Here is a 922,746-nt window from a genome sequence, read left to right on the forward strand (position 1 = left end):
CCGGCAACCACGAGGGCGCCCAGGCTGAGTTTGAATTGTAGTGCCATCATTGTTCCAATTATCGTTATTAGAGACGTGATAATACCAGTGTCGGCTGATTGCGACAATTCGCGTTGTATGAGCAGAGTAAAAATATTGTGATAAGTGGCATTTGTTCCATACTTAAAGCGCCATCAACCGGGAGGTGCCGAAACTATGTGGTTACTGATACTCGTCTTCATTGCTGTGTGTTTTATTTTCTATGTTAAAGAAGTTAGGTTAAAAGTTGTTTCGAACCCTGCTTTAGCATATTTCAAGCGAGCATTACCCCAGCTATCACAAACTGAGCGTGAAGCGATGGAGGCTGGTGATACCTGGTGGGATGCAAGTTTGTTCAGTGGAAAACCCAACTGGTCACAATGGCTGAAAACGGGCAAGCCTGGGTTGAGTGACCATGAGCGAGACTTTATTGAACATGAATTGGCTGAGCTGATGGCGATGCTGGATGAAAGTCAGATCTGTGCTCAGGGCGATTTGCCACCGGAAGTTTGGCAATTTCTGAAAGAAAAGGGGTTTTTCGCTTTCATTATTCCAGAAAAATTCGGCGGCAAAGCCTTTAGTGCGCAGGCCAACTCGGCCATTGTAGCGCAAATTGCCACGCGCAGTTTGTCTGCGGCAGTGACCGTGATGGTGCCAAACAGTCTGGGTCCGGCTGAACTATTACTGCATTTTGGTACTCCCGAGCAACAACAAACCTGGCTACCTAAATTGGCAGATGGTTCAGCACTGCCGTGCTTTGCATTGACCTCCCTTGAAGCTGGCTCAGACGCCGGTGGCATTACCGATTTTGCGGTGGTGTGTAAGCAAGAGTTTGATGGGGAAATGACTTTGGGCCTGAAAGTCACCTGGCATAAGCGTTATATCACTTTGGCACCTGTGGCTTCCGTGCTTGGGTTGGCGTTTAAAGTATATGATCCCGATCAGCTTTTATCAGAAGCAACTGAATTAGGCATTACCTGTGCACTCATCCCGACCGACCATCCGGGTGTTAAGGTTGGAGCAAGACATGATCCTATGGGGTTGGCGTTTATGAATGGCACAACACAAGGGCTGGGGGTGTTTATCCCTATGCACTGGGTTATCGGGGAGATGGACGGGATAGGTAAGGGCTGGCGCATGCTGGTTTCTTGTCTGAGCGCCGGGCGGGGTATCTCATTACCGGCTTTAAGTGCAGGAACCGCACAGTTGAGTGCTAAGGCGTCGACTGCTTATTGTCGTGTCAGGCGACAGTTTAAGCAGTCATTGTGGCGATTTGAAGGGGTCCAGGTGGCATTGGCTCGGATCGCGGGGCTGAGCTACAGCATAGAGGCCACCCGACAAAATACTGCGATGGCCATAGACCTGAATAAAAGTCCTGCGGTGATCACGGCGATTGCCAAATACCACCTGACCGAAATGGCCAGAGTTGCTATCAACGATGCAATGGATTTACATGGTGGTAAAGCAATTCAGCGCGGGCCACTGAACTATCTTGCGCTGCATTATCAGGGGATGCCCATCAGCATTACTGTAGAGGGCGCGAATATCCTGACGCGTAATTTAATGATTTTTGGTCAGGGCGCAACCCGCTGCCATCCCTACGTGCTCAAAGAAATGGCGGCTGCACAAGAGCAGGATGCGGATATGGCATTGCAGCAATTCGACAAGGTACTAATGCAGCATTTGGCCCATAGCGGTAAAACCTTTCTCAAAGCGTCGTTTAATGGCCTGACTTGTGGTGTGTTTTCATCTGCACCCGTTGCCGGAGAGGTAGCACGCTACTACAAAACGCTGACCTGGTATAGCCAGATTTTAGCTGTCCTGAGTGACCTGGCAATGCTGGTTTTGGGAGGCAAACTAAAGCTGCAGGAAATGCGCTCAGCCAGGCTCGGTGATATGTTGAGCCAGCTCTACTTGGCGTCATGTGTATTGAAAAAGTTTGAGGATGACGGTCGTCAGTGCAGTGATTTACCTCTGGTGCATTATGCTATGCAATTCCATCTCAGTGCGTTTGAGCAGGCTTTTACCGGGTTCATCGATAATTTCGCGCCTACCGGGTTAAAGACCATAGCAAAACGCTGGTTTATGCCTTTCGGAAGCGCTGTGAATGGTCCGTCGGACCGTTTGATTACGGCACTGTGTGATAGCCTTTATCGTAATAAGCTGACCCTCGCACGGGTAAGTAATCTATGTGATACTTCAGGACATGCAGGGTTGGCTGCACTGGAAAAGGCATTTCAGCTATTTCCCAAATGCGAGCAAGGGTTGCATAAGTTTGAACGTTGGCAAAAGGCCCATCAGGCAAAGTTGCTGGTATTAAATACTGATGAGCAGCTTGCGATGGCTGTCGCGGAATGTATCCTTGACGAAGAGGAGAGAGAGTTGCTCGTGGAATGGTTCCAAGCCAGTCGGAAGGCCCTGAGTGTGGATGAAAGCGCTTAATGTCATTCGCTATGTGATAGCTATCACTTATTGTTGCTTCGTTGTTTGTGTGAGTCGGCTATTTGACTCACACGAAATAAATGACGACCAAAGAAAATTAGAGGGGGATGCAAGTATAAGCTTAGCGAGCAAATGGGTCGGCGTTAATTTTGTCAACATACCACTCGCCTTTGCGCCTTATAAGCTGGACGCTGCGCATATCGTCTACCTGCTCTCCGTGCAACATACCGGTAAAAATTAAGTTGATACGGGCTTCGTTGCCGTATTGTTCCCGTAAGCTTTGATTTGTCATATCCACTTCAATGGTCACCTGATCGTACTGCATGTTTACCAGATTCCTGGCGAATTGAGATGGCGTGCCATAAGAACGCATGATCCTGCCCATGCGTGGCGTTGAGCGACTTAACGCCAACTCCATGTCTTTCTTATTATACAGTGCGTCAAAAAACACCGTTGCTGCATATCCAGGGGTGTTTTTGTCCCCACGCGCAGCGTCATCATCACCACAACCGGATAGCATCAATAGGATTACAGTTGAAAAAGTAAGTAGTAATTTCATCTTAGTAGTAATTCGGGTGAATATGACTTTAGTTTGTCTTCTAATCGGGCTTTTGTAAAGTACAGGTCGGTAAAATACGGGGAGAATGACGAGGAACGACTATAAATCAATGGGAAGTGACAAACAGTTGCAGCATTTCGCCGCAACTGTTTGAAATCTAGATTACTCAATATCGCATTTTAGAGTTCCGCGACCTGTTCGGTAGCAAATTTCTCCTATATACAGCAATAGATCTTGTGGTAATACGTCTTTGATTAGTTTAGTTTGCGTGTCACCGTTATAACATTTGATGTCTTTGTTGCTTACCAGACAGGCGAGAGAGCCGTTTGCCAGTACTTTATGTACGGTCGCATTTGCCGCAAGCAGATCAGTCAGTTCTGTGCCCCGACTACCCCAGCACTGCCAGCTGGCATCGCTTAGCTGGGCACATACATTATTTGCGTCGACAGCGTTAAGTTTTGTCGCAAGCAATTGTGCAGGCACGTTTTTCACCGGGTTATCGCCCTTGGCATTACAAATGATTGTCCCATAATTGCCAAGCAAGCAGGCATAGTCGCCTTTAGTTATCACTTGTTTGAGTTCGACAGGGGCATCCAGAGAGAGTGTCTGACCTAAGGTTTCACGGCAATATTCAAATTGACCATCCGTTACTTTACAAACATAGTCATCACCTCGAACAGTGTAATTGCTTTCATATCTTAGTTTGACATCGCTATGATCGCTCTGGTCATGCTCATCAGTGGCGTGAAATTCAAGCGTCAGGGTGCGTTCTGTCTCACCATTGTACTTTACAGAAGCACTGGTATCCGACACTTGCTTAATGGTTACATTATCATCCGTGCTCTCTGCCTGCCAGTGACTTGGTAAATCTTGCATATCATTCAGGTGAAAAACTTGCCCAAAAACGTGCGCCTCGCTGCCCATAATATAGGTCTCTTCTACGCCAGCATAGGGGATGACGATGGCGTTATGAGCCGTACCAATAATCGTACTTTCACGCACAATATCACCCGCTTTAGCTGTGACTTTTATGACAGTCAGGCCTTTACGGGTAATCGTTTTTTTGTTCAGGATTAGCGTTAAATACTTACGCTCATTAATCGCTTCGAGGGTGTCATAGGGATCGTAATCACTACTGGAAACGATGACTTCTTCGATATCAACGTCGCCATTAAATTCCAATTCTAAAATTCTACTGCTGTCCGGATAGATAGAAAATTCGCCGGGATCTTTGACTATCATCAAGGTTTTAGCTGCTGTGCTATTGGCGTAGGTGAAATTAGCAAAGGTTGATTGCTCAGTACCATTTTTGAGCTTAACTGTGTACTCAATTTGCCGTGAAGTTTGCAAGATATCTTCATCAGGGATGGTAATCACGAGTTTATCGTTTGATTTATTTAGTAGTTCATCACTAAAGTCAGGAATATTCCATGTAACATTTTCAACATCATCGAAATCAGTTAAGTTGGAATACGCTGTGATTGTTTGTCCAGGCACTGCGACCGAGCGGTCCAATGTAAGCTTAAGGCCCTGTAAGTCGGTGACGTTTTGCACAACAACAGTTGTCTCTGCCGTTTTTTTGATGTCGCCCTTCATAGTTACAGTGAGTTGGAGTGTAAAGGTTTGGTCTGCACTCACTTCAGGAGCACTGAAGGTATAAGCAGCTTTATCTTGGGTTTGTTGAGAAGGCTGAGTCGTGCCTTGCCATTGCCAGTCATAGCTGATGATGTCATCGGTATTGGTAGTTGTAGCATGTATTGTCAGCGAGTTTTTTTCATTCACAGTAACCTGTTCGGGCAGGCTGACAGTCAGTGATGGCTCAGATTCCGGTGCCAGCGTGACCTTGATGGTTTTAGTGATGACTTCGTCACTGGTGGTAATTTCGAAGATAATATCAAATTCTTGGGTTTGCGTGACCTCAGGTGAATCAAAGCTAAAGGTACTTTCTCCTGAGCGCGTGTTATATCCTTGCAGGATTGTCTTATTAGAGAGCTCAAAACCGTCTGTGCGCCAATCAACCTTTTCAATATCGGATGTCACAGCAAAGGTCGCAGTAATCGAGGCATGTCCCCCTCCTGCTAGTGTCAGGGTATCGACGAGATCAATGTGTCCGGCAGTGGACTTGGGCATCACAGTTACCTGCCAGGTTTTGCTCACCTGGTTGTCGTGACTGTCTGTGACTGTGAAGGTCAGGGTGACTTGTGTCTGCTCATCGACGTCCGGGAAAATCACCTGATGTGTGCCGTCGGTTGAATCGATAAACTGAACACCCGCAAGGGAGCTGGTCCACACACCGGTTACCGAATCATTTTCCGGGTCCGTCACTGTGGTCGTCAGAGATAAAATATCACCTGCGTTGACTAAGGTATTGCCTTCCAGGCTGACGCTGGGCGCCTGGTTGACGACTTGTTGTGTGTTGTCAGTTGATGGTGATTTATTGTCGTTATTAGAAGAACCGCCACAGGCGGCTAGAATCCCAAAAGTGGAGAGCAGCAGATAATTCCGCATTATTCATTCCTTTTATTGCGTTTTCATTTCATCATGGAGAATACAACAAAAAAGTACCATTTTGGAAACGCTTATTTGTTAGATTGTGTATTTTAATTCATCAACAAAATTAAACGAGTCGTGGTGAACAGAGGTGAAAATAAAAGCCCGGTACGGGACCGGGCTTAGTTGGTTGGGTAGAACTAAGACTGCAAATTGTTAGCTTTGCTGCAATGTTTCTTCGCTTGCTTGTGGCTTTCTAAAGCGTTTGATAATGCGTTTGAGATCTTCCAGTGCCACGTATTGACAAGGAATGAGGATCAGTGTGATCACCGTCGCGAATAACACACCAAATGCCAAAGAGACTGCCATAGGTATCACGATTTGTGCCTGCAGACTGGTTTCCAGAAGAATGGGGACCAGGCCAATAAAAGTAGTCAGAGAAGTCAACAAAATGGCTCTGAAGCGCTTGCAACCTGCTTCAACAACCGCTTCCTTGATGGTCATGCCTTGCTCTCGCGCTTTGTTGACAAAGTCGACCATGACCAGTGAGTCATTAACGACCACGCCTGCGACTGCGATGATGCCAAAGAAAGACAAGCTGCTCATAGTCATACCGAGTACCATGTGGCCAAAAACTGCACCTACGACACCAAATGGGATGACAGACATAATCAGGATAGGCTGAGAATAGGAGCGAAGTGGAATTGCCAGCAGCGCAAATATGATCATCAAAGACAAAGCAAAGTCGCGAATTTGCTCAGCTACACTGTCCATTTCTTCCTGAATGCGACCAGCAACACTGCTGCTTACACCTGGGTAGTTTTGTAACAGTGAAGGTAAGTACTCATCTCTGATCTCTTCAGCGATTTTGAATGGCTCAGCCTGATCTGTGTCAACAGATGCCCAGACATTGATAGTCCTTTTCGCATTTTCGCGACGGATACGATTGACCCCCTCGACCAGGTTAATATCGGCAATTTCTCCCAATGGGACTTCTGCTCCGCTAGGCGTAATTATCCGGACTGACTGAATGTCGCTGATGGTATTACGCTGCTCTTGTGGATAACGGATCATGACTTTGATCTCTTCACCACGGCGCAGGATCCTTTGTGCTTCCAGGCCGTAGTAGCTGAAGTTGACCTGAGATGCCACGTCAGCCAAAGTGAGGCCCATGCTGTAGGCAAGCGGTTTAAGTTCGAGCTGCACTTCTTCTGTGCTTGATTGCATGGAATCATTGACATCGCCCACACCAGCAATAGTACGGAGCTTCTCCTTGAGCTTGCCAGCGACTTCTTGCAGTGCTTTTTTGTCTTTGCCTTCCAGGCGGAAGCTGATATCACCATCATCCCGGCCACCATTCATAATGCTGTCCTGGATATTCAATGATTTCACACCTGGCAGTGGGGGCATGTTTTCTCGCCAAAGTGCACTCAGGGCAAAGGTATCTATAGGGCGCTTATGGGGTTCTACCAAAATGGCCATGATTGAAGCGGTGGTTCGGCCGCGCAGATTCACAGACAGGTCTTTTATCATGTTCGCACCATACTGCGCTTCAATCTGCTTCTCAACATCCAGAATAACCTGCTCCACTTTCTTGGCCGTGGCCAAAGTCGCAGACTCGGAAGATGACAGGTTCATATCTATGGTGATACGAGGGAAGTCATGGGGAATTTTTGGGTTTGCAACAAACTTAACCAGACCGCCTGCGAACATACCGCCGCTGACAATGATGATAGACAGGAAAGCGACGATCACAGTATATCGATAATGAATACAGCGTTCGATAAATGGGCGGTAGAGATTTTCAATGAAATTTTTAAGTGCCCCATCAATGATAGCTCTGGCGCGGTGTAGCGGGTTTTTAGGGTTATCCGGGCGGTCTTTCATCGCTGCCAAATGCGCGGGCAGGATAAGTTTAGACTCAACCAGTGAAAACAGCAGGCACAAAATAATCACACCACCAATGGCTTTGGAGAATGCGGCGGCAGGACCTGTTGCAAAGGTTTGTGGTAAAAATGCGGCGACTGTGGTTAATACTCCAAACGTTGCGGGAATGGCGACACGTTTTACACCTCGCACTACGTTGTCGAGACTGTGACCATGTTTTTCAATTTCAGCATGGGCTGATTCGCCAACAACAATCGCGTCATCGACCACGATGCCCAGCACCAGAATGAAAGCAAATAAAGAGGCGAGGTTAATCGTGACATCCAGCATGCCCATCGGCATGAATAAGAACGCCCCTAAAAACGACACAGGTAACCCCATCATAACCCAAAAAGCCAGGCGAACGCGCAAAAACAGCGCTAGCATGAGCATGACCAGGATACCGCCCCACAACATGTTTTCTACCATCATGTTGAGGCGGCCTTCAAGGTAATAAGTGAGATCGATAAAGGGCTCAAGCTCGACCCCCTGAGGCAATTGTGTTGCTTTATCAGCCAGGTAAGCTTTCATAACCTGCGCAACTTTGGTGATATCCTGATCTTTTGACGCTCTTACCTCAAATACCAGTGAGTTTCTGCCGTTGTAACGAGAGTACAACAGGCCTTCTTCAAAGCCATCTGTGACAGTCGCAACATCACCTAGCTTTATTTGTGCGCCATCAGCAAGTGTTAACAGCGGCAGTTGTTCAAACTCATGGCCGCGATAGGCCTGATTTTCGACCCGCATTGATATATAACCGTTGTCTGAGCGGATCTGACCTGCCGACATATTAGCTGAGAAGTTTTTAACGGCTTCCGAAATATCTCGGAATGTCAGGCCATATTCGCGGAGTCTATCTGGGCTAATCTCAATGCTGATCTCATAATTCAGGCCACCATTGAAACCAACAAGGTTGACGCCTGGCAATGCGAGCATCTCGTCATGTATTTCATTTCCCAGTTGTTTCAGCTGGTGGAAGTTCATTTCGCCATTAAGTGACAAAAACATCACTTCTTGTTCAAATTTATCGCGGCGGACTATTGGACGCTCCATGCCAGCCGGAAAGGTTGAAATAGAGTCGACCTGCATTTTTACTTCGTCCAGCACGTCTTGCGGGTCGTACTTTTCTTCTACTTCGATCCAGGTTTGCGAGAAGCCTCGGTTAGAGTAGGTGATTAGGCGTTTAATCCCTTCAAGCCCTTCCATCGACTCTTCAACTTTAATGGTGATCCCTTCTTCAACTTCTTGTGGTGCAGCGCCCGGGTACACTGCCTGAACACTTAACCAGTTGTTTTCAAACTGGGGAAACATCTGCTTGCGTATGGTAAAAGCACTGAGCAAGCCGCCCACCAGGATAAAAATCATCAACAGGTTTGCCGCAACCGGATTGCGGGCAAACCAGGCTATCAAGCCTTTTTCACGTGTGCCTTGCATAGATTACTCCTCCTTTAAAGCCAGTTGCGTCTCTGCGGCAATCACTGGCGATGTATCAAGGCGCAATTGCATTCCTTCCGTCGGGTATTCCAGAGCAGAGGTAATGAGTTGTTGTCCGTCGCTCAGGCCTTCTGTGGCCACCGCATATCCGTCTACTTCGCGAATAATGGTGACGGGCTTGAAAGTGAGTTGTTGATTCTGGTCAAGTAACGCCACTTTGCCTTCGCGTATCAAGTGACGAGGGATCCGCACCGCATTACTGACTGATACACCCTCTATTTGTGCATTCAGGTAAGTACCAAAGCGCAGTGGCTGGCTCGGGTTATCATATGGTGCAGCGACCTGAGCAACCAGATAGGTCATGCGGCTTTTATTATCGACAACGCCTTCGCTGCGTACAATTGTGCCTTGCCACGAAACGGCTTGCCCTGCGACTTTTGCAGATAATTTCACCGTGGCATCTAACCCATTGTTATGCAGATATCTCAGTTCGTGGTCCGCAACAGGTAAGCGGATCTCTGCTACGGATATTGCGTTCAGAACACCCAAAGTACTGCCTGGGTTAACAACACTGCCAAGGCTCAATGAGCGATTAGTAATAATGGCGTCATAGGGCGCCTTAATGTAGGTGCGCTCGAGATTGCGTTTTGCACGTTTGACACTGGCCTGTGCTGCTTTGAAACGCGCCAGCTTTTCTGCCAGCTGAGGCTTGCGCAGATACAGCTCAGAGGGAATGGTCGAGTGTGCATTGTCTTTAATTCGTTGCCATTCTGTTTTGGCGACATGAGCCTGTGCCTGTTCAATTTCTAGCGCAGAGTGTGCCTGAGCCAGGCTCGCTTCGGCCTCAATTAACGCGGCTTCATAGTCATTGGGGTCAATGCGCGCTAAGGTTTCTCCCTGGCGCACAAACCCCCCTTTGACAAACTTGTCTGACAGCTCTATTAACTGGCCACTGACCTGAGCGACCAGTTCAGTGCTGTACTTAGGGGTGACGAGCCCGTAAGAGTCGACCATCAGTTGCATCGGGGCCATATCAATTGGCTGCACTTCAACCAGCGGATGAATGACTTTTTCAGGTTTTTCTTCGGGCGGTTGCTTCATTGCAGAGAATGCAAAAGCGGTGGCGAGGCCACCGAGTAGCACCGCAACGGGTAATAGGATTTGTTTTTTACTAGCCACGAGTTATTCCTTCCATCAATAACGGTTGAATCGATTTCTCTAACCTGGTTAAGGATACGCGAACAGATGTGTCTAGGTGTTTTAATCATTTCAAATAATGTAACAAGGCATTGCAATCATGTCTGGTTGCTTACCGATTGGCTGTCAGTTTAGTGTTTTCATCGGTGGATTGGCGTATAATCGCTTGCTTTATTCGTTAAATTCAAATTATGAAGGGTCTGATGGAGTGTCGTTTGGGTTGTGGTGCATGTTGCATAGCACCAAGTATCAGTTCGCCAATTCCGGGAATGCCGCAGGGCAAACCCGCGGGAGAGCGGTGTGTACAACTGGATGATGATAATCTGTGTAAGTTGTTTGGCGATCCCAGTCGCCCTAAAGTCTGTGGCGACTTTGTGCCCTGTGAAGATGTATGTGGGACAGATAATGCGCATGCAATGTGGTTGATCACTGAGCTGGAGCAGTGTACTTAGAGCCATCATAAACAAAAGAGAGTCAATTCGGGGAATAACCCAAACCAACCCTGAAATGTTTTACATTTGCTATTCAGCGTCCCCAATAACAACCTATCTCCTGTAATCACTGAGAATGAGGCGATTCAGGGGAGCAACCTAAGTATGCGGTAGGGTATTGGCAGGCAAACCTTCTAGTTTTTCTTCTTCTCGCAAGGTTAATACTTCAAATCCTGTCGGGGTTACCAAGAGTGTGTGCTCTGCCTGAGCTGATAAAGCACGGTCTCTTGTCACCACAGTCCAGCCATCTTTGAGCGTCTTAACCCTGTGGCTACCCTGATTAAGCATCGGCTCAATGGTGAAGGTCATGCCGGGTATGAGTTTTAGTCCGGTACCAGGGCGTCCAAAATGCAGCACTTCAGGTGCTTCGTGCATTTCAGTGCCAATTCCGTGGCCGCAATATTCTCTTACGACGCTCAACCCTTTTAGCCGTGCAAACTCTCCAATTGCATGGCCGATATCGCCCAGTGTTGCGCCGGGCTTTACCTGATTGATACCACGCCACAGTGCTTTGACGGTATTGTTAACCAGCGCCCGGGCTGCATCACTGGCATTTGGCATCATATACATTTTGCTGGAATCAGCAATGTAACCTTGATGTTTAAGGGTGATATCGATATTCAGAATATCTCTGCTATCAATGAGATGTTTTGCGTTTGGCATGCCGTGACAGACGACTTCGTTAATTGACGTATTGATTGAGTAAGGGTATCCATACTGACCTCTACTCGCTGGAGTAGCACCAAGCACATCTACAATATAATGCTCAACGAATTCATCCAGTTGTAGTGTTGTGACGCCTGGTTTTACTTGCTCATCCAGGGCTTTAAATACTTGGGCTAACATGGCCCCAGATTCGCGCATAAGCGAGATGGCTGCATTATTTTTGATCGTGACCTGAGTCAATGGTGTCATTCCTTGTGTGATTAAGTTGTTGTCTGATTATTTGGGCAAAGGTCATATCTGGGTTCAGTTCCGCCAGTCGGCCCATTTTGATCCAAAACTCCGCCTGAGCATTGATAGACCGTGACATAACATGACTGGCCTGTCGTAGCTCTTCGTGTACTTCGTCTGAAATTTTAACGATACCCATTTTATATCTAATTTATATATGTTCCGTATATGAATCATACGTTGCTACATAAAGGGGATGCAAACTATTTTTGTCAGCAGGCTATCAACTCTGGTTACTGCAGCTCAATAAAGTACTCAGGCTTCATGTCTTCGGGCGTTCGTGCAAGTATTTGCAATGAAAAGGACGCAGTACTTGTCGATATGTCTTTCAGGCGCCGGCATTTACCCGTTTTCTTGACTGAGCGGTACTTTCTTATTCGGTTTGATATGATCATGGATACAAACGGTGTGTTTCTGCATACCTGAGATAAGATTGCTTGCTGGCGGTGATTACTTAATTGAAATAGTACTTGTCAGTAATATGACAGGCGGAAAACTGTCTGCCTGTTCATGGTTGATGATGAGTGCGTTGAACTTAAGCGCATTGGGTTGTTTCACACCTCAAAATACCGAAACCCAATTATAAAAATGCAGCGTGGCTGAGACAAAGCAGTTTAAGGGACAATTGAAATGAGATCCCGCGACATAAAAAACGCCCGACTCTGAGGGAGTCGGGCTTAGGGAAAGGCTCAATTTTGGAGCCATGCGCTAACTTAAAAACACCTTCTAATTACAAGGGAGAAGTAGAAAGTCATTTAAGTGTAGCTAAGGCTTCATAAAATTTACAAACATTTGAAATATTAATTACTTTATCAAAAACAATACGTTACTTACATATAAATGAATGGTCTTAAAATTATCAAAAACTTTTGTTCAGGTTATACCCAAGTTATTAACTGGCCATTGAGTACCAGATCGCGTGGCAGCTTGTTTTTGATTTTGGCTTTTTGCCACTTGCCGAGCCCGACTGGTGCGCCGCATAGTGTAAGTACCACCTCACCCTGTGCGGGTCCCGGGGAACCAAGGCGGATATCTTGTCCCTGAAAGTATGCTTTTGCTTGTGCGGGATCTAACTCAAACACATTACTTGTTGCAAGATGACCGAGGCAGGTAGCAAACTCGTGCTCAAGTTTGACCCCATTTTTATGGGTTGTGGCGACTTTAATGCCAATTCGCGAGTATTTGATTTTTTCCTGCAGTGTTTCCATGTGTTGAGGAAATAACCATAATTCTTTGTCTCGACTCATTAGCGTGCCAGGTAAAGACTTGATCCCAAACTGTTGCTTTATACTTGCCTCAAATGCTTGCTGGTCTTTTTTGGTGGTGGGCGAAAAGGGAAATTGTCCTTTTTTTGTCTTTTGTTGTGGGTGCTCGACACTGCCTGTTTTTCTAAATTTGGCAATAAAAAAACCTTCACTGTCGTAGATTTGCGGCCAGACATGTAAGTAGCCTTGTGCCGTAGCTGCTTTGTTAGCATCCGGGAACAAAGTGTTAAGTGGTACGACTTCGACATGTTCTGAGAAGGCCTCGAGCAGGTGGTCGCAGATCTGCTGGTTTTCTACTGGTGTCAGGGTACAGGTTGAATACACCAAAGTACCGCCGGGTTTTAAGGCCATAAAGGCACTGTGGATCAGTGTTTTTTGTACCTCGGCGATGTCCTGGTTCGATGCCAGTGACCAGTTCTTAAGCGCATCCGGGTCTTTGCGCACAGTCCCTTCTCCAGAGCAGGGCGCATCCAGTAATATATGATCAAAACTTTCATACATATAATCACCAAACACCTGACCATCAAAGTGTGACAGTGCGCAGTTGGCCACGCCCATACGCTTTAGCGTAGCGGCCAGTGTCTTTAATCGGGAAGATGAGAGTTCATTGGCAATCAGAATCCCCTGATTGCCCATTAAAGCGGCCAACTGTGACGTTTTTGACCCCGGCGCTGCGGCCATATCCAGTACATGCTCTCCTGGTGTCAAAGAAGTGGCCAGCGCCATAGGTGGCAGCATAGAGCTTGCTTCTTGAACGTAGATACAGCCACTCAGGTGCAGGGCAGTATTACCGATAGGCAGGTTGGCTTCTTCTTCTGCTGTGCGGGTTAGCCAGTAGCCCTGCTCGCACCAGGGAATAGGCTCAATGTGCCAGTTTAGTTGCGCAGCCTGATGTTCAAATTCTTGCAGCGACATCTTTAGGGTATTAACACGGACAGCGCGTCGCAGGCCGGTGCGACAGCTGGCAATAAAGTCATCCATCGTCAGGTGCGCCGGTAGGTAGCTGGCGACATCTGCAATAAAATCATCGGGAATATAAGTTTTGTTGTCCAAAGTCAGTATCTCTTGCACTTTTAGTGACTAGTTTACCACTAATTGACATCACACGGGGATAGACTGACCCCAAGAGGCTATATTCCTCGTAGCAAGGCAATGCTTTGCCATTTATCTTGAATATACGGAAAAACATATATAATATATTTCGCATATTTTGTTTGGAGGGTGAAGGCTTGTCCTGAAACGCTTCAGAGTAGCTCCGGTGTAATTAAAAAGGTAATTCACATGACAATCAAAGTAGGTATCAATGGATTTGGACGCATGGGCAGATTGACCATGCGGGCATTATGGCAATCGGCAGGCATAGAAATTGTAAACATTAACGACCCGGGCGGTGATGCGCATACACTGGCGCACCTGATGAACTTTGACTCAGTGCATGGTAAGTGGCAATTCGAAGCGCAAGCCAGTGATGCAGGCACTATGGTGATTGCAGATAAACACATTACCGTAACGCAGCAAAAACAGATCGAAAGCATTGACTGGTCTGGTTGTGATTTGGTCATTGAAGCCAGTGGCAAGATGAAAACCAAAGAGAAGCTGGCGGGTTACTTTGCGCAGGGTGTCAAACAGGTCGTGGTAACAGCGCCGGTAAAAGAAGAGGGTGTACTGAATGTTGTGATGGGCGTCAACCAGCAGCTATTCGAGGCTGAGTCTCACCCCATAGTGACGGCTGCATCGTGCACCACTAACTGTCTTGCACCTGTTGTTAAAGTGTTGCAGGACAACATTGGTATTAAACATGGGTCAATGACCACAATTCACGACATCACTAATACTCAGACCATTATTGATGCGCCACATAAAGATCTGCGCAGAGCCCGTGCTTGTGGCACAAGCTTAATTCCTACTACGACCGGATCGGCGACCGCTATAACTCATATATTTCCGGAACTGAAAGGGAAGCTGAATGGTCACGCGGTGCGCGTGCCGCTGACGAATGCGTCGATCACCGACTGTGTATTCGAAGTAAATCGCGAAACAACCGTCGAAGAAATCAATGGCTGGATGGAGCAGGCTGCACAGGGAGAGCTAGCTGGCATTTTGGGTTATGAAACTCGCCCTTTGGTGTCCATCGACTATAAAACGGACCCGCGCAGCGCTATTATTGATGCTCTGTCTACTATGGTCGTAAATGGGACTCAGGTTAAGCTTTACGTTTGGTATGACAATGAGTGGGGCTATGCTAATCGCACCGCTGATCTTGTGCGCTACGTGATTGCTCAGCGTTGGGGGTAAAAGCGTGCTGCAGCAGTTATCAGCGCCAATAAAGCAGTACCTGGTAATTACAGGTAATTACTGGTCGTTTACCCTGACCGACGGTGCACTGAGAATGCTGGTGGTGCTCTACTTCCATCAGCTAGGTTACAGTCCGCTCGCCATTGCTTCTTTATTTTTGCTTTATGAGGTCTTTGGCGTAGTGACCAACCTGGTTGGAGGCTGGTTGGGTGCCAGAATGGGCCTGAACAAAACCATGAATGTCGGCCTGTTTTTGCAAATTGTCGCGCTGCTGATGCTGGCCGTGGACCCACAGTGGTTAAGTATTGCCTATGTTATGGTTGCGCAGGCTCTATCAGGCATTGCTAAAGACCTTAATAAGATGAGCGCTAAAAGCGCCATTAAGTTGCTGGTGCCTAAAGAGCAGGATGGTGTCTTGTTTAAGTGGGTTGCAATCCTGACCGGCTCGAAGAACGCACTCAAAGGGGTTGGCTTCTTTATGGGGGGCTTGCTGCTGACCCAGCTAGGGTTCCAGGGGGCATTGTGGTTTATGAGTGCGATGCTACTGGTAACCTGGTTGCTCAGCCTGGTACTGCTAAAGCAAGATTTGGGCAAGAAGAAGCATAAGCCTAAATTTTCAGAGATGTTTTCGACCAGCAAACAGGTCAACTGGTTATCGGGTGCAAGACTGTTTTTGTTTGCCTCCAGAGATGTTTGGTTCGTAGTGGCATTGCCGGTTTATCTGGCCAGTGTATTCGGCTGGGATCACTGGTGGGTTGGCGGGTTTATAGCTTGCTGGGTCATAGCGTATGGGCTGGTTCAGGCAAATGCGCCTAAATTGTTGGGCAAGCGGCGCTCTAATACCCAACAGGCATTTATCTGGGTGGCTACGCTTTGCTTGCTGCCTGCGCTTATTGCATTGGCGTTGTGGTATGAGTGGTATGTTCAGATTTCCATTATTGCGGGCCTGTTGATATTTGGTGCAGTATTCGCCGTGAATTCTTCTTTGCACAGTTTTTTGATAGTGCACTTTGCGGATGAAGATGGCGTATCGATGGATGTCGGATTTTACTATATGGCCAACGCCATGGGGCGCTTGGCCGGCACTGTTTTATCAGGGCTTGCATACCAGTACGGTGGCCTGATTAGTTGTTTGTTGATTTCCAGCGTTTTGCTTGTGTTAGCGACAGTACTTACCTACGGATTGCAACGCCATATCAGATGATAAACTCTCCAAATTAGCGTAAGCCAACTGACTCTAACCAGTTGGCTTACGCTGTAAGCAATGGAATGCTATTTATGGCAGCTTGAAGCTGGCCGTAATTTGTTTGAGCTTTCTCGATTGTTTGTCCAGATCCAGACTTGCACTGGCTACCTGATCGGCCCCAGCTGCATTATCCAGTGCGGCTTGTTTAATGGCATCAATGTTGTAGCTGATCTCTTCGGTTGTCGAGGTCTGTTGCTGCGCTTCTTGCGCAATGCGTTTTGCACTTACTGAGATCTCCTGGATCTGTGTGACGCTTTTTTGCAAGCTTTGGGCACTCTCATTCGTAGCTGAGATAGAGGCCTGTGCGACTTCGGAAGATTGATGCATTTTATCAACGGCTTGTGTGGTTGCGTTTTGCAGCTCAAGGATCATGGTTTCAATATCGCCAGTAGATTGCTGAGTTTTGTGCGCCAGCTGGCGTACTTCGTCTGCAACGACAGCAAAGCCCCGGCCGTGTTCACCGGCACGAGCGGCTTCGATGGCGGCGTTTAATGCAAGCAAGTTTGTTTGCTCGGTAATTGCCTGTATCACTTCTATGACCTTGCCGATATTCTGAGCGCCAGATTCTACATTCTTAATTGCACGCTCAGAGTCATTGATCACTTGATCCAAAGTGCTCATTTTTGAAACGCATTGCGCCAAAGTATGACTGGCTGCGTCTGTACTTTCTTCTGCTCTGACACTGAGTAGGGCAACCTGATTAGCGCTGCCTGCAACGCTTTCAATGGATTGAGCTGTAGCACTGATAGCGAGCGCAACTTGCTCTATATTCGCATGTTGCTCTTGTAAGCTGGTATTGGCTTGTTCGCTGGCTGCACTGGTCTGACTGGCTGTGACAGCAAGTTGGGAAGTCGTCTCACTGATAGTCCCAATCACGCCCGTGAGATAACTGGTCATTTGTCGCATCGCGCCATACACACCCGTAACATTGGTATCCTGACTGAAATCCTGGCGCAAGTCACCTGAGGCGATACGTTCACTGATATCACGCATCATACTGGGCTCCCCGCCGAGTGGACGTAACACGGAATTGGCTATTAACCAGGTAGCAATGCTGATTGCGATAATTGCAATTCCGCCAATTATCGCAATAAACCAATATAACTGATAAATCGGAGTAAATGCTTCAGCTTTATCAATCTCACTCAATAACACCCAGTTCAGATTTTCGAACTTAAAGGGCATATAGGCAGACAAGACGGGGTTACCGTTGTAATCAATGATCAGTTCAGTTTCTGAAAACCCCTGTAAACCGCGTCTGACCGCGTAGGTATCGACGCCGTTTCGGGCAACTGACCCTGCAAAGCTCGCTGTCACACTGTGTGCAGTGGGGTCGAGATATGAATCAGAGCGCATTCTCAAATCTGAGCCAACCAGATAAGACTCGCCGGTTTTCCCCATACCATCGCGTTGTTGCATGATATCGTTGATAGTATCAATGGCAATTTGCAAAGCAATAATAGAGTGGGTCCGTCCGTTAATCTGGATCGGAACACCTATAAAGGCGGCTGGCTCATTATTGCTGGGGGCGTATCGCTGGTAGTCAGTAATAAAAAACTGTTTGCCATTGAGTGCATTGCGAAATAACTGTGCAAGCCCGGAATCGCGATAGGGCCCGGATCTCAGGTTGGTCTTATAATCGCTCTCCTGTGCGACGGTGTAACCAATGAAGCCGTCAGTGTCTATAATGAACAAGTCATAAAACCCTTTCTGTTCAATAAAGTGCTTAAACAAAGCATGGTTTTTATGCGCTAATTGAGCTGTAGTCGAATGTACTTCAGTACTGGCGATTTGTTGCCATTGTGCGGCAATCAGACTTAGGTCTGCCTTGCGTGCCTGAAAGTAATCGTCAATTTGGCGATGTTTAATATGTTTGATCGAGGTCAACTGATTATAAGCTTGACGTTCCAACGCATCGGATGCGGTCATTAAGGATGTGATAGCCATAAATGCGGCGGGCAGTAAGCCAACCAGCAAGAAGGAAATCAACAAACGTAGTTTGGTGGACATGGAGTACCTGACTTTGGGTTGTTTTGCTAATTGCAATTAAAAATGATTATCATCACACATTGTAAACAAAAATCCCTTTAGTGGGAACTCTGATGGGCAAAAAGTTAAAAAAAAGAAACTAAATTCTTATTTTTGTTTCTGCACTTTGCTGTTTACTTCGTTTTGTGTGTGGTTATGTGGCAGGGATCTGCATTGCCGGATCCGGATGCTGGCGCATCCGGAACACTTAATACCTATTTCACTTAGTACCTGTTCAATTTGAAGGAGTAAATATGGTGCTAACGGCGTAAAAAATTGTCATTTAGAACCTTATACCTTAAACATTGGTTCACAAATTTTAGCCTCGCCTATAGGGATGTAGGTGCCTCAGCGATAGCAGGACGCGGGAGCGGTGCTATCGACCCTATTTTCTCGCCTCAAAATGGAACACTAATTTAAGCAAATTGGCATGATTTAGCTAAGCTCAATAGCCTGGATCTGAACGACTGATTCGTCCTCATCCTGTACCGTGCTTTGTGGCGCGTCAGGGAACTGTGGTTTATCGAGCGCAATGTCTCCGCCATCAATGATGTCGTCTTTTTGTAAACCCTGGAAATCAAACAGAGCATGATCGGCAAGATGAGAAGGAACAACATTTTGCATAGCCGTAAAAATACTTTCAACTCTGCCTGGATGAGAGTTATTCCACTCGTTGAGCATCGCTTTGACATGCTTACGCTGCAGGTTTTCTTGTGAGCCACATAGATTACAGGGAATGATGGGGAAAGCCTGGCTTTGCGCATACTGTGCGATATCCGCTTCTTTACAATAGGCCAGAGGACGTATCACCATATGCTGACCATCATCACTCATTAGCTTGGGAGGCATGCCTTTTAACTTGCCACCGTAAAACATGTTGAGGAACATGGTTTCAATCATATCGTCTCTGTGATGCCCCAGTGCGATTTTGGTCGCTCCCATTTCCTTTGCCGTGCGGTATAAGATACCACGACGCAGACGTGAACACAGCGAGCAGGTGGTTTTACCCTCGGGGATCTTATCTTTTACGATTGAATAGGTATCTTCCTCTACAATCTTATACTCAATGCCAAGGGTATCCAGATATTCGGGTAAGATATGCTCAGGGAACCCAGGTTGCTTCTGATCCAGGTTAATGGCGAATACATCGAACTTAATAGGGGCAACACGTTGAAGGTGCTGTAGCACGTCCAGCAGGGTATAACTATCTTTACCGCCAGACAGACAAACCATGACGCGGTCACCCTCTTCGATCATATTAAAATCGCCAACAGCCTGACCGGCCAGCCTTCTTAAGCGTTTTTGCAACTTGTTAAGGCTATATGCTTGCTTTGCTTCTTGTGAGTGAGACACTCGCCCCCCTATGTAAAAATGACGGCAAAAATAAATAAGGGCGCATTATACCGCCAGACCAGTAAACTGCAATATTAGCAGTGTGAATACACGCAGGCATAGAGGGAGAGGGGACCGGCACATGACTCCGTGCCGATCTGAGTGATTGATTTATTGTGCGAGTGGGCTTGTGTAACCATCCGGTTTCAGTGCCAGGACGTCACAGTCCAGGCTGTCAATCACGTGTTCTGCGGTATTACCTACGAGTGCTGCACTTAGACCCGTTCGTCCGACGGTACCGATCACAACCAGTTCGGTATTTTTCTCTTTCGCGATATGGGGGATCACATCCTCAGGAAGCCCCTCTTTTATCACACACTGTGAGTCGCTCAATCCAAAACGTTTTGCCAGCGCCCAGGTTTCCTCTTCGTGATGCTTTTTGACAGCCTCATTATATTGAGACGGATTAAATTCAGGTATCTCAATGGCAATATTCACTGGGGTTGCGGGGTAGGTGTTGACCAGGCTTAAAGAGGCGTTAGCCAGGTCACATAAGAACTGTGCATCTTTGATTATACGGTGATTGAGCGCCTGATGTTGCTCGTCATCACTCACTGCATTGACCGCTGCAAGTATTTCACCTTTTTCTGGCCAGGCATGATCTTTGACCAGTAACACAGGAGCCGGGCATTTTCTGATCAGGTGCCAGTCTGTTGGTGTGAAAATGACAGACTTAAGTGTGTCATGTTGATGGGTGGCTTTAATAACGAGATCAAACTCGTGCTCGAGTACCGTTTTGATGATGGCTTCATAGGGCCGGTTATGCCACACCACTTTGGTCTCTATATCAATATTTTGATAGCCACTGGTGAGCTCTGAGATCCAGGCCTCGCGATCTTTAATCACGGCTTCTCTCATCGCTTCACGCTCTTCTCGCGATAACATCGTCGTCATCTCATAAGAGAAGTCATAAATTGATAAAAAGGCGGTGATTTTGGCACCTGTTTTTTGCGCCAGACTGATAGAACGATCCAGGCTGTTCTGTTGCTGTTTGGTCGGGTCTATGACAGTGAGAATGCGTTTGATTTGTTCCATAATGGACTCCTTAATCTTGCACGGACGATTTCAACTCTGTTTACAGTGTAATCGAAATCGTCTCGGGATAAAGAAAAAGTGAGCCGTAAATTGCCTCAGATCAAAGAGAAATTGCTGCGGCTTTCGCCAGTTCATCAATATCCAGAATCGTGATGAATTTGCCCTCAACTTTGATGATCTCTGCCTTTTGGAAGCGACTTAACAGTCGGCTAATGGTTTCAACGGTCAGCCCTAAGTAATTACCAATTTCGCCTCGTGTCATGGTGAAACGGAACTCTTTGCGAGAGAAACCACGCTCGCCGAAACGATTAGACAGGTTGTAGATGAAGGTTGCAAGGCGCTCTTCAGCGGTTTTTTTGTTGAGCAACAGCAGCATTTCTTGATCATAGTTGATCTCGCTGCTCATTAACCGCATGATTTGTTGTCTGAGTTTTGGCAGTTTGCCAGCCAGCTCATCTAGAGTGTCAAAGGGGATTTCACACACCATGGAGGTTTCCAGAGCTTGTGCAAAACTCTGATGCTGCATCTTATTGATGGCATCAAAACCCACTAAGTCACCAGCCAGGTGGAATCCTGTAATCTGCTCGTCACCTTGTTCTGAAATAGTGTAGGATTTAAACGACCCGGAGCGTACAGCAAAAATTGAGTTGAGTTCGCTACCGGACTCGAACAAAAAGTCCCCTTTGTGAAGGGGTTTTTTACGCTCGATGATTTCATCCAGCTTGTCCATTTCGTTACCATTTAGAGAAAAGGGCAGGCACAGTTGGCTGATACTGCAGTTATTGCAGCTGATAGTACATTGACTTTTTGAACGATTACTTAAATCCATAACAAATCCGTTATCTATGACGCACGTTAATGATATTCTATTAGATGTGGTCATATTTTAATACTTGAACTTTGCGATATCTGGTGCCCAGATATACCATCTATTAGTCGGGGTTTTGGTTCTAAACATTGAAGAACCAAACCGCGTCTTGATCATTTTAGGTCAAAAAACTCCCATTCTCCGACCAGCATAGATGACTCTCATCTAATAGTATTACTGGCTCTAGATTAATGTACTAGTTTATCCGTTGCAATGATTAGTAGATAAAAGCCATACCAAATAAAAATATTGCCTAACGCAATCCGTGTCGCTTTATGATTTAAAAACGTGCTGAGCATTTGAGCGGATTGTCCCACCGCTAGCATGGCCGGAAAAGTGCCAAGTGCAAAGGCCGCCATGATGAGTGCGCCACTTAAACTACTGTTTGCTTGCAGGCTCCAGGTCAGGGCAGAATAGACTAGCCCACAGGGGAGCCAGCCCCATAGTGCACCATAAGCTAATGCTTTGGTTTTTCTGTCTATCGGGAGCAAATACTTGTTGAGCCGAACAAGGCGTTGCCAAAGCAGCCATTTACCAGCTTTTTCCAGCCAGTTAAGGGTGGCAGCCAGGCGCATGACATAAATACCAACCAGCAGCATAAAAATACCGCTAAGTACATTCAGCATATTTGCAAATAACGTGCTTTGCTTGGCAAATGCGGCACCTAGCCCTGCAACCAGTGCTCCGGCCACCATGTAGCTACCTAGTCTTCCCAGGTTGTATAGTAGTGCCGTCACAAAGGGCGACTGTTTGGTCTGGGCGAGTTGCAGGCTTGATGCAATTCCACCGCACATGACTAAACAATGGCCGCTACCAACCAGGCCCATGATAAAGGCGCTAAATAGACTTATCTCGGTCATTACTTTTGTTGTGTTGCTCTTTATCGTCTTCGAACAGAATGCTGTGGCCTTGCTTATTCAGATCAGAAAACTGCTCACTTTTGACGGCCCAAAAAAAGACCCCGATTGCGATGATGACAAATAAAATCGCGATGGGAATAAGGATATAAATAATACTCATAGTTTCAGTAACCTCAAAGAGTTAGTGATCACCAGAATCGAGCTCGCAGACATACCTATGACAGCCACCCAAGGGGGCACTAATCCCATCGCAGCGAGCGGCAAGATTGAACCATTATAACAAAGTGACAAAGTGAGGTTTTGTTTTATCACTGTTTTGGTTTTTTTAGCGACCTGATGCAGTGTTTGCAATGACTTAAGATCGCTGTTTAGGAGCACTACATCGGCGGTATTTTTCGAAATATCAGCGCCGGTTTCCATCGCGATGGATAAGTGTGCGCTGTTAAATACCGGGCTATCATTTACACCATCGCCAACCATGCCAACAATATGCTGCTGTGCGGACCAGGATTCGACTTGGCGCTGCTTATCTTGTGGCGAGCAAGCATTTTTATAAGTATCTAACCCCAGTTCCAAAGCCAGGTCTTTTACAGCATTTGAGCTATCACCGCTAAGTAGGTGGCAGCTCAGGCCCTGGCCCTGGGCATAATGAATTATCTCAGGCGCGCTATGTCGAACTTTATCTGCCAGGTAGAAATCAGCGACTGGCTGGCCATCCACAAACAAAGTTGCTTGAGCAAAAGAGCTGTGATTGCCAAACCAGGCGGATTTACCGATAGCGACAGGTTGTTGATTAAATAGGGCCTTTACACCGCTCCCCGTGACGACTTCAACGTCACTTAGCTGCCTTGGAGACACTAGCTGTTCGGTAAATGCTTTCGCGATTGGATGCTCGGAATAACGCTCCAGAGCAACGGCCAGCGCCATTACATCGGACTCCTGCCAGCTTTTGTCAAGTATGCTGATGGATTCGATAGAGAAACGACCTTCGGTGAGGGTACCGGTTTTGTCAAACGCCATTCTAGTCAGCTTAGGCACAGTTTCGAGTACATGGCTTTCTTTGATTAGGATCCCTTTACGGGTAAGCGTTGCGACGGCACATGTGAGTGCTGTCGGAATTGCCAAACTGAGTGCACATGGGCAAGTTGCAACTAACACAGAAATGGTCACCCAAAATGCATGGGGTGGGTCTATTTGGTACCAGGCAACCGCAGTAATAGAGGCGAAAATCAATAAGCAGGCGACAAACCACTGCGCCACTTTATCTGTGACTTCGACGATTTTGGGGCGCTTTGTCAGAGCGTTGTGTTGCAGCTTAATGATTTGATTAAGTAGTGTATTTTGACCTACTTTGTTGATTTCAATGGTGATCACGCCATCATGATTGATGGTGCCGGCATAGACCTGATGAGTTTGGTATTTTTTCACGGGTAAGTGTTCACCCGTCATCATAGATTCGTCAACGGTTGTAGAGCCTGAGATTAATACGCCATCGGCCGGGATGGTTTCACCAGGCTTGATCATAATCTGATCGCTCAGTTGCAAGCTTTTCGCAGCAACGATTTTTTGCTCGCCATTGGGCAATAATTTACGCGCGGTCAGCGGTAACAGTTTTTGCAAGTTAGCAGTAAATTCACTGGCCTTCAGCCTGGCCCGAAACTCCAGATATTTACCGAGTAAAAGCAAAAAGGTGAACATACAAATGGATTCAAAGTAGACTTCTCCCACAGACATCACTGTGGCATAGCAGCTTGCAGCGTATGCACCAAAGATGGCCAGTGAGACGGGGAGATCCATATTAAGCTGTTTGGCTTTGAGCCCTTTAATGGCATTGGTCAAAAATGGCATGGCCGAGTAGAGGATCACCGGAGAGGCTAAAAATAAACTGATCCATCGAAAATACTGTTCGAAATTGTCTTCCATGCCGGAAAACATGCCAAAGTACATGGCAAACGCAAACATCATGACTTGCATGGTCATGAGGCCCGCAACACCTAGCCGGCGTAAATAGGCTTTAGCGACGGTTTGCTTTTGTGCGGCTTCATCGTCGGCCTGAAAAGGGTAGGCCTTGTAGCCAATTTGGTGCAGTGATTTAATAATCTCGCTCAGTTTATACTGCTGTGGGTGCCACAAGATCATGGCTCTGTGCGTTGATGTGTTAACGTCAACCCGCGCAACACCTTTAAGTCCAAGTAATTGTTTTTCAATTAACCAGGCGCAGGCGGCACAGCTAATACCTTCAACACTGAGTAATACTTCCTGCAGCTCGCCTTGCTGACTGACAAAGTCTTGCTGAATTTCAGCATTGTCATAACTCAACAGCTCTTTTAATTGTTCCGGGACCAGCTCTTCGACTTTGCCCGCACTGTCGGTTCGAAATTTATAATAGTCGCTCATGCCCTGAGCTAGAATGGTTTCGGCGACCGCCTGACAGCCAGTGCAGCAGACAGGCTGCGGCTGGCCTTCAAATTTTACGTGAGCAGAAAACCCCGGCGGTACGGGCTCCAGACAATGAAAACAACTGGTTGTCATAGTGTCTACTTATATTCTGGGGAAATGGCGACTTTCTGAGTGGTGGGTAATTGCAGTTTTTCTTTGAGCTTCCAGCTTTGGTCCATAGGTTCCAGAAAAACAGTAAACGCGCCACGATGTGGCTCATCCAGAATGGCGGTGAATTCACCAGCAGCATTAGCAAGCAGGGTCACTTCAAAGTCATACTTCTTGACTGTGCGGTGGTAAAAAGATGCCTTCAATGCATTTACTTTACTGTGATCACCTTTGGTGAACGTAAAGCTTATTCTTTCTTCAGTGACATCAAGATCACCATGTAAATACAAAGCTTTAGCTTTATCGAACTTGCTGAGTTCAAGGTTAATGGCTTTACCTTTTTTATAGTAGTCGTCGACCACCATGTCGGGACCATTACCGACGGCAAAAATCACTAAAAAAACGCAGGCAATAATGGTAACCAGCGGAAAAAACATTAAAAACCAAGGCCAAAAATTCTTATACCAGGGAGTAGGGTTCATAACGACTCAACAGCTTAATTTCAGTGGCAATATTCTATCTTATTTGGGGTTAAATACCTAAAAAAAAGCCTCCGATTGGAGGCTTTTTTGATCTTAAATAAACTTATAATCTATTCGATTATTTCTCCTGAGAGAGGCTGTACACATAGGCTGTAAGCAGGTGTACTTTGTCTTCACCCAGAATGTCTTTCCAAGCTGGCATTACACCAGCACGGCCATGACGCAGTGTTTCTTCAACAGCACGTTGAGAACCACCGTACAACCAGATGTTATCGGTCAGGTCAGGCGCACCAAATGGCAGGTTGTGAGCGACAGAGCCCTTACCGTCCATACCGTGACAAGCCGCACACATTGCGAACTTCGCTTTACCAGCATCAGCATCTTTTTGGTTTACTTTACGGCCAGACAAACTCAGTACATATGCAGTCATTTCTTTAATGCCCTGGTCACCCAGTGCATCCTGCCAACCTGGCATCGCAGCAACACGACCTTGCAGTAGTGTTTCTTTGATCTTGTCAGGTGTACCGCCGTACAACCAGTCATTGTCTGCCAGGTTAGGGAAGCCCATTGCACCACGAGCATCTGAACCATGACACTGTGCACAGTTTTGCGCGAACAAACGTTGACCAATTTCAAGTGCTTTTTGATCTTTTGCCAGTGTTTCGATGTCTTGCTCAGCAAATGCTTTGAAGATAGGACCAAAACGTTCGTCAGCAGCTTCAAACTCTTTATCAAGTTGAACCCAGTGACCGTTTGCTTTGGCTTCTTCAATTGCTTTTTTAGACTCCTCGAGAGACGTTACGCCCTGGTTAGAGCTTGTCCAGTTCAAAAAGCCTGCAAAGTTACCTAAACCTGGGTAAGCAGCAAGATAGTAAACAGACCAGATAAATGTTGCGAAGAACATGTAAGTCCACCACTTTGGTAGTGGGTTGTTTAGTTCTTCGATTCCGTCAAACTCGTGACCACAGCTTTCGCCTTCTTCAACACCTGCATAGTTTTTCAGGTTCCAAAGCAGCAAGCCAAAGATCAGAGCCAGACACGCCAAGGTCAATACAATGACCCAAATACTCCAAAAGCTAGTCATTTTTCAGACTCCTTTTCCTCGTTTGAGATTGTGTTATTGTGTTTTTTTTCATCTTCAAAAATGGCATTGGCAGCGTCATCAAAACGACGTTTGCTACGCTTGCTGTATGCCCACACAACAATCACTATGAACAGTACTAAAATTACCAGAGTCAAAATGCCTCTGTATGTGCCGTAATCCATAACAAATTACTTCAAATGTGTGCCAAGTTGCTGAAGGTAAGCAATCAGGGCTTCCATTTCGGTTTTGCCCTTTACTGCGGCTTCAGCACCTTGAATGTCCTCGTCGGTGTATGGCACACCAAAGTTACGGAACACTTCAAGTTTCTTAGCGGTTAATTGACCGTCCAATACATTCTCATTGAGCCAAGGGTAGCCAGGCATATTTGACTCAGGTACCACAGAGCGAGGGTCCATCAGGTGCGCAAAGTGCCAGTCATCTGAGTAACGCTGACCTACGCGCGCGAGGTCTGGACCTGTACGCTTAGAGCCCCACTGGAACGGGTGATCCCAAACTGATTCACCAGCTACAGAATAGTGGCCGTAACGCTCAACTTCGTCACGGAAAGGACGGATCATTTGCGAGTGGCAGTTGTAGCAACCTTCACGTACGTAGATATCACGACCTTCCATTTCCAACGCTGTTAGAGGGCGTAAACCATCAACAGGCTGAGTGGTGTCTTTTTGGAACATCAGTGGGGTAATCTCAACGAGGGCACCGAAGCTGATGGCAAAAACCGTCAGGATAGCCATCAGGCCAACGTTCTTTTCGACGATTTCATGTTTGTTTGAAGAGTTATTATTGCTCATACTCGACACCCCTTAAGCCATTTGTGTGTTAGCGTCGGTGGTCAAAGAGCCACTCTTAGCTGCTACAGTACGGTACACGTTGTAAGCCATTACCAGCATACCAATCACGATAAATACACCGCCCAGGAATCGCATGATGTAGAAAGGCTTAGACGCTTCAAGAGACTGTACGAAGCTGTACATTAAAGTACCGTCAGAGTTAACTGCACGCCACATCAGACCTTGCATAACACCAGAGATCCACATTGCAACGATATACAGAACAACACCGACTGTGTGTAGCCAGAAGTGGGTGTTAACCAGTTTAACGCTGTACATGTTGGCGTGACCAAATAGTGCAGGGATCAGGTGATAAATAGCACCAATAGAGATCATTGCTACCCAACCTAGCGCACCAGAGTGCACGTGGCCGACTGTCCAGTCAGTATAATGTGATAGCGCGTTTACGGATTTGATTGCCATCATTGGGCCTTCGAAGGTAGACATACCGTAGAAAGACAGAGAAACAACCAAGAAGCGAAGTACCGGGTCGGTACGTAGTTTATGCCAGGCACCAGACAGAGTCATAATACCATTGATCATACCACCCCAAGAAGGAACGAACAGGATCACAGACATTACCATGCCCAGAGACTGAGTCCAATCAGGTAGCGCGGTGTAGTGTAAGTGGTGAGGGCCTGCCCAGATATATAGAGAAACCAGTGCCCAGAAGTGAACTACTGATAAACGATAAGAGTAAACAGGACGACCTGCTTGCTTAGGCACGAAGTAGTACATCATACCCAGGAAGCCTGCGGTTAGAAGGAAACCTACCGCGTTGTGACCGTACCACCACTGAACCATAGCATCTACCGCACCCGCATAAATAGAATATGACTTGGTAAGAGATACAGGTACAGCCATGCTGTTTACAATGTGCAGTACTGCAACAGTAATAATGAAGCCCGCGTAGAACCAGTTCGCAACGTAAATGTGTGACACTTTACGCTTGATCAGCGTGCCGAAGAAAACAACAGCATACGTTACCCAAACTACAGCGATTGCAATATCGATTGGCCACTCAAGTTCAGCATATTCTTTAGAAGATGTGATACCCAGTGGCAGCGTGATAGCTGCTGCAAGAATGATTGCTTGCCAGCCCCAGAAAGTGAAAGCGGCTAGCTTATCGGAGAATAAACGCGTCTGACACGTACGCTGTACAACATAGTAAGATGTTGCGAAAAGTGCACTAGTACCAAATGCGAAGATTACTGCGTTCGTGTGTAACGGACGAAGTCGAGAGTAAGTTAACCATGGAATGTCGAAGTTTAACGCAGGCCACGCAAGTTGCGCCGCGATAAATACACCTACACCCATGCCAACGATGCCCCAAATCACTGTCATTATAGCGAATTGGCGTACAACCTTATAATTGTACTCAGTTTGTGATGCTACTGTTTGGCTCATTTTCCGGATTCCGCTGCAATTAATGCGATTAGAAATGATTAACCTGTAATACAGGCCCTGTTTTTTTATTTCAACAAACCCGTTTGAGTTACATCCCGTGGAACAAAACTCTCACCAGCTTGAGAAACCCTTATTTTTGCAAGGAAATAATAATTTTTTTGCAAACGAAAAGATACTACAAACACCTAAAATAATGACATCAATCAAACTTTGTACGAGTCATTTGCTTAATGAGTACGCGAATTGCGCAATATCAAAACAAATTGCAAAACTTAACGCCAAAGGCTGGCTGAAAAGAGCTATTCCACATAAACTGAATGTCTTTTCAAGATGTCACACACTAAGCATTATGCAGAAATTTTGCACACTACCCGGTGTTTTTTTAGCCACTTTCCTGACGGCCTGTTCAGACCCAAGTACCATTATACATGAAAGTTCAGAAAATAGTGAAAGTTCGCAAACTTCCTTGAACTGTGTTGCCTCATCACCATGTAAAAATGGTGATGAGGCACTTTGGAGTTCAGGCAAAAAATTACATCCAGAAACCCCTTTTAACTTGTCTCTGGCTCTCAGTTCGTCCGATTTAAAGGTACGGTCTGCTTGGTTGGAAGGCACTCAAATGTACATGGGTACCATCCCTGTTTTTTTTACGCATCAGCAAGCTGAATTTTGGTCAGCAGAGGTGATGGTAGGCGCTTGCAGTGAACCTGTAATGGAGTGGCGTTTGACAGTCGAACTAGCAGATTTGACGGGGGAGGTTGAATATGTCAGAAATGTCACATTCAGTCTTTATACTACGCAAGAATGAAATCAATGTTGGAAAAGTTCACCTTTGCGTTTTATATTTGTTTACAAAGAAGTGTGTTTTGCAATGACTTTGTTAAGAGTATTGAGTATATTGATGGTCTAAAGTACCCAAATTAGCTTAAGAGTCTCGTTTGACAAAAACATTCGCATAGGCAAATAAATAAAGAAAAACACGCAAGCTATTTAAGGAGACCTCTAGTGGCAAAGCGCATGAATAAATTTACTCCAGTGGCATCCACCATTGCATTAAGCCTTGGCCTTACTGGCTGTAGCTTATTTGATAGTGATGATAACGACCCGATTGTCAATCCTCCCCCAGCTCCCTCCGAAGTCGAAAGTACTGTTGATGCTAATTTTAACGTTTCAGTATCTGGTAAAGCCGTTAAGGGAACTCTTAGTGGCGCTATGGTCAGTGTTAAGACTGTAGACGCGCAAGGCAATATGGTTGATTTGGCTTATCGAACAGCCGCAGGCGAAGAGTCTGCGACAGAAAAAGCTGAAAGCGAGAGTGAAGCCAAAGCAAAAGCTGAGGCAAAATTAATCAGCGGTAACCCAGCAGAGTTGAAAACATCAGCACAAGGCTTGTACGAGATCTTTGTTGACGAAGAGTTTTCTGGACCTTTATACATCACTGTTAAGACAACCAAAGACGGCGATGCATTGGTTAAGTGTGATGCGTTTGCTGGATGTGGTGTAGGTACTGCGATAAAAGTGGATGACGGCTCCGTCTTTAATGACAATGGCAAGGTCGACTTTGGCGAATGGTACAAAGATGATATCGAACTGTCTGTTGTTAAGCTGATTTCCGCGAACGCTGCGGCCAGTTCTGCGTCGGCCAAAAGAGGTCCATCCTATGCAGATGGTGACGATGGTTCTTACAAAGCGAATTTGTCGGTATTTACATCAACCGCAGCGCGAATTTTGCTTGCTGGAGAATCAGCTATTGACGCAGCTGCTGTTGGGCAAGCGAGCATTCAGGTAATTGGCCAGCTTGTGGGTGACCTTTCTTTAGTTGCTACACTGGCCAGTGATTTATCACTGGGTGGTGTGATTGACTTTACTGATGTCGATGGGACAGAAAAGCTTGACGCCGGTGCGCTCGTGTTGGTACAGGTTGCGTCTTCACTGCAATCTCTGGCTGGTAAAGAAAGCAGAACCGTTGCGGACGTATTAGCTGAACTAACTGGTGATGTTGAACAGGGTAACCTGGGCGATAGCCAGATTTTCTCAAAACTAAAAACTGAAACACAGAAAGCGGGTAAAGTTCTGAACGCGATTGTTTCCGGTGATGAAGAAGCAATTAAAACAGCACTAATTGAAGCAGGTGTGGATGAGTCTGATGTCGATCAGGTTGCGGCTGATGCGAAAGCGGCCAAAGATAAGGCTGTTAAAAATGGTGCTACGTCAGATGAACAACTCCAAGATGATTCGGATAAAGTCGTTGACCAACTTGATGACTTGGGTAACGGTGACACTTCTCTGGAAAGCTTGAATGCGTCATTGTTAGCAAGTATTGAGGCAGGTAAACAAACGCTTACTGGTAGTGATGCTCAGTTGAACGAATTTGCTGCGTCATTGGCTGCTGTTAAAGCCCTGGCAGCTGATACAGATACTAAAGAGAAAGCGGTAGCCTATGGCAGTGCTGCGGTTGTCCTGGATACACAATATACCGCTGCGGTTTCAACAGACGTAGAAGGCGATAACCTGGGTAAGTTGCTGGTCCGTGAGCTCTCTGGTGCTGAGCAACTGGTATCTGCTGCTTCGGGATTAGTGATATTAGATGCCGAGTATCAACCTACGCTGACACAAGCAGGAGAGCTGTTAACGCAAGTCACTACGTTGGTTGCTCAAAAAGACCAACTGGGTGCTCAAATAACTGCTGAATTGACTGCGGCCAATGAGAAAATCGCGGAATTTGGTGCCACGCTCGATGTTGCTAAGCAAGCGTCGGATGAAAGCCTGTTAGCAGCGAAGGAAAGTAAGGAAGCCGCAATTGCTAAGAAAGGCGAGATGGAAGTCCAATTCCAGACCGCGATGACTGCTGTCGCAGCAATTACAGATCAAGCTTCCGCTGAAGCTGCGTTGAGCGAAGTGGAAAAAACCCAGACTAGCTTACAAGACACTATTGCTGCTTACCAGGCAGCAGAAACAGCTGCAAAAGCGTCACTGGAGCTGGCTAACACCTATAAAACTATTGCTCAAAACGAAAACGCGTCAACGGATGCGGCTGACCTCGCAATCAATGAGTCGAATGAGTTGATCAGTGAAGCGCTTCTTGAAATTTCCGTACTGCAAGGAAACACTGCGCTACAAATTGAAGACTACAGAATCACAGCGCTGGCCATGCAGGGCACGGACAAACTGGTTAAGATCAGTTTTGTAACCAGAGAGGGTGCTGATGCCACATTTAATGCGGGCGAAGTTATCTATGATGTAATGAAAGATATCTGGGATTCGGGATTAGATTCTGGTGAACATAGTGGCACAGCGCCTGGTTTCCCTGAATGGAAATACAGCTATGACACAAATACATATGCTCTGAATCTGGAAAATACCGAAGGTGACGAGAAGATTGTCGCGAATGGTCAGGTTAACTCTGGCGCACAGAGTAAAATAATTTTCACCTGGTCTGGCAATTTGGTAGCTGATTCTGGTCAGAAAGTTGAGATCCAGTCTCCGGATCTGGCTGAATGTGAGCGCTGGGCGATAGATTCTATTGACATGCCAAATGCATCTTGTTTGGTGCTTAACGTTGATGGCAGCATTCAGAGTGTAGAAGATGCGCGAGACTTTGATATTTCTCGTGGCAAAACGTTCAACTTGGTCGAATTTGTTGATGGCCAGTATGGCTTTAGCGGATACTTCCATTCAGAGCTGACTGCGGTTGACCAGCAAGGTAACCCAGCTCCACTATTTGTTGACGATTCAATTGAACTGGCTTCAATTGTGCTCAAGGGTGATAGTGAGGGTACTGAGTTTACTGCGCATTTCGATATTCGTAATGAGGATAACAACGACGACCTTGGTATGGCTGAAGTCTCGATTGACAATTTTAATGGTTATGTCTTTAGAGTTGGTCTAATCGATGAAGCTGGCCCATTGCGCGGCAGTGTTTCACTATTCAACGATACCGAGCAGTCTGTTGGCGTAGGTAGCGTAGAGGAAATTACAAACGGTTTCCGTGTTGATTACTTTACTGGTCTGTCAATCGACTATACGGATATTGACTTTATCGGTCAGTCAAACAACTAATGTAAGTCAATTTGAAAAGGGGAAAGGGTTACCTTTCCCCTTTTTTTTAGAAGTTAAGTTTATGACATTAAAAAAAATTACACCTCTACTTTCTCTGTGCTGTCTACCTGTGTCTCAGGCGGCGCTGTCAGCATCTAATGACATACAGTTGATTCACCAGTTTCATAGTGAGATATACACGGAAGCGCAACCTGTTAAGGCGTTTGTTGATGATTTTGACAAGCCTCTGACAGATGGTGACAGCGCCTTTACTTACAATGTGTTTGAGTTAGGCATGAAATACAAGGGGTTTGGTATTGGGGCGCAGAGCCGCTTTGATTATTTACTTGCATTTGATCCCGATACGGCCCGTTATACGCATACAGAAAAAAATGATCTGCCATTTGAACGTCGTAATTATCGCTATTATCTGAGAGGTAAGCAGGCGACAACCAACGGGGTTTTTCTAAGCTACGATTTCACGTTGCTGGATGAGAGTTTAGTGATTACGCCAAAGTTTACCTATTTTCAAAGTACGCACTTTCAAGACGCAGTGGTCGACGGCACTATTTTTGCGGATGAAATTGAAGGAAAACTGCAGACTGAGTACTACTTTTCGAAAGATATCCTGTTTAAGTCATTTACACCAACGGAAAATCCGCAAGGAGATGGCTATAGTTTTGATCTAACGTTTAGCTGGCAGATTACGCCGGATTTAGATATTTGGGCAGCTGGTAAAGACCTGATGTATGAAACCAAGTACGAGGGAGCTGGGTTTGTAAATGGATTTACCACGGATATCCCATTCACCGAGAGAGAAGATGGCATAGACACAACCCCCTCTGTCAGATTGCGCACTTCTGCTTATGATCAAGAAATCGAATACACCTTTGAGCGGGACGCCAGATACTATTTAGGCGTGAATTACCGTATTAACAACCAGTTCTCTACCACACTTAAAGCGCGCAAGTATATTGATGATGCGTTTGTTCAGGCAACTGTATCTTACCACTTTGGAGAAAGCTGGGAGTTATTTGGTGGCTATGAAACACATAGCGAGGCCTTTGAGTTAGGTATTAAAACTCGTCATGCTGGTATATCTGTGAAAATGGATAACCCCAATATTGATGATGCGCACTATGTAAATTTGAACTGGTTTCTTAACTTGGCATTTTAGGGGGTAAAAGGTGCAAAAAATCAATAAAATCTTACCTTTGTTGTTAACTGGTATTTTGTCAGCATGTGGTGGAAGTAGTGACCCGGCCCCAACCGTGGATGATGCAGAGCCAGGGTTTGGCCATGATGTAACTCAAGTTCCTTCCGCTTCTGTGGCCTTCTATGTGCCGAAGTTTGTCGATACGTCGGGGACCCTGTCTGTCACTCAGATAAGCTCAAGGGAAACACAGCAGTTTACCGTTAACGATCTGAACGAAATGACCATCACCCTGGATTCAGGTGTGGTGTATCAATTTGAGTTTAGCCCAAGTTCCGAACAAGTATTTTGTCCCAGAGAGCTTGGCTGTGGTCGGGCCCTGCGTGATGACCCAAATGATCTCAATGGCAATGAGGAAATTGATTTCGGCGAACCGGTGTCTGCAAACGTGTCATATTCTCTTGCGGCGAAACCGGTTGCTGGCCAAAATCAGCTATATTTTTCTTCATATGCAACCTTGCTGAGCGATTCGCAACTAGACAGTACAGTACTGTCTTTGACAAATACACCTGTTTATCACTTGAGTCACAGTCGTATTAATCAGTCATTACAAGCAGAGTATGCGGCTCAAGCATTTACTTCTGCTGATATCATGAGACAACTTAACATTCAGGGCCGTCAGGATGACGAGATCTCGCCTTTGGCTGATGCTTTTGATCTTGCTTATAAGCACAGCGACAGTACGCTTTGGCAAAGTTATATTGATCAAGTCAACGAGTACTTTATAGAAACGCTGTTAGACGAAAAGGATAGCACACTGTTTTCTAGTGTTGTGGACCAGGTTTTGCTGACTGCCAATGAAGCATTGCAGTTACAGGATATGGTGACGCTAAAAGATTCTGATACCGTATTTAACAATGACCTGCTTGACCACTTCAGAGATTCTCTGGGGGTAGTACGCCTTCAAGAAGAGAAGTACAGTGATGAACTAGACACCAAACTGCGTGAAATAGAGAGTGTTGTTTCAGATGATGTAGTACAAGAGTCGTTCTTGGCACTTGCGGAGGCAGTATATAATGTTGTTGACAACGTGTCTCCAGCTCGCAACTCTGAGCCAGGTAACTATCAGATTGATGATCTGGATGTAGTGTATACGACTGATCCCTTGTTTAACTGGCAAGTAACTGGCTTTAATAGAGGCTTTGAAGTCAGTATGGACGTAACTATGTCTGAGTGGCGTAAAAGCCCAATTCTGGGCGACCGTATTGTGGGTGTTGGGGTTGTATCAGTTCGCAAGGGCGATGTGTCTTTAGAGGCAGACCTGAACGATATCTTCTTGTTATTTGATGGCTCTATTGATGGAGATAACCTGCAAACGGCCACAGGTACTTCACATTTTGCAGGTGAGGTTACTTTGCAAACTGCAGCGTCGATGACTAAAGCGGACCTGAGATTACATTTAGATCGGGTGCGCTCACCTGGCAATTCGGTTGAAAGCATCATTGCTAACTTACGTTTGCGCGGTGATTTTGAAACTGTGAACCAGGTGACACCTGTCGCTCTATACGCCGCTGAGCAATCTCCCTATGAGTTCGACACAGCCCTGGATTTAGCGTTCGGGTTACATGTTGACTTTGATCTAAAAGGCGGCTCTGATTTTCAGCTACAGCTGGCAGCTGATCCTAATAATTTCACAAATTTGAACTCAGCTGAAATCAGTTACCTTGTTGGTGGCAGGGTTATGCAACTTGATGTGCGTCGCTCTGGAGATAACAATAATATTGTTGCGCAGGGTAAGGACGGCTATTGGCTGGATATTAAACAAAAAGGGCGTAATTTCACTGGTGGATATTATTACGGTGATCAGCAAATCGGTGACGTAAAGACAGTAAGAGGGGTACCAGGTGTATTATTCCCGGATGGTAGTTTTGAATCCCTGTTCTGATGGGGTCAATTACTGTTAAAATGATATTTTTATTTGAAGGGCCTGCGGGCCCTTTTTGCGGTTTTAAGAGGGTCAGCTTGAATAAAAGCCACGTTATTGAACATTTAAGGTTTGCACTGGAATGCAAGCTCCAGGAGGCACAAGAGGCAGCAGACAGTGCTCGTGCCGATGCAATTCATGAACAAAGTGCGGCGGAAACTCAGTATGACTCTTTGAGCATTGAGTCCGGCTACCTTGCCGAGGGGCAAAGTGAGCGGGTCGATCAGGCACATAGAGCTATTCAGGCGTTCGAGCAAACATATACGTTAAGCCGTCCTGGCGTTGTCCAGGTAGGGGCGCTGGTAGAGTTAGTTGACGAGCAGGATCAGCATCATTGGTTTTATGTTGGACCCTGTGAAGGTGGACTGAAAGTGATTTTGGGTACTTCAGAAGTCAGAGTGATCACGCTCGCTTCTCCTGTCGGTCAGGCCCTCCAAGGGCGTGAACAGGGTGAGGAAATTGAGTTTAACTTCAATGGTAAGACTCAATGGTTGGAGGTACTAGAGTTACAGTGATCATGAAAAGAGCTTTTTTCTGACCACTTGTCGGTACTGACTGGGGGTTTGATTCATTGTACTTTTGAACACCCTGGTAAGCTGTCCTTGCGAGCTAAAACCGCATGCCAGCGCTATTTCCTGAATACTCAGGTTGGTGGAAGCCAATAACTCAGTAACCTGACGCACGCGGGTTGTTTGCAAATAGTTGGCGGCAGTCTGACCTGTTGCGGCTTTAAAGCGTCGGTTGAAAGTGCGATAGCTCATACCAAATTGAGTGGCAACCTCAGGAAATGTTATTTCATTCGCACTGTTGTTGCGTAACCAAAACTGGATTGAGGCAATTTGTTCATCACTATGGCGGTCAACAGCGCCTTCCAGGTACCTTTGTTCTTCATAGGGCTTTCTTACTTCGTGAGAGAAGTTTTGTTGCACATGATTGGCAGCTTCTTGGCCATAAAACTGGCCAATAAAGTGGACAATCACGTCTGCCAGCGCGTTCAAGCTTGCTACTGTATATAGTCTTTCTGACTGAGTAATGAAGTAATCAGGGCGCAGGGCAACTAAGGGATAATTGCGCTTAAATTGATCTGCATAATGCCAGTGGGTCGTTGCTGAGTGTCCGTCGAGGATCCCGGATTCCGCTAAGAAGCAAACGCCTGTGCCGACACCAATAAGTGTGGCACCAGAGCGCCATGCCAGGGCTAGATTTGAAACCAATGAGGTATTTTTTTTCAACACTGGACGAGGGTTACGCCAAATACTGGGAGTAATGATGTAGTCGAACTCACTGAGTGCACTGAAATTGGCGTGTGCTAAAAAAGGCACGCCCATCGATGAATGAACGGCTTCACCTGTTTCACTTAGCCAGGCAATTTCCAATGGTATAAATTCATTTCCTAAATGGCGTCTTGCGAACGCCTCACCAGCACGCAGCATTTCTATGGGTAATGTTACGCTGGTTATTAGCATTTGCTCATAAAGTGTGAAAGCAATACGGTGGTTATAAGCACCCATCTCATCCGACCTCTTAATGGTGGCGTAATTTGCATGTTATGTGGCGAAAAAAGTAAAGTATCATGTTTTCCTTCGTTCTAAAATCGGTTCATTAGTTTTATTTGATAAGAGATTGATATGACAGCATTACCAATTATCGTAGGTATGGGCGGTGTGAATGCCGCTGGCAGAACCTCGTTCCATCAGGGCTTTCGTCGCATTGTGTTAGACACCCTGGATGATGCTGCAAGACAGGAAACTTTCCTTGGCCTGGCGACCTTGATGAACCTAGTGTCATTACAAGGGGCGGATTTGGTAACAGCTGAAGGCGAAGTCGTTCAGCGTGATGAAATCGAAGCACGCTTTGGCCAGCAGATTGTTGAAGGGACGTTAATCCGAAAAATCGAGAAAACTCATTTTGATGTCGATGCAACGCACTGGCAGCAAAAGCTGACAATGCAGGCCAACGATAGCCATGGATTAACCTTTACCTGTCGCAAGCGTGATTTACCAACGCCTGTACCATCTGGCTGGCAAATTGAAATGCTTGATGAAAAAACGGCCCAGGTGCTTATTCCGGAGCAGCTGGCGGTAAAAGTGGATAGTTACAGAGACAACCCTATTAAGGCAGCAGGCCAGCTACCAACCGGATTTGATCCATCTGTCATGTACAACAGCCGTTATCAGCCGCGTGGTTTGCAAGCCACTATTTTTGCCGCAACCGACGCTATCCGCTCTACAGGCCTAGACTGGGATACGGTTATGAACAGTGTCGAACCCGACCAGATTGGCACTTATTCAGCTTCGGTCGCTGGGCAGGTTAATGATGAAGGGTTTGGTGGCCTCATTCGCAGCCGCATGAAAGGGGAGCGGGTGAGCACCAAACAACTCGCGTTGGGTCTGAATACCATGTCAACTGACTTCATTAACGCTTATGTGACGGGCAGTGTGGGTACGACATTCTCCACTTCAGGTGCTTGTGCAACCTTTTTGTATAATTTGCGTGCAGCAGTTAATGACATTCAGGCGGGTCGTACCCGTGTAGCCGTGGTTGCCAGTGTTGAGTGTGCGTTAACGCCAGAGATTATAGAAGGCTTTGGTAATATGGGCGCACTGGCAAACGAAGAAGGCTTGCGTAAGCTTGATAACACTGAACAGGTTGATTATCGCCGTACCAGCCGTCCATTTGGTGAAAACTGTGGCTTTACCATTGGGGAAGGGGCACAGGTAACTATTCTGATGGATGATAAATTAGCCCTTGAACTGGGCGCTGACATTATGGGGTCTGTTGCAGATGTCTATGTTAATGCTGATGGGGTTAAGAAATCGATTACTGCGCCTGGTCCGGGTAACTACATTACTATGGCTAAATCAGTGGCACTGGCAGAGCAGATCGCGGGCACTGAAGCACTTCAACAGCGTAGCTTTATTCTGGCACATGGGTCCAGCACACCACAAAACCGGGTGACAGAATCTTTGATTTACCATCGTATTGCACAAACATTTGCTATCGAAGGCTGGAAAGTAGCTGCGCCGAAAGCATTTGTTGGTCATACCATCGGTCCGGCGTCTGGTGATCAGCTGGCAATGGCGCTGGGTATCTTCAGTCATCAGATTATGCCAGGTGTGACGACCATAGATGCGGTTGCAGAAGATGTCTATGACCAGCATCTGGATATCCGCACACACCATTATCACTGTGGAGAGATGGATATCGCTTTCATTAATTCCAAAGGGTTTGGTGGTAATAATGCAACTGCAACGATACTGTCGCCTGCCGTTACCTTAAAGATGTTATCGAAACGCTATAGCGAAGCTGCGCTTGCAGAGCATGACGCCAAACTGGCAGAAACGAAGCAACAACAAGCCAGTTATCAACAGGCAGCCGATCTGGGTCAGTATGAGCTTATTTATCGATTCGGTAATGGCATGATTGATGATTCGCAACTGCAGCTAAGTAAAGAAACTCTGGAGATCCCAGGCTTTGATAAAGCAGTTAAGCTGAATGTCAATAATCAGTATGGTGACCTGACGGATTAAAATACTATGTTAAGCAAACAAAAGGCGCGCTAGCGCCTTTTTTTGTGTTGGTTACTTCAGGTATTGTGCATGGAAATCCAGGTGTGCATCGATGAAGGTCGAAATAAAGAAGTAACTGTGGTCATATCCCGGCCGCATTGTTAGCGTAAGTGGGTAATTTGCAGCCTGAGCCGCCTGCACAAGTGCTTCAGGCTTGAGCTGTTCAGTTAGGAACTGATCAGCATCACCTTGATCAACTAAGATAGGTGCTTTGCCATTTTCCGTATTTTGTCTAAGCAAGTGGCATGCATCGTATGCTTCCCACATTGCATTGTCTTCTCCCAGGTAGCCTCTGAATGCTTTTTTGCCCCAAGGGCAATCCACCGGATTAGAGATTGGGCTAAATGCCGAGATACTCTGATAACGAGTTGGATTTTTCAGACCGACAACCAGCGCGCCGTGACCACCCATGGAGTGTCCCGCGATAGCACGTTTGTCAGAGACAGGAAGTTGCGCTTCGATAAGTTTTGGCAGCTCGTCACTGACATAGCTATACATGTGATAGTGTTTATCATAGGGGGCTTGAGTCGCATTGACGTAAAAGCCTGCGCCGAGCCCAAAATCATAGCTATTTTCCGGGTCATCTGGGATCTCTTCACCACGCGGTGATGTATCCGGTGCTACGATTGCTATCCCGAGCTCGCTGGCACGTTTAAACGCGCCAGCTTTTTGCATAAAGTTCTCGTCGTTACAGGTTAGCCCTGACAGCCAGTAAAGCACTGGTACAGGCTGGCCATTAAGTGCTTGCTCAGGTAAAAAAACGGCAAAGGTCATTTTACATTGAGTATATTGACTGTCATGTTGATAACGTCGGTGCCAGCCTCCGGCGACTTTGTTTTCGCTCAATAATTCCATAATATGCTCTTTATAAATGGATCACCGAACGGATACTCTTACCCTGGTGCATTAGATCAAACGCTTCATTTATGTCATCCAGCGACATCGTATGGGTAATAAAGTCATCCAGTTTAAATTCACCAGCGAGGTAACGCTCGACGATTTCTGGCAGCTCAGAACGGCCTTTAACCCCCCCGAATGCTGTACCCCGCCATACCCGGCCAGTTACCAACTGGAAAGGACGAGTAGAGATTTCCTGACCAGCACCCGCAACCCCGATGATTACAGATTCGCCCCAGCCTTTGTGGCAACATTCCAATGCACTGCGCATCACGTTGACGTTACCAATACATTCAAATGAAAAATCAACTCCTCCATCGGTCATTTCCACAATGACTTCCTGAATTGGTTTGTCGTAATCGTTTGGGTTGATGAGGTCGGTAGCGCCGAGTTTTTCAGCCAGCGCGTATTTGTCTGTATTGATATCAACGCCAATGATCCGACTGGCACCAGCCATCACTGCCCCTATCACGGCTGACAGGCCAATACCACCCAGGCCAAAGATAGCAACCGTATCGCCTGGTTGCACTTTGGCTGTATTCATCACTGCGCCCATCCCTGTTGTTACTCCACACCCTAGCAGGCAGATCTCTTCTAGTGGCGCAGTTTTATTAACTTTAGCCAGAGAAATCTCTGGAAGAACAGTGTATTCAGAGAAGGTTGAAGTGCCCATATAGTGATAAATAGGTTCGCCGTCTTTGTAAAAACGGGTTGTTCCGTCAGGCATGACTCCTTTACCCTGAGTCGCACGGATCTTCTGGCATAAGTTCGTCTTGCCTGATGTACAGAACTTACATTCGCCACATTCTGGCGTGTAAAGTGGAATAACGTGGTCACCTACTGCGACACTGGTTACCCCTTCACCTACGGCTTCAACAATGCCACCACCTTCGTGACCTAAAATCGCCGGAAATACACCTTCAGGGTCTTCTCCGGATAGGGTGAATGCGTCTGTATGACAGACACCTGTGGCAACGATTTTAACCAATACTTCGCCTGCTTTAGGCATCATCACATCCACTTCTTCAATGCTCAGTGGTTGTCCTGGTCCCCAGGCAATCGCTGCCCGTGATTTAATAAACTCAGCCATCATTACTCCAGTTTTGTAGTGTGAAAACAAAAGTATAACTTGCAGTGAGAGTTTGATAATCTTAAAAATTAAGAAAGACTTTTACGTATTTGTAATAATGGATAGATGGTCAGGTTTAGATGAATTTGTCGCGGTGGCGACCAGTGGCTCCTTCACAGCGGCAGCGCAGCAGTTAGACACCTCAGTAGCACAGGTCAGCCGTCGGGTTAAAACCCTGGAGTCCGAGCTTGGCTATCAGCTACTGACTCGAACAACCCGAAATCTGGCGTTGACACCCGAAGGCCAGGTATTTCTCGGTCATGCCAGGTTGCTCCAGCACGCCTACGATGACGCAACAGCGGCACTGAGACAAAGAGACAGTGAGCCTACGGGTAAAATCAGGCTCACAGCGCCAGTGATGTACGGCGAACAATACATTATGCCGTTGGTACACCAGTTCATGTGTCGTTTTCCTTCGGTTACGGTTGATATGGAGCTGACTAATGCGCAACTCGATCTGGTTGAGCAGGGCGTCGATCTTGCTATTCGCATCGGCCAGCTCAAAGATTCCTCGTTACATGCAAAACGTCTGTCGCAGAGACGTACTTTGGTGTGTGTTTCACCGCAATATTTAAGTCAGCGCGGTCCAATTACCGCTATCAGAGATCTGGAGAAACAAAATTGCCTGTTAGGTAATGCACATTATTGGCGTTTTATGGATCACGGAGTCGAGCGGCATGTAAAGGTAACTGGTACATTGAGATGTAACAGTGGCTGGGCGTTATTAGACGCGGCGAAGCAGGGGCTAGGGGTCGTTCAGTTGCCTCATTATTATGTGCAAGATGCCATTCAAGGTAGTGAATTAGTGACTGTGCTGGATTCCTTTGCACCTATGGAAGAGGGGATCTGGGCGGTGTATCCGCCCAGAAAATATTTGTCTACGGCTATCCGTGCGCTAATAGACTTTTTGGCTGACGCACTCTAGGCCTGAACAGTATTGCTTTGCATCGCTTCCAGGGCTCTGGTCAATGCCTGTTCGCGGCTCTTACAAAATGCGTGGTCACCCAATTTGCTGCGAATATCGAACTTCTGAAGCTGTTCACTCGTGTCTTTATTTGGTGAGTAAATAAAGACCTGGCATTCAGCATCCAGTGCGTCACTGATGGCGTTTTCAATTGCGAGGCTGACGGTTACATCCAGCATGGCAACATCACTTAAATCAAGCACCATGGTTTTATATTCGCCAATGTGGCGATGCTGGCGGGTGATTGCTTTCGATACGCTAAAGATCATCGGACCGGACAGGTAAAAGAACAAGAGTTTGCCTTTGGCCTGCTCTAGCAAGGCTCGCTCGTGCGTTGACAGTGGCACATCTTCGTCGGCGTCGCCATCACTGATGGCTTTCACATGTTGTTCCTGAACCCGGCTTAGGCGCTCAATTACCATAATATTGGAAATAAATACGCCCAGACCAACAGCCACCATTAAATCAACGAAAACGGTCAGCAACATCACACCATACATGATGGCCATCTGACTGATGCTGAGTTTATGTGCACGTTGAATAAAGCTCCAGTCCAGAATGTTAATCCCGACATACACCGCGATGCCGGCGAGCACTGCCATAGGAATCGGTTCTGTCAGACTGCCGGCCACAAATACTACGGCCATTAGGATCAGAGCGCGGAAAATGCCTGCTAATGGAGAACGAGCCCCCACCTGTATGTTGACGACTGTGCCCATGGTTGCACCTGCGCCAGGCAGCGCGCCAAAGAAGCCTGCAATCATATTTGCAATCCCCTGACCGCGCAGCTCTCTGTCAGAATCATGCTCTGTACGGGTCAGACTGTCCCCGATTACAGCTGTCAGCAAAGTGTCAATACACCCTAAAGTACCCAGCACCAGGGCATCGATAACCATTTCAGTAAAGAGCTCAGGGGTAAAGGTTGGCCAAACAACTTCGGGTAAGCCACTGGGGATCTCTCCAATTCGGCGAATGCTGTCAGTATCAAACAGCAGGATAGAGATTAAGGTAACAATAACCAGCGCCACCAGCTGTGCAGGAACGTACTGGCGATATTTCTTAGGCATGTAGAACAGAACACCTAAGGTGAGGACCCCTAAAAAGAGCTCTGAGAAATGTAAATTTAGAAATAGCTCAGGGAAAGCGGACAAAGTACCGGGAACACCGCCAGGAGGCGCCTGATGTCCGAGTAGGGGGGCCAGTTGCAGTATGATTAATATGACACCAATTCCGGACATAAACCCGGAGACCACGCTGTATGGCATCAGAGTGACATATTTACCAAGCTTGAGCGTGCCCAGTAATATCTGGAATGCACCCGCCATCATCACCACGGTGAAGGCCATAGCCGGCCCCGCTTCGGGGTATTTTGATATCATGGTGGTCAGAACTGCTGTCATAATGACCGTCATCGGGCCAGTTGGTTCTGAGATCAGAGAAGTAGAGCCGCCAAATAAGGCAGCGAAGAGGCCAACGAGAATTGCGCCCCACATACCGGCTTCAGCTCCGGCGCCGGATGCCACGCCAAAGGCGAGGGCGAGTGGTAGGGAAATGATTGCAGTGGTCACACCACCGAACAAATCTCCCTTGAAATTCATATGTTTAAATCTTGATAACGAAAACATTGAAGGTCCATACCGCGAGATTTGCCGCATTCTACACTAAAACCCGACGTAATTTAGAGCGGCTATTAAAAAAATTTTACACTTTTTTTTGGGGTCAAGGGTATGACCCGGCTTTCTTGATTGTGCTAGTATCGTGCTCTGAACTTGTATGCAGAAAAATAAACTATTATGTTTCAGCCTGTTAGCCTTTACATAGGGCTCAGATACAGCCGTGCCAGCAAGGGCAATGGGTTTGTATCTTTTATTTCTTTTTTTTCCATTGCCGGGATAGCACTCGGGTTAATGGCACTTATTACAGTTAGCTCTGTGATGAATGGGTTTGAGCAGAGCCTGAAAAATGCCATGCTCGACTTAATACCTCATGTGCAGTTGCGCAAATCATCAGACGAACAATCTCAAGACGCCGATGCGTTGCTAACTAAGCTGAGCGCATTGCCAGAAGTTAAGCGGGTAACTCCCTATGTCACCAGTGATGTGATCCTGCAAACGAATAAAGATCTGGTTGGTGTACGTTTGCAAGGGACCTTTTCCGGTTATCCATCGGCACTCGAGCCACACATTGAAGCCGGTAGCCTGGCACAGTTTCGTGAGCAGAAATATCAACTGGCGCTGAGTCGCTATCTGGCAAATCAACTGGATGTGCGATTGGGACAAAAAGTTCGGGTGATCATGCCTGATGTTAGCAGTTATACGCCTATGGGCCGGGTCCCTAAACAGCGTTTATTTACAGTTGCCTTGATTTACAACACCCACAGTGAGGCCGATGTTAACCTGGCATTCGCCGATGGTAAAAGTCTGCAACGTTTGCTTAAGCGCAAACCGGTGGATTTTGACGTTAGCATTACATTAAAAGACGCTTTTGCCGTTAATGAGTTCAGAACAGCGAATGTCCCCTTGTTGTCTGGATTAGAATACTCAGACTGGCATGTACAGCAGGGGGCATTATTTGCAGCCGTTGCAATGGAAAAACGCATTATGGCCTTACTATTGGGACTGATCGTGATTGTGGCCGTATTCAATATAGTGTCGGCGTTGTCGATGATGGTCAGTGAAAAGCAAGGTGAAGTAGCTATTTTGCAGACTTTGGGGCTGGCACCTGGCGCTATAGCACGGGTGTTCATGGTGCAAGGGTTGTACAACGGTGTAGTGGGTACGCTAATTGGCACTGTGTTTGGTTATCTGCTGGCCAGTCATATTAACGAGGTACTGGCAGTCAGTGGGCTGTCTTTACTGGGTGGTGCAGAGTTACCGGTCAGGTTCGACTGGTTTAGTTTGAGTTTAATTGTTGCGATCAGTCTGGTTTTGAGTTTTCTGGCAACATTATATCCGGCGTTTAAAGCCGCAAAAGTGCTTCCTGCTGAGGTGTTAAGGTATGAGTGATTTAGTAATTGAATGTCAGGGCCTGAACAAGGCTTATGATGAAGCGGGCCAGCAGGTTGAAGTGTTAAAAGGGGTCGATCTGGCGCTTGAACAGGGCGACATGTTGGCCATCGTCGGCAGTTCCGGCTCAGGCAAGAGTACTTTGTTGCATATATTGGGCACATTGGATACCGCCAGCAGTGGTTCAGTGAAAATCAAAGCTACCGATGTCGCGCAGTTATCGCGTCGTAAACAGGCGGATTTTCGCAATCAAAACCTGGGCTTTATATATCAGTTCCATCACCTGCTTATGGATTTTACGGCATTAGAGAATGTGGCTATGCCTTTGCTGATTGCCGGTCAGCCACCTAAAGCCGCTCAGTCGCAAGCACAGGAAATGTTGGGCAAAGTTGGCCTGGACCATCGTGGAGGTCATCGACCATCGGAGTTATCGGGCGGGGAGCGCCAGCGAGTTGCCATAGCCAGGGCGCTAGTTACGCGTCCTGCATTAGTCTTGGCAGATGAACCTACCGGTAACCTGGACAAACAAAATGCACTGAAAATCTATGCCTTGTTAAAAGAGTTAAACCGGGATTTAAAAACCAGCTTTGTGGTGGTAACACATGACCTTGAACTGGCGGCAAAACTGGGTCGTGCAGTTGCTCTGGACGACGGTGTGTTGGTTGAGCATGCGTTACATAGTGAGGCATAAGCGAATGTTGAGTGTGTTTATCAGTAACCGATTACGTGCTTCCAAGCATCAGGCTGGTATGATTGGGTTTTTGAGTAAATCATCAACGCTCGGTGTCATGCTGGGGGTGGCGGTGCTTATTGTCGCACTCTCAGTGATCAATGGGTTTGAACAACAGCTGAAAACCCGCTTACTTTCTGTGGTACCCCATGTGGCGTACCAGGCGCCTTACGACCCTATTTCCAGTTGGCCTGACAAAGTACGATTGCTGGAAGCTCAGCAAGGTATCTTGGCCGCCGCCCCTGAAATATCTGTCACTGCTATGGTCCAGTTTCGTGGTGAGCTAAAAGCGGCGGAAGTGAAGGGAATAGATTTTCTCTCTCATCATAAGGTGTCAGATGTGGGTCAGTTTATTACTGACACTTCACTAAGCGAGTTGACCGACAATGATATCGTTTTAGGTCGGCATATTGCGACTGAGTTGGGTTTAGAGCGCGGGGATAAAGTCACACTGTTAGTGGCAAATCCACAAGCCGCTTCTCCTCTGGCTGCCCCAAAGCGGCTTAACTTTGTGTTGGCGGATGTGATTAGTATGGGAGGACCTATTGATCGGTCGTTGGCTTTGGTTTCTGTGAAGAGGTTGCAGCAGGCAATGGGGCTGTCTGACGATGAAGTGACCGGGCTCCGTGCAAAAGTTGAGGATGTATTCTCTGCTCATCAGGTCGCAATGGCAGCAGGCCGGGCTTTACCTGATCTGGTCTACGTCAATAGTTGGTTTCGTACGCAGGGGAGCCTTTATCAGGATATTCAAATGGTCAGGACAATAGTGTATCTGGTCGTGTTTCTGATCATCGCTGTCGCCAGTTTTAATATCGTGTCGTCTATGGTAATGGAAGTGAAAGAAAAGCAAGCGGATATTGCGATTTTAAAAACCATGGGTACCAGAGATAGCACTATTTTTGCGACCTTCGCGATACAGGGGGTCAGCTATGCCCTAATAGGTGCCCTGGTTGGTCTGTTTGTCGGCATTTTGTTGGCGCTGAATATTTCCGACTTATTCCGTGCCTGGATTGAGCTTGATGGTGATAATCCATTGCAGGGCGTTTATTTTATTGAATTTTTGCCCAGCCAGTTGGATTGGATCGACGTGGTTTCAGTGTTGTCTATTACGCTTGTTATTTCGGTACTATCTTGCCTTTATCCGGCCTGGCAGGCCGTAAAAGTAGATCCAGCCAGGGTTTTGGGTGGTTAGCTTAGGTAACGCATACCACGGTGTATGCGCTACTCTTCAAAATGCAGATAGCTGGATTTATCGGCGACAACATACTCGACAAAATCGTTAATACTCAGCGGCTTGCTATAGTAATACCCCTGTATATATTCAACCCCTTTGGCTTTGGCATAGATCATCTGGTCTAATTGTTCTATGCCTTCTGCGACCAGCGGTTTATCGAGATTTTTTGCCAGCGACACAATGGAATTGAACAGCGACTGCATTTTTCCGTCATTGACGACATTGGTGACAAAGGCACGGTCAATTTTAATTTCATCAAAATGCAGTTTACACAAATAGCTCAGACTGGAGTAACCGGTACCAAAATCATCAATCGATATCATCAGCCCTTCGCTTTGTAGTTTTTGTAGTATCTCATTAATATAGTTAAAGTTATCGATCAGGGCTGATTCAGTGAGCTCCAGCTTAATTTTGGCGGGGTTAAGCGACAGCTTTTCCAGCGTTTGCAGCAATCGGGTGGTGAAGTTAACATCGAGAATTTCAACAACACTAATGTTGATTGCAAAACGAAACTGGCGTGCCTCAATGTGCTCTTGTGCAAGTAAACTCTTTAACTTATTAATCTGACTGAGCGTAAATAGCGTTAGCTTGTTAATCTCTCCCGTACTTTCAATGATTGGAATAAATTCGGTAGGAGGAATAGGCTGACCGTCAAGTTCCCAGCGCATCAGGCACTCAGCCCCAATCAGACGTTCTGTTTTGGTATCATGAATTGGCTGGAATACCACTTCAAAGCTATCCGCCAGGTTATCCTGATAAAGGGCGCTGCGCAGTCCGGTTTCAATTTTATTCTGTCGTTCAATTTGCCTGGCCAGCGTTTCTTTGAATTCGACCAGACGGTTGTGGTCTGATAGCGCATCAAAGGTTGCCATTTCCGCTTTGTTAAGACTTAACTCATGGTCGTCATTGGGCTGTTCTTTATAGTAGCCCAGTGAGACATTGCTGTAGAAACTGTTGCCGTTAAAATTAAAAGGCTCATTCAGTTGCTTGTATAAGGTTTCGATGTTCAGTGGAACCGTATCGGGAATAAACACGCAGTAACAGTCGGAAGAGTGTTTAGAGAATATCCCTTTATCAAATTCTCCCTGGAATCGTGCCAGGATCTCCATAAATACCAAGTTGGCAACACCAATATTCCAGACTTCGGAAATACGCTGAAAATTACAGATCCGGACACAGCAAATAGTGCCCTGATGAGGTTGCTCTTTAATTTTGTTAATGAAGGCATCTCGATACAGTAATCCGGTGTGGGGATCACGGATTGCGAGCTGCTTATTTAGGCGCCTGACGGAGATCAGCTCTTCGACAGGCTCAAGCCTGATGTAATATTGGTCATCTTGTCTGAAGCTGTAGAGTCTGACCCAGGTAACGCTGCTATTATCGATACTGACGCCCAGCTCAATTTGGTCAAATATAGGATCGAACAGGATTTCACTGAGATTGAGCTCATTAAAGTCCTCATCAATAAAAACCAGCTTTTGCGATAGTATGTCGCCAGGCTTTAGGCCTAGCATACGCTCGGCAGCATCCGAGATGGAGATGATCTGCCCCTGCCTGTCATAGCTAAGATAAGCAATGTGCAGTAGTTGACTCAGTTGGTTTTTCATACAGATCACCCAAGCGCTTTTTGGATCTGGTAAGGGAGGTTACTCAGCGCATAGATTTTATCGACGGCCCCCCTCGCGATGGCTTCTTTTGGCATACCAAACACCACACAACTGGATTCGCTTTCTGCAAAGGTCACAGCCCCCTTTTGCTTCATTTCCAGTAAACCACTTGCGCCGTCATTGCCCATGCCAGTTAGAATAATACCAAGGGCATGATTGCCTACCGACTGGGCTACGGAGCGAAACAACACATCCACCGAAGGCTTGTGACGGCTGACAAGTGGTCCATCGCGTATCTCTAAATAGTAGTCCGAGCCTTGACGTTTTACCAACATATGCTGGCCTCCCGGGGCGATATAAACATGGCCGTGGCGGATGCGAGTGGCAGTTTGTCCTTCTTCTACCTTATGTGGTGTGATGTCATTGAGGCGTTGGGCGAACGCAGCCGTAAACTTACCTGGCATATGCTGTACGATAACAATCGGCGGTGAATGGGCTGGCAGCTGCTGTAAAAGCCGGGCGATTGCCTCTGTACCGCCTGTCGAAGCACCAATAGCAATCACTTTTCCCGCACTGTCAGGTGGCTGCGCTGTTTTGTGGGCAGGTAGCACTTCTTCTGTCGTATGTAGTTCACGAAAGGTGCCTTCTTCGAGGTATTTGAGTTGACGAACTTTGGCTTTAGTCGCCCCTTTGATAGCGTCAATGATCTGGGATACTGAGTCACTGTGTAAAAAGTCTCCCAGCCCGTGAGTGGGTTTGGCAATCACATCCACAGCGCCACAAGCAAGCGCTTCCATCGCGGTGGTGGTTTTTTCCTGCGCCAGTGCCGAGCAGATGATCACCGGCGTAGGGCGTTCCTGCATAATTTTCTTCAGGAAAGTGATGCCATTCATTTTAGGCATTTCCACATCCAACAGAATGACATCCGGCCAATTCAAATTCATTTTTCGTTCTGCAATGATTGGGTCAGGGGCTGTACCGCTGACAATTAAGGTACGTTCATGGGCTATGATCTCACTCATGACTTGGCGCATCAGGGCGGAATCATCGATGATGAAGACGCTGGTCATAAGGTCACCTTCTTGTATATGCAGGGGCTCAGAGTTTGCAGACAAGCAGGCTTATCTCGCATGGCTTCCGAATGTCCCAAAAAGAGTAAACCGCCATGGTTTAAACGTTTGATGATATTATTCAGGATGGCTTGTTGCTTGGATTTGTCAAAGTAGATGAGTACATTACGCAGAAAAATCACATCAAATGAAAAATCAACCGTGGTCAACTTCAACAGGTTGTCTTCCTGAAAGCTACATTGTTTTTTTAGCGTCGAAATCAGCGTGAAGTTATCGGCATTTTTGCCCGTTCCTTTCATGCAATAACGGATCCGATAACGCTTGGGAATTTTGCCTACGGTAGATATGGCATAGCGCGCATTTCTGGCCATCAACACAGACATTTCAGAAATATCTGTGCCGATAACATGCCATGGCCGGTTATAGAATAAATCGTCCAGTATCATCGCCAGTGAGTAAGCCTCTTCTCCGCTCGAGCAGGCGGCGCTCCAGGCCCGAATGGGAGAGTGTCGTGGACGATTGTGCTGATAATAGTGATAAAGAAACTCAAACTGGGCCTGTTCCCTGAAAAAGTAGGTCTCATGCGTGGTGAGTTTATCAATAAAAACTTGCAGCTCATCTTTTCCTTCGGGTGTCATTAACAAGCGATAATACTTGCTGAAAGAAGGGCAGCGTTTAGCGCGCAGGCGACTGGCAAGACGACTTGCCACGATATCCGCTTTGTTTTTACCCAGGCTGATCCCGGTATGCTGCTCAAACAGACGGTTGAGTTGCTGAAACTCCACAGTTGAAATCGCCATTGCTGCCTAACGCTGACAAAATCGGGTGAAGAATTCAGTCTGAGAGGACTTCAGTTGCGTATTTATCTCACTGATATTGAGTACACTGTTCATGTCCAGCAAAATAGTGAGCTGATTATTAATTTTAGCCATTTTCCAGACAAAGTGACGGGGGATATTGGCCCCGAAAGAGGGGGAGTCCTCCAGCTGAGTGCAATTGATAAACTGAATAGACATCACGCTGCTGACCAGCATGCCGAGGGTCATAACTTCGTCCAGACTGGGGTCATAAAAGTCATATAACACGATACAACTATATTTGTTGTAAGGCTGAGGATTTTTCAGCATCAGGCGGTGCTGCATATCCAGAACAGGGATAACACTGCCCCGGACGTTGATCACGCCCCGGATCACCTGATTGCACATAGGTACCATCGTCGTGTCGGTCAGCTCAATGACTTCTTTCACGGACTCTATCGGAATGCCAAAGGTATCATAGCCGATCGACACTAACAGTGAATGAAGTTCTTCGTTGGTCTTATTGTTGTCCGTCAGAGTGGGCGCTGAATTCATATCACCTTTCCTCGTATGAGTGTGCGGGGTCAGAGTCGAGTGTCAGTTCCAGTGCAAGTTGTTTATTATGTTGCTGTAAGTCGTCAAACAACTGCACATCATCCAGCGTCAGTATTTTGGTTATGTCCAGTATTGTCATCAGATTGTCTGTTAGTTTTGCCAAACCATACACAAAACGGCTATGAAACTGACCAGCAATACTAGGCACCTGGTCAATTTCATGTGCAGGAATATCCAGCACCTTAGTGACCATATCGACTTTCAGGCCGACAGTAATATTCTGCGCTTTATAGTTGCACTCAGCAACGATAATACAGGTACGATTGGTATTAGGTTGTGCAGGTTTGTTCAGTCGAACGGATAAGTCAAAAACAGGTATGACTAACCCTCTGAGGTTGATGGCACCAATAATGAAATCAGGTGCCATGGGAATTTTATCCACTTCGATATATTCCATGATCTCTCTGACAATGGAAATACTGATTGAATACGATGCGCCATTGAGCTCAAAAGCCAGATACTTATCAAGATCATAGGCTGCGGTGACTGGGTCATGGATCAATTCACTCATCGCACATTACTCATCAAATGGGGTGTAACCATCTTCGCGGCTATGGCTACTGTCGTGAATGACATGAGACTGACGCCCTTTGTGGCTGCGGCCATTGTTACTCAATTTAAAGTAGCCCACGGTCGAGCGAATATCTCCTGTTTGATCCTGAACCATTTTGGCCGTTGAGGCGAGCTCCTCAGATGCGGATGCATTTTGTTGCGCAATTTCATCAAGCTGAGCCACGGTTCGATTAATCTCAGCCACACTGGTGCTTTGTTCCGTCGATGCAGCGGTGATCTCCTGTACCAAATCTGCGGTCTTGCCAATGTTGGGTACCATTCTGTCGAGCATGGCGCCTGCGTGTTGTGCGATTTTAACGCTGTTGTCGGCAAGTGTACTGATGTCCTGTGCGGCAACTTGAGAACGCTCTGCGAGCTTACGTACTTCATCAGCCACCACCGCGAAGCCCTTACCATGTTCACCGGCTCTGGCCGCTTCAATGGCGGCATTCAAAGCCAGGAGATTGGTTTTATATGCGATGTCTTCGATGATGCCGATTTTCTCTGCTATCTGGGTCATGGCCTGAACAGTGTCTTTTACAGCCTGGCCACCATCGTTTGCCTCGCTGCTGGATTGCTTGGCAATGTCATTGGTCATTTTGGAGTTTTCGGTATTCATTGAAATGGACGAACTCATTTGTTCCAGCGAGGCGGAGGTTTCTTCCACGCTGGCTGCCAGCTGGTTGGAAGTGGAACTGAGCATGCGAGAAGTGGTGCTCACTTCATTAGTACTGTGGGCAATGGACTCAACAGACTCCTGGATGTCCAGCAGGATATTTTGCAGTCGCTCGATAAAGCCATTGAAGCTTTGTGCGGTTTGACCTATTTCGTCATTACCAAAATCCGGTATACGGCGGGTCAGATCGCCTTCCCCTGAACGCAGATCTTCGGCCGCTTCAGCCAGCGCATTGATAGGCAGTACTATGCCTCGTATCAAAAAAGCGGCGGTAGCGACGGCGAGGACGATGGCAACGATAAGTAAGCCCCAGACAAGCTTAATACTGTCCCGGGCGGCAGACATAAGATCGTTGAGTGAAGTGGTGCTCTCAGCTATCGCTTCGTTGGAGATCTTTTCCAGTATCTCTTCTATTTTACTAAAGATATCGTGCTCCAGTCGGTCCACATCTTTGGAAGCCTGGATCTTTTGTTTTGGGTCATACATAGCGAAAATTTCTTTACCACCGTTGTAGAGACCCAGATACATACGCTCTATGTCACCAATGGCTTTAATTTCCAGTGGTTTTCTTTCCAGAGGTTTGAGCTCTGATAGAAAATTAGAAAAGGTACGGGCGTCTTTTTCAAAGGCAGCGGTTGCACCAACTCGGCCACGCATATAAGCATTCAGTGACCCCATCATGTCGCCTTGTTCGTCAATCAGCTCCAGATAGTAGCGTACCCCGGGCAAATCATCGTTGACCACTTCGGCAAAGTCGCCACTGCTACCGGCATCAGCCACTTCGGCCTCTTTTTGGGAATCAAGTAAACTTTCGAGCGGCTCCGCGAACTCTCGATTGATGTACTCATATTTTTCGACCGCTTTTTCTTCCTGAAGGGGGTCAAATCGGTCAAAAATCAGCTCCTGATTTTCGCTGGCATAGCGACGTACTAAATCTTCCAGTTGACGAATGTAGCTGGTATCAACAGAATTGAGTCGCTTAAGGTCTTCGAGGTAGTTAGTGAATTCACTGTAGTTTGACAAAAAATCTGCTTTTTCGTCGGCCTCACCGGCAATGTATTCCAGCACATTGCTGTTCATGTCCCCCAGTTCATCCAGCATATTCAGCGCATAAATAGCTTCAGGTATGTCGTATTGTCCGACATTGGTGGCAAATCCTTCAATCCGGCCGTTTTTCATTTGCACAGACATGGCAATCACCAGCAACAGCAGCCCCATGGTAAACATGGCCAGAATGATCTTGTTTTTAATGGTCAGATTTTTAAACATCTTTACGCTCCGGTTTTATCTGACTAATGCTTGAGCTCTAATTGCTCATACATCGTAATTGCGGTGCGGATCAGGGCAGATACATCCAGAATGATGGCAACTTTGCCACTGCCGAGTATGGTTGCTCCGCTGATACATTTGAGGCCTTCGAACAGCCTCCCCAGGGGTTTTACAACGGTCTGAAACTCTCCTTGCAATGAGTCGACGACCAGACCGGCTCTGAGCGTGCCAAACTGGACGATAACCAGTGATTCCTTCGTATGTTCAATTTGCTGCTCTATCCCAAACAGGGAGCGCAGACGAATAAAAGGCAGGACCTCAGTTCTGAGGTTGATGTAGTTTTTATCCTGAATATCGGACTCAGAGACCACCTCGTGGAGTTCCAGGCACTCAACCACAGTATCTAGGGGGATCACGTAATCCTCGTCGCCAACGGTAAACATAAACCCGTCAATAATGGATAAAGTCAGCGGCAGGCGAATAATAATTTTGGAGCCCAGCCCTTTGGTACTGTCGACTTCCACGCTGCCCCGCAAGCTTTCAACATTGCGTTTTACCACGTCCATGCCCACGCCACGGCCCGAGATACTGGTCACGGCAGCGGCGGTTGAAAAGCCAGGTTCAAAGATAAGCAGGTTAATTTCTTTGTCCTGCAAAGAGTGCTCTGCGCTTATTAAGCCGTTTTCGATTGCGCGAGCCAGGATTTTGCTCTGATCTAACCCCTGACCATCATCCTGGATCTCTATCACAATTGAACCAGAGTCATGATAGGCCTTCAGCGTTAGCTGGCCACAGGCAGGCTTGCCTGCGGCGACACGCTCGTCAGGTGTTTCGATACCATGGTCTATAGCATTGCGGATGATATGCATAAGCGGATCGCTGACTTTCTCAACAAAGGTTTTATCCAGCTCGGTATCCGCGCCAATAATATTGAGCTCCACCTCTTTACCCAGTTCGTCAGATACATCCCGAACAACGCGTTTGAATTTATTAAAGGTTTCGCCAATTTGCACCATTCTGAGTTTAAGTGAGCTGTCACGAATGTTCTCAACTAACCTTTCAAGTAGTGCCATGGCTTCTATCAGGGTTTCGTTGCCTGTTTCGTGGGCAAGCAGATTCGTTCTGGCACCGGTAATGACCATTTCCCCGACTTGATCAATCAACCTGTCGAGCTTCATTGCTTCGACCCGCAAGGTTTTGCTGCTGTGTACTTTGTTTTTCTTCTTATCTTTGGGGGAGGTTATAGGGTTATCATCCAGTGCTGATGCGGGCGATTCTTTCGGTAAAAGTGACTGAGTGAGCTGTGACAGGGTTGACTGGAACTGAGATGGTTCCGGGAAGTATCGTGCGCATGCCTGGATTGCATCGTAACTGCACTGAGCAGGTGGTAAAATCTCTATGACCGCATCGTTTTTGATAAACTCGAAAATCTCTTCTATCGCCTCTTTGTTTTGACTTGTACGAAACAGCATCAGGAACGCCAGGTAGCAGGACTCGGGGTCATAAGGGGTTTGGGCATTCAGAGGAATAACATTGGTGGCGACTTCAAGTTCGGTCACTTCGTTATTAAGAAAATGAATAAAAGGGAAGGGGTCGAGGCCATTACGCAGTACATTTTCGTTTGGAACAAAGCAAATAAACCAGATGCCATTTTGCGGCTGCATGTGGATGTCTGAGGTGGCAATGTTATCCTGGGGAAGAGCAGCATCGTCGATAAACTCACTGAACTGGCCGCTCAGAGCAGCAAGTTGGGTCAGCTGGTGTGCACTGGGTTCATTGTCCGACGCGGCGAGCAGGATCAGTTCCTCGCATAAGTCACCCGTTTCGAGGTATAGAGAGAGCAAGGGTTTGCTCATTTCCCGATTGCCGTTTCGAACATCGTCCAGTACTGTTTCTGCAATGTGGGTCAGGCTTACGACGTAGTCAAAACCAAACAAGCCTGCACTGCCTTTAATGGTGTGAATGGCGCGGAAGATGGCGTTGATGGTTTCTTCCTGATCGGCACCAGCGTCACTGGCTTCCATATCCAGCAGAGAGTTTTCCATGTCGGCCAGAAGCTCTTTGGACTCACTGACAAAGGTGGTAATGGCCGCGCTTAAATCAACAGACATAGTTAAAGTTCGCTTTTATTTGGAGCGGCCAGGGACACATTCAACAGGGTTAGCCTGGCTGTTAGCAGATCTGACAGGGTGAGGGCATTAATCTGTACCCCTGTTGTCCGACAGTGATTCACCAGCCAGGCTGTCAACTGGATCCCTGCGCTGTCGAGCTCTTCGACCTGGCTTAAGTCGAGCTCTACCGTCTGTTTGCCCTCTAAAAACGCACTGAGCTCAATATGCACATCTTGTACTTCGTAGATGGTTAATTCTGCTGGGAACTTAAAACACTCAGACATCACTATCACATCATCAATAACTTAGAGACGGCTTGAAGCATTTGTGCTGGCTTAAATGGTTTGACCATCCAGGCTTTTGCGCCTGCTTTTTTGCCTTCTTCCATCATGCTCTGTTGATTTTCAGTGGTCAGCATAATGACGGGTGTAAATTTGTATTGTGGTAGCTGTTTGACATTTTTGACGAACTCAATGCCGTTCATATTGGGCATATTGACGTCACTGATTATCAGGTGAACTTTGCTACCGGTGAGTTTACTGAGTGCATCTTTGCCATCGCAGGCTTCAATAACCTGATAGCCAGCCCCTGTCAGCGCAATATTTACGACCTGTCTTAAAGAATCAGAATCATCTACAACTAAAATGGTTTTACTCATAATGTACCCTCAGGCTGCATGTCAGAAAAAAGTAAGGTCGTCCACAGTGTCATCGTCCTTGCGATTGTTGCCGCTATGACTAGATGCCAGAATATGTCGTTGCTCTCGGGTCGCAGCAGTACGAGACAGTGTGTCACTGATCCGCTGATGATTAAATCGGGCGGTGTCGCTTTGGCGGCGCTCTTCAATGAATTTATCCAACTCTTGTGTCATGATCTCCAGCGCAATCGTCACGCTGTCCTGGATCTGATCAACCCGGTCCTGAAACTGCAGGTCAACCAATATCTCCGAGATTTTTTGTCGATTATCTTCGTTAGAGGTCTGAAGTATTTGTGCCTGTTGCTCTACGTTTTGAGATAATGTGAGCCAGGTATCAATCACCTCGTTGATTTGGCGCTGATACTTTTCCGTCAACGCCTGGCGTTCGCTTAATTCACTTTCCATCATTGTCATGGAGCTTTGCATTGCCTGCGCGATAGACTCGACCATTTTGTTTATTTTGACCCCAGTGTCTCCACTTGAATTGGCCAGCGCGCGTACTTCATCTGCTACAACAGCAAAGCCACGACCATTGTCTCCGGCACGCGCTGCCTCTATGGATGCATTCAGAGCCAGTAAATTGGTTTGCTCTGCAATTTTCGCAACATCGATAGACATTGCTTGTAATTCTTTGCTCTGCTCGACCATGGTTTTAAATGTTTCGGTGCGTTGCTGTTGGCTGGTATTGGATTGTTCAAGATAAGCCAGGATTTGATTTAACTGGTCGCGGCTGTGTTGAGAGGTTTGCTGCAAGGTATTGGCACTGCTGTTATCAAGGTTGCTTAAGGTTGCAGTGATATTGCTCACTAACTGGGAGAACTCACCAGACATATTGTCAACGGCCTGCTTGGTTTGCTGACGGGCACTGTTGATTTGCTCCCGCAGCTGCGGGGTAATAGTATGGCCCAATTGCTCCAGGCAAGTGAGATCCGATTGCTGCCCGAGAGCTTGATCTGGTTGTGGTTCTGTTACTGGAGAGGCGCCTGCCCTGGCGGCTCGGATGCTCACATACATGGCTAGTCCAGATAGAGCTGTGATGACTAGCGCAAAGACCAGGTTTGACCCATACCAGGCGATGGCAAAGATGACTAACTGAATAGCAATGGAAAGTGGGATCATAGTTACGACCACTTTGACCTGTTAGATGATCCTTTAATCCTAGTCGAGTCTATTTATTGTGCAAATGCAAATAATAACCTTGGATATTCCCGCGTTTTTACTCCTGCCAGAGTGGGGTCGTACTTGCATCCTGTTCATTTAATTCATACAGTAGGGGAAATTTTCTCAAGAAGTACCTAGAATGACGAAAGACAACACACAAATGAGTAAAGAAGAACAACAAAAAATGCTTGCCCAGTGGCAACACACTTCTTTGCAGGCTGCTCAAAAGTATCTTGCAGAAAAGGGCATAGTAGGTATTAATATTCAAGCCAAAGAGTCCCGTATATTGCCCCCGATCTGTGGTGTCTGGAAAATTAAGGACAACCAGGGTAAAGGGTATTGGGTTATTTCAGGTAAAGTTCCAACAGATGCGATGCCAGTGAGCGGGGCTGCAGATGCCCGCGCTGCACTTAAGCACTTTTCTTATCAATGGCAAATTAAAGCTGACAAAATCTTGGGTGCAGGGCGTCCAGATCCAACCCAGACTGAGTATGCCAACTTTCTTATTCACCATGCCCATGGCGTGTATGATTTGGCCAACAAAGACCAGTTATGGGCTAATGTAGCATCGTAAAAGGCTCAGAGTTCATTTCTTTTACCGGGCATTTCATCCGCTGTCTTGGAATGCCTGCTTCCATAAACACACCGCCTTGTTTGGAAAAGCCGGACTTCAAAAAGGTGGGTACCTCGTCTAAGATGCATTGCACGAAGACGTTTTCATAGCCTTTTTGTTCCGCCAGGGTACTAAGAAAGCTGATCAAAGATTGGTAGGCCTCGCGATTTCTGTGAGCCCGAATGATCGCAATTCGACTGATCAGACCATCACAACATAATCTGCCGGTTCCAATCGGGCACTGATTTTCATCCCGCACGAGAACATGTTCCGCAGTTTTATCGTGTTGATCAAACTCTACTTCCCTTGGAAGGTGAAGTTCGCAAACAAAGACTCGTTCGCGGATTTGGCGCAGTTGTCCCTGAGTTTTTTGCCAACTCACTCTATCGACGTGGTAATTCATGATTGCCTCGCATCAAACATCATAATCACGCCTGACTAGGGGGTCAGCCTGTGCTCTTTATTATTGTGGCACCGACTTGATCGATGCCTTATTGTGTGACTAACCCTCAGATTCAGGTAATTACACCCAGTCCTCAATGTAAAAGGACCCATCGTTAATAAGCGTAGTTAATGTTTGTTTAAATTCCAAACATGTAAACTCATCTAATAATGAAGATACGGGCGTACAACTCTGATCTGTCAGCTTTTTAACAGCTGGTAAGACCTCAAGTGGAAGGGTAAAATTTTGCCCATTCACACTCAGTATCACTGCGTGTGTCGTTAATTGATACAGTGCTCTGACGCCACCTGAGCGCACCAGGGTATCTTCGCTTGAAATATCATCTTGTAAGGAGTCAGCATTCAGTGGCGGATCGAGTGGAGCCAGATCCATTTCATGCTTAGGTTCACTGAGTGTCTGCCCCAGCCATTGGTCGAAGATCTCGCTGTCATGCAGTATTGCTTCCAGCATGGTGCGGATCTTCCCTTTGTCCTGACGACTGACCTCGCCGAGAGAGTCTCGTAGCGTGAGGTCAGGGTCACTGTAACGGGTTGTACCTGATTCTGAGTCTATCAGGTGATCAGCCAGGCTTGAGAGCAGATCTTTTTGATCAGGGGCCCGAAAACCAACAGAATAGTTCATTGCATTTTCAACGGCATAGCCTTCATGAGGGCAGCCAGGTGGAATGTATAAGATATCACCTGGTTCCAGCTCTGCATCTATGCAGGCTTCAAATTGCTCTACTTGCAGCAGGCTTTTGTTCTGGGCAAATTGTTTTAGGCTGGCATCAGGCATGCCGACGCGCCAGCGTCTTTTCCCCTGGCCTTGAATAATAAATACGTCATATTGATCAAGGTGCGGACCAACGCCGCCCCCTGGCGTAGAAAAACTGATCATCAGGTCGTCAATACGCCAGTTTGGAATAAAGCGAAAGGGTTCTAGCAAGCTGGCAGCCTGAGGGTGCCAGTGATCAACGGCTTGTACCAGCAAAGTACTGTGCTGCTCTGTCAGTAAGGAAAAATCTTCAAACGGACCATGGTGCGCATCCCAGTGATTGTCATGGTTGGTGACGATCCTAGACTCAATATTGTCTTCCATTGCCAGGCCAGCCAGTTCTTCTGGTGACAGTGGATCGATAAAATCCTGAAAGCCTTGTTTGATAAGTAAAGGCTTTTTTTGCCAGTACTGGGCGAGAAACGCAGCCTCAGTAAGGGCATTGATAGATAGCTGATACATAAAGTGACTCCAATAAAAAAGCGAAAGTCCGGCACTATGCCACGACTTTCGCTTCTCAGGCTTATATCTGAGTTATACCAATTTGCATAATTAAGCCGCCAATGCTGAGGTAAGGACACCTCGCTTGTCACCGGTCAAAAATGTCTGAACATATCTCTGAAGTATAGGTTCTGAGCGAACATTTTTAACACTATGAGCGGCAGATTTTATCTCTCAAACTGGTTTTTAAAACTTGGTATTAGTTTAGTTCATCAATGAAAGCTTCGGCGCGGCCAATGTAGTTGGCTGGCGTCATTAGCTTCATGTCAGCTTTTACGTGCTCTGGCAGTTCCAGGCCATCGATAAACTCAGCCATAATTACCTGATTAACGCGCTTACCGCGAGTCAGCTCTTTGAGCTTTTCGTACGGCTTTTCGATACCGTATTTACGCATGACAGTTTGAATTGGCTCAGCCAGCAGCTCCCAGTTGTCATCCAGTTCAGCCAACAGGCGATCTGCATTCACTTCTAATTTGCTGATCCCTTTAAGGGTGGCTTGGTAAGCAATCAGGGTATAACCCATGCCAACACCCAGGTTACGTAGTACCGTAGAATCGGTCAAGTCACGCTGCCAGCGAGAAACCGGTAGTTTTTGTGCAAGATGAGTGAAGATTGCATTCGCAATACCCAGGTTGCCTTCAGAGTTTTCGAAGTCGATAGGGTTCACTTTGTGTGGCATGGTTGAAGAACCGATTTCGCCAGCAATGGTTTTTTGCTTAAAGTGGTTGAGTGCAATGTATCCCCACACGTCACGATCAAAGTCGAGCAGAATGGTGTTGAAACGTGCAACCGCATCAAACAGTTCCGCAATATAGTCATGCGGTTCAATTTGCGTGGTGAAAGCATTCCAGGTCAGGCCCAGGCTGGTCACAAATTGCTCAGCATGATTGTGCCAGTCGTAATCAGGGTAAGCGCTCAGGTGGGCGTTGTAGTTACCCACGGCACCATTGATTTTGCCCAGCATCTGAACGTTGGCAATTTGCTCACGTTGACGTTGCAAACGTACGTATACATTTGCAAATTCTTTGCCCATAGTCGAAGGAGAAGCGGGTTGACCGTGGGTGCGGGTCATCATCGCAACAGACTTATATTCAATCGCCTTTTCTTTGATAGCAGCCAATAGCTTATCGCAGTATGGCAGTAATACCTGATCACGTGCTTCACTCAGCATCAGGCCATGAGAAAGGTTGTTGATATCTTCAGATGTGCAGGCAAAGTGAATAAACTCATTAACAGCCTGAAGCTCAGCGTTGTCTGCGACTTTCTCTTTTAACAGATACTCGACGGCTTTAACGTCATGGTTGGTTGTGCGCTCAATCTCTTTAACTCGTGCGGCATCCGCTTCACTGAAGTTATCAACAATGCTGTCTAACAGGGCATTCGCCTGCTCACTGAAGGCTGGAACTTCGTTGATTGCAGCTGCGTTGGCCAGGGCTTGCAGCCAACGTACTTCAACCGTCACGCGATACTTGATCAGGCCGAACTCACTGAAAATACTTCTCAGCTCACTGGTTTTGCTACCATAGCGGCCATCTACTGGAGAGATAGCGGTTAACGCTGAAAGCTCCATAACTTCTCCTAACTAATTGGTTTTTGAACGATATTTAAATATAACTTTGTGCAGCAGTAATGATTTTTTTCTTTGCAAAGAAAAATTGACGACGCTTACCACCAAGCTGACGCCATAGTACTGCGCTGCGGATCCCGGCCAGTAACAGGGCCCGGATCTGATGTTGTACATGAGATTGTTTGAGCAACTCGGGCTTACCAAAAATCTGGATTTTTGGACCCACCGGACTCACAACCTGGCTATAGATATCAGCCAGAGCGGCAATGATTTGTTCGTCACCGATATCAAAATGCTGTAGTTGCCTGTCGAGTTGCTCAATGCGCTTACCCAGTTCAGCCAGTGCTTTATCATTGGCTGATAATGCGCGCTCTAACTGCATCAGGCTGCCCACATATTTGACCATTTCCACGTCTTTTTCACCTTGCGCACTCAGCTGATCTGCGAGTGCGCGACAGCCTTGCTTGACGGCACTGGGGTCTTCGTAGACATCCTGAGGGTTTTGCGGTGAAGTAATAGTGATACTTTTTAATATACTATCCGTTTCGTGGCTGTTAAAAGTGCCATATCGAGCGCATTTCTGAACGAGTTTGGCAATGTGACACATTGCTGCCAGTGGGATCACGACTTCACGTTGCATTATTTGATCACCGACTCAATGATACCACCACCAAGACACACATCATCCAGGTAAAAGACCGCAGATTGTCCTGGTGTCACTGCTTTTTGCGGTTCATCAAATAACACACGTGCCATGCCATCCTGACCTACCAGTAATGTACAAGGGATGTCTTCCTGGCGATAGCGGGTCTTGACTGTACAGCGTGTTGTGCCTTGTGGGCCAACTCGGTCAACCCAGTGGAGCTGGTTGGCGTTCAGGCCATTGCTGAATAGGCGAGGGTGGTTTTTACCTTGCCCAACGATCAACACATTGCGTTCAACGTCTTTGTCGACTACGTACCAGGGTTCACCGGAGCCTTCTTTCATTCCCCCAATCAATAACCCCTTACGCTGACCCAAAGTGTGATACATCAGGCCTTCATGTTCACCAACATGGTTGCCTTCGCTGTCTTCGATATTGCCAGGTTGAGCAGGCAGAAACTTTTGCAGAAAGTCTTTAAATTTGCGCTCACCAATGAAGCAAATACCGGTACTGTCTTTTTTATTGTGAGTAATTAAATCTTGTTCTTCTGCAATACGGCGTACTTCCGGCTTTTCGATATTACCAACTGGGAAAAGTGTTTGTGCCACGTGTTCGTGACTGAGTGTATAAAGGAAGTAACTTTGATCTTTATTGTTATCCAGCCCACGTAACATGGCAAACTTACCATCTCGTTCCTCACGACGTACGTAATGGCCCGTTGCGATGTAGTCTGCACCCAGTGCTTCGGCGGCAAATTCAAGGAAAGCCTTAAATTTGATCTCTTTGTTGCACATGATGTCCGGGTTTGGCGTACGACCCGCTTTGTATTCGGCAAGGAAATACTCGAATACGTTATCCCAGTATTCTGCAGCAAAGTTAACGGTATGCAACTCAATGCCCAATTTATCGCATACTGCCTGAGCGTCTTTTAAATCTTCAGCGGCGGCACAGTATTCGTCATTGTCGTCTTCTTCCCAGTTTTTCATGAACAGGCCTTCAACCTGATAGCCTTGCTGTTTAAGCAGGTAGGCCGAAACGGAGGAATCTACGCCGCCGGACATACCGACGATGACTTTAATTTGACTGTTATCGCTCATAAACTCGCTGTGTATTTGATTACAAAAAAGTGAGCTGCATTATAGCATGTAAATCAAGGTGCCCGGAAGTCGCGGGCTGATTAATCCCAAGTTTTTCATCACCGGGTTAAGTGGTTTTCATCACGCGATACCGGCCATTTTCAATCCCATCCAGGGTGTAGGGACCGATCTGGTAACGGATCAGTCGCAAGGTCGGGTAACCAACATGCGCTGTCATGCGCCTTACCTGACGGTTACGGCCTTCAGATATGGTGATCTCCAGCCAGCTAGTGGGAATGTTTTTACGTTCGCGGATAGGGGGTGTGCGTGGCCATACATCGGGAGCTGTGATCACGCGCACTTTGGCTGGTCGTGTCGGACCGTCTTTAAGTATGACACCTTCACGCAGTGCCTCCAATGCGGTGTCATCTGGCTCACCTTCTACCTGGACCCAGTAGGTTTTGTTGGTTTTTTTCCCCGGTTCAGTCAACTTATGTTGTAAGCGGCCGCAATTGGTGAGCAACAGTAGGCCTTCGCTGTCCCGGTCGAGTCGTCCAGCGGCATAAACATCTTTTATGTCAACAAAGTTGGCGAGTGTTTGGCGGTTCTGATCGTCGGTAAACTGGCACAAAACATCAAATGGTTTATTAAACAGAATGACTTTAACCTGATCTGGCGAGAGTTTGGGTTTATTCGTGCGTTGTGTGCCGGGGCGTTTATGAGTAGTGCGCTTGGCAGTGTGTGTTCGGTTTTTTGTGCGCTGTGCAGGCATAGTCACTAGTATAGCTGAGTTGCAATGGCGCGAGTGTAGCAAAGAATGGCAGCAAATAAAAAAGGTGGCTGTGAGGCTAATGCCAGTCAGTTAAGCTGACTGGCATTGTTTTTTCTAGCTGGGTACTTACTTGGCTTTGGTTTTATGGCTCGAGGATAGACCCGATCTTCTCGTCGTGTCGGCAGCTCAAAGTGACCCAATGTTTGTATTAACATCTCATAGTGTTTTGGGATGTTTCCCGGGCTGGCGAGGGGGAGTCGCCCTAAGTAACTTAATATCGCGTTGGCGCAATTACTAAAGCTTAATTGGTTGGCCCATATTCCTTTACGAGATGCCGCTTGAGTCATCACCTGACGCAGCAAGTTGTACCCCAGGAGTAAGCCCCACAGCTCTTGCTCAACCATATCTGATTTTTTGCTTCTCAGCGTATATTCATTGTTTAAAAGTGTCTGCTTGATTTCTCTATAACCCAATTCTATTTCCCAGCGGTGGCTGTAAAGCTCAACTATTTCTTCGCCAGGAAACCTCTGTGCATCTATCATCGATGTGAGTATTTGATATTCTTTGTTTTTAATTTTCTTCGTCACAAGTCGGGCTTCTACATACGCAGGTAAATCAGGCGATTGCTTATGAGGTTGTGGAGTTGTTTTCAAGCGCACCAACTTGTCTAAGCGACCATTAGATTTAATCACTTCAAACTGAAGCCCTTTCTTCACCGGTATTAACCAGTGCCTCTCGGTGCCATGTGTTTGCCATTGGTGGAGCAGGTTTAATGAGTAGAATCCTTTATCGAACATCGTGAGGCTGTGGTCTGGCGTGGTGGCAACTAATTTTTCTGCCAGCTTCATTTCATTGGTTTTATATCCGCTGAAAGCACTGCTGATAAGTTGATGGCTGGTCAGCTCCATATGACACACCATTCGAATTTGTGGAAAAGCGGTTTCGCCATGCTGATTGCTGGGGGAGCCAAAACATTCACGATTTTCAGGCGTGTCTTGAGCTCGCCAAGTAACACCGTCGACGGCCAGGAGGTTTAACCCGCACCAAGTTTCAAAGTTTGCTTGCTGATAATAATGCGCAGCCATCATTTCAAAGGCATTTTTGACACTGTCTTTACCGAGTCTTCGCCTTCCCTGAACAAGGGCGCTTGGGGCGATTAATTTGCTATCTCCAGGCAGAGCAATTTCCATGTGGGAAGCTAAATCCCAAACCGACTGTTGACGAAAGAAGCTCATACCAATCACAGTCCACATCACAGCCTCGAGTGGAAGCCTGCGTTTTCTGATAGTTGCAACGCCAGCGCGTTGAAAGGCTTGCTCCAGTATTTCGGCATCCAGAAAGTGATTAAGTTTTTCAAAGGTAACACTTTCGGGCAGTTGCTCAAACGCACTGCAAAAGGCTTGTTCTAAAGACATAAAAAAATCCAATATCAGAAATGATATTGGATTTTGAAGCCTTTAAAAGATCGGTCAACTGATCTATTTAATTCTTAACTGATCGGCATTAGGCTGTGAGGCCACCCTTTTTTTAGAGCAATTAACGCATTAAGCCATGTTAGCTAATACGTTATTCAGTGTTTTGCTCGGACGCATGGCTTCTGCTGCCAGTGCATCGTTAGGCTGGAAGTAACCGCCAATATTCATTGCCTGGCCCTGAGCATCGTTCAGTTCCGATACGATTGTTGCTTCATTGTCTGTTAGACCTTTTGCAACGTCGGCAAACTTAGCCTGTAGCTCTGCATCTTGAGTTTGCTCTGCAAGTGCTTGTGCCCAGTACATAGCAAGATAGAAGTGGCTGCCACGGTTGTCGAGTTCTTTCACTTTACGTGAAGGAGACTTGTTCTCATCAAGGAATTTACCTGTTGCTGCATCTAGCGTATCTGCCAGTACTTGTGCTTTGCTGTTACCAGTTATCTGGCTCAGATGCTCAAGAGAGGCCGCTAGCGCCAGGAATTCACCCAGCGAATCCCAACGTAAGTGGTTCTCTTTTTCGAACTGTTGTACGTGCTTAGGCGCAGAACCACCAGCACCTGTTTCAAACAGACCGCCGCCGTTCATGAGTGGCACGATAGACAGCATTTTTGCACTGGTGCCCAGCTCAAGAATTGGGAACAGATCTGTCAGGTAATCACGCAGTACGTTACCAGTCACTGAAATCGTGTCCTGACCATCTTTCATGCGAGCAAGTGAGAATTTAGTTGCTTCAATAGGCGCCAGAATGTGAATTTCCAGACCCGCAGTGTCGTGCTCTGGCAGGTAGGCATTTACTTTTTTGATTAGTTCAGCATCGTGCGCACGGTTTTCGTTCAACCAGAATACCGCAGGTGTGTTAGTTGCGCGTGCACGGTTAACTGCCAGCTTAACCCAGTCTTTGATAGGTGCGTCTTTCACCTGACACATACGCCAGATATCGCCTTGCTCAACATCGTGTTGCAGCAATACGTTACCTGCCTGGTCAACAACGCGGATTTGACCAGCTGATGGTGCTTCGAAAGTCTTGTCGTGTGAACCGTATTCTTCGGCTTTTTGTGCCATCAGGCCAACGTTAGGGATAGTACCCATAGTACGAGGGTCGAACGCACCGTGTTCTTTACAGAACTCGATGGTTGCCTGATACACGCCAGAGTAACAACGATCAGGAATGACGAAGCTAGTATCTTGTTGCTTACCTTCCGCATTCCACATCTGACCACTGGTACGGATCGCAGCTGGCATAGATGCATCGATAATAACATCGCTTGGTACGTGCAAGTTTGTGATGCCACGGTCAGAGTCAACCATTGCAATACTTGGACGCAGGTCATAAACGGCTGCTAAATCTGCTTCAATTTCTGCGCGTTTTGCATCGTCCAGGTTAGCTAGTTTGTTGTAAACGTCACCAATACCATTGTTTACATCTACACCTAGCTCTTCGAACGTGTCGCCATGCTTAGCAAATACTTCTTTATAGAATACTTTAACAGCGTGACCGAAGATGATTGGATCAGAAACCTTCATCATGGTGGCTTTCATGTGCAACGAGAAAAGTACGCCTTTCTCTTTTGCAGCTTCTACTTCTGCTTCCAGGAAGCTACGTAGTGCACTTACGCTCATACGAGACGCGTCAATAATTTCGCCTGCCAATAGTGGCGTGCTTTGTTTCAGAACTGCAACCGTGCCGTCTGCGGCAACGTGTTCAATACGAACGTCAGTTGCTTGTGCAACGGTAGTTGATTGCTCAGAACCGAAGAAGTCGCCTTCGCTCATGCTGGCAACATAGGATTGTGAGTCTTTAGACCATGCACCCATTGAATGCGGGTTTTTACGTGCGTACGCTTTAACAGAAGCTGGCGCGCGACGATCTGAGTTACCCTCACGTAATACAGGGTTTACTGCACTACCTTTGATCTTGTCGTAAGTCGCTTTGATTTGGGCTTCTTTGTCGTCTTTTGGCTCTTCAGGGTAGTCAGGAAGGGCATAGCCTTTTTCTTGCAACTCTTTAATTGTCGCTTTTAGCTGCGGGATAGACGCACTGATGTTAGGGAGTTTGATGATATTGGCATCTGGCGTTTTGGCCAGTTCACCTAGCTCAGCCAGAGCATCACCAATGCGTTGCTCTTCGCTCAGAAATTCTGGGAAGTTCGCAATGACACGGCCTGCCAGTGAAATATCACGAGTTTCAACTTCAACACCAGCCGCATTGGTGTAAGCCTGGATAACTGGCAATAAAGAATAAGTTGCCAGAGCCGGCGCTTCATCTGTTTTAGTGTAAATAATTTTTGATGTCATCATCATTCCTAGATAGTTTAGGGCTAAACAGCCGTTCAACAAAGCAAAAGCTTGCTATTCAAGGACGTATCCGCATACACGATCTTTATTCAGCCATCAGCTTGGTGACCTGATAAGGGATCATCAAGCTGATGGCTGAGCTCGGCATATAGCAAGTTTGTTAGGTATTGTTACTCGTGGGCACAATAAAAATATCTAACACACCTGACGCGCCCTGAGGCATAACAAATTGGTTGGCTTGTTTGACATCGGCGGGGATTGTATCAACCAAATGACTAAGTCGCTAATGCAATTTAATAAACATATAAAATTTTATGAACTAAGGTGGAAGAAATGAGACTAATTAACGAAGGGGATTAAGCGAGAAACAAACGTAACCCGCTTTTAGTGTGCCAAAATCTTGCAATGCTACACAACTTCCTCCGCTATCGGCGCGATGTTGGTAGCGTGCAGGCCTTTGGGACCTTCTTGCAGATCGAATGTTACATCCTGACCGGCTTTAAGCGTTTTGTATCCATCCATTACAATCGTGGAGTAATGGGCAAAGATATCTTCTTCGCTGCCGTCTTCTACGATGAAACCAAACCCTTTGGCATTATTGAACCATTTGACTTTTCCGCAAGCCATACTTCTACATCCTTCTATAAGTTGACTAAATTAAGTTAATCTAACCTTTGAAATTTGCTAAGCTGCCCATATGATTAATACGTCCAGCTAGGTAAAGACTGTAGTTTATTTGGCCAGACAGTCAAGTTTTTAAAGCGATTTTTTAACAATTTATTTATTTTTCAATTCAAGTTGCTTGAGTTGATAAGACAAGACTATATTTTATTATGAGTGGGACAAACGAATCTGGTGTGGTTGACGCGGTCCGCGAGGAACAGAAGCAAAAGTTGCAACCGCCGCGCAAGTACAAAGTGATTTTAAACAATGACGATTACACACCAATGGATTTTGTCATTGAAGTTTTAATGACATTTTTCCGTATGGATAGCGAAAGAGCAACTGAAGTGATGTTGAAAGTACATCACGAGGGAAAAGCGGTATGTGGACTGTATCCTGCCGACATTGCCCATACAAAGGCTGAGCAGGTAAATCGATATGCTCGGGATCACGAGCACCCGCTGCTCTGTAGTTGTGAGCAGGAATGACCTTATATATTCTCGTTGGGGGTTGCCAATGCTAAATAAAGACTTAGAAATTACTCTGAATACCGCGTTTCGTGAGGCAAGAAATCGCCGTCACGAATTTATGACGGTAGAACATTTACTGCTCGCATTGATCGATAACCCGTCTGCCAGTGAAGCATTGAATGCTTGTGGCGTTGACACAGAGGGGCTAAAAAAGGAGTTATCCGAATTTATTGATGAGACGACGCCGGTCATTCCAGATTTGGAAGAAGACCGTGAAACACAGCCGACACTTGGCTTTCAGCGCGTATTACAACGTGCCGTTTTCCACGTGCAGTCTTCTGGTCGTAATGAAGTGACTGGTGTCAATGTGTTAGTGGCGATTTTCTCTGAGCAGGAAAGTCAGGCTGTGTATTTGCTGAAAAAAGCAGATGTCAGCCGATTGGATATTGTTAATTATATTAGTCATGGTATTTCGAAATCGGACGACGAAGTTGAGCCGGAAGATAACGAAGAAATCCATGAAGAGAGTCACGAAGCTGCGTCTGAAGAAAAAACCAAATTGGAGAACTTCACCGCCAATTTGAACGTGCTGGCCAAAGCGGGTCAAATTGATCCTTTGGTTGGGCGCGATCAGGAAGTAGAAAGGACCATTCAGGTCCTATGCCGCAGAAAGAAAAACAATCCACTGCTGGTCGGTGAGGCAGGTGTTGGTAAAACGGCGATTGCTGAGGGCTTGGCATATCGGATTGTTAATGAGCTGGTGCCAGAAGTGATTGCCGATGCTGTGGTGTATTCACTGGATATGGGCGCATTACTTGCCGGGACTAAGTATCGGGGTGACTTTGAAAAGCGTTTCAAAGCATTGCTGAAGGAATTACAAGCAAAACCGAATGCCATCTTATTCATCGATGAAATTCACACTATCATAGGGGCTGGAGCGGCGTCAGGTGGTGTGATGGACGCCTCAAACTTGATTAAGCCTTTACTATCAAGTGGTCAGCTCCGTTGCTTAGGGTCAACTACGTATTCTGAATTTAAAAACATTTTCGAAAAAGATCGTGCCCTGGTGCGGCGTTTCCAGAAAATTGATGTAGTAGAGCCGAGTGTAGCTGATACCGCGAAAATTCTTAGCGGTCTGAAAGAACGTTACGAAGAACACCATGGTATCCGATATACCCAAAAAGCGTTGAAGGCAGCTGCTGAGCTGAGCGCAAAGTACATTAATGAGCGTCACTTGCCTGATAAAGCCATCGACGTGATTGATGAAGCGGGTGCAAACCAGCGTCTGTTGCCAGCTTCTCGACGTAAAAAAACGATTGGTGTTGCTGATATTGAGCAGATAGTGTCTAAGATTGCACGCATTCCTCAGCAGAATGTGTCATCAAGCGACAAAGAAGTGCTTAAGAATTTGGATCGTAATCTGAAGATGCTTGTCTTTGGTCAGGATGAATCCATTGATGCGCTGACTTCTGCCATTCGTTTATCACGCTCAGGGTTGGGCAGTGAGGATAAGCCAATTGGTTCATTCTTGTTTGCGGGCCCAACTGGGGTTGGTAAAACGGAAGTGACTAAGCAACTGGCGAAGTGTATGGGCATTGAGTTTGTGCGCTTTGACATGTCTGAGTACTCTGAGCGCCATGCGGTGAGCAGATTGATTGGTGCGCCTCCTGGATATGTTGGCTTCGAACAGGGCGGTTTGCTGACCGATTCGGTGATTAAGCATCCACACTCTGTAGTGTTACTGGATGAAATTGAAAAAGCGCATCCGGATATCTACAACATCTTATTACAGGTTATGGATCACGGTACACTGACCGATAATAACGGTCGTAAAGCCGATTTCCGCAACGTAATTGTGGTGATGACAACCAATGCGGGTGTTCAGGAAACCGTGCGCCAATCTATTGGTTTCCAGCAGCAGGATCATTCGCACGATGCTATGGTTGAGATCAATAAGGTGTTTACACCTGAGTTCAGAAACCGTCTGGATAATATTATTTGGTTTAACCACCTTGAGAAAGACGTTATCTTGCAGGTTGTCGATAAGTTTATTGTTGAACTACAGGCGCAGCTTGATAAGAAATCTGTCTGTCTTGATCTGACCAATGAAGCGAGAGATTGGCTGTCAGACATCGGTTACGACAAGTCCATGGGCGCGCGTCCAATGGCCAGGGTGATACAGGACAACCTTAAAAAGCCGCTTGCTAATGAGATTTTGTTTGGTGAGCTGGTTGATGGTGGGACTGTCACTATATCTGTTAAAGATAAGAAGCTGTCGTTTAAGTTCGAGTCTAATGTGGTTGAACCTGCTTAACCTCGACTTAAGATGACAAAAAGCCCGGCAATCGCCGGGCTTTTTGTTTTAATCGTCTCTTTGTATCCGCTTAGTGTGGTAAGCGTTACTGAGCTGGGCGAATTAACGCGCGCGGAAGACGATACGTCCTTTGCTCAGATCATAAGGTGTCATTTCAACAGTCACCTTGTCACCGGTCAAAATACGGATGTAGTTTTTGCGCATTTTGCCAGAGATATGTGCCACAACTACGTGACCATTTTCCAATTCAACACGGAACATAGTATTTGGTAAAGTGTCAAGGACCGTGCCTTGCATTTCAATAACGTCTTCTTTCGCCATGGGGAGCGTATCACCTCTTTGATAAGTTTAACGGTGCAGATTTTGCCGAAAAGCGCGCGATAAGTAAAGGCAGGAGCGCTTATTTTTGTAATCTAAATGTTTACCCAGACATCGCTTTTGAACTGTTGTGCAGGTAAATATTGTTGCTTATAGCGCATTTTGGCGCAGGCATCTATCTGGTAACCAAGATAGAGGTACGCTTTATCATGTTGGCGGGCAAAGTCTAATTGGGCCATGATCATGATAGTCCCCAGGCTCAATTGAGCATATTCGGGGTCAAAAAAAGTATAGATAGCCGATAGAGCGGTGGGCATTGTATCCGTGACTGCAACGGCTATGAGCTGGTCTCTGTGCCACAGCTCTATGAAAGTGATGGGCAGCCAGCGACAAAACAAAAAGCTCTCGTACTGTAGCCGGTTGGGCGGATACATAGAGCCATCGCTGTGGCGCATAGTGATATATTTTTCGTATAACTGATAATAGTCAGGTTGTTCCTGAGTACTGTATTCAAAGCGAAACTCTGGGTTTATTTTATTCCACTTGCGCTTTTGTGAGCGCGAAGGGGTATACGCATCTGCAAGTACACGTACTGACTGGCAGGCATGACAGGCAGGGCAGTGTGGACGATATATCTGATCGCCACTACGGCGAAAACCAAATGAGAGCAAGGTCTCAAAACGGGATGGTGTATAGCAGTTGCTATCCAGGATAACTAACAACTGCTCTTTTCTGTCTGCGAGGTAACTGCAATCAAACTGTTGGCTCAGTCCAATTTTTGAAGGGAAATGTTCAGTCATATATCGCCCTCAATGGTTGCGGATGCCACATCGATTCAGGCACTTGATAATGGCTTGCTGTCTTAAGTTTAGCTAAAAATTCTCTTCGTGAGATGACTTTTGCACCTAAAGACACCAAATAAGGGTTCTCCAGCTGACAGTCTATGAAATGGGCACCATGGCGCTTGAGCCAGTTGACCAATGCCCACATAGCTAGTTTGGAAGCATCTGGTTTGCGGTAAAACATTGACTCACCGCAAAAAACACCATTTAACATCACGCCATATAAACCGCCAATCAGGGTGCTCTCGTGCCACACTTCAACGCTGTGTACGAACCCTTCATCATGGGCTCTCAGATAAGCATCGAGCATGGCACTGTTAATCCAGGTACCTTCTTTATCAAGCCGTTGTTCTCTGCATGCCTTAATAACCTGGTCAAATGCTGTGTTAACAGTAACCTGCGGCGCAAGTTTTCGCATCGACTTTTTGAGTGAACGGCTGACATGGAACTCATTTAAGTCGAGGATCCCCCGTTCGCTCGGCGTCCACCACATAATGGGCTCTCGTTCATTGAACCAGGGGAAAATACCTTGCTGATAGGCGCGACGCAGCCTTGTGGTACTCAGGCATCCACCTACGGCCAGCAGCCCATCTGGATCTTTGAGTGCAAAATGGCAGGGAGGAAAAATAAAATCGGTAGCAGACAGATGAAACAATTGCTGAGTCATATTCGCGGATCTAAATTACAAACTAAAAACCTCGGTGATGAAGTCAGTTTAACCTATTTTCGCCTGGGCGTGGGCATTTTGTATTGGAAGACGTGTGTGAAGTCACACGTCTTCCTGCAGGCGTTACTTAAGGTTGTCTAAGTAACGCTCTGCATCCAGGGCTGCCATACAGCCTGTGCCCGCAGAGGTAATTGCCTGGCGGTAGATGTGGTCAGAGACGTCACCAGCAGCAAAAACGCCTTCAACACTGGTTTGAGTGGCATTGCCGTTTAGGCCTGATTGTACAACCAGGTAGCCGTCTTTCATTTCCAGCTGACCTGCAAACATGTCTGTATTTGGTTTATGGCCGATCGCAATAAACACACCAGCAAGGTCTAGCTGTTCAGTGGCGTCAGAATCGGTATCTTTAATACGGATACCCGTCACACCCATGTCATCGCCCAGGACCTCATCGAGCGTTTTGTTCAGGTGAAGTACAACGTTACCATTGTTTGCCTTTTCCATCAGACGGTCTGACAGGATTTTTTCACTGCGGAAAGTGTCACGTCTGTGGATCACGTGTACTTCTTCAGCAATGTTTGACAGATACAGCGCTTCTTCAACCGCTGTATTACCGCCACCAACAACCGCAACTTTTTGTCCGCGATAGAAGAATCCATCACAGGTTGCACATGCTGACACACCGCGGCCCTGGAAGTTGGTTTCTGATTCCAGACCCAGATACTTAGCAGAAGCACCTGTCGCAATGATCAACGCATCACAAGTATAAGTACCCTGATCACCTGTTAAAGTGAAAGGACGCTTAGTGACATCAACTTTATTGATGTGATCAAAAATGATCTCAGTCTCGAAGCGCTCAGCGTGCTCTTTCATGCGATCCATCAGTGCAGGGCCTGTCAATCCATGCGCATCACCTGGCCAGTTTTCAACTTCAGTAGTGGTAGTCAGCTGACCGCCTTGTTGCATGCCTGTGATCAGTACTGGGTTAAGGTTAGCACGGGCTGCATAGACCGCGGCAGTATAGCCTGCAGGTCCTGAGCCTAAGATCAATAGTTTGCAGTGTTTTGCATCACTCATGTAAACAATTCCTAAAAATAAATTTTATCTTCTCTAGTTAGTGCTGCCGATTCTATGAATTTCAAGCCAGAAGTAAAATAAATTGCAAAAATCGATTTTTTATAAAATGACAAGCTGTCAAATATACTGTACTTGCTGAGAATTTGCGCCACAAGCGTGTAAATGAACGGTATTTCATGACCTGAGAGTTTTTTTTTGCTATGTTCTAGGGAATTTTTCTCTGTCTATTTGACGTTAGTCTGTTTTTAAAGGTAGTTATGGCATTTTGGCAGGATAAACCTGGGTTTTCACTGGAAGCGGAAAGTTGCAGAATACTCACTGACGCGAAACAGTATCATACACAGCTTTTGACACTCATTCGCGGCGCACAGCAACGCATTTATTTAACCGCGTTGTATTTGCAAGACGATGAGGCGGGTCGTGAAATACTCTCTGCTTTACATAAGGTAGCAACAGAGCGGCCACAACTGGAGATCCATGTGCTGGTCGATTTTCATCGTGCTCAGCGTGGTCTGATAGGCGAAGCCAAATCAGAAGGTAATGCGAAGCTGTATTGTGATATGCAAGCACAGTTTGGCTCACAGGTTAAAGTTTACGGTGTGCCGGTCAAAGCAAAAGAACTATTTGGGGTACTTCATCTTAAAGGGTTCGTGATCGATGACACTGTACTTTACAGTGGCGCCAGCATTAACAATGTCTATTTGCAGTATGGTGATAAATACCGCCTTGATCGCTACTTTGTGATTAAGAACCCCGCACTTGCGGCAAGCTTCTGCCATTTCCTGGATACTTATTTGCTTTCCAGCGAGGCGGTTCCGAGATTGGATTTACGCCCACTTAAACCGTTTTCAGAGTTAAAGTTGGCGCAAAAGCAGCTGATGAAGCAGCTCAAAAAAGCTCAGTACGACATGAGTGCGGCAACCGCGGAAAAGGGCTTAAATGTGCGTGCTTTTCTGGGGTTTGGTCGCCGTACTAACAAGCTAAATCGACTTATCAAAGCCTTGTTCGACACTACAGAGCGTGAGCTGTTGTTATACACACCTTATTTTAATTTTCCGGCTCCCTTACTGCGCTCACTGCGAAGGTTGCTCAAAGAAGGTAAGACCGTCACCATAGTGATTGGTGATAAAACCGCAAACGACTTTTATATTTCGCCTGATCAGCCGTTTAGTCGTATTGGTGCTTTGCCTTATTTGTACGAGACCATTTTGTACAAGTTTCTTAAATCGCAAAGACGTTATCTCAATGCCGGTCAGTTGAATGTTTACTTGTGGCGCGATGGCAATAACTCATTTCATCTGAAGGGGATTAACCGGGATAATCAGGTACATCTGATGACCGGCCATAATCTCAATCCGCGTGCCTGGGGCCTGGATATCGAAAATGGTATTCTGATAGAAGATCCTGAGCAGCAACTCGAGCAGGCCATTAGTCAGGAACGTGATGCTATTCTAGCTAACTGCACCAAACTGGCCGGTCCGCAGGATCTTGAAACAGTGGATGATTATCCATCACCAGTGAAGAAAATACTTGGCCAGGCAAAGCGGGTTAAAGTTGACTTTATTATCAAAAAGTTCATCTAAATACAAAAGGGCCTGATGGCCCTTTTTTATACGCCACTGTTATGAGTTGGTATTGTCATAGGCATGGCTGTGGACATTGGCTGCACGACCTGAAGGATCCGCGTTTTGCTCAAATGACGCATCCCAGGCCAGTGCTTCGGGCGTGGAGCAGGCGACTGATTTACCGTGAGGCACACATTTGGCTGCCGCATCCCCAGGGAAATGTGATTCAAAAATACAACGGTAGTAGTAAGCCTCTTTGCTATCCGGGGTGTTGATAGGAAAGCGGTACTGGGCGCTGGCTAGCTCTTGATCGCTGACCTTCTCGTCAACATACTCTTTTAGCGAGTCTATCCAGGAATAACCAACGCCATCGGAGAATTGCTCTTTTTGACGCCAAAGCACATCGTCTGGCAGGTAGCCATCGAATGCTTCACGAATGATGTGTTTTTCAATGCGTCCTTCTTTACACATTTTATAATCCGGGTTAGTACGCATGGCTATATCCACAAACTCTTTGTCGAGGAAAGGTACTCTGGCTTCCACTCCCCACGCAGCCATGGACTTGTTCGCACGCAGGCAGTCAAACATATGCAGTTTAGAAACTTTACGGTTAAGCTCTTCATGGAATTCCTGGCTATTGGGGGCTTTATGGAAATACAAATAACCCCCAAACAACTCATCAGCTCCTTCCCCTGAAAGCACCATTTTTATCCCCATGGCTTTGATGTAACGTGCCATCAGATACATCGGGGTAGATGCCCGAATTGTCGTGACATCGTAGGTTTCTAGATGATAAACCACCTCTTTAAGTGCATCGATACCCTGCTGCACAGTAAAGTGGATTGGGTGATGAACTGTGCCTATCTGATCGGCGACCTTCTGCGCAGCTGCCAGGTCAGGTGATCCTTCCAGGCCGATGGAGAAGGAGTGTAGTTTGGGCCACCAGGCTTCAGTCGCATCATCGTCTTCAATGCGTCGCGCCGCAAATTTTTGCGTTATGGCCGAAATAACGGATGAGTCCAGGCCCCCGGAGAGTAACACGCCGTAAGGCACATCACACATGAGCTGACGTTTTACGGCAGCTTCTAATGCCTCTTTGACCGTACCAGGTTCCGCCTTATTATCCTTAATCGCATCAAATTGCTGCCAGTCTCGCTGATAATAGGGTCTCAGCGTGCCTTCTTTTGAGTACAGGTAATGCCCTGGCGGAAACTCTTCAATCTGATTGCAGATAGGAGTGAGCGCTTTCATTTCACTGGCGACATAGAAGTTACCATGCTGGTCACGACCTGTGTATAGCGGAATAATACCAATATGGTCGCGACCAATCAGGTAGGCATCTTCTTGCTCATCGTACAGGCAAAAGGCAAAAATCCCGTTCAGATCATCCAGAAATTCAGGGCCTTTTTGCTTGTATAGTGCCAGTAATATTTCACAGTCTGATTGGGTTTGAAAGGTGAAAGGGACGCTTAGTTGCTGCGCCAGTTCCTTGTGGTTATATATTTCACCATTTACGGCAAGAATATGCGTCCGCTCCGGGTTGTACAAAGGTTGTGCGCCACTGGATACGCCAACGATGGCGAGTCGTTCGTGCACCAGGATTGCTTTCTCACTGGCATAAACACCGGACCAGTCGGGCCCGCGGTGGCGTAAACGCTTAGACATTTCTATTGCCTGCTCACGCAGAACGCTTGAGTCGGATTTAATTTCCAACACACCAAAAATTGAACACATAATGGACCTCATTCCTGTTAGCTGTTATTGTCGAGCACCTGTATTTTCGGTGTCTCGTGCTCATAGTACTATCAGAAATGGGGTATCAAGTCACATAAAAAAACTGTGATTTTGGTGAGTAAATGTCGCCCTATTTTGGTGCAAAAATGAACCAAAATAGGGCGGTGTGGCTAGTGAGTGGTGCCCGCAGCAATCTGCAGGTCAGTATCATGGGTCAGCGCAGAGGAAATCATGACTTTGAGCGCATCAACGACCTGAGGAGCACTCATACTGGGTGCACCGATTTGGTGCGTGGCTTGTTCGGGTAAGTAAGGGATATGAATGAAGCCACCACGACAATTGAGCTGATGCTCATTGATATAGTGAAGTAATCCGTACATGACATGGTTACACACGTAAGTGCCGGCGGTATTCGAAATACTGGCCGGGATCTGTGCTTGTCTGAGGTCATTGAGCATATGTTTAACCGGGAGTGCAGCAAAGTAGGCGGCAGGCCCTCCCGCTAATACCGGCGTATCTATCGGCTGAGCACCGGCATTATCCGGAATACGTGCATCGTTAATATTGATAGCAACACGTTCAATAGAAATATCCGCGCGGCCACCTGCCTGGCCCACACACAGAACCAGCGCAGGGGCATATTTATCTATGGCTCTGTTCAGTTGTGTTAAGGCATGATCAAACTCGCAAGGAAGCTCCTTGGTACGGATTGTGTGTCCTGCTACGTGGCAACCGTCGAGCTGGTGTACAGCCTGCCAGGAAGGATTAATCGATTCACCGCCGAAGGGCTCGAAACCCGTCAACAATACGGTTTTATGCGTTCCTTTAGTCATTGAAGATGACTCCATACATGAGCAAGATGTTAATGATTAACAGCGACAAAGCTGTCGGAATTTGAACTTTGATAACCTGATATTTGTCTTTCAGATCTAATAGTGCTGCCGGAACTATATTAAAATTGGCGGCCATAGGCGTCATCAGAGTTCCGCAATAACCTGAATACATACCGATGGCAACTAATGGGGCCGGACTTGCGCCATGACCCTGAATTAGAAATGGCACTGCAATGCCGGCTGTCATAACAGGGAAAGCAGCAAATGCATTACCCATGACCATTGTAAACAGGGCCATACCGACACAGTAAATAACAACCAGCATGAAGCGGTTGTCGGGAGAAACAAATAATGTGACCAGATCTTGAATGGCAGTGCCGGTATTGGCGACGATGAACACCCCTCCCAGCATCGCGAGCATTTGCGGCAGAATTGCGGCCCAGCCTATGGAATCGACCAGGCGTCGTGATTCCCCCAGAGCCTGAAACGGGCTGCCACCGGTAAACTTCCAGCTGACTAACAGTGCGACTGTACAGGCCAGCGTCAGTGCTGCAAGGGTCACATGACTCTGGTCGAATACAAACAACCCTGCTACCTGAATATCTTTGAGCAGGATAGTACACACCACAGTTACTATGGGGATAAGCACTGCGGGAATAAACAGCTTATTACCGATCCGTCGGGCACTGGCAGTCTGCACTTCGTCACTGGGTACATCGTAGCTGCCCATGGAGACCTTGCCCATTCCGGCCAGTATTGCGATGGCGATGACAAAGCTTCCTACCCAGCGATGGGTCAGGTTTTCTCCCAAATAGGCGGCAGATAAATCACCAAACAGAAACACACTACCAAATAATCCCCAGAACAAGGCGGTAGTTAGTCGTTTTGGGTGGTGTTTATCTTGCAGTGTTTTGACCACCAAAAATAACACCACGAAGCCGATTAGCAGATATATATTATCAATCGACAGGATAGCAGGCTGCGCACTGGCAGAGGAGGCTATTGTGCTCATGCCAATTCCTCCCGGGCAACTGAATTGCTTGTATTGGAGCCGTTTTGCTCGGCATGCAGGGCAATTTGCGTTCGTATCTTGGCTTCTAGTCTGGCCAGTCGAAACAGGTGGACAATCAATGCCGCAATGGCTGTCGGAATAGCCCATAAACCAATATGAAGAGGTTCAATTCCCGTAATGCCATTTTCTCTTAAAAAGGCATCCATCAGTAATACGGCACCAAAGGCGATGAAAATATCTTCACCAAAGAAGACGGCAATATTATCACACGCTGCGGCATGCGCACTGATCATATCCCGGACAGGTTTTGGCAAATCGCCATGCATGTTACTTGCTGCACCAAGCGCCATAGGCGCTAATAAAGGACGCACTGTTTGAGGCTGACCTGCAAGGTTGATGAGCCCAAGTGCGGCACTACATTCACGCACAACAAAATAGACGCTGAGGATCCGCGCTGTGGTGGCACCTTTGATACTGGCTATCCAACTTTTGGCATGCTGCTGTAAGCCATAGCGTTCTAAGATAGCAATCACAGGCAAGAGTAATAAAAAGCTCGCTAACTGGCGGGAGTTAAGAAATTTTTCTCCAAAGGTTTCCAGCAAAGTCAGGTAATCTAAATCGACTGCCCAGCCGGTGACGAGCCCGGCACAGGTCACGACCAGCAGGGGGTTAAAACGAAAGGCAAATCCGAGGATCACCACCAGTATCCCTGTAAGGGGTAAAAAATTAAGTTCGCTCACGAATTACTCCTGTCGCGATGTGTCAGCGCAATGCGCAGTTGGTTGAGATGATATTGTTGTCGTTGTATCTCTTGGTATGCCTGAGCCGGGGTGACGAGCGTGAAGCTAATGCTATCTCCGGCACTCAATTGAGCAAAGTGTCTCAGATCCGCCGCAATCACCTGAGCGACCATTGGGTAACCGCCTGTGGTTTGACAATCATTTAGCAATACAATAGGCGCGCCGTTTGGCGGTAGCTGAATGGTGCCAGGTAACACGGCCTGACTGTTGATAGAAACCTGATGAGTGACTAGCTCAGAGCCCGAAAGTCGCATACCCATTCTATTGCTATCTGGCGATACCTGCCATTGCTGAGTGCACAATAGCTGCTGTGTTGTAAGGGATAACCGTTCGCAATGTGGGCCCGGCAATATGCGTATTTTCTTGTGGTAGGGAGGTTGAAGTGCGCCAGCACTGCTTTTTTCTATACAGCTTTCATAGTGCAGCTGATCGCCGGCGGCCAATGCTGAACCATTTATGCCCCCAAATCCCGCCTGAATATCGGTCGAGTGTGAGTCCAACGCGGCTTTCAGGCTGAACCCACCTTCGACACTCAGATAGGCACGCAGTGCCTCGGAGCTCGAGGCGAAGCTCAGGATCTGATCTGGCTTGCTAAAATAGCGCCAGCCGGGTGTCAGTGGCGTATCGTCAAGGCGTGCACTCAGGTCTCCCCCGGTCAGTGCAAAATTGGTAGCTGTCGTGAATTTTAGCTGGGCTAGTCCGACCGTGATTTCAAGTACCGCGGTATTTGGCGGGTTATCCAGTAACAGGTTGGCAATCTGCAGTGCCATGGGGTCCATCGCACCACTTTGCGAGACCCCCAGGTGACGATGCCCATGTCGTCCTAGATCCTGGATACACATTTGCACGCCGGGCTTAATGACTTCTAGCATAGGCCCTCCTTCTGTGGCACAAATTTGACGTTATCACCTGGCTGAAACAAGCTGGGGGACTGCGCATTGGCATCGAATAAGCGAGTAATGCTGTTACCCAGCAGCCGCCAGCCGCCGGGAGAGGCGCTGGGGTAAATCGCACTTAAATCTTCAGCGATGGCGACAGAGCCGGCTGGCACATGTGTTCTGGGTGAGCTGAGACGGGCAACCTGAAGCTGCTCTGGTACACTACCCAGATAGGCAAAACCAGGTAAAAAACCCAGAAATTTGACCTGATAAGTCGGTGAACTATGCAGCTCGACGATGTCTTGTTGTGATAAGTTCAGCTGTTCGGCCAGTGGTGCCAGATCTGGGCCTGCTTCTCCTCCATATATAACCGGGATTTTGTGAGTGTTGGGTTGAAAGTCTTCTGCACTGAGTGCATGCCATAGACTGAGTAATGCTTCTAGCCATTTAGTACCCTGTGTAGGGTCTTGCAAAACCAGGGTAAGAGAAGTTTTTCCAACTACAATATCTGTGTACCCGGCCTGTTTTTGCAGGTGGCGATGCAGGGCAAACAAACGGTTCTGTTGTTCGTTGTCGAGTCGGGCGCAGTTAAGGTCGAGTACAACAGCTTGCTCGCCGAGCAGGTAAGTCTGTTCTTGTGTCATGGTTTCTTATTTTCATTTTATTGTCTTCACATGTGGCGGCCCATAAGTGTCGGTTCACTCAGAGGGACACCCGGGCAAAGCATAGCAAGCTTATTGTTGGCTGTCTTGCCAAACCTGTCCAGCGTTGTCAGTCTGAGAGCTGACCACAGCTAAAAAAAAGCCATGCAAGGGTTGCATGGCTCTCTTCGGTTGGGATTGAGTTAGTTGCTTAACAACCATTCACTCAACAGGCGTACACCAAACCCGGTGCCACCTGGAGATACTTCACCTTTACCTGTGGTAGTTAGTGCGTTTCCGGCAATATCAATATGTAACCAGCGCGTATCACCGGCAAAGTGCTGCAGGAATGAGGCCGCTGTGGTTGCGCCAGGGCCGCCAGAGCCAATATTGGCAATATCTGCAATATCGGACTTCAGCATATCTTTGTAGCCCAGAGGAAGTCTCCATAGCGGCTCATTAACAGCTTTGCCTGCAACCGTAAATTCTGTGACCAGCTGGTCATCATCTGAGAAAACTGCTGCATAGCGGTTACCGACTGCACGGATTTTTGAGCCTGTCAGCGTCGCAAGGTCAACCATTACCTCTGGCTTGTAGTAGGTGCGGGCATACCACATAGCATCACTCAATACCAGGCGGCCTTCCGCATCGGTGTTGAGGATTTCGACACTCAGACCTTCTGCTGTACGCAGCACGTCACCAGGCGCGATAGAGTTTTCAGAAACCATGTTCGCGGCCATGCCCATCACAGCAACAACGTTCACATCTGCTTTTGCCAGTGCCATGGCCTTCACTGTACCCAGCACCGCAGCAGCGCCAGCCATATCTGATTTCATGCGGGCGATAGATTTACCTGTTTTGATGCTATAACCGCCAGAGTCAAACGTGATCCCTTTACCAACCAGTGCTATTGGGGTGTCGTTATTTCCTTTATAATGGGCTACGACCAGGCGTGCACCTTCTTTACTGCCTCTGCCAACACCTTCTAACGCGTTCATTCCCAGAGACTTAAGTTGCTCAGGTTCCAGGATTTTAACTTCAACACCATATTGCTCAAGTTGTTTTGCGGCATTTGCAAAGTCAACTGGCGTCATTTCAGTCGGGACCTCTGAGGTCAGGTCACGCGCCAGAAAAACACCTTGTTCGACATAGCTTAAAGTTGTGTACTCGGCCTGGGTCTGACGCTGGTCATCAACACTCAGGCTATAGGTCATGCTGTGTGTATTTGGTTCTTTTTTGTATAGTTCAAAAGTGTGGTCGCGCAGATTTGCTCCATGTGCATATTGTGCAGCGAGCGCATGATTGCTTAGCTGACCATTAACGCCTTTAAATGCGACACTAACGGTACCAGCTTCTTTTTTCTCAAGCTTGGCATGCAGGTTACCACCAAGCTTGGCCATTTTTGCGCTATCCAGCTCATCACGCTCGCCAAGACCAACGACCAGAATGCGCTTGTGTTTTGAGTCCACAGGCGCCAATACTTCTACAACCTTGCCGTAATCACCTGTAAATTTGTCTGCTTCAAGTGCTTTGGTAAGCTGTTTGCGGGTATCTCTGTCAAGAAATTTAAATGCATTGCTTTGCTCACTATCCTGAAACACAACCAGTGCATCGGTTTTTTCGTTCAGTTTACTGGTGAATTGGATGTCAGCGGCCAAAGCCGATGCTGAGCCGAAAAGTGCGACGCTGAGTGCGCAAAGACGAGTAGATAATGACATTGATTAAACCCTCAATAACTAATTTGGGTTTCGTTTTACCCTAAACGCTCAGATTAATTAATTAAATGTCGTTGAATGACACAGAATCCTAGTTAAAGTGCGGGCTGGTAGGTTTTTTCCCCGAAAGTGAAATTGCAGTTAGGGTTTCGCGGTCTCAGTAGACAACAGATATTTATTTAAAGGATACCGGAGTGAATAAACGACTAATTCTGGGATTTACGCTGATGAGTGTAGTGAATCTGGTGAATGCTGGTGAAGTCTCTGTCAACAGTACGACACCTGAGCAAGCCAGCTCGCATATTAAAACGTTGGTTTTGGGATCTGGGTGTTTTTGGGGGGCAGAAAAACGTTATGAGGCTTTACCCGGTGTGATAGATGCCGAGTCAGGCTATGCTGATGGCCGCGGGTTTAAAGCAAGTTACAAGGCAATTACGGCACCCAGCAGGCGTTTTGATCCTAACAACTATGCTGAAGTAGTGCGGGTCACTTACAATGCCAGTCGGCTTTCGACCGCGTCTTTGCTTAAAGCTTATTTTGAAAGCCATGACCCGACTCAGAAAAACCGTCAGGGCAACGACATAGGTACACAATACCGCTCGATAATACTGTACACCGATGAAGCGCAAAAAAAGCAGGCTATTTCGTTAACAGAGCAGTATCAGGTGTTGTTGACAGAAGCGGGATATGGCCAAATTCAGACTAAGCTTAAACCGCTTGCAGCTTTTGTACGGGCAGAAGAATATCACCAGAATTACCTAGTGAAAAATCCCAATGGGTATTGCCCGGATCACAGTACGGGTGTCACTTTTGTCGATGTGGCAGAGCAGCAAGTTGACAATGACGCTTTGCTAACGGGCAAGCACGTGGTTGTGATTGATGCGCCTTACTGTCCATATTGTGACAAGTTTAAGCAGCAAGTTGTGAACGACTATCAGGGCAGCATTCCTTTACATTATCGCCGTGCCAGTCAGTTGCAGGGGCTGAGTATCATGTCTGCAACTTGGGCAACACCTACCATTTTATTTCTTGAAAATGGTAAAGAAGTTGCGGGCTTTCAGGGCTATATGAATCGTAAGGAATTCTATCAGGCGCTGGGTGCATTTAAATTGGGTGACAGCGACGCTTTTAAAACCGCATTTGAGCAGGGCACAGACAGGCCGTTTTGTAAGCAATATGACTTGTTCAAGAAAACAGGGGATGGGGTCTTTGTTGATAAGCTCAGTGGTCAGCCTTTATTTGATACGAAAGATAGGTTTAATTCGGGCACTGGCTGGTTGTCATTTAAGCATCCGGTCGCAGACAGTGTGACTTATCATGAGGATAATAGCCATGGCATGCAACGCGTTGAGATCCGCTCCAGTTCATCCGGAATTCATCTGGGTCATGTGTTTGCTAAGGAAGGGCCCGGTGGAAGCGATCGCTACTGCATTAATGCGACCGTATTAGAGTTTAAATCAAGACAAGGTTATCAGGCAAATCACCCGTCATCTGACTGAGTAATTCGGCCATGAGCTAAAGGACTAGCACCCAATAGCCTGAGACAGAGGACAATTGTTGATAGACTCTTCCCAGCAAAAGCGGTTTTCGGTAGGTGCACAGTTATTGAAATAGCTTTTTGGACGACCTCCTGCCACTTCTGGCGTCGCTTGCATTGCCAGTGCTTTGTCTGTACTGAGTCTTTTGATGCTTTTTTTGTTTAAATTGAGTTTCATTTTGATATTCCTTTTAAAAAAATGCGTGATGTTCATTTATCGAACAACACTCACGTTAGTACAGTTGTAATAATATTGTGAAATTGTTTTTCATGTATCTTTGTAAATAATTGTGTCATAAAAAAGACATGTAAAGAGGGGCCATGGAAAAGCGACTTTTTAACTATACTTAAGGGACCTGTCTTTTGACTTCGGCTGTATTATGTATCGTTTGCTCTGTGTTTTGATTCTGACATGGTCGTTGTCGCTGAGGGCCGCGCAGCCAGTGCAGATCCTCTACAATGACTGGACCAGTCAGCAGGTTTTGTCCCACATTGTTGCTAATATCTTTACGGAGCTGGGCTACCAGACAGAGTTTATTGAGGCTAAAACGGATGGCCAATGGTTCTTGCTTAAAGCCGGTATGGCGGACGTACAGGTCGAAGTGTGGGAAGGCACCATGGCAGATAAATATGCCCAGCTGATGCAAAGCCAGGTCATAGTCGACCTGGGGAATTATGCGCTAAAAACCCGTGAAGATTGGTGGTATCCACTTTATGTTAAGCAACATTGTCCCGGGCTTCCCCATTGGCAGGCACTGATCCAGTGTGCGGAGGTATTTGCCCGTCCCGGTTCTCACGGTAAAGGGGTATACATTGCAGGGCCATGGGAAAAGCCAGATAGAGCCAGGATCCGGGCACTGAAGCTGCCATTTGTTGTGGAACAAGTCGAAAGTGGTGAGGCTTTGTGGAAAAAGCTGGCCATTGCGCACAAAATCAAACAGCCCATTCTCATGTTTAACTGGACGCCTAACTGGGTGGGTGCTGTATATCCGGGTGAGTTTGTTGAGTTTCCGGACTTTGACGAGCGATGTGAAACTGAGCCGGGTTGGGGCGTGAATCCCAAGTTTCTGTTTGACTGCGGCAACCCCAAATCTGGCTGGTTAAAAAAAGTGGTCAGCACGCCGTTTTTTGAGCAACATCCTTGCCTGGCAGAGGGCTTACGTCAGTTCAATATGACCGGCGCAATGCTTGAACAGCTTGCTGCTATGGTAAATCTGGAGAATTTCACCCCAAGCTTGGTTGCGAAGCATTGGCTTGAAAATAATCAAATACACTGGCGCAAATGGTTCGCCAGCTGCCGTTAACCTGCGTGATTGAATAAAAAGGCACAACACAACAGGTATTCGTCTAGACTTATAAAACCTGTCGGGATTATAAGTCAGGATGACGCTGGAGGTGCCATGAGCATCAAGTTAAAACTGATCGTAAGCGTCTCAGCTTTGGTAACTGTTGTACTCATCATATTGTCGGTTAGCGTGGGTATCATTACACAAAAAGATGTAGCCAGCACACTAACTATGCAGATCCAACATCGATTAGTTGGACTCAGGGACGCAAAAAAAGAACAGTTAACGGCGTATTTTGATTTTATCAATGGTCAGCTACTGACTTTGGCCCAGAATGAGGCTACCCGCGATGCAGCCGAGCGTTTCACCAGTGCTTTTAAGCAAACAGGAGAAATGCCAGATGAGCGTGTACTTGAACGCTATTATCGTGAAGAGTTCGGGCAGATCTTTGAACGAAGAAATGGTACTCCGATTGATACACGGCGCCTTTTGGGGGCATTGGATACACCAGCCAGATACTGGCAGGACAAGTACATTGCGCAAAACAAGCATCCTCTGGGCAGCAAAAATGCCCTGACCAGTTTTAATGATGGCAGTGAGTATGACAATGTTCATCGTCTTCACCACCCCTTCTTTAATAGATTTTTAGCTCAGTTTGGTTACTACGATATTTTTATTGTAGATGCACAAAGTGGCCATGTAGTTTATTCCGTATTCAAGGAGTTGGATTACGCAACGTCGTTGTTGCGTGGCCCATACGCACAAAGCGGACTTGGGGCTGTTTTCAGAGCTGCCAGAACATTGCCAGAGGGCGAATTGGCCTTTGTTGATTTTGAGCCTTATTCACCATCCTATAATTCGGCTGCTTCTTTTATTGCGACACCTATTGTAAGAGAAAATGAAATATTGGCGGTGCTGGTTTTTCAAATGCCGATCGACAGACTTAACGATATCCTCACTTATCAGCAGAACTGGCGGGCGAGGGGATTGGGAGAGTCGGGTGAAACCTACCTGGTAGGGAGTGACTTTAAAATGCGCAGTATGAGCCGTTTTTTATTGGAAGATAAAACGAGCTATTTACGGGTATTGGAACAAGCTAGAGTCGATTATGAAGTTATCGCTGCGATAGACAGATTTGATACATCGGTCGGCTTGCAGAGTGTACGGACGCAAGCAGTAGAAGCGGCATTGTCTGGACAATCCGGGTTTGCCATTATTCAGGATTATCGCAATGTGCCGGTGGCATCAGCCTATACAGACGTTGATATTAATGGCAAAACCTGGGCATTAGTGAGTGAACTGGACCAATCCGAAGCGTTTGCTGATGTCGCAAAAATTACAGGGCAGATCACAACGATAGCCATAGTTATTACAGTTGTGTTGATCGTCATTGCATTGGTTATTGCCTGGGCGATGGGCAATGTCATTGCGACGCCTATACAAAAGATGAGCCGTTTTATTAATCAAGTTGCGACCTCTTTGGATTTAACCAAGCGATTTGATGAATCAGATAATCAGGATGAAATAGGACAGGTAGAGCGTGCGTTAAATTCCATGTTTGAGACCTTCTCAGATACTTTAAATCAAGTTAATACCAATGCAGAAACATTGTCCGACCAGATGGCACAACTTCAATCGAACTTCACTGAATTGACAAACAAGAGCGATAATCAAACGGATCTAACTGTACACATAGCAGCAGCGATGGAACAAATGGCCGCAACGTCAGAGGATGTCGCTAAAAATGCGCAATACACCAGCGAGGCCAGTCATGATGCAGTCAGTGCTTCCCAACAAGGTAAGAGTAATGTGGATAAGAACATGCAATCGTCCCAAAGTTTGGAGCAAGCGATGGAGCTCACCATGCAACAGATGTCCAGTCTACAGGAACAGTCAAACAACATTAGTCAGGTACTTGAGGTTATTCAGACAATTGCAGAGCAAACTAATTTGCTGGCATTAAATGCTGCAATAGAAGCGGCCCGGGCGGGTGAGCAGGGGAGAGGGTTCTCTGTCGTTGCGGATGAGGTTCGATCTCTGGCACAGCGGACACAGCAATCGACTGAGGAAATTAACCGAATGATACAGAGTCTTCAGAGTGGAGCCGCGAGTGCGATGTCAGCAATTCATGAGGCACATGCTTTGACGGAAAATAACCTATCATCGACGGATTGCACACGTGACTCGTTGCAACAGATTAACGAGCAAATTTGCAAAATTGAGGCGTTCAATGAGCAAATGGCCACGGCCGCTACCGAGCAAAGCGCAGTGGCTAAAGATGTCACTCAGCAAATATCGGACATTACAACTTTAGCTCAGGCGAACTGTACCATTCTCACTGAGGTTAATGCAATGGCAAGTGCTGCCGATGAAGGTGCACTATTACTTAAGCAGCAGATTAGCAAATTCCATCTGGAATAAAGGTCATTATGCGGATCGCCGGACAATCAGCTTTGGTGGTAATAGGGTATCTGTGACGGCTTCTCCTTTAATTAAAGAGAGCAGGTTATTGACCAGCATCTGGCCAGCCAGCGTTGTATTCTGCTGTACGGTTGTCAGGGCGGGTGAGATAAAGTTGGCTGCAGCGATATTGTCGAAGCCAATAACGGCAACATCATCAGGCACGTCTTTACCGGCCTCTTTGAGTGCTTTCAAAGCGCCAATAGCAATGAGATCGCTGGCTGCAAATAACGCATCAAATTGAATATTGTTAGCCAACAACGAGCGGGTTGCATGATAGCCAGACTCTTCGGTTGAAATCGCATTGGCGATTTGGCGTTCAGACAATGTACAGTTATTGGCTGTCAGGGTGTCTCTAAACCCCTTAAAGCGTGCGAAAAATTCAGGGCTGTGCTCTGACGCGTCGCCTATAAAAGCATACTGTGAGCGATTTTGCTGTAGCAGATGTTCCGCTGCCAGTTTACCTCCGCCATAGTTATCACAGCTGACCGTTAAATCTTCACGCCCATCGACAGTCGCTCCCCAGCAGACAAACTTGGTATTCTGGGTGAGCAATTGCTGAAGGCGAGACTGGTAGTCCATGTAGTCGCCATATCCGAGCAGAATGATACCGTCGGCACGGTGGCTATCCTCATAGTCCGCTCGCCAGTCCTGACTGGTGGACTGAAAGGATACCAGCAGATCATAGCCTTGCTTTGCGCATGCACGAGTGATGCTACCCAGCATATTAAGAAAAAACGGGTTTATCTGTGATTCATCTCCGGTGGGGTCTTCAAACAGCAATAAGGCCAGTGTGCTGCTTTGCTGAGTGCGCAGGTTACTGGCATTTTTGTCGACCTTATAATTGAGCTCCTTTGCTACCTCCCAGACGCGACGACGCGTTTCTTCATTGACCAACGGGCTGTTTCTCAGCGCTCGCGATACGGTAGACTGGGAAACACCCGCAAAATGGGCGATATCAAAAGAGGTAGCTTTGCCTTTAGGTTTCATAGTGCACTGGTTTTGAGTGATAACCTGATTATTGTCAGCAAATGAATAAAATTTGCAAGTCTAATATCTCTGTTACTGCTCTGGTAACATATTTGATTGGTTGTTTTTCCACAACATTGTATATGGCAAATAGAATTGACGCGAAAACACGCAGTTGGCAGACGTAGCACTGATCTGGAGAAAATTTTTATTGCCTCCATCTGACACCGGTGTCATAATGTCACTGTTTTATCATTTTGTTGTCAAAACGTATTTAGCTGTCCTTTCGGGGACAGCCTTTTTTCAGCTGAACGTGCAAAGTTATCTAGCTGAATCTTGGCATCATCACCAAGCCAGTTACCTTGGAAGTTGTGCACTTAGTGCACCCAGATAAAAGAGAAAAACAACATGAGCCAGACAACACCTCATAGCTCGAATCACGCAGGACAGGCCTTTGAGCCAATTGTCGTTGCAGATATTGGCGGTACCAATGCCCGCTTTGCTGTCGTAACCCATTACGAATCGAGCAACAATCAGTTTGTTATTAGTCATCAGTCTACGTATCCCAGCGCCGAATTCCCCTCTTTTGAAACTGCCATTAGCCGCTATCTCAATGAACTACCTATAGCCAAGCCAACACGCGCGTGTTTAGCCGTTGCGGGTCCGGTTAAGGCGCAGCAGGTTTATCTGACGAATCTTGGCTGGCAGTTTAACAGTCAGGATATTAAACAGCAGTTTGGTTTTAATGAACTGGCTGTGATCAATGACTTTGCGGCCTTTGCTTACGCTGCGCCTTATTTAGACCCGAAACAAAATATAGAAATTAAATCGGGTCAGGCTCAGGCTGGCGCCAATATCGCGGTAATGGGGCCTGGCACAGGCTTTGGAGCTGCGTGTCTGGCCAGAGACATTAATGGTAGTGCTGTGATGAGTTGTGAGGCTGGTCACATCAGCCTTGCTGCAGTAACCGAATTGGACCAACAATTGTTGGCAGCTCTGAAACAGGAGATTGCACATGTCTCTGTTGAAGAGGTGTTCTCGGGTCGCGGATTGGCACACCTGTATCAGGCCATGGCCAAGGTAAAAGGCCATACCGCAGAAAGGTTGAGTGCAGCACAGATCAGTGAACGCGCATCAGAGTGTGAGATCTGCGATGCGACGTTGAATCATTTTTGTGACTGGATCGGCAGCGTAGCTGGCGACCTGTCCTTAACGTTTGGTGCGCTAGGTGGCGTATTTATTGGTGGTGGGATATTGCCGCGAATGGCAGAGCGACTCAAGTCAAGTCAGTTTGTTGAGCGTTTTGTGACTAAAGGGCCTATGAGCCAGTACGCAGGCCAAATCCCAGTCACCTTAGTCGTGCAGGAAAATATTCCTTTGATTGGTGCCGCAGCCTGTTTACATGAGCGTGCGAGCATCAGATAGTCAGGATAAGTGTAATGAAGAAAGTGACCATTAACAGTGTCGCACAGTACGCAGGGGTCTCGAAAAAGACCGTTTCTCGTGTGCTGAATAATGAACCTAACGTCAGCCCGGCGACCCGTGAGAAAGTACTTAAGGTATTCAAAGAGCTGGACTACCGGCCAAACCCGATAGCTCGGGGGCTAGCGCGCAATAAGAGCTTCATTATCGGCTGTCTGTATGATAATCCGAGTAAAAGTTACATTACCCGGGTACAAAGCGGAGCGTTAGAAGCGTGTCATAAACACAATTACAACTTATTGATCCACCCGTGTGAGCTCAGAGGGGAGGCATTAATCGACAACATAGATCAATTGCTGACGACTTCTCGCCTCGATGGATTGGTTCTGACGCCGCCATTTTCTGATTCTCGCGAATTGATTGAGTTTCTTAAACAGAAACAGGTCAACTATGCGCTGGTGGCCTCTGCGATTCAGGATGATGACTCCATTTCTGTGTGTAGTAACGACGAGCAGGGCGCGTATGAGCTGACCGAGCACCTGATTGCGCTTGGGCATACAGACATTGCATTTATTAAAGGGCACCCGGATCACAGTGCCACCGAAAACCGGTTTAACGGCTATAAACGGGCGCTCGAACAGCATAAAATTCCTTTGCAAGAACGGCTTGTCGCGGAGGGTAACTTCAGTTACCACTCGGGTGCAGACAGTGCCAAGGCAATACTCGACCTGACACCACGTCCCTCAGCAGTGTTTGCTTCGAACGATTACATGGCGGCTGCTGTGCTTAAGCTGGCAACCCAACGGGCGTTGCGAGTGCCTGAGGATTTGTCTATTGCCGGGTTCGATAATGCACCTATTGCCAGGCATATCTGGCCGGGCCTGACGACCATTGCACAGCCAGTGGAAGAGATGACCCGACAGGCGGTTGAGCAACTGATACTGCAGATTTCTGAGCCTCAGGAAGAGGTTTATCATCGTGTGCTGGAAGCGCGTTTAATCACTCGCGAGTCAACAGCGCAAAACCACTAAATCCCATTTTTATACTTGCCCAAAGCCCGGCCATTACTGGTCGGGCTTTTTTGTTTGTTATTTGTTCATTTGTGAATTTTAGACTAAATTTAATGTAAGGGTTGACACCGGTGTCAGAAACGTGAGTAAATATAGTGACACCGGTGTCAGGTTGGGGTGAGAGACAATCTGATAGCGTACCTTTGAACGGGTAAATCAAAGCTGCTCAGTACAGGGAGAGCTGTACTGAGCCTTTTCCTCTAACAATAGAGAGTTGAATTATGTTGCATCCTCGAATTCATGAAGTCACTCAACGCGTTATCACTCGCAGTCAGCAATCTCGTCATGCCTATCTTGAGCGTATCGAACAAGCAAAAAAACAAACTCGAGTCAGAGCCGGACTAGGCTGTGGTAACCTGGCACACGTGATGGCGGCCTGTTCGAGCAGTGACAAAGCCAGATTAAAAGCCGATGAGCAGCCAAACCTGGCCATCATCAATGCCTACAATGATATGTTGTCTGCCCACGTACCATACAAAGAATATCCGGATCAAATCAAAGCGATTGCAGAAAAATACGATGCGACTGCGCAGGTTGCGGGTGGTGTACCCGCAATGTGTGACGGTGTAACGCAGGGTCGCGACGGCATGGAACTGTCTTTATTCTCACGTGACGTCATTGCGATGTCGACAGCAGTTGCACTCTCACACGATGTGTTTGATGGTGTGTTCTGTCTAGGTGTGTGTGACAAAATCGTTCCGGGACTGTTGATTGGCGCACTATCATTTGGTCATCTTCCCATTTATTTCCTGCCAGCAGGTCCGATGCAGTCGGGTATTCCAAACAAAGAAAAGGCGCGAGTCAGACAAAAGTTTGCACAAGGCCTGGTGAGCCGGGAAGAATTGTTGGAAGCGGAAAGCGCGTCTTACCATAGTGCCGGTACCTGTACTTTCTACGGTACCGCTAACTCAAACCAAATGCTGATGGAAATCATGGGTTTGCATTTGCCGGGCAGCTCATTCATTAACCCTTACACTGAACTGCGTGAAGGGCTTACAGCCAGCGCGGTAGAAACCATGCTGAAGCAGCTTCAGGGTGATGGCAAAGTCAATAGCCTCGCGGATGTGGTCAGCGAGAAAACAGTGATTAACGGCTTAGTTGGCCTGCTAGCGACGGGTGGTTCGACTAACCACGCGATTCACTTGGTTGCGATGGCTAAAGCGGCTGGCGTTGACATTACCTGGAAAGACATGGCTGATTTATCGGAAGTCGTACCGTTATTGACACGTATTTATCCAAATGGTTCTGCGGATGTGAATCACTTCCAGGCTGCCGGCGGTATGGGATTCCTGATGCGTGAGTTACGTGATGCGGGCTACCTACACAATGACGTGAAAACCATTGTTGGTGAAGGTTTAGATGCGTACACCAAAGAACCTGTACTGGATGTGGATCCTTCACTCATCATGACGGACAGCAAGGGTCCGGCAAAAGTGAAGTGGATTGATTGCCCTGCAGATTCTTTGGACGAAGAGGTACTCAGACCTGTTTCTAATCCATTCAACAATCAAGGTGGCTTACAGCTACTGAGTGGAAACCTAGGTAAATCAGTGATTAAAGTGTCGGCCGTTGCAGAGCAACATCAAGTGGTGTCGGCACCTGCCAAGGTATTTAGTTCACAAGCCGCATTGCAAGAAGCTTATACGCGAGGCGAACTTAATCAGGACTTTATTGCGGTTATCAAAGAGCAAGGTCCTAAGGCAAAAGGGATGCCGGAATTACACAAATTGACGCCGGTCATGGCGAGCTTGCAGGATGAAGGCTTTAAGGTTGCCATTGTGACAGATGGCCGTATGTCAGGTGCGTCCGGTAAAGTGCCTGCGGCTATTCACTTGGCTCCAGAAGCCGTTGAAGGCGGGCCAATTGCCAAAGTACGAGAAGGTGATTTGATCACATTAGATGCACCAAAAGGTGAGCTGTTACTGCATGTTAGTGACGAAGAGCTTGCACAGCGTGAGATTGAACTAACGGAAGTTGGTCCAACATTTGGTACGGGTCGCGAGTTATTTAGCGGCTTCAGAAATATTGTCAGCAGCGCCGATTTAGGTGCGAGTGCATTCGGCATAGAAGAATAATAGCAACTGGGAATGAGGACATTATGAGCATTAAAGAAATATTATCAGCGGCACCGGTAGTACCCGTTATTGTTATTGATGATTTAGAAGATGCAGTGCCATTAGCACAGGCATTATATCGCGGTGGTCTTCGCGCATTGGAGGTGACATTGCGTACGCCAGTTGCTGCACAAGCAGTAAAGGCGATGAAAGAAGCGGTACCTGAGGCTTATGTAGGCACAGGTACTGTGGTTGACAAAGCGTCATTCGACGCTTCTGTTGAGGCTGGCGCCGACTTCATGGTGAGCCCGGGTGTCAGCTCAGAATTGCTGGCGCTGGCAAAAGAATCTGATATTCCGTTTCTGCCTGGTGCGGCGACACCGAGCGAAGCGATGGAACTGGCTGCGCAGGGCTTTAAGTTTCTTAAGTTTTTTCCGGCAGAAGCCGCAGGTGGTACGGCGATGCTGAAATCAATCGGTGGTCCTTTACCTCAGGTGACGTTTTGCCCAACAGGTGGGATCAGCTTAGCAACAGCACCCAGCTACCTGGCACTGAATAATGTGATATGTGTAGGTGGGACCTGGATGCTCGATAAAACACTTATCGCAAACAAAGACTGGCAAGCCATCGAAGCGCTTGCTCGACAAGCAAGTGAAGTAAACTAATTTAGGGGAATAGGGTTATGATTAATATTGCAATTAATGGCTATGGCCGTATCGGTAGAAATGTACTGAGAGCACTTTACGAATCAGGTCAAAATGACCAGATCAAGATTGTCGCGATCAATGATCTGGCACCAGCACAAACTAACGCACACCTGACTCAGTTTGACTCTGTACATGGACGCTTTAACTTCCCCGTTGAATTAAAAGACAACACGCTGATTGTAGGTGAAGATGAGATCACACTGACTCAGGAGCGCGACCCTGAGCAATTACCGTGGCGCGATCTGAATGTTGACATCGTCCTTGAATGTACTGGTTTGTTTACTTCGCGTGAAACAGCGGGTAAGCACATCACTGCGGGTGCAAAGAAAGTTATTGTGTCTGCGCCTGGCACGGATATGGATGCCACAGTGGTACACGGTGTGAACAGCGAAGTAATAAACGCAGATAGCACTATTATTTCAAACGCGTCATGTACAACTAACTGCCTGGCGCCAGTGGCCAAAGCGTTGAACGATACCATAGGTATTGAGCAGGGCAGCATGACCACCATTCATGCTTATACCAATGACCAGAACCTGTGTGATGTATACCACAAAGATCTGTACCGTGCGCGTAGCGCCACACAGTCTATGATCCCGACTAAAACTGGTGCCGCTAAAGCGGTCGGTCTGGTGCTACCTGAGCTGGCGGGTAAACTGGATGGCATGGCAGTACGAGTGCCTACGGTTAATGTCTCTGTGGTTGACCTGACCTTTATCGCTAAACGTGAAACATCCGCTGCGGAAGTTAATGAGATCCTTCAGGGGGCTGCAGAAGGTGCAATGGCAGGCATCTTAGAGTATAACACTTTGCCGCTGGTATCTGTGGACTTCAATCATAACCCGGCTTCTTCTGTCTTTGATGCGACTCAGACTAAAGTGGATGGAAAACTGGTTAAAGTGATGGCCTGGTATGACAACGAGTGGGGCTTCTCAAATCGTATGCTGGACCAGGCAAAAGCATTGGCTTCGTTCCTATAAGTAGCACGCTCAGCAGAAATTTAAATTCTTTCGTCATTTTAGCCCCACACCATGTGGGGCTTTTTTGTACGTGCTTTTTTAATCCAAGCCGTGTGTTTACCTTTTTTAACGCCAAAGTTGGTTTATTAGGCGCGTGGTGTTTGCACCTTAGGGTTGATTTTTATTACACTGCGCACAATTTTAATTAACGACAAAGAAATAACATGAAAGAAGGGTTTAAAGTACCTCATACGCTCATCCTGCTGTTGTCTATGATGCTGGTGGCATATATTGCGACCTGGCTGGTTCCGCAAGGTTTCTTCGACACCGTCACGCTCGATAATGGCCGTCAGGCTGTCGTGCCCGGCACTTATGCACTGGCTGAAGCACAAACTCATTTAACACCGATGGATTTCCTGGTTGCTATTCCGCGTGCATTTGCGGCTGCACAAGACGTTATTTTCTTTGTTTTCATTGTTGGTGGTGTTCTGTCAATTGCACGTGCAACGGGCACCATTGATGCTTTGATTGGCCGCTTGCTCGAGCGGTTTGGTCATAAGCCAAATATTCTGATTTTTATGGTGGTGTTTTGTTTTGCACTGGCATCCGGTGTGATTGGTACTGCGGGCGAATATATTCCCTTTGTTCTAATTCTGGTGGGACTGTGTAAAGCTATGCGGCTGGATGCGATGACCGCCGTGGGTATGGTTGTGGCAGGGTATGGGATTGGCTATGGTGTATCAGCCTTTAACCCCTTTACAGTGATGGTGGCGCAAAAGGTTGCTGACATTCCGGTTTATTCAGGTATTGAGCTACGTCTGGCGATTTTCCTGCCGTTTGTTTTAATTGGCTTTCATCATGTATGGAGCTACGCCAAAAAAGTACAGGCAAATCCTGAGCTATCCCTGACGAAAGGCTTGCCTTGCCCGCTAGCAGGCTCAGCGGAAGCAAATTACCCGGTTCTTAATAAGCGCCATCAAATGATCCTGTTCGGCCTCGTTGCCACCATCATCACGGCAGTCTGGGGTATTTCCCAAAAGGGCTGGTATTTGTATGAACTCGGCGCGGTGTTTATCTCCTGGGGTATTTTCACTACGTTAGTGGGCCAGATCGGTGCTGATCGTGCTGCAAATGAGTTTATCGAAGGGGTGAAAGACCTGGCAACCACAGCTATTCTGATTGGTGTTGCAAGGGGCATTGCGTTAATTATGGAAGATGGCCAGATCTTGCACACTTTGGTTTATGCGATGTCATCGCCGCTTTCACATTTAGGTGCTGAGCTGGCTGCAGTTGGCATGTTTATTATGCAAACCTTGTTGAACTTGTTTATTCCTTCGGGCAGTGGTCAGGCGTATGTAACTATGCCGCTTATGGCACCGGTTGGTGACATCATTGGTGTGTATCGTCAGGTTGCGGTGCTTGCATACCAGTTTGGTGATGGTTTCTCTAATATGATCATTCCGACCAACGCAGTACTGATGGGTATCATCGGAATGGCCGGTGTACCTTATCATTTATGGTTCCGATTCTGTCTGCCGTTATTCGGCAAGTTGATGCTGGCTGCGTCGGTGGTATTGGTGCTTGCGGTTACTTTTGGTTATGGTGAAGATGTACAGCCAAAAGTGAATGCAACGACACAGGTTCACTCGTAATATATCCGCTCGCAGAGTAAGTGCTCTGCGAGCAATTTCAGCGTCGACACTCAGCCTTATCTTCCTCTCGTTATGCTCGTGACATAGATCGTTGTCAATCCGGGTTTTCACCTTGTTGCATGCCAAAGCTTATTGTTTTTACGACTCAGTTCACAAATTGGGGTTCTGGGTAATTTTGTTACCTTTTTTGTTTGATTGTAAATGAGTTCTGTTTTTTTTGTGCTTGACAGTTTGAAAGTTGAGGTGCTAGTAATAGATTTGAACCCATAAAAGGAACTGTACAATGAACATAAAGAAACAGCCTCTTGCTTGTCTTATAGCTTCACTGCTCAGTGTAAGTGCTTTCGCAACAACCGATCGTGACTATCAACACCGTTGGCTTGATCCAAATGGTGATCCTATGCTCGCATTACAGTGGAACTTATTGAATTCGGGCGTATTGGCAAATACTCAATCAGGAATTGATCTGAACTTATGGCAGACGCACATCTGGGGTCATAAAGGACAGGATATTCTCGTTGCAGTCGTGGACTCTGGCGTGGACATGGAACACGCAGACTTAGATGCCAATACGATTGACGATCCTTTAATTGATCCACAGCTCAATTTGGGCGCCGATCATGGCACTATGGTGGCCGGAATAATTGCAGCGGTTCAAAACAACATCGGTGTGCGTGGGGTCGCGCCAATGGCGAAGGTCACGGCATTTACCAATTATGGCGGAACCTTTGAAAGTCATGAACAGTGGAAAATAAGCCATGGCTATGATGGTGACCTTACGGATAATTCAACTTCAGATCAGATCCGCATTTTTAATAAAAGTTATGGTATGAGCCCGTCAGTGAGCCTGCCTTATACCTTTTCAAAAACCGTTCAGGATAGCCAGGGTAAAGATATCCTGATGTTCAGCCAACCCGAGCAGGAAAAGATTTATGAAGCGGTTTCTCTGTCTACTGAACAGGATCCTCGCACCGCAGTCTATGTACAGGCAGCCGGAAATTCATATCGCGATTCTCGCGTTCACTATTTTACAGACACTGGACTAGGCTTTTTAGGTTATAGTTTTCCGGTTGGTGGCAATTATGGTTTGCCCTGGACAAACGGCAACTCACTTTATACTCCAGCGAACTTCTGGAACCTGACCGTTAGTGCGTTGAGTGCTGATGGTGTGTTGTCAGACTATTCGACGGTTGGAAGTAATGTGTTTCTGACCGCCCCTGGTGGACTGGACAGAGGCACCCCAGGTCATGCGACAACGCGTATTTCATGTGCCTGGTATCTGGAAAACATTGATGCAAATTTCGCTTGTAATGGCGAGGATGATTTTACTGTACGGATGAATGGTACGTCGTCAGCGGCACCGAATACGTCGGGCGCTATTGCGTTACTACTTTCTGCTGCGCAGCAACAGAGCCACGATCTGACACCGCGCGACATTCGTCATCTCCTGGCACGCACAGCGACAAAAGTGGATCTGACACGCGCCGACATCGATGTGAATGGTATTACAGCATTTGAAGGGTGGAGCACTAACGCAGCAGGGCATCTATTTTCGCCTTACTATGGTTTTGGCTTGATCGATGTAGACAAAGCGACTGAGCTGGTGCGCCGTTATGCAATCGAACAACTCCCATCTGAGTTGGTTAAGACGCCCTGGTATGGGCTGAATGACGTTGTGAACGCAACCATTGCGGATGATGCCAGCCAGACGACAACAGCAAGCATTAATATAACCGATGACTTGTTTATTGAAGGCGTTCAGATCCGACTCAATGCACGACATGCACGTATTTCAGATTTGAAAGTAGAGCTGGAATCACCGAGTGGTACCCACAGTATCCTGATGTCACCCTTTAATAACTTGATAGGGCAGCATTTAGGCTTGCCAGAACAGTCACCCGGTAGTCAGGATGGCTATACAGATCACCTGATGCTCAGTTACAAGTTTTGGGATGAGAAAGCCAATGCAGGCAATGGCCAGTGGACATTACACATCACAGATATGAGTGATGAAACCCGGACTTTTGGGCTCTTCGATTTCGTCAATGGGGGTCAACTTCGTGAGGTAGAGAACAATCCTGAGGCTGGTGTGTTACAGGGCTGGTCTATCCGTATTCTGGGTCATAAAACGAAAGTAACGAAGAAAAAAACGCTGTAAACCCTTGAAGTGGTTGCAATGGCAACCAATAAACCAAAACGCCGTGTCTCATTGAGATACGGCGTTTTGAAATGAGTCGTGATACAACGGCTAGTCTAATTTAAGCTCAAAACTACCTGTCACCTCTTCGTCTTTGAACGTGCCTAATGGTAGCGTAAAGTCAAAACCCGCTTTGATGTGCGTGTCCGTGTTGTCGCGTGACAAATCAATGGTTCCCCAGCTGTTCTTAAGGCCACTGATCTCTGGGAATACAGGGGTACTTAGCTGCGCATATTTTTGATCTAAACCGTGTACATTGCTAATTGAAGCGAATGGAGAATCTGGTGCGTCATCCATTACAAATTTCAATAATAATGGGCTGCCTTCGTACTCGCTGGCGAGTCGCAAAGTCGTCGCTGTGGCACTGTCCACTACGTTAGTACCGCCGATTTCAAGTGCTTCGACAGTCGTCGTCGCAATGATACCGCAGACTTGAGCTGTTTCACTCAACTCAGGGTAGTTAGTGAAGTTGACAGATAACTGACCAAAACTGTCTTTTTGGGTGTCGCTGACGTGTTTGAATGTGCTGGTAGCCGCAACGTTTTCGTCACACATTCTGGTAATGGTAAAGCTGTTCTCATTCTGAGTGAGTACTGTTGAGCCTGTCCCTTCTGTACAGTCAATATCCGTGTAGAACTCGGCAATCTTGACGCTGCTGTTTTGCTGCTCTCCACATACTCGCGCAGTAAATGCCGGATCATTCTGGTCTACATTGACAATATCCATTGGGCGGGTGAGCTTAACCACTATATTGTTAAACCCACCGTCATCACGCTGCGTTTTGATATATTGGTGTGCTGTTTCTGTCCAGGTACTACCAAAAGTGAGCACGCTTAAATCAAGCGCCTCTACAACGTTGCCAGTATTTGGTTGAGGTGCAATGATGTTAGTATCTGTATCAGCAACTGATACAGAGCTAAATTGATCCACAAACCCTATCACGTTAGAGGAGTCTTCCAGTTTTACGGAGATACTCAAAGAGGGTTGTTGGCTGACTTCCGGGGCGGTGAATTTAATGGTATCACTGCCTTGGCCTGTGAATGGCACATCGCCATTTACGCCACGTACTGTCCAGGTAAAAGTGAGGTTTTTAGCATTGTTGCCCGTGGTATTTAATGAGAGGGTGACTTCCTCGCATTCGTTCAAAAAGCCGGCATGTTAGTGCTTATTAGCTATGAAAACAACAGTGATTGATGAATGATTGTAAACAACGGAAGGAAGGCAGGCTACCAGTCAGTAACTGGCAGCCTGTATGAGGTTATTTTGGTTAGAATGTCGCGCGGTAGCGAACACCAAACTCGCTGGCATCATTGCTCTTGATCACCAGGATATAGTCTCCCGTATTCAGGCGTGCATCATCATAACGCTCATCAAAGATGTTACGACCATACAAAGAAATATCCCAGTTGGTGTTGGCTGGTGCGTAAGAGATATCAAAGTTGACTGTGGTACGGTCATCGATTTGTGTCATGCGACGCGGATCTGAGCTTGGCTCACCATACATGCTGTCGCGGTATGAGATATCGAAACGCGTGTTGACGGTTGCATTGTTGCTCAGTTCAAATTCATAAGACGGGCTGATAGAAGCGGTCCACTCAGGCGTGAGCGGGGCAACCGGCTTAATGCCGTTTTGCTCTTCCACATCCACATCCATGAAGCCGAAGCTTGAATGCAAGGTAAAGCGGTCTGTGACATAGTAGGTGCTTTCAAATTCGATACCGCGTGAAGTTTGCTCAACAATCAGGTTGTTTGTGTCGAATCCTGAGTCCGTTACTACATTCACCTGGTAAGGCAGGTCTTCATATTCTGTATTGAAAAACGCCACACTCATGCTGAAGTCGTCAGTCAATTGACCTTTAAAGCCGGTTTCATAGTTGATAGCACTGATGTTTTCACTTGCCATGAAAGCATTATTAGCACGTACAGCGGCCGCGGCATTTGGGTTGTCAAAGCCGCCTTCGCCGAAGAACTGACCGATCAGGAAATACGGACGAGCAGGGTACTGACCAGACTGATAACCCGTTTGAACCGTACCGTACCAGTTAAGACCATTTTCAAAGGTATAGTTAGCAGCGGCTTCCCATGAAATCTCATCCCAGTCTTTGCTCGAAGAAATGGTGCCGACAGGGTCAAACACGTTAGTTGATGCTTCTTTCTCATCTTCTGTGTAACGTACACCACCGGTCAGACGCAGATCATCTGTCAGGTCATATCCCAGGTTGAAAAATACGGCGCGGCTGGTGGTTTCCTGATCCAACTCGAGTTTAGTTGGACCACCGTCAAAGCTTGCTTCATCTGAACTCTGGCGGTTGCTGCCCTCTTCGTTAAACCAGTACAGGCCAGTTACGAAATCCGCGCGGCCCAGGTAGCCAGTTAGTTGAAGTTCCACAGAAGTCTGATCTGCTTTACCACGTTCTGGATAGTGATCGAGCGCGATAGCTGTACCATCGTCATCCAGGCCCGCTTTATACTCAGAAGAGCGCTTACTGAAGATGAACTTAGTGCCAAAATCGGCATTGATGTCGTATTCGGCAGTTAATGAGATACCGTTTGCTTTGTTTGAAACGGTCGCTGTCTCTATGCTGCTGGTTGCATTGTCATACGGGTCGGCAGCGACCATAGAGTTGCGCAGGCCTGCTTTATATAAACGGCCTTCCGGCATTTCATCAATTAAAACAGTAAATGGACGTGTACCACCTTCACCGTCATTGGCGTCAGCAGTAAGAACTAAACGCAGATCATCGGTAGGTGTGTATTTAACGGATACACGACCATGGAACTCCTGGTTCTCACCCACATCGTATTCAGCATTTGGCAGGTTAGTAAATTCACCCAGTCCACCGCGGCGGTTAAAGCCCATATTAAAGTTGAACGCCAGTTCATCAGTCACAGCCTGGTTAGTGAACATGCTTGCTTTAATACGGCCACGAGTGCCTGTTTCTGCGCTGACCTTAGTAACTGCTTGCTGGTCTGGCTGCTTAGTGATGATGTTAATGGCACCACCAATTGAGTTACGGCCATATAAGGTACCCTGAGGGCCACGCAGTACTTCAATGCGCTCGATGTTAGCCAGGTTCCAGTTTTGACCTACCTGGCGACCCAAGTAAACACCATCTACATAGACGCTGACGCCTGGATCTGTGGTGATCAGGTGGTCTTGCAAGCCGATACCACGAATAAATGGGTTTGCAGATGAGTTATGACCTGCAGAAAATCCTGTAATATTCAGGTTTGGAACAAATTTGCCCACATCAGTGATGTCAGAGATACCTTGCGCATCCAGATCATCTCCTGAGAATGCACTCATAGCGATCGGTACTTCATAGATAACCTGTGAACGTTTGGTCGCGGTTACTGTGATGGCTTCGATTTTTGATTTCTCAGCTTGTGCTTCTTCTGCAAGAACTGGGGCAGAAGATAAGCCGGCCATTGCCAGTGCCATGGCGGTTGCGATCGGAGTAAGATTGCGTGCTGTGGTGCTCATGTATGTTCCTCAAGTTAGAAACGGTTAATTTTAAATCTCGTGTGTGTGGTTTCTGCGAGGGAAGTCGCCAACCGGGTTGAATGGCTATCTCTGAGCTGGCTTTTGACATTTATAAAATTGACGCGCACAAAAAAGCAATCACCATAAGGGGACTGCATGACTTTTATTAACAAGAATTTTAAAAATGAAAGGCCAGCAAAAGCTGCTATTCGGTTGGGCGTGCATTCTACAATGTAATGAAATAATTTTGCAATAAAACTTGGTTAAAAATTTTTATTTTGCTTGATTTTTGCATAGCATTGTCGTTGTATTCGGTAATTTTACATGAATGTACCTTTTTAGTAAAAACTCGCGACAGTTAGGTTTATTGTTCTGTTAATTGCAATTATGTGCGCCAACCCATTTTGATTTTCTTTTAGAAGCTGTGCTAGCGTTGTAGTTTGGACCCGAAATAGGGGAGGGGGCGTCTCAGGTGCAGGAAGGAAGTATGGATTTTAAAAGTATCATGTGTGCACTATTAGTGGTGACAGTGTGGGGGGTTAACTTTTCAGTGATCAAACTGGGACTGGAAGAGTTGCCACCTATTTTATTCTCCGGTTTGCGCTTTTTGATTGTGGCAATTCCAGCCGTGTTTTTTATTCCCTTTCCAAAGACCTCTGTGTGGCATGTGCTTGGGGTTGGCTTGTTTCTCGGTGTCATCAAGTTTGGCTTGTTATTTGTTGCAATGGAAAGTGATGCCTCAGCAGGCATTGCCTCCTTATTGCTTCAGGCACAGGTGGTGTTTACGATTGTACTGAGCGCACTGGTACTGAAAGAGCAAGCTAGTCGGTTTCAGATTGTCGGCGCCGTCATTGCGTGCGGTGGGTTTGGCATGTTCTTTATGAGTCAGACCGGTAGTGTGACTTTGCTGGGGATAGCATTAATCCTGTGCGCGGCCTTAAGCTGGGCGGTGTCGAATCTGATTATGAAGCAGTTACAGCAGGTTAACTTATTACATTTCATGGTCTGGGTCAGTGTGGTGGTCCCTTTACCTCTGTTTGCCTTGTCCTATTATCTTGAAAACGATACACCGATAAACCTTGTTTTAAGCAGCAGTGGACAGACATGGCTGGCGTTACTTTATGTGGGGCCTGTTTCAACTTTGTTGGCATTTGCACTATGGGGCTGGCTGCTTGGCAGGCATCGCGCTGCCGCAGTTACCCCGTTTGCGTTACTCATTCCTTTGGTTGGCATCGTGAGTGCCAGCGTGATCCTGAACGAGCAGGTCGACACATTTGAGTTGATTGGTGGTGCTGTGATCCTCTGTGGTCTGACATTTTCCGTATTAGGCGAGCGGCTATTTCAATTCTTTTCAAACACAGCACCAGTAAAACGAAAAGTCAGCTGACAAATTTACCAGAGCGGGTGCAGTTAAATTGACCAGTTGTCTTTGCTAATCCGAATATTGCGACCTAGTGGACGAATTTTGTTCGTCCTGTAGCAATCAGCGCTAGACAATTGGTCTAAGTCCCTTGAGTATCCCAGCTCAATGTGAAAAAATTCGACACAATTAAAATCCAGTTAACTCACATACGAGGAACACACTATGCGCATTATTTTGCTAGGCGCGCCGGGTGCAGGTAAAGGCACTCAAGCTCAATTTCTAATGGAAAAGTACGGTATTCCACAAATTTCAACAGGTGATATGCTACGCGCTGCGATCAGCGAAGGTACACCGCTGGGTCTGGAAGCCAAAAAAGTGATGGATGCAGGTCAGCTTGTATCTGATGACATCATCATTGGTCTGGTAAAAGAGCGCGTTGCAAAAGAAGATTGTGCGAATGGTTTCCTGCTAGATGGCTTCCCGCGTACTATCCCTCAGGCAGATGCGATGAAAGAAAATGGCATTGCTGTTGATCACGTTATCGAGTTCGACGTTGCTGATGAAATCATCGTAGAGCGTATGAGCGGTCGCCGCGTGCACCCAGCTTCTGGCCGTGTTTACCACGTTGTGTACAATCCACCAAAAGTGGAAGGCAAAGACGATCAGACAGGTGAAGATCTGATCATTCGTGCTGATGACACAGAAGAAACAGTGCGTAAGCGTCTTGGTATCTACCACGACCAGACCAAACCACTGGTAAGCTACTACCAGTCTGAAGCGGATGCAGGCAATACTCAGTACCACAAACTGGATGGTACTCAGGCTGTTGAAGCGGTAAGCCAGCAACTTGCTGAGCTATTAGGCTAAGCTAGCCTTTAGAGTAAATTAAAAAAGCCAGCTGAGATGCTGGCTTTTTTGTGCCCAATGTTCAGGTTAATGATCAGGCTTTTGCGACAATAATTGCCCTGAGCGGAGCCGGGTAACCCTCAATGGTCTTACTGGGGTCGTTTGGATCCAGGAAGTCGGCCAGCGATTCGGTTTGCATCCACTCGGTACGTCTTTGTTCATCCAGCGAGGTCACGTCTTTGTCGACCACCTGTATGTCTTTAAAGCCAACGCGTTGCAGCCACAAAGCAAGCGCATCACAGCTTGGAATGAACCATACGTTACGCATTTTTGCGTAGCGATCTGTGGGTACCAGGACGGTGTTAACATCACCTTCGATGACCAGAGTTTCCAATACCAGTTCACCACCCGGGCGCAACTGAGCTTTTAGCTGAGCCAGGAAGTCAATGGGGGAGCGGCGATGATACAGAACACCCATTGAGAAGACCGTGTCAAAGGCTTTCAACTCGGGGAGCTGCTCCACACCCAACGGCAGCAGATGGACGTTGGGATCTGGATTAAAGTGTTTGATCGCCTGAAACTGACTCAAAAACAGATCTGAAGGATCAATGCCCACCACAAACTCAGCCCCCGCACCGCGCATTCGCCACAGGTGATAACCAGAGCCACAGCCGATATCTAACACATTGCGGCCATGTAAATCGCTGATATGAGGCAATAAGCGATCCCATTTCCAGTCGCTGCGCCATTCGGTGTTTATGTCGATACCATGAACATGAAAAGGACCTTTGCGCCATGGCATCATGCGTTTGAACAGATGTGTCAGCTGCTTTTGATGCCCGTCAGAAATGGGGGTTTGGCGAGTAAAAGAGACTTTGCTCTGAATATCAACCTGGTCAGCAGGTAAATCAGGCAGGTTTTTTAATACTTTTTCCCATTGTGGCCAGTCGCCATGCTGCGCTTCTTTTTGCCAATGAGACAGTTGCGCTGGCAGTGTTTCCAGCCAGTGACTGAGTGGGCTTTTTGCAATGGCGGCGTAAAAATCGGTAAACCAGGAATTCATAGTCTTTCTCTTATTTAATCGCAATCATGGAGCAGAAGTTAAAGCACTGATACCACACCTGGGTGTGAGTAAACCCAATCTCCTCGAGGCGATTTCTGTGGGCACTCAGGCTGTCAGTACGCATCACGTTTTCAATGGCAGTACGTTTTTGGCTGATCTCGAGTTCTGAATAGCCATTGTGTCGCTTGAAGTCATGGTGAAGATCAATTAACAGATTGTCTTTGATATCATTTTCGCCTTTGATTTTCTCAGAGAGCAACAGTACACCGCCAGGCTTAAGTCCCTGGTATATCTTTTCCAGTACCGAGGCTCTTTGGTCCTGAGGAATGAACTGTAAAGTAAAGTTCATAGCAACGACGCTGGCGTTGTCGATCGCTAATTCGTTGATGTCGCCAAGCTGCACATCTACCGGGACATCGGACTTAAAGCCCTTAAGGTGCATCTGACAGCGCTCAACCATAGGCAAAGAGTTGTCTACTGCGATAATGCGGCAGTTTTCTTTATCGATATTACGGCGCATACTTAGGGTTACTGCGCCCAGTGAGCAGCCCAAGTCATACAGGTTAGAGTTACTCTGAGCATACTGTCCTGCCAGCTTGCCCATGGTACTGACTATGGTGGCATAACCCGGCACTGAGCGCTGGATCATGTCCGGAAATACTTCTACTACGTTTGCGTCGAAGGTGAAGTCTCTGACTTCTTGCTCTGTGGCATATATACTGTCTTTGCCCGTCACACTGCTAGTCCAATTTGTCTTAGAAAAAATAATCATGCTATTTTAGCATTTTATACTAGATAGTCAGTGATAAATTGAGTAGCTTGGCTAGTATTAACAATAAGAAGTAAGTTAGAGAACCAACATGGCGAAAAATAAAGTGATCAGCACAGAAGATATCCTATCCACACTTTGCAACTCAGTGACTGAGGTTTTGTCCTCGGCCAGTGGCAATCAGATTGCCTATTCGGCAATGGTACAGAAGATCACCCGTACCTGTATGCGTCCAGATATTGGTTGTTTTGTCCTGTTTGATGGCGGTTTTACCGGTCTGGTTGTGACCAACTTTACTGCCCAGGCTGCAATGGAAGTGTATCAGGATTACATGCGTTCAATGGGTATGCCGGAGAGTGAAATCGCACAAAGTCATTTGTCAGACGACGTATCCAACGTGATGGGGGAACTGATGAACCAGATCGTGGGTGACTTCACCAGCAAAGTGCGTGAGCAACTGCATACCTCTATCACACAGAACCAGCCTAAAATGATGGCGATCAATAAGCAGGTTCAGATATCGGTCGATACGACCATGGACAGGCCACAGGCACGCCGCGTGACCTTCACCACACAGGGCCAGAATATTTTCTATCTGGAGCTGGCAATGGACAAGACTGAGTTTATCAAGCTACACGATTACGATATCACAGAAGCTGTAGACCCGGATGATATCATCGCTAGTCAGAGATCGAAAAAGGCAGAACCTGCGAAAAAAGCTGAGTCGCCAGCAGAAGATGTGGCAGACGACGACTTTATGGCAGACCTTGGATTATAACGAGTAACACCTTACCTTTTCTGGGCAACAGGCCTTGTCTAATCTACCGCAGCGCTGCCTGACAAGGCCTGCTGCGGCACATAAGGCTCAAGTAAAGAGTGGGCTTTTTCAAACTCATACTGAGTAATCAGCGCTTTTAACTCATCTAACACAGCGCTAGGCAGTGGTGCGTCGTCGTGCAGTGATGCGACTAATTCAGTGGCTGATGAGTCGTACTCTCTCAGCGCCTTAGCAAGCGCGATCAAAGGTGCTTCAGCCGGCTCTGAGTGAGTGTCTGAGGTACTGTTCGCCGCGCTTTGCACCGCTGCGTTTTGAGCGTGTGTAATACCAGATTCAATATGATGAGTAATCTGGGCATGACAGCCTCTGATGTAATCCAGCAAATTGTCTATCTGTGTCCCGTCGAAACGAGCGTCCTTAAGCTGAGATTCCAGCTCAGCGCATTGACCAGTCAGAAAGGTCATAGATAAGTTTGCACTTGCGCCTTTCAGTGCGTGGAGTATATGCTCCGCAAGCTCTGTGTTGCCTATCGTGATGGCCTGTTTGAGGTTGATAAGCTCTTCTATCTGCTGTTTAACAAACTTCTCAAGCAGTGAGAAGTACACCTCCCGGTTGCCAGCTGCCCGGTTAATACCGGCTTCAATATCTATCCCGTCAAACGTACTTGCCTCGGTTTCTGTGTTCTGTACTGTGTCATCTTGACGTTCTGCGGAGACTGGTAGCGGGTTACCGTCATCTCGCTCCTGTTTCTGGGTATGGGCCAGGATGGTCGCAACCATATTCTCCACATCGATAGGTTTTGCAATGTGACCCACCATCCCCGCATCCAGACAGGTCTGAATGTCATCTTGCATGGCGTTGGCCGTCATGGCCAAAATGGGAGGTTTGGCTGTGTTGGTAAGTTGACCGATTGCACGTGTTGCCTGGAGTCCATCCATAACCGGCATTTGCATGTCCATCAGCACAATATCAAATGCGCTACTTTGTACCGCATTAAGCGCCTCCTGACCATTATTGGCAACCTCCACCGTTGCACCATGGAAAGATAAGATCTCAACCGCAATTTCCTGATTTACCGGCTGATCTTCGGCTACCAAGATGGTTAATCCGGATAGCCTGCTATCTTGGGCTGGACAACTCGTATTGAGCTGCTGTGGTTGAGGCGCCAGACAGGCTTGTAAGCAATCGAATACGCTGGATGGGTTAATGGGTTTCAACAGAATGCTGGAGATAATGTGCTTTTGTTCGTCCTTCAGCCCCAGCTCCCGTCCATAGGCGGTGACCAGGGCATATTGGCTTGCCGGAGACTGGGCATGTAACTCCATAATGGTATCAATGCCGTCTTTTTGCGGCATGTGCCAGTCAATAAACGCAATATCAAAGTGCGGCTGTTGATTCCGTACATACTCGATACAGGCATCACCGGAAGAGAATAGCTTAGAAGCGATACCAAACTTTTTCAGCATTGCAGCCATCACTTCGCGTGCCAGGGCATTATCGTCTACTACCAGCGCCATTTTATCTTTGAAGTGTTCAGCGGGCTGACTCAAAAGACGGGTAGGGGTTGCGAAGGGCAGCGGCAAGGTAAAGTAGAACGTAGACCCTTTACCCAGTTCGCTCTCGACAAAAATTTCGCCACCCATTAGTTTCACCAGATGTTGTGAAATCGTCAGCCCCAGACCCGTGCCGCCGTATTTGCGGGTAATGGAGGTATCTGCCTGCGCAAATGATTGGAATAACCGGGTTTGTTGCTCCTGGCTTAACCCTATTCCGGTATCAATGACACTGAAAAGCAGCCGGGCACTTTGTTCATCCTCACTCTGATAGCTAATGTTGACGGTGACATGGCCTTGCTCCGTGAACTTCACAGCATTACCAGCCAGATTGATCAGCACCTGACTGATACGCAGAGGGTCGCCGATATAGTCATTGGCCACATCCGGATGAACATCAAATACTAACTCCAGTTGCTTTTCATCTGCCTTGAAGCCCACGATAGTTGCCACATTATCCAGCACCTTATCAAGTTGAAAATGGGTTGATTCAATTTCGACTTTACCCGCTTCGATTTTCGAGAAATCCAGAATGTCATTCAGGAGTTTAAGCAACTGCTTAGCAGCATTGTCAATTTTCTCAACATAACTGCGCTGTTTGATATCAAGCTGTGTATTCAGCGCCAGGTGCGCCATACCTATAATGGCATTCATAGGGGAGCGAATCTCGTGACTCATATTGGCAAGAAACTCACTTTTTACTTTGGCATTTTTGTCAGCGAGCTCTTTGGCTGCGAGCATGTTGCGTTCCAGCTCATTACGTTCAGTCATGTCTAAAAAGGTGCCCACAACACCGCCAACCTCTTTAAACCCATCAAAGAAGGGGGCTTCATGAACGATTAGCTCTCGTGATTCCTGCTGACCGTTTTCCAGCTTCAGCTCAAACTGATGTTGTGCCTGCTGCTCTATCGTATAACGAGACTTTTGCTCCAGATAACCTGTGGTGTAAACGTCGAACACGTCCTGTATGCGCATACCGGTTACTTCGGCTTCAAACAGATCCAGAAAATCCAGAAATGCTCGGTTAACACCTAAAAAGGTGCCATGAATATCCCGATAATAAGTGGGGTTGGGAATGGCATTCAGAATGTGCAGCATCATTTCAAGATGCTGTGACAGGGCTGTTTCAGCTGCAAGTTGTTGTTGGGCATTTTCACAAAGCTGTATCTGGATAGCGAGGTCTTCGCACAGCTGCTGGATACTGCTTTGTTGCTCACAGTCGAAGTGTTCAACACTGGCAATATACAATGCGCCTCGGAGCTGGTTGTTAACCAGCAAGGGATACAGTGCCGCGCTTTTTATTGAAATAACTACGGCACCTGCTTTTACTTCAAAGGCGCTGCTGCCAGCGTCCAGACTCTGGCGTGTTAATGTACGACATAATTGAGCGTATTGGATGCTCAGGTCATCCAAACAGGGTGGGCAGCCAATGGTTTGAATTGGTATCAGTGTATTTTCATCTGTGTTACAAATAGCCACGCTGGGAGCGGCATAATGGATGGCAAAAAACTCCAGAGCAAAGCGCCGCAATTCATCCGGATCACGGCTATGTCTGATCCCCTGATTAAACATTTCTCGTAATTTAGCGATTTCTATCCGATTGTGAAGTTTGTCATGCATCTTTCCAACAACATTCGCCAGCCCACTGAGCTCAGTGCCAAGTTGTTCGGGGAGTTGTAATTTTGTATTGCCCGTTTGGTTGGCATTGTGTAAAGCCAGATATAGCCTTTGCAGCGGCTCGAACAGTCCGAAATTGCTCCACCAGGCGGCCAATAACGTTGCTGCGCCAAGCAATACAACACCCCAGATAATGAGTGTCTTAAGTTGTATAAATATGCGCTCTTTATCACCACTCAGTTGTCGACTTTGCTGCATGAAGAGCCCATTCAATTGCTCTAACTCAGCCGTTATGTGCTTTAGTTCTGTGTAATAATGTGCCAAGTTAAATGGTGAAACGACTAAACTTGGTTGATTGAGCTCAGCATAGGTCTGGATAAAAAGCTGTTTCAGGTCACTATGCAGCGTTGCAAGCTGAGCAGCCGAAGATTCAACTGGCAGAGCGGAAATGGCCTCGAGCAGGCTGACTGGATTCTGGTTTGCCTGCGCGATATCTGGCGAGATCTGTGTACCCGTGACGAGCGATAAATCGGACGTACTGAATATGGCCAGTTTTTCGAGTTGATCGGGCTGCGACTTATTCAGGTATAGGGCAAGCTGAACAGTGTGGTTTTGCGCATGCGCTGTGAGGCTGGATGAGACAGTGCTGAGGGTAGTAAGGTTGTCGAGCTTTTTATTAATGGGCGCTATTTTGGCAAAATTAAGAAGGAGTAATAAGGCTGCAATAATCAACAACGACAGTATCACCGAATAAACGATATTTACTCTAAATCTTACACCCATATATACGCCACACCGTTGAGTTTACTAACATAGTAACCATAGTCGCGTGCGGCCATTTCTCAAGCTATGCTTACTGAAAGTGTGCAAAGCAATGAGGAGGATAAAGGAATGGCAGACATTTTGGTGGTTGATGATGTTGCTGAAAACCTGCACATGCTGCAATTGATCCTGCGCCAGCAAGGACATACGGTACTGGCGGCGATAAATGCTGAAATAGCCTTAAACATTATTAAGCGTAAACCACCTGAGCTGGTGATCACGGATATAAAAATGCCTGGGACGTCAGGCATTGAACTGTGTAAGATACTGAAAACGGAAAAACACACTAGTCATATCCCGGTGATTTTTGTCAGCGTCCATAGCGACACCGACTGGATAGTCGAAGCACTCCACGCAGGCGGCAACGATTATATCACCAAGCCTTTTATTCCAGCCGAAATCCTCGCCAGAGTTGATACCCAAATAAAATTACTGGATGCACAAAAAAGTGCGGTTAAGCAGCAGCTTTCTCAAGTCATGAACGAAATGGTTATAGGGGTTGCCCATGAAATAAATACGCCACTGGGAACGGCCATCACTGCGGTGAGCCATTGTTCTGATACGGTGCATAAACTCATATCAGCTTTGCAAACCAATAGCGCCGACCCGGAGGTATTTGCAGATAAGCTGGCACAATGTGACACCAGCCTGGCGTTAAGCCAGAAAAACCTGACTCGGGTGGCAAAATTTGTCTCTATGGTGAAGCAGATTGCCCGGGTAGAGTGTCCAGTGTCACCGACTCGAGTGAACCTGATCGACCTTGCTGACAAAGTCCACAGTGCTTGGTCGGACAAACCCGTTGATGTCCATGTCGCTGTCAATCAGAACCAGGTAGCAGTGTTTGATGGTGGGTTAGTGGCATCGGTATTAGACACTTTGATTGCCAATTCTCTATCTCATGGCCGCCAGGAGGGTGCGCTTCAGGTGAATATCGTGATCTCAATAGAGGATGGGGTACTGAGTATCAGCTGTGAGGATAATGGCTTAGGGCTGGATGGGATTTCGGAAGAAGACATGCTCAAACCTTTTGTGACGACAAAAAGAGGCAACACTGGCCATGTGGGACTGAGCGCTTCGGTGGCGGCTAATTTGATTGTTAATGCTTTGGACGGCACGTACAGTGTGCGCAATCACCAGCATGGTCTGGAGTGGCAAATATCTTTGCCCGTGGATGCAGTTTGATCTGAGTCAATCAGGGGGATTATTGAGGGAGTGGGCGGACATAAGTCCTTATCTGCGGCGGTGTATTTCTCTAAGCTCGCGAGCAAGATTTTATCTTAATTCAAAAAGTTAATTTTCAATGTTCGAGTTGCAGTTAATTTTTTGAATTTAAGTCACGTTAATATATCGGTGGAACCATTATGCAACAGCTACCTACAGTTGACTATCAAGCGCCTGACGCGGCGAAACAATTTGTTGAATCTCTGCGCTCTACGGGCTTTGGTGTACTAAAGAATCACCCAATTCCTCAGGAACTGGTTGAGTCTATCTATAAAAACTGGCAAGAATTCTTTAACTCAGAAGAAAAGCACGCGTTTTTATTTAATAAAGAAACGCAAGACGGCTATTTTCCGCCTGATGTATCTGAAGTTGCAAAGGGCTTCACAATTAAAGATATTAAAGAGTACTTCCACGTTTATCCAAAAGGTCGCGTACCAGCGCAGCTGGACGCGGAAATTCGTGAGTACTACCGTCTGGCAAATGAATTTGCGGCGCAGCTATTAAGTTGGGTACAGGCCGAAGCGCCTGAAGATGTGCGTGCCAAGTTCTCGATTGATCTAAAAGACATGATCAAAGATTCTGAGCAAACGCTACTGCGTGTTTTACACTATCCGCCGATGACAGGTGACGAAGAACCAGGTGCTATCCGTGCAGCAGCACATGGCGATATCAACCTTTTGACGGTACTACCCGCAGCAAATGAGCCAGGTCTGCAAGTACAAAGACAAGACGGCAGCTGGTTAGACGTGCCGTGTGACTTTGGCAACCTGATCATTAACATTGGTGATATGTTGCAAGAAGCGTCTGGTGGTTATTTCCCGTCTACTATTCACCGAGTGATCAACCCAACGGGTAAAGCCAGTGATAAGTCGCGCATCTCGCTGCCACTTTTCCTGCATCCTCGTCCTGACGTAGTACTGTCTGAGCGCTATACAGCTGATAGTTATCTGCAAGAGCGTCTTCAGGAGCTGGGCGTTAAATAACCCTGATTAGCTTATCCGAATGGGTGTATCACCAATAGGGATGAGTTGAGCCTGACAGGCATATTAAACGGCGCGAAAGCGCCGTTTTGCGTTTCGAAGTATACTTGTGTAGCACTCTGTATTAATCGGTCTTCAGTTGTAGAGAGTCGGCGTGTAGCAAACAGTGTTAAAATTTCTCATGGCGCTCGTTGTGATGTCACCATCTCAGGATTGGCGACGCCATTTATCAAATGGGTATTAAATCAAGCTGATGTTCTGTATCTGAATATGCCGGATTTTGTCGAAGAAAAAGGACAATATTCAGTTCCTTGCAAAAATTTTTCTGACAATTAAGCAAAAGTATGCAATATTAAAATTTTTCACACTGCGAAAAAATAATAAAAAACTTAATGACAACGCTGTCATTTGTTGTGTAACATCAAATCAACATGACTGAATACTGGTTGCCTTTGGATGAGGAGGCACCAATCACACTTTTAGGGGTCGCTACATGATGGCTAAACAGGTTGAACATGACCAGTTATATATAGGTATCGATGGTGGAGGAACGAAATGCCGTGCCACCATATACTCTGCAATACATGGCGTACTAGGCACTGGTCTTGGCGGTCCTGCGAATCCGCTGCACGGATTTGAAAGAACCTTAGAGTCAATCATGGTTTCTACTCAACTGGCATTGCAGGACGCAGGACTCAGAGTAGAGCAGGTACATGAACTCAATGCGGGTTTAGGCCTTGCAGGCGTTAATCTACCTAGCTTATATGACAAAATTATGCGCTGGGATCACCCGTTTAAACAGATGTTTCTGACCACCGACTTGCATACAGCGTGTATTGGTGCACATGAAGGTGAAGATGGCGCTGTGATTATCACCGGAACTGGCTCTTGTGGCTTTGTGCTGGTGGACGGTAAAAGTGCTAATTATGGTGGACATGGCTTTGCTCAGGGAGATATTGGCAGTGGCTCCTGGATGGGTCTGGAAGCGGTAAAAGCCGTATTGTTGGACTTGGACGGGTTAGGGCCAAACACAGTGCTATCGCAGGTTTTCTTACAGCATTTCAACACCAATACTGCGATGGGCATTGCTGAGCAAATGGCAGGGCAACCATCTAGCAGTTACGCCAAACTGGCGCGCTATGTATTGGATGCAGCGAAAAGTGGAGACTCGCTTGCCTTGGAGATTGTTAAAACCGGTGCTGACTATGTTAGTCGCCTTGCGCGCAAACTTCTGGAGAACAACCCGCCCAGGCTTTCAATGATTGGTGGTTTATCTGAGCCGCTTAGCCAGTGGTTAGATCCGGAAGTGGCAAATCAAGTAGAGCTGCCAAAGCAGCCGCCTGAAATGGGCGCTATTTACTTCGCCATGCAAAGCATTCAACGTCAATCGGAGCACTTGGTATAAAATATGAACAGATTTTTGGCCAGCCGTTTGTTTGACGGCACACAATTTAAAAACGATGTTGAGTTTGTTGTCGACAATGGCAGACTTAGATTTGAATCGCACCCGTCGAGCAGTGACGTAACGCGATTGGAAGGGCTTACCGTACCAGGTTTCATTGACGTTCAGGTTAATGGCGGCGGCGGTGGCTTTTTAAATGCTGATCCGACCTTATCGTGCCTGACAACCATTGTCACAGCACATGCGCAGTTTGGTTCAACCGCTCTGATGCCAACGCTGATCACCGATCAGATTGCCGTTATGGAGCAAGCCGCAGATGCTGTTGCAGAGGCCATTGCCCGTAAAGAACCTGGTGTTGCCGGGATCCATTTTGAAGGTCCACATCTGTCCCACCCAAAGAAGGGAACACACAGCGAGCAATTTATTCGTCCTATCTCAGAGCGTGAATTTGCTATTTATGCCCGTACAGATTTAGGGATCAAGATGGTGACTCTGGCACCGGAAACTGTGCCTCTGAGTGACATCAAACGTCTGGTTGAACTGGGCGTGAAAGTGTCGATTGGTCATTCTAATGCTGACTTTGAAACCACCATGGCTGCATTGGAAGCAGGGGCTGATGGCTTCACTCATTTGTTCAATGCTATGTCGGCGTATACCTCACGTGAACCCGGTGTCGTAGGTGCTGCATTGTGGGAAGACAATGCCTGGTGTGGTCTGATCGTTGACGGTCACCATGTCCATCCTGCGTCGGCAAAACTGGCTATTCGTAGTAAACAGCGCGGTAAAATCATGCTGGTAACTGATGCTATGCCTCCTGTGGGCACCGATGATCAGGAGTTTGACTTTTTCGATGGCCGTAAGGTGATCCGCACGGGTGACAGATTAAATTCGACCACAGGTGAGTTGGCCGGCAGTGTTTTGGACATGGCCAGTGCGGTGCGCAATAGTGTCAATACGCTAGATGTTACCTTGTCAGAAGCGCTGCGGATGGCTTCTTTATACCCAGCACAATATTTGGGATTGGCAACTAAAGGGCGCCTTATCGACGACGCTGATGCCGACTTTGTTGTGCTCGATGACGATCTTCATGTGTTGCAGACTTTTATTAACGGGCAACGCGTATAATTTTCCCTGGGTAAAAAACCCCGCTGCAGTTTAGCGGGGATTTTTTGTTTGTGTAGGCTGTAACTATGTCAAATAATAAGAAAAGACTGGCATCACTCGATGCTTTACGCGGTATGGATATGTTCTGGATCCTCGGTGGTCAGTCCATATTTGCCGCATTGTTTGTTTTAACCGGCTGGCAGGGGTGGAAGATATTTGAAGCCCAAACGCTCCACAGTGCCTGGCATGGTTTCACTTTTTACGACCTGATATTTCCCTTGTTCATCTTTTTGTCAGGTGTGGCAATGGGACTCAGACCCAAGCGCATTGACCACCTGCCAATGGCAGAGCGTAAACCCATTTACATAAAAGCGATTAAGCGACTTGGCTTACTGTGCCTATTTGGGGTGCTATATAATCATGGCTGGGGAACAGGTATACCTGCTGATCTCGGTGAGATCCGGTATGCCAGTGTGCTTGGGCGGATTGCTATTGCGTGGTTTTTCTGTGCCATGCTGGTATGGCATTGTAGTTTGAAGACCACAGCTTTTACAGGCGTGGGTATTTTGCTGGCCTACTGGTTGCTACTTTGCTTTATTCCGGTCCCTGGTGGCAGTGCTGGTGAACTCACACCGGCAGGCAGCTGGAATGCTTGGGTCGATCAGGCACTGTTACCCGGGATTACCTATCAAAACCGTCCGGTTGATCCGGAGGGGATTTTGTCCAGCTTTCCTGCCATCGTTAATGCGATAGCGGGCGTGTTTGCAGGCCAGCTGATAGCTCAATCGGATAAACTCGGACAGTGGCAGGTAGCAGGGCGTTTGTTTGTCGCTGGTATCGTCAGCCTGGCGTTAGGCTGGCTATGGGATTTACAATTCCCGGTTAACAAAGAGTTATGGACGAGTTCTTTTGTGCTGGTCACCGTGGGCTGGAGCGCGATTTTTCTTGCCGTTTTCTTTACCCTGGTAGATATACTCAATGGTCAAAAACTGGCTTATCCATTCGTGATTATTGGCGCCAACTCTATCATTATTTATCTGGCCTCGAGTCTGGTCGACTGGGCCTTTATTAGCCGCAGTGTATTTGGCGGTATTATTAATGCTGTGCCTGCGCACTGGCAGGCATTGGTCAGTGTATGTGCTCTGCTGGCGGTTCAGCTTCTGGTATTACACTGGATGTACAAGCGTAAGATCATTGTTAGTGTGTAATAACGCAAAACATACTAACTCCAATATTTAGTTAGCAAACTCAAAATGGCCCGTTGTAAGGGCCATTTTTATTTGGCTATAAAAAAAGTACATTTTTTTATCACTTTTACTTTACAAGCGCGCTTTTTTCTCTAATAATGACAGCGTTGTCATAATGGTAATAACCTAAACAGTGTATCCCAGTTAGGTTTGATCTGACCTTGTTTTGATTGCACGCAAAGCAAGGTTCAGATCCCATTTTTCCTGTTTGTTCACAACCTTGAGCCTTACATTATGCAAATAGTAATTCTAAAAAACGCAGCAGAAGTTGCGGCATATGGTGCCGATATTTTCACTCAACAGTTAGCACGTAACGCAGGCTCTGTATTGGGACTTGCCACAGGGTCAACGCCCGTTGCTTTGTATCAGGAACTTATCCGTCGTAACGAAGCGGGTTCGGTGAGCTTCAGCAAAGCAAAAACGTTTAATCTGGATGAATACCTTGGGTTGGATGGCGAGCACCCGCAAAGCTATCGCTATTTTATGAATGAACAGCTGTTCAATCATGTAGACATTAACAAAGATAATACGCATGTTCCGCCGGGTGATGCTAAAAACCCAATTGAAGCCTGCAAAGAATATGAAGTACAGATCAGCGCCGCGGGCGGTATTGACGTTCAGCTCTTGGGTATTGGTCGTAATGGCCACATTGGTTTCAATGAGCCTTCTTCAGGCCTGACATCACGTACTCGGGTCAAAACTCTGACTAAGGCAACCATTGACGATAATGCACGCTTCTTTGCGGCCGACGAGTACCAGCCTCATTTATCAATCACTATGGGGATCGGGACTATCCTGGACGCACGTAAAGTCGTGTTGCTTGCGACTGGCGAAAATAAAGCGGACGCCGTGCACGCCATGATAGAAGGGCCGTTAACTGCCGCATGTCCTGCGTCGGCACTGCAAATGCACCGTCACGCCGTTATTGTGTTAGATGAAGGTGCGGCCAGTAAACTAAAAGACATCGAATTCTATAAGCATATTGAAGCTGAAAACCAAAAGCTTCAGGAATATCTTGCCTCTCTGTAGTGTGATATCACACTGTAGTTCAAGCCCGTAAGGGCTTTTTTTTTGCCGCAAAGCTATTGGCATTCGGCCCAGCTATGTTAGCGTGTCCTCAAAGAACAAGAAAAGGATGAACGTCGTGCTGCACTACACGCAAATGAACCTGGATCGGGCCTCGGCTGAACGTAAAGACCCTAATTGGCTGTTGGGCCAATATGGCGAAAAAAGCCGCTGGTTATTGGTGTGGAATAATAAAAATCTGATTGTGAGTGAAAAGCGTGAATTGGCACTGTTATCTCAGTCGCAGATTGCCACACTAGACCGTGCAGAAGCTGTTTTTTTAGGTATTGACGATACACATAGCTATTTTGCACTTGATGTAAGCGAGGTGGAGCAAGAGCTGCTGCAGGGCTGCATTGATGTGAGTTTTGAAGAACACGTCGATCAACAGGCTTTTCATTTTGAAGACATGCGGACTATTGGTCCCAAGCTGGATGTTGAACTGGCCTCTGTGGGCGTGTTAGCGCGAGGGTTATGCTACTGGCATAAAACGCACCGCTTTTGTGGCCGCTGCGGTAGCCCAAATCGTTCTGTTGAAGCCGGGCATGCGCGTTTGTGTAACGACCCGGAATGCCGTCATATGACGTTTCCGCGTACCGACCCTGCTGTGATTATGCTGGTTACTTATACCTTTCCTGATGGGGTTGAGCGTTGTTTACTCGGTCGTCAGGCTCAGTGGCCTGACGGCGTGTACTCGACCTTGGCCGGGTTTGTTGACCCGGGTGAAACGCTTGAACGAGCCGTTATCCGTGAAGTAAAAGAAGAAGCGGGGGTTGACGTTGATCAGGTGCGCTACCTTGCTTCACAACCCTGGCCATTTCCGTCGTCTATTATGCTAGGCTTTATTGCAACAGCAAAAAGTACCGAAATCTTTGTTGAGCAGGATGAACTGGAGCAGGCACACTGGTTTTCCCGGGAAGATCTCGACGGTTTTGCCGAGTGGGGAGACGATGCGCCGGGATATAAACTTACCCGAAAAGACTCTATCTCCCGATATCTGATTGAATACTGGCGTCAGCAATGATGCATCTAGTCCAAAATTGAGCACTTTATGAAGAAGAATACCAAACTGGTGGCTGTAGGCCGCAAATCCCAGTATACCAAAGGGGTTGTTAACCCGGTTGTACAACGCGCGTCGACAGTTGTTTTTGATTCCGTTGCTGATATGCAGGAAGCCATTTCCGAGCGCGGCAAGCGAACCTTATTTTACGGGCGTCGTGGCACCAATACCCATTTTGCATTGCAAGACGCCATTATGGAGCTGGAAAATGGCGCGGGTTGTGCGCTGTATCCCTCAGGGGCAGCTGCAATTTCACAAGCTTTGTTGTCATTTTTGAAAACCGGTGATCATCTGTTAATGGTGGACACTGCGTACGAACCAACGCGTGATTTTTGTGACAAGATCCTTTCCGGACTTGGCATCACAACAACTTACTATGATCCTCTGGTTGGCGCAGATATAGAGTCTCTGATCCAGGACAACACCAAAGTCCTGTTCCTGGAATCTCCGGGCTCTATCACGATGGAAGTACAAGACGTGCCCAGCCTGGTTAAAGTGGCCAAGGCAAAGGGCCTCATTACTATGCTGGATAACACCTATGGTAATGGCTGGCATTATCGCCCGCTTGAGCATGGGGTCGATATCAGTATTCAGGCTGCCACCAAATATATTGTTGGTCATTCAGATGTCATGATGGGTGTAGCTGTTGCCAACGAAACCCTGTGGCCAACACTGCGCGAAAATTCCTATCTGCTGGGTCAATGTACCTCGGCAGACGATGCTTATCTGGCATTGCGCGGCTTGCGAACTATGCCGGTGCGTTTACAGCAGCATGAGAAATCGGCATTGCAGGTTGCCAACTGGCTGGCGGGCCACCCGCTGGTTGATCATGTACGCCACCCAGCCTTAAAAAGTTGTCCCGGGCATGAGTTCTTTAAACGTGACTTTAGCGGCAGCAATGGCTTGTTCTCTGTCGTCATGAAACAGGGACATCGTAAAGCCATTAACCGTTTCCTCGACAGTCTGCATCACTTTAAGATGGGCTTTTCCTGGGGCGGCTTTGAGAGCCTGGTTACGGCTAACGCTAGCATGGCGCCATTGCGAAGCACTACTGGCTGGCAGCATGGCCCTGTGATCCGTTTACATATCGGTCTGGAAGATGTGGAAGACCTGATTGCCGATCTGGAGCAAGCCCTAAAGGTTTATCAGGAAAGTTTGTAACGGAAGAGGGCGGTGATAAATTACCGCCTTTTTAACGGGTTAGCTTAGAGGCTCTGAGCGTAGTGGTAGAGCGCTTTGAGTACTGCCAAATTCTTCTCATTCCCTTCATGTTCGTACACCAGGTTTTCCAGCGTGATCATAAAGTCCTGAGCATTAATAGACGGATTATCTTCGCCGTGCATCAGTTTGTTCTGACAGTATTTACGCCACTGGTCTAATTCGTTTTCAGAGAGACTCTCCGGCCAGTTTCTGGCGCGATAACGAAACAGCAGGGTGTGGAACTTAGGGTCTTCAAATTCCAGCGCCAGCGACCCTAATTCATGAGGCGGTGCACTGCGTACAATGGCCAGTTTGGCTTTGTCAGCTTTACTGATAAAGCCGTTATATAGCTGATAGTCGGGGTTGGTGGTGTCGCTAAAGTCGCCCTGATCATTAAACACTTCAGCCACCTTGTTGCGCAGCTCAGGGTTTGATTTCAGCACTTTTAGATTTTCCAGGCACTGTTCGCGGTCAATGCCCAGGCGTGCTGCGTTCTCCGGCAACAGCGTTTTAGCCGGAGCTAATATCGGACATTTGTTCAGGTGAACCAGTTTCAGACCAACCGGCAGCTCATCTTCGCCTAAGTCACTGTGCTTGGTATATAAGCGCGCCCGTAATTCTTCTACCGACAGGTCCAGCAGGACCTGTGGATCGTTGGTCAGGTTAAAGCACACCACGGCATTTTTATTGACCGGGTGAAAGCTCATCGGTGCAATCCAGCTCGTGCAACCCTGAGTGGCCGGAATACGCGAAGATGTATGCACCAGCGGCTGCATATTAAACACATCAATCAGATCGGCCAGTGCTTTTTTGCCGCGCAGTGAGAAGAAAAACTGATACAGCTTTGGCTGTTTTTCTTTGATTAATTTTGCCAGCGCGATGGTTGCGGTGACATCGCTCAGTGCATCGTGCGCATCAGCGTGTTCAATGCCATTGGCTTTGGTGAGATCTTCCAGACGAAAGCTGGGCGTGCCATCTTCTTTTTCTGGCCACACAATGCCTTCAGGGCGCAGGGCATAACAGGCACGCACCAAATCTATGATATCCCAGCGGCTGTTTCCATTTTGCCACTCGCGCTCATACGGGTCATAAAAGTTACGATACAGGCTGTAACGGGTTACTTCATCATCGAACCGGATGCTGTTATACCCAGCGACACAGGTATTGGGCTTACTGAATTCGGTGTGAATTTTCGCCATGAACTCACTTTCCGGTAAACCATGCTTAAGCGCATGTTGCGGCGTGATCCCGGTCACCAGACACGCCTCCGGCTGAGGCAAATAATCCGCCGCCGGGCGACAATACTCAATCAGTGGCTCACCAATGATATTTAAGTCCAGGTCAGTGCGGATCCCGGCAAACTGACTCGGCCGGTCTTTTTGCGGGCTGGCACCCCAAGTTTCGTAATCGTGCCAGTAAATTGTCGGGATATTATCAGTCAATTCTTGTGTCGCCATCAGGCTTTAAATCCTATTTCTATCAACCTGTTATTCTTATTAAGGGCAGCAGGCTGCTATTCAGAGTTTGTCTTTTGAGTGCCTAAGTGAAGTGTAAATAAGGTGCAGCTTGCTCGCAGCAATGGTTTAGGCTGAGTACAAACTCAAAAATTCTGTAAATCTAAGTTGTTGCCGTCATTGTCTCATAGTGGCGGGCTGAGAGTAAACGGAATAGGGTGGTTCCCTTGGGAAGGCCTGGACTTTGACAATGTGGTCTGGGCTATGCCACCGGAGAACTCTATAACCAACAATATAATCCGCACCCGATCACCAAAAAATGAAAAGTATGCTGAACCAACGCACTTTAGTCGATGGTAAATATAGTGTAGTTATCCCATGCAGCACACCAACAAAGTCACAGATGATTCATTCTGTTAGCCAGCTTTGTGGATGTATGTGGCTGAACCTCAGTCTTAAGCATTATATGGCTAAGTTCCTGCGCATTGACAGATTAAAGTGAACGGATTTACTTTTTCGGTTTTGCCTTAATCCAGTCATAGCGTACTTTGCTTAGCCTTAAAGCTGCAGAAAAAATCCAAAGTATATATAGTGAACTTATTAGGTAACCATCCTTGTTTTTATATATGTAGCGGTCAAAACTTGGTAAAACCCTCGAGTCGACTTTTTTTGAGTGCTTTTCTAAATAATTTGATGAAACCAATAATTGAGAAAATGATATAAGCATTTCGTAGAGATTCTCATAGTAGTACTTATGTAACTCAGGCCCTTTTCCAATAGTCGGAAAGTCTGTAATCTTTGCATAAGGAGTTTCCCATCCAATATGCAGGTCATCTGCAACTTTAATAAAAAACTGTATCGGTTTTCCCGTAAAGTTCAGCCCTCTATACTCGATATGGTTTAGACCAGCTGAAGTTGAGATATAGCTGTCGTCATGTTCAAACTTAATCTTACCGGCTTCTTTGTAGAAGTTCTGAAATGTTTCTGAAAAAGGCTCTACAGAAATATACTTTACCTCAGGTCTCATATGTATTTCTGTTGAGTAACCGCTAAAGTTGTTTTTGTTTTCTTTATTGATAATGATATTTTTAGCAGGGATTTTATTTGTGAATCCGGAAATCCTTGGTGCATACTTTCTTTCAAGTTTTTTTACTAGAACGGAAAATCTATTACAAAATCTATATATATGTCTTATTTCCACTTCTAACTCAATATGCTTTTCTTTAATAACTTGCTTGTTGCATAACTTTGTTAATTCTTGCACCTTTTCTTGGTATCTTGAATTATGTTCTTTGTAGCTTTTTATAACATCTTTGAACAGTTTTACTTCTTGGTTAACTTCTGAAAGGTATAGTTTTAAAGATAGCGCGACTACACTTGCTGATATCCACAAAGCATCGGCGAAAATCCAGAACCTTGTGTTTATAGTTCTTATTTTAATTATCCATGGAGTGAGAAACCAAAGTGTTACTGAAAATAAAAGAAAAATAATAATGTAGTAAGTTTGTGGATAGATTTCGAACATTTTAAAAGCTCCGTTTAAAAAATTCTTCTTTTCTACTGCCTAGACTTTTAATTTTGCATAATGGAGAAGTGATTCTCGTCTGCATTTTTTACTTTGTAATGCACAAATCGCTTGGGTTTCCAAAAATTAGTGGATGCTATGTCGAACAAAATTGTGTAAGTAGCACATCTCGGACAATCGTGTCTTTATATCATCCTGCCAGCGTATACCGGAGTTGGTATAGATGAATGCACCATGCTTTTAGTTTCGCTCTCCTTTGTGTAATTAAGTCTTACATCTTCATTGGTTGAGTTCAAGTTGGTAAAGCTTGTGGGGGAGTTACAGGTTTGCATGTCGTTACACGAACTCTCGGGTTTCAAACTTTACTTATTCGCGGTGGGTAAAAGTCAGTTTTAATCCTTTTACCTGATTAGGCTGTTGATGGCGTCACATCAGTGTCTAAACTTAAAGAAACTATGGCAAAGCATATGACAGGGCTGTTGAGGTCATGTGTTCTTATTGCTTACTTTGAATCAGTGACCGTTTCAGCTCCTTGTGAACCGGTGGCTCTGGAGGCTTGATGACGCGTAACCGTTCTGATCAACAGCATACCCATGTTAAGCAGCTGCTTAACAAGATGGATCCCGAAGTGGCGGCAAGCTTTAGCTACAAACAGCGTAAAGCACTGCAAAAGGTCATTAATACCCGGGACTGGCGGGGTCATGCCATTGATTTCAGGCCGACACTGGCGTTACCGTTTTTACCCTGGAGTTTTTATATTGTTTTCCTGGGCGGCGTTAACCGGCGCAGCCTGACTAACACCGAACGCTTTACTGCGGCCATTGTTTTCCTGGCTAGTTTGTTGATTGTTGGGCTGGTTTTAATCGGTCTCGTTTTTGTTGTGCTTTATCTGCTTAAATCCTGGCTCGGGATCGATATTTTTGCAGGCGAATCTTTGGGGCTGTGGGACTACTTTAAGGCGCTTTTTGAATAAGGTTTTGATTGTGAACGCCGAACGACGATTTCGTTGTTTTAATGGTGCTTAAATGGAGCCCTTAGTCCAAAAGTCTAACGCTGTCATTATTGTTTGTGTGAAAAAAGTTCAATATAACAAACAACTTAAAAAACAATTACCTAAAATAATACACAGATAAAGCGGGTAAAAGTGCTTGATATTTGTTGCTAATTTAAACACATTGTTTAACTGATGAGCACAGTCAGATCATTGTGACTTCATCATCAGTCGATTAAACAATTAAAGCATTACAACAGGAAACAACATGAAACTTAAAAAGGTTAAACTAAAAACGCTCAGTCCCGGCAAAAACATCAATGCACAGCAAACCAATCAAATTGCAGGTGGTGCCAGTGCTTACAGTAAAGACTATGGTGCGTGTCACACTGCTCCCGTGTTTTGTCCGACAGCATACATCTGTTGATAAGGCAGCTTAGCCCGGATAAGTCCGGGCTTTATGGTTTCAAAGTAAACCTTTATTCATTCCTTGTGTTAGCCCATTATTCGCAAACAAGTTGGACTGTCTCTTTACAGTACAGCGTCCTATATCAACCTCACCTTTATGTAAGCCTAACTGTATTTTGAGCATCATGGCCTTCTAAACAACATCAGTCATTATTGTGTTTATTCGTGCTTTCACATTTATTCAGAGTCCAGGAATTGTCCTGTATTAACGGATGAAAAAGATGATGAGTAAACAAACTTAATGTACACCGGTTGTGTCAGGTGGCTGTACCTATGGACACGATATACACTCAACAGTGGAATGTTACAGGTTGTATTTCAAACGATAATATATGGAGAGTGTTATGTTGATGCAAGACGACAATGAAAAACCAGAGGGCCCGGAGCCGGACTTTGATGGACAAGGGCCTGAATTTGAACTCAAGGTAGACGGTGAGGTAATGTTGCTGGGCGCGGCACCAGAAGGTGAAGTGGAGCAAAAGTTTGAGGATATGGCACGGGGCCTGGCCCTTGCCGGGATCTCTGCAATTCCCTATGTTGGTAGCGCGCTTTCGGCAATCATCGGTGTTCTGACCGAACGCAAACTGGATATCTGGGCTGAAATAAAAGAGCGTGTTTATGAAGCCATTCACAGAAGTATCCTTGAAACAAAATTGAATGAAATAAAAGGTCACTACAACGGGGTGACGGAAGTCTTTAGGCAGGCCAATGATTTTCGTGGTGGGCAACGCTTTAACAAGTTAAATAACCTGTCGGATACGTTTGTTGAGAAGTTCGAGAGTATCCAGTCAAGCCTTAAAAAAGGGGACTCAGACGAAGTTGATGGAGAAGCGATTTTTTATGCGCTGCCCTACATCGTGCCATTTTGCGCACTGGAGCTGGCGAATAGAAATATGGTGATCCGTGCAAGTTGGTGGCATGACTTGTTGAATCGCAATGTTCATAAAAAACATCATGAAGATCGTAAGAATGAGTTTGTGGCCTTTATTACCTTGTCTGCCTGGCAGTCGTTACAGTGGCGTCTTGGGCAAATTGAATTAAAGGACATGACCCAAAATCCAAATAATGCGTCGGCCTTTTACAGATACGTGGATAATTTCACTGGTAAGGAGATAAAAGGGACTGGTCCATTTAACCCGATCAGTAACCCGGATGCGGCTATTTTTAAAGAAGTGGCGGCGTACCATGAAGAAGTAAAGGAACAAACGGTCAATTTTATTATTGAGCATTCAGTCGGCTTTGTGAAGGATTGGGGAGTACCTCAAAAAGTAGAAGAGTGGGATCCTTCACCGCCTTCACCGTTTTGGTCATGGATAAAGTGGTTACTGGGTTGGAAATAAAACGGTAATAATATCAGCCTTCCCTTTGCAATAAGCTTGTGAGGGATTGTCTGAATTTAATTGCCGGGAAAATAACCAGGCATCGGCTTTGGACGTTAAAGCCAATTGTCAGTGACGTTACTCACCGTTTTAGCTGGAAAGGCATTGCAGTATCATAGTGAGCCAGTGCCTTATGACAGTATGCAAAAACAACTAGACAAAGCCAATTAGGGAGCGCTTGTTGATGCTGTGTCAGGTGCTCTGGATCAGAATAGAGCATTATCCTAATAGCCCTGCGCACATAAACAGGCAGCATCTGGCAGGGCAAGTTTTATTGTCTATGCCGATATCAATTCGTCAAACGCTTCTCGTGCTTGCTCGCTTTGCAATATCCGACCATGACCCAGCCCCTGCGTTTCTATCAGTTTGACCTCAGACATTTCAGTGGCTGCGCGTTTAGATACGGTGAACTGTGCAAACCTGTCATATTTATCATGCACGATAATACACGGAGATGTTCTGTTTTTTAATTTCTCAAATGGATCCACTGATGCCATTGGATAGTTGTACTCACTTTCAACTTTACTGACCACAGAACGAAACAGGCGCATTGAATAGCCGGAACGTTCAATACTGCCAAACAGGTTACTGACATAATCTAATACAGGTGCAATTAACAGCAGTGGCTTGTTATTAAGTTTAGGGTGTTTACATTCAATTGCAGCAGCGCAGCCCATACTGTGCGCAATAACACCTTCAATTTCATTTGTGCTACTTAGCACCGTATCAAGCCCGGATACAAAAGCGGGCAGGTGGCCCATAGAGCCTTCGCTGTTGCCGTGCGCTGGGTGATCAAAGGCCAAAGCGGTATAACCTTGTTGTGCGATGTATTGCATTAACGGGAAGAATTGATTGGCACTGCCAGACCAGCCATGAGTTAATACCCAAACAGGCCCGCTGCCGACCTGATAGGTTTTAAGAAAGCCTTCTCGGGAGGGGATACTCGCCTCAATCATATCACTTGGTACTGTATTTTTCGGTTTTGCCCGCACCGGTGTGAGCAGCAATTTAGTTGCGGTTTTCTCTGCGTGTCTGGGAGCGACTCTGTGATGCGCGCGTGTCATCACATTGAGCATGTGCTTTTTGAAATTAAATCTACTGTCTGATTTAAAGTAAATTTTGTCACTCATATTTATTCCTCTACCTGACAACCATAATTTGTTAACTTTTAAAACGAACGGTCGTGCTATTAATGTGTTCAAAAAAAGGCTGAAGGTGATCAGCCAGTGTTTTATCCTGTTTTACTCTACTCTGCAGGTGTTAGAGTTAGTCACTTCCATGCCAGTCTAGTATTAAACGCTCTACACCGAGCCAGAATCGTTTTGTACTCTCATCCTGTCCATACATGGAGTGATACAAGTGTGCACTCAAATACAGCCCATAGAGCTCAAAAGTGGCTTGTATTGGATCTAAGTCAGATCTAAACTCCTTGTTCTCTATGCCTTTTCCTATCTGAATTTTCAGATAACTTAACCAGCTTTCTATGGCCTGCTTGAGCACTTGTTGCGCAGGTGTTTGGTTAACGCATTTCTCGCGCCAGGCATCTAAGAACATGCAACTGCCCTGAAATGATTGATTCCAGTTGAGCCAGTGATTTAGTAGCGCTGTAATTTTTTCTTTATAACAAGTGCATTTGTCAGCACGGGCAGGCACAATAACTCGCTGTATAAATATTTCGTTGGCATATTCAACAACTGCTGCCTGCAAGTTTTCTTTTGCATTGAAATGCGCAAACAAGCCGCTTTTCGACATACCGCATTGTTTAGCCAGCTCGCCTATCGTCAGGCTTTCCAGGCCATTCTCACTGGCTAACTTAAAAGCGACGCTTAAAATATTATCGCGGGTCTGTTTACCTTTGCTCATATATTACTCACTACTACATTAAGTCTATTTATAGCACGACCGTTCTTTTAATGGTAGTAATACCTTTGATAGATGATGGGCGGGGAGGGAAGGTCACGGTAAGTGAGGTGTCTGCTAGCCTCAAATAGATAAATCGTTGCCGAGCTTGCATGGTCTTTGTGCACTTGATGAACGCCAAAGGCATTTCTCAAGTTTGATATGTGGTAGGTTGAGTTATTAGGATGGAGTCAAGGGTAGGCCTCAGATAAGGTTGACTCGATATAAATCATGTTCGCCGCAGAGTTGAATAGAGATAGTAATAGAGGGAATTGTAACGGGTCTTATGTCTCCCTCAACGTAGGGTGGCGCATCATCAGGCTGAGTTTTTTTGTTGCGTGACCAGTGTTTGAGTTTTGTTTTTTGACATTAAGTAATTTTATTTGCTTCTCTTTGGCTTTTATTAGAAACAACTAATGGTTATCAATGACCTAGTCATATTGGGCATTAAAAAATGAGAAATTATAAAACTGGATTCGGATGACTTCTAAGAACAAAGAAAGATTTTAGGGGGAGAAGAATGGTCGGCATAGCAGGATTTGAACCTGCGACCCCTGACACCCCATGACAGTGCGCTACCAAGCTGCGCTATATGCCGACTTGGTTGCCACTATAATGATTTTTATCAGAAAGGCAACACCCACTCGTGCGTTTGGGCATTAATTAGACATGCCGTCACTTTGTCAAAGCCAAGGCTAAGTCACCTGTCAGGTTATTAAGACACTTATACATATGTGATGCGGAGTGTTGTGTGTACTAAGCATCAGCATGCTTGCAGTAATCCGCGACAACGACTATACCTTTGCCTCAAATGTTATGAATTTGTTTTAGTAATGAACAGAGCAAACTGACTCAGGTTGATAGGAACGCATCAATGTTTTACAGTAATGCACATCGCATGCTTATGTATGTGTGTAAGTTTAAGCGAATTTTTCTACCCAGTGTCTAAGTTAAATAATAATAATAAACTAAACGAACGGCGCACCGCCATTGAACATGGTCTCCTTAGAGTCGTTCTTGCTTGCGTTTCTTTGTTAAACGAAAAACGTGCTTTTTACAGGTATAGACAGCAATGAATAAAATGGAAAAAATATTTGTAAGTGTAGTAAACAGCCAAGACCCGCTGCATCGAGAATCTTTTGAGTACCAAACTGTATTTCTCAGTAAAGTAAAACCAGATCCAACTAACGGCCGCTTTTTGCCTTGCGCATTAATATCAGATGAAGATGCTAAGTTGTTCATCGAAAAGCGACTCTCCAAGCGACAACTCGTGGAAAAGTATGAAGCTGAAGAACGTGTCATTGTTGGTAAAAATTGCATTATAAACTGTATGAAATATGGCTCCTTTGAATGGAGCAAAGCGCAAAAAAGCATAGACACAATAGTTGAGTTGGGTGACAACATTGCAGTATGTGAAATGATTCAGGTGCCAACGATCTACCCTATTGAAAATGGGGACTTTCAAATATTGACCGGGCACAGGCGATTTTTTGCATTGGTGTATGCAAAAGGGTACGACTCTTATGAGCAGTTCAAGGTATATGATCGCAGACCATTGTTTACTAAGGTTAAGCAATTCCAGGAAAACGCGAGTCGTGAAGACTTACCGCAATATGGTAAGTTACAGGCGTTTCAAAATGCATTGAGCGAGATTAACGCACTGAACAAAGCACGTAAATCCGCCGGGCATAAAGCACTCACCATTAAGGAAGTGGCTGCAAATCTGGGTATCTCTATGGGGGCCTATGATAATTACAATGTGTTGACTCGCTATCCGAGCGTGCTCAGAGCTTACGAAGAAGGCTGCTCGTTATCTTTTCGAAAAGCAAAAAAAATAGTCACTTCTGTTGAGTCTGAATATAAACAAACACATGGTAAGAAAGCGCTTAATGCGCTGGATAAGCAAACCATTTCGGAATCAATTTATGCCCGGGTAACAGGCAAGCATCAGATCCGTAAACCCGCGAGTGATATTTATAAGCTCGAGCCAATTCGTTCAGCTTCGGCCCTGAAGACTTTGCTTACAAATGATGTTACAAAAATTGATTGTGGTGTTAACTGGCAAGACTTGGACTGGGAAGATCACGCGAGTATTTCTTCCGCATTGATCCAATTAAGCAAGTATCTAAATCAAGATCAGCCTCAGCGTTGAATTCATCTGGGTTTATTCTAAAACTAGCCTTTATCCTTAATGAGGCTGTTGCCGTTTTTGGGGGGTTGAGTGCATTTTGTAAATCACCGCGTATAGAACATAACCATTGCAATAAGACAAATGTCTAACTTGATAAAGACTAGCTCCCCAAGTATTACTGTATTAAACCGTTTCTGTTCGAAAAACATACAGCTCATTTTGGGCAGCAATTTGGTTTTTTTACTTCTTGTATCTCTACCAAGCATATTTGCTTGAAGCTTTAATTTAGATAAATACTACGTCATAACTTGAACACAGATCCGGGCTGCTTTAAGCGATCAGGTACCAAATGTTGCCGTCTCGATGCGTTATCTTGTTTCGCTGGAACTTGGGGGTGTGAAAAGTTATGTACAGTTTATATTAATCCTATTTACGTAGTTTATGCAGTGGATGTGGGAAAATTGTTGCATATCTCCAGATCTCACCCGTGAGATCTGGAGATATGCGCCGTCAAAAGGGACTGCTGGATGTATAGGCAAACGTATACTCTAAGCTTGCTAGACGCCCAGTATGTAAAGATGATAGCCGTTTGATTAAAAAGGGGTTGAGGGAATGAAGAGAAAATATTTAGCAAGAATGTTTGATATTGCAGGGGCGGAAAGAGTTGACATTTTAACTTTAGAGGATGCTTTTAATGACGTTCATGATGGTGAGTTTGACGTAGTATTACTACGCGTTGAAGCACAGGACAGTGTTGATTTTTGGTGGGAAAAGCACGCTGCACAAGGTATAGGAGACAACACGTATTCAGCTGACGTTAATACTATAGGGATGAGGCTTGGCAAATTACAAAAGGCGTCAGATGATGAATATGAGGCAAGGTCGCAGTTGTATTTTGATTCTGCTAAGGCTGTCAACTCCACACTCAGGCAAACTCCTTACTTTACATTTTTTGAACGAGAGTTAAATGCCAGAGCACTGGAGGTAGAGCAGGATCTGGAAATGCTTATAGCCTCTCGATATGAGTATCCACCGTCGACTGAAAAACATTTCAGTTCTGCACCGTATGCGAATTCTATTTCCTATGCTCGTGCCAGTAAGTTCTGGCCTGTAAAAGAAAGGTACCCGCAAACGGCGGCTTTTCTTACCGTACAAAATGCAACGAATTGCGCTGGGTTTACGATGTGGGATTATTTGCCGGCAAGTCTCGGTGAAGTGGATGAGTTTTCAGCGCTGTACGACAAAGACAAAGACAAGGCTTTGGCTTTTTTGGGTCAATACAGCAGCATAGAAATCAATCCCAGTGAGGGCGACCTCTGTGTTTTTAACTGCCGAAAAATGCATGGTATTAAAACATGTAACACATTGAGAAAAACCATAGGCTCATTCTTCATTAAAGAAGATGGCTGGCGTATGTTCGGCTGAGTTGGATTAGAAAAAGCACTAGTGGTGCTTGCATTGTCAACGACAGGCAAGGCGAGATTGGTACATAACCCACTTTAACTTTGGTAAATAAGAGATTTTACAACATGTTAGCCCACACTGTTCTCTGGCAAAGAGCAAACTCGCCTTCGTTTTTATACAGACCATATGTTAGCAAGCGGCATGCATCCAGCGTATCAATAGATGATTGGACATAGCCGCGTTTCGTGACAGAAATACACAGTGATGAGTCACGTCATTGAGATGGTGGGCGCGGACTTAAGTCCCGCCTGATGCAGTCATAATTTTTAATGTGCCGATGCAGTAAGTGCACATTTATTGATCTAGCGCAAAAAGTAATCACCTAAGCTGAGATAGAATCTGGATATTGGGTGAAAAAGCGCTTAGATGGTCATAAAATATTGTTTTGGCAATAGCAAATATAACGAGAAAAGCCCGACGCTGTATTGTTAAACTTTGGTGCTGTTAGCACTTAAAGGTGCCATTGAGCTGTTTTATATACCTGGTACTGAAAAGTGCACAGTGTTACATTCTTAAAAGCTCAGGATCAGGCGACTGGCTTTGCCCTTTGTTGCTGTAATAAATTAAGCGCTTTTTGTGGCTGTATGCTCCTCCTTGAGTTTTTTAAGAAATTGATTTTGTACTTCTTCCAGCTTGATGTGAATACCTTGCCGGGTGTTAGATGCGCCTTGTAAATATCCGCTTTTAAAGGCTAACTTAACCAGTTCATCGTTTGTTCTCATAGTCCATGCCTCTGTCTATTTGTTAGGAAACACAGGGTAACGACACTGTAAAATACACAGAATACCTGCAGTACGAAATACGCATTGTGAAAAAAGTATTACGAATAATCCATGAAAAAGTAACATGGTATTCAGATACTTTAAAGTGATTTATGAGTACTTAATTTCAAAGTCTCTTATTATCAACAAAAATACAGCGTAAAGTCATACCAGCCTGGATGGCATCTTCATTGACAAACACAGGAATTCAATCAACGTTTTTAAGCACCTGAACCAAGTTTGTGAAAGATCTGAAAAAGGTACAAGTCAGATGTGTTAATCTGAGCTGGCCGTTTTATTTTTACTACAAAGGTGTGAGTAATGATTCTGGCCCTGTTATTTGTGTAGGTTGGTAGTCAATGTTCCTTTGCAGCCCGTCATGTTTAGCCGAATAGATTCAGAAAGACCCTGAACAGTATTTTATTGTTGGTCTTTGCATGACGATCAAAAGTGTATCTGATGTACTTAATTCGCCAGGAACCCAGGAAAACCCGTATTTTATTAATATATTACTTAAGTGTATCGGTTTAACGCTGAGCTGTTTTATGCGGATATCTTTTATGATACAAATCAGGTGTTTGTCACCTCTATGGAACGATAACAAGAACCGAATATGTCTTGCTCCGCGCGCAGGGGTGAGCTTGCTTTATTTCATTTAACCAGGAAAGAACGAATGAATTTTGAGAATAAAAAGGTTGTGATTACGGGTGCAAGCCCGGACTTTGGACAAACTCTGTCTATACTGTTTGCGCAGATGGGCGCTGAACTTTTTTTGTCTGCCAGGACGCTCGAGAAGGTTAACGCGACCGCTAAGCTGGTCAGGGAAGTGGTCCCAGGTGTAAAAATATCGACATTTCAGGTGAATGTTAGCAATCCTGCCGAGATCGAAAAGTTTGCACATGACGTTCGGGAAATATCAGATGACATTGACATTCTCATTAACAATGCATCTTACTGGCTTGAGGGCCATCTTACTGATGTTGATGACGAAGACATAGTTGAAACGATAAATTCAACCGCTACAGGCAGTGTCCTGATGACTAAACATTTCCTGCCATTGCTCAAAAACTCGAAATCACCCGACATCATTTTTGTTAATAGTACAGCTAGCTTAAACAACAATATACACTCGATCGCCAGCGAAGCATTTAGTGCGGCTAAGTCAGCTCAATCCACTTTTGCGGACAGGCTTCGCCAACGTATGAAAGGGCAAGGGGTGCGCGTAATTTCGGTGTATCCGCCTAACTTTGATAATCCATCGCCGTTAGATGACGTTCAATGGAATGAGCGCAGATCACATACGCAATTGAGATACCTGAGTGCCCGAAACGTGTTTGAGTGTATTAAATTTGCGTTGTCTCAGGACCGGGTTTGCTCAATCGATAAGATTGTTTTGAGTAATAACAATCCAGCAGAAACCGAGGTGATTGACTAAGCCTGACCCGAGTGCCTCAAAAGATATAGGCCCAGCAGGGTTAGCCGAACATTGAATGATTGAATTGATAAAGATTCATAAATAGCAGGTATGCAAGCGAGCATTTAACAGTTATGTAGGAGATCTCACGGGTGAGATCTCGTTTTATTTGAAAAGCAATACAGATCAGGATGGTTATCATTATCTCAATAAATTTTGACGGAGAGTGCTTGCTCAGGCCAATGCGTGAATACGTGTCGATACTCAGAGTCGAGCCGATTGAGAAAGCTCTGTCGTTTGAGAAATGTTGCCAACATGACAGAATTCCAATCATTTAACTATCAAACAAAGCCAGCATACAGACTTTGAACGCCTATTTTGCGCAGATCCTTTATCAATGCTGTCTACATTCAGGCTGTAAAAGCTGCAGTTGAGTAGTTGATAAATACCGCTGAATTCCATCCTGATGCACATACCCTTCAAAGAAATCATAAAAAAGCTCCCTGGCTACATTACGTAGAAAACTGCATCAATACTGCTGCCTTAGTTCTGACTTTAATTTAATTAATTATTATTAATCAATGGCTTAAGCTTTAATTTTGCTATGGTATTGGCTAACTCAATGAGTGCATTGTTGCTGTCATTTTAACTTTCTCTTCGAGTTAACTTAAATCAAAGTAACTTTATGTAAAAATAATTTACGTAAAGACTTGACGGTCTAAGATACTTTATGGCAACTTAAATACCAATCCAGAGCAACACACATCTGGTTAAGTTCTGGAATAAAAAAAGCGCTTGCAGGTGATAGAGCAAGTAGTGGAAAAATACATAGTCACTAGGGTTGAGGGAAGCATGAAAGAATTTAAGGCAAGAATTTACGATTTTGACGGCACTGCGAAAACGGACTCTTTATCACTTGAGCACGCGTTTAATCTTGTACATGGCGGTGAATACGATGTCATTTTATTACAGGTAGAGTCGCAGCAAGGTGTTGAATTATGGTGGGGAAAGCATGCCGATCTGGCAATGAATGGCCACCGCTACCACACCGGTATCATGACAAGCGGTATGACACTGGGCAAGTTACAACGGGCTACCAATGAGGAATATCAGGCGACGTCTGAGCTTTATTTTAACTCGGCAAATGTGGTTAACGCAGCGCTTAAGCAAACGCCTTACTTTGAGTTTTTTGAACAGGGCTTGAGCGCAAAAACACTGGAAGTGGAACCCGGGCGTGAAATGCTGATTGCATCGCAACGTGAGTATCCGCCTTCAACTGAAAAGAACTTTAGCTTTGCACCCCATGCGGACTCTATTTCTTATGCACGGGCAAATGATAGCTGGCCAATTAAAACCAGTTACCCGCAAACGGCTGCCTTTATCACGGTACAAAATGCTGCAAACGAAGCTGGTTTTGTAATGTGGGATTATTTGCCAAGTAGCCGCAGTGAGTTGGATGAGTTTATTGCGCTGTATGGCAAGGATGAAGCACAGGGGATGGAATTCCTGGCGCAGTTCGAAAGTATGGAGATTAACCCGGAAGTAGGTGAACTGTGTATTTTTAATTGTCGCAAAATGCATGGTATTCAGACGTGTGACACGTTACGTAAAACTATCGGCTCGTTCTTTATCAAGCAAGACGGCTGGCGCATATTCGACTGAGTAAATTATGAAAACATTAATGAAAAAATTCATAAATAGGGGCGTGCCAATACTCAGTATGCACACCGAGCGGGTCGAAAACAGGCCTGATGTGATTCTGGTTTTGCCCTTTGGCACTGAACTGGAGGCGGCTAACAGCTTCATTGCGAGCCTGGATCAGACATGCAACCTGTATACGTGGCAAAGCCGTCATATTTTGGACGACAACGATGAATTGCAAGTTCAGGCACTGACCATGGCGTCACATGCTGCGGACTTAGAGCAACTGATTGAAGAATACGCGTTGCACGAACCTGTGATTGTGGGTTACTGCTCCGGCGCTGCCGTGGCACTGCACTTTGCAGCGCGAAGTGACAATTATCAGGCCCTGTTTTTGGTTTTTGGCGAATACGCTTTGGCTGAAAGAAGTAAAGAGTACGAGATACCAGCACATTACTTTGAAGTGGATACTTTGTTGAGAATGGCTGCCAAAAGCCGAGCGTTTAGCACTATGTTAAGCGACAAAATGTCGGATGCGGGTTTTGCCAGTCAGGTTGCGGATGAAGCGAGATTTTTCAATAAACCTTACTTCAATGAATTGTATTTGCATCGTTATGCTTTGAATTATCTGGACTTTGTGAGTCACGATTATCTGGATGATGCGAAGCAGCTTGAGAAACACGTTTATGTGTATTGCTCCGATGAAGACAAGCATGTCGGCACGGACACATCAGTGGTGATAAGTAATGCGCTGAGAAACAGCACGCTGGTCAGAGGGAAGTTTGATGACCACTACGCATTTTGTCGCCCTGAAACAGGCATTTTACAGCAATTAAAAAAGGATATTTCTCATGAAATCAGCAGCAGAGAATGTTTACACGCAGTTTGAGCTGAGCGTCGCAAAACATCCAGACCGCATTGCGCTGGACAGTGACAAACAACAGCTTAGTTATCGCACTTTATATCAATCGGTGGAGCAGCTCGCAGCGATTTTATCAGAGCAGGGAATTACGCAGCAGGATGTCGTATTGGTAAAACTTGAACGCTCCATTGAGTTTATCACGGTTGTGTTGGCATTGTTGCGAGTCGGTGCGACTTATCTGCCGGTGTCGAACAAGCTCAATGAGTCGGACCTCAGCTTTATGTTGCAAGAAACTCAGGCGCGTTTTGTGATTTGTACAGATGTTACATCACTTCCAGGAATGGGCATTGAGGTGCTTGATATTGTGGACATGCTGGCTCAGCAACCCGCGAAATCTGCACCCGGGGTTACCCGCAGTCGTGAAGCGTGTGTCTACATTATGTATACATCGGGTTCAACAGGCAGACCCAAAGGCGTCAGAGTACCTGACAGAGCCATCCAGCGTCTGGTCGTAGACAGTGATTATATCCAAATCACGCCAGAGGATGCGATTTACATGACGGCTGATATTTCATTCGACGCTGCGACCTTTGAGATATGGGGCGCGTTATTAAATGGCGCAAGACTCATTATTGATGGTGCTGAGTTTAGTCCTACCAGGTTTATGCGTAACGTCGCAGTTAAGAAGGCGACTATTGCTTGGCTTACATCTGGGTTATTTCACATGTTGGGTGCGAACCGCCCTGAGGTGTTTCGGCCATTGCGGGCCATCCTTGCCGGTGGAGATGTACTCAGTAGCGCGGTGATCCGCTCCGTGCTGAATACTTGTCCGGATCTGACTGTAATCAATGGCTACGGCCCGACAGAGAATACAACGTTTACATGTTGTTATGTCATGGATGACGTGACCTTACCACAAGACAATGTCCCGATAGGATATCCAATTAGAGGCACTCATATCGCAATTTTGGACGACGAGCTGGAGCATGTGAGTGATGGTGAGTCAGGGATTTTGTATGCCTACGGTGACGGTGTTGCACTGGGGTATGTTGGTGACAGAGATAAAGACAATGCATTTTTCTATAACGAAAAAATCTCCTCAGGGCTGATTTATCGCACTGGCGATAAAGTGAAACGCTTAAACGGAAGAATTCATTTCCTGGGGAGAGAAGATAATCTGGTTAAAGTACGCGGATACCGGGTATCTATGGAGTTTGTTACAGAGAAACTGTATCAGCTCGACTATATAGAAAATGCGTTTGTTCACTTAATTAAAGATCATGCAGGAAATAATGCTTTGAGTGCAAAGGTAACGACTAAAAAGCCTGTGTCATCGAAATTAATAAAACAAGAACTGGCAACTATGATTTCACCTTATATGGTGCCAGATATTATTGAAGTAAAAGAAAAGTTTAGCTTAAACAAAAATGGCAAAATCGCCAAAAATCAACTTATCGAGGTGTAATATGCAAAACAGTAATCTAGTTAAAGATATCGTGCTGGAAAAAGCACAGGCCACATTTAGTGGTATCGAAATTGACGAAAAGACAGACTTTTTCTCAGTTGGGATAAGCTCTCTCGCAGTGGTTAACTTTCAGATGGAAGTTGAGCAAGCGTTGAACTGCACGGTCGAAACATCCGAGTTAATGGCTAATTCGACTTTAGGTGACTGGATCAACCTTTACCAGTCTGCAGCGCAAACAAACTGATTTAATTAACATCAACTAAAACCAAACTTATTTAAATAAACCAATTTAATCAAATTTTTATTAAGGAAAATACAATGAGCTTTTATCTAACTGAAGAAGAAATCCAACAAATGCGTACAAACGGTTATATCGGTCCTTTTGACCTATATGAGCGAGACGAAATTATTGAAAAGTACAAGAATATCCGTGCCAAAATGTTTGACCGTAAAAATGCCGCCTATGATCTGGAACACACCAGCGTAGTATCTGGCTATGACCGTCATCTGGATATTGACGCGCTCAGCGAGCACGTTATGAATCCGATTATAGTTAACAAGGTAAATTCAATCCTGGGCCCGGATTTAATCTGCTGGCGTTCAGAGATGTTCCCCAAATATCCGGGCGATGAAGGCACAGACTGGCACCAGGCGGATACCTTTTCTCACGCATCTGGCGCGCCTCAAATCAGATGGCCAGGTGAAAGCGACTTTGGTGGTGCAATCACCGTATGGACTGCACTGACAGATGTGTCTGAAGAAGTAGGCTGCTTGTGCTTTATTCCAGGCACACATGAAGAAATGTACTACGACGAATCAAAAGACATGGAATATACACCTGATGAAGTGAACGCGCTTGAAAAAGACGGTGTAAAACGCGGATTCTTTGGCTATGACTATCGCAACCTGCAAAAGGACCCAAGCTGGAAGCCGGATGAGTCTCAGGCCGTACCAATCAAAATGAAAGCAGGTCAGTTCGTGATTTTCTGGTCAACCCTGATGCACTCATCATTACCAAATATCACAAAAGACCAAACTCGACTGGGCTTTGCTGCACGCTATGTGCCTGCAGCGGTAGATATTTACCCTGACACTGATTCAGTCACAGAGTACGGCAGTGAACTGTCACTTGAAAAGTATGGTGTGGTTTCAGTATCCGGTAAACGCCATGATAGCCATAACCGAGTCCTGGATGAGAGTCTGAATGGGTTTAGCTTTAAGCGCTAAGTCATTGTATCGCGTCGTGAAGCTTCTTACTTCGTAGCATTGCCCTGATGTGTTCACAGGCAAGTGAGAAGCTTAATTCGCTCGAAAAGGAGAGTTGAAATGCAAACACAAGAGAAGATTTTAAGCATAGTCGCTTCGCTGGTAAAGGATGTACCGGCAATTGCTCTGGATACGCAGATTAATGATTTAAACATCAGTTCCATGCAGGCAGTGATGATGGTGAGTGAGATTGAATCTACGTTCAATATTGCTTTACCAATGCAAGAGTTCTATGTGCGTGAGTGTATACAGGATCTGGTTCAGTTTGTTGAGGAGGCTGCGTAATGTGGTTGAAACACATTAGCTCTGAGGGCACTCCGTCAGCCAGGGTGATTTGTTTTGGGCACGCCGGTGCCAGCCACGTTGATTTTGTTAAATGGCGAGACCTTCTGCCCTCAAACGTAGAGATCATTGCCATAGCATTACCAGGACGGTGTGAGCGGGTGAAGGAAACACCAGTAAACGACATTCAGGTATTGGTACGTGAGATTGCCGCGGCAGTTGCAGAGTTGCCGGCGGTGCCAACCAGTTTTTATGGTCATAGCTTTGGTGCCGTGCTCGCTTATGAAACTGCGGCATTTTGCACTAAGCACGCACTTTTACCTGAACTGCAACGGGTGATTTTGTCAGCCAGCGCTTTAAAAAAACGCCGTATTCTGCAAGGCGTCAATATTGCGGATATGGATGCCGTATTGTCGGTGTTTATCGAGCGTCAGTACATCAGTGAGCAGTACGCACAAAATAAAAAGCTTATGTCTTTGGTACTTCCGTACTTGCTGGCAGATATTTGCTGCAAAGAAGAGTGGGAAATTGATAACACCATCAAGCTGGCAGTGCCGATCCATACGGTGGCTTGGGACGAGGATGCCCTGGTTGACCCACCGCAAGTACACAGTTGGGTTGTACGCAGTGAAGTGCCCCAGTTGTGTCGTCAGGTGACGTTACCAGGCGCACACCTGGCATATTTAAATTCACCAGCTGAGTTTATCGAAACAATTAATGAGTTCATCGTTGAATAGTTGAGGAACCAAGCGGATAAGGAGCGCGTCGTGCAAGATTTATGGAAAAGTGTCCGGGTCAGGGCATTTCAGGAGTCCGATATAGACCAGCATATTGCGTACTGGCACAACCCCGAGAACACCTTTCTGGAAGATTTGGGGGTTGACCGGCAGCGGTTGATACCTGCGCACAAAATGCGTGAACAATTGCAATATGTGCTCAACAAGATGCCCCAGGCATGTAGTTTGTTGACTATTGAGTATCAGGGACAAGCCATCGGCGTACATGAATTAACGGATGTAGTTGAACAGGAGAGTGGGGTAATGCATGCCAGTATCTGGACTTCGGAATTTCGTGGTCTGGGCATCGGCAAAGTATCTTACGTAAAGGCTATGCAGTGGTACTTCGAGCACTTGCCATTGCAGCGGATCCTCTTTAAAACGCCGAAAAATAACCGGGCAGCGAACAAACTAAAGCAAACGCTCAAGATTAAGCAGGTTGGTGAATGTACTTATGAACTCCCCATATTCGGCCGACCGATTGAAGCCCATTTATATGAGATGACGCGCAGCGCGTTTGAGCACCAGGTTGCGCTTGCCGCGCCCAGGGAATGAGGAGAAAACCATGGACAAACAGGTAGAACAGGCGCTGGCAAGGTTCAGTGCGTTTCGAAGCGCAAAGACGCTGGGCAATTTTTCAGTAGAGCAAATTGATGAATGGGGATTTACTCTGGTGCCGAAAGGAAGTGAATCGGAAGACGGCAGTTTCCACAGCGACCTGACCCTTATCGCACTGAACCACGGCAATGAAGTGGGCGGACTGGCAGTACTAAATGCCTTATGCCAGGAGATTGACAATGGTCAGTTAACCCCGGATTTACGGATCACATTTTTATTGGGTAACGTTGCCGCGGCTAAAGCAGGTAAACGTTATCTGGAACAGGATATTAATCGCACTTTTAACACTCAGGCGCACGACAGCCTTGAGTCACAAAGAGCAAAACAACTGGAGCCCATTGTCAGAAACTCCCGGTTTATCCTGGATTTTCACCAGACAATAGAGCCGACCAATACGCCGTTTTTTGTGTATCAATATAATCGACTCGCTGCACTGTTTGCGCATGCAGTAGACAACGCGCTACCGGTGATCACCCACAAACAGTCAACAGCAAGTACGCTCGGGGGCATGCGGTGTGATGAATTTGGTACCCATTGCGGATGTGTGTCGATTGCGCTGGAACTGAGCCAGAAAGGATTCGACCAACAAGGCATTGAGCTTGGGGTATTGGCTGCTAAGCGCGCAGTGGCTGCTGTTGAAAATTGGACAGAAGTTAAATCACAGGCCCCGAAACAAGTAAACCCAATGTGGACCTGGTCACATATTGAGACATATCCGCAAGAATATGTGCAGTTACATACCGGGCTGCAGAACTTTACTGAAGTTGAAGCCGGGCAATTACTGGGTCACACGCAATTAGGGATTGCGGTACAGGCTGCTCAGTCGGGCGCTTTACTGTTCCCCAAACACATTAAAGTGGGTGAGCCAAAACCGGGCGAGCTGTATCGCATCTTAAAACAAGTCAATTACTTTGCTACGTCAGGCCCGGGCAGGGCGGTGGCGTAATAAACAGAATTTTAATTACTCATAAATTTATTAAGGAAAAGTCATGAAACATAATTACGTAAGCTCAATAAAAAAATGGACCGTCGCACTGGCCACAGGTTTGCTGCTCACCAGTGGGGCCGCGATGGCAAAGAAAGGGGTGACAACGCCAGACGGGTTTGAATCCGTACTCGTGCTGATGGGAACAGGCACCATTGATAAGCATAACCCAGAGCCTCATCCGGGGGTTATTAACTGTGATGGCCTGATCTGTGATGGTGAGTTTTTCCAGAAGGAGATCATGGGCCGTACGGATGCTGAAATTGCTGAAGTCGCGCAGCTGGCAAAAACGTTTTACCTTGAACGGTTTGGACTGGTTGCAGATGACCTGGTTGCAAATAATCGCGCCACGTTCAACAGCTTTACTTTGAATCCGGATTTTGAGTATCGACTGCAAATTGCCACCGGCATGAAAGCAAAAGGCGAAGGCTGGATCATCCGCGATGGCGGTTTTAACCTTACGATCACCGACCCTCAGGGAGTACCCATGGCCGGTGAAATGACGGGCCGTTTAGCCAAACCTGGCGATCAGTTCCTGTTCGGCAGCTACAATATTCTGGTAACGAACAAAAAGGGAAAACCGAAAAAAGAACTGGTTATTGACTATCGCTCACGCGTTCCTGCGGTTTCAGATGAAGACGGCTTCAGGTTGCAAAGCTTCCTGTCGAGTGAAGAGTTTGGTGAAGGTTTGGTACTGGGCACCATCTTAACCAGAGACGGCGCGGATGAAACAATCAAAGTGAATGGCCGTACTGTGATTTCTTTCCCGGCCGAAACACAACTTGATTCATTCCCGGCTTTCCCGGCCTTTGACGATAAGCCTAAAAGCAAATAACACAAACCTGAAGGGGCATAGTCCCCTTCACCTTTTAAATGGTGGTGAGTATGGATAACAAAATAAACATAAGCGAGGCGTTAGCATCGGTAACGGAACATTGGTCACAACGCGTGCTTGGTGAGGCAAATGGCCAGCTATATAAGGTGGCCAAAGGGCTGGGCGCAACAAACTGGCACAAACATGACGACCAGGACGAATTGTTCATCCTGTATCAGGGCCAGTTAAACATTGAACTCAGAGACAAAACCATCGAGCTGAAACCACAAGATATGTTTATTGTACCAAAAGGCGCAGAGCACAGAGCCGTCGCGCCGGTTGAAGCAGAGTTTGTGATTGTGGGTATGAACATTACATCGACCAAAGAAGGCGGAAAACCGAATTAATAGAGAGCGGATCAGAGTTAACCAAAAGAAATATAAAGCGAGGAAATTGCTGGTGGAGTGAGAAAAAATGGTCGGCATAGCAGGATTTGAACCTGCGACCCCTGACACCCCATGACAGTGCGCTACCAAGCTGCGCTATATGCCGACTTGGGATTCACTATAATGATTTTTTGATGAAAGGCAATAAGTAATTGTTTCAATTGAATGTTATTTGTACTTAATTGGTTTGGCTGCGGATTTGTTGCACAGTTTATTTGCAGAGGAAGGAAAAAGAGGGAGGTAGCATTGGCTGCTACCTCGGTAATGGATTACTTGTGCCAGATGCCTTTAGGCAGAGTCTTTAACACTTCAGGTTTTTGCGAAGGGTCAAAAACAGGGGTTTTGCCTTGTTTAAGCTGGGCACGGTAGTCTTTAGCTAACCAGATAACAATGCCTGATAACATGAACAATGCAACTACGTTGACGATGGCCATCAGGCCCATCGAGATATCAGCAAGTGTCCAGATCAAACCAAGCTCGCCGACCGCACCAAACATCACCATAGCCAGTACACAGGCTCGGAAGATAAACAGGCCTTTCGGATGGTTGTGCTCAAGGAACAGTAAGTTGGTTTCTGCATAACTATAGTTTGCGACAATGGACGTGAAGGCAAAGAACAGGATAGCGATGGCAACAAAAATCGCGCCCCAGTCACCGACATGCTCAACCAGTGCAGCCTGTGTTAACTGAATACCCGTTACACCAGATTCTGGCACAAGCTGGTTTGATAACAGAATAAGTGCCGCTGTGGCACTACAGATAACAATGGTATCAACAAATACGCCAAGCATCTGAACGTAGCCTTGTGAAGCTGGGTGATTTGGATTTGGCGTTGCGCTTGCTGCGGCGTTTGCAGCACTACCCATACCGGCTTCGTTAGAAAACAGGCCGCGTTTAATCCCTTGGATCATGGCCTGCATCACAGCATAACCTACAGCACCGCCTGCGGCTTGTTCAAAACCAAGCGCACTGTTGATGATCAGCATAAAGACGTCAGGTAATTGGCTGGCGTTCATGACACATACAACGATGGCCAGCAATAAATAGGCGATAGCCATAAATGGCACGGCCAGCTCGGCAAATCTTGCTATGGTCTTAAGGCCACCAAAGATAATAAAGGCTGAGCCGCAGACTAGCAAAAGGCCCATTACGTATTTAGGTACGTCAAAGGCAACTTCAAATGCTGCGGCAATCGAATTCGCTTGTACGGCATTAAACACTAAGCCAAACGCCAGGATAAGACATAAAGAGAAGAGTACACCCATCCAACGCTTGTTCAGTCCATACTCCATATAATAAGCAGGACCACCACGGAAGTTGCCTTCATCGTCTTTGGTTTTGTATAGCTGAGCCAGTGCACTTTCTGCAAAGCTTGTCGCCATGCCGATAAGCGCGATTAGCCACATCCAAAAAATAGCACCTGGCCCCCCTAAATAGAGTGCAACAGCCACACCGGCCATATTACCGGTTCCTACCCGGGCGGCAAGGGAAGTACAAAAAGCCTGAAAAGAAGAGATACCGTCTTTGGCGCCGCTTCGGCTGTTTGCCATCACTTTAATCATGTATGGGAATTGGGTGAACTGAATGAAACCCAGTCGGAGGGTAAAGAAAACACCTGCTGCAATTAATAGGTATATAAGTATATGACCCCACAGCAAGCCGCTTATTGTATTAAAAAAGTCAGCCATTGGATTACGACCCTTATTATAGATATAGCAGAACGGGTAAATAAGGTGGCGTAATTTACCACAGGAGCGCGTTCAACTCTAAATATTATTGTCTTATCCACAGGTTTTTGTGGGTAACTTGTGTGGTGTTTGTGCGATTTTTTGGGGTAAAAAATTAATCCAAAAAAGTGCTAAAAAGCGCTTGCGCTGGGTTTTGATTTCCCTATAATGCGCATCCACCGACACGGGGCACAACGCTGAAAAGCAACGAGCCAACGAGTTGGGAGTCAAATAAAACTTGATTCTGAAATTTCTCAAAATTAAGTGTTGACATAAAATGGGAAGTGATTAGAATGCACAACCCTCAGCGCTAACAGCGCAGCGACATTGAGTCGCACCGGGTAACCGGATTATGTTCTTTAAAAATATGAAGCAATCATCTGTGTGGGCACTCGTACAGATTGAGTTCTAACAGCGAAATTCAGTTTACTGAATGACGCACAAAAATTTAGAGTCTCAACTGAACTGAGTGACTAACATAGTCAATTCGTTTTGATTTTACTTTTTTAAAAGTAGAAACAGACAAAATCAGAATTCATTGAGCATGGTTTGAAGTTTACTTCAAACAAAAAACTTTTAATTGAAGAGTTTGATCATGGCTCAGATTGAACGCTGGCGGCAGGCCTAACACATGCAAGTCGAGCGGTAACATTTCTAGCTTGCTAGAAGATGACGAGCGGCGGACGGGTGAGTAATGCTTGGGAACATGCCTTGAGGTGGGGGACAACCATTGGAAACGATGGCTAATACCGCATAATGTCTACGGACCAAAGGGGGCTTCGGCTCTCGCCTTTAGATTGGCCCAAGTGGGATTAGCTAGTTGGTGAGGTAACGGCTCACCAAGGCGACGATCCCTAGCTGGTTTGAGAGGATGATCAGCCACACTGGAACTGAGACACGGTCCAGACTCCTACGGGAGGCAGCAGTGGGGAATATTGCACAATGGGCGCAAGCCTGATGCAGCCATGCCGCGTGTGTGAAGAAGGCCTTCGGGTTGTAAAGCACTTTCAGTCAGGAGGAAAGGTTAGTAGTTAATACCTGCTAGCTGTGACGTTACTGACAGAAGAAGCACCGGCTAACTCCGTGCCAGCAGCCGCGGTAATACGGAGGGTGCGAGCGTTAATCGGAATTACTGGGCGTAAAGCGTACGCAGGCGGTTTGTTAAGCGAGATGTGAAAGCCCCGGGCTTAACCTGGGAACTGCATTTCGAACTGGCAAACTAGAGTGTGATAGAGGGTGGTAGAATTTCAGGTGTAGCGGTGAAATGCGTAGAGATCTGAAGGAATACCGATGGCGAAGGCAGCCACCTGGGTCAACACTGACGCTCATGTACGAAAGCGTGGGGAGCAAACAGGATTAGATACCCTGGTAGTCCACGCCGTAAACGATGTCTACTAGGAGCTGGGGTCTTCGGACAACTTTTCCAAAGCTAACGCATTAAGTAGACCGCCTGGGGAGTACGGCCGCAAGGTTAAAACTCAAATGAATTGACGGGGGCCCGCACAAGCGGTGGAGCATGTGGTTTAATTCGATGCAACGCGAAGAACCTTACCTACACTTGACATACAGAGAACTTACCAGAGATGGTTTGGTGCCTTCGGGAACTCTGATACAGGTGCTGCATGGCTGTCGTCAGCTCGTGTTGTGAGATGTTGGGTTAAGTCCCGCAACGAGCGCAACCCTTATCCTTAGTTGCCAGCGATTCGGTCGGGAACTCTAAGGAGACTGCCGGTGATAAACCGGAGGAAGGTGGGGACGACGTCAAGTCATCATGGCCCTTACGTGTAGGGCTACACACGTGCTACAATGGCATATACAGAGTGCTGCGAACTAGCGATAGTAAGCGAATCACTTAAAGTATGTCGTAGTCCGGATTGGAGTCTGCAACTCGACTCCATGAAGTCGGAATCGCTAGTAATCGCGGATCAGAATGCCGCGGTGAATACGTTCCCGGGCCTTGTACACACCGCCCGTCACACCATGGGAGTGGGTTGCTCCAGAAGTGGATAGCTTAACCTTCGGGAGGGCGTTCACCACGGAGTGATTCATGACTGGGGTGAAGTCGTAACAAGGTAGCCCTAGGGGAACCTGGGGCTGGATCACCTCCTTATCGACTTAGAACTAATTTGTTCGAAGTGTCCACACAGATGATTGTTGATTAGAATTAGAGAACACAAACATTGTTTGGGTCTGTAGCTCAGCTGGTTAGAGCGCACGCCTGATAAGCGTGAGGTCGGTAGTTCAAGTCTACTCAGACCCACCACTTCTTCCCGATGCTGCGTTATTAAGCTCGTCGTTTAGAAAACACTAAACGTCCTCACTTAATGCCTGGCCTCGAAAAGAAGCTCGGTTCAAAGCAATGTTATTCCTAGTAATGTGGGGCTATAGCTCAGCTGGGAGAGCGCCTGCCTTGCACGCAGGAGGTCAGCAGTTCGATCCTGCTTAGCTCCACCACTTTACTACTCCTTCTCATAGATAAGCACTCTTAAGACAGTTACTTAAAATAAGAAACTGAGAGTTTTTAACTCTGGGAAGCAATTCTCTTGCTCTTTAAAAATTTGGAAAGCTGATATTAAATTCTCGGAATGACAATGAAAATTGTTGTTCTGTAGAGTTTTCGAAAGAAAAATGCCGATAAATTCGAAAGAATTTATTAGCGTCTACTTTAGTATTACTTAACTTCTGGCGAAGTTAAAACTGTCTTTAGCAGTACAATTCAAAACTATTTTGGGTTGTATGGTTAAGTGACTAAGCGTACACGGTGGATGCCTTGGCAGTTGGAGGCGATGAAGGACGTACTAACTTGCGATAAGCCTAGTTGAGCCAGTAAGAGGCACTTGAGACTAGGATTTCCGAATGGGGAAACCCGGCCCTTTGGGTCATCATGCAGTGAATACATAGCTGTATGAAGCGAACGCGGAGAACTGAAACATCTAAGTACCCGTAGGAAAAGAAATCAACCGAGATTCCGAAAGTAGCGGCGAGCGAAATCGGATTAGCCCTTAAGCTTTAATGTAGTTAGTGGAACATTCTGGAAAGTATGACGATACAGGGTGACAGTCCCGTACACGACAACTTATTTAAAGTGAAATCGAGTAGGTCGGAGCACGTGAAACTTTGACTGAATATGGGGGGACCATCCTCCAAGGCTAAATACTCCCAACTGACCGATAGTGAACCAGTACCGTGAGGGAAAGGCGAAAAGAACCCCTGTGAGGGGAGTGAAATAGAACCTGAAACCGTGTACGTACAAGCAGTAGGAGCCCCTCGAGGGTGACTGCGTACCTTTTGTATAATGGGTCAGCGACTTATATTCTGTAGCAAGGTTAACCATTTAGGGGAGCCGTAGCGAAAGCGAGTCTTAACTGGGCGCTTAAGTTGCAGGGTATAGACCCGAAACCCGGTGATCTAGCCATGGGCAGGTTGAAGGTCAGGTAACACTGACTGGAGGACCGAACCCACTAACGTTGAAAAGTTAGGGGATGACCTGTGGCTAGGAGTGAAAGGCTAATCAAACCGGGAGATAGCTGGTTCTCCCCGAAATCTATTTAGGTAGAGCCTCGGACGAATACTTACGGGGGTAGAGCACTGTTAAGGCTAGGGGGTCATCCCGACTTACCAACCCTTTGCAAACTCCGAATACCGTAAAGTACTATCCGGGAGACACACGGTGGGTGCTAACGTCCATCGTGGAGAGGGAAACAACCCAGACCGTCAGCTAAGGTCCCAAAGTGTATGTTAAGTGGGAAACGATGTGGGAAGGCTAAAACAGCTAGGAGGTTGGCTTAGAAGCAGCCATCCTTTAAAGAAAGCGTAATAGCTCACTAGTCGAGTCGGCCTGCGCGGAAGATGTAACGGGGCTAAACATACCACCGAAGCTACGGCTGCGAACTTAGTTCGCGGGGTAGGGGAGCGTTCTGTAAGCGGCTGAAGGTGAACTGTAAGGTTTGCTGGACGTATCAGAAGTGCGAATGCTGACATGAGTAACGATAATGCGGGTGAAAAACCCGCACGCCGGAAGACCAAGGGTTCCTATCCCATGTTAATCAGGGTAGGGTGAGTCGACCCCTAAGGCGAGGCTGAAGAGCGTAGTCGATGGGAAACGGGTTAATATTCCCGTACTTGGTATAAATGCGATGGGGGGACGGAGCAGGCTAGGCAAGCATGGCGTTGGTTGTCCATGTGAAAGGCTGTAGGCTGGTGACTTAGGAAAATCCGGGTCGCTAAGGCTGAGAGTCGAGACGAGCCACTACGGTGGTGAAGTTGTTGATGCCCTACTTCCAGGAAAAGCCTCTAAGCTTCAGTTTATATCGAATCGTACCCTAAACCGACACAGGTGGTCAGGTAGAGAATACTAAGGCGCTTGAGAGAACTCGGGTGAAGGAACTAGGCAAAATTGTACCGTAACTTCGGGAGAAGGTACGCTCTTACTTGTGAAGACTTCGCGTCGTAAGCAGGCGAGAGCCGCAGTGACCAGGTGGCTGGGACTGTTTATTAAAAACACAGCACTGTGCAAAATCGTAAGATGACGTATACGGTGTGACACCTGCCCGGTGCCGGAAGGTTAATTGATGGGGTTAGCTTAGGCGAAGCTCTTGATCGAAGCCCCGGTAAACGGCGGCCGTAACTATAACGGTCCTAAGGTAGCGAAATTCCTTGTCGGGTAAGTTCCGACCTGCACGAATGGTGTAACCATGGCCACGCTGTCTCCACCCGAGACTCAGTGAAATTGAAATCGCAGTGAAGATGCTGTGTACCCGCGGCTAGACGGAAAGACCCCGTGAACCTTTACTACAGCTTGGCACTGAACATTGACCCTACATGTGTAGGATAGGTGGGAGGCTTTGAAGCGCAGTCGCTAGATTGCGTGGAGCCGTCCTTGAAATACCACCCTTGTAGTGTTGATGTTCTAACTTAGGCCCCTAATCGGGGTTGAGGACAGTGCCTGGTGGGTAGTTTGACTGGGGCGGTCTCCTCCCAAAGAGTAACGGAGGAGCACGAAGGTTGGCTAAGTACGGTCGGACATCGTACGGTTAGTGTAATGGTAGAAGCCAGCTTAACTGCGAGACAGACACGTCGAGCAGGTACGAAAGTAGGTCATAGTGATCCGGTGGTTCTGAATGGAAGGGCCATCGCTCAACGGATAAAAGGTACTCCGGGGATAACAGGCTGATACCGCCCAAGAGTTCATATCGACGGCGGTGTTTGGCACCTCGATGTCGGCTCATCACATCCTGGGGCTGAAGTCGGTCCCAAGGGTATGGCTGTTCGCCATTTAAAGTGGTACGCGAGCTGGGTTTAGAACGTCGTGAGACAGTTCGGTCCCTATCTGCCGTGGGCGTTTGAGAATTGAGAGGGGCTGCTCCTAGTACGAGAGGACCGGAGTGGACGAACCGCTGGTGTTCGGGTTGTCATGCCAATGGCATTGCCCGGTAGCTACGTTCGGAATCGATAACCGCTGAAAGCATCTAAGCGGGAAGCGAGCCTCGAGATGAGTTCTCACTTTGACTTTAAGTCAACTGAAGGGCCGTTGAAGACTACAACGTTGATAGGCGAGATGTGGAAGTGGTGTGAGCCATTGAGCTAACTCGTACTAATTACCCGTGAGGCTTAACCATACAACGCCAAAGTGGTTTTGTTTGTTAGAAGTTAAGAATTAAAGTAGACGAAAGAATTTAATACGCTTTTCCAGATTTTAGTGAGATGTTGATAAACATCTTGCGCAACAGTTTATGCTTGGTAACCATAGCATTTTGGAACCACCTGACCCCATGCCGAACTCAGTAGTGAAACGAAATAGCGCCGATGATAGTGTGGGGTTTCCCATGTGAAAGTAGGACATTGCCAAGCTCCAAATAAGAGAAACCCGTTGCAGCAATGCAGCGGGTTTTTTGCTATGTGCGATTCAAAAGCTGTAGACAGAGCGGTGTTGTCTATTCCTCCATGAAGCTGGTATCTAGCGGTCTTTGGGGACACTTCCCTGTGGAGGGCTCCCGGCTCGGCGTCCATGCTTCGCGTTCATTGCGCTGCGAAGCGGTGCTTCGGTCACAATTCACCCATGTGAAAGTAGGACATTGCCAAGCTCCTAATTAGAGGTCGACGAAAGACATTCATCCATGAATATCATCGACATTCGTACCTCCTTGTACATCAAAGCCCGATTCGAAAGAGTTGGGCTTTTTTGCGTTTTGGGTAGTTTAAAAAAGCTGTAGATAGAATAGTATCGCCTATTCATCCATGAAGCTGGGTTGGATCGTAAAACTTGTACTGAACAACCTTTGGGGACACTTATATGTACACCTCAACTCTGTCCAGACTTTTTAAGGCCTAGACAACTAATTTCTCATTTTTGATTAACTGGTTAAGCTGCTTACGTATATCCGGCCTGTTTGTAAGGTTCGTCGACCTTTGGCCCTAATGAGAACCGCCCCTCTGCTGCTAATCGTGATACCGCGCGCGAAAACTTAGCGCTAATTGCGCGAAAACTGCGAAAAATGGTTTTTTAAAATACGTAAACAGCTTTTCGAATAGTTAAACAGAAATTCCCAATTATTTGGGGCCTCGAAATCCATCATCACCTGTAACTCACTCCCTGGTAAATTATATTTCACCCGCGTTAATACCCAGTCACCGTTGACGACTGTCCTGACTCCTATAACGTTTAACTATCCATCGTACAGGGCATTGTCAAACTGTCCATGGAGGTGTCTCGCTGCAATCAGTGTATGAGCTGCGAGCTGGCTTTTCAGCACTGCCGAACCTTGTTACTCACCGAGCAGCTTAAAGTAGCTGGTTTCAGCGTTTAAGATCTGGCCTATTAGACTAAGGTCGCAGAATATGTTGTTTGTATGATTTTTGTTCGCTCTGTTACTCTGGGAGGGCAGGTCATCAACTCTTTAAACGTCGGTGCGGCCTGCGTTTACCGACAAATACAACATGGAAAAGGTAATGAAATATAAAAACTTATTAATGGCGCTGCCATTGCTTGGTGCAATGGAAGTCGCGCTTGCGGTGGACTGTAGTAACTTAACTGACTGGCAGGCTCAAAGTGTCTATACCAAAGGGGACTCAGTCACTTATCAGTCTGTGAGTTATACCGCAAAGTGGTGGACTCAGAATCAAAATCCCGCAAATAACTCCACTACCTATGCTGTATGGAATAAGGATGGTAATTGTGATGCAACTGAGCCGGTACCGTCAGTAACGGTCACCTCACCAAGCAATAACGCAAGCATTATTATAGGGACGCCTATCGATTTGACTGCATCTGTTTCTCATCCACAGAATGTTGCGATTGAGCGGGCTGAATTCTTTATCGATGGTACGCTGATTGCGACAGATAATACCGCGCCGTATTCTGTGCCCTGGCAAGCACAAGGGCTAGGCAGTCATCAGTTACAGGTATTTGCAGTCGATGCCGCAGGCGGTAGAGGGGAATCCAGCGCTGTAAACTTTACAGTCGCTGCCGATGATTTCCCGCCGGGTGATCCTAATTTTAAAATTGTCGGCTACTTCCCAAGCTGGCAGGGGGCTGTCAGTGATATCCAGTTTGATAAACTGACGCATATCAATTACTCATTCTTGTTACCTAACGCAGATGGCACACTTCAGCCACTTGAAAATTTGAGTAAAATGACAGCGCTGGTAAATTCTGCGCATGCAAACAATGTAAAAGTTGGTATTGCTATAGGTGGCTGGAATGGTGGCGATGACAGCGCATTTGAAACATTTGCTGCGTCGGCACAAGGTCGCGCGACGTTTGTACGTGAAGTAATGGCCTTCGTAGAGCTTCACAACCTGGATGGTGTAGATATGGATTGGGAATATCCAGATCCTGGTACCTCGGCGAATAACTACGCATTGTTGATGAAGGAACTGAGCGTAGAATTGCGTGCTCGTGGTAAGTTCCTGACCGCTGCGGTTGTTGCGTTAGGCTATACAGGCGGTGGTGTTCTGGAGTCTGTATTCCAGGATATCGATTTTCTGAACCTGATGGCTTACGATGCGAACAATGGCAATCATGCGTTTATGCAGTATGCCAAAGACTCTATAGCATACTGGCAGAGTCGCGGTCTGAGTAAGGAAAAAACTGTATTAGGTGTGCCTTTTTATGCGCGTCCAACCTGGAAGGCATATCGGACTTTGGTCCAGGAAAACCCTGCTAATGCCTGCCGGGATACGGATGGCAGCAGTTATTATAATGGTATTCCAACTATCCGTGCCAAAACAGAATACGCAAAGCTTAATGCCGGCGGTATCATGAACTGGGAATTGTCACATGACAGCAAGGGACCGGCTTCATTGTTAACCGCAAAGTGGGAAGTCGCAAAGGGTCTGGCACCCAGCTACACCTGTCCGTAATACATCGATAAGTACGGAGTTCAGCAGCTAACCTAGTTGCTGAACTCACCTTCGATTAATAAAACCGTTTCAAAGTGTCCATATCTGGCAGTAAAGGAAGGCTTATCAGTTTGCTTTGCCAGAGCTGAATGACCTCGGATATGTCCTCGTAATGAGGGAGCAATAAATAGCTACCCAGCAGCACTACACCTATCTGAAGTACAGAGGCCAGTGGCGCACTGGTCGCAACGGGTTTGAGTGCACTGCCAAATGAGGCTTTCAATTCATTATTGTTGATGTCTACTGCGTAGCATTCATCGAGGATTAAATGGGTTAGCATGCCTAATACAACCATCACACCGCACAACAGCGCAAAAGGCAGCCCTTTACCCAAATACAAAGGAATATTAACTGTGATGATGGCAAACATCAGCACAGACAACAGCGAATGGCTTGCGCCGCGGTGAATGGTATAGCTCTCAAATATAGGCTTCAGACCATACATGATGAGTAGATAGACGCCCAGCCCGGACAACCAGATGCTGAGCAGAGAATGAAACTCGATGGCCAGTGGCAGTCCAATGGCTGCACACAGTGCAAATATCGAAAACAAACTATTTAACGAGCGTGATTTGTCGGCGTCAAGATCTGGCAGAAGCCCAGCTAGCGCACCTAATATAAATAACAGCAGTATATCACTCATATCGGCAAGGCTGGTTGCCAGTATAACGGATGATGCGGCGGCACTAACTACCACCGCTGCTTTGAAGTGAGTTGCAAAATTGGCCACTAAGTAAACTTCCGGTTGTATGGAGAGTACACCAGCCACAAAATCGACTCTGTGGCTGCTCTATCGAGAATGATCATAATGGCATTGTTATTGTTTTACTAGCTATAAAACAGGGGCTTACTTATAGTGATTGCCACAGCAGTGTGAACCACGCGATAAACAGAGTGATACTGCCAAGGGCAAAGGCGAGCGTACGCATTTTGAGGTTCTGGCCAAGTAAATGCTCATAGCAATGCCAGTAACGTGCAGTAACGAATACTGTGCTGAATACATACCATAGTTGCCCTTGGATCCCCTGAATATGTAGCATCAGTAACAAGCAGATAAACAAAAGGGGTAACTGGAACTGGTTGTCATAACTGTTGGTCAATAATCGGATGCGCTCGGGAAAGCCTTCTTTACTGACAAAGCGGATGTCTGACAGTGTTATTTTGCGCTGATAGACAGCGCGGATCCGCAGACTGGCAGTTATAAACCACAATAGAGTATAAAGAGACACTAAAAAGAATATTGGGATGTGGATCCACATTGGGTTGTTCCTTCTGTAAATGAGATTGGCTTTACTTTATCTAATCAGGTGGCTAAGTTACTGTGTCAATATTGACGAAATTTGGGTTGAAAGTGACATGCGGATCGTACTTGTGTGCCCGCCGAAAGTGTTTGCCAGTGCACTGACTGGGGTGATCGACATATTAAACGTGGCTAATCAAGTTCTGGGGCGGTCTTTTTTTAGCTGGAAGATCGCTGCGCTAACCAGTGAACTTGAGGTTGTCAGTATTCAGGGGCTGAAGATTCAATGCGACAGTACTTTGGCGGACTTACAAGATTATGATGCCATGATCTGGGTAGGCGCACAGTACAGTGGCCACAGCGCTTTATGGCAACAGTGTATGCAGGTTAAGGAGGCACTAAGAGGGCTTAATGATGTACACCGTCATTGTCGTTTTCATCTTGCTGGATGCTGCGGTGTTGCTTATCTGGCAAGTACGGGTTTACTCGATAAGCATCAGATCACGGCCAGTTGGTGGTTGGCTCCATTTTTTGCTAAGTATTTTCCTCATATTGACTTTAAATCCGATGAAATTGTTTTTCGCAGTAATGACGTTTATACCGCCGGCGCAGCACACAGCTATTTACACCTGATCCTCACGTTTATCAGCGATAGAGTAGGCAAAGAAGTGGCTGAGCAAATTGCTTCATGGCTGGCAATTCCACAAAAGTTTTCCAATCAAAATCAGTTTATTCGACTTAGTGTGTTACAGGACCATTCAGATAAGCAGGTCAAAGCGGTACAAAGGCTCATTGATGAAAATCTGCAGGATTCACTGACATTAAAACGATTGGCAGAGTCGGTATATATGTCTGAGCGAACTTTGATCCGGCGTTTTAAGCAGCATGTAGGGCTAACGCCTATAGATTATGTTCGATTAGTGCGGTTGGAGAAATCCAGATATTTACTTGCGAGTTCTGAACTGTCACAAGAGCAAATAGCCTATCAGGTTGGTTATCAGGATCCGCAAGCATTGGCGAGACAATTTAAAAAGCACTTTCAAATGAGTATGAAGGCCTTTAGAGAATGATAGTAATTTAGTATATGTTTTTTCTAAATGCTCTGTTATAAAAGTATTAAGTGCTATTGTGGACACTGCAATTATGAATGCTCACCTCTATCTTGCGGCGTTTTGCCTGACAACCCTTGTTGCCTGTGGTGGCGGCTCGTCAGACAGCAGCCCAACTTCAAATAATACCTCATCAAACACAACAACAAATACTCAAACTTCCCAGCAGGCTGGCGGAGATACTGAACAACCTACTCAGGAACAGGGAGATAGCTCGCAAGGCGAGGGGAGCAATAATGCTTCTGAAGGAACAGATGAAACGCCGGAGCAGCAAAACACCCCGCCCGAGGTGATTGTCGATATCGCTCAGCCTGAGGTGATTAAAGGTGAGCCATTAACTCTGTCTGCCAACGTTGCAGACCCTGAAGATACTTCATTTAGTTATCTCTGGAAACAGTTGAGTGGGCCAGAAATTGAATTGGGTGATGTGACTGGTCCAACGCTGGTTATCACTTTACCAGAGACCTACCAGGCCGTTGGTGATACTTATCAATTTTCAGTCACGGTGACGGATCCACAGGGCGCAGAAACAACCTCTGAGATCGATGTTTATGCCAGTAATGCGATGTCAGATATTCAGGCTGCAGTGCTCTTACATCAGGGGACAATGGGGCCAACGCTGGAAGAGGTGAATGCAGCTACTGGCATGAGTGAAGAGCAATGGCTGGATGCGCAAATGGCATTACCGGCTACGCATCACTCTGCACTACTTGAAAACTATCCTGACAGAGATACGCCTTATCAGATAAATCGTATTGATGCCTGGTGGAAAGCCACATTGAATGCAGATGATCAACTGAGACAGCGTGTGGCTTTTGCATTGAGCGAAATTCTGGTGGTCTCGGATGCAAACAATGCATTAAAAGGTGAACCGGAAGGCATGCTTGCCTACTACGATCTGTTGATTGAGCATGCGTTTGGCAACTACCGGGCACTGCTTGAAGCTGTGACTTTATCGCCTGTGATGGGGACCTACCTCAGCCATCTTGGTAATGAGAAGGCAGATCCTGAACGTAATATCCGACCTGATGAAAATTACGCACGAGAGGTCATGCAATTGTTTACCATCGGGCTGGATATGCTCAATCTGGATGGTAGCATCATGCGTGATGACAACGGCCAAAGTATCCCGACCTATTCTCAGCAGGAAATCACCGGGTTTGCACGTGTTTTCACGGGCTGGACGTTTGCATTCTCGGCTCGCTGGAATCGCCCAAGTCGTAATTTTAGTCTGCCTATGCAAGCATTTCCTGACTATCACTCAGAGCTAGAAAAGACACTACTGAATGGAGAAGTGATCCCGGCCGGTGTTGGGCCAGAAGACTCTATGCAGCTCGCGTTGGATAATTTATTTAATCATAGCAATGTTGCTCCCTTTATCTCCAAGCAGCTTATTCAGCGATTGATCACCTCAAACCCTACTGCTCAATATGTAGAACGCGTTGCTATGGTATTTAATGACAATGGGAGCGGTGTGCGGGGAGACCTCAGTGCTGTGATCCGTGCCATTTACCTTGATGATGAGGCGCGACGGTATGGATCTGTTCTGGCGCATCAGGGAAAAATAAAAGAGCCACTGCTTAAAGGGGTTCAGATGTGGCGTACACTGGATGCACACAGTGAGGAAGGTAACTACTTCACCTGGAACCTGGATGACAGGTTTGGTCAGGGCCCTATGCTATCACCTTCGGTATTTAACTTTTTCAGGCCAGATCACCAACCAGCGGAATTGAGTGAGCAAGGGTTATTTGCGCCTGAACTACAGATAGCGAATGATGCAGCAATGATTGGCACGTTAAACCAGCACTATAGCGACTTGGTCTGGCGCATGGCTGAGCGCCACGATACGCTCAATCCATCGGCAATTTATTTGTATGGCCATAGTGATATCGCATTGCTAGAAGCCAGCGGCCTCAACGCGTTGCTCGACAGATATAATGTGCTGTACTTTGCAGGCAATATGTCACAAGCAAGCCGGGAAGCGTTTGTAGAGCTCGACGCGTACTTTGAGAATAAAAGTGCAGCAGACAGAGTTGGGCAGCTTTTGTTTATGGTGTCACTATCACCCGAATTTAACGTGCAGTATTAGGAGGCCAGCAAGATGAACAAGAGCAGAAGAGACTTTCTATCCCTGTGCCTGAAAGGAGGCATGTCGGCTGCAGCATTGACCAGTTTGCAGCTTCAGGCGCTGTCGGGCAGCATAGAGCAACGTAACTTTTCAGACTATAAAGCTCTGGTATGTGTGTACCTGTATGGCGGCAACGACTCCATGAATATGCTTGTTCCGCTGACGGGCGATCATCGTAGCTGGTACGAAGCAAGCCGGCAGAACCTCGCTGTGCAAGATGCGCTGTCACTGACAACTGCCAGCGAGTTTGAAGGTGGCGTTGGCCTGCATCCTGCGATGTCTACATTACAGCCATATTTTGACCAGCAGACTTTGGCCTTTGTGGGCGGGGTAGGGACTTTAATCGCACCGACGTCCCTAGCTCAGTATCAGGGCAGGAGCGTACCATTACCGCAGCATCTGTTTTCGCATAATGATCAACAGGCGACCTGGATGCACGGCCAGGAGAAGCAGACGCTGAATACCGGCTGGGGTGCCAGGTTGTTAGAGCGGTTAGATCAGGGGACGGTATTTGGCAGTAATATTACCGTAGATGGGGCAAACCCATGGCAAACTGGCATGAATACTAGTGCATTTGCATTGAGTAAAAGTGGTATAAGTAAAATTAACGCCCTGAGCGGTTATGAGCCGCGAGTAGAGCATGTAAGGCGCGTCATGCAAACCTTGTTTAACCAGACGTCTCATCCGCTGGCATCGGCGTATGGCAGCCGGTTAAATGGTTCTATCGAACATACTCTATACATGAACACTTTGCTGGAAGAAGCGCCTGTACTGGCTACTGAATTTGGCGAATCGAGTCTATCCGCGCAATTGGCAGCGGTCGCGAAAACCATCAGTATCCAGTCTCAGCTGGGTGCTAAACGACAAATCTTCTTTGTCTCTATGGGCGGATTCGATACGCATGATGAGCAGGAGTCTGCCCACCCGGCATTGCTGGGCGTGCTTGCACAAAGTTTAGTGGAATTCCAAAGTGCGATGGCTGAGCTTGAGCTGACAGAGCAGGTCAGTACATTTACCATGTCTGATTTTGGTCGTACATTAACCTCTAACGGAGATGGCACCGACCATGGCTGGGCAGGTAATCAGTTGATACTTGGTGGTGCGGTCAATGGCGGTGATGTGCATGGCGCTATGATGCCGCAGCAGCTCGATGGGTCAAATGATGTTGGAGGCGGACGCCTGATCCCGGCATTCGGCAACGAACAGTATTTCGCACCGTTGGCACGTTGGTTTGGTCTTGCAGACAGCGAAATGACAGAGTTATTTCCGAATCTTAGTAATTTTGATGCGCAGGCACTTTCCTTGTTCAAAGTATAGTTGTGTAGTTTTGCTTCTGCGTCAGTCATGTTAGATTACTTCGTGAAATATCACGAGGTAATCTATGTCTTCTGTAATCGCACAATTCTTAAACGATCCCCGTCTGCTGCTTAATGCAGTCGGCGAGGGGATATACGGGTTTGATCTATCAGGTAATGCCGTGTTTATTAACCCGGCTGCAGAAAGAATGACTGGCTGGTCTGCCGACGATTTACTGGGCAAGAAAATTCATCAATACCACCATCATAGTTACGCAGATGGCACCCCTTATCCAGCGGATCATTGCCAAATTTATCGAACTATGTTTGACGGCAAAACCCGGCATGTCACAGATGAAGTGTTTTGGCGCAAAGATGGCAGCTGTTTTGCTGTGGAGTACACGTCGACACCCGTATATAAGGATGGCCAGGTTATCGGTGCTGTCGCGATATTTCGCGACATATCAAAACAAGTTGAGGCAGAGCGGGCGTTGAGAGACGCGCTCGAGCAAGTTCAGACGCTTTCTGAGCAACTCAAAGAGGAAAACAGCTATCTGCTGGCAGAGATTAATGAAGACTGGCAGGATTCCGGGTTGGTGGGCCAGAGTCATATTTTTCAGACTATGCTTGAGCAAATAAAGCTGGTTAGCCAGACCGATAGCACCGTACTGATCCTGGGTGAGAATGGCACCGGAAAAGAACTGGTTGCGAGGAATCTACATCGTCTGAGCTTAAGAAGTGCTCAGCCTTTTGTACGTGTTAACTGTGCTGCTTTTTCCCCCAGCTTGCTAGAGTCTGAACTGTTTGGCCATGAAAAAGGGGCGTTTACAGGAGCGAATGAAAGACGCAAGGGGCGTTTTGAACTGGCGCATCAGGGCACATTATTCCTCGATGAAATTGGCGAGTTGCCACTCGAAGCACAGAGTAAGCTACTGAGGGTGCTGCAGGAACAGGAGTTTGAACGTGTCGGGGGGAGCAAAACCATTTCAGTAGATATTCGTGTGATTGCCGCGACCAACCGAGATCTGTGGCAAATGGTAGAAAAAGGGGAGTTTAGAATGGACTTATACTACCGCCTCAATGTCTTTCCTATTAAAGTACCGGCGCTTAAAGAGCGGCTTGAAGACATTCCTTTATTATGTGCCAATATGTTATCGCGACTTAATGCTCGTTTGGGTAAGCAATTACGTGGTATCGCTAAATCTTCACTGGTAAAGCTTCAGGCTTACGACTGGCCCGGTAATATTCGTGAACTGCAAAATATTCTTGAACGTGAAGCCATATTAGCCACAGGCAGAACACTGCGGCTGACCCAGGCATTGGCTGCGAATATAGGAGAAGCGGCCGTATCTCAGGATCTATCTCTTGAACATGCCCAGCGGGAACACATACTCTCAGTCTTAGAACTTTGTCAATGGCGGGTGGCAGGCGAGCAGGGCGCAGCAGCATTACTGGGTATGCCAGAAAGCACTCTTCGATCAAAAATGAAGAAGCTAAATATTCAAAGGGAACGCGATATATAACGGGTGTTCGCGATATTTCGCGAACTTATGTTTTCCATGAATTTTAAAGTTGTTATAAAACAGCAGGTTAAAAACTTTCAGTTTGGTCTGAAACTTGCAAATTGTATTGGTGTGTTTCACTGATAATAAGCAAGTATTATGAAGTTCGATATTAAAGAAGAAGATATGATCATTAAGCCCTATAAGCAGGATGGGCCGATTTATATCCGCGAACAAAAGGGGCCTTTCCAGCAGATCCGTCGCTATCTGGGTTGGTTCCTGATGTTGGTTTTCATTGCCATTCCCTGGATCCCATACAAAGGCCAGCAGGCTGTATTACTGGATGTGGCTTCTCAGCAGTTTCGTATTTTTGGCGTTACTTTACTACCGCATGATTTCATGATCCTGGCCTGGGTATTTATGGCTGGTGCATTTGGCTTATTTTTTGTAACTAACTGGCTGGGCCGGGTATGGTGTGGTTACACTTGCCCACAAACGATTTGGATGCTGATGTTCACCTGGGTTGAACATCGGATCGAAGGGACTCGAAACCAAAGAATAAAGTTGGATAAAAGCAATTGGGACGGCAAAAAAGTATCTAAAAAACTGGCAAAACACGCAGTATGGCTGCTGATCTCTGTCTTTACGGCCACTTCTTTTATGGCCTATTTTGTGCCAGCCAAAGCACTGTATACCGATATGTTTACACTGCAATGGTCTGGTCTTGTGAGCTTCTGGGTGTTTTTATTCGCATTTTGTACCTACGGGAATGCAGGCTTTTTGCGCGAGAAAATGTGCAACGTGGCTTGTCCATATTCGCGCTTTCAATCAGTCATGTTCGATAAAGATACCTTAGTTGTATCATACGATAGTGCGCGCGGCGAAAATCGAGGCCCCAGAAAACGCAAAGCAGATCACAAAGCGATGGGATTAGGCGATTGTGTAGACTGTAATCTATGTGTTGAAGTGTGTCCGGCGGGCATTGATATCAGAAATGGTCTGCAATACGAGTGTATTAACTGTGGACTGTGTATTGATGCTTGTGATGAGACTATGAATAAGTTTGGCTATGAAACCGGGCTTATCAAGTACACCAGTGAAAATACACTATCGGGTAAAAAGACGAATCCGTTCAGGCTAAAGCTAGTGGGATATGCGGCCCTGTTCGCTATGATTGTAGTCACTATGGTGGTCTGGGCAATGAATCGTACGCCTATAGAAGCTTCAGTGATCCGCGACAGAAACGCGTTGTACCGTGTGAATTATGAGGGGCTGGTGGAAAATCCATATACCTTGAGTATCATCAATAAAACCCAGCAGACCTTGCATTATCAGGTTGGGATCAGTGGGATAGAGCATGCCAGCTTATCAGCGCCTGATTCGATCAAGATAGAGGCGGGGCAAATGCTTCTGGTTCCAGTGACGGTAACGGCGGATGGCTATGATTTAAGCCGCACAGCAACACCATTGAAGTTTGTGGTGACGGCCCAGGAGGATGCAAACATCACGATAGAAAAAGAAAGCTACTTCTATAAAAACCGCTAAAGGCGGGTTAGTTTCGGTCTTCTCCGATGTGCACCTCATTATTGAGTTGAGCTGTTTCATTAATGAGGTGCCTATTGAGCTTACTTTTCAAATGAGCTGGTAGCCACTTTAACATTATGCGTTTGTATTCCTCTGTTTTGACCAGGTTAACTAATGTCTGATCGAACAGGGCAACTGCTTTTTTGCCCAGGTCGTTATTGGTACAACCGATATAGCCTTTAGCAATGAGTGGCACGCCGATTAAGGCGATTTGTGTCAGGTTATCAGCGCCGAGGCGTTTACTCAGGTAGTAATGTTCACTCGGATAGCCCAGGACTAAGTCCACTCGCTTTTTCACCAGCATGTTTGTCAGGCTTTGCAGTGTATCCCAACCCGGCCGAATAACAACCTGTTCGCGTGGCAACCGCTCAATAAGTTTATCGAGCTTTTCCCCATATGAGCGACTTTGCGCAATACCCAGAGTGAGGTCATGTTTGAGCATCAGGTTTACCAAAGAAACAGGTTGTCTCACATCTAGCTCAAGTTTCTGTATGGTCTCTTTTCGCAGCGCAAGCCCGGGCGAAAGACCCACGGTTGAGTGGTGCTTTGTATAAGTGATGTATTTTTGTCTGCTGGCGGTTTTATAAAGCGACACCATACAGTAACCGCTGCGGCTGTGGCTCAGTTCATGAATGGCGCGACTGGCTGGAAAGCTATGATGATAATAGTCAAGTTTATTTAACTGAGTATGTAATAACGAAATGACCTGTTCATCTCGACCTTCGCCTTCATCCCTGTCTGCATAGATGTAGTAAGGTGGAAAGTCTAAGGTGATCCAGGATATTGCATGATTCTCGATACGAGCGTAACAAACTGAGGTAATACACGTTAACAACAGCAAAAAGAACTTCACGCATTTCTCCGAATATGTCATCCGAATAGTGAGTTTAGCAGAGGTCATAAAAAAGCGGAGTAAAAGGCGGTTCGGGCCGGATATTTCATGGAATTGGCTGAGTGAGATATTTGCGTTTTAATTATTTTTACAAATGGTAATGGTTTGCTACATTTTAGAGGGTTCCAACTCAGTTTGCACCGCTTGATGAACATGGATAGACAAACTTAGTTACGCTGCAATTGGTGCACTTTTCAGTTAAGATGGGGGGTTAGCGTAACGATTAATATAATAACTAAATTGGAAATAAGAGAAGACAATCATGGTTACGCTTATCGTCAGTGATATATTCGGTCATAGCGACTATCTCGAGGACTTTGCACAAAACCTGGACGGTGATTGCAAAGTGAGTTCTCCCTACGGGGATCGGCAGGGAAAAGGACACCTGCCAGAAAACCAGGTTTATCAGAGTTTTATCAATGAAGTTGGGCACGATGCGTATATGCGCAAAGTATTGGACGACATCCTGGCCTTTCAACCGGATCTGATCATTGCTTTCAGTGCTGGGGCTGTTGCTGCATGGCGGGCTTTGTCTGCAATTGCATTAAAGAGCTCTGTTAAGCTGATTGCATTTTACCCGGGGCAGATACGAAATTATTTGCATCTCAACCCAGGCTGTCGGGTTGACGTCTTTTTTCCCTATCAGGAAAACCATTTTGACATAGTACCAGTCATGGAAATTCTGCAGCAACAGCCTAATGTTGAGTGCTTCCGTACCCGTTATGAGCATGGTTTCATGAACAGACTGTCTGCGCACTATGACAGTGATGCTTACGGCCACTATCTGGCCAGATGCCAGGGAGAAGTGGCGCAGCTGGCAAAGATTAAATTTAACTATCGACGCATTAAAGATGAACTAGACTTAGTGTCATCTTAATCATTGTGGGCACTTAACACCCCCGGTTATCGGTCATGGAAGTACAGCTTTAGGTTGTGATGTGGTGGTTGCTGATAGCGCATGGGAGCAGTGGTAGCAAGCTTGTTTGTTATCGCTGTGTTTCTGTCGCCGCATACTACTACCGCAATAGAAGGAGTTTTCTATGTCTGAAAAACTGACTATCCCTTATCGCCATTTTTTGGGTAATCCCATTGCTAAACCACCTTGCAGAATGCTTAATGCAATGATGTACGGATTTTTTTTAAAAGGGAAAATTGAGAAAATACAGGCGTTTTTCGATGCTACGTTGAACTCCGTACCTAATGAGATTAATACCTACAAGGCCATATCTTCGCATTGTCTGCTGACATTTACTGATATCGAAAATATTGCCTCTAAGGTTCCGCCATTTAGTAATTATGGCTACATGCAGGAAACCGATATCATTATCTGGGTGCCAGTTGCTGAGGTGTGCAAAAACACCAACCGTATGACTCACCTTTATTGGTATCCCGCGTTTATCACTGTGAATAACATCAATGCACTGATCAATGGCCGTGAAACCTGGGGATACAACAAGTACTTATGTCGTTATGAAATGCCCAGTGACCGGCGGCATGCGGATCATTTTTCTCTGAGTCTTGAGACCTTTCAGCCTTACGACCCGAATAAAAAAATGGCCTGGTACGAGTTATTGTCCATAGACCGGGTGGCGGATGATGATACCTGGTTTGAGGAAGCCGTAGAAATCAGCAAGGAAGTCGCCGAGCTACTCCATGAAACTGCCAGCGAAATTGATATTAGTAGCGAATTTATCAAACAACTACTGACAGGGTTTACAAACCCTATGTTAGATCAAATCTTCTTCAAACAATTTCCGGATGGCTATGCCACTAACAGCGTTTACAGCGCCGTAGTGCATTCCCCTTCAGAAGTGAAAAAGCTCCATAAACTGGGTTTTTTAAAAGACGAATATAAAGTCACCATTAATCAGGTTGATGCTTTTCCCCTGGAAGATATGTTTGGGATAGCCGTGGGCGAACAGTTCGCAAAGCTACCTTATTATCTTTGTATGGACTTTGATCAAGACGGGGCACATGAAATTGTCAGAGCAGAGTTGGGGTAGGGTGTCATTATGAGTAAAGAAAAAATCGCAATTTTGGGTGGTGGTGTATCGGCTATGACTGCCGCTGTTTATCTGACAGAAAAAGAAAATTGGCAGGAAAACTATGAGATCACAGTCTATCAGTTAGGTTGGCGCCTTGGTGGGAAAGGCGCCAGTGGGCGCAACCCAGATGCACATGAACGTATTGAGGAACACGGTCTTCATGTATGGTTTGGATCATATGTTAACTCATTCCGGGCGATCGAAACCGTTTACAATAATTTGGATCGACCCAGCTCTGTGCCTATTTCAACATGGCAGCAGGCGTTAAAACCTCATAGCTTTGTGGTTTTACAGGAGTTCATTGACAATGAATGGGAAACCTGGCCAGTTGATTTTCCTTTGGTGCCTGGTAATCCGGCGGACGGTACTCTGGATCTGCATTTTTGGCAACTGATCCAGATGACCATTGCCTGGTTACACAAATGGATAGATGGCTTAGAAGATGAAGTGGAAGCTGCCCATCGGGAGATTCGTCTGCAAACGCGTAAACGCCGGGACCGGGGGTTGTTGCAGCACCTTGCCAGCGAAATTACGTCGGCATTTGATAGTCTGGAAGATAAAGTTTCTGACTTTTTTGATAGTGCACACGATGAGGCCAAAGAGATCTGGTCGACTCCCCGGTTACTGATCACGCAACTGCACGAATTATTGAATTTGCGTGCAGCGGATAAAAACCTCTCAAACAGTCGTGACCGCCTGGTTACCTGGTACATAGTTCGTAAGCTTAAACGCTGGCTTAGAGCTGAAGCGCGAGATTTGTTGGATGATCATCCGGGTATCAGGCGCTTATACATCTGTGCTGATCTTGCTATTGCGATGTTGATTGGCCTGCTCCGTGACCATGTCCATTCAGATGGTTTTGAAGCAATCAATAAATATGACTTTAAGGCATGGTTGAAACGCAATGGTGCTGATGAAGAGTATGTTGTTGAATCAGCGCCGGTGAGAGGGTTTTATGATCTCGTGTTTGGGTATGTTGATGGTGATTTTGATAATGGTAATGTAGAAGCGGGCGTTGCGTCACTGGCTATGCTTAGATTGATGCTGTGCTATCGCGGTGGCGTAATGTGGAAAATGCAGGCTGGCATGGGCGATATTATTTTTTCACCCATTTATGAATTGCTGGCTAAACGCGGCGTTCAGTTCGAGTATTTCCATCAGGTTGACGAGCTGATCCCGGCATTGCACGGTAGTGAGAATGTGGTTGATGAGATCACAATGACACAGCAAGTAAAGCTCAAAAATGGACAGTATGATCCGTTTGTCGACGTTAAAGGATTACCATGCTGGCCAGATAGACCGAATTATGACCAGATAGATGATGCACAGGCTGCGTTATTACAGCAGCATAATGTCAATTTAGAATCTTTCTGGAGTAACTGGCCGGCAATTTATGAAGCTGAGTTTGGTACGCCATTGCCGACATTGTCGCTTAAGCGTGGCAGGGACTTTGATAAAGTGATCTTTGGTATTTCTGTCGGTGGTCTGGAGCATGTATGCCCACAACTGCTGGCTCTGGATCAAAAGCTGAGTTTACAAAGTAGTGAAGTCAAAACAGTGGCAACTCAAGCATTTCAGGTTTGGCTCAATCAAACAGATGAACAACTCGGGTTCAATTATACGCCACCCAGTGAAGAGCGTCCTATCCTCAGCGGGTTTTCGCAACCTTTTGATACCTGGGCTGCTATGTCGAATTTATTACCGCATGAAGATTGGCCTGCTAACGGACCAAAGAACATCGCCTATTTTTGCAGTGCGTTTGGTTGTGCTGAGTATCCACCCAGTAACCACCATAGTTTTCCTTCAGACCAAAAAGCCAAAGTAAAAGTAAATGCCATCAACAAGTTAGCGACAGAAATGAAACCGCTTTGGCCCAATGCCTATAATGCAGCGGGTCAGTACAATTGGAATACACTCTATGACGACAGCATCGCGCAAGGCGAAGAGCGATTTGACAGCCAATACTGGCGGGTCAACGTTGATCCTAGCGAGCGGTATGTCTTGTCTGTAGTAGATAGTAGCCAATACAGGCTCCCAACAGATGGCACTATTTTTAATAATCTTTACCTGACAGGAGATTGGATCAGCACGGGTGTGAACGCTGGGTGTGTTGAAGCTGCGGTGATGGCAGGTATGCAAACCTCTCGTGCAATTTGTGGATTGCCTGAAAGTATCAGTGGTGAGGATGGCTTTAAACCGGACTGAGCCCTGTATAGCTGACTGTTCAGGGAGCCAAGTTAGCTAACTATAGAGATAATATACAAAAGACCTCCGATTTTGTTGGAGGTCTTTGCATTTCGACTATACTCAAACAAGCACAAGCGTGAAGCAGAAAAAGAGCACGGATATGTTTAAACTCTCAGCGATATCAATTTCAATAATTACAGTTTTTTTCTCTCCCGTTAGTGTTTTTGCAAACAATGATAGTATCGAAGTCATCGAAGTTTATGCGCAAAAACGTAAGCAAACGCTAGAGGAAGTGAGCATTTCAATAGCAACCCTGAAAGGCGATAATATCACCAGTCAGGGGATTAAAGACATCAGTGAAGTGGGCGGCTATGTTGCCAACTTTAAAATCAGTCAAAATGCTGCCGAGGGCACACCACCGGCACTAAACATTCGCGGCGTAGGGTTAATAGACTATAACACCGCAAATACGTCGCCGGTCGCAATGTATATTGATGGCAGACCGGTTGGCTCTGCCAACAATCAGATCGCCAACTTGTTCGATGTTGAGCAAATTGAAGTACTGAAAGGTCCACAAGGCACTTTGTTTGGACGTAACAGTACTGGCGGTGCATTGCTTGTCAGAACTAAGCGCCCGGATGATGGTAACTATGGCTTTATTAAGGCGGGTGCTGGCACCGATGAATGGCGTCGGGTGCAAGGGGCATACAATGCAAAAGTTAACGAGTTAAGCGCGTTACGATTCTCTTTTAATCATACTGATTACGAATACACAAGCTATAACTTGTTTGACGCATCTCCAGAAGCTGGTCTCAAGCAGCAAGATGCCAGGCTCAGCTACTTAGCTGAATGGGACGAATTTACACTTTATGCGAAGCTTGAATATGGCCACTGGGATGGGATTGTGCAGCCAGTGGGCAATATTGGTATCTTTAAAGACCCAACTAATGGGGTGCGATGTTCACCGGCAGAAGCTGGTGGTCCTGGGTGCTTTGACATGTTTGGCTTCAATGATGGCAGCGATGATTATTGGGCTGTCAGCGTAAATAATGACTCACCACATTTGTCTATTTATAAAGGCTGGACGGTACAAGGTGATTGGCAAATCTCGGACAGTCAGCAGCTGACCTACATAAATGGTTTTAATCGCCTGGACAGGCGCCACGCATTTAACTGCGATGGCAGCCCCGCGAGGCTATGTGAAGGAGAACTAGGCCTGAAAAATGAGATGCTTTCAAACGAATTGCGATACAGTCAAACCAATGACAGAGATCATCTTACACTTGGCTTATTTCACATAGAAGAACGTATCTATCAGGACAATTTCAATGATATTCTGCGAGATTATCGTGGCTTGTTAAGCACCGATCTAACTAATACATTCTTTTATGACAATGAAATTATCGTAAAGTCTGTAGCCGCGTTTGCGCAGTATGAGTGGCAGCTTAACGACGCACATCGTATTACTGTCGGACTTCGTTACAGCGATGAAACCGTTGAGTATGATTCAGTTTCCCGGCTAAACACTGTTGCAGATATTACGCAGCTAGATGGAGTGACCATTCCTTACTATCGTGTGAATGGTGAAGTGAAAGATGATGGCTTGTCTGGGCGCTTAGCCTGGAATTATCAATACTCTGATCCTCTCATGTTCTACTATAGTTTTGCCAACGGTACCAAAAGCGGTGGATATAATGGCGGGTTGCTTGCAACTGAAGAGCAGGCAAAGTTAGCCGATTATGGCCCTGAGGAACTCTATGCACACGAAATCGGGGCGAAATATAACAATGCGGATAATTTATCGGTCAATGGTGCTGTGTTCTTTTACGATTACAGCGACCAACAAGTATTTATGAACCAAGCTTCTACTGTCCCTGGCGCACCCCCGCTTCAGTTGCTTGAAAACGTCGGTAGCTCGACAATATACGGTGCTGAGTTGGCTATTCAATACAAGCTGAACGATGCCCTTAAGTTTAGAAGTGCAGCTGGCTATGTGCCAGAGGCAAACTTCGACGAGTTCATTGATCCGGTGGGCAATGTATTGACAGACAATCGGTTACCGTTTACCCCAGAGTGGAACATCAATGGCGATGTTACTCACGCCATGTCATTTTTGCAAGGAGAGCTGGTTTCAACAATTGGGTTTGATTATCAATCCGAGTACTACTTCGATCAAAACCAAAATGCTTACGCAATGCAGTCAGGGTATACTCTATGGCGTGGGAGCGTGCACTATGAACGAGGTGACTGGCGCTTTGGTGTATGGGGAAAGAACTTGTTTGATAAAGAATACAGTCACTTAAAGTTTGATTTAAGTGCTTTTCTTGGCATGTTGGAAGACTTTAAAGGAGAGGGGAGACGCCTTGGGGTGGATATTTCGTATCGGTTTTAGCCAGGCATTGACCCTGAGCTGCTATAGTTTAGGTCTCAAATGGGTAGTGTAAGACTATTATGCGCGGCATTGCTGTGCCTGTTTACTTTTTTTGCAAACGCGAGCGTGTATGTCTTTGACGGCACGCAGCGAGGGCAAAATTTACATGACAAAGGAATGGTGCTGTCGGCTCAAAATGGTGCGCGGTTTCCGGATAACTTTGCTCAAGTAGAACAGTGGGCAAGCATACAGCCGGAGCAGACTAAACGTGCGCTGTTCTCTGGTCGATACTGGCTGGTTACAGAAATAGAAAATCACTCTAAGTACCAGGACCTGGTGCTTTATCCATATAATACTGTGCTGTCTAATGTCGAGACGCGTATTTACTCACAGTCTGGTGTGGAACGGTTTTTTACTGGTGGTATGCATGCCAATGAGTATCCCTTTCACTACGGTAATAAAATCCACCTTTTACCTAACCAACGGTATTTTGTTGTTACCTTATTTGAGAGTGACTACTTTTACACACCAATCAAACTAGAGCTTATTCCGGTCAAAGAGTTTGAACGACAGGTGACAATTGATAATTTACTCATGTCACTTTGCTTTAGCGTGGGTATTGTACTTGGCTTGTATAACCTGCTGATTTATATCGGCTCTAAAGATATGACTCACTTATACTATGCCATGTTTGCTGCAACCTGGGTGTTTGCCTGGAGTCACTTCTTTCATATTTCCGATCAGCTTTTTGGTTTTTATTCTGCCCATTTACACTGGCTGGGTTTTGCGCTGACGCCGATTACCAATGTGCTTTTTTACAATCAACTCCTCAAGCTGAAAGAGACGCATCCATCTTTGTCTACAGCCTCGCTCTGGGTAGGTGCAATCGGTGCGATCGGTACACCCTTTTGTATCTTGTTCCCGGGTTTTGGTTTTCTCTGGGCGACCCTGGCCACGGGATCAGCATTGTGTATGGGGCTATACGTGGGCGTGTTGCGCTTGATGGAAGGCTTCAAGCCTGCGCGTTATTTTGTTCTGGCCTATGTGTGCATGGCCATTCCTAACATGGTCGGCAATGTGACTAACCTTGGATTATTGCCTCCTATTGCGGTTAATTTATATTTAATCGGCCTGATTGGCACTGCACTAGATGCCTTACTGCTGGCTTTTGCCGTTGCCGACAAATATCGCCTGACCAACGAGCAAAACATTGAGCTGAATAAAAACCTTGAAGCTAAGGTGCTTAAGCGGACTTATGAATTAGAGCAACTGGCTTCTGAATTACGGGATGCCAGCGAAGCTAAAAGTCGATTCCTGGCAAACATGAGTCATGAAATTCGCACTCCTATGACGTCGATAATTGGCTATGCCGATGGCATTATGCTCGGTGATATCAAGCCGCATGAGCGTAATCATGCTATTTCGGTGATTTTGCAAAATTCCCGTCATGTTCTTGGCCTGATTAACGATATTCTTGATATGTCTAAAATCGAAGCAAATCGGCTGGAAGTAGAGCTCATAGAAGCGAATCTGTTTCAGTCGATTGCTCATGTTGAGTCTTTGCTGGGTAAGCAGATCAGAGATAAAGGGTTGGAGTTCGAACTGAATTACCATTTCCCTTTGCCTGATTACATTGTGATTGACCCGACACGCTTGCGACAAATACTGCTCAATCTGACCTCTAATGCGCTTAAGTTTACTTCGGTTGGTAAAATTTCCATTGATGTTAATTGCACGCAGGAGACCTTATCAATCAAAGTGCAGGATACCGGGATCGGGATGACGACGGCAGAACAGAAGGAGCTATTTAACGCGTTTCATCAAGCTGACTCGTCTACGACCAGAAAATATGGTGGTACCGGCCTTGGGCTAAATATCTCAAAAAGTCTGGCTCAGAAACTCGACGGAGACATTGAAGTTGAAAGTGAAGTTGGTTCGGGCACCGCTTTTACTTTGTCTGTGGGCTTATACACTACGCAACGCACTAAATGGCTCAACACCTTTTCGGAAATTCATCAAACTCAGGAACCTGGTGCAGAGCCAGAGGGTTATGAATCTGAATCATTAAAAGGTGAAGTACTGTTGGCTGAAGATCACGTTGATAATTGTCGTTTAATAACGCGTATTCTGGAGCGAATGGGGCTTAATGTGACAGCGGTTGAGAATGGGCAGCTAGCTGTGCAAGCAGTATTGGACGGAGAGTTTGACTTGATCCTGATGGATATTCAAATGCCCGTGATGGATGGTGAGCAGGCATTTAACTTCATTCAGGCTACGGGCAGCACGGCTCCAGTCATTGCTTTAACGGCAAACACTATGAGTCATGAGGTAGAGCGCTATCTGAAACTTGGCTTTACAGATCATCTTGCTAAGCCAATAGACAGAGCAGAGTTCGCCAGAAAAGTAAGCCACTACCTGAATATTACCGTTGAAGAAGACCTGGCTTTACCCGATGAAGAGTTTTCAATATTAAAAGCACAGTATATAGCTGGTCTGCATGAGCAGCTGGTGCAGTTACAAAACCAGCTCAAATACCATGACTTTGAAGGGTTGTCACGCTCCATACATGCGCTGAAAGGCACGTCAGCAATGTTCGACTGCCATGACATTTATCAAACCGCATCTAAGATAGACGTGTTACTTAAAGAAAAAGAATATGACAAGGTCAACGTACCAATGGCGGAGCTTCTGGAGTTGATGCATATCGCAATTCAGCAGTCTGAATGTCATCAGGCTATCTGAGGGGGCTCTGGTTGTTGTGCTTTTATTTCGGGTTTTGAGCTATTTTAAATGTAATAAGTTGTTCGGCTTTTGTTATTTAGCGATCACCATTTTTTGTTTTGGAAAAGGCAATAAAGTGTAATGTAATCACTACACTAGTCTTATTTATGTAATCTAAATGAGAATGCATGCTTTTACCAGGTTTGTGTAAAAGTAGAAACATCAAAGCTTTAGCGATAAAGTGCTCAACATATTTTCACACTTCAGGGTGGTGTATTTTTGAGCTGCTGGTCTTTTTGGCTTACCTTTAAAGCGGGTTAGACAACAAGGTATGCAACTATGAAAACACCTATTCCATATATTTTACTGGCTTTATTAGCGGGCTGTTCTTCATCAGATAACGATGAGCAGAGCAACACAAATGCTCAGGAGCAGCAACAGCAGGCTCCTGCTAATGATGATTCAGCCAATGACGACACGGACAACAGCACTGATAACTCTGATAATGATGACTCTGGCAGTGAGGATTCAGATCCGGGTGATAACGGCACGGATGATAGTGATGACTCGAGTGAACCCGATGAATCGCGCGGCATCTATTTTCCCACTGACGTCATGGCCTCTTCTCCTTTTAGTGATAGCAGCGAAGAAGTTGAGCGTGGCTTTGGCAATCGGCCAGCGGTAGAGTACGGCCCGTCCGTACCCACATATTTGTGGTCTACGCAGCGGATCGGGCGGATACTCAATGGCACAGTTCCTTTGTTGGACGTATTTAGGGTTCAGTCATTTTATCGCAACAGTACGAATGCGGATTGTTTTGGGCCTCAGGTGGCCTACACAGGTCATCCAGATGCGACTGATCCGGCCTCTGCCTCTGGCACCTTACCTGGTGGTGATTTAGGGTTGTGGTCAGAGAGCGACAGTAATGGTAATGCCTGTGCTGTTGCGCAAACTAATGCATTGTTAAGTGGGATCAGAGATCAGTCCAGAATGAGCCTGATGACCTTGGCCAGCATGGTTTCAGCAGCACTGGATTCAGGTATGAGTTTGCCCACAGATGGCAGTAGTATTGATGTGTCCGGCGAAATGAATGCTAAAGGTGTTGCAGGTGTGACTTTCTCCGCTGCTGCTATCACCCGCTCGGGGAGTGAGTGGCTATATACAATTTCTCTGACATATACAGTCAGTGGGTCAGATTATGACATTTCGTTATCTATGGCACATACGCCCGGAGTAGATCTGTTGAATTATTCTGGTCATCTTACTTACCAGGTGGAAGGTGAGCAGGGCGTCAGCGGCATAGAATTTCCTGGCGGTAATTGTAGTCAAAATGAACGCACCAGAACGGGGTCACTGGCTTATGAGCGTTCTGGAGATAATATGTCCCTGCAAGCCAGGGTTGCCACCTTGTGTGGTCACAGTAATAGCGGCATGTTCAATAGTGACAGCCAGGTAGATGTGAATAACAAGTATCACAGTGTCGATAATCCTGATGGATGGAGTGAGAACTTTTCAATATTTGGCGCTAATTTTGACCTTACAACATTGGCAGGACAATATGCCTATGTTTGGCAGGCCGGCGTGAACGACAGCCACAGTCGAATTTTCAATATCGGGTTTAATTCCCCGAGTCTCGACAATGGCGAAGCGCATTTTGGTTATGGGTCGAAAATTGAAGACACTGATGGGCTTATTCAAGGTTTCATCTGTAACTGGGCGGGTCCTGGTAATGATCACAGTATGCAGGCATTCTCGCAGCGACAGTTCTTTGAGTACGATAGTGCAACAGCGACCTATGACGGGACTGGTAGTAAAGCAAATATTGAATACGCGCCTACAGCGTCGTGTAGCTATGACGGCACTGGTAGCTTCGTATTCGATATAGATGCCAGTGGCGTATTGGGTGATATCGCTCTGGAAGATGCCTCACTGGTGTTCAGTCAGGATTTATGGGCACCCACTGATCCGAGTAAAACAGTAGCGGAATCCATCACCGACCGGGGGTTATCTGTACCAACAGTACCTTACACCTGGCCCATTGATGAATAAATACAGTGTTATCGGACCCTCAGCAGAGGGTCCGTAATCCTCTTATTCATCGTAGGCTTGCGATGGATCAAACTCTCTCCCGTCATCGACCAATGTCTAGTGTTGTCTTTATTTCAGTAATTCTATGTTTAATAGCGTACTCGTCGTTAACCGGGTGTTAGCTAATTGGCGAAATATCAAGCTACCTTTACCCGGCCCAATAGGAAATCATTATGACAACAACAGCATATCAGGCCTATCAACAGGCGTATGAGCAATTTGAGCAAGATCCTGAAGCATTCTGGTTACATAAGGCCGGTCGCCTCAACTGGCATACCACACCCAAAAAAGGCGTAAGTTATGACCATGAGTCATTGAGTCACTGGTTTGAGGATGGTCAACTCAACACCTGCTATTTGGCCCTGGATCAACAGATAAATGAGGGAAGAGCTGAACAAGTTGCACTCATTTATGATTCTCCGGTGACAGAGCAAAAAGAGTGTTACACCTATGCGGAGTTGCTGGAGAGCGTTAGTTATTTTGCAGGCGCGCTGAGTGAACTTGGTGTTGTTGCCGGGGATCGAGTGGTCATCTATATGCCGATGATCCCGCAAGCGGTAATAGCCATGCTGGCATGTGCGCGACTCGGGGCTATTCATTCAGTCGTATTTGGTGGCTTTGCGCCTAAAGAGCTGGCTGTGCGTATTGACGATGCAAAGCCCAAGCTGGTGCTGAGTGCGTCTTGTGGTGTTGAGGTAGGCCGAGTTATTGAATACAAGCCAATGCTGGATGAAGCTTTAGTGTTGGCAACGCATGAAGTTGAGCATACGCTTGTATGGCAGCGTCCTCAATATCGCGCATCGATGCTGACTCCTCGGGATATCGACTGGTGTGAACTGGTCGCTGCCGCAACTCAGGTTGATGCTGTGCCATTACCTGCTACTCATCCGCTCTATATTTTATACACCTCAGGTACAACGGGTGTGCCAAAAGGGGTCGTGCGTGAGCAAGGGGGGCATGCTGTAGCATTACACTATAGTATGGAAACTGTGTATGGTATGAAACCCGGCCAGGTATTCTGGGCCGCGTCAGATATTGGCTGGGTTGTTGGCCATTCTTACATCGTTTACGCGCCACTGCTGTTTGGCTGTACTACTTTATTGTATGAAGGAAAGCCAGTCAGAACCCCGGACGCAGGCGCATTTTGGCGGGTTGTTGAGGAGTATCAGGTAAATGCGTTGTTCAGTGCACCGACTGCTTTTCGTGCCATTAAAAAAGAAGACCCGGAAGGTAAGTTGTTCGCTCAATACAATACCCGTTCATTGCAAACCTTATTTCTCGCTGGTGAGCGTTTGGACGCCGCTACCTATGACTGGTTGCAGTCGGTGACAAGGCTTCCTGTTATTGACCATTGGTGGCAAACTGAAACTGGCTGGCCAATTGCCGCCAACCCCATGGGTTTATCACCTTTGCCGACCAAAGCGGGTAGTGCATCCGTGCCTACGCCGGGTTATCAATTGACTGTCCTGGATGCGAATGGTGAACCTTGTGCGGCCTATGAGCAGGGGCTCATTGCACTCAAAACACCGCTGCCACCAGGTTGCCTGAGCAGTATCTGGCAAAATAGCACTCGCTTTAAACAGGGGTATCTGTCGGAATTTCCCGGTTATTATCTCTCAGGAGATGGTGGGTATCTGGATGAAGAAGGGTACGTATTTATTATGGGGCGCACGGATGATGTGATTAATGTTGCAGGCCATCGTTTATCAACCGGGGAGATGGAGGAAGTGGTTGCAGCACATGACGCTGTTGCTGAGTGCGCTGTATTTGCGGCCAAAGATGAGCTAAAGGGACAGGTGCCGGTGGCCATGGTGGTACTCAAAGATGGTAGTCAGCTTACTCAGGCGCAATTGCGTGAAGAACTGGTGCAGTCTATACGCCGCAGAATTGGTGCAATAGCGTGCCTGAAACAAATCCTGGTTGTAGAACGTTTACCTAAAACACGTTCTGGTAAGATACTGCGCAAGAATTTACGTCAGCTGGTGGATGGCGAAGCGATGACAGTACCGTCAACTATTGACGATCCTGCCACGCTTGATGAAATCAGTACCCTGTGGAAGGCTTCACAGCAATAACCTGCTGTATGTTCTACTAGATACACTTAGCCGGTTTTGGTAAACCGGCTATTTTAGTTGCTTGCTTTGCCGGGCCTTTAGGGAAAAGTTTGTATAAATAAATACTCTTGCCTTTGTCTTCCCCTAACTTCTGACCAATGGCCTTAACCAACATGCGAATAGCCGGGCTGGTGTTATATTCTTCATAAAAGTCGCGAACAAAGTTGACAACTTCCCAGTGGGCATCCGTCAGTGTTATATTCTCTTGCTCCGCCAGCAGCGGTGCCAGTTCTTTCTGCCAGTCCTGATGATTCAGCAGATAGCCTTCTTTGTCTGTTTCGATCTGTTTATCTTGAAAAACGAGCATAGTTACCACGTAATTGTTTTATGACATTGCTCAACCAGCGTGATCCACTGCTGGTCGTCGAGCGGTTCGATGTTATCCAGTGCGCTGATACCTCGGGCCTGTGCACAGACACTGAGCATACAGGTATGATTTGCACTTAATGCTCGCCATGCAAGTTGATCATAACAGGCATCTCGAGTGAGCAGTAATACGTCTTGCTCACCGAGCAAGGAGGCATTGAATGTTGCTTTGTAGTAGCTCACTGGCTTGGAAAAAATATGTAATGTGGGGAGGCTCATAAACTTACTACCTTGTCTTGCTGCTGAAGGAGTGCTTGCTGTGCATCCAGGGTCAGGAGTTGCGCATCAATGTTTAAGTCGTCAGTAGTCAAGTCAAACTGGCTCATAGCCTCGGCACACACGTAGATTTGTTCAACGTCATAAATTTCTAGTGTTTTTAGCTGCTTAAAGTAATTTTTCATACCCAGATGAGACGCATTATTGCCTGCCTTTAGCGCAAGTACCGCTGGGCCTTTGAATAGCCAGGACACATTTTGATCCAGTGCGGCAAAAATCAATGCCATATCTAACCCTTCCCGGATATTAGCGCCATCAAAGGGAGCAGTGTGATTGATCACGAGAATGTTTTCGCTCATTTGAACTGCACCCATTTATCTGCTTTGGTTGCCAGCATGGCAAACTCTGCCAATCCGGCAACTTCAAATGGGCCACAGTGCGAGGTATCTAGGCCATATTTTTCTGCAGCTGTGACACACAGTTTGAGTGCAATGCCCGCATCATTCAGCGATTGCCATAGGTGAGTTGGCTGAAGTTCATCACTGGCAAGGCGAAAATGTTGGCTGGCAAACAAAACGGCCTGTTGGTAAAGGAAGATACAGTCGATCTGGTGATCTTGTGCCTGTAAAGCATTAGCAAACCGCACCAGTTGTTGTAACGCATCATGATCGCTGACGTTGCTGTGAAGGGAAAGTACGTATTGACTCAAAAGTTACTCATAAAAAAAGCCCCGAATGGGGCTTATTTTAGCAAACTGAGCGTATTAGTCATCACTTGAACCAAGTAGGGCCAGGATAGACGTGAACAGGTTGTAGATGCTTAGGTACAGACTTACTGTTGCCAGGATGTAGTTTGTTTCACCACCGTTTACGATGCGGCTTGTGTCATACAAGATGAAACCAGACATCAGTAATACAACAGCGGCGTTAATCGCGATAAAGGCGATTGAGCTGCCGATGAACAGGTTAACCAGGCTAGAAACAATTACTACCAGCATACCTACAACAAGGAAACCGCCCATGAAGGAGAAGTCTTTCTTTGTTGTTAGTGCGTATGCAGACAGGCCAAAAAATACTAAAGCAGTTGAACCCAGTGCCTGAGCAATCAGTAAACTGCCATTTGGCATTGCTGCATAGTGGTTAAGCAGAGGGCCCAGACCAAAGCCCATGAGGCCAGTGAATAGGAAAACCAGACCAATCGCTGAGCTCGAGTTCGCTTTTTTCTGGATCACGAACAGTAGACCGAATGCAATTAAAGAACAGACAAGACCGGTGAAGCGCGGTAGTGCCATAGTCATAGAGATGGCAGCAGTAATCGCACTAAATGCCAGTGTCATTGCCAGTAGGAAGTAGGTGTTTTTAAGCACCTTGTTAGTTTCGACCGTCGACATAGCCACTTTTTGGCCAGTGTACGAATGATTGAACGCCATTTTCAGCTCCTTATTAGAAACATTATGTTCCGAAAATTATTCTAGGCCAAGATTACCAAGAGTTAAATCGCTCGGCAAACCTTTCTGGTTTAGTAGACCCTAAAACTATGTTAAAAGTTCTCTAACTCCCGATTTTTGACCATAAAACCTCCCAATGAGTCCGATGTTTGTACAAATGAAGTGAATTTTAACCAATTAAACAAAAAAGCGAAAAAAAAGCTTCACAAGGGGGCCGGGATTCTCTAATATTCGCCCCGCTGCGGAGAGATGGCTGAGTGGTTGAAAGCACCGGTCTTGAAAACCGGCATACGTTAATAGCGTATCTAGGGTTCAAATCCCTATCTCTCCGCCACCTAATTTTACGCAAGTTTGCCTCTGATAGTTCACAGGTGAATCGCGACAATCTGATTTGGAGAGATGGCTGAGTGGTTGAAAGCACCGGTCTTGAAAACCGGCATACGTTAATAGCGTATCTAGGGTTCAAATCCCTATCTCTCCGCCATATTAAGGCCGCAAGTTTATCATTTGTGGCCTTTTTTCTTAGCATCACCCAAAGCATGTCTTAACCAGAGAGCCGCAATGCCCTTTTTACATAGCGTTTTGCCCGGTGTGTGCAGGCATTGATTGCATCAGACGCTTTGCTTGCCACTTCGTTTGCCTCCACAGCCTGATAGCCCTTCAAGCCAACGCGTATAGTACATTGAAATTGTGGCTGGGTTTGCGTCTGGTTTTCATCCGCTAAAAGGAACACTTCAACTTTGTCTATTTGACCTGCATAGCGGCCAAGCATCAGCCTTACCTGCGCATCTACGTAATTATCTTCGGCCTCTGTCGTGTCACTATGGGATGAAAACACATCTACCCACATATTTTGCTCTCGTTGGTTAGTATTGTTGTAAATAAATTCGGTACACGTCCGAATGTCGCCTTCACATGATCGTTTTACCCCTGCTACCGTATCAATCGAAAAGAATTAAATGAAATCGTTTGTTCTATATACTACAGTTCGGATTATTCGAAGTGTTATCGAGTTGGAGAACGCACTATGCAGGATGTTATTAACTACAAACACTTAAAATACTTCTGGGCGGTGGCGCATGAAGGTAGCATCGCTAAGGCCAGCGCAAAGCTGAACATAACCCCACAAACCATCAGTGGTCAGTTGTCCTTACTGGAAGAGCGGGTTGGCAACGAGCTCTTGCAAAAAGAGGGGCGAGGCCTGCGGTTAACCGATACGGGCAGAGTCGTACTACGATACGCAGATGAAATATTTGAACTTGGCAACGAGCTGAGTGACGTTCTGAAGGGCAACAATGCGGTGGGGCCCGCCGAGTTCATTGTTGGGGCGTCGAGTGTATTACCCAAAACCATAGTACACAAAATTATCAAACCAGCTATGCATATAGAGCAGGAAATTAGACTGACCAGCCTGGAAGGGCCGGTAGACAGCATGCTTGCCGATCTAGCCGTTCATAAAGTTGATTTGGTGCTAAGTGATGTGCCCGTGACAGGGGCGTTTAGTGTCAAAGCCTATAACCATTTATTGGGGGAAAGCGGTATTACTTTTTTGGCGGCACCGGCATTAGCCCGGCAATATGAGAAGAACTTTCCAGCATCGCTTAACAGCGCGCCTTTATTGTTGCCAACACAACAACATGAAATTCGCAAAGAGTTTGATTTTTGGCTGAGTGACCAGAATATTCACCCTAAGATCGTAGCGCAGTTTGATGACAGTGCACTAATGAAGTCGTTTGGTCAGTCTGGTTTGGGGATCTTTTTTATGCCCAGCACGATAGCTGACGATGTATGTGACTCCTTTCATGTGCGCCCGATGGGTGAACTGACTCAAGTTAAGCAAAAATTCTATGCAATATCAGCGGAACGCAAGATCCGACATCCGGCGATCGCTGCAATTTTGAATTCGGCTAAATCCTCTTTATTCGTCTAGTGTACGTTTTCAAAGAGCCAGAAGATCAGCTGCTTGCTCAACTAAAAGTTCGCTTTTTTCGATATTTTAAAGCTAATAATTCGAGTTTTACATAGCATTGCGACATCCTAGTATGGATTTAGTACAACTAGTTCCCGAGGTGTTTTATGCAAGATCTGAAAGACTGGCACAGTCAACACTCAGAAGAAGTACTCAAGCAGTTCGAGGCCGACCCGGAGCATGGGTTATCTTTGCAACAGGTCGACAGGCAACAGGCCGAGTTTGGGCTTAATGCCATTACTAAACATGATGGAGACGGACCAATCAAACGGTTTGTCTTGCAGTTTCATCAGCCTTTGGTCTATATCCTGCTCTCGGCAGTGGTGGTTACGCTGGCGCTCCAGGAGTGGGTTGATGCCATCGTTATTTTTGCAGTAGTACTGCTCAACGCCATTATCGGCTTCGTGCAGGAATCCAAAGCAATCAATGCTATCAATGCTTTGTCTGGAAGTATCAAATCTGCCGCTACCGTGATCCGGGATGGGGTGAAAATGACCATTCCTGCCCAACAACTCGTGCCCGGCGACATCGTCCTGCTGCAAGCTGGCGATAAAGTGACTGCGGACATGCGTCTGATCAAGGTTAGAGACTTACAGGTTGATGAGTCGGCGCTGACTGGGGAGTCAGTCCCTGTTGAAAAGAACCTTGAGGTGCTTGCCAAAGAAGCCTTGCTGGGAGACAGGCAAAATATGGCGTTTTCTTCGACTTTGGTTGTATACGGCACGGGGGTTGGTGTCGTGACAGAAACAGGTGACAACACTGAAATTGGTAAAATCTCCGAGCTGATTGCTACCACGCCAACACTGGATACGCCACTAACCAAGCGCATCAAACAATTCAGTCATGTATTGCTGTACGCAATCGTTGGTCTCGCGGCCATTACTTTACTGATAGGCTACTTGCATGGTCAGCCATTGCTAGAATCATTTATGGCGGCAGTTGCTCTGGCTGTAGGCGCAATTCCGGAAGGGCTACCTGCGGCAGTGACTATTATGCTGGCCATTGGCGTCTCACGCATGGCTAAACGTAAAGCCGTTATCCGTAATTTGCCAGCGGTTGAAACGCTGGGGAGCACCACGATCATCTGCTCCGATAAGACTGGAACCTTGACTAAAAATGAAATGACGGTGGAGCGCATTTACAGCGGTGGAAAGCTGTATAGCGTATCTGGGAATGGCTATGATCCGGAGGGCGTTATTGGGAGTAGTGATGCGCAACCGCTTGTCACCGAGCCGAAAAATGAGCCTGCCTTATCTGCCACACTCAGAGCCGGCGCGTTGTGTAATGATGCACAGTTAATGGCGCCGGACCAGGACAATTCGCAGTGGCGGATCAGCGGCGACCCAACGGAGGCGGCATTATTGGTGTCAGCTCATAAGGCGAGTATGTCACCAGGCAGTCTCAACGCAAAACGCATCGACTGCATTCCATTTCAATCTGAATATCAGTATATGGCGACACTGGACGAAGTTGACAGTGTCCAAATGATCCACATGAAAGGCTCCATTGAGAGTATCTTGCCCAAATGCCAGTTTATGTTAAATGACCTGGGCGAGGAAATTGGGCTTGATTTGGACGCCATTGAGCAGGAAGCTGAACGACTGGCTGCAAAAGGTTTACGTGTTCTGGCATTTGCCAGTAAAACATTACTTGATGCACAAACCTCTCTGAGCCACGAAAATGTTGCGCAGGGTCTGGTTTTTCTCGGGTTACAAGCGATGATTGACCCGCCTCGCCCTGAGGCCATAGAGGCCGTCGCCGCCTGTCACCGAGCCGGGATCCGGGTCAAGATGATCACTGGCGATCATGCGTTAACTGCCACCAGTATCGCCAAACAACTAGGCATTATACAGCCACAAAGTGCGGGTAAAACCGTCACTGGCTATCAGTTAGGTGATTTGTCTGAGCATGAGTTTAGTGACATCGCCAGCAATAATGATGTGTTTGCCCGGGTTAGCCCGGAAAACAAGCTACAGCTGGTGAAATCGCTACAAGCTGAAGGTCATGTCGTGGCGATGACGGGCGATGGAGTTAATGATGCCCCGGCGCTCAGACGAGCTGATATCGGCGTTGCTATGGCATTAAACGGCACGGAAGTGGCAAGGGATGCATCCGATATGATGCTGACTGATGACAACTTTGCTACCGTGCGGGCGGCAGTTGAGGAAGGTCGCGGTGTATTCGACAACCTCAAGAAATTTATTGTCTGGACGCTTCCCACCAATGGTGGTGAAGGATTAGTGATCCTGCTGGCAGTGCTGTTGGGCGTTTCATTACCCTTATTACCGGTACATATCTTGTGGGTTAACATGACGACAGCCATCTTACTTGGTCTGATGCTGGCTTTTGAGCCTCGCGAAAAAGGCATTATGGAGCGTCCGCCTTATGATCCGAATGCCCCCATTATAGATAGAATATTAATGTGGCGAATTTTGTTGGTGTCTTCATTGCTCTGTATCACAGCATTTGGTTTATATGAGCTAGAGCTGATGTGGGGGGCAACGGAAGCACAAGCGAGAACAGTTGCAGTCGCTATGTTTGTGGTGGGCGAAGCATTTTATCTGTTTAACTGTCGCTCTCTGGATCGCTCGGTATTTTCGGTCGGGTTGTTCTCAAACCGTTGGATCTGGATAGGTATCGCACTCATGATGGCACTACAGTTATTGTTTACCTATCAACCTCTGATGAATGACTGGTTCCAGAGTGCGCCTATCTCACTGGAAGCCTGGCTACGAGTTATCGCCTGTGGCTGGTTCATCTCTCTGATTGTTGGGGTTGAGAAGCATTTGCGTAGCAAAAGCAAAGATGCACAGGCGACCTCGGATCCAAACACTAACAGAGTGAGTGAATCGGTATGAACTCAAAGACGCATTCTTACAATTCAGACAAACGGACCTTGCTTATCCGGGCATTGATCTTCAGCGGACTGTGGTTATTACTCACTAAAGGGGCATGGTCCTCTTGGGTAATAGGTATTGTCGTTGTCCCTGTGTCTGTCTGGATGAGCATGCGTCTTTTTAATGATACGTCACGCAATACTGCAAGGAGCAATGGCAAAGTTGTAACAGGGCAGTTCCATTATGTTCGCCTGCTGCGTTTGTTGCCGTATTTTCTACTTAACTCCTTGAAAGGAGGAATACAAACCGCGCGCCTGGCATTTGCACGTCGCGTATCCATGCAACCGGGTACTGTACTGTATCCACTGCGTTTGCCACCGGGTCATGCACAGCTGTGGTTTATTCACCTTATCAGCTTACTGCCAGGCACATTGAGTGCACAGCTCAGAGGAGACTCTTTGTTAGTGCACATGTTAGAGGTCACCGAGGGCAATTATAAGGATGTGGTTGACTGTGAGCAAAAAATCGCCTACTTGTTTGATTTAGAAATAGATAAACAAGCTGTGCCAGTTATGAAGGAGCAAAAATGAGTGAGTATTTAAACTGGATGGTGACCGTTCTAACCCTGGTTCTATTAGGTGGGCTTTGGCGGCTCTGGCTGGGGCCTTCTAAACTGACTCGGATACTTTCTTTGCAGCTGTTTGGCACGGTGGGAGTGGCCATTTTGGCTCTGCTGGCCGTTGTCTACCAGCAAAGTGCTTTGTTTAATGTTGCGTTGGTTTTGGCTTTGCTGGCGCCGACTGCGACTATCATTTTGGTAAAAATGGGGGATACCAAATCATGACCTTGATTGACTGGTATAGCGCGTTGATGGTGGCACTGGGTGTATTTTTCTTTGTTGCCGGGTGCGTTGGTCTGTGGCGCTTCCCTGACGAGTTATCAAAGCTGCATGCGCTGACCAAGGCCGATAATTTAGGGTTGGGGTTTGTTGTACTGGGCGTGATCCCTCAGGTTGCAGAGATTGCCGATGCCATTCAGTTGCTGGTGATCTGGGTTGCCGTGATGTTGGCCGGCGCGGTGTCTTGCTATCTGCTAGCCAGCCAAACGCAGTCTCAGCAACTGGAGCAGCCAAACGTGGATGAGCACCAAACAGGAGAAAACAAATGACAAGTGGTGAGCTGATTATTGATCTTCTATTGGGCTGTGGCGCCGTGGTGACAGCAGTACTGTGTCTCACTGCGAAAGACTTATTCCAGGCCATTTTGCTGTTTATCAGTATGGGCTTGTTGGTTACTTTAGCCTGGGTACGATTGGGCGCGTGGGATGTCGCAATCGCAGAGGCGGCGATCGGCGCTGGGTTGACTGGTGCTTTACTCATAGCAACACGCAGACAGCTCAGTCAATAGCATGGATTTGAATAATCACAGGGGGAGCTATGTTTAATGACATTACGCTGGCACGTAACGCGGAGCAGCAAGCAGGACTATCTGGCGGCGTTTTGTTTGTTGTTGGGTTAGTGGTTGGTTTAGTTTGCCTGTTTCTTGTCTTTGCGCTGATTGACGCTCCGGTGGCAGAGCAGCCGCTTGTTGCTTTGGTCGCCTCTAACCTGGAGCAAAGCGGCGTTCAGAACCCGGTTACGGCGGTGTTACTTAACTTTCGCAGTTATGACACCTTACTTGAAGTCGCTGTGTTGTTGATTGTCGCTCTGGCGGTGATGCCAGCAAGTGAAAAACAAAGTAACCAAGTCTTTGTTACGGTATCAAAACCTGCACAGCGCAGCTTGGTGTTAGAAGCATTTTTGCGCTGGTTGTTGCCTGCAATCGTAGTTACTTCCGGGTATTTACTCTGGACTGGGGCTGCTTTGCCTGGCGGAGCGTTTCAGGCAGGGGCACTTCTGGCAGGTGCTGGCATTTTATTATTACTGGCCGGGCATCACAGCTTTAACTTTAATGCACAGATAGCGCGTGTGTTGTTAGTGGTCGGCTTGGCGGTATTTTTATTGGTTGGTGCTGCTGTAATGGTATCGACTGGCACGGCACTGGCCTATCCGATTGCCTGGGCTGGCACTTTGATTCTGATAATTGAAGTGGCGGCGACGTTAACCATAGCCGCTATTTTGGTTTTGCTGTTCTGCGCACTTCATGTTGCGCCTCAGCAAAAGACGGCTCGGTAAAGGGGGATCGTCCATGACACAAGCGCTGGCCTATAGTGTATTTGGTATTATTTTGTTCGGCATTGGTTTGTTTGGCGTGTTAGCGATTGCGCATGTCGTTAAAAAAATCCTGGCGATCAACATTTGTGGTGTGGGGGTTTTTATGGTGTTTATCGCTAATGCCTCATCCGGCGCATCGCCTGACTTTGTGCCTCATGCAATGGTTTTGACTGGGATAGTGGTGGCCGTTGCAGGCACGGCGCTAGCTTTGTCTTTGGCATGCCGGATCAATGCTCTTGAAAAGCTGGAGGATGATGCCTGATGCCCTTATTTGATATGTCCACGTTACTCCCTTTGCTGGTGGCTATTCCCCTGGCCGGTGCCATTGTCTCTGTGTTACTGAGCACGAAATATGTTCAAGTGCTAACCGGACTACTGACAGCAACAAGCTTGTTGTTGGTAATGGGGCTTATCTTAGGCGGGCTATCGTTCAATGGCACAGGGGAGACAATCGCTGTCAGATATTCGCTTGCTGGCTGGGCGGCACCTTTGGGTATTGCGTTGAGCCTCGATGGGTTTTCAGCACTGCTCATCACGTTGACGGTTTTCTTGGTCGCGGTACTGACCTTGTATTCAGCTTTTTACTTTGCAGCCTCGCCTGCTCGCGAGCGTTTTTGGCCTTTGTGGTGGTTGCTGGTGGCCGGGATCATCGCATTATTTTTATCTGCCGATATTTTTAATATTTATGTCACGCTTGAGATCATCGGGCTGGCAGCTGTTGCGCTGGTCGCGCTAAGTGGTAATAAGGCTGGCCTGACCGCGGCATTGCGATACCTGTTAGTGGGGTTGTTGGGATCACTTTGTTACTTGCTGGCTGTTGCTTTGTTATATCATGCTTATGGCACGCTGGACTTTTCGCAGCTTGCAGAGCGGGTTGAGTCTAATCCTTTAAGCTGGGCTGCACTTGCATTGATTACAGTCGGGTTGGTGCTAAAAACAGCCCTGGTTCCATTACACTTTTGGTTGCCCCATGCTCATGGCTGTGCGCCGGCACCAATCAGTGCGATATTATCAGCGCTGGTTGTTAAAGCGTCGTTTTACTTGTTGGTACGATTCTGGATGGAGATCCTTACGCCTGCCGTGACCAATGATGCGTTGATGTTGTTGGGTGTGTTAGGGGGAATGGCTATTGTCTGGGGGTGTGTACAAGCGCTCAGAGCAAAACGTCTTAAATTGATGGTGGCGTATTCGACCGTTGCACAAATAGGTTATCTATTTTTGTTGTTCCCGCTTTTGATGAGTACGGATGGGGTTTCGGCATCGCAATTGGCTATACAGCATCAAAGTGCACTCGCTGCAGTATCATATTTTATTGTCGCGCATGCCTGCGCGAAAGCTGCAATGTTTATCGCCGCCGGCAATATCATCCATTCACTGGGTCATGACGACATTGCCAGGTTACAGGGCATGGCGAAATATATGCCTTTGAGCTTGTTTACTTTTGCAATAGCAGGGGGCAGTTTGATTGGCTTGCCTCCCAGTGCCGGGTTTATCGCTAAATGGTTGTTATTGAATGTCGCCATAGATACTCAGCAATGGTGGTGGGTTTTGATTATTCTGGCCGGGGGCCTGATGGCGGCACTGGCTATTTTCAGAGTGCTGGACCTGGCATTTATTAAACCTGAACAGGCGTGCGAACAAAGTACCCCGGACAATTGGCAGAAAGTGCCCGTTGCTATGCCGATTAGTGGTCTGGCTTTGGCACTCTGTACCATGGCACTAGGATTCAATGCAGATCTAATAATTGATTTGGTTGCGATAGGAGGCGGCGAATGATGTGGCAAAGCACACTGCCTTTACTGATATTGTTGAGCGCACTGGTATCTGGTGTTGCGATATTTTTTGTCAGTGACACCAAGCCAAAGCTGAGGAAAACGTTAAACTTTCTGGGGGCTTTTAGTTGTGTCGCATTGATACTTGTGATGATCTCTGGCGTTTATCAGGGGCAGGTGTTTGAAACGCGTTTGCCATTATTGCCTAACATGGATTTGGTACTTCATGCGGATGCTTTATCTTTATTATTTGTCGCTTTATCTGGGTTTTTATGGCTGCTGACCACGATTTATGCAATTGGATATCTCGAGCAATCACCTAACCGCAGTCGCTTTTTTGGATTTTTTAGCTTGTGTGTGTTTGCGACCATTGGCGTTGCGCTTGCGGGTAATCTAATAACGTTTCTGATTTTCTATGAATTACTCACGCTAACAACCTATCCGTTGGTGGTACACAAAGGGAACAAAGCATCGCTTGCAGCAGGGCGTAAATATCTTATTTATACTATGCTTGGCGGTGCTAGCTTATTGGCCGGGGTAGTGTGGTTAAAAGCGTTGGCTGGATCACTGGATTTTACCGCGACCGGTCTGCTGGCTTCCATGCCACATCTCGATCCACTCCATCTCAAAGTCGTATTCGCCCTGATCATCTTAGGGCTAGGTGTAAAAGCAGCATTGGTGCCCTTACATGGCTGGTTGCCTGCTGCAATGGCTGCGCCTGCGCCAGTCAGCGCGTTGTTGCATGCGGTCGCGGTTGTTAAAGCGGGCGCATTCGGTATAGTACGGGTCGTATATGATGTTTACGGTGTAGAGTTTGCTCAGGAGCTGGGGTTAACTATCATACTCGCTGTGATGGCTTCGATCACCATAGTGTATGGCTCTACCCGAGCTGTATTTCAGGATGATCTGAAACGCAGACTCGCTTATTCGACCGTTAGTCAGGTTTCATATATTGCCCTGGGCACCGCGATTGCCGGGCCGATTGCGACGATCGGCGGTATTGCACATCTGGTTCACCAGGGATTAATGAAAATCACCATGTTTTTCTGTGCCGGTAGTATCGCCGAAACGCTGGGCGTGACTAAAGTCAGTCAGATGAACGGTGCAGGTAAGCGTATGCCACTGACTATGCTCGCTTTTAGTCTTGCGGTGCTGGGAATGATAGGGATCCCACCTGCAGCGGGCTTTATCTCAAAATGGTACCTTGGAACTGGTGCACTGGAAGCTGGCTTTTATTGGGTGCTTGGGGTGCTTATTATCAGTAGCCTGCTTAACGCCATTTATTTTCTGCCTATTCTGTATGCCGCCTGGTTTAAACCGCAGCAGGGAGCATGGCCAAAAGAGCAACCGCGTGGGCGATTTGAGACACACTGGATGCTCATGTTGCCACCCATAGTCACGTCGATACTGGCACTGAGCGCAGGCCTTTTCGCGGATGCCCAGTTCAGCCCGCTTAATTGGGTTAAACTGATAGCTGCACGGGAATACGGTAGTGAATTTGTGTCGATCCTGACAGTAAGTTCGCAACAAATCCCCTGGATGTGGTTGGCCATTGGGGCACCTGCACTTTGCGCATTGTTATTGGTGCGCAAGCGGATGCACAGGGCGGCACATTGGTTCTTGCCTTTGTCAGCTGGTGTTGCGCTGGTTGCCTACATGATGTCGGCACAGGGCACAAATGCCACTCCCTGGCTGTTTTTTGGCAGCATCATGACATTGAATGAGACTACCTCAACCTTTTTCTTACTGGCTGGTTGTTTATGGCTGCTGGCGGCGGTCTTCGCGGTTAATTTTGCAAAAACTGACAAGCGCAAGGTGCGCTTTTGTTTGTTTTTTCTGTTAGCTATGTGCGGTAACTTCGGGCTTATTTTGGCTGAGGATATCTCTGGCTTTATTAGCTTTTTCACCCTTATGAGCCTGGCCTCGTACGGTCTGGTTGTGCACTTTGATACTGAGGAGGCCCATCAGGCTGGTAAGTCATACATGCAATGGGCGGTGCTTGGAGAGTTATTGCTGTTTACTGCACTGGCGGGCTTAGCGTTTGGTTCAATTGACCCTTCTTCTGCGAGCAATCCTGAGCAGGCTTACCCCGCCTGGGCAATTGGGTTTTTACTGGCGGGATTTGGCGTAAAGGCAGGCTTGTTTGGTCTGCACGTTTGGCTGCCTATGGCACACCCCGTTGCCCCGGTTGCTGCCAGCGCACTATTAAGTGGGGTTATGGTCAAGGCAGGTTTGCTAGGATGGTTGAAGTTTATTCCATTTGGTGAGGTTGCGTTCGCTACTTTTGGCTCGTTGCTTGTTGTACTGGGTTTATTTGCTGCATTTTTTGGTGTGCTGGTTGGGGTGAGTCAGGACAACCCCAAAGCTTTACTGGCGTATTCGACAATGAGTCAGATGGGGATACTGATTGCGGCAGTTGGTGTGGGATTGAAGTATCCCGACGTATGGGCACTCCTGTTGCCAGCCATAGTGTTATACGCAGTGCATCATGGCCTTGCAAAAGCGGCGCTGTTCCTGTTTGCCGGCATGAATAATAGCCTGGCATGGCAGAAGTATCGTTGGCTATGTTGGTTAGCAGTACTCATTCCGGCGGCTGCGCTGGCTGGGCTTCCACTAACCAGTGGCGCGGTCGCTAAGGTCGCTTTGAAGGATGTCGTAGAACAAGATCTCCTGATGGGAACCGTTTTACCGATTACTGCAATCGGCACGACCTGGCTGATGATGCGCTTTTTAGCCTTGGTTGGACAGAAGGCTCCAAAAACAGCAGCTGGACAAGCCGATAGACTCCAGTTAGGGGCATTTGGTGCCTTGCTGATACTGGTCCTCGTGCTCAGTTACTTGTTACCCCAATCGGAAGGCGCATGGTCTGGTCAGCTAACTGTGACGGTTTTTTGGGGTGGCCTATGGCCAGTGTTACTTGGTTTTGGTTTGTATATGGCGACGCGTGCGTTCATAAACAGTATGGGGGCGCTACCTGCTGGCGATATTAATGTGGCTTACCAGGAAGCGGGTAGCCTAGTACGTCTCGGTGCTGACATCATGGCACAAGGCTTATCGCTGCTTAAAGATGAGCTAAAGCAGACATCCTGGCAGCTTCCCCAGCATGTTGTGCAGCGTAAAATCCGCTTGGTCAGCCTGGCGTTGGCGATATTGCGGTCTATGATGACACCTGGTGTGCTGTTTGCGTTGCTACTGTGTTCGGTGCTGTGGGCTTTGGCAGCCGGTGGATAGCTCTATACGACCAAAGTTGACTTGTGATACAGGTGATTCACGATAACACTGAACATCTCTGTGCAGACTGATAAAGGTGAAAGAGATGATAAAAAGGCAGGTAGCTAAGGCCGTGGGGTACTCGTTGTTGTCACCACTTATCGTTGGCATTGTGCTGGGTGGCTACTATGCGTTGCTAAGTGGTCAAAGTAAAATTTTGTTTCAAGTACTGATGACAGCTGTTGCTAATGCGCACATCGTCGGTCTGTCTATGGCGATTTTTGTGTTGCCGGCTTATATGGCTTTACTACGCTATAACAAGGTAAGTTATTCAGCAGTATTAACAGCAGGTATGTTGGGTGGTGCCGTGTTCAGCTTCTTATTTGTTGCAAGTTCAGGCATGGTTTTCATCATCAATGCGGTGATGGCTGGACTGGGCGGCGGGTTGTTTTTGTTCAGTTTACGCCGCAACGCGCAAAGGGCTTGATGGCTTTTTGTACAGCTCGGTGGTGTTTTACACTAATTTAATAGTTTTTCTGTCTAAAAGGTTTCATTTAGCTGCCCGAAAGAGTACCTTTACTTCTTATGTAAATTTGTTGAATGACCGCAATGCAGAAGAAAAAGTTCTACGATACCCTCAGCCTACAAGCTCAGGCCCTGATTGGTGATGAGCACAACTACATCGCCAATATGGCAAACCTCAGCGCCTTATTATTTACCTCAATGGAAGACATTAATTGGGCGGGCTTCTACCTCTTAGATGGTACCGATGAACTCGTACTGGGTCCTTTTCAGGGGAACCCTGCCTGTATTCGTATCCCATTAGGAAAAGGCGTGTGTGGTACAGCAGCGGCTGAGTTAACGACTCAGCTTGTTGAGGACGTACATAGCTTTGATGGTCATATTGCTTGTGACGCTGCTTCAAATTCTGAAATTGTAATCCCTGTGATGAGAAACGGTGAACTGTTTGCTGTTTTGGATATTGATAGCCCGAGTTTGGCAAGATTTGACGATGAAGATAAAATGGGCCTGGAAGCACTGGTAAAATGCTTTGAAGGTACCCTGTAAATGAAAGAACTACTTAACGTTCAGGATTACCTGTTTTCCACCTTCGATGTCGGAGATTGGGAAGGAGAAGAAGAACGTGTTGCAGAGACGTTAAATGAGCTTATCCACGTAGCCTGGGAGCAACTGCCTGACGATCTGCCCTGCGAGAAAATTGATTTAATTATAAATGGAATATGGGAGCATCTGCGCGGCGATTTGGCACTTGTCGAAGCCGAGTATGATGAACTCATTGACTGGGTTACACATTACATTCAGTCATCTCTTGATGATAATATTGAACTATAGGTTTAGACATGGAAACCACAAACAAGCTAAAAGATATCAAAGAGGTTCTCGACTTTTTATATGCCGAGTTTCCTCAGTGTTTTAAACAAAAAGACGGTATTAAACCGCTTAAAGTCGGTATCTTTAAAGATATCGCTGCTAGAATTGAAGGATCTGAAAAAGTCAGTAAGACTCAGGTCCGTCAGGCGCTGCGCAAATACACTTCTTCGTGGCGCTATCTAGAAGCCGTGATTAACAACGAATTTCGTGTTGATCTGGACGGCAACGATGCCGAGAAAGTTGAGCAGGAACATGTAGAGCATGCTCAAAAAGCACTTGAAGAGTCACGTGCTAAAATGGCTAAACGTAAGAAGCCTCAACGTCCAAGACAAGATGGCCGTGGTGAGCGCCGTCGCGATGGTGACACAAAATCTTACAAATCTCGCGGTGAGAACAAGCATCGTCACGGCAATAAAAACGCTAAAGTTAATGCTAAACCAGAGCAACAGCAACGTCGTAGCTCAGGTAAAGTTGAACCTCTTCCGGCAAATGAGGTCAAGGTAAATAATAAGGTTAAAGTAAAGTTGGGACAGGCCTTAGTTAATGCAACCATCACTGAAGTCAACAAAGACGAAGTTCATGTTGAATTAGTGACAGGGATGCAAGTTAAAACAAAAGCAGAAAGCCTGTTTATTCTTTAAGGAGTTGTGTATGAGTAATAAGTTACCTTTAATTGGTGCAATCGCACTGTTTGTATCTGGCGTGTGTTCAGCTGCAACACAGACCGTAACGGAAAAAGACATTCCCGTACTGGAGCCTGAAATCCAGCATGCGACGGCAACCAAAAGGGTAACCAGTAAATTTACTCGTGAACACTATAAGCGCTTTAAACTGGACGATGCGCTGTCTGAGCAGATCTTTGATCGCTATATTGAAAACTTAGATTACAACAAATCTTTGTTTCTTCAGTCAGACATCGACAAGTATGCAGGCTACAGAAAGCAATTTGATGATGCACTTAAAAAAGGCAAGCTCGATTTTGCCTTTGAGATGTTCAATGCCAGTATGCAGCGTCGCTACGAGCGCTTTACCTATGCTATTTCTCTGTTAGATACAGAAATGAAGTTTGATAAGCCAGACGAGTTTGTATTTGACAGAGAAGAGATGCAATTTGCCAACACCCAGGCCGAGTTAGATGAATATTGGCGTCAACGTGTTAAGTCTGATGCTTTGAGACTAAAATTAACGGGTAAAGACTGGGCTGGTATTAAAGAGATTCTAACCAAGCGTTATAAAAATACCATTAAACGTTTGGTACAAACTAATAATGAAGATGCCTTTCAGATTGTGATGAATGCGTTTGCACGCAGCATAGAGGCACACACTTCTTACTTGTCTCCGCGTCGTGCAGAGCAGTTCAAAATGGATATGGAGCTCGAACTGGAAGGTATTGGTGCCGTGCTGGGGTATGATGAAGACTACACGATTATACGTAGCTTAGTGCCGGGTGGCCCTGCAGACAAAACTGAAAAAATTAAGCCGGATGATCGCATTGTCGGTGTGGCGCAGGATGGCGAAGAGTTTGTTGACGTGATTGGCTGGCGCCTGGACGATGTGGTTGATCTGATAAAAGGCCCCAAAGGTACTAAAGTAAGATTGCAGTACCTTAAAGGCAGTGACACGCATGGTACGCCTAAGGTTGTGGAAATCGTACGGGATAAAATCCGCTTGGAAGACAGAGCTGCTAAGTCTGAAGTTTTCGAAGCGAATTATTCAGACCTCACCAGTAAAGTGGGCGTGATTGAAATACCAAGCTTCTACAATAACTTATCAAAAGATGTTAAAAGAGAGCTCGATAAGCTCAAAGCGCAAAATGTGGATGGTATTATCGTTGACCTAAGACAAAATGGCGGTGGCTCACTGTATGAAGCCACACAGCTTTCAGGTTTATTCATCGATAAAGGTCCGATTGTTCAAATTCACACAGCATATAACCGTGTTGAAGCTCAAAAAGACAGTGATGGTGTTACTTATTATGATGGCCCTCTAACCGTATTGGTAGACCGTTATAGTGCGTCGGCATCCGAAATATTTGCAGCAGCGATGCAGGATTATGGTCGCGCAGTAGTCATTGGTGAGCAGACTTTTGGTAAAGGCACCGTACAGCAGCACCGTGGGTTAAGAAAGACCTATGACCTGTTCGACAATGCGCTTGGCAGCATTACTTACACCATAGCTAAGTTTTATCGTATTGATGGTGGCAGTACACAAAATAAAGGGGTGATCCCGGATATTTTACTGCCTTCAGCGGTTGAACCTGCCGAGTGGGGCGAAAGCCAGGAAGATAATGCATTACCGTGGGATAGCATTGTCAGAGCCAAGTATCGACAATTGGATGATTTGAGTCCAACCATCAAGTATTTAAATGAGCGCCACGGGATCCGTATTGCAAAAGAGCCTGAGTTTGCTTATGTATACGACGATATAGCGCGATATAAAGCACAGAAGGACGACATTGCTATTTCTCTTGTTGAAGCTGAGCGCACAAAAGAACGTGAAGAGCGTGATGAGCGTGCACTTAAGCGTACCAATGAACGTCTGAAGCGTCTGGGACAAGAGCCTGTGAAAGACTTGGATGATGTACCAGAGATCATTGCTGAGCTGGACCCGTACCTGGAGGAGGCTGCTCTGATCACGCAAGACCTAATTAATTACGGTCGCCTGGCAAAAAACAATACGGCTGACTGAACACGGTTTAACAAAAAAGACGTACAGAAGGCTAAACTATGAAAAGGCGCATTGAGCGCCTTTTTTCGTTACCAGTGCGTGGGAAATTTGTTATTATTGTCAGCTGCAATATTAAAAATAGTCGGGCAGGAACTTGCTTGGCGCTGTCTTGGGCGCAGATTCATGAGTTGTGCTTAACGTTGAACTGACCCGGCAGAGATAATAATAAAGCACTCCATTAAGTGCGAAGGAGTATTCTGGTTTGAGACAACAAAAACAAGCATCCTATCTGGATGCCTTTATTCCTATTGTGGTATTGGTAAGCCTGTTAGGTGCAGCTGTATACCTCTACGGTGATAATTCTTCTTCAGGGCCAAACCAGATAGCCCTGCTATTTGCTACCTTTACAGCTGCGTTGATCGGGCTTAAAAATGGCTTTACCTGGAAGACGCTTGAAGAAGCGATGATCAAAGGGATCACCATCTCTTTGGGGGCAATCCTCATTCTGCTGATGGTAGGTGCTTTGATTGGAACCTGGTTGCTTTCCGGCACAGTGCCCACTTTAATCTACTATGGTTTACAGATTATTCACCCTTCGTGGTTTTACGCGGCTGGGTGTTTAATTTGTGGCATTGTGGCTATGAGTATTGGCAGCTCCTGGACAACAGCTGCAACAATAGGTGTTGCCCTGCTGGGGGTTGCTAATGGCTTGGGACTGGATCCTGTGGTGACTGCCGGGGCAGTTATATCAGGTGCATACTTCGGAGACAAGTTGTCTCCGCTGTCAGAAACAACGAATTTGGCGCCAGCGGTTGCGGGGAGTGATTTATTCGAGCATATTCAGCACATGCTATGGACAACAGTACCAAGCTTTGTCATCGCCTTAATCATATTTATCTTTATGGGATTCAATGCTGATGTGTCCAGCGAATCGAGCAAGATTGATGAAATTGCCTCGATCCTGCAAAGTAATTTTAATATCAGCATAGTTAACCTCGTGCCTCTGATTATTCTTTTGGGCCTCGCCATCAAAAAGATGCCAGCTTTTCCTGCTATTTCTATTGGTGCCGTTGTTGGTGCGATATGGGCATTGTTGTTCCAGGGAGATTTGATAGCGAGCCAGGTAAATCCGGATGAAGGCGTGTTGGTCAGTCATTTCAAACTGGTTTGGGCCACATTCTTTGATGGTTTTAGTCTCGAAACGGGTAATGCCAAGATGGATGACCTGCTCAGTGGCGGCGGGATGTCGAGTATGTTGACGACGACCTGGTTGGTTATGACGGCGCTAATGTTTGGTGCAATCATGGAAAAAACCGGATTGCTTGAGCTGTTTGTCAAGAGCATTCTGAAAGTGGCTAAGAGTACAGGTTCACTCATTGCCTCTACGGTTGCTACTTGTTTTGGTACTAACCTGGTTGCGGCTGATCAATACATTGCCATTGTGGTGCCTGGTCGTATGTTCAAAGAAGAGTATACGAAACGTGGCCTGAGAAGTGTTAACTTATCCAGAACACTGGAAGACGGGGGGACGATAACAAGCCCCTTGATCCCATGGAATACGTGTGGTGCGTATATGCAAAGTGTGCTGTTGATAAATCCACTTGATTATGCGGTTTACGCTTTCTTTAACCTAATCAATCCATTCCTGGCAATTGTGTACGCATACCTGGGCATTAAGATTTTAAAAATTAAGCCTAAAGCGATGCAGCAAGGTGCAACAGCACCAGACGCCTAGGTTATTAAAGCCTAAAAAAAGAAAGAAAAGCGCCTCATTGAATTTGAGGCGTTTTTGCTCGTCTCACGGTCATAAATCCCTTTGCCCTTAGCGCGGGCCGTTCTACAATAAAGATATTGATTTGTACTCATTTTTTCATTGTGCTCAGTTGTCTCCGTGACGCAAGCACATGTAATTTGATAATAGGAATTGTCATGACCTCAAAACCTCAGGCCAAATACCTGCATGATTATCAGCCTCCCACACATGACGTTGAGAATCTCGCCTTATGCTTCGAATTAGATGCCCAGAATACCAAAGTGACGGCTCGCTTTACGCTGTCGTCACTGGATGGCGCAACGTCCGTGGTGCTGGATGGTATCGAGCTGACCCTTCAGTCTGTGAAAGTGGATGGACAAAGCCACTCAGATTACAAGCTACATGAGACTGGCCTGGAACTATTTGGGCTGGGCGAGCGCGCTGAAATCGAAATCGTAAATACGATTTCGCCAGCTACGAACACCTCTCTAGAAGGATTGTATTTGTCAGATGGCGCTTATTGCACGCAGTGTGAGGCTGAAGGATTTCGAAAAATTACGTATTTCCTGGACAGACCCGATGTGCTAACGACTTATCAGGTCAAGATCATCGGACCCAGGGAAATGCCACATTTACTGTCTAATGGTAATAAGGTCGACAGTGGAGAGCTGGCGGATGGTCGTCACTACGTGAGTTGGGAAGACCCCTTTAAGAAGCCGTCCTATTTATTTGCACTTGTTGCCGGCGACTTTGATGTTCTGACAGATACATTCGAAACACGCTCGGGTCGCCAGGTAGACCTGCAGTTATTTGTAGATAAGGGCAATCTGAGTAAAGCGCCGCATGCCATGGCGTCATTGAAAAAGGCCATGGCATGGGATGAAGAAAGGTTTGATCTCGAATACGACCTGGATATCTATATGATTGTTGCGGTGGATTTTTTCAATATGGGAGCAATGGAGAACAAGGGACTTAATGTGTTCAACAGTGCCTGCGTGTTAGCCAATCAGGAAACGGCCACTGATAGAGATTTTCATGTCATTGAGTCCATCGTCGGTCATGAATACTTTCACAACTGGACAGGCAACAGGGTAACTTGCCGCGACTGGTTCCAGTTGAGCCTTAAAGAAGGACTGACTGTATTTCGTGATCAGGAGTTCAGCAGTGATCTGGGTTCGCGTGCATTAAACCGGATAGATGCAGTGAATACAGTTCGCACCCATCAGTTTGCTGAAGATGCTGGGCCTATGGCGCATCCAATTCGCCCACAGCAAGTTATCGAAATGAATAATTTCTATACGGTGACTGTATACAACAAAGGCGCAGAAGTGATCCGCATGATGCACACCATCCTGGGGGAAGCTGGTTTTCAGAAGGGGATGAAGCTCTATTTTGAGCGTCATGACGGCCAGGCGGTAACCTGTGATGACTTTGTTGCAGCGATGAGTGATGCCAATAGCAAAGATCTAAACCAGTTTAAACTTTGGTATAACCAGGTTGGTACGCCCAAAATTAGCGCGCGTACGAGCTTTGATTCGCAACAGGGCGAGTTTACGCTACATCTGGCCCAAAGCCATGCAGAACATGATCCGGTAGAGGCTCCTTTGCATATTCCGGTTGCAGTTGAGCTGTTGGACGAGCAGGGAGAAGTGATAGCCATCCCTGAGTCGATTGCAAAACAAGGTAAAGTAATAGAGCTTACCGAAAAGCAGCAGAGCTATGTCTTTTCGGGATTAGAGGGTGAGCCGGTTGTTGTATTACTTGAAGGGTTCTCAGCGCCTTGTTTATTGAATTATGATTATCAGCAACATCAGCTGCTTCACATTGCCAAGTATGCCAGCAGTGATTACGCACGCTGGGAAGCCATTCAGCAGCTTTACAAAGCCGAGATTAAGTCACTGGTAAATACTCAGGTGTTTGATGAATATCAGCTACCAGAAAGCTTAATTCAGGCATTACGCATGTTGCTTGATGATCTTAGTGGAGACTTGTCAATCCTCGCTGAGCTATTCACTGTGCCTGGCTTTGACGCCCTGAATGCTGACTATACACCAGTTCCGGTTGAGCAGCTGACGCAAGCTATTTCGACTATTGAGTGCCAGATAGCGACTCAGTTGAAATCAGTTTGGCGTGATGTGTATGCACAACTACAGGATGACGGAAGCCTTGAGGCAAAGGCAGTTGCTATTCGCACCATGAAGAATAAATGCTTGTTTTACCTCGCACAGGTGTCAGACCCTCAAATCCAGGGCTGGATCCAGGCACAAAGTGAGAGTCATAACATGACGTTGAAACTGGGGGCGCTTAGAGCGGCTGTCAACGCTGACCATGTACTGACTCAGTTATTACTGGATGACTTTGACAAACAATGGCAGTCAGATTTGCTGGTAATGGACAAATGGTTTGCATTGCAAGCGAGCCGGAGTGACGACAATTGCATCGACAACATTTTGTCCCTGTACAACCATCCGTGTTTCGATAAAGCCAATCCAAATCGCGTTCGTGCTTTGATTGGCGCTTTCACGCGGGGTAACCCCAGGCACTTCCATCGCAAAGATGGTCGTGGATATGCGTTACTTGGTGACTTAATCGCTGAGCTAAACCAGGTCAATCCGCAAAATGCGTCCAGAATAATTACGCCTTTGCTGTCCTTCAAGCGTTTTGATGACACCAGACAAGGGCTAATGAAAGCTCAGTTGGAAAAACTGGCTCGACTACCTGAACTGAGCGATGATCTGTATGAAAAAATTGACAAAGCACTGAACTAAAAGTGCTTTTAGTCGAAATATGTAAAGGTTTGTATCCACATTATGCATGAGTATTACTTTTACATGGATTTAAGCCATGAACAATGTATGGCGTATTACCACGGACATGTTGAGTATATACAAGTCGTAGAGGATGGGGGAAAGCGGATCCGCTTTCCTGCCCATCATATCAGGCGACACGTATCAACATTAGGCGTTCGAGGTCGCTTTCGTTTGTTGCTTGATGAAAATAACCGCTTCGTAGCGCTGGAAAAAGTAGCTTGATGACAATTATGCGACGAGACATAAAGTATTTTTGTTAAATCGGTTTGTTTTAAACTTAAATTACGTGTTATAACTACTCTGGTAGGACGTCTTACCATGAGTGAAATACGCTCCAATGAGATAAAAATGCACCGATCAGACGCGTATTATTTGTAATTTAAAGCTATCGCTTCTATCGTTACGACAACAAAAAACAATAACTTGATAAGAATTACCCGCCAAAGGGGGGAGAAATAATGATAAAAACATCGCGCTTTGTGAAGAACAAGATCATGCTGGGCCTAAGCGCTGCATGTCTTGGTGTCGCTGGCACTGCTGCGCAAGCCGCCACGTTCCAAGTTGGTGATTTTGATGTGACCTTTGATTCTACGTTTTCTTACGGTCAGAGTATTCGTGTAGAAGACCGTGACTTTGATCATATTGGTAAGAGTAATCACCCGCGTTATAACTGGACCGGTTATAATGCCTCATTAGGCAACACCATCTATTCGTCTTCTCAGATCTGGTCACAACAGGGTGCATACTCTAACAACGGTGACGCTGGTAACTTGAACTTCGATTCTGGCGACACGTTTTCTCAGTTGCTCAAGGGCACCCATGAACTTGGCATCAGTAAAGATAACTACGGTTTCTTCTCTCGTTTCATGTATTTCTACGATTTTGCGATGGAAGATGGTGATTTTGCATACAGCAATCCGGTATCTGGACAGAAAGTCGATCCTTGCGCAGATGACGACACTAAAGAACAGGTTTGCTCCGATGTTCGTTTACTTGATGCCTTCGTTTGGGCAGATTTTGATATCAATAACGGTAAAAACCCGCTATCAGTCAGATTAGGTCGCCAGGTAGTCAACTGGGGTGAAAGTACCCTGATCAGCCACGGTATTAATGTAAACCCGGTTGATATCGACCGTCTTAAAGCACCTGGTGCAGAGCTAAAAGAAGCGTTCATTCCGGTCGGCATGTTCTGGGCCTCTCTAGGCCTGACGGATAACGTAACGCTGGAAGCTTTTTATCAGTATGAATGGCATGAAACACGCCTTCCTGCGACAGGAAGTTATTTCTCTACTAATGATTTTGCGTCAGAAAATGGTTACAACCAGAACATTCAGCTCGGCTTCACAGCCAACCCGGATATTGATCTGGCACATCTGACTGAAGCACTGAATAACCTCCATACAAACTGGATGGGCGCGTTAGCTGCTCAAGGCTTGGACGTTACAGATCCAAATGTACTGCAAAGCGAAGCAGCTATTTCGCAGCTTACTTCTATGTATCTGGCATATCCAACCAAAGTTGCACTGAAAGGCAAAGGTCTGAATGGCAAGAGAGAGCCACAGGATGGTGGTCAGTTTGGTATTCGTCTGGGTATGTTTGCCCCGGAACTTAACGATACTGAGTTTGCGTTATACTACATTAATTACCATGCTCGTCGCCCACTGATATCAGGTAAGGCGTCGAACTTTACCAGCGATGCCATTGCTGCCGACCTGAATTACATTCAGAACAACACGCTGAATGATGAGAATTTCACTAACCTTAATGCATTTACGCAAGGTTTGATTGAATACCCAGAAGACATTAAGTTGTACGGTTTGAGTTTCAACACCGCAATTGGTGAAACCGCATTCTCGGGTGAGTTTGCTTATCGCCAAGACGAGCCTCTACAGATTGACGATGTAGAGTTGCTTTATGCGGGTATGTTGGAACAGCTCGCTCTTGCTGGCATTCGCACAGACGTCGCTGGTTTGTCTCAGTTGAGTAAAGGTGACGATGTCGCTTATGTAGAGCCAGGCGCAATTGCACAGGGTTATGTGTTGAAAGACACGATGCAGCTGCAATTCACTGCAACGCACTTATTCGGCCCATCGCTGGGTGCAGATAGCTGGGCGTTGGTTGGTGAAGTAGGTGGCGTCACGATTAAAGACATGCCGAGTTATGATGAGCTACGTTTAAACGTAGCGGGTACTGGCCGAAGCGGAACGATTGAAGGTATTAACGGTCAAAGCTACGACCTGTTGCATATGGCTATCTCAAATGGTCCTGAAGTAAACCCATTCCCAACCGCCTCTGCATGGGGTTATCGCTTAATTGCTAAAGGTGAATACAATAACTTGTTTGCTGGCGTTAACATGTCACCTCGCATCGTATTTTCTCATGACGTCAATGGTATAACACCGGATCCAATGTTCCTGTTCGTAGAAGATCGTAAGTCGGTTGGTTTGACTCTCAACTTTAACTATCAAAATGCCTGGTCATTTGACTTTGGCTATAACGCATTCTGGGGTGGTGGCAAGACCAACACATTCTCAGATCGTGATTTCGTTTCATTTAATATCAAGTATTCAATCTAAGGGCTTTCAATATGTTTAGAAAACCTACTATGCTTGCTGCAACAATTATAACAATGATGGCAGCACCGGGTGCATTTGCAAAAATGGCCCCTGAAGAAATTGCGCGTTTAGGCGCGGATCTGACTCCAATTGGTGCAGAAAAAGCAGGCAATGCCGATGGTAGTATTCCAGCCTGGACCGGTGGGATCACTAAGCCACCTGCGGGTTATAAAGTGGGCATGCACCATCCTGATCCTTTTGCAGATGATAAAATCTTGTTCACTATTGATAAAACCAATCTGGATAAGCATAAAGATAAGTTGAGCCCGGGACAGGTTGCTTTGTTCAATACCTACCCAGACACGTTCAAAATGCATGTTTACCCAACTCGTCGTAGTGCTGCATATCCACAGTTTGTTTATGATGCAACTAAAAAGTACGCTGCAACAGCGCAGTTGATTGAAGATGGTAATGGGATTAAAGACACAGCAATTGGTATTCCTTTTCCTATCCCTAAAGACGGTTTAGAAGCTATCTGGAATCACCTGCTACGCTATCGTGGTTTGTCAATCGCGCGTTATGGTGGCCAGGCGATGCCAACTGCATCAGGCTCTTACAACATCATCGGTTTTGATGAGCAGCTGTTAGTAAAATATTCAGATCCTGATGCGACACCTGCTGAGTTAAAAGAGTCTAATGTTCTGTTTAAGTTCAAGCAGAAGGTAACTGAGCCTGCGCGTTTGGCCGGAACCGCACTACTGGTACATGAAACAATGGACCAAATCCTGACTCCTCGTCAGGCGTGGACTTATAACACTGGTCAGCGTCGTGTACGCCGTGCGCCAAACGTTGCTTATGACGCACCGGGAACTGCATCGGACAGCCTGCGTACTACTGATGACTTTGATATGTTCAACGGGTCGCCGAACCGTTATAACTGGACTTTGAAAGGTAAGCAGGAGCTTTACATTCCGTACAATAGCTACAAATTGCACAGTGATAAACTGAAGTACGACGATATTCTGATGGCCGGTCACGTTAATCCTGAACATGTACGCTACGAGAAACATCGTGTTTGGGTAGTTGAAGCAAACCTGAAAGAAGGCACGCGCCACATTTATAAGAAACGTGTTTTCTACATTGATGAGGATAGCTGGCAGATCCACGTTGCAGATTTGTATGATAACCGCGATCAAATGTATCGCGTAGCTATGGCCCATGGCCTGAACTACTATGATGTGCCTACTCATTGGAGTACGCTGGATGTTTACCATGATCTGAACTCTCGCCGTTACTTGGCTATTGGTCTCGACAACGAAGAGAAAATGTACGACTTCAGCCAGTCATTCCAGGACAATGAGTTCACACAAAGCGCTTTACGTCGCGAGGGCAGACGATAAGCACAGCTGCCGGTTAATTCCGGCACAGTACTACTTCTCAGGGACTGTGTTGGCAGTCCCTGAATTTGCACTTCCTATTCTCTCTCACACTAATTATCGAGTACTCATCATGATTAAGAAGTTAGTCGCAACCACGATTGCAGTGATGGCAATGCAAAGTGATGCAGTAGCCGCAGCTTCTGATGCATTAATGGTGGCACATCCTCAGCGTACACTATTAACAGATATCAGTTATACCGGTGCGCAGCTGGTAGCAGTTGGCAAGCATGGCACCATAGTGACCAGCAAAGATGGTAAAACCTGGCAGCAGGCTCAAGTGCCGGTGCAAAGTTTACTGACATCAGTGACGTTTGCCAGCGAAAAAAAAGGTTGGGCGTGTGGTCATGACGCAACCATTTTACACACAGAAGATGGCGGGCAGAGTTGGTTAATTCAGCAACATTTGCCTGATATCGAAAAACCGTGTCTGGATATTACTTTTGCCAATGAGCAAATTGGCTATGCTGTTGGTGCTTACGGCATGATGTATGAAACGACAGATGGCGGAAAAAACTGGACTAAGCGTTTTATTGATGCTTTTGTCCACCCCGATGATGTGACCTATCTGGCGGAGCTAAAAGCAGATGATCCGGCGGCTTATGAAGATGAAACCGCATTTATCCTGCCGCATTTCAACACTTTGCTGATTGATGGCTCACAGTATTTATTAGCCGGCGAGATGGGCTTATTCGCTGTCAGTGATGATGCCGGGAAAAACTGGCGTAAGTTACCTGAGTTCTATGCAGGTTCTCTTTTCACTATTAGCAAAACAGCAGATGGCCGGGTAGTCACAGCCGGGTTACGTGGAAACGCATTTGTCTCTGACGCCGCGTTATCTCAGTTCCAGCGTCTGGCATTCAACAAAACTGCTACCATTAATCAGGTATTGACGGTTGATGATCAACAATACTTGTTTGCGAACAGTGGCGTTATTCACACACGTACCGAAACAGGTCTGTCTAGTGAGCAGTTGAAAAATGGTAAATCTATTATGGCCGGCGTTATGTTCGATGGACAATTGGTGCTGGCAACGGAAAACGGGATCCAGATAGTAGAGGTTAAACACTAATGCAGTCATTGTTAAACCAACTTGTTTACGTTGTTTTCAGACATCGTGTTGCGATGATTATACTCTTCATCATAGCAACTCTGTTCTTAGGCTATCGCGCAACACAGATCCAGCTTGATGCATCTTTCAATAAAAATATTCCGCTAAATCATGAGTATATGAAGGTATACCTGAAACATGAAAAACAGTTTGGCGGTGCGAACAGCATTCTGATATCCGTCTGTGATGCAGATGGAGATATTTTTAATCCAGAATTCTTTACTCAGTTAAAAGCAGTACATGATCAGCTTTATTTTATTCCTGGCGTGAATCGCCCGCTGGTTAACTCTATTTTTGCGCCCAGCGCCCGCTTTGTTGAGGTTGTGGAGGACGGTTTTGCGGGTGGTCCTATTATTCCTGCTAACTTTTCTGCCGATGAGGCAGGCCTGGCTGTGGTTAAGCAAAACATCGAGAAAGCCAAAGTTGTGGGCCGCATGGTCGCCAGCGATTATTCTTGTGCGATGGTCACAGCGCAACTAATGGAAATTGATCCTCAAACGCAGGAAAAGCTCGATACGTTGGCATTTGCGAAGAAACTGGAAAGTGAAATTCGCGAGCCACTTAGCACGGATAAAGTATCTATCCATATCATTGGCTTTGCGAAAATGGCGGGTGATATTGCAGATGGAGCAAAAGGGGTAATTCTGTTCTTCGCAGTTGCGATTCTGTTCACGTTTGTGATGGTTTGGTTATTCTGTAAGAGTTTCAAACTGACTTTATTGCCTATTATGTGCTCCTTGATTGCCGTGGTGTGGCAAATGGGCCTACTTACTGTTCTGGGTTTTGGGTTAGATCCTATGTCTATTCTGGTGCCATTCCTGGTCTTTGCAATTGGCGTGAGTCATGGTGTGCAGATGATCAATGCGATCGGCAAAAAGGTGGCTGAAGGCGTTAGTAGCAAAGTGGCGGCTGAGGCGAGTTTCAAGGCGCTGTTAATCCCCGGTGGTATTGCCTTGCTGTCAGACACCGTAGGCTTCTTAACGTTACTAGCTATCGACATTGGCATTATTCGTGAGCTGGCAATCACCGCAAGTTTGGGTGTGGCCGTGATTATTTTCACTAACCTGATCCTGCTGCCAGTGCTGGCGTCTTACTATAACTCGAGCAAAATACATCGTGTTGATGACGGTAATTCGTTCAGTAATAAGCTATTCACCACGATGCGTGAAGCGCTAGTGAAAACGACAGATAAGCGCGTTGCACGGATCATCTTGCTGGTCAGTGCGATTCTATTTGGTCTTGGCTACTGGCAATCTCAGCATATGCAAATAGGTGATTTGCATGCGGGTGCACCCGCGCTTCATGAAGACGCTCGCTACAATCAGGATACTTTCCTGATCTCAGACCGGTATGCCATTTCATCTGATATTCTCAAAGTGTTGGTTGAAGCCTATCCTGCGGCCTGCACAGAGCACGATACAATGGACAGGATTAGTCGTTTTCAGTGGCGCGTTGAGAACTTGCCAGGCGTCCAGTCTGCAGTGTCTCTGAGCTCAGTCGCGCAATCTGTGAATGCCGGTTATAACGAGGGCAATCTCAAGTGGCAAACATTACCGCGTAATGGCGCATCACTGGTTCAGGCTACGTCGCGAGTTGAAACAAGCACAGGTTTGTTAAATGGTGATTGTTCTGTGATGCCTATTATTATCTTCATGGCTGATCACAAAGCCCAAACCATAGATAATGTAGTCACGCAGATAAAAGCGTTTGCACAGGAAGAGGGCACCGATACGGTACAATTTAAACTGGCTTCTGGCCCCATTGGTGTTATGGCCGCGACCAATGAATCTGTATCTGAAGCACAGTTACCCATGATGATCTACGTATATGGGGCTGTTATCGTTCTGTGCTTGATTAGCTTCAGAAGTGTACGTGCGACCATCGCTGTGGTTTTACCTTTGTATATCGTATCTACTCTGGCACAAGCCTTGATGGTTAAACTCGAAATTGGCTTAACTGTATCAACTTTACCTGTTATCGCCTTAGGTGTGGGTATAGGTGTCGATTACGGTATTTATATTCTCTCTTCTATGATGACGCAGCTTAAGCAAGGCGTGCCACTTGCTTATGCATATCGTAACGCCTTGGCCGAAAGAGGGAGTGCAGTACTCTTTACAGGGATTACTTTGGCAATTGGTGTCAGTACCTGGATTTTCTCAGCACTCAAATTCCAGGTGGATATGGGGATATTATTAACCTTTATGTTCCTCGTTAATATGCTGGGCGCCGTTTTATTATTACCTGCAATAGGAACCTTAATCTGGACAGACCAGAAAAAAAAGTGTGAATAAAAGTGCTTATAAATGGCCGGATTCGGCCATTTATATCTATATTTAGTGAATATCTGACCAACCAGCTGAAAAGGCTATAATGTTTTCGTCGAAAAGGCTTTTTATTAGCGCCAGAAAGGTTAAAATTCACATGACTCCACGCTAATAAATGGCTGTACAAATAATCTACCGTTCAAAGGTGGTATAGATTAAGGAACACATAATGACACAAAATGAAGGTCCAGCGTCAGTTATCCTGGATAACGTCACCAAGCTGATCCACAAAAAAGTTCATGCCGAAAACGTGTCGCTCGTTGAAACTTTTGCCAAAGCCTTGTACAGCAATATGTCTAAAGAGGACTTGGCACATCGTAACGACAGCGACTTATACGGAGCCGCATTGAGTCTTTGGAATTCTCTGGAAAAGAATGCCAATGACGATGCGGTTATTCGCGTTTTTAACCCTGAAGTAGCCAAAGATGGTTGGCAATCCTCTCACACGATCGTTGAGATCATCGCGAAAGACATGCCGTTCCTGGTTGACTCGGTACGCATGGCACTTAGCCGCAAAAATATCGTGTCTCACTTACTGTTACACAGCCCGCTTAAAGTAAAGCGCGATGGTGACAATAAGATTACGGCGCTTTCAAACCTAAAAACCGAGCAGGAATCCTCATCGACAAAAACTGTTTTCTTCATTGAGATTGATCGTCAGACTGACGCAAAAGCAATGAAAGAGTTCACCGAAGAACTGGAATCAGTGTTGAAAGATGTGTCTGTAGCTGTAGAAGACTGGAAGCCTATCCGAGATAAATTGGTTGCGGTCAGTAAAGAGATACCGACGCGTCACCATGACTGCTCACAGGCAGAAGTCAATGAAGCAGTTGAGTTCCTTGAATGGTTATCTTCAGATAACTTCACCTTTATGGGCTACCGTCAGTACGACCTAGTGCCTGTTCAGGGTGATCATGAACTGCGCGCCGTGCCAGACACCAGCCTGGGTTTGATGAAAAACTCGAGCCATGACGGCGGCCGCTTACTGTCTGAGCTACCAGAAGTCGCACGTAAAGAAGCTCGCAGCAAAAATCTACTGATTTTAACTAAGACTAATTCACTGTCTCGTGTTCATCGTCCAGCCTATATTGATTATGTGGGTATCAAGCGCTTTGACGAGCAGGGCAACGTTATTGGTGAAGACCGTTTCATCGGTTTATTCTCATCGAGCTTCTACAATAACAGCGCAGCAGATGTGCCAGTTCTTAAGAGTAAGATCCAGCGCATTATGGAGCAGTGTGACTTTGCACAAGGGACACACGCGTATAAAGCTGTGCTTAACTTGCTGGAAACTTATCCGCGTGATGAGTTGGTGCAGGCGCGCGAAGTCGAGCTATTGGAAGTAGCAACTGGCGTATTGCAAATTCAGGAACGCGACATGTGTCGTTTGTTCGTTCGCCGTGATGTATACGGGCGTTTCTTTTCATGCATGGTCTATGTACCGCGTGAGCGCTATAACACAGCACTACGTCGTGAAACTCAAAAACTGTTGGCAGATGCATTTAAGTCCAATGAAAAAGTTGAGTTTACGACCTTTTTCTCAGAGTCCACACTGGCGAGAACGCATTACATCGTACGTGTGGCAGATAACAGTATTAAGTACAACGTGAAAGACATTGAAAACAACCTGGCAGAAGCCGCTCGCACTTGGGAAGACAAACTACAATCAGCACTGCTTGGTAGCAATGGCGAAACCCGCGGTAATGAGCTAAACCGTAAATATGCCAACGCGTTCCCACACTCATACAAAGATCAAGTGTTACCAAGTGCCGCTGTGGTCGATATTGAGAAGCTGGAGCAGCTAAGCGATGAGAAAAAGCTGGAAATGCTTTTCTATCGTCCGCAGGAAGAATCGAACAGCGAAATCGTTCGTTTGAGCTTGTTCCACAAAGACGTACCAATTCACCTGTCTGACGTTATGCCAATGTTGGAAAACTTTGGTCTTCGCGTGATTGGTGAAACGCCCTATGCGATCAAGAGTAGCGACGGTCAGGTAAACTGGATCATGGACTTCTCCATGATGATCGACTCAAAAGGGATTGCAGACTTTGATAAAGTGTCAGCCCGTTTCCGTGCTGCACTGACTAACGTTTGGAATAACCGTCTTGAGAGCGATGGTTTCAATCGCATGGTTCTGCTGGGTGGCATGACCGGACGTGAAGCGTCAATTCTGCGTGCGTATGCTAAGTATATGCGTCAGATTGGTGTGACATTCTCGCAGTCATACATCGAAAATACCTTTGAGCATTACCCGCACATTGCAGCACAAATTGTTGAGCTGTTTGTGAAGAAGTTCTCACCAGCGAAAAAAGCGGCTGAGAAGACGCTTGAGAAACTGATCGAGAAAATTTACCTGGAGCTCGAAAACGTTGCTAACCTGGATGATGACCGCATCATTCGCATGTATGTTGACATGATCAACGCCACCTTGCGTACCAACTTCTATCAAAAAGAAGCGGACGATAGCAACAAATCTTATATTTCATTCAAGATCAACCCGCATGCGATCCCTGAGATGCCTCTGCCGCTGCCTGCGTATGAAATCTTCGTTTATTCACCTCGTGTAGAAGGTGTACATTTACGCGGTGGTAAAGTAGCACGTGGTGGTCTGCGTTGGTCAGATCGTCGTGAAGACTTCCGTACTGAGGTACTGGGTCTGGTTAAAGCGCAACAGGTTAAAAATACGGTAATCGTTCCTGTCGGCTCAAAAGGTGGTTTTGTTTGTAAGCAACTGCCAAACGATCGTGAAGGCTTCTTTAAAGAAGGTCAGGAATGCTACAAGATGTTCATCCGTGGCCTGTTAGACATCACAGATAACATCATTCATGGCGACATCATTCCACCGGTTGACGTAGTTCGTCACGACGAAGATGACCCATATCTGGTTGTTGCAGCCGATAAAGGAACAGCCACATTCTCTGATATTGCCAACGGTATTGCTGAAGAGTATAACTTCTGGCTAGGCGACGCATTCGCTTCTGGTGGTTCAATTGGTTATGACCACAAGAAAATGGGTATCACTGCGAAAGGTGCGTGGGAGTCGGTTAAGCGTCATTTCCGAGAAATGGACATTGACTGTCAGACAACTGATTTTACAGCGGTTGGTATCGGCGACATGGGTGGTGACGTATTTGGTAATGGTATGTTGCTGTCTAAGCACATTCGCCTGCAGGCAGCCTTTAACCACATGCATATCTTTATCGACCCGAACCCGGATGCAGCATCGTCTTATGTAGAACGTGATCGTCTATTCAACTTGCCTCGTTCAAGCTGGGAAGACTACAACAAAGAGCTTATCTCTGAAGGTGGTGGTGTATTCTCTCGTGCAGCTAAGTCAATCACATTGACCGCTGAGATGAAGAAAATGATTGGCACTAAAAAAGCCAGCATGACACCAAATGAGCTGATTAAAGCGCTACTTAAAATGCCTGCTGACCTTTTATGGAACGGTGGTATCGGTACTTACATTAAAGCTAAGTCTGAATCCAATGCAGATGTAGGTGACCGTGCTAATGACGGTTTGCGTATCGATGGTTCTGAACTGGGTGCGAAAATCTTCGGTGAAGGTGGTAACCTGGGGGCAACTCAGCTGGGTCGTATCGAGTTTGCTGAGAAGGGCGGACGCATTAACACCGACTTTATCGATAACGTTGGTGGTGTGGCGTGTTCGGATAACGAAGTAAACATCAAGATCTTGTTGAATGGTCTTGTTGCTGAAGGTGACTTGACTAAGAAACAGCGTGATGAACTTCTGTATGCCATGACTGATGAAGTATCTGAGCTGGTACTGGCAGACTGTTACCGTCAAACACATACGCTGTCTATCACTAAGTCGAAAGGCCCGGCAACACTGAAAGAGAAAATTCGCTTTATCCATGCATTGGAAAAAGATGGTAAGCTTGACCGTACGATAGAGTTTTTGCCTACTGATGAAGAACTCGCAGAGCGTGCTGCGGCAGGGTCAGATCTGACTCGTCCAGAGCTGTCTGTGTTAGTCTCTTACTCTAAAATGGTGTTGAAGGAGTCTCTGGTTGTTGATGAGATTTCAGAGAATCCATACTATCGTCAGCTGTTAGTAAATTCATTCCCAATCCCACTGCGTGAGCGTTTTAACGCGGCAATGGATAACCACCCACTGCGTAAAGAGATTATTGCAACTAAACTTGCGAATAATATCGTTAACGACATGGGTCTAAACTTCATGATCCGTATGCACGAAGAAACTGGTGCAACGGAAGCCGAAATTGCGCTGTGTTACTCAATTGCCAGTGAAATTTTCGAAATGAAAGAGACCTGGCAGTCAATTGCAGCATTGGATAACCATATTCCATCAGCAGTACAGACTGAAATGTTGTATCAGTTGCGTCGTACAGTACGTCGCACGACACGTTGGTTCCTGCGTCACCGCAACAAAGGTATGACGATTGAAGAAACCATCGCGTTCTTTGCGCCGACCTTTGCTGATCTGAGCAATAACCTGAACAACTACATGGTTGAAGATGAAAGTGCACGTTTGACAGAAAAAGCCGATGCGCTTGTCGCACAAGGTGTACCAGAGCAAATTGCTATGCGTATCGTTTCTCTGTCTAGTCTGTTCTCTGTAATGGATCTGGCTGAAGTAGCAGCAAACGCCGGTCGCGCGATTGATGTGGTGTCAAACACCTACTTCAAACTGGGTGCGAATATGGGTCTGCACTGGTTCCTGGATCAGATCACTGCACAACCTGTCGCTAACCACTGGCAGGCTCTGGCGCGTGCATCTTACCGTGAAGAGCTGGACTGGCAGCAACGTGCTTTGTCTGAAGTTGTATTGAACAGCTTTGAGGGAGACGACCATGATGTTGATTCACTGATCAATCAGTGGATGGAAAATCAGTCTACCTTGTTGCTACGCTGGCAACAGATGCTGGCTGAGTTCAAGACCTCACAAAGCCATGACTTTGCGAAGTTCTCAGTGGCATTGCGTGAGCTGATGTTGTTGAGTCACAACTGTGACACTTCCAAATAGAAAATAACCCGTTAAAATACCCCGGCATTGCTGGGGTATTTTTTTATCTCAGATTTGAAATTGATACTGAATTGGTTCATTAGATGAGCCACTTTGAGGCAAGAAAATCCTGTCGATAATCTGGCAATAATTTAGCTGTTTAGTGTACAAAACAAGAGGTTTTTAACACAGTTAGCGGCAGGTTTTATTCTTTAAATTGGTTATGCATTAATGCTGATTGGTGTCATACGTTACTAGGAACTTAAGGAGTCTCCATGTTTTATGATTTAGCGCGTCGCTATATGTTCAGTAAAGATGCCGAGTGGGCTCATGATTTCGCACTCGGAAATTTACGCCGCTTCGCGAATACCCCATTAAGTATGGCCTGGTCACAGTCACTTCCAAAGAAACCGGTTAATTTCCTTGGCCTGGAATTTGACAACCCGGTTGGGTTAGCTGCGGGACTCGATAAAAATGCAGAATGCATTGATGCATTCAGCCAGATGGGATTTGGCTTTATTGAGGTGGGAACGGTCACACCAAGACCTCAGGCAGGTAACGAAAAACCACGGATCTTCAGGTTGCCTGAAGCGAACGCAATTATTAACCGGATGGGCTTCAATAATAAAGGGGTCGACAACCTGGTTAACAATGTAAAAGCAGCGCGTTATAACGGGATCCTGGGTATCAACATCGGTAAAAATAAAGATACGCCGAACGAGCAGGGCAAAGATGACTACATTCACTGTATGCGCAAAGTGTTTGAGCATGCATCTTATATTACCGTTAATATATCGTCACCCAATACACCGGGTTTGCGCGACCTGCAATATGGCGAAGCATTGGATGACTTGCTGCAAAGTTTAAAGAACGAGCAAATCGACCTCATCGAGAAGCATAAAAAGTCAGTACCAATGTTGGTAAAAATCGCACCCGATGTTGACGCTGTACAGTTGCAGCAAATTGCCGAGTCATTAGTTAACAACCGTATTGATGGTGTTATTGCAACTAATACAACCTTATCAAGAGAAGCGGTTAAAGGGTTAGAGCACGCTGAAGAAGCCGGTGGCTTATCGGGTCGTCCGGTACGTGAAAAATCCACACAAGTTGTTAGTGAATTGAAACGAATGACTGAAGGTAAACTGCCTATTATTGGTGTTGGCGGGATCGACAGCGCTGCTGCGGCAAAAGAAAAGCTCAATGCAGGCGCAGATTTAGTACAGGTTTACACTGGCTTTATCTATGAAGGACCTCAGTTGATCAAAAAGATCCTCACTGAGATCTAACTAGCTGTTTTATAAGCTTATGAAATAGTTTGTAATTATTTTGAAATATACAGGCGAATTCTTGAGCTAATGCGAAAAACGATCTCTTCTTTGTGGAAAAGATCGTTTTTTCCTTATAAAGATCATTCATATAGCGCGATGATCTAAAACAATTTGTTATTACAAAAATTTTTACACAGTGATAATTCGCGATATACTTCTTTACAGGCATACGCACATAACACATTGATATTGGGAGGTCCATTTTGCAAGCATCCAAAGAGTGGCGTTGGATTAGATGTAGCCACAGAAACAGACTGCTTGTTGACTTGGGCGAGGACCTTCAGTTGTGTACGCCATTTCGCTTGAGGCAGTTAACCGAAGATTCCCTTCATAGCGTCGATTTGAGTGTCGACGAAGCCGCTTTTTATCGTAATGTGTATGATTATTTGCTTGGTTTTAAAGTCTGGTCTGAACCTCAGTGCTGTCAGATAGCGCTTAATGCAACAGCAGCAAAATTCCATCTACTTCCCGTTCAGGCCAAAAGTTGGTTTTTCACGTGTTACAACGGGGGCCAACCCTTGTGCGAAGCTGTGGTTACTCTCCAATCAAGATGCCAGTCAGGTGAATTCCTGATAGTCGATCATAACCAGGAAACCAGCATGTGTATCAACCTGACTCAGGGTTTTATGCTGGATGAGAACATCGAGCTGGAGCAATTTCAGGCCATCAAGGTACTGAATGACAGAGTGCACCCTCTGATCCAGGCACATAAGTTGATCCAAACAGCCTGACAGGGCAGCTTCTCATTTTTATCATGCGCCAACGCGTACACCCACTCTGATATCCCAGTCTGTCACTTGCTGTGTTATACTCGCTGCAATTGAAATTATTGAGTATTTACATTGCAGTTTATCGCCTTAACGTCCATTGGAATTGAAAACCTGTTGCTTGAAGAACTTCAGTCTCAGGGACTTGAAGTCGTCAAGCAAAGTGTTGGTTCGGTCCGCTTCACTGCGGATAGCCTGGCTGTTCAAAAATTCTGTATGACAACGCGTTTTGCCACGCGTGTCATGATGCTGATTGATGAACATGAAGACATCAACAATAAAGATGATTTGTACAAGTTTGCGCGTTTTCAGGGCTGGCAGGAGTGGTTTGGTCCAAAGCAAACGTTTGCGGTTGAATTCAATGGCACTAACCGGGAACTAAAAAACACTCAGTTTTCCGGTCTAGTCATCAAAGATGCCATTGTGGATTATTTTCAGGATCTGTACGAGCAACGTCCGTCTGTTGATAAACAAGAAGCCAATGTGCGCGTTATCGCCAAGCTCAATAAACAGAAAATTGCATTATATATCGACTATTCAGGCCCGCGCTTGTCTGACAGAGGGTACCGAACCAAGCAAGGTCGGGCACCGATCCGGGAGAACCTGGCAGCGGCTCTCGTAAAACGAAGTGGCTGGCTGAGTGATACCTCTAAGCCATTATTTGACCCGTGTTGTGGTTCCGGCACGTTATTGATTGAGGCGGCCAGTATGGCCCTGAATGTCCCAGCTAATCTGAATAAAGATTTTGCCTTCAAACGTTTGCCTGGTTTTCGTGATGCCAAATTTAAAGAGCTTAAAGCTGAATTGAAGCAGGCACAGCTGGATAAACCTTTATGGATCATCGGTCAGGACATTGATGCGCAGGTGCTCGATACAGCCAGAGGAAATGCTAAACGTGCCGGGCTTGAGCAATATATTCGCTTTAACGACGGAGATGCCAGCCAGCTGACTTGTGTCGCTAAGCGTCCAGGCACGTTATTAAGTAACTTGCCTTATGGTGAGCGCCTGGGTTCTATGGCTGAGCTGATTAACCTGTACCGGGGGATGGGCGAGCGCTTTAAAAAGCACTATAAAGATTGGTCATTGGCATTACTTGGCACAGATGAAGCGCTGTTTAAAACACTTAAGTTGTCGTCTAAAAAGCGCTACAAATTTAAAAATGGTCCACTCGACGTGTCCCTCTATTTGTATGATATGGATGAACGTCAGGTAGCGCAAAATGAACAAGTAGGGGCACTGCATTTCGAGCAGTCTCGAGCCTTCGCAAATCGGGTTAAAAAGAACAAGCAAGCTTTGAAAAGCTGGCTCAAGAAAGAGCAAGTCGAGGCCTACCGTGTCTATGATGCCGATATTCCAGAATATAATGTAGCAGTCGATGTCTATGGTGACAGTGCCGTCGTATTTGAGTACGCAGCACCTAAAGAAATTGATGAACTGGTTGCCAATAAGCGTCTTCAAGACGTGATCACGCTTACCGCCGAAACCTTGGATATTGACCCTTCTAACATTGCGGTTAAAGTCCGTAAAAAGCAAAAAGGTCAGGAACAATATAATGCACTCAGTAAGCAAAACCGAGTGCAAGTCGTTGAAGAGTTTGGTGCTAAATTCAAAGTAAACTTGTTTGATTATCTGGACACCGGGCTGTTTTTAGATCATCGTCTGGCAAGACGATATATTCAGCAAAATGCTAAGAACAAGCGTGTTCTTAACTTGTTTGCTTATACAGGGAGCGCTTCGGTTCATGCGGCACTTGGTGGTGCAAAAGCGGTGACGACAGTGGACATGTCTAAGACTTATCTGAAGTGGGCAGAAGAAAACTTTGCCTTAAATGAGCTGCGTAATCCTCGGTTTAGGTTTGAACAGGCAGACTGTCTGAAATGGCTTGAGCATGCGCAAGGTCAATATGATCTTATCTTTCTTGACCCGCCAACTTTCTCGAATTCAAAGCGGATGAAAGAGGTTTTTGATGTCCAGCGCGATCATATTCAGTTGCTTGAGTGGGTCAAAAAAATTCTCAGTCCTGGCGGTACCTTGTTATTCTCCAATAACAAACGGGGTTTTAAAATGGATGAGGTGGGTTTGATGGGGCTCGGCCTGAAAGCCGAAAATGTGTCAGATCAGACCTTGTCGCCGGATTTTAAGCGTAACAAGCAAATTCATAATAGTTGGTTGATCACTCATGGCTAAGCTCACTCTGTTTTATACCGATGGCTGTCACCTGTGCGAGCAAGCCTATGAATTGGTGTTACGTTGTGTTGCCAGCGATGCAGTGCAGCATCAGGACATTGTGGAAGATCCGCAACTGATGGCTGAATACCAGACTTCTATTCCCGTACTTAAGTCAACAGATAGCGCCAGAACTTTGTTTTGGCCCTTCACAGAACAAGATATAAAAGAGTTGTTAAAGTAAGATGGATTTAATCAGAATTGCACGGGCCCAACTGGCTTTTGGTACTCATCCCCTGTTAGATCAGGCAGATGCAGTCATTGAAGCAGGTGAACGGGTCTGTATTGTCGGGCGCAACGGTGCCGGTAAGTCAACCCTACTCAAAGTTCTGGATGGCCAGGTCCACTTGGACGATGGTGAAATCAACCAGGTCTCGGGACTTAAAGTGTCTCGCCTTGAACAGGACCCGCCAAAAGGAGCGCAGGGCAGTGTATTCGATTATGTGGCTGGGGGTCTTCCCAATATTGCCCAGCTGTTGATTGATTATCACAATGTCAGCGAAGCGTTGCAAACTGATCACTCTAGTAGCTTATTGAGCCGTCTCGAACGTTTGTCCGCAGATATTGAAGCCCAGGATGCATGGCGTTTCGAAAGTCGTATCAAGCTGGTGCTGACGCAGTTGCAACTGGCCGCTAATATGAAACTCGAAAAGTTATCAGGCGGTTGGCTACGCAAAGTGGCTCTGGCTAAGGCTTTGGTGAGTGATCCAGATCTGTTACTGCTTGATGAACCAACCAACCACCTGGACATGAGTAGTGTTGAGTGGCTTGAGCAGTTTTTAAAAGAATTCAAAGGCGGCATTGTTTTTATTTCGCACGACCGGGCATTTATTCGCGGTGTTGCAACGCGGATACTCGACTTAGATCGTGGAAAGCTGGTCTCTTATCCGGGCGATTATGCCAAATATCTTGAGCAAAAGGCGCACGACCTCAAAGTAGAGGAAGCACAAAATGCCTTGTTCGATAAAAAGCTAGCGGAAGAAGAGACCTGGATCCGTCAAGGGATAAAAGCACGACGTACCCGCAACGAGGGACGAGTCAGAGCTCTAAAAGCACTGCGGGTTGAACGTAAGCAGCGTGTTGAACAAGTTGGTAAGACCGACTTTAACATTGAATCGGCGGAGCGTTCAGGGAAACTGGTCTTTGAGGCGCAACACATTGGTCATGCTTTTAAAGATAAGCGCATTGTTGATGAATTCTCGACCTTGGTTATGCGTGGTGATCGGGTTGGCTTAATTGGTCCAAACGGGGTCGGTAAAACGACGTTACTGAAAATTTTATTTGGTGATATCTCTCCCGATAAAGGTAAGGTGAAGCAAGGCGTCAACCTTGAAGTGGCCTATTTTGACCAGTACCGGGAAAAACTGGATGAGGAAAAAACGGTTCAGGACAATGTCGCCGAAGGGAAACAAGAAGTACAAATGGGTGGTCGTAGCCGGCATGTACTGGGTTATCTGCAAGACTTCTTGTTTCCTCCTGCACGCGCTCGTACCCCGGTTAAGGCGTTATCGGGGGGAGAAAAGAACCGTCTGTTGCTGGCTAAGTTGTTTCTAAAACCTTCGAATGTTCTGGTACTGGATGAGCCGACCAATGACTTGGATATTGAAACACTTGAGTTACTTGAAGAGATCATCAATCAGTATCAGGGGACTATCCTGATTGTCAGCCACGACAGGGAGTTTATTGATAATACCTGTAACAGTGTTTGGGCATTTGAAGGTAATGGCAAGGTGACTGAGATCGTAGGTGGCTTTAGTGATTTTGAAGCGTACCGATCGCAGCAGGAGGCACAGAAAAAAGCGCTGGAAAAACTCGACAAAGAGAAACAACAAGCAAGCGATAACAAAAAACCTGCCAATAAAAACAAATCAGGCAAATTAAGCTACAAATTAAAGCTTGAACTGGAAGCATTGCCGGGTAAAGTAGAGGCTCTGGAAAACGAGCTGGAAGAGCAGCAAAACCTGGTGAATTCGCCGGAGTTTTTTAAGCAAGATCCTGAAACGACCCAAACCGCGTTGAACCAATTGGCTGACCTTGAGTCCAAGCTTGAAGCCGCGTTTGAGCGTTGGGAAGAATTAGAAGCATTACAGAATCAGTAGTAAGGATTGAAATGAAATATTCACTTATGGCCGCCAGCATTATTTTCGGCCTATCTGGTCAAGCGATTGCCGCGACCTACAAACTCACTGAATTACCAACCAGCGACATTGGCAAAATGCACTATGTCACGGATGTCAATGAAAGCGGTGACGCCATTGGCCGCGTGACAGGTTTATTTAATTTGCCAGTCGACATTAGCTATATAGACTTTCAAGACAACTCGATCACTAGCTATTACGACTCATACAAAAGAATTTTGGAAAACAGAGATGAGACTATTTCGTTCACTCTGGATGATATAGAAAATGGCGATGCGCTTTCAACAGACGCTGAAGCACATAACTTTATGCTGGGTTACTTATCATCTGGTACACAAAGTGCCAGTGCTGAATTCCAAAAAATCAGTTCAGTCGCCGGGCTCGAATTCACAGGTACCAGTGTTAACCTGGTTGATATATTCGATATAGAGTCGCCCGACTATGCGGGTCTGACACGTTCCGTCAGTAATTCGATGACCGCTGTAGCGGCTGATGGCACTGTGGTTGGCTGGGGCTCTGCGCCTTTTAAAAAGATTACTTTCACGCCAGAGGGTGAAAGCGAGGCAAAAACCTATTTTGTTCGCGACTGGCATGCACGCGCAATAGTAATATCTCCGGGTGGTAAGCGAGTAACTTTAGAGCCTGAATTCACTGAATATGGTGGCTACAGTATCGCGACAGATATTACACTGACCGATGAGGGAAATTATCTGGTGGTCGGTCAGGCATCAGTAGGTTTGCCTGAAAACAGCCAAACTACGATCACTGACAATTGTGATGATAAAGACGAGCCTGAAGCGGTTTGTATCTGGCGTCAGGGGCGGGGGGTCTATGATCTGCGCGCTTACCAATGGACGCTGGATAAAGACTTCAATGTCATTGAAGCAAAAAACCTGGGTATTGGTTTGGAGCGTAAGGACGATGAAGACAATCCATTCTACAGTTCGGCGTATGCTATTAACAAAGCGGGTATTGCTGTAGGTAAGTCCAGAGTCAGGATCGACGATAGCCTTAAGGCTTTCGAAGAGCCAGGCTATTATCAGGATGGTCAGTTTTTCACTTTACGAGAGCATGATGACTTTTATCAGACAGGGTATGCTCTGGATATCAATGACAACAATGTGATTGCGGGATACGTAGGCAGACAAAACCAGGGCACCTTATTTGAAGTGAATGGGTTTTACTACGACATGAATGATAAAGAGTTGGTAGAGATCCCCAGTTATTTCAGCGGCTCAGACACATTCGTCAGAGACATTAACAACGCCGGTTATATGGTTGGTGAAGGCGAAACTGAGAAAAACGTTTCTAACTCTCGCAGTGAAGCATTCATGTATAAGATCGGTGACGAAAAGCTGACTAATATCAATGACCTACTACCTTGCAAGAGTGACGATTTCCCATACACTGTATCTGAAGCGATCCGTATAACGGATGACAATACGATATATGCAGTTGCAACCAAAACGGTGACAAAGCTGGACTCTTTTGGGAATGTAGATAAAGACTCTGATGGCAACGAGGCATCAGAATCAGTTGTGGTGCCTGTGGTGCTGACTAAAACGGGTAGTACAGAGCTCAGTGAATGTGTTGCACCGGAAACAGAGACGTATGAGCGCCAGTCTGCTTCTCTGAGCTGGTTGTCTTTACTTGCACTTCCTCTGCTGTGGGTACGTCGCAGACGCCAGAAATAATCTATCCGAGGCATACATTAGTATGCCTCGCGTCTTCTTTGGTCACAGCTGCTTCTGGATATTCCCCGCCCGGATACTGCTTTGACGGTCTTTTTTGCTTAAAAATGCGCTCATCATAGGTCATGCAGATTTAACCTGGCTGACACAGTCTCTTTCCTTCACCTTAATTGGACCTGCTTACCCAGGCTTATCGAACAGATGACTACGCCTGTCTGACTCGATACTTTTGTGACTTCTTGCACTTATACCAATTTCACTTAATACCTGTTCAATTTGAAGGAGCAAATATGACGCTAACGGCGTTAAAAGTTTCTCATTTAGAACCTTATGCCTTAGACATAGATTCACAAATTTTTAGCCTCGCCTATATGGATGTAGGTGCCTTAGCGATAGCAGGACGCGGGAGTGGTGTTATTGACTCTATTTTCTCTCTTCAAAATAGAACTCTTAAATAAGCAAATTGGTATTATGCGCAGGCTTTGAACAATGTTTATTCTTTGATAACACCTTATTTTTGTAAATATTTCGTATTGAACTATGCAGTAAACACTGCATTAACTCATTATAAAGTGCTTAATGATAAGAATTTAGTCATCCTTACGGCTGTTCTTACCAGTGCTGATTGTAAATGTATTGATACATTATGGAACCTTCCAAATACCTTGGCATTCATAAATATGCAACAAATAAATAATCTTATTAGTTATCATATATATAGTGATAATTTGTATTGATGTTGATGTGTTTCAAACAATAAAAATGTACTAGATTATTATTATTACCTAGTCACTTGTTATGTTTTTTTGTCTCGATAAACTTCATCCGCCTGCATCTGGGATAGAGATGTAATGAAGTTCTATTGATGTCAGGTAAAAAATAAAAACAAGTGAGGATGCATTTATGCAACTAGTTAACATAAAAAAGCCAGCTGTTAAACTCAGCGCAATAGCGCTGGCATTAATGGCACACCACGCGAGTGCGGCGGTGGATTGTAGTGGGATACCTCAGTGGCAGGCCGGACAGGTATATACATCTGGCCAGCAAGTGCAACAAGATAACATAGCTTACCGGGCAAATTGGTGGAACCGTTCATCACCTAAACTTCGCTCTGGCCAATGGCAGGAGTGGCGCAAACTGGGAGAGTGTCTGGGTGATGAGCAACCTAATCAATCACCTGTGATTGACATGGAACTGCCTGGCAGTGATATGACAGTAAAAGAAGGCGAAAAGCTTCAGTTCGTTTTCAGTGCACATGACAGTGATGGCATCGTCAGACAGGTTTCTGTGTATCACAATGATGCTTTGGTTAAAGTACTGGACGAGGCTCCATACGTGCTCAACTGGAAGGCACGTGTCGGGGATCACGTTTTCCATGCTGTTGCAATTGATGACGATGGCGCAAAGTCAGTATCGGCAAAGCGCACTGTTAAAGTAGCAGCATTACCGCCGGAAGAAAAAAATACCGCACCTGTCTCACGCCTCACAGCTGAATTGCCCAGCGAACTCGAGGTGGGTAACCTGGTCCGACTTACACTGCGAACTCATGATAAAGAAAATGACCGCTTAACTCAGGTACTAACGTTAAATGGTCAAGAGATCATGCGTACTGAGCTTGCACAAGCGCATTACGAATGGTCAGCCACATCGGCCGGGCGTCATGAGTTTACTTTGCAGGCAACGGACGAGCACGGCCTGGTGTCGGAAACAATAACGCGTACTTTTACTGTGAAAGCGTCAGGTGATGATCAAGCCAGTCAGTTGGACTGTTTACCTGCCGGACTATATCGCACACCCGGCGTAACCAGTGCTTACTGTGATGTGTACGATAGCGAAGGCCGAGAGAAAATGGGAGCTGATCATCCACGCCGCGTGATTGGGTACTTTACCAGCTGGCGGCATGGTAAAAATAATCAGCCAAGCTATCTGGTCAATGACATCCCCTGGGACAAGATCACCCATATTAACTATGCCTTTGCCCATGTAAACAGTCAGAACGAACTGAGTATTGGTGACCCTAAAGCTGAAGGCAACGCTGCGACCAATATGACCTGGCCGGGCGAGGCGGGTGCTGAAATGGACCCAAGCCTGCCTTATACCGGACATTTCAACTTGTTAAACCGCTACAAAAAGCAGTATCCACACGTCAAAACAATGATTTCTGTGGGTGGCTGGGCTGAAACAGGCGGTTACTTCGATGAAACCGGGACGCGCGTTAACAGTGGCGGGTTTTACACTATGACCACCCATGCCGATGGCAGTGTGAATCATGATGGGATACAAGCGTTTGTTGCCAGCTCTGTGGCGTTCTTACGCCAGTACGGGTTTGATGGTCTGGACATTGACTACGAATATCCGTCGTCAATGAAAGACTCGGGCCACCCTGAAGATTTTGACATTAGTAACCAGCGCCGTGCTGGCCTGAATAAGTCATATCAGGTGCTGATGAAGTCTTTGCGTGAAGCGCTGGACAAAGCGGGTGAGCAGGATGGTAAGCACTACATGCTGACCATAGCGTCTCCTTCTTCAGGTTACCTGTTAAGAGGCATGGAAACTTTTCAGACTGCACTGTATCTGGATTTTGTGAACATCATGAGTTACGACCTGCACGGTGCCTGGAATGACCATGTTGGCCACAACGCGCCTTTGTATGACACCGGTAAAGACACTGAACTGAAAACCTGGAATGTATATGGCACCAAAGAGTTTGGTGGAATTGGCTACCTCAACACAGACTGGGCCGTGAATTATTTCAGAGGTGTATTACCAGCCGGGCGGATCAACATAGGTATTCCTTATTACACCCGTGGATTTAAAGATGTGCGTGGTGGTGAAAATGGTCTTTGGGGTCGTGCGCCATTGCCTGATCAAAACGCCTGTCCGAAGGGAACAGGGATTGGTGAGAAGAACAAGTGTGGTAATGGTGCCATTGGCATCGACAACCTATGGCATGACATAGAAAATGGCCAGGAAGTCGCTGCCGGGTCGAACCCCTTATGGCACGCAAAAAACCTGCAACATGGTATTAATCCGAGTTATCTGAGTGACTATGGCCTGACACCTGCTACCGATCCGGATGATGTGCTGCGAGGCGACTATGTGCGGCATTACGATGACATCGCTGTCGCCCCCTGGTTGTACAACGCACAAAAGAAAGTCTTCCTGTCGATGGAAGATACAGAATCCATGCAGACCAAGCTTGATTATGTGCTTGAAAAAGGCCTGGGTGGCGTGATGTTCTGGGAGCTGGCCGGCGACTTTGACTACCATGCAGATAAAGGTGAGTACTTCATGGGCTCGACTATGACCAGTCTCGCCTACAACACCTTCAATCAAAATGGCACAGACTACGCGACAGTGCAGGGTGATGCAGAATTTGTTGTGCCTGAGTCAGCGGTTGATATCCGTTTTAACGCCAAAGATTTCCCGGTTGGCGATCAGAATTACCCAATCAGACCTACATTCCAGTTTACCAACCACTCGGAGCTGGACCTGAGCGGGGCGACAATCAGCTTTAATGTGCCAGTCTCAACCTCTGCGATCTTCAAGTCTAACTGGAATGCCCGTAAAAAGCTGGGCATGAAAGTAGAGCATGATGCCAGCAATGCACGCGGTAACAACATTGGAGGCTTTGACAACGCATTCCATCGCTTCTCAATTACCCTGAAAAACGAGTGGGGCGGTCAGCTGGAGTCGTTTAAACCAGGCGAGACCGTGAATGCTCAGGTTATGTACTACATGCCGATCACAGGGCCGGTTAATTTTGTCATTGAAAAAGGTGGCAAACAATACGCCTTCAGTAGCGAATATCCTCAGTTGCCTGTAGCGAAAAAATCGGATGACACTTCCGGTGGTAACCCACCATCCGGCACGCTTTGCGAGGGGGTTGAACTGAGTAATATCAATCATTACCCACAGTGGCCGCGTACTAACTGGGCCGGCACACCGAGCCATGCGCTCGGTGGCGATATGCTGATCCACAACGGTTACGTCTACAAAGCCAAGTGGTGGACCAATGCCACGCCGTCCAATGGTGGCGCCTGGCAGCAGGTTTGTTCGCTGTAATCCTCAATAAATGGCGGTGGCATACTTGCCACCGCAGGAGATAACCCTATGAAATATAATAAAACCCTATCGGCTATCGCCGTGGGGATGAGCTTGGCTGCTGCCAATCAGGCATTCGCACATGGTTATATGGACTTTCCTAAGGCCCGTCAGGCGATTTGTCAGGAGCAGGGCGGATTCTGGTGGCCAAAAGATGGCTCCAAGATCCCCAATGCTGCCTGCCGTGCCGCATTTTTGAATTCCGGTCATGTACAGTTTATTCAAAAGCATGAATTCGCTGCCAATACGGCAAATTTTAACGACCAAAGCGCGGTTGAGGCGAATATTCCTGATGGCACTTTGTGTCATGCCGGCGATAAAAACAAAGCGGGCATGGGTTTACCTTCAAAAGACTGGCAGACAACCCCAGTGACGGTCGATAGTCAGGGACAAGTTAAAATTCGTTATCGGGCTACAACGCCACACAATCCCAGTTTTTGGCAGTTTTATCTGACCAAGCCGGGTGTTGATTTTAAAAACAAAGCACTTAGCTGGGTTGATCTTGAACTGGTGCAAAGCCATGGCAATATCGATTTTTTTATGGCACCCGATGGTAAACGTTACTATGAAATGAAAGTCGCTATTCCCGAGCGCTTTTCGGGGGATGCGATCCTTTACAGCCGCTGGCAGCGGGACGATGTAGTCGGAGAAGGTTTTTACAACTGTAGTGACATTATCATTGTCAGGGGATCAGAACCTCAGCCACCGCAAAGCTGGCATAGCGCCGGGTACTATCTGCGTCAGGGCCAGCAAGCGCATGTTGGTGATACCGTTTGGATGCGAGTATTCGACAGCAATGGTAAAGAGTTGATCCAGGAAAAGCTTACTATTACTGAGGCTCATCACACCAACTGGCCTGCATATTTTGCGACTCAGCTCAATGAGGCGTTTGCTTCACTGCTGCGTATCGGCGTGCAGGATGAGCATGGCAACATTCAGTTTGATGAAACCAGCCTGGCGAGTAATCAGGTTTTTGTCACTGATCAGACGCATAGCTTCAACCTCAGTATTGTGGCTAAACCTGCGAATACACCCCCTACGGTACACACGCCAGCAATACTGACCGTACAGGAGGGGCAAAGCGCTCATTTGCACGTGCATGCTTTCGATGATCAGCAAAGCACACTGCATTTTGACTGGCAGCTACCGGCTCAGATCAGTTACTCCGGCACTGGCTCGACTATCACAGTCAAGGCTCCACAGGTTGATAAAGACACGCAGTTCAGTGGCAGGGTTACCGTTTCTGACGGACAGCTAAGCACCTCTGTCAATGTGGTCATTGCCGTGACTAACCAGGACAACACACCAACACCACCCAATAGTGACGCCTGGCAGGCGGATAAGGTTTATACCGGCGGAGACATTGTCAGTTTTAACGGTAGCCAATACCGCGCCAAGTGGTGGGTTCGCGGACAGCGGCCAGACAGCAGCCATGCCTGGGAGCGGATCGCGTCACCTTCTGAACCGCAAGACCAATGGCAAGCCTCGGTCGCATACGCGGGTGGTGCAGTGGTGCGCTATCAGGGGGAACGCTATCAGGCCCGTTGGTGGACCCGAGGTCAGCAACCCGGCAAGCACAGTGTGTGGAAAAAACTATAACAATTTGTGAGGAAAAAACATGTTTAATTATTTGATCAGTGCGGCTGCGGTCGCGTCAGCTTTATCTGTAGCGACAGCTGTCGCTGCGCCATCAACCCCGAGCATTAACTGGAAACCGCAAAATTACTCGTTTGTTGATGTAAACATATACGGCAGAGGCTCCTATAAACAGCTGATCCAGGCCAAAGAAGTAGTCGATATCGCCATCGAATGGAATGCCTGGTCGGGCAAAGGAGGAGACAGCTACAAAGTGTTCTTTGATGACAAGGTGGTTAATGAAGGGCAGCTGGCGAAAGGCACCACCAGCGGGGTGATCCGTTTCCCTTATCATAAATCAGGCCGTCATGAATTGCGCATCGCACTGTGTGATGCGTCCGGTTGCGCCACCTCTGCCAGTAAGCCGATAGTGATCGCAGATACTGATGGTGGGCACCTGGAGCCGCTTAAGCTAAACGTTAACCCAAATAACAAGCAATATGACACCGACCCCAATACCGTGGTGGGTGCCTATTTTGTTGAGTGGGGTATATACGGTCGTAACTTTGATGTGACTCAGATCCCGGCGGATAATCTGACTCACCTTCTGTATGGTTTTATTCCTATTTGTGGACCGAATGACTCGCTGGCAGAAATTGAAAATGGCAATAGTTTGCGCGCGTTAAAGCTGGCCTGTGGCAGCTCTGAAGATTATGAAGTGGTGATCCATGACCCCTGGGCTGCAGTACAAAAAGCCTTGCCAGGGATCAGCAGTAAAGATCCAATCCGCGGTACTTATGCACAATTAATGGCGCTTAAACAGCGTAACCCGGACCTGAAGATCTTACCTTCGGTAGGTGGCTGGACTTTATCCGATCCTTTCTTTGACTTTACGGACAAAGCGAACCGCGACACTTTTGTCAGGTCAATGCGCGAGTTTCTGACTACATGGAAATTCTATGATGGTGTGGACATAGACTGGGAATTCCCGGGCGGTGATGGTGCCCACCCAGACTTAGGTGCAAGCACGGATGGTGAAACCTATGTGTTGTTGATGAAAGAGCTCCGGGTGATGTTGGATGAGCTGGAAGCCCAGACAGGTCGTGACTATGAATTGACATCAGCCATTGGTACCGGTTGGGACAAAATCGAAGATGTTGATTATCGCGATGCTGCGCAGTACATGGATTACATCTTTGCCATGACCTATGACTTTTACGGTGGCTGGAACAACGAAACAGGCCATCAGACGGGCATTTACTGTGGTTCACACCTGAGTTCAGATGAATGTCAGGGTACTGGTATAGATGAGCAAGGAGAGGTAAGAAAAGGCCCCGCTTATACTTTAGACAATGCAATTCAGTTATTACTTAAGCAAGGTGTGCCCAGTGAAAAACTGGTGGTTGGTGCCGCTATGTACGGACGTGGCTGGGAAGGTGTTTATCCGAAAAATGCTCAAATTGCCGACAACCCGATGACCACGCCAGCCAATGGTAAGTTGCGTGGCAGTACGTCACAGGGCGTCTGGGAGGCCGGTGTTATTGACTATAAAGGGCTCAAAGCACACATGATAGGCAGTGATGAGCTAGGTATTAATGGCTTTGAAGTGGGTTATGACACCACAGCCGAAGCTGCCTATGTATGGAATCGTCAGACCGGAAAACTGGTTACCTATGATAGTCCGCGTTCCGTCAGAGCCAAGGGACAATATGTCCGTGAACATAACCTGGGCGGCTTGTTTGCCTGGGAAATTGATGCCGATAACGGTGATATTCTCAATGCGATGCACGAAGGGCTTGCCGGGAAAGTCACAGAGCCGGTGCCAGTGAACAAAGCACCAGTCGTCACTATGCCGACAAACCTGACATTGGCGGCGGGTGATATCTATATCCTGACTGTCGATGCGCGCGATCCCGAAGGTAAAGCACTGACTTATCGCTGGTCTGGTGATGCTCAACTGAATCTGCAAAGTGAGCATGACAGCGTTATCGTAACGGCGCCGAATGTCACTCAGGACGGAGTGTTTACGGTTACTTTGCAGGTTTCTGATGGGGTAAACCAGGTGCAGCGACAGGTCAAAGTGCTGGTAAAAGCGCCTGTGGTTGAAAATAAAGCGCCCGTCGTTGGTGACGTGGCGAGTATTAGCCTGGATGAAAAGTCCAGCAAAACGCTGACTGTAAGTGCTACTGATCCGGAAGGTAAAGCACTGAGTTATAGTTGGAATGTGCCTGGTCATGCAATCAGTGGCCAGGGCGTATCTGTCACCCTGACCGCCTCTGAAGTGGATAAAACACAGACTGTGACTGGTACTGTGACCGTGAGCGATGGTGTTCATGAAGTACAGCGTCAGTTTAACGTCACGGTGAAAAACCTGGCTGAAACGCCCGATCCGACACCTGGCGATGGCAAAACCACCTGGGATGCTAACACAGTGTATGTAGGCGGTGACAAGGTGTTTTACAAAGGCGTTGAATATCGTGCTCGGTGGTGGACACGAGGAGCAACACCTTCCAACGGGGGCGTGTGGCAGGAAATCATCCCAGACGACGGCAAAGTGCGAGCCTGGCGCAGTGACCTGGTTTATACAGGCGGAGACAAAGTGACACACGGTGGAGAAACCTGGCAGGCACGCTGGTGGACCCGAGGTCAGGCGCCTGGCAGTAACGGTGTTTGGCGCAAGCTATAAATTAACTCGCTCTTACGGATAATCCTTATTAGCGCAAGGATGCGTTTCCAACTGATAAATAAAAACAACGAACAATAAGAGTATAATCATGTACAAATTATCACCCGTAGCGTCTTTTTTTGCCGCGATGAGCGTGTTTGGTGCTACAGCCAGTACAGCACCAGTGAGTATCCATAGCAATCAGCAACTTGAGTCGCAGCTCATTGAGCAGTTGCAGCAATCTACGCGTTTTTTCCAATCTCGTCAGGCAGGCACGCAGCCAGACCTTGAATTTAAAACCCACAGCCGCAGCGAAGATGGCAAACACCTTCGTCGTAGCCAGTATTATCAGGGGGTCCGCGTACACGGTGGAGAAATTGTCACACACCATGATGCACAAAACCTGTTTAGTGTGTGGTTTTCACCTGAGGGGAATATCACTGGAGTCAGTGGCTCAGTGGTACCGGCTCCTAAGTTAGTTTCAATTGATGCGTCAATTGATGAAGAAAAAGCGCTGAGTAGCGCAAAGGCCAGTATCCAGGACCTGTTACTCACGCACGATGAGCAGGTTGAACTGGTGGTTTATCCGTACCAGAATAGCTTCAGATTGGCATACATGATCACTTTTTTTGCTGAGACTGAGCAAGCCCCCAGCAGACCGGAGTTTTTCATTGATGCACACAGTGCCGAAATCCTGAGTCATGTTGAGACCCTGACCCATGGAAAAATTGGTACGGGCCCCGGCGGCAATGAGAAAATCGGCCGTCACTATTACGGAGAAGATAAGCCCAAGTTTTATGCGACAGAGCGTGACGATGGACGCTGTACGCTGGCGCATGATGACATTCGTGTGATCGATATGGAGCATGACATCAGCAATACCGAGACCTTCGTGTTTGATTGTCATGAGAACCAGCATAAGTCAGTCAATGGTGCCTATTCTCCCCTTAATGATGCAATGTATTATGGTAAAGCGACGCTGGATATGTTTGATGACTGGTACAGCAGCCGCGCGCTGGAAGGCGATTTGGTGATGCGGGTGCACTACCGCGAAAATTATCTCAACGCGTTCTGGAATGGCAAAGAGGTGACGTTTGGTGATGGCAACTTGTCTCGTTATGGCGTATATCCTTTCACATCACTGGGCGTGGTCGCCCATGAAATTGCCCATGGTGTGACTTCGCAAAACTCAAAGCTGGTGTACAGCAGTATGTCTGGTGGGGTGAACGAGGCGTTTTCAGATATGACGTCGGAGGCATTGGAGTGCTTTCTGAATCAAGACGCTGATGGCAATTGTGAAGTGGATTGGTTAATTGGTGCCAGCATTTTCAAAAACCGCAAAGCGCTGCGATATATGGATGAGCCAACCAAAGACGGCAAGTCTATTGGTCATGCGGATGATTACACCATAGGGCTCGACGTTCATTACAGCTCAGGGGTATTCAACAAAGCTTTTTATCTGCTGTCTACCACACCAGGCTGGGGCGTAAAAAAAGCCTATGAGGTGATGTTGCACGCAAATAAACACTACTGGGTGTACAACGGTAATTTTGAGTCGCTGGCTTGCGGTGTAACGGATGCGGCCGAAGAGCTGGGTTACGATATCAAGGACGTTGGCGCGGCATTTAAACAGGTCGGCGTGTTTGCCTGTACAGAAAATAAAGCCCCTGAAATCACCATAACGAGCCCGGATGAGGGTGGACGTTTTAAGATTAGCTCAGCGCTGACTTTCAGTGCCGATGCGCAAGATGACTATGGTGAAGTTGCTAAAGTGACCTTTATAGTAAATGGTGAGCAATATCAGACATTAACCGAGGCGCCTTTTGAGGTGCGCTGGCAAAGCGATCAAACCGGAACGTATCAACTGAGTGCCGTAGTGGAAGATAATGAAGGCTTGCGCGTGACCTCTGAGCCTGTGCAGTTTACGTTAATCGATCCGAGCCAATGTCAGACACCCCAATGGCAGGAAAGTCAGGTCTATGTGCAGGGCAATAAAGCCGCCTTTGATGGCTATGAATACACCGCTAAGTGGTGGAATCGCGGTCAAAGTCCTGCGCATAATTCGGGTTCCTGGGGTGTATGGCAACGCGGCGTTGAGTGTGGCCTGACTCAGGAACAGCCAAACCAGGCACCTGAGCTGACTTTCTTGTCACCTGCAAATAACCTCGAAGTCACAGAAGGTAGCCGGGTAGCGGTGGCATTACGCGCTACCGACCAGGATGGTGAAGTGAAAGAGGTGCTGATCAGCGTGAATGGCCAGCTATTGACCGAACTTACCCGAGCACCTTACGCGTTTAATTTTAATGCTCAGCAAACTGGCGAGTACACCTTGAGTGCGGTTGCAGTGGATGATGACGGTGCGCGCTCTCATGTTGTAACACGCGCTATTAAAGTGACACCCAGTCAGGATAAGGCAAATGCGCCTGAGGTGGTTTTAACCAGCCCCAAAAATGGTAGTCAGTTTGCTCCTGAACAGCCCATTACGCTTCAGGTTCAAGCGTCGGATAAAGATGGTGATTTGGCTCAGGTCCGATATTTCATAAACGGCAAACAAGTTGCTAACAGCAATCTAGAGCCTTTCAGTGCGTCGACGACTTTGAGCGAGGCAGGGACCTACGAGCTGTATGCCGTGGCCAGCGATAAGAGCGGTTTGCAGACACGTTCAGCCACCCATCAAATTCGCATCAAAGCGAAGGCTCCAGGCTGCCGGACTGGTGGCTGGTCTGCTGGCACTGTATATACCGCTGGCGATCAGGTGAGCCATAACGGCAAACTGTACCAGGCAAAATGGTGGACACGTAATCAAGTTCCGGCTGATTACTCAAGCCGCTGGGCAGTGTGGAAAGTAATAGGGGTGTGTAAGTAATCAAGTTAAGGGCCTGAGTTTCTAATGTTTCAGGCCCACTTTATCTGTTGTTGCATAGACAGTAGGTAACATTAAATAACACGCAATTCGTTGTCACTATTATATATCCAGATAAAATGCCATTTGGAATTTGTTTAAGGAAACGTAATAGTGAAGACACGCGCATTCGTAACACTTATGCTTACAGGTATTTTGCTTGGCTGTGGTTCAGGTAGTAGTGAGACTACGCCTGATATAACAGGGCCTGTGAAGCCACCGAAACCGAGTGTAAAAAGCACTAAGATAGTCACTCAGGGATTTGAAGTGAGCATTTATAATCGACTGGCCGAGCAAGATGCAGATGCTCTTGAGTACAATCTAGATACTCCTTATCAGATGAATGAGTCTGTCACATATCGGGATGTTGTATTTCACCTTAGCACGCAAACAGAGTCGGTCAAATTGACATCCCTTGATAGATTTAAACCTTTTCAATTGATTTCTAAGGCTTATGCTCTGTCGCTTATGCCCCCTCAGACAGAAGAAAACATTGTGTCAATTGACATCACTTCGGCAATGGATTTTAGTCAGGAACATCCTTCTGGGAGCAAATTGAATGCGTTGTTTTCGGTGACTTATGATGACGCACTCAACAAATACTATTCTTATAAAAACGACACGAAAACATTTTTCACGGTTGATGAATTCTTACAGTATGGTCGCGATGGTGAGCCCTTGAACGCAGGCTTTAATCGCAATCTGGTGTTGAATACGGGGCCTGAGTATCCAGGAAACATGAGTTTTTACATTTCGATAGAATTGGATAATGGGAAAGTTTTCTCGTTAGAGACTGAAGAGATCGCCTTTAAGGTCCCGGACGAATAATGTAGGCGCATATGTGCCATTTGATCCTTACGAATGCCATACCTCTGATTTGTCAGAGTTTGTCCTTCGCTATATTTGATGAGTAAGAGGGTATCTATCATTCAACGCTGAGGGCAGGCGTAGTATGAAGTTTGTTTATGTAAGCGTTAATCTAAGGGGGCAACTTAATACTGGAGTTGCTGTGTAAAAGCCGGTTTATCTGAACCGGCTTAATACTGATTTACAAGTATTGTCAAAGCGTCTAAAACTGTTGTACCACTTTCACAGCATCAGTCACCGAATCGGAAGAGACAAAGCCAATTGTATCTGGGTTCGCTGAGACCATTTTGATGACTTCTGCGTCATTAGAAACTTCCTTGGGTGGCGTGCCTTTACCAGTAAAGATGAGTTTAGACCAATATGCTTTGAGCTGAGCAGAAGACTTATTGAGTGCCTTGCTGTTAAACTCGTCAGTGATCGGATTACCGGGTTCTTGTGATACCGGGATTGCTTTATTCCCATTGGAAAAAGACTTCTCTTTGCCAGTAAAAATACGGTTTATCGTTGAGGTATCAAAGCTACTGCCGTTGCTAGGGTGAACAATCACGGATACGCCAGCATAAGCGTTAAAAGCTGACGACAATAGCACTGCGTATATTAAATTTCTCATGTTATTTCCCCTAAAAAACCAAATCAACACCGAAAGTGAGTGATTCACTGTCGCCAGCTACTGCCAGTGCAGTCGAGTCATCTTCGACTTTGTCGTATTGTACTTTGAATGCTGCTGAAGGATGGAAATCCCATCTCACCCCGACGGCACGAGTATCATGTTTTTCCGGGTCGTCTCCATCTTTTTGTTCAAAATTGGAATACATAATGTATGGGGTGATAGTGTCAAAGCGATAGCCAGCACTGATCATGTAGGTATCTAAATCACCATCAAGGTCCAGTCGGTTAAACTCAGATAAGATAAAGACATTGCCAAAGTCTGCGTTGGCGGCGAGACCATAAAACTTGCCATCCCGGCTGTCTTTGCCGTTCCAAAGCTCAGGTTCACCATTACGAAAACGCTTGTTGGTATAGCGCATGTGGGTGACTCGTAACTCGAGCCAGTCATAGCTGAGTTGTACCACGCCGCCCAAAATATCTTCCCAAATCTCCCGGGTAGGGGTTTGGAAGAAGAATTCAGACAATAGTTTATTTTCTGTGTCGTCCTCACGTCCTGTGTACACGTTGGCAGAAATACCCCAATCTCCGATTGCACCGCTGTACAGCAGGTTGGCACCTTCATAATTAAATATCTGCCAGGTATAGTTGTCGGCAGGGGCCCTCATCCACACATACGCATACCCGACATCATAAAAATCAGAGTAGTAAAACAAAGGTAAACGCTTCTTACCGACCTGAAATGTCCAGTTGTCGTTTATTTCGTATGAGGCATAAGCCCATTCAAATTCTGCGTCATAATCATTGGCACCTCTGGCGACAATTTGACCTGTGACGCTCAAGCCTTCACCCAGATCGCTGCTTATCTGCAAACCGATCAGGGATTCTGGCGAAAAGGATAAGTCCTCTTTATAAGCGCTCACAATGGGATAGTCAGCCAGAAAAGTAGGTTCAAGACCGAACTGAGGGACACCCGAACCACTTAACACCTGACCACCGGTCATACTGGCGAACCCAGATATGTTAACTTCGGCGTGAAGTGTGGTTGATGCTAACGCTGTGACCAAGAGAGTATATTTTAGTTTCATGGATAGCTCCGCTAAACTCGTGTTGTTGGCACTGCTAAGTATAGTTATATACTCGAAAAAGAAAGGTTTTTTGATTAAATTATAAGCGCAATTTGGGGTTTTGTTTAGGGGGCACGATGCCGTGGCCACACGCATTGCGCCGGGCTGAATAGCCCGGCTAAAGCACTATCTGACTCGCTAAGTTTATAGCTTGAACTGGCTGGTCGCGGAAACTAACCGATCTGAAGCCTGATGTAGTCTGTGAGAAACATCATCCAGGTCAGTAAAGGATGCGTTAACCTGTTTCTGTCCTTCATTCATCTTTTCAATCGTATCGGCAACCTGGGCAGCAACAGAGCTCTGTTGTTCTGTAGCCGACGCAATTTGGTTGTTCATTAGCGTAATGTTGGCAATTTTACTTTGGATCTCTTCTAATGCCTGTCCGGCTTTTAGTGCTCTGGATTCATTGCTGCTTGCCTGTTCATCGGCCTGGCTCATCATTTTCACGCTACGTTCAGCAGCATTTTGCAATGAGTCGAGCATTGTGCGTATTTCTGTCGTCGCATCCCCTGTGCGAGAGGCCAGCGTACGCACTTCATCGGCCACCACAGCAAAGCCCCGGCCTTGTTCACCTGCTCGGGCAGCTTCGATTGCGGCATTGAGCGCAAGCAAATTGGTTTGCTCTGCGATTGAACTGATCACATCCAAAATGGATGAGACATTGCCGGTGCCTTTTGCAAGATCATTGACCGCCTCGGCTGCTTCGCCAATCTGTTGGTTCAGCTCTTTCGAGTTAGCAATGGTATCGGTTACCGCTGAAAGCCCATTATGTGCTTCTTGCTCGGTTTCATGCGCTGCGGTGTTCGCCGCAGATGCAGAGTCGCTTATGCTGTCGATGGACTGAATCAGCTCATTAATCGACTGTTGTGTTTGCGCCGCCTGGGCTGATTGCTGATCTGTCACTCTTCTTACTTTTTCAGTGCTGTGTACCAACTTTTCTGAGGTATCTAGGAGTGGTTGAGAGACGGACATAACACCATTAATAGCAGTAGTCAGTGTGTCCATAAATTTATTGAAGTTAAGCGCCGTGCGACCTAGTTCATCGTCACCGAGTACTTCAATGCGCTGATTCAAATCACCGTGTCCATCTGCCAGTTCACTTAATGAGCTACGTAGTTCATTGGCTGTGAAACTGATATTGCGAGCAACGGACAGTGCCACAATCACAAGCAGAATCGTCAGTACCACGCCTGACTGTATTGACAGCCACAATCCGTCATTACCACTTTCGTATGCCTTTCTTATGGTGCTCTGAAATAATTCGTCGACGCTTTTTTGATAGGCTGTCAGGCCGTTTTCAGCTTTTTCAAACAGGTCTGATTTTTGTTTCGCAAGCGTTGGAAGTGTACTGAAGTCAATGGTGTCATTGATCATACCTTGTGCAAGCCGTTCAGACAGCGTTTTGTATTCGGCAATGACTTCGAGCTGGTTTTTTATCAGTGTACTGTTTTCAACATCTAATACGCGCAGCTCATCGAGGTTTGCTTTCAGATCTTGCACTGTTTGCAAGGCCTGATTCATAACGTCGTTGTCAGCAAACGAGACCGCCTGACTGAACAGCTCATCTGCCCGACGGATGAGAACACTGTTAATTGTGGACAGTTGAACTGTTTTGTAAATTTGCCGTTCTAGCAGTACAAGCTCTTTTTGAGTGTTCTGGAAGGCAAAGAAATTAATGAGCAGGTTAGCAGTGAATACGGAGACAGACAGAGCAACAATCAAACTTATTTTGTAAAACAGTGGTAGGTTTTTAAACCAATGCATAACCGAGTTCCCCAGTATTAAAACACCAAACTATCAACTGAATGACTGCCTGTACCTGCACAGGCGCGATGCGAGTCCAACACAGTAACAAGTCTTAGCCATAAACGCCCAATTTGCCAATTGTTTGTAAAAATTAAATAAAAAAGGGATGACCTAGCCTGTCTTATATTGTCAGAGGTATTGTCAGAGGCTTGTATAGGTCTGTGTGTACGGCACTGTAATTTACACACCTTGCCCAAGCCTCGTGACTTTGTAGCAGTGCAATGTGACTTCAGGAACAAGTGGTTATATGTCTTTAACTGTATGAAATATAATGGCTTTAAACCTATATTAAATCCGCTTATCTCAGTATTCGTTGCTGTTAAGAGGCGCTCAGACGCATGGATGTTGTGAGAACAGGTTATGGTTAACCTGTACGTTGTCCTGTTGACGACAGCGTGAGAGGCTGACCAGAGCTGATATTACCTGCATCAGGAAATTAAAATATCCTTGCTAGCAAAAGGATTAACTTGCGCTACGGTTAAAAGGCGTTATGTAACTCTGCGCGCACTGAAAGACTAACGGGTAGGACTAACTATGAACTGTAATTATGCTTTGAAGTGGGTAATTGGAGGCGCGTTGGTGACGAGCAGTTTCGCCAGCTACGCCGACGTCGTATTTAATGGCTTTGCTTCTCTCAGGGCGACTGCCGCCGATAGTGATGGGGGCACGTCACCATTTGAGACACTTGAGGGGAATGGCGATATCTCGTTTTCTGACGAGTCTCTGTTTGCGCTTCAGGCACGAGCGGATCTGGGCGGTGGCCTCAGCGCGACTGTTCAGCTGCTCGCTGAAGGTAAAGGCGATTTTGACGCAGAAGCGAGGTGGGCGTACGTTAGTTACGAAATTAACCCACAGCATACTATCAGCATGGGACGCTTCGCCAATCCAAGCTTTTACCAATCTGAGTACCAAAATGTTGGCTATACACACAACTTTGGTCGTTTGCCCAAAGCGGTCTACATTGGATTTGATTTCACCACAATTGAAGGGGTGTCTTTAGACAGTAACTTTATTTTTGGCGATTATGCATTGTCGACCAAAGTACTGTACGGTAGCTGGCGCGGTACGACCTTTCTGGCCGCAACACAGCAGGACGAATCTTTTGGCTTTAAAGATGAACTGTCTGTAAGGCTAGAATTATCCAAAGACTGGTGGACCGTGTACGGTGGCTTTTTCATAGTCGAAATAGAAGGCGGTACGGTCGACACCAATGCGATCCTTGGAGGAGCTCAGGGAGCAATCGAACTGGCTAAGTCTCAGGGAGCAACAGAGCAACAGGTTCAGGCGTTTAAAGATGCGGTTGTTTGGGATGGCAAAAATGGCCTGTATGGTTACACCGGGTTTCATATAGATTACGACCGCATCATTCTGGATGTGGAATATGCCGACTATGGAGTTGAAGACTCAAGTGATGGATTTAATCAGGTCTGGTATACCGCAATTGGTTATCGTGTAGTCGATAATGTTATCGTCACAGTACATCACGAAAGGTTTTTGCAAGATAACAAAGACTTGGATTTCCTCAATGGCGTAGATCAGCCAACTTTGAGAGCGACCGGGGTTGCGATTCGAAATAACCTGGCAATGCGAGAATTTGATGGTGTCGGCCTGTCTGTCAGATACGATTTCCATCCTAATGCAGCGTTGAAGTTTCAGTATGTAAGCGGTGAAGACTCCCGGCCTTCAGTCGGAGACTATTCGATTTGGACCGCGGGCGTCGATTTGGTCTTTTGAGGGGAAAGTAATGAAAGCGATTATATTTACGGGCTTGATCGGCTTGTCTTCTTCATGCTGGGCTGTTGATGTCGTTGTCCATCCTTCAAATACGGCTGCGTTAGACAAGAATCAGATAGAGCAGATATTCTTGGGTAAGTTAAAAACCTTTAATGGTGCAGGTAAAGCCGTGCCAGTCAGTCAGTCCGATACAAGTGCTGCCAGTGAAGAGTTCTACAGCAAAGTGATCGGTCGCAGTGCTAGCCAGTTAAAAGCCTACTGGTCTAAGCTCCTGTTTACCGGTAAAGGACAACCGCCAAAAAAGCTGGCCAATGATCAGGAAGTGCTGGATATGGTGAAAGGAGACGCCAGTATTATCGGTTATGTTACCAGTGGTAGTGCGGATGACAGTGTCAGGGTTATCGCCTCTTTTTAACGTAACAGGTCATGAAACTGATCAACCACGTTTGAGTACAGGAAGCTTTGTTCCAGCAAAGCTTCCATGAGGCCTTCTTTCTGTGCTTTTATGATTGCGGCTTCCAGCTCTGATTTATAGGGCAGGCAGGCGCTTTGGTTAGAAAGCACTAAGTAAACAGGATTGATATGCACGGGCTCCGGGAGCATGGCCAGTGGCAGAACTTGCGCGCTGTAGAGGTTCAGCCAGCTACTGATGGCCTGCCACTGAGGCGCAATAAAGTAGTCGATACGTTTCATGGACAGCATCTTTAGTGCTTTCTCAACGCTGTCTGCAGTAGTGAGGGTAAGCTGAGTCAGGTCAAAGCCTGTGTGACTTTGAGTCGCTGATTTTTCGCCGCGCAAGGTAGCGCCTCTGAGCGGGATAAGCTCTGTCATGTTAGTGAGGGATATTTCCTCACGTCGATAGAATACACTGTGAGCTGAGGTGGTTAAGGCAGGCTTCAGGTAGGTAAACCACTCACGCGGATAGTCCGTACTTTGCAGCCCAACCAGCATGTCTATGTGGCCGTCTTTGGCCCATTGTATTGCCCTCAGCCAGGGCATAGGCTTAGTCACTTCAATTTGCGTGTGTGCAGGCAAAACTTGTCGTACAAAATCAAATCCAATGCCACGCAACTTGTCTTCATGGATAGCGTAACTAATTGGCGGGGCATCCGGACTGCCTCCCATGCGCATTAAGTTACACATTGCAAAGCTCGGAGCACTAACAAAAAAGCAAAACAAAAAGGTTGTTAAATTCGCATTATTCCACACAACTTTGCCAGATAAACGTGAGTACTTGCTGGTATAAGTTATAGCTCAGTTTCGGTGATTTTTCTTGATGAACTGTGCCGCATAAGGTGATTGATGCCTCACAAAAAAGGGTAATCAAGCTGTCAATGACCATCCAGGTCACTGGGAGCCTTAGAAGTCTGGTAGAGGCGGCAACGCAACTTCATTGAATTATACTAACATATTCAATAACAGAGATGAGCCTTCTTAACATCTGAAGTAAGGGAAACGGGTGGTTATATGTCCGAAAACACCGCTGATTTGAAATATCTGGTGTGCTTTGTTGTGTGCCTGACATTCAGTGTGGCCTCAGTCGCTCAAACGTCTTTATCGGCCGAGCTGATGGCAGAAAAGATAGCAAGCGCAGAAGGGGATGAAAAGGTTGAAGCAATTATAGACTTTGTTTCACAACATTCTCACTTTCATACCGCTCAGTCACTCGCCTATGGGCAGATTGGATTATCCCTTCTGGTGGACAACCCTAACGATGACCAAAGTGCTCGGCTATTGAGTCATCTGGCACGTGCTCATATTTCAAAACGTGAGCTCAGTCAGGCCAAAAAGTTGTCAGAGCGAGCGTATATATTGGCAGCACAAAGTCGTATAGAGGAAAATCAAATATTGGCCAAACTGGTCTCTGCGGACGTTGCTACGCGACAGCAGAATGTTGATATTGCGGAAGCTGATCTTGTTACCGCTATGCAGTTAGCAACGAAGATAGGCCATGACAGGTATCTCGCTCGCGCCTATCAGTATTCGGGTACGCTCAATATTCAGCGTATGCGTTTTGACGACGCCTTGGCTGACTTTCTTCACAGCCTGAACTTGTTCCGCAAATTACAGGATAACCACAGAGCATCTTCAGTACATCAAAGTCTGGCTTCTTTGTACAGAAGATTGAACCTCTATGAAAAGGTGTTGTTTCATCAAAACAAGGCCATCCAGATTGCAACAGAGCTGAATGATGAAAGAAAGCTGGCAATTTATTACAGTAACATGGGTACTTATTTTGAAGAGATTGATGACTTTCCCAATGCCATCGACATGCACCTTAAATCACTTGCCTATAAAGAAGCACTAGGCTATAGCATGGGCATGATCCACACCTACAATCGCCTCGGCTCTGTGTATCGGTTAGCGGGCGATTATAGCAATGCTGAAAGCAGCCTGATGGAAGCCTTGAATCTGAAACAAGCGACCAATCGCTTTGACACGAACATTTCGACCTATCTGGATCTGGGGCGTTTGTATATAGATACAGGTGAGCTGAAAAAAGCCGACGCGTATCTTAATAAAAGTTTGCCGCTGTATCTGGGCTCCCCCTGGGAAGACCGCATTGCTGAGATTTATCAGGCGTTTGCGCAGTTGTCGTTGCGGCGGGGAGCTACTCAGCAAGCAATCGGTGAGTATCTTAGAGCCATTGAAATAGCCACTGAACATCAAAGAGATGCCCGAGTGATGCAATATCAGCGTGAACTCGCGAAAGTCTACGAACAGGCCGGGCAACCTGAGCAGGCTGTTTATTATCTGAATGCCTATTTAGTGAATCAAAGTGTATGGGAAAACAGGAACAACCAGTATCGGCTTAGCGCATTAAGTGTCGAGTTCGATGTGGAAGAAAAGGAACGTGAAATTGCTGAACTGGTACAAGAAAATCGCATTAAAGACTTACAGATAGAAAAACAGGCATTTCAAAAGGGGGTCGTTTTTATTGCCTTGCTGCTGGTATTTGGCACTGTGTTTTTCTTGTATTTTTGGTATAGCAAGAATAAACAGCTAAAAATCGAGCAGCTGGCGTTAAAGCAGGTGAGTGGTGCTAAAGAGCGACTCAGTCTGGCGCTATGGGGGAGTGGTGATGAGCTATGGGACTGGGATTTGGCAGCGGGCGTGATTACACGAGACAACCAACAGAGTAAATTGCAACTACCTGCTGCCGAGGTTGGCTCTGATCTCAGCGTCATAAAAGCATCCGTACACCCTGAAGACTATCCTGAATTAGAACAGGCATTTAATAAGCACCTGGAGGGGGAAACAGAATTCTATGAAGTGAGCTATCGAGTGAAAACCACTCAGGGGGACTGGCTTTGGGTATTAGATCGGGGAAAAGTGACAACCCGGCATGAGAGTGGAGCGGCCGTCAGAGCGTGCGGTACAATCAAGGATATCTCAGCACTTAAGCGCACGGAGCTTGCTCTGGCTGAACTGAATAAATCCCTTGAAGAGCGTGTTGAGGAGCGGACCGAACGCTTAAAACAATCCCGGGATGAGCTGGCCAACACACTGGAAACGCTGACCAGGACGCAGTCGACGCTGGTCGAAGCACAAAAGATGGCCTCACTTGGGCGTCTGGTCAGTGGCGTTTCTCATGAGCTCAATACGCCTTTGGGCACTACGGTTACAGCCTGCTCAGTGCTGACTCAGGCGCTGTCTGGATTTAAGGACAAACTGGCGCAAAGCAAACTGACCTTAAGTGATACACACGCGTTTGTTGACGTGTCCGAGTCCAGTGCACAGCTGATAGAGAGCAATACAACGCGGGCGGCACAATTAGTAAGGCGATTTAAGCAGGCATCTGCCCACGAATACACCAGCAATCATGACCGTGTTGAGTTAAAGGTATTCCTTGATGCCTTTGTTGCGTGCCATGTTAGCAAATCAGTAAGCCTCAATGTTGACTGTCCCGCGTCTCTTACTGTGCGCTTAAATAAACAGGCGCTGGAGCGGGTGTTAGAAGACTTACTTATGAATGCGATACAGCATGGGTTTGATTCATCTTATGGGGACGTTTGGATCACATTAATATATGATGAAGCGCAGATTAAACTGAGTTTTAAAGATGCAGGGAAGGGCATCTCAGACGACACACTGGCACACATTTTCGAGCCATTTCACACCACCGCCCGGCACCAGGGTAATGTAGGGCTGGGTCTTTATATGGTGTTTAATTTGGTCACTTTTGTATTGAACGGGGAAATTAAGTGTATCTCGGGCCCTGATAAGGGTTGCCTGTTTGAAATGGTTTTTCCGGCAGAAATGACTTAGTCCGGGTTGCGACAAGGTCACCTTATTTTGTGGCAGATTTAAGCACACAGCGATTGACACACACGGATAAAATAGGTCACTGTGTTTGCACCTAAATTATATACGGAAAGGAAATCAGCATGACAGACCTTTTGGCCCCATACCAGTTGAGTATTTTAGTGCTTGGGTTATCAGGCGCTTTGTTTTTAGTTCAATTGGCGGTTGTAGATATTATGGCAATTAAACAAAAGCACCCGCCGGGTGTGGCGGTGGCGCAGGATCCGGATGATTTTTTGTTTCGCTGCAATCGTGTGTTCGCCAACAGTAATGAAACTGTGGGGATCCTGATATTGGTGGTGATATTTGCGATGCTATCAGGGGCTAACCCCAGTTGGTTAAATGGACTGGCTGTGGTGTATTTGGCCTCCAGAGTTGGCCATATGGCTTGTTACTACCTCGGTAAAAAACTGATGCGCAGTGTTTCTTTCGGCATATGTTATGTCAGTTTGTTAGGCATATTTGGTATTGGATTATCTGCCTGGATATGATGAATCAGGCAGCAAACTTCAGGTTATGGCGCGAATAATGATCCCGGGGTCTGTGATCCCTTCTTTTTTCAGCGCCTCCTGAATATTTTTGATGATGTCGAAATATTGCTCCTGCAACTGCATCAGATACTGGCTTTTCATTTCAGTGAGCTGCTGTGTTGCTTCATCGGGCGAACGCTCAGCTTGCAACTCCATCAGCTCCTCTTTAAGTAACGTTATTTCTTCTTTAATCTCCTCGAGGCGCTCGAGCATACGTTGAATGTATGCCGGTACATCTTCGTATTTTTCAGCATCTTCTTTGGCTTTTTCCCCGGATAACACATGCTTGTCTTCATTAGACAAGGTGATACCCTGAGCTTCTTCTGCTGTGTCAGTAGCAGCGGCAGTTGCCTGCTCTTCGCTGGCCTTTTCATCAGCTGGCTCTTTAGCAAGCGCTGGTGGCTTAGTTTTAAATGCGGAAATATCCGTGGTGGCCTGGTGGATGATAAATGTCATTGCACGTTCCTTGGGTCATTCATGCGTGAAATACACACCGAATAATACTTTTATCTTATTCTGTATCGGCAGAGATAGTGACACCTTTAGGAAAAAAGTAACTATAAATGCGATGACTTGCGGTACCTTAGCCGTGTTATTGATGGCACTAACGCCAGGAGAATGAGCAGGTAACCACCCGAGAGCGGCATAATGATCACTATTATCAGGCCGAGGGTGAATAAAGCCGGGCAAAGCAGCCCTGGCAAAGGCACATCGTGTTGCTGCATGTGTTTCAGGACACACCCTAACAGAATAAACAAGGACCCGCAGACTAAAAACCAAACGATGGCTTCGCGATCGAATAACATCATGTCTTGTTTTATGGTGCTTGCGAACCAGCCATCCTGATGCATTGCAGTAAGCACCTCCCAGCCCATCAATAAACCAACCAGGTTATGTAGCAGGCCGATGGCAATCAGGCCATAACTCATGAAATAGGGGGATTTCATATCAACGCTCCTAATTGTTCTTTTGCTTGTTTTGAGCTCAGTGCCAGACAGTCCTGAACGGACAGGCGAGGGTAGAGCTGCTGCAGCCCGAGGAAGCTGGCATAGCTGGTTGTTGCCAGGTGTTCTGCGCGTGTTTGATCCAGACCTAATTCGAGGTAGCAGGTTTTAAGATAGTGCTGGCGCTGTGTGTCTATGGTACACAAATGGTGCTGGATGCTGGCATCTTTCAGTGCCCAGGCGCGAATATGTAGTTCGGCTTCAATGTCTGTGGCTGCGATGGCCTCATCAAGACGTTCCAGTCTGGTTAGTGGGCAGGGCTGCGTATCGGCAATGGCGATCAGACGTGTTGTAGCCTGTTCATACCAGTATGTCATGAGTGCGTCTATGAATGCCTGGCGATTTTTAAAATGATGATAAAAAGAGCCTTTGGTCACTTTTTTACAGGCGCATAGTCGGTCTATTGTCAGCGCATCAGGGCCACTGCTGATCAGCGTTTTTAAGGCAAATGCAAGCCAGCTTTGTTTTGCATCACTCATAATCTGCCCGCCTTCTTGGCACTCTGGATAACACTGCGAGCAATGACATAATGAAAGGGCAAGATGGCATTAAGGTAAATGCGCCCCGTTAGGGTCTTTGGGTTGACCAAAGTGGATACAATCACGGAGCTTTGCTGTTTTTTTACACTGAGATAAAAAACCATGTGGCGATCTTCCGAGTAACTGATGATCTCCTCCGGGTATTTTTCACAGACATTCAGAAAGCCAGCCTGATCACCTACTGCAAGCTCATCACTGGCTGGAGTCATGGTCTCTTGTCCGGTGGAAAAGCCAAAAACAGCGACCAGCTTGTTTCTGAGTCGCATCAGCCGTGTTACCCAACCGGGCATTGTATTAAAGATCCGGTATTGCAGCTGACTGGGGGTCAGGGTGGGGGTGTCGAGCACAATTTGTAATGCATCACGGAAATGGTGTGGGCCTGCTTTCGCCTGAAGACGATCGGGCTCTGGGGTCAGGCTAATAATATGACTGAACATAAAACAACTCCTTATGAGAATGAATGAACATACCATACTGTATGGTATGTTCATTAGCAATGATCTTTGTCCGATTTTTACTCAGAAGGCGTATTTAAAAAGTGAAGTGAGCAATACCAATTTGCTTAATTAAGTGATCTATTTTGAGGCGAGAAAATAGGGTCGATAACAAGGCAGAAATTTTGCTATTTAGTTGTTCTAAATGAGAAATTTTTAACGCTGTTAGTGCCCTATTTGCTCCTTCAAATAGACTAGGTATTAAGTGAAATTGGTATCAGCCGGGCCTGAACAGAGGGCCCGGTCAAACTGTGTGGCTTAAAACGTCCAGGCAAGGTGGATCTGGGGGACTGATTCGTCGGTATCAGTGCCCAGTTTATTTTGCCAGTATTGCCATTCGAGACCGAGCATGAGCTGGTTTTCAGGCATCTCCAGCGCGTGACCCAGATCCCAGCGTAAAATAGGCTGTGCCAGTAGCCAGTTGTTCACGTCGCCACCGACTTCATTATCACGACCTGTGAGGTATTCAACGTGACCGGTGAATTCAAACTTGTGGTCGCCTAAAGAGAATGGATAGCTCCAGGCCACATCCAGTATGTAACTGTTGGTTTCTTTCGGTGCGCCACCGGCTTTAACGCCGCGGCTGTCATCGATGTAGGCAGTTAAAGTGGTTGCGAAGAAATTAAACCCATCCAGGTTCCAGGACAGCTTTACGCCTGGCAGGTATTTCATGACTTTGGCATCACCGGCGGCGTTAAAGCCCATCACAATGCCAACGTCTTGTAATGGTGAGTCATTAAACTTCAGGCCCGCCAGTTTCCCCAGGCTAAAAGTCGAATACCATTCGCCGTAAAAATCGCCATCCTGATGACCATCATCCAGGTCATCTGTACTGTAATCGATAAAGAAAAAGTTATCTCCGTAGCGGTAGCCCGAGGCATGTTGCAGGGAGTAGATTGTCTGATTTGCTTTTTGCTGACTAAACGGGTTTTTGAACTCGCCATGGTTAATGTGTAATTGCGTGTTACTCCAGTCCGCGGCAGTGACCGATGTTGTTGTGAGCGTAAATCCCAGTGTGAGCGCAGTAAAAATAGGTGTTTTCATTGTTTCTCATGTTTGTGGGGTTATAAACAGCTGAATTATATACGCAAAATACTACAGAAAAGGAATAAAAAACTCATAATTTATTAATGCGGGGGAATTAATGGCATCCGCTTGGATGCCATTGAAGTATCAGTCTTTATGACGACGAATACAAATCACAGCGACCGCTGTAAATGCCAGAATAAAGCAGTAAAAAGACGAGGTAGACACTTCCCACGGGCTGATCTTAAAGGTAGCACCCAGTAACAGCGCTTGTGCGCCATAGGGTAGGGAGCCTTGCATCACACAGGCAAAAATATCCAACAGGCTGGCTGAACGTTTGCCTGAGATCTTTCCATCATCGGCCAGCTTCTTAGCAACGGGCCCTGCAACAATGATACTAACAGTGTTGTTCGCGATACACAGATTGCTGGTCAATACGAGCGCTGCAATGCCCAGTTGATCAGCTACTTTTCTGTGCCATTTGGCGATGAGCGCGGTGATTGCCTGGATCTTATGTGCCAGATAATCCAGTCCACCATTAACGCGAATAAACTCAGACAAACCACCAATGAACATAGAAAGCAGGAAAATCTCTTGCATGTCACTGAAGCCTTTATACACGTCTTTGACAAAGGCAGCGCCCTGGTAATCACCGGTGAATCCCATCAGGGCGGCGAAAATAATGCCACTAAAGAGCACCACAAAAACGTTAATGCCGACCACAGCCAGCACCAGAATAAACGCATAAGGCAGCACCAGCAGCCAGTCAAAAGGCTTGGTTTCAACAGCTTGTGGCTCAGGTGTCAGGAACACTAATAAGGCGACGGTGAGTGCAGCTGCAGGCAGAGCAATTTTCAGGTTTTCCCTGAATTTGTCTTTCATTTCACAGCCCTGAGTACGGGTTGCCGCTATGGTGGTGTCAGAAATAATCGATAAGTTATCTCCAAACATCGCGCCTGAGACTATGGTACCGGCCATCAGAGCCGGATCGATCCCGGTTTTGACGGAGACAGCGTAAGCAATGGGGCCGATGGCACCTATGGTACCCATGGACGTCCCCATGGCGGTTGAAACCACGGCCGCAATTAAAAACAGCCCGGGTAATAGCAGACTGGGTGGGATCAGCGATAAGCCGGCATTGACCACTGCGTCAACGCCCCCTGTGGCACTGGCCACCGACGAAAATGCGCCGGCAAGCAAGTAGATTAAACACATGGTGATGATATTGCTGTGCCCCGCACCTTTGATAAAGGTTTCAACGCTCTGGTTGATGGTGCCTTTGTTGATCCAAAACGCGATCACTATGGCTGGCAAAATGGCTACCGGTGCAGGTAACTGATAGAAAGCATAATCGACCCCCTGTGATTGCAGGTACAGACCCGCGCCCAGGAATAGGCCAACAAAGGTTAAAAGAGGTAGCAAAGAAAGCTTTGCTTGTGTGTGATTTAAGTTTGGCTGCATAGCACTCCCCAAAAACTAACCACAGCCAACGGATCCATTATTAGCTGCATTTAAACTACGTCGCCCGCAATAATTGAAATCGGCGAGGGCGGAAGTTTATATGGTTAGACGTCCAAAGTCCATGGTGTTTCGTTATTATGTTTATCTTCCCGGTAACGGAGTGTGCGCTGAGCACATCGACATGATTTACAGCGGATGAAACGCTTTTTTGGTAAAGCCAGTCTTACTCGAAGTATTAATCAGGCCTGCTTCACAGCGGTCCATGACGGGATAGATTAGTATTATTGTCAACTGACTATGACACAGAGATCGGGTAAACTCTAGGCCACAAAATCAATCATCCAACTAAAAAGCTGGGTGACTGGGCTTATCTCTCTTGCGCTGAAAATCGGGAAAATACGTTTCCGTACCACTGAACAGGGTGGAAAATCTAATACAAAGGAAAACCGCAATATGACGAAAATCGGTATTTTTGGCGCCAATGGCCGCATGGGTCTGGCGCTGATTGAAGCAGTCCAACAGTCTCAACATTGCCAGTTAGGTGGCGCGTTTGTCAGAGCATCATCGCCACATTTGGCTCAGCCCATTGCTAATTTACAGCCGCAAGCGCCGGCCGGGTCAACTTTTAGCGCTGAGCAACACCTAGGCGATGAGCTGGATGTACTGATCGACTTTACACTACCAGAAGGCATGCTCGGCCACCTGCAACAAGCTGTCGCGAACAACATACCAATGGTGATTGGCACAACCGGCCTGAGCGTGCAGCAAATGCAGGAGCTGGAATCCGCCTCACAGTCTATTCCGATCGTCTTTGCACGTAATTTTAGCGTGGGTGTAACCCTGATGCTGGACCTGGTACAGACCGCCGCGGCAAAGCTTGCAGATGAAATGGACATTGAAATTTTTGAAGCCCACCACCGTAACAAAGTAGACGCGCCGTCGGGCACCGCACTGGCGATTGGTGAAGCCATTGCAGAGGCAAAAGGCTGGGATCATGAGCAGGTTGCACGCTATGACCGAACTCAGGTACATGAGGCGAAAAGTCAACAAGAAATTGGCTATTCAGTGCTCAGAGCTGGCGATATAGTTGGTGAACACACAGCTTATTTTGCCACCATGGGAGAAAGGCTGGAATTAACACACAAAGCAACATCAAGACTAACCTTCGCATCAGGTGCTGTAAGGGCTGCACAGTGGTTAAAAGATAAGCCAAACGGACTTTATTCCATGCAAGATGTGCTTGGATTGAAGAAGTAAGCTTACTATTTTAGCGTGTTCGTTATAAAAAGTCGCTAAAAACCTTATTTTTTTATTTTTTACGTGAATTATTAGACGAATCTAAGAATGTGCTGTAGACTATAACGAATTTGCCAAAATTTTAATAACTGCGTGTTACCAAGCGCTTTGTAGACGGGAAGATAAGCGCTGGCTTGCTCCCGTTTTTTACTATCTAGGAGGTTAACTTGACTAAATCCGCTCTCTTAGTCCTTGAAGACGGCACTGTGTTTCGCGGTACTGCCATCGGCGCTGACGGCCTGTCCGTTGGTGAGGTAGTATTCAATACGTCTATGACGGGATATCAAGAAATTTTGACGGATCCTTCTTATGCAGAACAGATTGTGACGCTGACTTATCCGCACATCGGGAATACCGGTACTAATAGTGAGGATGAAGAAGCAGATAAAATCTGGGCTAAGGGTCTGGTAATTCGGGATTTGCCATTGCTTGCAAGTAATTTCCGTAACGAGCAATCGTTAAGTGACTACTTAAAAGCACGCAATATCCTTGGGATTGCCGATATAGATACGCGTAAGCTGACGCGCATCCTGCGTGATAAGGGCGCTCAAAATGGCTGCATCATCGCGGGCGATGAGATTGATGAGCAGCAGGCACTGGAAGCGGCAAAAGCGTTCCCAGGCCTTAAAGGGATGGATTTAGCGAAAGTCGTTACAACAGAACAGACTTATGAGTGGCGTGAAGGGAGCTGGACTTTAGGTCAGGGCTTCCAAACTCTGAGTTCTGAGGAAGAAAAATTTCATGTTGTAGCGTATGATTTTGGTGTGAAAAAGAACATTCTTCGTATGTTGGTTGACCGTGGCTGTAAACTGACAGTAGTACCTGCAGAAACCTCCGCTGCAGAAGTGCTGGCGATGAATCCAGACGGTATTTTCCTGTCTAACGGCCCTGGTGACCCTGAGCCATGTACTTATGCAATCGATGCGATTAAAGCCTTCTTAGAAACTGATACGCCTATCTTTGGCATTTGTTTGGGCCATCAGTTACTGGCGCTGGCTTCTGGTGCGCAGACGGTGAAAATGAAATTCGGTCACCATGGCGGTAACCACCCGGTGAAAGACCTGGAGCGTGACGTGGTAATGATCACAGCACAGAACCATGGTTTCGCAGCGGACGAGGCCACTTTGCCAGATAACCTGCGTGCAACGCATAAATCGTTGTTCGACGGTACCTTGCAGGGTATCCATCGTACTGACAAGCCGGCTTTCAGCTTCCAGGGTCACCCTGAAGCAAGCCCGGGTCCGCACGATGCAGCACCGCTGTTCGACCACTTCATTGAATTAATGCAAGCACGTAAAGCCTAATTAGAACCGGAGTAACAATGCCAAAACGTACCGACTTAAACAGCATACTGATCCTGGGCGCAGGCCCAATCGTCATCGGCCAAGCCTGTGAGTTTGACTACTCTGGTGCTCAGGCGTGTAAAGCGCTGAGAGAAGAGGGCTACCGGGTTATTCTGGTTAACTCAAACCCGGCAACCATCATGACTGACCCGGAAATGGCAGATGCAACTTACATCGAGCCAATTCACTGGGAAGTGGTTGAGAAAATCATTGAAAAAGAAAAGCCAGACGCGGTACTACCGACTATGGGTGGCCAGACTGCGCTGAACTGTGCGCTTGACCTGGACAAGCATGGTGTACTGGCTAAGCACGGTGTTGAGCTGATTGGTGCAACTGCGGATGCCATCGACAAAGCTGAGAACCGAGAGCGCTTCGACGTTGCGATGAAGAACATTGGCCTTGAGTGTCCTCGTGCCGAGATTGCACACTCAATGGATGAAGCGCACGACGTTCTGTCGCGCATTGGCTTCCCGTGTATCATTCGTCCTTCCTTCACCATGGGTGGTACCGGTGGTGGTGTTGCTTACAACATGGAAGAGTTTGACGAAATCTGTACCCGTGGTCTTGATTTGTCTCCGACCAACGAGCTGTTGATCGACGAGAGCTTGCTGGGCTGGAAAGAATACGAAATGGAAGTGGTGCGTGACAAAAACGACAACTGCATCATTGTGTGTTCTATCGAGAACTTCGACCCTATGGGTGTGCATACTGGTGACTCAATCACAGTGGCACCAGCACAAACTCTGACTGACAAAGAATATCAGATCATGCGTAACGCCTCGATGGCGGTACTGCGTGAGATTGGCGTAGAAACCGGTGGTTCAAACGTTCAGTTCGGTGTTAACCCGGACGATGGCCGTATGGTTATCATTGAAATGAACCCGCGTGTATCGCGTTCATCAGCACTGGCGTCTAAAGCAACCGGTTTCCCGATCGCTAAGATTGCAGCTAAGCTGGCAGTGGGTTACACCCTGGACGAGCTACAAAATGACATCACAGGCGGTGCAACCCCTGCGTCATTCGAACCGTCAATCGATTACGTTGTAACTAAGATCCCACGCTTTAACTTCGAGAAGTTCGCCGGCGCTAACGACCGTCTGACTACACAGATGAAGTCAGTGGGAGAGGTGATGGCCATTGGTCGTAACCAGCAAGAATCACTACAAAAAGCACTTCGTGGTCTGGAAGTGGGCGCAACAGGTCTTAACCCAATTGTTGCACTGGACGACCCGAAAGCGAAAGAAACCATTATTCGTGAACTACGTGAGCCAGGCGCAGAGCGTATCTGGTACATCGCCGATGCAATGCGTCACGGTATGAGCGTAGAAGAAGTGTTCGAGCTGACCAAAGTTGACCGCTGGTACCTGGTTCAGATTGAAGACATTCTGAAAGACGAAGCAACCATCGCTGAAGTGGGCATGGCCGGTCTGAACAAAGACTTCCTGCGTCGCCTGAAGCGTAAAGGTTTCTCAGATCCGCGCATCGCAGAGATTGCCGGTGTGTCTGAAAAAGAAATTCGCAAGAAGCGTCACCAGCTGGATATCCTGCCGGTTTATAAGCGCGTTGATACTTGTGCAGCAGAATTCAGCTCAGACACGGCTTACATGTACTCATCTTACGATGAAGAGTGTGAAGCGGCACCATCTGACAAAGATAAAATCATGGTAATTGGTGGTGGTCCTAACCGTATCGGTCAGGGCATCGAGTTCGATTACTGCTGTGTACACGCTGCGCTGGCAATGCGTGAAGATGGCTACGAGACCATCATGGTTAACTGTAACCCTGAAACGGTTTCAACTGACTACGATACGTCAGATCGTCTGTTCTTCGAGCCAATCACATTGGAAGATGTGCTTGAAATCGTTCGCGTTGAAAAGCCTAAAGGTGTGATTGTTCAGTACGGTGGTCAAACACCACTGAAACTGGCCCGTGACCTTGAAGCAAATGGCGTGCCTGTAATTGGTACTTCTCCTGACGCAATCGATCGCGCGGAAGACCGTGAGCGTTTCCAACAGCTGGTTGAGCGTCTTGATCTGCTTCAGCCTGAAAACGCAACGGTCACGTCACTGGAAGAAGCGATTGCGAAATCTCAGGAAATCGGCTTCCCACTGGTTGTACGTCCTTCTTATGTGCTGGGTGGTCGTGCGATGGAAATCGTGTATGACGAAGATGACCTGCGTCGCTATATGACCGAAGCGGTATCTGTGTCCAACGAAGCACCAGTACTGCTGGACCGTTTCCTGGATGACGCCATTGAAGTAGACGTTGATGCGATCTGTGACGGTGAGAACGTCATCATTGGCGGTATCATGGAACACATTGAACAAGCCGGTGTTCACTCTGGTGACTCAGCTTGTTCATTGCCAGCACACTCTCTGTCTCAGGAAATCCAGGACGTAATGCGCAAGCAAGTGCGTGACATGGCACTTGAGCTGGGCGTGGTTGGTCTGATGAATACTCAGTTCGCAGTCAAAGACGGTCAGGTTTACCTGATTGAAGTGAACCCGCGTGCTGCGCGTACCGTGCCGTTTGTTTCTAAAGCAACCGGTGTTGCGCTGGCAAAAGTGGCAGCACGTTGTATGGTTGGCCAGTCTTTGGAAAGCCAGGGCGTGACGAAAGAAGTTATCCCACCTTACTACAGCGTAAAAGAAGTAGTACTGCCATTTGCTAAGTTCCAGGGTGTTGACCCAATGCGTGGCCCAGAGATGCGTTCTACGGGTGAAGTGATGGGTGTTGGTGAAAACTTCGCCGAAGCCTTCGCAAAAGCGCAATTAGGTGCATCAAACGCTTTACCACGTGGTGGTCGCGCGCTACTATCTGTTCGCAATGGTGACAAGGCACGTGTTGTTGAGTTGGCTAAGACCATGAAAGCCATTGGCTTTGAGCTGGATGCAACCAAAGGTACAGCACAAGCTCTGGAAGACGCCGGCATCGAAGTACGTCGCGTAAACAAGGTATTCGAAGGTCGTCCGCACATTCTTGACCGCATCAAGAATGGTGAGTACAGCTACATTGTTAATACCACAGAAGGCCGTCAGGCTATCGAAGATTCGAAGGTGTTACGTCGTGGTGCACTTCAGCATAAGACTAACTACACCACTACGCTCAATGCAGCGTTTGCAAACTGTACAGCTAATGAGGCTGATGACAGAAGTTCTGTAAACTCTGTTCAGGAGCTACACCAGCGTTTGAACTAAGAAGAACAAGGCCAGAGCGTAAGCTCTGGCAATGAGTGAGATACTATGCAATCAATTCCGATGACAGTACGAGGCGAAGAAATGCTTCGTGAAGAACTGAACCACTTAAAGAAAGTCGTCCGTCCAAAGATCGTTGCCGATATCGCGGAAGCCCGTGAACACGGCGATCTGAAAGAAAACGCCGAGTACCATGCTGCACGTGAGCAGCAGGGATTCTGTGAAGGCCGCATCCAGGAAATTGAAGCCAAGCTGTCAACATCACAGGTCATTGACGTCACTAAAATGGCAAACAATGGCAAAGTGATCTTTGGCAGCACGGTGACCATAGTCAATGTTGATACGGACGAGGAAGTGACCTACAAAATCGTAGGTGATGATGAGGCAGATATTAAAAACAATCTGATCTCAGTTAACTCGCCAATTGCACGTGGTCTGATTGGAAAAGAACTGGATGATTCAGTGAGCATTCAAACTCCTAACGGTAGCGTTGAATACGACATCATCGAAGTTGAATATGTCTAGATTTGTCTAACCTATAGCACCAAAAACCCGACCCAGTGTCGGGTTTTTTATTGCCCACTCCTTAACCTTGTGCCAGATCAAAGAGCCTTAAAAGTAGCGCGTTATGATGAGTTTAACAAAGGAGAACATCATGACTGCTGACCAACTAAATAGTTTTCTCAAAACCAAACAAAACGAACTGAGTCAACGGATAGCCGCCATTGAAGCCGATTTCAGAAAGGGCCGGTCGGCCAACTTCGCAGAGCAAAATACAGAGCGTGAAAACGACGATGTACTGGACGAAATTCACCAGGAAGCGAAGCAAGAGCTGGTAATGGTGAATCAAGCGATACTGCGTATAGAGCAGGGGGCTTATGGCTTGTGTCAGCATTGTGAAGAACAAATCAACCCGGAGCGTTTAAACGCTCTGCCTTACACAACGACTTGTATTAAATGCGCAAAATAGAAAGGACCGTATTATGACAATTGAAAAACATGATCTGCACCACGAGTTTCCTGAATACAAAGATGAGATCCACCACCTGAAAATGAACGACGCACACTTCGCCCGTTTGTTTAAAGAGTACCATGAGTGCGACCACGAGGTACATCGCATAGAAACCGGCGCAGAAAACACCTCTGACGACTATCTTGAGTCACTGAAAAAACAGCGCCTGCACCTAAAAGATCAGCTGTTTTCTATTATTAAGAAAGCGCAGACTGTTGCTTAAGATAAATAAGTCTTAACTTGAACTGTCAGATTTGGCTGATAGAGCTTAATCTGACGGTTTTTTGTGTTAGAAGCGGGGGTTTAGTTATTACTTGTTTGTGGACAGGAATGTTTTAGCGTTAGCTATTCAACTAATTAATGAATAAAACTTCGAAGGTTAGAAAATCTGATCTTTAGGGTTGAATCTAATCTGACAGTGAATGGCTGTTTTTGCCAAAAGTTGACCTACCAGTGTAACTTGTTTCTGCCCCGAAAAAAAGTTACAAGACAAATGATTGAGTTCTAAAAGTTGATATCTGTTTAGGTGCAGCGTAGCGTGTATGGGTTCATTACTCAAATTCTATTTCCTAAAGACTTCATATTCACATACTATGTTTTATTAATGGTAAAAATCATGTAAATTAACTGATGGTTAGAGTGATTTCTTAAGGCATTAAAATGAAAGGCCTGATGCAAGATTTGCTAACAGGGAAAGTAAAGGTAGATTAATGGCGGCTCTACGACCAGAACCTAAGTTACCAGAAGAAATAATCGAGGCTGCGAAAGCGGGAAATTTGGTCTTATTCATAGGTGCAGGAATATCAAGAATGGCAGGCCATCCTTCATGGGATGGATTTGCCGATACTGTGGTAAATCAGCTTGTTAAAAACGAAGTTATCGATCACCATGAAAAGTCATTAATTAATGCCCTTCCAGACCCAAGGAAACGTTTGTCAATTGCCAAGATTTTGGATGAGGATAATGGTGCAAAAGTTGACTATAAAAAAATATTTGAATTAGATAAGCCTTTGTGTAATGTCTATGATTTTATAAACAAATATGATTGTACTTTTGTAACTACAAACTACGATAAGCTGATCAAGCCAACAAAATCTCAAGGTAAACCAGAAACCAGTTGGCGTAGCTTCAAACGTGAAGATTTATTAAACGCAAAACTAGATACAAGAGGGGCGGTGATTCACTTGCATGGTTGTGTAGATGATCCATCAAGTATGATTGTTACAACTAAGGATTACTTGGAACACTACGTCTCCGATGAAGTCCCTAAGTTCCTCAGCCACCTTTTTTCCACGAAAGTCGTTCTATTTCTTGGTTATGGATTGGAAGAAACTGAAATACTTGAATATATATTGAAGTCTAGTAATCAGAAAGAAGAACCTCAGAAGCGACTGTTTATATTACAAGGCTTCTTCAATGCGGAAGAGCCATTATTTAACAAATTGAAAGCTTACTATGAGCAATCATTTAATGCACAACTGATCGTTTTTCCAAGAGATCATGAAGATTATGCACAACAGCAAGCCATTATCAACAAGTGGTGCGATGAACTTGAGTTTAAAGACTTAGCTCTTGTTGACAAGTTAGCTGCGTTAGAGGCAGATCTGGATGAGTAATGAATTAAGTGCTAAGCAACGAAGTGCTTTACAGAGAGTAATAGATGACCCGGCTTTACAACCTTGGCTTTTTAAAAAAGTTGATAGCCTAATATGGTTTGATGCATTTAAAGATAGCGGCCTATTTTCACCAGAACTAAACCCTAAGCCACGTGAGACGGCTGATAACACTTTTCAAATTCCTTCATGGCCCATCACTGAATACCTTGTTTCGTCATCTCTTAAATTAAGAGATGAAAATGATGTTGAAATGGCACGGAAATATTTAAGCCTGCTAAAAGAAGTAACTCAATACGCTATGGTAAACGAGCGTTCTAACTACAGGACATGGTGGCAATTCAGTAAGGTTCTTAGAAATATCCCTTTAGAGGCTATCAAACTTGACGATCTTGACTGTGTTAGCGACTGGCTAAACGATAAATTTGACCGCTATCTTGTTAATAAAGAAATCAGTGATTGGATGTTAAAGCTGATTGAAATTAATACCGAGCAGTCGGTTTCATTCGCCACCTTTTTGTTGGACAAGATATTTGAGATTCACAGTGTTGAAGGCAGATACTCAGACAAAAAATATGAAGCCGTATTGGGCTTTGGAGACTATCAAGCAGGAAAATTTGTAGATGAGAATGCTTTAGCTCTCGGTGAAAAGTTGGGCTTGCTAGCAGTAAACTTATGTGAGCAAAAACTCAAAGAAGTACTCGATATTAATCGCAATGATAAATGGTCCAATGTTTGGCGAAATTCAATACCTGAGCATAAGCAAAACAGAAGACACAATGACACAGGTGATATTGTTTTAAAGCTTTTTAGAGATGCCTTGTTAGGTTACGTAAAACAAGATTCTGACAATAAGGCTAATGGCAAACTTATAGAGTTAATCAGCAATGATTACCAAACGATTAAGCGTGTCGCTATTTATATTGCTGGTGAATGCTTTGAAAAACTAGATAAGGAAGTGGTAAATTTTGTTATTCAGCCGAATCATTTTAATGATAAGTATCGCCATGAGCTTTGGCATTTTATCCACAAGAATTTTTCTTCACTACAAGCGGAGCAGCAACAATCAGTTATTGAAGCGATAGAATCATTGAGTGTAACTGAGGAACACACTGGAGTGCTATTATGCAAACCAACTGCTTACAAGCAGTCAAATTGGTTTGCCGCAATCAAAGATGAAAATAGAGTGACACAAGAGAAGTATCGAGTTTGTGTTGATATTACAGGTGTGGAGCCAGATCATCCCGACTTTTCATGTTATATGAGCGGTGGCGTTGCGGTAGATGTATCTCCACTGTCTGTATCTGAACTTGCTGTTATGCTTGAAGACATTGATTCGTTGATACATTTCTTAAACGAGTATAAAGAAGTTGGACACTTCAATGAGCCGGGCATTGAGGGTTTAGTTAATACGTTTGAGGAGCTAGTTTTACTCGATAGTTGTGAAATTCTTAATAATTTAGATGTATTCATTGACCTTAAGCCACATTATTTACATAAAATTTTCTCTGCTTACTCCAAGTTATGGGCAGATAAAGCACTGCGACCGTGGAATGAACTTTGGCCTAAAATTATTCACTTTGCTGGCAAAGTGTTCAATGAAGCTTCTTTTTGGGATTCCGTTGATAATGTCGATTCAGGCCCGTTCATTGGCGACAAACATTGGGTGGTCAGTTCATATTGTCGATTAGTCGAAGCTGGATGTGAAAATGATGAACGCGCTTTTGAGCTTGAGTTAACAGATGATGTTAAAAATACGCTTGAGCTAATTCTAAACAAAGAATCGGGCGAAGATTTTAATGATAACTCTGATGCAGTATCTATCGCTATAAATAGCCCAAGAGGTCGATGCCTCGAGGCTTACGTCAAATTAGCTCTATACCAATGCAGAAACGTTGGTAAAGATTCAGAAGAGCGAAAACGAATATGGGCTGGTTATCAGCCAACATTCGATAATGAACTGGGCAAGCCACATGCTGCTGGTGAATATGAGTTTATTACAATTCTATTAATGTATGTGCGTAACTTTTTTTATCTATCTAAAAACTGGACTGTGCAAAATATTGAGTCAATGTTTGGTGAAAAAAAATCTCTTCAATGGCGATGCGCTTTACAAGCCTATTCACATGTAGGTTGGTTAATTCCAGAAATTCATGCTTATTTTAAAGAAAAGAATTTTTATCCTGCATTGCTAGATGATGAAAGCCTGTCAGATACGGTTAAAGGTCGCTATATAGAGTACGCATGTATTGCGTATCTTCAAAAAAGAGATCAACTTGATGATAAAAGCTTGTTGAGACTTCTTTTATTTAGACAAAAAGAAAGTGAGTTAAGTAAAGTTGTTTGGTTTTTATGGTCTATAAGAGACCAAAATGTAGAAAAGACCAAAGTGTTAGTATTTGCTTTATGGCCTGATTTAGTTGATCTAATAAATCAGCAAGACTCTAATACAAAGCCTTTGGCATCCAAGCTAGCTTTGTGGGCGGAATACATTGAAGAGCTGAATGTGGATACTAAAACTTGGTTGATGGCAGTCGCTCCATATATTAATGACGATCACAATGGTATGTCGTTTATGCAAGAAATGGCGAGGTTGAGTGAAGGCTATGCCTCGGATGTTGCAGACATTTGGATCAAAACATTATCAAAGCCATTTTATATGTATGATCTAGACCCTTTAGAAACAATATTTAAGAATATAATTTCCTTAGGTCAGGTCGGACAGGCTGTTGCAAGAGAAATTGCTGACATTTATATAGAAAATAATGACGAGCCAGTCGTAGCACTGTATCGAAGGATTATTAGAGAATGACAAACAGAGACATATATGGACGCTCCAGCGATGTCAAGCCGAGTAGGCCTGCGGGGTAGCGAGTTTTCGTTATCCCGTTCGTTATGTTACCTGTGTTGCCATGCCTGATGCTTGGTCCAGTCCGCTATAAATGTGTTGCTCTGACATATATCCGGGCTTGACTGGTTATCCAGCGCCCCTAAAGACAAACAGAGAACAAACAGAGACACCCACCCGAAATTGGCGTGCGCGACAAACAGAGACACCCACCCGAAACTGGCGTGCGGAATGTACGTCGTCGGAAGGATTGAACGGACACCCACCTGAAACTGGCGTATGGAATGTACGTCGTATACCTTTAGGTAATACTCAATGGATTGAGGATGACAAATTATGCCAACTGCAAGGAAAAAGCAGGTCAGCTCATCAGACACTAAGTACTACCACTGCATATTCCTGTGTGTTCGCCGGGCATTTCTGTGCGGCCAAGACCGCGTAACGGGCAAGTCTTTTGAACATCGCCGAGACTGGGTTGAGGACAAATTGCTGACCCTTGCGAAGGTGTTTTGCATTGATGTGTGTGGTTATGCCGTTATGGGCAATCATACGCATATCGTGTTGTATGTGGATGATAAGAAAGCACAAGGGTTATCAGATAAAGCGATAGTACTTCGCTGGCATAAACTGTTTAAAGGCAACTGGCTGACGCACAAGTTCATTAATGGTGATGAGCTGAGCGAGTCAGAGCACAGTATACTTGATGCAGACATCAGTGAATTCAGAATACGCCTTGCGAGCATCAGCTGGTTTATGCGGGTGTTGAATGAAGATATTGCCCGCAAGGCCAATAAGGAAGATGGTTGTACAGGTCGATTTTGGGAAGGAAGATTCAAGTCAGAGGCCTTACTGGATGAAGCTGCACTGGCAGCGTGCCTGGCTTATGTTGACCTGAACCCAGTCAGAGCCAAAATGTCAGAGACACCGGAAACGTCTGATTACACCAGCATTAAAAAGCGTATTGAGTATGCACGGCAAGGAAAGCAACCCAAAAGCTTACTGCGCTTTGCAGGTAATCCAAGAAAACACATGCCCAAAGGGCTGCCCTTTGAACTGACATATTATATTCAACTGGTTGAGCTAACAGGCCGGTGCATGCGTGCAGACAAGCGAGGTTACATCAGCGAAAATGAGTCACTGCTGACACGATTGCAAATAGAGCCGGATAACTGGCTCAAACTCACTACGCAATTTACAAAGGTATTTCATGGTGCGGTCGGGCGAAATCAAGCGATGACGGATTACTGTGAGCACCTTAACAAAAGGCGACGCGCCAACTTGACTCAATGCGAGCGGTTACTGGGTTAACACTTTTTCTTCAGTGGCAACTCAATTTATCCCAGCTCAGGTTTGGGTATGTTCTCGTATTGTCCGAATCTGATTATTCTTCAGGGTTTCGTGCTTACACGTATGACTTTTAATGCTCAGAGCTTATAGAAAGCGCAGCATTTGATGGTCTTGCATTTCTTTATTGAACCTGCCGCGTCGTATGACAGACAAGTTTGGAATGGGTGTCTGCTAATTGCTCTATTTGATTGCTTTTATGTCCCATGCTATTTGTCCCACCAACTGGAATTTGCCGCTATGTTATCTGCCTGTTTACAGTAGCAATTATTAGTGGAATTATGAAGGTATGTAATATGAGCCGCTTTGGTATGTTATGAACTACCAAATTTGGACAGAATAAGTTGTTATACGTATTAGTTCAGAGGAAGTATTATGCAGTTATTTTTCCATGATGTTGGCTTAAAAGGAGCTAATGCAGATTTTCCCAAAACTGTCTTTGGTGAAGTCGCTGTTTCCGACATCGTCGAATATTGTCCACCTGATCTACAAGCAGAAATAGAAGATAAGCTACTAGCTGAGTTTCCAGATGGCTGGTGTAACGTCTGGGGAGTTCCTGACGGCGCCAAGAGTGTTATTCGTCAACTTAAAGTTGACGATGTCATGCTGTTAATCAAGACCACTGGTGGTGATGGTGAAATGCCAGCTCTTTGTCATGTAAAAGGTTTTTGGAAAGAACAGCTTTTAGATCTTTCAAACTTTTTGTGGGGAAGTAGTCATTTCCCCTACGTGTTCTTTTTCAAAACTCAGCATATCGAACTGACTTGGACCCAGTTCAAGAAAGATGTTCAATATATGCCTAACTTTCGACCGTCAGGAAATGTTTATCGTGTGAAAAGCGATCGACTTGAACACTTTGGTGGTTCAGCCGGCTATGTTAGTCATCTTTTACAAAAAACATATGTAATCGATGATCTAGGTGACTATGAAATTAGAGAGAACTCACCAGAGCAGGAGTATGCTGAGGGCGAACGGCAGGTACGTGAAGCTTCGTATTTCAAGCGTAACGCTAAGTTAGTAAAAGACGCAAAATCTGAGTTTGGCTTTATATGCCAGGTTTGTGATTTTGATTTCGAGTCAGTGTATGGAAAAGAACTAGGCGCTGGTTTTATCGAGTGCCATCATAAGAATCCTTTACACGAAAAAGATGAGGACTACATCAGTACATTAAATGATGTTTGTGTGGTTTGTTCAAATTGTCACCGCATGCTTCATCGCACCAAGCCTGCAATGAAACCCGAAATTCTTAAAGCAAAACTGCTTAAAAAATACGTATAACAGGGCGTTACGGTTGTAGGTAAAATACTTAATTTTAGGTTACTGGAACAACGCGGTAGGCTTGGTTTTTTCAAAGTAAATTCATGATTTTTGTTGGATGGCGACGCTGTGCGCCTTATCCCGACCAAACAGATTGAACGGACACCCACCTGAAACTGGCGTTCGGAATGTAGAACAAATTCAGCAGGGTGTTGTGGGCTTAAGCGTTTTATTATTGCATTGCTTATTACTAATGCACTCTTGGAGCCTAGCTTGGTTATATGCACTAGCCGTGTTGCTCTTTCCATGATGACATTCAGTGCACGACTTTTTGTGCTTGGACACTATGGAGTAGACAAACTAAGACACCCACCCGAAACTGGCGTGCGGAATTTACGCCGTCTACCTTTAGGTGATACTCAATGGATTGAGGAGGACAAATTATGCCAACTGCAAGGAAGAAGCAGGTCAGCTTATCAGACACTAAGTACTACCACTGCATATCCCGGTGTGTTCGCCGGGCATTTCTGTGCGGCAAAGACTACGTCACGGGCAAGTCTTATGAACATCGGCGAGACTGGGTTGAGGAAAAATTACTGACCCTTGGGAAGGTGTTTTGCATTGATGTGTGTGGTTATGCCGTTATGAGCAATCATACGCATATCGTGTTGTATGTGGATGATAAGAAAGCGCAAAGGTTATCAGATAAAGCGATAGTACTTCGCTGGCATAAACTGTTTAAAGGTAGCTGGCTGACACAAAAATACATCAATGGTGATGAGCATAGCGAGTCAGAGCAAAGTTTACTTGATGCAGACATCAATGAATTCAGAATACGCCTTGCGAGCATCAGCTGGTTCATGCGGGTGTTGAATGAAGACATTGCCCGCAAGGCCAATAAAGAAGATGGTTGTACAGGCCGGTTTTGGGAAGGCCGATTTAAGTCACAGGCCTTACTGGATGAAGCAGCGCTGGCAGCGTGCCTCGAACAAACAGAGACACCCACCCGAAACTGGCGTGCGGAAAGACAAACAGAGACACCCACCTGAAACTGGCGCGCGGAATGTACGCGGTCTACCTTTAGGTAATACTCAAAGGATTGAGGATGAAATATTATGCCAACGGCAAGGAAGAAGCAGGTCAGCTTATCAGATACTAAGTACTACCACTGTATATCCCGGTGTGTTCGCCGGGCATTTCTGTGCGGCAAAGACCGCGTCACGGGCAAGTCTTATGAACATCGGCGAGACTGGGTTGAGGAAAAATTACTGACCCTTGCGAAGGTGTTTTGCATTGATGTGTGTGGTTATGCCGTTATGAGCAATCATACGCATATCGTGTTGTATGTGGATGATAAGAAAGCGCAAAGGTTATCAGATAAAGCGATAGTACTTCGCTGGCATAAACTGTTTAAAGGTAGCTGGCTGACACAAAAATACATCAATGGTGATGAGCTTAGCGAGTCAGAGCAAAGTTTACTTGATGCAGACATCAATGAATTCAGAATACGCCTTGCGAGCATCAGCTGGTTCATGCGGGTGTTGAATGAAGGCATTGCCCGCAAGGCCAATAAAGAAGATGGTTGTACAGGCCGGTTTTGGGAAGGACGATTTAAGTCACAGGCCTTACTGGATGAAGCAGCGCTGGCAGCGTGCCTGGCGTATGTTGACCTGAACCCAATCAGAGCCAAAATGGCAGAGACACCGGAAACATCAGACTACACCAGCATTAAAAAGCGTATTGAGCATGCACAGCAAGGAAAGCAACCCAAAAGCCTACTGCGTTTTGCGGGTAACCCAAGAAAGCACATGCCCAAAGGACTGCCGTTTGAACTGACCTATTACATTCAGCTGGTAGAGCTAACAGGCCGATGCATGCGTGCAGATAAGCGGGGTTGTATCAGCGATAGTCAGCCACTGCTGACACGATTGAAAATAGAGCCAGATAGTTGGCACAAGCTTACTACGCAGTTTACGAAAGTCTTTCATGGTGCGGTAGGGCGAAAGCAAGCGGTGACAGATTACTGTGAGAATCTTCATAAAAGGCGACGCGCCAACTTGGCTCAGTGCGAGCGATTACTGGGTTAACACCTTTCCTTAAATACCATCTCGATTTATCCAAGCTCAGGTTTGGGTACGTTCTCGTATTGTCCGAATCTGATTATTCTTCAGGGTTTCGTGCTTACACGTATGACTTTTAATGCTCAGAGCTTATAGGAAGCGTAGCATTTGATGGTCTTGCATTTCTTTATTGAACCTGCCCACAATTGGTCCGTGAATTTATTGGTGGGTGTCACTTATAATTTCCTTCTAGATTTATATAAAGGATAAAAATGAGAGTTCTAGCAGTAATTATAGCCTTAATGATTCAGGGCTGCGCAAGTACAGGTAAACAATCAACAGGCGCTGCATTTCAAATGCACGAACAACCTTCCAATGGCAAATCTATAGCTTATTTCTTTCAACCAGACATGGCAGGTGTTAATTCCTGTTTACTAGTTGGTGTCGATGATATTCATAAAGGTTGTATAGGTTACCCTGGTTTTGCGAAAGTGGAAATTGACCCAGGGACTCGCAAAATATCATTTACGCCTAATGCTCTGATTAAGATCGCTAACCTGTCTTATGAATACAATTTTGAACCAAACAGGGTTTATTACTTCGAGTACCAGCATTTTACTAGTAAGGCAGCTTCTGAGAAAGCAGTTGAAAGTCATTACAACATGATACTTGGATATCATCTAGGTTGGGTATCGCTTGAAGAACAAGAAGCACTATTAAAATTGAAAAACCTGAAGGCATGGAAGTGAGTAAACATAACAAGTTACTCAAAAGGACGTATTCGTCCTAACTCATTCCTGACCAAAAAAATGTTAGAGCGGCCGTCCGCTGCTCATTCACCCAAGCACCCACCTACATACTTTGAAACGATTTGTCATACTCATCTGGACCCACCTTTGCTACACTTCCTGAATCGTCGTCATCGCATATTGGAAGTTTTATGTTTTCTCTAATCAAAGGGTTATTGTTTAAGTCTCTGAAGCACCAGGCGGGCCGAAAAGTGGCTGATGCTGTTGTTGAAAAATGTGTTCAGCAGGGCATGGAGTATATGCGTGGGCGAGGTGGTGCAGCGCCACAAAAGGCCAGCGAGCTGGACGGATTGATTGTCGGGCTCAATAACCTGACGGCCAGGCGATTGCCTGATGGTCAATACCCGATCAGATTAGAGCATCAAACCCTGATAGTTACCATTGAAAACCATGGGATTGTATCTATTACGGAGTTACACACCGATTAGTAAAGACCAGGCAGAGCTTTGATTTATTTGAAGTTAAACACAGAAATAGATTGTAATACTCATGTCTGATCGCTATGTAAGTATTTGAAAATGTTTGAAAAGTATTAACCATCTACGAAAGTTGTTAGCCTGAGTCAGCTGTAGGCTTAGTAAAAGGTTTACTTTTCCTCACCGGTGTTTAAAGTTGCGCGCTATACAAGCTGAGGAACAGACTCCTGGCATCGTGCCCCACTTCGTACGCTGGCGCGCAAAGAGACTTTGGGTGTCTTCTCTGAGTTGTCAAATTGAGTGCCACTTTACTTGCCAATTCTGCCAAACCATATGGGTAACACCAGGGCCTCTCAGAAAGCACCGATGTTTATCGGGCACTGTTGAGTTGACCCAATCTACGCGCCCGTAACGTGAGCAGCATGCGTTGATACTTCACTCATATTGCTGCAATCGCGAAACTTTCTCAATCTGGCATGCCATCTTCGGCCTGTTTAACAGCCAGCCTTACGGCAACGTACCAGACATTCTGGCTCTACCTGTTGCACTTCATTTTGAGTATTGGTTAACAAGAGGCGGTTAAATAGCCACCTGTGGTTCAGCCTTTGTTGATGAATTTGCTACTAATTTTTTGCTCTTTTGTCTGTTTTATGAGCAAATTCGCGGAGTTAAACATTTTTATTCTTTTCATAAAACCGATAACTTTCTGACTTAAATGAATAAATTATGCTTAAAAGGAAATGCTAGGTGGTATATTCAATAAAATTATATAAATTATATTGTATACACTGTGTGCGTAGTGTTAATAATATGTCACCTCTTCTGGGGTTTGGATACACATTTTAAAAAGGTTGAATTATGAAAATAAAAGCAATACTCGCTGCGCTTCCCTTGCTCTGTGCAAGTGTAGAAGCCGCACAACAACAGATTGAACGACACTTTAAACCACTGAGTGTGGCCGATCTGCAATTAGCACATGGCGATGAGGGTCATAATCACGCCGCACAGGACAACGCGCCAACAGCAGCACGTGACACTGCGCTGCATTCACATTTGCCCGTGATGATGCAGATGGCGTCTGGGCAGGTTGATCTTGCCAGTGGCTGTGACTTAACCGCATTTGCTAACGCGAGTGCATCGACAATCGTGGCACAGATCACGGGGCAGGGTGCAACCTGCGTTAATGATCTGTTCAGTGCGCCGTCGGCGACTCAGGTGGCGACTTTTACATCGGCCAAAATGTTGGCCGCGGCGCAGCAAGCGACGACTCTGTCAGGTAGCTATAGTGGCGCCGGCAGCAGTGAGCTGGAAGCGCTGTTTTTGTTTATTCGTGCGGGTTTTTATGTGGAGTTTTACAATGACTCCGTGAGCTTCGATCCCACAGTGCAGAGCACGGTTCGAAGTGCCCTCGATGCCTTTGTGAATAACCGTCATTTCTATGACAACAATGATGCGCACGGAGAAGTGCTGAGTGAAGTCATGACGACGATGGACTCTGCCGAGCTGCAGCACGTTTATCTGCCTGTGGTCAAAGCCTGGTTATCTCGCTGGAGTGAAAGCTATGCAACGAGCTGGCATATGCGTGGTGCGGTTAATGGGATCTTCACAATTTTATTCCGGGGTCAATGGAACAGTGATTTCGTTACGCTGGTTGGTAAAGATACGGAACTGGTTAGCTTACTGGCTAATTTCACCAAGCAAAGCTGGATGGTGGGATCTGACGCAGAATTCATGATTATTAACGCGGGCAGAGAACTTGCCCGACTGAAAAACTATCAGGGTACGCCTATCCAGAGCGCGGTTGATACAGCCCTCAAAGCGCTGTTTTCGACTTATCAGAGCTATGGTTATGGGGATGGGATCTGGCTTGGTGCCGCTGATGTTGCGGCCTATTACGCGGATTGTAATGATTTTGGGATCTGTGGGTTTAAAGAGGAGCTGACCAACAAGGCCTTGTCACAGACCTATCAGTGCAGCAGCACAATCCGTATTCGATCTCAAGATATGACTCAGGCACAACATCTGTCAGCATGTGACACTATGGCAGCGGAAGAGACTCGCTTCCATACCATGCTCGAAACCAATCAAACGCCAGTTGCTGATGACAACAATACAATGCTACAGGTGAACATTTTTAACAGCAGCAGTGACTACAAAAAGTATGCTGGACCAATTTTTGGTATTGGCACAGATAACGGCGGTATGTATCTGGAAGGCGATCCGAGTGTGGTTGGCAACCAGGCAAACTTCATTGCCTATGAAGCCAGTTATGCTAAGGCTGATCACTATGTCTGGAATCTGGAGCACGAATACGTGCACTACCTGGATGGCCGTTTTGACCTGTATGGTGATTTTAACGCGCCAACTGAGGCAATCGTGTGGTGGAGCGAAGGGGTTGCAGAGTATGTGGCAAACCTGAACGACAATCAGCGTGCCATTGATACAATTAAAGACGGCAGCACATATCAGTTAGGCGAAGTATTTGAAACCACTTATGATGGTTTTGACCAGGATCGTATCTATCGCTGGGGCTATCTGGCGGTACGCTTCATGATTGAAACACATAAAGATGAAGTCAATGCAATGCTGGGGGAGACGCGGGTTGGTAACTGGAGTGCCTATAAAACGCGTATGAATAAGTGGGCCGCACAGTACAGCAACGAGTTTACTCAGTGGACACAGCAACTGGCCGGGGACACCAATCAGGCACCAACAGCCGTGATCAATGGGCCTTATCAGGGTACCGCTGGTTCAGCGGTCAGCTTCAGCAGTCAGGGCAGTTCAGATCCTGAAGGTCAAAGCCTGAGCTATTTGTGGCAGTTTGGCGATGGCGCGCAGAGCACCCAGGCCAGCCCCACACATACTTACGGGGATGCCGGAAATTATACGGTGACATTAAAAGTAACCGACAGTGAGGGATTGGCACATCAAGTCACCACTCAGGCCGTGATTGACGCAGATCAGGGGATCACTGAGCTGCAAAATGGTCAGGCAGTGCGTGTTGCTGGCGCTCAGGACGAACTGAAGTACTTTAAAGTCCAACTGCCGGCCGGGGCAACTGATCTGACGGTGAGCACTAGTGATGGCACGGGTGATGTTGATTTATACCTGAGCCATGGTCAGCAGCCAACGCTGGACACTTACGATTGTCGACCTTATGTCGGCGGTAACGCTGAGCGATGCGATGTTGCGACACCGCAGACCGGAGAGTATTACATAATGCTCAGAGGTTATAACGCATACACTGATGTGAGCTTGGTCGCAAGCTTTACAGCACCGGTAGCGGGTTTGCCGGATACTTGCGTGGACCAGGGCAGTGTCTCTGGTGGCCGACTATCCGCTGATCAGGCGGTTTGCCTAAGTGATCAGGATCCTATGTGGTTTAGCCTGGAGAATGTGAGTGGTCAGCAGAGCATTCGCATTGAAACTGCACATGGCAATGGTGATTTGACGCTTGAGTACAGTAATCAGGGCTGGCCTGACGGGAGCAATGTTGACGCTCGCTCCGAGCGCGCAGGCAATGGTGAATGTATCAACCTCAGCGGGCAAAGCCAGTACTGGGGATATTTGAAGGTGAGCGGTGCGCCAAGTGGTGCCACTATCCAGGTTACTTATAACGATGGCTGGTGTAACTAAGGTTAAGACTATTTAATAAACGTGCTTGAAGGTTGGAGAGACAGGCTCTAGATTTAAAGGGTCTTCTCCAGCCTTTTGTGGCAGCTATTTGTGAAATTAAACCTGTTGATTAATGGCCTTATCTTACTTTTATTCAGTGTACTATTGCCGTCGCATGCAGCAGAGCGGCTGAACATCTATGTCTACCACAATAAACCGCCTTACATCATGAATCAGGCAGAGCAACGCGGCTTGTATTTTGACTTTGTAGCCTTACTCAATGCGTCTCAGTCTCACACCCGTTATAAGCTGGTCTACCTGCCACGCAGGCGTATTGAACGGGATCTTAACGAGCAAACTCTCGATGGTGCTGTATTGGGGGTTCACCCTGTGTGGTTTAAAGACCCCGATAAATCACGTTATTTGTGGAGTGCTGCCCTGATGTATGACACCGATGAATTTGTCTCTTGTGCTGAAAACCCCTTTGAATACGATGGCGCGGCTTCTATGGCCAACAAAAAGTTTGGTGGCATTTTGGGTTATCATTATTTTCGCACGGTTAAGCCGGTAAAAGCGGGGGCGCTTGAGCGCGTTGATGCAAACAGTGAAGAAGGTTTGTTGGAGCTGGCACTGAGAGAGCGTGTTGATTTTGCGATTGTCAGCCGTTCAACACTAAACTACTTTATCAAAAAGAATCGCTGGCAGGACCATTTCCACCTGTCCAAACAACCTCATGAATCTTACTATCGGGCGATGCTTTTACCAAAACAATTCCAGCCTCAGTACGACAGGTTATTAGCCATACTCAGTGATCGAGAATTTCACAACAAGCTGACACAATTATTAAGCCGTTATCAGATAGATGCAGGTCCGGGTTGAGTCTTGCGCGTTTATATCGGGCTCAGGTTTTGAACCCAAATTTATCAATTAATGACTGTCACTAAGACAGAGCAGCTTTACCAGCTTCCGGTATTTTCCATGCTTAGCCAGGGCTCTTGCGGTGGCAGCGGCTCACCTTGTTGCAACAACTCAATGGAGATACCATCGGGGGATTTGATAAAAGCCATGTGCCCGCATCTGGGAGGGCGATTAATAGTAACGCCCGCCGCCTGAAGCTTTTCGCACAGCGCGTAAATATCTTCTACGGCAAAAGCTAAATGCCCGAAGTTGCGCCCGCCAGTGTATTGTTCAGTATCCCAGTTGTAAGTAAGCTCAATGGTGGGAGAAAAGTGCGTTTTAGCGTCTTCCAGCTGGCCTGGTGCAGCCAGATAAACCAGTGTAAAACGGCCTTTTTCACTGTCTTTACGTTTTACTTCCACCAAACCCAGTAGATCACAGTAAAAATTTAATGATGCGTCGAGGTTCTCGACCCGAACCATAGTATGCAGATATTTCATAAATTTGCCCCTTTAAAGTCAGGACTGAAAGATAAGGGCATATCGAGAAAAATCAAGGAGAGCAGGGGGATTGCTCTCCCGATTGCGTCAGACTATCAATACTCTGCGGTCAATGTGACATCGCTGAAGCCTTTATAGGCTTTCACAGAAATATGCCATGTACCGGTTTGAGGTTGAGTTTGTGTGCACGTTTCGGCATTGCCATCTTTGTATGGACGGCAATCGTAACTGGATGAGGTTGGCTGGGCGCCATAACGAACATACAGATCGGCATCACCGCTGCCGCCGGAGGTACTGACGGTGAGCTTAGTGGCACTGGCTGGCACATCAAAGGTTTTATGGATCCAGTTGCCTGTTGTTGCATTCAACCCAGTCCAGACTTGTTTATTACCATCTCCCGGTGGGGTGCCCAGATCATATTGGCCGACTATGGATACACCGGAAAACGCCTGATAACCTCGGACCACGATATAATAAGTGCCAGCTTGTGCCGGGTTGATACTGCAACTTTCATTATTACCATCTTTATATGGGCGGCAATCATACGTTGAGGTAGTGGGTTTTTGAGCAAAGCGTACATAAAGATCGGCATCGCCACTTCCACCACTCATGGTAAAGCGCAGATTACTTGCTCCTTCTGGTACAAGCATGGTAAAGACCTTTTCACTGTCAGCGGCGCCTGACAGGTTACCGACAGGCTGGCCGTTTTGCAGCTCATTGCCCGGGTCAACCGGGCCACTGTCTCTGTCGATGATTGACAGCGAATTGGCGGCGCGCTTGAGTGTCATGGTTTCTCCAAGCTCACTGGCATACCACCAACTGATATTGGCAGGCAGCGCCAGCGCGTCGGCAGCACGTTGTTCGCGCGTGAGCGTATCTGCGCCAGCTGTGAATTGCGCGGTTTGTACTTTCAGGGTGTCGGGTGCAACACTTAGTACTTTAAACTGTTGAATGCTGGCTAAATCAATCGTCCAGCTTTTTGGGTCGTTGGCAGAGCGTGCCGGGGCACCCCAGCTGCCTTCACCCACATACACGGTACCGCCTGTGGTGGTTTTGGTAAATCCGGACCCAGAAGGCTGTAGAGCTTCGGTCAGCTTGTTGATGTGTGTATCGGATTCCACGACCAGGTTCATACCATGCTGATAAAACAAATCAGCCCACCAGGTATGCAAAATCGTATTGTCTGACTTACCAGAGTAATGGGGGTACATGGGTTTATGGTATTGAGCAATGCGCCACTTGGTGCTAGCGCCATTACTTTGCAAGTCTTGTTTCAGCCAGTTGTTCATAGCCGTCGCATAGGCAGACCAGCCGCTGTCTTTATACTGACTGTTTAGGGTGTAAACACGCAGGAGGTTAGCAATATTAAAGGCACCATAGCTGTCTTTATTGGTGCAGGCTCCATCTTTGTCAAAGTCTACGCCGAATACCTGACAAAGCGTTTTAAAGTTGTCACCTTCGTGGTTACCAAATGTGGCAACAAACGGGTAAATTCGTTTATAGTTTTGCCCGTCGATCACGTCGTTTGAAAATGTCAGCTGCCAGTCTTTGAGGTACTCTCGCATTTCCTGAGCTGAATTGGCATTGGTATAGTCACCACCATGCATGATAAACAAAGGGCGGATCTTTGCGACCAGTTCGTTGCCTTCACGTCGAGTCGTCCAGCCTGTGCGGGTGTCTCCGCCAGCGATGGCGACAAACCCTGTGCTAGTTTGAGGGGCAGTCTTAAACCATAAGCGCTGGCCACATCCGGTGCTGTCGCATACGCGATAGTAAATAGTAGTATTTGCACTTAGTCCGGTTAACGTCACAAACTCGCTTTGCAGGCTCCCATCAAAAACACTCGTGGCTGTCGGTTGCACTGTGGTCCAACTTTGCTCATTCGTCGTTGTGCCATATTTAATGTAATGGTTACTGCCGCCAGTAGGGGTATACCCCACAGTGGCCTGATGACTGGGGTTAGTGTCCCAGATCAGACGGTGATAATCACTGGCGCTGTGGGCAGTGGTGGCATATAAAGCAACCGTGGTGAGGCCCGCTAAAAGCACTCTCATAGACTCGTTTCCTGTTGTTGGTTAATGGGTCACGCCTTTGAGGCGTGTAGATCTAAACTCCGTTGGTAAGTCGGCCACCAGTAGCACAAACGCTGCGTTACGGTAGGGAAGTGGGTACTGCTCCCCGGTATGAAAGTTGACCGCGGTCGCACCTTGTTTAAAGCGTTGATAATGGCCTGAAAGAGGCTGTGAATGATCCGCACTCCAGTAATCACCATGCTTCATATGAGGGAAAAAGTCCTGAGCGATATGCACATGTCCCGGGCGGGCCGGGTTCTGCAGCAGGCTGCTTAATTCACCACTGGTAGGCAGGCGCCAATGTGTCAGGCCACACAAGGCTGTCTGCCTTGCTCTGTTGATCAGATCCTGGGTGTCACATCGCGACGATTCGAAATAGCAATCTCCCAGGTTCGCTTCGCCTCTGGCCTGACTTTGTATGCTCTCGTCAGATGAGATGTACCAGGAGTAGGTCCAGTAGCCATCATGAATGTTTTCACTGTCGGTCTTAACCTCCCATATCAGGTCTCGCTGGGTATCTAACACACAGGACCAGGGGCCCTGCCAGGGAGATAATGGATGACCTGATCGATCCAGTTTAACAAACCTTGGATGAGGCTGGACGACCGGGCTCAAAGGTTCTATCCACAACAACGAGATAACAATGACAGCGGTCGCCAATGACATTAATAGACGTGTGATCATAGCGGGTACCTTAAGATGGCTGGACGAATGTGGCGGGTGTGTGCCACCTGAGCATGGTCAAAAGCCGAAAACCACATGCAAGTACCACTTTCAAGCGGCACATCATGTATAGAGCCGGTGTTATGCTTTCGCACTAATTCAAGGGTCCAGATACCACTGTCCCAGCTACCTCGTGCTCTGACATCGGCTCGGTCTCCCTCGAACCGGTTAGAGCGGTACAGAATAGATGAGAGCTTGCTTCCGGGTAAAAACATATCCTTTTTTTCGTGATAGGGCGTGCTGCCAAACCAGGGTAAGACGTTCAGATGCACATTGCCTTTGTGTGGTAACCGTTTTGGGATAACGGTCCCTGGTGTGTACCACTGCCAGTTCATCACATAAGCGCCACTCTCTTTGCCATCAGGCTGATACCCGGCGGTATAGCGGCGTTGCCCTTGCTGCACCAGGGCCGGTGGACCAAAAAAATTATCATCGGCTTGATACATGTCATTGGTTCGCACCGCTTTCCAGTGCCATAAATCCCGTATTTCACCATCCATACTGGCGTGGAAACCTTTGCCGTGCCAATTAGGTGGCTTGCTATCTAGGGGTCGGTGGCCCAGATAGGTGGTATTGTCAGCCCCACCAGAACATGAGCGGGAAAGCATCACAGCCAGTTTGTCTTCGTAGAAAGTTCGCTCGTCAAACTGGTAAAAGCCATTTTGTTGGATTTTCCAGCCGGCCTTGGTTTTTAATAAAGGTAGGTGGTTGGTGCTCATGCTGGGATCGGTCCAACGTATCAGGAAATAGCTTTCATATTGATTCGCCAGTGCCTGCACGCGAATGGTGCTGCGGCCGCCGTTAAAGTTAGCGCCGCCATGGGTTTCTATGGTGTAAACAGGTGCTCTTAACCAGTGCGCCTCATCACCGTGCCCATCTATGTCAATGAACTCACTTGGACTCAGCGACGCGACTTCAAGTGTGTCTGCCGAATAGCGAATACCGGCATACAACAGAAGACCTAGTGTGCATACAGAGGTCAGGATAAACACACCTTGTTTCTCAACGCGAGAGGGGAGGAGCGCAAATAAAACGCGCTTGCCATACTGAATGAAGTAAATCCAGCCATGGATGAGCAGGTAAAGTAGCAATAGCCACATACTGAAAAAGTGCAGTGGCTGCATCTGCGCAACATATATACCGGCCCAGAGTAACCAGCCTGAACACAGCAGGCTTAATATAATCAGATACCCCAGACGGTTAACCCAAAGGTGATATTGGTTTGGGTTGCTGCGGTAGGGTCGCCACAGTGAAAGCAACAAAAAACAGGTCGCCAGTACACTGAGGATACTGGCACTGGCTATATGCCAAGGGTATAAGTCGCCCTCAGGCAGCAGTGGGCTAATGACCATCAGCCAATCTTGCGTTAGCAAAGAAAATCTTAAGCCGGTAAGCAGACTGCAAACCACCAATAAGATGACCAAGGCATGAAGAAGGACAAACGTGACTCTACGCATCGTAAGTTTTGTTATTCGTATGTTTAAATAGTGTAAACATAAAGGGTTGCAGTTTTATGTCAAGCACTAACTCATGAGTAAATCCATGTGATCACCAAAGAATGATTATCAACGCAATCTGATAAAACCTCGACTAAACTAAATAAGTGCCCGACGAAAGGTGAAAAAGTGAGAACCGGATGAATGAGTTTTTGTCAGAGACGACGGAAGAAGCCCTCGACAGCGGAGAAGTGATTGACAGCATGACAGACATAGTGGCCTGCTTAAATACGAGTGACTCAATCCAAAGGTTTTTGTTGGATATACACTGTATTTTGCAAAAGGTGACGTATGCGGATAATTTTTATGTCGTGCTATATCGAGAAGATGGCAGTCTGACTTTCCCTTATTTTCATGATGTAAAGGATGACATTGACCCGGAAGATTTAGAAGCATTGTCTCTGGATGAAATCGCCCATTCATTAACAGCCTATGCTTTGCAGTCGCAAAATGTGTGTAACTACACCACTGAGCAATTGAATGAAATGGTGGCAGAAGGGCGGTTAAATATCATCGGCACAGTGCCAAAACAATGGCTTTGTTTTCCCCTGGTCAATCGCAATAACTTTATGGGCGCATTTATCATTCAATCCTATCGTCGTGAAGATGAATACTCAGGTGTGATTGTCGATGTGCTGTTTACGATTAGCCATGTGATCTCCTCTGCCCTGGATGCGTTCAATAACCAACAAGCTTTAGTTGAAGCCAATACGGTATTGCAAAACTATCAGGGTGAACTAGAAATCAAAGTAGCGGAACGCACCCAAGAGCTCGAATCGAGCTTGTCTGAGTTGCAAAAAGAAATAAGTATTCGGGAGGCATTGCAACAGCGGTTGGAGCATGAAGCGCTACACGACACGCTAACGGGCCTTACGAACCGAAAATTTCTATTCCGGGAGCTGAATAATCTTGCGGAACGGTCAAAGCGTGGTTCGGTTACCGTCCATATTTTGTATCTGGACTTAGACGACTTTAAACCCATCAATGATAACTATGGCCATCACAGTGGTGATATTGTGTTGCAGGAAGTTGCCAAGAGAATACAGGGAGAGCTACGTGTTTACGATGTGCTGTGTCGCCTTGGAGGGGACGAGTTTGTCGTGGTTCTGTCTGACCCACTTGAAAAATCAGTGTTAATGCAGATCTGTTCGCGCCTTATTGCTTGTATCTCTTCCCCTATTCAACTGGAAGGCGGTGAAAAGGTACAGTGTGGGTGCAGTATCGGCGTTGCCAATAATAATGGGGTGTTCAGTGCTGAAGCTCTGCTAAAGTGCGCTGACAGTGCCCTCTATTCATCGAAAGAGCTGGGCAAAAACCAGGCATACTTTTATGAACAAGCGTCGATTTGACGACAAATCCCTCAACCCGGTATCAGCTATTTAAAAACTCTCTGCACTGGCTTTTGCTTTGCAGCGCCGATTGCATTAGGATCGGGTTTTCTCCTTAACTTTTTGGTTGTTATGGCACTGAAATTATTTTTACTGGGTTTGTTTGGCTGGTGTTTGGCTGCAAGCGCGGTTGAGGTAACAGATCTATACGAAGCCACTTTACAGGTGGATAACAAAACGCGTGCAAAGCGCGTTGTAGCCAGTCAACAAGCGCTGGACCGTGTGATCCAAAAGTTGACAGGTCGCACGGAACATTTAAATCACCCATTAATCCGGCAAAGTAAAAAACGAATTTCTGATTATATGCTTAAGTATGAGTATATCGAGTCTGCGGATGGTGATATCAAAATACGCGTAAGGTTTGAGGCAGACAAAGTCGAACAGCTGGTTAGAGACAGCAATTTACCCTTATGGGGCAACCGTCGTCCCATGATTGCAATCTGGTTGGTGATAGAAGACAACCTGAGACGAGAATTTGTTACCCAGGAAAGTTACCCCCAATTGGAGCGGTTAATTTATGACACCGCAGCAGAGTGGGGGATCCCCGTCGTTGTACCTTTGATGGACTTGGCCGATCGCGCGCAGGTCGGCATTGCTGAAGTGTGGGGAAATTTTTCGGAGCCGGTTGAAGCCGCCTCGATGCGTTATAACGCAGAGCGAGTCATAACCGGTCGTTTGTTTAAACAACCGAATAGCAGCAGTTGGCAACTCGATTGGCGCTACACAGATACGGATCAGTTTGAATCGACTCAACAAGTGGGTGACAAGCAGCAATTACTTATCGCCATGATTAACGATATGTCAACGGCACTGGCCGCCGAATATGTGATAGACCCCAATCGTTCGTATGCGACCAGCAGCACCGTATTGACCGTGGATAAGCTGACCTCATTCAGTAAAATAGAACTGGCCAGAAGGCAGTTGCTGAGCATTAGCACAGTGCAGGACGTAGATGTTATTTATCGCCAGGGGGATCTGGTCAAATTTGAAGTTGAACATGGTTCATCAGTGGTTGATCTGCAAAAATCACTCAAATTAGAACGCGCATTTAGCGTTTATGTTGACCCTCGTGCGTTTTATCAGGTTGCCAGTGCAAATAACCTGAGATATAGCTGGGTAGGGCAATAATATGATGCAGCCAATGCAAATGGCGTTGCCCGTTACTTTACCTGATGATGAAACTTTCAGTGCTTATTTCGGTGGTGAGGAGTCACTTGAAGTGACGCATCTGAAAAGCGCGCTTGAATCGGGCCAGCAGGATTTTCAGTTCACTTATTTGTGTGGCCTGGGTGATTCAGGTAAGTCGCATTTACTTTATGCCACTTGTATCCATGCGCAAGAGCAGGGCCTGTCGACCATACTGCTGTCGCTCAGAGAGGTTATTAACTTTGGTCCGGCGGTGCTCGATGGCCTGGAAACTCTCGATGTTGTGTGTATTGATGATGTGCATTTGGTAGCAGGTGATGAGCCCTGGGAAAAAGCCCTGTTTAACTTCTTTAACCGCTTTAACGAACCTGGAAAGTGCCTGGTTGTGACTGCAGATCTGCTGCCGAACATGCTCAATTTGAGTTTGCCGGATCTGGAATCACGATTTACCTGGGGGACCACCTTTCAGATCCGCTCAATGAGCGATGACGATAAAGCCGAAGCGCTGGTAAAACGCGCAAAAATGCGGGGCCTTGAACTCAGTGATGAATGCGCGCGATTTTTACTGACCCGGCTTAGCCGCGATATGCGTGCTTTGCTGGATGTGCTTGATAAACTGGATCATGCTTCAATGGCAGCCCAGCGAAAATTAACTATCCCATTCATTAAGACAACTTTGAATTTGTGAGCCTCACTTGTGGGATTTTTGACCGTCGACGTCACAAATTCCACAAGAAACGCTAAACCAGCCCAAAATCAACCAACAACCAGCAAATTGTCCATGAAAAGCCCCAAATTTGGGCTAGAATCTGCCCCGTTGTTTCAGTTATTATAATCGATTCAATGAAAGGCAAATGACCTCAACAAGATCAGGTATAGAATGAACTTAGAGAATATTTTAGCGCAAGCGCTAGACGCCGTTGCTAACGCGAGCGAAGTTGCGCAACTTGAGGAAGTCAGAGTTAATTACCTTGGTAAAAAAGGTGAGATCACTGGACTACTAAAAACCCTGGGTAAACTGGCACCAGAAGAACGTAAAGAAGCAGGCCAGGTGATTAACCAGGCAAAAAATCAGGTTCAGACTGCGATCAATGAAAAGCGCGAAGCGCTGGAGCAGGCTGCTCTTGCTCAAAAACTGGCGGCGGAAACTATTGATGTAACACTGCCTGGCCGTACTGCACCGCAGGGTGGTTTACACCCGGTAACGCGGACCATTGAGCGTATTGAGCAGTTTTTTGGAGAGCTAGGCTTTGCGGTTAAGTCAGGCCCGGAAGTAGAAGATGATTTCCATAACTTTGATGCGCTGAATATTCCAGAGCACCATCCGGCTCGTGCTGATCATGACACCTTTTACTTTAACCCTAAGCTGGTTTTGAGAACGCAAACCAGTGGTGTTCAGATCCGTACTATGGAAGCTGAGCAGCCGCCTCTGCGTATTATTTCTCCGGGTCGAGTGTATCGTAACGATTACGATCAGACACACACGCCGATGTTCCACCAGGTTGAAGGCCTGATGGTAGACACCGACGTGAGCTTCACTGAATTGAAAGGTATTTTGCACGACTTTTTACGTAACTTTTTCGAAGAAGACATGGAGATCCGCTTCCGTCCTTCGTACTTCCCGTTCACTGAGCCGTCAGCGGAAGTGGATGTGAAAGGTAAAAATGGTAAGTGGTTAGAAGTGTTAGGCTGCGGAATGGTGCACCCGAACGTATTGCGCTCTGTGGGCATTGACCCTGAGAAGTACACTGGATTTGCATTTGGTATGGGCGTAGAACGTCTGACCATGCTGCGCTATGGCGTAAATGACTTACGTGCTTTCTTCGAAAACGATTTAAAATTCCTAAACCAATTCAGATAAGAGCGATACAACAATGAAATTTAGTGAAAAGTGGTTAAGAGAATGGGTTAATCCTGCGATTGATACCGAGGCTCTATCTGAACAGCTATCAATGGCCGGTCTGGAAGTAGACGGTGTCGACCCGGTTGCAGGTGACTTTGATGGCGTGGTTATCGGTGAAGTTGTTGAGTGTGGTCAGCACCCGGATGCAGACAAGCTACGTGTCACCAAAGTAAACGTAGGCGAAGACGAGCTGCTGGATATCGTCTGTGGTGCGGCAAACTGCCGTGCGGGCTTGAAAGTAGCTGTGGCGAAAGTCGGTGCAGTTTTGCCGGGCGGCTTTAAGATCAAAAAAGCAAAGTTACGCGGCCAACCTTCACACGGCATGCTGTGTGCGTTTGAAGAGCTGGGCATGGCTGAAAGCTCAGATGGTATTTTAGAGCTACCAGCTGACGCACAAATTGGTCAAAACATCCGCGAATACTTTAACCTTGACGATGTCACCATCGACGTTGACCTGACTGCAAACCGCAGTGATTGTCTGGGTATTAAAGGCCTTGCGCGCGAAGTCGGCGTATTAAATGGTATTGATGTCAATGAGCTGGCTATCCCGGCCGTTGAACCTACTATTGATGACAAGATTGAGATTGAACTGGTGAACAGCCAGGCCTGTCCTCGTTACCTTGGCCGTGTAGTGAAAGGCATCAACCTGGATGCAATCACACCACTTTGGATGGTTGAAAAGTTGCGTCGCTCTGGCATTCGCTCAATCGATCCGGTTGTTGATATTACTAACTACGTATTACTTGAGCTGGGTCACCCTATGCATGCGTTTGACTTAAGTGCCATAGAAGGTGGTATTAAAGTACGCAGTGCAGCTGACAATGAAGAGCTGGTATTGCTTGATGGCAACACAGCGAAACTTAAGCCAAGCACATTAGTGATTGCAGATCACAACAAAGCGCTGGCGATGGCGGGTATTTTCGGTGGCGAAAACTCAGGGGTAAAAGAAGGCACCACGGATATTTTACTGGAAAGTGCATTCTTTAATCCGCTGGCGATTGCTGGTCAGGCGCGTAGCTATGGTCTGCATACAGATGCGTCACACCGTTATGAGCGCGGTGTGGATTATCAACTACAGCGTGATGCAATGGAGCGAGCAACGGCCTTGCTACTTGAAATCGCTGGCGGCCAGGCAGGTCCGGTTGTAGAAGCCGTGTCTGAAGCTGATTTGCCTGAGGCAAAATCTGTGACACTGCGCCGTGCTCGTCTCGATCGTGTCATTGGCTACCATATTGCTGATGAAAAAGTGACTGATATCCTCACGCGCCTTGGTCTGGATGTGGCGTTTGCCAATGATAGCTGGACTGCAGTCGTACCAAGTTATCGTTTCGACATTAGTATTGAAGAAGACCTCATTGAAGAAGTTGCACGTGTGTTTGGGTATAACAATATCCCAAATGTAGCACCGACTGCGGCATTAAAGATGACCGATCACCAGGAAGCGCGTTTGCCGGTCTCTCGCCTGCGTAACGAACTGGTTGCACGTGGCTATCAGGAAGCGATTACCTACAGCTTTGTTGATCCTAAGAAACAGCAACTGCTGCACCCTGAAAGCGACGCTCTGGTACTGCCACATCCTATTTCGGTGGAAATGTCTGCGATGCGCGTAAGCCTGATGCCGGGGTTACTTAATGCCGTAGCCTACAACCAAAACCGCCAGCAGGCTCGCATCCGTTTGTTTGAACACGGCCTGAAGTTTGTTAAAGACGAAGCCGCGGAGAATGGCGTTCGTCAAACACCGGTGATTGGTGGTGTGGTATATGGCAACACGCACAATGAACATTGGGGCATTGAAAGCCGTAAGACCGATTTCTTTGACGTGAAAGGTGATGTAGAGGCGTTGCTGGCTCTATGCAATGACAAAGCGCGTTTTAGCTTCAAAGCACAACCAAGCGATGGTTTGCACCCGGGTCAATCTGCTGCCATTTATGCCAATGGTGAGAAAGTAGGTTATATCGGTGCGGTTCATCCGCAGCTGCAAAAATCACTGGATCTTAATGAAACTGCGTATGTTTTTGAAGTTGAAACAGCAGCGATCGCTGAGCGTAAGCTTCCAGAAGCCGTTAGTATCTCGAAATTCCCGTCAAATCGCCGTGATATTGCTATTTTAGTTGCAGATGATGTAAAAATAGGCGATATTTTAGAAAGCATTGAGAAAGTTGGCGGAAATCAATTAGTTGACCTAAACTTATTCGATGTGTATAAGGGCAAAGGTATTGAGCCTGGTTATAAGAGTTTAGCCATTGCTCTAACACTGCAAGCCGTTGATAGAACGCTCGAAGAGAAAGACATCAACGACACTGTAGAAATCGTGGTGGCCGAATTGGCCAAACAATTTAATGCATCGTTGAGGGACTAGATATGGCGCTTACTAAAGCCGACATAGCTGAACACCTATTTGAGAAATTGGGGATAAATAAAAAGGATGCCAAAGACTTAGTTGAAGCGTTTTTTGAAGAAATCCGCTCAGCGCTGGAAAGTGGAGAGCAGGTAAAGCTGTCCGGTTTTGGTAATTTCGACCTGCGTGATAAAAAAGAGCGTCCTGGTCGTAACCCTAAAACTGGTGAAGACATTCCCATCTCGGCACGTCGTGTTGTAACTTTTAGACCTGGTCAGAAGTTAAAAACACGTGTTGAAGTGGGAACCAGCAAAAACCTGTGATCACGCAGACGTCTTTGGGTTAGTTCGCAGGCATCTTCTGCTGCGTTACCTTCAGCTAGGTATCTGTATGATAATTAAGAAACCCCGGCATCAACCGGGGTTTCTTGTCATAAAAATTTAATTTACCTGTTTTACCATCTGGCCTTTGTATTTGTTTGGAGTGCGAAGTTGATCCAGGGTAATCACTCCTTGACTAATCGTATAAAAAATATCAGTGTTGCGTGGTTGATAAGCTCTCTGCTATTTGGCTCGCTGGCGATTTTTGTCTACGTGCAACAGAAAGAAGCCGCAAAGCAATCTGTTCAGGCCGCCTCCGAATTGATCCGACAGGAACTTGATTCGCAGCTTCATAATATTGATGTCTTTTTAAAACATGCAGAGCGCCTCGATGAAACCTGCGATGCTCATACTATCTCTTTAATGCGAGAGCAGGTGTTTGTTAATCCGGCATTGAGTGAGATTGGCATCGTTGATGAGTATGGCCGTTTACTGTGTAACTCGTTTGGTCGTCTGACGCCCCCGGTACAAACCACAGAGCCGATAAAACAACCCGGCTTGAGATATCATGGCCCAATCATTACTGACTTTTTGCAAGTTCCTGCGTTTGTTCTGGCGCGCACACGCAATGATGGTTTTGAGGTCAATGCCTTACTACCAACCAGCTGGCTGAGTGACACGTTAGATATTACCCGGCATAAAAACCTGGCTTTCATTGCTTTGCTTGATGGGAAGTCCGGCGTGCCTATCTTTTTACGTGGGAAATACACTTTACCTTTGGGTGAGACGATATTTCCCATGACCGATGTGCTGGAGTTTGAAGGACACTTTGATGATGGCACTCAAAAATATATTTTTGCACGCCCGCTTGCTGCTTTGCCGCAACTGACCATCATGGTGGCCAGCGATGCAAAGCGACTCTCTGCCATTCAACCTGTGTGGTTGCTAGCCCTGTTACTTTTATATTGTGGCTCTTTGGTGGGACTCACCATGTTGCTCAACCACTATGATAGTCGTGTCTTGAGTAGCCGGGCACTATTGCTTGGGGCTATCAGTAAACAAGAGCTTTTTAATGTATATCAGCCTCTGGTAGATGCAACGACCCGAGAAGTTGTTGGGGTTGAAGTGTTGATCCGCTGGCAACATCCAGTTGAGGGCGAGCTTAGTCCAGCTTATTTTATTCCTGAAGCAGAGCGGGATGGCAGTATTCTTGATCTGTCTATTTATCAGATAGAAAGAGCACTGACTGAATTGCGTGCGATTTTAAAAAGTAAACCGAACTTTAAAGTGTCGTTTAACGTAAATGGATATCTGTTGACCTGCGCAGACTATCTTGAAGTTTTACACAAAGCGAACCTGGTTATTCCTAAGCTCACCATAGAGCTGACTGAGCGGGATGTTTTATCTCAGGCACAAATACACTCTGTGCTTCAGTCATTGGTAAACTCAGGGGTCGAGATCGCGATAGATGACTTCGGTACGGGTTACAGTGGTTTGCATTACCTGCAGAGTTTTCCCATTGATCTGCTGAAGATTGATCAAACCTTTGTTGCGTCTATTGGGATGGATAATCTGCAATCCCCCGTACTAAATGCGATGATAGAGATGGCAGCTAAGCTTAATAAAAAGTTGATTGCAGAAGGCGTAGAAACGGCGCATCAGGCAGAGTATTTATCCCGTCAGGGCGTGTGTGTGCATCAGGGCTGGTACTATTATAAAGCGATGCCTATTCAGAAGCTTAAAGAGGTTTGTTAAGTCGCGTTTTATAACAGCCTGTAAATAGAGAAAGCCCCGGTTCCGGGGCTTTTAGGTCAAGGGGTTAAAGTGAAGCAAAGAAGCAGCCAAATCCGGGCAGGGATAGCTGATCTTGTTCATAGTGACCGGTATGGTGAACCAACTCCAGGTGCTCCGTATGGTGAGAGATTTCCAGTGCAAGCTGCGTTGGTTGCTCACTGAGGTTGAACGCGCAGAGCATCGTTTTCCCCTGGTAATGTCGATAAAACGCTAATATTGGCTCTGGACTGTCTATAAACTCGATATCACCAACCTGTAACTCAGGCATAGTGCTACGCCATGCCATAAATGCCTGATAGCGAGCCAAAATAGAATCGTCAGTGTCAGTTTGCTGAGAAACCGCTTGTGATTGGTGGGCCGGTGATACTGGCAACCAGGGTTTTCCTTCGCTGAAGCCTGCATGCTGTTGCTCGGTATGCCATGGCATTGGCGTACGACAGCCATCGCGCCCTTTAAAGTTAGGCCAGAACGTAATGCCGTAAGGATCCTGCAAATCTTCAAATGCAACATCGGCTTCACCCAGGCCCAGTTCTTCGCCCTGGTACATACACACACTGCCACGTAATGACCCCAACAGCGCAGTGAGCATGCTGGCCTGGCGTGCATCAACCGTTTTACCGTCTTTAGACCAGCGGCTTGCAACGCGTTCTACGTCGTGGTTACTGAATGCCCAGCATGGCCAGCCTTCCGTCATGACTGCTTCAAGACGAGATACGGTTTCACGAATATAGCTTGCACTATAGTCTTTGGTCAGTAACTCAAAGCTGTAACCCATATGCAATTTATCACCGCCGGAGGTATATTCAGCCATGGTTTGAAGAGAATCCTCGGATGAAATCTCTCCCAGGCTTACCGTAGCTGGGTAGCGGTCGAGCAGGGCGCGGATCTCAGCCATAAACGCGAGGTTTTCCGGCTGGGTATTGTTGTAATAATGATATTGAAAAGCATAAGGGTTGTCTTCGCTAAAGCCACGACCCTGACGCAATTCCTTCGGTTTAGCGGGGTTGTCACGCAATTGTTGATCATGGAAGCAAAAGTTAATGGCATCCAGACGGAAACCATCAACGCCTTTTTTCAGCCAAAATTCGACATTATCCAAAACCGCCTGACGTACTTCTGGGTTATGGAAGTTTAAATCTGGTTGCTCAGTCAGAAAGTTATGGAGATAGTACTGACAACGACGAGAATCCCACTGCCACGCAACACCACCAAATATAGATAGCCAATTGTTTGGTGGGCTGCCATCAGGCTTCGCATCTGCCCAAACATACCAGTCAGCTTTAGCGTTTGTTTGGCTGGCACGGCTTTCACTAAACCAAGCGTGCTCATCTGAAGTGTGGCTAAGTACCTGATCGATAATGATCTTAATATTACGTTGATGCGCTTTGTCAATTAGTTCATCAAAGTCATTTAGGGTGCCAAACATTGGGTCAATATCTCGGTAGTCGCTGATATCATAGCCAAAGTCTTTCATAGGAGACTTGAAAAATGGCGAGATCCAGATGGCATCTACGCCGAGTGACTTAATGTAATCGAGCTTGCTAATGATCCCCTGAAGATCGCCAATTCCATCATTATTGGTATCACAAAAGCTGCGCGGGTATACCTGATAAATAACCGCGCCTTTCCACCATTCATTATGAGCCATGCACTTTCTCCTGCGCCGTGCAGCCAGGTTGCCGTATCTATTTTCTGCCTTTTGGGTCATCTCGCAACTCTGTGTATTGAGGGGCTTAATAACTGTAGTCAAATCAGACGAGGTGAGGTCAGATTATGATGTAAGCAGGGTACGACAACACTAAATATTAACAATGGCGAAGAGCATACGACATGCGTTGATATGAGTAAAAAGCCTGCATACGTATGCAGCATAATTAGTTGTCATTGAATTAATATAAAAGCAGGATTTCAAACTTGTTGGGGCTCTTTACCAATATGTGTTTCTACCTGACATTACCTTCTATCATCTATGTTACAGTTGGATTAATTGGTAATACCAATTGTCAGCTTGGGTGTGTGGTAGAAAATTACGGCAAATTTAATGGCGCTATCCTTTGCAGATATTTGATTTTCGTTAAAACTTAGTAAATTCAGATAAGGCGCAAAACGGGTTATTCGCTGTCAGATTGTTGCGATAACATTTATAAAGGTAACAGGGGGTTAGGGGCATTCGGGGTGAATGTTCTGTGAACAAAATGAAATGGGGGTTGCATTGAATACGTATGCATAAAGTTGTTTGGACGTTGAGCACAGCGCTACTATTGCCGCTGACAACAAAATTATCGCCTTTATAAATCGTTGTAGCGCTGCACGGTTCGCCGTGTGACGAATAAATAAACAACTAGGCGTCATAAAAATGGTTAATTGGGATAAAACACTATGTCTATGTTCAAACCAAGCATGCTAACAGTTGCGCTTATGGCCGCTGGCGTTAGCCACTTTTCGGTCGTTGCAGAAGAAGAGAAAGCAGCAAAGAAAGAGGATGTTGAAGTTATCGAGGTACGTGGTATCTCTCGTAGTATCATCGCGTCAATCGATAAAAAGCGTTACAGCGACACAGTAGCAGAAGTCGTTGATGCTGGTGATCTGGCATCTTTGCCCGATGTTTCCATTGCAGACTCTTTGAGCCGTTTGCCAGGTGTGACGGCGGTACGCGCAAGTGGTCAGTCATCTCAGCTGAATATTCGTGGTATGAACGGCGACTTTATTCAGACAACACTTAATGGCCGTGAACAAGCAAGCACCAGCGGTTATACTGCGGGTAGCCGCTGGATTTCGTTTGACCAGTATCCATCAGAGCTAATCAATCAGGCTGCTGTATACAAGTCGCCAAAAGCCTCTTTGGTAGAAGGGGGTGTTGCTGCAACGGTTGAACTGAAAACAGTGAACCCACTTGAAGCGAAAGAGCAACATAACTTCAATTCTTCAGTGCGTTATTCCTATAATGATGCTGCATCAGATGTGGGTGCAGATTCAAGTGGTGAGCGCATCAGTTTCTCTTATCAGGGCAAATTCCTGGACGAAACTTTGGGTTTTGGTATTGGCGCGGCGTTCTTAAACCAGCCAAATAATGCCATTGATGTATCAGCACATGCACCGAAGCGCTCGCAAGACTTTGATGGTGATGGTACAGAAGAGCGTTCTGTAAATGGCTATCAGGTTCGCTCTGCAAAAGGGTCAGACGAGCGCCTAGGTCTTATGAGTACTTTGGTTTATCAACCTACAGATGCGTTAAAAGTCCAGTTTGACTACTTCCGTTCTGAGTTTGAATCAGAAGACCGCAAAAGTGGTTTGAATATCGAGGGGTTCGAGAAGAATTTAGGTTCACTTTATACGCTTAACAACGCGGTAGTAAAAGATGGCTTCTTAGTTGCTGGTGATGTTGTGATCACTGATCCCAATGGCCCTTGGGTTGAAATGCGTTCTGAAGACCAATCTACCGATTCTACCACAGACAGCTTTGGTCTGGATTTGGAATATGTTACTGATAAGTGGGAACTTAGACTGGACTTTGCACACAGTGAAGGTGAAAAAACGCGCCGCGATGTCATTGCATCTATGCACGCCTACGAATTTGGAAATGCGGTTGTAGATGGCACTTTGGTTGAAACGTGGCAGGAGATGCGAAACCAAACCTTTTCTTTTGTACAGCAAGAGAAAAATTCACCGTTATTAACTCTGGGAAATAGCTATACAGACCTGTCTAACATGCGCCTGGGTGACTGGGAGCAGTTTCCACACAAATACACAGATGAACTAGACAGCTTTAAGGTAGATTTTAAATATCATGTTGAGGCTGGGTTTATTTCGTCTATTGAAGTTGGTGCTCGTTGGTCAGACCGAGAGTTTACGGACCAGCGTTCAACGTTCCGCTGGGGCGCGCGTGAAGGTCAGAATGGTTATAAACTGCCTGATGGCACGATCGTTACTAATAAAGGGTGCGAATTTAACCACCAAAATCATACCTGTATGCCGCACTCTCTTGATGGGTTCGTCACAGTGGAGCATACCAGAGGGTTCAACTATCTTGAGCTAGACCTGATGGGCATCGCGGACGCGGTATTTGGTCCGGGCAATTATGGCGCACAGCAAACCTGGGAGCATAACTGGACACTGATCGAAAGTGGTGCGGTTAAGGAAGAAGTGTTAGCTGGTTATGTTATGGCTAACATAGATACTGAAATTGGAGATATTCCTGTCACAGGTAACTTTGGTGTTCGTGTTGTTAGAACAGATACTAAATCAATCGGAATTCAGCAGATCCAAGGTGATGAAGTAGGTGATACTATCGTTGATGATAATGGTGTGGCACGAACAGATTATCGTCACGTTGAGTATGGACCAGAATACACAGATACATTGCCTTCTTTAAACCTTAACTTCCGTGTTACTGACGAAGATCAGATACGCTTCGCGGCAGCAAAAGTGATGGGTCGTCCGCCTGTGTATCAATTACGTGGTGGTGCTGGTTCTTGGGCTGATACCGCCAATGACGGTGAAAGTCCACGTTATAACGTTTGGTCAAAAGGTAATCCGAACCTGGACCCGTTCCGTGCAACTCAGTTTGACTTGTCATATGAGCGATATTTCGAAGATGGTGGTGCGTTTGTAGCGGCTATTTTCTGGAAAGACATTGAGTCTTTGATTGAAAGTATTACCTATCAGGAAGGTGAGGTTGATTGGGGAACAATTGGTCTTGAAGTCCCAGAAGGTTTTGTTGCTGGTCAGTACCAGACAACTCAGAACAATGATCAGGGTGGCTATATTCGAGGCGTAGAGCTGGCTTACACCACTATGTTTGACAATCTGCCTGGTATTTTCTCTGGTTTAGGTTTCAATGCTAACTACTCATACACTGAGAGTGAAACAACAGTTGATGGCGGTGGTAACTTCCCGGATCAACAATTACCTATGCCTGGTTTGTCAAAAAATGTCTGGAGTGCGACGATTTTCTGGAATATCGACGCATTTACGACACACCTGAACGTACGTTATCGTGATGAATATGTGTATGAAGGTGCGTCACCTGGTGGTTCATCTCTGGCGTGGGCTGACGAATATACAGTAGTTGATTGGCAGGGCACTTATGATTTTGATAATGGCTTGCAGGCCGTGCTTCAAATCAATAACTTGACCGATGAGCCAAACACCACTAACTATGGCACGGCATTGGCAACCGGCGAGTACAAAGAGTTTGGTCGTCAGTACTTCTTAGGGTTTAACTATAGCTTCTAAGCTCCTAGCGTGATCTGATATAAAGCCACCATACTTCTGGTGGCTTTGTTTTATGAGGTGAAAATGATGAATAAAAAAAGAATCGTGATTTTAGGCGGTGGTACTGCAGGCTGGATGGCAGCTAACCTGATGGCCAAAAGCTGGCAGGGTCAGCCGATTGAGATTGCCCTGATCGAGTCACCGGATATTGGCATCATTGGCGTGGGCGAAGGCTCTACTCCCCAGTTCAAGGGGTTTATGGACTTTATGGGGATCAGTGAAGCGCAGTGGATGCCAGCGTGTAACGCCACTTATAAAAATGGCATTCGTTTTATTGACTGGTCAACCCGGCCCGGCTTTAGCAGTTACTTTCATCCTTTTCCTTCACAGCCCGACGATTATTCAGCGCCAGCCTTTTTTCACAATAGCTTTGTTCGAAGAAAAGCGATTGATGTAGCAGGCCACCCAGACCCATTTTTCCTTACTACCTATCTGGCCGAGCAGGCTAAAGCGCCAATCGCTGCGCATCATTTTCCGTTTGAAATTAACTATGGCTATCATTTTGATGCCGGTAAACTTGGGCTCTTTCTGGCTCAAACAGCCCGCGATTTGGGCGTTGAGCACATTCAGGCCAATGTCAGCGATGTGCGTAAACACACAAATGGTGACATTGCAGCGTTGGTGTGTGAGCAGGGAACGGAAATTTCAGGCGATGTATTTATCGACTGCTCGGGTTTTCGCAGTCTGTTAATGCAGCAGCATCTGGAAGTGGGCTTTGAGTCTTTTGCCAACAACTTGTTTAACGACGCCGCTGTGGTTTTGCCAACAGAACAGGGTGATGTGATTTCTTCTGAAACTCAGTCCATTGCCAGAAAATTTGGCTGGAGCTGGCATATCCCGCTGACCAATCGCGTTGGTAACGGCTATGTTTACAGCCGACGCTATTGCGATCCAGATAAAGCTGAGACCGAATTACGTACCGCACTGGGTTTGCTGGACAGTGATGTTGAAGCCCGTCACTTGACCATGAAAGTGGGGCAGGTCAAAGAGCACTGGCACAAAAACTGCCTTGCCATCGGACTGTCGCAAGGGTTTATTGAACCACTGGAAGCGACTGCACTTCATATTGTTCAGGAAACCGTACAAAGCTTTATTGAATGCTATCAGGACGGTGAATTCACCGATAAATTCAAAACCAGACACAACCAGTCACTCGATGCACGATATCAGGCGATCAGAGATTACATTGTGGCACATTATCGTGTAAATAGTAGAACCGATACACAATACTGGCGCGACAATGCGAACAACAATCAGCTCTCACGTTCTTTGTATGACGTATTACAAACCTGGGTGTCGGGCAAAAACTTATCGGATGAATTACATCGTCAGGACATCGATAAATATTACCCCTCCGTCAGTTGGCACTGTTTACTCGCTGGTTACGGCATCTATCCTGAACGGTCTCAATTGATCGCTGGCAATGAGGCGGCAAACAAGTACGACTTATCACAGATCCAGGATTACATTGCTCGCTGTGGATTAAATTTTGATGATCACCGTGCGCAACTTGAGCGAATGGCACAGATGCGATAAATCGACGGTCTTTGCCCTTGAGCAGAGTTTACATTCGAACACTTAGATCGTTGAACATGACGTGCGGATGAATACCCACTCTGAATACGTATGCAAGCGGTTCACCCTTGATTACCAAGTCAGTAGACTCATTGAAAATACTAAAAATGACAACATTATGATGACAATAAAACCGTTGGTGGTCGCGCTTGGGGTGATCACCGGCTCTGTGGTACTGAGCGCTTGTAACAGTATCAATGACAACAAGACTTCATTAGAGACAGTTAGCAACGCCGCAGCAGCGACACAACAGACTGAGGCAAAGCCGGTCGTTTATCAGGTATTTACCCGCCTGTTCGGTAACACCAATAACAACAATGTGCCCTGGGGTACGAAGGCGCAAAATGGGGTTGGAAAATTTGCCGATTTTACGCCTAAAGCGCTGGCTGAAATCAAAGCCATGGGCGTAAGCCACGTCTGGTATACTGGCGTATTGCATCATGCTTTAGTCGGTGACTATACCAAATATGGGATATCAGTGGACGACCCGGATGTAGTCAAAGGTCGCGCAGGATCTCCTTATGCCGTTAAAGACTATTACAACGTTAATCCGGATCTGGCCGTTGACCCTGCCAACAGACTGGCAGAATTCGAAGCCCTGATTGACCGCACTCACGAAGCGGGTATGAAAGTGGTGATTGACATAGTCCCTAATCATGTCGCTCGTAATTATCAATCGCTCAGCGCGCCACAAGGCGTAAGCGACTTCGGTGCGAACGATGACACGTCAAAGACCTATGCCCGTGATAACAACTTTTACTACGTAACTGGTCAGGATTTTCGTGTCCCGAGCTCAGATGATTATCAGGTGCTCGGGGGCGAGCGACACCCACTTGCCGATGGTCAGTTCGTTGAAAGCCCGGCCAAATGGACCGGCAATGGAGCACGCAAAGCGCAGCCTCATATTCATGACTGGTATGAAACCGTTAAGGTTAATTACGGTGTAAAACCCGATGGCAGCTATGATTTTGCAACCTTGCCGGCACACTATGCCACGCTTGATTACCGTGCCCACTATGCATTCTGGCAGGATAAAAAACTCCCAGACAGCTGGTATAAGTTCCGCGACATCACCTATTACTGGCTTGATAAGGGCGTAGATGGCTTCCGTTATGATATGGCCGAAATGGTGCCCGTTGAGCTCTGGAGTTTCCTCAATGCTTCAATCAAGATGAAAAACCCCGAAGCCTTCTTGCTTGCTGAAGTATACAACCCAACGCTTTATCGCGCTTATATCGCGCAGGGCAAAATGGATTATCTGTACGACAAAGTGGGCTTTTATGATTCACTGAAAGCCCTGATGCAAGGCAAAGGTACTGCCCAGGCAGTACTGGATGTCCATGCTAGCGTAGAAGATATCGCACCGCACATGCTGCACTTTTTGGAAAACCATGATGAGCAACGTATTGCCAGCCCGGAGTTTGCAGGCAATGCCAATAAAGGTAAGCCGGCTATGGTAGTCAGCCATTTGATCAGTAAGGCGCCAACACTGCTGTACTTTGGTCAGAGTGTGGGTGAAGACGGATCAGAAATGGCCGGATTTGGCAAACCCAGTCGCACCAGTATCTTCGATTACATCGGTGTACCGGCCCATCAGGCCTGGATGAACCAGGGCAAGTTTGATGGCGCCTTGCTGAGCGAAGAGCAAAAGGCGTTGCGTGCTTACTATAAGAAACTGATGAACATGGCCTCACTCAGTGCGATAGCGCAGGGTGAGCCAGTCTCGACACCAGTCACTACGCTTAGCGGTCAACCCGCAACCAAAGTCATTGGCTTTGCCCGTCAGAGCGATTCGCAACGTTTGGTTGTGGTCAGCAACTTTGATGCAGATGCCCCTCAAACTGTCACTGTCACTTTGCCAGATGGTTGGCAGGGCAAAGCGGTGGACAGACTTGAGCAACATGGACAGGTGTCGCTTAACAATAATCAGCTGACAGTTACCCTGGCCCCCCTGGCCAGTGCGGTCTTTGAACTAGAGAACTAATATGCAAAAACAAAAACCACAACTCAGTTTCTGGCAGATCTGGAACATGTGCTTTGGCTTTCTGGGGATCCAGTTTGGCTTTGCACTGCAAAACGGTAATGTCAGCCGGATCTTTCAGACATTGGGTGCCAAAGTTGATGATATTCCAATCCTTTGGGTTGCCGCACCACTTACAGGCCTGATCGTACAGCCAATTATTGGTTACTGGAGTGACCGAACCTGGGGGAAGCTTGGCCGCAGAAGGCCATTCTTCCTGTATGGCGCCATTCTGACGACCTTGTCGTTATTCTTTATGCCTAACTCTCCCACACTCTGGATAGCAGCAGGCATGCTGTGGATCATGGATGCATCTATCAACGTCACCATGGAGCCATTCAGGGCACTGGTAGGCGACAACCTCAATGAAAAACAACGTGCCAATGGCTACGCCATGCAGAGTTTCTTTATTGGTATTGGTGCTGTTGTGGCATCGGCTTTGCCCTGGATGATGACCAACTGGTTTGGGATCAGCAATACCGCAGAGCCGGGTCAGATCCCAGAATCTGTGAAGTATGCTTTTTATTTTGGTGGTGTGGTGCTATTTCTGGCGGTGGGTTGGACTATCCTAAAAACCAAAGAGTACACGCCACAGCAGTTGGCGGAGTTTGCCGGTGAAGCGGTTGAAACGCAAGCTAAGCAAAGCTATCAGGCGATCAACTATGCACGCGCAGCACTTATTTCCGGCGTGATTGGTGGCGGGATCTTAGCGGCTGTGATTGGGCTGCAGCTGGAAAAAGAGCTGTATTTGCTGAGCGGGCTGTTTTTATCCTTTACGTTGGTCCTGCTAATTGCGGGTTACCTTCAGCAGCGCGGTAGCACATCAGGTGGCTTTTATAACGTTATCTACGATGTCTTTACTATGCCGGGCACCATGCGCCAGTTGGCAGTCGTGCAATTCTTTAGCTGGTTTGCCTTGTTTGCTATGTGGATTTATACCACCTCGGCAGTCACCAGTTTTCACTACGGCACAACCGAGGTAACCAGCAAAGCCTATAACGATGGGGCCGACTGGGTGGGTGTACTGTTTGCCGCCTACAACGGTTTTGCCGCACTGGCTGCTGTGTGTATCCCTGTGATGGTGAATCGCTTGGGCATGCGTGGCGCGCACTGTATCAACCTGCTGTTGGGTGCCGGTGCGCTATTGAGCTTTAAAATGATAGCCGATCCTAGCCTGCTTTGGCTGCCCATGATTGGGATTGGCTTTGCGTGGGCGTCTATTTTGTCGTTGCCTTACGCCATGCTGAGTAACTCATTGCCAGCGCATAAAATGGGCGTATTTATGGGGATATTTAATTTCTTCATCGTGATCCCGCAGTTGATGGCGGCCAGTGTACTTGGCCTGATCCTGAGAAACCTATTTGATAATCAACCGATTTTTGCATTAGTGGTTGGTGGTGTGTCGTTCCTGCTTGCAGCAGTTGCTGTAATGCGGGTGAAAATCGAACAACAATAACACCACCGCAAGGAGACTTTATGAAAAAACTTTCTAGTTTAACTCTGGCATTGGTTGCCGCCGGACTTGTTGGTTGCGGTAGCGCGAATAACGCGGTTGAGTCACAGCAAGCCGCGCCGGGCGCACCGGGTGATAAGCCATACTGGGCCTATTCAGGCAAAACCGGGATTGGTACCTCTTATGAGGCCTACAAGCAAGGGCAGTATTCTGATGAGGCAAGTACAGAAACCGTTTCAAAAGTGTGGTTTTCTATTGCCAAAGGCATGATCACAGAAACTATGTTTGGCCTGATCCACCAGGCTCAGATCAAAGACATGCAGTTTATTGTCACCGGCCCGGATTTTACGGTAACGGAGCAAGACGCACTGGATGTCAGTATTGATTACCTGGACAAAGACGCACAAGGTCGTCCGCTGTCTTTAGCATACAAAGTGATCAGCAAAGACAAGCAAGGCCGTTTTACGCTTGAAAAACACATATTCACCGACCCTGACGGGCAAACCTTGTTCGTTCGCGCGAAAGTGGAAACTGAGCTGGATGGTGTGAAGTTGTTCGTTAACGTAAACCCGTACGTAAATAATAATGGGTTGAATGACTTTGCTAAGGTAACGGACGAGGGTCTGGTTGCCTGGGAAGGAGACAACTACCTGACATTGCAAAGCAGCAGCGGTTTTAAACAGGCAAGTGTTGGCTTTACTGGTCAAAGCGATGGTCTTTCCGAGCTTAAAGCAAGCCAGTCAATGGCACAGCGCTACGCCAGTACAGGTGCGCAAAGAGGTAATGTAAATTGGCTAGCTGAGTTGGGTGACGTGGATCAGCAGGCGACATTCGACCTGGCACTGAGTTTCGGCAAATCGCAAAACGCGAGTTTCCAGGAAGGCGCTCAGTCATTGGGGCGTGGTTATCAGCAAGTACTGGCCCACTACAACGGTGAAGGCGACGCGATTGGCTGGCGCGATTACCTGAGTAGCCTTGAGCCTATGCAGAAGCTCAGCGGTTATACGGCCGATCAGGGCAAACTACTCTACACCAGTGCTTTGGTGTTAAAGGCGCAGGAAGATAAAACTCACGCAGGCGCCTTGATCGCCTCTTTATCTAATCCCTGGGGTGATACAGTAGCTGCTGAGCAAGGTCATACCGGTTATAAAGCGGTATGGGTGCGCGATTTCTATCAGGTAGCGATGGCATTTTTAGCCATGGGTGATCCACAAACGGCATTGACCGCGTTTGAGTATCTGGAAAAAGTGCAAGTTACTGATAAGACGCCTGGCAATCAGGGTGACACGGGCTGGTTCTTACAGAAAACCCATGTTGACGGTGAGCTGGAGTGGGTAGGCGTGCAGTTGGACCAAACTGCTATGCCGATTATGCTGGCATGGAAACTCTGGCAGGCTGGCGTACTGAGTGATGAGAAGCTTGCTTACTGGTACAAGCGTATGTTGCAACCCGCAGCTGAGTTCTTAGTCGATGGCGGATTAGCAAAAATCCTCTGGAACGACACTCAGATCACACCTCCGGCAACACAACAGGAGCGTTGGGAAGAGCAGGACGGTTACTCACCGTCGACTACTGCGGCTATTATTGCCGGCCTGGTTGCTGCCAGTGACATTGCGAAACTGGCCGGAGATAAGTCAGGTAGTGAGCGGTACATGGCAACGGCTAAACGCTACGACAGTGAAGTAGAATCGACCATGTTTACTACCGAGGGCAATTTACCGTCTAAGCAAAGTGATGGTAAATATTTCTTCCGCATTGGCAAAGACGCCAACCCGAATACGGATACTAAGCTGAGCGACAACAATGGCCGTGCGGGTATGGATAAAAAGCAGATCATTGATGGCGGCTTCCTGGAGCTTGTGCGCTATGGCGTAAGAGCTGCAGATGCCAGCAGCATTACCAATACCTTGCCAGAGTATGAAGATGAAAATCTGCCTGAGAATCTGCGCGTAAAATATAGCTTTAACTTTGCCGGAGACCCGAATAGTTATCCGGGCTACCGCCGTTATGGTAACGATGGTTACGGTGAAGACGAAATACGCGGCACGAACTATGCTGAGCAGGGTCAGAACACGGCCGGTCAGCGTGGTCGGGTATGGCCTTTCTTTACCGGTGAACGAGGCCACTACGAGATTGCGGCAGCCAGCCAGGCTAATGCATTGAATGACACAGCGGTACAACGTATCAAGTACACTTACATCAAAGGCATGGAACACTTTGCCAACGAAGGCCTGATGCTCCCCGAGCAGGTTTGGGATGGGGTTGGTGTAAACCCATTTGGCTACACGCTGGGCGAAGGGACTAACTCTGCGACACCGCTGGCATGGACACATGCAGAATATGTGAAGTTGGTTCGTTCTTTGGCAGACAAGCAAGTCTGGGATCATTATCCGATCGTAGAGCAGGCGCTTAAGTAATCGTGCTGCAATACTGATAAAGCGCGGCGTTCCATAAAGGACGCCGCGTTTTTTATTGCGCCTGTGTATTTTTAGTAGCGGATGGGACCGTTGACTTGGTTTTGTCAAAAATATTGTCTAACCTGATAGAGCAAAAAAACGTCGGTAACGCGCCAGTTGTTTTAGTGCGTGAAATAAGGAACATTTATAAGGAGAAGGGATCATGTTAGAAATTTACTTATCTGTTTTTAAAAATTATTTTGAATTCAAGGGGCGGGCAAGACGCAAAGAGTACTGGGTGTTTATATTGAGCTCTATCTTAGTCTCTGTGGTACTTGGTCTGGTTGACATTACGCTGGGGCTGTATTCGGAAGAAGCTGGTCTCGGGCTCTTGAGCGGTCTTTACGCATTGGCCATCATCATCCCCAGTATTGCCTTGAGCGTTCGTCGGCTCCACGATACCGGGCGCAGTGGGTGGTGGGTACTGCTTTCATTAATCCCGCTTATCGGACCCATTGTGTTGATCGTGTTTTATGTCATGGACAGTAAACCGGGCGAGAACGAGTATGGTCCTAACCCGAAAGAGCAATTGCATCATACGGTTGCGTAGTGCAGTAATCTGGGTGAACTAACGTTCGCCCAGGATCTCAAATTCATCACTGTGCAGGCGGGCTTTACCGTCTTGTTCAACGACCCAATGTTCAGCATGAATTTTGCCAAAGGCTTTGTTCATCGTCCAGTTGGCACTCAGTAAGTAGCCCGTTTCTGGGTGCTTTTCCCAAACTACATCGGTATAGATGACATCGCAGAAGCCCTGCTCGATGATACCGTGCCAGAAAGTTTCTATGTCCTCTCGAGAGTTAAACTCGCCAATTGGCCGCGCCAGCATAGTGCAGGTTGTCGAGTATTGCTCAGCACAACCACGCGCATCTCCACTATTAAATGCATTTTGCCATGCAGCGATACCTGCTTTGCAAAGGTCAAGTTCTTGTTGTGGTGTCATTAGGTAATTTCGCATATTTTGTTTTCAGTAAGGTCAGTGTAGAGGTTTTAATTGGTGTGAAAAACAGTGATAATAAAAAACACTGTTTAGTTAAATCACACAATCAAAATGCGCCAACTTGGAAAGATGTCGTTGTTTGCTCATGTCGTAGACGCCGGTTCGGTATCCGGTGCGGCAGATAAACTCGGTTTATCAAAATCTGTGGTCAGCCAGCATTTAAAAACGCTTGAGCAAGACCTCGGGGTCGTGCTTATCAAGCGGACAACCCGTCGGCAGTTTCTAACAGAACCTGGCAAACGTTTTTATGAGTCCTGTAAGGCACTCAATCAGATTGCAGCAGATGCCTGGGACAATGTTCAGGCTCAACAAAGTGAGCCGGAGGGGCAGGTTCATATCACTGCACCTCATGCGCTGGTAGAAACATTGCTCGCACCTGTTATATCCAAGTTGATGCGGCAATATCCTGGCGTCATTGTTAAGTTAACCTGCGAAGACCAGCATCTGGACTTAATGGCACACAATATTGATATCGCTATACGTATTGGTGCTTCAAAAGATAGTACGTTCAGACAAAAACGTTTGGGGGTATTTCGTGACGTGTTGTGCGGACATCCGCGTTTTAAAACGGTATCACTGGAGCAAACGCCCTATGTAGCAAACGCCTGGGAAGGAGAATCGATCTCCCATCAGCTTGTCTCAGGTAATGGAGAGTCTATGATGTTCAGGCCTAAAGTGAGTTGTATCACGAACGCATTTCATAGCACTGTCTCTTTGATCCGTAGCGGGGCGGGAATAGGTCTGATCCCGAGTTTCTATTTACACAATGAACTGCCCGACGTAACCGCATTGTTGCCAGATGAAAGTTTGCCTGAAAACCCGGTGTATTTACTTACCCCCTTTTCTAAACATGTTCCCATGGCTGTAAAAGTGTGTGTAGATGCACTAAGTGTGCATATTCAGGAGCAGTTATTAATACACAACGGATGAATTGATTATCGGTAGTTTTCATCTCTGAGCCCATACTTTTCAGCAATACTTGCCAGGCGGCCGTCCAGTTGTAGTCTGAGGACACCGAGGTCGAGTGCTAAAGTTAATTGTTCGCTATTTTCCAGGCGCGGAGAAAAGGCGATATACGCTGGCTCCAATGGGCTGACTGAACCAACAGATTTGATTTTGTCACTGATCCCGAGCTGTTTGGCCTGATACCAGACAACAGGGCCCGCATCAACATAAGCGTCTATTCGTTTACTGGTTAATAATCTGAGGCTGCGTGCCACGACATCATCACCTGTTATCAGCGTAATATATTTGTTGGGAGAACTACGATGTGATTTGATGTATGCATTCAACAAATGGCCATAGTCGTATCCTTGCACAGCGCCGAGGCGAATTTTATTCAACGAGTGTTGGTTTTTGTATATCCATGTACTGTCGGCCAGGGTAAATAAAGTGTTTGGGCTGAGTCTCAGTATGGGCACTTTTGGAAAGAGAAAATCTGGTGCATCGTCTTTGAACGCACCCACAATGGCATGTATTTTTCCTTCTCTGGCCTGATGAATGGCCCTGAGCCAGGGCATTTCAATATAACGAACTTCATACCCCGAGATGGCGAGCGCCTCTGTGGCCACATCTATCATGAATCCCTTATTTTTGTCTGAGTCGCGACAATTGACCGGGCACCAGTTGTCTCCTGCGATCAGCACTAGCTTGTCGTTACTTGAAAATACATCAATCGAGAACACAGATAGGCAAAAAAGTATAATGCGTAGCATATCGGGGTAAATTGGTGGCGATATTGGGAGTCTAGTCAATAAACAGCGGTCCGGCAATGTCATGAATCACAGCGTGGTTTATCTGAGCTTTCAGTTGAAATCTCAGTACCCACTTATTGGGGGAGCTTTGCGTGCTCTATGGAAAGGCTAAGTAGGATTTTTTACTTTAACAGGTGTTGGCATGAGCATAAGAAGGTTGGGAGGGTGATGGGCTTATTTTGAATTGATTTCTACAACTATATGATTTTACTGTTTATATCTCGGTATGAAGATAAAGTCATTGAGAAGTCATGGGTAAATCAGGTGTTATGATAAGAAATTAACTAGCTTAACCACCTGTAGATAACAGGAGGGTTAACATGACCAAATATACATTCGCTAGACATTTTATTGCTGCCGCCATATTAGGCAGCGTGAGCTGCATTGCTGCGGCAAACTGTACCAAACCAGCAGAAGCGACCGCAGCAGAGCTGCAAGGCGGCTATCGGGATGTTTCTGAACTCAGTCAGGCTTTTATTGATATATCACCTGAACGCAGGGACGACGGAGTTAATGTTGGTACCTTAAATACCAAAATTCGCAAAGACATGCTGGTGAAGCTCGCCAAAGAGATAGAAAATAACACTCATGGGCATTTCGACAGCTTACTGATTGCACATAAGGGGCAGTTGGTTTTCGAGTCTTATTTTTCTCGTGGCCGTATCAACTTGCCACATTATCAGGCATCTGCGACTAAGGTATACACTGGCCTGGCGCTTGGTCGGGCGATCCAGCTGGGTTATCTGAGCATGGCCGATTTAGACAAGCCTTTGGTGAGTTTTTTAAAGGATCTGGATCATAGCAAACTTACCAAGGGGAGCGATAAAATTACACTGAATATGGCGCTCACCATGCGTTCCGGGATCCGACTTAATGACAGTCAAAAAGAGGCGTTAGAAAAAATCTCCAAACAGCTTAAGGGACAGCAGCATGCACAGGCATTGTTAGAACGCAGTGCGCCAATCGGTGCTGACTCACTGACATTCAAATATCAGGATGACCCTATGCTGGTGATGCATGTTATCGATGCTGTGGTACCGGGCTCTGCTGAAGCTTTTATTAAAAAAGAACTACTTGATAAACTTGATATCAATGCGTATCACTGGCAAACCGCCGATAATGGTCTGCCTGAAGCAGGCTGGCGGGTCAATATGACGTCACGGGATATGGTTAAATGGGGGACTTTGGCACAAAACAAAGGCGTGTGGCAGGGTGAGCAGCTCATTCCTAAGGAATACATTGCGAGGGCCGTCAGCCCGCAGCTCTATACGGGCGATGATGACATGTTTGGTGGTGGCAAAGATGTGTCAAAACAAGGCTATGGCTACTACTGGTGGAACGCTGAGTTGAAAAATGGTGACAGACAGTTTTACAGTGCATCGGCTCAGGGGGGCGGGGGCCAATATATCATTTTAATTGAAGAGCTTGACCTTGTTGTGGTCGTGACTGCCAGTCGCAGAGAAAACAGCACACTGCAGTTAATGGCCGAGCGAGTAATCCCGGCCTTTATCTAGCCACTTAGCAACTAACAGTGCAGACAATGTCCACCGACGCGGCGTTGTCTGTTGAAGTGGCTCAATAACCGCTGTAAAGTCCGCAACTGCTCTTTGTTCAATAGTCACATAAGGTTGAAATAATGAAAGTGCTGGTAACGGGCTCAGCAGGCAGAGTTGGACGCGCCATCTACATCAAACTGATGGCGCACCATCAGGTAGTTGGGTTTGATAAAACACCTTGTTCAACAGCCGATTTTGTCGGGGATATCAGAGACAGCCAGTTGCTTAATCAGGCGCTGCATGGCGTAGAAGTCATCATACATACTGCGGCTCTACACGCACCACATGTAGGGCGTGTTGGTGACTGTGCGTTTCATAGCATCAATGTAGATGCGACAGAGCAGTTGGCACTAGCCGGTATAGATGCAGATGTAAAACACTTTGTGTTTACCAGCACTACCGCACTGTATGGCTATGCATCGACTCCTGAGGGAGTGGCGGGTTGGGTTACAGAGAACACTCAGCCGCAACCTAAATCGATTTATCACCACAGTAAAATACTGGCAGAGCAAAAATTAGCTGAGATAGCTAAGCGCTTTGATTTACCTGTAACTGTGCTTCAAATGTCCCGGTGTTTCCCCGAGCCTGCAGATTTGATGGCCGTTTACAGGTTGACACGCGGAATTGATGCCAGGGATGTGGCCAGTGCGCACCTTTGTGCTGTAGAAAGACGCTTGCCAGGCTTTCAACGCTTTATTGTGTCTGGCGAAACGCCTTTTAGCCCCGCTGACTGCAAACGCTTATACCTGAATGCCGCTGAAATTATTTCTGAAAGATGCCCTGGGCTGCTTTCGGCATTTGAACAACGCGACTGGGCTTTACCCGATTCATTGGACAGAGTATATGACTCATCCGCGGCGGCGCAGCATCTTGGCTGGCGATCAGAGCATGGGTTTGAGCAGGTTCTGCAGATGTTAGATGCAGAATTTGCCGAGGTATTGCCTGCTATAAATCAATACAGAGATACTCGGGCCCAATAAACACATTTGCTATCAATTGTTGCTCAATATTTGTTCTTCCTTGCCGATATCAAACTACATGGATGGGAGCGGAGGAGCTATGAAAATTGAAAATGCACAAGTCAATATCAGTAACAAGCATGAGGGTCAGAGTCATGTTTATGAAAAGCGTACAGAGATCACTGAGTTGCCCAGGCCTGAGAACGTCAATTCGGCACAGCTGGGTAATGGTGAGCAAGGGATGGCGGGCGAGGTGGCTGATGTAGACAATACAGCCACTGATCTGGATATGCAAACCAGTGCCAGAATGTACATCTTGAAGTTACTGGTAGAAAAACTTGCGGGAAGTGACGTACAGTGGTACGACGCTGTGGTCGGAAAAGACATCTCGCATGCCGAGATGTCACAGATTATGTCTTCGTCAGAGCAAGCACCCGCTACAGAAGTAATCGTAGAGCGGTTATCGCACGAGAGTCAGGCCAACGCCTTTAAGGCAGATGGACAAATTCAGCTGGAAAATGGCCAGACAATTAGTTTTGCCTTTAAATCCGTATTTGCCCAATCCCATACCAGCTATGAGCGAACCATCGAGAATGTTGATATGAAGGACCCGTTGATCATCAGCTTTACCAATCGCGCTGTTGAACTGGATACTGAACGTATGGACTTTGATATTGATGCAGATGGCAATAAAGACAATTTTGCTCAGCTGAAGAAGGGATACGGCTATCTGGCATTGGATCTCAACCAGAACAATCAGATAGATGATGGTAAAGAGCTGTTTGGCGCGCTCAGTGGTAATGGATTTGCCGATCTGACTCAATATGACGATGATGGTAATGGCTTCATTGATGAAAATGACGATATTTTTGATAGCCTTAAAGTCTGGGTCAAAAACAAAGAGCAGGACGAGTTAATGTCACTCCAGGACGCCAATATAGGCGCAATTGCACTACACAATGCTGATACGCTCTGAATATCAGAACGGATGGGGCGTTACAAGGCGCGATCCGTAAGTCCGGTTTTTATCTCGATGAAAATGGTAAACCTGGTTTGGTTCAGCAGGTTGATTATGTGGTGTAGGAGTCGAGTTTTATACCAGCACGATCAATAAGTTCACTAATTCTGTTGGCGCGTGTAGGATAAAGGAACGGCCTTGTAGGGGAAATGACAAGGCCGTTTGTTGTGCACTGAAGGAGCGACCTATGGACTCTTTATCATTCAAAGATTTTTTAAAACCGAGGCCTGCACCTACGGGCATAGATGTGCTGTGTAAGCTTCAGCATTTTGCGATCATTACGTATGCTGTTGATGCTCGCAAGTTTGCTGGTCTATTTCCGGCGCGCTTCAAGCTTGATACCGTGATGATAGATGGCGCGGAAAAGGGGTTAGTGTCTGTCGTGCCTTTTATCGATGTTGACTTTACTTCGGCTGTTTATCCTTTCCCTAAGTACACAATGGGGCAAACCAACTATCGTATCTATATCATAGACAAGGAATCTGGAGAGCGGTGTGTTTGGTTTCTTGGTACCACACTTGATTCGTGGACGCGCATTGTGCCTAGTATGCTCTGGAAGCTTCCCTGGTATAGTGGCAAAGTGGTTTTTGATTGTGATTATGACCAATCACAGGGGGTATACCGTCGTTATAAGATGCATACCACGGCACACTGGGCACCGGCCAGTGTTGAATTGATGCAGCAAAAAGATGTGCCTATTGAGTTATCCGGCTTTCCTGATACAGAAACAGGGCTTGTTTACCTGACCCATCCTTTAACTGGTTTTTACTACCGGCGTGATGGTCGTCTGGGCACTTACAGCGTATGGCACAAAGAACTCAAGGTTTGTTCTGCGATTTTGAAATCCGCGAACTTTGGTTTACTCTCTCGTCTGGGCCTGGTCTCTGACGCGGAGCAGCAAAAGCCACACAGTGTATTAGTGGAACCAGTCAACGAGTTTACGATTTACCTGCCTCCAAAAGTATTGAAAGCCAGCCCGGAGAATGCTTGATTTGCAACAGGGTTGCGTCGGGTAATACACCAAAGTGAGAAAACAATGCAATTTATCTATGTAATGGACCCTATGTGTGGCTGGTGCTACGGATTTCAACCTGAATTAGAGCGGTTTTTAACTCCTTATCCCGATGCACAGGTGAACTGGGTAATGGGGGGACTGGCACCAGATACGACGCAGCCCATGGCGCAGAGCTTAAAAGATACGATTGCTTCGTATTGGGTTGAAATAGAGCGCAGAACATCGGTTACTTTTAATCATGACTTTTGGCATCTTAACACCCCTGTGCGTGCAACCTATCAGGCTTGTCGAGCGGTCATTGCTGCACAAAGCCTGAGAGAGCAAGGTATACAAGAGCATGGCGCAATGGACATGGCCAAGGCCATTCAGGCAGCCTATTATCAGCAAGCTAAAAACCCTTCGTTAGATGCCACTCTGGTTGGGTGTGCAACGGCCATTGGTCTGGACGGCGTGCAGTTTGAATCGGTATTGCACGCTGCTGAAACTGAAGCACAATTTCAGCAGCATTTAGATTTAGCACGACAGCTTCAGGTAACAGGCTTTCCGGCACTGTTTTACATTAATGAAAATGGGTACGCTTATCCGTTAACTCTGGGGTTTTGCTTCGCTGAAGAGTTGGAGCAGCGATTGAAGACCTACACCAAGTCATAAAGTTCAAATACAAGCTGGTTTATCGCAGGCTGGCTGCTTTTCAGGCGAGTACTTGCTGGAGTTTTTGCAAGTAAAGTACGCTATCCATGGTATTGCCAAAGAAGATCTCTGCTTTGGAGCTACGAGCATTTTTCACATGTTCAGATAAAAATTTGTGGGTACAGGTTTTACATTAGTTTACACGGAGTATTGCATTAAACCTGATACATTGTCCTTAGGTATTAAAGAGCTTAAGGGCAAAACCATGAAAATAAGCCAAACTATTTTACAATCTTTATTTGTTGTAAGTGCGATGGTCGCTGATGTTAGTGCTGCAGAGCCAACCCAAATCTGTGATACATTATGGTTGGGTCAAAAACCGCCAGGCACTCAGCCAAAGCAGTTTGCCCCTGATCTGGTATCTCTTGAAGGTCGATATGAGTTTGGGGTGTCGTTTTCTCCGGATCTGCGAGAAATGTACTTTACCGCTTTAGATGTGGTTGAGGGAGCAGATACCTACCCACAGATTTACCATACAAAGCTGGCAGGAGGACGCTGGACAAAACCTGAAAAAGCGAATTTCACCCAGGGCAAAATGGCTTATGAGTTGGTCCCCTATGTGAGTTTGAATGAAGACAGAGTGTACTTTACCGCGCGTGAAGCCAATGCAAAAGACTCTGGCATCTGGTACGTATCTCGAAATAAAAGCAGCCAAGAAGCTAAAAGGTGGGAGTTGTCACTGAATACTGGCCGCCTGTCTGACTTTAACCAGGCGAGAAATGGCGATTTGATCTTTACCAACATGAAACAACGAAAGATGTATATTGCCGAAAATAATGCCGGGCATATCTCGCCACCCAGGCCAATGGATATCGCGTTTGGGATCCATGGCTTTATGTCACCAGATAATGATTACTTGCTGGTAAATGCAAGACACAGAAAGGATGCCAGCAGAAAAGACAGCGATCTATTTGTGTATTTCAGAAAGGAAAACGGCGGGTGGTCTGAACCCGTAAATTTGGGCACCCTTATTAATACACCCCATTCCGAAACCGTACCGCGTGTCACACCAGATGGCAAATACCTCTTTTTTGGTCGATATAATGAGCCTGGCGGTATTTCAAACATTTATTGGGTCAGCACGAGTGTGATAGATAAACTAAAAACGACCTATTTCGAAGGGCTACATTCTGAACGGTTGTGATCATAACACAAGGCGTTGATTTTAACTTCGCCTAGAGTGCTTTGCCGGATCAGGTGGATCGACCTAACCTGCAATTATGATCGTTTGAATTATTGGATTATATGTTCAAAAAGCGCCTTGCGAATTCGATGGTGTCAGAAGGCCGTTTTAGAGAAAGCCAAATCAGTTAAAGCTGCTAATGGCTTTCTTGTACATTGTGTGAGGGTTGGTAAGGCACTGATATTCATTGTGCCTTAGCCAAAAACAGCCAAACCCGTTAGCCTGTCTTGCTAGTTGTCACAATGTGTGTCCGGCAGCATGATATCGACCCATACCAGACGGTGGTCAGAAGAGGATGCTCTGTCGGCTACAAGCTCTGCGCCAGCCTGGCTCTTTGCAGGCCAAAATACACCACTGTCACTGACGGTCAGGTTGGCAGACGGTAACACATAGTCTGCGCGCATGCCCCAGTGTGCGGTATGTGAGGCAGCATGTTTGTTATCCGGTTTATTGAGTCGTCCACCTTCAGAGGTAGGAGCCGGGTAATGATTCACACGCGGATGTTTTAGTAACTGATCAATCGCTCCAGGGTATGCGTCGCCATCGACAGAGCTGGCATTTAAATCACCTAAAATGACAAATGACTGAGCGGCAAATCCACCGCGTTGACCCATATCGTCGTATATGTAGGCGTTACCGGTTGAGCTAATGTAATCCTTCCACAGCCTGAGCTCATCGTGATTACGCTTACCGTTTCTGTCCTCGGGTCCGTCAAAAACGGGAGGCGTTGGGTGACTGGCTAACACGTTGATTTGCTGATTGCAAACTTGTACCGGAATATCCCAATGCGACTTGGATGACAAGCGCATGGCCGAGACTTCTTCTTTTGAGTACCAGCTGCTGCCATCCGCCTGCGCTGGCATCAGATTGTTTGGCATATCTTTCCACAGAAAGTGCTGAAAAGTTCTGATCTGATCCTGCTGAATGGGATACCTGGATAACAACACCATGGCATATTGGCCAGGATATTTGCCAAAGCCATAATGTGTCAGACGGGCATTTTTGTCGCCAGCAAACGGCGTCTCTACGCCAGTGTTAACCGGTGCCAGATACACGTAGGGATATTTAATTGGATCAAAACCGTTCTGAGATACTTCAAGATAATCACGCTGGAACAGGTGAATGCCTTGCTGGGGATCTGCAATGTAGTCGAACTCGTTTAGCAGAATAATATCAGGTCGGGTACGTTGGATGATCTCAGCGATATTGTTGATTTGACTAAAATCCCCACTTTTTAACGCTACGGTTAATGCATTATCCGATGGCGTTGTGTGGTTTGTCATATCGTAATTGGTTGCTTCCATACTGACGTTAAAGGTCGCTACTCGTAGCGTTTGATTATCTTCCGACATTTTTTCAGAGGCCGTATTGGTTGATGTGCTCTGACAGCCTATGCTCAAAATAGCCGTTGCTAGCACGACAGGTAAAAAATTTGCTTTCATTGTTTGCCTGATCAAATTAAAACTGGCTTAACTATAGCGTTTTTCGACAAGAAGATGTGTTAATATTTCGTTGGATGTTTGATTCTAAGTCTAGGTTATATAAGGAGCTTGCCTGCATGGGTCGTCGATATGGTATCGCTTTATTGTTGTTTGCTGCGCTGAGCGCCTGGATGGTTGCTGGTGCGCATTTATCCTGTATTTATTTCGGTCCACAGTGCTATTCCGCGCAAATGGCACCGCCTTTTGTTGTAGAGTCGGCGCAGGCAGGCACTATGCTGGCGCCTTTAGCCACCATCGCGGCGTCTGCAATTTTTATTGTGCTGGGCTGCTATGCTTTTTCTGCAACCGGACTCATGCGGCGATTACCCTTGCTTAACGTCGGGATATATAGCATCGCTTTGGTGTGCATCATTCGTGGTTTGTTGCCAATTCAGTTGTTTGTCCGCCATCCTGAGAAAATCAGCAATGCGGTATTGTGGGTTGGTGTTGCCTGGTTGCTTGTTGGATTGTGCTACTGGCTGGGCTATCGGGCGGTGAAAAAACATCGCGCAGACTAGCTTTTGTTCACTCCGGGCCGGCACAAAGGGCAGGGCACTTGAGAGTGCCCTGTGCGAGGTCATCAAACTCAGAGCCTGGCTTTTGCTACCATGGCCTCTATGTGTTTTATCGCAATCCAGGGGTCTGATTCATCAAATAGGTGCGAAGCGTATTTCATCGTGACTGCCTCGGTATTTTGATTCAGTGTAGCCAGTTTCTTTTGGGCGTCATTCCAGGTTTGCGTGTAAACGTCTATATCCGGGTAACTCATTTTGGTTTGTCTGATTGTCACGTGCGGGATACCACGAGAAAGCACGGTAACAGGTAAGTCTGCTTTTATTGTATAGAGCGTAGAGTGGCTTGAGGCTTCCTCAAAATCTTCGAACGAATTATGCTCGCGCTCCCAATTGATAATCATTTTCATCGTGTTCCAGCCTGGTTTTGACATCTGCGCTTTCATCGCGTCGTACCAGGACTCATGTGCTGTGTCTATCAGGACCAGGCCTTTCACTTTATCCGGATATTTGCTGGCATAGGCACGTGCAACAAACCCGCCGAAAGAATGGGGCACCAGGACCAGTGACTCTATCTTCAGGTGCTCAACCAGCCCGGCCAGCTCATCACGCAGTTCGGTCATGGTTCTGACTTTGGGGTTGTCATATTGACTCTCACCATACCCTGCGCGGTCGTAAAAACACAGCCGGTAGCCTTTGGGGTTGGCGTTGTGGTAGGTATTTTTATAAGTTGTGTGTGCATCCAGGCCCATACCGGATACCAACAGGGCGGTGACTTTGCCTTCGCCCTGGCACGCATAGGCGATTTTCTTCCCGGCAATCTCTGTATAGTGGTATTCGTGTTGGTGCTGGGCGGCATGGCCCGAAAATGTTGCGCCAATAAGCACGGCGGCGGTGAGTTTGTTCATAGTGCAAGTTCCTGTTGTTGATTGTTATTTAGACCGCTGATGAGTAGCATGGTGCAGAGTTTACTGAACTTTCAATAATTAATGAAAGCTTTCTGTTGAACTTTTTCCCTGCACAGTCCGTAAGACAAGGCATGCTAATAATCCGACAGGGCTGCGCGTGAAAAAAACGCTTTATTGGTTTACTCAAGACCTCAGGCTGGACGACAATCTGGCACTCGATTTTGCCACTCAAAACAGTGACCACATACTGTTTGTTTATGTGATAAACCCAAGGTATCGCATCCAGACAAACTATCATTGCAAGTTGCTCGGCGACAGGCAGGCAACTTTTATTGCTGATTCACTATTAACACTCAGCAGCCAACTAGATAGTTGTGGCCATAGTTTGTTGGTTGTTGAAGGTGAGCCACATCAGGTTTTGCCACACCTGGTGTCAAAATACGAGATAGATCAGGTGATTTGCGCCGAACCGGTGGGGCTTTATGAGCGTAAGTCCGTGCTAAAAATACGCAAGGAGTTGGGGGCTATCCCGTTGCACAGCTTCTGGCAGCATACTTTGTTTGAGCACACCCAGGTACAAACTGTGAGCCGCGATTTAGGTAACTTTACTCAGTTCAGAAAACGCGTAGAAAAAGCACCTCTGTCGGTAGTAACATCGTGTCGCTTCGACCCATCGCGATTACCTGCCCCCCTTATCACAGTAAGCAGTGCCAACGAGCAGGGCATATTGCATCAGTGGCACGCACAGCGCCAGGATCGGTTGACTGAAACCAGAGTGCCACTGGACTTTCCCGCCGGGGAGGAAGCCGCGCAAGCTCATCTTAGGGATTACTTCGACAGTGGTGTGGCCCGCAGATACAAAGAAACCCGCAACGCGCTGGATGGCTGGCTCAACTCAACCAAAATGAGTCCCTATCTGGCGTTAGGTAATCTGTCGCCGCGCCAGGTTTGGTGGGCGACAGAAGCATTTGAAAAACAGGTTGTGGCGAACGAGTCGACCTATTGGATCAAGTTTGAACTGCTGTGGCGTGAATATTTCCAGTGGCTTTGCCTAAAGCTTGGGCCGAAACTTTTTCGATTTCAGGGGCTGGCCAAATCTAAACCCCTAACCACTTTTATGCCTGAACGTTATACGCGCTGGTGTCAGGGCAATACGCCTGCGCCTTTGGTGAATGCACTGATGAATCAGCTTAATGAAACGGGATACATGTCAAACCGGGGCAGGCAAATTGCTGCGAGTTACTTTGTGAATGAACTGGGGCTGGACTGGCGTTATGGTGCTGCCTACTTCCAGCAGCAGTTGCTCGATCATGATGTCGCTTCAAACTGGGGCAATTGGCAGTATATAGCTGGGGTGGGTGTCGACCCGTGTGGTGGGCGCCATTTTAATATTGAAAAACAGGGTCAATTGTATGACGAGCAGGGTCTGTTCGTGCAAAAGTGGCGCGGTGAGCAGGGCGTTTCATCTGTGGATAGTGTGGATGCAGCAGACTGGCCCACGTTTGCTGAGGAAGACGTATGAGTGTGGCGGTCGTCTGGCTCAAGCGTGATTTAAGGTTATCCGATCACGCGCCTTTGTGTCAGGCCATTCAAAGCGGTCATCCCGTACTACTCTTATATTGCTTTGAACCCATGTTACTGGACGACCCACATTATTCGGCTCGCCATTGGCAGTTTGTTTTGCAGTCTTTACAGGACATCAATGGGCGGGTTCCGCAAGGGTCTTTATGGGTATCGGACAAACCAGCATTAGACGCTTTACAGCAGGTCCACGAGACCTACCAAATCGCCGGACTGTACTCTCATCAGGAAATCGGTCTGGCGAACACGTTTGAACGGGACAAGGCAGTCGCAACCTGGTGTGCGGCGATGGAGATTAACTGGGTTGAGTCTCGTTGTGGCGCAGTATTAAGAGGGCTTAGACAGCGGCAAAATTGGGATAAGCGATGGCAAAAAACTATGCGTGAACGCTGTGCTGATCCTGATTTGTCACAAGTAAATTGGTTTTCAACAGACACGACTTGTGCTCAACTGAGCGATATTCAACAACGCTTTAATGCACCGCCGGGAACTTTTCAGCCAGGTGGTGAAACTCAGGCACACCGTATTTTAGCCGAGTTCTACCAGGGACGAGGTAAAGGGTATGCCTATAGTTTATCCAGCCCGTTACTCAGCCAGCATGCGTGTTCGCGTATGTCTGCTTACCTGGCCTGGGGCAATATCAGTTTGCGTCAGGTGTACCAGAGTGTGCTAGCTCACTGGCAAATGGTGGGCTGGCGTCGCACTCTGGTGGCCTTTTCTTCCAGGCTGCACTGGCATTGTCATTTCATTCAGAAGTTCGAAAGCGAATGTGATATGGAGTTTCGGCACATTAATCGGGGTTATGATCTCTTGCCTCGCTGCACCGGGGAGGAAGCCCAACAAAGGCTGGTTGCCTGGGAAACGGGGAACACTGGTATTCCTATGGTGGACGCTTGTATGCGGTGCCTGATCGCCACGGGTTACATCAACTTCCGTATGCGCGCTATGCTGGTGAGCTTCTTATGCCATCACCTAGAACTTGACTGGCGTTTGGGGGTTGCCCATCTTGCCCGGGTCTTTTTAGATTTCGAACCGGGTATTCACTATAGCCAGTTTCAGATGCAGGCAGGTGTGACAGGCATCAACACCATTCGCATTTATAGTCCGGTTAAGCAGGGCGAAGAAAAAGACCCGCAAGGTGAGTTTGTCAAAGTCTGGCTGCCGGCACTCAAAGATGTGCCAGCTCCTTTGGTTCATAAACCCTGGGAGCTGTCGCCGATGGAGCAGCTAATGTATGGCGTGGTGCTTGGTGAGGATTATCCTGAGCCCATTGTCGATTTAAAGCTAAGCTATAAAGCTGCGCAGGAGTTACTGTGGCAATGGCGCAAAAGGCCTCAAGTGAAAATAGAAGCCCAGCGGATCCTGAAACGACATGTACGTCCGAGCTAAGGTATGAAGAAATCCCAGTTACCAGAAAAAACCTGCCCGGTTTGCCTGCGTCCTTTTTCCTGGCGCAAAAAATGGCAACGCGACTGGCCCAATGTGAAATATTGCTCCAAACGATGTGCGGGCAACAGGCAAAAAAACAGAGAAACACATGAGTAAACAACTTAGATTGATCCTGGGCGATCAGCTTAATGCAGGTCATAGCTGGTATACAGAAAAGTCCGATGAGGTACTTTATGTTATTGCCGAACTGCATCAGGAGACCAATTACACTCGGCACCATATCCAGAAAATATGCGCGTTTTTTGCTGCAATGAAAGCATTCGCACAGGCACTTGAGTCGGCTGGGCACCATGTATTACATCTGACACTGGATGATACGCGGGACTTTGCATCGCTACCTGAGCTACTGACCCACCTGATCAGGGAGCACAATATCGGTCACTTTGCCTATCAGTTGCCGGATGAATATCGGTTACGCATTCAGTTGGCACAGTTTAGTGACACACTGTCAGTTACTTCAAGTGTCTATGATACTGAACATTTCTATCTGGCTAATGACCAGCTTAGCAGTTACTTTAAGCCCGATAAACGGCATCGTCTGGAGCATTTCTACCGCAAGATGCGGGGTGAGTTTAATGTGCTTATGGTTGATGGAGCACCGCTTGGCGGACAATGGAATTTCGACAGTGACAACCGCAACAAGCTAAAAGCGGCCGGTCTTGCTGAGATACCTGAGCCGCTGGTGTTTGCTAACGATGTTGGTGATATTTTGGCGCGGCTCAAGCGGCATCAGGTTAAAACCATGGGGCAGGCAGATGAGCATCTGCTGTGGCCCGTTAACCGTGTGCAGGCGAAGTCGTTACTGACGTTTTTCTGCCAGCATTGTTTACCGTCATTCGGGCGCTTTCAGGATGCCATGACAGGCAAACTGATCGAGCTGGGTGAAGATCGGGGCTGGAGTTTGTATCATTCTCGCTTATCATTTGCCATTAACGCCAAAATTCTCAGCCCTAAAGTGGTGGTAGATGCAGCGATTGCGGCATTTGAGCAGTCTCAGGGTGCCATCAGCCTGGCACAGATAGAGGGATTTGTGCGCCAGATCATTGGCTGGCGCGAGTTTGTCAGGGGCATTTATTGGGTCAACATGCCAAAGTATGCTGAGCTCAATCATTTGCAGGCCACACGCAGCTTGCCTGCCTGGTTCTGGACGGGCGAGACCAAAATGCGCTGTCTCAGTCACGCTATCACACAATCTCTGACCTTTGCTTATGCCCATCATATTCAACGCTTGATGGTCACCGGCAACTTCTGTCTGGTGGCTGGCATAGACCCAGATCAGGTGGACGCCTGGTACCTGGGGATTTACATCGACGCCATAGAGTGGGTGGAAATGCCAAACACCCGGGGTATGAGCCAGTTTGCCGATGGGGGCATTGTTGGCTCCAAGGCTTACGCAGCCAGCGGAAACTACATTAAAAAAATGAGTGACTACTGCGGCGACTGTGCTTACAAAGTGACTGAAACGGTCTCTGAGTCTGCTTGTCCGCTTAACGCCCTGTATTGGCATTTTATGCAGCAGCACCATACACAATTCGCCAGTAACCCGCGTACAAAAATGGTGTACAGCAATTGGCTGAAAAAGTCTGATGAAGATAAGCAGGCCGTGCTCACACGCGCTCAATACTTGCTCGACCATATCGAACAGCTTTAATACTGACGTCAAAACAAACGTAACAGCACACAGAAACACCGAAAAATGAGGAATTTATAAAGATGATCAAACAGCTCAGCCGGGAAGACATAGCCAATATGCAAGAGCGGGTAAGGGCACGACTGATAAACAGCTTGTCTGGATTTAAAAGTGCCAATCTGGTCGGTACCCAGGATACACAAGGCAACCCTAATCTGGCTATTGTCAGCTCGGTCTTTCATATCGGTGCTAATCCGCCGCTGATAGGCATGATCATCCGCCCTGATACAGTGCCCAGAGACACACTGAGCAATCTCCGGGCCACTGGTCATTACACGCTAAACCATGTTAATTCGACTATTTGGCAGCAAGCCCACCAAACCTCGGCGCGGTACGCCCCGGGCGTGTCTGAGTTTTCAGAGGTCGGACTGGACATGCAGCAGGTTGATGGCATCACAGCGCCTTATGTGGCACAAAGTCAGTTGAAATTTGCTCTGGCATTACGAGAAGTACAGAAACTGGAGATCAATGGCACTATCTTAGTGATCGGAGAGATCATTGATATTCAACTGCCGCAAGATAGCATTAAAGCGGATGGCTACATCGACATTGAGTCTTTGAATACCGTGGCCATTTCCGGACTGGATAGTTATCATGAAACACGAAGGCTTGGCCGACTGAGCTACGCCAAGCCTGAGCACCCACCCAGACAACTCAACCTGAATGGGGAGCAAATTACTGAGCGTGAATAAGGATTTTAAGATCAAAGAGGCACTGACATTAGAAAAGATGGCACATGGGATGGCCGTTGCTCTGGTAGTGTCATTCAAATGTGTGGCACTGGCCGGGCCAAAAATAGCGGTAACCGATACCCAGGAGGCTGGTGTTTATATTGTGTCGGTGTCCGGCTCTGAAGACGACACCACTTCGTTGTTGGCGCGCTGGCATAATAAAGCACTCGCCCTGTGTAAAGGCGGACGTTACCGGGTTGAACCCAACGGTCAGCCTGTGGTGCATGAAAAGCGATGCAGTGATGCCGTGATATCGAGATCTGATGGATTGCACTGTCTTGAAGTTGATGCCAGCGTATTTGGCAAAGTAGTATGTGATAAAGCCCCGCCTACAGTTTCGCGCTAAAGGCAGGGCCCGACAATTATTTGGCTTGAAGTCTTACTGCCAGGTGCGCTATTTCTCTTAGGACACTCTGACGATTCATTTCCATGAAAATCCAAAGTTTGGTGGCGATCTGTACAAGCAATCCGGCGATAAACCATACAGCCCAGAATACCTGATCCATGACTGCGGTGGCGATATAAAACCGATAGCCGCTGTACACAAAGCCGATGGTGATCAGCAGGGCGCTGATTGAAGCCAGGATCACCCAGAAACGGGTATTGCCCTGATACACGTTACCCAGCATAGTGAACAGGCCTTTTTCCTGAGCAAGAATGGGATCTATCTGATTTTGTTCTTGCTGTAATGCTTTACTTATTTCTTTGTCTAAATTCATGCTGTTTGCTCCTCGTTAACCATGGCACGCAATTGTGCCCGTGCGCGGTTTAATCTTGATTTAACGGTGCCCTGAGGGACATCCAATATATTGGCAATGTCTCTGAGTGACATTTGCTCTAAGTAAAATAAGTACACACAGTGGCGCTCTTCATCGGCCAGCCGGTTTATCAGCGTCAGGATACTCAGCGAGGTATCCAGATCCGGTGTCTCGAATGCCTGCGTCGGCTGGGTCTCTTCGAAACGATGTTCTGCCTGTTTAAGATCGACAAAGCGACGGTAAATGGCGCGGAACACCCAGGCACGAAATGCACTGGGCTCTTTGAGCTGATTGAGCTTTTTGGCGATGTTAGTCCAGACATCCTGGCAGATATCATCGGCACTGGCACTTTGGCCACTGAGCTTCATCGCAAACCGCCAGCTTGGTTGATAAAACGCTTCGCATAAGGATTCGAACGCACGCCGGTTACCCTGTTGGGCAGACAATACCAGTAATGCGGCCTTTGATGGTTCCATGCTGTTCCTTTGGGCTTTTCTTACAAGACGGCGCAGCATGTAAAAAGGTTCACGCGCAGCAAATTATTTTTCCCAATAGGGGATTTCACCAAAGTAGCTCACCAGGTAATCGATAAAAACGCGCACTTTGGGCGCCAATAATCGGGAGCTGGGGTACACCAGCCAGATAGCAGTATTAGATTCGAGCGGATAGTCAGGCAATACCTCAACAAGATGACCCGAGCGCAATGCTTCATACGCACTCCAGCGGGAATTAATGGTGATCCCGAGCCCCAGTTGACAGGCCTCTCTGACGGCGTCTCCGTTATCAGCACGTAGCTGACCTTGCACTTTAATGGTTTGATGACCTTGAGGCGTCTGAAAGGACCAATGTTCCAACCCGGCCAGGGTAATACAGGCATGTTCCAACAGGTCTCTTGGGTGTTCCGGATGCCCATTTTTGGCCAGATAATCCGGTGAGGCGCAGAGTAATCGGGTGTCTGTGGTCAGTTTTTTGGCAACCAGCGTAGAGTCTTTGAGTGCGCTATTTCGTATTGCGAGATCAAAGCCGCCCTCGACCAAATCGGAAATGGTGTCGGATAGCTTCAGGTCGAGTTTAATTTCCGGATACCGGGCAAAAAAGCCGGGCAGGGCCGGCAAGATATGCATTCTGCCAAAGGATGCTGGCATGGTTAACCTCAGCGTTCCACTGGGCTTTGTACTGCCGGCGCCAATGGCGGCTCGCGCGGCCTCGACCCCATTCAACACATCTTCGGCATGGGGCAAAAACGCCAGCCCTTCTTCGGTTAAAGACACTTTGCGTGTTGTGCGATGTAGCAGTCTAACCCCGAGGTCGGTTTCGAGCTTACTAATATGGCTGCTTGCGACAGCGGCTGACAACCCCAGATCCTGGCCTGCCTGGCTAATGTTACAGGTGGCAGCGATGCGCACAAACAACTTGAGATGCTCAATGTTCATTATTAACGAAATGTATAAAGTGATTATTAAATTCAGTCTATTATCAATAAATAAAAAGGCAAGTATAGTTTTAGTCATCAATACAGGAGAGCATAATTATGAAAGCAATGGTGTTAAATCAATATGGTGAAGAGGCAGCATTTTCCTTAACTGACGTGGCTAAACCTCAAGTGGTGGCAGGTCATGTTCTGGTGCAAGTAGCGGCAAGCAGCGTCAACACGGTTGATACGATGATACGTACCATGGGTGAAGCCTTGCCTTTGTCACCGGCCTTACCAGCCGTACTCGGGATGGACTTTGCGGGTACCGTGGTTGAAGTTGGAGAGGGTGTAACGGACTTTGCCATAGGAGACGAAGTCTATGGGTGTGCCGGTGGTCTGGCTGACTTACAAGGCGCACTGGCGGAATTTATGTTGGCCGATGCCCGACTCATTGCGCGAAAACCCAGTAATCTGAGCATGCGAGAAGCGGCTGCTTTGCCTTTAGTAGGGATCACGGCTTATGAAGGGCTGCAACGGGCCGGGATAGGGGCTGGCCAGCAAGTGCTGGTACATGGCGGCTCTGGCGGTGTTGGACACGTTGCCGTGCAATTAGCTAAACATTTTGGTGCACGAGTATACTCGACCGGTGGCGGCGATGCCCAACTTGAGCTGATCAGTCGCCTGGGCGCGGTACCGATTAACTATAAAACTGAACAAGTTGCAGATTATGTAGCCACACATACCGACGGCAGAGGATTCGATGTGGTCTTTGACTCAGTGGGCGGCGCCAATATGGCCAACTCGTTCGAAGCCGCCGCATTGAACGGCCATGTCGCTTCGACTGTGGCTATGGTGGATCTTGACTTGTCAGTGGCCCACTTTAAAGGACTGTCTTTGCACGTGGTCTTTATGCTGATCCCTATGCTGCATAACCATAAACGTGAAGATCATCACCAGACCCTGAATGCCCTGACAACCATAGTTGAAGCCGGAGCGCTTGTACCCGTGTTGGATGAGCAAGATTTTAAGTTGTCGCAAGCTGGTCTTGCGCATGCGCGACTGCAAAGTGGTCAGGCGATGGGCAAAGTGGTAATTGACGTTTAACGAATACGCGCTTAGCGCTTAATTTTTAAAGATCCCCGGGTTGAGTGTGGTGTATCGCACTCAGCCTGTACTTAAAACAGCTAGTTTAATTGCCCCTCACACGACTGTTTTCTTTTTGTCATTTCACGCTCAAATTTTTGTCATATTGATTGAATTACGACTAACTTATAGAAGTTTTGTCTGCTGGCACATGTTTTGAACTTACCTTTGAGCTAACGTGCATAGGCATAATAGTAACCTTATGAATAGTATTGATTTTTTATTTCATTTTCTAAGTTGAAAACAGAACAAGAATAACCAATCTGGTGCAATGCTCAGCAAAACAAAGGCGCTCTGCACCAAAAGGGGGCAACATGAACTATTACGAAGTAAATTTTGATGGCCTGGTCGGCCCAACACACAATTATGCGGGATTGTCTTATGGCAATGTGGCATCCAAATCTAATGCCAACAAAGTATCCAACCCAAAACAGGCGGCATTACAGGGGCTCGAAAAAATGTGGCACCTGGTTCAGCTTGGTTTACACCAGGGCGTCATAGCGCCTAATGCTCGTCCTGACCTGCGTACCCTCAGAGTATGTGGGTTTAGTGGTACAGACGCAGAGGTGATCAGCCAGGCTGCAAAATCGCAGCCTCAGTTGCTTAAAGCCTGTTACTCAGCGTCTTCGATGTGGACTGCGAATGCGGCGACGGTATCACCCAGTTGCGATAGTGCAGATGGCAAAGTGCACCTTACGTCTGCAAACTTAAACAATAAATTGCACCGGGCTATCGAAGCGCCTCAGACCAGCCAGATTTTAAAAAGTATTTTTAACAACAATGACTATTTCAGTCATCATGACGCGTTGCCTCAGCATCCGATGTTTGGTGATGAAGGGGCAGCTAACTATACTCGACTGGCTGACAGCTACGGACATCAGGGGCTGGCGTTATTTGTCTATGGTGAAGATGCTCATACTCAGGTTAAGCCACAGCTGTTCCCCGCGCGACAAACTCGTCAGGCGTCTGAGGCGGTAGCGCGAAGTCACCAGCTCGACCCGCATAACACCTTATATATTCAACAGAACCCTGAAGTGATCGATCAGGGTGTGTTTCATAACGATGTCATAGCCATAGGCAATGAGAATGTTTTTCTGTTTCATGAGCAAGCCTTTTATCAGCAGCAAAAGGTGATTGAACAGATAAACTCCGCATATCGGGGTGACAGGCCACTTCACCTAATTGAGGTAAAGAATGCTGATATTAGTGTTGAAGACGCGGTAAAAAGCTACATCTTCAACAGCCAGCTGGTCAGTTTACCTTCAGGCGGTATGGCCATCATCGCGCCGGGGGAATGCCAGACCGTGGGGAAAGTTGAGCAATATCTGTCGGCGCTGTGTCAGGCCAGCAACCCGATCAGTGAAGTAATATATATGGATCTTAAGCAAAGTATGCAAAATGGTGGTGGACCGGCTTGTTTGCGACTAAGAGTGACGTTATCAGAGCAAGAACTCAATGCGGTGAATCAGGCATGCTTGCTGGATGAACACACCTATCAGCGCTTGACAGACTGGGTAAACAGGCATTACCGTGACAGACTGAGTGAGGATGACCTGGCTGATCCAAGTTTGTTAACTGAGAGTCAGCAGGCACTGGATGAACTAACGCAGCTGCTGAACCTGGGCACCATTTACCCATTTCAACAAGTATAAGCCTAAGGGCGCTAGTCCAACGCAATGATGGGGGCTTCATTAAATACGTCGGTATTGAGCGGGTGCATAACCAGAGTGACCTGAAAATCAGGTTGCTCACTGTGCTGCGCAAAGGCCTGCTCTGATATGTGGGCGTATTTGCTGACGCTATCTTGTAATTCCTGCCACATTTTATCCCGTAGTATGGGCGGCATCTTCATTGGCTTAATTAAGACATGATGCTCTGGCGTTCTCGCCGGGGCCATCACAGCGTCCAGTGTTTGCGACATGTGTTTACATACTGACTGCTTTATTACCAGGCTATCTGGTGCAAACCCCAATGGTGGATGTACTAAAAATTTGAATTGGTTATTGGGGTATAATGCTAAAAGCTCAATATCCTCAAGCGCCCGTAAATATCGATAACTGGAAAGCGCGCTCAAATTAAACTCAGTGGCAATGTGTTCTACTGTCTGCTGATGATAAAATAGCCGGGAAAAGTAGCTTAACAAATGTGGATTCTTTGCAAAGGCCTGATCCTGGCGCGCCGTAAAGTAGGTGTGTGCAGGTGTATCCTTTACACTCTTGCCCAGTAGTTCAGTGGCGTCCAGGTCGCACAGTTCTGCCAGTGTTAACAGCCGGTTCAGGCTGATGTCATCCTGGTTCAGCATTCTCTTCACGGTATTTTCTGACACATCAAACAACCCGGCAACGTCCTGGTAGGTTAACTCCCTGGCCTTTAATTGTAATTTAATTTTATCAAGACAGCGCCTGACGACGTGCTTGTTCAGCTCCTTGGTCATTCTTATTACTCCGGGATATAAGCATCAAGGTATCACAATGTGTAAGTTTAAGTATCAAAATATGGTTCTTTATATCTTGTTATTGTTGAACTATTGTGCCGACTTACGTGGATGGCTAGAGTGTCAGCCAGGCAGTAAGCAGTTTATTGAATATCAGGTAAAGGAATAAAGAGTATGGCGAAAGAGTTAGTATCAAGCCGGCATAAGGCGTTTGCATTTACCTGGCTGATCCCCATGGTGATGGCAGTATGCGTAACTATCGGTGTGCAGCTGCTCTGTCAATGGGCCTGGCAGTTCCGTTTGTCGGTTCCAGCTAAGTTGGGCTTGTACTTTTCTGTACACTTTTTTAGTGCCTGGCTATTAAAAAGAAATATCGTTAATCAGTTTGGCGAAGGCGGTGAGCAACACCCCGGATTAAACTGGCCTCGTCCAGGCATTCACCGTTATCTTGGCCGTTATGGTATGGTGTTGACGGCGCTTCCCTCTATGGCGCTGACGCTTTTGAATCCCATACTGCTATTTCAACAAGTTAAACTACTTGTATGTCAGCTGTCGGTTGGAAAAAGAGTATCGACAGGGGCAACAGACATTGCCGGATATAAAAATAAGGTGTGTTACCGTTTGCCGTTTGAAGGTCGCTGGCTGGTTTACAACGGCGGCAACTCACCTGCAACCTCTCACTCCTGGGATGTGCTCTCGCAAAGATATGCACTGGACTTTGTGATGGTCGATCATACTTATTCACGTCATAAGGATAACGGCCTTGATGTGCGGGATTATTATTGCTTTAACCAGCCAATTGTTGCGGCAGCAGCGGGGGAAGTGATTTCGGTGTTTGATAGAGTCGCTCAGGCGCCACTACCTGGGTTTGGGTTAATAGACTTCCTTTGTTGTCACTTTGCTGGCAACCATGTTGTGATCAAGCATGCACCCGGTGAATATGGTTTTTATGCTCATTTAAAAAAAGGGTCAATTTCGGTCAAACCCGGTGATCGCGTTGGTCAAGGGGAGCTGCTGGGGGTATGTGGGTTTAACGGCTTTACCAGTGAGCCCCATTTACACTTTCACCTCCAGGATCGTCCAGAAATTTATGAGGCAATGGGGTTACCTGTTAAGTTCACAGGGGTTGAGGGTGAAGGCGTGCATTCTGACCCTGTGCATATTAGCCGTGGTATGCAGGTGATCCAGAGGAAGTAACTGGCCAGCACACCAGTACACTTTTTAACTAAGTGCTTGCTTTAGTGTTGGGGTCGAAGGTTTAATGGGGCAATAACAAAAACCAATCATGTCACCATTTTTAGGGAGTATAAAATGCCGGCCTATACAATTAGTTGCGATCCTAAACGACTCAACTTTGATCTCATTCACGATTTTATTTCAGATTCCTACTGGGCAAAGGAGATCCCTCGTGAGGTCATGAAACAGGCCATTGAGCATTCTTTGTGTTTTGGCGTCTACACCGATACGGCTGAGCAGGTAGGGTTTGCCCGAATGATCACTGATAAGGCAACGTTTGCCTATTTGGCGGATGTATTTATTGTGGAGTCACATCGAGGCAAAGGGCTAAGCAAGCAGCTCGTCGATACCATTATGCAACACCCGGACCTTCAGGGCTTACGCAGAATTATGCTGGCGACTAAGGATGCGCATGGTTTGTATGCGCAATTTGGGTTCAAAACGCCGGACGACCCCAGTATTTTGATGCAGATCTGTCGCTCTGATATTTACCAGGTTTGTCAAAAGTAAGAGCAGCGGGCAGCTCTGTTAGTATACTTGAGCTGCCCAGTATTCAGTAGGTGAACACTACTTCCAGTTTGACTTATCCCAGTTAGTTTTATCCCAATTTGCACCGATTGTTATGGTTGCTTTGCCCTCGTCCGGGTCATCCCCATCTTCCACAGTTTCATCAGCATCATTGTTATCATCACCCTGAGGTGTTTCATCAGGTTTGGTCGTGGTGTTATCTGACCTAGGAGGCTTTTGTGTAACTTGTTGGCTTTCATCAGAGCCAGAGCCCCCACATGACGCAACCAAACTTACAACGACCACGATGAATAATAGGTTGTAGTTCATATCCTTCCTTATAGCGTTATGTTTCCGGTAACATTTGAGCCTGCATAGTTAAGCGACGTCTGATAAAGCTCATTGTCTTTGACAACAATATTAGCTGCTTGTGAGGTGTCTACCTCTAATACCGTATTTGCTTTAATAAACTGGTTGTCTTTAATTACAATAATGTTGTGTGGTGAGCTGTTCTCACCACTGATAAAAATATGTCTGGGCGAAGATGAACTGGCATCAAAGACATTACCAGATAGCAGGTTGTAACGATAACCGCTTATACCGAGATTAAAATGAATGTACTCGTTTTTCCCATTTTGCATATCATCGAAAATGTTATTAGCAATGATATTTCGTCGATTGCCAACCTCAATCCAGGAATCGTCGAGGACATTGTTGAGTAGTCTACCACTTAGGTATATATCAGAGTCGTCGATTCTGCTTGACAATACAGCTTGAATTAAATGTTCTGTTGAGCCGATAACCGAGTCTTTGATGTCACTTGACTCGATGTTCTCTACGCGTGTTAACTGTGAGTTTCTTATATCGGAGTTAGTGATGTGCTCAATTGATGTCACTGTGTTTTGGGCTACGTCCTCTAATAACGAATGATCTAACTTAATGCCACTGGAGAATGTAATATCACCACGGAAGGTACATCTAATACAGGTTATATTTGAGCCCTCCAGCTTGATATTAGAAAAAGACGCACCAATAATGACGCTGTCAGTGCCTATTTCCAACGTCGGTAACTGAGATTCAGTTTCACTCACCGGACTTCCCGTAAAGCTGCCCCCCAAAAATATGCCGTTATCAACTTTGAGCGTTTTATCGTAAGTCGCTTCAATGGTTAGATTACCTTCAATGATTGCAAAGCGTTCATCTATTGACTGGCTTTGATACATTGCATGGTTATCTGAGGTGACAATGATGGGCGTGCTCGCGCTTTCTAAAGTAGACAGTCTCTGTGTTAAGTCAGCGAAGTCTTCATTACCCGGTCCATTGGCTACGACAGCTTTCAATGCTTCAAGTTGCTCACTGAACGAGGACTGTGTATTGGCCAATTCGTTTACACTACCGGCAGTGGAGTCAATGCGCGCTTTCACTTCTACCGTTTCGCTCTCTACAGCAATTAATTTGTTGTGGGTTGTTAATTGCGTAGCTGATAGCTCGTTCACATTACCCATATTGATATTTAGTTGGTTTGCTATTTCTTCGAAGTTCTCGTTAACTTCTGATGCGAGCGCAGGCGTGTTAGCCTCAAATCTATGTGTAACTTCAAATTCAGGTGTTTCAGACGCACCAGCAGTATATATAGCGCTAGTGATCGCCATAACTAATAGCTTCATTTTTTTCATATGTATTCCTTGCTAACTAACAATATCAGAATTGAACGACTGAACAGCTTACTCAAAGCGAATTCTCATTGAAAACTGTACCTATATGTGTATTTTGTGTCAATTTAAAGTTGCTATGTTGTTTTTTTTATTTATCCTGTCCGTTGCGGTTGAATCGTCAATCTACGTAGGAATATATGTTCATTTTGTTCGCAATTTACTTAAGTAGTGACTTGGTATGTTTGGCCCGCATGGAGAAAAGCGCAATCTGGGACACTTTTTTTCCGCCCTGATTTGTCACACTGACTGTCAGTTTTGTAGTACTTGCGGAGCCCGTTGTGAAACTCCTGAATAAAATTTCTTTTACTGCGATTATTCGTACTAACCCAGTTAAGATCCTTGTTACCTGGACTATGGTGATCTTAGAAAACATTCTTTTGATCTTACTTCCTTTGTTTATTGGCTATGCCATCGATGGAGTGCTTGACCAGTCACTGGCTCCTTTGTTCTGGTTCGCTTTAGTGCTGGTGGCATTGGTAGTAATTAGCGTGATCCGCCGCTTCTATGATACCCGTGTATTTGGCGATATTCGGGTCAAACTGGCCGAAATGTTGGCGTTTAAATTTAGTGCTGCGCCGGTATCGGTCAAAGACGCCAGGTTAACCATGTCACGTGAATTAGTTGATTTTCTGGAAAACGATTTACCAGGTGTTTTCACGGCGGTGATACAGCTTATCGCCACTGTGGTTATTCTGGCTTCTTTTCATCTTTATTTAGCGTATAGCGTGATACTTGCTGCAGGGTTAATGTGTCTCATCTACGCTATGTTTCATGATCGCTTTAGCTTTTTGAATAGCAAGCTCAACGATCAGCTTGAACAGCAAGTCTGGGTATTGAGCCACCGACCGCTTGGTGCGATCAGTGCGCATTTTGAGCGACTTAAACGATGTGAAATCCGTCTGTCAGACACTGAAGCCTGGGTTTATGGCTTGATTTTTCTAGTGTTGTTTGCGGCTGTACTGAGTAATTTATGGATGGTGCAACTACTCCCCGATATCAGTGTTGGGCAGGTATTTTCTATTGTGACTTATTCTCTTGAATTCGTAGATACAGCAATCATGCTGCCTGTCACACTACAAACCCTATCAAGGCTGAGCGAGATCAGCCAACGCCTTAATCAGCCAGTTGGCTCAATAACCCATACGGAGGTGACCCATGACGCTTAAAGAGCGTTTCCCGGCAATTGCGGCTGCGAGTACACTAACGCTGACCTTGCTAGCCGTTGTATTCATGACATCAGAAGAACCCAATTCACACAACCAGAAAGTACACTTGCCCGTCGTATCTGTACTTGAGATAGAGCGCTCTGCAGAAACTCCCAGTTTAACAGTGCAGGCAAGTTCTCAGGCGCGCTGGCCACTGCAACTAAGAGCAACGAGCCGTGCTCGTGTGGATTATCTGGATCTTGAAATCGAACCAGGTCAGTTAGTGCAAAAGGGCGAGGTACTGGCACGGCTGGACACCCATTTACTTGAGTCGCAATTATATGATGCGCAGAGCACACTCAAACAGGCAGAGCTTAATTTACAGCGACACTTACATGAACAGTCGGTTGCTAAGACGATGCGAACTGCTGCAAGCAGCAGCGCATTTGCCACAATGGAACCCCACATTGCCGCAGCCAGAGCTGAGCTAAAACGAGCGCAACACAGCGTGCACAGCGCGCAGCGACTGCTCGACGATGCTGTTATTGTGGCGCCTTATGATGGGTTGATTACGCAGCGCCTGGTTAGTCCGGGAGAGTGGGTCGAAGCAGGACAGGGTTTGTTTGAACTGGTGGCCAGTGATAGCCTGGATGTTCACGTGCCTTTGTCGAAGCGAGACTGGAACAGGGTCATGGACAACCTCGAAGATGGGCGTATAACCGTGCGTGGCTATACCGGGGATACGTGGCCGGCATCTGTTCGTTATCTGTCTCCGCTTATCAATGAAACAACGCGTCAGCGCACACTGGTGCTGTCTATATCGAATCCTTACCTACAAATGATTCAGCTAAGGCCTAATCAACAGGTGACCGTGCGTTTTGAGCTAAAAGCTCAAGACGGTTTATATGAATTGCCACTGAGTGCAGTCGATCCCGATGGCGCAATTTGGGTTGTGACAGAGCAGCAAACGTTACGACGAGTAACGGTGACTACTTTGGAAGTCAGAGCAGACACTATGATTGTATCGCTTAACGAAGAGCTGCCAGATGCCTTTCAGTTGGTTCGCTATACATTGCCCTCCATGGTGGCAGGTAAACGTATTGAGCCATATAGCGAGACGGTTCGGATAGCTGACAAACTGGAGGCGCTATGAGCTGGCTAAGTAAGTGGTTTATTAATAACCCGGTGGCGGCAAATTTGCTAATGGCAATGGTTATCGCGGGCGGCCTGCTGGCATTTGGTCAGCTCAGGGTGGAGTCATTTCCACAGATTGCGCCGTCCAGTATTAGTATTCAGGTCGTTTATCCGGGTGGTACTGCCAGGCAAATTGATGAGAGTATTACACAGCGTGTTGAAGAGTCAGTCAGTGCTATTGCAGGCATCAAACAAATTACCAGTCAGTCACAGGCAGGGTTATCAACTGTGACGATACGTAAGAAGCCTGATGCAGATTATGACAAGTTGCTGGAAGACGTTCGTAATCAGGTGAATACCATCAGTCATTTTCCTGTTCAGGCAGAAAAACCCATAGTAACACGCGATGAATTTACCAATCTTGCTGCGTTTGTCATTGTCTCTGCCCCACGTAGTGACGATGCATTGCAGCAGGTAGCAAGGCAAGTAGAGCTGGCACTAAAAAAGCATCCGGATATTTCCAGCGTCAGCAACTGGGGCGCACGCGAGCCAAGGTTATTTATCGAGCCTGAACCTGATACTTTGTTGCGGTATGGCATGACGATAGAACAGCTTGCCAGTACGATAACACAGACGTCACTTGAAACACGTAGTGGACAACTTAAACATGAAGGAAATCGTATTACCCTGCGTGGTGATGGCTATATCAGTGCGCTGAGCGAATTGAGAAAGTTGCCAGTGATCAACGGCCCTTCTGGTGAGGTTACCCTGGGTGAAATTGCCACTGTGCGCCGTGGCTATGAGCAAAGCGATGCTATCGTGCGTAACAATGGTATGCCAGGTATCGCGTTGATGGTTAGCACCAGTCAGAGCGACAATTTGCTGGATGTGAGCGAGGCCATAAGTGACACCCTTGTTGAACTTAAACCTCTGCTTGCAGAGGACATCACCATCACCACCATGGCTGATATGGCACCCTACATAGAAGAGCAGTTACAACGCCTTGGCAACAGTGCCTGGCAGGGACTGTTAATCGTCATCCTGTTGCTGGGCATATTTTTAAATCTGAGGCTGGCTTTCTGGGTCGCGGCCGGTATACCGGTCGCTATTTGTGGCACCTTGTATGGTATGCAGTTGCTTGATTACAGTCTGAATGACATCACTTTGTTTGGCTTTATTCTGGTACTGGGCATTTTGGTGGATGATGCGGTTGTGGTCGGTGAAGCGATTGATGAGCATCAAAGTTGTAACTCAAATTATAAACAGGCCGCATACACAGGTGTTGAGTCCGTCACTGTAGCAACCGTATTTGGTGTGCTTACAAGTATTGCGGCATTTTCACCTATGCTTTGGATCAACAATGATCTGGCAAAGCTGTTTGCCGGCTTTTCAGCGGTTGTGATTCTGGCACTGTGTTTTTCATTGGTTGAAAGTAAATTTATTCTGCCACCTCACCTGGCCGCGATGTCGCGTCAGGGAACCCGCAGTGGACTCATAGCAAGCTTTCAAAACAAGGCGCGCGCGGCACTGAGTCACTTCATACATAATATCTATAAACCCGCATTGCGCCTCAGCCTGAAACACAAAAGGTCAACCCTGGTGGTTTTTCTGTCCGCTTTTATATTGGCTTATGGTTTATGGCTTGGTGGTGCAATACGCAGTACATTATTTCCGGAAATTCCGGGTCGTTATGTGACCGCCAAAGTAACACTGGAAGAGGGGGCACCTCTGGGTTTACAGGTCCGGGCGCTAAGTCAGCTTGAACTGAGCGCACAGGCAGCAAGTCAGGCACTACAAGCCGAGTATGGCATGAGCACTAGCCCGATGAAGAATATCCTAGCCTGGTCCAACGGTTATGGTGACCTTGAGGTCACTGCTGAGCTGTCATCGGAAGCGTTAAATGCGCTACCAGCAAACACATTAACTAATACCTGGCGCAAGCAAGCCGGCATAATAGAGGGCAGTTATGCGCAGCATTTCAGTGCTGCTGAGCCACCAGCGGGCGGGACTTTTTTGGCTATTTCATCGCCTGATGGACGTTTAGCTAAGCAGATCAGTGATCAACTCCGTGAGACCTTAACCACATTGCCTGGCGTAAAAGATACCCGGGATGATTATCAGGCTGCACAACGGCAAATTCGGGTCAGGCTGAATGCGTTTGGTCGTCAGCTGGGATTGACGCAAGCACAGATAGCTGAACTGGTAGCTAATGCCTTGGGAGAGCGCGAAGTACATCGGTTACTTTATCAGTCACAGGAGTTAAAAGTTGTACTGCGTTTCCCACAGCATGCAGTGCGAACTGAACATGAGCTACTGGATATGCACGTAATGCTTGATGATGGTCAGAGTGTTGCACTAGGAGATGTTGCTGAACTGAATTATCAGCATGAGCCTCAGATGTTGCAGCGTCGTGATCGTGAGCGGGTGATCAATCTATACTGGTCTCAGGATCGAGGTGTGGGATCGCCGGAGCAAACGCTGGATCTGTTGCAAAGTGACATTGATAAACTTGCCAGCCAGTTTCCACAAGTGACCATTAAGCCAGCGGGCGAATATGAAGAAATAGAAGAGGTCAATAAAGGGTTTAAGGCTGCCCTTATACTGACTTTACTACTCATTTACGTGTTGCTGGCGATCCCGCTGAAGTCCTATTGGCAACCCTTAATTATTATGGCTGTGATTCCGTTCGGGTTTGCCGGTGCTATTTTTGGCCACGCTATCATGGAACTGCCGGTCAGCTTACTGTCTATGTTTGGCATGATGGCTATGACAGGTATTGTGGTGAATGATGCTTTGGTACTGATAACGCGTTTTAACAATGAATACCGTCAAGGTATTTCACCATCACAGGCATTGCTCAATGCTGGCACCGGTCGTTTTCGGGCGATTTTTCTGACCACGATAACTACCGTGTGTGGCTTGTTACCTTTGTTATTTGGCACGTCTGAGCAGGTACAGTACTTAAAACCTGCTGCGGTATCTTTGGTGTTCGGAGAACTATTTGCCACTTTGATCACCTTATTTTTAATCCCTGTGTTGTTAGGCATGTTTCATCGCAAGCCCTCGCCTGCAGTGCAATCTGCACAGGAGGCGCACACGCTAAGTTGACTTGGGGCACGGCCTGGGCGATAGTGATCGCCCCGGAAAAACCTGTGAGCCTGTATGTCAGCAGACAAAGATCCCGCGTTTAATTTGGTGCCAGAAATTGCTTTGCTGGCGCCGCTACCTGAGCATATGCGAAAACGATTTGAGCAGGCATTATTGTTGATGCATGAGAAGTTAGAAGAGGGCTTGAGCTGGCAGAAAATAGCCCAAAAGAGTGCCATTTCATCTTTCCATTTTCATCGCCAGTTTAGCAAACTATTCAACGAAACACCTGGCCGATACCTGAGTCGGATCCGGCTGCAATATGCGGTTTACTATTTGCTCTATCACGAAACGCTGTCTATTACTGACATTGCGCAGCTGTGTGGGTTTGCTTCGTCGCAGGCATTGGCTAAAGCGCTTAAGCGCGAGCTGGGGACTACAGCAAAAGCAATCCGCCTGATGGCACAGCAGGCAACGCCCCAACAAACTAAGGTTTTGATGGATAAGCTGGCACATCCGGGAGATTCAGAGTCGCTGGAAAAGCAGTTGGCAGAAGCGCTGCCATGTACGCTCGAGTACTGTGAAGCGCGTTACATTAAAACTGTTCCCAGTGATACCTCTGACTGGGATCAGATCCTGGATCATTATGGGGAGCAGTCAGTCGGCTTGCTGGGTATTACAAAGACGACCGAGCTGGATAAAAGCTGGTCGGCCATAGAGACTCAGATTGCAAAATCAGTCGAGCCAGGTGAATCCCATGATGCGTTGATTAAAAGCGGTCATTATTTTTGTTGCCGGGCGTATCTCTTGTCGGATGTAGCCTATAGTCAGGTACTTCATACTTTGTTTGAGAAAGCAGAGCAGGCAGGATATAAGATTGATCCCGAGGGTCATTTTATCGAGTGGATCGAGGGGGTGGATCTGGAGCAATATGGTGGGATCACGATGCAGTTTCAGATCCCCGTTATCACTTAGTTAGATAGTGCAGGAGCAGAAAATGGCGCGTTTATTTGTCTATGGAACGTTAGCACCCGGCCGTCCAAACGAACACATTCTCGCAGGGCTTAACGGCCAGTGGCAACCTGGTTTTGTCAACGGCCATTTGCAAAATCAGGGTTGGGGAGCTGAGTTAGGTTATCCGGGCCTGACTTTAGACACGAGCGCTGAAGAAGTATCAGGTTTGGTGTTTAGTTCACCTGAGCTTGATAGTCACTGGCAGAGGCTCGATGAGTTTGAAGGCGAGCACTATAAACGCGTAATAGCGCAAGTGCGGCTAGACGATGGTGAAACAATACCCGCTTATGTTTATACCTTAGCTTAATGAGCGGGTAGCTAAATCTGATCAGACAAACGTGTCAATAATTGACACTTTTCGAAAATTCAGTCTACGTTTAATTAACCGCAGTTTAATGCCTGTGTGATTCAGACACAGAACATTATGCTTGCGAGCGCGTGCTTTCACCTTTGCTCAGAGGTTAATTGATGATCCAGTCACTCTTCTCTAATAAGTCGGATAACACTCAGGCTATCCTAGATCAGGCCATTGACGCCGTGATCAGTATCAACACCAAAAATAATGTTACGTACATGAACGAAGCCGCAGAAAAGCTGTTTGGCTATAGTAAAACGGAGGTGATTGGGAAAAACGTGAAAATGCTTGTCCCGCGCGAATTTTCGACCAATCACGATCAGTACGTCAATGCCAATCGCAATGGCGGCCCGGACAAAATTGTTGGCACGGCTCGTGACATTCAAATAGAAACTCGCAGTGGTGACAAGAAGTGGTGTAGCCTGTCTTTATCTAAAGTACGTCAGTCTGACGGTATTCATTACACTGCCTTTATTAAAGACATTACGGTGCAAAAAGAGGCTCAGGAGCGCATTGATCAGACGCTTGAGCAGTGTATTGATGCCGTTGTTTCGATTGACCACAACAATATAGTGACTTTTTTTAACCCGGCAGCGGAGCGCTTGTGGGATTATCAGCGTGATGAAGTCATTGGCCACAATGTGAAAATGTTGGTGCCCAGAGCGATACAGGGAAACCACGACGAAATGGTTAATCGCAATCGCCGCACTGGTGAAGACAAAATCGTCGGCACTTCCAGAGATGTTGAGATTGAGCGTAGCGATGGTCAGGTGCTTTGGGCTAATTTATCGTTGTCCAAAGTCAACGTGGCCGGCAAAATCGCCTACACTGCTTTTGTTAAAGACATCACCGAAGAAAAAGCGCAGCGTGATCAGATAGCATTACTTTCCTTGGTTGCTAATGAAACCGATAACTCGGTGATCATTACCGATTCAAACGGGTTGATTGAATATGTGAACCCCGGCTTCACTAAGCTGTCTGGTTACGACCAACACGAAGTTCTGGGTAAAAAACCTGGCCATGTTTTACAAGGCAAACATACCTCACCCGATACCAAAAAGCGCATCAAAAAGAACCTGGAACAACGCACCCCGTTTTATGAAGAAATCCTGAATTACACCAAAGAGGGTGAACCTTATTGGATCAGCCTGGCCATTAACCCGGTCTTTGATGAACGGGGCAGTTTGATACGCTTTGTCTCAATTCAGGCGAATGTTGACAGCACTAAACGCGTCGCATTAGAAAATGATGTGCGCCTAAAAGCAATTGGTGAGGCAAATATTGTGCTGGAATTTGATCCACAGGGAGAGCTGACGTTGATTAATCCTATGGGACTCAGCGCATTGGGTGCCACGGATCAGCGAGCAGTACAACAACTGCTTAAAACGCTGTCAAGCTACCTCAGTGATGAACAATGGCAGTCGATACGCACAGGCCAGTTCGTGAAAACACAACTTGCTTTGCCTACCGGCCTAAGCGAAGTGCAAATAGACGCTGCTATTTCCCCGGTGTTAGATGAAGATGGCAAGCTTAATAAAATTCTGCTCTATGGTACCGATGTTTCAGAGCGCAACGCGGTCCTGACAGAAACCCACCATGCGATGGCACAGGTGTTGTCTAAGATCAGTACCATCATTAATACCATCAACAGCATCTCAGATCAGACTAACTTACTGGCACTGAATGCAGCGATTGAATCAGCCCGGGCCGGTGATGCAGGCAGAGGCTTTGCCGTGGTTGCTGATGAAGTAAGAAGTCTTGCCATGCGAACCACAGAGTCGGCGGGAGAGATTGGTGGCCTGATTGACGAAACACGTCAGCATGTTGATCAACTGAGTAGTTATATCCAGGCCAAGTGAGCCAGGTGATTTAGGTTATTGTGAGCCAATAACGAGCTGAAAAGGTATTTTTAGCCAGAGGTAAGTAGCATACCTGCATCGATGTACGCATCGCTTTCTCGATGCGTCGAGAACTTTCTTTAATGGGAGATTCATCCTAAAGATTTTATTTGTCGTATAAATGCTTATACAGCCGGGTCAGTTTTTACAGAGTTGGATAAACATGCAGGCTCTTTACTCCTTTACTTTGGTTTTATTCTTGTTGTTCCCTATGAAGATAGCGAGTCAGGGGGCATCATCTTTTCAATTGGGAAATCTCAGGGTCGTGACTGAAGATCTGCCGCCCTACCAGATGTCCGGTAAAAATGGTCAAATTGAGGGAGTTGCAGCTGAAAAAGTAAATAGAGTATTGGCTGCCTTAGAGATCACATCGAACATTGAAGTAATGCCCTGGGCCAGGGCTTATAAAACTGCGCTCAATGAGCCTGGCACGCTCATTTTCTCGATCGTACGTACGCCAGCCAGAGAGCATCTCTTTCACTGGCTGGGTGTGCTGATGAGCACTAAAACTTATCTTATTTCATTACGAGAGCGAACTGATATTCAAGTTGAGACGTTGTCAGATCTGCTTGACTACAAAGTAGGCGTAAAGCGTGACGATGTTGTTTATCAGTTTCTGTCTGGTAAGAATATGTTAGACACTATCGTTGTGTTGCCCGAGACCTTTGTGACCGTGAAAATGTTGCTGCGGGGCAGGGCCGACATAATTGCGGCGTCTCCGATACACCTTGACTACATGTGTGAGCAAATTGGATGTAAACGAGATGATTTTAATTTTTTGTTCGAACTCGATGAACTTAGTAATGACTTTTATCTTGCTGCTAATAAGTTAACTCCCCCAGATACTATTCTCTTGTTAAAGCAAAAGCTCGCAGAATTAGAGTGAGTAATAAGGTCAGGGCGACAAATAAAAGCCACGTTACACTTCTCATCCACTCGCCAATTCACGTTATTTTTGGCTGTCCGCTATTCGGCCACTGCATTTGGAAAATTATAGTGATGTATTTTTCCGAAAAAGGCCTTCGGTATTGCGAGCGCTACACGAATTGAGCGAAGAGTCTGTTCATCTAATAAGCCTCTTGCACACAACCATTGATGCGTAATGGGTACCAAGTGAGGTTACAAACTAAGGATCATGTTGCTGCACTGGTACAATGTAGTGAATAAACATGAGGTATCGATATCAATGCGTTCAGATCTTAAATATGACGCTTACATTAAATATTTCTGCATTTGATATTTGTGATTGCTTTTTGAACAAAATAGCAACACACTGATTGTCACCAATATTGGTGCAATCATGTAAAGGAGAATAACAATGACATTGGTACTCAACAAGAAGAAGGTAAAAAACCTGTCTGAGCAGGCGGTCCTGGCAAATGGTAAAACTCGTCAGATCGGTGGCGGAATATCTGCCATGGGATGTGGTCCTATCTCAGATCCAAACTACTCTTGCCCTGTCTCTATTAACGGCTACTCGTGCTAATTAAGGGCAACTCTAAGGGGTAGGTCTTATGGCCTGGCCCTTTACTGATCACACTAACTTAAATTGATCTCATTTCACAAGAACCCGATCAGATTGTTTCACTTTATTATCCTTGAAGGTTTTGCCAGAGATACGTTATCGCTGATAAAGCGAACATAGCTTTTGTACAATTCCATCGCTTCTTATCTGTTTTGCTTCGCACGAATCATTTTGAGACTGAGTTTGCTTTTATGCGGGATGCATCTCATTGTTAAATGTAAATGGACTCCTTTAAGCAGCCCAGAGAACGAGTCCCTTGCCATAACATAAATTGGAGAGGTCTAAGTGAGATTAAACAATTCCAGCCTTCACTATTACATAATGAAGCACATAATAGACAAGGGAAATGCTCCTAAAGTTGCTGAGATGGCAGGAGTCTTTAAAGTTGCTACAGATGAGATGATCACTGCGCTGAAAGCACTTCAGGATTATCATGGGGTTGTGTTGCATCCCGAATCTTCAGAGGTATGGGTAATGCACCCGTTCTCATGCGCACCAACAAACTTCTGGATCGAGTCTGATGGTGGCAGTTGGTGGGGAAATTGTGCCTGGTGTGCACTCGGTGCTGCGGCTTTACTTGACAAGGATTTGACGATCACAACTAATTTAGGTGCAGAATCCAGGCAAGTCACGATTGAAATCAGGGCTGGCAAAGTGATGAATGAGAACTTATTCATCCATTTTCCGATTCCTATGATTGAAGCCTGGGACAATGTTATTTATACATGCAGTACCATGCTTGTGTTTGAGTCTGAGTCCGACATTGAGAGCTGGTGTGAGCGTCACTGCATGGAAAAGGGCGACGTACAACCAATCAACAAGGTGTGGGAATTTTCTAAAGTTTGGTATGGAAACCACTTAAGTCCCAACTGGATGAAGTGGTCTGTCGATGAAGCAAAAGAGATCTTTGCACGGTTCAACCTGGTCAATCTGGTTTGGGATATGCCGTCAAACAACAGTCGGTTCTGAGGAGCGCAGGGTTGTGGCGGGGGATGCACTCACAGGGTTTACAAATCTATGAGAAACTAGACATGTAAACGTGACAACAGTTTTGAATATTAGAAGTGTACCGAGTAAATGTTTAGTTCCTCTTCATTGATGATGGCGCATTAACTCTAATATTCGAAGGTCTCTCTGGCCAAAGTTCGATAAGGCTTTCAGAAAAAATACAATAACTCTGTCGATCTGCTTAGCTTTAATCTGGTAACAGCATTAATGAACATGTACTAGGCATGAATAAATGTCGGGGAAGTACACCAATTTTGTAGTGAGAACCATGTATTTGTGGTGTCGGGTAATTGATTGTAAGTAACTGTAACTTATTCTTTTTTAATTCGTTATAAGTGCTAATATTCGCTTGCTTTCGGATGGCAACTCAACAATTAAATACTAGAAAGGAAAATCAGTATGAAAAACAAACTAAAACAATTAATAAAGTTAACATCACTTATTGCATGCAGCTCTGCAGCCACGGTCTATGCTCAGGACAGTTCACCTATGTCCTGCTATTGGCAAGTCGAGAAACAAAATGAAGTTGGTATCTGGGAAAATCAAATGTGTACAAATCCGGTAAATGCAAATTTACCGGATGTATTGGTCGCTAACAAAGTAAATGTTCCGAGCTACGGCATTTGCAGCATAAATTGGCTAGATGGGTATCGGACCGAGCTTAAAGGTACAGTTAAAGTTGAAGGAAATAAGGCTAATTGTGGAGGACATGTTGTGTCTTTTGAGCCGGCGCCAGATACACGCATCGTCGATGGGCTGGAGGAAAAGCGCCTGGATTGTCGCTGGATTAATGAGAGTGGTAACGCTCATAAACTAATGTGTGACGATATTGAAGGGCGCACATTAAATATGCCCATTGCGACTAAAAACCAAGCTGCCGGATCTTCAGCGTGTATAATGGGCTTTAACGACTTTACACTCAACTATTTCGCTGGTGGAGTTGCTGTTGTCGATGATAAGCCCACTCAGAACGCCTGTGACGTTGGTCCTGTTTATTTTAGAGCTTACCCCGCTAAGCGTGTATGGTAGACGGATTTGAAGAAACCTTATTGCAATGCGCGTGGCGAGATGCAGATGCCGGTGCTCGCACTAAGTCTTGCTCTAATGTGGGTGCACCAAATAAAGAAGTGACTGTTGCGATTGAAATAAACGGCAAACAGCATTCTTTAATTGATGCGGTAAATAATCAATTATCAGATGGGGAAGTCGTCGAAGACAACACCCTTAACCCGATTTATCCGGCACTTTACTTTAGAAAATATTAAAGCGAAATGAATAATGTGACTCGAATAGCCAAAGATAACGTTCTGGAGATTGAAATCGGGTTGTTTAAGTCACTCGACAATACGCTTACTTAACAGCCCGGAGCTTTATCTGGGCTCTATATCCATATAACCCCTCCGAACACGCGTTCTGACATGCCACTTTCAACATACTTTATATCAGCTGGATGTATTGCTCTGCAGGTTACATTTTCTTTAAATGATAATGTACTGCGTTTCTACCTTTGCTTTGGTTTAATTTTCCCAGCTCGTCCGGCTAATGGCGATGAAAGTTACATTAGCCAGATTGCATAAAAATCGTGCTTCTCTATAGTGGTTCGCTTCTATGCATTTGGTTTTTCTTGCGTTGGTTTTCTGAAAACTTCCTTTAAAAACAACAGGGTGGAAGCCGTGATAAAAATAGAATGATTTAAAAATGTAATGTTATATTATAACATTTCCGTTGTGTGTTAGATGTTCGAAATATAATTATATGACAGTGGTAAGGCAGTTATGTGACTGCTGAGAACGATTTAAAAAACGAGTGCCTGATGATGCATACTCTCTTGAGAACAACCCTTGTTACATCTGTAATATTTGCGACTTCTTGTGTTAATCACACCGAGTCTGATCCTAAAACGACAAAAACCGCAACACCCAAAAATATCATTTTAATGATATCTGATGGTAACGGATTCAATGGCTGGTTGGCCACTGACTATTATCAGGGTCTGGCTGGTAAGCAAACTTATCAGGTGACGCGCCCGGATGGCACTGCACCATTGGTCTTCGGGCTTGCTCACAATGCGCTAAACCTAATTGATGCGCAGGGATTGCCACTGCCAAAAGGGACAGACGTTGCAAAGGCTGCTGGGGCTGTTACGCAGGGGTATGACCCGACAACTCGCTGGACGCGTTTTGAAAATGCCATGATCAATGATTATACCGCTTCCGGTAGCTATACCTCCTATACTGACAGTGCCGCCGCGGGTACGGCGCTGATGAGTGGCCGAAAAACCTCTGTTGGCCGCATCAATATGGACTGGAGCAACAGCGAGCGATTCGAAACCATAGCTCAACTAGCCATGAAAGAGGGCCTGTCCGCAGGGACGGTAACCTCCGTAATGATATCTCATGCGACACCCGCAGCCGCGATAGCGCACAATAGCTCGCGCAACAATTACGCCGATATATTCAATGAAATGCTGGCATCTGAACTGTCTGTCATTATGGGCGCCGGTCATCTGACAGCACCCGCTGAAGAGAAAGAGTATAAATATGTTGGTGGGGAGCAAACTTATAAGTCACTTGGTAACAAAAATGGTCGCGACGGTGTGTCCTATATTGATTCAGTCGCCGATTTTAAAGCGCTGGCTCAGGGGAATAATATCCCTCAACGTGTGATTGGTATTGCTCAGTCGGGTTCTACATTGCAGGCAGGAAGGGCTGCGTTACCTGATGACAATACGCCATCAGGGATGGCGTACAACACCAATGTGCCAGATTTAGCGACCATGAGTCTGGGAGCACTTAATGTACTTGAGCAAGATCCTGATGGCTTTTTTGTTATGATTGAAGGTGGCGCAGTAGACTGGATGGGTCATGCCAACAATATGCCCAGGTTCATAGAAGAGCAGATTGACTTTAATAAGGCGGTCGATGCCGTTATTCACTGGGTAGAAACACACTCAAGCTGGGATGAAACGCTGCTGATCATTACTTCAGATCATGAGTGTGGCGGGATCTGGGGAGAAGGAACCTGGACAAATAGTGTAGGTGGCTTTGTCGCAGAAGACAGAAGTAAAGCATCGCTGGAAACAGCACGTTTTCACCCTGAAGAAGATAAGTTTAATGCATTTCTCGCTGTTCAGAATCGCGGAAAAGGCAAAATTCCTGGGTATCAGTGGGCTTCACGCAATCACACCAATGAATTGGTACCTTTATGGGCGATAGGCGCTGGCAGCCAGCGTTTTAATGAGTTTACACGCACAGATTTAAAAGCAGCGGAGCTGTGGGGTGAGCACTATAAGTGGGACGGTAACTACGTTGATAACATAGTTGTGTTTGAAGTGATGGAAGCTGCGCTACTACGCAAGCCATAATTTATATTAGAGTTTCAAAGAAAAAGCCGACACCTGTCGGCCTATTCGATTAAAAAACAACTTTATTAGTTAGCGCATTATTCAATATTTTTACACGCATCTTCGTTGTTGTCCTTACTACGCAAGTAAAGAGAATAGTTGGTTAGCCAGTTTAAAGCGGAGTGAGCATTTAATAGAGAGACTAACCAAAATTTAAGGTACCACGCGCGAAATTTATATTTTAGTTTAATGATGGCATCAATCTAAGTTTTTCCGCAGCCACATTGTAGTTACTCACATGACAGTCATAACCCACGGGATAACTTAGACTGATTGGGTTGTTCGTTGCATAAGCTGTTAGTAGTACTGACAACATACCGTTAACCTCTGGCCGGCTCATTTCTCCAATATAGCGCCATGTCGCAACCCCTGCGTTATTTACTTGAGTTTTAGCTAACAATTTACCATTATTTTCAATTTGAATGTTTTCAACATATAGATTACTACATTCTATGGCTTGAACCGACATGGCTTGAACAGAAAATAGTAAAGAAAGTGCGTATATACGAGGTTTTATTGTCATAATATTCCTATGGGTAAAGTAAAGAATGGGGGGTTATTAGTAGCTGCCCAGCTTCCAGTGTTGCAAACTGCTTTGGTGCGAGTACCAGAAGCTTTGGGCTCTAAATAAATACAGTAGGGTAGTAGATCTTCTAGATTAATCACTGGTTCGTAAAACGTCGCTTTCCAATTTCCATTATAACATACATCTTGTGTATGAGAGCCCAGTGAGCCAGCCTCCCAATACATACAGTATCTCGATAGTGCCTTTAAGTCAGGTGTAGCTCCGTCAAAGCTGGGGTAATTCGCATATTGGGGGCCCATATAACTAATCAAGCGCCGGTCTGAAAAAAAGGTTTCGACACTCAGCTTTTCGCTTTTATCAACAGATAGAGTTGTATTCTCATTACAGTGAAAATCTACTTCTGTAACAAATTTATAAAAATTACTATCCTTAATAGTATGATTTTTCGGGCAAGCCTTTAAGTTTTCATGATCATAGAATGTATAACTTTTAAAATTTCTGCAATCTGAATTTTTATGGCAAAGCTCAATTTTTTCATTGCTGTTTTTATTTGTCAATATACTTAATGTGCTGTATAGCCAAGCCGGCTGTTCATATTTATATTTATTTTCATTTTCCTTATTATGGAGGTTGTTCATTGGTTTTCTAACATTGCCAAAGAGGTGTGAATCAATAGTATCTTCTAAGATAATACTACCATTGTTGGTGGAAATGTTTCTGAGGAACGTATTATGTGGACCATTGACACCCCAATACTTGTCGGCATGTATGACATTCACCATGTTTCCCTCAAACAGATTGGCATAAGGGAAGAAGCCATGAATTGAAATGTCATTCTTGCCTTGCGCTTCTCTAGAGTAATTATATGCAATAACATTATGATTAGCGCCACGAGATACTATCATTGAGTGTCTGAGCTTTCTAAATACATTGTTATATACTAGGTTACCCGTTGAAGCATCATTAATAAAAACACCATAGCCAAGGCCTTTATCATAACTTCTGGAATCAAGAAAATATGAGTTAGAGACAGCTATGCTCTTGCTATAAGATATTTCAACATGCGCATGCTTTGACATATAGCTATAGATGTTTTTAACCCAGGAGTCAGCCGCATATTTAAAGTAAATATGTTTATTTCCAGCATAAGAGTTTTCACAGACATAGCGGTCTTTGTCGCTCCACTTTTCGCAACCTCTGGTTGACATGATGGATATATTTTCTATGCCGACTTTTCTGATAGCATTAATCTTAAAATGATTGAAAATGTTACCTTTTTCTTTATTTTGTTTTAGCCTTTTGTTTTCATCAATATAGTTAGAGTAGTATTCATTTCCATCATTCTCATACGGGTCTTTTGATTTGTATTTGCTTTTGAATTCTTCTAATAAAAGTAAACCACCCGAACTCTCTTGTCCTTCATCAAATATTGTTCCAACAACATCATAATGTGATACATGATCTTTTTCGTCTTTGCGCCTAAAGTTCCAAATCATGTTTTCATCTGGTAGTGAATATAAGTTTAGGTTTCCAGCAATACTAGAATCTTCTTCAAGGCTTCCCAACACATTTATGACGGACTTATCTTTGAAAGAAGAGTAGTTTAAATGTGGATCATATAGAAATGTAGTTCGTAGTGTTTTTTTAAAACGTCCTTTTATATCATCTGTATGTATAGGGATACCTCTCAATATGGTATAACTCTTCATGTTTATTGGTGAGTCGAGGATAGTTTTTAGAGCCGGAAAATTAATAACAGAAATATTACCTTTTCGACCACAAATTTCAAATTGGTCAGCTATGACGTTGTTGATAATCTTGCTGTTAATCAAATCAGAGCTTAAAAAAGTATAATTACACTCTGATTTTACATCTATTTCTTCTCCTAAATTGATGAGCCTAGTTGTATTTTCCCACTTACGTTGTATTTCAATAGGAATGTTACTTAATATTGTTGAAGCTTTGCTACCTTGGGCAAGAGCTTCGAAACTTAAGCACAAAACTAAAACAGAAATAAGAGTTGAGCTTAGTTGCTTTGTTATCAACGTTTCTCTTCCTTTTAATATATAAATCAATCTTTGGCCATCTATAAAATAAGAGTGGGGCCTTTAATTTAAGTACTAGCCTTAAGGTATGCCCTATGGAGTTGGTTTATGAATTGAGTTTAAAAGCGTGAGTGTCATAGAAGTTGGATAAATCAAGTGCATAAAAAAGGCCGACAATAGTCGGCCTATTTTAAAACAGCAATTTATTAGTTACCGTTTTCATCCGCGTAGTTTTTACACGCTTCTTCATCGTTACACTCGCCGTACAAATACAGTGAGTGGTTGGTCAGTTTAATGCCGTTTTCTTTAGCAATTTCTTCCTGACGTCGTTCGATTAGTTCGTCTTCAAACTCGATTACCTTACCACACTTGAGGCAAACCAGGTGGTCATGGTGTGTACTGCCTGACAATTCAAATACAGACTTACCACCTTCAAAGTGGTGACGGGTCACAATGCCAGCGTCATCAAACTGGTTTAACACTCGGTAAACGGTGGCCAGGCCAATTTCTTCGCCTTTGTCCAGTAGGATTTTGTATACGTCTTCGGCACTGATATGCTGGTTATCAGGACACTGCAAGATCTCTAAGATCTTAATGCGTGGCAGGGTAACCTTTAAACCCGCTTTTTTTAGCTCTAAGTTGTGATCAGTCATTAATCTGTCTCAATTTGTCTAATTTCAGTTACTACATAAGTCTAGCACGACACAGACTTAAAAATAGTGCGCTTGGGATACTTACCCCGGGTTAACGTGGAATTAGTCTTCCAGCTCGCTTAGGCACATTTCTTCATATACCTGAGCAGACCACTTCTTAACGCGCTCTTCAGTCAACTCTGGCTGACGGTCTTCATCAATGCCTAGGCCAACAAAGTGGCTATCGTCTACAAGACCTTTTGATGCTTCAAAGTCGTAGCCCTCAGTAGACCAGTTACCAATAACGATTGCACCGCGCTCAGTCACAATGTCGTTTACCATACCCATTGCATCTAAGAAGTACTCGGCATAGTCTTCCTGGTCACCACAGCCAAAGATAGCTACTAGCTTACCTTCAAAGTTTATCTCTTCCAGCTCAGGGAAAAAATCATCCCAGTCACACTGAGCTTCACCGTAGTACCAAGTAGGGATACCAAAAAGAAGTAAATCGAATTCTTCGATATCTGCTTTGCTACTCTTGGCAATGTCTTTCACATCGACTAATTTTTTGCCCAATTCTTTTTGGATCATTTTTGCAACGTGTTCGGTGTTACCCGTGTCACTGCCGAAAAAAATACCTACGCTTGCCATTAACTACTTACCTTTTATCTATTAATCGCTAATTTTTCTTGCAAAATGGTTTCTATCAGCGCGCTACGACTGATGTTTTGCTCTTCCGCCATATCGCTTAACGCCTGATATAACTCAGAGGAAATCTTAAACTCAACGCGCTTTAACCCTCTTGCCCTGTCTCTTTTAATCTGATTGCGCTTGTTGATCTTTAGCTGCATCTCTCTGGGGAGAGGATTTGTCTTAGGCCGACCAGGGCGCTTTTCATTTTCAAACAAGTCGATAGTGGTTCTATCTAATTCAGACTTGGCCATTAACCAACACCCGCACCTTGCCAAAATACCTGTATCAGGCCCTTGGCGATAAAGCCTGAGCACCCTAAAAATAGCACTAACCAGACTATGTATCGACCAAACTTGGGCACGTCCCCTTTCTTTAGGACGTCCTGAATGGCCATACCTATAAAAAAGAATATCCCGGCGAGAGCAAAGTAAAGACCAAGGGTTTCAAACTCATTTATAAATTCGTTGATCATCTTTGCACTACTCAAAATATAAACGGCGGCTACTATACCATACCTATAACCGATAAATTAAGTTTGCAGCGAAAAAACTGCGGTAATTATTGAATAAAATCAATAATTGAACGATTGACGGCCTGCGGTTTTTCTGCGTGCAGCCAATGCCCGGCACCTTGGATGATTTTTGCTCTGGCGTTGCTAAAAGACTGCATAATGGCGTCTCTGTGCTGGGCCTCAATATAATCTGAGTTGTTTCCTTTCAGGAACAGCGTATCACACAAACAAGAATGAGTTGCATTAATATTTGAAATGATTTTAGTGTAATTAGCTTCTATGACGCTGAGGTTAAAACGCCACTCAAGTTGATCTTGATCGTTTTTAGCCAGGCTCTTAAGCAGAAATCCACGTACACCTTGCTCTTCTATGTAGTTTTGCATAATCGTATCGGCTTCACTGCGACTCGTAACGTCAGCCGATGCAACTGCATTTAAGGCACGAATAATGGTGTCATGGCGAGGGTGGTAATCCACCGGGGCGATGTCAAGGACAACCAATTTTTTGATTTTACTTTCGTCAAGCATGGCAACTTGCATTGCTACTTTGCCACCCATGGAATGACCGACCAGATGTGCTTGATTAATTTTCAGGTGTTCAAGCAAGGCAATGACGTCTTGAGCCATACTGGTGTAATCCATCACGTCGCTCTTAAACGACTGGCCATGATTGCGCAAGTCCAGGTTAATTACAGAAAATGATTCACTTAGTGCGCGGGCTATAATATTCAGGTTCTCCAGCGAGCCAAACAGGCCGTGAAGTAACACAACAGGCTCGGCACTGCCTAGTGGCTGTCCCGATAATTTGTAGTTAAGCAACATAATACCTCCGGATACGGCGCATAGTTTGCCAGTGTTGAAAGCAAAATCATAGCCGTAGAGGAATAAGTTAAATTTAGATATAATCCCGTGGAGATGCAGTAGATGTATAAAATGACAGGACAAGCATGAAAAAAATAGAAATAGATGACGAGCTATATCAGTACATTGCTAGTAACACGCAAAGTATTGGTGAAAGCGCTTCCCAGATCCTGCGTCGTTTATTAAACCTGAACTCAGTAGCACAGCCGGCTGAGGAGCCCGTACAAGCAGCAGAACCCGCTGCGCAACCAGAAGTTGAGCCGCAGCAAACCGTGGTTTCAAATGAAACTTCAGGTAACGTATTTGATATTCTCAATAAAGAAGAGCTGGCTATGCAAAAAGGCGTAGTAGGGCGCTTCTTGTTTATTCTGGCGGCGTTTCATCGTAGCCACAAAGCAGATTTCCACAAAGTGTTGGAGATCAAAGGGCGAGATCGCATTTATTTTTCGACCAGCAAAGCTGCGCTGCTCGAAAGCGGTAGTAGTACAAACCCGAAAAACATCGCGGACAGTCAGTATTGGGTCATGACAAACTCAAACACGACACGCAAGAAAATGATGTTGCATGAAGTTGCGCTCATACTTGGTTATTCGGCGCAACATGCAGAAACTATCCGAGACTACCTATAAGGAAATGTGATGGCAAATCACCCCAATGCAGGCAAACCAGCACCATTAAGTCAGCTGGCGAATATTCCCAAACTGGTATCGGCTTACTATTTGAATGAGCCTGATCTTGAGCAAAATCCGGAGCAGTGCGTTGCTTTTGGTACGTCAGGTCACAGAGGCTGTTCGTACAATGTGAAATTCAATGAATCTCACATTCTGGCCATTACCCAGGCTATCTGTGATTACAGAAAAGCGAACAACATTTTTGGTCCGTTATTTTTGGGCAAAGATACCCATGCTTTATCGGAAGCAGCGTTTAACTCTGCCATTGAAGTGCTGGTTGCCAATGAAGTCCACGTAGTGACACAGGAAAACGACGATTTCACGCCAACCCCTGTGATCAGTCATGCCATTGTATGCCATAACCAGACGCATCCGCATGAACTAGCCGATGGCATTGTCGTGACACCATCACATAATCCACCTGAAGATGGTGGCTTTAAGTATAATCCACCTAATGGTGGTCCAGCCGACACAGATGTAACTAAGTGGATAGAAGATCGTGCCAACCAGTTACTGACTGAAGATTTAGTTGAAGTGGAACTGTTTCCGTTTGCTAAAGCAAGCCGGTCAGGTTTTGTAAAATACGTCGATTTGATCACACCTTATGTTGAAGACCTGGCAAATATTGTTGATTTGGATGCTATCGCCAAAGCGGGTGTGCGCATTGGTGTTGATCCTTTAGGCGGTTCTGGCATTAATTTCTGGCCGGTCATTGCCGAACAGTATGGACTGGACCTAACCGTTGTCAACGAGCAGGTTGACCCGCGTTTTGCTTTTATGCCGTTGGACAAAGATGGGAAAATCCGTATGGATTGCTCCTCGCCATTTGCAATGGCTAACTTGGTAGACATCAAAGACGACTATGACATTGGCATTGGTAATGATCCGGATTATGACCGCCATGGCATCGTCACGAAAGACGGGTTGATGAACCCAAATCATTTCCTGGCGGTATCTATTGATTACTTACTTAAGCACCGAGACTGGCGTAGTGATATTAAAATCGGTAAGACGTTGGTATCTAGCGCAATGATCGACAAAGTGGTCAAAGGCAACCAGCGTGAAGTATACGAGGTGCCGGTTGGCTTTAAGTGGTTTGTCGAAGGCCTGAGTGAGCAGTGGTTGGCATTTGGTGGTGAAGAAAGTGCTGGTGCCTCTTTCTTGCGGTTGAATGGTGAAGTCTGGAACACGGATAAAGACGGTTTTATTCTTGGCCTGTTGGCTGCGGAAATCCTGGCTGTTACAGGTAAAACGCCGTCTCAATATTATCGTGAACTTGAAGCGCAGTACGGCGCACCGGTTTATAAACGCATTGACGCACCAGCCACGCCTGAGCAAAAAGCCAGATTGAAAGCACTTAGCCCGCAAGACGTTACGGCAAGCACGCTCGCAGGTGATGCGATTACTGATATTTTAACTGACGCACCGGGCAACGGCGCGGCCATTGGCGGGTTGAAAGTTGTCACTGAATCGGGTTGGTTCGCTGCACGCCCTTCAGGAACAGAAGACATTTATAAAATCTACCTTGAGTCGTTTAAAGGCGAAGCGCACCTCGCAGAGCTGGAACAGGCGGCCAAGGCATTGGTGGATGGCGTGATCTGCTAATTAAAATTATAGACAAGGCCATACATAAGTGATGGCCTTTTTTATACCTACTATCTTAGTTGGGGAAGTATGGCTTCCCGGCTACACTCATTTCTCTCACAAAAGGTGATGTTCGTATGTACCTTGATACGTTAAAACAAACTGGAGACTTCCTGACTTTAACTCGTAATAATGAGTTTTCCCTTGCCGCTGAGCAATTTACGCTAAGCAACGGCACTTTGGTTGAAGTAAAAGATACCGGCGTGATCCAGTTCACACCTGCCACTTATGGCGATAAAGACATTGTTCTGTCCAGTGCAGTCCATGGTAACGAAACTGCCCCAATCGAAATATGCGATGCGTTTATTCAGGATGTCATTCTGGAGCGAATTGAACTGGCTCATCGTGTTTTGTTTATATTTGGTAACCCAAAATCCATCAATATTGCTGAACGGTTTGTCGATGAAAACCTCAATCGCCTGTTTAATGGTGCCCACGAGAACCGCACAGATAACCCGGAGCAGATCCGTGCTGCGAAACTCGAAAGCTATGTAAGTGACTTTTTCACCAGCGTACCGGAAGGGCGCTATCGCTGTCATTATGACCTGCATACCGCGATTCGTGGTTCAAAAAATGAAAAGTTCGCCGTTTATCCATTCTTGCATGGAAAACCCTGGAAGAAATCACAGCTTCAATTCATGTTGGCCTGTGGCGTCAATACCATATTAATGATGCGCTCAGCAGCCACAACATTCAGTTATTTTTCGTCATTTCAATTCGGGGCTGATGCCTTTACTGTGGAACTGGGACAGGTCAAGCCTTTTGGACAAAATGACATGTCACGCTTTAGTGCAGTAAAACAAACCTTGAAAGCATTAATTAGTCAAGAAAGTGTTGAATATGATGAATTCAATGCAGAAGACTTCGAGTTATTCCAGGTCCACCGCACGATTAACAGAACTTGCGATGCGTTTTCATTCCCATTCCCTGATTCTGCGGTAAATTTCACCGGTTTTGCTAAGGGGGAGTTGCTTGCGACAGATGGTGATACGGATTATTTTGCAGAGGTTGAGGGTGAAGCAATCATTTTCCCGAATGCTAAAGTTGCGTTGGGTCAACGTGCATTATTAACAGTTGTGCCGCTCGAAGTCGACGAAAACTTTGTATAACCCTATGTAAGTAAAACGCTTATTAAAGCGTATCAAAAACTTTCCAGATCAAAATGTGCAAATTAACGGTTATTCATCTAGGATTAGTTGAATAACCGTTTACGTTAACGTAAAGTGGCAAAAGCTTTAATTTAATTAATTTGCATTTACCGCACTAATTATTCAAATCTCTAATCGCGGATCCGGCCCATTTTAAGCGGCTTTGGCGTTGCAAATTAGTTATGACAACAAGAGAAGGTAGGTTATGACTAACCCCAATAACATATCGTTGAATATCAGCCATGCGCTCGAATTTATCGATGGCCATGCACTTAACATCCCGACGCTGAAGATACTCAGCGAAGACGGTGACATTTTAGATGGCGCCACTGCACCTGACTTAGATAAAGAGACGGCGCTGCGAATTTACTCAACCATGCGCTTTATCCGCTTGTTAGATGAACGTATGCAGGCGGCACAACGTCAGGGCCGGATTAGCTTCTACATGCAATGTTTAGGAGAAGAGGCCGCGATTACGGCCAGTGCGGCTGCGCTTAAGCAAGAAGATATGATTATGGCGCAGTATCGAGAGCAAGCCGCGCTACATTATCGTGGATTCTCACTTGAGCAGTTTATGAACCAGCTTTTCTCAAACGAAAAAGATTTGGGTAAAGGCCGTCAGATGCCGGTTCACTATGGTTCAAACGAACTACATTACCTGACCATTTCATCGCCACTTGGCACACAGATCCCACAAGCGACGGGCTATGCCTATGGTCAAAAGCTTAAGCACATTGATGCACAAAGTGGTGAGCTCAGCAGCGAGATTGACAATGTAACCATCTGTTACTTCGGTGAGGGCGCCGCATCTGAAGGCGACTTCCATGCTGGTTTAAACATGGCCGCAGTGCACAAAGCGCCTGTGCTATTTTTCGCGCGTAACAATGGTTATGCTATCTCGACCCCAGCTGACGAGCAGTTTAAAGGCGATGGTATTGCGTCTCGTGGTGTCGGTTATGGCATTAAAACCATTCGTGTTGATGGTGCAGACACTCTGGCAGTGTATGCTGCTACACAAAAGGCCCGGGAAATCGCGGTGACTACCGGCGAACCCGTTCTGATTGAATCTATTGCTTACCGTCTCGGTGCGCACTCTACATCTGATGATCCTTCTGGTTATCGTACAAAAGATGAAGAAGCCGAATTCAAGTCAAATTGTCCGGTGGCGCGTTTCAAGGCCTGGTTGCTGAAACAAGGCTGGTTGAACGAAGAAGAAGATGAAGTACAAAAAGACAAGATCCGTGAAGAGATCCTGGCTGCTCTGAAAGTCGCTGAGAAAATACAAAAACCTGCACTGGAAGAATTGGTTTCAGACGTTTACGATACGCCAATTCCGGCACTACAAAAACAATACGAAGAATTAAAAGAACATATTAAACAGCATCCGGACGCGTATCCAATTACGGCTGGGAGGATCAAATAATGGCTAAAATGAACATGCTACACGCCATTAACTCGGCGCTAGACATTACCATGGCAGAGCACCCGCAGGCGTGTATTTTTGGTGAAGACGTGGGTTATTTTGGTGGCGTATTCCGTGCTACTTCCGGCTTACAAGAAAAATACGGTAAACATCGTGTGTTTAATACGCCGCTGACAGAGCAGGGTATTCTGGGTTTTGCGAATGGCCTTGCTGCGTTTGGCGCACCTGCACTCGCTGAAATCCAATTCGCTGATTATATCTTCCCTGCATTCGACCAGATAGTGAACGAGTCTGCAAAATTCCGCTATCGTTCAGGTAATGAGTTTAATGTGGGTAACTTGACTATTCGTACACCTTACGGCGGTGGTATTGCGGGTGGTTTGTATCACTCACAATCACCTGAGGCTTATTTTGCTCATACACCAGGCCTGAAACTGGTCGTGCCGCGTAACCCATATCAGGCAAAAGGCCTGCTGCGCGCCTGTATCAAAGATGATAATCCAGTGATTTTCTTTGAACCTAAGCGTCTGTACCGCGCCTCAACAGGTGAAGTGCCTGAGGGCGATTACACCATCGAAATTGGTAAAGCTGAAGTGGTCAAAGAAGGTAAAGATGTGACCGTGCTAGCCTGGGGTGCCCAGATGGAAATCATTGAGCAAGCAGCTGCTAAGGCTGAAGAAGCCGGGATCAGCTGTGAGATCATTGATCTGCGCTCCATTTTGCCGTGGGACGCTGAAACCATTGCGAAGTCTGTGACTAAAACTGGTCGTCTGGTTATCAGCCATGAAGCGCCGATCACAAATGGATTTGGCGCTGAGATTGCAGCCACGATCCAAAAAGAGTGTTTCTTGCACCTGGAGTCGCCCATTGAGCGTGTTTGTGGTCTGGATACGCCTTATCCACTGGCACTGGAAAAAGAGTATGTACCGGATGCACTTAAAGTATTCGCTGCAATTAAGAAGTCAGTAGAGTTTTAAGGGACGGGTCATGTCTAAAGAATTTATTTTACCTGATATTGGCGAAGGGATCGTCGAATGTGAACTGGTCGAGTGGCTAGTTAATGTCGGTGATGAAGTGAAAGAAGATCAGCCAATTTGTGATGTGATGACAGATAAGGCGCTGGTTCAGATCCCAGCCGTGCATGATGGTGTGATCACCCAGTTACATTATGCTAAGGGTGATATTGCGAAAGTGCATGAGCCACTGTTTGCTATGGATGTTGCTGGCGAAGCGCCTGCACCTGTTAGTAGTGTGAGTGGCGGTGATTCTGTGGCCCCGACATCAGCAGCGCATTTAGAAGACTTTATATTGCCAGACATTGGTGAAGGTATTGTTGAGTGCGAGATCGTAGAGTGGTTGGTCTCAGAAGGCGACGAGATTAAAGAAGATCAGGCTGTTTGTGATGTAATGACAGATAAAGCGCTGGTGCAAATTCCGGCTAAGTATGATGGTGTCGTTGAAAAACTATATTATCAGAAAGGCGATATTGCTCAGGTTCACAGCCCGCTATTTCAGATGCGTCTCGGTGCTGACCATAGCCCGAAACAAGATGAACTGGCCGTGCATAAACCACAACCAGTGAAAGAGAGTAAAGCACCATCTGCAGAGCCTTCCGCGCCAGCGAAAGTGAATGGCAAAGCGGTCGCATCTCCAGCAGTCAGACGCCGCGCCCGTGAAATGGACATCGATATTACCCTGGTACCTGGCTCAGGCAAAAATGGTCGAGTGTTCAAAGAAGACCTGGAACGTTTTGCGCAAGGCGGTAATACGGCTGTTGCTCAGGCAACACCGGCTCAAGTTGAACCTTCAGCGACTGCGCCGGTTAGTGAAGGAACAACCCGGGTTGAGGTTATCCGAGGTATGAAAGCCGCGATGGCTAAGCAAATGGTCGCGTCTGTTTCTACCATTCCACACTTTACCTACAGTGACGAAATTGATCTGACAGAGCTGATTGCACTGCGCAAGTCTCTTAAAGAGCAGTATGCAAAGCAAGGTATAAAGCTGACAATGATGCCATTCTTCATTAAAGCTCTGTCTCTCGCAATTAAAGAGTTTCCAATCCTTAATTCGCAGGTCAATGATGAGTGTACAGAGATCACTTATTTTGATGATCACAATATAGGTATGGCTGTTGATAGTAAGCTTGGCTTGCTAGTTCCTAACATTAAGCAATGTCAGAATAAGTCAATTGTGGATGTAGCTGAAGCAGTAACGCAGTTAACAGATGCAGCGCGCGAAGGGCGAGTATCACCAAATGATCTCAAAGGGGGTACGATTTCAATTTCGAATATCGGTGCAATTGGTGGTACGACAGCGACCCCAATCATTAATAAACCCGAAGTTGCTATCGTGGCGTTAGGTAAATTACAACACCTGCCTCGCTTTGATGCACAGGGTAATGTGGTCTCACGCTCGATTATGCAAGTCAGCTGGTCTGGTGACCACCGCGTAATTGATGGCGGAACCATTGCAAGATTTAACAATTTGTGGAAGTCTTACTTAGAGGAGCCGGCTAAAATGATGATGGCTATGCGCTAATCGTCGATTTTGCTAGTTTCTTACTTGTTGTAAAGGGCCTTTACGGCCCTTTTTTAATGGCTTCTCGTGTAAAAAATTAAAAAATGTACTCTCTATAGCTACACGAATTTCGTTTGATCCTTGCTACCACCTCACTCGTATTGACTGACAGATTTAACTGTTTGGCCTTATTTTATGATCCAAAGCGTGCAAATGGCACTTTTTCCATTACCTGTATTCCTGCTACCTGGTGGTGTAACCCGGTTACGGATTTTTGAGCAAAAATACTTGCGTATGGTCAAAGAAGCTGGCGATGACCGTCATTTTGCTATCGGTTTGTATAAGTCTGCTACTGAATATCAAACTGCGCCATGGGCAAGTTGGGTCGAAATCATTGATTTTGGCTCAGCAGAAGATGATATTCTGACGATAGACGTAAGATCTAAAGGATTATTGGACATTGATGAGGTTTGGATGGAGTCCGACGGATTGCGCCAGGCATGTTTTACTACAAGAGCGCATTGGGCGACGACTGAACTGCTGCCCAGGTATCAGCATATTAGCGACGAACTGGCTCGTATCTTTAATCAGAACCCCGAATTGGCTGCACTTTACCCTGAGCCCAGATTTGAGGATGCAGCCTGGGTGGCGGGACGTTTTCTGGAAGTCTTACCTTTTTCTCCAGAGCATAAAGAGGGATTTTGTGAACCAGACACTCTACCTCAGGCCCTAAAATTCCTCGATACCATTTTAACAGGACAAGATGACTGATAAATTCGCTGACTTAGTGATCTAACTTCTTTGGTCTGGCGTATGATAGGTCGAGAAGCAATAAAACCGTTTTTATACTTCCATTATCTATGGATGTGAGCTAATGATAGAAAAGAGCCGACAGCAAAGTACCGAAACGCCACAGGGGTCAGTTATGAAAGACGTTGCTGCTACACAAACATCGGAGCAACGTTTGCTCAGCGCTGAGCAACAGGCGCAGTTGTGCGATTGGATGGATCGTATTGCAAAGCAAAGGGACAGAAAGGCGTTTGCCTGTTTATTCAAGTGGTTTGCACCTAAAGTATTGCATTTGGGTCGTCAACGTTTTGGTGATGCAAGCCAGGCGCAGGAGCTTTTGCAGGAAAGCATGGCAAACGTGTGGCGAAAAGCACATTTGTTTAATTCTGAAAAGGGCGCTGTAACCACGTGGATATACACTTTGGTTCGTAACCAGTCTTTCGATATGCTGAGAAAAATGCAGACTAACCGCGAAGACAATCTGAGTGAAGACATTTGGCAGCAACACAGCAACGAGCGTGATGACAGTGCCGAGTTTTCTGACCACCTCCTCGATAGACAGCTTGTTGAGTACGTAGAAAAGCTGCCTGAAGAACAAAAAAATGTCGTTAAGGGCATTTACTTCCAGGAACTGAGTCAGGAAGAGCTGGCAAATCAACTGGGGATACCTTTGGGCACAGTTAAGTCTCGGCTCAGGTTGGCATTAGGTAAATTAAAGGCACACATGGGGGAGCATCATGATTAAATACCACCCATCCGAACAAATCCTGCAATCTTATGTTCAGGGAGAACTGTGTGCTTCGTTGAGCGTAGCCGTGAGTATGCACATAGATATGTGCCCGCAGTGTCAGAGGTTGGCACATCAGTTTGAAACAAGCTGTGCCCACAGTTTTATTGGTGAAGAATTTGAGCCGCAGAGTGAAGACAACTGGGATGACCTCATCGCGCAGATCACTGAGGATACTCTGTTTGATGAAAGGCCATCACCTGCACCCCTTGAGATCGAGGTGAAAGGCGAGCAATTCGTACTGCCTTCCAGCTTACATAACGTCGGCCTCAGTGGGTGGCTGAAACTGGGTAAGCTGGCCCGGTCGAGGCTGGATCTGGGCGATGGCAAGCTACACGCAAGCCTTTTGCACATTGAAAAGGGCGGGAGTGTTCCTCAGCACACACATAAAGGATTTGAGCTAACATTGCTCTTGTCCGGTGAGTTTAAAGATGAAATGGACAGCTACGTACCCGGAGATTTCATTATGCTTGATGGTGAGCACGAGCACTCGCCGGTTGCTACTGAATCTTGTTTGTGTTTCACCTTAGCTGACGATGCACTGCATTTCAGCCAGGGCTTGAGCCAATTGTTCAATCCCATTGGCAAGTTGATCTACTAACCCAGAATTAAGTCTAGACTTAATTCCTCCTTCGACTTGAGCACAAAGCCAGCCTTTGTGCTTTTTTCGTTTCTAGGGTACTGATTTCAGGCGCTTTCTCTAAAAACCTGCTAATGTACTAACTAGAGCGTCTATATACAGTGAACAGCTGCTACTTACCTTCGTGTCAGTCAGTGAAATGATGACAGGAACCTGAGGCAGATTGATCTTATGCCGGTTTGAACACGTATTACAGGACATAGTGACAGAAAGGATAAAGTAATGACCGAACAACCAGACTGGCTCGACAATTTTGTAAGGATTTACAATAAGCTGGATAGAGAAACCTTACATTTATTGGACGAGATCTATCATCCTGAGATTCAGTTTAGCGACCCGCTCCATGGGATCAATGGGCTAACCAATCTAAGCACATACTTCAGCGATATGTACAGTAATGTGATCAGCTGCCAGTTTGATATTCATCACAGTTTGTCGCAGGGCGATCAGGCCGCTTTGTACTGGACTATGCGCTATCGTCACAATCGCCTTGGAAAAGGCCAGGAAATAAGTGTTGAAGGTCACTCTTACCTTAAAGTTCAGGACGGTAAAGTAATAATGCATCGGGATTATTTTGATGTAGGTAGTTTGCTCTATGAACACATTCCACTAATGGGAATGGGGATACGTTGGTTAAAAGGCCGCGTGTCTGGCGAGCAAAGTGGTGCTGTGGCAACCAAGGGAGCGCAGGCATGCCCGAAGTTTTAATCACTGGCGCAAGTTCCGGAATAGGACTGGCTCTGGCGAGGCGCTATCTTGAAGCCGGATATAAAGTTCACGTCTGTGGCCGTAGCAAAGAGAAACTCGAATCTGTGTTACCTGAGTCAGAATATATCCGTCACTGGTGTTTCGATCTAAGTGATAAAGCAGCGATATTTGACCTAGCTGAACGTTTGCCGCTTTTAGACGGCATCATTCTCAATGCCGGAGGCTGTGAGTACATAAACGATGCACGTCACTTTGACTCTGAATTGTTTGAACGCATCATCAGCGTCAATCTAATTTCAGTTGGGTATTGCCTAGAGGCCTGGCTTAGCAAACTGTCTCGAGGTGCGTTTTTAGTTTTTGTCAGCTCATCAGCCAGCTATTTGCCATTACCTCGGGCAGAAGCTTATGGTGCGTCGAAAGCTGGCCTAACTTACCTCGCTAAAACTCTGGATGTAGATTTGTTGGGCAGTGGCATTCAGATAAGCGTTGTTCACCCAGGTTTTGTGGATACGCCCTTGACGCAAAAGAATGATTTTCCGATGCCTTGTCAAATTACCAGTGAACAGGCTGCTGAACGCATTTTTAGGGGTGTGGAGAACAAGCAGTTTGATATTCACTTTCCACGCAGGTTTACCTATCTGCTCAAATTCTTTGGTTGGTTGCCACATACCGTCTGGCGCCGCCTTGCCGCAAAATGGATAAAAAGATGAAAAAAATAGCCGTCATTGGCAGTGGCGTTTCAGGTATGGTCTGTGCGAGATTGCTCAGTACCAGGCACGAAGTACACTTGTTTGAAAAAAGAGATCGCCTTGGCGGGCACACCGCAACAAAAGAAGTAGAGTATCAGGGGCAAACCTATCAGGTTGATACTGGCTTTATAGTGTATAACGACAGAACTTATCCAAACTTCATCAAACTGATGGACAAGCTTGGGATCCAGGGGAAACCGACGGAGATGAGTTTCAGTGTTCATAACAAGGACTCCGGCCTAGAGTACAATGGTCACGACCTAAATACCTTGTTCGCACAAAGACGTAACCTTTTCCGACCTCGATTCTGGCGTCTCATTCGGGAGATTGTACGTTTTAATACATCAGCAAAACAGCGCTATGCCGACGACAATTTTTCTAGTCAGGAAACGCTAGGCACTTTTCTTGAAGCGAACAACTTCAGCGACTTTTTTGCAGAGCATTACATTTTGCCGATGGGCGCTGCTATCTGGTCTACTAGTCTACAGAAAATGAAAGAGTTTGAACTGAAGTTTTTTGTGCGATTCTTCTATCATCACGGTTTGCTGAATATCAGTGACAGGCCGCAATGGTATGTGATCCCTGGTGGCTCGAAACAATACATTGCCCCACTATTAAGAGGTCTTGAAGGCAATATTCATCTCAGTACCGCTATATCCAAAGTCACGCGTGAAAATGGCCGCGTGCAGCTTCACTTTACAGACGATGTCCGTGAATTCGATGAAGTGGTATTTGCGTGTCATAGTGATCAGGCGCTTAGTTTACTTGGCGACCCGAGTTCCGATGAAACGAGCGTGCTTTCAGCAATACACTATGCTCAAAATAGTGTGATACTGCATACAGACACGCAATTATTGCCAAAACGCCGCCTTGCCTGGGCTGCCTGGAATTACTTGCTCGATAATAACGAATCTCGGCCAGCGGCGGTTACCTACAATATGAATATATTGCAGGGCATTGAAGCACCCTGCACATTCTGTGTCACCCTGAACCAGGAAATTGAGAAGGACAAGGTACTTGGCCACTATCAATATGCGCATCCTGTATTTAATACACAAAGTATGGCAGCGCAGCTGCGTCGAAAGGAAATTTGCGGGAAGACACAAACGCATTTTGCCGGTGCCTATTGGTACAACGGCTTTCACGAAGACGGTGTACGCAGCGCCGTCGATGTGGCTGCAAGATTCGGTATTAGTCTGGACGATTTGTAATGAGTGATAATGCGACGCAGACCTCACCTTTATATGTTGGTCAGGTAAGACATCGACGCTTTGCACCTGTATATCATGGTTTTTCGTATCGCTTGTATATGCTTTGTCTGGATGTTGAAAGCGACGCTTTCACCCAAGCCGGTCAGGGTTTAATTGGCCCACAATGGTATCGGCCAATTCGCTTTTGCCAAAAAGACTACCTCAAAGGTGATCGCGGAACATTACAACAACGTATAAAAAACAAAGTCATAGAGCTTGGTGGACAGTGGCCCGGCGGACGTGTCAAAGCGCTGGTTCAGGGACGTTGTTTGGGTTTGTACTTTAGTCCACTCAATGTTTACTTCTGCTACGATGAGCAGGGAAACTGCAACCTAATGCTGGCCGAGGTGAGCAACACACCATGGAACCAGCGACACTACTATCTGGTGGATATTAGTGAGTCGCAAAGAACAGATAAGGCATTTCATGTGTCACCGTTTATGTCACTGGACATGCAATATCTTTGGCGCGTTAAGGCGCCCCCTGAACATGGCTCCGGGCAGCTGTTGTTACATATCGAAAATCATGCCACGGCAGACCACGACTATAAACAGCAGGGGACTTTGGTGAACAATAAACTCTTTGACGCCACTATGGCGCTCAAGTCAAAGCCGCTCTCGTTGAGAAACTTGCTTGGTCTTGGGTTGTGTGTGCCCTCTATGACATTGAAGATATGCCTGGCAATTTACTGGCAGGCCTTAAAACTTTGGGTGAAGCGTGTGCCGTTCATACCGCACCCCGAAACTCACTCTAACTGTAATAAAGCGAAGTGATACATGGAACAAAATAGCCAAACCATCCCCAAGCCTGCCACGGCATCATGGTGGCATAGTTTAATGATCAATAAAGCCAGAGGATTTATCTTTAAGCTGTTGGAAAATCTGGAGCATGATCGTCTCGAAATCATCGAAGGAAGTGAGAAGGTTGTGTTAGGCGCGATGCAGCCCAGGATCTATGCCACTATATTTGTGTCCGATCCTAGCTTTTATCTGGACGTATTGAAAGGCGGTGGGATTGGCGCCGCCGAAGCATTTATCGATGGTAAATGGGGAAGTTCCGAGTTAACAAAGGTCATACGCATCTTTGCTTGTGCTCAGTCACAACTGGACGAGATTGAAGGCAAGATGTCCTGGTTGACTTCACTCAAAAACCGCGTTTTTCATTTTGGCAACCGTAACAGTGAATCCGGCTCAAAACAGAATATACTGGCACATTATGACCTGAGTAATGATTTATATCAGTCGTTTCTTGATCCTACTATGATGTATTCCAGCGCGGTCTTTGACACGCTCGACCAGCCACTTGAGCAAGCACAAAATAATAAACTCAAGATCATATGCGATAAACTTGAGCTGAGTGAGCGGGATCACCTGTTAGAGATTGGTACAGGGTGGGGCGCATTGGCATTATTTGCAGCTCAAAATTACGGTTGTAAAGTGACTACCACGACGATCTCAGATGCTCAGCATGAGTTTACAGCGCAGCGAATTAAATCAGCTGGCTTAGAGGGCCAAATCACTTTGTTAAAACAGGATTATCGGTTGTTGGAAGGCAAGTACGATAAGCTGGTGTCTATCGAAATGATAGAAGCGGTGGGGCACAGTTACATGGCTGGTTTTTTTGCAAAGTGTAGCAGCTTGCTGAAGGATAATGGCCTGATGCTATTACAGGCCATCACCATCGCAGATAAACGCTATGACCACTACAGAAACAATGTGGACTTTATTCAGCGCTACATATTTCCCGGTGGCTGTTTGCCATCCATAGCGGTGATGTCTGATCATCTCGCCACTCAAACAGACATGGTTGTGCGTGACATAGACGACATCGGCCTGCATTACGCACAAACGCTCAAGCGTTGGCGTGAGCAATTTGAGCAGAATTGGCAACAGATCCGTACTTTTGGTTTTGATGAGCGATTCCGACGTCTGTGGCTGTTTTATCTACAGTACTGTGAAGGTGCTTTCTTAGAACGTGTTATAAGCACGCATCACCTGGTAGCTCGTAAGCCGCGACATATTGGGGTGAATGATGCGCAATTTTTGGCTGATTAATCTCATAATCTTTCAATCTGTGTGGTGGTTGTGCGCCTTATTCACAGATCAGGCTGTGCCTTTGGTTGGGCTTTTGTTTTTACTGCATTTTGCCCTTTCACCAAGCAGAAAAGCTGACGCCCGGAGCTTGTTGGTTTTACCGCTTGGGTTGATTGTGGACCAATCGCTCTCACTTTTGGGGGTGATAAGTTTTGCGGACGGCTATCAATTATTACCTCTGTGGCTTGCTCTACTTTGGGGGCATTTTACGCTGACGCTTAACCATAGTCTGAGTTGGATGAGTCGCTATCATTTTGGCATACAGGGTGCGCTTGGTGCGGTATTTGGCGCACTCAGTTACATCGGTGGGATAAAGCTCGGTGCTCTGAACAGTGCACTCTCACTGCCAAATGTGTTTTTAATTTTTGCTGTTGTTTGGGCCGTCATTTTACCTTTGGTAGTGCACCTCAACGGTCGAATGGGACAGCGCCTGGGAGTACAACATGTTTAAAGAATTGTGCAAAACGCTAGTCGCGTTAGCGATGTTTTCAGTACCTTTAGTCGCGCCATTACAGGCAAGTGCCTCGACGGCAACACAATTGTCTACGTTAGAACTACGAGGTACGGCCGATTTACGCTATCTGTTTTGGGATGTCTATTCAGCAGCACTGTATACCGGTGGAGAAGCATATCAGGCAGACCAGTTTCCACAGGTGTTGAGTTTAACTTACAAACGCGACATAGAAGCACAGGAGCTGGTTGATGCCACGCGAGAACAGTGGCAAAAGCAAAAACTGGAACTGGACAACGCTGAGCAGTGGCTGAGACAACTTGGACAACTCTGGCCTGACATACAAAAGGGCAACCAACTTATTCTGGTGGTCGACCGTGACAAGCAAAGCCGCTTTTATTTTCGTCCTGACCCGGGGGCAGAGGTTAAAAGTGCTTTGTCAGAAGGTGAGCTGAAAACGTCTGCGCGTTTTCTCGGCGCGATTAATGACCAAGCCTTTGGTCCTGCATTCTTGGCCATATGGCTATCAGAAAAAACCACAGAGCCAAAGCTGAGAGAGCAGCTCATTGGAAAAAGGTAAAACAAGATGAAAGTATATTTGGCGTTGCTGCTGATTTTTACACTCAGTGGCTGTACCAGCAAAACTATTGCTGACTATAGCGAAACAAAGCCGGACCTGGCACTGGAGCAGTTTTTTAGTGGAGAGTTGACCGCATATGGTATTGTCCTTGACCGAAGCGGCAATCTCACACGACGTTTTGAAGCCGATCTGATAGGCACCTGGGAGGGCAACAAAGGCGAGTTAAAAGAATGGTTTCGATTTGACGACGGAGAAAAGTCAACCAGAATCTGGCAACTGGAAAAAACGGCCGATAATCTTTATAAAGGCACCGCAGGGGACGTCATTGGCGTGGCGCAGGGTGAAACAGCAGGCTCAGCGTTGTACTGGCGCTACCAATTGGAGATCCAATACCAGGGCTCCCCATTGGAAGTTACTCTGGACGACTGGATGTATCTTGTGAATGAAAAGCGCTTGTTTAACCGCACTGAGATTATAAAATGGGGCTTCAAAGTCGGCGAGGTTATTCTAATCATAGAAAAACATGACAGTTGAAGACATTTGTCGTGTTCACAAACAAAGGCCTGTAAATCAGGCCTTTATTGTTCTTAGCGTATGAGTGAAACCTTGCGGGTTCCCTACCAAATTTATGCTTACCAGTCCCTTACATCGTGAAAACGTGCTTTTTATCTACGGCTTTAATAGCGTCATGATTGCTTTGTGGCAGAAAGAAACAAGTCACTTAGTGGCTTTTTTGTTAGCTGAGGGAATGCAGTACATTGCGTGTGACTCCAAAAACGAAATTAAGGGCATCGTTTTGGATTGAGGCTGGTGCAAGTGCCGTGAAATAATAAAAGCCCATCTAATTCAGACGGGCTTTTACATCAATGCGATTGAAATAGATTAAAACGCACTCGTATCCTGGAACAGGCCTACTTTTAGATCTTTCGCTTCGTATATAACGCGGCCGTCAACTTCTACTGTGCCGTCTGCAAGACCCATAAACAGTTTACGCTTGATAACGCGTTTCATGTCTACGCGATATGTTACTTTCTTAGCTGTTGGTAGGATCTGGCCTGTGAACTTAACTTCACCTACACCCAAAGCACGGCCAAGGCCCGGTCCACCAGACCAGCCAAGGAAGAAGCCAACGATCTGCCACATGGCATCCAGACCTAAACAACCAGGCATTACCGGGTCGCCACGGAAATGGCAGTCAAAAAACCATAGATCAGGGTTAATATCTAGCTCAGCGACGATCTGACCTTTGCCAAACTCGCCACCATCTTCATTAATCTCGATGATACGATCCATCATGAGCATGTTATCGATTGGCAGACGACAGTTGTTCTCGCCAAACATTTTGCCTTCAGCACATAGGATCAGTTCTTCTTTTGTATAGCTATTTTTTGGTTCCATAATCATCAGTCTTAGTCTTAAATTGTCGCTACTTTAGCTTACACTTGTACGCTAAACAACTCTGAACAGTTAAAATTTGCCTGCTCTATGAGCGCTTTACCCGTCAGGTGATGTATTTTCATTCACCTAACGTTACCGGGCTGCCTGTTTTTCAATCACGTGGTTATTCGTTGTGCATCCGCTAGTGTGGGTTTTATAGTATAACGCCGTAATTATGGCTTACTTTACACTGGGATACTCAAAAATGAATGAAAATCATTCAAAGAATGGCCTTGATTAGATTATTTCTTTGTTTCAGGACCTTTCAAGGCGATTTTTGCTTTAAAAATCTTTATAATTGAGACAGTCATTTTTAATGTTAGCGGAAGTTTATGATCCTTTTTGTAGATGCCTTGACGGTAATTGATTTTTCTTACTTGTGTGGTAAACGAGGCGCGGTAGGCGAGAGCTGGATTGTTGATATGACACTGCATGGCCAGTTAAATGAAGAGTCTATGGTATTGGACTTTGCCAAAGTAAAGAAGCAGATCAAGGCCATTATAGATGACACGATTGATCATAAGTTGGCTATTCCCAGCCAGCTTTCATGCAATTATGAATCACAAGACGGTAGGGTGAGTTTTGACGGTTTGTTTGGCGGGCATCACCTTGCAATGAGTGCACCTGACGAAGCTGTTTGCATCGTAGAAGGCGCGCAAATCAATGAAGCCAGTGTTATTGCTTTTCTTAAACAACAGATTTTGCCAAAAATGCCAGACAACGTGAAAGACTTGGAGATTGAACTGCGTCCTGAGCCGAGCCGTAGTTTCTATTACCACTACAGTCATGGTTTAAAAAAACACGATGGAAATTGCCAGCGTATCATTCATGGCCACCGTTCTGATATTGGCATTTACCTTGATGATATCAGCATGCCGCGCCTACAAAAAGAGTGGGCAGAGCGTTGGCAGGATATCTACTTGGGCAGTCAGGAAGATCTTATCGATGTGAGTGACTTGCAATACATTAAACCACATGATGATGATTATGCATTTGCCTACACAGCTTCTCAGGGCTATTTTGAATTAGCTATCAGTAAGGCTCGGTGTGATCTGATCCCCTGTGACAGTACAGTGGAGTGTTTAGCCGACTATCTTGCCGGAGAGATCAAGGCTCAGTATCCTGACAGAAAAGTTAAAGTTAAGGCGTTTGAAGGCGTCGGAAAAGGAGCAATCGCTTATGCCTGATTGGCTGATTAGAGCGAAAAAGACCGGCATTATACTGGCCGGCTTGTTAGTGAATATAAGTACGGGTCATACTATTGAACTAAAAGGCTCACTGACCCAGGGTGGTATGGTGATTGCTGAGTTGGCCGGCGTAAAATCTGCCAGACTTAACGACAAAGAGTTAGCTATCTCACCTGATGGAAAATTTGTTTTTGGCTTTGGCCGAGATGCTGATACAGAGCATACCCTAAGCTGGGTTGACCAAAGCGGAAAAGTACACTCCAAAAATTTGATGATCACCACGCGTGACTATGATATTGACCGTATTACCGGTGTAGAGAAAAAGTATGTATCGCCGCCAAAGGAAGTGTTAGCTCGGATCCGCAAAGAAGGTGCGCAAGTTAGTGCCGCTAGAGGTAAACTAAGCACCTTATCTTATTTCGATGACCCGGTTTATAGGCCAGCAAAAGGCAGAATATCGGGAGTCTACGGCAGCCAACGTTATTTTAATGGTCAACCCAGAAGGCCTCACTTTGGGTTGGATATTGCTAATAAAACGGGCACGCCAGTACTTGCGCCTGTAGCAGGGAAAGTTGTATTTGCTAACCCGGATCTCTACTACAGTGGTGGTACGCTGATCCTTGACCATGGATATGGCATTACCTCTACCTATATACATCTCAACAAACTCCATGTCGAAGTCGGGCAAATAGTTGAGCTGGGCGACCATATTGCCGATATAGGTGCCACTGGCAGGGTAACTGGCCCACACTTGGATTGGCGTTTTAATTGGTTTAATGAACGTTTAGATCCTCAACTTCTTATGATTGATAAACTCGCAACAAAAAGCAGTAAAGAATGACACAAACAGATAAAGACGCAGTAATTGCACAAAGAATTAAAGACTCGCAAACCTCAGTAACCAAAACTGTATTTCCAGGTCGAACGAACCACCACAATACACTGTTTGGTGGTGATGCACTGGCATGGATGGATGAGGTTGCTTTCATCGCAGCGACGCGTTTTTGCCGCAAACCTCTGGTTACCATTTCATCAGACAGGGTCGACTTTAAAGAAGCAATCCCGGCCGGTACATTTGCAGAATTGGTTGCTAATGTAGTACATGTAGGTAATACCAGCTTGAAAGTCGAAGTTCATATCTATCTAGAAACCATGCATAAAGACGACAAGCACCTAGCGATCTCGGGTAGCTTTACGTTTGTTGCTGTCGATGACAACCATAGACCAACACCTGTGGTATGTGATCAGATGCTAAATGGGTTTAGCTAATCAATTTCAAAATTTTTAAGTAGTAACAACTAACAGGAGTTTTTGACTCCTTTATTTTAAATAGAACACATCATACTTGTCTATGGTTAATCAGTATCTTTTCATGAGAGAGGGTGTTTAAATAAATTATCCAGAAAAGAGGACCTTCAACTTTACTTTTTAGATCTTGATTCCAAACATCTTTCACAGGTTTTATGAGAGAATAGACTTAAGGGGATAATCGGGACAACTGATTGGTTTAAATTAATAAATAGCCAAGTGCAGTAAGACATATTATCCAGAAGGGAGTTATGGAACACCGTATTTCAGCACATCTACACCTCACTCCGTTAGATACTGAACATGCTGGCACACTGTTTAATGCAGTTGAAGCGAGTCGTGAAAGCTTACAAAAATACTTGCCGTGGGTGAAAATGCTAACAGAGATCCGAGATGCGGAAACTTATATTGCAGAGCGGATTCAGTTATTAAACGCAGAATATTTTGCCATTATGAAACGGGGTCATTTTATCGGGGTATTTGCGATTAAACCAGCTAACTCCCAGAGTACTTGTGAAATAGGCTATTGGCTCATTGATAAGGCAAGGGGTAAAGCGGTAATCAGTCGGATATTAGGTGTAATCTTGCCTTATCTTAAAAACGTTCGACAAGTACATTATGTAGAATTTCACTGCCTGGAAAATAACAAGGCGAGTATCAAAATAGCAAAACGTACAGGAGCCTCACTTATCGAATGTTATTCGAGTAAACCTGAGTTCAATACAGTACCACGTTTGATGTGTCTTTATCGGACTTACTTGCAGAATTGTGAACCTTCTTGCTGAAGTTATATAAGTTTTCATTTTTCTCGGGTACAATCTCGTTCCTTAAAAGAGACTAACCCATAATTACGGGTTGCTCCTAACCTGCAAAGCAGTGCCACATAACTGTTTTGCAATTATTAAAACTAAATAATAAGAGTTTAGGATAATTCATGATAAAAAAAATATTACTATCTTTGAGCTGTGCCCTTGCAATTAGCAGTTTTGGCGCGCAGGCCAGTGGAAAATGGCATACTTCAAAACTTCATACTGTATATCCAACGTCTCAAGGCGGCTTTGTACTGACTTTTAAAACTAATGCGCCAGATTGCTCTCAAACAGTTAACTCGGCACATAAATATCACTATGTTGAAGTAAATAAACATAGTATGACTATGGAAGGAGCAAATAAGATCTATTCACTTGCTCTGATGGCTGCAGCGTCTAATAAAAGCATGAGTTTTTTCTATGATAGCACAAGCGACAAGTGTTATATCAACAGAGCCTATGTGCAGTTTTAATTGAAATTATGATCAAAAAAGTCGACCTTAGGTCGACTTTTTCGGTTTTAAAGCACCATTGCAGCTATCCAGCCAAAGATTAACAGGGGAATGTTGAAATGAATAAATGTAGGCACTACTGAATCCCAAATATGATCATGTTGACCATCTGCATTCAAACCCGAAGTTGGGCCCAATGTAGAATCAGAAGCTGGTGACCCTGCGTCTCCTAATGCACCAGCCGTGCCAACGAGCGCAACCGTAGCCATTGCTGAAAACCCGACTTCCATAGATAAAGGAACGAACAGAGTCGCTATGATTGGCACAGTCGAAAAAGAACTACCGATTCCCATGGTAATCAACAAGCCTACCAGCAAGATCATAGCTGCTGCCAGCGGTTTATTCTCTCCAACAAACTCAGCACAGGCACTTACCAGACTAGCTACATCACCGGTTTCTTTCATAACAGAAGCAAAACCTTGTGCCGAGATCATAATAAAACCAATCATGGCCATCATGGCCACACCTCTACTGAAGACGTCTGAGCTTTGATCCCATTTAACAATTCCGAACAGGCTGAACATCATCACTCCAACAAGGCCACCCAATATCATTGAGCCACTGACGTTCTGTGCAAGAAGTGAGCAAACAATCGCAAGGGTGCCTGCCACTATAACTTTACGTTTTTCAGCATCATTCAGCCGAGGTTTGTTAGTCAGCTCGTTTGCCTGAGACGACTCGTTGTGACTATAGTTGCGCTTTTTCCGGTAACTCACAAACACAGCAACAATCAGACCTGCCAGCATACCCAAAGCAGGAATAACCATTGCGTAAGGTACTTGTGTATTGACAATCTCAAGGCCGTTATCAACCAGGTTTTTATGCAAAATGGAGTATAAATAAATACCTCCGAAACCATATGGCAAGACCATGTAAGATGTTGCTAACCCAAAAGTTAAAATACATGCAATAGCACGGCGATCGATATTTAGCTGATTGAATATCACCAACAATGGAGGTATAAGAATTGGAATAAATGCAATGTGTACGGGAATGAGGTTTTGTGAGGCAACCGAGCAGCCCAGAATAATGACCATAATGAGCATGCTTAGCAACTGGCTCGAGTTTTGCTGATTACCATGAACCAGAGACAGTAATTTATCTGCCAGGATTTGGGTTAAGCCGGACTTAGATATCGCGACTGCAAAAGCGCCTAACATCGCGTAGCTGAGCGCAATCTCTGCACCACCAGATAACCCGGAGTTAAATGCATTCAGCGTATCAGATAGACCTAAACCAGCACTTAAACCCGCAACCATAGCACTAATTGTCATTGCGACAATCACGTTCACTCTAAATAGTGTCAGGCCGAGCATCAGCAAAACACCAATAATAACAGCATTCATAATGTTATTTTTTCGCCTTTTTTATTATTAAACGGCCAAGCGCTTTCATCCTTGTAGCCTCTGCTTTGGTTAATTGCGCTTGGGAAAATCTTGATTTTATAAAATATTGGTTAAATTCTTCCAGCTCCCGAGACAAACCAGGATACTGTGATTTCAAAGTCAAAAGCGCCTGTGAGGGCGTCAGTTTGTGTAACTCTTTTCCTGCTAATTTGCAAATAGCATGATGAAGCCTGACTGCCTCAGGTAATTTAACCAATTGCTTGCGTTGCAGGTACCAAAACCGAGCAACAAACATGGCTATTAGCAATAAAAACACACTAAGCGCTGGTAATACCCTGTGATACTGCCCAAATAAATCTCGCAATAATCTGGACTGTTTTTGATGATCAAAGTTTAGTACCCAACGAGTCCATTGATAATCGAGTTGTTCAATCTGAAGTCTGACCCAATTTACCAACGCCAGATTGGAATAAGTCATCAAACTCAGTCCAAGATTGTCCTTAAATTCATCTTCCAGCTCTGTTAATTCAGATAAAGACCCGATCAGCCTGTCCGGCGCTACCCAAGCGGTGGGATCCAGACGATACCAACCTTGCTGAGGAACATAATACTCAACCCAGGCATGCGCGTCGTATTGATAAACACTGTAATATCCGCGCTCTTCATTATATTCTCCGCCAAGATACCCTGAAACAAGTCGGGCAGGGATGCCAGCTGCGCGTAACATAAAGGCAGCACTAGCAGCATAATGACCACAAAATCCTTCACGGGTCTCAGTTAAGAAGGTGTCAATACTATCTCGGTCACTTATCCTTGCGGGTTTAAGTGAGTAACGAAATCTATGTTCGATAAAATACTGTTTCATCTGCTCTATAAAGTCCGCAGTATTGTCAGTCGCGTTATCCCATCGTATTGCCATTGCCGTGGCCAGCGGATTGATTTCTTCAGGTAAAGCGGTGTTGAGTCGGTACTGCCAGTTGACCATACCTGCCCCTGTAACATGAATAGGCGTCACCTGATATTCCATACTACTACTCAGGTTGTTTTGCATAAACAAAGTACCAAAGTGATTGGTATTCACACCCCGTGTAACTGACTTAGCCTGACCAAGGTTGTATAACCAGGTTTTTCCTGATGGCCTTGCGATGATTGTGTAGCTTTCACCTACCGCACGATATGGTGCTTGCAAGGGAACGTCATGATGTGCTGAAATCCGCCAACGTTTACCGTCAAACTTGTCATGGACTAAGGTCCGCCAGTAAAAAGGCGGTTTCATCTGAGCGTTGTCAGGAAGAATTGCCCTGAATACCAATTCGTCTGAGCGAGATAACTCTGATATTTCAAACGGGTCTATGTCCTCAGAGAGCCCTGTTTGCGTTTTCTTCGCGCCGGGGAGCTGCCAAAACGGAGAAACTTTCGGCAGAAGCACAACCATGATTGCGGCCAGAGGGAGTGCTAATAACAGGTGCTTTGTCGCTTGTCTGATTGCGCTGTGTAATTCAATTTCATGTTCAATCCAGAGCATTTGCGCCAGATTGATCACCAGAAGTGCAAGCACGAATAGTAAAGAAAGAACATTCTGAGAGAAGATAAAAAAGCAAGGATAAACAAAAAAGTTGAGCAGCTGCACTGACATGGCTTGTTTTTTTGTTTTTGCCTGAATGGTTTTTAGTGCACATGCCCCTAATAATAATGAAACGAACATTTCCACCAGATTAGAAAAACCGATTGCGACAAATACCACCAGAATAATGGTAAAAGCCAATAGATTTATCATCTTTTCGGATGGCCCTTTAACCAAGTTCTTGTAAATAGCGAGCTTAAACAGCACTATTAGCAACATGGCACAGGTAAACACCAGGCCAAAACTGTTGAAAAGCAAGGTACTGACTAAACCATAGAGCAGTGTTGTCATTAAGGTTTGGGAGCTTATGAGTTTGTCAGAAGTCACTCAATGCCTCCAGACACTTTTCCCTATGTTTATCTCCCCGATCAGCGTTTACCTGTGTGGCATTGTTCAACCGCAGGGCAAAAATATCGCCTTGTTTATCAGCCTCAAGCACCTGATAACACAGCTTCGACAGACGATTTTCCTTGTTGCCATCATGAGCTGCATAATCAAAAGTATGCTGAGAATAATAGCTATCGCCACTGTATTGCTTCACCAAAAGCTGCTGACTCTTAGCAAAATGTCGCCAGGAAATGCGGCTTTTACTGATTCCAGGCCTAAAGCGCTCTAAGCCATCGAAGTTCTCATGACTTTGGGTGCTTTGATGCACGTATTGCCCTTGCTCGGACGTCTCTTCCTGTTCACTATATGTAAATTGGCAGGGCAGTGGAGCAGGGTAGACACAAAATGTCTTGTCTGCATTTAAATAAGTCCAGACACGTACTAGCCCAAAAGGATAGCAACTCGATAGTTTGAGCCTACCGAGCTGGTAGCGCCCTCGTAATTCTGGGTGTAAAAACAAAGACACTACTTGATTACCTTGCTCATGATTACCACTACAATCACTAAAGTCGAAGTCCTGGCTGGTAATATCCAGTGAGTAGCAGTCATGTGGTGTATTGAGCTTTATCAATACTTCTACCGGTTTAGAAGCATAGTTGTTCTTAATATCCAGTAACTGAAGTGTCAGACCATGCAAATTAAGGTAGCCGTATATCAATGCCAAAACCAAAATAAGCAGCATGACATAAGCGACCCCAAGGATTAGGTTATTCTGGTAGTTACTACCTAAAATAAAGTTCAGGATCACCATACACAAAAAAAATGCGCCCTGTTTGGAAGGAACAATATAGATATTATGGTGTGAGAGGGTAAGCTGCGCAGCACTATGCTTGCGCTTGATCATGTCAGCCAGCCAGGACTGCAACCAGTCACTGCCCATGATTACAATACAACCGCCACGTTATCAAAGATCCCTTTTACTACATCTTCTAGTTCGTTGGCGGAAATGTTCAGGCGATGCCCTGCAACGGCTGAAAACACGGCTTGTACATCATCAGGTAATGCGTAGTCACGCCCTTGAGTGAGTGCATAAGCACGTGTTGCAAGGCCTAATGCAATGCTCGCTCGTGGTGACAGGGGATCACTAAACTGGCCACTATAGCGCGTAAAATTCACCAGGTTAATGATATATTGTACTATCGAATCTGACAGATTAACGGTGACCACGGCCTGCTGCAGGGCCGCCAGTGCAGTTAAATCTAATACGCATGACAGCTCGCTCAGGGATTGCCTTTGCAGATTATTGCCCAATATCAGGCTTTTCTCAGCATTCTCATCTGGGTAGCCCAGACTTATCCTCAGGAAAAAACGGTCTAGCTGAGACTCAGGCAAAGGATGTGTGCCTGACTGATGCAAGGGGTTTTGCGTGGCAATGACAAAAAATGGTTCCGGCAACGGGTGAGTCTTACCATCTACTGTCACCTGACGCTCTTCCATTGCCTCTAGCAAAGCGCTTTGCGTCTTGGGGCTGGCACGATTGATTTCGTCTGCCAGTAATACCTGACTAAAAATAGGCCCGGGGTGAAAGTCGAAACTCTGTTGCTGGGTATTAAAAACACTTGAACCGGTAATATCGGCGGGCAACAGATCACTGGTGAATTGAACACGCTGATAACTCAACCCAAGTACATTGGCAAGACCATGGGAGAGGGTGGTTTTACCCATTCCGGGTAAATCTTCAATGAGTAGATGCCCTTTACATAACAAACAAACAACAGCCAACCGGATCTGTTCTTCTTTGCCTAATATCAGCTCTGATAGCTGATCAATTATTGCTTCGGTGGTTTTATTCATGCAATCATTTCAAGTCTTTTCATTACTGAATCGACTTTTTTCGCGTTAAAGGGCTTAGCAATAAAACCTTTCGCACCCAATTCCCAGGTATTTTGTACATTTTCCAGGCTGTTATGCCCTGAACACATAATGACATGAACATTGGGGTAATTTTCATTGATGTACTCAAGGATTTGTGTGCCATCGGTATCGGGTAACTCTATATCCAGGAAAATAACATTAGGGGATTTTTCTGCCATCAATGGCATTGCAGATTTAAAGTCCTCTGATTCATAGACTTCTTCAAAACCCAGGTTTTCAAGAATATCTATCAGGTAACTGCGTACATCCTCAACGTCATCGATGATCAAAATTGGTTCTAGGGGTCTGACAAGTTCCATATTGTATTTACTTCTTTTGAACGACAAGGCTAATACTAAGACAAGCGCAATGTGAGCTCAATGGCAATTTATAAATTAACTGTAAATTCATCATAGCGATGAGCAGCGAGTAAATAGAAATCTTTTACGCGTTACATAGAAGCACAGCGGACAGGCATAAGGCTAAATCATCAATTGTTCTATCAAAGTCCGAGAGTCATGATCTGAGCCCATCATAATTATCACAAGCTCGAGGCCAACGTTGCTGACTCTGTAGGTTGATGTCAGGTTTTGTCATGCTACAAACAGAAAATGTCCGATACCGTCTAGTATAGGACATTACTATATTTATTAAGCAATCTGAAGAGCGCTTGTGACTAGCACAATTAACATCCTATAAATTACGTTATGTTAAATAAGGTGTTTATAACAACTCCTTCGAATGTGGACTAAGCTTAAATCAGTTTTACTACGAGCTTTCAGCAATGCTAATTGCCTTGTTTCTGTTACACAGTTTGATTACTAGCTACGCCTTTGCCTTTGATACAAACGGTAACCAGATCAGTGTAACCTATCGTGATTATAAAGGTACTCATATTGTTACGGGCCGAAAAATCGGTGACCATTCATTTCATTACAATATGAATGCCTCCAAGCAGATCCAGGTGACGACCCTGGAGTGGCAACCCTACATTGGTCAGAGCTTATGTAAGCAAGGCTGGGTTATGCAAGCTGTAATTGCTTTATTGCACAGTCAGAATTATGGTGCAACGGTTACCTTCTACCCCTGGGCACGCGCCGTAGCCTATGCGGAGAATGGCAAAGTAGATGTGCTTGTCCCAGAATACTATATCGAGCCGGAGGCACCATCGGATACTTTTCCAGGCACGCGGCGTTTGGATCATCTCGCGCTCACTGATCCATTTGGCTGGGGTCCCATTGCGCTTTATAAACGAAAGAACTACAACACTGACCACTTTACAAGCCTGGTAGCACTGACAGATGAACGAATTGGTGTTGTCCGGGGCTATCAGAATACCCCCGAGTTTGACCGTTTAATGGATGCTGGTAAATTTGACGTTATTGAGGCAGTTGATGACGCCCACAATATCAGGCTGCTAATGGCTGGACGCGTGAACCTAATTATCGGAGACCCGGAAGTCATTAAGATGGAGCTCGAAGCATTGTCTCAAGAGCATAGCAATTCATCTCTGATGCAAAACTTAGTCATGGTTGAGCCCATATTACAAATGAACGGGCTGTTCTTTGCGGTGTCCAAGCGTAATAAACACGGAAAAACGCTACTGTATGAGCTTAACCAGGCTATCGCTGAGTTTAAACAACATGGCGTCCTGGATGAGATAAAATACAATACAGCCAAAAGCTGTAAATAGTATTTATGTTCAGTTTCGATATAAGAAACACTAAAGCGCCCTGCTATTCGTGCCTAATTTATTGACTCATTGTTCTTACGTGTCGTTAGCATACCTATGTGTCAAAAAAAGGAGCAGAGTTGTCGCCCCTTTTATATTGCGCATTCAATTTAACATAACAGGAATTACCTGTTTTTAGGTCGCTATAACCTATTAATGCAATGCAGCGGTAAATGGAATGCTTTCGCAGATCTCGGATTCGGCAATCAGTATTTCTTCGAGACGAGCATCGATGATGGCCTTGTCAAAATATTCGTAACCAAGCTCAACAAACAGATTTTTATGCTTTTCCTCTGACTTAGCAATGGTCACGTAAAAGTCTTTTTCTTTGCCTTCAGGTAAGGCTTCTGCAACCAGAGAGAAACGCTCATGCCCCCTCGCCTCTATTACCGCAGCAACTAGCAGACGATCAATTAGAAACTCATCTGAACCCTGGCGAAATAAGGCTCGCATTTTTTTAATGTAAGGGTCGGCTTTGTCATTGCCTAACGTCACGCTGCGATCGGTCAATAACTTCAGAACCTGCTTAAAATGAATCATCTCTTCAATCGCAAGATCTGCCATCGCCTTTACCAGCTTTATTCGATCCGGATAATGACTCAACATTGACATCGCCATGCCCGAGGCTTTTTTCTCTGCGGCTGCGTGATCTTGCAAAAAAGTATCAAACTCAGCCATAACTTTATGGGTCCATTCAAATGGAGTATGGAATTTTAATTCAAACATATATTACTTGTTCAGTTACCTGTTTCGGGCATTTTACCCAAGTACGGCATCGTATTACAACGCTGCCCTGAGCTAACTTTGATGCACAAAGCTAGTATCGGACATTATTTTAATCCACTATATAGTTGAGCTGTACAAAATACTATCTCTGTCTGCTTTGCCGTTTCTGGTTGACTCAATTTTTAGTGGATGAACAATTTGCTTCCAGGCAGTCACTTTACCGTGCTGATTAAGGTTCGGCATGCGAATATTGGTATTAGTGTGCACTCCGAGAAAGCCCGAGAGTTGTTGTAAGCTATCCGGCTGGGAAACATCTAATATTAAATGCTCTATCTGCTTCGCCTCTAGAAAGCTCAGTAATTCGTAGCGATGCTGATGATAAATATCAATAAGATACTTATCACATGAGATATTTTCAGCACTTAAGTTCTTAAAGGTATCAAAATAACAACGCTTAAGTGTGTCATTGAACCCCCCTTGCTGGGTCTCTAATCTGGGTAGCATACGGGTAAGCAATTGCCTGACAGAAGGTATCCAGCACGTCATTGCTCTTTCAAGATAAACAAAGCGGCTGTCTGGGTATATAACTGCGAGCTTTTTATAGTCGTTAAAGACGGGGGTATCTGCTATGACCTGCGCCTGATTTAGCGCATCACGGGTGTAGGCTGTATGTGCTGTTTTAAACCCAAGTTCGAGAAATGCAGCACAAACGCTGGTAGTGCCGGTTCTTGGCAAACCGGCAATAAAGATTTTTTTCATTAAACAAAATAACAATAGAGATTAATAATTGACAGTGCCAGCAGTGACAGAAAACTCAGTGCCATACTAATTACGCGCATCTTAAGCTTCACCTTGTTAAGCGCAATCGAGTGTAAAACCCGGCCAACTAAATAGGTGCCGCCTGTGACGTACAACCAAATTGCCTGCCCTCCCTGAAATTCCAGAGCAAATAACAAGATTAATAGTAATGGCGTATATTCCATGAAGTTGCCATGTGCACGGATCGCACGCTCTAGTTCAGGGTGACCGCCATCCCCGAGAGAAACTTGGTTCTTATGACGTAACCCTATGATATCAAAACTGAGTTTGATATAAAAAAGTGTAAATAACGCAGCAAAAAATCCTGTTATCATGACGCAGACCTACTTGTAAGTATTATAAGTAGGTCCAGTATAGGGAGTTTATTCAATAAAATATACCGCATATACCTCAGCAGATAACGTCGTATCACCGGTATTGTAAGCCTGGCTGATATCCATAGACTCAGCGGCCATCATTTTACCTCGGGCGTAAGGTTGTACCGGCACATTCATCGGTGAAAATGACACAGAATACAAACGGCCCAGATCAACATCAAAGTCATCGGCCAGCTCTCTGGCTGCGGCCTTGGCCTCTTCAATAGCTGATTTCTTAAGCTTTTTCATATATTCGGCTTTATCTTCAACAACAAATTCTGTGTTATTAAACTGGTTGATGCCGCTTTCCACAAAAGCCTGAAGCAGGTTGGGATATTCAGCGAGATCTTTAAGCTTAACAGTCAGGCTGCGATTGACTCTAAAACCTTCGAATTCTTCTTCATTAGATTTGCGGTTGTAGCGTGTTTGACGATGAACATTGAGTTGTTGCGCATGGATATCCTTACTCTTAATACCGAAGTCTTTCGCTATCTGGATAGCCTTTGCCATGATTTGGTCAACATTTGACTTGGCGTCAGGCAACGACTTATGTTTTTCTGTTATCGCGACGCGAATGATGGCGGCATCAGGCTGCACTTCCATAGACGACATCCCTTTAACATACAAATGTGGGCCTTCTGGTAAACTGCCTGCGTTTGCACAGGCACTGATTGCGAATGCTACGGCGGCTAAAAGTGAGCGCATGAACGCCTCCTTACTTTGATTCAACAAAATGTGTGGTTTATAAAACCACATGCTTTGCGCCAATTAAAGCACAAGTTTGTTAATCAATGCTGAATGTTATACGCTTTGTGTAAAGAGCGCAGAATAAAGGGTTCTTCCTGCGCAAAAAACAAGCCGGTATGGGCTGAAATAATCGCTTGCTGTAAGTCTGGTCTTTCCAGGGCGGATTGTAAAAAATCGACAGCGCGCTTACCCTCATTCGATTTCGCACAAGCGATATAACCAAAAATGGTCAGGCCAGCTTCTTCAATTGCATGAAAACTATAGCCGTTAAGAGCCTGAGCCGATGGGTGTTCATTAATAAACACAGAACTATATTCAATAATGCCATCCAGCTTGCCCTGACTTAACATAGTTCTCAGTCGAAAAGCACTTTGATTTCCTTGCGATAACCAAAAGGCCCGTCGGTTATCTAAAATAAAATTGTCGATATCCAGACCATAAGAGCGCCCCTCTGAGACACCTATATTAAGCCCCATTCTGACAATGGTGCCCAGTGACACTGTATCTGGAATGTTCGGTTGATCTTTTAGTATCAATCGGTTGGCAGGAAAAGACATCAGCGGATAAGGCGTAAACAATGCCATGGCTTCCCTTTCTGGCGTTTTTACTTTGTTATACAAACAGGCTTTAGGGTTACGCACCAACTCACGCCACTCTCTTTTTCGGCTGGCCGGCATGAAAGTCAGAATTAATTTACCCTCGAGTGTTTCTTCGAGTTTAAGCAAAAGCTGTGTAGCCAAATCGGCTGGGGCTTTATTTGAATCAGGGGAATAATCAGACACAATGTCTATGTGAATAGGCTCACTGCGTAACCCGAGAGAAAAAAACAACAGTGCTATCATGAAGGCATAGCGCATTTAGTTCACCTACATCGAACATCAATGCAAAGCCGGTTTTGCTGGGATCCTACTACAGAGCAAAATGGGGTCGGATTGCACAGACTTTCTATCAGTGCTCCATGCACAGCCCAACGCTATCTTTATAGCGCTTCATACTGATAATAAGTGTGGCGCAAAATTAGTAAATGCGCCACACCCTTTATTTTACTGGCTTAGACACTGCAACGTTTGTAGTTACGGTACTCAGGTAACCAGTAATTTTTCTCGATTGCGGCCCAGATAAGGTCTTCCGGCATTTCCAGCGCCACGCCCTCTTCCATCGCTTTTTTAGCCACAGCAAAAGCAATGCGTTTGCTCAATGGTTCGATCTCAACAAGTGAAGGGAGCAGACTGCCCTTACCTGTATTAGCCCAAGGAGAAGACTCAGCCAGCATCTCACTGGCAATCATCAGCATGGATTCTGTGATGCGTGATGCTTTTGCAGCCAAAACACCCAAACCAATACCTGGGAAAATATAGCTGTTGTTACACTGTGGGATAGTGAATGTTTCACCATTAAACTCTACTGGCTCGAACGGACTACCAGTCGCCACTATCGCCTGGCCTTGGGTCCATTCAATCACATCTTTTGGATGGGCTTCTACCTGACGAGACGGATTGCTCAGTGGGAAAATAATAGGACGTTCACACCCTGTGTGCATTGCCTTAATCACCTGTTCGGTGAACAACCCTGGCTGACCGGATACACCGATCAAAATGTCAGGTTGCGCACAATGCATAACGTCCAACAAAGAGGCATATTCGCCACTGAAGTTCCATGTCTCCAGTGCTGATTTCGACTGAACCAAAGCTGCCTGGAAGTCACGTAACCCTTCCATGCCGTCCGTTAGCAAGCCGTAACGGTCAACCATAAATATTTGACTACGTGCTTGTTCATCAGAAATACCTTCCGACACCATTTGCGCAATGATTTGCTCTGCAATCCCACAACCAGCAGAGCCGGCACCGACAAAAACGACTTTTTGTTCAGACAGCTTAGTGCCTTTAACACGGCAAGCAGCTAACAATGAACCAACGGTAACAGAGGCTGTTCCTTGAATATCGTCGTTAAAACAACAGATCTCATCACGGTAGCGGCTCAGTAAAGGCATTGCATTCGGTTGAGCAAAATCTTCGAACTGAAGCAAAACATTGGGCCAACGGCGTTTTATAGCTTTGATAAACAAATCGAGGAATTCGTCGTATTCTTCTTGAGAAATACGTTTATGTCGCGCTCCCATGTACATCGGGTCATTAAGTAGCTTTTCGTTATTTGTACCTACATCAAGCATGACTGGCAAAGTGTAAGCCGGGCTGATCCCACCACAAACGGTATAGAGCGCAAGCTTACCGATCGGGATCCCCATTCCACCAATCCCCTGATCTCCCAGGCCCAGAATGCGCTCACCGTCAGTTACAACTATGACTTTTACCTTATTTTTAGTTGCATTGCGCAGGATATCATCGATTTGGTGTCGCTCTTCGTACGAAATAAATAACCCTCGTGAGCTACGATAAATGTCTGAAAACTTTTCACAAGCATCCCCTACAGTCGGGGTGTAAATGATGGGCATCATTTCTTCAAGGTGATCACGGACCAAACGGTAATATAAGGTTTCGTTGTTATCCTGGATGGCGCGCAGATAAATGTGCTTGTTAAGGTTGTCGCTGAAACTAGAAAACTGCTGGTAACAACGTTCGACCTGCTCTTCAATGGTTTCGAAGCGTGGCGGCACGAGACCTGTGAGGTTAAAGTTTTCTCGTTCGCGCTGACTAAATGCACTGCCCTTATTTAATAGCGGAGTTTCTAAAAGCGTTGGGCCAGAGTATGGAATGTAGAGATAATTGGGATCGGATTGTTTAGTCATATTTACAAGCTGTGACTCGTTAATTTAAGTACAAGGAATTATTATTGCGCAAATGCATTAAAATTCAATGAATTTTAAGCATGTCAGACCAATAAAAAACGGCTCTGATTAAACATGGTCAATGCGTAAACAGAGCCGTACATTATACGATAAATCCCAAATAATCGCCAAGGTTACTCGCTGGATTCTCCCATAGCCGCCCCTTCTCTGCGAGGATCAGCTCCCCCGATTAATTGATCATCAGTGACTTCTATGGCGTGAATACCAGAATTAAGGTCTCTGACGCGCACAACGTGTCCTTTTTCCTCTAAAATTGGCTTCAACTTTGTTACGTTAGTGCCTTTCTCAAGTGTTGTGTATCGGTTGCGATTGGTTACCCGGGGTAAGTCTATCGCCTGTTGCGCAGACAATCCCCAATCGAGTACGCCAATCACCGTTTGAGCGACGTAATTTATAATTCGACTGCCACCTGGAGAACCAACAACCAGTTTGAGCGAGCCATCTTTATTAAACACCATGACAGGCGACATCGAACTGCGTGGCCGTTTATTCGCTTCTACCCGATTAGCAACCCATAATTCTCCTACTTTCGGTGATAAAGAAAAATCTGTTAGTTGATTATTCAGCAGATAACCATTCACCATAACAGTTGAACCAAAAGCCATCTCAATCGATGAGGTCATGGAAACGGCATTCCCTTGAGCGTCAACGATGGACAAATGTGTGGTTGATGGCAGTTCGTAACTGTCATCCTGAGCATAAGCCAAGGAGCCCATACTAGGATCGCCAATTGGGAAATCATTATTGTCTTTGTCACCAATTAACGAGGCGCGTTGCTTAAGATAAGCTGGGTTTAACAAGCCTTGTGTTGGCACCTCAACAAAGTCAGGGTCTGCGATATAGTAGTTTCGGTCGACAAACGCCAATCGGGAGGCTTGTGTAAACAGATGAATAGCCTCCGGGTCGTTCGGTTTATACTGACTTAGCTTCTTACCCTCCAATAGCTTTAGGATCTGTAAAACAGCAATGCCACCGCTGCTGGGCGGTGCCATCGAACACACCCGGTAGCTGTGGTAGCTAGTACAAATCGGGGCTCGCTCCTTACTGTGATAGTTTTTTAGATCCGTCAACGACAAGGTGCCCGGGGCAATTTCAGCTTTTTGCACAGCACGTACTATGTCATCGGCATTTTTACCTTCGTAGAAGCCTTTGAGGCCAAATTCAGCCACCTCCCGGTACAACTTTGCCAACTGGGGGTTACGTAACACAGTGCCTGCTTCAAGTGGTTTACCGTCAGGATAAAAATACTCTTTGGCGGGAGACAATTTAGTTAGCCCCGGGTTTAGTTCCTTCTTTAATAGCATGTGCAACCGAGGTGATACCTTAAAGCCATTTTCAGCCAACGCGATTGCCGGCTTGAACAAGTGACGCCACTTAAGTTTGCCATACTTGTCATGTGCTTGTTTTAAAGCATGCAAAATACCTGGAGTACCAACAGAGCGGCCACCCACAACGGCTTCAATCCATCGCACAGGTTTGCCTTCTTTGTCTAAGAATAGCGATGGGTTTGCCCCTTTAGGTGCCGTTTCTCGACCATCAAAAGTTGTCAAGTATTCATTTTCTTTATCATAGTGAAGAATAAATGCACCACCGCCGATACCCGAAGATTGAGGTTCTACCAACGTCAATACCAGCTGAGCTGCAATGGCGGCATCAATAGCACTACCACCTTGTTGCAACATTAACTGCCCAGCTTTACTGGCATGCGCATTGGCTGCAACAACCATGTACTTTTTGGCGATTTTTTCTTTTTTAAGCTGCAGTCCAGTCGCAGCCTCGGGTTCTCTGACTTCTCTGGTGTTATTGTCTAATGCTGAACAAGTGAATGGCAATACGGCGCCAAACGCCAGAGCGGCTAGTGATAGGCGATGTTTCATAGAGTCTGGAAATTCTTCTGATAGATGATTGGCATCATAAAAGTAAACAGGCACAATATGCAAAAAAATTCTAAGAAATATTATGTTTGATCTGCCATTAGCGCCCCGTTACGTCTTACCGCCAGCGATTTTGATTGCCTTTTGTACATTACTTATGTTGCCACCCGTTCAGGAGTTATTACTGTTTAACCGTGAGCTGATCGGCCAAGGTGAGTTGTGGCGGATCTGGACCAGTCAGTATGTTCACACCAATTGGATGCACTGGCTGCTGAATGTCATTGGTATCGTGTTTATCTGGGTATTACATGCAGAATACCGCACGCCCAAAACTTATATGATACATCTACTGCTACTCGGTCTTTGGACTGGAATTGGTATTTGGCTATTTTGTCCGGATATTCGTATTTATACTGGGCTTAGCGGACTGCTTCATGGTGTGATCGTCTGGGGAGCGATAAAAGACATCAAAATCGGTGAAAGAACTGGTATTCTGTTGTTTTTAGGTATTCTAGGTAAGCTTGCCTGGGAGCAGTACGCCGGGCCCAGCGCTGAAGTTGGAGAGCTCATTTCGTCACGCGTTGCCATTGAGTCACACCTGATTGGTGCTGTTGGTGGTATGGTGCTGGCTTTGCCTTTGCTATGGCAAAAAAAATAACACGATTGTGGCGCAGCTCGAGTAAACTGCGCCACGCATTAATTATAAATTCTCTTTAAACAACTTATAGATACGACGATATTCGTCCAGCCAGCTCGAAGGCTGCACAAAGCCATGCGGTTCTACCGGATAAATTGCCGTTTCATAGTTTTCTTTCTCCAGTTCAATCAATCTTTGTACCAACCGAACGACATCCTGGAAAAACACATTGTCATCAATCATGGGAGCATTGATCAACATAGGCTTGTTGAGGCCTTCAGCAAAGTAAATTGGTGAGCTACGGCGATAAGCAATAGGATCATCCACCGGACGATTCAGAATATTAGACGTGTAAGGGTCATTATAGTAAGCCCAATCTGTGACCGGTCTAAGCGCTGCCCCAGCCTGGAATAATTCAGGCTGAGTGAACAAAGCCATAAAGGTCATAAATCCACCATACGATCCGCCATAGGTGCCGACTGCGCCCTTATCAACATTGACGTTCTCAACCATCCAGTTTACGCCATCAGCCAAATCTTCGATTTCTGGCTTACCCATATGACGATAGATAGCCGTACGCCAGTCTCGTCCGTATCCCTTTGATGCCCGGTAGTCCATGTCCATTACCACATACCCTTCGCTGGCAAGTAAAGAGTGAAACATAAACTCGCGGAAGTACACTGACCAGCCGAGGTGAGAGTTTTGCAAATACCCAGCGCCATGGTTGAAAATCACTGCTTTACGGGTATTGCCTTGTTCTCCTTCCTGATAATCTGCAGGATAGTAAACTTTCGCATAAATAGGTTGGTCGGTATGGCTAGATGGTACCGCAACGACTTTAGGTGCAATGAGTTTTTTACTTAAAAACGCCTCAGAGACTGTATTGGTAATTTGCTTTATTTCACTTCCAGGTTGAGCATCTGCAATAAACAACTCTGGAGGCATGACAATTTTTGAATGCGTCAACAAGAGTTTGCTCTCATCCGGACTCAATACATAATCTGTCATACCATCGAGATTGGTTAATGTTTCCAACTCACCAGATTGCAAATTTACACGGTATATTTCGTAAATACCTGGGTGCTTTTTATTCGCTTTAAAATAGATGGCAGCGTTGTCTTTAGTTAGCGTCAACTCTGAAACTTCGAACTTTCCTGATGTTAATTGGGTCGCTTTTCCATTTAGAGGCTTGGTGTACAAATGGCTGTAACCTGACTCTTCAGACAGATAGTACAGCGTGTTTTTGTTATTAAGCCAGCCAAAATCGTTGTGTGTATAGTTCACCCAGGCTTCATCATACAAGCGATGCTGAGAGACAAGTTTATTGTTGCTAAAGTCAACCGTAGCAATCCAACGGTCTTTGTTGTCCCAGGACTCTAGCATCAATGCAACTTCATTTCCCTGCGTATTCCATTGAATGGCTGATTGATCCCAACCCCAATCGAGCATCAATGAGATATGACGTGGGGCTTTTTTACTGCTATAGGTTTTACCTTGTGCCTCAGCGTTTTCTCTCCTGACATGTGCTAACACATCTTCATCAAAACCAGGTAATGTCTCGTATCCCAGTGATTGTTGCTGTTTAGTGTTTAGGTCAATATATACCAGTGTGTGTTCGACCGGTTTGTTGTCTGCGACACGACTACGAGCCTTAACCGGGTCGATATTACCATCCTGTGTCACATAGTTTGGCATGATATCCTGAGCACTTCGTTCGGGGATGTCTTTGGTAATGGCTACAATGAGTTTGTCACCTGCCGGAGACAAGCTGCTTTCTAAGATGCGCTGGTCTTTGCCCAGGTAAAAGAGATTGTTATCTAAGGTGCTATTTTGATCTACTAACGCTTTTTTGCGGCTCTGTGCGTCTTTGGCATTCTTATGCTGTAGTGCCACGTAGCCGATTAATTGATGCTGCTCTTGTGCGATATAACTGGCTGGCTCAGTGACGCCCGGCGGCGCATCCTCGACTATCAATTTAGCCAGCTCTGTTGTCAGGCCAGTGGTAAGATCAATCGCATAAAACGTATTGTCCGCAAGATACGCTAGTTGCCCTGAGGTCAAAAACTGAAGTCGCTCGGCTTTTTGGCTTGATCTGGTTAGCTGTGTTACCTGGTTGCTGCTGATATCTTTAACGAACACATTTCCTGCAAATACATAAGCCTGAAGCTCACCGTCATGTGAATAAACAGCATTTTCCGAACCTACCTGATGTTTGTCAGATAAGGCAACCTGTTCAATTCCCTGTCCATCATACTTAAACGTGTCTCTTAGTTTGCTCCCTGATTGTTTTTGTTTAAACAAAACAGATTGGCTATCTGCACTCCAAAAACCGTCTTCAGGCTTTCTGCCGAGCCAATCTGGGTCTGCCATTGCCTGTTCAAGGGTAATTACATCAGAGCCTGTTGTTTCGGCAGTCGTAGCTACAGCTGCTGGAAGCGTATTTTGGGAAGCTTGATTGTTATTACTGTTTTGTGTGACCTGACAACCAGCCAAAAATAAAGCGGATGCCACGGCGAGAGAAGTAAGAGATTGTTTCATTTTATGAATTATCTAAATTTGCAATTGAAGCCTAATTTAAGCAAATGAAACCGGATAATTCGAACAATTTTAGATAAACAACCAGACAGAGCGTTTATTGCAAAAAAAAGGCCAGTAAAGCTACTGGCCAAATACTCTCTGCGCTCACATAGTCGTTGATGGACAACGAGTATGAAATGAGGCCTATCCACGCCTCATAAAAGTAGACCTGCGAGTGATAGAATAAGTTCCAAAAAAATTCATTTTTTTTATTTTTTTTGTAATACCTTGTTCTGCTGTGCGAATCGAACCATGTATTGATTCAATGAAGAGACCAGTTACCTTTTACAGTGTAACCAGACCATCCAAAATCAGTAACAACATAACGCCACTGACGATAAACCAAAGTACAGATGCCATAGCAAAAGGACGCCAGCCACTTTGGCGTAACATTGCCATCGAAACACCGCTGCCTATCAGAAATAAGCTCGCAACCAATACTGACTTGGCACCACTATAAAGTACAGACCACACAGGCTGGTAATCTGGCAGCCAGGTGTTAATCATAGCCGCAGCAACAAAGCCGATGATGAACAAAGGAATACTGGCTTTTTCAGAAGAGCGCCAGAACACACCTGCCATAGCAGCATACGGCACAATCCACATCGCCCGGGTAAGTTTAATCGTAGTTGCCATCGTCAGAGCAACAGGCCCATACACCGAGGCCGCAGCAACAACACTGCTGGTGTCATGAATCGCCAGCGCACTCCATAAAGCAAACTGACTCTCCGAGAGCGAAAAATAATGTCCGAGCCAAGGAAAAACAAGCAAGCCAAGCGCATTCAAAGCGAAAATTACACTGAGTGAAATAGCGATTTCGTCCTGTCTGGCCTTGATCACCGGCGCCATTGCCGCAATCGCACTGCCACCACAAATTGCTGTGCCAAATGAGATCAAAGTCCCCGTGTTGCGATTAAGGCGAAACACTTGGGTGAGAATTTCACCCAGGCCTATCGTTGCCGTAATACTGACGATGGTTAACACCAGGGAGCTACGCCCAACGGCCAGTACTTCTTCGATATTGACGTTAAAACCCAATCCAATAACGGCCAGTTTTAATAACCATTTTGATGCGTTGTTGGATAAATCCGGTAAGGGGTTACCTAATACAAGTGCAAATCCAAGACCGATGAACAGTGCTGAAGACGCGCTGGCAAAAGGTGATAACGCGAATAAGAATGCTAATAAAAATAAAGCTTTATGGAAGCCTGGTCGTTCTAACAAAATATGTACGCTCGCACGCAGTCACCAGATGAAACTGCGTCGGGTAATCATAAACCCCGACGCGATTATGCCCTAGTTGAGAATTAGAGCATGGCTAGTCTCGGCTATACCAGGATAAGCCGCTTCAGGGAGTATCTCAGCCAGATCAGCAAGCCGCTCACCCAACTCGTGTAAGCTGTTCGCTGAGACGTTAATATGCCCCATTTTTCTTCCGGGTTTGGCCGTTTTACCATACCAATGGCTGGTCACACCGAGCGTCTGCAATACGTTAGTTGGAATGTTTTCCTGTCCCAATACATTGATCATGGCAGTAGGCCTGATAAGACTGGTATCACCAATGGGCAATCCAGCGATAGCGCGAATATGGTTTTCAAATTGGCTAACGTGACACCCTTGTTGTGTCCAGTGACCTGAATTGTGCACACGTGGTGCAATTTCATTAACCAATAACGTGCCATCAACATCAAAAAACTCAATTGCCAGCACGCCAACATAATCAAGTTCGCTGGCTACCGCTGAGAATGCCGATTCAGCCTGAGCTTGAATTGCAGACTTCTCTTTTCCTGCGATAGATAATGTTAGCACGCCATTAGTGTGCTGATTTTCTGTCAACGGATAGATACGACATTGGCCATTACGATCTCGCACACCAATAATTGACACTTCACGGTCGAATGGGATCATTTGCTCTGCAATAATGGCATGAGGAACCGCTTCGGTACCGGCAGCCAAAAACTCAGACATTTCCTGCCAGATAGCCTCAATTTCATCGTCATGCTTCACGCGCCATTGACCCTTGCCGTCATAGCCGGCCTGGCATGTTTTAACGACAAGCGGCTTACCCAGTTTTTCAACTGCTGTCAGAAAATGTGCTTTTTCGGTGATCAATGCATATGGAGCACAGGCCACCTGCGCTTTTTCTAGCAAGGCTTTTTCTTTAGCCCGATCACCACCGGTCAAAATGGCTTCAGCTCCTGGATAAAACTTACCCGTTTGCTGACATACCGCCAAAACGTCCGCCGGAATATGTTCAAACTCTGCAGTAATAGCATCGACGTCCGCTATCGCTTGGTCAAGTGTTGCACTGTGCGCTTCAAACGTTACCGGGTTAATGATTTGCTGACTGGAAACATCGTATGCAGAAACCTGAATATCTAAGTGAGTGGCAGACAAGCTCATCATACGAGCTAACTGGCCTGCACCTAAAACTAATACTTTCATTACTACTCTGCTGGGTTAGGGTTAGCCAGAATGGTTTCAGTTTGTGCCTTACGGAACGCTTCTACCTTGTCGAAAATCTCTGGTTGTTGACAACCCAATATCTGCGCAGCGAGCAAGCCAGCATTTGCCGCGCCAGCATCACCTATAGCAAGCGTGCCAACAGCTACGCCTTTAGGCATTTGGCAGATAGACAGCAATGAATCAACACCATTAAGCGTTTTAGATTTCACAGGCACACCTAGTACTGGCAGGCTGGTAAATGCGGCAGCCATTCCAGGCAAATGTGCAGCTCCACCGGCGCCAGCAATAATAACTTTAATGCCTCGCTCTGCCGCTGAGGAAGCATAGTCAGCTAACAACTGTGGTGTACGGTGCGCAGAAACAACTTTTGTTTCGTATTCAATACCGAACTTATCCAGCATATCTGCTGCATGTTGCATTGTAGGCCAATCGGACTTGGAGCCCATAATGATGCCAACCGTCATAATTATTCCTCAGTTTAAATTGAACGATTTAGACGCAGTTTTTTGGGGTATGCGCCAACTTCAGGCGTATTATACCCAAGTGGCGCAGCAAAGCGAATCGACATTTCCATACTAAATAGATTTGCCAGGCTAACCCTCTCGCACTTCAATTTTAGGTTGTCCAGCTCGCGCTTGGCGCCAATGGTAGATAAATCCGTCAGGACCTAAAATTAAAAATAATAAAGCTAATCCACCAGGCACCAGCACAGCTTTGAGCACTGGGCCAAGTACATAGCTGTAAAACACGATAAACGGGATAAACAAAACATAACCAATAATCCGCTGCAACATAAAACCTCCTTCATAATTATTGAGCGCGCTCACATTTTTAATTGAGCACGCTCAATTGTCAATATGTAACGGTCTGACTGTGCTGCTATCTCACAATATGAAACAGCTCTGTCGTGCCAAAGTGAATCAGTTCAAAACTTCTGAGGTAACGTCTAAGATGCTGATTAATATCTGGTAGTTTATGTATGGGTGGCCAATTTTCATGGTATAATGACGAAAAAAATGGTATCGAACTGCAATGAAGAAAAGTGAAAAAACAAAACAGCAAATCCTGGATGAAAGCTGGCAACTGTTTATTGCACATGGCTATCAGGAGACCTCCACCCGTCAAATAGCCAAAGCTGCGGGTATTGCCGTGGGAACTGTTTTTAGCCACTTCCCGAGTAAAGTGGATATTCTGAAAACAGCAATGCATCAGCGTATCGATGCAGTTATCGAAAATGCCATCAACACGGATCAACATCACTCTGCCAGGCTGAAGTTACGCCACTATGCCAGCCACCTGTTCGCTTTTTATTTGCAGCATCGTGAATTCAGTCAGGCACTACTTACTGATTTACTTTGGCATCAAGCCTACTTTGCCGATCAGATATCGGCCTTTAAGGCGCTCCTTTTTGCGGAGCAAGAGTACGATGAAATAAAAGCGACAGTCATGATGGACTGTTACTTTATGACCCTGATCCAGGGTTTGTCCGACCCCGCATCTTGTGAAGATAGCATGCTAAGGATTCTTACTAATAAGCTGACTTTGCTTTATTGAATTTTATGTATGATGTGTTCTTAATATAGGATATATTAAAGGCAGAGCAAACCATGCCCTGCCTTTATCAGTTAACTGTGTTTCACTGTCAGTTCAGGCGCATTAGCACTACTTTTTGGCAGATACCAGATACTACCGGGCTCATTATTTGCGGCTCTGCGTTCAACATATTCAGACATATACCAAAATACACTCCCAAACAAAAATGCAATGCACTCTACCATCAAAGTGCCCAGATCATTTGGCGTCCAAAGATTCAACGCAGGTACAATTGCAGCGAGTACTGAAGTTATGGGTATCAAAACACACAGAAGAGCCAAGCCTTTCAGACCGTTAGTCGCCGTTTTGGCAGGACCATAAACAAAGGCACTTACCAGCACACATGCAAAACATGCATAATAAACAAACATATAGGCCTGATTAATATTCACCGGAGCCAGTGTCAGCCACTTGTTGCTAGCAAATACGGCCGCGATACCAATTATAGCTCCCAGGCTCACGCCTAGGGTAAGTGCTCCCATAACACGATAAGAGCGTCGCTGTACCGTGCCCTTTTGACGTCTTTTCTCTAACCAGAGAATATTGCCTGAATAGAATAAACAGGCGCCTGCCAATCCCATGAAAAAATACGCCCAACGTACGAGGTCACCACCATAGCTACCAAAATGCAAACCAAAGAAACTTGATACAAGCCTTGCCCAGATAGTTTGCTGTGAGTTAGCAACGCTGGAAGACACCACATTAAGTGTATAAGGATTAATAAAGATAAAGTCGTGTAATGCCCCTCTGGCTATTTCTGCTTCATTAACCACATCAATCGTCGCAAAAGCGGTTGGCTTATTAAGATTGTTAAGTTTTATCTGTACGACCCGATAACCAGGAGCATGAGATTCTGCTGCTGCAATCAACTCGCTCACCTTAGGTAGGTCAGCGATGTTACGCTCAATTTGTGAGGGGGCATTGCGAGGAAAAAGAGGCTTATCGCCATACAATTGAGCAAGTCCACCGTACAGCACATCATGAAATGCAAACACGCACACCGTAAACGCAATCACAACATGAAAAGGTAAACTCGCAATACCCAGCAAATTATGACCATCCAGCCAGAATCGCTTTCGCTCTCCCTGGTTTCGAACTGCCAGGAATCGTTTTACCAGAGTAGGCAATAGAAAGATGACGCCCGACACCAGTGCCAGGAAGTACAAACCCGCAGCAACCCCCATTACGAAGACGCCTGCCTGAGTATGGCCAATCTCCCCCCCGATGCCGGCAGTTCGATGCAACATATCCAGTAGTGCAGATAAAGTATTAACGGGCACCAGTTCAGTGATCAGCTGGTTATTCTCATCCAAGGTGCCATGCCAGCGAATATCATCCAGCCGCAATCCCCGTGTCGACCCCTGCTCATACCAGCTCACTGGCGACAGAGCCTCATCAAAATGCAGACTCACACTATTGCTCGCTTTTGGGTGTGTTTGTAAAACCGTATCCAATAGCACATCGTAACGTTCAGGCTCGATTGCAGTCATCTGGTGTTTTGTTGGCGTCGCCCAGCGGTCAATCTCGGGCGCAAACATCACCAAAGCGCCAGCAAAGAAGCCGATAAACAGCAGTAAACTAGAAGTGATCCCCGTCCAGGTGTGTAAACTCTGATACGCTCTCAGAATATCCGCTCTTACCTTCATGACACTCCCCTTAATATCGCTAATACGGCAAAGCACGCGGCACTGACTGACAACAGGTAAAACCAAGCCCGAGCACCACTTCTAAACATGTAAGTAAAACTCAGGGCCAGCAACCAAATAGGTACACTCAGCCACATGTTAAACTGAGTTCTCCACAGTAACTCTGTGTCGCTTATGGAAGACGCCAGCCCAGACGGACCAAACCAGGCAAACAGTCCAACAATGGAGAAACTTAATAATCCGCCACCAATGATTCCGGCAAGCGTTTTACTCAACCAATCAGGCTGTATCGGTGTATAGTTTTTCATTATTTATCTCTCACCATCAAAACCAAAAACGGGATAAACATAAGTGACAGCATAATTACCATTAAAGAGATAAACAGGCTTACAGATAAACTCATACCGCTATAAAAACCAATCAATGCGGCTGAAAATAAAAAGTAAGCCAGAATACGCCAGCGACTGCTAATCTGTTTTTTTAACCAGCGCTGATTCTTGTTGCTAAGATAAATAACTGAGGCCCCTGCGATGAGCGCAAAGACCAATATAGAAGTAAGCACTTTTCACTCCCTGTCATAACGTGAAGACCATCCTATCCATTATACACAAACGGTATTGATAATCACTACCATTTACCTTATTGATAAATTCAATTGTGACCGCTTATTTTTTTAAAGTTAATTTGGGCCAACGTGTTTTCAACAAATGATAACTGCGGCCGAGTATGACCAAGCTAACGGCGCCAGTTAACACTGGAAATAGCAAAAATGTCCAGCCCTGTCCGCTCAGCATAATAAATAGCGGGTTTGCACCAGCTGGCGGATGCACGGTTTTAGTTAGGACCATAAGCGCTACAGCCAGGCCTGTTGCCAGACCCAAAGTAAACGGGTTAACAGGTAAACAGAAGACAAATACAACCCCGATCAAGGCAGTCAGACTATGACCAGCAATCACATTACGCGCCTTAGCAAGCGGGCTGTCAGGCACAGCAAAAATAAGCACACAAGAAGCGCCAAAAGCAGCCATCAGAAGCCAATACCCCTGATCATTACGCCCGAGCAATGCGAGCACCATAATAGCCAACATAGAGCCTAATCCAGCTGATAAAGATACAGTCCAATTAAGCACACTCTCCTCCTTAATTTAAGTAGACAAATCGTTCTACATCATCAATGTAGACAAGTTTGTCTACCCATGTCAAGATAGGCTCAAACGTAAGGAGGCACGATATGTCAGACAAGCGAGCGTTACTACTCAACAGCGCATTAGAGTTGTTTTACCAAAAAGGCACAAGTTCGGTTGGGATCAACGAGATCATTACCTATAGCGGGATTGCAAAAAAAACCCTCTATCATCACTTCAGTTCAAAAGACGATTTGATCCTTGCAGCTTTAGCACTTCGCGATCAGAAATATTTGCAGTGGCTCGAAGCAAAACTGACTGATGCCCAAAATAATGAAGAGCTGGTCAAGCAACTTTTCTACGCGCTCAATGACTGGTTTAATGATCGTGTTGCTGAACTTGGCGGCTTCCGGGGTTGCTTTTTTATTAATACAGCCAGTGAGTCTGTAACACTAGACCGGCAAATTCAGGACCGCTGTGCCAGTCATAAAGTTGCCGTCAGACAGCTCATCACTAATAGCCTACCCCAACCTAACGATCGGCTCGTCGACGCGCTGTGTTTACTAAAAGAAGGTGCCACGGTATCTGCGTTTGTACAAGGTGATAAACAAGCCGCTTTGCGCTGCATAGATATCGCTCTGGCATATGACACACAAGCGCCTTTTCCGGTGTAATGCCGTGAAATTTAACCAGACAACTCGTTAATCTATAATTGCGTAAGTCCCTTTGTATTCAATGACGGCCTGAACAGTGCAGCAAGAAAAATACCTAAAACAGGGTGCCCTGACACTTTGTGCATCCGTTATTATCGGTTTTTTGGCTGATTATACTTTTAATCTAAGCTTGAGCCGCACGCTAAGCGCACACGAATATGGCGATTATAAAGTTGCTTATGCCTATGCCACTATCTGCGGTGTTTTGGTTCTGCTTGGCGGTGATCGCGTCGCCCCTAAGTTCTTAGCTAACCCACTGGCCAAGAAAGCATCGAGTGAAGTGGGTGGGTTCGTCATCTTCTTCTGCAAAATTGCTGCCTGTATTTCTGTACTGCTCTTTTTATTCGCCTATTTGAGTGGCTATCTTCATTTAGGGAGTTGGTCGCCAGATGAACATCATGCGCTACTTTGGATTTCGGCGGCAATTCCCCTTATAGCGGCAGGTGCAATATTGAGTCGCGTGCTACAAAGCGCAAAGTTACTGACCTACGCCAACTTGCCATGGCGCATCGTGCTGCCCCTCGGGAAAACACTGGCAATCTTGGTATTAGCCTCTTTGTTAAACCAAGTTCGGCTTTGGCAGGTAATCGTCGCTGGCATTGCCATCTTGACGCTTATCACGACATGGCAGCTATTCATCCTCTATCGAAAAAACCTCATTACATTGACCCACACTGTGCCAATTCGCAACCAGTCACAACTTTTGACAACCTCTATCCCAATGATGCTGGCCATGTTGGTTACCATTGCCATATCCCAGCTAGATTTATATATGCTTGAATTATTGGCACTGGAGCATGAAGTTGGACATTATGCGGGTGCTGTTACGACTTCGCATATGATCCCAGTTGCACAAGTGAGTGTGATCGCGCTTTTCGTCCCCCTATTGGGTCAAGCCTTGGAAAAAGGTGAAGAACACGCCGAACGCGTGTTATGGCAAGGTCAAAAGGTTATGTTTGTCATTATTTTAGTACTAACTGTTGGACTATTGATATCAGGCGCACATTTATTGCAGCTATTCGGGAGAGATTTTTTTACCGCCCATGACGCATTAAAATATCTAATTTTGGGATCATGCTTTTGGGCGATGACAGCGTTTATTTCAACCTGGCTACAATACACGGGTAAAGGAAAATACGTGGTAGTCATTGGCCTGTTAACACTTGTTACGGATGCAGTACTAAATTGGCAACTTATTCCAACACATGGAATTACTGGGGCGGCAATTGCAACTTGCATTGCGCTCTGTGTAGCCTCATTACTGACCTGGAGTACGTTCATGCTATGCAGAAAACCACCCTATTCCAATGCGACTATTCGGTCGGCCCAGTCAGGTCATCGCTAATTTAACGGCTGTCATCGATTATTTATTAAAATAATTGACACAATCTGTACCCTTTTGTAATTTTAACTTACCTGCTAGTTTGCAGACTGGATCAAATAAAAATAATAAGGAAAATTATGGCGCAACGAGCTAAGCGAAGTGCGGTGTTTATTCTGATGTTGTTACTGGGTTTAAGCTTGGGCGTCATGCTCAAATATGGCTATCTAAAACTATATCATCATCCGAATATAATGACTCAAGATACATCTGCCCATTACGAGGGAACTGACAAACCTGTGATTTTATACACCACTCTCTGGTGCCAATACTGTAAACAGGTTCAAGATTACTTTAAAAAGCATAATATTGATTACCTGAGCAGAGACATAGAATCCAATGATCAAAAGATAAAATCTCTGTTTGACAGCCTTAAACGCGCTGACATACCGCAGATCATCATTGGCAATAAAGTCATTACAGGTACAAACCTGAGTGTGGTGGAAAAAGCATTACAAGAACAAGCTTTTCTCTAAGATTGGCCCTTTCAAGGCGTATACCTAATACGTAGACGCCTTACCTTTATTGCGCTATCTTAAAAAGTGTTTCGTCGTTCACTCACTTTTTTAGGAGTATGCGTTGCAATATAAGTTGTTACTACTCATTGGTTTACTATATGGCTTACCTGTTTCAGCCACACCTCAATTGCAACCCATACACCGCTCCACCGCGGATATCCTAAGAGAAGCCGAAGACTATATTATTGTAGAGCCTTCACACTCTTACCAACTGCTCAGGCAAGTTGAGTCAATAACCACACTCACTCCCTCACAGCGGATCCGCTGGCACTTAATTAAGGTACGTTCAGCTATTGCCACAAATAATTTAAGCGACATAGAAGCAGAGCTAGCTGCCCTGATTAAGTTACAGCAACACGCCTACTTTAAAAACCATCTTCCCAGTATGCTCAGTGCAATGGGCATCGCGCTAAGACGCCTTGGTTATCAGGCAGAAGCTAAATCTTTATATACCTGCGCATTGTCACTTGATGTGACAGACAAAAAAAGAATGGCATTACTCATCAATCTTGCCGTTTTATCACGGCATATGAATGACTATCCGCTTGCCAGACAATCTTACAAATCCGCAAAGAACATTGCACTCAGACTTCATCACGAACGTGCACTGGCAAACGTTAATAATAATTTGGGAACTCTGGCACTGGATGAAGGTAAAATAGACTTAGCTGAAGCATACTTTCGTGAAGCCTTGGTTGGTTATCAGTCCAGTGACAAACGCTCAGGCAATATTACAGCAGGCACCAACCTGTTACTCGTATTTGCAATTCAAGGGCACACTCTCAATTTCCAGCGCCTGATCAGCCCTATTTCTGCCTTGATAGACGCTTACCCAGATGCGTCAAAAAAAGCGCTGTTACTATGGCTGATAAGCGCGAATGATGCCAACCTGGGCGTGGCACTCCCGCAAAACATGAAAGAAAACCTGATCTCAGCGTTTGAGCAACTTGAGAGCGTCAAAGTGCAACAGCTGATTCAACGCCACCTGGCGCCCAAAGTACAGGTTGCAGTCACGCCAGGCAAGCGCTCGGCCCGAACTACAAAAATCACACCAACCTGGTTTCAAGAGCGCTCATTTTGCACTAACAAGGAGCCTGAGTTTAAGGTTCAATAAAGTCTTGCGTTTCCTGATATAAGGAACGAACAAATTGCAATTTTAAGGGAGTAGTTTTATCTAACGGTTTATCAGTCATACTTTCCAGCAACCGCGGTAAACTTGCATGGTCACGACACCTCACTTGAATAAGCTGATCGAAACTAGGGAGATGGCCGATTTTATGCACTAGCAAACAATCGTTCATGGTGAGTGGTAAGATGTAGTACTGGCCATTATCAGCCAGCGCCACAGGCTCATCGAGCAATATCTCTTTTACTTTGAGTGTCAGCCCGGTTAGCGCTTGAACACCACCTCGTTCAAAATGCCCCTGATAGACATGGCCTTTCACCCGAACTAACTCCCCACTGCGTAACTTGTCAAGTTCGAAGGCTCTCGGAGCAAACGTCACTAAAGAGTTTGAATTAATTAACTGCACCAAAGATTCTTGGTGTTGCTCTTCAGCTTGCACTTCAAAGATAAGTTGCCGAGCATGCATTCCCCTCGGAAGTGGCAAATGTGAAGCAATAATTTTGTGCTCTACATATACCAGCGCAAGTCCATGCACACCAAAACTGCTGTGCTGATGAGAGAACACAACCGGCGTAAATAATACCAATAGCCATCTAAGCAATGAAAGATCCTCTTTTTTATCAAATTCCTGACAAGTTTAAGGTATATTTAGTTCCACATCGTTACCAAGTAGGCATTGATGATTCCAAAATGGAAATAATAGAATTAACTCGATTTGTCGAGATTGCGAATGCAAAGACGCTTCAGAGTGCGGCAGCCAACTTGCACACTACACCTGGTGCATTATCCAAGTCATTGAAAAAATTGGAGTCTTCACTAGGTATATTGCTATTCGACCGAGTTGGAAAGCAGCTGTTCCTTAATGAAAATGGTAAACGCCTGTTACCTGAGGCACTTAAGATTTTAGACCTTAAAGATAACGTAAAAGCCATGTTGACTCCGACAACCCCTGTTTTTAATTGCCGTGTCTCAGCGCCAGCTATCCTCCAATATCGCTGGGTAGGCAGTATCGGCGCCAAGGCTTGCGATATCCAAATAGAATATGAAACCGACTTCGAACTCACTGCGCTCGATAAAGTTAAAAGAGGCCTGGTTGATATAGCACTGACAACTCAGCTAATCCAATCCCGTTTGAATGAGGATCTCGAAATGGTCACTATTGGAGAGCTGACCTTGAAGTTAGCGGTTGGTAAAACCCATCCATTGGCCAGCCAACATTCAGTCACCTCAGCTGAGCTTGCGAACTACCCATTCGCCGTGCCAAATACGTCTCCATTCTGTGGGGAATTACGTGGATTTAGTTGTGATGGCTGGCCACACAGCAATCTAAAAAGAGAAATAAAGTGGATTGTTAACGATTACGCCGCGCTGTGCGAACTTGTGAAATGCGGGCTGGCCGTTGCTTTTTTGCCTGATTACATGATTGAGGCCTGGCAACTCACTCAGCTTGAAGTGGCTTCAAACCTGAAGAACGATACTGAACAGGTGTGTTTAATTTACCGGCGACATGCGCCAGCCTGGATAAAAGCACTGGCTGAAGAGGTAAAATTAATCAGTTAAAGAATGGGCGTAATCGTTTCCCCTTGCTCAGATACCACCTTTAAGTAGATAGTCTGTAAGCAAAAAAAGTTTAGAAATGAAAATAAAGCAACTTTAAGTCATCTTAATCACTTAATTCTGCAATGACATTTTAGATAGGCAACGACTCTTTAAACTGTCGCACTGACAGCGGCACGTGTGCTTACGAATCTTGTTATTGTCGCGAAGCCCACACTGACTGTAGTGACCTCATTGAATAATTGACAAGATTTGGCAGTTTTCATAACCATACACAAACCAAATTCACTTGATTTATAAACTAAAAAAGCCAGCAATGTGCTGGCTTTTATGATCTTAATAAACAATTTTAAGCTGATTTAGCGCGCTGCGCGTCTTTCTTCGCTTGTTTTTGCTCTTTACGGGCACGTAAAGTTTCCTGTGCCTCATGACCGATATGGCCTTCACCACGTTGCTTTGCCAGCTCCATTTGTCTTTGACGCTCTGCAAAACGGGCTTTTTGCTCTTCGGTCACATTATCATGACAGTGATGACAGGATACACCTTCCATATATTCCGGACGCTGCATTTCTTCTGCGGTGATCGGCATACGACATGCGTGGCACTGATCATATGAGCCTTTGTTCAAATCGTGGTCAACGGCAACGCGGTTATCAAATACAAAGCACTCGCCCTCCCACATCGTTTCTTCTTTAGGCACATCTTCCAGATATTTAAGAATACCGCCTTCGAGGTGGTAAACTTCATCAAATCCCTGCTCCTTCATATAGGCAGTGGACTTTTCACAGCGTATGCCACCTGTACAGAACATGGCTACTTTTTTATGTTTTGCGGGATCCAGGTTCTTCTCGGCCCACTCTGGGAATTCGCGAAACGTTTTTGTATTCGGGTCGATGGCATTTTTGAACGTACCGATTTCAATCTCATAATCATTACGCGTATCAACCAAAACCACGTCAGGGTCAGAAATCAATGCGTTCCAATCCTGTGGCTTAACATAGGTTCCAACCACTTCTTTAGGATCGATGCCCTGAACACCCATTGTCACGATTTCTTTTTTCAGCTTGACCTTAGTGCGATAAAATGGGCAGGTTTCGTCGTATGATTCTTTGAAAACAATATTATCCAGACCCGGTTGCTCATTCAGCCACGCTAGTAAAGCATCAATGCCTTCGCGCTTTGCGGCAACGGTACCGTTGATCCCCTCTTCTGCCAGTAATAAAGTGCCACGCACTTCATTGGCTTCCATGACATCCAGCAAGGGCTGACGGATCGCCTGATAATTTGGCAAAGACACAAACTTGTACAAAGCACATACAACAAAATGGTTATTCATAACTTTCTCTTTAATAAGCTTTATAACAGCCTACACTTAAGCACGACGTGTAAGCACTTAACCGGATCGCAAATCCGGCGCCAGGCGCGATATTTTACGGATTTTAAGGATAATTGCAAAACCGTTTGCCCCCGGTGGTCAAAGAACTCACACAAAGCGCTGCAAAGTTATGGTGGTAGTGGAAGTTAGTTTGTTATAATGCTGCGTTTTAGAAAATAATTACTGGAGAAAAGTACCTTGAGATTTTCCGAACTGGGTCTTGACCTGCGCTTTGAAAAACAATTAGAACACCAGGGGATCACAACCCCGACCGAGATCCAGGCTCAGGCCATCCCTACAGCCCTTGCCGGGCATGACACCTTTGCTCAGTCAAAAACGGGCTCCGGAAAAACTCTGGCATTTTTACTGCCTGCCGTACAACGCGTGATGAAACAAAAGGCGCTCAGTAAACGAGACCCAAGAGTGCTGATCGTTGCTCCAACCCGAGAGCTCGCCACACAGGTATTCAACCAATGCCGTTTGTTAATTGCGGGTACCGCCATGTCTTGTACTAAAGTTCTCGGTGGTGAGAACTTTAACGACCAGGTAAAAGCACTTCGTAAAGACCCACACTTTGTTATTGGTACTCCGGGTCGTATTACCGATCATATCGAGCAACGCAGTTTACAGCTTCATGGCCTTGAATTGTTAATCTTTGATGAAGCCGATCGGATGCTTGATTTAGGCTTTGAAAAGCAACTGTCTACAATTAACAACGCAGCTGATCACCGCTTACGTCAGACGTTATTATTCTCTGCAACGCTTGAGCATGCTCAGGTCGAGATCACATCAAGAGATCTGCTAAAATCGCCAAAACGGATCCTGCTCAGTGGCAGTAACGAAAAGCATGACGATATTCGCCAGGCAATGTACTTTGCTGACCACCTGGATCATAAAGAAGCACTACTTAAACATTTTGTACAACAAAGCGATGTAAAACAGTGTATTATCTTTACTGCGACTCGACAAGATACTAATCGCTTCAGCGACATGCTCAATGAACTGGGAATAAAGGCCGTTGCGCTGGCCGGCGACCTGGCACAGAGCAAGCGTCTGGATATTATGGATGCATTTAGCCGTGGCTTGTTTAAAGTGCTGGTTACCACAGACGTGGCATCGCGAGGCCTCGATCTGTTAAATGTATCTCATGTCATCAACTTTGATTTACCCAAGCAGGCAGAAGAATACGTTCACCGAATTGGTCGTACCGGGCGTGCTGGTTTCAAGGGAGACGCGATTTCCTTTGTAGGCCCTAAAGATTGGAAAAGTTACGAAGCCATTGCTGCTTATCTTAAAGAAACAGTCCAGTTTCAGTCTGTTGAAGGGTTAGAAGCCAAGTTTAAAGGCTTTAAGCCCAAGGTAACTAAGCCTAAACAGAATATCAAGCGTAAGCCAGCTGACACCAAAGCTAAGGCAAAGCGCGTCCTTAAGCGCAAACCACAACAACCGAAAAAGGCGATCCCGGCACCGTTTGATGTCGATGGACACGCACCACTAAGAAGAAAGCCTAAGAAGCCAACCGAGGAATAAACATGCTAGGTACCACACAGTTTTTAATGATCGAAGAGATCTGTGCCGAAGGCGCATACCTGGATGGCAAAGAACAAGGCGATGTTTTTTTGCCGCTTAAAGAACTACCGGACCACCTCGAAGCGGGTGACAACGTTGAAGTATTTGTGTTCAGTGACAACCAGGGCCACCCTTGCGCCACCACGCAAAAGCCGCTTGCGCAACTGGGCGAGTTCGCCCTGCTGCGCGCCAAGCAGATTAATAAAGTGGGTGCCTTCTTAGATCTTGGGATCAGTAAAGATGTATTAGCACCATACAACGAGCAAAAACCAAAAATGCGCGAAGGATACAGCTATCTGGTAAAGCTCTACCTGGATAACGCCAGTAAACGTCTGTGTGCTTCAAGTAACCTTGGGAAATTTTTAAATAAGACGCCTGCGCAATACAAGAAATTTGAGCAAGTTGACTTAATTGTCGCCGCTAAAACTGATCTCGGCTACAAAGTCATTGTCAACGAACAACACTTTGGCATGGTATTTTTCAATACCGTATTTAAACGCATGTATATCGGTCAACGCATGACAGGTTATGTAAAACAAGTTCAGGAAGATGATAAGATTGATATCTTACTCGAAAAACCCGGCATGGATAAAATCTCAGATCTTGGCGAACAGATCCTTAAAAAGTTGGAAGATAACAATGGGTTTCTACCACTTGGTGACAAATCAGACCCTGAGCTGATTAAGAAAACTTTCTCCACCAGCAAAGCCAACTTTAAAAAAGCCATCGGTGGTCTGTTCAAGCAGGAAAAAATCCAAATTGAAGCGACCTCAATTTCTTTGATTAAAAATAAAAATTAGTCAACTAGAGTGATTCTAGAGAAAGGCGCAAAGGTGATGCGCCTTTCTGGGCGGTGTTTATCCTATCTCGAAGGAGGCCACGCCAAGCGTTTTATCGATATTAATTTGTTGGGTATAACTGATATAAATTTTTGCCGTATACAATACAGGCCTCATGGCAAGCTTTTCACCCAGTTCAACCGCTGCCAGATTGTCTGGCCATAGCCCACCCCAGTAAACTTTCTCAAGAGATAGCAATAAATAAAGCAGGGTGTTTTTTAACCCCTTGGTGTTGACTATAGCGTGACCCGGAGGCACAGTGCTCTGGTCATTCTAGTCTGGATAATTAAATGTCGACAATAAAGGCTTCGTTAATTGCCAGGCTTTACTAGCATGACGTATCAATGACAAATACTATGCTGTGGGCAGTTTCTATTACTTCGAAAAATTGAGATTTTGGAACCTACCACCTATAAAAACACACGACATAAAAATACACGCAAGTGTTGAATAATAACAAAAGGAATTATAAATGAATTTCCTCAACGTCCTTTCTCTGAGGAGAGAGCAGATCAATACCATCAGCTCACTGACTCTCATAACAGGTTTAGTCGCCAGCCCGGCTTTTGCAAACCCTGTAGTCGGTAAGGTAACGCACTCAATATCAGCACCTGGCTCTGGCAGCGTATACGAAAACAGTACCGTTAGTTGGTCGCCTTTGTCAGACTACTCAAACCTGAATTTTTCACATGTAAAGTTAGGTATAAAAGCGCCTGGATTGGGATACAGCTACCGCAACCTGTCCTCGAGTAACTACTCATTTAAACCAAGCAAAGCAGGTAATTGGTGCTTTGTAGTTAGAGGCTGGCATGATGGCGCATTTGGTCTTTTCAACTCCGAACAGTGTATGAACGTAAGCGATTCCATTTCGGGTTTAGTTACACATTCCGTGTCCGTCCCTAGTAAAGGTAACACCTATAAAAACACCACTATTGCCTGGTCGCCATTATCGGCATTTTCAACAACCGATTTCTCATATGTTAAGTTGGGGATCCGCTCACCGAATGGGAGCTGGCGCTATCCAAATTTTGGCGGTAGTAGCTATACATTTATACCCGATCAAAAGGGTACCTGGTGCTTTAAAGTACGCGGTGTGTCGGGAGGTACATTTGGATTGTACAACACCCAAAGATGTATGACTGTGAATGATTCTGTATCACAGTTTGTAACGCACTCTCTGAATGTCCCTACCAGTGTGGCCATGAACAATCCGATAAAGGTAAGCTGGGCACCTTTACCTGCTTTTTCTGACCGTAACTTCTCTTATGTAAAGCTCGGGACTAAAGCACCCGATACGGCATGGAGCTTCCAGAATCTGTCTGCTTCAGATATAAATATTACGCCTAATACAGCAGGTCAATGGTGCTTCCAGGTTAGAGGTAATACCGACGGCGTATTTGGCTTGTTTACTGCGCAACAATGCGTGAATGTACAAACCTCTGTCAACGGCTTGGTTACTCATAAGGTTACACCCGTTCCTGAGGCTGTAGAAGGTGATCCGTTGGCTGTTAGATGGTCTACATTACCCGACTTTGAACACCTTGATTTCTCGTATGTAAAGCTGTACGTTACGCGCCCGGACGGAACGGCTTACCATGACAATTACCCTGAACATGGCGAGTACCAGTTTAACCCAAATCAACCGGGTAACTGGTGTTTTAGAGTGCGCGGAAAATATGATGTACTTGGACGGTACAGCAATGACGTGTGTGCCAAAGTAAAACATCGAAATATGCTATTTGACGGAGAGTTCACTCATGCAACCAATTCGGATTTGTCGCCTTTTACCAGTCACCAGACTTACCACATCGGGGACTGGAATATTGTTGATGTAAACGGCGACAAAAAAATTCGTTTCACAACTCCGGTATTGAGCGAGCAATTGAATGATCCGGTTACTGACGAGCTTGATTCATATCAGCAGTTTTACGACTACTGCACGGGTGCCCAAACCCCATACACTAACTTTAAGTCTTTCCGGTGTATAAAATCAGAAATTACGTTTGGCCGAGACAATTACGAAGATGGCGCTGATGTAAGTGCAGGTGCCACAAGCTGGTATGCTTATGAGTTTACGATTGACAAAATGCTCACCAAAGAAGAGTGCATATCGAAAAAGTCTAATAAATGCTATGTATTTATATCTCAGTTTCATACGACCAGCGCACACCCGCATTTGTCGCCCAATAATGCGGTATTGCTGAGATATACTGACGATAAATTCAACGACATCAGTCTGAACGTTAATACAAAGGTTGATTGTGATAATCCCGTTTTAACGGGTACTTCTTATTGCAATGCGCCTAATACTTACTGTGCTGAAAAAGATGAAGACGACAACTGTATCTCAGTCAGAAAATACCAGCAGCACATAATGGGCAGTCTGTCTGGCTTAAGAGAAGGCGAAACTTACTTAATCAAAATGAAAATCAAATGGGATACAGGGCTGAATGGGCGGGTAACGTCATATATTAAACGCCCGGAAGAAACCGATTTTGTACAGTTTGGAGATCAACAAAACATCCAGACTTTACCCGAAAACATACCTCTGGTTGTACAAACCGGGATGTACTGGGGCGGGTTAGACCCAACAATTCTATTTCCGAATGGAGATAATGGTTCACCAATGACGGTAACTTTAGATAAAATCCAGATGGTGAGAGAGGTATGCCATCTCCCTGACATTTTCAAAAGTCAGTCTGAGTTGAGCAGCTGTCATTAAAAGGGACATTAGTCATCATTAGACAAATATACTGAATCAGAAAAGCACAAAGGCGTAAGCCATTATGCTTTTTTATTGTCTCATTCAAAAGGTGATGAGCTATTCATTGAGTCTGCATTCGGGCGCGATAACGCTCCATGTGAACTGACTTTAGAACACAACATTAGCCTGTGATCTGGCACTATGGCGCACTATCGTGCGCCATCTTAGTTTTTTGACTCAACAAATTAGCCAATTTCAAAAGACGTCACGCCAAACGTTTTCTCTATACCAACAGACGGTGTCTCTTTGGTATACATTCTCGCCGTGTCAAATACTGCCGTCATGTTGAGTTTCTCAACGAGCGCTAGTGCCTCTGAGTTACACGTAGGTACATCAAGATATACAGCACTATCATCAGCTACTTTGGCACTCAATGCACCAATGATAGCCACTGCTTGTGACGCATTTTTGGCAAACAAAGGCGCTATTTTATAGCCCTCCTGGCACTGTCTGATTACACCTGCCCCCTGTAATTCTCCCGAAACAATCACACCAACCGAGAAAGCATTATTCTGTCCAAGCCAGGCATGCCAAAAATCGTTTCTTTGCACAGGAAAAAAGGGCATTAAAAATTGCTTAATCATTTCAGACGGCAGCGAATCAAGCGCTACGAGGTCTGCCGCGCCTCTGCATGCCAACCTGTGACTAATGCCCTGATAGCGACGATTTGAATAGGCAAAATTAAAACCCGACTTTTTGTAGTTTTCTTGCTGCTCAACCACTCCATCCAGACCAATATTGCATCCATCCAGTCTCGCCATTGCAGCCTGCCAGATTTTTAGCCCAAGCCCCTGGCCCCGGTATTCAGGTTTAACAATATAAAACCCGATAAAACCAAACGAACTGCCATATTTTACGGCAGAAATCACAGCGACCGGCTCATCATTCAGTAGCCCAATGAGAAACCCCTGAGGATCGGCCTGATAGTAACAATGTGCATCTTCAAGTCCCGGGTTCCAGCCTTCTTGTGCCGCCCAGTCGATTGCTAAATTCACCTCATCACGGGTCATAGTACGAATTGTATACTCTTGATTCATAGCGCTTGCTCCTTGTGTACAGCGATGCCGACATGACAGTGTACCAGCACTATAAACTTCTGGGTGGGAAAATGAAGTCCGACTAGCGCTGTTAGCCTTCCATTATCAATATGGACAGAAGCTAAACATGAGTACTCATCTGGTCCAGACGCTAGCTAATAAGCGCAACGTAATGCCACAAACCGGGACAAATCCAGCCCAGTGAAACTAAAAAGAGTGACGAAAGAGCGGCCACCAGGACCACCCATTTAGGATGTAATTCATTACCATCCGGGTTGTCCGGCCCACCGGGTAGCTCTTCAGGTAAATGAGCTATTTGGCTTAGAATTATGAACAAGCAAAGGCATATAGCACAGAAAAGTAAACTCAACTCAGTAATATAAGACAGGACAAATGTCATACAAGGCACGATGAAAGCCACGTTTCTAGCGCTCTGCCAGTACCTGTTCATCGGGCTATCTCCTCATATGTGATTTAGTTGTCGAGGTAAGATTGAGTGCTACTACAATACCAGTCGGATTAAGCCGCACTTAATGTGTTTTTCACATAAGAATATCTTTACAGCAGAGTGATGGAACTGTAACGACATACTTTGCGGAACGTCAATAACCAATACTATCATGCATTGTTACTTGGCAACCCGCCGTGAAAACCTAGGCGTCAATTGATACTTTACCCTGCTAAAGGGTACCGATATAATGCACAGCTTTCAAACAACCAAAACCTACTAACATATGAAAAAGCTGCTACTTATAAGCTCTATAGGCTTGATTTTACAAGGGTGTTCGGGAATGAAGAACATCCCTATGACACAAGAAACACGGGATGCCGCAAAGCAAACCAATACTTACAATTTGGTACTACAAGATGAAGTCAGACCCGCAGTCAATTTATCTAATAGTGTCAGTGGCGGTGTTGCAGGTGGCCTGGTTGGCGCATTAGTCACCTCTGCCATTGATTCATCCATAAATGAAGACCGAGCGATCGGTGCATTTGGCGTAGCAGCCCCTTTGTTGAACAATACGCTTGATTTGAACTTCCGCAAGTTGATCGTTGAAGAGTTTAATCCGGTGCTTATCTCTGAGTTTAACGCGCAAGACACCAAAGACAGCGCAGAAACAAAATATCTTAATGATGATAAAGTCAAAGCACAAATATCTGCCCTGAAAGAAGGTGAGGCTGCGCTTTACCTTTTCACCCACTATCAGTTTTTTGATAATTTCAAAGTCGTTTTGTTTGAAACAAACGCGACACTCTATGTGGCTAAGCAAGGCAAGGTCTCTGTTTCAAAGCCTGCGTACCGAAATTCATTTACCTATATTTCAGATAATGTAGGCAATGGTGGTATGGATTCAATCCGTCTATGGAATGATAACAACGCAGATTTATACAGAACAACAGTCAGTACAGCATTGTCTGAGATTAGAGAAATGCTAGAACATGATATTAAAGTGGCTCAGGAAGAGTCATGCATTACCGGTACCAAATATATCCGATATAACGCATTAGGTGAGATGAAAAGCTCAGGCAAGATTACAGAGCGAGAGGGAAAGCGGGTTCAAATCAGAGACAAAAATGGTTCACTGGTTAATTTGGCCGACAACTTACTTGTTAAAGAATTACCGAAAGAATGTAAGGCGTAAACAATGAAAAAACTAACGACTCTTTTACTTCCTCTTGCACTACTTTCAACGAATGCTCTGGCTGTTGTCGACGTAGAGATGAAAGTGAGCAAACTCCCAAAAAAGGTAAGTAAAACGCATCAACAAATCGCAGCTAAACTTGCCGATTCCAAATGCACATATGTTGTAAATCCCGTTTCAGACATCCGCCAAAACAAGGATGCAATCAGCTGGAAAGTGAACGCAACAGGGGTTCAGCAATGGTTTAATACTGTGCATCAGAATGTTGTGGCCCCCCTGCTCCCAGAAACAACTAAAGATATCGTTGTTGAAGTCACACCAAAATTGAACATGCTATACACCTATAACGAACAGTTAAATATTAATGGTATGGCGGTATCTACAGTGGGCTACTCTATTAACGGTAAACCTGCTGGCCAATATCATGTCAGAGGGTTTAACTCAGACTCTAACTGGGCAAATGGAGACAGCGAATTTGTGGGATCAGCAGAACACGCTGCTCAACATATGATCACACGCATTCTGGAAAAACTACCAGAAATTTGTAACAACGCTGAATCAGCATAATTATCGCTACAGCAAAGGGCTGCGACACAGCCCTTTGCTTGTTTACACGAAATCACAATTCTCGTCCCCTTTCACATCAAACAAGGGTTGGATGAACTTACCAGGTACATCATCCGGATAACCCATACTCAACTCAAAGTGATCTGATCTGTGTAATACTCAGTAATGGTAACTTCTTGTGATTGCTCTACAGTAGTAAGGACCGTCTCGATATTGAAAGGAATTGTTATGCACCCCCTTAAGCTTTCCCTAATAACAGCTGCAATCACAACATTGCTGGCTTGCTCCACCGAGCCTACAGGCTCTGAAAATACAGCTTCCAGTCAGGATCCCCTGTTTTGCCCGGCCAATATTAACTGGGTAACAAACCCCAATAATCCTCCCAGTGAAATTCCAGGTGGCGGGCAGAATTTGTGTCAGTTTTACCAATTCTCCTGGCAATGGTTTATTTCTTTGGTGAATGCGCCAGATGGCAATGAACGTACCTTTTTGAACGAGGAGCGCTATCGAATATTTCTTGGTGGAGGCCAGGATTCTTGTGCCCCCAATACGTTGCAATCTAAGTTGTTTGTCAGGGGTGGGAAAGACCCCCATACTACAGGTGAAGACTTTAAAGCGCCTCATGAAATGAATCAGGCGTTAAACAATGCTGTATTGTACGACCAGAATGCCAACATCGTATTGTACGAAACCCGGTTTGACAGTGGTATGTGTGATGTCGCTAAGGGCTCACCGACATTACCTGCCGGTACAACCGAGATTAAAACCTCCTGGCGCAAAATCACTGAGAAAGACAGACCTAATTATGTCTGGGTAAGATCAGATACCAATAACAATGGAGAGCTGGATGCCGATGAATTATATGGCATGGTTGGCTTCCACTTGGTAATTAGCACCCCAGAACACCCCGAATTTATCTGGGCTACCTTTGAGCACAAATACAATGCGCCGGATTGTCAAAAGGCCAACCAGCCCATCTCCGGCTGGAGCTTTGCCAGCGAGCAATGTACCGCCTCGTTGCCCACCCCGGATGCAAACTGTGAATTCAACAAAACCCTAGATCCCGACAAAAAAGGTGACTCCCCGTTAACGGGCGCGCCCACAGAGGTCTGTCAGGTTTACGCGCAAGGTACAGCTAAGGGCGACAACCAGGCCGAGCATAACAGAGCTAATATTATCTCCCTTAATGAGCAACTAAATAAAGTGTTTAAGCGTATGCCTACCTATAATTCACTACGTGTACTCGCAAAGTATGAACTGGTGGGTGGGCTCTGGTTGAACGATGTCACTCAGCCCTCAAGCAACCGCAATAATCAGCGCGGCTCCATTCAGCTAGCCAACACCACCATGGAAACCAACGCACAACAAGGACGCAAGTTCAATGAAGTGGTCTATACGGGTCCACACAACTTGACACCTGCGACAAACTGCTTTGATTGCCATGCGTATTCAGGCCCTACCAAAAACGCTGGCGTTAGCCATATTTTTAACTCTATACATGGCTCTACCAAATAACGCCCCAAAGTCAGTGATAACCTGGGTCTACCAGGTTATCACTGTCAAACCAAAATAATCGCAAAAACATGTATTAACCCTGCATTTTATCTGTGTTTAACCTGCAATTTTAAGTCTAAAATAAGCGTAATCTTAGTAATATCCGATGAGGAAAATCATGATTGAACAAGGGCAAGCCTTACCTAAGACGACATTAAGTGAATTGACTGTAGATGGCATGGTCACGCATCACAGCGACGCTCTGTTTGCAGATAAAAAAGTGGTCTTGTTTGCACTACCTGGCGCATTTACACCAACCTGCTCAGCGGCCCATTTACCTGGTTACGTCGCTCTGGCCGACAAAATCAAAGCCAAAGGTGTCGATATCATTGCATGTGTGTCTGTAAATGATGCATTTGTAATGAAAGCCTGGGGAGAAGCGCATAATGCGAGCGAAATAATGATGCTCGGTGACGGCGATGCCAGCTTTACTAAAGCATTGGGGCTGGAAATGGACACTGAAGGGTTTGGTGGGATCCGCTCACAGCGCTATGCCATGATAATCGACAATGGTGTAGTGACAGAGCTTCTGGTTGAAGCACCGAAAACCTTTGAGGTCAGTAAAGCAGAAGTCATCCTTGAAAAATTGTAATTTTCAATGACAAGCGCTGAGGGGGTGCAAACGCTCTCTCAGTATTTCGTTTGTTATCCTTTTCACTTTCCCACCTTATTTGAACACAATAACGAATACAAAAAACCAGGAATGTCATTAGGTGTCACAACTCAGTGAATCAATGGCCACAGTGCTTGAAGATCTTATTGGAACTTTAAAGGAGGCGAGAACGGGCTAGTCTGGTTCGAGCAATTCAATATCCAGTTTAACCGATGCGAACTAAGGGGTGCTATCAAAGCACTTCAGGCTTATGGAGATATGTGCAATTTGGATGGACTTGTGCTCTCGAAGCTATTGAGATAAAAAGCATACTTAAGTATCCTTCAAACATAAACTTGGCAGCTTGTTCAGCACATTGTGAAAAATTATGAATGCTCACCTAATGCAGATTAACATTGAACACGGTTGGGATATCATACACAGTCAAACCATTGCGCAAATTTACGACGATGCGTTTGGTGCTAAGTTTGCTCGTGCAATCCCCGACAAGGCAAAGCGGCTCGTCATACTCGCAGATTGCTTTATGCCCGAGTATTCCTTCATAGCTTTCGATAATGACCAACCAGTTGGAGTCGCAGGCTTTAGTGACCAAAATGGTGCACTCACATCAGGCATCGATTTTATAGGGTTATTCAAACACCTTGGCATACTCGGTGGAATACGTGCTTGCGTTATTTTTAGTTTATATGAGCGCCAGCCAAAATCGCGAGAGTTAGTGATGGACGGTATAGCAATTACAGAGTCACATCGCGGCAGAGGCATTGGCACTCAGTTACTGGACAGCATTATCAGTTATGCCCAGTCACATCACTATTCATCAATCCGCCTGGATGTGATCAACAGCAACCCCAGAGCAAAAAAACTGTATGAAGCGAAAGGTTTTGTTGTAGTTGAAACAGACTACTTTCCATATCTGAACTGGTTGCTCGGCTTTTCAGGATCAACCACCATGCAGTTTACCCTTTAGTTAAGTACAAAAACGCCCCGACTTTCTAACAGCTGCGGGCTTACTTTGTTTCTAACAACCTCAGAGGCCAACAATCTCTCGTAATGCAGCAACATGCCCCCGATAAGCGGCTTCTCCTTGTACACTCAAAGAGAGCCAGGTGCGCTGACGAGCAAAGCTGGTTCGTTTATTGACTGTGAGATAGCCAGCCTGCTCTAGGGCTTTTACGTGCTTAGATAAAACCGAATCGCTGACCTCCAGCTGTGCCTTTACTAAAGAAAACTCCATTTCGGCTACGCTTTCGAGTAATGCGCAGATCTGCAAACGGTTATGTGCATGGATCAGCGGATCAAAACACGCTTCAGTCATTGGCTTTATCCTGCGATATCCACTCCCCTGTAGGAAGCTTATACAGCACAACAAAACTCAGCAAGCCAATCATAATCCCAGCGGCGTATGCAAAGTGCCAGTCCCCCTGTTCAGTAAAATAGTGGCCTAGTAACACGATAAATGCACTCGTAAAAGCCAGCGCAATATTGCGGACTCCGGCTTGCGACTTGGAAGCCATGCTTTTTGCTTTTATACCCACACCTTTTAGATAAAAAGACCAACTCATTACCAGTACAATTAATGTACCTACAGACACGAAAGTTACGAAAGTCCACATACTACTGTGACTTGCCTGGGCACTCGCCGCAGTTGCAAGTGCAGCTAACACACTTATTAACCCGTTGAGCCAAACAGGTGGTCTGAATTTCAACAGGGCAAACCTCTTACCTTCGGCCGACATCGCCAACAGGGCTTCAGCAGATCCCACCCCTACCTTATTGTCTTTATTCATTGTCATTCCTTTACTTTCCAATATGGAAACTAAATACTAGCAGCGACTTTCCACATTGGCAAGTGAATAAATACTACACTGCTGTATTCAAAATCACAGTGCGGCACGTCGGATGGTAAATATCAGTAGTTGGGTAGTGTTTTATACCTAGTAGAGCAATTATTGACCGCCGATAAGGGACAACAACTGCTCGCCAGCCATAATGGCATTGCTCTCCCCGGCAAACACATTATCGGCTTTACGCTCAACAAACACGTCATTCAACCAACTACTGATATCTTTGTTAAACATCAGCAAAAATTCAATAGGAAAAGATGGATCCGTTGCCTGGCTGTCCAAACGCTCTGCAACCTCATCAATCATTAATGCACCGTCATTAAATTCAATACAAAAATACAATGTGTTTGCGAGCTCTTTGTATAGCCGCGCGACATTTTTAAACCGGGCCTCAGAGTAACCGTTAAGCTCTATCAAGCCTGTTTCTGATTCCAGCTCATTAAGCGCTCCGACGATAGATTCAACATCATCTTCTTCAATTGGGCTGTCCGCCCAAAAATCTTCAGCAGTCAGCGCTTGCTTGTTCAATCGCTGATCTGTGCCTCCTTCTGATGGTTCGTCCAGGTCAAAAAACAGCTCATCGAAACTGTTTTCATCAGGTTCCTGATACGGAAAAGCTTCCTGAAATAGCTCAACATTGTCTTTCAGGTGCAATCTGCCGTTTAACAACTTAGCACTTCTTTTTAAGGCCCGAAGCACAGAGTCAGAAGCATCGCCAAAGCGATTACCCTGACGCGCTGAATCCTGATAAAACTGTTTAAAGACATCGGTTGATTCACGTATTTGCCTGACCAGACGACGCATGTTCGTCAGGTCTTTTTGCAACGAAATATAATGAGTGACCTCTCCTGCCTCATTGGTGATTGCCGAGATATTCCACTCCACTGGATACATTGAGCCGTCTTTTCGATAATTAACTGAAGACCCATAGAAATAGCCATTTTCCTCCAGTGCCGGACTCAACCTGGCCAGGACTCTGCGATTACTTTTTGGTCCCTGTAAAATGGCCGTTGACTGACCTATCAGTTCTGCAAGCTCATAGCCTGTATGACGGCAAAATACCCGATTTGCATAAACAATCCGATATCCATGGTTACGATCCGCATCTGTGACGACTATGGCGTGGTGTGAGCGCATCAGTATTTGTTTGAGTAATTCAATTGGAGAAGAGTTCTCTAACAACTGACCAAAAAACAGGGTTTCTTCCATCGAGGGATCATTGGTATTCATTGGCAACTCAACTCATATTCGACCATAACGACGCTCTACACGACTAATGACAGCAAGCGATATAGGTATCGTATTGTGTGAGTTTAACTATAGTGCAAATTACCGAATACCATGATTTTTTTGAACTACATCAAATTAATTTTTCTGGGGTAACACGCATGTCAAGTTGCGGAGTCACCCCAGTTGTCATCAGTCACTGCGTTTTGCGAAACTGAATGTCTGCTCGGCCTCGAGCTTACCGCTTTGATCATGGGGAGTGGTATAAAAAGACACATTCAACTTATCCTGATCATTATCCAGTTCAATGTGTGTAAATCCCCAAATAAAGCTTTTAGACCACACCAGATCGTATTCGGGATAGCGCCTTTCCTGTTGCTGCGCAAACGGTGTATGGGTACCACGCATTTTTGCAGCTGCCCCGCTGATTATCAGGGGCAGTTTAGGTTTAGAACTACCCGGCATTACGCGGCTACAATCATCCGTTAATAACTCCAGATCATGTTCGTGACCCGCAATGTAGGCATCTGCATATTGACATAACTCGGGCAAAATCAGCCGTCTCAACACATGGCCTTCATCATATTTAGTGCCACCTATCGACCATAATATGTGATGTCCGTACACCAGTTTCCACTTTGCTTTAGAATTTTTAAGGCCATCGGCCAGCCAGGCTAATTGCCGGTGATCTTCACCATTAACCGGCTCTTCATGACGCTCAATGTCTTCAACCTCTGCCTGCCCAGCAGCCAGAGCACTGGCCAACCCCTGTTCGCTGCCGTCCGGGCGTAACGGGATCTCATAGTAGTGTTGGCCCGAAAGCAGCATATTGGTATCGAGTACAAACAGTTCAACATCATTACCCGGCTCTCCTTTGGTATAGCTGTAGTAACCTCGCTCAGACATGGTAAAATTTGGCTGACTTGCCATCCATTCAGTTTGCAACTTCACCCCTTTACGTGATGTTTTCCAGTCGTGGTTGCCCAGAGCAGAGTACACAACTAACTCTGGTTGCTGCGCAAATAGCGGCTGCAACGGTTTTAAGATCAGATCGTTCATACGTTGCTGATCGTCTTTACCATCATTCGCGCCGGCGCCATCAGGGTAAATATTGTCGCCCAGTTGAATGGCAAAATCGCACCGTTTTATCTGGCATAAGGTTGCCATCGCCTTACCAGTTGCTATCGCACCGGTCTGCTCGGTGGCTATGTCCGTGTCAGGGTAAATATATATGGGGGCATGATTAAACTCATTCAGCGGGCGATGCTCTTCGAGCCAATCTGCTTTTTCAGCCGCAATAAATTGCGTTTTATTTTTGGGCTTCTGAATGTGTTTTTCTTTAGGGTAATCCGGGTGATACCCCCCGTCACCAAACGCCAGGAAAGAAACATTGGCCGACATCGCAGGACTCGATATCAATACAGAAACGCTCAGGCAGGAAAGTGCAATATATTTTAAAGTCATAATTTTAAATGTGCCGGATCAGCCCGGCACGCTCCAACAAGGATTAGAATGAGTTATAGGTAAAGCCCAGTTCGAATGAGCGACCATATTGCTCATACTGGAAGTTATATTTTTGCTCACCGTGATAAATGTAGAGTGGTTCATCCGTCAGATTGACGGCGTTAAAGTACATCTGCATTTGCTCATTGAAGTAGTATTTAACGCTCAAATCTAACTGCATGTGGTCATCCTGATACACACGTGCATCATTTTCAGTGCTCAGATAGGCTTTGCTTTTATAGTTACCACTCAGGCGCGCACTTAAGGTGTCATCTTCGTATCCAACCATCAGGTTTACCACTGTATCCGACTGACGAGTCAATTTGTCATCTGCGTCAATTAAGGTGGTATTAGCTGACAGCATCAGGCCATTTTTGAAGTTTTTGCTGTAAGCCAACTCAATACCTGTTAAGTCTGCCTCGCCACCATTCACGAATTGCATGACCTTTTTATAGCCCGCCCACTGTGCCTGATCCTGCACTTCCTGCTCAGTGATAAAGTTATCGATTTGCTTGTGGAATAATCCAGCAGACATAACGCCAATACTGCCTGTGTAGTATTCAATGGACAAATCCAGGTTCTGAGACTCATACGGGTCCAAGTTTGGATTGCCAACTTCACCTTCTCGCTCTGTCACCACCTGTCCGTCGTCTTCATCTGTTTCACTTTCGAGTAACTGGTAGGCTGCAGCCTCTTCAAATCCCGGACGTGCAATGGTTTGGGTATAAGCAAAGCGTGAAATCAGATCATCGCCCAGCTCGTAACGCAGAGTCAGATTGGGTAGCAAATGATCGTAGGATTTCTCAACTTCCCAAGGGGTGATATTGACTTGCTCTGTGTCTGCTAATTTATCTTTTTCCAGTGAAACCTGATAACCCCGCGTGGTGTAGTCAGTATCCTCGTAACGTACACCCGTGATCAGGTTTAGTTTACCAAAATCAATATTGACCATGGCATACAGCGCACTGACGGTTTCTTCAGAGCGATAGCTACGACCCTTTGACTCGATATCGGTTTCCTGATCGTTTCGCTCGAAGGATGCCTGATTTTGCGCAAAGTAGGCCTGCAATCCGGATTCGGATAAGCCCGGACCAAAGTCGCCCAGGTCATACTCTGGTGCACCCGTTTTAAACTGCTCTGCCGTCACATCATCAAACCCGCCATCGTATACCACAGCGTTGACTGAGTTCAGCTTTTCACGGTCGCGATACTTAGCGCCAAACTTAAGCTCTGCATTATGTCCAGCGATAACCAGATCTTTAGTCAGATCTAATTTAAAGCTGGTTGCTTCATCTTCGCTCAGATTATTTTCGTGAACAATTTCGTCGAGTTCAAAACGGCTTAATTGATGTGCGGCCTCACTACGAGACAAAATCGGGGTGTCTCCCAGGCTGGCATAGCCCAGAGTCAAATCTTCTCCGGCAAACGCTATATCCAGTCGATCAGGCTCTTGCTCGTCTGATTTTGAGTAAACCAGACTGTATTCTACAAACCAGTCTTTGATCAGATGCTCACCACCCGCGACCACAGACAAAATGCTTTGTTCCTCGTAACGATCTTTGCTGTCCCGGTCCATTTCAGCACCGCTAAAGTACGCCATCGTATCGCCTGATTGCCCGCTTAAATAATTGCCTTTATCGAACTTGTATTCATTGCGCAGACGGAACTCGTCGTCTGAGAATTCGCTGTACATGGTTCTCAGATAGTACTTATTGAACAATCCCTGATGCAGATCCAAATTCAGGGCAGCTCCCAGGCGCTCTCGGGTGATGGTATAGTGACGCTGTTCAATTTCCTCTGCACCAAAAAAAGCCACTTCTTCGCCGGAATTGGCATCTTCCATTTCCAACTCCATCCAGCCGCCATCAGTTTCCATATTATGTGAGCCAAACTTTCGTTCAAACCAGGATACCGCCGTCGCTACGCCCAGCTGAGTCTGGCTGCCAATGTCATAAATATCGCTGTAGCTAGCGGACAGTTTGGGGCTGCTTTTTTCAACCTGTTCATTGTAAGCGCCCTGAACATTGAAACTGTAGCTTTCCCCTTCACGGTCAAATGCACTCAGACTTTTCACTTCGATACTGCCACCAATCGCATTGGCATCCATATCTGGGGTGACTGTTTTGCTCACCTCAAGACTCTGAATAATTTCACTTGGCAGCACGTCCATTGCAACGCTGCGCACACCACCTTCCGGAGAAGGTACAGCTGCGCCATTGATAGTCACATTGTTGAGATTTGGATCAATTCCCCGGATCCCAACAAAACGGCCTTCACCCTGATCTCGGTCGATAAACAAACCCGGCAGACGCTGCAATGCCTCGGCCGCATTCTGATCTGGTAACTGTCCGATGCTATCTGCACTGACGATAGACTTGATACCATCCGCATTTTTCTGCCGGTTCAATGCACCTGCTTGCCCTGCGCGTTGTCCTTTAACGATTATGTTATCCATTTCTCCCTGGTAGGCGCTAAGCTGCACCCGGGTTTTAGTCACTTCATTGTCTTTGATCACCACTTGTTTTGTGACAGATTGCGCGCCGATATAGCGTACTTCAAGCGTGTAGGTACCGGCTGGCAGATTGATGAACCTAAACTCACCATTACGCTCGGAGCTGACTTCACGCCCCAGCTCCTTAATAATAACTTTAGCCCCTTCAAAGCGGGCTTTGTTTTGCTGATCCGTCAGTTCACCTTGCAACGTATTAGCAAGTGCTGGTGCACTCATCACGCCAAGTGCTAAAGCAACGCCCGCACAGGCCTTAGAAATCACGGAAGGTAGATTATTTTTCATATTTTTTCTCGCACAGGAAGAGTCGTTTATAAAATCCGCGAAGACCTTAACCGGGCTCAATGACCGAATTATTGCAATTCCTGTGGGTACAGCCTCTATTTAACGGCAAAAAGGGCCATTTAAAGCCAATTTGAGCTAAAATGTCCCCTCCTCAGGCTTTAACCTGCTGGCATTTATGAAAAAAGCTGGATTCTTCCGCGCACCTAAACACTTCCATGAGCTATTTTAACCCGGTAAGAACATTGCTCAGTTATTCGCTATGCTGCAACCATGGTTCGCTAACTACATGATCCCTGCCACTTTTGCTTAGAGTAACTGACTGAGGGTAAGCAGTGCATAACACCCCATCATTGCGGTTTCATAAACACCGCAGGGTTTAGAAAATAAAGTGAGAGCTAGTAACTTATAAATTTATTTTGCTGCCATTGCGTGATAAGAATGGCCAATCAGGTTTGATGAGCAATAAATATGAAAAAAGCCGCGGTACGAAGGTACTCACGGCTTTAACAACCAGAATTTGTTTTTACAAAGCTTGTTCAAGCTGAGGTAAGACGTCGAACAAGTCTGCGACCAGGCCGTAATCAGCCACCTGGAAAATTGGCGCTTCGGCATCTTTGTTGATGGCAACAATGACTTTCGAATCTTTCATGCCTGCAAGATGCTGAATTGCACCGCTGATACCAACAGCAATGTACAAGTCTGGTGCAACAATTTTACCTGTCTGACCTACCTGCATATCGTTAGGTACGAACCCGGCGTCAACCGCCGCACGAGATGCACCAATAGCAGCGCCTAATTTGTCAGCAATGCCGTTAAGCAATGAGAAGTTTTCACCATTTTGCATACCTCGACCACCTGAGATAACAACAGGTGCCGCCGTCAGCTCAGGGCGCTCTGATTCTGTTTGTTCAACACCAACAAAACTACTTTGGGTATTTTCAACTGAGGTAGCCAGTGTCTCAACAGCAACAGGTGCCTGCTCACCAGCCGCATCAAATGCGCTGGCACGAACAGTAATGATTTTCTGCGCTTCCAGTGACTTAACTGTCGCAATAGCATTACCTGCGTAGATCGGACGCATAAAGGTGTCGGCATCAACAACCCCGACAATCTCAGAAAGTTGTGATTTGTCCAGTAAAGCAGCAACGCGCGGCATGATGTTTTTACCCGTGGTTGAAGCCGCTGCCAGAATATGACTATAACCTTCAGCCAGCGTAATCACCAGATCAGCGGTACTTTCTGCTAGTTGATGTTCTAGCACACTGTCGTCAACCAGCTTTACCGCCTTTACACCGGCGATTTGTGCAGCAGCCTCTGCAACAGGACCCACATTATTACCCGCAACCAGAACATCAATTTCAGCGCCAAGCTGACTAGCTGCATGAACGACTTTTGCCGTTTCAGGCTTTAATACACCATTTTCGTGTTCAGCAATGACTAGTACGCTCATGAGATCACCTTAGCTTCAGTTTTTAGTTTATTGACCAGTTCTTCTACGCTCTCAACAATGATGCCCGCTTCACGTTTAGCAGGCTCTTCCACACGCACAAGTTCAATACGTGGCGCAAGGTCAACGCCCAGCGTGTCTGCTGCGATAACATCAAGCGGTTTACGTTTTGCTTTCATGATATTTGGCAATGAGGCATAACGAGGCTCATTCAAACGAAGATCTGTGGTTACAACCGCAGGCAGGTTCAAGGCCACGGTCTGCAGACCACCATCTACTTCTCGAGTCACAACGGCTTTACCATCTGCAATTTCAACGTTAGATGCAAAGGTTCCCTGAGGACGTTTAGTTAATGCAGCTAACATCTGACCAGTTTGATTGTTGTCAGAATCGATAGACTGTTTACCCAAAATAACCAGTTCAGGGCTTTCTTGCTCTACCAACTTTGCCAGAAGTTTGGCTATATGTAGGGATTCAAGTTTTGCATCAGTTTCAATATGAATTGCTTTATCAGCACCCAAGGCCAGTGCGGTGCGTAGCTGCTCCTGACACGCTTTATCACCGATTGAAACAGCGATCACTTCGTTCGCTTTACCTGCTTCTTTTAAGCGAACGGCTTCTTCTACCGCGATCTCACAGAACGGGTTCATTGCCATTTTCACATTGGTCAGATCAACATCACTGTTGTCGGCCTTGACTCTTGCCTTGACATTGTAGTCAATCACGCGTTTGATTGGCACAAGTACTTTCATGGTTACTCCATCATCTGGTTATTCTATTGGCTGACGTACACGTCAACAAAACAATTTAATGAAACCAGACTACTTCCTGTTGACGTAAACGTCAACCTAAAATAACCTTAGCTTAACCTTAACAAAACTAAAGCCTCGTTTTAGTTAAACTACCGTCAATCTATGTGAGGTAAAAATGGTCGAACGCGAAACCATGGAATTTGATGTTGTGATTGTAGGCGCGGGCCCTGCGGGCCTGTCGTGTGCGATCCGACTTGCACAACAAGCACAGGAAAAACAACAAGAACTGATGATCTGTGTCGTTGAAAAAGGCTCTGAGGTCGGAGCACATATATTGTCTGGTGCTGTCTTTGAAACTAAAGCGCTGGACGAATTAATCCCGGATTGGGCCGAAAAAAATGCCCCTGTCACAACAAAAGTGACCGAGGACGAAATCTACCTGTTTAAAGATCAGGACAAAGCCACCAGCATCCCGCACTTTGCGGTCCCCAAAACGTTTAAAAACGACGGCAATTATATTGTCTCTATGGGCAATGTCTGCCGCTGGCTGGCTGAACAGGCTGAACAACTGGGCGTGGAAGTATTCCCCGGATTCAGCGCTCACTCGCTGATAGTTGAAGATGATGAAGTGAAAGGCATCATCACCGGCGATATGGGTGTTGGCAAAGATGGCGAGCCAAAAGACAGTTATATGCCAGGTATGGAACTGAGAGCCAAATACACTGTCTTTGCAGAGGGCTGTCGTGGCCACTTGGGCAAACAGCTTATCAGTCAGTTTGCACTGGATAAAGACGCCACCCCTCAGCACTACGGTATTGGCTTTAAAGAGATCTGGCAAATTGACCCGGCAAAACATCAGGAAGGTAAAGTTGTCCATGGCACGGGCTGGCCGCTCGATAGCGAAACCCATGGTGGTTCGTTCATGTATCATGCCGAGAATAACCAAGTCGTGATCGGATTGATCATTGATCTAAACTACAAAAACCCGTATCTGAGCCCGTTTGACGAGTTTCAGCGCATGAAACATCAGCAAGTATTCAAAGACACGCTGGAAGGTGGCGAGCGCGTTGCATACGGCGCCCGCGCTATTGCAAAAGGCGGCCTTCATGCATTACCTAAAATGCACTTTCCGGGGGGTCTGCTAATAGGGTGTGATGCCGGTACGCTGAACTTCGCAAAAATCAAAGGCAACCATACGGCGATGAAATCGGGCATCATTGCCGCAGATACCATTGTGACGGCGCTGGGAGAAGATGCTCATCGTGCTGAGTTAAACGAATTTGCTGACAATTTTAAAAGCAGCTGGCTATATGACGAACTTTATCAGTCACGTAACTTTGGTCCGGCCATGCACAAGTTTGGTCGTATCTTAGGCGGTGCTTACAACATGGTTGACCAAAACCTGTTTTCAGGTTCATTGCCATTTACACTCAAAGATACCACGCTGGACCACGCATCTCTTCGACTGGCAAAAGATTCGCAGGAAATTAGCTATCCGAAGCCGGACGGAAAGTTAAGTTTTGACAAGCTTTCATCGGTGTTTTTATCCAATACTAACCACGAGGAAGAGCAGCCTTGTCATCTGCAGCTCAAAGATGTGACCATTCCGATCCAGGTTAATCTTGAGCAGTATGCAGAGCCCGCTCAACGTTACTGCCCGGCTGGTGTCTACGAAGTCAGCGAGACTGAAAATGGCGATAAACAGTTTGTGATCAATGCACAAAACTGTGTCCACTGTAAAACCTGTGACATCAAAGATCCGAGTCAGAACATCACCTGGATGACTCCAGAGGGTGCCGGCGGCCCCAACTATCCAAATATGTAATCCAACCCGGCAGGTGCCAGCTACCTGCCGTAAACACCCTTTATCCTAAATTGCCGGGGCAAAATGCCCCTTTTTTTCTATACTTAAGCAAACGTTGAGATAATGAGGTGCCCCATGGCGCAGCAATCGGAAGTCGTGTTTCGCTTTTTAGCAGAGCCAACAGATGTAAACTTTGGTGGCAAAGTACATGGCGGTGTGGTGATGAAGTGGATAGATCAAGCGGGCTATGCCTGTGCAGCAGGCTGGAGTGGTGCCTACTGTGTTACTGTATCCGTCGCGGGTGTGCGTTTTCACCGCCCTATTCTGGTTGGTCAGATTGTGGAGGTTTCCGCCCGTATTGCACATACCGGCAAAACCAGTATGCAGATATTCATCCAGGTACGCTGCGGTGATCCACAAAAGCAACATATGGTAGAAACCAATCACTGCATAATCAGCTTTATCGCTATGGATCAGGCTGGGTACCCTGTTCCCGTTGCCAAGTTTGAGGCAAAAACAAAAGAGCAAAAAGCGCTGGAGCAATATGCCATTCAGATGAAAGAAATTGCGATTCAAACAGAATCTTTGTTACAAAATACGCTGGATCAGGGTGACTGATCCAGCGCTTACACAAGCCACTTACATACTAAAACTGATACATAGCACCGATGAAGGCTATGTCCATCGTATCATCGCCAACGAGTGGACTTTTGCTGATAACATCATCCAACTCCGTTCTGCTCACACTGCCAATCAATGTTACCTCAGGCGTGATTTGATAATACGCATTGAGTCCAAAGGTAACGTTTATCGCATTGTCGTCAGTCTGATAGGCTGTGCGGCCGACTGATGCATTGATATTCTTACCGCTTATTCCGTAAACGGTGTTCACATAGTCCGAATCGAGCCAACGTACCTGTGCCTGTGCTGAAATACCAAACCCGTGGCTGCTTTCATACAAAGGAACTTCTGCACTCAGTGCAAAATTGGTTGCATCTGATTCATCAGACAAGTCAGTGTGGCCGGATAAACCAAACCATAAAAACTTTGCCCCATAATTCAGTACCAGCTCACCATCGGGCGCATCATAGCCCTCAAACACTTTGCTGTTAGAGCTATTGTCTCCAAACAGGCTGTCATACCCTTCGTTACGGTAGCCAAGACCCGCATAAGCGCTGAAGACGTCGTTAATATTCAAAAATTGATAACCAATGGTGCTGTCTTCATTAGAAAACCAGTTGCCTTTTTTAATGTCTGCCATAGGAATGAGTGCAAACTCATTCTCACCGCCCTGCCAGGGCAGATCTGCAACAAGCACACCCGCGCCTATTTTTACGTCCCAATCGTCGTTTGCCTGCTCTTCAGCAAGACTGCATACACTTGTCATTGCCAGACACAGCCCAAGTGCTTGTACCATGTTGTGTTTTGTTATCCCGATCATAATGAGTTCCTTTGTCTCTATAAATTTGCTTTAGCGCTGAGGTAAAATAATCAGAGGACTTTGGAGACCAATACAAGATGCCTGGCCGACTGCCCCTGAACTTCACGGCTTCATAATGCGCTGAAATAATGCAAAACTCAGTGAGGACCTTGTGAGCAACTGTTACTTTGTGCGGCATTTCAAAACAATTATTCACATAACCTGCTTTCATCGGTATTTTCTTGTGAGTAAGTCACTCAATTTGGAACGGTTTAAAATTATCGAATCCAACCCTTACCTACTGGTAAGAGCTGTGGTATGATTGCCGCCGGCTTAAATAATGGTCAAATATAGAGCAAGCAGTAGTGAGAAATGTCCGATTTTTGGTGGTCGATGATTGTACCACTGTACGCAACGTTGTACGTAACATCATTAAGACGCGTCTGGGTTCTGAACAGGTGATGATGGCCGCCGATGGTAAGCAGGCACTCCAGATCCTAAAATCAAAGCCTGTCGACATTATTATCTCTGACTGGCAGATGCCTGAAATAAACGGCGAAGAGCTGCTTTATGAGGTTCGTAACAGCACCCAGTTTAAAGACATTCCTTTTATCATGATGACCTCTAATGGCGAGCGTGATTTTGTTATTACCGCAATACAAAATGGGGTCAGCCATTTTGTCGTTAAACCTTTCAGAGCAGATAAACTGGAAGCTGCAGTCAATAAATCTTGGAACAGTGCCAGTAAACGAGATTCAGTCAGACACTCGGCTCTGCCCTCACATGCAATGCGGATCATCGCCTCTGATGCCCTACTTGAAGCCAAAGTACATAACATCAGTCATACCGGTATGCAGGTCTATACCAATTATGTTGATGCTCTGAAGCTATACAAACTCACTGAATTTAACCTCAGCTTTGACAATTTTGACGGGACTCAGGCACTGAGCATATCCCCGCTCTATGGCACCATAGTGCGCATAGAAGCAAATGATGGACCTGAGCAGGATTGTTTACTTGGTGTACGCTTTGAGTTAGAAAAATGCAGTGAACAGGTTCAGAGGAACCTCGACAAACTGATGAAGCGCCTCAACAACGTGGTACCGGATATCGTTGATAATAGCTAGATGACCTGTCTGGCGAGTTCAAATACCGTTTTATTGGTGTGCTTAACCAACTCATGACGCGGCATCTCGCATTGTGACATCACCTTATTGACGACTAACTCTATTTCACATTGTAATGCTGTATTGAACTGGGTAGCGCGCACACTGCCGTCGCCCACACCAGCGAATAAAGGCTGTAAGAATGCCCGCCGCTTACGCAACTGCTCAACCACCAGGGGCGTCACCGGCGATTGCTCCGAAAACACTTTGCGACAAATATTGCTTACCAGGCGGCTGTAAGTCGGCTCCATCATATTTGAGATTAAATCTGTGTGTTGCCCACCTACCTGGGTACTTTCTAAACTAAACATTTAACAAACCAATACATAATGTAATAACCCGATCCTAGCTACAAACCTAAGTCTATGGAATTACACTCGATTACAGCGATATGCTGTTGCATTTGTTCGATGCGCATTACATCGTTACAATACGCGCAAATTTACTAGCCGGAATAAAGCGTGCAATTCGATATACAGCCAATCGGTGTGATCCACTCACCATATAAACAAAAGTTTGCTATTCCCAGACAACCTCGCCTGGTGCCAGAGGCAAAGGCCAAACTGGTATTTTGCGACGCGTTTAACCGCGAAGAATTCGTACGAGGAATAGAAGAGTTCAGTCACCTTTGGCTATTATTCCGCTTTCATGAAACCGCTGACAAAGGCTACTCTGCCTTAGTACGGCCACCACGGCTGGGGGGCAACGAGCGTAAAGGCGTATTCGCAACTCGCGCCACCTTTCGTCCCAATGGCATTGGTATGAGTGCGGTGAAACTCGAAGGCGTTGAGTACAAAAACGGGCAACTTGCACTTTTGCTGTCTGGTATTGATTTATTGGACGGCACGCCCATTGTTGATATAAAACCTTATCTGCCCTACTCAGACGCGCTGACCGACGCGGCAGCCGGATTTGCCGATACCCGTCCTGAAACGGCAATGACCGTCAGTTTCAGCAAACAAGCCGAAGCCTTTATTAATACCCAAAGCGATTACCCGGAGCTTAAAGCCTTCATAACCAACGTGCTCAAGCAGGACCCGCGCCCGGCGTATAAGAAAATGAAGGCAGAAACGCAGAGTTATGGTATGAACCTGTATGACTTCAACATTCGCTGGATGGTCGACGGGGAGCACAATCAGGTGCTGGAAGTGACTCATATCCAGCCGGATTGAGCAAAAACTCCTCAGCCATAGTAACAGTCGCTTTTTCACAATAAATAAAGCTTTTTAAGCGGTTTTAGCGCTGTTAAACTAACCCGACAAAAATACTACAACAACGTAGGGTTGCGTGGTCGATTGGCCGAAGCAATCTTCATTTGAACGGAACAAGTATGCGTACCAGTCAATATATTTTAGCGACTCAAAAAGAGACGCCTGCAGATGCAGAAGTGATCAGCCACCAGCTGATGTTACGTGCGGGCATGATCCGCAAGTTAGCCTCAGGTTTGTACACCTGGTTACCCTCCGGCCTGAAAGTGCTGCGTAAAGTAGAGAACATCGTACGCGAAGAGATGGATAAAGCCGGTGCCATCGAAATGCTGATGCCCATCATCCAACCTGCGGATCTGTGGCAGGAATCTGGCCGTTGGGAACAATTTGGTCCGGAACTACTGCGCATCAATGACAGACATAACCGTCCATTTGCGCTGGGTCCGACACACGAAGAGGTGATCACCGATCTGGTACGCCGTGAAGTCAGCAGCTACAAGCAGCTACCTCTGACTTTGTACCAGGTTCAGACTAAAGTACGCGATGAAGTACGCCCTCGTTTTGGTGTGATGCGCGCGCGCGAATTTACGATGAAAGATGCCTACTCCTTCCACCTGGATGAAGCATGTCTGGAAAAAACCTATCAAGTAATGCACCAGGCTTACTGTAACATCTTCGAGCGCCTGGGACTGGATTACCGCCCGGTTATCGCAGATACCGGCTCTATTGGTGGCAGCGTATCACATGAATTCCACGTTCTTGCTGAATCTGGTGAAGATGCCATTGCATTCAGCACCGACAGTGATTATGCCGCTAACATCGAAAAGGCCGAAGCCGTTGCGCCATCAGAGTCTCGCCCTGAGTCTTCGAAAGAACTGAATACTTTCGATACGCCTGAAGCAAACACCATTGCCGAACTCAAAGAAAAGCACGGTGTTAAACCACACCGTGGTGTTAAAACACTGATCGTCTACGGTGCACCGAACGAAGACGACCAGCGTGGTCTGGTTGCTCTGATCCTGCGTGGCGACCATGAGCTGAATGAGCTCAAAGCAGAAAAACTGCCACTGATAGACGCGCCGCTGGAAATGGCCAAAGAAGAAGACATAGTTGCAGCCATTGGCGCTAAGCCAGGTTCATTGGGCCCGGTTGGTCTGAACATGCCAGTTATCGTTGATCGCAGCGCTGCGGTAATGGCCGATTTCGTCGCAGGTGCAAACCAAAATGGCGTGCACTACAGCGGCATCAACTGGGATCGTGATGTCACAGATTACACGGTTGCTGACATTCGCAATGTGGTTGAAGGCGATCCAAGCCCGTGTGGCAAAGGCACGCTACAAATCAAACGCGGCATTGAAGTGGGTCATATTTTCCAGCTTGGAACTAAGTACTCAGAAGCCATGAGCGCGGGTGTATTAGGTGAAAGCGGTAAAAACCAGGTGATGACCATGGGTTGCTATGGTATTGGTGTATCACGTATTGTCGCTGCTGCGATTGAGCAAAACAACGACGATTACGGGATCAAGTGGCCTCAGGCTATCGCCCCATTCGAGCTGGCGATTGTGCCAATGAACATGCACAAGTCACATCGTATTCCGGATATTGCACAGAAGTTCTATACCGATCTGCAAGCGGCCGGCGTCGAGGTGTTATTCGACGACCGTAAAGAGCGCCCGGGTGTGATGTTTAACGACATGGAGCTACTTGGTGTGCCATACACGCTCGTGATTGGTGAGCGCAACCTGGATAACAACCAGGTTGAACTGAAAAACCGCCGTACAGGTGAAAAACTCATGCTGGACATCGATTCTGCCGTTGCAGAAATTGCCAAGGCACTGGGTAAATAAACCTTCAGACAGAGCGTACACAGTTGCGCTCTGTTTCTCTCTTTGCTGTCATAATAGCTTCTCGTAACTGCCCTGCTTTTGTCATCCGCCGTCTCTAACTTAGGGCTTATTACGCTCGAGAACATGGCTATGACACAAACCTACTATCCGACAATTTGGATCTCCGATGTCCACCTTGGCTACAAAGACTGTAAAGCCGATTTCCTGCTGGACTTTCTTAACAGTACTCGCTGCGATACCTTATATTTGGTTGGCGACATCGTTGACCTTTGGTCTTTAAAACGTCAGTTCTTTTGGCATCCAAGTCACTATCAGGTGCTGGAGTGTATTCAGCGCAAAGCCGAAAATGGCACCCGGGTTATTTATATCCCTGGCAATCACGACGAAACCTTTCGCAGTTATGTGGGTAAAACGCTGTTTCACGTCGAAGTGCACAAAACTTACGTACATACTACGTCAGCGGGTAAGCGGTTCTTACTTTTACATGGCGATGACTTTGATTCCGCAACCCGATATAACAAACTAATCAGCATTATCGGCGACGCGGCCTATGACTTTTTGCTATTTCTTAATCGCTGGACTAACCGGATCCGAAGATTATACGGTGGTCATTACTGGTCTTTAGCTTCCTGGCTGAAAAACCGCGTCCATAAAGCCCGTGAAGCCATTCATGCCTTTGAACAAGCCGCCGTACACGAAGCCAAAAAGCACGGTGTCGATGGCATCATTTGTGGCCATATCCACCAACCAAGAATCTCGGTTATGGATGGCATCGTATATTGTAACGATGGTGACTGGATTGAGAATTGCACAGCGCTGGTTGAAAATGAGCAAGGCCGCATTGAGCTACTGCATTGGTCAGACATTAAGAAAGTGCTGACCGTCGTTGAACCGGAAGCCAGTTCGCCGCAAGATGTGAAAGCCGCTTAAGCAACTAGCATGGATAAAGTCTGCGTTTATCCATGCTAGCCCGTCGCTTTATCTGAATAATACCTCTTCACGGCTAAACCAGCGCACACAGCATGCCAGTAGCGCGGCTGCGAGCAGGATTGAAGCTAGGAAAATCATACCCACGGCCTGGTAGTCCACCGTTCCTTTGACTATTTCTTTAATCGCCAGCGCAACATTTGTGATAGGGATCCAGGCGGTTTTGGCATTTAACGCCATGTTAGGTAAAACAGACACCACGATGGGCACAAACACCAACATGCTCAAAGGCCCCATATAATTTTGTGCCTCTTTGAAGCTACGCGCATAAATCGAGATCGCCAATACCAAAGATGACAACATCATGGCCACAGGCAACAGCAATGCAAAAATAAGTAAAAAATCCCATTGAGTGACACTCGCAAAAGCACTCAGGATAGGATCAAGCGCCCCAAAGCCGCTGGCTAAACCAATCCAGATTGACATGCTGGATACAGTCACCAAAGCGCAGGCTATAGAGCTGATCAATATAGTGAGGAACTTACCTAAAACCAGCTGAGTACGAGTCAATGGTGTCAGTAGCAACGTCTCCAGTGTACCACGTTCTTTTTCACCTGCACCGAGGTCGATAGCCGGGTAACTGGCTCCCATTAGTACCAGCGGGATCAGCATATAGGGAATAAAAGCACCGATTTTCTCGCCAATATTTTCTCGCCGATCAGCGGTGTCCACTTTTTCCATCAGCACAGGCTGAAGCACCGCGCCTTGCTTATCGGTATCCACACCGAGCTCACTGAGCGCTTGCTCCGTCAGTTTGGCAGAATAGGTATCAATAACCTTTTTTATCCTACTATAAATGTAATTGATCGACTGCGCATCATTAAAAACCACCTGAAACCGGCTCTGTTCGCCTTGAGCTAACTGTTTGTCTGGCGCTGCCGGGATATAGATACCCACATCGATAATGCCCTGCCTGACTGCGTCACGCAATGCGGAGACACTATCAAGCTGAGCCTCTCCTTCGTATCGTTTAAAGCTGCGGTGGTAGAACAAGGTGTCGGAAAAAGTAGGTGCGTAGTCTTCGTTGACTACAAAATAGGTATGGACTTTTTGCTCAGCTTCGAGTGCTGCCTTAGAAGTTAAAAAAGCCACAAAAGCGAACAACACAGGAAAGATTACAATGGGCAGCGCAATCACAAAGAACAAGGTTTTTCTATCTCTAAGCAGCTCTCGAAGCTCCTTGAACATGACCTCAAACATCTTGTGCCTCCCGAACAATGTTTAAAAACGCCTGATTAAGCTCCCTATTCTTTCCTTGCTCACGAAACGTCGCCAAATCTCCGTCAAAACAACTGACACCTTTATCAATCACACACACCCGATCGCACAACATATCCACTTCATCCAGATGGTGAGTAGAAAAAATAACGGGTGTGCCCTGTTCTTTTAACTGCCTGATAAATGTCAGCACGGTTTGTTTGGTCATGATGTCCAGACCTGTTGTCGGCTCGTCCAGAATAACCACCTGGGGTTCATGCACCACGGCCCTGGCGATATTGGTTTTTTGCTTCATTCCGGTTGACAGGCTCTCTGCCCGCTTATCAAGAAATGAGGTCATATCCAGTGTCTCATACAACAGCTCACAACGTGCTTTCAATGATTTGCCTTTAAGCCCGTGTAATCTGGCAAAGTACTCGACGTTTTCTTGCGCACTCAGTCGCCCATATAACCCCGTTGTACCAGACAAAAAACCGATACTACGCCGCCCGTGAAGCGGTTTTTTAACGATATCCTGTCCACCGACAAAGATTGCACCACTGTCAGGTGTAAGCGCAGTAGATAGCATCCTGAGGGTGGTGGTTTTGCCCGCACCATTAGGCCCAAGTAACCCAAGTACCTCCGCCTGCTGGCATTGAAACGAAACAGACTCGACAGAATGAAAATAACCATTGCGTTCTCGAGGATCGCTACTGGTTTTATTTTTGTTGTGCTCCTTGCTGAGCTTGAAGCGTTTTTTTAAACCTTCAACCTGTATCACTGAGTATCCTTTTTCTTAACCGGCTGCCGCTTGGGGCGAAAGTAGTCGGTATCACTGTAAAAAGCCAGATCCTGTTGCCCCTGATACCATTGTGGGATCCCAAGCAAGGGTAATGGCGACATCTGTTGGTTATTATCTAACAGCCCTTGACGCTCTATCATATTAACCAGTTTCTGGTCCAGATGGCGATACTGAAGTTGCAAAGGCAGATGATAAAAGGCTTCATCAACTTCGATACAAACCACTTTACCCGTTAAACCGATAAAGGGCTTGGTCAGCATTTCATAATTCGCATGACCAAAGGTAAATGGCAACAGATTATGATGCCACATCGCACCGTATTCATAGAAAACCTCCTGCCACTGATGCGCTCTTAACGCACTTTGCCAGCTCAAGTCAGGTATCGCGAGCACGACACCACATTCGTCAAACAGAGTCAGGGCATTGCGCTTTTTACTACGTTGCTTCAGGCCGTGCTCTGCGATTTCCTGCATATGCAAACGGTTAAGCAAAGACTTAGTTTGCGGAAAGAGACACCAAATCAGGGCACCAAAAAAGTCGTGCCAGTTGTTTTCACGGGTCGGAATGCGATGGGTTTGCGCTATGATCTCCTCGTAATACAAAGTTTCGCTTTCCAGCTCACTGTTTGGTGTAAACACAATGTCGCGACTTTGCGTGCTATCTTTTTGTTCATTCAGCCAAGTGAAAGATGGCCAGTCTGAATGATGACTGAGTGCAAACAACTCTTCTAAATGCTCAAATGGCGCCTGATTGAACAGGTCTGCATGCCAGTGTTCTGGCGCGGTAAATTTATTCATATTGCCGGTTTATCTTTCTCTGGCATAAATCAAAGCAGCCATTTTACCTCAGCGAGCCGCCTTATCCCAGCCGACTTTGTTCAGTAATTGTACAAACCCGTCAATTGTCGCCAAAAGTCGAAATATCAATACAAATAACGTTATACTAACGGCGTATAACAACAAGCGAAGATAATAACACTATGAAACTAAAACTAGCGCTAAGCGCACTTTCTGTTGCTGTGTTAGCTGGCTGTATGGCGACACAAACTAACCAGCCAGGCGACGTAAATGCCGCTTATAACAGCATCAATGCAGAGCAACTGGCCGGACATATCAAAACCCTGGCCTCTGATGAATTTGGCGGTCGAGCACCGTCTACAAAAGGTGAAGAGCTGACCCTCGCTTACCTGAAAAAGCATTTCACAGAGCTTGGCTTTCAGCCGGGTAATGGCGATAGCTTCTTCCAGGAAGTACCTCTGGTCTCAATCGAAGCCGATCCAAACATGACGCTGAGCATTGGTGGAAAAGACTACGAATACAAGAAAGACATGGTAATGGGTACGGGTCGCATCAGCAAACTGGAGTCTATTAAAGACTCTGAGCTGGTATTTGTCGGCTATGGTGTGAACGCTCCGGAGTATGGCTGGAACGATTATGAAGGCCTGGATGTGCGCGGAAAAACGGTTGTCATGCTGGTCAATGACCCGGGCTTTGCACGCAAAGACCCTGCGCTGTTCACCGGTGAAGCCATGACCTACTACGGTCGCTGGACTTATAAATATGAAGAAGCGAGCCGTCAGGGAGCAGCTGGTGCAATTATCGTTCACGAAACAGCACCTGCCTCTTATCCCTGGAGTGTTGTTGAGAACTCCTGGAGTGGTCCTCAGTTTGGCTTCCAAAAAGAAAACAACAACATGGATCGTGTCGCGGTAGAAGGCTGGGTTACTAGTGACGTTGCCAAAGAGCTATTTGCTAAAGCCGGTCTGGACTTCGCGCAAGCGAAAGAAAAAGCCGCAGCCGGCGCATATCACGTCGATATGGGCGATTTGACCGCGTCTGTTACCGTGAAAAGCAAGATCAGTACGTCAACGTCTTATAACTTCATCGCGACTTTGCCTGGCGCAAAACACAGTGATGAGCACATCATCTATTCTGCGCACTGGGACCATTTAGGCACTGATCCTAACCGTAAAGGTGATAAGATCTACAATGGCGCGCACGATAATGCAACCGGCACGGGTGGCATGATCGAAGTGGCGGAAGCATTCAGCAAGCTACCCGTGAAACCAGACCGCTCTATTACTTTCCTGGCGGTTACCGCGGAAGAACAGGGCCTTTTAGGTTCCAAGTTCTATGCAGCGAACCCGGTGATTGCAGCCGACAAAACAGTTGCTAACATCAATATGGACAGCCTGAACCTGCTGGGTAAAGTGAAAGACATCAGCGTCGTCGGTATCGGCAAATCATCACTGGATGAGATGCTGGAAACGGCTGCTAAAGAGCAAGATCGCGTTGTTTCTGGTGATCCGCGCCCAGCTGCTGGCGGCTACTACCGTTCAGATCACTTCGCCTTCGCTAACATGGGTGTGCCGGCAATGTATGCTGGCGGTGGTACAGAAGCGCGCAATGAGGCCACAGCACAATATCGTAAGCGCATGAGTCTGGTTCTACGTGGTTGTTATCACCAACCGTGTGACCGTTACCGCGATGAGTGGGATCTGAGCGGTGCAGTACAAGATCTCCAATTGTTCTTCCAGGTCGGTTATGACATTTCACAACAAAGTGAATGGCCAACCTGGAAAGCAACCTCGGAGTTTCAGCGCAACAAATAAATACAAATGATATTGATTTTCATTTAATAACATTTTAAAGTGCAACTGTGTTTTCAACCGGTTGCACTTTTTATGCTCTCACAATCCTACTCTGTCACAACCAGAGGTAAATCAGCGCTCTCTTCCTTTATAGCAAACAAGCGATTATTGCTTCCCTTGCTAGTCTGTCTGGCGATTTTATTCGAACCTCTCCGTGAGCTGACTATCGCCACACTTGCAGATGCGTTTTTTCAGGTAAGCGTATTTGTTGCCGGCACACTCGCTATTTATTACTTTCTGGTCGACCGACTGCCGCAACTTGAACTCAGCTATCTTAAAGCGAAATCCCCGGCACTGGAAATCTCTATGGCCGCAGTACTTGGCGCTCTGCCTGGCTGCGGTGGCGCCATCATAGTGGTTACTCAATTTACGAAAGGCCAGGCAAGCTTTGCGTCAGTGGTCGCCGTACTGACTGCAACCATGGGGGATGCGGCTTTTTTGCTTCTGGCTAAAAAGCCAATTGAGGGACTTACAATCATCACTTTGGGTATTGCCGTAGGCATAGTCAGTGGTTTAGTCGTTAACCTGTTACACAAACCCGGGTTTTGCCAACCCGATGCGCAGAGTAAAAATGTGATTGAATGTAAAGCGCCGTCTAGTGCTATCCGTTTCAGTGAACCTGTATGGCGTTGGGTACTTCTCCCTTGTCTGATGATAGCTTTGCTTATCGCATTTAACACCGATTTAGGCATACTGACACAGCCCGTTGAACTGGCTGGTGCGGCACTTGCCCTGTTTGCACTCACAATCTGGGCGTTGTCTTCTAAAGGTCAAAGTTATCGGGAAGTCACTGCGGAAGATGATGAGCAAGATCCCCCTTCCAAGCTTGCCAAGGTGATCCACGATACGCATTTTGTCACGGCCTGGGTTGTCGCCAGTTTTATGCTCTATGAGTTGTCTGTCGCTCTCTTTGGCTTAGATCTGGCTGCTTGGTTTTCCCAATACGCCGTTTTCGCCCCGCTTATCGCAATAGCCATTGGCATGCTACCAGGTTGTGGCCCTCAGATAGTGGTAACCAGCTTATATATTCAGGGAGTTTTACCTTTTAGTGCACTGGCAGCCAACGCGGTGGCAAACGATGGAGACGCATTGTTTCCGGCCCTGGCACTCGCCCCCGGCGCTGCGGTCGTGGCCACACTCTACTCGGCCATACCGGCACTGTTTGTGGGTTATGGGCTATATTACTTTGCCAATCTGTAATTTCACCCTTTGTCCGAAAGATTTGCTAGACAGGCACCCAGTGGTGCCTGTTCAAACATAAACAACCAAAGATCATTGCTCTGTACTTTGACTAAGTGCAATCTCAGCGCCACCAGATAAGCATTCGGCGCAAGCTTCTTTATCCCTGAGGCTCAGCCTGAAAAACCTTCAACACGTCAGCTCATCGCGCTCGAGACGACTCCATAATCACATAATAAGAACAGGTTCATAGCTACTAAGTTAATAGGTACTGATCTTGACTATTTAGCTTCAGGTTACTGATGCTATGTACAGTTAGGCACTCTGCCCCATTAGCAGCAACGGTAGAGAGCGCAATGGGTTTAACGCAGAGTAAAACAATCGGGTCTACACGCGCCATTTTGAGGCCAATATGGTGCACCGATACAAGAAGATAAGAGATTAGTAGAAGGATTTAAATACAAAAAAACAAAGCCCCATCGTAGGGGCTTTTGACCTTGCTTAGTCATTAGATATTTATAGGAATTTAGGTTTTGTACATGTTGCGGTTATCTATGGCCTCTCGCCATCCCCCCAACCATTCTGATCTGTGCTCTACTTGCTGATATGGACATAAATCTTTGGACCGGCCCGCTAAACCTGCTTTGAATCCCTGGGCATGTGCTCTTTCTAAACGGTCTCTTTTCTGTCTCTTCATAGGTAAATTCCTCACCTTTCATATTTTTCGAGTTGCTTTCGTCTTAACGACATCCACATTTAATAAATAGTTAATAAATTCGTAAATATCAATCCGTACGAAACACGACAGGGTCCTCTGTACACTTTGATTCAGTGCTTCGCCGCAGGCTGCCTGACAGCCGATAGCTCGAATTTCATCTAACTACTAACATTTTTACTATTGCATATGGTTAAACAACGGCCGACTGTGAACGCGCTTTTTCGCCAGACACAAGTCGACTAATTCAGGATTGGCCAAACCTTCAAAAACAATAAATCATATATCGTTTTCACATGCAACAAGCGAACGATGACTGGCAAGTAACAAATATGGGGAAAGAGAAGATTAATGCAGAAAATAAAGATAACCCTTAAAAGTCATCTTATTCTAGTGAAATATTAGATTGTTCATTAACAAATCAGCGTAAAAAAACATTCATTAATTTGTAATAAAAAAGGCCACTAGAATGCGGCCTTAGATCAACGCGTTAAGCGTTTTACTGAATTTTTTCAAGACCGCCCATGTACGGTCTCAATACAGTTGGTACGACAATAGAGCCATCTGCTTGTTGATAGTTTTCCAATATTGCGACCAAAGTACGGCCAATCGCCAAACCTGAACCATTTAGTGTATGCAGTAACTCAGGCTTTTTCTCACCAGCACGGCGGAAACGCGCTTGCATGCGGCGCGCCTGGAAGTCCTGCATATTTGAACAAGAAGAAATTTCACGGTAAGTGTTTTGCGCAGGCAACCAAACTTCAAGGTCATAAGTTTTTGCTGCACCAAAGCCCATGTCGCCGGTACACAAGACGACTTTACGATAAGGCAGTTCCAGTGCCTGCAAAATGCCTTCAGCATGGCCTGTCAGCTCTTCCAACGCAGCCATCGAATCTTCAGGCTTAACCAGCTGTACTAACTCTACTTTATCGAACTGATGCTGACGGATAAGACCACGTGTGTCACGACCATAACTGCCCGCTTCACTTCTGAAACATGGCGTATACGCAGTCATGCGAACTGGTAGCTCTTTCTCGTCGAAAATTTCGTCGCGTGCGCAATTGGTCAGAGGTACTTCGGCAGTAGGAATTAGGCTGTAGCCGTCCTGGTCTTCGCTTAATGCTTCCGTATGAAACAAATCTTCAGCAAACTTAGGTAACTGTCCCGTGCCGTACAAGCTTGCCTTGTTAACCAGGTAAGGCACACACATTTCGGTATAACCGTTTTGGTCTGTATGCGTATCCAGCATAAATTGCGACAATGCACGGTTAAGACGAGCAATACCACCACGCATTACCGTAAAGCGAGAGCCACTAAGCTTTACGCCGGTTTCAAAATCCAGGCCTTTACCTAACGCCTCGCCCAGGTCAACGTGATCTTTAACTTCAAAGTCAAACGCTTTTGGCTCGCCCCACTTGCTCACCTCAACGTTTTCACTTTCATCTGCGCCAACTGGAACATCTTCGGCAGGTAAATTTGGTAAGGTTGCAGCAATATCTTGCAACTGAGCCAGCACTTCATCCTGCTCTGTTTTTGCGGCACTTAGCTGATCACCCAGATCAGCAACAGCATCCAGTAATGGCTGAACGTCTTCACCTTTTGCTTTAGCCTGGCCTATCGCTTTGGAACGGCTGTTACGCTCACTTTGCAGTTCCTGCGTTTTGGTCTGAAGTGTTTTTCGTTTTTCTTCCAGCGCGTTAATAGCAGCCACATCGAGCTCAAAGCCACGTTTTTTCAAACGCTCTGCTGCTTCCTCAATGTCCTGACGTAAATACTTTGCATCTAACATAGTTTATTCTTTTAACCTTTTTGCATGACTAAGCACAGGCCTATCCAGGCCATGAAAATACACATCACGACATTCAACACTATATTAAGTACCATTTTCATTATCTGGCCTTGCTGAAGTAACAGCAAAGAATCCATAGAAAAGGTAGAAAATGTCGTTAAAGCACCCAAGAAGCCAATCCCGACCAAACTTTTAGCCGGAGATACTTCAATGACCTGCTTATCAATTAATCCGTAGAGAATGCCCATCAACAGTGAACCCAGAATATTAACGGTCAACGTACCAAAAGGGAATCCCTTACCCAAGAGTTTTAAGGTGATATCACTAATAAAAAAGCGCAGGCAGGCGCCAAATGCGCCACCGGTCGCAATCATCAGGTAAGTTTTAATCAAATCCATCAGTGATTGTCTTCATCTTGATAGCGTTTCTGGACACTTTGTTCATTCAAAGAACGCAAGTAACGGAGTTTTTCAGAAATTTGTTTCTCTAACCCTCTGTCACTGGGCTCATAGTAACGACGCTGCTGTATATCTGCAGGGAAGTAACATTCACCAGCGGCAAACGCCCCCGGTTCATTGTGTGCATATCGATACTCCTCACCAAAACCGAGTTCTTTCATCAGCTTGGTGGGAGCATTACGCAGATGCTCTGGCACCGGAAGGTCAGGATCGCTGGCGGCATCCTGCTTAGCCTGATTGAACGCCATGTAGACGGCATTACTTTTGGCCGCACTGGCCAGGTAGATAGTTGCCTGTGCGATGGCCCGCTCTCCTTCACTAGGACCAACCCGGTGATAGATATCCCAGGCATTCAGTGCCACTTGCATGGCACGTGGATCGGCATTGCCTATGTCTTCAGTCGCAATCGCAAGTAATCGCCTGGCTACGTAAAGCGGATCGCCACCACCAGCAAGGATCCGACAATACCAATATAACGCGGCGTCCGGATCGCTACCCCGCACAGATTTATGAAATGCTGAGATCAAATCGTAATATATATCCCCGCCCTTATCATATTTCGCCAGGTGCGACGGTAAGACTTGTTTTAGTACCGCTTCATCTACTAACACTTGCCCTTCACCATTGGCACCCAGATCAATGGCTTGTTCAAGCAGATTGAGCGCTTTTCTGGCATCGCCATCCGCAGCACGAGACAATGCATCTATCACGGCATCATCCAGTGTAATTTGCAGGCTGCCAAGCTCTTTGTCCTGAGTCTGTGCCTGACGCAGTACCTGAGTAAGCTCATCGAGACTAAGCGGCTTTAAGGTATAGACACGTGCGCGGGATAAAATCGCATTGTTCAGGGCAAATGAAGGGTTTTCAGTGGTAGCACCAATAAAGATAAACGTACCGTCTTCGATATGTGGCAAAAAGGCATCCTGCTGTGACTTATTGAATCGATGGACTTCATCAACAAACAAGATTGTACGAGTACTACTTTGGCTTAGGCGATTCTTCGCATCGAGCACTTGCTCACGGATCTCCTTCACGCCTGCTGTAACCGCAGATAACTTGCACAATTGTGCATTCGCATGGTGCGCGATGATCTCAGCAAGTGTGGTTTTACCTACCCCGGGAGGCCCCCACAAAATCAAACTATGGCAACGTCCCTGAGCAATAGCCCGACGCAACGGACTATCAGCACCAAGAATATGACTTTGCCCAATGTAACCGTCTAAGTTGGACGGTCGCATTCTCGCCGCCAAAGGCCTGACATCGGGCGCAAAATCAAAACCCAGGTTAGTCACTTTGTGTCTGGTCGTCGACGACCACCCCTTCTGGGATCACAAACTTAAACTGCTCGGCATCCACCGGACCATTGATCTGTGCCTCGCTGAACTTAAAGCTGGAGATCTGACCTGAAGAATCTGTGACGTTCAACTGGCCAATTTTCAGGCCACCATCAGCAAACAAAACATCCAACCGCTCCACCTGAGCACCGGACTGAATGGGCTCAATACGATAGCCACCAGAAATTTCTGAAACCTGGTATTTCTGCCATTGCTTTGGATCTTGTGTCGTCAGCAATACAAAGGGCGTTGTGTCTATCAGACCAAGTGTATTAAGAATCGTTGCTTGCTCAGCAAAGCTGTCAAAATAAACCGTACGAAGCCCATCTGAAACTAGTAAAGTTTCATCGGGCTCATTCTGTTGCCAGCGTATTTTAGCAGGATATTGCAGTACTATTTCGCCCTTACCGGATTGGATAAGGTGTCCGTCCTGATCAATCACACTTTGCTCAAACTCGGCCCGAAAGCTCTCCAGAGCTTTTAACTTATCTTTCAAAGACTGTGCAGCAACACTAACCGTTTGCGTTGCGTTCGTTTGCGTTGCATATACTGCCGGATTAGCTCCGACTATACATAAAGCCAGAATAAGTGGTTGTAACTTCATTAATTCGCTCCACCTTTGGGCACCAGTACTTCTCTGGCACCATTATGCCCTGGCGCACTGACGACGCCGGACATTTCCATTTGTTCAACCAGGCGAGCCGCGCGGTTATAACCAACGCGTAATTTTCGCTGAACGCTAGACACTGAGACCTTACCGGTTTCAATGACAAACGCCACGGCTTCATCATAGAGTGGGTCGGACTCCTCGTCTTCCCCCTCACTTGCCTCGCCTGGCAGTAAAATATCTTCTGTGGCTTCGCCACACAATATGTCATCGATATAGTTGGGTTTACCGCGGGCTTTCCAGTCACTGACGACCGCATGTACCTCATGGTCATCAACAAATGCGCCATGAACACGTATCGGTACACTGGTGCCTGGTGGTAGATATAGCATGTCACCCATACCCAACAGGTTTTCTGCACCTTGTTGGTCCAGTATGGTACGCGAGTCGATTTTACTCGATACCTGAAACGCCATCCGGGTTGGGATATTGGCCTTGATCAGGCCGGTGATCACATCCACGGAAGGTCGCTGCGTCGCCAGCACAAGGTGGATCCCTGCTGCACGCGCTTTTTGCGCGATACGGGCAATTAACTCTTCTACCTTTTTGCCCACAATCATCATCATGTCGGCAAATTCATCGATCACTACAACAATACTCGGCAGCTTATCCAGCTCTTCGGGCTCGTCTGCCATGCCATCCGTGTCTTTAAACAAGGGGTCCAGAATTGGATGACCAGCTTCCTTTGCATCCAGGATCTTCTGGTTGTAGCCCTTCAGATTTCGCACGCCAAGCGCTGACATCAGCTTATAACGACGTTCCATTTCACCCACACACCAACGCAACGCATTGGCTGCTTCTTTCATATCCGTGACCACCTCACACAGCAAATGCGGAATGCCCTCATACACCGACAATTCAAGCATTTTAGGGTCAATCATAATCATGCGTACGTCTTCAGGTGGTGATTTGTACAACAAGCTTAATATCATAACATTAACGCCGACTGACTTACCTGAACCTGTTGTACCGGCGACAAGTAAGTGAGGCATTTTAGCCAAATCGGCCACCACCGGCTGCCCGGCAATATCTTTGCCCAGTACCATGGTCAGTGGCGAAGCATTTTGCTCAAACTTAGGGGCGTTTATCACTTCTGATAAACGCACGATTTCTCGATTTTTATTTGGTAGCTCCAGACCCACAAAAGTCTTGCCCGGAATAACTTCAACCACACGCACACTGACGGCTGACAGAGAACGCGCCAAATCTTTCGCAAGGCCGGTGATCTTAGCAACTTTGATTCCAGGTGCCAGATCCAGCTCAAAACGTGTAACAACCGGTCCCGGATAAACTCCCATAACCTTAGCCTGAATATTGAAATCCAATAGTTTGGACTCAACAAGTCGAGATACCGCTTCGAGCTCTTCTTCGGAGATCGGATTTTTCGCTTTGTCTGGTCTGTCTAGCAAGTCGAGTGACGGCAAAGGATCTTTCGGAGGTTCAGCTTCCAATAAAGCTTCAAATTGCTCTTTGGCGCTAGGTGGTGGCTGATAACCTGATGCAGGTTTTTCCTTCGGCTTTAATGGCCGTGCAGGTGATACCACTTTGGTTTCAACAGGCGCAGGAGTATCGTCCAGTGCATTCAGTGCCGCTACCGTATCAAACGCTTCATCGTCGACCGCAGAGAAGTTAATTTCCTGCTCAAGAATGTCATCCAGCTCATCGAACACGCAGGGCGCTACGGCAATATCATCGTCATTGGCCATCGCTAAATCGCTTGCCTCAGCTTGCCGTATCTCGGGTTCGGGCTGAGGCGCTGGTTTTGCGCCAAACAACTTATCTTTTAGCTTTTGAGGCTTACTCTTATTGGACTGTTGATCAGTATCCGAAATTTGCTCGACGGGATCAGGGGTTGTGACCTCAACCACATCTTCTATAACCTGCTCACTGGCTTCGGCTTCAACTTGCGCAGCTGCTTGATTGCGCTCAGCACTTTCGACCAGCGTAGCATTATTCGGCAGACCAGCGTCTTTGCTACCTTCTTTACCATCACTTAGCGTGACCGCCGACTTGGGTTCGCTACGATGTTTTATTTTGTCGAAACACCATTTACAGAACGCAACCACTTTTTCGCCAATATAGTCGACAAATTCAACCCAGGATACCCCTGTTAACAGGGTCAGACCGGCAAAGAAAAAGCACAATAACAAGATCGTGGTTCCAGTAAAGTTAAATGCAGGCATCATGGCACTGGCGACCACATCCCCCACTACCCCACCGGAAGAAAAATTATAAATATCATCAAAATTGATGCTACTGATAGCACTGGCTGATGTGATAAATAACGTGCCGCCTATCAGTCTCAGTCCCAAAGTTGTGTAGTCTAACTGCAGTAGCTTATGTGGTTTTTTGAATAACAGATAGCCAAACAACTGAATGACAGCCGGCACTAAAAATGCCAGCCAGCCAAAGCTGAGTAATAAGATATCAGCAACCCAGGCACCAGCAGCACCTGTGACGTTGTTAACCTTAATAAACTCGCCTGTTTGCGTCCAGGCGGGGTCTGCCGGGTCAAAGCTGATAAGTGCGCACAGCGTAAATATCGCTGCCGCCGTACTGACAATCAGGCCAGTCTCCAGCAGGCGCTGAATACCATTTAAGCGCATTATGTAATACCTAAATACTGTTTCGTTAATTCTAACATGACTTTTTGCACACCTTAGCAAGAATTTCCCTAGGGTGCACAAGGTTTTATCACTTCACCTTGCTCCCCTTTTACTTCTTCCATTACAACATAGGTACGACTTTCACTAATACTGGGGAGTTTTAAAAGTATCTCACCCAAAACGCCGCGATACTCAGACATATCCGTCACCCGAGTTTTTAACAGATAATCAAAGTTACCAGACACAAGATGACATTCGATAATTTCATCATGTTGTTTGACCGCCTGATTAAACTGATCGAACACGTCTGGCGAATTTTTATTAACTGTGACCTCAACGAATACCAACAAGCCCTGACCCAGTTTCACCGGGTCAACAACTGCCTTATAGCCTTTTATATAGCCTTCGCGTTCGAGTTTTTTTACCCGCTCCAGACAAGGCGTAGCGCTTAGCCCTATTCGTCTTGCCAATTCTACATTAGAAATTCGTCCGTCTTTTTGCAGTTCAACTAAAATCTTTCTATCGGTTCTGTCTAACTGAGTATGCATGATCAGTTTTATATCCTGAATATTTACTTAATACAGTGTTATCAACTATTCATTATACTAAAAAAGGTAGGACATACTAGCAAACCATATCTATAATGGTCGAAAATTTTTACCCCGTTCTTAATTGAGGCGAATTGTTATGATTATTGGTGTACCTAAAGAGATAAAAAACCACGAATACCGTGTTGGTATGGTTCCAGCGAGTGTTCGTGAACTGATTAATCACGGCCACCAGGTAATAGTTGAAACAAATGCAGGTATCGGTATTGGTTTCACTGACGAGGATTACATTCAGGTTGGTGCTGAAATCCGTGACACAGCGGCACAGGTTTTCGAACAAGCTGACATGATCGTTAAAGTAAAAGAGCCACAGGCTGTTGAGCGCGCAATGCTACGTGAAGACCAAATTCTATTCACTTACTTGCACCTTGCACCTGATTTGCCTCAGACAGAAGATCTGGTTAAGAGCGGCGCAATCTGTATCGCATACGAAACTGTTACTGACAACCGTGGTGGTTTACCACTATTGGCACCTATGTCAGAAGTTGCTGGTCGTATGTCAATCCAGGCTGGTGCGCAGGCACTTGAAAAGTCAAACCTGGGTCGCGGCATGCTTTTGGGTGGCGTACCAGGTGTTGAACCAGCGAAAGTCGTTGTGATCGGTGGTGGTATGGTTGGCCGTAACGCAGCACAAATGGCTGTTGGTATGGGTGCTGACGTAACAATCCTTGACCGTAACATCGACGTTCTGCGTAGCCTAAACGCACAGTTTGGCAGCCAGGCTAAAGTTATCTACTCAACAGTTGATGCGCTAGAGAAGCACGTTGTTGAAGCAGACCTAGTGATCGGTGGTGTTCTAATCCCAGGTGCAGCTGCTCCTAAACTAGTTACAGCTGAGCACATCAAAGCAATGAAGCCTGGTGCAGCAATCGTTGACGTTGCTATCGACCAGGGTGGTTGTATCGCAACTTCTAAAGCAACAACACACGCAGAGCCAACTTACATCGTTGACGATGTTGTTCACTACTGCGTAGCAAACATGCCAGGCGCAGTACCACGCACTTCTACGTTTGCTTTGAACAACGCAACACTGCCTTACATCATCAAGCTTGCAAACCAGGGCTATAAAGAGGCGCTATTGTCTGACGAGCACTTCCTGAATGGTCTGAACGTTATTAAAGGCCAGATCACATGCAAAGAAGTTGCTGAAGGCTTTAACATGGAATACGTTGAAGCACGTACAGCGCTTGCCAACGTATAATTAAACACTTTGTGTTTACAAAGCCTCGCTCATGCGGGGCTTTTTGCTTTTTATACGCCAGACTCGAAGAGAGTTGCCTGCACCGCTTTTTATTGTCTATCTTTTTATTATAGTCAGGTAGTAAAGGTAGCGTTGCATGGCCATATCTCTCACCCAGCAAGAAAAACTCATTTTAAAAACGGTCAATATTCCGCCAAGACCACAAGCACTGTTGCAGTTTTCAGAAGAAGCTAAGCTCCCGGAACCAAACATCACCAAAATTTCAGAGATATTGCAAAGCGATGTCGCGATCAGTGCGGCTATTTTGCAAGTAGTGAATTCAGCTGCCTTTCGTCGCAGCCGCGAAATTGACTCCATTGAACAAGCTGTCATGATCCTGGGGTTAAAACGGCTTATTCCGTTAGTTAAAGCGGTGGCTTTGAAGTCCTCTGTTGATTTACCTGCTGCACTAAGCGATTTCTGGGAAACGCAATCCGATATTGGTCAACATGCTTCTCTCATTTGTAACCGCCTTAACCGGCCTGCACTGGCAAATCACGCCTACATGCTTGGTTTATTCCATGGCGTTGGGATCCCCATTTTATGCCAGCACTTTGATGACTATCAGAACGTACTGGATAAAGCACAGACAGACGGCTGGACCGAAGCCAGTCAATTTGAGTTTGCTCAGTACCACACCAGCCATGGCACCATAGGTGCGTTACTCGCTCAGCAGTGGCGCCTGCCAAAGATCGTGATTAACGTTATTTACTACCAACATGACGTAGACGGTATTCTTACGTCCGGGGAGTTAGATAACATTGGTAATGACCTGCTGTCGATTTTAAAAATTGCCCGCCATAAATCCTATTTAGCAACAACCCCAGTAAGTGAACAAAACCCGGAGTGGCAAGTGATCAAAGACGATGTCATGGATTATCTGGATATTTCTGACGAAGAGCTCGACGAGTTGTGGGGTGAATCTTCAGAGTAGCGATAACCCACACCCATCACCTACAAATAAGAACACGATAGGCCGAGATAATTAACCATGGCAGATCTGTTGCAGATCCGCTTATAACTAATAAAAACTGTATTTAAATGCCTAAATAATTGAAAGTTTCCCTCAATGATTTACCTTTATAAAGGTAAGCAGTTAGGAGATATGCCTGTGAAGTTCAAATTTAAGGTAATAGCCGTTTCAGCCTCAGTGCTCTTTCTGGCCCTGTTATTACTATCACTTAAACAGTATTTTTTACTGAAAGATAATTTACAACAACAAGTCAATGATAGTGTGGGAGAAATCATTCAGGGGATCAGTAACACTGTGACCTCGCAGATGCAAGGTGCTATTGATTTGGCAGTACTGACCACCGGACTGGTCGAACAAAGCGACTCACTTAAACAAGCCCTGCCCTTGATCTCACAGCCCAAATTAAAAGAAACATTTCTGTTGATTGGCTATGGTGAAGACGCGACCGGAAACTATGTTGCAAGCGATCCAGGATGGGACCCTGGACCAACCTGGGATCCACGGGTGCGTCCGTGGTTTGCAGGCGCTAAACAAGCTAATCAATTAATTGTGACGGCACCTTATGCCGATTCAGTGAGCAAAGAAATTGTGGTATCTGTCGGCACACCTGTTAAAAAAGGCGGCCGTTTCCATGGCGCGATTTTCTTTGATGTCAGTCTCGCCAAACTCGGAAATATGATCAATTCGTTCGAATTATTTGACTCTGGTTTTGCGTTTATGGTGAGTAAAGATGGCACCATTATTTCGCACCCCGATACCGAGTTAAATGGTCAGCAAGCAAGTCAATTTTTAGGCCGAACCCAGGTGTCTCAAACGGTGCAAGAAGTTATGATGAATAACCGCACCTATTTAATCACCTTTAAGGACGTCGAAGGTTTGGATTGGTATGTGGGGGTCGCGCTCGAAAAAGACAAAGTCTTTACTGCTGTTGATACTATGGCTCAGGACGCCACTTTGTTTTCACTCATCGCTGTGATTGCAGCCGTTGTTGTATTATCTTTGGTCATTAACTTCCTCCTTAAGCCCCTCGAAGACATCAATGTTGCCATGGCTAACATTGCCCAGGGTCACGCTGATCTGACAGTTCGCCTTGAGGCATCTAACGAGCCCGAATTTGCGTCACTGGCTGAAAACTTCAATCGCTTTACTTCCCGGTTGCAAACGCTCATTGCTGATATTCAGCAACTTGGACATGAAGTATTAGAAGATGCCCGGCAAACGTCTACCGGTGCCAATCAGGCCACCATGGCCATTGAGCAACAGCTTAATGCGCTCAATACCTTAACGACTGCAACAGCGAACATGTCAAGCACTGAACAACAAGTTGCAAACACAGCACAACAGGCAGCCGACGCGATTCAAAATACCGATAACCTCGCCAGCAATGGTGAAACCATAGTTGCAGAATCAACCGACGCCATTACGGATTTGTCAGTACAGATCAAACGTGCTGTTGATGTTGTCGCTGAACTCGAAGTATCGTCCTCTGGCATAGAGCAGATATTATCTGTCATCAATGGGATTGCCGAGCAAACCAATCTGTTAGCGCTTAACGCCGCCATTGAAGCCGCACGGGCCGGCGAATCTGGTCGCGGGTTTGCGGTAGTTGCCGATGAAGTAAGAACCCTGGCGCAACGCACTCAAGAAGCAACTACCGAAATTAAAGCCATGATAGATCAGCTGCAAAGCGGCGCTCAAAGTGCGGTTGGAGTTATGAATCAAAGTCAGACCATAGTTGAAAAGTCGGTCAGCAAAGCCAATGACACTCGGGAGGCACTGGATGCAATCCGTCAGTCTATTGCCAGCATTGTCGATTTAAATGTCAGTATTGCCAACATGATCAGCGAGCAGAAACACGTAGTGGAAGAAGTTAATCATAATGCTTCGCAGATCCGTAACCTGTCTGACACTGTGTTTGATGAAGCCAAAGCAGTTGACCACACAATGCAGTCTCAGGTAGAAAAAATTGCTAAGCAGGAAGACATGTTAGAACAGTTCAGGGTGTAAACTTGCCACTGAGTAATACTAGCGAGTGAGGTTAAAACTCGCTAGTATATGGATATAAAGACAGTATAAGTAGCATTTCGGCATATGCATAGCGACCTTAAAGACACTTTCGAGCAATATTTTCAGATTGCCGAATCCAACCAGATTAACCTGTACCCTGTTGACGCCAATATGGTGCCCAAAAGTCAGGCTCAACTAGAAGCTGCCATTCCGCCTCTGTTCAGGCTTGCAAACGAAATTAATGAACTGGACCTAAATGCACTGAGGCCATTGCGAAACCTGGGTGATGTTGCCAGCGATTTGGCTGCGTATCTGCAAGCTCAGTCACGTAAAATCGACCTGATCATGAGTCATATTCTGGCCACGGAACAACCTGAGGATGAACTACTCAGATGTGACAGCTATGGTGGTGGTGGCATCACAGCCACACTAGAGCAAGACTATAACCTTGGCCAGGACTTCAGAACCAAAGTGTTCTTGCAACATGAAGCCAGCGCCATATTTTGTTATGCCCAGGTTATAGATAAAGAGGCGATTGATTCGGGCTTTCGTTATACCCTGGCCTTCACTCAAATTCGCGATAACGATCAGGAACTGTTGGTCCGCGCCAGCTTACATGCCCAAACTCGGCAGTTAAAAAAGCGTCAGTCACCTGACGAAAATGAACAAAATAGCTGACAGCTAAGCTGTCAGTGCTAAACTAGTCGTCTACTATTTTTGATTGATTACACCATGAGTTTTACACTTTTACCCGAGTGGGCAACACAAGATGCCGTGATGCTTACCTGGCCACATCAAAATACTGACTGGGCAGACATATTACCCCAGGTTGAACCCGTTTATATCGCTTTGTGTCAGCAGATCTCTCAAGTTGAGAAGGTCGTCATCGTAGCGCACAATGCCGAGCTAAAAGCACATATAGAACAAAAACTCACTGCAGCAGATGTCGACATGACACAAATCGTGTTCGTGGTTGCACCCTGTAACGATACATGGGCCCGTGATCATGGACCACTGACTACGCAGGATGCGTCAGGTCGACTCTCTGTAAAAGACTTCACCTTTAATGGTTGGGGTAATAAGTTTGCAGCTGAGCTCGATAATCAGATTAATGCGCACCTGCACGCTCAGGTGGTTAACCCCCAAAACCACTATGAAGCTATAGAGCTGGTGCTTGAAGGCGGTGGGATTGAAATCGACGAAGCAGGCACTTTGTTAACCACGTCTGAGTGCTTGCTTAACCCAAATCGTAATCCGCACCTGACTAAAACCGAGCTAGAACAAAAACTGAGCGAGGTTTTAGGTGCCAAGCAGTTTCTCTGGGTAGACCATGGCTTCCTGGCCGGTGATGATACCGACAGTCACATTGATACGCTGGTCCGCTTTGCCCCTAATAATACACTGGTGTACGTCAGCTGCGACGATCCAAAAGACGAGCATTTTGCAGCCCTCAGTGCGATGGAGACACAACTGAAGTCATTCCGCACGCCACAAGGCCAACCATATAACCTTGTCGCCCTGCCATGGCCTAAAGCCATATTCAATGATGAAGGCGACCGTTTGCCGGCCACCTACGCAAATTATCTGATCATCAATGATACCATTTTGATGCCGCTCTACGGCGATGACAACGACGCCCGCGCACTGACTCAATTGCAAAGCGCGCACCCGGAGCGTACCGTCATTGGCATTGACTGCCTGCCTATTATTCATCAGTTTGGCAGCCTCCACTGTATCACTATGCAGCTACCCGCCGGATTTTTAAAACAGGACCAATTTTAATGAGTAACAACACGTTGAAAGTCGCACTGGTTCAGCACAGTAATAGCGCTGACTTACAAAACAACCTGAATAAGTCTATTGCCGGGATCCGCGATGCCGCGGCTCAGGGCGCGAAACTCGTGGTATTACAAGAGCTGCACCGCAGCCTGTATTTTTGTCAGACTGAAGACACTGACCTGTTTGACCTGGCTGAGACGATCCCTGGCCCTAGTACCGATGTATTTTGTCAGCTTGCCAAAGAACTGAAGCTGGTAATTGTCGCTTCGCTTTTCGAAAAACGCGCAACCGGCTTGTATCACAATACAGCAGTTGTCTTTGAAGCCGATGGCAGCATTGCCGGTCAGTATCGAAAAATGCACATTCCTGACGATCCGGGCTTTTATGAAAAATTCTATTTTACACCAGGCGACATGGGCTTTACGCCTATTCAAACCTCAGTAGGTAAACTAGGTGTATTAGTATGCTGGGATCAATGGTTCCCGGAAGGTGCGCGCTTAATGGCCATGGCAGGTGCTGATATGCTGATTTACCCGACAGCAATAGGTTGGGACACGCGCGACGAGCAGGACGAACAAATTCGTCAGCGCGACGCCTGGATGATCGCACAACGCGCCCATGCCGTATCTAATGGCTTGCCCGTTTTAAGTGTTAACCGTGTTGGCCACGAAGCCGACCCAAGTGGCCAAAGCGAAGGGATCCAGTTCTGGGGTAACTCCTTTGTCGCGGGGCCACAGGGCGAGCTACTGGCACATGGCAGCGAATCTGAAGAACAACTTTTGGTGGTTGAACTTGATCAGAGCCGCAGTGAGTCAGTCAGACGAATTTGGCCATACCTGAGAGATCGTCGTATCGACCATTATCAGGACCTGTGCAAAATTTACCGGGACTAATCTATCCCAAAACGGCCTCGACATAGCGTCAGGCCGCTATGCTTTATTATCGCTAAGCGCGAGTCGAATTACATTAAGTGCAATAAAAACAACATGCAGTAACAGGAGTATATGAATGGCAACAGCGCAGTGGAACAAACTTCCCTGGGTCAAATCACAAAAGGATAAAATCCATTGGGGCCAGCTGGTCGGTAGCAGTATGTCCATTGCCATCAGTGAAGGCGTCAGACAACATGATGCACTGGTTGTGGTGGTAACACCTGATACGCCAAGCGCATTGCGCCTTGAGACTGAATTGGGTTACTTACTGGGTGAAGACAAAGTTCATGTTTTCCCCGACTGGGAAACCTTACCCTATGATCACTTTTCACCTCATCAGGATATCATTTCGCAGCGCCTTGCCAGCCTGAATTCCCTGCGTCATCAGCATCAGGGCGTATTATTACTCCCTGTGTCCACGTTAATGTTGCGTACTGCACCACCTGAATTTATTTATGGCAATGCCTTACAGTTTAAGGTCGGCGACTCACTGGATGCACAAAAGCTCAAAGAAACGCTGGCTCAGGCCGGATACCGTAACGTACAGCAAGTAATGGAGCACAGCGAATTTGCTGTCAGAGGCTCTATTATCGACCTGTTCCCAATGGGCAGCACCACACCATTCCGGCTAGACTTTTTCGATGATGAACTGGACAGCATTCGACTCTTTGATATTGAGACGCAGCGCTCCAGCGAACAAATAAAGTCCATCGATTTATTACCCGCTCACGAATTCCCAACCAACGACGAAGACATTGAGCGTTTTCGCATTGCGTATCGGGAAACCTTTGGTGCGAGCAGCGAACAAGACTCCATTTATATGCAGGTAACCCGGGGCAACTGGCCTGCCGGTATTGAGTATTACCTACCGCTATTTTACGAAGAAATTGCGACCATTTTTGATTACCTGCCAGAACAAGCCGTGTTTATGCACCTGGGTGACATCGAACAGGCAGCCTCCGAGTTTTGGTTAGACGTCAACAATCGCTATGAGAACCGACGGGTTGATCCATTGCGCCCCCTGCTGGAACCAGTGCGCCTTTATCAGAACGTCGAAACCCTGTTTGAAGGGTTTTCGCGTTACCCCAGAATTCGCCTGAGTGAAGCAAGCCTGGGCACCAAAGCCGGGCATACCAATCTCAGCGCCCACCTGGTGACTGATGTCCGTGTTGACCACAAACAGACTGATCCCTACAAGCCACTGCTGGATTACATTACCGTACAGAAAAAGAATAAAGGCCGGGTGTTATTCAGTGTAGAATCGGATGGTCGCCGTGAATCTCTAATGACCTTACTCAAGCCAAGTGGCCTAAAGCTCAAAGAGTTCGATAATTTTGCTGATTTCGCCAGTGCACGCAACGATGTAGGTCTGATTGTCAGTCCGCTCGAGCGCTCTGTCATGCTCGACGGAAACAAGCCCTTAAGTATTCTGACTGAGCAAGAATTGCTGGGTATTAAAGTTTCACAGCGCCGCCGTCGTAAACACAAATACGATCAAGGCCAGGATGCACTTATACGCAACCTGGCAGAGCTCAAAGAAGGCCAGCCTATTGTCCACCTGGACCATGGTGTCGGTCGATACCTTGGCCTGCAGACCATTGATGCCGCCGGTGTTGCCACAGAGTTTGTGACCATCATCTATGCCAATGAGGCCAAGCTCTATGTGCCCGTATCTGCACTACACATGCTAAGCCGATACTCCGGCGGAGAAGAAGCCTCTGCCCCGCTGCATAAACTCGGCTCAGACGTCTGGGAAAAAGCCAAACGCCGCGCCGCGGAAAAAGTCCGTGATGTTGCCGCAGAGCTGTTAGACATCTACGCTAAACGTCAAAGCAAACCGGGACATTTATTCAAACTCGACGGCCAGGCCTATCGCGAATTCAGCGATACCTTCCCGTTTGAAGAGACTGAAGATCAACGTAACGCCATTGACGCCGTACTGGGTGATATGCAAACGCCACTGGCAATGGATCGACTGGTGTGTGGTGACGTTGGTTTTGGTAAAACGGAAGTGGCCATGCGAGCAGCCTTTGTTGCGATAAATGACAACAAACAAGTTGCCGTGCTGGTGCCCACCACCTTGCTGGCGCAACAACACTATGAGAACTTCCGTGATCGCTTTGCCTCCTTGCCCATTGAGGTTGGTGTATTATCCCGCTTTAACAGCACGAAAGAGCAAAAAGACACCCTCGACAAACTTGAAAACGGCCAGCTTGATATTGTGATCGGCACCCACAAACTGCTGCAACAGAGCATCAAGTATAAAGACCTGGGCTTATTGATTGTCGACGAAGAGCACCGCTTCGGGGTAAGGCAAAAAGAGAAGATCAAACAGCTGCGCGCCGACGTAGACATACTCACGCTCACAGCAACACCCATTCCACGAACCCTGAATATGGCCATGAGTGGCATGCGTGACCTGTCAATCATTGCAACACCACCCGCAAAACGCCTGGCAGTGAAGACCTTTGTGCAGGAGCGCAACGATGAAGTGATCCGCGAAGCCATCCTGAGGGAAATTAAACGCGGTGGTCAGGTGTACTTCTTACACAATAATGTAGAAACCATAGATAAAACGGCAGCCGACATTGCCGCACTGGTGCCTGAGGCCAGCATTGCCATTGCGCATGGTCAGATGCGCGAAAAAGAACTCGAACAACTGATGAGTGACTTTTATCATCAAAAGCACAATGTGCTGGTGTGTACCACCATCATAGAAACCGGCATCGATATCCCGTCTGCCAATACCATCATCATGGACCGCGCAGACAAACTGGGCCTGGCACAGATGCACCAGTTGCGTGGCCGGGTTGGGCGTAGCCACCATCAGGCTTATGCCTACCTGCTGACCCGCAACAGCCAGACACTGACCAAAGATGCCGTAAAACGACTTCAGGCCATTGAATCACTTGAAGACCTTGGCGCCGGCTTTGCCTTAGCGACACACGATTTGGAGATCCGTGGCGCGGGTGAACTACTGGGTGATGAGCAGAGCGGTCAGATCCAAACCGTCGGCTTTACCCTTTACATGGAAATGCTTGAGCAGGCTGTACAAGCACTTAAAGACGGAAAAGAGCCGACCCTGGAAAATCTGCTACAACAGCAAAGCGATGTGGACCTGAAAATTCCAGCATTGCTGCCTGATGACTATATCCATGATGTAAACATGCGCCTGAGCATGTACAAGCGTATTGCCAGCGCCAATGATGAAGACACGCAGGACGAGCTAAAGGTCGAACTGATTGACCGCTTTGGATTACTGCCGGATGCCGCGAAAAACCTCTTTAGCATTCAACTTTTGAAATCAAAAGCGGCTAAACTGGGGATCACCAAAGTGGAAGCCAACCAAAAAGGCGGCTACTTTGAGTTCAGTGCCAGTACCACGGTTAACCCGACATTCATCATTGCTCTGATACAAAGCAACCCGACTGTGTACCGCATGGAAGGTGCCAGCAAATTGCGCTTTAATATCGAAGAGAAAAATGGTCAGGAACGTTTAAAACTGGTAAATGCAATGATTGACGACTTTCAGAAAAAGGCGGTGGCATGATAAGGACAGCCCTTTCCCTGACATTACTAAGCGCTGCGATGCTGGCCTCAGCTTCGGCCAGCGCAAAACGCTGGTATGAAGTTGAGCTGATCGCTTTTGCTCAGCAGGATAACGAGCAACTGCAAGAGGATTTTACGATTGAAAATCCCGAGCTGGATTTAAACCGAACACTTGACCTGCTCACTAAAGGCTACAACAGTGCCGGCCAGCAGGCTTGTCTCAATGGTGACAGTCGTTTTGATCCGCGCCCGGTTACCAGTCGCTTTGTTCAGCTGGATGCCTCCTGGCACTGCGCCGATGGCGTAGACTATATGGCGCAGTATCAACAGCTGCCGCTTACGCCCCACGCAGAGCCGCAGGACCATAAACAAAGCATCTACTTGCTCAACCAAGAGCAGCTAAAGTTTGACAGCGTGCTCAATAAGTTAAAAAAGAAAGGGCTTGAACCAATTCTACACACCGGCTGGCGCTTTCCCGACCAAAGTAAAAAGCGTGCCCCTAACATACTCGTTTATGGCGGACAAAAGTTCGAGCAACCCGCCAGCTATGTGGCCCGTTTAGGTGCCCCGGACGATGGCTTTATCAGCCTGCTGGGCGAACCCAAACAAGTTGCGCAAAAGGAACAAGATCCGACCCTGTGGCAGCTACAGGGTTGGATGAAAATCCACATACGGCATTATTTATATGTTACCAGTAACTTTGACTATCATTACAAAAGTGATGAAGGCGACCTGCAAAGCGCCAGAATGTCTCAGTTTACCCGGGTATACAGCGGCGACATTCATTATTTAGATCATCCCAAAATGGGGATCATCTTCCAAATCAGAAAATACAGACACTGACGGAAACTACTATGAAAAAAATTTTAACCCTGACTCTGCTCCTCGGCCTGGCCGCCTGCTCTAAAGTAAGCATGGAAAACTACGATAAAATCGAAGTGGGTATGGACAAAACTGAGCTGGAACAAATTCTGGGATCTGCAGATCAGTGCGAAGAAAAAACCCTGCACACCAACTGCACCTGGGGCAACGACAGCAAACACATTAAAGTGACTTTAGTTTCGGATAAAGTCACACTTTATAGCAAAAAAGGGCTGGAATAATACTCGCAGGCAAACAGGTTTCCTTACCTGTTTGCCTCTTTCGTTAGCATTTTTTCGCAGCTCGCCTCTTCTCCTTTGCTTTACCCTGCTAAACCCCCTAATTATTTGTGCACAACCATCCCCCTTTAAATTGAGTGTTTTTCGCCCATCCAGGGTTGACAATAGGTACACAGCCATGCTTTGATACTTCACGAATTAAATTGCATACAACATACTTAAGAAGAAAGCATGAACCATTTAAATCTTAAAACGAAGAAGCTCAAAAATTTGACCAGCAACGAAACGCTTGCCAAACAAGCAACACGATTTATCGCAGGCGGCAGTTCACATACTAATGTGTGCATTAACTCTGTACAACAATGCAGAACCGGTGGTACCGACGGTATGCCTGGTTAATAACTATAAATAAGAGCGCGCTCTTTCTACTTTCACCAAAGGAAACTCCAAACAAAGCTGATTCTGATAAATTTGCGCGACAAGGCCAGACAGGCAGATTTTCCCCTGTGGCCGATGGGCTATATCCGTGTTTTGAGTGCCAAGTACACCACTCTGATTTGATTCCTAAATTAGGGCAGTCATTCTAAACACCACAGAAAAAATCCATAGCGTATTTTTAGACTTTCAAAATGGTTTACTGTCTCAAATAGCGACTTGAAAGGCGCTCGTTTCAGCCTTCCCAGTAGCGCATATTATATAGCACTCATCCTCATTAAAGTCTTAAAAATTGGCTTCAAATCTGAGTTCACTATGTGTGTAACTATCATCTAAACTCTTTTATAGGTAATAAAACATCTGTATATCGAGTTTACATGTCAGATTTCAATACACACGGTCAGTGGCGTTGCAAGACTATTTACAACAATATTATACGTGTAGAGAGCACAGGAAGCTTCAATAAAGAAGGGTATCAAGAGATAGTTGATGACATTAAGGAGCAAATAAACTTATCTCATTTAACTAGGTATGCAATCCTTTTCTATAACTATGAGTACGAAGGTGCCACTATTGATGCATACCAGTTTGGGGCGCAAGCTATGGCACACTTTTTTGATTCAGGATGTGTCGCTTTTGCAAATGTTGACAATTGCAGCTGGAGTATAGAGGTTGAAGTCAGGTTCGCGGATTACAGAAAAGATGTTGAGCAGATGTTTAAAGCTTTCACAGACGAAAGAGATGCTATTAATTGGCTTAAATCTGTTCTTGATACCTGACGAAGTGACACCAGCACTCATCAGTGATGAACAAGTTTTCAAAACAAGGGCACACAAGTAACGCTCATATGCCCTCACTAGGGTAGCAGTTAAACCGCTGTCCTTACTGCTCCCTGCCACTGGCAAGTTTTTAGCTGACTGACCTAGTTAACATCATAACGCCCCGTCAGCGTAGCGCCACTGAACATAGGATCGGCGCTCAGCAAGATATAGTAAACACCGCCACTCGTTGTACTAAAATGACAGGATTCACGGTTACCGACTTTCCAGGGACGACAGTCATAGTCTGTTTTACTTGCCTCGCTACCAAACTTCACATGCAAGTCCAGCTCCCCTGTTCCGCCTTTGGTGCTGAAGGTAACATTAGTCGCGCTAGCAGGCACCGTCATGGTATACATCAATTGACCACTATCAGACACATTAACAGGGACAGCGACCCCATTTTGCAGTTCATTTTCACCCGCAATAGGCTGCTGAATATATCTGGCTAACAAAGTAGCATTTTGATAGCCCGTTTCGGTGCCAACCGCAATATAGTGCCAACCTTTTTCGATGTTATCTAACACCAGGGTTTCATCATTACTGGGCCCTGTTGATTCATGGGTATAACGCCAGCCGTTATCCGGACGGCCATACTCATAATAAAGATCCGCATTGCCCGTGCCATGGCGTAGCGTGATCTCCAGAGAAACTTTTTGTAGCCCTTCGGGCACGTAAATGGGGTACTCTTTAAGCTGTCGGGTATCTGTACCTGACAAACACCTGGCCTGACCCGCCTGTGTTCTGTCAGACGCTAACTGCACCCCACAGGCATTGATGCCAACCTGATCATTCCCCTGAATGTCATCAACATTCACAGGCTCCACTGGTGAGGGAGGACGCGTGGTATCAATAACACACCCTGTCGACTCTACATGTGTCAGCCAGTTTGAAAACTGGTCGTCATACAACTTCTGAGCGACCCATTTGTCTACCAGCTCAGAGCGGTACCGCGCGAAGTCCCCCTCCTTAAACAGCCTCAGCATATCAAAGAACGCGGCGTTTTGTTGCTCGTACATAAAACGTGTTGCCAGGTAGCCCCAGTCGTAGATCCTTGTTTGCCCCACCCCATACTCGTTGCTGAATATAGTGGAAAGTGAATAAGTCCCCTTTCTGGCCTCTTCAACAGCATAAGGGTTACAGTTCTTCAGCGAGCTATATTCCGCAATCCCTTCACCAAACCAGACTGTACGACCTGCACTATTACTATCGTGAAAGTCGCCTTTTGAGATATAACGCCCTTCCAGATAGTGAACATACTCATGCCGCAAATTCCAGATGTCAAAAACCGGGCGCTCAGATACATGTTCATAAGCATAAAAGGTAGCCTGATCGCCCGGCGCGGACGGATCTCCCTCCCGATAAGTTCCCCCATTGCTAGTGCTGACATTAAACAGCACTCCACCGTATGTGACCCACTCTTTTTTATCATTGAATATCACCATTCTGAGCGAATCATTGTCATCCGGTGTAACAGGGACCCGATCAGTGCGCAACAGTTGATGAAAGTGGTCTTCATGAGCCTTGAGGGAGTTACAGGTCCATGCCAGCTGCTCCGCAGTCATATCCTGTGCCCAGATAAACAGATTACCTGACGGGCACGTTAGGCGATTACCAAGTACCTGGGTAATGATCTCCTGTGGCTTATCACACACCGCGTAAGTCTCACACTGACGATTGTAATTGATCGATTCGAGCACAGCCAGGTAGAGCGTCCGTTCACGGTCCGTTTTTAGCGGTCCGTAACTATTCAGTATACGTGTGATCTCAGTACGTAACTTGGGTTCTAACTGGGCAAAGTGAGCTTGTTGTTCTCCACGATAAAAATTAACCAGTTGATATCCCAGATTGAATAGGTGGTAATCGTTGGCTGACTTACTCAGCCAATTCAGGTTGTCATTAACGAAACCGGTAATTGCATCTATCAGATCATGTGTATGCTGTTGTGAACGACAGCTAGTATCACGCGCACAGTCATTCAGAACTTGCCAGAATAAAGGGGTTGCTGAGCGACCCCAGTCATTAATATGCTCATAGGACTCATCGTACCTGGCTAACAGACCAAGCGTCAGTGGCACCAAAAACTGCCCTATTTGTGCATTTTTAATGATGCCCGTCGCGCTGCGGACCAGTTGTGCGTTGGTTGCAGTTTTATCAAAGAAGTGTTCATTGGCGTAGAGAATATTGATTGCACTTACCATAGCTTGCTGCGTCGTCGGGTTCACAAAACGTCTGAAGTCGTAATATGCATAGGCTTTTAGCCAGTAAAATAGATCGCTAAGATAAGCAACGTCTGTCTGGCCGTCATAATCAGCTAGCCGAGTGTTCAGCTCATTGACAACGGTCGCAAAATTAGCATCGGTGTAGGCCCCCAAAGTCAGGGTTTCAGGCCTGTCATTAAATAAGGTATCGATACAAACCTTACCATGACTTCTTATCGCCTCTAGAAAAACAGAACCACTGAGATGACTGAATACCTCATCGGGGCAGCTGGTTGAAGTCGAAAGCGCATTACTGAAAGACATAAAGGCACGGCTTGCAAAAGGCAGTTCTGTTTTCGGTGTGATTTGCTTGTTACTGTGCATTGCGTCCGCTTTATACTCAGTATCGGCATGGGTATGCGCAAAGTCGACAGCGTTAAAGTCATTTATGGGTGTCGCTGTTTCTCTGTCACCATGGGCCCAGCCAGAGGCTGAGCTTAGAGCAATGACCAGAGGTGTCATCTTGATTACTTTATACATGTTGTTGTCTCATTTAGTTGTGTTGTTATATGGTGGGCGCAGCTAACCCTCAAGACTGCGCCCGATGGGTGTAAAAACAAATAAGCCACACTGGCGTGTGGCTTAGGGCTAGGGGTTAGTGTGGGCGGCAGCCTGCTACGTCGTAGTCGACAACTATGGTGGCGCCGAGCGAATTGCCGGACATCACCAGGTAGCCCCAGTAACGTGACTGTTCATTAATCTCATAGAACAGACACTGCTGATTGCCATCTTTAACGGAAACCGCATCATGGTCGCTGCCATCGGCTTTGGGCCAGTGGCCGTCACCGAAGAAAACGCGAGTATCGGCGGGCACATTGATTAGCGTGATTGCCACGGTTTTTGGGCCCCGGTCCATGCCTGCAAATGAGTAGCCTCGGGTACTATTGATACAGTGGGGTTCGCTTGGCGTCAGGCGTCTCGTTGTTGCGCCATCTTGATCCACACACGCATCCATTAGTGGTTCATGATCAACATTCACTGTCACTGTAGCGCTGGCTGTCATATTGTCATTGTCAGTGACGGTCAACGAAACCTGATAGATACCCGCCTGAGTGTAGCTATGATTTGGATTTGCAAAATTGCTCTGTGTACCATCGCCAAAGTCCCACTGATAGGCGGTGATCTGGCCAAATTCATCATCAGAACCTGCACTGCTAAATGACACAGTCTGACCAATCTGGATCTGTGAACTAAGTACCGCAGCACGTGCAACCGGTGGCTGAGGTGCTGGGAGAGTGTTAGAGCAATTGGCAAAGCTACACAATTCTTCCATGGCTGTTACATCTGCACTGTCTATTACACCATCACCATTAATGTCAAAAGTGCTGTCTAACGGCTGGTTGGCGGCAATGGCGTCGCGAACAGCATTGATGTCATCGCTGTCCACGTTACCATCTTCATCAAAGTCGCCAATTGGCAATACCCTAATGATCACTTGCGTACTGCTAGTTGCACCTTTGTCGTCGGTCACCGTAAGACTAACGGGATAGCTGCCAGTCCGACTGAAATGATGAGTGATAGTTTCTCCGGTATGGGTCGTGCCATGACCAAGATCCCACAAGTAAGTTACTAGTTCACCGTCCTGATCGCTTGACTGACGTCCATCCAGTACAACCTGTTCCCCAGCTCTGACGGTCTGATTACCACCAGCATTCGCTACAGGTAAACGATTTGGCGCTGAGTGGTCGGCATCACGGTGGATATCATAGTACGCTCTGAAGCGCAGCGATTCATAATCCTTGAACGGGTCAATCATCACGTTAAACACACCACCTTGTTCAAACTGACACAATTCGGTCTGATTTGGCGCCTCCCAGGGACGGCAATCATACTGAGATTTAGACACTGCCTGATTTCGACTAACATGAATATCCGGGTCTCCTTTGTAACGCTCGACCAGCTCAAAGGTTACCAGAGACGCCGCATCCGGTACTGCAAACTCATAGTTATAAGTCTGCCCACCAGCACTGGCCGCCAGGTTCAGCTCGTCAGCTAGGTAAATACGCTTACAGTCTTCACATAAAGGGGCATCTTCAGGAGATAGCTCAGTGATCACTGCACTGGCATGTGCTGTGCTTTGATTCCCGGCATTGTCAGTAACCGTAAGGCTAACCGGATAAGTACCGGTCATTGTGTAAATATGGTCGACTTCTGCTTGAATGCTTTGCGTCCCATCGCCAAAATCCCACAGAAATGAGACTATCTCACCATCTGGATCGTTAGAACCAGCGCTTGAAAACTCAAGTGCGTGGCCTACCGCTTCTACGCGCGATTGGCCGTTGATATTCGCGAATGGTAGTTGGTTTTGCGTATCTGCTATTTCATAATACACCTGAATGCTGGCATTGGTGTAAGTTTCAAAGGGATCGATAATCACTTCAAAATCGCCTCCGCCCTCAAACTCACAGTATTCAGTGATCCCTTTCCAGGTGAAAGGTCGGCAATCAAATTGTGTTTTTGAAACCGCCCTGTCCTTGGCCACGTACATATCCAAATCGCCATTTCTCTTGATTGACCCATCTGCCATCTTCGGCCCCTGATAACCACCGGGGACGACAACCACAGTACGGGTAGCCTCTTGCGGTACACTGAATTGGAAGTCAAAGGTTTTACCGGCACGGTCCGGCCAGGAAGCATTGTTCTTATTCGCCCATAGGCCATCGAGTTTAAACAAGGAATAACGATGCTCACCCTCATTGAGATAAGGATCTTCACCCTGGATCACACTCAGCGTGGTATCACTGTAAGCAGTAAAAGCATGAACAGAGGCAAAATAGGAGGAATGGACATCTGGTGTATCTACCGTAACCGCTTCGCTATCTCCTGCACTGTTAAACGAGATCAGGTCGGCTACCCATTGACCTTCATCGTTTGCCGGTGGTGTTGGTACCTGACCTTTTGATACATACAAATCCGGGTCTTCGCTGTGACCATTGAGATAAAACAAGATATTGTGCGCGTTATACGGCAAATTTATCTCAAAAGTCTCCACCGTATCTTTGCCAGCAAAAGGAATTTGATAACTGGCCAGTACCTCTCCCTGCGGTTCCACATCTAACCCCGAGTTACCATCCCACGGATGACCTGAGTCGCTGACATACTGAGACAGACCTGTTTTGATCAGGTTATCGTTAGACCACAAGGTGTTTCTGGCAGGGTTATGTAGTGCTGCAGTCATGCGAGATACCTGCTCACGCGTAAACATGGCGTAGTTGTCTGAGTAGTGCATGAAATTTTCGGTATTGGTAGCCTGCCCCAGACAGTTAGGTGCATTATTCTGCATTTCACTGGGCATAGACATCTGAGGTGTATCGCAGCTACGGTCTCCGGTTGAATGACAAAACGCTTCGTTTGTAATTGAACACTGCTTAGTTTCAAAGGTGTGGATCAGGTTAAGCCAATGGCCAAATTCATGGGTCAGTACCGAGCGAAAATTTTCACTGGTGTTGTTACCTACATAATGGCCGTTATAGACGACTCGTGCGGTATTTTCCTCAGTCATCGCTAATTCCGGATACCAGGCAACACCGGAATTAGTCTCCTTACCATCATCATACAAGTCATGCATGAGATACACATTCATATAACTGAAGTTGTCCCAGGCATCAGCCTGTATTTTCGCCAACGTTTCATCATCATGATTGCCGTAGCCAGTCTGATCATGGCTATAGCGCACAATGCCATTAGTCGGTTTGCCCTGAGGGTCTTTACCCGCCAGCACAAATTCGATATTCAAATTTTCACGGATCGCCTGAAACTGAGGAGAGACCTCAGGTGAGTCAACCGACAACCCCAGAAAGTCATTATTTAACTTAGTCAGCGCATCCTGTATTTTCTCGTCAGTCAGACACTTCTGGCTGGAATCGCTGCAGTTGTAGGCGTCACCGTATACATGGAACACAACTGGGATATAGTAGCGCCCCGCCACTGCGGTGCTATTGTGCAATAGCTCGGGCGACAATGGCGTACTTTGTGCTGCTACCATCATGGGCTGTGCAAATGGTGCCATCACCCCCACAGGTTGCTTAGCTGCAGATTTTTGCAATTTTGCCCAATCCTGACCGTTGTGATCCGCGCCACAGCTGGGTATGAGCGTGTCCTGAGGCCACTCACTATGCGCAAGTTTCGCTTCAACTGCGTTCGTCTCGGTGCTGGCATGTTTGACGCTTGCATGCACGGTTAAAGGTGTAATACAGGCACTAAACGAGCATAGCCCCGCAATAATGCGTTTCTTCATCTTGTTGTATCCTTGTTGTTGATATGTAGTGCTTTTTACAGCCTGCCCTTGGATTGTCGGTACGGGCTAGCATTCTTTGTTGTTCTGGTGTAACTTTGGGTGCAATCACGCACCCGACTGCTATGCCACCTTGGTGGCATTAACAATGAAAAAGGTCTAATTTATGTAGTTGTGCGCTGACTTAATTAGTCAGTCGGGTAATGATGTTATCCAATCCTTTTTTTGATACCTGAACTGCCTCCAGCTGAGTTAACCCATCCGGATATTCTTCCTGCTCCAGTACCAGCCATTGCGTTCCTCCTCTTGTGACGTTGGCGTAGATAACCGCTGACCAATCAGTGATATCCTGACCGATAAGGGGCTTCTTATTTGTCACAGTTGCAGGATATTTGGCTTTAAAGTGTGTCGTAATGGTTCTGTTCGGATAGCGATTGATATAAGCCACGGGATTTTTTCCAGCGTACTGGGCCCATCCCACATCTAGTTGCAATACAAAGTCTTCAGGCGTATTTGCAGCAATGTAATCCCAGTACGTGTTGTTTTTGTATGGCACCAGCTCGCGGTCATGATTATGAAAACCAAAACGCATCCCTTTATCCCGCATTTTTATCGTTACTTTATTTAGCTCTGCTACAAAAGATTCTATCGTCTCGGCCTGCTCTGCCCGTTTATCACTGGGCACTATTATCATAGGACTGCCCAACTGCTGATAAAATGCGACTGTTTTCTCGAACTTGTCGTCGGTTAAATCACGCATCTTCACGTGTGCACCACTTACCTCAAGACCAAGAGATTCCAGATAGCGTTTTAACCCCTGCGGATCATTGTCATAAGGGCCAAAGTCTCCGGCAAACTCAACCGCATCAAACCCCATTGCCGAGATTGCTTCCAATGTACCCTTAAAGTCCTTCTTCAGCGTATGATTGACCGACCATAACTGCACACTAATTGCGGGGATCTGTGACCGTTCAAGACGCAAAACCGCTTGATTGTCTTCGTCGCGAGTGTCCAGTTGCCCGTTACATGCAGTTAGCAACCCAGCGCATACCAGCGTTGAGAGAAAGCGTTTAAAAAACGTCATAGTAAGTACCTTTATTATTTAAATGCGTCTGGCGGCGATTTCTTTCCCCGCATAGTTCACAGCTCTGACTGTTAATGCCATAAATGTCAGACTGGGGTTTTGTACTGCCGATGAACAAAAGCTCGCACCGTCAGTAACAAATAGATTTGGAATATCATGACTCTGGTTAAAGCCGTTGAGCACAGAGTCTTTCGGATCCTTGCCCATTCTGGCAGTACCCAGTTCGTGGATCCCTGATCCGGGCGGTTTACCATGCAGGCCGGAAGAAACATTTTCCAGGCCTATCTTTTCTAGCATTGTCTGGCCCTGCTCTGCGGCATCGAGCATCATCAATCGCTCGTTTTCTGAGAATCGACAGTTAATCTCAAGCTGCGGTATGCCCCATTTGTCTTTTTTAAATGCGTGCAGTTGCACACTGTTTTCGAATCTGGGAAGCATTTCTCCTTGAGCTCCTAACGAAAACTTCCATTTTCCGGGCTTTTGTAATTGTTGCTTGAAGGCAATACCAATACCGTCATTATTCTTCAACGCTTGCCAGTCCTCTCGATAGGCACCAGCCGACATACCATATCCACGTAAAAATGGCCTTTTCGGGTCCGGCTTGAAGTAGAAATTGGGTATGTACAACCCACCCGGGCGTCTGCCAGAATAAAATGAACCTTTAAAGCCCGGAATATCAGCTTTAGCCCAGGCGTTGTAGTTATGATCCATCAGATAATGGCCCAGCACACCAGAGCTGTTTGCCAGGCCATTGGGGAAAGTTTTGCTACGAGAGTTTAATAGGATCTGTGTTGACCCCAGCGTAGAGGCGCATAAAAACACCACTTTGCCAAAGTATTCGCGCTCACTTAGGTCGTCATTGTCGATCACCCTAACGCCTTTCACACGATTACTTGCTGCATCGTAGATCAGGCTGTGCACAACGCTATTTGGCGCTATCTGTAAGTTTCCGGTTTTTGCTGCATCTGGAAGTGTTGAGCTTTGCGTCGAGAAGTAAGCGCCAAAGGAGCAGCCTTTTTGGCATTCATTACGCGCCTGGCACTGTCCCCGGCCCTGAGCCAGATGATGTGCGCTGGGTTTAGTCAAATGTGCCTGCCTGCCGTGGATCAGCTTTCTGTCAGGAAAGGCGGCTTCGAGCTGTTGTTTTATATGTAACTCAGGCGCCGTCATATCAAACGGTGGTAAAAACTCACTGTCTGGAAGTTGTGGCAATGACTCTTTCTGTCCGCAAATACCCACATGACGCTCTACATAGGAATACCAGTGCGCGAGATCTTGGTATCGAATAGGCCAGTCATTACCAAAGCCATCCAATTTATTCGCATTAAAGTCAAAGTCACTCCAGCGATATGAAAAGCGATGCCAAAGTAATGATTTACCACCTAACTGGTTGGCGCGGATCCACCAAAAATCAGTTCCTTTTGTCGTCTCAAATGGCAAATCTCTGTCATTACCAAAAAAGTGTTTGGTACTGTCATTAAACGCATAGCAATTTTTTTGAACATAATACTGCTGCTCAATCTCCGCCAATGACACTTTGCTCCGAAGCGGCTGTTCCCATGGCGGTATGCCTTCGCCAACGTAATCTTTACGATGCTCAACAACCCGCCCTCGCTCGATGAGCAGCGTCCTAAACCCTTTTTCACAGAATTCCTTTGCAGCCCATCCGCCCGTTATCCCTGAGCCAATCACAATGGCATCATACGCTTGTTTTGATTCTTTGATGTACATCACAGCTCCTTAGTAGTATGCCAAAGAGCCGAAGCCTGCTTGCCCGCGATAGGCAATCTGACCTTTGAATCCACCAGGATAAGCCTGATATACAAGCTCGTGACTGGCCCCGGTTTCTGACGTGTAGTAACCAAAGCAAACCAGTGCCTTGAGCTGTTTAAAGTCAGTACGCTGCTGCTCTGAGAAAGGCTCGGCTGCGGTTTCCAGTCGAGTTAAGTGAATAACCTGTTTTTCGCTATTGAGCTGTGCGAATGGCTGCCCGTATATACGCAGACTGCTTGTTTCGATCACGCTCAGTATCGCGCGCATGCGGGTATGTGCATTCAGGTCGTAACAGTGGTACAAATGATGATCAATAAAATCATGAACACCGATATCACCGGCGCCGGCCGTTTCGGTCGCAGGGATAATGGTGTTACATACCCTCTTCAGCATTACCAGCTGTTTATTACTCAACACCTTGGTCTGATGAGGTTCACCATCTGGTATAACCCGATAACTCAATGCGGCAGCCACGGCATTCTCACCAATAAACCCATTTCCGAGGCCAGCTCCTAAGGAGACAAGTACGCCCTGAAGAAAGCGCCTTCTTGACTGACTGGTGAGTTCAGCTGTCATAGCAACCTCCTTTAAGAGTTTGGCGCCTGGTTTTATAAGTGCTACCCAATAGAAGCAACCCAAATGCAGCAACCAGACTGAGTGGGAAGTAACTCAGAGTAACTAAGGTATCTTTAACATTTTGAGTGCCCAAGGACTGCCCTTGCTCAATTAGCTGACCTATGACCGGGTTCCAGATACTAACAGCGAACATACCAGCAGCCCCCATTACTCCCAGCCCAAGTGCGCCGGTACTAGGAAGCTTTTCAGACACAAACCCAAGCATAGTAGGCCAAAAATAGGTTACTCCAAGGGCAAAAATGATTGCCGCGTAATACACTTCAGCCCCCTCAGCAATAGACATAAATCGGATCCCAATATACGCCGTCACAGAGGACATTAGCAGCACACCCAGTGGGTTAAGTTGCTTAATGACAGGCCCAGCAAAATAACGCCCGACAGCCATAACCCCAGTGATCAGCGCCAGAGTGAGCATAGCTGACGCACCAGATTCTCGAAGTATGCGTTCAATCCATTGCTGGGTTAGCAGCTCGGTACTCGCCGTAAGCGTCATACACAACAGCATGAACAAAAAGAGGGGTGAAAACAGAGCCTTTAGCGCAGGGCGCTGCGGATTAGCAGGCGCCTGCTCTTCGGCAAGGTTACCGGGCAAACGAATAAGTAATGCGCCATATAGCAAAGTCGGAACAAGCAGGCAGGCAAACTGAGACTGCCAGCCAAGACCGAAATAACTCATTGATAATGAAATCAGGGACCCCAACAGGATACCGCCCGGAAACCAAACATGAAACCGGTTTAGCATGGTAGTTTGTTTGCCAGGAAATAACTGGGTTACCATTGGATTACAACCGGCTTCCACTGCGCCATTCGCCAGACCTATAAGGAAGGTCGCAAACATCAGACTGTAGAACCCAGAAGCAAATAAGGTGCACAATAAGCCCAATATATGGCCAATAAATGCAATCATGAGTAACCGCTTAGCGCCCAGCACTTTGTAAAGAGCACCACCGACGATTGTGGCTACAGGAAATCCGAAAAATGCCATTGCATTGACCCAGCCAAGCTGGCTGTCGGTCAACTGCAATACCTGGCTAAGCTGCGACAACATGCCTGCACGAATAGCAAAAGTCATCGCAGTCACCGTCAGTGCAACGCATGCAGTAATAAAGGCCCACTGCTTGACTTGCCCGCTCATATTTCACGCTCCTCTAGCCCAAGGAGACGCCTGTTTGTCATCTCACAACTGTCTCCGCCGACAAAATCGTCAAATGCTTTTGATGTCGGCTTAATGATCAGATCTTTAATGATCTGGGCCCCCTGCAAAGCACCGATATAAGGATCTTTTATGCAGCACTCCCATTCCAGTACGGCCCAGCCATCGAAGCCATATTGCGTGAGCTTGCTGAAGATTGCGCTAAAATCGATTTGACCGTCACCAAGCGAGCGAAAACGCCCTGCTCTGTCTTTCCAGTTGAGATATCCGCCATACACACCGGTCCGACCATTGACACGGTATTCCGCATCCTTGACATGAAATGCTTTGATCCTGTCGTGATACAAATCAATGAAAGCAAGATAGTCCAGCTGCTGCAGGTGAAGATGGCTGGGGTCATATAGTATATTGGCTCTGGGGTGATGGTTTACCTGTTTGAGAAATGCCTCAAAACTCGCGCCATCATGTAAATCTTCCGCCGGGTGCAATTCAAAGCAGACATCAACATCTGCGATATCAAATGCGTCCAAAATAGGCAACCAGCGTCGTGCCAACTCTGCAAACCCCTGCTCGACCAACCCAGATGGCCGCTGTGGCCAGGGATAAACCATAGGCCAAAGCAAAGCCCCAGAAAAAGTAGCGTGAGCATTGAGCCCGAGATTTTGACTGGCCTGAGCGGCGAGCGCCAGCTGTTCACTCGCCCACAAGGAAATAGAGTCTGGATCATTGTTCAGATTGGTTGGATAAAATCCGGCAAACATCTCAACATAACATGGCGCTACAGCCACTAGTTGCCCCTGTATATGTGTTGAAAGCTCTGAAATCACAAGATTGTAACGAGCCAGTAGTGCCTTAATCTGTTCACAGTAATCTTTACTTTGGGCTGCGCACTCTAAATCAAAAAGAGAGCCAATGTGTGTTGGCAACTGAATCGCCTTGTATCCCAGGCTTGATGCCCACTGCGCAAGTCCTTCTAGCGTATTATATGGCGCCTCATCTTCTATAAACTGGGCTAAAAAAATGCCCGGCCCTTTTATTTCAGTCATGTAACTGCGCTCCCTGAACCGCATGCCATTTTTGTGATGACCCACTGGCACGAACAACACTATCGATAAACAACATCCCCCGGATCCCTTCTTTGATCCCTGGTACGTCTAGTGCGTTTTCACATGGCGGTTGAACCGCTTGCTGAGCCCGAATTTTCACTGCAAAATTACGATATATATTGGCAAAGGCTTCTATATACCCTTCAGGGTGACCTGCGGGCAATCTTGTATTTGCAATTGCAAGAGGCGAGTCATTGGCAACCCCACTTCGGATAACCCGCATTGAGCTGTCCGCGTATCTCAGTGTCAGGCTGTTAGGGGATTGCTGCTCCCACTTTAGACTGCCTTTATCTCCATAGACACTGATGGAAAGATTATTTTCTTCTCCCGTCGCCACCTGGCTGGCCAGTAGTACACCTTTGATTTTATTACCAAACTTAAGCAGTACTGCCCCATCGTCATCCAGTGCCCTGTGCTCATAAGCAGTATTAAGATCTGCGCATACATGAGTGATAGACTGGCCACTGATGTACTCAGCCAGATTAGCTGCATGAACACCAATATCGCCCATGCAACAACTTAACCCAGCCTGTTCAGGGTCAAGTCGCCAGCAGGCTTGCTTTATACTTTCTGCATTTTCACCGTTCAACCAGCCCTGCTGATAACTAACAATAATTTTTCGAACTGACCCTAACTCGCCAGCATGTACCCGATATCTAGCTTCTTTCACCATCGGATAGCCTGTATAGGTATAGGTCAGCGCATATAACACATCAGAACATGCAAGCTGACGAGCTAATGTAAGTGCCTGCGCTAATGAAATGGTGGCAGGTTTATCCGAAATCACATGAAAGCCATGTTTAATCGCTTCACTGGCCATTTGAAAATGCAGATGGTTTGGTGTCACTATGGCTAATAACTCCATTTTCTCGCCCTCTGGCAATGACGACTCCTGCTTCAGCATGTCATCGAAATGCCGATAGCAGCGAGACGCCTCTAAACCCAGATATGTTCCGTATTCATATGAGCGTTGCGGAGCACTGCTAAAAACACCACATACCAATTCAATTTGACCATCAAGCTGCGCTGCCATGCGATGTATAGCACCAATAAAGGCGTCCGGGCCACCGCCGACCATTCCCATCTTAATTTTTTTCATTTACTTAATTCTGCTGTCTTATTTTTCTGATAACGCAACAATGGTAAATAGAAAGTGAATATATGCGTTAGGTCAAAATCGGACAATAATGCAATAAAATCGGCGACATTGTATTCAAAGAAGACACCTTAAGGCCAAAATACTTTAAATTTAGTGACTTAAAATCATGTATATTGTATAAATAAAAAGAAGTAAAAAATAATAGGCTACAAGGCTATGGATAATGATTGTAATCAGAGCGATACGTTCTTCGATTCTGTTCACTTTTCTCAATTATTAGCCATGCTCGACATACTCCCGGGTACGTTATTTTGGGTAAAAAATGCAAAAGGGGAAATCGTGCACGGTAATGAAGCGTTCCTTGCGCACATCGGTGTGTCTTCTTTACATCAAATTATTGGTCAGACCGACCTGGCTTTTGCACCAGCTCACCTCGCCCACCAATATATGGTAGATGATGAAAAAGTGATGGCTGGTCAGTTGGTTACAGAACGACTTGAGGTAAACCAACCCGAAGGCTCCGACGACCTTGCTTGGTATGTTACTTCCAAACGCCCTCTGTATTCTTCACAAGGCGAGATTGTCGGCACTTATGGTATGTCAAAAAAGCTCCATGCACATAGCTGCACACAACCTGGAATGAGCGCGCTAAAGACACCTGTAGAATACATCAGAGCTAACTTTGCTCAGCCACTAAAACTTACGGAGATAGCAGAGGCGAGCCACCTATCGGTCAGTGCACTAGAGCGACGCTTTAAAAAGCACCTGAATATCACGCCAAAACAATTTTTGACTCAGGTACGACTCGAACAAGCCAGAAAACTACTCATAGAGACCAACGATTCAATCAGTGAAATTGCTTTTTCGGTAGGCTTTACGGATCACAGCTATTTTAGCCGACAATTTCAGTTGTATTTCAGTGAACAGCCCCGAGAGGTGAAAAAGCACTATCATAGATAGCTAATAACTACAGTCACAAACTGGCTAACACAGCATCCTCATCAAAGTAACCGGCCTCTTCTCTCAACGGACAAAACGCGAACATGGCGATAGCACCACCTCTGACTTTTCGAAACCCACAGTGTTTCAACAAGCGCTGGCATGCCAAATTTTTTTGCTGAACCTTACCCAATACCAGTGACACCTTGCAGCCAGGTACCATTGTTTCCAAGGCATTTAGAGTTGCGTTGAGCGCCTCTGAGGCCAGCCCCCGACGCCAAAATCTGGGCGCAAGCTCGATGCCGAGGTGAATATGTTTTGCCTTAACGTCACAGTCATATAGTCCAATCGTCCCTATGAACACACCCTCATGCTCAATCGCAAAACGCCCACCGCAGCCTTCATAAAAGTCATCTAAATCGGCCTGTAACATTGCTCTGACTTCCTGCTGCGTCAGTTGCGTTCCGTAATCATTATACTGACTTACCAGAGGGTCATTTAACAGCGCCACCAGCGCCGGTACATCACGATAATTCATCGGCCTCAGCAGTAATCTGGGTGTTTTAATTTGCATGGGATTCCATCATCTAAAAGCTTTCAATAAAGCCCTCTCTTTTACGCAGAATTAGTATAAACTATCGGACCTTAAGTAACAGCCGTCAGGAGTCGTTTAGATGAGCGAAGAGTATATTGTCATTCCCCCCACCACCAAAGTATGGTGCCCGGAAAAAGGCGAAGGCTGGACACTGACCGGGATAACCGGTATCGAAGAAAACACCTCTGTGATGTTCAACGGCGTGCGCTACACCATTGCGGCACAGAAAATTGTAGAAGAGCTGCTGCCAAATTATCAGGCAAGAGAAAAGGAGCAAGGGTAATATCCCCTGCTCACCCCCGCGATGTTGACTTTGAAAGTCTCGCTTAAGTCAGCTGGGGTTATTCACTCTGAATAAAGACTGATTCTCACCAACCTAATTTCAGAGCTGTCATATACAAGAGAATATTTATCTTCCAGTATTTCCAAGCAAAAAGTGCCTATAACGTGGTTTTCACCCGATAAAAAGCGTTCATAAAGCCCCGGCGGTAGTGCTTCATTCCTGGGCCCTTCTCCCGCTTCTTCAACACCATATAGATTACCATCCGATGTATCCGATAGCCTTAAGCTTGGAGGGTTTCCGTTCCAAACCGATAACGTACCTGAGACAGTTTTACAGGGGTTTGCATGTGCTGACGCGCACAAAGTCAAAGCATTCAGTAACACAAAAAGACTAATTAAAACACTCGGGTTTTAATTTTTCCAAAGAGCCATATAGACAAATAGGTCATTAAGAACACAATAGCGCTATAAGTTAATGCAAGGTATGGCGCCAGGGCATAACCAAACACATTCCTGCCCCCGTCGGCAACCCGCATCTTTCTTGCTTTTATTTCCGTTTCAGTCCAGGTTGCTTCTTCAACAGGGCTAATGGATCCATTGCCATCTCTGTCCATCTGTGCGACAACCAAATCTAGCTGATAATTTAAGTTGTATACAGGAGCTGCTAAAGCAAGATACATTAGCACAACACAGAGCGTATACCTCGTCAGTACTTTGAAAGGTTTTCGGCAAAGGCCTTTAAAAAACGGCACGAACATTGGCAATACTAAAAAAAGCACGTAGCCAATCATTCTCAATAAAACAGCTGTTTCTATACTCATGCTGATCATAATAAGCTTACAGCCAACTCCCTTGCTCTGAATATACTAGTTAGCCATCTTGGTTGATGATTTGAAACATACCATCAGGCAAGAGCATGTAAACCAGCTGCTTTCCTTCAAATTCATACCCTATGAACGTGCATTCAACGTCCGGGCTAAGGCAGTTTTTGTGTCGTGTTTTTCCGCCCAGTCGTAACTTTTCGCCTTTAAAGTTGTGTATTAAGTTTAAAACAACGTTATCACACACGACATCTGTATCTTCACATAACCTAGTGACTGTTGCTTCATACTCAGCCGTAACCAAAGTATCGGCGTACGACGCCGATGATATTGACAAAATAACTAACGCTAAAAAGATTTGCATAACTTAGCTTACTGTACCTATTGAGCCGTAGCTTCTTCCTCAAATTCGAGCATATCGCGCTCTTTGCATGATAACTCTATCAAATTAGTTAAATCGAAACCGCCCATTATGATCAGTTTTTTTATCTGAACAGGCATATAAATATGATCACCTTTTGAGATAATACAGAAGTTACGCTTCGCAAATTATTGCAAATCTGTGCCAGATTCACTGGGAAGTTTGCTGAGTACAACCGCTGTTCCATGGTTAATACAGCACCCAATATACTTATCTGCATGTCCATAATTAAAATAAACAGGCTGATAGCCCAATACACGGGTCTCTTTTTCAGGAAAGTAGAAATTAAGATAGTCAAATCTGACCTGTGGGTCAGGAGAGAAATTACCGGACTTCACCATCTCGATGACAACTTCATTGCCCTTCACCAGACTTTCTTCGAGGTAAGTTTGTTCCAGTGTTAATGAAGCCTCAATACTTATTTCCCTCTTGCTATGTGACAGTGTCGACCAAAAGACAATGCTTAAAAACAGCAAAAGCTTCATCATTACTTCTGAATTCATGGAATGAAACCTCACCTATTTTATATGCTTTTAAAATATAAAAGGCTATTGGCTTTTGGAAGTACTGCCATAATCAGGCCCGATAAAGCTCCATTCAGCAACCGGCACTTTCACTATCATCACGGAATCCTGTTTAAATTTTTTAGCATACAGAGATGCCAGTATTTTGGCCTTTTTAACGCCCTGTTCGTCTACAATCACGGTCACGACTTTCGAACGCTCTGGCTTACCTTTGTAGTAGCCCACCGAATCCACGACATTAAAGCCATCAAAGGTCTTCACTATCTCGTCATTTTGAAACGCTTGCCATTGCTCCAGCGAGACACCGCCGCCATCTGGCAATGACAGCCCAAAGAACAACCTGAGCCGATAGACTTCATCGGCGTACGAAGGGAATGTACTCAGTAGTACAGCGATTAAAATCATAACAAGGCCTAGATTTTTTCTCATTGTTCTTCCCTTGATTAGATAAACATAAGCCCTGAGGCGGAATATATCTTACATGATCTTTATTGCCTATGCGCTACCCATTGCGCAAAGCACATAATGCTTGGATTACACGCCTTTGTGCATAGGAAGACCCCGTGCATTTCCAGGAGCCTATTCACCTCCATCGCCACCTCCATCATCCGGGGAGTCTGTTGAGCCGCTAAAGTACCAGCCACTGTCGGTGTTACCAAACTCCATCTTGCGACTTATCGCGAAACTCAAAATAGAGCCAAAAACAGGCAAGAACAGCGCGATTAGCAGCAATTTTAACTTATCTTAAGTGTTAGTGTCGGGGTCAGACAAACCCGCGTACCAATAATTACACACAACACCATATGTATCGCCAACAGCCACATTAAATACATAATTATCCTTATTTGATTGCCTCTTTCTGGCTCAATATCTGAGTCATACTGACCGCCCCACCCTAGCCCTCAGATATTTGTCACCAATACACTAAGAATGCTTAGTCCTGTTGGTTGAGAGATTGTTGAAGCTGCCTGTCACTAAGCATTGCTGCACTTCGGAGCTTTTTGAGCTCGCCTAACAGGATGACTCTGTCAAAGCCTCGATATTCCCTGCCACTATCCGTACGTTTTTCAAGACCACTGATTGAGTTATAGGCTTGCATATGTCCGGCATATTGTCCGGTCGAATCAATGGAAAAGAAAAAAGGAAAGGTTCGTATCGCTTCAGAGTTTACCCCTATACCTTCAATTGCTTCGGCTCCATTGGGTGAATAATCGGCTTCTATATAGGCTACAACAAAGTTGTCTGAGACATATTTATTCAGGTCCAGTGCCTTACGGTCTATATTTCTTGAACCCCTTTCATACATTTTCCACTTCAGAGGCTCATTATCATATTGCCATTCATAAACATATTTTCGACGCTGACCATCAATGTACTTATCAAAAACATGGCACCAGATACACCACTCGGCGCCATACACTAGCAATACCGTTTTATTGGTTGAGTTTGCTTCCAGCAAGGCCATTTTAATGATGTTCTTTTGATCCGAACATTCGTCGTATATTTTTGCAACGCCATCTCTGCAATCGGGACTTATATCACGGGGGTATTTAGCAATTTTGTTTTTAGCAGAAGAGAAAAAAGCAACAAACAATAAGAAAAGAAGGACTATTACTTTCATCAGTTGAACACTCTATACAGTATGTCAGTTGTGACCTATTGAACCCTGTACTTCTCACCCCTCAGATTCTCAACAGATATTTTGTATTTCACACGCTCACCATGCCTAAGTAATACGTATGAATGACATTAAGGGTACAGACTTTTTTAGAAGGCTTTATTACACGCCTGTTTTTCGTCTACAACACCAGAAAATAAGCTTTATGTCACGTATTGACCCAACCAATACTCAATACGTAGCGACTACCCTCAGTGATTCTGCTTACAGCATGAGGTTCTGTATCAGGTCTGAATAATTTAACCCTTGACCAGTTCAGCAAGGTATTCTGGCAGATGAATTCGCCGCCTTGTTTGGCGTGTTTGAGGATAATATTGAGCCGGTAATGTTTACCGGAGGTGACCTGATCCACGTGTTGTTTGATTTCACTGCCCGCCGGGAAGTGGATCAGGTAACAGTCGAATTTAATGGGCCAGATTGCACCGCCTAACAGCATTTTATCGTAGCCCGAGTCTTGTCTTCCTGATTCCCAGCGCCATAGTTTTTTCCACATAACCTGCACTCACATGATGTCCCGCGCAGAGCGTGTTGATAATACTGCGCTTAATCAATTTTAAAATTGTCCATAGTACGCTGTAGTGTATCACTGTTCAGTTTCATGTCATCAAAGAGTCGTTTTAATGCCTGTGAGGTCTTAAGTTCCTCATTCGCTGCATCTAATACTGCTGTGGTGTTACTGGAAATATCCTGTGCAACAACAGACTGCTGCTGCGCTGCCGTTGCGACTGAGGTCGTGAGTTGCTCCACATGACTACTATGGTCACTGACCTGCATGGAGACCTGCCGGGTTTGCTCCACTTCACTCATGATATTACTAGCCAACCCGGTATTTTCTTTGATGGCATTCACCACATTGCGACTAATGTCATTCAGGTTGCTGAGTAAAGTCGAGATCTGCTCAGATGAACCTTTACTGTTATTGGCAAGCCCCCTGACTTCATCAGCAACCACCGCGAAGCCCCGACCATGTTCACCTGCTCTGGCCGCCTCAATAGCCGCATTAAGCGCTAACAGGTTGGTCTGATCGGCCACACTGCGGATAGAGTCCAGGATAGTGTTGATCTCCTCCACCTGTTGCTCCATGTTCAATGCCATTTCATTGACCTGCTCCATATTCTGCGACAGTACATGCATGGCATCCAGATTACGCTGGTTGTCTTCAAGTAACTTTTTAGATTCATCATTGAGCTGATCACTGGCGTTTAACGTATCTGACGCCGCTTTTGCGATGTCTTCGCTGGTTGCCGCCATTTGCTCAATGGCCGCTGCAATATTGGTGGCAAGACTCTGGGTGCGCTGCGCATCTTCGGTCACATGACTGGCAGCTTTTTCCATTTGATTACCAAGCTTAGTCCCTACGTTAATGGACTTGGATAACCCCACCAGCAGATCCTTAAAGGCATACACCGTATTGTGAATCGATTCGGAGATTTTACCCAGCTCATCACTGGTTTTTAGCCTCACATCTAAGGTCAGGTCACCGTTATTCGCAACTTTAGTCAAAATACCGGTTAGCTCATTCAGCTCACTGCGTAAAGAAGTAAACAAATGCGTATTGATCACTATGATGATAAGCATAAAAATCATGAACAACACAAACAACCAGGTCATTTGACTGATCAGATCTGCTTTATACGCCTCACTGATTTCACGCGTATGTGCCCACTGGCTGTCGAGTAAAGCTTTGACGTCCTTAATTTGCCCGGTCGCCTGCGAAAACCACTGCCCGCTATTCGGTAGTTGTGAATAGTCAATATTATCGCCCTTAGCAATGGCAGTGATCACCTTATCAAGCGCCTGAGCACGGCTATCAGACATCAGCTGTTTATAGGCACTCAGCGTGTCTCCGGACAACGCCGTTTCAAGCTGCTCTTTTAACAAAGTAAGTTGCAGCTGATAATAAGCAAGATCCCGTTTTACAGCGTCATTGGCAGATTGCCTGGCCAGCACCCCATTCACTTTGCCCCGTAATTGTCCTTTGCGCTCTTTACTCTGCGCCATCAAAAATGCGATGGACAAATTGGATGCCAGCTCCCGGTTTGTGACATAAGCCTGCATGCGCATCGCGGTATTCAGAGCAAGTTGATTGACATGGCTGTAATAATTAAATGCATTTTTGCCCTGCTGTTGATCCACCTGACGACGCAACGCGCTCTTTTCTCTCAGCAGTGTAAACAAATTAGGTAGCCACTTTTGCACTTTGTCATCGTCTTTAAATGCACCATTGTACAAACCTTCCAGCGCAGCAGCGGCAGCATCCGCTTTGATACGTTGCGCCGCAACCGCTTGTCTGGTTTGCCCGCTAGGATTGCCCAAAAAGCCAGCCGTGAGCCCCCGCTCAACAGCATGATGATGCGCCACCTTTTCCATTGCATCCAGTAACCCTATATAAGCGATGTCTTTTGAGGTTGCCTCAATGTCTTGCCAATACTGATAGACGACTTTGCTAAGCAAAATAAGCACAAAAATAAGTAAGGCAGCTGAGCTAATAATAGACAATTGAATAATAGAAAAGCGCTTAAGCAGATTCATGGTGTCTCCAGTATTCACTTAATGAACCCAATCAACTGCTTAATGACTGGATATCCTTATTGCTATTAAAGATAGTCAAAAATCTGCAAAGTCGACACTATCTGAGCTGCGACTATCGTAAGCATGTCTGCGCTTTGAGGGTACAGCTAGTCACCACACCAATGACGACTTACCCACTAATCGAGCAATATCACCCTGGGATGGGCTTCTGAAGAGCGTTCGTGATAAATATCGTCGAGATATCGGGCCAGTTCAGATTCATCCAGCTCGGGAGGGATCACGACATCATACCAATTTGCTTAATTAAGTGTTCTGTTTTGAGGCGAGAGAATATAGTCGATAACACCGCTCTCGCGTCCTGCTATCGCTGAGGCACCTACGTCCATGTAGGCGAGGCAAAAATTTTGCTATTTAGTTCTTCTAAATGAGAAATTTTTAACGCTGTTAGCGTCATATTTGCTCCTTCAAATAGACCAGGTATTAAGTGAAATTGGTATCATATACCCTGGCGCGCATGCCCCTGTCAGAATCATTAAACAGCTGCCATTGCGCCTCAACCCGGCTTACTGACATGCGTTTGCCAAATACATTAAACCTGAATGTCATCCGTATTCCTAAAAATAAAACAAAGCATAACAAGCAGTTTTTACTATTTGGCCAGGAAAGTCGACAGGCTAGCTAAAAAGCTTTTCACTAAAGTGCGGGTTGGTGGTATTGATTGTCAATTTGGTGATTTGGGTCAGTTGCACTAGGCTGGCTTGGTCCCCCACACTCAGCTTTAAACACTCATTCTTGTGCGTATCACGGCACAAGTCTAGGGCCATGCCCGAGAGCTGTTCACCGCTACGCAGATTGATAGTCACCGGATAGTGAAACAGGCAAACAATCTCAAAATAGTCGTAGTCGCTACAACTGATCACGCGCTTATGCTCCTGTTTCAAGTTTGCCAATGACGATCCGGTTCACAGAGTGCTGTCGGAACAGGTTTGACGCCGTAATGACATCTTCAACTGTCGCGTCTGGTGATATATACAACCAAACACTTTCTGTTGAGTCCTCAAAGCGTAACTTATCTATTAATTCACCAAGCTTGCGGCGCTCAGCCAGAGGATAGCTGACCTTTTCATACATGAAGTATAGATGTCCACTCGCTAACAATTGCACTTTAATCGCCCTGTCATGTGCACAACGGTAATGGCAATGGTTGATTGCCTTTCCCTGAATAACAGGCACAGCCTGAATGGGTGCTTCTCGAGGAATAACAAACAGTAGTAACAGCAGGGCCAGACTCAGACCCGCGTAACTCAGTATAGAAAATACCGAGTTATCGCTACGGTGCTGTTGACGCAAGTGGGTCACGCATTTGCGCTGTGCTGAAGGCCCAATAAATCGAGCAAAGCACTGTGGATTTGCAATTTAGGTGTCCCTTCGCTGTACGGCGCTACCCCAAGCAGAGGTGCATTTAATCGTTGTTTCAAGGTCTCCAGGTTAGCTTCATATTCCTGCATGGCAGGATCAACCTGATTGGCCACCCACCCTACGCAGTTCAAACCGGCTGCACTAATAGCTTGCTCGGTCAAAAATGCATGGTTCAGACAACCCAGTTTCATCCCAACAACCAGGATCACGGGCAATTGCTCCTGTTTAATCCAGTCGTACAAGAATTGGGTGTCGTTGATAGGTAACGCCCAGCCACCGGCGCCTTCAACAAGCGTATACTCTGCACCTAAGGTACTTAACTCACAATATTTTTCACTCAATGCCTCACAGCTAATGGTCACCCCGGCACGCTGCGCAGCGATATGTGGTGCAATAGGTGGCTCGAAACAAAATGGATTGATCTGCTCATATTTGCCGTGCACAGAAGCCGCTTCCATGAGACTCAGCGCATCTTCGTTCACAAGCTGACCAAAGGCTTCTTCAGCGCCTGCTGCAAGCGGTTTAAAACCGAGCGCTTTCTTGCCTCTTTGTGCCAATAACTTAAGCAGTAATGAAGACACGTGGGTTTTGCCCACCTCAGTGTCTGTACCAGTGATAAAGAATGCACTCATAACTTAGTTAGCTCCATTAAGGCGACCTGATAACTCAACTGAGCCCGACCATTGGTAAGCGGGTACCCAGCCAATAATTTACGATATTGTGCTTTTCCCAGCAAGCCACGACGCTGGCCTTCATGCTGTAATTGGTTGGCGCCAATCGCCTTCACTGATTTAAAGGCCGCTTGAGCCGTGCGAAAGGTTTCTTTCAGGCACATCAATTCAGCATCATCAATGACAAATCCGGCGTCGTCGGCATGTGTCAGTAGCACATCAAATGGGGTAAAGCGATTAACATGACAGTGCGTGTCTACGCTTTGCCAGGCCTGCTGTATTTCGCACAAAGAGCCGTCGGCTACAATGCTCAGGTAGGCTTTCCCCCCGGGTCTCAAAATCCGTTTTAGCTCTGCAAATAACCTGGCATGATCCTGACTCCACTGAATCGCAAAATTACTAAAAATAGCATCAACGCAGTTATCCGCGAGCGGTAAGTTGTCCATATCCGCACAGATTTTAAGCGCATCTTCAGGACCTTGCCCTAACATACCAGCACTCAAATCCAATGCTACTAATTGCGCACAACGCTGACTTAACGCGTCGTAATGCTGCATGGGACCTGCGCCTAAGTCTAAAAGTCTGTTACATCGCTGAGTGATTTTCTTAAGTAAGATCTCTGCGGCCTGTTGCTGGACATTCGCATGCTGCACGTAAACCTGAGATGCACGCGAAAAACGCGAGGCAACCTGTGCTTTTACTGAAACACTCATATCGCCTCCTTAAGTGCATTGAGCAAGGTATCTATGTCTGCTGAGGTGTGCGCCGCAGTCAGGGTGATACGTAACCGGGCAGCATTTTGCGGTACTGTCGGTGGCCGGATGGCAGTCAACCATATTCCCTGCGCTTTCAATTGCTGTTGGGCTGCGAGTGCGTTATCTGCCGAGCCAAGCACGACAGGCTGTATGGCCGTTGTCGATGGCAGAACCGGAATACCCAGTTGCGCCGCCGTTTGGGTGAAATAGGCAATGTTATCTTTTAATGCTGCTCTTTGTGAGCAGGCACTGCGTAACTTAATAAACTGCTTAATTGCAATTTCTGTCAGCATTGGTGACATTGCCGTGGAGTAAATGTATTCGCGGCTGAATTGCAATAAATACTGCTGCACGCGCTCGCTACATAACACCGCAGCGCCCTGACAAGCCATCGCTTTACCAAAAGTGATCACCAACAACTCTGGCTTAACACCACTGTCAATACTGCCAAGCCCGTTATCACCCAGCACGCCCAGTGCGTGGGCATCGTCAACCATCAGCCAGGCACTGTGCGTGTTTGCAAGCTGAGCGATATCCACCAAAGGCGCGCAATCGCCGTCCATCGAAAATACACCTTCAGTCACGATCAGTTTGTATTTTGCTTTAGACTTTTCCAGTCGCGCACGCAAATGGGTGATATCGTTGTGATTGAACCGTGTTAGCTTAGCCTGACTGTGTAATGCGCCATCCAGCAAGCTGGCATGATTAAGCTTGTCCTGAAACAACTCAGATTCACGCCCTACAGCCGGATCGTTAAATAGCGCCTGAAGCACGCTGGTATTCGCAGCAAAACCACTGGCGAACAATAATGCCCTGTCGTAACCAAAAGCATCACACAACTGTGCCTCAAAAGCCGAGTGGACTGATTGAAACCCCGTCACCAGCGCCGAACTGCGACTGCCGGGCTGGGCCGTCAGGCTAAGCGTTTCATCGGCCAATGCAAGATAATCATTGCTGGCAAAATTCAGGTAAGTTTCGCCGTCAACTTCGATTTCACGGGCTGAAACTTTGCCTATACACTGACGATGACGCAGTAAAGATGCCGCAGCCCGGGCTTGGAGGGCTGCATCGATGAACTCAAAAGCCATTTAGTTGGCTTCGTAGAACAATTCAGACGTTGCTTTATCTGCGATTGCAGAATTCAGAGACGCTTCATAAGCTTCGTCTGAGTAATCCTGACGTTTCTCCGGTTGCATGCCCAGCTTTTTAAGCAGGTTCATATCTGCATCGGCTTCCGGGTTCTCTGTGGTGAGTAGCTTATCGCCGTAGAAAATCGAGTTTGCACCGGCAAAGAAACACATCGACTGCATTTGCTCGTTCATTGCTGTACGACCCGCAGATAAACGCACATAGCTGTATGGCATCATAATACGTGCAACCGCAATGGTACGGATAAACTCAAAGTGATCTAAATCTTCAACGTCTTCTAGGGGGGTACCAGCCACTTTAACCAACATGTTAATTGGCACACTTTCAGGTTGCTTAGGTAGATTCGCTAGCTGCATAAGCAGACCGTAACGGTCAGAGGCTTGCTCACCCATACCTACAATCCCGCCCGAACAGACTTTCATACCGGCATCACGGACGTGGTCGAGTGTATCCAGACGGTCCTGATAAGTACGTGTGGTAATGATCTGTTCGTAGTACTCAGGTGACGTATCCAGGTTGTGATTATAGTAATCTAAGCCTGCTTCTCTGAGCGCATGTGCTTTGTCATTATCGAGTTTACCCAGGGTCATACATGTTTCAAGGCCCAGTTCTCTAACTTCGCGAACCATCTTTTCAATATAGGGCATATCGCGGTCTTTTGGATCAGACCAGGCTGCGCCCATACAAAAGCGCGTTGCGCCCTTTTCTTTGGCCACCTTGGCCTGTGCAACCACTTTTTCAACTTCCATCAGGCGTTCACGCTCCAGATCGGTTTTGTAATGGCCCGACTGAGGACAATATTTACAATCTTCCGGACAAGCACCTGTTTTGATAGACAAGAGTGTAGAGATCTGTACTTCATTGGGATTAAAGTTTTTTCTGTGGATGCTCGCGGCATGAAACAACAGATCGTTGAATGGCATTTCAAATAGTGCTTTAACTTCTTTATGCGTCCAATCGTGACGTACTGTGCCCAATTCCATAATTATTCTCTTCTTTTGACTGACATTTTTTAGTCAGTTGTTATGACGGTGATTGGCTTAGTCTACTTCTTGCTTTACCATTGTCAACACAGACCACTTAAGCAAGGTTTACAAGTGAGTAATAATAACACTATTGATTTAGCCTTTGATAAAACTCATATCTGGCATCCCTATACCTCTATGCTGGATCCGCTGCCCGTTTATCCAGCTAGTCATACACAAGGTAATCGCATTCATCTGGAGACTGGCGAAGAATTGATTGATGGTATGGCATCCTGGTGGAGCGCTATTCATGGCTATAATCACCCGGATATTGTAACTGCAATCACTGAACAAGCAGGCAAGATGAGTCATGTGATGTTTGGCGGACTCACACATGCTCCCGCAGTTGAACTATGTAAAAAGCTAGTGGCCATGACTCCTGCGCCACTGAATAAGGTGTTTCTGGCGGACAGCGGTTCAGTCAGTGTTGAGGTGGCAATTAAAATGGCCCTGCAGTACTGGTTAAGCCAGGGCCATAATCGCAAAACCAAACTTATGACGGCCCAAAAGGGTTATCATGGTGATACCTTTGCCGCGATGAGTGTGTGCGATCCGGTCAATTCCATGCACAGTATGTATCAGGGCTTCCTGCCGGAGCATATTTTTGTACCTGCACCATCCGGGCGTTTCAATGAAGGCGCTGTTGAAGAAGAATTACAGCAGCTCGAAGCGTCATTTGTCGCGCATCACCAGGATGTTGCAGCATTTATCATTGAGCCAATAGTGCAAAATGCTGGTGGTATGAATTTCTACCACCCGGACTACCTCAAAAAGCTCCGTACACTGTGCGATAAGTATGACGTTTTGCTGATCCTCGACGAAATAGCGACAGGCTTTGGTCGCACCGGAAAGTTATTCGCCTGTGAGCACGCCGATATCAGCCCAGATATTCTCTGCCTGGGTAAAGCCCTGACCGGTGGCACTATGACACTATCTGCAACACTTACCACAGATGAGATAGCCGTTGGGATCAGCCAGGGCGAAGCCAAAGTACTGATGCACGGCCCTACTTTTATGGGCAACCCACTCGCTTGTGCTGCCGCCAATGCCAGCCTGACACTATTGCAAAGTAATGTTTGGCAGCAGCACGTTCAGCGTCTGGAACAAAGTTTACGAATGCTTGAGCGTTGCAAAGCACTGGATGCCGTGCAGGATGTCAGAGTACTCGGCGCGATTGGAGTTGTTGAACTAAATCGCACAATTGACGTGGCAAAAATACAGCGATTCTTTATCGAAAAAGGCTTATGGATCCGCCCGTTTGGCAAACTGATCTATCTGATGCCTCCCTATATCACATCGGATGAAGATATTGCATATCTGGCAGAAGGCATCTACCAAGCTATCGAGCAGGACGCATATTAATCAAGACCTGCACTGCAATAAAGTTCGACAAAAAATGCAAAGTTGGTAATTTTTTTGCCAATTTTGCAATTATTTACGATATTTCATCGATTGTACCTGAAATCATTTCACGGCTTTGTTAGACTAGGCGACTTTGATTGTAAATTCCGAATAAAGTCGAGAATCGAGCTACTATGCAACAAACCGTCAAATTGCAGCCAGCTGAAGCTTATCAGCCGCCCCGCTTTACTGTTTATCAACATCGTCAGATTGATAAAATTGAGCAACTTGAAAAACTGCCTGAGCACCTGCGCTTCCAGATGAAGGTGGTTGCAAACGTTTTCCCTTTCCGCGTTAATAACTATGTTATTGAAGAACTCATTGATTGGGACAAGGTGCCCAATGATCCCGTTTTCCAGCTTACTTTCCCGCAACGCGGCATGCTGGACGATGAGTCTTATGAAGAAATGGCAGCGCTGCTAAAGCGCGAGCATACCCCAGAAGAAGTCTTCGAGCTGTCTACGAAACTAAGACAAAAGCTCAACCCGCACCCGGCAGGTCAAATGGATAAAAACGTCCCGACCTTTGACGGAGAGCGAGTAGAAGGTATTCAGCACAAATATAAAGAAACCGTGTTGTTCTTCCCAGCACAGGGGCAGTACTGTCACTCTTATTGTACTTTCTGTTTCCGTTGGGCACAGTTCGTAGGTAAAGCAACGCGCTTTAACAACAACGACGAAGAGCTGCTGCACAGCTACCTGGAAGAGCATACCGAAGTCACCGATCTTCTAATGACCGGCGGTGACCCTATGGTAATGCGTACAGTAAAACTGCGTAAGTACCTAGAAGCGCTGAAAGAGCCGCGCTTTGATCACATTCGTACTATCCGCATTGGTACCAAATCTCTGACTTTCTGGCCATTCCGTTATGTCACAGATCCTGACGCACAAGATTTATTGGCACTGCTCAAAGAGCTAGTTGATGCCGGAAAGCATGTGTCAATCATGGCACACGTTAACCACAAGCAAGAGCTGCGCACCGACATTGCTAAAGAAGCGATTAAGCTGCTGCGCAAAACGGGTGCTCAGATCCGGACTCAGGCCCCGCTACTTAACCACCTTAACACCGACCCTGAAATGTGGTCTGAAATGTGGAAAGAGCAAACTCAGATGGGCATGATCCCATATTACATGTTCATTGAGCGTGACACCGGCGCCAAGCGCTACTTTGAGTTACCGTTGTACAGAACCTGGGAAATTTTCCGTGACGCTTATAAAGAGGTTTCGGGTGTAAGCCGGACGGTACGCGGACCTTCTATGAGTGCGGGTCCAGGTAAAGTCGAGGTTTCAGGTGTGACTGAAATCAACGGTGAGAAAGTATTCGTGTTGCGTTTCATTCAGGCACGTAACCCGGACTGGGTTCAGAGACCTTTCTTTGCCAAATATGATGAAGAAGCGACCTGGCTGGACGGCCTCAAGCCGGCATTTGGCGAGGATAAGTTCTTCTGGCAAGACGAATACGACGCCATGTAAGGCATTAATGCATAAGAAAGCCGACATTCACGTCGGCTTTTTCTTTATTTGATAACCCACTGTTTTTGGTTACCATTCGAACATATACGCCATTTTGCTAATAGTTCTCAGAGCGACGCCATGTGTGTTGCGTTTAGCATATAAATGCTGCATCGACTTATCTTTGACTTCGCCAACAATCACTTCTTTGACCTGATACCCCATCGCCTGTGCAGCACTGGCATAGGCCACAAACTCCCAGCGTTTGATATTAGGGTTATCAGCTATCACCAGCGGGATCCCCTCAGCCAGCGCATTGATAAAGCGTGCCAGGTTCAGATTATGATATTCCGGTAACCTGAACTTCTCAAAATGGTACTCGCCTTGCTCATTATGAAAGTAATCATCTGTTGCACAAATGACAAATTGCGTCTCGTCACCCGCCACCAGCTCGTCAGCCAGCGCATAGGCGTAATGTGTTTTCCCAGAGCCAGGTAATCCCCGTAATATAAATGCCTGTTTCATCTATTGAACGACTTATATCCAGTTTTTCTTAGTAGTAGAGTGACATAATGCCATAATTTTCGCATTTAAGTAATTCATCGAGTACCTGCAAGCTGTTTTTTAGTATCGAATCACCAAACTACTCTCTATCTCCAGGAAGGAACAGATCAAATGGTCAATTATCGAGCTCACATCCCCTGTCAGTTGCCATTGGGTGTAAAAAAGCCCAAAGAAATTGCCTTACTCTGGCATTTGATGGTTTTTTTATGTGTCTATCGCAGGTAAGATACGACATAGCTGACTGCGCAAAAAGCGTGGTCATGGCAGTGAGTTAAACAACACACGCAACAGACTAATTATAAATAATCATTTTGGAGTAAAGATGAGCCACACAGCGATAACGGAGCTACTAGCAGGCACCGTTGCGGTAGACAGCCAGGTTACTGTAAAAGGCTGGATCCGTACACGACGCGATTCAAAAGCAGGTATTTCATTCCTAGCCGTCCATGACGGTTCTTGTTTCGATCCTATTCAAGCCGTAGTCCCTAATTCGCTTAATAATTATGAAGAAGTGACTCGTCTTACCGCAGGCTGCTCTGTAGCCGTTACCGGCGTTCTGGTTGCCTCTGAAGGTCAGGGTCAGGCATTTGAAATTCAGGCTAACAAGGTCGAAGTACTGGGCTGGGTTGAAAATCCGGATACCTATCCAATGGCCGCTAAGCGTCACAGTATCGAGTATCTTCGTGAGCATGCTCACCTGCGTCCGCGCACTAACGTAATTGGTGCGGTTACCCGTGTTCGTAACTGCCTGTCACAGGCTATCCACCGATTCTTCCACGAGCGTGGCTACATGTGGATCAGTACGCCTATCATTACGGCAAGTGACTGTGAAGGTGCTGGTGAAATGTTCCGTGTTTCTACACTGGATATGCAAAATCTGCCACGTACAGATAAAGGTGACATCGATTACAGCGAAGATTTCTTCGGTAAAGAAGCCTTTTTGACTGTATCTGGTCAGCTAAACGGTGAAACCTATGCCAGCGCAATGTCAAAGATTTATACTTTTGGCCCAACATTCCGTGCTGAAAACTCCAATACATCACGCCACCTGGCTGAGTTCTGGATGGTTGAGCCAGAAGTTGCTTTTGCCGATCTGGACGACATCGCCGCCCTTGCTGAAGATATGCTGAAATATGCCTTTAAGGCCGTATTGGATGAGCGCCGTGATGACATGGAGTTCTTTGCCCAGCGTATCGAAAAGCAGGCTATCACGCGTCTTGAGTCATTTATCGACAAAGACTTTGCACAGGTTGACTATACCGATGCTATCGAGATCCTGAAAAACTGTGGTAAGAAGTTTGAATTCCCGGTTGACTGGGGCGTCGATCTGCAATCAGAGCACGAACGTTACCTGGCTGAAGAACACTTTAATGCGCCAGTCGTTATCAAGAACTACCCGCGTGATATTAAAGCCTTCTACATGCGTCAGAATGAAGACGGAAAAACCGTTGCGGCGATGGACGTTGTAGCACCGGGTATTGGCGAAATCATTGGTGGTTCTCAGCGTGAAGAGCGCCTTGATGTTCTGGATCAGCGCCTTGAAGAAATGGGTCTGGATAAAGAGGATTACAGCTGGTACCGCGACCTGCGTAAATACGGCACTGTGCCACACTCGGGCTTTGGTCTAGGTTTTGAGCGTTTAGTTGCTTACGTAACGGGTATGGGCAACGTCCGTGACGTTATCGCCTTCCCGCGCACAAAAGGCAGTGCAACCTACTAATCTTATTGAGTGTTAAAAAGCCCCTTTCGGGGCTTTTTTATGTAAGCTGAACCTTATCGGGCTGCCACATAATTCTGACATGTACCCAATTCAGTATATCTGTGTGCATGACCTTCAGTCATAGGTGCAACACCATGTAATGGACCACCATTGACACGCCAGTTTTTCCCTTCAAAACTTACAACATCCCCTGTTTGGTAAACACTGGGGTATGGTTGCCAGGCGTCACTACAAGGCTGACACTTAGGTAGCACCTCACCAATGGCATCTAACAACTTATTCTTGTCACCGCGTGCGTCCTGATGGAGTTCCCAGATAAAAATGCCAGGATAGCCATTGTCGGCAACAAATTGCGACTTTGTGCGAACCAATTCAGGGGTTTCCCAAAAGTGCAGATAATTATCCAGTTCATAAAAGCCCGCGTTGTAGTCCACACCTAACCCATCAACAAAGGTCTCTACAATCTCACGCGCTGTGTACGTCGTCATCGGGCCACTCATCCCATCTGGGAATGATTTGTTATAAAAAGGGATCCCCAGGCTGGTTTTACTCACGTCGTACTTAGTGATCATGCTCTGGCTCCATTGCGCAGGATTTACCAGGCCATCATGGATATACGACCAGGCTGCATGATGGTTTTTCGGTGAGCCACCCCAGCCTCCAGTGTAGTCGTAGGCCATAAAGCGAATGTAATCGGCATGGTCATCCAGATCTGGATGAAAGTTAATGCCTGACCAGCCACCGGCCTGAACATCTACGCTCACTTCAAGATGTGCGGGTAATGAGGCTCTGAGGTCTTTGACCAGATTTAGCAAATAACCACTCTCTACCGGGTTTGGCTGATTGTAGGTACTCCAGTCTTCCCAGTCGACATCAATACCGTCCAGGTTGTGCAGCTCAGCGTAAGCAACCAGATTTTTTACCAGATTCGCTCGCGCCTGTTCGTCCATCGACAGGAAATCAACTCCGGCACCGCCGACTGAAATCATGACACCGGTATTGTTAGCGTGCGCGTGTGCCACAATGTCATCAATATAGCGGTCGGCCTCAAGCGTGTTTAGCGTGCCATCGGCGTTGGGATAGGCAAATGCCACTATAATATGAGTGAGTTTATCGGTGGCCAGATCCTGAACATCCAGCTGACCGCCCGCAGGGTAATCCCAGGTGGAGTAAAAGCCTTCCACCCTTGGGCAAAATGAATCTTGTGCCCAGGCCGCCTGCATTGACAGACCAGATATAGCCACAGCTAACGTTAGACAGGTTTTCTTAAACATAACGTGCTCCATGTTGTATAAATATTAAACACAACAAATATCACGTTAACAAAAAATTTAAAAATGAAGATTTATAATAATGCCTTACACCCGGGCGCATACTTATACACATTTTAGTGCGCCCTTGTCAGTGTAATATTCAATAATTCACTTACTCTTTGAATAGAAGTTCGCAAAAATGTAATCCCGCTCTTTGATACTTTCGTGGCAGCTGGCACACACTTTTTGTATCGCACTATCCGTGCCTTTACCCGCTAGCAGTACTTTACCTTGCTTATCGAACTGCACATATTCCCAATCACCGTGTGTAGGCGAGTAGCCTGGCTGACGTTTAATCATCATAGTGATTGTCAGAGCTTCGTGGGGCGACCCCGACTGAGAGGAAAAATTCTCTTTTAAAACAATCGTGCCCGGTGAGTAGGACTTAAAGTTAGGCACAGGCTCTTCTTCGTCTTCATCCTCATCGTAATCCTGGTAGAGCCGCAAATACTCCAGATAGTTGCTTTCATACACTCTGACATCTTTATTCAGAAACACGACGATAAATTGCTGCCAATGTAATCCTGAGTGTTCAAACCCCGTTACGCGTGTCCAGTCTGTACGGTAATCGCTCAACTCAGCCTGATACTGTGGCGGTATTTTAAAGGGGTAAACCCCAAATGGATCTGCAATGGCCTGGCCTGATACAGTAATAAGACCAGCCGCCAGCATTAGCAAAACGCGTTTCATACGCTGCGCCTTATTTTAAAGTTAGACTTAAATTGGCTCTGAGTTTTCCCTTGTACATTACTTCTACCGACTTTGCTTCTCCGGCTGAAAGCGTAACCTCGACCGGGTCATATTTTGGAATTTGTAACACAAACGTGCTGGCAGATCCGGCATCTAAGTCGATTTTATAAGTTTTTTGTTTTTTCGTGAAAGGCAGTACCTGATAGGTGTCAGAATTCACGTTGGCAATGTAACTGCGCATTTTGGGATGGATTTTGCACCCAATGCGAGTCAGTGTGTTTTCTGACCAATCAGCAGACACTTTGGTTGTCTGACCCTGATTCATCAAACCCACATCAAATTTCACACCTGAATTGGGATCATTGGCAAAAATATTATGTTGAAACTCATCAGAGTTTTTAAAGGTGATCTCACCATTTTTACCCACCACAACCACTTTTTTGTCGAACACCTTATTCGCCTGGTCTAGTTCAGCAGCCTTAGGCCCTGCCCCGTTTTTCGCATACAAAATGCCTGCAAAAGGCGGCTTTTTAACGAAAGTAAGTTCACCGGTTAGTGTGGCAGCCTGTGCATTAAAAACCATGCACAGGCCCAGCGCTAGCATACGTTTAATCATGGTGTTTTTTCCTTTATTGAGGAATGATTGGTCGTTGGATCACAACGGGATCGGTCAACGCGGCCATAAAGGCAACCAAATCCGCCTTTTCCTGAGTTGATAGGTTGAGTGGCACAATGAGCGGGCTTACATTTTTTGTGCCCACAGCCCCCTTATCATAGTGTTCCACGACCTCTTCAAGCGTACCCAATGAACCATCGTGCATATAAGGTGCACTCATAATGATATTTCTTAAACCCGGGGTTTTAAAAGCCCCTTTGAATTGCGCACTTTTGTCTAGTTCGAAACGCCCGTTGTCTTTGTTATCTATCCCGATGTTATGAAAGCTATCGTCTGTAAAATTTTCACCGTCATGGCATTTGGTACACCGCCCTTTACCGACAAAGACACTTAAGCCCCTGATTGCTGAAGGTGACATAGCAAATTTATTACCCGCCAGATATTGGTCAAAGGGCGAGTTATCGCTGATGATGGTTCTTTCGAAGGCGGCGATGGCCCGGCCGACATTTTCAAATGAAATCTCACCGTAAATTTGCGCAAACTCGTCCCGATAGAACTTAACGTCCTTTAAACGTTTGACCACATCTTTGGGGGTCATTTGCATTTCCATATCAGATACCAGAGGCCCCAAAGCCTGCTCTTCCAATGAAGCGGCTCTGCCATCCCAGAAGAAAGTGACAGACCACGCCAGATTATACAAATGTGGTGCGTTTCGACCCAGGATATCTCCCCCACTACCTATGCCTTTGGCCAGACCGTCACTGAACCCCAGTTCAGGGTTATGGCACGTCGCGCAAGACTGGTTATGGTGCCTCGAAAGCCGGGTATCATAGAATAGCGTTTTGCCCAACAGGATCTCTCTGTCGCTTGGCTCCTCGTCATCAGGGTACTCAATGTCATCTTTATCTGGGGTGCCTAGCACCCCTAAATTCACACCAGCGTTGGCCCCTACTTTCACGCTGGTTATACAAAGTGCTGCAATCAAAAACACTTTCAACGCACTCATTTTCCCCCCTTCGACAACAAAGTTAAGGTTAATTTTTGAACTACAGCAAGGATTGACTATATTTTTCGATAATGCAAAAAAATAAACCCTATCACGCAACACCTGTTATATGAGTATTGCCTTATCTGCCAGGGCAGTTTCTTCGTGCTAGTTTTTTAAGTGAGAACAGATGGATATATCACGCATCGTGCCAAGTATCGCGATACAAATGTTAATTGCATTTGGTATCATCACGTCGCTCGGTATCTTCAGTAATTTTTTCGTCTACCTGAATACAGGCTCTATCGGACAAAGCTTTACGCAATTTTCATCGGTGTCATTGCCTCTGGTGAAAGCAAATTCAGATTTAAGAATGGCGATACTAGAAACTCAGATTTCTTTGAAAGAACAAATCATCACAGGAAACAGTCCCGAAGAAAGACGCAACTCCATCGCAGCCAGACAAGCAGCATGGAACAATATCAACAAGCACTTTGCGCAATTGCAAGCACTGGCGCAGCAAACAGGCTTTGAAAATCGCATTTTGAGTACCATTGAACAAAACCTGCGCCAACTGAATACCGAGCAACAAGTTGTCTCCGATATTAGTAATACCGTAGACAACGAGCCCGCTGTCAAAATTCTGGTCACCCAGGCCATTCCTCTGGCCGAGTCGATGGTCGGACTCTTATCAGAGCTAATAGAGTCCGAGCTTGAACAAGACCCAGACGAAGAGCGTATGGAGTTATTTAAGCTCCTGGTGGACTCTAAGATGAGTTTTGCAACCGCGATCTCCGAGTTACGCGCTTTTCTTTTAACAAGAGAGCAAAAAAATATAGACGGTTTCGATCAAGCCTGGTTTGCAAATAGCGATGCGTTTGTTGCCATTTTGGACGATTACGAAGAGTTATTCAGTGAAGCTCAACTGATGAAATGGAGCGCTTACAGTGAAGAGCGTGAAAAAATTGCGCCACTGACGATTTTAGCCTTTGAGAAACAAGCTAGTCCGGACGCGAATTTCGCCACAAAACATTTACGCGAAGTGATTTCTCCGTTGACTAAGCAGATTTTTGCGCAACTCAATGAACTGAACTCACATGTTGCTCAGGTATCTGCAAATGGGATTACCACCGTTGAAACCGCACTCAGCGATATGTTTATCGTCATTACAATCGCTTCCTTGATAACAGTGATTATTGCCAGTTCAATCAGTCTGTTGTTCAGTAACAAACTCAAACAACGCGTTCAACTGTTACTGGAGCGTGCGCAAAATATTTCCGTTGGGAACTTTCAAACAAAAGAAAGCTATTTCTCAATGCATCATAAAGATGAATTAAATCAACTTTCAGAAAGCTTTAATCATATGACACTGTCGTTGTCTTCGACTATTTCAACCGTCCGGCGACAATCAAGACAAGTTGGACATTCAGCGCACCAGGTTGCCGCAATTGCGACCGAAATCAGCTCCGTCGCGAAAAGCGAAAATGACGGTTACAACCAGGTGATGCAGGTTATTGACTGTTTTATGGAGCTGTTGCACGAATCAAGTAACGCCATAGAGCAAAGCAAAGGCGTCCTAGACCAGGCCAGGCAGGAAGCCGACTCCGGGATCGCTGCTGTAAGCAGTAATTTAGAAGAAATGAACAGAACAGTCGAAGTGGTTGAAGTTGCTTCCAAAGAAGTTGGAGAGTTACAGTCTGCCAGTGAGCAAATTGAAACGGTAACAGATGCAATTTCAACAGTCGCAGATCAGACGGCGCTAATTGCATTGAACGCCGCGATTGAAGCAGCCAGAGCTGGAGAACAAGGCAGAGGTTTTGCGGTTGTTGCCGATGAAGTCAGAAGCCTGGCAAAGCGCACAGCCGCCTCCACGGACGAAATCAGACAGGTCATTACACAACTGCTGACTAAAGTGTCGGATGTCATCAATCTAATGACTAACATCATAGAGCAGGTCAATATCAGTAAAACGCGCTCAGACGAAAGTGGCCAGGCACTGAAAGCGATGACCCTGACGATAGACAGGATAGTCTCCGCCAATGAGCAAGTCGCTGAACGGTCAAGCCGTCAAAGTGATCAGATGATTGAAATGCAGCTAAAACTGCAGCACTTGTTTGCGTCGCTCCAGCAAAATGCAGAAAAAGCCCAAATGGTCTCCATGATTGGGGGGGATTTATATCAGACGTCAGAGTTGGTCAATAACTTAATGGACAGCTTCTTCTTCGATGAAGACAAAGACTCATATATTCAGCAACAACACGAGAAAAGGCGCTCGGACAGAGTTGAAGCAAAAATAAAACTAAACATTGAAACAGATGATCAAATCTATTCAACGATTACCCGGGAATTAAGCTGTGTTGGCTGTGGGGTTATTTTGAGTCAGCAGTTGAACCAGGAGCTAGATATTAACAGCACCGTAATTCTGACCCTGTACGAGCCAAAGAAAAATTACTCCGAATACATGCAACAACAGCCGCTAAAACTACCCGCTAAAGTAATCAGAAAAGAAGACCGTTCAGATGAGCACGCCTACTATGGCTTAGAGTTCGATGTACGAGATGCTAACCAGGTTAAAGTGTTGGAGCAACTGTACGCATTTTTTGATGAGTAACGAAAAGAAAAATGTCGTAGTACAGGCGATTTGTCTATTGACCCTACTGCAGTATCTCACAAGCTCTTGTATTGATTGTGGATACTGCTCAAAAAGCGTAAAAGAAGCTACACGCTCTAATCATATATCTTCATGTTTACTAGCTTATAAGCATTTCTGTAAGGGTAACCCGTCTGACAGTCACCAGCGCCATTGGCCCAGACCTTCTTCCCAGACAATTGTGCTGCCAGTAGCATAGAAAATAGCGCCTTTTCATACTCAGAGCTCAGCGGCAGATAGTAACGTGAACCACAACTAGAGTTTGGTTTACTAAAATCAACTAAAATGATGTTGTTAGCGCCTGACAGCGTAACAGTACCTGACGTTTCTTTTGAAGCGAGTACAAGGTTAGGTAAGAGCAAAAGTAGTAGTAATAGTTTTTTCATAATTATCTCCTTTAAATATATAAGAGGCTGCTAAACTAAGCAGCCTTTGTACTGAAATTAAAGAACTTCCAGTAATTCAACATCAAAGATCAGAGTTGAGAATGGTGCAATTGAAGCACCAGCACCGCGCTCGCCGTAAGCAAGGTCATGCGGTACATATAGACGCCACTTTGAGCCAACAGGCATTAGCTGTAGTGCTTCAGTCCAGCCTTTGATTACGCCGTTTACCGGGAATTCAGCTGGCTGACCACGCTCGTAAGAGCTGTCAAATACGGTGCCATTGATCAGTGTGCCATGGTAGTGGACACGAACTGTAGAGTCAGCGGCTGGCTTGTCGCCCTCGCCTGTTTCGATTACTTCGTACTGCAGACCAGACTCAGTAACGGTGATTTCAGCGCGCTTTGCATTTTCTTCCAGGAATGCAGTGCCTTCAGCAGCCAGTACTTTGGCTTCTTCTTCACGACGCTTTTGAATTTCTGCATTGATTTTTTCGAATGCAGCCTGGATCTCAGGGATTTCTACACGGAATGCTTCACCGGCGTAGGCATCTTTCATACCTTCGAATACCGAGTTCAGGTTCAAACCTTCAAATGGGTTAGACTTAAGCTGTTCACCCATTTGCAAACCAATACCATAACTTGCCTTTTCAGCATCTGTGTTGAATAAATCTGACATATTAGATCCACTTATTTATCAGTTTAAAAGAAGCGGCAGTGTATCACAGCGTACTGATGACTAACAGGGAGGTGAATAACTTTATAAAACAGCGCTAGAAGGCACTGTCGTTAAATTCCGTGAAAAGGCCGCACTTATCATGCAGCCTCAGAGCATGACTGGATAGCCTAGTCTTACTGGGCTTTATTTTGGTTTTTAAGCTTAAACTCTCTGACGATGAAAGTCGCAAACGGTAAGCTCAATGTCAACCCAATGATTAATTCGTTGCTATAGCCTGCGAGCCGCTCTGTAAAATAACAACCGAAACCTACGACCCCAAACGCAGCAATCACCACACTGGCAATCATAGGCAGCAGCTTTTCGTATTTAGTGATGATATGACCAACTAACAAGTTAAAAGCGAAGGTATACAGCAAAGTAATCCAGATGCTGGGATACGCTTGCCCGTCAATTGCTAAAACCAAAGCTGCCTGCAAGCCGCTCAAATAGAAAAAACTGAAGATCACCCATAACGAACTATGAATAACAACCTGTTTAGTCATCACTGCCTCCGAACGAAAAAAACCGCCGTATAGGCGGTTTTGGGAATGAGGTGGCGGAGAGATAGGGATTTGAACCCTAGATACGCTATTAACGTATGCCGGTTTTCAAGACCGGTGCTTTCAACCACTCAGCCATCTCTCCGTTGTTGGCGCGCATTCTATGGTGCCAGGATAAAAAAGTAAAGCCCTAATTCAGCTTTTTGCAAAACTCACTTGCTAAATGGCTACCTTTTATACATCGAAGGGACATCAGGAGGGTTATTGCTCGCGCATCAATAGTACTGCTTGGGTCTTCTGGCGACCCAGGCGCCTATGACACTTAGCCCAACACACATAAGTATCACTAATGCCATATCAACAATACCTTGTGTCGGATCTATCACCGGGTGAAGGTTTTCCAACAACACAGGGATAACTGACATAACAGCAACACAACTGAGCACTTTAAACGCGCGACTAAAATCAAAGCGCCGACTATAACTCATCCAACTGGTTAAAATGAGCAGGAAACAGGCAGGTGATAACAGCGCCAACCAAACTTCACTAATGTGAGGTAACATAATGCCTGTTGAAATACACCCTAATACACCCCAAACAATCCAGGTCCACCAATTCTCCCGCTCTTTCAAAAATAGATTGCCCATTACTATTCTTCTTATAATTGTGTTCTGAGACTGCCAGACAATAGCCTAACAAAGATTCAGGTCACAAAACAACCGCAGGACGAATAATTCGTGCACTAAGTTCCCCTTTTAATGACATGCATCATTATATTGCTCCTCGCACACTAATGAATGATGTATCTACTTCGTTTCATGTGCCAAAAACTCACTCTCCAATATCTTCATTCCACAGTTCTGGACGGGTTTTAATAAATTCATCCATCATTTCGATACATTCAGCGTCCTGGCGGACTTCGAGCTTAACGCCATGCTCTGCAAGCAAGGTTTCGCTACCCATAAAGTTCTTGTTTTCACCAATCACAACATTGGGAATGCCATACAACAAGATTGTCCCGGAGCACATGGGGCACGGTGACAGGGTCGTATATAAAGTGCACTCTTTATAAACTGATGCACTTAGGCGACCGGCATTTTCCAACGCATCCATTTCACCATGCAAGACGGTGCTCCCCTTCTGCACCCTCTGATTATGCCCACGCCCGATTATCTGACCTTTGTGAACCAGGACAGAGCCGATCGGGATCCCACCTGTACCAAGCCCTTTCTTCGCTTCTTCAATTGCCGCAGCTAAAAACTTATCCATCATTGTACTCCTGATGTTGGCTATACCAATCCGCATAAATCAGATATCAGTCCAAAAAAGAAAACCTGTCGCTTTGATGCCACACGCAGTGTTCTGGACTCAATGAGACCATAACGCTCCACAAGGGCTGGCCATTATTCTGGCTCGTTCAGTCATATCCAGATTGCTGTTACTCGGTTTAAAAACTGTGCAGCTAACACAGCATCTTTTAAACTAGCACTCAATTGAGGATAAAATAAGAATAACCCAGTCCAGATTATGCCAATTTGCTTAATTATGTGATCTATTTTGAGGAGAGAAAATAGGGTCAATAACACCGCTCCCGCGGCCTGCTATCGCTGAGGCACCTACATCCCTATAGGCGAGGCAAAAATTTGCGAACTCATACCTTAGTAAAGGTTCTAAATGAGAAGTTTTTAACGCTGTTAGCATCCTATTTGCTCCCTCAAATAGACCAGGTGTTAAGTGAAATTGGTATTAATCCCCGTGACTGCGAGGCTGCATCCCAGTTACCTAGGAGCATGGTACCTGTAAGCTTGGTTAAGCTGCTGAGCTTGCAAATCATTTATTACACCCTGCTTATTCAATACAGCAATGATTGAACCCGGCTTACGAGCCAGGTTAACAGCGATTTTATCAATCTCTACGTTCCCTTTATATTGCTCAAGTACCTGCTTTATATCTTCCTCAGACCAGGGTAAGCCATAATTCTCGGGCAACCCTTTATCCAGATTGTCCTGTTGTTTTTGTGCCAAGGTTTTCTTTACTTTTTTCGGCTTTGGCTGCCACTGTAAAGACTGGAAAAGTGCTCTGATCACATCAGGATGGTTATACGGCGACTGTGCAGGCAGGATTTCTCCTGTGATAGGGTCAATGCCATTGGCGAGGCCATACACGATACTGGCAACTTGTTGCTGGTCCATATCTGCTCCTTGATTTAAAAATAACAATGCGTCAACTTCCTGTAATACCAATTTGCTTAATTAAGTGATCTATTTTGAGGCGAGAAAATAGGGTCGATAACAAGGCAAAAATTTTGCTATTTAGTTGTTCTAAATGAGAGATTTTTAACGCTGTTAGCGTCCTATTTGCTCCTTCAAATAGACCAAGTATTAAGTGAAATTGGTGTAACAATATAAGTGTAGCAGGCTTGTCTGAGTTAGGTTATTTTTCCGCTAATGCGTACCGTTCCAACAAGGTTTAAGAAGCAAAAAGTGAGAGTGGAAAGTATTACTGCAACCGAGTCCAATTAATTTAGGTTGCAAGACCAGCTAGCTGGCACAAGCTGGTCTGAAATAAGACGAAGTTTACAAACCCTTAATTGATTCGTTGATGGCGCTCAGAGCCTCAACTGGATCAGCGGCCTGAGTGATTGGTCGGCCAACAACAAGATAATCACTGCCCGACTTTATCGCCAGTTCTGGCGTCATGATCCGCTTCTGATCTCCTGCATCACTGCCTGCAGGTCTTATTCCTGGTGTCACTAAACAAAAGCCACTGCCTAATTCAGCCTTAAGTGTTTGCGCTTCCTGTGCTGAACAGACAACGCCATCGAGGCCTGACTCTTTAGCAAGCTTTGCCAAATAAACCACCTGCTCCTGAGGCGTCTTATCCACCCCGAGTTTGCTCAGCTGCGCCTGATCCATACTGGTCAATACAGTGACCGCAATCAGCAGGGGGGCTTTATCACCATAGGCTTCAAGAGCTTGCTTAGCCTTGCTCATCATTTCAGTGCCGCCGCTGGCATGCACATTAACCATCCACACACCTAGCTCTGCAGCGGCTGTTACAGCCTTCGCAACTGTATTTGGAATGTCATGAAACTTCAAATCAAGAAACACGTCAAACCCTTTTTCAATCAGCTTAGAGACAAATTGAGGGCCGAAATAGGTGAACATTTCCTTTCCGACTTTTAAACGACATTCATCAGGAGAAAGCTGGGATACAAACGCCAGCGCAGCAGCTTCATTGTCGTAATCCAGTGCAATTAGCACCTTTTTCATTTCTGTGTTTGACATAGTTGATCTATTTCGCCTTATAAAATATCGATGTTTTAATACCCGTCCACACCCTGACTTGGCAAAATAGATTCCCAAGACTTACAGGAGGGACATAACCAATAAAGTTTGTGACTGGTAAACCCACAATTACGGCACTGGTAGTCCGGCTTTGTTTCAACATAAGCAGAGACCAGATTATCTACTTCATTTAATACCGACTGAAACTTATCCTGCCTTGTGGCAAGCAGCTTTAATAGAAAACTGAACCCTCGGATTGAAGGTTCCCGCTTTAAACTGTCTGTGAGATAGTCCACAGCTTGCTGAGTATGCCCCGCTTCCACCAACCCCTCACAATGCTTTATTTTTACCAGTACACCGCTGGTTTTCAGCAAATCGTTGACCAGCGTATGGAACTCGTGCTCGATATTGAGACGCTGATAACAGACATGCAAATCTTGCAGCACTAGAGGAATGGCACAGGGAAACTGTGAGACCAGCTTACGCCAGTAATAAATGGCTTTAACATTATCTTCTTTGCTAAGCGCATCATGCCCTAATTCATACAGCGGCCTGATCGTCGTTCTCGGCAACTTAAGTGCGCGCTCCAGGTAATCAGTGAGATAATCTGCGGTTTCCCGCTCAGAAGCCTGATTTTCAAGTGCAGCTTCACAATAAAAGTTAGCAATTGCAGCACAGTAAATTTGTTCGGTAAATAGCTCGGCGTGACTCTCATACATATTCACACCCTTTTGCCATTCCCGGGTTTGCGAATAAAGTTGTATAATGGGCGTCAACGCCTCTTCATAGTCCGCTTTAACTAACTCAACCAAATGCTCCTCGGCACTGTCTAGTAATCCCGCCATAATATAATCTTCAGCGAGAGCCAACTTACAGGACTGGATGACCTGTATATCCAGGCTAGGTTGTTTAAGAAGCAATTCATGGATTCGGATGGCTCGGTCGAGCTCACCTCTTTTGCGGAATAAGGTGGCGAGTATGAGGTAGTGCTCAACAGAATCAGCACTGACCTCTAATAACTTGATCAGGTGCTCAAGGCCCTGATCTTCTTCTCTATCTAAAAGAAACTTTAACCCTTTACTGTATTCTGAGGTAATTTTTCGGTTTTGTTCATGAGCCTGGTTTTTAGCGCTGTTTTTTCCCATGACATAGCCATAAGCAGCTGCTACCGGAAGCAATAGGAAAAGTAACTCAATCATTTACTGCTTTGCGCTTGTATCGATTGATTAACTCTCTGCTGTTGGCGAATTTGCCTCTTTAACTGCGTTATCTTGCCAATGCTCAGTAACAACCCTAGCACTAAGCCAAACACCACACATAGGCTTATTAAACTGGCCAACGGTACCTCTGAACTGGCGATGATATAGTCAACTTTTACTAAAGCCGGGTTTTGTGTACCCAACACAAAAGCGAGTATCACCAGTATCAAAAATAATCCCTTTCTTACTACCTGGATCAAGCGTTACCTCATTAATCAATTTTCGAGACTAGCGTTCACACGGTCACGAAGTTCTTTACCAGGCTTAAAATGAGGTACGTACTTTCCATCCAGCTCAACGGTTTCACCTGTTTTCGGGTTACGGCCGGTACGAGGTGAACGATAGTGGAGAGAAAAGCTGCCAAAGCCGCGGATTTCGATACGATCTGAGCTTGAAAGTGAACCTGCCATTTGCTCTAAAATCTCTTTTACCGCATTCTCAACGTCTTTGACTGGGACGTGAATATGTTGCTCAGCAAGTTTTTCGATTAGTTCTGACTTTGTCATAGCGTTTCCTTTAGATAAAAAAGAAGGGCAAAAAGTGCCCTTCTATTTAAGACTTGATATTAGTCTTTTTGAGCGTTTTTGAAAGCTGCAGCCATTGCATTTTCAAATGCAGGCTCTTCTTTCTTCAGCTTCTCAAGCGCTTCTTTCTCTTCAGCTTCGAAGATAGCTTTAACAGATAGGCTGATTGTACGGTTCTTACGATCAACACCTACGAATTTAGCTTCAATCTCGTCACCTGCAGAAACAACGCTAGTTGCGTCTTCGATGCGCTCTTGTGCGATGTCAGCAACACGGATGTAGCCTTCAACGCCTTCGATAAGCTCAACAGTTGCGCCTTTCGCGTCAACGTCTGTCACTTTACCTTTAACAATAGCACCTTTTTTGTTTGCGTCTAGGTAGTTATTGAAAGGATCAGCTTCGATTTGCTTAACGCCTAGTGAGATGCGCTCACGCTCTGGGTCAACCTGAAGAACGATTGCAGAGATCTCGTCGCCTTTCTTGTATTCACGTACAGCTTCTTCGCCAGGCGTGTTCCAAGAAATGTCAGACAGGTGTACAAGACCGTCGATACCACCGTCAAGACCGATGAAGATACCGAAATCAGTGATAGACTTGATCTTACCAGTAACTTGGTCGCCTTTGTTCTGTAGACGAGCAAATTCCTGCCAAGGGTTAGCTTTACACTGCTTAAGACCAAGAGAAATACGACGACGCTCTTCGTCGATTTCAAGAACCATAACTTCAACAGTGTCACCTAGTGAAACAACTTTTGAAGGGTGGATGTTCTTGTTAGTCCAGTCCATTTCAGACACGTGTACCAGACCTTCTACGCCTTCTTCGATTTCAACGAAACAACCGTAGTCAGTTAGGTTAGTAACACGACCAGTTAGCTTAGCGCCTTCTGGGTAACGACCAGCGATAGCTGCCCAAGGATCTTCACCAAGTTGCTTAAGACCTAGAGAAACACGAGTCTTCTCTTTGTCGAACTTAAGAACTTTAACAGCGATCTCGTCACCAACATTTACGATTTCACTTGGGTGCTTAACGCGCTTCCAAGCCATGTCAGTGATGTGAAGTAGACCGTCAACACCGCCCAGATCTACGAACGCACCGTAATCTGTAAGGTTCTTAACGATACCTTTAACTTCTTGACCTTCAACAAGGTTAGCCAGCAGCTCTTCACGCTCTTGTGAGTTTTCAGACTCGATAACAGCACGACGAGAAACAACTACGTTGTTACGCTTCTGGTCAAGCTTGATTACTTTGAACTCAAGCTCTTTACCTTCAAGGTGTGTTGTGTCACGTACTGGACGAACGTCAACAAGTGAACCAGGTAGGAATGCACGGATTGAATCAACTTCAACAGTGAAACCACCTTTAACTTTACCGTTGATGATACCAACAACAGTTTCTTGTTCTTCACAAGCTTTCTCAAGGCGGATCCAAGCTTCGTGACGCTTCGCTTTCTCACGAGAAAGGATAGTTTCACCGAAACCATCTTCGATTGCGTCAAGTGCAACATCTACTTCGTCGCCAACAGCAACTTCTAGTTCACCAGCAGCATTTTTGAATTGCTCTGCAGGGATTGCACTTTCAGACTTAAGGCCAGCATCAACAAGAACAATGTTGTTCTCGATTGAAATAACAGTACCTTTAACGATAGAGCCTTGCTCTGCTTCAAAACCCTTTAGGCTTTCTTCAAATAACTGCGCAAAATTTTCTGACATACTAAATACGTCTCATAAATAAACATTCCAATTAGCAACCATGCTGCATGGGGTGGTTAATATAACGTCGGCCTCCTGCCAACGCAGTAAAAAATCTAGCTTGATGCAGGTAACTTGCCGGCAGCAATGGTGTCCTGCACTAACGTAGTGACTTTCGTAAACACCTGTTCCGCATCTAATTCCGTTGTATCGAGTACGATAGCATCGTGTGCCGGCACCAAAGGCGCGACCTTACGGTTCATATCGCGATCATCACGAGCTTCAATCTCGATTAAAAGACCATCTAGTGTAACATCCAGCCCTTTATCCTTCAACTCCAGATAACGACGTCTTGCACGTTCTTGCGCGCTGGCTGTTAAATAAATTTTTAGTTCAGCTTGAGGGAAAACAACCGTTCCCATATCTCTGCCGTCCGCGATCAGACCTCTTTCACTTCGAAAAGCCCTCTGACGACGCAACAAAGCTTCACGAACCCGAGGTAATGCAGCGATTTTAGACGCTGCTGCACCGACCTCTTCATTGCGGATCGTGTGAGTGACGTCCTCACCTTCAAGGATCACTTTAATTTTTTTCGTCACACCGTCTATCGGAAACTGAACGTCCAAATTCGCGGCGAGAGGTACTAAAGCCTCTTCGTTATCGAGTGCAATATGATGATGAATAGCAGCTAAAGACAAAACGCGGTAAATTGCACCACTATCCAACACGTCCCAATCAAGCTTCTCAGCTAATAAACGACAAACCGTTCCTTTGCCCGAGCCGCTTGGGCCGTCTACGGTGATTACTGGCATGACAGCCTGCATTTAAACCTCCCGAAATGCACACCAAAAATTAACTGCGGTATTATACGCAAGTTTACTGAATAGATCCTTATTGACATGTAACTTTTTGTTTGATTAAAAATTTACGTAAAGAAGCAGGCAAGAACCAAAAGCGCAGGCAGCTAGACTAAACGGACGCTGCCTGCCATTGGCCGACTGCAAGCTTTGTAGGTTACCCCACAAGAACCGACAGCCGTTATTGACTGACTGAAGAGAGAACCTCAAAGTAAGTCGGGAAGGTTTTAGCGGTACAGCCAGGATCATTAATGATCACATCGACACCACCCACGGCCACCATAGAAAAACACATCGCAATACGGTGATCGTTATAAGTATCAATTTCTGCCAGGTTAAAAGTCTCAGGTGGTGTGATTTCAATGAAATCGTGCCCCTCTGTCACCTCTGCACCGATTTTTTTAAGTTCTGTTGCCATGGCATACAAGCGATCGGTTTCTTTGACACGCCAGTTGTAAATATTACGGATGGCCGTTTTTCCCTTAGCAAACAAAGCTACAGTTGCCAGTGTCATTGCGGCATCCGGGATCGCATTAGCATCAATATCCACCCCGTTTAATTCACCCTTGCGAACAACGAGTTTTTCATCATGCCAGTCAATATCAGCGCCTACCTGCTCCATCACAGAAGCAAACCCTATGTCGCCCTGAACACTCTTGCGTCCAACACCATTGATTTCAATTTCACCGCCAGCGATGGCTGCTGCTGCAATAAAGTAAGACGCCGATGATGCATCACCTTCTACCATGATACTACCCGGAGAAACATAACCTTGCTGCCCTTTAACATGAAACACCTGGTAGTTATCATGACTAACAGTAACGCCAAACTGCGCCATAACACCGAGTGTAATGTCAATATAGGGCTTTGAAACCAACTCCCCTTTAATTCGAATTGTGCTGTCCTTAACAAACAAAGGCGCAGCCATCAGTAATGCGGTTAAAAACTGACTTGATATGCTACCGTCAATTTCTACTTCGCCGCCCTCAATTGCATCGCCATTAATCTGTAACGGTGGGTAATCCTTATTTTTTAGATATTTGATATCGGCGCCCAGTGCATGTAACGCATCGACCAGGTGACCAATGGGTCGCTCTTCCATTCTAGGTTCACCAATCAATGTAAATTGCCCCTGACTTGCCGCTAGTACAGCTGTGAATGGTCTGAAAGCAGTGCCAGCATTGCCCAAAAATAACGCTTCAGATGGTGTTTTGAAGCGCCCGCCTTGGCCGTAAACACGAGCTGACGTTTTGTCTTCGTTCAACTCAACATTGACGCCCATCTCGGAAAGCGCAAGGAGCATGTGGCGTATATCGTCACTGTCGAGCAAATTATTCACTTGTGTAACACCATCGCACAACGCGGCTAGCAGTAACACACGGTTTGACAAGCTTTTCGAGCCTGGCAGCGTGACACTGCCATTTACTTTGTCTATGGCGCTTAGTCTAAGCTGTTCCATTAGCTGTTCTCCTTGGCAAATTTCTCCATAAACGCAATCAATGCTTTAATGCCTTCAATTGGCATAGCGTTGTATATACTGGCACGCATGCCTCCTACGAAGCGGTGACCTTCCAAAGCAATCAAGCCATTGTCCTCAGCTTGTGCCAAAAACTGCTCGTTTAAAGATTCATCATGCAACCAAAACGGTACATTCATCAAAGAACGACAATGTTTAGCCACCTTGTTCAGATAGAATGACGAACCATCAATGTAATCATATAAAAGCGCGGCTTTTTCTTTGTTATGCGCTTCCATGGCTTTGACGCCACCAATTGATTCAAGATATTTGAATACTTCAGCAGCCAGGTACCAGGCAAAAGTAGGTGGCGTGTTGTACATACTCTGCTGTTTTGCTTCGATTGCGTAGTCTAGGATGGCGGGTCTTGGCAGGCCCTCACGCTCAAGCAATGTCTTACGCACAATCGCAATGCTCAAGCCTGACGGACCAATATTTTTCTGCGCCCCGGCATAAATTAAATCAAAATCGTCAACGTTCATTTCGCGCGACAAAATATTTGATGACATGTCTGCAACGATCGGCGCGGTTGGATGCTTAGGCACTTCAAACAACTCAATACCATCAATTGTTTCATTAGGACAGTAATGAATAAATGCTGCATTTTCAGGTAGGTTCCACTGTGAAACAGGCAAGACATCAAAGGTACCATCTTGATCCCGGCGAATGTCAATAGACTCTACCTGAGTAAACTTTTGGCCTTCTTTCGTTGCACCGCAGGACCAAATTCCGTTCTCGATGTATACGCCGGGCGCGTCGTCCTGATGCAGGTTTAGCGGAACCGCGGCAAAATGGCCTCGACCTCCCCCATGCATAAACAGAACTTCAAACTCATCCGAAATATTCATCAGACGACGCAAGCTCGCCTCACATTCTCGCGCCAGTTCTAAAAACGGCGCAGAACGGTGACTGATCTCCATCACAGAGACCCCTAAATTTTGCCAGTTAATAAATTCTTGTTGGGCTTTTTTCATAACAGCAGTTGGCAACATCGCCGGTCCTGCACAAAAGTTATAAACGCTCATAGTTTCCTCATTCCAGTTTTTATACTGCACCAGGCAGTGTACTATTTATTTTTAACGGGCACACACTGTGTGATGTTGCGTGCCCTGAATATACCTCGGAGAATAAAAAAGCGGCCTAAGCCGCTTTTTTAAATTGAACCAGATTACTCTGGCGCCTGTTCATCAGTATCAGGCGTTTCAACAAGCTCTGCTTCCCCTTCCAGGGTGTCGTCGATTTCGATCTCTTCGATACGTTGTAAACCAACTACCTGCTCGTCGTCAACCGTTCTGATCAGGATAACACCCTGGGTGTTACGCCCTACCGTTGAGACCTCATTAACGCGAGTACGAACCAGGGTACCACGGTTCGAAATCAGCATGATCTCGTCGTTATCTTGCACCTGTACTGCACCAACAACTCGGCCATTACGATCTGTGACCTTAATCGAAACAACCCCTTGCGTTGCACGACTCTTAGCCGGGTACTCTTCAAGCGGTGTGCGCTTACCATAACCATTTTCAGTTACAGTCAGAATAGCGCCATCGTTCTTAGGTACAATCAATGACACCACTTTGACGTCATCCGGCATCTTTATACCACGTACACCGGTTGCTGTACGACCCATAGGACGCAGCGCCAGCATTTCTTCACCCGTTTCAGGGTCAATCTTCACTTCACCGGTCTCTGAGTCGCGCAGCTTTTCATTAAAGCGTACAACTTTACCATGATCAGTGAACAACATGATGTCATTATTGCCATCCGTGATGTCCGCACCAATCAGGTTATCACCATCATTCAGGTTAATGGCAATAATACCGCTTGCACGCTGACGGCTATATGCGGTTAATGGGGTCTTCTTGACAACACCATTGGCCGTAGCCATCAGAACAAACTTGTCGTCCTCATATTGTTTGACCGGCAATATAGTGGTGATACGCTCATCCGCTTCAAGCGGCAATAAGTTTACTATCGGCTTACCACGCGCGGCACGAGATGCCAGTGGAAGCTGGTATACTTTCAACCAGTACAAACGTCCTGATGTTGAGAAACACAAAATTGTATCGTGGGTATTTGCAACTAGCAGACGTTCAATGAAGTCTTCATCTTTCATCTTAGTTGCAGCTTTACCTTTACCACCACGACGCTGTGCTTCGTAATCAGACAGAGGCTGATACTTTACATAACCTTCGTGTGACAAGGTGACAACCACGTCTTCTTCGTTGATCAGGTCTTCCAGGCTGATGTCGTGTGCTGCTGCTGAAATCTCAGTACGGCGCTCATCACCATAGTTTTCTTTGATCTCAGCCAATTCGTCACGGATCACTTCCATCAGACGATCAGGTGAAGATAAAATCAAGAGTAATTCTGCAATGAGTTCCAGTAACTCCTGATATTCGCCAAGGATCTTTTCGTGCTCCAGGCCTGTTAGCTTGTGTAAGCGTAAATCAAGAATAGCCTGGGCCTGTTGTTCAGACAGGTAGTACTGGCCATCACGGATCCCCAGCTCAGCATCAAGCCAGTCTGGACGCGCGACATTTTCTTCACCAGCACGCTCAAGCATTGGGCGCACTGAACCCAACTCCCACGGACGAGATGTTAATGCAGCTTTTGCTTCTGCTGGAGTCGGTGACTTACGGATAAGCTCAATGATTGGGTCAATATTGGCTAATGCAATTGCCAGACCTTCCAGCGTGTGCGCGCGATCGCGTGCTTTGCGCAAGTCGTATACAGTACGGCGAGTTACCACTTCACGACGGTGGACAATAAAGGCCTCAAGCATTTCTTTGAGGTTGAAACACTTCGGCTGATTGTTGTCCAGCGCAACCATGTTGATACCAAACACAGTTTGTAGCTGAGTCTGAGCATACAGGTTGTTCAGTACAACTTCGCCCACTTCACCACGCTTGATCTCAATAACAATACGCATACCGTCTTTGTCAGACTCATCACGTAGAGCACTGATCCCTTCAACCTTTTTGTCCTTCACCAGCTCCGCGATTTTTTCAATCAAGCGTGCTTTGTTGACCTGATATGGGATCTCATTGACGATGATGGTTTCTTTACCGGTTTTTTCATCAGTTTCAATTTCAGCGCGAGCGCGAATATACACTTTACCGCGACCGGTTTTGTATGCTTGCTCTATCCCTTTCTTACCATTAATGATAGCCGCAGTCGGGAAATCAGGTCCCGGAATATAATCAATTAGCTCATCGATAGTAATATCTGGATTTTGGATCACAGCCAGACAGCCATTGATCACTTCAGTCAGGTTATGAGGTGGGATGTTTGTCGCCATACCAACCGCGATACCCGAAGAACCATTCACCAGCAGGTTAGGTACTTTTGTTGGTAACACGTCAGGAATTTGCTCAGTGCCATCATAGTTTGGCACATAATCTACGGTTTCTTTGTCCAGATCAGCCAGCAGCTCATGAGACATTTTTGCCATGCGTACTTCGGTATAACGCATCGCAGCCGCAGAGTCTCCGTCGACTGAACCAAAGTTACCCTGGCCATCCACCAGCATATAACGTAATGAAAACGGCTGAGCCATACGAACAATGGTGTCGTAAACTGCGCTATCACCGTGTGGGTGGTATTTACCGATCACGTCGCCCACAACACGGGCTGATTTCTTATAAGGTTTGTTCCAGTCGTTACGCAACTCGTTCATCGCGAATAGCACGCGACGATGCACAGGCTTCAGGCCATCACGGACATCAGGTAAAGCACGTCCAACGATGACGCTCATCGCGTAATCAAGATAGGAATTTTTCAATTCGTCTTCGATATTGACCGGGAGGATTTCATTGGCAAGATCAGTCATTTAATACCACTTTCCTTCAGAGTCTTTTCCTTTTGTGTCACACTATAGACATCAAAAGGTTCAATTATTATTAGTTCGACTGAGGATACTATCATAGTTTCTGGGCTAATGCAGTGGCTAAATGACTCGGAAATTTCATCCAATACCGATAGAATGCGCTCAGTTCAACGAGGAAGTTTTTTATGACCGAACATCAAAATGTGGATTTAAGTGAAATTGCAAAGTTTGAAGAGATAGCTGAACGTTGGTGGGATCGCGAAGGCGAATTTAAACCACTGCATGACATTAACCCGTTACGGCTAGACTTTATTAACGATCGCTGTGGTGGTTTGTTTGAGAAAAAAGTGCTCGATGTTGGCTGTGGTGGCGGTATTCTGACAGAAAGCATGGCAAAAATGGGCGCTCAAGCGCATGGCATTGACCTCGGTCAAGAGCCACTTAATGTTGCGAAACTACACGCGCTAGAAGCTGGCGTTAAAATTGATTACCGCAAAGTATCAGCAGAAGAATTTGCCGCACACCATAGCGCACAATTCGATGTTGTCACTTGCATGGAAATGCTTGAGCATGTACCCGATCCGGCTTCTATTATTGCAGCTGTTGCAAAAGCAGCAAAACCAGGTGCCGACGTGTTTTTCTCAACATTGAACAAGACACACAAAGCATTTTTGCTTGCAGTTGTCGCGGCTGAACGCGTGCTGAAGATGGTTCCCCCGGGCACCCACGACCATAACAAGTTTATCCGTCCCTCGACCCTGATAGGCTGGGCCGAAGCCGAAGGATTGAAAGTACGCCGCGCTGCTGGTATCAATTATAACCCATTTGGTAAAACCTTTACGCTGACTAATGACGTCAGTGTCAATTACCTCCTCCACTTTGAGAAACTCGCATGACACAGGCTGTAATATTTGATCTCGACGGTACCCTGCTCGACACCAGTGATGATCTGGGCGCCGCACTCAATCACGTTTTAAAACAGCACGAAATGACCGAGGTATCACGTGCGGTATATAGCCCCGCTATTTCCAATGGTGTAAAGGCGTTGCTGGAAGTCGGGTTTGGGGAGCACCTCAGTAAATTCGACTTTGCAGCTTTAAAACAACAGCTACTGGATCATTACGCACAACACATCGCTGTCCACTCGTGCTGCTTTGAGGGCATTGAAACTTTGCTTCAAACCTTATTAAGCAGAGAAATTAAAATTGCGATTATGACCAATAAGCCCACATTTCTGACCATGCCCCTGCTGGCTCAGATTAGCCAGCTTAAGGGTATTGAGGTGGTGGTATGCGGCGACACACTGGAAGTCGCCAAACCACACCCTGAGCCACTGCTACTCGCCGCAGAACAATTAGGCGTAGATCCAACCATGTGTACCTATGTTGGAGATGCTGAACGTGACATTGAAGCGGCAAAGGCGGCAGGAATGCGGTCAGCGGCAGCCTTGTGGGGATTCATTCCTTCCCTGGAAGAGGCACGCAGCTGGTCTGCAGATCTAAATCTTACTAACCCAGAATCACTCATTTCGTATATTTAGTGGCATTGATTAAAAAATGCCACTATATGTAGTGTTGTGAACTATTTTGAGAACAAACCTGCACAGAAAAAAAACAGTCGTGCAGTTTGCAAAATTTTCTTAAAAAAAGAGAAAAATCGATTGTCGTGAGTTGATTTTTTTTTGTTTGCAGCCATGTTGGATAGCAGAAGGTTAGTGTTTGCTAACATAAAAATATTATCCCTATGTTATCCACAATCCATAGAAAGTTGCTCTATTGCAAAATAGCGATAACCCCACTATCTTGTGATCCTCTTTCTAGCGGACACCATATATAGTGGTGAAATGCTAAGCAATTATGAATATGCGATGACAATTACCGCATTCCGGGGGAATACAGGCGTAGCTATGAACCAACAATTATCTGTCAGTAAACGAAACGGCCGTAAAGAGCCGCTTGATTTAGATAAAATTCATCGAGTGATAAACTGGGCAGCTGAAGGCCTGAACAATGTGTCTGTTTCTCAGGTAGAGCTTAAATCTCACATTCAGTTTTATGATGGTATTCGCACCGAAGACATTCATGAAACCATCATTAAAGCCGCCGCTGATCTCATTTCCAAAGATACGCCAGACTATCAATATCTGGCAGCGCGCCTGGCAGTATTCCATTTGCGTAAAAAGGCTTATGGTCAGTTTGAGCCACCGCATTTGTACGATCATGTGACTAAACTGGTTGAAGATAAGCGCTATGATGCGGGTTTGTTGACTGATTACACTCGAGAAGAATACGAGCAGTTAAACGACTTTCTGGAGCATGATCGTGATATGTCGTTTAGTTACGCCGCCGTTAAACAGCTAGAAGGTAAGTACTTGGTGCAAAACCGAGTGACTGGGGAAATCTATGAGAGCGCTCAGTTCCTGTATATTCTGGTTGCAGCAAGCTTGTTCTCAGATTACCCAAAAGAGACACGTCTTGATTACATAAAGCGATTCTACGACGCGGTTTCACAGTTTAAGATTTCACTGCCTACACCAATTATGTCTGGTGTACGTACTCCGACTCGTCAATTCAGCTCGTGTGTATTAATTGAGACAGCAGACAGCCTTGATTCTATTAACGCTACGTCGTCAGCGATTGTTAAGTACGTTAGCCAACGCGCCGGGATTGGTGTTAATGCCGGTAGGATCCGTGCTCTGGGTAGCCCTATCCGTAATGGCGAAGCATTCCACACAGGCTGTATCCCATTCTACAAGCACTTCCAGACAGCGGTAAAAAGCTGCTCTCAGGGAGGCGTTCGTGGTGGTGCTGCGACACTATTTTACCCTTTATGGCACCTGGAAGTGGAGAACCTGCTGGTTCTGAAAAACAACCGGGGTGTTGAGGAAAACCGTGTAAGACACCTAGACTACGGTGTTCAGTTCAATAAAACGATGTACGCTCGCTTGATCAAAGACGATTACATCACTTTGTTCAGCCCGTCAGATGTGCCTGGTTTGTACGACGCGTTCTTCGAAGATCAAGAAAAGTTCGAACGTCTGTATGTACAGTATGAGCAGGACGAGTCAATCCGTAAGAAGCGCATTAAAGCACTAGAGCTATTCTCTATGTTTGCTCAGGAACGCGCGAGTACTGGTCGTATTTATCTGCAAAACGTTGACCACTGTAATACCCACAGCCCGTTTGACGCAAAAGTTGCACCTATTCGTCAGTCTAACCTGTGTCTGGAAATTGCACTGCCAACTAAGCCACTGAGCCACGTCAATGACGAAGAAGGCGAGATTGCATTGTGTACTCTGTCTGCGTTTAACCTTGGCGCTATCAGCAGCCTGGATGAACTTGAAGAGCTTGCTGAGCTGGCTGTTCGTGCGCTGGACAACTTGCTGGACTTCCAGGATTACCCTGTCCCAGCGGCGAAAAATGCCACTATGGGTCGTCGTACTTTGGGTATCGGTGTTATCAACTTTGCTTACTATCTGGCAAAAAATGGCGTTAAATACTCAGATGGCAGCGCCAATGGTCTGACGCACAGAACATTCGAAGCCATTCAGTATTACCTGATGAAAGCTTCTAACAAGCTTGCTCAGGAACGTGGTGCTTGTCCTAAATTTAATGAGACAACCTACGCAAAAGGCATCATGCCTATCGATACCTACAAAAAAGATGTAGACGGTATCTGTAACGAGCCCCTGCACCTTGACTGGGATGGATTACGTCAGGACGTTATGCAATATGGTATGCGTAACTCGACTTTATCTGCATTGATGCCATCTGAGACCTCTTCGCAGATCTCTAATGCAACAAATGGTATTGAGCCACCGCGCGGTCACATTAGCGTTAAGGCCAGTAAAGATGGTATCCTTAAGCAAGTAGTGCCTGAGTACGAGCGACTGAAGGACAACTACGAGCTATTATGGGATATCCCTTCAAACGATGGCTATTTAGGCCTGGTGGGTATTATGCAAAAGTTTGTTGACCAAACTATTTCAGCCAATACCAACTATGACCCAACTAAGTTTGAAGGTGGCAAAGTGCCTATGAAGCTGTTGCTCAAAGATTTACTTACCGCATACAAGCTTGGCGTGAAAACCTTGTATTACCACAACACCCGTGACGGTGCATCGGATGCTCAGGACGAAATGAAGCCTGAGGCTGAAGACGATGATTGTGCAGGCGGCGCTTGTAAAATCTAATCATAGTTAGCGGGTAATTTACCCGCTCTTTTTTGGTGTCGAGAATTATCTATGTCGTATTCTACGTTTAACAGAACCCACAACAATCAATTGCAGGAGCCGATGTTTTTCGGCCAATCTGTTAATGTCTCCCGTTATGATCAGCAAAAGTACCCTATTTTCGAAAAGCTGATCGAAAAACAACTGTCTTTTTTCTGGCGTCCTGAAGAAGTAGACGTCAGTAAAGACAGATTGGATTTCCAGGCATTACCAGAGCACGAGAAACACATTTTTCTAAGCAACCTAAAATATCAAACACTGTTAGACAGTGTGCAGGGGCGTTCTCCCAATGTTGCTTTGCTCCCTATCGTCTCAATCCCAGAGTTGGAAACCTGGATCGAGACCTGGGCTTTCAGTGAAACGATCCACAGCCGCTCTTACACGCATATTATTCGCAATGTCACTAAGTCACCTGAACTGATCTTCGACGATATCGTCGAAAACGATAAGATCAGTGAACGTGCAGAAGCGGTTACTAAACATTATGACGCATTGATCGAAAAGGTCTCTTTGTACAATCTGTACGGCGAAGGTAAGCACGAAATCAATGGCGAAACAGTGCATATTAACCTGTTTGAGCTGAAGAAAATGCTTTATCTCTGCATTATGTCGGTGAACATCCTGGAAGCGATCCGCTTTTATGTGAGCTTCGCCTGTTCATTTGCATTCGCAGAACGTGAGCTCATGGAAGGTAATGCCAAGATCATCAAGCTGATCGCCCGTGACGAAGCACTACACTTGTCTGGTACTCAGCACATCCTTAACATTATGCAAGATGGCAAAGATGATCCAGAAATGGCGATAGTCGCTGCACAGTGTCAGGAACAAGCGATCCAGATGTTTGTAGAAGCCGCTGAGCAGGAAAAAGAATGGGCAGAATACCTGTTTAAAGATGGCTCTATGATTGGCCTGAACAAAGACATTCTTTGTCAGTATGTTGAATACATTACCAATGTACGCATGACTGCTGTCGGTTTACCTGCACAGTTTGAAAGTAACAGTAATCCTATCCCCTGGATCAACGCCTGGTTAGTGTCTGACAATGTTCAGGTTGCACCACAAGAGGCTGAGATCAGCTCATACCTGGTAGGTCAGATTGATGCGGAAGTCGATGCGTCTGACTTTGGTGACTTTGACCTGTAATGACAGACAGGCCAGTCAAAAAAATCTTTCTTGACCCTGAAAAAGAGCCGCTCCTTCACGCGGCTCACTCCCCTTCACTCCTTGCAACGCTTGAAGCCAATCAGGTTGAAGTTGCCTATCAGTGCAGAGAAGGGTTTTGTGGAGCGTGCCGCGCTAAGCTCTGCCGGGGAAAGATAGCCTACAATCAGGAACCTTTGGCATTCGTGCGTGACGGAGAAATTTTGCTCTGTTGCAGCCAGCCAGTTACCGATGTGATCATTAAGCTAGTGTAGTTTAATGATCTCACTTTGATAGTAATCCACTTTGTCACTCACGCTGATCACCCCATTATCTATAATCACGTCCCAATGCAGACTACGCGATAAAACACTGGCCAATTGACTCACAAAATCTGCGGATAGTGAAAAAATACGGATATCCCGTACCGCTATCAGATGAGGTGCCAGTTCTGCATACCAAGCGTCAGCGTCAGACACCAGAAAAACCACCTTATTCGCTTGTTTACGATACTTGTGCAGTTCAATCAGGCTGTGTTCTCCAGCATAAAGTGCAACGTCTACTTGCCCCTGCGCATTCTCTAGCCACACGTCTGGCTGATGCTTCTCTCTCACTCCCAGCCAGTGCACATTGTCTAAGTAAGACAGACCGCAAAACCCTATCAGCTTTAATACAAAATGCTCCAGTGTCTCGGCTTTTTGCAGCGCTGCGGTGAACACTTCCTGATGATGTGAGCGATGAAACAAGTCTGCAATATTCATTCGCACCTTAAAAACAAAGAGATCAGTCATGATATTTGTACCTGAACCTATCAAACTAACTATATTAAGCCGTCAAAATAATGCAAACTTAAAGAGATAGTATAACATCATTGATACTGCAATAATGCGGTGTTATATTATTGCAAGTATAAACAATTCAGAATGAGTACTATGTTTAAGCAGTCTTTGATCACTTTTGCCATAACCAGCGCAATTTTTTCCTCGCAGGCCTCTGCCGCACAATTAAAAGGTAAAGTGCTGGATACCAATAACCAGCCAGTGCCAAATGCTACTGTGCATTTGCACGGTAAATCTCAGTCCGTTAAAACTGATATTAACGGCCAATTTAGCATTAACGTCGATCAAGCCGCTCAGCTGCATGTCAGTAAAGACAACTTTATCAATGAGCGCATTGATGTTTCTCCGGACTCACCTTATGTAACCGTTAAGCTGGCTCCAAGTTCAGTTGAGAGCGTAGTGGTATATGCCTCTGCTCTGCACAAAAGCAACATCGAAATGGCTTCTCCTGTAGCCGTTTTAAGTGGTGATGAGCTGAAAAACAGCGCAAAGCCAACTCTGGGTGAAACACTCAAGCAACTACCAGGTATCAACGCCAGTTATTTTGGCCCTGTCTCATCAAGTCCGATCATTCGTGGCTTAGATGGTCCACGCGTTAAAATTACCCAAAACGGCCTCGACAGCAGTGATGCATCTCGCGTCGGCCCTGATCATGCCAATACCAACGACTCTCTCGCTGCACAGCAAATTGAAGTGCTACGTGGCCCTGCTACATTGCTATATGGCTCAGGCGCTATTGGTGGTGTAGTTAATGTGGTTGATAATCGTATCCCAACTGATGTGATTGAAGGTGTTCAGGGCGCAGCTGAATTCAGCCATGACACCAATTCAAATACCAATACAGTTGCTACTTTATTCGAAGCAGGCAACAACGGCTTTAACTTCCACTTTGATGGCGTAACGCGTAAAGGCGGCGATTACGAAACACCACGTTTCGGCTTACCTGGCGAAGAACATGACGAGCATGGCCACGATGAACATGGACATGATGATCACGATGAACACGATGAACACGATGAACACGGTCACGATGAGCATGATGAACATGGTCACGATGAGCACGGAGAAGAGGAACACGGCGAGACTGAGTACGCTGAGCGTGTTGCCAATACCTTTATCGACTCCGAGCAATTTAATATTGGTGCCAGCTTCGTTGGCGACCACCTGACGGTTGGCTTGTCGTACGGTCGCATTGAAACCGACTACGGGATCCCTGCCCACTCGCATGAACATCACGACCATGGCGATGAGCATGATGAGCATGATCACGACGAACATGATCATGACGACCATGATGAACATAGTGAAGACGAGCACGACCACGCACATGGGGCAGAAGAAGAAGCAGTCTTCGCTCGTGTTAAGCAAGACAGATGGCAGGCACTGTTTAACTATGCATTGCATAACAACTGGATCGAGTCTATTCAGGTGCGCGCAGGTTTTACCGATTATGAACACTCTGAAATTGAACATGGTGCCGTTGGTACAACATTCACTAACGAAACAACTGAACTGAGAACCAATATCGAGCACAGGTTGGGCGAGTGGCACGGCATTATCGGTTATCACTTCTCTGACAGTGACTACGCCGCTGAAGGCGCAGAAGCGTTCACCCCAGCGACTAACACAAAAACACACGCATTCTACGTGCTTGAAGAGCGCCGTTTTGGTGATGTAACTTTAGAGCTGGGTGCACGTGTTGAAGACTTCGCATTGTCTAGCAACTTTACGTCAGGCCACGATGACCATGACGAGCATGATCATGATGACCACGGTCACGACGAGCATGACCACGAGCATGAAGGTCATGAAGATGAGCACATGGCTGAGGTGATCGACTATACACTGGATACTACTAACTTTAGTGCCTCAATTGGAGCCGTGTATGACTATGCAGAAGGACAAAATGTTGCCGTTAACCTGTCTCGCTCAGAGCGTGCACCTCTGACTGCCGAGTTGTTGTCAAATGGCCTGCACATCGCCACCTCGACCTACGAGCTCGGCCTTGGCTACCACATCGAAGGTGATGAAGTTCACTTCGAACCTGAGCACATTGAACAGGAAAGATCGACGAACCTGGATATCAGTTTCAGACGTTTCATTGGCGATTTTGGTTACACAGTAAACTTCTTCTACAATGATGTCTCAAATTACTATTATCAGCGTAATACTGGCTACATGTATACCGGTGAACACGGCATTGAACTGGCTGATCATCACCATGATGGAGCCCTGCCCGTTTATCAATTTGAAAGCGCCGATGCTGAACTATATGGGTTTGAATTTGACGCCCACTATCAAATTGATGCGCGTAACCGCATTAAGGTCTTTGGTGACCACCTGAGAGCTGAGTTGGACTCAGGCGAATACCTGCCACGTATTCCATCGAACAAGCTGGGCACAAGCTACCGCTTCGAGCTACAAGACTTTATGGCTGAACTAAGTGCTACTCACTACATGACGCAGGACAACCTGGCGCAGTCAGAATCTAAAACAGACAGCTACACCTTGCTTGATGCAAGCTTTAGCTACAACTTCAGTTTATCTGGTGTAGATCTGGTAGGTTATGTGAATGTAGACAACATCACTGATGAACTTGGCTTTGTACATAGCTCATTTATCAAAGAGCAAGCCCCGTTGCCAGGACGTAACTTCAAGTTAGGGATCCGTGGTTACTTCTAAGTTTGTAGGCTCTGTTTTTCTTGTTAGCTAATAGCAAAAGACAAACAGTTCCTATCTGAGCCCAATGCCGCTGCAAAGCGGCATTTTCTTTATTAGCCCTACCATAATGATAAGCACCGTTAGAACCGTTTTAAAAGGCCTGCGCACTCACACGATTTAATGCGACTAATGCGCACCATACAGGCCCTATCAAGCTGTGCATCAAACCAACCGACTTTGACACTGTATTCGCCTAAAAACGTTAGAAGAATGCGGCTGGCTGCAAGAGTTACAACTGAGTAAAAAAGTCTTCAGGCTGATGCCTGACAGGTTTGGTACAGTGTACGGTTGGTGTACCCAGGTAAAGATAACCAACGATTTCATCCTGTTCATTCAATCCCAACTGGCGCTTCACCGAGTTACTTTGTGCAAAGTAACCCGTTCTCCATACGCCAGATAGTCCCTGAGCGAAGGCCGCCTGCTGCATAGCAAATACGCTACAAGCTGCGCTTTCTACTTGCTCTATTCTGGGCACTTTTGGATGTTCCATATAAGGAGAAACTGCAATGATAAGCATAGGAGCGCGTTCAGGTAAGGATTTAGCACGGTCAATGATGCGTTGCTCTTGTTGTTCCTCAACCGCAGCCTGATAAAAAATCTCGCCCAGTTTCTCCCTGCCATGCTCCTCAACCAGAATAAAGCGCCATGGTTTTAATCCACCGTGGTCTGGCACTTTAAGAGCTGCTTTTTTTATTACTTCCAGCTGAGCCGCATCAGGGCCCGGGAATGACAAGTTGCTGTCGGATTGTCGCGTCGTTAATAGTTCAATGGCATCCATTTGTAATTCCTAAAATTTCTGTTAGTACCCTATTCTAACGCGACACCGGCGCAAAAGTTTAGTGTCTGCTTTCAAAAACCGCTTACGGCAAGTAATTTTGCTCAGGTTCCAGCGGCTTTCGGACCCAGTAATCCACACTAAAGTAGCGTCCACCTCCTGTAAACAAGAGACTTATCAGCATCGCAAAATAGATAGCCGCGAACTCAATACCATTGTTCAGGATCACCGGATTGCCATACTCATAAAGATATTCTGGTAGCCCATTCGCTGCAACAATCTCTTTGATACGAGACAAGCGTTCAGCGACTTCTGCGCTTGCTTCCAGACTCTGCTTCGCAGCATCGCTGCCCAACCAGGCAAAAACCTGTGCTGCGCTGGTATCCGGATTACTGGGAGCAACTGAAAACCAGCCGTTATGCCAATGCACCTGAGTCGCAGCGACAAACATGGTCACAGCAAGTGGAATGGACACCAAACGTGTTGCCAGACCAATTAACAAAAACCAGCCACCGAGAAACTCTGTCCAGCCTGCCAGAAAGGCCAGCAAGTCCGGTGCTGGCAGGCCTAACCCCCAATCTGCGTTACCAAACCAAGCCACCACATTTTCATCGGCCAGCAAGCGCGATAGGCCAGTAATATCAGAATTGGCGAGGTTTAGTTTGCTGTAGCCGGCTATGATCATAACTGGTGCCAGGATCAACCTGAGCATCAATGGCGCCAGACCGTCGAGCAAGGCTAATCTAGTAAGAAAGGTACGATAAAAGGAATAGAGTGATTTAAACATAAATAAAGTCTGTGATAACTGATGTTATAGAGTGTAGACCTTAAATCACCGTTTTTTATTGCAAATAGTATGGTTTTAAATAGCACAAAACACGGGTGATATGCCTAATAAGCATGCCCGTGCTTTGTCTGCCCTGGAACGATTATATTTTTCTGGCAACCTGAAGGGCTTCATAAATAGCCCGTTTAGCATCAATGGCTGATGCCAATTTGGCTCCGCCTATCACATGTTGATTCGCAGGCATAGCCTCTTTGTTGAACAACGCATCATTAGAGGTTTGTCCAATACAGGCCACAACCGTGTCCACGTCCAGAACGCGCTCTTTACCCGCTTGCTTAACCAACAAACCTTTGCTGTCGAATGAGATATACTCGCACTCGGCAATCTGCTCAACATTGTGGTGCTTGGCAACAGCTCGGTGGATCCACCCTGTTGTCTTACCTAAGTTACTACCAAAGCGTCCTTCACTGCGTTTAAGCATGTACAGCTTTTTTCCTGTTGCAGTGTCTGACGGCTGGCATTCAATTCCCCACTGCGCTTTGAACTCATCGATACTCTGATCGGCTTGCTCAGCGAGAAAAGCAACCATGTCGAAGCCAATACCACCCGCACCCAGAATCGCAATTTTGTCTCCTAGTTCAACTTCTTTGCGGATCACTTCATCGTAAGCGAAAACACGTTTGCCATCGCTGCAAGTAATTCTGGACTGTCTGGGGCTAACGCCCGTTGCGAAGACAATATCATCATAAGACTGAGCCATAGACGACTCGTACTCGCAACCCAGCTTCATGGTTACGCCCAGACGTGCTACTTCTTTGAGGAAGTAATTTAGGGTGTATTTAAAGTCTTCCTTACCAGGTATGCGCATTGCCAGATTGAACTGACCTCCGGCATGTTCATTCTTATCAATCAGTGTAACTTTGTGTCCTTTCTTAGCCAGATAGCAGCTTGCAGACAGGCCTGCTGGCCCAGCGCCCACAACCAATACCTGCTTAGGGCTGTTGGTGCGCTCCAGCGGATAATCCAGTTCATAGCCGGCCTGTGGGTTAACCAGGCAAGTTGCCCGCTTACCTTTAAACACGTGATCAAGGCACCCCTGATTACAGCCGATGCAAATATTGATCTGTTCAGGTTTATTTTCAGCATACTTATTAAAGAATTCTGGATCCGCAAGTAATGGCCGCGCCATTGAAATCAAGTCAGCCTCACCTTGCTTCAAAATATCATTTGCCAGCTCAGGTGTGTTAATTCGGTTCACGGCCACGACCGGAATATCGACCACATCTTTAAGCCGCTTTGATGCTTCACGAAACGCCCCGGCCGGTACCATGCTAGCAATCGTCGGGACACGTGCTTCGTGCCAACCAATACCGGTATTCAGAATGTCGACACCGGCTTCTTCCAACGCTTTGGCTTGAAGCGTAACCTCTTCAGCAGTCGAGCCATTTGGGATCAGGTCCATAACTGACAAACGGAATACTATGATAAACTTTGCGGATACCTTTTCTCTTACTGCGCGTACCACTTCAACCGCCAGTCGCATGCGATTTTCCAGCGTTCCCCCGTATAAGTCCTGACGCTTGTTGGTATGCTCAGCCATAAACTCATTGATCAGATAACCTTCAGAGCCCATGATTTCCACCCCATCATAGCCCGCCTTTTCTGCCATTTTGGCCGATTTAGCAAAGTCTTTGACGGTATTGCGGATCATGCTCAACGACATCGATTTTGGCGTATATGGATTAATGGGTGCTTTAATATCACTGGGTGCAACATTAAATGGATGATACGCGTAGCGCCCTGCATGTAATAACTGAAGACAGATTTTACCGCCATGTGCATGGACAGCATCGGTATAGGCGCGATGCTTAATGATGTCATAGCGGCTATTAAATGAAGAAGATATCGGCGTAAGTTTACCACGTAGGTTTGGGCTATACCCACCGGTGATGATCAGGCCAACCCCCCCTTTTGCGCGCTCCTCATAAAACGCTTTGAGTCGTTTCCTGTTGTGCCATCCCTCTTCAAGGCCTGTATGCATCGAGCCCATGACCAAGCGATTTCGCAAATCTGTGTTCTTCAATTGTAGTTTTTGTTCTAACATTGCGTGCCCCAATGTAACTGGTCTTACCTGTGAACATTAACGATTTTATATTTTTTCGCAAGCAAAAACCGCGACTAATTTCTGTTAAATACGATTCAATGATAGAAAAGTGATTGATTTTTCGCCCATCGTCGCCAAATAAATACTTAGTTACGTTTTTGTTCTAACGACGCTGCGGCAACTAAGTTATGATTAACAGTGAGTACATTCCACTAAGACATTCAGAGGTATAGCTTTGAAATTGATCGGTAAATTTTTTCTCGGGATCTGGCACGCGATAAACTTTTCTCGCCGCTTGCTCCTCAATTTTTTGTTCTTCTTCCTGATCATTGCAGCGATGATCGGTGTTTTCTCAACGGAGGAGCAACCTCAGGTAACGCAGGACAGTGTATTGCGACTGAACTTGTCTGGTAAACTGGTTGAGCAACTAACTTATGTTGACCCAATAGACGCAGCTATGGGAGACGTGTTCGGTAAGCAAGACCTGCCCAAAGAAATGCTGGTCGACGATGTTGTCAACACCATCAATACAGCGGCCCGCGACCCCCGCATCAAAGCGCTTTACCTAGATTTACGTCATATGCACTACGCACACCTGGATAAGTTACGTGATATTGCCGGTGCTATTGAATCTTTCAAAGAATCAGAAAAAAAGGTCTTTGCGCATAGCCCGTATTTTAGTCAGTCTCAGTATTATCTGGCCGCTCACGCCGACGAAGTATCTGTTCACCCGTACGGGGGCATTAACATCAGTGGCTATGGCTCCTACCCAATGTACTTTAAAGAGGCACTGGAAAAGCTCAAGGTCACACAACACATCTTTCGGGTAGGTACCTATAAGTCAGCGGTTGAGCCATTCATTCGTAATGATATGTCTGCGGCTGCAAAAGAAGCCAGCAAACTTTGGCTTAACACTTTATGGTCTCAGTACAAACAAGACGTAGCAAACAAGCGCGGATTTGAACTTGCCAACTTTGACGAAACACTTACTCAATATGTAGATAAAATGGCCTCGGTGACCGGCGACTCTGCGCAATTTGCCTTAAAGTATGGCTGGGTTGATTCACTCGAAACAGACCAGGAATTCAACCAAAAAATGATTGACCTGGTAGGCACTCAGAACAATGGTAAGCGCTTCAAACAAATCTCTTTCGAGGACTACTTTGCAAGTACCGCGTCACACGACTTTGGCCCGAATCCATTTACCGAAAAAGTCGCCGTAGTCGTTGCAAAAGGCACGATTGTCGACGGCAAACGTAAAGCCGGTATGATAGGCGGTGACTCAACAGCGGCTCTGCTACGAAAAGCCCGACTGGATGACAAAGTAAAGGCTGTGGTGTTAAGGATTGATTCTGGTGGCGGCAGTATGTTTGCTTCCGAAGTTATTCGTAACGAAGTGCTGGCCATTAAAGCTGCCGGAAAACCAGTGATTGCGTCTATGGGCTCAGTGGCAGCATCAGGCGGCTACTGGATTGCAGCGTCTGCTAACGAAATTTGGGCGTCTCCAAGTACAATTACCGGATCTATTGGTGTCTTTGGAACCATCTTAACCTTTGAGAATTCATTGAAAGAATTGGGCGTATATTCAGACGGTGTGGCAACGACTGAGCTTAAGTCGTCCTCTTTGTCCAGAGGCCTGGATCCTAAGTTTGCAGATGTATTGCAAATGGGTGTGGAAGATGCCTACAACAAGTTTATTTCTGTGATAGCAGATTCCCGTAACCTGCCAGTATCTGACGTAGATGATGTCGCACAAGGCCGGGTATGGCTTGCTACTCAGGCGCATGAGTTTGGGCTCATTGACCAACTTGGTACTAAGCAGCAAGCGATTGAAGCAGCTGCAAAAATGGCCAACCTTGAGCATTACGATATTTACACTGTTGAGCAAACCCTGTCAGAAAAGGAGCAGCTACTACAGGATATTTTCGGCTCAGCAACCATGCAGTCTTTGCTTTCAGCGTCAGAAGATAATGCGCCGTCATTAAATCCGATTGCTCATGAAGGACTCAACCAGCTTTTCTATCAGGTGAAACAAAGTGCTGCGATGATCACACAATTTAATGACCCTAATAACATCTACACCTTGTGTACCACTTGCATAGTGGGTGAGTAAGGAATGTCTCAATGATTTGACTGCATTGTGATGCTGCAGTTGATATAATTAGCCCGGACTAGGATCCGGGCTTTTTTTTAGGTACCAGAATGAAAAGAAAAAAAATCTATATTGCCTATACAGGCGGCACAATTGGCATGAAGCAATCCAGCCGGGGGTACGTACCCGTCGCAGGATATCTCACAGAGACGGTAAAAAGTAATGCTGAATTCACCCGAGAAGAAATGCCCCTGTTCGACATTCATGAATACTGCCCACTGATCGATTCATCTGACATGTCGCCACAACACTGGCAACTAATAGCCGACGACATTAAGAGTAAATACGAAGAGTACGATGGGTTCGTCGTATTGCATGGCACAGATACCATGGCTTACACAGCATCTGCACTGTCATTTATGTTCGAAAACCTGACCAAGCCTGTGATTATCACAGGTTCACAAATTCCCCTGTCCCAACTTCGCTCTGATGGCCAGGTTAACTTGCTTAATGCAATGTATCTCGCCGCAAACTACCCCATTGCCGAAGTAAGCCTATTTTTTAATAACAAACTCTTTCGAGGTAATCGTGCCATCAAAGCACATGCCGACGGATTTGACGCCTTTGCCTCTCCCAATATGGCCCCTCTCGCTCAGGCTGGGATAAATATTCAATTACTCGAAGGTCAGCTTAGCCCATACGTTGACCAGGGTTTGCGCGTCACATCTGTTGCATCACAACCCATAGGCGTGCTGCACCTGTACCCAGGTATCAGTAGCACCATGGTAGCGAATGTCCTGCAGAGTGATATCAAAGCCCTTATATTGCTGAGCTTTGGTGTCGGCAATGCACCTCAGCAAGAAGACATTCTTAACGCTCTTAAAGCGGCCTCGGACAGAGGGGTCGTGATCGTTAATTTAACCCAGTGTATTCAGGGTCAGGTTAATATGGGTGGCTATGCGACAGGTAACGCCCTTCTCAACTGCGGCGTAATTAGTGGGTATGATATGACGTTGGAAGCATGTCTGACTAAGCTACATTACTTATTCAGTCAGGGTCTCGAACTGGAGACCGTACGTCACCTGATGCAAGACAACCTGCGTGGTGAACTGACTCGTTAGCCATCATACGCACACATACAAAAAAGCCCGGGCTGACATCCCGGGCTTTTTATTTGAACAGTCAAACAATTTATCTGACTTTAGCGTCAATCTCAGCTAAATCAGTCAGGTGACACGACTCACCGCTGTGGGTCTTAATTCCGTGCTCACCGAAATAATCACGCTGCGCCTGAACTAAGTGGCCATTGCTCGGCGTACTCAGTGTCGCGAAATAAGTTTGTGTAGAAGCCAGTACAGGGAACGCCAAGCCACTCTGAATTGCCTGACCAGCAATTTTACGTAAAGCATTGGCAGGCCCTTCTTGTGTATCCAGGAACTCAACGCCTTTAGCAATATCGTCCAGATAATCGGCTCTGATGATACACCCTGCACGCCATGTCTGAAGGGTTTTATCCAGATCAACTTTCCACTGGTGCGATCTGGACGCGCCTTTGATCAGTGCCAAACCCTGACGATAACAAAGCAGGCTGGCAAAATAGAATGCATCTTTGAGTTCATCTAAATCAAGATCTACACTGTTTGTTGCACGCTGAGCATACGTCATTTCTTTCGCTGCTGGTGTATCTATGGTGTTGGTCAAATGTCTGGCTTGCACAGCAGCCACCAAAGACGGAACTGCGATCCCAAGCTCAAGCGCATTTTGTGCAGTCCAAAGACCCGTTCCCTTTGCACCCACTTTATTGTCAATTAGGTCAACCATAGGTTCATTCTGATCGCTTTCAAGGCTCAGAATATGGCTTGAAATAGCGAGCAGATAGCTGTTAAGCGGCCCTTCAGACCAGCTCTTAAACACCTCTGCTACCTGAGCAGGTGAGCGGCCGGTACCTATGCGTAACAGCTGATACATCTCTGCGATAAGCTGCATCAAGGCGTACTCAATACCATTGTGAACCATCTTCACAAAATGGCCACTAGCCGACTGCCCAACACGTGCAAAGCAAGACTCACCATTGTGCGTGGCAGCCACTTTTTCGAACCAAGGAATTAAGCGCTCCCAGCCACCTTCTGAACCACTGGCCATCATAGCAGGCCCATGTCGAGCCCCTTCTGCACCACCCGAAATCCCCATCGTGGCAAACTCGAACTTGTTCTGGTACTTAAGTTTGCGGGCAATACCATCTTTGTAGTTACTATTGCCACAATCGACAATGATGTCGCCTTTCTCGACACCCGCTTCAATTAAGTCCTGACACACCTTATCAACCAGCTCACCAGCCGGTACCAGAAGCAAAACAGACCTTGGCGTATCCAATCGCTTAACCATGTCAGCAAGATCGGAAACGATGTGAAGGCGCTCGGCAATACCCGACGACTGCGCGCAACTTAATAGCTCCGCTCCCGCGTCCGGGTTTTTATCATAGGCAACTAATGTCATGCCCTGTTCTATAAGATTTAGCGCGAGGTTTTTCCCCATCACACCCAAACCAACTAATGCAACTTGCATTAAGTTTTCCTCCTCGGTAACAAATTCAATAGTCTTTCGGTAGCGTACCGTCATTATACCCAAGCTGAGTCGGATATAAAGCGTTCAGCTTACCTCACTGATCCCGCCTACCTGATTGTAAATTAATCAATTTTAGATAAGTACGGCATGTTATTGACAAAAAGTCGTGATTGACGCCACCTGACACCGGTGTCATAATCAGTTCATATAGATCATATAATTTAATTTGCATGTTAAAAAGGGCTATAAGATATTTCTTTCTTAAAACCCAGCAAGTTATCCAGATAAAGTCACCGAGACAAGCCAACAGGAGAACCTGATGCTTAGACGCACAAAGATTGTAGCAACACTAGGGCCAGCTACAGATAGAGATAATAACTTAGAAAAAATCATTCGCGCAGGTGCAAACGTCGTTCGTTTGAACTTTTCCCACGGTGTCGCACAGGACCATAAAGACCGCGCAGAAGCAGTCAGGGAAATTGCAAAAAAATTGAACAAACACGTCGCAATACTGGCTGATTTGCAGGGTCCCAAAATTCGTGTTTCTACATTCAAAGACGGCAAAGTTAACCTAGACGTAGGTGCAAAGTTTACTCTAGACGCTGAACTTGAAAAAGGTGAAGGCACTATCGAGTCTGTCGGTATTGATTATAAAGAGCTACCAAATGATGTAAATGCGGGCGATTTACTTCTGTTGAATGATGGTCTTATCCAGCTAACCGTAGATAACGTTGCGGGCAATAAAGTGCACTGTACGGTTACTGTCGGCGGTGTCCTGTCGAACAATAAGGGCATCAACCGATTGGGGGGTGGCCTGACAGCGCCTGCATTTACCGAAAAAGACAAAGAAGATTTACTTACTGCGACTGAAATTGGCGTTGACTATATTGCCGTTTCATTCCCGCGCAGCGGCGACGACATGCGCTACGTTCGGGGCCTTGCTGAAAAAGCAGGATCAGACGCACAACTACTGGCTAAGATTGAACGTGCAGAAGCCGTTGATTCAGTTGAAGCGATTGACGACATTGTATTAGCCTCAGACGCAGTGATGGTTGCACGGGGTGATTTGGGTGTAGAAATTGGTGATGCGGCCTTGGTAGGCAAGCAAAAGCAAATCATTAGCCGTGCACGTTCACTCAACAGAACGGTTATCACTGCAACACAAATGATGGAATCTATGATAGATAACCCGATGCCGACCCGTGCCGAAGTCATGGACGTAGCAAATGCGGTACTGGATGGCACTGATGCCGTAATGCTGTCAGCAGAAACAGCTGCAGGCGAATATCCGGAAGAAACCGTCGCAACGATGGCACGTGTTTGTCTTGGTGCTGAATCACAGCCACAAACACACATTTCAAGACACCGACTGGATAGCATGTTTACTGATACATCAGAAACACTGGCCCTGTCAGCTATGTATGCGGCAAACCATCTGACTTCAGTAAAAGCCATCGTTGCACTGACTGAGTCTGGAAATACATCTAAATTAATGTCGAGAATTAGCTCTGGCTTACCAATCTATTCACTTTCTCGACACGCCAGAACACTTGGCCAGACAGCGCTCTATCGGGGCGTTTATCCGGTTTATTTTGATTCTACTCAATGTAGTGGAGAATCAACCGTTCGCGATGCGCTAAATACACTGGTCGAAACAGGTGCGCTGGAACAAGGCGATACGGTGATCCTAACTCACGGTGACGTAATGGAAACCATTGGTGCGACCAATACAATGAAAATTGTCACCGTCTAGAAAGTCCGAGTCCGGGTGGCATTGCTGCCCGGATAACCCTTCCTTCTCAATTCATCATCCAAAATCGGTCTAGCTTGCTAAAGCCGCTTTAACTTTGTCACGGTAGCTTCGGCTGACTTTTAACTCCTGGCCATTTTCTAACACCAACAAATACTCGCCACTGCTTTGTGTAACCAGCTTGCTGATCTGCTTGGTATTGACGATAGCTGAACGATGAACACGCACAAATAATTTAGGGTCCAATTCCTGCTCAAGCTCTTTCATCGTTTTACGCAAAATATGAGTCTGACCGTCAGAGCAGTGCAAACACATGTAATCTCCGGCAGCATCAATCCATTGAATAGAGGCAGCTGATACTCGAATGATTTCCCCCTGCTCTTTTACCGCAATCGACTCTGGATACTTTTTGTCTTCAATGGTGTCACCAGTAGCCAATTTACGCAGAATTTCTTCGCAGTTATTGCCTGTGATACCGGCAACGAAGCTGGCGAGCTTTTTCTTGTGAGCATTATCTTGTTGTGTTTTCAAATAGCTATGCACTTTTTCAACCGCCTGTTTTAGTCTGTTGTCATCTACGGGCTTTAGGATGTAATCTAAAGCATGAATTTCAAAGGCTTTTACTGCATAATGATCAAAAGCAGTGACAAACACGATGGCCGGCAACGGCTTAACACTCTCACTGAGCGCTCTGGCCACTTCAAACCCATTCATGGTTGGCATTTGAATATCGAGAAATACCAGATCGATTTGTTGATTGGCGCATAACTCAAGCGCTTGCTCCCCTGAGCTGCACAACTCGATAACGTCTATGTCTTCTATCTGTTTTAAGCGCACAGCCAGGCCTTTTCTGGCTAGGGACTCATCGTCTACTATTAGCGTTCTGATTTTGCTCATTACTTTACTTCTCAGCCTTTTCAAAAGGAACTCGTATATTCACCTTCAATCCAGAAGGCGTATTGTGCGCAAGCACAAATGAATAATTATTTTCGTATAATGTTCTTAGTCTGTCCTGGGTATTGGCAATACCTACCCCCTGGACATTGCTCAACTGGCCATTTTCTATGGACGCACCCGGCCCGTTATCACCTACCTCTAACAATAGCTCATTGGCAAAAACCTGAGCTCTTATCTCGATTTTGCCACCACTGGCCATATGCGCAATAGCATATTTGATTGAGTTTTCAATTAACGGTTGCATGATCAGACTAGGCACCAGTGCTTGTTTGGCTTCTTCAGTGATATCAAAAACCACTTCAAGACGTTCATCAAAGCGCACCTTCTCAATATTCAAATACAATTTGAGTGCATGCAACTCCTGCTCTAGCGGTACTTTTTTTATTGGGTCTGTATTTAATGTATAACGCAGGAAATCGCTCAGCCTGGACACCATTTGATTGGCATCTTTATTCTCTTCAACCAGTACCAGCGTTGAAATGGCATTGAGTGTATTAAAAAGAAAGTGGGGATTTAGCTGGTAACGCAGCATTTTAAGTTGCGCTTCGTGGGCCATTGTATTAGCTTTCAGTGCCTTCTGTCGTTCACTTTGCAGCAGCTGATAGTACTTAATACCGAAATATAGACCACTCCAACACAAAATAATGTAAACAGAATCCAAACCTTGCTGAAGGTAGTAATACCATTCTTCGGGCCTGTATCCATGCCGGTAAATTTCCCACATGTTAAACTTCTGAACGACAGACCAAAGTGTGCCTGTCAGGTAAGAGGTGCTAAAAACAACAAAGATAAGCAATAATGGTTTTGCGTTCCATACTTTACGGTAGAGATAACGCAATGGCACTGTCATCAGACAACCTGCATAGGCGTTTAGCACGATCACAAAAACGTAAATATCGCGCATTTCGAATACTTTTGACCCTATGTAGTTTACCAATGCATAGCCAATCCAGCCTGCAATTTGTAAAACCCAGAAAAATCGCTGTCGATTATCGACCAGAGCTTGCCACTTCAAACGTTTATAACCTCTTAAGACTTAGCCAAATTATATCCTATGGCAGCCCCATTCAACAGCGCCAGCGGTCTTACTTTTTTAACGGTTAAACGCAAATCGACAGAGTGAAAATATGATTTTTAGGCAAGAAAAAAGGCCCTGACGGACCTTTATCGATATCTTGATTACTTAGTATACGCGCGAGGCATATCGGAGTCTGTGGTATAGCGGTCTCTTAGTTTATCGTGACGAGATTCTGTACTCACTTCTTCACCATTGATCCAGAGTTTATCTAAGGTTGTAGTAAACTCAAATGGGTCGGCGCTCCAAAGTACCAAATCAGCACGCTGGCCAGAGGCAATCTTACCCCCGTCCAGGTCAAATACATCTGCAATATTGCTACTGACCGCTTTTAGCGCCCCTTCGTAACTCATACCATGTGCGACAGCAATACCCGCATCGAAGCGCAGCTGATACAAATTGTGCGCCCCTTCAAATGCAAAACCAGACAACAGCACTTTTACGCCAGCACGCTCAAGCTCTCCGGCGTTGGTCAGATCAGCATGTAATGAGCTAAAGCTGGTTGGCAAATTAGACACTGCACTGATAACCACAGGAACATTCGCCTTAGCGATTTCCTCTTTAACCAGAACAGCGTCATTCACGCCCCAAAGAACCAGGTTAAGGCCAAACTGCTCTTTCACCTTCAATACTTCAAGGATGTCAGATGCGCGTTCTACGCCAACAACAACTGGCATTTCACCTTTCAATACTGCGGTCAGTACCTGCTCTTCCTGGCTTGGCTTCTTCGCTGCTTTCTTATCGTCTTTCTTGCCCTTATCAGACAGCTTTTGCTGCTGACCTTCAAGCTTTTCTGCCAGGGTTTTGTATTTCATTGCACGCGACCCGGTGCTGCTTGCATCCATGTCAACCAACAATGCAGTGCGCGTCTTCAGTACACTGTCAAACTCTCCGGATAAGTCCACTACAAAGGCTAACCCTTTGAAAATGCTCTTTCCGCCATGTGGCATTACTACATTTTGCGTGATACCGCCTTTGCGACCATATGGGATCAACGACGAACGAGGGTTGAATGCCGGGCTGGCATCAAAATCCACGTCGGCTTTATCATCACCTGCATCTCTTGAGCCGGCCACTGCGCTCACTTCAACCAGTCCTAGCTGGTTCATTGAACCAATAAAACCAGGCGTAAGAACTCGGCCTTGTGCATCAATCGTCACATCGGCCTCGATACTCGTTGGGTTAATCGCAGTGATGGTGCCGTCTTCAATTACCACAGTTGCCCCTTCCAGGGTACCCGCGTCAGTCAATGTGTGAACCTTAGCATTGGTGATCGCCGTGATCTGAGCAAATGCGGCTGAAGAAGCCAGCAATGCACTGGTCAATAAAGAAATCTTAAACTTATTCATCATTTACTCCTTAGCGCTGACCCAGCATAAAATCACTCACCGCCTGATATTTCTCATCGAAGCGGTCATATACTTTGGCACCGTCGATGTAGACGGTTTCGGCTTTAGAATAAACGCTAAATGGATTGCGGTCCCAGATAACAATATCCGCTTGCTTACCTTGTTTGACCGACCCGGTCTTTTCTTCGATACCGAGCGATTTAGCCGCATTATATGTGATCCATTTAATGGCATCTTGCTCTTTAAGCGAGAATCCGGCCTGGTTCGCAGTGTTCATGATTTTGGCAGCTTCATGATTCAAACGTTGGATTGTGGTGTCTGAATCAGAGTGAACAACGGCACATGAATTTTTAACGGCATCCACGATGGCAACGTTTTCAGGAACCATGTCATATGCTTCCATTTTGAAGCCCCACCAATCAGGCCACAATGCGGCACAATTACCATTCTCGGCAAGCAGATCAGCGACTTTATAAGCTTCAATACCATGGTGGAAAGTACCCGAGTGATAATTAAACTCTTTAGAGAGGTCGATCATCATGGCCATTTCTTCCGCTTTATAGCAGTGATTGTGGATCAGGATTTCACCGTCAAGCACACCACGGAGCGTATCCAAACGAATGTCACGTTTTGGTGCATCCGGGTTCAGTCCTGCCGCATAAGCCGCATCATATTGTTCCCAAGCCTGTTTGTATTCGCTCGCCTCAGCCCAGGCAGCACGATATCCCGCCATGTTACCCATACGCGTATAAGGTGCGACGCCCTTACCACCATAAACACGTTTCGGGTTTTCACCACACGCCATTTTCAGACCATAGGGTGCATCCGGAAACTTCATGCCTTGCATAGTTGGTGATGGCACGTTCTTCAGCGTTACACTGCGACCGCCAAACAGGTTGGCAGAGCCGGGCAGGATCTGTAAGGTGGTGATCCCGCCTTCACGCGCCCGGTTAAAGCCCGGGTCCTGTGGCCAAACTGAGTGCTCAACCCATACCTGGGCTGTATTCGGCTTGGTGATCTCGTTACCGTCTGCATGAGACTCTACAGAAGGGCTTGGATAAGCACCCAGATGTGAATGCACATCAATAATACCTGGTGTGACCCATTTGCCCTGAGCATCTATGGTCACGTCAGCCTGAGCGGACAGGTCTTTACCAACCTGGCTGATTTTGCCGTCTTTAAGCAATACATCCGTGTCTTCCAACAGCTCGCCTGTACCTGTCAGTACAGTTGCATTGGTGATTAAAGTGGAGCCTGAGCTATGAGGCTGGTAGGTACTTGGGTATGGATTTTTATCAATGGTGACTTTTTCTTTCTGAGGGCCTTTGTCCTGGCACCCTAAAAGAACTGTACTTAATGCAAGTACAATCGCCGTCGGCTTGAATTTTTGCATCATATTTCTCTTATTGTTCTGCGTGATTGATCACCCCGCAGAGTATTGGCTTACAATTGACGTAAAATTGCAACTAAGTTTCGACAGTTCACAATATAGCTCGGCCATCTGCACATTTCGAGTTTTCTCCCTGCAATAGAGACTAAGCTGACTTTAATACACCTGCTGTTGGCTGTAATGGCATTCTTGGAGTCAAGCATATCCGCTTGATCATCCCCTATTTTTTCTACATCAATGCAGCGAATCCAAGTGTGATTCCTAAAGGTGTTGCAAACTCAGTACAGCGCATATTGTCGGCAGTATGCAATGTCGACAAACCTATATTGCAGTCACAACCAGAGAGATATCGACATACTTTTGACACAGGTATTAATCTAAGCTCAATTAAAGGAAAACATCACTATAATGAAACAAAGAAAAATAGTTAATCGAAAAAAAACTGCCCTGACAAAACACATTATTCTCTTACGTCTGAAACAACTATAGCATTAAAATCAATTTGTTACTTAGCACTTTTACAGCAGACATAGTTACTTACATTCGGTTATTTCATGGTTACAGCATTTTGCAGCATTCGCATTAATACTTGTTGTGAGCTTTGTATAAATCTGGAGAAGATCATGAAACTTGCCGCGACTTTAGTGCTTTCCCCTCTGCTTCTGGCCACCAGCATGGCTGCCAGTGCAGGAGACATAGAATTTGTAGGAGCAGACAACAGCATCGCGACACAGCTATGTGTCGCAGTAGGAACTAACCACCGCCTGACTTTAATTAAAAAACTAACGGAGCATCGTATCAGCCGCTCTATTGTTGCCAATAAACTCACCTGCAACGAGATGCCAGTGCCTCAGTTTGCCAAGAAATTTGGCCTGCATAAAACTGCGGGGCTGCTTAATATCGACTTTACGACTGACACGTCAATCACAGACATAGCGATGACCGAAAACACACAGACAATCGTCATTTCTGGTTCCAGATAAGTGTCAGCCATCCATTCGGCGCATCGTGAACTGCTTATTCCCAGCACGATGCGTCCATATAAATGGTTTTATCCAATCTAAATGACCCAACACAAGGTGGCCTTTAGACCAAAGCTGCAATGAGCCCAAACAAGCCACCGAAGACACCACCCCAAACCACCAACCAGCCAAGGTGCGTGTGGATCATATCCTGAACAATACTTTTGACCATCGCTGGCGTGAGTTCTTCCAAACGCTCTTCAACAGCATGTTCAATGGCTACTTTTACGGCATCAACCGACTGCCCGCTACTCAGTAGGCCAGACAGTTGCTGCTGAAAATCTTCCCCTTCACTGATTTCAAACAAGGCTTCTTTCATTTTATCGGTGAAGCTGTCTTTCATCGGCTCAATCGCTTCTTTACCGCCCACCATGGCCAACATAGCCCCAAATTGAGAAGCCTCTATCACCTGTACCAATTTATTGAATGCAGGTGACAAGTCGGTTTGCGTAATGACTGGCTTCAGATCCAGCTGAATCTCATTTTTTTGTGCGAAACTACGCAACTTATCTTCGTTAAAGAACTCTTCGAGTATCAGTTTACGAATGGCGCTTTTAAATTCTTTAAACTTAATGGTGATCACGCCCGACCCATACAGACCCGGCACTTTCTCAAACAGCATGTGTATTGCAAGCCAGTTTGTCACGGCCCCCGACAAGGCAAACAAGCCCATAGTCCATAACACATCTATCTTTAATAACCAGCCAAGCAGTACAACCACAGCGGCCAGGATATTCGTCGCTAAACTTTTACTCATCAGTGCCTCTTATGATCTGAGTATTTTGCCCGGCCGCATATTGTAGTGAATTTAAATCTCGCTACAAGTATTTGTGTTATAGCAAAAATCGGCCATAGTTTAGACTATGTGTGGTACTCAAACCTTGGCGGGACTATGTGGAATCTCGTAAACCAGTATATCAGTGATGCAATCCATGAACATTTCGAGTTTACCCGTAAAACGCAATTGCCCTGCAATGCGCACGCTCGGTTGTTTAAAATCGAGAATGATCATCACTGCTATCTGGTTAAGGTAGATCATATTCAAGCGCTGGAGCGCGTTGAATGCGAGGCCCGCAACCATGACACATTGATCCGGGACAGCGACTTTTTAGTTGCCGATACCATCACAATAGGCTCAAGCATTGAATTTTGCTTTTTGGTGCTTGAGTGGCTTGAGACGTCAGGAGAGCTCGAAGATTGGTACACCTGTGGCACCACGCTCGCCAAACTACACGCTCGCCACGAGCAAAAAATGTATGGACTGGAGGAAGATAATTACTTTTTCGATTTGGTTCAGCCAAACCAGTGGCATAAAAAATGGGAAGTGTTTTTTGCCGAAGAACGGATCGCCTGGCAGCTACAACTATTGGCAGAAAAAGGGATCAAACTGGTCGATATCGACCAGTTCGTTGAGCGCATTAAACCCATGTTGCCACATCAAGTCGCGCCATCTTTGCTACACGGCCACTTTTGGCGTGGCAATATCGCCTTTTCCCAGGGTAAACCCTGTTTATTCTGCCCCTCTTGTTATTATGGTGACAGAGAAATAGATCTCGCATCGAGCGAACTCTTTGCGCCCCTGCCACATGCATTTTATAAAGGGTATGATAGTGTTTACCCCAGAATGGAAGGGTATGAAGACCGCCGACGTATCTATCAACTCTATCCTTTGCTATGCCACGCAAATATGTTCGCAGGGGATTATCTGAAGCAGGCCGCTAACCACATCGAAGACCTTTGCAAATAACTGCAACTTTACTGTAATACTCCACAATGCTGCTATAGTTATTAATGTAAAAAACGGAAAACTCGTTGGAGTAAACTCATGAAGCAGCTGTATGACCAACGTATTAGTTGCCCGCATTGTGGCCATCATATTTTTGTTAGTCTGGACGCCAGCGAAGGTGATCAGGACTACTATGAAGATTGCGCAGCTTGTTGCAACCCGATCCATCTGAACATGCATATAGATTACGCAATTAACAAGCTTGAACTGAGGGTTGATGCAGACGACGAACAAGTCTTTTAATGGGCACTGACGGTGCCCACATCACCACATGTTTAAGAACAACACCTGCTACTCACGGTATTGTCTCCTCAGATACCAGCGCCGCAACGATAACAGGATGTAACAGCGGAATTATCGCCTCGAAATCATCGACTCGCGCCACCAGGATAGTCTCACAATGAGAAATTGCCCCTATTTTTACGCAGATAATGTTCTACCGTGTTCACCGTCGTGTATGTCTGCTGGTCAACTTCAATGTTAAACAGATCGCCAACGTGGGCTGTGCCAATGTTGGTCAGTGCCAGTGTTTCCGGAATGAGATGAAGCCAGAAACCATCTTCTTCTAGTTTACCTACCGTCAAACTTGCACCGTTAACACTGATAAACCCTTTATACAGAATGTATTTTTTCCACTGCTCAGGAATGGCAAGTTTGATCCGGCAGTTATCGGCTTCCTGAATATATGCCAGGATCGTCGCCTGACAATGCACATGGCCGGACACAATATGCCCACCCAACTCAGTACCAAAGGTCACAGAGCGTTCAAAATTAACCCGGCTGCCCTGCTGCAGCAAGTTCAGGTTGGTCAACTGGAGCGTTTCGTCGATCACATCAAAAGACACCTGTCCAACGACGTCTGCACCTCTTACTTCAAAATCTGTGACGGTCAGACAACATCCATTAATTGCGATACTCGCACCATGAGTCAATTTTTCCAAATATCGGCTGTCAACCGACAACACCAGCTTCATGATCCCTTCGCGCAACACAGCACTAACTACTGTCGCTTGAGTCTGTACAATTCCGGTAAACATAACACTCAGATTTTCGAGAATAATGCCGCGCAGTGTAACCCAAACACTCATCAGATTAAACTGCGCTTTTATCGGATAAAAGTGGTAAGTTTTAAAGAAGTTTTTTAAGATTAACGTTTTAGGAAGTCCAGACTCAGTATGAAATTTGCTTTATGGGAAGCAAAGCGCCTGGTGCGTCTTGCCACCCCTGTCTTTTTTGCCCAAATCACGCTGGTACTTATGTCGGTTGTCGACACTATGATGGCGGGGCAAGTCAGTGCCGAAGATCTCGCTGCACTGTCAATTGCAACCGGCACCTGGAACCCAATGACCTTTTCTTTACAGGGTATTCTGTTGGCAATCACCAGTATGGTTGCTTACTGCGATGGGGCCAAACAACGAGACGGTATTAAAACCTACTTTCAGCAGGGTATCTACCTTGCATTAATACTCTCTTCACTTGGTTTTATTGCCAGTGCCTTTACTCCTTTGGTCTTTGCACGTATCGGGGCAGCGAGTGCTATCACAGACTTAGCACAACAGTATATTGATTTTGTAAAATGGGGATTACCTGCTTTTTTATTGTTTTCTGTCTATCGTAATGTCACAGAAGGCGTTGGTAACACAAAAGCAGCTTTGTACATTAGTTTGCTTGGACTGGTCGTCAATGTCTTTGCCAACTATGTATTTATCTATGGCAAGTTTGGCATGCCTGCACTGGGCAGCGCGGGGTGTGGACTCGCAACAACCTTAGTATTTTGGGTCATGGCCATCGCGCAGTTGATTTATAGCTTCAACAATAAATATCTCGATGGACACTGGTTGATCACAGCCTTCGCACGGCCGCATGCTGCAACTTTGTTTCAAATAGTCAAACTTGGCCTACCCATTTGTCTCGCAACGTTTTTTGAAGTGACCTTATTTGCCTGTATTCCCCTATTCATTGCAGATCTCGGAGCCATCGCAGTATCCGGACACCAAATAGCAGCCAGCGTAACCACCATTCTGTTTATGCTCCCTCTTAGCCTTTCTATGGCGATTGCAATACGTATCGGAACTTTGTCAGGAGAAGGCAATTACCCCAAACTGGTAAATTCGGTCTACACCAGCTTTGTCTGTGCCGTGGTAGTATCAGTGATTGTTGCGGCCTTTACCTACGTGATCCGAAATGAGATTGCCTGGGTATATACTCAAAATACCGAAGTGGCGTTACTGGCCTCTGGGATAATCGTGCTGGCATGTATTTATCAACTGCCAGATGCTTTGCAGGTTGCTGCCAATGGTGTATTGCGTGGATTGAAGTACACCAGCCCCATCACCATTGTCACCTTTGTGTCTTACTGGCTGATTGGGTTCAGCCTCGGTTTTGTGCTGGCAAAAACCGACATACTGACATCGGCCATGGGTGCCAGAGGGTTCTGGGTCGGCATTATCGTCGGTTTGACTTGCGCCGCTATACTACTTCTTTATTTTGTGAGGAAACGGCTTGATACGTTACGCCCCGATCCTGTTTAGCCTGCTACTGGCAGTGGCCTGTGCACCCACTGCCAGTGACATCAACCAGGAATATGCCAACAGGCTGGCCAATGTGCTGGACATCCCTCCGCCCAGCATTGACAAACTATCCCCTATCGCCAAATACACAGCCACCAGGCCTGAAGCCTCGTTTAAGCTCTCTGTATTGCAGCTAGCCAACCTGGGACATTGTGCGCTGGCCCAGGACGTAGCACGACACAATAACCAACTCGGTAAACTGGCCGTCCCCAGCGAGGTATTCAAGTATCAAGTTCGCTTTATACAGCTGGCTGAACGCTGTATTCAGGATAGCAAAACTCAGGATCAGGAAGTCAAAAACATTCTTCGTCAGGCAGCCGAAGAAAAGCGCACAGCGCTGCCTCAGTATTTCGCATTTATGCTCTCAGCAGAGCCCGAACTAAACCAATTTAACCGACTGACATTTGAAGAAACTAACAAGCGAGGCACAGACAATGAGATCCAGGCCAATGAGGGCCTGGCTGTGCTTGCGTCCATAGCAAACAGTTTACTTACCCCTGAAAACATTGACCCACAGAAAATAACGCCTGCCTTAAGTAAATTACACAATAACAGCTATATCCAAACTTTAATGACCAGTGCGCGTAGACAAATTAGCTGGAACCAAAAACTAACGACATGGCTGTCGCAAATAGAGCTGGAAAAAACGATTTGTCCTGAAGGTAAAAACAAGAAAAAGGCTCAGGTGTTGCATAATATTTTCAACAAATATGCTATTTCGCAATTGCAACCATACCAGTCTCAGCTCAGTAATCAGTTACAGGAACTGAGTAACTCGTTCGCTCAAATTTCACAAGCTATACCTCACCCGTTATACCCGGATCATGCAGCGGCCCTGATGACAGAGTTGAAGTCATCAAGCAGGCGGCATGCACAATGGTGGCAAGGCTTCTACAAAGTGTGTAAAGTTGCACCGGTATGAGCGAAAAAAGTGCAAACAAACATTAATTTAGCAAATTTACTTGATCCCTTCGAACGCTCGCTATATATTAGCGGCCGTTGGCAAGTGACGTAATGCAACAAAACAGTCATAGTTGCTCAACATTGTACGACCGTAGCTCAGTTGGTTAGAGCACCACCTTGACATGGTGGGGGTCGGTGGTTCGAATCCACTCGGTCGTACCAATTAATCTTTCTAGATTAATTTTAAAGCGTTTATTATTGTACGACCGTAGCTCAGTTGGTTAGAGCACCACCTTGACATGGTGGGGGTCGGTGGTTCGAATCCACTCGGTCGTACCAATTAACCTTTTTTGGTTAATTTTCAAAACGTCTACTATTGTACGACCGTAGCTCAGTTGGTTAGAGCACCACCTTGACATGGTGGGGGTCGGTGGTTCGAATCCACTCGGTCGTACCAATTATTTCATCTTGCCATATTGGTTAATTTTTAACTCGCCTACTATTTTACCACCGTAGCTCAGTCGGTTAGAGCACCACCACTCTCTATGACCCGGTCCAGTGGTCAGTGATTCAGAACCTCTCGGTCGTACCAATTATTCCCTCTTGGTTAATTTTTAACGTGCCTACTATTGCACAACCGTAGCTCAGTCGGTTAGAGCACCACCACTCTCTATGACCCGGTCCAGTGGTCAGTGATTCAGATGCACTCGGTTGTACCAATTAACCTTTTTTGGTTAATTTTCAAAACGTCTACTATTGTACGACCGTAGCTCAGTTGGTTAGAGCACCACCTTGACATGGTGGGGGTCGGTGGTTCGAATCCACTCGGTCGTACCAATTATTTCATCTTGCCATATTGGTTAATTTTTAACTCGCCTACTATTTTACCACCGTAGCTCAGTCGGTTAGAGCACCACCACTCTCTATGACCCGGTCCAGTGGTCAGTGATTCAGATCCACTCGGTCGTACCAATTAACCTTTTTTGGTTAATTTTCAAAACGTCTACTATTGTACGACCGTAGCTCAGTTGGTTAGAGCACCACCACTCTCTATGACCCGGTCCAGTGGTCAGTGATTCAGAACCTCTCGGTCGTACCAATTATTCCCTCTTGGTTAATTTTTAACGTGCCTACTATTGCACAACCGTAGCTCAGTCGGTTAGAGCACCACCACTCTCTATGACCCGTTCCAGTGGTCAGTGATTCAGATCCACTCGGTTGTACCAATTAACCTTTTTTGGTTAATTTTCAAAACGTCTACTATTGTACGACCGTAGCTCAGTTGGTTAGAGCACCACCACACTCTATGACCCGGTCCAGTGGTCAGTGATTCAGATCCACTCGGTCGTACCAATTAACCTTTTTTGGTTAATTTTCAAAACGTCTACTATTGTACGACCGTAGCTCAGTTGGTTAGAGCACCACCACTCTCTATGACCCGGTCCAGTGGTCAGTGATTCAGATCCACTCGGTTGTACCAATTATTCCCTCTTGGTTAATTTTTAACGCGCCTACTATTTTACCACCGTAGCTCAGTTGGTTAGAACACCACCACTCTCTATGACCCGGTCCTATCAGCAGTTCGAATCCGCTCGACCCGACCAACTTCTCATATTCCCTTACTCCTTCACATATAAACAATCACACGACATTAAATCACGCCCTTCTTAATCAGCATCCTTTAAGCCTGTATATTGTCGCAATCGCAAAAGTCGTACTACCTTTTAAATTCAACTGCTTCTGAGTCTGCTGGTTTTGACTGACCTTTACGTCACTCTATATCGCAGCGGCCTATCTCATAGTTGTCATAACCGTTCGCTATCATGACACGTCATCAATTCTAATTGGTCTTGGCACACCTCAGTTTGCCCTGGCCATAGAATTTGCTATACATTAAATAGATTATCACTCACTAAGGAAGGCCATGTCTGGCAGGTTAAGTTTGACTCTTTTACTCATGCTGATGACGAGCCTGTTCAGTAGTTTGGGATATACCAGTCAAAAACCACAACAATCGTTGACCATTGCCATCGGATTGGAAAATTATGACTTTAAGCCCCTGTTTGCCGAATTCACCAGAAAAACTGGTATCCAAGTTAAGGTAGTTGAATTTGAAAATAACACACTCAAATCGGAATTATTGCTCCGTGCCAGTAATAATGCGTTGCCGGACGGCATCATAGTTCCTGCGGATTACATGGGACTGACAGCACTCAACTTATCCGAAGTGCCTGAGAACTGGCTGTCCACACACCTGATAGAACAAGTAAAATCCAACATCAAAGCCAACGGCACGACACTTGGCGTACCTATTGTTTTTGGCAATCACCTGATGCTGTATTACAACAGGACGCTGGTGAGCCAACCTGCTAAAAGCTGGCAACAACTCCGCGCACAGCAGCAAGCCCAGGGGGTTGAGATAAGCTGGAATTATTACGAGATGTACTGGTTTAGGGCATTTCTGGGCACCTTTGGTACGCCACTGATTTTGAATGGTCATGTGAACCTGGACACACCAGCGATGATTCGCGCTCTGCGTTGGTATAAGTCGCTCAAAGAAGAAAACTGGCTTGACGTAGAGTGTAACTACGAATGCACGGTTAATCGATTTTTGGCTGGCGAGGTTGCCTATACCATCAATGGCTCCTGGATGTTCCAGCGCTTCTCCGAGCATTTTGCGGACAAATTAGGGGTCGCACAATTGCCCAGCCTGGGTGATGCACCTATGCGCTCCTACTTTTCATCACATGTCATGGCCTTTCCCAATAATGCCCTGTCGGGCCCCAAAAGTGCAGAACTTAAACGCTTATCTGAATTCTTACAATCCCTACCGGTACAAACCAACTTTTGGTCGTCAATTAATGCTCTACCTGTCGATAAGCGCGCATTAGACACGTTAAAAATACAAGGCATTACCCAGGTTGAGGCGCTTATCACAACACTGGAATACACAGAGCCGATGCCCAACGAAGCACAAATGGCTTTTGTGTGGGAAGCCATGTTGAAAGGCCTGACACGCCACCTTGCTGGCGTACTGGATGAGCAACAGGCCGCCCATTTCATGCAACATATCGTAGAAAAGTCGATTAGCTATGAGCAAGAAAAAAAACCTGGTCAGTGAATTACAGCTTAAAGTCGGCACTATGGTCCTGGTCTTGTTAACCATTGCCCTGGCCCATTTCGCCTATAGCGCCTGGACACAAGCCAATAAAATCGCATCAGATACCGTTGCACAACGCGCAACCAGCCTGTCTTTGGACATAAAAAACAGACTGGCCGAACTGACATTTCAGGTCGCACACTACAGCGACCACCGGATCCTGGCAGAGTTGCCTTTAAACCTTTTGTATACACAATACGCGCTTAAGGAGATCCGAGAGCTGGTATCTAAATCTCCATTGGTCAAAAGTGTGATGATCAGTGATGGCTCTCCTTACATTGTTGAGGGTTACCCCCTTTATACCTTGCACTGGGCAACTCCTTCTATCATTGAACATACCACCTCTGTTATTAACGAAAGTGCACGCGAGTTGATGGTAAGAAAGCTATTGATCAGCAACGCAGAGCTCAACGTTAAATCGGCCCACGAAGGAACACTGTTTATTGCCGTGCCGTTACGGCAGACCTTACCCTCTCTCATCGACCCATTTCGTTATACCGGCGTGCTGTACTTTGAATTGGATGTTAGTCAGTTGGCGATTGAACTGGCTGACTATGAATCACTGACAACCTTTTCAGATCAGCAAATGTGGTTTCATAAAGGGCATGATGTCGACGCAGGACTCAATGCAACCTACCCCATTTATGAACGTGATACAGAAGGCCTGAATTTATCGCTATCGCTGTCCCATCAGCACAGCGCTTATACTCAGGAAATCCTGTACGCTATCATCAGAAGCGCAATGCTGGCATTAGGCGTGTTGATCATACTTTTCTGGTACCTCGCCTACGTCAGCCGTAAAGTCACGACTCCCATGAAGCAGCTTGATAAATACTGCATGTCTCTGACATCAGGTAACTATGAGCAGAATAATGCAAACCTCGAATATGAAGAGCTAAAAACACTGCAAAAGACCCTTAACAAGCTGGTCGACACCGTCAATACACAGGTCACACAACTTAAGCAGGAGAAAGTGCGAGCCGAGCAATCGGAGCTGGCCAAAGCACAATTTCTTGCCACCATGAGCCACGAGATTCGCACCCCAATGAATGCGATTCTGGGCGTTTTTCAGCTTCTGAGACAAGAAGATCTTCGTGTGCAAGAGCGCTCCCTGATTGAACAAGGCTATACCTCTTCACAAACCTTACTCGGTCTGGTGAATGACATACTCGACTTTTCTAAAATGGAAGCTGGCAAACTCACAATCGAGGTTCTGGCTGTGGACATTCCGCAGTTATGTCGGGAAGTCATTCAGGAGTACCAACACGTGGCCCGTGACAAACAGGTTGCGCTGAAACTGGACTCACAGTTGCAAGCGCACTTATCAATCAAACTTGCCGACCCTCTGCGGCTAAAACAAATCCTTCGTAACCTGCTATCAAATGCAATCAAGTTCACAGAGCAAGGCCAGGTAACTTTGAGAGTGCAAGGTGACGACAATGGACTCGCGATAGAGGTCTGCGATAGCGGAATTGGTATGACTCCCACCCAGCTTTCCAATTTGTTTAAACATTTTCATCAGGCCGACAATTCAACCACTCGAAAATACGGCGGCTCAGGACTGGGACTGGCTATTGTCAAACAGCTAGTGGAGCTCATGCAAGGTGAGGTAAAAGTCACAAGTGTTGCAGGGGATGGCAGTCAGTTTACGGTCACACTCCCGCTGCAAAGTGTTAAAATCGCAACCCAGTCTGCAATCGCAGATAGACAAACACAACCTCAAGTCCCAGATCTGAGCGGTGTTAAGGTACTGCTTGCTGAAGATAACCTGATTAATCAGCAAATATTTTCAGCCATGATGAAAAAGACCAATGCAACACTCATTATGGCGGCTAACGGTAAGCTCGCTATGGAGAGCTTTAATAAAGCTCGACCTGACCTCTTCTTTGTTGATATTCAAATGCCTGTGATGGATGGTATAGAGGTTTGCCAACAGGTAAAAAGCACCGACTATCACAATCCACTCATCGCCATTACAGCCAATGTACTCCCGGAGGATGTCAGCCGTTACCTCTCTCTCGGGTTTGACGACTTCGTTGCTAAGCCAATTGATATGCAGGCACTGTTCGATACCATGACTCGAGTATTGAACAAGCAAGCACTGGCACAACCAAACACTGCAAAGTCGGGTATATCAGCATTAGACAACAAATAATCCGTTAGTACGATATTCACCACTGACCGCCCAGGCAAATATCTGAGACTTCCTTGTCCAAAAGTTGCTACAAATACTACATTTTCGAGTGAAGCCCCATTGTATAAAAAGCCTCTGCTTCAAAGGTAGTTGATTACAGATATGCGCTGTTACGCGATGAATTTCATCAACTCACTCCCGCAAAGCGATCAATAACGCCTCTGCCATAGGTATTGCTGACACCGGATTCTGCCCGGTTACAAATTGGCCATCTACCACAACATTCACCTCACCTTTTTTTGCAGCAACAAATATCGCGCCAAGTCTGTTTGCCTCATCTTCAATCAAAAACGGATAATGCGTCCGGGCAAACCACCCCTCTTCGCTATTCGCTTTACCTGTAATACGCCTGTTCGAGATCAGCCGATGACCACCGTCATCCTGTAAGTTCAGCAAGGCAACGGTGCCATGACAATCCGCAGCTATGATACCACCTGCTTTATAAATGGCCTCTGTAAGCACCTTTGCATGGGCATGAGCCGTCAAGTCAAACATTGGTCCGGCCCCGCCCGCATAGTAAACAGCTAAATAGTCCCGGCTGTCGCGTGTTTCTATGTCATTTGGTTCACTAAGCTGTTGCTTAAGAGGCGAACTATCCAGCCAGCGTAATTGCGCCTCTGCCAATCGCCCTCTGGGGTATCCAGGCTTGCCGGTACTACTTGCGAGCTCAATCTCATACCCAGCATCATGCAGCACCCGGTATGGACCAACAACTTCAGGTAACCAAAAGCCGTGCTCGTCCCCAGAGATAATAAACAGAACTTTGCCTTGGCGCGCTTCTGCAGATAAAACGGGCAAGGAGAAAGTCACCATCAAGGCCAACAAAACAAGCCTTTTCACTAATATCAGAAAGTGGGCACGATGAAATTTACACATCATAAAGGTCCTTATTTGAGTTTTACTTCCGTTCACCGTATCAACTCGTGCTCACTGACACATGAAGTAATGCTGATTTATTAAGGAATTCTCAGGATGGAACAGTGACTTCACTGTGACCAATATTTTATTACTTTATATTTTAATAGGTTAAAAATAAAAAACTGGGGTCATTAAAAGGGCCTGGATTTACGTCAGCCTAAAAACTAGCGTATTATCTGAATTAACCAACTCACACGTTGGCGTGTACAAAGATAATAACAAGACCATACAGTACCAGGCAGGAGCCTATTTTGAGATACCTGAGATTTAAACACCTGATCATTGACACCCATAACCAGCTCCTAATCCGTAATGGTATCTCAGTAACGCTGGCACCAAAAGTGTACGATCTCCTCTACTACCTGGCGCGCAACCAGCAACGTGTAATTAGCAAGGATGAATTAATGGATGCAGTATGGCAAGGTACACTCGTAACGGATAACGCCATTAGCCGGACTCTGGTCAAGGTGCGTAAAGCACTGGGGGATGACCCCAAATCCCCTAACTTCATTTTAACAGTGCCGCGCAAGGGATATCGCATGATCTCTGTGTTTGAAGAAACAGACCAGATCCCAATGCAGACAACAAACACCCACAATGCTGATCCAGTCAATCACCAGCTTACTTTGAGCGCAGTTAGAATTAAGCGGGCTATTTTATCTGCTATTGCCTTGTCGGCTGCCACTGTTATTGCAGGGGTGTTTCTATATTATCCGTATTCGTCGCCTGAGCTGAGTATAAACAAGCAAGTCAAACCATTTACGCGAGCACAAGGCGAGGAGTTATACCCCCGTCTGTCGCCAGATCTCAAAACGCTCGCTTATGTCAAAAAGACGAAGCAGCTGAGTACACTCATCGTCGAAAATGTCAGCACACATAATCAGCAACAGCTATCAATCCCCCTTGCTCGGTTTAGTCGACCAAGTTGGTCACCAGATAGTAAACAGCTTGCATTTGTCATGCATACACCGCAAACGTGTGGCATTTACCTGGCCCGTCTGGCGCACTTGCGTACGCAGTCACAATGGCAGAAACTCAGCACATGCGGCAGCAAAAGCAAGCCCGCTCTGGTATTTTCAAAAGACGGGAAAAAGCTTTATTTCAATGACCGCACTTCAGAAGAGTTCGGCTATCAGGTTTTCCAAATTGATATAACTCAGGGACATAAGTCAATCGTCAATCAACCTATTACCAACGGTCGTGGAAACTATGCCTTTGACCTTGCACCAGACGGTCGTTCGTTGGTTATGTTAAACAGTGAATTTGGGCCTAAAACACGTATTTACACGCTTGACCTCGCCTCATCAGAACTAACCCAAACCGCACAGCTTGACTACCTAATGCGCTCAGCCATCTGGCATCATGACAGTCGCAGCTTGATCCATCCGGCCCCACACCCGGCTTATGAGTTGTGGCAAAGTACCGTGCAAGGCGATAAATTGGCAACCGTCATTAGCAACACGGCGCGTGTCAAACACCCAGCCAGAATAAACAATGGGACAGATTTTACCTTTGTATCTTATCTTTTGGACCGGGATATCTATTTACAGCGCAGTAAAGGCAATGAAGTGCAACCACTGGCAAACTCATCGGTTATGGACTATCTGCCCACGATGACAGATACGTCATCACATTACGCCTTCGTTTCTAAGCGCTCAACACACGCCCAGGTCTACCTGGGTGATATTACTCAGCCGCTGGCGGAGCCCGTTCAACTGACCTCCAGTAAAACCTCTGGTCGCTTTTACCAGCTCGTATTTTCACCTGATGGTAATCACTTGCTCAGTTTGGGGGATAATCAGCTTCTCATCACAAATATTACCACGTTGGAAACCTACTCCCTGCCCATCACCGATATGGCTATCAGGGGAGCCAGCTGGCAGTCAAACAATCAATTGTTGTTTTCCACGACCAGAAATAATCGCTGGCATCTGGTACGTTTCGATCTGACAACACTTAAAGTCGAGCTTACTTTTCCCGACTTTATGGGTGGGATCTACAGCAAACACGATGACGCTTTTTACCTGTTACACCGTAAGACAGGTCAGGTATTCAAGCACACAGAATCAACCTCCGAAACCGTAGCCTTGCCACTATATTGTACAACGCACCTGCCCAATCGAAAGCTTACTCTGCAACGCGGAAAACATGGATTACATTGCTCAAAGGACGATCAAAGCCATGTGTACCTCCCAATCACATCGACAGATAAAGTAACCTGGCCGCAGCAGATTGATAATGCAGATTATCAGCTTTCAGCACATGGAATAATCTATACACGTCTGCAACGTACCACTGCAGATGTCATGAGAACACACAAAATACAGTAAAACGTTTTCCGATTGTGATATTGCCTCAACATCACGCCACCTGTTAAACCATTAATTATATTGATTTTAGTTATGACCACTTTGAGTGGTCATCACTTTTCCGCTAGCCATCACACCTTTTCCTAGTTTGTTCCTGACTCCTCTTTGCTGCTCAACAATACTGAGCTGCGTTTTTATTCACAGGATCAGGAGCCAGTATGGATAAACCCATCCAACCCAAATTATTGAGCAGACGACGCGTCGTTATTACTTCACTTGTCACTGCTTTTATTGTGGTTTCAGCTACAAGTATTCAGGTGTTCAGTGCTCGCTTTCAAACGTCAGGGAAAACCTATAACGTCAGTCAAAACACACTTGAATTCAGTACGGCACACCGCACCAACTTTACTCACTACCTGCCATTGCGTGGTGTTGTGGAACCACAAGATACCGTCTTCATAGATGCAATCGATGGCGGACGTGTTGACGCCTTGTACGTTCAGGAAGGTGAGCGAGTTACTCAGGGGCAGCCATTGCTCAAGCTCAGTAACACGGACCTGCAACTCAGGGTGTTGGCTCGCGAAGCAGAAGTATCCGAGCAGATTAACGACATGCACAACACGCGCCTGGCTGTTGAGCAAAACCAACTTGCGTTAGCACGAGACATCATTGAACTCGATTTTGCCGTTCTTAAATTGGAAAAAGAGTTGGCGCGCCAACAAAAGCTATATGAACAAGCCTTAGTGCCACGACGCACAGTGGAAACACTCAGGGATGAACTTAACTATCAAGTGACATACCGTGAAACAGTAAAACAAAGTCAGCAAAAAGAAGCATTATTGCAACAACAACAGCTCACCCAGCTTTCCCAAAGTATTGCGACCTTGCAATCTAACCTTAAGATATCGCAATCCAGCCTCAACAAACTCACTATCCGTGCCCCACGCGATGGTCAGCTGACATTTATGAACGCCCGGATTGGTGAATCCATAACACCCGGTGAACGACTTGGTCAGGTCGACCTGATCGACAAATTCAAAATCAGTGCGCACATCGACGAATTTTATATAGACCAAATCTCGATGACACACGTTGCAATGATGAAAGTTGGACAAGCAACCGTCCCGTTGACTGTAGCCAAAATTTTCCCGGGTATCGAAAACGGTCGATTTAAAGTTGATTTTCATGTCCAAAACCACACTGAACTGCCCGCATTAAGACTCGGACAAAGCCTGTCACTGGAGCTAAACCTAAGTTCTGAGAACACTCTACTAGTCGTCGATAATGGAGCGTTTATTCAGTCTACCGCAGGAACCTGGGCATTTGTTGTAAGTCCAGGTGGACACAGTGCGTCCAGACGCCAAATCACACTTGGCCGTCGTAACCCTGCACAAGTGGAAGTCATTTCAGGCCTTAATCCCAACGAGCGACTGATCACCTCTTCATATAACCGCTTTGCTGACGCAGAGCACCTTACTCTCATCCCTTAAGGTAAAACAATCATGATCATATTGAATAATGTCAGCCGCTCATTTATTGCGGAACATATCGAGACCGTCGCGCTGGATAAGCTCTCCCTATCGGTCAGCCAAGGTGAATTCATCACGATTTTAGGACCATCAGGTTGCGGTAAGTCATCTTTGCTCAATATTCTGGGCATGCTGGATGACATTGATGAAGGCAGCTTTGTGTTCAAAGGTACTGAGTTAGCTTCTGCATCTTCATCAACAAAGGCACAATTGAGGAAAAAACACATTGGGTTTATTTTTCAGAGTTTCAACCTGATAGACGAACTCACTGTAGAGCAAAATATCGCACTGCCACTACATTATCAGCAACTCAATAAAGCACAACGAGCCGCCCGAGTTGAAGAGGTACTTCACCGCTTGGATATCGCTCATCGCCGTACTCACTTGCCAGCTAAGCTCTCAGGAGGCCAGCAACAACGAGTTGCGATTGCACGCGCAATAGTCACTCAGCCAGATTTGATTTTGGCCGATGAACCAACGGGCAATCTCGATTCCAAAAACTCAACACAAGTCATGAAAATACTTCACCAACTCAACATGATGGGAACAACCATTATTATGGTGACGCATGCTCAGGAGCAAGTTCAGTACGGCACTCGGGTTGTTCGACTTATGGATGGCAAAATACAGCAAGACAGCCCGGTTTCTGCTCAACGCACATTGAGCAAACAGGAGGCATTAAGTGATTAGTCTTTTATTTACCATGACATGGCGTAATATGCTACGTAGCAAACGCACGACGGTCATCCAACTACTCAGCTTAATCATCGGCCTGACCTGTTTTATGTTGATCCAACTGTATGTCGCTCATCAACATAGTTTTAATTCACACTTCAAAGATGCAGACAATATTTACCGGATTAATCTGCTTAGAGATGATAATCGACCTCAAACGCTAACTCCACTTCGGCTTGCAGAGGAACTTACCAGTAACTTCCCGGAGATCACAGACACAACTCGTATTTCGGTCAGTACGATATCCGTCAGAAATTCATCTGGTGTATTTGCTGAGCGTGCACTTTTCGTTGATGAGAACTTTTTCTCATTTTTTGACTACAGCCTGATTGAAGGAGATGTTCACACGGCACTCCAGGCACCAGATAAAGTGGTATTACATGAAGCACAAGCGCGGAAGTACTTTTCGCGCAGTACTCAGTTTATTGGTGAACAGCTTGACATTAACGGTAAATCCTATCAGGTAGCCGCGATAATAAAGTATTCAGCTGCCCCATCCACCATCCCACGCGAGATAATCTTACCTATCCAGAACTATTTTCAACAGCTGCCAAATGAGCGCTGGCGAACATTGTGGAACTTCAATGCGACCATCACATTTGCAAAAGTCACACAAGCAACAGCAATAAAGTCACTGACTGCAAGTATTAGTGACTATTATCAGCAACGCGTTGAAGGGTTATCATCTTATAAGCGTTACCGAGTCATGCTCGAGCCCTTGCTGGATGTCTACCTAAACGCTACTGCGACGCGCAGCCTGATCCCTCCGGGCAGTCGTGAGATGGTAGACACCTTTGTGCTGATATCTTTTATGTTATTGGTGCTGGCCTGTATAAACTTCACCAATTTGGCCACCGCTACTTCTTTACGGCGCGCAAGAGAAGTAGGAATAAAAAAAGCACTCGGAGCGAGTCCAAACCAGCTGGCTTTGCACTATTTGATTGAATCCTTATTTATCACTCTATTTGCCCTTGGAGCGGCACTCGCTTTGACCGCGATGCTATTAGGCGCATTTAATCAACTGATGGGGTCGCAAATTGCACTCACCCTCTCCTTCAAACATATCCTCACGCTAATACTCACTTTATTATGCGTTACGCTTCTTGCGGGAGGCTATCCTGCTCTATTTCTTAGCCGCATGAACGCCGCTTTGGTACTCAAGGGAGTAATAGATGCAGGAAAAGGAGGAGTACTGTTTCGCCGCATTCTCATGGTCATACAATTTATCATTGCCATGTTACTGTTGATCGCCAGCACAGTGGTCAGTCATCAGATGCACTACCTGAGTACAATGGCACAAGGCTATGACAGAGAAAATGTCCTCATCATCAACCCTGGTGCTGCTGTCTATCAGGACTTCAAGCGTCAGGTGTCAAGATTTGCTGATGTTGCCTCCCTGAGCATGTCACATACTATCCCTACCAAAGCGACACGTACATCAGCGATTGTAAGAACGCAAGAAACGCCCGGTAATGAGATATGGGTTGGTAATAACCCGGTTAGCTATGACTATTTCAGGACGATGGGTATTACGCTTCTGAGCGGCCGGGTTTTTCAACGTCAGTTCCCCGGAGATCCCTACTTTGAGGATAACCAGAATACAGGGAATACCCGCGGAAACTTAATAATCAATGCAACGCTGGCAGCCAAGCTAGACGCTGATCCCAACGAAATCATAGGCCGCTTTTTGACACTCGGCAGTGCCAGCGAAGGGTTACATCGCCATCAGGTCATCGGCGTTGTCGAAGACACCCATCATGTAGACGCCAGCCAGCGTGTACCTCCTATGATATATGTTTTGTCAGAAAGTCCTGAAGACATGGCACTTCGGTGGATAGCAATCAGGCTGAAATCCGGATTCAATCAAGATGTGCTTCAACAGCTGGAACAGACTTGGCTCGCGTTAGACAGCAACAGAGCCTTTAAGTATGAGTGGTTGTCAGGCTTATTTGATGCGCAATATCATAATCAGACACAGCACCTGCAATTACTTGAGCTATTTACACTGATCGCACTGGTCATGTCTGTTGCTGGGTTATACGCAGTGGCTGCTTTTACCTTATCACAAAGCCTAAAGGAAATAGCTATACGGCAAATCATGGGCGCAAAAAACTGGCAAATTTATGCGTTGTTCCAATTACGTTTTGGCATTCTGGTACTGTTTGCAACGCTTGTCGCATTACCGATCGCGTTTATTTTACTCGGCGACTGGCTGAATCAGTATATCTATCGAATTGAATTACCTACGAGTGCCTTTGTTATGAGTTCACTTGCCTGTTTGGCAATGGCAGGGGTAACCGTCCAGGTGGTGGCTTTGAAAGCAGTGCGAAGTCGCCCTGTTGACACTTTAAAACGTGAATAGCTCGACTATAAAAAGAAGAAGCCCCTCAAAAGGGGCTTCTTAAAATAAAGTTACGCCAGTTTATCCGATGCAACTTTGTATTTTGGATCTTCTATCACATTCACTTCCACCAAATCTGCCGCTTTTGCCAATAACTGCTGGCAATCCTGACTCAGGTGACGCAAATGCAATTTCTTTCCGGCCTTAGTGTACTTTTCTGCAAGCGCATCAATGGCTTCAATTGCACTGTGGTCGGCAACTCGGCTATGTTTGAACTCAATGATCACATCAGCCGGATCATTTGCCACATCAAACAACTCAGCAAAATTCTTCACAGAGCCAAAGAATAATGGGCCATGTAACTCATACACTTTTGAGCCCTGCTCATCAATGTAATTGCTGGTATAGATGTGTTTAGCGTGCTCCCAGGCGAAAACCAGCGCTGAGACAATCACACCAACACAGACTGCGATAGCGAGGTCGGTCACCACTGTGACACCAGATACCAGGACAATTACAAACGCGTCGCTCTTTGGAATGCGCTTCATCAGGCGGAAGCTGGACCACTCAAAAGTACCCAGTACAACCATAAACATCACACCAACCAAAGCAGCCAGTGGGATCATTTCGATTAGGCTGGCAGCAAACAAGATAAAGGCAAGTAGTAATATGGCAGCGGTAATACCAGACAGACGGCTACGACCACCTGAATTAATGTTGATCATTGACTGACCAATCATTGCACAGCCACCCATTGCACCGAATACACCACAGGTCATGTTTGCAGCGCCCTGGCCAATACACTCTCTGTTCGAATGGCCACGTGTTTCAGTGATCTCGTCGATCAAGGTCAGGGTCAGTAATGATTCAATCAGACCAATCGCGGCAAGGATCAGTGCATATGGGAAAATAATCATGAAAGTTTCCCATGTCCACGGCACCTGAGGGATATGGAATTCAGGGAAGCCGCCTGCAATAGTAGCATTCACATTGCCACTCATATCTTTGAGGTAATCCAGAACGTTACGCGTATCCAGGTCGAGTCCAATCACCAAACCAGTAACCACCAGGATTGCTGCCAGGCTTGACGGTACCGCCGTTGTTAGTTTTGGTAGAAAGTGGATGATTGCCATCGTCAACGCTACCAGACCAGCCATGATATAAAGCTGCTGTCCTTGCATCCACTGTAATGTGCCAGTTCCATCCATCACCTTAAACTGGCCAAGCTGAGCCAGGAAAATCACGATGGCCAGGCCATTTACGAAGCCGAGCATCACCGGGTGCGGTACCATACGAATGAACTTACCAAGCTTAAATACGCCTGCGAGGATCTGTAAGACCCCCATCAGCAACACTGTCGCAAACAGGTATTCGACACCATGTTCAATCACCAGGCTCACCATAACGACGGCAAGCGCACCGGTTGCACCAGATATCATACCTGGACGACCACCAAAAATAGACGTGATCAAGCCCACGATGAACGCGGCGTATAAGCCGACTAATGGGTCGACATGTGCGACAAACGCAAATGCGACAGCTTCAGGTACCAACGCCAGAGCGACGGTCAATCCTGACAGTATGTCGTTCTTAGCAGAGCTGGGCGCTTTGCCTATTAGATTAAACATTTAAATCCCCAAGATTATTACTACGACAGAAAAGCGCTGGATCCTAGCAAAATCCAGCGCTTTTAACAAATGAGATACATTATAGTTGAGTTTCAGGTCTGATGTATGACAATCAGATTGGCAGGGCTGTGGTTCGCTTAACGCACGTCATTGTAACGTTTGAATGAACTTCCTGAACATATTCGAGGTTGAGCAGATTATCTCTGACAAATTGCTCATACCCTTCTATACCACGAGAAATAATGCGTAACATAAAGTCCATCGTGCCTGCCATCGTATAGCACTCAGTGACTTCGTCATAACTCATGATCAATTTTTCGAATTCTGCAAGGTTATTACGGCCATGGTTAGATAACTTAACATGAGCATAAACAAGCATATCAAAACCAAGCTGTTTCTCATCCAGCAATGCAACTTTTCCTTTGATATAACCATCTTGCTCGAGTTTGGCAATACGACGCCAACAAGGTGACTGGGACAGCCCTACTTTGTCGGCTATTTCTGCCGTAGATAAACTCGCATCTTGCTGTAACAGCGCTAGTATTTGACGATCAACCTGATTTAATGACATATTTTTCTTAATTTTTAATTAGTTAAATGAATACAGTGCCGATAGACTCAGTTATCAGCCAAACCGCCCGCTCATAAAAGGATTATGTCGCTGCTCATACCCAATCGACGTATCTTCACCATGGCCACTCATTACCCGAGTCGCCTCTGGTAAAGTGAATAGCTGAGTTTCGATAGAACGTTTTAGCAATGCCGCATCCCCCTTTGGAAAATCTGTTCTGCCGACTGAGCCCTTGAACAACACATCACCAACCAATACAGTTGCACTCTGTGGCTCATAAAACACGACATGACCCGGCGTATGTCCGGGACAGTGGCGCACTTCCAATTTCAGCTCGCCAAGTTCAACGCATTCGCCGTCTTCAAGCCAGCGTCTGGGAAAGAACGAGGCCTGCGGTGCAAAGCCAAACATCTGCGCTTGCATAGGTAATGCATCAAACCAAAACTTATCTTCGCGCTGTGGCCCGACAATATCAACCCCTAAAGCTTCGGATAACGCCTCACTGGCACCAACATGGTCAAGATGCCCATGCGTAAGCAAAATCATTTCAACTTTAAGGGTGCGTTCCTTTATAACAGACAATATTTTATCAACATCGCCCCCCGGGTCAACCACTGCGCACAGACCTGTGCCAGGACAACAAATAATCCGACAGTTCTGCATAAATGGTGTGACGGGTATGGTGATTACCTGCATTTATTTTTCCTTAAAGGACATGAGTATCGGATACTTCAGATAAGCCTGATCATAATATGGCGTACGCTGATATAGCCACTCCATTCTCGCTTTTGGATCTTTCGCAAAGGCTTTATCCTCGCTGATTTTTTTATCAAACGCCAGTGCCATTGCCGGATTGTCTTTTAACATTTTCCGGGCGAAAGGTTCAAGCGCATAATTTTCAACGTACTCAGTGCGCTGGAACACGCCAGGGAAATCCCCCCAGGCGAAAAACGAGTCAGGTGCTTGAGGGTGTAGCAAATGGGTTACCAGCTCTCCATTGGCTTGCTGAGTTGACACTCGATACCAGCCCGACAGGCTCAGGGATGTCGACACTGCCTGCTGCTCAAATTCGGCACTAACACGAAAACGCCCTTCAAATGGGGTGTCTGCAAATTGATATGAGGTTATCGCAAGCTGAACCAAATCATCAGCCAATACATCAGTATTCAGCTGCTCAACGGTAACCCCATGGAGTTTAAGCTTTTCCACAGTATTGGTATAAGCAGGCGGAATGTAAAACGCACTGGGCACTTTCACTTTAACCTTTACTTCTTTTTGCCAGTAAACGGGGAGTTGCTCATACAACATTGGCTCGCCAAGATATTTGGCTTCCATTTGACCTGATAACGCACTTTTGAAGCGTTTATAGGCAATACCTTTAAATGTTATCAGTGCTGGTTTTTCAGCATAGCTGCGTTCAACAACCAACTCATCCGGCACAAAATGTTTCTCTGTTTCAACCGCTTTAGCTAATGCCTGATGATGCTCAGACAATGCATCAATGACGCCATCAACAAATACATAAGTACCTAGTACTCGTTGTTTATAAGGTTTTAGAGAATGATTCTCTAACAATATGCTCGGCAGTGCCTTAATATCTGCCCAGCCATTTGAAAACCGCGGGCCAGCCACCCAGCCTGCGAGCCCTTTTTTAAAGTCTCGTTTATCCATTACAAACACCAGAGGGCCTGGCTCATGGCCTTGCTGGCGAAGTTTTTCGTCTATCATAGGCGTAAAATGCTGCTCCAGCACTTTAGCAACAGCGGGCGACTCACTGGCAAAGCTGGGGTTAAACCCATAGGTAATATCATATTGATAGTCAGCGCCATCCGTCACATGCAAGTCAAGATACATAGCGGGCTGGTATTGATTGATCACTTGCATAACAGCTCGCACACCTGGCGTGTCAAGCTTAGTGTAGTCACGATTGAGGTTCAGATTGAGCCCATTGGTGCGATAACCCATCGTCGCAGGGCCACGCTGATTTATGCGGTTATAGGCACTTCTTCTCTCGTGACCATCGACGTTCAGCACGGGAATAAACAGAATATTAACCTTGTTGAGCACATCACGCCGTTTGCCCGTCGCTATATCGCGTAAAAGCATAAACATAGCATCTTTGCCGTCTATTTCGCCCGCGTGGATCCCAGCCTGGACCAGCAATGTCGGTTTGTTGTTATTTTTCAACATAGCTGGACTGAACTGATTTACCTGAGACGCAATCAACATTTTAATATCGCGGCCTGCATTACTCTTCCCTATCGTAACCGCCTTAAACTGAGTTGGATTCGCCGCGACCAGGCGGTCGATAAATGCCATCGTTTTTGCATAGTCCGGACTTTCCAGACCCTTGCTCAGTTCAAAATCTGTGGTGAGTGGTCCCTGCTCCTGCATCAGGTCGACACTTTTTCCCTGCCAGTCTTGCAGCGGTGGTAAATGACTATTCAGATTTACTGTTGCACTTAGCAAAACAATGCCTAAATTCATAAACAATCTTTATTTTTATCTATCAATATAATGATTATATCAATATTTAAATTAACAACTTACAATGTGCGGTGATTCTACAAAAATTCACAGTTAATCGCGAGCTAACTTTTGGCACTGCGAAAAAACATGGATAAACACATGACAAAATCGATTTTAATCACAGGTTGCTCCACCGGCATTGGCCATTACTGCGCCAAAGCGCTTCATCACAGTGGGTTTCGAGTAGTGGCGTCGGTGCGCAATCCTGAACACTTGACGCGCTTTGAAGCTGATGGCATACCCTGCATCCTGTTGGATCTGGCGGATGAAGCGTCTATCAAAAAGGGGTTTGATGAGGCTGTTGCGCTGTGCGACGGAAAGCTCGATGCGCTGTTTAACAACGGCGCTTATGGTCAGCCCGGCGCGGTAGAAGACTTACCAACCGAGGTTTTACGCGCACAATTTGAAACCAATTTGTTCGGCTGGCATACCCTGACGCGCATGGCAGTTGCCCATATGAGAAACCATGGCGGCGACAGCCGAATCATTCAAAACTCATCCGTTCTGGGACTTGTCGCTTTGCCCTACCGCGGCGCCTACAATGCCAGTAAATTCGCGTTGGAAGGGCTTACAGATACACTCCGCATGGAGCTAAATGGGTCAAATATTCAGGTAAGCCTGATAGAGCCTGGCCCTGTCTTATCTGATTTTCGTCGTAATGCGCGCATTGCGTTTGAACAACATATTGAAATAAACAGCAGTGCACATAAAGCGGAATACGAAGCACAGTTAGCACGACTGAATGCGCAGTCTGCACCTCAAAAGTTTACCTTAGGGCCTGATGCAGTCTACGAAAAGCTCGTGCATGCACTGACAGCAAAACGTGCAAAGCCAAGGTATTACGTCACCTTCCCGACCTACTTAATGGGATATCTTAAGCGCTTGCTTAGCTCAACCTGGCTGGACAAAATTTTGCTCAAAAATAGATAGGATCAAAAAAAGGAGCCATAGGCTCCTTTTCTTTCAATCGCTTAACTTAATATGGAATTAAGCTGCAAGACCTTCTTTTGCTTTAGCAACAAGTGCTGCGAAAGCTACCTGGTCGTATACTGCGATATCAGCTAGGATCTTACGATCGATTTCAACAGATGACTTTTTAAGGCCATTGATGAAACGGCTGTAAGAAAGGCCGTTTTGACGTGCAGCAGCGTTGATACGTGCAATCCATAGTTGACGGAAAGTACGTTTCTTAGCGCGACGGTCACGGTAAGCGTATTGACCTGCTTTAGTTACTGCCTGGAAAGCTACGCGATAAACGCGTGAACGCGCTCCGTAGTAACCTTTAGCTTGCTTTAATACTTTTTTGTGACGTGCACGTGCGATAACACCGCGTTTAACTCTTGCCATTTCTGATATCCTCTATTAAGCGAATGGTAACATACGATTGATAAGACCCAGGTCATTCTTATGAACCATAGTCTTGTTACGTAGGTGAAGTTTACGCTTAGAAGATTTCTTAGTCAGAATGTGACGAAGATGCGACTGTTTACGCTTGAAACCGCCAGAAGCAGTCTTTTTGAAGCGCTTAGCAGCACCTCTGTGTGTCTTTAGTTTGTAAGACATTGCAATAACTCCAAATGATATTGCGTTAACGTTATGCAAGCAGGCGGATGATAAACATCACTTTGTTGGCCTGGTATGCACCCTAATTCCGGTGAAAGGCCACATGTGGCCTTTACTTAGGTACCGGTTAACTCAGGTGGCTGACGCACTTTAAACCTGAGTTAAATTCTGTCGATCGTTAAATCGGCGCGTATTATGCCTTGCTTAAGACTTTTTCGCAATAGGTGCCATCATCATAATCATTTGACGACCTTCAACCCGGTTCGGGAATGACTCTACCTGAGCCACTTCTTCCAGATCGGCTTTCAAACGATTAAGCATTTCAATGGCAATTTCCTGGTGAGCCATTTCACGGCCACGGAAACGAATGGTGATTTTCGCTTTGTCGCCCGCTTCAAGGAATTTGCGAAGGTTACGCAGTTTAACCTGATAATCGCCTTCGTCCGTGCCAGGACGGAATTTGATTTCTTTAACCTGGATCTGTTTTTGCTTTTTCTTTTGTTCTTTTTGTAGTTTTGCTTTTTCAAAAAGGAACTTACCATAGTCCATTACTTTACAGACTGGTGGCTCTGCATTTGGACTGATCTCAACCAGGTCCAGGCCGGCTTCTTCTGCAAGCGTTCTTGCTTCTCTAATAGAAACTACGCCCGCCTGCTCGCCTTCAGCGTCAATTAAGCGAACTTCTTTTGCTGATATTTCTTCATTGATACGATTTTTCTGAGCAGTAGTTTGCCCTTTTTTGCCGCCTCTAATGGTACGTTCCTCCAAAAAGTCAAAAATATATTGTGCGAAAAGCGATTTGAATTAAGTGATAAGCCTTTCGCACAGGTTTACTATAAATTAACGTCTGTCTTTAATCTCTTCGCTGATTTTAGCGATGAAATCATCTACAGAGAACTTGCCCAGGTCTTCACCTTTGCGCGTTCTTACCGCTACTTCTTGTTGTTCAACTTCTTTGTCACCGACAACAAGCAGATAAGGGATACGTTTTAAAGTATGCTCGCGGATTTTAAAGCCAATCTTTTCATTTCTCAAGTCAGCACAGGCTCTTATTCCCAGTTTATTCAGTTTTTGTACAACTTCGTGCACATAGTCTGCCTGTTTGTCGGTGATATTCATGATCACCACTTGCTTCGGCGCAAGCCAGGTCGGGAATAACCCTGCGTACTCTTCGGTTAAAATACCGATGAAACGCTCTATTGACCCTAACACGGCGCGGTGGATCATCACCGGCGTTTTACGTTCATTATTTTCCGCTACATAAGTCGCGCCTAAACGGCCCGGTAAAGCAAAGTCTAGCTGCACTGTGCCACATTGCCAAGCACGCTCAAGACAGTCATACAAAGTAAATTCGATCTTAGGGCCGTAGAATGCACCTTCGCCCGGCAAATAACCAAATTCGATATCATTTGCTTTTAGTGCATCAGCCAGTGCTTCTTCAGCCTTGTCCCACATTTCGTCATCACCGATACGTTTCTCAGGACGCGTTGAGAGCTTTACAACAATTTTCTCAAAGCCGAACGTCGAATAGGTATCATAGATCATATTGATACAGGCGGATACTTCATCCATTACCTGCTCTTCGGTACAGAAGACGTGCGCATCATCCTGAGTAAAACCACGCACACGCATCAGGCCGTGCAATGCACCTGATGGCTCGTTACGGTGACAACAGCCAAACTCTGCCATACGCAGCGGCAGATCACGGTATGACTTCAGACCTTGGTTGAAGATCTGAACATGGCCAGGACAGTTCATTGGCTTTATTGCATACTCACGCTTCTCAGACTCAGTGGTGAACATCGCATCCGAGTACTTGTCCCAGTGACCTGATTTTTCCCACAAGCCACGGTCCATCATCAGCGGACCTTTAACTTCTTCGTATGCATATTCACGTAGCTTTTCACGCACGAATTCTTCTAATTCACGATAGATGCTCCACCCATCGTTGTGCCAGAAGACCATGCCCGGCGCTTCTTCTTGCCAGTGCCACAAATCAAGCGCTTTACCAATTTTACGGTGATCGCGTTTCTCGGCTTCTTCAAGGCGTTTCAGGTAAGCTTTCAGCTGTTTCTTATCAGCCCACGCTGTGCCGTAGATACGCTGCAACATTTTATTTTCGGCATTACCACGCCAGTATGCGCCAGCCACCTTCATGATTTTGAAGTGGTGGCAGAATTTCATGTTTGGTACGTGTGGACCACGACACATATCAACATATTCTTCATGATGATACAGACCCGGACGATCATCTTTTTCAATGTTCTCATCCAGGATTTCCATCTTATAGGTCTCGCCACGCGCTTCAAACGCATCACGCGCTTCTTGCCAGCTTACTTTCTTTTTAACAACGTCGTAATTGGTTTTGGCTAGCTCAAGCATACGTTTTTCGATGGCATCGAGGTCTTCCTGGGTCAGCGAGTGCTCCATATCGATGTCATAATAAAAACCATTATCTATGGTCGGGCCGATCGCCATTTTCGCTTCAGGGAAAAGCTGTTTAACCGCATGGCCGATCAGGTGAGCACAAGAGTGACGAATGATCTCTAAGCCATCTTCATCTTTGGCTGTGATAATTTCTAATTGTGCATCCTGTTCAATCGGATCACAGGCATCAACACGCACACCGTCTACACGACCTGCAATGGTGGCCTTAGCCAAACCAGGGCCGATGTCTTGAGCGACTTCTAAAGTTGTAACCGGGTTTTCAAATATACGCTGACTGCCGTCAGGGAGAGTAATTACTGGCATGATAATTCCTACTTACAGTGGTGACACCTACAACGCATCACATGTACTAGTTTAAGTTAATTGTTTTAAATTTGATGCCCATCAACACTTTTACGAATAAGCATTGGCTGAACAGTGGTATACTGTCGGTGTCCGGGGACTTTCAAACGCAGCGCCCATTGTGAACGCTCACGTGACGAGTTGCAAGGAAAAGACTAAGATTAAGCAGGGATTTTGGCTAAAATGACGGGGAAAACCATGGCACAGAAACACTCATACAAGTTTGCATCTTTTAATTTGCTGAACTTTGCTGCGCCGCCCTATTCTTTTTACCAGCTGGAAGAATCGTATAACGACACTCAATGGCTGACCAAAACACAGTTCATTACGGGCCTGATCCAACATATGGACCCCAGCGTAATTGTGTTTCAGGAGGTATTTAGCCCCGAGACACTGGCCACCTTGTGTGAAGATCTGGGACTGCCTTATTTCGCAACCGTTGACACCCCAAAACCGGACTTGGTTTACCCAAATGTGCTGTTCAATCCCATTGTCGCCATTGCCAGCAAATTCCCGTTTAAGAGCTTTACCCCGTTGGAACCGTGCCCCGAATTACTGGAATACCTCAACAATCAGCATCAATTTAAGTTTAACCGGACCCCAATAAAATGTAGCTTCGAGCTGCCTGGCTTAGGCCTGACAACCGTTTATGCCGTACACTTTAAATCCCAGCGAGTTCACTCAATGGCCCACATGCTGGGCAACACTCCTCAGGAGGATCCTCTTCTGACTTTATTGCATCAAACGGTTGGCACCATGCAATCACAAATATCCCGCTCACTCGAAGCCTCTATTGTCTATTATGATGCACTGAAGACACAGCGCGAAAAAGGCGCCGCGACACTGGTGATGGGCGATTTTAACGATCACATTGCCAGTCCTGCGCTGTCTTTTATGACACAACAGTTCCCAACCAGCGCCATCCACCAGGACTTTAACAGCGTCGGGCTGTTCGACAGTTTTTGTCTGGCCGATAACCAACTCAGTTTCGGACAAAAACCCCCCACACATTATTATCAGGGAGTGGGCAATACGCTTGACTACATTCTCGCCTCCAAAGAATTCAATCCAAACCTTGAGCAGAGCAAGGTAAGGCGTCTCACGTATCATAACTACGCGTCGCACTTAGACCCCAAACGAGACGAAGAAGACATTCGCTATTCCGATCACGCGGCCATCGCCATCGAAATGATACTGCAATAAGTTCTCGGTCATGATGAGCTGTGATATGATCCTTACTTATAACGATTTATTTGACCAGTTAATGGGAAACCAACAATGAGAACACTCGGTGTAGAGATTACCGGCAGCGAGGCCCTGCTGTGCCTTCTGAGCAAAGAAGAAGACGTTTTTGATATTCGCGATATTCGCCAGACTCGCTTTACACTTGGCAATATTGGCCAGGACACAGAGGCAATGCGCAAATTCCACTTCGATTTTGCCAAACTGGTAGAAGATTACAAAATTGACTCTATAGCCATCCGCCAACGTGCCCACAAAGGTAAGTTTGCTGGCAGCGCAGCGGGCTTTAAAATGGAAGCCGCGCTCCAGCTTATTGACGGCACTGATGTGAAGTTATTGTCTTCTACGGAAGTGAAAGAACAGCTTAAACGTAACCCTGTGCCTGTTGACTTCGCCGATACTGGCCTGAAAAAGTATCAGGAACAAGCGTTTCACAACGCCTACGTATTCATTATGCGTAAAACTTACGGTCATGAAGACGCCGAGCCGGCAGAATAATTATTGGCCCGGCGAATGTGCCGGGCTTTTTCTTTGTATAACCAGCTAACACATTCTCCCCTTTCACTTTTTCTAATTGTCACTTGGTTTTAATACAGGTTCTGAGTTATAAAGTACGTTTGGTGTGTGCTTTTTATGAACAAGCTAGGTTTGCACACCCCATCGACTTGCAGGGTCATTTCGGCACTGTCATCATGCAGGAGGCACTATGCTTAAGTTGTTTGAACGATTCACCGTACCATTCCCGTCACGCCCGGCAACACAGCCACCCCAAGGATTACTGGCATTTTGCCGGTTTTACACGAAAGGAATGGAGTTGCCACTGCTGCTAATGTCACTGAGCGCTGCTATCTTGGCCACACTGGAGGTCATGTTATTTGGCTTTATGGGCACGCTGGTAGACTGGATGCAAGCATATCCGCCTGCCGAGTTATTCGAAGTGAAACGTCAGGAACTCACCATGATGGCCGCAATTACGCTCATTGGCCTGCCCTGCCTGGTGTTTTTTCACAGCGCAATATTACATCAAAGTTTGTTGGGTAATTACCCAATGGCTATTCGATGGCTGGCACATCGCTATTTGCTCAAGCAAAGTGTGTCTTTCTATCAGGACGAATTTGCCGGACGCATTGCAACCAAAGTCATGCAAACAGCGCTGGCTATCCGCGAAGCAGTGATGAAACTGCTGGACGTGCTTGTTTACGTCGTTGTGTATTTTGGTGCCATGCTCGCACTGGTCAGCGACAGTGATATGAGAATGATGATCCCCTTACTGATATGGCTGGCTTTGTATATCGGCATGCAGTTTTATTTTGTTCCTCGACTCAAACAGGTAGCCAGCAAGCAGGCTGATGCACGTTCGCAAATGACCGGCCGCATAGTCGACAGCTATACCAATATCACCACAGTTAAACTGTTCTCGTATAACAAACGGGAAGAAACTTATGCCCGTGACAGCATGAATTTGTTTATTGAACCCGTCTATGCCCAAATGCGACTGGCAACGCAACTGAATGTCAGCATACAAACACTGAACTTCCTACTGGTCTTTAGTGTTGCGGCCGGCTCGCTCTACCTGTGGTCACTCAGTGCGATCAGCAGCGGTGCCATCGCGATTACCATTGCCCTGGCATTGCGTCTGAACGGTATGTCCCAGTGGATCATGTGGGAAGTATCCAGCCTGTTCGAAAACATCGGTACCGTCATCGACGGTAAAAATACCTTATCCAAACCACTGGATGTCCAGGATCAGCCCAATGCCCCGGCCTTGAGCGTAACTCAGGGCGAAATCCTATTTAACGATCTGCACTTTGCCTACAAACGCCAGCAGCAATCGGAGCAGCATACCGTTATTCAGGGGCTGAGCCTGACGATTGCACCGGGCGAAAAAATCGGCATTGTGGGCCGTTCGGGTGCAGGAAAGTCGACTTTGGTAAACTTACTACTGCGCTTTTACGACGTTCAGCAAGGCACCATCAAAATAGACGGACAAGACATCTCGCAGGTCGATCAGGAAAGCCTGCGCGCGCACATAGCGATGGTGACACAGGATACCGCACTGTTACATCGCAGTGTGCGGGACAATGTACTGTATGGCCGCCCCGATGCCAGTGAGGAAGACTTACTCAAAGCCATCGACAAAGCCGAAGCACGTGAATTCATAAAATCGCTTGAAGACAACGAAGGTAACACGGGGCTTGATGCTCAGGTTGGTGAGCGCGGTGTTAAACTATCAGGGGGACAACGCCAGCGCATTGCCATTGCCAGAGTACTGCTTAAAAACGCCCCGATTCTCATTCTGGACGAAGCAACTGCGGCTCTGGATTCCGAAGTAGAAGCGGCAATTCAGGATAGTTTAGACAGCCTGATGACGGGCAAAACCGTGATTGCAATTGCGCATCGCCTGTCAACCATTGCACAAATGGACCGACTGATAGTAATGGATCAAGGCCAAATTGTTGAACAAGGTACACATGATGAGCTGCTCTCACAGAATGGCATTTACGCCAAGCTGTGGGCACATCAAACCGGCGGTTTTATTGGCGTTGAATAAACAACAGCCCGGTGGCTCAGGTCGGTTGTTGCGTGACGTATTTTATGCCACCACAAAACAACTGACAGGCCTGATCGACAAAAGCATCCAGATCCGCTTCAGCCAGGGGCGCCTGCCAGCGGATCGCCTGATCCCAAAACGTCAGCCGCTTCAATGCGCCCCAAAAAAAAGCAGCGGCAAATGGCGCTGAGAAAGTGCCCAGGCAGCCTGCCCTCGAGGCCTCTTCAAACCACAGACTCATGGCTGCTTCACATTGACTGAACTTGCTATTGAGCCTGTCTGCCTGCGCCTGACAACGCATAGACTCGATCATCACTATGCGGGATAGCTTGATGTAGTCTTCATCCGACAGTAAAGACACGGCACTGTCAGCCAGGTGTCTTAGTTGCACTTCAAAATCATAGTTAGGGATAAACTGAATGGTCGTAATCGGTTGTATTCTTTCAATTAGCGAAATAACCACGGCATCAAATAGGGCTTCTTTCGTTGCGTAATGCTTATATAAAGTGCGTTTGGAAACCCCGGCAGCACTGCATATCGCTTCCATTGTGGTCGCCTGTAGACCCCGTTGTGCAAATTCTTCTACCGCTGCGCTTAATATTGCTTGTTGTTTTTCAGTAAGCTGGGTCATTAACTCGGTCATCAGTTTGAAATTAACAGTAGTTTAACTTAAAAAGGTCCAATATTAAAGTAAACACATGCGTATACACAACTTCAAAAAAGTACACGGCATCGTTTACCTTAAAACAAATAAAGTATACACTTGCGTATACTTGCACTATTGTCGAACTATCTCAGCACTGTGCAGCCTGCTGATAAATCACGCTCATAGGCAATAAACAGTGCTTTTTATTCATTCGGTTCGTTCTGTTTTGGTGTAAACAGTGCGAAGCACGACAAGGTATTCACTGGCATTAAAGCAAAACCTCGCAATGACGATGCGGCACACGCAAGTCGAAAAGCAGTGCTACACTTACTTGAATGGTTTTTAACCACGCCAGCGAGCAAATGCAAAAGAAAACCCAATAAAAGAGAGGCATACTCGTCTCTACTCAGGAATAAAAAATTTTAATCAGGATTTGGAGTGTACATGTATCCAGCCCATAACAGCAGTCGTGTAGTACGCCTGGCAACAGCGGTACTGTCTGCACTAGCTATTTCTGCCTGCTCAGAGGCACCTCAAAGCCAGGGTGGTCAATCCATGCCACCTGCGCAAGTGAGTATCAACAAGGTCACAACCCAGAGTGTGCCGTTCAATATCGAACTGCCAGCCACTCTGGCCGGTGATAAAGAAGTTGAGATCAGAGCGCGTGTATCCGGGCTCATTGAGTCGCGTAACTTTGAAGAAGGCCAGTACGTTAAAGCGGGACGTTCTTTATTTACCATTGAGCTTCGCCCCTTACAGCTGGAACGAGACAAAGCAGAAGCCGATCTCAATGCCGCAAAAGCGAATGTGGCCCAGGCAAAGCGTGAAAAAGACAGACTTGAGCGACTCAAAGATGAACGTTCCGTTTCAAAACGCGATTTTGATAACGCCGTTTCTGCATATGAAGTTGCCATCGCTAACCTGGACTCTGCCAAAGTGGCTCTCAGTGAAGCACAACTGGACTTAGAGTATGCCCAGGTTAAAGCGCCTGTCTCAGGGATCATGGGTCGAGAATTCGTATCTCAGGGCAGCTATGTCTCCGGGCCGACAGTCTTGTTAAGTGAACTCACCGATACCGGCATGATGCGGGCACGTTTTGGTTTTTCAGAGCGAGAGCAGCTAGCAATGCGACAGGATGTTGAAAATGGCACACTGAGCCTGCCTAAGAATAATGAGTTTAATGCCACCATAGTGCTTCAGGATGGCTCTGTCTATGCGCATTCAGGCAAAGTCGATTTCTCGGATGTCCGGGTAAACCGCTTTACTGGTACCAGTGAATTACAGGCCCGGATCAACAACCCGGATGGTGAGCTGCGTCCAGGTCAGTTCGTCCGCGTTCGTCTGTCCGGTGCAGTGCGCAATGACGCCATTGTGCTGCCGCAACGTGCCGTATTAGATAACGGCACAGGTAAATTTGTCTATCTTGCTACTGAAAACGAACAAGGCATGACCGTTGCGCTGCCTGCGCCAGTTGAGGTAGGTGAATGGGTCAACCTGGATGGCAAAAACATGTGGGTGATACGACAGGGCCTGACCCCTGGCCAGCCTGTGATCGTTGAAGGTATGGCGCGCATATTCTTCCCAGGAATGCCAGTTAGCGTGAGCGGCGAAGGAGAATAATCGTATGTTCTCTAAGTATTTTATTGATCGCCCGATCTTTGCTTTTGTGATCTCAATAGTCATCGTACTGGCAGGTCTGGCCGCAATGCGTACCTTGCCTATCGCTCAGTACCCGGAGATCGCACCGCCTCAGGTTCAGGTAACAGCTTTTTATCCTGGCGCATCTGCCGATGTCCTGGAGCAGACAGTGGCAGCTCCGATAGAAAATGCCATCACCGGCGTTGAGGGCATGATGTACATGGAGTCAACCAGTACCAGCTCTGGCACAACCACTATCACAGTGACGTTTGAGATAGGCACCGATATTGATCAGGCTGCAGTAGACGTCAACAACCGGGTAAAACAAGTTGAAGCGCGCTTACCGGAAGAGACACGCCGTCAGGGTGTGGTTGTTGCGAAAGGCTCATCCAGCTTCTTACAGGTTCATGCGTTTTATTCGCCGGATGGGACGCGTTCCAGCTTGTGGACATCAAACTACGTCACCATGAATATCCTGGACCGTATTAAACGTATCCCCGGCACCACCAGCGTTCAAATATTCGGTGCCAAAGATTACGCCATGCGTGTCTGGATCCGCCCTGACCTCATGAGCCAGCTTGGTGTCACTGTTGAAGAGATCACCGCAGCTATTCGTGAACAAAACTCACAGTATGCGGCGGGTACCATAGGTGCCACACCAACCAGCAGTCAACCTCAGGAGTTAGTATACAGCGTAACCGCCAAGGGTCGTTTATCTACGCCTGAAGAATTTGAAGCCATTATCATTCGCGCAAACCCGGATGGCTCTACCCTGCGTCTTAAAGATGTCGCGCGTGTTGAGCTGGGCTCCAAAGATTACAATTTTGCCGGTACCTTTAATGGTAAAGATGCCGTACTGCTGGGCGTATTTTTACAACCGGGTGCCAATGCACTGGATGTAGCGAACGAAGTAGAATCCGTGATAGCAGAGCTTCGTCAACAATTTCCTGTTGGCCTGGATCATGGTATTCCGTACGACACCACACGCTTTGTGGAAGTGTCCATTCGTGAAGTTCTAATTACTCTGGTTGAAGCCATGGTACTGGTATTTTTGGTCGTTTACCTGTTCCTGCAAAACTGGCGCGCCACCTTAATTCCGACTCTGGCAGTCCCGGTTTCTTTATTGGGCACATTTGCCGGACTGTATATGCTCGGCTATTCCATCAATACCCTAACACTGTTCGGTATGGTGCTGTCTATTGGTATCGTCGTTGATGATGCCATCGTGGTACTGGAAAATGTCGAGCGGATCATGCACGAGCAACACCTTAATGCTCGTGAAGCGGCCATTAAAGCGATGCAGGAAGTAAGCGGCCCTGTTGTCGCTATTGTGCTGGTATTATGCTCAGTGTTCGTCCCTATCGCTTTTTTGGGTGGTTTAACGGGTGAGTTGTTCAGACAATTTGCGATTACCATCTCCATATCCGTCAGTTTATCAGGTGTGGTCGCGCTTACGATGACCCCGGCGCTGTGTGTCATGATCCTCAAGCATGAGCACAAGCAAACCGCGGGCTTCTTCTTGTGGTTCAATAACTGGTTCCAGCGCGTCACCGGCCGTTATGTGGGCTCCGTGAGCTTTATGATAAGACGTGGCTTGCTTGGTGTGGTGCTGATGGCCTCTATGGTCGGCGCAACCATGTTTATATGGCAAAAAACTCCAGGCTCTTTGGTTCCGGATGAAGATCAGGGCTTCTACATCGCCGCGGTGTTCCTGCCCGATGGTTCGTCACTGGAGCGCACTGCTGCAGTAGTTGAGGAAGTCGTTGCTGCCGCCCAGTCTAATCCGGCCAATGAAAACGTGGTTGCTTTTACAGGGTTTGATTTTATTGGTGGCGGTTACAAAAACAGTGCCGCAACGCTGTTCATCACACAAAAACACTGGGATGAGCGCGAAATCGACACAAAATCACTGGTTGGCGAGTTATTTATGAAGACCGCAGGGATCAATGAAGCGCTGGTTCTGGCCTTCAACCCCCCTGCTATATTCGGCCTGGGCACCACCGGAGGCTTTGAGGTTTACCTGCAAAACAAAGCGGGTACAGACCCTGAACGTCTCAAGCAAGGCATGCAAATGCTAATGGGCGAAGCACAAAAGAGTCCGATACTTGCGGGTATTCAGACACTGTGGCGTCCGGATGCACCGCAGCTTAAAGTTCACATGGACCGGGAGCAGGCTCGTGCTATGGGCGTGAATATCAACTCAGCATTCAACGCGCTGGCTGCCAATCTGGGGAATTATTACGTCAATGATTTCAATAAATTTGGCCGAGCCTGGCAAGTGCTGTTATCGGCCGAGGCAGAATTCCGTATGACGCCAGAAGACGTTGGCCGTATCTATGTGAAAAACAACCGTGGCGAAATGGTGCCTATCTCAGCATTTACTGACATTGAGTACAGCCGAGGGCCGGAAACCCTGCAACGTTACAATAACCTGTCTGCTGTTAAGCTGATGGGTAATGCAGCGCCGGGATACAGCTCTGGTCAGGCCATTGCAGAGTTTGAGCGTATCGCAAAACAGGTTCTGCCTCCGGATATGACCTTTGAATGGACAGCCTCTGCTTATCAGGAAAAGCGCAGCTCAGGCACAACTGGCCTGGCACTTGGACTGGCTGTTGTGATGGTATTTTTAATCCTCGCGGCACTTTACGAGCGCTGGTCTCTGCCTATTTCGGTGTTACTGGCACTACCTTTTGGTACCTTTGGTGCACTTATCTCCATCTGGGTTGCAGGCTTAACCAATGACGTTTATTTCCAGATTGGCCTGGTCACCTTACTGGGTCTGGCCAGTAAAAACGCCATTCTTATCGTTGAGTACGCGCTGATGAAAACACAGCAAGGCTGGAGCCCGGCAGCAGCTGCACTGGAAGCAGCGCGGCTGAGGTTTCGCCCTATCATTATGACTTCGCTGGCCTTCATTCTGGGCGTAGTACCTCTGGTATTGAGCTCAGGCGCTGGTGCGGGTGCACGTCATAGTGTAGGTACCGGGGTCATGGGCGGCATGCTTGCTGCAACCTTCCTGGCAGTGTTCTTCCTGCCCCTATTCTTCTACTGGTTAACGGCAAGGCGTGTTTCTGAGAAACGCTCTAAACAGGAACTCAGTGAAGAGATTGCACAGCAGCACAAAGCTGAGCACGTAGATACCAAAGAAGATCTGGCCTAACTTTCCAGGTCGAATACAAGCGCCGATCACTCTATGAGTGCCGGCGCTTTTTTGTTTTTTACCTGAATAATCTTCCTAATCCCATCCGCTTACTTTTGATAACGGTTTCCTTGCTGGCTGTTCACCCTGTTTCCTTAGCCATTAGTCTAATTTCATGCCGATCCATCGGCTCTCGCTTGCAATGGGGCAAACTTTGTTATTTCTTTGAGTTATAGCTTATTACCATTTTAAGCTCCCTGATTGGTTTCGCAGGTGCACTGGATAATAAAAAGCAATGACAACAACAAGGAATAGATAATGACAACATCAGCAATGAACCCGACCCTCAGTTATCACCGAGGTCCCTCTGACACGCCTTTACTTGATCAAACCATTGGCGGCTTTCTGGAGCACATTGTCGAACAGTTCGGCGACCGTGAAGCAATTGTTGTTTGCCATCAGCAGCAGCGCCTCAGCTACCGGGAGTACCTTAAGCGTATTGATGAACTGGCAGCCGCCCTGTTATATTGCGGGATCCAGCCTGGCGACAGAGTTGGACTCTGGTCGCCCAATAACCTTGAGTGGTCTCTCGTACAATTTGCCACAGCGCGGATCGGTGCCATTATGGTGTGTCTGAATCCGGCGTACCGCCCTGCCGAGCTGGAGTTTGCGCTCAATAATGCGGGCTGTAAGATGCTCATTATGGCCACCCGGTTCAAACACAGTCACTATGTCGATATGCTTAAAGAGCTCGCCCCGCAGTTGGAAGAGCATTCTTTTGGTGAGCTATACGCACCTACACTGCCTGATCTGACCCATGTTGTGGTGATCCCCCAGCAAGGAGAACCAACCCCAGCAGAATTGTGTGATTTCAATCAGTTGCTTTCACTCGCGTCAGATCAAGATTACAACACCCTGCGCACTATCGGAGCCAGGTTAAGCCCCGACAACGCCATCAATATCCAGTTTACCTCAGGAACAACCGGCAACCCTAAGGGCGCAACATTAACCCATCGTAATATTCTCAATAATGCCAACCTGGTTGCGCAGACCATGCAACTTACAGAGCAGGATAAGCTCTGTATTCCGGTTCCGCTGTACCACTGTTTCGGTATGGTGCTGGGCAACCTGGTTTGTCTCAGCCAGGGGGCTTGCGCAGTGTTCCCCAACGATGCTTTCGATCCGCTTCTGACACTGCAAACCGTCGAGGCCGAGCAGTGTACGGCACTGCACGGCGTGCCTACTATGTTTATCGCACAACTGGAGCACGAGCAGTTTGATCAATTCGACCTGAGCTCACTCAGAACCGGTGTCATGGCGGGAGCCACTTGTCCGGAAAAAGTGATGCGTGATGTGCAGACAAAAATGCACATGATAGACATCTTAATTGGCTATGGCCAGACCGAATGCAGCCCCATTAATCATATTACTGAAGTGTCGGCCCCATTGATTAAACGAGTGACCACTGTCGGTCGTGCCATTGCCCATACTGAAGTGAAAATCATTGATGAAAGTGGTGAGCTTACTCTCAGGGGCGTGCCCGGCGAGGTGTGTGCTCGAGGATATTGTGTCATGCAAGGCTACTGGCAGGATGATGCCAAAACCCGGGCAACCATAGATGCACAAGGCTGGCTGCATTCTGGCGATCTGGGTGTAATGGATGACGAAGGGTATGTCACTATTGTGGGACGCATCAAAGACATGATCATCCGCGGCGGCGAAAACATCTACCCCCGGGAGATTGAAGAAGTTTTGTATCATCACCCTGACATTCAGGATGCGGCGGTATTTGGGATCAACGATGAAAAATATGGTGAAGAAGTTTGCGCCTGGCTTCAACTAAAACCGGATCATTATGTTGATGAGCTAGCCATTAAAACTTACTTACAAGACAAGCTTTCCTACTTCAAAGTCCCCAAACACATACGTATTGTAGATACTTACCCCATGACGGTGACTGGAAAACTACAAAAGTTCAAAATGCGCGAGGCGATGGAAAAATCCCTCAGCGAACCAGTTTAGCAAAGGGCGATATCTCGCCCTTCATCCACAACAGCTCAGCGTTAGCCAAGTCGCTTTATCGGCTAAAACGAAACGATTCTGGAGTAAAAAGACTGGCTCGGGCAATAAAATTTTAACTGCATAAACAACTAAATGCATAGAAATCGAACGCAATTTCTACTAGCCTAGTAACACGAGTTACGCTTTTTAAGCATCTTTCATGGTTGCCAATCATGCATTTGGGTAAACGGCTTTTTGTAGTCTATATCGTTTTGGTCTTGATGGCTGTTGCGCCAGCGTTGTGTTTTGGCAACATCCCAGTACTTGCTAATCAATACTCAGTTAAAAAGCTGACTGCTGAGGACGGCTTTGTCTCATCCGAAATCTATTCAATAATACAAGATCAGCAAGGCTTACTCTGGTTCGGTACCGCTGAGAATGGTGTGATGCGCTATGATGGCCGTAAGGTCACTCTGTTTGAGTTTGATGGTCAAAGTGACAGTGGCTTATCACACAATGATGCTGGCAACCTGATGTTAGATAGAAATGGCGACATTTGGATTGGCACCTGGGGTGGAGGTGCTAATCGCTATGACCCAAAGACCGGACAGTTCGAGAACTTTCTTCATGACCCTAAACAGCCAACCTCAATTTCAGCAAACCGGATCCAGTCTTTATATCATGATCTGGATGGTTCAATCTGGTTAGGCTCATATGATAGTGGCCTTAATCGATACCTGGGAGAGGGTAAGTTTGAGCACGTCAGTAAAAGCACTGACTCAGTCTCCGGCCTGTCTCACAATCGAATATGGGACATCGAAAATGATGGTATGGACCGCCTTTGGATAGCCACCAGTTACGGCCTGAACCTCTACGATAAAACCACGCAACGCTTTAACTATTTTTTCCCTGACCCAACAAACACCACCCCCACTGGTACCAATGAAATCAGGCACATTTTAAAAACGTCGCATAACAAACTATACGTCGGAACCCAGCAAGGACCTTTTGCATTCGACCCTGCCAGTGCTGAGTTCAGTAAAATTGGCGCTCAAGATGGCACCGACCTCGGACAGGTGAACTCAATGATTGAGGATCAGGAGGGTTATATCTGGTTTGTTACCAGTAAAGGTGTATTCAGGCGGCACCCGTCAAATGAAGAATTAGTGCAACTGGAACTTGAGTACAATAATGGCATGCGGATAATATTTGAAGACAATGCCAAAACGCTGTGGATCACCAATGAAGTACACGGTATTTTTAAACTGGTCCCACATCGTAAATTCAAATCCATCAGCAATTCAATGCTCAAAGCACCAAATGGGATTGCTGCAGATAAAAATGGAGACCTGCTTGTTGTCAATTCGACTTCACACTTGCTCAGGTGGGATGTTGCATCTCAAACCCTACACCCCCTTTCTGAGCCGCTATTTAATGAATCTAACGGCTTTAGTGAAAATCGACTCCTTGAGCGCCCGGTTTTACATCTTGATGCCGATGCCACTTTGTGGGTCGCGCAGGATGAAGGGTTAGCACAGTTCAACCTGGATACACGTGACGTGACAATTATTCGTTATCCAAAGGATGACCCAAACCACAGGCAATTTAGAGAAATAAGAGCGCTTGCCGTTGATAAACAAGGCAACCTCTGGGTAGGTACATACAAAAACGGAGTTTACATTTATAACCCGGACACTAGCACCTTCAGACACCTCGATACCTCCTATGGCTTGTCACATCCAGAAGTGCTAACCATATACAAAGATGATACCCACAACATGTGGGTCGGCACCGGTAATGGTGTAAACTTGTGGCTTGAAAAAGAGCAAATTTTTCAGCCCTTTGTGAATAACCCATATCGTGAAGACAGCCTGCTTGGCAGCATTGTACAGGATATCTACCAAACCCAGGATGGGCAGATCTGGATTGCCACCCAGCAAGGGCTCAACCTGTATCAGGCCAAGACAAACAACTTTACGCACTTTAGCACACAAAATGGCCTGCCAAGCAACTTGATCCGCGCTATCTCTGACGATATGAGAGGTAATTTATGGCTAACTACAAACCGAGGCATCACTAAGTTTTCACCGTCTACGGGGAAAGTGAGTAATTTTGACAGCCATAATGGATTGCTTGGATTAAATTACTACTCCGATAGCCTGGTCAAAGCCAAACGAGACCTGCTCTTTACCAGTAGTCAGCGCGGTATCGAATATTTCAGTACACGTCCTTTGCAATCAACCCTCAAAGACCCAACGCTTATCTTGACGGGCTTTAATAAAATGGGCCAGTCCGTCAAGCTTGATAAACCCTATTCATACGTCACAGATATCTACCTTACCTACCTGGATTATATTTTTTCTCTTGAGTTTTCCGTGCTTGATTTTGTGTCGCCTAATAAAAACCAGTATGCCTATAAACTTGAAGGCTATGACGACAACTGGATAGACATTGGCAACCGAAACTCAGCCACGTTCACAAATCTGGATGGTGGCACCTATACATTTCAGGTAAAAGCCACGAATAGTAGAGGTGAATGGAGCGAGCAACTGTTATCTATTAACTTACACGTTGCCCCACCGCCCTGGAAAACCTGGTGGGCCTACACACTCTATGCCATAGCATGTGCTTTGCTTATTTTTACCGTCATCTATCTGCGCACCCGCATGCAAAAAGCGGAAATCAATCGCCAAAAGCAATTCGTAGTGCAACTCGAAGAGCAAGTTTCACAGAAAACGGCTTCTTTGAAGTCACAAGCGATGGAACTTGAAGCTGCACTCAAAAAAGCAGAGCAAGCAACCCGACTGAAATCTGAATTTTTAGCCAACATGAGTCATGAGATAAGAACCCCAATGAACGGGGTGCTGGGCATGCTGGAGCTTCTCAAGCACAGCGAATTAACACCTGAGCAGGCGCATTCTGTCGGCATTGCCAGTAACAGTGCTCACTCCTTACTGAGCCTGATCAACGATATTCTGGATTTTTCGAAGATTGAGGCTGACAAACTGGAACTTGAGTTCATCGATTTCGATGTCAGACAGCTATTTGAGCAGCTGGCTGAATCCATGGCGCTCGGCGCTCAAACGAAAGGCGTCGGCTTAGTCATCGACCTGACGGGTATCCAAACAGCCATGATTAATTCAGACCCAGGCAGGATCCGACAAATCGCGGCAAACATCCTGAGTAATGCAATTAAGTTTACTGAGCAAGGCGAAATCGTGATGAGCGCGTCTTTGACTCATTCTATCAGTGAAGACAAAACCCTACTCACCTGTCGCATTCAGGATACCGGGATTGGCATACCCGAAGAGATGCTTTCAAGCTTGTTTGATTCCTTCACCCAGGTTGATGCTTCCACCACCAGAAAATATGGCGGGACTGGATTGGGCCTGAGTATAACCAAACGGCTATGCCAGTTGCTGGGTGGCGATGTGTCTGTTTCTAGCACCGTTGGGAGCGGCAGTTGTTTTGAATTCACATGTCAGGTCAACCCATGTGAGATCACAGAACCAAATGCCCCCGCATTTTCGTCATTGAACATCCATGCCCTGCTAGTGGACTCGGATACCTCAAGTAACGAAGTTATAAAGCATCAGCTCGAGCGTTGGGAAGTACAAGTTAGCGAAGCGCACAGCGCAGAGCAGGCTTTGCAGATACTCTCTGCAAGCAGCATTGACATTGTGTTTTTCAGCAGAACACTGCCCACAATGAGTAGTGAGTTAATGACCCATGAGATCAGACAAAACCGCCAGCTTAGTCAGCTAAAGCTCATCATGATGACGCTACTGGATGAACAGTTTGATGCGGTTGAATCAAGCCCGGTGCCCCTGGATGGCTACTTCACAAAACCAGCTACCCAACACGATTTGATGAAAGCACTGTCTGGCTTAGTGCCCACTAATAGTCTGGAAGAGGGTACCAAACCCAGCCACAAACCAGATCAGGACGATATACAAAACTTCCCATGGGCAAAAGACACCCATGTATTGCTGGTCGAGGACAATAAAGTAAACCAATTAGTTGCAACGCGGATCTTAGAGCACCTGGGCGTAACAATCGACATTGCAGAAAATGGCATAGAGGCATTGGACAAACTGAGTGACACGGAAACCCAAGTCTATACCCTGGTATTGATGGATTGCCAAATGCCAAAAATGGACGGCTATGAAGCCACCCGTCGTATTCGCTCTGCTCAGGCTGGCAATCATTATACCGATATCCCCATCATCGCAATGACGGCAAACGCAATGCAAGGCGACAGGCAAAAGTGCCTTGATGCGGGTATGGATGACTATATAACAAAACCCATAGAGTCAGCCAAAGTCACCGAAAAGCTTGAATACTGGGTAAACAAAACGACTATCACCTGAGTGGAATAGTTATTGGCTGGCCCTGCGCCAGCCAATAACGATGAATTGTTAGATAATGGTTTTTCTGCTTCTAAACAGGCATTTGGAGTCCTGACTCTGGTCGAGTTTAACGCCAATTAGCGACTCATAGCTGTCACCAAAGTAATCTTCGGTTTTCACTGCTGCATCCTTAAAGCTGATAAATGCCCCTCTCGTGTCTGGTATATCAAAACTTCGACACGACTCAATCCAATCTTGCGCTCTGTTTTCATAAAACCGCGTTGAGATCTGCTTTGCGACATTTTCGGGGTCATTACCTTGCTCCGGCTGATCCCACCACGCTTGATACTGGATCGTAAATGGCCTGTCCTGATAGGGAAAAGCACAGCTCACTTTATCCTGTTCTGATAATTGCTGTTTATCTGCATAATACTGGCCACTGATAGCGCCCAAGGTAATGTAAGCCGCAATATTGCTGTTAGTTTTATCTGCGTATAACAAGGTAGATTGCAGTGACTTAACCAGCGCTTTTCGGCCATCACTTCCCCAACTTTGAGTGGGCATCCTTGACGTAATCTTGTGTGGTGCCGGCTCGTCTGTTTCAAGCTGAATACCACCGACCTCCCTGTCCCAGCTATCAAAGTCCAGAGAGTACCCTGTGCTATTAGTCGCTGCATTAAACTCTACTGCATGTGCACAGGTTCTCTGATAAAACTCGTTGAATTCATGAATGACATCATTTGCTTGCTGTTGCTTTTCGCTATCAGTTAAGCAAGGGTCCTGATTAATTAGAGATACCAAATAGTAAGCCCACTGTGTCATCATGGTTTCCAGTTCAGTTTTCGTACCACCAAAATGACCATTCAGTTGCCAGCTTAGGAGTGCGTTTTCACTGATTTCGGATGCGTGTTTCACCCCTTTGGCATTCACTTTGAGGTTAGTGCCTATCAGGTTTGGATTTTGACCAGGTGCGGTTAACTGCTCCCAGGCCGCGATAATGTCAACAGCCTTGATCTTTTCAAGCGCCGGAAATGAGTCGCTTTTAATCACAAAACTCTGCGCAATAGAAGGTAATTTGAAAGGCCTGAAAACCAACTCAGTAACGATACCATAACTAAGTCCGCCACCACCTCGCAGTGCCCATAATAAACTGTTGTTTTGATCCGGGTCCTTGCGTATTTTATCGTCCGACAAGCAGAGCTCCTGATTGAGCTCTGCACTCTCGCCCAAGTAATTCACAGAACCATCACCAAGCACTATGGTTGCACCAACCAATCGCTCACACCCCATACCATACTTGCGTGTCCAGGGTCCCCAGCCACCGCCCATGGTATACCCAGCAATTGCTACACTCTGACACGTGCCATGAGGAATACCAAAATGATATTCATCGAGCTTTGTCTTAATATTCTCAAAGATAGCACCGGGTTGAATACGCACACCAAACACTTGTCCAGCACTGGATGGCAAACTGGCCTGATACACATTAACACTGTCCATCAGATTAAAATCTATCAGTAGCTTGCCAGTTGCAACGCACTCACCTTCATGGTCATGGCCACCAGACTTAACAGCGATTTCAATATCATTCTTGGTTGCATGCTCAATCAGCGCAGCAACCTGTGCCGTATCTTTAACCTGCACAATGACACTGGGCATAAAATCAAATCTGCGATTAAAAACTTGACGTGATTTGTCATACTGGTCACGACATTCATCAGGACTAAGTATAATTGGCGGATTGGAGGCGAAAGGTTCAAACAGGTGTTTCAGGTCGTCGATCAAAGACATAGCGACTTATTCCTTTTGTAATAGTTCATAGCGGCATTGTGTGCCGACACGATAACTAAAACCATTACATCGTGTTACAACACTCGCACTTGAAAAAACTTGTGGAACTACGCATGCTCCTGAGAATGTAAAGCCTAAAACCTGTCTAATAGGCATGTGAATACTTGGCTCACATTAGCGATGAACAAAAAAACCAACTGGTTTGCCCCCTTTTAAGTAATTTTCTATTTGCTCACTACGGGATACCTATCTCCCATAATTGTTCATTTGTAAGGTACTCAATTTGTTTTTTATGTAATTTTCTCAAACCTAAACAGTAGTGACTTTTAAATAGAAGTTTTGACTCAGTCAGCATAAATACTACTAATTCGAAACTTGAATCATGATCAAGCCAAATATTGAGCGTGAACTGCTTATTGTGAATTGAAACAATTTTATCAACACACAAACCGATTGATTGAGCTAAATACTGTTCTCGATAAAACTCTAATTTTTCATAGATGATAGATGTGTTCATAGACATATAACACCTGATAGTGCGGCGCTGTCAGGCACCCGCACGACCCATTTGTTAGCTGGCAAGTCCCGCTCGATATAAATCCAAAGCGAGCTGCTTAATTTCACCGGCCATTGTTATTGATTCTCGCCACTCTTTAGGTATGTCACTATACCCATAATAAGCTCCTGCAATTTGCCCACATATTGCCGCTGTTGTATCTGCATCGTTTCCGATATTCGCTGCGAGTAATATTGCATCCTTGAAGTTTTCGCCATGGTAAAAGCACCAAAGTGCAGAGATCAAGCTTTCAATCACGTAGCCACTGCCAGTGAGCTCCATGTATTCCAAAGTATTAAAGCTGAATTCAGATATCGGCAGCAACTCAGCGCAAAAGTTGCCAGGAATGGCTTGGAATATTTCGTTCTTACTATTAGCGTTGAACGCTTTGTGAATTAAATAGCCAAAAAGCTCGCAAGATTCAATACACAGAGGAGAACCATGCGTAGTTCGTGAACTTTCTCCCGCATACTTTATACAAGCATCAATATCCCCGAAATAATATATGGGTATCGGCGCCAATCTCATAATAGACCCGTTTCCGGATGAAAACTGGTCGATAGAACCGCTAAAAGGATTCCTGGTTTCCAGGTACTTTCTCAGCGCGTCAGATACCGTCATTCCAATATCAAAACACTTTCCGTTACTGCTCATGTAACCATCACGATACCAATCACAATAGCGATTCATTTGATCAGTTGGATCAAACGCTTTCTTACGGAGCAGGCTATGAGCCAAACATAACGCCATCGAGGTGTCGTCGGTCCACTGCCCTTTCTTCAGATTAAAAGGACCGCCACCGACCATATCCTCAATTGGCTCAAAAGAGCCTCTTGACGCAAATTCCAACGTAGTGCCTACTGCGTCGCCACAAGCAAGCCCTACCAAAGAACCTATTATACTATCTTCCAAATTAACTCCATTTTCTCAGAGAACTAGCAAACGTCCATTCCAAAACTGGTCTCTATACATAAGTTTTGAACATAGCGAAACATACAAGATACAGGTACAGATGCGTGTCTGTGTTTTTTATGGTGGATTTAATCAACAAGGCCCTTACGTACACTTTTTGCTTCACTCTCAGTAAAGTTAGCCTTAAAAGTAAATGCATAAGCCGTGTCACCTATTTTTCTTAGGTGTTCCAATCGCTCTATGGCGTCGCTGAGATCAGGGATTTGATTATCTTCGATCCACCAAAGAACATACGTATCCTCCGGCAAACGATGAAACCACTCGCTTTTTCTGCGCATAAAATCACGATGATGAGTGCGGAACATAAAATTTTTCAGTGCATCTACGGATTCCCAAACCGACATATTTACAATCATATTTGGGTCATCAAAGGCCTTTATTGATGTTGCATCACCTGACTCATCTTTTAGGCGCCAAACAAACCCTTCACTGCTTTCTGCTATTCCATTGACTAGATCTAGATTATCGACAAAATCTTTCATTTCCAGACTGTCTAGAGGATATTTTGCTAACGCTATGTTCAACTGTGCTAATTTCATACACATCGTTCCTTTTGATATTCCGAAAGCGTATAACGCCGTAGTCTGAGGAATCCCCAGATATTAAAAGTTCAAACTCATATGATGAACACGCCCCGCCTTGTTTGACTTAGTTCATATAGCCAAAAGCCAGCCAGATCATAACACCATACGTGAGGCCTCTAGCCTACACGATATACTCAGAAAAAACTGCCTCCAAATTCATGTGCGCCTAGTGAGTAGCGCTAATCGGGTGCCTGTCTTGCTGTTCCACTGGGCTGGCAAACCGACAGGCATCCATTCCTAAATTCGTGCCCTCCTTCAAGTATACAACGAAGCGGAACTGGCCTACTGTTACGAATCCGACTTTGAGGCTTTGTTATATGCCATCAAATAGTCAAAAACCTTATCTGAAATAGCTTCTAACTTTGGTTGAGTATTTTCCTCTGCTAAATTTGTTACGATGAAAATGCCAACATTTTTATTTGGATAAATGGCCAGCCAACTTGATGTGCCCATTGAGCCACCACTTTGATAAAGCATCAGTTCATTGGAATCATCTTTAGTTGTGTACCAATAAAATGCCGAGCCATGGCCCGTCCAACTCTCTTCCAAAAGTTGATGTGAAATAGCCACCTCAGGCTCTGAGGACAACTGGTGTTGCATATAACGTGTGACAGACTCAACGTTTGAAGTTAATCCTCCACTAGCAAACCAATAAGCACTAGCCAAGGGCATTTGATTGCCATTTCCATCGGTACCGACTGTAACTTCACTTACCTCGGATTCTGTACGTCTAAATTTCGTTCCCAGCTCTCCAGACTTGCTCGTGATCATTTCAGAAACTAGCAACTCAAAAGGTTTTTGGTAGACTGATTCGAGAATATATCCGGCTAAATTAGTACCAACGTTTGAATATAGGTAATCCTCACCAGGTGTAGAGTTAAGCTGCACTTTTTTAAGATCATCAAAGTAGTCATCTCTGGAGTATTTTGATATTTTTTCAAAATATCTGCCTTGCTCAATATCTTTACGACTAACAGCAAAAGCTCCTGGAAGACCACTAGTATGGGTCAAAAGGTGTCGTAAAGTTATATATTGGTTAGACAGCTCTAAATTTTTGTATTTTCTACCTTTAAGGTAATGACGGATATCTTTATCAAGCTCAACTTTCCCTTCAAGAATGGCCTTAGCAACAACTAACCCTGTATAAGTTTTGGTTAAAGAGCCAATTTCGTATATTGTTTGGTTGTTAGGCATATCGCCATTACTTAACGTCCCTAAATGATATTGGTGAGTATTTTCTGAGTCTACAATCGAAATTGAGACGACCTGCCCAACATTTCCATCAATAAATTCTATGAGCTCATGTTTAGTGTTTGATTCAAAATCTGTTGCATCATGACTTTTACACGAGGCCAACGCTGCCATTAATGAAATAACCAATATCATTGATTTAGTTTGGGTTATGAATCGGTTCATTTTTTTCCTTTTTATATATTTTGAATATCATTCCTTAGACGATGAGATTCCGTAAAAGGTTTAAATGTTAAATTAACCCAGGTACTTAGCGCCTTAGTCCGGGGGGTTCAGATATTAATATGCAAAATCAATGTGATGAACACACGGCAAAAAATCGGGAAGACGGCAGAAGACGGCAGAGGGAAGACGGCAGACACCCATTCCAAAACTTGTCTGTTATACTTCGAATGACTAGCTGACCTCCCAAATGTGGGAAGACGGTAGACACCCATTTCAAAGCTTGTCTGTCATACTTCGAATGACTAGCTGACCTCCCAAAAACTTGCCTGCCTGACTTCCACTATCTATGCTTTTTATCTGCTCCAAGGGGAAGACGGCAGACACCCATTCCAAAACTTGTCTGTCATACTTCGAATGACTAGCTGACCTCCCAAATGTGGGAAGACGGTAGACACCCATTTCAAAGCTTGTCTGTCATACTTCGAATGACTAGCTGACCTCCCAAAAACTTGCCTGCCTGACTTCCACTATCTATGCTTTTTATCTGCTCCAAGGATAAGGACATAAAATGCCAACGGCACGGAAAAGCCAGGTCAGCTTAGTTGACACAAAATACTACCATTGCATCTCTCGCTGTGTCAGGAGAGCCTTTCTATGTGGTGAAGACCCGTTAACAGGCCAGTCTTATGAGCATCGACGTGAATGGGTTGAAGAAAAGCTACTCCTGCTGGCAAGCATTTTTTGCATTGATATCTGCGCTTACGCGGTTATGAGTAACCATACTCACATCGTTTTGTATGTGGATGATAAAAAAGCCAATCGATTGACCGACAAAGCGATTGTTATCCGCTGGCATAAGCTATTCAAGGGAAACTGGCTGACGCACAAATTTGTTGAAGATAACAAACTTAATCCGTCCGAGCATATGATGCTCAACGATATTATCGACAAATATCGTGAAAGGCTATCGAGCATCAGCTGGTTTATGCGCGTGCTCAACGAAGACATTGCCCGCAGGGCAAACAAAGAAGATGGCTGTACGGGTCGGTTCTGGGAAGGCAGGTTTAAATCCCAAGCGTTACTCGATGAAGCGGCACTGGCCGCCTGTATGGCCTACGTTGACCTGAATCCAATCCGGGCCAAAATGGCCAACACACCTGAAACTTCTGAGTTCACCAGTATCAAAAAACGTATTGAACATACTCATAGTGGGAAGCAGCCAAAGAGTCTTCTGCGCTTTGCTGGCAACCCAAGACAGAATATGCCCAAAGGGCTCCCCTTTGAGCTTAAATACTACATTGAACTGGTTGAACTAACAGGCCGATGTATTCAAGCAGACAAACGAGGACACATCTGCGATGCCCAACCTATTCTCGCTCGATTGCAAATAGAGCCCGAAAACTGGCTAAAACTCACCACGCAATTTACCAAAGTATTCCGCGGCGCAGTAGGCAGGCGTCATGCTATGACTAATTATTATACCCACCTACAAAAAAGGCGGCGCGCTAACCTGGCTAATTGTGAACGCTTATTAGGTTAGAATTCCCATTACCTGAAACTCAAATGATGACTGTCACACTCAGGCAGGGCTTAACCGCGCCGCACAGTGTCAAATAGCGACTGTTTCAACGGAGCCGGCTTACCCACGAGCCCTTCATTCAGTCTTCCGTCTGTTTGTTAGAAATAGTGCTCACGCACAAAAATATACGCAAGAGGTATAAAGCCTGGATGTCTATGTAGCACTTGGGTATCTATGTAGCTCTGTAAAGTCTTGTGATTGGCTTTATAGGTAAAATACTACATAGATACGGTTGCGTGAATTAGTTCAGGGTAACCATGCTGATCACAGCCATTGACGTAGTAGTTTACTTTTTGGTCGGTTGCAAATGCAGCCAATATGAGCGAGTACAATTCAGAGAATACTTGGTTGGACTTCTTCAGAGCGATTAAGTCAGACTGCTCGCAATTGTATGGATTTTTCATTGAAGCGAATTTGAAGTATATTGTTCCATCAACATTATTTGTTGAGTGAGCATAGATTTCCCTAACATAAGTCGTACCGCTCCAAGAGCCTGCATGAGTAACAAATGAACAGATCGCCAATGTTGAACTTATAACGAGTGCTTTAATTTTCAAAATTTACCTCATAGTTAGCTTTTAATTTAACGCCCTAATAAGGGGCTGATAATGCGTGGCCAAACGGTGTAGTGAAGCGGAACTGAGTCAAGCTTTAGTAGCCCCACGCCCAATCAATTATTATACAGAACCAAGCCTTTTTTTACGATCTTTTAATGTAAAGAGGCACCAGATAACCACCTCAAATTGCTGAGCGCCGGTTTTGAATGGGTAAATGGGTTTCAACCTAAATTCCAGAGCCGATAACGCTGGGTGTCCGTGTATTTTACTCTCACAAAAAAGGCGCTCTCTGAGCGCCAATTTTAAATGGGTGCCACCCTAAATTACTACTTTTCTTAAATTCTAGGTTAGTGATTTATGCTTAACTGCCAGACCTTTTCCGCATATTCCGTTATAACTGTTGCTAATCCTTCTTCAACAGTTTCAGAATCTGTTCGAATGAAGTCTCCAGCTAGTGGTGTTCCAGAAATCATTAAAGTATATTGGCCGTTATCGTCTTCAGAATTGCGCTCACCATCGAATTTGATAATCACAATTCCACCTTCACCTTTAATCTTATCTAATAAAGGAAGTACGGCATCAATCCCTTGCCATGAGGGGCTAATTTCAGGTAGCCCTAATTTTGAGGCGATAGCGCACATCGCCTCTTTTGAAATATCTTGCATCATTAATAACCTCTTAGAGCGGTTGCTATATCATCTACATTTTTCAAGTGGCCTTTACCAACTTGGTTGACAATTGTTCGTAATTGAGTGGAATCAGGTCCGGTAGTTATTCCATTTCGTTGCATTAGCGACTCAACTACAGCTTGTGCTGTTCGCTTATTTCCATTCTCAAAGAGGTGACCACCCGCAATATCTCTAAAAATAATTTTTAGCAGACACCCATTCCAAAGTTACACAAAATAGCGCGCTCACATTTACCCTAGAAGACACGTAACAAGAGCTGATAACGCTGGATGTCCGTGAATTTACATATCAACCTAAATTCCAGAGCCGATAACGCTGGGTGTCCGTGTGTTCCCCACGCTCACATTTACCCTAGAAGACACGTAGCAAGAACCGATAACGCTGGGTGTCCGTGTATTTCGCTCCCCCTAATGAGGGTCCCGTTAATGATACGTGTATTCCCCACTTTTTTCGTACATTTTCTATCAGAAAAAAGGCGCTCAGAGAGCGCCGATTTTAAATGGGTGTCACCCTAAATTTACATTCATTATATATGAGTAGGGGTTAATCGACTGAGAATTTTTAGCAGACACCCATTCCAAAGTTACACAAAATAGCGCGCTCACATTTACCCTAGAAGACACGTAACAAGAGCTGAAAACGCTGGATGTCCGTGAATTTACATATCAACCTAAATTCCAGAGCCGATAACGCTGGGTGTCCGTGTATTTTCCTCTCCGTGTATTTTCCTCCTAAATTCCCTAAATTCTACCTCTCAGAAAAAAGGCGCTCAGAGAGCGCCGATTTTAAATGGGTGTCACCCTAAATTTTCCTCTAGTGTTTACCCTAGAAGACACGTAGCAAGAACCGATAACGCTGGGTGTCCGTGTATTCTAAATTCTACTGGGTGTCCGTGTATTTTCCTCTTCGAGTTGGGGAAGGGCTGAATTTTCAGCCCTCTTTATCCGTTTAGAGTTTCCAGATTACCCGTCTATTCTCAGCAAACGCCCCCTTATTCACGCTGGCAAACCAGTCTGGCTTAACGTCAAAATACCTACCTAGCTCATTGTGAATAAAAGAGTCGAATCCATTCATGCCTTCCCAGACTTCAATAGTGCAGTCGTTCTTATCCAAAAAACACAGAAAAACAGGGTCATAAGTAACAAGGTCTTTTTTGTAGGCCGTTACGCTAACAACATCATCAAGCCTGACCTTGGATACCTCTCGGCCATTCTTGTTGACAACAAGATTGTTGTTTTCGCAGGTCACTGACCATTTGTCCTCACCTTTATTTTTAACTCTGTGAACAAAGTCATTCCACCAATCCAAGGTGCTTTTTTTAAATTGTTTCATAATACCGCCTTAGTTTGAGGTGCTATCTTCGCGACGGCCCCAGAAAAAATTGTGTATAGCCTCCCCAAGCCTTTCTCCACCTGCACCACCTAGTGCGGCCCCGCTAACACCACCAACAGCAGTACCCGGACCCGGTGCAACAAAGCTGCCGCCTATTGCGCCTACAATGCCACCTCCTATGCCACCAACAACCCCGAATGCACTCCTCATCAAGGCCAATCCAGTATTTTCTGATGTGGCAATATCAACCGCATTCATTCCTAAGTTAACCACTAATAAGCCACGGCCACCATGCTTTAAAGCAGACGCTAGCTTATTAGCTTTAGGGTTGGTGCTGTTTGCTCGACCACCAGTGCCGGGCTGAGCACCTGTGCTAGGTCGATTCTTTTTGATGAAATCATTTACGAGTTTCGGGGTCTTGTCTCTGGTTTCTTTCTTGATTTTGCTCCGCCCTTCGCTGTCACTTGGGTCGAGCGGAGCCACTCTCTTGTTGTAATCATCTCTCGCCGCCCCAGCATCACCAAGCTGCTGACCCACGTAGGCTGTAACACCATTTAAAGCCCCTTTAGCATCACTTTGATTCTCATTGATACTATTCGACCCAACACTCTCCTGCGACCCAAGGTTATATGCAACACTACCAGTAAGCATATCAATATTAGCTACTAAACCACTCGCACCGTTGACCTTCATACTATCAACTTTGATCAGCGTGTCACCATTCTTATCAAGGTACAAAACGCCATCCTTCGCAAATAACTTATCACCATCCCCCACATCATAGCTCATTGCATCACCGCAACCCGGAGCTGAGTCACCACTGACATCCGCGCCTTTTGATTGGCATGCTGACGAGTACCCAGTTGGGTCTGTACCGCCCAGTGGGTTATTCATTATATATGAGTAGGGGTTAATCGACTGAGAGTTACCCGGGCTCTGAATGACAGGATCGACCGACATAAACCTGCCTAAATTATAATCGTACACCCGGCCATTCATATGGATAAGTTCCAGATCATCTAGATGCTCATGATCGGTAAATCCGCGTCGCGTTTTAGCTGATTTATAGTCGCCTAATTGAGCAGTAAATTTCAGGCTGCCTGACGCCGCTCTCGGTTTACCAAATGGGTCAAAGTTTCGCTCTGCCACCACATACCCGTCTGCATTGGTGATCAGCCTTGCACTGCCTAATCGATCTTTATGGAAATAACGGATCTGTGGCACACTACCGGATTGTGACGAGATGACAGCGATATCACCTATGTAAGCGCGAGTTGTTGTTTTGTTTCCTTCTATCTCAAGCTCGTAATGCTTACCTGCATAATAACTCGTTACGCTGCCTTTCACCTGCTTAAAGCGCATATGGTCAGGACCATAGGTAAAGCTTGCAGTTATGCCATTTTTGGTGATGCTTGTTGGTTTATCCATTGCATTGTAACTGGCAGTACTTAGTCCATCCCCTTTGGTCATATTACCGCGTGCATCATAGCTAAAGCCCACCCACTGGCCATTTTTTAATACCCGTTTAACCGCATTAGGCCCACCACCCGTAAACCCGGATACGCTATTACTATAATCATATTGGGTTGCGTAATCAGATTTGCTTGTCAGATTACCCACAGCGTCGTAATCGTAGCGGATGGTTGTGTAACCAGCAATCGCATTGCTCTTCAGACGATGCAGATCATCATAACTATATGATTCAGTAAACTGGTGTTGTTCACCCAGCTTGCCAGAAGTCACTGACAGTGATTTGAGATTGCCAAATCCATCATAGCCCGTGTACTGAATAGCCAGCAGGTTATTGCCATTTTTATGAGTATAATGTTCAGTCATCTGGCCGCTTTGACGACTATAGTAGTTGTCCATTTGCAGACCATTGCCTAAAGTTTGCGACTGAATATAGCCAAACACATCACGCTCAGTAATCTGCTGGAAAGTATATCCACTGGCGTTGTTTTTAACGCCAACCTGGTAGCCTCGGTCGTCGTAAACAAATTCCAATGTCAAATTATTAGGATAACGCATCCCTTTAGCGCGTCCATAATTGGCATCATAATAGGTGCTTGTTGAAAAGCTTCGACCTTCGCCTGCTACTGTATGAACAGTTGGACGACCCAGACTATCGTATTGATAACTATGTGTAACGCCATTGCCTGCTGCATTGCTCAACTGGCCATAAGTGTGCGTATCAAATGTGTAGGTTAACGTCCCTTCACCCGTTGCAGTTCTTTTGACGACACGACCCAGTGAATCAACATTGTAGTGAACAGATTTTCCATTACTGCGTGTTTCTCTTTGAACCTCGCCAAATCCGTTATAAATAAAGTCTGTTGCGCCCTGGTTTGGATCAACTACCCGAACTTTTTGCCCAAATGCGTTGTACTTAGCAACAATGCTGTTGCCCTTAGCATCACGTACTATAATGGGTAAGCCGTTACTATTGTATGAGTAACGCGTATCGCCATTCAGTGCGTCTGTGGTTTTCATTAATTGCTTTCGGCTATCATAAGTTCGGCTCATTTGACCCAAATGTAAGCCATAGCAACTCTCTGACACATCAATTGAGGTTGTAAAGCCTTTATAGCGATACTCTGTGGTCATTGTGCCGGTAGCAAATGGTGAACACTGTTGATCGACTGTCTTGCTGTCCACACGACCAATCTCATCGTAGTTACCATATCGAACGCCATATTTAATGTTGCCAAACTTGTATGGCTGAGACTCAAATAATGGATACCCCTGTGCATTAAAGGTTTTGTCCTGCAGGATCCAATCGCCGCCCTGATTCTCGACTTTTGTCCGGATGGTACGCCCAAGCTTGTCAATAAAGGCAACTTTTTTGGGGGCACCTGGCGCAACCGTCAATACTTGGAGCACTGCATCCCGAGGTGCATAAGTCCCAGGCCGTTGTATCGCTGTATAACCCTTTGGCGTTCCCTCTACTTTTTGACTATAAGGTCTCAGGTAGCGATCATAGCCATATTCTGTAGTGAGATATTCACTGGCACTCACCTGCTGGTGCGTTTTGGTTTTAAGACCCGTTTTCGGATCAGTATTCACCCTTGTTTTATGTCCTTTGGCATTGGTGGTTTCATAGACATAATAACCACTGTCAGCCGCAGATGTACCATTTGAGGTATAGGACAGGGTTTCAACCCGGCTTTGCGAAGTCCAATTCGCGTCGTTATAAATGCTTGCCTTTTTAGTAACTTGGGTAGGCAAACCGTAACTATTAAAGACATAGTTTATTTCATGTCCATTACCTGAAGAGCCGCTAACCTTAACAGTTCTGGCCTTTCTAGACGTGTGAAAATTACTAAACTCCTTTGTCAAAGTAGTTTCGCTCACCAAGCCTTTTTCACCACCTTTGTACAGGAAATAAGCATCATTAGGGTCTCTGCCTGAAAGCAAAGACTTTGTAACGACTTTAGTTACCTTATCTACCCACCAGGCTGATGTGTCGTAAGCATATGTTTTAGTTGTTGAAACCGCTGACATACCATACTGGTCATCCTGTCTTCGTTCGCTATGTATAATATCGCCATACGCATTAATTGATTTATTTTCTACTTCCGTTGTAGACAACCAGCTCTTTGTTGAAATATCACGTTTAATTTCATAGCTAGACTTTGCATACAAACTATATACGTTTTTAATTCTGTGACTTGGATTGCTTTTCCAATCTATTTTTGAGTGACTAATTGCAGAGCTCTCTGTCAAAGCAATTCGCCTGCCATCAAGGGTGTACTCATCTGCAATAAATGTGGCCTTCGCCATTAGTTTACCCGCGTAGGGGAAGTAGGCCTGAAAGTCCGATTGTGTTACCAGGCCTCGTGTTACATCCGCTTCAATGATGCTTCCAAAACCCATGAACCCACGGCCCTGATTATTAAACAGCGCATTGCGATAGGCGTATCGGCGTACAAAGTCACCACCCACACCATTGTCTTGCTTAAACTCCCTCACCACGTACATACTAGATGTGAATTTTTGATAACCCTTTACTATAAGCCCCGTTAAATTCAAACTATCAGATTTATACAGCCTGGTTACACCGTTTATATTAGTCGACACAGAAGACGACAAGGGACGATAATCCCATTCACTTTTCAGTCCAATACCATCTGTGACTGAGTGAAGTACATCAAGTGGTCTATATCGGCTCCCGTTTGTTCCCGAGCCAGTTCCGTAGTTGCGGCTAATGTTGACCTTGCCTTTTGCATAACCATAAGGCGTTGCATCCAAAAAGCGACAATTTGACCCTGCAGGACCACTTTCACATCCATAGTTAAAGACTAAATCAGGCAATCCATCACCTTGTGCATCGATGATAGCAGACTGATGAGCAGAACCGATAAAATCGGTATCTGTACTAACAAAGCTGCCTCCTTTTAGCTCAAGCTTGGCAAAGGAGTAAATACTATGATCATGGCGCCCATCAATCGATTTATAGGTGCCTTTTCCTGTAGGGATCAACTCATTGTAAATAGCAGAGCCACAGAACTCTGTCACGCTCTTCCCTCGGAATTCAAAATGAGACACATTTTGACATCCCTCCACCACAATACCGTTAGGGATCAGGAGCTCTTCTTTGCCATCTGCATCAATATCAGCAACCTTGATGGCATTGCCATATTTTGGCAATTTAACATACCGCTCATTCTCTCTGTTCCCCTCCAGACCGTAACTCAGGTTATAGTAATAGTCTCTGCTATACGCTCTGGCATTCATATAAACAGGCGAGGTAAACCAGCCGTCACCTTTGCTGTATCTTACATACAACTTGCTGCCGTTCTGTTTCGGGTTGTACCAGCCAAACCAGTCTTTAAGACCATCACCATTTAGGTCTGCAAAGCGGTAGAATCGCCCCCACCCGCCATTGAACGAAGGAAGGTAGTCATCCTCATCGTCCCAGTTAACTGTTCTGCTTGTAAAGCTCAGCGTTTTACCTTTAGATGCCGTCAGCTTGACGGAGCTCAATTTGCCCTGCCCAATGTCATTTCGGTGTAAGGACACACGATAAAAATCAGGTATACCGTTACCATCAAAATCCCCACCTATCGAATAGGAAGTAGATGGATTGTCCGAACCCGGGTGCTTACCCACAGTAAACAGTTTTTGTTTATAAGACGTGGAATAAGGTGTCGAGAAATTACCACTGTGATAGTAAAAATAGATGTAATCATCAGAGTATGTTGCTGTTTTTTCGTAGATCACCAAATCTGGCAGACTATCACCATTCATGTCGCCAACATGCAAAAACGAAGACAGCTGAGGCACTTCTATATTGGTATTGATGCGAGTCGATGTACCATTCTGATAGTTTTTATACAGTACCAGCTTTTTCTTTGAACCTACTGAGCCTGCTACAAAATCAAAGTCGTCTGTAATGCCGTCCTGGTTGTAATCCGCGGTATCCGTATGACAATTCACTTTTTCGCCACTGGTACCAGAAAACTCGCATTGCGTCATTGGGTGGCTATTGCTCGTTGTATTGCCTTCTGCGTCGATGTAGAAGCCAGGCCAATCTCGGGAGCCGTCCCCGTTTCGATCGCCATTAGGTAACACCGATGAAATGCTCTTACCTGCATTGATATTTACAAAGGTACCTCTGATTTTAGGCGCCTGATCTTCCCATTCAAAACGAGTTTTAGGCAAACAATTTCCGCCCGTTGTGCCGTAACACAACTCAACTGAAGACAACAGATCTATACCCGACGCACGACTGGCTGCATAACTAAGCGTATATTCTCTGGTTTGCGTGGAGTTGTGCTTAGTAACAACACGCTTCAGGCGCTGCGTTTTCTCGTACAATATACCCTGGTTGTATTTTCGGGTTGGGTCCAGAGCCTGCTCATATTCGAAATAGATGTTATGCATACCCTTATGTGAACTGCTATTACCTGTATAGTTAATTCTGTCCAGCAGTTTTTCGTTTGTACCGTAGGTAACATAATCATAATGAATAAAGTTTTTGTTCGTTGCGTCTCGGGTGTAATCAATTAGCCATGCATAAGTGCCATTGTAATTTGAGCGGATGTCACGACTATTGGCTGATGCACCATAATAGCTAACGTGACCATTTTTAAGCCTGACCACAAAGTAGCTGGATGTAGAGTTCATTGCGCCGTGCTGCGTAATTTTGGCAAAACTGTCCATTTCCGTTCTGTATTCAGCGCCGCTTGAACCATAGCTGCCATTGATGGCAATCAGTCTTTGGCCATTCAGACAGAGACGATCGTTTTGATCATACTTAGGATTTCGACTATATCCATCTTGTGCATAGGTGGCCGGACAGCGTGTAATCGCAGACCCTGCCGACAAAGACCAACCCTTGCCAGCAATCCCAGAGCCAGATCGTGATGAGTAATTCAGTGATACACCCGGCTGCATACCAGCACGCCCAGGTGTAAGTTCTATTGGGACAGAGTACGTTGCACCGCCGCCACTTACTCCAGCTCTTCCCTTGATTGTGCCCACATTATCAACTGAGGGAGCGCTGACACTGACTAAATTCGCATTGCCGGGGATCGAACTTGTCACATCTGCGTATTGAGTTTCAAAGACATTCTGAATCGCGCTGCCTGCTGCAATCAAATTACAAGAATCTCTGTAACATGCCGCAACCCTAACCTGCAAATAGCCATTAAATCTGTCATCCAGAATGACAGACAATGATTCTGTGAACAGTAGGTTTTCCCACTGTCCATCTTCATTCAGTACCTGAATTGCGTATTTACTGACACCGGCGATCGCAGACCAGGTTAAGCGCTTTTCCCCGTTGCTTATTGTTAACTGTGCCTGATATTCATTGGCATCAATTTTCCTGGGGACAACAATGAGCTTTTTACCAATTCGGATAGGAGTAAATAGACTTTTAGAATTAGCGAATGCCATGGAGGAAAACGCCACCAATTGTGTCATGCACAGCAGCACAAATATATGCTGCCATTTAACTTTGTTCAATACGCGATTCAATGCGTGAAGCTCCTTATTTAGTTACTGAAAGTAAACTCGACAGGTTGAAATTCAAGCAACCCTAAACATTCAAAAGATAGTTAAAGCAGATGCTCTGAAGTACAGCGGCAATTATTCAGCTTTATTAATTAATGGGCGCGAAATATACAGTAAAAACAAAAAACATACAACAAAGCAGGTGAAGAGCTGATCAATTGTAAAAAAGCCACCTCAACAGTAAAGATATGATAACAAAAGAAATTAACCAATCTGACACAAGATATGAGTCAAGCTCTGAACATGCTGCATATTATCAGTGTTAGTAAACAGACCTACTCACAGCCTGTTCGGTCATTTAATCTGTGAAGATTAAAGTACATAACGGGTACCGCTTGCACTAAAGCGATCTTAGTTATCAGTTCTTCTGCAAGTGGAGTGATAGATGACAAAAGATCACAAAAGATGACTAGAGTGGCTAGTGACTAGCAGATAGTGACTAGCAGACACCCACCCCTAGCATGAAAAGATCAGAATTGACTAGATGACTAGCAAGCATGAATAGCAGACATCCATTCCAAAGCTTGTCTGTCATACTTCGAATGACTAGCTGACCTCCCAAAAACTTGCCTGCCTGACTTCCACTATCTATGCTTTTTATCTGCTCCAAGGATAAGGACATAAAATGCCAACGGCACGGAAAAGCCAGGTCAGCTTAGTTGACACAAAATACTACCATTGCATCTCTCGCTGTGTCAGGAGAGCCTTTCTATGTGGTGAAGACCCGTTAACAGGCCAGTCTTATGAGCATCGACGTGAATGGGTTGAAGAAAAGCTACTCCTGCTGGCAAGCATTTTTTGCATTGATATCTGCGCTTACGCGGTTATGAGTAACCATACTCACATCGTTTTGTATGTGGATGATAAAAAAGCCAATCGATTGACCGACAAAGCGATTGTTATCCGCTGGCATAAGCTATTCAAGGGAAACTGGCTGACGCACAAATTTGTTGAAGATAACAAACTTAATCCGTCCGAGCATATGATGCTCAACGATATTATCGACAAATATCGTGAAAGGCTATCGAGCATCAGCTGGTTTATGCGCGTGCTCAACGAAGACATTGCCCGCAGGGCAAACAAAGAAGATGGCTGTACGGGTCGGTTCTGGGAAGGCAGGTTTAAATCCCAAGCGTTACTCGATGAAGCGGCACTGGCCGCCTGTATGGCCTACGTTGACCTGAATCCAATCCGGGCCAAAATGGCCAACACACCTGAAACTTCTGAGTTCACCAGTATCAAAAAACGTATTGAACATACTCATAGTGGGAAGCAGCCAAAGAGTCTTCTGCGCTTTGCTGGCAACCCAAGACAGAATATGCCCAAAGGGCTCCCCTTTGAGCTTAAATACTACATTGAACTGGTTGAACTAACAGGCCGATGTATTCGAGCAGACAAACGAGGACACATCTGCGATGCCCATCCTATTCTCGCTCGATTGCAAATAGAGCCCGAAAACTGGCTAAAACTCACCACAAGATTTACCAAAGTATTCCACGGTGCTGTCGGCAGGCGTCATGCTATGAGTAAATATTGCACCCACCTACAAAAAAAGCGGCGCACTAACCTGGCTAATTGTGAACGCTTATTAGGTTAGAATTCCCATTACCTGAAACTCAAATGATGACTGTCACACTCAGGCAGGGCTTAACTATGTCATACGGTACGAGATTAAGGCAGGTTTAGCAGAAGCTGTTCATATTTGAAGCCTACTCACAGTGATTTATCAATTATCTTTTCTAAATAGCACTCGCAATCACCCAGAAAAGCTCTATTAAAGGAACACTAATTGTTGGGTGTCTCTTTTAACACCTTTGAATGGTTGTCTTTTTTTGATAACCACGCGCTCACATTTACCTCAAAAAAATCATTAAAATAACAGATAACAATTGGCATCTGTGGTTTTTATGGTTTTTGAGAACAGATAGCGCAGGATTTTCTTATATTTCTCCATATATATCTGTATTTCTAACTTCTATAAAATCATCTCTTGAGATACATGTACCTTAAAACTTCATTTGTACCGCTGCATTCATTTTTGCCTCCAACATTTACTTCCATATCAGACATATATGCAGCTAACGCCATAGAGTAAACTTCACTCATATTCTTTCTATCTAAATGAATTATAAAGTATTTAGAGCCATTGCTATTGCAGACAGATTGGAATGGAGTTTCCGGTTCGAGGTAAACGACATCTGCTCCAAGATCATTTACCCACAAACTCTTTATTTTAGTTTTAACTGTGCCTGATGCATCAGCATTAAAGCATAAAAATAAAACAAACATAAAACTCAAAACTTTCATTTTATTACTCCTATTTTTACAACGTCCAATTCTTAATAATCCACAGATATCCATATTTAAAATCAATATCAAGGACAGATACGGCTTTATTTTATCTAATCTGTTTGAAAAAACTAACCAGATAACAACATGTGTGACACATCCTACACTATATGCTCAGAAAAAACGCCCCTCATGTTCATGCCGGGCATCTTAATTCACTAATGTTAACAACTTGAGCTTAGCTTGGAAATTATCAACTTTCATTTACGAGAACCTTTTATGGACACCCAGTATAAGGCTTATGCACTTCCTATAGACAAGTTTGTCACAGAGCTAGCAGACTGGTATCAAGCACGTTAGCACGGCCAGCTTGATTAAAACTAGCAGACACCCTCTCCCAAACTCAGGCCCCAAACTTAGGACAGTTTTTGATTGGGTGTCCACACACTTGCTTTTTCTTTAACCTACTTTCTCTCACTGAGCGCTGGTTTTGAATGGGTGTCTTCTTTAATTGAGTAAGCTTGCACGGCCAGCTTGGTTAAAACTAGCAGACACCCTCTCACAAACTCAGACCCCAAATTTAGGACAGTTTTTGAATGGGTGTCCTCGCACTTGGCTCGCACTTGCTGATACCTGCCTTACTTCAGCAGACATCCATTCCTACACTGAATAAAATCGCTCACTGAGCACTGGTTTTGAATGGGTGTCTGCTTTAACAGTTCCCAAACTCAGGCCCCAAACTTAGGACAGTTTTTGATTGGGTGTCCACACACTTGCTTTCTCACTGAGCATTGGTTTTGAATGGATGTCTTCTTTAACCTACTAACTTAGAATGGGTATCTCATTTAATTTTAACGCCTGTCCACTTGTATTGGCATCGCTGGAACGTCCATATATGTCTACATTTTTTGTCTATAGTCCGCAAGATAGCCAAATAGTTTGCATCCGTTTTGAAGCGAGTTGTTATATTTTTGATACCTATGAACCTCGAGGTCCACTATGAGTGCCGCCAATAACCATTTCACCGACTTTACATGTGTCATTTGACAGATATAGAGATACCTTTTCACCCGACATAAAAGCAGCCAGAAGGTTAGCGTGTATAGCGTCTAAAGCTGGGTGATCAGGGTAAACTGATGCGTACTTGGGACCATATCCGCTTTGGGAAGTGCAACCACTTAACTCAGGAGAAAGGCGGACATTTATACCACCATTAACAACGCTGACAATTTTTATTACCTCTGATGCGGCTGTCCATCTTGCTCCATCTGCATGTGAAGGAGTGGCAATTGCCAATAGTGCGAACGATGCAATACCTTTCAAGTATTTTTTCATTTATGACTCCATTATTGAACTGACATATAAAGCCGCACTCACAGGTTTGTCCGGGGCAACGCTTTGTTAGGGCCTGATTTAACTAGCCAAGAAGCAGCAGTAATATTAAATATTAGTATCAAGCCAACAGATAGGCCAGCATAAAGTATTTATTGCTGAGATAGCCCAAAAACAAAGAGCAACATTAGATTGCCTGACAGTAAGAGAACTGGACCAAACATTGACATTGGTATAGGTGCAGGAAAGAGCAACATTGTGGAAAGAAAACCAAAACACTAGAAAAAGGCGCTCACGGGCATTGGTTTTGAATAGGTGTCTCCTTTAACCCTATTTTACAATGGATATCCGTGTTTTTTCCCTCACTGAGCGCTGGTTTTGAATGGGTGTCTTCTTTAATTGTTATTCCAAAATCAGACCCAAATGTAGGACAGTTTTTGATTGGGTGTCCGTGTTATTCCTGCTTAGCCGCAGCCACATGGAGCTTGTTTTGTGTTAGCGTAGCGACAACACAAAACAAGCGGAGTGAGAGCTGTCGGGTACAGTGGCTTGTTAAGTGTTTTTCTTGGCAAGCTCATAGATATAGCCAGAATATGAAAGAAAGATTTTGGTTCCGGCTTGTATCACAAAGGAACCAAATACACGCCAGGGCTTTCCACCACAAAAGATCTCGATATTTTCCACACTTTCTAAATTCTCAATACCTAAGTCACTGAAAAATACTCTATGGTATGAGTGTAAGTCTCGTTCATTAAACATCTCTGTTTGGTAACTAACTTCACTACAAGTATCTGTGCCAACTGTTGCTTTTCCATCCTCGTAGCTTATTGCTAGGGACAGAAATTTATTTGCCTCATCTTCTGACATATTACTGATAGCTGAAGCTGCAATCCTATCGACCGTCCATTGCCCAATATATTCTTGGCCATATGACCAAGAAGAAAATAAAATCAAAAATGGTACTAGCAAGTTCTTCATATCTCTCCTGAACACTTAACGCCTTGCTCACCGGAAAATTGGGAGCGCAGCGAGTAATTTTTCCGAGTGCAGCAACTTGTTATGCATCACGCCTCTCTATAGCCTCTCTAGCGCCCTCAGGCAAGGAGCCGTAAAGCTCTTCTATTTCTCTGGGTCGAGTTATTCGATCCTGAACAATTAGATTCACAAGCCGGAAAAGATGATTTGCTATTTCTGGGGAATCATTTAAATCTATTTCTCCCGGGTGTACTGCGTTGTTACCAACAACACGACAAATATCTAGAGACCTCTGGACCAAAGGCGGAAGGCCCGCTTCAACTAAAGAAGCAATATCATTATTGATATTATTGCCTGGCAGCCCTAAATGAACCATTAGCTTCTGAATGCATAATCGAAGCAAGGCCGCAGCCCCTTTAGGAGATCTTGCCACAATATCTCGCGCTTCTTCATAATCCTGCAGGCAGTTTTCTGGAAGGTCAGGGTTTGGAAGTTCTACTGTTCCTGATGATGGATAAATCATTCGACCATCTAGCCAGTAAGACAGTTTTTTACAATGTGAGCATGTTGCAACAGTCATGGCATTTTGGTGGTAATTCCCCCAAAGGAAATGATAACCATTCCCCCAATGTTGCTTTGCATAAACCCCACACAAAGGGCAATGAAAGTCCTCTTTTTGATGTTCTGGTGGATAATGTTGCATTACTTCTCCCTATGCATAACAGCTTATTAGCGTGAATACCGGTTAGATCCAGTTCCTGAAACCGTACAGATCCATAGCCAAATTATTTTATTCATAATAAGAACAATAACCTACCACCATTACTCTTGTAGCTCAAGCCAAAATGGCTTTGTTGAAACCGGGCCTTGTTCATAGCGAGACTTAGGGTCTCGTTATGTAAAACTACTAACCTTTTGAATCTAATTAACTTAAATCAGAGCTTCACTTAAACGAGACCTTCAAGCGCGGAGAAAACGAGAAATTTGACATAGAAGCTGACTAGATTCACTTATACCTGTATAAGCAAACAGTATTTATATGTAGTATGCCGTAGCCCCTATTTTTGGAGTCTGTACACATTGAAGTTAGCACGCGCCATTACTGTCAGAACACAAAGAAAACTTCTAAACAGCTATCAATATATCCAGCCCACAACCCCCAATCTCCACCCAATAAAAAAGCGCGTATAAACGCGCTTTTTTCAGTCTTTTAACCTATGAAGATTAAAGTACTTTAACAGGTACCGCTTGCTCTGAACCGAACTTAGTTGTCAGTTCTTCTTCAAGTGGGGTGAACGCAGTCAGATCGATGCCTTCAACTGCGGCCTGGTACTCGTCCATAGTTGGGAAACGACCCAGAATCGTTGAAAGTACTACCAGTGGCGTAGAGCCAAGTAGTGATTCACCTTTCTTCTCGCTAGAATCCGCTACAACACGGCCCTGGAACAGGCGCGTAGAAGTTGCGATAACTGTGTCACCTGGTTCTGCTTTTTCCTGGTTACCCATACACAGGTTACATCCAGGACGCTCAAGATACAGGATGTTTTCGTACTTAGTACGTGCAGCCGTCTTCGGATTTTCATCGTCAAACTCAAAGCCTGCGTACTTAGCCAACACTTCCCAGTCGCCTTCTGATTTTAGCTCATCAACAATGTTATATGTTGGTGGCGCAACAACCAGTGGTGCTTTGAACTCGATTGAACCATTTTGCTTCTCAAGGTTACGTAGCATCTGCGCGATGATCTGCATGTCACCTTTGTGAACCATACAAGAACCAACGAAGCCCAGGTCAACTGGCTTGCCATCGTAGAAAGAAACAGGACGGATCACGTCGTGCGTGTAACGCTTAGAAACGTCTTCGTTGTTTACATCCGGGTCAGCAATCATTGGTTCAACGATTTCGTCCAGGTTAACAACGACTTCTGCGTAGTACTTAGCATTGTCATCAGGTGCAAGTGCAGGTTGCTCACCAGAATTGATACCCGCGATACGCTCATCGGCCAAGTCGATAAGGCCTTGTAACGTCTTCGCTTCGTTCTCCATGCCCTTGTTGATCATGATCTGGATGCGGCTCTTCGCCAGCTCGATTGACTTGATCAACGTTTCATCGTTAGAGATACAGATTGACGCTTTCGCTTTCATCTCTGCAGTCCAGTCAGTGAAAGTGAACGCCTGGTCAGCCATCAGAGTACCAATGTGTACTTCGATGATACGGCCCTGGAATACGTTCTCACCGCCGAATTGCTTCAGCATTTGTGCCTGAGTCGCGTGTACCACATCACGGAAGTCCATGTGCTTAGCCATGGCACCTTTGAAGGTTACTTTTACAGACTCTGGAATTGGCATTGCTGATTCACCAGTCGCCAGTGCCAGCGCAACAGTACCTGAGTCAGCACCGAATGCCACACCTTTAGACATACGCGTGTGCGAGTCACCACCGATGATGATAGCGCGGTCATCCACAGTAATGTCGTTCAGTACTTTGTGGATTACGTCTGTCATTGAATGGTAAACCCCTTTCGGGTCACGCGCGGTGATCAGACCAAACTTGTTCATGAACGCCATTAGCTTAGGAATGTTCGCTTGCGCTTTTTTATCCCAAACAGACGCTGTGTGACAGCCTGACTGATATGCGCCGTCTACCAAAGGAGAAATCGTAGAAGCAGCCATGGCTTCCAGCTCCTGAGACGTCATTGGACCTGTGGTGTCCTGAGAACCGACGATGTTCACTTTAACACGAACGTTAGAACCAGCATGAAGTGGTGTGTCAGAAGCAACACCTACTGCGTTACGGTTGAAGATTTTCTCAACCGCAGTCAGGCCCTGACCTTCATGAGATACTTCTTTAGACGGTGCATACACTTCTGGTGCTTCAATGCCCAGCGTTTCGGCTGCAAACGTTTGTAGCTTCTTACCGAATACCACAGCGTAAGAACCACCCGCCTTCATGAACTCTACTTTTTGTGGAGTGAATGAAGAAGATACATCAACCAGCTCTTTGTCGCCGTTGTACAGCTTCTGTGCTTTAGTATCGATAGTAAGTACAGTGCCTGTAGCCACTGAGTAAGCTTCTTCCAATACTGGGTCGCCGTTCGCGTCAGTCACTACGTTGCCGTTTTCATCGGTTTTCTTCACCCAGTTTTTAAGGTCAAGACCGATACCACCGGTTACATCAACGGTTGTCAGGAAGATTGGTGCAATACCGTTAGTACCCGCAACAACTGGTGCAATATTGATGAATGGCACGTACGGGCTTGCTTGTGTACCTGCCCAAAGTGCAACGTTGTTCACACCAGACATACGAGATGAACCTACACCCATAGTGCCTTTTTCAGCAATCAGCATAACTTTTGCATTTGGGTGCTTCTTCTGCAGCTCAACAATTTCTTGCTGTGCCTCAGGGGTGATCATACATTTACCGTGTAGTTCACGGTCAGCACGTGAGTGTGCCTGGTTACCTGGAGAAAGTAAGTCAGTTGAGATATCACCTTCACCGGCAATATAAGTAACAACTTCAATTTTCTCTGCAATATCAGGCAGCTTAGTAAAGAATTCAGCTTTCGCGTAGCTTTCTAAGATGTCTTTTGCAATTGCATTGCCCGCTTTAAACGCCGCTTCTAAACGTGACGTGTCTGCGTCATAAAGGAAAACCTGCGTTTTAAGTACGTCAGCAGCTTGCTTAGCAACCGCTTCGTCGTTGCCCAGTGCAAGGTCAAGTAGTACCGCAATTGAAGGACCGCCTTTCATGTGAGAAAGCAGTTCAAATGCAAAGTCCGCAGAAATTTCAGCTACAGTCTCTTCGCCCAGGATAATTTCTTTTAGGAATTGTGCTTTCACACCAGCTGCGCTGGTTGTGCCCGGAAGCGTGTTGTAGATGAAGAAGTTCAGAGAATCTTCACGGTGCTCATGCCCTGTGTCTTTGATTTGGGCAATAATTTCAGATAGCAGATCAGCGCTATCGATTGGTTTTGGACTCAATCCAAGTTCCGTTTTACGGGTTTGGATTTCTTCCATGTACTCATTATACAAACTCATATAAACCTCGTCAGGCAGTAATACGTGTAGATAGAACCGCGCTATTCTACCCTACTTTGCCGTTTCACGTAATCATTTAACTAAAAAAGCCTGTTTTAACGTCACTTTTCTAGTCGGATTCACATTCAGCGTGAGGCTGCTTTATACCAAACATCATCGCTTAGCAAAAATGAAAATGTGAAATTCCGACTAATTGTCTAGTGTCGACGAGCGCGCGTTTATGCTGCTAAGAACTTACACCTGACCAAACGACTCTTAGCTATCTGCGGCATTATCGCTGAGCACCAATGTCGTCAGTGAACGCCTCACGGAGCGGGATACGGGCGGCGCAGTTCTGCCCACTCGACCCATAAAGACCAGGTTTTTATGCTCGGGAATAAAAGACTTATAGAGGCGCTGACATGCCTTTGCTCGCCTGCAAACGGATTGATCGTCTGTAAAGGTCACATCGTTGTCGAGGTAACGGGAGAAAATAACCGGTGTTAACCCCGGCTGTAAGCCAAGCTGCAAAGCATCGGTCATTAACCAGAACCGATAAATCGCTCGCCCGGCCGCCAGATAGTCATTCTGTAATTCAGCCGGATGAGGGGCGCACAGGGTAAAGTGTGCACTCGAACAAATGCCCGGGAGCAAATCTAATTGAATTCTGGGTGCGAGCGTACCAAACAGGTATCGATTTAAAAAGGCAACCCGGCTCCACTTTTTGAAGGCCCACTGCATCAGCTGGCCCGTGCCTTTATCTATGCCCAGCGCTTGCTCTGGTATTTTGCTGTCACTAAATTGCTGGCCCCAATCAATGATCTCCTTATGGACGTGATAGGCCTCCTTCATGGTCAATCTGGTTTTCGCATTTTTAAAGTTCAACCAGGCGCACCGCCATTTTTGCGCCAGGCTCTCATAAAAGTGCAGCTTAAAGCCAGCAGGTAAACACTGCTGCAACGCGGCTTTTTCCTCATCCGTCAACGCCCGGGTCCCCATTGGACGGCGCTGCACTGTGCGGGTTTTAACATAGGGAAGCAATGGATCCGGCTTTACGTTACTGTCCAGCTCTAACTCAACCTGATAATGAAGCGTATTGGCAAGGCCTGCTGGCGCTTGCGTCTCTGTCTGCTTCACAACCGCTCGGCAATGGTAGCGACTGGCCGCAATATCAATGGCTTCCAATAGCATGCCGTGCGCCAGCTCGCTGGAATGTCCATCCAAATCATATACGCTGTGCTCACTGGTATTACTGGCATAAATGATAAATGTCGTGTCACTGAGCAGTTTAAAACGCCATGGCTGGGTGTTGTCGCCACTGGGTGCCCACTTGGCCAGTTCAATCACTTTTTCCGCCGTCGTCATCGCATTGCTTGCGGGCACGGATCCTGAGGGCTTGGCGTCGTGCCGGGGCGTCTGTAGTTTTTTCCTGATCAGTTTGAACAAAAACTGTTGTAGAGGGTTACGGTTGCCAGCCGGCCGCCATACTTTTTTCATTTTATTGCTGAAGGCATCAAAGTGCAGGCTACGCGGCGCGCAGATAACCGGGCCACGATTAAGCAGTATTTTAGCAACCTGAGCCACTGCCACGCCCGTCGCTAGCTGGCATCCAACCACAGTCGAGGGCCCTTTTTTATTCGCCAGGTCCACAGTTGACGGGTCAACCAGTGCCGATTTCTGCAAATTGGCGGGGGTCAGGCCCAGATAAAACCGGATGTACTGGTCACACTCCGTATATCCCGCAAGGTCAAAGTACTGCTCGAACGACATTTTTCCGGGCAGGAAGTTAATGTATGCAGTCCCCATTCCAATGGGCGCAGCCGTCGTTGCCGGTATGCCCAGGTCATAGCACTGTGCAAACACACGCCGCCTTATATTCAATACAAAGAAATCCAGTGCATCAATATAGCAATCAACATCGGCTAAAAACTCAGTCAGATTATGCTCGGTCACCCCCTCACTGAACCCTGTGATCTCAATATCAGGGTTGATTTCTCTGGCCATATTGATCATCGTATCGAGCTTTTTTTTACCATAACTTGCGGTCGTTGCGCCCACCTGTCGATTGGTGTTTTCACACCCAAACTCGTCAAAATCAGCAAGATTAAACCGTGTGATCCCCAGCCTGACCAACGCCAATAAATGAGACCCTCCTACGCCCCCTAACCCCGCAATGGCCACCTTTTTACGTTTTAAAACCTGTTGCTCTGTGGAGGTCACCCACCCAATGTTTCTGGAAAAAGCCAGATCATAATCAAAATGCGTATTCATCATCATTCCTTAGGATAATTCACAGGCAAGTTCAGTATTATTTAACTGCTGAGAAAGCCGGCGCTCCACAGCCAGGTATAGATCGCTGAGTACGTCACTGCGAAGCTGCTGCGCCTTAAACTCATGCGTATCAAAGTGATATACCGCCCTGCAACCTCTATGCTCAATATCTTCACTAAGCCTGGTGAGGGTCAGGCCAAGCATTTTAAGGTGTTTGGTTAACTTTGAATTGGCCAACAATAAAGTGCCCCGACACTGGTGTGCTTTAGCCAGGGCAATACAACAGAAATACAAGCTTACAGACATAAGCTGAGTGTGTTGATACGTAAGCTGCAGCAAAGTACTTGCCTCACCCTGGCGATAACTGTTGTTATTTTGACGCCTTACTTCAGGCAGCAATGCCAGCCGGGAGCATTCACTTAACGTACCCGACTGCAACAATGGCAACAACAGGCTCGTTTTTAAATACCCACCGTACTGGTCCTGGCTGGGTAAGGTTAAAGACGAATGAGGCGAAGGAATGATCAATCGAATACACCCGACATATTGCTTGCTGGGCTTATGCTGCAACAAACAATGAATTGAATGATTGTCGTATTCGTCCCGTTCCAGTTGTGTTTGCTGCCTCGCTTCCCAGCTCAGCTCATCACAATAAACTTGATGACGGATATAAAAAACGGCGTCCTTTTGTTTTTGCGACTGCGCGAGCTGTACGTCAAATGTTCGCATGAACTCAGCGCCAACAGACATAGATTCCATATTTTTCCTTTCTAACCTGAGTATTCCAGATAGCTGCACAGTATATGGCCAGCCTTTTTTTTGTACTTGGTAGAAACAACGAAGTTGTGCGAAAAAACGGGGCAAATGAGACCAAGGGAACGGGGTGATTCGTTATTAATAAGCCAGTCCGGTGTGCCGCTATATTCAAAGGAAGGGCTTAGTGCGCAATTCCGCTGAACAGCTAGCGAATTCTCACAACAAATTAAATTAGCTGTGCGTAAAAAGCTCAGGTAAAACCAAGGGGGTTGTAAAAAGAGTGCCTGAGACAGTTTCTCTATCTTGGCAAGCACAGGCATAGAGGCAGCTGGCCAGGCACGCTGGGCCAGCTGTATGATCAGTTGTTTAGTTCTGTGTCGACCGGCTGCTCTTCTAAATCCAGCTCGTCGATAAACTCACCGAGCTGTTGCTCGACTATGGTATTAGCATGGGCAAAATAGGCGATATGAAACACCGCATCGCCTTCGTTCACCAAAGGCAAAGACTGCTGCCCGATAATGATACCGCTGCGTGGCGCCTGTATAGCCACTTCATTGCCCCCCAAAGGGTTGCTGATGTAACCCAGCACCTGCTCTTTATTAACTCGCTCTCCCAGGCCAACCATAGCGCGTACTATTCCGTCAGTATGCGCCCTGACCCAGCTGGTGGAATCTGCTATCACAGGTTCAGGTAGCTTTTTCGAGCGCCTGCCTTTGAGCACCTTAAGCCGCCTTAGCACATTTTCGACGCCTTGCAATCCGGCAGCAATTGCCAGTGGGTCAAAACGCAATGCCTCTCCCCCTTCGTATGTGATCACCGGGATCCCAAGGTTACTGGCCTCACTGCGCAAAGAGCCGTTGCGCAACGTTGCATCTATCACTACGGGCGTACCAAAGGCTTTTGCAATATCTGCCGTTGCTTCGCATTCGAGGTTTGCCCGGATCTGCGGAAGATTTGAGCGATGTATTGCACCAGTATGCAAGTCAATAATATGCGTGCACTTGCTGGCTACTCGTTTAAAAAACACGTTGGCCACCCTGGCTGCCAGTGATCCCCGCTCCGAACCGGGAAAGCACCGGTTCAAATCCCGCCTGTCAGGCAAATAACGAGACTTATGAATAAAACCAAATACATTTACCACTGGCACAGCAATTAACGTGCCTCGCAATGCTTTGGGCTCTACTTTTGTCAGTAACTGACGTACAACCTCTACGCCGTTCAGCTCATCGCCATGGATCGCAGCGCACACCATCACCACAGGACCCGCCTCAGCGCCGTTCACCACCTCGATGGGGATCGTAAGCGGAGAATGGGTGTATAGTTTTGCCACCTCCAACGACAGCGTCTTGCGCTCAGCCACCTCTATTTGTGTGTTTAGTAGTGTAAATACCTGGTTTTTCTTAGCCTTTGCCACGCGTCGCGGTCCTCTTACTGGCTGCATTTTTTTCCATAAATTCTATGATCATGCCGGCGATATCCTTACCGGTCGCTTTTTCTATGCCCTCAAGGCCCGGCGATGAGTTTACTTCCATCACCAAAGGACCACGCTCCGAACGCAGCAAATCGACCCCGGCAACATTCAGCCCCATTGCTTTAGCTGCTGCAACCGCGGTTTTGCGCTCTTCCGGTGTGATCCGAATAAGGCTGGCGCTGCCACCACGGTGCAGATTAGAACGAAACTCGCCTTCTTGCGCCTGACGCTTCATTGCGGCAATCACTTTATCTCCGATCACAAAGCAACGAATATCCGCGCCGCCGGCTTCTTTAATGTATTCCTGCACCATAATATTGGCTTTCAGGCCCATAAAAGCTTCGATCACGCTTTCTGCTGCTTTACGGGTTTCCGCCAGCACCACCCCTATTCCCTGCGTCCCTTCCAGCAACTTAATCACCACAGGGGCACCACCAACCATATCCAATAAGTCTTTGACATCATCGGGCTTATTAGCAAACCCTGTGATGGGCATACCCACGCCCTTACGAGACAACAGCTGCAAAGAGCGCAATTTGTCGCGTGAGCGGGTGATCGCCACAGACTCATTGAGCGGATAAATCCCCATCATTTCGAACTGACGCAACACTGCACAGCCATAAAACGTCACAGATGCACCAATTCTTGGCACCACTGCATCCACCCCAACGATTTTATCGCCTTTGAAATGAATTTCTGGTTCGTTAGAATTAATGTTCATATAACAACGTAATACGTCCAGCACCACAGGTTCGTGACCGCGTTGCTCAGCCGCTTCAATTAAACGACGCGTTGAGTAGAGATTTTTATTCCGGGATAGAATGGCGATTTTCATTTTAATTCCTTGCTTCAATTCTTTTCTTAGTCAAATAAGAGGCTGCTGGATCAACACTGATCCGCCCTGCCATTGCTGTGCGCCCCAAAAGCATGCGAAATTTCATGTTATCCCGGTTTGTCAGCGTAATTTCGATGGGCCAGGCCTGGTCCCCTATGTGCAGCATTGACTGGATCACATAGCGAGACTCCTGATGGCCACCTGAGTCTGTCACCGTGCGCACATCCAGCACAGGGGCTGCACACACGACTTCATACTCAGTATTTTTTTGTTCCGGATGCATCCAAAACCGCACCCAGGGTGCGCCATCTTGCGTGAACTCTTCAACTTTGAACGCATGTAAACAAGACGTCCTGGCTCCGGTGTCCACCTTGGCTTTGATGCGGCTTATCCCCAGCTGAGGCAAAGCCAGCCATTCACGCCACCCAACCATCATTAAAGTCGACATGTTTTGCTCCTTGGTAAAAATGCTTTATACCCTTGAGCTTAACCTTAGACCAACGAAATAATTTTATCCAAAGCAGCAAAAAAACTGATTGAAAAACGAAAAGTGCATCAACTCGGGTCTGACACCTCTGAGCATCAATTGCCCACCTCTGATTGATGCTTTGTAATCTTATGATCAGCATTTAACGCAATGTAACTAAAAAAGCATAAAAACTTGAGCGGTTATAATTTATAACGAATTCGAATTTCGCATCGAATTTTCCACCTTTAGTATTGCCGTCCTTTTCATGGGCAAGACTACATAGCCCGTATAGAAATCAACATACAAACAGGAATCTCTATGTTAAGACCGAGTACTCTGGCAGCCAGCATCAGCTTGGTGCTGGGCGCCGCCGCTTCGTTTCAAATTAATGCAGCAGAAAGCCAGGCACCCACAGCCAGTAACACCACAGAAGTGATTGAAGTCACAGGTACTCGCCGCAGCTTGCGCAGTGTTGCTGAAAGCACAGTACCGGTCGATGTGATCAGCATGGATGAAATCACCAGCTCAGGTCAGCTTGAACTGAGCCAGGTTTTGACAACGCTGGTACCCAGTTTTAATTTCCCCAATTCACAACTGGCAGACGGGACAGATCATGCTCGTCCTGCTGTGTTACGCGGGTTAGCGCCAGACCATACGTTGGTGCTTATCAATGGTAAGCGTCGCCACGCCAGTGCGCTGCTCAATCTAAACGGGACCGTAGGGCGTGGTTCTACAGCGGTAGACCTCAATACTATTCCAACAGCTGCAATCAAGCGCATCGAAGTTTTGCGTGACGGTGCCGCTGCACAATACGGCTCAGATGCCATTGCTGGCGTGATCAACATTGTGCTAAACGATGCCGACGAAGGCGGAAACCTGTCTGTCACTTACGGTGAATACGATACTCAAATGGCCGGTTCACCTCAGTTGTTGCGTACCTACGAGGATGCCGAAGGCAACCTGGCATTTGACAAAGGCGCAGATCGCGAGCTGAACGATGGTGGCACAACAACCATCAGCGGCAATATGGGCTTTGCATTAGGCGACAATGGTTTTATCAATGTGGCTGCTGAACTACGTAACAAGCAGCCGACCAACCGCTCTGGCATCGATGAGCGCGAACAGTATGCCCGGGATGAAAACGGTAAGCTGGATCCACGAGAATTTTCGGCTGAGCGTTATAACCACAGGTTTGGTAAAGCCGACATCGAAGATTTCGCACTATTCTACAATGCGGGGTACACACTTAACTCCGAGCTGGACCTGTACTCCTTTGGTAGCTTCTCAAGCCGAGATGGTAATTCCGGTGGTTTCTTCCGTCGCCCTCAGGACAGCCGTAACCTGACTGAAGTGTACCCTGATGGCTTCTTGCCGCAAATTGACACCGAAGTACGCGACTACAGTTTCGCAGTCGGTGCCAAAGGTGATGCTGGCGACTGGCAGTACGACGTCAGCACAAACTATGGTCTGAACGACTTCGGCTTTGGCGTATCAAACAGCCTGAACACGTCAATGGGTGCAAGCAGCCCAACAGAATTTGACAACGGTGCTTTGGTCTACAGTCAGCTATTGGTTAACGCTGAAGCAAAAACCGAGCTGGACTTAGGCCTTTACGATAGTGTATTTGTGACACTGGGCAGTGAGTATCGCCGCGAAACTTATGAGATCCAGACAGGTGAATTAGCCTCTTACCAGACCGTTCTGGATGCTAACGGACAACCGGTTGCCGCTGGTGGCGCGCAGGTTCTGGCTGGATTTTCACCAGAAAGTGCGGTTGATGAGTCACGCCATAACATCGCCTTGTTTGCCGAATTGGATACTTACCTGACAACAGACTGGAACCTGGTTCTGGCAGCGCGTTATGAAGATTACAGCGACTTTGGCTCTACACTGACCGGTAAACTTGCAACACGTTATGTAGTTAACGACCAATTGTCACTGCGTGGTGCCCTGAGCACAGGATTCCGTGCCCCTTCTCTGGCACAGACCTCCTACAAATCAATTGCCACGGTTTTTGAAGACGGTGTACCCAATGAAGTAGGCTTGTATCCGGTAGATACCCCAGCGGCGGCGGCACTTGGCGCACAACCTCTGGAAGCAGAAGAGTCGGTCAACCTGACTGCCGGATTCATCTACACCCAGGATGCGTTCAGCCTGACGCTGGATGCATATCGCATTGATATTGATGACCGCATTGTGATGTCAGAAAACCTCAGTGGCGACGCAGTTGAGCAGATCCTGCAACAGGCGGGTGAGTTTAACGTACAGCGTGTGCGCTACTTTACCAATGCCATCGATTCTCGTACTCAGGGCGTAGACATTGTAGCAACCTATCGCTTTGACTTGGCTGATTATGGCAATCTTAACCTGAGTGCAGCGTTAAACCTCAATGACACTGAGGTGACCAATGTGAAAGCGAACCCGGCAGAGCTGGCTGCGCTGGGCGAAAGCTATCAGTATTTTGCTCGTCGTGAAATTGAGCGCTTTGAATCCGGGACACCAGATAATAAATGGAACCTGGTTGCTAACTGGCAGCGTGAACAATGGCAGGTCATGGTTAAGGCAACCCGCTTCGGCGAGGTCACCGACCCTTCCAGCACAGTTGAAAAAGATGAAGTGCTGGAAGCCAAATGGATCACCGATCTGGAAGTAGCGTACAAAGTCAATGAGCAATGGCGCGTTGCCCTTGGTGCCAATAACCTGTTTGATCAATATCCGCAGGATACTGTCAGCAACATAGGGTTCAGTAACTTTAACCAAATCTTCCCATACTCAGCGTTCTCGGCTTACAGCACAGATGGCCGCTTTGTGTACGGCAAGGTTTCATTTAACTTCTAATTTCGTACCAAACTTCCCAGTGGCTTTGATTATTAGCCACTGGGAGTTTCTAATATTTATCTTCAACACCCGATCCCCTATGGCAATTTTTACATTGCGCTTAAATTACGCTGATTGATGGACACTTAACATGCCTGCTTTTGCCTGATAGTCCATTGGTAGAGTTTTATTAAACGCAATCATTTCGTTATAAATATCAGCATCAGAGGCGCCCTCACCTTTCATACGATTGAACAATGCGATACGTTGCTCAGTCACTTGCTCAGCAATGCGGTCAAACTCGACAGATTGATCGGCCCACTTTTTGTGTGCAACGGGATCAGTCAGTGGTGGCGCCTCGTCGAGGTTTACAGTCATTTTGTTAGGGATAAAAGTGATTGTCTCTGCCATTTCTCTTGCAAACACAGGGTCGGATTCAACATCATCCCGAAAAGAATCCCATGTATGCTTCACGGCCGTGGAGCTGGATTGTGCAGATTGGTTACTCACATCAGCTACCGTGTTGGTAGTCTTAATGGCAGCATACTGCGAGACTGGGCTCACTGCGCTCTGGATAGAGGTATTTAAAATCATAATTCGTCTCCTTGTGAATGTTTTGTTACTACAGCAAAACCTACGCCACTTCTAAATACCCTTTAAATTTAGAGAATTACCAGGATACATTGCCTATAGTTGCAAAGAGATGCCGCATTATAGCGGCAAATTGCCGCACCAAACTTACCACTGAGTGCCCTGTTATAATGTGGATATACTCGCATTCACTCTGATAAAACAAAGCCCGCGAATGCGGGCTTTGTTTAACTGGTTATACGCTATCGAATAAGGTGCCATTGCGTTTGTCGACCAGCCAGATACCAAACTTGCTTACCATCAAATACCGCATCTTGCTCTAGCTTGATTTGGATCCATTGATCATCCCATTCCGGTAACTGGGTTTTAATATTACCTTCAATGGCATAGACAGTATTTGGATGAAGTTTCCAATCCCCCTGTACAGGCGTTGGCCCCTGATTGTCCCACATGCCGATGGTTGGTCCCGGCGCATGACCCACAAATCCTAACGGATGGGTATAGGTGCTACTCACGATCCCTGCCGCCTCACTTTGTTTGATGGTATTGGCCAGGATCTCATTACCCGTTAGGCCAGTTTTAAAGTTACTGGTTAAAATATCCTGCCAGCGATTACCCATCGCCATTGCCTGTTTGAGACCCTTTGGCACATCCGTTTCGTGCAATTTAAGTACATAACCCATTTCTTGTGTATCGGTACATTGATTGAGATAACAAATCCCCACATCGGTGTGAATGATATCTCCTGGCAAAATGGTGCGATTATATTCGCCTATGAAAACGTCTTGTTTGGTGGTTTTATCACCCTGCCGCTGAATATTTACATATGGTTGAAACCAGGGTCTGAGCTGAAGTTCTTCGAAACGTTCGCGTAAATACCATTCAACATCTTTGGTGGTGGTTACACCGGGTGTGATCACCTTATTGGAGAATGCTTCAGCAATGACACGTCGTGCCAATGTTACGGCCTGAGGGTATACGTTAAGCTCTTTTTGACTACGCGTTTCAAGCCAACGAATCACCAAATCTTCAGCGCTTACCAATCGCTCTTGGTATTTACCGGGTAATACCTTCAATAGTTGCTGATGTAGCCCCACGCTCAGACCATCAGCCAGTGCCCAGTCTTCGCTTACGTTAATACCGATGCGTTTTGGATCACGCTCCGCAATGACTTCAGCCAGACGCTGCCATTGTTGTGCTTTTGTGCCACCTTTCCACACCGTCGGGTACAGGTCCCCGATGGGATAACGACTAACACTAAACCGCTCAACGCTGCCATCAGCTTGCTTTGAGAAAACCAACAAAGTCGTACGTCGCGCAGCAAACGTAGGTTGTGGCACAAGCGTATAAAACAGCTTGTCCTCTCCATACTCTCGATTAATCACCAGCCACATATCCAGGTCAGCTTCTTGCATCAGCTTAGGGAGTAAATTATCCAGTCGGTCTGTCACCATGTCATTAATGGGCTGAACACGCTCTCGGAATGACAATACATCAGGCAACTCAGCTATCTGCCTGCCCTGCGTATATTCTTCTGCCAGAGAAGGCATACTCATCCCGCATAAGGTCAAAAATAATCCAATAATTCTCTGCATAATTGTCCTGCTATTTGTTGATAGTGTTTCTGGCCGCTACTGGCTGAGCCAAATAACAACCTGTTTTTAGTTGTAATCAGCAATCAATCATATTGCAGCATCAAGAGGCCATCAAACGAATCAGGACGAATGCATAGTAAAGGAAATAACGTATTATCATCCTCTATGCCTGTAATTATGTGCAGAAAATTTCGTTACAAATATAAGTTTGGTGGAATTATTGGTTGTTACTGCGCTAGCTAGTATTCGTAAATACGCGTCTTTGACTTTAAGATTTAAGACAGAAACTTGTTGTCGAGGTGTACGAGCAGTAATCTGTCCGCTCGTACTTTAAGCCAAGTTACGGTTAATTATTAACCGGATCACACCAGCGGTGCCCATTCATTTCTGTGCATTTTACAATTTTGGGGGTGTCTTTTACTGTTAACTGAAACTTGTTGTTTAAGTTAATGCTAGCCTGACCCAAAATGATAGTGTTGAAGCTTGTTTGGCCATTGAACTCATGAAAAAGCTGCCTTTTAGTCCTGTCAATGGTGAGCTCTATATGCGCACCACGAATTAATTCAGCAAATTCATCTTTCAACTTAACAGCGTAATCCTCACCACCAATAACATAAACCCCAGTTGGAATCGCCTGATCCAGCCCAAATATAGTCTTCTGATACTGATTTATTCGACTACTTAACGCGGCCTGGATCTTTGATTCAGCAGTGATTTCAATCTTATCCTCCAATTTATTCGTTAAAATTGCATTGAAGCCAGGAATAAAGTCGAACACAGAGTCAACATCTATCGAAACGTTAATATTAAAACCCGGATTTAACCTGAGTCCACTGATTACGCCGGTATTAACATTATAATTACCGCTCAAATTCAATACATTGCTAGAAACAATTATTTTTCCTTTTGCATACCAACTCTTTTTAATTTTAGCTAAGGCATAAACGCTAAAACCGCCAACAGTCGCTGTTACATCGCCATTTGGCTGGCCGCGAAGACTCACTTTGAAAGGGCCTTGTATTTTAAAATCGAATCCATACAGGCTAGCCTTACCTGAAATAGCAGCGGTTACCTCATTTTTAATTTGGGTATACATTTCATCTTCTGCCGCTCTCAATTGTTTGATCTTTTCAGTTGCTTTCAGCAAGCCCATGTGCTGTTTGCTATAAGTAACATTTTGCCCATGCCGCCGGTAGGTAAATTCACCAGTCGCATTCCACTGCTCTACATATTCATATTCCTCATAGATATCGAAAGCGTTGGCTTGTCCAAAAAATGCAAACGAGGCTATAACTGCAAGTATCCATAAATTAATGTGTCTATTCACGATTTACTCCTTTATACAATTGAATTCATTATTGCTTTGCCATTACACCTCCTATTCAAAACCGCTAAATAACAGATATAAATGGCGCGACAAGAATACGCTCCAACCCAACCAAAAGCAAACGAAAATCATTTTTATTTGCATTAAAAGAGAGTAAAAACTAACAAAATATCTTTGTCCAAAAGATATAAGGTGGGATTGATTAAATTTCTGGCTATTGAAAAAATGAGAGAAGTATCAGGTGATAAAAGTGACGTGATGGCCTTTGCAATCGCAAAGGCCTTAGCAAACAGAAAAGTTACTTAGCCTCGCTTAAAATTTGCAAATTATCGGTAACGCCTTTGGCCATTGGCACAAGGAAAATTTGTGCTTCCTTGAGGCGCTCAGTTGGTACGCCAAGAATATATTGGTCGCCAAACTTATACACTTCTTGTGACTCATAGCGGCTTGTTTGACGCCAGAACAGCTCTCCCTTTTCATTGTAGCCATCAATTTGCAGGATAATTTCTGGCCTTAGCTCAATAAAGTTGGCGTTTAGCTCTTGTGCGCCAACCGCCAAGTCCGAGCGCTCAGTATAATAAATGGTCACAAACAAGTTAAGATAAGCACCATCAACCAGTGGATAATCATACTCAACGCTTAACAGCTCGTTATTGTCACCGTATTGCATGCTCACTTCAGACTCTGTAACAGGGTTCAGTGGCAGTGCAGCACGCTGGCGAATGCCATCAACCAGAGTCGTTTCAAAAGTATGTAACTGCTCCATCAACTCATTTCTCTGAGCCGGGTCAAACATGTCCAGGATCTCCTGCACGCCCTTAATGGCTGTGGTTAACTCTGAATAATCACCAGACAGGTTTTGATCTGGATCTCTGATCGGTGCCAGCTCTACCTGCAATGTGCGTATATTGATATTGCCCTGATAATCATGCGTCAGCGGTTTACTGGCGCACCCAGCGACTAAAATCATCAAACCCAATAAAAAGAAATGTGTTAACGTTTTCATATTGCTCTTTTGTTTAATCTACTTTGCTCTCAATCAGCAACTGTACTCACGGCGTCCACTGTAAACAGGTTTTGCCGCCACTCCTATTCTCCCCCGTTGAGCAAGCGAGAATATCCACTTTCGCGCAATAATAACCTATAGATCACTCCTGGCAATAGTGTCTTAATGTATTTCAATTGTGAGAATACGTAGATTAGCAAATAAATGAGTGTCAACTTACTGGTACAAGGATATGCCGGGCCCGAAACATCCTAGCCATGTATTTGTCCACTTTGTACGCTAAATCGAAAACTCACCGGCCAAATACTGCCATATGATATAATCTGACCTGAGCAACTGGGATAATTAACATGAAAATAAAATTACTTTGTTTACAACTCGCAGCACTTATTGCACTGAGCGGCTGCCAGTCTTCCGGTCAATCTCATCAAACTACTACAGGCGCAATCGGGCACTGCAACCCCCTTACCTATCAGTGTCATCAACAACGTAAAAGCAGCCCAATCAGCACATCAATTCAGGCCAAACTTGAGCGGGCTAATGCACTGAGCCGTTCAGGTAAAATACTCCCTGCAATGGAACTTTTAGAGAGCCTGACCCCAGGTACTAAGGCTGAGACTGCTGCAATAAACTATCAACTTGCGCTGGTGCACGATCGTAACCAAATGGACCATATGGTGGTTTATTACGCACAAGCCGCGCTGTCCGGGCAACATTTGGACTCAGAAAAACACGCGACACTGTTACGCCTTGAACTTCTCAGATTATTTAGACTGGGGTATTTTGATGAAGCTAAAAGTAAGATCGACGCCTATTACACATATATGGGGATAACAGCAGACAGATATCTTGACCCGGTGCTGCTTTACATTGCCTTACAGCAGGACGATAAAGCGGCAATGAGTGCACTCAGAGAAAAAATGAATAAAAGCTCACAAAAGTCAGATGTCTACGCCAGTTTTGTCGCACTCACCTCAGTGAAGATAGAGCAAGCGAAACAACCTAGGTTTTCTTTGCCCAAGGAGCCCGTTGTTAAATATCAGGTGCCATACGACTATCCGAGAGAAGCAGCTTACCAGAGAATTGAAGGCCATATATCGCTACAATTTGATATCGATAGTCAGGGAAAGCCGGTAAACATTACGGTCTTAGAATCAAGCCCTACAGGCGTTTTTGACCAGGCTGGGATTGATGCATTAACTCAATGGCGGTACCTGGTCAATCTGGACACGAATGGCAAAGTGATCGAAGGCCAGGCACTTAACATTGAATTTCGGTGAGGCCTGAACTATTGACCATTTGCCCACTCACAAGCCAAAACAAGCCTTATAACCGGCTCAATTTAATTACGTGACATGATACCCTGCCAAGACAGGATAAGTCCAAAAACGATTTGGGCTTATCCTGACTACTAGGTCGCAACAAAGCAAAGTATTTTGCTAACCTACCATTAGCTCATCATGCTGTTGATATAAGGTAGACGCTTCAAGCTGCTGACCTTTGACAATGCTGAAATGCCTGCCACCAAAACGAACTCTCCCCCGCTTGCGTTCAATGAGAGACTCAGCCATGGATTTATCTTTCATACGATCAACAAACTGTTTGCGCGCACGATGGATCTGGATATTGATATGACTCTCTGTCAGTCCCAAATCACGCGACAATTGCTTCACCGACACCCATCCCTGCGACGCATCATCGACTTGATGTTGCATATCTTTTACCCGGTAACGCGCCAACAGTGCAGTCAGATAATGGTGTGTCCGGGTTTCAAAATCGACTTTCTCTTGCGCTTGCTTCACCTGTAATTCGGCGTACTCCTCATCCTGGCTCAGTGTAAATAAGTATTCCAAATCGGCTGGATCCGTTTCAGTTACTTCCGCTGTACACTCCTGCTGACTTGCTCGTGTCTGGATCAAACTCCAAACCTGTTGCGCAAACCGCAGTTGCTCACCATCGGTAATACTAACGGGATGTTCAGAGCCGACCTCCTCATAACACCAGGATTGCTCCGTACTGTTGAAATACACTATCAGCTCGGGATCCGATTCACTCGGTAGCAAATGATAGTTCTCCAACTGAATCACCGGCTCTTGTCCATCGACAAGCTCATCATGACTATATGGCACCAGCAAATCTTCAGGTGGTGCTAAGTCTGTGACACAGAAACTGTGACAACTTGAGTCGGAAAACCGAATTTCGTCATTGATGTTTAATGCAACATCCTGATTGTAAGGCACCCTGACATCATTTAACCAGGTGCCATTACGACTCAAATCACGTAAAAACCAGTAGCCCTGTTGCCATTCAATAACGGCATGGATCCGCGAAATAGCCAATTCATCAAAGCAGCTATCCACGGAGTGTTTGAGTCGCCCAAATCGATGAAATGACTTTAAATATAAATACTTAGATTGCTGTTTATGCTTTAACGTGGCCATAGTCGCTCCTCGATAACGGCTCTGGGAGGCTGTCACACAATGTGTTGTGCCAAATCCCAGTTTACTGTCCCTTCATAAGCATAACACCGTTTACTGAAAACACAGATTTCACCACATTACACCTAAGTATTGTCATATTCAAAACAGTCGCTACTGGCCTCTGAGCGGATAAGCTGGCATTTGATTTGCTTAACCGTTACTATGACAATTCGGTACATATGGCACTGTTCAAGGCCACTTTCCCGGCACAAGAATTACGTTTAACGCGTTGCCATCCGTAAGGCACAAGATAATAGATAACATGGATAAATCGCACCAACCTTCACACACAACGCAGTCAGCGGATCACAATATCAGAGTCCAGCAAGCTGACTTACCCGAACATTATCATGTTATAAAAGTGTTAGGGGAAGGAGGAATGGGCGAAGTATTACTCGCAGAAGATACCCGACTCAACCGCCAGGTTGCTATCAAGCGACTTAAGATGCATGGCACAGGCGAAGATATCTCTGTCGCAATTGCAGAGGCACAGATCCTCGCAAGATTAAATCACACTCACATCGTTCAGCTTTACGATATAATAACTACACCCTCACAGGTCTTCCTGATTATGGAGTACGTTGATGGCAACACCTTACTTTTTCACCAGAAAACTCACATACTGAGCCTCGAGCAAAAGCTCACACTACTGATACAAATCGCCAATGGTGTTGCAGCGGCCCATCAATGTGGTGTGATCCACTGTGACCTTAAGCCGTCAAATATCCTGCTCGATACAAATCAGCAAGTTAAAATCACGGACTTTGGCATTGCACGTCTCACTCAGGCACATGAAGATGAACATACTGCCAAAGTGCATCAAAGCCATGGCAGTATACTGGCAATTTCACCCGAACAGTTACGAGGAGATACCCTGACTCCTCAATCGGATTTATTTTCTTTTGGCGTATTAGCATATGAACTTATCAGTGGACGCCATCCATTTGGCAAAACCAATATACGTGGACGTATTTTAACTGGTGAGTATGACAACGCCGATGAGATCATTCCAGCTCTGCCTGAGCCGCTTTGCTGTTTGTTGAACCAACTGCTTTCAACCTCCCCCAAAGAGCGCCCGGCGGATGCAAGACAAGTAGCCAAGCGTCTTGAACACATTCTGATAGCACTCACACAAAATGCGATATTGGAACAAGAAACAGTCCCTCTGCACGCTGCACCTGAACAGAAAAACAAGGCACCTAAGATAAGTTGGTACACGAATCGTCGCGTCGTATTTTTGGCTTCGTTTTGCATCATGGTGTTTACGCTCATCACCTTTTTCCTGACCTGGAATAGCTCGGAGCGCACAGATACCACCCGTTATATTGCGGTGCTAAAACCACCGCAAAAAAATGTAGTGAGTGCAACGATCAATCAAGCTATCAGACAATACATTTTGCAAAATGAAGGACTGGAACTGGTGGTTTATAACCATGAGGCCTATTCTAGTCTACAGGAAGTGGCTAGCGCTACAGGTGCCACTGATATCATTACCAGTGAAATAGACTGCTCTGATGCCAGCTGCGAAGTCACATTCAGCAGGTTATACGGCGACAAGTGGACAGTTCAGCAGCAAATATCCTGGCCCATGCCAGCCAATACACACCTGAATAATTTTTATACGGCTCAGCAACATGCCGCAAAGCTATTTGGGGAAATTGCACCAATAAAAGTGCAGCGCTGGAAAATAAACCAAAAAGAATATCTGGATTATCTTGCCATATATGAAGATGTTAACACCAACGGGGCTTACAACATCGATAGCCTCAACAGGCTGGAAGCGCTTTTAACTGACGCCCCAGAACTTTCTGCCGCGTATACTCTGCTGGTCGATGTTGGATTAAATATTTATCATCAAAGTAAAGATGACGCGATACTGGCTCGGTTAAGCATGAAGCTTAATAACGCACCCATAAGCTATAAACAAAGTGTACTTTTTCAAAGAGAAATGATGCTTCTGGCGTTGGAAAAAAATGATATGCAAGCCTTTGACATACACTACGAAAAAGCCACAGCCAGGTCGCTAAGTGACTATGACGCGCAAATTATTTTAGCTCGTAAAGCAAAAAAACAAGGCGCACTCGATCAGTCTATTGAGCACCTTGAGAAGGCGCTTTCTTTGCGCAGTAGCACCTTTGTGATGTTTAACCTTGCCAATGACCTGTATTTAAATAGTCAGTTTGAACGTGCTATCTCCCTGTTGAATAAGATTATTGAAATCACACCCGATGACTACCTGGCTAACCAACTACTTGCTGACATCTTTATGATACAGGGGCAACTGGACAAAGCCATCACACGATATCAAGTCGTCGTGCAAAAAGATCCTCAACCAATGGATTTGAATATGCTGGCATTGACCCTGATGCTAGATCAACAATACCCGGCAGCGCTGGAAGTAGCCAGATCTTTGCCTGATGTCGAAAATAATACCTTGTTTTTACTGAACCTTGCGGACATAGAAAAGCTAAATGGCAATATGCAGGAAGCAACTCAACATTATCAACGTGTCATCCATTTAAATGCAGATCAGCACTCAATGTATGAATTACTCGACAGAGCGCAAGCTCATGCCCAACTGGGTCAATTTGAGCAAGCTATCAGCACCTTAAATCGTGCAATTAAGCTTTCCCCTGACAACAGTGAATATGCTTTCACGGCAGCGCTGGTTTACGCCTTGGCCAATGAACAAACATCTGCAATCGTTCATGCCAAAGCCGCATTAGAAGTGGGTTATGGCACAGTTTGGTTTAATTTACCCTGGTTTAGGTCTTTGTGCGGTAATCCAGGCTTTCTCGCATTATTGACACAAGAAAGCCCGCTATGCAGAACTAGCCCTCAACCTTCAGAAGTTTGATGCTGTTTAGGCTGGTTTATTTCTTCGTACACCTACTCTAGGGTCCTGAGAGTAGAATATCTCGTTCAGCTGACCCGCTGAGTTATTTAATCTCACAGCAACGAAACGGAAGTCGATGGTTTCAAACATGTCACCCGGCAGAGCGGCATTACGAAGCACATTATCAATCGTCAGAACCAGGGTTTTACCTGAGCTTTGAATTTCTGTCGTCAGATTATAATCCTGTGCATCTTGCTCACTGGACAGAGAAATACCGTTTTGCCAAAAGCGCCAATCTCCTGACGTGCACTCTTCCATCTCTACAATAAAAACAGCCTGCTGTTTGGAGATCAAGGCACGCCGAGCATTATCTGAAATGCCAGGTATATCACCCAAATCAAACTCAACATTGAGTTGCGCATCCTCCGATACCAACTTATATTCTCCACACTCCTGATCGTAGTATTTCAAACCCCACTGTTCACTCGTGCCCGTCGGGCTAAGTCGAAACAGAAAACTCTTGCTGTTAAGTTCTACACTCATAACTTTGTTTTGCATCTTCGTCATTCCTTATCGGTTATTTCGCTGTTCAGCTTACTCCGTGTTTTAGAAAAACACCAATGAAATCCGCTAATTATTATTCCCTTTACCACAACAAAATATCTCCTGCTAGTGCATGTAAGAAGGTGTAATACTGGTGTAATGGTGTGCGTGAGCAAATCTCTTCATAGTATTGTCCCAGATAGGTAAACTATTAAGTTATCATTATGACTTTTGAATATAATTCTCGCCCAGCAGAGGCCGAAAACCGCAATACAACATGCGAAAAAGTGATGTATATCAGTGGTGTACAGGTAAGACCTGCTGGTCTGGACGGGGCCAGGCTCGTCGCAGTCGGCGGTACCAACGCCTTTCAGGCACATCTGGATGCAACACGCGCAAACTACCCTAATACCCGCTTGCTGCTCAGCCTCTCACCTGATGATAACGGTTGGCGCTACCTTAGCCAGGACATTAATGGCTGCCAGGGGTTTTGTCAGAGTGTGGTCGATTTTTTGCAACACTATGATCTGGATGGACTCAACCTGGATGCCGCCTCGTATTATGCTCAACTGGAAACACAAGCAATCAGTGGCAGCACGCATTATAAAAACCTGGTTACTATTTCATCTCATGATTTCGACGCACTACTGTTAGGCCTAAAGTATCAGTTTGGTCAGGCTGCACGAATTTGCGGGCAATCCTATTTATTGACGCAAATTGCTAACAGTACTGCACCGCTATTAAACCATAGCTATGCTGGGGAACTGGCGTGCAATAGCGAGGTTATCGGAGAAATGCAAACCCCACTAACAAGTAAAGGCCGCACAGTTTGCCTGAGTGATAAAGAAGCTGCCACACTAAGAGGCGGTGGCAGCTCTGGCAGAATGAGTGGCGTTATCAAATACCATAAAAACACACTCAATCACATGCAAGAGCGAGATTATTTCAGATATAGCCGTTTTGTAAATTTGATAAATGACTAGACCTTTGTATCAATTAGCTTGATGCAGCCAAAGTAGTCAGAGCGCCCAAAGCAGCCTGCGCATGGCTGGTTTGTACAAAAATATGATCGTGATAAAACGCGGCAACTACATTGGCACTGATCCCTTGTTCGGTCAGACATCGCGCAACGGCAGCTGTAAGGCCAACGGCTTCCAGACTGGAGTGAACAGTCAAAGTTATCTGGTGAAATGGACCTTCATACTCAAGGCCATACTGCTGTGCAGCCGCTTTTTCTACTATCAGTGTTAGCCCCTCTTGTTCCTGAAAGGTTGCAATGGGATTCAGTGGCACATACTCCTCAAGGCGGCCCGATACGGTACAAAAAACATATTCTGGCTCATGCAAAACAGGTTCCATGGTTTTAAGTAATGCTGTCAATTCAATAATACCTGCCATTCCAGTTGTTCCTTTTTCAGGTTATTTCACACCCTGCTACTCTAGCAAACTCAAATCACAGCGCCAAGCTCAATAAAATCTCTTAACCAATACAGAGCTGAGTGCAAAAGCATTAAATTAAACATATAAAACCCATCTTATTCAATTAAAATTAACCCACATGTAATGAGAAGTAACTAATACTTCGTAGTTTACCCCGATTGAATCCTGAATAAATTCCTTAACTTGTATTCATCAACCACCTAAAAAACCTTGTTTGCAGCCATACAGCCGGGTAATAAGTCACTGAATAGGCAGACTTATTGCTTAAAAAGGAGTTTGGACAGACAAAGTTGTTATTGCTTTGGAGTCAACGATGAACGAGTTAAACCACCCAGCTACACGCCAGATGTCGCCTTTTGAACAGCATGCGCCACTCACAAAATCACTCACCCGTTATCTGAATAGCCGGCTGCCGCCGCACCTGCTAAAACAGGTGCAACTGGAAGTCAGCGACTTCAACAACCCGGCCAGAACACACATCTATTTCAATCAGGACAATCATTGCACAAAAGCCGAACAACATAGCTTTCCCATTGTTTATCAGCGTAAAAAGATTGGTGCCCTTAATCTGATCAAGAACCAGGATACACAGCCAAATCAAAACCAATTATCACTGATCACCAGTCAACTCGCCGTGTTAGTCAGGCGTAATTCTGTCCAGTCTCTGTCACATCATCACCTTGGGCATGCCATTACCCTGATGGGGTATAGTGAGCCCATCATGGCATTGGAAAAAACCATCGAACGGATCGCTGAAAGCGGTTGCCCTGTATTTATCCAGGCAGAGCCAGGTAGCGAAGTGCTTGACGTAGCTTGCAAGTTGCATTTTAACGGCCCATCCAGTGCACATGCTTTCTATGAAATCGATTGTGCGAGCCTGAATGACGCTCAATTTTCTGAAAAGCTTCACTTTATTGCTGGTCGCTTCAAGCGTGGTTGTGTATTTCTTAATAATCTGGAAAGCCTCAGTCAAAGCCAACAGGGTCTGTTATGTGATATGCTCACAACCCGCAGCAACCATATCGGTACTGAGTCGACAGTTAACCTGCAACAAATCAGGTTAATTACGGCCAGCAGCGAAAATATAGAAAAACGCATTACACAAGGTCGGTTTTCCGGCTCTCTGTGGCAAAAAATAAACTTCTTCTCAATCACCCTGCCACCCCTGCGCGAACGTCATGAAGATATATTGCCGCTGGTGGATGTGTTTACAAAACGGCATCGACTGTACCGGGAACAAAGATTTAGCGAAGCCGCTCGGCAAATTTTTTGCAATTACCATTGGCCCAACAACACACAAGAACTTGAAAAAACGGTACTTCGCTTACTGACCTGCACACAACGTCCTGAGATAGATGTCTGTCATATTAAAGAATTATGTCCGCAGCTGGTAACTGATAACCAGTATTCAAACGAGCACATAACAACACGCTGTATTCAGGCCTTACTGGATCAGGAGTTAAGTGTGTTTGCCAAGTTTCATCCTAGCATGCAAAAAGCGCTCAGCTACATCAGTACACACTGGCAACACGACCTTTCGCTTGGCACGCTGGCGGCCAACGCATTTGTCAGCCCTTCTCACCTGTCCTACTTATTTAAACGCACACTCGGCAAAAGCTTTAAACAAATTCTCGCTGAGCTAAGAATACGACATGCCTGCCGTATGCTCGAAAAAAACCCCAACATGAGGATCACTGATCTCTGCATGGATGTCGGGTTTGGCGATCTCAGTCACTTTGAAAAGATCTTTCGTCGTTATACCCAGGTGCCTCCTCGCGAATATAAAAAGCGCTTACAACAGGCGGTCCGTTGTCACCCCTGATAGCAATACAAATTACTCACAATACGTCATATAAATATCCCCGGGTCGTCACAGAAATAGACCTTTTCCGACTTCTTTGACCACCCGGGCAACCACCACAGACATGGCTTGGTTAAACCTCTCTATGTACCGCAAAACACATTGCCGCGTTTTACCCGATTACTTCAGCGCTTCCCCTCAGCACCCTATTCACTCCAAAGCTAAGCTCCTGTTAATTATGTAAAAGAAGGAAAAAATCGTGAAAAAGCCATTTCTGTTTGCACTGAGCTCAGTGCTTATCAGTACAAGCGCAAACGCAGCCCCCCCGCAACTTAGCCTGTCAGGCTACATAAAAGTCGATGCACTCTACCAGCTGTCAGGACACAGTGGTGATCGAACAGATTATGCGACCTTAGGACAAGGGGAGCCAACCAACACAACCCGGATTCATGCCAGAGAGTCACGAGTCAGAGCAAGCTGGCAAAGTGACCAGCACTCCAGCCTGACAGCTGTACTGGAGCTAGACTTTTTTGCTGAGGGCTCATCTCCCAGCTCAGGCAGTGAGAAAATTGCTAATGGGGCCACACCGCGCCTCAGGCTCGCTTATATAGATACCGGGCACTGGCAAGTTGGTCAAAACTGGTCGAACTTTGTCGATGCCACGAGTTTTCCCGAGACGCTCGACTTTGCCAACGAAGCAGGCCAGTCCATGCTGCGTCAGAGTCAGATCCGATACACTTACAGACACGCCAACTGGCAGTTAAGTGTGGCCGCAGAAAATCCACAAACTGATTACGTCAGTACTGAACCCTCAGCACAATCCGATTACAACAGTGTCGATCCCTTGTTTGATATGAGCGCCCGGGCACGCCTGACACTCAGTTCAGGGCATGTTTCTTTGCAGTCGGTTTACCGTCAACTGAAACTCGATAACACCACTCAGTCAAACCAATCAGAAACTGAACATGCGTTTGGTGTTGGCTTATCAACTAAGCTTACTCTTGGTTCAAATACAACGCTGAAAGGCTATTTAGGGTATGGCAGAGGACTAGGACGCTATACACAGGAAGCCAACAATTACGCCGCTTACCTGACACCTACCGGACTCAATTTACTCAACAGCGGTGGAGGCTATCTAGCCTATCAATATCGCTTTGATGAGCGTTGGCGTAGTAACCTAAGTCTGGGTACAGTGCATATCTCGCACCCCAAATCGATTACCTCTGATAGCCCTCTGTCTTATAAATTTACCTCACTGCACTTCAACACAATCCATCAGCTTTCCACGGCAATGTACATCGGGCTCGAGTACGCACTGGTTCGTCGAGTGTTAACCAATCAGCAAACACATTGGTTGCGCCGTATTCAGCTATCAACCAAATATCGCTTTTAAGGACACGCCCATGAAATCTAACCCTTTTTTTCTACTCTGTCTGCTATGTTGTTTGTATACCCCCAGTACCTTCGCAACTCAGACGCAAGCCGACTCGCCAAGCCTGGAGCAGGCACCTGCACTGGCCAAAATACTCAGTCGAGGCACATTGCGTGTTGCAATGTATCACAAAGACACGCCCCCGTTTTACTACCATGATACCCAAGGCAAGCTGACCGGTGTTGACGTAGAGCTGATCAGAGGCTTTGCCGATAAGCTGGGCGTTTCGCTGAGCTTTGACCGCAGTGCGAAAACCCTGAACCAGGCAATTGATATGGTTGCCGAGGACAAAGCTGATCTGGCCATCTGTAAACTCAGTATCACCTTTGAAAGAGCCAGCCGGGTACTGTTCACCCGCCCCTATATTCGATTGCGTAAAGGCCTGTTGGTTAATCGTATTTTGCTTCAGCAACAACTCAACAACCGCAGCAAAATTGAAACTATCCAGACACTACAGGGCAAATTGGCGGTAATTGGCAATTCTTCCTACGTCGGCTATGCCCGGCAAAGATTCAGCCAGATGACGATAGTGCCCTATCCCACCTGGCAGGACGCCATCCAGGCTCTCAAAGCACAACAGGTGATTGCGGCTTTTCGCGATGAAGCTGAGGTAAAAAAAGTCATAGTCGACAATAAAAACAATGCTATGTCATTGCTCACCGTGGTGCTGGAAAAAGACTATGACCCGAAAGGCATTGCTTTAGCGCCTAATGCGCACTTCTTAAGAGCACTGCTTGAATCCTATCTCGATAACCTCTCACTGGATCTGAATGCCGACAAAGTGTTGTTTGACTACGACGACGTCATCAATCAGATCCATCGCTATTAACGGAGTAATCATGAATAAGTTTGTATTTTACCTGCACCATCTAAAAAGCAACTGGGCCATTTTTATTGGCGCCGGAGCCGGTATCCATATCGGCCTGAATGAACCCCAATTGATTAAAGTCGTATCACCGCTCGGACAGTTTTATCTCGATATGCTAACTATGTGTGTGCTGCCAATCCTGCTCACAGCGATTGCTCTGAGTATTGGCCGCTTGCTGAATCAACCAGACAGTCAGCGCTTTGTCAGTCGCCTGAGCTGGGTGTTTCTGGGCGGGATTTTTGCAGCCAGTGCAACCGGCACTTTATTTGGCCTGATGTTCAATCCCGGCAGCCACCTGGATACCGCCTCACTGGATGCAATAGGTAACGTGATCCAGGACCTATCTGCGGTCGATTTGGCGGTGGATCTGAATGAAACTTATCAACCTCCCAAAGAAAGCTCGCTTCTTCAGGCTTTCTTTTTTACCCTTGTCCCCTCCAATATTTTTTCCGCGCTGGCCAATGGCTATACCATTAAGGTACTGTTTTTCGCCATTTTATTCGGATTTGCCATTGGCACCATCAAACATACTGTAGCAGAACACATCTGTACCTCTTTTGAAGCGATTTACTCGGCTTTTAGCAAACTCGTCCAGTGGCTAATGTATGTGTTTCCATTTGGTTTGTGCGGCCTGCTTGCCTCAACGCTATCGCAAATCGGCTCTGACGCCATTCTGGCCATGATCAAGTTTATTCCCGTCGTGATTCTAACTTTTGTCGGCTGGTTTGTACTAATGTGTTTGGTTCTTTGGCATCGTACGGGGACCTTTTGGTATTCTCTTAGTGCACTCAAAGAACCCATTACAGTGTCACTGGGTACAGCGAATTCAATGGCGAGCCTGCCAGCAGCGCTTAATGCACTAACCGATAAATTTGGTTATCAAAAGCAAAAGGTCGATTTACTGGTGCCCCTTACTTTCAACCTGTGTCGAATTGGCCCAACGCTTTATTTTGCGCTGGCAACCGTGTTTGTCGTACAAATATATAATCTCGATATAGATCTGCTTACAGTGATGGTGATCATTATTGGGTCCGTTCTGGCGGGTACTGCTACCGCAGGTTCCTCAGGTGTATCTATGCTTACCATGCTGACTTTGGTCTCTGGTCCGCTTGGGCTTCCCTTGGATGCCGTTTTAGTATTATTCGTGGTGATAGATCCGATTGTTGCGCCGTTTCGGGTGCTGGCCATAGTGCACAGCTCGTGCGCCATTATCTCAGTAGTGCTACCTAAACCCAACCCAGACGAAAAGCGCCTCACACAACAACACTCCTAACAAATCATCCGGGTCGTCAAGTCACGACCCGGTGATACCTTAAGCAGAATTAATAAGACACAAAAGCAGAGCCCAGACATTGCCTGGTATCAAACTGATTAAAGCCACGGTGGTGCAATTGCCGTGATAGCCAGTTGCAATGGTAAGTAGCGGCAAGATTAAATTTATACCAGTTAGACTCTCTAAATTGGCTCAATGCCAGAATGCGCCCCGCTTTGGTGATCTGGCCATATCGCCGCGCCTGCTCCAAAAAAGCCGTTTCCCGTGATGCTGTATTACCTTTATCAGCCAGTTCAGGCATTTTGTATTCACTGAGTAATGCCGTCCACAAGCGCTCCCGGCTTACGCTGTTCGGTGTTTTGATCATTTGCGGATACAAAGCACACAACCTGCGGTAGATAGCCTGAACACGCGCATTTCTGCACATTTGCCAGTCGTTGCCAAACAGTTTCAGGGGTTTATTGTGTTGCCAGCAATCCAGCGCATAACAGGTCGCAAGCCAGCTCTGACAAAGCGCCGGCCAGTGCGCTAAAGGCCAGGTACTCTGATAAACGTAGAGGCGACAACCAAACAAAGCTTCAGACATCCGCTGTACTTCATTGTGATAGCGAGACTTAAAAATCACGTCGTTGAGCATCCTCCGGGAGAACCGGCTGTCCGGCTGACACATCAAAAAGGCGGGTAGCTTGTTTAACTGAGGTTTAATCATTGTTTCAGCCAACCGCCTAGAGGGGGAAGTTGACAAACCAGCTTCGTCTAATAGCAGTGCTGGTTCACCCATTCGTTGCTCATACTCACCAAAAGCCGGTAAGTGAGAAAAAGCCAGTTTACAGTGAGCTGGGCCAAAACTATCGATATTATTATCCGCACACCCCGTTTGGATCGGCGTAAGGTACGTTGAGTCGCAATGCCAGTTTAGGGTCTTTTGCGGTACCCGCTGCAACACACCCTGCCCAGCATATTTCGCCAACAGACGTGCGCGTTTGGGTTCAAAGTTAAGAGCAAGCCCTGCCAGGTAGGTGCCATAAAAATGGAACAAGGAAGTCATAAAGGCTCCGGAAAAATAAATTGCGTAATACGTTGAACCAAGTAACTCTTTGCTCTCCTGGTTCAACACATGGCGGCGCTGAGTAAGCCCGTGAGAGACGTGTGCTACTGACTAGGCTGATGATGGGCGCGCAGGCATTCTGTAAAACGATTGATGGCTCTTTGCGCTGTCAATTTATCTATCGTTGACGTCATTTGAGTCAGGTCACAAAATGTTTGTCCGGCTTTGACCCGCTGCTCAATAATGGCCTGAAAAGCCTGCGCAAACGCAAAACTACTTAGTTGACAGTAGATACGATGCTGTTCGATACTTGACAGCTCGTTGCGTGGCAAACTGTAAGAAACCAGGTAAGGTGGTATGTCAGAGACCTTACTATGATTGGCAGCCTGAGGGAAAAGTACGAAGTCGGTCGTGCGATATCTATCCATGATGTCATCACAAACAGGGAGGCTATTTGCATTCCCAAGCGCATAACTGCAAAACAACACATCCACACCTTCAATGAGTTCAGATAACAAGGCATTAAAAGCATACCTGATCCCTTGCGGCAGCTCTTCTTTTACCTGTAAGGGGGTAAATGCCTCTCCGGTTACACTGTATTCACTTGCCCAGCTTTGTCGCGGCAAAGTCGGTATGACGCTGTGCCGATTTCGGCTCGCCAGCGTATAACCCAGATCGAACAATTCCGTTACTTCAGGTTGATCTGACAAACAGGCGAATCGACGCCCATCAGGGGCCTCACATAAACGAAAACTCAATGTACTCATTTTTTCTGCTCCATAGTTTGAACATTACACTAGGATCAGAATAAGATTTATCGCGCCAATTTATCGGGGGATTTCTGCTGTTTTTTGCTGCAAATCTATGCACTTAGTCATAGCAATACATGGGCTGATTACCATTACGACTTTTGCAAGTCGACAGCCAGCATAATCAGACCATGGTACTATCATTGTGCGTGGCGACTTGACGTCACTGCATCGATCAACTCACTGAGCATCAATTGAATTTGCTCAAGCGTAATATCAGGATCGCTGGTCATCTTTTGTTGGATAGTAAGGATGCTCAGGCTTACTGAAGTGAGTTGCTCCAGTTCTTGTATACGCACATGTGAAGCCTGTGATTGTGTGCTGTTGTCAGGTGAAGGAGTAGTTGGCGGAGCAATAAATGACTGTACAGTTTCAACCACTCTGTCGAGTATTTTATACACCAAATTAGCAGAGAACCCACCGACCAATGCCATCGTAATTCTCAGCGCAGCCTGGCTGATCTCAGTACCACGATGCTGTGCAGCTGTGGCATCGGCTACTGCTTGCAAGTCAATCGGGATCAATTGTGTAAGAATGATCCCGGCAATCAGACCGACTACAAAGCGCACCCAGTAAGAACTTTCATATTTGGGGTCGTAACAACCCGCGGTCACATAACTATTTGCTTTAAACAGCGCAGAAAATGAGGCCCCGATTGCCGCAGCAGCGAGCAAAATTGCCTGCACATATAGCAACCTGGTTCCTTCCATATCGAACATACTGGCAACCATGTTCTCGTTGTTAATGTAACTCGACAGACTTAGTGCAATAAGCGCGACCAGTGAGCTGATCGCCACCAGCATCATTTTTCGAATCAATTTCACCCGACCCAAAAATAACAACCAGGATCCCTTATGACTTTCTTCTGCCATCAGCCAAATGGTCTCTGGTTTAGCCGGTGATACCAGCTCAGCCAGGCGGTTGTGTACCCGGGCAAGATCCCGCGCACCGGCCACATTTTTATCTTCGAGATCAAGTTGATATAGCATGATCACCGTGCTTTCTGGTACCTGTAATCCCTTGCGAAATGCAAATGCCATCATAGCATGGCATTCTTCGATGAGTTGCGTCCATGGCCTCAACCGGATGGTTGGTGTCCCGGCCTCAGGCTCTTTGCTGGCAGCTTGCGTAACCATTTACCTATCCTCCCTGATTCACCAGCTAAACTTGCTCACCAGCCGACTCTGATAGTCAAGCAAACATGCTTCGCCTCCCTCTCGCATCCACAAAGCCTGTTTACTGTTAAAACTGAACCCGCCAGTTTGTGTATGACACAGGCTAGTATAAACCCGCACCATGCCTTGTGGGCGTAATACCGCGCCTGTCGGGAACTCAAACTGCTGTGATTTATCGCCGACAACAGACCAGCCACTGAGATCTACCCAGGCCGATCCCAGATTAGCAATTTCAACGTATTCATCGTGCTGTGCTCTGTCATAGTGAACCTGACTAATGGCAACCTCACAGTGGGCAGCAACACCATATTTCCAGCAGCAGATCTCAGCCCAACTGGCATCTAACAAAGTTGCACTGTCTCCCCGGTTGTTCCAGATAGGTCGAGCACTGGCAAAGTTGAGCGTAGAGTCATGCTCACTGGTTGTGATGGTGAGCTTTTCTTGGGGGTGCATCAGTGTTCGGCGCGGAAAAACCAACGACTGCCCCTGATCACCCGCGCATAATTTCCAGCCATGTAAATCAACAATCGCCGGGCCCCGGTTGAAAAGCTCTATGTATTCTTCCCGATAGTTCACATGGCAGATCTGGATTTGATGTGCCGATAGCAGCTCAAAACACGTTTGCCACCAGACAGACATGGCATCAACTTCCTGAGCGCTTTGGCGCGCCTGAACAAAGTTCTCTTTGCATTGTTGCAGAATAAGATGCTCCAGTCTTTGCCAGCACAATTCGCTATTTTGCAGGTAGGCAAAGTGGCGACTTAATTCAATCAGCGACATTTTGCTAATTGCATCCATAGTCACACTCCCTGATCTATCGACATAAATTGTTTGGCACGATTTAAAAATGCCGCTCTGTCTTCCAGACCATGGATCCCGCCATTTATTTTTCGGGTGATGGCGACCAGTTCATCCTGATCAGCCAGCGCGTTCAATTTGCGACTTTGCCAGTAAAAACAAGCCGATCTGACCGCAATTTCCGGCTCACTGCAGATCAGGTCAGGCTGACCGAGCAGATCTTGCCCTATCGCTTCCCCGCACCTTTGATAGTTACTTTTACCTGTCAACTGTATTAGCCCCCGGCCACGATAGCGCCAGCCATCTCCGGAATCTTCATCACCATTGCCCATCCTATCGGCATACACCCGATTGGCAATCAGCTCTGGTTTACGCGCATATTCAGCAGCAAGCGTCGCATCCGGGAAGTACTTGCTAAATACGGAGCTCAGCGCCACTGTTGAGTAATTAAGATTTTCCTGCTTATATTTCAGACTGCCGCTTTCATGACCAATTTGTGCCAAAAAGTGCGCCATCCTTAATGGCGTTGTTATCTCGTACTCAGGCAACACTGAGTTCAGTGCACTCAGGTAATAACGAATATTATCAATACTGGCATGGGGCATAATGTCCTTGATAAGGCTTTGTGAAAGTTGCATGGCGATTGTCCTGTGGTCTGATTAGATGACCATCAGTTTGCCCAAACGCCAGTGTAGAGACTCGGACTATTACATGCAGGTTCGCAGGTAATCTACGATTAGCAACAACATATACAGATGTGGATTTAAGCTAAGAGAAAGACAAGTGCACAGGCTTAACGACCAAAACCGCTCACTTCGGTAAGACGCGTCTGATAATATTGAGCCCGGGCTTCATCGCCCACCGAAAGATAGTACTGCTTTGCGATCTCAAAGCAATCAATCAATCTATTCGTCAGCTCCAGAGATGCGAAGTGTGTAATCGCGGCCTCTATCGCCTGGGGCACATCTTGTTGTCCGAACGCAACCCGCCAAAGTACGTTGTGATAAATTACAAAAGACAAAATCTCAATGTTTTTCAGTGTCCTATCAGCTTTCATTTTTGCCAGTAGTTGCATATCCTGTCCAGCCTGAAGCCAGTCCAACCGATCTGGCGCATATTGCCAACCCACCCAACGATAGTAAACCTGTTTTTCTGGCTGATCGCCGTACTGAGCCTGTAATTTGCTCAAAATTGACTGTGCTTGTGCCTGCTCGCCACGAGAGAATGCCAATTTACTGCGCATAAAATCAATGGCAGGCATCAGCTCGGTCTGCTCAAACCTGGCAAACTCAGCAGCCTGAGCGATTTTGCTTTCCGCCAATTTACCCTGCCCTAGCTTGATATATACCGCCGCTTGCTTAAGCCGGGCTAATCCCATTTGCGCCACATCATGCCGTTTACTGGCATATCGATAAGCATTATCGTAATACTGTAAAGCCTGCTGATAAGCCCCCAGCTGTCGTTTGCGATCACCCTGAGCCAACCAGGCTGAAGCCTGCCGCTGATAGGTGTTAACCTGATAATCTCGCTCCGGCGCCGAGGAGCAACCAATCAACCCACTAAGGGCACAAAGCAATATCAGACAACGTATCTTAATCATGCATTTCGATCCCTTCGTTGTCGACGGGCGCACTGATCCCTTCTCTGAATACCGGGTGATTATTGAGCGCCTCCAGGGTTTTTTCCATTTGTGTCAGGACTTGCTGCACACTGTGTACTGTCAGGACAAACTGCTCTCGCTCACCGTGCACATCTTTGAGCATTTGCTGCATCACAGTAAGGTTAGCGTTGAGGTTGTGCAGAACCAGCGGCAGTTGGCTGTCAGTGATTTCTTTCACTAGTTCAGTGGGCTGACCATACGTTGTTAAAGTCGATTGAGCCTGGGTCAGCATGCTGTCTGTTTTAACCAGGGTCTGATTCAGCTGATTGAGTAATTGCGGCATTTGAGCCAGCCAGACCTGGCTCTGCTTGAGGGTTTTTTCAGCTTCAGGTAACAATTCGCTTTCGCGCAATTCTTCACTGACTATCATGATGTGATCACTGATCTTTGCGACTCTGTCGAGTGCTCTGAACAAGGAGCCCGCTTCTGGATTGTCTTCCTTTTGTAAATTCTGCAAAAGATCCTGAATACTAGTCAGGATCGACTCCACATCGTCTTTTGAGCGCGATACATAGCCTGCAGCGAGATATTGCTGACCAAGCGCGCTGTTGATGTGGGGTACCAATGCCCCTGCCGGCAAGGACACAAAAGGGCCCACTTTATCCGCTTCGGGTAACAGCAAATCTAGCGTCGTGACCTCATCAAAAATAGGATGTTGTTCACCCGTTAGCAGCGCGTATTTTACGACTTTTGTGCTGTACTCTTGAAACACCCAAAACTCAACGTCAATCTCATTACTCTGCAAATTGAGCTGATAACTGTCAATTCGCCCGATTTCCATTCCTTTGAAATATACAGCAGGCAACGCGCTCAAGCCACGCGCGTTATCCAGCACTGTCTTATAATAAACTTTGTCGGCAAAGGTGTGATTATTCACCAGGATCATGATGCAAAATGCGGCCAGGAGTAATACCCCGGTAAGGCTGAAGGCGATGACGATTCTATTGGCATTTTTGGGCTTGTGCTGCATGCTCACTCCCCAGAGTTAGTTCGTCCGGTACTCCCAAATGCAATTGGTGATCTGCCAGGCTCGTGATTAACTCCTGTCGATTTGAGCACAGCACCAGTGTCGTCCCTTTGTCTTTAAGGTCCTTGAGTAACTCAAGCTCATGTTGGCACCAGGCGCGGTCAACCTGTGCCATTGGCGCATCCCAAATCAACGCTTTTGGCTCCATGATTAACGCACGAGCCAGTCCGGCAAGTGATGCCAATCCGGAAGACAAACGGTCGGTGCGCTGGTCAAGATACTGAGTCAACCCGAATTGACGACAAATCTTCCTCACTTTTTGGTGTTTTTCGTTCAAACTAAGCCGGCTATGATGGCGATTTAATGGTAGCAGCAGGTTTTCTTCTAGCGTCAGGTTGGATATCAGCGCAGATACCTGGAAGATCACCCCCAGATCACGGCGAAAACGCGCATACTGCAACGCCGTCATTGTCGCTATCTCAACGTCATCGATCAGCACATGACCCTGTTGAGGGCGAGTGATATCACAAATAATGTTGAACAAAACCGATTTACCGCTGCCTGAACGCCCAGTGATCAACAAACATTCTCCCGGCTCAACAGTCACGTTAATACTGGCAAGAATAGGTTGATCTGCCACGCTGTGGCTTATGTCTTTTAGTGCTATTTTCATCACCAGTCACCCATCAGAGCGAAATACAACAAAGTAAACATCACATGGATCACACATAAGGCTATCAAACCCCGACCAACCGCTTTAATATTGCGCTGCGGTACCTCAGTAATCGCGCTTTTCACGGTCAGACCGTGATAGCTGGCAATCAGACTAATCATCAATCCGGAAAATGCGACTTTAGCCAACATGATCACCATATCAAGCCAGTGCAGCTGTGCCATGAGCTTAGCGAAAAACGTGCTCAGAGGGATCGAGGCAAATGCATTGCTGACCAGATAGCCGCCAAAAATACCGCACGCAACAAAGTAACTCATGAGTAAAATGAGCGATGCAACCATGCCTAAAACCCTAGGTGCAACGAGATAGGAGATCGGTGATACGCCCATGGCTATCAGTGCATCTATCTCCTTACGAACCACCATATTGCCCAACTCTGTGGTGATCGCAGTACCAGATCGGGCCAGCACCACAAAGCAAACAATAAACGGACCGAGATCCCTGACAATGGTTGAAATCAAAATGGCATAGGTCCACTTAACCTGACCAATGGAGGACAACAAAGGGTAACCCTGAACAATGATCAGTGCGCCTATCAATAAAGCAATCAGCATTACCAAACCGAGTGCCTCTACACCGGTAAAACGGATCTGCCGTAGTAAAATTTCCAGACTAATTGAACGGTGACGATGAAAGACTAAAAAGTCAGATATCACATAGGCTGAAAAAGGTAAAAATCCATACTTAATCATTACTGCTCCCTATTGTATTGGTACAACAGACACAGCATGCTCTGGCCCTAATTGAATCAGTTAACTTTAAGCGTAGCAGTAATTTGGTGTAATACCGTGAACAAAAAGTGATTACTTCGCGAAGTATGGATTTGCTTATTAGATCAGGAGGAAAACTTATCTCAGTATGATGCAAAGTGAGCGTAGCCCTCGTCAAAAGAACGAAGAACCGCGCACATTTGATACCGGTCAATGTTAATTCTAATCAAGATGCTAGACTAATTACTCCAAGTCGCGTGCTGCTTAACAGGGAAATCATGATGACAAACAGTCAAACGACAAACACGCCTGCCGGCTTATTACAGAAAAAGCGTCTCTGGCTGCAAATTCTAATCGCACTGGCGCTCGGCATTTCAATCGGCTTATTGCTTTCTCCTCAGGGCGCGGCCTTGGTCAGTCACTCTGCCGCTATGGACATTGCACAATGGGTTGCCCTGCCCGGACGCGTATTCCTTGCTCTGATCCAAATGGTGGTAATACCTCTGGTTTTATCTTCTATTATTCTGGGTATTGCGGGTAACAAAGACACAGACTTTTTAAAGAAAGTCGGTATGCGTATTTTGCCTTACTTTGTCACAACTACCTTTGTTGCAGTTATCCTCGGCCTTGCGGTGGTTTACCTGATAGAGCCGGGTAACTATGTGGACAGTGGCTTGTTCAGCGCCATTGTGGATCAACCCACTCAAATTGTCGCAACGCAGGCAACACAAAGCTCCATACCGGATAAAGTCGCAGCCATTATTCCCGCTAATCCAACGCAATCCACGCTTGATAAAGACATGTTTGCCATCGTCATATACGCTAGCTTCATTGGCATGGCACTGACAACCCTGGCAGAGCGGCGTAAAGCCCTGATGATAGATTTTATGGATGGGATCCAGTCTGTTTCACTGCAAATCGTTAACTGGGCCATGCTGTTGGCACCTTTTGCGGTGTTTGGCTTGCTGTGTGATATCACCATACGTATTGGTGTGGATGCATTGATTGGGGTTTCAGCCTATGTTGCGACGGTTCTGCTGGGACTCGCGGGCTTGTTGATTATCTATACCCTGGTCGCCTCATTTGTAGCTAAAATCCACCCTCTGGCTTTTTTAAAGGCGATCCGCGGCACGCAATTACTGGCATTTTCAACGTCCAGCTCCGCGGCGGTCATGCCGCTCTCTATGCGTACAGCCCAGGAACAACTTGGGGTAAAAAAACCAATTGTGCAATTTATCGTACCACTTGGTGCAACCATTAACATGGACGGCACCGCGCTTTATCAGGTCGTGGCTGCGATTTTCCTTACACAGGTATTTGGCGTTGACTTGTCTGTGAACCAGGTCGTGCTGCTGATCCTAACCACAGTCGGTGCATCAATCGGCTCACCCAGTACCCCTGGCGTCGGTATTGTGATCTTGGCGTCCGTGTTAGCCAGCTTTGGTATCCCTGCCGCGGGCATAGCTTTGATACTCGGGGTTGACCGAATTTTAGATATGTGTCGCACCGTTATTAATGTAAGTGGCGACCTGACAGCCTGTGTGGTGATGAATCGCTGGTTAAGAGACGAGCTGGCTCTGACTGAGCGGGAACAAATAAGTACAAAGATAGATGACGTAATCACAAGCTAGTAGCAGGCATACCCCCCAAATAGTGAGCCCCGTGTTATCAGGCTTCGCAGCTAAGCGAAGCCTGTACTTTACATCTGGCCTGTGCCTCATCAACGGATTGTCCTCCCAGACAAAAACCTAGCCGCACAATTTTCTCTTCAGTCTGAGGCGCAGTACCCGACGCCAGTGACCATGACCACTTTTTTAGTATTTTCTTGGCCGGCCTGGATAAAGACGCAGTCGGAATACTGCGCAATAGCACGACCGACTCCGTGTTTCCTTGTGCATCCAAATTAACCTTAAAAATGGCGCAACCAGCTATACGGGATAGCGAGACTTATGCTCGGCATCAGGTTTCCAGAATACTTGACCGTTAGGTGACTGAACTTCTGTCAACCTGACATCGCCGTACAAGGTTTTCCCCTGAGCATAAAATACGCTAACAATGGACAAGCCAGCCAGTAAGATATACCGCATAGTAGATTCCTTTTTACATTTTTACTTACAGCGTCATTTGTACCATATTCAGACCCACATCGCCATCAGGCCGGGTTGGGGGATCAGCTGGCGTTGTTTTTTTCTAATTGCTCAATTTGTTGCCAAAGTGACTCGGCCTCCGATGTGAGCATCGCATAGCCGCGAATATCACCATTACGCTGAGCGTGCATCGCTTGCTCCAACTTTGCATCATAGGCCTTACGTAACTTTTTGACTGGATCGCGTTTTAAGAATTGAAACATAGACGAACATTCCTGATAACCAATTTTGAGTGGTTAAACGTGATACAGGTCACTTTGGATCATCCCGTCATCGAACGGATTTCACTGCAATTTTTACCACTCAATTGTAGCAGCCAGATTACGCGGATATCGCCCGCTTTTTGCATTCTTGACCCTGTGTAATCTGCTGTAATTGCCCACTCTGTATCCCTCACCTATATAAGTCATTGTGCTCTATCTCAAACACTCGACTGACAACCAAGCGTAGATGCTTTGAACCCACAGGACAGATACCATGACTGACATTTCGACGATCCCCCTACCCGAGCCCATTAACTGGGATGACATCAGTTCTCTGGCAGAACTCCATATTGCGGGTCTGGATGGCGTTTTTCTTGAAAATCAGCTCAACCTGCTTTGGTACCTCGAAGCTCTCGCCGAAGTGTGCTCAGAAACCCATATAGCCCGACGTAAAGATATCGCTGCTTTCTGGCAGCCGTATCTATATCGTGAGCCAGGCTATACTCTGCAAAGCTTTTTTGCTCAGTGGTTAACTTACACACCGACGCCAGACAACCCAGGACAATACATCGAGTATTGGGACTATCTGGTGAATACGGAGTCTGGCCTGAAACTCGCTAACGACGGCTATTTCAGAGGCTGGTTCCGGCAATTTCTAAACTTCCATGGTGACTGGATAAACAGCACATCGTCCACCGGTACCTTGAGTGCGTGGATGAACTACTCTGGGACAGATCAGCACCCATTCAATATTAATCACTACGAACGCCCGGACCCTCATAATCCTCAAGGTGGTTTTGGGTCTTTCAATCAGTTTTTCCTGCGTAACCTTAAGCCGGGGCAACGCCCTCTTTGCCATAGAGCCGGCGAGCAAGGAGTTATTGTTTCTCCCTGTGATGGCGGGGTCTTTTTCCTTGATAAGGGCGGTTATGAAATTAACGAAAGCCATGCCAATAACCACTATGTGCTGCCAGGAAAATCTGGCGATCGATTTAATTTGATAGACGCTATCCCGGGATATGGACGCTGTTTCATCGGTGGCCCATTACTGGATATCTTGCTTTGGTTTACCGATTACCACCACTTTCACGCCCCTGTTTCTGGTACTGTGATTGACCAGGGATTATATGAGGGCGCGTATAACTATGACTTTGATAACTTTAATCCTCGCCACCCCTACGACCCGTTACCGCCTAAAAATAGCGATAAGGCTGGTTGGTATCAAAAACTGGGTAAGCACCAGCGGTATGTTTGGGTGATAAAAACGCCCGACCTTGGGCTGGTGGCTATGATTGCCATTGGTTTTTGGGGCGTCGGGAGCATAGTGAATGCCATAGAAAATGGCGCTGAGCTGGAACGAGGTCAGTATATGGGTCACTTTGGCTACGGAGGGTCATCAATTGTACTGGCGTTTGAACCCGGCAAAGAATATCAATTTAAAGTCGGTGAGCAACCTGTAAGAGGGCCAAATAACCCAACACAAATGCAAGTCAGAGGGTGTCTTGGCCGAGTTGTTCCCCCACTTGAATGGTAACAGTGAACAGGTTGATATTCGGTCGCTATGCGCCTGATGCTTAAAAGCATCCAGGCGCATAAACAATCGGGGATAATGTCTGGCCATTCCCCTAACTCCGTGTAGGGGAAAAGACCTGCGCACCTCATTCCATAGTAAAGTTATGAGCTTTGTTTTACTGTGAACATAGCGTCCATGCCGTAGGCAGCATAGATATGTTGCATGGCTTTTTCTCGCGCTTCGTTGACCGCTTCAATAACCGGGTTTAAGCCCGAGCCATCCACTGTGGTTCTGAACGGGCGCTCAGACACCTCTGTTTGCAGCAGCGCCAGTACCGCGTCTGCGACCATTTGCGGGCTGGGTGCATTGTCTGCATCGTGACCTTGCTCTGTGCCTGCCCACATCTGCTCAGGCGCATCAGCATGCTCACCGTAGCTCTCGGTGACTGCTTTATCGCTTGATCTCAGCAGGTTTGCACCAAAATCAGTACCAAATCCGCCCGGCTGCACGATTAAAGACTGAATACCGAACTGAGACAACTCTACACGATAGTTTTCTGCCAGACCTTCGACCGCATGCTTCGTTGCATTGTAAGAGCCCAGGAACGGCAATACGAACTGGCCTAAAATACTGGAAATCTGCATTAAGGTTCCCTGCCCACGTTGTTTCATATGTGGCAACAAAGCCCGCGTCATACGCTGCACGCCAAACACATTGATATCAAACACACGCTTAAAATCATCGATATCAAAGCTTTCCTGCCAACCAAGGGTACCTACGCCCGCATTATTGATCAGTACATCAATGTGCCCAGCCTGCTCAATTGCTGCTTTTACCCCTTGCTCCACACTTTCATCGTTGGTCACGTCGATATCGATGACATAGATCCCTTTCGTCCTGAGCTCATTGGCAACCGAGGCATTGCGCCCTTGCGGGTCGCGCATGGTGCCCACTACAGTAAAACCATTAGCCGCCAGTGTGTTCGCAATGAGGTAGCCAAATCCGCTGTTTGAGCCGGTCACTAAAACTGATTGAGTCATACTATTCTCCAGAATTTTCTAAAATCTTGTTTGTCAGGCACCACAAGAACACTTGCAGTGCGCTTACCTTTCTTTGCCGTAGCGGTTATTGATCAAGTTGCTTAAGTAATGCTAATGCCACACCAGTGGACGATTTGTTGTTCTGACCGGTGATCAATTCGCGGTCAACCACAACATGTGGGTGCCAGTCTTTTTCACCGCGAGAATAGTCACCACCGGCTTTGGTCAGTGCATCCTGTGGCCAATAGTGGAGTTCGTCACCGCCAAGGTAATATTGTGTTGCAACGGCTTCTTCAGAGTTACTGAATGTGGTCATGCGATACCCCTCATACACCCAGCCGTCTGAGGGTTTGACATTCCTACCCGACTTCATAGCTATCTCAAACTGAGCGGCATTTGGCAGTGCCGAAAGCAACGCCACCGGACCATGGCACACTAAGCCGGTGGGTTTTTTCTGGGCATTGAAGTGACGTAAAAACTCGCCCAGTTGCGGGTTTGCTACCAAATCGCCCAAAGGTGCATGACCGCCCGGCACAAATACCGCGTCAAATTTGTCGATACCGATTTGCTCTATGCGAGCAAAGCTGACAACCGGACTGTCGGTCTTATCATCAATTTTAAGCTGATTAAATAACGCTTTGTGCGCCTCATAGTTCGCCTTGCTGACGTCCAGGAAGTGGTCTGGCGTATCAGATACCGGGTCCAGTCTGGGTGCCATGCCCTTTGGAGAAGCAAACGTCAGTGTATGACCTGCATCCAGGAATAACTTAACCGGTTCCATCAGCTCGTTCAGATAAACGCCTGTTTTGTAGTCGTAACCGTTTTTAAGTGTCATTTGCGCGGTATCCGACATAACCACGAGGATCTCATCGGCCAGAGTCAGTGGGCTTGCAATTAATGCTGTTAGTGCTGCGAGTGTTTTTAATTTCATGTTCATCTCCTGAGATTTGATGACCTGTGTTCTTAACTTGGGTCTAGAATAAGCCGCCCCACTTCATTAATGAAATTAATTGCTCTAATATAGTCATGAATATGAATAATACCGAAAGAGATGAGCATGAGTAACATTTCAGATATCGAGCTAAATCAGCTACGCCTGCTTCAGCTGATTTTTGAAACTAAAAACCTGACTCGGGCAGGAGAGCGCGCGGGTCTGACGCAGTCGGCGGTCAGCCACACACTGAAAAAACTACGCCACAGCTTTAATGATTCATTGGTGATCCGTCAGGGCAACAAATTGATCCTGACACCACGTGCGGAATATCTGCAATCACAGCTCAGTCGCTGGCTCAATGACTTTGAACGCCATATCCTCTCCCAGGAGCAGTTTGAGCCAGCGCACTCAAGTCGCACCTTTTTTATCGCCACCAGCGACCTGGTCGAGCAGTCACTGGCTCCAGTTCTGATCCCTCACCTGAGCAAAGTTGCGCCAAATATTCAGGTGGTCTTTGCCAAGCTCGATAAACGCGGTTTTGCCAGTCAGATAGAAAGTGGGGAAGTAGACTTCTCAATCAGCGTGATAGAGTCCAGTCACCCTGCTCTGATGGTAACCACCTTATACAAAGACGACTATGTATCGATCGTCAGACATAACCACCCCTGCCTGGATTCTGCACTCGATTTAGCAAGCTATTGTCGCTACCCGCATATTCTGGCTGGCACAGGGAAAGACATTCGGGGTACTGTGGATGACGCGCTGGGCAAGCTGGGACATACCCGAAAAGTACAATACAAAGTCGCTAACTTCTCCAGCGCGCCTTATATTGTTGAAACCAGTGATGCGATCTTTACAGCGCCACGTAAGTTTGTGGCTGCCATTCAGTCCAAATTTAATATTGCTGAGTTTGAGCCTCCCTTGTCGGTGCCCCCTTTTTCAATGAAAATGTACTGGGATATCCGCAATAAAGACGATCAGGCAAGCCGCTGGTTCCGCCAGGAAATTATCACTGTTGCCCGTAATACTGCACCCTGAACAACAAGGGTATCTGGCTCAGTCAAAAAAGACTTAGCCTGATATTTTTTATGAAAAATTATCGGGCTTAATCCGTCAAGACCTGTAATAGCTTGTAATGGTTTAGTGAGTATATTTGGTCCATTCTTTTCGCATACCGTTACCACACACGCCCTTCGCTTTATGCGCCGGAGGGTGTACGTGTTCCCTTTGAAATAGCCCGTCGACATATTACTAACAACCAGCCCTGTGAAAAGCAAGTTGCTAAAAGTTGGCGTAAAAATAAGGACTATGCAATGACTAGCAAGACACCACAATCATCCGTTCGCCCTTACCCGGAATTAAAAGACAATGAACCCACAGTCCCGCAATTTGGCGTGCTCGATAAACTGCATGGTACCTGGGTAAACTGGAAAGGTGGCCCCAAAGGCCTGCATACCACTCCCATGCCCTCTCCCGGTACTTCTTCAGAAACCGTATTTGGGGTTTTTCATTTCAAATCACAGCAATACCGCGAACAGTTAACCTTTACAAAAGTGAACGCGCCGGTTCGTAACCGTGCAGGATCAAACGAGCAATTTAATGGCCCGGTAAAATATGAAACAGCCATCATAGATAACGATGGCGATCTGCAGCACTTTGAGAATGGCATGTACCTGTGGCTGGGCGACAACACTATGCCATGGGAAGAGAATGGCCAATATCAAAATCCACGCACTATGTTTTCTCGCCCCTCAACCGTTGAAACGGTTGCAGAAGATGGAGGCGTCCCTGTAATTGGTCCGGGCGAGCAAGGCCCTCAATTTGTTCCGCCCCATTCTATCTCTCGCTCAGGCGTGATCCCTCATGGCACGACGATCCACCTGACGGGTAGCGTAACCAACTTTGACAAAGAAAAAACCCCTGATGCCCCTGAAAAACCGGAGATTGCAAAGCTTTGGGAGCAACCTTACTTGTCTATTTCTCCCACCATGGGCATTGATCCTGAGCGCGACCTGATCCCGGGCAGCCTGAAGAAGCCTTTCTGGACAAACCTGCCACGGGATGAGCAAAGAGACTACCCAGGTCAGCCTGAAGCACATCAGGGCGTCAACAGTGCACGCGCCTACTTCCTGAATATTTTTAACTACGATAAGTATGGCGCAAAGTTCCCCTACACTGTCCAGCCAAATCTGTTACTTTCAGAGTTCAATGAGGCATTAAACTTCAAAAGCTATGATCTGATCGAGTTAGACAGCCAGCACGATACCGGAGTGCAAGGCGCTACCGTGAACAATGTCATGATTGAACGCTACTGCCGTGTGGTTCGCATGCGCCATCGCATGTGGCTCGAACAGATCATCATTCAGGACGAAACAGGTAAGGACAAAATCATCGATCAATTACAGTATGAGCAAATCGTAGATTTTGAATTTATGTTTGGTGCCAGTGGCGAAACCACACAGTGGCCGCATATTCAGGTCAACACCTTAAGACGTTTGGAAGATATTCCAGAAAATGAGCGTTATGACGCCATCGAGTTGCCGGAAGAAGAAGAGGAAGAGCCTGTGACCAAACCCAAATCACAGGTGCACCACATGAACCACAAAGCCAAATAACATAACCTGGTTTAGCGCGATTTCTGAAAGGCTTAGACAGCAATCGCGCTACATCACTTACATCATGTAACTTTTCAGCCCAACACTCTTCATCTTCATTGTTAATCGCAGCAAACATTTTCACCAGTTAAGTGCAGTCTTTAACGACCTGTCTGTATAGAAGCACCATTTCAGGTCTACAGCGACTCCTATTATCCATGTTAACCGGGTAAAAAAACGCCCTGCACGTTGCTGAATACGAACAACCAGCCTAAAAATACGAACATTTAATGAGCAAGAAAAAATAAATAAGTAATAAATTACTATTTTGGCATGCATACTGCTTATGAATTGCTACTGCTCAATCAGGCAGTATTAAAAACTAACCCGTGGCTTTGAATACGGAGCCACAGACAATTCATTTTTTCCTAAGGAGTAGAGTAAAATGAAACAACTTTTAATTTCCACCGCCCTTCTGGTTTCTGGCACTTTCTGTTTTTCCTCTCACGCCAGTAATTTAGACCCTGAACTTCAAACCAAACTGGACGACACGTTTTACCTGTATGACTCCGGGCACTACCAGGAAACACTGGACAATGTTCAGTGGCTGGTCAAAAAAGGGGTTGCAGTAGACTACGATTTCTATGGCTACCGATTGGGCGTGGTTTTATCACTTTGGCGCAACCTGGCGCAAGATTTTGAGCCAGCGCGCATCAGCTTTAATCGATTCCTTGAATCCAGTGTCCAGAAGGCCGTGAATTCACCACAAAACTGCGCTGCTTTTGACGATGCCCGTTCAATGCTCAGACTTCAGCACCGTGTTACCGACATCATTGCTACGTTAGAAGAGAAAGAAGCTGCACATCCTCAGGTATGGTCGCGCTGCTGGGATGACACCGCCACACTTGATGCTGTGGAGCAGACTTCCAAGCCTCTGATCGACGCCTATATTGGCGACCTCTCTGATCACTTCGCTACTCACTATATTCCCAATATCGAGCAGTATTACAACCAGTGTTCAACAGAAGGAGATTACCGTGAAGCTTGTCAGGACGGCGTGAAAGAGTATCTGACATCAGTCTCAAACGCATTCAGACACGCAGCCATGACCCATTATGGCCTGAATGAAGCCGGTCAGGTCGGCGGTTTAACACTTTCACTGTTACTGAAGTGGCAAGAGCAAAATAACTAATTTGCTCACCTTTGCGTAGAGGCAATTAATTGCCTCTACTTTAAAAGCGGCAAGTATTTTCCCCTTCTCTCCTGACAGGGTCAGTTCACTGCCTCGCCACCGTGTTACCACCCTAACGCTTATCTAACACCTCTATCATGGCCTCAGCCACCGCCACTGAAGACAAATAATTTTGTCCGGTGATCAATCTGCCGTCAATTTCAACAAATGGTTTGTTCCGTTCACCATGTAAAAACTCGCCCCCTCTGGCTTTTACTCGCTCACCGATAAAGAATGGGAACGCCTTAAGATACGGTGCGCCCTGTCGTTCAAAAGATTCCGGATAGCCACTAACACGTTTATTGGCCACCAAATACGCACCCGACTTCAGTTTTAAATTCACAATACCAGCGGTACCATGACAGACCGCAGAAATAATGCCATTATTTTGCTCGTACACCGCCATGGCGATGGCCTGGATCTGAGGGTGCTCAGCGACCTCGTACATAGCATTGCTTCCCCCAACATAATGCACGGCATGATATTGTGACGCATCAACCTGCTCCGGTGCCAGGCTGTGACCAATTGCATACATGAATTCAGGGTCGTACAAATACTGTTTGTGGATCGGCACAGACGTATTCACGTACGCCAGGCTCAATGCTCCCCCTCGGGTACTCATAAAATCCACCGTATATCCGGCTTTAATAAACGTGTCATAGGCGTACACAAGCTCAGAAAAACTGGTTCCGGCGGGCAGCTCTGTATCGCCGTGAAAGCTGGCACTCGATGCAATAAAGAGGATTTTTTTATTTTTATATTGAATAGTTTGCTCCGTCGCGGTTTTACCAACAATCTGCCATTTCCCGGCTATCTGTTTAAGCAGAATATGATCGATATATGCCTTGTAAGGAGGCGCTACGGTGATTTTTAGCCGCGCCATGGCGATGTCACCGTCGATTTTAAGCGAAAGCACTTTCCCCTGACGTTGTTTATCACTTTTACGATCAAACCAACGCGCATACTGCCCGGCTGTCACCGTCCAAAATGGTTTTGTATCATGGGACAGCAACAACTGTGCTTGCGGATGAAATGCGTTTTTGATGCGCACAGGATCACTCTCGCGTGTCCCCTGTAAGTAGTCGTTTAAAGCATGTAAGACACCCGCTTTATCCGACGCCAGACTATGTCCAGAGTTTATCAAGCATAGCAAAATCAGGACGTATCTAAGACAGGTTTTCATGGTGTTTCTCCGGTTAACGAATTTCACCTCACCTTAAAACATAACCTTATAAAACAAGCTCCTGAATTATAATTTAGGTATTCAGCATGATAATTTGCGAGTCTGTTGCGCGCGAAACTGACTCGGGGTCTGACCTGCGTATTTCTTAAATGCGGTGTAAAATGTCGAGCTGGCATTGAAACCACATAATTCCGCAAGGTGTTCCATCGTCAGGCTTTGCTCTTGCAGCAAAAGTGACTGAGCATGCTGTACCCTGTAACGATTAATAAATTGATTATAATTACAACCATAATACTGGTTTAAAAACTGTGACAACTTGGTGTGACTGACCCCCAAGCGTTTGGCCAATCTGGGTAATGACATACCAGGGTCGGTAAACAACAACTCTTCATCGAACAGTTGAGTTAATTTGGTTGATAGTTCATGGCTCTGCTGCGGCGATATCGGCTGCGCCGCGTACTTCTCTTTTGTTCGGCCTCCCCCCGAATAGACCACGATACTCAGATACAACACCATGGAAAATGACAAGGCCCCCATGATGTAAGACGTGTAAGCTGCAGTATAGTAAGCAAACCAGATCAGCCAGCCGCCCCCCAGCACAACAACGGGCAGATCGCGCCAGTTTGGCGCATTTTGTCTTGACCATAAAGCGACCAATTTATGCCGATACAACCAACTTGCCGCGATTAAATACCCAAACCAGGCATAACCTGAACCTCTGTATATCCAGGTTTGCCAAAGTTCCAGATTGCTATGATAGGGATAGATTGCACCAGTGAAGACAACCACAAGCACCCAGCCTGCAAAATGCCATCGCAATATTGGGCTGTTTTTGTTCGGATTTAAGTTACGCACACAAAAAGAAAACAAGCTTGGACCAATCAGGCAGCATGCACTGAGCCCCAGTTGTAAGATGTCTTTACTGAGTCCGGGGCTAAAATAGAAAGCAATCGATTTGCCAATACGAATACTCAGCATCAGCAATAGCAGGGATAACCAGGGTGCCCCCGTTATCTCGCGTCGCTTGTGATAAATCCATGCGGCAAGTAAAACCCCGTTAAATGCACCCAGTGAGGCAAAGAAGAACAAAAAGTAGCGTGAGAATTCCATTGTTATGATTATTAGGACACAGACCCTGCCACTATCGCATATCAGCCAGATAACGCCAAGGATACACTTCTTTGAGTCATAACAAACCGAACGCTAGACAGAGCCGTGCTCACGCTCAATAACTTGAATGGTTCTCTCTATAAACCGCTGATAGGCTTTTTGTGGCAAAAATGGCGATTTACCCGAGAGGTTAAACCGCTCAACAAGGTCAATAACCTTTTTGTTTGTCATGATCTGCTCTACGCTTAGCCCTTGAATGCTCAGTAAACGGATAGTATCCACCCATTCGAGGGTGTTTTTTCTGAACCTTCGCAGCGAGGCTTTATCCGTAGCAACCCCATGCCCCGGAACCACCAGGCTCTGCTCATCACCTAATCTTAAAACTGTGTCTATCGCATTCTTAAAGCCCGCAACACCGCCTGCATAAAAGGTAGGATGCCAGCTGGTATCGAACACATCGCCGACAAATATGGCATTGCTCGGCTTGTGATAGTAGATATTATCTGTCGTGGTATGAGACTTCACGACATGTTGAAACAGACCAAACTGCCTCATTTCTCCCGTCACAAGTTGCGCACCCCGGCTAATAAAATAGGCATTGCCACCGGTATGATCTGTGTGGGCATGGGTATTAAAAATATGTGTAACGGGTTTTCGGTTGATTGCCTGAATGGCTTTTTCCAGCGCTGCCAAATATTGCTCACCCGGCATAGGGTCAATTAAAAGTAATCCATCGGACGTTTCAAGCAGGCCAATATTAGTGCCGTAGTCTTTCCCGGTTAGAATATGCAAGTGCGACGACACGCTCTGCACCTGAATACTGGCACTGACCGCAGCGCAGCTCAGTAAAAGTAACGCCATGGCTAATAACGTTTTGAATATGCTCATCACAACTCCTTAGTTATTTTTGTTTTTATAATTGAGCGGTCTACCCTGATACGTTTAAGACATTAATAGAACAGGGTGTGATATAGCAAGCACTAGTTTAAACAATGACCGGGGGTTAACACTCGTGTTGCGAACTATCAGTGAATGAGCCAATAACTGTGTAGGGATAAGGACCGAAACACTAACTCAACAAATAAAACAACCCATCTACATTTAATTTTAAATAGTGTTTTTATCTTCTGCACTTTTTAAGCCCAATGTGATGCAAACTTCATATTACCTGCGTATATTATTCTGTCCTGAATATTTGAAGTAAAGATCCTTATGCGCAGTTGCCTATTCTTAACCTTATTGGCCCCTTTTTTCGCAAACTCAGCCTCCATGCAGCTCGAGTTTTTAGATGAGTTTGTTGTTCCGGCTGATCTACGCGTCGACGGAGACAAAGTCGGTGGATTATCTAGTATTGAATACACCAATGGACGCTATTTATTAATCGCCGATGATTCTAAAAAGCCGCGCTATTTCCAGGCAAATATTGCGATTAAAGATCAAAAAATTGAACAGGTTAAGTTCGAAAAATCCCTACCGCTGGTAAACAAACAAACCCGTTCAGGTGTTGTAGATCCCGAAAGCCTTCGAATCGCGCCGAATGGCAAGGACATTATTTGGACCAGCGAAGGCAGCATTAAATATAAACATGCACCGGCTATCTTCATGCAGACTGGACAAGGCTTGGTTAACTTTACACTGCCAAAAATGTTTGAGATCAGCAAAACAAGTGGGCCCAGACATAATGCCGTCTTCGAAGGACTCACTGTTGCACACTCAGGCAAAGGTATTTGGGTGTCTGCGGAAGGTGCACTCAAGCAAGACGGTGAAGAGTCCAATATTGAGCACGGTAGCCTGGTCCGCATCTCCTATTTTGATTTTGCCTCAAAGGGTATGCAAAAACAGTTCGCCTACTACCTTGAACCTATGGTAAATCGCCCAGAGGCAAAACCCGATGCGTTTCGCACTACCGGCCTGGTCGAGATATTACAGGTAAATGAACATCAACTGCTCACCATGGAGCGTTCATACACGGCGGGTATAGCAGACGGCGGGAACGACGTCAGCATCTACCTCGTTGATTTTAAAAATGTAACCGATACAAGCCAGGTAGCCTCACTCAACCAGCAATCCGTTCGCCCTGCTCATAAAACTCTGCTGTTAAACATGGCGAGTATTAAGCAACAACTGGGCTCGAAACACATTGATAATCTGGAGGGCATGACTTTTGGTCCCCGGCTTGCCAACGGCAATATAAGCCTGCTCATGGTGTCTGATGATAATTTCAACGTACATGGCAAGCAGCTGAGTCAGATCCTGTTGTTCGAGGTTAAAACAGGTAAATAAAGGCGTCAGCAAAATAAATGCACTAACCCTTGCCCTATAAAATCTGAGTATGACACGACTTTATGGGTAAAAAAGCCCCGGCAAACGGCACGGGGCTTTGATAGGGAATGTTCTTTGTTAGCCAGAGGCGCGCTTGTCTCTGGTCAAGTTTACAACCTTATTCACACTGCAGTTATTGAACAGAAGGCGCATAGCTCGGTGGCCTGTGCTCAGCAGCCCCGCCAAACGCTTTGTTAGGCGCTTCACTTAAAGAAAAATCCAAAGTGACAGGCTGGTTAATATAGGTTTCATCAATCCAACTGTTCAGACTGACTTTACCATTGACCTTAAGCGCATCAATATAAATATGCGTGTCTGATGCTTGCGGTGCGTTCAACGTCAGATTGCCAATGCGAGCACGTTTAAACTGAGGACTGGACAAAACCAGATCGGCACGGCCCGGGTATTTAGGGTAAAGTCCCAGACTACTGAACACATACCAGGAAGACATCTGACCCAAGTCGTCCTGACCTGGAATACCATCTGGCGCATCCAGCCATAACTGCTTCATTGTCTCGCGCACCGTTTGCTGTGTTTTATGAGCCTCCGAGGTATGAAGATACATCCAGGGTGACAAAATGGATGGCTGATTTGAGACATCTGAAAACTCCGCTGAATCACGATACAACACCCAGGTGCCATCTGGTTTGCGGAAATGGCTGTCCAGTCGTTGGATCATAGCTTTGTCACCGCCCAGGGTTTTTGCCAGTCCTGCCCCATCATGCGGGATCATCCATAAATACTGAGCCGGGCTGCCTTCGACAAATAGATGACCAGAAAACGGGTCAAACTCGTCTTTCCAGCTGCCATCTTTGTTGCGCCCCTGAATATAGCCCAGCGACTCAGTGGCAGACGGGTTGTAGAGATTGCGCCAGTTTCCTGCCTCATTCACAAAACGCGAAGCGTCATCATGCTTACCCAGGCGTGCTGCCAACTGAGACAAGGAGAAATAGCTTGATGCCTGTTCCAGTGTTTCCGATGCACCTTCCCAGCTGTTGGATTGATCTGAAATATACCCGAGTTGTTGCCATTGATCTAATGAGGGTTTTTGGCCGCGACAAAATACCGGACAGCCAACCTCAGACAAATCGAATGCTGTAGGCTCTGTCGCGGCTTTGTACAATGAGTCATACGCGCCTGTCACGTCAAAATCATCAGCACCAAATGCCACAAAATTTGCAATCGCGATTGTCGACGGATCACCGCTCATGACGCCGGTTGCTCCCGCGTTGTGGGTCCAGCGGTCCCATACGCCGTTATACTGGCTCGCCTGATTAAACAAAGACTGAGCGATATCGCTGCCACGCTTTTTGTCTAACAAAGTAACGAGCTGTAGCTGAGAGCGGTATACGTCCCACCCGGAGAAGTTGGCATACTGATGCGTCTGAGTCCCTTCAACAGTATGAACCTGCTGATCAAACCCGACATATTGACCATTCACATCTGAATAGATGTTGGGATGATACAAACTATGGAACAGCGCAGTATAAAAAACTCTGAGTTTGCTGGTATCGTCAGACTCCACTTTCACTTTAGAAAGCGTGTTTTCCCAAGCCGCCTGAGCCTGCGCCCTAACCTGCGCAAAACTTTGCTCTGCCTGTTCTTTTTCAAGGTTCTCTCTGGCGTTATCAAGACTCACGTATGAAATGCCAACACGCATTTGCACGGTTTCACCCGCCTCCATATCCAGGTCAACCCAAACACCTGAACCTTTGCCTATATCCGGCCAACCATTATCGCCGTAGCCCATTCCACCTTTGGCCGAGTCTTGCCCCGTAAATACCTCATCATCCTTCCAGCCACCCGAACCAGCAATGGCTTTATCCAGCTTAGCGACGAAATGCAGCGTGTAATAGTCTCTTTGGTTGTGCTCGCCAAGATAACCACAAAAATTTCCTGAGGTTACATACCCTGTGATTTCGCCTTTTTGAGCATCGACTTTGACATAAGCATCGCCACTACCCAATTGTGAGTATGAGGTTCTAAAAAGTAGCTTGGCGTTGTCTGCCTGATCAAAAGTAAAGTTTGCAATTCCCGTGCGGGTCGTTGCGGCCAGTTCAACGTTCACACCGTTGTCTAAACCAACCTGATAATAACCCGGTGTGGCGGTTTCATTATCATGGCTAAAACCAGCGCTGTAGTAAGCATTAATTGGATCAGTTGCAGGAGAAAACGTTATATCTTTGGTAAATGGCATCACAGGAATATCACCTGAGGCACCTAAACAACCGGTTCCGGACAGGCGCGTAAAGGAAAACCCTTTTACACGACTAGCCTGATAATTGTAGCCCCCTGGGGATACAGGAACACGTTTCTTTTCCTGCAGGATTTTTTTTGAGATCCCTTCAGATTCGGCCAGCAGATCTTCAGTGTACGCATGCTCAGGACCAAAATTAAACATCCCAAATGGCACCAATGCACCCGGCGTCACATTACCGGCCTGCCTGTGGTTAAACGGCCCCTTTGTCCCAATCAAGGGATCCACATAGGATACAACGTCTGTGACATAGTTAGAGTTTGCTGATACTTGCGTACCAGCACTTTGACTGGGTGCCTGCCCGCACGCAGCTAAAATAGCGGATGATACTGATACTAAAGCCAGGTGCCTGACCACTTTATTTTGTTTCATTACTGATTCCCACCCAAATGGATCGTTCCAATTTTTTAATATAGTAATACTGAACTGACCATCACACTGCCATTTTTTACAGTATTTACACAATTTTAATGCGCCGATTTAAAGGTTATGAGCGATAATCTGCATTATTGAGACGCTCGTGGTCGGTATTTTCACTTTGCACCAACCAATCACCCGCAACAGTACTACCTAAGCTGAGATAGCCCAAAATACGCACCAAGCAGTTGATTGTAATACAGTTAGAACCAACTCGAATTGTCATCAATTAAGATAGAGTTTCGCTCGGAGTCTAGATGCTTTTGAACTGCCGAGGCTGCAAAAAAGCCAGAGGAGTAAATGGCAGTGTACCTGCTAAGTCCGACACCCTTTACACTCAGAGAAAGCACAAAGCCACCTTCACTCTTCCCTTATAAGCTCTGGTGTCGAGAGTCCAGTCCACTTTAATAATTTTCAAGCTCAAATCCGAAAAGTTGATATGCCTATGTATCCTTATGTGGCACAGTGGTAAAATATTTGTAAAAAACACTCAAGGATTAAAGATGAAAATCGGGTTTATCTGTCTTTTGCTGTTTTGCACTACCGCACTTGCCAAAGAGCAGCTGCTCACGCCATTCACCTCATTTACCAAACATGGTGATCATACATTTGCCGTCGAACTGGCGAGTCAGGAGAATACTGGCCGGCACTTACTTGAAATAGAACTCGGCTGCGCGAGTCAGGGCTGCAGCGACTGGGACTACACAGTGCGATTTGAATGGCAGAAAGACGGTACTAGTTATGAGCTGGGCAGATTGATCACACCTTATGCGGGTTATATGCAACGCGCTATGCATGGTTTTGACCGCACCTGGCGGCGTACCTATACCTTTGATGTGTCGCATTTAATCCCTGTGCTACAAGGAAAGGGACACTTTAATGTTCACTATGGTGGCTGGGGAGCCAAACAGTCAGCATTCGGGATTTCAGCAAAACTACACTCTGACACCCAATTTAACAAGCAAGAGGTTCTGAGGGCTATACCGCTGTATGAATCGGGCTCTGAAGGCTGGCCATACAAAACCTCAGAGTACTTTGATGCCTTGCTAACGCAACGCGCCTTTCAGTTTAAGACCAATGAACAGCACGCCGAAATAAAAATGTTCGTGTCTTCCCACGGCCATGCTTTGTCATTCGATAACCCGCGAGGTGAGCCGGAGCTGTGCGGAGAATGGTGCGACCGCTTCTTTACCATTAAGCACAACAACGACACTATTGTAAAACAGCAACTATGGCGAAAAGATTGCGATATGAGTGCGACCTTCCCTCAGGGAGGCACCTATATTTTCGCCCGTTCCAACTGGTGTCCTGGTGAATCTGTTATCCCATTCAGTTATGACATAGATACCACGCAAACAAACAACACGATTGATCTGGACTGGCAACGTTACAGCTGGCAACCCTCTCAGTATGGCAATACAGCACCACGTTACATTGTTAATGCTGTGCTGGTTACCTATACAAATAAACCGGCGACCACCGATATTGCGCTAACCCGTATTGTATCGCCCAATGCACAAACTCCTGAGCGATTTGGCATACAGTGCGGCGCCATTGAAGCAGAAATCAAGAACATGGGTAGCGCCGACATCCATGCAGTACGTTTTCACTACGGCATTGCCGGGCGACAGCAGTATTTTTACGACTGGCAGGGTAACCTCAAGCCCGGCGACACTAAAATAGTGCGCATCCCTACCCGCTATCTTGGCCAATTCGATACACAAACTGCGCGTATTAAGGTCAGTGCTGAAGTATCAGGAGATGAAAACATGACGAATAATGATGCTAACGCCCTAATGCATATGCCGTTATCATTATTCAACACACCCAAGCTCAATATTCTGACCGGTAAAATCCCGGATGAAACCAAAGTTGAGTTACGTGACAGGCATCAAAATATCATACAGTCCTGGCATACCTTCAATGCACAGCAGTGGCATGAGTTGGTGCTTGAACAACCGGCGGGATGTTATGAGTTAGTTGTGTATGACTCTGCCAGAGATGGCCTGGCTTTTCCTTTTTTCAATAATCGTAAGGGCCAGGGCGCACTGAACCTGTCCTATGACTTAGACGAAAAAACGGTCACCCATGAACTGCAACCAGACTTTGGCCGCAAGCTCTCTATCCCTTTCACGCTTGGATACAAATTTGGCGGATGCGCAGCGCAAGCATGGCAAAACGACAAAGCCTACCGCCAAGGTGATGCGCCGGTGGCGTACAATGGAATCATTTATCGAGCCAGGCACTGGAGCTATGGATTTCAACCCGACAGATCAGGCCAATATGACGCCTGGCAGCCAGTGAGCTACTGTGACGGTAGCCCTTTAAACGAGTCACTCAACAACACAACGTCAATGCAGCACACAAAAGCTATTGAGTGATATGTCCAGTTATTAAAGAGAGCCGCGCCCGTGCCAACTATTTTGCTCTGGCGCGGTTTGCCCGCGAAGCCAGAATTTACTTCCTGTCAGGATGTCACCTTGTTTTTAGCAGTTACCATGTGATTTTATTAAATACTTTCACTTTGACCTTCGATTCAGTGTGCTGCAGGTTGAACCGGAGACTTATCCGCGTAGCACCCTGACGATACATTTCAAATTTCGCTGGTGATCACTAATAACAGCCTACTCGCTCTTTCCATTCGACTTTACCTAAATGCGTTACCAGATTAAGTTCACTATCTCGATCATTATGCTTGCAAACTTGTATGGGTGTCGGTAAAAATTGCACAGACATGCTCTTATCCTTATTCAGTTGATACCTAATTTCTTGGGGAAAATCATACTATGAATTTTAAAATACCGCTGGGTCAGCTGAGCAGCTTATTAGTTTAAAAGCCGTCGGTAATGTGTTATTTACAACTTTGGCCTTAACAACTGAATACGTCCGGCCTAACCCTCAAATGTTTTCTCACCACCTCAACTTCATGATTCATTGAATTTCAATTTGCTGTTTTCAGAATGACAGTTGCCTATTCGCTAATTCAATAAATTCAATAAATTCAATAAATTCAATAAATTCAATAAATTCAAAGCTTTACATGCCTTTCCCTGGGTTGAAAATTAAAAAACCACACAAAGTAATGCCAAACTCATAACTTTCGGAAGGGTATTTTACTCCATTGATAACTAGATTTTTCGAACACTTGAGAACGTAGTGGACATAGTTTCTCGATTAAAAAGACGACCTATTCTCTTCACAGAATGGGCCCACCAAGCCTAAAAAAGCCCAACCACTGCGACTCTAAATTAATCTTACGGCTGTCATCAAAAGCTGAACGGTCACCAATGCGTTTAATGACCAAATTGCGGCACTTTGTGTCTCGCTCAGTGTGCCTCACTCCCTGTGACAACAATGATGGATTTTAACAACTGAGCCTTTTAAGCATCTAAGCCTTTGTATACAGCACGCAAATGTCACTTGATTTTACTTTTTAACTTAACTGGTTTGACGCAGTCTACCAAAGGAACTGGCGCCCAATCCATGTCATATTTAGACCGTATAATCGTAAACCCCAGATCGCAAAAGAACTTTTCTGAACGCCCATATCCAGCTGTTAAAAACTGATATTCTGAGCCAAGTTCACCACTTAATAACTCAACTTCTTCCATAATTCGACGCCCAATGGTTACTTTACCAACCCCCTCCTCTATCGATGTAGCAATTTTTTTCCCCCTGTACTCAGGGGTGACAGCAACACTCGTTACCACGACAAAATTACAACCTAAAGCATCGTAGCCTTCGTAAAGTTGAGAATACGGTTTTGGCTCTTTAGGCCCGCTGACTCTTGCTACTCCAATCATTTCACGTTTACAAAAGCATCCTACAAAGATTGAAGTGTCATCATATGAGTCTTTAAGCGCCGAAGGCGGGAAGCTATCAGATAAAGAGATGTTCCAGCCGAACTCAGTTGCAAATACTCTAGCTTTAAACATTAAATATTGTTGATAAAGCGAGGTATTTTTACTGTTGAATCTGCAAAATTTGAACATTACATTTCCCAGAGCTCAATTCTAACTTCTCCAAAGCTGAAAAAGTCTCCCATATACGCATCACCAGTCTTGTCCAACTCCACCTTAAAGGCCCCACTTGGACGCAGAAAAATTCCCGCGTTGGTAGAAAACGCTGAGGCACTTTGAGTAAAACTCAGTTTCATTTTATCTTTGTTGTTACCCTCTCCATTAGAAACCCTTGATCCGGTGAATTTCAGAACCGTTGGAACAGTATCGCCAGGAAATTCATAAACTACGATACCTTCCATCTTGTCTTTACTAACTGAGGCCCACATTTCCCCTTGCCCAGTCTTATTTGACGAATTTATTATTCTTGCGTATCGAAGCATCAGACGCTCGGCTTTTTCCACAACAAAAGGTTCCTTGTAGAAAACCTCATCGTACAAAGCGACATAACCTTGTTGCCGCTTACTAAGCAGTTTCTGATAGTAATCAAGCCAATTTGTTCCACCAATTCTAGCGAGGTCATTAACCCTTTCGTAGTCCTCAACAACACTTTTAAAGTCATAAAACTCAGCAAGCTGTCCGTTATTAACAAAGTATTCAACCAGCCTCCTATCTTCATTTTTTAAAGATGAAAGAAACCCTTGTGCAAGATCGTTGTACTGAATTTCAAATTTGTATTTCTCGGAAACATCTAACCTTAGTTCAGGCAGGGTTCTATACACACCAAAAAATGCGGCAGCCATCTCGACAAGTAACGCACCGACTAAAAGCTTTGTGTATGACGCATCTACATTCTTGAATATGCCAATGCGCCCCATGCTTCCAAGTGTCGCCAGTGTTGTAACGATAATTATTGATATGACGGTAAAATGATAAGAAAAGATCAGTATCTCCATGATAACTATTCCTTTTCGTTATATTGGACTGTACCTTTAAAATAATGCGTAACCTTTTTACTATCGACTTGGCAATGCACATAAAAAACATCAGGCTCGGGCTTTATCACTGACTTTTTCCATCCTCCAGGAGGGTCAAAGTCCGACTTTTTGCATTTTCCAGCTTTAATCAAGCGCGACTTTTCAGCATGGAGAAGGCTTTTTATGCTTTCTTTATCCTCCCCTAACGAAGCATAGGGAAGCAGAAAAATATATAAAAACAAGATTATTCTTAGCATGATCCGGAACGACCTCCCTTCTTAATTGGTGAATCTAACATTTTATTAGTGAGAATGCCTTTTAAACCAACTCCTTAGCCATAATCACAAATAACTTACAAATAACAATAATCCGCTATCGCCTGAGTTTGGTCTTTAAGAGCGTTATAAATTGTAGAAACCAAACCTAATATAAACAAGATTTGGGGCTTCACTATGTAGAATTGTTAGTTTCATAAACTAAACAAGAGCGCGTTTAAGCGAGAGTTTTTTCGTAGGGAAAACGAGATTTATTGGTATAAGTATCTTTACAGAACTTGCTTGAACGTGATTTATTCAGACACCATTTGTAACTCCACCCAACCTAGTACAGCTCATTAGTAGAATTATGCAGCCTCAAGATAGCCAACTGGAGTCATGTCTTCCAGCGCATCGTGAGGCCTTTCATAATTGTAAATTTCTAACCATTCATCTGTGATTTCGCGTACTTGTTGTAGTGAATCGAACAGATATAAATCTAATACTTCTTCTCGATAACTGCGATTAAAACGCTCCACAAATCCATTCTGATAAGGACTACCTGGCTGAATAAACTCTAGCTTTATATTTTTTTTCTGAGCCCAACTCTCCAACAAGGTGGATGTAAATTCAGGTCCATTATCAACCCTTATTTGCGACGGTTTTCCTCGCCAGGCAATCACTCGTTCAAGCGTTCTGATAACCCGCTCTGTGGTCAAACTGGTATCTACTTCGATGGCCAGTGCTTGTCGATTATAATCATCGATAATATTTAATGTTCTGAAGCGATGTCCAAAGCTTAAAGCGTCACTCATGAAATCCATAGACCAAGAATCATTGTGCTTTTCCGGCGTACTCAATGGCTCTGGGTTGCGTGTAGGAACACGGCGCTTTCCTTTTCGCCTCAAGTTGAGCTTTAGCATATTGTAAACGCGTTCAACACGCTTCTTGTTCCATGTTTTACCTTGATGCCTAAGTCGTTTAAACAGCTTAGGCAAACCCCAGCGAGGATGGCGCTCCACAAGCAATAGCAACGCATCGATTACTTCATCATCAGGTGGCCGTCTATGCGTGTAGTAATAGACACTTCGATTTAGTCCTGCAACCTCACAAGCAAGTGCCACACTTACCTCATACTGCTCTAGGAAGTACTCAACCCTCGCTCTGCGCCTGCTTGTGCTCACAGCTTTTTTGCAACGATTTCCTCAAGCATAGTGTGTTTAAGGCTCAGTGTTGCAAACATGTCTTTGAGCTTGCGATTCTCTTCTTCAAGCTCTTTCAGTCGCTTTACATCCGACGCTTCCATGCCGCCATATTTGGAGCGCCATTTATAAAATGTGCTCTGTCCAATTCCGTGTTTTCGGCAAAGATCTGGAACCGAAATACCCGATTCAGCTTCTTTGATCATGGCAACGATTTGTGACTCGGTGAACTTGCTTTTTCTCATCGTAAAACTTCCTTCTTCTGTTAATGGAAATTCTACTCAAGAACTGTTGCAGTTTATGGGGGAGTTACAGAGTTACACCGGGCTCTCAGTTAAAGACAACGACAGCATTGCCTTCAGTATAAAAAGCGCAGATAAGTGGCAAGTGCATTACTACAATATTCGCACAGATGAACTTCATAGCGCCCAACATAAATGGCAATTTGTATCGTTCGCTAAAACACCTGAAGATACAGTGTGGCAGGACAATAATGGTGACTATTTCACCGGTCTGACTCACTTACCGGTAACCTCAGACACCATTAAGCAAGTTCCGTTGATTGCTCATTATCGCTTCAACTTACGTAAACAGGCAAATACCTGGCTATGGCAGCATGCAGCAGCACGCCGCTATCCGCTATATCAGTATGATGAGCAAAAACAAACCAAACGCCTCATCGCGACATCAGATAGTAGCGACTTTGACTGGTACCAGAATAAAATCCTTATCAATACCCTCCATTATGAAAACTTTGATATTTACCGCTCAAAAATAGAGAGCACAGGTAGAAAGTAAAAATATCCAGCAGGAACGAACTTCGTTTAAGACTCATATGACACTGCACCTCGCCGACTCTATTTACTGTCAACCATTCTTCCATAAAGTGTTACAGAGCCCTTGATAATTCTTGGCAACTTTAAGCGCCATACGTTTGATTCTAAAACTAACGTGTATACCATTGCCTCATGGTGGGGATGAGTAGTATCTCGGACAACTACGTATGCGCTGGCACTTCCCTCCTGGACAGTGCCCAAAATATTCTGAGGCTGATAGCTTCCAAAGCTCTTATCTCGTGCATCCCAGACAAGGAGAGACCAGAGTTCAAAGACTCCACTTTTTCCAAGCGCTTTAACCTCGCTCTGTGACAATGCTTCAAGATCATAAATACCCAAAAACTTAGGGTTTCGCAGTAAGCGGACCGAAACTTGAAACAACCAGTTTAATTCTGCGTCAGAGATATACTTACTGGCTTCAATGTAGTCCTTTACTTTCATTTGAGAAAGGAAGTTCGCAACCACGACTTCTGGTTCGTCGATCTCATTACTCTCTGCATTAAACTCATACACAACCAAATCAATAAAACATATCTCAACATTTGCTAAACTCCTTTCTATGTATGAGGATTACAACTACTTATCACGTACTAACTTATTATTCCGTAGTACTAGCTTTACTTTAGTATATGTATCAAAAGCCCTGGCTGAGCCCATTTCTGATAATGACAGTAAATAGTAATCAGGCGCACTATCGTCATCTATGTCTGCGTATCCAGAGAAAATACCTGCGTTTTTGACTTCGCTGCCATCGATAATGATGAGTACATGCCGATGCTCTGATGGTGGACTATTTCCACCCATATAAGCCTTATAGAAAAACTCTGTACCACTGACTTTAATTACATTAGATACGTCGTTAATAAAGCGCTCATTAGCGATAAAGCTTTTTCTACCTGTGCCAACGTGTACGGCAAAAACATCATAGACAGGAAAAGGAAATAACTCATCGTCGTCACTTTTCTTGGCACATAAATAAAAAGATGAATTTGAGTAGATATGCTCGCAGTCGCTCGCTTTCGTACTGAAGCTTAGAAATAGCATAGAGAGTGCAATAATCAGGTACTTCATTAAATCACGTTATCCTTAAAACCTTTGGCAGTTTGCGGGGATCGTAAACGCCAATCAACTTTCCACATACCCATTTAACCAATTTTTAGGCGTATTGTGCTGCAACTTCATTCATGTAAATTTGAAGGCTTTCAATATTGTCGAAAATCATGCTTGATGGGAACTGATCTGGTTGAGAGTCTATTTTTCCGCTCCAGGTTAGGTGAATACAGGCAAATCTACCATCGCCAAGTTGAACTATCACATCATCATTTGCCTCGGATTTAGCAATCACTGATAACTCACACTGCCATAATGGATGCTCAGGTCCAACTTCACACGCAAGCTCTCTTTGTATCGCATCCTTAATGGCGCATTGTTTTAGATGCCACCACGGATCAATCCAGTTAATTTTTCCTTTCATTGTTATTCTGTGTGACACGTAACACCATACCAATCAATATTTAAAGGCTTGACTAAAATTAGCATTCAGGGTCATAAGCCTAAGAATTTACTCTTCTTTGAGTGACACTTCATACATAGATAATTTTGGCATGCCCATTGAGAAACGATACCAATTCTTTAACCGTCTCAGCCTTGTCATAATACACAATGGCTTCTGCATTTTCTTTACTGATCCCCGGCCTCGCGGCAACTTCACAGTGCATATCATCCAAATCATCTGGGTCCATATGATACACACCATCGAACGTATCATCTACCTGAGCCACCATTGTACTCGCCAGCCAATTACTAAACGATTCTATAAACTGCACGAATTATCATAGTAACCACATTACGATAATAGAACGAGCGAGTATATATCGGATTTACTGAACATTGACGCAATTTTCTTCTAACGAAGATGTTCAATAGCTGACGAAATCGCTATATAAACAGCGACTCCAAACAGTACATATACAGCTCATATAATTTAATTTCTACGCTTAGAAAAGTTATCGAAACTGTATTTCCCCTTTATTGCTAACCTAGTGTTATAGTATAAAACCAGCAACCTAACTAAGGATCGGTTTAGCTGCCCCCCACAGTAAGGCTCTCTTTACTCCTCATGTCTGCACGCCAAAGCGCTGTTCCTTGCCAAGTTATTTAACTAATTCAGCCGTCCATAACCAGAACTTAAAGGCGGGCACAGGAAGTCCTAGTTAAAAGAAACCGGTATAATTAACCGGCACAAATAATACAGTCCCCTCATCGCCTGAGACAAATTCAACCGTGGTTTTCTGAGGGTACCTGTAGCCCATCGGGGTATCTATGTTTTTCATCTTTCTTAAATTCAAACATATTTAAAATACCCATTAAAGGACCAAAATAACAAACTGTGCCTAAAAGCAGAAATCAACCACTCCAAAAAAAAAATAAATAAAATATAACTTTTCATCACAAAAAAACTTGGTTATTGTACAAACAGGCCCTGACATATTGCAGAGCAAAAGTCAGCTTTAGCATCGCGTTCAGGGTTCATTTGATGAGTTAGAAAATAAAAAATCTAAAATAAGGAAATATAAAATGAAGGTACAACTAAAAAAGAAAAACCTAAAGACACTGAATGAAAGCAATCAATTAGCTAACCAAGCAACGCCACAAGTTGCAGGTGGTGCAGAAATCTCTGTCTATCCACAATGCAACCCATCAAACCCTGTTATTTGTTGGACAAATGGTGGCTGGCACGGCTGTGTAACTAAATAATACTGGTTATCTATGACACAGGTTAAAGCCCAACCTTCTGCGCTTCCGGAAATATCTAAATTTTTCCAAGCGCAGTTTTAATACAAGCGCTCTATTTCAGAAAAATCACATAAAATGAATTCGTTAAATGATCAATGCTTAGCATTGGTAAATTTGGCAAGCGGTGGCTGCGAAACCTAATTCGTGTCAAAGTTCTAAATTATCAAGGTAAAGCGTACCCAAATACCATCTTTGTATTCCACAACAGGCCCTCAGACCTACTTTTTAATAATTGACAGGCAGATATAAGTAACATTCAAGCTATGGAGTAAAATCGCAGCTTAGCGGTCAAATAGTGTAGTTGTCTCAGCCAATATACCCTATACTCAATGGAGTGCCAGGCACTCTCAAGCTTCTCAATGATCCACTCACTGCTTTTCTGTACTCAGCACTAGTTACTAGCACCGCCGTTTTTACTAGTGAACTCTATTGAAAAGCCTTTGTCATCCTCTCCTGATACATAAACAGTGATGTGCTTATCGTTATTCAGCTGATACCTAATCTTTTTAGGAAAATCATGGTGTGAATTTTCAAATATCGCTGAGTTTTCTGAGCAGCTTGTTAGTTTGAATGCCGTTGGTAATGCATTATTGGTAACTTTAGCTAAATAAAAAACCTCTCCAGACATTTCAACCAGGCGAAGAGTTTCGGCACTCACCACTTTGTTCTCAACAATGGAATATGTTTGACCATAGCCCTCAAATGTTTTCTCACTGATTCGAGTCCATGATTCATTGAACTTCGATTTGCTATTTTCAGAATGCCAATTACCTATCAGCCAATTCAATGAATGCAACGTATTACATGCTTTCTCCAGGGCCGAGGATTGAAAAGAAAAACAAAATAACACCAAACTCATAACTTTCAACATTGTACTTAGCTCCATTGATAACTGGCTCTTTCAAACGCTTGAGCACGTAGCCTGCACATTGCGTTTACTGACCAGATATTGGTACTTAGTTACTCTCTCATCCATTTTGCTTCAATTTCTGTGACAATTCATGCTTTAAAGATGAATTTTAATAACTAAGCTTTTTGGTGTCTTTGGTTTTATAATCATTAGTTTTATATATTTTTTAAGATTCAACAAAGTTCTCAACCTTCTCTAACCCTACCGCTCTTACCCAGTTTTTTATAGGTCACTAAACTTGAATGCATCAAAAACGTAAGATATCTTGCCTGTACTATTTTTAAATTTAACTTTCACTATAATATAGGACTGAAGACCTAATTCCATTGAAAATGGGTGCAAAGAATAGTGCATAGCTCGGCTGGGCTCAGTAAACAATACTTATCATTTCTTAATAATTCACCAGCACTATATATCTTAGCTAGACAAATAATTTATACGCCAGCGGGCTTTAGATATTGATCGCAATGTAAGAGCAGATCTGACGGTAGTGTTTCCGGATAATTTGAATCATAAGCGATCATTTCTCTGGCTACTGCTCTTGCTTCTTTGCTGAGCGAAGGATGATCCATGGCCAGAGCAATGTGCTTCCATGTATATGCCTTCTTATCTCTGTAGCGCCGATAATTAATTTCCCCCTCCCAGAACTTCAGAATCTGCTGACAAGTATTAATCGTCAACTCCGGCTTACTCTGGTAAGCCTCAAGTACACTAATCAGCATTAGCCTTCCACTTTCTTTCCAGTTGTCTAAATAGCTCTGTGTTGTTTTCACCCAAACCTGATCATGAAAAAACGGCATCTTTAGGACCTGAATATATCGATTAAAAACATGCCGAGGCGTTTTACCTGGGTTATATTCACTGATAATTTCAGCGACTACCGGAGTGTAAAGTTCAAATTGAGCATGAACTACCAGGGAATAATACACTACATACCAATTCAGCTGTCTCCAGTTTGGCTGTTCTTGAAATAACCTGATCACATACTGCTTCGCCTTGGGATGCGCATACACTTCTCTTAAGCAGCTGGAGATAACTTGCGGGCTTAATGGCGTTTCAGGTGAATCCCTTTCCAGCAAGCGAAGTGCCTGCTCTTGACCTGACTTGTGTCCTTGTAATAGCTTGAGGCAACTACAGATAACTTGCAGGTTTAACGGCGTTTCAGGTGAATCTTTTTCCAGCAAGCGAAGTGCCTGCTGCTGGCCTGACTCGTGCCCTTGCAATAGGTTTAGACAGCTAGAAATAGTCTGGTGACCTAACGGCGTTTCAGGTGAATCTCTTTCCAGCAGGCGAAGCGCCTGCTCCTGACCTGACTGGTGCCCTTGTAATAGCTTAAGGCAACTACAGGTAACTTCCGAACCTAACGGCGTTTCAGGAGAATCTCTTTCCAGCAGACGAAGTGCCTGCTGCTGTCCTGATTCAAGCCCTTGTAATAGGTTTAGACAACTAGAGATAGTCTGGTGACCTAACGGCGTTTCAGGTGAATCCCTTTCCAACAAGCGAAGTGCCTGCTCCTGACCTGAATGGTGCCCTTGCAATAGGTTCAGACAGCTAGAGACAATCTGATGATCTAACGGCGTTTCAGCTGAATCCCTTTCCAGCAGGTGAAGTGCCTGCTCCAGACCTGACTGGTGCCCTTCCAATAGCTTTAGGCAACTACAGGTAACTTCTGAACTTAATGGCGTTTCAGGTGAATCCCTTTGTAGCAGGCGAAGTGCCTGTTCCCGACCTGATTCAAGCCCTTGTAATAACTTTAAACAACCACAGGTGACTTCTGAACTTAATGGCGTTTCAGGTGAATCCCTTCCCAGAAGACGTAGTGCCTGCTCCTGACCTGACTGGTGCCCTTTCAAAAGCTTTAAGCAACTACAAATAACTTGTGGGGTTAATGACGTTTCAGGTGAATCCCTTTGCAGCAGGCGAAGTGCCTGTTCCCGCCCTGATTCAAGCCCTTGTAATAACTTTAAACAACTACTAGTGACATTTGGACTTAATTGCGTTTCAGGTGAATCCCTTTCCAGCAGACGAAGCGCCTGCTCCTGACCTGACTCGTGGCCTTTCAGAAGCCTTAGGCAACTGGAGGTGACTTCTGAATTTAATGGCGTTTCAGGTGAATCCCTTTCCAACAAACGAAGTGCCTGCTGCTGTCCTGACTCGTGCCCTTGCAATAAGTTTAGACAGCTACAGATAGTACCTTGACTCAGTACAGGCAAAGCTGATTTTCTTTCTAGCAGGTTAACTGCGTTGATTATTTTTTCGGAACGATTGAAGTCTTCACACTTAATAAGATAATGCAAGTAGCCATCAGAAGTGCACCCCCGTTTATCCAATTGTTCAATATAGGACAGCTTTTCAATTTTACTCTTGAAAAAACCCTCTTCGCATAATCGATTCAATAATAGACCAGATATAACTCTGTCAGAGAACCTTTCTAAAGCCATATCCAAGACCTGGCGATGCAAGAAGTGGCTTTCATCCATTCCCTGCGCTATTGCATAACTTATACCCTCTTCAGCCAGAGTATCGTGGTTGAAACTTAGAAAATTTTCACTGCTTTTATTAATATAACTTCGCAGCCTTTCATTGACTTCACCTTTCCCTTCCAGACTAAAATATGTGCCATATTTCGTGGAGTCATCAAAAAAATCAGCTAAGTAACAAAAGTCTTTCTCATGGAGTAAAGTCTTGTTATTTTTATAAAGCCAGGACCAGTAAACCAAAGCTTTCGCAAGTGCAGAGTGTTGCTCATATATTTTTTTGATATCGCTCTGAATTATCGCCCGATAATGACTCATCAAGTTGCAATCAAGTGAAAATAAAGCCGATTCGTCTCCTGCCGTTCTGGCTAGAATGAATAGCAAAAGAAACAAGCTTGACTTACTGTAGTCCTCCTTCTTTGACATTATTTCATGTGTACTGCTCCATTGCGGCATCCTTTCAACAATAGCGCTCAGTAGATCATGGTTCTCGTCTGGTTTTAAGCTATATAAGTTATTATCAGGGTTGAATAAATACTTTAAGTATGGCTTCTGCTCAGGAAAGCGATCTCCTATCACCAGTCTGACGGAGCGATTACCAGAAAGCGCATTAAATAGTTCGTTAAGGTGATTAGAGTTATCCGAAAAGCGGTACCAATCTTCAATAAAGACTAAATATTTCCCTTGTGTCCATGGAATGTCCAGCATAGCGTTAATGAAAAAATCATCTATGTCTTCCAGCCAAATTACAGTATATTCTGATTTGCTTAAGTTGAAGGCTATCCGTCGAAGTAAGGTAGACTTTCCTGAACCTCCCGCCCCACTCACAACAGAAGCTACTCGCATATCAACGTCGTCGTGAAATGATTTTATGATCTGTTGCTCAATATCTGCTTCAATACTGCGCCTAATATCCCAACGCTGAGCAATACCATACCACTGACAATCATCTTTTAATTTAGCCGTATAAAAGTGATAAGGGGCAAAGTTGCCCTGAAAGTTTTCAGCTATGTCTTCAAAAAAGGATTCGCTAATAACTGAGGCCCCTGGGGGGTCAAGAGATTTAGTCTTTTTTTTTAATAACTTTTTTCTTGGCCAGACAGGGTGCCAAGGCTGCTTTTCATAGGACTCACTATCTGGCCCAGCCCATACTACAGGTAATGTATTATTTGGCGTGTTATGAGGCATCACAATCAATGCCTGACTATCATCATATCCCAGAGGGTGGGCTGGATATAGTTTTTTGCCCCATTCAAGACATACTGCCTTGACTAGCTCTTTCTCCTCTTGCGTTGTGAACACCTGCGAATTATCACTGAATGCCATACATTCGTCATAAAGCGTTCGAATTACGAGCAGGCTATTAAAATTAGTATCCCGCCTAATATTTTCCTGTCCGTTCTCAAACCCAAGAAGCGCTACATAATGACATCTTGCCCTTGCATTTTTCAGATAATTATTAAAGAACTTCGTAGCTTGATTACCAGACCCAATGATATCGTCAAAAAAAACAATATCTATATCGCGATTCAAATGTGCTCTAAAATCATCAGATTTAAAGTTCTTTTCTTTTAAGCCAAGCTCTTTCCCATATTGATATAAAAACTGACTACCACTTGCAGCAGATGAAAGTTCTAGTGGATAAAATAAAACATCTTTTAGATCATCTCTGAATATTTTCTTGATGTGTTTTGCTGCTATATTTACATAATCTCGCATCTCATCATCAGTGATGTAATCAATATTCTCCAGCAAAGTCAATGCCGCCTTACACTGGTTCGGCCTAAAGTTACAGAGCCAACGGGTCACATCTCGATATTTATCTTGAAAAAAAGCACTTTTTCTGGGAATCCAGTACGCTACTATCTCTTCTATTTCAGATGTGTGTTCAGCAATGAATTTTTGATGTGAATTCATAATCCCTTCCCCATTTAATACTGTCGACTATTTGTCCACCCTTTATCTAGCCTTACCTTAAGCTAATCCAAAGAAGCAAAGCACAAAGGTAGGTAGCTTCTACCAGTGTATTAGTGATAATGCGGATAAGGTCATTGACCAATAAACCAACATGCCACCAATAAAATTTATTATAATTAGATCAAAAACCTACCATCTATAGTTTCAGCCTTCAAGCCTAATATAAAGCCCCAAGGTAAGTGAGACACTGGTTCTGGGTATGAAAGGCATGAATAAAATCATATCTTTCATAATCTTAAGAAGAGAACTTGCTTAGGCGAATACTCTATGAGTTGGGAGCGCGAGACGCGAAGCGAGTTCGAACGACTCGTATACTGGTTTATGATCCTGCCCTGAACTTGCATAGAGGAATCATTACTTTGCGTATAAACAGATCCCGAATCAAAAACCGTGCGGGATGACGCTGTAGAATGTTAGTTTTGCCTTCAATGACAACTGCGAAGCTATGTTGCCACAGCTTTCTTGGTACTGGAGCCAAAGAAAATGCCAGTAACATCTTTGCTCAGCTCTCCTTTATCAACCTTTCGCACTAAGCATTTCGCTGAGTAAACACCACTTTAAAACTCGCACCGCCCTGCTCGTTTTTGCAGGTAACGCTGAGTTTGGCATCGTGAAAATCAACGACTTCTTTGACAATTGACAGGCCCAGTCCACTGCCGGTCAGGGTGGATTGCTCTTGTCGCCAGAAACGCTCAAACAAACGGTCATAGTACTGTGATTGGATCCCCGGGCCGTTGTCGCTTACTTCCAGTTCGGTAGTGGTCACTTTTACTTGAATTTTGGCGTTATCCTGCGAGTGTTTCAGGGCGTTTTCGACCAGGTTTTTGATCATGATGTGCACGGCGGCTTTGTCAGCCAGGATCTGATCTGTGTCGGGGTCCGCATCCAGGCTTAATTCTTTATCAAACTGCAGTGCCAAAGGGGCAAGCATCATACACACTTCCTGCGCCAGTGCAGACAAACTCACAGGGACTTTGTTATACACCACAAAGTTTTGCGCACGAGACAGGTCCAGTAGCTGTTGAACCACCCGAGTCATATACGCTACATCGTTGACAATTTCTTCGCGGATCTGGGGGGCAATATCGGCCAGCTGAACCCGGGTATTTAACACAGCCAGTGGCGTTTTGAGCTCGTGGGCCGCGTTTGCCACGAACCGCTTTTGCTCATCAAAGCCGGCCTCTACCCGCTCCATTGCCTGATTAAGAGAATTCACTATGGGCTGAATTTCATAAGGCAGGCCCTCATTGCTGAGCCTGAAGCTCAGTTGCTCCGGCTTGATCTGCTTTAACTGACCTGCCACGGTTTTTACCGGTTGCACCACAGAGCGCACGGACAAATACCCGACCAGCATAAACACCCCAAATGCCGCAAAAATGGTAATGGCGGTCACCCGGTTAAGTGCCGGTATCACAGCTTCGTTCGCCAGTTCGGTGATTAAATCATTGCGCGCCATATCCAACACCAGCGCCTGACCATTCAACATGAGTTCAGTACGAAAGCGGTCCACGCCCGCCAAGTGAGAATACCCAACCGGAATATCCCCAGTCAGCGCTTCAAGCGCAGCCGAGCCTTGATCATTGCTTACGGACTGAAGCAACACTTCATTATTCGCAACACGGATAACACGAAACGCAAAGTTATTATACAGGGCATCATAGCCCCATTTTTCAATCACGCTATCGGGGGCATATATAAGCTGCTGCTGTTCAAACCGCAGTGCATCTGCGACATCTTCGCTCATCCCCTTCATACTGACTTCCAGCGCCAGGTTGGCATAGTTCATCGAAAACAAATGTAAAATCACACCAATGCCGGTAAATACGACAGAGCCAATTAGTATAAAGTGCAGATAAATCTTGCGAGCGAGCGAGTTTTTAATGATCTTCATGCCAATATGTATCCTATGCCGCGAAGCGTTTTAATGGTCACGCCAGCTTCTGTGCCATCGAGCTTTTTGCGTATTCGGTGAACCGCGACTTGCAAGGCGTTATCGGTGACTTCAAACCCCATCGCATAGATGGCATCGTAAAGCGCATCTTTGCCAACAGTCAGCCCAACATGGCGCAACAGATATTCCAAAATAGCCACTTCGGTTTTACCCATAGAAAGGTTTTCACCACCCACCGTCACTCTGCGAGATTTTGGGTCAAGGGCGAGATTGCCATGAGACAACAGAGTGCCTGTATATTGGCTTGGTCGACGCAGCAAAGCACGCATTCTTGCCAGTAATTCGCCAATGTCGAAGGGCTTGTTGATATAATCATCTGCGCCCAAGTCCAGCCCAGCAATGCGGTCATCCACACTGCCACGCGCTGTTAAGATCAAGACAGGCACCGGGTTTTCGGCTCCACGCAGTGCTGCTATCACATCCAGTCCGTCTTTGTCGGGCAGACCAAGATCCAGAATAATGGCGTCGTAGTGCCAAAGGGCCATTTGATCATGTAATGCACCCGCACTGGTGGCAATATCAGCAGCATAGCCTTCCTTAGTCATGGCCTGCTGGATAAAACTGGCCAGTTGCAGGTTATCCTCAGTGATCAAAATGCGCATACTAGGTTCTCCATTGTCTGACTGTGCAGTACTTTCTCTCGTTATTCCGTGCATATATTAACCAGGCGTGGCACATCTGCCGATGAGTGCTGACTACATTTGGGTAACAGCAGTTGCAGTAACACCGGAATGACCACCAGCACCAGTATTGTAGAAGTGATCAACCCACCGATAACGGCCCATGCCAGCGGTGGCCACAACGGACTGCTGGCTGACGTTAGCGGCAGCATGCCCACTATGGTTGTAACTGTAGTGACTATAACAGGGCGTACTCTATTTTGTACCGATAATATGATGGCTGTCTGAGTATTCTGACCGCCTTGTACGTAAAACAAAGTACCGTCGATCAATAAGATAGCATTATTTACCACAATCCCTGCTAATGCCAGAATACCCAATACTGACATAAACCCGAACGGAACCTGTGCCAGACTCAACATGGCAGGTGCACCTATAACGGCAAACGGAATGCTCAGCATCACAAGTAAGGTTAAACGCAGTGAGTTGAACTGCAGTATCAGGGCTATAAAAAGTAGCAATGCGCCAACCGGCAGCGTTTTAACCAGTGCATTATTGGCCTCACCAGATTCCGCCATTTCGCCCCCAAACTCCAGTTTAAGGCCATAGCGCTGTGCAATAGCTGTTAGTGCTGGCTTCAGCTCAGTGAGCAGTTCAGTCTCATCCACACCCGGTGCCACTTCACTGATCAGTTTAACCACGGGCACACCGTTTCTGCGCTCCAGAAGCGCCGGCTGGCCAAGTACCTGAGTATCTGCCAGCGCATGCACTGGTACGGGTTTGTCTATCAAAGACGTGAGTACACCAGTATTCATCATGTCCATGCTGTCATGGCTGGAATTCGGGTCGTACAATACCACCGCTGTTGGCTCATCGTTAAAACTCACTTGCGTCATAGTCAGGCCTGCACTGCGCCAGGCCAGATAGTCATTGAGTTGGCTTTCCGTCAGACCAAACTGACTAAGGCGTTGCTGATCAAACGTCATCGTCAGCTGTGGTACGGGGACTGCGTAGTCTTTCCCCGGCGCTTCGAAGCGCGCATCTGCTTTGAGCATGGCAAATACCTCTTCACCGGCACGGCGAAGTACATCGTAATCTTCACCACTTAGCCACATTACCACAGTACTTTCTAATGGCGGTCCCTGGCCCAGTTCACGGGCGCGCAACACAGCCTCTGGATACGCTTTTTGCAAGCTGGTGTTAAGCTGTTCAACTAACTGAGCCATATCTGTATTGGTTTGTGCAGTGAGTACCACACGGCCAATATGACTTTCATCCGGCTTTTGCGCCAAATTGTAGTAAAACCTCGGGCCAGAAAAGCCATTGAACACTAAGGTACGCTGGACGTCGGCTCGGGCGCTAATGTCTTCAGCAATTTGGTTCAATATGCTGGCTGTATATAGTTTATGACTGCCCATTGGCAGCTCTACATCCACAATGGCCTGGTTACGATTGGTTTTTGGAAAAAACTCGCCATCAGCTTGTGGCAATGACATTAATCCGGCGCATAAACCAACAGCCGCAACCAAAGTCAGCGCTTTATGTTGCAACGTAAACTGCGATAAAGCCAATGCGCCCCGCTCTAAGTGTTGTTGCAACTGCTGCTGCCAGCGTGACGCCCTCAGTGTGCGAACAGGCAAATAGCGGTTAAGCAACGGCACCAATGTCAATGCAATCGCGTAGCTGGCTACAATACACAAAATAACCATCACCGGAATACTGGCAATAAAGTCTGCCACACTGCCCTTGGCCATGAGCATAGGTAAAAATGCCGCTATCGTTGTCACGGTGGCCGCGCATAAAGGACGCCATAGCTCATGGATACTTTGGATGGCGCTGTGCAGAGGGTCGGTGCCAGACGAAATATGGCGATTAAACCGCTCGGCAACCACAATACAATTGTCAACCATCAGGCCCAGAGACAAAATAAGTCCTGCAATCGTCATCTGGTGTAACACCCCATCCATGGCACTGAATGCCGCTATGGCAGATAGCGTGATAGCCACCACTGCAATACACACACTGACAGCCCCGCTTGCGGACAAGAAAATAAACAAAATAGCGGCAATGGCAATCAGGCTAAGCATTAAAGATTGCATCAGGGCATCTTTGCGCTTTTTGGCCCACTTGGGCTGGAATAACTCAATGCTCACGATCTCTGCGCCATGGGTCTGGTTAAACTGCTCAACCAGCTGGGTGATCTGCTCTCCTGCCTGAGCAATACGGATCCGGTTGGGTACCAGGGTTACTGCCACGCCAAGTTGCTGCTGACCGTCAACCCAGAAAGACTCTCGGGCTTTGGGGTCGGTACGATAGTGGACATCTGCCAAAGTTGAAAGGGGTAACTGCTGACCCTGAGCCGTTGCTATCAGGGTATTTTTTAATTCATCGGTAGAGTCTAACTGAGCCACCGGAGATAAGATCAGGTTAGCTCTGTCGTCAGTGATGCTGGCCACCGAATCTGTATTATTAGCAGCTGCTATACGCTGTGCAATCTGCAACGGGGTAATACCCGTTTGCTGCATAGTCTGCTGTGAAAAAGCCACCGCTATCTGTTGGCCCGGATCGCCCATCAGCTGTGCATTACGTACCGTGCTAAGTGCCAATAGCTGGTCACGCAGCGCGATGGCAAGTTGGCGCTCCTGCAACAAATCTCCCCGACTGCGCACTGACAAAAAAATACCCTGGGTGTCCTGCACGCGATCCATGATGGTCATCGACAACGTCGGGTTACTCTGGCGTATTGGCGCAATACTTTCTTTGATCCGTTGCCAGACCTGATCGGTGTTGTACACGGTTTCTTTTAACTCAATATCCAGTGACGCAGCGCCATGTTTAACCTGAGCACTGTAGGCCTGGATCTCATCTATTTGTGCTAACACGCGCTCTAGCGGGCGAATGTAACGCTGCGCCAAAGACTCGGCTTCGAGGCCACTGGCATTGAGCACAATCAGACCATTGCGATATGGAAAAGTGGGATCTTCCTGCTCAGGAGCACTAAACCAGCCTCCCACACCAGCAAGGCACACAATACATATCAAACCCAGGATCAGGCGTGGGTTGACAAACCAGGGCGTTCTATTCACAACTTACTCCTTATAAAGCGAGGGGGTTTGCAGCGTCCGACTGTCTGCAAATACCAATGCCGGTAATTCAAGCGCTTCTTCACTACTTACCAATATATGATTGGCTCGCCCTGTTACGACCTGCACGTACTGGCGTCGTTCAGGGCTCGATTGCAGCACGACATAAGACCGACCTGTTTCGTCATAATGCAGGACACCGCCTGGCAGCTGATACAAGCGCTGATCTGAAAGCGGTATTTGTAATTGTACATTCAGGCCCATCCAGCTTTGCTCTTGTGCTGCCAGTTGGACTTTCAAAAAAAAGAAAGGAGAACGAGACCCCAGCGGCAATACGCGCTCTACAATTACCCCCTTAATTGATTCATTTAACGCGGGCACAAATACCTCTACCTGCTGTTGTGCATCAACTTTTAAGGCCACCTCTTCGGGGATTGCAAAGCGGGCATGTAACGCATCAGCCGCCTGAAAGTTCATTACCGTTTGCCCAGCGTCAGCGTACTCTTTTTTACGTACCAGAAGATCGCTCACCACCCCATCAAATGGCGCATTGATGGTCAACTCCGCAAGTTGATTACGCGCGGCATTCACTTCGGCCTGCGCCTTATTTATCTGCTGATAAGCCATATCCAGGTCACGACGAAGCTTGTCCAGCTGAGACTGAGTTTGCAGGCTACGTTTTACCAAAGCCTCAGCACGCTCGAATTCGGTTCGGGAATTGGTAAACGCCGCATTTGCCCGCTGGAGTTCAGCCCGGGCCTGATCCAGTAGCGCATAAGCCACGGGATCGTACAGCTCCATCAAGGCTGTGCCCCGAGTCACAAACTGCCCGGCACGTACCCAGAGCTTTTCTACCCGACCCGATTTCAGCGCAGCCAGCTGAGTGTCTTCTGCGCCTTCAATCTGGCCATAAAATACTTTCTTTGGTACGTCCATAACCCGCTCAGGCAGCACAGTGGCTAACTGAATAGCTGGCTGATTAGAATCAGCCTCTACATAAGCGTCACGCTGCTGATCCTGACAGCCAAGCAGAGCTATTAGACTCAGCAGAACAAGGGGTTTAGAAGACATATACATACCCCAACAATAGTTGCGCAGCACCAGATTTATCTATCAATGGAGAGTCTTCGATCTCGCTGCCGTAGGCGGTATAGCTCAGATCAGCCTTAATCATATGGTTTTTACCAAAAAACCAATCACTGGAGACACCCACCTCAACATTCATGGTTGCTTCGCCCACATAAGCCATGCGTCCGGCGCGTTGCTCGTTGGGTAGAACACCATAGTAATAGTCAACCAGATCTTCACTCAGATAACTGGCAGACACATAGGGCACAATGCGGCCATCGCCTACGTTAAATGGTACGCCATAACTTACACTAGCCTCATACCCTTTATGGGTGCTGGTCACATCGTGCATAAAAGAAAAGCCAAACTCGCCAAACTCAGTGTCCAGCTCCCCTTCAAACCCAAAGTCGAAACTCATGTCCCTGTCTTCCATTCCCAGGAAAATATCACCATCGGCTTCTTCGTAACCATCCAGCCGTAACTGACCCACAACCGAAAACTCTATATTTTCTTGCTGCCAGACTTTATAGCTGCCACGCGGTCCTAATAATGAAAAATTGCCAGACTGAATGGCCAAAGCCGGCACCAGAATGGTCTCATTGCCAACATCTGTATAGCCCTGATCCTGAGAGACAATTGCTGCGCCAATCCCCCATTGAATGCCTTGGTCCTGATCGTCAGCCAGAGTAGAAAAGCTCATAAATGCCAGAGAAATCAAAGAAAGTGTTTTGTTCATTACCGTGCTCCGTTAGTCAAACTTACTGTATCGGACAACTCATTTGTCCGGGGTTAAGTAAAACTTAAGGGAACAAACTTTCTTGAAACTTACAGCCCGGTAATTTTTTGAAAATTATGATTTGAGGTCAATGATGCACAGATTGATATGGCGCTATCGTATTAGTAGTTATGAGACAGTGTCGACACCTGGGCATGTTAACGAAGCAGTGGTATGAGAGCTGAAGAGACTTACTAACTTGTTTAAAATACAGGCCGATAACGAACTATCAGCCTGTCAATCAGCCACAAACAACAGCAGCTTATTCATTAGGTTTTGGCAGCACACTTTTAATTTGAGCCGGGAAGTGAAAAGCTCAACCTTATTCGTCACCGCCTTCAGACCTGACGTACCTTGCCTGAAAGCGGTTTCTCGCTAATTGAATGAATTATTATGTAGCAGCACGTTTGGCGTATTGCCGTATGCCTGGAAGCCTGTGAGCAAGGAGTTTACTGTTTTATTGCGGCTAATTACGGCATCGGTCCCTGCATTCACAATAATCCCCTTATAAAAGCCGTCGAATGTATTGTTATCGAGTAAAAACCCATTCGAGATCGAAAATTCAATGCCAGCGTATAAAGATGACCCTTCCAGGCTGATCACTGTGTTGTTCCGGAACGTCGCATTTGTGACAGCGCCAATGTCATTACGATGGATCAGTGTTCGTACTCCATTAAACCTATTTCCTTCTATTAAGTGATCGCCATTTACAGTTGAACCCAACGTAGTATTCATGCCAAAACTGATCCCACGTTGAAACTGAGTGATCTCATTATCTTTTATGATGACTTGGTGCGCATTGACGACATGGATTGCGCGATATTCCGGATCATTGCCAATATTGGTAATCTTATTCCCGGTAAAAGTGATTTTTCGACCGGCTATGGTTACCGGCACTTTTGGGTGGTTTGCAGGATCAGAGTGGACTTTAATGGGGTCATCGGATTTGCCCATGTTATAATGAAAATCAACAACATTATTGGTGATGAAAACATCAGACAGCAGGTCATCTTGCGCGTACAGGTATATATCCTGAAGCCAGTTTCTCGCAATATAATTATCTTTGATCAATATATTGGCATTGCGGCTTAGCTCACAATTGTCCTGGTCCACGCACGATGCATAAATTCGTATCCCATACTCTGAGTTACCAATAAACTCATTTCCGGCAACCAGGCTGTTCCCACCCCAGATTGTCAAACCTCGGCCTTTAAAGTGGTTGTCAAGCCCGTTAAAATTAAACTGGGAGTTAAGCCATTGGTTGTTTTTACCTAACTTATCCTGTCCTCCATAATAGGCATTGTTGTTTAACTTGGCATTCTTAACAACAGAATTGGCAACATTATTAAACTCAATACCAATGCCGCCAGTGTGCTGCACTGTGACCCCATCTATCTCGATGTTATGGCCATTTTCAAATAAAAAGCCTCCACCATTGGCCGCAGCACCCGAGCTTGCCGCATCAGATGCATCAAAGATCCCACCAATAATGCGAATATGCATTGAGTCTTTTTCCAGCAACATATATGAATAATGCTTAAACTTTAATTTGGTGTCAGCTTCCAGCCGTAACGTTGAGTTATTGGGCACAGGTAAAGGCTGAGGCTGACCTGACTGGGCATCGATATAGTTGTAGTCATAAACGCCCGAGGGGAAATAGAGCGTTGCTCGTGAATCAAAAATACCTTGATTTTTAAAGGACTCTGCAAGCACTCCAAGATCGGTCAGTGCCTGATTGATAGCTTGCGTATCGTCTATATTGTCATTGGGGATCGCACCATAATCTTGCAAGTTTATAGTCTGACCATATGTTGAAGCAGTAAAGCACAAGCCGGTTGCGAGCACGTAGTTAAACAATTTCATGATTATCCTTGTCACTGTTTGTTGAACAAGCTGCATTGTAACTTTCGCAAGAGTCGATGAACAAGCACTCGCGGGGCATGCCTACCACTTTAGTGCTCATTCGCACCAGCGCGCTTTATCACGGATGAAATAAACTGTGCTGGATTATCAAGACCGATAAAAATGTACTCCACCACGCCTTGCGGCTCAGCTAACTCAATTTTGACATTCGGGTTACCAGCGTAATTGTAACGCTTTACGCACTGGCCTCTTGCCACATATTCATCATGCAATTGTATTTTGGCGATGTTTTTTAAAGGGATAACAAACGAATGAAACAGGCCATAACGAATAACTAACTCATTACCAACCAAAGAGACCGGTCTGCGGGACACTGCGCGATACTCAGCAACAAAAAAGACCAAGCTTGCAAAAGTAAGAAAAGTCGCAATATTCGCAGCCAATGGTGACCAGACAAAATGTAAAAATAGATGCATGATCGGCATTTCGAGGACAATCAAGAAAATGAACCCAAGTAAGTTACTCTTTGCGCCATCTTTTTGGTGATATGTAAAATGCTGCTCACCACAAAAGTGCTCTGCTTTTACTCGCTTTGCAAAGAGCGCAAAAGTCCACATGCGTATTTCGAAGGTAAATAACCTCGCCAAAGTGCTGTCACCCAAATACCGATTAACTGATGTTTCTATCGCGCTATCCGGATCTTCGAGCTGACCGATGGCAACCTTAATTGAAAAATATACGGTGATCGCTGCCACCAGTTCAAGCAACAAAATTGCTGCTAAAACAAAATAACGGCCGCTTTCAAGGTAATGCCAAAGCAATTTGCTGTGTTCGGGAATAATATAACTCCCCACCAAAATAGCCAAACACACTAGGACAATCGCTTTTAGCAAGGCTTGCTTATAATTCTTGACACATAAGAAGCACAAGACGGGTAGTACAAACAACGCATCTAAAAGATATAGCCACTCAAAGTTTGCATGACCATAATCATTTAGCCAGCTATCAGACTGGTAATAGACTCCCCACCAGATTGAAATACATAGCAGAAATATCACTGGGACTTTTGACTTTATCGAGTCACTCATACACCTTTCCTTTTGATGTAGTGCTTAACATTACGCTTTACTCTGAAAGCACTGATTTTTTACCTCTGGCAATATCCTATATTGTACAGACCTGCCTTGCAGTGTTTCAAAGTTAATTTTGAAGGCTTTATGTCACTATACTTGCGAGTGATTGAGCAATCATTTAGCGAATGATGTGTTATTTAACAGCAGTAAATCGATGCCACTTATTGATATCTCACAAAAGCTATCATCCCTATAGCGGTTTTAACTAAGCAGGCTATTCTGAAACGGTCATTGTACTCATAGCTTATAATTTACCTGCCGACGTATGGTGGCACTAGCTCCGTCACTTGCTGCTATATATTTGGATATTCCAGTTGAGCAACACCAAGAGCCCCAGCCATGAAATAAGGAAATCAAAAATTAACGAGAGACTATCAGGACCGCTTTCCTTGGTTCATGTCAGTATTTTTAGATAAATCAAACGGTTATGGGGCGTTAAATGCCATGTCATAACTAGTCAAACAAGAAGCTAGGCTGGCGTTGCTCACTGGTTACTTTGGCTGGCTGCTACTTCTCTACCTTTCTCAATTACCATGTTCAGTGATACGGTTTAACCTGTACTACCCAAGTTTGAGCACCGCAAATTAAAAACGTTTAACCATGGCAAGCCTAATTAAAAATCAACCATGACGTGCTCGTGCTTTTGCCCGTTCTCTTGTGCCCGCTTCTGCCCTTTTTGATACTCTTGCGCGATCATTTCTTCTATCACTGACGCTTTTTCATTGAAGTCTTTTTCTGATAAATAGCCAGCTTCAAATAAATCCTCAAGCTCATCCAGCTTCTCTTGCAGCTGTTTGATCTTTTCCAGATTGACACCCAGGCGCTGCATTATAATGGCTTCTTGCATCTCGCCTAAAAAGTTATCGTTGCGGATCGTCGTCTGCAACTCTTTTCGCTGATATTGCAAACTAACCTCTGAGGGTTGAGACTCCGGCATTTCCATAGCAAGCTCCTGGCTGAAGCCTGAGTCTGTATTTCCACTCCCCGGCAATTTACTGCCAGTGTCAACTTTGTTTTCAGCAGCCACTGGGCCAGCACCGGCCGTTTTGTACATTAACATGGTAACTCCTTGATACATTTCTAATACCTATCTGTATGTATCAAAATTTGAGCCAACTATGAGATTGTCATGTTAGGTAGGTCTGAAGCGGAGTTGAGATAGAGTGACTGTCCAATTTTCAACCAACATGAGTTTATTACTCCGCGACGATAAAAGGCACCTGATCCCGGGTACAACACCATCAAAAAACTTTTCAGCTCAGGCTCGTAAACTAGATACGAACTCTCTGTGCAATTGATTAACTCTCACCCCAGTGTGAGTGTTAAAAATCAATGTCCCCGCCATTGCCTTTAGTACTGAGCAAGTAACGAAATAAACGACCCAGGCCCCGCAAAAACCAACTGATTACATCGATTGGAAACTCAATAATCTCTTCGAGGAAATCCATTGTTGCGCTCTCTGTCTCGCGTTTCCCACGTTTTTTACTTGGCCAGAGCACGTATGATATAAAATACAAAAAACCACCGACTAGCAAACAGGCCCAATGAAAGTGGCCGGTCAACACACCCAAAATCAAACAGGTTCCGGTAAAAAAGCCCATAAGGGCTAAAGCAATTTTTAACTGTTCCATAGTTCATGTCCTTTTATGCGCCATCTCCAAACACAGTCAAATCAGGGGAGCAAGTAAACAAAGCGAGGAAGCTGACAAGCCTTGTTAAGGCACCTTAAACTCCTTAATTGAATAGCTACATTCATCATCAACAACCTGATCGTCCCAGTCAACCTCAATGTTCAGTGGAAAGCCATATAATGGATGGTATTCAATTCGCAGGGCATCTGCATTCAGAATTACCTCTTTTGCCAAATCGAAGCGCCCTTCAATAGTCACCTTTTGCTTCCCTTCTAATAATTGAGGCTTTCCTTCAACCACTTGCACTTTACTGTAGTCCAAAAATATGCAGGCGTCAGTCGCAGTAAATGAGTATTCTGTCAATTCAAAGCCTTTCCATTGCATGCTCTGTCTTTCTACTCTTTCAACCGTTTCTGCATTGTTGGCCCAATGCATAATGCCCCAAAATGAGATAACCAGGAAAATTGACATACCCAGTGTAAAAATTATGGCATATACACTTTTTGAACTAAAAATTACCATGATTGCTCTCAAACTACTCATTAGGGAAGTTAGTTCTAAATAGTTATAATATCCGGGAGTGAAAAACCTTGCCTTCAGCACACTGGGAATCATCCCACGTAGGATTAATTATCTCCAATACATATAGGACCAACAGAAGAAAGTACGGCATGGTTTACCCAGTTTTTTTATGATACGTAGCTACGCATCATCACCAATATGACTGGCTATCTTATAAAGGGCTATGCAAGCTAACAAGAATGGAATACTCAATATCACGAAAAAAATACTTTCGACTAATATCTCACTATCTGCCGCCGACTCCATCAAAATGTCAATTGTTACCCACTGTGCCATTGAAACAGCAACAAACCCTAATATCGAGTAAAATAAAACATTCCCCCAGGGTAACCCTTTAACCTGACTGAATTTATACGCAGCAATACTGACTACTATGGTACTTACTATACCAATCAAAGCCTCAACCGCTTGAGAAACAGAATAAATGACAAAAAAGGCGCTATTTCCTTCCATGCTTCAAACTCCTATAAACAATGTGCGGCACAACGCCTTCAAGTACAAGTCGGGATGTCGTCCGGGCCCCTGAAAAAGCGTAGCACCGCATTCCTGGAAGCTCCGATTCTAGAGCCCTTTTGCTTCAAAACAACTCATTAGTAATTTTCGTCGCTTTATTTCTTTCTCTGTAGCGGGATATTTTCGATAGCTGAATAGAGTTGATGTATGTTCAGACACACAAGCCCCTACCACATCTATATCAAATTTTTCGACATGGTTGCTGCTTACCTCATAATTGTTATCGCATGCATAATTAACATAAGCAAATAGAGGCCCTCCGCCCAACCTTGGGTGTTTCAACTTAACTTTTTCAGTAATGCCAAGCTCTTTCATAGGAAGAAAACCCTTGCTTTTAAGCTCTTGAAAAATAAATTCAACCCCAATTTGAGTATTTACCTGAATTGGAGATTTGTCCTTTTTATTTTTATCGATTAGCAAAATAGTAGCCTTGTTATACTCTTTTTTTATTTTTGAGGTTTTATCAAAGCAAGTATCACCAGTGCTTGTCAGGTTATCATATACATCTTCTTCATACGTGTAAAAATCTCTAACAAACTGATAAGCTGGAGTGCTTGCACAGCCAACTAATAAAAGCGAAATAAAAAACGAAAATTGTTTAGCAAACATTATTTAACCCCTTGATATAGTCTGATTCTCCATCACCATGTGATGGCGTCAAAATGCTTCAATGCAACAAACAGCTGAGTCATAAAGCCAAGTGTTTTCACCCTACCAAATAACCTTTATGAGAGACAACGCCATCAGGCTTATTTCCTCGCTACTGAAACTTAGGCAAGACCAAGAACTTGCAGCAACTAAAGCTACACTCTCACTCTACCGTAACTGGGTTACAAGAATTAGAACAGTATGGTTAGCTAATCAAAGAAGAGACTAGTATAAGCACTTTATTTGAGCAGCCTTAGCCACGAGGTGATAATGAGGCTAAATGAATAGTGGTTAATTAATCAAAAAAGATACATCTGACTTTTAAAAGGAGCAATATTAATTAATGAAAAAATCACACGAATAATTCACAACCCCTACCTTAAACTTTAAAATAGAAAAACCATTTTAAAAAAATCAACACCAAAACTTCCCTCTTATTTTTACTATTGCCAAAAAGTTCATGACTAATAAATATCGCTCCACTTTTCAATGGAATCCCAGTCTACTTCTTGATCAACAACCCTCGCATTTGCATAGTAAGTTCTTCGGTAAGAAAATATTTTTTCTGTAAGCCTAAAGTCACTAACAAAACCTTTTTCAACAATCTCCAAGCGTGAAACCAATTTCTTGTCTAAGTCAAAAATTGCAACTCTCGTTTTTGGCCCCTTTCTATAATCTGTTGTAAGCCATTCTTGAATAGCTAAATAACGGCCACCTAGCAATTCACTGCGTTCAAACCCATAGTAGAAAGTCGGTACTTTATGTCCTTCGATTTCCAATGAGTAATATGCAGGGCCAAATTTGACTTCGCTCTTATAATTTAACTGATACTGCACCTTTGATTTTCTCGTCATTTGACTAATGTCTTTTGCCTGTTGAATACAGCTATTTAGAGTTTCATGAAAATCGACACCCGAACAACCAGCTTTACGCCCCAGCGTATCCTCTCCCTCTGCTGAATATTGAGATGGACCTACTTCTGTGCAACGAAAACGCCACTCTTTGATCCCTGCATCGATTGGATATTGCCGGGACAGCTCCAGTAGTGACTTTCTGGTTATTTGTGATTTCAAAATATTTCCTCGAAACGCAGTTAACGCTTTGCGACCTTTGTGTTCAAAGTTAAGTGCTAATTGCACTGTAACACCCGAACATGATTGCTCTAAGCTTACTTCTTAAAGATGAAGACCATATGTTTTCATATGCTGATGCTATGAAAGTCATATTTTGAATACTCTCATAAGACACAGAGAACAAAACCGACAACTAAATAGATTGCTGAGTTTATAGTTACAATTCCTAACAGCAACCTTCAACTAAGATCAACTTACTCTTAGTTGTGCTATGGCGTATCGCGAACAGAGGTTGTGCGTCAGGATCAGCTAAAAACTCTTTGGCGACATCCTTATTTGGGAACTCCAGTACAACAACTCTTTCTGGGTGCCAGTCCCCTTCCATGACCTCGGGCTCAACACCTTGGACAACGTACCTTCCTCCATGCTTTTTAATAAATTCGGGGATTTCTTTAATATATTTTTTAAAACGAGGAAAGTCGGTGATAGAAAAGTCTAGTATCAAATATCCTTTCAAAATAAGTACTCCTTTACTTAGGTTAATAATGAAATAACGCCTGCAATAAAGTGCCCACACTGAGATAAAAAAGCACACCTGACTTACTTTCTGTCTATTCCAAACTCATTGCAATGATTAACCATTTGCAACGAGCATTGCCTCCAGACTGTTACCGATACAAAGCCTTCGCAGCTGAGAAACAAAGTTCAGTACCTTTCGAGTATCAATTTTTATTGCGCCCAAAATCTTGCACACCTCCTCAGTACAACAACCTGTTAATCCTGTCGGATGATCTTCTAGACCGATAGTGGCTGTAAGCTATTAAATTCAAGTATTTCCTTAGGCATTTACGTTTGCATAAAATACCGGCTAAACACTTGTTTGCTTTTTGATGCGGTGTCCCCACTCAGCGACCAGCAAAGTGTCAATTTCAATGTGTCTGTTAACACTATAGTATTGTTGCCGAATTACATCTTTATTGTAGTTCGGTGAAAGAAGTAAAACGACTGCATTTTTAATTCAACTAAAGGACGAAACGCACAACGCGTGGAAAACCAGAATACATCTTCCAGGCTCTCATACTGCTGAAAACTTGCCATGTCGAAAGAAATATCCCTTGAATCGCAATCCTTGCCCCTGGCCTTTATGTCAAGACACCCTGTGTCCACCAGCCATTTGCTTATAACTTCTGTCTTGCAATGCTAATTTCATCCTCAATGACGACGACACAACGGTAAGGATATAGAGGTACAAGACATGATAGTTCTTAATAACCAGTTAATTGGATGTACCTCATTGATGCTAGTCACAAGCCATTTAGATCAACTATCATACCGCGATAGTCAAACCCCTTAGATTTGTAGAAAGCTAACTCTACTTTTTTAAACGAATCGAGGTATGCTGCTAATAGCGGCGCAAAAAATACAGTCGCATAGTAGTGTTTTACTTCTCCATCAGGAAAATAACCAACATCATGGATTAGCCAATGTTGTATGTCGAAAAACCTGAAAAACACGACCGCAGCCAGACCAAATAGTAGAGATAAAAAAAGCTGACACCAAAGTGGTTTATCAAATTTCCATAAAATTCTACTGAGCCCAGATAGAAAAATCACATAAAAATAGAACACCGAAAGTAAAAATACAACTAAAAAATCAAGTTCCTCTGGTAACAAGAAAAAGCTAAATGCAGGTGCGACACACCCAAGCATATTTATTTTATATCTGTCGACAAAAGACTCGCCTTGGAATATTACATCATAGGGTAAAGAGGTTACTATTTTCATCTTGGCTATAAGCCCTTAAAAATGTGCAACTAAATCCACTCTGAAATCAGCGCCGAAGCAGTGCGTTCTTAGCGTTACATTGTCATTAACTAATGACCTCGGTTAGAATAATACTTCCGAAAAAGATAACAGTAATGTATTAAGGGTATTAGCATGGGAATACCAGGACTAAATAACCCACCGACTTGAAAAACTTCAGGTGACCCGAAGCCAAATATTGAGTTTATAAGCACTAAAACTGAAGCCCAAATAGCAATAATGCCGCCAAGGAGAGCAAAAAAGTTACAGTAGCTTTTTGTTTTTTTAGAGATATTCTCTCGTATTATATAACTCAACTAACAATAGCCACAAAGAGACAATAGCCAAAGTACACATTACAAGTAATGACAACACCAAGAACTCGTATAATTTCACTGTTTTTACTAACGAATCCAACACTATGAAGTAGCTTAAAAACAGCCCTCCAACAGCTAAGATAGTCGCAGGGACCAATACCAAAACAATATCTAAGAGTATTAATTTCCGCATAGAATTAACAAATAAGTCAATGCTCCAATATTAAGCGTCAAATACAGACTAAGCTTCACAGCGAATGAGCGTTAGCCTGACGTTACATCCGCGCCATTATTAGCATGTTATGTGTATTGCCCATACCTTTTCCCGAGCCCCCCAAAAAAAGCAAAGTTAATACTTGTATCTCAAGAACTGATTTTAATGCACTGCATTACTCGTTAAGTATGAAAGCATACTCTGATAATTGGATACTGACTTTTTCAGGAGATTAATAATTTTATCTTCTTGTCCATCATGAACCACAATCAAACGGCCTCTCACACTATCAAACATAGTAAAGGTAACTTCAGAGCGTTTGTATTTTATCCAGCACCCCACCGCTAATAACACCCAAATCAAAGTGACCACCAGCCCTGCTAAAAGCTTCTCAATCGAATCAACATTCAGCGAAGCCTTACCAACAGCAAATAGTGCCAGAAAAATAAAAGGTGACGCGATAAATTTCCATATCGCATTTTTTGATGTAGAACGAATGACATTTTCCACATCAATTTCATCATACTGGGCCTCAAACGCGATAGAATCTTCCGAGTCGCTATATTCATAAGACAACGCTTTGTCATTAAATACGAACTTAACTTTGTGCCCTTTAAACTTCTGATAAATCGTTTCCACCCACCCTCCTGAAGTACATACACAGCAACTCGTAATCCCAGGATAGTATCATACCTATTAGATTCACTTTATGAGTACAGTTAGCGTTTCATCTAGGCTTCGTTTAACCAAAAACCTTGGCAGCCATACATATGTGCATCATTATTCCACTCCAAAGATTTCAACTCTATTTCGCCCGAAAGCTTTCGCCTTTTTTAGCGCAAGTGCCGCATCACTGGGCTTTTCTCCAACTCCTACAGACCAGGTTATACCATTTTTGCTAAGCAGCTCTGGACTAACAATAAAGTCCGAAGAAGCTTTCACTAATATACTGTCACCACCACAAAAAACCACTTCACAACCTGAAGCAATAAGGTGTTCTCGAATTTGTTGTAGTTCCATTGCTATCAATGCTGAGTAACTTGCAGCTTGCTCTAAACAATCTGAAAAAATCAACTTCTCTAGCTGTTTTCCTATCTCGTCACCATCAAAAACAATATACATCTCGACTCCTCAATACAACAGCTCTCGCTTATGTAAAAACTCACTATTTGGTTAGCCGCAACATGAAACAAAATCAGCCAGCCAAAATTTGGTCGCTGTTAAACAGTTTGTTATTGTGGTTTCATGCTTGAATCCCGTTTACAATCAAGTATGAATGGTTCAAAAACACTGCCGATCAACACGTGGTCTTGATAGGGCGCACCAACACTTGAACCTGAGATAGCCTCTCCGTTATTCAGGTATATTTCATCCACCGACATACCATCGTTTACATTTACCCGAAGTACTTGTGACGCTGAGAGGTTTGCATGATTTTTACTGTGCTCCAGATACTTGAGCATTTGCGGATGACCTGCGACCCACAAGTTACCTTCAGAATCCCACTCAAGGTTGTCAAGCCCGCTATCAATTGTCATTTCGTCGATGAGTTGCAACTTTCCTGTTTGGTTATCTCGAGCATAGGTTAACAGTCTCTCACCAGTGGACTCTGAGACATACACTTTTGACGAATCAAGGCTGACTTGAATACCGTTTGGGTAAGTCAGGTCGCCAGTTAATTTAGTAATACTACCGTTATTTCCATATGCTATTCCACCACGCGCCAGACGGCCGAAGGATTCCAAAAGGCGACCAAAGCGAGTAAGGCTGCCTTTGTCGATGGTTGCATAAAAACTTTCACTGTTAATTGCCGCAACGTCATTTAGGCTATACGGTAAATCTGTTTTAAATGTTTTTGCACGTTTAAGCGCCCCATCGATAATATCAAAAATGATTACTTCACTATCAGAGCGTTGCTCACTGCCGGGGGCTGATGGGGGATGATTCACGACAAAAAGCCGATCAGCTCCATGAGGGTTCTTCCACAACGAAACTCCATGCGGGTAAAAAGTATCGCTAAGGTCGTGAGACATAAGCGTTGGCTTTGAATAGGAGCCTGTTTGATAAGTATATATCCCACCACCACCAGACCAGTTGCGCCGATCGTGTGCAGAGATAAAAGCCAGACCACTTGTTGGGTCAATCGTTATATCCTCTGCGCCCACCACACCCTCTACTGTACTGCAGGAGCCTGCAAAATGCGGTTCGATTGTTTTATATGCTCCGCTATCAATAATTGTATCCATGACAAAAACAGCCGGCGGTAAGATCAGGACCGCGATACCTATTAAGCACTTTTTTAGCATTCAATTTCTCTTTGTTAATTTACCTGTTCAATTAAAGTCGGACTAATGAATAAGAACAGATATATGTTGATAAGCCCAAATAACCAAAGCACGTGTCCCTTGTTAATTGAGTCTCTTCTTCTCATCTAACAGAGCTTGTTGCTCAATTACTATTGCTGATTGACATGCCCCGCATACTCGCCACAAGCACTTTTATTTTTTAATAATTTTGGAGCCCAATCTATGCGATAGATACAGTTAGAAGATAACCAATGGCCCTATTTAAGTAACTTGGAGTATTGTAATAATTTGTGATGCATTTTTACCCAGGCGGTCACTGAGCAATGAAAAAACACTCACAAGTAGTGAACTTGTTTTTGTTGAGCCCAAGCGCATGAGCCGCCATGGGCAACCTCAATTATGAGGAGCCAACTAATCAACATTCACCACGGCCATCCTCATCAAAAAGCGGGATGTTCTAAATTGGCGTGTGTCATTTTTAGATGGGTGATGTAATGAATACCTTGCCATTTATGGAGCCATTCGGAGTTTTTTATAGGCAACTCTTCTAACTTATTGAAGTCCACCCTACAAACATTGCTACCTCAACAAAGCACTGGAGAATTCCCTCTTTAGGGTGATCAGTAGGACGAGATAGTAATTTGTGCGTAACTACCTCCATAGAACAGCCTGGATATTTGTTTCAATAAGTGGTTTTAGACAAAGCGGTCGTTTTGGTAATCCCAAAGGAGTTTATGGCTGGCTTATTTGCGCGCAACACTTTCACCACATATATTAAATTTAGGAAAACTTTTTGTTTGTGCATTTTTCCTGTGTAGCAATTTCGCTGCCCGGTTATGTTGAGCAATTCTAATGTGAACTCTGAAATCTAGCTAATGGCTAGCAAGAGTTGGCATTGCTCTATCCAACTAAAACTAAATTCACGACGTAAAGGAGTGATTGTGATGGCATTAATACAACAAGTTAAACAGGCACTTATCAGACTAATTGACGCAGACGCAGGCTGGTTGGAGTTGTTGAACCACCATGGCTGGCAAATCGGCTTAGCAACGTTACGGCAATTAAGTGATGATGATTTTAAACAAGCGTTATTGACCAAGCCCTTAACAATAGATAGGAACCTGGCCGGCTTTACTGACTTTCATGTATCAGCAAACCATTTAATTAGTGCCAGTGAGCCTGCTAAAAGCTTGTTATATCATGCTTTTGCGTCCCCGAATGTATTAACCAAACCGGATGGATTTGAACTTCAGGCGTTTCCGAGCAGAGCAGAGATAGAAGTTGTCGAGAACTTTGTTTTTGCCGCCAGACAAGCCACATTGGCAGACATTGAACAACAAGCTCGTACCATTATGGGCTTTCCGGACAATGTAGAGCTGGAGCTGGCTGTGTGTAGCTTTAGTACCGAATACCGTGTTGCTCAGTCAACCGTACATGGTACTCATGCCGATATGTGTTTTTCGCGTACTGGTATTGCCCGGGTAGGAACCGATGAAGCCGTTTACTCACCCGAATTAAGAGGCTATAGCGTGTTTTTAGATGACGACGATATTCATCAAATTCGTGTTTTGCCCTGCCACTTCTGTCCTTATATTGCCGCTAAGTTTAAAGGTCGTAAAGACCGTTTTGGCCCGGTCGCGGTGTTAAGCGAAAACGTAGATGATTCGAATAATGAATTTTGGGTGCCCTTACACAAGTTATTCAACGGCGAGGAATGTATTTCGGGCCTTAAACTTGACGTTGATCAGCAAGCCAATTTGTATAATCAAAAATTGGAGAAATTTGCAGAGTTACTTAACCGGGAAGGCCTTAGCGAAGTGCCGGAATCCGCGTTACGTCAGTCACCTTTCCGGCTTACTGAGTTATTAGCTGAGTGGGGTGATGCGACAACGTTTGGGGCTGGTGCTTTAGTTCCGGTTGCCCACCCTTTAGTTGCAGGCGCCGCTTTAGATGGAGCGCCGTTAGATTTTATGACTCCTAAAATGACAGACAGAGGCCTCTTTTACAATGCGTTTGCTCCGACTTTGGCGATGCAAGCCGAAAGAAGCGGTGCGCGCCCTTGGCCCGAGTATGCCCATATTCGGGAAAAGGTTAATGAAGATGGCAGCAAGACCAGTTTGACAAACAACCCTGATGTCATCGACATCACCAAACAAGGTGGCTTTAATGCACTCCACTACCTGGATTTTGCCGCCGATGGCTCTGTCACGCCTCATGTTAAAGTGGCTGAAAGTAATACTGGTTTGTCGCACAATGGCAAACCGCTGGAAAGCATCAGTGCATATAGTTTGGTTTCTGCGCCCGACTTCTTCCCTAAGGTGCGTCAGCGTTTTGTTTATAGTTGGTGGAAAAATGATATTCCCAAACAGGCACGTGCGGGCACCCTACCTGCCTGGTGGAGCTGGTTGGTTGAACACAACCATTGGCAAAACTTATGGCGGGCAGATCCAACCCCGTTATCTGACTTAAGGGTCGCAGCAAACATTCAGTTACCTAATTCACCTTTTACTAAAAATGATATCACCGCTAGTGCAATAGTAGCTTTACCTCAGGCCGAAGTGGCAACGGATGGCACAACTGCTGAAATCATAAAAATGGCTCATCCAAAGCGAAATACCTTTTTGCCGGATGGCGCGGCTGGTATTTTTGCCCCTGGCTGGGATACCAGTTTTGATACTTTAAGTACCCCGCAAGGCAATGTGGATCATTTGGCCGCGTATGGTTTAGGTAGCCCCTTTCCGGAGGATGCCAAGTTATGTGCTGCGCTGAGCACCTTTTGGCCAGCAGCTGCACCTGATACTACTCGCACCTTTTTTGAAGTGCCTTTTAGCGCAGGTAGTGTTGTGCCATTAACCGATGCCGAAAGCGGCGTTGGTGATGAAGTCTCGTGGGATGGCTTAACCGGCCCTCACTTTGTCGACCGTAATGCAGAGCGTAGTGTGGTGCAATTCCCTGATTATCCTCGCGCCGATTACACTCGCAATGCGTTGAATGGGCTATTTTCAATTGCACAAACCAGCAAGATCTCACTTGAAGAATATAAACGTCGGATAGTGGCCATGCTTAGGGTTTACCGGGCAATTGATAAGCTTGATAACAAAAATGATGCACATATAGTGTCGTTTAAACAAGTTAACCCGGGAGATAGCGAATTAGAGCAAGCAGAAGAGCGCACCAATGTGGATCTAACCGGTCCTATTTATCGCGTTGAGGGGTTTGATAATGAATTTTCCGGTCAGCAAAACGTGTCGTCCCCAACCCCCACCCCCACAGATGAATCCAAACACTATGCCCAATACCAGGTTAAGGTAAGTTGGGTGGTATTTGTCGGATCAGGCGACAATGTATTAATGCGTTTAAACCTGGGTGACGGTTCGGCTCGCCGCAGTAACTGGGTTAGTCGTGATGTATAAACCCGTTTTATGCTATTTAAGCTATCCGGAGTCGCTTAATGTCCGGTGCTGATTTATTGATAATAGGTGGCGGCCCGGCTGGTTGTGCAGCCGCTATTACCGCCCGTCAGAGCGGGCTTAATGTCATTTTAATTGAGCGGCAGAGTTTTCCCCGGCATCGGCCGGGGGAATCTTTACACCCGGGTATACAGCCCCTTTTTCGTCAACTGGGTATTGAAGACAAAATACTGGCAGAAGCCCCTCTGCGTTATAAAGGCCAATGGACTGAACAAGGAGACAACACCACCTTTCAAGCATTTGGAGAAGATGACAACGGCAGCTGGCAAGGTTTTCAGATCCCAAGAGAACAGTTAGATCTGTGTTTAATTGAACAGGCCCGCTTGCTGGGCGTAGATATTCGCCAGCCTTGCCGTGCCCTGGAAATAGTCAGAGATAGTGGCAAGGTTACGGGCTTGTCTACAACTCAAGGTGAGATCCTGGCACAGTGCATTATTGATGCCTCCGGCGGCAGACATTGGTTAGCGAAACAACTAAATACGGGCCTGACTTATTTAAGTCGTCCACTTTATGCACGTTATGGTTATGTCAGTATTAATCAGGCTTCTGACTGCATTGAACAACCGAGATTTAAAGTGTTAACCAATGAATGGCAATGGTTAGCTCAGATCTCTGAGCGTACCATTCACTGGACACGTTTATTTTTTGATGAAAACACGTTCATTGAAGATGCAAAGCCAACAGCACCTTCCGATGCTAATAAGCACACTAGAGCACAGAGAAAAATCAATGCGCCGCCAACAGAGTTAGCTCACTTACCAGGGCTAGGCGGTATTAAAGGGGCTGACGTTAGCTGGCGAAAAACCAAGGTGCCGGCAGGGCCGGGTTATTACATTGTAGGAGATGCTGCATTTGTACTTGATCCAACATCGTCACACGGCGTGCTTAAGGCCTTAATGTCAGGTATTTATGCTGCTAACTTAGTCGCACAAGTCTACAAGCAAAAGATTAGTGACTCAGTGGCTGCTGAGATCTATGACAACTGGCTTACTCAATGGTTAGAGGGGGATGTGAATAAACTTAAAGCCTTTTATCAGAATACTCTGGATGTGCAATCATCGGATTAGGACGTCAATCAATTACTTTTGAGCTACTATTCAGTCAAGCCAATCGACATAAGAAATAGCCAATTTAAATCAATGAATGGGGGAGATATTTATATCAAGCGCTTAGGGCTTCAAGATTTCCTCTACAACACGCCTGGCGCTTTGAGTTGCATTATGCACAGCGCCCCAATCCTCTTCTTGCGTGTACGAGTCTCCGGCAAAATACAACTTATGATCGATGGTACTGGAAAGAGCACTTGAAATACTCGACGGTGCGATATCCGCCAGGTATGCAGAGTGAATATATGGCTCATCATCCCAATTCTGCACAACATGATTTATATAATTTTGAGAGGCTTTACCATCGAAAACTTGATTTAACTCGTTAAGAATGTACTCGAGTTGCGCTTCTTGCGAAACCAATTGATACTGCCTGGCTTGCTGACCCACAGCGAAAAGCCCCAGTACATTGAATGATGTGTCCTGTCCGTGTGCGGCATCAAAATAGGCCCGTTGACCAGCACTTGTTTCACTATCAGGAAATGTGAGATAAGTCGGATAAAATCTTTCAGCGAAGCGTATAAACACTTTAATACCACCCCAAATCGGAGCCTTCTGGATCGCATTCAGTTTGCTATATGGCAGAGACGGACTAAAACTAATCACCTCATTTTGCAATATTTTCAGCGGTACTGTGACAATGACTTTGTCGGCTTCGTAAAGCGATCCATTATGGTCAGTGACAATAACTTTATCTCCAGTATAGTCAATTGACACTACCTGAGTGTTAAAAGTTATTTGTGACTGGATACTCGGGGCAACATATTCTTCAAAAAAATCAAACCAGGTGCAGTTTATAAATTTTTTATCTTCAAAATCACTGCCAAATGCATCAAAAATTGGCGAAAGGTTTAGCGTGCCATTTTCAAAATACCCAACTCGATCCTGACTTTTATAACCTTGAAGCTCAATAGAGTTTTCCCATGACGATGCCTTTAATACCTTCGTTAATTCGTTTTCTGAGGCATGTAGCCATTCCGCCCCCAGCGGGATGGGAAAATCAGCAAATGTGGTCGTGCGTTTCATCCTACCACCATATGTGGAAGATGCCTCCAGTATCTGAAAACTGATACCGTTCTGATTAAGCAAATATCCAGCAGCCAGCCCAGCCGCCCCCGCACCAATAATGAGCACAGACCCGGAAGAATTTGACGGTGTGGAGTTCGAGCCACTGTCGCTCTTGCATGAAGTGAGTGGTACAGATATCCCCAGCAACCCACACATTTTAATAAACTCTCTTCGATCCATCTCACTCCTCCACTTTAGATGCTAATGGCAACATTGATGCTCTCACAAAGGAATTGCTTTTCATCAGACACATCGCAAACAGGGGCGCACTTAATGCGTCCCATGGTTTGCTTTGTTATGATCTTCTGGCTTATCTATCGTTACTATCACGGCGGATAAATGTGGAAATCCCTGCCAAAGAGAAACAGACCCTTCTCCCAAAGAAAAAACGTCACTTTTTAGTTTTGGATAAAAGTACATATGGTGTACAGGGGTAGGATATAACTTGCCGTTGTAAAACATTTTATTATTTGGTGACATCATATAGACCAAAGCAGCGGTCTCGGCAGTTGGCAACTTACCTGCTCGAAAAGCCTCATCTACAATTTTGTATGTTTCATCGTAAGACTTACCCTCATACAGTGATTTCATATGTAATTCATATGCTGGTAGGATTGTTCGCACAGCTGGCTCATTAAAGCAGGACGGTTCATACCTTCCATTCGGATCGTGTACTACAGCACATGTAAACTTGTTTTTCCCTTGTTTTATAGGTATGAATTTTCCACCTTTAAATTTTAGAAAAGTAGCATCTTTAGTAACGTGGGAGGGTGCGCCTTCACTAGCTCTGGAGATTTCCAGACGATCGGCTTCACTCAATGAAAAACAGGGTACGGAAGCAAAAATTAATAGAGCAAAAATCAAATATCTCATACTGATTATTTCCTTATATCCACTTACTCAAATATTCATCAGATCACAACACTTCAAGAACAGAGTTGTTAAAACAGCTATATTGTGTGAGAGCCCAAGCACACAACAACCAGAGTGCAAGTCGTCACATACATTGCCTTAGTAGCAGAGTTATTGCAAATCATTGCACCGATCATGACAAACTCCGCAAGGCACACTGTGTTTTGACAATATATGCTTTTTAAGCAGACATCCCAGACTAGATTAAACAATACTTGCCAGTACCCTGCCTGAGAAATGTACTCCAATCATCGTTGCTGATGCTAGTTATCGAGCTTGTAGTAAGAAACTCTGGCTAATAGCCACCAATACACCTTGGGCCAGAGACATAGTAACCGCCGATACCCTCACCGGCTCGATATTCTGCAATTACTCGCTCGATGTATTTCAGGTGAAGGCTATGAATATTCTCTTGCGGATCGACATGTATGCTGATTACTCAAATTAACAACGAAATTTCCAGGCAATTTAGCAATGAGGCCAGGCGACTAAGCGATTATGTTATGACAGAGAAACCATTGCGCGGAGCTATGCGCGAATATGTGCGCTTGATACATCAAATTGGAGGGTATCAATTATGAGAGGCTCCCCAATGCCTCAATCGTAGGCTAACATTAATTGGTTATAATTTAGCGACTTTCTTCCACCAGCCTGTTGAGTATTTTGTATTTTAGCCGGTGTGTTAGGTATACCTAAATACTCAAAAATAGAATACCTACATAAACAAGTCCGCTAATTACAGCATAAATCGCAAATTTACCTAAGTGCGATTTTCTCGAATTTGTTTGTAATGCCAGATTGATATTTCGAAAACGAAAGTAGATAACAGCCACCACCAAAAAGTATGAAATAATAGTGACAAAGTGAAAGTAGCCCTGAGCAAATAGAACATCGTTGATCTGAGAAAAAACCTCTCCTATCAAGAGCTCACCAATCATCAAGAATGAAAAAATGTTAAGTAGAACAAAAAATGATAATGTGGAAGTAGCTGAAAAAATCGAATAAGAACGTGTTCCGCCTTTGTTTAGTTCTTTTAATGCTAGAGACAAAAATAATGAATGCAACATTAGAAATCCTAGAGTACACCCTACGCCTTTAGTCGGCACATAGATACTGAGCTAAAATTAGCAACGAAAAAACGCAAGCCAAGTGTTTTGCGCCCTTTAGAGTGACTTGTTACGCCGATTTTTGCCACACCACTTCAAATTCTTCTTTAGATATTTTCTTTGAATCCGACATATCCAGGTCTTTAACGTTCCCACCATATAGCCAACATTCGTCATCAGAGTCGTTTCTGGAAGAAAACCATCTTCCATTATACTCTTCGACTTGCCGAAGAGCATGCCCTTCATCAGCGAACTCAGTCCAAACTATACCTTCACCTAGATGTGACTCTGAAGGCCCTTTCCAATATTGCACTGTATCTCCAGATCTGCGAAATGCCTCATTTAGAGGCAATAAAATAACTTTTAAAAATTAGCAAGATACGAAAAAAGCCAACTATTTTTTATCCTGCAATAATGAGGTGTTAAGTGTTTTCCTCATTTTATAGAGCCTTGATCTCTCAAAAATTGCATTACCGACTCTGATAACTCTTTGCTTGAAGCACAAAGTAACAGAAAATGTTCTTTGCCCGGTATCGTATCAATATCAATTCGCTGATCTTGATCTGATCGCAATATAATTGTTAGTTCACTCCAATCTGTAGATTCAGCGGTTTCCGAATTTCCATCTGAGTCTATATCAGCGTCTTCACCCCATATATCGTCTGCAATCTTATAGTAAGCTGGCATAGGGCCTATAATTTCAATTTCTACTTCTACCATCCGACTCATACTCTATCCACTAAACGCCTTAAAAAAGACCAGTAAACTGCTAGCTAAATACGCAAAGCTCACTATTTATTTTCCCAGAGAGCCTAAGAACGAATGTGAGTGACTCATTATACACCCTGTTCATAGTAACTATCCAGCGTGGCTACGGTAAGACGATTGTGAAATTGCAAAGGATTGATACAAATTAAGGGCTTTAAGTTTACATAAACAACGCCGTTTTCAATATCGGGTCACCCGAGTAGGGTTAAAGGGTTGTTTCCTTTGGCAATATGTCAACATTTTCTGGGGGCGCTTGTGCTGAAATTTTATAAGTTAAATGTTGCCAGAGTTAAACCATCAAAAAGGTCTTCCGTACAGACTGGAGATTTTCCATATATTTATACTAACTCTCTTAATTAAGCACCCTATTTTGAGGCGAGAAAACAGGTTCAGTAACCAGACAAAAACTTGTGAGCCTATGTCTAATATATAAGGTTATAAATGAGAGCTCTTTAACACAGCCAGCATCCCCCCTTCAAATAGAACAGATATTAAATGAAATTGACATTAATAACAAACCACTTTTTCTCAGCCTGCGTAAGAGATTAAATGAGTTAAGCTAACGAGTGATGGGAACTTTTGGAGAATTTTAGGCTATTTTACCTACAAGCCTTCGGACAGGGTGTCGGCGTTTACTGTTATCTTTCATTGATTTTACTTGAGTATATTCTTCATAAAGCGCATCGAGACTCATCCATACCCTATTGCTTTTATAAAGTCAGATTTTAAAGCCCATGCGTTTATTTATTTTTATACTTCTGAAGTTATATTTTTTGATCAGGTCAATTTCAGCACGGGGACTTATGGCATTAACTATAGTATTAACAGATTCACCAACTTCGGGGAATCCAACATAGCCGTCTAGTTTGACGTCAGGTGCGATAAAGTCAGCAAAATGAATCAAAGCAGGATATCCAACTCCAATATCTGCCCACACCCCAAATTGAGCACGACAAATTACAATTCCACGTACTTCATCACCAACTTTTAAATTATGATTGGAGTTATTGAATCGTTTTATCCCGCTCTCTTCCAGCCAGTCAGGAAATAAAGAAGTGAGCTTCCCTCTCCAATCCACAATGCTCCCCCTGAAACACCACGCTAGCCGTAAACGACATACAATAGCTGGCTACAATTTGCGACAAAGGAGCACAAGCCAACTGTTTTGTGCCCTAGGTTTAACGACCTTAGTTAGATATACTTTGCACCAAATTCTTTGTAACACTTTGGAAAATAACCCCAAACTCTGACAAATGAATCCGTCACTTCAAATTCAAAGCCGATCCGTTGAACAAGACTTAAAACCTTTTCAGACAAATCAATATCAATCCATTCAACACAAAGTAATGGAAATGGTAAGTGATAATACCACTCACTATCCCACTCCGAGATGTAGCCATTGACTACCTTAGTTCGATAACAAGGAGGGTTAGGAAGTTCACGCATTTCTGAGATGAGTTCATTCCACTTTGTGTTGTTGGCAGCACCAACTAGTTGCTTTACTGCTATGATTCTTTTAGCTTCCTTCACGTCCTTTTTATTGGACACTGCATCAGCCATTGGCAGAAGACTCATATGTATACCTAACGCCCAGCTAAGAGGCAAATAATTAGCTTGGCGAAAAGAAAGCCAGTGACAAAAGCCAAGCTATATTTGTCCCGCTTTAGTTACTTGTTAGGTGCAACCAAAACATAATAAATGTTTGATATCGCATCACTGAAACACCCGAAGTAAATCAGGCACTGCTACGAGCAAGATTTGCCTTATTAACAAGAACCCTAGAACAGCTCCAATTGGGTAAACGATAATCCTGGCAATTACAACGGCCACTGGTTCCGAAAGCGGAGTATATTTGGCCAGCAATTTCGGTGAGTAAGCCATATACATAACAAGCCATATCATAACCCCACATACCAAAATCTGTAGCATACCCAAAAGTTGATATGTTTCACTTAGGCCAGGGGCAACCAATGCCGTTAAGGCGAAAATCCCCGCCATAGACCCAAATACAGCGAGTCCAATAATTGCCATATATCTAACGAGCAAATCGATGAACTTGAGACTCTTATGCATATGCACCTAACGACTTATTAGTAAGAGTGCCGGTTTAAACCTGTTCCCAAGGCATTTCCAACCTATCACTAAACCAACTTATCTGTAATAAGAACAGTAACCTATCACCTAGTGCCCTCGCCTTCAAGTCTGTAGCTGTCGGTAGAAAACGAGCCCTGATGTTAACGAGAATTGCACTCTCGCTATACAAATCAACTAACACTCAAATTTCAATAAGTTAAACAGCTCAGTGGCATAAACGATATTTGTGAGTTCAGTAAAAGCGAGAAACTTGATTTGATAAGTAACCGCATTCACTTAGACCTGAATACAGTAAGTAAGGGGGTTTTAGTCACGTTTTTCTGAGCCTGTATGCGTGAGCTCAGAACCAGACACTACTGAGAATGAATGGCGTACAAACGCATCAACGAAGTTTTTCAAAAAAGAAGCGCAAAACAATCGTTTTGCTTCCTTTTGAATAACTTACTAGGTAGCGGATTACTTTAAATACGAATTGAGTTTCCAGGATTAGAAAACATTAAACTCCTTGCTCTTTTGGTAGTCATTCCCCAGTCATCGGTTTCCCAGCGCTTATATCCTTCATCAGTGAGGAATAGTTGAAGCGGAGAAAGTACAAAGCTGGCCCAGTTTTCAACGAGGCCAAGTGACTCTCTTTTGCTGTAATCGTGATATTCCTCGTTTTGAAACTTTGTTAAACCTACAGTCCCGTCTGAAATAAGCCCTTGTAATACGGCTTGTACTCTCATGTCTTTGACACCTCTGGCATCAAATTCGGTTTTAAGTTCATTCACCGCAGACTCTTCAGACGCAAGAAGAGCAACTAAGAACTGAAGTTCATTTGAAGTCAATTTTTCCATAAGTTACCTAGCAACTTTGTAACGGGTCGCGGTACCGTAAATCCGCACTTTTAGCTGTTCAGCCAGAAAAGAGAGCATTGGCAAACTTGCTAAGGCTGGATTCAAAGCTCTGTACCGCACTAAACATCATATTTCTTGTTTGGGTTATTTACCCTTTGGGTAAGATAGTTTCTCAATTGATACATTCTTTTTGCTGGACAGTCATCTTGATGAACATCATCCAAACACCCCTGACAATTAAGGTCTTCATTTCGCTTAAGAACCCTTACAAGGTCTTTCGCAACATTTAGGTTGATTTCGATTAGCTTCGTTTTACTCATCAGCATCTCACGGGGCTTAACACCTTACCAACAGGCGCATAAATGCTTGACTGAAATTAGCGACGAAGTAGCGTAAGCACGCTGTTTTTCGTCCTGGGTTTAGGCACTGTTATACATCAGACCACTGCTTATGGATATACACGATACCTTTATTTAGTACATCAAACATACAAGAAGCCTTTGCTACATTTGGCTTTTCATTAACGAAAATTCTGAACTGTTCATTTGTCGGATGCTCTCGTTCCTGAAAACAGCAATTATCTTGAATTTCTGACAAGGCATTTTGATAATCAGTTTCTGACAATATGACAGATGACATTTCAAATTTTATTAGTTTAGGGTCTTCATTTGGTATTTCTGTCGAATGCAAAGTAACTTGAAACCCCTCTTGTATATCGTACTGACAATCTTTTTTCACGCCAGCTTTCACTACATCTTTATTGGAGTCATTACAGCCGACTAGTGAAAAGATAAGTAGTAGAGTAAATATTTGCTTCATGATCCATAACGCTCCCATAAAATGCGGCTCTCCATTGGCTATAGTTCGCGAAGAATGCGTTTGTTATAGCTCGCTCAACCTAAATTGCTTAATAGTGGATGCCGCTACAACTAATTCAACAATTTGACCATTTTTGAATTCAAACCTCAGAGCATCAGTGTAACCTTGATTGTTAACCATGTACCAAGCCCATGACAATTCCGAACTACAACACTCATTAAAAAGCAGCAGGCTATCTGACTCAATGAGATTGCCAGTGCAAAGTGAATCAGCCACAACTATTTCATCAGAATCTTCAAGTACACTAATGAAGCAACAAAATGATTCAAAGTCTAACTTGATAGCAGCTACCTCAGAAGGAAGTTCTTTAAAGCTAAAAGACGTCGCGCATAACAACTTCTCACACGAATCAACTATTTTAGACAGTTCCACCAAAGCCTCCGAAAGCTATAATACTGTCACTTCGGTATTGTTTATGGGGTGGAGCTTTGGTGTAAAGTCGCGAAACTACCTCAAAGCGCAGCGGAATAAACAATGTCCGTATGATGGTCTTGCTAATATCATCTCCTGATATAATTAGCGATTTCACACTTTTCAGGTTCACGCTTATCTCTGCTGTTTAAATCTTTAGCTTCAACTCTCAGCTCTGAGCGACTAGGTAAGTGCTCGGGTAGTCTAATATTGGTGACTATACCAAGGTTATGTAAAGCATTTAAAACCCACCAACCAGGATCTGGCTCATCTTTGTATAACCCCAGCATCGCGGAGCCAGGAAATGCGTGATGATTGTTATGCCAAGCCTCACCCATAGAAAGAAATCCTGCAATTCTTATATTATGACCTTGCACAGCAGCACCATCTACAGACCATGTACGTTCTCCCTGATTATGGGCGAAATATCCAATCAGCCAATGCCCTCCAATTGAAACAACCACACGGACTGAGACACCCCATATGGCCCAACTCACACCACCTAACATATATAAGAGAAAGGCTAAGATAAAGGACTGAAGCAACCAGGTTGACTCGAGAAATTGATAGAAGCGACTTCTAGAAACCCGCGGCTCTAGATTAAACGTCGGAGGGTGCTTTAGCTTTAAATCGCAATTTAATTGCCACCAACCGTCTTTAATCATAGTCGAACCGTGGAGCAGGTAGTCGTGACACTTTGATTGACGTTGTGCCCAATCGCGAAGGTCATGCTGTCTAAGCATACCAATTGGGCCGGCCATACCAACTAAGACACCTAGATAGACAAAAAGATATTCCATCCATAGGGGGCACTCATAAGACCGATGAATAAGCAACCTGTGCATACCCAATGAATGGCCTAAACAGAGCGTGATGCCTGTTAAGGCGATAAAAACGAGAAAGCCGGAAAGCGAAAAAAAGAATGGTGCAGCAAACAACGAAACGAACAAATTTGATAAAAACCAAATCGATTTAGCTGGACTCCAAACTACCAGCCCCTGCCATGCACTTTCAGAATTATTGGAAAAAACTCTTTCGGTATTGTTCATACTTTCCCTGGAGATAGTTGACGCCGATAGAACTGGCTAAAAATTGTTGGCTATCGTTTTGTGAGACACAAACAAAGCCAGCCTTCTTTGTCCGCCTTTACAACTTTGTTATGTGAGTAGTTTAACTGCTTAATCAGGACCTGATCCTCCTGAATCGCCATCAATGTCTGAAGTTGCTGAACCGTCTTTCGAACCTGTGGGCTCTAAATACGTACCGTCACTTACATTCACCCATTGGCCTTTAAGTTTTACGTATTTCTGCAAAATATTATGCACTATAATCGAGCCAAATATAGGAACCAATAGTGCCAATAACACTAAATTCATTTTTTCAAATGCAGTTCTAATTGGACAACTCAAAACCGCATAAGCGGAAGACGCAAACACTAATAAATGAACCAGTAGCAATACTAGATAGATTGGCCAGTTTTCCATAACTCTCCTATTTCACTTAACGCAAGCCTTTGTTTTTAATTATTTATATCTCTAGAAAACGATCAAGTAGCAATACCATAGGTAATACCACCATCCTACACGATGTGCTCAGAAAAAACTGCCCCCAGATTCATGTTCAGCGTCTAGATTCATTAATCCTGACATCGACACTTTGCGCGATAGCAATCCACTTTCACTCACTGAGCTGGGCGAAGTATGAAGATCTTTGTCATCACTAAGCACAATATTAAACGTATAGATCAACTTGGGGAGCCTCAATTACGAGGGGCAACCCTTGGCTCACCTTACAGACTAAAATACTTGGTTATAGTTAGCGTAAAAGGAGCTTAAGCCAAGTGTTATGACCCCTTGATTTAGGCGCTTGTTAGATGCCTCACTGGTTCATACCAAATCTACAAACACATTCATTACTCATTATTCAATTGAATGATCTCTAATATCCTTAAATCATCAGTGAACCTTATTTCTACAACTTTACCTTCAAATTTATCTATCTCCATTTGGGTGAGGTCGACATCAAAAAATCCCCTATCATCCAACCTATAATCAAAAACAACACCTCCAACTTCAAATTTTACAAAATCCCAGCCTTCCTGATAAAAATGCAAGCTTTTTAACGTTCCTTTGATAGAGTCAGAATTACTATAAAGCTCATCTAGCTGGCTCAACTCAGATACTACTTTAAGATAAGAAAAAAAAGATAAAAGAACAAAAATAACTATAGCTATAACTAAAATAGTTGGAAAAAACTCATGCTGTAGAGATTTTACACTTTCTCTATAGCGAACAATATCAGACTTTGTTAACGGTTCATTTAATTTAAAATGGAATTTAAAAACAACAGCAGACATTAAGACGAATACCGCAAAACCAAAGGGTATAGAAAATGCCTTGTAGTAAATAAACTCAGATGAAAGTTGGTAAATAATATTCATAAGCAAGCTCTACTTATGTGAGAATTATCCATAAATATCCGAAAGCACCGAACGCCAACATAAAATACGGAGAATGCTTGGCTAAAATTAGCAAAAAGTGAACGCCAGCTAAGCGTTTGACGTCATTTTTGATGTGTTTGTTATGTTTGCTTAGCTACCAATCTCGCCACTCCTTCCAGTTCTTAAGCAGTCTGGAATTAGCTTGCTGCAACGCACTCACTTGTTCATCAGGCCACCACAGGGCTAAGTCAACACTTTTCAGATTGGGTAAGTTATGCAATGGCTCAAGGCTTTTATCAAGTACTCTCGTATTTACAAGGCGTAGGCGCTCTAAATTCTTTAAGCTCCTTATAGGAGATAGCGTATCTAACTTTTGAGTTGTCCACGTACTTCCGTTAAGGCTAAGAACTTTTAGATTTATTAATTGAGCGAGCTCCCGGATATCTGAAATATTTTTTATATTTTCAAATGCCAGCCACTTTATATTAGTTAGTTGTTCAATTCCATTCAAATTACCTAACTGAGTAGAACTCCCTAAATTGAAGTACACTAAGTTAGATAACTTTTTAAAATTGATGTTCTTTATACTAGAGTGCTTTATCGAAAGGCCTCGTAAATTAGGCATGTCACAAATGGCATCAAAAAGGTATTGATTAACTTTTGGCGCTACCCATAACATTTCAACACGCTCTAAGGTTGGCAATATTTTAACCCAACCATCTCGCACTTTCTTTTCTTGGTATGCACTTAAGCCTAACTTATTAGAAGGACCGCACAATATAAGCCTGTCATTATTAAAGCCTTCTTCAATATCAAACTGCTCTTCTGGCTTATCTAAAACCCACTCATAACCTGAATAGTCAGCTTCATTCCAATTAATAGACAAGTGCGTACTCTCCTGAAAACATAACGCTGCGCTCTGAGAGCCCCCAGATATGAATAATTAAATCAATGTAATGGATACTCACGCCACCCTTTGAACAAATTTATTTTGCCCAAAGCTAACCAGATAATATCACCACGCGTATCATCACTATTCTACACGATATGCTCAGAAAAAACTGCCCTCAGATTCATGGTCGGCGTCTTGATTCACTAATGCCGGCAACCGAAACTTGCTCAATAGCAATCAACTTTCACTTATTGAGCTTAGCCGGAATATTAAAGGGCCTGCCACTGCCAAACACAATATAAAACGTGTGGTTCGCTTGCTTAGCAATACCGCCATGCATAACAATCGGCTTGCTATTTAACGCTTTAATCCGCTCCTGACTTGTGGCGCTAACTGTAACTTCATAGAACAAAAACATCGAACCTAATAGTATTTGAAATATTTGGTTAAGTACTTCAGTTAAGTCGCCGTATATCGGGTTAATTAAAACCCAAAGCCCAATCAAAATAAATGCTATACCGACAACAACGCCAAGCAAACGCATAATTAACTTTTTAGTTGTCACAGTTACAGGGCCTTCGATTACGTATAACGTTGTCATAAGGCGTGTCGTATTTGATGGTATGCTTAGGTGATGACAATACCGATTACACCAAATTTAGTGCCCGTTATTTTCTTAAACAAACCCATTTCCACCATAACATCCATAACCCGAGACATATCATAGTACCAGTCAATTATACCCACGGGCATACTTAATGACTGTGTTGTATCAATAAACTCAGCAAAGAAATATGGGTCAAGTACACCAAACTCCTCACCATACCAGATTGGTACCTCAATAACCTGACCCGAATCGATATTTTCACAAAAAAAATGCGCGCCATGATGATAACACCGCCAGCCATCAGGAAAGATCTCTATTTCGTCAGACTTATCCCACAATTCAGTTAGCGGAATGTCATTCAATTCGGTGATTGTTCTTGCTAACCACTCTGATTGCTTTCTAAACTCGCTAGCTGCATGCTTAATCTCTGGAATTATTCGATAAATTTCCGGTTTGGAGATGACTTGCTTTATTGTTACGTAACTCCAGTACTTTCGGCTTCCAGGATCAAAAACACTGTAATTCTCAGGTAGTTCACGCCTCAATCTGACTATCAATTTCTCCCTTTTTGAATGGGGCATCCAGGAGGGAAATGTCAGTACTAAATGCCTCTCTCACTCTACCAATCTTATAAGTTTTTCAACCGATGGCAGGAAAAAAGATGATATGTAATATCTACGAACAGGATCAGGCATTCGACCACATAACGCCTGCATTTGCAGCAGGTTTGTAGCGGTCCCATGCATACGCTTACTAAAAAACATTGGTACGCTCTGCCTCGTCTAATTTCTTTAAGGCAAATTCACCCCTTTCAGATACAGCGTGTGAGCTATCTGAAGCAAAGCGTTCCGCAAACACTTTGGCATTTATACCTAGATTACCTAACTCTCGTATTAGAATCTCGGCCGAAACGCGCCTAACGATGGATGAACGATCTTCAGATGATCTCTTTAGTAGGTCTATTAGTGGAGTTTCAATTTCTAACTTCCGCTCTCCAACCACAGGTTTTAACCGGCTCTCACAGTACCTTATATCAGTCCACACCCATTTTCGACCTTCGACCCATACAACATGCCCTTCAAATAAGCTGCGATATGCCTTAGCTCGAACTGAGGGCTGGATAGCAGATTTAGCTATTTCTTCAATTTGCCCATCGAGTATCGGAGTGCGGCCAAGCTGAGAAAAGAGTGATGGCATAGGCCCAGAAGCAGACAGAATCAACTTAGATCGAAGGGACTTTGCTATCTCTTCTTCAGAGATGATTTTTAGAAGAACCTCTTTATCCGCCTCTTCTATCCTGCCCCAGGAATTCCAATTCGAAAGCGCGATACAGAGTGCGTCAGCTACATATGCAGGGTCTGTCGACCTTGCTACCTCAGGGAGTATCTCCCTTGCGGCTTTACGCACTTGTGGTACCCAATCATTGAGCCTGCGCACTGCAAGAGAAAAAAAGAAAGTATTTGGTGCAGCCCCAGATAGGACTCGAAGTGCTTTTTCACGTTTGTAACCATCCCAGCTAATAAGATCAAGCCATGTTACTAACTCCCTGGGCCTTGACCATACCTGCCACTTAGGAGGATTAGACCCCTTTATAGCGGAAGAAAATTCTGCACGAATAATCCGTTCCCAATAGTCAAAACTCGAAAGCGGCAACTGAGATGTAACTTCGATTAGTTCAGTCATATCAGCGACGACTTTACTACCTGAGTTTATCGAGTTAGCAAAAGTTCTCACTGCAGAAATAACCTTATTTTCCATAATGTGTGATTGTTGCACCTACTATTCTTGCCTCTTAACGCTTTTAGCAGAGGCGCAGTTTACTGCGTCCCTAGCCTGGATTTTTTGAATGCTGTCACTCCATTCAAGAAATGCAGCAACCATTTTATCTAGTAATAAGGGACCAGAAGCCCCAACAAACTTACGATCCTTTACTTGGCAAATTATCCAATCAGATTCTGAATCATAATTTACCTTTAGTTCATCAAATTGGGCCTTTTCTAACTCAGTTCCCTCTAAATCGATCTCTAGTTTCCACCCTGGATTATCGAGGGTGCTTATTTTTACACCGAATTGATGCTCCCAATCTTCATTACATTGGGCTTGATACCAAGCTTGTAGTCTTTCGAGGTTACTCATAGTTCCGTTCGGCATTTAATGCTAAGCTAAGGGGTTCAGACGCGTGGCAAAATTGGCGAAACCGCCACGTGTTTGCGTCTCAGTGAGCGACTTGAGTGTTTTGTTAGTCATCATTTTGTATAATATCCGTTAAGCCAAATTTTTCTTTAATTCTATATGCATGCTGTACGATAAGGCTTTTTGAGTCCTTTAACCAGTCTTTGCAATATACTTCCAGTTTAATTAAGTGCCCTTCTTCGCGTATATCTTCTTGCATGAAAAACTCAAACCAAAGGGTGTTTCCATCTTTGTCTTCGAAAGAGCTGGCTTCTACCGTAAAAGTTAAATATTTAACCAACTTCTTTTCGTAAAGCGGTGTGAAGGTGTTATAAATTTTCGTTATGACGTTCATGTTTAGCTGATCTAATTGCCAACCATTTTGAGGACTTAGGACTATTTGTTTCATACCTGACGACTAATCTCCATTCAGAGGTTCATAATAGCTTGCTAAAATTGTGAAGCGAAACGGAACCGAACAAATTGAGAGCAACCGCGTCACTATAATGGCTTGTTATTTATCAAGTGGCACCGACTCTCCAGTTTCAATAGAGATTTTATGCACTATACCGTCGAAGTCCGTAACTAATACATAGTCACCATCGAATTCAAAACCCTCGGTAAAGATTTCAGGGCCTGATATGCTCCATACTTTGTCACCTGAGGAATTTAACCTACATATGTCTAACTCTCCCCAAGAAATTAAACAATCATATCCATCCACCCAAAAGACACCAAAGCAAGTGGCAAAATCAACTTTTTCTACCCATATAAGCTCTAGAGTAGGAAGCTTTAGTGAGAAGACAGAATCACCTGAAGCCACATAACAAATATCATTCTTAATAGTAAAAGAGTACTGGTGAACTCCTGTTACCCCACCAACACCCAAAAAATTACAGATGATTCAGGGTTGTCAATTTCACCTAAGAACAGGCCGTGTGCTGAAGAATATTCGCTTTTTATATTTCTACAAAGTTCCATTTCATATGAACGAAGATTATCAGTCGAGTTGATCGAATAATGAGGCTCATTTATTAAAGTTACGTCAATGCCGTTGAAGATTTTCTTCATACTTGCCATGGTGCATAACGCCTTACTATAGAGTTTTATGTAAAGTAGGCCACTGGCCCTGCAAAAAACGGAGCAAAATTCAAAATGTCAGACCGCGTAACTTGTTATGTTGAGGACTTGATACTATGTATGTAACTGTCAGCGTCTTCAGACCATACAGGTTCTAATTTTTTAAGCACTTCAAACGCGGCAAGAGCTTCCGTAGTTTTACCTAGTTTGTATAACGCCTTTGCTTTGAAGTACAAAAGCTGCCCATCGTGAGGACAACGTGCCAGATGGCGTTCACAAGAAGACAACGCAGATTCGAAATTTCCCTTACTAAGCTCTCGCTGAATAAAACTATAGAGTTTACCACCATCACGATACCAATCATTGTAGGTTCGAAATAGTGCGCCAAAAGTATGTAACGCCACCAACACGACAAGCAGAGAAAGTATGATATCTATTTTTTCCATTTTATAACTTCCAGTAGCGTAACATAACGCTCGCAAAAGGGGCTGATAATGCCTAACTATAATTGGTGAGGCACGAACCAAGTCAAGCTTTATTAGTCCTGACGTTGTTATGCGTGTAATGTGTAATGCCGCACCTGTTTTGCAAGTAAATGGTGAACAACGGCAAGTAACAATATCATTGCACCAATATATGAACCTATCAAGTTTAATGGAGCTAAAGAAAAGCTACTCAAGCGCAACTAACGCCGCTATCACATGACTGCTGGCTGTAGTTATAATTTATGTTAACGTAGCGGCAACGTAGTGCATAAATTGCCACGAAGGACTTCTGTTCCAGAGAATAGCCTTGTTAACTCTTGAAAACTATATCGGCACGAAACATGTAGTTATTACCGGGCTCTATCATAGTGCTCTGATACTAAAGATGGCCGCCAGGCCTGTCACGGCATGGTTCTCCACTTCATCTTACCGGAACCTGGTGCTGCCACCTTTATAACCTTCATTTAGGTAGACTTAAAGAGTCATCATCGTAGTGTTTCCAGCAACGTCATGCCTTTCATCTTTGTGCATATTAAATTTCTGGCCAGCTATATAGCGATAGAAACGAAAGAGAGGAGATAGCCCAATAGCCTTTCTACCCTCTATTTCTGGGAAAAGATGGTGCGAAAGCTTATTCCACCAATCCTCAGTCAGTTTTTCAGAAACCCAATCTACTCGTTCATTACTTCTAATGTGAGTTAAATGAGACCGTCCTTTTTTGGTATCAACATCAGCAGAACGAAACCCATCTTTTTCCGCCCGCACGATAAATTCTTCACATGTTCTATTAGAAAGAAATGAATCAAGAGTAAAAATTCTCGCTGACAGAGAGTAAATTCATGAATCTGAGTTGACGCGCTTGTTATAATTTATTTTCGATTTCATCTTGTAGTTTTTCAAGCTCATCAAGGACTTTCATAAATTTGGCCCCGAAATCAGTGACTTTATACTCCACCCTTGGTGGCACCTCATTATAAGAAATTCGCTCCAGGATCCCAAACTCCGTATTTTTACGCAGGCACTGGTTCAGAACTTTGGTGGTTAAACCTTCAATGCTACGCACCATTTCACCAGGCCGATTGATTCCATCAGCCAAGAGCTGATAAACCGTAAGAGACCATTTGCAGCCATAAATAGTCTCCACTATCTTTGCACTTTCAGTCGGTGCGGTTTTTCTCAAATATTTTTTTTCTCTGTCTTTCATAAAGATGTACCAAAAAGTACCTACCTTACCAATTTGTACTTACTTTTTAACGCTATAGTGATTCGATAAATTATCTCCGTACCTTAACATACATCGGAGAATATCTATGACAACTTCAAACATTGCATTAATCGTCGGCGGTTCGAGCGGAATGGGCCTGGCAGCCGCAAAACAACTCGTCGCTCAAGGGAGCAGTGTTATTATCTTGGGCAACAACGCTGAAAAGCTGGAGTCGGCCAGGGTTCAGTTAACCGCATTAGCGAGCAGTGACATTCATATTGAGACAATACAAGCCAATCTCTATGAGCAACAAGATGTTGACAGAGTCATTCAAACGATAAACTCGGACGAAAGGCATATCCAATACCTTATTAATTCGGCAGGTTACTTTAACCCTAAGCCATATTTAGAACACAGTTCAGAGGATTATGATGCATATGCTCTACTGAATCGGGCTACCTTCTTTATAAGCCAAGCCGTATCCCAAAATATGCGTAACAATGGAGGTGGCTCCATTGTTCATATTGGTTCCATGTGGGCTAAGCAGGCGATCAAAGCAACCCCCTCTTCTGCTTATTCAATGGCAAAAGCAGGATTACACGCGTTAACGCAGCACATGGCAATGGAACTGGCCGACCATAATGTTAGGGTGAATGCTGTATCACCTGCGGTTGTGAAAACGCCCATTTACGAAACTTTTATCGATCCGGCAGAAGTGGATGATGCCCTTGCAGGTTTTGACAGTTTCCACCCCATTGGTCGTATTGGCACACCAGATGACGTTGCCAACGCTATCATGTTTCTTTTGAACGAAAGTGCAAGCTGGATAACAGGCGCGATTTGGGACGTTGACGGCGGTGTTATTGCTGGCCGAAATTAGGCAACAATCTTTATTGGAGGCCAATATGACTACTTTGATCAATGCTGATTTCAAGCAGCGTGTCGTAATTCGACCCGCCGACTATAAGTGGGTTGATTCTCCGATGCCTGGTGTTGAGCGTATGATGCTCGACCGCATTGGAGATGAAGTCGCACGAGCAACCTCTATCGTTCGTTATGCCCCATACACAACGTTTTCGTCGCATACTCATAGTGGTGGAGAAGAATTCTTAGTACTTGATGGTGTGTTTTCGGACGAGCATCAAAACTACGCAAAGGGGAGCTATGTGCGCAACCCAATTGGTACATCTCACACACCAAAAATAGGTAAAGAAGGTGCAACTGTATTGGTAAAGCTACATCAATTTGCTCAGGACGACACAGAGCAAAAAATGATAGACACTCAAAACCACCCGTGGCAGCCAGGGCTTGTAGATGGGCTAACGGTAATACCGTTGCATGAGTTTAAAGGTGAGAAGGTAGCCTTAGTGAAATGGGCACCTCACACTCAATTTCAATCGCACACCCATTGGGGAGGGGAAGAAATCTCTGTATTAGAAGGCACGTTTTACGATGAGCACGGCCAATATCCCAAAGGCACCTGGCTTCGTAGCCCACACATGAGCCAGCATACGCCTTTTACGAAAGAGGATGGCGCATTGATTTATGTAAAGGTGGGTCATTTGTAAACAGAACGTCCGCATAAGGCCCCCACTACACGCTTGCTGATATTTTGGGGCCTGGTGCCAAACCAGAAAGCGTGCAATAGATTGGTTTTAATGCGTTTGTTAGGCATTTCTGTGCTGTATTTGGCTTTCAATCTTCTTCATGAAGCTCTGTGCACCAAAGCATCTAAATTTAAAGATCCCGTACGGTGTTGTGACAGCGATGATTTTCGTCAAGAAGCCAAATTCTAGGTCAATATTGAAGATATGCTTTAGAGGAATGCTAAGCGCATTGTCGCCCTTATGGAATATCCCGTTCAAGGTGTTTGGGGTAAAATTAATATGATCTTGAGTAAGGGTGACTGCCCCCCCCGACCCAAAGGCCACCATATGCTTCCTTGAACTGACTCAGGACTAATTCAACTACCTGCTCGTGGAAATCGAAGCCTGACAGGTCTGCAAGATTTCCGACCAGAGATAGATCTTCTTTTGCATCTTCGATTAAAAAGTTACAAAGCTTTTTAGCTATTTTTAAATTTGACATATGCTTCCGTGATGTATGCCTGACAACGCCTAAGCGGTAAAAAATTATGTCGCATGTTTTTGAAAAAAGCGCCAGGATTTTGTATCCGAATTGCATCGCTTGTTATAAACCTACTTCAAATACCTAACTAACTTTTCTTTGAAAACCAACCAATAACAACCAGAAATGTAAATAACACTCGAATAGAACTGGAATGCGACATTAACGCTGTCTGTTGAATTTATGAAATGAATTCCAGGAAAAACCAACAAAAAATTTGGGATAATTATATTCAAAAATTTGTAATCTTTTCGCCATAAATAAGGACTAACAACGCCAATAATTAGCCCTATAAGAATACCAGTTAAGACTGCGAAATCGGCTCTATCATAATTAGCAAGAAGAGCAATTAATGCACATAATCCAAACAAGGCAATCCAAACTGACTTTTCAACAAACTTTAAGTTATATCTCGCTAAATCCGAATTTATCATCTATGTTCCATAAGATTACAACATCTTGAATAACGGGCCAATAATGCATGACTTAAATTAGTAAGGCTCGACCAAGCAAAGCTTGATTAGCCTAGCCCGTTGATATGCTTGTTAGTTTTCTTGGCCTTCCCACCACTTTATTAATTCGTTAATTGATGGGTATATCATATCTTTTTCAGTCGTAAACAATATTAAAGGCACAGTAGAAACATTGAACACTTCTTTACCTTGTACTGGATCAAAAACTTCGATTGTATAGCGGTCCCATTCACTATTCTCGGCTTCTAATCGTATATGTATTTTCAAGAATGGACCAACTTTTTTCGCTAACTTAGTTAGCCCGCTATTACTAAATGATACATTTTTTTTATCGATACCATTCTGAGACATTAACTCCTTGAATTGTTTTGAGTTAAGAACCTTACCCATATTCAATTGAGATAGTGATTGAGTATGAAGTGTTCGGTAGGATTCTTGAATAGAATCATGCAGCTCGGGTTTTATGTATTGAGATAAATATACAAATTGATACCCACTTTTACCTTTTATTGGTAACTTAACTCTAACATCTTCCTGACTAACAGTTTTGTTGGCAGGGAAAAAACCTGTACTTTTATCTAAAGTTAACGGTTTTACAGTACAACCGATTAAGAAGATAAATAAAATGGCTGATAAGATAAAATTGCATTTCATATGTGATTTACCCGTTTAAAAACTAACGTCTGCATAAGGCACCCATTACTCGCTTGCTAGTCTTTTAAGGCCTTGTCCCGACCCAACAAGCGTGTAATGGGTCGGCTTTAATACGATTGTATAGATAATCGACCTATCAAATTTACTTATTTTACCGATTTAGGGGAAAGTGAATCCCAGGCTTTAGTTGCAACCAAAGCCTTCTTTCACAGTAGTTCGATTGAATGTTGGCTCCTCTATTGAGAGACCAGTAACAAGAATGAACGCTGTAAAAGACTCCAAGCACCCCACTAGAATAGTCTACTGGGCCTCGAGCCCGCATTATGCAAGCATGAGTTAGCTTATATGAATACCAAAACAAATCAAAGCATCAACATTGGTGTCGATACCGGCAAGTTTCAGCTCAACATTTATATACGACCTTTAGATATTCACTTCACTGTCAATAATGACGAGCAACGGGTCCGTGAGACGACTCAAAAAATATGCCGTATAAGCCTGAACGAATCGTTATTAAGGCCACAGGCAGGCTCGAGATGCCATTCACTCTTGCATGCTCCAAAGCAAGTTTACTGTTCGTTATTGCCAACCCCATTCATTTGAAACGCTTCGCCGGTGCTATCGGTCAGCAAGCAAAAACGATAAACTAGACGCCAAGCTGATTGCACACTACGGCGCAGCAATCAAGCTCTCTATCGAAACTAAAGCCCGAACCTATGCGGCTTATGGGGCAGTTACATTACAAATTGGCGACGACAATAAAACCGCTCCTAACCGCCTTCAAAGATCAGATCCAAAAAATTGAAAAAAGAATCATCAAACTGCTCGAGTCATGCCCGGAATATCTGTTCACCTAAGGAAAGCTGAAAAAAGTTGCCCTAACCGCCTGTGTTAGAAAGATGGTTGTTACCTTGAACTCGATGTTTAGAGACGAAACAATGTGGGAAGCGCCAATTGCTGAAATTTAGTGATTGACGCCATAATCTCTTATTAAGTGCTAGCCCCCGACTCTTCTTGAAGGCTCTAATTGATGAAGATAGCGTGTGAATGTGTCTTTGGGACGCTCTAATTTATTTTCTGCCAGTACCCTAGATGCCATACCACGATGGTTACTACCATGCGTTAACAAATGGAGTAAAATCTCTTCGATTGACATCTGCCCTGTATCACCATCAACAAACTTAAATGAAACAACTTTTTCTAATTCTTCCTTCGATGCATCTCCCGTATACTGAACTAACCATGAGTCGTTTTGATTCATTATATCTCGCAGCTCCGATATTGTTGGAGTCTCAACGGTATTGTCACCATTATATTTGTCAGGCTCGCCTAAAATTCTGCTGATGAACAGGCTATCAACGACTGTTGTATGATTTAAGATTCGAACGAAAAAGGTAGCATCACTTTCTGAAAGCATTGATAACTGCTGCTCTCCAATATCAAGCAATTCATTATTTGCCCACTTTTTATATTGAAACGCCTTAGAAAAGTCCATTCTTTCTCCATTGTTATTCGTTTAAAAATTGCAAAACTCAACCTGCACCTAACGCCCTGCTAACCGAAGGCAAATTTGGAAGTTACCTTGTGATAAAATGAACGAAGCAAATCACAAAACAACTGGAGTGTTTGGCTTCGAACTAAGCGGCTTGCTATGTATTTCTAGCCACTTCTAGAAAATTTATTTTCTTACAGTGAATTGTTACAGGCCAAAAATGGTCAATATCTAAGTAAAAATGCAAATTTCCGGTGGAACATGCTTCTTTGGAGTCATATTGAAACCTGTTGATTCGATAACCGAGCCAACCATCCTCTCGAGCAGCATTGATGTCACTCACAAGGTCTCTAACGTTTGAAGAATTAAAGATTCCACTTAGTATTAGTTTTACAGTAGGCTTTTCAACATAGAAAATCTCATAGAGCTGTACCACGGCCTCAAGCCTGCCCCTTTCGTCAAAAGAGATATCTACAATAATAGAATCATGTAAATTAAATTTTATATCGTCAATTGCCATTGATTAGCCTAAACACATAACGCTGAGCTCAGCCATTTTTAGCAGTCGGTTTCAGCGCCTTGTTATATTACCGTTCACATAGCCTATTTCAGCTTTTTTGTTATACGTTTAGCCTGCCATTCCTGGAGGTAGAATGTCAAATTTCGGAACATTGTCAGGAAAGGTTGCCCACGATGGTGCTGAAGATGCATAAATCGACATTTTTGGAGTGAAGTTATTATGTTTTAATGAAGTTGCCGATACTGAGTAAAAATTACCCGCTGTTACCTCTGCGCACAAAGCTGTGCTACAAGTACTACAGAAGTGATAATGTACCTCTTTTCCTGAACCTCCAGAACGCGTATACGAGGAAGGTGTACCTTTAGTAAAAGAAAAGTTTTCTATTGGCACCCAAAGCCCAAACCATTTATCCGATCCAGTAAGCGCTTGACAGTCTTTACAATAGCAAAAAATAGAATTTATAGGATCTTTATCAAAACAAAATTCAATGTCCCCGCAACGACAACTTCCAATGTGTTTTTCCATGCTATCTCCAGTGTGGTTGATTTCAGAAATGGATAGGATGAAATCAAATTCATATTGACTTTCCCCATCCAAAGATCGACTTCATCCTAGAGCAGAATTTATATATGATAAAGAACATATATAAATATGAGAAGGCCTAGCCTTATGCCCTATACAAAGGAGCACAAAAATAAAACCCGCGAAAAAATTCTTGATAGTGCCTTCAGGCAGTTTGTATTAAAAGGTTTTGAAGGCGTTACAATCGATGATTTGATGAGAAGCTGTGGACTTACCCGAGGCGCTTTTTATGCGCACTTTACAAGCAAAGCAGAGCTTTACCGTGAAGCATTAAATTTCGCTACCAGCAGTACCAAGCTTGCCAACCTTAAACCTGAAGATTTATCAAATAAACAATGGCTATGCCTGTTGTTAAATGAATACCTAAGTATGGATCACGTAAAAGGAAAGAATCCATGCCCTCTCGCGTTCTTAGTTACAGACATCAACATGAAGAATGGTGATGCCAATATCGCTTACGCGAACACTTTTCACGGTATGAATGCAGCAATTATGGAATACGCGAAAAGTTACACGGATTGTGACGAGCAAGATATTTTGTCGGTAACTGCAATGATTATCGGGGCAGTAGCTATAGCGCGAAAGCTTCAGGATCTAGATTCTATTCATAGTTTATTAGAAGCATGCAGGCGAGAAGCTGGCGCAAAGCTGGGAGGAATATAACACCTTATTATATGTATATTACTCCTGAGTTAACCAGTAATTATGAGCCCAATTGCATGATCTGAACACTGCCAAGGGACATACATATTGTTAAGGTATTGAGAGTAAGCTGTTTTAATATATGCTGGTTTATATATTAAACAGTAGTCATATAGCCTTTCGGTAAAATTACCAGCTTTGGCTCCATACAACAAATATTGATCGAGTAAGCTTGTAACCACTTTGACATGTTCCAGCTCAACTTGGGCACTCTTAAGGTTATTTTTTGAAATTGCATCTTATGCATTTTCCACACCTTGCGATACAACATGGTTGAGTCTTGCATTAAGTGAATGCGGTGGCATGTACTCTCCATTTACACATAACGTTGTGATAACAGGCACGTGCTCGCACCAAACCTGACCAAACCAATGTATTCACGACACTTTCTAGCACTTCGAGATCGGCAGGGTGTCCCGTTCATGGCTTTATTAAATTTTCACTTCACCATCGATGAAAACAGATACTCATTATCCTCTACCGATAGCATAATTTTGTAAGAGATAAATTTTTTAAATTTCAGGTCATACTCGAAATCTGCCAAGAGAGTCCCGTCATAACATGATTTTTCATCTTGGATATCTAACTCACACTTTAAAAAATACCGGTATTTTGACAACTCATAAAATTCTAGAGAATGTCGTTCGTTATTCCATCTCGAGCCATCGCACCAAAAGTCACTTGGAAGCTCCGTTTTCCTGAGGAGACACGTTACATAATAGCTAACCCAGAAATCTAAGGTACTCAAGAATTCTGAATTCGAAATGTTGGCTCCCTGCTGCTTCAATGTATTGCCCAAATCAGCCTCTAGTCGCCTGAAACGTTTCTTCAATATTCTTTGATTGATACGATGCCCCACGAAATTTAACGCTTTACTAAGCGGCAATAAAATAGCTGGCTAAAAATTTTTTGAGGCACGAGCAATGCCCACTGCTTTTTGTCCGCATTTACGACTTTGTTATGCGCTTTCCCCCTAAAACTTGTTTCCGCATTTAGGGCAAAATTTATACCTTTTTTCGACTTCAGTGCCGCAGTCACCACAATACTTATTATCACTCCCATTTGACAGCCTGTTTAAAGTTGATTCAAACGGGTCCTTTTCTTTGTCATGAGCGACAATATCTTGTGCCGAGAAACGATTTTTCGCAAATGCATTGTACAAATGATACGCACCTGAAATGCAACCAGATAAAATTACAAAGTAGCCAATTAAATGAAAGTAGCTTTCATTATCCGTTTGATTTAACCAAATCAAACCAAATAAAATGCTGCCTGCAATCTCTCCTACTCCTAACCCAAAAGATGGAGCTCTACCTGTTTTAATCGAAGCAATATTTCCATCTTCATCAGCAATAGATACCCTTTGAACTGGTTTATCCTTGATCCGCTCTTTAATTAATATATTGATTTGTGCTAATCGTTCTGGATAAGCTTCACCATCAATACTCTCTTTACATTCAAGTAATTCCTCAAGCGTATATTGTGTATAATCAATCTCTGTCAAAGTAACCTCAAATCTTCTGTGCACATAACGCCTAATTGGGTCCGCGGAAGGCGTCACCTAGATTCTCTTGTTAGGTGTAAACCTGCTCATTACAGGTAATGTTCTTACACACTATTTTAATGGTAGCTTCTGATGCCATAAGAATTTCATGTAACAGGTAACCACCCTCAGTTAGCCTAACTTCATGGCAAACTATATCGCCATGGTATGTGTCTGCATAGTTATACGGATTTTTAGTACCCTCAAAAGCATATGATTCTATTTCTTCATATTTTAGAACTATATTTCGGTCATGCATTGGCCCAAGCAATTCGATCTCTATAGTTGTACTCGGGTTAAATGGCCTTTCTTTGTTTCTATGCTCTTTAATATTGATGCTTGTAACCCAAGAGTCATGTAATGATTGCGGACTCTCAAGATCATGGCGATTTACATCAGTGGCAAACTCGTAGACATGGACGGGAATCTTCCCCTTGCGAGCCCTCATATACTCTAAATAATCGTCAAACGACTCATACATAACTATCTCTCTTGATTACACATAACGCCCGCATTAGGCGCCCATACTTTTAAGCCTTGAGCCGGCCCAGTAGGCGCTTATTGGGTCGACTTTGATGCGCTTGTTATGTTTGCCCGCCGGCTATATTTTGTGCAACAAAGAGCTTAACCTGATTTGACCGGCTTAGTCCACGCTTATAATCTTGAAGTTCAATACGCTCAAGTAGCGGCTGCTCTGATAGATCGGAGCGAGCGAATTCGACACTGATGAGACATGAGCTATTAATAAGAACAAGATAGATATCTTCAGTTTGTTCAGAGATACTGTATGGGACACAGCCATTGACTGTAGAATGCCCACTGGACTCAAGAACTTGCTTCAGCTTGAATCAGAGCGAAAGCTATCTCGTGATGCCATTAACTGCTCACGAAAATCTAATTCCATTTTGCTACCGATTAGCTTCATTGCTTAACCCTGAAAAACATGAAGACACCATAAGCGATTGAAATCGTTTAACTAAATTGTGAGGCATGAACATAGCCAACTGATTTAACCCCGCCCTTCAAGGTCTTGTTATACACCATTTGTAAACAAAACTGAATTGTCTGTTGGAGGTGAAGTACACTTTAAATTAGCAGTTACGTATGGCCAATGAACTCGTTTTGCATGAATCACAAACCCTTGCTTCATCGTATAATTGGTCAAGGTAAATGAACCTGGGCAAAGTTCTCCGGATCTGCGTAGCAGCTTAAACCTCAACTTCTCGTACGATTCATTACTAGTACCATCAACTTGAACAAGAAATGATTGTTCACCTAGCTTTTGTTCAGAGAATCCACTAGCGCCATTTTCAGGATAGCCTTCAATTGGTTGATATGAACTACAACCCACTATTACCAATGATAAAGCGAATATTGCCAATCTAAGCAAGGTAACTCCATAGATGCATTACGCCTTACTAATAGGCGCATAAATGCTTAGCTAAAATTAGTCACGAAGGAGCGCATGCCAAGCGTTTTGCGCCCTTTCGAGTAATTTGTTATATGCCCTTAAGACAAAAAGGAAACTTTGCCTTTTGCTATTTTCCAAGGGCCCGCATATAAACCAAACTCTAAACCAACATGCATCAGCGGTTCATGTACTTCGGGACTTAGAAAGTCACTTCCAACTTGTCACCAGGAAATACTTCTTCGACATTACCCAGATTAATAGAGCATGACGCAAAAGATGCACCAGAAGTTTCCAAGCTTTTATAAGAAATAGCTGGCCTAGCACCATTAATAAATCTCGCCAGAAAGTCTTTATCGTTAACTTTTAAAACTTCTACTTCAGCTAAAATAGTAAAGCTCATTCGGATGTCTCTCTGGGCATATAACGCCCCAGTCAGCGAGCAATTGAAGCGCAGCTTAAATTGACCCGCTGTAGCTGATAGTTATCTTTTTTGTCGTTTTGAAAACCAACCATAATAATGGGCTGCATGTCCTGATTTTAGTTGATTTTCCAAATATCTATCTAAACTCAGAATTTTTTATTTTTAAAAATTCGATTTTTAATCGACACAAGGTGATAAAAATCCTTTGGGAGTCTGTTACAAGCATTATTGATGTCGCCAATCACAGAACTATGCTTACTTATCGCCTCGTACTCATAAATCTCATGGGCCAATCCAAATTCTTCTTTTTTTTAAAAAAGCCTTTGTCTACAAGTCTGTCTATTTTTTGGTGCTCAGGATTAAAATATGCATTGCTCATTTCAAAAATTACTGTAGAAATCTTTCTCGCTGGTAAAAGATTAGGGTTTACATGTATCTCTAACCCCTCGTCTCTAGCATATGTATTCCCTGATCTAACGGAAATAGCATCTTTTATTATATAGGTACGGAATATAGGTCTGGATCTAATATCTTTAACCATTTCTCTGTATGTAGGACTTTTTTAGATTAGTCAATCATCAACTTCATCATTTGATCGTTTAACATTAAAATCATAATCAGCAAGGTTAGAAGACGAAAAGAGCCCTATTGCTACAAAAATTAAAAACTTCATAAACCTTCCTTGAAAATATAACGCCATAAGTAACGGCGTTTTTTAGTCCAAATTAGCCATATATGATACTACTAGAGATAAGGCTAGTCTCTCATTAATCCGAAAGGAATTATATTTAATTCCACTCCATTTCCGATAGCGAATTTTACGACCATGTAAAACAACCTTAAAAAACCAATTCACCCTATTTTCTCCACCGACAAAAGCTACCAATTCATCGTTTAAATAAATTTTACTGTAGTTGTCAATTTTTAACTTACCTTCGGCTAAATTGCTATATTGGCTACCAAACCATACAAAATCTTTAATCGTCTTTTTGTTTAAGTATGTTTCAAAGTCGCCATTGCAGTGAAGCTTGGCTATCAAAGTTTCACCTTTCGGTTCTATCAATTCATAAACGTAATACTTATTGTCAAAAAAGCTTCGGAACACTCTATAGGTATTATTAGTATCTTTAACTAAATACTCCCACAAGTCTCCTTTCAACTCTTTGAAACCTTCTAAAGAATCTGAGGTAAGAGCAATTTTTTTATTCCATAACAGGTTAACGACTGACAAACTAACTTACCCATCTTTATAAAATCAAAGTTTTAATCAAAATATAACGCCTCGAATAACGAGCCAATAATACTTGACCATAATTAGTGAGGCACGAACACGCTAAGATTCACCCTCAATAGACACCCATTATTGGGCACCATCCCAACCTTTCCATTCCTTAGCAATGAACTCAAAGAGATTAACGAGGAATTCGCAGTCGGTGTATCCCGAAACCCTTTCCCTGAGTTTCACAGAAGGACTTTCATAGGTAACTGAGAAACAATCGCCGTCACGCTCACTAAAAGTAAGGATAGCGGCGGTGTTACCTGATTTAATAACTACCCTATCTATATTGATGACTTCTAACGCCTTACTAATGGGCGCATAAATGCTTGGCTAAGATTAGCAACGAAGAAGCACAAGCCAGCGTTTTACATCCTTTTTAGTAACTTGTTAGGCATTAGTATACAGCGGTTCATCATCTTTCCAGAAATGACCAAAACAAACGGTAGTAACAACACCGTACTCAGATTGAATCTCAAGCTCTTGTTCCGGAAAGGAGTAACTTTCCATTGAGCCATAATCTTCAAATTCAAAAGGCGTTTCGATGATTACCTTAAGTTTAGAAATAGCAACCAGCACCTCTAAGCCTATTATGTTAACACCTTGAATTAATAACGTTGGATTTGAGCATTGAATCCAGTGAAGCCTGTCAGTTTCATCCATCCAAAACGTACACTTAAGTTTGTTGTATTGAAGAAGCAGCAGCCCATCATTATCGGTGTCTATTTTGTTGGGCTCTCCTATCAGCCTTTTTAGGGTAACTTGATCAATGCCAAACCTAATATTACCTAATCCAATCCCGAATTTTACTTCCATGCTAAAACCTAGACCTAACGCCTTAATAAACAGTGGGAAATAGCAGGCTAAACTAAGCGAGGAATGAGCGCAAGCCTGCTGTTTTGCGTCCACAGTTTAATTAACTTTTTATATTTCCAATGAACTAATCTTGGAAATCCCAAGGTATTTCTTTTTTGAATAACTCGATAGAAGCTTCAACAACCTCTAGCGGGATATCTTTGTCGTAAGTTGTTACTTCACGCGACTTTTTTGTGTCATCACGAAATATCTCAAGTATCAACTTACCCTTGAAATAAATCTCAACTCCTATTCCATCTCGACCGTTACTGACATCACTTGCTATTGTGACCTCATACTCGTTGTTAAGAATCGCGACAGACTCCAATGGAAATATAATGCTTGCAGCAACGGCGCATGCTTGATGGACGTTTTTTCCGCGAAGCGATTAGCAATAAATAGGCCAGCGAGTATGCGTCCGCTTTGACTGACTTGTTAAATGGCATACACACCGAGCCTGCTAATTGTAAAACTAATAAACTCTCCAACTACACTTGGATCATTTGTATGGATTATATCTTCTTCCTTTAAAATGCCACAATCAACTGTAACTGGGTTTATCGAAATTATTTGACCGAAAGCTCTGTATCTCCAGCCTGAAACTTGTTCAATGCACTTTTTCTTTTCAGGGTTAGATTGGAAAATTGATTCCCAACTTTCATCTTCATCGAGGGAATTTGAAAACTCAAATGCAAAGCTTTCGCCTATTTTGGGAAGGTTTTCGATATCTAGCGTCAATTCATCCATAACACAGTACTGCTTCCCCTCTATTTCAAGGGTAGCTTCTAGATATGTACCATTGGTTGATATAAATATTGCTTCCATCATGCCATTTAACGCTCGATTAAGTAGCCCGAAACGCCTAGCGACCTTTTCTGCATAACACCTTAAACACTAAACTACCTGCAAACTGAAAGTGCAGCGTTGAGGGTCTGCTTAAATTTTTTGTTAGCCATGCATGCAAAGTTCTGCGATTTTCTGAGCTTTGCTTATTTCAAGGCCTTTCACAAAATTTTCATATAATTCATGGTCAGTTTCATGAAGTACGATTAAGGGACGAGCACCATCCGGTTGAGGGTGTACGTCAGTGGCCAAAGCATACGTACTTTCATAGTAAGGTAGATAATTGCACAACCACCCAAAGTAGGCTCGGTCGATATCTGGTTGTTCATAAGTTTCTACGTAATGGTTATAGCTAGACTCACTGAGAGAAACCCAAACACCCCACATAAAAGGGTCTTCTACTCCAATAATCGGTATTTCTAAGATTACTCTGATAAAGTAGTGGTAACCATCTTCATCCTTGTAGTAGCACAAGTCTGAGCCTAGCTTACCTTCATTTTGTACTTCTTCAGGCTGCTCGAGGTAAGGATCAGGCGCTCTGAATCCAAAACTGGGTGACCCTTCATGCATCTCTCCACAGGAAGAACACTTAAATGCGAATATACTACTCAATTATTACTCCTTGACGGCTAACGCTTGGCTAACAGGCAAAATTGAATAAGCTAAAATCGAGCGAAGCGACGAGCTTATTTAATTTTGTCTTTGTTTAGCGCCTTGTTATTTGTCAATTTGATTAAATCTAATGACATCTTTATGAAGACCATAGGCCAAACCAACACCAGATTTTTCATTTGTAAAGAATTGAATCCAGCCGTTATTGATGCCATCTTCCCACTCTGAAATATCACCGTACCTTTGTAAGTACAAGGTAACTTTCAAGTTTATTCCATCTTCTGAATCTCGACCAGTTGGGTCGTCATACCATGTAGAGCTTACTAAACCGCTTTTTAAATAAAATCCACAGGAAAACTCATCAGAGCTAGCTCTATAGAAGTCTTCATTATCTTCGTGAAATCTTTCAATTTCGCTCGAAACAGTTTGAAGTATTTTCAAACCTTCTTCAAAGGTTATACCTAGTGGAATATGTGGTGACTTTAACTTCATACTTTCCTTAGCAAATAACGCCCTCTTTTAGGGGCTGATAATGTTTGGCTAAAATGCGTAACGTACCGAAACCGAGCCAAACTTTAGCAGTCCCGCTTGCACAGCTTGTTAGCAATACTACCCAAAGATTACCACCAATAAAAATAAAACTGAAAAAACACCAATAGAAACAAGCTTTTTGGATTTATAGCGTTTCACTTTCTCAGTTTCAATTGGCTCCAACGGCACGCAGTAAAGAGAGTAAATTGGAAGTATTGTAGTGAAAGTAAACCAGATAGCCAAATATAAAATAGTCTGAGTAAACAGTGATAACGCACCCAAAACAAAGAGACCAAGGAAAACTATTTGCCGATAAGAGTCATTTACGTCTTTGGTATCAATTGAGTGTTTACCACAGTTTGAACATGTTGCAGGGCTACCTTCAAAAGATAGGAGCTTAGAAAAGTGGCTAACGCTTTTTTGATTACAGTGTGGACAAATAAAAGCCATAGTTCCCTTGTATTGCTAACGCCGCAAATAAACGGCAAAAATTAGTTGGCTATAATTTGAGGCACGAACCAAGCCAACTGGTTTTTGTCCGCCCTTTTTAATTTGCCTTGCTATGTGTATTTTAGCTCTATAATTTCCAGAGCTTCAACTTTAAGGCTAACAGCTTTATTTTTTGCATCTGTTACTTGAGCATAAGATTCAGGATCATCAGAGTCAAACCATTCGAGGTGAGTCATAACCTCAATTGCGTTAGCTAACACAACATTTTCGGTTTCGTCCTCATAAACGATACAAATAGGATATTCTGGAGTGTTTTCCAATGCTCGATTGTCCTGTAAACATAAGGCTTTGCTAAGGGGCAATTACTAGTTGGCTAAACTTGCGCGAAGTGCCAAGCCAACTACTAACTGTCCCAATAAGTTTACGAACGAACTTGAGCAACTTGTTATAATCCATTTACTCAAATTCGTCCGAATCGTATTTAAAAGTTACATCAAAGCAGCGTTCTGCATGCTTTGATGAGTTAAATTTCCATTTCTTTAGCGCACGAAGTGATTGCCTATCAAAAATTCGTCTTGGCTGAGAGCGAGTGATTTGGTGCTCTACAACCTTACCTTCGCTATTCACTGTAACCCTAAAGTCAACGTAACCGACACCTAAGAATCTTTCGGAATGTATTGGCCATTGAGGGTTTACAGCTTCAATTAACTCAAATTTTTCACCTATGCACGAATCTATCTCATACATTTCGGTATTAACAAATGACACTAAGGTTGAGGCTAAAACTAATTCGATCATCATGGATTATAACGCTTGCCTATCCGGCGCGAAATAGCAGGCTAAAGTTAGCGAGGAAGGAGCACAAACCTGCTGTTTTGCGTCCTTTGCTTTAGGTACTTGTTATAAACACCTTGCTTGATTACCAAAGATTGCCCCTTCATTTGGCGCAAGAGCTTGGACATAACTTATTGAACTAAATTTACTTTTAGTACTATTTAGTCGTTTTGAAGGGTTAGAGGCTTTAAACTTGCCTACAACCCTAACCAACTTTCCCTCATATGCATCAGCCAACTTCTGAATATGAGCTTCTGCATTTTCGCTTTTGTATGCAACTTACTCAGCTTCAAACGGTTGAGAAATACCATTTTCGTAGGCTCTTGCTATGTAGCTAGCTTGATCAAGGTATAAACTTCCACTTTCAAACTCTACACTGATCACACCAACGGTTTGGACGCATTTACCGTCATACTGCTGTGGTGATGACAACAAACTTACAAAGGATACTTTTTCAGCAGCAAGGCTAGAAAATGCTGTCATCAAGAAAATTATGCTAAAAAATTTACTCATATCTCGAAGTGCTTATAACACCTTATTAATGGGCGCATAAATGCTTGGCTAAAATTAGCGACGAAGGAGCGCAAGCCAAGCTTTAGACGTCCTTTCCATTATTGATTTGTTAGCCGCCACCAGCCGCCATTATTGTAGCTCCTATAAATACAGCAGGCACAACGACTACAGAATCTATGACGATTGTGGCTGGAGTGGCAACTATTTTTCCAGCCGTTTGAGAAAATGTAGATGGCTGGGCAATTGCTATCCGCTGTCTTTTTTCAAGCTTTTCTAATGGTAAATCTCCCTCTACCATGAATCGCTTTCCTTCTACTAGGTTCGTAAGTCTATACCTTTTCAGGAGTTCATCCTTTTTGAAGCCGAGCGACAAAAGTTGATTTTCTAATTCTGGGCTAGGTTCTTCGGTTAGAAGAGTTAGCGACACAACCCCAATAATTGTATTGTCTTTTCTCAATTCAAAATCGTTAAAAGATGGGTAGAAATCTACCTCTCTGGATAACGTAAGCGCCTCACCAAAGTTCTTATTGATTTTGAAAAGGTAAGCTGAACTAGAGGCAGTAACGAATAACTCCCCAGAATCACTTTTCACGTAGAAGCCGTCTATCACCTCTTGCTTGTATTCGGGAGCCCAAAGTTCGGTTGTACACCCGGAAATGAATAAGGCGATAAGTAACAAGAGTTTTTTCATAGAGCTTCCATTTTTATGCGTAGTTAATTTAAACAATCTGAGCGCCTTGTTATGCGTGTATTGCACGTAGCTCACTTTCCATGCCTTTATATTCTTTGCCTACCAAGCCAAGTATTTGATGAAAGCGAAAACCTGACTTTAATACGTAGATACTGTTCTTTTCGGCGAGCGCGCTTAAGTTTTTCGAAGAACTTACTTTCAATCTCTTCGCTCCACTCTTTATTCCTGTACCAGCATTCGCTACTCAATCGATAATCCTTTACGCATAACGCTCCGCTAAGGGGCAAATAACGTTTGGCTAAAATTAAGCGACGTAGGAACAAAAGCCAAACTTTTTGCGTCCTTTCTGCTTTGGCGTTTGTTATGTAAATTTACTCGAATTCCCATTCGGAAATGTCATCTACGGGGCGTGGCAACCTGCCTTCTAACCATTCAGCACAAGTTCCTGGACTAAATTCCATATTTTCGCACACTATTACCCAAGATAAGAACTCTTCAGGGCCACCATTCATATATGGTGGTGGCGACACAGGGTAAAAAGATGTTGGAAGCCTCTCATCTAGTGATAAATAATTTAGGACATGGCCTAATTCTTGGACTGTATTCCAAGCTAAATGATGAGTTGTATCAATTGTGAACTTAACCCACCAATTTTCGTTCTCTTCTGAACCATGTGTTATTACACCAGTGACCGATGGTACATTTTCTAAGAACTCGATTAATTTTGTAAATGCTCGACTATCCATAATTCACATAACTCCGTTGTGACCGGCAAAAAATTATTGGCTAAAACGTGAAGCGAAGTGTAACAGCCAACAGTTTTTTTTCCGCGTTGACGACTTTATTAGGTGCTTGAGATTCCATTAACCACAGCCTCGACATTCTTAATTTCGTTTGCATCAATTTTATCAGAGTCAGTGTTATAAGTTATGAATATTAAAGAGTGGTCTATGACTATGAACCAATACACCCAATAAACACCCTGTGAAGTAAATACAGACTTATAGCCCCTCTTACCGTCACCGGATATACCCGTTAGTTCACCTGCACCATTAATTTGTGATTGAGCGATTTCAATAAGCTCTTGATCAAGTATTGGGGTTCGACTAACCATTGAGCTTAGCTGCAAAGCACCTTTAGCATTCTCTTTATAGAAGTTATGAACACCATCTACTTTTCGCACGTAGTAATCATGTGTGATGGGTAACACCCATGCCTGAGTCCTAATTTCTATGCTTTCGTTTTCACCTCGTTGCGGTACGGATGAGCAAGAAACTATAAGCAATAGAGAAATGATTATGAGTATTTTGGCTTTCAAGTTAATTGTTTCCTTTTCAATTATTTGAGCACTTTCGTGCGCCTAATGCTTGCCCTAACCGGCACAAAATAGCAGGCTAAAATTGGCGACGAAGGAGCACAAACCTGCTGTTTTGTATTCTTGGTTTTACGGCCTTGTCAGGTTTTGTTGGCGAATTGCCTGACTTGCTTTTTGAGTGATACCCAATACAGCAGTATTGATAAAACTACTACAAAATACAGGTACTCGTTAATAACAGGCAAAGCAAAGTAAGAAATACCTGCAATTGTAGCTACTAAACGTCCATGAGCATAGTAAGCAGCCCAAAAAACCAAAATGGCTGCTAAAAAAGACGCAAAACCGATGACCGTCAAAGTTACTGATAAAACAAATTCGCTTTCATCGGACAATTCAAAGGGAACAGAATCTAAAATAGGCAGTAATAAAAGTACTAAAACTATTCCAAAAATGTTCTTTTTGACGACATTCTTCATAAAAACCTAACGCCTGCGATAAGGTGTGCCCCACTGAACCAGCAAAGCACAACGAACTCCGAACCAAAACCGCCGAGTGTAACGCATCACCTTGATTGCTTTGTTACAAGCCTTATCTAAGGTTCAGAGCCTTTAAAAGACCATTATGAACCACGGCTCTTTTTCTGGGCGAAAAAACAGCCTTTTTCCTTCGATGCTTCCACGCATACCTTGGACTATCATACTTCTGCCAAACATTACCTATCCAAGATGTACTAAACAAAATATTAAGAATTTTCTCAGCATGCTCATCATCCAAACCATATTCATCTAAGCTAGATTTAAATTGATGAGTTTCAAATCTTGGACCAATTTCAGACAATATACCCTCTAGACTATTTCTCACATCTTCATCAACCAATCCAACCAGAGCATCACTCAATTCGGATGCAAACCATTCTGAATATGAGTTAAGCGCAAAAAAGACATCTTGCTCATTAAACGGAGGTTCTTTTTTCAATGATTGCATCGCACGGAAAAAGCTAATCAAATCACGAGGTAGGCACCTTGTACTATCGAGAACAAAGAGAATACTATCTCTACCTAAAATTTCTATTGGAAACCACTCCTTCCATAAGTATTTAATATCTTTGTTATACCCAGCCATATGAGCTCTGTTTTCGATAACCTTTAACAAGTAACTATCAAATGGCCGACCAACCTTGTCATACCAATCTAAAGATATTCCATTGTCATTGGCGCGTTTCGTTAAGTTGGGATCGGGTACTAGATCCAAAACCTCATCACGAAATAAAATAATAACCTTACTGTGATTATTATTGTGAGAAAAGAAGTTATTTACCTGCCTTGTTGCAGCAACAAGATCTGCTAGATATCCAGCGAAGTTTCGACCATTACGTAATAAATAATCCAATCCATCTAGAACAAGAAAATGACTTGATGAAATTTCAGGAAGTTCACTTAAAGCTAATTCAATAGCATTTACTAATTCAGCAGGATCTTTTACTTTTGACTCAACAGATCTATCAAACTTACCTTGGATTGAAGCTAGTGTTGATGAAAACTTTGAATACAACCCTTTCCTTGAAGTTTCTTGAACTACTTGTATTAAACTATCAGATGCAAGCAAACCATATTTTTTAAGATCATCAAATAGCGCTTCCGCAGAACTCCCCGCATCCGTTAAATACTTATTATCCTGATACAAAGAAACCACTCTAATATATAAGAGTAGTTTCCAAACTGTAACACTACCACCTAATTTTTCACCCGAGATTCCAGAGGTTTTCTTTAATAGATTAAATTCAAACTCTTCTAAATCATCCACTTCACAAAAAAAATCCCATCGGGATTCTGACATAGCAGTTAGTTTAGATGCCAAAGCTGATTTTCCTGCTCCTTTGGGACCATATACTAGGTACTTGTTTGGTTTAAAAATTTCCTCAGTAATACTGTTAATATCAACATAAGCCGAGTCAATTAACTCAGGTGCATGGATACGTTCTTCCTGTGCATCCGTATATTCAAAGTTTATACTTGAAAACTTCACATTCTCTCCTTAAATTATTTGCTTGTAACTTCTTGCTAAGAAGCGAAAAATAGTTGGCTATAATCAGCGACGAAGGAGCGCAAGCCAACTGTTTAGCGTCCTTTTGAGCAACTTGTTAGCTGCGTTTTAAATGCGGTCTTATTTCTTCCTCTAGTGCTTGAACAGCATTAGATATTTGAATTGTTAGTTTGTTTTTATCATCGTTAGCGGCCCAAACATCCGATTGCACTGACTTTCCAAACTCTCGATCGTTTTTAAAGCTCTCACCATCTTCTGCTTTATTATGAATGAAAGCATCAATTGAAACTTGTAAGTTTCTTGCACATTGCTTCATTTCATTAGTCTTGTCTCTCATGGTTTTCCCCAAAGAGCTTCACCTTCCAATGCTTGAGTTTCAAACTCTTGGATTGCTTCAGCAACAGGCTTCCATCGTTTAGAGTAAATGTGCGCATGAGCATTAGCTTCTATTTCTGCTGTTATTTCATCAGAATTCCTCGGGTAGTCCTCAGGGAATTCGTAACCACAAATCCAAGGTGAACGAGCGTACTTTAATTCGTCTCTAAGTTTGTACGTGGCCAAAATTAAAGCTCTACCGACTTCAAACTCGGCTTTGCCTTTCAGCTCTCTACTCCAACTTTTTAAGCCCAAGATAGCAACTGTTGCAGTAGTAATCGCTGCACCAGAAAGAACAATATTCATAATAGCTGTAATAATTTCTGTGGTACTCAAGCTTGATTCTCCATAAAGCAGCTAACGCCTCGCATAACGGGCTAATAATGCTTAGCTAACATTGGTGAGACACGAACCAAGCCAAGCTTTATTAGTCCATGCGTTAATGCGTTTGTTAGAGTTCAAGTGGATACACGGTAAATGAATTATCCCCTAGTTCATTAACAACCCTATAATTACGCAAAATATCACAGACTTTAATCTCCCATACATAATCAAATGCACCTGCTTTGATATGAGTTGCGTTTTTATCAACGTCCCTATTAATATCAAACTTTCTAGTGTTCAATAGCTTTAAATGCTCGCAATCTTGAGAATAAAGTAACTCGCTCAAAGATATATAATCCAAAGTCCATCTAACATCATTTTTATCCATTAATGTGCTAGTGACTATTTGGACGCCTTGCGTATCTATACGGGAGCGTATTTTCTTTAAGAGATCATCACTAACTTCAATTTTATCCCCATTTATGAAAAAAACATGACTTTCTCTACTTACTTCAGTTGTAGATTTACAACCGAAGAGAAACATTCCTAATAATATAGTGGTAATCAACCTCAACACTAAACTCCTTTTGAACTCTAACAGCTTATTAGCGTGAATACCGGTTAAACCCCGTTCCTAAAACCGTAAAGATCCACAGCCAAATTAATTTATTCATATTAATAACAATAACCTACCACCATTGCCCACATTGCTCAAGCCAAAATGGCTTTGTTGAAACCGAGCCTCGTTCATGGGGAGACTAGTAAAAAATATTAAGTGACACCCACCGGTAAATCCACAGACCAATTGTGGGCAGGTTCAGTAAAGAAATGCAAGACTATCAAATGCTGCGCTCTCTATAAGCTCTGAGTAGTGAAAGTCGTAAGTTTAAGCACAAAATCCTGAAGATTAATCAGATTCGGACAATACAAATGCGCATCCAAGCCTCAACTTAGATAAATCGAAATGGTACTTACGGGAAGGTGCTAACCCAGTAATCGCTCGCACTGAGTCAAGTTGGCGCGTCGTCTTTTATGAAGATGCTCACAGTAATCTGTCATCGCTTGCTTTCGCCCTACCGCGCCATGGAAGACCTTCGTAAACTGCGTAGTAAGCTTGAGCCAGTTGTCTAGCTCTATTTGCAATCGTGTCAGCAAAGGCTGGCTATCGCTGATATAACCCCGCTTATCTGCACGCATACATCGACCTGTTAATTCAACTAGCTGTATGTAATAGGTCAGCTCAAACGGCAACCCTTTAGGCATGTGCTTTCTTGGATTGCCCGCAAAACGCAGTAGGCTTTTGGGTTGCTTGCCTTGTTGTGCATGCTCAATACGCTTTTTAATGCTGGTGTAATCTGACGTTTCCGGTGTATCTACCATTTTGGCTCTGACTGGGTTCAGGTCAACATAAGCCAGGCACGCTGCCAATGCCGCTTCATCCAACAAAGCCTGTGACTTGAATCGCCCTTCCCAAAACCGGCCTGTGCAACCATCTTCTTTATTGGCCCTGCGGGCAATGTCTTCATTAAGCACCCGCATAAACCAGCTGATGCTTGCAAGACGGTGTCTGAATTCAGTAATATCAGCTGCCAGCATACTGTACTCGGATGCGCTCAGCTCATCACCATTAATGAACTTGTGCGTCAGCCAGTTGCCTTTAAACAGTTTATGCCAGCGAAGCACTATCGCTTTATCTGATAACCTTAGTGCTTTCTTATCGTCCACATACAACACAATATGCGTATGATTGCTCATAACCGCATAGCCACACACATCAATGCAAAACACCTTCGCAAGGGTCAGTAATTTTTCCTCAACCCAGTCTCGCCGATGTTCATAAGACTTGCCCGTGACGCGGTCTTTGCCGCACAAAAATGCCCGGCGAACACACCGGGATATGCAGTGGTAATACTTAGTGTCTGATAAGCTGACCTGCTTCTTCCTTGCAGTTGGCATACTTTGACATTCTCAATCCATTGAGCATTACCTAAAGGTAGACGACGTACATTCCGCACGCCAGTTTCGGGTGGGTGTCTTTTCAATCGATAGCGAACGAAGTGAGACGAGCCAAACTTTAGTTGTCCTGCTTGAGTGGCTTGTTAGGTTTTTCTTCAACATTATTAAAACTAAAGATAGCTGATTCTGCAGGTACACTTAACTCCATTGATTTTATTGTCGATTTTGATTTTGCGATAACAACTTGTTTTGAATTATCCCAAAGAAAAAGGAAGTTGCCAGCCCAGCCTATGAACCTTTCTTTGATTGGCTTTCCATTAATTTTGATAGTTTGTTCATTGTTTTTAGCTCGTTCTGCATTAACAGCTCCCCAGCCGTAAGAATACAAAAGAGCTATACATAAAATATTAACAACCAAGACTCTAGTTTGTTTGTGATTAATGTATTGACTCGCAAATTCCGCATTTCCAATGATGACAATAACAGGAATATTAATTAAAGCCGCAACCTTATACCAACGGATATTACCAACCTTGAAGAATATTACGTATAGAGCCAAAGCTAGCATAAATAAGAACATAAAATTAAATAGCAAACGAATATATTTTGCTTCAGGTAAATCAGCTCCACCGCCAGGAGGCATAGCCTTACTTAAAGGTGTAGATATAAGACTGCCAATAGTTAAACCAATGATTAAGAATATTGATGAGTAAATTAATGGGTAGAGCGCACTTTTAATTACATCTGCTAACGCAATATGATCAAGCACATTAATATTGAAAGAACTCCAATATCCGAATAAATATAGAAGTGAAATCACTAAACTATATGGAGCAATAAAAGTAATAAATTTTTGCAAAGTGAGCATAGCTCCGATAAAAACCTAACGCTTGCCGTAAACGGCACAAAATAGCAGGCTAAAATTAGCGACGAAGGAGCACAGCCTGCTGTTTTGTGTCCTTGGTTTAACGGCCTTGTTAGCTATCGGGCTAACTTAGTCCCACCAAATAAATACTTTATTATTTCTAACGTCAGTACTAGGGTCAAATTCCATGCCTTGAGAATTTGCCTCGTTTTTAAAAATTTTAAACAAGGCGGTTCGTTCCGATTCAGAGTTTGGCAACGTTACAACGATTGCATCAGCGTATGGGCCACCCTCTTTTTGTACTCTTTCCTCTTCATCGTAAATTGAATCTTTAGAAATTACGACTTTGACAGCACCCAACTCATAAAGCTTCTCTACGAATTTAATAGCATCCTCTGTTCCAGCAAACCTATTTCCTGCTAATGCATACTTATTTTTATTTTCTTTAAGCCACTCTTTTGCTTCTGGGGCATTTAACTTTAAAAAGTATAAAGTTACACCCAGTAAAGCTAGAATAATTACCACAATTTTTATCATATGCTTCCTAGATAGCTAACAGCTTATTAGCGTGAATACCGGTTAGATCCAGTTCCTAAAACCGTACATTGTCACAGCTAAATTATTTTATTCATAATAAGAACAATAACCTACCACCATTGCTCTCATTGCTCAAGCCAAAATGGCTTTGTTAAAACCGAGCCTTGTTCATAGCGAGACTTGAAGTCTCGTTATGTAAAACTATTAACATTATGAATATAAAGAACTTAAATTAGTGTTTCACTTAAACGAGACCTTCAAGCGCGGAGAAAACGAGAAATTTGACTTGATAATTGGCCGCATTCACTTATACCTGTATAAATAAACAGCATTCGGAGTAAAGATGTCTTATTCACCTTTTTTGGAATCTGTACGCGTTGAGCTCAGGACCAAGCACTACAGTCTGAAAACAGAGAAAAGCTATCTGTACTGGATCAAAGGCTACATTTTATTCAATGACAAAAAGCATCCTGATGAGATGGGCAACAGAGAAATAGAACGTTTCCTCAACCACTTAGCCGTTAACCGGGCGGTGAGCGCTGCAACGCAAAATCAAGCGCTGTGCGCCATCATTTTTTTGTACCGTTTTATTATAAAGCGAGACATCAAAGGTTTAAACTATTCATTCAGTAAGCGAGATGTCACATTACCCACTGTTTTAAGTGCAGATGAAGCGCAAAAAGTGATAGCTAACCTTTATGGCGTACATAAACTCATCGCGTCACTTTTGTACGGCTGTGGGTCACGTATCAATGAAGCTTTAAAACTTAGAATTAAAGACCTCGATTTTGCCAATAAGTCTATTTTTGTTTTTCGGGGTAAAGGCCGTAAAGACAGGTACACCTTGCTGCCTAAGTCATGTATGCAGGCACTAGAAGAACAAATGGCCGTGGTTAAGTCGCTTCACCAAAAAGACCTGAACGCTGGTTTTGGACTGACCTCCCTGCCACCTGCTCTGATCCGTAAATACGGACATGCTGTGAAAGATTTCTCCTGGCAATATTTATACCAATTTAACTGAATACCTGTTCAATTTGAAGGATGAAATATGACGCTAACTGTGTTAAATATTTCTCATTTAGAACAACTAAATAGCAAAATTTTTGCCTAGTTATCATCGATATTTCCTCGCCTCAAAATAGAACACTTAATTAAGCAAATTGGTATCATTTCCCTCTTCCACTCGATGTATTCACCCGACAGACGGGTATGTCTGCCGTCACCATTTACATGAAACGGCATTTCGCAAGCAACTCAGGGCTGCGGTGCTGGCTTCCAATATCACTAAGCGAGTTAAGGCGCATACTTTCAGACACTCATTTGCCACTGAACTGCTGAAAAATGGTGCTGATATAAGGACAGTACAAGAGTTATTAGGCCATACAGATATCAGAACAACCGAGATTTATACCCATGTTATGGGTGATAAATTTGCCTATACAACAAGCCCGATTGATAAATTATGATATTCGCGCGCAGCACTTATTTGTCCAGATATTTTAGAATTGAGTTGCGGTAGCTCCCGGCTCTATGGCCGGGCTGAAGAGCGTAGAAGGTAGAGGGAACCCTGTTTCAGAGGCGCTCACTTATCCAGCCCGTAGAGGGCGTCGGCGGTTTTGCGTAAGTCGACTTCGTCGATAAAATCATCGCTGAGCGTTAGAATAGCGTTGAGGTTATTTTTAAGCTTTTCCTGGCTAAGCCCATTAGGTTTTAGCGCGGTTTGCAGCAGGTGTAGCGACATATCTGCCAGCAGCAGCTTTTGCTTTTCTGCCCAGTTATCGTCGCCCTGTTTGGCGCTGTCTTTTAATATGGCCTGCTCTACTTCGTCGTGCATGCTCCAACTCAGTTTAAGCAGCTCTCGGCGTGTTTCCTGATCCATGTTTCCCTCCGGTTATTCGCTGTTTATCTTGGCGGAGGACGGGCCGATGTGCAACGTGCGTTTTGTTATATCTTAGTCGTAGACGGCCTCATTCAGCCCTGTACAGCAGCCTTTGGGTCTTTAGGGTAAAAGTGGTCCGGTTGTCTTGCGCATAAGGCAAATTCGCGGGTGTTTTTATAGGGTAATTTCATAAAACCTGCGACGCCAAAGTCCTGAATACTCATGGCATATTGCATAATACGGGTCAGCAGCACTTTAAACTCTCGCTCTTTACTGGCATCCAGCAGGCAATAATAATGGTGAATTTTCAGGCGGTCGTTGAGCGATTCGAAGATAATACAGCCGGTATGATGGATCTGGTTTAGCTCAAATACACATTGCACTATTTGCCGTGGTAATTGCAGTTGCTCATCGGGGTCTTTGCCGTCCTCAAAGTAAGAATGCGGCCTGGCGATTTCGCTGGTGCCAATGTCCGATACCGTATATTGCAGCTCAGGAACCTGATCAAAAATAAACGCACCTGTGCCGTCACGCTGAAGCTGAATGGTCTGTCTGGCATCGAACAGGCAGCATTTAAATAAGCCTTTCTGCTCTATGCCTTGAGCCAGCATCACAGTGGCATTTACCGCATCGGTAAAAGCACTTTGCAAAGATTCATCGTGCAGTACCAGGCTGGATTCAACAAACAACGAAGCGTCTTTCCAGTGAAAACTCAGACCGCCTACTACCGGATACTTTGCCAGCCGGCTGATGGACGCCAGAAACGCCTTTTCGCTATCGCCGGTATCAAACAAAAACTCTTTATAGTAACGGTCAAGCTGAGCGTCGTTCACATCCAACAGTTGCTGGTTATGATCAGCCCGGCGTAAAAACTGTTTGCGAGAGCTGTACACAACCGTGTCTGGCTCTTCATCGATTTCAGTGAACCAGAATGGGATGCTGGCCTTGCTGGGCGCCGTTTCAAGTTCAGGCAAATACATACGCGCCATTGCCGGCATATTACGCATAAAGTAATCGCCGGCCTGATCGCGTGTGACTTTGTCTTTACTCAGCATGGCATCGATCATTCTGGCAAATGCCTGTGGCAGGCCTAAGCTGGTTGCAGGAATTACAGCGGCACCAAAACGACAAGACTGAGCGCTGGCCAGCGCATAGATAGTGGATGCCACGCCCTGCTCATCAAAGCGTGGCGAAGAGCGCGCGCCCGACATCTGTTCGTCGCCGATAAAGTACACATCGCCCATTCGGGCATTGGTGCTACTGATGTCAGAGGACATCAGATCCATGATATTGCTGGCAATGGGCTCGCCGTGGGCGTCGAGCTGTGCATACACTGAGCTACCCCAGTCAACCAGCGAGAAGCTATCTGTTTGTTCATCCCAGACGATGTTAGACGGCTTAATATCGCCATGCACCACAGGCTGCGGCGACATGCCATTTTTACGGTCGCGTAAATCAACTAAAACGTTACGTAGCTTGTTGGCCAGGTGTACCAGTTCATGCGGTTTAAAGCGACCCCGTTTTAACGACCACTGCTCCAGGTCTTCGCCTTTTGCGCGGGCCATCATCAGGATCCCCTGCTTTTTTACCCGTTCAAAGGCGTAAAATTCAGGCACCATAGAATTATGGATCTGTGACAGCATATACGCTTCATCTTCAAGACGGTCACGCACACTTTGTGCCAGTGTGATACGGGAGAACTTAAACACCCATTCCCTGTCCTGCTCATCAATACCGGCAAAGACAAAACCAAAAGCACCTGAGCCAATCACTTCCACATCCCGATAGCCCAGCAAAGTCAGTTGTTTTTGACAAATGTTGAGCCACTGACGGTGTTTTTTTGCATCTTTATGTGAGAGCAAATACACCGACTGCTGTTCATTGATGTAAAAGTTGTGGATCGACTTTTCTGCCATATAACTGTCCGTTTAACGCTATCCGTTTAGTGTACGACTGTAATACTCACCTCTAGTGCAACCAATGGATGTTCATCGATTGCTGCAAGCGTATGTTATCAAATCGGTTATGAAGTTCGGGCATGATAATTAAAAAAGGCCGACATAAGCCGACCTTTTTGTTATTTGCACGTGTTAGGCGTTTTCGATTTTCGCCCAGGAGTCACGCAAACCAACCGTCTGGTTAAACGTCAGCGTGTCGCCCTTGTTATCACGGCAGTAATAACCTAAACGCTCGAACTGGAAGCCCTGCTCAGCTGCTGCTTCTGCCAGAGACGGCTCAAGCTTAGCATTTGCAATGATAACCAGTGAGTCCGGGTTCAGCGTAGTTGCAAAGTCTTCCGCTGCTGCCGGGTTTGGTACATTGAACAGGCGGTCATACTGACGTACTTCTGCGTCAATGCAGTGACTTGCAGAGACCCAGTGGATCACCCCTTTCACTTTACGACCATCAGCCGGGTTTTTACCCAGAGTATCGGCGTCGTATGTACAGTAAATCGTGGTGATGTTGCCCGCGTCGTCTTCTTCAACACGCTCAGCTTTGATCACATAGGCATTACGCAGACGCACTTCTTTGCCCAGTACCAGACGCTTAAACTTTTTATTTGCTTCAACACGGAAGTCATCGCGCTCGATGAAGATTTCACGTGTGAACGGCAGCTGACGTGAGCCCATATCCAGCGTTGGGTGGTTAGGCGCGTCAAGCATTTCAACCTGCTCGGCATCATAGTTCTCGATGACTATCTTAACCGGATCAAGCACAGCCATCGCACGGGGTGCATTTTCGTTCAGATCGTCACGGATACAGGCTTCGAGCATGCCCATTTCAACCATGTTGTCTTGCTTGGTAATACCGATGCGCTTACAGAATTCGCGGATAGACGCAGGGGTATAACCACGACGACGCAGACCAGCAATGGTTGGCATACGGGGATCGTCCCAGCCTTCTACCTGACCATTCACCACCAGGTCATTCAGCTTACGCTTTGACATCACGGTGTATTCAAGGTTCAGACGAGAAAACTCGATCTGTTGCGGGTGACACTCAAGACTGATGTTGTCCAGTACCCAGTCGTACAAACGGCGGTTATCCTGGAACTCCAGCGTACACAGTGAATGGGTGATCCCTTCCAGTGCATCCGAAATACAGTGCGTAAAATCGTACATTGGGTAAATGCACCACTTGTCACCTGTCTGATGGTGGTGAGCAAAACGAATACGATAAATGATTGGATCGCGCAGAACCATGAAAGAGCTGGCCATATCAATCTTGGCACGCAATACACACTCACCTTCTTTGAACTCGCCGTTCTTCATTTTTTCGAACAGCGCCAGGTTCTCTTCTGGTGAGGTGTCGCGATGCGGGCTGTTTTTACCCGGCTCGGTTAGGGTACCACGGTATTCACGCGCCTGCTCTGGCGACAGAAAACACACGTAAGCAAGGCCTTTGTTGATCAGTTCAACCGCATACTCGTATAACTTGTCAAAGTAGTTAGATGAATAGCAGATCTCACCGTCCCAGTTAAAGCCCAGCCACTGCACGTCTTCTTTAATCGAGTTAACGTAATCCAGATCTTCTTTTTCCGGGTTCGTATCGTCAAATCGCAGGTTACACAGGCCCTGGTAGTCGCGCGCGATGCCAAAGTTCAGACAAATAGACTTAGCATGGCCTATGTGTAAGTAGCCATTCGGCTCTGGTGGAAAGCGCGTGTGCGTGCCGCCATGCTTACCGCTGGCCAAGTCCGCATCAATGATATTTGTTATAAAGTTTGTTGGGCGATTTTCTGCTTCCGCCATAGGAACTCATTCCTCTGAAAATTTAGTACCAGTTAACTGAGGCATTATTACAAAAAGTTCGCGCAACGAACAGCGTAAAACTGAGGCGAGAACAGATTTACCACGTAATTACGTAAAGCTGGGTATAAAACAACCAATTCAAGTGTAAAATGGCGCGTCATTTTTATGACAAATTTTGTTCTAGCGCAATATATTCGTCACAAGGTCACTCTATCATAGGCGTCAACAACAGAGGTATCGCAAGGAAAAACCTATGGCATCAATGAATCTTCATCGCGTTTATATTCCAACGAACGCACGCAACAACCATTATATTCTGGCTGAGTTTAAACCCAGCGACGCATTCTTCGATTGCTTTGACGACGTAGAAAGCTGTTACCAACGCCTGGCCCGAAAGTTGTTTGCCATTTGCGACGAACACGAGTTATTTAACGTCCACGTGATTGCTAATGACAAGCTGCCAGTTGTTCGCTATCACGATGAGGCCTACAGCCTGCAAACGGATAAGCAGATCCTGTTCTTTTACAACCCTAAGTATCACGAAGGTCACAAGATACACTACGAAGCGGATCATAAAGCGCGCAAAATTCGCTTGTTATTCCTGGCAACGGGTGACGAGCTGCGTGCCAACGCTGCCAGCTTTCACAGCAAAGTGAAAAAAGCGCTGGACGACTTAAAAGAGCAGTATGAACCAGAAGGCCTGTCGTATAAAGTACGCGACCATCAGCATCTGACCTATGATATTTTTGCTAAGGTGAAAGGCCACAGGGAAAGCTATGGATATAAGCTACGCAGTTTGTACCCACGTTATCAGGCACGTAACTGTAGCTTACCAGAGCAACATTCAGAGATGAGCTATGTGTCGTTTTCAGTGCCTATCACCCGTGCAATTAAAACTGAATATCAAAGTCAGATGCGCCCGGGCGACTACGCCCAGTTTTATCGCAGCATCGAAGACAGCTTTTTAACTTTGTGCGACCAGCTACAACTGACCCACGTCGGTTTTATCGCAGACGGCCGCCTGCCACTGGTACGCAGCAGCCAGATAGATAAATCAGACGCAAACCGCGAGTTACAAAAGCTCAGCTTTGATACCTCAGCGTTGGATGGCCAGGTGCGCTCGATCTGGGCAGGTGAACACCTGTGCGACACCATGCACTTCGTGGTAGTGGCTAGCGACAAAGATAAAAAAGACGTAGGTTATGGTAAGTTTATGAACAATGCCGAAACCATGATCCGTCGTTTAACCGGTAAACTGCCGATTAACCCTGAAAAGCAAGACGTGATTGTACGTTTCTTCCAGCATATCAGTTATCAGGATTAAACTTCTTTTCAGCGGGGGTCTCTCCCCCGCTTTCTACCAGCAACTGTTGCAGCGCTTGTCACGGACATAACCTGCCAATGAGATGTAATACCTGACCTCTCCTTTAGTGACTATAGTTTGGCCAACCCACCAAGGACTATAAACCTAAACTGCACAAGGAGAATTAAAATGGCTATTTCAAATCTCAAAATTCAAAATTCAAAATTCAAAATTCAAAATGACACTACGCCAGGGCCGCTATTTAAAAAAGCTGGAACTTTTTACCGCAGACCTGGATCAAGGTGTTGGCGGCGATTATATTTATTCTGGATATCAACAACTACCGGGGCAGTCAGTCACCGTAATTCTAGTTAAAGCCTATGACTCCCCTCAGAAAAACTCAATCTCGGGCTGGGAATGGTCTCCCATAGACCTAAACAGTGGCGCCAAAGGAAAGTACATCTATATGTACTGGCAAATTGATGGTCAGGACCCCGCCATTACTGAACTCCTGTTTTTACCCACTGATCACAATGAACCTACAAAATTGATTGCTATACACACGCAGGTGATGACCTGAATGAAGGTGCGGGTGGTCCTTATATTTGGGTATATTACTCGAATAGCATCGAGCCAAGTAGCGTAGCAAAAGCACATTGTGATAGAGCTTATACCTATTTGCTTATTTAAGTGAATTATTTTGAGGCGAGAAAATAGGGTCGATAACACCGTTCTCGCGTCCTGCTATCGCTGTGGCACCTACGTCCAAGTAGGCGAGGCAAAAATTTGTGAACCTATGTTTAAGGTATAAGGTTATAAATGAGAAATTCTTAACGCTGTTAGCGCCCTATTTGCCCCTTCAAATAGACCAGGTGTTAAGTGAAATTAGTATTAAAGTGCAATTGGTATAAGAAGGTCACGATTAGCTTTTCGCTTTGTATTGCTTAGCGTCAAAGGCTAGATCAAAAAAGGCGCCCTGAGGCGCCTTTTTACAAAGCAGGTAAAGTGATTACCAGCCTGCTTTTTCTTTCAGTGCAGAACCGATCTCAGCAAGTGAGCGAACGGTCTTAACGCCAGCAGCTTCTAGTGCAGCGAACTTCTCGTCAGCTGTACCTTTACCACCTGCGATGATCGCACCAGCGTGACCCATACGCTTACCTGGAGGCGCTGTAACACCTGCAATGTAAGAAACAACTGGCTTAGTCACGTTGTGCTTGATGTATTCTGCCGCTTCTTCTTCAGCAGTACCACCGATCTCACCAATCATTACGATTGCTTCAGTCTTAGGATCGTTCTGGAACATTTCCAGTACGTCGATGAAGTTAGTACCTGGGATTGGGTCACCACCGATACCTACACAAGTAGACTGACCGAAGCCAGCGTCAGTAGTTTGCTTAACCGCTTCGTAAGTCAATGTACCTGAACGAGATACAATGCCTACTTTACCTGGAAGGTGGATGTGACCAGGCATGATACCGATCTTACACTCGCCCGGAGTGATAACACCTGGACAGTTAGGACCAATCATGCGAACGCCAGTTTCTTCCAGCTTCACTTTAACATCAACCATATCAAGTGTAGGGATGCCTTCAGTGATACATACGATTAGCTCGATACCTGCATCGATCGCTTCAAGGATAGCGTCTTTACAGAATGCAGCTGGTACGTAGATTACAGATGCAGTTGCACCAGTAGACTCTACCGCTTCACGTACAGTGTTGAATACTGGCAGACCCAGGTGAGTTGTGCCGCCTTTACCAGGAGAAACACCACCAACCATTTGCGTACCGTACTGGATAGCTTGCTCAGAGTGGAAAGTACCCTGGCCACCAGTGAAACCCTGACAGATTACTTTAGTATCTTTGTTAATTAGTACAGACATTATTTGCCCTCCGCAGCAGCAACTACTTTCTCAGCAGCGTCAGTTAGAGACTCAGCTGCAATGATGTCAAGGCCAGAGTTAGCTAGTACTTCACGACCCGCTTCAGCGTTAGTACCTTCAAGACGTACAACTACTGGTACGTTTACGCCAACTTCTTTAACCGCACCGATGATACCTTCTGCGATCATGTCACAACGAACGATACCGCCGAAGATGTTAACTAGTACAGCTTTAACGTTGTCATCAGAAAGGATGATCTTGAACGCTTCAGATACACGCTCTTTAGTTGCGCCGCCACCTACGTCAAGGAAGTTAGCTGGCTTACCGCCGTGCAGGTTTACGATGTCCATTGTACCCATCGCTAGGCCAGCACCGTTAACCATACAACCTACGTTACCGTCTAGTGCAACGTAGTTCAGCTCGAAGCTTGCTGCGTGAGCTTCACGCGCGTCTTCTTGTGAAGGATCGTGGAATTCACGGATCTTAGGCTGACGGAACAATGCGTTGCCGTCTACACCGATCTTGCCGTCAAGACAGTGCAGGTTACCTTCGTCAGTGATTACCAGAGGGTTGATCTCTAGTAGTGCAAAGTCGTGGTTGATGAACATGTCAGCAAGACCCATGAAGATCTTAGTGAACTGCTTAACTTGAGTTGGGTTCAGACCTAGTTTGAACGCAAGCTCACGACCTTGGTAAGCCTGAGGACCGACTAGTGGATCGATCTCAGCTTTGTGAATTAGTTCTGGTGTGTTGTGAGCAACTTCTTCGATCTCAACACCACCTTCAGTTGATGCCATGAACACGATTTTACGTGAAGCACGGTCAACAACAGCACCCAGGTATAGCTCATTTGCAATATCAGTGCAGCTTTCTACTAAGATTTTAGCAACTGGCTGACCTTTCTCGTCAGTTTGGTAGGTTACCAGGTTTTTGCCTAACCAGTTTTCAGCAAATGCGCGGATCTCGTCTTTGCTGTCTGCTAGTTTTACACCGCCCGCTTTACCACGGCCGCCAGCGTGTACTTGACATTTTACAACCCACTTGTCACCACCGATTTTACCAGCAGCTTCTACAGCCTCTTGAGGCGTGTCACAAGCGTAACCCTCTGATACAGGTAAACCATATTCGGCAAAAAGTTGTTTTGCCTGATACTCATGCAAATTCATGATGCTTTATCCAATTTTTTATACTAAAAAAGCTGAATATTTATGCAAATAATCAGCTATCCCAAATTGCGCCCATAGTATAGATCTCAAGGCCTTGTATGAAAACCCCAGTAAGACTAATGGCGCAAAAAAAAAGCTGTATGCGGACATAATGCTCACATACAGCTTAATCTTTAATCTAGATGATTAAACGTCCAGAAGCAGACGCGTTGGATCTTCCAGAAGTTCCTTAATTGTAACCAGGAAACCAACCGATTCTTTACCATCGATTTGACGGTGATCGTAAGATAGCGCCAGGTACATCATAGGCAGGATTTCAACCTTGCCATTGACCGCCATTGGACGCTCCTGGATTTTGTGCATACCCAGGATTGAAGACTGTGGCAAGTTGATGATAGGCGTAGACAGTAGTGAACCAAATACACCACCGTTAGTGATGGTGAAGTTACCGCCAGTCATGTCGTCAACAGTTAGTTTACCGTCACGGCCTTTAAGTGCCAGCTCACGGATGCCTTTTTCGATTTCTGCAACAGACAGCTTATCACAGTCACGTAGTACTGGTGTTACCAGACCACGTGGTGTAGATACCGCGATGCTGATGTCGAAGTAGTTGTGGTAAACGATGTCATCGCCGTCGATAGACGCGTTTACTTCAGGGAAACGCTTCAGCGCTTCTGTAACCGCTTTCACGTAGAAAGACATGAAACCAAGACGGATGCCGTGACGCTCTTCAAATACGTCTTTGTACTGCTTACGAAGGTCCATGATAGGCTTCATGTTAACTTCGTTGAACGTAGTCAGCATCGCCGTTGAGTTCTTCGCTTCAAGCAGACGGTTCGCAATAGTCTTACGCAGACGAGTCATTGGAACACGCTTCTGAGTACGGTCACCCACTGGCGCCGCAGGTGCTGCCGCCGCTGGCGCTGCTGCTGGTTTTGCCGCTGGCGCTTTCAGGAATGCATCAACATCTTCTTTAGTGATGCGACCGCCTTTGCCAGTGCCTTTGATTTGTGAAGCATCAAGACCTTTTTCAGCAATCAGACGACGCACAGATGGCGTTAGCACATCTGCATTGTCATCGCTTGCTGGTGCAGCGTCGGCCTGTGCAGCTGGCGCTGCTGCTGGCGCGCCACCGGCAACCAGTTTACCAATCACTTGCTCACCCAGAACGGTTTCACCTTCTGCGTGCAGTTGCTCGCCCATTACACCGTCTTCAGGTGCAACAACTTCAAGAACAACTTTGTCTGTTTCGATGTCTACCAGGTTTTGGTCGCGGCTTACCGCTTCACCTGGTTGTACATGCCAAGTTGCAACTGTAGCGTCTGCTACTGATTCAGGAAGTACAGGTACTTTAATGTCCACTTCTTTACCTTCTGCTGCTGGCGCCGCTGCTGGCGCTGCTGTTTGTTCATTTGATTGCGCTGGAGCGGCATCTGACGCGCCCAGCTGTGCGATAACTTGCTCACCAAGAACCGTTGCGCCCTCTTCTTCAGAGATAGCGACGATAACACCGTCTTCAGGTGCAACCACTTCTAGCACAACTTTATCTGTTTCAATATCTACCAGGTTTTGGTCACGGCTTACTTTGTCACCAACGCTTACGTGCCATGTGGCAACTGTTGCATCCGCAACAGATTCAGGAAGAACAGGAACCTTAATTTCGGTCGTCATCTCTAATTCCTTATTTCTTAATAGTTAAAGCGTCAGCAATCAACGCATTTTGTTCTTTTGTATGGGTCGACATGTAGCCACATGCAGGCGCTGCTGCAGCTTTACGACCGGCGTAAGTCAACTTCGCACCACTTGGGATAGCTTCCCAGAAATGGTGTTGTGAACAGTACCAGGCACCTTGGTTTTGAGGCTCTTCCTGACACCATACGAAGTCTTTAACGTGCTGGTAGCGAGCCATGATTTCGTCCATCTCTTTGTGCGGGAACGGATATAGCTGTTCCACACGAACGATAGCGACATTATTCAGCTCTTGCTTGCGACGCTCCTGTAGCAATTCGTAATAAACCTTACCGCTACAGAACACAACGCGCTCGACGTTTTCAGGATTGATGTCATCAATCTCATCGATCATGTTGTGGAAAACACCTTCGGACAACTCATCCAGGCTAGACACAGCCAGAGGGTGACGAAGTAGAGATTTTGGTGTCATAACAATCAGAGGACGACGCAGAGGACGTACTGACTGACGACGTAACATGGCATAAACTTGTGCAGGAGTACTTGGTACACACACTTGCATGTTATGGTCCGCACACAGTTGTAGGTAACGTTCGAGACGCGCAGAGCTGTGCTCAGGGCCCTGACCTTCATAACCATGTGGCAGTAATAAAGTCAGACCACACAGGCGGCCCCACTTTTGCTCACCTGAGCTTAGGAATTGGTCGAATACAACCTGCGCACCGTTAGCGAAGTCACCGAATTGTGCTTCCCATAGTACCAATGAAGTTGGCTCTGCCGTCGCGTAACCATATTCGAACGCCAATACAGCTTCTTCAGACAGAACTGAGTCATATACTTCAAACAGACCCTGATCGTCACGAACGTTTTGTAACGGCAGATAAGTTGAAGCATCAGCCTGGTTGTGCACAACCGCATGACGGTGGAAGAAAGTACCACGGCCTGAATCCTGACCAGTCAAACGAATGTCCGTACCCTGGTCAACCAAAGTCGCATAAGCAAGTGTTTCAGCCATACCCCAGTCAAGTAGCTTCTCGCCACTGGCCATGGTCTTACGGTCGTCGTAGATTTTCTTAACGCGCGACTGAGCTTTGTGATCCGCCGGGTAAGTCGAGATTTTCTCACTCAACTCTTTGAGCTTTTCAACAGGAACACTTGCCTCGTAATCGGTATCCCAGTCATGACCAACATATTTTGACCAATCTGAAGAGTGCTTGGTCTCTGGCTGAATTTCTTCAACCACAATCTGGCCTTTATCCAGACCGTTACGGTAGTCATCTGCCAGCGTTTTTGCTTCATCAGCGCTCAAAACGCCTTCTGCGACCAATCTGTCAGCATAAATCTGACGCGGTACAGGGTGCTTTTTGATCTTCTGATACATCAGCGGCTGAGTTGCATTTGGCTCATCAGCTTCGTTGTGGCCATGACGACGGTAACAAACCAGATCAATCACCACATCACGCTTAAACTTGTTGCGGAAATCAAGGGCAACTTGCGTAACGAACGCAACCGCTTCCGGGTCATCAGCATTAACGTGGAAAATCGGTGCCTGAACCATCTTAGCGATGTCAGTACAGTACTCAGTTGAACGCGTATCTTCCTGGTTTGACGTAGTGAAACCAACCTGGTTGTTCACCACGATGCGGATTGAACCACCCACACCATAAGCGCGAGTCTGAGACATGTTGAATGTCTCTTGTACTACACCCTGACCTGCGATAGCTGAGTCACCATGGATGGTAATTGGCAGTGCTTTAGAGCCGCTCTTACAGTTAAGACGGTCCAAACGTGCACGTACCGACCCCATGACAACCGGGTTTACGATCTCAAGGTGTGACGGGTTAAACGCCAGCGCCATGTGAACGTTGCCGCCCTGCGTTGCGAAGTCTGAAGAGTAACCCATGTGATATTTTACGTCACCAGAGCCCGCTGATTCGCCGTATTTGCCCGCGAATTCGTCAAACAGTACTTGTGGGTTTTTACCCAATACGTTGACCAGTACGTTCAGGCGACCACGGTGTGCCATACCAATGACGACTTCTTCCTGACCACTTTCACCGGCACGATGTACCAGTTCTTTCAGCATAGGAACCAGTGAATCACCACCTTCCAGTGAGAAACGTTTTGCGCCAGGGAATTTAGCACCCAGATACTTTTCAAGACCATCAGCGGCGGTCAGGCCTTTAAGGATCCTAAGCTTAGTTTCTTTGTTGTATTTAGGCTGTGCGAAGGAAGATTCGATGCGCTGCTGTAACCAACGTTTTTCTTCTGTTGAAGTAATGTGCATATACTCTGCACCGATAGAACCACAGTAAGTGGTCTTCAATGCGTTGTATAAGTCTTTTAGTTTCATTGTCTCTTTGCCACTTGCAAAAGAGCCAACGTTATATTCTTTTTCCAGGTCGGCATTGTCTAAATCATGATAGGCCAGGTCGAGTTCACGAACTCGATCACGCTGCCATAGACCCAATGGATCTAAATTCGCGTTTTGGTGACCTCTGAATCTGAATGCATTAATAAGCTGCAAAACACGAACCTGTTTTGCATCTGCCGCACCTTCCGCAGAAACGATTACTTCTCTGTGTTTGTTTTTAGCAAGGTCCGCAAACTGAGATTTGATCTCTGAATGCTTAACATCAACGTCAACGCCTTCTACCTTTGGCAGTTGATCAAACACTTCTCGCCATTCTTCTGGCACTGAAGCCGCATCATCAAGATACGCCTCATATAAATCTTCAACATATGCAACGTTGCCGCCGTATAAGTGCGAAGATTCCAGCCATGCCTTCATCACACCTTCGTGCATTTATTAGCCCTTTTTCTAGCGCAGAAACTTAAACGAAAACAAGATGGCATGCTGAGCATGCCATCTGTAGATTTAAATATGTATTAAACCGAACGATTTAACAACATAGATTTAATGTGTCCGATCGCCTTAGTAGGATTCAAGCCTTTCGGACAAACGCTTACACAGTTCATGATACTGTGACAGCGGAAGACGCTGAACGCGTCATCAAGGTCAGCCAGACGCTCTTCTGTCGCAGTATCACGGCTGTCAGCCAGGAAACGATACGCGTGAAGAAGGCCCGCTGGACCGATAAATTTATCTGGGTTCCACCAGAACGATGGACATGACGTTGAACAACATGCGCACAGAATACACTCGTACAGTCCATCCAGCTTGTCACGCTCTTCAATGCTTTGAAGACGCTCTTCACCACCGGTTGGCTTGTCGTTGATCAGGTAAGGTTTTACCTTTTCATATTGCGTGTAGAACTGGCTCATGTCGATAACCAGGTCACGGATCACTGGTAGACCAGGTAAAGGACGAACAATAATCTTGCCTTTGCCATTGTTCTGCAATGCAGATAGTGGCGTGATACAGGCCAGACCATTCTTACCATTCATGTTTACACCGTCTGAACCACACACACCTTCACGGCATGAACGGCGGAAAGACAATGTTGGATCTTGTTCTTTCAACATTAACAGTGCATCTAGCACCATCATGTCGCGACCTTCTTCAACCTCCAGCTTGTAATCTTGCATACGAGGTGCTGAATCTACGTCAGGGTTGTAACGATAAACAGATAATTCTAAAGTTGCCATCGCTTAGCTCCTAGTATGTACGTGCTTTCGGTGGGAATGCTTCACGTGTCTTAGGCGCAAAGTTTACTTCACGCTTAGTCATCGTGTCTGACTCTGGGTGATGCAGAGAGTGGCACAGCCAGTTCTCATCGTCACGCTCAGGGAAGTCAAAGCGAGAGTGTGCACCACGGCTTTCTGTACGGAAGTTAGCAGCAACGGCTGTTGAGTAAGCTGTTTCCATCAGGTTATCAAGCTCTAAGCACTCGATACGCTGGGTGTTGAACTCAGTTGACTTGTCGTCAAGACGCGCAAACTTAAGACGCTCACGGATCTCTTTAAGTTCTTTAAGGCCGTCAGCCATCGCGTCACCTTCACGGAATACCGAGAAGTTAAGCTGCATACATTCTTGTAGATCTTTCTTGATCTGAACCGGATCTTCGCCTTTACCTTTCTCAGATGACTCCCAACGGTTAAAGCGCGCAAATGCCTGCTCAACATCGTCAGAAGATGCGTCACCTGTAGACTCAAAGCCTTGTAGGTAAGTACCCAGGAAGTTACCTGCTGCACGACCAAATACAACCAGGTCAAGCAGTGAGTTACCACCCAGACGGTTTGCACCGTGTACAGATACACACGCGATTTCACCAACCGCGAACAGACCTTCGATGATGCGCTCTTCGCCGTTTTCATTCACGTTCAGTACCTGACCATTTACGTTGGTCGGTACACCACCCATCATGTAGTGACAGGTTGGGATAACAGGAATTGGCTCTTTAGCTGGGTCAACGTGAGCAAATGTCTTAGACAGGTCACATACGCCTGGTAGACGCAGGTTAAGCATTTCTTCACCAAGGTGGTCAAGCTTAAGCTTAATGTGTGTACCCCAAGGACCTTCACAACCACGGCCTTCACGGATTTCAGTCATCATCGCACGAGCAACAACGTCACGACCCGCAAGGTCTTTCGCGTTAGGCGCATAACGTTCCATGAAACGCTCGCCGTCTTTATTCAGAAGGTAACCACCTTCACCACGACAACCTTCAGTTACAAGCGTACCCGCACCAGCGATACCGGTTGGGTGGAACTGCCACATTTCCATGTCCTGCATAGAGATGCCAGCACGAACTGCCATACCAACACCGTCACCAGTGTTAATGTGCGCGTTAGTGGTTGATGCATAGATACGACCTGCACCACCCGTTGCCAATACAACAGCTTTTGACTTGAAGTAAACGACTTCGCCGCTTTCAATATCAATTGCAGTTACACCAACAACGTCGCCTTTGTCATTTTTAACCAGATCGAGCGCGTACCACTCAGAGAAAACGTTAGTTTTGTTCTTAACGTTCTGTTGGTACAAGCAGTGTAGCAATGCGTGACCTGTACGGTCTGCCGCAGCCGCAGTACGTGCAGCCTGCTCACCACCAAAATTCTTAGACTGACCACCGAAAGGACGTTGATAAACACGGCCGTTCTCGAAACGAGAGAAAGGCAGACCCATGTTTTCAAGTTCAGTGATCGCCTCAGGACCCGTTTTGGTCATGTACTCGATCGCATCCTGATCACCAATGTAATCAGAACCTTTTACCGTGTCGTACATGTGCCATTCCCAGTTGTCTTCATGGGAGTTACCCAGCGCAACTGTAATACCACCCTGTGCAGATACCGTATGAGAACGTGTAGGGAATACTTTAGAGATCAATGCACAAGTTTTGCCTGACTCAGAAATCGCAAGCGCTGCGCGCATGCCAGCACCACCGGCGCCAACTACAACAGCGTCAAATTCACGAACATTATATTTCACTTAAACACCCCACAATACAAACAGGCCAACAGCAACATAAGCCAGTGCCATCAGATTAAGTACAAAGCCCAGCACAGAACGCATCGTTGAACACTTAACGTAGTCCGTCAGAACCTGCCACAAGCCAATGCGAGTGTGGACCATGATGCATACCAATGTGATGAAAGTTGCCGCTTTAACGGCCAGGTTTGAAAATAAACCTGTCCAGGCTTCATAGCTGATTTCGGGCGTTAGCAGGAAGTAGCCAACGATAAACACCGAATAAGCCAGGATGATTAGTGCTGTCGTGCGCAGAGACACATAGTCTTGCACACCGTCGCGCTTCAGAGTTGCTTGATTTAAGACCATATCCACACTCCTGCCAGGATGGCTACGATTACCCACAGCGCCAATGCGATTTTAGCACTGGTGTTGCCCGATTCTAATTCTTCCCAGTGACCCATGTCTTGGATCATGTGACGTACACCGCCAATGATGTGGTAAGACAATACGGTGAGGGTGCCCCACGCGATGAATTTTGCAATAAAGCCAGTCATTAGCTCTTTAACAAATTCAAACCCTTCAGGAGAAGAAAGAGACTCAGACCACGCCCAAATGACAAAGGTCAATGCGAAGAATAACGCAACACCGGTGACACGGTGCAAAATCGACGCTTTTGCCGTAGGTGGCATAGAAATAGTCGTAAGATCTAGATTTACAGGTCTTTGCTTTTTCACAGTTACTTGCCCATCTTGCTCACAAAGGAGCTCATCTACTTGTTTTTATAAAACCACTTGCGCTGCTCGCACAAATGGCACACTCTAGATATACCTGTTTAAACACTGAGCGGTTCACAAAGTGAAAAATGCCAATGTAAAAATAGGTTTACCCACAGACGACACGGTATAAAACCGTAGATAGTATATAAGGCCAAGCGGCCTTTTACAATTCTTGTTTAGATTGAGACGCTTGCGAATTAGCCGATGGTATAATATTTAAACTGCGTAGAATATTTATCATACATTTCTGCATAATTCTCAGAAAAATTGACTTTCCACCCCCATTTTAAGTTAGAATGATCTGAATTTGCTTAACATTAGTATCACAACATAACAATCAGAATATTGTTATTTCATAGGAGATAAATAGATGGCAGATAAGAAAGCCACAGTCCATATCGATGGTCATGATCCGATCGAACTCCCGATCTACTCTGGCACTGCTGGCCAGGACGTAGTTGACGTCCGCACACTTGGCGCTCACGGCTTCTTCACATACGACCCTGGTTTTATGTCGACTGGCTCTTGCGAATCATCTATTACTTATATCGATGGTGCAAAGGGTGTACTACTACACCGTGGTTACCCAATCGAGCAATTAGCAGAGCAATCTAACTACATTGAGCTGTGCTACCTGCTTCTAAACGGTGAATTACCAAACGACGCGCAACTTGAAGAATTTGCAAAGAACATCACGCACAACACTATGTTGCATGAGAAAATTGCGTCTTTCTTCCAAGGTTTCCGTGTAGATTCTCACCCAATGGCAATGCTTTGTGGTGTGGTTGGTGCATTGTCGTCATTCTACCATGACGACCTGGACATCTCAGACGCTGACCAGCGTATGCGTTGTGCAATCAAGCTGGTTGCTAAGCTGCCAACGATTGCTGCTATGGCATACAAGTACAACACAGGTCAGCCGTTCGTTTACCCACGTAACGACCTGAGCTACGCTGAAAACTTCCTGCACATGATGTTCTCGGTACCAGCTGAAGAGTACAGAGTGAACCCTGTTCTGGCGAAAGCAATGGATCGTATTTTCATGCTTCATGCCGACCATGAACAGAACGCGTCTACTTCAACAGTGCGTCTTGCTGGTTCTTCAGGTGCTAACCCTTACGCTTGTATCGCAGCGGGTATCGCGTCACTTTGGGGCCCTGCGCACGGTGGTGCAAACGAAGCATGTCTGAACATGCTGGAAGAAATTGGCACAGTTGACCGTATCGACGAATACGTTGCAAAAGCAAAAGACAAGAACGACCCGTTCCGTCTGATGGGCTTTGGTCACCGTGTATACAAGAACTTCGACCCACGTGCGACAGTAATGCGTCAAACTTGCCACGAAGTACTTAAAGAGCTGAACATTCAGGATCCATTGCTTGACGTTGCAATGAAGCTTGAGCAGATCGCGCTTGAAGACCCGTACTTTGTTGAGAAGAAACTGTACCCGAATGTTGATTTCTACTCAGGTATTATCCTGAAAGCAATCGGTATTCCGACCAGCATGTTCACTGTGATCTTCGCTATGTCTCGTACCGTTGGCTGGATCTCACACTGGAACGAAATGCTGTCTCAGCCGGGCCACAAAATTGGTCGTCCACGTCAGCTGTACACAGGTTACACTGCACGCGACTACAAAAAAGAAGGCGACAGATAAGCCTCGCTTAACTTACGCTTTTAAAATAGGGTTGCCAGTGGCAGCCCTTTTTTATGCCTCTCGATCAGACAGACTTGCAAGCCACTATAAATCCGGTAAAATCCGCCTGCTCAGGCGCAGTAGGAGACCCTTTTGAACGAAAACCCTTGCACACAACTTCGGCATGATTTCCCCATTTTTGAGGTGTCGGTAGATGACCAGCCATTGTGTTATTTAGACTCTGCTGCAACTACCCAAAAGCCGCATCAAGTGATCCAGGCTGTAAAGGAATTTTACCAGTTTCAAAACGCCAATGTACACCGGGGTTTACACACGCTCAGTGAGCAGGCAACGACCGCCTACGAAGCTGTGAGGGGCAAACTTGCACAGTTTCTGAACGTACAAAGCAGAGAAATCGTCTGGACCAGTGGCGCGACAGCCTCGCTCAATTTAATCGCCTATGGCCTCAGCGAAGGTCTGAAAAAAGACGATGTGATCCTACTTTCACCTTTGGAGCATCATGCGAATATCGTACCCTGGCAACTCGCAGCACAGCGCACAGGTGCACGTATTGAGTTGTTGCCAGTGGATGCGCAAGGTATTCTCCAGCTAGAACAAGCAAAAGCGCTAATTGCAAGCCTAAAACCAAAAGTACTGAGCGTCTGTCACGCCTCCAATGCACTGGGTAATATCAATGATGTGGCAGCATTGATAGGCTGCTGCAAGAAATTAGATACTATTACGGTGATAGATGGCGCGCAGTCTTTGTTACACCTGCGCCCGGATTTGCAGCAACTTGATTGTGATTTTTATGTCTTTTCAGCCCACAAAGCGTTAGGGCCAACAGGCCTCGGTGGCCTGTATGGTCGCTATGAACTGCTGAATGCCCTGCCCGTCTATCAAAGCGGCGGTGAAATGATAGACACAGTCAGCTTTACTGGCACCACCTTTCGCCCGGCTCCCGAAAAATTTGAGCCCGGTACGCCCAACATTGCCGGTGTGATCGGCTTTGGCGCAGCCCTGGATTACCTTGTAACGCTTGAGCATGATTCTTTGTTCCAGCACGAACAGGCACTTTATCGCGCTTTAGTTGAACAACTGAGCGACATTGACGGGATCCGGATTTGGGGCGATACCACCCACAATGTCGGCACAATCAGCTTTAGTTATAAAAATGAACATCATTATGACCTGGCAACGCTACTGAATACCTATGGTATTGCCGTCAGAAGCGGCCATCACTGCACGCAGCCACTGATGGCGCATCTGGGCATTGAGGGGACTATCCGAGTCAGCCTGGCGTTTTATAATAATCATCAGGACATCTGTCGATTTATCGCGGCACTGAAAGACACAATCAGCTTATTAGAAGAGTAATTATGGACTTATCACACATAGAGCAGACCCTTGCTCAGCACAGCGCCTGGCAGGGCAAATATCGCGAAATCATGCTATTGGGCAAAGCACTTCCAGCGATGCCTGATGCGCTTAAAACGGAAGCTGCTCTGGTGAAAGGTTGTGAAAGTAAAGTTTGGTTGCACCTGGATCTGGATGAGCAACAACAGAGGCTGGTCCTCATCGCTGATTCCGACACACGTATAGTGAAAGGCTTACTTGCGATTATTCTTGCTTGCTATAACAACCAGTTACCAGAAGAAGCAAAGAAAGTTGATGGCTATGAATTATTTAACACTCTTGGCCTTATCAAGCACCTGAGCCCTTCTCGTGGTAATGGCGTTCGCGCGATTGTGGAACGTATTCATCAACAACTTCAGGTGCTGTAATAGCACCTGAATAACCCATTGCGAATTAACCTGCTTCCCTCGCCCGCTTGTCCAGATACTTACGGATCGCTTTTGCCGCAGCAAAAAAGCCAAAACTGCCCGTGACCATAGTTGCAGAGCCGAACCCGGTCGCACAATCCATATTCTTACTGCCATCAGCCATTTGTTTGGCCTTACAGACGCTACCATCACCAGTTGGGTAAACCAATTGCTCTGTCGAATACACACAATCAACAGCAAACTTGCGTTTCGGGTTAGTTGTAAAATTATATTGCTTGCGCAGCAGATATCGGACTTTTGCAAGCAAAGGGTCGTGTGTCGTTTTGGCCACATCCCCATAGCAAATCTGGCTCGGATCAGTCTGACCACCTGCACCGCCAGTGGTGATCACTGGAATTTTTTGTCGCTTACAGTGAGCGATTAGAGCGGCTTTTTCTTTGACGGCATCAATACAGTCAATAACATAATCAAAACCCTGGATATGCGTTTTAATGTTATCCAGCGTGATAAAATCATCTATCACATCGACCCGACAATCCGGGTTGATGGACTGACAACGCGCCTGCATGGCTTCGACTTTAGGCTGGCCTATGGTCTCAGTTTTTGCATGCAGCTGGCGATTGACATTTGTGACACAGATATCATCAAGATCAATGAGGGTAATTTTACCTATGCCGGTGCGCGCCAGTGATTCGGCTACCCAACTGCCAACACCGCCAATACCTATCACACAGAAGCTGGCTTCGCCAAGCCAGGTCAATTCTGTATTACCATACAAGCGGCCAATGCCACCAAACCTTAAAGATGTATCTTGCGTCATATTACCACTCTAACTTTCCGGGCTGCGCCCAGCTTTGCATTACTTCTGTGTCTGCCAGTTCAGCAAACCGTGCCCCGCCTTGCGGCAAAGCATAAAACGTCATTCTTTCGTTACCCCACTCAAAACTTAAACAGTAGGCATGCAGATAGACCCTGTCAGCCTCACTCCCCCCATAGCTGACATCGCCCAGAATAGGTGCAGACAAGCTTTTTAACGCCACCCGCAACTGATGGGTTTTGCCACTGTAAGGCTTGAGTAAACAGGCTCTCAGACCCGGGGCTATGCTGGCACTGTAAAAGCGCGTGATGGCCGGATTGTCATTACTCGTTAATAACTTATAAGTCCCACGTCGCGACCTGGCCATATCGCCTTTGACCCAGCCTTGCTTCTTTTTAGGTTTACTGTCAATCAGAGCCAGGTAGAACTTATCCACGGCCCGACTGGTAAACAGCTCAGTCAGCCTGGCTGCTGCCTGACTGGAGCGAGCCAGTACCAGTAGACCGGAAGTCACCTTATCGAGTCGGTGCACCGGGTAAAGCGACTCTCCGAGCTGCTCAGCTAATAAAGCAACAAAACCGCTTTCCTGCTCACTGTGAAAGCTCACCCCGGCGGGCTTAAGCGCCACCACAAAGTCCGGGTGGCTGGCAATGACCTCAAAGGGTGCCATTGAGATACTCTACGACACGCTTTAAATCTTCAGGCGTATCAACCCCGGCATAAACTGGACGGCAAGCCTTGGCAATTTTGATACGATAACCGTGATACAGCACGCGTAACTGCTCTAGTGACTCTTGACCTTCGAGGGGAGAAACCGGTAAAGCCAGATAGGTTTTAATGAAACCGGCACGATAGGCATAGATACCCACATGGCGTTGAAAATGAGCCAGTGGAACTTTGCTCTCATCCAGCGTCATCATGCTGTCGCGCTGAAACGGGATAGAAGCCCGTGAAAAATACAGAGCATTGTGGTGGGCGTCCTGAACCACTTTGACCGCATTCGGATTCAACACTTCTTGTACGTCTGTCACGTCCACACTGAGTGTGGCCATCGGCGCTTCCAGTGCTTCATGCAGTAAAGTTGCCACCTGAGTGATGTTTTCCGGGGCCAGTAAGGGCTCATCACCCTGAACATTAACCACTAAGGTGTCATCATCCAATCCCAGCTGCTCAACCACCTCCGCAAGACGCTCAGTTCCTGACTGATGATCTTCTCGCGTCATCAATACGTTTTCAGTAAAGGTTTGAGCGCGTTCAAACACCTGAGTATTGTCAGTCGCGATATAAACAGCTTTTGCACCCGACTTCTGGGCCTGCTCATAAACATGTTGGATCATGGGCTTACCACAAATGTCAGCCAATGGTTTGCCCGGCAGACGGGTTGAAGCGTAACGCGCCGGAATAACGACTATGAATTCCACTTTTCGACCTCTTCGAGCGATAATTCGCGCGCTTCATTTTCCAGTAACACTGGAATGTCGTTTCTTACCGGGTAAGCCAGTTTAGCAGCTGTGCTAATCAGCTCCTGATTGTCTTTGTCAAATCTCAGTTTTCCTTTGCAAACCGGACAGGCAATAATCTCGAGTAATTTAGTGTCAAAGGCCATGGTTGACTATCCCTTTTTGTTTTAATAACGAATTAAGTTGTTGTATAAGCTCAGCACTTGGCTTTGCATCTACCTTTAAATAATACCAATTTTCTTTTCCGAATGACTGGCATTTTACTGCGTCTTTTTCGGTCATATATACAGCCAGGTCCTCGCAGGTCGCAAAGTCAGAATCACTGTAAGCGTGGTGATCGGCAAAATGCAGTGTATCGAGCAGCTCAACCCCATCTGAGCGCAAGGACTGCTCAAAGCGTTGCGGATTACCAATGGCACTCACAGCAATGCCCCGTTCGGCTATTTTTTCAATTGTCTGATTATCGCGAACACTGAAATAGCCACTGCGTACCAGCTCATAGCCAATCCCGTCTGACTCTCCATTATAGACGACCAAGTCGGTGTGCTTCAGTCGGCTTGGCGTTTCACGCAGCGGACCAGCCGGTAGCAATAGAGTGTTGCCAAAGCGGCGCTGCGCATCAACGATGCAAATCTCAATATCCCGGGCCAGCTGATAGTGCTGCAGGCCATCGTCACTGACGATAATATCCGGTTTATCTTCGCGCATCAGCAGTTCAATACTCGCCTGGCGATCGCCACCTATCATCACCGGACAGCCTAGTCGCTTGTATATCAATAAAGGTTCGTCGCCTGCTTCTGTGGCGCTGCTGCTATCTGTCACCCGATATGGCAGACTGGGTGGTTGCGCACCATAGCCACGGCTGATCACCGCGACTTTCAAACCTAAAGACTCAAGGTACGGTACCAGCCACAACACGAATGGCGTTTTACCATTACCACCAATGCCGATATTACCAACGATGATCACCGGTACAGGTGCTTTATAGACACTTTTAAGGCCGAGCTTAAACAACGCCCTGCGCAGTGAACTCAGTAGCCAAAATAAGCCTGACAAAGGTAGCAGTATGATATTTAATAGCCCCAAGGGCTTATACCAGCTGCGCTCCAGGCGATTCATGCCTGCTCACCATACTGCATCTGGCAGAGCGCTGCATAAATGCCCTTTTGCTCCAGCAGAGCCTGGTGCTTACCCTGCTCGACAATACGTCCCTGATCGAGCACGTAGATGCAATCAGAATGCTCAATGGTAGACAGGCGGTGTGCTATCACAATAGAGGTTTTATCTTTCATCAGGTTATCGAGCGCTTGCTGGATTAAGCGTTCCGACTCTGTATCCAGTGCCGAAGTCGCTTCATCCAGAATCAAGATTGGAGCATTTTTAACAATCGCACGGGCGATGGCAATGCGCTGACGCTGACCGCCGGAGAGCATCACACCGTTTTCACCCACCATAGTATTCAAACCCTCTGGTAAGTCTTTAACAAATTCCCAGACATGCGCCTGTTTCGCCACCTGCTCCAGCTCCTCCTGAGTATAGGAGCGCTCCAGACCATACATGATGTTATTAGCAATGGTATCGTTGAACAGCACCACCTGTTGTGACACCAGCGCAAACTGTTTGCGCAGCGATGACAAAGTGTAGTCTTGAAGTTTCACACCATCTAGGGTGATCTCTCCCTCATCCCAGTCATAAAAACGTGGTAACAGGTTGGACAACGTTGATTTGCCCGAGCCACTGCGCCCCACCAGCGCGATACTCTGACCTGCCGGAATTTGCAAAGATAAGGATTTTATAACGGCCTCGTCTTTGCCCGGATAATGGAATGTCACGCCAGAAACTGCCAGCTCGCCTTTCACGCTATCCGCTTCGAGCTCGCCTGTATTCTTTTCCTGCTCTTTGTCCAGAATTTCAAAAATACTGGTGGCAGCAGCAATCCCCCGCTGCAGATCGCTATTCACATTAGCCAGCTGCTTGAGCGGTCTGAGCATCATCATCATCGACGTGGTCAAAGACACAAAGGTACCCGACGAAATCGTGTCGATCATTTCTGGCATCGCGATAATAGCGAGGATCAACGCCATCGCGCTGGCTGCAATAATTTGGATCACGGAAACGCTCAGCGCCCTGGTTGCATCCATCTTCACCCTTTGCTGACGGTTGCGATTGTTGACATCGGCAAAGTGAGTAATCTCTTTATCCTGGCCACCGAAACCATGGATCACTTTATGCCCCGCCAGCATTTGCTCAGAGCTTCGAGTCACCTCTCCCATGGCATCCTGAATGTTTTTTGAGATCTTGCGAAAACGCTTGGAGACCAGATTAACAATCACGCCGACAATGGGAATGACGACTAAGAATATCAAAGACAACTGCCAGCTGGCATTGAACATCACCACCAGCAGAAACAGCACAAAGGCTCCTTCACGGATCATAACCTGCAAAGCTCGGGTTACGGCTTGTTGAACCTGTTCAGTATCAAACGTAATTTTCGAGATCATTTCGCCATTAGAGTGTTGATCATGAAAACTGACAGGTAAAAATAACATATGCTCAAACAAGGACTGACGTAGCTTTCTGACCACCTGAGAGCCCACATAGCTCAGACAGTATGATGCCATGTAATTGAAAATACCCCGTCCAATAACCAGTAGCACCACCACAATGGGTGCCATTTTTAACACTTCGGCGTTGCGCTCTGTCAGACCATCATCGATAAAAGGCTGCATCAACTGAACAAAGAGTGCGTCCATTGCGGCGTAACCGAGCATGCCAATAATGGCAAACAAGGCGGGCACTTTAAAATCGAAGGTGTAACTCAGAAGCCGCTTGTAGATCTGCTTGGCGGATTGTTGCATAGTGTCTCTCTGGTACGTCATAACCCGCGTATTGTAGCGGTACTGATGGCAAAACTGAATGCATTATCTTAAGAACCAAAAACTTTTCCTATCCCGGGCGGTTTCTAATTGGACTTTTGTCCCGGTTATTTTGAATCGTATCTGACCTTTTATGGCCGTATCCAGCATACGACTGTTGATTGACTGATAACGCTTAACAACCTCCTCGTGCGGCAAGCGCCATGGTGAGTAATATCCGCGTGAGAACACCACCCACCTCGGAGCAACAGCAGAGACAAACGCCATGCTGGACGACGTGTTGCTACCGTGATGTGGTGCTATCAGTATATCTGCGGGGATTTTTTCACCTTTTAATGCCAACAATTCATGCTCAGCCAGCTGCTCTATATCCCCGGGCAATAACAGGTGGGTATTACCATCACTAATCCTGATCACACAGGAGTTATTGTTGTCAGTGTTCATCGGTGCTATCGGCCAGAGCGACTCGATAGTTAAATTGTCTATTGTCACCGTTTGTAATGTACACAGCGCCTTGCCATCTCCTCCATGAAACTGCTCAAGCGAGCGGCCACCATCATAACGGTATAAATCTGCTAAACCGCCATTATGGTCGCTGTCATCATGGCTTATCACTGTATGCAGTAATCCAATACGACGCGCCTCAAGGTAAGGCTTGATCACATTGTCAAACAATGAATAACGAGAAAAATAACTGGCACCCAAGTCAATCAAAATACCTTTACCCTGCGTTGATACCAATACCGCAGTGCCATGGCCAACATCAAAGACATCCACCTGCCAGTCGGGAGGACGCTCAAGCACGCTAAATATCACCCCAGCAGACAATGGGATCCAAGCAAATATCCGAGTTACGGCACACGTGCATAGGAGCAGTGTTAGGTAGCCTAACGTCACCAACTCAATGCTCACGGTCCCAGTCGACTGCCAGTGATATGGAAAGGAATTTGCCCAATGATACACAGAATGCAAAACTGCATCCAATGGGCCCAACAGAGTCATGTCCATGATCAACGCAGCAAGTACGTGCAACAACAAAAGCGGAAATATCACCATAGTCAACACAGGCACAACCAGCAGGTTAACCAAAATACTGCTCGCACTAAACCCATGATAGGAATAGAGAGTGAGAGGCAACAACGCAACAAATAGCGCGCATTGCAAATAACACAACAGCTTAACTTTGGGCGCACGCTCTGATCCCTGCATTACAGTTCGAAACACGAAAAAGATCGTCACAACAGCCAGAAATGAAAAATACAGGCCCAGGTTAAGTACCGCAAAAGGATTCGCAATCAGGATAACGGCTAATGCATACAACAAGACTCTTGCGGGGCTGAGCTGCCGGGCAAACAAAAAGCAACATGCCCCCAGCAAAGCCATCAACCAGGCACGCTGCGCGGACACCTGCAATCCACTTAGCCATACATACCCGCCACTGAGTCCTAGCGCAAAAATAAAGTAACCCAGCTGATAGTTGTGCCATTGAGATAAACGTGGCCACATAAACAACAAACAGAGCTTACAAAGAGCAAAACTCAATGCAAAAACAATGGCTACATGCAAACCAGAAATAGCCAGCAAGTGACTCATTCCCAGAGATTTAAAATGGTCTTTGTCCGCTTGCGCAATGGCGCTTTTATCGCCTGTTAGCAACACATAATAGAACCAACCAAAATGTAAGCCATCGAACGCACCCGCCACCCAATCTCGATATGCCGCTCGCCAGGATTTATCTTCATTAACTATCACCTCAGATACGACGACCCGGCCTTTGTAGAATATCTGGCTACGAAAAGCATAAAGCTCGGCATCAAATACCGAAAAATTCTTTCGACTACGAAATGGCTTAAGAACGGCGGTTCCGGACAGAACAACCTCATTTAACTCACCAGGCAGTTCACCGCTCAACGAGGCATTGACCCGTATATTACGGTACCAGGGTACTTGATATTGACCCAATTGTTTCAGCTCCAGCGTGACATAAGGTCGCGCACTTGCACCCATCACTTTACTCACGACACCGGCCACTGCGATTTCCTGCTCTAAGACTTTTTCAGCAATTGGTGGCGCATAAACCAACCAATAGTGACAAATCGTCACAAAAATACCTAAAATAAAACCTGCCAAAACACTCGAAAAAGCCTTAAAATACCCACAGAGAAAAAGGAGCACGCCTGAGCAGACGAACCACTGCCACTGACCCAGATAGAATACTGAGATCAGACACCCGCTGATCAGGCCGCAGCAGATCAATATTGATGTAAATGGTTGATTAACATGCCAAAGAAGACGATCCAAAGGTTTCTACCCGATCACAATAAGATCAAACAGCAAAAGTCGCTGAAAATATTCGGCAGCTTGTTACATGACGCAAACCTTTGGCATTTAAATCGCCGCTCGGCACGAGGGGCTTTCTCCGTCGGCCTGTTCTTCGCTTTCATCCCTGTTCCTTTTCAAATGGTCCTTGCAGCCGCCCTGGCTATTCCTTTCAGAGTCAATTTGCCACTTTCCATCGCGTTGGTATGGATCACTAATCCCCTTACTATGCCCCCTATTTTCTATGCATCTTATCAGGTAGGTGCGTTCGCTTTGGGCCAGGAGGAGCAACCGTTTCACTTTGAAGCCAGCTGGAACTGGCTGGTCGAGAGCCTCTCAACTATAGGGCCCGCATTTATGCTCGGCTCGCTGATCTGCGCCTGTATGGCCGCGATTTTGGGCTTCTTTGTTATCGACTTTCTGTGGCGCCGCTCAGTGAATAAAGCATGGGCTGAGCGTAACCAGCAATCCAGCCAATAACCCTCTTTATGGTTTAGCAGCCAACTGGCTGCTTTTCCAGCGAACTATTATACCAATCCCCCATAAATTGCTCTTAAAGAGAAGAAGTCTCTCAAATTGAGTATGTCTTCATCTGGATTGGCATTACTTATCAAAGTAACTCACAAAACCTGCCAGCGCATTGGTCACAGCCACGGACGCCAGTATCAGCCCCATCACACGGCTTATTACACTGGCACCGGCATTACCTATTACTTTGTGGATACTGCTAGCGACCAACATCAACAGTAAAGTCAGCAAAATAACCGCCAACATCATCGCCACGGTTTGTACCTGCTCGAACAAATTAAACCGGGCATTTTCTGTTAGCAGTACACACGCCAGTATGGCACCAGGACTGGCTATGGACGGGACTGCAAGCGGAAAGATTGCGGTTTCATGGTGATCCCGGACTAATTTCACTTCTTCGTCTGGTTTACTTTCACCAAAAATCATCGACAATGCGAACAGGAACAGCACAATACCACCGGCTATCTGAAACGCCGGCAAAGGTATGCCCATCGCTGTAAGCAGAAGCTCTCCGGCAATCGCAAAAAAGACCAGTAAAACAGCAGCAACTAAGCTGGCAATCATGGCTATCTTACGCTTTGCCGCAGCATCGTAGCCACGAGTGACGGCAATGAATACAGGCACAGTCCCGATCGGATCGATAACGGCAAAAAAGAAAATAAACGTCGCAACAAAGTCAATCACACCATGTCCTTACAACACGCAACAGACAAACCTTGTTATTTACTCTAGCTGCGGCAAATAAAAATGACTAAGTTATTTTTGTCACTTCTGAAAGGTCATTTTCACTTCGGGGACACGTTTTAACCATTTAAAGGAATGTATTAGCACCACTTCGCTAATTGATCTTCAGGGCCGAAGCTCTTAACAAACAACTAAATAACGCTGTCGCGTTTTAGGGAAGAGAGAAAGCAGCTTAGTGCTTTCTCTCGTTGTAACTCGCTAGTGCAAATGACTGCTATGCGCTGGCATATTAGGCTCCACAAATTCACGCTGCGTTTTTCCGTCACGCAGCATTAGTTCAAAGTGCTGATTCATTTGTTCGCCAGCCTTTGTCGCCTGAACTGGCTGTTGGCTATTCGTTCCAATCACAGAGCCAAATGGCACCTGCCGATACTGACACACCATACCGGTACAGATAACATCATCATCTATCGTCAGCCAAGTTATATCAGGGTTATTGGTGACATCTAACTCAGTCAGCTCGGTATCACCCGCCAGTAATGTAGTTAGCCTGATGTTCTGCGACACATCAAGCGAAGTGATTGCGGTTTCTTCCAGATTCAGCTCCTTCAGTGACTTATAACCAGTCAAATCAACATCTGTTATCGGGCTACCAGCGAGGGTCAACAACGATAGCTGATCTGAACCTAATGGGGCCAAGTGTGTTATGTTAGTTCTTCCCAATTGCAAGCCATGCAATTGAGAATGAAGTCCGGACTTTAGTTCTGACAAGGGGTTGTTCTGTAAATCCAAATATTGAAGCGACTTCAAATGACTGATATCCAAATCCTTTATCTGATTACTCCATAAATGCACGTCGCTCAATGACGGTGCACCCGACAAATCAATCTCTGCTATCTGGTTGTCTCTGCCATAAATTTGCCAGAGCTTTGGGTGTGCTGTGAGCTTCAGAGAGGCTAAATCGGTATTTTCTATACCCAAAGTTTCAAGTTCAGTATTGGCAGATAAGTTAACTTCTCTCAGATTCCCCTCATAAACGCTTAAGCTGATCAGTTTTGTAAACACAGATGTGTCTAGTAACTCAACCTCAGGCTGATTCAATGTAAGAGAAGTCAAATTTGTAAACCTGTTTAAAACCTGGGCGTCAGTCAACCCACTGGATACCTCTAAAGACTCCAGCTGGGCTGACTCAGTTGCGTCTATTTCTTCGATCAAGTGAGACGAAATCATCAACGATTTCAACAAAGATAAAGAACTGATATCCAGCTGCTCTAACGTATCATCGACCACGCGCAACTCCGTCAGATGCGTGTTGCCCGATAAATTGAGTGTGCTAAGTTGATTGCCTGTCACATTTAAAAAAGTAAGCTGTTTGAGTCGGGCTACATCGAGCGAATTGAGGCTCAGGTCATCCACGACGAGAAGTTTCAGCAAAACGTTCGCTGACAAGTCGAGCCCGACTTGTTCAAAACCTGACAAGATCAGTTCCTCTAACCCATGCATGTGACTAACATTTATCGGACTCAAAGCATTTTGATAAATGATCAGTGATTTCATTAACCTATTATTGGATAAGTTCAGCTCAGTAATTCCGGTATATGAAAGGTACAATGATTCCAGCTTGGTATTATTAGACACATCCAATTCCGCTAAGCTACTGCCGCCCAGGGCAAGTTCTTTGAGTTCACTCAGCATACTAACATCCAGCGACCGTAGCTGTTGCCCCGAAATTTTTAGCGATACCAGCGACTGGTTGCCAGATAAATCCAGTGTAATTAGATCTGTACTCCTAGCATTTAATTGCGCTAACAGTGGATTATTTGACAGATCTAGCTTGTCTAGAAAGCGCAATCCGTAAACACTTAATTCGCTCAGCAATGGATTACCTGAAATATCCAACTTTCTGATATCTGTATGGCTTACTGACAGTTTTTCTAATTTTGCTAATCCTTTCACGTCAATACTTAACAGAGGATTATGACCTGCGTCCAGTTCCCTCAATATAGGCGTATGAGCAAGATCTATTTGACGCAGATCATTCCCGGCCAGACTTAATACCGCCAGGTTGGCATTGTTCAACAGCTCAAGATGCCGCAGGTCATTTTCTCTTAAGAGTAGTTCTTCAAGTTTGCTGTTCTTGGATACATCCAGCTCCGTAAGCTGATTGTATGCCATTTGCAAGTATCGAAGCTCAGTGAGTGCACTGACATCGAGCGTTTTGAGCTGATTGTCACTTAGCTGAAGAGAAGTAAGTTTGGGGTTGTTTGACACATTAATATCGGTCAGCTGCGCGTCTCCCACGGTAAACCCTTCCAGCTTGCCGAGCATAGAGACGTCAATGCGTGAAATTGGATTGCTCCAAAAATACAAGTCGGTCAGGTTAAGATTGGTGCTCACATCAATCGTACTGAGGCTGGTGTTATTCACTCTCAACGATTCAAGCTGAGTCAGGCCTGTTACATTCAAGGTTTTGAGGGCCTCACCTGCGACCCACACTTGTCTGAGCTCCAGGTGCTTACTCAAATCAAGTTCAGTTACTGTCTCAGCAGTGCTGATAGAAAGATAGGATAAACCTTTCAGATGAGAAAACGCCACTGTCTCTGTAAAAGGGTTCATACCCAGTGATAAGTCAGTCAGCTCAGTCACCGGTGTGAGATCAATCTCGGTTAATAAATTACTGCTGGCGAACAATACGCGCAGCTGTCCGTTACCAGACAAGTCCAGGCTACTTAACTGGTTGTGGGATACCTTAAGTTCCCGAAGATTGGTCAGAGCAGACACATCAAGCTGTTTCAGCTGATTATATCTAGCGGACAGTGACGTTAAGGCACGCAGTGCTGAGATATCCAGGGTTTCTATCTCATTACTTTCGACATTCAGTGAAGTCAAAGAAGTAAATAGCTCAATCCCATCGAGAGACTTTATGCCTTTTTCATTACAGACTAATTCACTGACCTCGTCCGGGTATGTATATCCCTGCTCAATAAGGCAGCTTTTAAGTCCGTCATCCAGCGTGTCATTATCAGCTATGGTGGTCTCAGCAACAAAACGCACATTCAATGTACAAGCGGCGGTTAAAGCCTGCGTCACATACTGACCACCTTGTAAGACGCCATCACAACCTGTGATGCTCTCAAGCTGATAGCGCTGAGCTAGTGTTATTGTAAAAGTAGCCTGATGCCCATATGCAACCTCGACTTGTTCGGGGCTGACACTCCCCTCACCTGTTACGTCAACACTCACTTTGTACACTATAGGGTTAAAACTGGCTTCAATAGTACAGTCCTGCTGTACAGGAGCCAATGTATAGGTGCCATTGTTGAGCGCTCCTTCACAACCCGAAACCTGTCCAACTTCAAACCCCTCGGCTGGAGTAAGTTCAAATGAACCGGTTTGGTTTGCTAATAGCTGCAGCGAACTCGGCTCTATACGGCCTTCGCCAGAAACGCTTGTTGTTACGCTGTATTTTTGTGTGACGCCAACTTTACCCGCTATCCCTGAGTCAGCATTAGATTTTCCATCATCCGATCCACCGGAGCAACCTGCCAGAACCAAGGGAATTGCACATGCTGCCACAGCCTGATAAACATTAAATTGCAAAATCCTACTCCTTATTTGCAAAAGCAACAAATGTTAAGAGCATGAATTATATGATGTTCCCATTTTAAGTAAATGTTTAATTATTAATAATCTACGGCATTCAACAAATAATGAAGTATTTCATAAAGACTATCGAGGTACAGAGTGGGATGATGGTTAACAAGAAGAAGGCAGAACGCCTGAGAAAAAAACTATAGAGAATCCGCATAAATAGCAGAAACTAAAAAGCGGCAGGTATGCGTGGCCTGCCGCTTGATTCAACACACTTTCTTCTTTCGAAGATAAAGGAACATAAGTATGCGAATTCTTTTGTATTGGTTTTAGGACAAAAATAAAAGCAAACCGATACTTAAGTATTAAGTTATCAGAGTCTGATCCCGCCGTCAATTTCTACTACACGACCGGTGAAAAAGTCATTCTCGATAATGTATTTCGCCGTATGGGCGATTTCGCCAGCTTCACCCAGACGACCAACTGGTTTCATCTTCAGCAGTCGCTCTTTGGCTTCTGGTTTCATGGCGTCCGTCATCTGAGTGCGGATCACACCAGGTGCGATTGCACCGACACGAATACCATAGCGACCAAGTTCTTTAGCCCAGGACGTTGTCATCGCAACAACACCCGCTTTGGCGGCTGAGTAGTTGGTCTGGCCCATGTTACCTGCCCGTGCGACACTCGACATATTAATGATAACGCCGCCTTCCTGGCCTTCTACCATCTTAGTTGCCGCTTCACGGCCACACAGGAATACCCCGGTTAAGTTAACATCTAATACAGACTGGAACTGTTGCAGTGACATCTTGTCAGTCACTTCTCCGTCTTTGGCTTTTAATAACAGGCCATCACGCAAAATGCCTGCGTTGTTAACCAGCACCGAGATCTTACCGAGATCTGCGACTATGTCGTTAAACACTTGCTCAACGTCGCTTTCCAGGCTTACGTTCGCCACATAGGTTTTTACTTCAACATCCAGTGCTCTAAGCTCTGTAGCTGCTTCTTGCAGTTGTTCTTCCTGCATATCAATCAGTGCCAGCTTGGCACCCATTTTTGCCAGTTCCGTTGCCATCGCAAAGCCCAAGCCCTGCGCACCACCGGTGATCACCACCGCTTTATTCTTTATATCCATGATATTTCAACCCTGCTTCTGTTACTGCTTTTGTGAATAGAGTTTAAAAATAGCACTAAAATCTTCACTGCCACTGCCCTGATTCTGCATCAGGTTGTAGAGATTTTTTGCCAGTGCCCCCATCGGCGTAGCCGAGTTTGTTTGCTGTGCCGCCTGCATCGCCAGTCCCAGATCTTTGGCCATCAGATCAACCATAAATCCAGGTTTATACCCATTTGACGAAGGCACATTCTCTAATACGTCCGGACATGGGTTGTATAACTCCAGTGTCCAGTTGCGACCCGAGCTGTTGAGCATAATCTCACTCAATACTTTTGGATCAAGGCCGTGGTCAACGCCCATTTGCAGTGCCTCACTGGTGCCTGCCATGAGTATTGATAGCAGCATATTATTACAGATCTTAGCGACCTGGCCTGCTCCCACAGCTCCAGCATGGAAAATATTCTTCCCCATGTCGTTAAGCACGGTTTGCGCTTTATTGAAGTCTTCGTCATTACCGCCAACGATAAAAGTCAATGTACCCGCGGCAGCACCTGCGACACCACCTGAAACAGGTGCATCAACAAATGCAATGCCAGCGTCAGTCAGGGCATTACCAACAAACTGCGCTGATTCTGCATCTATGGTTGAGCAGTCGATTACCAGCGTCGACTTTTCAAGATAGTTGATTAAGCCATCTTCGCCAGTATAAATCATCCGCACATGCTTGCTGGCAGGTAGCATACTCACGACAAAATCGGCCCCAGCGCAAACATCAGAGACTTTGTCTGCCGCCACAGCGCCCAAAGATACAAGGTGTGCCACTGCTTCAGCACTGAGATCAAACACAGTGACCTGGTGCCCGGCTTTCACCAAATTGGCAGCCATTGGGCCACCCATATTTCCTAAACCAATAAATCCAATCTTTGCCATATGTTTATTCCTTACAGATCAGCCAGGGGATGTGTGCTCTCTTCCCAGCGTGGTGCAAAAAAGCTGTCTATCACTTTGCTGTCTACGTCAGCAATGGTCTTAAACTGCCATTGAGGTTGTCCGTCTTTGTCGATCAACAGCGCACGCACACCTTCACGGAACTCGCCCACTTCACCGCAACGCACCGACATTGCCAGCTCGCGTTGAAAACAGTCTTTGAGTGACAACCCTTCGGCACGATTTAGTTGTGCCTGGATTAACACAGCACTAAGTGGAGAACCATGTTTTAGCGCTTTTTGCGCCTTGCTCAGCCATTTATTCTCCGCGCTGTCGAGGGCCAGAATGTGCTCAACCTGGGCATCCAGCGTGTCTAGCTCAGCCAATTTAGCAAAAGACTCAGCCAGCGGCTTGATTTCGCTGCGCGGCGGAATGTGTGACGCTTCATCGAGGGAAATAAGTAGCTGAGTCAATTTCTCATGATTGAGTACGTTGGTCTTACCCCAGTTGACTTCACTGAGGTTGTGCAGCAGCATATCCAGCCGCTCACCGTCCATATAATGATCCGCCAGACCAACAAATTTGGCATCAGTGGCATTGATAGAGGCGCCAGTCAGGCCCAGGAATAAGCCCACACCGGCCGGCATTTTGTTGAGGAAATAGCTGCCGCCCACATCCGGATATAATCCAATGGTGATCTCCGGCATAGCGATACGTGATGATTCAGTCACCACACGATGACTGGCTCCGGCCATCAAGCCCAGGCCACCGCCCATGATAATGCCATTACCCCACAGCAAGATCGGTTTATCATAACTATGGATGTGATAATCAAGGCGATATTCCTCAGCAAAGAAGACTTCCAGATGATTATTACCATCTTCCGCTGCCATTGCATTGTAGAGGCTAACCACATCACCACCGGCACAGAACGCTTTCTCTCCCGCGCCTTTAAGCAATACCATAGCTACCTGCTCGTCTTCAGCCCACACTTTGAGCTGTGGTTCGAGTAGGCGGATCATTTCCAGGTTAAGTGCATTGAGTGCTTTTGGCGCATTAAGGGTGGCCACTGCCACCTTCATGCCGTTATTACAGTGCGCCAACTCAAATACCACAGGGGCATCTGCCTGGTTCAGTAACTGTAATTCAACCATTAGCCATTCACCCAGTTTGCTTTACGTTTTTCCAGGAAGGCATTCACGCCCTCTTTCTGATCTTGTGTGTCGAACAGAGTCACAAACAGTTCTCGCTCAAGCGGCAAAGCACTGTTGATGGTGCCTGTACGACCTTTTTGGATCAGAGCTTTACAGGCGGTAACGGCCACTGGGCTTTGGTCTTCAACTTTCTTAGCCAGCTCAAGCGCAGCTTCGAGCGCTTTGCCCTGCTCAACCACTTCTTCAACCAGTCCAATCTCCCGCGCTTTATCCGCTTTGAGGCGTTCACCACACAGAATCATGCGCTTAGCCCAGCCTTCACCTACCAGCCAAGATAGGTTTTGTGTGCCACCGGCACAAGGCAATAAGCCCACTTTAGCTTCTGGCAGTGCCATTTGAGCCTGCGTCTCTGCAATACGGATGTCACAGGCCAGCGCAACTTCCAGGCCGCCACCCATTGCAAAACCGTTAATGGCGGCGATAGACACACCACGGAAGTCACTCAGCGTTTCAAATGCTTCGCCAAATACGCGGGACATATCGGCCGCAACCCCTTTGTCGCCATCGGCGAACACATTCAGATCGGCACCGGCTGAGAAGAACTTTTCACCTTCCCCGGTGATCACCAACGAATAAATGTTTTTATCGGCATTAAGCTCGATCACCAACTCTTTGAGGCCTACCAGAGTGTCGCGAGTCCAGGTGTTAGCCGGTGGGTTTGACATAGTAACTATCGCGATGTGACCTTGTTTTTCGAGTTTCAATTGTGCTGACATAATGATGCTCCTTTACAATACGCTTGCTGCGCCTTCGGCTAAAATTCGGCGTGCAATGATCACCCGCATGATCTCATTGGTGCCTTCCAGGATTTGATGAACGCGTACATCACGCAGGTGGCGCTCTAGTGGGTATTCTTTGATGTAGCCATAACCACCATGAATTTGTAATGCATCATCACAAACTTTAGTACCGACATCGGTGGCAAAGCGCTTTGCCATGGCACAATAAGTGGTTTTTTCACTGTCGTTGCTGTCTAATTTAAAGGCTGCCAGGCGCACCATCTGACGCGCTGCAACCAGTTCTGTGTTCATGTCGGCAATCTTAAATTGAAGTGCCTGGAAAGCCGCCAGAGGCTTACCAAATTGCTGACGCTCCTGCATATATTCTTTGGCTGTATTCAACGCCTGTTGTGCAGTGCCGATAGAACAAGTGGCAATGTTGATACGCCCACCGTCCAAGCCTTGCATGGCAAACTTAAACCCTTCGCCTTCTTTGCCCATCAGGTTGGCTGCAGGAATGCGTACATCTTCAAATGTAACCAGACGAGTTGGCTGAGCGTTCCAGCCCATTTTTTCTTCTGCTTTACCATAGATGACACCCTCGGCATCTGCTGGAACAACAAAGGCCGAAATGCCTTTCGGACCGTCTTCACCTGTTCGGGCCATCACAACCAGCACATCGGTCTCACCCGCACCAGAGATAAACATTTTCGAGCCGTTCAGAACATACTCATCGCCTTCCAGCACGGCTTTCGTTTTCAAAGACGCCGCATCAGAGCCCGAGCCAGGTTCAGTCAGGCAGTAAGAAGCCAGTAGCTCCCCCATCACCAACTGGTCCATGTATTGATCTTTGACCGCATCGGTTGCGAAGCTGGCGATCATCCAGGTCGCCATGTTGTGTATAGTCAGCATCGCCGTTGTTGCCGTACAGCCCATCGACAATTGCTCAAAAATAATGCTTGAATCTAGACGTGACAGACCCAGGCCACCCGCTTCTTCCGGTGTGTATAAGCCACAAAAACCCAGCTCACCGGCTTTTTTGATAACATCTTTAGGGAAAATGTGTTTCTGATCCCATTCAGCTGCATGGGGTGCCAGTTCACTCATAGCAAACTGATATGCGGTTTCGGCGAATGCCTGTTGATCTTCGTTGAGATTAAAGTCCATAAAAGACCTCACTTGTTGTCATGTCGGGCGAAGTGACGATTCTGCCCGGCGTTATTCTTATGTACCTGAGTCTCAGGTATTACTACGAAAGGCCCGGGCTAAAGCCGGGCCTGAAAGGGTAACTGATTGGTGTTATCGCAGGTTAATGCTCATGTTAGGGCCGGTTACGGCCTCATCAGCAAACCAACGCGATGTGATGGTCTTGGTTTCGGTGTAGAAACGCACACCTTGCTTACCATAGGTATGCTGATCACCATAGAAAGAGTTTTTCCAGCCGGTGAATGAGAAGAACGGCAATGGCACAGGAATTGGAATATTGATCCCCACCTGACCGACTTCGATTTCATGCTGGAACTTACGTGCCGCAGCACCACTCGCAGTGAACAAGGACGTACCGTTACCATATGGGCTGTTATTAACCAGCGTAATGGCTTCTTCCAGCGTATCAACACAGACGCAGTTTAGTACCGGGCCAAAAATCTCTTGCTTGTAGATATCCATCTCTGGAGTCACATCAGTGAACAGCGTTGGGCCAACCCAGTTGCCATTTTCATAGCCTTCAACCGTAAAGTCTGAGCCATCTAGCAAACACGTTGCACCTTGTTGTTTACCACTTTCGATCAGTGATAAAATACGTGCCTTGGCCTGAGCCGAGGTTTGCGGGCCATAAGCCGCTTCTGGGTCGTTCCACACACCCGGGCGTACTTTTTCAAGGCCGGCCTTTAAGTCGTCGATCCACTCTTTGGACTTACCAACGAAGACCGCTACGGAGATACCCATGCAACGCTGACCCGCTGCACCCACAGATGCACCCACCAGGTTGTTAATGGTTTGCTCGCGACTGGCATCTGGCATGATCACCATATGGTTTTTCGCGCCTACACAGGCCTGAACACGTTTCAGGTTCTCAGTGCCTTTACTGTAGATATAAGACCCTACACCGCATGAGCCAACAAAAGAAATTGCGCGTACTTCAGGCGCTGTCAGGATTTGGTCAACCTGCTCTTTTGCACCGTGTACAACTTGCAGAACCCCTTTTGGTGCGCCTGCTTCTTCGAACAGCTCTACCAGACGCATTGGCGTCAGAGGGTCTTGCTCAGATGGCTTTAATACGAATGTGTTACCACACACAATCGCCATTGGGAACATCCACAGTGGGATCATCGCCGGGAAGTTGAACGGCGTAATACCCGCACACACACCCAGCGGTTGAATATAAGAATATGTGTCGATGTTACGGGCAACGTTCTCAACCGTTTCGCCCATCATCAGCGCCGGTGCATTTGCAGCCTGCTCCACAACTTCAATACCACGCCATACATCGCCCTTGGCATCTTCAAAGGTCTTACCAAGTTCATGACAGATAATGGTCGCAATTTCTTCCTGGTGCTCTTTGAGCAATGCAGCATAACGCATCATAATGCGCGCACGCTCAGTTACTGGCACATTACGCCAAGTCTTGAATGCCTCTTGCGCTGACGTGATAGCAGCCTGTACTTCATCGTGCGTCGCACACGGCACCTGCGCCAAAACTTCCTGATTCGCCGGATTGACGACATCTAACCACTTGTCAGACTGAGACTGGGTAAATTCACCGTTGATGTATAATGGTACCTGGTGCATGTGCACTCCTCCCCAAATAAAACGAAAAAGCGCCGCTTAATTATTGTCGTTGCGGCGCTATACTTAACTTAAACTTCGACGGCTAATGCCACCGCTTCGCCACCACCAATACACAGTGAGGCAATCCCTTTTGATAAACCGCGATTGCGTAGTGCATGAATAAGCGTTACCAGGATACGTGCACCACTGGCACCAATTGGGTGACCCAGTGCACAGGCACCACCGTTCACGTTTACTTTACTTTGATCAAGGCCTAACTCGCTGATTGCCAGCATAGTCACCATGGCAAATGCTTCGTTGATTTCCCACAGATCCACGTCATCTTTAGACCAGCCAGTTTGTTCAAGCAGTTTATTCATTGCACCTACTGGTGCGACTGTAAACTCAGCAGGTGCTTGAGAATGCGTTGTATGACCGGCAATTTTACACAGCGGTGTTAAACCGTGACGCTTAGCTTCTGATTCACTCATCAGCACGAGTGCTGCCGCACCGTCTGAAATAGAAGAAGAGTTTGCTGCGGTAATAGTGCCGTCTTTTTTGAACGCCGGGCGCAGTGACGGGATCTTGTCCGGACGCGCATTACCTGGCTGCTCATCAATCGCCACTTCAACATCACCTTTGCGAGTCGAAATCACATGTGCTGCAACTTCATTGTCGAAACTGCCATTTTCGATGGCTGCATTGGCTTTACTCAAAGAGCTAAGCGCAAACTCATCCATATTGTCACGCGTAATGCCATACTCATCAGCCGTATCTTGTGCGAAGCAACCCATAGCTTTATTGTCGTAGGCGTCTTCAAGGCCATCCGCCATCATGTGATCTTTGATTTCACCATGACCCATACGCATACCACCACGCGCTTTAGGGATAAAGTAAGGCGCATTAGTCATGCTCTCCATACCACCTGCGATGGCATTATTGATGCTGCCAGCTTTAATTAAGTCATGCGCGAACATCGCAGCTTTCAGGCCTGAACCACACACTTTATTGATGGTGGTTGCGCCTGTTGAGCGAGCTAATCCCGCATGCAACATAGCCTGACGTGCAGGTGCCTGGCCTAATCCAGCCGGCAATACACAGCCCATAATAACTTCATCAATGCTGGCATCTGACAAACCAGTCTCAGCCATAACCGCTTTAATTGCGGTTGCACCTAAATCAGTAGCGCTGGCACCTGAAAGGCTGCCCATAAATCCACCCATAGGGGTACGTTTTGCGGCGACAATGACAACAGCTTCGTTACTCATTAAAAAAACTCCTGTTTACAAGCAAGTTGCTTGCTTTTAGTAATCTCTTACGTCGAGCATACCTAATATTTACGTTTACGCCAACGTAAATCTAAAATCAAGCAAATTGCGATCTCTGAAAGTGTAAAGTTAAGTTGCACATCGAGGTTGCCACTGGTGTGGGATCGATGTGTCGTCCTCCTCGCCAGTCAGTCCTGAACCAAGCGACTATACTGCATTGTGACGTACGATCTGGAGTGCCTCAGCGGGTCTTCTGCAAGCTAAACGAATACCTAAAGTAGACCAGTATGAGCAGCTTCGATATGCGACTATCGGATGAAACAAACACCATACTTTACCTTTACGTAAACTTCACTTATATTGGATAAATCAGTTTTGATGTAAGTGCGTAAACGATGCAAGACAACCAAGAACCAACTTATTCAATCAGCGAACTCGCCAAGGAGTTTGATATTACCACCCGAAGTATTCGGTTTTATGAAGATCAGGGATTACTTTCACCTGATCGTCACGGCCAGACCCGCATCTATTCAAAGCGTGACAAAGTCCGCCTCAAACTGATCCTGCGCGGCAAGCGTTTAGGCTTTACTCTGGCAGAAACCGGTCGCTTGTTTGAGCTCTACGACGCTGACAAATCAAGCGCCAAACAGCTTCATACTATGCTGCAATTGATCGAAGAAAAAAAGGCCGATCTGAGTCAGCAAATGGACGACATTAAAGTTGTCCTGATGGAGCTGGTGACAGCAGAACGCCGCTGCCTGGATACTTTAAAGAATTTAGACGAATAGTGATTGAGCAATGTAGCACTTAATGCGAGTCGCGGCGAGTGCTTAATCAAGAATAACTCTCACACAGGATAACTACAGATGAGCACAGTATCACTTTATAAAGAACTTAACTTTGGCCTGGGCGAAACGGCGGACATGATCCGTGACCACGTGAACAGCTTTGCCAGCAGTGAAATTGCCCCACTGGCAGAAAAAACCGACGAAGAAAACGCGTTCCCCAATGAAATGTGGCCAAAGTTTGGTGACATGGGCCTGTTGGGTATCACAGTACCGGAAGAATTTGGTGGTGCAAACATGGGCTATCTGGAACACGTTATCGCGATGGAAGAGATCAGCCGTGCCAGCGCCTCAATCGGATTAAGCTATGGCGCCCATTCAAACTTGTGCGTAAACCAAATCAATCGCAATGGTAATCAGGCACAAAAAGAAAAATACCTGCCTAAACTCATCTCAGGTGAACACATAGGTGCACTGGCGATGAGTGAACCCAACTCAGGCTCAGATGTGGTTTCCATGAAACTCAAAGCGGAGAAAAAAGGCGATAAGTTCATCCTGAACGGTAATAAGATGTGGATCACCAATGGTCCCGACGCCGATGTATTCGTCATCTATGCAAAAACAGACTTAGACGCAGGTCCACGCGGTATTACGGCGTTTATCGTTGAGCGTGACTTCCCGGGGTTCTCTACCGCACAGAAACTCGACAAACTGGGCATGCGTGGTTCAAACACCTGTGAACTGGTATTCGAAGACTGCGAAGTACCAGAAGAAAACATTCTCGGTAACTATAATGAAGGTGTTAAGGTCCTGATGAGCGGCCTGGATTATGAACGCGTTGTACTGGCCGGTGGCCCACTGGGAATAATGCAGGCCTGTATGGATGTGGTTGTGCCTTATATCCACGAGCGGAAGCAGTTCAATCAGTCTATCGGTGAGTTCCAGCTTGTACAGGGCAAAATCGCTGACATGTACACACAAATGAATGCGGCTCGCTCATACGTATATACCGTTGCCAAAGCCTGCGACCGCGGCGAAACAACCCGTAAAGATGCAGCTGGCGTTATCCTTTATGCCGCAGAGCTGGCAACCAAGATGGCACTTGATGCAATCCAGTTACTAGGCGGCAACGGCTACATCAACGAATATCCGACCGGACGTTTATTGCGTGATGCCAAACTGTATGAAATTGGTGCCGGTACTTCTGAGATCCGCCGTATGCTGATCGGTCGCGAGCTGTTCACCGAGAGCCGCTAAGGAGGCAGCATGACAGTACTAAACTCAAATGTTAATAGTCATGACCCGCAGTTTAAGGCAAACCAGGACGCCATGGCGTCTCTGGTTGCCGATCTTAATGATAAGGTCGCAACATTATCAATGGGCGGCGGCGAGGCCCTGATCGCCCGTCATCAGAGTCGCGGCAAACTCTTTGTTCGCGACAGAATCGAGCATTTGCTCGATGAAGGCTCTCCCTTTTTAGAAATTTCTCAATTCGCAGCCTACGGCGTATATGAACAAGACATCCCTTGTGCTGGCGTGGTTGCTGGCATTGGCCGGGTGAAAGGCATTGAGTGCATGATTGTCGCAAACGATGCGACAGTCAAAGGCGGCACCTATTTCCCACTCACAGTGAAAAAGCACCTTCGCGCACAAGAAATCGCGGAACGTTGTCACCTACCCTGCATCTATTTAGTAGACTCAGGCGGTGCGAACCTGCCAGAGCAGGATGAAGTGTTCCCGGACAAGCTGCATTTTGGCCGTATTTTCTATAACCAGGCACGTATGTCTGCTAAGGGCATTCCACAAATTGCCGTCGTTATGGGCTTGTGTACCGCCGGTGGTGCTTATGTGCCCGCCATGGCCGATGAAAGTATCATAGTCAAGGAACAAGGGACGATTTTCCTCGCAGGTCCCCCGCTCGTAAAAGCGGCAACCGGTGAAGAAGTGAGTGCTGAGGACCTGGGTGGTGCCGATGTACACTGTAAAGTGTCTGGTGTTGCTGACCATTACGCAGAAAACGACGAACATGCGCTGTCTATTGCTCGCCAGTGTGTTTCTCGTCTCAACCACCAACGTCCTGTCCGCCCCGTGTTAAAAGATTTTAAAGCACCAAGATACGATATTGGTGAAATCTACGGCATCGTGGGCACTGACTTAAAGAAACCGTTTGACGTACGAGAAGTCATTGCCCGTATTGTTGACGACTCACAATTTGATGAATTCAAACGTTACTTTGGTGAAACCCTGGTGACCGGCTTTGCAGAGATTTATGGTCACCCGGTTGGTATCGTCGCCAACAACGGCATTTTATTCTCTGAGTCTGCACAAAAAGGCGCACATTTTATACAGCTTTGTGCTCAGCGCAATATCCCGCTGCTATTCTTGCAAAACATCACCGGCTTTATGGTCGGTCAGAAGTATGAAGCTGAAGGCATCGCCAAACACGGTGCCAAGATGGTTACGGCCGTGTCTTGTGCTGACGTACCGAAATTTACTGTTCTGATCGGCGGCTCTTATGGCGCGGGTAACTACGGCATGTGCGGCCGCGCTTATGAACCCACTATGATGTGGATGTGGCCAAACGCCCGTATCTCAGTCATGGGTGGTGAGCAGGCTGCGGGCGTACTGACTCAGGTTCGTCAGGATGGTCTGGCACGTAAAGGCCAGTCAATGAACGACGAAGAAGTCGCCGAGTTCAAAAAACCCATTGTTGAGCAATATGAAAAACAAGGTCACCCCTACTACGCCAGCGCGCGCTTGTGGGATGATGGCATCATAGATCCTGCTGATACACGCACTGTACTTGGTCTGGCACTTGAAGCGGCCGCCAACGCACCTGAGCAGGATTCAAAATTCGGCATTTTCCGGATGTAAGGAGGCCCTATGACAGTAACCTTAAATATCACTAAAAGTAAGGTGGCCGTGCTGGAACTCAGCCGCCCGGAAAAACACAATGCCTTCAATGCCGAAGTCATTGCTGAATTAATCAAAAGCATTGAGTATGCCAACGAGTTGGATATTCGTGCACTTATACTTAAAACCAACGGAAAACACTTCTCTGCTGGTGCCGATCTGGCCTGGATGAAGTCTATGGCTGGCAATAACTACGACGAGAATGTTGCAGACTCCATGGAGCTGGCCAAACTGATGAAGGTGCTGGCACACAGTCCACACCCCACAGTTTGCCTGGTTCAGGGCGCCGCATTCGGTGGTGCGCTGGGTTTAATCGCATGCTGTGACATCGCCGTTGCAACGCCAGATGCTAAATTCTGCCTGAGCGAAGTGAAACTTGGCCTTATCCCGGCTGTTATTAGCCCTTATGTGATCCGAGCCATTGGTGAGCGTCAGGCGCGCCGTTATTTCCTCAGTGCGGAAATCTTTACTGCAGACAAAGCGCTGAGCATGGGCCTCATCCATGAAGTTGCCGAAGATTTAGCCGGTGCTGAATCTCACTTCATTGAAACCCTGTTGAACAATGGACCCGTGGCAGTGAAAAGCGCCAAGGCATTGATCGATGAAGTCGCAGGCCACACCATCGACGACACGCTGATAGCCCACACCGCAAAGCGGATCGCAGAAATCCGGGTAAGCGAAGAAGGACAGGAAGGTCTGAGTGCCTTTTTTGAAAAACGTGCCCCCGGCTGGCAAAACGCGGCCAGCAAGTAAGGAGTACACTATGTTAAAGAAAATTCTGATAGCCAACCGAGGCGAAATCGCCTGCCGCGTCATGCGCAGCGCCAAACGCCTGGGTCTGAGCACCGTTGCCGTATACTCCGATGCCGATGCCAATGCGATGCACGTCCAACAGGCTGACGAGGCCTATCACATCGGTCCGGCGCCAAGTAAAGACTCTTACCTGGTGGCCGAACGCATTCTGGACGTTGCCAAGCGCGCCGGCGCGGACTGTATTCATCCGGGTTACGGATTCTTATCTGAAAACGAAGCCTTTGCCAACGCCTGTGAACAGGCCAATATTGCCTTTGTTGGCCCTCTGGCCTCTTCAATAGAAGCCATGGGATCAAAAACCCGCGCCAAAGAGATTATGGCCGAGGCCAATGTGCCGCTGGTGCCAGGCTATTATGGCAAGCAGCAAGATACTGATTTTCTCGCTCAGGAAGCCGAGAAAGTCGGCTACCCAGTGCTGATTAAAGCCGCTTACGGTGGAGGCGGTAAAGGTATGCGCGTGGTGCGTGAGGCAGGCGAGTTTATTAGCTCTCTTGAAGGCGCAAAACGTGAAGCCGCAGCCAGCTTTGGTAACGATCTGGTGCTGTTAGAGCGATTTGTTGATAAACCGCGTCATGTTGAAGTCCAAGTTTTCGCAGACAGCCACGGTAACTGCGTGTACCTGGGCGACCGCGACTGCTCATTGCAGCGCCGCCATCAAAAAGTCATAGAAGAAGCTCCTGCGCCGGATCTAAGTGCAGAGCTGCGCCGTGAAATGGGTGAAGCCGCAGTTCGCTGTGCTCAGGCAATTAACTACCGAGGTGCCGGAACTGTCGAATTTTTGTTATGTGGTGATGAGTTCTTCTTTATGGAGATGAACACACGACTTCAGGTGGAACACCCGGTGACCGAAATGGTGACTGGTCAGGATTTGGTTGAATGGCAAATTCGTGTCGCCAACAATGAAGTACTGCCACTCACTCAGGATGAAATTCGCCTCAGTGGGCACAGCTTCGAAGCGCGTATCTATGCCGAAGACCCGCAGGAGAACTTTATGCCTTGCTCAGGCGTATTGTCACACCTGAGTTTCCCCGTAGCGAAAGATGGCGTGCGTATTGACACCGGCGTACAGCAAGGTGACGAGATCAGCCCGTTTTATGACCCAATGATCGCAAAACTGATTGTCCACGGCCGGGACCGTCGCACTGCGTTGTTAAAATTGCGCAGCGCACTGGCTGAAGTGCATCTGGCTGGTCTGAAGAGCAATATTGCCTTCCTACACCACCTCGCAGGTCATCCAGCATTCAGCACTACCGCACCAGATACCCACTTTATTGATACTCAAACCGATACGCTAACGGCATCTCAGGCGCCTAATGATTTATTGGTTTGCCTGGCCAGTGCAGCCTACTTGGCACATCAACAAGCGGAAAAAGTGACCTCACCGTGGCAACTGTCAGGTTTTAAGCTCAATCAGCCGCGCCGTCAGGTCTTGCCATTTGCTGACCACCTGGTCATCGCTGAAGCCAAGGGCGAGCAGTGGCAGGTCTTTTATCAGGACCTGGATCACACCATGGATGTGCGCCTTGATGGCCACAGCCTGGTTGCCAACCTAGATGGTAAGCGTCTGCTTGCTGATGTGGTGATCACCGAAGATCTCATCACTGTCATGTTTGGTCCTTATCAGTTTGATGTAGCACTTAAATCTAAGCACTACGTCAGTGAGCATGAACACCAGGAAGCGCCTCTGGCTGCACCACTCAATGGTACAGTTGTGAAGCACCTGCAAAGCGTTGGTGCTCATGTGAACAAGGGCGATCCAGTTGTCGTTATCGAGGCGATGAAAATGGAATACACCCTGAATGCGCCATTTGATGGCACACTGACAAGCTACTGCTTTGACGAGGGTGAGCTGGTCAGCCACGGCGCAATGCTCGCCATTGTTGAGGAGGCCTGAAATGGCGAATTACCCTGCTCAGGTTAAAATTGTCGAGGTCGGTGCACGTGATGGTCTGCAAAATGAGTCCAGTGTATCGACCGAAGCCAAAATCACACTGGTCAATGCATTAGCAGAGGCCGGTTTGAAACACATCGAGGCTGGTGCATTTGTGTCACCCAAATGGGTGCCACAAATGGCAGATTCCAGTGACGTGATCCAGGGGTTTGTGCGCCGAGAAGGGGTGGAGATCAGCGCTCTCACACCCAACCTGAAAGGAGCGGAACTGGCACTTACCAATCAGGTCGACGAATTCGCGATTTTCACTGCGGCCAGTGAGGCCTTTACACAAAAAAACATCAACTGTTCGATTGAAGAAAGTATCGAGCGCTTCCGCCCGGTCGTTGAACTTGCACAAAAAAACAACATCAAAGTCAGAGGCTATGTAAGCTGCGTGGTTGGCTGCCCGTATCAGGGAGAGGTCGAACCAGAACAGGTGCTCGAGGTGTGTAAACAATTATTGGCATTGGGCTGCTATGAGATTAGCCTGGGCGACACCATTGGCGTGGGAACTGCCAACCAGGTCAGGCAACTGCTCACTCTGTTGCTGTCACACATCCCGGCTGAGCGTCTTGCCGTGCACTTTCATGATACCTATGGCCAGGCATTAGCCAACATCCATACGGCACTAGAAATGGGCATTGCCACCATAGATTCGGCCGTCGCCGGCTTGGGTGGTTGTCCCTATGCTAAGGGCGCGTCAGGAAATGTTGCCACTGAGGATGTTGTTTACTTGCTGCAAGGACTTGGCATTGATAGTGGAATTGATTTAGAAAGACTGGCAAAAGCAGGCTGGCAGATTTGTGAGGCGCTTGATAAAGCACCAGTAAGCAAGGTGTCACTGGCGTTGAAAAACAACTGTCAGTCATAACAACCGAGAACAACGAACAACTAGGAGTGGGCTAATGGCCGGTTTCGATAAAGTAGTTTCAAGCTATGAAGCAGCAATGGAGGGCCTCAAAGACGGCGATACCATTATTGCCGGTGGCTTTGGATTATGTGGTATTCCTGAGGGCTTGATTGCTGAAATTAAACGCAAACAAACTAAAGAACTGACTGTCGTATCTAATAACTGCGGCGTAGACGACTTTGGTCTGGGCATTTTGCTACACGACCGTCAGATCAAAAAAATCATCGCCTCTTATGTGGGCGAAAATGCCCTGTTTGAGCAACAGCTATTAGACGGTATTATCGACGTTGAGTTGACGCCTCAGGGCACGCTGGCAGAGAAGATGCGTGCCGGTGGTGCAGGTATCCCAGGTTTTTACACCGCAACGGGTTACGGTACACCGATTGCCGAGGGCAAAGAAGTTAAAGAATTTGATGGCCGCCCTTACATCCTGGAAGAGTCCATTACCGGTGAATTTGCTATCGTGAAAGCGTGGAAAGCAGATCGCTACGGTAACCTGGTATTCCGCCACACTGCCATGAACTTTAACCCTATGGCCGCAACAGCAGGTAAAATTACCGTTGCCGAGGTGGAAGAAATCGTAGAGCCGGGCGAGCTGGCGCCGAGTGAGATCCACACACCGGGGATCTATGTTAATCGCGTGATTCAGGGTAGCTTTGAAAAACGCATCGAACGTGTCACAACCCGTAAGTAAGGAGATCACCATGGCTTTAACTCGTGAACAAATTGCAATGCGCGTGGCGCAGGAGCTTCAGGACGGATACTACGTGAATCTGGGCATTGGCATCCCTACCCTGGTTGCTAACTACGTACCTCAAGGTATCGAAGTGATGCTGCAATCAGAAAACGGTCTTTTGGGTATGGGTCCTTACCCAACAGAGGACCAGGTTGACGCAGATATGATCAATGCGGGTAAAGAAACCGTGACAGCAGCCACAGGTGCGGCTATTTTTAATAGCGCCGAAAGCTTTGCCATGATCCGCGGTGGTCATGTAGACTTGACGGTACTGGGTGCATTTGAAGTGGATCAGAACGGCAATATTGCCTCGTGGATGATCCCGAAGAAATTAATCAAAGGCATGGGTGGGGCAATGGACTTAGTTGCAGGTGCACAGAACATCGTTGTTACCATGACTCATGCCAGCAAGCACGGCGATTCAAAGTTACTGGAGTCTTGCACTCTGCCGCTTACGGGCGTTAACTGTGTGAAGAAGATCGTCACGGATTTAGCCGTGCTTGAAGTGAAAGACGGTGCGTTCCATTTGCTAGAGCGCGCACCGGGTGTTAGTGTAGACGAAATTATCAGCAAAACGGCGGGTAAGCTTATTGTGAATGGCGACATTCCTGAAATGCAGTTTGCCAGCTAAACACACGCGGTCTGACACGAAAACACCAAACATGTACCGACCTCATTCCCAGTGCCAAAGGCGCTGAGTTACCCAAAATCCCTCGCAAGAGGGATTTTTTTTATCTTTTTCATTCGCATTGGTGTGAATTTATTCAGTTAAGCGCACATTCGTTTACTTTTATATTCTAACGCTTACACTAATAGACGAAGATCTTTCTGGGCAAGGTGGCCAGAGGACCTCGTTTTGGTTGGTTTATCTTAATTACATCGAAACGGCTTTTTTGATACTAAAAAGACGATCGTAATGGCAAGCACCAGGCAACCATTACCGCTGTAACTAACATAAGCCCATCGCATGCTGTTTGCATCAAAGCCGGGTATTCCTGCCTTGCCATTCACTTCTCAACCATGAGGTAACAATGGCAGACAATCACGACAAGTACAGTATTGATAATACTGACTACACAGTGGGCCAGGACAACGTACAAAAATGGGGGTTTGATGTTCATAACCCGGTTTTTGGCGTCTGTGCCGGCCTGATTTTACTTTTTCTCATTGCAATTTTAGTGAGCGATGCCGAATCAGCGAAGGCAACGCTGGACGGACTAAAGTGGAAAATTATCGGTGCGTTTGATGCTGTTTTCATGTGGTCTGGCAACTTTTTTGTCTTATTTTGTCTCGCACTGGTGCTGTCTCCTTACGGTAAAATCCGTCTTGGTGGAGATGCCGCTAAACCACAATATACCACCCTCTCCTGGCTGGCTATGCTGTTTGCCGCCGGTATGGGGATAGGATTAATGTTCTGGGGTGTGGCCGAGCCAGTAGCTTATTATACAGGCTGGTACAAAACCCCGCTCAATGTGGCCGCAAACACACCCGAAGCGGCAGAGCTTGCCATGGGCGCAACTATGTACCATTGGGGCTTACACCCCTGGGCTATCTATGCCGTTGTGGCGCTCTCATTAGCCTTCTTCGCCTATAACAAAGGTCTTCCGCTGTCTATTCGCTCTATATTCTATCCGCTGCTAGGCGACAGAGCCTGGGGCTGGCCGGGTCATGTGATAGACATTCTGGCGGTGCTGGCGACTTTGTTTGGTCTGGCAACATCGCTCGGTTTGGGCGCGCAGCAGGCAAGCGCCGGGATCCAGCACGTATTCGGGATAGAGGCCGGCCTGGGCTTGCAAATCACTGTCATCGCCGGCGTCACTTTGCTGGCTATCATTTCGGTCGTGCGGGGCATTGAAGGAGGTGTCAAAGTACTCAGTAATACCAATATGCTGCTTGCCTTTGCCTTATTGCTGTTTGTGATGCTCGCCGGGTTTGCTGTTGCACTGGGTAACATCCCGACCACTATAGTGGCTTATGCAGAGAATATCATTCCGCTAAGTAATCCGCACGGACGTGAAGATGAAGCCTGGTATCAGGGCTGGACGGTATTTTACTGGGCCTGGTGGATCTCCTGGTCTCCGTTTGTAGGTATGTTTATTGCCCGCGTTTCTGAAGGCCGGACTATTCGTGAATTTATCATCGCCGTATTGCTAATCCCAACACTGGTGACGACATTATGGATGTCGGTATACGGTGGCATCGCTATTGACCAAGTGATGTCTGGCGTTGGCTCACTGGGTGAAAATGGCCTGACCCAGGTACCACTGGCAATGTTTGAAATGTTTGAACAACTGCCACTGGGTGATGTCTTGTCGTTTGTCGCCATCGTACTGGTACTGGTGTTCTTTATCACCTCTTCAGATTCGGGCTCTCTGGTGATAGACAGTATTACGGCTGGCGGTAAGATTGACGCCCCAATTCCGCAACGCGTGTTCTGGGCAACAGTTGAAGGTGCCATTGCTGCTACGCTATTGTGGATCGGCGGTACAGAGGCTATAGAAGCCCTGCAGGCTGGTGCAATCTCGACCGGCTTACCTTTCACTCTGGTGTTATTGTTGATGTGCCTGAGCCTGATCCTGGGCCTTCGCACGGAGCAAACTCAGTCCTGATCCTATATGACACCAGCGCAACACTTCAAAATGGCATGTTCAGTTACATGCCATTTTTGTTTCTGCCGTAAGGTATGCTGACGAAGTGCCAGCAGCACTAAACTAAGCCACTACATCCATAGCGTTTTGATCTCTGTCTGTAATGTATAGTGATGCTGCAATTGCGCCTGCAATAGCTCAGCGGTTGCCAGTGCATCGCTGAGCGCATGATGCGCAATATAGTAAGGTAACCCATAACGTTTACGGCTATCAGCGAGGCGGATTGAGGGGATAGACTGGCGCTTAATTTGCTGCCACCAGGTTAACCGGTTGGTTTCAATACGATGCTCCAGTGCCATAGTATCAATCAAGGGAAATTCGATACCTTCACCCAGGCGCTGCATTAATGCCTGATTAAAGAACGGACGTTCAATGTGTCGATAATGAACCACAATCACTCTGCCTGCCAGGCTCGCCAGCAATTCTTTAAGAATAGTATCCAGATCCGGCGCTTCGCGAACCTGAGAATGGGTAATTTGATGCACCACTACAGACTCTTCATGTAGCGGCGTAGCAGGCTTTAAGATCCAATGTTTAGCGTCACGACAATAGGCCCTGCGCGCATCAAAAGGCACCAAGCCGACGCTGACTATGTCATCAGTTTCATGGTTTAACCCGGTCGTCTCGAAGTCGAGCGCGACAAAACGCGCTTCAGACACTGGTGTGTCTGGTAACTGAACACCTGCGTTATAAAACGCACGCAACCTTTCATCATTACTTTGCCGAGCCAAATGCGCAAAACGGTTTGGCCAGGATAAAATATCGCCTTGTATCGCCATTACTTGAGTATCGCCTTGTTCTGATAACGTATTTTAAGATAGCTTTGGGCTTTATCCAGTACAGCAAAGGCTTCTTTGAGATTGCGCTGTTCAAACTCAGATAATCGTTTAGGCAAAATGTTATTGTCTGGTTGTTTTCCCTGTTCTATTTTTCTCGCCTGGTGACGAATGCGGATCGTGGCGATATACTCCAGCGCCGCCTCTAAATCTTCCACCTTACCAGGTGGTAATAGCTGAGCTTCTTTAATGTCTTCCAGTCGTTCAAACGAGTTCTGTTTGCGCGAACCGATAGCCAGAGCATGTACACGTACCAGATCAGATAGAGGTGCGGTACCACGTCGTTTGATGTTCAGCGAGTGCTTATGTTCACCATCTTGTTCCAGCACAAAGTCTTTAAAAAAACCAAGCGGTGGCGTTCTGCGCAGCGCATTGTTTGCCATCGCGGCAAGAAAGCGAGGGGCGATTTTCGCTTTTTTAGCCACCAGCTCACTGAGTCGGCTGGCCAATTGAGTACATCCATAGACCCCATCGAGATCAAAAAATATCGAGCTGTGTAATAACGCCTCGGGCTTCGGGTTATCCACCCAGTCTTCAAACTGTGCTTGCCATTCACTAGCCCTTAACCGCCACTGCGGGTTGGTGGCCATAATGCCCCCATCGCAAAGCTTATAGCCACATTGCGCAAGGCCATCACAAACAAACTTAGCGAGCGCGGCAAAATAACCATCATGCTTATCCGGCTCAAAAGTATCATCGAGGATCAGGGCATTGTCCTGATCCGTGACAATCAACTGCTCATCACGTGCCATCGATCCGAGCGCGATAAAACAATAAGGTACAGGCGGTGTGCCCAGCTCGTCCTCTGCCAGTTCCAGTAACCGTTGCTTTATAGTACGGCCAATCACGGACATTGCCGTTCCAACCATGTGTGAATTGGCGTCTTCATTTACCAGGCGCACAAAGACACTGGCCAGCGACTGTGCATAATGTGCCAGATCCTCAACACTTTGCTGTTCCATAATTCCTTTGACAAACAGTAAGCTACTTTGTGATTCATAACGCAATATATCCGATAGTGCTATCACGCCAATGGGACGGCGTTTATGAACCACAGGTAAATGATGCAGATTATCTCTAAGCATCATCATCATGGCCTCAAACACATAGGCATTGGAATCTACTATTGTGAGTTCACGGGTCATAATAGCGGCAACAGACTGGTTGGTATCTAAGCCCTCAGCCACCACTTTAATGCGTAAGTCTTTGTCACTCAGGATCCCCACAATTTGTCCGTCATCATCTTCCGGATCGTCACTAACAGGCTTACTGGGGTCGAAGATCAGCAGTGCTGATACTTGCTCCTCAGTCATCAGCCTCGCCGCATCACGAATTGAGCGTGATAACTCAACCGACACTAACTCTCTGAGTAATAATGTTTTTACTTTGGCGGTAGTCAGATCATTATTGTCGGCCTGCTCGGAGACAGCCTGGATCAATCCACCGCTATCGTCCGCTTCAAAAAAGTCGGCAAAGGCCTCATGCTCATCACAAAATGCCTCAAATAACCCCACAGGGATGCAATAAACCAGGGTATCTTCTAACGCCATTACCGGAAAACGAACTTTGCGGTTTGTTAACAAGCCTCGCTGACCAAACAAACCGCCTTCAGAAATTCGGTTATATAACTCGCCATTGCGGCGGTATACCTCAACTGACCCAGCCCGCACCACATACAGGTTGGAGATGGATTCCCCGTAATGCAGAATTTCGCTGCCTGCACGGTAGTACCCTACCTCGACCTCGCTGGCAAGCTGTTGCAATGCGCGCTTGGTGAGCGCATTAAATGGCGGATGTGCAGACAAAAACTGCATGATCTCAAAGTGCTCGATTTGCATAATGACTTTTTTGTGACGCTAATAATCATTATTGTGGGTAATTGCCTGATTGAACGCAAGGCAGTTCATTGCGCATCACGTAAATTCTGTCACACGAATTTTTTAAAGTGTGACTTGTAATACTGGGGGTATGCCATCATATACACAAGGTGCTTTGGAAGCTGACCATACTGCAACTAAATCTATGATAAACCGTCTTGTTGAAGGAAATGGATCCCACAGGGCGCTGTAGGTAAAAGTAAGCAAGTATAAACAGTCCACCTGTCAAAACTAATCCCGGTTTAAGTGGGCTGCACATAATGAGTTGAGTATAAGCTTGAGGTTAAGATGAAACGAATCGTGCTATTTTTGATCACCAACCTGGCAGTCATGCTAGTGCTGGGGATTGTCCTGTCTATCGTCATGTCTGCGTTAGGTCTGTCTAACCGCAGTTACGGCGGTATGTTACTTATTGCCGGTGTATTCGGTTTTGGTGGAGCCTTCATTTCGCTGTTTATGTCGAAATGGATTGCCAAAAAATCAACGGGTGCCTACGTCATTGAGCAACCGCGCAATGAAAGTGAGCACTGGCTGGTGCAAACCGTTGCCAATCAGGCAAAGCAAGCAGGTATCGCAATGCCTGAAGTTGCCATTTACGACAGCCCTGAAATCAATGCGTTCGCAACAGGTCCTAGTAAAAACAACAGTCTGGTAGCGGTTAGTACTGGACTACTTCACAACATGACTCAGGATGAAGCTGAAGCAGTGCTGGCTCATGAAGTATGCCACGTTGCTAACGGTGATATGGTCACGCTGACCCTAATCCAGGGTGTCGTGAATACCTTTGTGATTTTCATCGCCAAAGTGCTGGCGAACTTAGTGGATGGCTTTCTCAATGGCGACGAGGAAAACAATGGCGTAAGCTGGACTTACATCATTTTTGATATGATTTTCCAGATCCTGTTCGGTATTTTAGCATCAGTGATCGTTGCCTACTTCAGCCGTCAGCGAGAGTTTGCTGCTGACAAAGGCGCGGCAGAACTGGTCGGCGCACACAAAATGCGTGCGGCACTGGAACGTTTGCGCAACAACCATGAGTCACAACTTGAAGGTTCTATGATGGCCTTTGGTATCGCCTCAGGTAAGAGTTTGTCGGAGATGTTTGCTTCTCACCCACCACTGGAGCAACGTATTCAGGCGCTGCGCTAAACAGCATGGCTGAGAAAGAAAAAGGCTTCGCAGTGCGAAGCCTTTTTTGTATAAGTGCCATTTCGACTAATACCAATTTGCTTAATTAAGTGTTCTATTTTGAGGCGAGAAAATATTGTCGATAACATCACTCTCGCGTCCTGCTATCACTGAGGCACCTACGTCCATGTAGGCGAGGCAAAAATTTGTGGACCTATGTCTAAGGTATAAGGTTCTAAATGAGAAATTTTTAACGCCGTTAGCGTCATATTTGCTCCTTCAAATAGACCAGGTATTAAGTGAAATTGGTATAAACCGACAAGCTACTTTTCAATCCAGGGAGTCACCGTCACGACTTCACTTAGCGTGTTAAAGCGCGCAGTATCATTTTCCCAGTCATCGGTTACCTTGAACTGACAAACCTGCTTTTCACAGGTCACGCCGGGTGCCGACAAGTTTGGCTCACTGGCAAATGTTACCTTCACGCCCTGTTGCTCAGGTAACAAAAAGCCCATTAGCTTGCTGACAAAAAAGCCTGACAAGTCAGACAGTAGCTCGTCAAACTCATGATGCAGCTGATATAAGCGCTGCTTGGTCAGATGCGTATTCGTGAAGTACGCGGACTCAATCTGAAATTTAATCTGACAGTCATGTTGTGGATCCAATGGTTCAACAACAATAACCGCTTTATCTTTATCGAGTTTTTCACTAAATGGCAGCAACAATTGTGCTTCTTGCGTATAGTTGAGCGGCTGTTCACTGGTTTCAGTGACAATTTTTCCTGCCTTGATCCCGCACGGGGCCAAAGTCGCAATGTCTACCAGATAAAAATTTACCCGGGCAAATTCAAACTCACCCTTTTCAATCACCTTGAGGCGGTCATAAAACCCGTCATACGAAACCACAAACTCTTCTTGTGCCTGTACGTCAGTGGCAACACTTGCCAGTCCCAGCAGCAGTGCCAGTAAATTACTCTTCATCAAAATAAGCCTTGTTGTGTCTTATCATATCGTTAAGTTCTTCAATATAATGCACGCCCCGCTCTGAATATGACAAGAGTCCTGCGGTCAATGCCGTTGCTTCTATCGGCTTTTTTTGCTCGCGTAGCTGAGCACGAGTGGCCCTCAGTTCCTTATACGCATCGTGCGTATTGATATTTCTGAAATAAGATTTGACCGATGCCCGAACCGACTGGAACGCAGCCACTTCGTGTACGGCTTCGTCACTACGGCGTTTTGGGATCATGCCGCACCCTTTTCGATAACACCACTGACCAAAAAAGTTTAGCCCAATACGTGCAAATCGTGACGTGCCCCAGGCAGACTCATTAGCCGCCTGCATTAGCGCCAGCTCTTTAGGGATAATATCCACCCGCGTTAACGCCCGTTTGAGGTTCTCTATGGAAATGGTGTCATCTTCTATTCTGTAGAGTTCAAACACCTGATCAATCCTTTGCTGCTGAATATCACTGAGCGGCTCTTCAAACTGCAGCATCATCAACGCAATTTCTATGCTTGCACGTTGTTGCAAGATCAATTCATTCTCTGCTTCAACATGTGGCTTAATAAAATCGAAGAACTGTTTCTTCTTGGTGGCGATATCACGGATTTCCCCAAACTCTGGTAGCTTCACCGAATGTAATGGCTGTTCCACTTCCTTAACCTGCGGCTCAGTCACAACGACTTCGGGCTCGGGCTCTGGCGGTGGGGGGGCTGGGGGTTTGACAATAAATGGATACAAAATCGCGAATATTGAAATCGCGGCAATAATAAACTTCACTAGTAAACGCATGATTCTCCTCACACTAGTACCAACTACCAACTCAAAGTGTCGAAAAAACACAGTGATATAGGCATGACTACGCAGGTTTTCTGAAAATCCCTAACAGAATGTCCCTGCTGTACTTTGCTCTTTCATTTTCAAATTAGCGGACAATGATACCAAAATTTACCACTAAACGCGAATTTCTGCATTTTATCGTGGCCACCACTACCTGATGGACACGAACTCACCTAGTGCTTTGATTACTTTTTCTTTTATACCGGCATATTCCGTGGATATACTGAACACAGTAGCGTTTTGAATAAAGGACACCTATGAGTCAGTCACCCTGGCAACAAAGACAGCTGGATCAAAAAAAATATCGCCCTAATGACAACCGCTCAGCCTGGCAGATTGATCGCTCCCGGATCATCCACGCGGCAGCATTCAGGCGCTTACAATCAAAAACACAGATTATGAGTATCGGCGTCAATGACTTTTACCGCACCCGCCTGACTCACTCACTGGAGGTTTCTCAGATAGGTACAGGGTTACTTCGCCATCTCAGAAATCAGCACCCCGAGTTTGCCTGGCTTCCCTCCTCCAGCCTGATGGAAACCATCTGCCTTGCACACGATATTGGCCACCCACCTTTTGGTCACGGCGGAGAAATCGCGCTGAATTATCTATTGCGCGATCATGGCGGCTTTGAAGGCAATGCACAAACTCTACGGATTGTGACTAAACTAGAGCCCTACTCCAAAGGGTATGGTATGAATCTGACCCGCCGAACTTTACTCGGGTTTATAAAATATCCGGCTGTGATCGATGAGCTATGTCTTAGCATGCCACAGCCCGATCCCAGTCAACGCTTTATCTATACCCAACAATGGCTACCAGCCAAAGGCATTTATCAGTGTGACAAAGACGTACTGGATTGGATCCTCTTACCCTTCAATGAAGACGATCGAACTTTGCTGCAAAGCCATGTACCAGTCAATGAATTTAAAGCCAAGACTCGCTTCAAATCGCTCGATAGCGCCATCATGGAATACGCCGATGATTTCGCCTATGCGGTGCATGATCTGGAAGATGCAATTGCCACCGAGACCCTGAGCGAGCGAGAGTGGCAACGATACGCCCTGCCTGAGTTGCAAAAAATCAATTCCCCATGGCTGGATGAGCATCTCGACAGTATCAGTGAACGACTGTTCTCGCACGATGAATCGCTGCGCAAAGATGTGATTGGCGAGCTGGTGAATTTGTTTATCGTCAACTGCGAACTGACTATTCAGGATACTGAATTCAGCGATCCGCTGCTGCGTCATACCGTGAAGCTCTCAGACGAATTTGAAGCTATTCTGGGAGTACTCAAACACTTTGTGTTTTCTCGCCTTATACGCGACCCCAAAATGCAACAAATTGAATTCAGCGGCCAAAACATGTTGATTGATTTATTTGGTGCATTCCAGAGCGATCCGTTGCGATTACTGCCCTATACAACCCAGGCGCATTTCACTCAAGCCTCCGATGAAAGAGCGCAAATGCGTGTACTGGCCGACTATCTTTCCGGCATGACAGATGAGTATGCAAGACGTTGTTATCAGCGTTTGTTCGGTAACACTGGTATGCAATCCCCAATAAAAAGCGGCCCATCTATGTGAGCCGCTTCGCAAAGAAAAAACCAAACTGTTGAAAAATTCAAACGTCTACTCTGGATAAAATATCCGCTGATATAGCGCGGGATCTTTTATACCCAAACCAGAAATATATTCATTTATCTCAATAGTCCGCTTATTACTCAGTTTCTGTACCGCACAGCGTTTCATCATTAACTGATGTAGCTCCATTTGCGCTTTCGCAAAATGGTTTTCTGCACTGGCCAGCGCATCAAGAGACGCTTTTTCCGCTCCTTTGATCCGTGCAATCCCGGCACGTAAACAGTATCCATATCCTCTTGCTGATTGTGCTATCTCTTTCAGCAGGCCCTTTGCATCCTGTTCTGCAACTTTAAGCATTTTGGATGCCATCGACGGGTCGTGTTGTGCGCGAGCAAGTGCCACCCTGCCATGCAAAAACAAGTAGTCCGTCCTAACAGAAATCGAGCCAAATAAGCCGGCACGCTTTGCCTGACGAAGATCTTCACGCAATTTCACCCAAGTATCTTCGATGTTCCCCGTCATCAGACCAATTTGAATTAAGGCTTTCGATGCAACCCAATGCTGATAGGTAAACTCGGCAAGCGGCCATGACGCTATCGCGTCATTGATAATGCCCCTGCCTTGCTCCATCTCACCATTAGCGGCATGATAAACACCCATAAACATATTCAGCTCAACCAAAGAGAAATGGTCTCCCCGAGATTTTGCATCCAGGATCCATTGTGGCACCAACTCACCGATCTTGTGTACACGACCCATTAACCAAAAAATATGTGTCGCCGTTGTTCGTGCTATCACAGCGTTGTTCTGCGCATCGAAAATTTTGGTAGAAAACTGCTCCTCGGCATGCATTATCATTTCGATACTTGCCTGGTATTCACTCTGGATTGAAAGAGACACTCCCTCTAGGAGAGTTCGGTGCATTTTATACTCGGGTTCTGTGAGGCTCTCTCCCAACTGACTGGCCTGCTCGAAGATCCGCGAGCTAATCTTCTTATGTCTTACCGTACCGCAATAAGACAGGGCAAATGCGTAGATATTTAACCCTTGAACCGTCCGTTTCAAATCCTTTTTATTAATGGCCAAACGCAAGCTCAGTAATGAAAAGTACAATCCCCTGATAGGATCCCAGTTGCTTAAAGAGTTCGCCACAGAAAAGACCAGCTCTATTTTCGGATCTGAGACTTCAGCGCTTAATTTCTCCTTTTTAAGCCACCTGCGCCTAACTTCAAGTACCACGATACTCCAGATTATCCGAAGCATCGCTGTTTTTGTCGAACCCGGATAAGGTAATCGCCATTTTTTTAATAGCGGTTTGAAGAGATCTTCACCCTTTTCAATGTGACCACCATACATAAACTGACTGGCGGCCATGCCATTTAATCGGGCCCGTTCTGAGTCGCAGAGACCGTCTGTTTTTGCCAGTTCAGCAAAAAGTTCTGCAGCCTGAACCCCATAGCCGCCCCTGGATAAAGCGATGGCTCTTCGCTCAGTTAACCCATACGCTTCTGCCTGCCTGCTATCTGGCAACCAGGAAATCACCTGATGACAGATGTCTGCCTCCCGACCAAAAGCCAACGCCAGTTCAGCTTCGTCGGCAGCATGTATCATGCAATCAATAGCGCGTTGTGTTTGGCCAGACTGGTAAAACAGTTGTCCCAAAAACGCATTATCCGATTTACAATCTTCAGCTAATGCCGCAGCCAATTTACCTGCTCTGACCCTCAAAAGCGCACTACACTCGATCGACAATATTGATTCTCGAATTTGATCGTGGAAGCACTGTACATGGCCTCCAGCTTGCACGACTAAAAGTCGCTGAGCGCGCAAACAGGTAAAGGTAAAATCATCAATATGGATATCACCTACAATGGAGAGGATCGTATCTGCCTTTACAGGTTGGCCCGCAATGGCAACGAAACTTAGGATTTCTCTCGACTCGGGAGACAACTCATTGAGTCGCAGCTGTATGATCGCATGGCCATCTATCTCATCCATGTCAGATTGCAGGCCAAAATGAAGTAACTGCTCCATTAAAAAAGGGACACCTCTACTGATTCGCACAATATCATGCGCACTGTCAGACTTAGCAGCCTGACTATCCTCAAGTAAAGCCTCCAGCATTTCAGTACTTTGGATTGGTGTTAGTGGATTTACCGTGATGCACTCGAATGTGACAGGGCAGTCTGGTGCGTGCTGAAACCGTTCGAGCACAGCAGCAAATCGATTCTCTTCTGAAACTTCGGTACGCTTACTCAGAATAATAAACGGACACTTTTCAGGTAAATACTCTAAAAAGCTGACCAGCAATTGTGCACTATCTTCATCACCCCATTGAATATCATCCAGGAACAAAATGACTTGCTGCTTATTCACCAACAAGGACAAGCTATTTGCCAGTGCTTTCATTGCCAGCGCACGACAATGCATCGCATCCATATTGGGATCGCACTTTCCATGCGAAACAAATCCACGCAGCACAGGAAATAAAATCGCCAAATACTGAAAACCATCGACAATATATCTGCACCGTATCTGAGGAGGGACTGCACTCAGGTATTGCGCAAAATCATCAATCAACATGTCCAACGCTTTGAATGGCACTGTTTCTCGCTCATGACATCGCCCTCGCAATACCACAACGTTGTCTAATGAATTTAGAAACTGCTCTACCAGGCTCGTTTTTCCTATACCTGGAGATCCCTCCACGCATATTAGCTGGTGCTGCCCTCCGGTGTGTGTACAAAACGCCTCATTCAGCATCTCCAGGTCTTTTTCACGGCCTACAAAAACTCTGGTCTCATCGGATACATCCGTCGTTGCTAAAAAGGCATCATTGGCATCAAACGCCGCCAGTACCTCTTTTCCTGTCGGTCGGTCGTGCGGATCGGGTGATAAAGCTCTGGCGAGGATAGCAATCAACGCCTTATGCAGGTGTTGATGCAGGATCGTAGAAACCTGCTTCTCAAACATTCCTTTGTCATCTGGTAATATAACCAGCTCTTTGGCGCTCCGCCCTGTCACCAGTTCAAGTATCACCACCGCAAAGCTATACCAGTCACTTGCCGCTGTCTGTACTTGCTCAGATAAACACTCAGGTGCCATGTACTTTGGCGTCCCCAACTGTTGCAGCGGTGTGTGGCCCCGTTGCGCGGTTTTCAACTGGGAAACACCGAAATCAAGCAGTTTCAGCTCACCACCTGAGGTGAGAATAATGTTGTTTGGCTTAATATCTAAGTGCAGTACACCCCCACCATGCAAGGCACATATGGCTCTGGCAAGTTGATGGGCAAGACTCAACACATCGAGCCTGAGTGGCGCAATATAGTCCTGTCTCGCAGGTGAACTGGGTATTGGTGAGTCAGTCGCAGACAAAGTACGCGTGGCCACTATGGTGTCGAGCATAGTATCGCTGTGACTTTGCGCGACAAAATGGCTGAGCAAGGAGCCTCTGATAAGCTCCATAACGATATAACACGCCCCTTCTATAAAGGTGAGGCCAAACAGACTCACTAAGTTTGGATGTGCTATCTGCGCGACTTGTCGATACTCCAGCTTGAACCGATAAAGCGACACAGGCTCAGTGCCCTGGATGGTTTTCAAGGCAACGAATCGATTGTTTGCCTCATCCCAGGCTTCATATACCACCCCCATCCCGCCGCGGCCTAATATGCCTCGAATGACGTAATCGCCAATACGGGATGGGTAGTTTACTGTTTGTTTGGAAAACACTGACAAGGTTACGACTCGCGGTTTTGTCCAAATAAACGCTTCAGGAAATCAACCTGGCGCGGATCGTCGCTGGTGAATCCATCCAGAATAGCCTGATACGTCTGCGGCGATACGCGAGCCACTTCAGCCAGCACATCAACAGCTATCTCATCATTGCTGTTAAACAACTGTGCTGCCCGTAACTTCAGCTGGGTGCCAATGCCGCCCTTGAGCTCACATTGCCTGGTTTCATCACCGAGTATGGCTGATATCAAACTGTCAATCTGGCTGTCGGAAATGACATGCAAAGCAGTCCCCAACTCTAAGAACGCCTCAATACCTCGGATAAATACGTAAGCGAGTGTTTTCACTTCATTCCAGCTTTTGCTGTAAGAAGACATAGGATCAGGCTGTGGTACTTCAAACCCGGCGCCCTGGATCCGCTGCTGTGCCGCATATTGGCCTGCATACAAGCCACCATTCATATAACCCAGGTCGAGTCGATTATCTGAGTACTGTGAAATGGGTACTATCCCAGCTTTTTCAGGCTGGCTGGACGCAAAAGCGAGAGTCGTATTCGGACTCTGATTATCTGCCTTTTCAGACTTCCCTTGCGAGTCTTTATCAACGTCTTTAGGGTTTATAAACGCCATAGCATTCGGCGTTTCAGGGTGCAGGTTACGTGCCACCTCAGAGGAGGTAAAATAGATAAGGTCTCGCCATGGCGTATTTGCAAAAGCCATCGCCGACTTGCCATCTTGCACAGGCTCAGTCAGGACGCCAGGCGCGAATACCGTATTTGGTCCGCCTCCTATAAATGCGCCTTTTTCAAAACCACTTTTGTCTGTTTGTTTGGCCCACAGATTAGCCGTGATGGCAATGGGGTCCATTGCGGGTTCATAATCATATTCACCGGTGAACAGATAACTAATGTGTTTAGTCAAAAAGTGCTTTAACGCCTCATCCGGGTCACTGCCAGATTTAGCGATTGACGCTTCCAGCTCAGTAATTTGATCGCCAATGGTAAAGGTCATTAGACAAGGTCTTGGCTGACCATTCGCATCACAGGCTGTATTGTCCATGGTCCACAAAACCGGATATGACGCACCACCTGAGTAGCCCTGCCACCCGGTACCATCTATGTCATTCCACCAACTGGTCTCATAGAATACTTGTGCCTTCAAAGTTCTGCCCATCTTTTGATTCATGAGTACTTTGTAGGACTCGTCTAAATCTGCTGGCCACTGAATTTTGTTTGCTGTATGAGGTGATACAGCCACAATAAGCTTTTTCGCGCGATGGACGACTCCATCAGACAGGGTCAAACAAACCGGAAATTCAGCCTGCTCATCCACCGAAACAGATTCAATCACCTGCTCATAGTGAATGCTATCCTTGAAATCTTTGCTCATAAATTCCAGGACTTTTCCGAATCCACATCGCAACCAGTATTGCTGGGGGCCGTTTTTCGCATCGTTAACTTCATTGAAAAATCCGCCGTTACACGCACAATACCAGAAGAAATATAACGCTGATATTTCGCTTGGATTAACTGATAACAGGGCCTGAGCCGCGATGGTTATGGAATCAAGCGCCGTTGGTGTCATATAACCACGGCGTGGTTTTTCATTCAGCCATTGCTCGAGTGTAATGGAGTCTAATTGTTTAGCAGTATATAACCCATTGAAGTCTGACGCCCAGGGCTGGTCCACGTTGATACATGATTCAATATACAGGATATCAAGTGACACCAGGCCTATCGCAGCAACACTGCGTTTGCCGATACCGCTGGGTAACCCGGTAATACAATATGGCGTCTGGAACTTATTGAACGGAAACCGCTTTGGCTCGTTGTTCTCATCTCTGAGAATTAACACTTGCTCTGGAAAATCAAGTCTCTGTGCAAAGTTGTCTACAATATAGGGAGGTAACGTATCCTCATTGTACTCTGTGTCCGGTGTATCCGGATGTACATAATCAGGGTAGTGTGTTTTCAGCCAGGTATAAAACGGTTCCCCTTTAACCACAGACCATAAAGGCTCCTGCGACTCACCGATATATTGAGAGCCGTGTTCATATTCCACGCCGGGAGTATCAAGGTGCTGCGTGATTTTGAAACTGAAGTTTCGACCGCCGAGCCGATTACTTGCCTCGAGAATCGCAAAATCTTGCTGGTTTTTCTGTAGCTCGGCTGCCGCCGCTAAGCCGGTAAATCCTGCACCGATAATAATGGTATCTTTGTTCATGTACGTCTCCCTCTCTTGAAATTGACTGCCAGTGAAACAGACAGCGACTAGTGAGATTTAGGTTAATATTCGCCTTATAAGCGATAGTATAACAACCTTAACAGTGAACAAAATATCTTATAAAGCAAAGGCTTGAGCAACACCAAATGTATTGAATGATTTTCATCATTATTCTGGTTTAGTCTATATATTAGTAGAAACGCAATAATTGGATGAGTTTGAACATTAAAAATATTCAAGTTTATTTAGCGGTGTGTTGAAGGATCATTAAATAGAAACTAACTTCAGGAAGGAGTACGGGCCCAGGACAGGCCTCGTACTGTACGACATATGGCAGTTAATCTGACAGACCAGACACAGGCGTGTTGCCCACCACCATCTCTGTCACGGGCATGCTCTGGCGCAGTGCCACAGTATTCGCCGCGGTATTACCCAAGAACACGGTTTGCGCCCCTTTCGTAAAACTATCGTTGTGGATGCACTGAGGACGAATAGCGAGCGCACTCCCATCGTTTGGTACCTCAAACACAGTGAAGTGGTATTGCTCATTGGTGACGGTGCGATAATAGCCATCTTCGTGGCTGCAATTGAGCCTGCGACCGAGCAATATTCTGGAAACTGTCGGTTCTTTAAAGGCCGGGTCGATGCCTGTCGCCGGAAGCCAGATATGGGGGAAAGGGTGATGCTCGACAAACAAGCCTCCACCTTTAGTTGGGCTAAACTCATACTCAGTCACATACTCAGGTAGCTTCTGATCGTACTGAATGCCCCACAAATCCTGCGTGAAGCCTAAGTCAAACTGCTCGCCCGGCTGAAGTAACGTTCCACCATAGTAAGCGAGCGTCTCAAGGTAATTGCATTGCTCTTGTTCAGTTGAGCCAAATCGCAACAATGGAAATGTAAGCGATACCGGCTCGCCGGCACATTCAGGGTTGAGTATAAGCTGGCCTGTACTACCAAACACGTTAGAGGCGCCGTCCAGGCCAGCGATCCCCGCACCGTCCGTCGCAGCAGTCCAAAAACCACTTACCGCCAACGCATTGTCGGCCCCTGGCGGCTTACCAGTGCGCACACCGTGAAGCTGGTTAAGACGCGTGATGAGATCCCCCTCTGGGTTAAGTGGTGCCCTGTCGCTTTGAATCACTTGGTTCGCTGCATTTGGATCAAGGTGAACAATTGTGCCTGTCCGAATTGGGCCAAACAATCCGGTGGTAGTTTGCAATAGGTGTGTGCCTACTTTACGGTCAAGCACTGCCCCGTTTAAAAACTCAAAGTTATTATCCAAATCAGCATCGGACACACCTTGAGTAACATATTGCCAGCGCGGCTCTTTCATCTGCTGAGCCCGATACTCAGCCAGCGTTTCCCCTCCAAACCCCATGACCCTTTTAATTGTAACATGCGACATGTTTGTGCTCCTTAACGCGTAACTTGCTTTGCTCTGTGGTTGTAGGTGCCAAATAGCACCCAATCAGAGTAGAGTCGAAAATTGACTTTTTTGCCATTACGACCCATTACGTGGAAGTGCTTTATGGCCGGGAGATTCTTTGCTAATGTACCTATTTTAATCAGGTTGCTTAGACAATGAGAAATACGGTACCGGAAGCTTGGTATTTGGTGATATTAATCGTGGCGGTAGTTGTACTGCCATTTATTGTTGGTTTGCTCACTATGAAGATATACAGGCACTTCAGGCCTTTTGAGCGGAATGGGCAAGACAGTATCGGCTTGGCTGATCTGACCGAGAACAGAGACGGCTTTTTCAAACTCTTTTTTGTCGGACTGCTTATCTGCCTGCCCGTCTTTTTATTCTTCTATCAAGCCGGCTAAGGTCTGCCGGCTTGATAGAAGATAAAGTGTTGCTGTATTTATAAACCGAACACCACTTTTTCACTTTTCAGCATTCTGCTACTCAGGTAAGTGAACAGCCCAAACAATGCCAAAGTAGACGCCGACGCCACTGCCAGCGGTGCCAATGGTAAGGCGTTACCTTTGATCAGTTCAATCATCGCGTACTGCTGTGCAGCAATCGGCAACCATTGAATTGTCTCCGTGGCGATATCGTAGCTGGTCATCATACTCAGGCCCACTGGTACCATCAGTACCATAGTGACGTAGGACTGTGCCTCTTTAAACGACTTTGCCATAAAAGAGACGAAGATAAGCATACTGGCAGACATGAGTGCGATTGGAATACCGATGATCAGGCTAACCACCATGAAGCGCTGATCCAGGGTAATACTAAATCCCAGCTGCTCCCAGGCCACCATGGCATAAGCAAACTTTGATACGATCAGCACCAGGGCCAGACCCAGAACCGAAAAAGTCGCAATCGCGGCAACTTTGGCCAGCACAATCTGCATACTACTGAGCGGATGACTGAGCAATAGTGCCAGTGAATTACGTTCACGCTCGCCTGCACTGGTATCTATGCCTAAGTTCATCGCAGAATAAAAAACCGCAATGATAATAGACAAAGTGACAATTCCCAGAAACAAACCGCCTTTGGCATCTGGCGTGGCCTGATCCTGCGTTTGTACATCCAGGGCACGCATCAACCCCGGATCAATCCCCCTAGCCACCAAACGTAATCCCGCTACTTCGCTGTTATACCTTAGCAATGCCGTTTCCAGTCGCCGGACCGACTTTATCAGCTTGCTATCAGACTTATCAGCAACAATCACCACTGTTGCACTGCGACCTGTCGCCATATCCTGTTGATATGCGTCATCAATCTCCAGGTGGATAGGTTTTGTATCAGCTTCATCACTGTGGCTTATGTCGACACTGTCAAGATACTGCACGAGATTAGGTGCACGTTCAGCACCAGAAATGGTGATCTTAAGTGCTTCAGGTGAAGCCATTTGTTGTAACAGTATTGAAAACAGCAAACACATCACGATCGGCGCGCCAAACGCATAATAAAGCCCGGCCATGACCGAACGTTTATCGCGATACGCATCCAGTAGCTCTTTCTTGAACAGGATATTGACTTGCTTCATCATGCCGCTATCCCCTCGTCACTGCCGATCAGAGCAATAAAAGCCTCTTCCAGGCTCGATTTGGCCGTTTGTTCACACAACTGCGTAGGTGTGCCTTGCGCAACCACTTTGCCTTTTGCCATGACCACCACATGATCACACAGGGCTGCCACCTCCTGCATCACATGGCTGGAAAACAACACGCAATGTCCCTGAGCCTTGAGCATCAATAATAACTCTCTGAGTACACGGGTACTCATAACATCCAGACCGCGTGTTGGTTCATCAAGAATGATGTTGCGTGGCTGATGAACGATTGCCTGCGCAAGTGCCGTTTTCATTCGCTGGCCCTGGGAAAAGCCCTGACAGCGCCTGTCAGCAATGTCCATCATTTGCAACTGCTCAATCACGCGTTGCGTAGCCGATATGGCCTGTGATTTGGCCATCCCGCTCAGCTCGGCATAAAACTGAATATACTCTCTGGGTGTCAAGCGTTCATACAAACCACACGGGTCCGGAAACAAACCAAGCTGCTGCTTGGCTGCCATGGGATCCTCATGAACTTTAATCCCGTCTATTTCTGCGTATCCCTGATCTGCCTGTAATAATCCAAACACTGTCCTCAGACAGGTTGTTTTGCCTGCACCATTGGGGCCAAGCAACCCAGTGATCTGGCCATTCTCTGCACTGAAACTCAGTCCGTCCAGCGCATTCACCGACGCGATTTGTTTTTGTAGATTATGCACAGTGATCATATTACGGCTCCTCTTTAACTAATACTGGACCATTGGGATTCATAAAATACCGTTTCACTGCTGTTTTACTCAAACAACTGGCATCCAGTCTCTTTAGTTCACCATGATCAATAAATTCAGCGACCAGTTTGTCAGCACAGCTTTGTGCAGCCACACCATGTGTTGCTTCTTCGGCAATCAGATGACGCGCATTAGCCATATTTTCCATCGCCAGCTCTGCCCACTCAGGTGGTGTTGCGGGATCTAACCCGCCAGATAACAATAACGTTGGTATACTAGTCGTTAATGGTTGATAGAAGGTTTTGTCTACGGCATCAACCTGCCAAACAGGACAGCTTGCATCGAGCGACTCTATCATCATGCGACCGAAGTAGGTCGCTGAAAACCGCGCTCGTTCTTGAGGTGTCAGCACAGGCCAGTCCTCACCGCACACAATGGCACTGTGCATACCCATAGCCAGCGAACCAAACGCCGAATCACTGCCCATCAGGCCCACCAATGGCAAATAGTTTTCTCTGCTAGCTTCGCTAATAGCCAACGGTACCAGAGCGCGCGTAGTATGACTGTAAAGCGCCATGCGAACGGCCGAGCGTACTTTACTCTGTGTCAAAACCAGCGGGATGGGTCGATGTGTTCTGGGATGTGGGATCTGAACGATTGCCGGTTGCGCTTCTAACTGAGTTATTAGAGTTTGATACTGTTGGTCCAGCTTGGGATACTGCTGACGGCAATCTGCTTTTTCAGCACAATCGATAAAAATTGCCTGCAATGACTTATCAATGGCTTCACCTATGGCAACCAGACTTTGCTGCATAGGCACTACCCCGTCCAACGTCGCACTTGCCACTGCTTGCGGATAGCGGCGCATATATTCCTGCGCAATTCGTGTTCCATAAGAAGCGCCAAACAGGTGCAGCTTTTGATATCCCAGTGCCAGTCTCACCGCTTCAAAATCACTGGCTGCGGCAACCGTCGTAAAATGGCTCAGATCCGTATTGAGTTTCGTTTTACACTTTTGGGTTTCGTCACGGCTATATTCAAAAATAGGCAAAGCATCATCATTGAAGGCAAACTGCGCCTCAAGTGGGTCCATGTCACATTGCAACAAGGTGGACTTACCCGTGCCCCGTTGATCCACCAGGATGATATCGCGATCTTCGCGAGCATATCGTAAGATCCGAGCAAATACGGCTGCAACCTCAATGGCCGACTGGCCCGGGCCTCCTGCAAATGCCAGGATGGCTTCCGATGGATGCACCTGCTTGATGGCCGGGATCACCGCAAAATGAATCCTGATTTTTTCATCGTTATCCTGTTCTGAAAGAGGTTGTTTAACGCTGCCACACATTAACCTGTCTGCCAGACCCTTAGTATAACAAGGTGTCAGATTGGCTGTGTCCAACGTAGTCGCGTGACTACCAGGAGCACCAAGCAGACCTAAAGCAATAAGACTGTGCCTGAACAGTGTGCGGATTCGTCCGCGATAATTGGTCATTATTCCGTCCTTAATCGCCCTCAAAAAAGGCCATAGATACGTCAAGTCGTTGAAGTATATCACTGTTAGAACAGCAGTTCCCTAATCATAAACACTCGATTTGTTGCAAAATCACATTCACTTATCTTCAGGAGTGATTTATTTCGTTGTTCTTTTTTTGTCTTTTGATTTAAAAACTCACTGTGACGAAACGTGACACTAAACACAAAAGGAAACATCAATGAAACTATTTTCAGCGCTGGCGAGCTTCGTTTTAGCCGCAACTTTAACTTCAATCTCCGCTGTAGCTGATGATGTGCAACAACAAAGCGCACCAGCCAGCCTGATAGCCGAACTGACACAAATGTGTGTTGAATGGGCTCAGGATGACGAAGTGGCAACCGATGCGCTACGCCAGTACGTTTTGCAGTGTGTTAACGAAGAGCTAACTGCCAGTGACTATCTGACCGTGACTGAAGTTGACATCTGATCCTCAAACAGTAAAAAGGCCAGCAAAGCTGGCCTTTTTTGTTATCTCTTGCTTGTCACCCAAGCAGACTCATTAAGATTTGGCGCTCTTGCGCTTTTTCTCTTCTTCGACCCACTTGCCGTTCGCATAAGTCGCTTTCCAGCCTGTGGCTTTGCCTTCCACTTCAGTCATCACGTACTGTGTTTTAGTTTTACGTGAATATCTGACAACGGCCAGGTTACCATCATTGTCCTGCTCCGGCGCATCCGCCAGATAATAGAACTTAGGCGAGATCCGATCTCTGAAACGCTTTAGCTCGGCCACTTTTGGTGCACGGGTTTCCCTGGATTTAGGGAATGTATGTGCCGCCAGGAAGATACCAGATGCACCGTCACGCAGCACAAAATAAGCTTCAGATTTCTCACAGGGTAGCTCTGGTAAGTGTACCGGATCTTCTTTTGGTGGCGCAGGCTCACCGCTTTTAAGTAGTTTACGTGTGTTCTTACAGTCATCACTGGTACAATCAAAGTACTTGCCGAAACGACCAGACTTAAGCTGCATATCCGAGCCACACTTATCACATTCAATCACCGGGCCATCATAGCCTTTGATTTTAAAGCTGCCTTCTTCAATGACGTAACCACTACAACCCGGGTTGTTACCACACACATGCAACTTGCGCTTTTCATCTATCAGATAGGAATCCATCGCGGTTTCACAGATAGGACAACGTTTCATCTGTCTCAGGCTTTCAGTTTCTGCGTCTTCAACATCAGCATCAACCGCTTCATCTCCGGGGATCAGGTTCATCGTGGTGGTACAGCGCTCTTTTGGTGGCAAGTTGTAGCCTGTACAGCCCAGGAATACCCCAGTGGACGCTGTGCGGATCCCCATCTTACGACCACAGGTTGGACAGTCAATGTCAGTCTCAACCATCACATTCTGGCGCATACCACCTTCCGCTTCTTCTTTACCGGCCAGATCGAGCTGGTTAGAGAAATCAGCGTAAAACTTATCAAGTACCTGAGTCCAGACTCGATCGCCTTCTGCGATTTCATCCAGGCGGTTTTCCATTTTGGCCGTAAAGTCAAAGTCCATCAGCTCATCGAAGTTTTCGATCAAGCGGTCAGTAACTATTTCGCCCATTTTCTCTGCATAAAAGCGGCGGTTTTCTACCCGCACATAGCCACGGTCCTGAATGGTCGAAATAATCGACGCATACGTTGAAGGACGACCAATGCCACGCTTTTCGAGCTCTTTAACCAGACTTGCTTCGCTGAAACGCGCCGGTGGCTTGGTAAAGTGCTGCTTCGGATCAAGTGCCTGCAACTGAACGATGTCACCCACTGCCACAGCGGGTAACGCCTGCTCTTCTTCATTTTTCTTACGGACTGCTGGCTGAACGCGTGTCCAACCGTCAAAACGTAACACACGGCCACGTGCCTTAAGTGTGTAATCGCCTGCACCTACGGTGATATTGGTCAGGTCATACTCTGCTGGGGTCATTTGACATGCCACAAACTGACGCCAGATAAGCTCATAGAGCTTCTTAGCGTCGGCATCTACGCCCTCAACATGGCCAGAAAGGATGTTCACATCTGAAGGACGAATTGCTTCGTGCGCTTCCTGTGCATTGTCTTTCGCACTGTATTTAATGGGGGCACCCGGCAAGTACTTATCGCCAAAGTTATCCTGAATATAGCCACGTGCCATTTCAACCGCATCATTCGATAAGTTGGTTGAGTCAGTACGCATATAGGTAATGTAACCCGCTTCGTACAAACGCTGTGCCAGCATCATGGTCTTTTTAACACCATAACCCAAGCGGGTGCTGGCGGCCTGTTGCATGGTTGACGTAATAAAAGGTGCACTCGGGCGGCTCTTACTGGGTTTCTCTTCAACCTTAACAACCTGATACTGCGCTTTTTGCAGTTCAGTAACGGCTTTATTGGCTTGCGTTTCGTTCAGCGGCTTAAACGCTTCACCCTGATATTTAGTCACAGCAAAACGAACATCCTGCTCTGCCAGTGCGGTATCTGCGTGAATATCCCAGAATTCTTCCGGAATAAAGGCTTTGATTTCACGTTCACGTTCAACCAGCAAGCGTACCGCCACAGACTGAACACGACCCGCTGACAATCCACGCGCGACTTTTTGCCATAGCAAAGGTGACACCATAAAGCCAACCACGCGGTCCAAAAAGCGTCGTGCCTGCTGCGCATACACCATGTCCGTGTTTAGCTGACCCGGTGCCTCAAACGCCTGTGTGATGGCATTTTTGGTGATTTCGTTAAATACAACACGTTTGTATTTACTTGCATCGGCACCAATCACTTCTTCCAGGTGCCATGCGATGGCCTCTCCCTCTCTATCCAAATCGGTTGCGAGATAGATGGTGTCGGCATTTTCTGCGAGCTTGGCCAGCTCCTGAACCACTTTTTCTTTGCCAGGTAACACTTCATAGTGCGGCTCCCAGCCCTTTTCCGGGTCTATCCCCATCCGGGCAACCAAGTTCGCGTAATCTTTCTTTTTTCTGTACTCAGCTTTTTCCTCTGGCGACATTTTTCTCACTTCAGCAGGAGATTTAGTTGCCAGACCTTTGGTTTTGCCTGCGCCTGAGGTAGGAAGATCACGGATATGACCGACACTGGATTTCACAATGTAGTCTTTACCCAGGTACTTATTGATAGTTTTTGCCTTTGCGGGAGACTCTACGATTACTAGCGATTTGCCCATAGCTGCCTATTTGACTTCTGTCTGGTTGTTGCCCTTCATTGGGCGCGATTAAATATAGGTATATCCACAAATACCTATTGTTACAAGCTTTTCATTCGATCTTTTCGCCAAGCAGTGATTTTATGAACAATTGTTGCTGTTAATTTACCCAGGCGTATAGATTGCTTGATGGAAAGGGCGAATATAGCGGATATAAAAGGAATTTCAAGGGGTAAAGGAAAAGGGCCAATGATTTGGCCCTTTTTTAAGTCTATTAACCCGCGTCTATAATTTGCATACTTTTTGAGACAATCGTCGGATCTTGTCCTTCAAACGGCGATGGAATGGTAAACGTAATCGTCAGATTACCCGTTGTCTTACTGTTTGCGGCCGTTTCCCGGGAGACTTTCACCACGGCTTTTTTGATCCCGTAGATATCATTGGCACTGACAATAGTATTGACTTCACTAATCGAAATTTCCCCATTATCTGCTGTGATACTGACAGTGGTTCCCGTAGGAAATGCATTACCGAACAGATCTGAATAATAGATCTCGACATCAGCTGACTCAACAATGGTTAAATCAACGACATTCAAATCACAGTAATCCTCGTCTTCCGTCTGCTCCAGGCCACTGAAACCATTGATTGTGCCCGTACAGGCGGCACCGCCAATCAAGTTGCTGGCGATGACGAAGCGCGCGTACGGTACATCGCCTGCGATGATCAACTCCAGATCTCGGCGTACATCAACCAAATCACGCGTACAATGGCCACCTGTCAAAGCTTGTTCACCACATAGCAGGCCATTATATTTATTGTCTTCACTGGTGTAAGACAGATCGTTGTTGCCATCCAGGTAGGTCTCATTGTGACCGCCATCACTGAACCTGAACGTACATTTATGTGCTTCAGCCGCATCATTACAATCTATGGCATCAAATGTGCCATTTTTGTTGTGATCTACAAAGGCTTCCGGTAAGTCAAACGCGCTGAAGAACTCACCTTCATCAAATATCCCGTTCGTTCTGCTAATATCTGCGCTGCTTTGCTTGTCTATAAAGCTCTCCTGACCTTTAGCAGTGGCCAATACAGTGATCCGTCCACCTCTGACCACAGGCAACTCAGCAGGTAACGTAACACCATCTACCACCTCGGTCATATCGTTACCATCTTGATCTTGCAAGAAATTACCGTCAGCATCGGTATAACGATAGACAGATGGGAAACCATTGATACAGGGAACAGGTTGACCACCATATGTATCACAGACATCGCCAATGGTGTTACGCCAGGTATCTGTGTCGTTGTATGGGAACTCACCTTGCTTGCGCCATTGCACGGTACACACGCCATCCACAATCGCACACTGATATGAAGGAGAACCGCCCGTACCATCAATACTGCCGACCACGCCCGCTTCGGCTGTGACACTTGCCACCAGGTTATCACCGGTTAACTGGTTGAACTGGTCACCAAAATAAACAGAAATATTGGTCGTCACACCTACGTAGTTTAATGCGTTTAACACTAGGTTATCAGCAGCAATATCAAAGCTATTCTGATCTGGTACACCCGACGATAATACGATACCTGAAGAGACAGCATTGACCTGATCTGCAACGGGGATCAAGCGCAGCGTCAAGTTATCGTTCACATCTGGGCATCTCGGGTGAGTATTGTCTGCGGCACATTGATCTATAACAGATTGCCAGCAAGTCGGATACTCATTCGTAGTGGCATAAGACGCAATAACCTCATCAGAGATGTAGCAGGCTTCAACCACGATGGCACCAGGCACAACTCCGGATTGCACGGTTGTCTGCGCAAATCCTTCACTGTCTGTACTGCCTTTGTAGTTGGTAAGGTCAGCAGAGCCGGTCAAGTCCGCCAGTCTAAACTCAATTTGCTTCTGTTTTAACGGTCGGTCATCCGTATCCAGTAGCTTAAATTTCACCGTTGAGGTGGTGGGTGTGGCACCCAAGCCGGGCGGTAATGCAATAAAGGCATTAGAGGCTTCAATAAACTGGATAGCTTGTACTGGCGCATCGTCAACCGTAAACACATAGCTTTCCGGGTCATTCACACCGCCGCCTGAAGTCACCGTAACCACAATCGTATCATTGCCGCTACAACCCTGAGCACGGTATGTTGAAGATGCTTTACCGTCTTTAGAACGCACCTGTCCATCTATGGTTGCCAACCCTTCATCAGCACAGGTCGAAGTAAACTCCACATCGACGGGCTGACCGTATATCGAATTATCCGGGTCTGCCTCATCAGTAAAAATCGTCGCGGTCAGAATAAAGCTGTCACCGGCGGCCAAACTGTCGCGATTACCACCGGAATCCAGTTCACTGCTTAAGCTTAAGAACAGATCCTGAATACCAACAGAGAAGTTTTTCGTATCGCTCTCATCAAGGTAACTCGCTGTAATCGTACCGGCACCACCTGAGTCACCCGGTTGCAGTTTCAGTAAGCCAACGCCTTGCAGATCAGTCAGAACTTGGCCAGAAGAAGGTAGAATTTGCCCCTTGTTGGTTTGGACACTAACAATCGCATTTTCAATGCCTTTATCCGGGTTCGCAGTCGGTGTCAATTTAACATACACTTCGGCCAATTCAGTTGAAGGGACATTAGTCACTTCATCACACTTTGCCAGATCTGCGTCCGTTATCCCTGTTGCATCTCGGTTACTATCCCAATCATCCTGACAATTGATCAGTAACCGGACAACCATCTTATACTCACCCTCATCAACAATCACTGCACCATCAGAGGCAAAGGTGACGCGAGGCGTTGAGAATGTCAGATACTCTGCATACACTTCACCGATCCCTGAAGTATTGGTCGCAAGTAGCTCAACACTCGCAAAGCCATTTTCATCAGTGACAGCACGGCCACTTTGGGGGTTCATAGTAGCAACCGAATCTGTCGTAAACGTCACTAACTTTCCGGATAAGGGCAGACCATTTTCTATTAGCTGCACAGTGGCAATACCATTATGATCCTCAGCGAGTTTATTTTCACCTGAAAGCTGAGTAGAAATGGCATCCCCGTCACTATCCAGAATGCTTACAATGGAAATATTTACCCCGCCGTCTCCGGCACTATTGAAATTAAAATTCTGAGTAACGATAACGCCATTATTGGCTTCATAACGTGCACTTACACGTCCTGCTCCTGAAATAGAATTGTCTAATAACTGAATGGTTGCGATCCCCTCGTTATTAGTCAGTACCGAGCCTGACTCAGGGTCCAGGACACCAAATTCATTCACACTCAATTGAATATTTTGATTTTCCTGTACGTTACCATTGAACGTAAGACGTGCCTCAATGGTCAGCGGCATTTGCGCTGACAGTGAATTTGACTCATCACCCTGGGCGTTTTTACCGACCAGTGTCAATTGATAACCACTTGCACCGAAATTAGGATCGCCGCTTGAAAAATACCGGGCTGTTTTCGTTACGGCTGCGCCGCCGTCACCAAACGAAGCGGTGACCTCAGCCCAACCCTCCTCTTGATTCGGGATCAGGGTGACTCTTGCCTCACCGCTTGAGTTTGTATTAGATACGCCATCAGATGGAGAGGTTACCGCCTTTAAACCACCTGATACAGTGATCAATTCATTACTCAGCGGTGTGTCATCTTCGCGCAAGGTCACAACGACCTGACCTGGATTTGTCGCACTGAGCGGGTTGCCTTCATTAATAGCATTATCATTAAGGTCTAAAACAGTCACCGTCAACTGCACTCCAGCCCCTGCTGCAAGACCATTTGAGTAATAGCGGCCAGAACTCACTATTGTATTGGTCGTGTCTGTTTCTGTGTAGGTTACTGTAAACTGCTCCCATCCACGAGAATCGTTGACACTCAATGTCAGCTCAGCATCACCATTGCTGTCAGTCTCAGCGGTGCCATTGTCTGTGATATCAGCCAGCACCAGCTCACTCACAGTAACCAATTGCTTGATCAAAGGCTGACCATCTTTTTTCAAATTAACTTTAAGGAATCCTTCCTTACCAAGACTCAAAGGATTCTCTTTGTTTATTTCTTCATTCTGGGCATCCTCGACACTCACGGTCAGCTGAATACCACCATCGCCCGCACCAACATAGCTGGCAACCGTTCTTGCAGCCTCCTCACCCGCTAACATGTATGTCGCGGTAAAAGCATCGAGTTGTTGCGCAACCGTCGCTGTGCTCGTTGCAAAGAGCTGTATTTCAGCCTGACCAGTGGCATCCGTTCTGACTGATTCTGTTGGCTTGGCAAAGCGCGCACTTTCTTCCGCCTCAACCAGAATGTCGGCATTCGCAACAGGTTGTTCATTTAAAGTCAGCTGAATTTTTGCTGTTAATGGTGTCGCTAAAGAGAGATCTGAAGAGGTTTGATCATTTGCATCAACCAGCTGAACGCTCAGATCATAGATTTCTTTGTCGTAAAAAGGGTTCCCCGCAGACTCGAAACCGATACGTGCATTAATATCTTCGTTGTATGTAACCTGCACATAGCCGGCCCCTACTTCGTCTGTGGCTTGTACCAGTAGGCGGGCGGCACCATTTGCATCAGTTTGCACGTTAGAGTTACCATTGGTAACCAGCAGATTTTCACTATCCGCTTCTCTTGAAAACTCCAACACCTGACCACTCAGAGGTGTACCATTATCCGTGAGAACCGCAGTAACAGTGGCGATTTCTGAACCCGCAATTGGATTGCTCGCATCGATTGCCAGTCCATCTGAACCAGTGATGGTCATCGCAATCTGAATACCACCATCACCATCAGCAGCATATGGCACCGAGCCTGTCACGGTATTTTCACCCACATCTGCGGTGGCAGAAATAGTACCTGCCCCCCCTGCCCGATTGGCAATAATGGTCACTTTGGCCTCACCGTTGCTATCAGTTAACTGAGAACTGACAGAAGCAAAGTCTGAAAACTCATCATTAGTGAAATTAACCAGGTTATTTGCAATGGGCGCACCATCATTGGTGAGCTTGGCCGTAATAGTAATAGGGTTGCTGATACTCAGGCTTCCCCCACTCGCGGAACTAGTAGTAAGTACCAATTCATAGTCGGTATTTGTACCGCCACCTCCTGAGGTGTCTTTTTCAATCGAACCACCGCCACCACAGGCGATCATCAGCAAGCTGAGCAAAGTAATACTAAACCAGCGCATCAGAGACATTTTCGATTCTCCCTTGCAATCTAATAATTTTGAGTTATTTTCACCATGTTAACCCAATTGTGGATCTAAAATCACAAATTTTTAGCGGCCGTCATCGATTTTTTCTGTTCATCTTCAACTATCCTGTTAGGCTATAGCGATTTTGTAAATTAGAAGTGTTAGGACAATGTCAAAGGCTATGTCACAAAACAAAAAAATGAGCCTAACAACCCGTATTATGCTGGGCATGGTATTGGGTGTTATTTTGGGTCTGTTAATACAATCCATACTAGGCGATAAGCCTGAAGTTGCAATCCCTCTGGGCCTGTTCGATTTGCCGGTCAAAGGCTTTTTCGTTGATGGTCTGTTCCACATTGGCGGACAAATTTTCATCGCTAGTCTAAAAATGCTGGTTGTGCCTCTGGTCTTTATTTCTCTCGTTGTCGGCACCTGTAGTCTGAGCGACCCAAAGAAACTCGGTCGTCTGGGTGGTAAGTCCATTTTGCTATATTTATCCACTACGGCTATCGCAATAACAGTGGCTATCTCACTTGCTCTGCTAGTTAGTCCAGGTGGTGGGGTTGAAATTCCAACTACCGCTACATTTAACGCTCAACAAGCACCCACACTCACTCAGGTTATTATCGGGATGTTCCCGACCAACCCGATCAATGCAATGGCAAGTGGCAATATGCTTCAGGTTATTGTGTTTGCGCTGTTGTTTGGTATCGCTATGGCATTAAGTGGTGATGCAGGTAAGCGCTGTGCAAAAGTGTTCGAAGATTTAAATACCGTAGTGCTAAAGCTGGTAACCCTTTTGATGAACCTGGCACCCTATGGTGTTTTCTGTCTGATGGCCAAACTATTTACCAGTATTGAAATGGACCTGATTGTCGAGCTGGGTAAATACTTCCTCGTTGTTGTTGCAGCCCTGCTGATCCATGCGTTTGTCAACTACAGCATTTTGCTAAAAGTGCTGACAGGCCTGAGCCCACTCACCTTCCTGGCAAAAATGAAAGATGCCTGTATGTTCGCATTCAGCACATCAAGCTCAAGTGCCACTATGCCTGTGACACTGGAAACGGCCACCAAAAAGCTAGGCGCTAATAACTCGGTCGCCTCTTTTACCGTACCTCTGGGCGCAACCATCAACATGGATGGCACCGCCATCATGCAAGGGGTTGCAACTGTCTTTATCGCACAAGTCTTCGCTGTAGATTTAACCCTGAGTGACTATCTGATGGTCATTCTGACCGCCACTTTGGCTTCGGTTGGTACCGCAGGTGTGCCAGGCGTCGGCCTAATCATGCTGGCTATGGTCCTTAATCAGGTTGGCCTGCCTGTTGAAGGGATCGCCATCATAATGGGTGTTGACCGTCTACTGGATATGACTCGTACCGCCGTAAATGTTACCGGTGACTGTATGGTAACTTGTGTGGTGGCCAAGTCTGAGGGTGAACTGGATACCGAAGTATTCAATGATGCCGATGCAGCCAAAGCACTGGAAGAAGACATCGACTTAGACAAGCTGTCGAAAAAAGCTTAAGTGAGTAAATAAATTCCAAAAAAGGCAGGTTGCTTAAGCACCTGCCTTTTTTATTTGTCAGCCTCGCCTCACAGAGACAACAAACTACTTCTTGTCATGAATGGCATCAAGACGCGCTAACAAGCTCGAGGTATCAAAGCGACCGCCTCCGAGTGCTTGTACATCGGCATAATATTGGTCGACCATTGCAGTCAGTGACAATGAAGAGCCATTGCTGCGCGCTTCGTCCAGTGCAATGCCCAAATCCTTGCGCATCCAATCAACGGCAAAGCCAAAGTCATACTCTCCCGCTAGCATGGTTTTATAACGGTTTTCCATCTGCCACGAACCCGCTGCACCTTTGGCAATTGTCTCAACCACTTTTTCACCGTCCAGGCCAGCCTGTTTCGCAAAGTGAAGCCCCTCAGCCAATCCTTGTACCACACCAGCAATACAAATCTGATTCACCATTTTGCACAACTGACCTGAGCCCACTTCTCCGAGGAGCTGACTAAAACGACTGAAGGCCGCCATTACGGGTTTCACACGCGCAAATACTTCAGGGTCACCGCCCACCATCACGGTTAATACCCCATTTTCAGCGCCAGCCTGGCCACCTGATACAGGCGCATCCAGAAATGCAACGTTTTGCTCGGCAGCTCGCTGCGCAACCTCACGTGCTACCTTAGCCGAGGTTGTCGTGTGGTCAATCAAAACGGTATCCGGCTTCATACCAGCCAAAACCCCATTATCGCCATACACAACGGATCTCAGGTCATCATCGTTGCCCACGCACATGAATACCAGCTCAGCATCTGTAACGGCTTCTTTGGGTGTTGCAGCAAATGCCCCCTGATACTGCTGCGCCCAGCACTCTGCTTTTGTGGTTGTACGGTTGTAAACGGTCACCTGATGACCCGCTTGTTGTAAATGACCGGCCATGGGATAGCCCATCACCCCCAATCCGATGAATGCAACTTTGACTGACATAAATTTGTCCTATTTGGCTGTTAAGCTAGAAAGATGGAGTTGTTATACCTGAGCCATCTAGCCATGGCAAATGAAAAATACCAGCTATGAATCAAGTGATTAAAAAGAAAAAACATCAAGGAGCCTGACAGGATGGAGAACATTTATCGTTTCAGCGTGAAACTACTTAACGGCGAGACGCTGGCACTCAGATCCTTACAAGGCAGACCCGTGTTGATCGTCAACATTGCCAGTAAATGTAGCTTTGCACCGCAGCTGAGCGCATTAGAAAAGTTATACAAAAAGTACCACCCTATGGGATTAGAGATTATTGCCTTTCCCTGCCACCAGTTTGGCCGCAATGAGCCACTGGAAAACGAAATGCTCAGGGAGTTTTACCAGTCGCACTTCAATCTGAGCTTTCACATTTCAGAAAAAATACTGGTGAACGGTCCGGATGCTCACCCACTCTTTAATTACCTCAAGGTAAATACACGGGGGATCGCGCAAAACCGCGCTATTAAATGGAATTTTACTAAGTTTTTAGTAAACTCAGAGGGCGTTTTATTGTCCCGCTATGCGCCCAGGACAAAGCCCGAAACCTTAAAATCGATTATAGAGAGTCAAGTGTCCAATGAGAGTCGCCCTATTCAGTTCGCAAAAGTATGAGCTGCCATTTTTTGAGCATGCACTTACCCAGTTTCCTGATATTGAGTTTGAATTTTTTGAGCAAGCACTAAACGACAAGACTGTTGCACTGGCGCAGGGGTTCGATGCCATCTGCGTGTTTGTGAACGATCAGGTTGATGCCAATGTGTTAGCCGAACTGGCTGAGTTAGGTGTTCAAAGTATTGCACTACGCTGTGCAGGCTTTAACAATGTCGACATAGAGGCAGCGCACGCCTTGGGGATCAAAGTAGTACGTGTCCCTGCTTACAGTCCTGAAGCCGTAGCCGAGCATTGTATTGCCCTGATGCTGACACTGAGCCGTAAAACCCATAAAGCCTACAACCGGGTACGTGAAGATAATTTTGACCTCAACGGCTTACTGGGTTTTAACCTGCACAACAAAACCGTCGGTATCATCGGCTGTGGTAAAATTGGTCAGGCTCTGGTGGCCATTCTCAACGGCTTTGGCGCGCATGTGCTGGTCTACGATCCGAATATCGGAGAAGGCTCTTATACGCAAGTATCATTAGATATGTTGCTTGAGCAAAGCGACATCATTACCCTGCATTGCCCACTCACAGATGCCACGCATCACATGATCGATGACGCTGCGTTTGACAAAATGAAGCAAGGAGTAATGCTGATCAACACCAGCCGCGGTGCTCTGGTAGACAGCAAGGCCTGCATCCGCGCGCTGAAATCCAGAAAACTCGGCTACCTTGGGCTGGATGTGTATGAGCAAGAATCTGAACTGTTCTTTAAAAACCGCAGTGATGAAGTGATTCAGGACGATGTTTTTATGCGCCTGGCCAGCTTTCAGAATGTGCTCATTACCGGACACCAGGGGTTTTTCACCAAAGAAGCCTTAACCGAAATCGCCCACACCACAGTGACTAACCTAAACGCCATTCGCACTGGGCAGACGCTGGAAAATCAGGTTTGAATATTTCATTCTTCTCCACACCAGCTCTTCTGCGCAGTTAAATAGAGTTGGTGTGGTGATAATAAAACAGCGTTACGTCAGCGCCGTTTTGTCAGCCTCACTGAACCAGTCCAGGTGATTTTGTCTGAACAGCTCCAAACCTCTTTGCCTTATTCGCTCTACCCAGTCTTCGGCAACCATTGCACCTACCTCATAATCATGTACCGCGACCTGCTCAAGGATCCGATGCTCGTTGTCTATGGTAGTTGGCATAAGTGCCGCGTCATCAGTATTGACGCAAACTGCTACCGGGCCTTTTCGTAACCCAAACTGATTAAATTTTTCTCCCTTTTTTAACCAGTTTTTATTCGGTGGATCCCAACGATAGATAGGGTGCTCTTTGTAATGCTCAAACCGGCCAATAAAGATGTTAGACGTTGGACAGGCTTCGATGACGATACCTAAAGCGGCATAGTGTTCCATCTGCCAATCCTGAATGGCTTCGTAGAGCGTCAGTTCTGCCGCAGACACGGAGTCAAAGTACCGACCATGACTAAAGCCAAAGGTTTGTGCACTTTGCTGAGCGGAACAGTCTACGCTTAACAGCGTACCTCTTCTTTGGCTAAATTCAGGGTCTCGGTTTGCAAACAGATACTTCTCCCAAAGCTGTATATGTTTTGTATGGCCTGCCACTTTTGATTGTGCACCAAAGTCCATAACCCAGCCGCTCAATCTCGGGTCAAACTGTCCAACTACAGGCAATTTAAGTGCCTGCTGCGTATCTGATTTGAGAATGATGGGACAATTGCGCCTGAGCAACCAGGCATCGTATAAACGCTTGGGTGGTTGGGCTTCGCCATACAGGAACTCGCTCCAATAGTGGATTTTCTCCTGCAACAGAGGCAACACACCGACCATCTCAGGAACAGATTGAATGACCGACAGGGCCTTTTGATGGCACCAGACTAAGTTATCTAAATGCTCACCCACGGACAGATAGGCCCTGTCTTGCCTGCTGGCCCACTTTTTAGGACACACGCCCATGGCCAGTGCATGACCTAATCGGTCGCCCACACCATAATCACAAAATACGACTGCTTCATCTATTGCTCGCATACCAGATAAAAGATGACTAAAGTCCTCGCCAGCATGGACTGTAATAAATGGTTTAGGTAAGCGATTAAACTTTACACCCTGAGTCGGATATTTACTATCACGCAGCACCCGCAGTGCTGGCGCAAAAACTTCCACCGGTAACTCGTTTTCATTTCCAGCCACGTCATAACCACGGATAGCTTTGCGCAGATCCAGGTATGCAAACTTCGCAAGCCCTGATATCGTCTCACACTCTTGCTCAGAAAAGGTAACCGAATGCGTAAAGTCCTGTAATAGTTCCGTCTGCTGCCTGAGGGCATGACGACGTGCTTCCTGAAGTTTGTCTTCTCGGCTGCCCGAACGCGTAAAGTGCAACACAAAGTGCGTATTTTCGGCAAACGAGTTCAGATACAACTGCTTTAGCGAGGCAAAAAATGCATCGGGCTTTATTTTTTGATTTTTCCCTTTTAGTAAAGTGTTGGGTGTTGTCCTGAACTCTCGCATCACCCCCTTATCCAGGTCAGCTTCGAGTGATTCATTCACAACACCAGCGCCAAGCGTATGGCTTTCGCCTCGCTGATATCGAGCGCCAAATCTAGACACCTCAACAAACTGAGATAAACCGACTCCCGACACCAACATATAATTTCGCAAAATATTTGTCAGACGCGCGAGCAAAAGCAAAGATCCTGACTCGATGCGTGACTCCACCAGAAGTCCAGTTAAGTACAACAACCAGCGCTTTGCCGAGGGTTGAGACTCACAAGTGGCTTTGGCAATAAATTGCTGTGGCGCGGTCTCTGCTTCGTAACACTTAATCGCATCCAGCGTTTTGTGCTCAAACTTATCGCCCGATGTTGTGTTGTCACGATACTGAATGGTTTTGTCATTGGTAAATACACCATGAGCGAGCGCGTCGCCAATCAGGCAGCACTGAGTAGCAATATCTTGTTTATTTAAGTAACCACTTTCATACACAGTGTATTCAGGTCTGACAGGCCAGTGAAACTTGTTTTTAATTTCAGCGCCATACAGGCAAAAGCTCAGTAAGCTTGGGCCAAGATAACCATGCCCACCCAGATGCACGTGATTGTCAGCAAACGACTTACTCATTCGCCTTGGCAGTGCAAATGGGCACTGAAATGACTCAATACAATGCGCTAATTCAGACACCGAGAACTCAAAATTGACGTGCAGATCCGCATAGGCCAGGGCAATGACCCAGCTGCCGTCAAGCAACGACAGTAAAGCTAGCCAGTCACTCAAGCGTTGCGGTTTTACAACAAAACAGTTGCCCTGCCAGTCCAGATACTCGTTTGCTAGTGACGACAACAAAGGCCGTATCGCGGTATTGGTATCGGATAATTGATACAAGCTTATCATTGCCTGTACATCGTCCGTGCGCAGCTTGCGATGCACATAGGGCTGGTAATCCAGGATTGCTTTAGTAAGCAGCCCTTTACTGTGAGTACGTGACTTTGCCGGCAGGATATCTGACAACACCAATCTGTCGGAGGATAAAAACGCCGCCAGCACCGCAGTGCTATCAGTTACCTTGAACATCGCCCAGATCCAGCTTTAGAACTGCTTTGATCATGTTTTTCAGTCTCGTATCAAGACTGAGGAAGTCTCTTCTATTAATAAAATCAGGCTCCATTTTTTCAATAAGTATCTTTGCTTTCTGTACCTGTTCGCGCAATACTTCTGATTCCCGCGGGTTTTCATCATCGACCAATATCTTGTAAAGTGAGTTATATATTTTATCAAAAGTTTTAACCCTACGATCGACCTTAGTCCCTAAAAAGTTCATACACATAGTTAAACCTGCTTGCTCAGATTGAGAGAGACCAGAATTCATTTTCGATAGTTCATCCAACGAGTTCATATAACTCATCGATACAATAATCGGGTGGGAGTTTAATCGTAATAATGGGTTAGAAATGTCACTAGTAATATTAAATATTGGATGAGAGTTGACCGCATCATGTAATTTCATAATATAATTCGACGTTTCGGTATCTTTATGGCGAGCTTGGCTTGATGAAAGCTCCTCTTTAAGTATTGCTAGATTACGCTTGTAAACCCTTTCATATTTAAATATTTCTCGTTTGCTTCGCACGGTCTCACTTTTTGCGCCAACAAGAACATTTGCGTAGACTGCTTGCCCTTGTATACCGCAACGAATAAGAGCATTCAACACATTATATTTGAACCTTAACACCATGTCAGATAGGTGTTCATAACCAAACATGTTATGGCTAAAATTAGCTTTAATCACATTTAGCGCTGTAAAAGTACTGTTGAAGCAGTATGATAGAAGCGGTATGAGCCGAGGAATGTAACATTGCTCAAACAAGTCGCAGTGCTCTTTCCGCCATATCTGAATTTTGTCACACAGAGCGAGGGTACTAAAATACAAATTACTATCGTCGTAACTATCATGCTCTGTATCTTCCTCACCTGTTAACGCAATCTTAGTATCTGTGAGAGCGGGTAAGCTATAGAACGGCTTTCTAGATAATATTTGATAGATATCTGATAACAGCGCTGATTCATTTTTATTAGTCAAAATTGAATAAATAAGTAGCTCAAAAGATCGACTAAAAAAGACAAATTTATAGCTGTTGCTAAGCTGGGAGTAAAAACCAGATTCTGTGTAAACATCAAGCATGATGTCTTCTATATAACATTGTCCTTTTAATTCCCAACCAGAGTCCTGTGCGACCTTTACTAATGAATCGTTTGAGATCGAAATGGGGTCTGACTTTTCGTTTGCTGTATTTAAAGTTATATATAGTTTATCAACCAGAAATTCTAGCGGTGGCATTGCTTTTAAGCTCTTTCTGTCGCCAGTGCCAAGTGCCGCCTGCAATAAGCTTGCGTTATTAATTTTCTCCCCGCCCTGTTTTGCTAGCTCCTTTAATCTGCTCTCTTGCTCTTCCAGCACATGATACTTTGCCCAAGGGTAAAGATTCGCATCTGTTTGTTGCACCAGATTAAATGCCAGAATTTTGCGTATATCAAAGACCGCTTCGCTGTCGTGTAACAAGGACAGAGCAGACTCGGCAAAGACCAGTGCTTCACCGTTTTTCTTCTGCATGGCCCAGTTTTTAAAATTGTTATAAAGTACAATCTGCTTGCTGATATCCGCATCCTTTTCAGACTGCTCAAGTGATGTTGGCGGCAAAGAGCGAACCAGCTGGGTTAGCTCCCGGGCCGACTCTGGCATAGTCCAGTTTCTTCTGGCATCGCGGTTGCGACAAAGAAAGTAAAACTGATTGAACACGCTTTCCTGATAATCCAGATAAGAAATGCTGCGCTTGCTATCCTGACCATATTTGAGCTGCATTTTATTGAGCAGTCGTTCAATCGAGAACAGATTGATTCGCATTGGCGAAGGAAAGACCTTGGTCAGATAAGCCATAGTTAAATGTTCACTCAGCTCCTTGCCTTTATCCGTCAGCTTTGCGTCCCGGCAGCGATTGTCGTAGGCTTTATCGTCAAAGTGCTTCTGAGTCATATGCTCATACAGCTTAATTTCACCACTGACAATCGGGATCAAATAAGGGCAGCCCAGAAAACGCCTGACGTCGTCGACCACTTCAAAAGCGCGCTCCATTGCCATATCCACATCGTCGATTGAAACCACAATGGCCTTACAGCCTAATATTTTTATGGCTGATTCAACAAACAAGTGAAAGTAGCTTTCCAGCTGAATACCCGAGCTATATTTCAGGATTTTATCTATCCCGATTGCGCCGTTAAATTCACAGGTTTTACCCATCGCATCTGCCAGCTTTTTTAATCGGCGGTGGAAGTCATCGCGCTCATTTCTAGATTGCTCATCACAGCAATTAGAGCGCTCAAGTTTGTTGTTAACTGCCTGATATATTTGCGCCACGATGACATTTGCAAAGGAGTCTTGTGCCATCAACATGGTTGGATCTATCACGTCAAGAAACAACAGGGCATCTTTCTTATCTGTGTTTTCACTGCGCCACATTGCTTCGCAGTTGCGCAGAAACACCGTTTTTCCCGAGCCCCTCGGGCTGGTAACCAGAATCGCATTATGCGATAACCAGGTTTCCCTGGGGTTAACTGCCCTGCCTCTTCCATACTGCTCTGCGTCATTTAAAATCGCGGTTAAGTTACTAACCAGCTGTTGCCTGGCATATACCTGCCAAAGCTCTCCACTGCCAGTTGACGAACTAAAATCATCATTGAATTCAGCCCGGTTTAAATCAAACACATAACCTTCACTCATTACTACTTCCTTAACCCTTTAATGATATTAAATGCGCTGTCATGGACTTTGTAATGGTCACCCATGATCTCTTTATCCAGTCGCGCTACATTGTCTTTTTCCAGTTGGAATAAACTCGCAAACGCGTCTGCCTGCACGCGCTCCAGCTCAAACCTGCCACAGTTAAAGCTCGCTATTTCATACTCACGCCGCAATCGTTTAAGGTTATGAATCATGATTTGATTTCGCGTCGTTGCAGAGGTATATCCGAACAGCCGATTAACCATATAAGTGCCAACATAGACAATCACGTTTATTATTCCTGCGACCGCGACCATTTGCTGTGTAAAGCAAAATAGGAACAATGACAAAAACAAAACAACTTGCAAAAAAGGTAAGGTATGAAGCAAATTCTCTTTACGATATGCAAATTTAGGGTTGTATCTTGGGCCTAAAATTATTGCTAAGCAAAGGTGGCGCAGGTGCAACTTTTGACGTGTACACACTATCAATGCGACGAGAAATACGGGCAGGCCTAACACAATGGCCATGTTGAAATCATAACCATCATGGAGTGTCTGTATCGCAAACAGGTTGAGCTTTGGGAATACCGTATTCAGCCCAAAATAGCTCAAAAATACAAAAGCAAGAATGGCCGAGTTTGCACTGATAGTGCGGGTCAACTTGCTAAGTTTTTGATATTTTAGATATGCGGGCTGATAAATGTTATTGATAAACCAGTTAATTTCACTAATCACCGGATCCTGAGGGCTTTTTGGGGGAAGCCTCCCGCTGACTACACAGTTTTCCATCTTATCCTTGTTCCTATGAATACACATCAATTTGATAAACAAGATTCATCAAATTGATACATTAACGTCACAAGATATACAGATTGAAGCGGCTTAGCAACTAATCGCGATCAAAGTTGCATTTGTTTCTAGCGTGCGGTTGAATTAGTCACTACTCGATTGAATAAAACACTAACCCTATGTGTTTAAATACAAAAAAGCCCGGCAATACCGGGCTATTCAGAGCTCAATTTGCCACTGTTACTTAAAGAACGCTACATTCGCAAAGACGGCAGTCATCAGCACCGGACAAACAAAGCGCACATACTGGGCAAACCAGTACATTTTTCCACTACACTCCAGAGCAAGCTGGTTACCACGACGCCATATCCAACCGACAGTAATAAAGTAGAACAGGCCCATCAATGGCAGCTGATATTGGGTGAATACCTGTATGACCAGACCAAATAACCAATCAAAATTCATGATAATGGTGCCTGAACAGACGAACAGCACCAGAGTCACCATCCAGGTTGCCTGTGAGCGTTTAAAGCCATGGTTTTCTACCAGAAATGACACCGGAATTTCGGTGGATGAAATGGTTGAAGTCAGCGACGCTATAGACATCAGCACAAAAAAAGTCAACCCGACGAATAAACCAATCTCGCCCATGGTTGCAAATAGCTCAGGCAGAATCGCAAAGATAAGCCTACCCTCGCCAACCAGTTTACCATTTTGGAAAACTTCAACCCCATTATTCTGAGCGATAAACAGAGCCGGGATGATCAATAATCCGGCCAGAAACGCCACTCCGGTATCCAGCATTGCCACGCTGAAAGTCAGTTTAGGCAGGTTCTCATTTGGTTTCAGATAAGAGCCATAAATCATCATGCAGCCTACGCCCAGGGACAAAGAAAAGAATGCCTGCCCCATTGCTGCAATGATTAATTCAGGATCACCAATTTTGCTGAAGTCTGGCACCAGATAGGCTTTGAAGCCTGCCGCAGCGCCTTCTAACGTGCCCATATAAGCAATCAGCGCAATAAGTAACAGCAACAACAGTGGCATTAAACGGCGAGACCAGGCCTCAATACCGGATTTCACCCCCTGCAAAATAATCGCAGCGGTCAACAGCAGCATCAAAGGGGTAAAGATAAAGTTCCGTAAGGTTGAATCGCCCGACAAAAATTGGCTGGCGGCATCCCAGCCAGTCAAACGTGCGAGCGGCTCAAGAGAATGCGCCAACATCCAGCCAGCAACAATAGAATAGAAACTGAGCATAACAATAGCACCGGCAAGGCCGATGTAACCAGCAGACGCACCGATTTTAGGCTGCTTCTCCTGCCACGCCTGCTTGAGCGCTTTCACCGGGTTGGCTTGCGCCTGATGACCCAGATACAACTCCGTATACAAAGCAGGTAATGCCAGTAAGAATATGACGATAAAGTAGACCAGCAAAAACGCGCCACCACCGTGGTTCGCTGCCTGAGTGGGAAATCCCCAAATATTACCAAGTCCGACTGCCGCACCGGCTGCCGCTAACACAAAGCCCAGACGGCTTTGAAAACCTTCACGCACTTGAGCCATAATCGAATGCCAAGTTAATTATTGTTGTAGACTGGCGATTATACGCACTTGTAAACAAATTGCGAGTGTCAGTTCGGGCAAATCGGAACAGCCAACAATGACAAGGGGTTATGCCCCCAGAACAGAGCTGGCCTGTCGGCCTAAACCTGGTACAGCAAGCTCGAAAGCGCAGCTCAGCAAAGCTTAAAAACTCGAACCAGGGGTTTGCAAAAAAGCCAATTCTTCAGCGCTCGACTCACGCCCTAAAATGGCATTGCGATGGGGGTAACGGCCAAACTGTTCAATGATTTTTTTATGCGCCAGCTCAAACTCATAGTTTGGTAATGATTTAAACAAGGCATTCGCCTGCTGATGTACGCTCAGACTTTCACTGTGCATGTAGGGCAAATACAAAAAGGTGCGCTGGGTTTTCTCTAGTTGCTGATCAAGCCCTTTTTCAACGGCGTGCTGCGCTAAACACAAAGCCAGCGGATCGCTGGCAAACGCTGCCGGCGTGTCGCGGAACATATTGCGCGAAAACTGATCGAGTACAATGATTTCACACAGCGCCCCCACCGCAGTCTTTCGCCATTCAGCCAATTCCCCGGCCACAGCCTGCTGGTGTATGTGGGCAAACCGCGTCGTGATTTTATTGTCGAACTGTATCGACTTTTGCCACCAATCCTGTTCCTGACATTCGACAAACCAGAACTGATAAATTTCCTGATATTCCATGGACACACCTGTGAGTAATTGATTTCGGTATCAGAGCGAGTATTACCCGCTCGTGATAAAGTGTCCAGTCTGACTTGCCAGACCCCTGAATTATGCCGCTTCCAGTAATCGGCTGTGGATCGCCTGCACGACTGCATCCGATTCCGTTTGCTCAACCAAAAAGCACAGATTATGGCGACTTGCACCGTGACAGATCAGGCGAATATTAAAATCTGCCAGTACCTGCATCAGACTCGCTTCACCATGACGCAGCTGGATCTCAGAGCCTATCATAGCCACCAGTGTCAAATTGTTTTCGACACTGACCTGACAAAACTCTCCCAGCTCATCCAGGCACGCCTGCGCCAGCTCGGGGCGTGCGGCATTTGGCGCATTGTCCAGCGTCAATGCAACGCTAATCTCAGAAGTGGTTACCAAATCAACCGAAATATTATATGCACTCAGAATGGTGAATATACGTGCCAGAAAACCACTTGCAAGTAGCATTTCCGGGCTCTTCAGTGTTAACAGGATCTGGTTCTTACGTTGTGTAACTGCACGGATCCCAGGTTCCGAGCGGTTGTTCTTTTCAATCCAGGTGCCACCAGCATGCGGGTCTTTACTTGAGCCCACAAACACTGATATTCCGCTGCGGCTGGCAGGTAATATCGTTGCAGGATGTAGCACTTTAGCACCAAAGGTTGCCATTTCTGCGGCTTCATCAAAGCTCAACCGGGCAATTGGCTGCGCTTTTTGGCACAAACGCGGATCTGTACTGAAGATACCTACGACATCCGTCCAGATATGTACACTGCGTGCTGCAATTGCCTCAGCCAGTAGCGCCGCACTGTAATCAGATCCGCCACGTCCCAACGTGGTGGTTTGTCCCTGATTATCACTGCCTATGAACCCTTGCGTGACCACCACCTGCTCCTGCAACAAGGGGATTAAATGAGCCTCGGCGGCTTCACGTGTTGCGTCAATATCAGGCACTGCTTTACCAAACTGGCGGTCCGTTTTAAGCACCTGTCGCACATCAAATCGGCTGCAGGCGACCCCTAAATCTCTCAGTACCTGAGTAAACAGATAAGATGAAAAGCGCTCTCCAAAACTCAGCATTTCGTCACACTGCTGTGCATCCAGCGCAGGTAATTGAGCAAGTGCGTGAAAGGCATCCCGTGTTGCATTAAACCCCGCTTCCAGATCAGCATCGAGCGTTAGACATGCCAGAATACTCTGTTGAATATCCATAACAGACTGAAACAGTGCCTGGCGTGCCTCTGCGTCGACTTTTTGCTGCGTCAGGGTTACCAGGTGATTCGTCACACCGGCGCTCGCGCTCACGGCCACAACACGGACATTCGGATCATCGTGGACTATCGTGGCGCATCGCTGCATGGCTTCGAAGTTTGCAACACTAGTGCCACCAAATTTAGCAACGACATACTGGGAATTCATTTTATCTCCTTGGGATCACACTGGGCGATCAACATCAATAAGGAGAACTTGGCAATAGGATGGACTAACCATAAAGAAATGACCTCTGCCAGAAGCTCTCCACCTGAAAACGGTGACAGTCCCGAGGATTCAACCTCAAGGACCGAAAAATCACGCTGACGCAACCTGACTTTTCTCGGCGAGTACTTCCCTCACTGATGGTCACGGGTAATCGTCACCTCACATCAGCTACCTAAGCATCGCGCCTCTTCTGTTTATTTTGCCGGGGTTTAACTGAATCTTGGCAAAATAAAAGCCCGCATTTTAAACGGGCTTGAAAAAGGTATCTTTTAGACGTCTAGGTGTCAAGCACAAAATTGTCCCTGTCACCAAAATTTAAATAAATTGCCCCATAAAATAGGCGCCCGCATAGCCCGCCGTATAGGCAATTAACAAGTACAGGCTCATTCTTAAGTAGCTAGTAAAAGTTAGCGCTTTTACTTTACTCATGGCAATGATCCCCGCGGCAGAGCCGATAATCAGCATAGAGCCACCGACACCCGTTGCATAAGTAAAAGTCAACCACTGCTGAGGGCTCATGACAATGTCCGCCTTTAACAACGCAGCCGTCAGAGGTACGTTATCTACCGCTGCACTCATCAGGCCAACGAGGTAACTGGCATACTGAGGATCAATGAATTCATACAACTGGGTAAACATATTCAGGACACCCACCTCTTTCAGTGCCCCAACCAGCAACAATACACCGACGAAAAACAGCAAAGTGTCGTACTCTATCTCACGAATATAATCGATGATCTTTTTGTTGACGTCTTTCTTGCGCATCAGAAACTGCGCCATCAAAAACATCACCGACAGGCCACACAGGAAAGTCAGCATAGGTGGGACTTGATATTGCACGCTCAGGTACAGCGTGGTGAGTACGGTAGTCATAAAGATAACGGCAATCGTAATGTCCGTTTTCTCTATCCGACGCAGTGCTTGCTTTTCGAATACCAGTTGATCTTTCATGCCAATGGACAACAGCGTAGCCAGCAGCAACACACTGACAATCGAAGGCGCAACCAGCAGCAGGAGATCGGGAATGGTGACCTTGCCAGCCAGGAAAATCATCAGTGTCGTGACATCGCCGGTGATGAGCGATACACCACCTGAGTTAACACTAAAGATGATCAGTGTGGCATACTTAATCAGCTTTTTTGGGTCGAGTTTGAGTGACATGACCACAGCGAGCGAGATAAGTGTCGCAGTAATGTTGTCAGAAATCGAAGAAAACAAGAAAGCAAAACCGCCAACCAGGAACATCATTTTACGTTCGCTGATCTGAGTTGGCATCACACGATGCACAATGTTTTGTATAAAACCTTTGGAATTAAGGTAAGCAACAAAGGTCATCGCAGCCATCAGGAATAACCACAATGTGGCGATTTCCAGAATGTTGTGATCGAGCCGATGTTGTATAGTTTCTGAGCTTTCGCCATGGATCGGAGAGATAAATAGGATAATCCAACATAAAGTGCCAAAAAAAAGGGTCGTTTTGGCCTTGTTTACATGGATAATATCCTCTATAACGATAAGCACAAAAGCGACCGCTATCAGGGTTAGGATAATGGGCGTGACCATATGCGTAAACAACCTGTAATTAAAAGTAAAAATTGTGAAGAGTAACGTAATCGGCGCGGAGTCTAACACTTAGCAGCACACTGTGCCATGAGTAGTTACACATTATGACAATTTTCTTACCTGATACCGTCACAAAATTGATACACACTGGAAAGCTATGATCCCAGCCAAAAAAGTATTAAATACGCTGAATGAACACTGGGGCGTCCTGGAGCTGCTTTTTAAACGCTTTAAGATGGCCGATTTCAGCCTAAAAGATGTGCAAAACATCATCAAATTGAAAAACCCAAACTGGTCAAGTGAACGTATTTATAGAGAAACCAATCGGTTACTAAACCAGGAAATAATTATTCCTCTGGCCAAATCATCGCAACTCGAAATTAACCGAGCCGTGGCCGACTTCGCTAGTTTTTTATTGCAGGAAGAACACCTTGGCCTGGCTGAAGAAATCACAGTATTAGTTAAAGATCTGCAACGACTGGGAGAGCGCTTGGCCCAGGCAGGCGATGAAGGTGATCACAGTGAGCTGCGTCGTTTTAGTCGTATTATGGATGAGCGCGTGCGCAAAATCGTCAAGCTGTATCATCATAATGAAAGTGCCATCATGAACCTGGTGGAACAGGCCAAATCAGATCAAGGTAATTTGTCTTTGCAAAAACGCTATCGCGCCGTGATTGAAGCATTTGATGAATATATCGAGCCAATGCTGGAAATGGTCGATATCCACGGGCCCTTCCAAGCCTGCTTTACGACTATAGAGCATCAGATCAGTGAACAGATCGCGCAAATCGAACAACTTGGCCGTGGTGCACAGGACAAACGAATGCTCGAGCAATTGCGCACCCGGATCCTCGATATGCACCTGATCGGGCGTGAGAGCTTAGGTAAAAGTGCCGATATGCTGATGCCACTGCGCGAAGAACTCAGACGCAACACACTCATTACCCGCCAGGCGGCAAAAGTCCTGGGCTTGATCCGTAAAAATGGCGTTGATCGTATGCTCAGCCCGGTGCAGCCCTACTTTGTCTCAGACATACAGCGCTTCAGCCTGGGTCAGCAACGTCATATGGTGGCTTATATGGCCAGCCTTAGCGAGTTCGAACACGAGGAATATCAATTGCCGGATCAGCAGGATGTGCCTGCATATCAAAGCCCAAATATTCCGGATTATTCGGACGTGCGTAAATCGTTTAAAGGGTCCGGTAAAAAGCGTACCGCCTTGCTTGGCTTTTTGAGTGATCAATATCCGGCACTGGAAGCGGATGAAATGCTGTTCCTGTACCAAAAGCTAATCAGCGATCCCGAACTCGATATCGCCCAGGACGAGCAACAACAGACGATGCAAATCGCCAATACCCGCATTCGACTTTATCCGTTCAGTGCAACGGACAAGCAATCAGATAACCAGAATTAGTAAACACCATGACACACATTAATCTAGACGAACTCAGCCAGTTACAGGCGATCAATAAGAAATTGGTCAGTGGCTATCATATCAGCGAGCAGGACACGACACAGTGGCAAGAGCTGGATCAACACATAGAGTCTTATCAGGCACTGTTCAGCGCCCTTGGCCATGACCTGCAACACGACAGTCGTGGTTTCTATTATCTGGCCAGCGATGAAAGCACACCTAACATGGGGAAGATCTCCCGTGCCATTGCCCTGACTGTCTTTATCCTGATCGAGCACTTTGCCAACCAAGGTAAAGACCCGCTACGTGCTTTGTTTGACGAAGTACTGGATTTAGAGCTAATGCAGACTCTGGTTCAACTTAATAAACATCTGTTTGATCAGCTTGAGATTTTCTCAGGTTCCGATCTTCGCAAAGACGTGTGCCTGCGTATGGTTCGCCTGGGCCTGGCTCGCGAAGTAGAGCAAGGTTTCTCGCTGCTGGCACCGATATATCGCTATATCGACGCGTTGATGGAAGTGAACGAAGATAATTACGACACACTTGAGGAAGAAGTATGAACAAGCTGTATGGTCTCAGTAAACTCGCCCTGCTCAACACCGCAGGCTATGCCAAGTGTGTGATCCCGCTGAATAAAAGTGCCTCAATCTGTGCCCCAAACAACACAGGTAAGAGTTCAGTGATCAATGCGCTGCAATTCCCGCTTATCAATGATTTACGCCTGACAGAGTGGGATGGTCACGACCTGGAAGAAACCCGCAAGTTCTACTTTTCGAGCGATCAGTCTTACATCCTGCTTGAAGCAAATCTGCCTCATGGCGACGTCGTCATCGGCGTTGCAGGGTTAGGCAAAATTGCCGGTTTTGCGCACCAGTTCTTTTGCTATAACGGCAAACTCAACTTGGATGACTTTACCCAGGGAAAAAGCATCATTAAATACACCAAGTTGTTTAATCACTTGCAGGAAAAAGGCTTTAAGCCCGTTGAGCTTAAAGCGGCCGAACTGAATGCCTTGCTGACTGGTGGAGCAACGCCGTACGATGGTGACATCAACCTCAAGATGATCCCGCTGAACAACGTCCAGGATGCCGCGGTATACAAAGAGATCTTCCGCCGAATTCTGAACCTGCATAAACTGGGTGCCCATGATGTCAAACGCTTTATGCTCAAAGTCTTTGAGCGTCATATGTCCAACTCCAAAGTCGACTTTTATGAAGTGTGGCGCCGTGCGTTTGATAAAGTAAACCGCTCTCGCCGTGAGCTGAATGCCCTGGAGTCCATGCAGGAACCCATTGCCGCGCTGGAACAAATGATTGAGGGCGAAGCGACCCTCAAAGGCAAGCTTGCCGCCTACGCACCTAAGCTCGATAAAGCCATTGTCGAGTTCGATGAGTATCAGCAGAGCCAGATCGGAGAGCTCAATGATCAGCTCGAAAATATTGAGCAGGAAAAACGCGAGTTTGAAGAAAAACAGCAGCTCTATGTGCAACAGTCGCGTGATATTGAGCGTAAGCAAACACAGATAGAGCAATGGTTTACTGACTACCACGCGCTCAAATCTGAGTTCGAGCTCACCAACCATGCAACGCTAAAAACCAACCTGACGCTACTGAAAAAAGAGTACGAACAGCTGTCGTTCTCGATAAACAGCGCACAAGGCCAGAGCCTCCACACACTGGACTACCGTATTGGCGAAACGCAAAAGCAAGTCAAGAGTCTGAAACTTCAGTTGAAAAACCTGGAATTCAACCTCTTTACCCGCATGCGTGAAGACCTGTCACTGAAAGAAGTAGAAGAGATCTCTCGGATTCTGAACCCAGATATTTTGTCTTTTGCCACTACAGGGAAAGGCGAAGTAGAGATCAGTGATGACGACGCTTTTGGCGACTTCCTTGCGCAATTATCTGCGGCAGTCAAAGGCGGTGAACTTAAGCTGCCCGGTGCCACCATTAAGCTTAAAAAGCTGGCGCCGGTGCAAATGCAAAGCGGCGAAAACAAAACCCAGCTACAGGCGCAGCTGGAGGCGCTGCAACAGTCACTGCTAGAACTTAAACAACAGCGCGAAGTATCTGCCAATGTGGCCGAAAAACAACAAGAGCGTGATGCACTCTACGATGAACTAATGGCCACCGAAGCGGCATTGAAGCGCTTTGAGCAATTTCAGACCATGGCACAGTCGGCTGAAGCACAACAGGCATTACAGGAACAGCTGCAAGCTGAGCGCGAGCAGGTAGACGATTATTTACAGGATGTGCAACGTAATGCCGGGTCAATTTCAGATCGCCGCTCTATTATCAAGAGCAAACAAGATCTGATCCTGCGCCAGGCGGATCGCCTGAAGCAAGTAAAGTCTGAACGCATCGATCATTCGCTTGACTTGTATAGTGGCAAACAAACGCCCTATCCGATTGAGATTAAGCTGGACTTCGACAACCTGGCCGAAGTGATCCATCAATTTAACAAAGACTGTCAGGAACTACGTAACCTGGATGTCAATGTGCGCAATACTTACCTGCACATCTACAACGCCGGTATTACTAAGTTCGACAACGAGACAGACGATGCGACCAAGTACGCTAAGCTCATCAGCGCCTATCACAACATAGATAATGAGCGTGATGCAGTTGAACGTCAGGCCCGGGTAGCACTCACTGAAGTCGCTGCAACCATCAAAGGTCTGCGTGAAGACTTAAATCGCCTGCGCCGGGAAATGAACAGCTTTAATAAAGGGATCAGTCAGCATCGCATCTCTAACCTCAAGGCATTTAAGATCAACGTGATCCCAAGAAAGATGCTAGTTGAGAGTATAGATACCATCATCGCAACATCCGACTTATACGAACAGGGTGAAAGCTTTGACTTGCTCAGCGAGCAACCCGCCGACAGCAATGCAGTCAACGAAGCCAAAGATCACATTATCAAGCTAGCCAGTGACAAAGCTGGTCTGACGCTCACCGATCTATTTGATATTCGCTTTGAAGTGGTAAACCGCGCTGGCGATACGGAGCATTTTGACAAAATTGACTCTGCCGGCTCAAATGGTACTCGGATCACCATTAAACTCCTGTGCGGTATGTTGTTTATCCGTTATTTACTGTCGGATCAGGAGCAGGCAATGTATCGCATTCCCATCTATATTGATGAAGCAGCCGATATTGACCCGCAGAACCAAAAGGCGATCATCGAAACCGCCCTCAGCTTTGGCTTTGTGCCGATTTTCGCCTCGGTTAAACCGCAAATAAGCTGTGATTATCTGGTGCCGATCCGCAGCGTCAATCAGGGCAGCCAGAACTGGGTTGACGAAAAAGACTGGATCGAAGTCGAACACAATTAATATCAAAAGGGCACAATTGAGTGCCCTTTTTTGTGCGCCTCGGTTAAACCACAAATAAGCTGTGATTATCTGGTGCTGATCCGCAGCGTCAATCAGGGCAGCCAGAGCTGGGTTGACGAAAAAGACTGGATCGAAGTCGAACACAATTAATATCAAAAGGGCACAATTGAGTGCCCTTTTTTGTGATGATCTTCGTGCTTTAACTGTCGTATACTAAGGTAAGCGTTAGATTTTTTGTTTTTAAGGAGTAAACCATGCTGAACCAATTTAAAAAATACCTTGTCAGCACCAGGACCTATGCCGTCGTGGCAAGTTTACTGATGCTCAGTGCCTGTGGCACCACCCCGGACTGGGACTACGACAAGTCTGTTGAATTTACAAACTACGAAACCTATGCCTGGTCAGCAGAAGCCAGCTTACAAGCACGCCCGCAAAATTATCAGATCAACGGGTTAATGGAAAAACGCATTCGTAATGCCATTACTGAACAAATGGCAAATCAGGGATTCAAGCTGGTTGATGCCACAGTGGCTGATATACTGATCAACTATCATGTCGCAGTTGATAAAAAACTGGAAGTGGATACTTTTAAAGTCAGCTATGGTGCGCGTTGGAGCTACTGGGGTTGGGGCGTAGACCACCATACGACAGCAAGAGAGTACAAGGTAGGCACACTTGTGGTAGACATTATTGACCGCACTTCTAATCAGCTGGTCTGGCGCGGTGCCAAAGAAAGCAGAATACGTGCTAAACAAACGCCGAAGCAACGTACCGAGTCTATTAACAAAACCGTTACTGAAATCCTGGCTAACTTCCCACCTGAAATCCAGCACTAAATCATCATTCATAAGCCGGTGTTATCTGTACGATATCACCGGCTATATAATGTCCAAACCAGGTTCAGTTAGAATTTATAACCAAACTTCAGGTAGGCCTGACGACCCAGAGCACTGTGGGTTTTGTTATCAATCCCCATCGACTCAGATGGAGCCAGCGGCGCCTCTTCATTCAACAAATTTGACGCACCTAAGGTTACTGTTAGTTTGTCGTAACCGACATAACTGACACTGGTATCAACCGTCGTCCAGGAGTCAATTTCATACTTGTTCCCATTGCTGTCTGCCAGATCTAAATTCTTATCAACATAATTGAAACTCAGGTTGGCAACAAAGTCATCCATTGACCAATCAACCCCTGCTGTCCAGCGGTATTTCGGGTGCTGATACTCACCATTAAGATCTTCTACGACGGTGCTGGTATTACCGGCGTCATCACTTTCCAATGACTGCTCTTCAAAATTCAGCGTATAAGTCAGATTGTAATTGAAGCGGAACTCACCCATATCAGACGTATTCAGCAAATATTCGATGTCCAGATCTAAACCATCCGTTTCTCTGCCACCAATATTCACAAAGGTATCGTTGATTGTCAGGATTTGACCTAAGGTACTTCCCTGATTCGGTGCACGCACCACCAGATTCGGATCGGTACCACAACAATCAACCAATTTCTGAGCACCAATTTTCTTAATCAAATCTTCCTGATCATAGTTCCAATAGTCCACGCCAATACTGAAGGTATCCGTCGCCTGCCAAATCACGCCCAGATTGAAGTTTTCCGACTCTTCTGGCTGCAATTGCTTATTACCTGCGACGATTGCTGTATATTCAGTCGGTGAACAATCGGCATCATCACCTGTTTGTTTACAACGCTCTTTATCAATCACGCTTGGTGATTCATCAGTGCGACCCAGATGTAACTGAACAAGCGAAGGTGCACGGAATGCTGTTCCCCAGGAGCCGCGAACTACCACAGAATCGATGGGCGTCCAGCGAAATGCCACCTTAGGATCGGTCGTATTACCGAAATCGCTATAGTCTTCATGACGTAGTGCAAGTTGAAGCTCTAAGTTCTCCAGTAACGGGGCACTGAATTCCGCGAATATTGCGGTATTATCGCGGTCACCATTCGCCTGAGTGGCTTCTGTACCAAAGATCTCTCCTCGGATATACTGACTATCCGGGTTATCTTCAATTTTTTCATAGCGGTGCTCAAAACCAAATGCCGCCGACACATAACCATCCCCAAATTCAAACAATTCACCAGAAATAGTACCGTCTAATGACTGCATAGTGGATGAGCCGTAACGCGTTGTAGTGGTCTCAAAGAAATCCAACCCTGCCTGTGTATTCGTGCTGGGTTCAAACGGGTTCCAAAGCCCTGTATCAATTGCTTGCTGGGCACGCAATTTGTTCGGGAAACCATCGAAGCCTTTTTCAACAGCACTGGAACGAATCGCGGAATATGCAAACTCCCACTCCCAGTCCTGCCACTGACCTCGCATACCCATCACAGCGCGATAGTATTCTGAGTCGACGTCTTTCTTTCGGTTACCAATGTCTACGGTACGACGGCGCATTGAGATATCCACACCATGCAGGTAATGACCGGGCTGATCAGCTAAGGGGTGATTAGAGTTATCACCTGCCATATTCAGCTCCGTAAAGCTCGGGCTACCGGCCCCCTGGATAAAGGTTGAGGCATGTTGCGCTGAAAATTCCGCAAAACCTTCAACACCGTCCATGATCTCCTGTACACCATTATAGTTAAAAGTAACTCGCTCAGTTGAAGGCACTAAACTCATATGTGGTGCGTAATCATAACGACAAACTTCGTTTATGATCATATCAGCCGGGCAAACATCATTTCCCCACTCGTCAGCGAACAAAGTTTGACGAACCTGAGTACCATCATCCTCGGTACGCACTACTGGCAGCCGTTCCCACTGCTCATCTGTCAACATACTGCGTACTACTTCAATGCTGCCAGGGAAGCCAGACGAGCTCAGTGAGTTATTACCGCCCCGGAAAGTCTGATCAGCCGTTGCCGTATAATCTCTGTCTGAATAAAAAATATCGCCGCGCTTAAAATAGTCAAGCGTAAAGTTGTGATGACCTTTACTGGTTGAGTTACCCCATAATAAAGTGAAATTTTGCTCTTCTCCGCCACCGTCTGAGGTATCAGAAATTTTAGCCGCCACCTCAAAACCATCGATGTCATTGCGCAGGATAATGTTAATCACCCCCGCAACCGCGTCTGAACCATAGGTTGCCGATGCCCCGTCTTTTAACACGTCAACACGCTTTACTGCTGAAACCGGTATAGTGTTTAAATCAACAAATGACGTTTCAATGTCTTTTGCAAACGGACTGACCGCAACCCGTCGCCCATTAATCAATACCAAAGTAGATGATGCCCCAAGCCCACGAAGCGCAACGCTGGAGCCGCCGTTTGCTGTATCATCACTCGAGTTTCCTTGTGTACTAAAAGTACCAGTACCTGCGACTGGCAACTTTTGTAACGCACCTATCAGGTCGGTTGAACCTGTTGCGGCCAGATCAGCCGCAGAGATGCTTTGTACTGGCGAAGGTCCTTCCATATCAGAGCGCTTGATATGCGAACCTGTAACTTCTATGCGTTCTACTTCACCCTCTTCAGCCTTCGCTGCTTGTAGGCTACCTGCAAGTACTGTTGAGACTGCCAGTGCAGTGAGTGTAATCCCCTTTTTCATTCTTCCTCTTCTCCATAGTGTTAATTATATTTGTAATTGCAAATATTTTATAACACACAGAAAACAACTTAAGAACACATAAATACAAAACATCAAACTTAAAAAAACAAAAAAGGTTATAGATTAAGCAAACACTAGATTTTCACGGCCCAAGAATGAATTTTTCGCTGAGATCAAAAAGCCCGGCATACCAGGCCGGGCTTTTAATTGCATTGATAGCAAATATTTAGATAGCAGTATTATTGATATTTTTAATAAACTGCTTAACAGGTACATCGTTACACTTCAGGTTACGAGCCTGATGACGGTATTTATCCAGGCTAGATAGCCCCTCTTTAGCCGCCTTAAGACATAATTCAGTTGCAACCGTTCCATTTTTGGCCACAAGCTTTACTTTTGCTTGCTCATTCGCCGACTCAGCTTTAACTTGCTTGGCAAATGAACGAATGTCTTCGCCGTTACACTCAAGTGTTTTGGAAAAACGTGATACGAATACACCGTGCTTGGAACCGTACGCACGTGCAGCACTCAGGCCTTGCTCTGCCGCGATAGCGCATACTTTAGATTCTGGTGATGCATTGCCGCTCACAACCTGTGCGCCAGCAGAAGCAGAAAAAGATGCAATCGAGATCAGTGTAACAAGAGAGAGAGACTTAAACATAATTTACCCCAAATGAACGAATTGGTGCGCATTATATATACAAGATATTTCGTGTAAATGGTAAAAACAAACTTTCCTGATCATTTAATAGCCTATTCACAACTCCCTAATCAGGCGCTTTAAAGCAGTTACAATTTTCGCGTTCATTAACAAGTCACCGCATCATAAATACCGCTTTATGGAACGCAAATCACACCCACAAATAAGCTGTCTTCAAGCCCAATTACTAGCAATGTAAAATCGCACTACCCTCTCCATTCACGCAGACATAAGTGATAGACTTACCATCACTTTATTCTGCACATTAAAGAACAACAACTATGAAAGTTATCTCATTCAATATAAATGGTCTGCGTGCCCGCCTGCATCAACTCCAGGCTCTGATCGACAAGCATCAACCTGATATCATCGGTTTGCAGGAAATTAAAGTCCATGATGAAGCCTTCCCAATTGCTGACGTTGAAGCGATGGGCTACCACGTCTATTTTCACGGTCAAAAAGCCCACTATGGTGTAGCACTGCTCTCAAAAAAGCCGGCTAAACAGATCCAAAAGGGATTCTCAACAGACACAGAAGAGTCACAAAAGCGCATGATAATCGGCACCTTTGAAAGCGATAGCGGTGAAGATGTTACGGTTATGAATGGTTACTTCCCACAGGGTGACAACATTAACCACGAAACCAAGTTTCCGTATAAACGTCAATTTTATGTGGATTTGATGACCCACCTGGAAAACACTGCCGATAACAGTGAGCATTTAATTGTAATGGGTGACATTAATATTTCTCCTGTCGATCTGGATATTGGCATCGGTGAACCTAATCGTAAGCGCTGGCTAAAAACGGGTAAGTGTTCATTCCAGCCCATAGAACGTGAATGGCTGCAAACCTTACTCGACTGGGGCCTGAAAGATACTTTCCGTGAGCTAACACCGGATGCAAGCGAAAAGTACTCGTGGTTTGACTATCGTTCTAAAGGGTTTGACGACAACCGCGGCCTGCGCATCGACGTTGTCCTTGCCACTGCGCCATTGATGGCCAAATGTGTTGAAAGTGACATCGACTATGAGCTGCGCGGTATCGAAAAACCATCAGATCATGCGCCAGTCTGGGCGACTTTTGACCTGTAACTGACATGTTCACAGCACTCATGGCCATGGGCTTATTCGCCCTGAGCTTCAACAAACAGCAGTACCAGGCATTGCTACAAACACCGGCAAGACAAACCGGCGTACTCGCATGTGCTCTGGTGCTGGCGTTGCTGTGGCAAATCCAGGCTGGCATCTTGCCACACCTGTCCATCCATATATTGGGGATCACTGCAGCAACTCTCACGCTCGGTTGGCATATGGGCCTGTTATCCACCACGCTCGCAACTTTGCTCAGTTATTTCTTTGGCCCCATGCCCATCGATAACTTGTGGACATTCTGGCTATTTACCGCGCTACTTCCGGTTTACCTCAGCTACGGCCTGTTTTTACTCTGTTATCACTTTCTCAATCGCCATTTCTTTGTCTATATCTTTGTCTGTGCATTTTTGTGCGGAGGCCTGGTTGCAGCCAGTAAAATAGCGATAAGTGCACTATATTACCTGAGTATCGGCCTTTATGACTGGCCTGTGCTGGTCGACAATTATATCTTTTATGCGATCATCATGTGGTTCCCGGAAGCCATGCTTAATGGCATGGCCATCACCTTACTGATCACTTACCGCCCACACTGGGTTAAAACTTTTTATGATAGGGATTACTTAGATAAATGACGCTACATTATCGCTGCCCCATTTGCTCAGCGCCTTTGGCTGAGCGACACAAAACGCTGCATTGTGAGCACAATCATCAATTTGATGTAGCGAAAGAAGGGTATGTTAATCTCCTTCCGGTCCAGTTTAAGAAATCCCGTCAGCCGGGTGATAATTTGGATATGGTTCAGGCTCGGCGCAACTTTTTTGCCACCGAGCACTATCAATTTTTACAAACTCATCTGGCGCGCACCATAGCAGCGCTGCCCTGTGGATCTGTTATCGATATGGGCTGTGGAGAGGGCTTTTATACCCAGGCAATTGCCAACGCCCTGCCTGCAACCAGCCAGGTATTTGGTGTAGACATCTCAAAACCGGCTATCCGTTATGCGGCAAAACGCTACCCTCAGGTCCAGTTCAGCGTTGCTTCGATCAAAGATGCACCGTTTGTGGAACATGAAGCAGATGTGTTGCTGAGTGTTTTTGCGCCGGTATTTGCTGATGAAATGGCCCGTTTACTCAAACCTGATGGCCAGTTGCTGGTTGTCAGCCCTGGTCCTAAGCACTTGTACGAGCTTAAAACACATATTTACGATGAAGTGAGATTACATGACGCACCGGATTGCCCACAGGGCTTTACTGAAGTAGTTCAGGAGCACCTCGTACAGACGCATAAAGTCTCAACAGACGTCATTAAGCACTTGATCAAAATGACGCCTTTTGCGTGGAAGTTTAAAGAAAGCCATTACCAGACGTTAGAACAGGCAAGCTTCCACGAAGTGACGTTTTCTTTTCTGATCACTCGCTATCAAAAATCTGAACAGTTGACTGATTAATCCTTTTAGAACAAAAAAACCTCTGACATATCAGAGGTTTTCTTTTGCAAATGCTTTGTCCATTTTCTCAAACATATCGTTTAGCAGTTTCGCCAATTCACGATACTTAGGATCTCGTGCAGCGTCGGCCTGATACCCATTAGCCACCATTTTGTGATAAAGCTCCTTATACCAACTATTCAAAGCCGGATTCAACCGTGTATCAGCCCGCTTACCCAACCAGAGCAACCCCTGGACAGGCAAAGACAAGAAGAACAACGCAATCGTAATAGCCTGAGGTAAATAAGCCATTCCCAAGTATGAAGTCTGGATAAAGACCGAAATAATCGCCAGCGCAGGCATAACCTGAAGGGCAAACTCAGTGGCTTTGATCACTCTGAATTCGGGAAATAACAGCGTCAATTCCTTGCGCATTGGCCATTCTTTGGCGTACTGACGTCCAAGTTGCACTTGTGAAATAAGACTTTTCTGCATCATAACTCCCGGGTGCGAGGGAAAACTCTCTGCGCATTATATTGATTTAAAACCGCAACGGGCAACTTACATTTAGTCAATTCCAGGAAACCAAGCAACACCATTAACCCATTGCTTACCTGCCATCGACTAGCACTTGCTTAACAATCAATAAAACTCGCAATAAAACACGATAAACCAATATCGATGGCCTAACGTTTCTCAAAAAAATCGGGTAAAATTAACTTTATACTCGTCAATTATACCTTAGTCTAATATTAAGCTAAACGCGCCTTTTCATTTAGCTTAATACGCAATAACAGTTATTGTCAAAACGGATAGTCATTATGTCATCTACCCATGTTCTGGTACTCAATTGTGGCAGCTCCAGCCTCAAGTTCGCAATCATAGACCCAACAACCACTCAGGAACACCTTTCTGGCCTCGCTGAACGCCTTGGCGAAGACAGCCCACAAATTAAATATAAACACGATGGCGAAAAACACATCATCTCACTCAATGCAGGCGATGCACATCAAATTGCTATCGACAAACTCGTCGAGCTGGTCAAATCCCTGGGTCTGGACAAAGAACTGGTTGCCGTGGGTCATCGCGTCGTACATGGCGGTGAGCACTTCACACAATCCGCACTGATAGATGACACAGTACATCAGGCCATCGTTAAAACAGCGGATCTGGCGCCATTGCATAATCCAGCTAACCTGTTGGGTATTGACGCAGCAACGCAGGCATTTAGCCACTTACCCCAAATTGCCGTCTTTGATACTGCGTTCCATCAGAGCATGGCTCCCAGTGCCTACCTGTACGCTTTGCCTTATGACCTGTATAAAACCCATGGTATTCGTCGCTATGGTTTCCATGGTACCAGCCACTACTTTGTATCGACTCAGGCCATCAAAGCATTAGGGCTTGAGCAGAAAAGTTCTCGTATTATTACTGCGCACCTCGGTAATGGGTGCTCAGTGTGTGCGATAAAAGACGGAAAATCCGTCGATACCAGCATGGGGCTCACGCCACTGGAGGGTCTGATCATGGGCACTCGCAGTGGCGACATCGATCCAGGGCTTTTCTCCTATCTAGTTAATCAGCTTAATTACAGCGTTGAGCAAGTCGACACGTTACTGAACAAACAAAGTGGCCTGTTGGGGATCAGCGAATTGTCTAATGACTGCCGCACCATTGAAGAAGCGGCAGCGGACGGACACCCACAAGCAACGCTGGCACTGGAGATGTTCTGTTATCGCTTAGCTAAACAAATTGCCAGTTTTGCCGTGCCTCTGGGTGGCGTAGATGCCGTGGTGTTCACCGGCGGTATTGGCGAGAATTCAGATGTGATCCGGGCAAAAGTTGTCGAGCAACTCGGGTTCTTGGGTATGACCATTGATACGACAGCAAACCTGGATGCTCGCTTTGGCAAACAGGGCGAAATTACACGCACAGGTACTGGCCCCAAGGCATTAGTCATCCCTACCAATGAAGAGTGGGTGATTGCCCATGATGCAGCGCAACTGGCACAGGAGTAATAAGCCATGAGCCGTCGTATTATGTTAATCCCTATTTCCACCGGTGTTGGCTTAACGTCAGTGTCAGTTGGGATAGTCCGTGCACTGGAACAAAAAGCCGTTGCGGTTAACTTTTTTAAGCCGATTGCACAACCACGAAAAGAAGACACCGGCCCTGAAAAATCAACTTTAATCGTACAACAAGGCTCTTCGATTTCTCCACCAAAACCGTTTGAGCTCAGCTACGCAGAGCAAATGATCGGTGACGGGAAAGGCGACGATTTACTGGAAGAAATTGTTGAGCGCTTTGAAAGCGCTATCAACCCGGGTGAAGTAGCTATCATCGAGGGGATGGTCCCTACCCGCCGTCAGCCTTATGCAGGTCGTGTCAATCGGGAAATCGCGCAAACGCTCGGTGCGGACATCGTATTTGTGCTCACCCCGGGTAATGACAGCAATGATCAACTCGAGGATCGTCTGGAGATTGCCGCCGGGAACTATGGTGGCGTCGACCATCCGCGGGTACTGGGTTGCATCTTTAACAAAGTAAACGCACCGTTGGACGAAGATGGCAGAGCGCGCGCAGATCTGGTTGATCAACATGAGCCCGAGCAGCTTGAAAATGAACTGAACAGGCTCGCCTCGTTACCCGTCTTCCGTAAACACCCATTTATGTTGCTGGGCGCTATCCCCTGGGACTTTGATCTTGTTGCGCCACGTGTCGTTGATCTGAGTAATTACCTGGGTGCAGAAGTGATAAACGCAGGAGACATGGCGCACCGACGTTTAAGACGCGTGACCTTTTGTGCCAGAACAGTGTCAAATATCCTGAACCATTTTACGCCAGGTGCACTCTTGGTTACGCCGGGTGATCGTTCTGACATTCTCGTTGCTGGCTGTCTGAGTGCCATGAACGGCACTAAGCTGGGTGCCATTTTGCTCACCGGTGGTTTCAAACCAGAAGCCAAAATCATGGAGCTGTGTGAGCAGGCTATGGCAACTGGCCTGCCTATCTTGGCGACCACAGCCGATACCTGGCGAACATCTTTACTGCTGCACAATTTCAACATGGAAGTGCCTGCTGACGATGAACAGCGTATCGACAAAGTAAAGCAGCATAACGCTGATAACATTGATGCTGAATGGCTGGATTCGTTGGCTCAGGGTGTAGCCCGAACACGAAAATTATCGCCGCCAGCCTTTCGCTTCTTATTGACCGATTCTGCGCGAAAAGCAAATAAGACCATAGTACTGCCGGAAGGTAACGAGCCTCGTACAATTAAAGCGGCAGCAATTTGTGGCGAGCGTGGGATTGCTAAAACGGTACTACTGGGTGAGCGCGAAGAGATAGAACGTATCGCTGCACAACAAGGTGTTGAGCTCAACGACAATGTCACCATTCTAGACCCGCAGGAAGAAGTTGAGAAGTACATTGCACCTATGGTTGAACTGCGCAAAAACAAAGGCCTGACTGAAGTGGTCGCTGCTGAGCAGTTACAAGACAATGTGGTACTGGGAACTATGATGCTGGCTGAAGATAAGGTTGATGGCCTGGTATCAGGTGCAGTCAACACCACTGCAAACACGATCCGCCCGCCACTTCAGCTCATCAAAACGGCCCCGGATTCATCCCTGGTTAGCTCCGTGTTCTTTATGCTGCTGCCCGATCAGGTCCTCGTTTATGGTGACTGTGCCATTAACCCTGATCCAACCGCAGAGCAACTGGCTGATATCGCGATTCAATCTGCTGAGTCTGCCGCCGCATTTGGCATTGAGCCCAAAGTGGCCATGATCAGTTATAGTACGGGTACTTCTGGCCAGGGGGCTGACGTAGACAAGGTACGTGAGGCAACCCGCATTGCGCAGGAAAAACGCCCGGATCTCGATATTGACGGACCGCTACAGTACGACGCTGCTATCATGGAAAATGTGGCACGTAAGAAAGCGCCGAACAGTAAAGTTGCAGGCAAGGCGACAGTGTTTGTATTCCCGGACCTCAATACTGGTAACACCACCTACAAAGCCGTTCAGCGGAGTGCCGATCTGATCAGTATTGGACCCATGCTACAAGGTATGCGTAAGCCCGTGAACGACCTTAGCCGTGGTGCACTGGTTGATGATATCGTGTATACCATTGCACTGACCGCAATTCAGGCGGGACAAAACGACCACTAACATCTCCGGTTTACCCGTAGCCTAATTCGGGAAGTTTGCCTACTTCCCGAATTATAACCTGACAGGCTGTGCAGCCAACGGAAAAAGGTTTCTTTTGGCCATGCTTGACTATACTATTACAGAGTCACAGGTGTCGGGACTCGGATATGTCGAAGCAAACATTACAGGTATTGCCACACAATTTTACCATCCATAGTCTGGATAGTGATCAGGCTGTGCCCGCCGAAGTAATGTCAGCTGAGATCTTCTTCATCGCCAAAACCTCTGAAGAACTCTCAATTGTCTGCCCCAGCGACCTGGTTTTTAATAGTTTCGCCACTGAGCCACACTGGCGCGCACTGGAAGTCATTGGCCCACTTGGTTTTTCACTCACAGGCATCATGGCCAATATATCTGGCGTCTTGGCCAGTGCCAATGTCTCCATTTTTTCCATTTCCACCTACGACACTGACTATATTCTGGTTAAAGAAGCCCAACTTCCTGACGCTATTAAGGCGCTCAAAAAAGACGGATACCTGTTTGTCTGATGCATTTATCACAGCAAATTAATTACGCCCCCATTGCCCAAATTGCTAACCCAATCATGCATATTGCCAGCCCTTTTACGGGCAAGGCCCACCCTGCAAGTCAGCACCCTGAGGCGTTATTTTCAAGCGGTATGCTGGGCCCCGGAGTCTGTGTAAAATTGAATTCTGCGATGATGCTGGCACCCTGCCCAGCCAAGGTAGAAAAAATCAGTCAACATGGCTGTGAGTTTGTCCTGAGAACAAAATCGGGATTGCTCCTGCTATTGCACCTTCTGATCCCGGCAGAGTACCGCAGAACAGAACATCTCATCCAGCACAGCTATGGCAAAAAACACGTCGCAATGGGAGATATCTTGTGCTACTTCGATGTACCGAGCGATGTTGATGTGCTGGGCACCCTGTTATTGCTCAATGCAGACAAACTGGGACCATGTTATTATCCTTTAAATCAAGTCACTGCGGGTAAAGATCCGCTTATCACATTATCCAGAGCATGTAATTTATGACCACCATTATGTACGGTATCAGCAACTGCGATACGATTAAAAAAGCAAAGAAATTCCTTGAACAAAACGACATCAATTACACCTTTCACGACTACCGCAAAGACGGGCTCGACGCGCAAATGCTAGCTGAATTTGTTGCGGCACTGGGCTGGGAAAACGTACTGAACAAACGTGGTACTACCTATCGTGGACTCAGCGATGAAGACAAACAAAACCTGGACGCTGACAGTGCACAAACACATATGTTAGCCGCCCCCGCCATGATAAAGCGCCCTATTCTGCTGCACGCAGGCCAATATCACCTGGGCTTTAAAGCGCCGCAATATCAGGAAATTTTCTCGCAATGAGTGAGACACACAGTGACGTAGTCGCACTGGCCAGGGCACTTATCCAGCGCCCTTCAGTCACCCCTGAGGATGCCGGGTGTCAGGCAATGATTAATGCTCGCCTGAGTGCGCTGGGGTTTAATGTCGAAGAGCACTTCTTCGTTGATACGCTCAATACCTGGGCACGCAAAGGAGATGAGGGGCCACACTTTTGCTTTGCAGGCCACACCGACGTGGTGCCCGTTGGCAACGAACGTGACTGGCAATACCCGCCTTTTTCAGGTGAAATCCACGACGGTATGCTGCATGGCCGTGGTGCTGCCGATATGAAAGGCTCACTGGCTGCTATGGTGGTGGCGACTGAACGTTTTGTCACGCGTTTTCCAGACCACAAAGGGTCGATCAGCTTTTTAATAACCTCTGACGAGGAGGGCCCCTTTGTCAATGGCACCACCAAGGTAGTGGATCTGCTTGAAGCAAGAAATGAAAAAATAGACATGTGTTTGGTTGGCGAACCGTCGTCCAGGGACCAACTTGGTGATGTGGTTAAAAACGGCCGTCGTGGCTCGCTCACGGGACACCTAACCATTAAAGGAGTACAAGGCCATGTTGCCTACCCTCACTTAGCCAAGAATCCAATCCACCTGAGTACACCCGCACTGACTGAGCTCAGCACAGCGCAATGGGATCAGGGCAATGCTTTTTTCCCGGCTACCAGTTTTCAGATCTCGAATATCCACGGCGGCACCGGAGCCGGTAATGTCATTCCTGGCAGCCTGGATGTGCAGTTTAATTTTCGTTTTAGTACCGAAGTCACCGCAGAGCAACTCAAGGCACGTGTGACCGAGATACTCGACAAACATAGCCTTGACTATGAGCTTCACTGGACACTCAACGGTCTGCCCTTTTTGACAGAGCCAGGACCCTTACTGAGTGTAACCCTGGACGCCATCAAAACAGTCACCGGGATTGATTCGAACCCGGAAACCACTGGCGGAACATCGGACGGTCGCTTCATCGCGCAAACTGGTTGTAAAGTGATTGAACTGGGCCCAGTGAATGCCACTATCCATCAGGTCAATGAATGTGTGAGTACGGAATCGCTCGAGCAGCTTGCGGAAATCTATGAGTTAATTCTGGAAAAGCTATTTACATGAGCCAACTCAGCACGCTTGCCTCACAGGCATCTGGCCTCTCCACCAGCCATTTGGTTGAGTTCAATAATGTGTATGTGCACAGTGCCGTACAACGTGATCTCAGCGCGCTTAGCGAAGCTGCCGAGCGCGCTGGATTTACTTTCAGTATCGCCTCAGCACATCGCGACTTTCATCGTCAGTGCCTGATCTGGAACAACAAGATTAAAGGCATACGCCCGGTATTGAACAATCAAAATGAACCAGTTGACCTGTCTTTGCTATCGCCACAAGCACGTGTTCACGCAATCATGCTCTACTCGGCGCTGCCAGGGGCAAGCCGACATCACTTTGGCACCGATCTGGACGTTTACGCGCGCAACTGTCTGTCTGACGGACAGCAGCTTCAACTCGAACCCTGGGAGTATGAGCGTGATGGGCCTTTTGGTGAATTTAATGCCTGGCTGAGCGAACATTTGGCAGAATTTGGGTTCTTTCGACCCTATCAGCGTTACCAGGGCGGCGTTGCAGCTGAGCCCTGGCATATCAGTCACCGTAGTTGTGCGACAGAAATGATGACGGCGTTATCGTTGGAAACATTGACAACTGTTATCAGTACTCATGACGTTGCGGCGAAGGAAACAATTTTGGCTATGCTGCCAACGCTGTACGACCAGTACGTTGACAACATATGTGACTAAATCAGCAATACAGAATTCGTTATTGCTGACGATAGTGTTCAAAAAACCGCTGCATTCGCTCCATCGCTGGCTCCAGCTCATCCATATGCGGTAAAAACACCAAACGGAAATGGTCCGGCTGGGGCCAGTTGAACGCTCTTCCATGCACCAGCAGAATTTTCTCTTCACGCAACAAATCGAGCATCATTCGCTCATCATTTTTCACATTGAAATGTTGCGTGTCAATTTTAGCGAATGCGTACAACGCGCCCATGGGTTTGACACAAGATACTCCCTGCATATCATTCAGCCCTTGCCACGCAATCTGGCGTTGCTCATATAACCGCCCACCAGGTTGGATCAATGCATCTATCGACTGTACCCCGCCCAATGCCTGCTGAATTGCAAATTGCGCCGGCACATTGGCACATAAACGCATGGATGCCAGCATATTCAAGCCATCGATGAGGTCTTTCATGGCGGAGACTTTGCCACTCAGCACCATCCAGCCCATACGTAAACCTGCTGCCCGATACGTCTTAGCAAGACCATTAAAGGTGATCACGGGTAGATCATCGCACAATGAAGCAATTGACCAATGCTGGGCACCATCGTAAAGGATCTTTTCATAGATTTCATCGCTGAGCAGCAACAGGTTATGCTCTCTGGCAATATCAATGAGTCCCTCCAGCAAAGCTTTGCTATACACAGCGCCGGTTGGATTATTCGGATTGATCAGTACCAGCGCACGTGTATTGGGGGTAATTTTGGCCCGTATATCAGCCAAATCCGGAAACCAGTCAGCCGCTTCGTCACACAAATAGTGTACCGGCTTCCCCCCTGACAACTTAACAGAAGCGGTCCATAACGGATAATCAGGGGCCGGGATCAGTACCTCATCGCCATCATTTAGTAGTGCCTGAGTGACCATCTGAATAAGTTCACTGACGCCATTACCAATAAAAATATTATCTACGCTGATATTTGGCAGATTTTTTTGCTGATAATGCTGATAAACGGCCACTCTCGCAGAATAAAGCCCTTTAGAATCACAGTAACCCTGAGCGTCTGACAAATTACGAATGATATCACGGTGCATATCCTCAGGCATATCAAAGCCAAAGGCAGCCGGATTGCCGATATTCAGCTTGAGAACCTTAGTGCCCTCGTCTTCCATTTTCTTTGCCTGCGATAACACAGGACCACGAATGTCGTAGCACACCCCATTGAGTTTGCTGCTTTTAGTAATTTTTATCATTATTTCTCCCCATTCAGCCTCCTAGAATAGCGCCCCAATGACAGGAAGAAAAGGAGATTTCTTGATGAAGATAAAAACAAGGTTTAAGGGAAAGTAGAGTGATTTTACAAAAAAAGAATAAGCTGCTAGTAACGAAAAAAACAGCTCATCATGAGTAGTGAGCTGCCTATTGGAGCAACGCTCGTACGCGAGCGAAGCACATCATTCTATGCATTGGCCATCAACCATTGCTGCAATTTTACAGTAGAGCCAGCTACCTGTTGAGATAAGTTGCCTAACGACTCTTTGGCAGAATTGACATCTCCCTCAAGCAGAAACAGCTCAATCTCACGGGCACTGTCAGACAAACTCATTGCACCAAACTGTGCCGCATTCGATTTTAGGCTGTGCGCATTGCGTGTCGCTGCCTCCAGATCTCCAGGTAACGACTCACGGACTTCACGTTCCAGTCGTTCAAATTCACTGATGCAAAATACTAAGGTGTCTGAAAATTGCTCACCTAACAGGGACTGCATCGTATCCAGGCAAGCTTCATCAATTATTACATTCATATTAGTCCTTTTCATTATCAGGCTAACAAACCCAGCAAAAGCCTCTCTATATTGTTAATGCTAGCTAAGAGGGTCCTAAACTGCAAACTATGATATGATCTGTAACAGAAAAAACAGTAAAATAATGCGATGAAACGAGCCTTTTGCGACCACTGCCACTTTCCATTACGGACATGCGTTTGCCCATTCCTGGGCAGCCTCATTCACAATCGCTGTAAGATAGTGATATTACAACACCCCAGTGAGGTCAAAGTAGCCAAAAACACCGTTCGATTACTGTCACTGCAACTCAGTAATATCGAGGTCGTTCAAGGGGAATCTGAAGCCGACTTTAGCGATATCCGTAGCCGACTGAAATCGCAAGTCTGTGCCCTGCTTTATCCCTCTGAAAACGCAATGACGCTCGATGAAACGAGAGTTCAGCAAGAGCAGCCAAACATAGAAACATTGGTCGTGCTAGACGGTACCTGGAAGAAGGTACACAAAATGCTCATGCTTAATCCCTGGTTGATGAGCCTGTCACATGTGTCGTTCGCGAACTTGCCTGAAAATCAGTATCATATTCGTAAAGCTGAGCAGGCATTCAGCCTCTCGACCCTAGAAGCGACCGCCCATTTTTTACATCTTTATGAACAGATCTCACCAGCCCCTTTCTATCAGGCACTGGCTGGTATGATTGAGCAACAGACCAGGCACATGCCAGATCACGTAAAGCTTAGGTATCTGAGTGACGAATAATAGGTCGACTAACCGATTAAAACGCCAGTTTTTCCGTAATGGTCCGGATTACCGCTTTGGCGATCAAGCCAGTTTTGATGAAATCAAAACCACTTTCGGTTTTAAAACCATTACCTTAGGCGCCTGGGTGAGTAAGGAAGAGCAGTATATAGCAGCTAACCTGCTCTACGATGCGCTGGCTGATCTTACTCAGATCTTGTCACTGCCCCCTGTTGCGATTGGTTTGCGAGGTACATTGAATCTGGCCTTCGGTAGCGGTGGACAGGCCGGTGTGCAGGCCCATTATGACAGCAACAAGCGTACCCTGGCACTGGCTAAGAACGCAGGAGGCGGTGCACTCGCGCACGAATGGTGGCATGCTTTTGACCACTACATTGCCAAACACATGTTCCATGAGGCGCGCGCGCACGACTTTGCATCCGCACTTTGGCTGGTGCAGCCGCCTATACTGTCACACCCGCTTAATCAGCAGCTCGATGCATTATTTCGCTTGTTATTTCTGAGCAGTAGCGCAAACGAGCCGAGTGATTATTTTAAACATGCGGTGTTGCTGGATAAAGCACGTGGTGGCCAGTATTATGCGAGACCACAGGAGCTAACCGCACGCGCATTTGAATGGGTCGTCGCGAATCACCCCCAGATCCATAATGCTTTTTTAGTGGACGACGTACTCGACTCCACATTACAACTCCAGGGCGGCTTTCCCGACCCCGGCATCGCGGCAGCAACGCTCGCAACCACAACTAACTATTTTCAGATGCTAGGTGCTGCGTTATATCGTCAAGCGCAATGAATTGTGTTAACCACGCCTTATATTCTTCAAACGGAAGTGGTCTGGAAATATAAAACCCCTGGCCAATATCACAGCCAAACGCTTTCAACATTTGGTAGCAATGCACGCTTTCAACGCCTTCAGCAACTACCATAGAACCTAAATTGTGTGCCATATCACAGGTCGCCTTGCAAATCGTCTGATTGGTCGCTGAGCTGGCAATATTCATTACAAAACTCTTATCTATCTTTATCTCATCAACTCCAAGCTGGCTCAGGTAAGCCAGTGAAGAATACCCAGTGCCGAAATCGTCTATGGCCATTTTGACACCAAGGCGCTTAAAACCATCAATGATCTCATTCAGGTCGACTTCATTAGCAAGAGTTACGGACTCTGTGATTTCCAGCATAAGCTGAGATGGTGCCAAATTTAACTGACTGATTAGGGTTATCAATTGTACCGCCAAATCTTTTCGGCCAATGTCTTTGCCCGAGACGTTGAGTGACAAAACATGTTGCGAATAAATGCTACACAGCTCGGCTTGTAAAGATAATGCCTGCTCAACCACCCAGTCGGTAATTTCAGGGATCATGCCAAAGGCTTCAGCAATAGGAATAAATTCATCCGGCGGAATAACACCTAACTCGGGATGATGCCAGCGCAACAACACCTCTGCGCCAAATACCTCCCCTTGCTGCAACTTAACCTGAGGCTGGAAATACAAGGTAAACTGATTTTGCGAAACCGCATATTTCAGCGAAGACGCCACCTTAACCCGCCGCTCCAAATACAAAGAGTCATTATGATCGAACAACTGCCATTTTTGCGTGCCCAGCGGCCGTGCCGATATCGCCTGTAAAGCACGTTGCATTAATGCTTCGGTGGATTGTGCATGAACTGGGTTACTGGCTACGCCTATTTCAAGCTGATCAACAAGTAACTCTCCTTTAAAATTGATCCCTTCTTCAAAAATTGAAGCCAGCAAGCATGCATATTGCTCAACCTGGCTTAGCTCTAACTTGCCACGCAAGACAATAGCAAAAAGGGTGTCATCCAGCCGATAGATCTGCGTTTTGCTGTTCGGCTCAGCGGCGATTGTCACCCGGCCATAGGTATCCAACTGCACTTGTACTTTTTTCAATAAAGACTTGAGCTGAATCGCAGCATAATCCCAGCCCATATTCAGTCTGATCACGCTCAGTACCTTTGGTCGAAACATCACCAATGTGTGATGCTGATGCGTGCTTTGCAAACCATCAAGGGCTTTTTGTAGCATATGTCGATTAGGTAACCCGGTTTCTTTATCATGGTTTGCATACTGGAGTAACAGCAGCTTTTTCTGCCTTTCATGCCAATAGACGAAATAAGCCAGCAATAACACATGCCCCGTCAGTAAAGCATGATTGAGCAGGTAGTAGCGTGAACTGGCAAGCACACCCAGCTGACCCAGCATCAGGATCACCAGTAACACCAATGCGGGCGTAAAAACAAGGGCCAGCAAACGCGCTTCGCGTTGATGTTGGGGTGGCTGCACACACAGTATATAGGCCACATAAGCGGTCACAACCAACGCGGCCATCACCTGAAACAACAGCTGGTAACTGGCATGTAGTGGCGCGCTGATACACACCACCAGCAAAAGCGCCCACAGCAAACGCCATAGATAATACTTATGCTGCTCATTGAGGCGCTTTTGGGCTGTAAAATAATGGAAGAAACACAGCAAGCAAGCCAATGAAAGTAAGAAGAACTGACTATTGTATGTCACCAGTGCACCACTCATTACTGTCGGGAACAACAACACATTTATTCCGCTCTCAGCGCCACTGATAACCGCAATCAGTATGACGTAGCCCGCAATAGCCAGTAACCCAGGCCGGAACTGCGAAACAGCCATCATGACAAGAAAAAAAGCAACAAAATAGATACTGCCCGTCTCAACACCAAACAAGAATACTCTGTGACTAAATAACTGCACAAAGTCGGGTTCTGACGCCATAGAAATGGATAATACCTGGGGGTGCGTGCCCTGAGCCTGAATAAAAAGCTGCGCGCTCAGCTCACTTCGTGGCACTTTAATATGCGGCAGTACCGCCTGAGCAGGTGAGGCAAGCTCTTTTGCCGGAGCAATCAGTGTATACTGGATCAGCTTACCTGAGCGCTCAAGATAGAACCTGAGAACCCCCTGGATTGGCTGAGCATATATCACTTGCTCACCTTGTGTATTGGCCGGAATCTCGACGCGTACCCAAGTTGCAATGCCACGCTGCAATTTAATATTCTGATTTGACCCTGACATTTGCGCCGTCATTTGACGGATCTCCGCCAGAGTCAGTTGATTTGTCGCATCATTATAAGTTGTGAGCGAAATTGGCGCCTGATTGCCTGCGAATAGATCACTGGGCTGAGCATGGCTCTCTAAAATCAGGCCTGTCGTTACAATCAACAATACTGCTATCACGCGTATCACGCCTGACCACATCCCAACCTCCTTGAGCAAGTGGTATATATAGCTCAGCCGATCAGCGAACCAGTTGCAGCAGAGGCTTGTTTCGCTGACTTCAGATAAGTACCAACACCACTGTGCGCGTATTCAATTTTGCACATCGCGATGTAGCGGTAATGTTAAGTATGGAACCTGAAGTTTGAATTGCCAGTATCAAGTTAAAATATTCTCACTGCTGCTGGCATAAGAAGGGGCAAGTAAGACAGCGGTAAGTGGCGTTTGGAGGTGCGCTACTTACTCGCTGGTAGATTTAATCTGCGCTCACGCTATCAGCGATTATCATCACTGATCCGACTTGCGATTGCACTGTTCTGCCCTTTGTATTTCGCATCTTTTCGCATGTTGTAAGGTGCTTCAGCAGGGCTGCTCAGGGTTTCAAAACTCAGTGCGCCTATCTTCATCTTAGGCCTCAGTGCCAATGGTAACTTTCCCGAATTATAAAACTCCAGCACGATATTTCCCGACCAACCCGGATCAATGCGATGTGCCGTTACATGTACCATCAAGCCAAGCCGAGCTAGCGAGGAGCGCCCATCCAGCCAGCCAACTAAATCTGCCGGTAAAGTCACGGATTCATAGGTCATTGCCAACGCCAGCTCACCAGGGTGCAGGAAAAATGCCTGACCATCTTCGAGCACAATTTCATCACTCATGATGGATTCCATTGCAGCATTAATCTGCTCTTTTGGTCCGCTCAGATCAACGTAAGGCGCAGCATGGTCCTGAAACACTCGAAACTTGTTGCCCAGGCGCAGGTCAACGGTAACCCCTGAGATCATCTCATCTGCCGGCGATGGCTGGATTTGAATGTGTTGTTTCTTTATAGCTTCTTTTATGTCTCTGTCAGAGAGTCTCATTAGTTAGTCATCCGTTATTAGAATTTCGACCCCTTGAGTCGATTGTGATTGTAAATACAACATGCTGCTGATCAGCTGCGCGCAATAAATGTAGTGATCTTTTATCGCCAGCGACTGAGCTGTGATGTTCGCACCTTGTTCAGAGTTTTCCCGGATCCCAGTATCAAGCGGAATTTCAGCCAGCAAAGGAACACCATGACGTGCGGCCAGTTTGGCGCCCCCTTCACTACCAAAAATCGCATTTTTACCACCGCAATGCTGACACGAAAAATAACTCATATTCTCGATCAGACCAATAATGGGCAGGTTAACTTTATTGAACATTGCGACGCCTTTTTGTGCATCGGCCAGAGCCAGGTCCTGCGGCGTAGTGACCACAATTGCCCCGCTGGCAGGCACTTTTTGCGTCATGGTCAACTGAATATCTCCCGTCCCCGGAGGCATGTCCACTATCAAATAATCCAGCTCACCCCAGGCTGTTTCATTCAGTAGTTGCGTTAATGCTTGTGAAGCCATGGGCCCGCGCCATACCGTTGCGTCGTCCTCCGGTACCAAAAAGCCAATGGACATCGCCCGAATACCGTCCTTTTCAAACGGTTTTAAAGTCTTTTCATCAATTGCCTCGGGTTGTTGACCAGTCAGTCCCAGTAATGAGGGGATCGACGGACCGTAAATATCCGCATCCAGAACACCAACTTGTGCGCCCTGGGACGCAAGCCCGGCAGCCAAATTAACGGCAGTGGTCGACTTGCCCACTCCCCCTTTACCTGATGCCACCAAAACAATATGTTTGATTTGCTTAAATTGAGCTGTGCCCGCAACCTTACTTTGACAGGTAACCTGAATATCTGTACTGAGAGAATCGCTCAGATGTGAGGACAAAACAGCGCCCTGTCCTGACGCCGCGAAAGGTAACATCAGTGATACTTGCCAGAGCCCATCCTGCGATTTGTCTGGGGTGATCTCTGTTATCCACTGCGTATCAATTCCCATTGGAAATATTGCACTGCGGTAGTGCTGCAGGTGAGTTTTGATCTGTTCTTTGATTGGGTCCTTCCTGGTAAATAGTTTTTCAATACCAAACATACAAATAAAACGCCTTGAGGTGATGAAATGGGCGCTGGAATTATGTAACATTCACCTCATTAAAACCAGTCAAATTCGCGTCTGCCGGGATTTTCCCAGCCGTTCTGGTCAGTCTTTTATCAATAATTGACGCACTGACCGGTCCGAAGTTTTTGTTCTCTGCCCAGATAAGCACCGAGCGTGATGCCAGTCGCCAGATCTGCAGAGTCAAACTGAGCCGCTCTATATTCGTGGAATAACTATGACAAAGAGAAAAATTCTCATAACAAGTGCATTGCCGTACGCCAATGGACCGACTCACCTGGGTCACCTGTTGGAATATATTCAAACTGATATCTGGGCGCGTTTCCAGAAACAACAAGGCCATGAAACCTATTATGTCTGTGCCGATGATGCACACGGCACCCCAATTATGCTGAATGCACAAAAGCAAGGCATTACACCTGAAGAGATGGTTCAGCAAGTCAGTATCGAAAGGCAACGTGATTTCGCCGACTTCAACATTGAATTTGACAACTACCACAGCACGCACAGTGATGAAAACCGCGAGCTGAGTGAATTAATTTATACGCGCCTTAACGACAAAGGTCATATCAAAAAGCGCACTATTTCACAGTTGTTTGACCCAGAGAAAAGCATTTTCCTGCCTGATCGCTTTGTCACGGGAACCTGTCCAAACTGTAAAGCAGAAGACCAAAATGGCGATAGCTGTGATGCCTGCGGCGCAACATACAGCCCAACCGAGTTGATTGAGCCTAAATCAGCGATGTCTGGTGCAACGCCAATTTTGAAAGATTCAGAGCACTTTTTCTTTGATTTGCCAGCATTTGAAGACATGCTGAAAACCTGGCTACGTTCAGGCAGCTTGCAAGCTGAAATGGCCAATAAGCTGGACGAGTGGTTTGCAGATGGCCTGCAACAGTGGGATATCAGCCGTGATGCACCTTACTTTGGTTTTGAAATCCCTGGAGCCCCCGGCAAGTACTTTTATGTCTGGCTGGATGCGCCAATCGGCTACATGGCCAGCTTCAAAAACCTGTGTGACAAGCAGGGCCTGAACTTTGATGAGTTCTGGGCGGAGGGCTCAGATGCAGAGCTTTATCACTTCATTGGTAAAGACATCATCTATTTCCACAGCCTGTTCTGGCCAGCGATGCTGGACGGGGCAAACTTCAGAAAGCCGAACAACGTTTTTGCTCATGGCTTTGTCACCGTAAACGGCGCGAAAATGTCTAAGTCAAAAGGTACTTTCGTCAAAGCACGTACCTACTTAGAACATCTGGACCCAGAGTACCTGCGTTATTACTATGCCGCTAAACTAAATAGTGGTGTAACTGATCTTGATTTAAACCTGGAAGATTTTGCACAGCGCGTCAATTCAGACCTGGTTGGCAAGGTCGTAAACATCGCCAGCCGCTGCGCAGGCTTTATCACCAAGAAATTTGACGGTAAGCTCAGCAGCACAGTCATGGACGAAGCATTACTAAACAGCTTTGTCGCAGCCAAAGACAGCATTGCCGGCCACTATGAGAACCGCGAATACAGTCGTGCAGTTCGTGAGATCATGACCCTTGCCGACAAGGCGAACCAGTTCATCGACGCTGAAGCACCCTGGGTACTGGCCAAAAATGAAGATACTCTGGAGCGTGCGCACCAGGTATGTTCACTGGGTCTGAACCTGTTCCGGGCATTGCTGACTTACCTCAAGCCTATTCTGCCTGGTATGGCAAAAAATGTTGAAGCATTCCTGAATACGCAACTGTCTTGGGAAAGCCTGGACAAACCACTGGTTGATCATGAAATCAACAAGTTTAAAGCCCTAATGCAACGTGTTGAACTGGAGAAGGTGAATGCTATGGTTGATGCTTCTAAAGAAAGCCTGGAGAAAAAAGTCGGTGGTCAGAGCGCTCAGCCTGCGGCGGATAGCCCACTGGCCAAAGAGCCAATCGCGGACGAAATCGAGTTCAATGATTTTGCCAAAGTTGATTTGCGCGTCGCTAAAATTGCCAACGCAGAGCACGTAGAAGGCGCAGACAAACTGCTGAAACTGACACTGGACTTAGGTGGCGAAACCCGCCAGGTGTTTGCAGGTATTAAGTCTGCCTATGCACCCGAAGATCTGATCGGCAAACTCACCGTCATGGTTGCCAACCTGAAGCCCCGCAAGATGCGCTTTGGCATGTCTGAAGGCATGGTTCTGGCAGCAGGTCCTGGTGGCAAAGAAATCTATATTCTTAACCCGGATGAGGGCTCACAACCGGGCATGCGCGTGATGTGATCAGCGCTGCTATTAAGCTAGATTGAACAAACGGGCCATCAGGCCCGTTTTTGTTAAGCGGTTTGAGTGTCCTGAGACAATTCGTCGCGCACTACCATCAGGGCATAGCCCAGCAGGTTTAGTCCATTCCACTTCTGAGGCACACTTGCAAATTCGTGATCTTCTGCCAAACCAATCCCCCAAATTTTATCAACCGGACTGGCCTCAACCAGAACCCTTTTGCCGGTTGAAAGCAAGAACTCCTTCAGTTCAGGGTTTTGTGCAAACTTCAGCATGTTTGCACTGACAACAATATCGAATCGCTTAGCATTCCAGGTGGCTTCATCAAAACCGGTGACAGCCCTGCCCAGCTTTTTAGCCTCGCCAGGATGACCACATTCTAAAATACGCAGCGCCACTTCATGATTATCAAATAGCATCGCCTTGTGGTACATCATGTAATGCTCAGCAGTTTTAAACATCAACCCATGCTGCTCAAAGTAAGCCGGATACCATTGACTGAAACAGGACTTAGAAACACCTGATTTGGCTTTTTGGTGACCCCAGAAAAAAACAAACTTCGGCTTTTTTGATTTCGCAATATACTCGATTAATTGCGTGTTACTACTTATTGCCACAAAGACTTCCTATGTATAATGTGTGTCACTCATGCACAGAGGCTGTTCACCGCCTCTGTGCACCTGATTACTCGCTAAGTTAATGTATGTGCCATGATGAACTTCTGTCCGTCCATATCAATGACACTAAATCCATGAGATTCATATAATTTCACCAGATGAGCTTCACAGCGAAGATAGAGTGCAGGCAACTTGAGCTTAATTGCCTTGGCAATCGCAAACTCAACCAAAGCCGTTGAGATGCCTTTGCCACGATGCTCAGTCGGCACATACACGCCATCAAGCCAATGCTGATAGCCTGAATAACTGGACGTTATTCGCTGCGTGATTTCGCCCGCACCAACCAACTCATCGCCAATATAGGCGGCAAAACCTGTTCGCGAATCAGATGAGGATAACTTGTCAGTCACGCTTTGCAATGTTGCATTTGGGTCTTTACTGTCCCATTGCTGGTAATACCAATTAGCGATGACCTCAATGTCTGAATGGTCACTCGATAAGTCTGAGACTTTCATTTGGACTGTCCTAGGTGATTGTTATTGTTCTTAATTCCATTATATGTTCAACGTTTCTTAACCCGTTGAAGTGCCGGCATGGTACAGAGGGTTGAAATTACCCTAGGCATCGCAAAGCCCTAATCTAGTAATTTGTTGAGAGTATTGTACAGTAATTTGGTCCAGTGTGCTTTGTGCATTTCACCTTGCGCAAAGGCCGTGCTAAAGCACGACTTTACACGATAAAGCGTTCGGCGAGCTGCGAAGCGTTGCTTCGGTCTCAGAAAGGTACGAGTGGACACATATCCCTATGGAGGGCTCCCGGGTTAAATATCAGCGACCCAAGCTCAATGCACATCCAGCTAAAATGGCTCATTTCACCTTGCGCAAAGGCCGCGCTAAAGCACGACTTTACACGATAAAGCGTTCGGCGAGCTGCGAAGCGTTGCTTCGGTCTCAGAAAGGTACGAGTGGACACATATCCCTATGGAGGGCTCCCGGCTTTTCATCCATGAAAAGCGTTCGGCGAGCTGCGAAGCGTTGCTTCGGTCTCAGAAAGGTACGAGTGGACACATATCCCTATGGAGGGCTCCCGGCTTTTCATCCATGAAAAGCGTTCGGCGAGCTGCGAAGCGTTGCTTCGGTCTCGCCTCACCCAACCATTTCTTCGCCCTTGGGCGGGGAATATGGGACCCTGATAGTCACTTCAATGCCCTCACCCGGGCTTGAGTTTGCTGAAATTTCCCCTTTGAGCAGTTGCGTAACCAGGTTATAGACGATATGCATGCCCAACCCACAGCCGCCCTGGCTTCTTTTCGTCGTTACAAAAGGATCAAACAAGGTTTTCAGACCTGCTTTTGGCATGCCAACGCCGTCATCACGATAGGTCAGTAACCAATACTCTCCAGCCATGCTTGTTGATACCTCAACCTTGCCCTGAGGATGGGCTTCAAAGCCATGGATCATGGAATTGTTGAATAAGTTCGTCATGATTTGATAGATGGCGCCCGGGTAGGTATTCACCAGCATGTCTTCGTCGCCCGTAATGGTCAGGCTGATCTCTTTGCCTTTGCTCAGTGGTAACAAAGAGCTGAAGACATCGGCAATATAGTCCTTCACATTGATGTCTCGTTCAACTTCACTGGATTGATCCACAGCAACCTGTTTAAAGTTGCTGATCAGCATTTGTGCCCTGTCCAGGTTGCGTAAAATAAGCCGATACCCTTCCTCCTGCTCGGCATTAAAACGCTCTAAATCCGTCTGGCGTAGTTGCTTTTCCTGAAGCTTTTCATTGATGTTGTGCAGACATTCCTGATTGTAGGTCAGCGCCGTTATAGCGACGCCCAGTGGCGTATTTATCTCATGGGCGATGCCTGCTACCACATTACCCAATGAGGCCATTTTCTCACTTTCTATGAGCTCTTGTTGGGTACGCTTAAGCTCCATCATAGCTTGTTCCAGTTTCTGGTTTTTCTTGTACAGCTCATCCGTACGCATTGCGACTTTGATTTCAAGTTGTTCATTAAGGGTTTGTAAAGCATTTTGATGCGCCTTCAGCTCCGCGATATCCTTCAATGCCCCAACAATACGCTGCGGTCTGCCATGATGGTCACGGCTCACCACCTTGCCGCGCTCCAACACCCAACTCCACTGGTCTTTTAACGTTTTGACCCGCATGGCGATTTCATAGGTATCCAGCTCTCCTTCAAGGCATGACTCGATCTTTTCTTCCCAGGCAATACAATCTTTAGGATGCACAAACTGATCAATGTCTTCAACTGTCATAGAGGTTTGATTTTTACCATAGTCAATGCGCGGTTTTACGCAGTAACGATAGACTTTTTTGTCCTCCAGATGCCAGTCCCACAGTTCGTCGCCACTGGCCCACAAGCTCAGCTCAAGGCGTTGTTGTAGTTCGTTCATGACTCTGTTGTCATTCACAACCTGACGATAACGTGCCTGGCGTTGCCTGAACCACAAAGCGAAGCTGAGTGTTAAGGCCACGATATAAAAAGTTTTAGAGTACCAGTCCCACCACCAGGGCGCCTTTATCTGGATCGTAAAACGATGCACAGGGGACTTCTGGTTGAAGCGATTCACCGTATAAGTCTGTACCTGATAATTACCGGGTTCCAGTTTCAGCAAATTAATTTGCCTGACACCATCTGCGAGTTTCAACCACTGGTCGCTCAACCCAACAATACGATAAAAGAAATTCAGTCGCTCAGAGCCATAATCCAGGCTGGAGTAATGCAAGGAAACGATATCCTGATTGTAATTAAGCAGCAGTTTTTCAGTCAGCTCAGGCGCCAGTGTCAGTTCGCTACTGGCTTCAGGATGTAAAACTTCGCCAAGCAGCTCGATATTGGAGATCAGTAAGGGACGGATCCCAAACGCAATGCGGATCTGTTCAGGGTAAAACTGGTTGAACCCTTTGGCGCCGCCAATAAATACCCGACCATCAGGGGCTAACCAGGCTGCATTGTAATTAAATTCATTGTCCTGTACGCCGTCTACAACTAGGAAATTATCGATATTATGATCGTGAATATTAATCCGGCTCAGACCGCCGCTGGTTCCGAGCCAGATATGTTCCTGCTGATCAAAGACCATGGCCCAGACCGCTTCATTGGCCAGTCCATCGGTCACTTTGAGTACTTTTTCCACCTCGAACTGCTTGTTGAGAATGCTGACACCGGATTCGCTGGCCACCCAAACCGCGCCGAGCGAGTCGCGGGACAACATGAACACAATATCTGATGCCAGCCCATTGTTGGTCGTAAGAGATTTGATATTTTGGCCATCGTAATGAAATAAACCATCACCAACACTTCCGAAGTAGAAGCCGTCGCCGTCTACCAGCAATGAAGAGACATGATTGGGTGCCGACACAGATGAAGCAAAGAAGGGCAACAGCTTTTTCTGGGCTTCGTCGTAATAAAGCAAACCCAAAGTACGCGAGCTAAGCAAAACCAGCTGTTTAAATACGGTGATATCATTGAAGCTCAGCTCGGGTCCGTTGCCAAAATCAGGCATAAAATAGGTGACTTCACCGCTTATCAGGTTTAACCGTGCGACTCCGGCGCCACGCGACGTCAGCCAGGCATGCTCACCGACAATCTGTATCTTAGTGATAAAAGTATTGGAAAAGCGGGCTAGCTGAGGATAAACCTGCTCCACTTTCACAAACCTTTGCTGCTCAAAAATATAACCACCACTGGAAGTTGCGACCCACAGCCTGTCCGATTCATCCAGCGCGAAGCTGCGCACATCTGAATTAGTTAACGGAGAGTGTGGATAATTATACTCGCCCACATGACCAAAGGTTTCGCTGAGCTGACTAATAAAATGCAAACCCCGAGTCTCTGTCCCTATCCACAGGTCGCTGTTGCTATCGCGAAATACCGAGAGGATACTGCTATCCTGCAAACCCGATTTATTATTGCCACGTTTATACCAACGCTTTTTAATTTCCCCTTTCATATCAAGCAAATAAACACCATGACTGGTTGCGACAAAAAGCTCACCAGCAGACGCAAAAACCGAGTGCAGCACCAACTTGGCATCGGGTGTGATTGCGCTTTGCCATAACGCGCGCTCAAACAGCGTATCATAGGCGGTAAGCTGGTTATCTTTACTGATTAAAAAAGCGCGCTCGCCACTAACCATGAGAGATTTATAATCGCCATCCAACAACAGGGTTGTTATGCCCGTTTGGCGGTTGTTGACCATTAACCCTTCATCAGAAAGGTAATAAACCAAATTTTTATACACGGTCACATAGCGTATAAAATCCCCTTCCAGCGCCACTTCCTGTGGCTCCAACGTAGCCTTATCAATTACATAATAAAAACCATCTTCTGTGGTCACGGACACTGCGGCGCCCTGGCAGCCAATTGATTGCACCCGATCTGATAGGATCAAAGGGCTAAAATCACTCAAAAAGCTTTGAAATCGTCCTGTCACGGTGTGGTAGACACTCAGCCCGGTGCTGGTGCCAATCCAGAGAGATTCCCCACTGTGGCACAGGGCTGTAATAAATGCCCCGGCCAACGCAAAAGGATCTTGCTGGCGGCTAATAAATTGCTTAAAAGAATGGCCGTCAAATCGATTCAGGCCAGCCTGAGTACCTATCCAGATGTAGCCCAGCTGGTCTTCTTCAATGGCGGTAATACTGACCTGACTGAGACCTGATTCATAATCATAATGACGCATCACCTGTGCAGTATCCGAAAACACAGGGACGGCAAACGCGATTGCAGAGTATAGCCAGATCATGAGCGATATGAAGATACTGGCACCTAACTTTGTTTGTTTTGTCTGCTGCTGATACAACCCTATCACCTTTTATACAGGCTCTTTGTTGTAACTATAGCAAAACTTTACAATCCGGCTGAGATGTCGTTTGCAGGATTAGCCTGGTGATTCGTCATGTTCGGACAATGAGAACTCGGTCATTTGGCCATCTCCCTGTAACAACCGATAGCGACTTAAACGCCCCAGCTCCAATTCAACCAGGCTAATGGCGGAAGCACTCACCAGATAACGCCTGCCGGGGCTATTGCTGTGATGTTTACGCACCGATAATTGCCAGCGTTTGGTAAATAAATTAAACGGGCTCCATGTAGCAAACAGCCAAGTGTCCAGCTTCTCCAGAATATGCAGCAGGCGTTTTGGAAACTCATTTTTAATACCCGAAGAGGTAAGCTGCCAAATGCGATTGTCATGGCGGCCAAATCGCGCAGCAACCGAAAAGCAAAATGAATAGTGAACATCGCCCGAGAGTATAATCGTCTCAGAGGGCGTATCTTCACGTTTAAAAATATCGATCAGCTTTTTCGCTGCGCCCTCATGGGCCATCCAGTTTTCAACATCGACCACCAGAGGTTGACCACATACGTTAAATACCGCTTGTATAGTCTCAATAGCCTTTACCCCAAAAACCGGCGCCGGGCTGACCAACAGCACACTCTCCTGTTCCAGCATTTGCTCCTGCAATTCCATCAGTGTTTCCCAATCCATGAGCCCACTGGGTTCGTTAAAGTCCTGTTCGTTGCGCCAGCGGTGCGTGCGCGTATCTAACACCACCACTTTCGGCTGGGTTTCAAGGCAATAATGCCACTGAGTAAAACGGTGCAAGGTTTTATCAAAGCTGGTCAGAGCCCATCGGTTATGAGCAGTGAGACTTTGTGTAAAACCCTCAATCAGCTTACCCGAAGCCGTCAGGGCATCATTCCCCAGCCCCTGAAACAGCCAATAGGCGATCAGACCATTGGCAATGATCCGCCGGCTTGCCGGCGAATTCGCTATATTCTGCTCCCATCGAGCGGTCAGATTCCAGTCATCAGTCACATCGTGATCGTCAAACATCATCAGCGTAGACACATTTGCAAACAGCCGCTGCGCAGCAGGCAGCGTCTCTATAAAGCCCTCCAGCGCTCGCTTATCGGCTGCAAACTCTAGTGCCTGTGGGTGGCTCAGTGATTGACCATGTAACTGCGATAAGTCAACCAACTGCCAGGCCTGATAACTGAAGTTAAGCAAATAACAGCCAATAAACTCCTCAAGTGTAATGAGGTGATTGCCAGCCTTAACGCTGGAAAAATGGGCTTCATCTTTTTTCAGCCAATGGCTAATTGTCCACTTACTGCGTTCCTGCCAAGGGGTTTTGGGTAACCAGTGATGGCGCTGATAAAGTTGCTGCTCCAGTGATTCAGGCAAGCTCAGTGTCAGGTTGTCCTCAGGATAAATTTCCAGTAGTGAAATCAGCTTATGAACGGCTAAAAGCATTGGACCAGCCACATCGTCGGCATAGATTTGATCGCCAGACATCAACAATAAGGCGGGTCGTTTGACGCTATCATCCAAAGTTTGATTCAGGTAGTCGTCGGCGCTTGCCAGGCTGTCGCGACTGTGATGATGTGGATTGCGACATGAACCATGCAACACACTGCGCAATGTGTCTGGTATCAATAACTGAGGCGCATCCGTATAACTCAGGCTGCTCATATCAAGCCATTGCCCGCCAGCTTTAACACGATAGCTCAGGTTGGTATCGCACTCGAAGCGACCCGTTTTAGGTGTTACCAGCACAAAGCACAGATACAGATAGGTGCCCAGGCGTATTTCACTCAGCTGTGACGACACTTCGAAGCCATCAATAGCGACTTCAAACTCAGGAACGTCCGTGGTAACAAATTGCAGGCAAATTTGTGTAGGCTCTGCCCGGCGCACCATAGGGCCGAGCAATACATAGGGAAGTGCAGAACGATTAGCTGGCATTACCACGCTGAGCCAGGCCAAACAAACGGTAGAAATTCTCCGTTGTCGCGCTAGCTAACTCCTTGTAACTAATGCCTTTTAAATCCGCAATAAAATAAGCCACGTCCTGTACATAGGCAGGCTGATTGGTTTTGCCTCGATGTGGCACAGGTGCCAGATACGGTGAATCCGTTTCAATTAGCAGCCGCTCAAGTGGCAGGCGCTTTACAACTTCTTGCAGCTCAACGGCATTCTTAAAAGTCACAATCCCTGAGATGGAAATATAAAACCCCATATCAATGGCTTGTTTGGCCATTTCCCAATTCTCAGTAAAGCAATGTAAGACACCGCCACACTGCTCTGCCTGATGCGCGCGCATAATATCCAGTGTATCCTGTCTGGCATCGCGGGTATGGATGATCAAAGGCTTATTGAGCTCATTGGCAATATCGATATGCTGCGCAAAGCTGTCTCTTTGTACCTGATGCGTGTCTTTTGAATAGTAGTAATCCAGTCCCGTTTCACCAACCGCGACCACTTTTGGGTGCTGCGCCAGTTCCTTTAATAGTGCAGGATCCAGCGCGTCTTCCTGATTGAGCGGGTGCACGCCACACGATGCCGACACATCATCAAAGGGCAGAATTTTTTCCAGCATGGCAGGAAACTGTGCCAGCGTCACGCTCACACACAGAAAGTGTTCAACCTGTTTAGCTCTGGCATCGCCCAGGATCTCGGGCAACGTTTTTCCAATTTTATCAAAATCCAGTCTGTCCAGGTGACAGTGAGAATCTACAATCATAACAACTCTTACATGGTGTAGGTGGGTTTGCCAGAATTCAGCTTAGTACCCAATATTTTTACTATTTTATCATTCAGCAATTCGTCTTCGGTCTCGAAGCCTACCCCTACCCCTGGCGGGTTGGAGTTCTGCGCGCCCTGTGGTGTTATCCAGACCACCTTGCCCGTAACAACATCTTCTTCCAGCGCATCTGGTAAGGTAATACGCAGCGTCAGCGCCTGACCCATTTCATAGCGGCTATTGGTTTGTACAAATAAACCGCCACTTTTTTGATAAGGCATGTAGCTACGATATAGCTCGTCAATGTCTTCAAAATCAACTAGTAACTCTTGCACCTTGACTCCTATCTTAAGGTTTGCTGCAACTGATAGCACAATCGTGACAGACTCAGGGACAAGTTTAAGCCTAACACAGTGTGTTGGTCTACTGAAAACCGCCTGAGCGTGACAATTGCGGCCTGCGCTTTGTCGAATGCCAGTTCACCACGCGCTATTTTAGTGTTGATTGCCGCCAGTGCAAAGCCACAAAATACCTTGACCAGGCAGGTGTCGGCTTGTAAAGCTTTGGCTAATGCTTCGGCGTCAGCGCCTTCACCAAGACGTTGAGCTTCCTGCCACAGGTTATCAATAGCACCCAGCTGCTGCGCTTGCGCCCATCTAAGTAATAATAGCGGCTGGGAGATAAAGTGAGCGACCCAAGGGTATTGTCCGCTGTGGATCCCTTGCTGTGCCAGCCAGGCTTCAGCGCTATTAACATCAGCAACCCCCACATTCATCTTGTTACAGCGACTCAAAACGGTCGCCGTAACACGCGCAGTATCGTTGCATAGCAGCAGCAAGTAGCGCCCTTTTGCGGGTTCTTCGAGGGTCTTCAGTAACGCATTAGCAGCAGATTCTGTGAGCTTTTCTATGCCATCAATCACCACCACTTTGTTGCCCCCCTGCTGTGCAGAGTGGAATATGAAATCATTTAAGCTGCGGATCGCCTCTACACTGATACTGTGTGATTCAGCCGTGATCAACAGTTTGTCCGGATGATTATCCGCGTCTACCAATAGACAGCTTTTGCACTGCCCACAAGCGCGCAACGAAGTACCTGCCTGCTTGCACAACAATGCAGCCGTGAGCGACTGCGCCAGCTCCAGTTTGCCCACGCCAGTCATACCATGGAACATCTGCGCATGATGAAAGCGCTGTTGCTGAAAACTCATCTGCAACTGCGCAAAAACCGTTTCTAACCACGGGTACATATCAACAGACCTGTCAACGATTTGTGTTATCACGGCGACTGGCCGCAATCACAGAATCAACGACCCTCAGGCAGGCTGACAATACAGACTGTTTATCTTCCGACGCATCAATCACACTAAAATGCTCCGGGTCAGCCTTTGCCTGAGCAAGGTAGCCCTCTCGTGCGCGATGCAAAAATTCCATTTTCTCATCCTCAAGTCTGTCGAGCCCTTCGCCTCGTTGATTGACGCGTTGCAGCCCCAGCTCAGGGTCTAAATCTAAGATGAGATTCATGTCGGGCTTGAATCCGCCGAGCGCCAGTTCATTAATGGTCTTTATGGTCTCAAGATCAATACCGCGCGCGTAATGTTGAAAACTAAAAGTTGCAGCGTCAAAACGGTCCGAGATAACAACCTTGCCGGCCTCCAGGGCTGGGCGGATTTTTTCTTCTACGTGTTGTGCCCGGGCTGCACCAAACAGCATCAGCTCGGTCATTGAGCTCATTTCTGGTGTACTGGGATCCAATATTACGCTACGGACCTTTTCACCAATCGGAGTGCCTCCGGGCTCGCGGGTCAGTACTACTTCAAATCCCTGCTGCTCGAGATAGTCGGCAATGCCCTGAATCACTGTTGTCTTGCCAGCACCGTTACTGCCATCACAAACCAACATAAAACCTTTACTCATACACTCTCTCTGACGTACCGCTCGGTACCCTGTACCGTTATCTAAAAAATAATTGACATTATAGCGGTTTCACGTCGCTATCAGTAGGATTAATTCTTTGAATAGTGTACCGTTTAGTGCATCAATCGATTTTCGCAGGGATAAAGTAATGCAAATTGATCTTCATCACGCTATGACCTGGGTCGTTGCCAGAGACGCAGGGTTCTCACCCGCCCAGGCCACCACCATTGCTCATGCGGCACAATATGTAGATGATGCCACCAACTATGGTCATATCAAGTTTCAGAATGGTGCCGCTTACGAGCGTATTGCGACTGCGCATAAAATGCTTGAGTATCGTAATCTGGATAGCCTGAAAAACATGAAAGTGTGGGTACCGTTTCATTTTTTGCCTGGCAACGGAGGGTTACCTGCTGGTGAAAATCCTGCGGGTAGCTTTATTCAGAAACTTGTTTGCCGACCAGACTCTTTTGTGGCAAAAGACATGGTAGCTGAAGTATTAGCGGATAAAGACCGACCTCATTCATTACATCGCCTGGGGATCACCGCACACGTCTTTATCGATACCTGGGGACATCGGGGCTTTGCAGGGGTCGACCACCCAGTCAATCACGTTCGCGACATCAAAGATCATAATGGTCAGACCCACGAGACGCTCATCGCAAAAGTCAGCGATTACTTTGCCAATATTCTGCAGGACAATATTCCCAGCCTGGGCCATGGTCAGGCGCTGTCCCACCCTGATCTGCCACATCAGCACTGGTCTTATCAAAATGGCCTTGGTGAAGCTGTTGAACGCAATAATCCGGTTGACTTTTTGCAAGCAGCAAACGCGCTGTGTAAAGTATTTCAGACCTACCTGGTCAGGCCCATCACCGGGTTGTCACCCGACGTAAAGCGAGAAATTGCCCAGTGCTTTAGTCAGTTTGTCAGTGATAACGGCGCAACACGCCACCAGCAATGGTTGGATGCCATCGCCGCCGATCGCTTTGGCCTCGGCCCACACCAACTGACTTACATCGCCAAAGGCCTAGGTTCCTGGAAACATCAGGCGCTGGGGACCACGCTGGCGGATGGCGATGAAGATTGCTATCAGTATCATCCGGACTTTCTGCATAGTGACTGGAAACATTTCCATGATGCGGCGAAAAAACATCGCCAAAGTATCATAGTCGATATCTTGCCCAGATACGGGATCTGTGTCAGTTAAACCCGTTTGCACCGTAATCAGAATCTGATGCGGTGCAATAACGGCTAGTCTTGTTTTAGTGTGACAGGCTGATCTTTGACGCCGGCGTAGAACACCACTATCTGCGCGGCTTCTTTACCCACACTTTTCCCCCAGTGCCAGGTGTCAACAACCTCAACCAGGGTATCACCCGCTTTGATGTGGATCGTTTCCCCGCTTTGTGTCTCAACCTGAAGTTCTCCTTTTAACAACAGCCCTGCATTGATATAAGGATGTTTGTGAATTGGCAAAGTCTGCCCGGAAGGGATGGTAAAACGCATAATCCGCACCTCTGGCTGGCCTTTTGGGTAAGCTGGCAACACTGCACCATTCCAGCTATGTTGCTGCTTTGTCAGCGTTTCTACCTTGATCTGTTCAGTACTGTGCGCTTGCGCTGTACTGATGCTCGTGATACTCACTAACCATAAAGCCGATAAGGAAAATACAGTGCTGTTCATAGGTGATAATCCATAAGAGTTTTGCGTATCCTAAAACGTTAATGTGTTTTAATTGTGGATCTCTGTCGACGCTGCAATATCGCGCTGTGGCGACAGTTGTAAATGGACATCACACTGAGCGGGTAAAGTTTCCAGCCCCCATTGTGTCAGACGCTGAAAAAAATGGACAAAGTGTGCAACCTCTTGTTGCGACATACGGCGGGACTGTGCGCCAGACAAGCTAAGTTTCTGCTCTTGCTCAAAGCGCCAGCGGGCAACATGAGAGAAACACCCTGCGTCGAGGAATATGAGCTTATCCACCTGTCTAAACAGGCTCTGATAGTCCGCTTTGAGAAATTGATTGACGGCATGCCGATAACGCCCATCCGGATCCCGGCTTTGTTCCAACTGATTGACAGGACAGCTTAGCTGCTCAGCTGACTGTGCTTCAACCCCAAGACACCAGCCTTCCAGGATCAGCACATCCAAAGTGCGGGTATGCGTCCACAGTTCAGATGCAAACGGCTCATCCATGGATTTGTCGAATCGGGGTAATATGAGCGGCTGCCGGGCACGGAATCGCGTCAGAACCTCTTCGGCCAGTGCGGTGTTATGCGTACCAGGTACTCCTCGGGTTTGAAACAAGGGATGAATATCAGCGGCACGCTTTGCGCGCTCCGACCGGCTCAGATAGAAGTCATCCAAAGACACGCTGTCAGCACGCAACCCGCGCTGTGTCAGGTCAGCCTTTAAATACTCTGCCAGTGTCGATTTGCCGCTGCCCTGAGACCCACTAATCCCCAGACATAAAGGCGCCGGATGTGCTACCTGTTGTGCTAGCCAGCGTGTGACAGGAGACAGCGACTGAATGTAGTCTACAGTTAATCCGTGGTTGCAACAAAATTGGCGCTGCCAGGGCGCTATAACACAGGAGTCATTCATTGAATTATGAATTGTCGGTCAATTCATATTTATAACCTGCGCCATAAATAGAGTGGATGAACTCGCTGTTCGGGGACAATTGGGACAACTTTTTGCGAATTTTTTTGATATGACTGTCTATCGTACGATCACTGACGATGCGGTCATCATCGTATATATTGTCCATCAAACGCGAACGGTTATAAATACGTCCGGGATGTGCTACCAGAGTTTGCAACAACACAAATTCCACCTGTGTCAGTTCCACAGAATTGTTTTGGTAAGTTACAAACAAGGTGTTTTCATCAAGCAGCAGCTGCTCTGACTGTGGTGCACTGGCACCCACCCGGCGCAAGATGGCTTTGACCCGTGCCACAACCTCTCGTGGGCTGTAAGGTTTGCACACGTAATCATCGGCTCCCACTTCAAGACCAAGCAAGCGATCTATCTCTTCAACTTTGGCGGTCGTCATGATAATGGGCACCATAGAGTTGCGCCGAACTTCCCGACAGATAACAATGCCATCGACATTAGGTAACATCAAATCGAGCAATATGATATCTGGCTCAAAGTTCTCAACAGCGGCTAACGCCTGGGCGCCATCATGGACCATCTGTAATTCATAGCCCGCCTGAGTGACGTACTTGCCCAAAATAGCCGCAAGCTTTTTCTCGTCTTCTATGATCAGTACTTTTTGCATCTTAGGCGCTCACTTTCACCTTGGGTCTTCTCCTCCCCAAAATTAAGTGAAATCGCTTGAATTTACAACCCTTTTAAGAAAACCGCATCACCACAGCTAAACCACCAAGTTCACTTTCGCGAGCCTTAATCGTGCCATTATGCGCCTGCACGATACTGGTACAGATTGCCAACCCCAGGCCTGAACCACCCGAGGCGCGATCTCTGGACTGTTTTACTCGATATAATCGATCGAACAACTTGTCTAGCAGCTCGGGTTCTACCCCGGGCGAGCTATCCTGCCAGACTATCTCAATTTGCTCCCCATGTTGTTCGATCGTGACCAGTATTCGGCCTGGATTGTCCTGATCAGAATCGGTATAACGCAAGGTGTTTTGCATCAGGTTACCGAATAGTTGTGCCATGCGTCTGTCATCACAGTCCATCAAACTCTGCGTGTTTCCTTTCAGCTGATATTCAAAATGACGATTGGCAAGCTGTGCCTGATGATTGCCAAAGGTTTGCTCGACCAGCTCGCCCAGACAATGTGGTGCCATTTGATAGCTTAACGAGCCTCTGTCAGACATGGATAACTGGTGCAAATCATCCACTAACTGAGTCAGCCGGCCAATCTCCTCGTGTAACGACTGCAACTGCGCGGGAGCCGTTTCTATCACACCATCGATCATGCCTTCTAATTCGGCTTTGAATACAGCGATTGGCGTGCGCAATTCATGAGAAATATCGGCGATCCACTGTTGTCTGGCTTGCTGGTTTTCTCGCAAGGTCTCAGACAGGGTGTTCAGATCCCGGGCGAGCATGCCCAACTCATCGTTACTATCCGTGTTTAAATTACTCTGATAATCACCGCTTGCCAGGTTTTGTGCTGCACGCCGTAATGCCAGCACAGGGGCAACCAGATAATGACTAAACGGAATGGCCAATAAGCTCGACGCAATCAAAGCGGTGATAGCGATGTACATAAACCAATTTTTTTGACGCTCGGCAAATAAGCTATCGAACCGGTTGCTAACCACCAGACCGTCCTCAAGCCCTACATACCCAAGCAAAGGCGCACCGGCCTTGTCATACTGATGAACAGGGACCCAAAGAGTAGTTCTGGTTGTTGTAAGCGAGCCAATCACTTGCTCACCGGCCGCATTTTTATACACCAGACGACCGCCCATACTATCTGAGCGTCCTCTGGGAGGTCTACGCTTTTGATGAGGGTGGGCACCGCGCTCGCCTCTGGGTGGGCGATCAGCGTCGGGCTTTGGACGTCTGTCGGTTTGATACTGCGCCTTAGTGCCCTGCTCATTACGCATGCCACGACCATCCCGACCCGGCTCAGGTCCCCGCTCAGATCTGCGCGGCCGCTGCATGGAGGGGCTGTCGTAACTGTCATAAGAAGGAGTCGCAGCGGGCGAAGTGGCACTTCGCGCGTTTCCTCGTAGTTCGCTTACCAGCTGATGCCAGGCCGGATGGCGAGTAAACACCCACTCCTCGCCATAACGTGCGTAATTATCGCGAATAGAAGGCATTAAAGCGACCAAGCGGGCACGGCTATTTTGCTGAATATAGTCCTGGAAGCTCTTTTCAAAAGCAGTCTGATTAGCAAAGTAGATCGCCATGATCAATACGGTGTTGACCAACAGCAAAATAGCCAGCAGCTTGTGCCGTATTGTCAGTTTCATGATGTAGCTACCCCTGTGAACGGAATTCAAAACATGGCATACCAATTGTACTTAATACCAGGTCAATTTGAAGGAGCAAATATGACGCTAACGGTGTTAAAGATTTCTTATTTAGAACAACTAAATAGCAAGATTCTTGGCTGGTTACCGACCCTATTTTCTCGCCTCAAAATAGAACGCTTAATTAAGCCAATTGGTATAAGACCCGATGCTAGTCAGTATGTAAGGTTAATGTGCAAATAGTGTGGAAGTAGTGACAAAATTTACCAAAGCAGGAACACGCTCATGCAACTGCTCTGTGTGAGTGGCCCACCAAAAGTCAGGCGAGCCGGGTTTCTAACTCAAGTAGGATGACTAATTAAACTGCACAATTTCCAGCCCAAGCATATAGCCTTCACCTTCGCTGTTATTACCACACCGGATAACTTTAACATGTGCGTTGAGAGGAGGAACCGATCCACCATGGCTGTCAATAAACACATCCAGCATTTCATTGATCTCCAGGGGTTCCTCAACAATGATTGATAATCCCGTGGCACTTAAGTCGTGGCAGGTACCGTGCAGTTTATGCCCCGAGGACAACACGGTTAACTGTGCCTGGGTATTGACCATCATGCGCATAAAGCGCCGTTTATCCTCATGTATCATGGCGTGCTCCACTCTTTGTTATCATTGCTTGCCTGCAAAAAATTACCTTGGAATAATTTGCACCATATTTTTTATTTTCTCTGATAAAGATTGCATGGAAAAGGGCTTAACCACATAGGCATCGCAGCCAGCATCAAAGCCCGCCTGTTTCTCCTGCTCCGACTCCAGGCCCGACACCATGAGCACGGGAATATCACGAGTTTCAGGCGTATTTTTCAACATCCGACAAGTATCATACCCATCCAGCCCAGGCATACATACATCGAGCAGGATCACATCTGGCGGATCGGCAATCGCATTCGACAGGCAGCTCTTGCCCGATTCAGCATAGCTAAACTTAAATGCGTCTGACAAAGCCATTGAAAGCATCTCAAAATTGAAATACTCGTCGTCAACCACTAGCACATGCGGCGTTTTCATCCTGCTCCCCTGTGTGGACATAGTCAATGCCGCTTCCTTTTCACAATCCAAAAATAGTTTCCTCTTAATAAGGTAATTGCCCTAATGCAAATTGCAAGTCAAAACACACTATTCGATCTCATTTAACGCATTGGTGATCCGTTTTGCCGAAATTGGATAAGGTGTTCCTAGTGTTTGAGCAAACAATGACACTCGAAGTTCCTGTTGCATCCAGAAAATCTCATCAAGTGTTGTTGGCATCGGGATCCCTTTTGGCTGTTTGTTACACTTATCGGTATAGGCAGCCGCCACTTTTTCAAGCTCCAGAACACATAAACGGTCCCGGTTAGGGTCAACAGGCAGCTTCTCCAGACGCTTTTCAATGGCTTTCATATAACGCAGCAAATCTGGCAGTTTATGCGCCCCATGCTGACTAACGAATCCTTTAAAAATCAGGCTCTCAAGCTGAGATTTAATATCACCATGCGCCGTGATCATGGTCAAATCCACACGTCCCTTCATACGCTTATTGATACCATGTGCAATGCTCAGCACCTGCTCAACCGCAGATGCGATTTCCACCACTTTATCGCCAAGTTCTGCCCGGACATGTTCTTTGGCTTGTTCAAAGTCCTGCTCTGAACGAATCGCACTATAGTCACCCAACAAGGCATCAATCCCCGCTGCGGTACAATCATCAATCAGATCATTAATTTTACCGAACGGATTGAAGTAAAGCCCCAGTTTGGCTTTATTGGGTAAATGCTGTTGCAAATACTTCACCGGCGAGGGCACATTCAACATTACCAGTCGGCGTAAACCAAGACGATGTGCCTGCTGCGCCTTCTGAGGGTGATCAAACAAACTGATTGACGTACTTTGCTTGTTATCCACCAACGCAGGGAATGCTTTTATCTCATACCCTCCCTGCTTCTTGGTGTACTCCCTGGGCAAGTCACCAAACGACCACTCAGTGAGCCCTTCCTGCTCAATGCCCTTTTCAGCAACTTTAGACAGCGTTTGTGTTACTTTGCCTTGTAACTTGGCTTTGAGCACATCCAGATCATAGCCATGAGCAATGACCTTGTTATGTTCGTCAAGCACCTGGAACTGCATTTTTAAATGAGACTCCAGTGCGCCTAAATCAAATGCTTGTGCGTCAACTTTGACACCCGTCATACGCAATAAACGATTGGCCAACGCCTCCAGAAAACCCCCTTGCATCGGCTCAATCGCAGCCAGCACTGCATCAGCATAGTTAGGTGCAGGAACAAAATTACGTCGCAGGCTTTTTGGCAGGCTCTTAATCAATGAGCAGATCAATTCATGGCGCAGTGCCGGGATGTGCCAGTCAAAGCCCTCAGAGGCGACCTGGTTGAGCAATGGCAGGGGTATATTTACCGTTACACCATCAACCGGCTGACCCGGTTCAAAGTGGTAGCTCAATGGCAACATCAGGTTACCCTGCTGCCATACATCGGGATAATCTAGCGCCGTAATATGCGACGCTTCGTGCTGCATCAAGGCATCCCGGTCCATGTGTAAAAATCGTTTATCGGCTTTTTTCTTGTCTTTCCACCAGTGATTGAAGGCAGCACGATTATTAACATCAGCCGGGATGCGCGCTTCATAAAAGGCCTGCATCATATGCTCATCAACCAGAATATCACGGCGTCGGGCTTTGTTTTCCAGATCCTGAATGTCTTCAATCAAGGCCTGATTGTGCTGTAAAAAGGCTTCGTTTTGCCCCAGTTGCTGGGCGACCAGCGCTTCTTTGATGAATAATTCACGACACAGAACGGGTTCAATCTGACTGTACACAGTGCGCTTTTTACCCACTATGATCAATCCATACAGGGTTTGCTGTTCAAATGCGATGACACAGCCCTGTTTCTTTTCCCAGTGTGGTTCACTGTAACTACGCTTAACCAGGTGCTCCGCCAATGGTGCAACCCAGTTCACGTCAATCTTGGCGTTAATACGGGCGTACAGTTTACTGGTTTCCACCAATTCCGCTGCCATCACCCATTTGGGGCTCTTTTTAAACAGACCTGACCCCGGGAAAATATGAAACTGGCTGTTACGGGCACCCTTGTAGAATTTCTTCTCGTCTTTTTGACCAATGTGACTCAGCATCCCGCTCAATAACGCCTGGTGAATGGCCTCAAAGCTCGCCTCATTACCAGACGCCTTTAATCCCATCTCAGTGCAGACTGTGGTTAGCTGGTAAACAATGTCCTGCCACTCTCTCACCCGCATATAGGCCAAAAAGTCCTTCTGACACTGCTTTCTGAACTGGCTACGACTCAGCGCCTCTTGCAGCTCTTCCAGATACTGCCACAAGTTAAGAAACGCCATGAAATCCGAATCAGCATCTTCGAACCGACCATGTTTTTCATCCGCTGCGCCACGCTTTTCCTGCGGTCGCTCTCTGGGGTCCTGAATAGACAAAGCAGCTGCAATAATGATCACTTCTCGTAGCGCCCCTAAAGGTGCGGCAGCCAGGACCATACGCGCGAGGCGAGGATCGATAGGTAAACGGCTCAGTTTACGGCCGGTCTGAGTCAATGAGGTTTGTTCACGTCTGGCAGCAGGCTTAACCGCCCCCAGCTCTTCGAGCAAACTGACACCGTCTGTGATGTTGCGGTTATCTGGTGCCTGAACAAAAGGGAAGCGCTTAATGTCGCCCAGACCCAGCGCTAACATTTGCAAAATGACCGATGCCAGGTTAGTGCGCAGGATCTCAGGATCTGTGAATTCAGGGCGACCCAGGAAATCTTCCTCTGAATACAAACGGATACACACCCCCGCAGCAACCCGGCCGCATCGACCCATACGCTGATTTGCACTGGCCTGAGAGACGGCCTCGATAGGTAGCCTCTGTACTTTGGTTCGGTAACTATAGCGGCTGATCCGCGCAGTACCCGGATCGATAACGTAGCGGATCCCGGGTACCGTCAGAGACGTTTCTGCAACGTTGGTTGAAAGTACAATACGGCGGTGGCTATGCGCGGCAAAAATACGATTCTGCTCCGCATTCGACAGGCGAGCATACAAAGGTAATATCTCAACCCCTTTGAGATTGCGCTTGCTCAATGCATCCGCAGTATCGCGGATTTCCCGCTCGCCATTCATAAAAATCAGAATATCACCGGGACCCTCAGCGCACAGCTCGTCAACAGCATCGAAAATGCCCTGTAATTGATCGTTTTCAGCTTCGCTTTCATCGCCACTGGCGTCAATCACCGGTCGGTAGCGCACTTCTACCGGATAAGTACGTCCCGAGACTTCTATGATTGGTGCGTTATTAAAGTGCTTGGAAAAACGCTCCGGATCAATGGTTGCTGAGGTGATGATCACTTTCAGATCGGGCCGTTTAGGGAGCAGGTTTTTCAGGTAACCGAGGATAAAGTCAATGTTCAGACTGCGTTCGTGGGCTTCATCGATAATAATTGTGTCGTACTGATTCAGATATCTGTCTTGCTGGATTTCAGCCAGCAAAATACCATCGGTCATCAATTTAATATAACTTTTGTCAGAAACCTGATCGCTAAAGCGGATCTTAAAACCCACTTCCTGACCAAGCTCACAATTAAGCTCTTCAGCAATACGGTTGGACACGCTACGTGCAGCCAGACGACGAGGCTGAGTGTGGCCAATATAGCCATCGACGCCACGACCCAGCTCCAGACAAATTTTAGGTAACTGAGTGGTTTTACCTGAGCCAGTCTCACCCGCCACTATGACGACCTGGTTTTCAGCAATGGCTTTTTTAATATCGTCTTTTTTCTGACTGACAGGCAGTGATTCGGGGTATTGCACACTCGGCAGGCCAGCCAGGCGCTTTACTCTGAGCGTTTGGCTGTGCGCTATGTCACGCGTTATCTGTGTGATTACCTTTTGCTGTTTCGCTTCATCTTTTATTTTTTTGACGCCCTGAAGACGCTTTTTAAAGAGAAACTGATCCTTTTTGAGGCAATCCGCTATGTTCGAATACAACGACTGCAAATCCACTACACGACACCTTGTTACTGAGAAAATCGTCGCGTAGTCTAGCAAAAAGCATGAGTACAGCCCAGTCCCTTTGACAGGGGCTGCGCACTAAATACCGACAGGCAGGCTTAACCTGGTAAACTCTATGTGACACGCTTGCCGGTATACTGAGGCCTGATCAGCGCTTAAACAAAGCGATTGCCCGACTCATAGGTATCATGAAGGTGCTTGTCAATTGCATACAGCACATTAGTCCGGCTGATCACCCCTACCAAACGGCAATCGTCATCGCACACGGGATATAATTTGGGTTTATCGGCCGTCATTCTGTCAGCCAGCTTCAAAATGCTGTCGTTCGGGCTAACACACAAAGGTTCGGTATTCATCACATCAGCCACGATACTGTGTGATTCGTTCTGATAAGTAGCTTCGAGCATAGTGCGAATACAGTCCTGCTCAGACAGAAATCCCACGACGTGTTGCATGTCATCAATCACGGGGCCTCCGGCCTGACCACTTTGTAGTAACTTTTCCACTGCCGATTCGATGCGCATGTCCGCTTTAAAGGTAACCGGACGATGATTAAGATAGTCTGCTACTTTGACAGATTGCATATTTCATTCCCCTAAAAAAACACCAGCTTCATATTAAATAGTAGCTGGCGTTACAAAAATTGCCCAAGTTTACAGGCCTTAAGCACATTAATTAGGGTTACTTTGTGTCGTCAAAAATACCGACATAGGTAGGCTGTGTGTTAGATTTGCTGGCGCGATACATCCCTTTGGTATTAAATGGCATGCTGATATTGCCCTCGGCATCTAAAATGATCACTCCGCCGGTGCCGCCAGCTTTAAGCATTGGGCCAAAAATAACATCCTGTCCCGCTTGTGCCACTGTTTTTCCCTGATATTGTACCCGCGCACAGATATCCGCCGCGACGTTATAACGAATAAAATACTCACCATGTCCGGTCGCAGAGACTGCGCACGAATCGTTATCCGCGAATGTACCTGCGCCAATGATCGGTGAATCACCGATACGACCGAATCGTTTCGCCGTCATGCCACCTGTAGAGGTGCCTGCCGCTAGATTGCCCTGTTTGTCGAGGGCAACGGCCCCCACAGTGCCCATCTTATAGTGCAGTGGTAACTGTTGATGCAGTGCCTGATAATCCTTAGTCCCCTGCTCTGCCTGCTCCAATTTCTTTCGCGCTTTTTGCCAGGCCTCATAGCGATGAGGTGTATCAAAATAATCCTTATTGGCGAACGCAATCCCTTCACGCTTTGCAAACTCTTGTGCACCTTCGCCACTCAGCATCACGTGCACCGACTTTTCCATGACTGCTCTGGCTAACTCAATGGGATTTTTTATCAGCGTCACTCCGGAAATTGCGCCAGCCTGGCGATCCCGGCCATCCATAATTGACGCATCCAGCTCATGCGTGCCGTCATAGGTATATACCGCGCCTTTTCCGGCGTTAAAAAATGGGGAATTTTCCAGCACCTTAATTGCGGTCGTAATTGCATCCAGGCTCTCCCCGCCTTGTTCCAAAACCGCATACCCTTGCTCAACAGCTGATTGCAAAGTTTGTCGGTAAGCCTGCTCCTGCTCTGGCGTAAATTTGGCACGCTCAATTGTACCTGCACCACCATGGATTGCGATAGCAATGGGTGAATGAGCTGGAGCTGAAAAAACGGGATATGCTGCGCTTAATGCAGCAAGTAAAGATGAAGTAACTATTAAACGGCGCATGTCGAATTCCTGTTGTTCTTTTATTGTTGAACTAAGGTGCCGGATATAAATTCTTGTTACAAAAAAAAGCGATAAAAAAAGCGCCCTTAAGGCGCTTTCTTGCAATTCATAGTCACTCGTGACTTAGCTTGCCTGACGCTTTGCTTTCAGACGTGCCAGACGACCAACCTGATGCGTAGAAGTCAGGAAAGAGAAAATCGGTGCCAGATAGCCACGCTTACGCAGCTCAAGATAAGCTTCGTCGCTCAGTTCGTTCAGCTTACGCTCGTCTACCAGGTAGATACCGTTGATGTCTTTCTTTTCACCAGCGATTTCAACCGTCAGAGTCTGTTGTACCAGCAGATCTTTCTCTGCCAGATATTGTGTGAACGCTTCAGTAACGCGAGAGAACTCGATGAAGTTAACCAGCGCTTCTTTACGACGCTCAAGGTACTCAGTTTCTTTGCCGTCTTCGAACAAAGCATTGCCTTCTTCTTCACCTACCAGCGGGCTCGCTTCATCAATCACGATGCCGTACTGATCTTGCTCTGGGTGCTTAACCAGACCAAATGGGTAACGAGATGCAGCCAGAGGTGCGATACCCGCAGTCCACTCGCCATCTTGTACAAACAGGTTTTCACCTGGCTCAAGACCAAATAAAGCAACTGCCTGATATTGACCGCTCTCTGTGTTCTTAACAAATGCCATCGGGAATTCTGTTGCAACACGTGCAAACTCGTGTGCAACGACCGGGATCAAGTGCTGAGATTTTAAAAATTCTACATTGATGCCATTTTTTACTTTAGTGTTGGCATGTTTCTCGTTGTGTAAAGGCTGCACTTGTTGCTCCGCCATAATACTGCTCCGTTTTATCATAAAGTTGTTATTTATATGCGTCCAAGGCTATAGCTTTTCAAGGTAAAAGAAAAGAAATATTGTGGTTAAATTCTTTGAAAGCCATATCTTGCTGCTTTTGCAACCAAGTCGCTGTGCGTCTCTAACATTGCTCCAGCTTTTTGTTGCTGCTGGGCCACCAGCTTCAGCATAGCTTCCTGTTGTGACAGTTTTTGTGGCGACGGGTAATTGCATTGACTGGGATAATTCATGCCATACAACACGTACAGATGATTCTCCAATCTGAACACATCCAGACTACTGACAAAATCATACTCATTAGGAATGTCACTACGCCATAATGCCAGTTTATGTTGCAGTGATTCCGGGATCGTTTCTGGCAAGCGGTTCATACGCCAAAACTCACTATCGTCACGATTAGAAATGCAGTAATGAAGTTTAATAAAGTCAACGATTGACTGCCAGACATGTGTCATGTGCTGATTAAACTGCTGTGCAATGGCGGGGATTTCCTGACGTTCACCAGGGAGGCGCTTTGACAACATTCTGGCTGCCAAATCAAACACTAACAACCCTGTCGCTTCAAGTGGTTCAACGAAGCCCTGGGACAGCCCAATACCAATACAGTTTTTCACCCAGGCTTGCGCTCGATAACCCACCTGCATTTTAATCAGCCGAGATTCGACGGTGTCTTCTGGCTTTCCGAGATAAGCAGATAGGTCGCGATGCGCCTGTTCATGGCTCGTAAACTGATCGCTATACACATGACCAACCCCCTTACGGGTTTGAAGACCAATGTCCCAAATCCAGCCAGCCTGCTGAGCGGTTGAAATAGTATAAGGCGGCACCTCATGCTCATTCTCATAAGGGACTTGCGTCACCACAGCATGATTGGCAAAGAGGACGTCACTCTTATCAATAAACGGGGTATTAAGCGCTTTGCCAAGCAATAAAGACTGGAAACCACTGCAATCAATAAACAAGTCGCCTTCAAGCAACCCGCCTTGTTTCAGCTGTAATCCAGATATGGACCCATCCAGTGCGAGCTTGACCGATTCTACCTCATCCAGCACGTGGTTAACCTGACGGTTTTTAATCGCATGCTCTGACAGCAATGCCGAAAACTTGCCAGCATCCAAGTGAAAAGCATAGTTAATCATGCGCTCATATTCGGCATTCGTGATCAGCTTAGGCGCTTTGTTTTCGAGTGCGATATGGGCCTGAATGGAAACACTTTGGTCAAAGCGAGCCCTGGCCTCTGGCAGTTGATGCAACCAGTAAGGCAACAGATTAACCCCGTTAACATTTGGGTCGTCAAATGGATGAAAATAGCAATGGGGTTGTCCGTTAACTGGCTTATTCCAGCCAACAAAATGAATGCCATTTTTAAACGTAGCATCGCACAGGCGAAACATGTCCGACTCACGGATGCCAAACTTCTTCAGGCTATCGACAATCACCGGGACAGTCCCCTCTCCGACACCAATCGTCGGAATGTCAGGAGACTCTACTAATGTAATACTCACATCCTCGGACGCATCTGCGGCCAAATGATTGGCAGCCAGCCAACCCGCTGTGCCACCACCGACAATGACGATACGCTTAATTTTGGTTTCTGCATTTTGCACAATTCACCTCACAACCACTGTAAAGACCACCACGGACAGGCATGCCACTATTGATACATACAAACTACACCTGTCTCGATCTTGCCATAAAACGGGCATAAAAAAGCCCCACTATTTAAGCAGGGCTTTTCCAAACAACAAAATTAGAAACGTAAGTTTGCACCCAGTGCAATCTTGCGCTCACCTACATAGCTCCATGCAGGGAAGTTGTGTTTCGTTTCTTCTTTCAACAGACCGTCAGAGCCAGAGATACCGATCTGGTAGCTGTCTTCTTCAAGAATGTTTACAACTTCAAGCGTCAGGCTGATATTGTCGTTCACCTGGTAGTTACCAGTGAAGTCCAAAGTACCGAAGTCCATGTGCTCACGTGAAGAGTAGAAACCCGTTTCACGGATCATGAACTCAGAACGCCAGTTATAAGCAAGACGAGCACCGAAGTCATCATTCTCATAGTAACCAACCAGGTTAACTGTGTGGTCAGAACTGTCTGAGAAACGGCCAATACGGTCGTCGAAGTTTGTTTCTTCAGATGAGCTGTCTGCATACGTGTAGTTAACAATCGCACCGAAGCCGTTGTCAAACGCGTGTTGAAGCTGAAGCTCAAGACCGATTACGTCACCACCGTCACCATTCACACGGTTAACGATGTTCCACACGTCACAGTTACATGCCGGGTCATTAATACCGATAGACTGATTTGGCGTGGTTGATGACGTTACGAATGTCTCGATGTCCTTGTAGAAGAACGTCGCACTTGCGAAGTTGCTGTCACCGTAATAGTACTCGTAAGACACGTCCAACTGAGTTGCTTTGAACGGCTCAAGACCTGGGTTACCAGTTACTTCTTGCTGGTCATTCGGGTTTTCATTGTCGTAACCACTCAGGCTAGAACGTGCAAACACATCCTGGTAGTTAGGGCGACTGATAACCTGCGCGATTGAACCTCTCAGGATAGTGTCTTCATCCAGGTCATACGCGATATTGAAGCTTGGCAGGATATCTGAGTAATCCGCTTCTTTGTTAGACAGTGTCTTAGATTTCAGTGCATTACCGCCGTAGAAGTTACCTGAATCTGTGATACCTGTCACAGTGATGTCTGAACCATAGTAGTCACTGTTTACATCTGTAGAGATATAACGTAGACCGAAGTTACCACGGTAGTTTTCACCGCTGAAATCAGCCATTACGTAAAACGCAAAGTTCTCTTCTTCAAGCGCGGCATAACCACTGCGGTCACGAACATATTCACTGAAGTTCTGCGCAGTATGGTTGAACATCGCGTCCAGGTGTGGACCAGGGATAGTGATGTATTCAAAACCCGCTTCGTTTACACCGTTACCATATAGTTGAGCAGGTGCGATATCAGCAATGTCCGCAATTACGCTAGTTGGGTTATTTGGATCACTTAGCACCGGCGTACCATCTGCATTACGCTGAATGTTTGCCAGGCCTTTAAAGTTGTCTTCTTCAACCTTGTGGTTAGTGAAACGAGCACCAACGTGAACAGCAGTGATGATGTCATGATCAAGCATAAACTTAGTATCAAGTTGTGCGTACGTTTCTTCATCCGTATTCGGCTGATTACGTACTGCCCATGCTGCTACGCCCGGGCTACCCTCATTCCAGTGACCAACGCGATAATCATTTTCTTTCAGCTGGATCTTAATACGCTTGCCCGTCATGTCTATCATGCCGTAGCGATCTTCATGAGAGCCAATCAAACCACCATAGTTTGTTTGTGCTTCTGTACCACCCGTTGCTTCTGAACGACCGATACGACCTGAAATTTCGAACGTGTCACGTTTGAATTCAAAGCCAAAATCAACCGTTTCAGATTCCATCGTTGCACGACGTGCAAAGGCTTGTAGCCAAGACGGGTTATCTGTTGGCGTTGCCGCTGTTGCTTCAGACAACATACATACGCCATCCGGGTTTTCGCCCAAGCAGTTTGCGCCAGCCTGGAAAATCCATAAGCTACTGTTGTTGTTGTTCGCTTCTAACTCTAGGTTCATGTAAGTCAGATCGAATGACAGTTCATCATTTGGCGCGTACTGGAACGCTACGTTAGTTGCTGTTCTTTCACGCTCTTGCAGGAAGTAGTTAGCAGAAACTGCACCATTCCAGCCAGCAAGTGATTCGTTACCACGACGAACATAGTCAGTTTCCTGTACCGCTAATGCAGCAAGTACACCAAATGTTTCGTCATCGTTTTTATAGCTTGCAAGGCCACTGTAAGCAGGATCCCACTGCTCAGACTGGCTTGAATATACGCTCTTTACAGAAGCGAAAACGGTTCCGGAATCCAGGTCTAACGGCTTACGGGTTTTTACGTTAACCGTACCACCTACACCACCTTCAACAATATTTGCTTGTGAAGACTTATACACGTCGATACCTGAGATAAGTTCAGGTGGCAACAATGTGTAGTTGAAGCTTCGGTCAATTGCTTGCTCTGTGTACCAACCTGTTGAAGCAACGTTCTGACCATTCAGAGTTGTCAAAGTTAGCTGGCTAGACGCACCACGAATAGATACTTGCTGGCCCTGACCAAACTGACGGCTAACAGCTACGCCTGGGATACGACCCAGTGCTTCACCTACGTCACTGTCTGGAAACTTACCGATATCTTCTGCTGATACCGCATCTACAACGCTGGTTGCAAATCGTTTAGTATTAACTGCTTCGGCCAATGAACGGCGGATACCGCGCACTTCAATGACTTCAACGTTTTCTTGAACGCCAGTCTGGTTATCTTCAGCAAACGCCACGCCTGTCACACCCGTACTTAGGATGAGGCCAACCTTAGCTGCCAGTAAGCTTTTTTTAAAATTATTAGCTAACACAGGATTCCCCTTGAATCATTTTGTTGGTTTTTAAATCACTTCTGCCCAGTGATGATGACAACGCTGTCATCTAATAACAAACCATACACCCAAAATTACAGATTCGCTACATCTTTTTTTGTGGCTTACATAAGATTTTTTCAACAAAATCCTAAGCCACTGAAATAGATAGAATAAATAATTTTGTGGTTATAGTTTGTTACAAACGAGAAGAATATATCACAAGCTATGCACTTTTTAACAGCAGTTGCGATGAGTTATGTAGAAGAATTGGACCTAATTAATAAACTAATCTAATTTAGGCAAGTTGTGCTGTCTGATTATTCCATAAACGTTCGGGCAGAAGCGGATTCAAGGTGATAATAGATCTCAATGACAACGCTGTCATTTTATCTTTTTCATCATTACTTTGTCCAGTATATTTGTGTGACAAATTTGCGAAGAAGCCTTTAAACTCGGTGTTGTAGGGCATTTCATCACTGCAAAACAAGTACTTAAACTGAGTAACGGGAATGAAAATTTGTCACTACCCTTTCTTTTTAATTTAGATATGCATCATCGCCAATTAAATGATGTGGCTCATGTAGCGCTTTCACAGAGGAATGTGCCTTGATTACAAACGGGCAGACGTGCTTAAAACAAATGAGCAATGTACCACCCTATTTGATTCGCTTCCTGCACTGTGCCATTAAGGGCAACAAAAAAGCCCGGTCGAATTACTCGCCGGGCTTCTCAAAACACAATAATAACTGCGTTGAATTATTTACTCAGATCAAGCATTAGCTTATTCAGACGAGCAACGAACCCTGCCGGGTCTTTCAGACTGCCGCGCTCTGCAAGCAATGCCTGATCTAACAGTACCTCTGACCATTGAGCAAACTTATCTTCATCCTGCTCAACGTTCAGATGTTTAACCAGTTGATGCTCCGGGTTAAGTTCAAAAATTGGCTTAGACTCAGGTGCAGACTGACCAATTGATTCCATCAGCTTTTGCATTTGTGAGCTCATGTCGTGGTCATCAACAACCACACAAGCCGGAGAATCTGTCAGACGGTGCGTAAAGCGTACTTCTTTTACTTTATCACCCAGCGCTTCTTTGATGCGCTCAACCAAACCTTCTACCTGCTTCTCGCTCTCTTCCTGCGCTTTTTTACTTTCTTCGTCTTCCATATCACCCAGGTCTAAATCACCACGAGTAATTGACTGGAATGATTTCTCAGCAAACTCTGTCAGGTGGCTCATCATCCACTCGTCAACGCGATCTGACAGCAACAGTACTTCAATGCCTTTCTTACGGAAGATCTCAAGGTGCGGTGAGCTCTTCGCAGCTTCAAAGCTGTCTGCCACCACGTAGTAAATTTTGTCCTGACCTTCAGTCATACGCTCGATATACTGCTCCAGTGATACATTTTGCACACTCTCGTCAGTATGTGTCGAGCTGAAACGCAGTAGTTTAGCAATCGCTTCTTTATTTGCTGCATCTTCAGCCGGGCCTTCTTTGATAACCTGGCCGAACTCATTCCAGAAAGTCTGGTAGTCTTCTGCTTTATTCTTACCCATGCGATCAAGCATCTTTAGGATACGTGATGTACAGCCCTTACGGATTGCCTGAGTAACTTTGTTGTCTTGCAAGATTTCACGAGATACGTTCAGTGGAAGATCGTTAGAATCCAACAGACCTTTTACAAAACGCAGATAGCTTGGCATAAACTGCTCAGCGTCATCCATAATGAATACACGTTGTACGTACAACTTCAGACCTGTCTGACGGTCACGGTTCCACATGTCGAAAGGTGCTTTTTTAGGAATGTACAGCAAGCTGGTGTATTCCGTTTTACCTTCTACTTTGTTGTGTGCCCAGGTCAGTGGTTCTTCCCAGTCATGGCCAACATGCTTATAAAACTCTTTATATTCTTCTTCGCTAATCTCAGACTTATCACGCGTCCATAACGCCGTAGCACGGTTTATCCCTTCCCATTCACCAGGCTGAGCTTCAATTTTCTCGCCGTCCGGCCCTTCAGATTCAGGTACTGGCGCTTTGAACATTTCAACCGGGATAGAGATATGATCAGAATACTTAGTCACGATTGAACGCAGGCGGAAGTCATCGGCAAACTCCAGCTCTTCATCACGCAGGTGCAAAATAATTTCTGTACCACGCTCTGCTTTTTCGATATCTGCCAGCGTGTATTCACCCTCGCCTTTTGACTGCCATTCAACAGCCTGCACTTCACCCGCTTTGCGCGTACGCACTGTCACTTCGTCGGCAACGATAAACGCTGAGTAGAAACCCACACCAAATTGACCGATCAACTGAGAGTCTTTTGCCTCATCACCGGTCAGGTTTTTAAAGAACTCAGCAGTGCCTGACTTTGCAATGGTACCCAAAGAGCTGATCACTTCGTCGCGGGTCATACCAATACCATTGTCAGAAATGGTCACTGTTTTTGCGTCTTTGTCGGCGCTGATACGTACACGCAGATCGGCGTCCCCTTCATACAGGTCACCGTTTTGCAGCGCTAAGAAACGCAGCTTATCAGCGGCATCCGACGCATTGGATACCAGCTCACGTAAAAAGATCTCTTTGTTTGAGTATAAGCTGTGGATCATCAGCTGTAATAGTTGCTTAGTGTTGGCACTAAATGAATGATTTTCTTTGGTATTTTCGGTAGTCATTTGGTACACCCTAACTTATTTGGTACACAATAGTAGTACATAGTTAATCAGTTAACTTGCGTTATGCTGAGGTATATTGTGCTGGGGAGATATTTTTCAAGAGTGATAAAGTAAAAAAATTGCGAATTGTATATATTCGGGGCAAGGAGAAAGCCCTTTCGGGCATTCATTAAATCGCTTTTCTACCGCTAAACGCATGCATCAAAGTCATACCATCGACGAGTTCCAGCTCACCACCAACAGGCATACCGTGTGCGATCCGCGAGGCCGTCACATTGTGTTGATGACACATTTCACCAATAAAATGAGCTGTGGCCTCTCCTTCAACCGTCGGATTGGTTGCCAGGATCACTTCATTGATGTTGCCATTGCTGAGCGTTTTTTCCAGAACATCCATACCAATTTCGTTTGGACCAATCCCATCTAACGGTGACAAGTGCCCCATCAAAACAAAATACAACCCCTGGTACTGACCAGTTTGTTCAATTGCCAGTACATCACTCGGGGATTCAACCACACATAACAACCCAGTATCCTGACGTTTAACGTTGCTGCAGATATCACATACCGGAGTTTCTGAAAATGTTCGGCAAGACTCACAATGACCAATCTTATCCATCGCCTGTAACAGACTCTGGCCTAACTGAGTGCCGCCACTACGGTCTCTTTCAAGCAGATGAAAGGCGATCCTTTGTGCTGATTTAGGTCCAATGCCGGGTAAACAACGCAAGGCTTCAACCAAAGCGGAAAGTGAGGGAGATAATTGCATAATAAAGCGTTCTTAAATTTGCTGACAGCGTTGCACAATGGTAACCAGACACTCGATGACATAACACCAGTACGACGGCTATCTATGACACTGTTCATTGTCGTTCAATGGCAGCCATCTTACTATGCCTGGCACAGTAGCGACAAGCCTAAGATAAATCACGAATTAGGTATCACAGCATGTTAGGTAAAAAGAAAAAGGCGGGCAATCGGAGAAGATTGGATCTCATGGGTAAGAGTGAATACCCGCCTGAAGGACGCAAATTGTCTCTTTAGTTCGTGCCAATTAACTCTTAGCCACCAGCTCTTTGCTTACCTGATCGATACCGACTTCGCTGATCCGCGACGTAATTTCTTTTTGCTTTGCGCTAAGCAATGAGATGCTCTCAGCAACCAGATCATAGACCTGCCACTCTCCGGCTTTGTTTTTACGAAACTTGAATACAATGTCGATGGTTGGGGCATTGGGCTCAACTATCTCAGACTTAACTGAGGCAAATTTACTGTCGGCACTGACAACCGGTTCAATAAAATTAACCTGCTGACCTTTATAGCTCATCAGCGCATTTGCATACGTGTTTGCCAGATACTGCTCGACGGCATCGATAAACGTCACCGCCTGCTCGCGCTTTATCTCACGGACATGTTTACCCAACAACTTAAAAGACACATATTTAATGTCGATATGCGGCATTAACTGTTCCCGTACCAATTTTTTCAGCTCAGCTTTCTTGTGCGCTTCTTCCAGGGTATTTAGCTTGCTGATATCCACAAACAGTTGATCACCAACCGACTTGATCAAGCCATAAGGATCGCTTTGTGTATCCGTCGCAGCAACGCTTTGTAGGCTGCCAAACGCCAGCAATGCCACCAGCATAAGTTGCAGTAGTTTTTTCATGATCCGCTCCATTCTATGTTAATGAAGCTAGTTTAGCGCTAACTTTGCAGATGAAAAACACACAAATCAGCACCATATTAGTGCCACTTTGGCATCAATTGAATTTTCTATTAAAATCAAACACCTAGTTTTTTGGTGTCAAAAAGGCATCAATTAGTTTCTATTTAATGCCTTTTTAAAAGCAATGGACATCCAGACAATAGGGATATTCAATTATATTGGGTTTGATTTCATTATGATCAGAGCAATCCTATTTCTGCTGTCACTGCTTACTATTATTACTGCACCTGTATACGCGCAGCAGCATGGCTATGCCGTTCACTACATTCATGGCGAAGGCAGTGTCGACGGGATCAAATTAGCTTACCAATATCATCCGGAACTGGACTTACCACAAGCCTGGCGTCACTTTGATGTACACTTCGAAAGCAGTATCAACTTCTGGCAGTATGGGGAAGAGAACCATCATGATGGCAATTTTGTCCTGGCGGTTTCCCCGGTGATCAGCTATCCATTCACGACCTTTAACGGTCACCCGGTGGCTCTAGAATTTGGCATTGGCCTGGCCTTACTGGATGATACCCAGTTTGCAGGTAAAGACGTCAGTACCCACTACCAGTTTGAAGACAGATTAGGGCTGGTATATCAGATGGACGAGGCCAATATTGCTATCCGCTATATGCATTACTCCAATGCAGGATTTAAAAGCCCCAACCCCGGGCTGGATTTTCTCTCCTTGTCCTACTCAGCGTATTTTTAAGCAAATTTTGCCCGGGCTTACACTGCTCGCCGAGCTGTAACTCAAATAGCGAATATGGGATGGTTCAATCAGCTAATCCCTACGAAGAAAAGTCGCTACGAATTAACTTTGGCAACCAGGGTTAGTTACCACTGACCCGAACGTGCCTTCTGGTTCCCCATATTAGAGCCAGCCAACCTTGACAAACAGGCAGTTTATTCTAACCTCCAAAGATTAGAGTAAGTTAGTTGCTGACCATGTCATATCAGCGTTTTGATAGAGAAACACGTCATTGGCGCACTACAATCAGTAGGGTCAGGGAGACTTATGACCAGTAAACTCCCCGGCCAAACGTCAACAGCGTTCTTGCTATCATCCATTCTACTCATCAGTTCGCACAGCGCAGCACAAGATGATGAACTTGATACACTAATGGAGCTGAGCTTAGAAGACTTGCTCGATGTCACCGTGTCATCCGCATCCGGTATTGAAGAAACACTGCGTGATGCTCCTGCGGCTATGGTGATCATTACCGCAGCAGATATCAGGCAACGCGGTTATACCAGCATTGATGAAGTGATCCTTGATCTTCCCGGGTTTGATAGCACAGTCACCAATGGTAATGGTGGCGTTATCACCTATCAGCGCGGCTATCGTACCCCGCTCACCCAGCGCACGTTAATGCTGGTCAATGGTATAGTCGATAATCACTTGTGGTATCACGAAGCCACCTTGTCAAAAAATTATCCATTGTCGAATATAGCGCGGATAGAAGTGCTGTATGGCCCGGTAGGTGCAGTGTACGGCCCCAATGCATTTCTGGGGATCATAAACCTGGTTACGTCCAATGCCCAAGAGACACATGAGAGTAATGATTTTTTTAAAGTGAATATTCAGTCTGGCAGCTATGACACACAAAGTGTTGATATTGCCGCGGGCGGCAACCATAGCAACCTGACCTATAATCTGTCAGCTAAATACTACTCGAGTGACGAAGCCGACATAGATGATCTGGCGCCTTGGGGGTTTGTCAGTAACGAACTATTGAGCAACCGCGATATCTGGGGACCTGTCATCTATGACACTGCCCTGTCCGCTAATTGCGAGGCGGATGGCTGTCCCCACAGCTCTAAATACAATGAGTTTGGTGCCTATCACGACCCACAACGGGAATGGGGCATTCTTGCCGATGTAGGGTTCAAAAACCTGACCTTAGGGATCATAGAATGGGATATGCGCCATGGCTGGGGTCCGCAATATCCTCATGACAGAGCGCAGCCAGCGGCGCAGTGGTATCGAAACTCTGAACAATATTACCTGCGACACACAGGCGCAATTAAAAATAACTTACAAGTAAATACTCTACTGCTGAGCAGAAAAAGTGGCAATGGCGGTTACTGGGTCGAATCCTTCCCCGGCTCTACCGCTTTGACCGGTCCGGATGTGGTATCAACACTGACCATTTCACACTGGCGAACAAGTAATAAGAGCTGGCTGTTTAAGCAAGACTACGAGTTTGATTACTCTGAGCAGTTAAAGCTCAGCGGCGGCATTAAATTTGAGGATAAAGAACTCACCAAAGCTTACGACGCCTGCGGTTATTTTCCCGAAACCTTTTGCTCATCAGATACGCCTGAGACCGCCGGTGACGGGGTTGCGAGCAATAGGGACAGCACCATCAACATTCAGCCAGATACACTCAGTCGGATGCCAGACGAAAACCTCGCCAGTCTGACCGACAGAGGCGCATACATTCAGGCCATCTGGAATATCAATGACTGGCGGGTCAACGCCGGTGTAAGATACGACAAAAATAGTCTGTACGGCAGTACCACTAACCCCAGAGCTTCCGCAATTTATTTTCTCTCAGATAAATCAACCCTTAAGATGCTGTACGGCACGGCTTTTCAGGAACCAGCCCCGATACAACTGTGGGGAGGCTGGAGCGGCCGCTCTGCCAACCCAGACCTGAAACCAGAAAAAGCCGAGAATTTTGAGTTCATCTATATGTATCAGCAGGACAACTGGCTGCATGACCTATCCTTGTTTACCGCCAGATACGACGACGTTGTGAAAGAAGAAGCAGAAAACGCCGGAAAGCGCAGCACCTATGGGCTGGAATATCGAGGTAAATTTGAGTTCAGTAACTTTATCCCAGGCGCTGCCAATATCTCCGGTTATCTGTATTACACCCATACAAAAACCAAAAGCAGTGTCAGTTACGACCACACACTGGATCTGTGGGTTGGTCAGGGGATAGAAAATTGTCAGAACATCGCCCAGAGCCACACACTATCTTACGACCCTTGCCAGGATATGGATGCAGAGCTGGGAGATATAGCCCCACACAAAGTTAGTGCCGGGCTAAATGTACCAATCAATGAAGCACTCAATGTCAACGTCAGAGCCAACTGGGTTTCAAGTAAACCGCTGTACTTGAGAAATACACTGCGCGCTAAAGACAGAAAAAATGACGCCTATTTAACACTAGATGCCAACATCATTTATCGGTACGAATCGATTGAAGTCGCGTTTAAGGTAAAAAATCTCTTTAATGAAATCTATTACCATTCCGGCGCAGAAGCCGCCGCAAGTGGCGATGATTTTGAGCAGCGTTCGCAAGGCTGGGCCAACTCCCTGATCCCTCAGCCCAAACGCAGCTTTATGCTATCTGTGAGTATGCAGTTTTAGTTAACGCCTGAGATCAAAAATCTGTCTAACCAACGGTTTTACTACAACACGCGGTCCCAGCCCCCTTTTGCACGAAACTACTATTAGCCTTATTGAGTAAATACAACAAAGAATGTGCTATGCGTATACACTATTTAAGGAGCATTAAGTACTGATGCAACTCCACCCCCCAAAACGGTACAGCCCGTCAAATTTCAAAGGTACCCACCAGTAAATTCACAAAACAAAATAAACTTGCTCGTCTAGCCAAAATTCAGATTTCGGGTGGGTGTACATACAAACATGATTTAGCAATCTGATTGTTAGTCTAAACCTCTCGCAGATCACCTTCGGCTAGGTATCTAAAGCCTAATGGCTATTCGAGACTATAAGCGTAGACTTCGTTGCAAAAGTACGCCATGTTTAGGAGGAATGTCGCTTATTTTGCACTCGGCACCTAGACTCGGCTAAGGGGTAATACGACGAAGCAGTTATGTTATGGCAGAGAAGCAATTGCACAGGGCTATACGTACATACAAACGCTTAGGAGGCTTCGGTTATGAGGCCCCCCAGCGCTATGATAATCGCCAGACTTTTCTGGGTTATTTGCCTGCGCAGAGTAAGCAAAAACAGTACAGTAAAATTTCCCAATTAGTCAGCTTATTAGCTATAGATTAATACAGACTAATTATTTTGGTTCATTGATAATAGTTAGTATAGGCCTTTCGTTAATTGCTGTGTACTTTTGGATTGTTAAAGTATCAACAGATTTCTTCAAAAAAGATTTAAAATTCAATAAATCATTTTTTTCTACTGCCTTTTTTATATTTTCACTGTCATGCTTAAATTTATAAACGATCCAGTTATAATTATGTAGAACTTGTTCTTTTGTTTTCACATCAGTAACTTTAAAATTTAGCCATCCGTATAGCCCTGATTGAGAAACTAGGTTTGTACTTGCCTCTACATCTGTGATGTACACTTCAACTAACAAAACTTCACCTTTTTCTTTTAAATCAGCCAAAATTTTATTTTTTATTTCTTCATTCTCTTTGGATTTCTGAGGCGACATGATGTATTTTTTCACCTCAGATGAATCGATGAAATTTGAAACCTCTACTGCATTAAAGCCATTTTCATTAAAGTAGTTACTTAGATAGGGACTCATGTCCCGCTCTAGATCCCAAACGCCCGAAAATTCAGAGCCTTTACGATCTTCATGCAAAAAACCCTCTTCCGTATAATTTATTTTGTATTCTGGAACATAATACAGAACAACTAAAGAAGTATCTTTCTCAAGAACAGGAGTATCCAAAAGGTTAGTTTTAGCTGTAGATGCACAACCACTTAATATTGTAAAAATAAAAACCGTTGACAATACTTTAAGAAAGCTCACTTACTACCTCTTTCACATTTAATTACTATATTATTTTCGTTCACGATACATGATAAATCGAAATTTTCCTTGGATTCAACGTCCCAAACGTTAGCTCCTGAAATATAATTACCATTACCCAGTGGTGTTGCCGTTGGAATATACACACGAGTAAAATCATTTCCATCTTTGTAGCCATACAATTTATAACTCTTTGACTCGGCTGTTCCCTCAATAATTTTCGACGGTAAACCGATCGACTCAACTAATTCAGCAACGGTTGTTTCACCGTATCTTACTTTTAAATTTGAATATTCGTTTGTATCAAACGAGCTGGAACAGCCCGAAATGGCTAGAAAGGTTAATATAGATAGGTACTTCACTTTTCGATTTTCTCCTTAGATTGACAAATAGCTAACGCCTTGCTCTTAGGAGCCCCCCAGATATTTATATTTAAAATCAGTATGATGGACACTTACGGCTTTGTTGGATCGAATTTATTTCACCAAAAACCCACCAAATAACAACACATAAGTGATAACCCCAGTCTACACGATATGCCCAAAAAAAGCTGCCACCAAATTAATACTAGCCATCTTTTTTCATCGAAGATGGCAACTGAGATTTTGCTAGATAGCAATCAACTTTCATTTGCTGAGCCGGAGCGAAATATAAAGAGCCCTGTCACTGCCAAGCTCAATATCAAACGTATGGGCCGACCATGGAAAATGTAATCCACTTTTAAGTGGATGTCGCCTTTTTCTAGGGCGGGTTGTGCATACTTTTTACCCATCTTGTTATGTGTTTTTACGGCTTTGCTTTAATGCACCGAAAACTGCCACCAACAACATGGGTAGTACCGTGAAGTCTAGCACGAACGCTAACGGCCAAAATGCCTTGTATGGCCCAAACCACAATCCCAGAAACAATAAAATTGCACCAACATAGGGCACAAATGAAGTGCTACCATTTCTAAAAATAGCGGAGAAGTACGCATACCAATTACTGAGGCCTATAAAAGCACCCAGAATAATCAAACTTAGAAGGAGTAAGGAGTTCATTTAAATCTTCATTTTCAGACAAGACACATAGCGATCGCTTAGCCAACTCAAAATATCAGACTAAATTAGCAACAACAAAACGCAAGCCTTCTGTTTTACCCCTGTAGGTTGCAGCGCTTTTGATAGCCAAATTAGACCAAGTTTTTTTATTGATCTCTGACGCCACAACCATTCCCGTATAAGGCCCAATTACTAAACCGCTTACGCTGAGTACCTAAACAACTTTACTTTTTTAGGCGCCTGTTATGTACCAATTACTCGGAGGTTTCAAACTCAAAGCCGCCTACCTTTTTGGCGACCAAGTTGTAAACCCAACAAAACAAGCGCTGCATAAAGTAAAACATAACCCCATAAAATACGGGTGCAAAAGCGAAAAATAAAAATGGAAAGTTTGGGATTTGTTCTCCATTGTTGGTCTTCATTTCTGGAGCCATTAAGAAGAAAAATATGGATATAAAGCTAAACGGCAACATTAAAATTGCTAACGTAATTGCGAACACTTTGCTTGTCTGATGACCAGATATATTTGTGATTTGAATTTTCATAGTAGCCTGTTTCCCCTTTGTATATGACGCCCGTACCTGAGAAACCTCAGATATTTGTGTTCCGAATCAATAACAGCATTGATTGCTCGAACAGGTAAACCTATACATTGCAATCTAGCATGCAGCTCTGATAATTGGCCTGTCATAAGAGACTGTTTATCTTTGCATACATAAAAAGATACGTAGCAAGCCATAATAATAAAATTACTAAAGCAAAGTAGCCAGCCTGCTCCTTTGAATTTTTGAAGGAAAAAACAAACCATATAAAACTAACCAGTATGCTAATTACGAAAAGAGGCAGTACATTGAAAGCAAAGGTTATAGCACAAGGTCCATCCCCAGGGTGAGAGCATGAAAAATCATTTGCTATTCAGTACCTTTTCAAGGTAGCTCTCGCTTCTAGCTGCTTTCATTTGTTTGGCGCGCACGCCTTTTTGAAGGTCATTTCTTTTTCCAATAAATTCAATGATATATGGCGTTTCCCAGCTAATACTTCTGCGCCACCATCTCGACGAATGCGACAACCATCTTCGTTCATAGCAACATCTAAACACCAATGAAGACTATTCTCAATGTGCCAGTGAGCGCGAGCAGCTTGTGCCAATCTCTGTGCACTCAACTTTGCGGAGCTAATGTAGTAGCGGTACGTGAATTCACCTTTCTTCTGATTATCTGGCTTTCGATAAGACACTATAACGCCAACAGTCCGAAGGTTCGGCCATCGGTGTGTTTCTGGAAGCTGAGTCATATCATGGCATACCACTGCGGCCCTAAATTCTTCACGACCACGTTGATAGTCAACCTCGCTTAATAAAGTGTCTGACTCTATTTGCCGTGTCACTTCTGGCAGTAGAAATTGCTGAACTTGTTCAAATAGACCACCTTGATTGGCCTTTAGCGCAAGCAAATAGTCAGCTTCTTTTTCCAAAATTTCCTGAGCAATGTCTTTTTGACAGCCCATCGCATCAACAGTGACCAAACAACTTTTGATTTCGAGCAGCTGAAGCAGTTCAGGGATGGCTGTTATTTCGTTGGACTTCGTGTCTGTTTTACACTGGCCTAAAGTCACCCCATTTTCGCAGGCAAAAGCACTTACCATGTGAATGGCATCTTTTCTATCTGACTGTTTAAATGAGCCTTTTAGTCTTCTCCCATCAATGGCAACAACACTACCGTCGGTGAGTTCGCAACAATGTTGCATCCAACTAGAGAAGCAAGCCTGAAATTGTGCCATATCAATGCGGCTAACAACTCGCGCAATAGTATCGTGACGCGGTACACCATTAGTCAAAGGCACAAATTTACGCAACCAAGGGAGCCTATCATGGGCAAAATCTTCGACTTCTTCCCACCCTTGACAGCCTGCAATCACAGCGCAGACGGTAAGAAATAAAATATCATTCAATTGATGCTTCACTTTACCTTGCTGGCACGGGTCATCAATGGTGGAGAAATAATCGAACAATGTATTGGCTTGCATAAACTGGCTGCTTATTCTAAAAAGAATTATAAAATCATAAACTTATGTCAAGGTAAAGTTCGTGATCTTGCCCTGCGTTTACAGAGACGATTGGAATTAAGGCTAAAGAAAACATAGAAATATTTTTCATTAATACTTTAATTAGCATGCTGCCATCGCTGTCTTTGTCCTTTTAACTCTACTTAGAGTAGACATAACTCCAACTAAAACGGCCATTAATAGTCGCCAAAAATAAGTGCGCCCTTAAAGAAAGAAGCCAAGGGTATATTGTCCGATTGAATGTCTTGTTAAAACTATTTGTCAGATACGGCGTAAATCAACTTACACACACCACTATCTGTAGTTCTTACCCAAATCGGATGTTCTGTTGTGTGAGCGGTTAGCAAAAGTGAATACACAGAGTCATAATTCTTAGAGCTCGGATCTAGTTTAATGTATCCATTACTACCAGCGTCACATGATAATTTTGACTCATCTCCAGAGGTGCTTATTGTCGTACCGCCATCAGACTCAACAACGATTCTTGTAACTTTAACCCCAGTACAACTCACACCACTACATGTAGCTAAAGCATTACCTGAAAAAATTAATGGTAAAAGAAAACAAACACAATATCGCATGCTAACTCCAAAGTTATGACAGCGTTTTAGCGTACATGCCGTTCAAACACCTGCCCCCAAACCATTCCACTCACAACAACAACCTATACCTTTGTAATATTTGATATCCGATTGGTTGCACTGCCTCTTCCTTGCTGTTCGCATATTCTATCCCCCTCAATCCTTTGAGTACTATTTGAATAAATGTAGACGGTGTAACTTCCATACGCCAGTTTAGGGTGGAGTTACATTGTCTTGTCAGCCGCCTTGTCTAAAATCGACCTCAGCCTCATTGATAAGTGTAAAATACCCCTCATTATCTTCAAGTTGAAGCGATATTGAGATATAAACAGTTTCTCCGTCTTCAGGCTCTTAGTTAAAGCCGGCACCAATTGAGAAAGATAGCTTTTGATGTACTTCTTGTGATAGTAAATTTTGTGTTTTCTGGAAGTTATTGACTGCAAGTTCTGAAAGTCTGAATGTGTATTCTGTTTTTGCAGGTTCGGACGAAAAAAAGCCTTCTTGCGCAGCTATCTTATCCCGTTTTACAAGAATGAGTGGAAATGTAAAATTACTATGCCCTCTTTCATTCACTAAACTGAGGCTTAGATTAATTTTTTCCATGTTTAACGTAAAAGGCTCTGACAACCAAATTTTCGAACGAATTTGCGAAGGGTTTAGCGCGGCAAAACTTTGTTCATCAAAGTTGCGATATTTAAGCATTGTCGAGATCGGAATGCTCGAGCAGCCAAACAAAAATAGTGCTACAAATACAAAAAAAAGCTTTTTCATTATCTTTCCTTGATTGATAACTAGCGGCTTGTTCTGAGGCACCCCGATATATTCACTTTTCAATTCAATATAATAGCTGCACATGACATTACTTTGTCTAATTTATTTCGCAAAAAATTCACCATATAGAAACCCCTGCGAGATACCACCATCCTATACGGTATACCTAGAAAAGCTGAATTTATCAGAGGCATCCACCCGTAAATTCACAGACCAATATAGACAGGGATAATATAGAAATGCAAGACAATTGGACCCTGCGCTCTTCTACTCTTCCAGTACACCCCGTGAATGCTCAATAACTTACCCTCGATCCAATCTCGCCGATATAAATATGACTCGCCTGTTACGCGGTCTGTGCCACACAAAAATGTCCAGCAAACACGCCGGGATATACAGTGATGATATCTAGTACCGGTTAAGCTAACCTGCTTCTTCCCTACAGTTGGCATAGTCTATTAGCCTCAACCCTTTGAGCACGTTCTAAGCGTAGACATCGTTGCAAAAGTACGCCATTTTTAGGAGGGTATCGCCTGCTTTCCTCTGCATAAACATCCTATGTGTTAATGCTTCAACCAGCAGAAAATAAAAGTGTGGCGAGTCTTTTTCCGCCGAGCTGGCCTGTTGTTTTTAGTTTGTAGTAATGTAAGCATGTCTCAAATCTTCTGAGGCAGTTGCCAGTGAACAACTGCCGGTACCACCTAGTGTTATTTGTTGTTTACCTATTTGAGCTGCTAACAAGATTGATAGCATATTTTTGCCTTCAGGAGTCGTAGCATCAAAACTGAACTTCCATGATTGTGTACCACATGTTTGATTACTAACGTTCCCATTTACTTGAATTTGGCATAATGGAGAAACGTGCTTTGTATGGCAAACCACTTGTTTAATGGTACCCGTAAAACTTGCTCCAGCCAGTGAATGGAAAGACAATAAAATAAAAAGTGAAAAAAGTGACAGTTTTTTCATTTGTACTCCCCAAAAAATAATAACCTAATGGCTTTATATGGGCCAATTCCGGTCTCCAAAGCCATTCAAAACATAATTAAAAATAGTGTAACCCTAAAAATAAAAATATCCACCTCATAGAATTTTTTTCAAAGGCATAGGCTGGCACATAGATACTTGAGCGTTCTCGCATCATCAAGACTGAACAGTGCCATAAAACATCAATAACATATGGTTACCTGGATTTGAGCAACAAAACCAGATAACATTTGTACCTTTTAAAGATGCTATCCATATGAAAATTATGCGTCACTTTTCATTGTCGTCGCTAAATCATTGTCGGACGCTTGCTTCACTCACTTTAAAATAATAAGGGATATAGATTTTGAAACGCAGAGATTTTATAACTAGCGTAGCTGCGATTGCTGGTACAGGGGGAATACTAGGCTTAAAAGCCCATGCTACTGAGTTACAAACTGGTACCCGAGATACCTCTCAGATTGCAAATGTCATTGACTTTGGTGCAACAGGTGATGGCAAAACGAATGATACAGAAGCAATGAGAGCGGCACATGCAACCGGAAGGATTGTCTATTATCCCGCGGGTGAATATAGATTTACATCTCTTGAAATGCGAACGGGTGGGATCATAGGTGAAGGCAAGAATACGATCCTCACCTGTACTGATTCTGGAGAGCAACACGCAATTACGCATACTCTTGAGGATCCTGACAGCGTACTCATTAACGAAAGAGGCGCGCTGTTTAGAGATTTTTTACTTCGCTATGAAAATGAACAAAAAAATGGTACCGGTATTAACCTCATCCCATCAAAATTTTCTGATGGTAACCCAGTTGAAAATTATACTTCTTATATATCAAATGTAACTATACGAAATTTTTCAACCTGTATCAAAACGTCACTTGTTTCTTATATGAATATTGAAAATTGCTATTTCGTCAACTTTCGAGATTTCGGTATTCACTCTGACATGAATAATGAAACATTTGCCGACAACGGTGATAATGGTTTTATAAACAATTACTTTTTTACATCACCGAAATATTCGAATGCGATTTGTGTAAGATACAGAGCTGGCGGGCTTCGCTTTATTGGTAACAAAGTAAACGGTGGGTTAATTGGTGTCGATATCAGTCCTAATCAAAGCTCTTCTGTCGTTTTAATTAATAGTAACAGTATAGAGAACCAAACAAATACAGGCATACGCTTTTTTGTTTATCCTGAAGATACAGCTGCTCGGGAGTTTGGTCGAATCGTTATCGCCAACAATCAGCTTAATCTCGCCGCTACCGAAGGCTCCGCGATATCAATCAATTCGCAGGTAAACGACTTCAAACTAAACGACGTCAACATCACTGGAAATACGATTTATGCGGCCAGAACATCCGCAAACCTCATCGACTTACGAGGAGTTGATCGCTTTAATGTGGTTGCTAACCAATGTTATGCGCACGCAGCGGCCTCCAGCGGAGTTTATGTCCATGCAAATTGCAGCAATGGTAATGTTGAAGCCAACTCAATTATGGGCACGGCTTTGGGAGAGGTAATTAACTACAGCGACACGGTGACGGTTAATGGCATTAAAGCAAAGGTTACGGAGCGTATTCTGCTACCAACGCTTTTGGCAGGTGAGGTATATGAGGGACAAGTCAATATACAGCAAGCCGGCTTCAGCGATGAGTGTATTGTGTTATGGAATATTGATGGCCAGGGACTTGACCTAAAAGCTTGGGTTTCCAGCCCCGGACAAGTCAAATACCGAATTGCAAACTCAACAGCGAATGACTTTGCCTCAACTGAGGTCGCTCAAACATTTGTAATCAGGCGAGTTTAGTCCCCTGAAAGGCGTCACCCAAAATCACTTTGGGTGGCTTTAGTTCCTGTCAGCTTGGGTGGGTATCATCCAGGTTGTTTTTTCAGGTCAATAAAAAACCACCATCAGCGCTTTACCTCATACCAATTCTTGTCGAGATATTCTTTTTCACCTCCGAGTATGGCTCTCTTTACACGGCACGGATTACCGAATATACGAACAAAATGCCAATCTCCGAATTCGTCAAATTTTCTGCAGGACGTTGTAATTGACTCGTTTGAAATAATTTTGTGCTGTTTTCCAGATTTACGCCCATGCAATTTCAGCCTGTGCAAAAAATCCACATCTTCTGCTATATGCCGTTGCTCATCGAACCCCCCAATTGCATCGAAGTCCGTCTTTCGGAACCAATACATACCAAAAGAGAGGCCAAGGAAAAAAGCAGGCACTAACATCATACCGTAGCCTACTGCTATTCCAGGAGACAACCTTTCTGGCTTAATGCGTATACCGCCACCTATACAATTTGGAGATTTCGCATGCTGATATATTGTGTTTAGAACTCCTTTGGACATCCAACTATCGGCATCAATCGTCACAATCCAATCTGACGTAGCATACGCTACGCCAGTATTTTTTATTGATGATAGATTCTTTGAATCATCTGCAACTACGATAGCCCCAAACGATTTTGCTATTTCGCCTGTCTTATCAGTGCACCTGTTTAAGACAACGATTGTTTCGACCTCCATTTCCTGAGGAATAAGCTGATCCTTGATTGATGACAGACACCGAGCGATATAACTTTCTTCGTTGTGGGCTGGAATAACTACACTGATTTTCATTTCATGCTACTCCCTATGATGCTCTTACATGTATAACGCTTTAATCTGAGGCCCCCCCAGATATTCATATTAAAAAGCAGTGAGATGGACGCGAACGACATCGTATGAACTAATTTGTTTGGCCAAAAACCAAATAAACAACCACACCATGCGTGATACTTCCATCCTACACGATATGCTCCGAAAAAAAATGCCTAAATTTCATACTCTGCATCTTGATCGATTAACGCTGGCAACTGAAACATTGCTCGATAGCAATCAACTTTCACGCACCAAGATGGGCCGAAATATGAAGGGCCCTGCCGCTGCCAAGCACAACATTAAACGTATGGACCGACTGCTTGGCAACACCGCTATGCATAACGATCGACTTGCTATTTACCGTTTCCATGCGCGCCTGATATGTGACGCTAACCCCATGCCTATTTTGCTGGTCGGCTGGGCCGATGTGCGCGAACAACTGCGGCTGATGACTTTGCGAGCTTCCGTCAGCATTCAAGGACGCTTAATGATAGTGTATGAGCGCATCTCCTAAATCCCATCAGCTGTTCCTTGATGAACTTGCCATTATCCTTCCATAGAGGGCCTGCCTGATAAATGTATTCCACTCATCGTGACCGATGCTGGCTATCGAAACACCTGGTTTCGACAGGTCAATAAAAAAGGTTGGTTCTGGCTGGGGCGGGTGTGTGGCAAAGTCACTTATCAGCATAAAAACAGCGAAGATTGGCATGTAAATCAGGCACTTTATCCATCCGCCACTCCCCGTGGACGTTACATTGGAGAGGTAAAACTTGGCCGAAAAAACCCTATCAACTGCCACCTTCATTTATATAAAGCCAAACAAAAAGGCCGTACTGATAAACGCTCTTCAAAAGCTGGCAGGCATCATACCGCACAAAAAAGTTATCGAACTGGCAGTAAGGAGCCCTGGCTATTAGCCACTAACCTGCCCGCTGACTTATTCAAACCCAAACGTGTAGTCTCACTTTACGCCAAGCGCATGCAAATCGAAGAAAGCTTTCGAGACCTGAAAAGCCCCCAATACAGTATGGGCCTGAGACATAGTAAAAGTCGATGCCCCAACCGGCTCGATATACTGTTATTACTCTCTTTGCTGGCGACCATTATTCTCTGGTGGATCGGCCTGTATGCTCAGCACTCAAATTGGCAACGAAAGTTTCAGGCAAATACCATCAGAGATCGTGCTGTGCTGTCGATTGTCAGGCTTGGCAAAGAGGTCTGGCGACGAAGCGATTATGTTATGACGGGGAAGCAACTACTCTGGGCTATACGCGAATACGTGCGCTTGATACATCGGCTTGGGAGGCCTCAATTATGAGGGGATCCCCCAGCGCCGCAAATAAACGGCAAAAATTAGTTGGCTAAAATTTGTGAGGTACGAACAAGGCCAACTGATTTTTGTCCGCACTTTTTTATTTGCTTTGTTATGTGGCTTTACTTCCTAGTTGTTGGATCTGTTAACACCAAATTTTTAAAGTAGCTGATAGCCTCGTTAATATCTTGGAATGATTTATGATTCATCTTTTGTCCGCGTTCATAGTAAAACACCTCAATCTCACTTTGAGCATCGTATATACAATAACCTTCTAACATTGGTAGTTCATCGATGCCAACAATGCTTTTGTAAACTTTTTTCTGAACTAGATACTTCTTCAGAGCGACTAATTCTTCACGCATTCAATTGCCACATAACGCTGCCATAAACGGCATAAAATAGCTGGCTAAACTTAGCGACGAAGGAGCACAAGCCAGCTGTTTTGTGTCCACGGTTTTATGGCCTTGTTAGGTGAACTTATTTGTATTGGCTAGAATTCAACTCTAATTCCATACTTTTCTTCACAAGACTCGATGATTTCTACCATGTCTTGCATGCCAGATATAACTGTTTCTGAAGGCCTGGGAGGACCATTTTTAAGCATTTCTTCCATGTTTCCCATTACTGAATTTGCTAGTTTGGCATATTCACTTAGTGCATTGCTAAACTCTGAATACTTCGCAGGCTCCCATTTCTCTTGAGCTATTTTTGCGGTGCATTTACATAGCTTTTCTAGTTTTTCATATTCATCTTCATTGGTAGGCGCAATTAAGAACTGTAGGTTCTGTGAAACACTCTCTAACTCACTCAAGTTAACTTCCTTAGCATTCAAAATTGGGGATAACAGCATAATAATTATTAAAGTAATAGTTTTCATTGGTATCTCATGTTCACCTAACAATTTATTCTACTCCAAAATGTCGGAACATAAACCGACAAAACGGACTGTATTACATACCCACATAGTCCCACGGAACAAATTCAAAGTAAACAATCGGTTGCAACCTGTCAAAACACACTGGTGCAAAAATTGGACAAAACGGCGTGTAATAATATTATTGGACAATAGCCAAAAAAACTGTACATAAATCCAGTGTCAACTTTGCCAAATGGAGCGTCCATGACATCACCTTTCCTGCTCATGCTGCAAAAACAAATGTGCCTAAAGCGTTACGCCAAACGCACCATTGAAGCGTATTTAAAATAGATTGCCGCATTTATCCGCATTAATGATATGCGACACCATACAACTATGGAGGATAGCGAAATTGAACTATTTCTTAACCACTTGGTAAATTGCCAGAATGTTGCTCAGGGAACGCAAGCACACATTAAAAAGCCCGACTAAACTAGCCGGGCTTTGTTAACTCATAAATATCGTGTCAGTTTAATCGCGGGTAATGCGGATCACCGGGCGTTGCTGGCAAGTTTTCCCTAGCAAACAACTTAGCGCATCGCGGACGGTGTCAACACTAAAGTCGAGCAATTTAACCTCAGGTGCCTTGATGCGGCCATTGCTTACATCATCAAGCAGCTGACGGCCCATAAAGCACAAATGCTGCTGGGCACACAGGCTGTTGGCCATCCAGGCGCCAGCGACTGAGACCACCCCAATATTGGGCGCTTTCTCAAAAAGTAGTTCTTCCGGAATAGTGCCAAAGCCATTCAGACAAGCGATCCGACCACAGAATCTCAGATGACGCAGATCATTCAAGAAGGAGTCGCCGCCTTGTGTATTCAGGATACAGTCAAAACCACCTGGCCCCATTTCTCGCTTGATCTGTTCGCACACCGACTCAGATTCGCAATCGAATACCCAGTCTGCACCAAGTTTATTCAGTCTCTTGTGGTGTTCTTTCTGTGCAAAAGCAAACACCTGAGCACCGCGCTGTTTGGCATATTGCACTGCAAAGTGAGCTACGGCACCCTGCGCGCTGTTTATGGCCAGTGAGTCACCGTCCTGCACCTGCATTTTATCCAGTGCCAGCAAAGCTGCCATCCCCGCATTGGGTAAAGACACTGCCACTTCGCCGCTCATGCCATCCGGTACTTCCGACACGGCGTGGCTGGGTACAACTGCGTACTCTTTGAGCATCCCCTGCTCTGCCAGACTGGCATTAAACAACACCCGACTGCCTTTAGGCGGAAATACCCCTTTAGCAGCTGAGACCACAGTTCCGACGGCATCCAGTCCCAAAACGTGAGGATACTGCCACTGGCAAAATCCGTCTTTTGCCATCCGTGCATCCAGGTGATTCAGTGCCACATAATCAATGGCAACCAGTAACTCGTTGTCTCCCGGCACTGGCATAGCGTGCTCTGCCATCGCTAAGTCAAACTCGGCGCCACATTGACGCAGTTCCAGCGCTCGCATGGTGGATTTTTCGACTGACATGAGTGGTTTTCTCCGCTTTTCGGCCATTTTGAGGCCTGACTGCCCATAATTTTAACTTTCCGATTATGGGCAAAACTTCGCAATTGTTGCTATTAAACCATCTTGGTCTCTGTCAAACAACTCAATGTTGTGACAGGTGTTTAAATCCTGTTAACTACTCTTTCTCTATAACAGGCTCGTTCGCACTGTCCTTTGAGCTATCGTTTAAGGTGACTAGACGGTAGAAGACAGGCGTAAATAGTAAGCCAAATACCGTAACTCCAATCATCCCGAAGAACACTGCATTACCCATTGCCTGACGCATCTCTGCACCTGCCCCTGACGCCAGTACCAGAGGGACTACACCAGCTGTGAACGCAATTGAGGTCATCAGGATAGGACGCAGTCGTAAGCGACACGCCTCCATGATGGCTTCCAGATGGGTAGCCCCGGTTTTATGCTTGTCGCGGGCAAACTCAACCATCAGAATCGCGTTCTTCGAGGCCAATGCCACCAATACAATCAGCGCAATCTGGGTGAAGATATTATTGTCACCACCAAGCATGTAGACACCCGCCAGTGCAGAGAATATCGTCATTGGCACTATCAAGATGATGGCAAGCGGTAAACGCAGACTCTCATATTGTGCAGCCAGTACCATGAAGACCAACACCACAACCAGAGGGAACACATAAACCATGGTATTGCCCGCCAGGATCTGCTGGTAGGTTACCTCAGTCCACTCATAACTGATCCCTTCCGGTAAGCTCTCGGCCAGTACAGATTCAATCGCTTCTTTGGCCTGATCTGAGCTGTAACCCGGCGCTGGACTGCCGTTTAGTTCAGCCGTCATATAACCGTTATAGTGCATTACCCGATCCGGACCTGTGGTGGGTGTCACCGTAACTACCGAGCCCAGCGGTACCATATTGCCAGCGGCATTGCGTACCTTCAGGTTGTTGATCTGTGACTGTTTGGCGCGAAACTCAGCGTCGGCCTGTGCTTTTACCTGATAGGTACGACCAAACAGGTTAAAGTCATTCACATACACAGAGCCAAGATAAACCTGTAGCGCACTGAACACTTCATCCAGCGGAATACCTTGTAGTAGTGCCTGCTCACGGTCAACGTTAATGTCCATCTGTGGTACCTGGATACGGAAGCTGGAGTACAGACCCGTCAGTGCCGGATGTTGCTGAGCCTGACCAATGGTACCCTGCAGCGCCGCAAACAAGGCTTCGAACCCTTTATTACCTCTGTCCTGAAGCTGCAGCTTAAAGCCACCTGTGGTACCCAGGCCAAGAATTGGCGGCGGCGGGAAGACCGCAACAAAAGCCTCATCAATTTCAGCAAAACGCATATTCAGTTGCATCGCAATCGCATGGGCCGAGAGGCTGGGATCCTGACGCTCCGAGAAATCAGCCAGTGGCGTAAACACGATGCCGCTGTTGGTACTGTTAGTAAAACCATTTACCGACAGACCCGGGAATGCCACAGTATGGGCAACACCTGGTACTTCCAGCGCAATCGCCTGCATTTGTCTGACAACGGCTTCTGTTCTGTCCAGACTGGCAGCATCTGGCAGTTGTGCCACCGCAACCAAATATTGCTTATCCTGCTGAGGAATAAAGCCACCCGGCACTGAATTAAACAAGCCAACCGTTGACCCCACCAGGCCTAAGTAAACCACACCCACGACAACACTCATGCGGATCAGTTTTTGTACCAGCTTCTCGTAACCTTGTGCACCTTTGTCGAACATGCGATTGAACGGTTTGAACAACCAGGCACCAAACAGTTTGTCCAGTACACGAGTCAGACCATCTTTAGGCGCATCATGCGACTTCAACAACAAGGCTGAAAGCGCAGGCGACAAGGTCAGTGAGTTAAAGGCAGAGATCAAGGTTGAGATCGTGATGGTCAGAGCAAACTGCTTGTAGAACTGACCCGACAGTCCGGTAATGAATGCCGTCGGAATAAAGACCGCACACAGTACAAAGGCAATCGCGATAATTGGACCGGTTACTTCGGTCATGGCAATTTTAGTTGCCTCGAACGGACTGTATCCGTCAGCAATATTACGCTCTACGTTTTCAACCACTACAATGGCGTCGTCCACAACAATACCGATGGCCAGTACCAGACCAAACAATGACAGCGTATTAATAGACACGCCCAGCATCTGCATTACGGCGAAGGTACCAATCAGTGACACCGGCACAGCAATTAATGGGATGATTGACGCACGCCAGGTTTGCAAAAATACCACCACAACCACAACAACCAGCAGGATGGCTTCTAGCAAGGTCTGAATAACCGCATCAATTGAGCCGCGCACGAATACAGTCGGGTCATAGGCAATTTCGTAGGTCATGCCCGTCGGGAAGTCTTTAGACAGACGTGCCATTGTCGCACGTACGTTATCTGACAAGGCAATGGCATTAGAGCCCGGGCGCTGGAAGACAGGCATGGCCAGCGCAGGCTGATTGTCCAGCATGGCGCGTAGCGCATAGTTTTCCTGACCCAGTTCAACGCGGGCAATATCCTTTAAGCGTGTGATCTGGCCCTGCTCGCCCACTTTAATGATCACTTCTTCGAATTCATCAATCTGAGTTAAGCGACCTTTTACGTTTAACAATACCTGAAACTGGTTTTCATCCGGTGAAGGTTGAGCCCCCAGAGAGCCTGCTGCTACCTGTTGGTTTTGCGCACGTAATGCACTGATCACATCACCTGCTGTCAAGTTGCGGGCAGCCAGCGCATCGGGGTTTAACCACACACGCATAGAGTATTTAGCACCACCAAATAGTTGCAGATCGCCCACTTCTGGCAAACGCTTCAGCTCATCTTTAATATAGATATCCGCATAGTTGGCCATGTAAGAGGTATCCTGCTGACCATCTGGAGAAACCAAGTGGACCACCAACGCCAGGTTAGGTGATGACTTTTGTGCTGTCACACCCAGCCGCTGAACTTCCTGCGGCAGGCGAGGCAAGGCGTTATTCACGCGGTTTTGCACCTGAACTTGTGCCTGGTCCAGATCGGTACCCAAGGCAAACGTCACAGTCAAAGTTAAACGACCATCGCTGGTTGCCTGAGATGAATGATACAACATGTTTTCGAGGCCATTCAGTTCTTGCTCAAGGGGCGTTGCAACAGTCTGACCAATAACTTTGGGGTTTGCGCCCGGGTAGCTGGCATTCACCACAACCGTGGGTGGCACTACTTCCGGATACTCACTGACCGGCAACTGAAACAGTGAAATAGCACCGGTGATCACAAACACCAGCGAGAGCATGGCCGCAAAAATCGGCCTGCTGATAAAAAAGTGAGAAAAGTTCATAATGGCCTCTTAGTTTGCAGCGCTGAGCTGAATGTCGCGCTGTGCAATCACAAGACGGGTGTCATCCAGGTTGAGCGTGACCATATTTGGCGTAATTGGCATACCCGGGCCGACACGAGCAGGGCCATTGGCCGCCACTTTATCCCCATCTTCCAGGCCTGATTTAATCGCGCGGAATGCACCATAGCGCTCGCCCAACTCCACCAGGCGATATTGCAAGGTGTTGTTAGCATCAACGGTCAACACAAAGCGGTTTTTCAGATCAGTGCCAATGGCACGCTCAGGCACTAACGGCATTGTTGTCGCATCGGCGGCGCCTAAAGAAATTCGAGCAAACGCACCCGGCTTAAGACCATGCTGCTGCGCGTCAAATACTGCGCGAACACCTAACGTACCGGTATTCGGGTTAATTTCATTGTCGATAAAATCGACCACGCCAGGTACAGATGCGCCACCATTAATACGCTGCAATTGCACCGTGACCGCATCGGTAGCATCAACACCGGCAAATTTGTCGCTCCAGGTGCGTTCGTCCACATCAAAATAAGCATAGATCTGCTGATCTGACACTATGGTTGCCAGTGTGGTTTCGCCCGCACTCACATAGTTACCTTTGGTCACGATAGCACGAGATACAACCCCGCTGATCGGCGCTTCAACCTGACTAAACTCCAGATCCAGACGCGCTTTTTTCAGTTGCGCCGCAATGGCATCACGATTAGCTTGTGCCTGACGCAATGTCGCCGCACGCTGCTCAGCCAGCTCGGTTGACATGGCTTTCTCAGCCACCAGCTGCTTAGCACGACGCGCTTCACTTTTGGCCTGCATCAGGGCTGCATCGGCACTCACCAGTTGTGCATTCAGGGTTTCAACCTGCACCTCAAACGGACGAGGATCGAGTCTGAACAGGATCTGACCTTTCTCAATCCGCTCACCTTCTTTGAATGTCATCTGCTCCACCTGGCCAGACACACGCGGCTTAAGCACAACCCGCTCTGGTGCCTGCAAACGCGTAGTAAAGGTATGCCAGGACTGGACCGGCGCCATTTTGACCTGTGCCACATCAATGGTCAGTGGCGGTGGCTGCTGCCCTTCCTGTGCGCTTGGCTGACTACAACCACTAAGCACTAAAGCAAGTGCGACCGCACTGAGTGTATAGCTAATTTTATTCATGACATTCTCCGACAGTATGAGTTGATATGATGGTACGAAGAATTACCGTGAAGAAAAATGGTAGTTTTTTAAAAACATTAGTGCCAGAATGGCACCAATAAACTTTTCTTTGTGTTAAAAGGACAGATTATGGATACCACCAGCCGCTTGATTATGTTGCTCGAAGTTGTTGAGCAGGGGTCATTTTCTAAGGCCGCTGAACTGAGAAATATAGACCGTTCAGTGATCTCCAAACAAATAGGCAAGCTCGAAGAAGAGCTGGGGGTTCGACTACTGAATCGCACCACCCGATCCTTTTCCCTGACTGCGGCCGGTGCTGAAATGGTAAAAAAGGCAGCAGATCTGCGCTTGTTATTGCAAGATACCGTGCAACTGGCTGAAAACTATCACCAGGAGCCCAGAGGGTTATTGCGCATTACCGCATCGAGTTATATTGGCCAACATTACCTGATGCCAGTCATCAACGACTTCCAGAAGCGCTTTCCTCAGGTCAGTGTTGAGATACGCATGGATGATCGGGTCGTTGATATGATCTCTGAAGGGTATGATCTGGCCTTTAGGGTCGGTGAGCCACGTGACTCGTCTCTGGTTGCCCGCAAGATAGCCCGAAACAAAATGCTGATCCTGGCAACACAGCGCTTTATCGACACCTATGGCGAGCCCAAAACCATGGCCGATCTGGCCGACTTACCTGCGGCTTCCTACAGCAGCTCCCATTTGCGTTTTGAGTCCATCAGTTACATAGATGAAAATGGCAAGCCTCAGGAACAGCCCATTACACCCGTGTTTCGCTCCAATGATGCCGAAGCTCTGATGTCCAAAGTGTTATCACATACCGCATTTTTTACCGCACCGGCCTTCTTTTTTGCCGATGGCGTCGATACCGATCAGCTGGTTCCGATGCTGACGCATGTCAATTTGCCCGACTACAGCGCAGTGTATGCAGTCTATCCACACCGGGATCTACCCGTCAGAACCCGATTATTTTTGGATGCTGCACGGCACTATATCGGCGAGCATAAGCCGCGCTGGGAGCTGAATATTCCCGGTATTGATCAGCTTTATCAAGCTAACAATAAATAATTGCACTGTATGGGTATATTTATACTCATACAAAATATTCAATAATGACAACGATAAAATAGCAGTCATAATGACATTCTGTGGGCTATGAAGCGCAAAAACTCGAGGGAAAGAGCGTTTTTCAGGTTTAACTCAACTCCACGTACATCAATAATGTTATTTCACAAAGAGTCACACATACACACCATTAAAACCTAGAAAGCCTTTATTTTTCATATAAATACAGTTTAAAACAGGATGTTTTCCGAGATGTTAACACCCAAACTAAAGTCATTTGTTAGCCATATATATGGCACACAGATGCCATGAATTCTTAGCCTCTTTGTCTTTTTTGGTTTCTATAGTACTGCCCCTGAAACAATTACAGAGTCAGGATTATGAAATTAAAATTACTAACACTTGCAATGCTTTGCGGCAGTGCCGCTTTACTCACTGGTTGTTCTGATAATGACAATGAGGTGCCAATCAAACCGCCGGTTAAAGAGCAGCAAACGGACGATGATAAGCAGCCTGTAGATGACAAGCAGCCAACTGACGACGACAAGCAACCGACAGATGACGATAAACCAACAGACGACGATAAGCCAACAGACGACGATAAGCCAACGGATGACGATAAACAGCCTGATGAGCCCGTGATTGCTGAAGGTACACTGCTTGAGCTGCGCATCATGGAAACCACTGATCTGCATGCTAACCTAATGAACTTCAACTACTTCTCGAACAAAGCAGATGACAAAGTCGGTCTGGTCAAAACCGCAACTCTGATCCGCCAGGCGCGTGAGGCAGTTAATAATTCTGTATTAGTTGACAATGGTGACCTGATCCAGGGCAGCCCGCTTGGTGACTATATGGCAAAAGTCAAAGGCCTTGAAGAAGGTGATGTACATCCCATTTATGAGGCGATGAACACGCTGGATTACGACGTAGCGAATATCGGTAACCATGAGTTTAACTTTGGTCTGGAGTTTTTGGACGAAGCCATCGACGACGCCAAGTTCCCGTATATCTCTGCCAACGTATTTAAGGATGACGGTGACGATGACCCAAGCAACGATGTACCACTTTTCACTCCGTATCTTATCAAAGAGAAGCAAGTCATTGATAAAAACGGTGACACACAAACGCTGAAAATCGGTTACATCGGTTTTGTTCCACCTCAGATCATGCAGTGGGACAAAGCTAACCTGGAAGGTCAGGTTATTGCCAAAGACATCGTCGATATGGCCAATCACTATGTGCCTAAGATGAAAGAAGAAGGCGCGGATATCATCATTGCTATTCCTCACTCTGGACTGGAAACGGCTGAGAAGAAACCTCTGGCTGAGAATGCCAGCTACTACCTGTCAAAAGTCGACGGCATTGACGCCATCATGTTTGGCCATGCCCATGCTAATTTCCCGGGTTCGCGCTATGCCGGCCTTGAAGAACATGGTGTCGACAATGAGAAAGGCACCATCAATGGCGTAGCTGCCGTGATGCCTGGTTTTTGGGGTAATAACCTAGGTATCATAGACATGACGTTAGAATACGGTGCAGATGGGTGGCAGGTAAAAGACTCTCAGTCTACGCTGCAACCGATCTCTATCACCAACCCAGATCGCACCGTCACGTCTTTAGCAGTTAACGATGCTCAGGTCGAAAACGCGTCAATGACCGCACATGAAGAAACCAAAACCTGGGTAAACGAGCCGTTTGCTAAGATTGCTGATGAGGTCAACAGCTATTTCGCACTCGTTAACGACGATCCGTCAATTCAAATTGTTACCGATGCTCAACTTTGGTATACGCAAACAATTGTCAAAGGGACTGAACTGGACGGTCTACCTGTGTTATCGGCAGGCGCGCCGTTCAGAGCAGGACGTGGTGGCCCAGACGACTTTACAGCGGTCGATAAAGGAGACATTGCTTATCGTAACGTAGCCGACCTGTATATATACCCAAATGTACTGAAAGTTCTTAAACTCAATGGTGCTGAAGTTAAGCAATGGCTGGAAATGTCAGCGGGTCAGTTTAACCAAATCATGCCAAACAGTGAAGATGTTCAGGTTCTGGTTAATACCGACTTCCCTTCTTATAACTTTGATGTGCTGGATGGCGTGGGCTATCAAATTGATGTGACCGAGCCTGCTCGATACGACACCAAAGGCAATAAAGTCTCTGATGGTAACCGCATTAAAGCCCTCACCTACCAGGGCGAATTGGTAACGGATGAACAGGTGTTCCTGGTTGCAACGAATAACTATCGTGCATCAGGTGGCGGTAACTTCCCGGGGATCTCAGGAGAGAAAATTGTAGTTGATTCTCCTAACGAAAACCGTCAGGTCGTCGCCGACTACATTGCACTACAGTCAAATAAAAATCCGGAAACCGGCATGGATCCAAGCGCGGATGGTAACTGGTCATTCGCACCGGTAGAGGGTGCAAACGTGGTATTTTACAGCTCTCCGTCGGATAAAGCTGCCGTATTCAGTGCTCGCTTTGCCCATATCACACCTTTGAACAAAACCACTGATGATGGTTTTGCAATCTATCAAATCGACCTGACTCAGTCTGCTGACTGAATTTCAGAGCGATAAACAAATTAAAAGCCACGCATTTGCGTGGCTTTTATATCGCGCCGTAATCACAGGCAGTATGCGGCAATTTCATATCAACCTGCTGAACTGAACGCGCAATTTTGAGGCCAAAGGATTGTGTGCTTGCCAGGGAAACTTGGCTATTCAGCGAGCTTAACTTAGTTCGCAATCGGTTTACGTACTGAGTTAATGCGCTCATTTAGCAAAGGTAGTCAGGCAGGTTGATATTCACAACGGGAATTGATGATGAAACTATCTAAACTCACAGTTTTAGGCCTTGGTGTAACGCTTGCGCTTAGCGCAACCGCTTTGCAAGCTGCAACACCGTATAACTGGAATAACACCGCACCGGTCAAAGTGCCGAGTGCACAACAAAGTAATGGCAAAACCGTTCTGTTCGACGTCTCGCACGGCGGCGTTGAAGGTAATGCCGACTGGGTTATCGACGGCGCATTTTCTGACTTCGCCGACGCGCTTGTCGCTGAAGGTTACCGCGTTGAGGAATATCGCGGCGTCGATTTGAATAACGATGGTAAAATTCGCTTTTTTGATGACCGCAGTTTCTCAACTCAGGCAAACGAAGCCATCATTACTTATGATGCTATCAAACATGCTGACGTGTTTGTCCTGGCAGAAACCAACCGCCCATTTACCCTGGCAGAGCAACAGGCGCTGGAAACCTTCGTAGCCGCGGGTAAAGGTATTTTCTTTATCGCCGACCATTATGATGCGGATCGCAACCTCAATACCTGGGATGCGACTGAAGTCTTCAACGGTTACAACCGCTCTGATCTGAGCAAGTACAATATGGGTGGCGCTTATGGTGACTGGCGTAACCCTAAAAGCGCACAACAAGGCTGGTTAGTCGAAAACTTCGGTATTCGTTTTCGCTTCAACGGAGTTGACTACAAGCAAGGCGTCAGCGGTGTTGAGCCGGCTTATCAGACCGAAGGTCTGACACAAGGTGTCGCGCCTATCCTAATGGCTGCTGGTGCAACCCTGGCTATCGTCGACGGCCAAAAAGCCAAAGGACTGGTTTACTTTGCTGAAACCGATAATCCGACTAAGTGGCGACATGCGAAAGACTCAGGTTTGTATTTTGGTGGAGAAGCTGAAGGCCCTTATGTAGCAATCGCTAAATCAGGCGCTGGTAAAGCAGCCTTCATTGGTGACTCTTCACCAATTGAAGATGCAACACCTAAGTATCGTCGTCAGGACAATGGCAACACTAAGAAGACTTATCCAGGCTGGACAGATCCGGGCCACGCATCCGTACTGTCAATTAACATCGTCAACTGGCTGGCTACGCCAGAGAGTTATACCCATTTTGATGGTGCCAATGGCCGCACACCAGGTCGCGTAACACCAGTGCCGATGACCTCAGAGGAGATGTTCGATCCTAACAATGGCCAGCCCTGGAGCAACCCAAGCAATGGCTTCAACCCATGGGATACTGATACCTATAAAGACAACTCTTTCAATGCACCTTATGGCCAGGGCCAGGTAGACCCAGATCCTGATCCGGATCCTGATCCGACACCTGGTACTGCGGTCTCCGTTGCTGACGCTTTGGCAGCGACAACCGGTACTGAGTTAGTCGTTCAAGGTAAAGTGACTGACGCCGTCAATGGTATCTATGGCCTGTTACTGACTGACTTAAATAACCCGGCTGTCAGCATCAATGTCAAATTAGAGTCTAATCAACGTGCCGACTTCAACCCGCAATTGAACCCTGAAATTCTGGGTAAAACCTTGTTGGTAACCGGTAAGCGTAACAGCTACATGGGTGAACCAGGGATCCGTTACGTCACGGATTTGGTTATCGCACCAAGCGCACTGTCCGTCTCTCAGGCGCTGGCCACCGCGCAGGGTGAAACCATCACGTTAACCGGTAAGGTCAAAGCACCGCTGAACAGCATCTATGCTCTGGTCCTGTCAGACTTGTCTGACGACAGCACCACCATCAACATCAAGCTTGAGTCAAGCCAGCGCGCCGAATTCAGCCCACAGCTGAACCCGAGCATTCTGGATGAGACTTTAGTGATCACCGGTAAGCGCGACTCGTACATGAGCCAGCCGGGGATCCGCAACGTCTCTGAAATTGCCAAGGCGTCGTCGACTTCACCAGATCCGGATCCAAATCTGGATTTGACCGTCAGCGAAGTACTGGCAAAAAGCAATGGCACACCCGTTGTTGTGGCCGGTACCATAACTTCTGCCATCAACAACATTTATGCCCTGGAACTGAGCGATCCAAACGCGCCAGGTAACAAGCTGTATATCAAGTTGGAATCATCACAGCGCGCGACATACAGCCCTCAGCTAAACCCTTCTCTATTGGGCAAAAAGCTGCGTGTAACCGGTGTTAAAAATGACTATATGAGCCAGCCGGGTGTACGTAACGTCACCGCACTGACTCTACTAGACTAAACCAACGGGATTAAAGTCAGGCGACGCATTGCGCGTCGCCTTTTTCATTAGTCTTCCGCTGCAAGTGATTGAATGTCCTCAATCAGCTCTTCTAACTCTGATATTAAACGTTTTTTCTGTTTATCACTGAGACTTTGATACACATCCAGTAAATACTGATGGTTGGCTTTGCTATTTTGCTCATTGGCCAGGTTGAGCTGCTCAGAGCGGAATACCTCAGGTGCCATCAGCAACTCGGACAACCTCGCCTTAAATGCATCTCCACGCTCAGGCTGAGCAAACAAGGCTCTGAGCTCCGCCTGATAATGCGCACGATAGTCTGACCATAAATCTGAGGTACTGACCAGTTGCCCATATAACTGCTCAATACGACTTTCCTGCTCAGCAGACAGTCTGCCTATCCAGCGCTTAAGGTTCTTGTTGCGCTCTTTTAGCCAACGCTTGTACTTTTTCTGCTCAGAACGCTTTGCCCTTTTCTCTGCCCGCTCAGCTTCTCCTTCAGCAATTTCATCAAATAATTCACTGGCCTGTTCTTCACTGAGCATCGGGGCCATTTCGACCAGATCTGGCACCACTTTGTTGCGCAGGCGATGCCAATGCTCAAGCATCTGTGTGCGGTGGTAACCAATGCGCTCCAACGTAATTTTGTCATTTTCTATATCTGATTTCAGCATAGTGAGCTGCTCGGCATACCGTGTCAGCTCTTGTGACTTATGCCAGTCCAGCCAGACAAGCAAACGCTCGTCAAACTGTGCTTCCTGTTCATCGGTAAGCGAAATGTAGTCATCAAGATACCAATAGCTCAGCCAGTCAGCATTTTTATAGATAAATTTAGTTGAACAGCCGGTCATCGTCAGCAATGCCAGCACCAGAAAGAACTTTCTCATCGTCGTATCCATAGTCTGTGTTATTAGTCTCTTTAGTTAATACGGAATTCGACAAAAAGTGGACTAAAAAAGTGTCTGTAAATATTTCGTTCGTTACAAACTCCGGCCAACCTCAAAATCTAATAATAAGCCGATTATCGCAAAATCTGAGCCCTGCCCCGCACGATAGCTTACCTGCATACTGATACCCAGAAGACAATACACGAGGAACACTTATGAGCCACTGGAATGATGAAGATGCCATCAGCTACGACAACAAATGGGGGGAACTGGCGTTCCACCAGCAGATCCCTGAACTTGCAGGCGTACAATCTGATTTCAATATTATCGAACTGGGTTGCGGTGGCGGGTATCTGAGCTTATGCCTGGCACAGGCTGCTGTAAACGTACGTGTAACAGCTTTGGATCCAACCCCTAAAATGATTGCTTTGGCGCAGGCGCGGCAACGCAAAACAAACCTTTCACACGCTCAATTACAGTTTTTTGAAGCCGGTGCAGAGGCACTGGATGTCAGTGCAGACACTCAGGACCTAGTGATCGCTGCATTTTCTGTCCACCACTGGCAAAGCCCGGAGCAAGCTATGACACTGATTTACGGCGCACTTAAGCCCGGCGGTAAGATCTGGTTATGCGAGGATCTGAATGCACCTACCGAAGGAAATACAGAGGTGCACACTGAATTGAAGACACTTAACGGCGTTAAAGGACTGCTGCAACACACTGGTTTTACCCAGCTATCACATAAAGTCCATCGCAGTCATGAAGGTGAATTTCTGATAATTGAAGCACTTAAGCCGTCATAAAACAGCTAAACAAAGCGCCCGGCTTTATGTCCGGGCGACTATCATTACATCAGTACCAGAGAAAAGACACTCAGCCAGATCAATTGAGTCCAGTAGGACAAGCGTTGATACAAACCCGCACCGTGCTTAACCTGAAACGCCTTGACCAGTTTGGCCGTGAAAAACATCGAAATTAAGACTATCAGGATAGAAAAAACACGAAACCAGGGAGAAACCAGTTCAGAGCTCGGGCTAATAGCCACAAAGACCGGGGCCAGTAATAAGGTTAACATTACGACCGAGCCGGCAGTAGAATGGATCAAACAGTGGCGGCTGGGGGTTGGTGTATAAGGGTCTTTATCCATTGGAAAATAACCTGCAATCCAGGTACCAATGCCATGAAAAACAATCAGCATCCCGGTAATGTAAAACGCGATACTGACCTCAGGTAACTGTGTGACATGCCAGCCAAAAATCACAAACATCACGCTCAATGGGTAATTATTAATCCAGGGCGATAGCTTTTGAGTTGGGCTTCCGGCGGCCCCCAGTTCACTACAAAATTGATTAAAATGATCATAGTTTGGATAAAATCGACCCGCTATATAAACACCGCATGTTATCCACACGGTTGCGACCAGGCCTAATAACGCTGCAAAATATTCAAACATCTGCTTGCTCCTTGTTTCAGGTAAAGCTGTAGATGACGGTTAAACGCTTTTTTTATTGTTCTGCACCAATATAAAAAACAACTTGTATACTAAGTGCTAATACAATGTACCCATTAACGACTCAAATTGCAAAAGAATGGGCTACACAACGCAACCGACGATACCATGTCCAGGATATAAAAATTCACGAAACAAAATAAAATATTTAAAAATCAGTTAGTTAAAAAACACCATTGATATAAGAGGGTTTTTTAGATAGTGAAAAGTTGGACAAAAACAAAGCAAAAAACATATTATTAATTTTGTTCACATTTAATGATCTTAAGTTACAAGGTGAGTCACTATCTGTGGAAGGATCAAAATATTATATGAAGGAAACTAACATGCAAAAACTTATTACGCTGACTGCTATTGCAGCCTGTCTGATCTCACTTAGCAGCACAGCTCTGGCAAAGGGCAGCAACCCCGGAGATTTCCGTTACTATCACTTTCAGTGCCTGGACAGCAACCAGGTTCAACTTTGGTTCAGGATTTCACAGACTTATAACCCAACATTTGCCACCAGCTGTGAAAACGATGGCGGCAGGCTCAAAGTCACCAAAGTGTTTTGGTAGACAAAACAAAAGGATCTATTAAGTCATAATGGCCATGCCAATGGCCACTTCCAGCATTCTGAAGAACATTTCGGCATTAAACTGATCTCACTTTTTCTTGCATTCACGAAAAAGTGCCAATACACTGTGCCCGTTCGAAAGACAAACGAATACTTATTATCCAATTTATATCAATCAACCGCAGAGGAGAAAAAATATGACTAACACATCACGTTCCTTTGCAGGTCTTGTCCGCTAATTAGCTGAAAGCGACTTAACTCTTGTTAGCTTTCTGACAAAGCTATTACCCGGTCTCGCCATTGTGAACAGGCGAGTAAATAGATCTGCCAATTCGTTTTACACTAAAAATTATAGTGCTCTTTTATGAGCAAGGAATTGGTATTATGGGCAGATCCGTCCAACAAATTACACCCAACGTCAGCCTGATCGCGTCTGAAGAGACCTGGATCGAAGGTCTGGCAATTCAACAACTTAAAAAAACATCAGAATTGGCTGGTATGCAACAGGTTGCCGGTATGCCGGACTTACACCCGGGCAGAGGGTACCCGATTGGTGCGGCATTTTTTACCACAGGTCAGATATACCCTGCTCTGGTCGGCAACGACATCGGTTGTGGTATGTCTCTTTGGCAAACATCAATGAAAACATCAAAAGTGCATTTGGATAAGTTAGTCAAAAAATTTATCCATGTCGAATGCCCACTTGATGAAAGCTGGCACGACTATGTTGCAGAGCGCAAACAAGCAAAGCAAATAGCAAACAACCAGTTTGATCATGCTCTGGGCACAATTGGTGGAGGTAACCACTTCGCTGAGTTTCAGTCTATTGACAAGATCTACGATAAGACAACCATTACTGAATTAGGACTGGACAAGCGCAGCTTGCAACTCTTGGTACATTCAGGCTCACGAGGGCTTGGGCAATCAATTTTGGCCGATCATGTCTCCAGATTCAACCACGCAGGGCTGACCCATTCAGATAAAGCATTTGAAGCGTACCTGACCAGGCACGATGAAGCACTGCGCTGGGCTGAACTGAACCGTGAATTAATTGCACTTCGATTTCTCGACGCAATTCGTACCAAAGGCACATGCGTTCTGGATATAAACCACAACCTGATGTCACCCAAAACACTGGCTGGCGTTGAAGGCTGGTTACATCGTAAAGGGGCAACCCCAAGTGATCGTGGGTGCGTAATGATCCCAGGTTCGCGCGGCGATTACAGTTACCTGGTTAAACCTAAAAACACTACTGAACCACATCTCAGCTTATGTTCACTGGCACATGGCGCTGGCAGAAAATGGAAACGGGGCGAATGTCAGGGACGCCTGAGTCACAAATACAAGCGCGATGATTTATATCGCACAGAGCTGGGCAGCCGAGTGATCTGTGGTAACAAAGAACTACTTTATGATGAAGCGCCACAAGCGTACAAAAAGTGTGAAACCGTAATTGCTGATATGGAGGACGCAGGTCTCATTGACGTTGTTGCCCGCTTTAAACCGGTATTGACCTTTAAAACCAATGGAGACTGTAGCGGATGATTTTATTGCAACTTTCTTCAGGACAAGGCCCGGCTGAATGCTGTCGGGCTGTGGCCCTGGCAGTAAGTCATATCACGCGACAATGCCATAAAGCGGGTGTCGGGCTAACTGTGATTGAAACGACCTTCTCCGACAACAAGGAGGGATACAAATCCATTTTACTCAGATTATATTCTGCAGATGATGATGCCATGGCTACACAACTTGCACACCAGTGGCAAGGCTCAATGCTGTGGGTATGCCAGAGTCCCTACCGGCCACGACATAAGCGCAAAAACTGGTTTTTTAGCGGCGCGGTTACAGAAGTAGATGAACATACAATGAGTAAAGAAATCACCTTTCAGCGCTGCCGGGCTTCGGGTGCAGGTGGCCAGCATGTTAACACCACAGATTCTGCTGTCAGGGCAACGCATACCCAGACAGGGATCTGCGTAAGAGCAGAAAGTGAGCGCAGTCAGCACGCCAATAAACGCATAGCCATCGCCCTCATATTCAACAAACTGGAGGCGATGAAATCCCAGCAACGACATGATCAGGCCAAAATGCGCTGGCAGCAACACCAGACACTTGAAAGAGGTGCGCCAAAGCGCACCTTCACAGGTGAACAGTTTAAGGAAAAACGATGACCAAATGTCGCCTGGGATGCAACTCACATCCAAAAGGATTTAGAGAAATCACCCGTCAACTCGGATCGCAATACGGTGCTCTAATCACACTCGTTGCATTTCAGCAAACAGAAGCCAACAACAAAAACAGCCGCCATTCCGTGCCAAGTGATGTGCTTAAATCGCAAGTCGACAGACTTCAGTGGCCAGCCAGATCTGAAGGGCACCGCATGTTGGTCATTGGAAATCAGGGGGTCGAGCTAAGCAGAACCGGGCGCTTTTAAACTTAAGCGCTAAGCCTCATTGCCAGAAACGGTGACTCAGCAAACTATCCTACCCTATCACTTAGTCTCGCAATTAAATTCAACAAGCGTGTTGATTAACAAACACCAACACGCTTGTTGAAATCACATGTCGAATTCAAGCCGGTCTGTCATAGCCAGCAATAATCGTCGTATGCGCAACTGATGCGTCGAAGTACCGTGCTTTGACTTGTAAATAATCCTCATCAGAAAAAAAACGCTCGGACGCCTCTTTACTTGGAAAGTGAATAGTGAAAACCCGGTTAATCGGTTCATTGGTCTCGGATCTGAGGACTTCACTGACAACTAAATCGTATCCAAACCCGCCATGATATAGACTTAAAATAGGCTTCATCGCTGCACGGTACTGCGCATATACCGCATTATCCGATACGGCTAACCCGACTAAATATTCATACACCTCTATCTTTCCTTTCCGATCCAGGAGAATTAATTGTTTCCAATTGCTCAGCAGTTCACTTCACTGCTACCTAAGCCAAACCCAAGTGACGACATATTAATGAAACTGCTATCGATTAAGCGCCCTGACCAAGAGGCCTTCGCTTGGCACCTTTTAAATTTAATGTGCAGACCAGTTGAGTAAAGTCGGACGGTCGCCACTACAAGTTTCATCCGTGATACGCATAGACACTGATTTATTAGCCATCCATATAGCCAGGAGTGCCGAATACTGTGTTGCCCCAGGCTCTTTCGAAGTGTCAATCGCAACAACATTTCCCGGGTGTCCACATCCTTTGGAAGTATGAGATTTATCTATACTGATCGTAAATTGATTGCCATAGAACTCGATAATTTGAATCTTCGCACCACTCACCTGGCTTATTCCTGCTTGAGAAAACATTGAAGCCATGGCCAGAGCGCTCATCAGGAGATATTTTTTCATGATCTTTCTCTAAAGTTATATCGATTTATAAAATTTCAGACAGTTGTAAGCCTCTCACACAGGCCGAACGTATATTCCTACAAAGTACAATTGCCTACAACCCGAATGAGCACGACCTATATCAGTACAACTTTCACACGAAAATCCGAAATGGGCCAATATATAACGCTAACCTGCTTAAAGGATCACAGCATATCCAGCACCCAAGCTTACCAAGATTTCAGCCTATTCGACTTCCCCCTTAGTGCGCTTTGTCTTTACCAAATAGGCAACACTCAATCCACTGATAAAACCAAAAACATGGCTTGAACTGCTCGTTTGTGCAGAAAAATCAAACAGGGTCGCTAAAAAGCTGATGTTGGCGTAATAAGTGAGTATCAATAAAGCGATAAAACTCACAATACCCAGCACATTGCGATTAAATACAGCTGCGCCAAGTAATAGACCAAAATAGCCCATAACCACGCCCGATGCACCAATATGATTACCTGAGCCTGCGAAAAGCCAGACGAGCAACCCTGTCGTAACAACAATAAACAAGGTTGCCCTTTTAAAGTTAGGCAACCTAGCAGCCAGATATCCACTGATGGATAAGCCTACCAGATTGCTCGCCAAATGGCCCCAACTACCATGGATAAAAGGCGCAGTAAACACGCCGCCCAAATGATTTACACTCAGTGGGATCATACCAAAACGCGCGACAGGTAACCCAAAGACACTGCCTAACAAGTGTACTACAATCATCAAAACCATCGCGTAAACGACCCAAATAAAATTGGGCGGTAAAACCAATGCACGCTTACTCATTTTTACCCTTATTATTTTGGTATCAAGATTTGCTAAATCTGAGGCAAAAAAATAGCGCCATCAGGCGCTATTTTTCTTTTACTTTCAATTAGAAAGGCATTTTGAATCCCGGAGGCATCTGCATGCCGCCGGTGACTTCTGACATGCGCTTCTGCGACTCTTCGCCTACGCGGCGTACAGCGTCATTTACCGCAGCTGCAAGCAGGTCTTCGATCATGTCTTTGTCATCTTCCATTAGGCTTTCGTCGATCTCTACACGGCGCACATTGTGGCTGCCGAGCATAGTGACTTTAACCAGGCCTGCACCTGCTTCACCAACCACTTCAAGGTTTTTAATCTCTTCCTGGGCTTTTTCCATGCGCTCTTGCATTTGCTGCGCCTGCTTCATGATATTGCCCATTCCACCTTTAAACATACTCTGCTCTCTTACACTTCAAAAATTAAAATTCTATGGGATACAAGATAAGGGCTTACTCGCGCAATTACAATGCCCTTACCGACTTTTCATCGACCGAGGCCTCAAACTCACGGGCAAAGGCCTGGATCACGGGATCGTGATTAACCGCATCGACCGCCTGAAGATATCTCTGCTGATCAATATCCTGCTGGATCAAAAACGGGGTGTCAGTTACCACGTCAACAAATTCGATATTCAACTCGACCGGTGTATTTAGTCGCTCAGTCAGACTTTCATGCAGTTTTTCTCTGAGCATGCTGGAGTCCAGATGCTGCTGGCTTTGCTCCACTTGCAATGTACAGTGCTGATCCCGACGATGAAACATAGCATGCAGTGCAAATTGTCTTACCCGACCGCCGAGCTGCATTTGTTCAATCATCTGGGCCCAGTCATCTTTTTGATGGGCGAATTTAATATCGCTGATCGGGCTGACAAAATTTTCAGGTGCAGGTATATCCAGCGTACCTTCCTGTGATTCCTGCTCGTCTGGAGCCTGTGGTGCTAATTGCTCAAGCAACTCAGGTGCCAGCTTACTCTCGTCCTTCTTAAAGCGCTCAGCCATATCTGGCTTCTTCGCTTTACGAACCGAGGCAACAGGCTGAAAACTTTGCTGCGGCTGCGCTTGCTGAGACACCTGCTCTCGCATCTGGGTTTCTGCAGGCCCACTTTGCATAGGCTCTGCTGACGTTGGCGGGAAGTGTCTGCCTGATGCAACAGCGCCGGACTCAGGTCCAGCTCCCTGCTGTGGCTCAGACTTTTTTCCTTCGTCCTCTCCTCCCAACAACTTACCCGCACCGGAAATTTGCCGGTTTTGTAATATCCGGGCAATCGCCGACTGCGCCTGTTGCTGCTTTTGTGCCAGTTGCTGAACCGGTGTGTGCTCCGGTTGTTGACCCTGCTCCGGTTGCTGATGCGCAGGCATTGGCTGAGACTGAGGCTCGCTCTGGTACTGCTCATACCCCTGAGATTCGGCCTGAGCCATAATGTCCTGGTATTGTTGCTCAATCGAAGCATCGCCCGGCAGCGGCTGAGGTGCTGAAGGCGGAGTCTGTTTCGGAGCTGCACCTTCATCCTGAATAACTGGTGCCACTCGCTCTGGCCTGGCCTGCGGTACCGGAACCTGGTGCGCGGGGACATCCGCTTGGTGAGCAGTAACTGGTCCATCATTTTGTTGCACCTGTGCAGGCGGAGCACTCTGATGCGTTAGCGGTGCGCCTGGCTGTGCAGCCACCTCCGCAGTCTTTTGCGGTGCAGGTTGCGGATCTGGCGTTACCACCGGACTTTGCGTTGTTGCACTATGATGTTCAGGGGCAGATACAGAGGTTTGAGCCTGTGGGCCACGTGGCTTTGCACTCAGCATGTCTCTGAGCTTGCCAACCTTTCCCGGATCCTTTGCCGCTGCGGCTGGCACTGAGCCAGTCGGCTGGCTAAAGTCAGCCTGTTCAAATGCCAGCAACCTCAGCATGATCATTTCGAAGCCCAGCTTAGGCTCAGGTGCCCAGCTCAGATCTTTTTTCCCGGCCAACAATAACTGATACATAAACTGCGTGTTTTGCGGCGTTAACTGCTGTGCCAATGTCTTCACCTGCTCAGCCTCAAACTGACCAAAATTGGCCGCCTGAGGTACCAACTGAGTTAACTGAACCAGATGCAGTAAACTAATTAAATCGTCCAGCACGCTGGTGAAATTACCATTTTTCAGGGCAATGTCGGCAACTTCTGCCAACAAGGCTTCTCCGTCTTGTGACAATACAGCAGCCATCAGCAACACGGCATGACTGCTGTCCATCAGGCCAAGCATTTGCTGTACTGCTGGTAAAGTCAGCTCGCCATTGGTTTGCGCAATCGCCTGATCGGTCAGGCTGAGTGCATCACGCATACTACCGTCTGCGGCTTTAGCCAGCACTTCTAACGCGGGCTCTTCAAAATTGACAGATTCCTGAGGCAGAATTTGCGACAATTGCGTTACTATCTGGCTCTGTGCCATAGCATTGAGGTTAAACTGCAAACAGCGCGATAAGATGGTGATCGGTAATTTTTGCGGATCTGTCGTCGCCAGCAGAAACTTAACATGCTCAGGTGGCTCTTCCAGGGTTTTCAGCAAAGCATTAAAACTGTGCTTGGACAACATGTGCACTTCATCGATCAGATACACTTTGTAGCGACCCCGAGTCGGTGCATATTGTACGTTGTCCAGAATTTCTCTCGTGTCTTCAACTTTTGTGCGCGATGCGGCATCTATCTCGATAAGGTCAATGAACTTACCGGCTTCTATCTCTTCACACGCACTACATTGACCACACGGTGTGGAAGTGATCCCCACCTCACAATTCAGGCTCTTGGCGAAGATCCTGGCAATGGTCGTTTTACCCACTCCACGAGTACCTGTGAACAGATAGGCATGATGCAAACGTTGCTCATTCAATGCATTAATGAGCGCCTGTTTAACATGCTCCTGCCCCATCATCTCGTGGAACGACTGTGGACGCCATTTACGCGCCAGAACCTGATAACTCATCGTGCGTTACTCGCCGTCAAACTCGACCAGTTTAAGCACTTTAATGCCCATGTCTGCAACGCGCTTCTCACCGCCCAGTTCTGGCAATGAAATTACAAAGGCGGCGTCTGTCGCTTTACCACCAAGACGCTCAACCAGTTTAGCGGTCGCTTCAATGGTACCACCGGTTGCCAGTAAATCATCAACCAATAGAACTTTATCGCCCTGTTCGACAGCATCAGTATGCAGCTCTAATACATCTTCACCATACTCAAGCTGATAAGATTGGCTAATCACTTCGCGCGGTAACTTGCCAGGCTTACGTACCGGAATAAAAGGCAAACCCAATTCATAAGCCAACGGCGCACCAAAGATAAAGCCACGAGACTCAGTACCAATAATCTTGGTAAAGCCCTGATCTTTGTATGCTTCAACCAGGCAATCCATCGTTGCTTTGAATGCTGCCGGGTTAGCCAACAAGGTCGTCACATCACGGAACATGATCCCTTCTTTCGGGTAGTTAGGAACCGTTGCGATGCTGTCTTTAATCAGTGACAAATTTGCTTGTGTCATAATCGAATGCTTAATAAGTTTTAATATCAAAGAGCTCGATTATAACAAGAAAGCAATGACATGAAATGCCAGGAGGCAGGATTTTGCGATAATTTCGCAATGTTCGGATAGAAAAAAACCACCCAATCGACAGGTGGCTTTTTAACTCTAGGTTCTATGTAGCGATTAAGCGCTCAGTGCAGTCGCCCAGCCTAGAATTGCATTCAGGCAACCAATGCCAGCAAATACAGCGATAAAAGCCAGGAAATACTTCGCGTTGAACGGATCTTTGAAATCACCTTTAGACATATTACACCTTTATTTATTAAGCGCTGGGTGAGCAAGCAGCCTGAAGAGGGCAAAACTGCCCGGGATCAGCCGCCTGTCCTGCACTCAGCATAAGCACGACAAAACGGCGCCCATAATAATCGAACTTAACAAACTGATAAAGGGGAATTATGCTTTTTTATCGACCAATATACCAAGGCGAACAAACTGACTGAGCGTCTGGATCGCACCATTGATCAGGGTCTCTTTGTCAAATTGGCTAAATTGCTCGGCCAGATGTGCGGCCAACGCGCCTATGGTTATCCCGGGGTTAACAACAATGTTTTGGATCAACAATGCCGTCATTGGATTAGTTTCGATAAATTGTACGTCAAATGCCCTATCGCGATAAACGATAAAGCAATGAGGGCCTGAGGTACTTTGAGGCTGATAGTCACAAGTTATCTGATGCACCGGATACTGATAACTTACACTCCGTGCAGCTTGCGCCAGATGAAGCCCCGATTGTTCAGACAAAGGCAGCGGTATTGGCAACTCCGCTTCGGCTTCCTGTACAATAGCCACTTCCAACTCAGTCCACTCATAATGGGCCAGTTCGAGCATAAAAGGCGGATCAGCAGGTGTGGGTGTATACTCCTCTTGCAGAAAGCCCAAAAACTCCCGACTGATCTCCAAAAAGTAGGGAGACAGGCAGTCATGCTGACTAAAAAACGCCCGCACCAGAGTTAACCAAGTTTGTTCATCATATAGGCTTTTCAGCACCGGAAATGTGGAGGCGACAAACCCTTCAATATTATTAAAAAATAGCTCGCGATAAACTTGCATCCGCCTGTCTTCAATACCCTTCGGCGCGGGATATTTGATCGGATTTTTAATGTGGGCCATAAAATCGGCCTGGATTTGCTGAAATGACATCAAGCGATCCCTCTTTGTGATTTATCCAGACGCTGTACAGCATGGATCTGATCCACCTCATCCAATAACTGAGGCATCGGCGGAATGTTGAAGTCTCGTTCAAGCAAAGTCGGAAACACACCATGTATGCGATACGCCTCCTGCAACAGCTGCCAGACAGGGTCGCACACTGCATCGCCATGCGTATCGACCAGCAGGTCTTCAGCCTCAACATAATGACCAGCTATGTGGCCATATGCAATGCGCTCACTGGGCATTGCCGCAAGAAACGCGTTGGCATCATAACCATGATTAATTGAGTTGACGTAAATATTGTTCACATCCAGCAGCAAATCACAATCGGCCTCTTCCAATACCGCCAGGGTAAAGTTCAGCTCCGATAATTGCTGACCAGGCGCAGCGTAATAGGAAACGTTTTCTACCGCGATGCGACGCTCCAGGCGTGCTTGTACTTCCCGGATCCTTGCTGCGGTGTGCATTACAGCTTCTTCAGTGAAAGGGATCGGCATCAAATCGTACATGTGCCCGTCCCCTGAACAATAGCTCAAGTGCTCGCTATAGCACCGTATGTTATGCTGGCTAAAAAAGGTTTTCAGATTACTGACAAACTCGGTATCAAGCGGTGCTGGTGATCCGAGTGATAATGACAAACCATGACAGACAAATGGGTGCCGGGCCGTTAACTCTGAAAACTGAGCAGCGTATTTGCCACCGAGCGTCATCCAGTTTTCGGGGGCGACTTCGTAATAGTCTACCTGCGGAGGCGGTACAGCCAGAATGTCATCCAGCATTTCACGCCTCAGGCCCATGCCAACCATACCAAACGGTTTATTCATTATCACTCCTTAGCCTAATCACTGATTATGCGTGGCCACCGCACTTGCCTTCACCACACTTACCTTCTTTTTTGGTTTTGCCACCACATTTACCTTCGCCGCATTTACCTTCTTTTTTACCTTTGGCATCGCCGCCACATTTACCTTCGCCGCATTTGCCTTCTTTTTTACCTTTAGCATCGCCGCCACATTTGCCTTCGCCGCATTTACCTTCACCTGCGTCTAACTGATAACCAGCCGTCATCTGCTCAAAGCTAAATGGATTAGCAGCAGCCTCTGGTGCGCTAAATGTAGCCGCAGTAACGACAGCGGCACCTAATGTCATTGCAAGTGTGTTAGTTTTCTTTACTGATTTCATGTTGTTCTCTCTCAATCGGTAGCAATAAAAAATGGATGATTCGCTTAGTAGACCACGGACTGAAGATATTTATTTCAGCATTTGAGAAATTTTTATCTCCATTTCCCTATTAATAATCTGCTCCTCTCGTATAGAATAGCGCGAATTTTTTCTGGTGCGGTAATAATGAAGCTATTTTTGGCCCCGATGGAGGGCGTTGTCGATTTTAAAATGCGTGAACTGCTCACCGATCTTGGTGGGTTCGATATGTGTGTCACTGAGTTTATTCGTGTTGTAGACCTGACACTGCCGCGCCGTGTCTTTGTGCGTTACTGTCCTGAGCTGCTCAATGGCGGGTTAACCCGCGCAGGCACGCCTGTGCGTATTCAACTGCTTGGCCAGGTGCCACAGGCGTTGGCCGCTAATGCCAGAAAAGCTGTAAAGCTGGGCTCTCACGGTGTTGATCTTAATTTTGGGTGTCCAGCTAAGACGGTCAACAAGAGTAAAGGTGGCGCAGTACTGCTCAAAGAGCCTGAGCAAATATATCAAATCATTCGCGCTGTTCGCGAAGCAGTACCGCAAGAGCACGAAGTCAGTGCCAAAATTCGACTTGGCTTTGACGACGATGCAAACAGCACAGAGATTGTCGACGCCGTACAAAGCGCAGGCGCATCCAGCCTGGTGATCCACGCCCGCACCAAACGTGATGGCTATAAACCACCGGCCTACTGGGAGAAAATTCCTCCGCTTCTGGAAAGGCTGACAATTCCTGTTGTCGCCAATGGCGAAATCTGGCAAGTAGAGGATGCAATTCGTTGCCAGCAGCGCAGCGCCTGCGACAATCTGATGTTAGGCCGGGGCGCATTGGCCACCCCAGATCTGGCAGCCAAGATAAAAGCACACATCGAAGGACGAGACTACCGTCCACTTGAGTGGCAGGAAGTGGTTTATCACATATTACATTCCTCAATGCATCAGGACCCTGAGGTAGGTGAAAAGTACTTTTCATCACGCACCAAGCAGTGGCTAGGTTACTTAAAGTTACAATACCCTCAGGCTCATACCTTATTCGATGAGATAAAACGTCTGAAAAGCAAAGATGACGTGGTAACCGTGCTGGATAAATACGCAAAGTCCCCGCTGATTGATTCAAATCATAACAATGAGCCGACTGCCTAATAGATAATGGATGCTCAGAAAAGGAGAAGAGCGCCATGAATGAGAATTTAAAGAATCACTATCAGGTAAAACTGCAGGCTGAGCTCGACCAGATCCGACACGAGTTTCTTGCGGATTTAAAACAAGCCAGTAACCATGCGACCGAGGCGTTGATCAGCACATTACAGTCAGCGCCACCACACGAATGGGTCGATATCGCAACAGACAGGATCTGTCCGGGTCAATTTCCGAACTTTGAACGCTTGGTCAAAGTAGAAGCCGCAATTTGCCAGATGGACATAGGCCAGTTTGGCTACTGCTGTGACTGTGAGAAGAAAATTGAAGACACCCTGCTCGCCGTTGACCCGGCCGCACAAAGGTGCCTTGAATGCCTGGCTAAGCAGAAGTAACTTGGTTTAACAACACAAAACTGGTTGCAGGAAAGAAAAGGATATTCTTCAGCAAAACAAAGGCCTGGTCTTCATTCAGCGCTAACCTAGACTGCAGTGCCAACAGAGCTTGTTTCTGCGACCACGCAAAGTAATGCACCCCCAAATCCACTTCCATCATGACTGCGGCGAATTGAAGTTCGCCTTTGGTCCACTTGGTATCACACTGACTGACAGTTTGGCGCAAAGATACGAATTGGTCCCGCCAGT

General features: G+C 46.0%; 776 protein-coding genes, 16 tRNA genes, 3 rRNA genes, 6 pseudogenes and 1 riboswitch (2 of these 802 only partly in view). Of the genes and pseudogenes, 357 read left to right on the plus strand and 444 right to left on the minus strand.

The genetic code is table 11. From position 1 onward, the window contains the following. On the minus strand, nt 1-47 hold the beginning of the coding sequence (locus tag CWC22_RS08215; protein WP_138538861.1) for a M2 family metallopeptidase. 1,765 nt of this gene lie to the left of the window's left edge; the window shows 47 of its 1,812 coding nt (coding positions 1-47); the start codon lies at nt 45-47; its stop codon lies beyond the left edge, outside the window. Nucleotides 48-195: 148 nt separating this feature from the next. Here CWC22_RS08215 and CWC22_RS08220 point away from each other — a divergent pair, with 148 nt between their 5' ends. Next, nucleotides 196-2,460, plus strand: coding sequence for an acyl-CoA dehydrogenase (locus CWC22_RS08220; RefSeq protein ID WP_138538860.1), 2,265 nt, complete (start codon nt 196-198; stop codon nt 2,458-2,460). Nucleotides 2,461-2,581: 121 nt separating this feature from the next. On the opposite strand, the gene CWC22_RS08225 is transcribed toward CWC22_RS08220, so the two are convergent. The 4 genes from CWC22_RS08225 to CWC22_RS08240 all read right to left on the minus strand — a co-directional run bounded on the left by CWC22_RS08225 (nt 2,582) and on the right by CWC22_RS08240 (nt 10,048). After that, a complete protein-coding gene (locus tag CWC22_RS08225; protein WP_049863006.1) occupies nt 2,582-3,019 on the minus strand; it encodes a hypothetical protein in 438 nt (145 codons plus the stop codon). A 162-nt stretch (nt 3,020-3,181) separates the two neighbouring features. Beyond that, a complete protein-coding gene (locus tag CWC22_RS08230) occupies nt 3,182-5,527 on the minus strand; it encodes a PKD domain-containing protein (protein ID WP_138538859.1) in 2,346 nt (781 codons plus the stop codon). A 198-nt stretch (nt 5,528-5,725) separates the two neighbouring features. Beyond that, nucleotides 5,726-8,869 (minus strand): efflux RND transporter permease subunit, encoded by a 3,144-nt coding sequence (locus CWC22_RS08235; RefSeq protein WP_138538858.1) that lies wholly within the window; start codon nt 8,867-8,869, stop codon nt 5,726-5,728. Nucleotides 8,870-8,872: 3 nt separating this feature from the next. Then, nucleotides 8,873-10,048, minus strand: a complete 1,176-nt coding sequence (locus CWC22_RS08240) for an efflux RND transporter periplasmic adaptor subunit (RefSeq protein WP_125561458.1) — start codon at nt 10,046-10,048, stop codon at nt 8,873-8,875. A gap of 221 nt (nt 10,049-10,269) precedes the next feature. On the opposite strand from CWC22_RS08240, the gene CWC22_RS08245 reads away from it, so the two are divergent. Next, nucleotides 10,270-10,518, plus strand: coding sequence for a zinc/iron-chelating domain-containing protein (locus tag CWC22_RS08245; RefSeq protein ID WP_010385461.1), 249 nt, complete (start codon nt 10,270-10,272; stop codon nt 10,516-10,518). Between the two features lie 138 nt (nt 10,519-10,656). Here CWC22_RS08245 and map read toward each other — a convergent pair whose 3' ends face one another. The 3 genes from map to rsmF form a co-directional block, all read right to left on the minus strand. Then, nucleotides 10,657-11,463: a type I methionyl aminopeptidase gene (map, locus tag CWC22_RS08250; RefSeq protein WP_138538857.1), complete on the minus strand. Its 807-nt coding sequence runs from the start codon at nt 11,461-11,463 to the stop codon at nt 10,657-10,659. Continuing rightward, nucleotides 11,438-11,650 carry a ParD-like family protein gene (locus CWC22_RS08255; RefSeq protein ID WP_049863010.1) on the minus strand — a complete coding sequence of 71 codons (213 nt, stop codon included), beginning with the start codon at nt 11,648-11,650 and terminating at the stop codon, nt 11,438-11,440. Before CWC22_RS08255 ends, map begins: the two co-directional genes overlap by 26 nt. Nucleotides 11,651-12,389: 739 nt before the next feature. Beyond that, entirely contained in the window at nt 12,390-13,829 is a 1,440-nt protein-coding gene (gene rsmF / locus CWC22_RS08260) for a 16S rRNA (cytosine(1407)-C(5))-methyltransferase RsmF (protein ID WP_125561417.1), read from the minus strand. Nucleotides 13,830-14,057: 228 nt separating this feature from the next. Here rsmF and CWC22_RS08265 point away from each other — a divergent pair, with 228 nt between their 5' ends. Next, on the plus strand, nt 14,058-15,071 hold the full coding sequence (locus CWC22_RS08265) for an ArsJ-associated glyceraldehyde-3-phosphate dehydrogenase (RefSeq protein ID WP_138538856.1): 1,014 nt from the start codon (nt 14,058-14,060) through the stop codon (nt 15,069-15,071). A gap of 4 nt (nt 15,072-15,075) precedes the next feature. Next, nucleotides 15,076-16,275, plus strand: a complete 1,200-nt coding sequence (gene arsJ, locus CWC22_RS08270) for an organoarsenical effux MFS transporter ArsJ (protein ID WP_138538855.1) — start codon at nt 15,076-15,078, stop codon at nt 16,273-16,275. Between the two features lie 72 nt (nt 16,276-16,347). On the opposite strand, the gene CWC22_RS08275 is transcribed toward arsJ, so the two are convergent. The 12 genes from CWC22_RS08275 to ccoN all read right to left on the minus strand — a co-directional run bounded on the left by CWC22_RS08275 (nt 16,348) and on the right by ccoN (nt 28,868). Then, the gene (locus CWC22_RS08275; protein ID WP_138538854.1) at nt 16,348-18,327 is read right to left on the minus strand and encodes a methyl-accepting chemotaxis protein; all 1,980 of its coding nucleotides are present in this window, start codon (nt 18,325-18,327) and stop codon (nt 16,348-16,350) included. A gap of 453 nt (nt 18,328-18,780) precedes the next feature. Further along, entirely contained in the window at nt 18,781-19,698 is a 918-nt protein-coding gene (gene ttcA / locus CWC22_RS08280; protein ID WP_138538853.1) for a tRNA 2-thiocytidine(32) synthetase TtcA, read from the minus strand. A gap of 150 nt (nt 19,699-19,848) precedes the next feature. After that, nucleotides 19,849-20,772 (minus strand): universal stress protein UspE, encoded by a 924-nt coding sequence (gene uspE / locus CWC22_RS08285; protein WP_125561406.1) that lies wholly within the window; start codon nt 20,770-20,772, stop codon nt 19,849-19,851. 100 nt (nt 20,773-20,872) lie between these two features. Continuing rightward, nucleotides 20,873-21,601, minus strand: a complete 729-nt coding sequence (locus tag CWC22_RS08290; protein ID WP_125561404.1) for an FNR family transcription factor — start codon at nt 21,599-21,601, stop codon at nt 20,873-20,875. 227 nt (nt 21,602-21,828) lie between these two features. Continuing rightward, on the minus strand, nt 21,829-22,500 hold the full coding sequence (locus CWC22_RS08295; protein ID WP_138538852.1) for a sulfite exporter TauE/SafE family protein: 672 nt from the start codon (nt 22,498-22,500) through the stop codon (nt 21,829-21,831). Further along, complete coding sequence (gene ccoS / locus CWC22_RS08300; RefSeq protein ID WP_049865783.1) at nt 22,478-22,660, minus strand: cbb3-type cytochrome oxidase assembly protein CcoS; 183 nt, start codon at nt 22,658-22,660, stop codon at nt 22,478-22,480. The genes CWC22_RS08295 and ccoS overlap by 23 nt, the downstream gene beginning before the upstream one ends. Continuing rightward, the gene (locus tag CWC22_RS08305) at nt 22,657-25,032 is read right to left on the minus strand and encodes a heavy metal translocating P-type ATPase (protein ID WP_138538851.1); all 2,376 of its coding nucleotides are present in this window, start codon (nt 25,030-25,032) and stop codon (nt 22,657-22,659) included. The genes ccoS and CWC22_RS08305 overlap by 4 nt, the downstream gene beginning before the upstream one ends. Before the next feature lie 5 nt (nt 25,033-25,037). Continuing rightward, nucleotides 25,038-25,529, minus strand: a complete 492-nt coding sequence (locus CWC22_RS08310; protein WP_125561398.1) for a FixH family protein — start codon at nt 25,527-25,529, stop codon at nt 25,038-25,040. A 118-nt stretch (nt 25,530-25,647) separates the two neighbouring features. Beyond that, entirely contained in the window at nt 25,648-26,613 is a 966-nt protein-coding gene (gene ccoP, locus CWC22_RS08315) for a cytochrome-c oxidase, cbb3-type subunit III (protein WP_125561396.1), read from the minus strand. After that, a complete protein-coding gene (locus tag CWC22_RS08320; protein WP_010373992.1) occupies nt 26,610-26,795 on the minus strand; it encodes a cbb3-type cytochrome oxidase subunit 3 in 186 nt (61 codons plus the stop codon). Before CWC22_RS08320 ends, ccoP begins: the two co-directional genes overlap by 4 nt. A gap of 6 nt (nt 26,796-26,801) precedes the next feature. Next, nucleotides 26,802-27,422, minus strand: coding sequence for a cytochrome-c oxidase, cbb3-type subunit II (gene ccoO / locus CWC22_RS08325; RefSeq protein WP_058795135.1), 621 nt, complete (start codon nt 27,420-27,422; stop codon nt 26,802-26,804). Between the two features lie 12 nt (nt 27,423-27,434). Next, nucleotides 27,435-28,868: a cytochrome-c oxidase, cbb3-type subunit I gene (gene ccoN, locus CWC22_RS08330; protein ID WP_125561394.1), complete on the minus strand. Its 1,434-nt coding sequence runs from the start codon at nt 28,866-28,868 to the stop codon at nt 27,435-27,437. Between the two features lie 97 nt (nt 28,869-28,965). Between ccoN and CWC22_RS08335 the strand changes: the two genes are divergently transcribed. The 5 genes from CWC22_RS08335 (at nt 28,966) to CWC22_RS08355 (ending at nt 36,558) form a co-directional block, all read left to right on the plus strand. Then, entirely contained in the window at nt 28,966-29,676 is a 711-nt protein-coding gene (locus CWC22_RS08335) for a hypothetical protein (RefSeq protein ID WP_125561392.1), read from the plus strand. 209 nt (nt 29,677-29,885) lie between these two features. Further along, nucleotides 29,886-32,927 carry a hypothetical protein gene (locus tag CWC22_RS08340; protein WP_138538850.1) on the plus strand — a complete coding sequence of 1,014 codons (3,042 nt, stop codon included), beginning with the start codon at nt 29,886-29,888 and terminating at the stop codon, nt 32,925-32,927. A gap of 61 nt (nt 32,928-32,988) precedes the next feature. Next, nucleotides 32,989-34,083 carry a hypothetical protein gene (locus tag CWC22_RS08345; RefSeq protein ID WP_125561388.1) on the plus strand — a complete coding sequence of 365 codons (1,095 nt, stop codon included), beginning with the start codon at nt 32,989-32,991 and terminating at the stop codon, nt 34,081-34,083. A 10-nt stretch (nt 34,084-34,093) separates the two neighbouring features. Beyond that, nucleotides 34,094-36,004: a hypothetical protein gene (locus CWC22_RS08350; RefSeq protein ID WP_138538849.1), complete on the plus strand. Its 1,911-nt coding sequence runs from the start codon at nt 34,094-34,096 to the stop codon at nt 36,002-36,004. 77 nt (nt 36,005-36,081) lie between these two features. Continuing rightward, nucleotides 36,082-36,558, plus strand: a complete 477-nt coding sequence (locus tag CWC22_RS08355) for a GreA/GreB family elongation factor (RefSeq protein ID WP_125561384.1) — start codon at nt 36,082-36,084, stop codon at nt 36,556-36,558. On the opposite strand, the gene CWC22_RS08360 is transcribed toward CWC22_RS08355, so the two are convergent. Then, on the minus strand, nt 36,559-37,554 hold the full coding sequence (locus CWC22_RS08360; RefSeq protein ID WP_125561382.1) for a GlxA family transcriptional regulator: 996 nt from the start codon (nt 37,552-37,554) through the stop codon (nt 36,559-36,561). Between the two features lie 117 nt (nt 37,555-37,671). Here CWC22_RS08360 and CWC22_RS08365 point away from each other — a divergent pair, with 117 nt between their 5' ends. Next, on the plus strand, nt 37,672-39,573 hold the full coding sequence (locus CWC22_RS08365) for a beta-ketoacyl synthase (protein ID WP_138538848.1): 1,902 nt from the start codon (nt 37,672-37,674) through the stop codon (nt 39,571-39,573). A gap of 51 nt (nt 39,574-39,624) precedes the next feature. On the opposite strand, the gene fghA is transcribed toward CWC22_RS08365, so the two are convergent. Continuing rightward, entirely contained in the window at nt 39,625-40,467 is an 843-nt protein-coding gene (gene fghA, locus CWC22_RS08370; protein WP_138538847.1) for an S-formylglutathione hydrolase, read from the minus strand. 10 nt (nt 40,468-40,477) lie between these two features. After that, nucleotides 40,478-41,599 carry an S-(hydroxymethyl)glutathione dehydrogenase/class III alcohol dehydrogenase gene (locus tag CWC22_RS08375; RefSeq protein ID WP_228553340.1) on the minus strand — a complete coding sequence of 374 codons (1,122 nt, stop codon included), beginning with the start codon at nt 41,597-41,599 and terminating at the stop codon, nt 40,478-40,480. A gap of 97 nt (nt 41,600-41,696) precedes the next feature. Here CWC22_RS08375 and CWC22_RS08380 point away from each other — a divergent pair, with 97 nt between their 5' ends. Continuing rightward, nucleotides 41,697-42,563, plus strand: coding sequence for a LysR family transcriptional regulator (locus CWC22_RS08380; RefSeq protein WP_138538846.1), 867 nt, complete (start codon nt 41,697-41,699; stop codon nt 42,561-42,563). On the opposite strand, the gene CWC22_RS08385 is transcribed toward CWC22_RS08380, so the two are convergent. Beyond that, nucleotides 42,560-44,227: a SulP family inorganic anion transporter gene (locus CWC22_RS08385; protein ID WP_125561371.1), complete on the minus strand. Its 1,668-nt coding sequence runs from the start codon at nt 44,225-44,227 to the stop codon at nt 42,560-42,562. The two genes, CWC22_RS08380 and CWC22_RS08385, sit on opposite strands and share 4 nt — an antisense overlap. 168 nt (nt 44,228-44,395) lie before the next feature. Here CWC22_RS08385 and CWC22_RS08390 point away from each other — a divergent pair, with 168 nt between their 5' ends. The 3 genes from CWC22_RS08390 to CWC22_RS08400 are packed head-to-tail and all read left to right on the plus strand — an operon-like array spanning nt 44,396 to nt 47,529. Continuing rightward, complete coding sequence (locus CWC22_RS08390) at nt 44,396-45,607, plus strand: lipoprotein-releasing ABC transporter permease subunit (RefSeq protein WP_138538845.1); 1,212 nt, start codon at nt 44,396-44,398, stop codon at nt 45,605-45,607. After that, on the plus strand, nt 45,600-46,298 hold the full coding sequence (gene lolD / locus CWC22_RS08395; protein WP_138538844.1) for a lipoprotein-releasing ABC transporter ATP-binding protein LolD: 699 nt from the start codon (nt 45,600-45,602) through the stop codon (nt 46,296-46,298). Before CWC22_RS08390 ends, lolD begins: the two co-directional genes overlap by 8 nt. Nucleotides 46,299-46,302: 4 nt before the next feature. After that, a complete protein-coding gene (locus tag CWC22_RS08400) occupies nt 46,303-47,529 on the plus strand; it encodes a lipoprotein-releasing ABC transporter permease subunit (RefSeq protein WP_138538843.1) in 1,227 nt (408 codons plus the stop codon). Nucleotides 47,530-47,558: 29 nt separating this feature from the next. On the opposite strand, the gene CWC22_RS08405 is transcribed toward CWC22_RS08400, so the two are convergent. The 10 genes from CWC22_RS08405 to CWC22_RS08450 are packed head-to-tail and all read right to left on the minus strand — an operon-like array spanning nt 47,559 to nt 58,084. Beyond that, nucleotides 47,559-49,178, minus strand: coding sequence for a sensor domain-containing phosphodiesterase (locus CWC22_RS08405; protein ID WP_138538842.1), 1,620 nt, complete (start codon nt 49,176-49,178; stop codon nt 47,559-47,561). Between the two features lie 5 nt (nt 49,179-49,183). Next, complete coding sequence (locus CWC22_RS08410; protein ID WP_138538841.1) at nt 49,184-50,248, minus strand: protein-glutamate methylesterase/protein-glutamine glutaminase; 1,065 nt, start codon at nt 50,246-50,248, stop codon at nt 49,184-49,186. Further along, nucleotides 50,245-51,048, minus strand: a complete 804-nt coding sequence (locus CWC22_RS08415; protein ID WP_138538840.1) for a CheR family methyltransferase — start codon at nt 51,046-51,048, stop codon at nt 50,245-50,247. Before CWC22_RS08415 ends, CWC22_RS08410 begins: the two co-directional genes overlap by 4 nt. A gap of 6 nt (nt 51,049-51,054) precedes the next feature. Then, nucleotides 51,055-51,600, minus strand: a complete 546-nt coding sequence (locus tag CWC22_RS08420; protein WP_125561357.1) for a chemotaxis protein CheW — start codon at nt 51,598-51,600, stop codon at nt 51,055-51,057. Nucleotide 51,601: 1 nt separating this feature from the next. Then, nucleotides 51,602-52,171, minus strand: coding sequence for a chemotaxis protein CheW (locus tag CWC22_RS08425; protein WP_138538839.1), 570 nt, complete (start codon nt 52,169-52,171; stop codon nt 51,602-51,604). A 6-nt stretch (nt 52,172-52,177) separates the two neighbouring features. Next, a complete protein-coding gene (locus tag CWC22_RS08430; RefSeq protein WP_171045098.1) occupies nt 52,178-54,157 on the minus strand; it encodes a methyl-accepting chemotaxis protein in 1,980 nt (659 codons plus the stop codon). 23 nt (nt 54,158-54,180) lie between these two features. Then, complete coding sequence (locus CWC22_RS08435; RefSeq protein WP_125561353.1) at nt 54,181-56,268, minus strand: chemotaxis protein CheA; 2,088 nt, start codon at nt 56,266-56,268, stop codon at nt 54,181-54,183. Nucleotides 56,269-56,270: 2 nt separating this feature from the next. After that, entirely contained in the window at nt 56,271-56,552 is a 282-nt protein-coding gene (locus CWC22_RS08440) for an STAS domain-containing protein (protein WP_138538838.1), read from the minus strand. 5 nt (nt 56,553-56,557) lie between these two features. Beyond that, nucleotides 56,558-56,926 (minus strand): response regulator, encoded by a 369-nt coding sequence (locus CWC22_RS08445; RefSeq protein WP_010385407.1) that lies wholly within the window; start codon nt 56,924-56,926, stop codon nt 56,558-56,560. A 21-nt stretch (nt 56,927-56,947) separates the two neighbouring features. After that, nucleotides 56,948-58,084 (minus strand): methyl-accepting chemotaxis protein, encoded by a 1,137-nt coding sequence (locus CWC22_RS08450; protein WP_138538837.1) that lies wholly within the window; start codon nt 58,082-58,084, stop codon nt 56,948-56,950. Nucleotides 58,085-58,265: 181 nt separating this feature from the next. On the opposite strand from CWC22_RS08450, the gene CWC22_RS08455 reads away from it, so the two are divergent. Further along, on the plus strand, nt 58,266-58,700 hold the full coding sequence (locus CWC22_RS08455) for a DUF4826 family protein (protein ID WP_138538836.1): 435 nt from the start codon (nt 58,266-58,268) through the stop codon (nt 58,698-58,700). Here the strand turns inward: CWC22_RS08455 and CWC22_RS08460 are convergent. The 9 genes from CWC22_RS08460 to cspD form a co-directional block, all read right to left on the minus strand. Beyond that, entirely contained in the window at nt 58,684-59,142 is a 459-nt protein-coding gene (locus CWC22_RS08460) for a GNAT family N-acetyltransferase (RefSeq protein ID WP_125561345.1), read from the minus strand. The two genes, CWC22_RS08455 and CWC22_RS08460, sit on opposite strands and share 17 nt — an antisense overlap. Nucleotides 59,143-59,262: 120 nt before the next feature. Beyond that, entirely contained in the window at nt 59,263-60,417 is a 1,155-nt protein-coding gene (locus CWC22_RS08465) for a cupin domain-containing protein (RefSeq protein WP_125561343.1), read from the minus strand. Between the two features lie 238 nt (nt 60,418-60,655). Then, a complete protein-coding gene (gene purB / locus CWC22_RS08470) occupies nt 60,656-62,026 on the minus strand; it encodes an adenylosuccinate lyase (RefSeq protein WP_138538835.1) in 1,371 nt (456 codons plus the stop codon). 34 nt (nt 62,027-62,060) lie between these two features. Next, nucleotides 62,061-62,663, minus strand: coding sequence for a high frequency lysogenization protein HflD (gene hflD, locus CWC22_RS08475; protein WP_125561341.1), 603 nt, complete (start codon nt 62,661-62,663; stop codon nt 62,061-62,063). Continuing rightward, nucleotides 62,663-63,763, minus strand: a complete 1,101-nt coding sequence (mnmA, locus tag CWC22_RS08480; protein ID WP_010385392.1) for a tRNA 2-thiouridine(34) synthase MnmA — start codon at nt 63,761-63,763, stop codon at nt 62,663-62,665. The genes hflD and mnmA overlap by 1 nt, the downstream gene beginning before the upstream one ends. A gap of 106 nt (nt 63,764-63,869) precedes the next feature. Continuing rightward, nucleotides 63,870-64,514 (minus strand): pseudouridine synthase, encoded by a 645-nt coding sequence (locus tag CWC22_RS08485; protein ID WP_138538834.1) that lies wholly within the window; start codon nt 64,512-64,514, stop codon nt 63,870-63,872. 86 nt (nt 64,515-64,600) lie between these two features. Beyond that, complete coding sequence (locus tag CWC22_RS08490; protein WP_195879861.1) at nt 64,601-65,929, minus strand: IS4 family transposase; 1,329 nt, start codon at nt 65,927-65,929, stop codon at nt 64,601-64,603. A gap of 129 nt (nt 65,930-66,058) precedes the next feature. Continuing rightward, on the minus strand, nt 66,059-68,281 hold the full coding sequence (locus CWC22_RS08495) for an NADP-dependent isocitrate dehydrogenase (RefSeq protein ID WP_138536843.1): 2,223 nt from the start codon (nt 68,279-68,281) through the stop codon (nt 66,059-66,061). A 408-nt stretch (nt 68,282-68,689) separates the two neighbouring features. Next, nucleotides 68,690-68,908, minus strand: a complete 219-nt coding sequence (cspD, locus tag CWC22_RS08500) for a cold shock domain-containing protein CspD (RefSeq protein WP_010385386.1) — start codon at nt 68,906-68,908, stop codon at nt 68,690-68,692. A gap of 206 nt (nt 68,909-69,114) precedes the next feature. Here cspD and clpS point away from each other — a divergent pair, with 206 nt between their 5' ends. Then, nucleotides 69,115-69,432 (plus strand): ATP-dependent Clp protease adapter ClpS, encoded by a 318-nt coding sequence (gene clpS / locus CWC22_RS08505; RefSeq protein ID WP_010385384.1) that lies wholly within the window; start codon nt 69,115-69,117, stop codon nt 69,430-69,432. Nucleotides 69,433-69,460: 28 nt separating this feature from the next. Next, the gene (gene clpA, locus CWC22_RS08510) at nt 69,461-71,728 is read left to right on the plus strand and encodes an ATP-dependent Clp protease ATP-binding subunit ClpA (protein WP_010385383.1); all 2,268 of its coding nucleotides are present in this window, start codon (nt 69,461-69,463) and stop codon (nt 71,726-71,728) included. 102 nt (nt 71,729-71,830) lie between these two features. Here the strand turns inward: clpA and infA are convergent, their stop codons facing one another. The 4 genes from infA to trxB all read right to left on the minus strand — a co-directional run bounded on the left by infA (nt 71,831) and on the right by trxB (nt 74,632). Then, nucleotides 71,831-72,049: a translation initiation factor IF-1 gene (infA, locus tag CWC22_RS08515; RefSeq protein ID WP_002962494.1), complete on the minus strand. Its 219-nt coding sequence runs from the start codon at nt 72,047-72,049 to the stop codon at nt 71,831-71,833. A 92-nt stretch (nt 72,050-72,141) separates the two neighbouring features. Then, entirely contained in the window at nt 72,142-72,846 is a 705-nt protein-coding gene (locus CWC22_RS08520; RefSeq protein WP_138536845.1) for an arginyltransferase, read from the minus strand. Further along, nucleotides 72,839-73,555, minus strand: coding sequence for a leucyl/phenylalanyl-tRNA--protein transferase (aat, locus tag CWC22_RS08525; protein ID WP_138536847.1), 717 nt, complete (start codon nt 73,553-73,555; stop codon nt 72,839-72,841). The genes CWC22_RS08520 and aat overlap by 8 nt, the downstream gene beginning before the upstream one ends. Before the next feature lie 123 nt (nt 73,556-73,678). Then, nucleotides 73,679-74,632: a thioredoxin-disulfide reductase gene (gene trxB / locus CWC22_RS08530; RefSeq protein WP_046003205.1), complete on the minus strand. Its 954-nt coding sequence runs from the start codon at nt 74,630-74,632 to the stop codon at nt 73,679-73,681. A 257-nt stretch (nt 74,633-74,889) separates the two neighbouring features. Between trxB and pssA the strand changes: the two genes are divergently transcribed. Continuing rightward, nucleotides 74,890-76,215 carry a CDP-diacylglycerol--serine O-phosphatidyltransferase gene (gene pssA / locus CWC22_RS08535; RefSeq protein WP_138536849.1) on the plus strand — a complete coding sequence of 442 codons (1,326 nt, stop codon included), beginning with the start codon at nt 74,890-74,892 and terminating at the stop codon, nt 76,213-76,215. Between the two features lie 39 nt (nt 76,216-76,254). Here pssA and asnB read toward each other — a convergent pair whose 3' ends face one another. The 7 genes from asnB to CWC22_RS08570 all read right to left on the minus strand — a co-directional run bounded on the left by asnB (nt 76,255) and on the right by CWC22_RS08570 (nt 83,813). Further along, entirely contained in the window at nt 76,255-77,931 is a 1,677-nt protein-coding gene (gene asnB, locus CWC22_RS08540) for an asparagine synthase B (RefSeq protein ID WP_138536851.1), read from the minus strand. 170 nt (nt 77,932-78,101) lie between these two features. Continuing rightward, the gene (gene pcp / locus CWC22_RS08545; RefSeq protein WP_138536853.1) at nt 78,102-78,764 is read right to left on the minus strand and encodes a pyroglutamyl-peptidase I; all 663 of its coding nucleotides are present in this window, start codon (nt 78,762-78,764) and stop codon (nt 78,102-78,104) included. Continuing rightward, nucleotides 78,757-79,776 (minus strand): DUF979 domain-containing protein, encoded by a 1,020-nt coding sequence (locus tag CWC22_RS08550; protein WP_058795165.1) that lies wholly within the window; start codon nt 79,774-79,776, stop codon nt 78,757-78,759. Before CWC22_RS08550 ends, pcp begins: the two co-directional genes overlap by 8 nt. Then, entirely contained in the window at nt 79,773-80,516 is a 744-nt protein-coding gene (locus CWC22_RS08555; RefSeq protein ID WP_058795166.1) for a DUF969 domain-containing protein, read from the minus strand. Before CWC22_RS08555 ends, CWC22_RS08550 begins: the two co-directional genes overlap by 4 nt. Next, a complete protein-coding gene (locus tag CWC22_RS08560) occupies nt 80,513-81,448 on the minus strand; it encodes a biotin-dependent carboxyltransferase family protein (RefSeq protein ID WP_138536855.1) in 936 nt (311 codons plus the stop codon). The genes CWC22_RS08555 and CWC22_RS08560 overlap by 4 nt, the downstream gene beginning before the upstream one ends. Next, entirely contained in the window at nt 81,442-82,098 is a 657-nt protein-coding gene (gene pxpB, locus CWC22_RS08565) for a 5-oxoprolinase subunit PxpB (RefSeq protein ID WP_125561323.1), read from the minus strand. Before pxpB ends, CWC22_RS08560 begins: the two co-directional genes overlap by 7 nt. Nucleotides 82,099-82,298: 200 nt before the next feature. After that, nucleotides 82,299-83,813 carry a leucyl aminopeptidase gene (locus tag CWC22_RS08570; RefSeq protein ID WP_138536857.1) on the minus strand — a complete coding sequence of 505 codons (1,515 nt, stop codon included), beginning with the start codon at nt 83,811-83,813 and terminating at the stop codon, nt 82,299-82,301. 224 nt (nt 83,814-84,037) lie between these two features. Between CWC22_RS08570 and msrA the strand changes: the two genes are divergently transcribed. Beyond that, nucleotides 84,038-85,309 (plus strand): peptide-methionine (S)-S-oxide reductase MsrA, encoded by a 1,272-nt coding sequence (gene msrA, locus CWC22_RS08575; RefSeq protein WP_138536920.1) that lies wholly within the window; start codon nt 84,038-84,040, stop codon nt 85,307-85,309. A gap of 24 nt (nt 85,310-85,333) precedes the next feature. Here the strand turns inward: msrA and CWC22_RS08580 are convergent, their stop codons facing one another. After that, the gene (locus tag CWC22_RS08580) at nt 85,334-85,525 is read right to left on the minus strand and encodes a hypothetical protein (RefSeq protein WP_010385368.1); all 192 of its coding nucleotides are present in this window, start codon (nt 85,523-85,525) and stop codon (nt 85,334-85,336) included. Between the two features lie 202 nt (nt 85,526-85,727). On the opposite strand from CWC22_RS08580, the gene CWC22_RS08585 reads away from it, so the two are divergent. Further along, nucleotides 85,728-86,651, plus strand: a complete 924-nt coding sequence (locus tag CWC22_RS08585) for an ABC transporter substrate-binding protein (protein ID WP_138536859.1) — start codon at nt 85,728-85,730, stop codon at nt 86,649-86,651. 96 nt (nt 86,652-86,747) lie between these two features. Continuing rightward, a complete protein-coding gene (locus tag CWC22_RS08590) occupies nt 86,748-89,054 on the plus strand; it encodes a methyl-accepting chemotaxis protein (RefSeq protein WP_138536861.1) in 2,307 nt (768 codons plus the stop codon). Nucleotides 89,055-89,060: 6 nt separating this feature from the next. Here CWC22_RS08590 and CWC22_RS08595 read toward each other — a convergent pair whose 3' ends face one another. After that, nucleotides 89,061-90,083 (minus strand): LacI family DNA-binding transcriptional regulator, encoded by a 1,023-nt coding sequence (locus tag CWC22_RS08595; RefSeq protein WP_138536863.1) that lies wholly within the window; start codon nt 90,081-90,083, stop codon nt 89,061-89,063. 387 nt (nt 90,084-90,470) lie between these two features. On the opposite strand from CWC22_RS08595, the gene glk reads away from it, so the two are divergent. From glk to CWC22_RS08630, 7 genes are all read left to right on the plus strand, one after another. Next, entirely contained in the window at nt 90,471-91,487 is a 1,017-nt protein-coding gene (gene glk / locus CWC22_RS08600) for a glucokinase (RefSeq protein ID WP_125561315.1), read from the plus strand. Nucleotides 91,488-91,501: 14 nt separating this feature from the next. Further along, the gene (locus tag CWC22_RS08605) at nt 91,502-92,515 is read left to right on the plus strand and encodes a LacI family DNA-binding transcriptional regulator (protein WP_138536865.1); all 1,014 of its coding nucleotides are present in this window, start codon (nt 91,502-91,504) and stop codon (nt 92,513-92,515) included. Between the two features lie 260 nt (nt 92,516-92,775). Further along, nucleotides 92,776-94,629, plus strand: coding sequence for a phosphogluconate dehydratase (gene edd, locus CWC22_RS08610; protein ID WP_125561311.1), 1,854 nt, complete (start codon nt 92,776-92,778; stop codon nt 94,627-94,629). A 23-nt stretch (nt 94,630-94,652) separates the two neighbouring features. Beyond that, complete coding sequence (locus CWC22_RS08615) at nt 94,653-95,273, plus strand: bifunctional 4-hydroxy-2-oxoglutarate aldolase/2-dehydro-3-deoxy-phosphogluconate aldolase (RefSeq protein WP_125561309.1); 621 nt, start codon at nt 94,653-94,655, stop codon at nt 95,271-95,273. A gap of 17 nt (nt 95,274-95,290) precedes the next feature. Next, a complete protein-coding gene (gap, locus tag CWC22_RS08620; protein ID WP_138536867.1) occupies nt 95,291-96,295 on the plus strand; it encodes a type I glyceraldehyde-3-phosphate dehydrogenase in 1,005 nt (334 codons plus the stop codon). 203 nt (nt 96,296-96,498) lie between these two features. Beyond that, nucleotides 96,499-97,926 (plus strand): YfcC family protein, encoded by a 1,428-nt coding sequence (locus CWC22_RS08625; RefSeq protein ID WP_125561304.1) that lies wholly within the window; start codon nt 96,499-96,501, stop codon nt 97,924-97,926. 283 nt (nt 97,927-98,209) lie between these two features. After that, nucleotides 98,210-100,084 carry a S8 family serine peptidase gene (locus CWC22_RS08630; protein WP_138536869.1) on the plus strand — a complete coding sequence of 625 codons (1,875 nt, stop codon included), beginning with the start codon at nt 98,210-98,212 and terminating at the stop codon, nt 100,082-100,084. Between the two features lie 90 nt (nt 100,085-100,174). Here CWC22_RS08630 and CWC22_RS08635 read toward each other — a convergent pair whose 3' ends face one another. Further along, nucleotides 100,175-101,269 carry a hypothetical protein gene (locus CWC22_RS08635; protein WP_138536871.1) on the minus strand — a complete coding sequence of 365 codons (1,095 nt, stop codon included), beginning with the start codon at nt 101,267-101,269 and terminating at the stop codon, nt 100,175-100,177. A gap of 121 nt (nt 101,270-101,390) precedes the next feature. Beyond that, entirely contained in the window at nt 101,391-103,607 is a 2,217-nt protein-coding gene (locus CWC22_RS08640) for a TonB-dependent receptor (protein WP_138536873.1), read from the minus strand. A 487-nt stretch (nt 103,608-104,094) separates the two neighbouring features. Between CWC22_RS08640 and CWC22_RS08645 the strand changes: the two genes are divergently transcribed. Together CWC22_RS08645 and adk are read left to right on the plus strand one after the other, a co-directional pair. After that, complete coding sequence (locus CWC22_RS08645) at nt 104,095-104,994, plus strand: EamA family transporter (RefSeq protein ID WP_125561296.1); 900 nt, start codon at nt 104,095-104,097, stop codon at nt 104,992-104,994. 198 nt (nt 104,995-105,192) lie between these two features. After that, nucleotides 105,193-105,837 (plus strand): adenylate kinase, encoded by a 645-nt coding sequence (gene adk, locus CWC22_RS08650; protein ID WP_010385354.1) that lies wholly within the window; start codon nt 105,193-105,195, stop codon nt 105,835-105,837. A 73-nt stretch (nt 105,838-105,910) separates the two neighbouring features. Here adk and cmoB read toward each other — a convergent pair whose 3' ends face one another. Both cmoB and cmoA read right to left on the minus strand, forming a co-directional pair. Beyond that, nucleotides 105,911-106,879, minus strand: coding sequence for a tRNA 5-methoxyuridine(34)/uridine 5-oxyacetic acid(34) synthase CmoB (gene cmoB, locus CWC22_RS08655; protein WP_125561294.1), 969 nt, complete (start codon nt 106,877-106,879; stop codon nt 105,911-105,913). Nucleotides 106,880-106,889: 10 nt separating this feature from the next. Further along, nucleotides 106,890-107,615 (minus strand): carboxy-S-adenosyl-L-methionine synthase CmoA, encoded by a 726-nt coding sequence (gene cmoA, locus CWC22_RS08660; protein ID WP_138536875.1) that lies wholly within the window; start codon nt 107,613-107,615, stop codon nt 106,890-106,892. 124 nt (nt 107,616-107,739) lie between these two features. Here cmoA and CWC22_RS08665 point away from each other — a divergent pair, with 124 nt between their 5' ends. Continuing rightward, nucleotides 107,740-108,426: a DUF3334 family protein gene (locus CWC22_RS08665; RefSeq protein WP_010385351.1), complete on the plus strand. Its 687-nt coding sequence runs from the start codon at nt 107,740-107,742 to the stop codon at nt 108,424-108,426. Nucleotides 108,427-108,464: 38 nt separating this feature from the next. On the opposite strand, the gene CWC22_RS08670 is transcribed toward CWC22_RS08665, so the two are convergent. Next, nucleotides 108,465-112,379: a PAS domain-containing hybrid sensor histidine kinase/response regulator gene (locus tag CWC22_RS08670; RefSeq protein WP_138536877.1), complete on the minus strand. Its 3,915-nt coding sequence runs from the start codon at nt 112,377-112,379 to the stop codon at nt 108,465-108,467. A gap of 108 nt (nt 112,380-112,487) precedes the next feature. Between CWC22_RS08670 and CWC22_RS08675 the strand changes: the two genes are divergently transcribed. From CWC22_RS08675 to CWC22_RS08710, 8 genes are all read left to right on the plus strand, one after another. Beyond that, nucleotides 112,488-113,600, plus strand: a complete 1,113-nt coding sequence (locus CWC22_RS08675; protein WP_171044999.1) for a response regulator — start codon at nt 112,488-112,490, stop codon at nt 113,598-113,600. Between the two features lie 179 nt (nt 113,601-113,779). Beyond that, the gene (locus tag CWC22_RS08680) at nt 113,780-114,622 is read left to right on the plus strand and encodes an isopenicillin N synthase family dioxygenase (protein WP_125561285.1); all 843 of its coding nucleotides are present in this window, start codon (nt 113,780-113,782) and stop codon (nt 114,620-114,622) included. Nucleotides 114,623-115,112: 490 nt separating this feature from the next. Then, nucleotides 115,113-116,024: an N-acetylglucosamine kinase gene (gene nagK, locus CWC22_RS08685; protein WP_138536881.1), complete on the plus strand. Its 912-nt coding sequence runs from the start codon at nt 115,113-115,115 to the stop codon at nt 116,022-116,024. A gap of 3 nt (nt 116,025-116,027) precedes the next feature. Next, nucleotides 116,028-117,146 carry an N-acetylglucosamine-6-phosphate deacetylase gene (nagA, locus tag CWC22_RS08690; protein ID WP_138536883.1) on the plus strand — a complete coding sequence of 373 codons (1,119 nt, stop codon included), beginning with the start codon at nt 116,028-116,030 and terminating at the stop codon, nt 117,144-117,146. A gap of 65 nt (nt 117,147-117,211) precedes the next feature. Then, on the plus strand, nt 117,212-118,333 hold the full coding sequence (gene nagX, locus CWC22_RS08695; RefSeq protein WP_125561279.1) for a transmembrane glucosamine N-acetyltransferase NagX: 1,122 nt from the start codon (nt 117,212-117,214) through the stop codon (nt 118,331-118,333). Between the two features lie 273 nt (nt 118,334-118,606). Beyond that, a complete protein-coding gene (gene nagB / locus CWC22_RS08700) occupies nt 118,607-119,401 on the plus strand; it encodes a glucosamine-6-phosphate deaminase (protein WP_138536885.1) in 795 nt (264 codons plus the stop codon). Nucleotides 119,402-119,516: 115 nt separating this feature from the next. Next, nucleotides 119,517-120,461: an NAD(+) diphosphatase gene (nudC, locus tag CWC22_RS08705; RefSeq protein ID WP_171045003.1), complete on the plus strand. Its 945-nt coding sequence runs from the start codon at nt 119,517-119,519 to the stop codon at nt 120,459-120,461. 27 nt (nt 120,462-120,488) lie between these two features. Next, nucleotides 120,489-121,658, plus strand: coding sequence for a cystathionine beta-lyase (locus tag CWC22_RS08710; protein WP_049864572.1), 1,170 nt, complete (start codon nt 120,489-120,491; stop codon nt 121,656-121,658). A gap of 44 nt (nt 121,659-121,702) precedes the next feature. Here the strand turns inward: CWC22_RS08710 and sbcB are convergent, their stop codons facing one another. Both sbcB and CWC22_RS08720 read right to left on the minus strand, forming a co-directional pair. Further along, nucleotides 121,703-123,154: an exodeoxyribonuclease I gene (sbcB, locus tag CWC22_RS08715; protein ID WP_138536887.1), complete on the minus strand. Its 1,452-nt coding sequence runs from the start codon at nt 123,152-123,154 to the stop codon at nt 121,703-121,705. A 505-nt stretch (nt 123,155-123,659) separates the two neighbouring features. Beyond that, the gene (locus CWC22_RS08720) at nt 123,660-124,676 is read right to left on the minus strand and encodes a hypothetical protein (protein WP_138536889.1); all 1,017 of its coding nucleotides are present in this window, start codon (nt 124,674-124,676) and stop codon (nt 123,660-123,662) included. A 559-nt stretch (nt 124,677-125,235) separates the two neighbouring features. On the opposite strand from CWC22_RS08720, the gene CWC22_RS08725 reads away from it, so the two are divergent. The 3 genes from CWC22_RS08725 (at nt 125,236) to CWC22_RS08735 (ending at nt 127,475) form a co-directional block, all read left to right on the plus strand. Further along, nucleotides 125,236-125,649 carry a hypothetical protein gene (locus CWC22_RS08725; protein ID WP_138536891.1) on the plus strand — a complete coding sequence of 138 codons (414 nt, stop codon included), beginning with the start codon at nt 125,236-125,238 and terminating at the stop codon, nt 125,647-125,649. 286 nt (nt 125,650-125,935) lie between these two features. Next, a complete protein-coding gene (locus CWC22_RS08730) occupies nt 125,936-126,094 on the plus strand; it encodes a hypothetical protein (RefSeq protein WP_155946329.1) in 159 nt (52 codons plus the stop codon). A gap of 385 nt (nt 126,095-126,479) precedes the next feature. Continuing rightward, nucleotides 126,480-127,475 (plus strand): hypothetical protein, encoded by a 996-nt coding sequence (locus tag CWC22_RS08735; protein WP_125561271.1) that lies wholly within the window; start codon nt 126,480-126,482, stop codon nt 127,473-127,475. A 317-nt stretch (nt 127,476-127,792) separates the two neighbouring features. Here CWC22_RS08735 and CWC22_RS08740 read toward each other — a convergent pair whose 3' ends face one another. The 3 genes from CWC22_RS08740 to CWC22_RS08750 all read right to left on the minus strand — a co-directional run bounded on the left by CWC22_RS08740 (nt 127,793) and on the right by CWC22_RS08750 (nt 130,011). After that, the gene (locus CWC22_RS08740) at nt 127,793-128,644 is read right to left on the minus strand and encodes an alpha/beta hydrolase (protein ID WP_138536893.1); all 852 of its coding nucleotides are present in this window, start codon (nt 128,642-128,644) and stop codon (nt 127,793-127,795) included. 136 nt (nt 128,645-128,780) lie between these two features. Continuing rightward, nucleotides 128,781-129,377, minus strand: coding sequence for a TetR/AcrR family transcriptional regulator (locus tag CWC22_RS08745; protein ID WP_138536895.1), 597 nt, complete (start codon nt 129,375-129,377; stop codon nt 128,781-128,783). Nucleotides 129,378-129,934: 557 nt separating this feature from the next. Further along, a tRNA-Pro gene (locus CWC22_RS08750) sits at nt 129,935-130,011 on the minus strand. 483 nt (nt 130,012-130,494) lie between these two features. On the opposite strand from CWC22_RS08750, the gene CWC22_RS08755 reads away from it, so the two are divergent. Both CWC22_RS08755 and CWC22_RS08760 read left to right on the plus strand, forming a co-directional pair. Then, nucleotides 130,495-131,565: a hypothetical protein gene (locus CWC22_RS08755; protein ID WP_326838535.1), complete on the plus strand. Its 1,071-nt coding sequence runs from the start codon at nt 130,495-130,497 to the stop codon at nt 131,563-131,565. A 591-nt stretch (nt 131,566-132,156) separates the two neighbouring features. Beyond that, nucleotides 132,157-132,969 (plus strand): hypothetical protein, encoded by an 813-nt coding sequence (locus tag CWC22_RS08760; RefSeq protein WP_138536897.1) that lies wholly within the window; start codon nt 132,157-132,159, stop codon nt 132,967-132,969. Between the two features lie 602 nt (nt 132,970-133,571). Here CWC22_RS08760 and CWC22_RS08765 read toward each other — a convergent pair. Then, entirely contained in the window at nt 133,572-133,730 is a 159-nt protein-coding gene (locus CWC22_RS08765; protein WP_164517566.1) for a hypothetical protein, read from the minus strand. A 712-nt stretch (nt 133,731-134,442) separates the two neighbouring features. Between CWC22_RS08765 and CWC22_RS08770 the strand changes: the two genes are divergently transcribed. The 12 genes from CWC22_RS08770 to CWC22_RS08825 all read left to right on the plus strand — a co-directional run bounded on the left by CWC22_RS08770 (nt 134,443) and on the right by CWC22_RS08825 (nt 144,299). After that, nucleotides 134,443-135,204 (plus strand): SDR family NAD(P)-dependent oxidoreductase, encoded by a 762-nt coding sequence (locus CWC22_RS08770; RefSeq protein WP_171045000.1) that lies wholly within the window; start codon nt 134,443-134,445, stop codon nt 135,202-135,204. An 831-nt stretch (nt 135,205-136,035) separates the two neighbouring features. Then, complete coding sequence (locus CWC22_RS08775; protein WP_010385329.1) at nt 136,036-136,845, plus strand: hypothetical protein; 810 nt, start codon at nt 136,036-136,038, stop codon at nt 136,843-136,845. Nucleotides 136,846-136,864: 19 nt separating this feature from the next. Continuing rightward, nucleotides 136,865-137,713: an alpha/beta hydrolase gene (locus CWC22_RS08780; protein ID WP_138536901.1), complete on the plus strand. Its 849-nt coding sequence runs from the start codon at nt 136,865-136,867 to the stop codon at nt 137,711-137,713. Further along, nucleotides 137,676-139,151 (plus strand): AMP-binding protein, encoded by a 1,476-nt coding sequence (locus tag CWC22_RS08785; RefSeq protein ID WP_138536903.1) that lies wholly within the window; start codon nt 137,676-137,678, stop codon nt 139,149-139,151. Before CWC22_RS08780 ends, CWC22_RS08785 begins: the two co-directional genes overlap by 38 nt. A gap of 1 nt (nt 139,152) precedes the next feature. Continuing rightward, complete coding sequence (locus tag CWC22_RS08790) at nt 139,153-139,395, plus strand: acyl carrier protein (RefSeq protein ID WP_171045001.1); 243 nt, start codon at nt 139,153-139,155, stop codon at nt 139,393-139,395. A 74-nt stretch (nt 139,396-139,469) separates the two neighbouring features. Beyond that, nucleotides 139,470-140,378: a chlorinating enzyme gene (locus tag CWC22_RS08795; RefSeq protein WP_138536907.1), complete on the plus strand. Its 909-nt coding sequence runs from the start codon at nt 139,470-139,472 to the stop codon at nt 140,376-140,378. 99 nt (nt 140,379-140,477) lie between these two features. Then, on the plus strand, nt 140,478-140,702 hold the full coding sequence (locus CWC22_RS08800) for an acyl carrier protein (RefSeq protein WP_138536909.1): 225 nt from the start codon (nt 140,478-140,480) through the stop codon (nt 140,700-140,702). After that, nucleotides 140,702-141,436: a thioesterase II family protein gene (locus CWC22_RS08805; RefSeq protein ID WP_138536911.1), complete on the plus strand. Its 735-nt coding sequence runs from the start codon at nt 140,702-140,704 to the stop codon at nt 141,434-141,436. The genes CWC22_RS08800 and CWC22_RS08805 overlap by 1 nt, the downstream gene beginning before the upstream one ends. Nucleotides 141,437-141,466: 30 nt before the next feature. Beyond that, on the plus strand, nt 141,467-142,030 hold the full coding sequence (locus tag CWC22_RS08810) for a GNAT family N-acetyltransferase (RefSeq protein ID WP_171045002.1): 564 nt from the start codon (nt 141,467-141,469) through the stop codon (nt 142,028-142,030). 10 nt (nt 142,031-142,040) lie between these two features. After that, nucleotides 142,041-143,039 (plus strand): succinylglutamate desuccinylase/aspartoacylase domain-containing protein, encoded by a 999-nt coding sequence (locus tag CWC22_RS08815; protein ID WP_138536916.1) that lies wholly within the window; start codon nt 142,041-142,043, stop codon nt 143,037-143,039. A 43-nt stretch (nt 143,040-143,082) separates the two neighbouring features. Continuing rightward, on the plus strand, nt 143,083-143,913 hold the full coding sequence (locus tag CWC22_RS08820; RefSeq protein WP_138536918.1) for a hypothetical protein: 831 nt from the start codon (nt 143,083-143,085) through the stop codon (nt 143,911-143,913). A gap of 50 nt (nt 143,914-143,963) precedes the next feature. Then, complete coding sequence (locus tag CWC22_RS08825; protein ID WP_010385318.1) at nt 143,964-144,299, plus strand: cupin domain-containing protein; 336 nt, start codon at nt 143,964-143,966, stop codon at nt 144,297-144,299. 68 nt (nt 144,300-144,367) lie between these two features. Here the strand turns inward: CWC22_RS08825 and CWC22_RS08830 are convergent. Together CWC22_RS08830 and CWC22_RS08835 are read right to left on the minus strand one after the other, a co-directional pair. Next, nucleotides 144,368-144,444: transfer RNA gene (locus CWC22_RS08830), tRNA-Pro, on the minus strand. 163 nt (nt 144,445-144,607) lie between these two features. Continuing rightward, a complete protein-coding gene (locus CWC22_RS08835; RefSeq protein ID WP_010385312.1) occupies nt 144,608-146,026 on the minus strand; it encodes an alanine/glycine:cation symporter family protein in 1,419 nt (472 codons plus the stop codon). A gap of 616 nt (nt 146,027-146,642) precedes the next feature. Here CWC22_RS08835 and CWC22_RS08840 point away from each other — a divergent pair. The 6 genes from CWC22_RS08840 to CWC22_RS08865 all read left to right on the plus strand — a co-directional run bounded on the left by CWC22_RS08840 (nt 146,643) and on the right by CWC22_RS08865 (nt 154,426). After that, a 16S ribosomal RNA gene (locus CWC22_RS08840) occupies nt 146,643-148,175 on the plus strand. 76 nt (nt 148,176-148,251) lie between these two features. Continuing rightward, a tRNA-Ile gene (locus tag CWC22_RS08845) sits at nt 148,252-148,328 on the plus strand. A 115-nt stretch (nt 148,329-148,443) separates the two neighbouring features. Then, a tRNA-Ala gene (locus tag CWC22_RS08850) sits at nt 148,444-148,519 on the plus strand. Nucleotides 148,520-148,803: 284 nt separating this feature from the next. After that, nucleotides 148,804-151,683 (plus strand): 23S ribosomal RNA (locus tag CWC22_RS08855). Nucleotides 151,684-151,800: 117 nt separating this feature from the next. Further along, nucleotides 151,801-151,915, plus strand: a 5S ribosomal RNA gene (rrf, locus tag CWC22_RS08860). Together the 16S, 23S and 5S rRNA genes with 2 tRNA genes alongside form the textbook arrangement of a ribosomal RNA operon. 1,098 nt (nt 151,916-153,013) lie before the next feature. Continuing rightward, a complete protein-coding gene (locus CWC22_RS08865; RefSeq protein ID WP_138536600.1) occupies nt 153,014-154,426 on the plus strand; it encodes a glycosyl hydrolase family 18 protein in 1,413 nt (470 codons plus the stop codon). Nucleotides 154,427-154,481: 55 nt separating this feature from the next. On the opposite strand, the gene CWC22_RS08870 is transcribed toward CWC22_RS08865, so the two are convergent. Further along, nucleotides 154,482-155,195: a metal-dependent hydrolase gene (locus CWC22_RS08870; protein WP_171044993.1), complete on the minus strand. Its 714-nt coding sequence runs from the start codon at nt 155,193-155,195 to the stop codon at nt 154,482-154,484. Nucleotides 155,196-155,316: 121 nt separating this feature from the next. Next, entirely contained in the window at nt 155,317-155,724 is a 408-nt protein-coding gene (locus CWC22_RS08875; protein WP_138536604.1) for an MAPEG family protein, read from the minus strand. A 97-nt stretch (nt 155,725-155,821) separates the two neighbouring features. Between CWC22_RS08875 and CWC22_RS08880 the strand changes: the two genes are divergently transcribed. The 5 genes from CWC22_RS08880 (at nt 155,822) to ccoG (ending at nt 163,284) form a co-directional block, all read left to right on the plus strand. Then, nucleotides 155,822-156,775: a GlxA family transcriptional regulator gene (locus CWC22_RS08880; RefSeq protein ID WP_138536606.1), complete on the plus strand. Its 954-nt coding sequence runs from the start codon at nt 155,822-155,824 to the stop codon at nt 156,773-156,775. A 73-nt stretch (nt 156,776-156,848) separates the two neighbouring features. Next, nucleotides 156,849-158,903, plus strand: coding sequence for a DUF1800 domain-containing protein (locus tag CWC22_RS08885; RefSeq protein WP_138536702.1), 2,055 nt, complete (start codon nt 156,849-156,851; stop codon nt 158,901-158,903). 12 nt (nt 158,904-158,915) lie between these two features. Further along, entirely contained in the window at nt 158,916-160,259 is a 1,344-nt protein-coding gene (locus CWC22_RS08890) for a DUF1501 domain-containing protein (protein WP_138536608.1), read from the plus strand. Nucleotides 160,260-160,323: 64 nt separating this feature from the next. Beyond that, nucleotides 160,324-161,760 carry a sigma-54 interaction domain-containing protein gene (locus CWC22_RS08895; protein ID WP_125559218.1) on the plus strand — a complete coding sequence of 479 codons (1,437 nt, stop codon included), beginning with the start codon at nt 160,324-160,326 and terminating at the stop codon, nt 161,758-161,760. A gap of 138 nt (nt 161,761-161,898) precedes the next feature. Then, complete coding sequence (gene ccoG / locus CWC22_RS08900) at nt 161,899-163,284, plus strand: cytochrome c oxidase accessory protein CcoG (protein ID WP_138536610.1); 1,386 nt, start codon at nt 161,899-161,901, stop codon at nt 163,282-163,284. Between the two features lie 7 nt (nt 163,285-163,291). Here ccoG and CWC22_RS08905 read toward each other — a convergent pair whose 3' ends face one another. Beyond that, entirely contained in the window at nt 163,292-164,176 is an 885-nt protein-coding gene (locus tag CWC22_RS08905) for a transporter substrate-binding domain-containing protein (protein ID WP_171044994.1), read from the minus strand. 301 nt (nt 164,177-164,477) lie between these two features. On the opposite strand from CWC22_RS08905, the gene CWC22_RS08910 reads away from it, so the two are divergent. The 7 genes from CWC22_RS08910 to CWC22_RS08940 all read left to right on the plus strand — a co-directional run bounded on the left by CWC22_RS08910 (nt 164,478) and on the right by CWC22_RS08940 (nt 177,702). After that, on the plus strand, nt 164,478-165,092 hold the full coding sequence (locus CWC22_RS08910) for a hypothetical protein (protein WP_125559224.1): 615 nt from the start codon (nt 164,478-164,480) through the stop codon (nt 165,090-165,092). A gap of 163 nt (nt 165,093-165,255) precedes the next feature. Then, the gene (locus CWC22_RS08915) at nt 165,256-166,218 is read left to right on the plus strand and encodes an acetoacetate decarboxylase (RefSeq protein WP_125559226.1); all 963 of its coding nucleotides are present in this window, start codon (nt 165,256-165,258) and stop codon (nt 166,216-166,218) included. A 9-nt stretch (nt 166,219-166,227) separates the two neighbouring features. Further along, a complete protein-coding gene (locus CWC22_RS08920) occupies nt 166,228-168,465 on the plus strand; it encodes an NAD(P)-binding protein (protein WP_138536614.1) in 2,238 nt (745 codons plus the stop codon). A gap of 142 nt (nt 168,466-168,607) precedes the next feature. Beyond that, the gene (locus tag CWC22_RS08925; protein ID WP_138536616.1) at nt 168,608-170,839 is read left to right on the plus strand and encodes a TonB-dependent receptor; all 2,232 of its coding nucleotides are present in this window, start codon (nt 168,608-168,610) and stop codon (nt 170,837-170,839) included. Between the two features lie 39 nt (nt 170,840-170,878). Continuing rightward, complete coding sequence (locus CWC22_RS08930; RefSeq protein WP_138536618.1) at nt 170,879-173,560, plus strand: ATP-binding protein; 2,682 nt, start codon at nt 170,879-170,881, stop codon at nt 173,558-173,560. A gap of 318 nt (nt 173,561-173,878) precedes the next feature. Next, nucleotides 173,879-175,588 (plus strand): hypothetical protein, encoded by a 1,710-nt coding sequence (locus CWC22_RS08935; protein WP_138536620.1) that lies wholly within the window; start codon nt 173,879-173,881, stop codon nt 175,586-175,588. Nucleotides 175,589-175,800: 212 nt separating this feature from the next. Continuing rightward, a complete protein-coding gene (locus CWC22_RS08940; RefSeq protein ID WP_138536622.1) occupies nt 175,801-177,702 on the plus strand; it encodes a propionyl-CoA synthetase in 1,902 nt (633 codons plus the stop codon). A 16-nt stretch (nt 177,703-177,718) separates the two neighbouring features. Here the strand turns inward: CWC22_RS08940 and CWC22_RS08945 are convergent, their stop codons facing one another. From CWC22_RS08945 to CWC22_RS08965, 5 genes are read right to left on the minus strand one after another with little or no spacing between them, the layout of a single operon-like run. Continuing rightward, on the minus strand, nt 177,719-178,048 hold the full coding sequence (locus CWC22_RS08945; RefSeq protein ID WP_125559238.1) for a TusE/DsrC/DsvC family sulfur relay protein: 330 nt from the start codon (nt 178,046-178,048) through the stop codon (nt 177,719-177,721). A gap of 2 nt (nt 178,049-178,050) precedes the next feature. Beyond that, the gene (locus CWC22_RS08950) at nt 178,051-178,326 is read right to left on the minus strand and encodes a hypothetical protein (protein ID WP_138536624.1); all 276 of its coding nucleotides are present in this window, start codon (nt 178,324-178,326) and stop codon (nt 178,051-178,053) included. Next, the gene (tusC, locus tag CWC22_RS08955; RefSeq protein WP_138536626.1) at nt 178,323-178,682 is read right to left on the minus strand and encodes a sulfurtransferase complex subunit TusC; all 360 of its coding nucleotides are present in this window, start codon (nt 178,680-178,682) and stop codon (nt 178,323-178,325) included. Before tusC ends, CWC22_RS08950 begins: the two co-directional genes overlap by 4 nt. Then, the gene (locus CWC22_RS08960) at nt 178,679-179,032 is read right to left on the minus strand and encodes a DsrE family protein (RefSeq protein ID WP_125559244.1); all 354 of its coding nucleotides are present in this window, start codon (nt 179,030-179,032) and stop codon (nt 178,679-178,681) included. The genes tusC and CWC22_RS08960 overlap by 4 nt, the downstream gene beginning before the upstream one ends. Before the next feature lie 54 nt (nt 179,033-179,086). Then, complete coding sequence (locus CWC22_RS08965) at nt 179,087-179,752, minus strand: Bax inhibitor-1/YccA family protein (protein ID WP_125559246.1); 666 nt, start codon at nt 179,750-179,752, stop codon at nt 179,087-179,089. A 261-nt stretch (nt 179,753-180,013) separates the two neighbouring features. On the opposite strand from CWC22_RS08965, the gene CWC22_RS08970 reads away from it, so the two are divergent. Both CWC22_RS08970 and CWC22_RS08975 read left to right on the plus strand, forming a co-directional pair. Beyond that, a tRNA-Ser gene (locus CWC22_RS08970) sits at nt 180,014-180,104 on the plus strand. Nucleotides 180,105-180,163: 59 nt separating this feature from the next. Next, nucleotides 180,164-180,254 (plus strand) — tRNA-Ser (locus tag CWC22_RS08975). 60 nt (nt 180,255-180,314) lie between these two features. Here the strand turns inward: CWC22_RS08975 and CWC22_RS08980 are convergent. Further along, a complete protein-coding gene (locus tag CWC22_RS08980; RefSeq protein WP_138536628.1) occupies nt 180,315-180,620 on the minus strand; it encodes an HPF/RaiA family ribosome-associated protein in 306 nt (101 codons plus the stop codon). A gap of 177 nt (nt 180,621-180,797) precedes the next feature. Between CWC22_RS08980 and nhaR the strand changes: the two genes are divergently transcribed. The 35 genes from nhaR (at nt 180,798) to CWC22_RS09155 (ending at nt 233,029) form a co-directional block, all read left to right on the plus strand. Continuing rightward, on the plus strand, nt 180,798-181,700 hold the full coding sequence (nhaR, locus tag CWC22_RS08985) for a transcriptional activator NhaR (RefSeq protein ID WP_138536630.1): 903 nt from the start codon (nt 180,798-180,800) through the stop codon (nt 181,698-181,700). Between the two features lie 146 nt (nt 181,701-181,846). Next, entirely contained in the window at nt 181,847-184,597 is a 2,751-nt protein-coding gene (locus CWC22_RS08990; protein WP_138536632.1) for a cation-transporting P-type ATPase, read from the plus strand. After that, nucleotides 184,594-185,166 (plus strand): Na+/H+ antiporter subunit E, encoded by a 573-nt coding sequence (locus CWC22_RS08995; protein WP_138536634.1) that lies wholly within the window; start codon nt 184,594-184,596, stop codon nt 185,164-185,166. Before CWC22_RS08990 ends, CWC22_RS08995 begins: the two co-directional genes overlap by 4 nt. Continuing rightward, on the plus strand, nt 185,163-185,420 hold the full coding sequence (locus CWC22_RS09000) for a monovalent cation/H+ antiporter complex subunit F (protein ID WP_138536636.1): 258 nt from the start codon (nt 185,163-185,165) through the stop codon (nt 185,418-185,420). Before CWC22_RS08995 ends, CWC22_RS09000 begins: the two co-directional genes overlap by 4 nt. Then, the gene (locus CWC22_RS09005; RefSeq protein ID WP_138536638.1) at nt 185,417-185,743 is read left to right on the plus strand and encodes a monovalent cation/H(+) antiporter subunit G; all 327 of its coding nucleotides are present in this window, start codon (nt 185,417-185,419) and stop codon (nt 185,741-185,743) included. Before CWC22_RS09000 ends, CWC22_RS09005 begins: the two co-directional genes overlap by 4 nt. Beyond that, entirely contained in the window at nt 185,740-185,982 is a 243-nt protein-coding gene (locus CWC22_RS09010; RefSeq protein ID WP_125559258.1) for a DUF4040 domain-containing protein, read from the plus strand. The genes CWC22_RS09005 and CWC22_RS09010 overlap by 4 nt, the downstream gene beginning before the upstream one ends. Before the next feature lie 29 nt (nt 185,983-186,011). Further along, nucleotides 186,012-186,749: a hydrogen gas-evolving membrane-bound hydrogenase subunit E gene (mbhE, locus tag CWC22_RS09015; RefSeq protein WP_138536640.1), complete on the plus strand. Its 738-nt coding sequence runs from the start codon at nt 186,012-186,014 to the stop codon at nt 186,747-186,749. A 13-nt stretch (nt 186,750-186,762) separates the two neighbouring features. Further along, a complete protein-coding gene (locus CWC22_RS09020; RefSeq protein ID WP_138536642.1) occupies nt 186,763-187,050 on the plus strand; it encodes an NADH-quinone oxidoreductase subunit K in 288 nt (95 codons plus the stop codon). Then, a complete protein-coding gene (locus CWC22_RS09025) occupies nt 187,050-188,564 on the plus strand; it encodes a complex I subunit 5 family protein (RefSeq protein WP_138536644.1) in 1,515 nt (504 codons plus the stop codon). Before CWC22_RS09020 ends, CWC22_RS09025 begins: the two co-directional genes overlap by 1 nt. Then, a complete protein-coding gene (locus tag CWC22_RS09030) occupies nt 188,561-191,791 on the plus strand; it encodes a complex I subunit 5 family protein (RefSeq protein WP_138536646.1) in 3,231 nt (1,076 codons plus the stop codon). Before CWC22_RS09025 ends, CWC22_RS09030 begins: the two co-directional genes overlap by 4 nt. 88 nt (nt 191,792-191,879) lie before the next feature. Continuing rightward, nucleotides 191,880-192,257 carry a hypothetical protein gene (locus CWC22_RS09035; RefSeq protein WP_125559774.1) on the plus strand — a complete coding sequence of 126 codons (378 nt, stop codon included), beginning with the start codon at nt 191,880-191,882 and terminating at the stop codon, nt 192,255-192,257. A gap of 122 nt (nt 192,258-192,379) precedes the next feature. Continuing rightward, a complete protein-coding gene (locus CWC22_RS09040; RefSeq protein ID WP_040644932.1) occupies nt 192,380-192,838 on the plus strand; it encodes a GAF domain-containing protein in 459 nt (152 codons plus the stop codon). Continuing rightward, entirely contained in the window at nt 192,839-193,123 is a 285-nt protein-coding gene (locus tag CWC22_RS09045) for a hypothetical protein (RefSeq protein WP_125559269.1), read from the plus strand. An 8-nt stretch (nt 193,124-193,131) separates the two neighbouring features. Beyond that, a complete protein-coding gene (gene proQ, locus CWC22_RS09050) occupies nt 193,132-193,803 on the plus strand; it encodes an RNA chaperone ProQ (protein WP_010386041.1) in 672 nt (223 codons plus the stop codon). Between the two features lie 10 nt (nt 193,804-193,813). Continuing rightward, on the plus strand, nt 193,814-195,850 hold the full coding sequence (gene prc, locus CWC22_RS09055) for a carboxy terminal-processing peptidase (protein ID WP_138536648.1): 2,037 nt from the start codon (nt 193,814-193,816) through the stop codon (nt 195,848-195,850). A gap of 241 nt (nt 195,851-196,091) precedes the next feature. Further along, a complete protein-coding gene (nhaC, locus tag CWC22_RS09060) occupies nt 196,092-197,564 on the plus strand; it encodes a Na+/H+ antiporter NhaC (protein WP_138536650.1) in 1,473 nt (490 codons plus the stop codon). A 194-nt stretch (nt 197,565-197,758) separates the two neighbouring features. Next, on the plus strand, nt 197,759-200,350 hold the full coding sequence (pepN, locus tag CWC22_RS09065) for an aminopeptidase N (RefSeq protein ID WP_138536652.1): 2,592 nt from the start codon (nt 197,759-197,761) through the stop codon (nt 200,348-200,350). A 42-nt stretch (nt 200,351-200,392) separates the two neighbouring features. Then, nucleotides 200,393-200,614, plus strand: a complete 222-nt coding sequence (locus CWC22_RS09070; RefSeq protein ID WP_125559277.1) for a DUF2835 domain-containing protein — start codon at nt 200,393-200,395, stop codon at nt 200,612-200,614. Between the two features lie 236 nt (nt 200,615-200,850). After that, complete coding sequence (locus tag CWC22_RS09075; protein ID WP_125559279.1) at nt 200,851-202,968, plus strand: DUF1302 domain-containing protein; 2,118 nt, start codon at nt 200,851-200,853, stop codon at nt 202,966-202,968. Between the two features lie 11 nt (nt 202,969-202,979). Next, a complete protein-coding gene (locus CWC22_RS09080; protein ID WP_138536654.1) occupies nt 202,980-204,347 on the plus strand; it encodes a DUF1329 domain-containing protein in 1,368 nt (455 codons plus the stop codon). Between the two features lie 109 nt (nt 204,348-204,456). Continuing rightward, a complete protein-coding gene (locus CWC22_RS09085) occupies nt 204,457-205,455 on the plus strand; it encodes a WD40/YVTN/BNR-like repeat-containing protein (protein ID WP_138536656.1) in 999 nt (332 codons plus the stop codon). Next, entirely contained in the window at nt 205,455-207,785 is a 2,331-nt protein-coding gene (locus CWC22_RS09090; protein WP_138536658.1) for an efflux RND transporter permease subunit, read from the plus strand. The genes CWC22_RS09085 and CWC22_RS09090 overlap by 1 nt, the downstream gene beginning before the upstream one ends. Nucleotides 207,786-207,987: 202 nt before the next feature. Then, nucleotides 207,988-212,826 carry an NAD-glutamate dehydrogenase gene (locus tag CWC22_RS09095; RefSeq protein WP_138536660.1) on the plus strand — a complete coding sequence of 1,613 codons (4,839 nt, stop codon included), beginning with the start codon at nt 207,988-207,990 and terminating at the stop codon, nt 212,824-212,826. 254 nt (nt 212,827-213,080) lie between these two features. Then, a complete protein-coding gene (pyrD, locus tag CWC22_RS09100) occupies nt 213,081-214,091 on the plus strand; it encodes a quinone-dependent dihydroorotate dehydrogenase (RefSeq protein ID WP_125559293.1) in 1,011 nt (336 codons plus the stop codon). Nucleotides 214,092-214,333: 242 nt separating this feature from the next. Further along, the gene (locus CWC22_RS09105; RefSeq protein ID WP_138536662.1) at nt 214,334-214,864 is read left to right on the plus strand and encodes a cell division protein ZapC domain-containing protein; all 531 of its coding nucleotides are present in this window, start codon (nt 214,334-214,336) and stop codon (nt 214,862-214,864) included. 111 nt (nt 214,865-214,975) lie between these two features. Then, nucleotides 214,976-217,087 carry a bifunctional 23S rRNA (guanine(2069)-N(7))-methyltransferase RlmK/23S rRNA (guanine(2445)-N(2))-methyltransferase RlmL gene (gene rlmKL / locus CWC22_RS09110; protein ID WP_125559297.1) on the plus strand — a complete coding sequence of 704 codons (2,112 nt, stop codon included), beginning with the start codon at nt 214,976-214,978 and terminating at the stop codon, nt 217,085-217,087. Continuing rightward, a complete protein-coding gene (locus CWC22_RS09115) occupies nt 217,080-217,310 on the plus strand; it encodes a glutaredoxin family protein (RefSeq protein ID WP_010386060.1) in 231 nt (76 codons plus the stop codon). The genes rlmKL and CWC22_RS09115 overlap by 8 nt, the downstream gene beginning before the upstream one ends. A gap of 1 nt (nt 217,311) precedes the next feature. After that, nucleotides 217,312-219,225 carry an ABC transporter ATP-binding protein gene (locus tag CWC22_RS09120; protein ID WP_138536664.1) on the plus strand — a complete coding sequence of 638 codons (1,914 nt, stop codon included), beginning with the start codon at nt 217,312-217,314 and terminating at the stop codon, nt 219,223-219,225. A gap of 11 nt (nt 219,226-219,236) precedes the next feature. After that, nucleotides 219,237-220,958 carry a DUF3466 family protein gene (locus tag CWC22_RS09125; RefSeq protein WP_138536665.1) on the plus strand — a complete coding sequence of 574 codons (1,722 nt, stop codon included), beginning with the start codon at nt 219,237-219,239 and terminating at the stop codon, nt 220,956-220,958. A 287-nt stretch (nt 220,959-221,245) separates the two neighbouring features. After that, nucleotides 221,246-221,413, plus strand: coding sequence for a hypothetical protein (locus CWC22_RS09130; protein ID WP_171044995.1), 168 nt, complete (start codon nt 221,246-221,248; stop codon nt 221,411-221,413). A 445-nt stretch (nt 221,414-221,858) separates the two neighbouring features. Further along, complete coding sequence (locus CWC22_RS09135) at nt 221,859-225,020, plus strand: glycosyl hydrolase family 18 protein (protein WP_138536667.1); 3,162 nt, start codon at nt 221,859-221,861, stop codon at nt 225,018-225,020. A 48-nt stretch (nt 225,021-225,068) separates the two neighbouring features. Continuing rightward, nucleotides 225,069-226,658, plus strand: a complete 1,590-nt coding sequence (locus tag CWC22_RS09140; protein ID WP_138536669.1) for a lytic polysaccharide monooxygenase — start codon at nt 225,069-225,071, stop codon at nt 226,656-226,658. Nucleotides 226,659-226,677: 19 nt separating this feature from the next. After that, nucleotides 226,678-229,320: a glycosyl hydrolase family 18 protein gene (locus CWC22_RS09145; RefSeq protein WP_138536671.1), complete on the plus strand. Its 2,643-nt coding sequence runs from the start codon at nt 226,678-226,680 to the stop codon at nt 229,318-229,320. Nucleotides 229,321-229,408: 88 nt separating this feature from the next. Then, the gene (locus CWC22_RS09150; protein WP_138536673.1) at nt 229,409-232,165 is read left to right on the plus strand and encodes an Ig-like domain-containing protein; all 2,757 of its coding nucleotides are present in this window, start codon (nt 229,409-229,411) and stop codon (nt 232,163-232,165) included. Nucleotides 232,166-232,315: 150 nt separating this feature from the next. Continuing rightward, nucleotides 232,316-233,029 (plus strand): hypothetical protein, encoded by a 714-nt coding sequence (locus CWC22_RS09155; protein WP_138536675.1) that lies wholly within the window; start codon nt 232,316-232,318, stop codon nt 233,027-233,029. A gap of 241 nt (nt 233,030-233,270) precedes the next feature. On the opposite strand, the gene CWC22_RS09160 is transcribed toward CWC22_RS09155, so the two are convergent. From CWC22_RS09160 to CWC22_RS09170, 3 genes are all read right to left on the minus strand, one after another. Next, nucleotides 233,271-233,678 (minus strand): phosphate ABC transporter substrate-binding protein, encoded by a 408-nt coding sequence (locus CWC22_RS09160; RefSeq protein WP_010386095.1) that lies wholly within the window; start codon nt 233,676-233,678, stop codon nt 233,271-233,273. Nucleotides 233,679-233,688: 10 nt separating this feature from the next. Next, a complete protein-coding gene (locus CWC22_RS09165; protein WP_125559315.1) occupies nt 233,689-234,762 on the minus strand; it encodes a porin in 1,074 nt (357 codons plus the stop codon). Nucleotides 234,763-234,945: 183 nt separating this feature from the next. Further along, complete coding sequence (locus tag CWC22_RS09170) at nt 234,946-236,565, minus strand: methyl-accepting chemotaxis protein (protein ID WP_010386097.1); 1,620 nt, start codon at nt 236,563-236,565, stop codon at nt 234,946-234,948. Between the two features lie 576 nt (nt 236,566-237,141). On the opposite strand from CWC22_RS09170, the gene CWC22_RS09175 reads away from it, so the two are divergent. Together CWC22_RS09175 and CWC22_RS09180 are read left to right on the plus strand one after the other, a co-directional pair. Further along, the gene (locus CWC22_RS09175; RefSeq protein WP_138536677.1) at nt 237,142-238,341 is read left to right on the plus strand and encodes a hypothetical protein; all 1,200 of its coding nucleotides are present in this window, start codon (nt 237,142-237,144) and stop codon (nt 238,339-238,341) included. Nucleotides 238,342-238,351: 10 nt separating this feature from the next. Further along, on the plus strand, nt 238,352-238,756 hold the full coding sequence (locus CWC22_RS09180; RefSeq protein WP_010386100.1) for a phosphate ABC transporter substrate-binding protein: 405 nt from the start codon (nt 238,352-238,354) through the stop codon (nt 238,754-238,756). Here the strand turns inward: CWC22_RS09180 and CWC22_RS09185 are convergent. Next, on the minus strand, nt 238,753-239,484 hold the full coding sequence (locus tag CWC22_RS09185; protein WP_138536679.1) for a substrate-binding periplasmic protein: 732 nt from the start codon (nt 239,482-239,484) through the stop codon (nt 238,753-238,755). The genes CWC22_RS09180 and CWC22_RS09185 overlap by 4 nt on opposite strands. A 324-nt stretch (nt 239,485-239,808) precedes the next feature. On the opposite strand from CWC22_RS09185, the gene CWC22_RS09190 reads away from it, so the two are divergent. Together CWC22_RS09190 and CWC22_RS09195 are read left to right on the plus strand one after the other, a co-directional pair. After that, a complete protein-coding gene (locus tag CWC22_RS09190) occupies nt 239,809-242,610 on the plus strand; it encodes a tetratricopeptide repeat protein (RefSeq protein ID WP_138536681.1) in 2,802 nt (933 codons plus the stop codon). 119 nt (nt 242,611-242,729) lie between these two features. Then, nucleotides 242,730-243,137, plus strand: coding sequence for an MAPEG family protein (locus CWC22_RS09195; RefSeq protein WP_138536683.1), 408 nt, complete (start codon nt 242,730-242,732; stop codon nt 243,135-243,137). Nucleotides 243,138-243,155: 18 nt separating this feature from the next. On the opposite strand, the gene CWC22_RS09200 is transcribed toward CWC22_RS09195, so the two are convergent. The 6 genes from CWC22_RS09200 to CWC22_RS09225 all read right to left on the minus strand — a co-directional run bounded on the left by CWC22_RS09200 (nt 243,156) and on the right by CWC22_RS09225 (nt 247,700). Continuing rightward, the gene (locus CWC22_RS09200; RefSeq protein ID WP_138536685.1) at nt 243,156-243,632 is read right to left on the minus strand and encodes a hypothetical protein; all 477 of its coding nucleotides are present in this window, start codon (nt 243,630-243,632) and stop codon (nt 243,156-243,158) included. A 101-nt stretch (nt 243,633-243,733) separates the two neighbouring features. After that, complete coding sequence (locus CWC22_RS09205) at nt 243,734-244,123, minus strand: DUF6463 family protein (protein ID WP_138536687.1); 390 nt, start codon at nt 244,121-244,123, stop codon at nt 243,734-243,736. Further along, on the minus strand, nt 244,120-244,659 hold the full coding sequence (locus CWC22_RS09210) for a TetR/AcrR family transcriptional regulator (protein ID WP_138536689.1): 540 nt from the start codon (nt 244,657-244,659) through the stop codon (nt 244,120-244,122). The genes CWC22_RS09205 and CWC22_RS09210 overlap by 4 nt, the downstream gene beginning before the upstream one ends. Further along, nucleotides 244,656-245,156, minus strand: a complete 501-nt coding sequence (locus tag CWC22_RS09215; RefSeq protein WP_138536691.1) for a DUF2867 domain-containing protein — start codon at nt 245,154-245,156, stop codon at nt 244,656-244,658. The genes CWC22_RS09210 and CWC22_RS09215 overlap by 4 nt, the downstream gene beginning before the upstream one ends. 315 nt (nt 245,157-245,471) lie before the next feature. Beyond that, nucleotides 245,472-246,257 (minus strand): nucleoside-binding protein, encoded by a 786-nt coding sequence (locus CWC22_RS09220; RefSeq protein WP_171044996.1) that lies wholly within the window; start codon nt 246,255-246,257, stop codon nt 245,472-245,474. A gap of 129 nt (nt 246,258-246,386) precedes the next feature. After that, on the minus strand, nt 246,387-247,700 hold the full coding sequence (locus CWC22_RS09225; RefSeq protein WP_010386110.1) for a Na+/H+ antiporter NhaC family protein: 1,314 nt from the start codon (nt 247,698-247,700) through the stop codon (nt 246,387-246,389). A gap of 453 nt (nt 247,701-248,153) precedes the next feature. On the opposite strand from CWC22_RS09225, the gene dapB reads away from it, so the two are divergent. The 16 genes and pseudogenes from dapB to CWC22_RS09305 all read left to right on the plus strand — a co-directional run bounded on the left by dapB (nt 248,154) and on the right by CWC22_RS09305 (nt 269,386). Further along, nucleotides 248,154-248,957 (plus strand): 4-hydroxy-tetrahydrodipicolinate reductase, encoded by an 804-nt coding sequence (gene dapB, locus CWC22_RS09230; RefSeq protein WP_138536693.1) that lies wholly within the window; start codon nt 248,154-248,156, stop codon nt 248,955-248,957. A gap of 206 nt (nt 248,958-249,163) precedes the next feature. Then, complete coding sequence (gene carA / locus CWC22_RS09235; protein ID WP_010386112.1) at nt 249,164-250,300, plus strand: glutamine-hydrolyzing carbamoyl-phosphate synthase small subunit; 1,137 nt, start codon at nt 249,164-249,166, stop codon at nt 250,298-250,300. A gap of 17 nt (nt 250,301-250,317) precedes the next feature. After that, the gene (carB, locus tag CWC22_RS09240) at nt 250,318-253,536 is read left to right on the plus strand and encodes a carbamoyl-phosphate synthase large subunit (protein WP_010386113.1); all 3,219 of its coding nucleotides are present in this window, start codon (nt 250,318-250,320) and stop codon (nt 253,534-253,536) included. 45 nt (nt 253,537-253,581) lie between these two features. Next, nucleotides 253,582-254,058: a transcription elongation factor GreA gene (gene greA / locus CWC22_RS09245; protein WP_010386114.1), complete on the plus strand. Its 477-nt coding sequence runs from the start codon at nt 253,582-253,584 to the stop codon at nt 254,056-254,058. A gap of 130 nt (nt 254,059-254,188) precedes the next feature. Further along, on the plus strand, nt 254,189-254,503 hold the full coding sequence (locus CWC22_RS09250) for a TraR/DksA family transcriptional regulator (RefSeq protein ID WP_049863424.1): 315 nt from the start codon (nt 254,189-254,191) through the stop codon (nt 254,501-254,503). 13 nt (nt 254,504-254,516) lie between these two features. Then, nucleotides 254,517-254,768: a YdcH family protein gene (locus CWC22_RS09255; RefSeq protein WP_046003101.1), complete on the plus strand. Its 252-nt coding sequence runs from the start codon at nt 254,517-254,519 to the stop codon at nt 254,766-254,768. A gap of 487 nt (nt 254,769-255,255) precedes the next feature. Continuing rightward, entirely contained in the window at nt 255,256-256,161 is a 906-nt protein-coding gene (locus CWC22_RS09260) for an SIR2 family protein (RefSeq protein WP_138536695.1), read from the plus strand. Further along, on the plus strand, nt 256,154-258,970 hold the full coding sequence (locus tag CWC22_RS09265; RefSeq protein ID WP_138536697.1) for a hypothetical protein: 2,817 nt from the start codon (nt 256,154-256,156) through the stop codon (nt 258,968-258,970). The genes CWC22_RS09260 and CWC22_RS09265 overlap by 8 nt, the downstream gene beginning before the upstream one ends. 372 nt (nt 258,971-259,342) lie before the next feature. Further along, nucleotides 259,343-260,314 carry a transposase gene (locus CWC22_RS09270; RefSeq protein ID WP_195879863.1) on the plus strand — a complete coding sequence of 324 codons (972 nt, stop codon included), beginning with the start codon at nt 259,343-259,345 and terminating at the stop codon, nt 260,312-260,314. A 411-nt stretch (nt 260,315-260,725) separates the two neighbouring features. After that, nucleotides 260,726-261,628, plus strand: coding sequence for an HNH endonuclease (locus CWC22_RS09275; RefSeq protein WP_138536700.1), 903 nt, complete (start codon nt 260,726-260,728; stop codon nt 261,626-261,628). Nucleotides 261,629-262,050: 422 nt separating this feature from the next. Next, nucleotides 262,051-262,593: pseudogene (locus CWC22_RS09280) on the plus strand (transposase); the annotation flags it as partial. Nucleotides 262,594-262,722: 129 nt separating this feature from the next. Beyond that, complete coding sequence (locus CWC22_RS09285) at nt 262,723-263,694, plus strand: transposase (protein WP_195879864.1); 972 nt, start codon at nt 262,723-262,725, stop codon at nt 263,692-263,694. Nucleotides 263,695-263,939: 245 nt separating this feature from the next. Next, nucleotides 263,940-264,416, plus strand: coding sequence for a DUF2846 domain-containing protein (locus tag CWC22_RS09290; RefSeq protein ID WP_138538311.1), 477 nt, complete (start codon nt 263,940-263,942; stop codon nt 264,414-264,416). 191 nt (nt 264,417-264,607) lie between these two features. Next, nucleotides 264,608-264,904 (plus strand): hypothetical protein, encoded by a 297-nt coding sequence (locus CWC22_RS09295; protein WP_125559357.1) that lies wholly within the window; start codon nt 264,608-264,610, stop codon nt 264,902-264,904. 846 nt (nt 264,905-265,750) lie between these two features. Continuing rightward, entirely contained in the window at nt 265,751-268,528 is a 2,778-nt protein-coding gene (locus tag CWC22_RS09300) for a collagenase (RefSeq protein WP_138538310.1), read from the plus strand. Between the two features lie 90 nt (nt 268,529-268,618). Further along, nucleotides 268,619-269,386, plus strand: a complete 768-nt coding sequence (locus CWC22_RS09305) for an amino acid ABC transporter substrate-binding protein (protein ID WP_138538309.1) — start codon at nt 268,619-268,621, stop codon at nt 269,384-269,386. 77 nt (nt 269,387-269,463) lie between these two features. On the opposite strand, the gene CWC22_RS09310 is transcribed toward CWC22_RS09305, so the two are convergent. The 4 genes from CWC22_RS09310 to CWC22_RS09325 all read right to left on the minus strand — a co-directional run bounded on the left by CWC22_RS09310 (nt 269,464) and on the right by CWC22_RS09325 (nt 274,072). Further along, nucleotides 269,464-269,904: a VOC family protein gene (locus tag CWC22_RS09310; RefSeq protein WP_138538308.1), complete on the minus strand. Its 441-nt coding sequence runs from the start codon at nt 269,902-269,904 to the stop codon at nt 269,464-269,466. A 95-nt stretch (nt 269,905-269,999) separates the two neighbouring features. Next, a complete protein-coding gene (locus tag CWC22_RS09315) occupies nt 270,000-271,958 on the minus strand; it encodes a pre-peptidase C-terminal domain-containing protein (RefSeq protein WP_138538307.1) in 1,959 nt (652 codons plus the stop codon). Between the two features lie 21 nt (nt 271,959-271,979). Next, nucleotides 271,980-272,660 (minus strand): DUF1566 domain-containing protein, encoded by a 681-nt coding sequence (locus tag CWC22_RS09320; RefSeq protein ID WP_125559368.1) that lies wholly within the window; start codon nt 272,658-272,660, stop codon nt 271,980-271,982. Beyond that, nucleotides 272,657-274,072, minus strand: a complete 1,416-nt coding sequence (locus CWC22_RS09325) for an ethylbenzene dehydrogenase-related protein (protein WP_230090634.1) — start codon at nt 274,070-274,072, stop codon at nt 272,657-272,659. The genes CWC22_RS09320 and CWC22_RS09325 overlap by 4 nt, the downstream gene beginning before the upstream one ends. Before the next feature lie 263 nt (nt 274,073-274,335). Between CWC22_RS09325 and CWC22_RS09330 the strand changes: the two genes are divergently transcribed. From CWC22_RS09330 to CWC22_RS09360, 7 genes are all read left to right on the plus strand, one after another. Further along, the gene (locus tag CWC22_RS09330; RefSeq protein ID WP_138538305.1) at nt 274,336-275,544 is read left to right on the plus strand and encodes a GGDEF domain-containing protein; all 1,209 of its coding nucleotides are present in this window, start codon (nt 274,336-274,338) and stop codon (nt 275,542-275,544) included. A 111-nt stretch (nt 275,545-275,655) separates the two neighbouring features. Beyond that, on the plus strand, nt 275,656-276,711 hold the full coding sequence (locus tag CWC22_RS09335) for a DUF2066 domain-containing protein (RefSeq protein ID WP_171045063.1): 1,056 nt from the start codon (nt 275,656-275,658) through the stop codon (nt 276,709-276,711). Between the two features lies 1 nt (nt 276,712). Further along, on the plus strand, nt 276,713-277,417 hold the full coding sequence (gene hda, locus CWC22_RS09340) for a DnaA inactivator Hda (RefSeq protein WP_125559376.1): 705 nt from the start codon (nt 276,713-276,715) through the stop codon (nt 277,415-277,417). 192 nt (nt 277,418-277,609) lie between these two features. Then, nucleotides 277,610-278,590, plus strand: coding sequence for a phenylalanine--tRNA ligase subunit alpha (pheS, locus tag CWC22_RS09345; RefSeq protein ID WP_010384799.1), 981 nt, complete (start codon nt 277,610-277,612; stop codon nt 278,588-278,590). A 13-nt stretch (nt 278,591-278,603) separates the two neighbouring features. Next, nucleotides 278,604-280,991: a phenylalanine--tRNA ligase subunit beta gene (gene pheT / locus CWC22_RS09350; RefSeq protein ID WP_138538303.1), complete on the plus strand. Its 2,388-nt coding sequence runs from the start codon at nt 278,604-278,606 to the stop codon at nt 280,989-280,991. A gap of 2 nt (nt 280,992-280,993) precedes the next feature. Next, nucleotides 280,994-281,293, plus strand: coding sequence for an integration host factor subunit alpha (ihfA, locus tag CWC22_RS09355; protein ID WP_010384797.1), 300 nt, complete (start codon nt 280,994-280,996; stop codon nt 281,291-281,293). 189 nt (nt 281,294-281,482) lie between these two features. Continuing rightward, the gene (locus tag CWC22_RS09360) at nt 281,483-283,045 is read left to right on the plus strand and encodes an EAL domain-containing protein (protein WP_230090635.1); all 1,563 of its coding nucleotides are present in this window, start codon (nt 281,483-281,485) and stop codon (nt 283,043-283,045) included. Nucleotides 283,046-283,109: 64 nt separating this feature from the next. Here CWC22_RS09360 and CWC22_RS09365 read toward each other — a convergent pair whose 3' ends face one another. Next, entirely contained in the window at nt 283,110-284,732 is a 1,623-nt protein-coding gene (locus CWC22_RS09365; RefSeq protein WP_138538302.1) for an alpha-glucosidase family protein, read from the minus strand. 731 nt (nt 284,733-285,463) lie between these two features. On the opposite strand from CWC22_RS09365, the gene CWC22_RS09370 reads away from it, so the two are divergent. The 6 genes from CWC22_RS09370 to CWC22_RS09395 all read left to right on the plus strand — a co-directional run bounded on the left by CWC22_RS09370 (nt 285,464) and on the right by CWC22_RS09395 (nt 296,412). Further along, nucleotides 285,464-288,319, plus strand: coding sequence for a TonB-dependent receptor (locus CWC22_RS09370; RefSeq protein WP_138538301.1), 2,856 nt, complete (start codon nt 285,464-285,466; stop codon nt 288,317-288,319). Between the two features lie 66 nt (nt 288,320-288,385). Next, the gene (locus CWC22_RS09375; RefSeq protein ID WP_138538300.1) at nt 288,386-289,894 is read left to right on the plus strand and encodes a tryptophan halogenase family protein; all 1,509 of its coding nucleotides are present in this window, start codon (nt 288,386-288,388) and stop codon (nt 289,892-289,894) included. A gap of 166 nt (nt 289,895-290,060) precedes the next feature. Continuing rightward, nucleotides 290,061-291,917, plus strand: a complete 1,857-nt coding sequence (locus CWC22_RS09380; protein ID WP_419144616.1) for an alpha-amylase family glycosyl hydrolase — start codon at nt 290,061-290,063, stop codon at nt 291,915-291,917. Nucleotide 291,918: 1 nt separating this feature from the next. Beyond that, nucleotides 291,919-293,409 carry an MFS transporter gene (locus tag CWC22_RS09385; protein ID WP_125559392.1) on the plus strand — a complete coding sequence of 497 codons (1,491 nt, stop codon included), beginning with the start codon at nt 291,919-291,921 and terminating at the stop codon, nt 293,407-293,409. Nucleotides 293,410-293,429: 20 nt separating this feature from the next. Next, complete coding sequence (locus CWC22_RS09390) at nt 293,430-295,823, plus strand: glycoside hydrolase family 15 protein (protein ID WP_138538298.1); 2,394 nt, start codon at nt 293,430-293,432, stop codon at nt 295,821-295,823. Nucleotides 295,824-296,025: 202 nt separating this feature from the next. Further along, entirely contained in the window at nt 296,026-296,412 is a 387-nt protein-coding gene (locus tag CWC22_RS09395; RefSeq protein ID WP_138538297.1) for a DUF805 domain-containing protein, read from the plus strand. Nucleotides 296,413-296,430: 18 nt separating this feature from the next. Here the strand turns inward: CWC22_RS09395 and CWC22_RS09400 are convergent, their stop codons facing one another. Next, entirely contained in the window at nt 296,431-296,805 is a 375-nt protein-coding gene (locus CWC22_RS09400; protein WP_125559400.1) for an isochorismatase, read from the minus strand. Nucleotides 296,806-296,931: 126 nt separating this feature from the next. Here CWC22_RS09400 and CWC22_RS09405 point away from each other — a divergent pair, with 126 nt between their 5' ends. Then, the gene (locus CWC22_RS09405) at nt 296,932-297,792 is read left to right on the plus strand and encodes a LysR family transcriptional regulator (protein ID WP_230090637.1); all 861 of its coding nucleotides are present in this window, start codon (nt 296,932-296,934) and stop codon (nt 297,790-297,792) included. A 5-nt stretch (nt 297,793-297,797) separates the two neighbouring features. On the opposite strand, the gene CWC22_RS09410 is transcribed toward CWC22_RS09405, so the two are convergent. Then, the gene (locus tag CWC22_RS09410; RefSeq protein WP_171045061.1) at nt 297,798-298,508 is read right to left on the minus strand and encodes a substrate-binding periplasmic protein; all 711 of its coding nucleotides are present in this window, start codon (nt 298,506-298,508) and stop codon (nt 297,798-297,800) included. 428 nt (nt 298,509-298,936) lie between these two features. On the opposite strand from CWC22_RS09410, the gene CWC22_RS09415 reads away from it, so the two are divergent. The 6 genes from CWC22_RS09415 to CWC22_RS09440 all read left to right on the plus strand — a co-directional run bounded on the left by CWC22_RS09415 (nt 298,937) and on the right by CWC22_RS09440 (nt 304,998). Next, nucleotides 298,937-300,130 (plus strand): serine hydrolase domain-containing protein, encoded by a 1,194-nt coding sequence (locus CWC22_RS09415; protein WP_138538294.1) that lies wholly within the window; start codon nt 298,937-298,939, stop codon nt 300,128-300,130. A 122-nt stretch (nt 300,131-300,252) separates the two neighbouring features. Then, nucleotides 300,253-301,152 carry an NAD-dependent epimerase/dehydratase family protein gene (locus CWC22_RS09420; RefSeq protein ID WP_138538293.1) on the plus strand — a complete coding sequence of 300 codons (900 nt, stop codon included), beginning with the start codon at nt 300,253-300,255 and terminating at the stop codon, nt 301,150-301,152. A gap of 79 nt (nt 301,153-301,231) precedes the next feature. Beyond that, complete coding sequence (locus tag CWC22_RS09425) at nt 301,232-302,107, plus strand: hypothetical protein (protein ID WP_230090638.1); 876 nt, start codon at nt 301,232-301,234, stop codon at nt 302,105-302,107. A gap of 229 nt (nt 302,108-302,336) precedes the next feature. Continuing rightward, nucleotides 302,337-303,140, plus strand: a complete 804-nt coding sequence (locus CWC22_RS09430; protein WP_138538292.1) for a DUF2071 domain-containing protein — start codon at nt 302,337-302,339, stop codon at nt 303,138-303,140. A 45-nt stretch (nt 303,141-303,185) separates the two neighbouring features. Beyond that, the gene (locus CWC22_RS09435) at nt 303,186-303,815 is read left to right on the plus strand and encodes a DsbA family protein (protein WP_138538291.1); all 630 of its coding nucleotides are present in this window, start codon (nt 303,186-303,188) and stop codon (nt 303,813-303,815) included. A 244-nt stretch (nt 303,816-304,059) separates the two neighbouring features. Next, nucleotides 304,060-304,998 carry a PD40 domain-containing protein gene (locus CWC22_RS09440; protein WP_138538290.1) on the plus strand — a complete coding sequence of 313 codons (939 nt, stop codon included), beginning with the start codon at nt 304,060-304,062 and terminating at the stop codon, nt 304,996-304,998. A gap of 269 nt (nt 304,999-305,267) precedes the next feature. On the opposite strand, the gene CWC22_RS09445 is transcribed toward CWC22_RS09440, so the two are convergent. After that, nucleotides 305,268-306,479 (minus strand): endonuclease/exonuclease/phosphatase family protein, encoded by a 1,212-nt coding sequence (locus CWC22_RS09445; protein WP_171045060.1) that lies wholly within the window; start codon nt 306,477-306,479, stop codon nt 305,268-305,270. A gap of 116 nt (nt 306,480-306,595) precedes the next feature. Between CWC22_RS09445 and CWC22_RS09450 the strand changes: the two genes are divergently transcribed. Beyond that, nucleotides 306,596-307,036: a hypothetical protein gene (locus CWC22_RS09450; protein WP_138538289.1), complete on the plus strand. Its 441-nt coding sequence runs from the start codon at nt 306,596-306,598 to the stop codon at nt 307,034-307,036. Between the two features lie 68 nt (nt 307,037-307,104). Here the strand turns inward: CWC22_RS09450 and CWC22_RS09455 are convergent, their stop codons facing one another. After that, a complete protein-coding gene (locus CWC22_RS09455; protein ID WP_138538288.1) occupies nt 307,105-307,938 on the minus strand; it encodes an alpha/beta fold hydrolase in 834 nt (277 codons plus the stop codon). A gap of 157 nt (nt 307,939-308,095) precedes the next feature. Here CWC22_RS09455 and CWC22_RS09460 point away from each other — a divergent pair, with 157 nt between their 5' ends. The 6 genes from CWC22_RS09460 to CWC22_RS09485 all read left to right on the plus strand — a co-directional run bounded on the left by CWC22_RS09460 (nt 308,096) and on the right by CWC22_RS09485 (nt 313,735). Continuing rightward, the gene (locus CWC22_RS09460) at nt 308,096-309,460 is read left to right on the plus strand and encodes a DASH family cryptochrome (protein ID WP_138538287.1); all 1,365 of its coding nucleotides are present in this window, start codon (nt 308,096-308,098) and stop codon (nt 309,458-309,460) included. Continuing rightward, entirely contained in the window at nt 309,457-310,908 is a 1,452-nt protein-coding gene (locus CWC22_RS09465) for a cryptochrome/deoxyribodipyrimidine photo-lyase family protein (RefSeq protein WP_138538286.1), read from the plus strand. Before CWC22_RS09460 ends, CWC22_RS09465 begins: the two co-directional genes overlap by 4 nt. Nucleotides 310,909-310,911: 3 nt before the next feature. Then, nucleotides 310,912-311,064, plus strand: a complete 153-nt coding sequence (locus CWC22_RS09470) for a DUF2256 domain-containing protein (protein WP_125559426.1) — start codon at nt 310,912-310,914, stop codon at nt 311,062-311,064. Then, nucleotides 311,057-312,619: a cryptochrome/photolyase family protein gene (locus tag CWC22_RS09475; RefSeq protein ID WP_138538285.1), complete on the plus strand. Its 1,563-nt coding sequence runs from the start codon at nt 311,057-311,059 to the stop codon at nt 312,617-312,619. Before CWC22_RS09470 ends, CWC22_RS09475 begins: the two co-directional genes overlap by 8 nt. Nucleotides 312,620-312,681: 62 nt before the next feature. Continuing rightward, the gene (locus CWC22_RS09480; protein WP_138538284.1) at nt 312,682-313,350 is read left to right on the plus strand and encodes a flavin reductase family protein; all 669 of its coding nucleotides are present in this window, start codon (nt 312,682-312,684) and stop codon (nt 313,348-313,350) included. Then, on the plus strand, nt 313,343-313,735 hold the full coding sequence (locus tag CWC22_RS09485) for a hypothetical protein (protein WP_138538283.1): 393 nt from the start codon (nt 313,343-313,345) through the stop codon (nt 313,733-313,735). Before CWC22_RS09480 ends, CWC22_RS09485 begins: the two co-directional genes overlap by 8 nt. 16 nt (nt 313,736-313,751) lie before the next feature. Here CWC22_RS09485 and CWC22_RS09490 read toward each other — a convergent pair whose 3' ends face one another. The 3 genes from CWC22_RS09490 to CWC22_RS09500 all read right to left on the minus strand — a co-directional run bounded on the left by CWC22_RS09490 (nt 313,752) and on the right by CWC22_RS09500 (nt 315,580). Then, nucleotides 313,752-314,108 carry a DUF6768 family protein gene (locus tag CWC22_RS09490; protein ID WP_138538282.1) on the minus strand — a complete coding sequence of 119 codons (357 nt, stop codon included), beginning with the start codon at nt 314,106-314,108 and terminating at the stop codon, nt 313,752-313,754. Next, nucleotides 314,105-314,623, minus strand: a complete 519-nt coding sequence (locus CWC22_RS09495; RefSeq protein ID WP_138538281.1) for an RNA polymerase sigma factor — start codon at nt 314,621-314,623, stop codon at nt 314,105-314,107. Before CWC22_RS09495 ends, CWC22_RS09490 begins: the two co-directional genes overlap by 4 nt. Before the next feature lie 63 nt (nt 314,624-314,686). Continuing rightward, nucleotides 314,687-315,580 carry a LysR family transcriptional regulator gene (locus CWC22_RS09500; RefSeq protein ID WP_138538280.1) on the minus strand — a complete coding sequence of 298 codons (894 nt, stop codon included), beginning with the start codon at nt 315,578-315,580 and terminating at the stop codon, nt 314,687-314,689. A gap of 98 nt (nt 315,581-315,678) precedes the next feature. Here CWC22_RS09500 and CWC22_RS09505 point away from each other — a divergent pair, with 98 nt between their 5' ends. Continuing rightward, a complete protein-coding gene (locus CWC22_RS09505) occupies nt 315,679-316,665 on the plus strand; it encodes a zinc-dependent alcohol dehydrogenase family protein (RefSeq protein WP_138538279.1) in 987 nt (328 codons plus the stop codon). A gap of 353 nt (nt 316,666-317,018) precedes the next feature. Continuing rightward, complete coding sequence (gene astB, locus CWC22_RS09510) at nt 317,019-318,356, plus strand: N-succinylarginine dihydrolase (protein ID WP_138538278.1); 1,338 nt, start codon at nt 317,019-317,021, stop codon at nt 318,354-318,356. Between the two features lie 11 nt (nt 318,357-318,367). Here astB and CWC22_RS09515 read toward each other — a convergent pair whose 3' ends face one another. Beyond that, nucleotides 318,368-319,138: a helix-turn-helix domain-containing protein gene (locus CWC22_RS09515; protein ID WP_138538277.1), complete on the minus strand. Its 771-nt coding sequence runs from the start codon at nt 319,136-319,138 to the stop codon at nt 318,368-318,370. 174 nt (nt 319,139-319,312) lie between these two features. Here CWC22_RS09515 and CWC22_RS09520 point away from each other — a divergent pair, with 174 nt between their 5' ends. Together CWC22_RS09520 and CWC22_RS09525 are read left to right on the plus strand one after the other, a co-directional pair. Beyond that, nucleotides 319,313-320,335: a M23 family metallopeptidase gene (locus CWC22_RS09520; protein WP_138538276.1), complete on the plus strand. Its 1,023-nt coding sequence runs from the start codon at nt 319,313-319,315 to the stop codon at nt 320,333-320,335. 114 nt (nt 320,336-320,449) lie between these two features. Continuing rightward, entirely contained in the window at nt 320,450-320,884 is a 435-nt protein-coding gene (locus CWC22_RS09525) for a GNAT family N-acetyltransferase (protein WP_138538275.1), read from the plus strand. Nucleotides 320,885-320,941: 57 nt separating this feature from the next. Here CWC22_RS09525 and CWC22_RS09530 read toward each other — a convergent pair whose 3' ends face one another. After that, nucleotides 320,942-321,211 (minus strand): hypothetical protein, encoded by a 270-nt coding sequence (locus tag CWC22_RS09530; protein ID WP_138538274.1) that lies wholly within the window; start codon nt 321,209-321,211, stop codon nt 320,942-320,944. A gap of 8 nt (nt 321,212-321,219) precedes the next feature. Continuing rightward, nucleotides 321,220-322,557, minus strand: a complete 1,338-nt coding sequence (locus tag CWC22_RS09535; RefSeq protein WP_138538273.1) for a hypothetical protein — start codon at nt 322,555-322,557, stop codon at nt 321,220-321,222. A 317-nt stretch (nt 322,558-322,874) separates the two neighbouring features. Between CWC22_RS09535 and CWC22_RS09540 the strand changes: the two genes are divergently transcribed. The 12 genes from CWC22_RS09540 (at nt 322,875) to CWC22_RS09595 (ending at nt 337,126) form a co-directional block, all read left to right on the plus strand. Beyond that, the gene (locus tag CWC22_RS09540) at nt 322,875-323,762 is read left to right on the plus strand and encodes an ABC transporter six-transmembrane domain-containing protein (protein WP_138538272.1); all 888 of its coding nucleotides are present in this window, start codon (nt 322,875-322,877) and stop codon (nt 323,760-323,762) included. Beyond that, on the plus strand, nt 323,752-324,894 hold the full coding sequence (locus tag CWC22_RS09545) for an efflux RND transporter periplasmic adaptor subunit (RefSeq protein ID WP_138538271.1): 1,143 nt from the start codon (nt 323,752-323,754) through the stop codon (nt 324,892-324,894). The genes CWC22_RS09540 and CWC22_RS09545 overlap by 11 nt, the downstream gene beginning before the upstream one ends. Then, nucleotides 324,891-327,983 carry an efflux RND transporter permease subunit gene (locus CWC22_RS09550; protein WP_138538270.1) on the plus strand — a complete coding sequence of 1,031 codons (3,093 nt, stop codon included), beginning with the start codon at nt 324,891-324,893 and terminating at the stop codon, nt 327,981-327,983. Before CWC22_RS09545 ends, CWC22_RS09550 begins: the two co-directional genes overlap by 4 nt. A gap of 54 nt (nt 327,984-328,037) precedes the next feature. Continuing rightward, nucleotides 328,038-328,937 carry an AraC family transcriptional regulator gene (locus CWC22_RS09555; RefSeq protein WP_138538269.1) on the plus strand — a complete coding sequence of 300 codons (900 nt, stop codon included), beginning with the start codon at nt 328,038-328,040 and terminating at the stop codon, nt 328,935-328,937. 22 nt (nt 328,938-328,959) lie between these two features. After that, the gene (locus CWC22_RS09560; RefSeq protein ID WP_138538268.1) at nt 328,960-329,283 is read left to right on the plus strand and encodes a gamma-glutamylcyclotransferase family protein; all 324 of its coding nucleotides are present in this window, start codon (nt 328,960-328,962) and stop codon (nt 329,281-329,283) included. Nucleotides 329,284-329,444: 161 nt separating this feature from the next. Next, on the plus strand, nt 329,445-331,190 hold the full coding sequence (locus tag CWC22_RS24550) for a PAS domain S-box protein (RefSeq protein WP_138538267.1): 1,746 nt from the start codon (nt 329,445-329,447) through the stop codon (nt 331,188-331,190). Nucleotides 331,191-331,440: 250 nt separating this feature from the next. Beyond that, entirely contained in the window at nt 331,441-332,115 is a 675-nt protein-coding gene (locus CWC22_RS09570; RefSeq protein ID WP_164517508.1) for a substrate-binding periplasmic protein, read from the plus strand. 432 nt (nt 332,116-332,547) lie between these two features. Further along, on the plus strand, nt 332,548-332,715 hold the full coding sequence (locus CWC22_RS09575) for a hypothetical protein (RefSeq protein WP_171045059.1): 168 nt from the start codon (nt 332,548-332,550) through the stop codon (nt 332,713-332,715). A 324-nt stretch (nt 332,716-333,039) separates the two neighbouring features. Next, complete coding sequence (locus CWC22_RS09580) at nt 333,040-333,723, plus strand: alkylmercury lyase family protein (protein WP_138538265.1); 684 nt, start codon at nt 333,040-333,042, stop codon at nt 333,721-333,723. 438 nt (nt 333,724-334,161) lie between these two features. Beyond that, nucleotides 334,162-334,791 carry a hypothetical protein gene (locus CWC22_RS09585; RefSeq protein WP_138538264.1) on the plus strand — a complete coding sequence of 210 codons (630 nt, stop codon included), beginning with the start codon at nt 334,162-334,164 and terminating at the stop codon, nt 334,789-334,791. Beyond that, nucleotides 334,785-335,027, plus strand: coding sequence for a hypothetical protein (locus CWC22_RS09590; RefSeq protein WP_138538263.1), 243 nt, complete (start codon nt 334,785-334,787; stop codon nt 335,025-335,027). Before CWC22_RS09585 ends, CWC22_RS09590 begins: the two co-directional genes overlap by 7 nt. A gap of 548 nt (nt 335,028-335,575) precedes the next feature. Then, nucleotides 335,576-337,126, plus strand: a complete 1,551-nt coding sequence (locus tag CWC22_RS09595) for an alkaline phosphatase (RefSeq protein WP_138538262.1) — start codon at nt 335,576-335,578, stop codon at nt 337,124-337,126. 220 nt (nt 337,127-337,346) lie between these two features. Here the strand turns inward: CWC22_RS09595 and CWC22_RS09600 are convergent, their stop codons facing one another. The 7 genes from CWC22_RS09600 to CWC22_RS09630 all read right to left on the minus strand — a co-directional run bounded on the left by CWC22_RS09600 (nt 337,347) and on the right by CWC22_RS09630 (nt 342,393). Continuing rightward, nucleotides 337,347-337,688, minus strand: coding sequence for a hypothetical protein (locus tag CWC22_RS09600; protein WP_049866192.1), 342 nt, complete (start codon nt 337,686-337,688; stop codon nt 337,347-337,349). After that, complete coding sequence (locus tag CWC22_RS09605) at nt 337,685-339,736, minus strand: hypothetical protein (protein ID WP_138538261.1); 2,052 nt, start codon at nt 339,734-339,736, stop codon at nt 337,685-337,687. The genes CWC22_RS09600 and CWC22_RS09605 overlap by 4 nt, the downstream gene beginning before the upstream one ends. Before the next feature lie 206 nt (nt 339,737-339,942). After that, nucleotides 339,943-340,389: a ferric iron uptake transcriptional regulator gene (fur, locus tag CWC22_RS09610; protein ID WP_049866190.1), complete on the minus strand. Its 447-nt coding sequence runs from the start codon at nt 340,387-340,389 to the stop codon at nt 339,943-339,945. A 102-nt stretch (nt 340,390-340,491) separates the two neighbouring features. After that, nucleotides 340,492-341,019, minus strand: coding sequence for a flavodoxin FldA (gene fldA, locus CWC22_RS09615; protein WP_125559473.1), 528 nt, complete (start codon nt 341,017-341,019; stop codon nt 340,492-340,494). A gap of 14 nt (nt 341,020-341,033) precedes the next feature. Further along, the gene (ybfE, locus tag CWC22_RS09620) at nt 341,034-341,312 is read right to left on the minus strand and encodes a LexA regulated protein (RefSeq protein ID WP_010384731.1); all 279 of its coding nucleotides are present in this window, start codon (nt 341,310-341,312) and stop codon (nt 341,034-341,036) included. After that, nucleotides 341,312-341,533: a DUF2788 domain-containing protein gene (locus tag CWC22_RS09625; protein WP_125559476.1), complete on the minus strand. Its 222-nt coding sequence runs from the start codon at nt 341,531-341,533 to the stop codon at nt 341,312-341,314. Before CWC22_RS09625 ends, ybfE begins: the two co-directional genes overlap by 1 nt. A gap of 86 nt (nt 341,534-341,619) precedes the next feature. Then, on the minus strand, nt 341,620-342,393 hold the full coding sequence (locus CWC22_RS09630; protein WP_138538260.1) for an alpha/beta fold hydrolase: 774 nt from the start codon (nt 342,391-342,393) through the stop codon (nt 341,620-341,622). Between the two features lie 125 nt (nt 342,394-342,518). On the opposite strand from CWC22_RS09630, the gene seqA reads away from it, so the two are divergent. The 17 genes from seqA to CWC22_RS09715 all read left to right on the plus strand — a co-directional run bounded on the left by seqA (nt 342,519) and on the right by CWC22_RS09715 (nt 358,416). Next, nucleotides 342,519-343,061 carry a replication initiation negative regulator SeqA gene (gene seqA / locus CWC22_RS09635; RefSeq protein ID WP_125559479.1) on the plus strand — a complete coding sequence of 181 codons (543 nt, stop codon included), beginning with the start codon at nt 342,519-342,521 and terminating at the stop codon, nt 343,059-343,061. A gap of 9 nt (nt 343,062-343,070) precedes the next feature. Next, nucleotides 343,071-344,708 carry a phosphoglucomutase (alpha-D-glucose-1,6-bisphosphate-dependent) gene (gene pgm / locus CWC22_RS09640; RefSeq protein WP_125559481.1) on the plus strand — a complete coding sequence of 546 codons (1,638 nt, stop codon included), beginning with the start codon at nt 343,071-343,073 and terminating at the stop codon, nt 344,706-344,708. Between the two features lie 116 nt (nt 344,709-344,824). Continuing rightward, nucleotides 344,825-345,856, plus strand: coding sequence for a succinylglutamate desuccinylase (gene astE, locus CWC22_RS09645; protein WP_138538259.1), 1,032 nt, complete (start codon nt 344,825-344,827; stop codon nt 345,854-345,856). Between the two features lie 244 nt (nt 345,857-346,100). Next, on the plus strand, nt 346,101-347,318 hold the full coding sequence (locus tag CWC22_RS09650; protein WP_138538258.1) for a thiamine pyrophosphate-dependent dehydrogenase E1 component subunit alpha: 1,218 nt from the start codon (nt 346,101-346,103) through the stop codon (nt 347,316-347,318). After that, the gene (locus tag CWC22_RS09655; RefSeq protein ID WP_010384723.1) at nt 347,318-348,295 is read left to right on the plus strand and encodes an alpha-ketoacid dehydrogenase subunit beta; all 978 of its coding nucleotides are present in this window, start codon (nt 347,318-347,320) and stop codon (nt 348,293-348,295) included. Before CWC22_RS09650 ends, CWC22_RS09655 begins: the two co-directional genes overlap by 1 nt. Before the next feature lie 10 nt (nt 348,296-348,305). Continuing rightward, nucleotides 348,306-349,856 (plus strand): dihydrolipoyllysine-residue acetyltransferase, encoded by a 1,551-nt coding sequence (locus CWC22_RS09660; RefSeq protein ID WP_138538257.1) that lies wholly within the window; start codon nt 348,306-348,308, stop codon nt 349,854-349,856. A 192-nt stretch (nt 349,857-350,048) separates the two neighbouring features. Further along, nucleotides 350,049-350,606 carry an LON peptidase substrate-binding domain-containing protein gene (locus tag CWC22_RS09665; RefSeq protein ID WP_125559489.1) on the plus strand — a complete coding sequence of 186 codons (558 nt, stop codon included), beginning with the start codon at nt 350,049-350,051 and terminating at the stop codon, nt 350,604-350,606. A 103-nt stretch (nt 350,607-350,709) separates the two neighbouring features. After that, entirely contained in the window at nt 350,710-351,369 is a 660-nt protein-coding gene (locus CWC22_RS09670) for a sigma-70 family RNA polymerase sigma factor (protein ID WP_125559491.1), read from the plus strand. Continuing rightward, nucleotides 351,362-352,012: a ChrR family anti-sigma-E factor gene (locus CWC22_RS09675; RefSeq protein ID WP_138538256.1), complete on the plus strand. Its 651-nt coding sequence runs from the start codon at nt 351,362-351,364 to the stop codon at nt 352,010-352,012. Before CWC22_RS09670 ends, CWC22_RS09675 begins: the two co-directional genes overlap by 8 nt. A 261-nt stretch (nt 352,013-352,273) precedes the next feature. Continuing rightward, nucleotides 352,274-352,759, plus strand: a complete 486-nt coding sequence (locus CWC22_RS09680) for a nuclear transport factor 2 family protein (protein ID WP_138538255.1) — start codon at nt 352,274-352,276, stop codon at nt 352,757-352,759. Next, nucleotides 352,744-353,469: an SDR family NAD(P)-dependent oxidoreductase gene (locus CWC22_RS09685; protein ID WP_138538254.1), complete on the plus strand. Its 726-nt coding sequence runs from the start codon at nt 352,744-352,746 to the stop codon at nt 353,467-353,469. Before CWC22_RS09680 ends, CWC22_RS09685 begins: the two co-directional genes overlap by 16 nt. Further along, nucleotides 353,466-354,719, plus strand: a complete 1,254-nt coding sequence (locus tag CWC22_RS09690) for an NAD(P)/FAD-dependent oxidoreductase (RefSeq protein ID WP_138538253.1) — start codon at nt 353,466-353,468, stop codon at nt 354,717-354,719. Before CWC22_RS09685 ends, CWC22_RS09690 begins: the two co-directional genes overlap by 4 nt. Beyond that, entirely contained in the window at nt 354,719-355,531 is an 813-nt protein-coding gene (locus CWC22_RS09695; RefSeq protein ID WP_138538252.1) for a DUF1365 domain-containing protein, read from the plus strand. The genes CWC22_RS09690 and CWC22_RS09695 overlap by 1 nt, the downstream gene beginning before the upstream one ends. 3 nt (nt 355,532-355,534) lie before the next feature. Further along, complete coding sequence (locus tag CWC22_RS09700; protein ID WP_138538251.1) at nt 355,535-356,812, plus strand: SAM-dependent methyltransferase; 1,278 nt, start codon at nt 355,535-355,537, stop codon at nt 356,810-356,812. Beyond that, the gene (locus CWC22_RS09705; protein WP_230090652.1) at nt 356,790-357,302 is read left to right on the plus strand and encodes a DUF2878 domain-containing protein; all 513 of its coding nucleotides are present in this window, start codon (nt 356,790-356,792) and stop codon (nt 357,300-357,302) included. Before CWC22_RS09700 ends, CWC22_RS09705 begins: the two co-directional genes overlap by 23 nt. Further along, entirely contained in the window at nt 357,295-357,882 is a 588-nt protein-coding gene (locus CWC22_RS09710) for a chalcone isomerase family protein (RefSeq protein ID WP_138538249.1), read from the plus strand. Before CWC22_RS09705 ends, CWC22_RS09710 begins: the two co-directional genes overlap by 8 nt. Nucleotides 357,883-357,888: 6 nt before the next feature. After that, nucleotides 357,889-358,416, plus strand: a complete 528-nt coding sequence (locus tag CWC22_RS09715; protein ID WP_125559509.1) for a DUF3833 domain-containing protein — start codon at nt 357,889-357,891, stop codon at nt 358,414-358,416. A gap of 348 nt (nt 358,417-358,764) precedes the next feature. Here the strand turns inward: CWC22_RS09715 and fabA are convergent, their stop codons facing one another. After that, nucleotides 358,765-359,280: a bifunctional 3-hydroxydecanoyl-ACP dehydratase/trans-2-decenoyl-ACP isomerase gene (gene fabA, locus CWC22_RS09720; protein WP_010384707.1), complete on the minus strand. Its 516-nt coding sequence runs from the start codon at nt 359,278-359,280 to the stop codon at nt 358,765-358,767. A 371-nt stretch (nt 359,281-359,651) separates the two neighbouring features. Between fabA and CWC22_RS09725 the strand changes: the two genes are divergently transcribed. From CWC22_RS09725 to CWC22_RS09745, 5 genes are all read left to right on the plus strand, one after another. After that, the gene (locus tag CWC22_RS09725; RefSeq protein WP_125559511.1) at nt 359,652-360,506 is read left to right on the plus strand and encodes a 6-carboxytetrahydropterin synthase; all 855 of its coding nucleotides are present in this window, start codon (nt 359,652-359,654) and stop codon (nt 360,504-360,506) included. After that, on the plus strand, nt 360,499-361,347 hold the full coding sequence (locus CWC22_RS09730) for a M23 family metallopeptidase (RefSeq protein ID WP_125559513.1): 849 nt from the start codon (nt 360,499-360,501) through the stop codon (nt 361,345-361,347). Before CWC22_RS09725 ends, CWC22_RS09730 begins: the two co-directional genes overlap by 8 nt. Then, on the plus strand, nt 361,344-361,775 hold the full coding sequence (locus tag CWC22_RS09735) for an acyl-CoA thioesterase (protein WP_046004424.1): 432 nt from the start codon (nt 361,344-361,346) through the stop codon (nt 361,773-361,775). The genes CWC22_RS09730 and CWC22_RS09735 overlap by 4 nt, the downstream gene beginning before the upstream one ends. Nucleotides 361,776-362,065: 290 nt before the next feature. After that, nucleotides 362,066-362,599, plus strand: a complete 534-nt coding sequence (locus CWC22_RS09740; RefSeq protein ID WP_138538248.1) for a GNAT family N-acetyltransferase — start codon at nt 362,066-362,068, stop codon at nt 362,597-362,599. 149 nt (nt 362,600-362,748) lie between these two features. Further along, nucleotides 362,749-363,096, plus strand: a complete 348-nt coding sequence (locus tag CWC22_RS09745; RefSeq protein WP_125559517.1) for a response regulator receiver protein — start codon at nt 362,749-362,751, stop codon at nt 363,094-363,096. Between the two features lie 47 nt (nt 363,097-363,143). On the opposite strand, the gene CWC22_RS09750 is transcribed toward CWC22_RS09745, so the two are convergent. Genes CWC22_RS09750 through CWC22_RS09770 form a run of 5 tightly spaced genes read right to left on the minus strand, consistent with a single transcriptional unit; the run spans nt 363,144 to nt 368,666 of the window. After that, the gene (locus tag CWC22_RS09750) at nt 363,144-364,481 is read right to left on the minus strand and encodes a Na+/H+ antiporter family protein (RefSeq protein WP_138538247.1); all 1,338 of its coding nucleotides are present in this window, start codon (nt 364,479-364,481) and stop codon (nt 363,144-363,146) included. A gap of 4 nt (nt 364,482-364,485) precedes the next feature. Then, a complete protein-coding gene (locus tag CWC22_RS09755; RefSeq protein WP_138538246.1) occupies nt 364,486-366,396 on the minus strand; it encodes a transglutaminaseTgpA domain-containing protein in 1,911 nt (636 codons plus the stop codon). Nucleotides 366,397-366,421: 25 nt separating this feature from the next. Continuing rightward, complete coding sequence (locus CWC22_RS09760; RefSeq protein ID WP_125559523.1) at nt 366,422-367,336, minus strand: DUF58 domain-containing protein; 915 nt, start codon at nt 367,334-367,336, stop codon at nt 366,422-366,424. A gap of 38 nt (nt 367,337-367,374) precedes the next feature. Further along, entirely contained in the window at nt 367,375-368,286 is a 912-nt protein-coding gene (locus CWC22_RS09765) for an AAA family ATPase (protein ID WP_138538245.1), read from the minus strand. Then, nucleotides 368,283-368,666: a response regulator gene (locus CWC22_RS09770; RefSeq protein ID WP_010384695.1), complete on the minus strand. Its 384-nt coding sequence runs from the start codon at nt 368,664-368,666 to the stop codon at nt 368,283-368,285. The genes CWC22_RS09765 and CWC22_RS09770 overlap by 4 nt, the downstream gene beginning before the upstream one ends. A gap of 464 nt (nt 368,667-369,130) precedes the next feature. Between CWC22_RS09770 and CWC22_RS09775 the strand changes: the two genes are divergently transcribed. After that, complete coding sequence (locus tag CWC22_RS09775; protein WP_138538244.1) at nt 369,131-370,039, plus strand: substrate-binding periplasmic protein; 909 nt, start codon at nt 369,131-369,133, stop codon at nt 370,037-370,039. A 192-nt stretch (nt 370,040-370,231) separates the two neighbouring features. Here the strand turns inward: CWC22_RS09775 and CWC22_RS09780 are convergent, their stop codons facing one another. The 7 genes from CWC22_RS09780 to ggt all read right to left on the minus strand — a co-directional run bounded on the left by CWC22_RS09780 (nt 370,232) and on the right by ggt (nt 377,409). Further along, on the minus strand, nt 370,232-370,804 hold the full coding sequence (locus CWC22_RS09780) for a tRNA-(ms[2]io[6]A)-hydroxylase (protein ID WP_125559529.1): 573 nt from the start codon (nt 370,802-370,804) through the stop codon (nt 370,232-370,234). A gap of 117 nt (nt 370,805-370,921) precedes the next feature. Further along, nucleotides 370,922-371,563: a sulfotransferase gene (locus CWC22_RS09785; RefSeq protein WP_125559531.1), complete on the minus strand. Its 642-nt coding sequence runs from the start codon at nt 371,561-371,563 to the stop codon at nt 370,922-370,924. Next, a complete protein-coding gene (locus CWC22_RS09790; RefSeq protein ID WP_138538243.1) occupies nt 371,563-371,937 on the minus strand; it encodes an MAPEG family protein in 375 nt (124 codons plus the stop codon). Before CWC22_RS09790 ends, CWC22_RS09785 begins: the two co-directional genes overlap by 1 nt. A 48-nt stretch (nt 371,938-371,985) precedes the next feature. Continuing rightward, on the minus strand, nt 371,986-372,684 hold the full coding sequence (locus CWC22_RS09795; protein WP_138538242.1) for an SIMPL domain-containing protein: 699 nt from the start codon (nt 372,682-372,684) through the stop codon (nt 371,986-371,988). A gap of 83 nt (nt 372,685-372,767) precedes the next feature. Then, on the minus strand, nt 372,768-373,583 hold the full coding sequence (locus CWC22_RS09800) for an ABC transporter substrate-binding protein (protein ID WP_125559537.1): 816 nt from the start codon (nt 373,581-373,583) through the stop codon (nt 372,768-372,770). A gap of 194 nt (nt 373,584-373,777) precedes the next feature. Then, nucleotides 373,778-375,472: an NAD-dependent malic enzyme gene (locus CWC22_RS09805; RefSeq protein WP_138538241.1), complete on the minus strand. Its 1,695-nt coding sequence runs from the start codon at nt 375,470-375,472 to the stop codon at nt 373,778-373,780. A gap of 173 nt (nt 375,473-375,645) precedes the next feature. After that, nucleotides 375,646-377,409 (minus strand): gamma-glutamyltransferase, encoded by a 1,764-nt coding sequence (gene ggt / locus CWC22_RS09810; RefSeq protein WP_138538240.1) that lies wholly within the window; start codon nt 377,407-377,409, stop codon nt 375,646-375,648. 82 nt (nt 377,410-377,491) lie between these two features. Between ggt and rrtA the strand changes: the two genes are divergently transcribed. Continuing rightward, the gene (gene rrtA, locus CWC22_RS09815) at nt 377,492-378,064 is read left to right on the plus strand and encodes a rhombosortase (protein WP_138538239.1); all 573 of its coding nucleotides are present in this window, start codon (nt 377,492-377,494) and stop codon (nt 378,062-378,064) included. A 42-nt stretch (nt 378,065-378,106) separates the two neighbouring features. Here rrtA and CWC22_RS09820 read toward each other — a convergent pair whose 3' ends face one another. From CWC22_RS09820 to CWC22_RS09840, 5 genes are all read right to left on the minus strand, one after another. Further along, a complete protein-coding gene (locus tag CWC22_RS09820) occupies nt 378,107-380,581 on the minus strand; it encodes a S9 family peptidase (protein ID WP_138538238.1) in 2,475 nt (824 codons plus the stop codon). 324 nt (nt 380,582-380,905) lie between these two features. Beyond that, the gene (locus tag CWC22_RS09825; RefSeq protein WP_138538237.1) at nt 380,906-381,847 is read right to left on the minus strand and encodes a YeiH family protein; all 942 of its coding nucleotides are present in this window, start codon (nt 381,845-381,847) and stop codon (nt 380,906-380,908) included. Nucleotides 381,848-381,916: 69 nt separating this feature from the next. Then, the gene (locus CWC22_RS09830; RefSeq protein WP_138538236.1) at nt 381,917-383,065 is read right to left on the minus strand and encodes a 5-(carboxyamino)imidazole ribonucleotide synthase; all 1,149 of its coding nucleotides are present in this window, start codon (nt 383,063-383,065) and stop codon (nt 381,917-381,919) included. 2 nt (nt 383,066-383,067) lie between these two features. Then, entirely contained in the window at nt 383,068-383,550 is a 483-nt protein-coding gene (purE, locus tag CWC22_RS09835) for a 5-(carboxyamino)imidazole ribonucleotide mutase (protein WP_049865230.1), read from the minus strand. Nucleotides 383,551-383,679: 129 nt separating this feature from the next. Then, nucleotides 383,680-383,880, minus strand: coding sequence for a hypothetical protein (locus CWC22_RS09840; RefSeq protein ID WP_138538235.1), 201 nt, complete (start codon nt 383,878-383,880; stop codon nt 383,680-383,682). 238 nt (nt 383,881-384,118) lie between these two features. On the opposite strand from CWC22_RS09840, the gene CWC22_RS09845 reads away from it, so the two are divergent. Beyond that, nucleotides 384,119-384,640, plus strand: coding sequence for a TetR/AcrR family transcriptional regulator (locus tag CWC22_RS09845; RefSeq protein ID WP_125559555.1), 522 nt, complete (start codon nt 384,119-384,121; stop codon nt 384,638-384,640). Between the two features lie 71 nt (nt 384,641-384,711). On the opposite strand, the gene CWC22_RS09850 is transcribed toward CWC22_RS09845, so the two are convergent. The 4 genes from CWC22_RS09850 to CWC22_RS09865 form a co-directional block, all read right to left on the minus strand. Next, nucleotides 384,712-386,325 (minus strand): PepSY-associated TM helix domain-containing protein, encoded by a 1,614-nt coding sequence (locus CWC22_RS09850; protein WP_138538234.1) that lies wholly within the window; start codon nt 386,323-386,325, stop codon nt 384,712-384,714. Further along, the gene (locus CWC22_RS09855; protein ID WP_125559559.1) at nt 386,322-386,633 is read right to left on the minus strand and encodes a hypothetical protein; all 312 of its coding nucleotides are present in this window, start codon (nt 386,631-386,633) and stop codon (nt 386,322-386,324) included. The genes CWC22_RS09850 and CWC22_RS09855 overlap by 4 nt, the downstream gene beginning before the upstream one ends. Beyond that, nucleotides 386,633-386,887, minus strand: a complete 255-nt coding sequence (locus CWC22_RS09860; RefSeq protein WP_138538233.1) for a hypothetical protein — start codon at nt 386,885-386,887, stop codon at nt 386,633-386,635. Before CWC22_RS09860 ends, CWC22_RS09855 begins: the two co-directional genes overlap by 1 nt. A 103-nt stretch (nt 386,888-386,990) precedes the next feature. Continuing rightward, nucleotides 386,991-387,455 (minus strand): HPP family protein, encoded by a 465-nt coding sequence (locus CWC22_RS09865; protein ID WP_326386261.1) that lies wholly within the window; start codon nt 387,453-387,455, stop codon nt 386,991-386,993. A 101-nt stretch (nt 387,456-387,556) separates the two neighbouring features. Between CWC22_RS09865 and CWC22_RS09870 the strand changes: the two genes are divergently transcribed. The 4 genes from CWC22_RS09870 (at nt 387,557) to CWC22_RS09885 (ending at nt 391,175) form a co-directional block, all read left to right on the plus strand. Continuing rightward, the gene (locus tag CWC22_RS09870) at nt 387,557-388,123 is read left to right on the plus strand and encodes a TetR/AcrR family transcriptional regulator (protein WP_125559563.1); all 567 of its coding nucleotides are present in this window, start codon (nt 387,557-387,559) and stop codon (nt 388,121-388,123) included. A gap of 76 nt (nt 388,124-388,199) precedes the next feature. Further along, nucleotides 388,200-389,507 (plus strand): oligosaccharide flippase family protein, encoded by a 1,308-nt coding sequence (locus CWC22_RS09875; protein ID WP_138538232.1) that lies wholly within the window; start codon nt 388,200-388,202, stop codon nt 389,505-389,507. A 116-nt stretch (nt 389,508-389,623) separates the two neighbouring features. Beyond that, nucleotides 389,624-390,019, plus strand: a complete 396-nt coding sequence (locus CWC22_RS09880) for a glutaredoxin family protein (protein WP_125559567.1) — start codon at nt 389,624-389,626, stop codon at nt 390,017-390,019. A 103-nt stretch (nt 390,020-390,122) separates the two neighbouring features. Further along, nucleotides 390,123-391,175 carry a tetratricopeptide repeat protein gene (locus tag CWC22_RS09885; protein ID WP_138538231.1) on the plus strand — a complete coding sequence of 351 codons (1,053 nt, stop codon included), beginning with the start codon at nt 390,123-390,125 and terminating at the stop codon, nt 391,173-391,175. Here the strand turns inward: CWC22_RS09885 and CWC22_RS09890 are convergent. Further along, entirely contained in the window at nt 391,162-391,773 is a 612-nt protein-coding gene (locus tag CWC22_RS09890) for a hypothetical protein (protein ID WP_138538230.1), read from the minus strand. The two genes, CWC22_RS09885 and CWC22_RS09890, sit on opposite strands and share 14 nt — an antisense overlap. A 104-nt stretch (nt 391,774-391,877) precedes the next feature. On the opposite strand from CWC22_RS09890, the gene CWC22_RS09895 reads away from it, so the two are divergent. Continuing rightward, entirely contained in the window at nt 391,878-392,747 is an 870-nt protein-coding gene (locus CWC22_RS09895) for a LysR family transcriptional regulator (RefSeq protein ID WP_171045058.1), read from the plus strand. Between the two features lie 346 nt (nt 392,748-393,093). Here the strand turns inward: CWC22_RS09895 and CWC22_RS09900 are convergent, their stop codons facing one another. Beyond that, nucleotides 393,094-394,080, minus strand: a complete 987-nt coding sequence (locus CWC22_RS09900; RefSeq protein WP_138538228.1) for a rhodanese-related sulfurtransferase — start codon at nt 394,078-394,080, stop codon at nt 393,094-393,096. A 237-nt stretch (nt 394,081-394,317) separates the two neighbouring features. Between CWC22_RS09900 and CWC22_RS09905 the strand changes: the two genes are divergently transcribed. The 3 genes from CWC22_RS09905 (at nt 394,318) to CWC22_RS09915 (ending at nt 399,249) form a co-directional block, all read left to right on the plus strand. Beyond that, nucleotides 394,318-395,649 (plus strand): DEAD/DEAH box helicase, encoded by a 1,332-nt coding sequence (locus tag CWC22_RS09905; RefSeq protein WP_125559577.1) that lies wholly within the window; start codon nt 394,318-394,320, stop codon nt 395,647-395,649. A 2-nt stretch (nt 395,650-395,651) separates the two neighbouring features. After that, on the plus strand, nt 395,652-396,488 hold the full coding sequence (locus CWC22_RS09910) for a S1 RNA-binding domain-containing protein (protein WP_138538227.1): 837 nt from the start codon (nt 395,652-395,654) through the stop codon (nt 396,486-396,488). A gap of 511 nt (nt 396,489-396,999) precedes the next feature. Next, on the plus strand, nt 397,000-399,249 hold the full coding sequence (locus tag CWC22_RS09915) for a hypothetical protein (RefSeq protein WP_138538226.1): 2,250 nt from the start codon (nt 397,000-397,002) through the stop codon (nt 399,247-399,249). 227 nt (nt 399,250-399,476) lie between these two features. Here CWC22_RS09915 and CWC22_RS09920 read toward each other — a convergent pair whose 3' ends face one another. Then, nucleotides 399,477-400,328: a GNAT family N-acetyltransferase gene (locus CWC22_RS09920; RefSeq protein ID WP_138538225.1), complete on the minus strand. Its 852-nt coding sequence runs from the start codon at nt 400,326-400,328 to the stop codon at nt 399,477-399,479. 791 nt (nt 400,329-401,119) lie between these two features. On the opposite strand from CWC22_RS09920, the gene CWC22_RS09925 reads away from it, so the two are divergent. The 5 genes from CWC22_RS09925 (at nt 401,120) to CWC22_RS09945 (ending at nt 405,672) form a co-directional block, all read left to right on the plus strand. Beyond that, a complete protein-coding gene (locus tag CWC22_RS09925; RefSeq protein ID WP_125559583.1) occupies nt 401,120-401,971 on the plus strand; it encodes a hypothetical protein in 852 nt (283 codons plus the stop codon). A 3-nt stretch (nt 401,972-401,974) separates the two neighbouring features. Then, on the plus strand, nt 401,975-402,538 hold the full coding sequence (locus CWC22_RS09930; RefSeq protein WP_164517511.1) for a hypothetical protein: 564 nt from the start codon (nt 401,975-401,977) through the stop codon (nt 402,536-402,538). A 228-nt stretch (nt 402,539-402,766) separates the two neighbouring features. Continuing rightward, on the plus strand, nt 402,767-404,053 hold the full coding sequence (locus CWC22_RS09935; protein ID WP_138538224.1) for a hypothetical protein: 1,287 nt from the start codon (nt 402,767-402,769) through the stop codon (nt 404,051-404,053). Between the two features lie 157 nt (nt 404,054-404,210). Next, nucleotides 404,211-404,684, plus strand: coding sequence for a peroxiredoxin (locus CWC22_RS09940; RefSeq protein WP_125559587.1), 474 nt, complete (start codon nt 404,211-404,213; stop codon nt 404,682-404,684). A 388-nt stretch (nt 404,685-405,072) separates the two neighbouring features. Continuing rightward, nucleotides 405,073-405,672 (plus strand): GNAT family N-acetyltransferase, encoded by a 600-nt coding sequence (locus tag CWC22_RS09945; protein WP_230090560.1) that lies wholly within the window; start codon nt 405,073-405,075, stop codon nt 405,670-405,672. 60 nt (nt 405,673-405,732) lie between these two features. Here the strand turns inward: CWC22_RS09945 and CWC22_RS09950 are convergent, their stop codons facing one another. The 7 genes from CWC22_RS09950 to CWC22_RS09980 all read right to left on the minus strand — a co-directional run bounded on the left by CWC22_RS09950 (nt 405,733) and on the right by CWC22_RS09980 (nt 414,272). After that, the gene (locus CWC22_RS09950) at nt 405,733-406,020 is read right to left on the minus strand and encodes a transcriptional regulator (protein ID WP_125559589.1); all 288 of its coding nucleotides are present in this window, start codon (nt 406,018-406,020) and stop codon (nt 405,733-405,735) included. Next, complete coding sequence (locus CWC22_RS09955) at nt 406,013-406,492, minus strand: hypothetical protein (RefSeq protein WP_138538223.1); 480 nt, start codon at nt 406,490-406,492, stop codon at nt 406,013-406,015. Before CWC22_RS09955 ends, CWC22_RS09950 begins: the two co-directional genes overlap by 8 nt. A 159-nt stretch (nt 406,493-406,651) precedes the next feature. After that, nucleotides 406,652-407,779: a PAS domain-containing protein gene (locus CWC22_RS09960; protein ID WP_230090561.1), complete on the minus strand. Its 1,128-nt coding sequence runs from the start codon at nt 407,777-407,779 to the stop codon at nt 406,652-406,654. A gap of 189 nt (nt 407,780-407,968) precedes the next feature. Further along, entirely contained in the window at nt 407,969-409,240 is a 1,272-nt protein-coding gene (locus tag CWC22_RS09965; protein WP_171045057.1) for a metallophosphoesterase, read from the minus strand. A gap of 43 nt (nt 409,241-409,283) precedes the next feature. Then, nucleotides 409,284-412,073, minus strand: a complete 2,790-nt coding sequence (locus CWC22_RS09970) for a TonB-dependent receptor (RefSeq protein ID WP_138538222.1) — start codon at nt 412,071-412,073, stop codon at nt 409,284-409,286. Between the two features lie 523 nt (nt 412,074-412,596). After that, nucleotides 412,597-413,523: an electron transfer flavoprotein subunit alpha/FixB family protein gene (locus tag CWC22_RS09975; protein ID WP_138538221.1), complete on the minus strand. Its 927-nt coding sequence runs from the start codon at nt 413,521-413,523 to the stop codon at nt 412,597-412,599. Continuing rightward, nucleotides 413,520-414,272 carry an electron transfer flavoprotein subunit beta/FixA family protein gene (locus CWC22_RS09980; protein ID WP_138538220.1) on the minus strand — a complete coding sequence of 251 codons (753 nt, stop codon included), beginning with the start codon at nt 414,270-414,272 and terminating at the stop codon, nt 413,520-413,522. Before CWC22_RS09980 ends, CWC22_RS09975 begins: the two co-directional genes overlap by 4 nt. 175 nt (nt 414,273-414,447) lie before the next feature. Here CWC22_RS09980 and CWC22_RS09985 point away from each other — a divergent pair, with 175 nt between their 5' ends. Continuing rightward, on the plus strand, nt 414,448-416,097 hold the full coding sequence (locus tag CWC22_RS09985; RefSeq protein ID WP_138538219.1) for an electron transfer flavoprotein-ubiquinone oxidoreductase: 1,650 nt from the start codon (nt 414,448-414,450) through the stop codon (nt 416,095-416,097). Nucleotides 416,098-416,211: 114 nt separating this feature from the next. Further along, nucleotides 416,212-416,694, plus strand: coding sequence for an acyl-CoA thioesterase (locus CWC22_RS09990; protein ID WP_138538218.1), 483 nt, complete (start codon nt 416,212-416,214; stop codon nt 416,692-416,694). A 28-nt stretch (nt 416,695-416,722) separates the two neighbouring features. Here the strand turns inward: CWC22_RS09990 and CWC22_RS09995 are convergent, their stop codons facing one another. Continuing rightward, the gene (locus CWC22_RS09995) at nt 416,723-417,517 is read right to left on the minus strand and encodes a MipA/OmpV family protein (protein ID WP_138538217.1); all 795 of its coding nucleotides are present in this window, start codon (nt 417,515-417,517) and stop codon (nt 416,723-416,725) included. Nucleotides 417,518-417,861: 344 nt separating this feature from the next. Between CWC22_RS09995 and CWC22_RS10000 the strand changes: the two genes are divergently transcribed. Continuing rightward, nucleotides 417,862-418,623, plus strand: coding sequence for a response regulator (locus CWC22_RS10000; RefSeq protein WP_138538216.1), 762 nt, complete (start codon nt 417,862-417,864; stop codon nt 418,621-418,623). Here the strand turns inward: CWC22_RS10000 and CWC22_RS10005 are convergent. Next, nucleotides 418,620-418,973 (minus strand): hypothetical protein, encoded by a 354-nt coding sequence (locus tag CWC22_RS10005; RefSeq protein ID WP_138538215.1) that lies wholly within the window; start codon nt 418,971-418,973, stop codon nt 418,620-418,622. The two genes, CWC22_RS10000 and CWC22_RS10005, sit on opposite strands and share 4 nt — an antisense overlap. A gap of 150 nt (nt 418,974-419,123) precedes the next feature. Here CWC22_RS10005 and tsaA point away from each other — a divergent pair, with 150 nt between their 5' ends. From tsaA to CWC22_RS10020, 3 genes are all read left to right on the plus strand, one after another. Further along, the gene (gene tsaA / locus CWC22_RS10010) at nt 419,124-419,834 is read left to right on the plus strand and encodes a tRNA (N6-threonylcarbamoyladenosine(37)-N6)-methyltransferase TrmO (RefSeq protein ID WP_138538214.1); all 711 of its coding nucleotides are present in this window, start codon (nt 419,124-419,126) and stop codon (nt 419,832-419,834) included. 158 nt (nt 419,835-419,992) lie between these two features. Next, a complete protein-coding gene (locus CWC22_RS10015; protein ID WP_138538213.1) occupies nt 419,993-421,717 on the plus strand; it encodes a proline--tRNA ligase in 1,725 nt (574 codons plus the stop codon). A gap of 129 nt (nt 421,718-421,846) precedes the next feature. Continuing rightward, nucleotides 421,847-422,647, plus strand: coding sequence for a UDP-2,3-diacylglucosamine diphosphatase (locus tag CWC22_RS10020; RefSeq protein WP_125559612.1), 801 nt, complete (start codon nt 421,847-421,849; stop codon nt 422,645-422,647). A gap of 48 nt (nt 422,648-422,695) precedes the next feature. Here CWC22_RS10020 and CWC22_RS10025 read toward each other — a convergent pair whose 3' ends face one another. Genes CWC22_RS10025 through CWC22_RS10035 form a run of 3 tightly spaced genes read right to left on the minus strand, consistent with a single transcriptional unit; the run spans nt 422,696 to nt 425,500 of the window. Continuing rightward, nucleotides 422,696-423,904 carry an ABC transporter permease gene (locus CWC22_RS10025; RefSeq protein ID WP_125559614.1) on the minus strand — a complete coding sequence of 403 codons (1,209 nt, stop codon included), beginning with the start codon at nt 423,902-423,904 and terminating at the stop codon, nt 422,696-422,698. Beyond that, nucleotides 423,897-424,682 (minus strand): ATP-binding cassette domain-containing protein, encoded by a 786-nt coding sequence (locus tag CWC22_RS10030; protein ID WP_138538212.1) that lies wholly within the window; start codon nt 424,680-424,682, stop codon nt 423,897-423,899. The genes CWC22_RS10025 and CWC22_RS10030 overlap by 8 nt, the downstream gene beginning before the upstream one ends. After that, complete coding sequence (locus CWC22_RS10035) at nt 424,679-425,500, minus strand: DUF3025 domain-containing protein (RefSeq protein ID WP_138538211.1); 822 nt, start codon at nt 425,498-425,500, stop codon at nt 424,679-424,681. The genes CWC22_RS10030 and CWC22_RS10035 overlap by 4 nt, the downstream gene beginning before the upstream one ends. Before the next feature lie 182 nt (nt 425,501-425,682). Between CWC22_RS10035 and CWC22_RS10040 the strand changes: the two genes are divergently transcribed. Next, entirely contained in the window at nt 425,683-427,314 is a 1,632-nt protein-coding gene (locus CWC22_RS10040; protein ID WP_138538210.1) for a M28 family metallopeptidase, read from the plus strand. Between the two features lie 72 nt (nt 427,315-427,386). Then, nucleotides 427,387-428,553, plus strand: coding sequence for a putative manganese transporter (locus CWC22_RS10045; protein WP_138538209.1), 1,167 nt, complete (start codon nt 427,387-427,389; stop codon nt 428,551-428,553). Nucleotides 428,554-429,058: 505 nt separating this feature from the next. Here the strand turns inward: CWC22_RS10045 and rmf are convergent. The 7 genes from rmf to lrp form a co-directional block, all read right to left on the minus strand. Then, a complete protein-coding gene (rmf, locus tag CWC22_RS10050) occupies nt 429,059-429,229 on the minus strand; it encodes a ribosome modulation factor (protein WP_010384607.1) in 171 nt (56 codons plus the stop codon). Nucleotides 429,230-429,746: 517 nt separating this feature from the next. Beyond that, entirely contained in the window at nt 429,747-431,036 is a 1,290-nt protein-coding gene (serS, locus tag CWC22_RS10055) for a serine--tRNA ligase (protein WP_010384605.1), read from the minus strand. 11 nt (nt 431,037-431,047) lie between these two features. Next, nucleotides 431,048-431,434 (minus strand): fluoride efflux transporter CrcB, encoded by a 387-nt coding sequence (crcB, locus tag CWC22_RS10060; RefSeq protein WP_418949219.1) that lies wholly within the window; start codon nt 431,432-431,434, stop codon nt 431,048-431,050. Continuing rightward, nucleotides 431,434-432,786, minus strand: coding sequence for a replication-associated recombination protein A (locus tag CWC22_RS10065; protein ID WP_125559624.1), 1,353 nt, complete (start codon nt 432,784-432,786; stop codon nt 431,434-431,436). The genes crcB and CWC22_RS10065 overlap by 1 nt, the downstream gene beginning before the upstream one ends. After that, entirely contained in the window at nt 432,779-433,432 is a 654-nt protein-coding gene (gene lolA / locus CWC22_RS10070) for an outer membrane lipoprotein chaperone LolA (RefSeq protein WP_138538208.1), read from the minus strand. The genes CWC22_RS10065 and lolA overlap by 8 nt, the downstream gene beginning before the upstream one ends. Next, on the minus strand, nt 433,432-436,101 hold the full coding sequence (locus tag CWC22_RS10075) for a DNA translocase FtsK (RefSeq protein WP_138538207.1): 2,670 nt from the start codon (nt 436,099-436,101) through the stop codon (nt 433,432-433,434). Before CWC22_RS10075 ends, lolA begins: the two co-directional genes overlap by 1 nt. A gap of 68 nt (nt 436,102-436,169) precedes the next feature. Further along, the gene (gene lrp, locus CWC22_RS10080) at nt 436,170-436,649 is read right to left on the minus strand and encodes a leucine-responsive transcriptional regulator Lrp (RefSeq protein ID WP_010384600.1); all 480 of its coding nucleotides are present in this window, start codon (nt 436,647-436,649) and stop codon (nt 436,170-436,172) included. A gap of 139 nt (nt 436,650-436,788) precedes the next feature. Between lrp and ald the strand changes: the two genes are divergently transcribed. From ald to CWC22_RS10135, 11 genes are all read left to right on the plus strand, one after another. Next, complete coding sequence (ald, locus tag CWC22_RS10085; protein WP_125559630.1) at nt 436,789-437,910, plus strand: alanine dehydrogenase; 1,122 nt, start codon at nt 436,789-436,791, stop codon at nt 437,908-437,910. Between the two features lie 136 nt (nt 437,911-438,046). Then, nucleotides 438,047-438,883 carry an HDOD domain-containing protein gene (locus tag CWC22_RS10090; protein ID WP_138538206.1) on the plus strand — a complete coding sequence of 279 codons (837 nt, stop codon included), beginning with the start codon at nt 438,047-438,049 and terminating at the stop codon, nt 438,881-438,883. Nucleotides 438,884-439,054: 171 nt separating this feature from the next. Then, entirely contained in the window at nt 439,055-440,929 is a 1,875-nt protein-coding gene (locus tag CWC22_RS10095; RefSeq protein ID WP_138538312.1) for a methyl-accepting chemotaxis protein, read from the plus strand. A gap of 84 nt (nt 440,930-441,013) precedes the next feature. Beyond that, entirely contained in the window at nt 441,014-441,607 is a 594-nt protein-coding gene (locus CWC22_RS10100; RefSeq protein WP_125559633.1) for a PilZ domain-containing protein, read from the plus strand. A 54-nt stretch (nt 441,608-441,661) separates the two neighbouring features. Continuing rightward, on the plus strand, nt 441,662-442,711 hold the full coding sequence (locus CWC22_RS10105; protein WP_138538205.1) for an agmatine deiminase family protein: 1,050 nt from the start codon (nt 441,662-441,664) through the stop codon (nt 442,709-442,711). Further along, nucleotides 442,711-443,601, plus strand: coding sequence for a carbon-nitrogen hydrolase (locus CWC22_RS10110; RefSeq protein ID WP_138538204.1), 891 nt, complete (start codon nt 442,711-442,713; stop codon nt 443,599-443,601). Before CWC22_RS10105 ends, CWC22_RS10110 begins: the two co-directional genes overlap by 1 nt. Nucleotides 443,602-443,716: 115 nt before the next feature. Then, on the plus strand, nt 443,717-447,190 hold the full coding sequence (gene mfd / locus CWC22_RS10115) for a transcription-repair coupling factor (RefSeq protein WP_138538203.1): 3,474 nt from the start codon (nt 443,717-443,719) through the stop codon (nt 447,188-447,190). Then, entirely contained in the window at nt 447,187-448,032 is an 846-nt protein-coding gene (locus CWC22_RS10120) for a CsiV family protein (protein ID WP_138538202.1), read from the plus strand. Before mfd ends, CWC22_RS10120 begins: the two co-directional genes overlap by 4 nt. An 11-nt stretch (nt 448,033-448,043) precedes the next feature. After that, nucleotides 448,044-448,292 (plus strand): hypothetical protein, encoded by a 249-nt coding sequence (locus CWC22_RS10125; protein ID WP_010384588.1) that lies wholly within the window; start codon nt 448,044-448,046, stop codon nt 448,290-448,292. 228 nt (nt 448,293-448,520) lie between these two features. Continuing rightward, nucleotides 448,521-448,688: a hypothetical protein gene (locus CWC22_RS10130; protein WP_164517513.1), complete on the plus strand. Its 168-nt coding sequence runs from the start codon at nt 448,521-448,523 to the stop codon at nt 448,686-448,688. A 413-nt stretch (nt 448,689-449,101) separates the two neighbouring features. Beyond that, complete coding sequence (locus tag CWC22_RS10135) at nt 449,102-449,503, plus strand: STAS/SEC14 domain-containing protein (protein ID WP_138538201.1); 402 nt, start codon at nt 449,102-449,104, stop codon at nt 449,501-449,503. 143 nt (nt 449,504-449,646) lie between these two features. Here CWC22_RS10135 and CWC22_RS10140 read toward each other — a convergent pair whose 3' ends face one another. The 8 genes from CWC22_RS10140 to CWC22_RS10175 all read right to left on the minus strand — a co-directional run bounded on the left by CWC22_RS10140 (nt 449,647) and on the right by CWC22_RS10175 (nt 462,888). Next, a complete protein-coding gene (locus CWC22_RS10140; protein WP_138538200.1) occupies nt 449,647-452,283 on the minus strand; it encodes a M9 family metallopeptidase in 2,637 nt (878 codons plus the stop codon). A 115-nt stretch (nt 452,284-452,398) separates the two neighbouring features. Continuing rightward, nucleotides 452,399-456,040: a PKD domain-containing protein gene (locus tag CWC22_RS10145; RefSeq protein WP_138538199.1), complete on the minus strand. Its 3,642-nt coding sequence runs from the start codon at nt 456,038-456,040 to the stop codon at nt 452,399-452,401. A gap of 181 nt (nt 456,041-456,221) precedes the next feature. After that, the gene (locus CWC22_RS10150; protein ID WP_138538198.1) at nt 456,222-457,121 is read right to left on the minus strand and encodes a sugar phosphate isomerase/epimerase family protein; all 900 of its coding nucleotides are present in this window, start codon (nt 457,119-457,121) and stop codon (nt 456,222-456,224) included. An 18-nt stretch (nt 457,122-457,139) separates the two neighbouring features. Beyond that, nucleotides 457,140-458,852: a GMC oxidoreductase gene (locus tag CWC22_RS10155; protein ID WP_138538197.1), complete on the minus strand. Its 1,713-nt coding sequence runs from the start codon at nt 458,850-458,852 to the stop codon at nt 457,140-457,142. A gap of 9 nt (nt 458,853-458,861) precedes the next feature. Continuing rightward, on the minus strand, nt 458,862-459,470 hold the full coding sequence (locus CWC22_RS10160; RefSeq protein ID WP_138538196.1) for a gluconate 2-dehydrogenase subunit 3 family protein: 609 nt from the start codon (nt 459,468-459,470) through the stop codon (nt 458,862-458,864). Further along, entirely contained in the window at nt 459,460-460,665 is a 1,206-nt protein-coding gene (locus CWC22_RS10165; RefSeq protein ID WP_138538195.1) for an MFS transporter, read from the minus strand. The genes CWC22_RS10160 and CWC22_RS10165 overlap by 11 nt, the downstream gene beginning before the upstream one ends. Next, the gene (locus CWC22_RS10170) at nt 460,662-461,729 is read right to left on the minus strand and encodes a sugar phosphate isomerase/epimerase family protein (RefSeq protein ID WP_138538194.1); all 1,068 of its coding nucleotides are present in this window, start codon (nt 461,727-461,729) and stop codon (nt 460,662-460,664) included. Before CWC22_RS10170 ends, CWC22_RS10165 begins: the two co-directional genes overlap by 4 nt. Beyond that, nucleotides 461,722-462,888, minus strand: coding sequence for a Gfo/Idh/MocA family protein (locus CWC22_RS10175; protein WP_138538193.1), 1,167 nt, complete (start codon nt 462,886-462,888; stop codon nt 461,722-461,724). The genes CWC22_RS10170 and CWC22_RS10175 overlap by 8 nt, the downstream gene beginning before the upstream one ends. 216 nt (nt 462,889-463,104) lie before the next feature. Between CWC22_RS10175 and CWC22_RS10180 the strand changes: the two genes are divergently transcribed. Further along, complete coding sequence (locus CWC22_RS10180; protein WP_138538192.1) at nt 463,105-463,848, plus strand: AraC family transcriptional regulator; 744 nt, start codon at nt 463,105-463,107, stop codon at nt 463,846-463,848. 13 nt (nt 463,849-463,861) lie between these two features. Here CWC22_RS10180 and CWC22_RS10185 read toward each other — a convergent pair whose 3' ends face one another. After that, nucleotides 463,862-464,401 carry a GNAT family N-acetyltransferase gene (locus CWC22_RS10185; protein WP_138538191.1) on the minus strand — a complete coding sequence of 180 codons (540 nt, stop codon included), beginning with the start codon at nt 464,399-464,401 and terminating at the stop codon, nt 463,862-463,864. Nucleotides 464,402-464,501: 100 nt separating this feature from the next. On the opposite strand from CWC22_RS10185, the gene CWC22_RS10190 reads away from it, so the two are divergent. Further along, entirely contained in the window at nt 464,502-464,705 is a 204-nt protein-coding gene (locus tag CWC22_RS10190; protein WP_138538190.1) for a hypothetical protein, read from the plus strand. A gap of 394 nt (nt 464,706-465,099) precedes the next feature. Here CWC22_RS10190 and CWC22_RS10195 read toward each other — a convergent pair whose 3' ends face one another. The 16 genes from CWC22_RS10195 to bioB all read right to left on the minus strand — a co-directional run bounded on the left by CWC22_RS10195 (nt 465,100) and on the right by bioB (nt 475,657). Beyond that, complete coding sequence (locus CWC22_RS10195) at nt 465,100-465,525, minus strand: hypothetical protein (protein WP_138538189.1); 426 nt, start codon at nt 465,523-465,525, stop codon at nt 465,100-465,102. A 49-nt stretch (nt 465,526-465,574) separates the two neighbouring features. Continuing rightward, nucleotides 465,575-465,889: a hypothetical protein gene (locus CWC22_RS10200; protein ID WP_138538188.1), complete on the minus strand. Its 315-nt coding sequence runs from the start codon at nt 465,887-465,889 to the stop codon at nt 465,575-465,577. A gap of 185 nt (nt 465,890-466,074) precedes the next feature. Further along, entirely contained in the window at nt 466,075-466,449 is a 375-nt protein-coding gene (locus CWC22_RS10205) for a hypothetical protein (RefSeq protein WP_138538187.1), read from the minus strand. Nucleotides 466,450-466,494: 45 nt separating this feature from the next. Then, on the minus strand, nt 466,495-466,899 hold the full coding sequence (locus CWC22_RS10210) for a DUF3574 domain-containing protein (protein WP_138538186.1): 405 nt from the start codon (nt 466,897-466,899) through the stop codon (nt 466,495-466,497). 150 nt (nt 466,900-467,049) lie between these two features. Beyond that, on the minus strand, nt 467,050-467,202 hold the full coding sequence (locus tag CWC22_RS10215) for a hypothetical protein (protein WP_171045056.1): 153 nt from the start codon (nt 467,200-467,202) through the stop codon (nt 467,050-467,052). Nucleotides 467,203-467,404: 202 nt separating this feature from the next. Then, on the minus strand, nt 467,405-468,091 hold the full coding sequence (locus CWC22_RS10220) for a hypothetical protein (protein ID WP_138538185.1): 687 nt from the start codon (nt 468,089-468,091) through the stop codon (nt 467,405-467,407). A gap of 205 nt (nt 468,092-468,296) precedes the next feature. Continuing rightward, complete coding sequence (locus CWC22_RS10225) at nt 468,297-468,641, minus strand: 2OG-Fe(II) oxygenase (protein WP_138538184.1); 345 nt, start codon at nt 468,639-468,641, stop codon at nt 468,297-468,299. A gap of 50 nt (nt 468,642-468,691) precedes the next feature. Continuing rightward, nucleotides 468,692-470,680: a methyl-accepting chemotaxis protein gene (locus CWC22_RS10230; RefSeq protein WP_138538183.1), complete on the minus strand. Its 1,989-nt coding sequence runs from the start codon at nt 470,678-470,680 to the stop codon at nt 468,692-468,694. Between the two features lie 176 nt (nt 470,681-470,856). After that, nucleotides 470,857-470,961 (minus strand): DUF7661 family protein, encoded by a 105-nt coding sequence (locus CWC22_RS24620; RefSeq protein ID WP_419144606.1) that lies wholly within the window; start codon nt 470,959-470,961, stop codon nt 470,857-470,859. 199 nt (nt 470,962-471,160) lie between these two features. Then, nucleotides 471,161-471,286 carry a DUF7661 family protein gene (locus CWC22_RS24555; protein ID WP_138535978.1) on the minus strand — a complete coding sequence of 42 codons (126 nt, stop codon included), beginning with the start codon at nt 471,284-471,286 and terminating at the stop codon, nt 471,161-471,163. A gap of 68 nt (nt 471,287-471,354) precedes the next feature. Further along, nucleotides 471,355-471,630, minus strand: coding sequence for a Rho-binding antiterminator (locus CWC22_RS10235; protein ID WP_230090562.1), 276 nt, complete (start codon nt 471,628-471,630; stop codon nt 471,355-471,357). Beyond that, nucleotides 471,605-472,030, minus strand: coding sequence for a hypothetical protein (locus CWC22_RS10240; RefSeq protein WP_138535980.1), 426 nt, complete (start codon nt 472,028-472,030; stop codon nt 471,605-471,607). The genes CWC22_RS10235 and CWC22_RS10240 overlap by 26 nt, the downstream gene beginning before the upstream one ends. 5 nt (nt 472,031-472,035) lie before the next feature. Next, nucleotides 472,036-472,731, minus strand: coding sequence for a dethiobiotin synthase (gene bioD, locus CWC22_RS10245; RefSeq protein ID WP_138535984.1), 696 nt, complete (start codon nt 472,729-472,731; stop codon nt 472,036-472,038). Next, the gene (locus tag CWC22_RS10250) at nt 472,728-473,483 is read right to left on the minus strand and encodes a methyltransferase domain-containing protein (RefSeq protein WP_138535986.1); all 756 of its coding nucleotides are present in this window, start codon (nt 473,481-473,483) and stop codon (nt 472,728-472,730) included. The genes bioD and CWC22_RS10250 overlap by 4 nt, the downstream gene beginning before the upstream one ends. Then, complete coding sequence (locus tag CWC22_RS10255; RefSeq protein WP_138535988.1) at nt 473,480-474,613, minus strand: aminotransferase class I/II-fold pyridoxal phosphate-dependent enzyme; 1,134 nt, start codon at nt 474,611-474,613, stop codon at nt 473,480-473,482. Before CWC22_RS10255 ends, CWC22_RS10250 begins: the two co-directional genes overlap by 4 nt. Beyond that, on the minus strand, nt 474,614-475,657 hold the full coding sequence (gene bioB, locus CWC22_RS10260; RefSeq protein ID WP_010384553.1) for a biotin synthase BioB: 1,044 nt from the start codon (nt 475,655-475,657) through the stop codon (nt 474,614-474,616). It abuts the gene before it with no gap. Nucleotides 475,658-475,771: 114 nt separating this feature from the next. Here bioB and bioA point away from each other — a divergent pair, with 114 nt between their 5' ends. Beyond that, nucleotides 475,772-477,061: an adenosylmethionine--8-amino-7-oxononanoate transaminase gene (bioA, locus tag CWC22_RS10265; protein WP_138535990.1), complete on the plus strand. Its 1,290-nt coding sequence runs from the start codon at nt 475,772-475,774 to the stop codon at nt 477,059-477,061. Between the two features lie 173 nt (nt 477,062-477,234). After that, complete coding sequence (locus tag CWC22_RS10270) at nt 477,235-478,572, plus strand: KamA family radical SAM protein (protein WP_138535992.1); 1,338 nt, start codon at nt 477,235-477,237, stop codon at nt 478,570-478,572. A gap of 69 nt (nt 478,573-478,641) precedes the next feature. On the opposite strand, the gene CWC22_RS10275 is transcribed toward CWC22_RS10270, so the two are convergent. Beyond that, a complete protein-coding gene (locus CWC22_RS10275) occupies nt 478,642-479,076 on the minus strand; it encodes an AAA family ATPase (RefSeq protein WP_010384547.1) in 435 nt (144 codons plus the stop codon). A 361-nt stretch (nt 479,077-479,437) separates the two neighbouring features. On the opposite strand from CWC22_RS10275, the gene asnS reads away from it, so the two are divergent. Continuing rightward, nucleotides 479,438-480,835, plus strand: a complete 1,398-nt coding sequence (gene asnS, locus CWC22_RS10280) for an asparagine--tRNA ligase (RefSeq protein WP_010384545.1) — start codon at nt 479,438-479,440, stop codon at nt 480,833-480,835. A 53-nt stretch (nt 480,836-480,888) separates the two neighbouring features. On the opposite strand, the gene CWC22_RS10285 is transcribed toward asnS, so the two are convergent. From CWC22_RS10285 to CWC22_RS10300, 4 genes are all read right to left on the minus strand, one after another. Further along, on the minus strand, nt 480,889-482,109 hold the full coding sequence (locus tag CWC22_RS10285) for a glycoside hydrolase family 18 protein (protein ID WP_138535994.1): 1,221 nt from the start codon (nt 482,107-482,109) through the stop codon (nt 480,889-480,891). 147 nt (nt 482,110-482,256) lie between these two features. Next, nucleotides 482,257-482,838 (minus strand): cytochrome P460 family protein, encoded by a 582-nt coding sequence (locus CWC22_RS10290; protein WP_138535996.1) that lies wholly within the window; start codon nt 482,836-482,838, stop codon nt 482,257-482,259. A gap of 10 nt (nt 482,839-482,848) precedes the next feature. Continuing rightward, nucleotides 482,849-483,454 carry a cupredoxin domain-containing protein gene (locus CWC22_RS10295; protein ID WP_138535999.1) on the minus strand — a complete coding sequence of 202 codons (606 nt, stop codon included), beginning with the start codon at nt 483,452-483,454 and terminating at the stop codon, nt 482,849-482,851. Nucleotides 483,455-483,467: 13 nt separating this feature from the next. Beyond that, a complete protein-coding gene (locus CWC22_RS10300) occupies nt 483,468-484,460 on the minus strand; it encodes a cytochrome-c peroxidase (RefSeq protein WP_138536001.1) in 993 nt (330 codons plus the stop codon). 169 nt (nt 484,461-484,629) lie between these two features. Here CWC22_RS10300 and CWC22_RS10305 point away from each other — a divergent pair, with 169 nt between their 5' ends. Beyond that, entirely contained in the window at nt 484,630-487,050 is a 2,421-nt protein-coding gene (locus CWC22_RS10305; RefSeq protein ID WP_138536003.1) for a methyl-accepting chemotaxis protein, read from the plus strand. Between the two features lie 116 nt (nt 487,051-487,166). Here CWC22_RS10305 and CWC22_RS10310 read toward each other — a convergent pair whose 3' ends face one another. From CWC22_RS10310 to gyrA, 16 genes are all read right to left on the minus strand, one after another. Beyond that, nucleotides 487,167-487,475 carry a hypothetical protein gene (locus tag CWC22_RS10310; RefSeq protein WP_138536005.1) on the minus strand — a complete coding sequence of 103 codons (309 nt, stop codon included), beginning with the start codon at nt 487,473-487,475 and terminating at the stop codon, nt 487,167-487,169. Nucleotides 487,476-487,532: 57 nt separating this feature from the next. Next, the gene (locus CWC22_RS10315; RefSeq protein WP_049865357.1) at nt 487,533-488,150 is read right to left on the minus strand and encodes an FKBP-type peptidyl-prolyl cis-trans isomerase; all 618 of its coding nucleotides are present in this window, start codon (nt 488,148-488,150) and stop codon (nt 487,533-487,535) included. Nucleotides 488,151-488,323: 173 nt separating this feature from the next. Further along, the gene (locus tag CWC22_RS10320) at nt 488,324-488,692 is read right to left on the minus strand and encodes a hypothetical protein (RefSeq protein WP_138536007.1); all 369 of its coding nucleotides are present in this window, start codon (nt 488,690-488,692) and stop codon (nt 488,324-488,326) included. Between the two features lie 51 nt (nt 488,693-488,743). Further along, a tRNA-Ser gene (locus CWC22_RS10325) sits at nt 488,744-488,834 on the minus strand. Between the two features lie 130 nt (nt 488,835-488,964). Then, a complete protein-coding gene (locus CWC22_RS10330; RefSeq protein WP_125559690.1) occupies nt 488,965-489,336 on the minus strand; it encodes a hypothetical protein in 372 nt (123 codons plus the stop codon). Between the two features lie 184 nt (nt 489,337-489,520). Further along, entirely contained in the window at nt 489,521-489,958 is a 438-nt protein-coding gene (locus CWC22_RS10335; protein ID WP_125559692.1) for a nucleoside deaminase, read from the minus strand. A gap of 509 nt (nt 489,959-490,467) precedes the next feature. Beyond that, on the minus strand, nt 490,468-490,881 hold the full coding sequence (locus tag CWC22_RS10340) for a hypothetical protein (RefSeq protein ID WP_138536009.1): 414 nt from the start codon (nt 490,879-490,881) through the stop codon (nt 490,468-490,470). 384 nt (nt 490,882-491,265) lie between these two features. After that, nucleotides 491,266-491,976 carry an orotidine-5'-phosphate decarboxylase gene (gene pyrF, locus CWC22_RS10345; RefSeq protein WP_138536013.1) on the minus strand — a complete coding sequence of 237 codons (711 nt, stop codon included), beginning with the start codon at nt 491,974-491,976 and terminating at the stop codon, nt 491,266-491,268. 35 nt (nt 491,977-492,011) lie between these two features. After that, entirely contained in the window at nt 492,012-493,175 is a 1,164-nt protein-coding gene (gene lapB, locus CWC22_RS10350; protein ID WP_125559698.1) for a lipopolysaccharide assembly protein LapB, read from the minus strand. Then, nucleotides 493,172-493,396, minus strand: a complete 225-nt coding sequence (locus tag CWC22_RS24625; protein WP_419144617.1) for a lipopolysaccharide assembly protein LapA domain-containing protein — start codon at nt 493,394-493,396, stop codon at nt 493,172-493,174. Before CWC22_RS24625 ends, lapB begins: the two co-directional genes overlap by 4 nt. Nucleotides 493,397-493,450: 54 nt before the next feature. Further along, on the minus strand, nt 493,451-493,741 hold the full coding sequence (gene ihfB, locus CWC22_RS10360) for an integration host factor subunit beta (RefSeq protein WP_010384523.1): 291 nt from the start codon (nt 493,739-493,741) through the stop codon (nt 493,451-493,453). A gap of 59 nt (nt 493,742-493,800) precedes the next feature. Beyond that, nucleotides 493,801-495,468: a 30S ribosomal protein S1 gene (gene rpsA / locus CWC22_RS10365; protein ID WP_010384522.1), complete on the minus strand. Its 1,668-nt coding sequence runs from the start codon at nt 495,466-495,468 to the stop codon at nt 493,801-493,803. A 95-nt stretch (nt 495,469-495,563) separates the two neighbouring features. Next, nucleotides 495,564-496,271: a (d)CMP kinase gene (gene cmk / locus CWC22_RS10370; protein ID WP_125559702.1), complete on the minus strand. Its 708-nt coding sequence runs from the start codon at nt 496,269-496,271 to the stop codon at nt 495,564-495,566. Between the two features lie 214 nt (nt 496,272-496,485). After that, nucleotides 496,486-497,763, minus strand: a complete 1,278-nt coding sequence (gene aroA / locus CWC22_RS10375) for a 3-phosphoshikimate 1-carboxyvinyltransferase (RefSeq protein ID WP_138536015.1) — start codon at nt 497,761-497,763, stop codon at nt 496,486-496,488. After that, a complete protein-coding gene (gene serC / locus CWC22_RS10380; protein WP_138536017.1) occupies nt 497,763-498,845 on the minus strand; it encodes a 3-phosphoserine/phosphohydroxythreonine transaminase in 1,083 nt (360 codons plus the stop codon). The genes aroA and serC overlap by 1 nt, the downstream gene beginning before the upstream one ends. 143 nt (nt 498,846-498,988) lie before the next feature. Beyond that, the gene (gene gyrA / locus CWC22_RS10385; protein ID WP_125559708.1) at nt 498,989-501,652 is read right to left on the minus strand and encodes a DNA topoisomerase (ATP-hydrolyzing) subunit A; all 2,664 of its coding nucleotides are present in this window, start codon (nt 501,650-501,652) and stop codon (nt 498,989-498,991) included. 182 nt (nt 501,653-501,834) lie between these two features. On the opposite strand from gyrA, the gene ubiG reads away from it, so the two are divergent. The 5 genes from ubiG (at nt 501,835) to yfaE (ending at nt 507,295) form a co-directional block, all read left to right on the plus strand. After that, on the plus strand, nt 501,835-502,545 hold the full coding sequence (gene ubiG / locus CWC22_RS10390; protein WP_010384516.1) for a bifunctional 2-polyprenyl-6-hydroxyphenol methylase/3-demethylubiquinol 3-O-methyltransferase UbiG: 711 nt from the start codon (nt 501,835-501,837) through the stop codon (nt 502,543-502,545). Beyond that, nucleotides 502,542-503,189, plus strand: coding sequence for an HAD family hydrolase (locus CWC22_RS10395; protein WP_138536019.1), 648 nt, complete (start codon nt 502,542-502,544; stop codon nt 503,187-503,189). Before ubiG ends, CWC22_RS10395 begins: the two co-directional genes overlap by 4 nt. 366 nt (nt 503,190-503,555) lie before the next feature. After that, nucleotides 503,556-505,841: a class 1a ribonucleoside-diphosphate reductase subunit alpha gene (gene nrdA / locus CWC22_RS10400; protein WP_049866282.1), complete on the plus strand. Its 2,286-nt coding sequence runs from the start codon at nt 503,556-503,558 to the stop codon at nt 505,839-505,841. Nucleotides 505,842-505,892: 51 nt separating this feature from the next. Beyond that, nucleotides 505,893-507,023, plus strand: a complete 1,131-nt coding sequence (gene nrdB, locus CWC22_RS10405; RefSeq protein ID WP_049866281.1) for a class Ia ribonucleoside-diphosphate reductase subunit beta — start codon at nt 505,893-505,895, stop codon at nt 507,021-507,023. Then, nucleotides 507,023-507,295, plus strand: coding sequence for a class I ribonucleotide reductase maintenance protein YfaE (yfaE, locus tag CWC22_RS10410; protein WP_138536021.1), 273 nt, complete (start codon nt 507,023-507,025; stop codon nt 507,293-507,295). Before nrdB ends, yfaE begins: the two co-directional genes overlap by 1 nt. On the opposite strand, the gene CWC22_RS10415 is transcribed toward yfaE, so the two are convergent. Further along, nucleotides 507,287-507,811 (minus strand): YaeQ family protein, encoded by a 525-nt coding sequence (locus tag CWC22_RS10415; RefSeq protein ID WP_125559714.1) that lies wholly within the window; start codon nt 507,809-507,811, stop codon nt 507,287-507,289. The two genes, yfaE and CWC22_RS10415, sit on opposite strands and share 9 nt — an antisense overlap. Before the next feature lie 141 nt (nt 507,812-507,952). Here CWC22_RS10415 and CWC22_RS10420 point away from each other — a divergent pair, with 141 nt between their 5' ends. Next, nucleotides 507,953-510,541: a TonB-dependent receptor gene (locus CWC22_RS10420; protein WP_138536023.1), complete on the plus strand. Its 2,589-nt coding sequence runs from the start codon at nt 507,953-507,955 to the stop codon at nt 510,539-510,541. Between the two features lie 268 nt (nt 510,542-510,809). Here the strand turns inward: CWC22_RS10420 and CWC22_RS10425 are convergent, their stop codons facing one another. The 3 genes from CWC22_RS10425 to CWC22_RS10435 all read right to left on the minus strand — a co-directional run bounded on the left by CWC22_RS10425 (nt 510,810) and on the right by CWC22_RS10435 (nt 514,246). Next, nucleotides 510,810-511,358 (minus strand): NAD(P)H nitroreductase, encoded by a 549-nt coding sequence (locus tag CWC22_RS10425; RefSeq protein ID WP_138536025.1) that lies wholly within the window; start codon nt 511,356-511,358, stop codon nt 510,810-510,812. A gap of 82 nt (nt 511,359-511,440) precedes the next feature. Beyond that, complete coding sequence (locus CWC22_RS10430) at nt 511,441-512,142, minus strand: DoxX family protein (RefSeq protein WP_138536027.1); 702 nt, start codon at nt 512,140-512,142, stop codon at nt 511,441-511,443. A 142-nt stretch (nt 512,143-512,284) separates the two neighbouring features. Then, complete coding sequence (locus CWC22_RS10435; protein WP_138536029.1) at nt 512,285-514,246, minus strand: FAD-dependent oxidoreductase; 1,962 nt, start codon at nt 514,244-514,246, stop codon at nt 512,285-512,287. Nucleotides 514,247-514,487: 241 nt separating this feature from the next. On the opposite strand from CWC22_RS10435, the gene sppA reads away from it, so the two are divergent. After that, complete coding sequence (gene sppA, locus CWC22_RS10440) at nt 514,488-516,359, plus strand: signal peptide peptidase SppA (protein ID WP_230090653.1); 1,872 nt, start codon at nt 514,488-514,490, stop codon at nt 516,357-516,359. Between the two features lie 89 nt (nt 516,360-516,448). Further along, nucleotides 516,449-517,459, plus strand: a complete 1,011-nt coding sequence (gene ansA / locus CWC22_RS10445; RefSeq protein WP_138536033.1) for an asparaginase — start codon at nt 516,449-516,451, stop codon at nt 517,457-517,459. Between the two features lie 70 nt (nt 517,460-517,529). Here the strand turns inward: ansA and gndA are convergent, their stop codons facing one another. Next, complete coding sequence (gene gndA / locus CWC22_RS10450; RefSeq protein ID WP_125559727.1) at nt 517,530-518,903, minus strand: NADP-dependent phosphogluconate dehydrogenase; 1,374 nt, start codon at nt 518,901-518,903, stop codon at nt 517,530-517,532. A 319-nt stretch (nt 518,904-519,222) separates the two neighbouring features. Here gndA and pyk point away from each other — a divergent pair, with 319 nt between their 5' ends. Then, entirely contained in the window at nt 519,223-520,656 is a 1,434-nt protein-coding gene (gene pyk / locus CWC22_RS10455) for a pyruvate kinase (RefSeq protein ID WP_138536035.1), read from the plus strand. A gap of 69 nt (nt 520,657-520,725) precedes the next feature. On the opposite strand, the gene CWC22_RS10460 is transcribed toward pyk, so the two are convergent. The 4 genes from CWC22_RS10460 to CWC22_RS10475 all read right to left on the minus strand — a co-directional run bounded on the left by CWC22_RS10460 (nt 520,726) and on the right by CWC22_RS10475 (nt 525,427). Beyond that, the gene (locus CWC22_RS10460) at nt 520,726-521,550 is read right to left on the minus strand and encodes a LytR/AlgR family response regulator transcription factor (RefSeq protein WP_125559731.1); all 825 of its coding nucleotides are present in this window, start codon (nt 521,548-521,550) and stop codon (nt 520,726-520,728) included. Nucleotides 521,551-521,554: 4 nt separating this feature from the next. Further along, nucleotides 521,555-522,625 (minus strand): sensor histidine kinase, encoded by a 1,071-nt coding sequence (locus tag CWC22_RS10465; RefSeq protein WP_010384498.1) that lies wholly within the window; start codon nt 522,623-522,625, stop codon nt 521,555-521,557. Nucleotides 522,626-522,789: 164 nt separating this feature from the next. Beyond that, a complete protein-coding gene (locus CWC22_RS10470; RefSeq protein WP_138536037.1) occupies nt 522,790-524,034 on the minus strand; it encodes an amidohydrolase family protein in 1,245 nt (414 codons plus the stop codon). A gap of 10 nt (nt 524,035-524,044) precedes the next feature. Beyond that, complete coding sequence (locus CWC22_RS10475) at nt 524,045-525,427, minus strand: amidohydrolase (RefSeq protein WP_138536047.1); 1,383 nt, start codon at nt 525,425-525,427, stop codon at nt 524,045-524,047. 620 nt (nt 525,428-526,047) lie between these two features. Here CWC22_RS10475 and CWC22_RS10480 point away from each other — a divergent pair. After that, the gene (locus tag CWC22_RS10480) at nt 526,048-526,407 is read left to right on the plus strand and encodes a DUF3718 domain-containing protein (RefSeq protein ID WP_171044976.1); all 360 of its coding nucleotides are present in this window, start codon (nt 526,048-526,050) and stop codon (nt 526,405-526,407) included. A gap of 103 nt (nt 526,408-526,510) precedes the next feature. Here the strand turns inward: CWC22_RS10480 and CWC22_RS10485 are convergent, their stop codons facing one another. Next, complete coding sequence (locus CWC22_RS10485) at nt 526,511-527,203, minus strand: DUF445 domain-containing protein (RefSeq protein ID WP_125559736.1); 693 nt, start codon at nt 527,201-527,203, stop codon at nt 526,511-526,513. 135 nt (nt 527,204-527,338) lie between these two features. Between CWC22_RS10485 and CWC22_RS10490 the strand changes: the two genes are divergently transcribed. Both CWC22_RS10490 and CWC22_RS10495 read left to right on the plus strand, forming a co-directional pair. Next, nucleotides 527,339-528,193 (plus strand): fructosamine kinase family protein, encoded by an 855-nt coding sequence (locus CWC22_RS10490; protein ID WP_138536041.1) that lies wholly within the window; start codon nt 527,339-527,341, stop codon nt 528,191-528,193. Nucleotides 528,194-528,271: 78 nt separating this feature from the next. Then, nucleotides 528,272-528,475, plus strand: a complete 204-nt coding sequence (locus tag CWC22_RS10495) for a CPXCG motif-containing cysteine-rich protein (RefSeq protein ID WP_010384490.1) — start codon at nt 528,272-528,274, stop codon at nt 528,473-528,475. A 152-nt stretch (nt 528,476-528,627) separates the two neighbouring features. Here CWC22_RS10495 and CWC22_RS10500 read toward each other — a convergent pair whose 3' ends face one another. After that, entirely contained in the window at nt 528,628-529,269 is a 642-nt protein-coding gene (locus tag CWC22_RS10500; RefSeq protein ID WP_125559798.1) for a riboflavin synthase subunit alpha, read from the minus strand. Nucleotides 529,270-529,407: 138 nt separating this feature from the next. On the opposite strand from CWC22_RS10500, the gene CWC22_RS10505 reads away from it, so the two are divergent. The 13 genes from CWC22_RS10505 to CWC22_RS10565 all read left to right on the plus strand — a co-directional run bounded on the left by CWC22_RS10505 (nt 529,408) and on the right by CWC22_RS10565 (nt 537,020). Continuing rightward, complete coding sequence (locus CWC22_RS10505; protein WP_125559740.1) at nt 529,408-530,763, plus strand: MATE family efflux transporter; 1,356 nt, start codon at nt 529,408-529,410, stop codon at nt 530,761-530,763. Then, nucleotides 530,735-531,724, plus strand: coding sequence for a DUF3080 family protein (locus tag CWC22_RS10510; RefSeq protein WP_138536043.1), 990 nt, complete (start codon nt 530,735-530,737; stop codon nt 531,722-531,724). Before CWC22_RS10505 ends, CWC22_RS10510 begins: the two co-directional genes overlap by 29 nt. Nucleotides 531,725-531,850: 126 nt before the next feature. Beyond that, a tRNA-Val gene (locus CWC22_RS10515) sits at nt 531,851-531,927 on the plus strand. 40 nt (nt 531,928-531,967) lie between these two features. Continuing rightward, a tRNA-Val gene (locus tag CWC22_RS10520) sits at nt 531,968-532,044 on the plus strand. 41 nt (nt 532,045-532,085) lie between these two features. Next, nucleotides 532,086-532,162, plus strand: a tRNA-Val gene (locus CWC22_RS10525). A 176-nt stretch (nt 532,163-532,338) separates the two neighbouring features. Further along, a tRNA-OTHER gene (locus CWC22_RS10530) sits at nt 532,339-532,424 on the plus strand. A 41-nt stretch (nt 532,425-532,465) separates the two neighbouring features. Further along, nucleotides 532,466-532,542, plus strand: a tRNA-Val gene (locus tag CWC22_RS10535). A 176-nt stretch (nt 532,543-532,718) separates the two neighbouring features. Beyond that, nucleotides 532,719-532,804: transfer RNA gene (locus CWC22_RS10540), tRNA-OTHER, on the plus strand. A 41-nt stretch (nt 532,805-532,845) separates the two neighbouring features. Further along, nucleotides 532,846-532,931, plus strand: a tRNA-OTHER gene (locus CWC22_RS10545). 41 nt (nt 532,932-532,972) lie between these two features. Continuing rightward, nucleotides 532,973-533,058 (plus strand) — tRNA-OTHER (locus CWC22_RS10550). 41 nt (nt 533,059-533,099) lie between these two features. Further along, a tRNA-OTHER gene (locus CWC22_RS10555) sits at nt 533,100-533,185 on the plus strand. A gap of 444 nt (nt 533,186-533,629) precedes the next feature. Next, nucleotides 533,630-534,826, plus strand: a complete 1,197-nt coding sequence (locus CWC22_RS10560; protein WP_125559744.1) for a sugar ABC transporter substrate-binding protein — start codon at nt 533,630-533,632, stop codon at nt 534,824-534,826. Then, on the plus strand, nt 534,798-537,020 hold the full coding sequence (locus CWC22_RS10565) for an ATP-binding protein (protein ID WP_138539213.1): 2,223 nt from the start codon (nt 534,798-534,800) through the stop codon (nt 537,018-537,020). The genes CWC22_RS10560 and CWC22_RS10565 overlap by 29 nt, the downstream gene beginning before the upstream one ends. 171 nt (nt 537,021-537,191) lie before the next feature. Here CWC22_RS10565 and CWC22_RS10570 read toward each other — a convergent pair whose 3' ends face one another. Continuing rightward, complete coding sequence (locus CWC22_RS10570) at nt 537,192-537,938, minus strand: type 1 glutamine amidotransferase domain-containing protein (protein WP_138539212.1); 747 nt, start codon at nt 537,936-537,938, stop codon at nt 537,192-537,194. A gap of 290 nt (nt 537,939-538,228) precedes the next feature. Here CWC22_RS10570 and CWC22_RS10575 point away from each other — a divergent pair, with 290 nt between their 5' ends. The 4 genes from CWC22_RS10575 to CWC22_RS10590 all read left to right on the plus strand — a co-directional run bounded on the left by CWC22_RS10575 (nt 538,229) and on the right by CWC22_RS10590 (nt 544,912). Next, the gene (locus tag CWC22_RS10575) at nt 538,229-540,307 is read left to right on the plus strand and encodes a winged helix-turn-helix domain-containing protein (protein WP_171045126.1); all 2,079 of its coding nucleotides are present in this window, start codon (nt 538,229-538,231) and stop codon (nt 540,305-540,307) included. Between the two features lie 197 nt (nt 540,308-540,504). Continuing rightward, nucleotides 540,505-541,776 carry an efflux RND transporter periplasmic adaptor subunit gene (locus CWC22_RS10580; protein ID WP_138539210.1) on the plus strand — a complete coding sequence of 424 codons (1,272 nt, stop codon included), beginning with the start codon at nt 540,505-540,507 and terminating at the stop codon, nt 541,774-541,776. 12 nt (nt 541,777-541,788) lie between these two features. Then, nucleotides 541,789-542,505: an ABC transporter ATP-binding protein gene (locus CWC22_RS10585; RefSeq protein ID WP_138539209.1), complete on the plus strand. Its 717-nt coding sequence runs from the start codon at nt 541,789-541,791 to the stop codon at nt 542,503-542,505. After that, nucleotides 542,498-544,912 (plus strand): ABC transporter permease, encoded by a 2,415-nt coding sequence (locus CWC22_RS10590; RefSeq protein WP_138539208.1) that lies wholly within the window; start codon nt 542,498-542,500, stop codon nt 544,910-544,912. Before CWC22_RS10585 ends, CWC22_RS10590 begins: the two co-directional genes overlap by 8 nt. 50 nt (nt 544,913-544,962) lie before the next feature. Here CWC22_RS10590 and CWC22_RS10595 read toward each other — a convergent pair whose 3' ends face one another. From CWC22_RS10595 to CWC22_RS10610, 4 genes are all read right to left on the minus strand, one after another. Then, on the minus strand, nt 544,963-546,519 hold the full coding sequence (locus CWC22_RS10595; protein ID WP_125559748.1) for a SulP family inorganic anion transporter: 1,557 nt from the start codon (nt 546,517-546,519) through the stop codon (nt 544,963-544,965). A 112-nt stretch (nt 546,520-546,631) separates the two neighbouring features. Further along, nucleotides 546,632-547,090, minus strand: a complete 459-nt coding sequence (locus tag CWC22_RS10600) for an Lrp/AsnC family transcriptional regulator (RefSeq protein ID WP_010387187.1) — start codon at nt 547,088-547,090, stop codon at nt 546,632-546,634. Nucleotides 547,091-547,144: 54 nt separating this feature from the next. Next, entirely contained in the window at nt 547,145-547,786 is a 642-nt protein-coding gene (locus tag CWC22_RS10605) for an MBL fold metallo-hydrolase (protein WP_138539207.1), read from the minus strand. Beyond that, the gene (locus CWC22_RS10610; protein WP_125559750.1) at nt 547,787-549,577 is read right to left on the minus strand and encodes a M14 family metallopeptidase; all 1,791 of its coding nucleotides are present in this window, start codon (nt 549,575-549,577) and stop codon (nt 547,787-547,789) included. A gap of 141 nt (nt 549,578-549,718) precedes the next feature. On the opposite strand from CWC22_RS10610, the gene CWC22_RS10615 reads away from it, so the two are divergent. Beyond that, the gene (locus tag CWC22_RS10615; RefSeq protein WP_138539206.1) at nt 549,719-550,549 is read left to right on the plus strand and encodes an SDR family oxidoreductase; all 831 of its coding nucleotides are present in this window, start codon (nt 549,719-549,721) and stop codon (nt 550,547-550,549) included. Between the two features lie 57 nt (nt 550,550-550,606). Here the strand turns inward: CWC22_RS10615 and rplT are convergent, their stop codons facing one another. From rplT to thrS, 4 genes are all read right to left on the minus strand, one after another. After that, nucleotides 550,607-550,966, minus strand: coding sequence for a 50S ribosomal protein L20 (gene rplT, locus CWC22_RS10620; RefSeq protein WP_010387194.1), 360 nt, complete (start codon nt 550,964-550,966; stop codon nt 550,607-550,609). A 15-nt stretch (nt 550,967-550,981) separates the two neighbouring features. Next, nucleotides 550,982-551,182: a 50S ribosomal protein L35 gene (gene rpmI / locus CWC22_RS10625; RefSeq protein ID WP_010387195.1), complete on the minus strand. Its 201-nt coding sequence runs from the start codon at nt 551,180-551,182 to the stop codon at nt 550,982-550,984. 204 nt (nt 551,183-551,386) lie between these two features. Then, nucleotides 551,387-551,950, minus strand: a complete 564-nt coding sequence (infC, locus tag CWC22_RS10630) for a translation initiation factor IF-3 (protein WP_010387196.1) — start codon at nt 551,948-551,950, stop codon at nt 551,387-551,389. Between the two features lie 72 nt (nt 551,951-552,022). Next, entirely contained in the window at nt 552,023-553,933 is a 1,911-nt protein-coding gene (gene thrS / locus CWC22_RS10635) for a threonine--tRNA ligase (RefSeq protein ID WP_125559754.1), read from the minus strand. A 237-nt stretch (nt 553,934-554,170) separates the two neighbouring features. Between thrS and CWC22_RS10640 the strand changes: the two genes are divergently transcribed. From CWC22_RS10640 to CWC22_RS10650, 3 genes are all read left to right on the plus strand, one after another. After that, nucleotides 554,171-555,175 (plus strand): endonuclease/exonuclease/phosphatase family protein, encoded by a 1,005-nt coding sequence (locus CWC22_RS10640; protein WP_040645231.1) that lies wholly within the window; start codon nt 554,171-554,173, stop codon nt 555,173-555,175. A 75-nt stretch (nt 555,176-555,250) separates the two neighbouring features. Further along, the gene (locus CWC22_RS10645) at nt 555,251-555,712 is read left to right on the plus strand and encodes a DUF3010 family protein (protein WP_125559756.1); all 462 of its coding nucleotides are present in this window, start codon (nt 555,251-555,253) and stop codon (nt 555,710-555,712) included. Nucleotides 555,713-555,920: 208 nt separating this feature from the next. Further along, nucleotides 555,921-557,765 (plus strand): ABC transporter ATP-binding protein, encoded by a 1,845-nt coding sequence (locus CWC22_RS10650; RefSeq protein ID WP_138539205.1) that lies wholly within the window; start codon nt 555,921-555,923, stop codon nt 557,763-557,765. A gap of 16 nt (nt 557,766-557,781) precedes the next feature. Here CWC22_RS10650 and CWC22_RS10655 read toward each other — a convergent pair whose 3' ends face one another. Beyond that, the gene (locus tag CWC22_RS10655; RefSeq protein WP_138539204.1) at nt 557,782-558,396 is read right to left on the minus strand and encodes a TetR/AcrR family transcriptional regulator; all 615 of its coding nucleotides are present in this window, start codon (nt 558,394-558,396) and stop codon (nt 557,782-557,784) included. A gap of 459 nt (nt 558,397-558,855) precedes the next feature. On the opposite strand from CWC22_RS10655, the gene CWC22_RS10660 reads away from it, so the two are divergent. From CWC22_RS10660 to CWC22_RS10675, 4 genes are all read left to right on the plus strand, one after another. Continuing rightward, nucleotides 558,856-560,031 (plus strand): efflux RND transporter periplasmic adaptor subunit, encoded by a 1,176-nt coding sequence (locus tag CWC22_RS10660; RefSeq protein WP_138539203.1) that lies wholly within the window; start codon nt 558,856-558,858, stop codon nt 560,029-560,031. Between the two features lie 4 nt (nt 560,032-560,035). Beyond that, nucleotides 560,036-563,209: an efflux RND transporter permease subunit gene (locus CWC22_RS10665; protein ID WP_010387206.1), complete on the plus strand. Its 3,174-nt coding sequence runs from the start codon at nt 560,036-560,038 to the stop codon at nt 563,207-563,209. Nucleotides 563,210-563,506: 297 nt separating this feature from the next. Next, nucleotides 563,507-565,210: an AMP-binding protein gene (locus CWC22_RS10670; protein WP_230090563.1), complete on the plus strand. Its 1,704-nt coding sequence runs from the start codon at nt 563,507-563,509 to the stop codon at nt 565,208-565,210. A 212-nt stretch (nt 565,211-565,422) separates the two neighbouring features. Next, entirely contained in the window at nt 565,423-569,559 is a 4,137-nt protein-coding gene (locus tag CWC22_RS10675) for a hybrid sensor histidine kinase/response regulator (RefSeq protein ID WP_138539202.1), read from the plus strand. A gap of 48 nt (nt 569,560-569,607) precedes the next feature. Here the strand turns inward: CWC22_RS10675 and CWC22_RS10680 are convergent, their stop codons facing one another. The 4 genes from CWC22_RS10680 to CWC22_RS10695 form a co-directional block, all read right to left on the minus strand. Continuing rightward, entirely contained in the window at nt 569,608-571,329 is a 1,722-nt protein-coding gene (locus CWC22_RS10680) for an FAD-binding oxidoreductase (protein WP_138539201.1), read from the minus strand. 571 nt (nt 571,330-571,900) lie between these two features. Next, complete coding sequence (locus CWC22_RS10685) at nt 571,901-572,797, minus strand: ADP-ribosylglycohydrolase family protein (protein ID WP_138539200.1); 897 nt, start codon at nt 572,795-572,797, stop codon at nt 571,901-571,903. 128 nt (nt 572,798-572,925) lie between these two features. After that, nucleotides 572,926-573,396 carry a DUF3291 domain-containing protein gene (locus tag CWC22_RS10690; RefSeq protein WP_138539199.1) on the minus strand — a complete coding sequence of 157 codons (471 nt, stop codon included), beginning with the start codon at nt 573,394-573,396 and terminating at the stop codon, nt 572,926-572,928. A 333-nt stretch (nt 573,397-573,729) separates the two neighbouring features. Then, nucleotides 573,730-574,857 (minus strand): serine hydrolase domain-containing protein, encoded by a 1,128-nt coding sequence (locus CWC22_RS10695; RefSeq protein WP_138539198.1) that lies wholly within the window; start codon nt 574,855-574,857, stop codon nt 573,730-573,732. Nucleotides 574,858-575,425: 568 nt separating this feature from the next. On the opposite strand from CWC22_RS10695, the gene CWC22_RS10700 reads away from it, so the two are divergent. After that, a complete protein-coding gene (locus CWC22_RS10700; RefSeq protein WP_195879820.1) occupies nt 575,426-576,397 on the plus strand; it encodes a transposase in 972 nt (323 codons plus the stop codon). A 943-nt stretch (nt 576,398-577,340) separates the two neighbouring features. Here the strand turns inward: CWC22_RS10700 and CWC22_RS10705 are convergent. The 3 genes from CWC22_RS10705 to CWC22_RS10715 form a co-directional block, all read right to left on the minus strand. Continuing rightward, nucleotides 577,341-577,661: a hypothetical protein gene (locus CWC22_RS10705; protein WP_138539817.1), complete on the minus strand. Its 321-nt coding sequence runs from the start codon at nt 577,659-577,661 to the stop codon at nt 577,341-577,343. Between the two features lie 969 nt (nt 577,662-578,630). Beyond that, nucleotides 578,631-579,014, minus strand: a complete 384-nt coding sequence (locus CWC22_RS10710; RefSeq protein ID WP_138539818.1) for a hypothetical protein — start codon at nt 579,012-579,014, stop codon at nt 578,631-578,633. Nucleotides 579,015-579,023: 9 nt separating this feature from the next. Next, nucleotides 579,024-585,995, minus strand: coding sequence for an RHS repeat-associated core domain-containing protein (locus CWC22_RS10715; protein ID WP_138539819.1), 6,972 nt, complete (start codon nt 585,993-585,995; stop codon nt 579,024-579,026). A 661-nt stretch (nt 585,996-586,656) separates the two neighbouring features. Here CWC22_RS10715 and CWC22_RS10720 point away from each other — a divergent pair. Next, nucleotides 586,657-587,628: a transposase gene (locus tag CWC22_RS10720; protein ID WP_195879821.1), complete on the plus strand. Its 972-nt coding sequence runs from the start codon at nt 586,657-586,659 to the stop codon at nt 587,626-587,628. 386 nt (nt 587,629-588,014) lie between these two features. On the opposite strand, the gene CWC22_RS10725 is transcribed toward CWC22_RS10720, so the two are convergent. From CWC22_RS10725 to CWC22_RS10770, 10 genes are all read right to left on the minus strand, one after another. After that, the gene (locus tag CWC22_RS10725) at nt 588,015-588,338 is read right to left on the minus strand and encodes a hypothetical protein (RefSeq protein ID WP_125563635.1); all 324 of its coding nucleotides are present in this window, start codon (nt 588,336-588,338) and stop codon (nt 588,015-588,017) included. Nucleotides 588,339-589,298: 960 nt separating this feature from the next. Continuing rightward, the gene (locus CWC22_RS10730) at nt 589,299-589,655 is read right to left on the minus strand and encodes a hypothetical protein (protein WP_138539715.1); all 357 of its coding nucleotides are present in this window, start codon (nt 589,653-589,655) and stop codon (nt 589,299-589,301) included. Between the two features lie 549 nt (nt 589,656-590,204). Then, nucleotides 590,205-590,630, minus strand: a complete 426-nt coding sequence (locus CWC22_RS10735) for a hypothetical protein (RefSeq protein WP_138539716.1) — start codon at nt 590,628-590,630, stop codon at nt 590,205-590,207. 79 nt (nt 590,631-590,709) lie between these two features. Continuing rightward, nucleotides 590,710-591,330: a DUF4145 domain-containing protein gene (locus CWC22_RS10740; RefSeq protein WP_171045155.1), complete on the minus strand. Its 621-nt coding sequence runs from the start codon at nt 591,328-591,330 to the stop codon at nt 590,710-590,712. 521 nt (nt 591,331-591,851) lie between these two features. Next, complete coding sequence (locus CWC22_RS10745; RefSeq protein WP_138539717.1) at nt 591,852-594,662, minus strand: bifunctional aconitate hydratase 2/2-methylisocitrate dehydratase; 2,811 nt, start codon at nt 594,660-594,662, stop codon at nt 591,852-591,854. Between the two features lie 255 nt (nt 594,663-594,917). Next, complete coding sequence (locus tag CWC22_RS10750) at nt 594,918-596,912, minus strand: ThiF family adenylyltransferase (RefSeq protein WP_138539718.1); 1,995 nt, start codon at nt 596,910-596,912, stop codon at nt 594,918-594,920. Nucleotides 596,913-596,921: 9 nt separating this feature from the next. After that, nucleotides 596,922-597,671 carry a PEP-CTERM/exosortase system-associated acyltransferase gene (locus CWC22_RS10755; RefSeq protein ID WP_138539719.1) on the minus strand — a complete coding sequence of 250 codons (750 nt, stop codon included), beginning with the start codon at nt 597,669-597,671 and terminating at the stop codon, nt 596,922-596,924. Nucleotides 597,672-598,026: 355 nt separating this feature from the next. Further along, complete coding sequence (locus tag CWC22_RS10760; protein WP_125563652.1) at nt 598,027-599,082, minus strand: succinylglutamate desuccinylase/aspartoacylase family protein; 1,056 nt, start codon at nt 599,080-599,082, stop codon at nt 598,027-598,029. Beyond that, a complete protein-coding gene (gene rimK / locus CWC22_RS10765) occupies nt 599,069-599,974 on the minus strand; it encodes a 30S ribosomal protein S6--L-glutamate ligase (protein WP_010386451.1) in 906 nt (301 codons plus the stop codon). Before rimK ends, CWC22_RS10760 begins: the two co-directional genes overlap by 14 nt. 1 nt (nt 599,975) lies before the next feature. Next, nucleotides 599,976-600,422, minus strand: a complete 447-nt coding sequence (locus CWC22_RS10770; RefSeq protein ID WP_138539720.1) for an ATP-dependent zinc protease — start codon at nt 600,420-600,422, stop codon at nt 599,976-599,978. A 339-nt stretch (nt 600,423-600,761) separates the two neighbouring features. Here CWC22_RS10770 and CWC22_RS10775 point away from each other — a divergent pair, with 339 nt between their 5' ends. Then, nucleotides 600,762-603,281 (plus strand): TonB-dependent receptor plug domain-containing protein, encoded by a 2,520-nt coding sequence (locus CWC22_RS10775; RefSeq protein ID WP_138539721.1) that lies wholly within the window; start codon nt 600,762-600,764, stop codon nt 603,279-603,281. Nucleotides 603,282-603,386: 105 nt separating this feature from the next. Here CWC22_RS10775 and CWC22_RS10780 read toward each other — a convergent pair whose 3' ends face one another. The 4 genes from CWC22_RS10780 to CWC22_RS10795 all read right to left on the minus strand — a co-directional run bounded on the left by CWC22_RS10780 (nt 603,387) and on the right by CWC22_RS10795 (nt 607,779). Next, nucleotides 603,387-603,854, minus strand: a complete 468-nt coding sequence (locus CWC22_RS10780; RefSeq protein ID WP_138539722.1) for a hypothetical protein — start codon at nt 603,852-603,854, stop codon at nt 603,387-603,389. Nucleotides 603,855-604,093: 239 nt separating this feature from the next. Then, on the minus strand, nt 604,094-605,446 hold the full coding sequence (locus CWC22_RS10785; RefSeq protein ID WP_125563664.1) for a M24 family metallopeptidase: 1,353 nt from the start codon (nt 605,444-605,446) through the stop codon (nt 604,094-604,096). Nucleotides 605,447-605,792: 346 nt separating this feature from the next. Beyond that, entirely contained in the window at nt 605,793-606,773 is a 981-nt protein-coding gene (locus tag CWC22_RS10790; protein WP_138539723.1) for a hypothetical protein, read from the minus strand. 298 nt (nt 606,774-607,071) lie between these two features. Beyond that, nucleotides 607,072-607,779, minus strand: a complete 708-nt coding sequence (locus CWC22_RS10795) for a hypothetical protein (RefSeq protein ID WP_138539724.1) — start codon at nt 607,777-607,779, stop codon at nt 607,072-607,074. Between the two features lie 350 nt (nt 607,780-608,129). Between CWC22_RS10795 and CWC22_RS10800 the strand changes: the two genes are divergently transcribed. After that, the gene (locus CWC22_RS10800) at nt 608,130-609,059 is read left to right on the plus strand and encodes an energy transducer TonB (protein WP_138539725.1); all 930 of its coding nucleotides are present in this window, start codon (nt 608,130-608,132) and stop codon (nt 609,057-609,059) included. A 159-nt stretch (nt 609,060-609,218) separates the two neighbouring features. Here CWC22_RS10800 and CWC22_RS10805 read toward each other — a convergent pair whose 3' ends face one another. After that, nucleotides 609,219-610,220, minus strand: a complete 1,002-nt coding sequence (locus tag CWC22_RS10805) for an FHA domain-containing protein (protein ID WP_125563675.1) — start codon at nt 610,218-610,220, stop codon at nt 609,219-609,221. A gap of 301 nt (nt 610,221-610,521) precedes the next feature. Between CWC22_RS10805 and CWC22_RS10810 the strand changes: the two genes are divergently transcribed. Next, nucleotides 610,522-613,116 carry a serine/threonine-protein kinase gene (locus CWC22_RS10810; protein ID WP_138539726.1) on the plus strand — a complete coding sequence of 865 codons (2,595 nt, stop codon included), beginning with the start codon at nt 610,522-610,524 and terminating at the stop codon, nt 613,114-613,116. Nucleotides 613,117-613,122: 6 nt separating this feature from the next. Here the strand turns inward: CWC22_RS10810 and CWC22_RS10815 are convergent, their stop codons facing one another. Continuing rightward, a complete protein-coding gene (locus CWC22_RS10815) occupies nt 613,123-613,653 on the minus strand; it encodes a hypothetical protein (protein ID WP_125563679.1) in 531 nt (176 codons plus the stop codon). A 209-nt stretch (nt 613,654-613,862) separates the two neighbouring features. Here CWC22_RS10815 and CWC22_RS10820 point away from each other — a divergent pair, with 209 nt between their 5' ends. Further along, the gene (locus CWC22_RS10820; protein WP_138539727.1) at nt 613,863-614,621 is read left to right on the plus strand and encodes a hypothetical protein; all 759 of its coding nucleotides are present in this window, start codon (nt 613,863-613,865) and stop codon (nt 614,619-614,621) included. A gap of 13 nt (nt 614,622-614,634) precedes the next feature. On the opposite strand, the gene CWC22_RS10825 is transcribed toward CWC22_RS10820, so the two are convergent. Continuing rightward, nucleotides 614,635-615,036 (minus strand): ACT domain-containing protein, encoded by a 402-nt coding sequence (locus tag CWC22_RS10825; protein WP_138539728.1) that lies wholly within the window; start codon nt 615,034-615,036, stop codon nt 614,635-614,637. Between the two features lie 355 nt (nt 615,037-615,391). On the opposite strand from CWC22_RS10825, the gene CWC22_RS10830 reads away from it, so the two are divergent. The 4 genes from CWC22_RS10830 to CWC22_RS10845 all read left to right on the plus strand — a co-directional run bounded on the left by CWC22_RS10830 (nt 615,392) and on the right by CWC22_RS10845 (nt 620,452). Then, a complete protein-coding gene (locus tag CWC22_RS10830; RefSeq protein WP_138539729.1) occupies nt 615,392-616,900 on the plus strand; it encodes a helix-turn-helix domain-containing protein in 1,509 nt (502 codons plus the stop codon). Nucleotides 616,901-617,138: 238 nt separating this feature from the next. Beyond that, nucleotides 617,139-618,272, plus strand: coding sequence for a DcaP family trimeric outer membrane transporter (locus tag CWC22_RS10835; protein ID WP_171045156.1), 1,134 nt, complete (start codon nt 617,139-617,141; stop codon nt 618,270-618,272). 10 nt (nt 618,273-618,282) lie between these two features. Next, nucleotides 618,283-619,140: a substrate-binding periplasmic protein gene (locus CWC22_RS10840; protein WP_138539731.1), complete on the plus strand. Its 858-nt coding sequence runs from the start codon at nt 618,283-618,285 to the stop codon at nt 619,138-619,140. 10 nt (nt 619,141-619,150) lie between these two features. Further along, on the plus strand, nt 619,151-620,452 hold the full coding sequence (locus tag CWC22_RS10845) for a dicarboxylate/amino acid:cation symporter (RefSeq protein WP_164517617.1): 1,302 nt from the start codon (nt 619,151-619,153) through the stop codon (nt 620,450-620,452). A 49-nt stretch (nt 620,453-620,501) separates the two neighbouring features. On the opposite strand, the gene CWC22_RS10850 is transcribed toward CWC22_RS10845, so the two are convergent. The 9 genes from CWC22_RS10850 to CWC22_RS10890 all read right to left on the minus strand — a co-directional run bounded on the left by CWC22_RS10850 (nt 620,502) and on the right by CWC22_RS10890 (nt 628,334). Continuing rightward, a complete protein-coding gene (locus CWC22_RS10850) occupies nt 620,502-621,500 on the minus strand; it encodes a hypothetical protein (RefSeq protein ID WP_138539732.1) in 999 nt (332 codons plus the stop codon). Nucleotides 621,501-621,604: 104 nt separating this feature from the next. Next, nucleotides 621,605-622,267, minus strand: coding sequence for a hypothetical protein (locus CWC22_RS10855; RefSeq protein WP_138539733.1), 663 nt, complete (start codon nt 622,265-622,267; stop codon nt 621,605-621,607). Nucleotides 622,268-622,449: 182 nt separating this feature from the next. Continuing rightward, nucleotides 622,450-623,445, minus strand: a complete 996-nt coding sequence (locus CWC22_RS10860) for a hypothetical protein (RefSeq protein ID WP_138539734.1) — start codon at nt 623,443-623,445, stop codon at nt 622,450-622,452. Between the two features lie 18 nt (nt 623,446-623,463). Next, nucleotides 623,464-624,282: a lamin tail domain-containing protein gene (locus CWC22_RS10865; RefSeq protein WP_138539735.1), complete on the minus strand. Its 819-nt coding sequence runs from the start codon at nt 624,280-624,282 to the stop codon at nt 623,464-623,466. Between the two features lie 2 nt (nt 624,283-624,284). After that, nucleotides 624,285-624,920, minus strand: a complete 636-nt coding sequence (locus CWC22_RS10870) for a glycoside hydrolase family 19 protein (protein WP_230090564.1) — start codon at nt 624,918-624,920, stop codon at nt 624,285-624,287. A 155-nt stretch (nt 624,921-625,075) separates the two neighbouring features. After that, nucleotides 625,076-625,882 carry a hypothetical protein gene (locus CWC22_RS10875; RefSeq protein ID WP_138539737.1) on the minus strand — a complete coding sequence of 269 codons (807 nt, stop codon included), beginning with the start codon at nt 625,880-625,882 and terminating at the stop codon, nt 625,076-625,078. After that, entirely contained in the window at nt 625,875-626,912 is a 1,038-nt protein-coding gene (locus tag CWC22_RS10880) for an MlaD family protein (RefSeq protein WP_125563705.1), read from the minus strand. The genes CWC22_RS10875 and CWC22_RS10880 overlap by 8 nt, the downstream gene beginning before the upstream one ends. After that, entirely contained in the window at nt 626,884-627,582 is a 699-nt protein-coding gene (locus CWC22_RS10885; protein WP_138539738.1) for an ATP-binding cassette domain-containing protein, read from the minus strand. Before CWC22_RS10885 ends, CWC22_RS10880 begins: the two co-directional genes overlap by 29 nt. Further along, nucleotides 627,582-628,334 carry an ABC transporter permease gene (locus tag CWC22_RS10890; RefSeq protein ID WP_010386433.1) on the minus strand — a complete coding sequence of 251 codons (753 nt, stop codon included), beginning with the start codon at nt 628,332-628,334 and terminating at the stop codon, nt 627,582-627,584. Before CWC22_RS10890 ends, CWC22_RS10885 begins: the two co-directional genes overlap by 1 nt. A 299-nt stretch (nt 628,335-628,633) precedes the next feature. On the opposite strand from CWC22_RS10890, the gene CWC22_RS10895 reads away from it, so the two are divergent. Next, nucleotides 628,634-629,983, plus strand: a complete 1,350-nt coding sequence (locus tag CWC22_RS10895; protein WP_138539739.1) for a dicarboxylate/amino acid:cation symporter — start codon at nt 628,634-628,636, stop codon at nt 629,981-629,983. 37 nt (nt 629,984-630,020) lie between these two features. Here CWC22_RS10895 and CWC22_RS10900 read toward each other — a convergent pair whose 3' ends face one another. The 3 genes from CWC22_RS10900 to CWC22_RS10910 form a co-directional block, all read right to left on the minus strand. Further along, nucleotides 630,021-630,254 carry a hypothetical protein gene (locus tag CWC22_RS10900; protein ID WP_171045157.1) on the minus strand — a complete coding sequence of 78 codons (234 nt, stop codon included), beginning with the start codon at nt 630,252-630,254 and terminating at the stop codon, nt 630,021-630,023. Nucleotides 630,255-630,280: 26 nt separating this feature from the next. Further along, the gene (locus tag CWC22_RS10905) at nt 630,281-630,439 is read right to left on the minus strand and encodes a hypothetical protein (RefSeq protein WP_171045158.1); all 159 of its coding nucleotides are present in this window, start codon (nt 630,437-630,439) and stop codon (nt 630,281-630,283) included. 83 nt (nt 630,440-630,522) lie between these two features. Next, a complete protein-coding gene (locus CWC22_RS10910; RefSeq protein ID WP_010386429.1) occupies nt 630,523-630,702 on the minus strand; it encodes a DUF6435 family protein in 180 nt (59 codons plus the stop codon). 274 nt (nt 630,703-630,976) lie between these two features. Between CWC22_RS10910 and CWC22_RS10915 the strand changes: the two genes are divergently transcribed. Further along, a complete protein-coding gene (locus tag CWC22_RS10915) occupies nt 630,977-632,236 on the plus strand; it encodes a phosphatidylserine decarboxylase (RefSeq protein ID WP_138539741.1) in 1,260 nt (419 codons plus the stop codon). A 140-nt stretch (nt 632,237-632,376) separates the two neighbouring features. Here CWC22_RS10915 and CWC22_RS10920 read toward each other — a convergent pair whose 3' ends face one another. Next, nucleotides 632,377-633,255 carry an SDR family oxidoreductase gene (locus CWC22_RS10920; protein ID WP_138539742.1) on the minus strand — a complete coding sequence of 293 codons (879 nt, stop codon included), beginning with the start codon at nt 633,253-633,255 and terminating at the stop codon, nt 632,377-632,379. An 85-nt stretch (nt 633,256-633,340) separates the two neighbouring features. After that, nucleotides 633,341-634,186, minus strand: coding sequence for a type 1 glutamine amidotransferase domain-containing protein (locus CWC22_RS10925; protein ID WP_138539743.1), 846 nt, complete (start codon nt 634,184-634,186; stop codon nt 633,341-633,343). Between the two features lie 126 nt (nt 634,187-634,312). Here CWC22_RS10925 and CWC22_RS10930 point away from each other — a divergent pair, with 126 nt between their 5' ends. The 3 genes from CWC22_RS10930 (at nt 634,313) to CWC22_RS10940 (ending at nt 637,975) form a co-directional block, all read left to right on the plus strand. Further along, entirely contained in the window at nt 634,313-635,227 is a 915-nt protein-coding gene (locus CWC22_RS10930; protein ID WP_138539744.1) for a LysR family transcriptional regulator, read from the plus strand. Between the two features lie 275 nt (nt 635,228-635,502). After that, on the plus strand, nt 635,503-636,804 hold the full coding sequence (locus CWC22_RS10935) for a peroxidase, FMP-type (RefSeq protein WP_125563721.1): 1,302 nt from the start codon (nt 635,503-635,505) through the stop codon (nt 636,802-636,804). Nucleotides 636,805-637,228: 424 nt separating this feature from the next. After that, a complete protein-coding gene (locus tag CWC22_RS10940; RefSeq protein ID WP_138539745.1) occupies nt 637,229-637,975 on the plus strand; it encodes a hypothetical protein in 747 nt (248 codons plus the stop codon). A gap of 112 nt (nt 637,976-638,087) precedes the next feature. On the opposite strand, the gene CWC22_RS10945 is transcribed toward CWC22_RS10940, so the two are convergent. The 3 genes from CWC22_RS10945 to CWC22_RS10955 form a co-directional block, all read right to left on the minus strand. Continuing rightward, a complete protein-coding gene (locus CWC22_RS10945; protein WP_138539746.1) occupies nt 638,088-639,197 on the minus strand; it encodes a nuclear transport factor 2 family protein in 1,110 nt (369 codons plus the stop codon). Between the two features lie 81 nt (nt 639,198-639,278). After that, entirely contained in the window at nt 639,279-640,307 is a 1,029-nt protein-coding gene (locus tag CWC22_RS10950; protein WP_138539747.1) for an AraC family transcriptional regulator, read from the minus strand. Nucleotides 640,308-640,400: 93 nt separating this feature from the next. Beyond that, nucleotides 640,401-641,195, minus strand: a complete 795-nt coding sequence (locus tag CWC22_RS10955) for an MBL fold metallo-hydrolase (protein WP_138539748.1) — start codon at nt 641,193-641,195, stop codon at nt 640,401-640,403. A gap of 324 nt (nt 641,196-641,519) precedes the next feature. Here CWC22_RS10955 and CWC22_RS10960 point away from each other — a divergent pair, with 324 nt between their 5' ends. Then, the gene (locus CWC22_RS10960; protein WP_138539749.1) at nt 641,520-642,590 is read left to right on the plus strand and encodes an esterase-like activity of phytase family protein; all 1,071 of its coding nucleotides are present in this window, start codon (nt 641,520-641,522) and stop codon (nt 642,588-642,590) included. A gap of 172 nt (nt 642,591-642,762) precedes the next feature. Here the strand turns inward: CWC22_RS10960 and CWC22_RS10965 are convergent, their stop codons facing one another. Continuing rightward, nucleotides 642,763-645,258, minus strand: coding sequence for a GH92 family glycosyl hydrolase (locus CWC22_RS10965; protein ID WP_138539750.1), 2,496 nt, complete (start codon nt 645,256-645,258; stop codon nt 642,763-642,765). Nucleotides 645,259-645,806: 548 nt separating this feature from the next. Between CWC22_RS10965 and CWC22_RS10970 the strand changes: the two genes are divergently transcribed. Beyond that, nucleotides 645,807-647,684: a peptide-N-glycosidase F-related protein gene (locus tag CWC22_RS10970; RefSeq protein ID WP_138539751.1), complete on the plus strand. Its 1,878-nt coding sequence runs from the start codon at nt 645,807-645,809 to the stop codon at nt 647,682-647,684. A gap of 1,035 nt (nt 647,685-648,719) precedes the next feature. Here CWC22_RS10970 and CWC22_RS10975 read toward each other — a convergent pair. From CWC22_RS10975 to CWC22_RS10990, 4 genes are all read right to left on the minus strand, one after another. Beyond that, nucleotides 648,720-649,295 (minus strand): GNAT family N-acetyltransferase, encoded by a 576-nt coding sequence (locus CWC22_RS10975; RefSeq protein ID WP_138539752.1) that lies wholly within the window; start codon nt 649,293-649,295, stop codon nt 648,720-648,722. Next, nucleotides 649,295-650,158 (minus strand): hypothetical protein, encoded by an 864-nt coding sequence (locus CWC22_RS10980; protein WP_138539753.1) that lies wholly within the window; start codon nt 650,156-650,158, stop codon nt 649,295-649,297. The genes CWC22_RS10975 and CWC22_RS10980 overlap by 1 nt, the downstream gene beginning before the upstream one ends. Nucleotides 650,159-650,163: 5 nt before the next feature. Continuing rightward, entirely contained in the window at nt 650,164-650,436 is a 273-nt protein-coding gene (locus CWC22_RS10985) for a hypothetical protein (RefSeq protein WP_138539754.1), read from the minus strand. A 365-nt stretch (nt 650,437-650,801) separates the two neighbouring features. Further along, a protein-coding gene (locus tag CWC22_RS10990; RefSeq protein WP_230090565.1) for an IS3 family transposase occupies nt 650,802-651,880 on the minus strand; the annotation gives its coding sequence in 2 pieces (ribosomal slippage) (nt 650,802-651,628 and nt 651,628-651,880; 1,080 coding nt in all). A gap of 55 nt (nt 651,881-651,935) precedes the next feature. Here CWC22_RS10990 and CWC22_RS10995 point away from each other — a divergent pair. Next, nucleotides 651,936-652,433 (plus strand): hypothetical protein, encoded by a 498-nt coding sequence (locus tag CWC22_RS10995; RefSeq protein WP_138539850.1) that lies wholly within the window; start codon nt 651,936-651,938, stop codon nt 652,431-652,433. 59 nt (nt 652,434-652,492) lie between these two features. Here CWC22_RS10995 and CWC22_RS11000 read toward each other — a convergent pair whose 3' ends face one another. From CWC22_RS11000 to CWC22_RS11015, 4 genes are all read right to left on the minus strand, one after another. After that, nucleotides 652,493-652,984 carry a hypothetical protein gene (locus CWC22_RS11000; RefSeq protein ID WP_138539849.1) on the minus strand — a complete coding sequence of 164 codons (492 nt, stop codon included), beginning with the start codon at nt 652,982-652,984 and terminating at the stop codon, nt 652,493-652,495. A 63-nt stretch (nt 652,985-653,047) separates the two neighbouring features. Next, nucleotides 653,048-653,542: a hypothetical protein gene (locus tag CWC22_RS11005; protein ID WP_125563749.1), complete on the minus strand. Its 495-nt coding sequence runs from the start codon at nt 653,540-653,542 to the stop codon at nt 653,048-653,050. Nucleotides 653,543-653,627: 85 nt separating this feature from the next. Next, complete coding sequence (locus CWC22_RS11010) at nt 653,628-653,945, minus strand: hypothetical protein (RefSeq protein WP_125563751.1); 318 nt, start codon at nt 653,943-653,945, stop codon at nt 653,628-653,630. A 109-nt stretch (nt 653,946-654,054) separates the two neighbouring features. Next, the gene (locus CWC22_RS11015; RefSeq protein ID WP_138539848.1) at nt 654,055-654,297 is read right to left on the minus strand and encodes a hypothetical protein; all 243 of its coding nucleotides are present in this window, start codon (nt 654,295-654,297) and stop codon (nt 654,055-654,057) included. A 751-nt stretch (nt 654,298-655,048) separates the two neighbouring features. Here CWC22_RS11015 and CWC22_RS11020 point away from each other — a divergent pair. Next, nucleotides 655,049-655,228 carry a hypothetical protein gene (locus CWC22_RS11020; RefSeq protein ID WP_049863092.1) on the plus strand — a complete coding sequence of 60 codons (180 nt, stop codon included), beginning with the start codon at nt 655,049-655,051 and terminating at the stop codon, nt 655,226-655,228. A 430-nt stretch (nt 655,229-655,658) separates the two neighbouring features. Here the strand turns inward: CWC22_RS11020 and CWC22_RS11025 are convergent, their stop codons facing one another. The 20 genes from CWC22_RS11025 to CWC22_RS11120 all read right to left on the minus strand — a co-directional run bounded on the left by CWC22_RS11025 (nt 655,659) and on the right by CWC22_RS11120 (nt 680,210). Next, nucleotides 655,659-656,138, minus strand: coding sequence for a DUF6265 family protein (locus tag CWC22_RS11025; RefSeq protein WP_138539847.1), 480 nt, complete (start codon nt 656,136-656,138; stop codon nt 655,659-655,661). 473 nt (nt 656,139-656,611) lie between these two features. Further along, complete coding sequence (locus CWC22_RS11030) at nt 656,612-660,571, minus strand: primase-helicase family protein (RefSeq protein WP_195879822.1); 3,960 nt, start codon at nt 660,569-660,571, stop codon at nt 656,612-656,614. A gap of 589 nt (nt 660,572-661,160) precedes the next feature. After that, nucleotides 661,161-662,522, minus strand: a complete 1,362-nt coding sequence (locus CWC22_RS11035) for a sensor histidine kinase (protein ID WP_138536588.1) — start codon at nt 662,520-662,522, stop codon at nt 661,161-661,163. Continuing rightward, nucleotides 662,519-663,184 carry a response regulator transcription factor gene (locus CWC22_RS11040; RefSeq protein ID WP_138536586.1) on the minus strand — a complete coding sequence of 222 codons (666 nt, stop codon included), beginning with the start codon at nt 663,182-663,184 and terminating at the stop codon, nt 662,519-662,521. The genes CWC22_RS11035 and CWC22_RS11040 overlap by 4 nt, the downstream gene beginning before the upstream one ends. A gap of 41 nt (nt 663,185-663,225) precedes the next feature. Further along, entirely contained in the window at nt 663,226-666,288 is a 3,063-nt protein-coding gene (locus CWC22_RS11045) for an efflux RND transporter permease subunit (protein ID WP_138536584.1), read from the minus strand. A 3-nt stretch (nt 666,289-666,291) separates the two neighbouring features. After that, nucleotides 666,292-667,356, minus strand: a complete 1,065-nt coding sequence (locus tag CWC22_RS11050; protein WP_171044992.1) for an efflux RND transporter periplasmic adaptor subunit — start codon at nt 667,354-667,356, stop codon at nt 666,292-666,294. Further along, entirely contained in the window at nt 667,346-668,089 is a 744-nt protein-coding gene (locus CWC22_RS11055) for a MipA/OmpV family protein (protein ID WP_125563765.1), read from the minus strand. The genes CWC22_RS11050 and CWC22_RS11055 overlap by 11 nt, the downstream gene beginning before the upstream one ends. A gap of 414 nt (nt 668,090-668,503) precedes the next feature. Next, entirely contained in the window at nt 668,504-669,991 is a 1,488-nt protein-coding gene (locus CWC22_RS11060; RefSeq protein WP_171044991.1) for a right-handed parallel beta-helix repeat-containing protein, read from the minus strand. A gap of 89 nt (nt 669,992-670,080) precedes the next feature. After that, nucleotides 670,081-671,079 (minus strand): hypothetical protein, encoded by a 999-nt coding sequence (locus tag CWC22_RS11065; RefSeq protein ID WP_138536578.1) that lies wholly within the window; start codon nt 671,077-671,079, stop codon nt 670,081-670,083. 658 nt (nt 671,080-671,737) lie between these two features. Beyond that, nucleotides 671,738-672,184 carry a hypothetical protein gene (locus tag CWC22_RS11070; protein WP_125563771.1) on the minus strand — a complete coding sequence of 149 codons (447 nt, stop codon included), beginning with the start codon at nt 672,182-672,184 and terminating at the stop codon, nt 671,738-671,740. A 262-nt stretch (nt 672,185-672,446) separates the two neighbouring features. Next, nucleotides 672,447-672,755, minus strand: a complete 309-nt coding sequence (locus tag CWC22_RS11075; RefSeq protein WP_125563773.1) for a hypothetical protein — start codon at nt 672,753-672,755, stop codon at nt 672,447-672,449. Nucleotides 672,756-672,839: 84 nt separating this feature from the next. Beyond that, a complete protein-coding gene (locus tag CWC22_RS11080; RefSeq protein WP_138536576.1) occupies nt 672,840-673,190 on the minus strand; it encodes a DUF6174 domain-containing protein in 351 nt (116 codons plus the stop codon). A 267-nt stretch (nt 673,191-673,457) separates the two neighbouring features. After that, nucleotides 673,458-673,790, minus strand: a complete 333-nt coding sequence (locus CWC22_RS11085) for a hypothetical protein (RefSeq protein WP_138536574.1) — start codon at nt 673,788-673,790, stop codon at nt 673,458-673,460. A 108-nt stretch (nt 673,791-673,898) separates the two neighbouring features. After that, nucleotides 673,899-674,459 (minus strand): hypothetical protein, encoded by a 561-nt coding sequence (locus tag CWC22_RS11090; RefSeq protein ID WP_138536572.1) that lies wholly within the window; start codon nt 674,457-674,459, stop codon nt 673,899-673,901. Nucleotides 674,460-674,962: 503 nt separating this feature from the next. Then, nucleotides 674,963-675,637, minus strand: a complete 675-nt coding sequence (locus tag CWC22_RS24435) for a hypothetical protein (RefSeq protein ID WP_230090566.1) — start codon at nt 675,635-675,637, stop codon at nt 674,963-674,965. 160 nt (nt 675,638-675,797) lie between these two features. Then, the gene (locus CWC22_RS11100; protein ID WP_138536570.1) at nt 675,798-676,088 is read right to left on the minus strand and encodes a DUF1330 domain-containing protein; all 291 of its coding nucleotides are present in this window, start codon (nt 676,086-676,088) and stop codon (nt 675,798-675,800) included. Nucleotides 676,089-676,875: 787 nt separating this feature from the next. Next, nucleotides 676,876-677,355, minus strand: a complete 480-nt coding sequence (locus CWC22_RS11105) for a hypothetical protein (RefSeq protein WP_125563782.1) — start codon at nt 677,353-677,355, stop codon at nt 676,876-676,878. Between the two features lie 711 nt (nt 677,356-678,066). Beyond that, nucleotides 678,067-678,543: a hypothetical protein gene (locus tag CWC22_RS11110; protein ID WP_138536568.1), complete on the minus strand. Its 477-nt coding sequence runs from the start codon at nt 678,541-678,543 to the stop codon at nt 678,067-678,069. A gap of 141 nt (nt 678,544-678,684) precedes the next feature. Further along, on the minus strand, nt 678,685-679,026 hold the full coding sequence (locus CWC22_RS11115; RefSeq protein ID WP_138536566.1) for a mCpol domain-containing protein: 342 nt from the start codon (nt 679,024-679,026) through the stop codon (nt 678,685-678,687). Nucleotides 679,027-679,136: 110 nt separating this feature from the next. Then, the gene (locus tag CWC22_RS11120) at nt 679,137-680,210 is read right to left on the minus strand and encodes an SMP-30/gluconolactonase/LRE family protein (protein WP_138536564.1); all 1,074 of its coding nucleotides are present in this window, start codon (nt 680,208-680,210) and stop codon (nt 679,137-679,139) included. 944 nt (nt 680,211-681,154) lie between these two features. Here CWC22_RS11120 and CWC22_RS11125 point away from each other — a divergent pair. Continuing rightward, entirely contained in the window at nt 681,155-683,623 is a 2,469-nt protein-coding gene (locus CWC22_RS11125; RefSeq protein ID WP_138536562.1) for a hypothetical protein, read from the plus strand. A gap of 38 nt (nt 683,624-683,661) precedes the next feature. Further along, nucleotides 683,662-684,747, plus strand: coding sequence for an NAD(P)/FAD-dependent oxidoreductase (locus CWC22_RS11130; RefSeq protein WP_138536560.1), 1,086 nt, complete (start codon nt 683,662-683,664; stop codon nt 684,745-684,747). Between the two features lie 102 nt (nt 684,748-684,849). On the opposite strand, the gene CWC22_RS11135 is transcribed toward CWC22_RS11130, so the two are convergent. From CWC22_RS11135 to CWC22_RS11245, 23 genes are all read right to left on the minus strand, one after another. Next, the gene (locus CWC22_RS11135; RefSeq protein WP_138536558.1) at nt 684,850-686,034 is read right to left on the minus strand and encodes a flavin monoamine oxidase family protein; all 1,185 of its coding nucleotides are present in this window, start codon (nt 686,032-686,034) and stop codon (nt 684,850-684,852) included. Nucleotides 686,035-686,124: 90 nt separating this feature from the next. After that, nucleotides 686,125-686,727 carry a chromate transporter gene (locus tag CWC22_RS11140; protein ID WP_125563794.1) on the minus strand — a complete coding sequence of 201 codons (603 nt, stop codon included), beginning with the start codon at nt 686,725-686,727 and terminating at the stop codon, nt 686,125-686,127. 731 nt (nt 686,728-687,458) lie between these two features. Then, nucleotides 687,459-687,833: a hypothetical protein gene (locus tag CWC22_RS11145; protein ID WP_125563796.1), complete on the minus strand. Its 375-nt coding sequence runs from the start codon at nt 687,831-687,833 to the stop codon at nt 687,459-687,461. A 109-nt stretch (nt 687,834-687,942) separates the two neighbouring features. Beyond that, nucleotides 687,943-688,185: a hypothetical protein gene (locus tag CWC22_RS11150; protein ID WP_138536556.1), complete on the minus strand. Its 243-nt coding sequence runs from the start codon at nt 688,183-688,185 to the stop codon at nt 687,943-687,945. A 122-nt stretch (nt 688,186-688,307) separates the two neighbouring features. After that, on the minus strand, nt 688,308-688,601 hold the full coding sequence (locus tag CWC22_RS11155; RefSeq protein ID WP_138536554.1) for a hypothetical protein: 294 nt from the start codon (nt 688,599-688,601) through the stop codon (nt 688,308-688,310). Between the two features lie 757 nt (nt 688,602-689,358). Beyond that, on the minus strand, nt 689,359-689,718 hold the full coding sequence (locus tag CWC22_RS11160) for a hypothetical protein (RefSeq protein WP_138536552.1): 360 nt from the start codon (nt 689,716-689,718) through the stop codon (nt 689,359-689,361). Nucleotides 689,719-689,831: 113 nt separating this feature from the next. Beyond that, the gene (locus CWC22_RS11165; protein WP_138536550.1) at nt 689,832-690,215 is read right to left on the minus strand and encodes a DUF6678 family protein; all 384 of its coding nucleotides are present in this window, start codon (nt 690,213-690,215) and stop codon (nt 689,832-689,834) included. A gap of 980 nt (nt 690,216-691,195) precedes the next feature. Then, nucleotides 691,196-691,570 (minus strand): hypothetical protein, encoded by a 375-nt coding sequence (locus tag CWC22_RS11170; protein ID WP_138536548.1) that lies wholly within the window; start codon nt 691,568-691,570, stop codon nt 691,196-691,198. A 429-nt stretch (nt 691,571-691,999) separates the two neighbouring features. Further along, a complete protein-coding gene (locus tag CWC22_RS11175; protein WP_138536546.1) occupies nt 692,000-692,389 on the minus strand; it encodes a hypothetical protein in 390 nt (129 codons plus the stop codon). Between the two features lie 63 nt (nt 692,390-692,452). Next, a complete protein-coding gene (locus CWC22_RS11180; protein WP_138536544.1) occupies nt 692,453-692,821 on the minus strand; it encodes a DUF6334 family protein in 369 nt (122 codons plus the stop codon). A 128-nt stretch (nt 692,822-692,949) separates the two neighbouring features. Continuing rightward, nucleotides 692,950-693,909 (minus strand): acyl-CoA desaturase, encoded by a 960-nt coding sequence (locus CWC22_RS11185; protein WP_230090567.1) that lies wholly within the window; start codon nt 693,907-693,909, stop codon nt 692,950-692,952. Between the two features lie 129 nt (nt 693,910-694,038). After that, a complete protein-coding gene (locus CWC22_RS11190; protein WP_138536542.1) occupies nt 694,039-694,344 on the minus strand; it encodes a hypothetical protein in 306 nt (101 codons plus the stop codon). A gap of 428 nt (nt 694,345-694,772) precedes the next feature. Beyond that, nucleotides 694,773-695,300: a hypothetical protein gene (locus CWC22_RS11195; RefSeq protein ID WP_138536540.1), complete on the minus strand. Its 528-nt coding sequence runs from the start codon at nt 695,298-695,300 to the stop codon at nt 694,773-694,775. A gap of 154 nt (nt 695,301-695,454) precedes the next feature. After that, entirely contained in the window at nt 695,455-696,186 is a 732-nt protein-coding gene (locus tag CWC22_RS11200; RefSeq protein WP_138536538.1) for a hypothetical protein, read from the minus strand. Between the two features lie 250 nt (nt 696,187-696,436). Further along, nucleotides 696,437-696,793 (minus strand): hypothetical protein, encoded by a 357-nt coding sequence (locus CWC22_RS11205; RefSeq protein WP_138536536.1) that lies wholly within the window; start codon nt 696,791-696,793, stop codon nt 696,437-696,439. A gap of 26 nt (nt 696,794-696,819) precedes the next feature. After that, a complete protein-coding gene (locus tag CWC22_RS11210; RefSeq protein ID WP_138536534.1) occupies nt 696,820-697,356 on the minus strand; it encodes a DUF6896 domain-containing protein in 537 nt (178 codons plus the stop codon). Between the two features lie 196 nt (nt 697,357-697,552). Then, nucleotides 697,553-698,575, minus strand: coding sequence for a hypothetical protein (locus CWC22_RS11215; protein ID WP_138536532.1), 1,023 nt, complete (start codon nt 698,573-698,575; stop codon nt 697,553-697,555). Nucleotides 698,576-698,578: 3 nt separating this feature from the next. Beyond that, nucleotides 698,579-698,935, minus strand: coding sequence for an immunity 53 family protein (locus CWC22_RS11220; RefSeq protein ID WP_171044990.1), 357 nt, complete (start codon nt 698,933-698,935; stop codon nt 698,579-698,581). Between the two features lie 103 nt (nt 698,936-699,038). Beyond that, entirely contained in the window at nt 699,039-699,380 is a 342-nt protein-coding gene (locus CWC22_RS11225; RefSeq protein ID WP_138536528.1) for a hypothetical protein, read from the minus strand. A 105-nt stretch (nt 699,381-699,485) separates the two neighbouring features. Beyond that, nucleotides 699,486-699,794 (minus strand): hypothetical protein, encoded by a 309-nt coding sequence (locus CWC22_RS11230; RefSeq protein ID WP_138536526.1) that lies wholly within the window; start codon nt 699,792-699,794, stop codon nt 699,486-699,488. A 352-nt stretch (nt 699,795-700,146) separates the two neighbouring features. Further along, nucleotides 700,147-700,497, minus strand: a complete 351-nt coding sequence (locus tag CWC22_RS11235) for a bacterial transcriptional activator domain-containing protein (protein ID WP_138536524.1) — start codon at nt 700,495-700,497, stop codon at nt 700,147-700,149. A 513-nt stretch (nt 700,498-701,010) separates the two neighbouring features. Beyond that, the gene (locus CWC22_RS11240) at nt 701,011-701,301 is read right to left on the minus strand and encodes a hypothetical protein (RefSeq protein WP_138536522.1); all 291 of its coding nucleotides are present in this window, start codon (nt 701,299-701,301) and stop codon (nt 701,011-701,013) included. 97 nt (nt 701,302-701,398) lie between these two features. Beyond that, nucleotides 701,399-701,740 (minus strand): winged helix-turn-helix transcriptional regulator, encoded by a 342-nt coding sequence (locus tag CWC22_RS11245; RefSeq protein WP_138536520.1) that lies wholly within the window; start codon nt 701,738-701,740, stop codon nt 701,399-701,401. 100 nt (nt 701,741-701,840) lie between these two features. On the opposite strand from CWC22_RS11245, the gene CWC22_RS11250 reads away from it, so the two are divergent. Together CWC22_RS11250 and CWC22_RS11255 are read left to right on the plus strand one after the other, a co-directional pair. Next, entirely contained in the window at nt 701,841-702,620 is a 780-nt protein-coding gene (locus tag CWC22_RS11250) for an SDR family NAD(P)-dependent oxidoreductase (protein WP_138536518.1), read from the plus strand. A 25-nt stretch (nt 702,621-702,645) separates the two neighbouring features. After that, entirely contained in the window at nt 702,646-703,308 is a 663-nt protein-coding gene (locus CWC22_RS11255; RefSeq protein ID WP_138536516.1) for a cupin domain-containing protein, read from the plus strand. A 313-nt stretch (nt 703,309-703,621) separates the two neighbouring features. Here the strand turns inward: CWC22_RS11255 and CWC22_RS11260 are convergent, their stop codons facing one another. Both CWC22_RS11260 and CWC22_RS11265 read right to left on the minus strand, forming a co-directional pair. Continuing rightward, entirely contained in the window at nt 703,622-703,828 is a 207-nt protein-coding gene (locus CWC22_RS11260; RefSeq protein WP_138536514.1) for a hypothetical protein, read from the minus strand. A gap of 584 nt (nt 703,829-704,412) precedes the next feature. Then, a complete protein-coding gene (locus tag CWC22_RS11265) occupies nt 704,413-704,994 on the minus strand; it encodes a hypothetical protein (protein ID WP_138536512.1) in 582 nt (193 codons plus the stop codon). 345 nt (nt 704,995-705,339) lie between these two features. Here CWC22_RS11265 and CWC22_RS11270 point away from each other — a divergent pair. After that, nucleotides 705,340-705,962 (plus strand): annotated as a pseudogene (locus CWC22_RS11270) (IS110 family transposase). Between the two features lie 29 nt (nt 705,963-705,991). On the opposite strand, the gene CWC22_RS11275 reads toward CWC22_RS11270, so the two are convergent. The 3 genes from CWC22_RS11275 to CWC22_RS11285 all read right to left on the minus strand — a co-directional run bounded on the left by CWC22_RS11275 (nt 705,992) and on the right by CWC22_RS11285 (nt 707,531). Further along, complete coding sequence (locus CWC22_RS11275; RefSeq protein WP_138536508.1) at nt 705,992-706,489, minus strand: DinB family protein; 498 nt, start codon at nt 706,487-706,489, stop codon at nt 705,992-705,994. Nucleotides 706,490-706,643: 154 nt separating this feature from the next. Continuing rightward, the gene (locus CWC22_RS11280) at nt 706,644-707,006 is read right to left on the minus strand and encodes a hypothetical protein (protein ID WP_138536506.1); all 363 of its coding nucleotides are present in this window, start codon (nt 707,004-707,006) and stop codon (nt 706,644-706,646) included. A gap of 108 nt (nt 707,007-707,114) precedes the next feature. Continuing rightward, nucleotides 707,115-707,531: a GFA family protein gene (locus CWC22_RS11285; protein ID WP_138536504.1), complete on the minus strand. Its 417-nt coding sequence runs from the start codon at nt 707,529-707,531 to the stop codon at nt 707,115-707,117. Between the two features lie 144 nt (nt 707,532-707,675). Between CWC22_RS11285 and CWC22_RS11290 the strand changes: the two genes are divergently transcribed. After that, entirely contained in the window at nt 707,676-708,251 is a 576-nt protein-coding gene (locus CWC22_RS11290) for a TetR/AcrR family transcriptional regulator (protein ID WP_138536502.1), read from the plus strand. A 1,012-nt stretch (nt 708,252-709,263) separates the two neighbouring features. Here CWC22_RS11290 and CWC22_RS11295 read toward each other — a convergent pair. The 22 genes from CWC22_RS11295 to CWC22_RS11400 all read right to left on the minus strand — a co-directional run bounded on the left by CWC22_RS11295 (nt 709,264) and on the right by CWC22_RS11400 (nt 725,685). After that, nucleotides 709,264-709,818, minus strand: a complete 555-nt coding sequence (locus CWC22_RS11295) for a zinc-ribbon domain-containing protein (RefSeq protein ID WP_206074233.1) — start codon at nt 709,816-709,818, stop codon at nt 709,264-709,266. A 46-nt stretch (nt 709,819-709,864) separates the two neighbouring features. Further along, on the minus strand, nt 709,865-710,314 hold the full coding sequence (locus CWC22_RS11300) for a hypothetical protein (RefSeq protein WP_138536500.1): 450 nt from the start codon (nt 710,312-710,314) through the stop codon (nt 709,865-709,867). 1,129 nt (nt 710,315-711,443) lie between these two features. Then, nucleotides 711,444-711,644: a hypothetical protein gene (locus CWC22_RS11305; protein ID WP_138536498.1), complete on the minus strand. Its 201-nt coding sequence runs from the start codon at nt 711,642-711,644 to the stop codon at nt 711,444-711,446. Nucleotides 711,645-712,380: 736 nt separating this feature from the next. Next, complete coding sequence (locus tag CWC22_RS11310; protein ID WP_138536496.1) at nt 712,381-712,896, minus strand: hypothetical protein; 516 nt, start codon at nt 712,894-712,896, stop codon at nt 712,381-712,383. 435 nt (nt 712,897-713,331) lie between these two features. After that, the gene (locus tag CWC22_RS11315) at nt 713,332-713,757 is read right to left on the minus strand and encodes a hypothetical protein (protein ID WP_138536494.1); all 426 of its coding nucleotides are present in this window, start codon (nt 713,755-713,757) and stop codon (nt 713,332-713,334) included. A 474-nt stretch (nt 713,758-714,231) separates the two neighbouring features. Further along, entirely contained in the window at nt 714,232-714,624 is a 393-nt protein-coding gene (locus CWC22_RS11320) for a hypothetical protein (RefSeq protein ID WP_138536492.1), read from the minus strand. A gap of 120 nt (nt 714,625-714,744) precedes the next feature. Beyond that, a complete protein-coding gene (locus tag CWC22_RS11325) occupies nt 714,745-715,251 on the minus strand; it encodes a DUF2199 domain-containing protein (protein WP_138536490.1) in 507 nt (168 codons plus the stop codon). A gap of 105 nt (nt 715,252-715,356) precedes the next feature. Beyond that, on the minus strand, nt 715,357-715,743 hold the full coding sequence (locus CWC22_RS11330) for a hypothetical protein (RefSeq protein ID WP_138536488.1): 387 nt from the start codon (nt 715,741-715,743) through the stop codon (nt 715,357-715,359). 599 nt (nt 715,744-716,342) lie between these two features. Continuing rightward, complete coding sequence (locus tag CWC22_RS11335; RefSeq protein WP_138536486.1) at nt 716,343-716,552, minus strand: hypothetical protein; 210 nt, start codon at nt 716,550-716,552, stop codon at nt 716,343-716,345. Nucleotides 716,553-716,688: 136 nt separating this feature from the next. Continuing rightward, nucleotides 716,689-717,033, minus strand: coding sequence for a TonB family protein (locus tag CWC22_RS11340; protein WP_138536484.1), 345 nt, complete (start codon nt 717,031-717,033; stop codon nt 716,689-716,691). A gap of 312 nt (nt 717,034-717,345) precedes the next feature. Further along, entirely contained in the window at nt 717,346-717,579 is a 234-nt protein-coding gene (locus tag CWC22_RS24440) for a hypothetical protein (protein ID WP_230090568.1), read from the minus strand. Nucleotides 717,580-717,688: 109 nt separating this feature from the next. Then, a complete protein-coding gene (locus tag CWC22_RS11350; RefSeq protein WP_138536482.1) occupies nt 717,689-718,270 on the minus strand; it encodes a hypothetical protein in 582 nt (193 codons plus the stop codon). A 371-nt stretch (nt 718,271-718,641) separates the two neighbouring features. Next, the gene (locus tag CWC22_RS11355; protein WP_138536480.1) at nt 718,642-719,016 is read right to left on the minus strand and encodes a hypothetical protein; all 375 of its coding nucleotides are present in this window, start codon (nt 719,014-719,016) and stop codon (nt 718,642-718,644) included. Nucleotides 719,017-719,114: 98 nt separating this feature from the next. Beyond that, nucleotides 719,115-719,588, minus strand: coding sequence for a hypothetical protein (locus tag CWC22_RS11360; protein ID WP_138536478.1), 474 nt, complete (start codon nt 719,586-719,588; stop codon nt 719,115-719,117). Nucleotides 719,589-719,725: 137 nt separating this feature from the next. Continuing rightward, nucleotides 719,726-720,061 (minus strand): hypothetical protein, encoded by a 336-nt coding sequence (locus CWC22_RS11365; protein ID WP_138536476.1) that lies wholly within the window; start codon nt 720,059-720,061, stop codon nt 719,726-719,728. A gap of 112 nt (nt 720,062-720,173) precedes the next feature. After that, nucleotides 720,174-721,610 carry a P-loop ATPase, Sll1717 family gene (locus tag CWC22_RS11370; protein ID WP_138536474.1) on the minus strand — a complete coding sequence of 479 codons (1,437 nt, stop codon included), beginning with the start codon at nt 721,608-721,610 and terminating at the stop codon, nt 720,174-720,176. A gap of 115 nt (nt 721,611-721,725) precedes the next feature. Continuing rightward, nucleotides 721,726-721,965 carry a hypothetical protein gene (locus CWC22_RS11375; protein ID WP_138536472.1) on the minus strand — a complete coding sequence of 80 codons (240 nt, stop codon included), beginning with the start codon at nt 721,963-721,965 and terminating at the stop codon, nt 721,726-721,728. Continuing rightward, nucleotides 721,962-722,339, minus strand: a complete 378-nt coding sequence (locus CWC22_RS11380) for a hypothetical protein (protein WP_138536470.1) — start codon at nt 722,337-722,339, stop codon at nt 721,962-721,964. Before CWC22_RS11380 ends, CWC22_RS11375 begins: the two co-directional genes overlap by 4 nt. Before the next feature lie 115 nt (nt 722,340-722,454). Next, nucleotides 722,455-722,904: a hypothetical protein gene (locus CWC22_RS11385; RefSeq protein WP_138536468.1), complete on the minus strand. Its 450-nt coding sequence runs from the start codon at nt 722,902-722,904 to the stop codon at nt 722,455-722,457. 407 nt (nt 722,905-723,311) lie between these two features. After that, the gene (locus CWC22_RS11390; RefSeq protein ID WP_138536466.1) at nt 723,312-724,283 is read right to left on the minus strand and encodes a transposase; all 972 of its coding nucleotides are present in this window, start codon (nt 724,281-724,283) and stop codon (nt 723,312-723,314) included. A gap of 118 nt (nt 724,284-724,401) precedes the next feature. Next, nucleotides 724,402-725,151 (minus strand): hypothetical protein, encoded by a 750-nt coding sequence (locus CWC22_RS11395; RefSeq protein ID WP_138536464.1) that lies wholly within the window; start codon nt 725,149-725,151, stop codon nt 724,402-724,404. 126 nt (nt 725,152-725,277) lie between these two features. Continuing rightward, nucleotides 725,278-725,685: a hypothetical protein gene (locus CWC22_RS11400; RefSeq protein ID WP_138536462.1), complete on the minus strand. Its 408-nt coding sequence runs from the start codon at nt 725,683-725,685 to the stop codon at nt 725,278-725,280. Between the two features lie 343 nt (nt 725,686-726,028). On the opposite strand from CWC22_RS11400, the gene CWC22_RS11405 reads away from it, so the two are divergent. Beyond that, nucleotides 726,029-726,706 (plus strand): phage integrase N-terminal SAM-like domain-containing protein, encoded by a 678-nt coding sequence (locus CWC22_RS11405; RefSeq protein WP_138536460.1) that lies wholly within the window; start codon nt 726,029-726,031, stop codon nt 726,704-726,706. A gap of 148 nt (nt 726,707-726,854) precedes the next feature. After that, a pseudogene (locus CWC22_RS11410) lies at nt 726,855-727,151 on the plus strand (tyrosine-type recombinase/integrase); the annotation flags it as partial. A gap of 116 nt (nt 727,152-727,267) precedes the next feature. Here the strand turns inward: CWC22_RS11410 and CWC22_RS11415 are convergent. The 3 genes from CWC22_RS11415 to glnS form a co-directional block, all read right to left on the minus strand. Further along, nucleotides 727,268-727,564, minus strand: a complete 297-nt coding sequence (locus tag CWC22_RS11415) for a hypothetical protein (RefSeq protein WP_138536458.1) — start codon at nt 727,562-727,564, stop codon at nt 727,268-727,270. 92 nt (nt 727,565-727,656) lie between these two features. Further along, a complete protein-coding gene (locus CWC22_RS11420) occupies nt 727,657-729,480 on the minus strand; it encodes a protein kinase domain-containing protein (RefSeq protein WP_138536456.1) in 1,824 nt (607 codons plus the stop codon). Between the two features lie 174 nt (nt 729,481-729,654). Next, nucleotides 729,655-731,316 (minus strand): glutamine--tRNA ligase, encoded by a 1,662-nt coding sequence (glnS, locus tag CWC22_RS11425; protein ID WP_010381467.1) that lies wholly within the window; start codon nt 731,314-731,316, stop codon nt 729,655-729,657. Nucleotides 731,317-731,569: 253 nt separating this feature from the next. On the opposite strand from glnS, the gene CWC22_RS11430 reads away from it, so the two are divergent. Then, a complete protein-coding gene (locus CWC22_RS11430; RefSeq protein WP_125564290.1) occupies nt 731,570-732,640 on the plus strand; it encodes a DUF3083 family protein in 1,071 nt (356 codons plus the stop codon). A 217-nt stretch (nt 732,641-732,857) separates the two neighbouring features. After that, on the plus strand, nt 732,858-733,199 hold the full coding sequence (locus CWC22_RS11435; protein ID WP_138536454.1) for a hypothetical protein: 342 nt from the start codon (nt 732,858-732,860) through the stop codon (nt 733,197-733,199). 429 nt (nt 733,200-733,628) lie between these two features. Here the strand turns inward: CWC22_RS11435 and sucD are convergent, their stop codons facing one another. The 8 genes from sucD to sdhC all read right to left on the minus strand — a co-directional run bounded on the left by sucD (nt 733,629) and on the right by sdhC (nt 743,464). Beyond that, entirely contained in the window at nt 733,629-734,501 is an 873-nt protein-coding gene (gene sucD, locus CWC22_RS11440) for a succinate--CoA ligase subunit alpha (RefSeq protein WP_010381473.1), read from the minus strand. Continuing rightward, nucleotides 734,501-735,667, minus strand: coding sequence for an ADP-forming succinate--CoA ligase subunit beta (gene sucC / locus CWC22_RS11445; RefSeq protein ID WP_010381475.1), 1,167 nt, complete (start codon nt 735,665-735,667; stop codon nt 734,501-734,503). The genes sucD and sucC overlap by 1 nt, the downstream gene beginning before the upstream one ends. A gap of 186 nt (nt 735,668-735,853) precedes the next feature. Next, nucleotides 735,854-737,338 carry a 2-oxoglutarate dehydrogenase complex dihydrolipoyllysine-residue succinyltransferase gene (odhB, locus tag CWC22_RS11450; protein WP_049865971.1) on the minus strand — a complete coding sequence of 495 codons (1,485 nt, stop codon included), beginning with the start codon at nt 737,336-737,338 and terminating at the stop codon, nt 735,854-735,856. A 10-nt stretch (nt 737,339-737,348) separates the two neighbouring features. Further along, nucleotides 737,349-740,162, minus strand: a complete 2,814-nt coding sequence (sucA, locus tag CWC22_RS11455) for a 2-oxoglutarate dehydrogenase E1 component (protein ID WP_138536452.1) — start codon at nt 740,160-740,162, stop codon at nt 737,349-737,351. Between the two features lie 83 nt (nt 740,163-740,245). Further along, complete coding sequence (locus CWC22_RS11460; RefSeq protein WP_010381481.1) at nt 740,246-740,965, minus strand: succinate dehydrogenase iron-sulfur subunit; 720 nt, start codon at nt 740,963-740,965, stop codon at nt 740,246-740,248. A gap of 10 nt (nt 740,966-740,975) precedes the next feature. Continuing rightward, a complete protein-coding gene (sdhA, locus tag CWC22_RS11465) occupies nt 740,976-742,748 on the minus strand; it encodes a succinate dehydrogenase flavoprotein subunit (protein ID WP_010381483.1) in 1,773 nt (590 codons plus the stop codon). Then, entirely contained in the window at nt 742,749-743,096 is a 348-nt protein-coding gene (gene sdhD / locus CWC22_RS11470) for a succinate dehydrogenase, hydrophobic membrane anchor protein (RefSeq protein ID WP_125564284.1), read from the minus strand. Continuing rightward, nucleotides 743,087-743,464, minus strand: coding sequence for a succinate dehydrogenase, cytochrome b556 subunit (sdhC, locus tag CWC22_RS11475; RefSeq protein WP_081694265.1), 378 nt, complete (start codon nt 743,462-743,464; stop codon nt 743,087-743,089). The genes sdhD and sdhC overlap by 10 nt, the downstream gene beginning before the upstream one ends. A gap of 412 nt (nt 743,465-743,876) precedes the next feature. Between sdhC and CWC22_RS11480 the strand changes: the two genes are divergently transcribed. The 3 genes from CWC22_RS11480 to CWC22_RS11490 all read left to right on the plus strand — a co-directional run bounded on the left by CWC22_RS11480 (nt 743,877) and on the right by CWC22_RS11490 (nt 746,926). Beyond that, nucleotides 743,877-745,163: a citrate synthase gene (locus CWC22_RS11480; RefSeq protein ID WP_138536450.1), complete on the plus strand. Its 1,287-nt coding sequence runs from the start codon at nt 743,877-743,879 to the stop codon at nt 745,161-745,163. A 132-nt stretch (nt 745,164-745,295) separates the two neighbouring features. After that, a complete protein-coding gene (locus CWC22_RS11485) occupies nt 745,296-746,519 on the plus strand; it encodes an aminotransferase class V-fold PLP-dependent enzyme (RefSeq protein WP_138536448.1) in 1,224 nt (407 codons plus the stop codon). Between the two features lie 2 nt (nt 746,520-746,521). Continuing rightward, nucleotides 746,522-746,926, plus strand: a complete 405-nt coding sequence (locus CWC22_RS11490; RefSeq protein ID WP_138536446.1) for a SufE family protein — start codon at nt 746,522-746,524, stop codon at nt 746,924-746,926. A 25-nt stretch (nt 746,927-746,951) separates the two neighbouring features. Here the strand turns inward: CWC22_RS11490 and tcdA are convergent, their stop codons facing one another. From tcdA to CWC22_RS11525, 7 genes are all read right to left on the minus strand, one after another. Further along, nucleotides 746,952-747,746, minus strand: coding sequence for a tRNA cyclic N6-threonylcarbamoyladenosine(37) synthase TcdA (tcdA, locus tag CWC22_RS11495; RefSeq protein ID WP_138536444.1), 795 nt, complete (start codon nt 747,744-747,746; stop codon nt 746,952-746,954). 1 nt (nt 747,747) lies between these two features. Continuing rightward, complete coding sequence (locus tag CWC22_RS11500; RefSeq protein ID WP_138536442.1) at nt 747,748-748,413, minus strand: TIGR01621 family pseudouridine synthase; 666 nt, start codon at nt 748,411-748,413, stop codon at nt 747,748-747,750. Then, the gene (gene kdsB / locus CWC22_RS11505) at nt 748,400-749,164 is read right to left on the minus strand and encodes a 3-deoxy-manno-octulosonate cytidylyltransferase (protein ID WP_138536440.1); all 765 of its coding nucleotides are present in this window, start codon (nt 749,162-749,164) and stop codon (nt 748,400-748,402) included. Before kdsB ends, CWC22_RS11500 begins: the two co-directional genes overlap by 14 nt. Next, complete coding sequence (locus CWC22_RS11510; protein ID WP_010381495.1) at nt 749,152-749,349, minus strand: Trm112 family protein; 198 nt, start codon at nt 749,347-749,349, stop codon at nt 749,152-749,154. The genes kdsB and CWC22_RS11510 overlap by 13 nt, the downstream gene beginning before the upstream one ends. Continuing rightward, nucleotides 749,339-750,322 carry a tetraacyldisaccharide 4'-kinase gene (gene lpxK, locus CWC22_RS11515; RefSeq protein WP_138536438.1) on the minus strand — a complete coding sequence of 328 codons (984 nt, stop codon included), beginning with the start codon at nt 750,320-750,322 and terminating at the stop codon, nt 749,339-749,341. Before lpxK ends, CWC22_RS11510 begins: the two co-directional genes overlap by 11 nt. Beyond that, a complete protein-coding gene (gene msbA / locus CWC22_RS11520) occupies nt 750,319-752,061 on the minus strand; it encodes a lipid A export permease/ATP-binding protein MsbA (protein WP_138536436.1) in 1,743 nt (580 codons plus the stop codon). Before msbA ends, lpxK begins: the two co-directional genes overlap by 4 nt. Before the next feature lie 63 nt (nt 752,062-752,124). After that, a complete protein-coding gene (locus CWC22_RS11525; protein WP_230090654.1) occupies nt 752,125-754,254 on the minus strand; it encodes a DNA internalization-related competence protein ComEC/Rec2 in 2,130 nt (709 codons plus the stop codon). A gap of 105 nt (nt 754,255-754,359) precedes the next feature. Between CWC22_RS11525 and CWC22_RS11530 the strand changes: the two genes are divergently transcribed. Beyond that, nucleotides 754,360-754,878 (plus strand): DUF2062 domain-containing protein, encoded by a 519-nt coding sequence (locus CWC22_RS11530; RefSeq protein WP_125564265.1) that lies wholly within the window; start codon nt 754,360-754,362, stop codon nt 754,876-754,878. 123 nt (nt 754,879-755,001) lie between these two features. Here the strand turns inward: CWC22_RS11530 and CWC22_RS11535 are convergent, their stop codons facing one another. From CWC22_RS11535 to CWC22_RS11575, 9 genes are all read right to left on the minus strand, one after another. Then, nucleotides 755,002-755,610 (minus strand): MarC family protein, encoded by a 609-nt coding sequence (locus CWC22_RS11535; RefSeq protein ID WP_010381499.1) that lies wholly within the window; start codon nt 755,608-755,610, stop codon nt 755,002-755,004. Between the two features lie 258 nt (nt 755,611-755,868). Further along, complete coding sequence (locus CWC22_RS11540; RefSeq protein ID WP_138536432.1) at nt 755,869-759,210, minus strand: leucine-rich repeat domain-containing protein; 3,342 nt, start codon at nt 759,208-759,210, stop codon at nt 755,869-755,871. A gap of 364 nt (nt 759,211-759,574) precedes the next feature. Then, complete coding sequence (locus CWC22_RS11545) at nt 759,575-760,336, minus strand: SDR family oxidoreductase (RefSeq protein ID WP_049866073.1); 762 nt, start codon at nt 760,334-760,336, stop codon at nt 759,575-759,577. Between the two features lie 21 nt (nt 760,337-760,357). Next, on the minus strand, nt 760,358-761,248 hold the full coding sequence (mmsB, locus tag CWC22_RS11550) for a 3-hydroxyisobutyrate dehydrogenase (protein ID WP_125564263.1): 891 nt from the start codon (nt 761,246-761,248) through the stop codon (nt 760,358-760,360). An 11-nt stretch (nt 761,249-761,259) separates the two neighbouring features. Continuing rightward, on the minus strand, nt 761,260-762,399 hold the full coding sequence (locus CWC22_RS11555) for an enoyl-CoA hydratase/isomerase family protein (RefSeq protein WP_138536430.1): 1,140 nt from the start codon (nt 762,397-762,399) through the stop codon (nt 761,260-761,262). Next, nucleotides 762,399-763,175, minus strand: coding sequence for an enoyl-CoA hydratase (locus CWC22_RS11560; RefSeq protein ID WP_125564260.1), 777 nt, complete (start codon nt 763,173-763,175; stop codon nt 762,399-762,401). The genes CWC22_RS11555 and CWC22_RS11560 overlap by 1 nt, the downstream gene beginning before the upstream one ends. Nucleotides 763,176-763,187: 12 nt before the next feature. Continuing rightward, nucleotides 763,188-764,345 carry an acyl-CoA dehydrogenase family protein gene (locus CWC22_RS11565; RefSeq protein ID WP_138536428.1) on the minus strand — a complete coding sequence of 386 codons (1,158 nt, stop codon included), beginning with the start codon at nt 764,343-764,345 and terminating at the stop codon, nt 763,188-763,190. 132 nt (nt 764,346-764,477) lie between these two features. Then, nucleotides 764,478-765,968, minus strand: a complete 1,491-nt coding sequence (locus CWC22_RS11570) for a CoA-acylating methylmalonate-semialdehyde dehydrogenase (RefSeq protein ID WP_049866069.1) — start codon at nt 765,966-765,968, stop codon at nt 764,478-764,480. Nucleotides 765,969-766,036: 68 nt separating this feature from the next. Next, nucleotides 766,037-767,215, minus strand: coding sequence for an acetyl-CoA C-acyltransferase (locus CWC22_RS11575; protein ID WP_010381507.1), 1,179 nt, complete (start codon nt 767,213-767,215; stop codon nt 766,037-766,039). Between the two features lie 395 nt (nt 767,216-767,610). On the opposite strand from CWC22_RS11575, the gene CWC22_RS11580 reads away from it, so the two are divergent. The 9 genes from CWC22_RS11580 to CWC22_RS11620 all read left to right on the plus strand — a co-directional run bounded on the left by CWC22_RS11580 (nt 767,611) and on the right by CWC22_RS11620 (nt 777,914). Next, nucleotides 767,611-768,003 (plus strand): MerR family transcriptional regulator, encoded by a 393-nt coding sequence (locus CWC22_RS11580; RefSeq protein WP_010381509.1) that lies wholly within the window; start codon nt 767,611-767,613, stop codon nt 768,001-768,003. A 78-nt stretch (nt 768,004-768,081) separates the two neighbouring features. Further along, nucleotides 768,082-769,257, plus strand: coding sequence for an isovaleryl-CoA dehydrogenase (locus CWC22_RS11585; protein WP_010381512.1), 1,176 nt, complete (start codon nt 768,082-768,084; stop codon nt 769,255-769,257). A gap of 9 nt (nt 769,258-769,266) precedes the next feature. After that, nucleotides 769,267-770,874 (plus strand): carboxyl transferase domain-containing protein, encoded by a 1,608-nt coding sequence (locus CWC22_RS11590; RefSeq protein WP_138536426.1) that lies wholly within the window; start codon nt 769,267-769,269, stop codon nt 770,872-770,874. 9 nt (nt 770,875-770,883) lie between these two features. Next, nucleotides 770,884-771,666, plus strand: coding sequence for an enoyl-CoA hydratase/isomerase family protein (locus CWC22_RS11595; RefSeq protein ID WP_138536424.1), 783 nt, complete (start codon nt 770,884-770,886; stop codon nt 771,664-771,666). Between the two features lie 10 nt (nt 771,667-771,676). After that, nucleotides 771,677-773,620, plus strand: a complete 1,944-nt coding sequence (locus tag CWC22_RS11600) for an acetyl/propionyl/methylcrotonyl-CoA carboxylase subunit alpha (protein ID WP_138536422.1) — start codon at nt 771,677-771,679, stop codon at nt 773,618-773,620. A gap of 1 nt (nt 773,621) precedes the next feature. Continuing rightward, entirely contained in the window at nt 773,622-774,530 is a 909-nt protein-coding gene (locus tag CWC22_RS11605; RefSeq protein WP_138536421.1) for a hydroxymethylglutaryl-CoA lyase, read from the plus strand. 34 nt (nt 774,531-774,564) lie between these two features. Beyond that, complete coding sequence (locus CWC22_RS11610; protein ID WP_010381521.1) at nt 774,565-775,263, plus strand: CoA transferase subunit A; 699 nt, start codon at nt 774,565-774,567, stop codon at nt 775,261-775,263. Between the two features lie 10 nt (nt 775,264-775,273). Beyond that, nucleotides 775,274-775,936 (plus strand): CoA transferase subunit B, encoded by a 663-nt coding sequence (locus CWC22_RS11615; RefSeq protein WP_010381523.1) that lies wholly within the window; start codon nt 775,274-775,276, stop codon nt 775,934-775,936. Nucleotides 775,937-776,336: 400 nt separating this feature from the next. Continuing rightward, nucleotides 776,337-777,914, plus strand: a complete 1,578-nt coding sequence (locus CWC22_RS11620) for a BCCT family transporter (RefSeq protein ID WP_138536418.1) — start codon at nt 776,337-776,339, stop codon at nt 777,912-777,914. Between the two features lie 110 nt (nt 777,915-778,024). On the opposite strand, the gene CWC22_RS11625 is transcribed toward CWC22_RS11620, so the two are convergent. Next, complete coding sequence (locus CWC22_RS11625; protein ID WP_138536416.1) at nt 778,025-778,732, minus strand: 3'-5' exonuclease; 708 nt, start codon at nt 778,730-778,732, stop codon at nt 778,025-778,027. Beyond that, nucleotides 778,732-780,627, minus strand: coding sequence for a DUF294 nucleotidyltransferase-like domain-containing protein (locus CWC22_RS11630; RefSeq protein ID WP_138536414.1), 1,896 nt, complete (start codon nt 780,625-780,627; stop codon nt 778,732-778,734). The genes CWC22_RS11625 and CWC22_RS11630 overlap by 1 nt, the downstream gene beginning before the upstream one ends. A 327-nt stretch (nt 780,628-780,954) precedes the next feature. Between CWC22_RS11630 and htpX the strand changes: the two genes are divergently transcribed. Next, nucleotides 780,955-781,815 (plus strand): protease HtpX, encoded by an 861-nt coding sequence (htpX, locus tag CWC22_RS11635; RefSeq protein ID WP_125564244.1) that lies wholly within the window; start codon nt 780,955-780,957, stop codon nt 781,813-781,815. A gap of 302 nt (nt 781,816-782,117) precedes the next feature. Here the strand turns inward: htpX and CWC22_RS11640 are convergent, their stop codons facing one another. After that, nucleotides 782,118-782,774, minus strand: coding sequence for a DUF2987 domain-containing protein (locus CWC22_RS11640; protein ID WP_138536412.1), 657 nt, complete (start codon nt 782,772-782,774; stop codon nt 782,118-782,120). Continuing rightward, entirely contained in the window at nt 782,764-783,585 is an 822-nt protein-coding gene (locus CWC22_RS11645) for a glucosaminidase domain-containing protein (RefSeq protein ID WP_419144607.1), read from the minus strand. Before CWC22_RS11645 ends, CWC22_RS11640 begins: the two co-directional genes overlap by 11 nt. A gap of 305 nt (nt 783,586-783,890) precedes the next feature. Between CWC22_RS11645 and CWC22_RS11650 the strand changes: the two genes are divergently transcribed. After that, a complete protein-coding gene (locus CWC22_RS11650) occupies nt 783,891-785,219 on the plus strand; it encodes an anti-phage deoxyguanosine triphosphatase (protein WP_138536410.1) in 1,329 nt (442 codons plus the stop codon). A 45-nt stretch (nt 785,220-785,264) separates the two neighbouring features. On the opposite strand, the gene CWC22_RS11655 is transcribed toward CWC22_RS11650, so the two are convergent. From CWC22_RS11655 to CWC22_RS11665, 3 genes are all read right to left on the minus strand, one after another. Next, nucleotides 785,265-788,948 carry a serine/threonine-protein kinase PknK gene (locus tag CWC22_RS11655; protein ID WP_195879824.1) on the minus strand — a complete coding sequence of 1,228 codons (3,684 nt, stop codon included), beginning with the start codon at nt 788,946-788,948 and terminating at the stop codon, nt 785,265-785,267. Nucleotides 788,949-788,956: 8 nt separating this feature from the next. After that, complete coding sequence (locus CWC22_RS11660; RefSeq protein WP_138536405.1) at nt 788,957-791,173, minus strand: flavin monoamine oxidase family protein; 2,217 nt, start codon at nt 791,171-791,173, stop codon at nt 788,957-788,959. A gap of 337 nt (nt 791,174-791,510) precedes the next feature. Beyond that, nucleotides 791,511-792,581: a hypothetical protein gene (locus CWC22_RS11665; RefSeq protein WP_138536403.1), complete on the minus strand. Its 1,071-nt coding sequence runs from the start codon at nt 792,579-792,581 to the stop codon at nt 791,511-791,513. A gap of 176 nt (nt 792,582-792,757) precedes the next feature. On the opposite strand from CWC22_RS11665, the gene CWC22_RS11670 reads away from it, so the two are divergent. Then, entirely contained in the window at nt 792,758-793,003 is a 246-nt protein-coding gene (locus CWC22_RS11670; RefSeq protein ID WP_125564233.1) for a hypothetical protein, read from the plus strand. A gap of 38 nt (nt 793,004-793,041) precedes the next feature. Here the strand turns inward: CWC22_RS11670 and CWC22_RS11675 are convergent, their stop codons facing one another. From CWC22_RS11675 to CWC22_RS11685, 3 genes are read right to left on the minus strand one after another with little or no spacing between them, the layout of a single operon-like run. Further along, entirely contained in the window at nt 793,042-794,178 is a 1,137-nt protein-coding gene (locus CWC22_RS11675) for an ABC transporter permease (protein ID WP_138536401.1), read from the minus strand. After that, entirely contained in the window at nt 794,175-794,909 is a 735-nt protein-coding gene (locus CWC22_RS11680; RefSeq protein WP_125564230.1) for an ATP-binding cassette domain-containing protein, read from the minus strand. The genes CWC22_RS11675 and CWC22_RS11680 overlap by 4 nt, the downstream gene beginning before the upstream one ends. A 1-nt stretch (nt 794,910) precedes the next feature. Then, nucleotides 794,911-796,404 (minus strand): alpha/beta hydrolase, encoded by a 1,494-nt coding sequence (locus CWC22_RS11685; RefSeq protein ID WP_138536399.1) that lies wholly within the window; start codon nt 796,402-796,404, stop codon nt 794,911-794,913. Nucleotides 796,405-796,624: 220 nt separating this feature from the next. Here CWC22_RS11685 and CWC22_RS11690 point away from each other — a divergent pair, with 220 nt between their 5' ends. Further along, nucleotides 796,625-796,873, plus strand: coding sequence for a hypothetical protein (locus CWC22_RS11690; RefSeq protein WP_125564226.1), 249 nt, complete (start codon nt 796,625-796,627; stop codon nt 796,871-796,873). 72 nt (nt 796,874-796,945) lie between these two features. On the opposite strand, the gene topA is transcribed toward CWC22_RS11690, so the two are convergent. Further along, nucleotides 796,946-799,588, minus strand: a complete 2,643-nt coding sequence (topA, locus tag CWC22_RS11695) for a type I DNA topoisomerase (RefSeq protein WP_125564027.1) — start codon at nt 799,586-799,588, stop codon at nt 796,946-796,948. 253 nt (nt 799,589-799,841) lie between these two features. Then, the gene (locus tag CWC22_RS11700) at nt 799,842-804,758 is read right to left on the minus strand and encodes a hypothetical protein (RefSeq protein WP_138536397.1); all 4,917 of its coding nucleotides are present in this window, start codon (nt 804,756-804,758) and stop codon (nt 799,842-799,844) included. Nucleotides 804,759-804,936: 178 nt separating this feature from the next. Here CWC22_RS11700 and CWC22_RS11705 point away from each other — a divergent pair, with 178 nt between their 5' ends. After that, nucleotides 804,937-806,283 (plus strand): dicarboxylate/amino acid:cation symporter, encoded by a 1,347-nt coding sequence (locus CWC22_RS11705; RefSeq protein WP_138536395.1) that lies wholly within the window; start codon nt 804,937-804,939, stop codon nt 806,281-806,283. An 84-nt stretch (nt 806,284-806,367) separates the two neighbouring features. On the opposite strand, the gene CWC22_RS11710 is transcribed toward CWC22_RS11705, so the two are convergent. After that, on the minus strand, nt 806,368-807,252 hold the full coding sequence (locus CWC22_RS11710) for an NAD(P)-dependent oxidoreductase (RefSeq protein ID WP_138536393.1): 885 nt from the start codon (nt 807,250-807,252) through the stop codon (nt 806,368-806,370). A gap of 132 nt (nt 807,253-807,384) precedes the next feature. Between CWC22_RS11710 and CWC22_RS11715 the strand changes: the two genes are divergently transcribed. Then, nucleotides 807,385-807,900: a glutathione peroxidase gene (locus CWC22_RS11715; RefSeq protein ID WP_125564019.1), complete on the plus strand. Its 516-nt coding sequence runs from the start codon at nt 807,385-807,387 to the stop codon at nt 807,898-807,900. Continuing rightward, a complete protein-coding gene (locus tag CWC22_RS11720) occupies nt 807,866-808,843 on the plus strand; it encodes a 2-hydroxyacid dehydrogenase (RefSeq protein ID WP_125564017.1) in 978 nt (325 codons plus the stop codon). The genes CWC22_RS11715 and CWC22_RS11720 overlap by 35 nt, the downstream gene beginning before the upstream one ends. Before the next feature lie 72 nt (nt 808,844-808,915). Here CWC22_RS11720 and rdrB read toward each other — a convergent pair whose 3' ends face one another. From rdrB to nhaD, 7 genes are all read right to left on the minus strand, one after another. After that, complete coding sequence (rdrB, locus tag CWC22_RS11725) at nt 808,916-811,480, minus strand: antiviral RADAR system adenosine deaminase RdrB (RefSeq protein ID WP_138536391.1); 2,565 nt, start codon at nt 811,478-811,480, stop codon at nt 808,916-808,918. Beyond that, entirely contained in the window at nt 811,464-814,181 is a 2,718-nt protein-coding gene (gene rdrA / locus CWC22_RS11730) for an antiviral RADAR system adenosine triphosphatase RdrA (RefSeq protein WP_138536389.1), read from the minus strand. The genes rdrB and rdrA overlap by 17 nt, the downstream gene beginning before the upstream one ends. Before the next feature lie 2 nt (nt 814,182-814,183). Further along, nucleotides 814,184-814,972: a hypothetical protein gene (locus CWC22_RS11735; RefSeq protein WP_138536387.1), complete on the minus strand. Its 789-nt coding sequence runs from the start codon at nt 814,970-814,972 to the stop codon at nt 814,184-814,186. A gap of 240 nt (nt 814,973-815,212) precedes the next feature. Beyond that, nucleotides 815,213-816,538 (minus strand): sodium-dependent transporter, encoded by a 1,326-nt coding sequence (locus CWC22_RS11740; RefSeq protein ID WP_138536385.1) that lies wholly within the window; start codon nt 816,536-816,538, stop codon nt 815,213-815,215. Between the two features lie 183 nt (nt 816,539-816,721). Beyond that, a complete protein-coding gene (locus CWC22_RS11745; protein WP_138536383.1) occupies nt 816,722-817,252 on the minus strand; it encodes a DUF924 family protein in 531 nt (176 codons plus the stop codon). A gap of 90 nt (nt 817,253-817,342) precedes the next feature. Next, complete coding sequence (gene lysC, locus CWC22_RS11750; RefSeq protein WP_125564007.1) at nt 817,343-818,689, minus strand: lysine-sensitive aspartokinase 3; 1,347 nt, start codon at nt 818,687-818,689, stop codon at nt 817,343-817,345. Nucleotides 818,690-818,773: 84 nt separating this feature from the next. After that, nucleotides 818,774-818,947, minus strand: a riboswitch (Lysine riboswitch). Nucleotides 818,948-819,064: 117 nt separating this feature from the next. Then, nucleotides 819,065-820,312 (minus strand): sodium:proton antiporter NhaD, encoded by a 1,248-nt coding sequence (nhaD, locus tag CWC22_RS11755; protein WP_125564005.1) that lies wholly within the window; start codon nt 820,310-820,312, stop codon nt 819,065-819,067. 157 nt (nt 820,313-820,469) lie between these two features. Between nhaD and CWC22_RS11760 the strand changes: the two genes are divergently transcribed. From CWC22_RS11760 to CWC22_RS11775, 4 genes are all read left to right on the plus strand, one after another. Then, the gene (locus tag CWC22_RS11760; RefSeq protein WP_138536381.1) at nt 820,470-821,726 is read left to right on the plus strand and encodes a hypothetical protein; all 1,257 of its coding nucleotides are present in this window, start codon (nt 820,470-820,472) and stop codon (nt 821,724-821,726) included. Nucleotides 821,727-821,734: 8 nt separating this feature from the next. Continuing rightward, a complete protein-coding gene (locus CWC22_RS11765; RefSeq protein WP_125564001.1) occupies nt 821,735-822,286 on the plus strand; it encodes a condensin complex protein MksE in 552 nt (183 codons plus the stop codon). Further along, nucleotides 822,283-825,060, plus strand: coding sequence for an ATPase (locus tag CWC22_RS11770; protein WP_138536379.1), 2,778 nt, complete (start codon nt 822,283-822,285; stop codon nt 825,058-825,060). Before CWC22_RS11765 ends, CWC22_RS11770 begins: the two co-directional genes overlap by 4 nt. 254 nt (nt 825,061-825,314) lie before the next feature. Continuing rightward, nucleotides 825,315-825,896, plus strand: a complete 582-nt coding sequence (locus CWC22_RS11775; RefSeq protein WP_138536377.1) for a DUF4136 domain-containing protein — start codon at nt 825,315-825,317, stop codon at nt 825,894-825,896. A gap of 68 nt (nt 825,897-825,964) precedes the next feature. On the opposite strand, the gene CWC22_RS11780 is transcribed toward CWC22_RS11775, so the two are convergent. Next, nucleotides 825,965-828,631 carry a TonB-dependent receptor plug domain-containing protein gene (locus CWC22_RS11780; protein WP_138536375.1) on the minus strand — a complete coding sequence of 889 codons (2,667 nt, stop codon included), beginning with the start codon at nt 828,629-828,631 and terminating at the stop codon, nt 825,965-825,967. Nucleotides 828,632-828,857: 226 nt separating this feature from the next. Then, a complete protein-coding gene (locus CWC22_RS11785) occupies nt 828,858-829,292 on the minus strand; it encodes an exonuclease III (RefSeq protein WP_125563995.1) in 435 nt (144 codons plus the stop codon). 320 nt (nt 829,293-829,612) lie between these two features. On the opposite strand from CWC22_RS11785, the gene xthA reads away from it, so the two are divergent. The 3 genes from xthA to rlmA are packed head-to-tail and all read left to right on the plus strand — an operon-like array spanning nt 829,613 to nt 831,869. Continuing rightward, nucleotides 829,613-830,422, plus strand: coding sequence for an exodeoxyribonuclease III (gene xthA, locus CWC22_RS11790; RefSeq protein ID WP_138536373.1), 810 nt, complete (start codon nt 829,613-829,615; stop codon nt 830,420-830,422). 5 nt (nt 830,423-830,427) lie between these two features. After that, nucleotides 830,428-831,054 carry an energy-coupling factor ABC transporter permease gene (locus tag CWC22_RS11795; protein ID WP_125563991.1) on the plus strand — a complete coding sequence of 209 codons (627 nt, stop codon included), beginning with the start codon at nt 830,428-830,430 and terminating at the stop codon, nt 831,052-831,054. Then, nucleotides 831,051-831,869 (plus strand): 23S rRNA (guanine(745)-N(1))-methyltransferase, encoded by an 819-nt coding sequence (gene rlmA / locus CWC22_RS11800; RefSeq protein WP_138536371.1) that lies wholly within the window; start codon nt 831,051-831,053, stop codon nt 831,867-831,869. Before CWC22_RS11795 ends, rlmA begins: the two co-directional genes overlap by 4 nt. 30 nt (nt 831,870-831,899) lie before the next feature. Here the strand turns inward: rlmA and yfbV are convergent, their stop codons facing one another. Next, a complete protein-coding gene (gene yfbV / locus CWC22_RS11805) occupies nt 831,900-832,343 on the minus strand; it encodes a terminus macrodomain insulation protein YfbV (protein WP_125563988.1) in 444 nt (147 codons plus the stop codon). Nucleotides 832,344-832,669: 326 nt separating this feature from the next. On the opposite strand from yfbV, the gene CWC22_RS11810 reads away from it, so the two are divergent. From CWC22_RS11810 to CWC22_RS11840, 7 genes are all read left to right on the plus strand, one after another. Continuing rightward, the gene (locus CWC22_RS11810) at nt 832,670-833,866 is read left to right on the plus strand and encodes an acetate kinase (protein ID WP_138536369.1); all 1,197 of its coding nucleotides are present in this window, start codon (nt 832,670-832,672) and stop codon (nt 833,864-833,866) included. A 6-nt stretch (nt 833,867-833,872) separates the two neighbouring features. Then, nucleotides 833,873-836,020, plus strand: a complete 2,148-nt coding sequence (gene pta / locus CWC22_RS11815; RefSeq protein ID WP_125563985.1) for a phosphate acetyltransferase — start codon at nt 833,873-833,875, stop codon at nt 836,018-836,020. A 146-nt stretch (nt 836,021-836,166) separates the two neighbouring features. Continuing rightward, nucleotides 836,167-836,547: an ACT domain-containing protein gene (locus tag CWC22_RS11820; RefSeq protein WP_010381627.1), complete on the plus strand. Its 381-nt coding sequence runs from the start codon at nt 836,167-836,169 to the stop codon at nt 836,545-836,547. Beyond that, nucleotides 836,547-837,053, plus strand: coding sequence for a PTS glucose transporter subunit IIA (locus CWC22_RS11825; protein ID WP_138536367.1), 507 nt, complete (start codon nt 836,547-836,549; stop codon nt 837,051-837,053). The genes CWC22_RS11820 and CWC22_RS11825 overlap by 1 nt, the downstream gene beginning before the upstream one ends. Continuing rightward, nucleotides 837,050-837,400, plus strand: a complete 351-nt coding sequence (locus CWC22_RS11830) for an ArsC family reductase (protein WP_138536365.1) — start codon at nt 837,050-837,052, stop codon at nt 837,398-837,400. Before CWC22_RS11825 ends, CWC22_RS11830 begins: the two co-directional genes overlap by 4 nt. Beyond that, nucleotides 837,397-838,536: a succinyl-diaminopimelate desuccinylase gene (dapE, locus tag CWC22_RS11835; protein ID WP_138536363.1), complete on the plus strand. Its 1,140-nt coding sequence runs from the start codon at nt 837,397-837,399 to the stop codon at nt 838,534-838,536. The genes CWC22_RS11830 and dapE overlap by 4 nt, the downstream gene beginning before the upstream one ends. After that, nucleotides 838,533-839,213 carry a M15 family metallopeptidase gene (locus CWC22_RS11840; protein ID WP_138536361.1) on the plus strand — a complete coding sequence of 227 codons (681 nt, stop codon included), beginning with the start codon at nt 838,533-838,535 and terminating at the stop codon, nt 839,211-839,213. The genes dapE and CWC22_RS11840 overlap by 4 nt, the downstream gene beginning before the upstream one ends. Before the next feature lie 19 nt (nt 839,214-839,232). Here CWC22_RS11840 and CWC22_RS11845 read toward each other — a convergent pair whose 3' ends face one another. Together CWC22_RS11845 and CWC22_RS11850 are read right to left on the minus strand one after the other, a co-directional pair. Further along, nucleotides 839,233-840,450 (minus strand): pyridoxal phosphate-dependent aminotransferase, encoded by a 1,218-nt coding sequence (locus CWC22_RS11845; RefSeq protein WP_125563975.1) that lies wholly within the window; start codon nt 840,448-840,450, stop codon nt 839,233-839,235. A 206-nt stretch (nt 840,451-840,656) separates the two neighbouring features. Beyond that, on the minus strand, nt 840,657-841,001 hold the full coding sequence (locus CWC22_RS11850) for an Hpt domain-containing protein (protein WP_010381640.1): 345 nt from the start codon (nt 840,999-841,001) through the stop codon (nt 840,657-840,659). A 129-nt stretch (nt 841,002-841,130) separates the two neighbouring features. On the opposite strand from CWC22_RS11850, the gene CWC22_RS11855 reads away from it, so the two are divergent. Both CWC22_RS11855 and CWC22_RS11860 read left to right on the plus strand, forming a co-directional pair. Further along, a complete protein-coding gene (locus tag CWC22_RS11855; RefSeq protein ID WP_138536359.1) occupies nt 841,131-841,739 on the plus strand; it encodes a tRNA-uridine aminocarboxypropyltransferase in 609 nt (202 codons plus the stop codon). Continuing rightward, the gene (locus CWC22_RS11860; RefSeq protein ID WP_138536357.1) at nt 841,729-842,532 is read left to right on the plus strand and encodes a CLCA_X family protein; all 804 of its coding nucleotides are present in this window, start codon (nt 841,729-841,731) and stop codon (nt 842,530-842,532) included. The genes CWC22_RS11855 and CWC22_RS11860 overlap by 11 nt, the downstream gene beginning before the upstream one ends. Here CWC22_RS11860 and CWC22_RS11865 read toward each other — a convergent pair. The 3 genes from CWC22_RS11865 to CWC22_RS11875 form a co-directional block, all read right to left on the minus strand. Further along, nucleotides 842,483-844,993, minus strand: coding sequence for a putative bifunctional diguanylate cyclase/phosphodiesterase (locus CWC22_RS11865; protein WP_138536355.1), 2,511 nt, complete (start codon nt 844,991-844,993; stop codon nt 842,483-842,485). The genes CWC22_RS11860 and CWC22_RS11865 overlap by 50 nt on opposite strands. A gap of 293 nt (nt 844,994-845,286) precedes the next feature. Then, the gene (gene dcd, locus CWC22_RS11870; RefSeq protein ID WP_138536353.1) at nt 845,287-845,874 is read right to left on the minus strand and encodes a dCTP deaminase; all 588 of its coding nucleotides are present in this window, start codon (nt 845,872-845,874) and stop codon (nt 845,287-845,289) included. A 3-nt stretch (nt 845,875-845,877) separates the two neighbouring features. Continuing rightward, the gene (locus tag CWC22_RS11875) at nt 845,878-846,960 is read right to left on the minus strand and encodes an Mrp/NBP35 family ATP-binding protein (RefSeq protein WP_138536351.1); all 1,083 of its coding nucleotides are present in this window, start codon (nt 846,958-846,960) and stop codon (nt 845,878-845,880) included. A gap of 241 nt (nt 846,961-847,201) precedes the next feature. Here CWC22_RS11875 and metG point away from each other — a divergent pair, with 241 nt between their 5' ends. Then, a complete protein-coding gene (gene metG, locus CWC22_RS11880) occupies nt 847,202-849,238 on the plus strand; it encodes a methionine--tRNA ligase (protein ID WP_138536349.1) in 2,037 nt (678 codons plus the stop codon). A gap of 53 nt (nt 849,239-849,291) precedes the next feature. On the opposite strand, the gene CWC22_RS11885 is transcribed toward metG, so the two are convergent. From CWC22_RS11885 to tmk, 8 genes are all read right to left on the minus strand, one after another. Beyond that, the gene (locus CWC22_RS11885; protein WP_125563963.1) at nt 849,292-849,855 is read right to left on the minus strand and encodes an NADAR family protein; all 564 of its coding nucleotides are present in this window, start codon (nt 849,853-849,855) and stop codon (nt 849,292-849,294) included. 74 nt (nt 849,856-849,929) lie between these two features. Next, nucleotides 849,930-850,370, minus strand: coding sequence for a GNAT family N-acetyltransferase (locus CWC22_RS11890; protein ID WP_125563961.1), 441 nt, complete (start codon nt 850,368-850,370; stop codon nt 849,930-849,932). A gap of 630 nt (nt 850,371-851,000) precedes the next feature. After that, a complete protein-coding gene (locus CWC22_RS11895; protein WP_138539569.1) occupies nt 851,001-854,684 on the minus strand; it encodes a two-component regulator propeller domain-containing protein in 3,684 nt (1,227 codons plus the stop codon). 78 nt (nt 854,685-854,762) lie between these two features. Next, entirely contained in the window at nt 854,763-856,631 is a 1,869-nt protein-coding gene (locus tag CWC22_RS11900) for an alkaline phosphatase D family protein (protein WP_138539570.1), read from the minus strand. Further along, on the minus strand, nt 856,621-857,409 hold the full coding sequence (locus tag CWC22_RS11905; protein ID WP_010381663.1) for a TatD family hydrolase: 789 nt from the start codon (nt 857,407-857,409) through the stop codon (nt 856,621-856,623). Before CWC22_RS11905 ends, CWC22_RS11900 begins: the two co-directional genes overlap by 11 nt. Nucleotides 857,410-857,417: 8 nt before the next feature. Continuing rightward, entirely contained in the window at nt 857,418-857,744 is a 327-nt protein-coding gene (locus tag CWC22_RS11910; RefSeq protein ID WP_010381666.1) for a PilZ domain-containing protein, read from the minus strand. Nucleotides 857,745-857,752: 8 nt separating this feature from the next. Continuing rightward, complete coding sequence (gene holB, locus CWC22_RS11915) at nt 857,753-858,658, minus strand: DNA polymerase III subunit delta' (protein WP_138539571.1); 906 nt, start codon at nt 858,656-858,658, stop codon at nt 857,753-857,755. 13 nt (nt 858,659-858,671) lie between these two features. Next, a complete protein-coding gene (gene tmk, locus CWC22_RS11920) occupies nt 858,672-859,325 on the minus strand; it encodes a dTMP kinase (RefSeq protein ID WP_138539572.1) in 654 nt (217 codons plus the stop codon). A gap of 148 nt (nt 859,326-859,473) precedes the next feature. Between tmk and CWC22_RS11925 the strand changes: the two genes are divergently transcribed. Beyond that, a complete protein-coding gene (locus CWC22_RS11925) occupies nt 859,474-860,535 on the plus strand; it encodes a DUF6765 family protein (RefSeq protein ID WP_138539573.1) in 1,062 nt (353 codons plus the stop codon). A gap of 44 nt (nt 860,536-860,579) precedes the next feature. Here the strand turns inward: CWC22_RS11925 and CWC22_RS11930 are convergent, their stop codons facing one another. From CWC22_RS11930 to recR, 14 genes are all read right to left on the minus strand, one after another. Next, complete coding sequence (locus tag CWC22_RS11930) at nt 860,580-861,011, minus strand: cupin domain-containing protein (protein WP_138539574.1); 432 nt, start codon at nt 861,009-861,011, stop codon at nt 860,580-860,582. A gap of 48 nt (nt 861,012-861,059) precedes the next feature. Then, nucleotides 861,060-861,932 carry a kinase gene (locus tag CWC22_RS11935; RefSeq protein ID WP_138539575.1) on the minus strand — a complete coding sequence of 291 codons (873 nt, stop codon included), beginning with the start codon at nt 861,930-861,932 and terminating at the stop codon, nt 861,060-861,062. 4 nt (nt 861,933-861,936) lie between these two features. Beyond that, nucleotides 861,937-862,611 carry a response regulator gene (locus CWC22_RS11940; RefSeq protein ID WP_125563945.1) on the minus strand — a complete coding sequence of 225 codons (675 nt, stop codon included), beginning with the start codon at nt 862,609-862,611 and terminating at the stop codon, nt 861,937-861,939. 73 nt (nt 862,612-862,684) lie between these two features. Further along, nucleotides 862,685-864,283 (minus strand): ATP-binding protein, encoded by a 1,599-nt coding sequence (locus CWC22_RS11945; protein ID WP_138539576.1) that lies wholly within the window; start codon nt 864,281-864,283, stop codon nt 862,685-862,687. A gap of 354 nt (nt 864,284-864,637) precedes the next feature. Continuing rightward, nucleotides 864,638-864,931: a PilZ domain-containing protein gene (locus CWC22_RS11950; RefSeq protein ID WP_010381684.1), complete on the minus strand. Its 294-nt coding sequence runs from the start codon at nt 864,929-864,931 to the stop codon at nt 864,638-864,640. A 42-nt stretch (nt 864,932-864,973) separates the two neighbouring features. Next, a complete protein-coding gene (locus CWC22_RS11955; RefSeq protein WP_010381687.1) occupies nt 864,974-865,372 on the minus strand; it encodes a response regulator in 399 nt (132 codons plus the stop codon). A gap of 87 nt (nt 865,373-865,459) precedes the next feature. After that, a complete protein-coding gene (gene hrpA / locus CWC22_RS11960) occupies nt 865,460-869,344 on the minus strand; it encodes an ATP-dependent RNA helicase HrpA (RefSeq protein ID WP_138539577.1) in 3,885 nt (1,294 codons plus the stop codon). A 164-nt stretch (nt 869,345-869,508) separates the two neighbouring features. Further along, nucleotides 869,509-869,937 carry a CBS domain-containing protein gene (locus CWC22_RS11965; protein WP_125563938.1) on the minus strand — a complete coding sequence of 143 codons (429 nt, stop codon included), beginning with the start codon at nt 869,935-869,937 and terminating at the stop codon, nt 869,509-869,511. 97 nt (nt 869,938-870,034) lie between these two features. Continuing rightward, nucleotides 870,035-871,075, minus strand: a complete 1,041-nt coding sequence (locus CWC22_RS11970) for an isoaspartyl peptidase/L-asparaginase family protein (RefSeq protein ID WP_138539578.1) — start codon at nt 871,073-871,075, stop codon at nt 870,035-870,037. Between the two features lie 123 nt (nt 871,076-871,198). After that, nucleotides 871,199-871,909 (minus strand): SapC family protein, encoded by a 711-nt coding sequence (locus CWC22_RS11975; RefSeq protein ID WP_049866574.1) that lies wholly within the window; start codon nt 871,907-871,909, stop codon nt 871,199-871,201. A gap of 86 nt (nt 871,910-871,995) precedes the next feature. Continuing rightward, nucleotides 871,996-873,537, minus strand: a complete 1,542-nt coding sequence (locus CWC22_RS11980; protein ID WP_138539579.1) for a tryptophan halogenase family protein — start codon at nt 873,535-873,537, stop codon at nt 871,996-871,998. A gap of 143 nt (nt 873,538-873,680) precedes the next feature. Beyond that, entirely contained in the window at nt 873,681-876,380 is a 2,700-nt protein-coding gene (locus CWC22_RS11985) for a TonB-dependent receptor (RefSeq protein ID WP_138539580.1), read from the minus strand. 759 nt (nt 876,381-877,139) lie between these two features. Further along, entirely contained in the window at nt 877,140-879,056 is a 1,917-nt protein-coding gene (gene htpG / locus CWC22_RS11990; protein WP_138539581.1) for a molecular chaperone HtpG, read from the minus strand. A 169-nt stretch (nt 879,057-879,225) separates the two neighbouring features. After that, nucleotides 879,226-879,825: a recombination mediator RecR gene (gene recR, locus CWC22_RS11995; RefSeq protein ID WP_125563929.1), complete on the minus strand. Its 600-nt coding sequence runs from the start codon at nt 879,823-879,825 to the stop codon at nt 879,226-879,228. Here recR and CWC22_RS12000 point away from each other — a divergent pair. Next, complete coding sequence (locus CWC22_RS12000) at nt 879,820-880,011, plus strand: hypothetical protein (protein WP_138539582.1); 192 nt, start codon at nt 879,820-879,822, stop codon at nt 880,009-880,011. The genes recR and CWC22_RS12000 overlap by 6 nt on opposite strands. 99 nt (nt 880,012-880,110) lie before the next feature. Here the strand turns inward: CWC22_RS12000 and CWC22_RS12005 are convergent, their stop codons facing one another. After that, nucleotides 880,111-880,722: an MlaC/ttg2D family ABC transporter substrate-binding protein gene (locus CWC22_RS12005; protein WP_138539583.1), complete on the minus strand. Its 612-nt coding sequence runs from the start codon at nt 880,720-880,722 to the stop codon at nt 880,111-880,113. Nucleotides 880,723-880,957: 235 nt separating this feature from the next. Here CWC22_RS12005 and CWC22_RS12010 point away from each other — a divergent pair, with 235 nt between their 5' ends. Both CWC22_RS12010 and CWC22_RS12015 read left to right on the plus strand, forming a co-directional pair. After that, nucleotides 880,958-881,482 carry an acyloxyacyl hydrolase gene (locus CWC22_RS12010; RefSeq protein ID WP_138539584.1) on the plus strand — a complete coding sequence of 175 codons (525 nt, stop codon included), beginning with the start codon at nt 880,958-880,960 and terminating at the stop codon, nt 881,480-881,482. 306 nt (nt 881,483-881,788) lie between these two features. Beyond that, entirely contained in the window at nt 881,789-884,152 is a 2,364-nt protein-coding gene (locus CWC22_RS12015) for a TonB-dependent receptor plug domain-containing protein (protein ID WP_138539585.1), read from the plus strand. Between the two features lie 667 nt (nt 884,153-884,819). On the opposite strand, the gene CWC22_RS12025 is transcribed toward CWC22_RS12015, so the two are convergent. From CWC22_RS12025 to CWC22_RS12050, 6 genes and pseudogenes are all read right to left on the minus strand, one after another. Further along, complete coding sequence (locus CWC22_RS12025) at nt 884,820-885,527, minus strand: hypothetical protein (protein ID WP_125561583.1); 708 nt, start codon at nt 885,525-885,527, stop codon at nt 884,820-884,822. Then, nucleotides 885,524-885,889 (minus strand): hypothetical protein, encoded by a 366-nt coding sequence (locus tag CWC22_RS12030; protein ID WP_125561585.1) that lies wholly within the window; start codon nt 885,887-885,889, stop codon nt 885,524-885,526. The genes CWC22_RS12025 and CWC22_RS12030 overlap by 4 nt, the downstream gene beginning before the upstream one ends. Before the next feature lie 932 nt (nt 885,890-886,821). After that, a complete protein-coding gene (locus CWC22_RS12035) occupies nt 886,822-887,112 on the minus strand; it encodes a hypothetical protein (protein ID WP_138539587.1) in 291 nt (96 codons plus the stop codon). 359 nt (nt 887,113-887,471) lie between these two features. Continuing rightward, a pseudogene (locus CWC22_RS12040) lies at nt 887,472-888,592 on the minus strand (ISAs1 family transposase). A 971-nt stretch (nt 888,593-889,563) separates the two neighbouring features. Further along, on the minus strand, nt 889,564-889,983 hold the full coding sequence (locus CWC22_RS12045) for a hypothetical protein (protein WP_138539588.1): 420 nt from the start codon (nt 889,981-889,983) through the stop codon (nt 889,564-889,566). Nucleotides 889,984-890,613: 630 nt separating this feature from the next. Next, nucleotides 890,614-890,952: a hypothetical protein gene (locus CWC22_RS12050; protein WP_138539589.1), complete on the minus strand. Its 339-nt coding sequence runs from the start codon at nt 890,950-890,952 to the stop codon at nt 890,614-890,616. Nucleotides 890,953-891,316: 364 nt separating this feature from the next. Here CWC22_RS12050 and CWC22_RS12055 point away from each other — a divergent pair, with 364 nt between their 5' ends. Continuing rightward, entirely contained in the window at nt 891,317-892,786 is a 1,470-nt protein-coding gene (locus tag CWC22_RS12055) for a glycosyl hydrolase family 28-related protein (protein WP_171045147.1), read from the plus strand. Nucleotides 892,787-892,890: 104 nt separating this feature from the next. Here CWC22_RS12055 and CWC22_RS12060 read toward each other — a convergent pair whose 3' ends face one another. Then, nucleotides 892,891-893,610 carry a glycosyltransferase gene (locus CWC22_RS12060; RefSeq protein WP_138539591.1) on the minus strand — a complete coding sequence of 240 codons (720 nt, stop codon included), beginning with the start codon at nt 893,608-893,610 and terminating at the stop codon, nt 892,891-892,893. Between the two features lie 148 nt (nt 893,611-893,758). On the opposite strand from CWC22_RS12060, the pseudogene CWC22_RS12065 reads away from it, so the two are divergent. Further along, a pseudogene (locus CWC22_RS12065) lies at nt 893,759-894,952 on the plus strand (IS4 family transposase). A 116-nt stretch (nt 894,953-895,068) separates the two neighbouring features. Here CWC22_RS12065 and CWC22_RS12070 read toward each other — a convergent pair. Next, on the minus strand, nt 895,069-895,311 hold the full coding sequence (locus tag CWC22_RS12070; protein WP_138539592.1) for a hypothetical protein: 243 nt from the start codon (nt 895,309-895,311) through the stop codon (nt 895,069-895,071). A 128-nt stretch (nt 895,312-895,439) separates the two neighbouring features. Beyond that, nucleotides 895,440-895,826: a hypothetical protein gene (locus tag CWC22_RS12075; protein WP_138539593.1), complete on the minus strand. Its 387-nt coding sequence runs from the start codon at nt 895,824-895,826 to the stop codon at nt 895,440-895,442. 375 nt (nt 895,827-896,201) lie between these two features. Here CWC22_RS12075 and CWC22_RS24595 point away from each other — a divergent pair, with 375 nt between their 5' ends. Continuing rightward, on the plus strand, nt 896,202-896,297 hold the full coding sequence (locus CWC22_RS24595) for a hypothetical protein (protein ID WP_419144618.1): 96 nt from the start codon (nt 896,202-896,204) through the stop codon (nt 896,295-896,297). A gap of 39 nt (nt 896,298-896,336) precedes the next feature. On the opposite strand, the gene CWC22_RS12080 is transcribed toward CWC22_RS24595, so the two are convergent. The 3 genes from CWC22_RS12080 to CWC22_RS12090 form a co-directional block, all read right to left on the minus strand. Continuing rightward, nucleotides 896,337-897,344: a zinc-binding dehydrogenase gene (locus CWC22_RS12080; protein ID WP_125561591.1), complete on the minus strand. Its 1,008-nt coding sequence runs from the start codon at nt 897,342-897,344 to the stop codon at nt 896,337-896,339. A 154-nt stretch (nt 897,345-897,498) separates the two neighbouring features. Next, the gene (locus tag CWC22_RS12085; protein WP_138539594.1) at nt 897,499-900,666 is read right to left on the minus strand and encodes an efflux RND transporter permease subunit; all 3,168 of its coding nucleotides are present in this window, start codon (nt 900,664-900,666) and stop codon (nt 897,499-897,501) included. 9 nt (nt 900,667-900,675) lie between these two features. Continuing rightward, the gene (locus CWC22_RS12090) at nt 900,676-901,839 is read right to left on the minus strand and encodes an efflux RND transporter periplasmic adaptor subunit (RefSeq protein WP_138539595.1); all 1,164 of its coding nucleotides are present in this window, start codon (nt 901,837-901,839) and stop codon (nt 900,676-900,678) included. Nucleotides 901,840-901,968: 129 nt separating this feature from the next. On the opposite strand from CWC22_RS12090, the gene CWC22_RS12095 reads away from it, so the two are divergent. From CWC22_RS12095 to CWC22_RS12105, 3 genes are all read left to right on the plus strand, one after another. Continuing rightward, nucleotides 901,969-902,922 carry a LysR family transcriptional regulator gene (locus CWC22_RS12095; protein ID WP_010381740.1) on the plus strand — a complete coding sequence of 318 codons (954 nt, stop codon included), beginning with the start codon at nt 901,969-901,971 and terminating at the stop codon, nt 902,920-902,922. 377 nt (nt 902,923-903,299) lie between these two features. Beyond that, nucleotides 903,300-905,486 (plus strand): bifunctional 2',3'-cyclic-nucleotide 2'-phosphodiesterase/3'-nucleotidase, encoded by a 2,187-nt coding sequence (locus CWC22_RS12100; protein WP_138539596.1) that lies wholly within the window; start codon nt 903,300-903,302, stop codon nt 905,484-905,486. A 261-nt stretch (nt 905,487-905,747) separates the two neighbouring features. Then, nucleotides 905,748-907,931, plus strand: a complete 2,184-nt coding sequence (locus tag CWC22_RS12105) for a DUF6359 domain-containing protein (RefSeq protein ID WP_138539597.1) — start codon at nt 905,748-905,750, stop codon at nt 907,929-907,931. Nucleotides 907,932-907,978: 47 nt separating this feature from the next. Here the strand turns inward: CWC22_RS12105 and CWC22_RS12110 are convergent, their stop codons facing one another. Next, the gene (locus CWC22_RS12110) at nt 907,979-908,818 is read right to left on the minus strand and encodes a DUF6279 family lipoprotein (RefSeq protein ID WP_138539598.1); all 840 of its coding nucleotides are present in this window, start codon (nt 908,816-908,818) and stop codon (nt 907,979-907,981) included. A gap of 215 nt (nt 908,819-909,033) precedes the next feature. On the opposite strand from CWC22_RS12110, the gene CWC22_RS12115 reads away from it, so the two are divergent. Beyond that, nucleotides 909,034-909,621 carry a class I SAM-dependent methyltransferase gene (locus CWC22_RS12115; RefSeq protein ID WP_138539599.1) on the plus strand — a complete coding sequence of 196 codons (588 nt, stop codon included), beginning with the start codon at nt 909,034-909,036 and terminating at the stop codon, nt 909,619-909,621. Nucleotides 909,622-909,665: 44 nt separating this feature from the next. Here the strand turns inward: CWC22_RS12115 and CWC22_RS12120 are convergent, their stop codons facing one another. Then, nucleotides 909,666-910,271, minus strand: coding sequence for a DUF998 domain-containing protein (locus tag CWC22_RS12120; RefSeq protein WP_125561607.1), 606 nt, complete (start codon nt 910,269-910,271; stop codon nt 909,666-909,668). Nucleotides 910,272-910,654: 383 nt separating this feature from the next. Here CWC22_RS12120 and CWC22_RS12125 point away from each other — a divergent pair, with 383 nt between their 5' ends. From CWC22_RS12125 to CWC22_RS12140, 4 genes are all read left to right on the plus strand, one after another. Further along, nucleotides 910,655-910,885 (plus strand): hypothetical protein, encoded by a 231-nt coding sequence (locus CWC22_RS12125; protein WP_138539600.1) that lies wholly within the window; start codon nt 910,655-910,657, stop codon nt 910,883-910,885. Nucleotides 910,886-911,268: 383 nt separating this feature from the next. Further along, nucleotides 911,269-912,429: an RNA ligase RtcB family protein gene (locus CWC22_RS12130; protein ID WP_138539601.1), complete on the plus strand. Its 1,161-nt coding sequence runs from the start codon at nt 911,269-911,271 to the stop codon at nt 912,427-912,429. Then, nucleotides 912,426-913,055 (plus strand): peptide chain release factor H, encoded by a 630-nt coding sequence (gene prfH, locus CWC22_RS12135; protein WP_138539602.1) that lies wholly within the window; start codon nt 912,426-912,428, stop codon nt 913,053-913,055. The genes CWC22_RS12130 and prfH overlap by 4 nt, the downstream gene beginning before the upstream one ends. Continuing rightward, nucleotides 913,052-913,318, plus strand: a complete 267-nt coding sequence (locus CWC22_RS12140) for a hypothetical protein (RefSeq protein WP_138539603.1) — start codon at nt 913,052-913,054, stop codon at nt 913,316-913,318. Before prfH ends, CWC22_RS12140 begins: the two co-directional genes overlap by 4 nt. A gap of 136 nt (nt 913,319-913,454) precedes the next feature. Here the strand turns inward: CWC22_RS12140 and CWC22_RS12145 are convergent, their stop codons facing one another. The 10 genes and pseudogenes from CWC22_RS12145 to CWC22_RS12185 all read right to left on the minus strand — a co-directional run. Continuing rightward, nucleotides 913,455-913,757, minus strand: coding sequence for a DUF1330 domain-containing protein (locus tag CWC22_RS12145; RefSeq protein ID WP_125561616.1), 303 nt, complete (start codon nt 913,755-913,757; stop codon nt 913,455-913,457). Between the two features lie 159 nt (nt 913,758-913,916). After that, nucleotides 913,917-914,240, minus strand: a complete 324-nt coding sequence (locus tag CWC22_RS12150) for a hypothetical protein (RefSeq protein WP_138539604.1) — start codon at nt 914,238-914,240, stop codon at nt 913,917-913,919. A gap of 225 nt (nt 914,241-914,465) precedes the next feature. After that, nucleotides 914,466-915,047 (minus strand): rhomboid family intramembrane serine protease, encoded by a 582-nt coding sequence (locus tag CWC22_RS12155; protein WP_125561620.1) that lies wholly within the window; start codon nt 915,045-915,047, stop codon nt 914,466-914,468. Between the two features lie 88 nt (nt 915,048-915,135). Then, complete coding sequence (locus CWC22_RS12160) at nt 915,136-915,462, minus strand: YbaB/EbfC family nucleoid-associated protein (protein WP_010381780.1); 327 nt, start codon at nt 915,460-915,462, stop codon at nt 915,136-915,138. Between the two features lie 67 nt (nt 915,463-915,529). Continuing rightward, nucleotides 915,530-918,022 (minus strand): DNA polymerase III subunit gamma/tau, encoded by a 2,493-nt coding sequence (dnaX, locus tag CWC22_RS12165; RefSeq protein WP_138539605.1) that lies wholly within the window; start codon nt 918,020-918,022, stop codon nt 915,530-915,532. A 6-nt stretch (nt 918,023-918,028) separates the two neighbouring features. Continuing rightward, nucleotides 918,029-918,574 (minus strand): adenine phosphoribosyltransferase, encoded by a 546-nt coding sequence (gene apt, locus CWC22_RS12170; protein WP_125561624.1) that lies wholly within the window; start codon nt 918,572-918,574, stop codon nt 918,029-918,031. 165 nt (nt 918,575-918,739) lie between these two features. Continuing rightward, nucleotides 918,740-918,862, minus strand: a complete 123-nt coding sequence (locus CWC22_RS24560) for a hypothetical protein (RefSeq protein WP_010381788.1) — start codon at nt 918,860-918,862, stop codon at nt 918,740-918,742. A 147-nt stretch (nt 918,863-919,009) separates the two neighbouring features. Continuing rightward, complete coding sequence (locus CWC22_RS12175) at nt 919,010-919,756, minus strand: DNA-binding domain-containing protein (RefSeq protein ID WP_125561626.1); 747 nt, start codon at nt 919,754-919,756, stop codon at nt 919,010-919,012. Next, nucleotides 919,756-920,592 (minus strand): DUF692 domain-containing protein, encoded by an 837-nt coding sequence (locus CWC22_RS12180; protein ID WP_138539606.1) that lies wholly within the window; start codon nt 920,590-920,592, stop codon nt 919,756-919,758. The genes CWC22_RS12175 and CWC22_RS12180 overlap by 1 nt, the downstream gene beginning before the upstream one ends. 28 nt (nt 920,593-920,620) lie before the next feature. Continuing rightward, nucleotides 920,621-920,950 (minus strand): annotated as a pseudogene (locus CWC22_RS12185) (hypothetical protein); the annotation flags it as partial. Nucleotides 920,951-921,115: 165 nt separating this feature from the next. Here CWC22_RS12185 and CWC22_RS12190 point away from each other — a divergent pair. Both CWC22_RS12190 and CWC22_RS12195 read left to right on the plus strand, forming a co-directional pair. Beyond that, complete coding sequence (locus CWC22_RS12190; RefSeq protein WP_138539608.1) at nt 921,116-922,108, plus strand: tRNA-dihydrouridine synthase; 993 nt, start codon at nt 921,116-921,118, stop codon at nt 922,106-922,108. A 35-nt stretch (nt 922,109-922,143) separates the two neighbouring features. Continuing rightward, entirely contained in the window at nt 922,144-922,497 is a 354-nt protein-coding gene (locus tag CWC22_RS12195; RefSeq protein WP_058795722.1) for a TraR/DksA C4-type zinc finger protein, read from the plus strand. On the opposite strand, the gene CWC22_RS12200 is transcribed toward CWC22_RS12195, so the two are convergent. Beyond that, nucleotides 922,484-922,746, minus strand: partial view of a hypothetical protein gene (locus CWC22_RS12200; RefSeq protein ID WP_138539609.1) — the 3' portion only. It continues 766 nt past the right edge of the window; the window shows 263 of its 1,029 coding nt (coding positions 767-1,029); its start codon lies beyond the right edge, outside the window — the gene reads right to left on this strand; it ends in the stop codon at nt 922,484-922,486. The genes CWC22_RS12195 and CWC22_RS12200 overlap by 14 nt on opposite strands.

It is taken from the genome of Pseudoalteromonas rubra, from assembly GCF_005886805.2.
Taxonomy (GTDB): Bacteria; Pseudomonadota; Gammaproteobacteria; order Enterobacterales; family Alteromonadaceae; genus Pseudoalteromonas; species Pseudoalteromonas rubra_D.

Excerpts from the sequence above, each read along its gene's own strand:
- CWC22_RS08220 (WP_138538860.1), top strand. The coding sequence starts at position 196 with ATGTGGTTACTGATACTCGTCTTCATTGCTGTGTGTTTTATTTTCTAT.
- CWC22_RS08225 (WP_049863006.1), bottom strand. The coding sequence starts at position 3,019 with ATGAAATTACTACTTACTTTTTCAACTGTAATCCTATTGATGCTATCC.
- CWC22_RS08230 (WP_138538859.1), bottom strand. The coding sequence starts at position 5,527 with ATGCGGAATTATCTGCTGCTCTCCACTTTTGGGATTCTAGCCGCCTGT.
- CWC22_RS08235 (WP_138538858.1), bottom strand. The coding sequence starts at position 8,869 with ATGCAAGGCACACGTGAAAAAGGCTTGATAGCCTGGTTTGCCCGCAAT.
- CWC22_RS08245 (WP_010385461.1), top strand. The coding sequence starts at position 10,270 with ATGGAGTGTCGTTTGGGTTGTGGTGCATGTTGCATAGCACCAAGTATC.
- CWC22_RS08255 (WP_049863010.1), bottom strand. The coding sequence starts at position 11,650 with ATGGGTATCGTTAAAATTTCAGACGAAGTACACGAAGAGCTACGACAG.
- CWC22_RS08265 (WP_138538856.1), top strand. The coding sequence starts at position 14,058 with ATGACAATCAAAGTAGGTATCAATGGATTTGGACGCATGGGCAGATTG.
- CWC22_RS08275 (WP_138538854.1), bottom strand. The coding sequence starts at position 18,327 with ATGTCCACCAAACTACGTTTGTTGATTTCCTTCTTGCTGGTTGGCTTA.
- uspE (WP_125561406.1), bottom strand. The coding sequence starts at position 20,772 with ATGGAACAAATCAAACGCATTCTCACTGTCATAGACCCGACCAAACAG.
- CWC22_RS08290 (WP_125561404.1), bottom strand. The coding sequence starts at position 21,601 with ATGGATTTAAGTAATCGTTCAAAAAGTCAATGTACTATCAGCTGCAAT.
- CWC22_RS08295 (WP_138538852.1), bottom strand. The coding sequence starts at position 22,500 with ATGACCGAGATAAGTCTATTTAGCGCCTTTATCATGGGCCTGGTTGGT.
- ccoS (WP_049865783.1), bottom strand. The coding sequence starts at position 22,660 with ATGAGTATTATTTATATCCTTATTCCCATCGCGATTTTATTTGTCATC.
- CWC22_RS08305 (WP_138538851.1), bottom strand. The coding sequence starts at position 25,032 with ATGACAACCAGTTGTTTTCATTGTCTGGAGCCCGTACCGCCGGGGTTT.
- CWC22_RS08310 (WP_125561398.1), bottom strand. The coding sequence starts at position 25,529 with ATGAACCCTACTCCCTGGTATAAGAATTTTTGGCCTTGGTTTTTAATG.
- ccoP (WP_125561396.1), bottom strand. The coding sequence starts at position 26,613 with ATGACTAGCTTTTGGAGTATTTGGGTCATTGTATTGACCTTGGCGTGT.
- CWC22_RS08320 (WP_010373992.1), bottom strand. The coding sequence starts at position 26,795 with ATGGATTACGGCACATACAGAGGCATTTTGACTCTGGTAATTTTAGTA.
- ccoO (WP_058795135.1), bottom strand. The coding sequence starts at position 27,422 with ATGAGCAATAATAACTCTTCAAACAAACATGAAATCGTCGAAAAGAAC.
- ccoN (WP_125561394.1), bottom strand. The coding sequence starts at position 28,868 with ATGAGCCAAACAGTAGCATCACAAACTGAGTACAATTATAAGGTTGTA.
- CWC22_RS08340 (WP_138538850.1), top strand. The coding sequence starts at position 29,886 with ATGAATAAATTTACTCCAGTGGCATCCACCATTGCATTAAGCCTTGGC.
- CWC22_RS08345 (WP_125561388.1), top strand. The coding sequence starts at position 32,989 with ATGACATTAAAAAAAATTACACCTCTACTTTCTCTGTGCTGTCTACCT.
- CWC22_RS08360 (WP_125561382.1), bottom strand. The coding sequence starts at position 37,554 with ATGGGTGCTTATAACCACCGTATTGCTTTCACACTTTATGAGCAAATG.
- CWC22_RS08365 (WP_138538848.1), top strand. The coding sequence starts at position 37,672 with ATGACAGCATTACCAATTATCGTAGGTATGGGCGGTGTGAATGCCGCT.
- fghA (WP_138538847.1), bottom strand. The coding sequence starts at position 40,467 with ATGGAATTATTGAGCGAAAACAAAGTCGCCGGAGGCTGGCACCGACGT.
- CWC22_RS08375 (WP_228553340.1), bottom strand. The coding sequence starts at position 41,599 with ATGGCTGAGTTTATTAAATCACGGGCAGCGATTGCCTGGGGACCAGGA.
- CWC22_RS08380 (WP_138538846.1), top strand. The coding sequence starts at position 41,697 with ATGGATAGATGGTCAGGTTTAGATGAATTTGTCGCGGTGGCGACCAGT.
- CWC22_RS08385 (WP_125561371.1), bottom strand. The coding sequence starts at position 44,227 with ATGTTTTCGTTATCAAGATTTAAACATATGAATTTCAAGGGAGATTTG.
- CWC22_RS08390 (WP_138538845.1), top strand. The coding sequence starts at position 44,396 with ATGTTTCAGCCTGTTAGCCTTTACATAGGGCTCAGATACAGCCGTGCC.
- lolD (WP_138538844.1), top strand. The coding sequence starts at position 45,600 with ATGAGTGATTTAGTAATTGAATGTCAGGGCCTGAACAAGGCTTATGAT.
- CWC22_RS08400 (WP_138538843.1), top strand. The coding sequence starts at position 46,303 with ATGTTGAGTGTGTTTATCAGTAACCGATTACGTGCTTCCAAGCATCAG.
- CWC22_RS08405 (WP_138538842.1), bottom strand. The coding sequence starts at position 49,178 with ATGAAAAACCAACTGAGTCAACTACTGCACATTGCTTATCTTAGCTAT.
- CWC22_RS08410 (WP_138538841.1), bottom strand. The coding sequence starts at position 50,248 with ATGACCAGCGTCTTCATCATCGATGATTCCGCCCTGATGCGCCAAGTC.
- CWC22_RS08415 (WP_138538840.1), bottom strand. The coding sequence starts at position 51,048 with ATGGCGATTTCAACTGTGGAGTTTCAGCAACTCAACCGTCTGTTTGAG.
- CWC22_RS08420 (WP_125561357.1), bottom strand. The coding sequence starts at position 51,600 with ATGAATTCAGCGCCCACTCTGACGGACAACAATAAGACCAACGAAGAA.
- CWC22_RS08425 (WP_138538839.1), bottom strand. The coding sequence starts at position 52,171 with ATGAGTGAATTGATCCATGACCCAGTCACCGCAGCCTATGATCTTGAT.
- CWC22_RS08430 (WP_171045098.1), bottom strand. The coding sequence starts at position 54,157 with ATGTTTAAAAATCTGACCATTAAAAACAAGATCATTCTGGCCATGTTT.
- CWC22_RS08435 (WP_125561353.1), bottom strand. The coding sequence starts at position 56,268 with ATGTCTGTTGATTTAAGCGCGGCCATTACCACCTTTGTCAGTGAGTCC.
- CWC22_RS08440 (WP_138538838.1), bottom strand. The coding sequence starts at position 56,552 with ATGTCTGAGTGTTTTAAGTTCCCAGCAGAATTAACCATCTACGAAGTA.
- CWC22_RS08445 (WP_010385407.1), bottom strand. The coding sequence starts at position 56,926 with ATGAGTAAAACCATTTTAGTTGTAGATGATTCTGATTCTTTAAGACAG.
- CWC22_RS08450 (WP_138538837.1), bottom strand. The coding sequence starts at position 58,084 with ATGATCCCACTTTCCATTGCTATTCAGTTAGTCATCTTTGCCATCGCC.
- CWC22_RS08455 (WP_138538836.1), top strand. The coding sequence starts at position 58,266 with ATGACGAAAGACAACACACAAATGAGTAAAGAAGAACAACAAAAAATG.
- CWC22_RS08460 (WP_125561345.1), bottom strand. The coding sequence starts at position 59,142 with ATGAATTACCACGTCGATAGAGTGAGTTGGCAAAAAACTCAGGGACAA.
- CWC22_RS08465 (WP_125561343.1), bottom strand. The coding sequence starts at position 60,417 with ATGTATCAGCTATCTATCAATGCCCTTACTGAGGCTGCGTTTCTCGCC.
- purB (WP_138538835.1), bottom strand. The coding sequence starts at position 62,026 with ATGGAGCTTTCAGCGTTAACCGCTATCTCTCCAGTAGATGGCCGCTAT.
- hflD (WP_125561341.1), bottom strand. The coding sequence starts at position 62,663 with ATGCAACGTGAAGTCGTGATCCCACTGGCAGCAATGTGTCACATTGCC.
- mnmA (WP_010385392.1), bottom strand. The coding sequence starts at position 63,763 with ATGAGCGATAACAGTCAAATTAAAGTCATCGTCGGTATGTCCGGCGGC.
- CWC22_RS08485 (WP_138538834.1), bottom strand. The coding sequence starts at position 64,514 with ATGCCTGCACAGCGCACAAAAAACCGAACACACACTGCCAAGCGCACT.
- CWC22_RS08490 (WP_195879861.1), bottom strand. The coding sequence starts at position 65,929 with ATGTCTTTAGAACAAGCCTTTTGCAGTGCGTTTGAGCAACTGCCCGAA.
- CWC22_RS08495 (WP_138536843.1), bottom strand. The coding sequence starts at position 68,281 with ATGACATCAAAAATTATTTACACTAAAACAGATGAAGCGCCGGCTCTG.
- cspD (WP_010385386.1), bottom strand. The coding sequence starts at position 68,908 with ATGGCTTGCGGAAAAGTCAAATGGTTCAATAATGCCAAAGGGTTTGGT.
- clpS (WP_010385384.1), top strand. The coding sequence starts at position 69,115 with ATGAGTGGGACAAACGAATCTGGTGTGGTTGACGCGGTCCGCGAGGAA.
- clpA (WP_010385383.1), top strand. The coding sequence starts at position 69,461 with ATGCTAAATAAAGACTTAGAAATTACTCTGAATACCGCGTTTCGTGAG.
- infA (WP_002962494.1), bottom strand. The coding sequence starts at position 72,049 with ATGGCGAAAGAAGACGTTATTGAAATGCAAGGCACGGTCCTTGACACT.
- CWC22_RS08520 (WP_138536845.1), bottom strand. The coding sequence starts at position 72,846 with ATGACTGAACATTTCCCTTCAAAAATTGGACTGAGCCAACAGTTTGAT.
- aat (WP_138536847.1), bottom strand. The coding sequence starts at position 73,555 with ATGACTCAGCAATTGTTTCATCTGTCTGCTACCGATTTTATTTTTCCT.
- trxB (WP_046003205.1), bottom strand. The coding sequence starts at position 74,632 with ATGAGTGATGCAAAACACTGCAAACTATTGATCTTAGGCTCAGGACCT.
- pssA (WP_138536849.1), top strand. The coding sequence starts at position 74,890 with ATGGCATTTTGGCAGGATAAACCTGGGTTTTCACTGGAAGCGGAAAGT.
- asnB (WP_138536851.1), bottom strand. The coding sequence starts at position 77,931 with ATGTGTTCAATTTTTGGTGTGTTGGAAATTAAATCCGACTCAAGCGTT.
- pcp (WP_138536853.1), bottom strand. The coding sequence starts at position 78,764 with ATGACTAAAGGAACGCATAAAACCGTATTGTTGACGGGTTTCGAGCCC.
- CWC22_RS08550 (WP_058795165.1), bottom strand. The coding sequence starts at position 79,776 with ATGAGCACAATAGCCTCCTCTGCCAGTGCGCAGCCTGCTATCCTGTCG.
- CWC22_RS08560 (WP_138536855.1), bottom strand. The coding sequence starts at position 81,448 with ATGCTAGAAGTCATTAAGCCCGGCGTGCAAATGTGTATCCAGGATCTA.
- pxpB (WP_125561323.1), bottom strand. The coding sequence starts at position 82,098 with ATGACACAAGAACAGACTTACCTGCTCGGCGAGCAAGCTGTTGTACTC.
- CWC22_RS08570 (WP_138536857.1), bottom strand. The coding sequence starts at position 83,813 with ATGTCATTATCTACTCGTCTTTGCGCACTCAGCGTCGCACTTTTCGGC.
- msrA (WP_138536920.1), top strand. The coding sequence starts at position 84,038 with ATGAGTGTAGTGAATCTGGTGAATGCTGGTGAAGTCTCTGTCAACAGT.
- CWC22_RS08580 (WP_010385368.1), bottom strand. The coding sequence starts at position 85,525 with ATGAAACTCAATTTAAACAAAAAAAGCATCAAAAGACTCAGTACAGAC.
- CWC22_RS08585 (WP_138536859.1), top strand. The coding sequence starts at position 85,728 with ATGTATCGTTTGCTCTGTGTTTTGATTCTGACATGGTCGTTGTCGCTG.
- CWC22_RS08590 (WP_138536861.1), top strand. The coding sequence starts at position 86,748 with ATGAGCATCAAGTTAAAACTGATCGTAAGCGTCTCAGCTTTGGTAACT.
- CWC22_RS08595 (WP_138536863.1), bottom strand. The coding sequence starts at position 90,083 with ATGAAACCTAAAGGCAAAGCTACCTCTTTTGATATCGCCCATTTTGCG.
- glk (WP_125561315.1), top strand. The coding sequence starts at position 90,471 with ATGAGCCAGACAACACCTCATAGCTCGAATCACGCAGGACAGGCCTTT.
- CWC22_RS08605 (WP_138536865.1), top strand. The coding sequence starts at position 91,502 with ATGAAGAAAGTGACCATTAACAGTGTCGCACAGTACGCAGGGGTCTCG.
- edd (WP_125561311.1), top strand. The coding sequence starts at position 92,776 with ATGTTGCATCCTCGAATTCATGAAGTCACTCAACGCGTTATCACTCGC.
- CWC22_RS08615 (WP_125561309.1), top strand. The coding sequence starts at position 94,653 with ATGAGCATTAAAGAAATATTATCAGCGGCACCGGTAGTACCCGTTATT.
- gap (WP_138536867.1), top strand. The coding sequence starts at position 95,291 with ATGATTAATATTGCAATTAATGGCTATGGCCGTATCGGTAGAAATGTA.
- CWC22_RS08625 (WP_125561304.1), top strand. The coding sequence starts at position 96,499 with ATGAAAGAAGGGTTTAAAGTACCTCATACGCTCATCCTGCTGTTGTCT.
- CWC22_RS08630 (WP_138536869.1), top strand. The coding sequence starts at position 98,210 with ATGAACATAAAGAAACAGCCTCTTGCTTGTCTTATAGCTTCACTGCTC.
- CWC22_RS08640 (WP_138536873.1), bottom strand. The coding sequence starts at position 103,607 with ATGAGCACCACAGCACGCAATCTTACTCCGATCGCAACCGCCATGGCA.
- CWC22_RS08645 (WP_125561296.1), top strand. The coding sequence starts at position 104,095 with ATGGATTTTAAAAGTATCATGTGTGCACTATTAGTGGTGACAGTGTGG.
- adk (WP_010385354.1), top strand. The coding sequence starts at position 105,193 with ATGCGCATTATTTTGCTAGGCGCGCCGGGTGCAGGTAAAGGCACTCAA.
- cmoB (WP_125561294.1), bottom strand. The coding sequence starts at position 106,879 with ATGAATTCCTGGTTTACCGATTTTTACGCCGCCATTGCAAAAAGCCCA.
- CWC22_RS08665 (WP_010385351.1), top strand. The coding sequence starts at position 107,740 with ATGGCGAAAAATAAAGTGATCAGCACAGAAGATATCCTATCCACACTT.
- CWC22_RS08670 (WP_138536877.1), bottom strand. The coding sequence starts at position 112,379 with ATGGGTGTAAGATTTAGAGTAAATATCGTTTATTCGGTGATACTGTCG.
- CWC22_RS08675 (WP_171044999.1), top strand. The coding sequence starts at position 112,488 with ATGGCAGACATTTTGGTGGTTGATGATGTTGCTGAAAACCTGCACATG.
- CWC22_RS08680 (WP_125561285.1), top strand. The coding sequence starts at position 113,780 with ATGCAACAGCTACCTACAGTTGACTATCAAGCGCCTGACGCGGCGAAA.
- nagK (WP_138536881.1), top strand. The coding sequence starts at position 115,113 with ATGATGGCTAAACAGGTTGAACATGACCAGTTATATATAGGTATCGAT.
- nagA (WP_138536883.1), top strand. The coding sequence starts at position 116,028 with ATGAACAGATTTTTGGCCAGCCGTTTGTTTGACGGCACACAATTTAAA.
- nagX (WP_125561279.1), top strand. The coding sequence starts at position 117,212 with ATGTCAAATAATAAGAAAAGACTGGCATCACTCGATGCTTTACGCGGT.
- nagB (WP_138536885.1), top strand. The coding sequence starts at position 118,607 with ATGCAAATAGTAATTCTAAAAAACGCAGCAGAAGTTGCGGCATATGGT.
- CWC22_RS08710 (WP_049864572.1), top strand. The coding sequence starts at position 120,489 with ATGAAGAAGAATACCAAACTGGTGGCTGTAGGCCGCAAATCCCAGTAT.
- sbcB (WP_138536887.1), bottom strand. The coding sequence starts at position 123,154 with ATGGCGACACAAGAATTGACTGATAATATCCCGACAATTTACTGGCAC.
- CWC22_RS08720 (WP_138536889.1), bottom strand. The coding sequence starts at position 124,676 with ATGTTCGAAATCTATCCACAAACTTACTACATTATTATTTTTCTTTTA.
- CWC22_RS08725 (WP_138536891.1), top strand. The coding sequence starts at position 125,236 with ATGACGCGTAACCGTTCTGATCAACAGCATACCCATGTTAAGCAGCTG.
- CWC22_RS08730 (WP_155946329.1), top strand. The coding sequence starts at position 125,936 with ATGAAACTTAAAAAGGTTAAACTAAAAACGCTCAGTCCCGGCAAAAAC.
- CWC22_RS08735 (WP_125561271.1), top strand. The coding sequence starts at position 126,480 with ATGTTGATGCAAGACGACAATGAAAAACCAGAGGGCCCGGAGCCGGAC.
- CWC22_RS08740 (WP_138536893.1), bottom strand. The coding sequence starts at position 128,644 with ATGAGTGACAAAATTTACTTTAAATCAGACAGTAGATTTAATTTCAAA.
- CWC22_RS08745 (WP_138536895.1), bottom strand. The coding sequence starts at position 129,377 with ATGAGCAAAGGTAAACAGACCCGCGATAATATTTTAAGCGTCGCTTTT.
- CWC22_RS08755 (WP_326838535.1), top strand. The coding sequence starts at position 130,495 with ATGGAAAAAATATTTGTAAGTGTAGTAAACAGCCAAGACCCGCTGCAT.
- CWC22_RS08760 (WP_138536897.1), top strand. The coding sequence starts at position 132,157 with ATGAAGAGAAAATATTTAGCAAGAATGTTTGATATTGCAGGGGCGGAA.
- CWC22_RS08765 (WP_164517566.1), bottom strand. The coding sequence starts at position 133,730 with ATGAGAACAAACGATGAACTGGTTAAGTTAGCCTTTAAAAGCGGATAT.
- CWC22_RS08770 (WP_171045000.1), top strand. The coding sequence starts at position 134,443 with ATGAATTTTGAGAATAAAAAGGTTGTGATTACGGGTGCAAGCCCGGAC.
- CWC22_RS08775 (WP_010385329.1), top strand. The coding sequence starts at position 136,036 with ATGAAAGAATTTAAGGCAAGAATTTACGATTTTGACGGCACTGCGAAA.
- CWC22_RS08780 (WP_138536901.1), top strand. The coding sequence starts at position 136,865 with ATGAAAAAATTCATAAATAGGGGCGTGCCAATACTCAGTATGCACACC.
- CWC22_RS08785 (WP_138536903.1), top strand. The coding sequence starts at position 137,676 with ATGAAATCAGCAGCAGAGAATGTTTACACGCAGTTTGAGCTGAGCGTC.
- CWC22_RS08790 (WP_171045001.1), top strand. The coding sequence starts at position 139,153 with ATGCAAAACAGTAATCTAGTTAAAGATATCGTGCTGGAAAAAGCACAG.
- CWC22_RS08795 (WP_138536907.1), top strand. The coding sequence starts at position 139,470 with ATGAGCTTTTATCTAACTGAAGAAGAAATCCAACAAATGCGTACAAAC.
- CWC22_RS08800 (WP_138536909.1), top strand. The coding sequence starts at position 140,478 with ATGCAAACACAAGAGAAGATTTTAAGCATAGTCGCTTCGCTGGTAAAG.
- CWC22_RS08805 (WP_138536911.1), top strand. The coding sequence starts at position 140,702 with ATGTGGTTGAAACACATTAGCTCTGAGGGCACTCCGTCAGCCAGGGTG.
- CWC22_RS08815 (WP_138536916.1), top strand. The coding sequence starts at position 142,041 with ATGGACAAACAGGTAGAACAGGCGCTGGCAAGGTTCAGTGCGTTTCGA.
- CWC22_RS08820 (WP_138536918.1), top strand. The coding sequence starts at position 143,083 with ATGAAACATAATTACGTAAGCTCAATAAAAAAATGGACCGTCGCACTG.
- CWC22_RS08825 (WP_010385318.1), top strand. The coding sequence starts at position 143,964 with ATGGATAACAAAATAAACATAAGCGAGGCGTTAGCATCGGTAACGGAA.
- CWC22_RS08835 (WP_010385312.1), bottom strand. The coding sequence starts at position 146,026 with ATGGCTGACTTTTTTAATACAATAAGCGGCTTGCTGTGGGGTCATATA.
- CWC22_RS08865 (WP_138536600.1), top strand. The coding sequence starts at position 153,014 with ATGAAATATAAAAACTTATTAATGGCGCTGCCATTGCTTGGTGCAATG.
- CWC22_RS08875 (WP_138536604.1), bottom strand. The coding sequence starts at position 155,724 with ATGTGGATCCACATCCCAATATTCTTTTTAGTGTCTCTTTATACTCTA.
- CWC22_RS08880 (WP_138536606.1), top strand. The coding sequence starts at position 155,822 with ATGCGGATCGTACTTGTGTGCCCGCCGAAAGTGTTTGCCAGTGCACTG.
- CWC22_RS08885 (WP_138536702.1), top strand. The coding sequence starts at position 156,849 with ATGAATGCTCACCTCTATCTTGCGGCGTTTTGCCTGACAACCCTTGTT.
- CWC22_RS08890 (WP_138536608.1), top strand. The coding sequence starts at position 158,916 with ATGAACAAGAGCAGAAGAGACTTTCTATCCCTGTGCCTGAAAGGAGGC.
- CWC22_RS08895 (WP_125559218.1), top strand. The coding sequence starts at position 160,324 with ATGTCTTCTGTAATCGCACAATTCTTAAACGATCCCCGTCTGCTGCTT.
- ccoG (WP_138536610.1), top strand. The coding sequence starts at position 161,899 with ATGAAGTTCGATATTAAAGAAGAAGATATGATCATTAAGCCCTATAAG.
- CWC22_RS08910 (WP_125559224.1), top strand. The coding sequence starts at position 164,478 with ATGGTTACGCTTATCGTCAGTGATATATTCGGTCATAGCGACTATCTC.
- CWC22_RS08915 (WP_125559226.1), top strand. The coding sequence starts at position 165,256 with ATGTCTGAAAAACTGACTATCCCTTATCGCCATTTTTTGGGTAATCCC.
- CWC22_RS08920 (WP_138536614.1), top strand. The coding sequence starts at position 166,228 with ATGAGTAAAGAAAAAATCGCAATTTTGGGTGGTGGTGTATCGGCTATG.
- CWC22_RS08925 (WP_138536616.1), top strand. The coding sequence starts at position 168,608 with ATGTTTAAACTCTCAGCGATATCAATTTCAATAATTACAGTTTTTTTC.
- CWC22_RS08930 (WP_138536618.1), top strand. The coding sequence starts at position 170,879 with ATGGGTAGTGTAAGACTATTATGCGCGGCATTGCTGTGCCTGTTTACT.
- CWC22_RS08935 (WP_138536620.1), top strand. The coding sequence starts at position 173,879 with ATGAAAACACCTATTCCATATATTTTACTGGCTTTATTAGCGGGCTGT.
- CWC22_RS08940 (WP_138536622.1), top strand. The coding sequence starts at position 175,801 with ATGACAACAACAGCATATCAGGCCTATCAACAGGCGTATGAGCAATTT.
- CWC22_RS08945 (WP_125559238.1), bottom strand. The coding sequence starts at position 178,048 with ATGCTCGTTTTTCAAGATAAACAGATCGAAACAGACAAAGAAGGCTAT.
- CWC22_RS08950 (WP_138536624.1), bottom strand. The coding sequence starts at position 178,326 with ATGAGCCTCCCCACATTACATATTTTTTCCAAGCCAGTGAGCTACTAC.
- tusC (WP_138536626.1), bottom strand. The coding sequence starts at position 178,682 with ATGAGCGAAAACATTCTCGTGATCAATCACACTGCTCCCTTTGATGGC.
- CWC22_RS08965 (WP_125559246.1), bottom strand. The coding sequence starts at position 179,752 with ATGGCGTTCAATCATTCGTACACTGGCCAAAAAGTGGCTATGTCGACG.
- CWC22_RS08980 (WP_138536628.1), bottom strand. The coding sequence starts at position 180,620 with ATGTGGGTAGATGTGTTTTCATCCCATAGTGACACGACAGAGGCCGAA.
- nhaR (WP_138536630.1), top strand. The coding sequence starts at position 180,798 with ATGCAGGATGTTATTAACTACAAACACTTAAAATACTTCTGGGCGGTG.
- CWC22_RS08990 (WP_138536632.1), top strand. The coding sequence starts at position 181,847 with ATGCAAGATCTGAAAGACTGGCACAGTCAACACTCAGAAGAAGTACTC.
- CWC22_RS08995 (WP_138536634.1), top strand. The coding sequence starts at position 184,594 with ATGAACTCAAAGACGCATTCTTACAATTCAGACAAACGGACCTTGCTT.
- CWC22_RS09000 (WP_138536636.1), top strand. The coding sequence starts at position 185,163 with ATGAGTGAGTATTTAAACTGGATGGTGACCGTTCTAACCCTGGTTCTA.
- CWC22_RS09005 (WP_138536638.1), top strand. The coding sequence starts at position 185,417 with ATGACCTTGATTGACTGGTATAGCGCGTTGATGGTGGCACTGGGTGTA.
- CWC22_RS09010 (WP_125559258.1), top strand. The coding sequence starts at position 185,740 with ATGACAAGTGGTGAGCTGATTATTGATCTTCTATTGGGCTGTGGCGCC.
- mbhE (WP_138536640.1), top strand. The coding sequence starts at position 186,012 with ATGTTTAATGACATTACGCTGGCACGTAACGCGGAGCAGCAAGCAGGA.
- CWC22_RS09020 (WP_138536642.1), top strand. The coding sequence starts at position 186,763 with ATGACACAAGCGCTGGCCTATAGTGTATTTGGTATTATTTTGTTCGGC.
- CWC22_RS09025 (WP_138536644.1), top strand. The coding sequence starts at position 187,050 with ATGCCCTTATTTGATATGTCCACGTTACTCCCTTTGCTGGTGGCTATT.
- CWC22_RS09030 (WP_138536646.1), top strand. The coding sequence starts at position 188,561 with ATGATGTGGCAAAGCACACTGCCTTTACTGATATTGTTGAGCGCACTG.
- CWC22_RS09040 (WP_040644932.1), top strand. The coding sequence starts at position 192,380 with ATGCAGAAGAAAAAGTTCTACGATACCCTCAGCCTACAAGCTCAGGCC.
- CWC22_RS09045 (WP_125559269.1), top strand. The coding sequence starts at position 192,839 with ATGAAAGAACTACTTAACGTTCAGGATTACCTGTTTTCCACCTTCGAT.
- proQ (WP_010386041.1), top strand. The coding sequence starts at position 193,132 with ATGGAAACCACAAACAAGCTAAAAGATATCAAAGAGGTTCTCGACTTT.
- prc (WP_138536648.1), top strand. The coding sequence starts at position 193,814 with ATGAGTAATAAGTTACCTTTAATTGGTGCAATCGCACTGTTTGTATCT.
- pepN (WP_138536652.1), top strand. The coding sequence starts at position 197,759 with ATGACCTCAAAACCTCAGGCCAAATACCTGCATGATTATCAGCCTCCC.
- CWC22_RS09070 (WP_125559277.1), top strand. The coding sequence starts at position 200,393 with ATGCATGAGTATTACTTTTACATGGATTTAAGCCATGAACAATGTATG.
- CWC22_RS09075 (WP_125559279.1), top strand. The coding sequence starts at position 200,851 with ATGATAAAAACATCGCGCTTTGTGAAGAACAAGATCATGCTGGGCCTA.
- CWC22_RS09080 (WP_138536654.1), top strand. The coding sequence starts at position 202,980 with ATGTTTAGAAAACCTACTATGCTTGCTGCAACAATTATAACAATGATG.
- CWC22_RS09085 (WP_138536656.1), top strand. The coding sequence starts at position 204,457 with ATGATTAAGAAGTTAGTCGCAACCACGATTGCAGTGATGGCAATGCAA.
- CWC22_RS09090 (WP_138536658.1), top strand. The coding sequence starts at position 205,455 with ATGCAGTCATTGTTAAACCAACTTGTTTACGTTGTTTTCAGACATCGT.
- CWC22_RS09095 (WP_138536660.1), top strand. The coding sequence starts at position 207,988 with ATGACACAAAATGAAGGTCCAGCGTCAGTTATCCTGGATAACGTCACC.
- pyrD (WP_125559293.1), top strand. The coding sequence starts at position 213,081 with ATGTTTTATGATTTAGCGCGTCGCTATATGTTCAGTAAAGATGCCGAG.
- CWC22_RS09115 (WP_010386060.1), top strand. The coding sequence starts at position 217,080 with ATGGCTAAGCTCACTCTGTTTTATACCGATGGCTGTCACCTGTGCGAG.
- CWC22_RS09120 (WP_138536664.1), top strand. The coding sequence starts at position 217,312 with ATGGATTTAATCAGAATTGCACGGGCCCAACTGGCTTTTGGTACTCAT.
- CWC22_RS09125 (WP_138536665.1), top strand. The coding sequence starts at position 219,237 with ATGAAATATTCACTTATGGCCGCCAGCATTATTTTCGGCCTATCTGGT.
- CWC22_RS09130 (WP_171044995.1), top strand. The coding sequence starts at position 221,246 with ATGACGCTAACGGCGTTAAAAGTTTCTCATTTAGAACCTTATGCCTTA.
- CWC22_RS09135 (WP_138536667.1), top strand. The coding sequence starts at position 221,859 with ATGCAACTAGTTAACATAAAAAAGCCAGCTGTTAAACTCAGCGCAATA.
- CWC22_RS09140 (WP_138536669.1), top strand. The coding sequence starts at position 225,069 with ATGAAATATAATAAAACCCTATCGGCTATCGCCGTGGGGATGAGCTTG.
- CWC22_RS09145 (WP_138536671.1), top strand. The coding sequence starts at position 226,678 with ATGTTTAATTATTTGATCAGTGCGGCTGCGGTCGCGTCAGCTTTATCT.
- CWC22_RS09150 (WP_138536673.1), top strand. The coding sequence starts at position 229,409 with ATGTACAAATTATCACCCGTAGCGTCTTTTTTTGCCGCGATGAGCGTG.
- CWC22_RS09160 (WP_010386095.1), bottom strand. The coding sequence starts at position 233,678 with ATGAGAAATTTAATATACGCAGTGCTATTGTCGTCAGCTTTTAACGCT.
- CWC22_RS09165 (WP_125559315.1), bottom strand. The coding sequence starts at position 234,762 with ATGAAACTAAAATATACTCTCTTGGTCACAGCGTTAGCATCAACCACA.
- CWC22_RS09170 (WP_010386097.1), bottom strand. The coding sequence starts at position 236,565 with ATGCATTGGTTTAAAAACCTACCACTGTTTTACAAAATAAGTTTGATT.
- CWC22_RS09175 (WP_138536677.1), top strand. The coding sequence starts at position 237,142 with ATGAACTGTAATTATGCTTTGAAGTGGGTAATTGGAGGCGCGTTGGTG.
- CWC22_RS09180 (WP_010386100.1), top strand. The coding sequence starts at position 238,352 with ATGAAAGCGATTATATTTACGGGCTTGATCGGCTTGTCTTCTTCATGC.
- CWC22_RS09185 (WP_138536679.1), bottom strand. The coding sequence starts at position 239,484 with ATGTGTAACTTAATGCGCATGGGAGGCAGTCCGGATGCCCCGCCAATT.
- CWC22_RS09190 (WP_138536681.1), top strand. The coding sequence starts at position 239,809 with ATGTCCGAAAACACCGCTGATTTGAAATATCTGGTGTGCTTTGTTGTG.
- CWC22_RS09195 (WP_138536683.1), top strand. The coding sequence starts at position 242,730 with ATGACAGACCTTTTGGCCCCATACCAGTTGAGTATTTTAGTGCTTGGG.
- CWC22_RS09200 (WP_138536685.1), bottom strand. The coding sequence starts at position 243,632 with ATGACATTTATCATCCACCAGGCCACCACGGATATTTCCGCATTTAAA.
- CWC22_RS09205 (WP_138536687.1), bottom strand. The coding sequence starts at position 244,123 with ATGAAATCCCCCTATTTCATGAGTTATGGCCTGATTGCCATCGGCCTG.
- CWC22_RS09210 (WP_138536689.1), bottom strand. The coding sequence starts at position 244,659 with ATGAGTGATGCAAAACAAAGCTGGCTTGCATTTGCCTTAAAAACGCTG.
- CWC22_RS09215 (WP_138536691.1), bottom strand. The coding sequence starts at position 245,156 with ATGTTCAGTCATATTATTAGCCTGACCCCAGAGCCCGATCGTCTTCAG.
- CWC22_RS09220 (WP_171044996.1), bottom strand. The coding sequence starts at position 246,257 with ATGAAAACACCTATTTTTACTGCGCTCACACTGGGATTTACGCTCACA.
- CWC22_RS09225 (WP_010386110.1), bottom strand. The coding sequence starts at position 247,700 with ATGCAGCCAAACTTAAATCACACACAAGCAAAGCTTTCTTTGCTACCT.
- dapB (WP_138536693.1), top strand. The coding sequence starts at position 248,154 with ATGACGAAAATCGGTATTTTTGGCGCCAATGGCCGCATGGGTCTGGCG.
- carB (WP_010386113.1), top strand. The coding sequence starts at position 250,318 with ATGCCAAAACGTACCGACTTAAACAGCATACTGATCCTGGGCGCAGGC.
- greA (WP_010386114.1), top strand. The coding sequence starts at position 253,582 with ATGCAATCAATTCCGATGACAGTACGAGGCGAAGAAATGCTTCGTGAA.
- CWC22_RS09250 (WP_049863424.1), top strand. The coding sequence starts at position 254,189 with ATGACTGCTGACCAACTAAATAGTTTTCTCAAAACCAAACAAAACGAA.
- CWC22_RS09255 (WP_046003101.1), top strand. The coding sequence starts at position 254,517 with ATGACAATTGAAAAACATGATCTGCACCACGAGTTTCCTGAATACAAA.
- CWC22_RS09260 (WP_138536695.1), top strand. The coding sequence starts at position 255,256 with ATGGCGGCTCTACGACCAGAACCTAAGTTACCAGAAGAAATAATCGAG.
- CWC22_RS09265 (WP_138536697.1), top strand. The coding sequence starts at position 256,154 with ATGAGTAATGAATTAAGTGCTAAGCAACGAAGTGCTTTACAGAGAGTA.
- CWC22_RS09270 (WP_195879863.1), top strand. The coding sequence starts at position 259,343 with ATGCCAACTGCAAGGAAAAAGCAGGTCAGCTCATCAGACACTAAGTAC.
- CWC22_RS09275 (WP_138536700.1), top strand. The coding sequence starts at position 260,726 with ATGCAGTTATTTTTCCATGATGTTGGCTTAAAAGGAGCTAATGCAGAT.
- CWC22_RS09285 (WP_195879864.1), top strand. The coding sequence starts at position 262,723 with ATGCCAACGGCAAGGAAGAAGCAGGTCAGCTTATCAGATACTAAGTAC.
- CWC22_RS09290 (WP_138538311.1), top strand. The coding sequence starts at position 263,940 with ATGAGAGTTCTAGCAGTAATTATAGCCTTAATGATTCAGGGCTGCGCA.
- CWC22_RS09295 (WP_125559357.1), top strand. The coding sequence starts at position 264,608 with ATGTTTTCTCTAATCAAAGGGTTATTGTTTAAGTCTCTGAAGCACCAG.
- CWC22_RS09300 (WP_138538310.1), top strand. The coding sequence starts at position 265,751 with ATGAAAATAAAAGCAATACTCGCTGCGCTTCCCTTGCTCTGTGCAAGT.
- CWC22_RS09310 (WP_138538308.1), bottom strand. The coding sequence starts at position 269,904 with ATGAAATATCTGCATACTATGGTTCGGGTCGAGAACCTCGACGCATCA.
- CWC22_RS09315 (WP_138538307.1), bottom strand. The coding sequence starts at position 271,958 with ATGAGAGTGCTTTTAGCGGGCCTCACCACGGTTGCTTTATATGCCACC.
- CWC22_RS09320 (WP_125559368.1), bottom strand. The coding sequence starts at position 272,660 with ATGATCACACGTCTATTAATGTCATTGGCGACCGCTGTCATTGTTATC.
- CWC22_RS09330 (WP_138538305.1), top strand. The coding sequence starts at position 274,336 with ATGAATGAGTTTTTGTCAGAGACGACGGAAGAAGCCCTCGACAGCGGA.
- CWC22_RS09335 (WP_171045063.1), top strand. The coding sequence starts at position 275,656 with ATGGCACTGAAATTATTTTTACTGGGTTTGTTTGGCTGGTGTTTGGCT.
- hda (WP_125559376.1), top strand. The coding sequence starts at position 276,713 with ATGATGCAGCCAATGCAAATGGCGTTGCCCGTTACTTTACCTGATGAT.
- pheS (WP_010384799.1), top strand. The coding sequence starts at position 277,610 with ATGAACTTAGAGAATATTTTAGCGCAAGCGCTAGACGCCGTTGCTAAC.
- pheT (WP_138538303.1), top strand. The coding sequence starts at position 278,604 with ATGAAATTTAGTGAAAAGTGGTTAAGAGAATGGGTTAATCCTGCGATT.
- ihfA (WP_010384797.1), top strand. The coding sequence starts at position 280,994 with ATGGCGCTTACTAAAGCCGACATAGCTGAACACCTATTTGAGAAATTG.
- CWC22_RS09365 (WP_138538302.1), bottom strand. The coding sequence starts at position 284,732 with ATGGCTCATAATGAATGGTGGAAAGGCGCGGTTATTTATCAGGTATAC.
- CWC22_RS09370 (WP_138538301.1), top strand. The coding sequence starts at position 285,464 with ATGTCTATGTTCAAACCAAGCATGCTAACAGTTGCGCTTATGGCCGCT.
- CWC22_RS09375 (WP_138538300.1), top strand. The coding sequence starts at position 288,386 with ATGAATAAAAAAAGAATCGTGATTTTAGGCGGTGGTACTGCAGGCTGG.
- CWC22_RS09385 (WP_125559392.1), top strand. The coding sequence starts at position 291,919 with ATGCAAAAACAAAAACCACAACTCAGTTTCTGGCAGATCTGGAACATG.
- CWC22_RS09390 (WP_138538298.1), top strand. The coding sequence starts at position 293,430 with ATGAAAAAACTTTCTAGTTTAACTCTGGCATTGGTTGCCGCCGGACTT.
- CWC22_RS09395 (WP_138538297.1), top strand. The coding sequence starts at position 296,026 with ATGTTAGAAATTTACTTATCTGTTTTTAAAAATTATTTTGAATTCAAG.
- CWC22_RS09400 (WP_125559400.1), bottom strand. The coding sequence starts at position 296,805 with ATGACACCACAACAAGAACTTGACCTTTGCAAAGCAGGTATCGCTGCA.
- CWC22_RS09405 (WP_230090637.1), top strand. The coding sequence starts at position 296,932 with ATGTCGTTGTTTGCTCATGTCGTAGACGCCGGTTCGGTATCCGGTGCG.
- CWC22_RS09415 (WP_138538294.1), top strand. The coding sequence starts at position 298,937 with ATGACCAAATATACATTCGCTAGACATTTTATTGCTGCCGCCATATTA.
- CWC22_RS09420 (WP_138538293.1), top strand. The coding sequence starts at position 300,253 with ATGAAAGTGCTGGTAACGGGCTCAGCAGGCAGAGTTGGACGCGCCATC.
- CWC22_RS09425 (WP_230090638.1), top strand. The coding sequence starts at position 301,232 with ATGAAAATTGAAAATGCACAAGTCAATATCAGTAACAAGCATGAGGGT.
- CWC22_RS09430 (WP_138538292.1), top strand. The coding sequence starts at position 302,337 with ATGGACTCTTTATCATTCAAAGATTTTTTAAAACCGAGGCCTGCACCT.
- CWC22_RS09435 (WP_138538291.1), top strand. The coding sequence starts at position 303,186 with ATGCAATTTATCTATGTAATGGACCCTATGTGTGGCTGGTGCTACGGA.
- CWC22_RS09440 (WP_138538290.1), top strand. The coding sequence starts at position 304,060 with ATGAAAATAAGCCAAACTATTTTACAATCTTTATTTGTTGTAAGTGCG.
- CWC22_RS09445 (WP_171045060.1), bottom strand. The coding sequence starts at position 306,479 with ATGAAAGCAAATTTTTTACCTGTCGTGCTAGCAACGGCTATTTTGAGC.
- CWC22_RS09450 (WP_138538289.1), top strand. The coding sequence starts at position 306,596 with ATGGGTCGTCGATATGGTATCGCTTTATTGTTGTTTGCTGCGCTGAGC.
- CWC22_RS09455 (WP_138538288.1), bottom strand. The coding sequence starts at position 307,938 with ATGAACAAACTCACCGCCGCCGTGCTTATTGGCGCAACATTTTCGGGC.
- CWC22_RS09465 (WP_138538286.1), top strand. The coding sequence starts at position 309,457 with ATGAGTGTGGCGGTCGTCTGGCTCAAGCGTGATTTAAGGTTATCCGAT.
- CWC22_RS09470 (WP_125559426.1), top strand. The coding sequence starts at position 310,912 with ATGAAGAAATCCCAGTTACCAGAAAAAACCTGCCCGGTTTGCCTGCGT.
- CWC22_RS09475 (WP_138538285.1), top strand. The coding sequence starts at position 311,057 with ATGAGTAAACAACTTAGATTGATCCTGGGCGATCAGCTTAATGCAGGT.
- CWC22_RS09480 (WP_138538284.1), top strand. The coding sequence starts at position 312,682 with ATGATCAAACAGCTCAGCCGGGAAGACATAGCCAATATGCAAGAGCGG.
- CWC22_RS09490 (WP_138538282.1), bottom strand. The coding sequence starts at position 314,108 with ATGAATTTAGACAAAGAAATAAGTAAAGCATTACAGCAAGAACAAAAT.
- CWC22_RS09495 (WP_138538281.1), bottom strand. The coding sequence starts at position 314,623 with ATGGAACCATCAAAGGCCGCATTACTGGTATTGTCTGCCCAACAGGGT.
- CWC22_RS09500 (WP_138538280.1), bottom strand. The coding sequence starts at position 315,580 with ATGAACATTGAGCATCTCAAGTTGTTTGTGCGCATCGCTGCCACCTGT.
- CWC22_RS09505 (WP_138538279.1), top strand. The coding sequence starts at position 315,679 with ATGAAAGCAATGGTGTTAAATCAATATGGTGAAGAGGCAGCATTTTCC.
- astB (WP_138538278.1), top strand. The coding sequence starts at position 317,019 with ATGAACTATTACGAAGTAAATTTTGATGGCCTGGTCGGCCCAACACAC.
- CWC22_RS09515 (WP_138538277.1), bottom strand. The coding sequence starts at position 319,138 with ATGACCAAGGAGCTGAACAAGCACGTCGTCAGGCGCTGTCTTGATAAA.
- CWC22_RS09520 (WP_138538276.1), top strand. The coding sequence starts at position 319,313 with ATGGCGAAAGAGTTAGTATCAAGCCGGCATAAGGCGTTTGCATTTACC.
- CWC22_RS09525 (WP_138538275.1), top strand. The coding sequence starts at position 320,450 with ATGCCGGCCTATACAATTAGTTGCGATCCTAAACGACTCAACTTTGAT.
- CWC22_RS09530 (WP_138538274.1), bottom strand. The coding sequence starts at position 321,211 with ATGAACTACAACCTATTATTCATCGTGGTCGTTGTAAGTTTGGTTGCG.
- CWC22_RS09535 (WP_138538273.1), bottom strand. The coding sequence starts at position 322,557 with ATGAAAAAAATGAAGCTATTAGTTATGGCGATCACTAGCGCTATATAT.
- CWC22_RS09545 (WP_138538271.1), top strand. The coding sequence starts at position 323,752 with ATGACGCTTAAAGAGCGTTTCCCGGCAATTGCGGCTGCGAGTACACTA.
- CWC22_RS09550 (WP_138538270.1), top strand. The coding sequence starts at position 324,891 with ATGAGCTGGCTAAGTAAGTGGTTTATTAATAACCCGGTGGCGGCAAAT.
- CWC22_RS09555 (WP_138538269.1), top strand. The coding sequence starts at position 328,038 with ATGTCAGCAGACAAAGATCCCGCGTTTAATTTGGTGCCAGAAATTGCT.
- CWC22_RS09560 (WP_138538268.1), top strand. The coding sequence starts at position 328,960 with ATGGCGCGTTTATTTGTCTATGGAACGTTAGCACCCGGCCGTCCAAAC.
- CWC22_RS24550 (WP_138538267.1), top strand. The coding sequence starts at position 329,445 with ATGATCCAGTCACTCTTCTCTAATAAGTCGGATAACACTCAGGCTATC.
- CWC22_RS09570 (WP_164517508.1), top strand. The coding sequence starts at position 331,441 with ATGAAGATAGCGAGTCAGGGGGCATCATCTTTTCAATTGGGAAATCTC.
- CWC22_RS09575 (WP_171045059.1), top strand. The coding sequence starts at position 332,548 with ATGACATTGGTACTCAACAAGAAGAAGGTAAAAAACCTGTCTGAGCAG.
- CWC22_RS09585 (WP_138538264.1), top strand. The coding sequence starts at position 334,162 with ATGAAAAACAAACTAAAACAATTAATAAAGTTAACATCACTTATTGCA.
- CWC22_RS09590 (WP_138538263.1), top strand. The coding sequence starts at position 334,785 with ATGGTAGACGGATTTGAAGAAACCTTATTGCAATGCGCGTGGCGAGAT.
- CWC22_RS09595 (WP_138538262.1), top strand. The coding sequence starts at position 335,576 with ATGATGCATACTCTCTTGAGAACAACCCTTGTTACATCTGTAATATTT.
- CWC22_RS09600 (WP_049866192.1), bottom strand. The coding sequence starts at position 337,688 with ATGACAATAAAACCTCGTATATACGCACTTTCTTTACTATTTTCTGTT.
- fur (WP_049866190.1), bottom strand. The coding sequence starts at position 340,389 with ATGACTGATCACAACTTAGAGCTAAAAAAAGCGGGTTTAAAGGTTACC.
- fldA (WP_125559473.1), bottom strand. The coding sequence starts at position 341,019 with ATGGCAAGCGTAGGTATTTTTTTCGGCAGTGACACGGGTAACACCGAA.
- ybfE (WP_010384731.1), bottom strand. The coding sequence starts at position 341,312 with ATGGCCAAGTCTGAATTAGATAGAACCACTATCGACTTGTTTGAAAAT.
- CWC22_RS09625 (WP_125559476.1), bottom strand. The coding sequence starts at position 341,533 with ATGATCAACGAATTTATAAATGAGTTTGAAACCCTTGGTCTTTACTTT.
- CWC22_RS09630 (WP_138538260.1), bottom strand. The coding sequence starts at position 342,393 with ATGTTGCTTAACTACAAATTATCGGGACAGCCACTAGGCAGTGCCGAG.
- seqA (WP_125559479.1), top strand. The coding sequence starts at position 342,519 with ATGAAAAAAATAGAAATAGATGACGAGCTATATCAGTACATTGCTAGT.
- pgm (WP_125559481.1), top strand. The coding sequence starts at position 343,071 with ATGGCAAATCACCCCAATGCAGGCAAACCAGCACCATTAAGTCAGCTG.
- astE (WP_138538259.1), top strand. The coding sequence starts at position 344,825 with ATGTACCTTGATACGTTAAAACAAACTGGAGACTTCCTGACTTTAACT.
- CWC22_RS09650 (WP_138538258.1), top strand. The coding sequence starts at position 346,101 with ATGACTAACCCCAATAACATATCGTTGAATATCAGCCATGCGCTCGAA.
- CWC22_RS09655 (WP_010384723.1), top strand. The coding sequence starts at position 347,318 with ATGGCTAAAATGAACATGCTACACGCCATTAACTCGGCGCTAGACATT.
- CWC22_RS09660 (WP_138538257.1), top strand. The coding sequence starts at position 348,306 with ATGTCTAAAGAATTTATTTTACCTGATATTGGCGAAGGGATCGTCGAA.
- CWC22_RS09665 (WP_125559489.1), top strand. The coding sequence starts at position 350,049 with ATGGCACTTTTTCCATTACCTGTATTCCTGCTACCTGGTGGTGTAACC.
- CWC22_RS09670 (WP_125559491.1), top strand. The coding sequence starts at position 350,710 with ATGATAGAAAAGAGCCGACAGCAAAGTACCGAAACGCCACAGGGGTCA.
- CWC22_RS09675 (WP_138538256.1), top strand. The coding sequence starts at position 351,362 with ATGATTAAATACCACCCATCCGAACAAATCCTGCAATCTTATGTTCAG.
- CWC22_RS09680 (WP_138538255.1), top strand. The coding sequence starts at position 352,274 with ATGACCGAACAACCAGACTGGCTCGACAATTTTGTAAGGATTTACAAT.
- CWC22_RS09685 (WP_138538254.1), top strand. The coding sequence starts at position 352,744 with ATGCCCGAAGTTTTAATCACTGGCGCAAGTTCCGGAATAGGACTGGCT.
- CWC22_RS09690 (WP_138538253.1), top strand. The coding sequence starts at position 353,466 with ATGAAAAAAATAGCCGTCATTGGCAGTGGCGTTTCAGGTATGGTCTGT.
- CWC22_RS09695 (WP_138538252.1), top strand. The coding sequence starts at position 354,719 with ATGAGTGATAATGCGACGCAGACCTCACCTTTATATGTTGGTCAGGTA.
- CWC22_RS09700 (WP_138538251.1), top strand. The coding sequence starts at position 355,535 with ATGGAACAAAATAGCCAAACCATCCCCAAGCCTGCCACGGCATCATGG.
- CWC22_RS09705 (WP_230090652.1), top strand. The coding sequence starts at position 356,790 with ATGCGCAATTTTTGGCTGATTAATCTCATAATCTTTCAATCTGTGTGG.
- CWC22_RS09710 (WP_138538249.1), top strand. The coding sequence starts at position 357,295 with ATGTTTAAAGAATTGTGCAAAACGCTAGTCGCGTTAGCGATGTTTTCA.
- CWC22_RS09715 (WP_125559509.1), top strand. The coding sequence starts at position 357,889 with ATGAAAGTATATTTGGCGTTGCTGCTGATTTTTACACTCAGTGGCTGT.
- fabA (WP_010384707.1), bottom strand. The coding sequence starts at position 359,280 with ATGGAACCAAAAAATAGCTATACAAAAGAAGAACTGATCCTATGTGCT.
- CWC22_RS09725 (WP_125559511.1), top strand. The coding sequence starts at position 359,652 with ATGATCCTTTTTGTAGATGCCTTGACGGTAATTGATTTTTCTTACTTG.
- CWC22_RS09730 (WP_125559513.1), top strand. The coding sequence starts at position 360,499 with ATGCCTGATTGGCTGATTAGAGCGAAAAAGACCGGCATTATACTGGCC.
- CWC22_RS09735 (WP_046004424.1), top strand. The coding sequence starts at position 361,344 with ATGACACAAACAGATAAAGACGCAGTAATTGCACAAAGAATTAAAGAC.
- CWC22_RS09740 (WP_138538248.1), top strand. The coding sequence starts at position 362,066 with ATGGAACACCGTATTTCAGCACATCTACACCTCACTCCGTTAGATACT.
- CWC22_RS09745 (WP_125559517.1), top strand. The coding sequence starts at position 362,749 with ATGATAAAAAAAATATTACTATCTTTGAGCTGTGCCCTTGCAATTAGC.
- CWC22_RS09750 (WP_138538247.1), bottom strand. The coding sequence starts at position 364,481 with ATGAATGCTGTTATTATTGGTGTTTTGCTGATGCTCGGCCTGACACTA.
- CWC22_RS09755 (WP_138538246.1), bottom strand. The coding sequence starts at position 366,396 with ATGACAACACTGCTCTATGGTTTAGTCAGTACCTTGCTTTTCAACAGT.
- CWC22_RS09760 (WP_125559523.1), bottom strand. The coding sequence starts at position 367,336 with ATGATCAAGCGCAAGCATAGTGCTGCGCAGCTTACCCTCTCACACCAT.
- CWC22_RS09765 (WP_138538245.1), bottom strand. The coding sequence starts at position 368,286 with ATGAATAAAACCACCGAAGCAATAATTGATCAGCTATCAGAGCTGATA.
- CWC22_RS09770 (WP_010384695.1), bottom strand. The coding sequence starts at position 368,666 with ATGGAACTTGTCAGACCCCTAGAACCAATTTTGATCATCGATGACGTT.
- CWC22_RS09775 (WP_138538244.1), top strand. The coding sequence starts at position 369,131 with ATGCTAATTGCCTTGTTTCTGTTACACAGTTTGATTACTAGCTACGCC.
- CWC22_RS09780 (WP_125559529.1), bottom strand. The coding sequence starts at position 370,804 with ATGTTTGAATTAAAATTCCATACTCCATTTGAATGGACCCATAAAGTT.
- CWC22_RS09785 (WP_125559531.1), bottom strand. The coding sequence starts at position 371,563 with ATGAAAAAAATCTTTATTGCCGGTTTGCCAAGAACCGGCACTACCAGC.
- CWC22_RS09790 (WP_138538243.1), bottom strand. The coding sequence starts at position 371,937 with ATGATAACAGGATTTTTTGCTGCGTTATTTACACTTTTTTATATCAAA.
- CWC22_RS09795 (WP_138538242.1), bottom strand. The coding sequence starts at position 372,684 with ATGCGCTCACTTTTAGCCGCCGTAGCATTCGCAATCAGTGCCTGTGCA.
- CWC22_RS09800 (WP_125559537.1), bottom strand. The coding sequence starts at position 373,583 with ATGCGCTATGCCTTCATGATAGCACTGTTGTTTTTTTCTCTCGGGTTA.
- CWC22_RS09805 (WP_138538241.1), bottom strand. The coding sequence starts at position 375,472 with ATGACTAAACAATCCGATCCCAATTATCTCTACATTCCATACTCTGGC.
- ggt (WP_138538240.1), bottom strand. The coding sequence starts at position 377,409 with ATGAAACATCGCCTATCACTAGCCGCTCTGGCGTTTGGCGCCGTATTG.
- rrtA (WP_138538239.1), top strand. The coding sequence starts at position 377,492 with ATGTTTGATCTGCCATTAGCGCCCCGTTACGTCTTACCGCCAGCGATT.
- CWC22_RS09820 (WP_138538238.1), bottom strand. The coding sequence starts at position 380,581 with ATGAAACAATCTCTTACTTCTCTCGCCGTGGCATCCGCTTTATTTTTG.
- CWC22_RS09830 (WP_138538236.1), bottom strand. The coding sequence starts at position 383,065 with ATGAAAGTATTAGTTTTAGGTGCAGGCCAGTTAGCTCGTATGATGAGC.
- purE (WP_049865230.1), bottom strand. The coding sequence starts at position 383,550 with ATGACGGTTGGCATCATTATGGGCTCCAAGTCCGATTGGCCTACAATG.
- CWC22_RS09840 (WP_138538235.1), bottom strand. The coding sequence starts at position 383,880 with ATGTTGCAGCGGATTATTGGTTATGTTTTGTTTATCCCGTTTATCGTG.
- CWC22_RS09845 (WP_125559555.1), top strand. The coding sequence starts at position 384,119 with ATGAAGAAAAGTGAAAAAACAAAACAGCAAATCCTGGATGAAAGCTGG.
- CWC22_RS09850 (WP_138538234.1), bottom strand. The coding sequence starts at position 386,325 with ATGAAGGTAAGAGCGGATATTCTGAGAGCGTATCAGAGTTTACACACC.
- CWC22_RS09855 (WP_125559559.1), bottom strand. The coding sequence starts at position 386,633 with ATGAAAAACTATACACCGATACAGCCTGATTGGTTGAGTAAAACGCTT.
- CWC22_RS09870 (WP_125559563.1), top strand. The coding sequence starts at position 387,557 with ATGTCAGACAAGCGAGCGTTACTACTCAACAGCGCATTAGAGTTGTTT.
- CWC22_RS09880 (WP_125559567.1), top strand. The coding sequence starts at position 389,624 with ATGGCGCAACGAGCTAAGCGAAGTGCGGTGTTTATTCTGATGTTGTTA.
- CWC22_RS09895 (WP_171045058.1), top strand. The coding sequence starts at position 391,878 with ATGGAAATAATAGAATTAACTCGATTTGTCGAGATTGCGAATGCAAAG.
- CWC22_RS09900 (WP_138538228.1), bottom strand. The coding sequence starts at position 394,080 with ATGAATAACCATTTTGTTGTATGTGCTTTGTACAAGTTTGTGTCTTTG.
- CWC22_RS09910 (WP_138538227.1), top strand. The coding sequence starts at position 395,652 with ATGCTAGGTACCACACAGTTTTTAATGATCGAAGAGATCTGTGCCGAA.
- CWC22_RS09915 (WP_138538226.1), top strand. The coding sequence starts at position 397,000 with ATGAATTTCCTCAACGTCCTTTCTCTGAGGAGAGAGCAGATCAATACC.
- CWC22_RS09920 (WP_138538225.1), bottom strand. The coding sequence starts at position 400,328 with ATGAATCAAGAGTATACAATTCGTACTATGACCCGTGATGAGGTGAAT.
- CWC22_RS09925 (WP_125559583.1), top strand. The coding sequence starts at position 401,120 with ATGAAGAACATCCCTATGACACAAGAAACACGGGATGCCGCAAAGCAA.
- CWC22_RS09930 (WP_164517511.1), top strand. The coding sequence starts at position 401,975 with ATGAAAAAACTAACGACTCTTTTACTTCCTCTTGCACTACTTTCAACG.
- CWC22_RS09935 (WP_138538224.1), top strand. The coding sequence starts at position 402,767 with ATGCACCCCCTTAAGCTTTCCCTAATAACAGCTGCAATCACAACATTG.
- CWC22_RS09940 (WP_125559587.1), top strand. The coding sequence starts at position 404,211 with ATGATTGAACAAGGGCAAGCCTTACCTAAGACGACATTAAGTGAATTG.
- CWC22_RS09945 (WP_230090560.1), top strand. The coding sequence starts at position 405,073 with ATGAATGCTCACCTAATGCAGATTAACATTGAACACGGTTGGGATATC.
- CWC22_RS09950 (WP_125559589.1), bottom strand. The coding sequence starts at position 406,020 with ATGACTGAAGCGTGTTTTGATCCGCTGATCCATGCACATAACCGTTTG.
- CWC22_RS09955 (WP_138538223.1), bottom strand. The coding sequence starts at position 406,492 with ATGAATAAAGACAATAAGGTAGGGGTGGGATCTGCTGAAGCCCTGTTG.
- CWC22_RS09960 (WP_230090561.1), bottom strand. The coding sequence starts at position 407,779 with ATGAATACCAATGATCCCTCGATGGAAGAAACCCTGTTTTTTGGTCAG.
- CWC22_RS09965 (WP_171045057.1), bottom strand. The coding sequence starts at position 409,240 with ATGACTTTAAAATATATTGCACTTTCCTGCCTGAGCGTTTCTGTATTG.
- CWC22_RS09970 (WP_138538222.1), bottom strand. The coding sequence starts at position 412,073 with ATGAAAAATAATCTACCTTCCGTGATTTCTAAGGCCTGTGCGGGCGTT.
- CWC22_RS09975 (WP_138538221.1), bottom strand. The coding sequence starts at position 413,523 with ATGAGCGTACTAGTCATTGCTGAACACGAAAATGGTGTATTAAAGCCT.
- CWC22_RS09980 (WP_138538220.1), bottom strand. The coding sequence starts at position 414,272 with ATGAAAGTACTTGTGCCAATCAAACGCGTGATTGACTACAATGTCAAG.
- CWC22_RS09985 (WP_138538219.1), top strand. The coding sequence starts at position 414,448 with ATGGTCGAACGCGAAACCATGGAATTTGATGTTGTGATTGTAGGCGCG.
- CWC22_RS09990 (WP_138538218.1), top strand. The coding sequence starts at position 416,212 with ATGGCGCAGCAATCGGAAGTCGTGTTTCGCTTTTTAGCAGAGCCAACA.
- CWC22_RS09995 (WP_138538217.1), bottom strand. The coding sequence starts at position 417,517 with ATGATCGGGATAACAAAACACAACATGGTACAAGCACTTGGGCTGTGT.
- CWC22_RS10005 (WP_138538215.1), bottom strand. The coding sequence starts at position 418,973 with ATGTTTAGTTTAGAAAGTACCCAGGTAGGTGGGCAACACACAGATTTA.
- CWC22_RS10015 (WP_138538213.1), top strand. The coding sequence starts at position 419,993 with ATGCGTACCAGTCAATATATTTTAGCGACTCAAAAAGAGACGCCTGCA.
- CWC22_RS10020 (WP_125559612.1), top strand. The coding sequence starts at position 421,847 with ATGACACAAACCTACTATCCGACAATTTGGATCTCCGATGTCCACCTT.
- CWC22_RS10025 (WP_125559614.1), bottom strand. The coding sequence starts at position 423,904 with ATGTTTGAGGTCATGTTCAAGGAGCTTCGAGAGCTGCTTAGAGATAGA.
- CWC22_RS10035 (WP_138538211.1), bottom strand. The coding sequence starts at position 425,500 with ATGAATAAATTTACCGCGCCAGAACACTGGCATGCAGACCTGTTCAAT.
- CWC22_RS10040 (WP_138538210.1), top strand. The coding sequence starts at position 425,683 with ATGAAACTAAAACTAGCGCTAAGCGCACTTTCTGTTGCTGTGTTAGCT.
- CWC22_RS10045 (WP_138538209.1), top strand. The coding sequence starts at position 427,387 with ATGCTCTCACAATCCTACTCTGTCACAACCAGAGGTAAATCAGCGCTC.
- rmf (WP_010384607.1), bottom strand. The coding sequence starts at position 429,229 with ATGAAGAGACAGAAAAGAGACCGTTTAGAAAGAGCACATGCCCAGGGA.
- serS (WP_010384605.1), bottom strand. The coding sequence starts at position 431,036 with ATGTTAGATGCAAAGTATTTACGTCAGGACATTGAGGAAGCAGCAGAG.
- crcB (WP_418949219.1), bottom strand. The coding sequence starts at position 431,434 with ATGGATTTGATTAAAACTTACCTGATGATTGCGACCGGTGGCGCATTT.
- lolA (WP_138538208.1), bottom strand. The coding sequence starts at position 433,432 with ATGAAGTTACAACCACTTATTCTGGCTTTATGTATAGTCGGAGCTAAT.
- CWC22_RS10075 (WP_138538207.1), bottom strand. The coding sequence starts at position 436,101 with ATGCGCTTAAATGGTATTCAGCGCCTGCTGGAGACTGGCCTGATTGTC.
- lrp (WP_010384600.1), bottom strand. The coding sequence starts at position 436,649 with ATGCATACTCAGTTAGACAGAACCGATAGAAAGATTTTAGTTGAACTG.
- ald (WP_125559630.1), top strand. The coding sequence starts at position 436,789 with ATGATTATTGGTGTACCTAAAGAGATAAAAAACCACGAATACCGTGTT.
- CWC22_RS10090 (WP_138538206.1), top strand. The coding sequence starts at position 438,047 with ATGGCCATATCTCTCACCCAGCAAGAAAAACTCATTTTAAAAACGGTC.
- CWC22_RS10095 (WP_138538312.1), top strand. The coding sequence starts at position 439,055 with ATGCCTGTGAAGTTCAAATTTAAGGTAATAGCCGTTTCAGCCTCAGTG.
- CWC22_RS10100 (WP_125559633.1), top strand. The coding sequence starts at position 441,014 with ATGCATAGCGACCTTAAAGACACTTTCGAGCAATATTTTCAGATTGCC.
- CWC22_RS10105 (WP_138538205.1), top strand. The coding sequence starts at position 441,662 with ATGAGTTTTACACTTTTACCCGAGTGGGCAACACAAGATGCCGTGATG.
- CWC22_RS10110 (WP_138538204.1), top strand. The coding sequence starts at position 442,711 with ATGAGTAACAACACGTTGAAAGTCGCACTGGTTCAGCACAGTAATAGC.
- mfd (WP_138538203.1), top strand. The coding sequence starts at position 443,717 with ATGGCAACAGCGCAGTGGAACAAACTTCCCTGGGTCAAATCACAAAAG.
- CWC22_RS10120 (WP_138538202.1), top strand. The coding sequence starts at position 447,187 with ATGATAAGGACAGCCCTTTCCCTGACATTACTAAGCGCTGCGATGCTG.
- CWC22_RS10125 (WP_010384588.1), top strand. The coding sequence starts at position 448,044 with ATGAAAAAAATTTTAACCCTGACTCTGCTCCTCGGCCTGGCCGCCTGC.
- CWC22_RS10130 (WP_164517513.1), top strand. The coding sequence starts at position 448,521 with ATGAACCATTTAAATCTTAAAACGAAGAAGCTCAAAAATTTGACCAGC.
- CWC22_RS10135 (WP_138538201.1), top strand. The coding sequence starts at position 449,102 with ATGTCAGATTTCAATACACACGGTCAGTGGCGTTGCAAGACTATTTAC.
- CWC22_RS10140 (WP_138538200.1), bottom strand. The coding sequence starts at position 452,283 with ATGTATAAAGTAATCAAGATGACACCTCTGGTCATTGCTCTAAGCTCA.
- CWC22_RS10145 (WP_138538199.1), bottom strand. The coding sequence starts at position 456,040 with ATGAAGAAACGCATTATTGCGGGGCTATGCTCGTTTAGTGCCTGTATT.
- CWC22_RS10150 (WP_138538198.1), bottom strand. The coding sequence starts at position 457,121 with ATGACGTTTTTTAAACGCTTTCTCTCAACGCTGGTATGCGCTGGGTTG.
- CWC22_RS10155 (WP_138538197.1), bottom strand. The coding sequence starts at position 458,852 with ATGTACATCAAAGAATCAAAACAAGCGTATGATGCCATTGTGATTGGC.
- CWC22_RS10160 (WP_138538196.1), bottom strand. The coding sequence starts at position 459,470 with ATGACAGCTGAACTCACCAGTCAGTCAAGAAGGCGCTTTCTTCAGGGC.
- CWC22_RS10165 (WP_138538195.1), bottom strand. The coding sequence starts at position 460,665 with ATGAGCGGGCAAGTCAAGCAGTGGGCCTTTATTACTGCATGCGTTGCA.
- CWC22_RS10170 (WP_138538194.1), bottom strand. The coding sequence starts at position 461,729 with ATGACTGAAATAAAAGGGCCGGGCATTTTTTTAGCCCAGTTTATAGAA.
- CWC22_RS10175 (WP_138538193.1), bottom strand. The coding sequence starts at position 462,888 with ATGAAAAAAATTAAGATGGGAATGGTCGGCGGTGGCCCGGACGCCTTT.
- CWC22_RS10180 (WP_138538192.1), top strand. The coding sequence starts at position 463,105 with ATGGATAATGATTGTAATCAGAGCGATACGTTCTTCGATTCTGTTCAC.
- CWC22_RS10185 (WP_138538191.1), bottom strand. The coding sequence starts at position 464,401 with ATGCAAATTAAAACACCCAGATTACTGCTGAGGCCGATGAATTATCGT.
- CWC22_RS10190 (WP_138538190.1), top strand. The coding sequence starts at position 464,502 with ATGAGCGAAGAGTATATTGTCATTCCCCCCACCACCAAAGTATGGTGC.
- CWC22_RS10195 (WP_138538189.1), bottom strand. The coding sequence starts at position 465,525 with ATGAGTATAGAAACAGCTGTTTTATTGAGAATGATTGGCTACGTGCTT.
- CWC22_RS10200 (WP_138538188.1), bottom strand. The coding sequence starts at position 465,889 with ATGCAAATCTTTTTAGCGTTAGTTATTTTGTCAATATCATCGGCGTCG.
- CWC22_RS10205 (WP_138538187.1), bottom strand. The coding sequence starts at position 466,449 with ATGAATTCAGAAGTAATGATGAAGCTTTTGCTGTTTTTAAGCATTGTC.
- CWC22_RS10210 (WP_138538186.1), bottom strand. The coding sequence starts at position 466,899 with ATGAGAAAAAATCTAGGCCTTGTTATGATTTTAATCGCTGTACTACTG.
- CWC22_RS10220 (WP_138538185.1), bottom strand. The coding sequence starts at position 468,091 with ATGAAAGTAATAGTCCTTCTTTTCTTATTGTTTGTTGCTTTTTTCTCT.
- CWC22_RS10225 (WP_138538184.1), bottom strand. The coding sequence starts at position 468,641 with ATGTGGAAAAAACTATGGCGCTGGGAATCAGGAAGACAAGACTCGGGC.
- CWC22_RS10230 (WP_138538183.1), bottom strand. The coding sequence starts at position 470,680 with ATGAATCTGCTTAAGCGCTTTTCTATTATTCAATTGTCTATTATTAGC.
- CWC22_RS24555 (WP_138535978.1), bottom strand. The coding sequence starts at position 471,286 with ATGACATTCAGGTTTAATGTATTTGGCAAACGCATGTCAGTAAGCCGG.
- bioD (WP_138535984.1), bottom strand. The coding sequence starts at position 472,731 with ATGAGTGCATTCTTTATCACTGGTACAGACACTGAGGTGGGCAAAACC.
- CWC22_RS10250 (WP_138535986.1), bottom strand. The coding sequence starts at position 473,483 with ATGAGTGTTTCAGTAAAAGCACAGGTTGCCTCGCGTTTTTCGCGTGCA.
- CWC22_RS10255 (WP_138535988.1), bottom strand. The coding sequence starts at position 474,613 with ATGGCTTTTGAGTTCATCGATGCAGCCCTCCAAGCCCGGGCTGCGGCA.
- bioB (WP_010384553.1), bottom strand. The coding sequence starts at position 475,657 with ATGGAATTGGGCACAGTACGTCACGATTGGACGCATAAAGAAGTTAAA.
- CWC22_RS10270 (WP_138535992.1), top strand. The coding sequence starts at position 477,235 with ATGCAACAAACCGTCAAATTGCAGCCAGCTGAAGCTTATCAGCCGCCC.
- CWC22_RS10275 (WP_010384547.1), bottom strand. The coding sequence starts at position 479,076 with ATGAAACAGGCATTTATATTACGGGGATTACCTGGCTCTGGGAAAACA.
- asnS (WP_010384545.1), top strand. The coding sequence starts at position 479,438 with ATGAGCCACACAGCGATAACGGAGCTACTAGCAGGCACCGTTGCGGTA.
- CWC22_RS10285 (WP_138535994.1), bottom strand. The coding sequence starts at position 482,109 with ATGTTTAAGAAAACCTGTCTAACGTTAGCTGTGGCTATATCTGGTCTG.
- CWC22_RS10290 (WP_138535996.1), bottom strand. The coding sequence starts at position 482,838 with ATGAAACGCGTTTTGCTAATGCTGGCGGCTGGTCTTATTACTGTATCA.
- CWC22_RS10295 (WP_138535999.1), bottom strand. The coding sequence starts at position 483,454 with ATGATTAAACGTATGCTAGCGCTGGGCCTGTGCATGGTTTTTAATGCA.
- CWC22_RS10300 (WP_138536001.1), bottom strand. The coding sequence starts at position 484,460 with ATGAGTGCGTTGAAAGTGTTTTTGATTGCAGCACTTTGTATAACCAGC.
- CWC22_RS10305 (WP_138536003.1), top strand. The coding sequence starts at position 484,630 with ATGGATATATCACGCATCGTGCCAAGTATCGCGATACAAATGTTAATT.
- CWC22_RS10310 (WP_138536005.1), bottom strand. The coding sequence starts at position 487,475 with ATGAAAAAACTATTACTACTACTTTTGCTCTTACCTAACCTTGTACTC.
- CWC22_RS10315 (WP_049865357.1), bottom strand. The coding sequence starts at position 488,150 with ATGTCAGATTTATTCAACACAGATGCTGAAAAGGCAAGTTATGGTATT.
- CWC22_RS10320 (WP_138536007.1), bottom strand. The coding sequence starts at position 488,692 with ATGACTAAACAGGTTGTTATTCATAGTTCGTTATGGGTGATCTTCAGT.
- CWC22_RS10330 (WP_125559690.1), bottom strand. The coding sequence starts at position 489,336 with ATGGGCAATCTATTTTTGAAAGAGCGGGAGAATTGGTGGACCTGGATT.
- CWC22_RS10335 (WP_125559692.1), bottom strand. The coding sequence starts at position 489,958 with ATGGATAAGTTTTTAGCTGCGGCAATTGAAGAAGCGAAGAAAGGGCTT.
- CWC22_RS10340 (WP_138536009.1), bottom strand. The coding sequence starts at position 490,881 with ATGGACCAGCAACAAGTTGCCAGTATCGTGTATGGCCTCGCCAATGGC.
- pyrF (WP_138536013.1), bottom strand. The coding sequence starts at position 491,976 with ATGTCAAACACAGAAATGAAAAAGGTGCTAATTGCACTGGATTACGAC.
- lapB (WP_125559698.1), bottom strand. The coding sequence starts at position 493,175 with ATGATTGAGTTACTTTTCCTATTGCTTCCGGTAGCAGCTGCTTATGGC.
- ihfB (WP_010384523.1), bottom strand. The coding sequence starts at position 493,741 with ATGACAAAGTCAGAACTAATCGAAAAACTTGCTGAGCAACATATTCAC.
- rpsA (WP_010384522.1), bottom strand. The coding sequence starts at position 495,468 with ATGTCAGAAAATTTTGCGCAGTTATTTGAAGAAAGCCTAAAGGGTTTT.
- cmk (WP_125559702.1), bottom strand. The coding sequence starts at position 496,271 with ATGCAGGCTGTCATGCCAGTAATCACCGTAGACGGCCCAAGCGGCTCG.
- aroA (WP_138536015.1), bottom strand. The coding sequence starts at position 497,763 with ATGGAACAGCTTAGACTAAGCGCCATAGACAAAGTAAATGGCAGTGTC.
- serC (WP_138536017.1), bottom strand. The coding sequence starts at position 498,845 with ATGAGCGTTTATAACTTTTGTGCAGGACCGGCGATGTTGCCAACTGCT.
- gyrA (WP_125559708.1), bottom strand. The coding sequence starts at position 501,652 with ATGACTGATCTTGCCAATGAAATCCTCCCGGTCAATATCGAAGACGAA.
- ubiG (WP_010384516.1), top strand. The coding sequence starts at position 501,835 with ATGACCGAACATCAAAATGTGGATTTAAGTGAAATTGCAAAGTTTGAA.
- CWC22_RS10395 (WP_138536019.1), top strand. The coding sequence starts at position 502,542 with ATGACACAGGCTGTAATATTTGATCTCGACGGTACCCTGCTCGACACC.
- nrdA (WP_049866282.1), top strand. The coding sequence starts at position 503,556 with ATGAACCAACAATTATCTGTCAGTAAACGAAACGGCCGTAAAGAGCCG.
- nrdB (WP_049866281.1), top strand. The coding sequence starts at position 505,893 with ATGTCGTATTCTACGTTTAACAGAACCCACAACAATCAATTGCAGGAG.
- yfaE (WP_138536021.1), top strand. The coding sequence starts at position 507,023 with ATGACAGACAGGCCAGTCAAAAAAATCTTTCTTGACCCTGAAAAAGAG.
- CWC22_RS10415 (WP_125559714.1), bottom strand. The coding sequence starts at position 507,811 with ATGACTGATCTCTTTGTTTTTAAGGTGCGAATGAATATTGCAGACTTG.
- CWC22_RS10420 (WP_138536023.1), top strand. The coding sequence starts at position 507,953 with ATGTTTAAGCAGTCTTTGATCACTTTTGCCATAACCAGCGCAATTTTT.
- CWC22_RS10425 (WP_138536025.1), bottom strand. The coding sequence starts at position 511,358 with ATGGATGCCATTGAACTATTAACGACGCGACAATCCGACAGCAACTTG.
- CWC22_RS10430 (WP_138536027.1), bottom strand. The coding sequence starts at position 512,142 with ATGTTTAAATCACTCTATTCCTTTTATCGTACCTTTCTTACTAGATTA.
- CWC22_RS10435 (WP_138536029.1), bottom strand. The coding sequence starts at position 514,246 with ATGTTAGAACAAAAACTACAATTGAAGAACACAGATTTGCGAAATCGC.
- ansA (WP_138536033.1), top strand. The coding sequence starts at position 516,449 with ATGAAAAGAAAAAAAATCTATATTGCCTATACAGGCGGCACAATTGGC.
- gndA (WP_125559727.1), bottom strand. The coding sequence starts at position 518,903 with ATGCAAGTTGCATTAGTTGGTTTGGGTGTGATGGGGAAAAACCTCGCG.
- pyk (WP_138536035.1), top strand. The coding sequence starts at position 519,223 with ATGCTTAGACGCACAAAGATTGTAGCAACACTAGGGCCAGCTACAGAT.
- CWC22_RS10460 (WP_125559731.1), bottom strand. The coding sequence starts at position 521,550 with ATGAGCAAAATCAGAACGCTAATAGTAGACGATGAGTCCCTAGCCAGA.
- CWC22_RS10470 (WP_138536037.1), bottom strand. The coding sequence starts at position 524,034 with ATGAATAAGTTTAAGATTTCTTTATTGACCAGTGCATTGCTGGCTTCT.
- CWC22_RS10475 (WP_138536047.1), bottom strand. The coding sequence starts at position 525,427 with ATGCAAAAATTCAAGCCGACGGCGATTGTACTTGCATTAAGTACAGTT.
- CWC22_RS10480 (WP_171044976.1), top strand. The coding sequence starts at position 526,048 with ATGAAACTTGCCGCGACTTTAGTGCTTTCCCCTCTGCTTCTGGCCACC.
- CWC22_RS10485 (WP_125559736.1), bottom strand. The coding sequence starts at position 527,203 with ATGAGTAAAAGTTTAGCGACGAATATCCTGGCCGCTGTGGTTGTACTG.
- CWC22_RS10490 (WP_138536041.1), top strand. The coding sequence starts at position 527,339 with ATGTGGAATCTCGTAAACCAGTATATCAGTGATGCAATCCATGAACAT.
- CWC22_RS10495 (WP_010384490.1), top strand. The coding sequence starts at position 528,272 with ATGAAGCAGCTGTATGACCAACGTATTAGTTGCCCGCATTGTGGCCAT.
- CWC22_RS10500 (WP_125559798.1), bottom strand. The coding sequence starts at position 529,269 with ATGTTTACCGGAATTGTACAGACTCAAGCGACAGTAGTTAGTGCTGTG.
- CWC22_RS10505 (WP_125559740.1), top strand. The coding sequence starts at position 529,408 with ATGAAATTTGCTTTATGGGAAGCAAAGCGCCTGGTGCGTCTTGCCACC.
- CWC22_RS10560 (WP_125559744.1), top strand. The coding sequence starts at position 533,630 with ATGTCTGGCAGGTTAAGTTTGACTCTTTTACTCATGCTGATGACGAGC.
- CWC22_RS10565 (WP_138539213.1), top strand. The coding sequence starts at position 534,798 with ATGAGCAAGAAAAAAAACCTGGTCAGTGAATTACAGCTTAAAGTCGGC.
- CWC22_RS10570 (WP_138539212.1), bottom strand. The coding sequence starts at position 537,938 with ATGATGTGTAAATTTCATCGTGCCCACTTTCTGATATTAGTGAAAAGG.
- CWC22_RS10580 (WP_138539210.1), top strand. The coding sequence starts at position 540,505 with ATGGATAAACCCATCCAACCCAAATTATTGAGCAGACGACGCGTCGTT.
- CWC22_RS10585 (WP_138539209.1), top strand. The coding sequence starts at position 541,789 with ATGATCATATTGAATAATGTCAGCCGCTCATTTATTGCGGAACATATC.
- CWC22_RS10595 (WP_125559748.1), bottom strand. The coding sequence starts at position 546,519 with ATGTTTAATCTAATAGGCAAAGCGCCCAGCTCTGCTAAGAACGACATA.
- CWC22_RS10600 (WP_010387187.1), bottom strand. The coding sequence starts at position 547,090 with ATGTCATTAAATCAGGTTGATCGTCAAATACTAGCGCTGTTACAGCAA.
- CWC22_RS10605 (WP_138539207.1), bottom strand. The coding sequence starts at position 547,786 with ATGCAGGTAATCACCATACCCGTCACACCATTTATGCAGAACTGTCGG.
- CWC22_RS10610 (WP_125559750.1), bottom strand. The coding sequence starts at position 549,577 with ATGAATTTAGGCATTGTTTTGCTAAGTGCAACAGTAAATCTGAATAGT.
- CWC22_RS10615 (WP_138539206.1), top strand. The coding sequence starts at position 549,719 with ATGACAAAATCGATTTTAATCACAGGTTGCTCCACCGGCATTGGCCAT.
- rplT (WP_010387194.1), bottom strand. The coding sequence starts at position 550,966 with ATGGCAAGAGTTAAACGCGGTGTTATCGCACGTGCACGTCACAAAAAA.
- rpmI (WP_010387195.1), bottom strand. The coding sequence starts at position 551,182 with ATGTCTTACAAACTAAAGACACACAGAGGTGCTGCTAAGCGCTTCAAA.
- thrS (WP_125559754.1), bottom strand. The coding sequence starts at position 553,933 with ATGCCAGTAATTACTCTCCCTGACGGCAGTCAGCGTATATTTGAAAAC.
- CWC22_RS10640 (WP_040645231.1), top strand. The coding sequence starts at position 554,171 with ATGGCACAGAAACACTCATACAAGTTTGCATCTTTTAATTTGCTGAAC.
- CWC22_RS10645 (WP_125559756.1), top strand. The coding sequence starts at position 555,251 with ATGAGAACACTCGGTGTAGAGATTACCGGCAGCGAGGCCCTGCTGTGC.
- CWC22_RS10650 (WP_138539205.1), top strand. The coding sequence starts at position 555,921 with ATGCTTAAGTTGTTTGAACGATTCACCGTACCATTCCCGTCACGCCCG.
- CWC22_RS10655 (WP_138539204.1), bottom strand. The coding sequence starts at position 558,396 with ATGACCCAGCTTACTGAAAAACAACAAGCAATATTAAGCGCAGCGGTA.
- CWC22_RS10660 (WP_138539203.1), top strand. The coding sequence starts at position 558,856 with ATGTATCCAGCCCATAACAGCAGTCGTGTAGTACGCCTGGCAACAGCG.
- CWC22_RS10665 (WP_010387206.1), top strand. The coding sequence starts at position 560,036 with ATGTTCTCTAAGTATTTTATTGATCGCCCGATCTTTGCTTTTGTGATC.
- CWC22_RS10670 (WP_230090563.1), top strand. The coding sequence starts at position 563,507 with ATGACAACATCAGCAATGAACCCGACCCTCAGTTATCACCGAGGTCCC.
- CWC22_RS10675 (WP_138539202.1), top strand. The coding sequence starts at position 565,423 with ATGCATTTGGGTAAACGGCTTTTTGTAGTCTATATCGTTTTGGTCTTG.
- CWC22_RS10680 (WP_138539201.1), bottom strand. The coding sequence starts at position 571,329 with ATGTCTTTGATCGACGACCTGAAACACCTGTTTGAACCTTTCGCCTCC.
- CWC22_RS10690 (WP_138539199.1), bottom strand. The coding sequence starts at position 573,396 with ATGAAATTAGCACAGTTGAACATAGCGTTAGCAAAATATCCTCTAGAC.
- CWC22_RS10695 (WP_138539198.1), bottom strand. The coding sequence starts at position 574,857 with ATGAACCGATTCATAACCCAAACTAAATCAATGATATTGGTTATTTCA.
- CWC22_RS10700 (WP_195879820.1), top strand. The coding sequence starts at position 575,426 with ATGCCAACGGCACGGAAAAGCCAGGTCAGCTTAGTTGACACAAAATAC.
- CWC22_RS10705 (WP_138539817.1), bottom strand. The coding sequence starts at position 577,661 with ATGATGCAAGATATTTCAAAAGAGGCGATGTGCGCTATCGCCTCAAAA.
- CWC22_RS10710 (WP_138539818.1), bottom strand. The coding sequence starts at position 579,014 with ATGAAACAATTTAAAAAAAGCACCTTGGATTGGTGGAATGACTTTGTT.
- CWC22_RS10720 (WP_195879821.1), top strand. The coding sequence starts at position 586,657 with ATGCCAACGGCACGGAAAAGCCAGGTCAGCTTAGTTGACACAAAATAC.
- CWC22_RS10725 (WP_125563635.1), bottom strand. The coding sequence starts at position 588,338 with ATGAAAGTTTTGAGTTTTATGTTTGTTTTATTTTTATGCTTTAATGCT.
- CWC22_RS10730 (WP_138539715.1), bottom strand. The coding sequence starts at position 589,655 with ATGAAAAAATACTTGAAAGGTATTGCATCGTTCGCACTATTGGCAATT.
- CWC22_RS10735 (WP_138539716.1), bottom strand. The coding sequence starts at position 590,630 with ATGAAGAACTTGCTAGTACCATTTTTGATTTTATTTTCTTCTTGGTCA.
- CWC22_RS10740 (WP_171045155.1), bottom strand. The coding sequence starts at position 591,330 with ATGCAACATTATCCACCAGAACATCAAAAAGAGGACTTTCATTGCCCT.
- CWC22_RS10745 (WP_138539717.1), bottom strand. The coding sequence starts at position 594,662 with ATGAGTTTGTATAATGAGTACATGGAAGAAATCCAAACCCGTAAAACG.
- CWC22_RS10750 (WP_138539718.1), bottom strand. The coding sequence starts at position 596,912 with ATGAATACGCATTTTGATTATGATCTGGCTTTTTCCAGAAACATTGGG.
- CWC22_RS10755 (WP_138539719.1), bottom strand. The coding sequence starts at position 597,671 with ATGGAATCTATGTCTGTTGGCGCTGAGTTCATGCGAACATTTGACGTA.
- rimK (WP_010386451.1), bottom strand. The coding sequence starts at position 599,974 with ATGAAAATCGCCATTCTATCCCGGAATAAAAATCTCTACTCAACGCGT.
- CWC22_RS10770 (WP_138539720.1), bottom strand. The coding sequence starts at position 600,422 with ATGTCGACTTTAATGATGGTTGGGTGGCGTGAATGGCTGGCTTTGCCT.
- CWC22_RS10775 (WP_138539721.1), top strand. The coding sequence starts at position 600,762 with ATGTTAAGACCGAGTACTCTGGCAGCCAGCATCAGCTTGGTGCTGGGC.
- CWC22_RS10780 (WP_138539722.1), bottom strand. The coding sequence starts at position 603,854 with ATGATTTTAAATACCTCTATCCAGAGCGCAGTGAGCCCAGTCTCGCAG.
- CWC22_RS10785 (WP_125563664.1), bottom strand. The coding sequence starts at position 605,446 with ATGCAGAGAATTATTGGATTATTTTTGACCTTATGCGGGATGAGTATG.
- CWC22_RS10795 (WP_138539724.1), bottom strand. The coding sequence starts at position 607,779 with ATGAAAACGTTAACACATTTCTTTTTATTGGGTTTGATGATTTTAGTC.
- CWC22_RS10800 (WP_138539725.1), top strand. The coding sequence starts at position 608,130 with ATGAAAATAAAATTACTTTGTTTACAACTCGCAGCACTTATTGCACTG.
- CWC22_RS10805 (WP_125563675.1), bottom strand. The coding sequence starts at position 610,220 with ATGGCCACGTTAAAGCATAAACAGCAATCTAAGTATTTATATTTAAAG.
- CWC22_RS10810 (WP_138539726.1), top strand. The coding sequence starts at position 610,522 with ATGGATAAATCGCACCAACCTTCACACACAACGCAGTCAGCGGATCAC.
- CWC22_RS10815 (WP_125563679.1), bottom strand. The coding sequence starts at position 613,653 with ATGCAAAACAAAGTTATGAGTGTAGAACTTAACAGCAAGAGTTTTCTG.
- CWC22_RS10820 (WP_138539727.1), top strand. The coding sequence starts at position 613,863 with ATGACTTTTGAATATAATTCTCGCCCAGCAGAGGCCGAAAACCGCAAT.
- CWC22_RS10825 (WP_138539728.1), bottom strand. The coding sequence starts at position 615,036 with ATGGCAGGTATTATTGAATTGACAGCATTACTTAAAACCATGGAACCT.
- CWC22_RS10830 (WP_138539729.1), top strand. The coding sequence starts at position 615,392 with ATGAACGAGTTAAACCACCCAGCTACACGCCAGATGTCGCCTTTTGAA.
- CWC22_RS10840 (WP_138539731.1), top strand. The coding sequence starts at position 618,283 with ATGAAATCTAACCCTTTTTTTCTACTCTGTCTGCTATGTTGTTTGTAT.
- CWC22_RS10845 (WP_164517617.1), top strand. The coding sequence starts at position 619,151 with ATGAATAAGTTTGTATTTTACCTGCACCATCTAAAAAGCAACTGGGCC.
- CWC22_RS10850 (WP_138539732.1), bottom strand. The coding sequence starts at position 621,500 with ATGACTTCCTTGTTCCATTTTTATGGCACCTACCTGGCAGGGCTTGCT.
- CWC22_RS10855 (WP_138539733.1), bottom strand. The coding sequence starts at position 622,267 with ATGAGTACATTGAGTTTTCGTTTATGTGAGGCCCCTGATGGGCGTCGA.
- CWC22_RS10860 (WP_138539734.1), bottom strand. The coding sequence starts at position 623,445 with ATGGTTACGCAAGCTGCCAGCAAAGAGCCTGAGGCCGGGACACCAACC.
- CWC22_RS10865 (WP_138539735.1), bottom strand. The coding sequence starts at position 624,282 with ATGGATGCAATTAGCAAAATGTCGCTGATTGAATTAAGTCGCCACTTT.
- CWC22_RS10870 (WP_230090564.1), bottom strand. The coding sequence starts at position 624,920 with ATGCAACTTTCACAAAGCCTTATCAAGGACATTATGCCCCATGCCAGT.
- CWC22_RS10875 (WP_138539737.1), bottom strand. The coding sequence starts at position 625,882 with ATGATTAAGATACGTTGTCTGATATTGCTTTGTGCCCTTAGTGGGTTG.
- CWC22_RS10880 (WP_125563705.1), bottom strand. The coding sequence starts at position 626,912 with ATGCAGCACAAGCCCAAAAATGCCAATAGAATCGTCATCGCCTTCAGC.
- CWC22_RS10885 (WP_138539738.1), bottom strand. The coding sequence starts at position 627,582 with ATGAAAATAGCACTAAAAGACATAAGCCACAGCGTGGCAGATCAACCT.
- CWC22_RS10890 (WP_010386433.1), bottom strand. The coding sequence starts at position 628,334 with ATGATTAAGTATGGATTTTTACCTTTTTCAGCCTATGTGATATCTGAC.
- CWC22_RS10895 (WP_138539739.1), top strand. The coding sequence starts at position 628,634 with ATGACAAACAGTCAAACGACAAACACGCCTGCCGGCTTATTACAGAAA.
- CWC22_RS10905 (WP_171045158.1), bottom strand. The coding sequence starts at position 630,439 with ATGCGGTATATCTTACTGGCTGGCTTGTCCATTGTTAGCGTATTTTAT.
- CWC22_RS10910 (WP_010386429.1), bottom strand. The coding sequence starts at position 630,702 with ATGTTTCAATTCTTAAAACGCGATCCAGTCAAAAAGTTACGTAAGGCC.
- CWC22_RS10915 (WP_138539741.1), top strand. The coding sequence starts at position 630,977 with ATGACTGACATTTCGACGATCCCCCTACCCGAGCCCATTAACTGGGAT.
- CWC22_RS10920 (WP_138539742.1), bottom strand. The coding sequence starts at position 633,255 with ATGACTCAATCAGTTTTAGTGACCGGCTCAAACAGCGGATTTGGCTAC.
- CWC22_RS10925 (WP_138539743.1), bottom strand. The coding sequence starts at position 634,186 with ATGAAATTAAAAACACTCGCAGCACTAACAGCATTAATTGCAAGCCCA.
- CWC22_RS10930 (WP_138539744.1), top strand. The coding sequence starts at position 634,313 with ATGAGTAACATTTCAGATATCGAGCTAAATCAGCTACGCCTGCTTCAG.
- CWC22_RS10935 (WP_125563721.1), top strand. The coding sequence starts at position 635,503 with ATGACTAGCAAGACACCACAATCATCCGTTCGCCCTTACCCGGAATTA.
- CWC22_RS10940 (WP_138539745.1), top strand. The coding sequence starts at position 637,229 with ATGAAACAACTTTTAATTTCCACCGCCCTTCTGGTTTCTGGCACTTTC.
- CWC22_RS10945 (WP_138539746.1), bottom strand. The coding sequence starts at position 639,197 with ATGAAAACCTGTCTTAGATACGTCCTGATTTTGCTATGCTTGATAAAC.
- CWC22_RS10950 (WP_138539747.1), bottom strand. The coding sequence starts at position 640,307 with ATGGAATTCTCACGCTACTTTTTGTTCTTCTTTGCCTCACTGGGTGCA.
- CWC22_RS10955 (WP_138539748.1), bottom strand. The coding sequence starts at position 641,195 with ATGAGCATATTCAAAACGTTATTAGCCATGGCGTTACTTTTACTGAGC.
- CWC22_RS10960 (WP_138539749.1), top strand. The coding sequence starts at position 641,520 with ATGCGCAGTTGCCTATTCTTAACCTTATTGGCCCCTTTTTTCGCAAAC.
- CWC22_RS10965 (WP_138539750.1), bottom strand. The coding sequence starts at position 645,258 with ATGAAACAAAATAAAGTGGTCAGGCACCTGGCTTTAGTATCAGTATCA.
- CWC22_RS10970 (WP_138539751.1), top strand. The coding sequence starts at position 645,807 with ATGAAAATCGGGTTTATCTGTCTTTTGCTGTTTTGCACTACCGCACTT.
- CWC22_RS10975 (WP_138539752.1), bottom strand. The coding sequence starts at position 649,295 with ATGTTCAAATTTTGCAGATTCAACAGTAAAAATACCTCGCTTTATCAA.
- CWC22_RS10980 (WP_138539753.1), bottom strand. The coding sequence starts at position 650,158 with ATGGAGATACTGATCTTTTCTTATCATTTTACCGTCATATCAATAATT.
- CWC22_RS10985 (WP_138539754.1), bottom strand. The coding sequence starts at position 650,436 with ATGCTAAGAATAATCTTGTTTTTATATATTTTTCTGCTTCCCTATGCT.
- CWC22_RS10995 (WP_138539850.1), top strand. The coding sequence starts at position 651,936 with ATGGGGGAGTTACAGAGTTACACCGGGCTCTCAGTTAAAGACAACGAC.
- CWC22_RS11005 (WP_125563749.1), bottom strand. The coding sequence starts at position 653,542 with ATGAAGTACCTGATTATTGCACTCTCTATGCTATTTCTAAGCTTCAGT.
- CWC22_RS11010 (WP_125563751.1), bottom strand. The coding sequence starts at position 653,945 with ATGAAAGGAAAAATTAACTGGATTGATCCGTGGTGGCATCTAAAACAA.
- CWC22_RS11020 (WP_049863092.1), top strand. The coding sequence starts at position 655,049 with ATGAAGGTACAACTAAAAAAGAAAAACCTAAAGACACTGAATGAAAGC.
- CWC22_RS11025 (WP_138539847.1), bottom strand. The coding sequence starts at position 656,138 with ATGTTGAAAGTTATGAGTTTGGTGTTATTTTGTTTTTCTTTTCAATCC.
- CWC22_RS11030 (WP_195879822.1), bottom strand. The coding sequence starts at position 660,571 with ATGAATTCACATCAAAAATTCATTGCTGAACACACATCTGAAATAGAA.
- CWC22_RS11035 (WP_138536588.1), bottom strand. The coding sequence starts at position 662,522 with ATGAAGATCATTAAAAACTCGCTCGCTCGCAAGATTTATCTGCACTTT.
- CWC22_RS11040 (WP_138536586.1), bottom strand. The coding sequence starts at position 663,184 with ATGCGCATTTTGATCACTGAGGATAACCTGCAACTGGCCAGTTTTATC.
- CWC22_RS11050 (WP_171044992.1), bottom strand. The coding sequence starts at position 667,356 with ATGTCTTCTAAACCCCTTGTTCTGCTGAGTCTAATAGCTCTGCTTGGC.
- CWC22_RS11055 (WP_125563765.1), bottom strand. The coding sequence starts at position 668,089 with ATGAACAAAACACTTTCTTTGATTTCTCTGGCATTTATGAGCTTTTCT.
- CWC22_RS11060 (WP_171044991.1), bottom strand. The coding sequence starts at position 669,991 with ATGAAATTGTTTAACTACGTGCTCGCAACCGGCTTGTGCTTTACTGCT.
- CWC22_RS11065 (WP_138536578.1), bottom strand. The coding sequence starts at position 671,079 with ATGAGTGACTCGATAAAGTCAAAAGTCCCAGTGATATTTCTGCTATGT.
- CWC22_RS11070 (WP_125563771.1), bottom strand. The coding sequence starts at position 672,184 with ATGTTAATGTACAAAACGGCCGGTGCTGGCCCAGTGGCTGCTGAAAAC.
- CWC22_RS11075 (WP_125563773.1), bottom strand. The coding sequence starts at position 672,755 with ATGGAACAGTTAAAAATTGCTTTAGCCCTTATGGGCTTTTTTACCGGA.
- CWC22_RS11080 (WP_138536576.1), bottom strand. The coding sequence starts at position 673,190 with ATGCATTGGGCCAACAATGCAGAAACGGTTGAAAGAGTAGAAAGACAG.
- CWC22_RS11085 (WP_138536574.1), bottom strand. The coding sequence starts at position 673,790 with ATGGAAGGAAATAGCGCCTTTTTTGTCATTTATTCTGTTTCTCAAGCG.
- CWC22_RS11090 (WP_138536572.1), bottom strand. The coding sequence starts at position 674,459 with ATGTTTGCTAAACAATTTTCGTTTTTTATTTCGCTTTTATTAGTTGGC.
- CWC22_RS11105 (WP_125563782.1), bottom strand. The coding sequence starts at position 677,355 with ATGAAAATAGTAACCTCTTTACCCTATGATGTAATATTCCAAGGCGAG.
- CWC22_RS11115 (WP_138536566.1), bottom strand. The coding sequence starts at position 679,026 with ATGTATATTGTTTTTGATGGTGACGAGATAGGAAAACAGCTAGAGAAG.
- CWC22_RS11120 (WP_138536564.1), bottom strand. The coding sequence starts at position 680,210 with ATGCTAAAAAAGTGCTTAATAGGTATCGCGGTCCTGATCTTACCGCCG.
- CWC22_RS11125 (WP_138536562.1), top strand. The coding sequence starts at position 681,155 with ATGGCATTAATACAACAAGTTAAACAGGCACTTATCAGACTAATTGAC.
- CWC22_RS11130 (WP_138536560.1), top strand. The coding sequence starts at position 683,662 with ATGTCCGGTGCTGATTTATTGATAATAGGTGGCGGCCCGGCTGGTTGT.
- CWC22_RS11135 (WP_138536558.1), bottom strand. The coding sequence starts at position 686,034 with ATGGATCGAAGAGAGTTTATTAAAATGTGTGGGTTGCTGGGGATATCT.
- CWC22_RS11140 (WP_125563794.1), bottom strand. The coding sequence starts at position 686,727 with ATGAGATATTTGATTTTTGCTCTATTAATTTTTGCTTCCGTACCCTGT.
- CWC22_RS11145 (WP_125563796.1), bottom strand. The coding sequence starts at position 687,833 with ATGTTGCATTCATTATTTTTGTCTCTAGCATTAAAAGAACTAAACAAA.
- CWC22_RS11155 (WP_138536554.1), bottom strand. The coding sequence starts at position 688,601 with ATGAGTCGGATGGTAGAAGTAGAAATTGAAATTATAGGCCCTATGCCA.
- CWC22_RS11165 (WP_138536550.1), bottom strand. The coding sequence starts at position 690,215 with ATGAGTCTTCTGCCAATGGCTGATGCAGTGTCCAATAAAAAGGACGTG.
- CWC22_RS11170 (WP_138536548.1), bottom strand. The coding sequence starts at position 691,570 with ATGGAAAAATTGACTTCAAATGAACTTCAGTTCTTAGTTGCTCTTCTT.
- CWC22_RS11175 (WP_138536546.1), bottom strand. The coding sequence starts at position 692,389 with ATGAAGCAAATATTTACTCTACTACTTATCTTTTCACTAGTCGGCTGT.
- CWC22_RS11185 (WP_230090567.1), bottom strand. The coding sequence starts at position 693,909 with ATGAACAATACCGAAAGAGTTTTTTCCAATAATTCTGAAAGTGCATGG.
- CWC22_RS11190 (WP_138536542.1), bottom strand. The coding sequence starts at position 694,344 with ATGGAAAACTGGCCAATCTATCTAGTATTGCTACTGGTTCATTTATTA.
- CWC22_RS11195 (WP_138536540.1), bottom strand. The coding sequence starts at position 695,300 with ATGAATATTATTTACCAACTTTCATCTGAGTTTATTTACTACAAGGCA.
- CWC22_RS11205 (WP_138536536.1), bottom strand. The coding sequence starts at position 696,793 with ATGACAACGTTATACGTAATCGAAGGCCCTGTAACTGTGACAACTAAA.
- CWC22_RS11220 (WP_171044990.1), bottom strand. The coding sequence starts at position 698,935 with ATGAGTAACCTCGAAAGACTACAAGCTTGGTATCAAGCCCAATGTAAT.
- CWC22_RS11225 (WP_138536528.1), bottom strand. The coding sequence starts at position 699,380 with ATGAAACAAATAGTCCTAAGTCCTCAAAATGGTTGGCAATTAGATCAG.
- CWC22_RS11235 (WP_138536524.1), bottom strand. The coding sequence starts at position 700,497 with ATGGAAAAAATAGATATCATACTTTCTCTGCTTGTCGTGTTGGTGGCG.
- CWC22_RS11245 (WP_138536520.1), bottom strand. The coding sequence starts at position 701,740 with ATGAAAGACAGAGAAAAAAAATATTTGAGAAAAACCGCACCGACTGAA.
- CWC22_RS11255 (WP_138536516.1), top strand. The coding sequence starts at position 702,646 with ATGACTACTTTGATCAATGCTGATTTCAAGCAGCGTGTCGTAATTCGA.
- CWC22_RS11260 (WP_138536514.1), bottom strand. The coding sequence starts at position 703,828 with ATGTCAAATTTAAAAATAGCTAAAAAGCTTTGTAACTTTTTAATCGAA.
- CWC22_RS11265 (WP_138536512.1), bottom strand. The coding sequence starts at position 704,994 with ATGAAATGCAATTTTATCTTATCAGCCATTTTATTTATCTTCTTAATC.
- CWC22_RS11275 (WP_138536508.1), bottom strand. The coding sequence starts at position 706,489 with ATGGACTTTTCTAAGGCGTTTCAATATAAAAAGTGGGCAAATAATGAA.
- CWC22_RS11280 (WP_138536506.1), bottom strand. The coding sequence starts at position 707,006 with ATGGCAATTGACGATATAAAATTTAATTTACATGATTCTATTATTGTA.
- CWC22_RS11285 (WP_138536504.1), bottom strand. The coding sequence starts at position 707,531 with ATGGAAAAACACATTGGAAGTTGTCGTTGCGGGGACATTGAATTTTGT.
- CWC22_RS11290 (WP_138536502.1), top strand. The coding sequence starts at position 707,676 with ATGCCCTATACAAAGGAGCACAAAAATAAAACCCGCGAAAAAATTCTT.
- CWC22_RS11300 (WP_138536500.1), bottom strand. The coding sequence starts at position 710,314 with ATGTATGAGTCGTTTGACGATTATTTAGAGTATATGAGGGCTCGCAAG.
- CWC22_RS11305 (WP_138536498.1), bottom strand. The coding sequence starts at position 711,644 with ATGAGCTTTACTATTTTAGCTGAAGTAGAAGTTTTAAAAGTTAACGAT.
- CWC22_RS11315 (WP_138536494.1), bottom strand. The coding sequence starts at position 713,757 with ATGGAAGTAAAATTCGGGATTGGATTAGGTAATATTAGGTTTGGCATT.
- CWC22_RS11320 (WP_138536492.1), bottom strand. The coding sequence starts at position 714,624 with ATGATGGAAGCAATATTTATATCAACCAATGGTACATATCTAGAAGCT.
- CWC22_RS11330 (WP_138536488.1), bottom strand. The coding sequence starts at position 715,743 with ATGAAGTTAAAGTCACCACATATTCCACTAGGTATAACCTTTGAAGAA.
- CWC22_RS11340 (WP_138536484.1), bottom strand. The coding sequence starts at position 717,033 with ATGATGATCGAATTAGTTTTAGCCTCAACCTTAGTGTCATTTGTTAAT.
- CWC22_RS24440 (WP_230090568.1), bottom strand. The coding sequence starts at position 717,579 with ATGAGTAAATTTTTTAGCATAATTTTCTTGATGACAGCATTTTCTAGC.
- CWC22_RS11350 (WP_138536482.1), bottom strand. The coding sequence starts at position 718,270 with ATGAAAAAACTCTTGTTACTTATCGCCTTATTCATTTCCGGGTGTACA.
- CWC22_RS11355 (WP_138536480.1), bottom strand. The coding sequence starts at position 719,016 with ATGGATAGTCGAGCATTTACAAAATTAATCGAGTTCTTAGAAAATGTA.
- CWC22_RS11365 (WP_138536476.1), bottom strand. The coding sequence starts at position 720,061 with ATGAAGAATGTCGTCAAAAAGAACATTTTTGGAATAGTTTTAGTACTT.
- CWC22_RS11375 (WP_138536472.1), bottom strand. The coding sequence starts at position 721,965 with ATGAGAGACAAGACTAATGAAATGAAGCAATGTGCAAGAAACTTACAA.
- CWC22_RS11390 (WP_138536466.1), bottom strand. The coding sequence starts at position 724,283 with ATGCCAACTGCAAGGAAGAAGCAGGTCAGCTTATCAGACACTAAGTAT.
- CWC22_RS11395 (WP_138536464.1), bottom strand. The coding sequence starts at position 725,151 with ATGCTCACTTTGCAAAAATTTATTACTTTTATTGCTCCATATAGTTTA.
- CWC22_RS11400 (WP_138536462.1), bottom strand. The coding sequence starts at position 725,685 with ATGATAAAAATTGTGGTAATTATTCTAGCTTTACTGGGTGTAACTTTA.
- CWC22_RS11405 (WP_138536460.1), top strand. The coding sequence starts at position 726,029 with ATGTCTTATTCACCTTTTTTGGAATCTGTACGCGTTGAGCTCAGGACC.
- CWC22_RS11415 (WP_138536458.1), bottom strand. The coding sequence starts at position 727,564 with ATGGATCAGGAAACACGCCGAGAGCTGCTTAAACTGAGTTGGAGCATG.
- CWC22_RS11420 (WP_138536456.1), bottom strand. The coding sequence starts at position 729,480 with ATGGCAGAAAAGTCGATCCACAACTTTTACATCAATGAACAGCAGTCG.
- glnS (WP_010381467.1), bottom strand. The coding sequence starts at position 731,316 with ATGGCGGAAGCAGAAAATCGCCCAACAAACTTTATAACAAATATCATT.
- CWC22_RS11430 (WP_125564290.1), top strand. The coding sequence starts at position 731,570 with ATGGCATCAATGAATCTTCATCGCGTTTATATTCCAACGAACGCACGC.
- CWC22_RS11435 (WP_138536454.1), top strand. The coding sequence starts at position 732,858 with ATGACACTACGCCAGGGCCGCTATTTAAAAAAGCTGGAACTTTTTACC.
- sucD (WP_010381473.1), bottom strand. The coding sequence starts at position 734,501 with ATGTCTGTACTAATTAACAAAGATACTAAAGTAATCTGTCAGGGTTTC.
- sucC (WP_010381475.1), bottom strand. The coding sequence starts at position 735,667 with ATGAATTTGCATGAGTATCAGGCAAAACAACTTTTTGCCGAATATGGT.
- odhB (WP_049865971.1), bottom strand. The coding sequence starts at position 737,338 with ATGACGACCGAAATTAAGGTTCCTGTTCTTCCTGAATCTGTTGCGGAT.
- sucA (WP_138536452.1), bottom strand. The coding sequence starts at position 740,162 with ATGCACGAAGGTGTGATGAAGGCATGGCTGGAATCTTCGCACTTATAC.
- CWC22_RS11460 (WP_010381481.1), bottom strand. The coding sequence starts at position 740,965 with ATGGCAACTTTAGAATTATCTGTTTATCGTTACAACCCTGACGTAGAT.
- sdhD (WP_125564284.1), bottom strand. The coding sequence starts at position 743,096 with ATGGTCTTAAATCAAGCAACTCTGAAGCGCGACGGTGTGCAAGACTAT.
- CWC22_RS11480 (WP_138536450.1), top strand. The coding sequence starts at position 743,877 with ATGGCAGATAAGAAAGCCACAGTCCATATCGATGGTCATGATCCGATC.
- CWC22_RS11490 (WP_138536446.1), top strand. The coding sequence starts at position 746,522 with ATGGACTTATCACACATAGAGCAGACCCTTGCTCAGCACAGCGCCTGG.
- tcdA (WP_138536444.1), bottom strand. The coding sequence starts at position 747,746 with ATGACGCAAGATACATCTTTAAGGTTTGGTGGCATTGGCCGCTTGTAT.
- CWC22_RS11500 (WP_138536442.1), bottom strand. The coding sequence starts at position 748,413 with ATGGCACCCTTTGAGGTCATTGCCAGCCACCCGGACTTTGTGGTGGCG.
- CWC22_RS11510 (WP_010381495.1), bottom strand. The coding sequence starts at position 749,349 with ATGGCCTTTGACACTAAATTACTCGAGATTATTGCCTGTCCGGTTTGC.
- lpxK (WP_138536438.1), bottom strand. The coding sequence starts at position 750,322 with ATGAATCGCCTGGAGCGCAGCTGGTATAAGCCCTTGGGGCTATTAAAT.
- msbA (WP_138536436.1), bottom strand. The coding sequence starts at position 752,061 with ATGCAACAATCCGCCAAGCAGATCTACAAGCGGCTTCTGAGTTACACC.
- CWC22_RS11530 (WP_125564265.1), top strand. The coding sequence starts at position 754,360 with ATGCCAAAGAAGACGATCCAAAGGTTTCTACCCGATCACAATAAGATC.
- CWC22_RS11545 (WP_049866073.1), bottom strand. The coding sequence starts at position 760,336 with ATGGATATAAAGAATAAAGCGGTGGTGATCACCGGTGGTGCGCAGGGC.
- mmsB (WP_125564263.1), bottom strand. The coding sequence starts at position 761,248 with ATGGCAAAGATTGGATTTATTGGTTTAGGAAATATGGGTGGCCCAATG.
- CWC22_RS11555 (WP_138536430.1), bottom strand. The coding sequence starts at position 762,399 with ATGGTTGAATTACAGTTACTGAACCAGGCAGATGCCCCTGTGGTATTT.
- CWC22_RS11560 (WP_125564260.1), bottom strand. The coding sequence starts at position 763,175 with ATGTCAGCACAATTGAAACTCGAAAAACAAGGTCACATCGCGATAGTT.
- CWC22_RS11565 (WP_138536428.1), bottom strand. The coding sequence starts at position 764,345 with ATGGACTTTAATCTCAACGAAGATCAACAGGCATTCGCCGAAACCGCA.
- CWC22_RS11570 (WP_049866069.1), bottom strand. The coding sequence starts at position 765,968 with ATGCACCAGGTACCATTATACATCAACGGTGAATTTACCCAGTCTCAG.
- CWC22_RS11575 (WP_010381507.1), bottom strand. The coding sequence starts at position 767,215 with ATGAGTAACGAAGCTGTTGTCATTGTCGCCGCAAAACGTACCCCTATG.
- CWC22_RS11580 (WP_010381509.1), top strand. The coding sequence starts at position 767,611 with ATGCAAGACAACCAAGAACCAACTTATTCAATCAGCGAACTCGCCAAG.
- CWC22_RS11585 (WP_010381512.1), top strand. The coding sequence starts at position 768,082 with ATGAGCACAGTATCACTTTATAAAGAACTTAACTTTGGCCTGGGCGAA.
- CWC22_RS11590 (WP_138536426.1), top strand. The coding sequence starts at position 769,267 with ATGACAGTACTAAACTCAAATGTTAATAGTCATGACCCGCAGTTTAAG.
- CWC22_RS11595 (WP_138536424.1), top strand. The coding sequence starts at position 770,884 with ATGACAGTAACCTTAAATATCACTAAAAGTAAGGTGGCCGTGCTGGAA.
- CWC22_RS11600 (WP_138536422.1), top strand. The coding sequence starts at position 771,677 with ATGTTAAAGAAAATTCTGATAGCCAACCGAGGCGAAATCGCCTGCCGC.
- CWC22_RS11605 (WP_138536421.1), top strand. The coding sequence starts at position 773,622 with ATGGCGAATTACCCTGCTCAGGTTAAAATTGTCGAGGTCGGTGCACGT.
- CWC22_RS11610 (WP_010381521.1), top strand. The coding sequence starts at position 774,565 with ATGGCCGGTTTCGATAAAGTAGTTTCAAGCTATGAAGCAGCAATGGAG.
- CWC22_RS11615 (WP_010381523.1), top strand. The coding sequence starts at position 775,274 with ATGGCTTTAACTCGTGAACAAATTGCAATGCGCGTGGCGCAGGAGCTT.
- CWC22_RS11620 (WP_138536418.1), top strand. The coding sequence starts at position 776,337 with ATGGCAGACAATCACGACAAGTACAGTATTGATAATACTGACTACACA.
- CWC22_RS11625 (WP_138536416.1), bottom strand. The coding sequence starts at position 778,732 with ATGGCGATACAAGGCGATATTTTATCCTGGCCAAACCGTTTTGCGCAT.
- CWC22_RS11630 (WP_138536414.1), bottom strand. The coding sequence starts at position 780,627 with ATGCAAATCGAGCACTTTGAGATCATGCAGTTTTTGTCTGCACATCCG.
- htpX (WP_125564244.1), top strand. The coding sequence starts at position 780,955 with ATGAAACGAATCGTGCTATTTTTGATCACCAACCTGGCAGTCATGCTA.
- CWC22_RS11640 (WP_138536412.1), bottom strand. The coding sequence starts at position 782,774 with ATGAAGAGTAATTTACTGGCACTGCTGCTGGGACTGGCAAGTGTTGCC.
- CWC22_RS11645 (WP_419144607.1), bottom strand. The coding sequence starts at position 783,585 with ATGCGTTTACTAGTGAAGTTTATTATTGCCGCGATTTCAATATTCGCG.
- CWC22_RS11650 (WP_138536410.1), top strand. The coding sequence starts at position 783,891 with ATGAGTCAGTCACCCTGGCAACAAAGACAGCTGGATCAAAAAAAATAT.
- CWC22_RS11660 (WP_138536405.1), bottom strand. The coding sequence starts at position 791,173 with ATGAACAAAGATACCATTATTATCGGTGCAGGATTTACCGGCTTAGCG.
- CWC22_RS11665 (WP_138536403.1), bottom strand. The coding sequence starts at position 792,581 with ATGTCGCATGTTACAATTAAAAGGGTCATGGGGTTTGGAGGGGAAACG.
- CWC22_RS11670 (WP_125564233.1), top strand. The coding sequence starts at position 792,758 with ATGAGAAATACGGTACCGGAAGCTTGGTATTTGGTGATATTAATCGTG.
- CWC22_RS11675 (WP_138536401.1), bottom strand. The coding sequence starts at position 794,178 with ATGATGAAGCAAGTCAATATCCTGTTCAAGAAAGAGCTACTGGATGCG.
- CWC22_RS11680 (WP_125564230.1), bottom strand. The coding sequence starts at position 794,909 with ATGATCACTGTGCATAATCTACAAAAACAAATCGCGTCGGTGAATGCG.
- CWC22_RS11685 (WP_138536399.1), bottom strand. The coding sequence starts at position 796,404 with ATGACCAATTATCGCGGACGAATCCGCACACTGTTCAGGCACAGTCTT.
- CWC22_RS11690 (WP_125564226.1), top strand. The coding sequence starts at position 796,625 with ATGAAACTATTTTCAGCGCTGGCGAGCTTCGTTTTAGCCGCAACTTTA.
- topA (WP_125564027.1), bottom strand. The coding sequence starts at position 799,588 with ATGGGCAAATCGCTAGTAATCGTAGAGTCTCCCGCAAAGGCAAAAACT.
- CWC22_RS11700 (WP_138536397.1), bottom strand. The coding sequence starts at position 804,758 with ATGTCTCTGATGCGCTGGTTTAGTATTACTTTGCTCAGCTTGCTGATG.
- CWC22_RS11705 (WP_138536395.1), top strand. The coding sequence starts at position 804,937 with ATGTCACAAAACAAAAAAATGAGCCTAACAACCCGTATTATGCTGGGC.
- CWC22_RS11710 (WP_138536393.1), bottom strand. The coding sequence starts at position 807,252 with ATGTCAGTCAAAGTTGCATTCATCGGATTGGGGGTGATGGGCTATCCC.
- CWC22_RS11715 (WP_125564019.1), top strand. The coding sequence starts at position 807,385 with ATGGAGAACATTTATCGTTTCAGCGTGAAACTACTTAACGGCGAGACG.
- CWC22_RS11720 (WP_125564017.1), top strand. The coding sequence starts at position 807,866 with ATGAGAGTCGCCCTATTCAGTTCGCAAAAGTATGAGCTGCCATTTTTT.
- rdrB (WP_138536391.1), bottom strand. The coding sequence starts at position 811,480 with ATGTTCAAGGTAACTGATAGCACTGCGGTGCTGGCGGCGTTTTTATCC.
- rdrA (WP_138536389.1), bottom strand. The coding sequence starts at position 814,181 with ATGAGTGAAGGTTATGTGTTTGATTTAAACCGGGCTGAATTCAATGAT.
- CWC22_RS11735 (WP_138536387.1), bottom strand. The coding sequence starts at position 814,972 with ATGGAAAACTGTGTAGTCAGCGGGAGGCTTCCCCCAAAAAGCCCTCAG.
- CWC22_RS11740 (WP_138536385.1), bottom strand. The coding sequence starts at position 816,538 with ATGGCTCAAGTGCGTGAAGGTTTTCAAAGCCGTCTGGGCTTTGTGTTA.
- CWC22_RS11745 (WP_138536383.1), bottom strand. The coding sequence starts at position 817,252 with ATGGAATATCAGGAAATTTATCAGTTCTGGTTTGTCGAATGTCAGGAA.
- lysC (WP_125564007.1), bottom strand. The coding sequence starts at position 818,689 with ATGAATTCCCAGTATGTCGTTGCTAAATTTGGTGGCACTAGTGTTGCA.
- nhaD (WP_125564005.1), bottom strand. The coding sequence starts at position 820,312 with ATGGTCACGCCCATTATCCTAACCCTGATAGCGGTCGCTTTTGTGCTT.
- CWC22_RS11760 (WP_138536381.1), top strand. The coding sequence starts at position 820,470 with ATGATCCCAGCCAAAAAAGTATTAAATACGCTGAATGAACACTGGGGC.
- CWC22_RS11765 (WP_125564001.1), top strand. The coding sequence starts at position 821,735 with ATGACACACATTAATCTAGACGAACTCAGCCAGTTACAGGCGATCAAT.
- CWC22_RS11770 (WP_138536379.1), top strand. The coding sequence starts at position 822,283 with ATGAACAAGCTGTATGGTCTCAGTAAACTCGCCCTGCTCAACACCGCA.
- CWC22_RS11775 (WP_138536377.1), top strand. The coding sequence starts at position 825,315 with ATGCTGAACCAATTTAAAAAATACCTTGTCAGCACCAGGACCTATGCC.
- CWC22_RS11780 (WP_138536375.1), bottom strand. The coding sequence starts at position 828,631 with ATGAAAAAGGGGATTACACTCACTGCACTGGCAGTCTCAACAGTACTT.
- CWC22_RS11785 (WP_125563995.1), bottom strand. The coding sequence starts at position 829,292 with ATGTTTAAGTCTCTCTCTCTTGTTACACTGATCTCGATTGCATCTTTT.
- xthA (WP_138536373.1), top strand. The coding sequence starts at position 829,613 with ATGAAAGTTATCTCATTCAATATAAATGGTCTGCGTGCCCGCCTGCAT.
- CWC22_RS11795 (WP_125563991.1), top strand. The coding sequence starts at position 830,428 with ATGTTCACAGCACTCATGGCCATGGGCTTATTCGCCCTGAGCTTCAAC.
- rlmA (WP_138536371.1), top strand. The coding sequence starts at position 831,051 with ATGACGCTACATTATCGCTGCCCCATTTGCTCAGCGCCTTTGGCTGAG.
- yfbV (WP_125563988.1), bottom strand. The coding sequence starts at position 832,343 with ATGCAGAAAAGTCTTATTTCACAAGTGCAACTTGGACGTCAGTACGCC.
- CWC22_RS11810 (WP_138536369.1), top strand. The coding sequence starts at position 832,670 with ATGTCATCTACCCATGTTCTGGTACTCAATTGTGGCAGCTCCAGCCTC.
- pta (WP_125563985.1), top strand. The coding sequence starts at position 833,873 with ATGAGCCGTCGTATTATGTTAATCCCTATTTCCACCGGTGTTGGCTTA.
- CWC22_RS11820 (WP_010381627.1), top strand. The coding sequence starts at position 836,167 with ATGTCGAAGCAAACATTACAGGTATTGCCACACAATTTTACCATCCAT.
- CWC22_RS11825 (WP_138536367.1), top strand. The coding sequence starts at position 836,547 with ATGCATTTATCACAGCAAATTAATTACGCCCCCATTGCCCAAATTGCT.
- CWC22_RS11830 (WP_138536365.1), top strand. The coding sequence starts at position 837,050 with ATGACCACCATTATGTACGGTATCAGCAACTGCGATACGATTAAAAAA.
- dapE (WP_138536363.1), top strand. The coding sequence starts at position 837,397 with ATGAGTGAGACACACAGTGACGTAGTCGCACTGGCCAGGGCACTTATC.
- CWC22_RS11840 (WP_138536361.1), top strand. The coding sequence starts at position 838,533 with ATGAGCCAACTCAGCACGCTTGCCTCACAGGCATCTGGCCTCTCCACC.
- CWC22_RS11845 (WP_125563975.1), bottom strand. The coding sequence starts at position 840,450 with ATGATAAAAATTACTAAAAGCAGCAAACTCAATGGGGTGTGCTACGAC.
- CWC22_RS11850 (WP_010381640.1), bottom strand. The coding sequence starts at position 841,001 with ATGAATGTAATAATTGATGAAGCTTGCCTGGATACGATGCAGTCCCTG.
- CWC22_RS11855 (WP_138536359.1), top strand. The coding sequence starts at position 841,131 with ATGAAACGAGCCTTTTGCGACCACTGCCACTTTCCATTACGGACATGC.
- CWC22_RS11865 (WP_138536355.1), bottom strand. The coding sequence starts at position 844,993 with ATGTGGTCAGGCGTGATACGCGTGATAGCAGTATTGTTGATTGTAACG.
- dcd (WP_138536353.1), bottom strand. The coding sequence starts at position 845,874 with ATGAGACTCTCTGACAGAGACATAAAAGAAGCTATAAAGAAACAACAC.
- CWC22_RS11875 (WP_138536351.1), bottom strand. The coding sequence starts at position 846,960 with ATGTTTGGTATTGAAAAACTATTTACCAGGAAGGACCCAATCAAAGAA.
- metG (WP_138536349.1), top strand. The coding sequence starts at position 847,202 with ATGACAAAGAGAAAAATTCTCATAACAAGTGCATTGCCGTACGCCAAT.
- CWC22_RS11890 (WP_125563961.1), bottom strand. The coding sequence starts at position 850,370 with ATGAAAGTCTCAGACTTATCGAGTGACCATTCAGACATTGAGGTCATC.
- CWC22_RS11900 (WP_138539570.1), bottom strand. The coding sequence starts at position 856,631 with ATGCCAGCTAATCGTTCTGCACTTCCCTATGTATTGCTCGGCCCTATG.
- CWC22_RS11905 (WP_010381663.1), bottom strand. The coding sequence starts at position 857,409 with ATGATTGTAGATTCTCACTGTCACCTGGACAGACTGGATTTTGATAAA.
- holB (WP_138539571.1), bottom strand. The coding sequence starts at position 858,658 with ATGTACCCGTGGTTAGAAACGGTTTTTGCGCAGTTGCAGATGAGTTTT.
- tmk (WP_138539572.1), bottom strand. The coding sequence starts at position 859,325 with ATGAGTAAAGGTTTTATGTTGGTTTGTGATGGCAGTAACGGTGCTGGC.
- CWC22_RS11925 (WP_138539573.1), top strand. The coding sequence starts at position 859,474 with ATGCAAATTGATCTTCATCACGCTATGACCTGGGTCGTTGCCAGAGAC.
- CWC22_RS11930 (WP_138539574.1), bottom strand. The coding sequence starts at position 861,011 with ATGAACAGCACTGTATTTTCCTTATCGGCTTTATGGTTAGTGAGTATC.
- CWC22_RS11935 (WP_138539575.1), bottom strand. The coding sequence starts at position 861,932 with ATGAATGACTCCTGTGTTATAGCGCCCTGGCAGCGCCAATTTTGTTGC.
- CWC22_RS11940 (WP_125563945.1), bottom strand. The coding sequence starts at position 862,611 with ATGCAAAAAGTACTGATCATAGAAGACGAGAAAAAGCTTGCGGCTATT.
- CWC22_RS11945 (WP_138539576.1), bottom strand. The coding sequence starts at position 864,283 with ATGAAACTGACAATACGGCACAAGCTGCTGGCTATTTTGCTGTTGGTC.
- CWC22_RS11950 (WP_010381684.1), bottom strand. The coding sequence starts at position 864,931 with ATGATACATGAGGATAAACGGCGCTTTATGCGCATGATGGTCAATACC.
- CWC22_RS11955 (WP_010381687.1), bottom strand. The coding sequence starts at position 865,372 with ATGTCCACACAGGGGAGCAGGATGAAAACGCCGCATGTGCTAGTGGTT.
- CWC22_RS11965 (WP_125563938.1), bottom strand. The coding sequence starts at position 869,937 with ATGCAATCTGTCAAAGTAGCAGACTATCTTAATCATCGTCCGGTTACC.
- CWC22_RS11970 (WP_138539578.1), bottom strand. The coding sequence starts at position 871,075 with ATGCGCCGTTTAATAGTTACTTCATCTTTACTTGCTGCATTAAGCGCA.
- CWC22_RS11975 (WP_049866574.1), bottom strand. The coding sequence starts at position 871,909 with ATGGCGGAGCAACAAGTGCAGCCTTTACACAACGAGAAACATGCCAAC.
- htpG (WP_138539581.1), bottom strand. The coding sequence starts at position 879,056 with ATGACTACCGAAAATACCAAAGAAAATCATTCATTTAGTGCCAACACT.
- recR (WP_125563929.1), bottom strand. The coding sequence starts at position 879,825 with ATGCAATTATCTCCCTCACTTTCCGCTTTGGTTGAAGCCTTGCGTTGT.
- CWC22_RS12005 (WP_138539583.1), bottom strand. The coding sequence starts at position 880,722 with ATGAAAAAACTACTGCAACTTATGCTGGTGGCATTGCTGGCGTTTGGC.
- CWC22_RS12010 (WP_138539584.1), top strand. The coding sequence starts at position 880,958 with ATGATCAGAGCAATCCTATTTCTGCTGTCACTGCTTACTATTATTACT.
- CWC22_RS12015 (WP_138539585.1), top strand. The coding sequence starts at position 881,789 with ATGACCAGTAAACTCCCCGGCCAAACGTCAACAGCGTTCTTGCTATCA.
- CWC22_RS12035 (WP_138539587.1), bottom strand. The coding sequence starts at position 887,112 with ATGAAAATTCAAATCACAAATATATCTGGTCATCAGACAAGCAAAGTG.
- CWC22_RS12045 (WP_138539588.1), bottom strand. The coding sequence starts at position 889,983 with ATGAAAAAGCTTTTTTTTGTATTTGTAGCACTATTTTTGTTTGGCTGC.
- CWC22_RS12050 (WP_138539589.1), bottom strand. The coding sequence starts at position 890,952 with ATGAAAAAACTGTCACTTTTTTCACTTTTTATTTTATTGTCTTTCCAT.
- CWC22_RS12060 (WP_138539591.1), bottom strand. The coding sequence starts at position 893,610 with ATGAAAATCAGTGTAGTTATTCCAGCCCACAACGAAGAAAGTTATATC.
- CWC22_RS12070 (WP_138539592.1), bottom strand. The coding sequence starts at position 895,311 with ATGCGTGAAGAATTAGTCGCTCTGAAGAAGTATCTAGTTCAGAAAAAA.
- CWC22_RS12075 (WP_138539593.1), bottom strand. The coding sequence starts at position 895,826 with ATGAAAACTATTACTTTAATAATTATTATGCTGTTATCCCCAATTTTG.
- CWC22_RS24595 (WP_419144618.1), top strand. The coding sequence starts at position 896,202 with ATGGAGGATAGCGAAATTGAACTATTTCTTAACCACTTGGTAAATTGC.
- CWC22_RS12080 (WP_125561591.1), bottom strand. The coding sequence starts at position 897,344 with ATGTCAGTCGAAAAATCCACCATGCGAGCGCTGGAACTGCGTCAATGT.
- CWC22_RS12085 (WP_138539594.1), bottom strand. The coding sequence starts at position 900,666 with ATGAACTTTTCTCACTTTTTTATCAGCAGGCCGATTTTTGCGGCCATG.
- CWC22_RS12090 (WP_138539595.1), bottom strand. The coding sequence starts at position 901,839 with ATGAATAAAATTAGCTATACACTCAGTGCGGTCGCACTTGCTTTAGTG.
- CWC22_RS12095 (WP_010381740.1), top strand. The coding sequence starts at position 901,969 with ATGGATACCACCAGCCGCTTGATTATGTTGCTCGAAGTTGTTGAGCAG.
- CWC22_RS12100 (WP_138539596.1), top strand. The coding sequence starts at position 903,300 with ATGAAATTAAAATTACTAACACTTGCAATGCTTTGCGGCAGTGCCGCT.
- CWC22_RS12105 (WP_138539597.1), top strand. The coding sequence starts at position 905,748 with ATGAAACTATCTAAACTCACAGTTTTAGGCCTTGGTGTAACGCTTGCG.
- CWC22_RS12110 (WP_138539598.1), bottom strand. The coding sequence starts at position 908,818 with ATGAGAAAGTTCTTTCTGGTGCTGGCATTGCTGACGATGACCGGCTGT.
- CWC22_RS12115 (WP_138539599.1), top strand. The coding sequence starts at position 909,034 with ATGAGCCACTGGAATGATGAAGATGCCATCAGCTACGACAACAAATGG.
- CWC22_RS12120 (WP_125561607.1), bottom strand. The coding sequence starts at position 910,271 with ATGTTTGAATATTTTGCAGCGTTATTAGGCCTGGTCGCAACCGTGTGG.
- CWC22_RS12125 (WP_138539600.1), top strand. The coding sequence starts at position 910,655 with ATGCAAAAACTTATTACGCTGACTGCTATTGCAGCCTGTCTGATCTCA.
- CWC22_RS12130 (WP_138539601.1), top strand. The coding sequence starts at position 911,269 with ATGGGCAGATCCGTCCAACAAATTACACCCAACGTCAGCCTGATCGCG.
- prfH (WP_138539602.1), top strand. The coding sequence starts at position 912,426 with ATGATTTTATTGCAACTTTCTTCAGGACAAGGCCCGGCTGAATGCTGT.
- CWC22_RS12140 (WP_138539603.1), top strand. The coding sequence starts at position 913,052 with ATGACCAAATGTCGCCTGGGATGCAACTCACATCCAAAAGGATTTAGA.
- CWC22_RS12150 (WP_138539604.1), bottom strand. The coding sequence starts at position 914,240 with ATGAAAAAATATCTCCTGATGAGCGCTCTGGCCATGGCTTCAATGTTT.
- CWC22_RS12155 (WP_125561620.1), bottom strand. The coding sequence starts at position 915,047 with ATGAGTAAGCGTGCATTGGTTTTACCGCCCAATTTTATTTGGGTCGTT.
- CWC22_RS12160 (WP_010381780.1), bottom strand. The coding sequence starts at position 915,462 with ATGTTTAAAGGTGGAATGGGCAATATCATGAAGCAGGCGCAGCAAATG.
- dnaX (WP_138539605.1), bottom strand. The coding sequence starts at position 918,022 with ATGAGTTATCAGGTTCTGGCGCGTAAATGGCGTCCACAGTCGTTCCAC.
- apt (WP_125561624.1), bottom strand. The coding sequence starts at position 918,574 with ATGACACAAGCAAATTTGTCACTGATTAAAGACAGCATCGCAACGGTT.
- CWC22_RS24560 (WP_010381788.1), bottom strand. The coding sequence starts at position 918,862 with ATGTCTAAAGGTGATTTCAAAGATCCGTTCAACGCGAAGTATTTCCTG.
- CWC22_RS12175 (WP_125561626.1), bottom strand. The coding sequence starts at position 919,756 with ATGTCATTTCAGCAAATCCAGGCCGATTTTATGGCCCACATTAAAAAT.
- CWC22_RS12180 (WP_138539606.1), bottom strand. The coding sequence starts at position 920,592 with ATGAATAAACCGTTTGGTATGGTTGGCATGGGCCTGAGGCGTGAAATG.
- CWC22_RS12190 (WP_138539608.1), top strand. The coding sequence starts at position 921,116 with ATGAAGCTATTTTTGGCCCCGATGGAGGGCGTTGTCGATTTTAAAATG.
- CWC22_RS12195 (WP_058795722.1), top strand. The coding sequence starts at position 922,144 with ATGAATGAGAATTTAAAGAATCACTATCAGGTAAAACTGCAGGCTGAG.